Source organism: Marinobacter sp. NP-4(2019) (assembly GCF_003994855.1).
In the GTDB taxonomy this organism is placed as follows: Bacteria; Pseudomonadota; Gammaproteobacteria; order Pseudomonadales; family Oleiphilaceae; genus Marinobacter.
This window is the reverse complement of record NZ_CP034142.1, coordinates 3,396,372-4,319,117: the sequence shown is the minus strand read 5'-3', so window position 1 is coordinate 4,319,117 and position 922,746 is coordinate 3,396,372. Positions and strand designations below refer to the sequence as shown.

The window sequence follows — 922,746 nt, the reverse complement described above, 5'->3', positions numbered from 1 at the left end:
ATACCGTCGCAACCGGGCCGAAAATCTCTTCATTGGCGATCGCCATGTCGGTGGTCACGCCGGTCAGCACCGCCGGGGCGTAGAAGTTGTCGTTCAGTTCGCCCTTGCCGTTCGGCTGGTTCAGGTCGGCGCCGGCGGCGAGCGCGTCGCCTACCAGTCGTTCGACCTTGGCTACCGCACTCGTATTGATCAGCGGACCGGTGGTAACTCCTTCACCGAAACCGTCGCCCAGGGTGAGCTTTGCCACCGCCTGGTTGAGTTTTGCGACAAAGCGGTCGTGGACGCCGTCCTGCACCAGGATGCGATTGGTGCAAACGCAGGTCTGACCGGCATTGCGGAACTTGGAGGCCATGACGCCGGCAACCGCGGAATCCAGATCGGCATCGTCGAACACGATAAAGGGCGCGTTGCCCCCCAGCTCCAGGGAGACTTTTTTGACGGTATCGGCGCACTGACGCATCAGCTGTTTGCCGACAGGGGTCGATCCGGTGAACGAAAGCTTGCGTACCCGGGAATCGTTGCAAAGAACTTCCCCGACCGCCGGAGACTGCAGCGTGGTGACGACGTTAAACACACCGGCCGGGATGCCGGCCTGGCGGCTCAGTTCGGCCAGCGCCAGCGCCGACAAGGGGGTGTGCTCGCCGGGCTTGACTACGATGGTGCAGCCGGCCGCCAGCGCCGGGCCCGCCTTGCGGGTGATCATCGCGATCGGGAAATTCCACGGGGTGATCGCCGCAACCACTCCAATAGGCTGCTTGAGCGTGACAATGCGTTTGTCGTGGCCATGGGCCGGGATCACGTCACCGTATACCCGCTTGGCTTCTTCGGCGAACCATTCGATGAAAGAGGCACCATAAGCCACTTCGCCACGGGCTTCGGCGAGCGGCTTGCCCTGCTCACTGGTCATCAGTGTGGCCAGGTCGTCCTGATTGGCCATGATCAGCTCGTACCAAGCACGCAGGCGGGCACTGCGCTCCTTGGCGGTCAGGGCCCGCCAGGCAGGCAGTGCCTGATCGGCGGCATCGATCGCAGCCGTGGTTTCCGCCACTCCCAGGTTGGGTACATCGGCGATTTTCTCCAGGGTGCTTGGGTTGGTAACGTCGAAGCGGTCGCCCGCCTCGGCATCACACCACTGGCCGTTGATAAAGGCATGCTGCCGAAATAGCGCGGTGTTGTTGATCGTCAGACTCATGGCGTTCCCCCGTGATGTTTCCATTGCTGTGTCATTGCCGGAATGGGCTATTGGTTAGCAATCATAGGGCGGCTACTATAGTGTGATAAATGTTCATCTTTATTTGTAAACGTTGATTGAGGTAAAACAATTGAAGAAGACGTTGAGCGTCAAGCTGGGGCAGGTGGCGGACTATGAGATCCGCCTGTTGCGGGTGTTCAAGGCGGTGGTGGAATGCGGCGGCTTTGCGGCGGCTGAGACCGAGCTCAATATCGGCCGCTCAACAATCAGCATTCATATCGCCAACCTTGAGCAACGACTGAACCTGAAGCTCTGCCGACGTGGGCGCGCCGGTTTCGCCCTGACCGAGGAGGGCATCGAGGTTTACGAGTTGATGAAGGACCTGTTTTCGTCACTCGAAACCTTTCGTGCCGGCATCGATGCCCTGCACGTCGCGCTGACCGGTGAGTTGAAGATTATTGCCAGCGATACCGTCTGTCTCGATACCGAGGCCAAACTCGCCGAGGCGATCGCGAAGTTTTCGCAGGAGGCTCCGGAGGTCAACGTGTTGCTGGATGTCCGGGCGTTGACGGAGATCGAGCGGATGATACTCAACGACGAAGCCGATATCGGTTTTGTCCCCTTTCACCGTCAGTTTGAGGGCATGGATTACAGCCCGCTCTACTATGATCGCTGCCATCTGTACTGCAGTCACAACCACCCGCTGTTTGATGCCGTCGAGGACGCATCATTCGAGCAACAGGTGCTGGCTTCCAAGGTGGTACATGCCGGCGTACAGACGAGTGCGGAGGTGGGTGAGCAGCTGGCGGACATGAACAAGTCGGCCATCGCGTATTTCTACGAAGCCCGCCTGGCGATGATCCTGTCTGGTGCCTATATCGGATTTATGCCAGACAAATACGTGCAGCCGTATGTGGATTCCGGTCAGTTACGTCAGCTTCTGCCCAATCAAAAGGGCTACGAGCTGGGGCTGGCCGCGGTTACCCGCAGCCACCGCAAGAGCAGCCGCGCCCGCGAACTCTTTATCGAGATCCTGCGCGAGCTGCATGGTTGAGTGATGACTGTGTATCAGATCAGAGGCTGATCCAGACGCTCTTGATGTCGGTGTACTTCTCCAGCGAGTGCAGCGATTTATCCCGGCCGTTACCTGAGGCCTTGACGCCGCCGAACGGCATCGTGCAGTCGCCGTCGCCCCACCCGTTGACCCAGACCATCCCGCTCTTGATCTTGCGGCTGACCCGGTGGGCGCGTGAAAGGTTATCGGTCCAGATCGATGCGGCGAGGCCGTAGGGCGTGTCATTGGCGAGGCGGATCGCTTCCTCCTCCTGTTCGAACCCGGACACGGCCAGTACCGGGCCGAAGATCTCTTCGCGTACGAACGTCATTTGGTTATGGGCGTCGATAATGATGGTCGGCCTGGCGTAAAAACCTTGGCCCTCGACATACTCGGGCAGGCCGCCGCAGAGGACCCGGCCACCTTCATCGATGGCGGATTGGATGTAGCGGCTGACGGTGTCGAGTTGCGCCTTGTCCACCAGCGGTCCCATGCGGGTATCCGGGTCGAGCGGATCGCCAACCCGATAGGCCGCAGTGGCTTCGACCAGTGCGTCAAGGAACTGTGCCTTGATACCGTTCTGCAGGTACAGGCGCGAGCAGGCGATACAGACTTCCCCCTGGTTCGAGAAAATGGCCGCAGCGGCGGTCTCTGCCGCAGACTTGATATCCTGACAGTCGTCGAAAACCACCATCGGCGACTTGCCCCCGGCCTCGATCCAGACGCGTTTCATATTGGACTGGCCGGCATACTCCATCAGCATGCCGCCGACGCGGGTCGAACCGGTGAATGCCAGTACGCTGACGTCATGGTGCATTGCCAGTGCTTTCCCCGCCGTGTGGCCATACCCGGTCACGACGTTGAATACGCCGTCTGGGAGGCCGGCTTCGGTGGCCAGCTCTGCAAGTCGCAGGATGCTGAGCGAGCTCTTCTCGGAGGGCTTGAGTACCAGGGAATTGCCGGCGGTGAGCGCTGGCGCGAGCTTCCACACGGCCATCAACAGGGGGAAATTCCACGGTGTAATGGCGCCGACAACCCCCACCGGCTCGTGGCTGATCAGCCCCAGTGTTTCTTTACCTGTCGGCGCGATTTCACCATAGACCTTGTCGACACATTCGGCGGTCCAGCGCAGGCAGTCGATCGCTTCTGCCAGGTCGACGTTGACCATCTCATGGATTGACTTGCCCATGTCCAGACTGTCCAGCAGAGCCAGTTCGTTGCCGTGCTGCTCGACCAGGTCAGCGAGCCGAAGCATGACCTGCTTGCGATGGGCCGGCGTGGCCTCGGACCAGCTGCCGGCCTGGTAGGCGGCCAGCGCGGATTGGACGGCACGGTCGATATCGGCACGGTCGCCGCTGGCAACCTCAACCAGGCATTGTTCCGTAGCCGGGTTGATCGAAGGGAAACGTTCGCCGCTCTCGGCGGGCCGGAAGCGGCCGTCGATATAGCAATCACCGTGGAGCCGGGCGCGCTGGCTCAGCTGCTGCCAATCTTTTCGTTGTTCCATAGTTGTCACTCTCCGCTAGGAATCTGGTAGCGGTACAGGCTACGCATTGCGCTGTCGGGCGCGCCATACCCTCTTGAGGGTAGGGGCTGGTTTCCCGGCCCACTACCCTTAAAAGGGTATGTGGGAAATCAACATGGCCATGCTAATGATTAAAAGCGTTCCCCATGATGGGCAAATCGCACAACCCGACAGGAGAGAATTATGCCTATAACAAAAAACCGACTCGGCGCTGCCCTGGCGCTTTCTGTCAGTGTCACATCCGGTGCGGCTTTGGCCGACGAAAGCAAGGTCCTGAACATCTACAACTGGTCGGATTATATTGCGCCGGAGGCGATTGAAGCGTTCTCCGAAAAGACCGGCATCGAGGTCAACTACGACGTCTACGATTCCAACGAGGTGCTTGAGGCCAAGCTTATGTCCGGCGGCACAGGCTATGACGTGGTGGTGCCGGCTGGCGCCTTTCTGGAACGGCACGTCCAGGCCGATATCTATCTGGAAGTTGACCAGTCCCGGCTCTCCAACTACGACAATCTGGACAAGGTGCTGTTAGAAAAAGTGGCCCGTTACGACGTGGGTAACAAGCATAGTGTGCCTTACGCGTGGGGAACGATCGGCCTGGGCTACAATGTCGATCAGGTCAGAGAGCGTCTGGGCGATACCCCTGTCGACAGCCTCGATCTGGTGTTTAACCCGGATGTCGCGGCCAGATTGGCTGATTGTGGCATCGCCATGCTGGATTCCCCTGCCGAAGTTGTCTCCATGGCGCTGAACTACCTGGGACTTGATCCCAACAGCGAGAAAAAAGGCGACCTGAAAAAAGCCGAGGCTCTACTTCAGGGCGTGCGTCCCCACATCAAATACTTCAGTTCCAGCAAGTACATCTCCGACCTGGCTAATGGCGAAATCTGTCTTGCCGTGGGCTACAACGGTGACGTGCTGCAGGCACAAGGGCGTGCGGAAGAAGCGGGTCAGGGCGTAAATGTGGGCTTTTCCATTCCCTCCGAAGGAACCCTGGTCTGGTTTGACGTGATGGCCATCCCTGCCGATGCCCCACACCCGGATGCCGCGCATAAGTTCATCGATTTTGTGCTGCAAGGCGACACGGCGGCCGGTATCTCCAACTACGTCTACTACGCGGTACCCAATGTGGCCGCCATGCCGCTTCTCGATGAAGAGGTCAGCAGCAACCCGGGCATATACCCCTCTGAAACAGTCAAGGCCAAGCTGTTTACCCAGAATGCGCATACGCGGAGATTCGACCGTATCCTGAACCGCTCCTGGTCCAATATTAAAACCGGACGGTAAACACCGTCATTCCGGCGGCGAGCCAGCACGAAAGTCGCTGGTTTCGTCACCAGCGGGATAACTGCCAGGGGAAAGAACATGAGCTTATACACGGTAATTGAACCGGAGCAGGCGGAAGCTTGCGCCAATAGTGGAGCCCCAGTGCCACTGTGGCGCCAGGAAGGTGCCGAGCCTTTTGTGAAGATCGAAAACGTCACCAAGAAGTTTGGCGATTTTACAGCGGTCGATAACGTCTCATTGAACATCTACAAAAACGAGCTTTTCTGCCTGCTGGGCGGCTCCGGTTCGGGCAAGAGTACGCTGCTCCGGATGCTGGCCGGATTTGAGACCGCCACCAGCGGACGCATCCTGATCGATGGTGTCGATACTTCGGGCATTCAGCCTTGGAATCGGCCGGTCAACATGATGTTTCAGTCCTATGCCCTGTTTCCGCATCTGACCGTCACCGAAAACGTGGCGTTTGGTTTGCGTCGCGAGGGGATCAGTCGCTCGGAAACCAAACAGCGCGTGGCGCAGATGCTGGATATGGTGCAGATGGGGCACTTGGGTAAGCGCAAGCCGAATCAGTTGTCGGGTGGACAGCGCCAGCGGATTGCGTTGGCGCGGGCGCTGATCAAGCGCCCCAAACTGCTGCTGCTGGATGAACCGCTGGGCGCACTGGATAAAAAACTGCGTGAAGAGACCCAGTTTGAGCTGATCAACCTGCAATATGAGTTGGGTGTGACGTTTGTGGTGGTGACCCATGACCAGGAGGAGGCGATGACCCTGGCTACCCGGATTGGGGTGATGAATCAGGGGCAGATCATTCAGACGGCCGAACCTCATGAAGTTTATGAATATCCGAACAGTCGTTTTGTGGCCGAGTTTGTCGGTTCGGTCAATCTGTTCGAGGGTAAGGTTGTTGAGAAGGTGCCGGGTTCAGTGCGGATCGATTCTCGGGACGCCGGCACCACGCTTTCCAACAACCACGATATCAACTGTGCCGCCAATCAGGTGGTCCATGTAGCGGTACGCCCTGAGAAAATCAGCATCAGCCATGAGGATCCGGAACAGCGCGACAACTGTGTACGCGGCAAGATCGAAGATGTCGCCTATATGGGCAGCCTGTCGTTATTCCGGGTCAAGCTCGATAACGGTTTTGAAGTGAGAGTGACCAAGCCCAATCTGATGCGCGCCGCAGCCGAGAGATTCACCTGGGATGATCTCGTTTACTTGTCCTGGGACGAAGACAGCAGCGTGGTGTTGACGTCATGAGTACTATTGCTGAATCAGTCCGGCTCACAGGGCCTACGCTGAGGGCTCAGATCCTGGAACGCCTCGGGCAGAACCGATGGGGCCGTTATGCGGTCATTTCGATTCCGGGTCTGTGGCTGGCGGTGTTTTTCTTTATCCCGTTCCTTGTGGTGTTCAAAATCTCGCTTGCCGAGACGGCGATCGCGATTCCACCCTACACCTCGCTGTTCGAACTCAATCTGGAAGAGGCGTTGCTGGAAATCAGCATCAACCTCGGCAATTATCGCTACCTGTTCGAGGATGATTTCTACCTGGCAGCCTACCTCAATTCGGCCAAAATCGCCGCCATCTCCACCTTCTTCACCTTGCTGATCGGCTTTCCGATGGCCTATCTGATTGCCCGAAGCCACGGCACAACCCGGACGTTGTTGCTGTCGCTGGTGATCCTGCCGTTCTGGACGTCATTTCTGCTCCGGGTATACGCCTGGATGGGGATCTTGCAGAAGAATGGCATCGTCAATGACTTCCTGATGAGCATCGGCCTGATCGACACCCCGTTGACGATATTGCAGACCGATATCGCCGTTTACATCGGCATCGTTTACACGTATCTGCCGTTTATGGTGTTGCCGCTTTATACGGCGCTCGAAAAACTCGACGGGGTCCTGCTTGAGGCAGCGGAAGACCTGGGTTGCAAACCCGCGCAAACCTTCTTCCTGATCACCCTGCCGCTGTCCTTGCCCGGTGTCGTTGCAGGCTGCTTGCTGGTGTTTATTCCGGCGGTGGGCGAGTTCGTGATTCCGGCTCTGCTGGGCGGCTCCGATACGTTGATGATCGGTCGGGTATTGTGGGACGAGTTCTTCCTCAGTCGTGATTGGCCCATGGCTTCGGCAGTAGCGACGGTGATGCTGATCGTGCTGGTGCTGCCGATCATGCTGATCCGTAACAACGCCGAAAAACAGGGGGAGGCCGCCTGATGAAGCGCCGTTCAACCTTCTTGAGTGTGTCGGCCAGCATGGGCTTTGTGTTCCTGTATGCGCCGATCATTGCCCTGATCATCTACAGCTTCAATAAGTCCAAACTGGTGACCGTATGGGGTGGCTGGTCGTTGAAATGGTATAGCGAGCTGTTTAAAAACGACCAGATTATTGACGCCGCGCTGGTGAGTGTGAAGATTGCCGTCATCAGTGCCACGCTGGCAGTGGTGCTGGGCACACTGGCCGGCTTCGTGCTGACCCGTTTCGGCCGCTTCCGCGGCAAGATGATCCTGTCGGGCTGGACGACCGCGCCGCTGGTTATGCCGGAAGTGATCACCGGCCTGTCCCTGCTGCTTTTGTTCGTGGCAATGGAGGGAATGTTCGGTTGGCCCGCCGGACGCGGTACCGGCACGGTGATCATCGCCCATACTACCTTCTGCCTGGCCTATGTGGCCGTGATCGTGCAGTCGCGCCTTATATCACTGGACGAGACCCTGGAAGAAGCGGCCATGGACCTGGGTGCCAGGCCTGCATCGCTGTTCTTCCTGGTGACCCTGCCGTTGATCGCGCCGGCGCTTGTCTCGGGCTGGTTGCTCTCCTTCACCCTGTCACTGGATGACCTGGTCATCGCCAGCTTTGTCTCCGGTCCGGGCGATAGCACACTACCGATGGTGATCTTCTCGAAAGTCCGCCTTGGCGTCAGTCCGGAGGTGAACGCCCTGGCCACGCTGATGATTCTTACCGTGGCGGTCGGGGTGATTGCAGCGGTTTTCCAGATGCGTCGCCAACACCGCAGCAAAGAAATCCAGGAATAACTCTAACCCTAACCCGGGGGCAAAGCCCCCGGTTTCACTCCCCCAACCCTAAAAACAACACCTAGGAGAATCCTATGAAATCATTGTGGATGGCACCGGCGTGCCTGTTACTTTCCTCTGCCGTCACGGCAGCCGAGCTCTCGAGCACTGTTGGCTTCACCAATGACTACCGTTTCCGCGGTATCTCACAAACGGCCGGTGATGCAGCGATGCAGGGCAGTATTGATGTGGCCTTCGATAACGGTCTCTATGCCGGTATCTGGGGCAGCAACGTCGATTTTGGTGACGACGCCAACCTGGAAATCGACTGGTACGGCGGTTACTGGGCTGCAATCAATGACAAGATGAGTTGGGACGCGACCCTGTATTACTACACCTACCCGGGTTATGACGCTGCCGACGCGGACTACGCCGAAGTCGACCTGAACGTCTATTACGGTGACCTGAAGCTGGAGTACGCCTTTGCCAACGACTATGTCAACCTGGGTGAGGCCGCACATTACGTCGCGCTGGACTACAGCTACGCCGTGACCGAACAGGTGTCCCTGGACCTGCACGCCGGTCATAGCTTTGGCGATTACTGGGACGATATTGATATCGGTGACTACAGCGATTTCTCGGTTGGCGCATCCACCAGCTTCGTTGGTCTCGACCTGTCACTCGCCTATCTGTTTAACGATCTGAACAGCGACCAGGAGATCGATAATGGCGCGTTCAGCAATGACGAAACGGTTCTGTTGACGGTTTCCAGAAGTTTCTAAGCGCTAACGGGCAGCTCGGCTGTCTGTTCTGGCCGGCCTGGTGGTTCTGCAATCCCGTTGCAGAACCACCAGGCCGGCTTTTTTATTACTCGCCCTGTTTCACCGGAACCAGGGGGCGGAGACAAAAAAGCCGGGCTCCAAGGCCCGGCTGTTGGTGGTAGGTGGTTCGGGTGTCAGCCCAACTCTTTCTGCGTGATCGGGAAGCCCATCTTCTCGACCAGCCGAATCCACAAATGGCGCCAGCCGCCTTTGGCATCAACCGTATCCAGTGCGTACATGGTAATCTTGGCGCCGATCCAGCGGAACGGCTCGGGAGGGATGTAGCCCGGCAGTGTGCTGGCAAAGCCCAGCTTGCTCTCGGGCGTGTTTTTCCCATCCAGTATGTCCAGTCCGACCCGAGAGCCAAACCGGGTCGCGGTGACGCCAAAGCCGGAGTAACCACCGGCGTAGATCATGTCGCCGTTGTGGTAACGCTGGAAGTGGACCGCCATACGTGTGGTCAGGCCAATGGGACCGCTCCAGGCGTGGCTGAAATTGATGCCGCGCAGGCCCGGGAAGGTCTTGTAGAAGTTTTCGACCAAGGGAACAAAGTTGTCTGCCGTCTTGTCCGCTTTCGGGTCGGTATCGTTCTCGTAAAAGTATCCCAGTCGACCGCCAAACAGAATCCGGTTGTCGGCGGTCAGCCGCATGTAGTTAAGCTGGGTACGGGTGTCGTAGATGCCTTGACGGTGCTTCCAGCCGATACTGGCCAGCTGCTCGTCGGTGAGTGGTTCAGTGACAACGATCCGGTCGCGGATCGCAGCGACCCGTTTGCGGATCTTGCTACCACTGATGGCAAAGGCGTTGGTGGCGAGCAGTACCTTGCGGGCTCTGATCAGGCCCTCGGGGGTCTCAACCTTTACCCCCGGGTTCAGCGCGCGGGTATCGCACAAAGGGGTGTATTCGTAGATCCTCACACCGAGTTCTTTCGCCACGCGCTTAAGACCCCAGGCCAGCTTTCCGGGGTGGACGGTGCCGCTACGGCTCTTGGACCAGAGTCCACCGGAGAACAACGGTGAGTTGACTTCAGACTGGACCTGGTCCTTGTTGAGCAGGTAGGCGTCGTGACCGTAGCGCTTGTAGAGTTTGTATTCCTTCTTGATGTCCGCCAGTCCATCCTCGCCAATAGCGACGGTGAGTTCGCCACCCCATTCGATATCGCAGTCGATCTTGTAACGTTCGATAGTCTCGCGGAAGCCGTCCAGATTTTCTTTGCCCAGACGCTCCAACTCGTCCATGTCGTCTGGAAACAGGCGCTGAGCATTGTCCAGACCATGCATTACCGAGGTCGACAGAATAGCGGCAGGGCGACCTGAGGCTCCGATGGCGACGCATTGCGCCTCGATCAGAACCACATCACGCTCGGGGTTGTTTTCTTTTGCCTGCACGGCGGCCCAGAGCCCTGTGAAGCCAGCGCCGACGATCAGCAGATCACATTGGGTGCTGCCCTTGAGTGATGGTTCAGGCGTTGGTGCATCGGCGTGATCCAACCAGTAGGGAAAGAACTTTGTTCTCAGTAAAGCCTTTTGGGCATCCGTTAATCCGTTCATGGTCACACTCATTTGTTGTGTTTCTCAGGAGTTGCGCTGATAGCGCTATGTAACCAGTTTGCTGAACGGTAGGACGGTATTGAATACCCTCGTTTGGTAGGTACCTGAACAGGGTAGAGCGTGAGGGGGGAGTGCGAATGTCGCGTAAAGGTGGCTGCTTTGGGGAACAAAAAAACGCAGGCAGGGCCTGCGTTTAAGTGGTTTAGCGCTTGGTGTAGTGAACCCCGGGTAGCACGCACAACATTTCGTAGAGCAGGTTGGCGGCCACCACCGATGTGTTGCGGCTCATATCGAAGGGTGGCGAGACTTCAACCAGGTCGGCGCCGACTATGTCCAGCCCGCGGGAGCCGCGGATGATTTCGATGCCCTGCATCACGGTCAGACCGCCGACCTCAGCGGTACCGGTGCCCGGGGCAAAGGCAGGGTCAAGCCCGTCGATATCGAAGCTGATATAGACCGGACCGCCGCCAACCTTCTCGCGCACCTCTTCCATCAGCGGGGTCAATGACTTGTGCCAGCATTCCTCAGCCGTGACGACGCGAAATCCCTGGTCGCGTGACCAGTCGTATTCGTTGGCCGAATAACCGGTGCCGCGGAGACCGATCTGGACGACGCGGTTACCATCGAGCAGTCCCTCTTCCACCGCGCGGCGGAACGGGGTGCCGTGGGCGATGGACTCGCCAAACATATGATCGTTGATGTCGGCATGCGCATCGATATGGATCACGCCGATCGGACCGTGTTTCTTCCTCAATGCTCGCAGAATCGGCAGTGCTATGGTGTGATCGCCACCCATTGTCAGCGGGACGACGCCACAGCCCAACACGTCGTCGTAAAATGCTTCGATAATGTCGATGCTTTTTTGCAGGTTGAAGGTGTTGATCGGTACATCGCCGATATCGGCAACGGTCAGACTGTTGAAGGGATCGGCACCGGTGGATACGTTAAATGGACGCAGCATGCGCGACTCGTCACGGATCTCGCGGGGAGCGAGGCGGGCGCCAGGACGATTGGAGGTGCCAATATCAAAGGGCACGCCGATGAATGCAGCGTCCAGTTCTTCAGAGAGATCGACAGCGGGGAGGCGCATAAAGGTTGCGGGCCCACCGAAACGGGGCATCTCGTTGCCGCTCATCGGGGCATAAAGCGTTTTGTTGGACATGGTCGATCTCCTTGCTGCAATAGGTTGCCGACACATTGCTCAGGCCGGCTATTTCTGGTGATATTGGTCATCACACTAGAAACATCCTGCTGCGCTCACCATACCCTGTTCAGGTGGGTCATTCGGCCGCCCCCCCTGAACAGGGTATGTCTCAGGGGGTGGAGCGGGGGTAATAATGGCGCCATAGTAGACAAAAATAATTAAGGTGGTGCCTTATGAGTAAGCCCTTGAGCCATAAAAAAACGTTGACCGCGCTCGACGTCACACTCTATGCCGTCTCCGCGGTCCTGCTGATTGATCAGATCGCCATGACCGCCGCTGTTGGCCCGGCGGCTATCTTCTGGTGGCTGGTGGTTATTGTCTTATTCCTGATCCCCAATACGTTGGTCACTGCCGAACTGGGCACCTCTTACCCGGAACAGGGCGGCATCTACGCCTGGGTTCGTGATGCCTTCAATACCCGCTGGGCGGCACGGATTACCTGGCAATACTGGATCAATATCGCCCTGTGGATGCCGGCGGTGTACATCATGTTCTCTGGCATCTTCGCGGCTCTGTTTTTCCCCGAGATGGGCCTTTGGACTCAGATCTGCCTGGGGATAACCATGTGCGCCCTGACGACCTGGGCCAACTGCATCCGCCTCAGTTACAGCAAATGGATTCCCAATATCGGCACCTTGACCAAGTTTGCGGTTATTCTGACCCTGGGTGGTGCTGGCATCGCATACGGCCTGGAGCATGGATTCGTTAACGATATCGGGTTTGGGGCGGCAATGGATGATCTTCAGGCCGGCCTGGTGTACTTGCCCGTGGTGGTTTATGGCTGCCTGGGGATGGAGCTGATCAGTGCCGAGAGTGACGAGATCATCAATCCCAAACGCAATATCCCTCGCGCCATGCTGGCTGCTGGCCTTTGCGCGGCAGGCTTCTACATCTTTGGTACGGCGGGTGTGCTGGCGGCGGTTCCGGCCGATGATGTCGACATGGTTGATATCCTGGCGGTGACGCTTCAGGAGTTGTTTGGTGGCAGCGAGCTAGGCAGCGCCTTCGCCCTGGTAATCGGCGGTATGGCGCTGTTTACGTTGTTCTCGACCATGGTGACCTGGACCCTCGGCGGTAACCGTGCCGCGGCGGAAGCGGCCGACGCAAAAGAGATGCCCGAGATCTTCGGCTGGGTGAGCAAGGAGCACAAGAGCCCTGTTGGTGCCGCAATCCTGACCGGTACGATCAGCTCGTCGATTATGGTGATCTACGGTTTTATGGCCAATAATCTTGAAGACCTCTTTTGGACCCTTTTCTCGTTCAGTGCCATCATCTTCCTGTTACCCTATGTCGCCATGCACCTGGCATTTATAAAGTTACGTATCAGTGATGCCGATCATCCGCGGCCGTTCAAGATTCCGGGTGGTGATTTGATGGGATACGCGCTTTCAACACTCTGTATCGCCATTCTGGGGATGTCGATCCTGCTCTTCTTCTGGGTCCCCGGCGAACCACTGGATGTGGCGTTCGCCTTGCAGGTTGGCGCTGGCGTGCTGATCACCCTGGCCATCGGCGAATACCTGGTATACCGCGGCGAGAAACTGCGGGCAGCGGAAGCCGATCGGCAGCAGGCCAGGGTAGCTATAAAATTGGGCGTGGCCAACGGATGAGCCGCTTCTAAGCCGATTCGCCGTAAGGCCCCACCCGTTAATCTGGTGGGGCCTAGTCTTCGTCCCGTGGCGGACGTTCCACCACCTTTCGCTTACCCTTGGCGCAGCGCGCCAGGGCTTTCAGGCCATCGCCCTCAAAGGCATCCACCCGGATCACATCGTACAGTGCTTCAAGCGCTTCCAGCAGTTTGTCGCATTCCTCCTTCTTGATGACGCCTTGCTCGCAGGCCCAGTCCACCAATTCCTTGCGCTGGTGGCCCATCAACAGAGCGATACCATCCACCTCGTCCTCATTTCGGTTGCGAATGGCTTCATGGAGCCGGCTGCGCATTTCGACGGTTTCGTTGGCCAGGCGATAGGCATTCAGCACCCGGCCCAGGGGATCGTCCGGATCGGTATTGATGTAGGCGCCGCGGCTGACGCGCTGACGCACAGGGGTGTCCTTCACGATGGTGTCGGCGACCGTGGCACCCAACTTGTCGTCAGGACCGTTCAGGCCGGTGGCGCCCAGTGGGAACACCAGCAACCGCAACGGCCAGCGCAGGGCCGGTATCGGGAAGTTGATGATCGCTTCGCGCATGGACTCCTGCAGGTCCCGTAGACTGGTTTTCAGGCCCCATTCCACCAGTGGTCGCTGGTCGTCCGGGTAGCCTTCCTCATGCCACTGCTTGATCACTGCGGTGGCGTAGTACAGGTGCACCAGGCAGTCCGCCATACGGCCGGACAATCGTTGACGGGCTTTCAGGCCACCACCGACGGTCAGCAGGGTGACGTCGGTCATCAGGGCAAAAGCGGCGGAGAAGCGGGCCAACTGGCGGTAGCAGGGTTTGATGTCGCCCTGGCGGGGCACCGGTTCCAGCCAGCCGCGAGTCAACCCGAGTACGAACGCCCGCAGGGCATTACGGGTGGTGTGGGCGATGTGGCGGTAGAAAATACCATCGAATTTTTTCGCGGCCTTGTCTTCGTCCTCCATACCCGCGGCTTCGATTTCCTCCACGATGAACGGGTGACAGCGTATTGCGCCCTGACCGAAGATCATCAGACTGCGGGTGAGGATATTGGCACCTTCCACGGTGATACCAATGGGGACCGCCTGGTAGGCCCGCGCCAGGAAATTGCGGGGGCCGGTAATCACGCCGCGACCAGCCACCACATCCATGGCATGGTTGATCACTTCACGCATCAGATCGGTGTTGCGGTATTTCAGCACCGCCGACGGCACGGATGGACGCACGCCCCGGTCCAGCATGCCTGAGGTGAGCAGCCGTGCCGCGTCCATCATGTAGGTGTAGCCGGCAATGGGTTCCAGGGCTTCCTGAACACCCTCAAACTGGCTGATGGAACGGCCAAACTGTTCCCGTGTCAGCGCGTAGGAACCGGTAGCGAGGCTGGCGACCTTGCCGGCGCCGGTGCCCAGGGCCGGCAGGGAAATGGAGCGACCGATGGACAGACATTCCAGCAACATGGTCCAGCCCTTGCCGAGCATGTCCTGACCACCGATGACCTGTTCCATGGGGATGAACACGTCGGTGCCCCAGGTTGGTCCATTCATGAACACCGTATTCATCGGCAGGTGGCGGGCGCCGGCGTTGACGCCCTCGGTGTCCCGGGGCACCAGCACGCAGGTCACTCCGATGTCGTCCTGGTCACCCAGCAGTTTTTCGGGGTCATAGACTTTGATGGCCAGGCCAATCAGCGTCGCAACCGGCGCCAGAGTGATGTAGCGCTTGTTCCAGGTGACTTTCAGCCCCAGCACTTCCTTGCCATTCCATTGACCCTTACAGACGATCCCCTTGTCGGGAATGGCGCCAGCATCTGAGCCTGCCACGGGAGAGGTCAGGGCAAAGCAGGGAATTTCTTCGCCTTTACACAGCCGTGGCAGATAATGGTGTTTCTGTTCGTCAGTGCCGTAATGCATCAGCAGTTCGCCCGGGCCCAGTGAATTGGGCACCATCACCGTGACGGCGGCGGACACGCTGCGGGTGGAAATCTTCATCACGATTTCGGAGTGGGCGGTATTGGAGAAGCCCAGGCCGCCGTCTTCCTTTGGAATCACCAGCCCGAAGAAGCCGTTTTCACGGATGAACTTCCATACTTTGTCTGGTAAATCATAGTTTTCGTGGGTGATTTTCCAGTCGTCCAGCATGGCGCAGAGCTTTTCCACCGGGCCATCCAGGAACGCCTGTTCCTCACTGGTGAGGTGGGCGGGTTTGGCGTCCAGCAGCTTTGACCATTCCGGCTGACCGGAGAACAGTTCGCCGTCCCAGTCCACGGAGCCGGATTTGAGCGCTTCAGATTCGGTTTCCGAGAGCTGGGGCAGGCGGTTGCGAACCCAGCCCAGCAGGGGGCGGCTCAGCTTATCGAGGCGGAGATCGCCGGGGAAAACCAGCAGCAGGGCCAGGGCGAGCAAGCCGCCGCCAAATAATATGCTGAGCAGATGCCAGCCGTCCTGGAACAGACCGATGATGGTGGCAATGACCATCACTACCGCTGCGGGTTGGCCACCAATGCCAAGATAAATCAGGACCAGTGCACTGATCAGAAGGAGCAGGACGCTCATGGGGCAGACCTCCGTATCACGAATGAAATCAACAGATTTGAGAAGGTATTACGAAGCTTCTTTTACCATCGATCAAAGGCTGGCCAGTTGCAAGCGACAAACACGGATTATGGCCTGAAGATCATACGTAGCCGGCCGCAAACACCAGCCCCAGTACAATAGGCATCACCACCAGGCTGCCGAGATTGCTGAGCAGTACCAGTGACGCAACCTTGTGGGGTTCCTGCTGGTATTGCTCCGCCACCATGTAGTTGAGGACTGCTGGCGGCAGGGCGGCGAAGACCCACAGGGCGGCGACCTGCAGCCCGGGAAGATCCAGTATCGCGATCATCGGCCAGGCCAGAATCAGCCCCGAAACGGGGCAGGCTATGGCGCCCAGCATGCCCAGCTTCCAGTCGCTGAAATCCACATCCAGCATACGCACCCCGAGGGTAAACAGCATCAGCGGGATACACACACCGCCCAGCATGTTCAGGGTTTCCAGCAGCCAGTCCGGCATGGGCACACCGCCGAAATTAATGCTCAGACCGGCAATGCTGGCAAACACAACGGGCAGACGCAGCCGTTTGAGGATGGAGGTGTGCGGGTCCAGCATGTAGAGGCCAACGGTAAAGTGCAGCAGCATCTCCACGATAAACAGCACAATGGCGGCTGGCAGGGCGGCCTCGCCAAAGGCGAATACCAGCACCGGGATGCCCATGTTGCCGGAATTGTTGAACATCATCGGAGGCAGGAAAGTCTTCAGGTCCAGCTTCAGCACCCGCGCGAGGGGATACAGGATAATGCCGGAGCCCAGCACCACCACCGTCGCTGCCAGGGCCAGGCTGGTGTATTCCTGCAGCGGTGCCTGCTGGTCTGCCAGTACCGCGAACACCAGCATGGGAACGAACAGCTCCATATTCAGGGTATTCAGGCCCTGGATATCGGGGGTTCGATAACGGCCATACAGTGCGCCACATCCGGCAATCAGGAAAACCGGCAACATCGTGGACAGGATCTGACCAATCATTCGAAGACTCCGAGGGGGTTCATTTGTCAGACGATGGACAATAAACCGTTAGGTTCGCAAGTGTTGGCCGTATTCGGCAAGGAAAACCTGAGAATCTTCGACCAAAGCCCTAAGGGGAGCGCGGACCCGGACATGTCGGGTTGCAGCTATCAATGTTCCTGACACAGAATGATGGCGATTAACCCGTGTACATCACTGATCGGAGCGCCACGTGCCCATTGATTTCGATACGCTCGTTATCCGCGAACAGACCTGTTCGGTAAAATTCGACGCCCGCCGAGCGGTGTTCGGTACCGAGGATGTGATGCCGTTGTGGGTGGCGGACATGGACTTCCCGGCTCCGGAAGCCGTTACCCGGGCGCTGGAAGCCCGGGCACGCCACCCGATATACGGCTATTCGTTGTTCCCGGACTCCCTGTATCAGTCCATGATGGATTGGTTCCGGGACCGTCATGGTTGGTCCATTGAGCGGGACTGGATACTGATGGCGCCGGGAGTAGTGCCCTCACTTCATGCCGCATGCATGGCGTTTGCGGAACCCGGTGAGGGCGTCATCATTCAGTCGCCGGTTTATCCGCCGTTTTTCAGCGCCATCAGGCAGACCGGCCGGACAGTAATCGAGAACCCGCTGGACTGTGTCGATGGTCGTTACCAGATGAACCTGGAGCATCTGGAGCAGTGCGCCGCCCGCGACGATGCCCGCCTGCTGGTGCTCTGTTCTCCCCATAATCCGGTTGGCCGGGTATGGTCCGATGAGGAACTGCGTGCGGTACTGGATATTGCCCGCCGACATGGCCTGGTGGTGCTGTCTGACGAAATTCACTGTGACCTGGTGTATCCGGATAAGCCGGTGCATTGTGTACTCGACCGCCTGGCAGGCCCTGAGGATGCACTGGTAACCGCCGTTGCGCCGAGCAAGACCTTCAATATGCCGGGCCTGGGGTTGTCGGCCCTGGTGATTTCCGACCCAGACCGTCGTCAGGCGATGAAAACCGTCTTTGATTCTCTGCACATGTTGCAGTGTAATCCGTTCAGTATTGCCGGCTTTGAGGCTGGATACCGGTTCGGTGGCCCCTGGCTTGATGAACTGATGGCCTACCTTCAGCAAAACCGGGACTACGTGGCGGATTACCTGACACAGCGTCTGCCTGAAATCACCCTGTCAGTACCGGAAGGCACCTATCTGTTGTGGCTGGATTGTCGGGTACTGGCGCTGGGTGATAAGGATCTGAAACAGTTTTTTGTGCGGGATGCGGGAGTCGGGATGAATCCGGGCCTCACCTTTGGTGACTGTGGCAGCGGGTTTATGCGGATGAACATTGGTTGCCCCCGGGCAGTTCTGGAGCAGGCGTTGGAGCGGATTGAAGCAGCGATTGTCCGGCGTTTCCGCTAACGGCTGATCCGGCGTTCCTGGTCGGTGTCAGTTTTTTTTACGATCATGGCCAGTGCTGAGTTTACGGAAGTACCCAGGCCTCTGGTTTTACAGCGAAAGGCCGGGGTTGGCATTGTGGATGCTTTGGCTTCAGGGTGTTACTCATAAATGGATTATGGGGAAACCCAGGGAGGCAAGCATGCCACGATTTACACTGGTCACGTTGTTGGCCGCCGTATTGTTTTTCCCAACACTGACAAGTGCGGCGCAGATAACTGCAAGCTATGACGTAAATCTCAACTCATCTGATCCGGGTCTGGTGGTTAACTCTGCGGACATTGCTGATAACCCCTTCTCGTTCAACCTTGAGGAAGGTGAAAGTAATTACTTTACACTCTTCAAGATCTGGACCAATGAGGAGACGGTCAATAGTGATGATAAGGATCCGCAGTCGATCTCTGTCGACTTCAACTTCACCTCACCGGAGGCGCTGTTCGGTTCGGTGAATGGAGAAACCGACGGAGTCAGGAAGATCTTGCTTGCAAACTATCAGGCTGGCCATCTGACCTGGGGTGGTCCACTGGATCTGGTGTTTGGTGCGCTGGGTGATGGCCTTCTGCGGGTGACCCTGTTTGATGCCGTGTTCAATGAGGGCTATATCTTCGGGCTGCATGAAGGCAAGACATACGGCGCCAAGGTGAAGGCGAAAATCGAGCTGATCTCCGATGCCTCGCAGGTGTCTGAACCAGGCACCCTTGCGCTGTTAGGATTGGGTTTGCTTGGACTGGGACTGCGTGCCCGTCATCGTACCAACTGAAAAGGAAGTGTTTCCCCAATGGCCTGTCAGAACCCCGGGGCGGAGCCCCCGGGGTTCTGTATTTTTTCAGATCATTGCCTGACTGGCGCTTTACGTGTTGCCAGGAATAGCCCCGCCAGTATCAGTAGCCCTCCGACAATGTGGAACATTCCCAGGCGCTCGCCAAGGAAGACACCTGCGAGTATTGAAGCAAATACCGGTGTCAGGTACATAAACATGGCGGCCTGGGCGGGGCCTACCTGGTGGACGCCGTGGTTCCAGAACGCGTAGGCCAGAATGCCGGGAAAGAAGGCGAAATAGAGTAATGGCATGATGGTGGTGCGACCGACCTCAAAACCACCCTTGAAGAACATCAGTTCGGTCAGATAAAACGGCAGGATCACCAGCGTGCCAAGGGCGATCTGGGTGGTCAGGAAGGTCAGTGCCGGCAAGGGCACCGCCTGTCTTCTGAGCAGGACTGAAAACAGCCCCCAACTGAACACCGCAGCCACCATGATCAGGTCTCCGGGCTGTGCCTCGAGTTGTGTGAGTACGGAAAGTTTGCCACGGGCGATCACGGTCAGGATGCCCAGTACGGCCAGCAGGATACCCACTATCTGGACCGGGCGGGTGCGGTCACCCAGCAGTAGCCAGGCCAGCAAAGCAATGAAGATGGGGATGGTGGCGTTGATCAGCGCAATGTTGGTGGCGCTGGAGGTAATGGCAGCGTAGTACAGCAGGGAATTAAACGCCGCGACACTGAAAGTGGCCAGTACCAGCATAGAGCCAAAGTACTGACGAATGACCCGGCGATGGCGAAGGACGCCTTTTAGTCCAAAGGGCAGGATGACCGCCAGGGCGATCACCCAGCGCCAGAATGACATGGACAAGGGGGGGATGCTTGCGATCGAACCCTTGGCAACAACGGCATTACCTGCCCAGAACAGCGGTGTGAGGACCAGCCCGAGGTAGGCCAGCCATAGTGGCTTCGGGGAGTGAAAAGACACGCCGGCTCCTGTCATTGTTCATAAACAGCGGGAGCCGGTAGCATACTACTCCCCTGGAACTTCTGCCTCCGTACCAACGTGGTAGGCGGCAAAGCCGGCCATTACCACCTGGTCCACAGCCATACCGATGATCCGACCCTTGCTGCTTGCGCGGATAGGGTGCTGGGCATTGGTGATGGGGTCGGCGACATAGCCCAGCACCTCACCTTCGGAAACTTCGGCGCCCAGATCCACCTCGCTGAACAGGATGCCGCCGTTTGGCACACGGATCCAGTCGGAGTCGTAGTAGATCGGCTCCGGGTCTCCCCAGACAAACATCCGTGAGATCATGCCTTCCTTTTCCATCAGGCTGGTCAGGCTGTTTACCCCGGCGTCTATCTGGTGTTCCTGGATGCGGTGGGATTCGCCGGCTTCCATGGTGACCGTGCGAATACCGGCCTCTACTGCCGCCGTGCGCAGCATGCCGGAAGAGCCTGAACTGTGAACGACTGCCATACGGTCAAAACCCCGTGTCAGTGCCGCTACCTCCGGATTGTTCATATCTGCCCGCAACTGGGGCAGGTTGGTGCGTTTCTGGGACCCGGTGTGGATATCCACCAGCATGTCGCATTTACGGATCACGTTCTCAAACAGAGAGTGGGCAATACGATCCGCCAGACTGCCGTCCGGGCTGCCCGGGAAGTGACGGTTGAGATCACGACGATCCGGCAGATAGCGGGTGCCCTGCTGGAAACCCGGCAGGTTCACGATGGGAACGCCCACCACCCGACCGGAGAGTTTTTCCGGGTTGAGATCGTAGACCGTACGGCGAACAATCTCGATGCCGTTGAGTTCATCTCCGTGAACTGCGCCGGTCAGGCAAAGCGTGGGGCCGGCGTTGACACCATTGACCACCAGTACTGGCGTGGGCTGCGACAGCCCGGCAATCTGTATATTCGGCGACCAGGCCAGGCGCGTAGAGGTACCTGGGCGGACCTCGGAGCCAAGTAGTTCAAAACTGGTGGCTGCTTCGGGTTCGGTCGCCGGGCTGACCTCCTCGTTCCCGGCGGGCTCCGGGATTGGGGCGATTTCCTTGAGATCAATATTGGGCGCGACCTTTTTGGGCTTCTCGCTTTCCGCAGCAGCGGGCGCCTGCTGACCGGCGCCTTCCGGTTTATCCTTCTGCCTGGTATTCCCGCTTGCAGGCGTGGTCTGCGCGCCTTTGCGGGGTTCGGAATTTTCTACGTCCTCGACACTCTCGTCCTCCGCCAACTCGGCGATCAGAACCTCCTTGGTCTTTTTGGCCTGATCTGCAAAAGCGGGATGGGCCATGATCAAAGCAACGAGAGCCAGCCCTGCAGGGAGAATCTGATTTTTAAGTAATTTCAATAGCATAGTTCCTCGAAGGTCGTCAGCCAATCGGAGCGAAGCACTCGGTTCCGGCGGCGGAAACGGAGTCTAGGATAATGCGCCCCTGCTATCATGAATACGGCTGTGACAAAGGTTTAATGCCACCTTCATGAGCTCTTTGTGTATTTTCTGAAACGGACCTGCAGGGCAGGTTTACCGATAAAGCTTTTCGTTTATGTGACAGTTATACGTGCTGAAGGGAGTAAACTGTATGGATCTTTTGCGAATTCTGATTGCGATTTTGTTACCGCCATTGGGCGTTTTTTTACAGGTGGGCATTGGCAAACACTTCTGGATCAACATCCTGCTGACTATTCTGGGTTACATTCCAGGCATCGTTCATGCGGTTTACATCATCGCCAAGAAATAGGCCTCAGCAACAAGCCCGGACATTCCGGGCTTTCTGATCAGGTTCTGTCGGTTACCGACCAGAATTCGCCCTGCTGGATGGCTTTGCCATCCGCTTCCAGTTTCAACAGGTGTGCCAGTGCCGAGCGAGCTGCAACGCCATGGATTGCTGCCGGCACGTCGTCGTAAGCCTTTGCCGTCAGATCCCCGAGAGTGACCGGAGCCAGACCTTTCAGGGCCTTGGCTACCTTGTGTTCCCGCGCCAATCGGTGGGTGATCAGGTAATCAATGACCGCTTCCGGATGTCCCATCAGGAACCCGTGGGCGGGTGCAATGTAGCGGACGGGCTCAGCCAGCAAATCGTACAATGCCTCGATATACGCTTTCATGTCGCCATCCGGCGGGTTAATCACCACCGTTGACCCCTGCATGATGTGATCACCAGAAAACAACAGTGCCTGGTCGGTCAACAGGTAGCAGATATGGTTCGAGGCGTGGCCTGGCGTATGAATCGCCTTCAGCGTGCCGGCTTCGGAAACAATCAGGTCGCCGTGTGCCGGTTCATCATCCGGTGCAAAGGTCTGATCCTGGGAGGCACCCGCAGGGGCTGGCAGGCCGTAAACCCGGCACCCGGTGCGGGCTTTGAGTGCGGCTGTGGCCGGTGAATGGTCCCGGTGGGTGTGGGTAACCACCACCTGATCGATCATCCCGCCAGTCAAAGCCAGAATACGCTCGATGTGGACGTCATCGTCCGGACCCGGATCCAGCACCGTAAACCGTTCATGGCCCAGAATATAGGTGTTGGTGCCCGGCCCTGTCATTACGCCCGGATTCGGCGCGGTCAACCGGACCACGCCCGCGGCCACCTCCACCGGTTCACCGGGGACAATCTCCGCCCGGGTGGAGCCTTCCCCCTCGGGGTCCAGCTTGGCGGCCTCGTCATAGGCCGGGGCGCCCGGTTCCAACATCACCGGCTTACCCTTCTGCAAAGCTGGCCAGGGCTGATCGGGGTATGGCTCCGGTGGATTGGCATCGGCATAGCGCATCAACGCATCCGTGGTGTCAAAGCTGCTTAACACCCGTAACGTGCGAATCGTCGGCAGCCCCAGTAGACGCTGACCGTTACGGTGTTCTTCCAGTGCCGCAGCGGGACTTATCCACACATGATCAATCGTCTCCACCCCGTCGTGGTTGGCTATCTGTCCCTCCGGCGCCACGGTTACAAAAAAACGGGTATCAAATCGCCGTGGCGGTCCCGGAGGCGTGATCCAGTGCCCCAGGTACGCCAGCCGGTCCAGCGGAATGGACAACCCGTGGTGCGCACACACCTGTGCCAGGCTGCGTTCCCCGCGGAAAACCGCCTGGCGTTCACCAAGAACCGGATGATCGCCACCGATGGTCACGCCATCCGCGTCTACCGCCACCAGAACCCCGGCTTCCTCAAAACACTCCCGCACCGCTGCCAGCATATAATCCGCGCCGCCTTCATCCAGACTCATGGTCTGACTGATCTGCGCATCAGCCGGCCCCACGGCATGCTCCCGTCCCAGCGGCTCCTGCTCGTCCACAGCACCGCCCGGGAACACGTAATAACCGGGCAGAAAAACCGCGTCCCAGGTGCGTTGCAGTAGCAGCACCTGAAGACCTTCAGAAGTGTCGCGTGTCAGAACCAGTGTGGCTGCAGGGCGAATATCCATAGAATTTCCATTTGTGTTCCGGTTGTCAGGCCCGGGTGCGGGAAAGAGGTTGGGAGGCTGCTCTCAAAACACGCTCAAGCACATCCATGTGGCGCTTGGGCTCCGCCATCCATGGCTCCGCACAGTTTTGACAGCAGCCTCCCAACCTCTTTCATCCAGTGCCGGTGCGGGCCGCCAATAACAAATCCAAGATAACCAATGTTCGACTCGCTGTCTTGGGGTGATGGCGAGGCTGCAACCAAGTATCATGGCTTTCCCCCGAAACCTTCTCCAAGCAGGATCTCGAACTTGGCCCGTATAAAGCTCTCTTTTCCGGATGATGTTTTTTGTTTTGAAACCAGAATGCCGGTTCGTATTACCGACATCAACGGCGCTAACCACCTCGGCAATGACGCCCTGATCTCGATGCTTTCCGAGGCGCGGGCGCAGTTTCTCGTGAAATACGGCATTCAGGAAGCCGATCAGAATGGCATCGGGATTATCGTCACTGACCTGGCCACTATGTACCAGTCCGAATCCTTCTTCCCGGAAATGCTGCGGTTTGAGGTCGGGCTGATGGACTTCAACAAATACGGTGGCGATTTCGTGTTCCGTGTCAGTAAAGATGATAGTGGCCAACCGGTGGCGCTGGCCAAGTACGGCTTCGTGTTCTTCAACTACCAGCAGAAGGTCGTCGTCCCGATGCCGGAAAGCTTCCGTTCACGCTTTGCCTGAGCGTTGCAGCTTGCCCATGCCGGCGCGATAGAAGGTGTAGGCCATCGCGCCGGCCATCAGATTCCCCACCAGCGCACCGCTCATCAAACCGGTGAGACCGTTGATCTGCGACCCAACCCACAGCAATGGCAGGAAGCACGCGAACAGTCGCAAAGTGGACACCAGCAAGGCTCTCAGCGATAGCCCAAGCGCATTGCACACCGACACCATCAGCATGCACACCCCCAGACCGCTGTAACTCAGCGGTACACGCACCAGATAGTCCCCCAGTACTTCCTGAACCCCGGCATCGCTGGTAAACAACTGCGCCACCAGCCCCGAGGCCAGCACCCAGATCAGGCCAATGGCCAGTTGCCAGCCCACCACGAAACGCACCGCCAGTCGCACCAGCTTGCGGATCTGGCCGATGTCGCCGGCCCCGAGCATACGCCCGATCATCGGCGGCATGGACATGGTCAGTGCCAGCACCACCACAATCGAGAAGAATTCCAGACGGGTTCCCAGCCCCCAGGCGGCGACGGCGGCAGACCCGAACCCCGCCACCAGGGCCGTGGCCAACATGGCCGAGGCAGGCGGCATCAGCTGGCTGACCATCGCCGGTGCCATGATGCCGTTGAGCTGTTTCAGTGCCTTGCCAAGGCTGAGTTGTCTGAGTTGAAAACTGATCCACTGGCGCCGTAACAGGGCCGGATAGATCACCAGAACGCCAAGGCCGAAGGCGGTAATAGTGGCCCAGGCCGCTCCGGGAAGCCCCCAGCCAAAGACGAAGATGTACAGTGGGTCCAGCGCGATGTTGAGCAGGCTGGTGGCGATCATCAGGTAGCCTGGCAGCTTGGTATCGCCATGGGAGCGGCAAATGCTGTATCCGAAATAGAGCATGGCTCCCGTCCAGGCCGACACCAGCCAGGGCGCCCAGTACTCGTTGATGACCGGCAGCAGCACCGGTTCCGCGCCGAGCAGGGTAAGAATGTGGGTTTGCAGCAACCAGACCGAAGCGCACAGTAGCAGCGCCAGGGATGCACCCACGGTGACCACCAGCCCGCCCAGACGCTGAGCCCTGAGCTCGTCGTTCTGACCCAGGGTTCGGGAAATGATGGCCGTGGTGGCAATGCCCAGGCCGACGTACATGCCGCTGACCAGTTGTTGCATGGGAACGGTAAAGCCAAGGGCTGCGAGAGGATCACGACCAAGCTGGCCGACAAAGGCACTGTCGGCCAGATGGAAGGTCATCAGTGATAGCACCCCGAACAACATTGGCCAGGTCATGGAGAAGAGCTGGCGGGCCAGGGTGGTGTTGTCAGGTGGTGAACTCACGGGTGGTCTGGTGCTCGGATCAGGACTTTGAAGTGGTGGTAGGTCGGGTTAGCGAAGCGTAACCCGACACTGAGCAGGATCAGAGTACCTTCAAGGCGGCGTCATAATCCGGTTCGTTCTTGATCTCGCTGACCAGTTCGCTGTGCAAAACCTTGTTGTTTTCATCCAGCACGATCACCGCACGGGAACAAAGGCCGGCCAGGGGGCCGCTCTGGATGGCGACACCGTAGTCCTGCTGGAAGCTGTAGTTGCGGAAGGTGGAGAGGGTTTCCACGTCTTTGATGCCCTCTGCGCCACAGAAACGGCCCGCTGCGAAGGGCAGGTCGGCGGAGATGACGAGTACGACGGTGTTGTCGAGGCCGCCGGCTTTTTCGTTGAATTTGCGGGTGGAAGCGGCGCACACGCCGGTGTCGATGCTGGGGATGATGTTGAGGATTTTGCGTTTGCCGGCCCAGTTGTCGAGTTTCACTTCTTCCAGGCTGCTGTTGGTCAGGGTGAAGGGCGGGGCGTTGTCGCCGGTTGTGGGGAATTTGCCGCTGACTTCTATGGGGTTGCCATCGAGGGTTACGTTGCTCATTGCGATGCTCCTGTTGTCTGGATTCTGCTAGGACAGCTTACTCTGTTTAGCTCAGATCGGATGATTTTTCATCCTCGACCTTGGTGCCTTGTTGTCAGGGTGGCACTGTCTATAGCACGCTTCAAGCTTGGGGGTGATCGGCCAGGGTGACACCTCCCAAAACACGCTCGAGTACATCCATGTAGCGCTTGGGCTCCGCCATCCCTGGCTCCGCACAGTTTTGGGAGGTGTCACCCTGGCCGATTCAGAACCTGGTCATTGCCTTCTGGTTTTCTTTTCGACTAACGCGTTGAAACCGGTTGCGATTCGAACCCCGCCGCCGGGTGTCGCTGAACCAGAACCAGATAACTGGCCAGGGCCGCTGCGGCGCTGGCCGCGATGATGGTGGCCATCACCAGGGAGGTGCCATCGTGCAGGTGGCCAACAAGCGCGCCGGCAATGGCTGCCACGGCCATTTGGCTAAAGCCGAAGAGGGCTGACGCGGAACCGGCCATGTGGGGGAAGTTGGCCATAGCGCCGGCCATGGTCTGGGGCAGGACCATGCCGACGCCGACCATGAACAGGGCCTGGGGCAGAATCACCGTCCAGACGCTGTAGACCTCGGCTACCGCCAGGCCGGCCATGAGGGTGCCGCCGGCAACGGCGATAGTGAGGCCGCGGACCAGGATCTGGTCCGGTGACAGTCGGCTGCCGAGGCGGACGGCGGTCAGGTTGCCGGTGATGTAGCCCACCACGATGCAGGCGAAGAACAGGCCGAAGTGTTCGGGTGCAACGCCGAGGAAATCGATCAGCACGAAGGACGAGCCCGACAGGAAGGCGAACAGGCCGGAGAAGATCAGGGCGTTGGTCAGGGTGTAGCCGAGGAAGCTGATGTCGGTGGTGATGGTGCGGTAGTTCCGCAACAGGCTGCATAGTCTCAGGGGCTGGCGGTATTCCGGGCGCATGGGCTCGGGAATGCCGAAGGCTACGACCACGGCCATGATCAGCGCGTATCCGGCCAGCACGATAAAAATGGAGGCCCAACCCAGGCCGGAGACCATGAACCCGCCGACGGTCGGTGCAATCGCCGGTGCCAGCGCCATGATGCTGGCCAGGATCGCCATGATGCGGGCGGCTTCCCGTGGTGTGTAGATATCCCGGATCGCGGCACGACCCAGTACAGGACCAGCAGAGCCGCCGAGGGCCTGGAGGAAGCGGCACAGCATGAGGGTTTCAATGTTAGTCGCCAGGGCACAGCCGATGCTGGCGAGGGCAAACAGCAGAAAGCCGCCGATCATAATCGGTTTGCGGCCAAAGCGGTCGGCCAGCGGTCCACAGATCAACTGCGCCAGCGCAAAGCCAGCCATATACAGGCTGAGGGTGAGCTGCACCTGATCGGTGCCGGTACCAAAATCGTTGCCAATCTGCGGCAATGCCGGCAGATACATATCGGTGGCCAAAGGCCCCAGGGCCACGGCGGCGGCAAGTAATATAGTCGTCCAGACGCTGGTAAGCGCAAGCATACTGTTTCCCGGTTTAATCGGAGGGTGAGCAAGCAGAGAGTGGGTTGGGGTAAGGGGTTACAAACGTTCAAGGAAGCCACGGTTCCTGTTTGTGACCCCTTACCCCACCCCGCTCCCTGCGGCCCACTGAGAGTCAACAGAGTTTACGCCCCCAATAGTTCGGGAATAACGGCCCAACACTTCATACGATGTATGAACAAAATCGATTGATTAATCGTTCAGACCGTTCATCGTTGCCGCCACGGCGTTCACCTGATTGCGAAGCCAACGGTGGGCGGGGTCGTTCTGGTTGCGGCGGTGCCAGAGCATCAGCAGGGTGAAAGGCTTGAAATCAAAGGGCAGGGGAACCCAGGCGAAGCCCCTGAGTAAGTGGTTACTCATGCGCTCCGGGGCGGTGGCCAGCATATCGGTACCACGCAGGAATTCCGGCAGACCGGAGAAATTGGATACCGTCACCACATTGCGCCGGGTCAGTCCGCGGGCATTCAGCGAGGTCTCGAGGGCGGGCTTTTCTCCCGCTGCGAACAGTAGGGAGACATGATCCGCCTTGAGGTACTCGGCCATATCCCGGGGCGGCTCGCGATAGTCCGGATCGTAGAACACCACCATCCGGTCCGCCATCAAACCCCGCTGCATGATATCCGTTGCTTCCGGCGCATGGGGCGAGATGATCAGGTCGCAGACATCCTTTCGCAGCATATCGGCAGTCGGAATCCCGGAGGGAATCACCTGCAGTCGAATCCCTGGTGCTTCTTGCCGCAGAGTGCTGACCAGCCCGGGGAGCAGAAGATCGCGTTGGTAATCGTTGGCGGCGATGGTGAAGGTGAACTCTGCCGTCGCTGGCGTGAACGGCGGTCCGCTGGACAGGGACTGCAGGTCATCCAGAATCTGCCGGATATGAGGTCCCGCCCGCAGCGCGTACTGGGTCGGCGCAATCCCGCGCCCGGACTTTACGAACAGCGGGTCTCCCAGCGACTGACGCAACCGGTCCAGGGTGTGACTGACCGCCGACTGGCTGACCCCCAGACGAATTGCTGCGCGGGACACGCTGCCCTCATCTAGGACGGTCAGAAAGGTGCTCAGTGAGCGGGTATCGAGGTTCAATGTATCTATGCCGTTCATGGATCGCAGTGTAATCCACTTCCACCCTGGTCGCATACACATCGTAGATGCTTTGAACTAGTGTATGGCGAGTGATCGCTCAAGAATATCAGGAGGCACCATGACCCTCAGGCTCGCATTTGACGTATACGGCACACTGGTCGATCCCATGGGCATGGCGGACCTGTTGGCTCAGGACGCCGGCACAAGCGCAGAGGCTGTCAGTGTCCTGTGGCGGGAGAAACAGCTGGAGTTCTCCTTCCGCAAAGGGCTGATGCGAGTCTACGAAGACTTCGGTGTATGCACCCGCCAGGCCCTTCGATATGCCATGGCCGCTCACAAACTGTCCCTGACCCGCGACCGCGAAGATCAACTGATGGCCGCCTACCTTTCCCTGCCCGCCTTCGACGATGCCCTGCCTGCTCTGAAAGCGCTTAAGGGGCACTATCCGCTGTTCGCCTTCTCCAACGGCAGTTACCCTGCCCTGGAAAAAGTCCTGGGCCACAATGACTTGCTGGATCAGTTCGAGGGGCTGGTTTCTGTCGACGACATCAAGAGCTTCAAGCCCGATCCGGCTGTCTACGCCTATGCCCGAAGAGCAACGGGCGCGTGGGATGAACCGTTATGTCTGGTATCGAGTAATGCCTGGGACGTGATCGGTGCACGGGCTGCGGGATTGAAAGCGGTATGGGTGCGGAGAGATGCCGACAAAGTCTTCGAGGACTGGGGTATAGAGCCGTCAGCGGTCGTAACCAGTCTTGCAGAGCTGCGCGAAACCCTGAAGCATCTCTAGTGGAACCTGATCAGCGCTGCAGCCCCCGGGACAGCAGGCTGATGCCCTCGTCCAGCATCCGTTTGCCGGTCAGTTCGTCGTAGCCGCTACAGATTTCCAGCAGTACCGCGCCATGCACGGCCGCCCACAGGACCCGGACGGTAGCCTCGGGATCGGCAGTGACACGGAACCGGCGCTCCGCCATACCCGTTTTGAGAAAGTTGGCAAACAGCTCAAAGGCGGTCGACCGGGACAATACGCCGAACAGGTCGGCTTCAATGGCGACCGGGGTGCTGGCAGCCAGGAACAGGGCGCGATCGGAGCAGGCCAGTTCACGGTAGATGTGGGCGGCCTGTCGCAGTATGGCCTCTGGCGGTGTCTCGGGGAGTGCGGCCATCAGTCGCCGTTGCCATTCCTCCACCCAGGCTTCATAGAGCGCACGGACCAGGCCGGGTTTGTCACCGAACAGGGATTCGACGGTGGGCAGTGGCGTATCGCTCTTGTCGGCCAGAGCCTCAAATTTGAGCGCGGCCATGCCCTCATTGCGGATAATGTCGCGGGCAATGGCAACCAGTCGCTGGCGTTGGGCCTGAGTGTCGGAATCGGTCTTTACTTCCGCTGACGTGTGGGTCATAAAACCATTCCTTTTCGGTAGGGTGTCGTGAATGAGTCTTATCGTAATAGTAGCACCCTGCCAGCTACCCTGAGTCAGGAACGCTCAGTCAGACCGATCCCCAAGCCAATCCGCCAGTTCCAGCCAGCTTTCCCGGGGCGCCTTGCTGCCGGCGAGAATGCCCATATGCCCCCCCGGCACCACCCGGAACGTCTTGTCAGTAGAGCTGACGTGATCCATCACCCGCTTGGCCGCGCCCGGCGTCGCCAGCGTGTCCTCTTGCCCGGCAATGGCCAACAGGTTGGCGTTCACATTCTCCAGGCGGGCAACGTCCTCGCCGATCTGGATCTCGCCCTGCGACAACTGATTGTCGATCCAGATCCGCACTACGGTGTCCTGAATAATGCCGCCAGGATACGCTACCATCCGGTCCAGAAACGCCGACGTTGTGGCGTGATTGCTGACAAACTCCCGGTCACCCAGCCGCACGATCAGCTCCCAGTAGCCCATCACACTGCCGATCGGATTGGTCAGTTTAAAACCGATGGTATTGGCCCAGCCCGGCGTATGGAACCAGTGTGGCTTCAAATCGTGAATGCGAAACCCGGTGCGCTTACGCACGAAATCCGCCACATCCGCCACGCGCTGGTACATCAGCCCCATCAGACCGGAGGCATGACTGTCGATGGGCAAGCCCAGAACCACCGCGTTGCGGATATGCTGATCCTTGCTCAGGGCCGAATAGAACAGCGTGAACATACCCCCCATACTCCAGCCATGCAGCGACAACTCCTGCTCACCACTGTGCTCCCGCACCCGGTTCAGGTACGCCGGCAACAGCTCCGCCACGTAGGTGTGCAGGTTGTAGTGACTGTGCTCGCGGGTGGGGATGCCCCAGTCGATCAGATACACCTCAAAGCCCTTCGCCCGCAGGAAACGCACCAGACTGCGCTGGGGAAACAGATCGTAGATCAGCATATTCACCGCCAGTGGCGGCACAATCACAATCGGCGTCTTGTGGGCGGTGCGCTCCACCGCAATGGTCTCGCCATCCAGCTCGATGAAATCCTCCGCCAGCGGCGGGTAATACCGCAGACTGACCAGCCCGTCGGTATACAGCGTCTCGAACGGCGTCTGCCCCGCTTGTACCAGACTGGCGGCGCGGAAAACCCGGTCGAAGGCGTTCCCGGCGTACAGCGCCGTTTGTCGGGTGAGTCCCGCGGCCCTGTCGGCGGCAGATTTGAAGAGGTTTGGCATGGGAATGTCCATGATGGGTTTGAAGCTCACTTTAATACATGGGGAATTGTAGCGTTATCGCAAAGGTCAGAGGGTGATCAGTGGGCCTACCTGTGCCAGACCGTGCATTGCCAAGGATGGCAATGCCGAGCCCCCATGGATGGGTTCACGGCGTGTCTGGCGCAGGTAGGCCCACTGATCACCGGACTCCTGCCCTTAAAGTCTTCCGGAAAGGCTACCCCCGCAGTCTGAAATGAGCTATGGCATAACCGTCACACACTCAGGGCACACCGGTCACTTCGGGCCACTGCCCAATCATGCCTGTGGTTGATATGATTGCACCCCATTGGCAACAACAACCAAAACAGGACCACCATGCTCAGTTTCCTGCCAGCCCCCGTTATCGGCGTACTCAACTCCATCCTGCTGGGAATCAATACCCTGTTCTGGTGCCTGCTGCTCTACATACCGGCGGTGCTTAAACTGATCATCCCGCACCAGGGCTTCCGTGTACTCTGCACCAAAGCGATCATCTGGATCTCGGAATCCTGGGTGGCCTGCAACACCGGCTGGATGAAACTCACCCACGGTACCCGCTGGGATGTGAAAGGCGCGGAAAACCTGAAACGGGAAAGTTGGTATCTGGTACTCAGCAATCATCAGAGCTGGGTCGATATCTTCGCCATGCAGCGGGTGTTCAACCGCCGCGCACCGTTTCTGAAGTTTTTCCTGAAGCAGCAGCTGATCTGGGTGCCGGTCATTGGCCTGGCCTGGTGGGGACTGGATTTCCCGTTCATGAAACGGTACACCCGGGAATATCTGATCAAGCATCCTGAAAAGCGCGGCGAAGACCTCAAGGCCACCCGCCGGGCCTGTGAAAAGTTCCGCTACACCCCCGTCAGCGTGATGAACTTCGTGGAAGGCACGCGCTTTACCCAGGCCAAGCACGACAAGCAGAAGTCACCCTACACCCACCTGCTTACCCCCAAGGCTGGCGGTGCTGCTTTTGTGCTGGACGCCATGGGCGACTCCATCCAGACCCTGGTGGATGTGACCATTGCCTACCCCGGCGGCGCACCGACCTTCTGGGACTTTATCTGTGGCCGGGTAAGGGAAGTGAAGATGGAAATTCACACGGTTGCCATCCCGGAACACCTGAAAGGGCGGGATTACTCGACGGATGCCGAACACCGCAGGAACGTGAAGGACTGGCTGGCGGATCAATGGCGGGCCAAGGATGAGCGCCTAGAGCGAATGCTGGAGCAGTAGCGTCATCCGAGGTCAGCCATTGCTGTCCTCGTCGTCTTCCTCGACCTCGTCGGGATGCTCCTGCTTGTAGCGCTCCCACTCCTCCCAATCATGGGGTGTGCCAGCGTGGGGACGCTTCAGGTGTTTTGCGTGCTCCATCGCGTTATGGCGCAGGCTGTGATCCCGCTCCTCTTCGTCCTTGTCGAAACCGTATTTCTTGAGGAATTCGTCAGGACTGATGGGCATGGCGCACCTCCTTCGTAAGGTATTGCCTGATTAATACGGTGCACCTGTCCCTGCGGTTTTTCAACCCTTCGGCGGTTCCTCTGGCCGGGCGATTTCTTCGGCGTCCACCAGCCTGAAATTGATCTGCTTGCGTTCCTCGTCCACGTCCGCAAAGGTCACGGTGACCGGCTGTTCCAACTGGAAGATGCGGCCGTTCTTGTTGTGGATGAGTCGCAGGGTGACCGGATCAAAGCCGTACTTGCCTTCCAGGGTACGACAGCTGACAAAGCCTTCCAGGCCGTTGACGTCCAGGCGAACAAAAAATCCGGCGGGCACGGTACGGCTGATAACACCGGTCATGGGGTCGGCCCCGAGGGTCTTGGCGAAATCGCTCTTGAGCCAGTTTTCCAGGCTGTTTGCGGCCTGACGGGCACGGATCTGGGTAGTCTGCAATTCAGCCAGTTGCGCTTCGGTCAATTCGCCCATGGGTTCCTGCCACAGAATCGATTTGATCAGTCGATGCACATGGAAATCACTGAATTTGCGCAGGGGCGACGTGAAGGTGGTGTAAGCCGGTAGACCCATACCCTGGTGAGGGGCGGCTGTGAACGTCAGTTCCGCTCGTGCCAGCTGGCGGGAGATGATCGCCTTGACCGGGACCTCGGCGTCCAGTTGCTCCGTGCGTTTCATCAAATCGCGGAAGCCCTCGGCGGAGGTTGCATCGACAGCGGCCAGCTCCGGGGCATGGTTTTCGAGGAGGGAGCGGATGTTGTCTGCCCGATCATCACGCAGGCCGGGGTGCTGGATAAACAGTCCCTTGGGCTGCTGGCTGAGGAAATCCGCGGCACAGCGGTTGGCGGCCACCATGCATTCTTCGACCAATCGATGAGCCTCGTTCTGAACCGAGGGTTCGATCAGCCGCACCCGCTTGTTTTCGTCCAGACGCAGGCGGAATTCAGGGCGATCCGCGCTCAGCAGCGCGTGCTCGCTGCGCCATTTGCGCAGGGCGGTGGCGGTCTGGTGCAACTGGTCGAGGCTGTTGGCGACGGCGTCGGGCAGAGCCTTGATGTCGTCGTCTTCTCGACCCTCGATCAGGTTGGATACCAGCTCATAGCTGAGTTTTCCCTTGGACTGGATCACTGCCTTATGGAAGCTGTACTCGCCCAGGCTGCCATCGTTGTTGACCTGCAGGTCGCACACCAGCGCCAGGCGCTTGACGTCCGGCATCAGCGAGCACAGCCGGGTGCTGAGGCTGTCCGGCAGCATCGGCAGGGGCTCACCGGGGAAATAGATCGCGGTGGCCCGGTTAAAGGCCTCGGCTTCGGCGGCACTGCCCGGCTCAATGACCGCGGTGGGGTCGGCAATGGCGATGGACAGCTTCCAGCCGGTGGCATTGGGTTCCGCCAGCAGGGCGTCGTCCATATCCTGGGTGCCCGGGCTGTCGATGGTGACATAAGGCTGGGCGGTGCGATCTTCGCGATCACCGGACCTGGCTTCAATGGTGCCTTCGTCCAGGGCTTCCGCCTGTTTCTTTACCGCTTCCGGCCAGACGTCCGGCAGGTCGAAGGTGGCCAGAGTAAAGGACCGCTCTATACCCGGCTCTCCAGCCTTGCCAATGACTTTGAGGATCTTGGCCTGGCCCTTGCCATCCTTGATCGGATGTTTGTGGATGCGGCAGTAAATGAAGTCGTCCTGCTCGGCGTTCATCCGCTCTTTCGGTGGGATGAAGATCCAGCGATTGATACCGGGGGTTTCCGGCACCACAAAGTGCCCCTTGCCCTTGATCAGATAGCGGCCGACGAAGGTGGTCAGGCTGCTTTCCAGCAACTCGTCCACCACGCCCTGGATTTTGCCCTTGTCGCCTTCCTGTTCGGCCACCTTGACGCGGTCACCGGGCAGCACTTTCTGCATTTCTTCCGGTGGCAGAAATACGTCCCGGCCCTCATCCAGTGCTACGAAACCGAAACGTCCGTTGGTGGCTTTGACGGTGCCGGGAAAGACCACCTTGTTTTCCTTGATGTCGGTTTTCAGCTGGCGCAACTGGCTGAGAGCGTCGGCATTGAGCATGAACGGGACCTGGCTGGCGAATAGTGAATGTCAGGGGCGGAGTATACCGGTTATGACGGGATGCGTCAGACCCGAAAAGTCATTAATTGTACTCCGCGAACACCTTGGACTGGCCCTGTTCGTTGAATAGCAGAACCTGATAATGATCCTTGCGGTCACCCACTTCCATACCCGGCGATCCCGCGGGCATACCAGGAACACTCAGACCCTTGGCTTTGGGCGCGTCGGCGATGAGGCGCTGGATGTCGTTGGCGGGGACGTGGCCTTCGATGACGTAGTCACCTATGAAAGCGGTGTGGCAGCTGGCCAGCGCCGGGGTCAGACCTGCGTCGATTTTGATCTGGTTGAGGTCATTGGTTTCTGTAACTTCAATGTCAAAGCCGTTGTCTTCCAGGTGATCCACCCAGTCGCTACAGCAGCCGCAGGAAGGGGACTTATATACATGGATGCTATTAGTGCCTTCCGCCGCCAGCAACGGGGTACCGGCAAGGATGTTAAGACCAAAAGCGGCGGTTAGGCCGAAAGCTTTTTTACGTAAGGTCATGTCAATTTCCTCAGTGATGGTGGCTGTGATCGTCGTCGGAGGTGCCGGCGGATGACGGTGACAGCCAGAACCACCAGACGATGGCAGCCATCAGTAATAATCCTCCGGAGTTGACCAGAAGTGTGCTCATCAGTTCCGCTCCTGTTGCGGGGTGTCGATGTTTTTGTGGCTGGTCCGGAACAACCTCAGGCGGTTGGCGTTGGAGACCACCGTGACTGATGACAGGGACATGGCGGCGCCAGCAAAGATCGGGCTCATCAGTATTCCCCAGACAGGGTAGAGCAGGCCGGCAGCCACCGGAATACCCATTGTGTTGTAGACAAACGCGCCAAACAGGTTTTGGTGGATGTTTTTTACTGTGGCGCGGGAGATTTCAATGGCATCGGGCACGCCATGCAGCGAGCCTCGCATCAGCGTGATGGCGGCACTTTCAATAGCAACATCGGTGCCGGTACCGATGGCAAAGCCGACATCAGCCGCGGCCAGAGCCGGAGCGTCGTTGATACCATCACCGACCATGGCAACGGTATAACCCTTGCCACGCATTTCACTGACCACCCCGGCCTTGTCTGCCGGCAGCACCTCCGCGCGATAGTCGTCGATACCGGCCTTGGCGGCAATGGCCCTGGCGGTGGCGTCCACGTCACCGGTGACCATCATGACCCGGATGCCGTCGTCATGCAGGCGCTGGATCGCGGCTTTGGAATCCGGCTTGATGGCATCGGCGACTCCGATAACGCCCAGCACATCATCGCCCTTAGCCAGGAAAAGCGGGGTTCCGGCTTCTTCGGTGATGGTCCGGGCGGCATCGGTAAGTCCGTTGCAGGACAGCCCCTCATCTTCCAGCCAGCGGCGGTTGCCCAGGCGTACCGGTTGGTTGTCGAGCTCGCCTTTGACCCCCTTCCCGTTGACAGCTTCAAAGCGGTTCACCTTTTCAGGCTGAATTTTGTCCTGTTCCGCTCTGGCAAGGATGGCCTCTGCCAAGGGATGCTCGGAATGCTGCTCCAGGCCAGCGGCGATCGCTAACAGGCGTTGTTCATCACCATTGGCGGCATGCACATGTGTGACCGCCGGATGACCTTCGGTAATGGTGCCGGTCTTGTCCAGAATCACCAGGTCCAGCTTGCCGGCGGTTTGCAGGGCATCGCCCTGGCGAATCAGCGCGCCATACTCCGCCGCCTTGCCAACCCCAACCATGACGGACATGGGGGTGGCCAGGCCAAGGGCGCAAGGACAGGCGATAATCAGCACCGTGGTGGCTGCCACCATCATATGGACCACCGCCGGTTCCGGGCCGACGTTGTACCAGACCAGTGCAGCCACTACGGCAATAAGCATGACCGTGGGCACGAACACCGACGAAATCCTGTCGGCCAGCCGGCCTATGGCGGGCTTGGAACCCTGCGCTTTCTTCACCAGCCTGATGATCTGCGCCAGTGCGGTTTCGCTGCCCACCCGGGTGGCCTCATAAACAATCGAGCCATGGGTGTTCAGGGTGCCGGCGGACACCTCATCGCCTTCGGATTTGCTCACCGGCATTGGCTCACCGGTGAGCATGCTTTCATCAATCCGGGTCGAGCCTTCGGCAATCACACCGTCGACGGGCAGTTTCTCCCCGGGTCGGACCCGGATGCGATCGCCCTTGCGGACCTCCTCCACGGGCATATCCCGTTCTTCACAGTCACGGATCACCCGGGCGGTTTTCGCTCGCAGGTCCAGCAGCCGACGCACGGCCTCCGACGTCTTGCCCTTTGCTCTCAGCTCCAGTGCCTGGCCCAGGTTGATCAGGCCGATGATCATCGCCGAGGCTTCAAAGTACACATGGCGTGCCATCTCCGGCAATACGCCGGGTACGCTGGCCACGACCATGGAGTAGAGCCAGGCGGTACCGGTGCCGAGGGCGATCAGAGTGTCCATGTTGGCGTTGTGGTGCTTGAAGGCTTTCCAGGCGCCGGTAAAGAAGTGACCGCCGGTGACTGCCATAATGACCAGGGTCAATGCACCCAGCCCGAGCCAGGTGGCCTGATTCGCGTCTGTCACCATCATGGTGCCAAAGCCCATGCCCCAGACCATCAATCCCAGGCCCAGCCCCAGACTGACCGCCATCTTGACCAGCAGGGTCTTGTACTGCTTCCGGTCCTCTTCCTGCTTGCGGTCGTCCGCTTCGTCCTCATCTTCAATCACACTGGCGCCATAACCGACACTCTCCACGGCTTTCACCAGAGCCTGAGGATCTGCCTCACCCGTGGCCGTTGCGGTGTTGTCTGCCAGATTCATATGGGCATGGCTGATACCGGCCACCGACATCAGGGCTTGCTCAATAGTGTTCACACAGGAGGCGCAGGTGGCACCGGTCACGGAAAGATGAATCTGCCCGTTTCCTGTGGTGGCCGGTTCTGCCCGATTGCTTTCGCCAACTGCCTCGGGGGCATCACGGGACGGATAATCCGTCGGGCCCTCATTTTCTCTGGCGTCCCCGGCCGTGGATGTACAGCAACTGGAAGGCTCTGACGTTTCCCTGATGGGCTCTGCCGGGTAGCCGGTTTCCGTCACGATCCGCGCAGCCTCGGTGGCATCCACCCCCTCTGGCAGGGCGACGGTCTGCTGCTCAAGATCCACTTCCACCAGCTCTGAATCACCAATGAGCGGCTCCAAAGCGGTTCGGATCTTCTTCACACAGCCCTGGCACGAGGCGCCGGAAATATTGAGAGTGGTCTGTAGTACAGGTGCATCGGTCATTCGTTAGTGCTCCTCACTCTGACTGTCTGCCCGGTGAGGGGGCATCGGGTCTTCCCAGTGTTCGATCAACCGGCAAATGGTATGGCCATCCGGCGTACCGTCCGGCATGTCCTGCCAGGCCGCCATCGCTGACGTCATCCGCTGGCGCAGCTCCTGCAGCTCCCGAATTTCCCGTTCCACCTCCGCCAGCCGCTGCTGGAATACATCCCGCACCATCGGACACGGAGAATTATGGCCATCCGCCTGCTCCAGAATCTGCCGGATCTCCGGCAGCGAAAAGCCCAACTGCCGGGCCTTGCGGGCAAACCGCAGCCGCCGAAGGTCCTCGGCATTAAACTGCTGATAGTTGTTGTCCGGATTGCGGGTCGGCTTCAACAGGTTTTCCCGGGTATAGAAACGCACGGTATCTGGATTTACGCCGGCAGCTTTTGCAATGTCTTTGACTTTCATCATCTATTTTGGGCCCCGCCATCAGTAAATAGGTACAGGAATCCACGACTGAAGTAAGCGGAGTGTTAAGGCAGTAACGACTTTCGAAAATGCTCGTAGCCATGGATGGCGAAGAGCAAGCGTACAGGGACGTATTCACAGCGGTTTTCGGAAGTCGTTACTGCCTTGACACGGCAAACTCCAACAACCCAATGATACTCTAAAACCTATGAGCGGCTCACAGGTCAAAGGTTTTTGAAGAAAGGAAAGGTACTATTGGCCCTTGGCGCGAAGGAATGTCCCGCAGGCCTTGCACTGGTCCGGCGCCATCAGCTTCGCCTGCCAGCCAATCTTGCGACCACAGGCCGGACAGGCCAGCCGCAACTGAAGCACAATAATCGGCGTGATCAGCACCGCGATCAGAACCCCGAGAGGCCCCCAGCTTTCACCACTGGACAAGCCCAACTGGCTGCTGAACACCAGAATAATCGTCAGCGCCACGAAGGCAAAAATAAAATAATTCCGGTTCCAGCGCTCCCACTGGCGGATTTTCCGGTCTTGTTCAGGGGTCAGGTAGCGGCTGGTCATGGAATCTTACCTTGCTGGAAATGGTCCGAAACGACAGTTAAACGGCGCCGGCTAGATGCGGCTATCCGCCGGAACGTCGGTAACCATAGTACCTTCGCTCAGGGCTTTTTCCAGTGCGGCAGCGGGAACCGGCCGACTGATCAGGTACCCCTGGGCCAGGTCACACTGGTGATCCTTCAGGAACGCCAACTGCTCCATGGTCTCGACACCCTCCGCCACAACCCGGATGCCAAGGTTGTGTGCCAGATTGATCACCGCCCGGGTGATCACCGCATCGTCGTGCCGCTCGGTGACCTCGGTAATAAATGAGCGGTCGATTTTCAGCAAGTCGACCGGAAAGTCCCGCAGATAGCCCAGTGATGAGTAGCCCACCCCGAAATCATCGATGGCAAGGTGGACGCCCAACTGGTGGAGCCGGGACAGCTGATTGAGATTGTGTTCGATGTTCTGGATAAAGATTTCTTCAGTCAGCTCCACCTCCAACTGGTGTGGCGGCACCTTGTGGGTCTCCAGGGCTTCCTGAATATGGTCCACCAGACTTTCATCATCCAGCTCACGTCCAGAGAGGTTGACCGCAACCCTGAGATGCTCGAAAGGCGTACCGCGCCACCGGGCAAGCTGCTGACAGGCGGCCATCACGACCCAGCGTCCGATCTCGGTGATGCGGCCGCTCTCCTCGGCCAGCGGGATAAACTCGATTGGAGGCAGCAGTCCACGGCGCGGGTGTTGCCATCGTATCAGGGCCTCAGCACTGTTGATTCTGGTGCTTTCCAGGTCGACCTGTGGCTGGAAGTGGAGCACAAACTCGTCGTTGGCAAGCGCCTGACTGAGGTCCTTATCCAGTTCCAGGCGCATGACCTCCCGCTCCTGCATGCCTTCGGTATAGAACTGGTAGGTGTTGCGTCCCTGCTCCTTGGCCCGGTATAGGGCAATATCGGCATTACGGAGTAGGGTGTCGGTATCCAGACCACTCTGTGGATAGACCGCAACGCCCATGGTCGCGGTGACGCAGTGGGCCTGATTCTGGACCTCGAAAGGTTCTGAGAAACATTGCTTGATCTGGCCCAGCAGATGAATGACGTCGTCCAGGCTGTCTACATGTTGCTGGCAGATCATGAACTCGTCTCCACCGGAGTAGGCCACCAGGACCTTCTCACTGCTCAGGCTGTTCAGGCGCTCGGATACCTTGATCAGCAATTCGTCCCCGAACTGGTGGCCAAGGGTGTCGTTGAGCATCTGGAAGCGGTCGAGATCCATCATCACCAGAGCGACCTGGCGCATCTGCCGGTCGGCAATGCTGAGGGTGTGGCTGAGGTCTTCCATGAAGAAACGGCGGTTTGCGAGTCCGGTCAGGGCGTCGGTGGATTCCAGGCGGAGCAGATCCTGCTGCACCGCTTTGCGCTGGTCTATTTCAAACTCCAGTTCTTTACGGGTCTTCAACAGGGCGCGATTGCGCTTGAGCAAGATCTGGACCAGCAACGTTGTCAGGCTGGTCAGTATCCCCATGAACAGAATGGAGGTAAACGTAGCCCAGGGCCATATGCTCTTGCGGTTGTTGACCCAGTCGGTTGACGGGGTAACCGTCAGCGACCAGTTCATCGTCGGCAGGTCCACGTCGACGGTGTGGGAATAATCAGTGGCAAACTCGCCGTCTATGTTGAGTTCGTAGGCAAGGGCATCATCTTCAGAAATGCGAATATGGAAGGCGTCCAGGACCCTGCGGGTCAGTAATTGGCGAGCCAGGGTTTCCATCTGGAAGACGCCGGCGATGAATCCGTTGTTTTCATCGCCGGAGTGCACCGGAACATAGATGACCAGGCCCTTGCCCCCCTGCCTGAGGTCGATCACACCGGAGATATCGATGGTGCCGTTGGCTTGCGCAGCCTCCAGAGCCGTGCGGCGTTCCGGGGAAAACGCCACATTGTAGCCGATCACCTCTTCGTTGCCGGACAGGGGTTCCAGCCAGCGAATCACGAACTGCCGGTCAATCCATTCCAGGGCCTGATAGACGCCGAAGTCGTCCAGATAGTTTCTGGCGTCCTCGCGCCACAACTCTTTCGTCATGTTCGGATTCGCCTCAAGGCGTCTTGCCATGCGGCGAATCGCTTGTACGTGGGCCAGGAATTCCCGCTCGAGGTTGACGGCCATGGCTTGGGTTTCGCCGGCCAGGTTGTTTTCAAGCTGGTGCCTGTCCTGCCGCTCTATGCCGTATTTGAGAACAGAAGCAAATCCGAGAAAAACGATAAGAATCAGTACTGGAAAAACGGGGTGCAGAAGCCCTTTGACGACTTTGTTTGTCACTGATTCAGGTTTTTCCACACTTCACTCCGGTCTGGTGCACCAACAACAGTATCTATCGGCAGATTGTGTTTGATTATGAGGGTTACGGGCGGCCACCGGCCTCTTGTTGTATACGCCGCCTTGCTGTATTTCGCCTGAATCTCATGGATTTGCCAGTCTTCGGATTGCTTGCAGTGAGTATGGCAGAAGGCCGACAGTTCGAACAGGTCGTGGGTCACAGGATGGCCCGGCATGAATACCCTGACACTAGAGCGAGCCACCGGTGATCGGCGGTACGCCGAGTCGCGGAATCTCCTGCTTTGGACAGCGATCCATAACAACGGTCAGGCCGGCGGCTTCCGCTTTCCGGGCGCCTTCCTCATTGATCACGCCAACCTGCATCCACACCACCGGAATGTTGAGTTTAATCGCGGCATTGATCACCGGTCCGGTGCGTTCCGGTGCCAGAAACAGTTCCACCATGTCCACCGGTTCGGGCAATGCGTTGAGATCGGCGTAAACCGTTTCCCCGAGCAGCTGTTGGCCGGCCAGCTTTGGATTGACCGGGATGACCCGATAGCCCCGGCTTTGCATATACGCCATGACCTCATGGCTGGGGCGGTGGGATTTGTTGCTGGCGCCCACCAGGGCAATGGTGCGAATGCTGGTTAAAATGGCACGGAGCGCTTCTGGTGTATGGGTTGGCATGGTTGTGTAAGCCCTTTAAACAATGTGAATGGCCGGCCGGGCGCCGGCTCGCCGGTCTCCGGAGATGATACTATAGGTCTTTGATCGCCAAGGCTTGCATGTAATAGGATCGCTGTTCAAGGTGCTCACCGAGGTGAGCCGCCCCGTAATCTGAAAAGGACCTGAGTATGGCTGTCTTGACCATGCTGGGAGTTGGCCACTCCGAAGCGATTGACCACTGGAATAATAACGCCATGGTAGAGGCCGGTGGCCGCCGGTTACTGATTGATGCCGGCTATACCATCAAGTTCGCGTTGCGGGATCGGGGGCTGACCCTGGCTGATGTCGACGCCGTCTTCATCACCCATGCCCATGCGGACCACTGCTTTGGCCTGGAACGGCTGGGATACGAGTGTCGTTTCCGTTACGACTTCAAACCTGTGCTGTATTTACCTCCCGGGGTTTATGAAGAATTGTGGGAGCACACCCTGAAGGGGGTGATGGGGCAGGTGGGGGAAGGGCCTGCGGAGCTGACGGACTTTTTTGATGTGGTTCTGCTGGACGACCAGCCCTTCGAGTTCGAGGGCGTCAGGTTGCAGCCGTTCCAGAACCGGCATACCCCGGAAAAACCGTCCTATGGCCTGATGATCAACGATCACCTGCTGTTCAGTGGCGACACTCGCCCGATTCCTGATCTGGTGGCGAGATTTGCGCCGCAGACCATTCTTCACGATGCCACCCTGTCGGATTGGAACCCGGTCCATGCCTCGGTTCGTGAACTCCGCGAACACTATTCGGGCGCGCTGCGTGAGCGTATGTACCTGATGAGCTACGAAGACAATTTCGAGCAACATCGTGCAGAAGTGGAACGGGAGTTTGCCGGCTTTGCCCGTCAGGGTCAGGAGTTCGCCCTTTGACCGAAGAAACCGTTCTTGCCCGGGTCATACATTCCGATCTGAAAGCCGGTCGTTTTCTTGTGCTGGTGACCGAGGATCAGCGGCTGGCCTACAGTCACTGGCGTCCGTTCCAGCAGGCGGGCTATCCGGCGGTCACCGTTGGTCAGGGTGTCCGGGTACGGCTCGGTCGTGATCGACGGGATGGTGTGACGCTGGTGGTACGTGAGGTACTCAATACTGTCGAGGCGCAAGGGGTGGCGTTAGACAGCCATGGGCTGGGTTTGCCATCGGAGCAGCCGCGCCAGGTGACCGAGGCGGAGTTCCTGGCGGCTGTGGCTTCGGCAGACGGGGTGACCGTGATTGCCAATGCGGTCATTGACGGCTCGGAACAGTCCGGCCTGGATTTTTCCGGATCCATCGTGCTGATCAATTGCCAGGTGGTGGGTGATTTCCGCTGGCTCGGGGCTCGATTCCGGGGCAGTTTCTGGTGCCTCAACTGCCGCTTCAACAATCATTTCAGTCTGAAGTCCGGGCGCCTGGATGGCAGCGTCGTCATGTTCGGCTGCGATTTCAGCGGTGCTGGTGGTATCTCGTTCCGGGGCATACGGGCCTGTTCTGTGCTGATGGAATTCGGTACCCGTGGCAGCGACGACATGCTCTGGCTCAACGAAATGACCCTGAGTGGCTGTCTGGCACTGAACGGCAGCTTCCAGGCGCCGGTGCAACTACTGGCGGTCCAGGATGAGGCGCCGGTGAACGATTCTCCGTTCCTGGGTCAGGTCTATATTGGCCGCCAGAGTTACCACGCCGAACAGTTGAGCAGAAACTGTTTTGACGGCGGGTTGTTGATGGAAGGGTATACAGTGTCAGGCTGTATTGAAATCCGCCGCAGCCATCTGAACCAGTTGCGGCTGGGGGAACTGGCAGCGGAATCCATCCTGGTGGAGAACTGTGAACTGGCTGCGGACCTCTGGCTGGATCGGGTGACGGTGACGGACGAAGACGCCGGCATCGGCATCCAGGATACCCTGGTGGGCCGCCACCTGCGGATGACCGGGCATCATTTCCGTGGCCGCTTGTGTCTGAACGGCTCATCGGTGAGTCAGGCCTGGATGCTGGAACTGGAAGCGCCCGAGGAAGGTACCCCGAGGGTAGAGATGGCACGTTTCCACGCCGAACAGGCGTGGTTTGATCCAGTGTCCCTGATCTACGGTGCCAAACCGGCCCGGCGTTCGACAACGCCGCCGCCCTTCGGCTTGCTGGCGCGGGCGATGATGCCGCGTCCGAGCGGTGATGACCGCCGTCATCTGGCGGAAGCCTACACCCGCTTCAAGAACTGGATGTCCACCACCGGACACCTGCGGGAGGAAGACCACGCCTTTTTCCATATGCGGCACCATAAGGAAACCAACAGGGTGCGCCGATTCCTGCTCGGGGGTGTTTTCGGGTGGGGTATCCGGTTCCGGAATATTCTGGCGGCGGCGCTGATGATCGCAATCCTGTTTGCGGTAGCGTTCATCACGGTCGGAGTCAGAACCGGAGAAGCGGTAATGCTCAGCCTGCAGAGTTTTATCAGCAGTTTCTATGGTCAGTGGAGTGCACCGGAACCACCTGCCACCGGGCTACTCTCTGTGCTGGTCACCCTGGAATCCATGATCGGAGTGCTGTTTGTGACCGTATTGGTGGGTGCCTACATTCGCAAGCTGCTGAGATAACACCGCCATGTGGTACCTGTGTGGACTGGGAAGTAACATCGATCCGGAACAGAACCTGGTGAGGGCCGTCACCCGGCTGCTGGAAAGCCACGACTCCCTGTGGCTGTCGCCGGTCATCCATACCCGCCCCCGGGGTATCGACACGGAACGCCCGTTTCTCAATGCGCTGGCGGTGGTGTTCAGTCCGTTATCCCCGACACAGCTCAAGGACCACTTCAACCAGCTGGAGGAAGCCCTCGGGCGGGACCGCTCAGACCCGCTCAGCAGTCGCAAGGATCGCCCTATTGATGTCGATATCCTGGAGTACAGCGAAAGCGGTCGCTTCCTCGGTGAGGGGATCGATGAGCCCTATTATCGACGGCTTTTTGAAGGAAGGACTGAAAATTCAGTCCGCGCTTCCCTGACCGTGGCGGGCCATACCCTGGGCCAGGCGTCGGCCACCATCCACCGGGATCTGCGCGCCGGTGATGAAATCGTTGTCCAGCAGGGCCAACACCTGCATGACCACACTGTGAAAGCCTCCCTCACGGGCCAGCAGGGTCTCTGACAACACCTGCTGTCTCTGGCTGTCGGTATGACGGGGCAGGAAGCCTATGGGGCCGGGCATAATGGCATTGACCCGCACATCGGGCGCCAGCAGTGCGGCATAGCTCAGGGTCAGGTTGGCCAGGGCCGCCTTGGACGCACAGTAGGCGCCATAAAGCGGGTTGGGGCGTTCGGTGAAGATATCGGTGATGTTGACGATCAGTGACGGGCGCCCGTATTCCCTGGCCGCGGTTTCCAGAGCTGGGGCCAGTCCGTGCATCAACTGCATGGGGGCCGTGCTGTTGGTCTGAAACAGGCGGGCGGCCTGGGCTGGTCGCTCCTGTGGATTTTCGGCATCGGTTTCGAAGGCGGAGGCGTTGTTCACCAGCAGACTGACGCTGGTCGTGGCGCGCACTATGTCATCAATCCGGGCCTGGACCGCATCCGGATCGGCCAGGTCGACCTGGAGGGCGGTAACACCCTGACGAATGAGGTGATCTACCTCTTCGGTGTGGGTCCGGTGCAGGGCGAATACCCGGTAGCCCCGCTCAACCAGGGCCAGGCTCACTTCATAGCCAAGCCTTCGTCCGGCACCGGTGATTACGGCAACTGGCGCGGCCGACATGGGATCAGTCCCGGTGGCTGAGCAGTTGCAGGAATTCGGTTCGGGTCGCCTGGGATTTGCGGAACTGGCCCAGCATCACGGAGGTCTTCATGCGGGAATTCTGTTTCTCCACGCCCCGCATCATCATGCACATGTGCTGAGCCTCGATCACCACTGCCACGCCCTTGGCACCGGTGACCGACTCGATGGCTTCGGCGATTTCCCGGGTCAGGTTTTCCTGGATCTGCAACCTGCGTGCGTACATGTCGACGATACGAGCAAACTTGGACAGCCCGAGAACCTTGCCCTGCGGCAGGTAGGCGATATGGCACTTGCCGATAAACGGTAACATGTGGTGTTCGCACATACTGTAGAGTTCGATGTCCTGAATCATCACCATCTCGTCCATGGAGGATTCAAAGACGGCGTTGTTGACCAGTTCACCCAGGTCCTGCTGATAGCCGTTGGTCAGGAACTGCATGGCCTTGGCCGCGCGCTTGGGTGTGTCCATCAGGCCCTCGCGGGAGGTGTCTTCCCCCAGGCCATTGATGATGTCGCGGAAATGGCCGGCCAAATCTTCCAGGGAGTTGCTCATAATCGGTTCCGGTATTCAGTGTCTGATTCAAGGCGAAGCTTAAGGGAAATCGCCGGTTATCTCCATGGTTTACGTGGACCGGTCCGCAAAAGACTACACGTGGCCGGGATAACACCCGCAAATCCGCTCCACAGCTATGGCGGCTCCCACAGGTTTGTTCTACAGTTTTAGTCTGCAAACTTTTCCAGGAACAGGGCATGGATCAGGTCATCGCTGGACACACAATGGCTTCCCGGAGCGCTCAACAGGTTGGAACACTGGAGTGGTGGCAACAGGGCGGCAAATGGTTCAGTTATGAAGGCCATGCCATTTTCAGCCGGATGGCGGGGCAGGGCGAGCCGCTGATCCTGCTGCACGGGTTTCCAACCGCCAGTTGGGACTGGCACCGAATGTGGCCAATGCTGACCCAGCAGTACAACGTGCTGGTACTGGATATGCTGGGGTTCGGTTTTTCCGACAAGCCGGTACCATACGACTACAGTATTGAAGACCAAGCTGATCTGTTCGAAGGCTGGATTTCCGGCCTGGGCCTTAAAACCGTCCACCTGTTTGCCCACGACTATGGCTGCAGTGTGACTCAGGAGTTGCTGGCCAGGGAACAGGAAGGCACGTTGCCGTTTCGCATTGCCAGTATCTGTTTTCTCAACGGCGCCCTGTTTCCGGAGGTTCACCACCCTCTGTTGATCCAGAAGCTGCTGTGTAGTCCTCTGGGTGGCCTGATCAGTCGTGGCCTGAGTCGCCGGACCTTTGAGCGCAATTTCCGCCGGTTGCTGGGACCGGCCAACCCGCCGGACCGCCAGGACATGGACGACTTCTGGCAATTACTTACCTACAACAACGGCCGCGGCATCCTTCATCACCTGATTCATTTTATGGAAGAACGGCGTTGTCACCGTAATCGGTGGGTGGGCGCCCTGCAGAAGGCCACGCAGCCCATGCGGTTGGTGTCCGGTGTCGCCGATCCGGTTTCCGGTGCCGCCATGGCGAGGCGCTACCGGGAACTGGTACCGAACGCCGATGTTGTCAGTTTGCGCAATGTGGGGCATTACCCGCATTTTGAGAGCCCCTGGGACGTGTTTTCAGCTTACCGGGAGTTTCGCAAGCAGCAGTAATCGCCGACAGGTTCTCAGGTGTCAGCGATCAGTTCCCCGCCGCCCTCGTCGGTTGGACGTGAGACGTTCACGGATTTTGGGGCGCTGATGACCTGATTCCGCCCCTGGGATTTGGCCCGGTACAGTGACTGGTCAGCACGATTCAGCCACACTGACCAGGTTTCACCTTTGGCCACTTCCGCCACGCTGGCACTGGCCGTGAGCCGGATATCATCCACAAAAGGTCTCGCGCTGATGCTGGTCAGCAACTCCTGGGCCAGGGTCTCGGCGTCCCGCTGGCGGGTTTCCGGTAACACCAGCATGAATTCTTCACCGCCAATTCGAAACAACTGGTCACTTTCCCGAAGGCGCCGTCGAATCCTTACTGCCAGTTCCGTCAGTACCTGATCGCCGGCGAGATGCCCCCATTGGTCGTTAATTGTCTTGAAGTAGTCGAGATCCAGCAGGATCAGGCTGGATACCCGTTCGTAACGTTCCCGCATCTGGATCTGGCTGTTGAGGATGTCGGCCAGCTGCGATCGATTGAGGCAGCCGGTGAGGGGGTCGGTGGTGGCCAGGCGCGTGAGTTCGCCCTGGAGTCGACCGACCAGCCAGGCAAACACCATTGCAAACACGCAGGTAAGGCCAAGGGAAAAGGTGATGCGCCAGAAATCCGCCTCCGGAAACTGGAGAAACGACACCACCGCCATTACCGTGACAAAAAAAATGTTGCAGATGGTGGCCTCCCGTAATGGCAACAGAAAAAATAGGGCCGTGGCGGCCGGGTAAGCCCAGTAAAGGCCGGCATGGCCGTTGATGGTCGTGGAATAGCCTGCGCAGATGACCGCCAGCAAGGGAAACAGTCGTCCTTTGAGAAAATAGATATTGCGGAACCGGAGAAGCGCGATCACCAGCAAGGCATTGATGCAGAATAGGATCAGCAGCCCCGATAGCAGATAATTGCCGTGATTCCACTGCACCAGGACCAGTGGGGCGACGGCAATAAACGCCCAGAAGTGGAGGTGGTAGACGATCTGACGCTTGAAACCCAGCACTGCGAGGGTAGGGTTGGTGGCGACTTTGTCCGTTGAGAGTAATGGATTCACAGCACACTCCCGCTGTTCCTGTCCTATTGAGCCCGCTTCCGTGACCGCACTCCAGAAAGTCTAGCATGGTGTGTCGTCGGGTGTGGCACAATTAGCGACCGGTATAGCTGCGCGGCCTCTGGCTGAGAGCCTGGCAGTTCGCTAAACTCCCGGAGTTTTCATAGGGGGAGCATCATGACAGCCATACATACCCGATCGCCTGCGCTGACTATCCGGGCGGGTCGTCGTGCCCTGCAGCGGCTGGAGGACAAGCCGCTGTCGGCTGAGGATGTCCATGTCATCCCTGGCGCCGCTGGCGGCCCCAAGGCCCTGGGTATTTCGGGGCTGGACAAGGCCATTTTTGGTGACTGGTTGCCCGCGGTCCCGCAGGAACGGTCGTTGATCGGTTCCTCGATCGGTAGCTGGCGTTTCGCCGCGGTTGCCTCGACCGACGATCCCAAGGCCCAGTTGGCACGCCTGGCCGACCTTTATACTTCCCAACGGTTTGCCAAGGGTGTGAGTACGGCGGAAGTGAGCCGCAAGAGTGTCCTGTTTCTGGAAGAACTGCTGGGCGGTCACGAGGACTATTTGCTGAATCACCCGCTTTATCGCCTGAATGTGGTGGTGGTTCGTAGTCGTGGTCTGCTGGAGCATGACACGAGGGGGCGTCTCAGTCTGGGGCTGATGAATGCGATCAGTGCGAATATGGTCAGTCGTCGTCATCTGGGACGTTTTATGGAGCGCGGTATTATTCACGATGCCCGTCTGAAAGCGCCGGTGTCGAAGCTGGTGGATTTCCCCAGCCATGAGGTACCGCTGACCCGGGATAATCTGTTGCCGGCGTTGCTGGCTTCGGCATCGATTCCGATGGTGATGTCTGGTGTTCGCAATATTCCCGGTGCCCCTGATGGGGTTTATCGGGATGGCGGTTTGCTGGATTATCACCTGGATCTGCCCTATGAGCAGCCGGGCATCATTCTGTACCCGCATTTCACGGATAAGGTGGTGCCAGGGTGGTTCGACAAGAGTCTGCCCTGGCGTCGCGGTGATGCGACCCGTCTTCAGGATGTGTTGCTGGTGGCGCCTTCACGGGAGTATCTGGAGTCGTTACCGGATCGTAAGCTGCCGGATCGGAAGGATTTCGAGAGGTACGCTGGCGATGATGTCGGGCGTGAGCGCTCCTGGCGTAAGGCGATTGCCGAGAGTGACCGGCTGGGGGATGAGTTTATGGAGTTGGTTGCTTCCGGGCGGTTGGCTGAGGTGGTTCGGCCGCTTTGAGCTGGGGGAAGACGGGCTGGCGGGGCCACAGGGTCAAAAAGGAGAAACGGTGGTTTCTTTGAATTTTTTGACCCTGTGGCCCCGCCAGCCCTTGTTGGATCCATAGAGCCAAAAAGGAGAAACGGTGGTTTCTTTGAATTTTTTGACCCTGTGGCCCCGCCAGCCCTTGTTGGATCCATAGAGCCAAAAAGGAGAAACGTGGTTTCTTTGAATTTTTTGACTCTGTGACCCCACCGGCCCTTGATCGACCGTGTGCTGAACCGTTCGAGGGTTATGTCTGTTTGGTTTGCCGCGCTTGCTTTTCGGGTAAGCCAGAGGCCAGGGCGGCGGCCATTGCTACCAGGCCGGCGGATATCCATAGGCAGGCTTCGAGGCCATAGGCCTGGTAAATCCAGCCGGACAGGATGGTGCCGAGCAGTCTTCCTGCGGCATTGGACATGTAGTAGAAGCCTACATCAAGTGACACGCCATCGCCCCGTGCATAGCTGACGATCAGATAGCTGTGGAGGGAGGAGTTGATGGCAAACAGTACGCCGAATAACAACAGGCCCCCGATCACCACAATCTGGGGCGACCAGCCTGCCATCAGGCCAATGGCAATCGCTGCTGGGATCAATGCCAGGGCGGCGGCCCAGAGTACTGCCGGTTGCTTGCCTTCCATGTTGCCGGTGATACGCGGCGCTATGGTCTGGATGAAGCCGTAGCCGATGATCCAGGTGGCCATGAAGCCGCCGACTTTCCAGAAATCCCAGCCGAAGACGGTGTGCAGGTACACCGGTAGGGCCACGACGAACCAGACGTCGCGGGCGCCGAAGAGGAACAGGCGGGCGGCGGAGAGGACGTTGATGGCGCGGCTCTTGGAGAGGATGTCGGTGAATTTGGGTTTGGCCTTGCTCTTGCCCAGTTCCTGTTTGAGCAGGAACAGGCTGGCCAGCCACACCAGCAGCAGGCCGGCGCCCATGATGATGACCGCACCCTTGAAGCCGGCGGCCATTAACAGTACCCCGCCGAGGAAGAAGCCGACGCCTTTCAGGGTGTTCTTGGAGCCGGTGAGGATGGCCACCCACTTATAAAGCCGGCCCTGTTGTTCGTCGGGTACCAGCAGTTTGATCCCGCTCTTGGCGGACATTTTGTTCAGGTCTTTGGCGATGCCAGACAGGGCCTGTGCCGCCATAACCCAGGGCACGGTGAGCATGGCTGCCGGTACCGCGAGCATGCCCAGCGCCAGCACTTGCAGAAACAGCCCCAGGTTCATGGTGCGGTTCAGACCGATGCGGGCACCGAGGTAGCCGCCCACCAGGTTGGTCACCACGCCGAAAAACTCGTAGAAAATGAACAGCAGCGCGATTTCCAGTGGCGAGTAGCCCAACTGGTGGAAGTGCAGCACCACCAGCATCCGCAGGGCGCCGTCCGTGAGCGTGAAGGCCCAGTAGTTGCCGGTGATCACCAGATACTGTCGGATAGCTGCAGTCATCTCAGGCAGAACCCACCCGGCGCGCCAGCTCGGCGGTGCGGTTGGCGTAGCCCCATTCGTTGTCGTACCAGGCGTAGATCTTCACTTGGGTGCCGTTGACCACCATGGTGGACAGGGCATCGATAATGGATGAGCGCGGATCGGTCTTGTAGTCGATGGATACCAGCGGTCGTTCCTCGTAACCCAGAATGCCTTTCAGCTCACCTTCAGCAGCTTCCTTCAGTAACTGATTAACGGTTTCCCGGTCGGTGGGCTGGTTCACTTCAAAGACGCAGTCGGTCAGTGAGGCGTTGGTCAGCGGAACCCGCACGGCGTGGCCATCAAGCCGGCCCTTCAGTTCCGGGAAGATCTCAATGATCGCGGTGGCCGAACCAGTGGTCGTCGGGATCAACGAACTGCCGCAGGCCCGTGCCCGCCGTAGGTCTTTATGGGGCGCATCAATAATGGTCTGGGTGTTGGTCAGGCTGTGAATGGTCGTAATGGACCCGTGTTTGATGCCCAGTTTCTCGTGAATCACCTTGACCACTGGTGCCAGGCAGTTGGTGGTGCAGGAGGCGGCGGTAACAATCCGGTCGTTTGCCGGATCAAAAATATCATCGTTGACGCCCACCACAATGTTCTTCGCGCCTGCCTCTTTCACCGGTGCGGTGACAACAACGCGCTTCACACCCTGATCCAGGTAAGCCTGTAAGACACTGACTTTCCTGTTAACGCCACTGGCCTCGATCACCAGATCGCAATCGGACCAGTCGGTCTCGCCGATGGTCTTGTTGTGAGTCACGCGAATACGCTGGTCACCAATGACAACATGGGTGCCATCTGTACAGGCTTCGTGATCCCAACGACCGTGGATGCTGTCAAAGTTCAACAAATGCGCCAGCGTTCCGGCATCGGCGCCCGGATCGTTAATGGCCACAAACTCCATCTCCGGCCACTCCCAGGCTGCCCGCATGGCCAGCCGGCCGATACGACCAAACCCGTTGATCCCCACCTTGATTTTACTCATAACTGTTCTCCCGAAGGCGATGACTTAAATCCGATGTGGTGATTGCCGGGGTATGGGGGTCAAAAACGTTCAAGGAAGCCACGGTTCCTGTTTTTGACCCCCATACCCCGGCAATCGCCACCAACTCAACATTTGCAGGCCACTTGCCTCAGACACACTCCATGTTAACGGGACGGTCGGGCATGGTTGCCAGCCGGGTCAGGAAGGGCTTCAGGAACGGGCCGTTGGCGTCGGCGGTGTCGCTCAGGATATCGAGAACCCATTCGGGCATCGCCGGATGCAGGCGGTAGTAGACCCACTGGCCACGGCGTTCGTCGTCCAGCAGTGCCAGTTCTCGGAGCTGCGCTAGATGGCGGCTGACTTTGGGCTGGGATGCCTCCAGCGCGGCGGTGAATTCGCAGACGCACAATTCGGTTTGCTGATGGACCATCAGCATGATGGCAAGGCGATTTTCGTCCCCAAGTGCCTTGAATACCGCTGCGGGATCATAGCTGACAGCCTGGCTGGTGGCTTTCTGGTGCACCATGACAAACAGGCTCAGGCGCTCGCGCAGTTCTTTCATCACCAGGGCAAAGGCCCCATGACTGTTGCGGGGAGCCGGGTCGGGGAAATCCCAGGCGATGCGCTGAGCGGGCTCGCAGATCGAGTCGCATTCCTGCGCGGCCTTGTCGCACAGGGTAATTATGTAATCCCACGGTTCTTCGATCAGGCTGCTCAGGGGCTTACTGTAAACGGTATCGGGGTTGATGCCCGCCTCGCGGATGCATTGCAGGGCCAGCGGGTGCGGTTTTTCCGGCCGGGTGCCGGCACTGGCGACTTCGAACTGGTCGCCTGCCATGTCTTTCAGCAGCGCTTCGGCCATCAGGGAGCGGGCGCTGTTGGCGGTACAGACAAACAAGACTTTGCGGCGGGATGACATGATTATCACCATATATAACAAAAAGTGAATATAATGATAAGTGAATGTTTTGTCGTTGGCAACGGTGTTGGACATCACGGCTATACTGCCCAAAGGACATGACATCAACGATGAGGAGTCTTCCATGGCCGCTGCAAAGCCTGAAATCCCCAGGACAACGCCCTGTTCGGTTCTGGTCGAGGCCGGCAAGACTTATTTCTGGTGTGCCTGTGGCCGCAGTCAGTCCCAGCCTTTTTGCGATGGCTCACACAAGGGGACCGGTTTTACCCCGATAAAATACGTCGCCGAGAAAAAGGAATGGGTCTGGTTTTGTGGCTGTAAACAGACCGGGAACGCGCCTTTGTGTGACGGAACCCACAAGACCCTCTAACGTCAGGAGGCCGCTGGCCGGGCGCTAATGCGGTAGCCGGTAAAGCCGTGGACGGGGTCCTGCAGCGCGAGGATGCGGAGTGTCGCGGGTACGATATTTTCGTCCTGGTCGGCGGTTAGCAATGCCAGGTCGATTCGATGCATCTGTTTTTCGCTGCGTGCCGCTGCCAGGGCCCTGCGGAAATTGGAGCGGTTATCGGGAGCAACAAGGTCCTCGAAAGGCGTTCCCGACAGGTCGGCAGGCGCCCGCTCCAGCCACTCCGCGACGTTGGCCGATATGAAACCAATACAGCCCTGCTCGTCCAGTTCCCCGATCATCGCCCCAGAAAGCGCCACCAAATCGCGGCTGCGCTGTTCACTGTCATTCAGCGCCTGGCGCAGGATGGATTTCTCCACCTGAATATTACCCAGTTGCTGGTCCAGCTTTTCGGTGGCGAGCAGGCGGTGATTCAGTTGGTCGCGAAGTGCATGAATACGGGCGCACAACAGGAGTGTCAGTACCACGCCGATGGCAGTGATTATGGCGCCTGCCGTCCAGGTGGCATATCGTGCCGTATCGGCTTTCTGCCGGAAGAGGGTGTTATCCGGCATGGTGGTGATGAGCCAGTGATGCTGGTCCAGATCGATTTCCGAACGCAGGGAGCGCGAGTCATCCAGCGCGAACAGGGCTCCGGACTGGAATAGTGGCATCTTGGTGTGGCGTTCCAGGGTATCTACCCGTATTGATGCGAGATTGGGGTAAGGCGTGGAAAAGACCGACGCCAGCCATTCCTCCACTTGGCGCTCGGGCGACTGGGCGACGGCCTGTGCGTGCAGCCGGTTGACGAGGGCATCATGCTGGGCGCGATAAGCATGCTCGGCCAGGATTCGGGTATGGTTTGCCAGCTGTTCGGCGGTAAAGGCGGTAACGGTCAGACCAGCAACCAGCACCACCAGTGGTACCCAAAGGAAGGGGCGCCACAGTGAACGAAGGATCTGCCCCGGGCTCCTGGTGAGACTGGTGCTTTCCATGGCTCTGTCCGTCTTGACGATCAATAGTGATCAAGGGGCGAGTTGTGCACCCGCTGACATACTCACTTTAGACCAACGGAGGGCTGCAGGAAAAGTCGGGCGTTCAGGCCTGGGTTTGTCGCGCTCCGCCATAAATCAGCAGGAACACACTGAACGCAGTCACCACCACCGACGGGCCGGCCGGAGTATCCAGGTGCCAGGACAGGGTCAGCCCCCCACCGACCGCCACGAAACCGAACATAACCGCCAGTAGCGTCATGTGTTCGGGGCTTCGTGCCAGACGTCGTGCGGTGGCGGCCGGAATGATCAGCAGCGCGGTGATCAACAGCACGCCGACGATCTTCATGGCCACGGCGATGACCAGTGAGAACATCAGCATCAAGACCAGTCGCAGGCGTTCAACGGGAATGCCCTCAACCCGTGCCAGCTCTTCGTGGATGGTGCTCATCAACAGGCTTCGCCAGAGCATCACCAGTAGTAGCAGGATCAGCAGGGCGCCGCCATAGATCCACAGCAGGTCATTACGGCTCATGGCCAGCAGGTCGCCGAACAGCAGGCCGGTGAGGTCGACGCGGACATCGGGCATGAAGCTGAGGGTGACCAGGCCGATAGCGAGCGCGCTGTGGGCGAGGATGCCCAGCAGGGTATCCGTCGCCAGCGTGTGGCTGCGGGACAGCAGTACCAAGGCAATCGCAAGCACCACACAAGTGATGATGACGCCGACGTTGAGGGGCACGCTGATCAGGAAGCTCAGGGCAATGCCCAGCAGCGCGGAGTGCGCCAGGGTATCGCCAAAATACGCCATTCTCCGCCAGACCACGAAACAGCCGAGGGGGCCGGCCACCAGGGCCACGCCAAGACCGCCCACCAGGGCCCGCCAGAAAAAATCATCGAGTACGGCATCAATGATGGGCATGGTCGCACTCCTGATGGCGATCGTTGCTGACCACTCCGGACACGACATCCCCGTGCAGATCGTGGCGGTGATTATGGTGATGGTGGTACACCGCCAGACTCTCCGCCACGGGTTGTCCGAAGGTCTCGATGAACGCAGGGTCTTGGGAAATATCCGCGGGATACCCGCTGCAGCAGATGTGCTGGTTGAGACAGATCACCTTGTCCGTGGCGGCCATCACCAGGTGAAGGTCGTGGGAGATCATGATCACGCCGCAATGGAGCTGGTCCCGAAGCTGTCGAATGAGGTCATAGAGCGCCGCCTGGCCGTTGATGTCGACGCCTTGTGCCGGTTCGTCGAGGACCAGCAGGTCCGGTTTCCTCGCCAGGGCACGGGCCAGTAACAGACGCTGTTTCTCGCCCCCGGACAGGTGGTGGATAGAGGCATCAACCAGGTGCCCCACGCCGGTCTTCTCCAGCGCGGCCCGGCACTCGGAGTCGGAGCGTCCGCTCAGGGCCATAAAGCGCCTCACCGTCAATGGCAGGGTGGATTCCAGGGTCAGATGCTGTGGCACGTAACCGACCGTCAGGTTGCGGGCAAGCTTCACCGCGCCCTCCGTAACCGGCTGGATGCCGAGGACGGCCTTGATCAGGGTGGTCTTCCCGGCGCCATTGGGGCCGATAATAGTGATTATGTCCCCGCGATGGACTTTCAGGTCCACCCGGTCCACCACTGGGCGGCCATCAAAGGCGATGGTCACATGGTCAAGGGATACCAGTGGTTCAGTCATGGGGGGCATCCGCTCGGCAGGCCGGACAGAGTCCGGCGATCTCAATCATCACGTCTTCCGGTTGAAAGGCTTCAGCCGAGGCGACTTCCGAAACGGCCTGGGCTACGTTCGGCGCGGTCAGTTCCAGCACGTTGCTACAGCTGCGACAGATCAGGAACATGCCATTGTGGTGTTTGCCGGCATGGGTGCAGCCAACGAAGGCGTTCAGCGAGGCAATGCGGTGAACCAGTCCGTATTGCTGCAGGAAATCCAGCGCCCGGTAGACAGTTGGCGGGGCGGCATTATGGCCGTCCTCGGCCAGCACCGCCAACACATCATAGGCCCCCAGGGGCTTGTGGGATTGCCAGATCAGTTCCAGGACCCGTTCACGGGTGGGGGTCAGGCGTGCGTTCTGCTGCTGGCAGATAGCGCGGGCATCCGCCAGCGCCTGCGCAACACAGGCATCGTGATTGTGGGGGCGATAGGGAAGAGCGCTGGTCGGCATGGGCACTGTCCTGGAGAATTTGCAACATTATAACATTTGCAAATGTTCACGCCATGCCCCGGTATATCGGGAATCCCCGTAGGTCGGATTAGCAAAGCGTAATCCGCCAAGTCATACCTTCAGCGTGCGGCAGGTCCGATCGAATCAGTGAGCGACGTCGGCAGCCAGCGATTCCAGGTATTCAAGGTTGGGAATCCAGGCGGTATCGCCTTCCACCTCAACCTGCATCAGGTCGGCGGGGCCGGCTTCACCATCCAGTTTGCGGATCTGCTCTTCACTCAGGCGCGCCTGGCTGGGAATACCCTGGGTCACCAGTGCCATGAACGGGATCTTCCGGTGCTCGTTGCCGATGGTATTGAGCACCACAATGCGGCCACGGTTGTCGCCGGGGATTGTCAGGGTGGCGCCATTGGCGGCGTCGTAGGAAATGACCGGCAGGTCCAGCCCCCGCCAGTTCAGGTGCCCCACCAGCCACTCCGGTGTATTGGCACCGGCGTCCGTGCTGGCGTAATCCACTACCTCGGCAATGGACACGTTGGGTAACAGGAGTTGTCTGCCGCTCATCGGGATCATGACGCAGGAGAGGGTTTGACTGTTATCGCTCATCACTCATTTCCTCAGGCGGAATCCCTGTTTTGCCGGCCCTTGAGCAGGCAGGATTCTTCAATCGTTTTGACTAGTTCCCGGGCCAGCTGTTCCGGTGTACCACAGAAGGAGGTACACCCGGTCGCCGCGACCGATTCGGGCATTGAACTGTTGCCACAACTGTCGCTTTCCTGGACCCAGATGCGGCTACCGTATGCTTTCAGCAGGGGGGCAGCTATCGCCCCGTCGTTGCCCATACCGGAAAACAGGATAGCATGGCAGCGTTTACCATAATGATCCGCAACGTTCAGCAGCACCTGATCAATGGAGGGGCCGTAGGGTCCGGGCCAGGGCGTGTCCTTTTCGATCAGTGCGCCCTCGGCATCCAGTGTCCATTCCCGTTCGACCGGTAACAGCACGACATCGCCATTACGTACCTGATAACCGTTTTCCGCACCCTTGAGTTGGTAGTGGGCGTGACGTCCCAGGACCCGGGTCAGTACATCGGTGAAGTTACCATCGATATGCTGGGCATAGATAAAACCGACGGGCAATCCAGGGGGCAAATGGTCGAGAAAGGTCTTCACGGCTGCCGGGCCGCCCAGGGAAGCACCGAGAATCCAGATATCCCTGGCGATGGAGCCGGAGGCCGCCGGTGGAATCCAATGGGGCAGCGGGGGCGTCTCTATCGGCGAGTGCTCGGCCAGTGCCTGCAGGCTGGCCTCCGAGTCCAGTTCTTCCAGGTGACCCAGTTGCTGTTCCAGCTTGCCGATCAGACGCTGTTCCCAGCGGAAATAATCGGTGGTGCCGGGTTTGGGCGCCGGGTCGAGTCCGAACAGCACCGGCGCATCGGTGTTTCCAAGGAGGTGGTCGAACAGCACCGGGTGGTCCGCTTCGTCTTCCAGGGTGACCAGCCAGAGGTCGGCCTCCGGAAATTCCGGGTATTCCTGCAGGCGCTCCGGATCGCCTGTGAAGCACACATCGAGACCGAACTTTGAAGTGGCCGTCTGCAAACGGTGCCGCTGCAGGACGATGTCCGACACAATCCCGACCCTGGGCCGGCCTGACGGGAGGCCGGCCATCACTGGTTCCTGGTCAGCCGGGTGATGGTTTCAAGCAACTCGGTTTCCTGGAAGGGTTTGCCGAGGTATTCGTTGACACCAATCGCCAGTGCCCGCTCCCGGTGCTTTTCACCGGTCCGCGAGGTGATCATGCAGATCGGCGTATCCCGCAGGTTATCGTCATGGCGCACAAAGCTGGCCACTTCGAAACCGTCCATACGGGGCATTTCAATATCCAGCAGAATGATATCCGGTCTGTGATCCTGAAGCTGTGCCACGGCATCGAGACCATCTTTGGCGGTCACCACTTCCATACCGTTACGCTCGAGCAGGCGGGATGTCACCTTCCGCACGGTGACGGAGTCATCCACCACCATGACCAGGGTCTCACGCTGCTCATAGCGTGCGGATTCGCGGGCCTTTTCCAGGCTTGCCAAGCGTTGACGCTCGGACAGGATGTCGGAACGGATCATTGCCGGCAGGTCGAGAATCACCACCACGTTACCGTCACCCAGAATGGTGGCCCCGGAAACGCCCCGCACCGAGTTGAACTGTGGCCCCAGCGATTTCACCACTATTTCACGGCTGCCCATCAGGTTGTCCACCTGAAGGGCCATGGGCTGCTCGGTACCACGAACGAGGATGACCGGCAGTGGCAGCGCCTGGCCCTGGAGCTTGGGATGGTGATCACTGTTCAGCAGGTTGCCGAGATACTGCAGCCGGTACTGCTGGCCAGCGTATTCATACAGCGGCGCGTCCGGTTTGTAGTATTCCTCAAGCTCATAGGTGCTGACCCGTACGATACCTTCGATGGTGTTCAGCGGAATGGCGTAGAAATCCTCGCCGGTGGACACCATCAGCGCCCGGTTGACGGACACGGTAAAGGGTAGGCGTACGGTGAAGGTGGTGCCGCGACCCACAGTGGAGTCGATGTCCAGGCTGCCACCCAGTTGCTTGATTTCGCTGGCAACCACGTCCATGCCAACACCACGGCCGGAGATCTGCGTGACCTGTTGGGCGGTGGAGAAACCCGGCTGCAGGATGAACTGCAGGACTTCCCGGTCGCTCAGCTCCTCGTCCGGGGACAGCATGCCCTGGCGAATGGCCTTGTCGCGGATCACGCTGGAGGGAATGCCGGCGCCGTCGTCAATCATTCGCAGCACCACGTCACCGCCTTCCCGGGTCAGTGACAGGGTCACCTCACCGGTTTCCGGCTTACCCGACTGCTTGCGATCAGCCGGGGTTTCGATGCCGTGGTCCAGGGCGTTACGCAGCATATGCTCCAGCGGGGCAATCATGCGCTCAAGGATGTTGCGGTCCATTTCCCCTTCCGGGTTACGGACATCGAATTCGACCTTTTTGCCCAGTTCGCCGCTGATCTGACGCACGATGCGGCGCAGGCGCGGAACCATCGAGGCAAACGGAATCATGCGGGTCTTCATCAGACCTTCTTGCAGTTCCGTGTTGATGCGCGACTGCTGTACCAGCAGGGTCTCGGTATCCCGTACCCGGTCCGACAGGGTCTCACGCAGGTCCGCAAGGTCCGATGAGGACTCGGTCAGCGCCCGTGACAATTGCTGGATCGAGGAATAACGGTCCATTTCCAGGGGATCGAAGTCGTCACCGTAGTCCGGTCCGTGTTCCTTTTCTGCACGGAACAGGATCTGGGTCTCGGTCTCGATTTCCATCCGCCGCAACTGTTCGCGCAAACGCTCGATGGTGGCGGCCATTTCATCCAGAGTGTAGCTGAAATCGCTGCTCTGCTGCTCCAGGCGGCCACGGGTAATACTGGTTTCACCTGCCAGGTTGACCAGCTCATCCAGCAGCGGTGCGGATACCCGAATGGTTTCCTGGGCCGTGCGCTGGGCATCCGCCGCTTTCTTGCGGGGCTTGGCCGGCGACTTTTGTGGCTGAGGCTGTGGCGCCGGCGCCGGCTGGGGCTTCTGTTCGGAGGCGGGAGCCGACTCGGCCGGTTTTTCGCTAGCGGCTGGTTGTTCTGGTGCCGGTGTTGGAGCGGTGTCACCCTGATCGGTCTTTTCGCGGATCCGGTTAACCAACGCAACAATAGCGTCATGGTCGTCGGTAATCGCCTGCCAGGTCTGACTGTCCGGGGCATTGCCACCCAGGTCGATCAGTCGGGTTTCAAAGGCATGGGCCTTATCGCCCAGTTCGCTCAGGCGTGACAGGCGAGCACCGCCCTTAAGGGTATGCAGTGCGCGTTGGGCTTCCTGATTGAAGTGGTGATTGGCCGGTTCCTTGCGCCAGTCTTCCAGCAACTGCTCCAGTTGGTCGAGGATCTCACCGGCTTCCTCCAGGAAAATCTCCAGGACTTCGGGGTCAACGTCCGACTCGACGGTTGTCTCGGGCGTGCTCTCCCCGGGCATGTCTTCCGCGGCGGCCCTGTGTGCATCCTGTAAAGCCCGCAGCAGGGTCTGGTTTGCCACCGGTTTCTCGCCGTCTTCCAGGCTGGACAGCATCTGCCTGAGATCGTCCAGGGCACGGTCACTCAGTGCCAACAGGGCCGCCTGATTGCTGGCGCCGCTGATCAGAGGATCCAGGGCGTCGGACCATGCTTCCGCCAGATCGGCGATGGGGTCCATGTCGGACAGGCGTGCTCCGCCCTTGAGCGTCTGAAGCTCCTGCTGGAGCTGGGTGATCCCGGTGAACTCGTCCGGCTCATCCCGCCACTGCGCCAGGCACTCGCTGATGGCGGCCTGGATCTCCAGGCCCTCGTCCAGGAAGATGCCGATCAGTTCGTCATCGCTGGCTTCCGGTATCGCGTCGGTCACGTCCTGTCTGGGGGATGCCGGTTTGCCCGAGAGAATAGCCTTCACCTCGGCAACCAGTTCCTCGGCCGGAGGGCAGGGTTTCTGGGTAGCTACCTGCTCGACCATCTGTGCCAGCCGGTCATGGCAGGCGAATAGCAGGTCGGTCATCTCGCTGCTGGCCGCCAGCTGGCCCTCGGCCACTTTCTCGAACAGGTCTTCAAGCACGTGGGTCAGGTCACCGATGGCGTCGGCGCCAGCCATGCGGGCGCCACCCTTGAGGGTGTGCACGTCACGTTGCAACTCGGCCGCGACATCCCGGTTCGAGGGATCCTCGCTCCAGGTATGCAGGGCGCTACCGGTGGAATTGATCAGGTCGTAGGCTTCTTCCAGGAAGATGCCCACCAACTCCGGGTCAAGGTGCGACAAGTCGGTCGCTTCCGGTTCATCCGGCTCTTGCGGAGCCTCTGGCTGTGGTTCGTGTTCTGCCTCTGGTGTGGTGACATCCGTCACCGGGCGCGACCCGCTGGTGTTGTCCATGTAGGCATGGATTTCACCGATCAGATCCGGGGCGGGGCGGGGCGGCTCCTGCTGTTCCAGCGCATCTACCATGCCAGCCAGGCGATCATGGCTGCGGAACAACAGGTCGGACAGTTCGTCGGTAATCGACAGCCGCTGTTCGGTCAGGCCCTCGAACAGGTTTTCCAGTTCATGGGAGAGATCTCCCACGGCGGGGATATCCGCCAGTCGCGCGCCACCCTTGAGGGTATGCAGGTCTCGCTGCAACAGTCTCAGCAGATCGAGGTCGTCGGTATTATCGCTCCAGTTGTGCAGGGTGTCTGCAGAGCTGTTGATCAGGTCACGGGCTTCCTCCAGGAAGATCTCCGCGAGCTCCTGATCCATATCCTCATCGGTTTCCACCAACGGAGGCTGCTGGCTGTCCTCAGTGGGAGGCGCTTCTTCCTCCTCCATGTCGAAACTGAGGTCGATCTCTTCCAGGTCGCCGGTGAATTCCTGTTCGAACGCGTCAGGTTCGGCTTCCCTGGGTCCGGCAAGGTCGATGGTCAGGGCATCCAGTTCGGCAATCAGCTCGTCACCGGATTCTGTCGCCAGTCCCGCGGCGACCTGGTCCATCATGTTGATCAATTGTTCGTGGGCGGCACGTACCGTGGTGAAGAATCCGTCATCCGGCTTGAAGCCCGGCGAACCGGCACGTTCATAGGTCTGGCCAAGGGCGTCCGACAAGCCTGCGACATCGGCCAGGCCGGCTTCCTGGGCGCCACGGGTTAATTGATGAAGTTCGGTGCGGAGTTTTTCGACCGCACTTGTCTGTTCCGGATTCTGCGCCCATTCATCGAGAATGCGGTCGGCGTCCAGCAGGATGTCGAGCCCCTCGTTCAGGAACAGCTGGACCAATTGTGGTGCGGGCTGTTGCCGTGGTGCCTCGCTATCGACGCTGGTATGGCTGCGCAGGGTGGCGGCGGTAATGTCGTTGAGCCGCTCCAGGTAGGCATCGGTGCCGTCGAGAGGCGCCTGGGGATCCTGCCTGAGCTGGCGCAGGCCCTGGGTCAGGAACTCGCAGGCGTCCGCGATCAGCGTGACGATCTCACGATTCGCCCGCTTGTTCTGGGCCCGCGATTCCTTGACGAACCGCTCCAGAGGCGTAATCACGGCCGCTATTGGAGCAATCCCTGCGGTGTGCGCACTGCCCTTGAGAGTGTGCAGGGCACGGGACAGGTTGTCGGTGTAGGCGACGGATGCCTTGTCACCCGCCGTCTCCAAAAACTCCCTCAGGGTTTGCAGATGGGTCTCGGCTTCACTTTCGAATATCTCGAGCAGAACCGGATCCACACCGGCGTCATCGTGTTCGTCGGCCTCGAGGGAGGCGTCATCGGCAGTGTCCACCTCCTGAACGTCGACCGTTGGCATGGTGGCTGCGTCGGGAATCTCGCCATTGGCCAGCGAATTGGCGCGGGCTTCCAGGGGAGCGGTGTCCTGGCTGGCCGGCCGGCGCTTCTCGAAGTCCTCTACCAGTGCGGGCAGGGCAGCGGTGACATCCTGCAGCAGGGCGGCGATGTCATCGTTCATGAAGATGCTGCCGTCGATTACCCGGTTCAGCATGTTCTCCACGGACCAGGCCAGTTCGCCAACCACCAGCGCACCGACCATGCGTCCACTGCCCTTGAGGGTGTGGAAGGCTCGCCGGACTTCCGACAGCGCGGTGCGATCGTCATGCTGCCGTAGCAGCATGGGCAGGTATTCGCGGATGGTGTCGAGGACTTCACCGGCCTCTTCGATGAAGATCTCGAGGATCTCGTCATCGATCAGGTCGTCTTCGTCAGCGGCAACGTCTTCCGCCATTGGCTCCGGCTGCTCCGACGCCACCTCTTCTGTTTCAGGCGCCTCTTCCTCGATGGCGGCCGGGGCATCATCATCCGTTTTGCGGGTGGTGGACATGGCTTCCGCACGGGCGATCAGTTCGATCACATCGCCGTCGGACTGACCCTCCCGGAAATCGCTGATCAGTGACGGAATGCGCGCATTGACGTCATCAATCAGTGAGAACAGTTCATCGTTGGGTTTGATGGTCTGGTCGATCACCCGGTTCAGCAGGTTCTCCACGGACCAGGCAAGTTCACCGATGCTGGTGGCACCAACCAGTCGGCCGCTGCCCTTGAGAGTGTGGAAGGCACGCCGGACTTCGGTCAGGGCCTCGTGGTCGTCGTGATTCTGACGCAGTCGCGGGTAGAAATCGTGGATTGTCTGCAGGACCTCTTCGGCCTCTTCCACGAAGATCTCGAGGATTTCATCGTCCAGCAGATCTGCGTCGGATCCCTTGGTTTCTTCCGCCATTGGCGCGGTGGAAGGGACTTCACTGTCGACCACCGGAATGTCTTCTTCCCGGGGCTCCCGCCAGGTAGGCTCGGATCCGACAGGGAAGCCCAGCGAGGCCAGACTTTCCTCGGCAACGTGCAGAATGCTGTCGTTTTCCCCGATACCCTCTGCCAGCCGTTCCAGATAATACTCGACACTGGTCACCGCATCCGCCAGGGTGTCCAGCTGCTTCCAGTCGGGGACCTGCCTGCCACCGAGCAGGACGTCGGTGATGTAGCGTTCCGCGGAGCCCAGCATATCGGCCACACGGTCCAGGGGAACAAGGCCAAGGCCGCCACGGATGCTGTGCAGCAGGCCGGGCACATGCTCGATTTCCCGGGTATCCCACTGAGACGCGATGAAATTGACGATCGCAGTTTTCACTTGCTCCAGGGTGTTCCTGGATTCCCGTAACAGTGCGCCGCTGGCTTCATTGAGCTCACGGTTGCCGAGGTTGACGCCCTGTTCAGCCTCGTCGGCTGCCGGCGTTTCCTGGTAGCGGTCGCTGTCCAGGCCGGCCAGACTGGCTTCGATATAGAGTAAGGCTCCGGCTATGTCCATCAGGGTGCCGTCGTCGACGGCATCGACCTGTGCGGACAGGCGTTCGACCAGCTCAATCTGCTCGGTCACCACCTTGCGGGGAATGCCAAGGCCAAGAACCGCCAGGGTATTTGCAACCTGTTTCAGCCCCGGCAACAGTTCTTCCAGTTCGTTGTTCTGGCGCAGCTCGGCGCGGACAAACAGATCGAGCTGGTCCTTGAGCTTGGCCAACTCTTCGTTGAGGGCACTGACTACGGAATGAATGGCCTCACGGCCGGGGCCGGACACCCGCGTTCTGGCGGCATCGACATCGTCTTCCGACGGCAGTGCCTGCTCCAGGTGATAACTCTTGCGCAGTTCCGTTACCTGTGGCGTGTCCAGGTCACGGGCGCGTGCCACGTAGTACAGCAGGTTTTTCAACAGCGCTTCCGGGATCGGCTGCTGAAGGATGTCCACATGCTCATCGCCCAGGCGGCGGATTTCGGTATCAAGCTCCCGTAGCAGGGATTTGACCGCCGTGTTGACCGGATTGACGCGGTTTTGCAGGGTTTCCAGAAAAGCCGAAGCCGCTTTCCAGAGTTCACCCCTGGGGGTTTTCTGGCACAGCCGGATCAGCCGCTGCAGTACCTTCTGCATATAGTCAAAGTGGGCATCCAGATCCGCTTCACGTATCACGCCGGCGAGGGCGAACTGGTACATCTGACGCAGCTTGCGAATATGTCCGAGTACTTTGGGATCCTGCAGGCGCTGGGACGCATTGCTGGCGGCCCGTTGCTGTGACGGAGCCAGATCGGGCTTGAACAGGGAGGTGTCCGACAGCAGGGACTCGCCCCGGGCGGCCCGCAGGTCATTGAGCAGTGGCAGCAGCACCATGGGAAAATCATCCTTGCTGGTGGCAAGGTGTTCCAGGTACTGGGGCAGCTGCAGGATGGCCTGCATCAGTACTTCAACGGCGTCGTCCACACTGCCGACGGTGTCATTCAGCACCGCCTGGGTCAGTTTTTCCATCTCCTCGGTGAGCAGGGCCGCGCCATATAACTCCACCATCTGCAAGGTGCCGTGCACCTGATGGAGGTAGTTCAGGCAAAAGCGCAGACGTGCGGTATCGTCGCGGTTCTCGACATACGCTTCCAGTGCCTGCTGACCCTGGGTCAGCGTGTCCTGTATTTCGCCCCGAACCCAGTCCAGGGCGATGCTGTCATGGTGATTGCCCATAACCACTCCGGTTATTCTTCGTCAGTCTGGCGTTTGATCCACGCCAGCACATGTTCCGAGGGTACCCTCTGTAAGCCAGGTGGCTGCCAGTCGGTCAGCTCTCCCTGGCCCAGGACCAGCAACCCCCCGGGCGCCAGCCTTTCTGCAAGCCGCTTTACGATTTCCCGCCGACGCCAGCGCCGGAAATAAATCAGCAGATTCTGGCAGAAGATGATGTTCATCCCGTGCATCGGAGCTTCGTTCAGATCCAGCACGTTCAATTGGGTGAAACACACCCGATCCCGGATACTTTCCGTCATTTCCACGGCATTTCGTTCCGCCGGCAGAAAGTACCTGGCTTTCAGATCTTCGTTCACCCCCGCCAGCTTACGGGGGTTGAACACGCCCTTGCGGGCCCTTTCGATGGCTGGCTTGCTGATGTCCGATCCGGTTACCCCGAACAGCGGCGGCAGTTCCAACTGGGTCATGCATTCGTTCAGAATCATCGCCAGTGTGTAGGGCTCTTCTCCGCTGGAGCAGCCGACACTCCAGGCTTCCAGTGGTCGCCGTTTCAGCTGTTCCCGTGGCCGGGTCAGGACGAAGTCCGAGACGAACCGGAAAGCATCGGGATCCCGGAAGAACCGGGTTTCCTGTACGGTCAGGCGGTCAACCAGGGTGGCCCATTCCACAATGGCATCAGGCCCGGAGACAATCTGCTCGTAGTAGGCCTGATAACTGTCGCAGCCGATTTCCCGCATCCGTATCCCGAGATTGGTCTCGAGAAAGGGCCGGCGGCCAGAGGCCAACGTGATGCCGGTTCGCTGCTCCAGTAATGTTTGCCACTGGTGGAACTGCGCCTCATCCATCTCCGGAAGTCGGCGCAGGGACCAGATGCCCTCGGCAGGTGATCGGTCGTCGCGTGTTTCAGCCATAAACCGTCAGTCGCCTCGGAGATTCGATCAGCCCACCACCGGGACGTCGCTGTCTTCCTCTTCCTGCTGTTCAGCCCCTTCTTCCTCAGGCAGGGTGAAGCCGGCAACGGAGGACCGCAGCTCGGATGCCATTTCTGCCAGGTTACCGATCGACTTCGCGGTCGCGTTGGTACCGGAGGAAGTCTGGGACGTGATTTCCTGGATAACGTTCATGGTGTTGGAAATGTGCGCTGCCGACGACGATTGCTGACGGGCGGCGTTGGAGATGTTCTGGATCAGTTCCGCCAGAGACATGGATACGTTCTCGATTTCCTCGAGGGCGATACCCGCGTCCTGGGCCAGCCGGGCACCACGGACCACCTCAGCGGTGGTGTGTTCCATGGAGATAACCGCTTCGTTGGTATCCGACTGGATCGTCTTGACCAGTGCTTCGATCTGCTTCGTCGCTGCAGAGGAACGTTCCGCCAGTCGCTGAACTTCGTCCGCAACCACCGCGAAGCCCCGGCCTGCGTCACCGGCCATGGAGGCCTGGATCGCCGCGTTCAGGGACAGGATGTTGGTCTGGTCGGCAATGTCGTTGATCAGCGATACGATGTCACCGATTTCCTGGGAGGATTCACCCAGACGCTTGATCCGTTTGGAGGTTTCCTGGATCTGCTCACGGATGTTGTCCATGCCGCGGATGGTGTTCTGTACCACTTCCGCGCCTTTCTTGGCGATCGCAACCGACCGCTCCGCAACCGCTGAGGATTCAGCCGCGTTTGAGGATACCTGGTCGATGGACACCGCCATCTCGTTCACCGCTGCGGAAGCACCGGCAATTTCCTGGGCCTGGTGCTCGGAAGCGTCCGCCAGGTGCATGGCCGTAGCCTGGGTTTCCTGGGATGCCGAGGCAACCCGTACCGCGGTGCCACGAATCGCCTGTACCAGCCCGCGCATCTGGTCAATCGCGTAGTTGATGGAGTCGGCGATGGCACCGGTGAAGTCCTCGGTAACCGTGGCCTCGGTGGTCAGGTCACCATCCGCCAGGTCGGCCAGTTCGTCCAGCAGTCGCAGGATCGCATTCTGGTTCTGCTCGTTCTGCTCCTGGGTGGTCGCCAGGCGTTCCTGAGCCTCGCGATAGAGCACCAGACCAATCAGGACAACGATACCGACCATGGCGGCCAGGATGGCAAAGGCCAGAGTCGGGCTGATCAGGCGGGAGCCGGCCTGCCCGGTAAACTGGTCTGCCATGACGGAAATGTCGTCCAGCAGGATCTGGGAGTTCTGGAAGATGTCAGAGGCTGCAGTACGTACCTTGAAGAGGTCGGGAGAAGCTTCAAGGATCGCGTCTACGTTCTGGGAAACGAATTCGAACAGTTCGCCAACGGCCTCCAGGCCATAGATAGCGTCTTCGTCATCTACCCGGGAAATGCCCATGGCCGGGTTGCCGTTCATCTGGCCTTCAAGAACCCGGCCGAAGAGGCTGGCATCACGGCCGAAACGGTCGGCGGCGATCACCGCGTCTTCGTCACCGGACAGTACGTTGTTAACCGAACGCACAATACGCTCCGCCAACAGGGACTGACGTTGTGCCAGTGCCACCTGTTCGGCCGGGGCGTTGTTGTCCAGCAGGATCTGTACGATGTCATCGTACTCCACCTGCAACTGCGGGATGGTTTCGTTCAGGGTCCGCGCCACTTCATGGAGACCAAGTACCGCATCCCGGGTGGAGAGAATGCTGTCGGCGTTTTCACGCACCGCATCCCACTTGGCCTGAACGCTACTTTGCCGGGCAATCTCACTGGGCGGCAGGCCGGTTTCCGGGTTACCGTCAACCACGTACGACCACAACTGCTGGAACTCATCACGGGACCGACGCAGCTGGTCGAAGGCTTCGGCTGTACCGCCAGCGGCTTCCGTCGCGTTCTTCGCGATTTCCTGTGACAGTACCCGCAGCTCGGAGGCGTGGGCGATGTATTCCTGGTCGTTCTGGCTGTCCTTGTTAATTATGAACAGGACCACAACAAGCAGGACGGTGAGTGCAATCAGTGCGGCAATCAGGCCGGCAACAAGCTTGTTGCCTCCCTGTCCCATACTGAATCTTCCGGCTCTGTTTTTCATCTTCTGGCTCCCGGCCTTTTCATTATATTGGCAAGTTTGCTTCTGCGTGCTTGGGTAGCAGGGATGAAGCTCCTGCCATTGTCATCATCCTTACCACTGCGCAACGTCCAGAAACCGCTCGTCTTCCACCAGGTCGGCGGCGGAGAACACTTTCCAGACTTCTTCGTTTCGTTCATAACCGCCATTGACAAACGGCTGAACGCTCGGCGGCACACCTCCGGGCGAGGCCACGAAGTTGTCCCGCGCGAAGTACTGCATACCGGACACGCTGTCGACCACCAGGCCGCTGAACACGTCACCCTGTTCCACCACCAGAACCCGGCGCTCACGCTGACTGCGGGAGGAGCGGGATACATCAAAGAAACCCGCGAGATCGACAAGGGGAAGTAGGCGGCCACGAACGTTGGCTGCCCCCATCATGAACGGCTTGACCCCCGGAATGTGTGTGAACCGGGGAACATGGAGGATTTCGGTAACCTCACCCATGGGCGCCACATAGCGTTCGCCCGCCAGAACAAAGCCGATGCCATTCCAGAGTTCAACGGCTTCCTGCTGCTCTGGCAGGCCGGCCGCCATGGACCGGCTGCGCTGGGCGATATCCGTCAGAACGGCAAAAGGGGCGGCCTGGGCGGACATGCGTACTCCACGGTTGGGGATCAGGCAATCAGACTGTTGATTGTTTTGATCAGGTCATCTTCGTTGACAGGCTTGACCAGGTAGCCTTTGGCGCCCTGACGGGTACCCCAGACGCGGTCGGTCTCCTGGTCCTTGGTGGTGACAATAACCACGGGGATGGAAGCGGTTTCCGGAGCGCGGGTCAGCTGCCGGGTGGCCTGAAAACCGTTCAGACCTGGCATGACCACGTCCATCAGAACCAGATCCGGAGTCTCGGCGCGGGCCTTTGCCACACCGTCAGCACCGTTATCAGCAGTCAGTACTTCATGCTGGTGCTTTTCCAGAATGCTTGAGATTTTCTTCACCTCGGTGGGGGAGTCATCAACAATCAGAATGCGGGCCATGGTTTCCTCAATAGTTCGATACTTCGGCAGATTTACTGTTCCGCCTGGGGTACGTATTGGCGGATGGTGTTGAGCAGCTCGTCCTTGCTGAACGGCTTGGTCAGATACTGATCAGAACCGACAATGCGGCCCTTGGCCTTGTCAAACAGACCGTCCTTACTGGAGAGCATGATGACCGGCGTCTTTTTGAAAGAGGAATTGTTCTTGATCAGTGCGCAGGTCTGATAACCGTCCAGGCGGGGCATCATGATGTCGACAAAAATGATGTCCGGCTCGGAATCGGCGATTTTCGCCAGAGCGTCAAAGCCGTCGGTTGCGGTGATGACCTCACAGCCAACTTTTTTCAGAAGGGTTTCTGCGGTGCGACGAATGGTTTTGCTGTCGTCGATCACCATAATCTTCAGATTCTCGAAGTTGTCATCCATTGTCCAACTGCCTTGCGCTCTGCGACTGTCGTTATTTTAAACGGGGGTTTTAACACAAACCTTGGGGTTCTTCTATAAATCCCGCTTATTTATAGAGGATCGATGGTCGGATAAAAAGCACAACTTTGTGACCAAATGTACTTCTGCCGGCAATGTCACGTTATACACCCCGGATTTCTGCGGATGCATTAAAAGCTCGGGTACAATACCATCAGTGTTCTCAGCATAGCACTTAATCGTTCCTTCGCTCTGCTGACCGGTTCGTGTTTTTAACCCTGGAGCTCAAGAGGCATTATGACAGTCCGACTCGGGATCGTGATGGACCCCATCGAGAAGATCCACTTCAAGAAAGACAGTTCACTGGCCATGTTGCTGGCGGCGCAGAAACGTGGCTGGCAGATTGAATACATGGAGCTCCCGGACATGTACCTGAAGGGTGGGCAGGCAAGGGCGCACACCCGTGACCTGACGGTGCACATGGATCCCGAGAACTGGTACGCCTTCGGTGCCTCCCAGGATCGTGCACTGGGCGACCTGGACGTCATCCTGATGCGCCAGGATCCGCCGGTGGACCGGGAATTCCTGATGGCAACTTACATCCTCGATGCGGCGGAACAGCAGGGAGCGCTGGTGGTGAATCCGCCGGCTACCCTCCGGGACTGCAACGAGAAACTGTTCGCGGCCCAGTTTGAAGACCTGACGCCACCGCTGATCGTGACCCGGTCGGCCACCCGCTTCCGTGAATTCTACGCCGAGCACGGTGACATTATCATGAAGCCGGTGGATGGCATGGGCGGTCACTCCATTTTCCGCGTCAAGGAAAATGACGCCAACCTGGGTGTGATCATCGAAACCCTTACCAACTATGGCGCCCATCAGGCCATGGCCCAGAAATTCATTCCCCAGATCAGTGATGGCGACAAGCGCATCCTGCTGATTGACGGTGAACCGGTGCCCTATTCGCTGGCGCGTATCCCGTCCCAGGGTGAGAACCGGGGTAACCTCGCCGCCGGCGGTCGCGGCGAAGGTCGTGAACTGACCGCCCGTGACCGGGAAATCTGTGAACGGGTGGCGCCGGTGATCAAGGCAAAGGGGCTGATCTTTGTCGGGCTGGATGTGATCGGGGATTATCTCACCGAAATCAACGTCACCAGCCCCACCTGCATTCGTGAACTGGATGCGGCGTTTGGTATTGATATTTCCGGGCAACTGATGGATGCCATAGAGAAGCGGTTGAAGTAGCAATGGCAGCGCAGGTAAGTGATTTCGACCGGTTTTCCTTTACCCTGTTCATGGCGTTGGCCGTGCACGCGGTGATTGTGCTGGGGATTACCTTTGCGCCGGAGCCTCCGCGTTCATCCGCGCAAACCATGGAGATCACCCTGTCGCAGTTTGACGATGAAACCGATCCGGACGAGGCTGACTTCCTGGCCCAGACCAGCCAGCAAGGCAGCGGCTCCGAGGAAGAGGTACGGGAGCTGACTTCGCCGCAGCCGACTGATGTCAGCCAGCCGGAGATTGCCGAAGTGCAGCCGGAACCGCCGTCGCGGACCGAGCCGGTGAAGCAGCAGGATCGCGAGACAGTCAAGACCGAAGCGGCGTCCAGCCGCCAGGTCCGGGAGCCGGAAGAGGCAGTGGAATCGAAGGAAGAGCCACTGCCTGTGCGTAAGAAAAAAAGCCTGATGGAGCGGAGCCTGGAAATTGCCAGCCTTGAAGCCCGGTTTGATGCCCAGCGCCAGGCCTATGCCAAGAAGCCGCGTATCATGCGGGTTACGGCAGCGTCGACCCTGAGCTCGAGTAACGCCTGGTACGTACAGAACTGGATTACCAAGGTGACTCGGGTCGGCAATATCAACTACCCAACGGAAGCGCGGCGAGCGGGTATCTATGGCACACTGAGAATGCTGGTTTCTCTGAAAAAGGATGGCACAATCAAAGAGGTCGCCATTCTGCAATCCTCCGGCAGTACCGTGCTGGATGATGCTGCCATCCGTATTGTGCGAATGGCCGCACCATTCGCGCCGTTCCCGGAAAGTATGAGAGAAGAAGTCGACGAGCTTGAAATCATTCGAACCTGGTCTTTCCAGCGGCGGGGGCTGACATCGGGATGACAGCATCAAAACATTCGCCAAACAGTTTGCGTCACCACTTCCTGGTGGCGTCTCCCTACCTCGAGGATCCACGCTTTCACGGGGCAGTGATCTACGTGTGTGAACATTCCGACGACGGTGCCTTGGGGCTGATGATCAACCATCCCCTGGACATCCACCTGGGGGAAATTCTTGAACAACTGGATATGGAAGGCGGTGAACTGGATCTGCCAGTCTTCAGTGGCGGCCCGGTACAACCCGAACGCGGCTTTGTTCTGCATTCACCCGGCACCAGCTGGCACAATACGGCGCAGGTAACCGATGACGTCATGCTGACCACGTCCCGGGATATCCTCGAAGGCATTGGTTGTGAAGAGGGGCCGGAAGAATTCCTGGTGGCCCTGGGGTATGCCGGTTGGGGAGAGGGGCAGCTGGAAAGCGAACTGGGCAGTAACTCCTGGCTGACCTGCCCCGCCAATACCGATATCCTGTTTCGCACCCCCTGGGACAAGCGCTACGAGGCGGTACTGAAGCTGATCGGTATCGACCTGAATCAACTGAGCGAGTCCATTGGCCATGCCTGAAAGAGACAACCGCCGGGTTATGGCGTTTGATTTCGGCACCCGCCGCATTGGCGTTGCCACCGGCCAGCAGTTGTTGGGCACCGGTCAGCCCCTGACCATGCTGCCAGCCCGGGACGGTATCCCCGACTGGGATGCCATCGGCCGGCTACTGGACGAATGGAAGCCGGATCTGGTGGTGGTCGGCCTGCCCCTGAACATGGACGACAGTGAAAACGATATGTGCGCCCGCGCCCGCAAGTTTGGCAAACGGTTGCACGGCCGCTTCCATGTGCCGGTAGAGATGGTCGACGAGCGGCTGACCAGTTTTGAAGCCAAGGGCGAGGCAATGGCCGGTGGTGGCAGCCGCGATTTCGGGCGCCACGGGGTGGATGACCGTGCCGCCGTCCTGATCCTGGAAACCTGGTTTCGCCAGCAGTAAATCCCGCCGGATATCGCCGGTGGCGTTAAGTGAGGACATAATGACCGCATTGCTTGATATGAACCGGTTACTGGACGAACTGGAAGCTGGATTGCGCAACATCATGGCAGAGCGGGGCGTGACGTCGCCGGCGCTCATTGGTATCCGCACCGGCGGCGTCTGGCTCGCCGATGTGATGAGGAAGCGCCTGGGACTGGAAGAACCTTTCGGGGAACTGGACATCTCGTTTTACCGGGATGACTTCAGCCGCATCGGCCTGAATCCGAAGGTCAAACCATCCAGCCTGCCGTTCAGCACCGAGGATCGCGACATCATCCTGATCGACGACGTCATCATGAGCGGTCGCACCATTCGCGCCGCGATGAATGAAATCTTCGATTATGGCCGCCCGGCCAGTATCATTCTTGCCACACTGATTGATCTGGGTGCCCGGGAACTGCCCATCCAGCCGGACGTCACCGGCAAGGTGCTGGCACTGGCGAGTCATCAGCGGGTGAAACTCCGCGGCCCCGATCCGCTGCACATCGAATTGCAGGAAACCGGGCAGTAATCACCGCGACACTCTCTCGTGAACAGGCGAACAGGCGACACATGACTGCAGACCAAGCTTCCAAACGATCCCTGCAACTGACCTCGGACGGTCAGTTGCGGCACTTCCTCACCCTTGACGGGCTCGACCGCGCCCTGTTGACCGACATTCTCGATACCGCCGATTCCTTTATCGAAGTCGGCGAACGTACCATCAAGAAGGTCCCCCTGTTGCGCGGGCGCACGGTGGTGAACCTGTTCTTCGAGTCCAGCACCCGCACCCGCAGTACCTTCGAACTGGCCGCCAAGCGCCTGTCCGCCGATGTGTTGAACCTGGATATCAGTACCTCCGCGACCTCCAAGGGCGAGTCCCTGTCCGATACCCTGCTTAATCTGGAAGCCATGGCCAGTGACATGTTCGTGGTTCGCCATTCCCAGAGCGGGGCGCCGCATTTCATTGCCGAGAGCGTGACCCCGGGGGTGGCCATTATCAACGCCGGTGACGGCCGCCACGCCCACCCCACCCAGGCGATGCTGGACATGCTGACCATTCGCCAGCACAAGGGCGGGTTCGAGGGCATGAAAGTGGCCATTGTCGGGGATGTGCTGCATTCCCGCGTGGCACGGTCCCAGATCCGCGCGCTGAACGAACTCGGCGCGGCGGAAGTGCGGGTAATCGCCCCCGGCACGCTGCTGCCGAGGGATGTGGAAAGCCTGGGCTGCACCGTGGAATACGACATGCGAAAAGGCATGAAGGACCTGGACGTGGTGATCATGCTGCGGCTTCAGAAGGAGCGGATGGAGGGAGCCCTGTTGCCCAGCGAACGGGAATTCTATCGGCTTTATGGCCTCAGCCGGGACAAGCTGGCTCTGGCCCACCCGGAATGCATTGTGATGCACCCAGGGCCCATTAATCGCGGGGTGGAAATTGAATCCGCCGTGGCCGATGGCCCCCAGTCGGTGATCCTGAATCAGGTCACCAACGGTATCGCCATCCGCATGGCGGTGATGTCCATGGCCATGGGGGGCAGGTGTCAGAACGTAACCAGAAACAGGCCGGGAGGGATCAGGCGTGACGGAGATCAACAACACCGCTGGAGCATCCCTGAAGATCATCAATGGCCGGCTTTTGCTGCCTGGCGGTGACGAGCTGGCCAAGGCATCCATACATATTATCGATGGTCGTATCAGCGCTGTTGGCGAGGCCGCCGACGCCGCCAGCAGCGATGAGGTGTTTGACGCCGCCGGTGGTATCGTCGCACCAGGTCTGGTGGACCTGTGTTGCAATCTGCGGGAGCCGGGCAATGGCCAAAAAGGCAATATAGCCTCGGAAACCCGTGCTGCGGCCCGGGGTGGCTTTACCACGGTTTGTGCCTCGCCGGAGACATCGCCGGTCAACGATTCCGGCGCGGTTACCCACCTGATACGGGATGTAGCGGAGGCTCGCTCGCCCATCCGGGTGCTTCCTGTGGGCGCGGTTACCCGGGGCCTGGAGGGTGAACTGCTCAGTGACATGGCGGGGTTGTCCGCCGCCGGATGTGTGGCGCTGGGCAACGGCCGCCGTGGCGTGCGCAATGCCCGGATTCTGCGCCGCTGCATGGCCTACGCCAAAACCTTCGGGCTGACGGTGATGTTCAGCCCCGAGAACCAGGCCCTGGCGGCGGATGGCTACGCCCACGACGGCCTGGTGGCCTCGCGGCTCGGTCTGCTGGGTATTCCGGAAGTGGCGGAAACCGCCTCGGTCATGGAGATGCTGTTGCTGGCGGAGGAAACCGGTGTTCGCCTGCATCTCAGTCAGTTGTCTTCGGCTCGCAGTGTCGAAATGGTGGCGGATGCCCGTCGTCGTGGTATCAGTGTCACGGCCGACGTGGCCATGCACCAGTTGCTGTTTACCGAAGACGCCCTCGCCGGTTTCGACAGTCGCTTCCACGTGCGCCCTCCGCTGCGCGCCGAAGCCGATCGTCAGGCACTGCTGGCTGGCGTCCGTGACGGTGTCATCGATGCCATCGTCAGCCAGCACCAACCCCATGACTCGGCGGCCAAGCAGGCGCCTCTGGGTGCTACCGAGCCCGGCCTGTCCACCATCGAAAGCACCCTGTCCATGGGTCTGATGCTGGTCAGCCGGGGTGAGCTGGCGTTGCCCGCTCTGCTGCGGTCGCTGACGGCGGGTCCTGCCGCCATCCTTGGCCGAAGCGCCAGCCTGGAGGCGGGCGCGGTTGCCGACCTGTGTGTTTTCGATCCGGATGCCACCTGGACACCGGGCGAAGACACTCTGGTTTCGGCCGGGCGTCATGCGCCGGTGCTTGATGACGCCATCCCCGGTGTCGTCAAACTGACCCTCTGTGAAGGGCGTGTGGCCTGGGGTACGGGGACGGGCTGATCCGGCTGCTCCCGGAGAGAAATGCGGCAGAGGTTGCCTGACCTCTGTCGAGCCCATCACAGAATTCCATCTTTTTGCTGAAAAGCCCTTGAAGGCAGGCGCCTGTGCCAACGTATTCTTGTGACGCCCGGCCTAATCTCAGGTCAGGATCTCACGATGTACGGGTACCAAGGATGTGCCCGGGACGTCTGACAATAATAATTCAGGAGTTATCCCCGTGAAATCAGCTAACCTCCCGCAACGGGTGGCCGCAGCGGCTGCCCTGTGTGCCAGTCTGTTGCTGGCGCCTGTCAGCCAGGCCGAAGAATCCATCCTCGAACGAAGCTTTTGTGTCTTTGACCCGGTTGGTGCCAATGGCCCGCTGTTCGCCATCACCAAAACCTTTCAGCCAGTGGCCATGAAGGAAGGCATCAAGCTTGACCTGCGGGCCTACACTGACGAGAAAGTGGCGGCCGAGGACTTCAAGGCCGGGCAGTGCGATGCCGTCCTACTGACCGGTACCCGAGCCCGCGAGTTCAACAAGTTCACCGGCACTCTGGAAGCCATGGGTGCGGTCCCCGGTGAAGAGGAAATGCGCCTGCTTTATAACACCCTGAGCCAGGCCAAGGCCCGCCCGTTCCTGATTGATGGTCCCTACGAAGTGGCTGGTGTATTCCCGGGCGGCGCCGTGTACCTCCACACCCGCGATCGTTCCATCGACTCGGTAGAAGAGCTCCAGGGCAAGCGCATCGCGACTCTGGATTTCGATACGGCGTCGGTGCGCATGGTGCGTCACGTCGGTGCTTCGGTCGTGGGCTCCAACTCCGCCAACTTTGCCGGCAAGTTCAATAACGGCAGTGTTGACCTGGCCTATGCGCCGGCGGTGGCCTACTCCCCGCTGGAACTGTACAAGGGCGTTCAGCCCAATGGCGGCGTGTTCAAGTACGCCCTGGCTTACATGAATTTCCAGGTCATCATCCACCGTGACCGTTTTCCGGATGATGCCGGCCAGATGGTTCGCGACCAGGCCATCAAGCGCATCGACGAGGCCTACCAGATCATTGACCAGGCCGAAGCCGACATTCCGGAAGACGTGTGGATGCATCCCCCGCAGGAAGATGTGGCGGAATACGACAAGATGTTACGCAAGGTGCGGTTATCCCTGCTTGAAGATGGCGTTTACGACGAACGCGCCATCAAGCTGATGAAGGCGATTCGTTGCCGGGTGGACGGTTCCCGGTCTGAGTGTGCTTCCTGAGAGGATTAGGAGGGAAGGCCCGCACCAGCGGGCCTGGTCAGCTTAGCTCACCGCCTCTTTCAGTGACTTGCCGGCTTTGAACCCGACGGTCTTGCTGGCAGGAATCTTGATGGTGGCTCCGGTCTGGGGGTTACGCCCGTCGCGGGCGTCGCGAGTGCGGATACTGAACGTGCCGAATCCGATCAGCGTGGTGTCTTCGCCTCTGGAGGCTGCCGCTGAGATCTGGTCAGTGAAGGCGGTAATGACTTCGCTGGCTTTCTCGCGGGTCAGGCCGGTTTTGTCGGCAATGGCGGCTGCCAGTTCGGGTTTGCGCATCGGGTACTCCTTATTGTCGTTTTTGGTGTCACACCGGCGGCAAGCCAGCCGCAGGCTGAACAAATCTATAGTGGGTTCGGCGCCAATGTGCAAACCCGTGAGGATGAAGGAACAGGTTTTGCCGTTCCCATTTGCGGTGCGGTTCTCATAAAAACAGGGGGTTGTCCGCCATAATGCGAGCCCGGTTACAAATTGTAACGATTCGCAGGCGGTGGTCCAGGCGGCCCGATTGGCTCTGAAAACAATAAAAGAAGGTGCGGAAGTTATGAAACGTTTCCAGAAAGCGACAGGGCAGTGGTTGCCAGCAATGGCAAAACTGCGTGGTGTGACTGCAGCGGTGGTTGCCAGCGTTGCCTTGAGCGGGTGCGGCGTCGTGAACCACATGATCTACAAGACCACCGGTGATGTCCTTCAGGGGTTCTCGCGCAACCATACGGTGCCTTACCTGCTGAGCACCGATGACTTGGCCATGGGCTGTGCCATGAGTGAGGCGACCGCTCCGTTGTTGATGTCGTTCGGTCGGGTAACCAGTGAGCCGGACCAGATTGCCGTGATGCTATATCTGTCAGCCGCGGGCTGCGCCGATGAGCAGGCCCGTGAACATGAACTGACTGGGCTGGCCGCTTTGGGTGCCATGGACGGTGATGCCGCTGAAGATGCGATGATTCGCCAGAAACGTGCCCACGCCCTGGCGGCGAAACGTTATTTCCGCAGCTGGCAGCATCATAATGCTTTCTATGGCGAGCCCGGTAATGGCGAGTGCCCGGACTTCGATGACGACATGGACGAATTCATCTACATGGCGGGCCTGTTGTCAGGGCTTCAGGCTCTGAACGCCGAAATTCAGTCCACGTCCTCCATTGGTGTGCCCAAGAATGTGGGCTCCGTGGTTGGCAGGGCAACCAGCTGCCTGGATAACGAAAAGTGGTGGGGAGCGCCGATGGCACTGCGGGCGACCATCTGGGCAATGATTCCGGGTGCCATGCCTGAGGGCGAGAACGCCTTTGAACGGCTGGAAATCTCCGATCGGCAGGGTGAACAGGTGGGTGTCCGCATCAGCCATGTGTTTCACGCGATTGCAGCGATGAACAAGGGTGACAATGAGCGCCTGCGTGATGTGATCCGCCGTCACGCCGAATCCATTGAGGAAACACCCCCGAACGAGGACTGGGCTTTTGTCGATGCCATGGCGACACAGATGATCGTGGCCATTTCCGATCGCATGTGGGTTGAGAATCAAGGCCATCGAACTCCCCTGGGACAGTTGGGTACCTTCTGGGACGAAGAAGAGGACGTTGAAACCATGGATCTGGATGGTTTGTTGTAACGCCCATGGCTTCAGGTCGCGCTGTTATGTCACAAGTGGGTTTTCGTCGTACCAGGCTGGAGTGGTTTTCCTCTCTGCCGGCTTGTTTACTGTTGCTGGCGGTGGTGCTGTTTTCCACCAGCAGCGACATTCACAACCAGATGCTGCGGGCAGGGGAGCAGATGTGGGGTGGCTACTACAAGCTCCGCGTCGACCCGGTTCAGCCGACCTGCGATCCCAACCGGGACATTGAGGCCGCGATCCAGCAGGAGCTTTCCGAATCGGGTGGCTCGGACAATCCCATGGCGGCGCTGCTCGGGGAACAGGAGAAAGACCCGGCGGATGTCCGCCTTGCCATCGAGCGGTCGGTGGCAGACTGCCAGGCCAGCTTCGCCAGTTATGAGAGCCTGAAGGACAAGTTGACCCCCGGCGTAAAAGCCTACCGGGCGGTCGAGTTGTTCGTAGCCGATCTGATCGCGTTCGGGTTGGAGTCCCAGCGATATATCCTGGTGGTTCTGGTGATGCTGTGTGCGGTGACCGCGACCCTCAGCCGCCACCATATCGCCATGCGGGCGATGGAAACCCGGCTTGATTACACCGTATCCCACGCTCTGCAGACTATCGCCAATGCAATGTTGCTGGGCTCCAGTGTGATCTTCCGGCAATCAAGCATGGGCAGTGATACCACCATGTCGGCGGAGGCTCTGCTTCTCCATAACCTTTGGATTATCGGTTTTGCCTGCCTCACCCTGGCCAGCCTGTATCGATTGTTCCGCATGCCCGATGATCTGCGCGACGGTGGCCGCTTCAACAAAGCGTTCCTTGCGGTGCCGCTGTATACGGTGATGTGCCTGATTTCCGGCACCTATTTCGTGCTGATCGGGCACGCCTCCGGCATCGGTATCTATCTCGGCAAGATGATGGAGCTTGCGGACATGTTCCTCAATGTCGGGCTCTACGTCTGGGTGGGGATGATGCTCAAGCAGACCTGGCTGGCGACTCTGGTCTTCAACGTATTCCGCCCTTGGCGGATGCCGCCGGAGATGCTGGCCGTGGTTGCTGTTCTGGTGGCGGCGGTGCCCACTGCCTACACTGGTGCTTCCGGCATTTTTGTTATTGCCGCGGGGGCGGTGATATACAGCGAGCTGCGTGCCGCCGGTGCCCGCCGGCATCTGGCCCTGGCCGCCACTGCCATGTCCGGATCATTGGGGGTGGTGCTGCGCCCCTGCCTGCTGGTGGTGGTGATCGCCTACCTCAACCGGGAAGTCACCACTGACGAACTGTTTGGTTGGGGCATCTGGGTGTTTGTGCTAACCGCCATGATGTTCATGACTGTGGCGATGACGGTTAATCGCCAGAGCAGCTTCAACCTGGCACCGTCCTCGGAAGCCTTCCCGGCCATGCTGCAGGCTCTGCGACCGTTGATTCCCTATGCCCTGGTGATTGCCGGTGTGGTGTTGCTGTACCGCTTTGCCCTGGACGTACGAATGGACGAATTCTCGGCGCCGCGACTGCTGCCGGTGATCATGCTGGCGATACTGCTGTTTGAGCATGTGACCCTGAAGAAGACAGCCGGTCGCGCCAGTGAGGGGCAATCCCACCAGGGCCTGGAGAGCAGCCTTCGTTCGGCCACCAACGACACCACCTCCGAGATCGGTGCCTTGCTGTTATTGCTGGGCCTGTCGGTGAGCATCGGCGGAGTGATCGAACGTTCCCAGATCATGGAAGCCTTCCCCCAGGCCTTCGACAGCGCCTGGTCCGCGATGCTGCTGATGGTCGTCATCCTGGTGGTCCTAGGCATGATCATGGACGCTTTCGGCGCCGTTATCCTGGTCACCGCCACGGTGTCCACCATCGCCTACAGCAGCGGGATACACCCCATCCACTTCTGGATGGTGACCCTGGTGGCCTTCGAACTGGGCTACCTGAGCCCGCCGGTCGCGCTGAACCACCTGTTGACCCGGCAGGTCGTTGGCGAAGCGGAAGTGTTGGCGGCACAGCAGGAAGGTGGCACCTTCTATCAGCGACATGAACGCATCATCATGCCGCTGATTGCCATGGGAATATCCCTGGTGCTGGTGGCCTTTGTGCCGCTGTTGTTTTACGCGTGAGTCGCGGCCCGGTTATTCACACGGGCTCGGGCGCACTGCTCTCGCCGCGCAGGGAGGTAACGTCTGCCTTCGGTGGTGCGCCGAACAGACGGCTGTACTCCCGGCTGAAGTGGGAAGGGCTCTCGTAGCCCACCCGATAGCTGGCGGTGGCGGCTTCCAGGCCTTCGGCAAGCATTAGTCGCCGGGCTTCGTGAAGGCGCAGTTTCTTCTGGAATTGCAGGGGTGACATGCGGGTCACTTGTTTGAAGCTGTGGTACAGGGTTGATTCGCTCATGTTGGCGGCTTCCGCCAGTTCGCGAATACGCAATGGCTCCGAATAGTGATCCTTCAGCGCCGAGATGACTGTGGAAATCCGGTGTGATTGAGAATCGACGGCCGCGAACTTGCGCATGCGTGAGCCCATTTCGCCGATCAGTGCTCGGTAGATGATTTCCCGGCGTGCCAGTGGCGCGAGTATGGGAATGTCCCCGGGAGAATCCAGCAGGCTCAGTAGCCGGTATAGTGCGCCCTGCATCAGTTCATCCATGTAAGTGATGCATAGGCCACACTCCACTGCCGGGCAAGGGCCATGTGGGTCCAGCGACGGTGCCTTGTCGCCCAGTTCCAGTACCAGATCAGCCACCTCCTGTGGATCCACGGTCAGTTTCACCGCCAGGTAAGGGCGTTCCGGGCTTGCGTCGAGAATTCTGCCCAGCACCGGCAGGTGAACGGAGCTGGCCAGATAAGTGAGCGGATCATAAGTGATTTCCCGGTCGCCCAGCAGAATGTTCTTGGTGCCCTGAATCACGAAACACAGGGACGGCTCGTAGACGGACGAGCCACAACTGGATGGTTGATCGCAACGAATCAGCTCCACGCCGTCAATGGCGGAACTCTGTATGCCCTGCTGCTTTGTCCATCGGCTGGCGACCAGGGCCAACTGTTGCTGAAGGTTCGGCATGAGGTTGGTGGCAACCTCTGGAATGGTAGCAGTCATCGTCGCGTCTCCCTTTCGCGGCAGTATAATCCTTTGCAACCTGAACTGTATGGCATTCAGGTCTCATCTGCAGAATCAGGCAAGCTTCCCGCAGTAACCCGATATCCTCCCGGACTCAAGACTCCTTATGTTAGACGACCAATCGGGGAAGAGGGACTGAAATATACCCTTTCATGTCGAAATACCTCCACCCCAACCGACCTAACAAGCGATCTGACCAGATCTCTTGACTAACGGGAACGCTCACAAGGCGTCCCTGACGACGGAGCGAGGAACCATGGAACGTCTGACCGGAAAAAACTTCAACGGACCAGTCCGGGCATTGGGCCCGGCGCTGGTGATGCTCACCGTGTTGCTGGCCGGCTGCGAGGCACAAAGCGACGAAGCGATGGCGATGCCGCCACCGCCGGAGGTGGATGTGGCGGAAGTCATTGTGGAGCCGGTTACCCTCTGGGAGTCCTTCACCGGCCGCGTGGCTGCACCGGAAACCGTGGACCTGCGACCGCGGGTCAGCGGCTACATTCACGAGGTGGCTTTTGAGGAAGGCGCATTGGTGCAGGCCGGTGACTTGCTGTTCCAGATCGACCCCAGGCCCTATCAGGCCCGGGCGCAGGCGGCCCGCGCCGACCTGTCGTTGGCGAGGAGCCAACTGGAACTGGCCAGGAGTGAAGCCGGCCGCGCCAAGACACTGTTGGAGAGCCGGGCCATTTCACGGGAGGAGTACGACCAGCGTAATGCTGCACTGATGAGTGCCCGGGCCCGGGTGGAAGCCGCCCGGGCGGCACTGGACACAGCGGAACTGGACCTGGAATACACCCGGGTCACCGCCCCGGTCAGTGGCCGTACCGGTCGGGCGCTGGTAACCCGTGGCAACCTGGCCAACGCGGACCAGACCCTGCTCACTACAGTGGTGTCGGTGGACCCGGTGCACGTTTATTTCGAGGCCGATGAGCAGGCCGCGTTCAGTAGCCAGCAGCTGTTGGCCAATGACCAGCCCCACAGTGTGCGTATCGCCCTGGGCGACAACGGCCACCAATACCAGGGCTTGCTGGATTTTGTCGATAACCGGCTGAACCCGGGTACCGGCACCCTGCAATACCGTGCCGTGTTAGGCAATCCGGATGGCCGGATCAAACCCGGCCAGTTTGCCCGGGTGGAAATGCCGGTGGCCGAGCTGGACCAGGCGCTGCTGGTGAACCGCAAGGCGGTACTGACTGATCAGGACCGCCGATACGTCTACGTGGTGGATGACGACAACCGGGTTGCGCCCCGGCAGGTGACCACCGGTCGTCAGGTGGAGGATCTACTGGTGATCCGCGAAGGCCTCAACAGCGGTGACCGGGTGATCATCAACGGTGTGCAGAAGGTGTTTGGCGCTGGCATGGAGGTCAATCCAAACCTGGTGGCCATGAGTGAACCTGATGCCATTCAGGGTCCCGCAGTTGCAGCGGCCGGGGAGTCAGCGCAATGAATGTTTCCCGCTTCTTTGTGGACCGGCCGATTTTCGCGGCGGTGCTGTCCATTATCATTCTTGCCATCGGGTTGATCTCCATACCCAACCTGCCGGTCAGTGAGTACCCGGAAGTGGTACCGCCGTCGGTGGTGGTGCGCACGGTCTATCCCGGCGCCAACCCCAAGGAGATTGCAGAAACCGTGGCAACGCCGCTGGAGGAAGCCATCAGCGGTGTTGAGGACATGATGTACTTCAAGTCCGTGGCCGGCTCTGATGGCGTCCTGCAGATGACCGTCACCTTCCGCCCCGGCACGGATGCGGAGGACGCCACGGTGCGGGTGCAGAATCGGGTCAGCCAGGCACAGGCGCGACTGCCGGAGGAGGTGCGCCGCCAGGGCGTGACTACCCAGAAGCAGTCCCCGACCTTCCTGATGGTGGTCCACCTGACATCGCCGGACGGCACCTACGACACCCTGTACCTGCGCAACTACGCCCGGCTGCATGTACGGGATCAGCTGGCCCGTATCCAGGGGGTAGGGGATGCCCAGATCTTTGGCGGCGGTGACTACGCCATGCGCGCCTGGTTGGATCCGGACCGGATTGCCGCCCGCGGCCTGACCGCCAGCGACGTGGTCCGCGCCATGCGTGAGCAGAACGTGCAGGTATCCGCTGGTCAGATCGGTGCCGAACCGGTGCCGGACAGCGACTTCCTGACCCTGATCAACGCCCGTGGTCGGCTGGAAACCGTGGAAGAATTCGGCAACATCGTGCTCAAACGCGGCGACAACGGCGAAATCCTGCGGCTGGAAGACGTGGCCCGGCTGGAGATGGGCGCCGGCGATTACACTCTGCGCTCCCAGCTCGATGGTAAGGACGCCGTGGCTATTGGTGTGTTCCAGGCCCCGGGAGCCAACGCCCTGAACATCCGCCAAGAGGTGATCGACACCATGGACGAACTGGCCACCCGCTTCCCTGCGGGTGTCGAGTACGAAGCGGTGTATGACACCACCATCTTCGTCAGTGACTCCATCAAGGCGGTGGTGGCCACGTTGCTGGAAGCGGTGTTGCTGGTGGTATTGGTGGTCACCCTGTTCCTGCAGACCTGGCGTGCCTCCATCATCCCGCTGCTGGCGGTACCGGTGTCGGTGATCGGCACCTTCGGTGCGCTCTACCTGCTGGGTTACTCCATCAACACCCTGACCCTGTTCGGGCTGGTATTGGCCATCGGCATCGTGGTGGACGACGCCATTGTGGTGGTGGAAAACGTCGAGCGTAATATCGAGGAAGGCCGCAGTCCGCTGGCGGCGGCTCACCAGGCGATGAAGGAAGTGTCTGGCCCGATCATCGCCATCGGTCTGGTGCTGTGTGCGGTGTTTATCCCCATGGCCTTTCTGTCCGGGGTCACTGGTCAGTTCTACCGGCAGTTCGCGGTGACCATCGCCATTTCCACGGTGATTTCCACCATTAACTCGCTGACCCTGTCACCGGCGATGGCGGCGATGCTACTCAAACCTCACAGTGCCCCCAAGGACCGACTGCAGAGAGGCATCGATTTCCTGTTCGGCTGGCTGTTCCGGCCCTTCAATCGCTTCTTCAATGCCAGTGCCGAGAAATACCAGGGCGGCGTGTCCCGCTCCCTGCGCCGGCGCGGAGCGGTGTTTGTGGTCTATGCGCTGTTGCTGACCGGCACCGGGCTGATGTTCAAGGCGGTGCCGCCGGGCTTTATCCCGATCCAGGACAAGTTGTACCTGATGGCCGGGGTGAAACTGCCGGAAGGGGCATCCCTGGAGCGTACCGACCAGCTCCTGCAGCAGGTGACCGATATCGCCATGGAAACCGAAGGCGTGGCCAACGCCGTGGCGTTTCCCGGTCTGAACGCGTTGCAGTTCACCAATACCTCCAACACCGGGGTGGTGTTCTTCCCCCTCAAGCCATTTGATGAGCGCAGCCTCAGTGCCGGGGAGATCAATGCCCAGATCAACCAGAAAATCAGCGGGCTGAAGGAAGGCTTTGCTTTCTCCTTCATGCCGCCTCCGATTCTGGGGTTGGGCAACGGCTCGGGCTACCAGCTGTTCATCGAAGATCGGGGCAACCTCGGCTACGGGGCCCTTCAGAACGCAGTGAACCAGTTCCAGGGTGCGATCAGCCAGACACCGGGTATGGGATTCCCGATTACCAGTTACCAGGCGAACGTGCCGCAACTGGATGCGGAAGTAGACCGGCTCAAGGCCAAGGCTCAGGGCGTGCCGCTGACAGAGTTGTTCGATACCCTGCAGACCTATCTGGGCTCCACCTACGTCAACGACTTCAACCGCTTTGGCCGTACCTGGCAGGTGATCGCCCAGGCGGATGCCCCCTACCGCGACAGCGTTGAGGACATTGCCCGGCTGCGTACCCGCAACGAGCAGGGCGAAATGGTGCCCATCGGCTCCATGGTGGAGATCCGCCAGAGTTTCGGGCCGGACCCGGTGTTGCGCTACAACGGCTACCCTGCCGCGGACATCGCCGGGGAGGCGGACCCTCGGGTGCTGTCTTCGGCCCAGGCCATGGATGCTCTGACCGCGCTGGCGGACGAGACACTGCCCGCCGGCATGGACTTCGAATGGACGGACCTGAGTTACCAGCAGGCCACCCAGGGCAACGCCGCGCTGGTGGTGTTCCCGCTCTCCATCCTGCTGGTATTTCTGGTGCTGGCGGCGCTGTACGAGAGCTGGACGCTGCCGTTGGCGGTGATCCTGATTGTGCCCATGTGTATGCTCTCGGCGTTGATTGGCGTGTGGTTTGGCGGTGGCGACAACAACATCTTCGTTCAGGTGGGACTGGTGGTGCTGATTGGCCTGGCCTGCAAGAATGCCATCCTGATCGTGGAATTTGCCCGAGAGCTGGAGCTGCAGGGGCGCGGCGTTGTGGAAGCGGCACTGGAGGCCTGCCGGCTGCGGTTGCGGCCGATCATCATGACCTCCATCACCTTTACTGCCGCTGTGGTGCCGTTGGTGCTGGCCACCGGGGCTGGCGCGGAGGTCCGGCAGGCGCTGGGCACCGCCGTGTTTGCCGGCATGATCGGGGTCACCCTGTTCGGGCTGTTCCTGACGCCGGTGTTCTACGTTGCCCTGCGCAAGCTCTCCGGCAGCCATCGCCTGAAGAGTCACCATGAATCCACTCTGACCTGCGATGAGGATCAGGATGACGACGCTGTGCCGGGAGGTAGCCATGCTTAAAGTGATCACCATAGCCGGTGCACTGGCGCTGTTGGCGGGTTGCGCCGTCGGACCGGATTACCAGACACCGGCCACACCGGAACCGGAGGTCTTCTCCGAAGGGCAACAAGCCGGTGGTGGTGTTGACCAGCAGCACTTCTGGCAGGGTTTTGATGATCCTTTGCTGGCACAGCTGATATACCAGACCCTGACCGCCAACCACACCCTGGAGGAAGCCGTGGCCCGCTACGAGCGTGCGGCGGCTCTGTTGTACGGTGCGGAAAGAGAGCAATGGCCCAGCGTGACCGCCAACGCCTCCGCCGCCGAGCAATACCTGGCGGACGTTGAGCAATCACTCCCAGGTGCAGGGCCGGAACGGGTGCAACGTTACCAGGCGGGTCTGGCTGCCAACTGGGAGCTGGACCTGTTCGGACGCCTGCGCCGCGCCACCGAAGCGCAACGGGCGGAACTGGAAGCCGCCGGTGCTGATCTTGGCGCGGTACAGGTCGCCCTGGCCGGACAACTGGCCAGCAGCTACTTCGAGTTGCGGGGCCTGCAACAGCAGTATCGGGTGGCGCAACAGAGTGTGGCACTGCAGCAGCAGTCCCTGGATATTGTCGAGGCACGGGTAGAGGCAGGCCGGGGTACCGAGTTTGATCAGGTACGCGCCCGCGCCCAGTTGGAGCGCACCCGCGCCGAGTTGCCGACCCTGCAGGCGGGTATCCGGGCGGCCATGCACCGTATCGCCGTGCTGACCGGTCAGCCGCCGATGGCATTGGTGGAGACACTGTCGCCCCCGGCCGGGCTCCCGGAGGCCTTGCCGACCATTCCCGTGGACAGCCCCGGGGACGTGTTGCGCCGTCGCCCGGACATTGCCGCCGCGGAACGTCGTCTGGCCGCAGCGACCGCCCGCATAGGTGTGGCTACCGCTGACCTGTTTCCCCGCTTTACCCTGAGCGGACTGCTGGGCTCGGTTGCCGCGGATACCGGTGACCTGTTCACCGGTCCGGCGGAGTCCCGCCGTGTCGCCCTGGGCATCGACTGGACCTTCCTCGACCATGGCAAGGTCAAGGCCCGCATCGAGGCCGCCGGTGCCGACAGCCGCGCGGCGCTGGCCAGCTATCAGCAAGCGGTACTGGAAGCGCTGGAGGAAGCGGAGACCCGGCTGGTGCGTTACCAGCGGGCGCAGGAAAGGGAAGGGCGCCTGCAACAGGCCATGACGGACGCGGAGAAAGCGGTGGAACTGGCCCGTACCCGCTATGAGCAGGGCTTTATCGGCTACTTTGAAGTACTGACGGCGGAACAGGAATTCACCGCCACCCGGGACGCGGCGGTGCGCAGCCGCACAGCGGTGACCCTGGCGATGGTGGACGTATACCGGGCGCTGGTGGGGGCGCCCGGTTAAGCAGCCCCCGGCCAGCTACTTCATCTTAAAGCCCTTGCCACGGAGGAAGTCCCGCATGTGGGGGCGCAGCTTGGAGGTGAACAGCGGTTTGAGCTGTTCCGACCAGTTGGTGTCCTTGTTGCCCCCGGTGCGGACGTGGTAGTAGGTGCGCATGGTGGCGTCGAATTCCGCCACCAGCTCCGCGTCCCGCTCGTCCTGGTAATAGTCTTCCTTGAGGATGGACGCCAGTGGCAGGCGGGGCTTCACCTCCGGGTCCTGGTCCGGATAGCCCAGGCACATCCCGAACACCGGATAGACATGATCCGGCAGGCGCAGCAGTTCGCTCACCTCGGCCGGATTGTTGCGGATACCGCCGATGTAACACAGGCCCAGCCCCTCGGATTCTGCTGCCGTGGCAACGTTCTGGGCGACCAGAGCGGCATCGATGCTGGCCACCAGCAGTTGCTCGGTCATGCCACGAATCACCTCAGCACCGGCGCGTTCGGCGGCATCCGTTGCCCGCTTCATGTCCGCGCAGAACACCAGAAAATCCGAACACTCCGCGACATAGCGCTGGCCACCACTCAGCTCCGCCAGAGCCTCACGGTTCTGCGGATTGACCACGTGGATGATGGAATAGGCCTGCACGTGGCTGGATGTGGCGGCACTCTGGCCGGCACGAATCAGCTCCTCGAACAGCTCGCGGGGAATCTTCCGATCCTGGAATTTACGGATCGAACGGTGTGACTTGAGAAGTTCAATGGTCGGATTCATGGTGCCCTCTAACACGAGATCAGAAAGCGTTTATCCTGCCACCGTCACACCGGTTTGGCAAAAAGGGCCACGGGAGGTGTTGAGCAAACCTGCCCCGACGATTCAGACATTACGCGGTGCAAACATAATGATCGCCATACCCAGAATGGCCACCGATGAACCCACGAAATCCCAGACCGTTGGCCGAATGCCGTCCACCGCCCACAGCCACAGGATGGCGGTAAAAATATAGACGCCGCCGTACGCCGCATACACCCGGCCAGCGGCGGTCGGGTGTAGTGACAGTAGCCAGGCAAAAGCGGCCAGGCTTAACGCCCCCGGCACCAGAAGCCAGATGGTCTTGCCCTCACGTAGCCAGAGGTACGGCAGGTAACAGCCAACAATTTCAGCAATCGCCGTGATAAAAAACAGGCCGGCAGTCTTTAGTTCGGGCAAATCGGAGATCCCTGGTTAAGTGTCGTATTCGTCGTGCAAACGCCACCATTCAAACGGCGGGCTCTGTGGCCATCCCTCGGGTGAATCTTCCCAGGTTTCCTGACGGCCATAGGGTGTCAGGTCCAGCAACCGGAAGTTGGTGTCGAACAGCTCAGCCCCGCGATCCGTGGTGAAGTAGGTGCGGTACACGCGGTTGTTATCATCCCGAATGAACACGTTAACCGCAAACCGTTTTCCCACATCGAAAGCATCGGCGAAGCGGCGGCCGTGATCCGTGTACCAGGGCGTGTCCCAGCCCATCCGCTTCTGCAGGGCAATGATTTCATCCTGCGGCGCCGGGGATGTGAACACAAAGGTGGTGTCCCGGGCGTTGACGTGCGAGATATTGTGGCCAATGTTGTCCATGACCATCGAACAGCCCGGGCAGGGCGCAGCGCCGGGTTCCAGCATGGCGCAGTAAACGATGAGTTGCCGGCGGCCGTGAAACAGGTCGACCAGCGAAACCTCACCCTCTGGTCCGGTAAAGGTGAAGTGGTCTTCGACAGGGACCATCGGCAATCTTCGGCGCTCGGCGGCCAGAGCATCCTGGGCGTGGGTCAGTTCCTTTTCCTTGACGAGGAGTGCCTGGCGGGCCTCGTGCCAGTCTTCGAGCGTACCGACCTTTGGAAGAGCAATCTTGTTAGTCGACATGATATGAGCTCCTTCTGTTTGAGGTGCACTTCATAGTCGAATGAGGGAGGTGAAATTCGACAATCGCCTATGGGGTCAGCTACTCATCCGAAGGTCCTACCCAGAACAATGGGTTATGGGCGATTTCCCAGAGATAACCGTCGGGATCGGAAAAGTAGCCGGCATAGCCACCCCAATCCGTCTTCTGGGCCGGTTTGGTGACAACGGCACCGGCGGCAACCGCCTGATCCATGACCTGATCCACCTCCTGCTCCGAACTCACATTGTGGGCCAGGCTGAACCCCGCAAACCCTTCTGAACGCCCCGACACCAGCGCATCGTCCGCCAGCGCGTCATGCCCGTACAGGCCGAGCCAGGTACCGTTCAGGGTGAAAAAGGCCACCTCTGGCGGAGAGTCCATTCTGGGAAGGCCCAATCCCTGCTCGTAGAACCTGATCGAACGCTGAAGATCACTCACACCCAAGGTGATCATACTGATTCGTGGTTTCATGGTTCCTCCCTGAATATCGCCATTCTCAATCACCGCATTGCCTGAAATGATAACTCCAAAGCCTAGTCCATCGCCCGGTGCATCGCCATGCGGTCGCGGACTGTCTCTTGGCATTCCCGGTGTCGCACTGAACGCGACTTACTCGCTCATTATGGATTCCAGCAGGGTATCGAAATCCATATCGATCTCACCTTCCTCCGCGCGCCTTGTCAGGACGATCACCGAACCCTGAAGGCCAGGATCATCATCAAGCATGAGCAGGTCGGGGTTAATGAGTGTCGTGACGGCGTTCTTCACAACCCCGGGGGCCTTGTTGAATTGGCGGCGAAGTAATCGGGTGAGGAAGGACCCGTTCTTTACACCGCCGAAGGCTCGCTGAAGCGTGTATTCACGCTCAGTCACCAGGTAACGGCATAGCTTTCTCATCATCGGTGTGTCGGCATTGTTGAGGATGAGGGTGCCCCGGGACACGAGCATCTTGTCGACGTAGTAAATGGCTACCAGTGCCTGATCGAATGGGCCCACTTCGTTAATGATGGCCAGGTTGATGGCTCGGTTCTGGAAGTAGAAATCCGGAAGCACCTCATCGGCGGGCGTTCGGTTCAGTTCCACCAGATCCATCACCGTTTCCACGTTCCGTTTCCGGGTCTCTTTCAGAAACTCAGAATGCTGAAGAAGGTTGAGGGTGAGCAGCGTCAGTGCTGAATTTTCCAGGGTATGAAGCGCACGGCAGACCGACAGCGTCAGGTCAAAATCACCCAGGCCGAGTTGCAGGACTTCCTGGGGTGCCTGTTCTTCTATAATGGAGGTGATCAGCGAGGTTTGTGGGTGTTCTGGAGTCATGGTTCTGGTGGTGCAGCCTGTGTTCGTCGGAAGCGGACGGGTCGGTTTGGGCATGGTAGTGGTGAACCAACGCCAATCCCTTGGCTTGAGAGCACAATATTTGTAGTCAGTCCCGCGAGTCAGGTGGGAACAGCGTCAGCCAGAAGCATGTATTTACTACCTGGTCTACTGGGCTCTGTCCGCCCAGCGCTGGGCGTAGTCATTCAGTGCAAGCAGGTGTTGACCCAGTTCTTCACCCTGATCAGTAAATCCAAAGCCGTTACCGTCATGGTCAATCAGATCAAGCTCCCGCAACTCCTTGAGTCGACGGTTCAGCACGGTAGGTGAAATCCGATCACAGCGTTCCTGGAGCTGGCGGAACGTCAGTCGTTCCCCTCTCAGTTCCCAGAGAATGCGCAGCGCCCAGCGCTGCCCGAGTACATCCATGAGAACCATGATCGGACGACCTGTGGTCGAACCTCTGACCGGGTTTCCGGGCTTTTTGGTTGTCATCATTACCTCTCTTGACGCTACTTAAATAGTAGCATACATTAATTGCTACACAAAGCGTAGCGATTAGAGGTCGATGATCATGGCGAACCGACTTTACACCGTAGAACCACCCTATACCCACGAAGTGGAAACATTGCTGTCTCGCTACCCGAAGCCAAATGGCTACCTTCTGAAGCTGTTTCGCGTTTTTGCCAACAGCCCGCGCTTTCTCCGTAAGGGCGTTCTGGACCTGCTGGATCGCGACAGCCCCCTCACAATGCGACACAGGGAACTGGTGATTCTGAGAACCTGCGCGAATAATGACTGCGAGTACGAATGGGGTGTTCACGTAGCGGGATTCGCTGAACATGTGCGGTTTACCGAGGAACAGATCAAAGCGACCCGACTCGGGACGCCTGATGCCGCATGCTGGAATGCCGAGGAAAGCACATTGCTGTTGGCTGTTGACGAGCTCTGCAATTCAGCGTGCTTGAGCCCCGAAACACGGGACCGGTTTCAAAGCCTGTTCACGGCCGAACAACAACTTGAAATCTTCGCCCTCTGCGGGAATTACCATACGGTCAGCTTTGTTGCGAATATGGCCGAAATTGAGGGCGAACCTTTTGGGGTACGATTTCCATCAGCGCTGAGTGAGGATGATTGACCAATTGGGTTGGGCATAACTAATCCTTACAGCTCTGCGGGCGACCGCCAGGGGAGAAGGCTCATAATTAATGTGTCAGGCGACAGTTTGCCAGCATGGCGCTCAAGGACGCCTGGCGACATAACTATAGTAGTTGCTACTCCCGAAAAAGACGCCCTTTTGGGAATCACTGTGTAGACCTTCCGCCCACACGTCCGTTTCCTCTTTGGTCATTACGCCGGTCTTCGGTATCAACCTTCGATACGCTTCAATTGCCGATGACCAGAAGTCCGCCGTACCAACTTCGGACAGTACATGAGCGAATGAGGTAACAAGCGTCAACCCGGCCTGTGATAACAGCCGAGGCATCTGGCGCATAACGTGGGGATTCGTGACCACGGCACTGATGAGTGCTTCGTCATATGCCTTCCCTTTGTCGGGATCCTGATGACCAAACGTCAGCGAGGCGTAGTCTCCATCGAAGATGCCCAGCATTCCACCAGGCCTTAAAACGCGGGCGGCTTCCGTTACGACGGACAACGGCTCTTCGACATGGCTCAGCAAGGTATGCGCAACAACGGCGTCGAAGGTTGCATCGGCGTCTTCGAGAGTGCGGGTGTCCCCAATTCGAAATTCCACGCGTTCAGCAATACCTTCCTCATGCGCGAGGCGCTCTGCAGCAGTCACAAGGTGGGAGCTGATATCGATACCGATGACACGTCCGGAGAATTCAGGGCGACTCGCGATAGCGCGAGCTACCAATCCCGTACCGCAACCCATATCAAGAATGGTACCCGCGCTGTCGATATGCATGGCATCGAGATATTCCCGAAGCATCCCGGCGAACAATGGATGTTTGCCTCGGGCCTCAAATCGTACCACGAGGGCCTCAAGCATGGCCTCGTCTAACTTGTCGGTTCTACCAAAGGGATCAATGGAAGTCATTGTAGTGCCCCTTGTCGATCTAGCACCAACAGGACACGCGGGCGGGATAATGAAGGCGAAGCCTCAATATCGCTGTGGCATTCAAGCGAGTCCTTAACCCAAAGATAGTCAAAGAATAGGGTTTCGTCTCAACCGTTTCTTTATTCCGGTTCAGCGTTGACCCTACCGGTATCGCCCTGTGGCATCGGCTTGCCTGTCAGCTCATGCACGGCGCAGACGGTACCAGTGCTCGTCCGGGCGCAGCACCCATTCCAGAGGTGTCGGCAGTTTGAAGAAGGACGGCTTCACGTCGGTGATCTGCCAACCTGCAAAGGCAGCTTCGATTTCTTCTTGCTTCACGCCCCGGATCAACGGGCGAATGCGCCGTGGCCAGCAAAGCAAAATCACGGTCGCATCCTCAGTGGCCAGGGCGTCCACGCTGCGGGCCATCCCTTGCTGCTGCTCTGTGTCGAGGTCATGGAAAGTGCCGGTGTCCAGGATGAGCCGGAAGCCGGAGCCCACTTCAGCTTTTGAAAGCCGGGTCACGTCTCCCTGCACAAGCTCCATCTGCACACCGGCGGCACGGACTCGCTCGCGCCCCCGCTCCAGGGCCTTCTCCACGACGTCCACGCCAGTGACCTCCCAGCCCCGCTTGGCCAGCTCGATGCCCCAGATGGCGCTGCCCGTGCCGATATCCAGCGCACGCCCATAGGGCGGTTCACGGCCCTGTTCCTCCAGTTCGAGGAGCGATGACAGGGATTGAAAAAACGCCTGGTCGGTATCCTCCCAGGGATGAAAGCCGATGGCGTAAGAGAATTTCCAGTTCATGGGCTTCTCCTTCGCTGTTCAGCGTCTGGGTTCTGGTGCGTTTTTAGCGCCCAAAACCGCAACAGGACTCTTCACCCTTTGGGGCTTGGGGAGGTTAAGCTCCAGCATGTCCATTGCGCCATCGGTCACCCCATGGCCAAGCAAGCTCAGGGCATATGTGTCCCCGCCACAAACTGAGAAATAGCTCAAAAAGTTGCTTTTCCAGCACCAACAGTGATTTCCCGCCGTGCTTTCAATCCCCCTTCCGGAAGCCGTCCGCCACTAATATGCGGGTGATCTCGGTGTCCGTTGACATTGTCAGCGGGGCGCTTGCCATCAGGACCTTTGATAGTAGAGTTGTTCGTAAGTTTCCACGCTGTCAGTCGAGAAGAAAGCTCAGCCGTTCATCGGCCTTCTTTGGTTCAATTTCAAGTATTTCTGCGGTCACAATATTTTCAGCCACAAACGGGTCTTCGCTAACACGACCCTCGAGGGCCTCTCGCGATACGCCATGAGCAATCACCGAACCGCCAAGGCCCGGCTGGAGACTGCCGACCATCAGAAAAATGCCGTCTTCAAAGCCTTTTCTTATCCATTGATTGTGTCCTTCCATGAATGCACCTGCCTGGCTCTTATTTTCAGAAAACCGCAAAATCACGACAAACATCAAAGCACCTCCGAATGTGTATTGTTTGTACTGTCAACTGAGGCCAGCCAGTCATTGAGACGACTGACCTCGCTTCTGATGAATCCTTCATCCTGAAAGGCGCTGGCTAACGTCGCCACTCCCTGGCTAAACGCCAAGAGGTGCATGGCCAATTCATCAGCATCATTGAGACGGCCAAGCTGCTCAAACTGTCGTCGCAACCAGGTTCTGAATAGCGTAAATAACTCGTTAGCATTGTCTTTGCTTGGATGATCCAGCTTGGCAAGTTCGGTACAGAGAGTACCGACCGGGCAGCCATAGTGTTTTATCTTGGCTCGGTTCATAACCAGGATATTGATAAAGCAGCGAATTCGGCTAGCGGGTGTGTCTCCCTCGATCTCCCAGCTATCCAGCATTGCGTTCGTGCGGGACAGGCGAAGACTGATTACGGCATCAAGAATTTCGTCTTTGGATTTGAAGTGGTAATAGAAATTGCCCCGTGAAATACCAACAGCTTCTGCAATTTGTGAGAAGGAAGTGTGCTCGAAGCCCTGTTCGTAGAACAGCTGGTCCGCGGCATCCACGATCTGGTTTCTTGTCTGCTTGTTAGCCATCGACGCATTCCCGAACATTCTGCCGAACTCAATAGGACGACTGTCCTAAGTGAAAAATAGGACAAGCGACCTAATAGGTCAAGCACAGTGACAAGAAGGTTGGTTGGGGAGGGGGTGGCATCCGTGTCACATATCCCGGAGCCATCTTGGCTGACCTTTCGGATAACTCATGATACAAACTCTCTGATAACCAGTAGAACTGCCCATATTCCCAAAAGCCAGGCAGATATGGTGAGCTCACTGTATGCCAACTCAACATTCTTGGCCTTCCGATTTATCACCCCGGCCAATTTCTCCAATGTATCAACATAACAATTAAACAGATGCTGATTACTTTCCTCTTCACTGCTTTCTTTGAGATAAGCCGCTGTTTCAGCACTGCTGGGCATTGTTGGACGATGCTCTATCTTTAGCGCCAGAAGCGTATGCCCCCAAGCACAGATAAGCGACAGGGTCGCTCCGGCAAAAACTATGACCGCGATCCACTGGATTTCAGACGTTGGGGGTAAAACTAAAGGAGACTTAACGATAGCGAAGGAGCCAAGAGCAGCAATAAGAATAGAAAGCAGAGTCAGAAGCCTCGAGCATTTCTCCTCAAGCTGCGCGAATCGGGCTTGCTCTTCGTCATACCTTTCTTTTAAGTACCCGAGCACATCAGGCATGCATTCCTTCCTTACGAATTCCCGGTGAGCAGGCCGGCCTCACGGCGAACCACATCCATAATGCGCTGGCTGGCCAGGGAGCGTTCTTGGGTCATAAGGTCGCTTTCAGGCTTTCCCTCTGCGATGCATCTGACCACATGCCGGATCTGATACTCAAAGCCGTTGACCTCGAACGGACAATCAACCGTCTGCACACTATTGTCATTGCCAACCAGGCTGATCTTCTCCGCCTGCCAGAAATTGCTGGGAATAACGATGCGTCCTTTGCTCCCAAAAACGGTCAATTCATTGTCGTATTTGTTTTCGAAACTGCAAAGCAACTGGCTGACTCTGCCATTGGGATAATGCAACTGGATGGCGCAGGTTTCATCGACCCCGGTTGGCCCCAGGCGGACCTGAGAAACGATAGTTTCGGGATCAGCCTGCATGAACCACTGCGACGTAGCGACGGTATAGATCCCCATATCCAGCAAAACGCCGCCGGCCAGCCCCGGGTTCAACAGGCGGTCATCCGGTTTGCGTGGCACAACAAAACCAAAGGAGGATCGCACACCGCTGACGTCACCTATTTTTTCCTGGGCAAGCCAGGCGTTGGCCTGTTGATAAGCGGGCAGGAACAGCGACCACATTGCCTCCATCACAAACACCCCTTTGGCCCGGGCGGCCGCGAACAGACGCTCGGAATCGGCAGCGGTGACCGTCAGAGGTTTTTCAACCAGAAGGTGTTTGCCGCAGGCTATCGCCGCCAGCGCCTGTTCGAGATGAAAATTATGCGGGGTGGCAATGTAGATGGCATCCAGGCTGTCATCCTGGTACAGCTTTTCATAATCGTCGTAGGCGGTTTCGATCTGATGATCATCGGCAAACGCGCGACCACGATCAGCATTACGGCTGGCAACGGCTTTGAGCGTACCAACGCCCTCGGCTTGCATCGCCTGAGCAAATTTCCCGGCGATCCGTCCTGGCCCTAGAAGTCCCCAATTGAAATCCATAGTTGTCACTACTCTGTCAAAGCTCCAGTTCGTGTACGAAGCCGGCATCGCTAAACGATACTGACCTATACTGATACTAGCGATACACGAGGGCAACGCATATGACTATGCAACGGACTGAAAACCAGATCGAGCGCTTTCGGCAGCTGGTGTCACGAAGGAAAGCCCTCGGCTATCTCGTCGCCGCTGGCGCTGCTGTAATGCTTCCCGGGCGTGGCAGCCATGCGGAAGCCCGCCAACTGGGTAGCGACGCCTCCTGTCAGCTTATCAACAGCGAAACCGGCGGCCCCTTTGAGGCAGACGGTTCCAACGGTCCAAATGTACTGACCAGCCCAGCCGTGTTTCGCAGCGATATTCGCTCGAACCTGGATGGCAGCAACGTGCAGCCCGGGGTGGCGTTCATACTGAAGATGAGCGTGGTCGACGTTTCCAACAACTGTGCTCCGATGGTTGGCGCCGCGATCTACCTCTGGCATTGCAACGCCGACGGTGCTTATTCGGCGTATGCCGGAATGGGCCAAAATGACCAGGCAGGCAATACTTTCCTGCGTGGCGTGCAGGTGACCGACCCCAACGGGCAAGTGACATTTACGACAATCTATCCGGGACGCTACCCCGGCCGAGCGACCCATTTTCATGCTCGTATCTACAGGGACGAAGGTTTCAATACCACACTTAGAACAACGCAGTTTGCGTTTGATGACGCCAAGACAAGCAAAGTCTACGCTTCGTCCAGTGCATACAAAGACAGTAAGGCTGCTCGCGAAACAACCAATGACGAAGACTGGCTATTCAGGGACGGTTTCTTGGGCCAGCTACTTGAATTGTCGGGGGATCCTGCAAGTGGCTATGAGGGATCGATCGTGGTTGGGGTGTAGCATTGCCGCCACTGGATTCACAATAAAACAGGGGACGAAAGTTAGCTTTGATCCATTTTCTGAGTTGTTCGGGAGTATCGGCCACCTCCTCATCAACGAGGTAAACGGTACGCTCATCGTTGACATCCTCGAGCGTGATTTCCGGGCCGTCAGGGACGCTGCGTCAGTAGCGTCCCTTGACTTAGGGAGGTCATATAGATGGTTATGTGTTATGTAAACGATTTTTGTCGAGTCACTCCTTGCGTTACCGCGTAAAGTCGTCGACTTCATCGTATACCGTGACTGAAATGCGCTCACCTATCTCCCGCATACCGACCATCTCAGAGGGGTTCTCTGCCACCCAGAAGGCCTTCCAACTTTCTACCGAATCCCACTTCGCTACTGTCAGAACTTCCGTTTTATCTTCGGGACTACGAAGCATGAAGCTTCCCAGCGCTCCTGGCACAGTCTCGTGTATGTTGTTCGTAGTACGACTCCACACCTCTTTGAAGTTTGCAAAGCTCTCTTCCTTTACTCTCCAACGGTAAACTACTCGAATCACTTTGCTCCCCCTTCTCATATAGATGGTTATACACCGGACTTGGCCTTTTGAATCAAAGTGGCCAACTCAGGTGCAATTGGCATTCTTTTGAACGGGCTTATATTGGCACCACCAGTGTTGCCTTGTGGTACTAGCCCGAAGACAGTTTTTGTCGCAGCGCCAATAATCCGGACGATCTGGCCCAGCGCTTCACGGGCTGAGTGGTTTCTTGCAGCCCATACCAGCATCAAAACATGGACTTTAACGTGCCAATATGTCGATTCCTGGCCAATCACATGCGCCCGTTCCAGGTGGGAAAATTCTTGCCGAGTATCACCAGCTGACCTTGCCTGTATGGAATTCGCCAGCTCCTCCTCGACGTAGGGAGCTACTCGGTGGGAAAAATTACGTTTCATGAAACCCTCCTCGAAGGGGTATAACGTTCGGAACTCACGAGCGCGAGCAACGCGATCGATGATGAATGGCGTACCCTCGGAGACTCACAGGTGTCGTACTCAAGCCGCGTCTTGTGACGCACCTGTGAGTCTCCGAGGGTAGCTGAAAAAGCGTTCAACAACGATCTCCCTTATTTTGTTTCGTGGTCCAGATCTCAGTTCGTAGAATGCTGGTTGAATATACAGTTATAATTATCTCAATTATTGAGATCTTGGGCCTTTGGGTTCATTGCACCTTACTGAGGTCTGCCCAAACAGCATTAGATAGGCCGCATCGATATTGCAAAAACGTGACCGCTTCATTATTCCGATTTCCTAGCTGGTCAGGGCTCTAGCTAAAATTTGATAAAACAAAAGCTTAGCTCATTACTTACCCCGCCACCATGTAATCGCGTGACCTCTTCTTTTCACGCACTCAAACATAAGGTGCAAAAAGCGCGATGCTCAAAGAGCAGGGCGCTGTTAGGGTAGTGGTGGGCTTACAGCTTCGGCCCGAATTGCAGCATGGCATCGCTTTCACTGACTTCAGTGCCGCTGTAGTGTGAGGAATAGAAACTTACCGGAAAACCATCTCCGTATAGTGCCCACAACCACATTTGAGTCCCAATACCATGAGCATCGTCAAGCGACTGCTGGAGCGTTCTCCCAATCTCTTAAACCATTCATTCCGGTTGAATGGCAAACCATTTGATCCGGCTACAAGCCTTGCGCCCCCGGAAGGGCGCAAACGTAGTTGGGTGCATTACGGGGTCATGGTTCCGGATTTTCCGGCGCCTCATCACACCTTCAATGTGCTGTCGATTGTAGGCACGCCGGGCGCCACAGTGTTTGATAACGATTTCGCGGTAAAAACGACACCCCAGGATACTGCCTACCTGCTATCGACGATGGCGTCATTGCCGGCCGGGCAGTTCCGCAGTTTTAGCATTGAGCAGGAGTGCGCGTTTTCACCTGACGGCACCCGTCTTCGCTTCGGTCATGACCTGGTGATCGAGGGCTGCTACCCGCACTGGACAGTCACCCGTACGCTGCCGGACACCACCATTCAGCTCGCACTCGAAGCCACGGATTGTGTTTCCCACTTTGCCCATATTCCCGGTCTGTACGATCATTGGAGCCTACTCAGCCGCTACACTGGTACTATCGATCACGACGGTGAGAAAACGGAGGTCAGCGGGCTGTGTACCTTCGAGTATGCTGTTGGCGTTGGCGCATACAGTCTGCCCGGGCGCTCTTTTCCCGTGGCTCACAAGATTCCGCTCACCTACTTCACCTATCAGATCATCAATCTGGACGAGTCGACACAGATCCTGCTGGTGGCGGTGCTTCTGCCGGGCGACTTTCCTCTCCAGAAATCCGTCTATATCCGCAGCCTGAACGATCTGGGGGAGGTCTACACCCGTAACGTCGACTTCACCGTGACCGAGTTCCAGCAGGAGCCTTCGATAACGCCGGATGGCTTCTCCATGGATCTGCCGCGGTGTTTCCGCTGGTATGCCGAGGATAATGAGGGTAACGAGCTGCTGTCGTTGGATTGCACCGTAAAAGGTAAGTATGAATATGGCCTGGGAGCCGGGTACACCAGCTGGTATGGGTTTGACGGGGTTGTCAAAGGCGAGCCGGTATCGGGCCAGGGCTACCTGGAGTTTATCGATCGCAGGCCGAATCATTAAGGGGGCGGAGCTCTCACAAGCCACAAAAAAAGCGCCGTGCTCAAACAGCAGGGCGCTTTCTCAGTAGCTGGCGGGCTTACAACTTTGGCCCGGCCTCTACAATCGCGTCGGAAACATCAAACTTCTTGAAGTTCTCGACGAACTGGCCGATCAGTTCGGCGGCCTTGGCGTCGTAGTCTGCTTCGCTGGCCCAGGTGTTGCGCGGGTTTAGCAGGTTGCTGTCTACGCCTGGAACCTCAACCGGCACACTCAGGTTCAGGGTGGGCAGGTGCTCGGTCTGGGCGTCGTCCAGGTCGCCGTTCTGGATGGCGCTGATGATGGCGCGGGTGGTCGGGATGCTGAAGCGCTCGCCGACTCCGTAGGAGCCACCGGTCCAGCCGGTGTTGACCAGGAAGACCTTGCTGCCGAATTCTTCCATGCGCTTCATCAGCAGTTCGGCATAAACGCCGGCCGGACGCGGGAAGAACGGTGCGCCGAAGCAGGTGGAGAAGGTGGACTTCAGCTTGGAGGAGGAGCCCATTTCAGTGGAGCCCACCAGCGCGGTGTAGCCACTCAGGAAGTGGTAGGCCGCGGCTTCCTTGCTGAGGATGGACACGGGCGGCAGTACGCCAGTCATGTCGCAGGTCAGGAAGACGATGTGGGACGGCTCGCCGGCGCGGTTCTCGATCACCCGCTTCTCAACGTGCTCCAGCGGGTAGGCGCAGCGTGAATTTTCGGTGAGGGAGACGTCGGTGTAGTCCGGCTCGCGGGTTTCCGGGTCGATCATCACGTTTTCGACGATGGCGCCGAAGCGGATGGCGTCCCAGATAATCGGTTCATTCTTCTGGCTCAGGTCGATGCACTTGGCGTAGCAGCCACCTTCGATGTTGAAGACAGTGCCGGGCCCCCAGCCGTGCTCGTCATCACCGATCAGGAAACGCTCGGGGTCGGCGGACAGGGTGGTCTTGCCGGTGCCGGACAGACCGAAGAACAGGCAGGTTTCGCCGTCTTCGCCGACGTTGGCGGAGCAGTGCATTGGCAGTACGTCTTTCTCCGGCAGCAGGAAGTTCTGGACCGAGAACATCGCCTTTTTCATTTCTCCGGCGTAGTGCATGCCGGCCAGCAGTACCTTGCGCTTGGCGAAGTTGATGATCACGCAGCCATCGCTGTTGGTGCCGTCACGCTCGGGCACGCACTGGAAGTTGGCGGCGTTGAGGATCTGCCATTCCTGCTTGTCGGCCGGGTTGAAGCTGTCCGGGCGGATGAACAGATTGCGGCCGAACAGGTTCTGCCAGGCGGTTTCGGTGGTCATTTTCACCGGCAGGTAGTGTTCGGGGTCGGAGCCGACGTGCACGTTGGAGACAAAGCGGTCTTTTTCCGCGATGTAGGCTTCAACACGATCCCAGAGAGCATCGAACTTGTCAGCGTCGAATGGACGGTTGATCGGCCCCCAGTGGATATCGTCAGCCGTGCTGGGCTCCTCGACGATAAAGCGGTCCATCGGGGAACGGCCGGTGCGTTCGCCGGTGCGGACGACCAGTGAACCGTTGGATGCCAGTTGGCCTTCACGTCTTTCCAGTGCCAGCTCGACCAGTCGTGCTGAACTCAGATCATTATAAGTGTTACTCACTTCGACCTCGCCCTCGGGGTGTCTTCAAGATTGCTCAGGCCGCCCCCTTAAAAATTGACGGAAATCTGAGCAATCGGGTCAATTCAGGCGCGCTATTATGCCAGAGACGCCGGTAAAAAACGACTGCCCCAAAAGCCGCGCCAATACTGGCGTTGGGGCTAATTGATTCCGGCCTCAGTGTAACGTATGGCCGGTGAAAAGATGATCAATATCATTCCTATCGAAGCGATAGTGAGCATGACAGAACTGGCAATCCATTTCGATGCTGCCCTGTTCTTCGAGGATGCTGTAGCACTCTTCCTGGCCAATTCCTTCCAGGGCGCCCAGGGTCCGTTCCCGTGAACAGCTACAGTGAAAGCTGACCGGTTCGGCGTCAAACACGCGCACGGTCTCTTCGTGGAACAGGCGGTGCAGCAGGGTTTCGCTGTCCAGTTCCAGCAGCTCTTCCGCTTCCACGGTGCGGGCCAGGTGGTTGATCCGGTTCCACAGATCGTCATCATGGTCGCTGGCGCCTGGCAGGCGCTGCAGCAGGAGACCGGCGCAGCGGTCTTCGTTGGCAAAGATAAGCAGGCTGGTAGCCAGTTGTTCCGAACGCTGGAAATATTCTTCCAGGCAGCCCGCCAGGGTGTCGGCTTCCCGGGGCACCACGCCCTGGTAGCGCTGGCCCTGGTCCGGGGTGATGGTGATGGCCATGCGGCCCTGGCCCAGCAGGTCGTGGAAGCCGTCTTCCATCACCGCGTGTTCGTCGAAACGGGCCAGGCCGCGGATTTTGCGATCGTGACTGCACTCGGCCATCAAGGTGCGCAGCGGACCTTCGCCCTGGGCCTGCAGGGATAACGTGCCCTGAAATTTCAGGGTGCTGCTCATCAGTACGCTGGCCACCAGGGATTCCCCCAGCAGCTGGCGTACGGTGTCAGGGTAGGGGGCCTGGCTGACGATTTCGCGGTAGCTATCACCGAGTTGCACCCAGGCACCACGAACCTGGCTGTGCTCGAAAATAAATCGCTGGAACTGGTCCCGGGATGCCATGGTGATAATGTCTCCTGAAGAAAATAGTGTCGTAAACGGGCAGTGAATACAGGGTTGTGGTGTTTCTTGATTAAGACGGCGGTTCAGATGCCGTTCTGTTCCCGGAAACGCTGAATGTCACGGCGATCTTTCTTGGAGGGTCGCCGTGCCGGGGGAAGTTGGGCTGCCTGCATGGTTTTGCGTTGCCAGGCCAGTTCCTCGCGACGTTTCACGCTGTCATCGGTTTCATGGTACAGCTTCTGGGCCTCGGGGGCGCCCCGACGGCGGTCGCTGATGTCATCGATGATGACGATGCGTTCCTGCCAGCCCAGTCTAAGGGTCAGTTTGGCGCCGGTTTCCACGAGTTTGCCGGGTTTGCAGCGCTGGCTGTTGTAGTGGACCTTGCCTCCTTCGATGGCTTCTTTCGCCAGCGAGCGGGTCTTGTAAAAGCGTGCGGCCCATAACCACTTGTCGAGCCGGACACGGTGATCGTCGGTGTTTTTCGCCGTCATGTCTCCTCACCTGATGAGCGTATGGTCATATTATAACCGGCTCATCCGCCCGATGGCAGGGGCTGTCGCTGACGCAGCGATGGCAGCACTTCGCTGAAGTGATGAATAGAGGGTATCTCCGGGTGTTTTTCCCGGGCCTGCTGGCGGCTGTCAGGGGCCAGGATAGCCAGGCACTGGCCAATACCGGCGGCCCGGGCACTCTCCAGTACCGGGAAGCTGTCATCCACCATCAGGGTGCGTTCGGGTTGGTAAGGCTCCCGCTGGGCGAGGTCGCGCCAGAATTCCGGGTCCTCCTTGGGCTTGCCCAGTTCGTGGCTGGATATGATGCCGTCCACCCGTTGCTCCAGTCGAGTGTGGTGCAGTTTCAGGGCCAGCGGATCGGGGTGGCAGTTGGTGACAATCACCGAGCGCAGGCCGGCCTGGCGAATGGCGTCGAGAAAATCGGTGACAAACGGGCGGTAGCCGATGCGGTCACCCACCTCGGCTTTGAGGCCGGTAATGTCCAGCTTCAGGCGTTCGCTCCAGTAATCGGTGCAGTACCACTGCAGTGAGCCACGCTCGGCCATGATCATCGGCACGACGGTGTCGCGGGCTTCCTGCGGGCTGAGGTTGTAGTGCTCGGCATAGCGCGCGGGCAGGTGTTCCAACCAGAAGTGGTTGTCGAAATGCAGGTCCAGCAGTGTTCCATCCATGTCCAGAAACACTGTGTTGAGGGAAGACCAGTTCACCATAAACGAAAACAGCCTGAAGTGAGTGTCGCTTCAGGCTGCCGAATCCGCCGGGTTTTGGCAAGCCGGGATAGTACGGATCAGTTGCTTTCCTGCGGAACCGTTTCCGGTTTGCGGCCAGAGCGGGTGCAGCCCAGGCAACGTACAAACGTGGCCTTGGCGGGGCCGACCACCAGGACTTCGCCCGCTTCGCCGGCGTTACCGCCCAGTGCGGAGAATGGCAGGGAAACCAGATAAACCGCGCTGCCCACAATGGTGGTGGCCAACAGGGCCGGGCGAACGAAGATCGCGTCACTGGTCATGGCGAGCGCGGACGGTTTTTCATCAACAGCCCGGGCATGGCCAAAGGAGGAAAAGGTCAGCAGGCAGACTGCCAGGGTTGTCATAGCGATGCGGGAAAATGTACCGGTCATTTCTTGTGTCTCCTGAGATCCTGCTTGTAACTATGGATCATATTTGCGCATTTTCAAACGATTTTTCTGTTTCAGAGTGCATCATCGCTGGCAGCGGCCGCAGTATACCGTGGAGCGCTGGTTCATGCGGATTTCCTTCAGCGGCGTGCCGCACTCCTCGCATGGCAGCGCCGCGCGACCGTACACCAGCAGCGATTGTGCAAAGTACCCGGGCTTGCCCTCGCTGTTGACGAAGTCCCGCAGGGTGGTGCCGCCCATCAGGATGGCCGCACTGAGGGTTTCGCGGATGGCGTCCACCAGGCGGTTGTAACGGTCCAGGCTGATCCGGCCGGCCTTGCGTTTGGGATGGATGCCGGCCTTGAACAGGGCTTCGTTGGCGTAGATGTTGCCCACACCGACCACTACGCGATTATCCATGATGAAGGATTTCACCGGTGTCTGTTTGCCCCGGGACAGGCGGAACAGCATCGCTCCGGTGAATTCCGGCGCCAGCGGTTCAGGGCCGAGGCAGGCCAGCAGCGGGTGAGCTTCGGGGGTGTCCGACCATAGCCAGCAGCCGAACCGCCGGGGGTCGTTGAACCGCAGGCGGATGCCGTTGTCCAGTTCCAGTTCGACGTGGTCATGGGGCAGCAGTGGTGCGTTGTCAGTAATTACCCGGAGACTGCCGGACATGCCCAGGTGTACAATGGCGCTGCCCTGACCCACCTTTAATAGCAGGTACTTGGCGCGCCGCTCCACGCTATGGATGGTGGCGCCGGTCAAATGCTCGTCCAGCTCCAGGGGAACCGGCCAGCGCAGGCTCCGGTTACGAATGGTCACCCGTTGTATGGTGCGTCCTTCAAGGTGGGGCGCAATACCACGGCGTGTGGTCTCGACTTCCGGTAATTCAGGCAAACGGGGTTCTCCGGTAGCAGGGGGATGCACGAACGGTTTGAAACGGGATAAGTGTAATCAGTAACAAATTTCCGTCCAAATGCGGTTGTTGGAGCTTACAACTGTACGCTAAAGTGCCCAATACGGTTCGCCGGTTTTCGTGCCGGGCGAGCCACGATTATGATTGAGGATTGAATATGTGGTTTAACGGTCTCCTGGACCTTTCGGTGATGCAACTGATTCTGGTTGTACTGGGCATGACCCATGTCACCATCGTAAGCGTAACGCTCTACCTGCATCGCCATTCGGCTCACAACTCGCTGGATCTGCACCCGGTGCTGAAGCATTTCTTCCGTTTCTGGCTGTGGCTGACCACGGCACAGAACACCAAGGAATGGACGGCCATCCATCGTAAGCACCACGCCAAGTGTGAAACTGAGGAAGACCCCCACAGCCCGGTGGTTCTGGGCATTCGCAAGGTTCTGTTCCAGGGCGCTGAGCTCTATGCCGAATCCGCCACGCCGGAAACCCTGGAGCGTTATGGCCAGCGCACGCCGGAGGACTGGATCGAGCGCAACGTCTACAGCCGCTACAAGATGCTGGGTATCGCGATATTGGCGGTGATCAACCTGCTGCTGTTCGGTGTGCACGGTATCTGGATCTGGGCGGTTCAGATGATGTGGATTCCGGTCTGGGCCGCGGGTGTTGTCAACGGCATCGGCCACTGGTTCGGGTACCGCAATTTTGAGTGTGCGGACAATGCCCGCAACATTTCACCGCTGGGCATCCTGATTGGTGGCGAAGAGCTGCACAACAATCACCACACCTACCCGAATTCCTCCAAGCTGTCCCGCCGTTGGTTCGAGGTGGATATTGGCTGGGGTTATATCCGTCTGTTCCAGCTGTTTGGTCTGGCCAAGCCCAAGGGCTTCAAGCCGATTGCCCATTTTGTGCCGGGCAAGCAGGAGCTGGATGTGGAAACCGTACAGGCGATTTCCAACAACCGCTTCGCCATTATGCGTCAGTACCGTAAGCGCGTGATGGAGCCGGTATTGCGTCAGCAGAAGGCGCTGATGGATGACGAGATTCGCCCCCGTTACCGCAAGCTGAAGCAGTTGCTGTCCCGTGAGGTGTCGCTGATCAAGCCGAAGGAGCAGGAGCACCTGGAGACGGCGCTGGAGCGTAATGCGGCGCTGCGGAAGATTTACGAGATGAGTCATGAGCTGCAGGCGCTGTGGCGCAAGCGCGGGGTGAAGCCCCAGGAGAAAATGCAGGCGCTGGCGGACTGGTGCAAGGAGGCGGAGGCCAGTGGTATTCGCTATCTGGAAGAGTTCGCGGCACACCTTCGGGCTTATTCTCTCAGAAGGCCTTCGGCTTAAATTCCTGGCCCTTTGCAGGCTTGCCATTGGTAGCCTGCAAAGGGTGGGGATGGTCCCGGGGTGGGGTACTTTTTCTTATGGGAAAAGAACTCGCTTCGCTCAGACACCTTTATCCCGCCAGAAAAAGCACCCCACCCCGAGACCTGTCAGACTTTCGTGGGATCTCCACTTTTCTCTTCAAGTACCTTCTGATTCTTCGTTTTTGAACAGGCAATAAGTGACCTGGCCAGCGGACTTTTGTCTGTACAGGGCCCAGTTTTCGGGTGTTTCCGGGGTTGTCCGTTCGCTTTCATGTTCCACGTAGATCCAGCCGCCGGGTTTGACCCAGCCATAATCGGCGATCATCGGGATCAGCTTTTCCAGCCAGCCTTGCCGGAAGGGCGGGTCCATGAACAGGATGTCGAAGGGTTCGGCCGGTGGTTGGGCCAGAAAGGTGTCGACGCTCTGGCAGACCACGTCTCCTTTTTCCGATTTCAGTAGCCGCAGGTTGCTGCGCAGGGCCTGTGCCAGTGCCGGCGTGTGGTCGACGAATACAGTGGTGCCAGCGCCCCGGGACAGGGCTTCCAGGCCGAGGGCGCCGGAGCCGGCGAACAGGTCGAGGCAGCGGCTGCCGGCCAGTTGGTAGTTCAGCCAGTTGAACAGGGTTTCCCGGGTGCGGGCCGGGGTGGGGCGCACGCCGCCGGTGTCTGGAAACTGAAGTTTGCGGCTGCGCCAGTCGCCGCCGATGATGCGCAGTTCGCCGCCACCCGCTTTCGCTGCTCCGCCGCGTCCGCTTTTCTGATGTCTTGGTTTCTGCCCCATGATCCTGCTGTTTGCCTCTGATTCTGGAATGGCGACATGGTAACGGAAAATCGCCCTGTCGCCATCGGCCGGGCTGTTGTGTGAGCACCCCAATTACGGCCGACAGTCTGCTAGAATGTCGGCTTTCTTTTATCCTGCCAATCTTCAACCGATGGAATGAGTATGACCGCAGAGTGGATTTCAATTGGCCTGTTGGCCCTTCTTGTCTTCGTTTTTGCTCTGGATCTGGCCGGCAACCGGAAGCGTATTCCCCGCCCCCGGCCGGTTCCCCAGAAGAAACCTGAGCCGCAGCCCGGCGCGAAGCCGGCGGCTGAGCAGGAAGAAACACCCGCATCGGAAGCTGCGGTCGCAGAAGCCCCGGCTGCGGAAGTGGAAGAAGCTCCTGCGCCCGCTGTCGAACCGGAGCGGGAAGAGGTTCCGGAAGAGCCGCAGGTCAGTGTCTTTGAGCGTATTCGCCAGGGGCTGGGTAAAACCCGCGCGACGCTGTCCACTGGCTTCTCTGGTCTGTTCGCCATCGGCAAGAAGATCGACGAAGATCTGCTGGAGGAGATTGAAACCACACTGTTGATGGCGGATGTGGGGGTCACGGCCACATCGGAAATCATTGAATCCCTCACCGACAAGCTGGAGCGTAACCAGCTCAAGGACGGCGCGGCCCTGCGTCAGGCCCTGCGCGATGAGCTTCATGGCCTGCTGAAGGATGTCACCAAGCCTCTGGAGTTGGATGCCAGCAAGCAGCCCTACGTGATCCTGATGGTGGGTGTGAACGGTGTTGGTAAGACCACCACCATCGGCAAGCTCACCAAGAAGTTCCAGGATGAAGGCAAGTCGGTGATGCTGGCGGCGGGGGATACCTTCCGTGCCGCAGCGGTGGAGCAATTGCAGGTCTGGGGCGAGCGCAATAATGTGCCGGTGGTGGCTCAGCACACCGGTGCCGACAGCGCCTCGGTGATCTTTGATGCGATCCAGTCCGCCAAATCCCGTGAGGTGGATGTGGTGATTGCCGATACCGCCGGCCGTCTGCAGAACAAGGAAAATCTGATGAACGAGCTGGAGAAGGTCGTTCGGGTGATGAAAAAGCTGGACGACACCGCCCCCCACGAGGTGATGCTGGTGCTCGACGCCGGTACCGGCCAGAACGCGCTGAGCCAGGCCCAGGTATTCCAGCAGGCTGTGGGCGTCAGCGGCATTACCTTGACGAAACTGGACGGCACCGCCAAGGGTGGTATTGTGTTCGCTATCGCGCGTCAGCTGCAACTGCCCATCCGCTTTATCGGCGTGGGTGAGCAGGTGGCGGACCTGCGCAGCTTCGATGCAGAAACCTTTGTGGATGCCCTGTTTGACGACCAGTAATGCAGTAGCGGCCGATGATTGAATTCCGTCAGGTCACCAAGCGCTATGATAGCGACCATACCGCCCTGCGACAGGTGAATTTCAGCCTGGCCCGGGGCGAGCTGGCGTTCCTGACCGGTCATTCCGGCGCCGGTAAGAGTACCCTGCTCAAGCTCATCATGGTGATGGAGCGCCCCAGTGCCGGCGAGGTGATTGTTGGTGGGCAGATGTTGAATAAGCTTCCCAGGCGCCAGATCCCCTACATTCGTCGTCATATTGGCGTGGTGTTCCAGAACCACCAACTGCTGTTCGATCGTACAGTGTTCGACAACGTGGCCATGCCCCTGGAAGTGATGGGTGTGCCGGCGCGGGACATCGGCCGCCGGGTGCGCGCCGCGCTCGACAAGGTTGGTCTGCTGACCAAGGAAAAGATGAACCCCATGCAGTTGTCCGGTGGTGAGCAGCAGCGTGTCGGCATTGCCCGCGCAGTGGTGAACAAGCCCCCGGTGCTGCTGGCGGATGAGCCTACCGGTAACCTGGACCCGGAATTGTCGGCGGACATCATGCACCTGTTTGGCCAGTTCAGTCAGGTGGGCGTGACGGTGCTGATTGCCAGTCACGATATTGCCCTGATCAACGATATGCAGCGCCGGACACTGACTCTGGATCACGGTCAGCTGGTTGCGGGAGGTGGTCATGGCGCCTGAGCCTCGCAAGCGGACGGGGGCCAAAAAAGCCTCCTCTCCCTGGCAGGAATTGGCTGAGAGCTACCTGGTGCATCACCGCAAGGTCGCCCGGGACAGTGCCGAGCGCCTCTGGCGTACGCCGGTGGCCAGTTCCATGACCTGGATGGTGATGGGGGTGGCCCTGGCGCTTCCGGTGGCGCTGTTATTACTGCTGACCAGTTTGCAGGGCGTCAGTGCCGGCTGGGAGAGCAGTGCCCGCATAACCGCCTACCTCAGTGAGGATGCATCGTTGGAGCGTGCGCGTGAACTGAAGGCCGAGGTGCTGGGTGACAGCCGTATCCTGGAGGTGGAACTCATCGATAAGGAACAGGCGCTGGCGGAGTTCCGGGTCTCCTCGGGTTTGGAGGACGCGCTGGATTACCTCGAGGGGAATCCGCTGCCTCATACTCTGCTGGTGACGCCGGACGAATCCTCCCGCAGTGCCGGTGGCGTAGAAACCCTGGTCACTCGCCTGCAGGGCCTGGATGGCGTTGAGCGGGTACAGGTGGACCTGGGCTGGCTGCAACGTCTGAATGCCATGACCGACTTGTTGGCCCGTGCGGTCTGGGCGCTGGCCCTGCTGCTGGCAGCGGCGGTGGTACTGGTCATCGGCAATACGGTGCGGCTGGCGATTGAAAGCCGGCGTGACGAAATCCTCGTTGCCAAGATGGTCGGCGGCACCGATGCCTTTGTGCGTCGTCCGTTCCTGTATACCGGGGCCTGGTTCGGCCTTGGCGGTGGCGTGGTGGCCTGGGTGTTGCTGCAGTTGTCGTTGTGGTGGCTCAGTGGCCCGGTTGAACGGCTCGCGGGGCTGTATCGCAGCGACTTTTCCCTCAATGGCCTGTCCTTCGATGGCGCGCTTGCGTTGCTTATTGTGGCCATGCTGTTAGGCTGGTTGGGTGCCTGGGTGGCGGTCAAGCGCCATCTGGACGATATTGAGCCCGGAGAGGTCGCCGGAGGTTAAGCCGGGATTGCGGGAAAACCGTATTGTAGAATTTGCGGTAAAGGGCGTAGTGTCACTGTTTAAGATATAAAGCGGAAATTTCCAGTCAGTTGTTTTTAAAGGTTTTACTGGGAGTTTTAAGAACTTTTCAAGGTCTTGGCGATCAAAGAACTAGTTGGTATATTTAACGGTCGTCAGGTTCGGAGGTTAAAAGCATGGGTACGAGTTTACAGCTGATTGACAGACTGGTTCCGGGTGCCAATCTCGAGTCTTACATCCAGGCTGCGAGCAGAATTCCGGTATTGTCTGCCGATGAAGAGCGTGAGCTTGCCGAACGTCTCCATTACGAAGGTGACGTGGAAGCAGCTCGCCAGCTGGTGCTCTCTCATTTGCGGTTTGTTATTCACATTGCCCGCAGCTATTCCGGCTACGGCCTTTCGCAGGCCGACCTGATCCAGGAAGGCAATGTGGGGCTGATGAAGGCGGTCAAACGCTTCAACCCGGAATACGGCGTACGTCTGGTGTCCTTCGCAGTGCACTGGATCAAGGCAGAGATTCACGAGTTTATTCTGCGCAACTGGCGCATTGTGAAAGTGGCCACCACCAAGGCCCAGCGCAAACTGTTCTTTAATCTGCGCAGCCAGAAGAAGCGTCTGGCGTGGCTCAGTCACGATGAGCTCCATGCTGTGGCGGAAGATCTCGGGGTGGAGCCAAAAGTTGTGCGTGAGATGGAGGGGCGGCTGGCCTCCCAGGATACGGCCTTTGATGGCCCGCAGGACGATGACGATGATCATGCCTATCAGGCGCCGGCTTATTATCTGGAGGACCGGCGCGGCGATCCGGCGGTTCAGCTGGAGAACGCGGACTGGTCTGAGGACTCGAACGGTCGCCTGATGCACGCGCTGGGGACTCTGGATGAGCGCAGTCAGGATATTCTGCGGGAGCGCTGGTTGTCGGAGAGCAAGTCCACGCTGCATGAGCTGGCCGACAAGTACGGTGTGTCCGCCGAGCGAATTCGTCAGTTGGAGAAGAATGCCATGAAGAAGATACGGGCGAGTATGGCGGAAGCCGTGCCGGCCTGATTCTGAGGCATCCGGACATTTCCGAACGCCACCTTCCTGGTTCAGGTTGGTGGCGTTTTTGTTTGTATAATCTGTCAAAGTATAAGAACTCTAAGTTCGGGGTAGAAGCGAGTGGATAGGCTGTTCCAAAACACGCTGTGGATACATCCCTGTACGCTCCGCTCCGCCATCCATGGCTCCGCAGGGTTTTGGAACAGCCTATCCACTCGCTTCCCATAATTTTGGAATAAGGCTAAGCAAAGATGACTGTAGATAGTCCCCATATCGCCTTCCTTGGCATTGGCCTGATGGGCGCGCCGATGACCCGGAATCTCCTGGATGCCGGTTTTTCCATGACGCTGTGGAACCGCACGGCCAGTAAGTGTGACCCGTTCAAGAGTGAAGCCACGATTGCGGATTCACCGGCTCAGGCCGTCAGTGACGCCGATGTTGTCATCACCATGCTGGAAAACAGCGATGTGGTGGATAGCGTTATGGTGGAGCAGGGGGCGATCGGCGCGTTGAAGCCGGGGGCGCTGGTGATTGATATGAGTTCTGTGCAGCCCTCCGTCGCCCGTCGCCATGCCGGACTGGCAGCGGAGCGGGGCGCGGGTTATGTGGATGCACCGGTGTCGGGTGGTACGGTGGGGGCCGCTGAGGCGCGTCTGAGTATCATGGCCGGTGGCTCGGAGCAGGATGTGGATCGGGCCCGGCCGGTGTTTGAGGTCCTGGGGAAGTGTACCCGTATTGGTCCGGTCGGTTCCGGGCAGTTGGCCAAGCTGGCCAATCAGGCGATTGTGGGCATCACCATTGGTGCGGTGTCCGAGGCCTTGTTGCTGGCGGCGAAAGGGGGTGCCGATCCTGCAGCGGTACGGGAGGCGTTGATGGGAGGCTTTGCGGGGAGCCGCATTCTGGAGCTGCACGGTCAGCGTATGATTGATCGTGATTTTGCGCCCGGTGCACCGGCGCGTATCCAGCTCAAGGATCTGCGGATGATTCTGGACGAGGCCAGGGCGGAGAATCTGACCCTGCCGCTGGCGCAGCAGGTGCATAATGAGTATCAGTCGCTGGTGGCCAATGGTCACAGTGATGTCGACCACAGCGGCCTGTTGCTGGAACTGGAACACCTGAACGGAGCCCTGATGGGCTCTCTGGGGAAACCGGAAAAATAACCATGCCCAATTTTGCTGCCAATCTGTCCATGTTGTTCACGGAAGTGCCGTTTATGGAGCGCTTCGAGCAGGCTCGTCTGGCTGGCTTCACCGGTGTGGAGTATCTGTTTCCCTATGAGTGGCCGGTGGCGCAGCTGCAGCAGGCATTACGGGAGAACGGGCTGACCCAGGTACTGTTCAACTTGCCGCCGGGGGACTGGGACGGCGGCGAGCGGGGTATTGCCTGTCTGCCGGACCGGGTGGAGGAATTCCGCGCCGGTGTGCAGCGAGCCATTGAGTACGCCCGTGCTCTGGAATGCACCCGTGTTAACTGTCTGGCGGGCCTGAAGCCGGCGGATCTGGATGAGGAGCTGGCCTGGCAGACGCTGGTGGAGAATGTTCGCTGGGCCGCGGAACAGCTGGAGGCCGAGGGGATTACCCTGTGCCTGGAGGCGATCAATTCACGGGTGGATATGCCGGGGTTCTTTCTTGATACCTCCGCCAGGGTTATCCGGCTGATCGAAGAAGCCGATATGGATAACGTGCGCTTGCAGTATGACCTCTACCACATGCAGATTATGGAAGGGGACCTGTTACGCACTGTGGAGTGCCTGTTGCCGTGGATTGGCCATATCCAGTTTGCCGACAACCCGGGCCGACACGAGCCAGGTACCGGGGAAATTAACTTTTCGAATGTTTTTCGGGAACTGGGTAGACTGGGTTATAGCGGGTGGCTGAGTGCGGAATATCGCCCTGCAACCACGACGGCTGAGAGTCTGGGTTGGTTTCGGGGAGTGTCGTGACCGTCGCCATAGGCGACACCCTCTTACAAGATCGTAACTGGCCGGGTTACCAACTTCTTCGTACCCTGTTCGTAATGTAATCGTTAAAGTAATCCGCTATCGGGAGGATAACCGGTGAAAGCGCTGGTAATTGAAGACGATCAGGATGTAGCAAACTACCTTGTCAAAGGCCTGAAGGAGTCGGACTTTGTTGTCGACCATGCGGCTGATGGCAAGGAAGGGATGATGATGGCGGCCAGTGAGGATTACGACATCATGATCGTGGACCGCATGTTGCCTGGTATGGACGGCCTGTCCATCATCAAGACCGTACGGGCCACTGGAAACCAGGTACCGGTGCTAATCCTCAGCGCCCTGGGCGATGTGGATGACCGGGTTGAGGGATTGCGTGGTGGCGGTGATGATTACCTCACCAAGCCCTTCTCCTTTACCGAACTGTTGGCCCGTATTGAATCGCTGGTCCGCCGTAATCGCCAGTCAGCGGAAACCGAGACCGTATTGAGAGTGGCGGATCTGGAAATGGACCTGCTGGCACGAACCGTCAAGCGGGCGGGTCAGAATATTGATGTGCAACCCCGGGAATTCCGTTTGCTGGAGTATCTGATGCGCAACGCCGGCCAGGTGGTGACCCGCACCATGCTGCTGGAAAAAGTCTGGGACTACCATTTCGATCCCCAGACCAACGTGATTGATGTGCACATCAGCCGGCTGAGAGCCAAGATCGACAAGGAATTCGAGACTCCGTTACTGCAGACCATACGGGGCGCAGGGTACATGTTGCGTGAAACTGCTTAGTCAGCTCCGGACGTCGTCCTTTCAGCTAGCACTGTTGTATATGGTGGTGTTTGCCACTTCGGTGTTCCTGCTGTTGGCGTTCATCTACTGGCGCACCGCCGGTTTCATGACCGCCCAGACGGACGAAACCATCGAGGCTGAGATCGCCGGCCTCGCGGAGCAATACCGCGGTCGCGGCATCAATGGTCTGATCACCATTATCCGCGAGCGTGTGGCGCGGGATCCCAACGCCAAGTCCATCTATCTGCTCACCACCGATGACTTCCTCAAACTGGCCGGCAATATCGAAACATGGCCGGAAGGCGCCCGCTCGGAAAGTGGCTGGATCAACTTCACCCTGAACGAGTCCGTTGGCTGGCGAGGCCCGGAACGGTTGGCGCGGGCCCGTATCTTCGAGGTACAGGGCGGCTTGCGCTTGCTGGTGGGGCGGGATGTTGACGAGCTCACCAACCTCAAGCGGGTGATCGAAACCGCCATTAACTGGGGGATGGGCATTACCCTGGGGCTGGCCCTGCTGGGCGGCTTCCTGATGAGCCGAAGTACCACCCGGCGTATAGAAGTGATCAATAACACCTCCCGGCGAATCATGAACGGCCACCTGTCCCTGCGCATACCCACCCGTGGTACCGATGATGATTTTGACCAGTTGGCGGAGAACCTGAACCAGATGCTCGACCGGATCGTCTACCTGATGGAAGGCATCCGCCACGTCTCCGACAGTATCGCCCACGACCTGAGAACGCCGCTGACTCGTTTGCGTAACCAGCTTGAGAACACCCTGATGTCGGTCGACAACGACGAGGCCCGTGAACAGGCCGGTCGCGCGGTGGCCGAGGCGGACCAACTGCTGGCCACCTTCAACGCCTTGTTGCGGATTGCGCGGCTGGAAACCCGGGGCAACACCGCGGACATGAAGCCTGTGTCACTGGATGGCCTAGTGAGTGATGCCTGCGAGCTTTATGAAGCTCTGGCGGAAGACAAGGAGCAGGTGTTCGAGCAGTCCCTGGAAAGCCAGGTGATGATCGAGGGTGACCGGGACCTGCTGTTCCAGATGGTCAGCAACCTGATCGACAATGCCATCAAATATACCCCGGAAAAGGGCACGATTCGCGTGGTGGTCCGCCGTGACGGTGAGGATTGCCTGTTTGAAGTCAGCGACAGCGGGATCGGCATCCCGGATGACGAGAAAGACCAGGTTTTCCAGCGTTTCTATCGGGTCGGCAAGAGCCGTTCATCCCCCGGTAACGGGCTGGGGCTGAGTCTGGTCAGTGCCGTGGCGGAAATTCATCAGGCAAGGATTGAGCTGTCGGACCATCGTCCCGGCGAGGAGAATCCCGGGCTGACAGTGACTATTCGCATGCCGGCCTATGTGGTTGAGAAGAAACGTATCCGCACGACCCAGACTGATCCGCAAGGTGGGGCGGCAGGTGGCGGGGAGCAGAAAGCCTCCCCGTCAGAAACATCAAAGGTCTGATCAGCTGGCGACGCCACGGAAGCGGTTGACCCGATCCAGCACCGGGCGCACGAGGCCCTCAATCTGGGCGCGACGACGGTCCAGTCGAACCTGGATACTGTCCCACTCGCCTTCCAGGTGTTTCTGTTCCAGCATAATGAAGGCCGCCAGATTATGGCGGTTCACCTTACCGGTGATGCCGTACTGATCCAGCCGGTAGCCGATGGCGTCCAGGCTGTTCAGGGCGGTGTTCATCAGTTTTTGGGTGTTCATGGTGTGTTCCCCGTAATCAATGTTCAAAGGGTCTTCAAATACTGATCCTGAACGCTATTCCCAATCTCTAGAGTGCGCAACCTAATCTGCTCGCCGGCTCTTGATTCCCTGACCAAAACGTAATTCCCCGGCCACGCCGGTGTAACCCGTGTTGTGCATAATGGACACTGTAGATTTGGAGGCCGGCAGTCATTACTGCTTGCTTCTCCCTCCAGCACAGCGCTAGCCTTGCCCCGTTTTTACGGGGTTTTTTTATGGCTCATTACATGTTTGAGCCTATTTCTGCTCGTTGAAATATTGACGATAGCACTGTATCGCCACCTGGAGTCGGCGTTCGGCAGCTTGCTCGTCTTGATCGAGGTGGGCATAGATGCCTTCCATTTCAAACATCCAGAGCACCGTTTCGACCACCGCGTTAAAGCGTTCCTCGTCATGCACTGCTTCCGGGGCGAATACTTTGCGAGCGGCCTCGCGAGCCCACTTTCTGGCCTTATGGAAGACCTCGGATACCTTTTCCTGGAGTTGTTCGTCAGTCCGTGATGCAACGACTAATTCAGCCCATGTTCTCGCGAGCCGAGATTGACAGACAACACGCGTGAAGCGGATAGCACGTTCTAGCGGATCGTTGGGTAGGGAGTCGTCGCGCAGGTAGTTGGTTTCAAAGTCTGCGATCTGCCGTGCGAAAACCGCCTCGGCTACATGGGCCATAAAATCCCCACGGGTCGGGAAGTGCCGGAAAAGGGCGCCTTGGGAGACCCTGGCTCGTTTGCAGATTTCATTGGTGCTGGCTCTGGCGTACCCGAACTTAACAATGGTTTCAATAGCGGCGTCTGTCAGCTTGGCTATTGTCGCCGCCCGCCGAGCCTCTTGCGTGCGAGGTGAGGGTGGTTCCTTGGGGCGTTTGGGCGTAGCCGTTTCTTCCTTGTGCTTGCCGGGAGTGGCGGCAATGTTGTCAGTCTCCATTTTCACTCTTACCTATCTCAAGTGGCGTAACTGCCGTTCTGAATCAACTGGGCAATGTTGTTGGCATTCATAGTAACACGCGTGCATAGGAAGTACTTGCTATCTAAGTGTGCGAAAGGGATTGGCATCACAGTTGGTGTGTGTTGAGACGGCAGAGAAGCCTTTGGCAGACCTGCGTAAGTAATGAAAAGACTAATACTTATGTCTAATTCAGCTATGGAAGATCTTGTCAGGCTGCTTTGAATCGGATAGCTTTAGCAACCGAATAGAAAGCATGTGCTCGCTATCTATCATCTGACAAGAACAAACACACAGAGCAAATGAGACCATGAAACCACATAATTCTTCCTTTGACCGGCAGCTAGCCCCGGTCTGTCTGTCACACACTGCGTCCTTTCGTCTGCGTAAGCTGATGCTTGCCGGGGTGATTCTTGCCGCCTCAGAAGGTGCCTATGCTCTCTCTACTGACCTGGGTGAGGCCGGCACACTTCGGTTGGACAACACCCTTCGCTATTCCAGCTCGTGGCGCGTTGAGGATCAGGATGATGAGCTGCTGGCCGACGCCAATGGTGACGACGGTAACCGGAACTTCGACGACGGCCAGATCCAAAGCCGTTTTGACCTTCTGTCCGAGATGGATCTCAATTTTGGCGACTATGGCGTATTCGTGCGAGGCCGCGCCTACTATGACGATGTCTACGCCCGTGCCGAAAATGACCACGACTCTCCCGCCACCAGCAATAACCTCTCTGAATCGCATGATCGGTTCACCGACGATACCCGGGAGCTGATTGGCAAGAACGCCGAACTACTCGATGCTTTCGCCTACGGAAACTTTGATTTTGGTGATACCTACCTGACCCTTCGCACGGGTCGGCAAGTCATTAACTGGGGTGAGAGCCTGTTTCTGCAGGGCGGTGTTTCCACCGCTCAGGTGCCCCTGGATGCCACTCGTGCCAATTCGCCCGGAGTCGAACTCAAAGAAATATTCCTTCCTGTGGGGCAGGTCTTCGGCCAGGTAAATCTGACCAGTGCGATGAGCCTGAGCGGCTACTACCAGTACGAGTGGGAAGAAACCCGGCTCAATCCGGCGGGCAGCTATTTCAGTACCCAGGATTTTCTCGATGAAGGTGGTGAGTCGTTCATCCTGGCACCTGGCTTCAGTGCACGTCGGTCAGGGGATCAGGACGCCAGCGACAGCGGTCAGTACGGCGTTGCCTTGCGTTACGTGGCAGAGCCCCTGAACTACACCGAGTTCGGACTCTACCACCTGAACTACCACGACAAGCTGCCCCAGCTCCAATTCGCCGATTTCGTTATGCCTGCGCCTGGCGTAGTACTGCCCACCACCTACCACCTGGAATACGAAGAAGACATCAAGCTTTACGGTGCCAGCTTCAATACTGTCGTTGGTGGGGCGACCATTGCAGGTGAAGTTTCCTACCGCGATGGCCAGCCGGTAAGGGTCGTTGCCTCGCTGCCTGCTTATGAGCGGGCCAATACGATACAGACACAGGTATCCACCATCATGGTGCTCGGTCCGAATCCTTTGATGGACAGCCTGAGCTTCGCTGGTGAAGTGGGCGTTAACCGTGTGAACGGCTATGAGTCCTCAGAGCTTCACAGTGACCGCTCTGCCTGGGGAGTGACTGCCCGGCTGACGCCGGAATACTACGGAATCTACCCGGGGCTGGACATGAAGCTGCCACTCACGGTGAGCCACGGTGCCAACGGGGTTTCTTCGATCCCAGGCACGTTTACCGAGGGGGTGACCAACGCGAGCATTACAGCCGAGTTCAGTTACCTGGATAACTACCAGGCCACCCTGGGCTACACCGGCTACTTCGGCAGCGCTGAAGACAACAAGCAAAAGGATCGCGATTTCGTATCGATGAGCCTTTCCTACACCTTCTAACAAGTACAAGACCGTAGAGATAATCAGTATGAAAACCTCAAACTACAAGCGTAACTTGGCGGCGGCTGTGGTAACGGCCTCTCTTGGCTTCTCCATGGTGGTAGAGGCGGCGGTGTCTGCGGACGAGGCTGCACGCCTGGGCGCCGAACTCACGCCCTTTGGTGCCGAGCGTAATGGTAATGACAGCGGCACTATTCCGGCCTGGTCACCGGAGCCGATGGCAATTGAAAAGGTTTTGCAGGACGAGCCCGAATTCACCATTACCGCCGCCAACTACCTGCAATACACAGACCAACTGATTCCCGGGCTTGAGGCAATGTTCGAAAAGTATCCGGACAGCTTCAAGATGAACGTCTACCCGACACGACGCACTCACCGCATGCCGCAATGGGTCTATGACAACATCCGGGAGAACGCCACCGAAGCGACGCTGGTGGCCGGTGGCAACGGCGTGGAAGGAGCCTATGGTGGAACGGCGTTCCCGATTCCTGAAAGTGGTGAAGAGCTGATCTGGAATCATATCACCCGTTGGCGCGGGGAGGGGCAGTCTTCGGACGTTGCTGCTTATGGCGTCTATTCTGATGGAAATATTACCTACACCCGTAACCAGGTCGAACAGAAGTATACCTATTATCAGGAAGGCCAAGAGGATCAATGGGATGGCCTCAATGGTTTTTACTTCCAGGAAACCGTGGAGCCGAGTCGTCGAAGCGGTGAGCTGTTGCTGCTCCACGAACCGATGAATCCGGGCCTCGAGCCACGTAAAGCCTGGCAGTATATCCCTGGCCAGCGCCGGGTGCGTCGGGCCCCAACCGTAGCTTATGACACCCCTACTCCCACCTCCAATGGCATGGCCGTCTTTGATGAGACCTTCCATTTCAATGGTGCGCTGGATCGTTACGACTGGACACTGGTGGGCAAGCAGGAAGTATTCATGCCCTATAACGACAACCGGTTCATCAACGCCGTGGACGAAGGCGTAGAGGTTGAGGAGTTGTTTACCGCAGGTCATCCAAACCCGGATTTCCGACGTTGGGAACTGCACCGGGCCTGGGTTGTTGAAGCCACTCTCAAGGAAGGTAAACGCCATGTCTATGCCAAGCGTCGTTTCTACATAGACGAGGACTCTTGGACTGTGGTGATGTCTGAGGCTTACGACGGCCGTGGTGACCTGTGGAAGGTGAATTACGGCAGCCCGTACTATGCCGAGGAACTGCCCGGCGTGGTGGTCTCCGGCAATATCTACCAGGATTTGCTGTCTGGCCACTATTACGTCCACCCCTATACCCGCGAAACGTTCCACAAAGGTGGGGAGGATGATTTCTACTCCACCCAGAACCTGCGTCGTCAAGCGCGTCGCTGAGTGTCAATTGGAGACCAACGGTCCCCCCTTTGGGTGACCGTTGGTCCACGTTTCGCAGGTAGGTGTTGATATGAAGTCGATATTCTCTGCTCGTGCTACCCAGCAACGAGCCCGCTTGCATCTTGGTGTGGCCACTCTTTTGACCGCAACCTTTTTGCTGCCAATGGTCAGTAATCCGGTTCGAGCTGCAGAGGACGCTCTGGAGGCTCCGGCGGTAGCCAGTGACCTGGTGTCCCGGTCACTGCTGTTGGATGTGACCAAAGTGGGGAGCCGTCTGGTAGCCGTGGGCGAGCGTGGTCATATTCTGTTTTCGGACGATTCGGGCCTTAGCTGGCATCAGGCGGACGTTCCGGTTCGTGTCACGCTAACCGCTGTTTCGTTTCCAACCCCCACGCATGGTTGGGCGGTTGGCCACGACGGTGTGATTCTCCATAGCAATGATGGTGGCGAGACCTGGCGCAAGCAGCTTGATGGTCATCAAATCAATGAGCTGGTGGAAAAGCAGGCCCAGGCCCTGCTGGCGGATGCCGAAGCCGGGGTGGGCGATGAGCGACTTGCCGTTTCGCTCGAGGACATGGCCATCCTCGCCGAGGACGCCCAGGCCTTTTTGGAGGAGGGCCCCACCCGGCCGTTGCTCGACGTTTCCTTTAGCAATGAGCGAGAAGGAATTGTGGTTGGCGCCTTTGGTCTGATTCTACAAACCCGGGACGGTGGTGCCAGTTGGCAATCCCTGATTGGCCAGGTTGAGAACGCCTTCGGCTTCCACCATTACGCCGTTGAACGGCTGGGCGGTACCGTTTTTGTTGCCGGCGAGGCCGGTGGGTTGCATCGCTCCCGAGATTCCGGAGAGAGCTGGGAGCGCCTTGAGTCTCCTTACGATGGCTCCTTCTTCGGCCTTGTTGGTGATGCCTCCCGTAACCTTTTGATCGCCTACGGCTTGCGCGGACATGTGTTCCAGTCCCGCGACCAGGGCGACACCTGGCAGAGGGTCCGGACACCTATCGACTCATCGATAGAGGGGGGAGCGATTCTTCCCGATGGCAGTGCGCTCCTGGTGGGTCATGGTGGCGTCTTGCTTAACGGTAAGGTCGGCGACCTGAGCTTCACCTCACACCACCTCGGCAGCCGCGGAACGTATAGCGCCGTAACCGGCGTTGACGAGCACCACGCGATTATTGTCGGGCAGGGCGGTATCCACCGCATAGCCCGGTCCTCGCTCAGCGAAAAGGTGAACTGAGATGAGTCACAAACTTTCCGATATTGAACACCACCTGGCGCATCCCCTTGAGGATTCGGAGCCGGTACTGGAGCGGTTGTTTTTTGGTCAGAGACGGCTTTTTATCCTGCTGTTTGCCCTGATCACACTTTTCCTGGGTTACCAGGCGTCCCAGCTTCGTCTGGATGCCAGCTTTGAGAAAATGCTGCCGACCTCTCATCCCTACATCCAGAGTTATCTGGAGAACCAGGAGGCACTCAAGGGAGCAGGGAACTCTATACGCATCGCGGTGGAAACCACCGAGGGCGACATCTTTAATGCGGAGTTTCTGGAGACGCTGAAGCAGGTCCATGACGAAGCATTCTTCATTTCCGGCGTGGATCGCTCGGCGTTGCTGTCCATCTGGGCATCGGGAGTGCGCTGGACGGAGGTCACCGAGGAAGGGTTTGCCGGTGGCCCGGTGATGCCGAACAACTACGACGGCTCCGCAGAGAGTCTTGCCCAACTGCGGGAAAATGTTCAGAAGTCCGGTCAAGTGGGCGCTCTGGTCGCCAACGACTTCCGCTCTGCGGTGATCTACGCGCCCCTGTATGAGCGCGATCCGGAAACCGGCGAGCCGTTGAACTACCAGAACTTTGCTCGTGACCTGGAAACGTTATTACGAGACAAGTACCAGACCGATTCCATCAAAATTCACATCATCGGCTTTGCCAAGCTCGTTGGCGATCTGATTGAGGGTGCCACCCAGGTGGCGTTCTTCTTCGCCGTGGCCCTGGCTATTACCGCGATACTGCTGTACCTGTATTCGCGCTGTCTGCGAGCGACCGGTGTGGCTCTGGCCTGTTCGATCATTGCGGTCGTTTGGCAACTGGGTTTGCTCTCGATTTTCGGCTACGGGCTCGATCCGTACTCCATGCTGGTGCCTTTCCTGGTGTTCGCGATAGCCGTCAGTCACGGCGTGCAGGTGATCAATGCCATCAGCCATGAAGCGGGTCGCGGAGCCAGTCGAGAATTTGCTGCCCGACTGGCTTTCCGGAGTCTCTATGTGGCGGGGCTCACCGCGCTGATCAGCGACGGCATTGGCTTTGCGACCCTGATGGTGATTGATATCCAGGTGATTCGCGACCTGGCCGTCGCCGCCAGCCTGGGGGTTGCGGTCATCATTCTCACCAACCTGGTCCTGCTGCCCTTGTTGATGTCCTTTGTTGGCGTCAGCCGTTCAAGCATCGAACGCCAGGAGCGGGTGGAGCACAAGCCCCGCCATCCGCTGTGGGATCGAATCGTGGCCTTTACCGATCCACGGGTTGCCCTGATTGCCGTGTTGGTCGCGGCGGCTGGCATGGGCTACGGCATCTGGAAGCAGCAGGACCTGAAAATTGGTGACCTGGACGCCGGTGCGCCGGAATTGCGCCCGGATTCCCGTTACAACCAGGACATTGCCTTCTTTGGCGAGAACTACTCAACCAGTACTGACCTGTTTGTGGTGATGGTGGATACGCCGGCTCAGAAATGCTCTGCCTACGCCACCCTGGACGCCATGGATCAGCTTCAGTGGCGGCTTGAGAACCTGGAGGGCGTGCAGTCCACACGCTCGCTGGCAAACTTTGCCAAGCGCTACATGTCGGCCTCCAGCGAAGGCTCGATCAAATGGTCCGCGATCAGCCGCAATCAGCAGCTGATGGATGCGGCCTCGATTCAGGCGCCAGGCAGCCTGACGACACCCAACTGTGACCTGAATCCGATCCTGGTTTATCTGGAAGATCATCAGGCCGCCACCCTGGAGAGCGTGGTCAGCACGGTTGAAGCCTTTGCCGCTGAGTATGACACCGACGAGGTGAAGTTCCTGATGGCGGCCGGCAATGCCGGCATTGAGGCGACCACCAACATTGTTATCAGCGAGGCTCATCTGACGATGCTGGCCTGGGTCTACGGCGTGGTCACCCTGTTGTGCTTCCTGACCTTCCGCTCGCTGCGTACCGTGGCCTGCATCATGCTGCCATTGGTGCTGACCTCACTGTTGTGTCAGGTGTTGATGATGTACCTGGATATCGGCGTCAAGGTATCCACCCTGCCGGTGATCGCGCTCGGGGTCGGGATCGGCGTGGATTACGGCATCTACATCTGCAGCAAACTGCAGACCTACCTGAAACAGGGAATGCCGCTCAGAGAGGCTTACTTCCACACGCTGAATACCACCGGCAAGGCGGTTGCCTTCACCGGGCTCACGCTTGCTATCGGCGTTGGTACCTGGGCCTTCTCGCCGATCAAGTTCCAGGCCGATATGGGCATCCTGCTCGCCTTCATGTTCCTGTGGAACATGCTGGGTGCGATGTTGCTGCTGCCGGCTCTGGCGCATTTCCTGATGCCCCGCGGAGACGTGCCTGAGGCAAACCGGAAAAGATCAATGGAAGAAGTCGAGAAAGACGTCGTGAGTAACAGAGTTGCCTTGACGGAGTAGCCAGGGTGGACCCTTGGGGGCGGGGGTGTTGTGACCCGCCCCATTTTTTCTCGCTTAACTGACCGCGAACGAGCCAACAAGAACAGAGAGAACTGACATCATGCAGACCAAAATCATCGAACCCGCTGGTGCTGCCCGACAAGCGCCTCTTTTGATCAAGAGCATCCTCCAGGCTTCCCAGCGCCACGAGGTGGATAACGAAATCGTCTATCGCGGTGAGCATCGCTACGATTACCGGACGCTCTACCAGCGGGTCTGCCGGCTCGCCAATCTACTGGAAAACGAAGGTATCGGGCCCGGAGACACCGTCGCCGTGCTTGACTGGGACAGTCATCGTTATCTGGAGTGCTATTTCGCGATACCGATGATTGGCGCCGTGCTCCATCACGTGAACATCCGCCTGGCCGACGAGCAGATTCTGTACACCATGAACCATGCCGAGGATCGGCTGGTGCTGGCCCATGAAGATTTCCTGCCACTTCTGGAACGGCTGAGTCCGAGCCTGGATACGGTAGAGCGTTACATTGTGTTGCAGGACCAGGGCAGCGCTCCGGAGACCCGCCTGCCGCTGCGCGGGGAGTATGAGGCGATGATGGCCGAGGCGAGCCCGACCTACGAATTCCCGGAATTCGATGAGAATTCGGTGGCCACCACCTTCTACACCACCGGCACGACGGGCAACCCCAAGGGCGTTTACTTCACCCACCGTCAGCTGGTTCTGCATACCCTCAACAGCGTTAGCTTCGGTGGTGCCTACGCCAGTATGCCCATGCTGCGTTCCGACGACATTTACATGCCGTTGACCCCGATGTTCCACGTGCATGCCTGGGGCGTCCCCTACGCGGCCACCATGCTGGGGGTCAAACAGGTTTACCCGGGGCGTTACGAACCCAATGCCCTGGTTGAACTGATCCGCAAGGAAGGTGTGACCTTCTCTCATTGTGTCCCCACTATTGTACAAATGATCATGACCTGCCCGGCTGGAAAGGACGCCGATCTGTCTGGCTGGAAGGTGGTGATTGGCGGCAGCGCCCTGTCTCAGGGGCTGGCGCGTCAGGCCCTGGAGCGGGGCATCGACATCTTCAGCGGTTATGGCATGTCCGAGTCCTGCCCGACCATCAGCCTGTCGCACCTGAGCAAGGCCGTACGCGAACTGCCATTGGAAGAGCAAATCCCTTACCGCATCAATACCCGGATCTCCAACCTGGTGGACGTGCGCTTGCTGGACGCTGAGGGCAACCCCCAGCCTCACGATGGCAAAGCCACCGGCGAGATCGTGGTCCGTGGCTCCTGGCTGACCCAGGGATACTTGAAGGAACCTGAAAAGAGCGAGGAGCTGTGGGCCGGTGGCTGGATGCACACTGGAGACATCGGCAGCCTGCACCCGGATGGCACGCTGGAGATCAAGGACCGTCTCAAGGATGTGATCAAGACCGGCGGGGAATGGATCTCGTCCCTGGAACTGGAAGATCTGATCAGCCGCCATCCCGACGTGGATAGTGTGGCCGTGGTGGGCCTGCCGGATGCGGATTGGGGCGAACGTCCCCACGCGCTGGTCAAGTCCCGTAGTGGCGACCTCACGCCGGATGACATTCGCAGCCACCTCATGGGATTTGTCGACGAGGGCCGGATTAACAAGTGGTGGATTCCACACAGCATCCGAATGGTGGACGACATTCCCAAGACCAGTGTCGGAAAGTTCGACAAGAAGCAGATCCGGGTATGGGCAGCGAATCAGGGCGAGGCAGAAACAGGCTCTTCGGATTCCTGAATCTGTCCTGACGCATTTTAACAAGACAAAGAGTATTTCCGATGGCGGACCAATTCGACTACGACCAGATTATTATCGGATCCGGTTTTGGGGGCTCCTGCAGTGCCTTACGTCTCAGCGAGAAGGGGCACCGTGTCCTGGTGCTCGAAAAAGGGCTGCGTTGGGAGGACAAGGATTTCTCTGACAATTCCTGGAATTTAAAGAAGCTGCTCTGGGCACCCGGGCTTGGCCTGAAAGGCAACATGCAGCTCAGCGTGACCAACAAGATCACTGCCGTGCATGGCGTGGGCGTGGGCGGTGGCTCCCTGGTCTATGCCAATATTCACCTGATTCCCAAGGACGAGGTGTTCACCTCGGGGCCCTGGGTCAAGGTGCATGACGACTGGAAGGACCGCCTGATGCCGTTCTACGGCCTGGCCCAGCGCATGATCGGGGTGACCAAGAGCCATTACGAGAATGCGGCTGACGAGGCACTCAAGGAAACAGCCAGGCGTATGGGGCGTGAGGACACCTACCAGACAGTCAACACGGGAATCCTGTTCCCGGAGAACCTGGATGATGCCAGCGGTGCCGACCGTGGCGACCCCTACTTTGAAGGGAGCGGTCCCCAGCGTAACAGTTGCCGCTACTGCGGTGGCTGCATGATGGGTTGTCGTCACAATGCCAAGAACACCCTGGTCAAGAACTACCTGTGGTTTGCTGAACGCAACGGCGTGGAGATCCGTGCTGAAAGCGAGGTGACACGCATCGAGCCACTGCCGGGGGCAGACGGCAAGCGGGATGGCAGTGCTGGCTACGAGCTTACCATCCAGACCTCCACTGCCCGCGTGTTCAAAAAGCCGTACAAACTGCGCTGCCGGGGTGTTGTGGTCTCGGCGGGTGTATTCGGCACCATCCCCTTGCTGCTCAAGGCAAAGGAGGTGGATAAAACCTTGCCGAATATCTCCAACGAACTGGGGCGTCAGGTGCGAACCAACTCGGAAACCCTGATTACCAACACCGGCCGGTTCCCCGATGCCGAGGGTAATCCCCAGGAAATCTGCCATGGACCCAGCATCACTTCCATGTTCGATCCCGACGATGAGACCCGTATCGAGGTGACCCGCTTTGCTCGATACGGTGATGCCAACTTCCTCACCCAGAGCGCGGTACCGCTGGTTGATGCGGCAGGGGGAATCCCGCGGCCGGTACGCATGTTGATCAACATGATTCGTCATCCCGTCAAGACGTTCCGCATGCTTAACCCGGTCGGCAAGTCCCGTAACAGCATCATGTTCCTGGTGATGCAGACCCGGGACACCTTCGTGCACATACGCACCAAGCGACCCTGGTATCGGTTGTTTCGCTCCACCTGGTCGGTTTACCAGGATAAGGACGACAATGCGCTGTCGATCTATTTCCCCCTCGCCCACAAGGCGGCGCGGCACTATGTTGACGCCGCCGGGGGCGGGCAATCCGGCAACATCGCCACGGAAGTGCTCAGCGGGGCGCCGACCACGGCTCACCTTATGGGCGGGGTGGCCATCGGCAAGGGACCGGAAGACGGCGTCGTGGATGACACCGGGAAGGTGTTTGGCTATCACAACCTGCGGGTCATTGATGGCTCGTTGATCCCGGGCAACCTCGGCGTTAACCCATCGCTCACCATTCTCGCGCTCAGTGAATACGCATGGTCGAGGGAGCCGGTATTCAACGCCGAAAGAGCGGCTGCGATTAAACCGATCCATTTCTCGTCACCCTTGCCTGGCCAGTGTTCACACCTGACAGGTACCGGCGATCTGCACAAGGTCATCGTCACCGACCGGACGGCTGCCGACCCAATGACTCAAGGAGTTGATGCATGAATGCTCCCATCCACAATCCAACCTCCAACACTGCTGACGGACTGCACGATCAACTGATGTGTCAGCGTGAGGCTTATCTTTCAAATCCGGTGCCTGATTACCGCTCCCGTGTCAGAGATCTCCAGTCTCTGGCACGTATGCTGAAAGATCACCGGGAGGAGATTCTGCAGGCAATCAGTGACGACTTCGGAAACCGTTCCCGGCATGAGACCCTGCTCTGTGAATACACGATGGTGCTGGGTGATATCCAGCACACCCTAAAAAAACTCAAGCGCTGGATGAAGCCCCAGCGCCGGGGCGTTGACCTGAATCTGTATGCCGGTGCCAGGAACCGCGTCGTTCCACAGCCGCTGGGAGTGGTCGGGGTAATCGTGCCGTGGAATTTTCCGCTCAATCTCAGCCTGGCGCCGCTGGTCAGCATTTTCGCTGCGGGCAACCGCGCCATGGTTAAGATGTCAGATCGCTCAAGCCGCCTGGCGGCGCTATTTGAGAGGGTCAGTAGTGACTACTTCCCCAAGGAGAAGCTGGTCTTTATCCGGGATGACGACGCAACCCTGGGGCCTGAATTCTCTGCATTGCCCTTCAATCATTTGTTGTTTACCGGATCTACAGAAACGGGACGGAAAGTGATGGTTAATGCCGCCCGGAACCTGACGCCAGTAACGTTGGAACTGGGAGGCAAGTCTCCGGCCATCGTGGGTGATGATTTCCCCCTCCAGACCGCCGCCGAACGCCTGTTGCAATGGAAACTGCTCAACGCCGGCCAGATCTGCGTGACCGTGGATTACCTGTTTCTGCCGAACGACAAGGTTGAGCCCTTTGTCGAACATGCCAAGGCCATTGTCGCCAGCCGTTATCCGGATCTGGACAGCGTGGACTACACCTCGATCATTGACGATGCCTCCTACCAGCGGCTTTGGGAAACCCTCGAAGATGCACGCGCCAAGGGCGCCCGGGTGATCCCGCTGAGTACCAGCAGTGGCAACGAGAAACTGCGGAAGTTCCCGCCGCATATTCTGTTGAATGTAACCGACGACATGCTGGTGATGCGACGGGAGATATTTGGCCCCTTGCTGCCGATTAAGACATACCAGTCCCCCCAGGAAGTGATTGACTACGTCGGCCGTCGCCCGAGTCCACTGGCCCTTTACCCTTTCACCAATGATTCGCGCCTGCGTGATTTGTTGATCGAACGTCTGCCCTCCGGTGGTGTGTCGGTGAACCAGTGCCTGCTGCACGTCGGGCAACACGACCTGCCATTCGGGGAGTGGGAGACAGTGGAATGGGGCATTACCACGGTCGCGATGGGTTTATGAACTTCTCCAAGTTGCGTCCGATCCATCACCAGGCGCCGTTCAATACCATGTCGTTACTGGCACCGCCTTACAAGGCACGGGCTAATCGCATTCTGAACCTGATGCAGTGGCTTTATCGTCGGCTCGGGTGAGCGACGAAAGATAAGATGAAGCACTAACAATAAAGAGAAATATGCTGATGCCTCAATCATCCAATATTGTCCAGCGCATCAACCGGTCGAGGGCCGGAGCGTTAGTGAAGGGCGTATTCGAGAAAATTGGCTTTTTTGATTTGTCGGTGAAGATCAAGCTGATCATAGGATTTGGCTTGATTCTGGCGCTAATGGCTTTGCTGATTGCCAATGGGCACGTCAAAAAGGCCATAGTCTCGGAGCATTTGTTGAAGGCTGAAGAATATGACCGGGTGGCTCAGTCTGTTCAGTCAGCCATAATCGCAGAAAAAGAATTCTCTCTGGGGCGTGACAAAGAAAAACAAGAGGAGTTTTTCCGGCACCTGTCCGAGGCGACTTCTGTCATTGAGGTTCTGATTGATAAATATGGAAGGGATAACGAATTCTATTCTACAGGAGAGCTCCACGACCTGGTTTCAGATTATAAGCGTAGTTTCCAGGCCTATGTTGAGTCTATTGGCAATCGTGAAACCCTGAGTAGTTCCTCGATTCTGCCATCGGAAGATCTCGAAATTGGACGTGTGCAAGGTGATAAGCAGGCAGAAATATATCTAAACACTATGTCTAAAGCCTCTCGGCGCTCCATTGCATTGTCGCGTGAAATAAGTAATCACGAAAAAAGCCAGGGCAATGACATGAGAGACAGGATGGAGTTTGAAGCCATCGTCGGCAGCGTTGGTGCATTGGGTTTTTCCATTCTGGCAGCCTGGGGAATTAATTACTCCATTGTTCCGCCCATTCGCGCAGCGCAGGCCTTTGCCGAAAGAGTGGCTGCGGGTGACTTGACTGAATCCATCTCCTATTCATCCAAAGACGAGATTGGCCAGTTGATTAACTCACTGTCCAACATGACCGTCGGACTCCGCAATATAATTCAGAGCCTGCAATCCTATTCGGACCAGGTGGCATCTTCTTCAGAGCAACTTACCGTGATCACGGAACAAACCCAGTCGGGCGTTAATTCGCAGAAACTGGAAATAGATCAGATGGCCACAGCCCTTCAGGAGATGGCTTCCACAATAAACGAAGTTGCCCAGGCAGCAGAAACAGCGTCCGGCGCTTCCCAGGATGCCAATAAAGCCTCGCATCAGGGCTACCACCTGGTAGCCCGGAACAGAGACGTAATTTCTCAATTGGCCTCGGAAGTTGGTGAATCCTCGGTACAGATTGAGGCAGTCAATGAAGAGTCTGAATCAGTGTCCAGGGTTGTGGAAGTCATCAAGTCAATTGCTGACCAGACAAACCTCCTTGCACTAAATGCTGCAATAGAGGCTGCTCGTGCTGGAGAGCACGGTCGTGGTTTCTCCGTGGTTGCTGACGAAGTTCGTGGCCTTTCGAAAAGAACCCAGGAATCTACGGAAGTCATAGAGAAGATCATTGTCGCTCTGCAGGATAAAGCCAGACTGGCCGTTGAGTCCATGCAGAGCAATGCGGTCTCGGCCACATCCAGTGTGGCTCAGAGCGAGGATGCCAGCAACGCATTACGACAAATCTCCGAAGCCGTTGACCGTCTGTCCGACATGAATTTGCAGATCGCCTCGGCGGCGACTGAACAAAGCGCTGCCTCTGAAGAAATCAGCAGAAGTGTTGCCCGGATAAGCCATATTGCAGAGGAAACCGCGACCGGGGCGAGGGAAACGCTCTCGGCGAGCCTGAGCCTGGCCTCTTTAAGCCAGGAATTGCGGCAGGTAACAGACAGGTTTCAGGTTTGAGGTTTGTTTTGGATGGCAAACCGTTTTGTTAGCTCAACACCACGAACACAGAGTTCCAGATCCAACACATGAAATTGATGAATGCATCAATGTATTCAAGGAGTAGTTCGATGACCCCCAAACGATTCCTGGAGTTCAAGACCAAAAGATGGTTAATGCCGACCATGGCTTGCCTGTTGGCCTCCACGGCCTACGCAACCGATCCAAAACCCGCAACCGAAACGACCCGGAACGCCAACGCGGCGGTACTCAAGGAGCTGCCATTTGATGACCGGCGCGACTTCGAGGCTACTGACCGGGGTTTCATTGCGCCACTTCCCAATGAGGGCGTGATCAAGACCGACGAGGGCGGCCCGGTGTGGGATCTTTCCTCCTATCAGTTTGCCAAGGGAAAGGAGGCTCCGGACACCGTCAACCCCAGTCTCTGGCGCCAGATGCAGTTGCTGTCCAAGGGCGGTCTGTATGAAGTCATACCGGGTATCTATCAGGTCCAGGGCGTTGATCTTTCCACGATTACCTTCATCGAAGGGGACACCGGCATCATCGTGGTCGATCCTTGCATCACCAGAGAGACCGCAAAGGTAGCGCTTGACCTCTATCGTGAACATCGCGGCGACAAACCGGTGGTGGCGGTGATTTATACACACAGCCATATCGACCATTTTGGCGGGGTCCGCGGCGTGGTGGACGAGGCAGATGTCCGGTCCGGCAAGGTCCGGATCATAGCACCTGAGCATTTCGTGGAAGAAGCGCTCAGTGAAAACGTGTTTGCCGGCAACCACATGAGTCGCCGCGCCAGCTACATGTACGGCGTGCTGTTGCCCCAGGGACCGCAGGGTGCTGTGAGCACCGGCCTGGGTCTGGGTATTTCCACCGGAGAATCGACTCTGATCAATCCTACCGACTACGTCACCGATACCGGCCAGACCATGGAAATCGATGGACTGGACTTCGAGTTTCTGATGGCACCCGGTAGTGAGGCGCCGGCCGAGATGCATTTTTACATTCCGGAGCTCAAAGCGCTGACCGCAGCGGAAAATGCCTCCCATACCATGCATAACCTCTACACACTGCGAGGCGCCAAGGCACGGGATGCCAAAGCCTGGTCGGGCTATCTGCATGAAACTATCGAGCGCTGGGGTGATGAGGCCGAGGTGCTTTTTGCGCCGCACCATTGGCCGACCTGGGGTAACGACCAGGTATTGGAAATGCTCAAGAAGCAACGGGATATGTACAAGTACCTGAACGATCAGACCCTGCGCCTGGCCAACCACGGTTACAACATGGTGGAAGCGGCGGAAATGATCGAGCTACCAGATGAGCTGGCCCATTTCTGGCCGAACCGTGGCTACTACGGTTCCGTCAGCCACAACGTCAAGGCGGTCTGGAACTACTACCTCGGTTGGTTTGACGGCAACCCGTCCCGCTTGAATCCGCTACCGCCAGTGGACGCGGGGGAGAAATTCGTGGAGTACATGGGGGGCGCTGCCAATGTGATCGAAATGGCGCGCAAAGACTTTGAAGAGGGCAACTATCGCTGGGTCGCCCAGGTGCTGGACAAGGTGGTCATGGCGGACCCTGAGAACCAGGAAGCCAAGGCGCTTCTGGCAGATGCCTTCGAGCAGATGGGTTATCAGTCGGAAAATGCTCCGTGGCGTAACTTTTACCTGACAGGCGCCCAGGAACTTCGCAACGGCGTGATGAAACCGAACATTTCCAGCACGGCGTCACCGGATATCGTGCGGTCGATGAGTATGGGAATGTTCCTCGATTACATGGCGGTTCAGCTCAATGGTCCGAAGGCTGCAGGCAAGGTTATTCGCATTAACTTCATCCTGCCGGATATTGGGGAAGACTACGGAGTGACGGTTGAGAATGGCGTGCTCAACAGATATGACGACACGTTTGAGAACGCCGATGCCTCACTGACAGTGGATCGCACCAAATTCAACGAGGTGGTCCTGGGTGAATCCGAAATCACTGACTTGTTGGAATCGGGGGAAGCCAGGATCGAAGGCAATGGTGAGAAATTCGCCGAGTTCCTGTCGCTGCTGGACTCTTTCGAACTCTGGTGGCCGATGGTGACGCCGAAAACCTAAGGGCGTATGGCGGTGAGGGGCGCTGCGAGTCAGGCCCCTTCCTGTACCTTCCGGGCTTTGATTGAAAGCATCAGATAGAGGGAAACCTGTAATGACAACGATAAAATTCTCAGGCCTCTGCATTGCGATGTGTGTTGCCATGGCCGCTCATGCGGATGTAAAGCCGGTCACCGTTGAGAATTTTGTTCGGGCGGAGAGCGCCCTTTACTTCGGGGCCGTCGTTAAAGAAGGCGGTTTTGGTCGCTTGAACCATCGCCGAGAGGTTGCCCGACTGGACCAGCAAACGGTCATACGACTTAACCGGGATACGCTGTATTCCGCCATCGTCATCGATCTTGACGCAGCTCCGGCCATCGTGGAAATGCCGGATTCCGGCGATCGGTTTATGTCATTGCAGGTGATCAACGAAGATCACCATACCAAGGCTGTATGGTATGACAAGGGCCGATACCACCTTGCCAGGGAAGATGTCGGGACGCGGTATGTCATGATCGTGGCCAGGACGTTTGTAAACCCCGGGGATCCGCGCGATCTTGAACAGGCGCATACCGTTCAGGATGCGTTGCGAGTAGAACAGTCCGAAGTGGGAACGTTTGAAGTTCCTGACTGGGACCCCGCCAGTCAGAAGCGAGTGCGGGATGCACTCCTGACACTGGCATCCACTTTGCCGAACACCAACGGCATGTTTGGCGATGAGCACGAGGTCGATCCGGTACGACATCTGATCGGAGCGGCATTCGGGTGGGGTGGCCAGCCGGAGTCCGAGGCTACCTATCTTAATGTCACACCACCAGCGAATGATGGCGAGACTATCTACCGTATGACCGTGGCCGAGGTGCCTGTGGATGGCTTCTGGTCGATCAGTGTCTATAACGCTGAAGGGTATTTCGAGCCGAATGAGCTCAATGCCAACACGTTGAATAATGTGACGGCCGAGAAAAACGCTGACGGAACGATCCTTGTTCAGTTCGGAGGCTGTCAGGCTGAAACACCGAACTGTCTTCCGATTACCGAGGGCTGGAACTATATGGTCAGGCTTTACCAGCCTGACGACTCGATTCTGGATGGCTCCTGGTCGTTCCCGGTTGCCGAGCCATTGCCTGAGGGAAACTTATGAACCACCGAAAGTTTTGCTACGCCATTTCTGCAGCGGTTTTGGTTTGCACTTTGACGATTCCTTCTGCCTTCTCCAGTGAACAGGCGAAGCGGGCGGTTAATGTCGACAATTTCAAGCGAGCGGAGAGCGATCTCTATTTTGCCAAGTTTGTTGCGGACGGTGCGTTTGGCCAGTTCACGCATGTGCGAGAACCAACCTCCATTGATAAGCAGGATGTTATCCGGATGAACCGGGATACCCTGTACTCTTTTGCGGTGATTGATCTGGGCGCCGGACCGGTAACGGTCACAATGCCGGAAGCAGGCGAGCGGTTCATGAGTCTGCAGGTGATCAACCAGGATCATTACACGGTTAATGTGAGTTATGGGGGCGGCAAGCATACCGTGACTCCCGACATGGTGGGTACGCGATATGCCATGTTATTGGTCAGGACATTCGTTGATCCCGGAAACGAGAATGACCTGCAGGAAGTGAATTCGTTACAGGACGCCATGACCATTGATCAGGACGAGTCCTCCGAATTTGAAATCCCGCGATGGGATGTGGAGCAGACCGGTCGCATACGCAAAATACTGAATGATCTTGCGAGTGCAAACCGGGGGATAGGGTCTTCCCGAATGTTTGGCACGGAGGAGACAGTAGATCCGGTCTACCATTTAATGGGAACAGCCGCGGGTTGGGGTGGAAACCCTAAAGAGGATGCATACTACGAGGGTGGAGCTCCAGCTGAAAGCTCAGGCGTTTACACCATGACCATACAGGATGTGCCGGTTGATGGATTCTGGTCGGTGAGCGTCTACAACGCACAGGGTTATTTTGAAAGGAATGATCTGAACCGATATTCCATCAACAGTGTCACTGCGAAAAAAGAAGTGGATGGTTCAGTGATAGTTCAGTTTGGTGGGTGTGAGGACTCAAATCCGAATTGCATTCCTACCACTGAAGGCTGGAATTATGTCGTCAGGCTCTACCAGCCACACAAAGAAATTCTAACCGGTGAATGGACGTTTCCAAAGCTGGTTCCGGCAGAGGCTCCGTAATTCAATGAGCACGGTCGGGGTTACCTGAACGTGCATTGCCAGTATTATTGCTGGAACCGTTGAATCACACAGGTTTGGTTGCCACATGCCCGCTTTCCCTGTTGTTGAAGTCCGATCGATGCCACCGGCCCTGAGGGGCTGGGAGATTGAGCGACCGCGGCTGATGGCCAGTCTTTCAGGACCTGTGGTTCCGAGGGTGCTGAAGGTTACGGCAGCGGCGGGTTATGGCAAGACGGTCCTGTTGGCTCAGCTGGCGCAACGCGCTGACAGTGCGAATGCCTGGGTTACCCTGGAGAACAGGGACAACAACCCGAACCGGCTTCTGGCCCAACTCCTGATCGCCTTTGAGTTCGCCGGTGTCCTGGGCGTCGATGTGGTCGCAAAGGCCCTGGAAAAATTACCAACGGATTCCGAATCGGCCTGGACGGATCTGGTCAATGGCGTACGGCGTTTCAGCCGCCCGATCCGGCTACACCTCGACAATCTTGAACGACTCAAGGCTGGCCTGGCCTTAAAACATCTGCAGCGTTTGCTGGACCATGCTCCTGTCAACCTGAGCTTTGTGTTGTCTGGTCGCAGTCAGCCCCCGCTCGGCGTAAGCCGATGGCGATTGCGCGGTGAGCTTGCCGTCGTGGATGAAAGGGAGCTGGCCATGACGGCTGAGGAAATTGGAACTATGTGTTCCGGTGTTTCCCTCAATCTTAGTGAGGTGTTTCAACTGGAAGCAGCGACCGGAGGTTGGGCCGCGGCCATACGGTTATGGCTGGTTGCCTGGCAGGACAGCCAGGGATTGTCAGGGGGGAGGTCACTGTTCGATCCGGTTGTAACTGATCAGGCGCAGCGGTATCTGGGCGAATTCCTGGAAGACGAAGTCTTCAACCATTTGCCAGCCAGGCTGTACCAGTTTCTCCGTGATACCTGCGTCGTGAACAGCTTCAATGAGGAGCTGGCGGGGTTGCTGAGCGGGCAGAATTCGGTGTCCGGTATTCTGGGCCGGTTGCAGCGTGAGCATCTGTTTGTCTATACAGAGCCGCACCAGGAAGGATGGTTTCGTTACCATCCGATGTTTCGTCAGACCATGGCAAGGATTCGTGAGCGGGACGATCCCGACGGCACGAAAGTCTTGCACGAGAAGGCTGGTGATTGGTTGCTGGCGCAAGGGCATTATGGCGAGGGGCTCTACCAGTATGCCCGTAACCAGAGCTTTTCAATGTTGTTGTCGGTGGTGGAAAAACACACCTTCGACCTGTTAAGGGAAGGACAGGTCAACGAAATTGTTGGCTCACTGGCAAAGATTCCCAGTCAGTTGGGGAGCGATCATTTTGCCCTGGCCATTACCGAGGCATCGGTCGCCCATGTGTCCCGTGATATCAATCGGATCAAGGTCTCTATCCATCGATTGGCTCCCCTGCTCCGCAAGGCTTCACCGTACACTGACCTGAAACGGGTTGAGCAGACCATCACCTATCTGAGAAGTCAGATCGCCTATCTTGGCGGTAATCCGAGACACGGACTTCGTCTGTGCAGTGAGGCCCTTGCCAAACTTGACCCCTCGACCCCCTCGCACGCTGCCGAATCGGTGATCCGGTTTCATAAGGCCAATTGCCATCACGCCCTGGGGCAGTTGAGTTGCGCGTATCTCGATGCCAGCCGGGCGCTGGAGGATCTCAGGCGAACCGGGCTGACCGGTTATATAAACACCCTGGGTTTATTGTTGGGGCAAATTGAACTTCAACAGGGGCGTGTTGCCGAGGCCGAGCAGCGTTTTGAAACCATGACGGCCGCCGCTGACACTCCCCGGGCAACGGCCCACAATTTTTACGATGTCTATTACTACCTGGGTATGGGCATGGTGCGGCGGGATCAGAACAATCTGACGTCGGCGGACACCCTGCTCAACCAGGCGGCAGCCATCGCACTAAGGTTTGAACCGTCCGCGGCCTTGCCGTGGGTGTTCCATCACATGGCGCTGGTGGGGTGGGCCAGGGGGGATAGCACGCGAGCGTTGGAGCTGTGGAAAGAGTGCCAACGGCTTGCCTGGCAGCACCAACACTATGGCATGTATCGGCTGAGCGGCGCCTATCGGGTGCGGTTGGCGCTGAGCCACGGTATTGGAACCGATGATTATGTGGCTCAGTGGCGCCGGGAATGGCAATGGACCGAGCGGCGTTATGGCCCCGACACCTTTCCGGAGGAGCGATTGGCCTGGGCCTGGTGGTGTCATCACCATGGTGAGGTCAAGCTGGCCAGGACATTGTGCGATTCCCTGCTTGATCAATTAGCGGAGGAGGGACAGATTGACCTGATGATTGACGCGTGGCTGTTGAAGGCCAGTATCTTCCGGAGTCAGCAGGACCTCGATCAGGCGGTACAGGCGCTGAATCAGGCAATCACCATGGCTGCGGGGCACCAGTTACCCAGCCTCTTTTTTCGCGAAGGGCGGGAGCTGGTCGACTTAATCAAACAGGCGCTCTCCACGAGGGGACATCACCAGCTGGCGTTGAGCGAATCAGTGGCTCACAGGGAGTTTGTTGAGCAGCAGATTGCCAGGCTTCACGAGTCGCAAGTGAGCCCATCAGTTCCAGACCATTTGTTACCGTTCGAGGCGTTATCACCACGGGAGCACGACGTGTTGAATCTGATGGCAGAGGGAAAATCCAACCAGGAAATTGCCGATACTCTGTTTGTTGGCGTCAGCACCGTCAAGACTCATATCAATAGCATTTTCCGGAAACTGGATGTTTCTACGCGGCAGGACGCCTGTGCCAAGGCCGCCCAGTTCCATTTGATTCGGTAAACGCTGCCCCTTTAAACCGGCTCCACCCCTTCCGGACCCTCATTCCACCCAGATTCCACCCCCCTGGTGGACGCGCGGGTCGCGCCCCTCTGATAAAAATGCGGCATCTGATCATTAACCAGCGCTGATCATCCAGTGTACCTGAATGACAGTGGCGCCACTTACTCAGACCGGACTAAATAGGGCAGGCCCATGACCGATGCATTGTTGAACGAGCGTGATCTCGCTTTCCAGTTGTATGAGGTGCTCAACAGTGAAGCTCTCCTGCAGCGCCCACGATACCGTGAACACAATCGCGAGATATTTGATTCAACCCTGGAAACGGCCCGCAAAATAGCGCAAAAGCATTTCGCGAATCATAACCAGAAGGGCGACGCTAATGAGCCGACGTTTGATGGCAAAAAGGTGCACCTGATACCCGAAACCAAAGAAGCCTGGCAGGCGTTTGCCGAGGCGGGATTTCTGGCGGCCCACCATGACTTCGAAGTGGGGGGGATGCAGTTGCCGGAGGTTGTCCTCAGGGCCTGCATGGCGTATTTCAATGCGGCCAACATTGCCACAACCGGCTACTCATTCCTCAGTATCGGTGTTGGCAACCTGATCAAATCGTTTGCCAGCCAGTCGCTGCAGGAAACCTATTTACCCCCCATGCTTGAAGGCCGCTTCAGCGGCACCATGGCACTGACCGAGCCGGGCCAGGGTTCCGCCCTGGCCGACATCAAGACCACGGCGACCCCGGCGGAGGACGGCCAATACCGGATTCGTGGTCATAAGATGTTCATTTCCGGAGGTGACCACGAGCTCACCGATAACATCGTCCATATGGTTCTGGCCAGGATTCAGGGTGCGCCGGAGGGCGTAAAGGGCATCTCACTGTTCCTCGTGCCCAAATTCCTGGTCAATCAGGACGGCAGTGTTGGCCAACGGAACGACGTGGCCCTGGCTGGCTTGCTCCATAAGATGGGATACCGCAACACCACCTCGACAGTGCTCAACTTCGGTGAGCAGGATGGCGCGGTGGGTTATCTGGTGGGAGAGCCCCATAAAGGGCTGCAGTATATGTTCCAGATGATGAACGAGGCCCGTATCGGCGTGGCTTTGGGGGCATCTGCCCTCGGTTATCAGGGGTTCCTCTATTCCCTGGATTATGCCCGCCAGCGTCCCCAGGGGCGTTTACCCTCCAGCAAGGATCCTTCCAGCAAGCAGGTGCCGATCATTGAACACGCCGATGTCCGACGCATGCTGTTGGCCCAGAAGAGTTATGCCGAGGGTGCACTGGCTCTGAGCCTGTATGCCAGCTCGCTGTTTGAGGATCAGCACACGGCAGATTCTGAAGAGGCCCGAAACCGGGCCGGAACGTTGTTGGACCTGTTGACGCCGATTGTTAAGTCCTGGCCTTCCCGTTATTGCCTGCAGGCCAACGAACTGGCCATTCAGGTTCTGGGCGGATCTGGCTATATCCGTGAGTATCCGGTTGAACAGATGTATCGCGACAACCGCCTCAACCCCATTCATGAAGGAACTGAAGCCATTCACGGACTGGATCTGCTGGGCCGCAAGCTGCCGATGAACAAAGGGGAAGGCTTCCAGATCTTCCGCGAGGAGGTGCAGCGAGTCCTCGACGAGGCGTCGGCATATCCGAAGCTGGGTGGAATGGTCAAGCGGTTGGAGCAGGCCATGGGAACCCTGTCGTTGGTCAATGAGTCGCTGCTGCTGCAATTGGCGCAGGATGTCGACCGCGGACTCGCCAATGCCACCGTCTACCTGGATATGTTCGGCCGGGTGGTCGCCGCCTGGATCTGGCTATGGCAGGCGACGCGTGCGGCAGCGGGCATGAAGATTACCTCTGCCGGTGACGACGACCACAACTTTTACCGAGGAAAAATCCAGGCTGCGGAGTACTACCTGGGCTGGGAATTACCCCAGATTGAATCGCAGGCCACGCTCCTGGCGGAGGGAAATCCGGTTTGTTTCGACATGCAGGACGAATGGTTCTGACCAAAAAGCCACCCATTAATTATTACCCAAGATCAAAATACAGGAACTAACAATGACTGCACGTGTGACTTATCGCATTGACGGTGATATTGCCATCCTGGGTTTGACTCAGCCGCCCGTTAACTCTCTCGGCCAGGCTCTGCGGGCAGAGTTGCAGCAGGCCTATCGTCAGGCACTGTCTGATGATCAGGTGGCAGCCCTGGTGTTGGTGTCGGAGGCGAGGATTTTCTGCGGCGGCGCCGATATCCAGGAGTTCGGCAGCGATCAGGCGTTTGCTTCGCCAGATCTCCCGTCTCTGTTGAACGAACTGGAGGCGTCGCCCAAGCCTGTGGTTGCCGCCATTCACGGCATGGCCCTGGGCGGCGGCCTGGAGTTGGCCCTGGCCTGCGATTACCGGATTGCCGACGTTAAGGCCAGGCTCGGTCTGCCGGAAGTTAACCTGGGATTGATCCCGGGGGCCGGTGGTACCCAGCGGCTGCCCCGCCTGGCCAATGTCAGCCTGGCGCTGGAAATGATTACCTCTGGTCAGCCAATTGCGGCTGAACGGGCGCATGCCTCGGGGTTGTTGGGCCGCCTGAGTCAGGGCGACCTGCTAACTGATGCTCTTGAGTTCACCCGGGAAATCCTGGAGCAGGGGGCTCAGGTTCGCAGTTGTGCGGATATTGAAGTGAACGCCGATGACTTCCCGGCCTCTGGCTTTGATGATTTTCGAGCCTCCATCGCTCGCAAAACCCGCGGATTCTTCGCACCCGAACGTTGTATCCAGGCCATTGAGGCGGCTTGCCGTCTGCCACTGGCTGAGGGGCTGGAGCGTGAGCAGGCCCTATTTAAGGAATGCATGAATACCCCGCAGGCCAGGGCACAGCAACACCTGTTCTTCGCCGAGCGTGAAGCTACCAAGGTGCCCGGTGTGGACTCCGCGACGCCCGCGCGTTCTGTTCGCTCGGTTGCGGTGATTGGTGCCGGAACCATGGGCGGCGGCATTGCCATGAACTTTGCCAATGCCGGCATTCCGGTCAAGCTGCTGGAGCTTAAGCAGGAAGCCCTGGATCATGGGCTGGCCACTATCCGGAAGAACTATGAAATCTCTGCCAAAAAGGGGCGTATGACCGAGACCCAGGTGGAGCAGCGGATGGCCCTGCTGGAAGGAACGCTGAGCTACGAAGACCTGGGCGACGCCGATCTGGTCATTGAAGCCGTGTTTGAAAGCATGGAGGTTAAAAAGGCAGTCTTTTCACGGCTTGATGAGGTGTGCAAGCCAGGCGCAATTCTGGCGTCGAATACCTCTACTCTTGACCTGAACCAGATTGCGTCGTTTACCAAACGCCCCCAGGATGTCATCGGCCTGCATTTCTTCAGCCCTGCCAACGTCATGCGGTTGCTGGAAATTGTACGGGGTGACCAGACTGCCGACGATGTCATTGTTACCGCCTTGCAGGTGGCAAAAGCCATACGCAAGGTGCCGGTGGTGGTCGGCGTCTGCTTTGGTTTCGTTGGCAACCGGATGCTCGAACCCTATGGCCGTGAAGCACACCGGCTCATTCTTGAGGGCGCTACACCGGCGCAGGTGGATAAGGTGCTGACCGGCTTTGGTCTGGCGATGGGGCCCTTGTCGATGTTTGACCTGGCCGGAAACGACGTTGGCTACCTGGTGCGGGAAAGTCGCCGTGAAGCCATCGCCCACGATCCCAGCTATAACCGACTCGGGGACGAACTGTACCGGTTGGGCCGATACGGCCAGAAGACCGGGCGAGGCTTCTACCTTTATCAGGGCCGGGAACAGAACGAAGACCCCGAACTGATTCAGCTAGCCGAAGAGCTCGCCCGTGACCTGGGAATTGAGCGCCGTGAGATATCGGACCAGGAAATTCTCGAGCGCTGCGTGTTCATGTTAATCAACGAAGCGGCCGACATTCTCAGTGAGGGGATCGCCAGTCGTTCAGGAGATTGTGACCTGGTCTGGGTTAACGGCTATGGTTTCCCGGCCTGGCGTGGCGGTCCCATGCAGTATGCCGATGAACTTGGCCTGGTGAATGTGCTTGAAGGCATAGAGAAATATCGCAAAGACCTGGGTGACCACGGCGAGATGTGGTTCCGGCCGTCAAACCTGCTTAAGGAACTGGCCTCTGCAGGCAAGACTTTCCGCAATTTCAGTTCGCAGAATTCCTAACCTATTCGGCAGGACGACCCGAGGCGGGTTGTCCTGCCTTTATGATTGCATCAGGAGATATCGATATGCGTGAAGCCGTGATTGTATCCACCGCCCGGACCCCGATTGGCAAAGCCTACCGGGGAGCCTTCAACAACATCACTTCACCCACCATGGCGGCCCATGCCGTCAGAGCCGCTGTCGAACGGGCCGGGGTAGACCCGAAGGAGGTTGAAGATCTGGTTATGGGAACTGGCATGCAAGGGGGAACGGCCAGCTGGAACCTCGGGCGAATGACGGCGCTGGCTTCCGGTCTGCCTTTGACTGTCAGCGGCCAGACCCTGGACCGTCAGTGCGCCTCTGGCCTGATGGCCATAGCGACCGCTGCCAAGCAAGTCATGGTCGATGGCATGAACGTGGTGATCGGTGCCGGCCAGGAAAATATCAGTGCTGTTCAGAACTATGCGCTGGAATGGTCCTTCAGCGAAATGGACGATCTGGTACTCAAACACGCGCCCGACGCTTATATGCCCATGCTACAGACGGCGGAGATTGTGGCGAAGAAATATCAGGTCAGTCGTGAGGCGCAGGATGAGTATTCCTTGCAGTCCCAGCAACGCACGGCGGCAGCGCAGCAAGCCGGTCTCTTCGATCAGGAAATTGTTCCGGTCACTGCCACCAAGGCTGTGAAGGACCGTGAAACCGGGGAAGTCAGCTATCAGGAAGTCACCCTTGATAAGGACGAGGGCAATCGTCCCCAGACCACACTGGACAGCCTGCAGTCGTTGAATCCGGTTGTCGAAGGTGGATGTATCACGGCCGGCAATGCCAGCCAGCTTTCAGACGGCGCGTCCGCGTGTGTGATTATGGAACGTAGCCTGGCAGAACAGCGGGGCCTGGAACCCCTGGGTGTGTACCGGGGGATCGCGGTGGCCGGGCTTGCACCGGATGAAATGGGCATTGGGCCAGTCTATGCGGTACCGAAGCTTTTGAAACAGCATGGGCTGAGCGTCGATGACATTGGTTTGTGGGAATTGAACGAAGCCTTCGCCTGCCAGGTTCTGTACTGCCGGGACCAGCTGGGTATCGACAACGACCGATTGAACGTCAATGGCGGAGCCATTTCCATCGGCCATCCCTATGGCATGAGCGGCGCCCGGATGGTGGGGCACGCCTTGCTGGAAGGTAAGCGCCGTGGCGTCAGATATGTGGTCGTGACCATGTGTGTGGGTGGCGGTATGGGTGCAGCAGGCCTGTTCGAAGTTTGCTGAACAACAAGCCACTCCAGGCGAGGAATCCGGAGCGCTGGGCTGGCGCCGCATTTGAAAGGGCGTCAAACCCTGTAGCGGTGTAGCTCGAGTCCAGTATCTCCGGTTTTTGGAGGGGTAATTTTTTGTTATCCGGCGCTAATTTTTTTGAACTATTCAGAGGATATCTTCTCCTCTAATCTGCCGTATATACCGAGTCGACTTGCTGATACTCCGATCAATAAAAACAAAGAAGGAGACCTTATGGCTGCATGGTCTGATTACAATCCGCTTGTATTCCGCAGGGAAAAAGAAAAAACACTTCGACCGTCCAGGCTGCTGCTGGCCCTGGAAGGGCGGGCATTACTGGAATTGGCCACGTTGCCTCTGGCCATGCCGTGGCTGTTGCGCCGGGTTCCGCGTGGCGATGGCCATGCGGTTCTGGTGATTCCCGGTTTTCTGGCCAGTGATATCTCCACCGTTCCCCTCAGACGCTTTTTGCGCAATCGTGGCTACCAGGTTCATGGGTGGGAGCAGGGGCGTAACTTCGGCCCTAAAGCGGGCCTTATGGAACAGATGGTTGAGCGTCTGGAGCAACTGCACACGGACACCAACACTAGGGTCAGCCTTATAGGGTGGAGTTTGGGGGGGATCTTCGCGCGGGAAATCGCACGCGCCAAACCACATCTTGTTCGTCAGGTCATCACCATGGGCAGTCCTCTGTACGGCGCGCCTGAAACCAGTACCCACGCTTGGCATCTTTACAAACGTCTGAACCGGTATGGAGATGAAGGGCTGGTGCGTGGAGATAAAGCACCGCCGGTGCCGACCACATCCGTGTTTTCCCGGGGCGATGGCATAGTCGGTTGGGAAGGAAGTGTCGAACGGTGTGGCGCACAAACCGAAAATGTCGAGGTGAATTGCGCCAGTCATCTTGGTCTGGGAGTAAATCCTGTTGTCTGGACTGTACTCGGTGACCGTCTCGCTCAGGGCGAAACCGAATGGACACCGTTCAGAGTGAGGGGGGCGGGTAAGGCCTGAAGGTCACATTGATGGATTCCTTTTTCTCTACTTGCAACGTTATGGAGCACGACGTTATGGATCACCTGAGCGGTATGGATGCAATGTTTCTTCATCTGGAATCGGCGGAGATGCCGATGCATGTCGGGGCACTTCATGTGTTGGAGGTGCCGGAAGAGCTCAGAGAAGAGTTTTTCGAGAGCGTAAGAACTTTTGTTGCCCAACGTATACACCTGGCATCGATATTCACTCGCAAGCTGGCTAACATGCCCTTTGATCTGTCCAACCCCGTTTGGGTGGAGGATGAAGATACTGATCTCGATCACCACGTCCATCATATAACCCTGCCCAAGCCCGGCAGCAATCGTCAGTTACAACAGACCATCGCGCGCCTGCACTCGAGCCTGCTGGATCGCAGTCGACCGTTGTGGGAGATCTACATCATCGATGGGCTGAAGAGTGGCGAAGTGGCGCTTTATACGAAACTGCACCATGCCGCGGTGGATGGTCAGGCAGGGATTGAGGTTGGTCGGGCACTCTTTGATATGGAGCCCGGCGGACGCAAGATCAAGCCGCCAAGGCCGAAGCTGCGCAGGAATCAATACCAGTTGGGCGTGGCCGAGCTCATGGGGGCGGCCATACTGAACAGTGGTCAGCAAGTTTTCAAGTTAGCGAAAATGATCCCCGAGGTGGGGGGAGCCGCCAAAAGGCTGTTTGCCCGGGGAGAGGGTTCGTCGGGGCCTGGCCTGCCGGGCTTGCTCAAACCGAAACAATGGCTGGCACCGAGCACCCCGCTCAATACGGCGATTACCAACCAACGAAGCTTTGCCGGGCGGACAGTGCCGCTGGCGGAGATAAAACAAATCGCCAAGGCATTTGAAGTATCGTTAAATGACGTGGTGATGGCGACTGTCTCAGGTACGTTACGTCGCTACCTGAAGGAGAGTCAGGAATTACCTTCCGGTTCCATGCGGGCGGCGGCACCGGTCAGCCTGCGACAGTCAGGGGACGATACGGAGAACAATCAGGTCAGTATTCTGACAGTGGATCTGGCGACCGATGAGTCCGATCCCCTGGTGCGGCTGCGGCGTATCAGCGCCGCAGCAACCCGTAGTAAAGAGTCGCTGACGACCTATCGATCGGCAATCCCCACGGATTTCCCACTTCTTGCTGCTCCCTGGCTAATCTCCGGAGCAGCCTCCCTGTTTGGACGCTCACGTATGGCCGACTGGTTGCCGCCAGCGGCCAATCTGGTTATTTCCAATGTGGTTGGTATACCGGTGCCGTTGTACTTCGCTGGCGCCAAGGTCCTCAGTTTCTATCCCGTCTCAATCCCTTCCCATGGCATGGCTCTCAATGTCACCGTGGCTAGCTATAACGGACGTATGGACTACGGTCTGATCGCCTGCCGCAGAGCGCTGCCGGATCTTAATGAGATGGGGGACTACCTCCTTGAGGAGCACCAGCGACTGCTGGCACTGGCAGGCTCTGGAACATCGTCAGTACCCGAGCCGGAAACAAAAGCCTCATGCTCACACTGAAGCAGCTTAGACATCTGCAAGTTGTTATCCGACATGGCAGTATCAAGAGAGCGGCTGAGATACTGCACGTTACTCCCCCGGCGCTGACCCGGAGTCTGAACCTTCTTGAGGACGACCTGGGCGTACAGCTCTTTGATCGCAGTAAGAATGGAATGCAGGCAACCGAGTTTTGCCTGCAGATTCGGGATCGTTGCGCTCGACTACTCAGCGATATAGAAGACCTGGTGCATGAAGCCAACCTGTATCGCAATCTGGAATCAGGACGAATTAATCTCGGTATCGGCAGAGCCATACGGGATTTTGTCCTGAGACCCGTGCTGCCTGACTTTGTTGAGCAGTACCCAAAAATCCAGATCCATATCAGTGAAGGATTACCCGGAGAGTTGATAGACGGCTTGAAGAACCGGCAATTTGATGTAGTGATCGCTGGTTCCAGTGGACTGGACGAAATCGAAGGCCTCAGCTTTCAATGTCTGAAATCTGTTCCGTCATTTATCGTTGCGCGGCGAGGGCACCCGTTAGAGAACCATCATGGAACGTCACTTGCGGACCTCTTTGACTATCCAATGCTGGCCGCAACAGAACTTGTTGCCACGCACCCGATGAGACAGTTTTTGTCTGAGACTTCGGGCAAGACTCCGGAGGTACACATACTGAGTAGCGATTATGAGCTTCTCAAAGAAATACTACAGCGTACGGATGCCTGGATTCCTGTTCCCACACCCCAATTTGCAGCGGACGTGGAGGCGGGTGAGCTGACGGTGTTGGATGTTCCCGATTGGAAATTCAATGCCGATATCCGTGCCATAGAGTTGGCTGGGCGGGCTCGCTCGCCTGCGGTGGCGCAGTTTGTTGAGCATTGTATGCAGCGCGTAGATCTCTGGTAGTTTGTGCAAGCCTTCGACTACTGCCTCCGGAGGGAGCCGAACTTAAATCGGATTCGGTGGTTGGTAACTGATTTTTTCAATTTCCCAGTATTTTTCCGAGTCGGGCGTTTTGACGACGACCTCGTCTCCTTCACTCTTCCCCAGGCACGCCCTGACAATGGGGGCATTGACGGAAACATAGTTCTTCTTGCCGTAGATCTCATCGACCCCGACAATCCTGAATGACAAGGTCTGGTCATCGTCATCCACCAGAGTAACCCAGGCGCCAAAAAACGCCTTTCCCTCCTGAGCCGGGCTGTAGTCAACAACGCGCAGTTTCGATAACCGCTGTCGCAGGTATCGGACTCTTCGATCAATTTCCCTGAGCCTTTTCTTATTGTATTGGTAGTCCGCGTTTTCGGAACGATCGCCGAGGCTGGCTGCCCATTGCACCTTCTTGGTGACCATGGGCCGTTCCTCGCGCCACAGGTAGTCGAGCTCTTTCTTGAGTTCTTCGTGGCCTTCCCGGGTAATTACATTGGTGTCCATGTGAACCTGTCAATATAGAAGCGCTTTATGGGTAACATTGTAAACCTCGCCGGTTTTCCTTGGTACCCGGGGTGGTTCACAGTGAAAACTGTCACAAACCTGACGACTCGTTGAGTTTTTTGTCGCCCGTGGCGATAGACTGATCAAAATTTGACTCACGGACCGGGTTTGATATGAGTTCTTTCTGTAAGATCAAGACGGCTTTCGTGCTGGGGCTGACCCTTATGCCTGTGTCGCTGCTGGGGCAGACAACAGCAGAAGGTGAGGGTGGAGAGGTGTTTGACTATCGTGAGCGTTCAACGGTGGACAGTATTCCCCTGCGCTCAATGGAAGAGGAAACCCTGGCCAATACCGTCATTGAAGGTGGGCTGGCAGCGCCTGCGGCCGGCGTGCCGGTTCAGCCCCGCAGCGAAGAGGATTTCTACCTTGATCCGCTGGCGCTGCAGCCGCGGGACCCCCGTACCGATCTGGGCCGAAGCGAAATTCCGGTGGAATTCCGCTTCAGCAACCCCAAGGTGGTGCCCGGCCAGAACCATAGCAACAACTATCTGATTCGACCGCCCGAGAACCGCACCTATGAGGCCCAGAGCATCAATATGATCCAGCGCTAGGCGGCTACAATCTGCTCTGCTTCGGTTTTCCCCAGTACGTCCTCATAGAAAAACGTCAAAGCCTGGCTTGCCTGGTTCAGCCGTGCCCGTGACAACTGGATTCTGTCCTTCAGGTAGGTGAGAAACAGCTGGCGGTCACCCGTTTCCAGGTTTTGCGGATCCTTCAGTTCGTGAAAAAGCACAAACCTTGATATCCAGTGCAGGTAAGTCTGCTCTGCCCGCTGGTTCAGCTGATGTTTCTGGATTGCTTCGTTAACGCGGCCAACAAGGCCCGGCTGGGATTGTTCCAGCGCCTCGGTAATGTCCATGGTTACTCTTCCGGATGCATTGTTGTTTTTATGTTGCGCGCATCTTATGACAATCATTTGAATGTCGCAAAATTTTTCGGGCGTGCTGCCGGCTTCGGGGCCCGATCCGCCATCTGGGGCGGTGCACCGGCCGGCAACGGGTTTGGCGGGGTTATTTCAGGGCATTGAGCTTGTCAATGTACTTCTGCATGGCTTCATCGCTGGAAGTGCCTTTCAGTTCCGCCCAGGCGTCGTACTTGGCGCGACCCACGAAATCCATCATGCCTGGGCGCTTGCCGCTGACATCCCCTTCGGTTGCCTGCTTGTACAGCGCGTAGAATTCCAGCTTCATCTCGTTGGACGGCTTGAAGTCGCCTTCGGCGGTCTGGATGTAATTAACGGCTTCGTCAAACTGGGTTTTCAGGTCACTCATGTCTCTTTCCTTTGTTATTGAGAGGGTTATCCGCTAAGTACGGTTTTGCCGAGTATAGCCACAGAGGTGGCGGGCGTCATTGACTGATCGTTCCTTTCCTTCGACGAATGGGTTATTGTCCTGCCTCAAAATTTCAGCTAACCGGAGTAAGGTCCATGGCCACCACCAACAAACTGGCCGGTATTGTCGGCAAGATCAACAAATTACCTACCTTTGCCCGGTCGCGGGCGCTGACCCTGTTTTTCGGTAAAGTGGTGCCATTCACCGGTACCGCCGGTATCCGCATCGAGCATCTGGACGCGGAACGCTGTGTGATCAGTATCGCCAATAAGCGTCGGGTGCAGAATCACATTGGTGGTGTTCACGCCGTGGCCTCCCTGCTGCTGGCGGAGTCCGCCACCGGCTTCTTGGTGGGCCTGAACGTACCGGACGACAAGGTGCCCGTGATCAAGACCGCCCATGCGGAGTACACCCGTCGCGCCAAGGGTGACATGACCGTGGAAGCTCACCTGACCCCGGAGCAACGGGAGCGGATGCGGGTGGACGACAAAGGGGAAACCTCCGTGCCGGTGACCATTCGTGACAGCGAAAACCAGGAGCCCATCGAGATCGAAATGATCTGGGCCTGGACGCCGAAACGCCGTTAACAGCGGGAGGCAGCGGTGCCGATCCGGGCTCTGTTTGGCAAAACTTTGCCCGGACGCACATTTTTGCTACACGTTGGCCAGTTTTTGCTTGAGAATGGATATCATCCTGTGTAGAGTTTTTGCCGTTGCGTACCGGGAGGGTATGCACAAGGGATTGAACAACTGCAAATGATTTGCACAGGGAGCAAGCGCATGTCTTCAAAAGACGGTTCCGTCGCGCCTAAAGAGCGCATCAATATCAAATATGTCCCCGCCACCGGCGATCAGCAGGCTGAAACCGAACTGCCGCTGAAGATGTTCGTGGTCGGCGACTTCAAGGGACAGCCCGAGGAAACCCCCATCGAGGACCGCAAGGCCGTTTCCGTCGACAAGAACAACTTCCGTTCTGTCATGAAGGAAGCCGGTCTTACCCTTTCCACTACGGTGTCCAACCAGCTGGATGAAGAAGCCGACGAACTGCCGGTGAACCTGGAATTCCAGACCCTGGACGATTTCTCCCCGGATGGCATTGCCCGTCAGGTGCCTGAGCTCAACAAGCTGATCGAGCTGCGTGAAGCCCTGGTTGCCCTGAAAGGTCCGCTGGGTAATGTGCCGTCATTCCGATCCAAGCTGCAGGAGCTGCTGGACAACGAAGACGCCCGGGGCAAGCTGTTGGCCGAACTGGATCTGGCCACAGAAAAAGCCGAGTAATCCGAAGGCTCGCAATCGATTTCCGACTTTAATCAAAACGTACTGAAGGGATGTAGTATGTCTGATACTGCTGTGCAGCAATCGGCTGCCTCCGAATCCGTAGCAGAAGGGTCCTTGCTGGATCAGGTCATGGCCAACAGCCGTATGGCGCCGGCCGACGAGGGCTACGATGTGGCCCGCAAAGGAGTGGCGACGTTCATTGCCAACCTGCTGAAAAGCGATGAGAAAGGCCAGCCGGTCAACAAGGCGCTGGTGGACCAGATGGTGGTTGAGCTGGATCGAAAGATCAGCGCCCAGATGGATGAAATCCTGCACGCGCCGAAACTGCAGGAACTGGAATCGTCCTGGCGCGGCCTGAAACTGATGGTCGATCGCACCGAATTCCGCGAGAACATCAAGGTGGACATTCTCCATGCCACCAAAGCCGAGCTGCTGGAAGATTTCGAATTTGCCCCGGATGTCACCCAGGCCGGTTTTTACAAACACATATATTCCACCGAGTACGGCCAGTTCGGTGGCGAGCCGGTCGGTGCCGTGGTCGGCAACTACGCGTTCACCCCGTCCACACCGGACATGAAACTGCTGCAGTATGTGTCCTCCGTCGGCGCTATGGCCCATGCACCATTCCTGTCCTCGGTCGCGCCGTCGTTCTTCGGCGTCGACAGCTACCAGGAACTGCCGGCCATCAAGGAACTGAAGGCGGTTTTCGAAGGGCCAAAATACGCCAAATGGCGCTCCCTGCGTGAGTCCGAAGACGCCCGCTACCTGGGGCTGACATCGCCGCGCTTCCTGTTGCGGGTACCCTACGATCCCACCGAAAACCCGGTGCGCAGCTTCAACTACAAGGAAGATGTGTCCGGCGACCACGAGCATTACCTGTGGGGCAACACCGCCTACCTGTTGGCCACGCGCCTGACCGAAAGCTTCGCCAAGTATCGCTGGTGCCCGAATATCATCGGCCCGCAAAGTGGCGGCGCGGTGGAAGACCTGCCGGTGCACCTGTTTGAATCCTTCGGCCAGTTGGAAGCCAAGATACCCACCGAAGTGCTGATCACCGACCGTCGCGAATACGAAATGGCCGACGAAGGCTTCATCGCCCTGACCATGCGCAAGGGCAGCGACAATGCAGCATTCTTCTCCGCCAACTCGGTACAGAAGCCCAAACAGTTCCCCAACACCAAGGAAGGCAAGGAAGCGGAAACCAACTACAAGCTGGGTACGCAACTGCCTTACATGATGATCGTCAACCGCCTGGCGCACTACATCAAAGTGCTGCAGCGCGAACAGATCGGCTCCTGGAAAGAGCGTCAGGACCTGGAGCGGGAACTGAACACCTGGATCCGCCAATACGTGGCCGACCAGGAAAACCCACCGGCCGAAGTCCGCAGCCGCCGCCCCCTGCGTGCCGCGCAGGTAACCGTCTCGGATGTGGAAGGCGATCCGGGCTGGTACCAGGTGTCCCTGGCGGTGCGTCCGCACTTCAAGTACATGGGCGCCAACTTCGAACTGTCACTGGTTGGCCGACTGGACAAGGATTAATCCGTGTTCAATCACCCGGCCAGCGACGGATCGCAGGCCAGCACCGGCAGCCTGTTCGAACGACTGGAACAGGCGGCCGAGCCGGCCGGCCAGAGCATGGACGAAGTCACCCACGTTGTTGAATCCATCAAGCGCCATCTGGTCCGCCTGCTGAACGCCCACCCGGGCAACAGCGCCAGCGTACCGGACCTGGGATTGCTGGATTTCAACGACGCCACGCTCGGCACCCATGATCTGAGTGTCCAGATTCGCGGCGCGATCCGACAGTGCATTGAGAAGTTTGAACCCAGGGTGAAGCGGGTTGATGTCGTTAATCTGCCGCAGGGGCCAGACCCCTTGCAGTTACGGTTTCAGGTGACGGTCTATCTGAGGGTTGGTTCGGAAGACGACAAAACCACGATCGATTTGTTATTGGACGACAAGCGCTACTACAGAGTGATGTGAGTAGTTCGCAGGCAAGGATGAGAGCAGGGGAAGGGTGCGCTTTCCAAAAGTGTGCGGGGCCAGGGATGGCGGAGCCCAAGCGCCCCATGGATGGGCTTGAGCGTCTTTTGGAAAGCGCACCCTTCCCCTGCTCGGAGCCAAACTTGGTGCAGTAGTTATGAAGTTAAACCGATTCTACAGAGACGAGTTGAGCTTTCTGCGATTGCAAGGAAGGGAATTCGCCGATGCCCATCCGCAGTTGACCCGGTTTCTGTCGGAGCAAAGCACCGATCCGGATGTCGAACGGCTACTGGAAGGCTTTGCCTTTCTGACCGGCAAACTCCGGGAAAAAGTCGAGGACGAGTTCCCCGAGATCACCCATTCGCTGCTCAACATGCTATGGCCCAACTACCTGCGGCCAGTGCCCAGTTGCACCATCATGCGGTTTGATCCGCAGCTGCATGCCATCAGTGAACGTCAGCGGGTGGATCGGCATACCGAAATCAAAAGCCGGCCGCTGGGCGACGCCACACGCCAGACCCAGTGCCGGTTCCGCACCTGCCGGGCAGTGGAGATGTTTCCGGTTAGCGTAGCGAACGCCCATGCCGAGCATTCCCGGGAAGTGTCGTCCGTGACCGTGGATCTGGCGCTACATACCGACCAGCCACTGTCATCCCTGGGTATGGACAGCCTGCGGTTCTACCTGGGCGGCGAGAACCATGTCGCGGAAACCCTGTACCTGTGGCTGAACCATTATCTGGAGCGGATTGAACTGGTTGTAGGCAAGTCGGTATACCGCCTGCCCGCGACCATGTTGCAGCCAGTCGGGTTCGGGAATGACGAAGCATTATTGCCGTATCCCAAGAATGCCTACTCCGGTTACCGGATTCTGCAGGAATACCTGAGTTTTCCCGAAGCCTTCCGCTTTGTGGATATTCACGGCCTTCGTCAGCGGTTACCGGCGGTGCAGGCGGACGAGATCAGCCTGCGATTTCATTTCAGCCGCATCCTGCCGCCGGACGCCAAAGTGCGGGAAGAGAATTTCCAGCTGTACTGCGTGCCGGCAGTGAACCTGTTCAGCCACGAAGCTGAGCCAGTGGATCTCAATGGGCGGCAGACAGAATACCGGGTTTCACCGTCGAGCCGGTCGCCGGATCACTATGAAGTCTTCAGTATTGAGCAGGTGGAAGGCTGGCTGGAAGGCCGCTCCGGGCGTGGTGAGCCGCGCATTTACACCGCATTCGAGAGCTTTCAGCACGAAGTGGAGCGGGATCGTGGCCGTACCGCTCTGTATTACCGGGTGCGGGCACGGGACAGTGTCCGAGGGGACGGCTTCGATCATTACATGTCGTTTGTGCGGGGCGATGAGTCCGAATGCATGAGCCGGCAGGAAGCGATTTCCCTGACGCTGACCTGCACCAACCGCCAACTGCCGAGCCAACTGGCGGTGGGGGAAATCTGCATGGCAACGGAGAGCACGCCAGCGTTCGCCACCTTCAGCAACATTACCCGGCCAACCGCCACCCTTCGACCGACGCTGGATGGCAGCTTACTGTGGACACTGATTTCCAACCTGTCACTGAACTACCTGTCCATGCTGGACGTGGATGCCCTGCGCACAGTGCTGCGGGTGTATGACTTCCGCGCGCTGGTGGATCGCCAGGCCGAGCGGGTATCCCAGAAGCGGCTGGCCGGCATTGCGGGCATCGAAACCTCCCCGGTGGATCGCATGGTGCGGGGGTTGCCGGTGCGGGGGATTCGGTCGGTACTGAAGCTGGACCAGACAGCGTTTGCCTCGGAAGGCGACTTGTACCTGTTTGGTACGGTTCTCAGCCAGTTTTTTGCGTTATACGCGAGCATCAACGCCTTTCACCAACTGGAAGTGGTGAATACAGACAATCAGGAACGGTACACATGGACGTTACAGCAAGGTCAGCAGCCGCTGATGTAGCCGAGCTGCAGCCGGTTCTGGGCAACGCACGGCGCTACAATTTCTTTCAACTGGTGGATCTGATTCACCGGCATCATGGGGATGACCTGGAGCGTTCTCAGGACGACCAGCCCCGGCGTGAGCGTATCCGCTTCTCGGCGTCGGCCGGCTTGGGGTTCCCGGGCAGTGATGTGGTGCAGGCGTTCTCTCCGGAGCACGAACACGCACCCTATCAGATGGAAGTCAGTTTCCTGGGGCTGCACGGATCGCAGTCGCCGCTGCCTGGCTACTACCTGGAGGACCTGGCCTGGGAAGCAGGGCAGGAGTTGGGGATTCGTCGCCACTTCCTGGATTTTTTCAATCACCGGCTGGTGACGCTGTTCCATCGGGCCTGGCGCAAGTACCGGTATTACGTGCGCTTCCGGCCCGGGGCGTCGGACGGTTTTTCCGATCATATTTTTGCCCTGGTGGGCCTGGGTGACAGCCGGTTGCGGGACGCCACACCGGTGAACTGGTCGAAGATGCTGGCCTACGCTGGGTTGATGGCGGGTCGCAGTCGTTCTCCGGAAGTGGTCAGTGGCATTGTCGCCCACTGTTTTGATCTGGATGACGTCAGTATCGAGCAATGGGTGTTACGCCGTGTCGCCATCCCCGACGATCAGCAGACCCGGTTGGGGCGGGCTAACGTAGCCCTGGGGTACGACACACTAGTGGGCAACGGCATCCGTGATCGCAGTGGCAAATTCATCCTGCGTATTCGCAACCTGGGCCGTCAGCGTTTCGCCGACTTCCTGCCCAACGGCAAGGATCACCAGCGGTTGCTGAAACTGGTGGAATTCACCACCCGGGAGCAGTTGGCCTACGATCTGGAGCTGCAGATGCGACCTAAAGATGTGAAACCGATGCAGACCGGAGTCGAGGTACGACTGGGCTGGAACTCGTTTGTGACGCCGGAGAAGGCGCGCAAGCTGCCGGCGGTTCGCCTCCAGATTCGCCGCTGAGTTAATAACAAGGAAACCGGACATGGATGAACGTCAGTCACTGAAGCTGGAAATCAGCAACCCCACCACCACGGGCAGCGGCCTGCTGCCGGAGCATGTTTTCACCATGGCGGGGGGCTCCATTGGCACAGCGGAGAATGACACCTGGAAGTTGTCATCCCACCGCACCGGCGCCATGGCAGGACACGCCGAGGTGCGATTTATTGACGGCGTGTTCTGCCTGATTGATCGCAGTGGCCGCACCTACATCAACAGTGCCAGCCAACCCATCGGCCGTGGCCGGCGGGCGCGACTGAACAGCGGCGATACCATAACCATAGGGCGCTACCAGATCCGCGCTGAGCTGATCCGTGGTCGCCGCCACGATGCCGGCCCTGTTCCGGCCGGTGAGGGCGAGGATCGTACCCTGGTGGATGTCGAGGAAAGCGGGCTGGTGCGCGCGGAGGACCGGGAACTGGAAGCGGCCGGTCATGAGCCTCTGCAGGGGTTGACCCCGGCTCCGGGGCAGTCGGTCAGCGCGGATCCGCTGGACCACTGGGCGGCGGACGAAACCCGACAGACGGAAGAGGTAAAGACCCGGGAGGAGAACAGTCTGCTGGCCAGTGACCCAAAATGGTTCGCGGCCGAAGGCGAAGTGACCGATGAATACCGGGAACACCGCGATGTCGCGGTCGGATTGCCGGTCAGACAAGGAGAACAGGACAGGATGTCAGTACAGTTGCCCCGAAAAAACAGACAGCAGGCCGCCGACCAGAGCCGTCAACACATCAGTGGTGCGCCCTTGCTAAACGGCATGGACACCGATCTGGGCTTTGGCGATAGTGATGAAATGCGGCTGTTCCTGGAAGAAGCCGGCCAGACCCTGAAAGCCACGGTGGAGGGGTTGCTGGCATTGCACCAGGGTGAGGACAGCCGCCACCAGGCGCTGCGGACGCGGCTGCAGCCGATTGAGGACAACCCGCTGCGCCTGGGCGAGAGTTACCAGGACACGGTCCAGACGCTGTTTGCCAGCCAGCGCAGTCCCGTCCACCTGTCCGCGCCGGCGGCGGTCAGCGAGAGCCTGCAGAGCCTGCGGCACCATCAGGTCGCGACCAGTGAAGCCATTCGCGAGGCGCTGGATGCCATCCTTCACGCCTTTTCCCCGGAAGCCCTGTTGCGCCGTTTTCATGGCTATCGTCGTGGCTTGCAGCAGCATGAGGACGAAGGTCGCTGGGCCTGGGATATGTACCAGCATTATTACCGTGAACTGAAGTCCAGTCGTCAGCAGGGCTTTGAGCGTCTCTTCCAGGAGGTGTTTGAGCAGGCTTACGACCAACACTTGCGTCAACTACAGAGGGAGAATCTGTCGTGAAATACAGTAAAGGGATATTACTGGCCGTTGTCTTTGCGATGGTGGGCTGCAGCACGCCCTACAACGCGGTCTCGAAAACCGCCAAGGTGCTGTGGGATCCGGACATTCCCGTGGGGTATCCGGAGGACCTGCCCAGCCGCGTGGATCTCACCATGCTGGCTGAGCCGGACGTCAATCCAAACGAATCGCTGGCACCCACTCCGATTGCTTTCCAGGTGATAGAGATGCGGGACAGCTCCATGCTGATGGCTGGGGATTTCGACCAACTGCTGAACGATTTGGAGGACTCCCTCGGCCAGAACTACATCGATCACGATGATTATTCCCTGGTACCTGGCCAGTTCCGCTTTGTCGAACCGTTCGAGATCAGCCAGGACACCCGTTTCATCGGCATCATTGCGTTCTACGCCTACCCCAATCTGTCCCAGTGGAAGAAGGTGGTGAAGGTGGACCCCATTGGTGGTCGCTATCACCTGATGGTCAACCTGCGTGAGCGGGAAGTTCAACTCAGAAGATCGGATGAATCCTGATGGCTGTCGTGAATCGAGTGGTCTGGAGTGACGGGCTGTTTATCAAACCCCAGCACTTCCAGCAACAACAACGGTACCTGGAACACCAGATCAACGAACGGGCACTGGCGATTTCAGACTATCTGTATGGCTTCGGCGATCTGGAACTGAATGCCGAATACCTGAGCTTTGGACGCATCGGCCTGGTGCATGCCAGCGGCCTGTTCCCGGACGGAACCCGCTTTAGCCTGCCACAGGATGACGTGATGCCAGAGCCGCTGGAAATCACCGATGCCTCGGTGGCCAACCAGGTGGTTTACCTGGCGTTACCCCTGAGCAGCGACGCGCTGGCGGAAGTGGAATGGCCGGACGCTGCCGTGTCCGGTCGGTTTCGTGCCCATGCTGAGGAAGTTCGTGACCTGCACTCCATCGACGGAGATACCCACATCATTGATGTGGCCCGGGTGGCGCCGCGCCTGATGCTGGAGCGGGAGGACCGCAGCGCCTATGCGGCCCTGGCCATTGGCCGGATCCTGGAGAAACGCCCGGATGGCAGCCTGGTGATGGACCCGAACTTCATGCCGACCATGCTCAGTGTGCGTGCGGCCCCGCGGCTGCAACGCTTTGTCGGCGAAATGGCCGGACTGATGAAGGAACGGGCGAGGAACATCGCCGAACGTGTGGGCGCACCGGGGCAGGGCGGCGTCGCCGATGTGGCGGATTTCATGCTGCTGCAGATGCTCAACCGGGCCCACCCCCGCTTCATGCATCTGGCCCGGCTTCGACAGCTCCATCCCGAGCGCCTGTACGAGGCCCTGCTGGAACTGTGCGGGGAACTGGTGACCTTCACCGATGAAAATCGACTGCCCCGGGAATACACGGCCTACGATCATGACCTGCCGGAAGCGTCGTTTACGCCGCTGATGCAGGTACTGAGGCAGTCCCTGAGCACCGTGCTGGAGCCGCGAGCCCTGGCGATCCAGCTGCAGGAACGCCAGTACGGTCTGACCGTGGCGCCGATTCAGGATGCCCAGTTGCTCGGCAGTGCGGAGTTTATCCTGGCGGTGAAAGCGGACATGCCCCTGGACGATCTGCGCAAGCAGTTCACCCAGCAGTGCAAGGTGGCGTCGGTGGAAAAGATCCGCGATCTGATCAGCCTGCAACTGCCGGGCATACCGCTTTCGGCCCTGCCGGTGGCGCCGCGTCAGCTGCCTTACCACGCCGGTTTTGTGTATTTCCGTCTGGACGACCAGAGCCAGGCCTGGCAGATGCTCGACAACGCCAGCGGCTTTGCCTTCCACGTGGCCGGCAGTTTCCCGGGTATGGAAATGCAGTTCTGGGCAATCAGGAGCTAAATCATGGCAAATGCACCGGTGATGGATTCACCCGATGGCAACATGGAAACCGATGGCAGTGCGTTCAGTGACCTGATGTTTACTGGCGGTGGCTACAACGGTCGCGCCGTCAGCCAGGGATTGGCCAACGAACAGTTTCAGCTTCGTGGCCTGGAGGACAATCGGCTGATTGATGCCGCGACACCGCTGCTGGGCCTGGTCATCCGGGTGCGGCGGCTGGCGGACTTCCGGGAAGTGGAGACGCTTTACCGGCAGGTGGTGGACGAAGTGGCGGCCATCGATCGGGAACTGGTGGAACAGGGCTATGAACGCCCGACGGTGGTGGCCTATCGCTACGTGCTCTGCGCCTTTATCGATGAGGCGGTGCTGGGCACGGAATGGGGGGCGCACAGTGTGTGGTCCCAGCATTCCCTGCTGTCCCGATTCCACAACGAGACCTGGGGTGGGGAAAAGGTCTTCGCCATTCTCTCCCGCATGGAGCAGGAACCGGCGCGTTACCAGGACATGCTGGCGTTTATCTACCTGTGTCTGTGCCTGGGTTTCGAAGGCCGTTATAAGGTCATGACCAATGGCCGTGAAGAATACGAGGACATTATCCGTGGTCTTCATGAACAGCTGAAAAGCCTGCGTGAACGCGACCAGGACCAACCGCTGGCGGATGCCCTGACCAATGTGACCCCGGCCCGCAACCGCCTGCGCAGCGGCCTGCCGATCTGGGGTATTGGCGGTTTGTTCGCGCTGGCCATGGCCGGAATCTATTCGCTCTACAACATGGCGCTGAACGAACGCATCAGGGATGTGCTCAGCGTACTGGAACAACTACCGAAATAAGGATATCACTGTGATTCGGGTAGAACTGCCGGCGCTGATCGGGCGCCTCAACGATATTTGCCGCCAGGGACTGGAATCCTCCGCAGCCCTTTGCATCAGTCGTCAGGGCGCGGAAATTACCCCCGCCCACCTGCTGTTCAAACTGTTGGAAACGCCGTTCTCCGACGTACGCCAGATTCTTGAGCAGGCGGGCATCAAGCATCAGGAGTTCCAGCCACTGGTGGGCGACAGCCTGAACGGCGAGCACCAGACTGCGGAACCCTATCCCTCGTTCTCGCCTTTGTTGGTGGATTTGCTGCAGGACGCCTGGTTGCTGTCCTCTACCGAGCTGGGTCATCGGGAACTGCGTTCCGGTGCCATCTTCCTCGCCCTGCTGCTGAACGCGGACCGTTACCTGATGCCCCGGGTCAGCCAGCAACTGCGTGACATCAACCGCGAACAACTGCGCCGCCAGTTCGATGCCATGACCGCCGGTTCCGCCGAACGCCAGGAACTGGAACAGGGCGATGGCAAGGCCCCGCTGGTCGAAGCCGACATGGATCCGCTCAAGCGTTACGCCACCGACTTCACCGCGCTGGCCCGTGGCGGCAAGCTGGATCCGGTGGTGTGCCGAGACGGGGAAATTGACCAGATGATCGACATCCTCTGCCGTCGCCGCAAGAACAACCCTATTGTGGTGGGCGATGCCGGTGTGGGCAAAAGCGCCGTGGTGGAAGGCCTGGCACTGCGCATCGTCAACGGCGATGTGCCCGAGCGCCTGACCGGCGTGGAACTTTGGACCCTCGACATGGGCGCGCTGCAGGCTGGCGCTTCCGTCAAAGGCGAGTTCGAGAAGCGGCTGAAAGGCGTGATCGAAGCGGTGAAAGGCTCCGCCACGCCGATCATCCTGTTTATCGACGAAGCCCACACCCTGATCGGCGCCGGCAACAGCGAAGGCGGCTCCGACGCCGCCAACCTGCTCAAACCGGCCCTGGCCCGTGGCGAACTGCGCACCATCGCCGCAACCACATGGCGCGAGTACAAGAAATACTTCGAGAAAGACCCGGCCCTGAGCCGCCGCTTCCAGCCAGTAGCTCTGGACGAACCTTCCTCCGGAGAGGCCGTCCACATCCTCCGCGGCCTGCGCACGGTCTATGAGAAAGCCCACAAGGTCCTGATCGCCGACAGCGCCCTCAAAGCCGCCGCCGAAATGTCCGCCCGCTACCTCGCCGGCCGCCAGTTACCGGACAAAGCCATCGACGTACTGGACACCGCCTGCGCCCGGGTCAGCCTGAACCTCAGCACCCCGCCGCGTCGACTCAGCCACGCGCGCAGCGAACGGCACCAGCTGGCCATGGAGCAGGACCTGCTCAGCCGCGAACACACCCTGGGCCAGCACGTGGACACCGAACGGGAAAGCGAACTGGAAACCCGCATCGCCACACTGAACGAAGAAGCGGCAGAACTGGAGCAAAGCTGGCATGACCAACGAGAGCTGGTCACCCGCCTGGTGGATCTCCGCGAACAACTGCTGACCGGCGATGAGAACGCTGAAGAAGCCGCAGGTGAAGAACCTGGAGCCGACAACGAAGAACGCCCGGACCTGAAAAGCGAAGCCGCCGCCATCGAACAGGAACTGGCCCAGCTCCAGGCCGACGAACCGCTGGTCCACGCCCGCGTGGATGCCCGCCAGGTGGCCGAAGTCATCGCCGACTGGACCGGCATCCCGGTCAACCGCATGACCACCGACGAACTGGAGAGAATCACCCATTTGCCGACGTACCTGCAGAAACACATCAAAGGCCAGGACACCGCCATCGACTGCCTGCACCAGCACCTGCTCACCGCCCGCGCCGACCTCCGCCGCCCGGGCCGCCCCATGGGCGCATTCCTGCTGGTAGGCCCCAGCGGCGTCGGCAAAACCGAAACCGTGGTGCAACTGTCCGAACTGCTCTACGGCGGTCGCCAGTTCCTCACCACCATCAACATGTCCGAATACCAGGAGAAACACACCGTCTCTCGCCTGATCGGTTCACCTCCCGGTTATGTCGGCTTCGGCGAAGGCGGCATCCTCACCGAAGCCATCCGCCAGAAACCCTACTCCGTGGTGCTGCTCGACGAAGTCGAAAAAGCCCACCCGGAAGTCCTCAACCTGTTCTACCAGGCCTTCGACAAAGGCGAACTGGCCGACGGCGAAGGCCGCCTGATCGACTGCAAAAACGTGGTGTTCTTCCTCACCTCCAACCTCGGCTACCAGACCATCGTCAACCACGCCGACGAACCGGAAAAGATTGAAGAAGCCCTCTACCCGGAACTGGCCAACTTCTTCAAACCAGCGCTGTTGGCCAGAATGGAAGTGGTGCCCTACCTGCCGCTGGGCGAAGACACCCTCAACCGCATCGTCGGCGACAAACTCCAACGTCTGGCGGACCAGATCAGAAACCGCTACCACACCGAAGTGGTGCTGGAAGACGGCCTGGTTGAAGCCATCCGCAGCCGCGCGACGAGAAGCGAAAACGGCGCGAGGATGCTGGAATCGATTATTGAAGGTGAACTGTTACCTCCGGTTTCACTGGCGTTGCTGGAAAAACTGGCTGAAAGGGAACCGGTTACGAAAGTCACTTTGGGTGTCCGGGAAAACAGATTCACAGGCTCTGTTGCCTGAAAGTAACTGAAACGTAGCGTAGCCTGCGGGGTGGCTGTCCAAAACCCTGCGGAGCCATGGATGGCGGAGCGGAGCGTACAGGGATGTATTCACAGCGTGTTTTGGACAGCCACCCCGCAGGTTGCGCGGTCGGCGAACTCCATAGCAACCCGATAGGGAAAAGAAACATGGGACGGATGCAGACGGAACTGCACACTGGCATCGACCTGGCGGTGGCACTGATCCGACAGGACAACCTGCCGGCGTTGCTGAAAACCGCCACCAGACAGCTGGAAAACGCCTTCGGCCTCACCCGCTGCTGGGCACTGGAACTCGACCTCAGCGGCCGCACCCTACATTGCGCCGAACTGGACCAACACGGTGAATTCGACTGCGGCGACTTCAGTCACCCCTTCGCCCACGTACTGCAAAGCGGCAAACCCCGGGAACTGAGCCGCGCCGCCAGCTACCGCCTTGACCACACGGGTTTCCAGACTCTGTTCGAAGCCAGTGATCGCCCGCGCTCCTTCTGGCTCGAACCCATCCGCGGTGATGATGGCCGCACTCTGGGCATCCTCGTGCTATGCCGCGACGAGCCCAAATGGGAGGGCATCACCGGCATGCCCCTCTACCAGGGCCTCAAGCAGCTGCTCACGCACCAATGGGTCAGCCAGCTCCAGAACCGCGACCAGGTCTGGCAGCGTCGCCTCCTCAAACGCTCACTGGACCACCTCCACGATGCCGAAACCGTCCGCCGCCGCTGCGAACAGTTGGCCGGTAGCCTGGTAGGTGGCTCCGCTGACATGGTCAATCTGCGGTCACAAATCATTCGCGCCGCCGGCAGCCAGCTCTCCGTGCTGGTGCAGGGCGAAACCGGCTGCGGCAAGGATCTGGTGGCCAAGGGTATCCACGATTTCTCCGATCGGGCTGATGGCCCGCTGGTGGTCGTCAACTGCGCGGCCATTCCCGATACCCTGCTGGAAAGCGAACTGTTCGGTCACACCAAAGGCGCCTTCTCCGGTGCTGACAAGGCCAAGGAAGGCCTGTTGGCCCAGGCCAACGGCGGTACCCTGTTTCTTGACGAGATTGGCGATATGCCCATGGCCCTGCAGTCCAAGCTGCTGCGGGTGCTGGAAAGCCGTCAGTTTCGTCCCCTTGGGGCCCAGCAGGAACAGCACTCCGATTTCCGCCTGGTGGCAGCAACCCACCAGCCCCTGCAAAAGGGGATCGAAGAAGGTCACTTTCGCCGTGATCTGTTCTACCGCCTGGGCCAATTTCCGTTGCGAGTGACCCCGCTTCGTGACCGGCCGGAAGATCTGGAACCCTTGTGCCGGCATTTTATCTCCCTCTATCAGGCGCGGGAGGGGGCCGGGCCCATGGGGATCAGCAGCCACGCACTTCATGCGTTGGCCGGTTACGCCTTTCCGGGCAACATTCGCGAACTGAGAAATATCGTGGAATTTGCCTGTCTGCAGACCCCGGTCGGCGACGACATCCAGCCGGAAGTACTGCGACTCGATGACTTGTTCTCCGAGCGGGAAAGCCCGACCTTCGGGGAGACGATGCCCATCAATATGCCGGGTGTTCCCGTCGCCGAGGAAATCCGTGACCTGAAGTCGGCGGCCCAGGCATTCGAGGCGGCGGTGATTCGTGAGCGGCTCAGGCAATACGATGGCAACCGCGCCCGGGCGGCGGAAAGCCTGGGCTTACCCAAACGCACACTGGCCCACAAATGCCTTAAATATCAGGTGGCTGAGCTATGAGGTTTCTTCGCTATCCCCGCCTTCACTGGTGGCTGGTCATCACGGTTTTCAGCGGCTTGTGTGCGCCTGTCGCGGCCAGTCAACTGGACGATGCCCGGCAATGTACCCAGGAATCACAACGCCTGGAGCGACTGGCCTGTTTTGATGCGGTGTTTGGTACCCCTTTTGAGCGGACCAGCGCCACCTCGGCCCCCGACGCCAGCCGGCCAGCACGATGGCGACAGGCCTATGCCCAGGAGCAGACGCGGGTGCCGGGCGACGGTCCCCTGTATCGGGATACCGGCGATAGTGCTGGACAACTGGTGACACTGGGGGCTCTGGGCAGCCAACCTCCGCGCCCGATACTGGTGTTGCAGTGTCATAACAACATTACGGAGCTTGCCCTGATGGTGCCCACGGCGCTGGAAACGGAGCGGGTAAGCTTAGGATTTGGTGCGCAGCGGGACCTGTGGCGGGTTCGGGATAACGGTTTTGTCGTCAGTGGCGGCCGCGGTTTACCGGCGATTCGGGTGGCCAAGGGACTGCTGGGACGTGGGGATGCCCGTATCAGTTCATCCCACGGTGCGGTCGACGGCCTGATGTTTGACCTGGAGGGCTTCCGTGATGCCATTGCGCCGCTGCGCGCCGAATGCGGTTGGTAACGGAACTGGAAACGATCAATAGGCAGATTCGAATGCAGGTGGTTGAACAACATCCCTACGTGGAACAGGTGCTGGAAACGCTCGGTGGCGAGTCCGACATGGGCGAATCCCTGGGCGACGACGCCACCCTCGAGTTCCTCGAAGACGAGATCATGAAAGTGGGCTCCCTTGCCCACAACGAAGTCGACTGGAACAAGGTCGAAAGCGAATCCCTGAGACTGTTGTCTGACCGGAGCAAGGACCTGAAAGTGCTGGGGTTCCTGCTGATCAGCCTGCAGCGTGGAGGCGATGGTGAGCGGTTCGCGTTGTCCCTGTTCCTGCTGCACCGGGTACTGGACAGCTGGTGGGAGCACGCATGGCCCTATCCGGGAGACAAGGGCAAGCGTGCACGCAGGATGATGTTTACCCAGATGCTGCAGCGTGCCGGCAAGGGCGTGGATTCACTGACGTTTGACCGTAAGGTGGGCGACGGTCGCAGTTATTGCCTTGGGATGATCGACAACCTGATTGCCCAGGCCGGGGACCGGGAGTTGGTGGATGACGGAATATACGATCTCAAGCGCGCTATAGAAAAGTTGCCGGCTGACCCGGAGCCGGCGCCGGCCGTCACCACGGCGCAGCCGTCTGAAAAGCCGGCGACCAGTGCCGCGACCACCACCGTCAACAAGGCACCCACGGCCTCTCTGGGAGAGCTGACCCTGGATCCCGCCAACGAACGGGCGACCCGCCAGAGCCTGCTGAAAGTAGCGGATTTACTGGTGGAATCCGAACCGGATACGCCCCTGGGCTACCAGCTTCGCCGTTACGCCATCTGGCAGGGCATTACCTCGGTGCCGCCCTCCCGCGACGGGATTAAAACCGACCTGGCGGCGGTGAGTGCCGACCGGGTTGCCGAGTACCGCGAGGCGTTGGAGAAAGCCCCGGATATGGAGCTATGGAAGCGGATTGAGCAAAGTCTGTCGGTCAGCCCGTTCTGGCTCGATGGCCACTGGCTCAGCGCGGGCGCGGCCGAGTCGCTTGGTTATGGCCCCTGCGCCGAAGCCATACGGGAATCCGTTCTGGCCTTCGTCGAGCGGTTGCCGCAGCTGACGGACATGACGTTTAACGACGGCACGCCATTTCTGTGCGCGGAGGCGGCGGACTGGATGCGGACGGCCCCGGTGAAGGCGGGCGTTGCCGGCGGTGCCAGTCCCTGGGATCAGGCATACGAGCAGGCACGGGAGTTGGCTGGCCAGAAGGGCCTGGCCAGGGCCATGCAATTGATGGAAGACGGTCTGGCCAGTGCCCGGGAACCACGGGACCGCTTCTATTGGCGGCTGGCCAGTGCCCGCCTGCTGAAGGACAGCGGGCTGAAGGCACTTGCCGGCCAGCAGATTCAGGATCTGCACCAGCAGACTCGGGGCCTGTCCCTGGAAGACTGGGAACCGGGGCTGGTTTCAAAACTGGACAAACTGGTTTAACACCACGCTTTCAATCATCACACAGACATCTCAATTTCAGGAATGGACGCCATGTGGAGACAAGCATTACTCATCGGTCGAAGGATTCTTCCGTACCTGCGCAGTGCCGCGCCGATTACCCTGGCGCTTGGGGTCGTTGTCTTGCTGGGGGCTACCTGGTGGCTCGGGCCCCGGCTGGAAATTGGCGGCGAATATCCGCTGGCGGCCTGGCAAATGCGCGCACTGGTTACCCTTGGCGTGGTGCTGGTGGTTGCCATGGTATGGGCCACCCTGCTGGCGCGTCGGTTGGGCAAGATCAATGCCGCCAAGGCCGATGAGCAGCAGGAACAGGAAGATCCCGTTTTACCGTTGGAGCGGCGGCAGAATCGTCTGTTGGATCGTCAGTTGCAGGCCCTCAAAAGCAACCTGCCGGGGCGTAAGGGGCTGTATCGGCTGCCGTGGTATCTGGTCATGGGGCTGGAGGATGCCGGTAAGACCAGTCTGATTCAACGTTCCGGACAGACCTATACCCTGACCAATGTCACCCGGAATCCACAGTCGGATCGCAACCCGTTTGGATTCGAATGGTGGATAGGTGACCACGGTGTGCTGATCGATCCCGATGGTGAGCTGCTGAGCCAGAACCACGGTAAAGGCGGCGCCCGCCACGAGCTGCAGCAACGGTTGTGGCAGCACTTTATCCAGTGGCTGGAGAAGAACCGACCGCAGCGCCCCCTGAACGGCGTGGTACTGACCGTTGATCTTGCCAGCCTGAGTACGGGCAGTGAGCAGCAGCGACAGGCGCAGGCGATTCTTTTGCGCACCCGTCTGCGGGAATTGATGGAACAACTGGGTTCGCGGTTGCCGGTGTATGTCAGTTTCACCAAGATGGATTTGCTCTACGGCTTCGGTCCGTTCATGAAAACCCTCACCAGGTCGGAGCGGGAACAGCCGCTCGGGTTTACCTTTCCCCTGGAAGGTCTTCTGGAAGGGGATGACTGGCTGGCGGACTTCTCGGTACGTTTCACCGGTCTGGTGGAGCAGCTGAATGCCCGCCTCCCGGACGTGCTTGCAGTGACCCGTGATGCCGAAGAGCGGGCCTCGGTCTATTCCTTTACCCGGCAACTGGCGGGTTTGAAGCCAATTCTGGAGCAGTTCCTGGCGGATCTGCTGTCAGAGGATGCGTTTTCAACACCGGCGCTGGTGCGTGGCACCTATTTTACCTCGGTGATTCAGGAAGGTGTGCCGGAGGACGCGTTTGTCTCCGCTGCAGCGGCCAATTACCAACTTTCCGGCCCGATTCAGCCGGCCCAGAGAAAAGGGCAGTCGACCAGCCTGTTTACACAGGGCCTGTTCCCCGATGTTATCTACCGGGAATCCGGGCTGGCCGGCGATAACCGTAAGGTGGTTCGCAGCCGTCAGCGCCGGGTGGCCGTTGCCGCCGTGGTGGCGGTTGCTGCTGGTCTGGGCATGACTGCGGGCTGGCAACACTACTTCATCAAGAACACGGAAGCGGCGACGGCCGTTGAACAGCGGGTGCGCAGTTTTATCAATAACTGGCGTCCGGTCGGTTATGAGCCGGACACCACGGGCAGCAACCTGCTGGAGCCGCTGGATGAGCTGCGTGAAGCGACACTCGCCTTCGGAGATTACCGGCAGAGCTGGACGCTGGTTGAAGATATGGGGCTGTACCAGGGCAAGCGGGTAGGGCCGGAAGTGGAAGCGTCCTACCTGGATATGCTGGCGTATCAATACCTTCCGACGTTAATGCTTGGTGTCATGGGTGAAATGAGCCGGGCGCCGGATAACAGCCCGGAACGACTGGATCACCTCCGGGTGTTGCGCATGCTATATGATGCCAGTGGCCGTCGAACCGATATCGTGACGGACTACATGGCCAAATACTGGCAGCAACGGTTCTCGGGGCAGGCGGACAGGCAGCAACGGCTCAGCAGTCATCTGGATTACGCCCTTGCCCACACCGATCTGGCGGAACAGGTCCGCCAGGGGGATGTGACGGCAGATATGGCGCTGGCCCCTTTCCGCAGCAGCGTGCAATGGGCACAGCATGAGCTGGGCCGCATTCCCACGACTGACCGGGTATACGACGACCTCGAAAAAGAGGCTGCCCGGGAGTTCGGCGCGCCGCTGGACCTGGCGCGGGAATCGGGGCCGGCCTTCAGCACCGTGTTCAGCAAGCTGGACGAGCGAGGTGACCCATTGCAGGAAAGCCCGGATGAGGACCCGCTGGTGATTCCCTCACTGCTGACCCGTGACGGGCTGAACAGCTGGTTCCTGCGCAAATCCGATTCCGTTACCGAACTGGCCCTGGTGGATGCCTGGGTGCTGGGGCGTCGGGACAACGTGGACTTCAGTGAATCCGATGAGGCACAGCTGACGGCGGAACTTCAGTCTTTGTATGCCGACCGTTACGCGGATGCCTGGCGCAAGGCTCTGAGCCGGGTGGATGTGCAGAGTTTCAGTGACCTCAATCACGGGGTGCGGGTGCTCGAGAGCCTGACCAGTGGTCATCAGCCCCTGCAGCAGTTGCTGGGACAGGTCGCCCACCACACCCGCTTGGTCCCGGACGCGGGTGATGAGGAAGACGCGGGTGCGGTCGCAGCCCGCAAGATTCTGGAACAATCCGCTCACTTCGCCATGATCCAGGAAATTGAACGCCAGTTTGCGGAACTTAACGACCTGAACCGGAAGCAGGGCGATAATCCTACGGGTATGGAGCAGGTGATGGGCGTGATTGGTGACCTGCATGAATACATGCGGGGCATTCAGGAGGCGCCGGATCGCGGTAAGGCTGCTTTGCAGGCCGCCCGTGCCCGGATGGGTCTGCAGGGGGCCGACCCGATATTCACCCTGCAGCGACTGGCTTCGAACCAGCCGGCGCCGTTGAACCGGATGCTGGACAAACTCGCCGCCGAGAGCTGGCGTGTGGTTCTCGACCAGGCCGTCGCGCAACTGGAACGCCAGTGGTACCGGGAGGTTTACCAGCCGTTCCAGCGGACCCTGGCGCGACATTACCCGTTCAACCCCGGCGCCGGCCGTGACGCCGCGCTGCAGGACTTCGAACGGTTCTTTGCGCCGGAAGGCGTGCTGGACACCTTCTATACCGATAACCTGAAGCTGTTCCTGGAAGATCATCCGGAACACGTGGCCGGATCACGGCGTGCGGGTCTGGTTCGCGGCGATGTCCGGGCCGCACTGGAGAAGGCCCAAACCATCCGCAGGGCGTTCTTCACCCGCAGCGGCTCCCTGGACGTAGAGTTCGCGCTGGAGCCTCTGAACCTGTCCTCCAACAAGCGTCGCAGTGTGGTGAACGTGGATGGCCAGTTGGTGGAGTTCAGTCATGGCCCCCGTCAAAGCATACCGCTGGTCTGGCCCAATACCCTGCGTGACAGCGTGGAAAGCCGTGTGACCCTGGTGCCGACCCAGGTAAACCGCTCGCCCCGCAGCCTGTCCGAGAATGGTCCCTGGGCATTGTTCCGGTTGCTCGACAGGGCGGATATTACCGGAGTCAGCGGTAGTGCAGTGGACGTGAAGTTCAATCTGGATGATGGCGAAATGCGTTATCGCCTGCATGCAGCCAGTAATACCAACCCGTTCACACAGGAACTACTTGCGGGGTACCAGATACCACGCAGTCTGTATTAGACTATGGGCCGCCCTGCACAGGATCGTGTGGGGCGGCGAGCGTTACCGAGCCATTAATTGCACCATACTCTTCAGGGACCGAAGACATGCCCCAGGCAAGCGGACTGCAGTTCACCGCCACCATTGGCGGATTCTCCTCTGATCATTTCTCCGTGGTCGGCTTTACGCTGACCGAAGCCCTGTCCGATCTGTGTCACGGCAAGCTCGAACTGGCCAGCACCGATCCGTCGGTGGCAGCGATGGATGTGCTGGAACAGGCGGTGGATCTGGTGATCTGGCAGGACGGCGCGCCCCTGCGGCGCTTCACCGGCGTGGTCAACGAATTCGCCCGCGGCGATACCGGCCACCGCCGCACCCGCTACGAAGTCATCGTCCAGCCCCCGCTGTGGCGCCTGGGCCTGATGCACAACAGCCGCATCTTCCAGACCCGGACCAGCGACGCCATCGTGCGCACCCTGCTGGAAGAGCGGGGCATCGTCGATACCGTGTTCGACCTCAAGCGCGACCCGCAGGAACGGGAATACTGCGTCCAGCACCGGGAGAGCGACCTGGATTTTGTAGCTAGACTGGCCGCCGAGGAAGGCTGGCACTACCGCTACCACCACGGCTCCGTCGATGGTGAAGAACAGCCCGCATTGATCATCGCCGATCACCATGGCGACGCCCCGAGACTGGACCCGGTGACCTACAACGGCAAGGCCGGCGGCAGCACCCGAACGCCCTGCGTGTTCCGCTTCGCCCACCAGGAACGGGTCCGCGCCAGCGCCGTGGCGCTAAAGGATTACACCTTCCAGAATCCCGCCTACGCGCTGATGCACGACAGGGCCGCTGGCAATGTCCAGCACCGGGAAGACTACCAGCACTACGACTACCCCGGCCGCTTCAAGGCCGACGCCAGCGGCCAGCCCTTCACCGAGGCCCGGCTGGACGCCCTGAGACACGACGCCAGCACCGCCCGTGGCAAGAGCAACCGCGCCGACTTCACCGCCGGCGCCAAGGTCACCCTGACCGACCACGACAGCGACGCCCTGAACCGGGAGTGGCTGCTGACCGGCATTACCCACACCGGCAAACAGCCTCAGGCGCTGGAAGAAGAGGGCGGGGCCGAGCCCACCAGCTACAGCAACCGGTTCAATGCGATCCCCGCCGACCGCACCTGGCGCTCGCAAATCAAACAGCGCCCAAGAATGGACGGCCCGCAGATGGCGATGGTCACCGGTCCTGAGGGCGAGGAGATCCACTGCGACGAACACGGCCGGGTGAAGGTCCGCTTCCCCTGGGACCGATACAGCAAGAACGACGAACACAGCAGCGCCTGGCTGCGGGTCAGCCAGGGCTGGGCCGGCGGCCAGTACGGCTTCATGGCCATCCCGAGAATCGGTCACGAAGTCATTGTCTCCTTCCTGGACGGCGACCCGGACCAGCCGATCATCACCGGCCGTACCTACCACGCCACCAACACCCCGCCGTACGCGCTGCCGCAACACAAAACCCGAACCACCCTGAAAACCCAGACCCACAAGGGCGAGGGCAGTAACGAACTGCGGTTCGAGGACGAAGCTGACAAGGAACAGATCTACGTCCACGCCCAGAAAGACCTGGACCTGCTGACCGAGAACAACCGCACCGAGGTCATCCGCAACGACAGCCACCTGACCGTTGACAACCACCGCAAGGCCCACATCAAGGGCAATGATCACGTCACCGTGGATGGTGAGAAGCGTGAACAAACCGGTAAGGACCACAGTTTCAACGTCACCGGCACCCTGCATCTGAAAGCCGGCACCGCCTGGCTCAGCGACTCCGGCACCGAACTGCACATCAAGGCCGGCCAGAAAGCCGTGATCGAAGCGGGTGCGGAAATCACCCTCAAGGCCGGTGGCAGTTTCGTAAAGATCGACCCCAGTGGAGTTGCCATGGGTGGGGCCGCTATCAAGATGAATGCCGGTGGCGCCCCGGGCAAGGGCGGTGGGCAGAAGGTTCAGGTGCCGGAGATGCCGGGGTTGGTGGACAGGAATGGTGGGGCTGTGGCGCCTGAACAACTGCCGGAGACACCTCAAAGACCGCTGGCCAAGCCCGACCAGATACGCGCCATCAGGAATGCCGCGAACCAGGGTAAGGGGATCTGCCAGGTTTGCTCACCAGAATCACTAGGTGTGGTCTGATGGGTAAGCTGGCTGGATTTCCCGACAAGGGGAAGACGTTCATTCTTGTCGATGGCGCAAAAGTGAATGATTTGTCCCAGGTTATTTATCGTGAAATAGAAACGCCTCTTTGCGATGCCCTTTACAGGGAAACTGAGCTCGCTGATCTGTTGGAAATCTCACCGTGGTTGGTTGAAGCGGGAACGGATAGCTCCCTGACGCTTAAATGCTTCGAGGATTGGAAGCACCAGGGTGCTGCCATCGTATTGCAGGCTGACTGCCACTTTGAGGAGGTCATGGATCACCTGCGTGGATTGCTTATGGCCAGGCTGGTTACGGGTGATGAGGTTGTTTTCCGGTTCTATGATCCCGAAATCGCGCGGCATCTGTTGAAGCTGGATTCATCAGCTGAAGATGTAAGGCAATTGATGGGGCCCTGTAGCCTGTTCGCCATCCAGGATCGCCGCACGGGTGAGTGGGAGTACTTTCACAATGATCAACCCAGTAGTGAACGGCAGGCTGAGGTGTTCAGCATTCGTGAGGAACACCAGGTTGCCATGGAAAGAGCTGCGAAACAGACAGCCCTCAGGAAGCTCGAACTTCACGTTGCAAACTACTTTCCCCATTTGCTTCAAAAAACGGATGCAGATGGACTGGATTGGGGGGTGGTCTCTGCGCTAGTCGACGCCGCGAAAGCGAAGGGTTTGTACAGTACCCGCGATATCGCACTGTATATCAATACGATTGGCTGGCTTGGGCACCGTGCATTCGAAGACAGTGATGTGCAGAGCCTGTGGAAAGAGAATTCCGCAGCACCAGGCAAAGCCATAGCGCGAATTGCAGAATTCGCCGAGAAAAAGTCAACGGAGGGACTGATCCATGGGTAGTGCTAACAGCTCAGCGTTTTTACAGGGCGCTGATGATATCGACTCAGCGGCACAACTGTGCCCGCTCAAGCTCAAAACCGTTGCGTTGTATCCAGTGCGCTGGGCGATCAGTCAGAAGGTGGCGGCCCTGCCCGGAAATTTCAACCCGCCGGGGGTATCTTTGCAGAATACCCACTATTGCCTAAGAACCTTGACACCCGGCTGGGTTTATCTGTTCTCGGAGCCCTATGGAACGCTTCACGAATACCGGGTCGATGAGCAGGGTGTAATTACCGAAGTCCTGCCAGGCGCGAATTCGGTCCTGCTTCCCGAGGCTGATGCGGAGGGCGCATTACCCTGTATTCATCACCCGGCGGAGGGCCGGGTGTTCCTGAAGTTTGCCCAGCATCAATGGACAGCGCGTTTGCAGGAGCTCGTAAGAACGGACGCCGGGATTCGAGACGAGTACATGCAGGTGTTTGAGCTGGACCAGCTCCCCGAGAATGGCCAGGGCACGAACATTGCGGAAACCGAGAATGCAGAGACTCTGATTGAAGATTTCCGGCCAGAGACAGGGGACTTCGACTGGAGCTTTACCGAGTTCGCGCAAGGCCTGACTGCCTCGGATCTGCAGGGGCAATCCAAGAAGGCCACTGAGTTTTCCTACTGCGTTGCTCTGGACGACGAAATCGGCATCACTTCGGAACTGGGGCAACTGCACGCCCTCCATGTCAATCTGATCATGAATCATGCCGAGGAGAACGCATACGCCTACACCACCGCGCAAATGGTGGATGCGCTCATCGCTCGTGAAGCTGGCAAGAAGGAAACTGAAGAAGAGCGCAACGAAGTCACCGAAGAACTGAAGGAACGCATTCGTTCGGCCGATAAAGGCGCGTTTGTAGCGAGATACCACAAGCAGGTTGAAGAATACGACCAGGCCCGTGCCCGCATCTTTGATGACTGGAAGCGGTGGGTCGACTCCGACCAACTGGCCCGCAAGCTGGAGTTCAACGACCTCTACAGCGCCGATGGATTCACGGCGGTCGAGCAGGAGCTGTCGGACATCCTGGACGGTTACGTCGGCGCCGAGAGAGGCAAAGAGGACGCAGAAACCTGGATGGCGGCCGAGGACGGCGAAGCCGGAACCGTCGGAAACCTGTTGAAAGCCGTGTTGTTCCTGACCTCCGCTACCCACAAGATTACCGAAAAACTGAAAGACCTGCCTGGCTACGATTATGGCAGCCAGAAGATAGTGGAGCGCATGTACGACATGCCGGCGCACGTACCGGTCGGGCTGGCCACTGATACTCTACTGCTGGAATTCGCAGCGCCCGCAGCCGCAATGGGTGCCTGGGCCAGAAACCGCCAAACCCGCCCGCAGTGGAAAAAGTGGATCAAGCAGGTGTCCAGACGCTACGGTATCGACGTCCACGAAAATGGCATGACGCTGGACACTGCCACGGAGTTGTTGTTGAAAGTCAATCAGGAGTCTCTGGCAGAAACCTCGGGCCAAAGCGTCTCCAAGCTCGCAATGTCTCCCCTCGCCGTCGGTATGATGGAAGCAGATATCAGGAACCGCCTGCGCGACAGTTTGATTGATGTGTTCCACCTGGAACCGGACTTCAAGGACAATCCGTTTGGCTGGTTTCATGCCCGTCTTGACCCGGTAGTTGACGTGATCAAGCAGAACCGGGGTAAATTCATCGGAGCAGTAACTTTTTTCCAGGCGTTTAACATGGCGAGCCTGTTCACCGGATTGAAGGAAACCCAGCAGGATGTAATGCTGACCGACCAATCCGCCATCGACAAGTGGTTGCCCTTCGTGGACAGTCTGTGGGGCGTGGCCGAGGGGATAGTTAACCTCAGCGGGCTGGTTATCCAGTCGGAATATGCCAAGGCCATGGGGGGGAACCTGTCGGCGGCTGGATCTAGAGTTTCGGTCGCTCTTCGCGGGCTAAAAGACCTGAAGGTGTTTTCTGCTGGTGCAAGGTTAATAACGAGAGCCTTTGTAAAGTTTCTCCCATACGTTGGCCCGCTACTATCAGTATGCCTAGAGGGTAGATCTGCTTGGCGGGCTTGGCACACCGGCCATGACGTGGCGGTGTCCCTTTCTGTTGTCCAAATCGGGCTAGCCGCCGGTATCGGCTACCTGATCGCTTTGTCTGTGGCAGGGACTGCAACCGTGGTGGGTGCTCCTATTGCGCTTGTAGGTGCGGTCTTGGTGGTGATCACCGTCGCAGTCACCGCGATCCAGCTGTACATCGCTCGCTCCCGTATCGAAAATTTCCTGTCGCTATCATTCTGGGGTAACGCGCCCACTCTCCGGTACTGGGATGATCAATCGAGGCTGCCTAACCATGAACTCCTGGAGGCGAGCAAAGCCATTACCGCTGCAGATGAGGGGGCAACGGTTCGGGAATACTTCGAGGCGGAGCTAGACGCCTTCTACTACCTGCTATTCTCTCCGGTTGTGCGGATAACCGAGCATATGCCCAAGCACTATGCAATCACTCACCAGGGGGGACAAAAGGTACTGTCAGAATTTACAGGCTTCACTGCGTATTTTCCTGGGTATAGCGAGGCCTCTTGTGCTATTTCCATCAGACTGTTTGAGGTGGAAAAGAACTTGGTATTCGATGATGGCACCAAAGAAATTTCCGGTTTATTTGAACGGAGAGTGAATGCCAGCTTTTCCTCCCATGGAGCCGAATACCACTTTACTCACTACAATCACGATTATTGTGATCAACTGGAAATGCTAATCGAGTACGTTAAAGATGGCAGGAAAGTCACGGGGGATTACGGGATGCGAATCATCCTGAATGGAAATGATGTAGAGGAGTTAGGAGTTGATGAGCGACTCACCTTTGAGCTGTGATCTCCCGGAGACGGACATCGAGCAACAGCTGGAAAAGCGACTGTATCGTACGTATGGCGAGCGACTGGCCAGCCCCCCCGCCCGGAAAGTGGCGGGGGTGTCCGATTCATCGGAAAATATGGACCATGGGGTGGCCTATATCAGTGACCGGTTTATGGACATTCGGCCGGTGTTTTCGATTCTTCGAAGATACATGTTAGGCATCGTTGGCCTGTTCATGGCGTGTGTGCTTGGTTTGATGTGGTTGCTTGATGTTGTTTTTTCCGGTGAGGCGCTGTTGGCAACCGCTGTTTTTTTCGTGCCTGCCTGGATTGGATTTTACCTGTTCGAGATCTTTGTTCCGGTAGTGCTACCAGTCCGGATTGACCGGCGGGAAGGCTTTGTTTACGCCGGGCATCGGGGCACCTTCTACCGGATTCCGTGGGACGAGTTGGAGGTTAGCTTTTCGTATAATTTGCAGTATTTCGGCTCCGGTGTTGTTTGGGATAGGCAATATTATTCCCACCTGTATCTTCGGGATAAGCATTACTTTTGTGGTACCCCCCCAAGAAGCCGCTGCAGCGCAAGAGGATTTCCTCCTATTTCAAAGAGGATCACTTGTATCGGAAGTGGAATTTTATTGTCAGATATTATGAGAAAGGCGTCAAAAGTGAGGATGAAGAGCACTTGTATGCAGTGAATTATGACTCGTATAACAGACATGTGGCTGATCAGCCGGGGCGTCGTTTCTTTGGGCATGTAATTTTCTGTATTTTTATACCTTCAATTATTTGGTGGAAATTTACGCCGTTAAAATTTAAGTGGCCGAAGGAAATTGAAGCCATTTTCGGGAAAATCAATTATTACTGATCCTGCATCCGCGTAGATGCTCACCAAAAAGGATTTCAAAATGTTGATAAGGACATTACTAACCCTGCTGCTTCTCTCTCCCACCGCTAGCCTGGCGGAAGTATACCGCTGGACAGACTCAGAAGGCCGCACCCATTTTGGTGACCGTCCGCCAACCCAGGCGGCCAGTCAGGAGGTCCAAGTGGAGTCCGCGCCGGCCCGTGTAGATAACGCCGCCCGTGACCGTCAGCAGAAGATGAATGCGTTCCTGGAACAGAAGCAGCAGGAGCGGGATCAGCAGCGTGCTGCGGATGCCAAGGCCGAGAAGCAGGCAGCGAAGCGCGCGGAACTATGTACCAAACTTCGCGCCCGTCTCAAGTACATGGACAGCGTCTCGACCTTCTATAACCTGAATGAGGAGGGTGAGCGGGTGTTCGTCAGTGAGTCCGAGAATACCCGGATCCGGGAACGTTTTCGCAAGAAGGTAGAGGAAACCTGTAGTAGTTGATCGGTTTGAAATGAATTCTTTTGGGAGGCAGGAAGCCTCTCGTCCTATCTGACGCAAGGGATTTGCATGTTTTCACGTCTCCTCATGACGGCTTGTCGTTGTGCCCTCATTTTTCAGCTTCTGTTTGTCGGGATCCTAGAGGCGGCACCACCGGGCGTGCCACTGGCGGATGTTTATCAGCAGGGGATGTCCCTTGAAGGTTACTGGGTCAGTGAGAAGTACGATGGCGTCAGGGCCTATTGGGATGGCTCCCGGCTGTTGTCCAGGCGGGGGAATGTGTTCCATGCACCTGACTGGTTCACCCGGGATCTGCCGGATCGGCCGCTGGATGGTGAGTTGTGGATGGGCCGTGAACGGTTTGCCGAGTTGTCGGGTGCGGTTCGACGGCTGGAGCCCCGTGACAGCGACTGGCGGAAGATTCGCTTCATGGTGTTTGATATGCCCTGGCAGGACCGGCCTTTCAGTGAACGCCTGAAGATGCTCCGCTCCACGGTCAACGATGCCGGCATTGAGCACCTGGTTCTGGTCGAACAGCGTGCGGCAACCGACCACCAGCGGCTGATGCATCAACTGGACGAGGTGATTGCCCGTGGGGGTGAGGGGTTGATGCTCAAACGTGGGGACGGTCTGTACCTTGCCGGCCGCTCCCGGGATCTTCTCAAGGTGAAGCGCTTTCAGGATGCCGAGGCGGTGGTCCTCGGGCACCGACCGGGGAAGGGCCGGCTGACCGGGAAAATGGGCGCGCTGTTGGTGGAGCTGGATAACGGTCGCAAACTGCGTATCGGCACGGGTTTCTCGGACAGCGAGCGTGAGGATCCACCGCCCGTGGGCGCAGTCATAACGTATAGGTACAGTGGCTATACGAGTACCGGGTTGCCACGGTTTGCCAGTTTTTTGCGCGTTCGTGACGATGAACCGCCGACGTATGGACCGGCCTCTGATTAGGTCATCTGATCGTCACCCCAACGTAACCCACAGCCCCCACTATGGCCGTGCAGTATCATTCATTGCACAGGGAGCTTGTTATGAAGTTACGCACGTTACTGATTACAGCATTGTTGATGTCTTTGTTCTCCGTTGTCCATGCTGGCCCTGGTGGGCACGGTAAAGGCGAGAACTGGGTACCGCCCGGCCTGGAAAAAGGGCAGGGTCTGAATGAAGCCTTTCACAACGGAAAGCGGGAGGTTCATCTTGGTCCCCGCCCACTCTGGCTGGTGGCGGATATGGACGAAGGGCCGCTGAAAGAAACCCTGCAGGCCTGCACCGCGAAAAATCCCAGACCCACCGATTTCTCAATCGGTCACCGGGGCGCACCGCTGCAGTTCCCGGAACATACCCTGGAATCCTATGTCGCGGCCGCACAGATGGGGGCCGGTATTGTCGAGTGTGATGTTGCTTTCACCAAGGACCGGGAGTTGGTCTGCCGCCATGCCCAGAACGATCTTCATACCACCACCAACATCGTGACCATCCCCGAACTCAATGCCAAATGCACCCAGCCGTTCGTACCGGCAGATCCGCTCAGTGGCACCGAGGCCCAGGCGGAGTGTCGCACCAGCGATATCACGCTGGCGGAGTTCAAGTCCCTCGAGGGCAAGATGGATGCCTTCAACCCCATGGCGACGACGCCCGAGGACTATGTGCAAGGCACGGCTCCGTGGCGTACCGATCTATACAGCAGCCGTGGCACGTTGCTCAGCCACAAAGAAAGTATTGAGCTGTTCAAGGCCCTGGGTGTGAAGTTTACGCCGGAATTAAAGACGCCGGTGGTGGAGATGCCCTATGAAGGGGATTACACCCAGCAGGACTATGCCCGTCAGATGATTCAGGATTACATCGACGCGGGCGTGAGCCCTGAAGATGTATGGCCGCAATCATTCCTGCTGGCCGATGTGCTGTTCTGGGTGAATGAACTGCCCCGGTTCGGACAGCAGGCGGTGTTTCTGGATCAGGAGCCACTGACAGCGGAAAACTCATCCCTGGCCTGGATGGAGAACCTGTCTGCCCAAGGGGTAAACGTGTTGGCGCCGGCGCTTTGGAAAATGTTGACCCTGGATGGCCACCAACAGATAGTACCATCGGAGTATGCCGAGAATGCCCGGGCTGCGGGCCTGGACATGATCGCCTGGACGGTTGAACGCAGTGGTCCGCTGGCGGACGGTGGTGGCTGGTACCACCAGACCATTGCCGACGCTATCAACAATGATGGTGATGTGTTCAATGTGATCGACGTACTGGCCCGGGAGGTCGGGGTGATCGGCATCTTTTCCGATTGGCCGGCGACCACCACCTTCTATGCCAATTGCATGGGGCTTGCCGGACGAAGTCATTGAGATGTAGTTGCTGCCACGCCTGTGTCCGGTGGAGGTTCAGCCAATCGCTATGTTGGGTATCCGAGTACACTGGTAGCTATACCATCAACAATAGCGAATAAGTAATGGACTCAGATACCAGCCCGGCGTGGCAAAGGCATGCTTCGGCCATCCTCAGTGGGTTCCTTGGGGACTGGCTTGAGGCACGGAAAAACCCTTTGGCAGTGCCCATGGAACTGTTCCACGGGCGCTCGTCACTGGATCACCGTGCCCCGCAACTCGATGCCCCGGGTTCCACCCTTTGCCTTTCAATTCACGGGCTGATGGAGCTGGAGTCGGTATGGACGTTTCCCGGTCAGAGCGGCCTGAGTTACGGTTCTCTGCTGACAAGTGCGTCCCGGGAAATTACACCGCTGACTCTGCGCTACAACACGGGAAGGCCGATCTATCGGAATGGCGAGGCACTGGCAGCATTGCTGGAAGACTTGGTGTCTGCCTGGCCGGTTCCGTTGGAGCGTATCGTCCTTATGGGCCATAGTATGGGAGGGCTGTTGATCCGCAGTGCCTGTCATTACGGGCAAGCCCAGAATCATCGCTGGATGGAGTGCCTGACCGACTGTGTTTATCTTGGCTCGCCTCACGATGGTTCCTGGTTGGCCAAAGGGGCGAAAGCCACTGCAGATCTGCTCATGCGTGCTCCCCGTGACTATTTGCGGGTCGCCGGTGAGGTGATCGATCTACGCAGCGAAGGTATTCGCAATCTGTCCCGTGGCGATGTGGTACCTGCGGATCAGGGGGAGCCACCCCTGGTTCCGGGGGTGCGGCATTTCGTGGTCTGCGGTTTGCTGGCCCGTTCCCGGACGCATCCGGTGAATGCCCTGTTCGGGGATGCGCTGGTTCATGAGGCCAGTGCCCGTGGCGAAGAACGCACCGGATGGAAACTTGCCGGCATGGCGAGCTTTCCGGGTGTGGATCATATTCGTCTGGCGCATCATCCTGATGTGGCCCGGCAACTGGTGGAGTGGTTGATATGAAAACCGGAAATGAACATGGTCGTGATTGGTGGCTGGGCATCGCAGATGTATTGACCCATGGTATTGCGCAGGGTGCCGGAAAACTGGAGCGAGTGCATCTGTCGATTGCGGATGAGACCTTTAATGTACTCCATCGCATTCCCGTTACCCGCCCCTGGAGCCGAGCCGTTCGGGTCACTCACCACAACATATCAAAGCTCTCTTATCGGAGCGTTGCGGCAGTGGCCACCGGCGCAGGGCAGTTGCTCGCGCCTCAGGACGAGCGCTGCTAAGTCGCGTGAACGCCGACAGCAGGCTCCCTGCCCGCTGCCGGTGTAGAGGGTTCTACTGAACGTTCTCCTGGTCGCCAAACCGATCCGCAAACAGCGCGGATGACAGGTAACGCTCGGCGGAGTCCGGTAGCACCACGACAATATTCTTGCCTTTGTTCTCTGGTTGTTTGCTGACCCGCACTGCTGCAACCACGGCCGCACCGCAGGATATCCCGGACAGGATGCCTTCCTCCTGGATCAGTCGGTGTGCCATGGCAATGGCGTCTTCGTTACTGACGGTTTCCACTTGGTCGACCAGGTCCAGGTCGAGGTTCTTGGGCACGAAGCCGGCACCAATACCCTGGATTTTATGGGGCGAGGGTTTGGGTTCTTCTCCCGCCATGACCTGAGTGATGATAGGGGAATCCGTGGGTTCCACGGCGACCGAGGTAATGTCCTTGCCCTTGGTGTGCTTGATGTACCGTGATACCCCGGTGATGGTGCCACCCGTGCCCACACCGGCAACGAAAATATCCACCGCGCCATCGGTGTCGTCCCAGATTTCCGGGCCGGTGGTGTCCTCGTGAATACGGGGATTGGCCGGGTTATCGAATTGCTGGGGCATGAAGTGGTGCTCGGGATCGGCGGCCACGATCTCCTCTGCCTTGGCAATGGCACCCGGCATTCCCTTGGCCGGTTCGGTCAGCACCAGTTCCGCTCCAAGGGCCTTGAGCACCTTGCGGCGTTCGAGGCTCATGGACGATGGCATGGTCAGGATCAGTTTGTAGCCCCGGGCGGCCGCGACAAACGCCAGTGCAATACCGGTATTGCCGCTGGTAGGCTCGACAATGGTGATGCCCGGTTTCAGTACGCCCCGTTTTTCGGCATCCCAGATCATGGCGGCGCCAATACGGCACTTCACGGAATACGCCGGGTTTCTACCCTCAATTTTGGCCCAGATGGTGGCGCCGTCATTGACCCGGTTGAGTTTGATCAGCGGGGTGTTGCCGATCGACAGAGAGTTATCTTCGTAGATCTTCGCCATGGGATTCTCCTTGTGATTGTTTCCTGAAAGATTGGACGACTAGGTTGAGACCGCTTTGACCTCCAGCCGGTTCCGGCCATTTTGTTTGGCAAGATACAGGGCCTGATCCGCCTGCCGAAGGAACTCGTCCGGTTCGATAGTGGTGCCGGGAACGCCAATGGCAAGCCCGATGCTAATGGTGAGCCGGATATCCGGGTTGTCACTGACGTTCAGGCTGTGGCTGACCGCCGCGCGGAAGTCGTCGAGCCGTTTGATCATGTCGCCCCTGTCCCGATAGGTGGTGAAGATCACAAATTCTTCGCCGCCAAAGCGGGCGATCCGGTCAGTGTCGCGCCGGAAATGGGCACGCATGCTGTCAGACAAAGCCTTCAGGCACAGATCGCCAGCCTCATGACCATAGGTGTCATTGATCTTCTTGAAGTGATCGGCATCCACCATGGCCACTGCAAAACCCGCGCGATGGCGTTGGCACCACTGGAAACTCTGGTTGAACTCGCGATCAAAATAGCTGCGATTGCCCAGTTGCGTCAGGTCGTCTGTGACACTCAGATGCTGCAGGGTGGCGTTGGCGATTGCAAGTTCCCGGTTCAGGCGCCCGAGCTTTCGATTCCAGTAGAACAACAGGCTCAGGATGATGGCTGCGATCAGAACCAGCTGCCACAGCAGAGTATAGTCCACGGTTTGTTCCAGCTGTACCTTACGCCACTGGTTATCCAGGCGTTGTTTTTCCTCGGCACTCAGGCTGGCCACCAGTTTCTGCATGATACCCAGCAGGATGGGCTCATCGTTGCGAGTGGCAACCGAGAGGGACCAGTCCGCAGGTATGCGCCCGATGACCTTCAGGTCCGCGAGCCCCAACTCCTGCATATGATGGCTGGCGGTTGCCAGTGTCGCAATGCTGCCATCCAGTTCTCCCTGTTGCAGCATGCGTAACCCCGCCTTCTCGTTGGGAATGTCCACCAGCTGGATGCCTGGCTGCCGTTGCTTCAACAGTTCGGCAAAGGCGTAGTCTGAGACAATACCGAGTTGCATACCTTCCAGATCTCCCAGCCCTTCCAAAAATGGCGCCTCGATCCTGCCAATCACCACGTTGGGAATCTGAAGATAAGGTTCCGTGAAGCTGAGGAAGCGGGCCTTTTGCGGGGTTTTCATGGCCATGGGAAGAAGGTCACAACGCCGTTCCCTGACCGCCTGAAGGGCTTTCTGCCAGCTGGCATTTGGTAAAACATCAAAGTGGATATCGGATCGCTCAGCGAACAGCTGGAATACCTCAGCTGACAGGCCGGTATGCTGGCCGCGCTGATTAAGCCCTTCCAGAGGCATCCAGTCGGGGTCAACACACAGTGTCAGTTGCTGATTGCGTTGCTCAAGCCAGGCCTGTTCCTGGTCAGAGAACGTAATGGTTCTTGGCTGGTCAGGCCGGTTGAACGAAGCGCCGAGCCAACGATCCTCAATGATACGCCTCTCGGTAGGGCTGATGGCAGCGAGGGCTGTATCCATTATATTCGCCAGCGGCGCCAGTGCGGGGCGCACACCAAAGCGAAGGTCTTCCCCGGGCGTGTTGCCGAGCGCCAGTTCCCCGGCGATACGGACACCGGTAATGCCCAGCTCCCGTACCCAGTAGTTGCCGTTGGGCAGGGCCGCGAGGACAACGTCCACACTGCCGTCGGCCAGCGACTGGAACATGGCTCGTTGCGAGGTAAAGGTGTGGGTACGGTCACCCAGCCGGTCTTTTACCGCCTGTTCATAGTAAATGCCGGAACCCAGGGCCACGGTGAGACCGTCCAGCTTATCCAGGCTGTCGAAAAACAGGTCATTGTTAAGCGTGAAGGCCACGTTGGGGATCACGTGGTAAGGCTCGGTGAAGTGCGTAAATGACGCCCGCTCGGTGTTAAACGACATATTGGCCATGACGTCAATTTCGCCATTGCGGAACATCCCATAAAGATCTGACCACTGCCCGCCAACGGGGATGACCTGCAAGCCGGTCAGGTCGGCAATGCGGTTAAGGACATCCACTGTCAGTCCCTGCAGCTGTCCTCCATCCTCGAAGCTGAACGGAGCATATTCGTGCATAATGCCGACGCGTACCGGACCCGTTTGCTGGAGATACAGCTGGTCAGCGTCACTCAGGCTGATCCCCGGGGCTTCTGAGATACGGGCGCCGCCATACTCCTGCCAGCGTTCCAGCAGCGTCTCGATGCGCTCTTTCGGCACCGCTTCCAGGCCCGTACGGATTTTTTTGAACAGGGCCTGGTTGGACTTCAGGACTCCAATGCGGATGTCCTCCTGGGACATGGGGCCGAGGGGGGCGGGGCCCGCGAAATCGAGGAAGCGGAAACCGGCCAGGTTGGCATAGTATTTCAGGGTCAGCTCCGGTCCGATAATGGCATCCACCCAGCCGAAGGCCAGGGCACGCATCTGGCTGGACAGTGAATCATAGGTTTTTACGTTGATCCCATTGTCCAGCAGGAGATCCCGGTAGTAGACGTCCCTGACCACGCCAACCTGTAACGCCTTCAGCTCTTCCAGGGAACTGACCGGGTTAATGGGCCTTTCCGTATCATGCATCAGGTAGGTCTGGCGAACGTGGTAGGGCGGGGTGAACAGGATGTCTTTTGCTCGTTCCTCACTGAACGAGATATTGTCGATGGCATCCAGTTCACCATTCAGGAAGGCAGGATAGATCTCCGGCCAGCTCCCGGCACGGAACTCAAAGTTGAGACCGGAATGACGCTCCACTTCCTTGAGGACATCGATGGAGAAGCCGGACGCGTCACGGCCGGTTATGGTGGAGTATGGCTGGTTATCTGCAACAATACCGATCGTGACAGGGGGTGATTCCGCTCCCCTTGCGGGAGGAGCCACGGTTAGCGCCAGCAGTGCTATACACCACAGCAGGTACCAGACCCTGTGTGGTTGGCAGAGCGAAGGGAAGATGGCGCTCATCACGTCGCTTATAATCCTTTATAGGCGGAATAGGTAGTGTAGACGTGTTGGTATTAAGGTGCCTGCATTAGCAGCGTCCAGTGTTAGCATGGCCACTTTGAATACGTTTGGGAAGCAGCGCATGGGCCTATTGTTTGAAGAAATCGACAGCCAACCCTCACAGCTGGGGGAGATTACCCTGCGGCGCCGGCGGATTCCCGCCCTGGGCGAACGGGATATCTATGAAGTGAAGCTGGGCGAGGAATTCCTGATGTCCAGCATGTTCGTGGACGCCGAGGTGGCCCTGTCGGACCTGGGACTGGAAATGACCGAGGGGCAGGCGCTGAAGGTGGTGGTAGGCGGTCTGGGTCTGGGATACACCGCGGAAGCCGCTCTCCGCCATGACCGGGTGGGTGAATTGCTGGTGGTTGACGCGCTGGATACCGTGATCCGCTGGCACGAACAGGAAAAAGTGCCCCTGGGGAAAGTGCTCAACGCCGATGATCGCTGCCGTTATGTCCATGGCAGTTTCTTTGACCTGGCGGTGTCCGACGCTGGGTTTGACCCCGAACAGCCGGGCAAGTTGTTCGACGCCATCCTGCTGGACATCGACCATTCACCGCGAGCGCTTCTGCACGACTCCAACGCCAGTTTCTACACCGGAGACAGCCTTGGCAAAATGGCGGCCCACCTGCACCCGGGCGGGGTGTTCGCCATGTGGTCCAATGACCCGCCGGATGAGGAGTTCATGGCCACCTTGCGAACCCTGTTCACCGATGTGGACGCCCGGGTGGTGTCGTTCTTCAATCCGTTCCAGAACCGGGAATCCACCAATACGGTGTTTCTGGCCCGCAAACCGGTCAGCTGACCTTGCGACCGGTGTAGTCAGAAAAATCCGGCTTGCGCGGACGGTGCTGATCGTCGGTCATATAGGCCGATGTCAGAATAAACTCCGCCGTGGCGCGGTTGCAGGCCACCGGAATATTCCACAGCGCCGCGATCCGCAGCAGGGCCTTGATGTCCGGATCGTGGGGTTGGGGTTCCAGGGGGTCCCAGAAAAACACCAGCAGGTCAATTTCGCCCTCGGCAATTTTCGCCCCGATCTGCTGATCCCCGCCCAGGGGGCCGCTGAGCAGGCAGTGGATGTCGTCCCGTCCGAGGTTCTCTCCCAGTAACCGGCCGGTGGTACCGGTGGCATACAGGGACAGTTGCGCGAAGCGGGTCTGGTTCTCGGACACCCAGTCCACCAGCTCCTTCTTCTTGTTGTCGTGTGCCACCAGGGCAACGGATTTCACAGCCATTTGCGGTAAAGTCTCCTTGATTTGCGATCAATCTGTTTGCCAGTGTTTCATAACCTGGCGACCTGCGGAATAGGACAGAGGTGTGATGAAGACAACAACCATCGATTGGGCGACAACCCCGGCAGCGGTCTGGCGCCGCCACAGATCCGGCCTGAGGGTCATTCGCCGCCTGGATCCGATACAGTGGCAGGCGCTGACCGGCATCGAACGCCAGCAACAGGCGCTGGAGCGAAATACCGAGCGTTTCCTTGCCGGCGAGCCGTCCAATAACGCCTTGCTCTGGGGCTCCAGGGGTACCGGCAAGTCGTCGTTGATCAAGGCGCTGCTGAACCGTTATCAGGACCGGGGGTTGCGGATGATCGAGGTCGACAAGGACGACCTGGTGAACCTGCCGGAGATTGTCGATGATATCTGCGACCTGTCCTACCGCTTTGTGATTTTCTGCGATGACCTGTCGTTTGATGTCGGTGAGTCCGGCTACAAGGCCCTCAAGAGCGTGCTGGAGGGCTCGCTGGAGCTGCCGCCGGAGAACGTGCGGGTTTATGCCACTTCCAACCGTCGACACCTGATGCCGGAGTTCATGTCTGACAACCTGAAAAGCGAGATGCGTGATGGCGAGCTGCATCCGGCGGAGGCGATCGAGGAACAGGTGTCCCTGGCGGACCGGTTCGGCTTGCAGCTGTCTTTCTATCCGTTTTCCCAGGACGTTTACCTGCAGGCGGTGGATGCCCTGTTCCCGCAGGTGGCAGACCGGGAGGCACTGCACCGGGAGGCGGTCCGCTTTGCCACCGCCAAGGGGGTGCGTAACGGCCGTACCGCGCAACAGTTCTACCGGCAGTTTGCCGGAGGCGACCAGCAGAACCGGTAATCAGGGAGTCAGCTACTGCTGCTTGGCCATACGAATGAAGCGATGGTGTACCACCCGCACACCCGTGTACACCAGAGCCATCACCACGGGAATGGCAATGCCCAGTACCAGTGACTTGTTGAGGTCGAACCCGGCTTCGTAAACGGAATCCAGCCCGAGTTTGAGCAGGCCGATCAGGTAGTAGGTGATGGCCACTACCGAGAAGCCTTCCACGGTGTGCTGCATCATCAGTTGAATCTTGGAGCGCCGGTCCATGGAACTCAGTAGCTGCTGGTTCTGGCTCTGGATTGCCAGCTCGACCCGGGTGCGCATCATGTCCGAGGCACGATCGACCCGTCGCGACAGGTCTTCCAGTCTCTCGCTCACCGCTTCGCAGGTTTTTACCGCCGGGGTCAGGCGCCGGGTCATGAATTCGGTGATGGTCAGGTGTCCGGACAGTTCATCTTCACGGAGCGCCTCCAGCCTTGCCAGTACCAGCCGGTGGTAGGCCCGGGTTGCCGAGAACCGGAAAGTGGAATGGGCCCTGAAGGCCTCTATACGTGCGGCTATGGCCGTCAATTCCGCCAGTAATGCGGGCTCGTCAACGTCATCATTGTCCGCCAGGGACTGGGTAATCACCGCCAGTTTCTGGTCCATCTCGTTGAGGGATGGCGAGGTTTCCCTGGCCAGGGGCAGCGCCAGCAGCGACATCAGGCGATAGGTTTCGATTTCCATCAGGCGCTGGGTCAGGCGACCGAGCTGGCTGTCAGACATGTGGTGGTTCATCACCATGAAACGGCCAAAACCATCGCTGTGCAGCTGGAATGTGCCCCATACCCGGGCAGCACCTTCCTGGGGGCTGCTACCCACCAACCTGAGTCCTTCAAAGTGCTGGCGGACATAATCCAGGTCTTCCATCCCTTGCCCGGCCTGGGTCTGCAGATGAATATGAAACGCGGCAATGACGGTGCCTGTCAGCTTATCCAGCCAACCGTCGGGAAGCAGGCTGATGCCGGTTTCCGCGAAGGGCGCGCCAGTCTCTGCCGGATCGAGGTTGATAAAGGTGTAGGACGCAAATTCCATATGCATCTCGCGCCGCACCCGGAGGTTGCCAAAGGTTTTCTCGAAGCAACTGACTTCCTGTTCCGGTTCCGGGTGGCCCAGCAGGCGATGCAGCTCCTGCAGGTGCTGGAACTGAGCCTCGCGCTGCTCGGGTGTGGTGAGAACGGCAATGTGGGTCACCCGGGCAGGCGTTGGCAATACCTGGAAGGGGCGGGAATGCAGCTCGTTATACAGATCATCCCGTAACGGGTGAATGGCAAGGGCTGAAAGGCTTGATCCCACGCTGGTTGGTCTCCACGATGTCAGATGGCTTGAATCCCGGACAGGTCACAAGGGTAGGGGAAAGCCGGGCAAGGGGAAATACGACCAGTGGCTTGTCTGCATACTCTGAAAGTCGCTCACTGGGCTGATACGGGAGTGTGCGTGGGCAGACTGACGGTGAACAGTACGCCGTTGTCCTCATTACCCGCCGTGACTGACCCGCCGTGGTGTTCGGCAATCAGCTTCACGATCAGCAGGCCCTGCCCCAGGTGTCCTTCCTGGGAGCCTTTTCGTATGGATACGAACGGATTGAAAATATCGGAGCTCAGCTGTTCCGGCAGCGGTGGCCCCTGATTAAATACGCCCAGTTCCAGGTTCTTGCCCCGCCGTGTAAGGCGGGTTTCGATCAGGTCGCCGGTCGCGGTGAAGTCCCGGGCATTGTCCACCAGCTTGTCCAGTAACTGGACGATCAGCTCCGGTGATCCGTGCAGGATACAGCCCTCGACAGGTCCCTTGTAGACGATCCGGTGATCGGCATCCAGCTGCTGATAGGCACGAGTGGTCTGGTCCATCACCTCCGCCAGATCGAAGCGTTCCTTCTCGGCATGGTCGAAACTCTGTTCCAGCCTGGCGGCTTCACTCATGCCATTCAGGATCTGGCTGAGCCGATCCGTGGCGGTGGTGGCCCGCTCGATGTAATTGGTGCGTTCACTGTCGGATTCGGCGTGGCGCAGGTTATCCAGGGACGAGCGCACCACGGCTACCGGGGTTTTCAGCTCGTGGGACAGTCGGCGGGAAAAGCTTTCCAGGTATTCGTTATAGCCGTGCAGCCGATCGACCATCTGGCCAAAGTGCTGGTGCAGTTGCCCCAGTTCGTCACGGGCGCGTGTGGTCGGTAACGTACCGATGATCCGGCCGTCGTCGTCGACGCTGGCACTGACCGCCCGTTGCAGTCGGGTGATCCGCCAGGACAGCCAACTGACATAGCCCAGCAGTACCAGCATCAGCCCCACCACCAGCAGGGTACTGCGGGCGATCACCGAGCCCAGGGTATGGCCGGACAGCGACAACAACTGGTCCAGCGATTGCTCAAGCACCAGGGTGCGACCACTGAACACCGGTTGTGTCACCATCAGGAAGCTGTCGCCATCGCGGTGACGTACCAGACCACTGTCGGGAAGGGTGTCGGGGTCGGGCCGGATGGCGGTTTCGTCAATGGGTTGCGGGTTCGGTTGATAGAGCTGCACCAGCGTCCGGAGACCGTTGAGGGCAATCTGCTCCACTACCTCCAGCGGACTGAGGGAGTCGAATTCCGGCCGATGGTGCTTGGTTGCCAGCGCCTGGCGGGCAATGACCCAGCCGTCGGGTTCGAGTACCCGCAGTTGTTGACCGCTGGCCATCTGGCTTGAGAGATGTTGTTCCAGCTGCGGCAACCGGCTCACCAGTACTGGTGGCGGATTAATGGTTGTGCCGGTGGTGTCGATGCCGTCCCTGCCAGGCCATTCGGCAACCAGGCCGAGACGACTGCCTTTGGCTGGCAGCGGTAGTTTCAGCTCCAGCTGGTAGCCGTTCTCGACACTTTCCCAGTAACCGGTAATACGGAAATCGTTATCAGGGTCACGACCGGTGGTGATGGCATTGACGCGTCCGGGTGCCGGTGTCCGGATGATCCGTTCGGTTTGGTGGGCGCCGTCGACCATAATCAGGCGCAGGCGGTCGTGTGATTGGTCGGGAGAGCCGGGGTTGAAGTAACGAATGCCGGGACGTTCAACCCGAACCAGCAGGTACAGGTAGCGTTGATCAGTGGCGGCTTGCCAGCGCAGTGCGGGCGTAGTGGCTTCGTCCGGACTGGCCTGCCATTGTTGTTGCGAAAGCTCTTCGTTGTACCCCGGCCAATCGTAGCCATAACCGTCCATGCGGGGTGGCTGGCTGACCGGGTGGGCATATATGACAGGAGTGCCCGATGGCACTGCGCTATTGCCGATCAGCCAGTCACCGGCGGTTTCCGCCATCCGTTTGGCCTGTTCCTGTAACTGCTCTGCCGCTTGCTCCCGCAGAGCTTCATCCAGTTCCAGCACAAACTGCAGGCCGGCCCATGGAATCAGCAGCATCAGCAGGCTGGCGACAAGCAGCTGGCGCTTCAGACTCAAGGCTTACACCTCATGGGCGTTCCAGCGATAGCCCATGCCGTACGCGGTCTGGATGCCGTCGAAGTCGCTGTCCAGTTGCTGGAACTTGCGGCGGATGCGTTTGATGTGAGACGTCACGGTGTTGTCATCCAGCACCGTGCTGGCGGCTTCCATCAGCTGATCGCGGCTGCGTACGTGGCCGGGATGCTGGACCAGGGAGTGGAGCATCCAGAATTCGGTAACGGTCAGGTCGACAGGCTGGTTTTCCCAGTCCGCCGTCATTCGGTCCACATTCAGGGTCAGCTTGCCCCGCTGGAGCACTTCGTCCGGCTTCTTCAACGCCTCCGCCCAGGCGTCGGCGCGACGCAGCAGGGCAGTGACACGCGCCAGCAGGTGATCCAGGCTCATGTCCTTGGTGACGTAGTCATCCGCCCCCAGGCGCAGACCATGAACGGAATCGATGTCGCTGTCCCGCGCTGTGAGGAAAATGATCGGCAGGGTCTTGGACAGGCTCCTGAGATCCTGGCACAGGGTGAAGCCGCCCTCCGGTTCATCCCCCAGGCCAACGTCGATAATCGCCAGATCCGGCAGGTTATGGCGCAACACCTGGAAGGCACTGGCACGGTCGCCATAAGCGGACACATGATAGCCCCGGCGCTCGAACGCGTCCCGGTAGTTTTCGCGAATGGCGGGTTCGTCCTCGATCAAGACAATGTGCCGCTTCATGTGTCTTTGCTGTCCTTTTCGGCGAATACAGTAATGTGCAGCGCCTATTTAATCACGCCCGCGCACGATCACAAGGAAACGGGGCGCTTTTGCCACAATTCATCATAATTGGCAGCCGCACTGCCAGATTCTGACACAGGATGACCGCTTCGATGGGGTGAAATCAGCATCACGATTCACCAAAAAGAAAGGAATCCAACGATGCTGACTAGCGCTGTAGCAACCCCATCCCGCGGCGCGGCGACTCGCCCGACCGCTCGTCGCGCCATCCGCTGTATGGAAGGAATCAGTCTCTGGCTGGCCTTCCTGCTGATGCTCGCCAGCCACTCGATGATGGCGGAAGCCATGGAGGGCTCTGTCCAGCCCGAGGGCACTGGCGCCTTCCACTTTGTCGACAGTGCCGGCCAGTGGCAGGGGCCAGCCACCCTGCTGACCACCGATTATCGGGTAACGGTCAGCGGTCTGATCGCCGATACCCGCCTGCGTCAGAGTTTCGAGAATACCAGCCAGCAATGGCGCGAAGGTGTGTTCGTGTTCCCGCTGCCGGAGAACGCCAGCGTCTACGCGCTCACCATGACTGCGGGGGAGCGGGTGATCGTGGGTGAGATCAAGGAGCGTGCCGAAGCCAAGCGGCAATATGAGCGGGCCAAAAAGGAGGGGCGCAGGGCGGCGCGGGTAGACCAGCAGCGGCCCAACCTGTTCACCACCCGTCTGGCCAACATTCCACCGGGGGAGACGGTGAGTGTCGAGCTGCATTACCAGCAGGCGGTGCGCTACCAGTCCGGTGAGTTCGAGCTGCGTCTACCCACCACACTCACCCCTCGCTACATGCCGGGAGCGCCCGTTGCCGAGGAGCCGAAACAGTGGCAGGGCGGTTGGGCTACACCCACCACCCAGGTCGCCGATGCTGACAAAATCAGCCCTTTTACTGTCCTGCCGGAAGATGTTGGCCCGGACAGTCACCGGGCGAAGGTGGAACTGGTGATCAACGCCGGACTGCCGGTGGCCACAGTGACCAGCCCGACCCACGGCCTTACCAGCACCTGGAACGGCGACGCGGTAACGGTTACCCCGGACGAGGGCGACATCCTGATGGACCGGGACCTGGTGGTGCGCTGGGCACCGGTACGAGGGCAGGAACCCTCTGCAGCCGTATTTCATGAGCAGTGGCAGGGGGAGGACTACCTGCTGGCCCTGCTAGTGCCGGGTCTGGCGCGGGATCGGCAACTGCCGCGAGAGCTGATCTTCGTGATCGACACTTCCGGCTCCATGGCCGGGCAGTCCATCCGTCAGGCCCGGGCCTCGCTATTGAGGGGGCTGGATACCCTGGGGCCGGGCGACCGCTTCAACGTCATCCAGTTCAACAGCCAGACCAGCACCCTCTACCAGCAGGCGGTGCCCGCCGACAGTTACAACCTGGATCAGGCGCGGCGCTATGTCCGTAACCTGGCGGCCAACGGTGGGACCGAAATGGCCTCGGCACTGGATGTTGCCTTGAGGCAGGGGAGCACGGAACAGGGTGAAGAGAATGCCACCGGGTATGTCCGCCAGGTGGTGTTCATGACCGACGGCGCGGTAGGCAACGAAGCAGCGCTGTTCGACAGGATTCGCCAGCAACTGGGTAACAGCCGGCTGTTCACCGTGGGCATAGGGTCGGCGCCCAACATGCATTTCATGCGCGAGGCGGCCCGCTATGGCCGTGGCACCTACACCGCCATCAACCTGGGCGATGTATCCGGACCGCTGGACGAATTGTTCGGCAAGATGCAGTCCCCGGTACTGACCGATATCCGGGCCCAGTGGCCGGACCAACAGGCCGCCTCTGAGAGTTTTCCCGGGCGCACCGGTGATCTGTTCAAGGGCGAACCCATGGTACAGGTGACCCGCGGCAGGGCCGCCCGTGGTGAGCTGGCAGTGTCCGGCCGGCTGCCCGATGGCAGCCGCTGGCAGCAATCCCTGGACCTGAAACAGGCGGCGCCCGGCAAGGGGCTCCATCGCTACTGGGCGCGACAGAAAATCGACAGCCTGCTGGACACCGGTCTGTCGGCCCAGGTGGATGAGGCCACCCGGCGGGACGTCACCACGCTGGCTCTGGACCACCAGTTGATGACCCGTTACACCAGTTTCGTGGCGCTGGACAAGACACCGGTCCGGGATACCGGTACCGCCCTGGAAACCGATCATCTGCCTACGTTGCTGCCCGCCGGTAGCCAGCCTGCCATGTTGCGCTATCCCCAGACGGCAACAATATCACCACTGTTGATCGCCTTGGGACTACTGGGAGTGATGTTCTCAACGGCGGCATTGATGGTGCATCGGAGGGTGTTCGCATGAACCGGTTACTGCTGCTGATGGTGATGATGTCCGCCACGATTCTGACCGCCGGGTTGTGGATTCCCCTCAAGGCCGTGGTGGCCCAGGAGCTGTTGGAGCTGGCCTGGGCCGAGAGCCAGGCCCGGCAGACCGAGACCCGCCCCTGGCCTTGGGCCGACACCTGGCCGGTGGCCAGGCTGTCGTTGCCGGAACTGGGGCAGTCGATGATTGTGCTGGAGGGTGCCCATGGCGAAAGTCTGGCCTTCGGGCCGGGGCAGGTACTGGGTCACGCCGCCGGTGCCGGGCCGGTGGTGATTGCGGGGCACCGGGATACGCATTTCAGTGGCCTGCGTCACCTGGAGCAGGGCAGTGAGTTGAAACTGCAGACACGCTCCGGGCGCTGGTACCACTATCGGGTCGATAATGTCCGTGTTGTCGACAGTCGCCATGAGCGGATTGACACCAGTCAGCTTGGTGACGACACCCTGCTGCTGGTGACCTGCTACCCTTTTGACAGCCTCGATAATCGTGGTCCCCTGCGTTACGTCGTGGAAGCCAGAGCCGGTCAGCCGCCGCTGGTCAGCAATGAGCGGAATCCGGTGCAAATTGACACTGTTGCGGGGCTATGAGTATGGCTTACACTTGTTCGCCAAATTGCGTAAACGGGTTGTTCCATGGGTGCTCTGAGAAAATTCCTCGCCTGGCTGAGTGTGCCGGTTATCTGTTTTTTAGCGTTGTTGCTCTACATCGCGCGGCCGTTCAATCCGGACAATAACCGGTTATTCGGCTGGGTGGTTGCCCGGGTGGGCCGGTTTATCCTGGGGATGGATCGGCCGCTGAGCGGGCAGGAGAACATGCCCCGGGACCGGCCAACGATCGTCATCGCCAACCATCAACACAACGACGATCTGTTCTTGATGGGGGATCTGTTGCCGCCACGAACAGTAACCGTCGGCAAGTCGTCTTTGGTGTGGATTCCATTTTTCGGTCAGATATTCTGGCTGGGCGGGAATGTAATCCTTGATCGTGCCCGTTCTCACAAAGCCGTCGCGGTGATGCAGGCGACCAGCGACGCCGTTGTGCGGGAGCACAAAAGTCTGTGGATCTTCCCGGAAGGTACCCGCAGCCGCGGGCGTGGACTGCAGAAGTTCAAGAAAGGCGCCTTCCACGCCGCAGTGGCTTCCGGTGCCCCGATTACCATGGTATGTGCCAGCCAGTATGAGGATGGCACTCTTGGCTGGTCCGGTCGCCGCGAGCCGGTATCGATCCGGATTCTTCCTCCCGTTGAAACCTCTGGTCTGACCACCGATGACATTCCCGAGCTGATGGCACGTTGTCAGCGCGAGATGGAAGCCGCCATTTCCGCTATGTCCTGACCGGATGTTCTTGAAGCAGAACAGAAAACAGGGCAGTCTTTCGGAGTCTGAACAATTCGTCCGAAAGGCAGGGAGAGGCGTGTTATGAATCTGATTCTGTTTCTGATTATTGGTGGCGTTGCCGGCTGGCTGGCCGGCCTGATCATGAAGGGCCGTGGCTTTGGTGTGCTGGCCAACATCGGTATTGGCATTGTGGGCTCTTTTATCGGCGGCTTCGTCTTCCGCTTGCTGGGGCTGGCGGCCCAGGGAGCTGTGGGTGAACTGGTGACCGCAACCGTTGGCGCGGTGCTGCTCCTGGCCATTGTCAGCGCCATCAAGAAGGCCTGAATATGATTGTACCTGTTACTGCGGTATTCGCAGCTGTTACCGGTCTGCTGTTGCTGGTGTTGTCGACCCACGTGGTGCGCTTTCGCCTGAAATACCGGAAAGGCATGGGCGTCACGGATGACCGGGATTTCGAAGCCGCGGTGCGGGCCCATGCCAACCTGGTGGAATATGCGCCGCTGGGGCTGCTGATGCTGGGCCTCGCCGAGCTCAATGGTGTGCCCGGGCAACTGGTTTATTGGGCCGGCATGGCGCTTGTTGTCGGGCGTGTTCTGCACGCCTGGGGCATGATCAATGGCCGGGGCGGCACCCATTGGGCCAGGATGGCGGGCATTGTCCTGACCTGGCTGGCAATCCTGGTAGCGGCGCTGCTGTTATTGTGGAATGTGTATCAGGTCTATGGCTGAGGAAAGACTCAGGGTGACAATCGCTCCCCGAGTCTGCCAGCGGCCACACACGGAAAAAAACCTCAGAGTGCCCTGGCCATTTCCAGGGTCAGGTACTCCAGTTCCAGGCGGCGGTTTGCGGCCCGGTCCTCCGGTCGCGCCAGCGGCCTTGAGCTGCCCCAGCCACTGATCACAATCTGGGACTCCCTGACACCTTCCTGCATCAGCTGGCGGGCAGCCGCGGTGGCCCTGAGGCGGGACAGGAAGCGGTTGTAATCTTCCGCACCGAAATTATCCGAGTGGCCGTGGATGTGAATACGGACACCGGGCTGTTGTCGCAAATAGACCGCGTGTTGACGCAGGATCTCCACATCCTGGCTGTCCAGGGTGTGCTTGTTAAAACCATAATGGAAACGCATCCTGTGAGGCTTTTGGGGGCTGTTTTCCATGGTTTCGGACATTATAAAGCCGGCTTCCACAGCGGCTTTTGCCAGCATTTCCGGGTTGTCCAGTACGAGTACGGTCATGTCAGTGTCCTTGTTTCCAGTGTCCGGTTTTTCTTGTTATTCCCGGCTACTATTGGCGTAGCCGGGAATAACGGCAATTGGCGAATGGTCGATAACGGGTGGATCACGCCTTACCGGTTGCCCCGATTGAATGGCATTTGTGTGAATCTGGTGTGACAGCCATCCAATAATGGGGTTGTGAACTACCCTGACTGTCATTTGAGCGCGAAAAGCTGGCCTTGCTGTGGTAAAAAACAGTGTTTCAGGGACAGATTATGATGAATTGTGACCGCCTATGCTGATTATTCCTGCCGAAAACGCCGTGAACTGGCGCCGACCGCCCTGGGCAACTCTGGGCCTGATCGCAACCTGCCTGCTCGTTTTCCTGTTTTATCAGGGCGGTGACAGCCGTTTGATGGAAGGGGCCATTGAGGAATACCTGGCGTCTGATCTGCCCGAACTGGAAGCGCCGGTCTACGAAGACTACCTGCAACGGCAGATCCGTTTTGAGGGCGAGTCCGAACGAATTCTGGAATTGCAGGATTTCCAGCAATTGCGGGAATCCGGTGAAGAGGTCTGGGTGGCGGTCAGTTTGTTGGTCAATCCCGAGTTTTACCAGTACATGCGGGACAACCGGGAGTTGCTGTGGGCCCCCGCCGACCGACAGCAATGGCTAGAGCAGCGCACAGCGATCCAGACCCGTTATATTGATCGTCTCAGCTCCAATCAGCTGGGGCTGGTGCCTGCGGAATTGTCGTTGTATACGCTGATTACCTACCAGTTCCTGCACGGTGGCTGGGGGCATATTATCGGTAACCTGCTGTTCCTGTTCTTGCTGGGGTTTACCGTGGAAAAGGCTCTGGGCCCGGGCCGTTACCTGCTGGCCTACCTGTTATGCGGTGTTCTGTCGGGGCTGGTGTTTACGGCGTTTTCCCTTGGCAGTCCGTTGCCTTTGGTTGGTGCCTCTGGTTCCATTTCCGGGCTGATGGGGATGTACGTAGCCATCTACGGCTTGCAGAAAATCCGCTTTTTCTACTTTATTGGCGTTTACTTCAATTACTTTCGGGCACCGGCGTTGGCGGTCCTGCCGGTCTGGCTCGGCAAGGAAATCTACGATTACTGGTTCGCCGGTGCCACCGGGATCGCCTACATGGCCCACGCCGGTGGCCTGATTGGCGGGGCGGCCCTGGTGTGGTTGTTGGGTCGGAGTGTACTTCAGGTGCGCGAGACGTTTTTCGAGCCGGAGGAGGAAGAACAGGATGAGCGTTTCACCACGGCCTACGCCCAGGCCATGGGCAGCCTGGGACGCATGGAGTTCGAGGTGGCCCGCCGACAGTTCGAGGCCCTGTGGGAGCGCTATCCCGATCGTCCCATTCTGCTGGAGCATCTGTATCAGTTGGCCAAGTTACGGCCAGACTTGCCGGAGTACCGGGAACGAACCCGCGAACTGATGAGCGAAACCATCAGCCGCCGTCAGCCGGAACGCCTGGTGGAAATCTGGCAGGAGTACCTGGGCAAAGGGGAAGGGTATTCGCCATTGGCTGCGGAGGACCATAATCGCGTGTTGTTCACCAGCCTGCGCCATGATGACCTGAAGGCAGCGGAAAAGGCGTTCGAGCGTCTACGGAACACCGGCGCTGAGTTGCTCACCGGTGAGGCCTGCCGCCTACTTGTTGAGGAATTCGAAAAACGCGAGATGGGTCCGAAAGCCCGTCACTACCGGCAGCTATTGTCGGCTAACTGAGAGGTCTGGGGGGCATCGGTTGGGAGGGCTGTCCAAAACCCTGCGGAGCCATGGATGGCGGAGCGGAGCGTACAGGGATGTATTCACAGCGTGTTTTGGACAGCCCTCCCAGCCGATGGCCTTTCTCTGTGTTTTACTCCTCAACTAAAAACGAAGCCCTCGGGCCCTTCAGTGGCTCCCTGTTCTCTGCCTGCTTGAGATAAGTTGCAATCTGCTCATGCAGTGGGTGGTTCCCGCAGCGTTTTTGAATGTAGTTGAGAAACGCCGTGGCCTTTTCCCACTGGTTCAGGCCATTGGCCAGGGCCTGGGCCACCAGGATGTAGGCCGGCGCCAGTTCGTTGCTTTCCGGGAAACGTTTGTGAAAGTCCTGCATGAGTTTCAGCAGGGGCTTGAAGTGGCCGCGGTGATACAGTGCCCGCGCGCATTGCACGGCCAGTTCCGGATCGTTCAGGCGAAAGCCGGGTTCCGTTCTTTCCAGGGTTTCCAGCAGCCGGGCGATGCCGTCTCCGTCATTATGGGCGGCCAGCCATCCAAGCAGCCGCGGATGATTGCGGTACATTTCGGCGCTGTCGTTGCGTGCATCCAGTAGCTGGTAGAACTGTCCCAGACGCAGGCTGTTGTGGGGATCCTTCTTCAGGGCTTCCTTCAGCATGGCCTGGACGCGGTCGTAGTTGCCGTCCTTGAGGTTCATGTCGATGTCGGCATCGAAGCGGACGCTTCGGTCCTTTCTCTGGGAAGGTGCTTCAACTTCTGCTTCCTGGAAGTCACTGGCGAACCCCAGTTCTTCCTGATACTGGAACAGCAGGTAACCCAGCATGTGGAACAGGATCAGGGTAAACGTACTGTTCAGGAAGCCGGCCAGGGGCTGGGAGAACCAGAAGGGGAAGTGGTTGACCGCAAAGTCCTGGGCGGCGCCGGAGGCCAGGGTCAGCAGTATCAGGTAGCCGTAGAGCAGGAAGTAGGGGGTGCCGATGCGTGAAATCAGTACCGCCAGGTTCATCGGGTTCACCGCCGCGCCCACCGAATGTTCCATGGCCAGCACCATGATGCTGGCGGGCAGGGCCAGGATCACAAACGCCAGCACCAGCATCATCAGTAGCGGTCCGCCAACCATGGCGGCTGCCCCCACCAGCCCGCCCATCAAGGCGAAAACCAGAAGTTGCAGAATCACAATGTCAAAACCGCTGCCGGTAAAGGCGACCGCCAGGGGTGGCGGCTTCATATGGCCTTCAGCGGTGTGGTTGATGACGGCATAGGTGTATTTCAGCAATGCCAGCGCCAATAGCAGGGTGATAATGATGCCCACAATATTGCCGGGTGTGATCAGTGGCACCAGGGTACAAATGGCGATGACCAGCAAGGGATCGGTGTGGAACGGGTAGCGGAAAAAAGCCCCGAGCCGGTTCCAGAACGGCACCGCCTCTGTTGCGGCACCGAGGTAGCGCATGACACGGCTACAGTGAGGGCAAAGGGCGTGGCGTTTACGGCTATCGGCATCGGGCATGCAGCGACCGCAGTAATGAATCTGACACTCGCCGCAGTGCCACTTGGCGGGGGTACCCGGGTGGTAATGACAATCGTGTTTCACAATCAAGCTGGTTCTGGTCCGTCAGAGGATCGGAAGTTAATAATGACAGAAGCCTGGCCGTTGCCACAATGGAAGGAGGTGACTATTGTGCGCCAGGTTTGCCTGGAGCATTCACGGTCGTGATTCCGAACATTCATGCAACCGTGGTTGAAGTCTCGCCAATCGCTGCAATAGTTATAGGTGACTTCTCATACAAGTGCCTTTACCCCAATCTATTCAGTATCAGTTGGAGTACATTGAGGGAAAGGCACTTGTATAGCCTTCCGGAATGCTCGGATAACGACGAAAAAGGAGGCATCTCATGTCGACTGACAATCCTGGTAAAGACAGCCTGAAAACCTTTTCCAGCCTCGAGGCTGGTGGTAAAACCTTCCATTATTACAGCCTGCCCAAGGCAGCAGACACGCTCGGGGATCTCAACCGTTTACCTTTTTCCCTGAAAGTATTGTTGGAGAACCTGCTGCGCAACGAAGACGACGTCACGGTGGATCGAAGCCACATTGATGCCATGGTGCAGTGGATGAAAGACCGCAGATCCGACACCGAGATCCAGTTTCGCCCCGCACGGGTACTGATGCAGGATTTCACCGGTGTGCCGGGGGTGGTGGATCTCGCCGCCATGCGCGAGGCTGTGAAGGTGGCGGGCAAGGACCCGGCGATGATCAACCCGCTGTCGCCGGTGGATCTGGTCATTGACCACTCGGTGATGGTGGACAAGTTCGGGGATGCGTCTTCCTTCAAGGATAACGTCACCATTGAGATGGAGCGTAACCGGGAGCGTTACGAGTTCCTGCGTTGGGGCCAGCAGGCTTTTGACAATTTCCGTGTGGTACCTCCGGGTACCGGTATCTGCCACCAGGTGAACCTGGAGTATCTGGGTAAGACCGTCTGGCACAAAGAGCAGAACGGCAAGCATATTGCCTATCCGGATACCTTGGTGGGCACCGACTCCCACACTACTATGATCAATGGCCTGGGGATTCTGGGCTGGGGTGTCGGGGGTATTGAAGCTGAAGCCGCGATGCTGGGGCAGCCGGTGTCGATGCTGATTCCGGAGGTCGTGGGCTTCAAGATCACCGGGAAGCTGCGGGAGGGCATCACCGCCACGGACCTGGTGCTGACGGTCACGGAGATGCTGCGCAAGAAGGGCGTGGTCGGCAAGTTCGTCGAGTTTTACGGTGACGGCCTGAAGGATATGCCGGTGGCCGATCGGGCGACCATTGCCAACATGGCGCCGGAGTACGGTGCCACCTGTGGTTTCTTCCCGGTGGACGAGCAGACCATCAAGTACATGCAGCTGACGGGCCGCGAGCAGGAACAGCTGGAACTGGTGGAAACTTATGCCAGGGCCCAGGGGCTGTGGCGCGAACCGGGCCACGAGCCGGTCTATACCGACAAGCTGGAGCTGGATATGGGCGATGTCGAGGCCAGCCTGGCCGGCCCCAAACGTCCGCAGGACCGGGTTGCCCTGAAGAACATGAAGTCTTCCTTCGAACTGTTGATGGAAACCGCCGACGGCGATACCGGTAGCCGGGAAGCCAATCTCGAATCCGAAGGCGGGCAGACGGCGGTTGGCGTCGAGGACAGCTACGAACACCACGCCAGTCAGCCGATGGAAATGAACGGGGAGAAAACCCGCCTGGACCCGGGCGCCGTGGTGATTGCGGCAATCACTTCCTGCACCAACACCTCCAACCCCAGCGTGATGATGGCTGCCGGCCTGATCGCCCAAAAGGCGGTGGCCAAGGGCCTGAAAACCAAACCCTGGGTGAAGACGTCCCTGGCGCCGGGATCCAAGGTGGTGACTGACTACCTGAGGGTCGGCGGTTTTCAGGACGACCTGGACAAGCTGGGTTTCAACCTGGTGGGTTACGGGTGCACCACCTGTATTGGCAACTCCGGCCCGTTGCCGGATGCGGTTGAAAAAGCGATCAATGACGGCAACCTGACAGTGGCATCAGTGCTGTCCGGTAACCGGAACTTCGAGGGCCGGGTGCATCCGCTGGTGAAAACCAACTGGCTGGCCTCGCCGCCGCTGGTGGTGGCCTACGCCCTGGCGGGTAATGTTCGTCTGGACCTGTTCAATGATCCCCTGGGCACCGACAAGGATGGCAATGAGGTGTATCTGAAAGATTTGTGGCCCAGCCAGCAGGAAATCGCCGAAGCGGTGGAGAAGGTAAAAACCGACATGTTCCACAAGGAATATGCTGAGGTTTTTGAAGGCGATGACACCTGGAAAGCCATCAAATTCCCGGAGAGCAAGGTGTATGAATGGTCGGACAAGTCCACCTACATTCAGCATCCGCCGTTTTTTGAGGGCATGGGACCGGAGCCGGATCCCATCGAGGACATAAAGGATGCCAACATCCTGGCCTTGCTGGGGGATTCGGTGACCACGGACCATATCTCTCCGGCCGGTTCCTTCAAGCCGGATACGCCAGCCGGCAAGTACCTGCAGGAGCACGGGGTTGACCCCCATGATTTCAACTCCTACGGCTCCCGCCGGGGTAACCATCAGGTGATGATGCGCGGCACTTTTGCCAACGTCCGCATCAAGAATGAAATGCTCGACGGCGTCGAGGGTGGTTACACCAAATTTGTTCCGACCGGTGAGCAAATGGCGATCTACGATGCCGCCATGAAGTACCAGGAGCAGGGCACACCTCTGGTGGTCATCGCCGGCAAGGAATACGGCACCGGCTCCAGCCGTGACTGGGCGGCCAAAGGCACCCGCCTGCTGGGAGTGAAGGCCGTGGTGGCGGAATCCTATGAGCGGATTCACCGCTCCAACCTGATTGGTATGGGCGTCATGCCATTGCAGTTCCCCGAGGGAACCGACCGCAAGAGCCTGAAACTGACCGGTGAGGAAACCATCAGCATTGAAGGGCTGTCCGGTGAGATCAAGCCGGGCCAGACCCTGAAAATGACGGTGAAATACAAGGATGGTTCAACCGACAGTTGTGAGCTGAAATCGCGGATCGACACCGCGAATGAAGCAGTCTACTTCAAACATGGCGGTATCCTGCACTATGTGGTGCGGGAGATGTTGAAGTCCGCCTGATAGGCACACGGCCACCACTGTGCTTGAGGTGTGGTGGCCGTTGTTTTCCTTTGATTGCCCGGTCGGGAGCAGATGTCTCAAGTCCGGATTTCAGGTAAGCTGGAAGCAACACCGAAAGTCTGAAGTTGCCGAGGCCTTGCCATGTCATCAACCCCGTCCCGGGACGAACTACTTGCCAAACTGAATCTGGAAACCTCCCTGATAAACTGGCACGACCTGCAGACCTATTATGCCCGCGGGCATGTGGTCCGTGTTGCCCCCGATCTGGATTTGCTGGACGTTGCCGCGGAACTTGCCGCCGACAACAAAGAGCGTTTCGAACAATGGATGAAAGAAGGCCGGATTGGCGATGTGCCGCCGGATATGGCGCAGGCCTGGTATGACCGTAACGCCGAGTTGTGGGCCGTGGTCGTCGCGCCCTGGGTGCTGGTGCAGGGCCAGCCCAGCCATGAACTCCACTGACCAGCGCGAGTGCGCACGGTGAAACTTCACTATTTCCATGGTCGTGGTCCCCTGAGGGCACTGGTGATGATTCGTGACGGGCGGCGGGTGGAGCTGTTTGTGAAACCCGTGGGAGAAGAGATCTGGGCATTGGTGGCTCTGAGCGGCTGCCATGCAGGTCAACCGGAAAAACACCGTTGTCAGGGCCCCTATCGCAGTATCGGCCAGGCCGAAGCCGTGCTTCGTGCGGTTGCCGGCGCGTTGCTGGAAAACGATTATCAACCAAGGCCGGAGGACCATGTGGTCTGGTCGGTCCCGGCCCAGCGTCTTGCCCGCACCATTCGTACAGACAGCGCGACCAGCGATGGCAGCTGCCTGTTTGATCCCGATCAGTACGAACCTATCGGCTGAATCCCTTCATTTTTTCTGTTTCGAGGACTCCATGCTAACCGGCGCATTGCTGATTCTTGCCCCGTTGTTTCTGGGCTTTGCCCTGCCGTTGGAGAACCGTCACTTGATGACAGCAATCCATTACGCTGTGGAAGGTCTGGTGTATTTCATCCTGGCGCTACTGGGGCTTGGTCTGGGGCAGATGGAGGGACTTGCCCAGCAACTGGGTAACATGGCTCTTCAGGTGGTGGCTCTGGTGACAGTACTGTTGCTGGCGAATCTGACTGGTCTGTGGTTATTTCACCGCTGGCAACCGATGGAAGTGGCTGCTGACGGGGATTCGCCCCGGCCCGGCTACCAACGTTTGTTTCTGGCCGGTCTCAAGCCACTGGCTGCCGTTGCCGTTGGTGTGCTGGCGGGCTATTTTGTATTGCCCGCCCTGCCGATGGCGGAAGATCTGGCGACCTGGTCGCTGATGTTGCTGCTGTTCCTGATCGGGCTTCAGCTACGCAATGCCGGGCTGTCACTGCGCAAGCTGTTGATGAATCGCCAGGGGCTGGGCATCGCCCTTGCTATGGCTGGCAGTTCATTGCTCGCGGGCCTTTTCCTGGTGCCCTGGTTGGATCTGGCCTGGCATGACTCCCTGGCGCTGGCATCCGGCTTTGGCTGGTATTCCCTGTCGGGCATTGTGATCGGTGATGCCCTGGGGCCGGCCTGGGGTGGTGTGGCTTTCCTCAATGACGTCATCCGGGAAATTATTGCGCTGGCCATTATTCCGTTGCTGATTGCCCGGCGCCCGGCCATGGCGATTGGTTACGGCGGCGCCACCGCCATGGATTTCACCCTGCCAGTGATACGCAGCAGTGGCGGGCTGACCTGCGTGCCAGTGGCCATCGCCTCCGGCTTTGTGCTGTCGTTCCTGTCTCCGGTACTGATGGGCGTGTTTCTCTCGCTGGGCTGACTGCGCCGAGTAGCTTGACGCACCCGCATCAATGCTCGGGGAAGAACGTCCTCAGGCTGTTTCGATAGGTGTGCGTAAGCACTTCCGGCAGTGGCAAGTCCTTCACTTCGGCAATTTTCTCGGCCACAAAGGGGAGGTAAAACGGCGCATTCTCGCGTCCGCGATAGGGCACAGGCGTCAGGAACGGTGAATCGGTTTCCAGAAGGATCTGTTCAATGGGCGCCATGCGTACGATGTCCCGTACATTTTCGGCTTTGTTGAAGGTGGTAATGCCATTGAACCCCAGGCACCAGCCCTGATCCAGGGCGTACCGGGCGAGCCCTGGCCCTGAAGTAAAGCTATGAATTACGCCGCGACGGGTCAGGGAGTCCTCGAATTCGCCGAGGATAGCAATGGTGTCATCGTCCGCTTCCCGGCTATGGATGACAACAGGACGGTCGGTATCACAGGCGATCTGGAGCTGACGCCGGAACACCTGCCGCTGAATCTCCCGGTCGGCGTTGTCATAGAAGTAGTCCAGTCCGATTTCGCCGACCGCGACGATCTTCTCATCCCCGGCATGGGCACGGATTTCCGCTTCCACTTCATCGCAGTAGCTTTCAGCATCGTGGGGGTGAATGCCCTGTGTGCCGTAGACCCAGGGTGCAATCTGACTGAGCTCGCGGACCCGGGCCAGGTTATCCGGGGACACCGCAATGGTGATCACTTTCTCGATATTGACCTGCTGTGCCTGCTTGAGGATTTCGTCCAGAGGCCGGTCCTTCAGGTAATCGAGATGGCAGTGGGTCTCAATGATCGGGTGATCAAATACGGGAATCTCACGACGTTTCTTACTCATTGCCAGGTACTACACTCCATCGCAACCACGGATTTGGCTGCTATTCTGAAAGTTTGGTCAGGCAAGTTTAACAGCTTGTGCGATTGTTGACCTGTATTGCATTGATAGGTAGCTGCAGCGAGCCCTGGAACAGAATTCCAGATTAATGAAGTGGAGAGTGCATGCATATTGTCGTCGTTGGTGGGGGCGTAGTGGGAATGACCACCGCCTATGAGCTGAATCGCAGGGGCCATCGCGTCACGGTGCTGGAGCGCCACGAAATGGCTGGTAATGAAACCAGCAAGGGCAATGCCGCCCAGCGTTCCTACGGCGTGGTCTATCCCTGGGCCGATCCGGCGATGGTGTTCAAGGCGCTGCCCTGGCTGTTCAAACAGGATGGTCCCCTGAAACTGCGGGTGCCTCCCTCTGTGGAGACGCTCAAGTTCATGTTCGACACCTTACGTTACGCATGGTCACCGGGCCTGTTCGGCCTGAACCGGCGGGCAATGTTACGGCTGGGTATGCACAGCCGGGAACGCTTTCTGACCCTCGAAAAAGAACTGAACCTGGCGTTCGATGGCGCCCACCTGGGCTTGCTCCATCTGGCCAGCACACCGGAAGCCCTGGAAGGCTACCGGGCGACCCAGGGCCTGCTGGCTGAGTTGGGCATCCCCTCCCGCCTGCTGACACCGGCGCAGGTCCGGGAAGCGGAACCGGGGATGATGGGAGACGGCCCGCTCTACGGCGCCCTGAGCTACGACACCGATGGCACCGGCGACTGCCACCTGTTCTGCCGGGAATTGGCGCAAGCCTGCGAGGCAAACGGCGTGACGATTCGCTACAACGTGGAGGCGGAAGAACTGATTGCCGGTGACCACGAGGTTCGTGCCGTCACCCTCCGGACAGCAGGCGGATTACTGGAAACTCTGGAAGCTGATGCCTTCGTGATCAGTGCCGGTTGTTGGTCAAACCATCTCGTGAAGCCGTTGGGCCTCGACCTGCCAATCTACCCGGTCAAGGGTTACAGCCTGACCGTACCCTTGAAGGACCCGGATCGCGCCCCGGCCTCCACCATCCATGATGACAACTTCAAAGTCGTCTCCACCCGCCTGGGCAACCGACTGCGCGCCACCGGATTCGTCGAACTGACCGACTTCAACCGCGACATCCCCGAGGCCCGCCTGGCCACCATCCGCAAATCCGTGGAGTCCCGTTTCCCGGGCTGCGCCGATCTCGACGCTGCCGAAAGCTGGACCGGCTTCCGCCCCATGACGCCGGACGGCCCCGCCATCATCGGCCGGGGGCCGAAAGATAATCTCTATCTCAATACCGGCCACGGCACCTTCGGCTGGACCCTGTCGGCGGGCAGTGCGGATGTGATTGCTCAGGTGATTGAGGGAGAGGAGCCTGCGGTTTGTCTTGATGCGTTCCGCCCTGGCCGATTCAGCGAGTAATCCCGCAAACGGTGCGCGCACCAGAGCCCGGGAGCCGGACGGACCAACCCTCCCGGGATCGTCGAAAACAGGGATGTTTTCGTCGAGCGTACAGGGAAGTATTCACCGCGTATCCCGGGAGGGTTGGTCCATCCGGCTCTTTCCCCCAACAACAGTGCGCTCCAGGTTGCCGCACAAGGTATGAACAAACCCGATATCCCGGTCCGTAAGTAACGGCAAACGCTCGAATACCCACTGCGACAACTTCCCCTCCGGAGGCGTGTCCAGCGCCGGCAACAAAGTCTCCAGCCGCTGTCTGAGGGCGCCAAGCCGTCCATCGTTCTGAGCGGGCGCTTTTGCAGCCTCGGCAGCAACGGACAACCCGGACATTTCCCAGGCATACAGCATCACAGACTGGGCAAGATTCAGGGAAGGATAAGCCACCTTCATCGGAATGCCCGTCAGCAGGTCACACAACGCCAGTTCCTCATTAGACAGACCCCGGTCCTCGCGACCGAACACCAGGGCCGCCGTGGCTACCGAGGTGCCTTTACTGCCCAGCACCTCCCGCAACCGTGAGGGCTCATGCCAGTCCTGCCGCTGGTGCCGGGGCTTGGCGGATGTCCCCATCAGCAGGTCTACGGAGTTTCTTACCGCCGCCAGATCAGGGAAAATGCGCGCATTATCCAGAATATGATCGCTGCCATGGGCCAGCCAGTGGGCTTCGGGGCGGGTGTGCAGGTCGGAGTTGACCAGCCAGAGCTCGCCAAAGCCCATGGTGCACAAGGCACGGGCAGCCGCTCCGACATTTTCGGGAACCTTGGGTTCAACAAGTACAAAGGCCAGTTGCATGACGTTACCTCCGGCGGCGAGTTTACACGACCCGGCAGAAAGTGTTTATAACCGCTGGCGGCAACTCAACCAGTGGTTGTCGGCGCACCAGACACTGTGGCGGCCGGCACCGTTTACCGATCCCCGACCGGCCTGGACAGTACCGTATCGTGACCTTGCCCATGATATCGAAGGGCTCAGTGACAGTGACTGTGAATTCTACGACGACCATCCCGACCAGCTGGCGGAGCGCCTGAGCGGGTTGCTGCCATCCCTGGGCGAAAGACAATCACTGGTGGCACTGCCGGCAATGACCGATCAGCAGGAAACCGTCGCGGCAAGCACTCTGCCGGAAACCCGTGCCACCGATATGCCCGGTCGCAAGCGTCTGCAGGCCGGTGCGTTTGCGGCGGCGGTCAAACCCCTGACAGGCCCGGTACTGGACTGGTGTTGCGGTAAGGGACACCTGGCCCGGACACTTGCGGCACAGTGCTCAGTTCCGGTCACAGGGTTGGAGTGGGACGACGCACTGGTGATGGATGGCAACCGCCTGGCCCGCCGTTTCAATGACGACGTCACCCTGCACCGACAGGATGTTATGGCATTGGATGTCGCCGTGCCTGAAGGTGTTCACGGCGTGGCGCTCCATGCCTGCGGGGATCTGCACCGTCGACTGATCCGTAAGGCCACCGGGGGTAATGCGGCGCGGGTGAGTTTCTCACCGTGCTGCTATCACCTGACCGCCACAACGGACTACCGACCATTGTCGGCCAGAGTCAATGGCAATCGCGAGGTGCTGGCGCTGAATCGCAGTGAATTGCGGCTGGCGGTTCAGGAAACGGTCACTGCACCGGCGCGGGTGAGGGCGGAAACCGCGTGGGTCAGCGGTTGGCGGCTGGGGTTTGATGGTTTACAGCGCGCGCTGCGCGGGGAGGATGACTACCTGCCCGTGCCTTCGCATCCGGCACGGCTGGCGGGTGAGGATTTCGAGACCTTCTGTCGCTGGGCGGCGGATAAGAAGGGACTGACTTTGCCGGCAGGCATCGACTTCCATTATTGGCAGAGCGTTGGTGAACGGCGATTCTCACAGGTGCGCCGCCACGAACTGGTTCGCCATCTGTTTCGCCGTCCACTGGAACTCTGGCTGGTACTGGATTACACGTTGTATCTGGAGGAGCAGGGATATGAGGTCAGGCTGGGGACCTTCTGTGACCGTCAGCTGACGCCCCGCAATATCCTGATTGATGCCGTCAGAGGAGGGGGCGAGCCTCTCCTGAGGCAATAAAAAAGGCGCCCGAAGGCGCCTATGAGGATAGTCGAGATTTCTATCAGCGGCTAACCTGGATGCGGGCTTCAACCCGACGGTTCTGGGCGCGGCCAGCCGGCGTATCGTTGCTGGCAATCGGTTCCGCTTCACCATAACCCATGGCGCTCACGCGATCGGCATCAACCCCCAGTGACTGGGTCAGTCGGTTGGCAACCGCCTCGGCACGACGCTGGGACAGGTCGCGGTTGTAGTCGGCATCACCAATGCTGTCAGAGTGACCGGCGATTTCCACGGTCGTTTCCGGATGCTCTGCCATAAAGTCGGCAACCTTCCGGATTTCCGCGTCGTAGGTGTCATCAATCACCGCGCTGTTGTTGGGGAACTGAACGCGCAGTTCGATGGTTTCCACGGTTTCAGTCACGCCTTCGCAACCGGTTGAATCAACTTCGGCGCCGGCTGTGGTACCCGGGCACTGATCCTTGCTGTCAACCACGCCGTCGTTGTCGCTGTCCAGTTCACAACCCTTGCTGTTGACGCTGGCACCGGCCGGCGTGTTCGGACACTCGTCGCGGCTATCCGCAACACCGTCGTTATCACCGTCACGCTCGCATCCGGCGCTGTCCACGGTGGCGCCCGCAGGAGTGCCGGGGCACTGGTCACGACTATCCGGTACACCATCGTTATCGGTATCCGCAGGTTCCGGATCCGACGTGGTGCGGTGGAAGGCCAGGCTCAGGCCCAGGGATACCTGGGTATCGAATGTGCTCTCGTCGATGCCATGGAATTCGCGAAGATCGCCGCGAATGGACACCAGATCGCTGACGTTGTAACGAACACCTGCGCCCACGTTGACACGGGTTTCATCGTGGTCGGAACCGGCTGTCTGCACCGCCAGTACGTCATCACCGAAATCGGCGTGGCCGGCACCCAGGGATACGTAAGGGTTCCAGGCTTCGTCCTGACCGGCAAAGTAGTAGGTGCCGTCGAGACGGATTTCGTCGAAGTCGGAAGATCCGGGCCGGTATTTACGATCGGCATCGGCACGGGAGTACACCGCTTCAACGGCCCAGTTTGGAAGGAACCGATACTCAAGGCCAACACCGAAGGTGCCTGTCTCACTCAGGTCACGCTTGTCACCAAAATACTGATAGGCAGCAAACGGGTTGAGATAGACGCTTTCCTGGCTGTCGGCCAAAGCTGGAGTGACAAGGGATGCAGCCAGGGTGGCCACGGCAAATGGGCGCATGATGTTCATGCAGAACCTCCTGTTCGATTGTCATTAAAAGCGACTTTTGAGAGTTGCTTCAAGTAGCCCTGACGTTAAAACTAAGTGACAGGTTTCAAAAAAACAAAGAAATTACGCAGATGTCATTGTACGCATGCCCGACTACATTGGACTCTGGCCAATCAGGCCACGACGGTAAAGTACAGGTGCGCGCTTTTCTTGCTGAAGTTCAGGGTTTCGCCGGAATCGAAGCGCACTTCGAACGCGCTGTCGTCTTCCGCGATAACCACCCCTTCTCCGAATATCGTGTGACTCAGCCGATTTCGGGCCCACAGTGGTGCGCTGCTGGCTTTGGGGGCCTGCTGTGTACCTTCGAGTGTCACCGCCTCACGGTCCGCATAACGATTGGCAATTGACGTCAGTGGCGAGTTCGCCCGGAAGGCTGTGGAATTTCCGGCGGACCGTTGATCAAGCCAGGCGCCAAACTCGGCCGACAGCGGGAAGCACAGCTCACTGATGAACCGGCTGGGGCCCAGATCGCCATCCAGGTGGGGCTGGGTACTGGCGGGGCGGGTAATCAGATGCAGGTGGTTACGTGTCCGGGTCATGGCCACATACAACAGCCGGCGCTCACTCTCCATAAAGGCACGGGGATCATCCTCGGCCCGGGGGCTGTAGGGCAGGTACTTTTCCTGCAGCCCGGGGAGGATGACGATGGGCCATTCCAGCCCCTTGGTGCGATGGATGGTGGATAGCAGTACGCCGTGGCTGGCGGCCTCGCTGGCCTGTTTTTTCAGGGCCTTGAGGTGTTGCAGGGCACCGCTGGCGTCCACGTCGAGACCTTTCAGGTAGTCACGGAAGCCGTGGATGGTGTCGATTCGCTCATCCGCGGCTTCGTGGGTCAATGCGAGGCTGCGGATACCCTCGTACAGATCCGTGTGTTCAGCGTAGACCGCAATCGCATTGGACACGGGGCCCCGATAGCCCTGCAGACGGGCCAGCACTTCGCCCAGTTTGCGCAGTTTCCGCGCCGCCATGGGGGCCAGCGCGTCGAAGTCCATTGCCAGCAGCCGTTCATGCCAACCGGTGCCGAAACCGGACAGGAAACTGGCGAGTTGCTCCAGCTCCGGTTCCTTCAGACCAATGTGGGGAAAGCGCAGGAGTTGTCGCGCAATGCTCAGACGGTCGTCCGGTGGCAGGTTATCCAGTTTTCCGGCGATGACCGTCAGCAGTGCCCCGACCGCCTGAATTTCACGGCTGAACAAAGCGCCTTTGCCAGCGTCGATACGGTAGGGAATTTGCCTGGCCAGCAATTTCAGTTCAATGGGCACGCTCTGGCTCCAGACCCGGAACAGAATGGCCGTATCCACCCGCTGTTCAGGGGACTGTCGCTGCAGGATGTCCAGTACGGTGTCGCTGTCACTGCCGGATTCGTGCAGGGAGATCGTGGTGTCTGGCGTTGAAGGGTGGGCGTGACAAAGCACGTCTTTGCGACCGGTGTTGTTGCAGATCAGGTGGTTGGCCAGCAGGGCGACCTGGTGGCCGTAGCGGAAGCTGTAGCTCAGCGTCTGTTCCAGCGGGCTTTCGAATTCGTCGCTGAACCGTTTGAGAATGAACTCCGGTTTGGCGCCGCGAAATTCGTAAATGGTCTGGTCGGGATCACCCACCACCGTCACCCGCGCCCGTTCCCCGGCGACGTAGCGCAACAACAGGTGCTGGATCTCGTTGGTGTCCTGGTACTCGTCCACCAGGATCAGGTCCATCTTGTTACCCACCAGGCGCTGCAACGGCTGGTTCTGGTGAATTGCCATCACCGGCTCATACAGCATGTCGGCGTAGCTGATGCGGCTCTGGCTTTTGCGCCACTGTTCGAAGGCGTGGAACAGGTCGATCAGGTAACGGTGTTTGTCGGAATAGCCGAGCTCCTCAAACACCACTTCGACTGGGGACAGTGTGGTTTTCACCAGATCAATGAAGCTGGTGGCGGTTTCCACGAAGTCTTTCTTGTTGCGGCGGATGTCATCGGCCAGGTCTTCCGGTGCCAGTCGACGGGTCAGTTGCCAGGCCTGATAGTTGATTTCCTGCTCGCTCAGGATCTTGTCGGAGAAGCCCGGCAGATAGCCCTCCCGCACGAAGCGTTTGTACAGGCGCAGGCCCATGGCGTGATAGGTGCGGACTTCCGGCGTTGCCAGCCCACTTTGACTGCACACCGCCTGCAGCTTACGCTCAAAGTCTGTTCGGGCGCTGCGATTGAACATCAGTACCAGCATGCGCTCGGGGGCATGGCCCTGCTGCAGGAGATAGCGGATGCGCCAGGCCAGTGTCGATGTCTTGCCGCTGCCGGCCACGGCGGTAATTACCGAATGCTCGTAGCCGGCGGTGATGATCGCCCGCTGCTCATCGGTGAGATAATCCGGCAGTTCGGTGGTATCAGCTGTGTGGGGTTGGGTCTGCATGGGCGCTATTGTAGCGGGCGACTGGTAGTGCGGATACCGGTCCGACATAATTGCCCGCTTACTCCCAAACCAAAGGAGAGCATGATGCAGATGGCTGAAGCAGTAAATGTACTTGGCGAGCAGCTTGAAGCCTGTGGCCAGGATCCAGTGACCGGCTTCTACCGGGATGGCTGTTGCAACACCGGTCCGGACGACTTTGGCTCCCATACCGTTTGCGTTGTCGTCACCGACGACTTCCTGGCATTCTCCAGGGCCCGTGGCAATGACCTCAGCACCCCCAGGCCGGAATTCGGGTTTCCCGGCCTCAAGTCAGGGGACAACTGGTGCCTGTGCGCCGCGCGCTGGCAGGAAGCGTTCGAAGCCGGCTGTGCACCGAGAGTCAGGCTGCGCGCGACCCACCGGGCTGCCCTGGAAATCTGTGCGCTCACCGACCTCAAGTCCCATGGAACCGACCTCAGCTAATGGGACCCGCCACCGCCAAGCCGGCACCGGACATCGACGCCTGGCGCAGACTGCAGCAACAACTGGCCGCCAGGGGTGAGCGCCGCCTTGTGTTTCTGGAGGGTGACCGGGCCTGCGCCATCGACTGGCTCCGGCAGCTGTTGCCGGCCTTGTCATGGCAGGGCGGCATCTGGACGGGGAGGCCGGAGGTTGTGCCGGATGATCGTCTGCTTCCGGTGCCGCCGCGAAAGGCCCGCCAGTGGTTGGGGCGAGAGCTTGATGTGGTGGTCTGGGACGGCTGGCAGGGGAATTCTCCCGACAGCCTGGCGGCGCTGGCGGGCACTCTCAAAGCGGGCGGCTTGCTGATCTGGCTGATGCCGCCGCTGGATCAGTGGTCCACTTTCGACGACCCCGACTATATCCGCACCGGCCTCGACGGGGCCGATCATCACCCGTTTGCCGCCAGGCTGTCCGCGGTTATCGCGGCATCGCCGGCGGTTATCCGGTTCAACCCGGCGGAGGACGCCGCCCCGGCCCTGCCGCAATTGGATGGTCTGCGGCAACCGTTCGAGGTTGGTCAGACCCGCGATCAGCAACAGGCTATCGGCGCGATCATACATACTGGTCAGGGCCGTCGCCGTCGGCCGCTGGTACTCACCGCCGACCGTGGCCGTGGCAAGTCGGCGGCGTTGGGTATAGCGGCGGTCAGGCTGCTCCAGCAGGGCCGGAGGCATGTGGTGGTCACCGCGCCCGGCATCGAAACCGTCGCGACCCTGTTCCATCATGCCAGGTTGACGGCCGGGGAGGGTGGTTATGAAGAAGGTCTGGCCGGAGAACTGGTGTTGCCAGACGGTGCCCGTTTGAGCTACCTGTCGCCGGATCAACTGCTGGCTCAGGCCCCGGAAGCGGAGCTGATTCTGGTGGACGAAGCGGCGGCCCTGCCGGCCGAGCGTCTGGCGCGGATTCTCACCGGCTGGCCGCGGGTAGTGTTCGCCTCCACCGTTCATGGTTACGAAGGGTCGGGGCGTGGTTTTGCCATCCGCTTTCGTCAGGTGCTTGATACCCGTACCCCCCAGTGGCGCGGCGCGACCCTGAAGGCGCCCATTCGCTGGTCCGCCACAGATCCTCTGGAGCCGCTGATTTCACGGATGTTTCTTCTGCACGCCGACGCGCCCGATCAGGTACCCGGTGATGGCGAGACAAGAATAGAGCCCTGGGTCCCGGCCCGGGCCAGCGAACAGGAGCTGGCGGAAGCCTTTGGCCTGCTGGTGAACGCACACTACCGCACCACGCCCGCGGACCTGCGCCAATGGCTGGATGACCCCCAGGCAGTCAGCTGGCGACTGACGGTCGGAGGGCGGCTGGCGGGTGTGCTCTGGGCCAGGCAGGAAGGGGGCCTGAGTCCGGAGCTGGCGGATCGGGTGATGCGCGGACAGCGTCGCGTGCGCGGCCACTTGTTGGCCCAGTCTCTCGCCAATCACAGCGGTTTTCCGGAAGCGGCCTGCTGCCAATGGCTGAGGGTGGTCAGGATCGCTGTGAGTGAGCAATGCCGGTTACGTGGGCTGGGAACCCAACTGGTGGAGACTGCGTGCGCCCATGCCAAGAGCCAGGGTTATGACGGTCTGGGCACCAGCTTCGGCGGCAGCGCAGACCTGATCCGATTCTGGCAGAGCGCCGGACTGGCGCTGATCCGCCCGGGCATGACCCGGGAGGCGAGTACCGGGGAATACCCGATCCAGATGCTCCGCAGCACGTCCGCACGTGGCGATGACCTGCTGCCAAGGATTCGCCGGCGCCTGGCCGAACACTGGCTGACCCTGGTTCCGCTCTACTGGCGCGATATGGAACCGGAACTGGTATACCTGCTGACAGCCGAGCTGGCCACCGGACAGACACTGAATGACGAAGACCGCCGTGACCTGGAGAGCTTTGCCGGAGGCTATCGCGGTTTTGAGCTGATGGTGCCGGTATTACGGAAGGTAAGCCTGGGGCGGAGCCTGTCCCGAATCCTGGCGTCCAGTGATGATGCGGATTTGTGGTGTCGTCGGGTGATTCAGGGCTGGTCCTGGCCTGAGCTCCAGCATGCCGGTTTGTGCCGTGGGCAGAAGGACGGTGAACATCGATTACGTCAATTGACCGGCGAACTCCTGCAACACTCACGGAACTTGTGATCCGCTCGATTTAATTCCCGACCAGACCTGATCAGAATACGGGCAATAATAATCAACAGAGACCTTATCATGGCCAAGGAAGCTGGCGCCGTTTATCCCGTATTTGTTTTATCCCTTGCATTCAGTCTGTTTGTTGCCGGCTGTGCCTCCGATCCCGGGATGGGCATCCGTCCGGAGCTCAAGGCCGCGCTGGCGCCGGACGACGGCGGTGAGACACCGTTGATGGTTGCTGCACAGAGCGGCAATCGACGGTTGGTCGAGTTAGTCCTGGCCGCCGGAGCACCGGTGAATGCCAGCGATTCGGACGGCTCCACGGCCGTGATCCGGGCTGCCAGGAATGGTCATTTGTCAGTGGTGAGGGTGTTGCTGGCGGCTGGTGCCAATGTCAACGTCAGCCAGGGCGGTCGCTCTTTGTTGATGCACGTTGTTGACAGCGGCGACATGCTCACGGCAGAAATGCTACTGGCCGCAGGAGCCGATGTGAACTACCGATCGAGGGATGGCATGACTGCCCTGGAGCTGGCACGGGGCAACGGTAACCGCGACCTGGAGATGTTGTTGATCCAGGCAGGCGCCCGGCACTAGTGTTCCGGGTCAGTCCAGTTGCATCGGATCAGTGACGTCATCCCACGCCGGATGAAAGTGGGCATCAATGACCTCCTCCGGTATCTCCTGAAGGCTGCTGAATGACCACTTGGGGTTGTTGTCCTTGTCCACCATCCGGGCCCGTATGCCTTCCGGCAGGTCTGGGCGACGGGTACATTCGGTGGCCATGGCCAGTTCCATCCGGAAGACGTCCTTGAGCGACATCTGTTGTGCGCGTTTGAGCTGTTGCCACACCAGCCACATGGACACCGGGCACCCGGTTCTCAGGTTGTGGACGGCGCTTTCCCACCAGTTGCTGTTGATGTCCGCGGAAATCAGGCGGTCGACAATGGCGGCCAGGTCATCACCGGCACCCAGTCTGGCGATTGTCTGTTCGTGATTCGCCAGTTCACTGGCTCCGAGGGACCTGTAATCCACGGCATTCAGCTGGTTGAGCAAGCGAAACAGCCGGTTGTCGTCAGCGGCGGCTTCGCCGGTCCAGCGTTCGTTCTGCAAGCGTTCTGTCAGGGATGTGCGTTCCTCCGGCAGGATGGCCATGTCCGCCAGCCCCACACGGATCACGTCGGAGGCATTCAGCCGGCATCCGGTCAGTCCCATAAACAACCCCAGGCGCCCCGGGAGGCGATTGAGGAACCAGCTTGCGCCCACATCGGGAAAAAGGCCGATAGCCACTTCCGGCATGGCCATGGTGACGTCCGGGGTTATCAGACGGTAACGACAAGCAGCCAGCAGCCCCAGGCCTCCGCCCATGACTACACCATGTCCAATGCCGACCACCGGTTTCGGGAAGCGATGGATTGTGTAGTCGAGGTGGTATTCGCGTTGAAAGAATTCTGTTGCGGTGGCGGGATCACCGCCCCTGGTGAGGGCGCCATGGAGGTCACGAATGTTGCCGCCGGCACAGAATGCCCGATCGCCCGCACCCTGAAGAATCACGAGAGCGATGTGATCATCACTTGCCCAGCGGTCAAGGGCTGCCTGCATGTCGTCGATCATATCTCTGGAGAGGGCATTCAGGGTTGCGGGGGAGTCCAGGGTGATCTGGCCAATGCGGCCTTCGAGGCAGTCCAGTTCTTGCACCTGAATGGGCATGTTTGTGTCTCCGCCGGTTGGAACCGGTTGTTGCGTTTTTGATGTACTGTGTCGATTCTACCCGCCTTGATATCGCACATTTGAGGACGCCTGTTGCTGTGCTATAAGTGAAGGCGAGTTTATGTCCGGCGTGTGGTTGGCGCCGGTTATTACAACGATGAGAGGGTAGAACCAATGCGTTTGAAACACTATACCATTGCCGGTCTGTTTGCACTCGGCAGCGTCATTCCTGTTGGGGGCTTGGCCGCCGACGCCGAAGCGGGTAAAGCCAAGGCTGCGGTATGTGCCGCCTGCCACGGCAAGAACGGCATAGCCTCGATTCCCGGCTATCCGAACCTGGCGGGGCAGAATGAAGTCTACCTGCAGAATGCCCTGAAGGCTTACAAGAACAAGCAGCGTGCCGGCGGCCAGGCGGTGGTCATGCAAGGCCAGGCTGCGGCCCTGAGTGACGAGGATATTGCCAATCTTGCCGCGTACTATTCCAGCCTGCCAGCGGATGGTGGTGAGTAATTCCGGATATTGTCCGGTCTTGACTCCTGACTGCCGGGCGGCTCAGGCCGCCCGACTGACAATGCGGTAGCTGGGCTTGTAGGCGGTCGTGCCGGGCAGCTTCATCCGGTTCTGTGCGACAAACTGCTCAAGCATCGCTTCCAGTGGCTGGATCAGGCTGGGATCGCCGGCAATTTCAAACGGCCCTTTCTCCTGCACCTGCCGGATACCGCTCTCTTTTACATTACCCGCAACAATGCCGCTGAAAGCCTTGCGCAGGTTGGCGGCGATCATGTGAACCGGCTGGTTTCTATGCAGCTCCAGTGCCAGCATGTTGTCGTGATTGGGGTTGAACGGTAACTGGAACACCGGATCAATCTTTAGCATCCAGTTGAAGTAATAGGCATCCTGCATCGCCCGCCGGAAGGTTTCCACTTCCTTCATGCCTTTTTTCATGGTCTGTGCGACCCTCACCGGGTCATCGATAATGATCTCGTACTTGCTTGACGCTTCATCTCCCAGGGCATTGCGGATGAATTTATCGATCATCTCGAAGTATTCGGCGTTTTCCCGCTGCCCGGTAAAAACCACCGGGAAGGGCAGGTCGGCATTGTCCGGGTGCAATAGAATGCCCAGCAGGTAGAGAATTTCCTCGGCGGTGCCAACGCCGCCTGGGAAGACAATGACGCCATGGCCCGTACGGACAAACGCTTCCAGACGCTTTTCGATGTCCGGCATGATCACCAGTTCATTAACAATGGGGTTGGGAGCCTCGGCGCCGATAATGCCCGGTTCGGTCAGGCCGATATAGCGGCCGTTCTTCACCCGCTGCTTGGCGTGGCCGATGGTGGCTCCCTTCATCGGACCTTTCATGGCGCCCGGGCCGCACCCGGTACAGATGCTCAATGCCCGCAAACCCAACTGATGCCCCACTTCCTTGCTGTATTGATATTCCTGCTGGTTAATGGAATGGCCACCCCAGCACACCACCAGGTCCGGTTGGCGCCCCGCCTGCAGCACCCGCGCATTGCGCAGGATGTGAAAGATCAGATTGGTGATGTCCTGCGGGTCATCCCTGCGAAAGCCGGAGGCCGACTCAGGAATTGAGTAGGAATAGATGATATCCCGCAACACCGAGAACAAATGCTCGCGAATGGCCCGTAACATGGCCCCGTCGACAAAAGCGTGAGCCGGTGCATTCACCAGTTCGAGCTTCAGGCCGCGGGGTTGAGGGACCAGCCGGACGTCGAAATCGGCGTGTGCTTCCATCAGTGACTTACAGTCGTCGGTTTCAACGCCGGTGTTCAGCACCGCCAGGGCACACTGGCGGAACAGTCGGTAAAGACCACCCTCACTCTTGTCTTTCAGTCGGTTGACTTCGTGGTTGGAAAGAATCTCAAGACTGCCCTCGGGAGACACCAGGGCATTGATGGTCGTTTCTATCATGAACAGTGTGGCTCCTGAACATTGTGCTGAGTGGGCGTCATGGTCGGCCCCGCAGGTCGCTGATTATGGTGTTACGGCAATGCCTGATTTTGAGGCGTCCGTCAAAACCGTTAGACTAGGCCTATTCTTTCCAATACGCCACCCGACAAAATTCCGATTTATGAGACTCCTGATTCGTCCTGCGGCGGAAGTCGCTATTAAAAGCAAACCTGTACGTCGCCAGCAAATGCGGCACCTGCGCCAGAACATCCGCAAGGTGCTGTCGCGCCAGGACAGTGACATCCAGGTGGATGGCAGCTGGGATCGCGTGACGGTAGAGGTTCCTGATGGCCGGGGGCTGTCCAGTGTGGTTATTGACGAATTAATGCGCATCCCGGGTATCTCCACGATTCAGGAAATTGCTGTTTTCCCATTTGTCAGTATGGACGATGTGGCGGACAAAGCGATAGAAGCGTTTGCCGAACGAATCAAAGACAAGACCTTTGCGGTCCGGGTTCGTCGTCACGGAAAGCACGATTTCCGCTCCATCGATCTTGAGCGCCATGTAGGCGGCTCGCTGATGCAGGCCTCCAGTCCATTGGGCGTGAACCTGAAGTCTCCCCAGGTCGAGGTCCGCATCGAGATTCAGGACAACCATTACCATATTGCTCATCGCAAGCACCGGGGCCTGGGTGGTTATCCGCTGGGCAGTGTGGAAACCGTGATGACGCTGGTTTCCGGTGGCTTTGACTCGTCCGTGGCTGCCTACCTGATGATGCGTCGGGGGCTTCGCAGCCACTTCCTGTTCTTCAACCTGGGCGGCACGGCCCACGAGGTGGGAGTTCGCCAGGTCACCCACTACATCTGGGAACGCTACGGTTCGTCCCACGGTGCCAAGTTCATTTCCGTGCCCTTCGATGGGGTTATCGGAGAAATCATGCGGTCGGTCAATCACCGGCACTGGGGAGTGGTGCTGAAGCGCCAGATGCTGAAGGCGGCCTCCGCCATTGCCCGTGAGAGCAATGCCGTGGGCCTGGTGACCGGCGATGCGGTTGCCCAGGTCTCGAGCCAGACCCTGACCAACCTCAACGTGGTCGATCGCGCCAGTGACGAGGTTGTGCTCCGGCCCCTGATCTCCATGGACAAGGAAACCATTATCCGGATCGCGAAGGAAATCGGCACCGAGCCCTACGCTCGCACCATGCCGGAGTACTGTGGCGTGATTTCCCAGAAGCCTGCCACCCGCGCCAAACTGCACCGGGTGGAGGAAGACGAGGCTGAAATGGATGCGACGGTGTTGCAGCAGGCAATCGACAGCCGTGAAGAAACGCCGGTTGCCCGCCTGCTGGAAACCACCACCACGCCGGAAGAGGTGGAACTGGTGCATACCCCGGACGTCAACGATGTCATCATCGATGTGCGCCATCCATCCGAAGAAGAGCAGTCACCGCTGTTGATGACCAACAACGAAGTACTGCAGATTCCTTTCTATGAGTTGAATCAGAAGATCGAGTCGTTGCCCCAGGAAAAACAGTACCTGCTGTACTGTGATCGTGGCACCATGAGCCGCATGCACGCCGGCCACCTGAAGGCCGAGGGGCATACCAACATCAAGGTGTATGCCCCGGCGTCCTGAAATGCAGTGCTTGCGAGGGGGTTATGTCGGATTACGGCTTCGCCTAATCCGACAAGCCATCGTTAACCTTCAATACCCTTGAAAAACTGCTGCACATTGGTGCTCAGGGTCTCAAGGTCATAACCGCCTTCCTGCACCACCAGGGTCGGTAGGCCGGTCTGGCGGATATGGGTGCCGATGCGGGAAAAACCTTCGGATGAAACGGACACCTTGGCCTGGGGGTCGTCCTTGTAAATATCAAAGCCCAGGGTTAGTACCAGTGCATCCGGCTGGAACAGGCGAATGGCCGTCAGAGCCTCGTCCAGTTTCCGGAAGAAATCCTCTTCCGAGGAACCATGGGGCATCGGCATATTAATGTTGTAGCCGTACCCCTCGCCTTCCCCACACTCGTTCTCGAACCCGCTGACCACCGGATAGAAATTGGTTGGGTCACCATGTATCGAGATATAGAGAACATCGCTGCGATCGTAGAAGATTTCCTGAATGCCCTGGCCATGGTGCATGTCGGTATCGAGTATCACCAGCCGCGGGAAGCGGCTCTTCATATGTTCAGCGGCAATGGCAGCATTGTTCAGGTAACAGAAGCCGCCGGCAGCGTCCTTGCGGGCATGATGCCCCGGTGGACGGCATACCGCATAGGAAATCCGCTCTCCGGCGATCAGGGCGTCGGCGGCACCCAGCGCGGTTTGTGCGGACCAGTAGGCGGCGCTCCAGGTATTGGCGCCGATCGGACAGCTGCCATCCGCCAGATATCGGGCCGCCTCCGCAAGAATACCTTTCATGGCATTGGGTGAGCGCACAAAGATGTTGGACATGACCTCCTCGCCCCAGTCTTCGGGAATCTCCATCCAGCGCCGGTGAGCAGATTCCAGGAATCTCAGGTAGCCGAGATCGTGCACTTTGGAGATCGGCCCCGCGCCCTGGTCCGCCGGCTGCAATACCGGAACCCCCATGGCTTTCAGGCCATCCAACATCTGACCGGTGCGATCGGGCACTTCCTGGGGCTGGCGCATCTGACCACGGGTAAAGTAGGTCTTGGGAATATGCTGGTCCTGTGCAGGGTGAAAAAAAGCTTTCATTTGCCGGCCTCCTGAATGGGTCACTCTCCGAGTATAGGCGTAGAAACCGGGTGGTCAAAACCGCTTGCTGTTACTTTACAGCCCGGGTTTCTGCATCCACTATGAGAGTCATACTGCCGTGATGCAAACACCAACGGAACCCTGCTTTTCGACCGTTAATCACTGAATGATGAGAGGAGCCGAGATGATCGAGTCACCCCTGCTTGAAAAGTTGACTGGCTATATCGGCGGTCGCTGGTCTGATTCTGCCGAAGGTCATACGTTTGACGTCTACAACCCCGCAACGGGCAAAGTCATTGCCAGCCTTCCCTCCATGCCCGAGTCGGATGTGTTGGCGGCTGTGGAAGCGGGCAAATCCGCGCTTCGGCTGACCAGTCCTTATACCCTGGAAACCCGCCGCCGGTGGCTGGAGGGCATCCGCGACGCGCTAAGGGAAAACAAGGAAGAAGTGGGGCGCATCCTGTGCATGGAGCATGGCAAGCCATTGAAAGAGGCCCAGGGTGAAGTGGACTACGCCGCCGGCTTCTTCGATTACTGTTCCAAACACATCCAGGCGCTGGATGCCCACACCCTGACCGAAAAGCCCAAGGACTGTACCTGGACCGTCCATTACCGGCCCATTGGTGTGGCCGGTCTGATCACGCCATGGAACTTCCCCATCGGCATGATCGCCAAGAAACTGTCCGCCGCCCTGGCCGCCGGCTGCCCCTCGGTGATCAAGCCGGCCAGCGAAACCCCGCTGACCATGATTGCCCTGTTCAGCCTGATGGACAAACACGTCGACCTGCCCGACGGCATGGTCAACCTGGTGATGGGCAAGGCCAGCGTGATCGGCAAGGTGTTGTGCGAAAGCCCGGACGTGCCCATGCTCAGCTTCACCGGCTCCACCGAGGTGGGCCGGAAACTGGTGGTGGATACTGCCGATCAGGTGAAAAAACTGGCCCTGGAGTTGGGCGGCAACGCACCGTTCATCGTGTTCGATGACGCCGACCTGGACGCCGCCGCCGACAACCTGATCGCCAACAAATTCCGCGGTGGTGGCCAGACCTGCGTCTGCGCCAACCGGATATTCATCCACGAGAAAGTCGCCGATGCCTTCGGTGAAAAGCTGGCGGACCGGGTCAACAAGATGACCGTGGGCGATGGCCTGACCGAAGACGTGGACCTTGGCCCGCTGATCAACAAGGCCGGCTTCGACAAGGTCAAACGCCACCTTGAGGACGCCCTCGAGAAAGGCGCAGGTCTCGTCGCCGGCAAGAAGCCAGAGGACCTCGGCGAAGGCCACCTGTTCTTCCCGCCGACCGTGATAACCGACGTGAACCGGGACATGTGCTGCTACCGCGAGGAAACCTTCGGCCCACTGGTGCCGATGGCACTGTTCCGCACCGAAGAGGAAGTCATCGAAGCGGGTAACGACACCGAGTTCGGTCTGGCCTCTTATGTGTTCACCAACGACGCCGAACGCGCCCAGCGGGTAGCCGCCGGCCTGCGCTTCGGCCATGTCGGCTGGAACACTGGCACCGGTCCGACCCCGGAAGCGCCATTCGGCGGCATGAAAGCCTCCGGTATTGGCCGAGAAGGTGGTCTGGAAGGCTTGTTTGAGTTCGTAGAAGCTCAAACAGTACCTAGAGGTTTTTAAAAGAAAAGCTCTCTCCCAAGTACGACAAGCGCGAGGGTGGGCCCCTGTCCGGGACTATGTGTGGCCAAGGATGGCCACACCTAAGCGCACATGGATGTGCTCGTAGCGTGTCCCGGACAGGGGCCCGCCCTCGTGCGACCCGCCATAGGAAAGAGGGCTATCCCAAGGCCCCCGGCAAACACGTTATTCTCCTGTTATAATCCGATACCTGTTCATTTAACCAGTAGCGACCGAATCTCTATGGATGTCTCCCACATTATCGACGCCCTCAACGACGCCCAACGCGAGGCCGTGACCGCCCAGAACGACCACCTGCTGGTGCTGGCCGGTGCCGGCAGTGGCAAAACGCGGGTTCTGGTGCACCGGATTGCGTGGTTGATGCAGGTGGACCGTGTGCCGCCGACGGGGATTCTGGCGGTGACCTTTACCAACAAGGCCGCCCGGGAGATGCGTTACCGCATCGAGCAGATGATGGACATCCCGGCCCGTGGCCTGTGGTTCGGCACCTTCCATGGCATCGCCCATCGCCTGTTGCGCTCGCATTGGCAGGATGCCGGCTTGCCGGAGAATTTCCAGGTGCTGGACAGCGACGATCAGCTACGGCTGATCAAACGGGTGATGCGGGAGCTCCAGATTGATGAGAGCCGCTGGCCACCGAAGCAGGCCCAGTGGTTCATCAACAGCCATAAGGATGAGGGCCTGCGGGCGGATCATATTCAGGAGAATCCGGGGGATCATTTCACCTCCACCATGCTGACCGTGTACCGCCAGTACGAAAAACTGTGCCAGCAAAGCGGCCTGGTGGATTTTGGTGAACTGTTACTGCGCTCACACGAACTGTGGCTGCACCGGCCGGAATTGCTGGCTCACTACCAGAACCGCTTCCAGCACATTCTGGTGGACGAGTTCCAGGACACCAACACGATCCAGTACGCCTGGTTGCAGGTATTGGCCAGTAACCGCGTGCCCTTGACCATCGTCGGGGACGACGATCAGTCCATCTACGGTTGGCGGGGCGCGAAAATCGAGAATATCCAGCAATACCAGCGGGATTTCCCCAACGCCCGGCTGGTCCGGTTGGAGCAGAATTATCGCTCCACGCAACTGATCCTCAAGGCAGCCAATTCGGTGATTGCCAACAACCAGGGGCGCCTGGGCAAGGAGTTGTGGACCGACGGCCCCGATGGAGAACCGATCAGCCTCTACGCCGCGTTCAACGAACAGGACGAAGCCAACTACATCGCCGACACCATTTCCGGCTGGGTGCAGGACGGCAACCTGCGCAGCGAATCGGCCATTCTCTATCGCTCCAACGCCCAGTCCCGGGTACTGGAAGAAGCGCTGATGCGTCAGGGCATACCTTACCGGGTTTACGGTGGTTTACGCTTCTATGATCGCCAGGAAATCCGTAACGCTTTGGCATACCTGCGTCTGGTGCATTACCGCCGTGACGATGCCGCCTTCGAGCGGGTGGTGAATGTGCCGGCGCGGGGCATCGGCGCGAAAAGTCTGGCGGAGCTGCGGGAAGTGGCCACCGGCCAGAGTATCTCCCTGTGGGAGGCCGCAGAGCGGCTGCTGGAAGCGGGGTTGATGAAGGGGCGCGCCAAAACCGGATTGCAGTCGTTTATGGCAATCATCAACGATCTGTCAGAGATGGTGGACGACGCCTCCCTGCATGGCCTGATGAAGCAGACCATCGAAGCCAGCGGGCTGAAGGACTACCACGCCAGTGAGAAGGGCGAGAAAGGTCAGGCCCGGGTGGAAAACCTGGAGGAACTGGTCAATGCGTTGTCGGACTTTGAGGTGGAGGACGGCGTCGATCCGCTGGCGGAGTTCATCGCCCAGGCGGCGTTGGATGCCGGAGAATCCCAGGCTGATTCCCATGAGGACAGCGTCCAGTTGATGACGCTCCACTCCGCCAAGGGGCTTGAGTTCCCGCTGGTGTTTCTTGCGGGTGTGGAGGAAGGGTTGTTCCCCCACAGCATGTCGCTGGAGGAGCCGGGGCGAATGGAGGAAGAACGGCGGTTGGCGTATGTGGGGATTACCCGAGCGATGAAAAAGCTGGTGCTCACTTACGCGGAATCCCGCCGTCTGTACGGGCAGGAGAAGTTCCACGCGTTATCACGGTTTGTGCGGGAAATTCCGGGGGACTGCATCCAGGAAGTGCGGCTGCGCAATACCGTAACCCGCCCGGCGATGCTGGAGCGGCCCAACGAAAGCCTGTTCAGTCAGGACTCGGCGGCGCAATCTGGTTTCAGCCTGGGGCAGCGGGTGCGTCATCCGAAGTTCGGAGAAGGCATTGTGATGAATTCCGAAGGCACGGGGCATCACACGCGAGTGCAGGTCAATTTCGACGAAGGCGCCAAGTGGCTGGTACTGGCCTATGCTCCGCTGGAGGCCTGTTGATCGCCTGCATTGAAGCTTTGCTGGGTGGTGTCGTCAATGGATGAGGCCCCCGGCTGGTCGTCGGGAAGGTCAAAGCCATTGTCCCTCATGATCTGACGGACCCTGTCGCTGTCCAGGAACGCGGAAAATCGCCAGGCCAATTCATTGTCCGCGGCGCGTTGGGTGATGATGTATCCCTGCTCCAGCGGTTTGTGCTGCGAGTCCGGAATCAGCCAGTAACTGCCGGAGGATGCCAGCCTTGGGCTCATTATCAGGGATAGTGCGATAATGCCGGCCTGGGCATTACCCGTTTCCACAAACTGGGCTGCCTGGGAAATATTGCTGCCAAGGATCAGCTTGTCCTGAATCTGTGGCCATACACCGGCGGCTTCCAGGGCTTCCCTGGCGCGTGCCCCGTAGGGGGCATGCCGGGGGTTGGCGATCGCAATGCGCTGAATGTCCTCTGACGCCAGATCCTTCAGTGTCATTGCGCTGGCGTCCCGGGTGGCACTCCATAGTACGATCCGCCCGACTCCGTAAGGCATAACCTCCGAAGCGGCCAGGCCCTGGCGGGCGAGCTGGCGCGGGTAGGTAATATCAGCAGAGAAGTAGAGATCGTAGGGTGCGCCTTGGGCGATCTGGGTGCTCAGCTTGCCGGACGAGCCGTACACCACGTTAATGGTATCGTTGGGGTGCCGGTCCCTGAACTGCTCCAGAATGTCCTCCATTGCATATTGCAGGTTCGATGCCGCGGCCACCATCAGCTTGCCCGCAATGGCGTTGGGTATCCAGCACAGCATGGTAATGATTGAAGCTGTCAGGAGGGCCTTCACAATCAAATCCTTCAGGGCTGTTCGGGCACTTCCCGAATACGGCCATGCTCGTCAATGGCGACATAGACAAACCGGCCTTCGGTGACCTTACGGGGGTGTTTGGCCGTGCGGTCCAGGGTCCACACTTCCACTTCAATCTTCATCGAACTGCGACCTATGTCCACCAGCTCACAGTAGCAACCGACCTGCGAGCCGACCCTGAGTGGCGACAGGAATTCCATCCGATCCATCGCGACCGTGGCGTTACGGCCCTGGGAGATCCGCCCGGCAATGGTGGCGGCGGCAATATCCATTTGCTTGACCAGCCAGCCGGCAAAGACATCGCCGTTGGCATTGGTGTCCGAGGGTAGCGGGACAATCTGGAGAATCAGCTCGCCTTTGGGGGTGGGTTTGTCATCATCGAGTGTGGTCATGGAGCCTGCCTTTTATATCGCTGAGTATTGTTTTACACGCATGTTAACGGCCTGCGGGCAGTCTGCAAGAAAATTTGCACCATGTGATCTATATTTCAATGCCTGTAACAAAGTTGTCACAGTGGATGATTAGTCTTCTCACATCGGCAAAGCAAATCCGACGATAACGTCCAAATGATAATGGAGACTCAGCGTGATTAAACTGAAAACAGCTCTTGCATCCGTTGCCCTGGCGGGCAGCATCGCCGCCGTATCCACTCCGGCCATGGCTCGTGACACGATCAATATTGTGGGATCCTCCACCGTTTACCCGTTCGCCACCGTGGTTGCCGAGCGTTTTGGTCGTAACACCGACTTCCCGACTCCGAAGCTGGAGTCCACCGGCTCCGGTGGCGGCCTGAAATTGTTCTGTGAAGGTGTGGGTACTCAGCACCCGGACATTACTAACGCCTCCCGTCGCATCAAGAAAAGTGAGTTTGAGAACTGCCGGGCCAATGGCGTAACCGATATCACCGAAGTCAAGATCGGTGCTGACGGTATTGTGATTGCCAATTCCAAGGATGCGGAGCAGATGGATCTGACTCTGGAGCAGATTTTCCTGGCCCTGGCCAAGGAAGTTCCGAACCCGGACGGTAGCGAAGAACTGGTGGCCAACCCGTACCAGAAGTGGAGTGATATCGACTCCAGCCTGCCAAACAAGGAAATCAGTGTGATGGGCCCGCCTCCGACATCCGGTACCCGTGACGCGTTCGTTGAAATCGCAATGGAAGGTGGCTGCAAGCAATACGACTGGATTGCTGCTATCAAGAAGCAGGACAAATCCCGGTACAAGTCCATCTGTCACAGCATGCGTGAAGACGGTCCGTTCGTCGAAGCTGGTGAGAATGACAACCTGATTGTCCAGCGTCTGGCACAGGATAAGGACACTCTGGGAATCTTCGGCTACAGCTTCCTGATGGAAAACGAAGGCCAGATTCAGGCATCTACGATCAACGGTGTTGAGCCAACACCTGAGTCGATCGCGGCCGAGGAGTATCCCGTAGCTCGCTCTCTGTTCTTCTACGTGAAAAATGCCCACGTGGGTGTAGTTCCGGGGATTCAGGAATACGTTGCTGAATTCACCAGTGAAGGTGCCTGGGGCGACAACGGCTATCTGGTTGACGTAGGCCTGATCCCGAACCCGCGTAATGTGCGCATGCAAACTGCCAAGGCAGTGAAAGGCTTCAAGCCAATGACTGGTAATGAGATTTAAGGACTGATTGAAAAGATCAGGGATGAGATCAAGGGAACGCGGGCCGGCTGGTCCGCGTTCCTTTATTGCGTTCAGATGATTAATTATGGCCAGCAAGCTGGCACAATAGACGCCCTAGCTAACTAATACGCCATCAATACAGAGACTGTTATGCAGACGGCCAATCTCTTGCCCCTGGTTCTGGTACTTGCTGTGGTTGCCTATGGCCTCGCATTCATGCGATCCCGGGCAGTGGCAGCACCGCTTGGCGGTATCCGGAATCTCAAGGCGCTTCCTTTTTACTACGCAGCCCGTGCCGCCCTGTGGTGTGCAATCCCTGCGCTGATCGTGCTGGCTGCCTGGGCCGGTTTTGAAGGCAAGGTCATTCAGGGCATTGTCATCGCGTCATTGCCTCAGGACGTATGGCCAAAATCTCCCGGAGAGGCGAGCCTGGTGCTTTCACAGATCAGCAACGTCGCCGCGGGTAAACTGAATCCGGAGTTTGTGCCGGATCACATCGCCGGTGCCGCAGGGCTCCTGGAGAACATTCGGGAACAAAGCAGGACGTTCAAGGCCATTCTGGTTCTGCTGATTGCCGCTCTGGGTGCAGCTTTTGCCTGGACGCGGGTGGCGCCCCATATAAATGCCCGGGAGAGTGTGGAGCGGACGCTGCGGCGTATTTTCTTCGTGTGTGCGGCGGTTGCGGTACTGACCACCGTGGGTATCGTCTTTTCCGTTATCTTTGAAACCGTGAGGTTCTTTGGAAAAGTCCCCATTGCCGATTTCCTGTTTGGTACCACCTGGAGCCCCCAGACAGCCTTACGGGCGGATCAGGTAGGTTCTGAGGGTGCCTTTGGTGTCATTCCCCTGTTCACCGGCACGCTGCTGATATCCGCAATTGCGCTGCTGGTCGCAGTGCCCATCGGTTTGTTGTCCGCCATTTACCTGTCCGAGTACGCCGGCAAGCGGGTGCGCTCCGTCGTCAAACCGTTACTGGAAATGCTGGCGGGTGTACCGACCGTGGTTTATGGCTTCTTTGCCGCGCTGACCGTCGCCCCCTTTATTCGCGACGCTGCTGAGCTGATCGGACTGGAAGCCTCCTCCCAGAGTGCTCTTGCCGCCGGTCTGGTTATGGGCATCATGATCATTCCATTCGTGTCATCGCTGTCGGACGATGTGATTAACGCGGTACCCCAAACGCTGCGGGACGGCTCCCTCGCTCTTGGTGCGACCCAGTCGGAAACCATGAAAAAGGTGATTTTCCCGGCGGCGCTCCCGGGGATCATCGGTGGCATCCTGCTGGCGGCATCGCGGGCTATTGGTGAGACGATGATCGTGGTGATGGCGGCCGGGCTTGCGGCCAACCTGACGGCCAATCCGCTGGAGTCGGTGACGACAGTGACGGTTCAGATTGCCACGCTGCTGGTGGGTGATCAGGAGTTTGACAGCGCCAAGACACTGTCTGCATTCGCACTGGGCATGATGCTCTTTATAGTCACGCTGCTGCTCAACGTGATCGCTCTCAAGATCGTTCGTAAATATAGGGAACAGTATGACTGATCAACGTTCTCAGGCGGAGATTGTCCGCCAGTCTCTGAAGCGCCGGTACCGCAAGGAGCGTCGGTTTCGTTTGTACGGCATTGTGGCGATTTTTATCGCCCTGGCTTCCCTGTTCATCCTGTTTGCCGACATCATCGGCAAGGGGCACAGCGGGTTTGTGAAGACAACGATTACTCTGGATGTGACTCTGGATTCAGAGGCCATGTATCTGGACGATCCCGCGGATGACGACCAAATGTCCATGGCCGACTTCGTGGCGCCGATCATCGCGGCCCTTCAGGAGCATTTTCCGGAAGCCGAGGGCGCGGCGGCCCGGCGTGAATTGGGCCGGCTGGTGGGCAGTTATGCCGCCAGCGAGATCCGTGACCTGCTGGAGGAGAATCCGGATCTGTTGAATACCACGCAAACCATGGAGTTTCTTGCCCACGATACTGTGTCGGTGTATGTGAAACATGCGGATGATCCCAGCTACAGCATCCGCCTGTCAGAGCGACAGCAGGCGTGGGTGGATGAATTGCTGGAAAAAGGTGTCATTAATACCAGCTTCAACGACGTGCTGTTCAGTCGTGGGGATTCCAGAGAGCCGGGTAATGCGGGCATCCTGGGCGCTATTGTCGGCTCCCTTTTCACCATGCTGGTCACCCTGGCAATTTCATTCCCCGTGGGCATTGCGGCCGCGATCTATCTGGAGGAGTTTGCCCCGCAGAACAGGATCACCGATTTCATCGAAGTCAACATCAACAATCTGGCCGCTGTGCCCTCGATCATCTTTGGTCTGTTAGGCCTGGCGGTGTTTATCGGGTTGTTTGGCATGCCGCGCTCGGTTCCCGTTGTGGGCGGGCTGGTACTGGCATTGATGACGCTGCCAACCATTATTATTTCCAGCCGGGCGGCCATCAAGAGTGTGCCGCCGTCGATCCGGGAAGCAGCCGAGGGTATCGGGGCGTCGAAGATGCAGGTAGTGCTCCATCATGTGGTGCCGCTGGCAATGCCGGGCATGCTGACCGGTTCCATTATCGGCATGGCCCAGGCCCTGGGTGAAACGGCACCGTTGCTGCTGATTGGCATGGTGGCATTCATTGTTGATGTGCCGGACGGCTTTTTCAGTTCCGCCACGGTGCTGCCGGTACAGATTTACCTTTGGGCAAGCAGCTCCGAGCAGGGCTTTGTTGAGCTGGCATCCGCCGGCATCATGGTACTGCTTGCCTTCATGATCAGTATGAACGCATTGGCCATCTGGCTCCGTAAGCGTCTTGAGCGCCGGTGGTAAAGGAGAAATTTATGAGTGTAAACGAAACAATTACCAGTGCAGCGGAGCGGCAGAATGAGGCTGCTGTCCCCGTTCAGGACGTGGTGACAGAGAAGAAACGGGAAGATATGCCGGTTGAGGAGGGCAGGACGGTAGGCCTTCCCTACGCCGACGACCCGAAGTTCAAGCTGCGCAACGTTGAAGTGTTCTATGGCGAGGACCGCGCCATCAAGGACATCAGCCTGGATATTGCCCGGAATGAGGTCATATCCTTTATCGGGCCGTCTGGCTGCGGTAAGTCCACGTTTCTCCGCTGTCTGAACCGGATGAACGACAGTATCGATATCTGTCGGGTTAAAGGCCAGTTGATGCTGGACGATGAGGACATCTACCATTCAAAACGCGATGTGGTGGAGCTGCGGGCCCGGGTCGGTATGGTATTCCAGAAACCGAACCCGTTTCCGAAGTCCATCTACGACAACGTGGCTTACGGCCCACGCATACATGGTCTGGCCAACCGCAAGTCGGATCTGGACGATATTGTCGAGAACAGCCTGCGTAAGGCGGGGCTCTGGGACGAAGTGAAGGACCGTCTGGATGCTACGGCAACCGGTATGTCCGGTGGTCAGCAACAACGCTTGTGTATCGCTCGCGCGATTGCGGTGAGCCCGGAGGTGATCCTGATGGACGAGCCGTGTTCAGCGCTGGATCCGATCGCGACGGCCAAGGTGGAAGAGTTGATCTCCGAAATGTCGGAAAGCTATACCATCGTGATCGTGACCCACTCCATGCAGCAGGCAGCCCGTGTGTCTCATCGCACCGCGTATTTCCATCTGGGGCACTTGGTGGAAGTGAACGAGACAAACAAAGTCTTTACGGCGCCGGAGCATGAGCTGACTGAATCCTATATCACCGGTCGTTTCGGTTAACCCGGCAATTGTTGAACACTGGAGAACAGAGTTATGCCAAACACAAAGGATGACGTATACGGCGATCACATATCGCACAAGTTCAACGATGAACTGCTGGAGCTGAAGACCGAATTCCTGAAAATGGGTGGTATGGTGGAAGCCCAAGTGGATCGGGCGATTCAGGCCCTGGTGGATAACGATGGCCACCTGGCGGATGAAGTGCGCGCTGGTGACAAGAAAGTCGACCAGATGGAAATGGATATCGATGAAGAGGCGACCCTGATCATTGCACGTCGTCAGCCGACTGCACGGGATCTACGGTTGGTCATTTCGGTGATCAAGATGGTGGCCGACCTGGAGCGGGTGGGGGATGAAGCCAAGAAAATCGCCAAGTTCGCCATCAAGCTCAACGAGGAAGGTCAGGCGCCCCGCGGCTACGTGGAAGTCCGCCACATCGGCAATCACGTGCTGGCAATGCTGCACGACGCCCTGGACGCCTTCGCCCGACTGGATTCCGAGCAGGCGTTGCGGATCATGAAGGAAGACAAGCGGGTAGACGAGGAGTACCAGGCTGCCGCCCGGACTCTGTTGACCTTCATGATGGAAGATACGCGCAACATTTCACGGTGCATGTCGGTGATGTGGGTGCTGCGTGCCCTGGAGCGGGTGGGGGATCATGCCTGCAACATCGCCGAGAACGTGATTTTCATGGTCAAGGGCGAGGATGTTCGCCATACGCCGGTGGAAGAAGCCGAGAAAGTTGTCGGTCGCTGACTAAGTTTCAGGCATGCCGGTTTGGGCGGGAGGGCCGCTGTGCGGTGTGGCTTTCCCGGACACGCTCGAGCCGTCCTGGGCGCTTAGCTTTGGCCATCCATGGCCAAAGATAGTCCGGGAAAGCCACACCGCACACCGGCCAATCAGACCTGTGAGTTAGCTCGGCCGACGATCATCGAACTCTCATAGACGGTATTGAGGTATTGGCACCAACGTTCGAGCAAGCGGGCCGGTCCTTCTGTCCGGGACTATCTTTCGCCAGGGATGGCGAAAGCTAAGCGCGCATGGATGCCTTGAGCGTGTCCCGGACAGAAGGACCGGCCCGCTTGCCTCCCCCCAAGTCAAAAAAAGGTCGAGACAAAAGAATCAGGCCCGCTTCATCCTGTCAGTATACGGAGGCCATCCGAGGGGCTTTCCACCCAGCACATGCAGGTGGATGTGGAACACCGTCTGCCCGGAGTTTTCGCCGCAGTTCATCACTACCCGATAGCCATCGTCCGCAACGCCTTTCTCCCTGGCAATCTTCGCCGCCACCAGATACAAGTGCCCGACCAGTTCGCGGTCGGCTTCGGTGAGGTCATTGATCGTGGCGATCTCTTTTTTGGGAATCACCAGGAAATGCACCGGCGCCTGGGGATTAATGTCGCTGAACGCCAGGCTGATGTCGTCCTCGTAGAGAATGTCTGCCGGAATTTCCCGGTTGATGATCTTGGTGAAAATCGTTTCTGACATGATGACTCCTTGGTTGTTATCGCGTACCGGTGTCAGGGCAGATGCAGCCCCGGTAGTCGGGAAGTAATCTGTTTTACCACTGCGGGAAGCTCATCGTCGATCCCCATGGCGTAGCGGGCGACCTGGTTGCGTGCGAAGGGCAGGGCGCGGGCGGCGCCGAGGCCGAGGTTGCGTAACAGGTGAACCGGCGGGATGCGGTTGCTGAACAGGTGGTAGAAGGCATCCATGGCCAGCATCATGCGGCGGTTGGCGGGGCGTCGTTGCTGCTCGTAGCGTGCAAGCCATTGGGAATCAGCGAGATCGCAGCCGGCTCGCCGGGTTTCGCGGATCAGGGACTGCAGGCAGGCGGCGTCCTGGAAGCCGAGATTCACCCCCTGCCCGGCCAGTGGGTTGATGGTGTGGGCGGCATCGCCGACGAGGACGATTCGTCCCTGACTGTAGTGTTTGGCGTGTTGGCGGGCGATGGGGAAACTGGCGCGGGCATCTACGTGGGTCAGCAGGGGCAGGTCGTCCGGGAACGCCTTCTGGATCTCGGCCATCAGTGATTCGGTGTCCAGCGCCTTCAGGCGGGCAAGTTCCCCCGGGGCATCGTACCAGACCAGCGAGGCCCAGCTTTCTCCCGGGTGTTGATCGCCGGCACTGTGCAGGGGCAGGAACGCCCTCGGGCCGGAAGGATAGAACGCCTGCCAGGTGATGTCCTCCACCGATCCCAGATAACGCACCGAGACCACCATGGCCTGCTGGGCATACTGGTCTCGGGTGACGCCAATGCCCGCCATGTCCCGTATCCGTGACGGGGCACCGTCAGCACCTATCACCAGTTCACAGGTCAGTTCGCTACCGTCTTCCAGCGTCACGGTCGCCCGATCATTGCCGTTAGCCACGGAGGTTACGCCGTTGCCGGAGAGAACGGTCACGGAGGGCTGTTCGTCTGCACATTGCCACAGCGCCTGTTGGGTGATCCGGTTCTCAACAATGTGACCCAGGTGCGTGGCGGAGAGGCTGGCGGCATCGAAAACGACCTCTCCCAGTTTACGGGGGATCAGTTTACTCAAGGGGTGTTGTGCCTGGTCCCAGACCGCGAGACGGCGGTAGACCGTCATGCGCATGGCCAACATCTGTGACCAGGCCCCGAGTTGCTGGAGGTAGCGCTCACTTCCGGCGCTGAGGGCGGAAACACGAAGGTCGGGAACGCTGTTGGTGTCGAAAGTCGGGGCGCTGGTCTTGTCGACCAGGGCCACACGAAAACCGCTTTGGCCCAGGCCCGTGGCCAGGGCTGCACCCACCATGCCGGCACCGGCAACAACAATGTCAAAAGCTTGAGTCATAACGGGTTCCTGTCTGAAGCTTCCAGTTTACGCGATGGAAGATTTCAAACAAGCGACCCGACGACCCCGGCTTGTCCGGTGCCGTCGATCAGTAGCCGGCGGCCCTTGGTGCCCGCGTTCTGGGCAGGTGTTCCGGGCGACGGCGGCCTTTTGCCAGCCAGGCCGGTTTCTGGGCTCCCGGCCTGACGAATCCCTGGTTGAGCACCACGGGTTGAACCAGGTCCATAAAATCGGTGGTTTTCATGTGCACGGATTCGGTATGACTGCCAGCGGCGAATGCCAGCTCCTGTTGCTCCGTCAAAGCCTCGGCGCAATAGACCGACATATCGAACAGATTGCCAAAGGGGGGCATGGCCCCGACTTCGCAATCGGGGAACCGGTCCTTGAATTCCTGCTCATCCGCAAGATCGACAAAATCGGTATCCAGGATGCCCGAGAGTCGGTCCCAGCGTATGCGCCAGGTGGCAGGCATGACCAGCATGGCCATCTTGCCATCGAGTTCGATGATGACGGTTTTGACAACCCGGTCACCGGCAATTTTTACATGGTGGGCCAGTTCCTGGGCGGTGAACGCCGGAGGGTGGGACAGGCACATGTACTCCACGCTTGCCTGGTCAAGGAACTCCTTCAACTGCTGTACCGGCATAGTGACAACCTCCTACCAGCAATGACAGCGAACTGGGGCCGGTGATTGTTCTATGCCTGGCCCCGGTGGCCTGGCGCCGCTCCGCGTGGGAATTCGGCGCCATTACCGTCAGCTTAGTTGAGGCTGAGCAGAATGCGAGTAACCGGATGTATCCGTGGGACGTCTGTCCCGTTTTTACTCGTGTTTGTAGACGTGAACGTCGCGCTGGGGGAAGGGGATGGAGATGCCTTCCGCATCGAACGCTTTCTTCACCTTCTCTTGCATGTCCCAGTTATAGGGCCAGAGGTTATCGGTGGCCACCCAGGCGCGAACCATGATGTTCACGGAGTTGTCGCCCAGGCCGCTGACGGCGATGGTCGGTGCCGGAGTTGTCAGAGAGCGCTCGTCTTCTTCAATCAGTCGCTGGCAGATGGCCTTGGCCTTGTCGATATCATCGTTATAGCCGATGCCAAAGGTCATGTCGCAGCGGCGCTTGTCGTAGATGCTGACATTCACCAGGGTCGCGTTGGACAGGCTGCCGTTGGGAATCACCACCCGGCGGTTGTCGAAGGTATTGACGATGGTGTAGAGGATGCTGATCTCGTCGACTGCGCCCAAGTAGCCCTGAGCCTCGATGGTGTCACCCACCTTGAACGGTTTGAAGATCAGGATCAGCACGCCACCGGCAAAGTTGCCCAGGCTGCCTTGAAGGGCCAGACCGATGGCCAGGCCGGCGGCACCGACAAGGGCAATGAAAGAGGTGGTGGCAATGCCGACCATCGATGCAACGGAAATCAGCAGCAGGATCTTGAGGACAGCACCGACAAGACCGCACAGGAACTTGTTCAGTGTCGGGTCTTTCTGGCTCAGCTTGGCATCAAGGATTGCAACAAAACGATTGATCAGCCAGAGGCCGACAACCAGTGTGATAATCGCGAGAACGACTTTGGGGGCGTAACTCATGATCAGGGCAATGCCCTGGTCGACAATCTCAGAGGCTTTTCCGTCTGCACCAAACAGATCTTCCATCAGGCGACTCCTTGTTCTTCGTTAGTTTTTCAGGTGATTGTTCAGGTTTCCCTACGAAACCGTTTAGCGATTGGCCCAGTCAATAATGGTCGTTGGACTGCCCTGAACCACAATCCGCCCTTTCTTCTGACTGAGCTGATAGTCATACATCGGGTCGTAATAGTCTTCCAGTAATGCCTGTATCCAGAGGTCGTGGCCACCAAGGTCGCCATTGTCCTGCTGTTGGTCCAGTGCTTCAGTCATCAGCTTTCGCAGATGTTGGTGGCGCTCTCCACCCAGGCGTTTACGGATTCGATCCAGGGCACTCAACAGGTAATCATGGAAGTTCTGCCAGCCGGCTTCCCCGCCATCCCGTGCAGTATAGTCGGCGAGCATGTTTTCCACATAGTCTTCCCGAATAATGGCTATTCGCTCGGACATCGGCTGTTCCAGTACCATCAGTGGCGCGTCTGACATCCGCTGCCGGAGATTCTCCGGGAGAGCACAGCGTCCCACAAGCCGGCTTTCATCCTCCAGGTAAATCGGGCCACCAATGCGGTGGGTGGCCTTGAGCATGGCAACCGCCAGGCGATTCTCGAAGTCGATCTGGGATGGCTGGGGCGTGACCTGGCGCCCAAAACTGGAGCCACGATGGTTGGCCAGGCCCTCGAGATCGACCGGGTTGGGCAATTGTTGCAGTACCCGGGTCTTGCCGGTGCCGGTCCGGCCGCTGAGTATCCGGAACTCGGAAGAGTTAATGAGAGACTCAAGGCTGTCGATCAGGAAACGGCGAAGGGCTTTATAACCGCCTTTAACCAGTGGGTAGTCGATACCCGCTTCCTTGATCCATTGCTGGGTCAGTCGCGACCGCAACCCGCCCCGGAAACAGAACAGGTAGCCTTCGGGGTGGTTGGCAATGAAGCGCTTCCAGGCTTCGATGCGCTGGTCCTTGATGTCACCGGCCACCAGTTGATGGCCCAGTTCAATCGCCTTGTCCTGCCCCTTTTCCTTATAGCAGATACCGACCCGGTGACGCTCTTCGTCGTTCATCAGTGGGGCGTTTTCAGCACAAGGGAAGCTGCCCTTGCTGAACTCCGTCGGGGCGCGGACATCCATCATCGGGGTGTCGTTCAGGAACAGGGACAGGTAATCGTCGGTATCGGGTCTGGAAGCCATTTCAGTGGTTTGGGTCGTGGGGGAAATGTTGCCGCAGTATAACGGAGACGGCGTTTTTTTGCTCGCTTGCAGGTATGGTCGACGACCGGCGCAGGCTACAATACCGGGCTTTTATAACCTGTGAGCCCGGAGCTGTGATGAACGAGGATGTACTCAATCACCACCTTCAGAAGACCCTGAGCCGTGGACGGGTAGCGGTTACCCGCCCCGCCGGGTGTCCGCAGATTGCCCTCTACCTGTTTGATCCCACAGTGTTGGAGGGGCCTCTGAGCCATGAGGAGGCGCAGGCCGTGGTAGCGGAACCCGCCTACTGGTCCTTTTGCTGGGCGAGCGGGCAGGTGTTGGCAGCCTGGATCCTGGCGAATCCACAATGGGTGGCGGGTAAACGGGTGCTGGATTTTGGTTCAGGCTCCGGTGTGGTGGCCATTGCCGCTGCGATGGCTGGTGCGACTGAAGCGATTGCCTGTGACATCGACCCGGCGGCGCTGGATGCCGCTGCTGCCAATGCCAGGCTAAACGATGTATCGGTGACTGTGTGCGGGGACTGGTATGCAAAGCCGGAAGGCATCGACTTGGTGACGGCGGCGGACGTGCTCTACGATCCGGAGAACAAGCCGTTGTTGCAGGCATTTTACGGTGCCGCCTCCCAGGTGCTGCTTGCGGATTCCCGGGTCAAAAACCTGGGTGACGAGCGGTATCAGCGTCAAGCGGTGATTGAGGGTCGAACCTGGCCGGACCTCAATGAATTCGAGGAATTCAATCAGGTCCGGATTTATCTGGTGGAGGCGTTGCAGGGAACATAAAAAAAGAAAGGGCAACCCTCAGGCTGCCCTTTTTCGGAACAGGTCGTCGCGTCCCTGCGAATTTTGCAACTGCCCTGTTGCATTATCCTTGATCCACTCCGTGGTGCCGGCATCCTAGCCAGCGTTCCAGATAATTATCCTTTAAGCGAGGCGTCCATGTATCCCTGCCTCTCCCTGCATCCAGTTGCCGGGGTGCGTCCTGTGCGTCTTCCATTTCCCTGTCATCCCTGACGATTTAACTATAGCAATCTTGTTCTGACAGACGTGTGACACCTGCACCTCATTTCGGTGTCACTTTTATGGCGTTCCTTATTAATGCATTCAAAACAGAGTATTAGGTTATCTGTCGATTGCCTCTATCAAAGTGCCTACGTCACGTTGCCGCACCGGCTTACGCTTATGTAGGAAATATCGCACACCAAGCCAGGGAAAATTCTCACGTTCAGTTTTATGCACCCGTCAAGGGGAGGCATTACCACGCTTCACCCCGGGCCAGGGCAGTAAACCGACTGCAACGCCTGCCGCATCTGCTGCCAGATCCGCCAGCGAAAACTCGCGGTAAGGCAACTGGGATTGAATCATTTCTATTGCAAAGCCAAACAGCAAGAGAGGTGGAATAAGCCATAGGCCGGATAGGCGCGGCCATCCCAGCCGGGCAAGAATGGTCAACTCGGTGAAGGCAACGAGATGGTTGATCTTGTCATTTGGGGACGACGGCACAGGGTATGGTTGGCTGGTGGTGGCCAGGTAAAGGATCGCAATGACGGATATGAGCAGGGCCAGTTGCCACAGGGGACGGCAATCGAGAATCTGTTCGAGGCGGCCTTTCTGTGTGTACATCGGTGGAATCCGGGGGCTCATCGGGCTGTGGTGAGTGTGGCAACATGATATGCTTTGCGCCCCGTCACTGTCATTGAAGCGGAGGTAATGCCACCTATGTTGAAGGGAAACTTTTTTCGTGGCCTGGGCTACCTCGGTGAAGGTTTCAGGTTGATTCGCCAGCCTGGCCTGCGCTTGTTCGTGATTATTCCCCTGGTTATCAATGTCTTGCTGTTTGGTTTGCTGTTCTATTTTCTCGCTGAACTGTTTGCTGCGATGATCGCCGCCGCCATGGGGTGGTTACCTGATTGGGCCTGGCTGCAGAGCCTGGACTGGCTATTCTGGATCCTCTACGGCGTGGTAATCCTTCTGATGCTGGCCTATGGGTTCGTTATTCTGGCGAATCTGATCGGGTCGCCCTTTTACGGCTACCTGGCAGAATTGACGGAAAAGCACCTGACGGGTCAGGAGGTCAGCACGGACGATGGCTGGGGGCAGATCATCCGCGATATTCCCCGCGCTCTGTGGCGGGAGGTGCAGAAAATTCTCTACTACCTGCCGCGGGCCATCGGCCTGTTGATCATCGGGCTGATCCCGGTGGTGAATCTGGTGGCCGCAGTGCTGTGGTTCCTCTTTAACTGCTGGATGATGGCACTGCAGTACGTGGATTACCCGGCGGATAATCACAAGGTCAGTTTTCCTGCGTTGCGCAAGCTATTGGGAGATACCCGGTTGTCTGCCTTCGGTTTTGGCCTGCCGGTGGCACTGGCCGCCATGGTGCCGGTGCTGAACCTGGTGGTGGTGCCTGCGGCGGTATGCGGCGCGGCGGCTTACTGGGTGCGTGAGAGCGGCGCCGACTACAAACAGCTGAAGTAATGACACTGACGAAAGCAACGACTACACAGACACCCTGAATTGAAACGCGACGGAGGTTTCTTGGACGCATCGGATTTTGTTATCGGCCAGCGCTGGGTCAGCCATAGTGACACCGGCCTCGGGCTAGGAATTGTCACCGATATTTCGGGGCGACGGGTGACGCTCGGGTTCCCGGCCGCCGACGAAGAACGCACCTACGCCATTGATAACGCCCCGCTGTCCCGCATCATTTACCAGATCGGTGAGGAGATCGAGACCTTCGATGGCGATCGCTACACCGTGCAGGCGGTGGAAGACCTGGGTGGCGTCCTGATGTACCACGCGGACGATGGCGAAAACATCCAGCAGATCTCCGAAGTCAAACTGAGCAGTTCGGTGAATTTCTCGGCACCGCACCAACGCCTGTTTGCCGGTCAGTTTGACCGTAACGGGGCTTTCCGACTGCGCGTCGCGACCCTGCAGCACCAGGAGCGTTTACGGGCATCCTCGGCCCAGGGCCTGATCGGGGCACGAACCCAACACCTGCCGCATCAGATCTACATCGCTCACGAGGTCGCCAGCCGTCATGCGCCCAGGGTGTTGCTGGCCGATGAAGTAGGTCTTGGCAAAACCATCGAAGCGGGTCTGATTCTTCATTACCAGTTGCATACCGGTCGTGCCAAACGGGCATTAATCGTGGTGCCTGATTCACTGATTCACCAGTGGCTGGTGGAAATGCTGCGGCGTTTCAACCTGCGTTTCTCCATCATTGATCAGGGCCGTTACGATGCCCTGGCCGAAAACGAGGATGACGTCGACGCCCTGGTCAATAAAGTGTTCGGGGATGCGTTTTCGGTTAATCCGTTTGAAAGCGATCAACTGGTGCTGTGCAGCCTCGATTTTCTGAAGTCCAGCCCGCAGGCGCAGAAGGACGCCGTCGCGGCGGGTTGGGACCTGATGGTGGTGGACGAGGCCCACCATCTGGCCTGGAGTCAGGAACAGGTGAGCCCGGAATACCAGTTGGTGGAAGATTTGTCGGCGGCCAGTCGCGGGTTATTGCTATTGACCGCGACACCAGAGCAGGTGGGTGTAGCCAGCCACTTTGCCCGTTTACGCCTGCTGGACCCCGCCCGGTTCCACGACCTGGAAGCCTTTCGTGAGGAAGAGCAGCAGTACGAAGCCATCAACAAGGTGGTGCGTCGGCTGCAGGATAACGGTGGCAGTCTGGCTGCGGAAGACCGCGCCGCCCTGAAGAACTGGTTGGGGGATGAGCTGGCGGTACTGGAAAAGGCCCCCGAACCGAAACAGGCCATCATTGATGCCCTGCTGGATCGCCACGGCACCGGTCGCGTGCTGTTCCGTAACACCCGCGCAGCCATTCAGGGCTTTCCGGAGCGGCGCGCCCTGCCTGTACCCCTGCCATGTCCCGACAGCTATCAGTCCCACCGGTTTGGCCTGGTCAATCTGGCGCCGGCACGCGCGCTTGACGAAGAACAATGGCTTGCGGAAGATCCCCGGGTCGCCTGGCTGGAGAAAACCCTGGCCAGTCTGAAGCCGGCCAAGATGGTGGTGATCTGTGCCCACGCCAGCACGGCGATGGCTCTGGAGCATTATTTGCAGCTGCGGGCCGGTATCCGCAGTGCCGCGTTTCACGAACACCTCAGCCTGATCGAGCGGGATCGGGCAGCGGCCTATTTCTCGGACACCGAACAAGGCGCACAGGCGCTGATCTGCTCCGAGATTGGCAGTGAGGGGCGCAACTTCCAGTTTGCCCACCATCTGGTGTTGTTTGACCTGCCGGCCAATCCCGACCTGCTGGAGCAGCGTATTGGTCGTCTCGACCGTATCGGTCAGTCCGACACCATCGATATCCATATCCCCTACCTGGAAGGTACCGTTCAGGAAGCCCAGTTCCGCTGGTTCCATGAGGGACTCAATGCCTTCAATGAGAGTTGTTCCGTAGGTGTGGCGGTCCAGGATAAGGTGCAGGCCGAATGGCAGCGTGTGGTGGATGGCGGGTTTACAGAGCTGGACGCCGTGTTGAAGGAATCCCGTGCGGAGGCCGGGCGTCTGCACGCATTGCTGCAGAATGGCCGTGATGCACTGATCGAGATGAATTCCTGTCGCCGCGATGTGGCGACCGACCTGATCCGACAGATCGAAGAGGAAGAAGGCTCCGCCGCAGTGCGGGACTACATGGTGGAAGCGTTCGATATCCTTGGCGTGGATATGGAAGATCATTCCGAGCATGCCGATGTACTCCGGCCCGGCGAACACTACCATGCCGGACATGTGTCTGAATTACCGGAAGACGGCCTGACGGTCACCTGGAGTCGCCAGCAGGCACTTGAGCGCGAAGACATGGCGTTCATGAGCTGGGAACACCCACTGGTAACCGGCGTGATGGACTCGGTGACCAGCTCCGGCCTCGGCAAGGCCGCTCTCGCCAGCCTGTCGGTCAAGGCGCTGCCGCCAGGCACACTGTTGCTGGAAGCCTTGTTCACGGTCCACTGCCCGGCGCCGGAGTCGCTGCAGTTGTCACGATACCTGCCGGTGTCGCCACTGCGCTTGCTAGTGGATGTCAATGGTCGCGATTTGTCCGCCGCCTTGCCCCATGACCGTCTGAACGACCTCTGTTCCAATATCCGCCGCCGCACGGCCCAGGCGGTGGTGCCGCAAATCCGCCCCCAGGTAGAAACCATGGTCGATCACGCCGAAAGGCTGGCGGACCCTCACCTGGAGCCGATGCGTGAGAAAGCACTGGAACAGTTAAGCCGGATGTTTGAACCCGAAATCCGTCGCCTTGAAGCGCTGAAGAAAGTGAATCCGGCCATCCGGGACGAGGAAATCGGATTTTTCCAGGATCAGTTCCAGGCGGCAAAATCGGCACTCACACAGGCCAGTCTGTCGCTGGAAGGTATTCGTGTGATTGTAACTGCCTGATCATGATGTGATTTACTGGCGAGGAATCATCCGATCGGTTACCTTGAACGTAACGAAATGTAGTCTTCGATATTCAATCCATGAATGACAGAGAGACCCTATGATGACTTTCATTCTGTTCGTGATTGCGGTGGCCGGTCTGCTGACCGTGATGCGCCGGGAGTCCGGTGCCAAGCCGGCCATTACTGTGATGGTGGTGGTCGGGCTGATATCCCTGTTTTTCGCCTCCGGAACCCTGGCGCTGATTCTGTTTATCGGTGCCGGCGTTACCGCCGCAGCCGGGCTGCCCGGATTTCGCAAGAACTGGCTGACACCGCGCATTTTTGCCATGTTCAAGAAAGTGGCACCGAAAGTCTCCGAAACTGAAAAGGTTGCTCTTGAAGCGGGCACCGTGGGCTGGGATGGTGAGCTGTTTACCGGGCAGCCTGATTGGCACAACCTGTTGATCAATCGCAACACCGGCCTGACCGATGAAGAGCAGGCGTTCGTGGATAACCAGTGTACCCAGGCGATCTCCATGTGTAACGCCTGGGACGTGGCGGTCGAGCGCGCCGATCTGCCGAAAGAGCTGTGGGATTTTCTCAAGAAAGAGAAATTCTTCGGCATGATTATCCCGAAGGAATACGGCGGCCTGGATTTTTCCGCCAAGGCCCAAACCGCGGTGCTGCAGAAACTGGCGGCCAATGAGATGCTGATGGTATCCGTTGGTGTGCCGAATTCCCTCGGCCCGGGTGAGTTGCTGGTTAAATACGGTACCGAAGAGCAAAAGAATCACTATCTGCCGCGTCTGGCGGATGGCCGTGAAATTCCCTGTTTTGGCCTGACCGGTCCCCGCGCGGGCTCGGATGCCACTTCCCTGCCGGACACCGGGATTGTCTGCAAGCAGGAAGTTGACGGCAAGGAAGTGATAGGTATCCGGCTCAACTTCGAGAAACGCTGGATCACCCTGGCACCGATTGCCACGGTGGTAGGACTGGCGTTCCGCATGTTTGACCCGGATGGTTTACTGGGCGATCAGGAAGACTACGGTATCACCTGTGCGTTGATTCCCCGTGACACCAAAGGCATGGAAATCGGTCGTCGTCATTGCCCCATTGGCCATCCGTTCCTGAATGGCCCGATCAGGGGCAAGGATGTGTTCATCCCGCTGGATTATATTATCGGCGGTCAGGAAATGGCCGGTCAGGGCTGGCGTATGCTGGTTGAGTGTCTGTCTGTGGGCCGCTGTATCACACTGCCATCCGGTGCGGCCGGTGCCGCGGCCTACGCCGTGGGCACGGCGGGTGGCTTTACCCGGATTCGCCGACAGTTCAATACCCCGGTGGCGGATATGGAAGGGGTGCAGGAACCCCTGGCGCGGATTGCCGCCAAGACCTACATTGCCCAGGCAGCGGTTAACCACACCGCCAACATGATCGATAAGGGCGAGAAGCCTGCCGTCCCGTCGGCGATCCTCAAATACCACCTGACCGAGTTCCAGCGCAGCGTGCTGACCGATGCGATGGATGTTCACGGTGGCAAGACGGTGACCCTGGGACCCCGTAACTATCTTGGCATTGGTTTCAGTGGTGCGGCGGTTTCCATCACCGTGGAAGGTGCCAACATCATGACCCGCAGCCTGATGATCTTCGGTCAGGGCGCGATCCGCTGTCATCCATACGTGCTCAAGGAATTGGCCGCGAAGGACAACGACGACATCGAGGCGTTCGATGATGCCTTCTTTGGTCACGCCGGCCTGATCTTTGGCAATGCCGCCCGCGCATTCACTCAAGCGCTGGGGATAGGGCGTGCGGACGTACCGTTTGACAGTGCAAGTCGCCGATACGCGCAGGCCGTTGCCCGGTTCAGTGCCGCCTTTGGGCTGTGTGGTGATGCCGCCATGACCACCCTGGGCAGTGAACTTAAAATGCGCGAGCTGATCTCCGCGCGACTGGGTGACATGCTTTCCAACCTGTATCTGGCGTCCATGGTGCTGAAGAACTGGCATGAAACCCAGCCCGTGGAAGGTGAGAAGGAAGTGATGGAATACAGTCTGGGACTGTTACTTCATCGCACGGAAAATGCGCTCGACGAATTCCTGCAGAACCTGCCTAACCGTCCGGTTGCTACAGCCTTGCGCGCAGTGACCATGCCACTTGGCCGTCACTGGGATGCGCCCCATGATGACCTGGCGCGCAGTCTGGCCCGGGCGATTTCAACCGACACGCCGATCCGCAGCAAGCTGATTGCGAGTACCTGGACCACCGATGGCGAAGGCAAGGTGGAAAACCCGGTCGCGCGCTACAACGGGCTGCTGCAGGATTATGACAAGGCCGAGCAGCTCTACCGCAAGGTCACCAAGGCCTACGCCAAGGGCGAGTTGCCGATGACCGCTCTGCACCCGGAAGAGCGCTTCGAAGCGGCCCTGGAGGCAGGCGTCTACACGAAGGAAGAGGCGGAATTCATGCGCCAGTACGAGGCGGTGGTGCTGGAAATGCTCACCGTGGACGACTTCCCGTTTGATGAGTTTGCCCGTAACAAGGACACAGTGATTGATCACAACCCTGCATGAACGGGCAGTGACCTGATATGTGGTTATCCTTCGTTGCTGTGAGTGTTGGCGCCGTCATCGGCGCCAATCTCCGCTGGGCTCTGGGCTTGTGGCTGAACGCCAGCTATCATGCCATTCCGATCGGTACCCTGGTGGCCAACCTGGCCGGGGGCTGGCTGATCGGCCTGCTGATTGGTTTCTTCATGCACGGCAGCACACTGGCGCCGGAGTGGCGGTTGTTTGCCATTACCGGCCTTTGTGGTGCGCTGACCACGTTTTCCACTTTCTCACTGGAGATGTTTGCCGCCATTCAGGAGGGCAAGTGGAGCGTGGCCCTTGCCGGTGTATTGGCCCATGTGATTGGTTCCATCCTCATGACGGCACTGGGAATTTATACGTTTGGCCTATTGCGGGGCTGATGGGTACCTTTACCTACACAAATTGTTGAATTTACCCTTGGCAATCCCCGGATTCAGGAGTAGAGTGTTTCGCGTAGGAAAGATTCAGCAAAGCATTTCATGAATAAGACGTACCTCCGCAGTTAGTAGTGACCGTCCTGTTTTTGATTCCGCGAGTTCTGTATTTCCGCAAAACGCTGACCCCGCACCACGAAGGTGTCTGGCAGCAGATAATATGATTGATTTCAGGAAGTTTAAGTATGTCTACTACTACCGGTACTGTTAAGTTCTTCAACGAAGCAAAAGGCTTTGGCTTTATCACTCGTGAAGGCGGCCCGGACGTTTTTGTTCACTACAGCGCTATTCAGGGCAGCGGTTTCAAAACCCTGGCAGAAGGCCAGCAGGTTGAGTTCACCGTTACCCAGGGCCAGAAAGGTCCTCAGGCGGAGAACGTTGTTGCTCTGTAATCCCTTCACGGATTAAGCAATAACCGCCAAAAAAGGCAGCTGAGGCTGCCTTTTTTTATGTCTTTGGCCCCTCCTGAATTTTGTGATTCCAGTCTCCCTGTGTAATCTTTACGCCCTTGTTGCCTATTATTGATGGGCATTGTCGAGATGTTCAGGAACCCCTTCTATGCTGCGATTCCTCAAAGCTACCTGGATTCTGTTCTGGGCCGCCCTGTTGACCCTGGTGCTGTTCTTGCCGATCGTTGTTGCTGCCTTGCTGGGCAAGCGCGGCAATGCTGCGTTCCATGGCACCCAGGTTTTTGCCTGGATCATCCTGAAGGTAACCGGTATCCGACTCGTCGTGACAGGTCGGGAGAATATTGTTCCGGGGCAGCGCTACGTCATTCTCAGTAATCATGCCTCCTATTTCGACCCGCCGGCGCTGGTCTTGTCGCTGGGGCTGCAGTATCGCTGGGTGATCAAGAAGGAACTGCGAAAAGTACCGTTGTTCGGGCTGGCACTGGAAACCTCGAGAAACCTGTTTATTGACCGGTCAAAAGGGAGTGATGCCCTGGAAAGTATCAAGCGGGGGGTTGCCCAACTGCCGGACGGGACCGGAATACTCCTGTTTCCCGAGGGCACACGCTCACTGGATGGTCATTTGCTGCCGTTCAAGAAAGGCGGTTTTGTGATTGCCAGGGACGGAGAGCTGCCGATTCTTCCGGTGACGATCCGGGGCTCTCACGATCGCCTGCCCAAGGGCACGGCGGCGTTCAGTCCGGGGGTTATCGAAGTCATTATCCACCCACCGGTCGCGACCCGCGGAAAGACCGTAGACACGCTGATGGAGGAAGTGAAGGGCACCATTGAAAGTGCCCTCTGAAGCGGTCCTTCTGGTGGCCGGTTATTCCGCAAAAATCTCATTGTAGAAACGCAGGGTGCCTTCCCAGGAACGATCCGCTGCCGCTTTGTCATACCCGACCGGCATGCCGAATTCCTTGCCAATCCGGTCAGCTTCCGGGTTGGTGAAGGAATGCAGAACCCCCGGGAATGACACCAGGGTCAGGTCTACCTCGGCATCCTGCATCTCCCGGACCAGACCGGCGACCTGGTCGGACGGTACCATCTGATCGGCACCGCCCGTGTATACCTGCACGCGGGCGCTCACCTTGCCGGCTTCCGCTTTGATGGGGCTGCCGAGAGCACCGTGGTAGCTCACCACGCCATCCAGATCGACGCCCAGGCGCGCCATGTTCAGTACCACCGCGCCACCGAAACAGTAACCCTGGGCGGCAATGCGGTTGCTATCGACGCTGTCATGGTCCTGCAGCAGCTCCATCGCCGCCGTGAAGCGGGATTTGATGTTGTCGATGTCACTGGTGGCTTCCTGCATGAACTGCTTGGCGTCATCAGGATGATCGGCGACTTTTCCGGAGCCGTACATATCCAGTGCAAAGGCGGTGTAGCCGGCCTCGGCCAGCTTCTCAGCCTGGTTGCGGGCAAATTCGTTATGGCCCCACCATTCATGGACGACGAGTACGCCGGGGCGTTTGCCTTCGACGTTGTCGTCCCAGGCGAGATAGCCGGTGAACGTTTCGCCATTGACGGTATATTCGACGGTTTCTGTCTGCATGTCGGCGATTACCTGTGTGCTGGTCAGTGACATTGCGAAAGTGGCGGCAGAAAGGACAGTTGTGATCGTCTTCATGGGTGTTCCTCCTCCTTGGTGATTTGATGGCTGCTTCCGGTACCTGACCTTTTTACTACACTTTGCTTCAGGAAACACTGTTGCCCGCTGGCCGGAGAGGTATGACCGATGAAGATAGGCGTCCCCAGGGAAGTAAAGAACCACGAATACCGTGTGGGCATGACCCCGGCGGCTGTGCGGGAGCTGACCTCCCATAACCATGAGGTGTTTGTGGAAAGCGGAGCGGGTGCCGCCATTGGCTTTTCCGATGGACTCTACCGTGACGCGGGCGCACAGATTGTCGACGATGGGCCTGCAGTGTTTGCTGCTGCCAGCCTGATCGTCAAGGTCAAGGAACCGCAGGCGGATGAACGGGCACTGTTGACCGTGGACCACACCCTGTTTACCTACCTTCATCTGGCGCCGGATAAGGCGCAGACGGATGATCTGGTGCGTTCCGGGGCTACCTGTATCGCCTATGAAACTGTCACCGACAGCCATGGCCGTCTGCCGTTGCTGGCACCCATGTCGGAGGTTGCCGGGCGGATGTCGATCCAGGCCGGTGCCCATTGCCTGGAAAAAAACATGGGTGGGCGAGGCGTGTTACTGGGGGGGGTGCCCGGAGTAGCTCCGGCCCGGGTAACGGTTATTGGCGGTGGTACAGTGGGGCAGAATGCCGTGGCCATGGCGATCGGGCTGGGGGCCCAGGTGACCGTGCTGGACAGAAACATGGACGTACTGCGGGAGCTGGATCACCTGTATGGGAACCGGATCAGCACCCTGTTTTCCACGGCCGAAACCCTGGAGCAGTCGGTGATCGAATCGGACCTTGTTATCGGCGGGGTGTTGATTCCCGGGGCGTCGGCACCAAAGCTGGTGACCCGTGACATGGTTTCGCGTATGCCGGAAGGCAGTGTGATCGTCGATGTGGCCATTGATCAGGGCGGCTGCACCGAAACCTCCAGGCCGACCACCCACGATGCCCCCACCTATCTGGTCGATGGCGTGGTACATTATTGTGTGGCCAACATGCCCGGGGCCGTTGCCCGCACGTCAACGCTGGCGTTGAATAATGTCACGCTGCCTTTTATTGTGGCGTTGGCCAACAGGGGGCCGGAACAGGCGTTGAGAGAGGATGTTCATCTGCTGCACGGCCTGAACGTATATCAGGGCAAGATAACCTACGGGGAGGTGGCGCAGGCAACCGGGCATGCTTATACGGATCCCGCTTCCCTGCTAGGGACTTGACCCGCTGAAGACTGGAGAACACATGAAACTGATTGGTTCGACGACATCCCCTTACGTTCGCCGTATTCGCATATTGCTGGATGAAGAACCCCATGATTTCGTCAATCTCGACATCTATGGCGAGGGGCGTGACGAACTGCGTCGCAACAATCCGGCCCTGAAGATTCCAATGCTGGTGGACGGCGATCAGGAGATTTACGATTCCCGTATTATTGCCCGTTATCTGAGCGCCATACAGTGTCGGGATCCACTGACCTGGAATCAGGAGAACCAGCTTACCCTCATAGATGCTGCCAATGATTCCGCAGTAACACTGCTGCTGTCCGAACGTTCGGGCCTTGATACTCACGCTGATGTCATGTTTTTCAATCTGCAACGTGAGCGCATCATGATGACCTTGAGAACGCTGGCGGCGATGGTCGATGATGGCCAGTTCGAGGAGTGGAATTACCCGGCGATCTGTCTGTATTGTCTGGTGGACTGGCTGGATTTCCGGGATCTGGTGAGCTTCGAGGGTGTCGAGAGCCTGCTGTCTTTCCGGGACCGTCATCGCAACGATGAACTGATTGTCGCCACAGACCCGAGAAAATCGTAACACTTTGGCAGGCCGGGTCAGACCTGGCCTGCCTTCCTGCCTGAAAAATTAAGTTAAAATTAAGTTCCCCTCAAGGTTGCAGAAGCTATCTACTGAAATTATCTTTGGTCATTACTTAATCATTTAAGTTTGTTTGCGCCCGAAGCGCAGCCAGCAAATATGATTGAGAAACAAAGACAGTTTTGGGCACATGTGAAGCCTCTTATCCATTGATGCCACAGCGGTAGTTATGAACATCGGAGTTTTTTATCACATAACTTAAAGCATTAAGTTTTAACTCAAAGCTGTGTGGAAATCAGACCTTACAAAAACAAGACGAGGTTCCAATAATGAGTTTTCGTATCACATCATGCCATTCTCCTTTGGCAACGGGAGTCACCCTGGCACTGTTTGCAAGTCTGTCGATTGGCGTCCACGCTCAGGAAAGTGTGGAAGAGCGCCTGTCAGCCCTGGAGCAGAAGTTGGCAGAGGTCGAGCCCCACGCCCGGGGTGAACAGGGTTTCTCCTTCAACACCTATGCTCGCTCGGGGCTACTTCTGAACAACGAGGGCAAAAGCGCCCCCGGTGGTCCCTACCTGACCCCCGCCGGATCCGTCGGCGGTGCCGTGGGCCGGCTGGGCAACGAACCGGATACCTATCTGGAAGCCATCCTCAACTACAAGACCGTGGCGGACAACGGCACCAAGGCCCATTACCGCCTGATGATTGCCGACTCCACCACCTCCAGCAACGACTGGACCGCCGGCGACGGTGCCCTGAACGTGCGTCAGGCCTATGTCGAATTCAGCGACCTCGCCAGCTTCACCGGTATTTTCGAGGATGCCTCGATCTGGGCCGGTAAGCGCTTTGACCGGGACAACTTCGACATCCACTGGCTCGACAGTGATTTTGTGTTCCTGGCGGGTACCGGTGCCGGTATCTACGACGTGACCTTCAGTGACTCGGTTCGCTCGAACTTCTCACTGTACGGTCGCAGCTTTCTGGACTTCCCATCCGACCCGGACAGCACCGAAGGCACCTCGGACACTGACAACCTGGTCCTCACTGCCAACAACTATTTCGGCAACGTTCAGTGGATGATCAACGGCATGTCCGCTGCGGACAACGATGAGCGTGTTGTCGGCGGTGTTATGGAAGCGGCCGACACCGGTGTGAACACCATGCTGGCCTACCACGGCGACAGTTTTTTCGGGGTTTCCGATGGCAACTTCAAGGCAGCGCTGCTGCACGGCCAGGGCCTTGGGGCCGAGGTCAAGAACATCGGCGCCGATGGCAACCTGCATGAAGACGCCGCCAGTACCCGTGTGGCTGTCTACGGCACCACAAGGTTGAGCGATAGCTGGCGTCTCGCCCCGATGATCATGGCGGAAACCAGCAAGGACCGTTATGTGGAAGGGGATGAGTACCAGTGGCTGACCATCAACACCCGCCTGGCCAACGAACTGAGCGCCAACTTCGAGATGCAGTACGAGGCCTCCTGGCAGGTCATGGACCTCAACGCCGAGGGTTACGAGGGACGCAGTGACGTGGACGGCGACTACGCCCGCTTTACCATTGCACCGACCTTCAAGCCTCAGGTAGGCGGATTCTGGAATCGTCCCGAGATCCGCGTATTTGCCAGCTATTCTACCTGGGACGACGAGCTCAATGGTTTTGATGGCGGCGACGCCCTCGGCCAGGAGGACTTTGCCAGCAGCCAGTGGACCTTTGGTACCCAGATGGAAATCTGGTTCTGATACTGACAATAACAAAATGAGGTAAGCATCATGTTCAGATTCCGTGGACTTCAGTGGATTCTAGGTGGTCTCGCCGTCAGCCTGCTGGCCGGTGGCCTACAGGCTAAAACGATCACCATTTCCTGTGGCGCCGTCGGGGCAGAGAAGCAGCTTTGCGAAGAAGGTACCCGGGCGTGGTCGGAGCAAACCGGCCATGAGGTCAAGATTGTCTCTACCCCAAACTCGGCCACCGAACGCCTGTCGCTGTACCAGCAGCTGTTTGCCGCCCGCTCCGGTGATGTGGATGTGTTCCAGATCGATGTGGTCTGGCCCGGTATGTTGGCCAGTCACCTGGTGGACCTGTCGGAGTACACCGACGGGGCAGAAAGTGGTCACTTCCAGGCGCTTGTGGCAAACAACACGGTGGATGGCCGTCTGGTTGCCATGCCCTGGTTTACCGACGCCGGTGTCCTGTATTACCGCAAGGACCTGCTGGAAAAGTACGGCCTGCAGACGCCGGAGACCTGGCAGCAACTGACCGATACCGCCAAAACCGTGATGACCAAAGAGCGCGAGGCCGGCAATGACCGCTTCTGGGGGTATGTCTGGCAGGGCAGGGCTTACGAGGGGCTGACCTGCAATGCGCTTGAGTGGATTGCCAGCTTTAATGGCGGCACGATTGTCAACGGCGAGGGTGAAGTTACCGTCAACAATGAGCAGGCTGCAGAGGCGCTTGGGCTGGCCAGTACCTGGATTGACGGCATATCGCCCCGCAGTGTGCTGAACTACACCGAGGAAGAGGCGAGGGGTGTGTTCCAGTCCGGTAATGCGCTGTACATGCGCAACTGGCCCTATGCCTGGAGCCTTGCCCAGAGTGAGGACAGCCCGGTCAAGGGCAAGGTGGGGGTTGTTGCTTTGCCCCGCGGCGGCGAGGACGGCCGGCACGCCGGTACGCTGGGTGGCTGGCAGCTGGCGGTGTCGAAATACTCGGAAAATGTGGACGAAGCCGCCGCTCTCGTGAACTTTCTGACCAGCTATGAAGAGCAGAAGCGCCGCGCCATTCAGGGCAGTTATAACCCGACCATTCCGGACCTGTATCAGGACGAGGAAGTGCTTGCGGCGGTTCCGTTCTTTGGTGAACTGTTCGAAACCTTCAAGAATGGTGTTCCCCGGCCTTCCTCGGCGACCGGAGACCAGTATGGCCGGGTCAGCAATGCCTTTTTCAACGCCACCCACGATGTGCTGGCGGGCAAGGCCGAGCCGGAACAGGCGCTGAGCAAGCTTGATGCCCAACTGAAGCGGCTCGGACGTCGCGGCTGGTAATGACCATGGCTGATCCGACCTTTACCTCAGCAAACGCGGACGCGGGCGAGCAGTCACTCGCCCGGTCCGTTTCCCCTACACGGCGGCACAACAGGGTGCATCGTCAGCGCCTGCGTGCGGCCTGGATGTTTCTGATCCCGATGCTGGTGGTACTGGCGGCAGTAGCCGGCTGGCCCCTGATGCGCACCATCTGGTTCAGCTTTACCGATGCCAGTTTCTCGGATATCAGCACCTACAGCATGATCGGGTTCGAAAACTACCTGGTGTACGACAACGGCGCCTGGTACGGCGTGCTGGCGGATCCAAGCTGGTGGCGGGCGGTCTGGAATACGCTGTTCTTCACGGTGGTTTCCGTGGGAGCTGAAACGGTGCTGGGGCTGATTATCGCCCTGACCCTGAATGCCCAGTTCCGGGGGCGCGGCCTGATCCGCGCCGCCACCCTGATTCCCTGGGCCATTCCCACCATTGTGTCGGCCAAGATGTGGGGCTGGATGCTCCACGATCAGTTCGGGATCATCAACGACCTGCTGATGACCCTGGGCGTGATCGCTGAGCCGTTGAACTGGACGGCCAATTCGGACCTGTCGATGTGGGCGGTGATCATGGTGGACGTGTGGAAAACCACGCCCTTTATGGCGCTGCTGACGCTGGCGGCGCTGCAGATGCTGCCGTCGGACTGCTACGAGGCGGCCAAGGTGGACGGCATCCACCCGGTGCGGGTGTTCTTCCGCGTTACTTTGCCGCTGATCTATCCGGCACTGATGGTGGCGATCATCTTCCGGGTTCTGGATGCGTTGCGGGTGTTCGATGTGATTTACGTGCTCACCTCCAACAGCGAGGACACCATGTCGATGTCGGTTTATGCCCGTCAGCAACTGGTGGAATTCCAGGATGTGGGTTACGGCTCGGCGGCCTCGACCGTCCTGTTCCTGATCATCGCCCTGCTGACCATTAGCTACCTTTACCTGGGGCGCAAACAGTTCGGAGGTGATGCATGAATCGCAAACTGTTCAGGAAAATTGTGGCGAAAACCGGGTTTGGTCTGCTGCTGGCTGCGATCATGCTGTTCACGGTGTTCCCCTTCTATTACGCGATCCTGACGTCGTTCAAGAGCGGCTCCGAGCTGTTCAACATTGATTACTGGATCACCACCTTCAATTTCGAGAACTACCAGGCAGTGCTGGGGCAGAGTTCGTTCGTATCCAGCATCTGGAATTCCATCCTGGTTGCAACCTCCGCCGTCGCCATTGCCATGGTGTTTGGCCTCACCGCGGCCTACGCCCTTGGGCGGGTGCATTTCCGCGGCCGGGGAACGGTGCTGATGATTGTGCTGGGAGTTTCCATGTTTCCCCAGGTGGCGGTGTTGTCCGGCCTCTTCGAGGTGATACGGGCGTTCAACCTCTACAACGATCCGTTGTCCCTGGTGTTCTCCTACACCATTTTTACCCTGCCGTTCACCGTCTGGGTATTGACCACCTTCATGCGCCAGCTGCCGAAAGAGCTGGAAGAGGCCGCCATTGTGGATGGCGCGTCACCGGTGGTCACCCTGTTCAAAGTGTTCATCCCGTTGATGGGACCCGCCATGGCCACCACCGGACTGCTGGCGTTTATCGCCGCCTGGAACGAGTTCCTGTTTGCGCTGACCTTCACGCTGACAGACGACCAACGCACGGTTCCGGTGGCCATTGCCCTGATTACCGGCGGGTCCCAGCACGAATTGCCCTGGGGGCACCTGATGGCAGCGTCGGTGATTGTCACCGTGCCACTGGTGGTCCTGGTACTGATTTTCCAACGTCGAATTGTGTCCGGCCTGACGGCGGGCGCGGTCAAAGGTTAACCGAGGAGTTATGTGTATGAGCCAGTCACAGCCCTGGTGGAAGGGGGGCATTATCTACCAGATCTATCCCCGCAGTTTCATGGACAGCAACGGGGATGGCGTTGGTGACCTCAAGGGGGCAACTGAAAAGCTGTCCTATGTGGCATCGCTGGGGGTGGATGCCATCTGGCTGTCGCCGTTCTTTACCTCGCCGATGAAGGACTTTGGCTACGATGTGTCCGACTATCGGGGTGTGGATCCCCTGTTCGGCACCATGGAGGATTTCCGGGCACTGGTCAGCGAGGCCCATCGCCTGAACCTGAAGGTCATCATCGACCAGGTCATCAGTCACACCTCGGATGCCCACCCCTGGTTCGAGGAAAGCCGCCGCAGCCGCGATAACCCCAAGGCGGACTGGTTTGTCTGGGCCGACCCCAAGCCGGACGGCACGCCGCCCAACAACTGGCTGTCGATCTTCGGTGGCAGTGCCTGGGCCTGGGATACCCGGCGCGGGCAGTATTATCTGCACAATTTCCTGGCGAGCCAGCCGGACCTCAACTTCCATAATCCGGAGGTGCGCCAGGCCAATCTGGATAACATGCGCTTCTGGCTGGAGCTGGGGGTGGACGGTTTCCGGCTGGACACCGTCAACTTCTATTTCCACAACCAGAGCCTGGCGGACAACCCGGCGGTGCCGGCCGGGGAAACCAAGACGTTTGTGGCCAAGGGGGTGAACCCCTACACCTACCAGCGCCATGTGAATGACCTGAGCCAGCCGGAGAACATTGGTTTCCTCAACGACCTGAGGGCGCTGATGGACGAGTACCCGGACACCACCCTGGTGGGGGAAATCGGCGACGATAAACCCCTGGAGCGGATGGCGGAATATACCGCCGGCGATGATCGCCTTCATATGGCGTATTCATTCGACCTGTTGTCTGATCGCCATGGCCCGGGCTATGTGCGGGAAGTGGTGCGAAGCTATCAGCAGGGGCTTGGTGATGGCTGGCCCTGCTGGGCCCTGAGCAACCATGACGTGGTGCGGGTGGTTTCCCGCTGGGCTGATGGTGGCGAGGACCTGCGGCTCTATCCGCGTGTGCTGATGGCATTGTTGCTGTCCTTGCGGGGCAGTGTATCCCTGTATCAGGGTGAAGAGCTCGGTCTTCCGGAAGCGTCGGTTCCCTACGAGGAACTGCAGGACCCCTACGGCATCAGTTTCTGGCCGGAATTCCGCGGCCGCGACGGATGCCGCACACCGATCGTGTGGGAGCCACTGCCCAACGGTGGGTTTACCTCAGGGAAACCCTGGCTGCCCGTGGACCAAGACCATCTGGAGTTCGCTGTCGGCCTACAGGAGGCGGACCCCAACTCCACGCTCAACGCAGTGCGCAAGCTGATCCACTGGCGCCAGCAGCAGCCTGCGTTGATTCGTGGCGACCTGACCGTTCTTGACGATACGGGGGATGCCCTGTGCTGGACCCGGGAAACCAGCGAGCAGTCCCTGCTGGTGGCACTGAACCTGACCGGTAGTGAACTACGACTGCCATTGCCCTGCAGGACTTCCCGGCCACTGGAAGGTCATGGCTTCCATGGCTATCTGGACGGCGACGAACTGGTGCTGCCACCGTATCAGGCATTTTTCGCGGAAACGTAAAACATCCGGGCCCGGTCCGTAGGCCGGGCCCAACAGAGGAGTCTCCACCATGGCTTGTGTGGAACTGAAAAAAATCAACAAGACCTTTGGCAACATTGAAATCATTCCCAGCGTGGACCTGCGGGTTGAAGACGGTGAATTTGTGGTTTTTGTCGGCCCCTCGGGCTGCGGCAAATCCACACTGCTGCGTCTTATCGCCGGGCTGGAAGAACCCACGGCCGGGGATATCGAGATCGCCGGTGAAGTGGTCACCGACCTGTCTCCGAAGGAGCGGGGCGTGGGCATGGTGTTCCAGTCCTACGCGCTGTACCCGCATATGTCGGTGTACGAAAACATTGCCTTCGGGCTGAAACTGGACAAGGCCAACAAGGGCAGGGTCCGGGAGTGGGTGGAAAAGACAGCGGAGGTACTCCAGCTCACCAGCCTGCTGCAGCGCAAACCCCGTGAACTGTCCGGCGGCCAGCGCCAGCGGGTAGCCATTGGCCGGGCCATGGCCCGGGAACCGAAAATCATGTTGTTCGATGAACCCCTGTCCAACCTCGATGCCAGCCTGCGTGTGCAAATGCGCACGGAAATTGCGAAGCTGCATGACCGGCTGCAATCCACCATGATCTATGTAACCCACGACCAGGTCGAAGCCATGACCCTGGCCGACAAGATTGTCGTGCTGAACGGTGGCCATATCGAGCAGGTTGGCACGCCCTACGAACTATACGAAACACCAGCAAGTCTGTTTGTGGCGGGATTCATCGGCTCACCGAAAATGAACCTGATTCCTGCTTCCATAAAGGCTACAAACCCGGGCCGATCCGTAGACGTTGAGGTTTGTGGCATGGGAACGGTAACGGTAGAGCGGGATGCCTCTCACGTGGCAGAGGGCGCCGCGATGACTGTCGGGCTGAGACCCGAGCATATCCGGCTCTCGCCATCGGGGCCGAATGCAGACCTGGAAGTGGTGAATGTGGAGTATCTGGGCAACGAGGCTTATGTCTATCTGGAAATGCCCGGTATGAACGATCTGGTGGTGGTTCGTGAATCGGTGCCCTGTCAGATCAGGGCGGGCCAAAGGGTTGCCCTGGACGCCGAACCTGAACGTTTGCACGTTTTCGATACCGACGGTCACAGCCTGCCGCGCGTGAGGCTGCATATGGAAGACGATTCGGTGCAGCAAGCCGCAAGTAACTGATGCATGGGCCTGTAAGTAATGGAAACAACAAACCGGAATAACCGGCCAAAGCGGTTGACCGTCAAGCTGATGGCCGAGAAGCTCAATGTGTCCACCGCCACTATCTCAAACGCCTTCAACCGGCCGGACCAACTGTCGGAGGCCCGCCGCCGTTGGATCCTGGAGGAATGCAAGCGCCATGGCTACCTGGGCCCTAACGCCGCCGCCCGCAGCCTGAGAACCGGACGCACCGGTAATGTCGGGGTCATGCTGGCGGACAATCTGGCCTACAGCCTGACTGATCCTGTGGCCAGCGAGTTCCTCCATGGCCTGGCGGAGGTTTTCGACCAGCGGCAAATGAACATGCTGTTGTTGTCCAGCCAGGAAAACGATGAACACCGTAGCCGGGTGCAGGAAGCGATGGTGGATGGCTTCATTGTTTATGGCTGGCTGAAAAAGGGGCGAACCTACGAGCGCCTGTTGCAGCATGGCAAGCAGATGGTGGCCGTTGACTTTGATCTGGAGGGATGTACCTGGGTCAACATAGACAACTACGAAGGGGCCCGATGCATTGCCGAGCATGCGCTCAAACAGCCACCGACAAACGTGGCCATTATGGGGTTGAGGCTGGTGGATACCGATCGGGTCTGCCGCATTCGTGACCAGGAGTTGTTCAACGAAACACGGGCCATTTCCGTGCGTCGGCTCCGTGGCTACCTGGATGCGCTGGAAGCGGCTGGCCACAAGGTGTCATCGGACAGGATCTGGTCCACGCCCACCAACACTCACCAGGATGCCTATCAGGCCGCCCGCGAAGCACTCACCAGCATGCCGCGCCCTGACCTGATGTTATGCATGAGTGACCGGATCGCCCTGGCAGCCATCCAGGTGGCCCTGCAGATGGGGCTGAAGGTGCCGGAAGACGTGCGCATTGTCGGCTTTGACGGCATTCCGGAAGGGGCCAACCTGCATCCCTCACTGACAACCATGTACCAACAAAGTGCCGAGAAAGGTCGTACCGCCGCTCAGATTTTCCTGGGCGAGAAGGAAGACCGGAACGTGCTGCTGCCAACCTGCCTGCTGGTGCGGGAGAGTTGTCCATAACCGGCAACCGGGAAAATACTCTGAGGAGAACCAACGTGACGGATGTGCTCTGTTTTGGTGAGGCACTGATTGATATGCGCGGTGAAACAGTGTCGGGACGGCGACGGTATATTCCGCAGCCCGGTGGTGCCCCGGCCAATGTAGCCGTTGGCGTCGCCAGGCTCGGCGGTAGTTCTGGTTTTGTCGGGCAGGTGGGGGCGGACGTGTTTGGTAACGACATTGTGAGCGCCCTGAGCGAATACGGCGTTGATGTGTCGCACACTCGCCAGACCGCGAAGGCGATGACGGCGCTGGCCTTTGTCACCCTCGACCATAAGGGTGAGCGCAGCTTTGCGTTTTACCGAACCGGGACGGCGGACCTGCTCTATGAGTCCGCAATGTGTCCGGATGAATTGCTGGAGAGCAGCCGTATTATCCATGTTTGCTCAAACACCCTGACTGCGCCAGACATCCGGCAGACCACCTTTGCAATGATGCGGCGGGCCAGGGAGCACGGTTGCCTGGTCAGTTTTGATGTGAACTACCGGCAAGCACTCTGGCCTGATGGCGAAGTGCCGGCGCCACATATCCTGAAGGCCGCGGGTATGGCGGATATTGTCAAATTCAGTCGTGAGGAACTGGAGGCGCTGTTCGGCGAAGGGGCCGACCTCTCAGGCGACCTGTTGAAAGAGGGCGTTCGGCTCTTGCTGGTTTCGGACGGAGCGGGGCCGCTACAGGCCTACAGTCCGGGCCGGAAAGTCATAGTACAGCCACCGACGGTTGAGGCGAAGGATACCACGGCGGCCGGTGATTCATTCGTTGCTGGTTTACTGTATGGACTTGGCAGGCAGGTTGCTGACAGCATGGCCTTCAACGACTGGCTGGAAAAACCGGGCAACATTGAAGCGGCACTGGCATTCTCCGCCCGGTGCGGCGCATTCGCTGCCATGCATTACGGTGCGTTCGAAGCCCTGCCAACTCTCCCCCAGTTGCAGCGCCTGGTGCCGGAAACCATCTGAATTTCATACCCCTGCGGCTTTTCCTTCTGCAATTCTTGACTATAGTTAAGTACAGGCAGGGCCTGATCTGCTCATGCGGACAGGACGTAATTACGTATACAAACAACAATACCAACCCAAGGGGGTCGAGCTATGCTCCTGAATCATGCGTTTGGACTGTTTACCCACCCGGACAGTGAGTGGGCAGAAATCCGCAAGGAACATGCGCCTCCCAGAAGACTCTACGTTGCTTACGTACTGGTCCTCGCCGCTATCGCGCCGATCTGCGCCTACGTCTCTACTGCGCACTTTGGCTGGACCGTGGGTAACGATCGCCTGATCAAACTGACGGAAATCAGCGCCATGCAGCTCAGTATCCTGACCTATCTGGCCATGCTGGTGGGTGTGTTTGCACTGGGTTACGCGATCAACTGGATGGCCAGGACATACGGGGCCGTGGAAGAGCATGTGCCCTCCAATGGTATTGCCCTGGCAGCATACTCCTGCACCCCGTTGTTCCTGGCGGGATTTGCCCTGTTGTACCCGGTGCCCTGGTTCAACGCCATCGTATTCCTTGTCGCTGCCTGTTACGGCGCCTGGCTGATGTACGACGGGCTACCCATCGTGATGGGAATCGAGAAGGAGCGCGCGGTGATGTACGGCGGTGCGCTGCTGACGGTGGCACTGGTTATTCTGGTGTCTACCCGTGTCGGGTCGGTCCTGATCTGGAATATGGGTTTTGGGCCCGTGTTCACCAACTGAATGGTGCCCGTCTCACCCACGCGCCATTGCGGCTGGTTCGGGCGACTGGCTGATCAATGGCGCTCTGGCGCAACAAGAGCCATCTCACGCTCGGTGTAATGGCTCACCATATCCGCCAGGCCTCCCGCCAGCTCATCGAAAGTGATGGGCGGTGCCGGATCACACAGGTGCCGCACCACGGAATAGATACCGCCATTGATCATGATGTAGCTCATGGTCGGGATGTTGCGGATCTTCAGTGTTTCCGGGTGATGCATCAGGTACTGGGTCACCAGTTCCGACAGGGTTTTCTGCAGTGGTTCCACGTGTTGTTCAAAGTCCAGCGCCATGGCGTAGCGTGCGCATTTGAGATAACGCTCGTTGTCGGCCTGGAGGAAGTCCCGGAAGTGTCCGAGTAAATCCAGCACGGCCTCCTTTATCGGTTTCCGAACAATGGTCGGGATCAGCGGCTGGATCATGGCAATAGTGTCGGCCACGAAGCGCTCGCTCATCACCTGGAAGATCTCTTCCTTGTTCTCGAAGTATTCATACAGGGACCCCACGCCAACCCCAGCAATATCAGCAATTTGCCGGGTTGTTGTGGCGGCAGGCCCACGCTCGGCCATGGCGATGAATCCGGCTTCGACAATGGCGTCCACGGTGGCTTTGGCGCGTTGCTGAACAGGTTTTCTGGCCATAATTTTTTCCGAATTGAATCCGAACAAGCGTTCACTTTATCGTGGGTTGATCATTCACTGTTAATTGAAGTGTAGGTATTCCATGTTCGGAAGTCGTTTGCCCAACAAACCCAGCCGTGGCGCCGCTGCGGTCGTAACCGGTGCCGGTAGTGGTATTGGCCGCGCCTTTGCACTGGAAATCGCCCGCCGGGGCGGTTCCGTTCTGTGCTCGGACATTAACCTGGCAACCGCCGAGGAAACCGTGGCGCTGGTCGACGAGCTGGGCGGTCAGGCCTGGGCGTTCAAATGCGACGTCAGCAAGCTCAATCAGGTGGAAGCACTGGCCGAGGAGGCCGAGCGGGTGTTGCCCGAGCCGGTCAGCCTGGTCATCAATAATGCCGGTGTCGGTGTCGGTGGCAAGCCCGTAGGGGAAGCCCCAATGGCGGACTGGAAATGGACGCTGGGGATCAACCTGTGGGGGGTGATTCACGGCTGCCATGTGTTTACCCCGAAACTGAAGCAACTTGGCCACGGCGGCATCATCAATGTGGCGTCCACCGCCAGCTTCTCGGCGGCTCCGCTCATGGGAGCCTACAATGTCACCAAGGCCGGCGCACTGGCGCTGACCGAAACCATGGCGGCGGAGCTGGCCGGTTCCGGTGTCTCGGTGACCGCCCTGTGCCCCACGTTGGTGAAAACCAACATCAAGGCCAACGGTCGCATTGTCGGCGAGTCATCAAAGCTGTTTGACCGCCTGATGGACCGTTTCGGTATGCCGCCTGAGCGGGTGGTGAACGACGCCCTGAATGCCCTGGACCGGGGCGACCTCTACGTTATGCCGCAGTTCGATGCGCGTATGATCTGGCGTGCCAAGCGTCTGATTCCGCGCACTTATGCCCTGGGAACCGGGCTGATCAACCGATTTGGCGTCAGCCGGCTGCACTGAACAGACAATCCGAAGGGAGACGGCTCGTGGCCAATATTGATCTCGACAAAATGCTCGAAAAAATCAAGGGCAGCCAGTGGGCCCTGGCTGATATCGACTGGGACGCGCCGGGCGCGGACAAGATCAGCCCGGAGCAGTGGCCCAAGCTCAAAGCGTTCATGTCGGACCTGATGTGGATCGAGCACGTGGGCGCCCGGGGATTTGCGGCGATGGCCAAGAAGGCCCCGACCGATACTCTGCGGGAGATCTACACCTATTTCCACGCCGAGGAGCAGCGCCACGCCAACGCCGAGATGGCGCTGATGCGCCGGTGGGGCATGCTGGACGGGGATGAGTTGCCGGAGCCGAACATCAATCTGCGGCTGACCATCGAGTGGCTGGATCGCTACAGCGATGACATGCCGCTGGAGGTGTTGGGTTCGGTGATTCCGATGCTGGAGATTGCCCTGGACGGCGCATTGCTGAAGTTCCTGCTGGAGGAGGTGGACGATCCCCTGTGCCATGAGGTATTCGAGAAGATCAACGCCGATGAGGCGCGCCATCTGGGTGTGGATTTCCATGTTATGGAGATGCTGGGGCGCGGCAGGATGCATCAGTTGGCGGTGAAGGCGATTGGTACGGTGGCCAATCCCAAGCTGATTCTTGGTGTGCTGGCCTATGCGCCGCTGCTGAACAAGATGCGGGACAACATTGTCGCCATGGGGCTGAAGGAAGAGCGCCTGTATGAGGCGATGAACAAGTATGAGCGGATTGGCGGGCGTACGGTGGAAGGGCGTCGTAATCCCTGGTTCCAGATTATCAGTCACCACGGGAAGATGGTGGTGAACCGGTCGCACCCTTATCACCTGCCGGTGGATGCGTTGGTGAAGTTGACCGGTTATATCCCCAGTCGAGTGGTGGGGCCGGTGCCCACCTGGGTTCGCGGGCTGACCTGGCGTACGACGGCCTGACTTTGTTGGCCCTGAGCTGCGGAGCATGGCAAGGGCTGGGGGGCCTTTTCTTTCGGGAAAAGAACTCGCTGCGCTCAGACACCTTTGTCCCTGCAGAAAAGGAACCCCCAGCCCTCGCCTTTCGGCATTGGAGAGGGGCCGCTGTTTGAAAGTGAGAGAGTGTTATGACCAGTGTTGTTGAGAAAGCCAGGACTGCTCCGCGTGGAAAGAAAGCGACTCGGAAGGCGGCTGCTGAACCGGTTAAGCAGGATGTGCATGTTCATGAGGTGCTGATCGTCGGCGCGGGCTTTGGTGGTCTTGGTACGGCGTTGCGGTTGCAGCAGGATGGTATCCGGGATGTGGTGATTCTGGAGCGGGCCGATGAGATTGGCGGTACCTGGCGGGACAATACCTATCCGGGGGCGGCCTGTGATATTCCGTCGAATCTGTATTCGTTTTCGTTTGCGCCGAATCCGGACTGGTCGCGGAGTTTTTCCGGCAGTGGGGAGATTCTGAAGTATGTTCATTATCTGGCGGATTCGTTCAATCTGCGGCGGATGGTAAAGTTCAATCAGGATGTCACGGGGCTGGAGTACAGCGAGAAAGAGGGTGTGTGGACGGCGTCGACGGCGACGGGTGGTACTTTCCGGGCACGTTCGGTGGTGATGGCTCAGGGGCCGTTGTCGAATCCGGGGCTGCCAAAGATTGAGGGTATTGAGTCGTTCAAGGGCCACACGGTGCACAGTGCCCGTTGGGATCACGATTACGATTTTACCGGTAAGCGGGTGGCGGTGATTGGCACCGGGGCCAGTGCGGTGCAGATTATTCCGGAGCTGGTGAAGCAGGCGTCGAAGCTGAAGGTGTTTCAGCGTACGCCGGGCTGGGTGTTGCCGAAGCCGGATTTTGCCACCCCGGGCTGGAACCGGGCGTTGTTCCGCAAGGTGCCGGCCAGTCAGGCGGCGGTGCGCAAGGCACTGTATCTGGGCCATGAGTCGGTGGCGCTGGGTATTGTCTGGAATTCGCCGCTGACGCGGGTGGTGGAGAAGGTGGCCGAGGCGCACCTGAACCGTCAGGTGAAGGATCCCTGGATGCGCCGTCAGCTGAAGCCGGATTTCCGTATTGGCTGCAAGCGGGTGTTGATGTCCAGTGACTATTACCCGGCGCTGCAGGCGGATAACTGCGAGCTGATTACCTGGCCGATCGCCAGGATCAGCGAGAATGGCATCCGTACCGCCGAGGGCATTGAGCATCAGTTCGACTGCCTTGTGTTCGCCACCGGCTTCGATGTCAGCAACGCCGGTACGCCTTTCCCGGTCAAGGGGGTGGGTGGTCGTGAGCTGGGTAAGGAATGGCGGCGCGGAGCCCAGGCCTACAAGAGTATCAATGTGTCCGGTTACCCCAACCTGCACATGATCTTTGGCCCCAACTCGGGACCGGGCCATAACTCGGCGCTGGTGTATATGGAGTCGCAGATTGAGTACATCCTCAAAGCCGTGCGGGTGCTGCGTTCCCTGGAGATCAAGGCGCTGGATGTGAAGTCCCACATCCAGGCCCGCCATAACCGGGAGATCCAGAAGCGGCTGGCGAAGACCAACTGGAATTCTGGCTGCAAGAGCTGGTACCTCACCGAGGATGGCTTCAATGCCACCATGTATCCGGGGTTTGCCACCCAGTATGCGCGGCAGATGTCGTCCCTGGAACTGAAGGATTATGCGCTGATCCGCGCCTGATGGCGTTGTTGTGAGCGGGTTTTTCTGACAATCTGAATTAACTGAGCCCTGTCTGGTAGTCGGACAGGGCGTTTTTGATTGTTTGGATACCAGCAAGGAGACGTCGATGACCGAGGACAAGCGCCGTCGTTACTCGGCCCCGGTAGTGGACGGGCTTGGCAAATCCGCCAGCCGTGCCATGTTGCGGGCCGTGGGCTTTACCGATGAGGATTTCCGCAAACCCCAGGTGGGCATTGCGTCGACCTGGAGTAACCTGACCCCCTGCAATATGCACATCAACCGTCTGGCGGAAGAATCGGCCGCCGGAGCTGACGATGCTGGTGGCAAGGCTCTGATTTTCAACACTATCACCGTGTCCGACGGCATCGCCAATGGTACCGAGGGCATGAAGTACTCCCTCGTATCCCGCGAGGTCATTGCCGATTCCATCGAAACCACCGCCGGCTGCGAGGGCTTTGATGGTCTGGTGGCCATCGGCGGCTGTGACAAGAACATGCCGGGCTGCATCATGGGGCTGGCACGACTGAACCGGCCGTCGGTCTTTGTCTATGGCGGCACCATCATGCCCGGGGAAAACCACACCGACATTATCTCGGTGTTTGAGGCGGTAGGCGCCCACGCCCGTGGCGATCTGGACCTGATCGAGGTGAAGCAGATCGAGGAAACCGCGATACCGGGGCCGGGTTCCTGTGGCGGTATGTACACCGCCAACACCATGGCATCGGCCATTGAAGCCATGGGCATGAGCCTGCCGGGCAGTTCGGCGCAGAACGCGGTGTCCGATTCCAAGGCAGAGGATTGTCGTGCCGCCGGGGCGGCGGTGCTGAATCTTCTGGAGAAGGACATCAAGCCCTCGGATGTGATGACACGGGAGGCGTTCGAGAACGCCATCACCGTGGTGATTGCCCTGGGCGGCTCCACCAATGCGGTGCTGCACCTGCTGGCCATGGCCAGTACCGTGGGGGTCGAGCTGTCACTGGACGATTTCGTGGAGATCGGTAAGCGGGTGCCGGTGCTGGCGGATCTGCGCCCCAGCGGTCATTACATGATGTCCGAGCTGGTCGCCATCGGCGGTATCCAGCCGCTGATGAAGATGTTACTGGAGCGTGGGCTGCTGCACGGCGACTGCCTGACGGTGACCGGCCAGACCCTGGCGGAAAACCTGGCGGACGTGGCGCCGTATCCGGAAGGGCAGGACATCATTCATGCCTTCGACAACCCCATCAAGGCCGACAGTCACCTGCGGATTCTGTTTGGCAACCTGGCGCCAACGGGGGCGGTAGCCAAGATTACCGGTAAGGAGGGCACCCACTTTACCGGCCGCGCACGGGTGTTCCATTCCGAGGAGGAGGCCCAGGAGCGGATTCTCGATGGCACGGTGGTGGCCGGTGATGTGCTGGTGATCCGTTACGAGGGGCCAAAAGGGGGGCCCGGCATGCGTGAAATGCTGAGCCCCACGTCGGCGATCATGGGCAAGGGTCTGGGCAGCGATGTGGCACTGATTACCGATGGCCGGTTCTCCGGTGGCAGTCACGGCTTTGTGGTTGGCCATATTACCCCGGAAGCGGCTGAGGGCGGTCCGATTGCCCTGGTGGAAGACGGCGACACCATTACCATCGACGCGGTGACCAATCGCATTGAGCTGGATATATCAGAGGCCGAGCTGGAGAAGCGGCGCAAGGCCTGGAAAGCCCCGGAACCACGCTTTACCCGTGGTGTGCTGGCGAAGTACGCCCGTACTGTCAGTTCCGCGTCCCTTGGTGCGGTTACGGATCTGCCCTGAGCCGTTCCGGACGGCCCCAGTAGTATCCCTGGCCATGGAGGCCAGGGAACTGCTGAAGCCAGGCCGCGATAGCTTCGTCTTCCACGCCTTCAACGACCACGTCCAGATCCAGCGCTTCGCCCAACTCCAAGGCGGCGCGAAAAACACGCTGGCGGGCCGGATGGTCCAGAATGTCTTCCAGAAAGCTGCGATCAATCTTGAGTTCGTCCAGGTCAAAACTGGCCAGCGTACCCAGGGAGGAATGGCCGGTGCCGAAGTCGTCCAGGGCGATGCGGAAGCCCCGTTGGCTGAGTGTGTGGATCATGGTCCGTGCGGATTCTGGATCCGCCATCATCGCGGTTTCGGTAATTTCCAGGATAAGGTCACGCGGCTGCATGTTGTGGCGGGCAATGATGTCCATCGCCTCATGGTCAAACCGCGGGTGGGCCAGGTCTTTGGCTGAGATGTTAACGGCGACTGCGATGTTCTTGCCGTAACGCAAGATCAGCCGCTGGTAGTCACCGCAGGCCTGGTTGATGACCCATAGCGTCACCGGATGGATCATGCCCACCTGCTCGGCCAGGGGAACCCAGTGATCCGGAGGAACCTTGCCAAACTCGGGATGATGCCACCGGATCAGTGCCTCCACGGAGCTGGTTCGCTCGTCACGAATGCCCACCTTGGGCTGATACTCCAGCCACATACTGCCATTGGTCAGGGCATCCTCAATATCCAGCATCAGTATTTGCTGGCGGTACTGCCATTCCGCAATGGATGGGTCGTACTCGCACAGGGGCTGGTCACCACTGAGCGAGGCGAAACCGGCGGAAGACAGGACGCCTGCAGCATCGGGGCCGTGTTCCGGGGCATGGGCAATGCCCACCGATGGACTCCATGAGAAGGCAAAGCGCCCTTCGCGGAAATGTGTCCCAAGCCATGCCGTCAGCTCGTTCATGATGTGTTGATCGGGCTCACGCTCATCCTGTCGGTAAAAGGCAAAGGCGTGGTTGACCGTGTCGATGCTGGCCAGGGCGTGTCCGTTAATCCTCACCAGGCGGGAGTCAAAGGTGCGCTCGAGGAAGCGGCTCATGCGGCGCAGGTAGGTTTTCAACAACTCCTCGGCCGTGCGATAGCCCAACGTCTGCTCTATTTCGTTGAACCTTTGCAGGCGTACCAGGCACAGGGTGTAGGGAATCTTTTTGCTGCTGAGGGTCTCGAGAGACTCTTCCAGTATCGCGCGGTTGGGTTTACCGGTCACCCGGTGAGTCTTCAGCAGGTGGTCGTAATCCTTCTCGATCTGGGCCCTGAGCTGCCCCTCCTGACGAGCGCGGACATCGGCGCTGAGGCGCTTTTTGCGTTCTTCAAGCAATAATCGCCCGACGCCACTGGTCAGCACCAGCGATGCCATGGCGGCACCAAGAAAGAAAGCCGAATCCGTCAAACTGTTAACAGGGACCCATCCGATGGTACGCAGCGATGACACGGTGGCACCGATGAGAATGGCCAGGATCGACAGGCCGTAATAGCGGGCGTAGACATGGTGTCGGAGTTGGCGCGCCACCACCGCAAGGATAAAGAGGCCGGTCAGGGATGCCAGCACCAGCAGTGAGCCTTGTCCCGGAAAGGGGAAGCCCAGGGGCATTACAATTGCCAGGGCAAGGGCGGCCAGGCTGGCTCCGTTAAGTATTGATGAGACCGGTCGGGAAATGGTTAGGAAGTGGGGCGTAAACTGGCACAGGGCAATCAGGCACAACGGCAGGGAGATACTGAGCAGGGCGTTGAACTGGGGCCAGTTGGACCATAGGAACCAGAGCCCGAAACCGTCCATGACCAGTTGGCTGTGCATGACTCCGACCATCAGTACGCTTAACCAGGCCAACCCGGGCCGGCGAAGCATAATGACGATACTGATGTTGAACAACAGGGCGAAGGTCAGTAGACCGCCAATAAAAGCCTTCCACGCCAAGGTGAAAGCCGTATGGCCGAGGATGCTTTCCAGTCCATGGACGGATGCGGACAGGATTGAGGTGATGGTCAGTCCGTATGCCAGACCAAGACCCAGAAAGCTGAGGGGCAGCCAGCGCCGGAGCAATCCTGGTATACGCTGCCAACTATGGGCAGGAAAGGCACCTGGATCAGTTTGCTGGTTCGCCAATGGGTCCATTCAGGGGGTGCGCCGCTTAGTTAAAAGGTGACTGTTACACAGTGATAACAAATGTAAATATTGTGTAACATTATGAATTAAAAGAAATTTTACTTTATTTTATAGTATTTTGCATTTGCTGTTTAAAACGAATGAGCGAAAAATGTGACGATGCACGCAGGAAGCGGACACCGTAACTGTGAAGGAGGATTAATCCTGGCGTGGGGGAGAGGGGGTCCCTGTCCGGATTTCGCTGGTATAGTAGGCGGCACTTTTTCACCATCGAAGACATTCATCCGAGGTAGATTGATGTATCGAAGCGTCCTGTCTGGCCTGATGTGCCTGATGTTCACTTTTGCCATGTCCAAAGCCCAGGCCCATGAACAAAGGTCGGAATCGCTACAGCTGGCTTCCGTTAACGCGGCGGCGGCCTATGCCGGCAGTACCGAACTGGTAGTCGACAAGCATGCAGACAGGATTGTGCCGATTGCCTCCATCACCAAACTGATGACGGCCCTGGTTGTGATGGAATCCGGAGAGCCGTTGAACGAATGGCTGGAATTCAGGGAACGCCACATACCAGCGGCAGCCAATGCATACACCCGCATTCGGGTGGGGTCCGAGATGCGCCGCGCGGACATGTTGCGGGTTGCGCTGATGTCATCGGAGAACTTTGCGGCTTACACGCTGGCCCGTCACCATCCCGGAGGCTATGACGCGTTTGTCCGGGCGATGAACGAGAAAGCCCTGGAACTGGGCATGACCCGCACGAGTTTTGTGGATCCAACCGGGTTGTCGGTGGATAACACGTCCACGGCAGCCGACCTGATCAAGCTGGTGAATGCTGCTGCGAAATACCCGCAGATCGGCGATTACTCCACCACCCGTTACTATACTGGCCAGTTCCGAAAGCCTCGTTACAGTCTGTCGTTTGGCAATACCAATGCCCTGGTGCACCGGGACAGCTGGGGAGTCGGGTTGAGTAAAACCGGTTATCTGTCGGAGGCTGGGCGTTGTCTGGTCATGATGTCCAATATGAACGGTGAGCAGGTGGTAACCGTGTTGCTCGATTCGCTGGGTACCCGCTCGCCGATGGGAGATGCGGGCCGCATTCGGCGCTGGCTGGACACCGGGGCTGTCGGTCAGGTGGCAGCGGCGGCGAGGGCGTACGAGCAGGAAAAGAATGCGGCTTATACCGCTGCCCGAAAGCCTGATACAGCGTCAGGTGAGCAATCGACGGCAGGTGTGAATTGATACTGAAAATCAGGGGTACACGAGGGTTCAGCCAGTGATTCAGATAGTGACAACCGGTGGCACCATCGACAAGGTGTATTTTGATGCCAACAGTGAGTTTGAGGTTGGTGATTCCCTGTTGCCGGAATTACTGAGTGAATCCAATATTCACGACGGTTACCAGATCACCGGGTTAATGAGGAAGGATAGCCTTGAGATAAATGATGATGATCGGGAGCTGATACGTCAGACGGTGGCGTCATCGGAGTGCGCCCAGATTCTGATCACCCATGGTACCGATACCATGGCAGAAACTGCCCAGGCTCTGGCGGCGATTAATACTAAAACCATTGTGCTTCTGGGAGCTATGCAGCCAGCCAGGATGCGCCGCAGCGATGCGGTCTTCAATCTGGGGTTTGCCTGGGCGGCGGTCCAGTTGTTACCGGCAGGCGTCTACATTGCGATGAATGGCGAGGTGTTCGAGGCGGGTGCGGTGCGCAAGAATCTGAAGGCCCAGCGGTTCGAGCGTATCTGAACAGCTTCAGGGAATGCTGTTGATTTCTTCCTCGGTCAGCGCCCGGAACGCACCGGGTGGCAGGCTGCTATCCAGTTCGATGGCACCGATGCTGAGCCGGTGTAGGGCCTCCACCCGATTCCCCGTGGCGGCCAGCATGCGCTTCACCTGATGGTAACGTCCTTCGGCGATGGTCAGTTTGATCTCGTAATCACTGACGCGCACGACTTTGGCCGGTTTGGTGGGTCTGGGATCATTCCTGAGTTCCATTCCCCCCCGCAATTGTTGAAGAGCGGTTTCGGTCACCGGATCGCTGAGGGTCACCCTGTAGGTCTTGGGGCACTTTACCCGGGGCGAAGTCACGCGGTGAGACCACTGGCCATCGGATGTCAGTAGCAGTAATCCGGTGGTGTCCGCGTCGAGGCGGCCGGCGATATGCAGGTCCTGCCGCAGATTGGCGGGCAACAGGTCCAGAACCGTGGGGTGGTCGCTGTCGGTGGTTGCGCTTACCACGCCTTCGGGTTTGTTGAGCATCAGGTAGCGGTCGCCGGGCAGGGCCAGGAACTCATCGTCCAGGGTGACTCTGGCGTCGGTGCTGATATGGGTGGAAACCTGACGGCACGGCTGGCCGTCCACAATCACGCGCCCCTGCCCGATGACCCGTTTGGCTTCTTTGCGGGACAAGGGCGTTGTACTGGCAATGAACTGGTCAAGTCGCATAGTCAGGAGCAACCTTCTCCCGGGGGCGGCAATTCCAGGCTGGCCAGGCACAGGACCGGTGCTGTGCCGGTCAATCTGGCCCACAGGGCACCCAGTAGCTCCCGGCGCAGGACAGCGCGATCCTGACGATAACTGGCGTAGGGCTCCAGGCCATTGCCATTGTCTACCGCGAGCACGAAGGTAAACGGGTGCGCGCCGGGCACCCCCAGTCGGACATCGGTAGCCAGCAGTAGGCCGTCAACCTGTTCGTAATGGAGAAATCCTTCGGTAAACCATTCCAGCCGCTGTCCTTCTTCCAGTGCCTGCGCCTGTTCAGCCAGCACCGGATCCCGGGGAAACTCCTCAAGGGTCAGCGGAGCGTCGCCGTCGAGGAAGCCGGTGACTATCTCCACCCGACGATCATCACTGATGGCGGTGACACGCCAGAGGATGGTGTTGAACGGCATGGGCTGGACCATGCGCGGTGCATCGCCGAGTCCTGCCTCTGCCAGTGCCGGCTCGACCCGGCTGGCGATCATCTGTTGTGCCAGTAACGTCCACCCGAGATACAGCGTGGAAACGCCAAGGCCTGCCATCAGGCGTCGTGGTGCCGCCGGATTCACCAGGAAGCACGCTATGGCTAACAGCAAGGGCAGGGTATACAGCGGGTCGATGATAAAAACGCTGTGCAGGGCGATGGGCGGCCCCAGTGGCCAGAACAGCTGGGTACCATAGGTGGTGAAAATGTCCAGCAGGGGATGGGTAACCAGTATCAATCCGGTCAGTAGCAACCAGCGTCGGTAACTGATCACCGGCTTCCAGCGCCACAGCACCCATGCCAGCAGGACAGAGAGTGGTACCAGGATAAACAGCGAGTGAGTGAATCCCCGATGCTGGGTGAAATTGGCCACGGCGGTGCCATAATCGATAACCACGTCGAGGTCCGGAAGGGTGCCCAGTGCCGCGCCTATCACCAAAACTGAACGTCCCAGCGCCCTGCCGGCCACCGTTCCTGCAATGGTGGCCCCGAGGGCAGCTTGTGTTATCGAGTCCATGGGCTCACATTCTCATCATCAGAGATCGAGTTCGAGTCGGGAAAAGACAGGCTCTCCCGGGTAGCCATCGGCAACCATGCCGTGGCTCGCCTGAAAACTGCGGATGGCGGAACGCGTGGCGGGCCCCATGATGCCGTCGGGTTCGCCACTGTCAAAGCCTTTGTCATTCAGCGCCTGCTGCAGGGCCAGTATGTCTGCCCTGGACAGGTTGGGCTGGTCTTCCGGTGGCGGGTTCTGCAAGTTGCCGGCACCGGCGATCCGGTCCGCCAGGTGTCCCACGGCGATGGCATAGAATTCCGAGCGGTTCCAGCCCATGATGACGTTGAAATTCCGATAGGCAAGGAAGGCCGGTCCACGGTGGCCAGATGGCACCACCAGCGCGGCCTTGATCGGTTCGTCGGCAAGAGGGTCGCCAAAGGCATCGGTGACACCAAGGGCATTCCATTCGTCCAGCGTGAGTCGCCGGCCGTCGGCCAGTTCATAGTTGAAACCATCCGGAAGGATCACTTCGCGCCCCCAGCGATAATCGCTGTCCCAACCCAGGTCCTGAAGAAATTTACCGGCGGACATCATCGCATCCGGCAGGCTGTTCCACAGGTCCCGCTTGCCGTCCCCATCGGCGTCCACGGCGTGTTTCAGGAACACTGTCGGCATGAACTGGACGTGACCCATGGCGCCGGCCCAGGAGCCTTCCATCTGTTCGGCGGGGATCGCGCCTTCGTCAATAATCTGCAGGGCGGCGGTCAACTGCTCGGTAAAGAAGCGGCTCCGGCGAGGATCGCAGGCCAGGGTTGCCAGGGAGCTGGGTACCGACATTTTACCGAAGTAAGTGCCGAAGTTGGTTTCCAGGCCCCAGAAGGCCAGCAGGTACGGGGCGGGCACCCCGGTTTCCCGGGTGACATCGGCCAGCAGTTCCCGGTGCTCCAGTAACAGTGAGCGCCCCGTACTGATCCGGTCGTCATTGACCCGACGGTTCAGGTAATTGGCGAAGGTGGTGGTGAACTCCGGTTGCCGGCGATCCAGTTCGATCACCCGGTCCAGATGCTCTACCTGCGCAAGCACTTTGGTGGCCGTTGTTTCCGCTACCCCGGCGTCAATGGCGTGGGCCTTGAGGCGGGTAAGGCATGCCTGGAAATTGTCACCGGGATTGGTATTGGAATATGCCGGAAGTGAAAAGATGGCAAGGATACCAGTCATGGACAGGTAACGGAGGATCCTTTTGCCGGGGGTAGTCCCTGATTGTCTCTTAAACACGCGAAACCTCAGTGTGGGTGGCGGTTGGTGAGGTGTCCAATGGGAATGGACCAAACCATGGTAGCCTTTTTTTTGCCAACGGAAATACCGGTTTGGGCCTCTAAGGGTGACAATTCTTTAACCCGTCAGTTCCTTTGCTGATGAATTGTGGTGTTTTTGTAGCACGGGGGTTCCTCGTTGCCTGCTTTGCTCTATAGTTTGGTCGTAAAGTTCCTATGGTTGGTAGCGATAAGGTCGGGAAATATGGCAACGCTGAAGGCGCTGGTGGTTGATGACGCCAGCTTTGTCCGGGATCTGGTGAAACGAACCGTACGCCAGCGCTTTCCCGTGATTGAAACCACCGATGCCCAGAACGGCCGCAGGGCTCAGTCACTGATGTCCCGTACGGTGTTTGACCTGATCCTCTGCGACTGGGAAATGCCTGAAATGTCAGGTCTGGAACTGCTGCAATGGATGCGTCAGCAACCCCAGTACGAGAAAGTGCCCTTCATTATGATCACCAGTCGTGGTGACAAAGACCATGTGGTCGAAGCGGTCAGGGAGGGGGTGTCCGAGTACCTTGGCAAGCCGTTCAGTCCTGATGGCCTCAGTAAAAAGATCATCAAGGTCATGGGGCGAAAGCTGCAGGATGCAATGAGCCGCGGCGGCAAATCCATGGAGGGGCCGGCGGACGCTTTTAAGGAATCCGCCGCCCTGTTGACCCGGAAGCGGGAGCCGGCACCGGAGCCTGTGGCGCGGGATGCGCGACCGGCGGCCTCGCCATTGCTGAAGGCAACGGGTGGCGGTAAAGCACCGGCTGCGCGCGGCGTGACGAGTATGGCGTCGATCCGGTTTGCCGAAAGCACACTCACATCCGTGGTCAAGGACATTAATCTGACTGAGGTCCGAGTTATTGCCAGGCGTGACCAGCAGTTTCCTGGCATTCTTGACCAGGCGGTGGTGGATATCGAGATTGCGGAAGACCAGATGGCCAGGCTGAACGGCTACGTCCACCAGTTGCAGGCTGTCGACAAGCGTCAGGACACCGACTTTGTCAGCGTTACCATCCGTTTTGTCGATGAGGACCCGCAAAAAATGGAAGAGTTGTCGCGCTTTATCGCACGCTTCCGTGCTGGTGGCCGCTGATCAGGAAACCTTCTCGGGTGCCCGCTCCACCAGTCTCTCCCTTGGGAAATGGCAGATGAACTCGCTGCCGTCGCCAATCCGGCTGCGGATCTCCAGGTTGCCGTCGTGGTTCAACAGGACGTGTTTGACGATCGCCAGGCCCAGGCCGGTACCACCGGTTTCCTGGTGGCGGCTGGGGTCGGCGCGGTAGAAACGTTCGGTCAGACGGGGGATGTGCACCGGGTCGATACCAATACCGGTATCCCGAACCGACAGGTGAGCGCCCTCGCGATTTGCGCTCCATGTGACGGTGATATGACCTTTCGCCGGTGTGTACTTCACGGCATTGAACACCAGGTTGGAGAAGGCACTGCGCAGCTGACTTTCATCGCCTTTCAGCAGCCGGTGATCGGTGATGTTGACACTGAATTCATGCTGTTTGTCCCCGCTCAGGGCTCTGGCATCGTGACAAATCTGGTGGAGCAGGGCTTCGACATCGGTCACGTTATCGTTGACGGTTTGCTCCCCGGTTTCAATCTTTGACAGCAGGATCAGGTCGGTAATCAGGGCCTCCATGCGGGAGGACTGTTGTGCCATGGTGTTGATAGCGCGTCGCCACTTGGGGGGGAGGTCGTCGGCGTTATCCACCAGGGTTTCGAGATAGCCGCTGATCACCGTCAGGGGCGTTCGCATCTCGTGGGATACGTTGCCCACGAAATCGCGACGCATCTGTTCCAGTTGGTAGAGCCGGGTGACGTCCTTGGCGACGATCAGGCGATCGTCGTCTCCGAACAGGCTGATCTGGATCTGCAGGCGAATGTGCGGTTTGGCCGGTGAGTGGATCTCCAGCGACTCCCGATAGTCCCGGGCATCAAAATAGGCCTTGAACGCCGGGGTGCGTATCAGGTTATGGATGTACTGGCCCCGGTCGGTATTGCGACGAAAGCCCAGCAGGTATTCCGCGGAGCCATTCCACCATTCCATGGTACCATTGGCGTCGGTCATGATAACGCCGTCACGCATGGCATTGGTGGATTCCTGCACCCGGTTGATCTGGGCTCTCAGACGGTCCTGCAGGCGCAGGTGGTTCTGGTGCAGTTTGTGGAGGCTGTCAAAAATATCCCCCCACATGCCCACGCTCTGCGGTGCCTCGCCGGTACCTCCGGGATTGCCAAGCCACTGATACAGCCTCTTGGCCTGAGCCAGCGTCCACCAAAGATAGCCTATCAGGCCGGCAGTTAAACCGTATACCGGGTAACCAAAGAACGCTCCGGCAACAGTGCAGACGATCAGGAAACCGATGATCAGGCGCAGATATCGTGACCAGTTGTTTTGCATGCGGCAGCCTTACGCTTGAAGTGGTACCGGGTGCTCGTTGATTATGCGGCCTTGGTTGAAAACCGGTATCCGGCACCACGGACGGTTTGAATCAAATGGTCGTGCTGGTCGCCCAGGGCTTTGCGCAAACGGCGAATGTGTACGTCAACCGTCCGTTCTTCCACGTAGACGTTGCCGCCCCAGACCTGATCCAGTAACTGTGAACGAGTATATACCCGTTCCTGGTGGGTCATGAAGAATTGCAGCAACCGGTATTCGGTGGGCCCCATGTTGAGGGCGCCTTCTGCCGTGGAGACGCGGTGGCCGATAGGGTCGAGGGTCAGGCCTTCAACTTCGATCGGGGTATCGACGCCGGGGGGCGTGGCGCGGCGCAGGACAGCCTTGAGGCGGGCGACCAGTTCCCTTGGCGAAAACGGCTTGGTGATGTAGTCGTCGGCGCCGACTTCCAGGCCCTGAATCTTGTTGTCTTCTTCGACCTTGGCGGTCAGCATGATGATGGGGATGTCGGCGGTGGCCTCTTCTTTCTTGAGGCGTCGGGCTAGTTCCACGCCGCTGGTGCCGGGCAGCATCCAGTCGAGCAGGACGAGGTCGGGTTGTTTGTCGACGATCAGGGCATGCGCTTCGCGGGCGTCCGATGCCTCAAGGTAGTCGTAGTCCGCCATTTCGAGGGCCACGGCGATCATTTCGCGGATCGGGGCTTCGTCATCGACGATCAGGACAGTTTTTCCAGTCATGAGCATTAACCTGTATCAGACCTAGTATTGTTGCTGCTTCATTACAACGCCCCAGTGTTACAAGTATATGACACAAACTGCTTTTGGCTTGGGAAGATGTGCCGGAGTGGGCCGGGCCTCCACAAACACGCCGTGAACCCCCGCAAGCGGGTCCGGCCCGCAATCGCAGATTGCGGTCGTTCGGCGGCGCATGAAGCTTCGCTTCATAGACGCTTGCCTCACCCCTGGGGGCTCCGCATTGCCATCCCTGGCAATGCAGGGTTTGTGGAGGCCCGGCCCACTCCGGCACGCCAAGCTTGTTCGGGCCTTCCGAGATTTGCTGATTACTGGATGAGCAGATCGATCACCAGCCCGGTAAACACCGCAAACCCCGCCCAGTTGTTGTTCAGGAACGCCTTGAAACACCCCTCCCGTTCGCGGAACCGGGCCAGGTACTGTTGGTAGCCGAACAGGCCGGCCATGGCGAGTACGCCCAGGTAGTAGATAATGCCCAGTTCCGCCTGACCGCCGACCATCACCAGTATGATCACCACCAGCGCCTGGAGGAAGCCGATGATGGCGCGGTCGGCGTCGCCGAAGAGGATGGCAGTGGATTTGATGCCGATTTTCAGGTCGTCGTCACGGTCGACCATGGCGTAGAGGGTGTCGTAGGCCACTGTCCAGAGGACGTTGGCGGTGAACAGCAGCCAGGTCAGTTGGGTGAGTTCGTTGGCCTGTGCCGCCCAGGCCATGGGGATGGCCCAGGAGAAGGCGGCGCCGAGGAACAGTTGCGGCAGGTGGGTGTATCGCTTCATGAAGGGGTAGATGAAGGCCAGGACCACGCCGCCGAAGGACAGGTACAGGGTCAGCGGGTTGGTGAACAGCACCACCATGAGGAACGCCGCCAGGGAGAGGCCAAGGAACAGCGCGACCGCTTCCCAGGCATCGATACGGCCGGAGGTCAGGGGGCGGTTTTTGGTGCGTTTGACGTGGCGGTCTACCTTGCGGTCGGCAAAGTCGTTGATGGCACAGCCGGCGGCGCGCATGAGGAACACGCCCAGGGTGAAGATGATGAGGTTACCGATACTGGGCGCGCCTTCGGCCGCCAGCCACAGGGCCCAATAGGTGGGCCAGAGCAGGAGCAGGCTACCGATGGGGCGGTCCAGGCGCAGCAACTTGGCGTAATCGGCCAGTCGGCTCTGGATGTGGTCGGGCATGGCATTCAGCAGCATAGGGCGTGGTCCGGGTTGTGATGTCTGGCTTCTGTGCGGGGATTATAGCCAGCGGAGGTCGGGGGATTAAAGGCTGGTTTCAGTGACAGAAGCGTGGCAGGAAGTATTCGCCCACCAGCAGGGCCTTGTCGCCGCTGTAAAAACGGGAGCGGCGTGCGACCGGGGGTTGTGCCGGATGGTTGGTGTGGCAGACGCCGGTTTCGAACGGGCCACGTTGCCACAGTGGGTTGCTGAACAGCCAGGCACCAAGGGGTTTGCGGCCGAGATGGCGCAGGCACCGGCCAGCGCCAGCGAGGGTGGCCAGGGGAATGATGGTGCGGGCCAGGACCCAGGGTTCGCCATCGCCACACAGGTGGACTTCCCGGACCCAGGCGTACTGGCGTTCCGGGATGTTCAGGGTGCGGGCCTCTTCCCGGGTTGGCAGGGCAAAGCCTTCACGAGTGACATCCACGTGGAATGAGCGGGTGCAGCGTAACTGCAGTTCCCGCGTCAGCGATCCTTCCACCTGCAGCCAGTAACGTGCAGGGCCATGCACTGTGGGGTTGCGAAGCCCTGCTGCCGCCAGCGACCGGTACCAGTCAGTGGGCGGGATGGCCAGGGCCTCTGCCCGGTGATTAAAGCCCTTTAACGGCATAAATTCCGGGAGCGTTGCGCCAATAACCTTTGTAGTCCATGCCGAACCCGAACAGGAAGCGGTCTTCCACTTCCAGTCCGGTGAAATCGGCTTTCAGGTCCGGGTGGGCCTTGCGGTCGTGTTGTTTGTCGACCAGAACGGCGGTCAGAACTTCCTTTGCGCCATGGGCCCGACAGTAATCGGCAATGGCGCACAGCGTGGTGCCTTCATCCAGAATGTCATCCACGATCAGCACTGTGCGGTCCTGCATATCCGCTTCCGGGCGTAACTTCCATTCCAGGATGCCGCCAGTGGTCTCCTGCCGATAGCGGGTGGCATGAAGGTATTCCGCCTGAACCGGGAATTTCAGCAGTGGCAGCAGCTGGCCGGTCAGTATGAGGCCGCCGTTCATCACGCAGAACAGTAGAGGGTTGCTGTCTTTGAGGCGGTCAGTAATGGTGTCAGCGAGAGCGCGAATGGCAACCTGTACCTGCTGTTCATTGACCAGGCAATCGGCTTCACTCATTACCTGGTTCATTTCGGCGACGGTATCGGTCATAGCGGTCGGATCCTGTCGTAAAACGGGCGATTATACCGGAGGCAGCCGGCAGAAGGGAGGGGCTGTACCCTGGCATCACCATGGGTATTTGTGGCTATTGGCAGAAAAACCGCCGGGTAACTGTCCTGAGTGGCATTGGTCAATTCTTGAGGGGTGGGTATGATGGTGGCCCGATATGAGAAATGGGCAGTTGCTACAAAAGCTTGCGCGCATGATTGTCTGACAATTATCATTGCGCCCTGACAAAAATTGCGGAGAGAGATTATGAAAAAGTGGCAGTGTGTGGTGTGTGGCCTGATCTATGACGAAGCCGAGGGCTGGCCGGAAGACGGCATCGAGCCGGGCACCAAGTGGGAGGATGTGCCGGAAGACTGGGTGTGCCCGGATTGCGGTGTTGGCAAGGAAGACTTTGAAATGATCGAGGTTGGTTAACACCAGCACTTATATACAGGTTTAATATAGACGGAGAACAGGAATGACTACAGAAGCCCCTATCGTTATCGTGGGTACCGGTCTGTCGGGTTACTCACTGGCCAGGGAAATCCGCAAGCAGGACAAGGAAATCCCTATTGTCATGGTAACGGCCGACGACGGCTTCAGTTATTCCAAGCCGATGCTGTCGACCGGCTTTACCAAGGGCAAGGAAGCTGACGAGCTGGCCCAGGCGACGTCCGAGGCCATGATTGAGCAACTCAATCTCGATCTGAGGACCTACACCACGGTGACCGGCATTGATACCGAGGCCCATGAGCTGGTGACCGGCGATGAGCGCATCAGGTACAGCAAGCTGGTGTTGGCCTGGGGGGCGGATGTGATTCGGCTGTCGATCGACGGTGATGGTCAGGATCGCGTGTTCTCCATCAACGACCTGATGGATTACCGCGCGTTCCGCGAAGCGCTGGCTGGCAAGAAGCGCGTGGCTATCATGGGGGCCGGGCTGATTGGTTGCGAATTTGCCAACGATTTGCGCAACGGTGACTACGAAGTGGATGTGATTGCGCCCTCGGACACACTGATGCCGGGCCTGTTGCCGCCGCCGGCTGCCGAGGCGGTCAAATCCGAACTAACAAACCTGGGGGTGCGTTTCCACCTGGAAACCGTCGTGGACCGTATCGACCGCGAAGGTGACGGCGTGACACTGACGCTGGCCAATGGTGAGACCCTGCAGGCGGACCTGGTCATTTCCGCCGTCGGCCTGCGGCCGAGGATTGGTTTGGCGGAGGCCGCGGGCCTTGAAGTCAATCGGGGTATCAAGGTAAACCGGGCCCTCGAGACGTCCGCTCCGGACATCTACGCCCTCGGCGACTGCGCGGAAGTGGACGGCCATGTGCTGCTGTACGTCCTGCCGTTGATGGCGTGTTCCCGGGCGCTGGCAAAGACCCTGACCAGTGAACGGACCGAGGTGGCCTACGGCACCATGCCGGTGATGATCAAAACACCGTGCTGCCCCACATCCGTCTGTCCTCCGCCATCGGATGCGGACGGTGAATGGGAGGTTGAGCAGGACGGCACCAGCGTGAAGGCTCTTTTCAAGGCTGCGGATGGAACCGTTTTGGGATTCGCCGTTACCGGTAGTTATGCGGTGGAGAAGCAGGCTCTGTCCAAGGAAGTGCCGCCGATTCACGATTAAGCCTGTTGCGAAAATAGCCCGCTTGAGGTAGAAACCCATTCGTGAGCTAACGAATTAACAGGAGTGGGCATGCTTGAAGTAACCAGAAAGCTGGTGGATCTTCTGGATCTTTCGCCAATCGGGGACGATCATTTCCAGGGTGACAGTGAAGACCTTGGATTCCCCAATGTCTTTGGCGGCCAGGTGCTGGGACAGGGGCTGATGGCGGCCAGCCGCACTGTCGAAGGTCGGCTCCCTCATTCCCTGCATGCCTATTTCCTGCGTCCCGGCAACCACAGCATGCCAATCGACTATGAGGTCCAGCGGGTGCGGGACGGCGGCAGCTTTTCGGTGCGGCGGGTAATCGCCCGCCAGGGCGGCAAGGAAATCCTGACCGGCTCGGTATCTTTCCAGGTGGCGGAAGAAGGCTTCGAACATCAGTTTGACATGCCTGAGGCGCCAGATCCGGAAACTCTGAAGTCGGAGCAGGAGTACGGCGAAATGCTGGCACCCCACGTTCCGGAGCGGTTACGGGATAGCCTGACCCGTGAGCGGCCGATTGAGATCCGTCCGGTGGACCCGGTTAACCCGTTCAAGCCGGAAACCCGCCCGCCCCACAAACAAAGCTGGTTCAAAACCCAGGGCCACCTGCCGGATGACCCGGTACTGCACCGTTGTCTGTTGACCTATGCTTCGGATTTCTCGTTCCTGGGCACCTCTCTCAACCCCCATGGCGTCACCTTCATGAGCAAGAACATGCAGGTGGCGAGTCTTGATCATTCGATCTGGTTCCACCGGGATTTCCGAATGGATGAGTGGTTGCTGTACGACATGGACAGTCCGAGTGCGTCGGCTGGCCGTGGGTTCAACCGGGGTAACTTCTTTAACCGGAAGGGTGGCCTGGTAGCTTCCACCACCCAGGAAGCGCTGATTCGCAAGCGTTCCCGGTAGTGTCAGCCAATCTTGCGACTGGTATTGGACAGGGGGCGGCCAGTCGTTAGCCACACCAGCATCTCATCAATCGGCAGTGGCGGTGTCAGCCAGTAGCCCTGGATCATGTCACACCCCATGGTTTCCAGAAGTGCCGCCGTGTCTTCATCTTCGACCCCCTCTGCAACCACCTTATAACCCAGGGAATGGCACATATCGATGGTGGTCTGCACGATGACGCGGTCGCCGGGATGGGTGGCGATATCGGTGATCAGGGAGCGATCGATCTTGATTTCGCTGGCGGGCAGTTGCTTGATATAGGACAGCGATGAATAGCCCGAGCCAAAGTCGTCAATGGACACCGGGAATCCTGCCGAATGCAGGGAATTCAGCGCTTTCAGGGAGTTGGCCGGGTCCTGCATCATGGATGTCTCGGTTACTTCCAGCGTGAGAGCGCCGCGGTGGTTGTGATAGCGGCTCATCAATTGCTGAACAAACATCGGGAAATCCGGTTCTCTCAGGTTGTTGGGGGAAATGTTCACTGAAATGCTCAGTGACCAGCCCAGTTCCAGTAACTGGGTTCTCAGTTCCAGCGACTGCTCCAGTACCCAGCGGGTCAGAGGTTTGATCAGACCGGTTTGTTCGGCAATGGCGATCACTTTGTCTGCCCCTATGGCGGATTTCCGGCGTGGCCAGCGGATCAGCGCTTCCAGTCCAACAACCGCATGGGGTGCCAGTGACAGCTTGGGCTGCAGGTGAAGAACCAGCTCGTTGTTCTGCAGGGCCTGTCGTAGTTCAGAGGCCAGTGTCAGCCGGTCCGCGCTGTAGGAGTCGCGGGTGGGCTGGTAGTAAGCCAGGCCTCGATCACGGGCTTCGTTGGAATCCTGGGCAATGTGGGCCCGACGTATCAGCGAGTTGGTGTCCTGGGCATGCTCCGGGTAGATCGCCGTGCCTATCTGGGGATCCAGGGGTAACTGCATCCCCAGATAGTCAATTGGCTCGCGCAGTTCGTCGAGGCCTTGAATGATGGCTCGTGGTGCTGTGCTTAGCAGGGTTGCGTCGACGACAAAGCCGAACGTACCCGTTTCCAGCGAGGCCAGGTAGACCGAACGTTGAGCGGTGGTTTCCATGGCCTGTACCCCGGGCACTTCCCGCACAATGCTGTGGTAGCGGGTTGCGGCCAGTTCAATCAGCCGATCGGTATTGCGATGGCCAAGGGTTTTGGTGATGGCCTGAAGGTTGTTTAGATGAATCACCGCGATGGCGTACCGGTGATCCGGAATGCGGGTGATGAGATCATTGATCACCATCTCAAAACTGGTGCGGTTGGGCAGGCCGGTCAACGGATCGTGGAGTGCCTGGTCCATCAATCGCAGTTCCGCCGAGCGTCGTGCGGCCATCGCCCTCAGTTCCGCCTCCCGGGCGTGGAGCCGGTCTTCCCGCTCATTGTACAGTCGTTTTGCCAGGGCAATGGTCAACAGAATGGCCTCAAGGGCTGAGCCTACCTGCATGCCGTAGGTGGTCAGCCAATTGGTCGGCAACAAGCCGTATTTGTTGGACGCGGTCAACATGGTACCAAGGATCAGCAGCCCCCAGGCAGCAGTGAAGTAACCGGCCTGGGGGTTGCGTTTTAGCCACTGCACCGGACCAATAATGAAGAGAAAGAGGAAGCCGGGCAGTGCCAGAGTCACGGATGACTTGATGGACGCGTTGTACTCCAGCACGAAGGTGCCGAGGATGGCGAGCAGGCTGAGCCCGCTGAAGAACATCAGCAACAGATCGGTTCTGGGCGCGGTATCGCGAAGGCGAAGGAACGAGCGGGCGAACAGCAGCGCAAACAGCACAGCCATCGGCACGGCGATCAGCATTGTCTGGTTGTGGAGCCAGGGATTGTCTGGCCAGAAGACCTGGAACGTCACCCCGCGAAGGGTGGCCATGAGAAACAGATAGCTGAAGGTGGACAGCACATAGAAAAGGTAGGTGGCTTCCCGTAGTGCCAGGAAAATGAACAGGTTAAAGAAAATGGTGGTGATCAGAATGCCGTAGTAAAGGCTGTGCAGCCGGTCCTCAGTCGTGAGGGCATCGAACAGGGCGTTCTGCTCCCAGAGCCTGATTGGCACCTGGTGAGCGCCGCTGGTCTGGACAGAGAGCAGGATTTCATAATTAACGCCGGGGTCCGTGGTGTAGGGGATCAGGAAACTCGGGTGGGAGAGTGGCCTTTGTGAAAACGGCAGGTGGTCCCCGGTCTTTACGGTCTGGACAGGCTCACCGTCAGCTATCAGGTAGAAGCCAACGTAGTCCAGTTGCGGATAGCTTATTTCGAGCACGTGATTGCCAGGCTCGCTGTCCACAGGGATGCGATACCAGTAATGGTCGGTCACGTACCCAAAGTTTGGTGTCTCTTCCGACAACAGTTGCCAGTCCGGGCGGCCGAGGAGTTCCGTCAGCGCGCTGTCCCCTGCCGCCGGAGCCTTCAGAAAGGCAATGGCTGGTTGCGGTAGTCGGGGGGAGGCCGATGGAGCTGCCTGGACGCCGGCGGCCACGATGATCAATGCGCCCAGAAGGGCGACGAGCAGAACAGTATGGCGCACAAAATACCAAGCTTGTTATGTTTGTTCCCCGCAGTATGGCCCCAGCCGCGTCGCCGCTCAAGACCGGATTGGGATATTTCCGGTGAGCTGCCAATTCAGGACACGAAACTACAGAGTGTTGATCCAGTCCCGTGTCCAGGGCAGGGCTTCGAGCTCCGGTTCCGCTGTTTCCAGGGCGTCAATTCGCAGGGTGTTACCCACTTTCCTTGCGGCGGTTTCGTATAGCGCCTCTTCCAGCAGTTCTCCGGCGCCACAGAAAGTGTCTCCGTATGAGCTGTCGCCCAGCACGATCATCCCGAATGGGCGCCCGGGTTGTTGCGGTAGTTGTTCCCGCAATGCCAGATAAAAAGGCAGCAGGTTGGGGGGCACCTCGCCCTGGCCGGTGGTGGAGGTACAGACCAGCAAGGCATCGTCATTGCCGGTAATGTCATCAAGGACCGGATTCTCCAGGACGGTGACCGTGTGACCCTCGGGCTCGAGCCTCTTCTTGATGGCCCTTGCTGTCATCAAGGCCCCGCCGTAGACGCTACCGACCAGTATTCGTATTGCTGTCATGGTTCAACCTGTTCATCATTTTGGCGCCCGATCATAGCGGCTGACGGGTGCTGTCTCAAGGTCAGGTCGGTGAGCTGTTTGCGTCGTCTCTTCCCCCCATACGTACCCGGGGGGCAACTTGATTACGACCGGCCTCTTTCGCGGCGTATAGATGAACATCGGCTTGTTTCAGCAGTGCGTCCACTGATCCGGCCTTGGCAATAGAGCAAACCCCTGCGCTGATAGAGATCGGCAGGCGCTGTCCGCGGAACAGGAAGGCGTGGTTGGATACTTCCGCACGAAGGCGTTCGGCGAGTGAGAGCGCCTGCAGCAGGGAGGTATCTGGCAGCAACAGCAGGAACTCTTCTCCGCCCCAGCGGGCGGCGATATCTGACTGGCGAATGATTCGGCGTGTGAGTTCGGAAAAGGTTTTCAGCACTTCGTCGCCGGCGTGATGGCCGTACTCGTCGTTAATGCTCTTGAACAGGTCCAGATCAATCAGAGCAATGGAAAAATGATGCCCTGAGCGTTGGTAGCGGGAGAATTCGGTGTCCAGTCTGTGTTGCATCTCACGGCGATTGGCAAGGCCGGTCAGTTCATCGGTACGTGCGGCGTGTTCATGGGTCCGGGCTAGTGTCATCAGCTCATTTCTGGCTTTCAGTCTGCTGGCCTCAAGCACAAAACAGAAGATGGACTCGAATGTCAGGGTGGCAAAGAAACGGATCTTGAAATCCAGGGTGTATTCGGTGCTGACCAGGGGGAGGTCCGGAAACAGAAAGACTGCCGCGGCAATCAGGTAGCAAAATAACAGAATGGCGGTCCCGGTCCTCAGGCTGGTCAGGTAGAACAGGAGAGGGGGGAAAACATAGAACCACAGCGGTCCGGTATTATTCTCGCCGCCGGAGGCAATGAGATAGGCAAACAATACACCAACGGTCGCGATCAGCCCGCCTTTTTGCATCGTCCGATTGCCTGTGTGAGCGAACCAGAGCATGTTGAGCGTGAGGGGAATCGCAAAGGCCCACAGTACGAAGGCGTGACCGACGTGGCCGAAGAGCCAGGCTTTGGCGCCAATACCCGCGAGGAACAGAATGGCCATCAGGGAAAGCCAGGTCAGAATCCGGGCTATCCGGATGTCCTCGGTTTCTTCGACGCCCCGATGACTACTGGAAGTACTCTGATCTTTCATTTAGGCCTTGATTGCTATTTTTTTATTTTTGATGCTTTTGTCGCCGATTATGAGTGAAATTGGCAGGGATTGGCACCATTTCTCCTGACTTTTCACAATGCTTGGCATTGTCGCCTTATGTTTCAATTTCATGTCAAAAAATTTATAGTTGCGGCGCAGTGTAGATTGGCCCAGGGAGGGCGTGATCTGACTGGCCGGGATGGCGCGACACGTTGCAACTCATTCAGCATCCATGAGACCTGATTTGTTATGGCCCCGAAAAGCGGATTTCTTGACACCCTCCTGACCAGTCCTTCAACCGAACGTTATCGGGTTGGTTTCAGCTTGCTGTTCCTGCTGGGTATCTGGCTGGTCGTTGGCCAGTTGAGCAGTGGTATGCCCAACAGCATGCTGTTGATGGCGGCCGCGGTGATCGGCGGTTATATGGCGATCAATATTGGTGCCAACGATGTTGCCAACAACGTGGGCCCGGCGGTTGGTTCCGGGGCCCTGTCCTTGGGCGGCGCAGTGTTGATTGCCGCCATCTTTGAGGCAGGCGGCGCTATCATTGCCGGTGGCGACGTGGTCTCCACGATCAAAGGGGGCATTATCGCTGCGGACAAGCTGGCGGATGTGAACGCCTTTGTCTGGTTGATGACGGCAGCCCTGCTGGCGGGTGCACTCTGGCTGAACCTGGCCACCTGGATGGGGGCTCCGGTATCCACGACTCACTCCATTGTTGGTGGTGTGCTGGGTGCGGGGATTGCCGCCGGAGGCTGGGGGATAGCCGACTGGGGTGTGATGGCCAAGATCGTTGCCAGTTGGGTGATTTCTCCGGTGATGGGCGGGGTGCTGGCTGCCCTGTTCCTCTTCGCCATCAAGAAGACCGTTCTCTATCGCCAGAATCTGATTCCCGCAGCCCGCACGTTTGTTCCCTGGCTGGTTGCCATCATGGCCTGGGCGTTCGGTACCTACTTGATGGTCAAGGGCGTTAAAAAGATTATCAAGGTGGATTTTCTCGAGGCCTCCCTGGTCGGTCTTGCAGTCGCCGTTGCGGTGTTTTTCGTCATGCGGATAGCGGTTGGCCGCCGCGCTGCGACGATGGAGAATAGCTCGGCCGGTGTGAATACCCTGTTTACCTGGCCACTGATTTTTGCCGCTGCGCTGTTGAGTTTCGCCCATGGCGCCAACGACGTGGCCAACGCTATCGGTCCTCTCGCCGCCATCAACGACGCCTTGTCTGCCGGGGCGGTAGTCACCGCTGCCGCGATACCGATGTGGGTCATGCTGGTGGGTGCGCTGGGTCTGTCGGTGGGACTGATGCTATTTGGCCCGCGCCTGATCAAAACCGTAGGCAGCGAGATTACCGAGCTGGACAAGACCCGCGCGTTCTGTATCGCGTTGTCTGCTGCGCTGACGGTTATCATCGCTTCCCAGTTGGGCCTGCCGGTCAGCTCCACTCACATCGCCATCGGTGGGGTTTTCGGTGTTGGCTTCTTGCGGGAGTATCTGAAATCCAATTACGCGACCCAGCTTCACAAGATCATGGAGCACCATGACGAAGCCGAGCAGGAGCGCCTGCGCCCGTTCCTGGATGATTTCCGTAATGCCTCGGTGGAAGAAATGGAAAACCTGCTCAAGGAAGCCAAGAAGAAAAAGCAGGTGCCCCTGTCCAAGAGCGAGCGCAAGCGCCTGAAGAAAATCTACCGGGAGGAAATGGTCAAACGCTCTCATCTGACCCGTATCGTCGCCGCGTGGATCATCACCGTGCCGGCATCCGCACTGATGGCGGCCACGCTGTTCTTCACCCTGCGCGGCCTGTTGATGTAATACCTGCCCATGCCTGCTTCAACAACGAAGCGGGCAGGGAATGTCCCCGGGCTGGTTGCAACCGGCCGAATTAGCCATACTATCTGTATGTTGAGGGGTGTCCCCTGAGCGTCAAACTATCCGGGAGTAAATGATGAGTTCGTCTGCCGAAAGCCGTCAGGCCCGCATGATCGATGAGCTGCGTGTGTTCATCAAGAAGGTTCTGAGCGACCCGACCATTGCGGTCAAATCCGTGGAAATCGCCCGCAAACACCGTCATGAGCCGAATGCCAATGAGGTGATTGCCAGGGAAATCAGCGCCAACACCACGATCCGTATCCCCGAGAACTGGAGCGAGGCGGATCACATGTTCCTGGATATCCTGCACGAGGTGCTGGATGACGAAGAGGCGCTGTATTAAGTCTGGAGCTAAAATCTGGTACCGCATGGGGCGGGAACACGTTTTAATACATGCTGTGTTCAATTGGCTGCGTTGATGCTCTGAGCGAGGGCCGGGGTGGCCTATCCAAAACCCTGCGGAGCCATGGATGGCGGAGCGGAGCGTACAGGGACGTATTCACAGCGTGTTTTGGATAGGCCACCCCGGCCCTTGCGGTGTTTGACCCAAAAGAAAATCAGGCCTGCCGTGCATCCGGTTGATGCTGTTTCAGCACGGCATTGGCCATCTGATGCAGGATGTTGATTTCGTCCTGAACCCCTTCCTCAGTAATCGCCAGTTCCCGCTGTTCCGCCAGAATGTCCTCCAGGATTTCCCGCGTGGTTAACGGATTAGCCAGCACGACCCGGAACACGATGCAAGGGAAGTGGAAGTAACGGGCTGGCTCCAGCCGGGTCCGGGAGACAAAGGCCTTGCCCCGCTCCCGCTGGGTTTTCTGGATGAACTTGGTGACGCGGTTCAGGCAGGCGTTCAGCTTTTCCGCCTGCAATTCATCCGCCAGCGCCAGTGCCTGCTGAACATCCTCCGGGCAGTAGCGATAGGTCAGGATGTTCAGTTCCGGTTTGGTGACCAGCTCGAAATCCGGTTGTTCGTTAATCAGGTCGGCAAAGGTCTGTGCCTTGTCGATGCCCTGATCGATGAGGATTTCGTAGCCTTCCCGTGCGAGGATTTTCAGGCCGGAATGGATCAGCATGGACATGCCCGGGCGGGAGCCTTCCAGCGTGGTGCTGCCGAGATCCCGTGAGCCTTTGCGGATGATGTACTGGGCGTGGTGTTCGACGGCACTGGCCAGGCTCGGGTCGCGGAAGACTACCAGACCTACGCCCATGGGAACGTAGAGCTGCTTGTGAGCGTCGAAAGTCACCGAATCGGCCTGTTCGATGCCTCTCAGCAGGTGCTTGTGGGTGCGGGAGAACAGCGTTGGGCCGCCCCAGGCCGCATCCACGTGGAAATGGGCGCCGAATTCCCGGGCGATGTCGGCCATGGCGTCCAGTGGGTCGACGTTGCCGGTCTCGGTGGTGCCGGCGATGCCACAGATGGCCATGATCTTGATTTTCTGTTTTTGCAGTTCCAGGCACTTGTCCCGCAGGGCATCGGTCTGGATGCGGTTATCATCGTCGGTATCCACCGGAATCAGGAAGTCTCGGCCCAGGCCGAGTACGTCGGCGGCTTTACGCAACGAGTAGTGGCCACGACGGGACACCAGTATGGCGGCACCTTCATGGCCGTAGTAGCGCAGCGCCCGGAACAGGCCTTCCTGATGGATGCCGCGGAAACTGCCCTCGGCCGGGAAGGCTCGGTTGCGGGCGACCCACAAGGCCGTCAGGTTGGCGACGGTGCCGCCGGAACACATGGCACCGAGGGCAAAGCGGGGGTCGTGCATCCACTTGCGGTAGAAGGCGCCGTCCTGTTCATACACCAGCCGATGGATCATGCCCAGAACCTGACGCTCCATGGGGGTGAACGCCTTGGAGGTTTCGGTCTTCACCAGGTTCTGGTTCAGGGCAATCATGATTTTTGACAGCGGCAGCATGAAGTAGGGTAGTGCCGAGGTCATGTGCCCGATAAAGCTGGGAGAGGCGGTATGAACGGAGTTTGCCACCAGCTTGTCGAGCAGGAACTGGGCCTGTTCGGATACAAACACGGGCTTTTCCGGAATGGCGTAGTCCGAGAAATCTTTTTCGACTTCGGACAGATCCCGTTCCACGGCCACAATGTGTTCCTGCAGGAAACCTGCAAGATTGCGGGAAATGTTCTGGTCGATACGACTCAGGGTGGATTCGGGGGCCTCGGGTACCGTGAATACACGGTACATGGCCTCAACCGAGGCCTGGGCGGATTTCTTCTTTCCGGTCATACGCGCCACACACTATCAAACGGTGGTCATCCGCCGGCCGGTTCCGGATGCCTGGCGGATACTTGATTCCGACGTTGGAACTTTGTCTTGCCCGGTGTCGCCCGGGCGCTCTGGCCTCCCTTATGGCCTCTGAGCCTTGGACTCTGATGACGCTTATTACGTTCATTAAAGGGAGCGTAGTATACGGCCTGGTGAAATCTTGTGCCACACAGGACAGGGTAGGTTTCAGAGAATCTCCCGGTGTACGTCCAGTATGGCAGCATCTATCCGCTCCTGGATGGCTTTTTCCACCTGGTCGAGGCGCTGGGTAATCTGCTGGGTAGAGCTACCCAGTGCGGCGATGGTCCAGGTGGCACAGTCCAGGGCGTCCTGGTCGGCGGTTTCTGCGACAGCCAGGTCCGTTTCCCGGCCCCAGACGGCTTTCAGGGCGGCGAATGCCTTGCGTTTGGCTTTCAGGTCTTCGCAGCCGTAGAGCTGGAAGTGCAGGGTGAGCACGCCGACGTGAGGGGTGATCACGGGTGTCGGGCGGGATTGGTTGAGCAGTTTTCTCAGTGCTTCAGACATGGTCTTTTCGGCTTCGGGTGCAGGAACCGATGAGGTGGCACTTTCCAAAACACGCTCCTTCGGCCCATCCATGGAGCGCTTGGGCTCCGCCATCCATGGCTCCGCACAGTTTTGGAAAGTGCCACCTCACCGGTTCTCGAACAGCTCGGCTGGATTCGTCTTCACCGGAACTGTTCGGGGGTTAAGCAAACAGGGTTTTACTTACCCTATTAGCCTACTACAGGCGTCGCTCGTTTGATAATGGCCGCGGCGTCGGTGCCGGATGGTAAATTGCCGTAGTTGAGGCCGCCGCCGGATTGCAGGCGGGAGGCGCAGAAGGCATCGGCGACCGCCGGGTCGGATCCGCGCAGCAGCAGGCTGGCCTGCATGGCCAGGGCCAGGCGATCGACCAGGTTGCGGGCGCGGTACTGGAAGTCGCTGATGTCGGTGAAGTCGTTCTGCAGCTGGGCGACGAAGCGATCGAAGCGGGCGTCGGTGCCTTTGGCTTCCAGGACTTCCTGGAAAAATGCGTCGAGGGTGTCGGGTTCTTTTTGCAGGGCGCGCAGGGTGTCGAGGCACTGGACGTTGCCGCTGCCTTCCCAAATGGCGTTGACTGGTGACTCTCGCAGCAGGCGGGGCATGATGCAATCTTCCATCACGCCGCTGCCGCCGATGCATTCCATGGCTTCGTAGGCGTGGTTCGGGGTGCGTTTGCAGATCCAGTATTTGCCGACCGGTGTGGCCAGTCGTGCCAGCAGGCGTTCATGCTGCAGGTGCTGGTTGTCCAGGGCGCGGGCGATGCGCAGGGTGTAGGCCATCGCTGCTTCGCTTTCCAGCGCCAGGTCTGCCAGTACGTTCTGCATCAGCGGTTGTTCGTTGAGACGGTGGCCGAAGGCGCTGCGGTGGCGGCAGTGATGTGTCGCCTGGGCCACGGCCTGGCGCATGCCGGCGGAGCTGCCGATCATGCAGTCGAAGCGGGTCATGGCCACCATTTCAATGATGGTGGGCACGCCGCGGCCTTCTTCACCGACCATCCAGGCCAGGGCGCCGCGCAGTTCTGCTTCGCTGGATGCGTTGGCGACGTTGCCCATCTTGTTCTTGAGGCGTTGGATCTGCCACGGGTTTTTGCTGCCATCCGGACGCCAGCGTGGCATCAGGAAGCAGGACAGTCCGTTGGTGGTCTGAGCGAGCACCAGGAAGGCATCGCACATGGGCGCGGAGACAAACCATTTGTGGCCGACCAGTTCGTAGGCCTGTCCCGGGCCCTCGACGCCTACCGGATAGGCGCGGGTAGTGTTGGCGCGGACATCGCTGCCGCCCTGTTTCTCGGTCATCGCCATGCCGATGGTCACGGACTGTTTCTGGCCATCGGGCAGGTTGCGGGGGTCGTACTGGTTGGCGAGGATGCGGTCTTCCCACAGCGCCGCCAGCTCCGGCTGCTTGCGGATGGAGGGGATGGCGGCAAAGGTCATGGTGATGGGGCAGCAGTGTGCCGCTTCCACCTGGGAGTGCATGTAATATTTGGCCGCCCGCGCAACATGGGCGCCCTGGCCGGGGTGCGTCCAGGGGCTGCTGTGCAGGCCGTGCTCCATGGCAATGGACATCAACTGGTGATAAGCCGGGTGGAAGTCCACCTGGTCAATACGGTGGCCAAAGCGGTCATGGGTGTTGAAGACCGGTTTGTTTTCGTTGGCCCGGAACCCCAGCTCAATGGTTTCCCGGTTGCCGGCCAGCGCGCCAAAGGCCTGGAGGTCTTCAACGGCCGCGCGGCCTCCCTCCCGTTCCACCGCCTCCCTGAGCGCCGTGTCCTGGTCGAACAGGTTGTAGTTTTCCAGGGCGGGGGGTTGATTGACCACGTCATGGGTCACGGCCAGATAGCGATCTTCCGGGCCGGTTGAGTCGCTGTGGGGTGGTGCAGGCTGACGGGCGTTCATGTTACCTCCTGGTACCGGTCAACCCCTGCATGCAAAAACGTAGGATGGCGTTGACCAGTGGGTCGTTGTTGTCGTTTCTCGGTGCTGCCTGGCTACCCGCCTGGGCCGGGGACAAAGGTCCTACCAGGCTTTCGGCGATAGCGCCGACCAGGCATGTACTGCTCTGGCGTGCGTCCTGCTCGGGAATGCATCCCGCTTCAATGCCTTCGCTGATGGCCTTTTCAAACAGTTCGGCGTAAGCCCTGCGGTAGGCCAGCCGTTCTTCCTCCACTTTCGGGTCGACCGGTTCGGCAATCAGTGACCAGGCCATGACCGGTCCACGCAAGGCGCGTTCGGCAAACTGGCGCAGCGCCGCCTCAAGCCGCACGGTGGCATCCCCCGGGGTGGACAGGGCTTCCGCAACCTTGTCGACTTCCCTTTGGGTTGCCAGCCGGAAAATTTCCGCAAACAGGTCTTCTTTGGACTCAAAGTGGCGGTAGATTGTTCCTGTCGCCACGCCTGCCAAAGCCGCAATGGTCGTGACTCTGGCGCTGCGAAAACCGCTTTCTGCCACGCATTGATAGGCGCAACTGACAATGCGCTCGCGAGCTTCTGCCTTGCGTTTGCGCATTTTTTCCGTTTCCCGGTAGGCCATGTTGGCTCCTCTTAAGTAGTGAATCATTATTCATTTCTTGTGTCAACCAAGCGAGAGCCGGTTGTGTTTGTCGTTTATCTTTTAAAATCAAGCAACTATTTTAAATTACAAAAAATTACAAAAAAATTGTTGCCTGTAAATGGCGTTGACTGAAAAAGCGGATTATAAAGACGCCAAGGCACACCGATCGGTCGGCTGTTGCCGAGGTGGAGCGGCCCTCCCAAGCCGGGTCAGGTGCGCTCGTAGTTTTGTTTTCGTTGATGGAGATAAAGGTCATGAGTGAATTCGACGAAAGCAACGTGGAGCAATCCGGAGGCTGGAGCAGCGACAGTGAAGATAACCACTCTGTTGCTGGTCGTGCCCGGGTGCGTGCACAGTTACAGGCGGATATTGAGGCGTTCCTGAGCCAGGGTGGGCAAATCCAGGAAGTGGACACATCGTTCCGTTCCGATCCTTCCCGCAAGGTGGATGTCGGCTTCAATAACCGATCCCTCTGATATGCCAGACCCACAGCCTTTGGCTGTGGGTCTGTTTTTGAACGCTGTCTCAGCGTGCCTTCGATCATTGCTCTATTCTGGGTCCTTTCACCAGCAGCCGTGCCTGTAAGTGGCTGATCCATAACTCCAACAAGAACCTGTACATTATGAAAGTTCTCTCCTGGCTGGCAACGGCTATGTTATTGATCATAGCAGCCATAGCCATCTTTGCGCGTGCACTTCCCGGTGCCGGGACCGATCCTGAGCCGGCTCCGCCAGTCAGCCATCGACAGGCAGATCAGTTGCCCGGGGCCACCGCTTCAGATGATGCCGCTCCACCTTCACAGTGGGTCGGTCAGTCGAATGCGACAGTGATTCCCGACACTTTCCCGGCTTCGCTGAGTGGAACGTCCGCTCCATCAGGCTGGGCCAGGGTGGACGGCAACGGCAATCTGATACCAACGCCGTCGTTGCGTCAATTATTTGAGTACTATCTGTCTGCGCTGGGGGAGGAACCCCTGCGACAGCTGGTGGCGCGGATTGAGCTGGAATTGGAGGCATTGGGTGAACCGGCCCGCTCGGAGGCGCTGAATATTCTGGGGAACTACCTGGATTACAAGCTTGCGCTGGGGGATCTGGAGGCGTCCTATGACGAAGGTCCGGCGGCTGGTCTGAAGGAGACCGAACGTCGCATGAGGGAGATTCAGGGATTGCGGCGGGCCTGGCTGGATGCCGATACCGCCGAGGCTTTCTTTGCCCGTGAGGAGGCGGTGGACCGTTTCCAGTTGGAGCAGCGTCGTATTGCCCTCGATGACACCTTGACTGAACAGCAGCGAACACAGGCCCTGGCATTGGCTGAGCAGGCGTTACCCGCCCCGCTACGGCGGGCCCGTGAAACTACCCGGCGCTTTGCGGAGTATGAGCAGGCACGACAGGAGTTTGCCGGTAATCCCGAGGCCCTGAGGGCCTGGCGCGAGGATGCCTTCGGCGTCGAGATCGCGCAGCAACTGGCGGAAGTGGAGGCGCGGCAAAGGGACTGGGAACAGCGCTGGCAGGCATACCGCCAGGAACGTCAGGCACTGGAACGTGCCGGCCTGGCTGCGCCGGAGAGGGAGACCGCCATCGAAGTCTTGCGGGATCGCTATTTCACCGGTACGGAGCGAGTGCGGGCCAGTGCCCTGGACTCCCTGCAGTAATCATACAGTCATACCACGTCGGTAAACTCCTGCAATCCATGTAAAAAGGGCCCAACCGGAGCCTGCCCCCGTGTTGTGAGGGCGTGTATGATGAGGGAACGGACCGACCGGATTGTCCGGTCGGTGTGTGGTTTGTGTCCTACTCGCCACCCAGGAGGTGCTTCGTGCGTTCAACAAGTCGTGTATTCCCTGTTACCCGCTTACGTCGTAATCGGGCGGATGATTTTTCCCGACGTCTGGTGCGGGAGCATCAGCTCAGCGTTGATAACCTGATTTACCCGGTGTTCGTGCTGGAGGGTGAGGGCAAGAGGGAGCCGGTGCCGTCCATGCCGGGAGTGGAGCGCCTGAGTATTGATCTGTTGGTGGAGCAGGCAGCTGAGTTGGTTGAACTGGGCATTCCCGCTGTTGCACTGTTCCCGGTTGTTGAGGCTGAGCAGAAGAACTCCTCTGGTTCCGGTGCCTGGAACTCCGACGGCCTGGCTCAGCGCGCGGTCCGGGCCTTGAAAAAAGCACACCCCGGGTTGGGGGTAATCACCGATGTGGCGCTCGACCCGTTCACTACCCATGGGCAGGACGGTATTGTTGATAACGACGGTTATGTGCTCAACGACGTGACCATTGAAGCACTGGTCAATCAGGCGTTGTCCCATGCCGATGCGGGAGCGGATATTGTTGCGCCCTCGGATATGATGGACGGTCGCGTGGCGGCCATCCGGAATGCCCTGGAGTCGGCGGGGTATGTAAATACTCGCATTCTGGCCTATTCTGCCAAGTATGCTTCTGCCTATTACGGTCCGTTCCGGGATGCTGTCGGATCAGCGGACAACCTTGGTAAGGGGGACAAGGCAACCTATCAGATGGACCCGGCCAACAGCGACGAGGCACTGCATGAAGTCTCGATGGATCTGGCGGAAGGTGCGGACATGGTGATGATCAAGCCGGGCATGCCGTACCTGGATATCGTTCATCGCGTCAAACATGAACTGCAGGTGCCGACCTTTGTGTACCAGGTCAGCGGTGAGTATGCCATGCACATGGCGGCCGCTGAAAATGGCTGGCTGGATGGCGATGCGGTGATGATGGAGAGCCTGACGGCCATGCGACGTGCCGGCGCAGATGCCATCCTGACGTATTTTGCAGTCCGGGCTGCGCGTCTGTTGAAGCAGCCACACGGGCAACGTTGATAACTGAATCACGGGCTCCGGAAAACCACTCCCAGAGCGGAGGAAGGAGCCCATCACATTGGAATTGATGAGTTATGAGTAGTGGATCTGTTGAAAAACTGGGCGAAGCCGAAGTGCAGAGCGTTCCGGCTCCGGTTGAAGTACCGACTGTCGCTCAGGATGTTGATCTGGGCGCAACTGACAACTTCTTCAATCGGGAGCTCAGCCAGCTGCAGTTCAATTACCGGGTGCTCAAGCAGGCTCTGGACACCACTCATCCTCTGATCAACCGCCTGATTTTCTGCTGTATCTTCAGCAGCAACATGGATGAATTCTTCGAAATCCGGGTCGCCGGTCTGCGCCAGCAGATGAAGTACGGCCGGGAGACCGTGGGTTCCGATGGCCTGATGCCTGAACAGGTCCTGACTGAAATCAGTCGTGTGGCCCATGAATACATTCGTGAGCAGTACGACATCCTCAATAATGTGCTGATTCCTGAAATGGAACAGGAGAATATCCATTTTGTCCGGCGCCGGGAATGGACACCGGCCCAGGCCGAATGGGTGCGCAGCTATTTCGAGGAAGAAATCCTGCCGGTGGTCAGCCCGATCGGGCTGGATCCTTCCCATCCGTTCCCGCGACTGGTCAACAAGAGCCTGAACTTCATTGTCGAACTGGATGGCAAGGATGCCTTTGGCCGCGAGACCGGCATGGCAATCGTGCCGGCACCGCGTTCCCTGCCGCGGCTGGTGCGGCTGCCCGATGATGTCTGCGAGGGTGGTGATAACCTGGTGTTCCTGTCCTCGATGATCCACGCCCATGCCGATGAGCTGTTCCCGGGCATGGAAGTCAAGGGTTGCTACCAGTTCCGCCTGACCCGTAACGCCGACCTGGAGCTGGAGGACGATCTGGAAGATCTCGCCTCGGCGCTGCGTGGTGAGCTGCTCAGTCGCCGCTTTGGCGATGGTGTGCGCCTGGAGGTGGCTGACAACTGTCCGGAGGAACTGGTCCACTTCCTGTTGCGGGAATTCGGACTCACCGAGCGTGATCTCTATCAGGTGCACGGTCCGGTCAACCTGACCCGGTTAATGGCAGTCGGCGGACTCGTGGATCGACAGGACCTGACCTATTCCGGATTTTCGCCGTCCATTCCGCGTCAGATCCGCAGCAAGGAGTCCATGTTCGACGCCATTCGCAAGCGCCCGATCCTGCTGTTGCACCCTTATCAGAATTTCAGCCCGGTCACCGATCTGTTGCGACAGGCGGCCAAGGACCCTCAGGTGTTGGCTATTCGTCAGACGCTGTACCGCACCGGGGCCGACTCCGAAATCGTGGAGGCACTGGCGGATGCCGCCCGGCGCGGAAAGGAAGTCACTGCGGTGATCGAATTGCGTGCCCGTTTTAGTGAAGCGGAAAACCTGGAACTGGCCAGCCGCCTGCAGGAGGCGGGGGTGATCGTCGTCTACGGGGTGGTTGGCTATAAAACCCACGCCAAGATGATCCTCATCGTGCGCCGGGAAGAGGGGCGGCTCAGGCGCTATGTCCATTTGGGGACGGGCAACTACCACGCCGGTAATGCCCGCCTGTACACGGATTACAGTTTCATGACCTGCGACGAGTCCATTGGTGACGACGTCAACAAACTGTTCCAGCAGCTGACCGGGATGGGCAAGGCGCTGAAGATCAAGAAACTGTTCCACGCACCGTTTACCCTCCACAGCCGATTGTTGAGCCTGATCGACCGGGAGGCGGGTTACGGCCAGAACGGCAGGATCATCTTCAAGTTCAATGCCCTGACCGAGCCTCAACTGATCAAGTCATTGTACCGGGCGTCCCAGGCCGGGGTGAAAATTGACCTGATCATTCGCGGTATCTGTTGCCTGCGGCCGGAAGTGCCCGGGCTTTCCGAGAATATCCGGGTACGGTCCATTATCGGCCGCTTCCTGGAACATACCCGGGTCTATTACTTCGGCAACAACGGTCGTCCGGATGTCTATTGCTCCAGTGCGGATGGCATGGAACGCAATCTGTTAAGCCGGGTGGAAACGGCGTTTCCCATCGAGGATCCCAGCCTGATTGCCCGGGTCCGGGAGGATCTGGATACCTATTTGGCGGATAACTGTCAGTCCTGGGTCTTGCAGCCGGATGGCAGTTACCTACAGAATCAACCGGCGGATGGGGAAGATCGACTGGCATCCCAGCTGGTGTTGCTGGAGCGTCTGACCGGACAATAATAAGCAGTTTGTTACGGAGAAATCAGTGAAAAAGACATGGATGATTGTGGGCGGCGTTGTACTGGTGGTTGGCGCCGTAGCTCCCTGGGGTGTGGGCCTGGTCACTGAGCAGCAGTGGCAGGAGGTGACCTCGGAAGTCAATGCGAAACAGCCGTTTGTGCGGCTGGAGACCCGGGATTACCGCCGAGGTTATCTCAGCGCCCGTTTTGAGGGCACAGTGACGTTTGAAGATCCCGCCAGTGAAGACGTACATCAGATTGAGTATGAAGCGAGAGTCTCCCATGGGGTTACCGGTAGCTTGTTGGACTTCGTGCCGCTCTCCGGTGTGCCTGAGGAGGCTGCAGGCCTTTTCCCGGATGAAAAACCGAGGCTGACCCTGGAAACCCGGCTCTGGGGAACCGCCATTGCTGAGTTGACGGTGCCGGCGCTATCGGTCACCAACGACGACAGCGGAGAATCCCTGAACATGTCCGGCGGGTTTGGTCGGGTCGATATCGGCAGCAACGGCACCGAGGCTGATATTGTGATGGTGTGGCCGGGGATGGTACTCGACACCCCGGATCTGCAGATCCGCCTGCAGGATTTCCAGTTGGAGCAGACGCTGCACCACCTGCGTGGCGAGGTCTGGACCGGCGAGGGGGAGGCAGACCTTCAGTCTGTGGAGTTCCTGTCCGCGGGGCAGGCCCCGCTACGGATGGAGGGCTTCCGGATGACCAGCAGGACCTGGCCAACGGACAATGACCGCAGTGTGAATTCTGAAACCGTGGCCACCCTGGACACAGTGACTTCAGACGGTGAAAGCTTCGGGCCCCAGCGGGTGGCGTTCGTGATGAATGGTCTGGATGTGGATAGCTGGAGCGAGTTGACCGGCGCGATGACCGACATGCAGGTTGCTGCCCTGGATAACCAGGCCGGATCACCGGCTGCGTTTGAGCAGCAGATGGCCAGTATGAACCGACTCAGCGGCGCGCTGTTGGATCTGGCGGCTGAAGGGTTCAGCTTCGGTTTCCCGGATATCAGCCTGGTGACACCGGACGGGGAGGTAAACGGCGAGTTGATGGTTGAGCACCCGACCCTGTCGGATCAGGAGCGCTCGCAGATGCTGATGGTCATGCAGCGATTGACCGGGCACATGAAGTTGAGCCTGCCCCTGGCGCTTGCCGAGAACCATCCGGAGCTGATGATGCAACTGGCGCCATTGATCAAGGAAGGGATGATGACCCGGAGCGGTGATCATTTGACCATGTCCGCGCAGCTGAAGGACCTGTCGGTCGACGTCAACGGCACAGTGATACCGTTACCGCCCCTATTCTGAGGCGGCAACGCGTCTAATCATCGGGGCCAATTACATCAGGACTGACGGAACTTCTGTTGCAAGGCCGCCTCAACGGCGGGATCGACGAATTCCGATACATCACCGCCCAGAGACGCGATCTCACGGATCAGGGTGGAGGAAATGTAGGACAGGTGATTTGCCGGTGTCAGGAACACGCTTTCCACTTCCGGGGCCAGGCGGCGATTCATGTCAGCCAACTGGAATTCGTACTCAAAATCGGAGACCGCGCGCAGCCCCCGTAGAATCACCGTTGCATTCTGTTCGCGGACAAAGTCCGCCAACAGGTTACTGAAGCCGGTGACACTGACGTTGGGGATGTGGGCGGTGGCTTTCCGGACCAGTTCGCAGCGTTCCTCCAGATCCAGCAGTGGCTGCTTCTTCGGATTGTAGGCGATCGCAACAACGATTTCGTCAAACATGCGGCCTGCCCGTTCAATCAGGTCGGTGTGGCCATTGGTGATAGGGTCAAAGGTGCCCGGGTAGATAACTTTAGGCATGCACTGCTCCTCGGTTCAGAAGCCCATAGCATACCCGGGCACTTACTGCTTTGTCAGCCTTTCAGCTTGCCGGCCAGCCGGGTGCTGTTCCTGGCGGCCAGGGCATACACCGACAGCTGGGGATTGGCGCCGATACTGGTGGGGAAGATGGATGCATCATGGATGCTCAGGTTGCTGACGTGGTGGTGCTCGCCGAAACCGTTAACCACCGATTGTTGCGGGTTTTCACCCATGCCACAACCGCCCATCTGGTGAGCAGTGAACAGCCGCACGCGATGCAGCTCCATGGGCAGCTCGTCGATAGCGGCCCTGGCCTCTGACCAGCTGTTGAACCAGGGAGAATCCAGGTGCATAAGGCGGACCTGCTCGGCGCCGGCAGCAAACTGGATTTCTGCCATGGTATGGAAGGCCCGGCGCAAGCCGTCCCAGAGGTAATCGGTCACCGGATAGTCGAGCACCGGGCTGCCGTCGTCCCGCAGGCTGACGGTTCCGCCGGGGCTGTCCGGATGGAAGCCATCCCTCAGCAGGGCAATAACCGACTGCATCCAGGGTAATTGCTTGAGGTTGTCCCGTTGCTCTTCGCCATGGCCCGGTACGACGCCGCTGGACATTGCCGGGTGCAGCGGTGGGACTTCCAGCTTGTAGCCGGCTGGGCCATCCACGCCCTCGCGGAAGTTGAACTCGTCTGAGTAAATCGACTGGGGAGCACCGTAAAACGGATCGACTTTCTCCGGCATACGCGCAACGGTGGCGTTCACCGGATGGATGAACGAGCGCTTGCCGATACGATGGTGGGGGTCGGGAATGTCTGAGCGCAGCAACAGGCCAGGCGAGCCAATGGCGCTGGCGGCCACCACAAAGTGTCGGGCTTTCAGGTGGACCTTCACGCCGGAAGGCGTCACGGTATCCGCGGACATGGCGGAGGCCACCAGGTGATCGATCCGGTCCTGCTTCATGACCAGCTTGTCGGCGCGCAGGCCATGGAACAAACGGGCTTCGTTATCCAGTGCGCCCGGGATGGTCGTGGTCAGGGCACCTTGCTTGGCATTGGTGGGACAGCCGACGCCACAGTAGCCCAGGTTCCAGCAACCCTTGACGTTGCGGGGGATCACGTTCCAGGAATAGCCCAGTTTGTCACAGCCCTGGCGCAGAATGTCGTTGTTGACATTGGGATCGGTCAGCCATGGTGAGACAGTATGCCGCTCTTCGCGGCCATCGAACCATGGCTTCATTGCCTCCGGCCTGAGATTCTCAAGCCCGAAGTTGTCGGCCCAGTAGCTCAGGGTGGGTTCCGGGGTGCGGAAGCTTGAGGTCCAGTTGACGGTGGTTGACCCGCCGACACAGCGTCCCTGGAGGATGGCAATGGCCCCGTCTTTGGTGACCCGGCTCATGCCTTCCTGATACAGCGAGGCATAGGCGGTCAGCTCGTCCATCTTGAAATCTTTCTGGTAATAAAGCCTCCCTTCTTCCACGAGGATGACGGACAGCCCGGCGCGGGCCAGGATTTCGGCGGTGGTGCCGCCACCAGCGCCGGTGCCAATGATCACGACGTCTGCTTCATGGGTCTGGTTGTCTGTCAGGGTGCTGGCGTCTGTGACTTTCCAGCCGGCCTCAAGGCCCTTGGCAATGCGATCGGTTAACGACATGGAAATCTCCGTAATCAGCGGGCGGCAGAATCAGGCGTTGTTGAACTGGGGCAGGGCTTGCATGGCCCATGGTGGTGGCCCCGGGTAGCCCGACAGGTGCCAGTGCTGGGGGTGGCCGTAAAACGCCACGTTGCTGATTTTGGTCAGGGCGATGTAGCCATTGTTGAGCAGACCAATACCGCTGGTGCGCCAGCGTTCCAGAAAGGCGTCCACCTCGGCGGTGGTGGCGTTGGGCCAGCTGGACCAGACCCGGGCAACCGTGACCCGCGTCAGGCCGAAGTTGAGCAGATCAAACAGTTTGCGCAGCTCCTGCTGGTTGGCCGGGCCGAACTGGACAATGCCCTGATCAATCCGTTCGATGGTGCCGGCAATCGCCTGTCGCCTTGGCTCCGGCTCTTCCATCAGGGCCGGCCCGACAATGGCTGGCAGCAGGGCCTGGAACAGTTCGATGTCATCGCGGGTGAGAAACTGGAACCGATAGCCCTCATCGACGGGGGTATCGGCCGCATCCAGGCGACCCGCCGGTGCGGTTGCGCAGCCACTGAGGCCCGCCGTGACACTGACGGTGCCGAGGAACAGAGTGCCCCCCAGTCCGGCCCGCAGAAAGCTGCGTCGGTCGATGGTGGAAGGGGATTCCTGATCGTGTGGGAGATGGGACATGGTGGGTCCTCTTGTTGTTTTCGTCGCAAGCGCTGGAAGCGGGCCGGTGTTAGCCGGCCCGGGTGTGGATCAGCGGATGAATAACTTGTAGACCATCTTGTGGGCAGTAGTGCCGTGGGGTGCGTAGACGTATTTGCCGCTGTTGAACTTCTGTTTGCTGAAGATCGCGCGGTGATGGGACAGCGTCAGGAAGCCTTCCTTGCCGTGGTAATGCCCCATACCGGAATCACCAATGCCGCCGAATGGCAGGTCGTCCTGCGCCACGTGCATCAACGCGTCATTGATGCACATGCCGCCGGAGTGGGTGTTGTCCACCACCTGTTGCTGCATGGAACGGTCATAGCCAAAGAAGTACAGGGCGAGTGGGCGAGGGCGATCGTTGATGTAGTGGATGGCTTCGTCCAGGCCACCGTAACCGACGACCGGCAGAATCGGTCCAAAAATCTCGTCCTGCATCACCTTCATGTCCGGGGTAGTCTTCAGAACCAGGGTCAGAGGAATCTTGCGGGTGCCGTCCTTGAGGTTTTCCCGTGCCGGGTTGAGCTCGACGATCTCGGCGCCTTTTTCCCGGGCGTCGTCCAGATAACCCTGCAACCGCTCGTATTGGCGTTCATTGATAATGGCGGTGTAGTCGTCGTTGTCCCGCAGGCTGGGGTACATTTCGGCAAAGCGGGCGCGAAATTCGTCCACAAAGGCCTGCACCCGGTCCGCCGGACAGAGCACGTAATCCGGTGCCACACAGGTCTGGCCGGCATTGAAGGCCTTGCCGAACGCAATGCGCTGGGCGGCATCCTCCATGGGAACATCGGAGGAGACAATCGCAGGGGACTTGCCGCCCAGTTCCAGGGTAACCGGTGTCAGGTTCTCCGAGGCTGCACGCATCACCAGCTTGCCCACGGAAGTGGAGCCGGTGAACAGCAGGTGGTCAAAGGGGCGGCTGGAGAAATCCGCGGCAACATCCGCCTCTCCGGTGATCACCGATACCAGGTCCCCGGGGAAGGTAGCCTCAATGATCTCCTTGAACAGGGCGGAGGTATGCGGAGTGAACTCTGACATCTTGATCATGGTGCGGTTACCCGCGGCCAGTGAGGCGACCAGAGGCCCGACAGCCAGATACAGCGGGTAGTTCCAGGGCACAATAACGCCGACCACGCCTTTGGGCTGGTAGTGGACCTTATTGCTGGCGGGCTGGAACAGCACCGAGACATGACGTTTCGAGGGCTTCATCCAGCCACCGAGGTTTTTCAGGGTGTAATTGATGCCCTGAATGGACGGCATGATTTCAGCAATCAGCGATTCGTCCTTCGAGCGGCAACTGAAATCCCGGTCAATGGCGTCGGTCAGCTTGTCCTGGTTGCTCAGTAGCGCCCGCTTCAGCCGCTTCAGGTTTTCCTGACGCTCGGTCAGTGAGGGCATTGAGTTGTTGCGAAATGCCTTTTTCTGATCTTCGAATACACGATGCGTGTGCTGGATTTGCTTCTTACTTTCGGTAAGCTGGACGACGCTGGCTCCCATGGAACTCTCCCCTCGGGTCGCCGGATGCATTCCGGGCGCCCTGTTGTTGTTTGAGTGGTGGCGAAAAAATGCTCAATTTGCGCTTGATGGTATTATTAGAGTATATACTCTAGGTAGTCAAGGAAAGCCGGATGGCGGATCAGGCCATCCGCCGGTCACACAACAACAAAGCTTGCTGAACCTATGAAAACCAGAGACAAGATCCTGCTATCCAGCCTGGAGCTATTTAACGAGCGGGGTGAGCGAAATGTCACCACCAATCACATTGCTGCGCATCTGGCCATATCTCCGGGTAACCTCTATTACCATTTCCGCAACAAGTCGGACATCATTTACGAGATCTTCCTGGAATATGAAAAGCTGGTGGATTATTACCTGGATATTCCAGAGGATCGGCCGCTGACTCTGGATGACATGATGTTTTATCTGGAATCCGTCTTTGACGGGCTCTGGAGTTACCGGTTTTTCCATCGCGACCTGGAACATCTGCTGGATGGTGACCGGCGGCTACGCCAGGATTACCGGGAGTTCACCGAGCGTTGCCTGGACGCCATCAGCCGGATCTTCGAGAAGATGGCGGACGCGGGCATCATCGAACCCCAATCGGAAGAATTGCGTTCGGCCATGTCGCTGAACGTCTGGCTGGTTATCACCAACTGGATGGCGTTCCTGAAAACAGCCCATGCCTGCGAGGAATCCGCCAATCTCACGCTGACGGAGCTCAAGCAGGGAATCTACCAGGTGCTGACCCTGGAAATTCCCTACCTGACACCGGCCTACCGGGAAAGGGTCATGGCGCTGAGAGAGCAGTACCGCCCACAACTGCCGGAAGCCCGTGAGGTCGAATCGTCAGTCAGAAGCGTTGGATGGCGTTCTGCCTGATTAATTTTTGATCGATTCTGGAACTTTCGGGATAGCCTGGTGTCACATCTCTGACGCTGGGGATCCGGACATCCCTGGCGTCACCCTGAGTGAGTTCTCAGGTTTTAGCACGTCGCAAACCCTGACGTTTCACCGGCCTGTCTTATGGCAGGCCGGTTTTTTCTTTCTGCCTCCCGTTCTTCTTCCCAAGTACTCTTCAGGTATTCTCCAAGTGCTCTCCAACACATCCTTGTCAGCGCTTTTCAAATCCAATAAACTCGCTTATGTTACCGGTAACATATGCCGGCACAAAAACAATCAGGAGATTCCAATATGTTTCCGACAAGACACGCTATTGGCGTATTTCTGGCCACGCTTGCGTTTAATGCCTTTGCTGCCGATTTCACCTTCAAGTTCCAGTCTTCAGACCCTGCCGGTGTCAAAAATTTCAAGATTCAACAGGCCTGGGCCGATCGTGTGGAGACCATGACCGGTGGTCGTGTGGAGATCGACTTGCTGCCGGTTGGCAGTGTCGTCAGCCACACCGAGACCCTGGGAGCCATGAAAATGGGGGTGTTGGACGGCCACATTTCGGTCACCGGATACTTTTCCGGTAAGGATCCGGCATTCGGACTGATTGGCAATACCGTGGGTGCCTGGTCCAGCCCTGACCAGCTTATTGACTACATCAACTACGGCGGCGGTTATGAGCTGATGAATGAGCTGTATGAACCGTACGGCGTCAAATTTATTGGTGGCGGTGGTACCGGGCTTGAGTCGTTCGTGTCAAAAAAGCCGCTTGACGGGGTGGCGGATCTCAAGGGGCTGAAAATGCGTGCGCCCGAAGGGCTGGTGCAGTCGGTCTTTGCCGCGGCCGGTGCTTCGCCGGTCAACCTGCCCGGCTCCGAGGTCTATACCGCATTGAGCAAGGGCGTGATTGACGCAGCCGACTACACGGTGTTCTCAACCAACCATGAGGCCGGCCTGAATGACATTGCCTCACATCCTGTCAATCCCGGGTTTCATTCGTTGCCCCTGCTGGAAATTGCCATGGGGCTTAAGGCGTGGGAGAAACTGCCAGAAGACATCCAGGCCATTATGACGGTGTCCGCCAGGGACTTTGCGCAGGACATTAGCACCCAATTGGCAATGGCTGATCGGGAGGCCGTCAATGAGGCCCGTGCGAATCCGGAGATTACCATCCACGACTGGTCTGCCGAGGAGCGCCGCAAGTTCCGTGCTATTGCCCGCGATCAATGGAAGGTCTACGCAGAGCAGTCCCCCAATGCCGGCAAGGTGTACCAGTCGGTCACCAAATACCTGGAGTCTCAGGGCCTCCTCTGAGTAGCAGGTTCCCTCGATATCAGCCTCCGGGCACCCTGTCGGGGCCCGGAGCGAGGAGTTCATTATGTCTGTTGAAAATAATGCATCCGGTCGGGGTGATGATCCCGATCGGGAGATTGTCCTGCCTGAAAAGGACGAGGATGTGGGGTTCACCTCGCTGGACAGGGGCATTGTCTGGCTTGGCAAGAAACTGAGCCTGGTGTTCGCGGTGATTGTTCTGGTGTCTTTCTACGAAATCATTCGCCGCTATGTATTCGATGCGCCGACACTCTGGGTGCACGAAACCGTGACCTTCGCCGGCGCCACGCTGTTTGTCCTCGGTGGGTTGTATGCCCTGGCCACTGATCGCCATGTCCGGATCGTGCTGATCTATGACGCAGTCTCGCCCCGTGCCCAGCGCTGGCTGCGGGTTGTTCATCATCTGCTGGGGCTCGCCTTTTGTGGCATGCTGCTTTTCGCAAGTTGGTCGATGGCGACAGAAGCGGTGCTGGCACCCTGGGGGGACTGGCGTCTTGAGACGTCCGGCTCGGCGTGGAACCCACCGTTCCCGGCGTTCCTGAAAGTGATCATTCTGGTGGCAGTCGCTGTCATGACGCTGCAGTTCCTGCTGCACCTGGTGCGCGATCTCCGTGGCAAGGGAGGTGTCTGATGTTTGAACTGGCTTCCCTCGGTATTGGTTATGGCAGTCTGTTGATGCTGGTCATGCTGATTGTCCTGCTGCTCACCGGAATGCAGCTGGCATTTGCCACGGGTCTGGTTGCCCTGGTGTTCGCCCTGGGCTGGTTCGGCCCGGATGCGTTACCCATTGTCAGTAGCCGCTTGTATAGCTTCATTGGCAACTATGTTTTCCTGGCAGTGCCCATGTTCGTGCTGATGGCGTCATTGCTGGATCATTCCGGTATCGCCCGCGACCTGTTCGACGCCATGGCTCGCCTGGGTCGCAAACTGCGGGGCGGTGTCGCGATACAGACTCTGGTGGTGGCGGTAATCCTGGCCTCGATGTCTGGCGTCATTGGCGGCGAGACGGTACTGCTGGGGATCCTGGCACTGCCGCAGATGCTACGCCTGGGCTACGATCGCAAGCTGGCCATTGGCACCACCTGTGCGGGTGGGGCGCTCGGTACCATGCTGCCACCCAGTATCGTACTGATTATTTACGGGCTGACCGCTAATGTCTCCATTGGCGACCTGTTCAAGGGTGCCTTTGCGCCTGCACTGATACTGGCACTGCTTTACATGGGGTACGTCCTGATACGTGTCTGGCTGAAGCCGGAGATGGCACCGCTGCCTTCGGATCAGGATGCGCCCGAAACGCCAATGCCGAACTTTTTTAAGGCATTGTTGTTTCCCCTGCTTTCGGTGGTTGTGGTGTTGGGTAGTATCTATGGCGGTGTGGCCTCGGTCACAGAGGCGTCGGCACTGGGTGTCATGGGGATTGCCATCAGTACCTGGATTCGCGGTGAGCTGTCCCTGGCCATGGTACGTAAGGCTACCGTCAGCACGCTGCGGGTCTGCGGCATGATTATCTGGATCGGGATTGGTGCAACCGCGTTGGTCGGTGTCTACAACCTCATGGGGGGTATCGATTTCGTCCGCGACATGGTCTTTGCCGTCAGTGGCGGCCATGGCCTGAGCACCATCCTTTTCATGATGTTGATCCTGCTCATACTTGGCATGTTCCTGGACTGGGTTGGCGTCGCGCTGCTGACCATGCCGATCTTTGTGCCCATCGTCACGGAACTGGGGTACAGCCCGATCTGGTTCGGGGTGGTGTTCTGTATGAACATGCAAGTGTCCTTCCTGTCGCCTCCATTTGGACCGGCGGCCTTCTACCTCAAGACGGTGACGCCGAAGGACATTTCCCTGGGTGAGATCTTTCGGGCTCTGCTGCCATTCATTGCTCTCCAGGTAGTGGCGCTTGGTTTGCTGATTGCGTTCCCCCAACTGGCGCTATGGTGGCAGTGATATGACGGCACCAAAAGTGATCGTAATGGGGGTGTCCGGGTGCGGTAAGAGTCTCGCCGGTACCATGCTTGCCAGCGAATTGGGGGTTCGGTTTTACGATGCGGACGATTACCACAGTCGGGCCAATGTAGACAAAATGGCGGCGGGCATTCCGCTGACCGATGAGGACCGCCGGGGCTGGCTGGATGATCTCGCCGCGCTGATTCGGTGGGAGGCGGGCGGCCTGGTGCTGGCCTGCTCGGCGCTGAAGCGTTGCTACCGCGAGCGCCTTCTGGATCACAATCCGGGGGTGCGTTTGATCTACCTCAAGGGTGATTTTGAAACCATTTGGGCCCGGCATTCCAGGCGAACAGACCATTACTTCAATGGTCGTGCCATGCTGGAGAGCCAGTTTCAGTTGTTGGAGGAGCCGAGCCCTGATGAAAACGCTATTGTCGTGGATGTATCCGTGGCGCCAGGGCAGATCATCAGGCAGTGCCTTGCCGGGCTTGGTCTGCGGGGCGAGGATTCCCGGAACTGATTCGCGGGTCTGCTTGCGGGTATGATAGCCAACTTTAGCCGTGTCTGGAGTCGTAGATGGTAAAGAATAAACGCCCCACATTGCAGGATATTGCCGACCGGGTCGGAGCGACCAAGATGACTGTCAGCCGGTGCCTGCGTGGCGCGGACAATGTCTCTGAACCGATGCGGGAGCGAATCTTTGCCGAGGCAGAGGCGCTGGGCTATATCCCCAACCGTGCTCCGGACCTGCTTTCCAAGTCCACCAGCCATGCAATCGGTGTGTTGTTGCCGTCACTGACCAACCAGGTCTTTGCAGATGTCATCAAGGGGGTAGAGTCGGTCACTGAGCCGGCGGGGTATCACCTGATGCTGGCCCACTACGGATACAGTCCCGAGATAGAGGAGCGCAGTCTGTCTTCGCTGCTGTCCTACAACGTGGATGGCGTTATCCTGTCGGAAAGTCAGCATACCGGTCGTACCCTGAGGATGCTGCAGACCGCCGGGGTGCCGACGGTGGAAATCATGGACACGCACACGGCGCCGTTTGAGCAGGCTGTGGGGTTCGACAACGTCAGTGCGGCCTACGATATGGTACGTGAAATGATCCGGCTCGGACGTCGGCGGGTGGTCTATCTCGCGGTCCGGCTGGATGCCCGAACCCTCCAGCGCCAGGAGGGCTATAACCGTGCCATGGAGGAAGAGGGGCTGGCACCGGTAACCCTCCGCAGTGAACAGCGTTCGTCGTTCAGTGTGGGCGCCACCCTGATGGCGCGGATACTGGAGGAGAATCCGGACACCGATGGCATCTTCTGTACGAATGATGACGTTGCCATAGGGGCGTTCTTTGAGTGCCAGCGCCGGGGCATCCCCGTACCGGAGCGGATCGCTATCGCCGGCTTCCATGGTCACGATGTTGGTCGTGTCATGGTGCCGCCACTGGCGAGCGTGATTACACCGCGGGAGATGGTCGGGCAGCGAGCCGCTGAAGAGCTGATTGCACGCCTGGGTGGTGCGGCAATCAGCGACCAGCGTATTGACCTCGGCTACCGGATTGAGCGGGGCGGAACCCTCTGAGCGCCCCGTGTTAGCCCATCATCTCGTCTGTGACCTCGTCGCTGCCGGCTTCCAGCCATGCAGTCAACGCGTCACGGCTTTCATCAACGCCCCGCTTTGACGTTGCCGAGAACATGATCAGGTGTTCGACGCACTGAAACTCCTTCAGTTTTCCGGCGATGCCCAGCATGGCTGTCTTGGCCTGGCCGAATTTCAGTTTGTCGGCCTTGGTGGCCAGAATCATCAGCGGCAAGTTGTTATGTTCACACCATTCCACCATCATCTGGTCGAAATCGGTCAGCGGGTGGCGAATGTCCATGACCAGTACCAGGCCTCGCAAGCAGCGGCGATCGTTGAGGTAATGCCCCAGGTGTTGTTGCCAGTCGTCCTTCATATCCCGGGAGACCTTGGCGTAGCCATAGCCGGGCAGGTCCACCAGGCGGCAGTTCTCTCGATTCAGTGTGAAGAAGTTGATCAGGCGGGTACGGCCGGGTGTCTTGCTGGTACGCGCCAGTTTTCCGTTGGCGGTAATGGAATTGATCGCGCTGGATTTGCCGGCGTTGGAGCGTCCCGCAAACGCGACTTCCGCCCCGGAATCCAGTGGACATTCTTCCAGCCGCGAGGCGCTGATCAGGAATCGGGCGCTGTTGAATGAGATCGATTTTTGAGTCAGATCAGATGACACGGTGGTTGGGCTTCCTATTGGATTTCAGTTATCAGGGATTAATGTATAATGCTACACCAATTCCGGGCAGCACGCTGAGCGATGCTGCTGTACAGCCCCGGTTTTGTGCCTGTTTGAGTCAGTGCCTGCCGGCTGCATAACGAAGAATACTTTGGATGAGAGAAGCGGAGCGAGCATGAAAAAACTGATCGCAGGAGTTGTTCTCGGTGTTGGCCTCACAGCGATGGCACACGGGGCTGGAGATCCTGAAGCAGGCAAGGAAAACGCAGCCGTCTGTGCCGGGTGCCACGGTCAAGGCGGCGCCAAGCCGGTAATGGCCGCGTACCCCAAGCTGTCGGGGCTGGGTGAGAAATACCTGTACCAGCAGTTGTTGGCTATCAAGAATGGTGATCGTCAGATTGCAGAAATGACCGGACTGCTGGACGACAAGTCTGAGCAGGATCTTAGGGATCTGGCCGCCTACTTCAACGATCAGGCTATGGTGGTTAATCAGGCTGATCCGGAGCTTATTGAGCAGGGTCAGGCATTGTATCGTGGTGGTAACCTCGCGTCTGGCGTGCCAGCCTGTTCCGGTTGCCACAACCCTCAGGGTAAAGGCAACGAGCCGGCGGGTTTCCCGCGTCTTGGCGGCCAGCAAGCCGCCTATGTTGAGAAGCAGCTGAAAGCCTACCGCGATGGTGAGCGCAATGGCTCCGCGAACGCCTCCATCATGATGGACGTTGCCGCCAAGCTGACGGATTCGGAAATCGAGGCAGTGGCCAACTATATTTCCGGCCTGAACTGATTCGTCTTCCGGGCACAAAAAAACCGGTTTCCATGTCCTGGAAGCCGGTTTTTTTATTTCCGCCGGTCAGGGGAGGGTAGGGATTTCCAAAACATTCAAAGAAGCCACGCTTCTCCGTTTTGGAAATCCCTGCCCTCCCCTGATCGGCTGCCATCCTTGGCAATTGTTGTCTGACAGGCATGGGGTCGTTGGCCGTTATTGCCTTTCCTGTGTTTAATTCGGCGACGGTGGAACTTTGTGCGTACGCTGGGTCATAATCAGTCCCAGATTTAATTTACAAAACCGGAGACAGTCGATGTTGAGAAGTCTGAGTACCGCAGTCACCTTCCTGGCGGCCTTCGCCATAGCTGGCCAGGTCAATGCAGCCGAATGGCAGGAGGGCACCCACTATCGGGAGCTGAGTTCTCCGGTCCGTACCGACAGCAGCGAGAGTATCGAGGTGGCCGAGGTGTTCTGGTATGGCTGTCCCCATTGTTACGCGTTCAAACCGCTGATCGAAGAGTGGGCGGAGAATCGCCCGGACGACGTTGATTACGTGCAGATTCCTGCGGCCTTGGGCAAATCCTGGGAGCCCCACGCCAAGGCGTTTTACGCGCTGGAGGCTATGGGTGAGCGGGACAAGGTTCACGATGCCCTGTTCGATGCCCTGGCCGGCGAGCGGCGGCCGCTGAATTCTGGAGAGGCGCTGGCGGAATTCGTCAGTGGTCATGGCGTGGACGGCGAGCAGTTTCTCGAGAACTACAACAGCTTCGGGGTCAACATGCGAATGCAGAAGGCCCAGGCGAAAATTCGTGGCGCGCGTGTCACCGGCACACCGACTATGCTTGTTAATGGTAAGTACACGGTCAGTGCCTCCATGGCTGGCGGCCATGAAGCGGTACTGGAGGTTGTTGACTATCTGGTCGAGAAAGAGCGCGGCTCCGCAGAGTAAGCAGGCTTTGTCTCGGGGCGCGTGCCACAGTCGGGTGAGCCGGTAACATGTACAGACACATTCGCAAGCAGCTGGATGGGTTTCTCCGACCGACCGGAGAGCCCAGGGGGCGTTGTTCCGGAAGTGAGCATGTGCCCGAGTTTGAACCTCACCGGCACATCCGGCTGCTGACCTTCAACATACAGGTGGGTATCAATACCTCCTCCTACCGCCATTACCTGACCCGCAGTTGGCAGCACTTCCTGCCGCATCGCAATCGCATCGGGAATCTGGATCGAATCGCAACCCTGTTGCGGAACTACGACGTGGTGGCGTTGCAGGAGTGTGACGGTGGCAGTCTGAGAAGTGGCTATATCAATCAGGTTCAGTATCTGGCGGAAGCAGCCGGTATTCCATACTGGTACCAGCAACTGAATCGAAACCTCGGGCAGATCGCCCAGCACAGTAACGGTTTGCTGAGCCGGTACCGGCCACTGGATGTCACCGAGCACAGGTTGCCGGGGTTGATTCCCGGGCGTGGTGCCATTATTGCCCGCTACGGTTCGGAGGACGATCCGCTGGTGCTGGTGATGATGCACCTGTCATTGAGTCGGGCGGCCCAGCAGAGGCAGCTGGGGTACATCCGGGAGTTGGTTGGTGATTACCAGCATGTGGTATTGATGGGGGATATGAATAACCACGCGGAAGAACTGCTGACACAGACGCCACTCAAGGAAACCGACCTGATCCCCTTGCCGGATACCGCTCACAGTTTCCCGAGCTGGAGGCCGGAGAAAGCCCTGGATCATATTCTGGTCAGTCCCAGCCTGGAAATTCGACGCTCTGAAGTGGTCAGCTATCCGATGTCGGATCATTTGCCCATTGCCATGGACGTGGCGTTGCCGAAGGGCTATCTGGAAGCCTTCTGAGGCAATGCCGGGCAAGAAAAAACCCGGCGCATGGCCGGGTTTTTCTGGTTGCCAGATCACGATTACTTGATCTTGGCTTCCTTGTACGCAACGTGCTTGCGGACAACCGGATCGTACTTCTTGATCTCGATTTTTTCCGGAGTGTTACGCTTGTTCTTGTTGGTCGTATAGAAGTGACCAGTACCTGCTGATGAAACCAGCTTGATTTTCTCGCGCATGATGCGGCTCCTTAAACTTTCTCGCCGCGGGCACGAAGATCGGCCAGCACAGCGTCAATGCCTTTTTTGTCGATGATGCGCATGCCCTTGGTGGAAACGCGCAGCTTCACGAAACGCTTCTCTGATTCAACCCAGAAGCGGTGGTTCTGCAGATTTGGCAGAAAGCGACGACGGGTGTGATTCATCGCGTGGGATACATTGTTACCGGTGACCGGACGCTTACCGGTAACCTGACAAACTCTGGACATACTTGCCTCCGACCTGAGCAATGGTCTTAATATACGAATTCGTTTAATCGCGCCTCTGGTTGCTACTTGCGCCTCAAATTGCACGCTGCTCGCCAGACGCCGCCAGAAAGGGACGCTTTTATACCAGAACTGGCCCCCCAACGCAAAAAATTGTTGGGAATTTGGCCAGTTTTTTAGGTCTGGCCCAGGCTGGCTTACATCAGTCCCCGTTCAGCCAGGGATATTACCTCACCGTGGCCTACGACCATATGGTCAAGAACCCTGATATCCACCAGGCCAAGAGCTTCTTTAAGGCGTCCGGTCAGGGCAATATCCGCCTGACTGGGTTCGGCCACACCGGATGGATGATTGTGGGCAAAAATGACTGCCGCCGCATTATACTCCAAAGCTTGCCGGACTACCTCCCTGGGATACACGGCTGCGCCGTCAATGGTGCCGCGGAACAGTTCCCGGTATTGGATCACGCGGTGGCGGTTATCCAGAAACAGGCCGGCGAACACTTCGTGGGGGTAGGTGCCAAGACGACTGCACAGAAACCGCCGGGTGTCCGCCGGCGAGCGCAGAGGGTCTCCTTGTCTGAGGGGCTCGTCCATCACTCTTTGCGCCATTTCCATGGCCGCCTGCACCTGGGCGTATTTGGCCGTCCCCAGTCCCCTGACGCCACAGAACTGCCGCCGGGAGGCGGTCATCAGGCCCCGGAGTCCGCCAAAGGCGTCGATAAGGTGTCGCGCCAGATCCATGACCGGCATGCCGGCGGTGCCGGTGCGAAGGAATATGGCCAGTAGTTCGGCATCGGAGAGGCTGTCGGGCCCGTGGGCCAGCAATCTTTCCCGCGGGCGTTCGTCCGCAGGCCAGGGGTGGGTTGTCATGAATGCGTCCTTGCGGTTTACAGATAATGGCTTGAAATCTGTGGCGGCGCTCCCTGCGCAGGCCACTAAAATCCAGACGGAAGTCTAGCACGGGATGCAGGCTGCCGGGAGATGTTTGCCGTGCTATCTTATAGGCCTTTTATTTTTGCCGGATACGGAGCAACTATGGCCGCGAAACGAATTCTGCTGGGGATCACCGGTGGTATTGCCGCTTACAAGAGCGCGGAGCTGGTGCGGTTGTTGAAGAAGGCCGGGTACCCGGTACGTGTCGTCATGACCCGCGGTGCGGAGGCCTTCGTGACGCCATTGACCTTTCAGGCGCTCAGTGGGGAGCCGGTGCGGACATCCCTGCTGGACCCGGAAGCGGAGCAGGGAATGGGGCACATTGAGCTGGCGAAATGGGCGGACCAGGTGGTCATCGCCCCGGCGACCGCCGACTTTATTGCCCGTCTGGCCCAGGGTATGGCGGACGATTTGCTAACCACGCTGTGTTGTGCCACTGAAGCGCCCATCGTGGTGGCGCCTGCGATGAATCAGGCCATGTGGAATAACCACCGCACCCAGCGCAACATCGGATTGCTGGAATCGGATCCGCAGGTCACGCTTTGGGGGCCGGATCAGGGGTCACAGGCCTGCGGGGATACCGGGCCGGGCCGTATGCTGGAGGCTCAGGATTTGTTTGAGCGCATTACCGCGGTCTACGACGGACCGTTGTCGGGCAAGCGGGTCGTTATTACCGCCGGGCCAACGCGGGAACCCATCGATCCGATCCGCTACATCAGCAACCACAGTTCGGGGAAAATGGGCTATGCCATCGCTGCCGCAGCCAGGGATGCCGGTGCCCAGGTGGTGTTGATCAGTGGGCCGGTGTCCATCCCGGCACCCACCGGTGTGGAGGTTCGTGCCGTGGTCACGGCCGACGACATGTTGGCTGCCGCCGGGCAGGCAGTGGATGAGGGCTGTGATGTATTCATTGCTACCGCGGCCGTTGCCGATTACCGGCCGGATACCTGTGCCAGTGACAAGATCAAGAAGACCCGCGAGGATATGACGCTGTCGCTGGTACGTAACCCCGATACCCTGGCGTCCATCGCGGCTCGTCCCGATGCGCCGTTCACGGTGGGCTTCGCGGCGGAAACCCGCGATGTGGAACACTATGCCCGGGACAAGATGCAGCGCAAGAAGCTGAACATGATTGTGGCCAACGATGTATCGGAGCCCGGGATCGGCTTCAACAGTGACAATAATGCCGTCACGGTGTTCTGGCGCTCGGGGCAGCAGGCCATCGGGCCGGAAAGCAAGGCCGGCATTGCCCACCAACTGGTGGAACTGATTGCCGAACAGATCCAATAACAGAGCTACTCACAGGAAACTCCATGACACGACAAACTTTCCAGGTCCGCATTCTGGACCCACGCATCGGGGACAGTATTGCGTTTCCGGAATACGCCACGACCGGATCGGCAGGACTGGATCTGAGGGCTTGCCTGGACGAACCGTTAACCCTGAAGCCCGGAGATACCCAGTTGATCAGGACCGGACTGTCGATCCATATTGCCGACCCGTCCCTGGCAGCCATGATTCTGCCCCGCAGTGGCCTGGGCCATAAACATGGCATTGTGCTGGGCAACCTGGTGGGGCTGATCGATTCCGATTACCAGGGAGAGCTGATGGTGTCGTGCTGGAATCGGGGGCAGGGCGAATTCACCGTGGATGTCGGGGAGCGTCTGGCACAGCTGGTGCTGGTGCCGGTTGTGCAGGCCGATTTCGAAGTGGTGGAGTCGTTTGATGCCAGCGCCCGTGGCGTCGGCGGATTCGGGTCAACAGGAACCCGCTGACTGGGCAACAGTCTGTAAACGCGGCGACATTGCCCGACGTCTATACTTGGGTAACTCATTGCCGCGGGCGAACAATTTCAGTGCAGGATGGACTATGAAGCTGGGTAGGAAGAAATCGGATGAGGCCGTAGCGGAGACAGCGGACAAGCCGGCAGGCAAACAGAAGCGCAAGAGTCGGGAAGCCAGGGGGCCAGGTCTGAGGCGATTGGGGGCCGTGGCCAGTGTTCAGGCTGTCACTGTGCTGGTGGGCGGGCTGTTGGCAGCGGCACTGCTTTACCTGTTGGTGCTCGGGCCGGCGGAATTGCGCCGCGCTGACAACCTGGCTGCGCAGGAAGTCGATGCCGCCGCCAGCCAGTTGAACCTGCACCTTGCTACCCTGCAGTCTGCTGTCGAGGGCCTTGCAGCCCAGCGCCACGTCCGTGAGGCCCTGATTGATAGCGCGGGGATAGAATCGGTCGCTGCGGAACTGGGTGGCACCCTTCCGGGCGTCCAGGCCGTGCATCTGTTTCCCTATGGTGATATTCCGCGAAGTACAGGTGGTTCCGACACGCTCGGGTTTGCTGGACTGGACCTGGCGCGCAGGGCTGAGTCTGGCAATACGCTGCACCCTGATGCTTTCCCGCGGGACGGCCAGTGGTATTTCCAGATGGCAGCCGCGGTTCGCAACCCCGGTAACCGCGCCACGGCAGGCAGTATGTTGGTGGTGTTTGATGCGTCCGGATTGCAGCCGCTGCTGACGGTGAATAATCGTGAGCTGGGCGGAAAAATGTCACTGATACAAAGTGTCAGTGGTTCGTCCCGGGTGGTGGCAAGCAATGGCGTTGGCGATGGTGATGCGGTGGAACGGGCACTGGCTGCTCCGGGCTGGTCTCTTAGATACCAGCCCGCGTCCGCGCCGGCGCCGGTGGTTAACATCGGCCTTGCTATTATCCTGACCCTGGTTCCCGCCCTGATGGCCGCCATTGTGGTCTGGGTGCTGCTGGGGAATGCCCAGCGCGGTCTTCGCCAGGATGTGTCCGTACTGATCCAGTGGGCCCACAAGGTGTTTAGTGGCGAGCGACTCAAGCTGCCGACGCTGAAATGGGATCTGGTGGCATCCATGGGTGAAGCGCTCTATCGCCTGTCCCAGGTGGTGGACAAGCGCTTGGTCAAGGCTGCGGAGTCCGCGCGCTCCCGAGCTCCGGTAGGAGAAACAGGCGCTACCGAGGAGCCGTTGTTCCAGGATAAGGACATGCTGGATATTGATATGCTGGACGGTGACGATGACGTGCTGGGGTTGGGAGGCGGCGCTGGTGACGAAGCAACCAATGGCCCTGATAACACCCCCGCAGTGGAGGAAGTGGCGATGCCCCAGGTTGACATACCGGCGGGCATCTTTCGCGCCTATGATATTCGCGGTATCGTCGGTGAAACCCTGTCATCGGAGATCGTCAACGTTATCGGGCAGGCCATCGGCAGCGAAGCAGCGGAACGTAACATCGACAGCCTCTGTATTGGTTATGATGGCCGGCATTCGAGCCCTGATCTGGCCGATGCCCTTGCCAGGGGGATCATGTCCGCTGGCTGTAACGTGATTCATGTGGGCGCGGTTCCCACGCCGGTGCTGTATTTTGCTACCCATTATCTGCAAACCGGGTCTGGAGTGATGGTGACGGGAAGTCACAATCCCGCCAACTATAACGGACTGAAAATCATGCTGGGGGGTGAGACGCTTTCCGGCGAGGCAATCCAGAAGTTGTACCAGCGAACCCAGACCGGCGACATGGTCCGTGGTCAGGGTGCACAATCGTCTGAAGATGTGCGCCGTGCGTATCTGGACCGGATTGTTGGGGACATCGCCGTGGCCGCCCCCCTGAAAGTGGTACTGGACGCTGGCAATGGTATTGCCGGTGAGCTGGCGCCCATGCTGGTGGAAGAACTGGGTTGTGAGGTGGTCCCCCTTTATTGTGAAGTGGACGGAGACTTTCCCAACCACCATCCCGACCCGGGCAAACCCGATAACCTGGTGGATCTGATTGCGCGGGTGAAGTCTGAACGGGCGGATATTGGTCTGGCGTTCGATGGTGATGGTGATCGCCTGGGCGTGGTCACCAACAGCGGCAAGATCATCTGGCCCGACCGGCTGCTGATGCTGTTTGCCAGGGACGTTGTCTCCCGCAATCCCGGTTCCGATGTGTTGTACGATGTAAAATGTAGCCGTCGCCTGGCGGGGGTGATTTCCGAATCGGGTGGTCGCCCGATTATGTGGAAAACCGGCCACTCCCTGATGAAGGCCAAGATGAAGGAGACCGGTGCGTTGCTCGCTGGAGAGATGAGCGGGCACATATTCTTTGGCGAGCGTTGGTACGGCTTTGATGATGGGCTGTATTCGGCAGCGCGCCTGCTGGAGATCCTGGGTGTTGAGGATCGCCACAGTGACGAAGTGTTCGAAGACTTCCCGGAAGATATCAGTACCCCGGAACTGAATGTCGAGGTCACTGAGGAGAGCAAGTTCCAGCTGGTGGAACGCCTGGGCCGCGAAGGCGAATTCGGGGACGGGAGTATCAGTACCATCGACGGTATCCGTGTGGATTCCGCCGATGGCTGGGGTTTGTGCCGTGCCTCCAACACGACACCGGTGCTGGTGCTCCGATTCGAAGCAGAAACCGAGGAGGCGCTGGAGCGTATCAAGAGTGTGTTTCGTGGTCAGCTACGGAAAGTGGCTCCCGACCTCGTGGCAGATTTTTAATTGACAGATTACAAAGGCAGAAGCATGGCACTGGATCGTGAAACAGCAATGCAGGTGGCGTCCGTCCTGAGTAAAGGCTTGCCCTATATTCAGCGGTTTACCGGGAAAACCGTGGTCATCAAGTACGGCGGCAACGCCATGGAAAACGAAGAACTGAAAAGCAGCTTTGCCCGGGATGTAGTGCTGATGAAGCTGGTCGGCATCAACCCGATTGTGGTTCACGGTGGTGGCCCCCAGATTGGCGGGTTGCTCGAGCGCCTGAATATCCAGTCCCGCTTTGTGAATGGCATGCGGGTGACGGACAGTGAAACCATGGACGTTGTCGAGATGGTCCTGGGGGGCAGGTCAACAAGGAAATCGTGTCCCTGATCAACGCCCATGGCGGGACGGCAGTGGGACTGACCGGTAAGGATGCCAACCTGATCCGTGCCCGGAAACTGGAGGTGGTCAATCGTTCAGCCGAGCTGGAACGCCCGGAAATCATCGATATCGGTCACGTTGGTGAAGTTGACAGTGTGAATGTCGAAGTGATCGAAATGCTGACCCGCAGCAATGTCATTCCCGTCATCGCGCCAATCGGGGTGGGTCCCGATGGTGCGTCCTACAACATTAACGCCGACCTGGTTGCGGGCAAGGTGGCTGAGGCGATGAAGGCCGAAAAGCTGATCCTGTTAACCAATGTCTCCGGTCTCAAGAGCAAGGAAGACAAGGTCCTGACCGGCCTGACGGCAAAGCAGGTCAACGACCTGATAGAGGATGGCACCATCCATGGCGGCATGTTGCCGAAGATTCGTTGTGCCCTGAATGCGGTGGAAAATGGCGTACGCACGTCACACATTATTGATGGTCGGGTTGCTCATGCGACCCTGCTTGAGATATTTACGGACGAAGGAGTGGGAACGCTGATCTCCCGCAATTAGGGCGGCCTTCGGGCTGATATTTGGTGGTGCAGTCCGATCGGTACCAATCCGGACGGACAAGAGGATGAATGAATGAAACGCCTGCTGACCTTTGGTGTTGTCGTGGTTCTGCTGGGCTGGTTGCTGTTCAAGGCGTCTGTCTGGTGGCTGGCGGACCAGCGCCTGGCTGAAGCCAGGAAGGCCATAGAGAGCGTCGGGGTTATTCAGCGGGGCGCTATCGGTTCCGGCATTGAAGGTCGCCTGCTGTTGACGGCTGCCAGTTACCAGGATTTTCGGCTGGCACAGCCGATCGACATTGGCCGGATGGCGTTTGACGCAGGTTCACCGCTGAATCTCCTGACGGTTCTGGTGGATCCTGACCGTCTGCCAGCGGTCTGGTCACTGCGGGCGGAGAACGTCGAGCTCGCCCTGGAAGCCACCATGTTCCGCAACTGGGTTACCGCCTCCGGGGAGACCAACCCGGCGCTGTTTGCCCCCGTGTGTGGTCCGGACCATCGTCAACAATTGGGGAGCGGGGATCTGGTGCGCATGGGGGTTAATGGCATCGTCGGGGAGGCTCAGATCCGCCAGCATCCTGACCGTCTGTACCTGGAACTGACCACCGCAAGTACCGGTAGCCTGGAGGTCGAGTGGCCCGGGGCGCGGGTTGATATCATGAACCGCGATCAGCCGGTGCAGGGCGCTGACGCTCCAATGACGGTGACCATCCGTGACGGTGGTCTGATGCGCCGGGTCGCAGCCTACTGCGCCCGGGAGTCGTTGGTGACGACGGCGGAATGGACCAGTCTTGTCATGGATGCTTTTCGCAAGGCGCTGAATGCCCGCGGTTATGAGGCCAGCGCCCAGTTGCTTGCCCTCTACCGTCAGTGGTTGACCGAAGGTGGCGAACTGACCTTGGTGCTGGAGCCCGGTCAGCCGGTCTATGGCGTGCCGGTGCAGGGAGTCGGCGAGGAAAATATCCCGGATCTGACGGTCAGTTACAATGGTCAGTTGGTGCCGGATGTCTATCTGAAGCAGGTTGAGGCACCGGAGCCGATGGTTGCCGAGCAGTCCCTGCAGCCTGTGGTACCGGAAGGCGCCGACAATCCGGTGGTGGGTTGGTACCCTGCGGAATTGGCAGAAGCCGGACGTTGGGTCGGGCATAATGTGAGAATTACCCTGTCCAACGATAATGTGGTGGAGGGCCGGCTGGCCAGTGTCGGCGAGCAGAGCCTGGAGGTTGCCCGGATTGTCGGTGGTGGTGAAATCGCCTATCCAATGGTGATTCGTGCAATTGATACATTTGAGGTCTGGCGGCGTGGCCAGGCCCGGTGACCCGGAATCGGGCCAGGAATCGTTTTATGTCTGAGTCCACGAATAAAGCCGATGCAGTCCCCGGTATCCGTGAGATGCTGACCCGGCTGATTGCCCTGCCATCCATCAGCAGTGCAACACCGGACTGGGATCACAGCAACGAAGCGGTGGTACGGACACTGGCGGAATGGCTGGAGCCGCTGGGGTTCACGGTGGAGCTGATGGAAGTGCCCGGCATGCCGGGCAAGTTCAATATGATTGCCACCCTTGGCAGTGGCCCGGGGGGCTGGTGTTATCCGGCCACACCGATACCGTGCCTTTTGACGACAAGCGCTGGCAGAGTGATCCCTTTACCCTGACTGAACGTGATGATCGCTGGTACGGGCTGGGTACCTGCGATATGAAGGGGTTTTTCCCGCTGGCCATTGAGGCGGCCCGCGAGTTTGTCGATCAGGATCTGAAGCAGCCGCTGATCATCCTGGCCACGGCCGACGAGGAAAGCTCGATGAACGGTGCCCGGGCCCTGGCGGAAGCGGGGCGTCCGAAAGCCCGGTATGCGGTGATCGGGGAGCCGACCAATCTCAGGCCAGTGCGCATGCACAAGGGTATCATGATGGAGCGGCTGGCGTTTGAAGGGCAGTCCGGGCATTCCTCTGATCCGTCCCTTGGCCGCAGCGCTCTGGAAGGTATGCATGAAGCGTTGGGAGAACTGTTGTCCCTGCGTTCCGTCTGGCAGGAGAAATACCGGAACCCGAATTTCAGGGTTGAGGTGCCGACGATGAATCTGGGATGCATTCATGGCGGCGATAATCCCAACCGGATTTGTGCCAACTGCGAACTGCATTTTGATTTGCGGCCTTTGCCCGGCATGGATATGGCGTCCCTGCGCCAGGCCATCCTCGACAAACTGCGACCGGTTGCCGAGCGTCGCGAGCTGTCCATGGTGTTTGAGCCTTTATTCGATGGCGTGCCGCCGTTCGAAACGCCGGCGGATGCACAACTGGTCAGGGTCTGCGAAAAACTGACCGGCCATACCGCCCATGCTGTGGCATTTGCCACCGAAGCACCCTGGATGCAAAAGCTGGGACTGGAAACCCTGGTGATGGGGCCGGGGTCGATTGATCAGGCACACCAACCAGACGAGTTCCTGGAACTGTCGCAGCTGGATCCGACCGTACGTATCCTCAAGGGATTGATCAAACAGTTTTGCCTGTAGTGTTCAGGCCATCAGGAGAGACGATTGAAATCTAACGACTGGCTGCATGGGTTCCGCCACTCATCTCCCTATATCAACACCCACCGTGGGCGTACGGTGGTGCTGACCATCGGTGGCGATGCGATTGCCCATGACAACTTCATCAACATTATCCATGACATCGCGCTGCTGAGCAGTCTTGGGGTGCGCCTGGTGGTGGTGTTCGGGGCCAGGCCGCAGATTCAGGAACGACTGGATGAAGCCGGGGTGGAGTCGTCGTTCCATCGGGATCTGCGGGTGACGCGGGAACAACATCTTCCCCTGGTATTGCAGGCCATAGGTGGACTGCGGGCCTACCTGGAAAGCCGGCTGTCCATGGGACTGGTGAATTCGCCCATGCACAATGCCCGCATTCGCGTCAGTGGTGGCAACTTTGTGGCCGCCCGCCCGGTTGGCGTTCTTGATGGTATCGACTTCGGGTATACCGGTCGGGTTCGCAGGGTGGACGTGGCCGGTATCGAAAAGCTGCTGGAACTGGGGCACATTGTCCTGTTGCCGCCCCAGGGGTATTCGCCAACCGGGGACGCCTTCAATTTGTCCTACGAGGATGTCGGCAGCCAGGTTGCAGCGGCGCTGCAGGCCGAAAAGCTGATCATGTTTATTGACGATCAGGGACTGCTCGAGTCCGATGGTTCGCTGATTCGCGAATTGTCCGCGAGACAGGCCAATGAACGGCTGGCGGCGGGCGCAGTCACCGGCCACGATGCGGCATTGCTGAAAGCTGCCTGTGACGCCTGCGTCAAGGGCGTGCGGCGGTCCCACATCATCAGTTATGTGAACGACGGTGCCCTGCTGGAGGAACTGTTTACTCGTGATGGCTCCGGTACGCTGGTCAGTGGTGACCATTACGAGCAGATCCGCCAGGCCCGGGTGGAGGACATCGGCGGTGTGCTGGAGCTGATCCAGCCGCTGGAGGAACAGGGTATCCTGGTGCGCCGCTCGCGGGAGATGCTGGAAACGGAAATTGACCGATTCGTGGTCGCGGAGCGGGACGGTACCATTGTCGGATGCGCTGCGCTGTATCACTACCCGGATGAAGGCGCGGGTGAATTGTCGTGTTTTGCGGTGGATCCGAACTACCGTCGTTCCGGACGGGGGGACGATATTCTCGCGATGGTGGAAAAACTGGCGCGGGGCCAGGGCATTCAGCAATTGTTTGTGCTGACGACCCAGACCGAACACTGGTTCCGGGAGCGGGGCTTCCAGCCCTCCACAGTGCAGGCTCTGCCGGGCCCCAAGCTGGCGTCCTACAACACCCAGCGTAACTCAAAGGTGTTCGTCAAAACGCTGTGACAGTTGCCTGAGAGCCTGTATGCGTTGTTCCTCGTCCTGTTCGGACAGGGCCAGTACCCGGTCAAAAAGTCATCAAAGCGGTAATCCTGTTCTTTCAGCAACTGCCGAAAGCCGGGGACATACTGGTTGTATTGACGGAACAGGGCAATGTTGGCGTTATTGAGCGACTCAATGCGTTTCCCCAAAGGTCCGGGTTCTTCCCAGTGCATGGCCAACCGGTTGTATTGACTGATCAGCTCCGCGAACAGCTGCTCTTTCTGATGTCTCATGGTGTCCGTGGATAACTCTCCTTCGCGCTGGTAAAGGGCTTCCAGTTCCCGGGACGTGTTCTCCACCAGGGCCAGAGTCTGGTTGCGCTGTTCCTGACGCCGCAGTGCCGCCTCGAACTGTTCGCCTTCGCCCCGTTCCTCCAGCCAAAGCCTGAGGCCTTCCAGTTCCACAGCCGTGGCAAAACTCTCGTTAAACGCCGTGTCCTGGTCGATGTAGAGCACCCGGTGGGCCAGTTCATGGAATATCAGTGCGACCATGCGATCATCGGATAGACTCGTGAACCCGCTGTGGAGCGGGTCGTCAAACCAGCCCAGGGTCGAATAGGCCGTCACACCGCCGATGAAGGTGTCATAGCCGCGCTTGTCGAACTGGCGCTGTTCTGCCCGTGCACCGTCGAGGTCGAAATAGCCGCGGTAAGCCTGACACCCGACGACCGGATAGCACCATTGATGCGGCGTGAGGGAGAATTCCGGTACCGCCACCAGATTGACCACGACCCAGGGCCTGCCCAGCTCGGAATAGTCTGCATACGCCTCGCCGGTGGGTAGCGCGAGGCGGGTTTCGGCAAACTGGCGGGCCTGGTCTGCCAGGATCAGCTTGCGTCTCAGTTCGCTGTTGGTGTCGGGATCGGCCACCAGGTCGTCCAGTGGCTGAGAGGCCAGCATCAACGAAACATGACCACCAATCGCCTGGCTGTAGTAGCCAATAGTCGAACACCCTGGAAGTAGGGTTACCAGTAGCAAAAGAAGATAGATCTGATTAAGCTGTATCATGGTTCACAATGTGATGGTGAGGCTGTCTCGCAATGGGTTTGCCCACTATATTACAGACATGTTCCCCGTATAGTAGCAGGTGGCCCTGGCCGCCATTTCAGGGACGCTGGTCAGGGTGAGAATTTGGACCACCCTGGCATTGCCGGATATCAGGTAGTACATGGATCCCAGAGAACGTCGCACAAGCCCCCGACAGCCGATCAAACTTGCGGCCCAACTGGATCTTGGGGCGGGCGAGACGTGGCCATGTCAGATCGCGGATTTTTGTGCTGAAGGGCTGTTTATTCGTTACTCGGGAGAAACATCGCGCAAACTTGAGCGCGCGATCGCCCGGGGTGCCCCGGATGAAATTACCGTTCGTTTTCGCTCCGCTGACGGCAATCGCCGCCACGAGTTGCATGTCAGTATTGTCCGGCGTATTGACGGCGCTATGGGGGTGCACTTTGTCCGTGCCAATCCGGATGCCGTGAGCGCGATGCTGAAGCAGTGTGGTGGTAACCGTCACCAGGAACGATCGGTTCTGCGTGCACCCAGTGATCGGGTGCAGTTTGTCCTCCATCAGTCTGCCCGTGCGGTTGTCCAGTTTATTGAGCCACTGATGGATTCCTGTCTGGCGCAAATGATTGTGGCATTGAAGCAGGCAGCCCAGAGGGCCGCCAGCGACCAGCAGGCCAATGAGTATATGGATGCCTCCGGTCAGCTCCAGGCCCGGCAACGGGTGATCTGGCACCAGATGGCGCAAAGCCTCGAGTCACCCCTGAAACCCGCGCCAAAAGGATTCCCCGGCGCGGAACTGTCGGTGGTGGACAAGGGTGAATTCGAGGACTGGCTGACCATCCGGGTGATGGTTACCAAGGCCGATACCCTGTACCGGGGGGAGCTTCTCCAGCTCAAGCTCAGACTGGACAAGTTAGGTATTGCCAATTCCACTGGCCACCACAACCCCCTGGGACCGTCGCTGGTTTGTGAGTCATTCCACGCCGGGCTGAGCCACCTGAAAGCCAGTCGCGAAGTGGAAAAGGTCTGCCTGAAGGTTTTCGAACAGTTGGTGCTGCAACAGCTCGCTCCGCTTTATCAGGAACTGAACAACATCCTGATTCGTCATGGCGTTATGCCGGATCTGGATTTGAGTAAATACCTGTCAGAACGCTCTACGGTGAGTGATGATCCAGCCCGGGAGGTAGCCACCGGTCCCGCGAAGGCTGCAAACAAGTCCGGCTCCCATTCGGCGTCAGTCGCGTCGCCGGCCCCTGCTTCCGGAAAATGGGCCGGGGGCACCCATTCCGCTAAAACCGCGCCTGCCGAGTTTCGCAGTTATGCCAATGCCGCGCAGACAGCGTTCGCCACGGTTCGTAACCTGATCGGCACGTTGGCTGCGAGTCGGTTGGCTCGGGGAGACACGGAGCCCATGGCCTTCGCTCCCAATGCCCGGCCATTGTCGGTTGGCGAGCTACATCGGGAGCTGCAGCATTTACAGGTTGAGTCAACCGCGTCACCGGAGCAGCCGGGTACACTCAGGGACCGTGTCGTCGAACACATCAGAGGCAGTGGTGATGTTGCCCTCAACGACGAGCAGCAGGAGACCCTGGATGTGGTGGATCGCTTTTTCCGCAGCGTGGTGGAAAGCCCAAAGCTCAGCGATTATGCCCAAAGCCGTATGCGCCAGCTGGAAGTGCCGGTGTTGAAAGTGGTGATGCGGGATCCGTCCTTTTTCGACGATCAGGGCAGCCCTGTTCGTGGCGTCATGAACCGTTTGGCCCAGCTCGGTGTCAGGGGTGGGCGCATTAACCCCGTGGTGCAGCGTCGGGTTGATGAACTGATCCATCGCATTACCACTGATTTTGAGCAGGATACGGGGGTCTTTGAAACCACCGTGCAGGAGTTGGATACCCTGATTGACCGTCAGAACCTGGTCTATCGGCGCAATGTGGAGCGGGTCACCGCAGCTGCGGAGGGGGCGCAGAAAGTGTCTGACTCCAAGTCCGCCGTCACAGAAGTGCTCAACCGGAAACTGGCTGGCCGCAAGGTTCCCAAGGCACTGTTGAGTCTATTGGAAGGCGGGTGGCGTGACCTGCTCTCATTGACCTGGATCCGACAGGGGCCGGACAGTCAGTTATGGCAGGACTACCTGTCGGTGATTGATCTGCTGCTGGCGTTCGCCGATGATCCCCGCGCGGGTATCAATCTGCCGGAATTGTTGCGGGTGATTCAGGATGGTCTGTCCTCGATATCAAGCAACCATATGCCCTCATCCCAGATTCGGGAAGAGTTGAAACAGTTCCTGGTGCGCAAGACCGATAAGCCGCCGGAATTGGTGGAAATGCCTCCTGTCCAGACCGAAGAAGACCAGCGCAAGAAGCTGTCCGAGCGGGAGCAGCGCAGCCTCCAGCGCTGGATCCATCGTGCCCGGCAACTGCGCACCGGCGACTGGCTTCGGGACCAGGAAGACCCAGACAATCCCCAGTATATTCGCCTAGTGTGGGTGGCACGGAGTTTCAGTCGTTTTGTGTTCGTGAACCATCAGGGTATGAGGGTTGTGGAACTGGATCTGGAGGCCCTGGCGCGCCAGATGCGTAAGGGGATTGTGGTGCCCGACAGTCAGTATGATCGGCCGTTGGTGGATGAAAGCCTGGATCGAATGGTTCGCAAGGTCTATGACCAGCTGTCCTGGGCCTCCACCCATGACGAACTGACCGGGTTACTGGGGCGCCGGGAGTTTGAGCGGATGCTGGATCAGCAACTGGCGCGCCATGAAGACGAGCGTGCCCTGGTGCGACTGGACCTGCGTCAGTTCCGATTATTGAATGATACCGCCGGCTATCAGGCAGGCGATGATGCTCTCCGCCAGGTTGCGGATCTGCTCCGGGCCAGGGTGGGTGATGGTATGCCACTGGCGCGCTTGTCCGGAAATGAGTTTGCCTGGCTGCTGCCGGCCGAAACGGCGCTGACCACCACCCAGGGCATTGTGGCTGATATTGAGGCGGCGGAGTTTACCTTTGACGGCCGATGCTACAGGTTATCGGCCAGCGCCGGACTGGTGCCGGAATTGCCGGCTCTGACGGCTGCTCAGCGCTGGCTGCGCGCATCCGAACACGCGGTTAAAGCATCGAAGAAACAGGGGCATGGCAAGATCGTTGAATATGCCCTTGATGCAACGGACCAGTCCCGCCAGGACCAGATTGCCGCGAAAGTGGCGAGTCTGGGAAACCTGGACGAAGAACGCATGCTGTTGCGTTGCCAGAAGATCATTCCGCTGCATGCCCATACCCGTATGTTGTCGCAGTACGAGGTGTTGATCAGCATGTACGATGATAGCGGTGACCTGATCACCGGCAGCGACTTTGTGCGCATGGCCGAACGTTATGATCGCATGCAGGCGGTGGACCGCTGGGTGGTGGGGCGCATGCTGGACTGGTTGCGGGACAAGGCCCCGGATCCCGACCACCTCGGTGGCGTGTGTATTAATCTGTCCGGTTATTCCCTGAATGACCAGTCATTGCTGGAATTCATTTATGACAAACTGAGCCAGAAGGATGCCCCCATTGAGCGCCTCTGGTTTGAATTGACGGAAGCCACCGCCGTGAATGATCTCAATCTCCTGGCAGGGTTCATTTCGGAGATGAAGGAGTTGGGTTGCCGTTTCTGCCTGGGCAATTTCGGTAGTGGTCCGGTATCGTTCCAGCTGATGCGCAGCCTTCCGGTCGATCTGATCAAGCTGGACAGTGTGTTCACCAACCAGGTGGACATCAATGAAACGGACCGGGCGATGGTGCAGTCGATGGTGGACATGGCGCACTATATGAAACGGGAAGTGATTGCCTGCCAGGTTGAATCCCGTGAAGTTCTCGATATGCTGAGGCATCTGGGTGTGGACTATGCTCAGGGTTTTGTGATTGAAAAGCCTCGGCTGCTGGACAGCCTACACTAACGCCTGACCACGGTTTGCCATGTCGAAACGTCACCCTGTTATTGCTGTCACCGGTTCCTCCGGCGCCGGCACCACAACCACCGGCCAGATATTCAGCCGGATATTCGCCAGTGAAGGGCTGCGGGCCGCCATGGTCAGTGGCGACAGCTTTCACCGCTATACCCGGGAACAGATGGCCCGCCTGGCGGCCAAGGGGCAGTTCGGGGAGCGTAACCATTTTGCCCTGGCTGCCAACCACATCGATAAACTCGAGGCCCTGCTGTACGACTATGGCCACACCGGTAATGGCCAGTTCCGCCAATACGTCCACGATGAGGATCAGGCTCTGGTGGCGGCGGGATACAAACCCGGTACCTTCACCCCATGGGGACCGCTGCCTGCGGATACCGACCTGCTGTTCTATGAAGGATTGCACGGTGGTGTGGTCAGTGACACCTATAACATTGCCCAATACGTCGACCTGCTGATTGGCGTGGTGCCGATTGTTAACCTGGAATGGATACAGAAGATTCACCGCGACACCAACAGGCGCGGGTATTCCCAGGAAGCGGTGGTGGAAACCATCATCAACCGGATGGACGATTACGTCCATGATATCGTGCCGCAGTTTGCCCATACCCACATCAACTTCCAGCGGGTGCCCCTGGTGGATACCTCCAACCCGTTTGTCGTGCGGGATGTGCCCTCGGAAGATGAGAGCATGGTGGTGATCCGGTTCCGCGACGCCTCGGAAGTGGATTTCCCCTACCTGTTGCAGATGATCGCCAACAGCAGCGTGTCCCGGCATGACACCCTGGTCATCCCGGGGACAAAGCTGGGGCTTGCCATGGATCTCATCCTGAGACCCATGGTGATGAGATTGATGGCGCAAAAGCCCTTCGCGTGACCAGCGCAGGGGGAGCTAGCCAGAGCATTCCGCCCAGCATGCCTTGGCAATTCGTTCGACCCGCTCCCGTATCCAGATGACACCGGGGTCCCGATCGTGCCGGGTGTGCCAGACCAGGTACAGGCTGAGGGGATCAATAGCGATTGGTGCTCCGGTGGACCATATTCCCTCGTTGAAGCCAGTGTCGTTGGTGGCTATCCGGGGCAGGGTGGCAATCATATCTGACTGGCGCAGCAGCCGGGGGACCGCGGGGAAGTGGTTGACGGTGACGGCCACCCGACGTTTGAGGCCCTGACGTTCCAGGGCCTGGTCGACGAAGCCATTCACCTCGCCGGACAGCGACACCATCAGGTGACGAGTACCGACATAGTCGTCCACCGCCAACGGCCGCCCCGCCAGAGGATGGTCGTGCCGCATGACGACGGTATGGCCGCTGTCGAACAGCCAGACACTGCGAAGGCTGCGATCGTGCTCCGTCAGCATGCCGAGGGCGAGGTCCACGTGAGCCTCACGGAGCTGGGTGAGGGCGCTTTCCGCAGTAAACGGCACCGCGTACAGGTCCACACCGGGTGCTTGTTGCTCGAGCTCGGCCACCAGTGGTTGCCAGATCAGTTCCAGCATGGCGTCGGTGACCGCAATCCGGAATTGTCGCCGTGCCTGGGCCGGCTCGAACCGGGTCACATTCACTGCATTGCTCAGGTCGTGCATGGGGCCGCGAATCTGGTCCCAGAGACTGCGGGCATAGGAGGTCGGCCGGATGTTCCGGCCCTGCTTGACGAACAGCGGATCATGCCAGGTTTCCCGCATGCGGGAAACCGCATTCGAGACCGCCGGCTGGGTCATCGCCAGCCGCTCGGCAGCACGGGTTATCGAGCCCTCGGTCATAATGGCATCGAATACGTAGAGTAGCGTCAACTCCTGGTTCTTCACCCGCAAAAATCTCCCTGAAAGCGTAATCTTCAGCCTCCAGCCTAAGCCAGGTTTCACTTGGTCAGCAAGGGATCCTTCTAAAATACATCACTCCAGATGATGTGTTTTATGCAAACAAACCATTGGTCGCCCGCCCTGGTGAGTGGGCATCCTCTACTTATCCAAACCACCGAAATGAGGAGAGTGCGATGACCAATACCATCCAGCACCTGAACGACAGCAATTTTAATGACACCATTGAGAGTTCGGCCAAGCCCGTCCTGGTAGATTTCTGGGCCGACTGGTGCGGACCTTGCCGCGCCATTGCCCCGCTGCTGGAGGAGCTGGCGGACGAGTTCACTGATGAACTGAGTGTGGCCAAGGTGAATGTGGACGAGAATCCAGACCTGGCAACAGCCACGGGGATCCGGGGCATTCCTGCCCTGGTGATCTATCGTGACGGCAAGCCTGCAGCTAAACACACGGGCACTGCCGGGCTCGGCCAGCTGCGGAACTTTATTTCCGAGGCGCTTTAAACTACTGGGGAAACACAGGGCCCCGAACTCGAAAAACAATGGATTGGCGAGCCATGGACTACACTTCCCTGAGGGAGGTGAAGTCCATGGCCAATCGTACACTGTGGGCTCAGCGGCTGGTGGCGTTGTTCCTGCTGGGCTGCCTGTTATTCAGCTACCCTTTGCTGGCCCTGTTCGACAGCCGCGGTGAGGTGTTTGGCATCCCGCTGTTGTTTGCCTACCTGTTCGGGGCCTGGGCGCTGCTGATCGTATTGATGATCTGGGCTATAGAAGGCTCCAGGCGGTGAGGGGGCATTGTCGATGTCGCTGTCCATGCCTATAGGTGGCCTGATACTGCTGACGTCCTGTGCCTACCTGGGCATTCTCTTCGCCATCGCCTATTGGGGCGACAAGCGCGCCGACGCCGGCCGTTCAATCATTGCCAACCCGTACATCTACGCCCTGTCGATGGCGGTATACGCCACTTCCTGGACTTTCTATGGCAGCGTCGGCCGGGCAGCGGTCAGCGGAGTCGGCTTCCTGCCCATCTACCTCGGACCAACTCTGATGGCCGCCCTGTTCTGGCTGGTGCTGCGCAAGATGATCCGCATCAGCAAGGCCAACCGCATCACCTCGATTGCCGATTTCATCGCCGCGCGCTATGGCAAGAGCGCATTGTTGGGCGGGCTGGTTACCCTGATCGCGGTGGTGGGAGTGATTCCCTACATCGCCCTGCAGTTGAAGGCGGTGTCCAGCAGCTTCCTGATCTTCTGGGAGTACCCCGCCATCCAGATGCCCCGCCAGGGCGAGGTCATGAGCCCACTGCGGGATACCGCACTCTACGTGGCGCTGCTGCTGGCGCTGTTCACCATTGTGTTCGGCACCCGCCACCTGGATGCCACCGAGCGTCATGAGGGCATGGTGGCGGCCATCGCCTTCGAGTCCCTGGTCAAGCTGCTGGCCTTCCTGGCCTTGGGCATTTTCGTCACCTTCGTACTTTACGACGGTTTCGCCGATATCTTCGACCGGGCCGCCCGGTTGCCGGATATCGGCCAGTTGTTGACCCTCGGCGGCCCAGCCGGTACCTACGGATCCTGGGCGGCGCTGATTTTCCTGTCGATGCTGTCGATCCTGTTCCTGCCACGCCAGTTCCAGATCAGCGTGGTGGAGAACGTCAACGAGAACCACCTGGCCAAGGCCATCTGGCTGTTTCCCCTGTACCTGCTGGCGATCAATATATTTGTGCTTCCGATCGCCTTCGCCGGATTAATGCATTTCTCCGCCGGTACGGTGGACGCCGATACCTTTGTGCTGACCCTGCCCATGGCCCACCATCAGGAGGCCTTGGCGCTGCTGGTGTTCATCGGTGGGCTGTCCGCCGCCACCGGGATGGTCATCGTCGAGACCATCGCGCTCTCCACCATGATCTGTAACGACCTGGCGATGCCGCTGCTGCTGCGCTGGAAAGCCCTCGGGCTGGCCCAGCGCCGCGACCTGTCGCGTTTGCTGCTGGGCATCCGCCGCGGCGCCATCCTGTTGCTGATGCTGCTTGGCTATGTGTACTACCGTGCCGCCGGCGAGGCCTACGCCCTGGTCTCCATCGGTCTGGTGTCCTTTGCCGCGGTGGCCCAGTTCGCACCAGCGATGCTGGGGGGCATGTACTGGAAGCAGGGTACCCGCGCCGGTGCCCTGTGGGGGCTGTCCCTGGGCTTCCTGCTGTGGGCCTACACCCTGCTGCTGCCCGCGTTCGCCAAGTCCGGCTGGCTGCCACTGAGTTTTATCGAGCAGGGGCCGTTTGCCATTGCCTGGCTTAAACCAACGGCCCTGTTTGGCCTGGAGGGTGTGGACGAGATCGGCCACTCGCTGTTCTGGAGCCTGTTGGCCAACCTGGGCGCCTACGTGGGGGTGTCGCTGTTCGGCCGCCAGAGCAGCCGCGAGCATGCCCAGGCGCTGCTCTTCGTCGATGTCTTTAAGTCGCCCGGGCGGGGCGCCAGCCTGTGGCGCGGGAGCGCATCGATGACGGAAGTGATTGCCCTGGTCGGGCGCTTCCTGGGGCCGACCCGGGCCGCGGAAGCCTTTGACAACTACGCCGCCAGGCGCGGTCTGCGCTCCAGCGCCGAGCTGGTGCCGGACGCCGACCTGGTGCATTTCGCCGAGCAGCAACTGGCCGGCGCCATCGGGGCCGCCTCGGCGCGGGTGGTGCTGGCGTCGGCGGTGCAGGAAGAGCCCCTGGGCATGGAGGAAGTGCTCGGTATCCTCGACGAGACCTCCCAGGTGATCGCGTACAGCCGTCGCCTGGAGCAGCAGTCGCGGGAATTGGAGGCCGCCACCAGTGAACTGCGGGCGGCCAACGAACGGCTGCGGGAGCTGGACCGCCTGAAGGACGACTTCATCTCCACCGTGACCCACGAGCTGCGGACACCGCTGACCTCCATCCGCGCGTTCTCCGAGATCCTCAACGACAATCCGGAGCTGGATCAGGCACAGCGGGCGCAGTTTATCGCCATTATCGTCAAGGAGAGCGAGCGCCTGACGCGAATGATCAACCAGGTACTGGACCTGGCCAAGCTGGAAGCGGGACGGGTGGAATGGCATGCCACCGAGCTCGACCTGGCGGAGGTGATCGACGACGCCCTGACCACCACCAGCCAACTGGTGCAGGAGCAGGGAGTGGAACTGGAACTCAACCTGCCGCGGCAGGTGCCCCCGGTCATGGCGGACCGTGACCGGCTACTGCAGGTGCTGCTCAACCTGATCACCAATGCCATCAAGTTCTGCGACCGCGAGGCGGGGCGCATCGGGATTACCGTGCGGGTGCTGCCGGAGGCGTTGCAGGTGGATGTGCGCGATAATGGCCGTGGAGTTGATGCCGCGGATCAGGACACCATCTTCGAGAAATTCCGCCAGGCCGGGGACAACCTGACGGAGAAACCCCAGGGCACCGGTCTCGGCCTACCGATCAGCCGGCAGATCGTCGAACATTTTGGCGGCCGGCTGTGGGTGCGCAGTGAACCTGGCAAGGGCGCGACGTTTTCCTTTACCTTGCCCCTGGGGCAGTCGGATGTGGCCGTGCCGGACCCCGGCCACGAGACGGAGGACAAGACATGAGCAAGACCGTGTTGATTGCCGACGACGAGCAGAACATTGTTATCTCCCTGGAGTTCCTGCTCAAGCAGGCCGGCTACCGGGTGGTGGTGGCCCACGATGGCCAGGAAGCGCTGGAAGCGATCCGGCGGGAGTCACCGGACCTGGTGCTGCTCGATGTGATGTTGCCACACCTGAGCGGTTTCGATGTGTGCCAGAAGATCCGCGAGAATCCGGACTGGCAGGGCATGCGGGTGCTGATGCTGACCGCCAAGGGCCGCGAGGTGGAAATCAGCAAGGGCCTCGCCCTGGGCGCCGACGCCTACATCACCAAACCGTTCTCGACCCAGGAACTGCTGGCGGAGATCGCAGCGCACCTGGAGGACAAATAGCCGATGCGCCCGAGGGTACGTGTTGCGCTCTGGCTGGTGGCACTGATTGCACTGCTCGCCGGCCTGCTGGCAATCGCCGGTGGCTTTCTCTGGGCCGACCTGAATGCCGCGGAACGGGAGGCGTTGAGCGCGCTGGTATCCGGGCGCGGCATGTTGTTGGTTGTGCTTGGCATGCTGGTATTGGTGCCCTTTGGCGTACTCGTCCGCCAGTGGCTGGTGGCCTACCCGGAGGCGGTGACCCGCCTGCGTGAAGACGTTGAAATCATTCACCGGGCCCATCCCGAGCACCGCGTGGCCATGGCCGGCAGCCGCGATATGCGCCGGCTGGGTGAGGCGGTGAACGCCTTTGCCGAGGCCCACTGCGCGTTGCAGCGCGAGGTCACAAGCCGTATCGAAGAAGCCAACGCCCGTATCGAGCAGGAAAAGAACCGCCTGGCGGCGTTGATGTCGGAGCTGTCCCAGAGTGTGCTGATGTGCAACAGCGAGGGCCGTATCCTGCTGTACAACGCGAGCGCCAGCCAACTGCTCAAGCCGCACGCCGGCGGCCCGGCCCGGGCGCCAGTGGGGCTGGGCCGATCGATTTTCGGCATACTCGACCAGCGGCTGATCGTACATGCCCTGGAACGGATCCGGCAGCGCCTCCGGCAGAATTGCCAGGACCCGGCGGCCCACTTCGTCACTGCCCGTGGCGATTACCTGCTGCGGGCGCAAATGGCCCCAATGCTGGATCATCGGGGCGAGTTGATCGGCTTCGTGCTGATCCTCGAGGACATCACCCGTGAGGTGACGCTGGACAGCCGCCGTGATGCGCTGCTGCAACAGTTGACCGAAGGCACCCGGGCGGCGTTGGGTAACATCCGCGCCGCCGCGGAGACCATGGAGCGTTTCCCGGACATGGATGCCGGGCACCGGCGCCGTTTCGGCGAGGTGATCAATGACGAGGCGCAACGGCTTTCCCGGCATCTGGAACAGGCCCTGGCCCGGCACGCAGACCTGCTGCATCCGCAATGGCTGTTCGAGGACATGCTGGCCACCGACCTGCTGGTGGCCCTGCGGCACAGCTTCGCCACGGTCGGGGTCACGGCTCGCTGTCCCTCCGATAACGCTCGCTACCCGGAGAGTGATGAGTCGCTCTGGCTGAATCTGGACAGCTACTCCCTGGTGCAGGCGATGACCCAATTGATGGCAACCCTGGCCGATGCCCTGGACATTCGCGAGGTGACAGTCGAAGTGGTTGCTGATGGCCACTTTGCGCGCCTGTTGATCGGCTGGGAAGGACCGGCACCGGAGCCGGAACATCTGCATGAGTGGGAGCAGCGGCCGTTCAGGTCCGTCGCTGAAGGCCCCGCTGCCTCGTCCCTGCGGGAGGTGCTGGAGAGCCATGGCGGCGAAATCTGGTGCCAGGGCGATACAGTGGCCGGGTGCAGTCGCCTGTGCCTGCAATTGCCAGCGACCCGGTCGGAAGCGGAGGTGTCCGTGCCGGCACGGGTTCCCGGGCGGCCGGTGTACTACGATTTCGACCTGTTCAACCAACCGGGACAGAGTACCGAACTGGACGAGCGACCGCTGCGGCAGTTGACCTACACCGTGTTCGACACCGAGACCACCGGACTGGCGCCATCCGAGGGCGATGAAATCATCTCCATCGGCGCGGTGCGCATCGTTAACGGGCGACTGCTGATGCAGGAATGCTTCGAGCAACTGGTCGACCCGCACCGGCCGGTGCCGCGGGAATCCCAGGTGATCCATGGCCTCACGCCGCAGATGCTCAACGGGCAGCCGGATATCACCGAGGTGCTGCCGCTGTTCCAGCGCTTTGCCGAGGACACGGTGCTGGTGGCTCACAACGCCGCTTTCGACATGCGTTTCTTGCAACTCAAAGAAGCGCAAACTGGCATCCGCTTTATCCAGCCGGTGCTGGACACTCTGCTGCTGTCCGCCCTGGTGCAACCGGCGGAGGGCCACAGCCTGGAACAGATTGCCGCCCGCCTCGGGGTGCAGGTGGTCGGCCGGCACACCGCGCTGGGGGATGCGATGGTTACCGGCCATGTACTGCTGAAGTTGATCCCGCTGCTTGAAGAGCGTGGTGTCCATACCCTGAAGCAGGCGCGGGAGGCATCCCGCAAGACCGCCTACGCCAGGCTCGAATACTAGCGCGCCAGCTTGAGCACCCCGTTCAGGCGGTCAGGTGCCCATCCCGATAGTCCCGCAGGGTCTGCTCGATCTCCTCCCGGGTATTCATCACAAACGGGCCGTACTGGACGACCGGCTCGTTGATGGGCTTGCCGGCAATCAGTAGCAGGCGGGCCCCTTGGTCACCGGCTTCAATCCGCACCTGATTGCCATCGCCGAGAATGGTGGCTGCCGACAGCTTTAGAGGCTTACGGTCGGCTTGATGCTGAAGTGTCGCGTCACCGTCGTACAGATACAGCATGGCATTCAGCTGGTCGCTAACAGGCACAGTGATGGCCTTGTTCGGTTCCATATGGATGTCGGCATAAAGGGGATCTGTGCTGCCGCCGGTAACCGCACCGGAGACGATGGTGCCGTCCACCTCGATGTTGCCGGCAATCAGTTTCAGCCTGGCGCCGTCCAGATGGACATCGGGAATCTCCTCGGGCTGAATGTCCCGGTAGCCGGCGGGCTTCATCTTTTCAGCAGCCGGCAGGTTCAGCCAGAGCTGGAAACCGCGCATTTGCCCGGCCTCCTGCTGCGGCATTTCCGAGTGCACGATACCGCGACCGGCGGTCATCCACTGCACGCCGCCATTCTTCAGGTCGCCCCGGTTGCCCATGTGGTCCTCGTGGAGCATATGACCCTCGATCATATAGGTCACCGTCTCGAACCCGCGATGGGGGTGGGACGGAAAGCCGGCAATGTAGTCCTGGGGCTGGTCGGAACCGAACTCGTCCAGCATCAGGAACGGATCAAGGCGAATATTCTGGTGCTGGCCTATGGAGCGCCTGATGCGTACGCCTGCGCCGTCAGAAGTTTCCAGGGCAGGGATGATTTGTTTAATGGGGCGTAAAGTCATGGTGTCCTCCTTGTGCGTCAATAAGACTATTAAACGCCGGAGGTCGTAGAGAATAAAACGGAGATTTTCGGGGTGGGGCATCAAAAAAACTGAATGACCGGCGGGCACTGTTCCGCCGGTCATTGGTGGGTATGGCTTACTCCACGTTGCGGGAGTAAAAAATCTCCAGCATTTCGCGGCGCAGGCGATCCTCGATGGACTGTGCTTCTTCCACACCCAGATCGCTGGCATTGACTCCGAACACGTAGTTGTCGAGTTTGAAGTCTTTCAACATCATCTTGGTGTGGAACAGGTTCTCCTGGTACACGTTGACGTCGATCATCTGATAGGCGTTCTGGGTATCCTCGGTCAGATAGTTCTGAATCGAGTTGATGTCGTGATCGATATAATGCTTGGTGCCGTCCACGTCACGGGTAAAGCCGCGCACACGGTAGTCTACCGTGACCACATCGGAATCGAAGCTGTGGATCAGATAGTTCAATACCTTCAACGGTGAAATCAGACCGCAAGTCGACACATCGATATCTGCCCGGAAGGTGCTTACACCATCGTGGGGATGGCTTTCCGGGTAGGTGTGTACGGTGACATGGCTCTTGTCCAGGTGCGCCACGATGGCATCCGGTAGCGGGCCCGGAGATTCTTCGTTGTCAGGCTCTTCACCGTTGGTGAGCTCATGCTCGGCGATCAGCATGGTCACCGAGGCGCCGTGAGGCTCATAGTCCTGGCGGGCAATATTGAGAACATTGGCGCCAATGATCTTGACCACATCGGTCAGGATCTGGGTCAGGCGCTCGGCATTATACATCTCGTCGATGTAATCGATGTAAGCTTCCCGTTGCTCTTCGGTCTGCGCGTAACAGATATCGTAGATATTGAAACTCAGGGATTTGGTCAGGTTGTTGAAACCGTGCAACTGGAGTTTGGTTTCCATGCTCAGCCCCTCCGGATGATGGAGATGAATGACTACAGAAGGCCTGATCGGGCATTCTGCCGAGGCCGCCACCGACTACTGACCGGATTGTTCACCATTTGCGCAGACCGGCGGAGAAGGGTGCGTATTATGCACACCGCGAATGTGGTTGGGTAGTCTTCGCAACCACATTTTAGCATCCGTAATTTCCGTGTCCGCTACCGGTTATTCCGCCTCACGGATTTCATGGCTGTGGGTGATCTCCACGCCCGCTTTTTCCAGCATGATCGAGGCTGAACAGTATTTCTCGGCTGACAGGCTGACGGCGCGTTTGACCAGACTTTCTTTCAGTTTGTGACCGGTAACCACAAAGTGTAGATGAATACGGGTAAAAATGGCGGGGATGGCATCGGCCCGTTCCGCTTCCAGCTCAGCGTGACAGGCGGTGACGTCCTGGCGGCTCTTTTTGAGAATGCTCATGACATCAAAAGATGAGCAGCCGCCAAGGCCCATCAACAGCAGTTCCATCGGGCGTGGTCCGAGATTTTCACCGCCGTGGTCGGGTGGGCCGTCCATCTGCACGGTGTGGCCGGTACCGCTGGTGGCCTTGAAGCTGGCATTTCCTGCCCAGTCTACAGTTGCTTTCATGTCGGTAAACTCCACAATACATCGGGGATCCGGCACGGATGCTAGCACATAGCGTGACGCCCGGCAGCAACACCCGTCCCGGGCCGGTTACACAGATACACACGGTTTCAGGTTGCCGAAACCGGGCCTTCTTGTTATAAGTTGCGCTGATTTTCAAGAAAAATGACTAAACCCGCATGGAAAGCCGGGCACATAATAAACATCGGGACCCGCCAGTTTTTGAGGAGGCATGACTCGCACTATGGCCACTATCGTCAAGCCGGTTGAGCAGAAAACCAAGCATCTGGATTATTTCCTGTCGCAGTGTCACCGCCGGCGCTACCCCGCCAAGAGCACCATTATCTATGCGGGCGACAAGAGCGATTCACTATTTTATATCGTCAAGGGCTCCGTAACCGTCATCATTGAGGATGACGACGGCCGCGAGATGATCATGGCCTACCTTAACGCCGGTGATTTTTTTGGCGAGATGGGGCTGTTTGACAACATGGATTCCCGCAGCGCCTGGGTGAAGGCGAAGACCGAGTGCGAAGTGGCTGAAATCAGCTATACCAAATTCCGCGAGATTGCTCAGCAGGACCCACGGGTTCTGTATTTCATTGGCGAGCAGATGGCCTCCCGCCTCCGTCAGACCACTCGCAAGGTTGGTGACCTGGCCTTTCTGGACGTCACCGGTCGTGTCGCGCGGACGCTACTGGACCTGTGCAAGGAACCCGATGCCATGACTCACCCGGATGGCATGCAAATCAAGATCACCCGTCAGGAAATCGGTCGCATTGTTGGCTGTTCCCGGGAAATGGTCGGCCGCGTACTGAAAACCCTGGAAGACCAGGGGCTGGTACGGGTCAAGGGCAAGACCATGGTGGTCTACGGTACCCGTTGACCACGGCCCCGTGTTTCCTAGGCGTGGGCTGCCCTCCCGGCAAATCCATCAATCCAGCCGGCAATGACGTCGGGCTGGGTCAGCAGGACCCAGTGGGGGGCATCAATGTCCTGTCGACTCAGTTTTCCTGCCCATTTCTCCAGGCCTTCGAATAGCTGCTCTTTCACGTAATTGTCCTGGCCCGGCACAATCAGTTGCACCGGACATTGTGCCGGTCGGGGCTCCGGCCGTAACAGTTTGGGCATGAAGTTGGCCCGGTAAAGTTTTACGCCGTAGCGACCGTCATTACGCTGAAAACGGTTGTATTCCGCATCGGACACCTGCTCCCGGTTCTTCAGATAATTTGGCCACACCTTGTCGAGTCCGGCGCGCCAGACAGTTTCCGGCAACAGTGGCAACTGAAACATGGCCACGTACCAGGAACTGGCGAGCTGTTTGAGGACCTTGCGGGTGCCGCCTTCACTGACACGGGTAACGTTGTTACGTAACCAGAAACCGACATGGTCCAGGCACGGCCCGGAAATGGTGGTGTACGACCGGATTCTTGACGTGAGTGGACCGGTGGTCACCGATTCCCAGCTCTGTATGGAGCCCCAGTCGTGGGCGGCAAGGTGGAACGGCCGGTCGGGAATAACGGTATCTACAACGGCTGCCAGATCCGCGGCGAGATGCGTCATCCGATAGGCACGGGTTTTGGCTGGCTTGTCGGAGCGACCTGCGCCGCGAACATCGTAGCGGACGACAAAATAACGCTCTTTCAACTGCTCGGTTACCTTGTCCCACACGGTATGGTTGTCCGGATAACCGTGCACCAGCACCAGCGGAGGAGAATCGGGATTACCGTCGGTGGTGACGTACAGGTTGACGCCGTTATTGTTCACCCACTGATGCTGTGTTGTCATTGCTTGCTCCTGTTGGCGCTGTCATACCTTCACAGATTACCGATCAGAGAGCAGACTGGCCCGTGCCAAGCGGGCCAGACTTTTGGGCAAGTCGTCCCCATGACTGGTTAATCGACAATGGCGACGGTTTTGATCTGAAGCCAGACGTTCATGCCCGGCGCCAACTGCAGCTGATGGGCAGCCCGGCTGGTCAGCCGGGCCAGGAAAGGGGTGTCACCGGACTGCAGTCTGACCAGGGTCGTCCCCGGGCTCTGGTCGGTGGCGACCTGTTCCACTCGGGCGGGTAGCAGGTTCTGGATGCTCTGTTTGTGGTTGGGAGCCAGCGCGATGCTGACGTCCCGGGCGAGAATCTGAAGCCTTACGGACCGACCGGACTCCAGCTGCGGCTCGTCCCGGACCCAGAGACTGCCGCCCTTGAAGTCGGCGCGACACAGGTGCCAGCGGGTGTCACGTTCACTAATGACCGCGTTGACAATGACGCCGGCGTCCTCTTCCAGGGCGAAAGGTTGATCGATGCGAGCCAGGGTCTCCTGCAGCGGTCCTTCGGCCACCACACGGCCGTTATCCATCATCACCACGTGATCCGCCAGTCTGGCAACCTCGGGCGCTGAATGGGTGACATAGAGCACCGGGATGTCGAGGGTGTGGTGCAGGTTCTCCAGATAGGGCAGGATGTCCTGCTTGCTTTGCCGGTCCAGTGCGGACAGGGGTTCGTCCATCAACAGCAGACGGGGACTGGTCAGCAGTGCCCGGGCAATGGCTACCCGTTGACGTTCGCCGCCGGACAGTTTCTCCGGCATACGGTTCAGCAGGTGTGAAAGTCCCAGCCAGTGCACTGCCCGATCGAAACTGATCTGTCGCCGGTCGGCTGCAATGCGCTGGTAGCCATAGGTGAGGTTGCGCCGGACCGACAGGTGGGGAAACAGGCTGGTTTCCTGGAAGACGTAGGCCAGGGGGCGCTGGTGAACGGCCAGATGGTGGTGGTCATCCTGCCAGCATTCACCGTTCACCGACAGGTAACCAGCGGCCGGCTGCAGTCCGGCAATGCACCGAAGCAGCGTGGTCTTGCCACAGCCGGAATGGCCAAACAGAGCGGTGACGCCCCGTCCGGGGAGTTGCAGGTCCACGTCCAGTTGAAAGCTTTCGAAGTCACACCGGAAGCGGGTGAGAATGCCCGTGCCCTGGTTCATTTAACGACCCCGCCTGCCAGCCGGCCGTTGATGGTGTAAAGTCCGATCAGCATCAGGAAGGCGAACAGCAGCATGCCTCCGGCCAACCAGTGCGCCTGACCATACTCCAGGGCTTCGACGTGATCGTATATGGCCACGGACAGCACCCGGGTTTCTCCGGGAATATTGCCGCCAATCATCAGCACCACGCCAAACTCACCGATGGTATGGGCGAAGGTCAGTACCGCCGCGGTCAGAAAGCCTGGTCGCGCCAGGGGAACGGCGATGGTAAAGAAGCGATCCCATGGTGAAGCCCGTAGGGTTGCGGCAGTTTCCAGCAATCGTTCATTAAGGCTGACAAAGGCATTCTGCAAGGGCTGAACGGTAAACGGCAGCGAGTAGATGACGGACGCCAATACCAGACCTTCGAAGGTGAACGGGAGCGTGCCGATCCCCAACCGTTCGGTCAGTTGGCCGATAAAACCGTCGGGGCTCAGCATCATTAACAGATAGAAGCCCAGTACGGTGGGGGGAAGTACCAGGGGCAGAGCGACAATCGCAAACACCGGCTGACGCAGCCAGTGCCGGCTGCGGGCGAGCCACCAGGCGATCGGGGTGCCGATGATCAGCAGTAGCAGTGTGGTGATGCCGGCCAGTTTGAGGGTGAGCCAAACCGCTTGCCATTCAGGGCCCATAGTTGCTCCGTCGGATTCACCGGTTGTGCCGGTCATTGTGTCAGGATCTGACGGTTATCCTAGCGGTCTTTGCCAATGATTTCCCGGGCTTTTTCGAAGGTCGGCAGCATAATGTGAGGTGTGGGAGTGCACCGGTCCGCGTATCGACGGACCGGTGGGAGCGTTTACCGTTGCTTTCTGCGACGGGATAGGCCGATGCCGGTCAGACCCAGTCCCATCAGGGCCAGAGTGCCGGGTTCCGGAACCTCGTTGGGCAGGTCCACGGTATCCAGGGTCTCACCCATAACGTAGGAATAACTCAGGTTCACCAGTTCCCCGGAAAACAGCGAGCCGATGTCGAAACCCAGGCCGATGACGTAATCGCCATCGCCATCGTTGACCCCCGCCAGGTAGTCGTCCGGGTTGGTGGACCAGGGGGCAGAGATCCCGGTGTTGTGGGTGATATCGGATTGTGTGTAAAGGCCGAGGGTCAGCCCGGTCATGCCGCCCTGGGAGTTCACGAAGTCCTCTTCTGCAACACCGGTGGTGCCCCGGGTGTTGGTGGTGTCGTAGGAACCGTGGGTGTTAACGTCCGGGTCGGGGTCGATGGCGCGAAGGAAGGTCAGATCGCTCAGATCCTGGAGTGCGGTGATCGTGGTCAGTACATCAATGCGCTCATGGTCGTCATTGAACGAATAGCTGTGGCTGATGGTGAACAGGTCGCTGTACTGACCCTCCCAGGCCACCTGATTGTCGGCAATGCCACCGGAGAGATCCGTTGGGCCCGTCAGGGTAGTGATACTCCCGGCCGAACTGGCGTTGTTGTTTCCAACAGTGCCGGTCTGGGCGGACTTGACACCAAACCACTCCCAGGGAGTGCCGGGCGTCAGGTAGTCCTCCGGACCCCAGTTGCGGGTACCGCTGGTGTCGTGAATGATGCCCGGATCAGCGCTGCCCCCAGCACCGAGGGTGCCATTGTCACTGACCGCCGTACGGACATAATCACCTTCCATTACGATAGGGGCCGCGACGGACGAACCCGTGACCATGAGCCCTGCAGCAGCGAGGGTGTGGGGAAGAAAGCGGGATAAGGTACTCAAGCGCATGTGTAACTTCTCCGTGTCATAGTAAGTGCGTTTCATGCGCCGTCCATAAAGGCAAGTACCAAGCCGATGCGTGCAGACCACTTTAAAAACAGAGAGTTATTGTTTTTTTGCTCTACCCTTGCCGATCAGCATGTAAAATGGTCTGACACTCGGTTATTGGTTGTCGTTTATTTTGCAGAGTCGCGCTGATGGTCTGTCCGTTCCCACTCCGGCGGTCGCCAGAGGTGCTGAAGTCGGGAGCTCAACGCGCCCGGGCGAGTCATGTCCCGGAACATGTCCCTGTACTCGTGGGTCCATAATACGATCAGGTTGTTGGAGTACACGGGGCGGGTAATGCCGTATTCCGGGGGATTCCGGGCATCCTCCGGTGTAAAGGTACCAAACAGCCGGTCCCAGATAATCAGGGTGCCACCGTAGTTGCGGTCGATATAGTCCGGGTTGCGGCCATGGTGTACACGGTGGTGGCTGGGTGTGTTAAACACAAGTTCCACCCAGGACGGTAACTGCCTGACCAGTGTGGTATGGATAAAGAACTGGTACACCAGTGACAGGGCATAGGCGACCCCGATCCAGACCGGGTTAAAGCCGATAAACGCCAATGGCAGGTAGAACATCCACCCACCATTGAAAATATTGGTGGCGTTCTGGCGCATCGCGGTGGAAAAGTTCATGCGCTCCGAGGAGTGATGGACCACGTGGGCGGCCCAGAACCAGCGTATGCGATGGCTGGCCCGGTGCATCCAGTAAAAACAGAAGTCGACCCCCAGAAAGGTCAGGAACCCGGTGACCCAGGTCAGCTCCAGCTCCAGCAGCCGATAGTGGTAAAGGAATGCGTAGACCGGAAAGGCAATGATACCGGCAAACAGCAATTCGGTCGCCTGGTAACCGGCGCCCAGGGCGAAGTTGCGGATGGCTTCCCGGGTGTCCATCAGTGTCGGGTCATGGCGAAGCCTCAGGTATTCCCAGACGGTGATGGCGATAAACACCGGCGTTGCAATCATGAAAATCAGTTGCCGTTCGTCCAGGGCCAGCCAGGGCGCTATGGCGTTCCAGAGTGGTAGCAGGCCGCTGTTCTCCAGAACGGTCAGCATCATGTCGGTAATAGCCATAAGCAGATCCGGTTATCCGTTATTGTGTGCTGTCTATTTTTGCCTGCTCCTCGGTTTTATAATTGACGATATACGCCACTGAATTGATAATCCATGCCAATGTTGAAGCAATGGTCAGGAGTCGTTCGCCATGGCGAGAGTGGTAAGGGTAACCGGTGCCTGGACCGGTCTGCTGACGGACTGGCTGGACCAGCAGCACCTTGATGCCGGCCCCCTGCGACCGGAGCTGGCCCGCTGGTCCGCGCAGGATAATGTCCCGGTGGCGGTCTGGCGTGACCTGCTGGCGAGAGGGCTGGCACTGTGCCCGGACAGCGCCGCGCCGGAACTGGACGTGGGAAGCTGTGTGCGACCGGGACACGTTGGGGTACTGGGGTATCTGGTGCTGGCATCGGATACGCTGGGCGAGGCCATGCAGGCGTATCAGCGATACGAAACCCTGTTCTACGGCACCACACTGGCGGAAATCGGTATCGATGGTGATCAGGCGGAAATGCGCTGGCCGCCGTCGGACAATGAGCTGGGGCAGCAGGCGGACGGGGCAGCCATCGCGGCCCTGGTGACGTTCCTGCGGCGACAGCTCGACAACCCGCCACCCCCTTCCTCGGTCTCTTTCATGGAATCCGTCGGGCCGGATGCCGCTCGCGCCTATGAGGCATTCTTCGGATGCCCCGTTACCTGGAACGACAGCCACGTGCGAGTGCGGTTTCCGCTGGCATACCTGAATATTCCCATGCCACGTCGGGACCCGACGCTGAAGGAGCTTTTGGACCGGCAGGCCCAGGCGTTGCTGCGGGCTTTGCCGGGCAGCTCGGAAACCGAGCGACAACTGCAGCAGGTGCTCTTGAAGCTGCTGGCCGATGGTGAGCCAACGCTGGAACGTGCCGCCAAAGCCATGTACATGTCTCCCCGCACACTTCAGCGCCGGCTGGCCGGTCATCAGCTCAGCTGGCAGCAATGGCTGGATCGCAGCCGTGAACAGTTGGCGCGACAGTACCTCGGGGATACCTCTCTGACCCTGACCGACATCGCCCTGCTGCTGGGATTCTCGGAGCAGAGTGCCTTTACCCGCGCCTATCGCCGCTGGACGGGTGTGTCTCCCGGGCGCGACCGCAGGCGGCTCAGCGGTTAGCCTGGTAGACCTTTTCCAGGATCTGTAGCTGCGGTTGCCATTGATTCAGCCAGTCCCGAATGTCCCTCGGGATGCGTTTTTCCGGGGGCCAGGGCACGGGGTACTGCTCCGGCTGGAACATGGGGGCGAACATGCTTGCCGCCGTCAGATCGGCCCGGGAGAAAGCATCGCCTGCCAGAAAGTCTTGCTGGCGGTAGGTGTCGGCCAGTTCGGTTAACAGTGTTTCCATGGTCTGACGCGACGTCGCGGCGGTTTTCTCGTTGATCTTCATCCACTTGCGCATGATCTCGTCGACCCGGCTGAAGGTCAGCTTCAGCAGGATGCGGTTGTAGAACGGTGTTTGGGCCGCGAGTAACGGCACCACGACCTTCGGGCGCTGCAGGAAATAATGATAGGAATAGCACCGCACGGCCGGTCCGGCGTCGTCATCCAGGCGTTTCTCCCATGCCAGTGCCGCTGCTCTTGCCTCGGGATCGGCCGGCGTTAACGGCCGCTCGGGAAAGGCTTCATCCAGGTAATCCAGAATGGCGGAAGAGCCCTGAACAATGTGGCCGTCATGATCCAGAACCGGCACCGATGAATGCGTCCCGGTGAGTTTGCGAATGGTATGAATGTGTTGGCCCGGTAACAGGCTGTGAGTCTGGTACTGCAATTCCTTGAAATCGAGTGCCCAGCGTACTTTTTCGCAATAATGGGAAATGGCGAACTGGTAGAGCCTGATGGCCATTGCTAATGTCTCCTGCTGAAGGTGATCCAAGGATAATGGGGTTCCCCCGGGATAAGAAGTCCTTGCGGGATTAAATCGCACTGACTGTAAACATGTCCTCAGCGTAATGAAGGCTGTGGGGGATTTCACTTTAGAATTCATGGTTCTTGAGAAGCGATATCAGGGAAGGAACTATGACATTGCAAAACATCGGATTGATCAGCCTGTTGGGTGTCGCATCGCTAATGGCGACCGGTTGTGCGTCTACCAGTGACTCTCCGGAAGACATCGGGATGCCGGCAGACCGTCTGTACTGCGGCCAGGCCACCATTGACCTGGATTACCGGGAAGATTCAGGGCTGCTGGTGCTGACCCATGAGGGCACCCGCTACACCCTGGAGCCGTCCAGGAGTGCTTCGGGGGCACGTTTCACCGGTGGCGACGGCGCGGATACGGTTTTCTGGAGCAAAGGCAATTCGGCAAGCCTGACACTGAACGGACACGAATATCCCGAGTGTCTGGCGGCCGGAGCGCTGTCCTCACCCTTCGTTGCCCGAGGGAACGAACCGTTCTGGCACGTTACGCTGGTGGGCAAAGAACTGACGCTGAGCCGTGTGGGGGAGGCAACGGAGACTCTGTTTTCCAGGGTGGTGGAGAGCACCGATAATGGCCAGACCATCCGCGCCGAGCGTGAGGGGCTGACCGTCACCCTGGATGTTGCGCCACAGCTGTGCATGGATTCGATGTCCGGGATGCCGTATCCGCATCAGGTCCGGCTGACGGTCAATGGTAATGCCCTGGCCGGCTGCGGGGGCGATCCGCAACGTCTGCTGCGTGGCACTGAGTGGGTGGTGGAAGACATCAACGGAGGCGGAATTATTGACAGTTCACGGGTCACTATCCAGTTCCTGGCGGACAACCGTGTTGTTGGCCGATCCTCCTGCAACCGGTATACGGGGGCGTGGAACCTGACTGGTGAAGGGCTCGAGTTCGGCCAAATGGCCGGTACGCTGATGGCTTGTGCTCCGGCATTGATGCAACAGGAAGATCGCTTCCTGGAAGTGCTGTCCGAGGTGCAACGTTTTCGGATTGGTCCGCACGGTGAACTGATATTGAGCACAGCGGAGGGTGGCTCCCTGCGGGCTTTTCAGTCCTCCGGTAAGCCGTAGGTTGCCATGATCTCCCGGATTCGTCCGCTTGCCCGGAGCCTGGCCGTCCCTTCGGACAGCAGGGTGGCGAGCTGGCCGGAACGCTCATTTTCCGGTGAGAAGGCAATATAGGTGTCGGTTTTCTGGAGCAGGCCGGCATTGCGGGGAGGCAGGGGGCGGATGTGATCTTTCAGCGCCCAGGTCATGACGTAAACGTCCTCCGGGTACACATCGGCACGCTTCTGCTCCAGCAGGTAGATGGCCCGGTTCAGGGGGGACGGGCCGGAAATCACCCACACCCTGGCGGGTTCATCGGCGTGGCTCCGGATATAGTCATCAAGGGCGGGGGAATAGGAGTAGCCATTGATGGCCAGCAGGGTCTGGTCAGCCAGCGACGCCAGCCCGCGATACTCCCACTGGCTGTCTGCGGCTGTATACATCGCGATGTGCGAGTGTCCCTGTGGCTCGTCGGGGAAGACAAAGTCCGGGGCATCGGTTGTGAAGGCACCGACGACAGCATCCAGCTGTCCTTCGCGGGTCATCTGCAGTGCCCTGGCCCAGCTCACATTCAGATATTGCACTTCATACCCGGACGCTTCGAACACCTCCCGGGTAATATCGATCATATAGCCTTCCTGTTGCTCTCCCGCCTTGCAGTTGTGGGGGCACCACGGGTCAGCGCCTATGGTGATGACCGGGCGGGGTGAGGCGACAGTGACAGTGGTCGTGCCTTCGGTCTCCTGATTCAGTGCATCGGTTGCCTTGGGGGCTTCTGATGGGGAACAGGCGCTTAACAGCATTGCCAGCGTCAAAACAAGGACAGCTTTGGGCATGATTGCGGACCGTAAACACCGCGAACGGCGGCTCTGCGTCTATCATAGCCCGTTCCGGTTTTTTTGTAATGAGGGGCGTGGGGCTGTCAAATAATTGCAGCATTACACTGTCATGTTGGAGGGTCGCCAAAGAACGGAGTCCCACATGACCGAGCTGAAAGATCTGACCCCTCATGCTGCTATCCCCCTGGAACAGGCCACCCGGGATGCTCGCCAGCGTCGCCTGCTGAGGACCTTCCTGCCGGAACTGGTTTCCCTTGAACGTACACTGGCGGAGGCGCCGGAGCAGGTGGTGGCTCAGGTGATTGAACGGCCCCGGGTGGGATCAATGAAGCTGCCGATTTACCGGGTGGACCTGGGCAGTGCGTCCGCTGACGCTCCGGTCATTGTCCTGGTGGGTGGCGTTCATGGCCTGGAGCGGATTGGCAGTCAGGTGGTGATGGCCTGGCTACGCAATCTGTTGGCCCGACTGGCCTGGGACGACCATCTCAGGGGTCTGCTGGAGCGGGTCCATATCACCCTGCTGCCGATACTGAACCCGGGGGGCATGTACCTGAACCAGCGTAGCAATCCCAATGGCGTCGACCTGATGCGCAATGCCCCGATCACCGCCCAGGATCGGAGTGCCTTTCTGCTCGGCGGGCAACGACTGTCACCGCGCCTGCCCTGGTATATTGGCGATCCCGAGCAGGGCATGGAACTGGAAAACCGGGCTCTGGAATCGGTGATCAGTGAACTGCTGCCCGGTCGCCCCTTCAGCGTCGCATTGGACTGTCATTCGGGTTTTGGCTGGCAGGATCAGATCTGGTTCCCCTATGCCTATCGTCGTCGCCCCATGCGCAAAATCGCGTCGGTACTGGCCCTGAAGCTGATCTGGGAGCAGGCCTATCCGGACCACAACTACAAGTTTGAGCCCCAGTCCCGCCACTACCTGACCCATGGGGATCTGTGGGACTACTTCTATAAGAATGTGAACCGCACCAATGCCGGGACCTTTTTGCCGCTGACTCTGGAAATGGGATCATGGCGATGGATTCGCAAACGGCCCCGTCAGCTCCTGCGACTGGACGGACTGTTCAATCCCCTGGTCCCCATCGCCATCAGCGGGTGTTGCGCAGTCATCTGGCGTTTATGGATTTTCTGCTCAGCGCCACCGCCAGCCACGGGAACTGGTTGCCGGAAGGTGCCGACGAGTCCATGCTGAGGGAAGCAGCAATCATGCACTGGTACAGGGACTGCGAGTAAACATGCACTGGATACTTCTACGCGGGCTTACACGAGAACAGGCTCACTGGGAGGACTTTCCTGATCAGCTTCAGCAGGCGTTTCCCAGCCATCGTTTTCACCCGGTGGATTTGCCGGGGACCGGCGTTCACTACCGGGAGCACTGCCCGGCGACCATCACCGCCATCCGCGAGAAGGTGCAGCAACAGATCCGCCATATTCCCGGGCCATACAGTATCCTGGCGTTATCCATGGGTGGCATGGTAGCACTGGACTGGGCCCAACACGCCTCGGAAGGGGAAATCCAGAACCTGGTATTGATCAACACCAGCTCGGGTTTCAGTCCGCTGTGGCACCGGATGCGGCCTACGGCCTGGCCGAAAATTGTGCGATTACTGTCCCGGCGGGAACTGTTTGACCGCGAGGCCGATATCCTCCGGCTGACTTCTAACAGAGAGCCGGACCTGAAGACCATGAAACACTGGTACAGTATTCAGCGCCAGCGTCCGGTGTCACTGCACAATGCCTGGCAGCAGTTGAAGGCGGCGGCCTCCTACCAGCCGCTGAACCGTCGCCCACTGCCGGATGCGCTCTTGTTGGCCTGCAAGAGGGATCGTATTGTGCACTGGAAGTGCAGTTGGGTGCTGGAGCAGCGTTGGCAGTGGACCCTGAAGCTGCATCCGGAAGCGGGGCACGATTTGCCGCTGGATGATCCCCGATGGATTATCGAGCAAATGCGGCACTGGCTGGTTGCTTGACGCAACCGTTTTTTCACGTCAGTCTCTTGCATGGTTGTGACGCGTTCAATTCCACTGACGGAGCCAGAATAATGAAAATCTTCGAGACGAAAACCGCACCCAATCCTCGTCGTGTCCGTATGTTTTTGGCCGAAAAAGGGCTGCTGGACAAGGTCGAATTCGTGGAGATCGATATCCAGAAAGGGGAAAACCTGACCCCCGAGTACGTCGCCATGAACCCGATGAAAAAAGTACCGGTGATGAAGCTTGACGACGGCACCTGCGTGGCGGAAACCATGGCCATTTGCCGTTACTTCGAAGAGAGCTATCCGGAGACACCGACACTTTTGGGTGATACTCCTCTGGAGAAGACCATCATCGAACAGTGGCTGCGCTGGATTGAACTGTACCTGTTCATGCCCGCAGGCATGTGTTTCCAGCATACCAGTGGTTATTTCAAGGACCGCATGAATCCAATCAAGGAATGGGGCGAAGAGTGCGGAATCAGCGTGGAAAAATTCATGCACTTCCTGGACAAGCATCTGGAGGGCAAGGAATACATCTGCTGTGATCGTTTGACCGCTGCTGATATTAATGCCTTTGCCGCCATTGCCTTTGCCCGGGTGGTAAAAATTCGCATCAAGCCGGAACAGACCCATTTGCAGGCGTGGTTTGACCGTATGAAGGACCGCCCTTCTGCGCAGGTTTGATCAAATAACACCCGAATCAGGGGCATCCGCTAATACATGGTATCCAGACAATGAGCCAATCCGAACACCTGGACTGCGCCTTGCGCGCCATCGACGACGCTAACCGTGAAGATCCCAACCGGGAACAGGTGGGTGAAGACCTGCTCCCGCGGGAGTACGCCTACAGCCTGCATATGACCCGATGGCTGTTCGAGCTTGAGCCGGAACCGAGCGAGCGGCTGCAGATCGCCTGCCGGGCCCAGCACATCGAGCGCTGGACCATGCCTCGTAAAGAATATCCGGAAGGGCGAAAAGGCTATTACGAATGGCGTCAGGCCTGCGGTCGCATGCACGGTCGTCGAGCGGCGGAGATCATGGCGGGTTGTGGTTATCCACAGGAGGAGTGTGACCGGGTTGAGACGATTCTTACCAAGCGGGAATTACGCAAGGATGCGGATACACAGCTGCTGGAGGATGTCGCCTGCATGGTGTTTCTGGAGCGTTATTTCGCTGACTTCTATGAAGAAAAGGCGGAGTACGATCGGGAAAAGTGGTTGCGTATTGTCCGTCGGACCTGGGGCAAGATGTCGCCACGGGGGCATGAGGCGGCGCTGAAGCTGGCCGAGGGCATGCCCGCGCATTTGCTGGCATTGTTGCAGGAGGCTTTGGCGGAACCTGGCGGGTGACCTCTTAATGTAAAAATTAGTGCACGGGGCGGTGGGTAGGGTTGACCAAAATACGCTGTGAATACCTCCCTGTACGCTCGGGCTCCGCCATCCATGGCTCCGCACGCTTTTGGTCAACCCTACCCACCGCCCCGTTTCGGCTTCTCAGTTGGTCCTCTTAGAAAAACAGCTCTCGTAATTTCTGCCCGGGCTCGTCTGCCCGCATGAACGATTCACCTACCAAAAAGCCATAGATGCCCCGATCGGTCATGGCCTCAACATCAGCACGGGTCATGATGCCGCTTTCGGTGATGGTCAGGCGATCTGCTGAAATCCGCTCATGCAGGTCGAAGGTGGTGTCCAGGGACACCTCGAAGGTGTGCAGGTTGCGGTTGTTGATGCCCACCAGCGGTGTTTTCAGGGTCAGCGCATCGTCCATTTCCTCGCCATCGTGCACTTCCACCAGCACGTCCAGACCGATTTCGTGGGCGATGCCTTCCAGTTCCTGCATCTGGTCTTTGGTGAGGCAGGCGGCGATCAGCAGGATGCAGTCGGCACCGATGGCCCGGCTTTCGTACACCTGGTAGGGCGCCACCATGAAGTCCTTGCGGATCACCGGCAGGCTGCAGGCAGCGCGCGCGGCCTTAAGATAGTCCTCGTGGCCCTGGAAGAAATCCCGGTCTGTCAGTACAGACAAACAGGCAGCGCCGCCCTCTTCGTAGCTCTCGGCAATCAATGCCGGTTCAAACGGATCGCGGAGAATGCCTTTGCTGGGAGATGCCTTCTTGATTTCGGCGATAACCGCGGGCGTGGCCTGTTCAATGCGGGTGCGCAACGCGTTGGCGAAGCCTCGCGCTGGCGGTTGATCACCGGCCATGGCTTTCAGGTCAGAAACAGAAACCCGCGGCTTCCGCTCGTCAATTTCCTCCCACTTCCGGTCAACGATCTTCCGAAGAATGGTGGGTGTCTTGTCTAAGTGTCGGTCAGTCATATCAGGCCCGTAAAAAGTTTGCGAGAGCCGGTGGGGTATCCCTTCCGAAACTGTCTGCAGCCATGGATGGCTGCAGCCAAGCCCTACAGGGACGTATTCACGGGCGTGTTTCGGAAGGGATACCCCACCGGCTCGTCCGGCTGCAACGTTTGCAGACCGGTATTAAAAACACTGAGAAAAGTCAGCCAACTCGGACATCTTGCCCGCTGCCAGTCCGGACCCCATCGCGTCCAGGGCCATCTCGACACCGTCTGCCGGGGTATCGGCCAGGCCCGCCACGTAGATGGCAGCACCGGCATTCAGGGCAATCAGATCCCGGGCTTTCTCGGCCATCTCATCGTGGCCACGACCAAAGGCCGCCCGGATCAGCTTCAGGGACTCCTCGGAGGAATCCACGGTCAGACCAACCAGCGACTGGCTCTTGATGCCCAGATCCTCCGGGGTCAGGTCGTACTCGGTGATCTCACCGTTCTTCAGTTCCGCCACATGGGTAGGGCTGGCCAGACTGATTTCATCCAGGCCGTCTTTGGAACACACCACCATGATATGTTCGGCACCCAGGCGATAAAGTACTTCGGCCATCGGACGGCAAAGCTCGCGGGTAAACACGCCCACCAGCTGCCGCTTCACGCCCGCCGGGTTGGTCATCGGGCCGAGAATATTGAAAATGGTCCGGCAGCCCAGTTCCTTGCGTGGGCCGATGGCGTGTTTCATGGCGCCATGATGGGCGGGCGCAAACATGAACCCGACGCCGATCTGTTCGACACAGCGAGCCACTTCCTCGGGTTTCATGTTCAGGTTGATGCCGGCTTTCTCGATCAGATCGGCGCTGCCGCTTTTCGAGGACACGCCCCGGTTGCCGTGTTTGGCGACAAAGCCGCCGGCCGCCGCCACCACGAAAGACGCGGCGGAGGACACGTTGAACAGGTTGGCGCCATCGCCGCCGGTGCCGACAATGTCCACTAGTGGTTCGGCGTTGACCGTGACCCCGGTTGCCAGCTCACGCATGACTTCGGTAGCGCCGGTGATTTCGTCGATGGTTTCACTCTTCAGACGCAGCCCCATGAGAAAGGCCCCGATTTGCGCATCGGTGGCTTCTCCCTTCATGACGATGCGCATGACGTCCTTCATTTCCTCCCGTGACAGATCCAGGTTGGAGGCAATGCGGTTCAGTGCTTCTTTCATGTCCATTAATGGGCCCCTTGGGTTGATCTGCTGTTTTGTATTCTGTGCTTCAGTTTAGCTTAGCAAGTTCCTGCCGGGTGTAGGACCGGTTGTTGGGCTAGCCCTCTGGCTGGGAGTTCGGTCGATGGCTGGGGTGCCCCCTTCCAAAACACGCTGTGAATACGTCCCTGTACGCTCGGCTCCGCCATCCATGGCTCCGCACGGTTTTGGAAGGGGGCACCCCAGCCATCTCCCTTTGACCCTGGGTGAGGGTTTATTCAGTGCTCAGTTCCCCTAAATTTTTCTTTGCCGTTCCAGCCGTGAGTGGAGAACACACTGGAATAACATGCTAATAGGGCAGTAAGGGGGAGAGGGTTACCCAAACCGTGCGGAGCCATGGATGGCGGAGCCCGAGCCGCACAGGGACGTCTTGAGGCGCGTTTGGGGAACCCTCTCCCCCTTACTGCCCGGAATCAGAACCAGACCCCAGGGCAACCCAACAAAACTAACTTCGAAGAAAGTTCCGAAGCAACTCATGCCCCTGCTCAGTCATAATCGACTCAGGGTGAAACTGAACCCCCTCTATGGGCAGCGTCTTGTGACGAACCCCCATGATTTCCTCCACCGAGCCGTCGTCGTTGCGAGTCCACGCCGTCACTTCCAGGCAATCCGGCAGGGTGTCCTTGTCGATCACCAGGCTGTGATAGCGGGTTGCCTGCAGCGGGTTGCTCAGGCCGCGAAAGACGCCCAGGTCCTTGTGGTAGACCGGGGACACCTTGCCGTGCATCACCCGCCCGGCGCGGATCACATCGCCGCCATAGACCTGTCCGATGGCCTGGTGGCCAAGGCAAATGCCCAGGATCGGCAGCTTGCCGGCAAAGTGGCGGATCGCCGCCATGGAGATGCCTGCCTCGTTGGGGGTGCAGGGGCCTGGTGAGATCACCAGGCGCTCCGGTTTCAGGGCCTCGATTTCCTCCACGGTGATTTCGTCGTTGCGGTACACATGAACATCCGCACCCAGTTCCGCCAGGTATTGCACCACGTTGTAGGTGAAGGAATCGTAGTTATCGATCATCAGCAACATAATCTGTTCCTCCGCCTCAGTGGTCGAAATCGTTGTAGGTCATGGCGACGGCGCGGAAGATCGCGCGGCCCTTGTTCATGGTTTCCTTCCACTCGAGACGGGGCACCGAGTCGGCCACCACGCCGGCTCCGGCCTGGATATGCAGGGTGTTGTCCTTGATCACCGCCGTGCGGATGGCGATGGCGGTGTCCATGTTGCCGTTGAAGGACAGGTAGCCTACGGCGCCGCCATAGACGCCCCGTTTCACCGGTTCCAGTTCGTCGATGATTTCCATGGCGCGGATCTTGGGGGCGCCACTGAGGGTGCCGGCGGGCAGGGTGGCGCGCAGGACATCCAGGCAACTGGTGTTTTCCTTCAGGCGCCCGGTGACGTTGGAAACGATGTGCATGACGTGGGAGTAACGCTCCACGATCATCTTGTCGGTCAGTTTCACGGTGCCGGTCTCGGACACCCGTCCGGCATCGTTGCGGCCCAGGTCGATCAGCATCAGGTGCTCGGCGATCTCCTTGGGATCGGCCAACAGCTCGGCTTCCATTGCCCGGTCCTCCGCCTCGGTCGCGCCGCGCTTGCGGGTACCGGCGATGGGGCGAACGGTGACTTCCTCGTCTTCCACCCGCGCCAGGATTTCCGGTGAAGAACCCACGATCTGGAAGTCGTCCAGATCGAGGAAGTACATGTACGGAGACGGATTCAGTACCCGTAGTGATCGGTACAGGTTCAGCGGCGGCGCTTCGAATGGGATCGACATGCGCTGGGAGATGACCGTTTGCATGACATCGCCATCAAGCACGTATTCCTTGATCCGGCCCACGGCGGCTTCGAATTTTTCCTGATTGAAACCGGAGATGAAGTCGCTTTCATCCACCGTCTTGCCGCGCAGGCTTTCCGGCGTTCGGGGGGCATCGGCGGTTTGCCGGTGCAGCCGTGACTCCAGGTCATTGATACGTTGCTGGGCCTGCTCGTAGGCGCCCTTCACTGCTGGATCGGCGTGTACAATCAGGTGCAGTTTGCCGCGCAGGTTGTCGAAGACCACGATCTCATCGGACACCATCAACAGGATGTCCGGGGTGCCGATTTGATCCGGCGGGCAGCTCTGGCGCAGGCGCTTCTCGATGTAGCGCACGGTGTCGTAACCGAAATAGCCAACCAGGCCGCCGTTGAAGCGGGGCAGTTCCTCTAGATCCGGCGCGTTGAATCTCGCCTGGTATTGCTCGACAAAGGCCAGGGGATCGTCCACTTCGGTTTCCTCGATGACCTGGTCGTCACGGGTAATGGTGATCCGGTGATCGTGAACCTTGAGGACTTCGCGGCAGGGCAGGCCGATGATGGAATACCGACCCCATTTCTCGCCGCCCTGAACGGATTCAAACAGGTAGGAATAGGGACCGCTGGCCAGCTTGAGATAGGTGCTCAGGGGCGTGTCCAGGTCGGCCAGGACTTCGCGGTATACCGGGATACGGTTAAAGCCGGCCTCTGCGAGCTCGGCGAATTGCTCGGGTGTCATGTAACGGTTTCCTGAAATCTGATCTGCTCGTTGGCTGGTACTGTTCCCGGTGTCTGGCCGTTCACAGTCCAGCCGATGGTTGCGGCCATCGTTGGGGCACTGCCCAACCGGCCGCTGGCCTGATTCAGCCAGTGCGCCATCGCCACCATCGTGTTGCGCGGGTTGTCAGGATGCCTCGCGCTGCAGTCAGATTCAGTCCCTGCACGGCAGGAATCTCCCGAAATGAAGTGATCAACGTAATATCCTTGTGAGATTACAAAAGCTCAGCCAGTGAATCAACCACTGTGTCCGCACCCAGGGAGTCCACGGGTGGGCCGTAATTGTAGCCATAGCGTACCGCCACGCATGGAATGCCCGCTGCCAGGGCGGCGTTGATGTCCGCTGCCGAGTCACCCACCATCACCGTGGTGCCAGGGGTACCTTTGAGGGCCTCCATGGCGTGGAGCAGCGGGGCGGGGTCGGGTTTCTTGACGGTCAGGGTATCGCCGCCAATGGTCAGGTCGAACCAGTGTTCGAGGCCCATATGTTCGAGCAGCGGCGCCACGAACTGTTCCGGTTTGTTGGTGACCACCGCCATCCGGCACCCCTGTTCGGCCAGATGTGCCAGGCAATCCTCCACCCCATCGTAGACCACGGAATGCCGGCCGTTAAGTTGTGTATAGGCATGGTAGAAGATGGCCATGGCATCATTGAACAGCGCGTCGTTTTTGGCATCGACCGGTTCCCAGTCAATGGAGTCTGCCAGTGCCCGGCGTACCAGGATCGCAGCGCCGTTGCCGACCCACTGCCGCACCTTGTTGATGCCGGCGGCAGGCCGGCTGAGGTGTTCCAGCATCTGGTCAACGGCGGCTGCCAGATCCGGCGCGCTGTCCACCAGGGTGCCGTCAAGATCGAACAGGGCGACGCCGGGCCAGCGGGCATTGAACAGGCCCTTCAGGCTCATTGGTCTATGCTCTTTCTGGCCAGCTCCAGCTCGGCTCGCATCTGGTCGATGGTGGCCTTGTAATCGTCGGTGTTGAAGATGGCGGAGCCGGCGACAAAGGTGTCGGCTCCGGCTTCCGCGATCTCTCGGATGTTGTTCACCTTGACACCGCCGTCGATTTCCAGGCGAATGTTGTGGCCGCTGGCATCGATGCGCTTGCGGGCTTCCCGCAACTTGTCGAGGGTGCCGGGGATAAAGCTCTGGCCACCGAACCCCGGGTTCACCGACATCAGCAGGATCATGTCGAGCTTGTCCATCACGTGATCCAGGTAGTGCAGGGGGGTGGCCGGGTTGAACACCAGGCCGGCCTTGCAGCCACCGTCACGGATCAATTGCAGGGAGCGATCGATGTGCGCGGAGGCCTCCGGGTGGAAGGTGATGTAGGTCGCGCCGGCGTCAATGAACATGCGAATCAGGTCATCCACCGGAGAGACCATCAGGTGGACATCGATGGGGGCGGTGACGCCATGCTTACGCAGGGCCTCGCAGACCATCGGGCCGATGGTCAGGTTGGGTACGTAGTGATTGTCCATGACATCGAAGTGCACGATGTCCGCTCCGGCTGCGAGAACGGTATCGACTTCTTCCCCCAGTCGTGCAAAATCCGCGGACAGGATCGATGGGGCAATCTGGTAAGGGTTCATGACGGCTCTCTCAATGACATTGATAATGGCGTGGTCAGTCGGGACACTAGTCTAACAGTTTGATGATGTTTTTTCGCTGCGGAAGAGAGGGTGCGTGTGAGCAATTGGGCTAATCAATGGGTGCTGTTGTTGGCGATGCTGGCCATGGTCGTTGCGGGACCGGTTCATGCGCAGGATGTTGTCCGGCTGAACCTGGGCGGTGATGAAATCGGGGTGGCGATGTTCGAGCCAGAGTTGCGGGTACCTGTTAGGGGAGCGCTGCTGATATTGGCGGATGAAGGTCAGTCGGCGAGCGCAAATCTGTTAGCCGCTCTGGGTGAATCACTTACCCCTTCGGGCTGGGCGGTGATGTCGCTGGGACTGGAGGCGCCACCCTATCCAGTGCAGCAGGCCCGGCGATACGGCGATGATCGTAACGCTGGCGCGGGCCGCGTGGCGGATGAGGGCGCGGAGACAGTAATGATTGATGTCATGGATGATGGTGATCTGGCTGACCTTGAGTCCGAATACAACGCTTCGGTTCAGAATCTGCTGGGTGCAGCGAAGGCAGAGCTGAAAGGGCGTGGTTATGAGCGGGTGGTGTTGGCGGCTGTGGGGCAGGGCGCTGTCCATGTCGCCCGCTTCGCGGGTGATAATGATTTTGCCGGTGAGATGGTGTGGATTGCACCACGCTTTCATTCCGGTGACGAGTCTGTGCTGAGCGAAGCCCTTGCCGGACAGGATGCCCTGTCGGTGCTCCATCTCTACAGCTCCCGTGAGGATCTGGATGCTCTTCCCGTGAGGCCAGGCCGGCGCATGGCACGCCTGAAAAAAGCCGGTGTCGGTGGTTATCAGACTCAGGTTGTCGCTATGGGCGTGCGCCCCGAGGTTCGCGATGCACGGGCATTGGCCAACCGCATGCAGGCCTGGTTAAAAGCTGACTGACGCTGGTCGGTTTACGACTGAGCGTGGTGGCGTCTGATCAGTTCCCATGCCTGCTGGTAACGCAACAGGCGATCTTTGGCCCGAGCCTTTTCAACGGCGTTAAGGGCCTGCTGCGCAAGCTTGTCCGGGTGGCATTCCGACACTTTCTTGCGGTAGGCACGCTTGATGCCTTCCAGCGGTTCGCGCCGGGTGACGCCCAGCAACTGGCAGGCCTGTTCATAGCTGGTGGGTTGGGGCTGGCTTTCCGGTTGCGTGATCCAGACCTTGCAGGCGTAGCTCTCGAGAATATCGTCACTGACTTTGACCGGCAGTCCGAGTTGGTCGATGGCGTCCTCGCAGCGATAACGGCGGGGCTTGCGAGGTTTGCCCTGAAGTTGGGCGGCGTGGCATAGACAAATAGCAACCCGCAGCGCGGGTGAAGGCCACAGATAGTGCACCAGTCGCAGTCTCAGCGCCCTTAAGGCTGGCAGGTCCTTGGCACTCTTGCCTTTCTGGAACCAGTGGATGGCCTTACGCCGCTGGCGTCGTGACAGTTTCAGTGCTTTCATCAGGGATTCAGCAAAGCCGATATCGGCTTCGGTGACACGCCCCTCGGACTTGGCGATATAACCCAGGAAGAAGAACAGGCTACGGAGGCTCCACCCGGGGAGACCGGTTCGCGTGATCAACTCGCTGGCCTGGTGTCCGCAGGAGGACAGCTCTTTCAATAGTACGGAAAACTCGGCCTCGAGCCGGGCGGGCAACATGTTGTCGCGATCATTTGCTGCCATGGTCTACCCCTGGCTCCGCGCGGAGCAGGCTGTCCAGTTGGCGCAAGCGGTCGGGGGTGCCGATGTCCATCCAGGCCCCTTCGTGACGTATGCCCCGGACCCGGTTCTCGGTCATCGCCGTGCGCAGGATCGGTGCCAGCTTTCGGGGCCCTTGAGGTAGCCCTTCGAACAGGCGCCGATGAAGCAGGCTGATACCGGAGAACGTCAGTTTGTCGCCTCCGTCGGAGGTTGCATGGCCATCGTCGCGAAGGTGGAAGTCGCCTCCGGGATTATGGCCAGGGTTGTCGGTGAGTACCAGCAGGGCGTCGGCGTCCTCGGGGGGTGTCAGGCGGGTCAGGTCAAAGTCGCACCAGATGTCCCCATTGATGACCAGGAACCAGTCGTCACCGCCGGCGACCAGCATGGGCAGGGCCTTAACGATGCCGCCAGCGGTTTCCAGCGGCGAGTCTTCCCGCGAGTACTCAATGCATAAACCAAACCGGTTGCCGTCATCCAGAGCGGACTCAATCTGGTCGCCGAGCCAGGCATGGTTGATGACCACCTGTTCAAAGCCGGCGCGCCTCAGATGTTGCAGATGGTGAACGATCAGGGGGCTTCCACCGGCTTCCAGCAAAGGCTTGGGGGTGGTGAGCGTCAGTGGTCGCATACGTTCACCCTTGCCGGCGGCGAGGATCATCGCCTTCACGGTAACTCCTTCTCCGTGGCGTTCGAAGGTGCCGGGCCGATCACCTGCTCAATTCTTGGCATCACGGTGTCCGATAACCATTCGTGGAAGTGTCGCAGGGCGCCCTGTCTGGCACTGGCTTCGATCAGGTAGTAGACAGTACGGGGAATATCGGCCAGGTAGCCATCCTTGCCATCGCGGAGGGACAGGCGCGCGAAGATGCCGGAGGCTTTCAGGTGCCGTTGCATGCCCATCAGTTCAAACCATTGCCGGAACGTATCCCGGTCGGCCTTATGCAGTCCCGCGGCCAGACTGATCTGACGGTAGTGTTCCACCCAGCGGGCAATGTCCGCCTCCGGCCAGCGGATGTAACAATCCTTTAGCAGGGAAACCAGATCGTAGGTCACCGGTCCACGCACGGCATCCTGAAAATCGATCACTCCGGGAAGGTCGGTGTCGGGACGGACCAGGAGATTGCGGGAATGATAATCCCGGTGCACGGTGACTTCCGGCTGGGCAAGCGCGGATTCCCGTAAGTAGGCAAAGCTGGTATCCAGCATTGCCCGTTCCCCGTTCGACAGGTCAAACCCCAGCTTGCGGGTCAGCAGCCAGTCGGGGAACAACGCCATCTCACGGTCAAGCAGTGCGGTGTCGTAGGGCGGCAGGAGGTAATCCGGTGTCTCAGTGAGCTGCTGTATGCGCAGAAGTTCCGTCAGCGCGCCCTGGTACAGCCGTTCCGCCGTGTCCGGTGTCAGCTCGCCCAGCATGAGCCGATCGCCAAAGTCTTCCAGTAGCAGGAAGCCCTGCTCCAGATCATCTTCTATTACGTCAGGTACCGATACGCCCCGGGCGTGCCAGTGGCGGGCAATGGCCACGAACGGGCGGCAGTCTTCATGCTCCGGTGGTGCATCCATAACAATAAACGGACGCTGGCCAGCGGAACTGTTGCCGATGACACGGAAGTAACGACGGAAACTTGCGTCTCCCGAAACCGCAACGGGGGAGGCCTGCTCCAGGCCGGGAATCTGTCGGACCCACTGGGTCATGATCTGCAGACGGGTATCCATGAAACGGGCGACTGTCCTGACAAGGTGAATGTTATTCAGAGGTTTCCTGAAAGAGCTGGAAACTAGCAGATCAGTATAGAGAGGGTAAAACGGTTTTGCAGCAAAGTCGGGTTTCCGTTAACAAGGCGGGGAGCCCCGTGTAAACTAGGCGGCTGTTAAAAAACCTGAGCCCTCAAGCCAATAGCAAGGAACCCGACCACCGTGCCAGTCCCAGCAAGGAACCTGCGAATACCGGCCAAGCGGTTGCGGCACCCATGGGGGCTGCACCGTATGTCCGTTGCCGGTGTCCTGTTGCTGGTATCATCGTGGTCCTGCGCAGTCACCGGGGCGGAGGCGGCACCTACGGCTGCGGAAATCGATTGGCGCCCCAGGTCTGAGTTGCCGGAATCGGTCAGACAAACCCTGCCGGCATTTTGCGAGGGTGGATACCTGCCCTCGGAAGCGTCGATAACGGCCCCCGGAGACGGGATGCTAGGTGCCGCGCCGGATTCGGAACAGCCCCTTCACGCCAGTGGCCTGTCTGCCCGTTACGAACTGGACTCCGAGCTGTACCTGAAGGGCGACGTCAAGATGCGCCAGGGGCGGTTTTCGGTGACTGGTTCTGAAGCCCGCTATGACCAGGTAGGTGGTACCGTGACCGTGGCGGGGCCTCTGGTCAGCCGTGGTGAGTCGTTTCTGCTGACCGGTGAGCAGGCGGACTACAATGTGAACAGTGGTCGCTTTGACATCAATACGGCCACTTTCCTGTTCCATGGCGCAGAGATGCGTGGTTCGGCGGGCACGCTGTCGCGCATTGCCGAAGACCAGGTTTTGATTCGAGATGGGGCGCTGACCACGTGTGCGCCCAACCAAAACGACTGGTCCATTGTCGCTTCCGATATCCATCTTGATCAGGGCGAAGGGTTCGGAACCGCGAAACATGTGCGGCTGGAAATCAAGGACGTGCCGGTGTTCTACTGGCCTTACGCCAGTTTCCCCATTGATGATCGTCGCAAGACCGGTTTTCTGTATCCCTCGTTCGGGACGTCCAACGCTGGCAGTGGTGCCTACCTTTCTGTGCCCTATTACCTGAACCTGGCACCTCACTACGATGCCACCCTGACACCGCAGTACATTCATGGTCGCGGCCTGTTTAACGAAGTAGAAGGGCGTTACCTGAGCCCCTGGGGCGAATCGGTTCTTCAACTCGGCTACATCAGCAACGATCTGGAATACCAGGACGAGTTTCCGGGCGAGGACGGCGAGCGCTGGGCGCTGGATTTCACCACCCGTGCCGGCCTCGGTGGCGGCTGGAATGCCTACGGTGATTACTCCGTCGTCAGTGACGAGGATTACCTGAGCGACCTGAACCAGAACCTGGAAATCAACCAGGCCACACACCTGCGTCGTCGCGGTGGTGCCCGGTATCAGGACGATTGGCAATACTTCGAGGTCTATGCCAACGGCTACCAGACGGTCTCCGAGCGCATTGCCGAACGCAACAAACCCTACGCCCAGTTGCCGGAAGTGATCTACGGCATGACCACCGACTTCGGGCCGCTGGAAACCAACCTTGAAAGCCAGTACACCTATTTTTACCGGGACAATGCCGAGTTGACCGGTCTGGACCGGGCCAATGGCCAGCGTCTGCGGGCAATACCGGAAGTGGCGTTGCCGCTGCGGGCGCTTTGGGGATTTACCCGTCCGTCCGTCAGTCTGGACTACACCCGCTATGAGCTGGAAGACTACGATCTGAATGGTGCCGGTTTTGATCGCACTGTACCCGTGTTCGAGTGGGACTCGGGGCTCTACTTTGATCGCCAGTCGAGCCTGTTCGACATCCCGTACAACCAGACGCTGGAGCCCCGCCTGTATTACGCATGGGCTGACGCGGAAGCCAATCAGGACGAGATTCCCGATTTTGATACCGCGCTGCGTTCATTCAGTTTTGACCAGTTGTTTCAGCGTAACCGGTTCACCGGTGGTGACCGGGTGGGAGATGCGAATCAGTTGACGGTGGCCCTGACCAGTCGTTTCAATGATCTGGTCACCGGCACCGAGCGGGCCCGTTTCAGTATCGGCCAGGTGCATTACTACGATGACCGGGAAGTGGCGCTGATGGGGCGGGGCGCGGACGATCGCAGTGACTCGCCACTGGCGGGTGAAATGCTGTTGCGGCCGCTGGAGACCCTGGATATCCGCAGCTCGGGCCTGTGGGACCCGGATACCCAGCAGACCGAGGAAGGGCGCAGTCAGCTGATTTTCCACTCGAAGGATTACCGCTATCTGGCGACTCTGGGGCATACCTACAGTCGCAACGAACTGGAACAGTCGGATATCGGGGCCGTTTTTCCTGTCACAGACCGTGTTAGTCTGATCGGCCGCTGGGTATACGATTCCCAACTGGATCGCACCGTCGGTTCGCTGGCGGGCATTGAATACAATAATTGTTGCTGGAGTGTTCAGGTGGTCCACCAGAACTACCTGACCGACGATGAGAAGCTGGAAAGCCGCATGCTGTTCCAGATCCAGCTCAAGGGGCTGGGTGGCAGTGGCGGCTCTTCCGACCGGATCTCCGAAGCCATCTACGGATTTGATGAGCGGGAACGCCGCCGCTTTGGTGGCGCGGCCACAGGGTACGACTGAATACGCGTGTAGCGGTCGTTCCGCAGAAAGAATGTTCATTTATCAGAGGTGATTATGAAGGCGAACCTTCGCCATTGCGCAAAAACATTGTTGGTCCTCCTGGCGATGATAGTGACCTCAGTCGCACAGGCTGAACGTCAGCCGCTGGACCGGGTAGTGGCCATTGTGGACGATGGTGTGATCCTGCAGAGCGAGCTGGATAACCGTATCGATACCATTGTGGGGAGACTTCAGGCCCAGGGAACCGGATTGCCACCACGGGAGATCCTCGAGGAGCGGGTGCTGGACCAGTTGATCACCGAATCGATCCAGCTGCAGATGGCCGAACGTGGCGGCATGCGGATCAGTGATAACGAACTGAACGAAACCATGGCCGGTATTGCCCGGCGCAACAACATGACCCTGGCCCAGTTCGAGCAGCAATTGGCAGCGGAAGGCGTCAGCTACCGTGAGGCCCGCGAGCAGATCCGCAACGAGATGCTGGCCAGCCGTGTGCAGCAGCGCCAGGTGGGTAATCGCGTGCGAGTCACCGATCGGGAGGTGGAAAATTATCTGCAGGCACTCTCTTCCCGTGAACCAAGCAATGAGGAGTATCGGCTGGCCTATATCTATATCGAAGTCGATAATCCCAACGATGAATCGGCGGTTGCCGCTGCCCGTGAGAAGGCCGAACGCCTGCGCTCGGAGATTGTCAGTGGCCGTGATTTCCGTGAAGTCGCGGTGGCTGAATCCGATGCGGCCAACGCCCTTGAAGGCGGCGACATGGGCTGGCGCAGACAGAGTCAGTTGCCGTCGCTGCTGGAATCCATTGTACCGGAACTGGAGACCGGCGTGCCCTCGCAGGTGCTGGGTAACAACAACGGCTTTCACCTGGTGATGGTCCGTGATCGTCGCGGCGGTGAGGGCAATCAGGTGATCGAACAGTCCCGGGTACGTCATATTCTGGTGCGGACCAGCGAAACCGTGTCGGAATCCCAGGCTGAAAGCGCCATTCGGGATCTGTACCAGCAGATTCGTGCCGGCGCCGATTTTGCGGAAATGGCCCGGGAGCATTCGGATGACCCGGTGTCGGGTTCCGATGGCGGTAATCTGGGCTGGGTCAGCCCCGGACAGATGGTGCCGGCTTTTGAGCAGGCGATGATGGAAGCGGATGTCGGTGAACTGAAAGGTCCCTTCCGGTCCCAGTTTGGCTGGCATATCCTGGAGGTACAGGAGCGCCGGCAAAAGGATATCAGCGGCGAAGTCCGTGAGTCGGAAGCCCGGCAGGCGATCTACCGTCGCAAGTTCGATACCGAACTGCAGAACTGGCTGCGGGAGATTCGCGACGAGGCTTTCGTTGAGTTCAAAGATGAGTACGCACAAGAGTCCGAGGAAGCCGAAGCGTCATGACCGATCCGGTAACCCTTGCCCTGACCGCCGGTGAGCCGGCGGGTATTGGCCCTGATCTGTGCCTGCAACTGGCGGCGGAAATCCGTCAGCCGGGCATTGTGGTGGTGGCCGCCAGGGAACTGCTGGAGGCGAGGGCGCGGCAGCTTGGCATCGAGGTGACTCTGGAGCCGTGGCAACCCGGTGAGGCGGCGACCCGGGAGCCCGGGCACCTTTCTGTATACCATGTTGAGGGCCTCGCCAGTACAGAAGCCGGGCGTCTGAATGCCGGCAATAGCCGATACGTACTCGAAACCCTGCGGATTGCTGCGCAAGGGTGCCTGGACGGACGCTTCGACGGGATGGTCACCGCGCCGGTTCACAAGGGTGTTATCAATGACGCCGGCATCGCTTTCAGCGGCCATACCGAGTTTCTGCAGGAACTCTGTGGTGTTGAGCGGGTGGTGATGATGTTGGCCACCGAGGAGCTGAGGGTGGCGCTGGTCACCACTCATCTTCCCCTCAAAGATGTCGCCGCAGCGATCACTCCGGAGCGTCTGGCCCAGGTAGTCCGGATCCTCCACGCCGATCTGCGCACCTTCTTTGGCATCGAACATCCGCGCATTCTCGTTGCTGGCCTCAATCCCCACGCCGGTGAAGGAGGCCACCTGGGGCGGGAAGAGCTGGAGGTCATCGAGCCAACCCTCGACGCCCTGCGTGCCGAGGGCATGACCCTGACCGGACCGCTGCCGGCAGACACCCTGTTTACCCCGCATTGGCTGGACAACGCCGATGCCGCCCTGGCCATGTACCACGACCAGGGATTACCCGTACTGAAGTTCCAGGGCTTTGGCCGTGCGGTTAACATTACCCTCGGGTTACCCATCGTCCGGACCTCGGTGGACCATGGGACCGCCCTCGACCTGGCCGGCACTGGCACTGCCGATGCGGGGAGCCTGCATGCCGCCATCGAGGTCGGTGAGCAGATGGCGATTCACCGAACGTTGGCAAAAGAGAGCTAGTGTGAGCAACAAACCAGGCCATCAGGCCAGAAAGCGGTTCGGGCAGAACTTCCTCCACGATCCCGGTGTGATTGAGCGTATCATCCGCGCCATCAACCCCAAACCCGATGATGCCATCGTGGAAATCGGTCCCGGCCTGGGCGCCATTACCGAGGAAATCCTGTCGGTAAACCCGGCGCTGCAGGTGGTGGAGCTTGACCGTGATCTCATCCCGGTGCTGCGCACCAAGTTCTTCAACTACCCGGACTTTCGCATTCACGAAGCCGATGCCCTGAAGTTTGATTTCAGCCAGCTGGCGGGTGACAAGCCGCTGAGGATTATCGGCAACCTGCCGTACAACATCTCCACGCCGCTGATTTTCCATCTGCTCAGTTACTCCGGTGTTGTTCAGGACATGCACTTCATGCTGCAGAAAGAAGTGGTGCAGCGAATGGCGGCCGTGCCCGGTGATAACAACTACGGTCGCCTGGGCATCATGACCCAGTATTTCTGCAAGGTTCAGCCGTTGTTTGAAGTTGGCGCCGGCGCGTTCCGACCGGCACCGAAGGTGGACTCCGCCATTGTGCGGATGGTGCCCCATACCACCTTGCCGCACCCGGCCAAAGACCTTGGCACACTGCAGTCTGTCGTCCGGACCGCGTTCAATGCCCGCCGCAAGACCCTGCGCAAGGCCTTGGCGGGACTGGTGACGGTCGAGCAATTGCAGAGCCTGGGCATCAATGACGGACTGCGACCGGAAAATCTGGGGCTGGCAGACTACGTAGCGATTGCAGATATGTTGGTTGACGCTAAAATCGACAGCCAGGCGCTGAACGGGGAGAGTAATGACTGACTACGCTATCGGCGATATTCAGGGCTGTTACGATCGCCTGCGAGACGTCCTGGACAAGGTCGATTTTTCGCCTTCCCGGGACCGGCTCTGGGTGGCCGGTGACCTGATCAATCGGGGACCCGCGTCACTGGAAACGCTGCGATTCATCGAGGGTCTCGGGGATGCGGCGGTTGTAGCTCTGGGAAACCATGATCTGCACTTGCTGGCGGTGGCGCTGGGTGGCCACCAGATCCGCAAGAAGGATACCCTGGATGGTATCCTGGACGCTCCGGATCAGGCTCAACTGGTGGACTGGTTGCGGCAGCAGAAACTCTGTATTTACGATTCTGCCCGCAACCTTGTTATGGCCCACGCAGGCCTGCCGCATATCTGGACGCCGGAACAGGCGGTAGCGCATGCACAGGAAGTGGAAGCGGTGATTTCCGGTGACAGTGCGCAAGAATACTTCACCCATATGTATGGCAACCGGCCCGAGCGCTGGGATGACAGCCTGATCGGGGTGGACCGGTGGCGGGTCATCACCAATTACTTTACACGCATGCGCTTTATTGCGGCGGATGGCACCCTGGAACTGACCACCAAGGAATCAGCCGACAGTGCCCCGGAAGGGTTTGCCCCCTGGTTCGAATTTCCCCGCCAGGACAATGTCAAAGTGATCTTTGGTCACTGGGCGGCCCTGGAAGGCCGAACCGGCAAGGAGCAGTTTATCGGCCTCGATACCGGGTGTGTCTGGGGCGGCGCCCTGACCATCATGAACCTGGATAGCGGGGAAAAGATACACTGTGACTGCTAGGCCTGCCGAGATCATGCGTCCGCCACTGGTCATCGGGGCTCTGTTGGCGCTGTTTGCAGTGATGGCGGGTGCCTTCGGTGCCCACGGTCTGAGGGCCATGGTCAGTGCCCGGGGGCTTGAAGTTTTCCAGACTGCCGTCACTTATCAGGTATACCACTCAATAGCCCTGATACTTGTGGCGATACTGACGGGTATGGGGTTACACCGGCGCTTGTTGGCTGCTGCTTCAGGGTTTTTCCTGGCGGGTGTCGTGCTGTTCAGCGGCAGCCTTTACATACTGGTGCTGACGGATATTCGCTGGGTAGGGCCGGTCACACCCATTGGTGGTGTCTGCTTTATGGTGGGATGGGCACTGGTTTTGATTGCCGGATTACGGCGCCAGAGAGATTTTCAGAGGTAAACATGCAGGTGCAGGTAAACGGTGATGGATTGGAACTGCCGACAGAGGCAACCATTGCCGATCTGATTGAACACATGGCCCTGACGGGCAAACGGCTGGCGGTGGAGGTCAACGAAGACATTGTGCCCCGCAGCAAACATCCGGAATTCCGCCTGAACGAAGGTGACCGGGTCGAAGTGGTGCATGCCATCGGCGGTGGTTAAGTAATGCCGCATTGACGCGGCCAGTCCGGGCGATGACATCCCCTATATTCCATACAGCCTCAGGAAGGTTATGAGCGAACAATCGACAATCCAGCTTCCAGAAGACAAACCCCTCGAACTCGCCGGCCGTGTCTACCAGTCGCGCCTGCTGGTCGGGACCGGTAAATACCGTGACCTGATGGAAACCGGTCACGCCATCGAAGCCAGCGGTGCCGAAATCGTTACCGTGGCGGTACGCCGGACCAATCTGGGACAGAACCCGGATGAACCGAACCTGCTCGATGTCATTTCTCCGGACACATACACCATCCTGCCGAACACCGCCGGCTGCTACACCGCGAAGGACGCGGTACGCACCTGTAAACTGGCGCGGGAACTGCTGGACGGCCACGACCTGGTGAAACTGGAAGTGCTGGGCGAGGAGAAAACCCTGTACCCGAACATGACCGAAACCCTGGTGGCCGCCGAAGAACTGATCAGGGACGGCTTCAAGGTCATGGTTTACTGCTCCGACGACCCGCTGCTGGCCAAGCGCCTGGAAGACATGGGCTGCATCGCCATCATGCCGCTGGGCGCGCCAATTGGTTCCGGCCTGGGCATCCAGAACCGTTACAACATCCGCTTGATCGTCGAGAACGCCAATGTGCCGGTGCTGGTGGATGCCGGTGTCGGCACAGCCTCGGACGCGACGATTGCCATGGAGCTGGGCTGCGATGGCGTGCTGATGAACACCGCCATCGCCCAGGCCCGGGATCCGATCAAAATGGCCCACGCCATGCGCCTGGGTGTGGAAGCCGGCCGCGAAGCCTATCTGGCGGGCCGTATGCCCAAGAAGCTCTACGCCAGTGCATCCTCGCCCATTGATGGCACTTTCTTCTGATTTAGTGAACAATCTGGTACAAAACTGAATAATACTGAGGGCCGGCACCAAAGACCGGCCCCGAAAATAACCCAGTTACAGAGCGCTGAAGTCCTGTCATGACCGATCAAAAACCCAGTCGTCGGGAGGCGATCCTGCAGGCGTTGGTGGAGCTGCTGGAAACCGACCCCGGCGCCCGCATCACCACCGCCGGCCTGGCCAAGTCCGTCGGCGTCACCGAGGCGGCGCTGTACCGCCATTTCCCCAGTAAACGCAAGATGTTCGAGGCGCTGATCGACTTCGCCGATGAAGCGGTGTTCAGCCGTTGTCAGGTGATCCTGCAGGAACAGGAGGACGCCCGCGCCCGCCTGCAGCAGTTGGCCAACCTGGTGCTGGTGTTCGCCGAACGCAACCCCGGCCTGTGTTGTGTGCTGACCGGCGACGCCCTGATGGGCGAAAACGAGGCCCTGCGCAAGCGCGCCTCCCACTTCTTCGAACGTCTGGAAACCCAGGTGCGCCAGATCCTCAAGGAAGGCGAGATCCGCCAGGGCCTGCGCCCCCGCACCAGCGCCACTCGCGGCGCGGATTTTGTGCTGGTCTTCGTCGAAGGCCGCATTCAGCGGTTTGTCCGTTCGTCGTTTTCCCGCTTGCCCTCGACCGATTTTGACGAGAGTTGGGGGCTGGTTTCTGAAGGCGTCTGGGGCTGACCGGATACCGGGGAGTTTGTTTCTGACTGTAGCCTGACAGAAATGGGGGAGGTCGAAGGCGGGTATGGCCTCCACAGAACCGCTTCAAGCACATCCATGTGCGCTTCGTTCCGGCCATCCATGGCCTCCAAGATTCTGTGGAGGCCATACCCGCCTCCGATCACATCACTTTTGGTGATATCTCGTTTCTCTAAGACAGAGAAGCGGGCAGCCAGCCACTGCTGTCTCCAACGCTACCTTTATCACTACCTGCGATATATCTGCGAAGCTGGATGGTTGGGGGTGTCAGGGCCCTTCCCGGAATTTCGAAGGCCATGGATGGCCTGAGAGAAGCGCACATGGATGTGCTCGTAGCGGTTCCGGGAAGGGCCCTGACACCCCCAACCCTACTCCGGAACAAGCAGGCTACCGAATATAACTCAAGGCAACGCCGGAGCCTCAGTCATACCCGGAAGCAGAACGGAGGATCTGGCGAACGGGCTCCCAGATTGCCGGAGCGGAGATCAGGATGTCGCGGCCATAGAGGTCGGCGGGATAGCCGTCGGGAACGTCGCCGAAGTGGCCGGCGGTGGCACCGGCTTCCAGGGCGATGAGGCGGGCGGCGGCGAAGTCCCAGGGGCTGACGTTTTCGTAGTAGATGTCCAGGCGACCGCAGGCGACCCAGCAGATGTCGAGGGCGGCGGAGCCGATGCGGCGCAGGTCGCGGCAGTTGTGGATCATGGCGTCGAGGCGTTTGACTAAAGGCTCAAGGCTGTCCTTGGTGTAGGGGAAACCGGTGGCGAACAGGGAATCTCGGGGTGACGTGGCGCCGCTGTGTTCTATGGGGTTGCCGTTGAGCGTGGCGCCTTCACCTTTGGTGGCGCGGAAGGTTTCGCCAGGGAAGGGGGCATGCACCACACCGGCCTGGACGCGGCCTTTTTCTGCGTAGGCAATGGACACCGCCACCTGGGGGTGGCCGTAGGCGTAGTTGACCGTGCCATCGATGGGGTCGATGATCCACAGCGGCGTTTCCAGTTCCTCCGCCTGGCTCAGATCCGGCGCGGTCTCCTCGGAAAGGATGCGATGGTCCGGGAAGCGCTTGCGGATGGCGCTGGTGATGAGCTCGTCGGCCATCACATCGGCGTGGGTAACCAGCTCGGTCTGGTGTTTGTAGTTGGTGCGCAGGGTGTTGTTGTCACGTTCGTGACGGATCAGTTCCCCGGCTTCCAGCGCCAGATTTTCGGCGAAATCGGTGATGTCTCGTAATGAGTCGGAATCGGACATGGCGCCCCCTTGGCTGGCTCTTGAAAAGAGTGAGGGCGCCAGTCTAACACGGCAGGCTTACAGACTGCCCAGCCACTTCTCCATCTTGTCCATGGCCAGCACCAGACGCGGGCATGCCTGTTTGACGAAGTCGTCGTCCAGGGCCTGCTCCGCGTAATCGCCACCGGCCAATTTCAGAGACTCGGCGCCGTCGAAATCCACGAACGCCAGCCGTGCGGCCAGATGATCCGGTACGAAACCGAAATCACTGGCCGGCAGAATCGCCACGCCGGTGTTTTCCAGCAGTGCCTGGCAGAACGCCTGGCTGGTCTTGATGTCTTTTTTCTCCAGGCGCTCGCGGAAATTGGCGAAGTCGGGGAACAGGTAGAATGCGCCTTCCGGTTTCTGGACCACGGCGCCCATATCGCTCAGGCGGCGGTGCATGTATTCGCCCACCACCTTCAGCACCCGTCGTGACTGTTTCAGGTATTCCTCCATATCCTCGCCACCGTCGAACGCGGCTACCGCTGCGTGCTGGATAGGTGCGCTGGTGGCGGTGTAGGTCTCGCTGGCGATGATCGCCATGGCGTCCTGCAACGGTCGCAGTTCCGCCGGGAAGATGAAGGTGCCCAGTCGCCAGCCTCCGGCGCCGGCCCATTTGCTCAGGCCGGTGCTGATGATGGTGCCTTCCGGGTAGTAACGAGCGATGGACTTGTGTTTGCCCTCGAAATGCACCTCGCCATAGATCTCGTCCGACAGCAGGATCAGCCGGTACTTGCGGGCGACGTTGGCGATGGCCAGCAACTGGTCGTCGGTGTAGGTGCAGCCGGTGGGGTTGGATGGGTAGTTGAGGATCAGGATGCGCGGTCGTGTCGGATCGTCGCGGCAGATGATGTCCAACTCCTCGGCGGTCAGTTGCCAGTTATTCTCCGCGTGGGTCGGCAGCCAGTGCACCGAACGGCCGATGATACGGGCCTGGGGCGCGTAGGATACCCAGCTCGGGCGCGGAATCAGCAGGTCGCCGTAGTAGGCCAGCTGCAGGATAAACAGCAATTCCTTGGAGCCTGGGCCGATCAGTACATCTTCCCAGGTGCAGCGCATGCGTTCGCCCCGGTTGATGTAGCCGGCGATGGATTCGCGCAGGGCTTTCAGGCCCTTGACCGGCAGGTAATCCTTTTCATGGGCGTGGTCCTGCAAGGCCTTCACCACGCGATCCGGCACCGGGAACGGTGATTGTCCCAGGCCCAGTTTGATGATGTCCCGGCCTTCGGCCCGGAGCTGATTGCTCAGTTCGTTGATGCGCAAGGTAGCAGAGGGCTGAATGCCCCGAACATTGAGGTTAATCGCGTAGCGATGATCTGTCTGAATATCCATGGTCCCGGTCTGTTGGTTGAGGGCGACACTGGCAGTATAGGAAACCCTGGGACATCTGTGGTGCGTGGGTTGATAGGTGATTGCCGAAGAGAAGGCTGGTGTCAGTCGCTGTTTTCCCGGTTCAGGTCGGCCAGAGCCTGGTTGAACCTGTCTCTGAGTTGCTCGCCGTCGGGATGCTTGCGTGAAAAAGCCGCCCGAAAGGCTCGCTCATCACCGATCATTCCCGGCACGGCTTCAATGTTTGCCAGCTCCGGATAGACGGGTTGGAATTTCTCGAGCAGGAAATGACACACTGTCTGTTCGCAGATGAACAGATCGATCCGGTCATAGGCAACCATCCGCAACCCGGTCAGATCCGGCCTGTGCTGACTAATCCAGATGATCTCGATGTCAGCGGTTTCCAGCCAGTTCATAAACTCAGGGGCGTAGCTGTAGGATGATGACAGTCCCAGCCGCAAGCCTTCCAGATCATCCAGCGTCTGCCATTCAATGTTGCTATCGGTACGCGTGAAGAACACGTCCTGCGCGGTGTTGATCGGAGCGGTGAAATAATAATGGCGCGCCCTTTCTTCCGAGTGGGTCAGGGAAAAAAGCATGTCGGACTGGCCACTTCGGACCCGGGCTTCCGCCCGCCGCCAGGGAACAACCAGGAATACCGGTTCCATCCCCATGCGATCAAGAACATTCCGGATGGTTGTCACGTCCTCCCCGACGAGGGTTCCGTCCTCCACGTATTCGAATGGCGGATACTCGGACGTCGCTACGTGGAGTATTGGCGGCTCAGCCAGCGCAGGGCTCAGGAGCGTCAGAAACAACAATCCGGACGTCAATTGCAGCAGCATGGGGTGTGTCGGTTCTCGGGTCGGGTGAGTGGTCTACCGGCGTTGCCAGTATAGTCATGATCTCCATCTTCTGCACGGGACACTAGCGGTGGTCAGGTGTATTGGCTCAGTTGAGCCGGTGAGGATCCAGCTCCATATGCAGGATACGTGGGCCAAGCATGATAACCCGACCCACGTAACGTTCTTCTCCGGTGGATGTGAAGTCGAACAGGAAGCGTCGCCATACCCGCAGTTTCCCTGTCTCATCACGCTTGAACCATAGCCCCCGCAGATAGACGGCGTCATCCAGCAGCATCACATCCATTTTCTTGCAGTAGTTCCTGGCGGCTTGCAGGACGAAGTCCTTGATCGCCTTGGCCCGCCACCAATACCAGATGGCGAACCCCGCAACAAACAGCCAGAACAGAGTTCCCAGAGTCACTGTGCCGGGACCGATGCCGTGTCACCGTCGCCGTTACCGTATTCATCCGCCGCTGAGCCGTGATGGTCTCGGGCCAGCAGGATATAAAACGCGGGCAATACGAAGATGGTGAACAGTGTGCCGATACCGAGGCCGGCGCTGATGGTCAGGCCAATGGCAAAGCGGCTTTCCGCCCCGGGGCCGATGGCGATCAACAGCGGCACCATGGCAAAAATCAGTGCCAGGGAGGTCATGATGATAGGGCGCAAGCGGATGGCCGCTGCCTCTATCACCGCATCCCGCTTGTTCAGTCCCTTGTCGACCTGAAGGGCATTGGCGAACTCCACAATCAGGATGCCGTTCTTGGACACCACACCGATCAGGGTGATCAGACCGACCTGGGTGTAGATGTTCATGGTGGCAAACCCAAGCACGATGAACGCCATTGCACCGGCCACGGACATGGGAACCGAGACCAGAATGATCAGCGGATCACGCCAGCTTTCAAACTGGGCCGCGAGTACCAGGTATATGACCAGAAGTGACAGGAAGAAGGTGACCACCAACGCGCTGCCCTGATTGGCGAATTGTCGGGATTCGCCGGTGTAGTCGGAGGTGAAGCCCTGGGGGAAACCCTCGTCGGCGGCGGATTCCATGAACGCCATGGCATCTCCCATGGTCACCCCGGGCATCACAACGCCCTGCAGAGTCAGCGAATTCAGCTGGTTGAACTGGGTGCGTTGGGAAGGTTCCACTTCGTGCTCAAAGCTGATCACACTGCCGAGTGGGACCAACTGGCCGTTATCGGCACGGATGTAATAGTCGTTGAGTGCGTCCGAGTCCATACGGAAATCCCTCTCGACCTGGGGAATCACCTGATAGGAGCGGCCCTCCATATTGAATCGGTTGATGTAGCCACCACCAAGCATGCTGGACATGGCCTGCCCTATATCCTGCATGGACAGTCCCAGATCCGCGACCCGGTCACGATCGACTTTGATGCGCGTGACTGGCCGATCAAAGTCGATGGATTTCTGCAGGAACATGAAGTTACCACTGGCCATGGCCTTGCCGAGCAGGTCGTTGGCAACGTCATTAAGGCGGTCATAATCCTCGCCGGTCGTGATCACGAACTGGAACGGCAGGCCACCACCGGAACCTGGCAGGGAGGGGCGCGGAAAGACGGCTGTCTGTAAGCCGGTGACCTGCTTGAGCGCGCTATCCAGTTGGGGTTGGACGTCGAACTGGCTGATCTCACGATCTTCCCAGGGCGCCATCTTGAAACCGCCGAAGACAGCGTTGGGTGCGGTAATCCCCAGGATCATGAAGTCCTCGTTGTAACCGGGCACTTTCTCCATGTGTTCCAGTACCTCATCCCCGTGTTCCTCAAGGTAGTCGAGGGTTGCGGTCTGAGGCGCCAGCCCCTGGTAGAACAGGATGCCCTGGTCCTCGGTGGGGGCGAGTTCACTCTGGCTCATCATCACCATAAAGTAAATGGACGCCAGCACCACAAGGGCGAAGAAGATCACCACGGATTTAGTGGTCATCAGGGAGCTCAGGGCTGCTTTATAGCCGTTGGCGAGCCCGTTGAATGAATGTTCCACCAGCTTTTCGAAGCGCCCCGGATTGCCATGGGGCTTGAGAATCTTTCCGGACAACATCGGCGACAGCGTCAGCGCGACGATGCCGGAAATCACCACGGTGCCTGCCAGAGTGAAGGCGAATTCGGTAAACAGCGAGCCGACCAGCCCTCCCATAAAGCCAATGGGCGCATAGACAGCCACCAGGGTGGTGGTCATGGCGATGATGGGCACGGCCATTTCGCGGGCGCCGTTGATGGCGGCATCAAACCGGGATTCCCCCTGCTCGATGTGGCGATGAACGTTCTCCACCATGATGATGGCGTCGTCCACCACCAGACCAATGGCAAGCACCATCGACAACAGCGTCAGCAGGTTCAGCGAGAACCCCATCATCAGCATGACGAAGGCGCCGCCGATCAGTGACAGCGGCACGGCAACGGACGGTACCACGGCGGCCCGAATCGAGCCCAGGCACAGGAACACGACAACCAGTACGATGAGTATGGCTTCCAGCAGGGTCTGGATGACCTCATTGATGGAGCTGTCGATAAAGTCAGATGCATCATAGGCCAGTCGGACATTGAGACCCGAGGGCAACTGGCTTTCGATATCCGGCAACTCGTTTTTGACCAGATCGGCAACCGTCAATGGGTTGGCGCCAGGAGACAGTTCAATGGCGACATAGGTCGCGGGCTGGCCCTTGTAGAGTGCCAACTGGTCGTAGGTCTCCGATCCCAGTTCGACCCTGGCAATGTCCTTCAGCCGGATCAGCGAGCCGTCGGACTCCTTGACCACCAGTTCCCGGAACTGGTCCGGGTCTCCCACATCGGTGTCACTGGTCATGCTGATCTTGGTGTATTTACCCTCGGTATTGCCCACGGCGGCCTGGTAGTTATTCTGCAGCAGAACCTGAACCACTTCCTGCGGTGTCATGTCGACCGCGGACAGTCGCTCCGGATCAAGCCAGGCCCGCAGCGCAAATTTGCGTCCCAGTAACTCCGCCTTGCCAACACCGGATAATGCCTGGAGTTTGGGCTGGACAACCCGTGTCAGGTAATCCGTAATCTGTGGCACTTTCAGTTCATCGCCGTAGAACGCAATGTACATCAGGGCCGTCGAATCGCCGGTGGTGGAGGAGATCACCGGATCCTGGGCGTCTGCCGGCAAAACGTTCCGCTGGCTGGCCACCTTGGCCTGGATTTCCGCCAGGGCCGCGTTGGCATCGTAATTCAGCACCATCTTGGCTTCGATGGTGGAGCGGCCCTGGGAGCTGGTGGAGGTCAGGTAGTCAATGCCGCTGGCTTCGGCTATGGCCTGTTGCAGTGGGGTGGTGATAAAGCCCTTGACCAGGTCCGAGCTGGCGCCCGGGTAGGTCGTGGTCACGGTCACCGTTGTGCTTTCCAGTTCGGGATACTGGCGGATTTCCATTTCCATGGCCGCACGGGCGCCGAGCAGCAGGATCAGCAGGCTGACCACCGTCGCGAGGACGGGGCGCTGGATGAATATATCGGTAAAACGCATCAGTCGGACGCCTCCGCCGGCTCATTATCGCTTTCCTGCACTTCCACCCGTTGCCCGGCGCGGAGTCTCAGAAGGCCCTTGGCGACCACTTCCTCGCCCTCTTTCAGGCCGCCTTCCACGGCAACTCGGCCATCGCGGACTTCGCCGGTCTGAACCGTCCGGCGATTGACGATCAGCTCACCCTCGTCGTTCTCTTCCACCACGAACACAAAGTCGCCGTAGGTGTTGTAGGAAATCGCAGTGCGGGGCACGGTGACGACGTTGCGGTCTTCTGGCTGTTTGGTCAGGATCGTGGTGAACATGCCGGGGCGCAGGGCATGTTCAGGATTCGTCAGTGTGGCACGAATTCGTACGGTCCGGGTTTCGGGGTTGACAGAGGTGTTGATGGCGCTCACCTGTCCGTCGAAAGTTTGGCCGGGAATCGCGGCCACCGTAGCAGTGACGTCATAGCCGGTTGCGACTCTCGGAAGGTCTTTCTCCGACAGTGTGTAATCCACATAGATCGGATCCAGCATGTTGATTTCGACAATCGGCGTACCGGTGGGAATGTACTCACCCTGGTCCACCATGCGCAGGCCAACGGTGCCATCGAAGGGGGCGCGAATCACTTTCTTGTTCAGCTGGGCTTCCGCTTCGTTGACCCGGGCGCGGGCTGCATCGACATTTGCTTTGGCTTCGTCGAACTGGGATTGTGACACCGCGCGTTTCGGAAGCAGGTCGGAAACGCGTTTGAACTCCTGTTCCGCCAACTGGGCTTCGGCCCGGCGGGTCCGCAGTGCAGCTTCGTCTATGGCGGCATCCAGGCGAACCAACACATCGCCTTTGCTGACAGTGTCGCCGGATTCGAAGCCAATCTGTTCAATCACGCCCGGAACTTCGTTGGCCACTTCAATGCCATTGATCGCTTCAACGCTTCCCACTGCCTTGACAGCGGGGGTCCATCGGGCACTCTTTGCCTTGGTGGTTGAGATTTGGGCAGGTGGTTGTGGCTGTGACAATTGCTCTTTAAGCTGACCAAACTGGTAAAATTTGTAGCCAAAAATGCCGCCAAGTACTACGCCAAGGAAGATAATGACGATCAGGAAACGGGAAGCCGTACGCATAATTCAGGTCCTGGGTATCAGTGTCCATTTGGAAATCGCCAGATGCGGCCAGCCAAGCCTGTTGGCGATTGTCCCTGTTTATCTTTAGTGGAGAGTTTGTAATTGACTCTTAATCGCAATGAATAACGTAGCATCCTATACAAAAGTCGGGTGTTTTGTCATCGGTAGAGTGCCAGATTTACGGTGGTAGACCGTAAGGGATTACACTATGCATTGGATATTGGGTATCGCCCTGACGGCTGCGGTATTTGTCATACTGAAGCAGTGGGGAGCGTTGTCTGCGGAGAGAAAAAAGGCCGCCGCCTGGAAGATTTTGCTGGTGGTCGGCGGGGCTGTGCTTCTCTTTATGGTGCTGACCGGTCGCATCCATGTACTGACGGCAACGATAGCGGCGCTGGTCCCCCTGTTGCGAAAATTGCCATCGTTGTTGAAGTTCGCGCCCATGGTGAGCCGGGTGTATCGCCAGCAGCGCCAGTCTGGCAATGACGAGGCAGGCGCCGGTGGCGCGCGTTCGGGTGGTGCGGGCCAGCGAACCGGATCCGGGCCGATGTCCGTGCGTGAAGCATGCGATATCCTCGGGGTGGCTTTGGGCTGTTCCGAGGACGAGGTGGTCATGGCGCATCGGCGATTGATGCAGAAAATTCACCCCGACCGTGGGGGTAATGATTACCTGGCAGCCAAGGTGAATGAGGCAAAAGCTGTCCTGCTTGCGTCACGCAAAGGGGCTGCCTGAGGGGTCAGAGTATCTCTACCCGAATCTCAACGGTCTGATTTTCCCTCTGGTCGCCGCCAACCTGATAGATGATGCCGGAGTGATCGTCGGACTGACTGCGTCGGGTGCTGCCAAGCTCGACCCATTGCCCGGGGTCCACCCGGCGGATGGTCATCAGCGCTTCGGTTTCATAGCCGGGGATACCATCCGCCGGGTCTTCCTCGAATGAGACGATGTTGAGCTCAACGGTTCTATCGGAAATCACCTGTGGGCTAACCAGGAAGCCACTGCGTGTCTCTACCTGCCCCAGGATGGCAGCGGGGTTGCGTCCGCCCCGGATGGCGATGGGAACGGATCGTACCTGGCCGGAATGGATGTGGGCTGACTGCCCTTCCTGAACCACCAGGGTGCGTTCCTGGTTGCGGCGCGTCGTCGTGACCCTGCGCTCAATGTTGGCACTGCTCTGGCCGTTGCTGATGGCAATGTCGCCACCGCCGCTTTTGGCGTCCAGGTTACTGCGGGTTCGCACGGTGATCCGCATCTGTACCGGGGCAACGTCCATGGTTTGCACCAGGCGTCCGATTTCGTCCAGCGCCTCGGGCTCTCCTCGCACGATCATCTGCTGCCCCCTGGCGGTAATGGTAATCTGGCCCTCGGGATACAATTCCCTCACCTGCACGGCAACCTGTTCCGAAGAGCGGTTGCTGAGCTGGTAGGTCCGGGCTTCCGGTGCCGCCAGTGCGGATTGGGGAACGATGAACAGTAATACCCACAGGGCCATGATTGCCGGTCCGCTCCGGTGGATAATCTGGTTGGCTTTTATTGCAGTCACGGCAAAAAGATTCCATAAAAATCGGCTTTGCGGGTTGCAAAGCCGAAAACCAGAGGTATATATTGAAAAGCATGAAGACTACACACGCGATCTGTCAATTGAATGTTCTGAAAGCTTTCGGTGCGAAACCGATGGCTTCGGTCGCTGCTGTGTTTTTCTGGTGGTTTGGTTATGGCTTTTATTTTAGCCAGAGCCAGGGCCGCCTATAAGATCTTCATCGACTGAATTACGAGGAAGGCAGCCCGGCAAAACCCAGGCTGCCACCGGACTCGAAAAAGCCCCGACTGGTAGCCCAGCCGGGGCTTTTTTGATTCTGACACAGGGAAACGGAAAACTGACATGAACATGCCTCTGAATATCGACGCCCTGAGTGACCGGGCCAGCGCCGAGAGTGCCACTGCCCCCAAACGCAGGGAAGAGATTCTTCCGACAGCGTCAGAGCTGAGGACCCGTCTGCCACTGGCGCCAGACATCGAACAGCAGATACTTCGCCATCGCGACGATATCCGCCGGGTGCTTAATGGTGACGACCCGCGCACGCTGATTGTGATCGGGCCGTGCTCAATTCACGATGAGGTGGCCGCGCTGGAGTATGCGGAAAAACTCAGTGAGCTGGCAGCGGCTGTCAGCGACCGCTTCCTGATCGTGATGCGTGCCTACCTGGAAAAACCCAGAACCACCGTGGGCTGGAAAGGGCTATTGTACGACCCGGATCGTTCCGGAGCCGGTAACCTCAACGAGGGGCTGGTGCGATCACGCCGGCTGCTGTTGAATCTGGCGGAATCCGGTCTGCCGCTGGCGACCGAAGCCCTCAGTCCATTCGCGATGGACTACCTCGGTGACCTGATCAGCTGGAGCGCTATTGGCGCGCGTACCACGGAATCCCAGGTGCACCGGGAGCTGGTCAGCGGGCTGCCGATGCCGGTGGGCTTCAAGAACGGCACGGACGGGGGCGTGACGGTGGCGATCAATGCAATGAAATCCGCTGCCCATCCACACCACCATATGGGGATTGCCAGCACGGGCGCCCCGGCCATGATCACCACTGAGGGGAACCCGGATACCCACCTGGTCCTCAGGGGTGGTCGGGGCATCACCAACTACGACGCCGACAGCATTGGTCAGGCGATTGAATCACTGTCTGGCGCCGGTGTATCCACCGCCGTCATGGTGGACTGCAGCCACGATAATGCCCGCAAGCAGGCTGAGCGTCAGTTGGATATTGCCCGGGAGGTCATGGCCCAGCGAGCTGCCGGCAACGTCTGCATTCGGGGACTGATGCTGGAAAGCTTCCTGGAACCGGGCCGCCAGGACGACGGGGCCGACCTGAAATACGGCCGCTCTATTACGGACCCGTGTATTGGCTGGGACCAGACGGAGGCTCTGATCCGCTCACTGTAGAAAACAACAGCTGCCCGGCCAGCAGCAACAGCACACCGCCCATCATCCGGTCGAGCCAGTGGCCGAACCGGTTAAAACCACGTCGCACCCTGGGCAGGGTGAAAAAACTGGCGACCAGTGCGAACCACAGGCCTGTGGCTATGGCCATATAAAGGCCATAGGTGGTTTGCAGCGCGATGGGGGTGTCGGGACTGATTACCACGGAAAACAGCGAGACGAAGAACAGGGTGGCCTTGGGGTTCAATACATTGGTCAGGAAACCCAGTCTGAACGCGTAAAATCCGCCCTGTGGTGTCGCATTGCCTGCTTCAACGTGAATGCCGCCTGCCCGGGATTTCAGGCACTGCACTGCTATCCACGTCAGATACAGCGCGCCAATAACCTTGAGAATCGTAAACAACAGCAACGACTGTTGAATCAGAATGCCAATCCCCAACAGCGAATAGGTCACATGCACAAGGATGCCAAGCCCTATGCCGGAAGCACTGAGCAGGGCATTTCGCCGGCTCTGAAACAAAGCCTGGCGGAGCATGACCGCGAAGTCGGGCCCGGGGCTGGCCACAGCCAGCAGGTGAACCACGGCAACGGTCAGGAATTCGGCCCAGTATGTCTGCATTTTTGTTCTCCTTACCAACGCAGGACGTAATCGAAAAAGTGCACGGGGTGACGCAAGGATATAAGCGATTAGGGAAAATATCCCGTGCCAAACGCAACTAATTCTGCCGGCTATACTCACGTAGACCACAGTGAACAGACAATCAGCGGGAGAGGCCTCCATGCAGAAACGCAGGGTAGACGTTGCAATTATCGGGGCCGGCACTGCCGGCATGGGCGCCTATCGCGCGGCGCGCAAACACACCGATAACCTGGTGCTGATTGAGGGCGGTCACTATGGCACCACCTGCGCCCGTGTCGGCTGCATGCCCAGCAAGCTTCTGATAGCTGCGGCAGACAGCGCCCACTGTATGGAGCAGGGCTCGGTCTTTGGTGTTCATCCCGGAGGGGTGCGGATTGATGGCAAGGCGGTGATGGATCGTGTCCGCAGTGAACGCGACCGTTTTGTCGGATTCGTTCTGGAAACCATCTCCGAGATGCCGGAGAGTCACCGTCTTGGAGGGCATGCACGGTTCATCGACGACCATCGCCTGGTTGTCGAAGAACAGGCAGAGGTGATAGCCGATCGCATCGTGGTGGCAACGGGGGCGCGGCCCAACATCCCGGGGTTACTCAAAGAGGCCAAAGACCGGCTGGTGGTTAATGACGATTTATTCGAATGGAATGAGTTGCCGGCCTCGGTTGCTGTGTTTGGCCCTGGTGTTATCGGTCTGGAACTGGGACAGGCGTTAAGCCGGCTGGGCGTTCGGGTGCGACTGTTCGGTGTTGGCGGCAGCTTAGGGCCTATTCGTGATGAACGAATCCGGGAATACGCCCTGGAAACATTCAGCCGTGAATTCCCGCTGGACCCGGATGCCAATGTGAAAGCCGTGAAACGCACAGACGAAGGCGTTGCGATCACTTTTGTGGAGAAAACAAAAGGCAATGTGACTGAAACCTTTGACTATGTGCTGGCTGCGACCGGGCGAAAAGCAAATGTGGATCATCTGGATATCCAGAATACCGAGCTGGAACTGGATGAACGCGGCTCGCCACTGTTTAACCGTTACACCCTGCAGTGTGGGGACAGTCATATTTTCATTGCCGGCGATGCCAATAACGATACCCCGCTACTTCACGAAGCCGCAGATGAGGGACGGATTGCCGGTGACAATGCCGGGCGATACCCGGATGTCCGCGCGGGCTTGCGTCGCACACCACTGGCTGTGGTCTTTACTGACCCGCAGATTGCAACGGTGGGGCTGACCATTGATCAGGTGGATGAACGTTGCAGGGGCTGTTTTTCCGTTGGCGAGGTTTCCTTTGAGGATCAGGGGCGCAGCCGGGTGATTGCCCGAAATAAGGGGTTGTTACGGGTCTATGGTGAGCAGGGCAGTGGCCAGTTCCTGGGCGCGGAAATGTTTGGCCCGGCGGCGGAGCACATCAGCCACCTGCTGGCATGGTCAGCCCAGCGTCGGATGACCGTCAGTGAGATGCTGGACATGCCATTTTATCATCCGGTCATTGAGGAGGGGGTGAGAACCGCGCTAAGGGCTCTCAACCGCAACCTCAATATTGGCCCGGAGGTCATTACGCGCTGCATGGATTGTGGTCCCGGGGGATAGCCACTTGTTGTGCAGGCTGAGTGCGGCGTGCCCAGATCTTTTCGTGGAAAAAGTAGGCAACGGTGTTGATCGCTGGCTCCACCATGGCAATCAGGCTGCCAATGAGGATGTCACCAGTCAGCAAGAAGGCAACACTGAACGCCACGGTGAAATGGGTGATGGCAAACGTGATCGTCTTCATCAGCGAGTTGTCGCCATTGGCTCCGTGGTCGTGGACAAACAGTTTAAGCGTACTCATGATCAACTCCGCGTAGGTGCTGTTTATGCTTCATTTAAACGGAGGTGATAATCATTGTTAAATAAATTGTTTGTGAGATCCTGATAGTTCTTGTCTATGAATAGCCATTATTTCTTGTAAGTTATCCAGCCATAGGATTTGGCTATTCAATGGATTGGGACACTAAACTTCACTAATTTCAGTTCCCTGGCTTATATTGGTTACCAAATTTACTTCACTAACTGTCAAGGAGGCACGTTATGGGAAAGAACTTCATTGGTCTGGACGCTGCGAAGGCTGAGCAACTGGCGAGTTCCCTGAATGATCTGTTGTCGAATTATCAGATCTTTTACATGAACGTCCGTGGTTACCACTGGAACATCAAGGGCGACAATTTTTTCGAGCTTCACGTGAAGTTTGAGGAGCTCTACAACGATCTGCTGTTGAAGATCGACGAAATCGCCGAGCGCGTGCTGACCCTCGGGCATCGTCCGGCACACGCCTACAGCACCTACATCGAGAAATCTGAAGTGCCCGAGCGCAAGGATGTTTCCGATGGCAAGGTTGCCATGGAGAACATTGTGGAAAGCTTCGCCAAACTGATCGGTAAGCAGCGTGAACTGCTAAGTCTGGCCGGCGATGCGGATGACGAGGGTACTGTTGCGCTGATGAGTGATTACATTTCGCAGCAGGAAAAGACGGTCTGGATGTACCGTAGCTATCTCGGTCAGTAATCAGCGTTCGGTACATTGAAATGGTGGCGGCCCCTGGGTCGCCATTTTTTTGCCGGTCCGGTCACCCTCGTTCACCGCAACAGTCACCAAACTGCCATGGTTTATTAACAAATTGTTAATAAACCCTCTCCATAGTGTGATCACGAAATTCAACACCGATCAAACGTGATCACTGATGGAGAACAAACGAATGAAAAAGCAGCTGCTGGCTCTGGCTATCGGTTCCATGGTTGTTGCGCCCTCCGTTGCGATGGCTGACAAGGGCCCTGTCGTTTACGGCAAGGCCAATGTGTCCTATGAAAATCAGGATAACGATGTAGAAGATGCCTGGAAGCTCCAGAGCAATGCCTCGCGCCTGGGTGTCAAAGGTGATCTGGATCTTGATTTCGAGCAGATCAAGGCGGTTTACAAGGCAGAATTCGAAATCTCGGTTGACGATGGCGACAAGGGCGGTGAAACCTTCAGTCAGCGCAACATCTATGGCGGCTTTGCCCATGACTCGATGGGTACTCTGATTGCGGGTAAGTTCGATACACCGCTGAAAGTATCCCAGGGCAAGATTGACCAGTTCAATGACCTGCAGGGTGATATCAAGAACATCATGGCGGGTGAAAACCGCACCAGCAACATGGTGCAGTACAGCACTCCCAGCTTTGCAGATGCGTTGTCCGTGAACGTGGCCCTGATTCCGGGCGAAGATCAGGAAGAAGGTACAGATGAAAACGGTGTTGCCGACGCGGTCTCCAGTTCCATCGTATTCGACAAAGGCATGTTCTACGGTGCCCTGGCTTATGATTCGGAGATTGAAGATGAGCTGGTTGCTGATTCAACGATGGAGGGCAGGCTGAACATTCTTCGCGCGACTGGCCTGGTTCGGCTCGATATGTTTGAGTTTGGTGCATTGTACCAGTTGGCTGAAGAGGAAGACGGTGAAGGTGAGGAAGACAGCTATCTGCTCAGCGGTGCCGTGAAACTCGACCGGCTGAAACTGAAAGCCCAGTATGGTCTGACGGAAGGGGACCTTTCAGACGAAGAGCTGACCCTCATTGGCGTTGGTGCTGACTACAAGCTGGCCAAGAAGAGCAAGGTCTATGCTTATTTCGCCCAGGTTGAACAGGACATTGGTGATCAGGAAGACACCACCTTCGGTGTGGGCTTTGAACACAAGTTCTCTATGTAAGACCGAAGTGCCGAAGTAAAGAAACGCTGTATCGTGTTGGCGTCATTGTTTGCCGGGGCAGTTGCCCCGGTTTTTTGCATTCGGTATAGGCCTATATTCTGGCACTATTAAAAAAGCGAGGTGGGAGACGCAACCCCACCTCGCAAACCCATTGCGGAGGGTTTAGAGCTTGGCGCCCAGGGTCAACCAGAGCTTGTTGGTGTCAACCTTGCCGGCCGCATCATCGCCTGCCATGTAAGCGGCGTACTTGATGCCGGCACTGTAGTGCTGGCCAAAACCGCGATTGTAGGCCACGTCGATTTCACTGCCGAAATCATCGGTTCCGGCGGCATCCTCATCGGCGCTGAAGTCATGGTAGGCAAGTACCCACTTACCGCCTGACAGGGAACCTGTGACGGTCAGCATCAGGTCCTCCAGGCCGCTGTTGGGCGTGGCCAGAAACTGATCGGCCCAGCCGTTAAAGGCGTGGAGTGTTGCCAGCGGGGTGGAGAAACCGTAGTTGCCGTTGTCAGAGCCCAGTACTTCATAGCCCAGTGACACGGTTACACCTGCAGCCTGTACTCCGGCGAGCGCCTTATAGTAGTCAGCGTCCGCTTCGGCGCCGGCACTGTCCGCTTCCTGGGTCGCATACTCCAGTTCGTACAATACGCCGATCCCGTCAAGGTCGGTCCTGCCGGTGTAGCGCAGCCCGTAGGTGTCGAGACTGTTGTCGGGAACGTTGTCCAGTTCCAGCAGGTAGGCGTAACCCGTCAGAACGCCAAAGGACGACTGATAGCTGGCGTTTACCAGGTGGTCCTTGGCGTCCTGGTCGCCGCCTTGTGCAAATATCCGGTTATGCTTGGTGATATAGGCGTAGTCCAGGGTCAGGTCGGAGAGTGCATAGCTGAGGCGGGTGGCATCAAAGGTCTGTCGATCCTGGCGCCAACCCACCGCACCAACGAAACGCTGGTTATCCAGGGTAATGACCTGGCGACCGATCTTGCCATTGAACCCGGCGTTGGTGTACTTCACGAAGGCCTGGTCGACTTCGGTGGTTTCCGGGTCGGCGACCACGGAATGGTCAGGTGTCTGACCCTGGGTGTCGTTGTAATCGTCGACTCCGGCGATCGCGCGTGAATCTTCAAATTCCAGGACGCCGGACAGCCCATAGTAATGGCCGGTTTTATAGCCGAGGCGTGAACGTAGGGTGAGGGCGTTCGCATCCTTCAGGGCGTTGTCCTGATCTACGTTTTCGTACCGCAAGCGGAAATCACCGTAGACGGTTCCATCGTTCAGGGCGCTGGTGAGACTGATATTTTCTGCCAGAGCACTGCCGCACACCAGGGCGGTACCCAATAACAAACCGGTCTGTCGTACTGTGTTACGTGTCATTTCGTGTTGCTCCTGAGTCTTTATGGGATTGTCATCGCACATCGTTGACGCGGTCCAAGAGCCGAGTGAAGCGATTTTCTCGCCGGCTGTTGTTGTTATTACGGGCAAAAAAAACGCCTATCGCGCCGGAGGGATGTCCGGTCTGATAAGCGTCTTTGCTCTTTTAGAACGTCGTGCCAGTGGGGGCTATGCAGTGAAGGGTGTCCGACTGGCGTGATGACCAAGGCACGTAACGTGCCAGATCTCAATTATTGTGATAACTAATTGTTCGGAAACAATATTTATTAAGGGTTGATCCGGATAGGTCAGAATGATGTGAGCATTTTTGTTGCAAAACAGTACGTTGCCTGCTTCAAAAGTGAACAGAGGCTGGCAGTTGATGTCCTTGGCTGGCTTAGATTGAAAGCACTGAATGTGTTTGCAGTTTGTACAAGCCCTCTCTAGACCGCGACATCCAGCGGCGGCACCTCCTGGTGCAGGAACCACTTCTCGGTCACCACCTTGCGGGTAAACCAGTGTGAGCGCATCAGCGTGCTGGCCAGTGGTGCCTTGACCCATTCCGGTATTTGCCAGCTTTGTTCGGCCTCTGCCGCACGGTTGCCAAACCGCTGGGCGATGGTTTCACCGTAGGCTTGCAGTGTCTGGGCTGAATAATCATCCGCCTCCCGGATCACCTGGGCGGCGATCAGTGCGGATTCGATGGCCGGGCGAATGCCTTCCCCGCTCTGGGTGTAAGCCAGACCGGCGGAATCCCCGATCAGCATCACGCCATCGTCCACCAGTGGGCGCTCCGCGTGGTCATACAGCAGATAGGCGTGGCCCTTGAAGCGTCCGGGCAGATCCGCCGGGATACGTCCGCTGGCTTTCATCTCCTCGACAAACCGTTCGAGGTGTTCGGTGAGCTTGTGGTTGTCTTCCCGGCCCAGGCCGATATTCAGAAAATTACCCTTGCGGAACACCCAGGCATAGCCTTTCAGGTCCTTGCAGAACCAGAGTTCCGGTGTGTCTCCCCGGGCTTCGCAGACCTCGGATTGTTCCGGTGTCATTTCAAACTCGACTTCCTTGGCGGCAACCACGGTTTCATGGCTGCCCGGGCCATCGCCCAGGAGTTTGGCCACCGGGCAGAAGTGGCCACCGGCACCAACAATGAGCGGTGCCTCCCAGGTGTCATTGACTACCCAGTTGCCGTTCTTTCGGGTAATGGATTTGACCGGAGTACCCAGCTCCTGCGGAGCGGTCACCCGGCTGAGCAGATAGTGGTCGAACTCGCAGCGACGAATGCCGTAGCTGACCACCTCGTCGTGATTGTTCTCGACCGCGGGCTGTCCCATCATGCCGATGCGAAAGCGACGGATGGGCTGCAGGGTACGCTCCCTGGCATAGTCCGATAGATCAATGTCAAGGCTCGCCATTACCGCCGGGGTGACCCAACCGGCGCAAGTCTTGTCCCGTGGGAAGGTTTTTTTGTCGATCACAAGAATGCGCTTGCCGCTGTCACGAAGTGAGTGAGCGAGGGTGGCGCCAGCCGGGCCGGCGCCAACGATGATCAGGTCGTAATAATCCATTAATGGGCCTCCGGTGCTGCGGGCGATGTATAAAGATCCTGGCGGCTTTGTGGCAACCGGTTATTGTCGCCGTGGGTGAAGACGACCTGAAAGAGTTGCAGCGATCCGGCACGGAAGGCGGCGATGGAGCCAGCCAGGTACATACGCCAGGCGCGGGTGAAGTGCTCGTCGTACATTTCGGACACCCGGTCTTCGTTGGCGGTGAAGCGCTCCATCCAGTGGGTCAGTGTCTGGGCGTAGTGCAGGCGCAAGTTCTCCACATCCAGCACGGAAAAATCCCCGTGTTCACAGAGGGTCATGAATTCGCCGATGCTGGGTGGGTAGGCGCCAGGGAAGATCCGTTTTTCGATCCAGGCATTCATCAGCATTGGGCGGTTTCGGCCAATGCTGTGGAGTAGGGCAATGCCGTCCGGTTTCAGTGAGCGCTTGATCAGTTCCGACAGTGCCGGGTAATTGTCCTTGCCGACGTGTTCCAGCATGCCCACGGACACAAAGGCGTCGTATTGCCCCTGGATGTTGCGGTAGTCGTCTTCCACATAGTCGATCAGGTGGTCCAGTTGCTGCCGCTCCGCCTCGGCGCGTGCGTAGGCCAGTTGTTCCTTCGAGATGTTGTAGGCGTGTACCCTGACGCCATAGTTTCTGGCCATATAGCGGGCGAGACCGCCCCAGCCGCAACCTGCTTCCACCACCGTCATTCCGGGCTTGAGGCGGAGCTTGCGACAGACATGTTCCAGTTTGGCGAGCTGCGCCTGCTCCAGGGTGAGGTCCGCGCGCTCGTAATAGGCACAGGTGTACTGCATTTCGGCCTCGTCCAGCCACAACCGATAGAACTCATTGCCGAGGTCATAATGGTGATGGATGTTTTCTTTGGCCTCGGAAATGCCGGTTGGACGGGGATTATGGTTGCGCCACAAGGCATCCAGCCATTTGGGCCAACGCTGACGGGCCTGGTGAACCGAGCGATAGAGTGTTTCCATCAGCTCAGGCAGGTCGCCATCGACCTCGAGGCGACCGGCGCTGTACAGGTCTCCGAACGCCAGGTTGGGGTTGGTCACCAGGGAAACCAGGGCCTTGGGATCGGTCAGGTGAATCGTAAAGCGGGCCTCGCCGCTGTCAGGCTCAATGACCTCGTCATTCCACAACCTGAACCGGACCGGAGGCGAGCCGGCCATGCGCATCAGCTTGGCGACCAGCCATATTTCGTAGGAATGAGGTTCACGATCAACCTGAAGGTCTTCCAGGGGGAGCTTCAGAACGTGTGCTTTCTGGTCGTTCTGGTGTCTGGAATCGTCCGTTTTCCGGGCAGTGCTCTGGTTCATGAATTCTCGTCTCCCTTGGGCTACCGTCTAACTCAGTATAGAAAATGATCAGGCTTTGTCATGTGGAGGCGATATTAAAGATCTTTATCGAATGAATAGGAACTGGTCATTCGGAGGCGGGCAGGTGGTAACGAAAAAGGCCGGAGGGGGGCTCCGGCCTTGGTTGGGGGGCTAGTAGGAAGAACTCATCCCGAACCATTCCGGGAAAATCACAATGAGCGCCAGCACCAGCATCTGGAGCAGAATAAAGGGGAGGACCCCTTTGTAGATATCTGTTGTCCGAACATTGGGTGGGGCGACCCCTTTGAGGTAGAACAGTGAGAATCCGAATGGGGGCGTCAGGAAACTGGTCTGCAGGTTCATTGCAATCAGAATGGCAAACCACAGCATGTTGATGCCCAGGGCTTCGGCCACCGGTGCCAGGATCGGCACGATGATGAACGAAATTTCCACGAAATCGATGAAGAAGCCCAGCACCAGAATGACCAGCATGGCCAGGATGATGAAGCCCCATTTCTCGCCCGGCAGCTGCAGCAACCATTCTTCCAGCAGATAGTCGCCACCGGTGTAGCTGAACACCATGGAGAACGCGGTGGCACCGATCAGGATGGCGAACACCATGGCGGTGACCTTGACGGTATCCTTGGAGGCATCCCACACCATTTTGAAGGAGAACTGGCGATAAATGATAGCCAGAACCACTGCTCCCACGCCGCCCAGCGCCGAGGATTCCGTGGGTGTGGCAATGCCGGTGAAAATTGAACCCAGTACCACGACGATCAGTGCCAGCGGCGGAATGATGGCCAGAAGCGCATCGAAAATCTCCCGTTTACGGGATACGCCGCTTTCATCCGGCATGGCCGGTGCCGTTTCCGGTTTGAAGCGGGTCATGATCAGGATATAGGCAATGTACAAGCCGATCAGCACGACGCCGGGCCATACGGCGGCCTTGAACAGGTCACCCACCGGCAGGCCGAGCACATCACCCAGAATGATCAGTATGATCGAAGGCGGCACGATCTGTCCCAGGGTACCGGAGGCACAAATGGTCCCGGTCGCAAGGCGCTTGTCGTACTTGTGAGCCAGCATCACCGGCAATGAAATCAGGCCCATGGCCACAACGCTGGCACCCACCACGCCGGTTGATGCCGCGAGGAGTGCGCCCACCAGGATCGTTGAGATGGCCAGGCCGCCGGGCAGGCCGCCAAACAGGCGTCCCATGGAGGTGAGCAACTGTTCCGCCAACCTGGTGCGCTGTAGTACAACGCCCATGAAAATAAACAGGGGGACGGCCATCAGGACGGTATTCTGCATCACGCTCATGATGCGGTAGGGCATGAAGGCAAACAGATCCATGCCCTCGGCAAACACACCGAAGAAGAGCGCTACGCCACCAAAAGTGAACGCCACCGGGAAGCCCAGCATCAGCATGATGAGGGCCGCACCAAACATTATCATGCCGATCATGCCAGTCCCCCTCCGCTGTGCTCGCCTTCGTATTCTTTTTCACCGGACATGACACGCAATGCGAACGTCGCCATGTTGAGACCGGCGATGGCGGTGAAGATGGCTGTCAGCGGGATCACTGACTTGATGATCCAGCGATGGGGGAGACCGCCGGGATCGCCGCTGCCTTCACCCATGTTGTAGGAATCCACGGCGAAGTCGTAGCCATAGGTGCCGATCAGGTAGGCAAACGGAATGACAAAAATGAACGCGCCCACCAGATTGACCCAGGCCTTGGCTTTGTTGCTCCAGCGGGTATAGAAGACATCGACCCGAACATGGCCGTCCGTGCGCAACGCGTAGGGAATCCCGAACAGGAACACCACCGAGTAAAGATGCCATTCCATTTCCTGCATGCCGATTGAAACATCGTTAAAGGCGTAGCGGGCGACAACATCGTAAAAGACGTTGGCTGCCATCAGTATCATTGCGACACAGGCAATCCAGCCACAGAGAATGGACAGTCGGGCCAGGCCCTCGTCCAGTTTGATAATCCACCGCATTGATGATCCTCCGCCAGGTGGTCTGGCGATTTTTCGTTACTAGAAACGACAAAGCCGGGATCACTTCTAGAGCGATCCCGGCCCTGTTACTGCCCGTATCTTACTCGACTTCGGTCATGGTGTTGAGGTACGCCCGCTCGGAAATGTCCGTATAGGCACGGCTCTGCTCCAGGTAGTTCTGCTGGGACTCAATGATTTTGGCCGCCATCTCGCTGCCTTCAGCGGATTCCTTCAGCAGTTTCTTGTTGGCATCGTACATCGCCTGGAAGATGTCATTCGGGAACTGCTTGATCTGCACGTTCGGATATTCTTCCTTGATGTTGGCCCAGGCTTTGGCGTTTTCATGCTGGGAGTGCACCAGCATGTCGTAGGATGCGGTGCGCATGGCCACACGCATGATTTCCTGCAGGTCCGCCGGCAGCTTGTCCCAGACGCGCTTGTTCACCAGGAACTGGAGCTCGGTAGCAGGCTCGTGCCAGCCGGTGTAGTAATAGTCAGCAATCTGCTGGAAGCCCAGACGCAGATCCAGGGCCGGACCGACCCACTCAACCGCATCAATGGTGTTGCGTTCAAGCGCGGTATAGAGTTCACCCGGCGCGATGTTGGTCGGGTTAACGCCCACTTCTGCAAACACTTCGCCTGCGAAGCCGGGGATGCGCATTTTCAGGCCCTGAAGATCGTCCAGGGATTTGATTTCCTTGCGGAACCAGCCGCCCATCTGTACGCCGGTGTTACCGCCGGGGAACGACAGCATGTTGTGGGGCTCATAGACTTCCTGCATCAGCTCCATGCCGCCGCCATGGTAGAACCAGGCATACTGCTCCATGGCATTCATGCCGAAGGGCATACTGGTGAAAAACAGGGTCTCTGGCACCTTACCCTTCCAGTAGTAAGACGCGGAGTGGCCCATGTCGTACTGGCCGGCCTTGACCATGTCAAAGACGCCGAAAGGGGCCTTGTGCTTATTGGCGGAATCAATGCGGACCTTCAGCCGTCCGTCGGACATTTTTTCAACGGTTTCGGCGAAGCGTTTGGTGGTGTCACCGAAGATCGGGAAGTTCGGTCCCCAGGTTTCGGCGAGACGGAGTGTAAAGGTATCTTGGGCAAGCGCCTGTGCGGAGGCAAGGGTAGTTGCGACTGCCAGCACAGTTGCGGAAAGAACAGAACGGATCTTCATTGCTCTTCTATCCTCTGATGTGATTATTGTCTTTGTGGGTGGTCGGGAGCGTTATCCGTTTGGGATTAACAACCCTTTATCCTAGTCCAAAGTAGCAGTAATTGTAGGGGAACGGAATGAAAATACCGTTCCCCTAAGACGTAGGTCGTAGGGGGATTTCGAGGTGTTCCGCGGGTTTGTTCCGGATTTTCCGGAACCACCTCAGCGCAGGCTTCTCGATGCTGTAGTGAATAGCCGAGGCGATCACGAGTGCCAGCAACAGCGCCAGGCAGACACCCGCCCAGCCGGGCAGGCCGGCTTCGTAGGTCCAGGTGATCACGCCGTAACCAATGTTCTGATGAACCAGATAAAGGGCATAGGACAGGCTGCCGAGCCAGAGCATCGCGCGGTTGGTCAGGACGTTGAGATAACCCGCTACCGCAAGCACGAATACTCCGTAACAACCAAGCACGAAGACATTGAACGGTGATTTATACGCAATCAGTGCGTGGCCGATTGCAACGGCGAGCAGCAGCCCGTCGATAGCCATCGGCCGACCGTGCTGATACCAACGGTAGATCAGCATGCCACTGACGAACAGTGGTGCATACTTCACGAACAACAGGTCCTTGATCAGGAAATCCAGGGTATCGGGAATAGCTTTCCACCAGATGACACCGGCGTAGCTGATCGCCACCCAGAGCCACAGGGCGGCGCGAATACGGCCCCATTCCCGAAGGCCATAGAATAACAGCGCGATCCAGCAATAGAACGTGGCCTCAATCACCAGGCTCCAGTAAGCGCCATCAACATGAGGGAATTCCAGATATTCATGCAGCAAGGTGACGTTCAGCAAGGCGCTGCCGAAGCTGACGGCACGATCTTCCGGCCCCAGCGCATGGACCATCAGGAAGGTTATCGCGACACCGGCCCACAGCGCAGGCATCAGACGAAAAGCCCGGGCCAGCCCGAACCAGCCAGGCGTCCGGGTCCGTTCCAGGGTCATGAGGATCACGAAGCCACTCAGAATAAAAAACAGGTGCACGCCATAGCGACCAAAATCCAGTATCGCCGGGGGTGTGAACGTATGGCCGTACAATTGATCGTAATAAGGCAGATAATGAAACAGCACCACGCCGAGGGCAGCAATACCCCGGAGTGCATCAAGAGCAGCCAGCCGCTGTGAGGATTCCGCCATAGTCACGATTCCGTAGAGGTTCAGGCTATAGTAGCCTGCTTTGAGGCATCGCAGTACTGGCCAGATATACCGATGCCTTGCCGCCGGCTTAAGATGTATTAACCTGCTTGTATCGGGAGGGAGCCATGAGCACTGAACTTGGAATCATCGAAGGTTTTTACGGTCCCCTGTGGAGCTGGGAGGAACGGAAAGAACTGGTGATGGCGCTGGAACCTCACGGTTACCGGTTTTATCTCTATGCTCCCAAGGCCGATGCCTTCCTGCGCCGGCGATGGGATGAGCCTCATCCACAGGATGCGGCGGTCGGGCTGGCGGATTTTGCCCATTTCTGTCGCCGGCATGGAGTACGCTTCGGGGTCGGCCTGAGCCCTTATGAAGTGTTTAACGACTTCAATGATGCAGCGCGGCAGGCACTGACAACGAAACTGGCGTTTCTGGATGAAATCGGTGTCCAGGAACTGGCGATCCTGTTTGATGACATGCGCAGCGACACCCCGGACCTGGCTGTCCGGCAGGTGGACATTATGCACTGGATCCGCGACCGGACCCGTGCGGAACAGCTGACGATCTGCCCTAGCTATTATTCCGATGATCCGGTGCTGGACCGAGTGTTCGGGGAGCGTCCCGGAGATTATCTGAGGACGCTGGGCGAACGGCTGGATCCGACCATCCGCGTGTTCTGGACCGGTGAGGAGGTGTGTTCGCGGGAAGTGTCCCCGGGGCACCTCAAGCGGGTCAGCAAGGTCCTCGGTCGTAAGCCCCTGTTGTGGGACAACTACCCGGTCAATGACGGTGACCGCATGTCGCGGCACCTGCACCTCCGGGGCTTCACCGGGCGACCGGCGGCCAATGCCGCGTATCTGGCCGGGCACGCCATCAATCCGGCGCTGCAGCCGACACTGACCTGTATACCCGCCATTACCCTGGCGGAAAGCTACCGACTGGGGCCCGATTATCAGTACGGACAGGCTTTCCGTCATGCCGCGCGGGAAGTCCTGGGCATCGACCTCGCTGATGAGGTCATGGCGGACTTGCTGGTTCTGCAGGATGCCGGTCTTCATCGAATCAGTGCTGACAAAAAACAGGCATTGCTCGACAAATACCGGGGGTATTCCCACGCGGGTGCCGAGGAAATCGTCCGTTGGTTATCGGGTGTTTATCAGGTCACGGACGAAATGGTGGAGACCCAGTAACCCCCGGGGATGCCCACATGGCAGAAATGGAGGACAGCGATGACGGATTTCACCATTGAATGTATTCAGGGCGACATTGCCCATCAGCCTGACATGGACGCAGTGGTCAACGCCGCCAATGCCCGGCTTATGCCCGGTGGTGGTGTTGCCGGTGCCATTCACGCCGCGGCCGGACCGGGGCTGGCGGAAGAGTGCCGTGCCAAGGCACCCGTCAAGCCTGGTGAAGCGGTGATTACTGGCGCACATGACATGCCGAATGCCCATATTATTCACTGTCTTGGGCCGGTTTATGGGGTAGACGAGCCATCGGACCGGTTGCTGGCAGACTGTTACCGTAACGCTCTGAGGCTTGCTGACCAGGCAGGCCTTACGTCGGTGGCGTTCCCTGCGATCTCCGCGGGGGCTTTCGGTTACCCGCTGGAGGATGCACTGGCGGTGGCCGTTCGCACCCTCCGTGAGGCCGCGCCGAAATACCCCCGCGTCAACAAGGTACGATTTGTCCTGTTCAGTGAGGGGGACCGGCGGGTGTGTCAGGCCGTGCTGGATCGTATGTGAGGTCCGGTTCCGGCGAAGGGAGCGTCGCTCGGAGTTGCGGTGTTCAGCCTTTCACTCACAGGTTATGTCGGCGGCCTGGCGGAACTGCTCCCTGATGGCATTGCGGTGACGTTCGGCGTCGGTGTATTCCTGCGGCAGAGGCTGCAGGAAATACAGAAAATTCCCTTTGTGCTGATGGGCTTCGACAAGGCTTTGGAGGTTATCTCCGGAGTGCCAGAACGCCGGGCTGATGACGGCCACTGATACATTGGGACGTTTCTTCTCCAGCACGGCTACCATGCCCAGGCGATTTTCCGCGTGGAACGTGCCCGTCAGGTGAATCACCTGGTGCTGGGGGTAGTCGCGTAGTGCCTTGATAACCTGGTCCGCCATGGTGTTATCCCGCAGGAGTTGGGCCTTGTAGCTGTTTTCCAGGCGGGCACTGGGGCCGGAGCCATGGTGGTTTGTGCCCAGCATGTCGAAGAACTTCTCCCGGTAAGCCGGGGTATCTGTGAAGGGTGGCTCCGGCAACCGGTTGCGTTCGGCTATCGCCAGAGTGTTCAGGTATTTTTCACCCTTGCGTCCGACACAACGAACGGTATCCGCCGGCGCGTTGGCGGCGATCACCGGAATATTCCGGGCCTTGGAGAACTCCACCAGGGGACGATAGGACGCCTTGTAGTTGGGCCAGGCGCCGGCATCGGCAATCAATTCGGACTCGCCGGACTTGCCTGCCAGATAGAGATCCAGTTCGTTCTGGTCATCCAGGGTGAACTGCTCCATGGTCAGCACCTGTTGCGGACGTTGTTGGTACAACGCTGACTGCAATAGTGATTGCAGCAGGTGGGCGCCGTGGTGGCTATGGTATTCGCCGATGACAACCACATCGAAGGAGTGCAGCCGGCTGGCCAGTTGGTTTATGGAGAGCACGTTCCCCTGGTCATCGGTGATGATGGCATCGTATTGGGATTGCGGCGGTAGCACAGGTGCCTGACTGTCAGGCAGAGAAGCGCAGCCCGTAAGGAACAGGCAGGTAAGCAATATCTGGGCGAAGGATAATGTCTTCATGATTCACTATACGATCACGAAACGCCTGCGGTTGTCAGCTTTTTGGTGGGTTTTCCCGCCAGTTTTCACCAAGCCTTGCTTCTACGTATTCACGGATGAACTGCCGGACTTTTTGTGAGGGTGTAACGTCTTCTTCTTTGCACAGGGCTTCAAAGGCGGCTTTCTTTTGTGGATCTATCAGGAGGGTCAGGCGTGCCGTGCGGTTTTCCATATTTGTTTGTCCTATCTCTTGAAACGATTGATTGGGTTCATATTCGCACTACATGTTAATCAGATTAACATTGAATGATGTTTTAATGAGAATATAATCAGAGCCAGTCTATTTCAATGGCCGAGAACGTTCATGCCGCACCGCGCCTACCTGTTTTCCCTGCGACTGGCCCACGGGTTTCGGGAAGCCTGTCTCGATGAGCCATACACTGGCCGGCGTTTGTCGCGGGACGTGATGGCCGGTCTGACGGTGGGAATTATTGCGATCCCGCTGGCCATGGCGCTGGCCATTGCCAGCGGTGTGCCGCCCCAGTATGGGCTCTATACCGCATTCATCGCCGGCTTCCTGATTGCCCTGCTTGGTGGCAGCCGGTTCAGCATATCCGGGCCGACCGCCGCATTTGTTGTCATCCTTTATCCCATTGCGCAATCCCACGGCCTGGGTGGCCTGCTGTTGGCGACGCTGATGTCCGGTATTCTGCTGGTGATCATGGCGTTGATGCGTTTGGGGCGTTTTATCGAGTATATTCCGGAATCTGTCACGTTGGGGTTTACTGGCGGTATCGCCGTGGTCATCGCAACCTTGCAGGTAAAGGATTTTTTTGGGCTGAACATTGGCGCCATGCCCGAGCATTACTGGGACAAAATCGCTGCGTTGGCCCAGGGGCTGCCAGGCATCGATGCGATGAGTACATTGGTGGCCGGCACAACACTGACCACCATGCTGCTGTGGCCCCGTTTGAAAACGCCCATTCCGCCACATCTTCCTGCTGTTCTGATCGGCAGTTTGCTGGCGCTCTTTCTGAATACCAGCGGTGCCGATATCGCAACCATCGGCTCCCGTTTCAGTTATCTGATGCCCGACGGTTCGGCCGGGACAGGCATTCCTCCCTTCCTGCCCGAGTTTGCCTGGCCCTGGCAGCGTCCGGATGTCGATGGCAAGCCGCTGGGAATCAGCTGGTCCATGGTGCAGGAGCTGCTGCCAGCAGCGTTTGCTATTGCCATGCTCGGCGCCATCGAATCCCTGTTGTGTGCGGTGGTACTCGATGGCATGACCGGAAAACGCCACAGTGCCAACAGCGAGTTGCTCGGCCAGGGCATCGGCAATATCGTCACCCCATTCTTTGGGGGAATTACGGCAACGGCGGCCATTGCCCGTTCCGCCGCCAACTACAAGGCCGGCGCCGAGTCTCCGGTGGCGGCGATGATACACGCCGTTGTGGTGTTGCTGGCGCTAGTCTATCTTGCTCCGTTCTTGGCATATCTGCCCATGGCAGCGATGGCCGCGTTGCTGATCATGGTGGCCTGGAACATGAGCGAAGCACCGAAAGCAGTTCACCTGCTGAAAACCGCTCCGAAAAGCGACGTACTGGTATTCCTCACCTGTTTTTTCCTGACCGTTGCGCTGGATATGGTGATCGCGATTACCACCGGTATCCTGCTGGCGGCGGTCCTGTTCATGCGGGAAATGGCTCAGATGACCAGGGTCACGGACATCACCGGAAACAAGCGTGTCGTGAGCGCCGGACTTCCCGATGGATGGCAGGTGTTCAAGATCAACGGGCCGTTGTTTTTCGCCGCAGCTGATCGAATCTTCGGCGAACTGGCCGGTCTGTCCCACAACGCCCGGGGCCTTATTCTCTATATGGATGGTGTAACGGTCCTGGACGCTGGTGGGTTGTCGGCGTTAAATAAGCTGGTTGATGTCTGTCAGGCCGAGGGCACCCGTATTATTGTTGCCGACCTTCAGTTCCAGCCGCTGAAAACCCTGGCGCGGGCAGGTGTGGGGCCTGTTGAGGGGGTCAGCAGTTTCTATCCCTCTCTGGATGCCGCCCTGACGGCGGTCACGACTCGCGCCATCGGCTAGTGCGTCTTACATCGGCCAGTGTAGTTGCAGGTTACCGCCACCGAACCCGAATTTGTGCAGATAGAACGTCGGGCTCAGGGTCAGCATGGCGTGATCCTGTTCGGAGATCACCATTTCAAACGGCAATGTCAGCTTGCCGGTAAAGCTGTGATGGCGTCGGCTCCGGTGTTCGGAAAAGGTCTGGCGAATGTCAGGAATGCTCAGGTACAGTCCCGGAGAGAGGCTTGTTCGGGGCGACAGGGGCAACGACAGGTCGCCATATAACGTGGGCTCCCGGCGCCGGATGGTTCCGATATCATTCAATTCCCGACCAAAGAAACCCTCCTCATCCAGGGCCAGGTAGGACAGCCCGAGACGGGGCCGGTAACGAAGCCCGGTGTCGGTGACGCTGGTATCGAGTTTGATGTGATCGCGAGAGAAGGTTGGGGATGTGGTTGTATCGCCCCCGAACAACCGGTAGTCCCTGCGGGTTCGTTCTCCACTGAGTTCTGCATGCCAGCGCCAGTTACCCTGCCGGAAGCGGTGGGTCAGGGCGGCCTTGATGGACTCATTCTCCACCAGCAGGTTCTCGCTGCGACTCAGCAAGCGGGATTCCGGTGATACCGTCGCGGAGGCCGTGGTGCCGAGGGCCGGGGTTGCCGGATCGCTTGCCTGACGCCATTGCAGGAAAAAGCTCTGGGGCTTGCCTCGGAACTCGTCCTGGGTTCTGGTTTTATCATTGAAATAGGCGTCGGGCAGGATCCAACTGCCATGAATCCAGCTTTTCCCGTCCAGGTGGTGTCGGACGCTGAAGTAGACATCGGATTCGGACTTGTCGGAGAAGACGTCGCCCTGCAACCAAAGCTCGGTACGGTCGGTCAGGTTGTGGCGGAAACCTACCAGTTGGCGTTGATAGGCCCCATCAAGGTCTTCGCTGCGCTGGACATCGAGCAGGAATCCCTGGCGGTTGTCGTTGAAACCAAAGTCGTTGCGGAAACGAAAATCCAGGTACAGCTGTCGGCTGCTGACACTGCCCCCCGTTCCCCGGATGCCGTTGTCGGAGGGACCGGGCACAGTGTGGAGGTGGTGGAAAGTGAGCTCGTGAAGAAAGCGTTCGGTGTTTGGGGGTTCGTTGCGTCCCTGAACGACCGCATCCTGGCGCCAGGGCTGGGGAATGTGGTTGTTGCTGGCGTGGGCCGGGATAACCGGGAGTGTCAGGATGATGCCAAGAGCGATGCCGGTGCCGATGGAGTTCCGGGTCATGATCGTCAGGGCCTTTATCAGCGTTATTACGCTATGCTACGGGTATTTTGCATCCAGGGCCAAAAGGAAGCCGCATGCTCCCATTTCGCATTATCGATCGGATTAAATTCATTGTAGAACGTCAACTGGTAAAAGGTGCCGGTTTCCAGTTGCTGGTGGTCGGTGTGTTTATCGGCCTGATTTCACTGATCGGTGGATTGCTGGTGGTGCCCCAGGGTGGTGCCTTCGACGATATCGGTTCGGCTATCTGGTGGGCGTTTCTGCGCCTGACCGACCCGGGGTATCTGGGTGACGATGTTGGCACCTGGCAGCGGTTTGTTTCGACACTGCTGACCATCAGTGGCTACGTGGTCTTCATGGGTACGCTGGTGGCGATCCTCACCCGCTGGTTAATTGCCAAAATGGCTGATCTGGAACGTGGGTTGACACCGGTTACCCTGAAGAACCACATAGTGGTACTGGGCTGGACCAGCCAGACCCTGCCTCTGCTTTCCGAGTTGTTGAGCTCATCGGGGCGTGTGCGCCGGTTTCTGGAAAAGCACGATGCCCAGACCCTTAATCTGGTTGTGCTCTCGGAACATGCCTCGGCCGGACAGGTCCATGAACTGCGGAACGAGCCAGGCATCAGGGGCAAGGCTCGTCAGGTTATTTTGCGTTCCGGTCTGGCTATCCAGCCAGACGCATTGAATCGGGTCGCCTGCCTGGACGCTGCGGCGGTGATTGTTCCCAGTGCGGCCCATGAGGCGGGCACACTGGTGACCTCCGATGTGGAAACAGTCAAGGCACTGCTGTCAATTGCAGCCCAGGCGCGGCACTTTGGTGCGCCTCTGCCATTTGTGGTGGCGGAAATTCAGGATATTCGCAAGCATCCGGTCATCGAACGCGCCTACCCGGGGGCAGTCGAAGTGGTGGGCGGGGATGCCACCATCAGTCGGTTGATGGTTCAGAATATTCTGCACCCGGGGTTATCCGAGATCTATAACGAACTCCTGACCGCTGGTGAAGGGAATGAGATCTACGTGCGTGGCGGTGAATCCATTGCTGGTATGACCCTGGGAGAACTCGCGGCCCAACGTCCGCTGGCCATCGTACTGGGGATTCTGAAGCCAAAAGGAAACAGTTGGGATGTGCGCCTGATGGCACCGTCGGATACCCCGATTGAAATGGCGGATCGGGTCATCATGCTGGCTCGTGATTACTCGGAAACCGAGGCCAACCTCAAGCTTCCGTCCTTACCGACCATCACCCATGGCGGGGCCGGTCGCTATCTTCGCAAGACTGCGGATCGTCCGCGAACGATCCTGGTGCTGGGCTGGAATCGCCGTGTGCCCAGTCTGATTGCGGAGTTTGGCAGTTATGCGGGGCAGATGTTCAATGTCGACATTGTATCCGTGGTGCCGGCTGCGGAAAGGGAGCGGGATATAACCAGGTACCTGCAGGATCGTCAGGAAGTGACCTGCCGCCATATTGAGGCGGATTACATGGTCGAGGATGAACTGCGCAAGGTGAACCCTGCGGATTATGATGCGGTTATCCTGTTGAGCAGTGACCGGTTGGCCTCTGGCGAGGAGGCTGATGCCCGTGCCATGGTGGGCTACTTGCAGCTGGAGGATCTCCTCGCCGAAAGCCCCCACAGGCCCCAGTTGATTATGGAACTGAGTGACCCTGACAATCGCCATCTGTTAAGTGGTCACCAGAGCGAAATGATGATCAGCCCGATGATCCTCAGTCATGTCCTGGCGCAAGTGGCCCTGCGACGGGAATTACGGGTGGTACTGGATGAACTGTTTACTGCGGGAGGCGCGGAAATCCAGTTTCGTGATCCCCGGGATTACCCGTTACCCGCAAGTGTCGATTTCCACCTGCTGGAGAGAATCCTGTCAGAGCGGGGCGAGTTGGCATTAGGGGTGTTCCGACACGGCGCGGATGTGGACGGCAGGCGCCTGGAATTAAACCCGCCGCGCAAGTGTTTTCTGGACCTTCAGCCCGATGACCAGTTGGTTGTGTTGGCGAATACCTGATGTTGAATGGTTGAGTGCGCTGTGCTCCAGGCCGGGTGTTGGCGGTAAGTCAATCCGGTTATTTGGCCATTCACCATAAAAATGCCGAAAATAGATAATATAAATTTCAATTATAAAATTAAAGATACTAAAGTAGCTTCCATTGTCAGCAACCTGAACGATTTTGATCGGGTCGCTGGCTCGCCGGAGTAGTTTTCTGCTTCTGATGAAGAGCACCTCAAACCTTAAACGACAGGACTGAGATCATGCCATACGCAAAAGACGTTGACGCCATTGCTTCTATCCTGAAGCAAAACCCGACCTGGAACGCCATTAACCCCAAGCACGCAGCCCGCATGCGCGCCCAGAACAAGTTCAAGACTGGTCTGGACATCGCCAAGTACACCGCCAAGATCATGCGCGAAGACATGGCGAACTACGACAAGGACACTTCCCAGTACACCCAGTCCCTGGGCTGCTGGCACGGCTTCATTGGCCAGCAGAAGATGCTGTCCATCAAGAAGCACTTCGGTAGCACCAAGCGTCGTTACCTGTACCTGTCTGGCTGGATGGTTGCCGCCCTGCGCTCCGAGTTCGGTCCGCTGCCTGACCAGTCCATGCACGAGAAGACGGCTGTTTCCAGTCTCATCGAAGAGCTGTACACCTTCCTGCGTCAGGCGGATGCCTGGGAACTGAACCACCTGTTCCGTGCCCTGGAAGAAGCCGAGAACGCTGGCGACACTGCCAAGGCTGAAGAGCTGATCAAGCAGATCGACAACCACGAAACTCATGTTGTGCCGATTATTGCCGACATCGACGCAGGTTTCGGTAACGCTGAAGCGACCTACCTGCTGGCCAAGAAGATGATCGAAGCCGGTGCTTGCTGCATCCAGATCGAGAACCAGGTTTCCGACGAGAAGCAGTGTGGTCACCAGGACGGTAAAGTAACCGTTCCTCACGCCGACTTCCTGTCCAAGATCAACGCCGTACGTCTGGCGTTCCTGGAACTGGGCGTGGACGACGGTGTTATCGTTGCCCGTACCGACTCCCTGGGCGCAGGCCTGACCCAGAAGCTGGCTGTTACCGAAGAGCCGGGTGACCTGGGCGACCAGTACAACAGCTTCCTCGATGGTGACTACATCGAAGACGCTTCCGAGATTAACAACGGCGACGTTGTGATCAAGTCCAACGGCAAGCTGATGAAGCCCAAGCGTCTGGCTTCCGGACTGTTCCAGTTCCGTCCGGGTACCGGCGAAGACCGCGTTGTGCTGGACTGCATCACCAGCCTGCAGAACGGCGCCGACCTGCTGTGGATCGAGACCGAGAAGCCGCACGTTGGCCAGATTGCTTCCATGGTTAACCGCATCAAGGAAGTGGTGCCCGACGCCAAGCTGGTTTACAACAACAGCCCGTCCTTCAACTGGACCCTGAACTTCCGTCAGCAGGTATTCGACGCATGGCAGGAAGAAGGCAAGGACGTGTCTGCTTACGACCGTGCCAAGCTGATGAGCGAAGAGTACGACAACACCGAGCTGGCTCAGCTGGCAGACGAGTGGTGCCGTAACTTCCAGCGTGACGGTTCACGCGAAGCAGGTATCTTCCACCACCTGATCACCCTGCCGACATACCACACCGCGGCCCTGTCTACCGACAACCTGGCCAAGGGTTACTTCGGCGACGAAGGCATGCTGGCCTACGTTGCAGGTGTTCAGCGTAAGGAAATCCGTCAGGGTATCGCCACCGTCAAGCACCAGGACATGGCTGGTTCCAACATCGGTGACGACCACAAAGAGTTCTTCGCAGGTGATGCGGCTCTGAAAGCCGGTGGTAAAGACAACACCATGAACCAGTTCGGTTAATCGAACGGTCAGGTTGTCTGTCGGCCGGGGGCGAAAGCCCCTGGCTGAATCCCAAAACCCCGCCCTGATGCGGGGTTTTGTTTTTTTAACACTGGCAGATATTGCTATACAGTTGAATTATCAATAAAAACCATCTTTATTGAGTCCTTCCCCCTCAGTACCTGTTTCAGTGTCGGAACAGTTTTAATAACCGGTCATACAAATAATTCCTACCTTAATGCAGTAAAAGCCCTTTGATAACAGTATGTTAATTTTTGTTCAGGAAAGCTGGCACGGTAATCGCTCAGGTATGTAGGCGGGTCTGAACCATGTGTTGACGGTAGTCAGTTCAGGTGGAGCGGATCCTTTCGAAGCTGAAACCATGGATAAGGAAGGAATGTCATGAAAACCAGAAAAAGCTTGCTAGCGATTGCTGTTGCTATGGGACTCGGGCTATATGGAACCGCCGTGGCCGATCAGGGCGGCGATGGCAGTCCGAACACCAACGCTGATGATGGAAGCTTTGCCGCCAACGTCGCCGATAGTGCTAACGACAATTCGGACAACTCCACCAATGTGGATATTGCGGACAGCGGCAATGACAACTCCACGGATAACTCAGACAACAGCACCAATGTGTCTGATAGCGCCAACGACAATTCAGACAACAGCACCGATGTTGATGTCGCTGACAGCGGCAACGACAACTCCGATAACAGCACCAACGTGACCGACTCGTTCAAGATCAAGGACAGCGGCAACGACGAGTCGGATAACAGCACCAATGTAGATGTCGCTGATAGTGGCAACGACAATTCCGATAACAGCATCAACGATTCGTTCAAGATTGCGGACAGCGGTAATGACAATTCGGACAATTCCGATAACAGCACTACCGACCTGGACCTGCATGTGTTCCTGAACGAATCTGACCTGGACGGTACGGTTTCAGGTGTTGCCACTGTCAACGCCCTTGATGGTGATAAGGGGGGTATGGCCGCAGTGACCAACCACAACGAGATCTCCGGTGGTTCTGCCAACTACACCGGTATCGGGGCATTTGCCCAGAGCGCTGGCACAGGCAATGTGACACAGGCCAACGTCAGCGTGATGTCCAACCTGAGCACCAGTGGCAACTGATGGTAACTGGCCGCACCCATCCCGGGTGCGGCCCCGTTACCCGGGAGAACGGACATGGGTAATGTCATCAGATGCAAACTGGGCGCTGCCCTGCTGATGCTGGCTTTGGGATGGGGAGTGCAGGCCCAGGCTGAGGAGTGGTTGACGGCCGAACCTCTCTCCGCTGATCAGTTGTCGGATGCCAGCGGGCGCCAGGGTGTTCCGCTGCAGTGGCAGATCAACGACACCGAGCAGAATGCCGCGGTTTCCGACAACCTGCTGTCAGGTCAGGTGGTTACGGGAGACAACATTATCTCGGACCATGCATTTGACAACATGAATGGCGTTGCCACGGTGATCCAGAATACCGGCAACCAGGTGGTCATTCAGGACAGCACCCAGATCAACGTAATGATCAACCATTAGCATAGAGGGAGGTGGATCATGGCTGTACGCGCTCTTGCAATACTGTGTGTGGGTGCCGGGCTGCTATGGTCCACCGCATTTGCCGGTTCCGTGATGGTGCCGGGCATTGGCGGTGACGTAAGAGTCAGTGTCACGAATTTTCAGGAGCGGCGGTTTTCCAGCGTCATGCGACAACAGTATGACTTCAGCTGTGGATCCGCCGCTCTTGCCTCCTTATTGTCCTATCACTATGGCCACAAGGTGTCGGAACAGGATGTTTTCTTTTCCATGCTGGGCCTGGCAGACGAAGAAAAGGTCCGCCAGGAAGGGTTCTCGATGCTGGACATGAAACGGTTTCTGGAATCTGAAGGCTATCGGGCCGATGGCTTTCGTATGCCGTTGTCGGGACTCAGGGAAAAAGTGCGTTTACCCACCATTGTTCTGTTGAATCTGGACGGTTTCAGACACTTTGTCGTGATCAAGGGAATCAGTGATACCGAGGTGCTGGTGGGTGACCCGGCCCGTGGACTGAAAGTCTACTCGTATCGGCAGTTTGAGGAATACTGGGACGGAACGGCTTTTGTCATCCGGAGCCATCTCCAACAGGGTAGGGAGTCGTTCCTGGGGGATGGCAATTGGCCTCAGGTCGCCCGTGCCCCCCTGCAAAAGGGGCAGGGGGGGCCGTCGTTGGGGCATACATTGCCTTATTGGCCTTCATCTAGGGAGTGGTGACATCATGAAATCGGGAAGGTTATTGGTTGTGGCTGCACTGGCAGGATTGCTCTGGAGTCAGCCGCTCCGGGCCCAACTTGTGTTACCGGTCGTCCCTTTGGCTGATTCGGAATTGGCTGAGTTGAGGGGAGGGTTTGAAATGGGCAATCTGGAAATCGCTATTGGTCTTGAGCAGATTGTGTCGGTGAATGGCGATACCTTGGTGGTGAACCGATTGACCATTCCCAATCTCAATCAGGTCGTCCGTAATGGTACCGTGGAACACCATATGGAGACGGTGTTGCAGGTGGCGGGCCCTGATCAGAAAGTCGGCTCGCGGGTATCAAGCAACCTGGGCGATTCTTCCGGCTGGATGACCCTGATTCAGAATAATCTGGACCAGACCGTGATCCAGAATGTTCAGCAACTCAATATCGAATTGAACAATGTCGGTAACGGTGTCCGGCTACCGAATAGTCTGAATGACCATCTGATGCAGTTCCTTGGGCGCTGAGTCTGTCAGAGACTGATGGGCAGTTTCAGGGTGATCTCGCTATTGGGCGCGTTGTCGGTCACCCCGACGCTGACCGTGAGGCTCAGGCTGGTGCTTTTACTCAGGCGCTGAGATAACCCGAATGACAGGGAGCCGACCTGAATACGGTTGAAGCTCGCGTCCAGCAGGTTGTTCTCGTCGTTCTCAATGCTCGTCTCGCGGATGACCGAGTGATCATAACCGAGACTGAACGACGTTTTCTCGTTGAAGGCGAATCCCATACCGAAACCGAAACGTACGACATCGCCGGGATCCACCTTGCCTCCGTTCTCAACGCCCTGATCTTCCTCGACTGTCCAGACGTAGCTGAGGTTGCCAAACAGCACCGCAGGATCACTGGGATAAATAAAGGAGAAGCCGGGCTCAACGGACCAGAAACCGGATCCTGTGGGTCGTTCCCTGAGTTCCACGCCGATCGGGTTTCCGTCATTGTCCTCAATCACCCGCTGCTCCACGTCGTAAGGCCCTTCCCCCGTTGGCGGTTTCACCCGTAGTACGCTAATTATATAGGGCATGCCATCCAGCCCATCGTTCAGTTGGTAACGGAGTGAGAGCTCCAGGTCCCCCAGGCCCCGCCCTGTGGACTCTCTTACGGTATCCACGGGCGTACCCTGGAACGCCTGCCGTTCCCTAAGGTCTTCATTAATGCTCAGGTGAGGGACGCGCAACGCAGCTTCGAATCTGCTGGTGAAGCCATATTTGAGCGACAGTGCGGTGACGAAAATGTCCCGCTGGATCTCGGAAATATTAATCAGTCCGACCAGCAGGGCGGGTATAACGGTGAACCCCTCGATAGCAACAACCGTTGAGTTGCTGTGAGCGTGGGAGAACGAGGGCTCAAAGGTCAGGCGGCCGGGCCGGGTAACGATTCCCCGGTCCGACGTGATGGAGGCTATGTCTGTTGCCACGTTACCCGGAGTTTCCGCCTCCTGGGACTGGCCGTAGTCGTTGTACTCCTGCTCAGCGGTAGCGCTGAGCGGGAGAAGTAATGTGGTCAGTACCAGAGAGTTTATATGCCTGTAGCCCATTTTTACTGCTCCTTTTTAATGATGGTTCCTTAGAGGCTTACTGTGGCTCGGGTGACTGTGTGGGCCATATTTATCCATTAATCGGTAAAAGGATACCCTTGAGATATTGAGAATTCGTGCGGCCGCAGATACGTTCTGGTGGGATAACGCCAGACTGCAGCTCAGCGCCTGTCGATCAGCTCTGGCACGGAATGCCTCCAGGCTGAGTCCGGATTGGCCCGGGATCGACAGGGCAAGTTCTGCCAGACCAAGGTCCGTTGGCTCGATCATGGCGGATTCACTCAGAAGCATAGCCTGCCTCAGGCGATTTTGCAGTTCCTGAAGATTGCCGGGCCAGTCGTGCAGTGCGAGGCTCTGCATGGCTTTGTTGCTGAGCTTGCGGATTCCGAAGGGTGAATGGGTATTGGCCAGGATTTTGTTGGCAACGAGGGGAATGTCCTCGGGTCTGTCACGCAAGGCCGGTAGCTGCACCTCGAGGCTGCCTAGCCGATAGTAGACGTCGCCCCGGAACTCCTCCGCCTCCACCAGCTTCTTCAGAGGGCGGGCGCTGGTGGCGATGACTCTTACGTCCACCTTTTTGGGCTGGCTCGCTCCAATTCTCTCTATCTGTCCTTCCTGCAGGAAACGTAGGATGGCGGATTGCTGCTCGGGCACAAGCTCATCTATACCCGACAGTAGCAAGGTGCCCCCGTCTGCTGATTCCAAACGCCCACGACGGCTGTTAAGTGCATGGGTGAAGGCCCCTTTCTCGTAACCGAACAGCTCGCTTTGGGTCAGTGACACCGGTAACGCTGCGCAATTGACAGTGACCAATGGTTGCGTACTGCGGGACGAGTGGGCATGGATGAAACGTGCGGCCGCATCCTTGCCGGTTCCGTTTTCCCCGACAATCAGCACCGGTTCATCAGTCTTGGCGAACCGTCGCAACATGGCCCGAGCCTGGCGAATGGCCTGGGAGGCACCTTCCAGCGCAACCTCCTGGTAACTGTCGTGGGGTTCGGCGTCGGCTTGATGTTGTAGCTGGGCCATGCCCCACAAGTGACCGAGTACAGTGTTCAGACGATCCGGGTCCAGCGGGAGCGTGTGATAATCCGTGCAGTGACGGGAGATGAGTGTTCCGGGTGGCGTATTCTGACGGGGGGCGGATGGCAATATGCCAACCCAGTAGGGAAGCTGGAAGGCTTCAATCCACTGATCCAGATAGGGGGTGCCCTGTTCCGGGTATATGCTCAGATCAAGCACGCCAACCCTGGCTTTGCCGGCACCTGTCAGGCCGAAGGGAGGCGGTTCAGTCAGGTCAAAACGGTGTATGCTCCATTGTGGTAAAAGTGCCGAATAGGGTTCTTTGTCGATGCTAGCCGCCGACAGCCAAACGAGCGGTCGTTTTTCCTGCATGGCGAATCTCCTGGAGATGGCGGTGTGGAAAACGGACTCCATGACTTTCAATAACGATTTAACTGCCGGGACTTCAAAACCCAACCACTGCCCTGTGACCGGTTACTGCTGGAGGAACGCGTAAAAGGGGCCTGGTTGTGATGTCATTCATGTAATGTGCCAGATGATAGAGCCCGCGTGTTTTCAGTGAGTTGAAATGGGGCAATTGTTGGAAGCGCAGAAATCTGTAAATTTTGCCGACAGGGGGATTGGGTGAGTACCGAACAGGGCATGGTTTTTGGCATCCTGATAGCCACTCTGGGGTTGTTCATCTGGAACAGGCTTCGCTTTGACGTCGTCTCGATGCTGGTGCTGTTAGCGATTGCGTTAACAGGCCTGGTGCCTTCCGGCGAACTCTTTTCCGGTTTTGGACATCCCGCTGTGGTGACGGTTGCCGCAGTCCTGGTGATCAGTCAGGGCCTGGTGAATGGCGGTGTGGTTGATAGCATTGCCCGCTTGCTGGGGCGGGTGGGGCATCGTCCAACCCTGCAGGTGCTGATGCTGACCGGGGTGGTCGCACTCTGCTCCGGTTTTATCAATAACGTCGGTGCCCTTGCCCTGCTGATGCCGGTAGCGGTATGGATGTCGCGGGAAGCGAGCCGGTCACCCTCCCTGCTGTTGATGCCCCTGGCGTTTGGTTCTCTGCTTGGGGGGACCATGACGCTGATCGGGACGCCGCCCAATATCATTATTGCCAGTTACCGCGAGGCCGGCAGTTTCGGGTTGTTTGATTTCGCCCCCGTCGGTGGCGCAATAACGCTTGCTGGTATTGCGTTCATTTCCCTGGCTGGCTGGCGCCTGACGCCTCAACGGCAAGACAGCGATGATGGCGGCAAGCTGTTCAGTGTCGGTGACTACGTTACTGAATTGCGGGTGCCCGAGGCATCGTCCTATGCTGGGGCCACACTCCACAACCTGTTAACCGATGCTGACAGTCAGGAGGATGTGGTTGTGCTGGCCCTGATCCGGGACGATAGCCGGTCGCTGGCGCCATCCACCTACAAGGTGCTCAAAGAAGGGGATGTCCTGTTGGTGGAGGCCGATACGGAAAGTCTCCAGACGTTTCTGGATCACACCGGCCTCGCACTTGCCAGTACCAGTGAAGAAGAGGGTGATGAATCCCGGAGGCAAGATGCCACGGCTCGATCCCGAAAAGAGCTGGCTGCGGGTGAAGTCCGGCTTATGGAAGTTGTGGTCACCACCGAATCCAATCTGGTGGGGCAGACCGCCAACCGCCTGAAGCTGAGGGAATATCACGGTCTGAACATCGTTGCGCTTGCGCGTCAGGGGCACCGGTTGAAACGGCGGCTCGGGGATGTGCGTATTCAGGCAGGGGATATCCTGTTGGTACAGGGCCACGAGGACTCCCTGACCGGAACACTGCGGCAGCTGGGGTGCCTGCCGCTGGCCGAGCGTGGTCTAAGGTTGGGGCGGGATCGCAATGCACTGTTGGCTGGCGGCCTGTTCATTGCCGCCATTGTTATTATCGTTGCCGGCTGGCTGTCACCGCCGGTGGCGCTGGTGGGTTGTGCCTTGTCGATGGTGTTGACAGGGCTGCTCAATGCCCCGGACGCCTACAAGGCCATCGACTGGTCCGTCATTGTGTTGCTTGCGGCGATGATTCCGGTCGGCCAGGCACTGGAGACCACCGGCGGTGCCGAACTGATTGCGGCGCAGATGCTGACGCTGAGCGAAGGACTGTCACCGGCCATTGTGCTTGCGGTGGTGCTGGTGGGCACCATGCTGTTGTCCAACGTGGTCAATAACGCCGCCGCTGCGATACTGGTGGCCCCGATTGCCCTCAGCCTGTCGGCGGAACTGGGCATGGCCTCCGACGCGATGCTGATGGCCGTCGCAGTGGGAGCATCCTGTGCTTTCCTGACCCCGATCGGGCATCAGTCCAACGCTTTGGTGATGGAGCCGGGTGGCTACCGGTTTGGGGACTACTGGCGTCTGGGGCTGCCCATGTCAATTCTGGTGACGGCGGTGGCCGTGCCGATGATCATGTTGGTCTGGGGATAGGTAGTCTCGGGCAGGCAAGAAAAACGGCAAAAATTTACGGCTCGGGCATTCATCCGGCAGGCAGTTTGTTATCGTACCTGTCAGATCCAAGTGTTTGGAGAATGAGACCGTGGACAAGGCAAATCTGTTGGCAGAACTGGAGCACGCCCGACAGCGCACCCGGGCGCTGATTACCTCTTTGCCGGAAGACAGGCTCGATGTGCCTTACCACCCCGGGGTTAATCCCCCATTGTGGGAAATGGGGCATGCCGCTTTCTTCTACGAAGTGTTTGTGTTCAATCTGCTGGATGGCACCCCGAGCTATAATCCCGCGATGGATGACCTGTGGGATTCTTTCCATGTTGACCACCGGGATCGCTGGTGTCGGGAGTTGTTCCCTGGTCGTAAAGACACCCTGGCCTATTTCGATACCATCTACGATCGGGTTGCGGAGCGGATCCAGCGTAAGCCGCTAACAGACGACGAGTTGTATCTATACCGTTACGCTATTTTCCACCAGAACATGCATATTGAGTCATTGATCTGGTGTCGGCAGACCGTCGGCTATCCAGCGCCCCCTGACTATCATCCCGAGCGTGCCGGGGCCAGTGAACGGATAGACGGCGATGTCACCATACCCGCCGGGCGATGGTTGATCGGGATGCCCGGTGATTCCACTGACTACGCCTCCGATGACTTCGCGTTTGATAATGAGAAGCCACGGTTTGAGGTTGAGCTGGAATCGTTCACGATTTCCCGAACTCCAGTGTCTAACCGGGAATTTCTTGCGTTTGTTGAAGATGGCGGATACCGACGCCCCGAGCTTTGGTCCTTCGGGGGACGCAAGTGGCTGCAGACGGAAACCGATGTTTCTCTGGTTCATCACTGTGCCGGGCCACTGATGCGTGTGCCCAGGCAACCACTCTATTGGCGCTGGCACGACAACCAATGGCAGGAGCGCCTTTTTGATGACTGGCAACCGCTGAACCTGGATGCTCCGGTGACCCATGTGACTTATTGGGAAGCGGAAGCCTGGTGCCGTTGGGCTGGTCGGAGGCTGCCCAGCGAATATGAGTGGGAAGTGGCGGCGCTGGGTAACCGGCCGGGTCAGCCATTTCGTCGATTCCCCTGGGGTAATGACCCGGTGAGCCCGGAGCGGGCCGATATGAGTGGCCGTACCATGGCACAAAACCCGGTCTGGGATTACCCTGAAGGTGAGAGCCCGTTTGGTTGCCGCCAGATGATCGGTATCGTCTGGGAATGGACCAGTAGCCAGTTTTTTCCCTACGATGGCTTCCGGATCGATATGTACCCGTTCATGTCGACATTGCAGTTCGGTGATCATAAGGTGACGCGTGGCGGTAGCTGCGCCACGTCGGCCTCGCTGATTCGGGGCACCTATCGACAGGCATACCTGCCCATGAGAAGCGATGTATATACCGGGTTCCGCAGTTGTGCGTGACCAGAACTGCTGAGGAACAGCCATGAACGTGTACGAAACCGACGAACTGCTCAGCCAGTATTTGGGATTTCATTACGGCGATCACTATTTCGGGGTGAGTAACTACCCCGCACGGTGCGCCGGTATTTGCCAGGAGATGATGGCCGGGCGGGACAGACGCAGGGCTTTGGATCTGGGCTGTGCCGTTGGCCGCACGGCCTTCGAGCTGGCTCGGGTGTTTGATGAGGTGGTGGGTATCGATCTGTCAAAGCGGTTTGTGGATGCGGCTCAACATCTCCGGCAGCACGGCGAAATCGATTACTTCCGCCGGGATGAAGGTGAACTGGGTGAACGGGTCACCATACGCCTGGAAGAACTGGGCCTGGCCAGGGCTGCCGAACGGGTGTCGTTCACCACAGGTGATGCCTGTCAGTTGTCGGCGGAGCATCAGGATTATGACCTGATTTTTGCTGGAAACCTGATCGACAGACTTCAGGCTCCCGGGTCCTTCCTTGCTGGCATTCATGAGCGTCTGGCAGTGGGGGGCACGCTGGTTATCAGCTCGCCCTATACTCTGATGGAGGAATTCACGCCTCGTAACAACTGGATCGGTGGTTTTGAACTGAATGGGCAACCCAGGAGCGTGCTGGATGGTATGCGGGATATACTGTCCAGTCATTTCGAGCTGATTCAGCCGCCCATGGATGTCACGTTCGTGATCCGCGAGACCCGTCGTAAATTCCAGCACACCATTGCCGAACTCACAGGCTGGCGGAGAGTTCGCTGAGTCAGGAGATGATCGGGAGGCAGGAAAGCGGTTAGCCCGGGTGTAGGGGGGCGCGGATAGCGCCCCCGATTGCCATGAGCACGTCAGGGCAGCTCTACCAGAACCACCAGCCCGAGTTCTTCAATTGAAGCAGGACCTGTACCGTCCGGGTCGAAAGCCGTACGTAGCAGTCCCAGGGAGCCATCGTGGCTGATAAAGCCGTCCATGGTGGTTACGCCATCGCCGCCGCCGGCCTGGGATGCTGTCATGCTCAGTGCACCGCTACTGTCAAAGCTGACATCCAGCGTATTTTTCAGCGCAAAGGTTTCTTTGCCCACTTCCGCGGCCAGACCTCCACTTTTCACGATGGAGACATAATCGGCCGTAATCTCTGCCGCCGTTTCGCTGGTGAAGGTTACGGTGGAGTCAAAACCGGTGTTGTTGAGGAAGATGCTGCCATTGTCTCGGAAGGTCGCCGACAGTAAAAATACCCGATAGGTGCGGTCGGCAAGGGTCGGCGCCGAGCCGTCCGGCAGTTTGATCATCAGGGAGTGGTGGATCTCGGCGAAATCATTGCCGTCGTTGGGGTTGGCCCCGTCAAAATCCGGTACTGCCAGGAAGTCGAAGGTATCGTTGACGAAGCCGTTGGCGGGCCCCCCGATATCACTGATGGTGCCATTTGACTCAAGGGTGAGAGATCCAGACCCGTCATCAGGGGTACCGGACAGTGTTGTCGTGCCACCGGTGGCGTCACGGGCGATTTCAAGCAGACTGCCGCCAGTCAGGACAAAGTTACCGGCGCCGTCAAAAGATACCGTGCTTTGTTCGCTCTCGACACGAATGCCGGCACCCTCTCCCAGGTAGGTGAACAGGCTGACCAGACCAAAATCACCGCTCAGGTCGCTGTTCGTGGCGTTTTCTGGCAAGCGGGCAAAGTATTCCAGGGAGCGCATGACTTCGTCACCGTCCTTCTGCTCCGGATCGATGGCATCTTTCTCGCCGTCTTCATCGGTGTCGATAGTGCGGTAGCGGACTGCGGCTTCCTGCGCGAGTAGGAAGAACAGGTTGTTCGCTGTGGTTTTCTGCAGGCGATAGGTCACCGGCGGGTGGCGGAACCCGAAGTCGCCGTCGATGTCCTCTTCGAACTCGCCTTCCAGCGTCAGCACACCATTGCTGCTGTAGGTGCCGGTGAAAGACTCAGTCTCGTTATCCGCCAGCTCCGGGTAGTACTCCACCATGGCGCTGCCATCGTCGGCGCCGCCCAGGTAGGCGTAGGCCGAAGCATTGGCGCTCAGGGTCACGCCCACCTCGCCATCACCCTTGTCAGTAAAGGTGAAGTCGTCACTGTAGGTATCGGTGGCGAAGGTACCAAAGCCCTGACCATCGGAATCGTGCAACTCCAGGTTCAGGGCTGAACTGCGAAAATCACCGGCGATCTCGGTGACATCGCCTTCGGGTGTGGAAATGGAGTCCACCTGGCCTTCCACGAAGTCGCCGATTTCCTCATCCAGTTTGGCGAACATGGACGAAAGATCGGCCTCTGCGGTCAGATCGAATTCATCGGCCTGGCCGCGCAACTTGACGATTTTATCGGTTTCCAGGCTGTCCAGATCGGCTCCCCGCTCGATAAACTTCTGCAGAACAAATTCCGATATCGGGTCAATATCCACTTCCTGTTCTACCACCTGGGAGCGTAACTGTTGGTTGTTGCTGCCAGATATACGTACGATGAGATTGCCGGCAAGGCTGGTACCATCGGGCACTGTCAGGGTGTAGTCGCCGGTGATGGATGTGGTTGTCCGGGCCAGCACTTCGCCGATCTGGTTACCATCGTTATCAACACGGATGAGTTCGACATCCGCTCCCTCCACCGGCTCCAGCCCGGTGATGGCCGCCGCGGCGCCCGGAACAAAAAAGGCAACAGCGACCTCGAGTGGGGATCTGGGCTCCAGTTGGGCCACCATGCCGCCCGGGGCCGTTACTTTGCCACCTACCTCTGTGCCTTGTGTGTCCGCCGTATCATCGTTGCTGCTGGACGAATTACTGCAGCCGGTAACCGCCAGGCTGGCCGTAACCGCCGACAACAATGCTAACCGTTTGAATGAATACATTTCGATCACCCTTTTAGATTTATTGGTGTTTGCCGGGTGACTATTGCAAAAGCAGGGCGAGGTAAAATCCCCTAAACAGGGTATTCGTTGGATTCAGATCCGGTGTTTTGCAGGAATACCCTGTCGGTTCTTCAATTGACTGGCCAGCGCCACACCGGTTTCACTCATGGTCAGGTAGGCCTGATCGGCGCCTGCTGCGCGGATCTGCTGTGCTTCGTCCTCGTACAGGGTGTGGGCCACGATGTACCCCGAAAAGCCTTTTTTCCGAAGATTTCTGGTGGCAATGAGCTTGCCCTCTATGTCACCCATGGCAAGAATGACGGCCTCAACGGCCGGCATATGGAGGCCCTGCCAGAAAGAGGTGTCCTCTGCATCCGCGAACACCACGTTGCGACCTGCTTTCTGGTGCTTGGACACTTTTGCCGGGTCAGAATCCAGTCCCATAACATGGGGTTCTGTGTCCGATAGGTGGTCATAAGCCGCCGTTCCGGTTCGTCCCATCCCCATGATCAGTACTTTGGTGTTTGCGAGGGAAATTGGCTGCTCATCCGGGTGATGGCGTTTGCTTTCATACGGTGTAAGGCGGGTATTGAAACGTTCATAGAGCGTGTGGGCGAAGCGATTGATTGGCGCCGATATAAGGAAGGAGAGCGCGACTGTGAGAGCAAGTGGTACCAGCCATTCCGGCAGAGCGACACTGGCGACAATCAGGCCAAACTCGCTGTAGTTGGTGAGTGACAGCGCACTCAGGAAACTGCTGCGGGCCCGGAGCCGGAAGGCCAGCAGTAAAAAGAAAAACAACACGCCTTTCAGGGGTAATATCAGCGAGGCGATCAGCGCGAATATCAGCGCGTTGCCATCGGGCAGTCCCCCGATACCGATCTGCAGGAAAAAACCAACCAGGAAGACTTCCTTGACACTCCAGAGTGATTTGGCCAGCTCCTGAGATCTTGGGTGGTTGGCCAGCATGGCGCCAAACACCAGGGCACCCAGTTCCGGGCTCAGTCCGACAGCCTCAAAGCCAAGACCACCGAGCGCCAGGGCCAGTAATAGTCCGAGCAGCACCAGCAGCTCGTCATGACCACTGGCATCCAGGAGTCGGAAGAGGAGAGGGCGGAGCAGGGGCAGACCAAAGACGATGAATACCCATTGGGACGGGGTCTGTCCGGCAGCCAGACTCATGACGACCAGGGCGATCAGGTCCTGCATGATCAGGATGCCAATGGCGACGCGGCCGTGAAAGGCTCGTAATTCCCGCTTGCTTTCCAGGATCTTGGCGGCCAGTACGGTGCTGGAAAAAGACAGGGCAATGGCCAGTAATAAGGCGGTTTTCCACGTCAGGTCCATCAGCCAGTACAGACCGGGCGTGAACACTGCGCAGGTGATGGCAAAATGGAACAGGCTGCCACCTATGACCTCGGGGCTGATGATGGAGCGCAGCTTGAGCTTAAGGCCGACGGTGAACAGCAACAGCAGGACACCGAGGTGAGCGATGTGCTGAAGTGAGTTGGTCGCCTCGACAGTAATGTTGATGGTGTCTGCCAGACTACTCAGCAAGAACCCGGCCGCCAGGTATCCGACCAGGGGTGGCAAGCCAACGGTTTTCACCAATAGCCCCAGGCCAAAGGCGAATATAATCCAGATAGCTTCGGGCATGGTGGTCGTCTGTTGGATCAGTTGCTGGATTGAAGAAACTGTCGGAACAGTTTAGCGGACTCTTCTGGCACTTCTATCATGGGTGCGTGGCCGACGCCATCCAATAGGACCTTTCGGGCATTGGTAATGCGCTCGACAAAAATATCGGCATTGCGATAGTTGATCACGCGATCTTCCTTACCCCATACCACCAATACCGGTGCCTCGATCCGTTCGATGGCATTGCGAAAGTGAGGTTCGTAGCCGGTGTCCCGAATGGCGGCGAAGATCACTTCGTTGACTTCACGGTTGGCGATGGCTTTCTCTTCCATCACATCCAGAATCGGCCAGGGCGCAAATGGCCTCTTCTCCAGGGCAAAGTCCATAAGCCGCTCGAAATCCCCCGGTTTTTTGGGAATCAGCGGGTTATCCCCTTCCGTCACCAGTTCCACCAGTTCACTGTCGTACTCAAAAATACCGGCAGGGTCGAATAGTACGGCGGAATGGATCTGGTCGGGAAAAGTCGCGGCATAAAGGGCAGTGATGGCGCCCCCCATGGAGTTCCCCATCATATGGGTCCGGTTAATTCCCAGTGCTGAGAGAATACGGGACACGTGTTGCACCTGATCCTCGAAACGGTAGCCGAGATCCAGTTCCTTGCTGCTGTCACCGTGACCGGGAAGGTCGATGGCATAGACGTTGAATTCGTCAGTCAGCTCCCCGGCGAAGCGGGTCCAGTTGTCCTTGTTGGCGCCGAAGCCGTGGATCAGGACAACGGTGTCGCCATTTGTGGCGTCCTTGTTGCGAAGGTACGCAATGTCCAGTTCACCGACGACCACTCTGTCTGACTCCAGCCCTGCGGATGAACGTTCCCAGGCGATGGCGGTGTCGTAGATGTCCTGGCGGGAACATCCCCACAACAGCAGCGTGGTCAATATTAACAGGAGCAGGGCAGGCAGGCGGGCTTCAGGGGGCATTGGAAATCAGGCTCCGGTTCCGGTGGGGCAGTCCATCGAGGGCAATGGTTACAGTAACTTAAAAACCGTCTCGGTCAAGGGTCGGACTCAGATTTGAGTTCGGGAGTGAACAGGATGCTGGTGTGAGTTTTGGTGAAATCTCTCAAAACACTTACTCTGTTCATCGTTTGCCGATAACAGGAACCATGAGGTTGTCATGAAGCCCAGATTCAGTCTGGTTGGCCGTTATTCATTTATCTCCCTGACACTGATGGTTGGTTCTGTCGCGGTGCTCAGTGCGCTCTATACTGCGGTATCGGATTCAGTCAACGAACGACTTGCCGGAGAGCGCCTTGAGGCCCAGGTGGCCGGTAACGCCAACCGGTTAACCAATTTCATCGAGAACCGGATCTATCAACTGGAGACCCTGTCTACCCACCCGTCCATGCCGTTGTATCTGGCATACAGCGATGCAGTCCCCGAAGGTGTCAGAGAACTGGTGCGGGTGGAGGCCGACTCACCGGATCTCTATGGCATTCTGTTTTTCGACAGCAGAAATAACTTGACGGAAGTGGTGCCAGGCCAGGCTGCTTCCGGACGTCCGTACTGGAATCGTGAAGGCTGGTCCCTGGTCGGACTGCCGGTTATTGATTTTGGTATCAGTGAAATCATTGGCCCGTGGCTGCCGGATAGGGGTGGCCCCGCCTGGCTGCTTATACGCCAGCCGCTGCGGGCCGGATCAGAACAGGCTGTACAGGGAGCAATTGCCTTGCATGTGCGGCTGGCTTCGTTGACTGAACTGATGCGAACAGAAAACCTCGCCGGCGTGTTGCGGCCGTTCTTGCGCACGCCTACTGGAGAACTCCTGGATGCCACAGGTAATCTTCGGACAACGATGCCCAAAGACCTTCGTGCCGGCCCGGAAGTGTTGCCCGGGTGGCGTATTGATTATGTGGTTTCTGCAGGTGAGATCCTGAGTCCGTTGCGTAACGCCCAGTTGGGACTTTACGCCCTGGCCGGCGTGTTGGTCCTGGGCACGGTCATTCTGTTCTGGGCGCTTGCCCGAAGTCTGCGCCGGCGTGTGGCCCGGTTGACAGAGGGAGCGGAAGCCTTTGCCTGTGGTGATCTGCATTTTCGCCTGCAGGCTCCCAGAAACGACAAGGACGAGATTGACGTTTTGGCGCACGCTTTCAACGCGATGGCAGACCGTCTGCAGGAAATGATCGCGCGTACCGTCCAGGCAGAGAAAATGGCCGTGCTCGGGGAGTTTGCGACTGGCGTGGCCCATGAGGTACGTAACCCGTTGGCCACGATCAAATTGACGGTCCAGGCATTGGAGAAGCGTGAGCCAGACAAACAGCGCAGGGAACTGCTGGTTTCAGTCGAGGATGAAATTGATCGCCTTAACCGTGTGGTCGGGGATCTGCTGGATTATGGCCGTCCGGTACCGGGCGAGCCCCAGCAGGTGGACATCCGCAGAATTTTCCGTCATGCCTCGGTGCTGACCTCCGGGCTGGCGGACAGTCGTCAGGTAACGGTCAGTGCCACCGGTGATTCCAGTTTGACGATCTATGCTAGTCCGGACCAGATCATTCAATGTCTCGTCAATCTTGTGGCCAATGCGGTTCAGGCCTGCAAACCTGGAGGGATGGTGCACCTCCGAGCTTACCGCAGCGGTAACCGCCTGACGGTGGAGATTACCGATAACGGTTGTGGCATGTCCGAAGAAACCCTCAACCGCGTGACTGAGCCTTTCTTTACCACGCGTTCCGACGGCACGGGGCTTGGCCTGAGTATTACCCGTCAACTTGTTGAGCTTAACGGCGGTGAGATGCATCTTCGCAGTCTGCCTGGGCAGGGCACAACGGTATTTGTCACCTTGCCCGCCGGCAAGAGTGGTAACCTGATAACAGACCAATAAAAGAGAGTTCCTGAAAGCCATTATGCGCCTGAACATCCTGATTGTTGATGATGAAAAGAGTTTTGTGCGGTCTTTGACCTTTGCGCTGCAAGAAGCTGGTTACAGCGCCAACTGTGCTCATACGGGGGAAGATGCTCTGGCAAGTCTTGAACGGGATTTGCCCGACTTGGTGTTGCTGGACCTGCGGCTGCCAGGTATGAGCGGCATGGATGTCCTGAATGAAACGGTCCGCCTGTATCCGGATCTTCCGGTGGTGATGATTTCGGCCCACGGTGATACGCGGGCCGCCGTGCAGGCAGTGAAAGCCGGTGCGACGGATTACCTGACCAAGCCCTTTGCCCTGGATGAACTGCTTCACCTGATCGATTCGGTGACGGAACGGACCCGGATGCGCGATGAGCTGGCCTACCATCGCAGCAGGGCGGCCTCCTCCTCCGGTCTGATGGGCGACAGTGACGTCATGCAGCGACTCTGGCAGAAGGTGCAGCGGATATCGGCAAGCAGCGCAGGCAGGATTCTGTTATTGGGGGAATCCGGTACTGGTAAGGCCTTGGTGGCCCGGGCCATTCACGAGCAGAGTAGCCGGTCCTCCGGCGCCTTTGTGGAGATCAACTGCGCGGCACTGCCGGAGCAGTTGATTGAGGCGGAACTCTTCGGTGCAGAAAAAGGGGCCTATACGGGCGCCGACCAGAAACGCCCGGGATTGGTGACTCTGGCACACGATGGTACGTTGTTTCTGGACGAGATTGGTGAACTGCCCCTTGCCCTGCAGGCCAAGTTCCTGCATTTCCTGGAAAACGGTGACTATCGCCCGGTGGGTGGTGGCGCCAGTGCTACCGCGGATGTCCGGGTTATTGCCGCAACCAATCGTTCGCTGGAAGCGGAGGTCCGCAACGGGCACTTCCGGGAGGACCTGTATTTCCGGCTGAATGTCATCGAACTGACCATTCCGCCACTGCGGGATCGGGAGGACGATGTTCATAAGTTGCTGGATATGTTCATCGAATCCCAGGCTAGGGAAGAGGGCTGCCGACCCATCACTATACTGCCAGAAACGTTGGCCTGCCTGAGCGCCTACAGCTGGCCGGGCAACGTACGGGAGCTGCGTAACCTGGTGGAACGACTGACCATTCTCTATCCAGGTCAGCTGATTCGCCCCCATCAATTGCCTGCTGAATTTTTTGGCTCCAGCCCGGCCCCATCCGTCGATCAGATTTACGCCGATGCGTCCCTTGACCAGCATTTGCAGGAGACCGAGCGTCAGCTGTTACTGAATGCACTGGAGAAAACCGGCGGTCGCAAAGGGAAAGCTGCTGAACATCTGGGGCTATCCCGGCATGCATTCAAACGCCGTTTGCAGCGATTGGGGCTAGGTTAATGAGCGGAATCCGCTCATTCTGATCATCGTGAATGAGCGGATTTCGCTCAAATTTCCGTATTTTTATCTGCACCATGATCGTTGAAGGCCTCTCAGGCCAGGCCCCTGCCCCGTTTCAGTACGTTGGCCCCTTTTTTGCTTATTATCCGGACACCTGGTTTACAACAATAATCCAAAACCACACGCCGGAAACGACCGGCTCGGGAGACTGACTTGCCGGGACTGACTACCCGCCCGTATCAGACAGTACTGTCCACTACGCCCCGTTCCTGGCCATGCCGACGGCCATGGCGATTTTGGTTAGCGGTTATTGCGCTGCTGGCCGGTAGTGAGACACTTGCCGATGTGCCGGCCCAACCACCGGCTCCGCCAGTGGGTCGGGTAGAGCTGGGGGGCGATGTTCCCCGTGTCGACGCTACTGTCGCCTGTATGTATCCGATGACTGGCCGATCCGCCAGCTATGGTCGGGACAGCATTGTCGCTATCCAACTCGCCCTTGAAGAACTCTCTTCCGACCCCGGTGCACCCCGTCTGCGGGTGATTGTGGACGATTCCCGCTCCAAAGCATCCTTCGCCGTGCGCATGGCTGAAGATTTCATTGAGCAGGACAACGCCGACATCCTCTGCGGCATGGTGAGCTCTGGCGTGGGTATGGCGGTCAGCCGCCTGGCCAAACAGCGCCAGACCATTATGGTGGGAACGGATCATGCGTCATCACGAGCGTCCCTTGAGGAAGGGCATCGCTACTATTTCCGGGTGTCGAGTGACACCTGGTATTCACACGCCGCCGGGGCGCGCTATCTGAAAGAACTGCAGGACAAAACCGGTTGGCGGAAACTGGCGTTCCTGGGGCCGGATTATGAATACGGCCGGGTTGCCTGGCGTGACCTCCAGCAGGCCCTGGACCAGAATGATGTCCCGTTTGAGGAAACCGGAACATACTGGCCCAAGCTGTACGAGCCCGACTACTCACTTTATATCCAGTCATTACTGGAATCCCCTCCGGATGTGCTGGTGGTTTCTCTCTGGGGCGGTGATTTCATCGCCTTTTTGGAGCAGGCGCGCACCACGCAGTTGTTCAGCCGCATGCGGGTGGCCAACTTCGATGCCGGTGGCGATTACGAAACCCTGGTAAGCTTGAAGGATGATCCACCGCAAGGGCTGATTCTCTCTGCCCGTCATCACGTTAACTGGCCCCCCACAGAGCGCAACCGGCAGTTCGTGACCCGTTTTCATGAACTCTCAGGTCGATATCCGAGCTATTCCGCCCAGGGGGCCTACGCCGGTATGTTGACCATCGCCCGTGCGATTCGCATTGCCGGTGATGTCACCGATACAGACGCCATGATTGAGGCTTTGGAAGGACTCGAGATTCCTCTGCCCAAGGATCCGGAGGGCTACGTGTCCTATATCGATCCGGATACCCACCAGATTGTTCAGGCCCAGGCCATCGGAACGCCGGTGGCCAACGATCAATACCCACCCGCCCGGGTCATGTTGGGTAACTGGGTTGTTTATGGTGCTGAATCCCTGAAACCGTCCCCCGCTTTGGTGAAAAAGCGACGCGGTAAATCCGGCGGCTGATCCTGAGCGGAGGCTGCCCAAACCTGAGAAGGCAAAACGAAAGCGCAACCTGAAGTACGACGTACAACAACAATCAAGGAGCATACGATGAAAAAGTCCAACCAACGTCCCGCCTGGCAGAAGACGCTTCTGAGCACCGCTACCTCCGTGGCCATGGCCTCGGTCGGTGTGATGGGTATGGCGGCTACCGCCACTGCCGAGGACACCTTCAAGGTAGGGTTCGTGACCTTCCTGTCCGGTGGAGCCTCGGGGCCGTTCGGGGTCCCTGCCGCCCAGGGTGCGGAGACCGTCATCAAGGCCATCAACGAAGGCAGCCTGCCAGCCCCCTATAACACCAAGGGCGTCAATGGCCTGATGCTGGAGTCCGTGGTCGTCGATGAAGCTGGTGGCCCGACCAAGCAGGTTGAAGAGTACCGGAACCTGGTTCAGCGCCAGGACGTCAACGCGGTGATCGGTTACATCTCCTCGGGTGACTGTCTGGCGATTGGCCCGGTGGCGGAAGAAATGAAGATGTTTACGATCGCCTTCGACTGCGGCACCTCACGCCTGTTCCAGGAACTGGAGGATCCCCAGTACATGTTCCGTACCGGCCTTGACGCGGTCGCAGACAACGTGGGAGCTGCCCGCTATCTGGCCGAAACCCGTCCGGATGCGGTGCGTATTGCCGGTATTCAGCAGAACTACGCCTGGGGCCAGGATTCCTGGCAGGATTTCACCCTGGCCATGGAGCAACTGATGCCGGAAGCTGACATTGTGAATAACCAGACGCCGCAAATCTTTCAGGGCAGCTACAGTACCGAGATTTCGGCACTCCAGACCCAGCGTCCGGAAGTGGTTCACTCGTCCATGTGGGGAGGGGACATGGAATCCTTCACCGCTCAGGCAAACGCCCGTGGTCTGCTGGCGCAAGCGACGGCGATTCTCACCACCGGTGAATCCGGTTTGCACCGATTTGACGGTCAGGCGCCCAATGGCACGATCCTGGGTGGGCGCGGTCCCTTCGGCGGTTTCATGCCGGAAAACGACCTCAGCGAATGGTTCGCCAAAGCCTATGAGGCCGAGCATGGCACCCCGCCAAGTTATCCTGCCTCCAAGGCCGCCCAGGCCATCCTGGCCCTGAAATTCGCGGCCGATAACTCTGGTGCCGAGGGTGTGCCCAGCGCGGAACAACTGGCACAAGGACTGAAAGGCGCCGAGTTCGAGTCCGTGAGCGGCACCGTGCGCATGGCACTGGCCGGTGGTCATCAGGCCCTGCAGCCCATGCTCTACGGTGAATACCATTTCGAGGATGGCAAGGGCGAACTGCGCAATGTCCGGTCCTATCCAGGCGAGTGTGTGTCTGCACCGGACGGATATAACGCCCAGCAATGGATCAGGGAAGGCTTCCCGGGAGTCGACTGCGACTGATCCATTGACCAACCACCGGCAGCCGCAGGGTTGCCGGTGGTTCCGATAACAGGAGTACACACTGATGTTAACGGTTTGGGCGATATTGATTGATGGTTTCATCTACGCGTCTTGGTTGTTTCTGGTGGCGGCAGGCCTGACGGTCATATACGGCGTCATGAGAATTCTTAACATGGCCCATGGCAGCCTTTATGCACTGGGAGCCTATGCCTCCGCCTCTGCGCTGGGTTGGTATTACGCCGGCGGTGGCGATCAGCTGATCCTGGCTTTCGCCATCATTGCGGCCTCTGCGATGCTGATCGGGGCGCTGACCGGGCTGGCCATCGAACGAGGTCTGCTGAGGCTGATGTATGGCCGTGATGAAATCCTGATGCTGATCATTACTTTCGCTGTCCTGCTGATTCTTGAAGACGTCATGAAGCTGATCTGGGGCACGACGCCTTACTTTGCCTACCAGCCCTACGCGGCGATGGGCCGCATCAATATTGATGTGTTGACCGTCTCTCTCTATGACCTGATGGTGCTGGTCGTATCCATGGTGATTGGCGTGGGCCTGTGGTTCTGGCTGGAGCGCACGAAAGTCGGCAAGGTCCTGCGCTCGATAATCCACGACCGGGAAGTGTCCGAAGCCATGGGCGTGAACGTACGCCGCATGTTCACCATTACTTTCATGATCGGGGCGACCCTGGGCGCCATTGCTGGCGGGATTACCGCTCCGATCATCTCCGTGGTTCCGGGGATCGGGATCGAGGTGATTGTTCTGGCCTTTGCGGTCGTGGTGACCGGAGGCCTGGGAAGTATTACCGGCGCGGCAGTGGGTGCTGTCATCGTCGGCCTGGCGCGGGCGACGTCCATTCATACCATGCCCGAACTGGAGCTGTTCATTATTTACGCCGTGATGGCGGCGGTATTGATCTTCCGACCCAATGGCCTGTTTGGCCAGGTGATTGCGAGGAAAATCTGATGACGTTGGAAAAAACTGAAATCTCCCTGATTGGCGCCGCTGTCGCCATCGCCCTGTTCTCTCTGGTGGTTCCGAACTGGCTTGTGTTCACAACCACCCTGGCTATCTCCACCGCCCTGGTGGTGATGGGGGTCGTCTTGCTTATGCGAGCGGGGCTGGTGTCGTTTGGTCAGGGCTTGTTCTATTGCCTTGGCGGTTACTCTGTCGGCCTGGGCGGCCGTTATCTGGGTCTGACGGATGCCTTGCTGATGATTGTCCTGGGCATCGTGGTGACGGTTGGCATCGCCATGATTCTGGGACTGCTTGTCACGCGCTATCGGGAAATCTTCTTCGCCATGCTGTCCTTGGCCTTTTCGATGATTCTTTACGGGATTCTGGTGAAAAGTCACGGGTTGGGAAGCACGGATGGTTTCGGCGTGGTGGATTGGAGCATTCTTGGCTTCACGCCGGGCTCTGGTGAGAGCAGTGCCAGAATTGCATTGCTGTTGGCAACCGGGCTGGGGCTGGCTATTGCGTTGTTCCTTAATCGTTATTTCCGGTCCAGCCTTGGTCTTGCTTGTGAGGCCATCCGGGAGAATGAAGTCCGGGTGGAGTATATGGGGGTATCACGCAAACAGGTGCTCTATATCAACTACGTGATTGCTGCCGCCGTGGGCTCCGTGGGTGGTTCAATGACCGCGCTGGCAGCGGGGCATGTGGATCCGACCATGGCCTATTGGACCATTTCCGGTGAGTTCGTATTCATCGCCATTCTCGGTGGTACCGGGCACGTTGCAGCCCCCTTCATCGCCGCCCTGATTTTCACACTGGTAAGGACCTATGCCATTGAGCTGGCGCCCAACGCCTGGCAAATGATCCTGGGGATTGTGTTGTTGATGATCATCCTGTTCCTGCCCAAAGGGATCTGGAGTCTGTTTTCCCGTAAGAAAGGGGTGGCCTCATGACCGAGATCCTGAAAACCGCCGGGCTGTCCCGTTATTTTGGCGCGGTGACCGCCGCTGAAGACATCAATGTGACCATTACCGAAGGTGAGATTGTCGGGGTTATCGGTTCAAACGGCGCCGGCAAGACCACCTTCATCAACATGGTGACCGGTTACCTGCCTCCGTCTGATGGCACCATTGCTTTCGGGGGTAAACCAATCAAGGGACTGGGGCCACGCAAGCTGATGAGAAAGGGATTGACCCGGTCGTTCCAGATCCCACAGCTGTTTCTGGAACTTCCGGTTATCGACAACCTGGCCATTGCCCTGGCGGCGGCTGACCATCAACAGTTTCAGATGATCCGGCCGGTGCGCACGCCGAAACGCATGCAGGCGGCAGAAGAGATTCTGGACCAGATGAACATCGCCCAGTACCGTGATGAGATGGTGACCGCCATGCCTCAGGGCGCGCGCAAGCTGCTGGATATCGCCATTGCCATGCTGGGAAGCCCGCGTATGCTATTGCTGGATGAGCCCACCAGCGGTGTCAGCATGGAAGAAAAGTACACTCTGATGGATACCGTGATGGAGGCGGTTCGCCAGCGCGGCCTGACGGTACTGTTTGTCGAGCACGACATGGAAATCGTCCAGCGTTACGTGACGCGGGTATTGGCCTTTGCCAGCGGTATTGTGATCAAGGATGGTCCGGTAGGTGAGGTGCTGGCTGATGAAAAAGTCCAGGAACTGGTGACCGGCAAACAGAAGACGCCCAAAACCGAAGGAGATGCCTGACATGAGCCTCGAAATTGCCAATCTTGACGTTTCCATTGAGGGCATCGGTATCCTCCATGACGTTAACCTGAGTATCCCGGAAGGTCAGATGGCCGGTCTGATTGGCCATAATGGCGCCGGCAAGACCACGCTGATTCGGGCCATTATGGGCCTGTTACCCGCGACCCGGGGGGCTATCGCCTTCAAGGGCGAGGACATCAGCAGACTGCCGGCCCATCAACGCGCCAGCCTTCGCATCAGCTACATGCCGGAGGACCGGAGGCTGATACCGGAGCTGACGGTGTCCGAGAACATGCTCATGCCGGCCTGGACCAATAACATCAGGGATGGTGAGGAACGACTGAAGTGGGTGTATTCGCTGATGCCCGAAATTGCCGACTTTGGTGAACGCAAGGCGCTGCAGCTGTCCGGCGGTCAGCAGAAGCTGGTGGCGTTGGGCCGGGCGTTGATTCCGGGGCGGGAACTGATCCTGCTGGATGAACCATTCGAAGGGGTCGCACCGGTATTGGCCCGGCGTTTGTCTGAGGTCATTGCCGATCTGCGGGCCGAAGGCCTGACGGTGCTGATTGCGGAATCCGATGACAGCCATTCCGCGGATCTGGTGGACATGACCTGGCGCATCGAGCGCGGCTCCGTATCCGCCGGTCGGAAGGATCCGTCTGCATCGCCAGCCTGACCATAAAACAATAACCGATTGAGGAAATTCGCCATGAAAATTCGCGCAGCCGTTTTGCAAGCTATCGGGGTGGAACGCCCATACCAGGATACCAGACCGCTGGTGATTGAGGAACTGGAACTGGCCCCTCCCGGTGATAATGAGGTACTGGTCCAGATCAAGGCCGCTGGCCTGTGCCATTCCGACCTTTCCGTGATTGACGGCAATCGTCCCCGTCCTGTGCCCATGGCTCTCGGCCACGAAGCGGCCGGCATCGTAAAGGCGGTTGGCAATGGCGTTCGTGACCTGAAAGTGGGCGACCATGTGGTGGCTGTGTTCGTCCCCAGTTGCGGTCACTGCGCACCCTGTGCAGAGGGACGCCCGGCGCTGTGTGAGCCGGCGGCGAAAACCAACAACGCCGGCACTCTGGTGAGTGGCGAGCACCGGCTGCACCGCGCCGATGGCACCCCGGTGAACCATCATCTGGGAGTGTCCGCCTTTGCCGACCATGCTGTTGTGTCCCGGGATTCACTGGTCAAGATCGATCCGGATCTGCCCCTGCACCACGCCGCGTTGTTTGGTTGCGCCGTGCTGACGGGCGTGGGTGCCGCTATCAACTCCGCCGACATCAAGGCAGGCCAGACCGTCGCGGTGATCGGTCTTGGCGGTGTTGGCCTGAACAGTGTTTTGGGCGCCCTGGTGGCTGGTGCCGGGGAGGTGATCGCCATCGATCTGGATGACAACAAGTTGGCGCTGGCCAGTGAGCTGGGGGCAACCCACGCCTTCAACTCCCGCGAAGAAGACTGTATCGACAAGGTCAAGGCACTCACCAATGGTGGTGTCGACTGTGCCATTGAAATGGCCGGGTCTGAAAAAGCTCTGGAATTTGCCTACCAGATCACTCGCCGTGGCGGAACCACCGTCACCGGTGGCCTGGCTCATCCGGAAAAGAAAGTGGCTATCCAACAGGTCAGTCTGGTGGCGGAGGAACGCACCCTCAAGGGGAGTTATGTCGGCAGCTGTGTGCCGGTGCGCGACGTTGCCCGTTATGTTGCCCTGTTCCGTCAGGGCAAGCTGCCGGTGGACAAATTGCTCAGCGATACCCTGACGCTGGATGAGATCAACGAAGGGTTTGAGAGGCTTGCTTCCGGCGAGGCTGTTCGTCAGGTCGTGTTGTTTGACTAGATCCTGATGACCCGTCAATCAATCCTCTGATCACTTTTTACACTGAGGCATAGTATGTCCGTACAACTGACGAAACCGGAACTTATACGGGAGAGCGCATTCATCAACGGCAAGTGGGTTCAGGCCAGATCCGGACAAACCTTTGCGGTTGTGAATCCGGCCAACGGCGAGCACCTTGCCAGCGTTCCCGATATGGGTGTTGAGGATACCCGGCAGGCGATTGAAGACGCCGCGGCCGCCTGGCCAGCCTGGCGTTCCACCGTGGCGAAGGAGCGCGCCAATATTCTTCGCAAGTGGTTCACCCTGGTGATGGAGAATCAGGAGGATCTTGCGCGGCTGATGACGGCAGAGCAGGGTAAACCGCTCGCCGAATCCAGGGGCGAGGTTGCCTATGGCGCGAGTTTTATCGAGTGGTTCGCCGAAGAGGCAAAGCGGGCCTACGGGGATGTCATTCCCGGGCACGGCAGGGATAAACGTATTATCGTGATCAAGCAGCCGGTTGGTGTGGTGGCCGCCATTACGCCGTGGAACTTCCCGATCGCGATGATTACCCGGAAAGTGGCTCCGGCGCTCGCCGCGGGGTGTCCGGTCGTGGTCAAGCCGGCGGAGGACACTCCGTTGTCCGCCCTGGCAATCACCGCATTGGCAGAGCAGGCGGGTGTGCCGCCGGGCTTGATCAATATCATCACCGCCAGCAAAAGCCGTGCAGCAGAGGTTGGTGGAGAGCTTACCGCTAACCCTGTGGTGCGAAAGATATCGTTCACTGGCTCAACACCGGTCGGTAAACTGCTGATGCGCCAGGCCAGTGATACGGTCAAGAAGGTCAGCCTGGAGCTGGGCGGCAACGCGCCGTTTATTGTCTTTGATGATGCGGATCTGGACGCAGCGGTGAATGGTTTGATGGCATCAAAGTACCGTAACACCGGCCAGACCTGTGTCTGTGCCAACCGGGTGTATGTCCAGTCCGGCGTGTATGACGCCTTCGTGGAGAAACTGAAAGCGGCAGTCGGCAAGCTGGTTGTCGGCGCAGGTCTGGAAGGTGAGGTCCAACAAGGCCCATTAATCAACGGGGCCGCGTTGGCGAAGGTTCAGCGACACATTGAAGACGCCACGTCGAAGGGGGCCAGCATTGCCTTTGGCGGCAAGCCCCATGCCCTGGGTGGCACCTTCTTTGAGCCAACCATTCTGACCGGCGCAACTCAGGATATGTTGATCGCCAGTGAGGAAACCTTTGGTCCCGTGGCTCCCCTGTTCCGGTTCGAGACCGAGGACGAAGTCATTGCGATGGCCAATGACTCTGAATTCGGGCTTGCGGCTTATTTCTATAGCAATAATATCCAGCGTATCTGGTACGTTGCAGAGGCACTCGAGTCCGGGATGGTTGGCATCAACGAAGGCATTATCTCGACCGAAGCCGCACCGTTTGGCGGCGTCAAGGAGAGCGGGCTGGGGCGTGAAGGTTCACATTACGGACTGGATGAGTTTATTGAGTTGAAATACCTGTGCCTTGGTGGCATGCAATAAAACTGGCAAGCGGAGAAATCTGTGGAACGAGGCGAGTTTGACGTTCTGTACCCGATCACCACCCGGTGGATGGACAACGATGTTTATGGTCATGTGAATAACGTGACCTACTATTCCTACTTTGATACCACCATCAACCAATACCTGATTGAGGTTGGTGGACTGGATATCAATAATTCGCCGGTGGTCGGATACGTGGTCAGCTCCAGCTGTCAGTTCAGGAAACCGGTGGCGTATCCGGACGTACTCGATGCCGGGCTCAGGGTGATCAAGATTGGAAACAGCTCAGTGACCTATGAACTGGGCTTGTTCAGGAAAGGCGATGTGGACGTGGTCGCATGCGGTCAGGTGGTTCACGTGTTTGTTGATCGTGAACAGGATCGTGCTGTTGCGATCCCGGCAAGGATTCGTGCGGCGCTTGAGCGTATTCTGGTTGCCTGATTCGGGCCTTGAATACTGGGGGCATCAAAAAGCCCGGCGATGCTGTAATGCTGTTCACTTAAGCGGAACAGCATTGCGGCGATACCGGGCTTTTTCGGGAGGTCATTCCATCGGACAGGGTCAGGATTTCTCCCGCGCAATGGCCCGATAGGCAATGTCCTTGCGATAAAACATACCGTCCCACTGGATCCTTGCCGCTACCTCGTAAGCACGCTGCTGGGCCTCCGTGACGGTCTGGCCGAGGGCCGTGGCGCATAATACACGGCCACCGTTGGTGACCACCTGATCGCCATTGAGCCGGGTGCCGGCATGGAAGACTTTTTCGCCGGCGGTTTCGGATTCCGGTAGCCCGGATATGACGTCCCCTTTATTGTAACTGCCGGGGTAGCCACCGGCGGCCAGCACAATGCCGACAGACGCACGGTCATCCCATTTGGAGTCGCACTGGTCCAGTTTGCCATCAATGGCAGCACCACACAGTTCCACCAGATCGGACTTCATACGCAGCATAATCGGCTGGGTTTCCGGGTCGCCGAAGCGGCAGTTGAACTCGATGACTTTCGGGGCGCCGGCGCTGTCGATCATCAGGCCGGCGTAAAGGAAACCTTTGTACGGGTAGCCTTCGGCCGCCATGCCACGCACAGTCGGATAGATGACTTCGTCCATGATGCGCTGGTGAATATCCGCCGTCACCACCGGGGCCGGTGAGTAGGCACCCATACCGCCGGTATTGGGGCCGGTGTCACCGTCACCAACCCGTTTATGGTCCTGGGAGGTGGCCATGGGCAGGACGTGTTCGCCGTCCACCATGACGATGAAGCTGGCTTCCTCGCCGTCGAGGAATTCCTCGATAACCACCCGGCTGCCAGCGTCACCGAAGGCATTACCGGCAAGCATGTCACGGATGGCGTCTTCGGCTTCTTGCAGGGTCATCGCCACAATCACGCCTTTACCCGCCGCCAGGCCGTCGGCCTTGACCACAATGGGGGCGCCTTGTTCACGGACATAGGTCAGTGCTTCATCCACATCGGTGAAGTTGGCATAGGCGGCCGTGGGGATGTTGTGGCGAGCCAGGAAATCCTTGGTGAAGGCCTTGGAGCCTTCCAGTTGCGCCGCGCCGGCGCTGGGGCCGAAAACTCGCAGGCCCCGTTCCTCGAATCTGTCGACGATGCCGGCAACCAGTGGCGCTTCCGGACCAACGATGGTCAGGCCGACGTTGTTCGCTGCGGCGAAATCCGCCAGCCCGTCCAGGTCCATAACGTCGATGTTGATGTTTTCCAGACCGGCTTCCCTGGCGGTGCCGGCGTTGCCGGGGGCAACGAATACCCGGTCCGCGACCGGGGACTGGGCGGCTTTCCAGGCCAGAGCGTGTTCGCGGCCGCCGGAGCCTATTACAAGAATGTTCATAGTCGGTTCCTGATTGTCGGATTATGCCTGCGGCTAAATCCGACCTACGGTTCAAATCTGAGGCTAGAGGTAGGTCGGATTAGCCGCAGGCGTAATCCGACACCGTGCTCACCCAATCGATCAATGCCGGAAATGGCGCATGCCGGTGAACACCATGGCAATGCCGTGTTCGTTGGCGGCGTCGATCACTTCCTGGTCGCGCATGGAGCCGCCGGGCTGGATGACGGCGGTGATGCCGGCCTGTGCCGCAGCGTCGATGCCATCCCGGAACGGGAAGAAGGCATCCGAAGCCATCACTGAGCCTTTCACTTCCAGGCCTTCATCGGCGGCCTTGATGCCTGCGATTTTCGCGCTGTAGACCCGGCTCATCTGACCAGCGCCGACGCCAATGGTACGTCCGGCCTTGGCGTAGACAATGGCGTTGGATTTGACGTACTTGGCCACTTCCCAGGCGAACAGCAGGTCATTCAGTTCCTGCTCGGAAGGTTGCCGCTCAGTCACTACCTTGACGTCCTCCATGGCCACCATGCCCAGATCACGGTCCTGCACCAGCAGGCCGCCGGTGACACGCTTGTAGTCCATGGATTTTGCACGCTCGCCATCGAACTCGCCACAGGCGAGCAGTCGCACATTTTTCTTGGCGGCCACCAGTTCCACCGCGTCTGCGGCGATGGTCGGGGCAATGATCACTTCCACGAACTGGCGGTCAATGATGGCCCTGGCGGTTTCCGCGTCCAGCTCCCGGTTAAAGGCGATGATGCCGCCAAAGGCGGAGGTCGGGTCGGTGGCAAACGCCAGGTCATAGGCCTGGCGAATGTCAGCGCCGATGGCAACACCGCAGGGATTGGCGTGCTTGACGATCACGCAGGCGGGATCGGCGAACGGCTTCACGCACTCAAGGGCGGCATCGGTATCCGCGACGTTGTTGTAGGACAGTTCCTTGCCCTGGAGCTGCCTGGCGGTGGCGACGCAGGCTTCCCGCGGGTTGCGCTCGGCGTAGAAGGCGGCGCGCTGGTGGGGGTTTTCCCCGTAACGCATGTCCTGAACCTTGACGAACTGGGCGTTGAAGGTTCGGGGGAAGTCAGCGTTGTCGTTGTCCGGGGTGCGGCCGCCCAGATAGTTGGCAATGGCGCCGTCATAGCCAGCTGTATGTTCGAAGGCTTTGACCGCCAGGTCGAAACGGGTGTTGTAGGTCAGCTGGCCATCGTTTTCTTCCAGTTCGTCCAGTACCCGGCCGTAGTCCGAAGCATTCACCACGATGGCAACATCGTTGTGGTTCTTGGCGGCGGCCCGCACCATGGTTGGTCCACCGATATCGATGTTCTCGATGGCGGTGGGCAGATCGCAGTCAGGGTTGGCGACCGTGTCTTCGAACGGGTAGAGGTTAACCACCACCATATCGATGGGGTTGATGCCGTGCTCCCCCATCACGCTGTCATCGGTGCCGCGCCGGCCCAGGATGCCACCATGGATTTTCGGGTGCAGAGTCTTTACCCGGCCATCCATCATTTCCGGAAAGCCGGTGTAATCGGACACTTCGGTCACCGGGATGTTGTTCTCCTTCAGCAGGCGGAAGGTGCCGCCGGTGGAGAGCAGTTCAATGCCGCGCTCGGTCAGTGCGCGGCCGAAATAGACGATGCCGGATTTGTCGCTGACACTGATCAGCGCGCGACGGACGGGGGTGTTAGCCTGGTTTGCCATGGGTCATATTCTTTGCTGGAGATGAACGAATAAGGGCCTCGCGAATGGTGTCCGGGAGGCCCTCGTTTCAATCGGGTAGCTGGATTATAGCAGACCGTACTGCTTCAGCTTCTTGCGCAGGGTGCCGCGATTCAGTCCCAGCATGGTGGAGGCCTTGGTCTGGTTGTTGCGGGTGTATTTCATCACCTGCTCCAACAGGGGTGCCTCCACTTCGGACAGCACCAGCTGGTACACCTCTGTGACCGGTGCTCCGTCCAACTGGGCGAAGTAGTTCTTCAGGGCAACTTCGACGCTGTCACGCAGGGTGACGCTGTTGCCGCTGCTGTTCACCGTCTGCAACTGATGAATGTCATCGTTTGCGGATGGGCTCAGGTTGTCGTTTGCCAAAGTCTCAGCGGTCATGCTGCGAATACCTCTCCATTTCGTAAGCCTGCAAAGTACTGTTGAATACTGTCTCTTTGCTCCGTCGCCTCGTCCAGGGCGTTGAAGCGTTTGCGGAACTGTTTGCTCTCCTCGTGGGACTGCAGATACCAGCCCACGTGTTTTCTGGCAATGCGCACACCCATGAAGTCGCCGTAAAACTCATGCAGGGCATCCAGGTGTTGCGTCAGGATCTGCTCCACCTCAGCCAGCGGAGGGGGAGCCAGGTGTTTTCCGGTCTCCAGGAAATGCAGGATTTCCCGAAAGATCCAGGGCCGGCCCTGAGCTGCCCGGCCAATCAACAAACCATCGGCACCGGTGTGCTGGAGTACCTGTTTTGCCTTCTCTGGTGAGGTTATATCACCGTTGGCAAATACCGGGATGCTGACGCGGGATTTCACTTCCGCAATCGTGTCGTACTCGGCGTCGCCCTTATAGGCGTCCTTCCGGGTGCGACCGTGAACAGCCAGTGCCTGAATTCCGGCATCTTCTGCCATCCGTGCAATCAGCGGCGCGTTACGATGATCCCGGTCCCAGCCAGTCCTCATTTTCAGGGTGACCGGGATGTCCACGGCGGCGACGACGGCCTCCAGAATTTTTCTGACCAGACCTTCGTCCTTCATCAGTGCGGAACCCGCGGCCTTGTTACAGACTTTCTTGGCCGGGCAGCCCATGTTGATGTCGATGATCTGGGCGCCGTACTCGGCATTCAGTTTCGCGGCGTGGGCCAGCATCTCGGGATCGCCACCGGCAATCTGAACCGATCTGGGTTCCGGTTCGCCCGCGTGGTTCATGCGGGTTCTGGATTTGCGCGTGTGCCAGAGCTTGCTGTCCGCTATGACCATTTCCGATACGGCCAGCCCGGCGCCCATCTTCCGGCACAGCAGGCGGAACGGGCGATCCGTCACACCCGCCATGGGGGCAACGATTAGCGGGTTGGGCAACGTGTACGGCCCGATTTTTGCCGTTGGCAGCATGATCTGAGTCCGTGTCACAGCGGTTCAAGCAAGGATCGGAGCAGATCGATTGCTCAATAAGTGACCGATCCTGATCCGAAGGGCGGTAATGATACCGCCGGGACGCCAGCGATTGAAGGGGCAAGGAGGTGAAAAAATTGATTATTTTTCGTGCTTTCTGGTTGACTTTTAGTCTGTTCGATGGCGTCTGCCGCGGTTAGCAAGTGAATGCTGGCTTACTCGGGGTTGTAGGCCCGGAAGGCGATGTTGTAGTTCACCGCATCCCTGCCCGGATCCCGGATGCTGATCGCAATTCGCACCGGTGTGTCCGTTGGCATGGCTGACAATTGATGACCTTCGCCGGCAATGTATTCATCCGGAGTGAATACGCTTTGGGCGACCACGTCGCCGTTCAGGTTGGAGAAGGTGAGGGCAATGGCTGGAAAAGGTTGAGAAAACGTTGCCCGATTGATAATCACGGCTTCCACCAACAGTTGGCTGCGGTTGTCGGGATTGGTCCGAACCACCAGTTTGCGGCTCTGGATGGCGTCTACGTCGACCAGAGGCTTGAGTTCACAGCCGGCCAGTTCGCAACCTTTCTCGTAAAAAGGTCTCAGTTCAGGAATGGCAGACAGGCGGTCAAACTGGAACCAGACGACCTGGGCCACCAGTACGCCAATCAGTGCCAGTACCGTCAGGCTCCACAATACCGTGCGCAGTCGTCCGCCGGAGCCGCGATGTACGGACACCGGTTCCCGCCGGAGGTCACTGTAGGGGCGGTGTGTTGTCAGCGGCTCCTCCGGTTCAGCTTCCTCTGCTACGGGGCTTTCGATAGACGCCGTCTCTTGATGGTCCCTGGTGGGCTCCAGGCTGAGGGCGGTATTGGCCGGCGTGGCCGGTGTATCCTCGGGTGGCGTCTGATCCTCCCCGGGCTCAAGGTCCGCGCCAGACCGGACAGACGGTTCGATTTCCGGTTGGGGTTCGTTGTAGGGCTCTGTCCATGGCTCGGGCTCACGGGTGGCCGATATGCCGCTATGTCCCCCGCTGATGTCATCGTCAACAAGCATGGCTTCGGCCCAGCTTTCATCGATATCATCGTCGGTACGATTGTCTTCGGCTTCGAATTCCGATTCGGAGCCTTTTTCAATGGAACGAAAGCTGTCACTGAGCTCGTCTTCGGAGAAGGTCATCCGGGAGCCGGCGTATCGCCCCTCAACTGCGTCCTCTTCCGGATTGTCGGCGAAAACAAAATCATCGTCAGCTGAGAAGCCGCTGGCGGAATCGGTGGATTCCGCGTCCGATGACGCGGGCGAGGTGGGTGGCGGCGGTGCTGCCGGCGCTGCGGGTTTTACCTGGTGCTCGATGGCGTTGAAGACTTCCATGCAGTTTCCGCAGCGCACTTTGCCTTTGGCAATACTGAGTTGCTCTTCCGTTACCCGGAACCGGGTATCGCAATTAGGGCATCGTGTCTGCAGGCTGCTTTGGGTCATGCTTTGTTCCTGTAAGCGACTTCGCTACGAGTCACGGAGTTTAGTCGTTCACAGTGGATTCGTCACCTGTCGTTGCGTCGTCCTGTGAGTCGTATCCACTCTTCCTGTTGCTCGGGTTCATCCATTACAAACCAGGGCTCATAGGCCGCCATGACCTCCCGTGCCTGGTTGGACAGAATGCCGGACAGCACCAGGTCACCGCCGGGTTTGACCCGGGAAGCCAGGTGCGATGCCAGTCCGATCAGCGGCTGGGCCAGGATGTTGGCGAGAACGATATCCGCGCGGGTATCGGGCTCGTGCTCGGGCAGGTACAGGTCCAGACGGCTGTTTTCGACGCCATTGCGCTGGGCATTGTCGCGGCTGGCTTCGAGTGCCTGTGGATCGGTGTCTACACCGATCACGTGATCGGCGCCCAGTAACAGCGCCGCCAGGCCGAGAATACCGGAGCCGCAACCGTAATCGATGACCTGCTTACCCTGCACGTCCTGACCGTCCAGCCACTGCAGGCACAGCGCCGTGGTAGGGTGAGTGCCGGTGCCAAAAGCCAGGCCAGGGTCAAGCATCAGGTTGGCAGCGTCGGGATCGGGAGCGTCATGCCAGCTGGGGACAATCCACAGCCGTGCGCCGAACTGCAAGGGCTGGAAGTCGTCCATCCAGGCACGCTCCCAGTCCTTGTCTTCCACCAGGGTCACCGCAATCTCCGGTAACGACTGTTGGGTCTGCTGATGCCAGGCATCGGTGACAGCGGCACATAACTGGTCGATGTCCCGTTCGGAGTCGAACAGGCCGGTGACGCTGGTCTGGTGCCACAGGGGGGTGGTGCCGGGGTCCGGCTCGTATAATGGTTGGTCGGCTGCATCTTCCATGGAGACGGCTTCGGCGCCCATCTCCATGAGCAGATCTTCCAGCTGATCCGCGTTGTCCGGATCAGCCGGGATCTGAAGTTGTATCCAGGGCATGTGTGGTTCAATCCCGCATCAGTTTTTCCAGGTAATGGATGGTGAAGTCTACCTGTTTAAAGCCACCATCGCGTACCAGTTTCCGATGCAGGGGTTGATTGGTCTTGATGCCTTCGACAACCAGTTCGTCCAGGGCGTTCTTCATCCGCCGACGGGCAATCTCACGATCGTCGCCCCAGGTGATCAGTTTGGCCACCAGGGAATCGTAGTACGGGGGCACCGTATAGCCGCTGTACAGATGCGAGTCGACCCGGATACCGTTGCCGCCAGGGGCATGGAAGTGCTTGACCTTGCCCGGGCTGGGAACAAACGTCTTGGGATCTTCGGCATTGATCCGGCATTCCAGGGCGTGACCGGAAATGCGGATATCGTCCTGGGTGTATTGCAGGGGCAGGCCGCTGGCAACGCGGAGCTGCTCGCGCACGATGTCGACACCGGTGACCATCTCGGAGACCGGATGTTCCACCTGGACCCGCGTGTTCATCTCGATGAAGTAGAACTCGCCGTCCTGGTACAGGAACTCGAAGGTGCCTGCACCCACATAACCGATTTCCTTGCAGGCGTCCACGCAGGCCTTGAGTGTGCGCTCGCGGGATTCCGGGTTGATGTTCGGAGCCGGCGCCTCTTCGATTACCTTCTGGTTGCGGCGCTGCATCGAGCAATCGCGGTCCCCCAGGTGGATGCAGTTGCCGTGCATGTCAGCCAGCACCTGAACTTCGACGTGCCGTGGATGCTCCAGGAATTTTTCCAGGTAGACCGTCGGGTCGCCGAAGGCGTTGCGGGCTTCGCTCTGGGTAATCTGGACACCCTTTAGCAGTGCCGCTTCCGAGTGAACCACCTGCATGCCACGGCCACCGCCACCGGACGCGGCCTTGATCATCACCGGATAGCCGATCTCACGGGCAATGCGCAGGGTGCGCTCCTCGTCGTCGGTCAGTGGACCGTCGGAACCAGGAACCGTAGGTACGCCCGCCTTGATCATCGCGTTAATGGCAGACACCTTGTTGCCCATGAGGCGAATGGTCTCCGCTCTCGGGCCGATGAAGCGGAAGCCGCTTTTCTCTACCTGCTCGGCGAAATCGGCGTTCTCGGCCAGGAAACCGTAGCCCGGGTGAATGCCGACAGAATCGGTCACTTCCGCCGCACTGATAATGGTGGGGATGTTGAGGTAGCTGTCCGTCGCGCTGTTCGGGCCAATACACACGGATTCATCCGCAAGGCGAACATGCATCAGGTCACGATCGACCTGTGAGTGTACCGCGACGGTCTTGATCCCCAACTCTTTACAGGCGCGAAGGATGCGGAGCGCGATCTCTCCCCGGTTTGCGATCAGAACTTTTTCTAACATAGCCATGATGTGCAATCACCGAGTTCAGGAAATGACGACCAGAGGCTGGTCGAACTCTACTGGCTGACCGTTCTCCACCAGGATTTCGGTGACGGTGCCGCTCTTGTCTGATTCGATCTGGTTCATCATTTTCATGGCTTCTACGATGCAGACCACTTCACCTGCCTTGACCTCCTGACCGACTTCCACGAAGGCCTTGGCCGTCGGCGACGGTGAGCGATAGAAGGTGCCGACCATGGGTGAGTTGACGGTATGACCGGAGGGCGCAGCGGGGGTTGCGCTTTCGCTGGCCGCAGGTGCCGGAGCTTCGGCGGCCGGAGCAGGCTGCGGAGCAGGATTGGGCGCCGGGTAGTGGGCCATGTACTGAGTGGCGGCAGCCTGTTCACCGCGACGGGAGATGCGAACGGAGTCGTCACCTTCGTGAATCTCCAGCTCCTCGACGTCGGATTCCTCCAGGAGCTCAATCAGCTTCTTGATTTTACGAATGTCCATAGTCAGTTAAGTCCCGTATTGTCTGTGGTCTATCGGTGAATTCGCTGCAGGGCGGCCTGAAGTGCGAGGTCGTACCCCTGGCTGCCCAGCCCGCAGATAACGCCTTCGGCGATATCGGAAAAATAGGAGTGATGCCGGAACGCTTCCCGCGCATGCACATTGGAAAGGTGCACCTCGATAAAGGGTATACCCGATGCCAGCAAGGCGTCCCTCAGGGCCACACTGGTGTGGGTAAATGCCGCCGGGTTGATAATAATGAAATCCACCCCTTCATTGCGTGCATCATGGATTCGCTCAATCAGTTCGTACTCCGCATTGGACTGCAGGTGCAGCAGGTGATGGCCCTGTTTTGCTGCCTGCTGGTGAAGCCGGTCGTCAATATCCGCCAGGGTTTCATGGCCATACAGCTCCGGTTCCCGGGTGCCCAACATGTTCAGATTGGGGCCATGGAGTACGAGTATAGTCGACATGATGATACGTGCCTTGTTTCCATTATTTTCTACAGGATCGCCGAAAATGGCGTCATTTTCCATTCATGGTGCGTGCTCATGGCTTTCGGATCAATACATTTCGACGTTCCGGATGTGATGGCGGATAACTCTCACATTGCGAATCATTGTCGGAGGGTGCCGGCCACACGTCCATAAGACGTTTGTTTCATTTCCGACGGTTTGGCAGTCCTTTTAGACCATCGTCTAACAAGTTCGGTTTACGACGGAAGTGGTGCCGATCTCCGGCTGAAGTGTACTTTTTTAACGCCTCTCTCTGCTGCCAGACTCGGGGTTTCTGATACTGCCGGAGCAGGGAGGACTTCATGCGAGACACCGAACTATGCAAAAGACTGTTGGTGTTACAGGAGCCCTGGGGCATTTCCCGGGTGCGGGTGGATGTTCAGAGTCAGGAGCTGCATGTCTATCTGACCACCGGCAAACCCTGGTTCGGCCGCTCGCCATTTGAACAGCACAAGTGGCGTTGGCGGCACATTAACGTGGGCACTTACAAGACATACATCCACGCCACGTTGCCGGATGAAGGGGGCATCGCCAACGAGTCCCAGCCGTTCCTGGGCAGTGTGGGACAGGATTACACCCATGGTCTGGCGCGACAGGTGATTGAGTGTCTTCAGGCTGGCCTCGGGTATCGTCAGATTTGCGAGTTGTTGGGCATTGATGTCTATCTTGCCTGGCAGATCCGCCATGGGATCAATGAGGGGCAGTTTCCCGATGTTGGTGGCAAGCTGGCATCACAGATGTCTGATGAGGAAGACGCAGAGCCGGCGCGGCAAGCCATTCCTGCCACCGGCGATCCGGTCTGGTTCAATCTGCTGGAGTCAGAGCAGCCATTCCACGCCAACATGCTGGGCCTGAAATTGCTGCTGGCCCGGACGCGTCAGGAGTTTTCAAGGCTGGCCAGCGAGGATGCGAAAATCATACGGGTCAATGCGGTCCGGCGTTTCTTTATCCGGCATGAAAAGCAACTGGGTGATGAAATTGCCCAGTTGGACAAATTCCGTAGCCAGACAGAGGCAGGCAGCTATGAGTGACGGTTCCCGTAACGGACTGATGACGCCGGACCAGGCATCGGCGCTGATTGATTCCGGTGCGGCGCTGAGTATCGCCGGTGACCGGGAGCTGTTGCTGGCGCTGCCGAAAGGCAACTGGATTGGCGGAACGACACCTTATTTTGTCGCCAGTCAGGGCGGCCTGTGTAGCCGGGATTTTGTTTATGTCCAATGCCTGCATGGAGTCGGAGCGTCGATCAGGAACTATGATGGCGACCATCTTCCCCATGTCCTGGAGGACGCCCCCGAACATGGCTACTCCCTTATTATCCTGCCTGCCGGTAGTCGGGTACTGGAAGACTATGCGCGCTATGCGCCCACCTACTTCGATATGTTTATCAAGCCAATAGCGGGTTGGGTATCCGGCGTGCATGTGGCGGAGCTAGGGCAGGTCAGTGCAGCCGTGGTGGATGGTCGTACCGGCGATCTGTTTACCGATCGGGCTGTTGTCCTGCATGTCCAGTTGCCTGAGCATGAATCCGTTACGGTGCACACGGTCAACTTGTTCGAGGCGGGCGATGGACCGGAGCTGGAATTTGCCGCCACGGGGTTCTCCGCGGAAGACTGCCTGATCGATGGTCAGCCGGGCAACCTCGCGGATACCCTGCAGGCGTCTGGCACCGACAGGCGCGGGCCGCTGGTGGCGGATTACTGTGGAGCACTGGTCAATGTCAGTATTCAGGCGGTGGATGCACAGGAAAGATCTGTCCGATTCTATGCCCCGGTTTTCGAGGGGGTTCGTTATCGATTCGCCAAACCGGTGGACAATTACCCCGAGGCTTTTCTGGCCGCTATGCCGGAGGATTCCGGTGAGGTGCTGTTCAGTTGCAACTGCATATTGAACTATCTGGACTCGAATCTGGAAGGGCAACGCACCGGCCAGTTGACGGGGCCGATCACCTTTGGTGAGGTCGCCTATCAGTTGCTGAATCAGACAGCGGTGTATCTGACGCTGGAACGGGACTGACCGGGCGTCAGTCCGTGGCCGCCGTCACACAGTTCCTGCCAAGTTCCTTGGCCTTGTACAGTGCCCGGTCAGCGCGCTCACACAGGGCCTGGGAGCTGTCGCCGGTCCAGGCTGCCACACCGCAACTGAACGTGACATTGAAATCCCGGTCGCCGGCGGGCTGTTGCAGTTCCGAGAAGCGCTCACGGATTTCATTGAGCACGTTGCGGGCATCGCTTTCCCGGGTGTCGGGCAGAATGATGGCGAATTCTTCTCCGCCATAGCGGCCGATATGATCGGTCTTACGCAGGCGCTGTTTGAGGAACATGGACAAGCTGCGTAACACGCGATCGCCGATCGGGTGGCCAAACGTATCGTTCACTTTCTTGAAATAGTCGATGTCGATCATCGCAAAGCATAGGGATGTCTCCTTCAGCTTTGCGCGAGCAATCTCCTGATCCAGTAGATGGAGAGTGTGAGTGTGGTTGTACAGGCCGGTGAGGCTGTCCCGGATCATCAGAGCCAGCAGGGAGCGGGCACGTCGTCCGCGGTTGTGAATGGTGGCGACCAGGTGTTTGGGATCGATGGGTTTGGTCAGGAAGTCGTCGCCCCCGAGGCTCATGGCGTGCAGCTGCTTGGAAACGTCCTCCTCGGCGGACAGATAGATGATGGGAACGCTGTGCAGTTTGTCCTGCTGGCGGATCACCCGTGCGATCTCCATGCCGGTGCATCCGGGCATGTACATGTCGAGGACAATGATTTCCGGTGAGAACTCTTCCAGTGCATGAATAATCTGCATCGGGTCGGTAATGATGTGGGCCTTCATGCCGGCTTTTTTCAGGACGGTTTCCATGAACTTGGCCTGAGCGCGGGAGTCGTCCAGCACCAGTACCCGGTATGGCTCCACCGTGTTGCCATGGGTATAACTTTCGATTTTCTCGATCAGTTGGCCGGGGTCGACCGCCGGATAGAAGAACTCTTCACCTCCGCAGCGGGAAGCCCGCAGGCGGGTTTCGATTGTGCCATCCTCATCGCTCATGAAGATGACGGGGATGGGGGTGTCATGGCGTTCCTGCAGGCACTCGATAGTGGCGATTCCGGCGTTGGCTTTATCACCGAAATTGACGTCCATCAGGATGGTTTCGGGCTTGTGCAGGGCGCAGGCTTCAATAAGCTGGTCGGCGTCACTGAATGCCGAGGCCCGGAAACCGAAAAATTCCAGCTGGCGAATCAGCCGCCTGGCCATTTCATCATTGGCCAGGGCAATATAAACCGGCGTCCGGCGAAACTGCCGGGGGGTATCCGCCGTGTTTTCATCGGTTCGGCGAAGTGTGTTGCGAGACAGGAGCTCTATGGCATCCTGCAGCTGCCGTTCCAGGCCTTCCGGAAGGTTCTCTCCGGTCGGCCAGTCTTCAAGGAGCGTCAGTACCTTTTTGCCGGCATCGGAATGGCCGGCCATTTCGAAGCGCTGGGCATAGCGGACCAGTTTGTCCGTGGCGGTGATGAAGTCCCCGCGAAAGGCGGCGGATTGCTGGTTGTTACCATGAATTTTCTGCCAGGTGTCGAGCACCACTCTTGCCTGTGTTGTTACGCGGCGGGCAAAGTGTTGTCTGAGTTTCTCTTTCTGGCTTTCATCGTTCATTGTAATCCGACCTGCCTTTTCTCGTTACTGAGTCGCCCCTCTCCGGGACACGAGTCCTCCACAGAGTCTATAGTGTTTAGTGTTGTCGGCGTAGATCATGCAATGTAAATGTTTGTCAACTCTGCGGGGCAGATCACATCAGTGTCCCGGCAGAACCTCATCATTCAGGGTCAGACAGGCCCCGGAGGCCGCCAGTTATGGCACGGATGCAGTCTCTAGCTATGCCTTTTCACCAGAGGGGGCTGATTTCCCTTCGTTCCCTGCTATTGCTCTATACCGGCAGCTTGCTGCTGCTGATTCTGCTGGCCAGCCTTGCCTTTAGCTTTGATCGTTTCCGGGACTATGTGTCGGATCAACTGGAGGGGCATGCCCGCGACGGGGCGACCGCGGTGGGGTTGTCGCTGTCCAACGCCATTGATGGCCGTGATCCTGTGGCGTCTGCATCATTGATTGACTCGGTTTTTGACAGTGGCAGGTACCTGTCGGTGGTGTATTTCGATCATCAGGGTGAATGGATCGCAGGCCGGCAGGCGAGGCTGTCCAGTGCCGGTGTACCGTCCTGGTTTGTGTCATTGGCGGACTTGCCTTTGCCTGTGGGGCAGGCGGAGGTGGTGCGTGGCTGGTCCCGTCTCGGGTATGTGGAAGTCGTCAGTCACCCGGGGCGGGCTTATCGCGATCTCTGGCATGTGACCATAGGGATGATCGGCGGAACCATGGTGGTTGGCACCATCGGATTATTGTTGTTGTTCTGGATGGTGAGACGGCTGCTCAAGCCGCTGAAAGCGCTGGAAAAGCAGGCCGAGGCGCTGGGGCGAAGAGACTTTCGCAAGCGTGTCGAGATAAATTCTACTCGTGACCTGAACCAGGTCACCCGTGCGATGAACCAGATGGCGGATGACCTCGGCGACCTGTTCGAGGGACAGGCGAAACTGATTCAACACCTGCGGCGGGTCAGTAATGAAGACAGCGTCACCGGGCTGGCCAGCCGCAGTGCCTTCGATCAGCGCCTGAAAGTTGAGGTGGAATCGGAGGAGCGGGCGGCTCCGGGGGTATTGTTCCTGATACAGCTCGACGACTTTGCTCTGTACAACCAGACCTATGGCCGTAGTGAAGGTGACCGTTTGCTTCTGGGTATTGCTGGCGTTATCAATCAGTTTGTCCGGGCCCACACGGGCGCATTTGCCGGCCGTAGAAGTGGTGCCGAATTCGCCATTTTTTTGCCCGGAGTGACCCAGGCAGATGGCGTTGTCTGGTGTCATCAACTGATCGAAGAACTGGATGGTGTGTATGCTGACCGGGCATCCCCCATGGAGGTGATGGTCCACGCTGGCGTGGCTCAGGCGCTGGAAAGCCGGAATGCACGGGAACTGATGACCGCAGCGGATGAGGCGCTGCGACAGGCTCAGACCAGTCCCCAGACCGAGTGCTACGCGGCGGACCCGGAGCGGACCGGTCATCACAATCTGGAAACCTGGCGCGCGATAATCCGCCGTGCCATTGATCAGGACCGTTTGTCACTGTGGCTGCAGCCCATGGTGGTCAACGGCAATGGCGATCTGGTCTATCATCAGGTGTTTTCACGTATCGAGAGCGATGAGGGTGAGCTCAGGGCTGCGGTGTTTGTGCCAATCGCCGAGCGCTTCGATATGATCGCGGACATTGACCGGCTGGTGGCGCGTCATGCGCTTCTTCTGCTTGAACGACAACCACAGTCGAGTCTGGCGTTGACCCTGGGGGCTTCCTCCGTTGCCAGTGAATCGTTCCGGCAAGACCTGATTGAGCGTCTGGAGTCGGCCGGGCCTGCGCGTGAACGCCTCTGGGTTGGTATTTCGGAACAAACCGTGCACCATCACCGGACGGCGGTCGGCTTGCTGGTGCGAGCGCTGAACCGGCTCAATGTGGCGGTCCTGGTGGACCGCTTCGGGGTCGGCGGCGTACCTTTCAGTTACCTGAGGAATCTGAGGTTCCAGGGCCTTCGTATTGATAACAGCTTTATTCATGGTATTGATAGCCATGAAGAAAACCGCTTTTATCTGGAGTCTGTGGTGGCAATCGCCCATAGTCGGGGGGTAAAAGTGTTCGCGACAGGCGTAGAGACCGCCGAAGAATACAAGGTCTTGTGTACATTGGGTGTGGATGGTGCGATGGGGTACCATCTGGGCCGGCCGTTCCAGGCGGATAACGATAACTGACAGGGGGTTGAGTAACCGATGCCGGGCAGAATCAGACAGTATTTCAGGGATCGTAAGGACGATGTACAGGATTACACCGATGGAAGCGGTGTGATTGGTAAATTCATCCTCATTGTACTGGGCGTGTATCTGCTGGTAACGGTGATACTGGGTATGTTCTGGAGCAGCGAGCCGGACACCTTTTCGGTGCGGGAGCATACCCGCGCCGTGGCTTCTGAAATGGATCGGGAGCCGGTGGCGGGGTTTGCCACCACCGTGACCATGATCCGTGTTGCGGAAACCCTGCTGGACAAGTCCGGTGGCTATATTTCCAACGACATCTTTCCGCCCGGGCTGTGGTTGGACAACATGCCAAGCTGGGAGTACGGCGCGCTGGTACAGCTGCGGGATTTGTCCCGGGCCATGCGCAAGGATATCAGCCGGTCCCAGAGCCAGTCGGCGGAAGATCCGGACCTGATCGTGGCGGAACCCCAGTTCCATTTTGACAGTGGCAGCTGGGCCATTCCTTCCACCGAGGCGGAATACCGCCGGGGTATCGAAGCGCTGTATCGCTATCTGGACCGGCTGTCGCGTCGGGACCAGCCCTCTGCCCAGTTTTTTGCCCGGGCGGACAACCTGAACAACTGGCTGGCGGACCTGGAGACCCGTCTCGGCAGCCTGTCCCGTACCCTGGGTGAGAGTGTTGGCAAGACCTCCGTATCGGAGGCGGTCGCCACCATCAACCCCGATGATCCGCTGGCCGAGGAGGCCACGGGGGAGGAGGTCAAGACCCCCTGGACCAAGATCGACGACGTGTTCTATGAAGCCCGCGGCAGTTCCTGGGCCCTGTTGCACATTTTCCAGGCCATTGAGGTCGACTTCCGCAAGGTGTTGAACGATAAAAATGCCATGGCCAGTGTGAAGCAGATTATCATCGAGCTGGAAGGCGCTCAGGGCGCTATGTGGAGTCCGGTGATCCTCAACGGCAGCGGTTTCGGGGTACTGGCGAACCATTCCCTGACCATGGCGGCCTACCTGTCCCGCGCCAGCGCTGCGATCAGTGACATGCGGGATCTGCTGTCCCGGGGCTGACCCCCCGTGACAGCCGGGCTGCCGGCTCTGATCCAGGCACAAAAAAACCGGGCTGTCATGGCCCGGTTTTTTGTGCGAGTGCGGCGTTTAACCCTTGTAGGCGTTAACCGAATCGACGATGGCTTTCCTGGCTTCCTCGGCGTTGCCCCAGCCCTGTACCTTGACCCACTTGCCCGGCTCCAGGGTTTTGTAGTTCTCGAAGAAGTGCTGGATCTGGTCCCGCAGCAACTGAGGCAGGTCTTCGACGTCCTGCACACCCTTGTAGGACGCAGTCAGCTTGTCGTGGGGAACCGCGACCAGCTTGGCATCACCACCGGCTTCGTCTTCCATGTTCAGCACGCCTACCGGGCGGCAGCGGATGACAGAGCCTGCCTGAACCGGGTACGGAGTGACGACCAGAACGTCGAGGGGGTCACCGTCATCGGCCAGGGTATGGGGGATGAAGCCATAGTTGGCCGGGTAAAACATGGGAGTAGCCATGAAACGGTCGACCAGCAGGGCGCCCATGTCCTTGTCCAGCTCGTACTTGACCGGCGAGCTGTTCGACGGAATTTCAATGGCGACGTAGATGTCTTCTGGCGGGTTCTTGCCTGCCGGGATGTTGTCGAAGTTCATGAGCAATCCTTCCTGAGGTACGTTTAACTGCGTTTAAAAAGTGGGCGCAATTATACGGGACTCTGTTGTGGATCGAAACTAAACGTTGGTCTCTCTTCAGAGTCGCATTTGCTTGGCGATCAGTTCCTTCATGATTTCATCGGTGCCGCCGCCGATGGACAGGATCTTCGCATCCCGGTATAGCCGCTCCACCACCGACTCCCGCATGTAGCCCATGCCGCCGTGGATCTGAACCGCCTCACGGGTGACTTTCTCACACACCTCCACCGCAAAGTTCTTGGCCATGGCCACCTGTTTGATGGGGTTCTTGCCGGCCTGCATCAGCGCGGCGCAGCGGTAGGTGTACTCCCGTGCGATCTCCACCTGGGTGGCCATGTCCACCAGTTTGTGGCGGGTCACCTGGAAACGGTCAATGGAGCGGCCGAAAGCCTGACGTTGTTTGGCGTAGGCGAGTGACGCCTCCAGCGCAATGTCCGCTGTGGTGTAAGCCATGATGGACAGCATCAGGCGTTCGGCCAGGAAGTTGCTCATGATGGCAATGAAGCCGGCGTTCTCGGCGCCGATCAGGCGGTTGGCAGGCACGCGGCAGTCCTCGAAAAACAGCTCTGCAGTGTCGCTGGCCCACCAGCCCATTTTTCGCAGCTTCCTGCCGGTGGAGAAACCCGGCATGTCGCGGTCGATCAGTAACAGGCTGATGCCACCATGCCCTTCGCCCCCGGTGCGAACGGCAACGGTGTAGTGATCGGCACGCATGCCGCTGGTGATGAAGGTCTTGCTGCCATTGACGATGTAATGGTCGCCATCGCGGACGGCACGGGTCTTGATGTTGGCCACATCAGAACCGCCGCCGGGTTCGGTGATGGCGAGGGCGGCAATTTTCTCGCCGCGCAGCACCGGCGGCACGATCTGTTCACGCACCTCGGGTTGCGCCCACTTGGCAACCGGTGGCAGGCCAATGTCCAGCGAGCCGAGGCTGGCCACCAGACCGCCTGAGGTAGAGCGCATCAGTTCCTCGGAAACGGCAACTTTCAGGAACACGTCCCCCTCTCCGGTGCCACCGAGGGCTTCCGGAAATCCAATGCCGAGCAACCCGGCATCGCCGGCCTTCTTGTAAATATCACGGGGAAACTCACCGGATTCTTCCCAATCGTCAATGTGGGGAAGCACATGGGTGGCAACAAACTTGCGCGCGCTCAGGCGGGCCTGTTCATGAATATCGTTGAAGTAATCGGACACGGACAACCTCCCAATGATCGTAAACCTTGGGAGGCAGTGTCGCTCAATTGCGAATACCAAGCAAGCGCTTGGTATGGGGTGGGGCTGGCTGGCCTGAATTGCCAGAAAGTCCGACTGAAGTAGGTTAGCTCCCCTGGCGGGGGATGCTTTTTACGCCGCTACTGGTGCCCAGTAGCAACAGATCCGCCGGACGGCGGGCGAACAGTCCGTTGGTAACGATCCCGACAATCTGGTTCAGCTTCTCTTCAACCTGAATGGGGCGGGATATATCCATGTTGTGAATGTCCAGGATGATATTGCCATTGTCGGTGGTGAAGCCTTCGCGGTAGACCGGGTCGCCGCCGAGGCGGACAATTTCACGACCGACATGGCTGCGGGCCATGGGAATGACCTCGACCGGTAGCGGGAAGGTTCCGAGGGTGCCGACCAGCTTGGACTCGTCGGCAATACAGATGAAGGTCTTGGCAACGGCGGCCACGATCTTTTCCCGGGTGAGTGCGCCACCGCCGCCCTTGATCAGTTCCAGGTGTTCGTTGGTCTCGTCGGCGCCGTCCACGTAGAACTCCAGCTCGCCGACGCTGTTCAGATCGTACACGGGAATACCGTGGCTCTTCAGACGTTCTGCGGTGGCGTCCGAACTGGCTACGGCGCCATCGAATTCATTGCGGATGTCCGCCAGCAGGTCGATAAAGAAATTGGCGGTGCTGCCGGTGCCGACACCAATAACGCTGTCGCTATCAAGGCGGGGGGCAATGTAATCCAGTGCGGCCTTGGCAACGGCTTTTTTCAGTTCGTCCTGGGTCATGGGGGAGCTCCGGGTTGGGGATGTGAACAGGTTTGGCGCTATTATAGCCTTTCTGGCGTCATCGCTTATAGACGGAGGGCGACCAAAGTTTCTACACTGTGCGTTTTTCCCACGAATCTCATTAACTTCCGGACGGACCCATGCCGCAACGCTATATCAAGAAAATCCTCGATGCCCGGGTGTACGATGTGGCCATCGAGACACCGCTGACCGAGGCGCGGAGCCTCTCAAAACGCTTCAATAATCACATTCATATCAAGCGTGAAGATCTCCAGCCGGTGTTTTCCTTCAAGATTCGCGGCGCCTACAACCGGATTGCCCAGCTGTCCGAGGACCAGAAAGCCAGGGGGGTTATCTGTGCGTCGGCCGGTAACCATGCCCAGGGTGTGGCGCTGGCGGCCAAGAATCTCGGTATCAAGGCCGTTATTGTGATGCCGCAGACCACTCCGGATATTAAAGTGCGCTCTGTTCGGGATCATGGCGCAAAGGTCGTGCTCAAGGGCGACGCCTTTGACGAAGCGGCGGCCCACGCCCAGGAACTGATTAAAAAACATGGTTACACCTACATTCCTCCCTACGACGATCCGGACGTGATTGCCGGGCAGGGCACTGTGGCCATGGAACTCATGTGGCAATTCACCAAACCCTTGCATGCAGTCTTTATCAGCGTGGGCGGTGGCGGCCTGATTGCCGGTATGGCGGCCTACATCAAGTACCTGCGTCCGGAGATCAAGGTCATCGGTGTGGAGCCGGAGGATTCCAACTGCCTGCAGGCGGCCATGAAAGCCGGCGAACGGGTCGTGCTGGATGAAGTCGGCATCTTCGCCGACGGCGTCGCGGTCAAGCAGATCGGCGAGCACCCGTGGGAAGTCTGCAAGGATTATGTGGATGAAGTGATCACCGTCTCCACCGACGAAATCTGTGCGGCTATCAAGGACATCTTCGAGGATACCCGCTCCATCGCCGAACCGGCCGGCGCCCTCGGCGTGGCGGGTGTGAAGAAGTACATCGAGCGCGAGAACATTGAAGGGGAAAACCTGGCGGCGATCCTCAGTGGCGCCAATATGAATTTTGATCGTCTGCGTTATGTATCCGAGCGCACCGAAATCGGTGAAAAGCGGGAAGCAATCCTGGCGGTCACCATTCCCGAGAAGCCGGGGGCCTTCAAGACCTTTATCAAGTCCCTGCACAAGCGCAGCATCACCGAGTTCAACTACCGCTATGCTGACAGCAAGCTGGCCACGATCTTTGTCGGTGTCCAGATCCAGGCCGGCGGCCTCGGCCGGGATGAACTGGTGCAGGAGCTGCGGGAGTCGGGCTACTCGGTGGTGGACCTGACCGACAGCGAATTCGCCAAGCAACACATTCGCCACATGGTCGGCGGGCACGCACCGTCGGTGACCAACGAGAAGGTCTATCAGTTCGAATTCCCGGAGCGCCCCGGCGCGCTGCTGAAGTTCCTGATGTCACTGGGCACGCGCTGGAACATCTCGCTGTTCCACTACCGCAACCACGGCGCAGCCTACAGCCGTGTATTGTTGGGTGCCCAGGTCGACAAAGAGGATCTGGCCGACTTCGAGGAGATGCTGGACAAGGTCGGTTTCCGTTACGAAGACATGACGGATAACGAGGCTTATCAGTTGTTTCTTGGTGCTGGGAATGGCTAGAGGTAACGACCAAAGTTAGGGGTGTGCGGGATCATCCTGCCGAAACTGTGCGGAGCCATGGATGGCAGAGCCCAAGCGCCACATGGGCGAAGCAAACGCTTATGAAGCAAAGCTTCATGTGCAGCTGAGCGACAGCAATCTGCGATTGCTGGCCGGACCCGCTTGCGGGTGCTTGAGCGTGTTTCGGCAGGATGGTCCCGCACACCCCGGGAATCTGCACAGTTTCGGAAGCCCTACCCACGACCCGGTCCCGTCAGAGTTCAGAAATCATTAGCCTTACAAAATTTTAATCTGTCAAAAATTGTAAATATCGAGATGCGTGTTAGTCTTTCGTCTAATTCTTAAAAAACAATAATAGCTCACTGATTTGTCGAGTTTTTACCTTTCCGGGAGCTGGAGAAACGTAACATGGAACGCAAGCCTGACATCCTCCGGGCCATTGTGCTGGTTTTCGCTGTTGGTCTTGTGATCACTGGTATTACCTCGCTGCAGGCCTCCGAAGAGAAGCAGGGTGCAAACGCCCGCGCCGTTGCCAACGATGTCGTGCTGGTGCCGGTCAGCCGCGGCGATCACCGTGAACCGACCCGGTAACAACGCCGGTCCGTGACAATGCTGTGCAGGGGAATGTCCCAGGGTTCAGTGGGCAACTCCGGCATCCTCTGAAAATCATGGGCAATGCCAATCAGTTTTGGCGCGAGCCGGGGGCGAATCCTGGTGAACGCGAATGTCCGGTCATAGAAACCGCCCCCCATACCCAGTCGCCCGCCTGATTCATCGAACCCAACCAGTGGAAACAGAACCGCATCCAGTGCCCAGGCTGGACGCCGCAGTCCCCTGTGGAACGGGGGCTCCGGAATGCCGAAACGGTTGCTGACCAGTTGCACGCCGTCCTCGTACGGGCTGAACACCAATTTGCCGTGATGTATGGGATGCAGGACTGGCAGGTAGAAGCGAATGCCCTTGCGTCGTGCGACGGACAGGTAGGTGTGCGGATCAATTTCGCCGTCATTGGGCAGATACACCGCTATATGTCGTGCCCGGTGCAGGTCCGGGTTGTTCAGCAGGTTCAGGGCGAGATTTTCGGCGGCGCGTTGCTGTTGTTCCGGGCTCAGGGACCGACGTTCGTAGCGGAGTGCTTTGCGAAGGGCGCTACGTGATCGCGTGTCAGGATGTGCTTCAAACGGTTTGGGGGTAATGATCTGACTCAAAATAAAGCTTCCCGAGCTGCCGTTTATCGGATGTGGCCCTTGAACCCAAAGTTCAAGGTCGGTGGCCGCTGTGACATATTAGGCTTTCCCCCTCGGGGGACGTGCTCACAATGCCCTGAAGTAGCCACCTGGGTAGTGCGCATCGGCTCGAGGACGTATCCGACCTGCGAACAGCCCAGGAAGTTAACTACATTATACGGGCATCAGCGGGGCCGATTGCAACACCTGAATCCGCACAGGAGACCAAGGTCTATTGGCCGGAGGATTCCCCCAGGGCGGAATCGAGCTTGCTGTCCATCGCCTCCAGGATAGAGCTGGCGGTGTCCGACATGGTGTCGCGCTCAAGTAAATCGTGGGTGATGTTCAGCGCTGCCATGACCGCAATACGTTCGGTGCCAAAGACCTTGCCGCTAGCACGGATTTCCCGCATCTTGCTGTCCAGGTGGTGGGCAGACTGAATCAGTGCCTCGCGAGCTTCCTCGGGGCAGGCAACCAGGTATTCCTTGTCGAGGATCTTAACTTCAACCGTGGTGGGCTGCTGTTTTGCCATCAGTGGTGCTCCAGGGCCCGTAGGCGGCCGATCATGGCTTCGATCTTGTTTTTCGCAAGATCGTTCTTGTGCATTAACTGCGCACGCTCCCGATTCCAGTCATCCTGCAGTTCCCTGAGTGCAGCATTATCCCGTTCCAGTTTGCGGCAGCGTTCAATGAGCTTGTCCAGTTTGTCCGCCAATGCCTGTAGTTCGGACTGTTCCATGATTGCGTCAACGCCTGTGGTTATAGATGCAAGTAACTATAAGTGTGGACTGCAACCCGGTCAATTTACAGGGTTGTCATGGCCTCGTCTGCGTGACAACTGTCACTCTCCGGCGCTGTGGCTGAGGCCCTGCTGCCGGCCTTGACGCCAGGCCTGCAGCGCGGGAATCAGGCCCACCAGGGCCGCCGTGCCTGGCACGCTGGCGAGAATGATCCATTCCGGCGCGGCCAGGGGGCGCAGGCTGATCGATATTCCGTAGTGCTCCAGCAGCCAGGGGCTGAGGAGCGTCAGCCCTCCACTACCGAGCACTACGGCCAGCAAGCAGGCAATGACGGCAAGGAACAGGCATTCGATCACGTGCAGGGCGGCGACCAGTCCCGGAGAGGCTCCGGTGGCACGGAGAATGGCGATCTCGCGGCTTCGTTGAGCCTGGAGAGTCAGCAGCACGGCGACCAGGCCGATCAGGCTGATGACCACCACAAAGCCGGTAATGCCCAACAGGGCGCGCTCAAACTGTCCCATGATGCGCCAGAGTTCACTCAGCGCCACCCCGGGTAGTACGGCAGACAGCGGCTCCGCCCGGGATTCGTTGATCTGCCGCTGCACCTGGAACGTCATCACCTTGCGCTCAATGCCCACCAGCGCCGCGGTGATGGCATCGGGGGTCAGGTCGCGCTTCCTGGCCTGCTCGGGAGAGACCGTTCTTCCCGGGATTGCCACGCCGGATTCCCAGCCGATGTGCATGGCTTCCATGCCTTCCAGGCTGATGTAGACCGCCTGATCTACGGGTGTCCCGGTTGGTGCCAGAATACCGGTGACAGTGAAGGGGGTGTCTTTGTGGTTGGAAAAGCTGGTGCTACCGCCGCCGTGGGACAGGATCAGTTGGTCTCCGAGGGTGTGCTCGTGTTTGCGGGCGGCTTCCGCCCCGAGAACCACATCAAAGACATCGTCAAACCAATGGCCGTCACTCAGCTTGAGTGCCTGGTCCCGGCCATACTGGAAGTGTTCGAAAAAGCCGGTATCCGTGCCGACAACACGATGGCCGCGATAGCTGTCGCCCAGGGACAACGGAACCGTCCAGTCGATACGGCTGTCTTCGGTCAGTCCCTGATAGGTGGACCAACGGATATTGTTGGTCGCATCGCCGATGTGAAATACGGTGTAAAGTAGCAGGTTCAGTTGCCCGCTGCGGGCGCCGACGATCAGATCGGTACCCGAAATGGTGTTGGTGAACGACTGGCGCACCTCGGTACGCAGGTACTGAACCCCCAGTAGCAACGTCACGCTGAGGGTCAGGGTCAGCGTCACCAGCGCGAGCACGCGGCGCCGGTGCCACAGGCTGGCCCAGGCCAGGGAAAACGCCAGGCGGGCCTTCATGACTGCACCTCCAGGAACAGTTCGTGGTCAAAGTGGGAAGCCAGGCCCTGGTCGTGGCTGACAAAGATTACCGAGGAGCCTGCCCGTTGCGCCAGGGTCAGAAGCAGTTCGATGAACCGGTCCCGGTTATCGGTATCCAGCGCCGAGGTGGGTTCATCGGCGAGGATCAGTTCGGGGTGGCCAATCAGGGCGCGGGCGGCGGCCACCCGTTGTTGCTGGCCCACACTGAGGCGGGTGACCGGCTGGTGCCAGTGGCTGTGCGGAATGGCCAGTTCGGCCAGCAGTTCCCCGGCTTCCTGCGAGGGTTCCGGTTTCGCGAGTTGGTGCCGCTTGGCAGACAGGCGACACGGCAGGGTGACATTACCAAGAGTCGTTAAGTAGGGCACCAGATTGAACTGCTGGAAAATAACGCCCATGTGGTCGGCCCGAAAACGGTCTCGCTGTCCATTGGAGAAGGGGGTAATGTCCTTGCCCAGCAGTGAAACCGTACCAGAGGTAGGGCTTAACATGCCGGCCAGCAGGCTCAGCAGTGTGCTTTTCCCGCTGCCACTGGGACCCTTGATAAACAGGTGCTCACCGCGCGCAAGGGTGATGTCCGGAAATGGCAGCGTGACGTGGCTTTGGGGCCATTGATAGCCCAGGCCACGTGTTGTGACGGCCTGCTGTTTATATTCGGAACCGAGGGTCTGTCCGGGTGTCTGCTTGGTCATGTGCGCTTGCGCTTATTCGGTGTATGATTTGCCCACAAATCCATAAGTAGGCGTTTTATGTTCTCGGCTTCACGCATGTATTCAGTTTTCTCTGTGTTTATCCGCCGCTCGTTTCGGGGTGGCGTCACCATTTTCCTGGCAGCGTTCCTGAGTGTTGCCACCGCAGCCGATCGGGAAATTGACTGGCTCGAACTGATGCCGGAAGAAGACCTGAATTTGCTGGAGAGTATGCCAGAAATCGTTCATGAGGGAGACGGCCCGCCTACGTTGCCGGACGAGATCATGACCGGTCGGGTGGTACCCGAGATGGATGGGGTTTCCGGAAAAATTCCCGGTTTTGTTGTGCCCCTGAAAACCACCGATGACATGCGTATCCTCGAGTTCTTCCTGGTGCCGTACTACGGTGCCTGTATCCACGTCCCGCCGCCACCCCCCAACCAGATCATCCACGTGAAGTACAAAGAGGGCTTTACTCTCGAGGCGCTTTACGATCCGGTCTGGGTGGAGGGCACTCTGGTTGTCGAGAGTACCGAAAACGACATTGCCAAATCGTCATACTCCGTGGTCGCCGAGAAGGTGGAGCGGTACCAGCAGTAAGGCTGGTTATTGGCCGAGCTGGAACGTGGGTTCGTCCTCGCCAAGCCGGATGCTGCCCTGTCCGGTTTCGCCTGCCCATTCTACCGTCAGCACCTCAAGGTTCGGAAACCTGGCCTTCAGGGGGCTTGAGAACGCTTGGTCGGCAGTCAGAGTCTTGCATTCCAGTTGCTGAGAGACTTCGTATTCGCGATGGCCTTCGTCCTCGGCGTCATGATGGTGTTCGTCGTGATGGTGATGATCCTCGTCTGGCTGATCCGCAGGCCCGGTATGATGAACCGCGCCCGCCGTCACAACGCAGGAGCCAGGGACGGTGTCGATCAGTGGATTGTCGCCCAGCCACTTTGAAATCTCTGCCAGCCTGGCTTTTTCTTCCGGTGTTTGGGCCTGCCTTTCAAAGCCGACAAGGTTGTAGGCTGGCGAGGTAAAAAGCAGATCAATGCTGTTACCCTGGATAGCCATTTGCAGTTGCCCATAGCCATGACGATGAGCGCCCGGATTATCGCTGGCGATGGCCGGGCCTGCCACCAGCAGGGCAGCGACACCAAGGTTGACGGCTGTTCTGGGCAGGGTGTGGAGAATGTGGCTGTTCATGGGTGCGAATCTCTCGAATTTGATATGTTATAACATAATTGACCATCTGCTTCCCTGAATCAAGAGGGCGAGTGCCTTCGCAGCGCCCGGATGCTAGGATAGACCCCTAAATCCAGTCATACAGGACAGTTCCGTTTCATGTCAGAAACCGACACCTCAGGTGCCGCCCGCGCAGCAGCGTTCGAGCGTTGGGCCAATATCTTCACCGCGCATAAAGCCTTCAGCCACCCATCCGAACTTCACGGTGTCCTTTGTGGGCGGCTGGCCGCCGGTGCCCGTATAGACGAGTCAGAATGGCTTGCCATGGTCTGCGAACACATGGGATTGCCGGATACCGCTGCCGACGAGTCCGCTGAACTGAAAGAATTCATGCAGGCAGCCTACGACCAGACCCTGGCTTTGCTGAAAGCCACGGACATGAGTTTCCATCCGCTGTTGCCGGATGACGACTATGCCATTGACCAACGTCTGGAAGCACTCACTTCCTGGGTGCGCGGTTTCCTTGAAGGTATGGCATTGTCTGCCGGTGAGTCCCTGGGGCAGGCGCCGGATGAGATCCGCGAGCTGATCGAGGACATGGTCGCCATCAGTCAGGTGTCCGAGGACGAAGAAGCAGACGATGACAGCGAACAGCAACTGATGGAAATTGTGGAATACGTGCGCCTGGGGGCGCTGGCGGTGTTCACCGAATTCAACCCGCCAGAAAAGCCGGCCACGGATACTCCGACACTGCACTGAGCAGGTACGTGCCTGCGGGAGAGGTTATGCCGTCAATGATACCCATGAAAGAATTTGCCGATCGCCGCCGCAAGCTGATGGAGCGGATGGCTCCGGACAGTATTGCGATTGTGCCGGCGGCTCCGGAAAGCGTTCGTAACCGGGATGTGCTGCACCCATTTCGTCAGGACAGCGATTTCCAGTACCTGTCCGGGTTTGGCGAGCCGGAGGCGGTATTGGTGTTGATCCCCGGGCGCGAGCATGGCGAATCCGTGCTGTTCTGCAAGGAGCGCAATCCGGAGAAGGAATTGTGGGACGGTTTCCTGTCGGGGCCGGAAGGAGCCATTGACAAGTTCGGACTGGACGATGCCTTCCCGATTTCCGACATTGACGACATCCTGCCCGGCATGATTGAGGGGCGCAGCCGGGTCTACTACCCGCTGGGTAAGGATCACAGTTTTGACGCGCGGGTCATGGACTGGGTCAAGGTGATCCGCAGCAAGGTGCGCGCGGGTGCCCATCCCCCGGGAGAATTTGTCGCTCTGGAACATTTGCTCCACGATTTACGGCTGTACAAGAGCGCCAATGAAATCAAGGTGATGGCGAAAGCGGGTGAGATCAGCGCGAAGGCGCATTGCCGGGCCATGAAACGAGCCCGCAAGGGTGGGTATGAATACAACCTGGAGGCGGAACTGATCCATACGTTCATGGACCATGGCGCCCGTTCCACGGCGTATCCGTCCATCGTCGGCTCCGGTGCCAACGGTTGTATTTTGCACTACATCGAAAACAGTGCGCCGTTGAAAGAGGGCGATCTGGTGCTGATCGACGCAGGCTGTGAAGTGGACTGCTATGCCTCGGATATTACCCGGACATTCCCGGTCAGTGGTCGTTTCAGTGCCGAGCAGAAGGCATTGTATGAAGTGGTTCTGTCAGCCCAGTACGCAGCGATTGAAGCCGTGCGCCCCGGTAATCACTGGAACCACCCCCACGAAGCGGCCCTGCGGGTGCTGACCCAGGGCTTGATTGATCTTGGTCTGTTGTCCGGCTCCCTTGATGATGCCCTGGAACAGGAAGCCTACAAGCCATTTTTCATGCATCGCACCGGTCATTGGCTGGGGCTGGATGTGCACGATGTCGGTGACTACAAGATCGGCGACGCCTGGCGTCAGTTGGAGCCGGGTATGACGCTCACGGTGGAACCCGGCCTGTATATCGCGCCGGACAACACCGATGTGGACAAGAAATGGCGTGGCATCGGCATCCGTATTGAAGACGATGTGGTGGTTACCAAAGAGGGTTGCCGCATACTGACAGAGAGTGTGCCCAAGACCATCGCCGATATCGAAGCTCTGATGGCGGACTGACCCGGTGACCAGGCCTGATACCGATCTGATCATCGCTGGCGGGGGCCTTGCCGGTGCAACCCTGGCGCTGGCGCTTGCCCGGATGGTGCCTTCGTTGCGGGTAACCGTGGTGGAGGCGTTCCCGCTGTCCCCCGATGCCCTGCCAGAGAGTTACCAGCCCAGCTACGATGCCCGCTCCACGGCATTGGCCTGGGGCTCCCGGTTGATTTTCGAGGAATTGGGGCTGTGGTCGCGGTTGTCTGAGCATGCCACCCCCATAGAGCACATCCATGTGTCGGACCGTGGTCGCTTCGGAGCTACTCGGCTGCATGCCTCCGAGCATGATCAGGCGGCACTGGGCTACGTAGCCGACAACCGCTGGATGGGCCTTTGCCTCATGCGGGAGCTGCTGGACACCCGGGTGCGATGGGAGGCACCGGCCGAGGTGGTGGATATGAGGCCGTTGCCCGAAGGTGTCCGGGTGTCGGTCAAATCCGGCGAAGATACCCGTGAGCTTACCGCCCAGTGCCTGGTGGTGGCGGATGGTGGTCGCTCGGGCCTGCGAGAAAAGCTAGGGTTTCAGACCCGCGTCCATGATTATGGCCAGAATGCCCTGATCGCCAACGTGTCGACCGCGGAGAGTCATGACTTCACCGCCTTTGAGCGTTTCACCGAAACCGGTCCTATGGCGTTGCTGCCCCACGGCTCGCCGTCCCACGCTGGCCACCAGTCGGCGCTGGTGTGGACGCTGACGGATAAGGCCCTGGACGAGGTCCTGTCCCTGTCGGACGAAGACAAAGGCCGCCGACTCCAGCAACGTTTTGGCTGGCGGCTGGGACGTTTTACCCGCATCGGTATCTGCAATCACTATCCGTTGAAGCTGACCACGGTGGACGAACCCGTCAGGCCGGGTGTCGCCCTGGTGGGCAACGCCGCCCATGCATTGCACCCGGTGGCGGGGCAGGGCTTCAACCTGGCCCTGCGGGGGCTGATGACGCTGGTGGAGCAGTTCCGTCTGGCTGAGGCGCAGGGGACGTCCATTGGTGACCTGGGTGTTCTCAAACGCTATCAAACGCTGCACCAGCAGGACTGGCAGCAAACGGTCCAGTTCTCCGATTCCCTGATCCGACTCTTCGGCCAGCCGCTGCCGCCACTGGCGGTTGCCCGTGATGCGGGGCTGGTGGGACTGGATCTGTTGCCGGGCGCCAAACGCTGGTTTGCCCGCAAGGCCATGGGCATTGGCGGTCGTCGGGCCGTGATCGACCATCCTCTCGGGGTGAGCAGGGAGTCTTCGAATCATGAGTGACCCAAGAGTATTCGACATCCTGGTCGTCGGTGGAGGGATGGTTGGTTCCGCCCTGGCGCTGGGTTTATCCTGCCAGGGTTGGGGCGTCGGCCTGGTGGAGGGCAGTAATCGCAAGACCTTGCTGGAGGTACCGGAACAGGCAGACAGTGTGGATGGTTTTGAGCCCCGGGTCAGCGCTATTTCCGTGGCCAGTCAGCGCCTGCTTGAAACGTTGGGCGTCTGGGGCACCATTGTCGCTGGCCGGCATTGCCCGTACCAGACCATGACGGTGTGGGATGGTGACGGAACCGGTCGTATCCAGTTCGAAGCAGCGGAGCTACAAGCCAGGGCCCTGGGCACCATCATCGAAAACCGGCACATTGTGCGGGGACTGTTTTCTGCCCTGGCTGACAGCGATGTTGAGTTGATTGATGGTGTGAAAGTCACCGGCTGGTGGCAGGGGCAGGACCGGCGTGGCATTGAGCTTGAGGATGGCACCATGCTGGGCGCAGATCTGGTGGTGGCGGCCGACGGCGCCCATTCCCGGCTGCGCCAGTGGGTGGGCCTGCCGACCCGTGAATGGGACTATGACCAGCAGGCCATCGTGTGTACCGTAAAGACTAGTCAGAGCCACCGCTTCACCGCCTGGCAGCGATTCTCGCCCACCGGGCCACTGGCGTTCCTGCCACTGCTGACAGAAAACGGCGATGAGCATTTCTGCTCCATCGTCTGGTCCCAGGATACCGAGGAAGCACGCCGGCTGATGGCGCTGGATGACGCAACCTTTAAGGGGGAGCTGGAGCGGGCCATTGAGCGGGAGCTGGGTGCGGTCGAATCGATCTCCCGCCGCTTTGCCTTCCCCCTGCGCCAACGCCATGCCAAGGACTACATAGCGCCCGGCTTTGCACTGGTGGGGGATGCGGCCCATACCATTCATCCGCTGGCCGGGCAGGGCGCCAACCTGGGATACGGCGATGTGCGGGCCATGCTGGACGAGCTGGCACGGGCCAGAAAGCTCGGCCTCAAGGCGTCCGATGAGTTGGTGCTCGCCCGGTACCAGCGCCGCCGCAAGGGTGAGAATCTCACCATGATGGCAGCGATGGAGGGCTTCAAGCAGCTCTTTGCCCGCGATGAGTTGCCCTTGCGCTGGCTGCGTAATACCGGCATGCGCTGGTTGAACCAGCTCGGGCCGGTGAAGAACCGGATCGCCGCAGAAGCCATGGGGCTGGAAGTCTGAATTGCCATTTGAGAAGAGACCTTTTACTACCCGACATATTTACAACCCGACATAGGAACGTGTCATGGCCGGAAGCAGCCTGCTTGTCCTGATCGACGACATCGCCACCGTACTGGACGACGTCGCCCTGATGACCAAAACCGCCACCAAGAAAACTGCCGGCGTGCTGGGGGACGACCTGGCCCTCAACGCCCAGCAGGTCACCGGTGTGAAACCGGCGCGGGAACTGCCGGTCGTGTGGGCGGTCGCCAAGGGCTCGATGATCAACAAGGCCATCCTGGTGCCGGCGGCGCTGGCCATCAGCTTCTTTGTGCCCTGGCTGGTGACGCCGTTGCTGATGCTCGGTGGTGCCTTCCTCTGTTTCGAGGGTTTCGAGAAACTGGTTCACAAGTTCCTGCACAAGGACGAAGACGACAAGCACAAGGCTGAGCTTCATGAAGCCCTGAAGAATCCGGATGCTGACATGAAGTCGGTGGAGAAGGACAAGATCAAGGGGGCGATACGGACGGACTTTATTCTGTCAGCGGAAATCATCGCGATCACTCTCGGTACCGTCACCACCCAGACGATAGGCATGCAGTTTCTGGTGCTGTCAGTCGTGGCGATCATGATCACGGTGGGTGTGTACGGCCTGGTTGCCGGTATTGTGAAGCTGGATGATGCCGGCCTGTACCTCAGTCGCAAGAGCAGTGTCATGGTCCAGCGGGTGGGCAACGGTATTCTCTGGCTCGCGCCCTATATGATGAAGACCCTGTCCATTCTCGGCACCATCGCCATGTTCCTGGTGGGTGGCGGCATTCTCACCCATGGCCTGCCGCCGGTCTATGATGCCATTCACCACTTTGCCGAGGCCTTTAGCGGTGTGACCGGTGTGCTGATTCCGACTCTGGCGGATGGTCTGTTCGGGGTGCTGGCGGGTGCCTTGCTGGTGGCGATTATCACGCCGTTACTGAAGATGTGGGAAGCGCGTTCCGCCTGATTTACCCGCAGGCGTCAAACAGCCGGCTGACCAGCACCGGCACCGCCGTTTCCACTCTCAGAATCCGTGGGCCGAGGTGGACGCTTTCGCACCCGGCCTCTTCCAGCTTGGCGACTTCGTAAGGGGTAAAACCGCCTTCCGGGCCGACACAAAGCGCGGTCGGCCTGTTCAGATGCATAGGGCAGGGGGTGTCGGTGCCGGGGTGGGCCACCAGCGCCCGTTTGCCTTGCAGCAGCGCCGGCAACTCGTCCTCCACGAACGGCTTGAACAGCTTGCGGATGTGAACTTCCGGCAGGATCGTGTCCCGCGCCTGTTCCAGGCCCAGAGCCATATTCTCCCGCAGGTTGCCATCGGATAGCCAGGGCGTTTGCCAGAAGCTTTTTTCCACCTTGTAGCTGTTGATCAGCCAGATGTCCTTCACACCGAGGGTGGCGCAGGTCTGCAGCACACGACGGAACATTTTTGGTCGGGGCATGGCAAGGATCAGTGTCAGAGGCAGCGGCGGGGGCGGGGGCTCCGCCAGTTCCACCAGTATGTCGGCCTGGGAGTCAGTGAGGCTCAGAACCCGCCCGGTGCCGATGTCGCCATTCACCCTGCCGACTGGGATGCAATCTCCCTCGGCGACTTTCAGGACCTCATGGAGGTGAGATAACCGGCGACCGGTGAGCACGGCGCGATCAGCCGTGACAAAGTCTTCCTCGAACAGCAGTGCCAGATTCATTCGTCTGTCGCTTCACCGGTGTCCGTGTCATCGGTTTTCCGCACAGCCAGCTTGCTGAAAATGATGCCAAGCTCGAACAATAACCACATGGGCACCGCCAACAGCGTCTGGGAAATGATATCCGGAGGCGTCAGCAGCATGCCGATCACAAAGCAGGCGACCACAATGTAAGGCCGTTTGGCGGCCAGATCCGCCGGGGTGGTGGCGCCGGTCAGCACCAGCAGGATGGTGGCGATAGGAATCTCGAAAGCCACGCCAAAGGCAAAGAACATTTTCAGCACAAAATTGAGGTAACTGGTGATGTCCGGTAACTCGACGATGCCTTCGGGACCGATGGCGGTGAAAAAGCCGAATACCAGGGGAAACACTACGAAGTAGGCGAAGGCGGCACCCAGGTAGAACAGGATCACGGAGGTGAACAGCAGTGGGAACGCCAGCCGTTTTTCATGGGCGTACAGGCCGGGTGCCACGAAGCTCCACAGTTGGTAGAGGATGACCGGGATGGCGGCGAAGACTGCCAGTACCAGGGCAAGTTTCAGCGGCGCGAAAAAGGGCGAGGTAATGTCGGTGGCGATCATCATCTGGCCGACCGGCAGCAGTTCCCGCAGCGGCTCCGAAAGCAACAGGTAAAGCTCGTTGGCAAACGGATAGATCGCGGCAAAGCAGATCACCACCGCCAGCACCATTTTAAGCAGACGGTTGCGCAGCTCCAGCAGATGCTCTATCAGGGGCATTTCGGACTGGGCTGTTGATGAATCCGGGGTATTATGGCCGTCAGGCTTGTTGGTCATGAACGATTGTCCGAAGCGCTTTCCTGATCTGGATGGGGGCGGGTTGTCGGTCGCTGGTCGTCTGCCCTGTCGTTTGCGACGGCTCCGGGTCTTGCTGTGGCTGTTGGGCAGGCTTCTCGGGTGCCTGGGGTTCGGCTGTCCGACGGGTTGCAGGTGCCGGTCTGGACTTGGTTGTCTGGCCCTCCGGGAGGATCATGTGTTCGTACTTTTTGGCCTCATCCAGGGCGCCACGAACGCTTTTCTCCACGTCTTCGAGGCCGACGTCACCCGCCTTGCGCAGCTCCTCGCGCAGTTCTTCGGCCTTCAACTGGCGGTCCAGTTCCGAGGTGAACTGGTTAACCATGCGGCGGGCGCCGCCAATCCAGCGACCGGCCGCCCGCGCTGCCGTTGGCAGGCGTTCAGGGCCGAGGACCAGCAGAGCGATCACACCACAGATCAACAGCTCGACAAAGCCGATATCAAACATTCAGCCGGATCTCAGCTCGTGGTTTTGTCCCGGGGCTTTTCTTCCGGGGTGGTCTGGTGGGCCACCGGCTCTTCCTTGTCTTCCAGAGAGTCCTGATCGGAGGTCTTGTTGTCCTCGTCATTCATGGACTTCTTGAAGCCACGGATAGCGCCGCCCAGATCGCTGCCAATGTTGCGGAGCTTTTTGGTTCCGAACAACAGGATAACGATGCCGAGTACGATAAGAAGTTGCCAGATACTGATACCCATGACGGGATCCTCATTGTAATGTTGCTGTTACATGCCATTGTACGTTACCGGACCGGTTTGGCGGAAACCCCCGTAAGGGGTACCCACGACACTACTCGCCCCGGGACGCTTTTTCTTCAAGCCCTGACAGGTCGAAGCGACGGGCCAGCTCATCCAGCACATCCCCGGGGCCAAGGCCCAGGTTCGATAACATGACCATGCTGTGAAACCAGAGATCCGCCGTTTCGTATACCACATCCCGGTTGTCCCCGGACCGCTCGGCATCCTTGGCTGCCAGCAGGGTCTCGGTGCATTCCTCGCCCACCTTTTCAAGAATCTTGTTGAGACCCTTGGCGTGCAGGCTGGCAACGTAGGACTTGTCCGGATCTGCTTCTTTTCTTGCTTCCAGTACCTGGGCAAGTCGTTCCAGTACGTCACTCACTCTGTGCGCTCCCTTTGGCCGGTCTGTAGATGGTTTGCGGGTCTTTGATCACGGGGGCGGTGGTCACCCATTCACCGTTCTGGAATTTCCGGTAAAAGCAGCTGCGCCTTCCGGTATGGCAGGCGATACCGCCTTTTTGTTCCACTTTCAGCAGAATCACATCCTCATCGCAGTCCAGGCGTATTTCATGGACCACTTGCTGGTGCCCCGAGGTTTCGCCCTTGCGCCAGAGCTTGCCCCGCGAGCGGGACCAGTAGACGGCCTGGCCTTCCTCGGTGGTAAGCCGCAGGGATTCCGGGTTCATCCAGGCCATCATCAGGATCTCGCCGGTGGTGGCGTCCTGGGCGATGGCGGGAACCAGTCCGTCGGTGTTCCAGCGGATGGCGTCGAGCCAGTCAGGGTTGTCGACTTTAGGTGATGAATCTTGCATTTCTGTGAATCCTGAAAAAATGTTACCGGCCACCCCGGGCAACCAGGCCGGCCGCCACCGCGAGCATGGCCCAGCCCCATGGCGGCAGCGATTGGGCCAGGGCCGGCAATTCGTAATGGGCGCTGACCCAGGCACCAGCCACCAGGGCAGCGGCGATCAATGTACGTCGCCAGCGTCTCTCCGCCCGTTTCTGGTTGTCCCGCAGGAGCTCCAGTGTAGCGCGATTCTGCTCTTCTGTGGGGCCGGAGCTGCGCAACTGCACGAGAGTATCATGTACCAGTTGCGGCATTTCCGGGGACTGCTCAAGCCAGGCCGGTAAATGGGATTGCAGTGACTTTATCAGCCCGGACGGACCGATACGCTTGCGCATCCAGCTCTCCAGGAAGGGCTGTGCAGTACTCCACAGGTCGAGATCCGGATACAGCTGGCGGCCAAGGCCTTCCACGTTCAGCAGGGTTTTCTGCAACAGCACCAGTTGTGGCTGCACCTCCATGTTGAAGCGCCGGGCCGTCTGGAACAGCCGCAGCAGGAAGTGACCGAAGGAAATGTCCTTCAGCGGCTTCTCGAAGATCGGCTCGCATACGGTGCGGATGGCGGCCTCGAATTCGTTGACCCGGGTGTGTGGCGGCACCCAGCCGGACTGGATGTGCAGTTGCGCCACCTGACGATAATCGCGGCGGAAGAACGCCAGCAGGTTGCGCGCCAGATAGCTCTGATCGTCCGGCGCCAGGGTACCGACAATGCCAAAATCAATGGCGATGTATTTCGGGTCCGCCGGGTTGCTGACATCCACAAAGATGTTGCCCGGGTGCATGTCGGCGTGGAAAAAACTGTCACGAAAGACCTGGGTAAAGAAGATTTCCACGCCCTTTTCCGCCAGCACTTTCATGTCGACACCGGCTGCCTGCAGTGCCGGCACATCGGCAATGGGAATGCCGTGGATGCGCTCCATGACCAGTACGGTTTTACGGGTGTAATCCCAGTCAATAAACGGAATGTAGATCAGCGACGAATTGTCGAAGTTGCGGCGTAACTGGCTGGCGTTGGCGGCTTCCCGTTGCAGGTCCAGTTCGTCGTGGATGGTGGAGTCGTAATCCGCGACCACCTCAACCGGATGCAGACGCTTGCCCTCGGACCAGTATTTTTCCAGCAGGCCGGCCATCAGGTACATCAGCGCCAGGTCCTGCTGAATAACCCTCTCAATACCTGGCCGCAATACCTTGACCACGACTTTCTGGCCATTGAGCAAGGTGGCGGCGTGCACCTGGGCAACGGAAGCCGAGGCCATCGGGTCGGCGGAGAATTCGCTGAACAGCTCGGCAACCGGTGCACCCAGGGAGGTTTCGATGATTTCCCGCGCGGTGCTGCTGGGGAAAGGGGGGACGCGGTCCTGAAGGTGCTTAAGCGACTCGGCCATGTCGTCGGGCAGAAGGTCGCGGCGCGTTGACAGAATCTGGCCAAACTTCACGAACACCGGTCCCAGTTCTTCCATTGCCAGGCGCAGGCGGTCACCGCGGCTCAGTTTCGGTTGTGGGAACAGGTGCCAGGGCGCCAGCAGGAAGAATACCTTGAGTGGACCGGGCAACTCGGCCAGTGGCAGGAACGTGTCCAGCCGGTAACGGCAAAATACCCAGGCTATTCGGAACAGGCGTTGCAAGCGGGTCACGGTCTCTCCGGGGGCTCTTCGTTGGTGTGGCGTTCCAGCAGCCCGACACGCGCCTCCAGCCGTTCAGTGCACAGGCTCACCTGATCGATATCCTCAAAGGTGGCTTCCAGCTCCCGGCGCCCCGGCAGGGTCCGGCTTTCCTCGTGCACGTATTCTTCGATATTGGCGTTGAGGGCAGCAAAGGCCTGACGGCTCCACTTCACCGCACCGCGAAGGCGCTGGCCGATAAAGTGGGCCGGTACATCGCCGATATGGCGGGCCAGGGCGGCTTCCCAGTCGGGGTCGAGTTGCTGCAGCGCCCGCTGGAACTGGTGGGCCAGGGCGGTGTCGCCACTGACTTCAATCCGCCTATGGCGGAACACCTGGTCGTCACCGCTGGCCAGCGCGGCAAACGCCATGGGCCTGCCGCTTAGTTGTAATGCCGGCTCTTCTGCCGGCTGGCTGCTGACCTGTACCCGGTCCCCTGTCTGATAAAGCGTAATAGTCAGGTGCAGGGGGGCGGTCAGGGTAAATTCTACCGGCCCTGTCAGGGCGCCCATTAACGCCTTGCGACCGGCCGGGTCGAGTTCCAGGGCGCGATTCAGGGCACCCTCAACAACGGCAGTCACGGCGGAAAGCAGGGTAGGGCCGGGAAACATCAGGGCTTGATTCCCACGTGCAGGGCAACAATGCCGCCGGTCATGTTGTAGTACTTGCAGTTCACCAGTCCGGCCTGCTCCATCATGCCCTTCAGAGTGTCCTGATCCGGGTGCATGCGGATGGACTCGGCCAGGTACTTGTAGCTTTCGCTGTCACCGGCAAACAGCTGGCCCATCAGCGGCAGGGCGTTGAAGGAGTACATGTCATACGCCTTGTTGAGCAGCGGGTTGGTGGGCTTGGAAAACTCCAGCACCATCAGCTTGCCGCCGGGCTTCAGCACCCGTGTCATGTCCCGCAGGGCCTGGTCCTTGTCGGTCACGTTACGCAGGCCAAAGGCGATGGACACGGCATTGAAGGTGTTATCCGGAAACGGCAGGTGTTCCGCGTCGGCCTGGGCAAATTCGATATTGCCGGCGTAACCCCGATCCATCAGACGACCGCGCCCCACCTGAAGCATGGAGGCATTGATATCAGCGAGTATGACTTTGCCGGTGGGGCCAACCAGGTCGGAAAACTTCATGGTCAGGTCGCCGGTGCCGCCGGCGATGTCAAGTACCTGGTGCCCCGGGCGGACACCGCTGAGTTCGATGGTGAAGCGTTTCCAGAGCCGGTGGATGCCCATGGACATGAGGTCGTTCATCAGGTCGTATTTACCGGCCACGCTGTGAAAAACCTCGGCTACCTGGCCGGCCTTCTGGCTTTTCGGCACATTGCGGAAACCGAAGTGAGTGACATCGTCCTGTGGGGAGCCGGCCTGGTTTTCGTTGGCTGGCGTTTGTTGCTCGCTCATGGGGGTATCCTGTCAGAATCTGAACCCCGTATTCTAACGGTTAGGGGGGTGGCTACAAGTTTATTACCCCCTTAAACTATAAAACCTTCCATTTTTGAAGAGAAACCTGATTCATGTCTGTTATCGATGTTCATCGCGCCCATTCCCTGGACAAGGAGCACGCCCGCGAGGCGGCGGAAGCACTGGCGCAGGATCTGTCCAGGCAGTTTGATGTGAACTACCAGTGGGAAGGAGATGTGCTGCGGTTCAGGCGCAGTGGGGTAAAGGGGCAGTTGACCATCGATCACAATGACCTGCACATTCGTCTGGAACTGGGCATGCTGCTAAGGCCCTTCAAGTCACGGATTGAGCAGGAGATTCACTCCCAGCTGGATCAGATCATCAAGGCCTGATCACCGACTCACAGATCGTCCGGCAGGTTGAAGGGATCGGGGACGCCATTGACGATGTTCTCCAGAACCCGCTGCTCCCGGGCGACCAGCCGTTCAATCAGGGCGTCAACGTCTTCCATTTTGCGGAACGCCGTATACCCCCGGTGCAGGAAACTGTGGAGGTCGCTCAGGTCCGCCATTTCCGCCGGCCCACGGGTCATGCTGAGCAGCCAGCCCAGGGTGCGGTTGCGGACATAGTGATCCAGTTGCTGACCCACCTCGGCTACCAGGGCAATCTGACGTCGACGTTGTGCCAGGCTACAGCTGGCGCGAAAGGCGGCGCAGTATTGCTGGTTGGACAGGCCGTCACCCGGCCCCCCTGCTGATCGAGCCGTTCTGTCAGCTCAAGATCAAGCTTCTGGGTGATCAGGTTCAACTCCACCAGACCCGCGAACGTGTCCAGCAGGCTGTTGGGCAGCCACTTCACCATTTTCGGGAATACACGGTCGATGTTGTCGTCACGGCGGGTCATGTGTGCCGGGGCGTACAGGTCGGTGAGCAGAAATTCCAGGCCGGTATGGTAGCCGGGGTGGCGGTAAAGATCCTGATGGGTGCGTTTCAACCGTTCCGCCTGCCATTTAGCCACTCGAAACGTGTCCTCCAGCAACGGATGAGCCATCTTGTGCTGGCGGAAGTCGTGGTACTCAATCAGCAGCCGCTGCAACCGACGGGCGCTGTCAGAATGGACTTCGGTGGCAACGAGACGCTCGCGGTACATGGATGGTGCTCCGGTAGACCTTTGGCAGGAAACCCGCAAGTTTACCGGAGCAGACAGTCAGATGGCAGCCTCAGCCCTGTGCAGTGGCTGACAGGGTTTCGAAATCGGGCACCCACTCCTTGCTGTCCAGGGTAATGAAATGGCTGGGGGCCTGGGTTTCCACAATGCGCATGGTGGTCGGGCTCTGGCGCGCGCTGGCAAGCATCGCGTTACGGTCCAGAATGCGGTCCACACCCGGAATCAGGAAGGTGCCGTGGCGTACATGGTTGTATACGCCGGTGTCGGTGCGCTGCATCCAGTCCATGATATTTTCGATATTGCGCACAATGGTCAGGTGATCTTTGGTGGCCGAGAAAAGCTTGCTCAACAGCTGCTTTTTGCGCGGGTTCATACGGCCGAAAAAGGTCTGGCCGTAGGCGGAAGACGGGGCACTGTTGATCAGGCGGATCAGCCAGGGCCACATGCCGTGACTGACGGGTTCCAGAATGGTGGTGACCAGCGCGTGGAGCTTGCCCTGGGGCAGTACCGGCGCTTCCAGGACCACTTCCACGTTCTCATAGAGTTCCGGCCACTGGCGAATCGCTTCCAGGATGACAGCGCCGCCCCGGGAATGACCATGAACGCGAATATTGTCGGTTCCGGGAAGATTGGCAACAGCCTGATTCAGTATGCAGGCGTCGTATTCAATGGTGCCCTCGAGATGCTTGATGGGCACTTCCCACTCCGGGGTTTCCGGCGTCACGCCGTTGACCGGGATGTGGTAGTTGCTGCAGGTCAGCAGAATGAGTTCCGTGGTGGGCGCTTCGTAAGCCTGGGTGAAGTAACAGTGATTCTCAAGGAAACCGTGCACACCAATAACCGTCTGTTCCGCCTTGCCGCTGTGGTTGCGGACGGAAACCGCGCCCCTGCCTACACGGTAGACTCTCCCCGAGAACATCTCGGAGTAGGCACTTTCAATCGGTTGTATCAGTTTGCGAACATGGCTCGCTTTCATAACCGTTCTCCTGTCAGCACCGTGGACGACTGCTTTTGGTATTGGTGTGTGCTGATAGTCACTGTTTTAACGTGTTCCCGGGCCATAGTTATTGGCACTGGTTACTCAATATACGAACGCCCACGGCCAATAGTCTGCTTGGTTGGCTGGTGAATACCTCCTCGGGGCTCAGTAATAACCATTCCATTAATTGTTATAACCAGTATAGAGGGGAAGAGTTACTTGCGCGTAATTTTTTGTAATTCCCCGCGGTTCTGTGGCTTATATGGAGCCGTCCGTTCTTGTCTGGCACAATGCCGGATTCGCCAATAATTCAATGTTTGTCAATTCACCCGGGGACAGCCAGATTTGAACCAAGAGGACTCACATCTCCTGTTACCTGTGGATTCCGCATGGCTGGCCCTGGAACGACCGGAAAACCCGATGACCATCACGGTCATGTTGCGGGTCGAGGGACTGACGACTGCGCGGTTGTGGGAGTTCCTGGAAGCATACTGGCTGGCCTGGGAGCGCTTCCGGTGCATGCCTGTACGGCGGGCGCCGGGCTGGTGGTGGGAGACGGACCCGGTGTTCGATCTCAAGCACCATCTGCAGGTGACCCCGGATGCATTTTCCCGGGGGGAACTCCAGGAATGGGTCTCCGCGCGCCTGAACCAGCCCCTGCCGGACTTCCGGCCACTCTGGAAATTCTGGCTTGCGCCCAATGCCGAGGGTGGTGCGGCCCTGTTGTTGCGAATGCATCATTGCTATGCCGACGGGTTATCCCTGTTGGGGGTCTTTGAAAGGATCTGTCCGCCTTCCCCGCAACAATTGCCGGCAATCTACGGCTCGCAGGAAACCGCCCGACTCCAGAGTTGGACGATGGCGGCGGGCTCCTGGCTCAGGGAACTGATTGGCGATGAGATCGCGGCAGCATCGGGAGGCCGTTCCGGCGATCTGTCCGGTCATGTCGAAGGCTCATCTGGCACGCTGCAGGATGCCGGCAAGGTACTTGAGCGGGTGGCCCATGGCGGTCTGAAACTGGTCAGTGAGATCAGCCAGTTTCTGGTGGAACCGGAGGATTCTCCCTCGTCACTGAAACGCCCGTTGCTTGGGCGTCGCCATTGTTGCTGGTCGACCCCCGTGGCGCTGTCGCGCTTTCAGGACGTTGCCCGCTTAACCGGGGTCACTATTAACGATGTCTTGCTCAGTTGCGTGGCGGCCGCCGTGCGCAAGCAGTTGACGGCCAGTACGGCCGACCTCGACGAAGCCATTCTCCATGCCGCAGTGCCGGTGGATATCCGTGGCCAGTTGCCTGCGGGGATCAAGCCCGAAGCGGGCGCGCTTGGAAACTGCTTCGGCACCGTGTTCGTTCCCCTTCCGGTAGACGGGGAAAGTCCGCTGGAACGGCTTTATCGCATCAAACATGAAACCCGCCGACTGAAGAAAAGCTGGCAACCCGGCCTTGCCTGGGGACTGACTGCCAGTGCCTCGCTGGTGCCGGAACCCTGGCGTCAGCCACTGGCCGATGTGTTCTATCGCAAGGCGAGCGCTGTGGTGTCCAATGTACCGGGCTCCCGTGAGGAGCGGTATCTGGCGGGTTGCCGAATCACTGAACAAATGTTCTGGGTGCCCCAGGCCGGGGACATCGGCCTGGGAGTGAGTATTGTCAGTTACGCCGGCAGTGTTCAGTTTGGGGTGGTGGCCGATGAGGCTGTCATGGAATCCCCCTCACAGTTCCTGGCAGATTGCCTCGAAGAACTCGTGGGTTTCAGCGGGTATTAAGCCCAAAGTCCTGTTTTGCAGACCTCCTAAAAGATCAGAAAACCTGCCCCCTTGGCGCATTTTCCCCGTTACAGCCATCACCGACCATGGAATTCAGGCGACAGACCTACGCCTGGGGTGGTCCGATGACTCGGCACCCCGATCCCAGATTTCCTAAAAACAACCGGGGGAACTATGAACAACAACAATTTTCGAAAGTCAGGGTTAGCGATTGCGATGGCCGCTGCCATGGGGGCCAGTGCCGGCGCCAATGCGGCCGTTGAGCTATACAACGAGGATGGCACCAGCTTTTCCGTCGACGGTTATTTCAACGCTTTCTATGTAAATCGTGACGACAAGGTGTCCGACACCCGCAACTCAGATGTCAAAATGGGTTTCCTGCCGAATACCATTGGTTTTAACTTCAGCAAGGAAGTGGGCGATCTGACGATGGGTGGCCGATCCTCTTTCTGGAGCACCATCAACGACAGCCTTCAGTCACCAACCGATACAGCGATCGATGTTCGTCAACTTTATGCCACGGTCGATGGCTCTTTCGGGCAGGTGCTCATCGGTAAGGACTTCGGGTTGTATGCCCGCTCCAATATCTTCCTCGACGAAATTCTCATGGGCTTCGGCTCTCCGGGGGCGGCCACCGGCGTCTCCTTCGGTAACATCCGCACCGGCTACCCCTATCCCAATCCATCGGCTCAGATTACCTACCGCTCTCCGGATATGGGTGGTCTGAAAGTGGCCGCTGGTATCTTTGAGCCAGCGGATACCACTCCTGGGGCCCAATCCGAGCAGTCAGCACCGCGTTTTGAGGCGGAAGTCACCTACAGTGCCGACCTCAGCGGCCTGGCATTAACCGGTTGGGTCAACGGTCGTCACCAGAGCTCGGAAAACGCCACCACCGAGATCGATAGCCAGGGTATCGGTTACGGTCTTAAAGCAGCTGCGGCCGGCTTTTCACTGACGGCGTCCGGATTCACCTCGGAAGGGGATGCGCCGGTTCTGATCGTGGATGGTGCTCTTCCTTCGGAAGAGGATGCTGACGGCTATCTGGTCCAGGCTTCCTACACGCTGGGTAGTAATCGCTTCGTGGCCTCCTATGGCGAAACGGATTCGGATCAGGGCGATTTCGAGACGGAGAATACCTCCCTGGCCGTTTTCCATGATGTGAATAGCAACTTCAAGTTGGTTGCCGAATACAACATGTTCGAGCAGAACATTAAATCTTCGGGCGCTACTGCAGTGGATGCCGATACCCTTGCCCTCGGCGCTGTCGTAACGTTCTAAGCATTAGACCTTGCTGTGGAAGACGGGAGGTCGTCCGCAGCGCCGGGTTGTCTAAGACTAAAGTGCCGGTTTGCCTGCGTGCAAACCGGCCGCGCCGCCAGGCATTGATTCAGGAGGGTTTTAATCAATGGCTTACGATCATTTCGGCGCGCCCATTAAATGCACTGAAGTCGCATTGGCTGCGTTTGCAGATGCCGTAGAATCGGTGGAAAGTCATCCATTCTCGGGATCCGCATTTATGAAGCCAGCGACGACCCTGCCCGCCGTCCGGGTAGCGAGTTCCAGTGTCCGCGACCCGATGCTGGCAGCCACCAATCTTGCCAGTCAGTTGAACCATGATCACCTGGGTTGTGTGCTGTTCTTCTGTTCCGCGGAATACGATCTCGGTCGTCTCGGCATTGCCCTCGAACATGCCTTTCAGGGCGTGCGGGTGTGTGGCTGTACATCCGCCGGAGAGATTACCCCAGAAGGCTATGGTCGCGGATGCATTACCGCCATCGGCTTCGATGACCGCTACTTTGCCATTGACTGCGCACTGATTCGGGAGCTCGACCGGTTTACCCTGCAGGACGCCCAGGGGGTCATTGACGGCCTGCTGTCCACGTGTCGTGATGCCAGGCTCGCGCCGGTCAAGGGCAACACCTTTGCCATTACGCTGCTGGACGGTCTTTCCAGCCGCGAGGAACTGGTGCTGGCGACGCTTAATGCAGCGCTCGGTACCATCCCGCAATTTGGCGGATCCGCAGGCGATGACGAGCGCCTCGCCAATACCCACGTGTTCTACGACGGCCAGTTCCATACCAGTGCAGCAACTGTTCTACTGGTCAATACGCCATTGGATTTCCGGGTATTCTCCACCCATCACATGGTTGAGCGCAGTGAAAAGCTGGTGGTTACCGATGCCTGTCCCGAAAGTCGCACCGTGTATGAACTCAATGCCGAGCCCGCTGCGGATGCCTATGCCCGTGCCGTTGGCGTGGAGGTGGATGCCCTGGATCGCAAGGTGTTCGCCCTGCGGCCCATGGGAGTGAAAATTGGCGGACATTATTTTGTACGTTCAGTTCAGCGAGTCAATCCGGACAAGAGCCTCACATTTTACTGTGCGGTGGAAACCGGCATTGTGATGACGGCGATGGAGCCCGAAGGCCTGCTGGACAGTGTACGAACCCAGATTGAAGCGTCCGAGCGGGTGGTGGGACCACCGCTGGTCACCATCGGATGTGACTGTTTCCTGCGTCGGCTGGAGGCGGAGCTGACCGGGGAGGTGGAAGCAGTGTCCGAATTTCTTCGCCATCACAAGGTGATCGGTTTCAACACATACGGCGAGCAGTTCGACGGTATGCATATCAACCAGACTTTTACGGGGGTGGTCATTGGCCAGCCTGAAGCCCGTGTCGTGCAAGAATGAAGCATCCGCTGATAACAGGGACCGGCGCATCGCCGAGCTTGAAGCGGAGAATGAACGTCTGCGCCGCATCCGCGATGCCCTGATCGTTCGGGTGGAGTCAGGCTCCTCCCACAAGCCTGAGCCCTACGCAGCCTTCGAACATTCCGTGGTGCTGGCGGAACAGGTGCGCGAGCGTACCGAGGCCCTTAACCAGACCATGGAGGAGCTTAAAGCCAGCAATAAGGCTTTGAGCCGTGCCCGCGTCGAAGCCGAAACCACCCGCCAGCGTCTTAGCGACGCCATTGAAAGCATTGCTGATGGCTTTGTCCTGTTTGATCACCAACACCGCCTGATTCAAAGCAACAGTCGTTTTCGCAGTTACTGGCGCCATGCCGGTGTGGAAGTGCCGGAGTCAGGCACCACCATTGCCGATGTGAAGCGGCAGGCGGTCAGTTCGGGGCTGATCGTGGAAGAGCACAGCCACCCGGATTCGGAGGGCGTTGTCTTCCTGCTGGCCAACGACCGTTGGGTTCAGATGACCGAGAGGCCCACCCGTGAAGGCGGACTGGTGGTTCTCTATTCTGATATCACCGACGTCAAGAACAGCGAGATGGCCCGTCGTATCAAGGCGCTGGAAGAAAGTGAACGCTGGATCCGGGTCGTGACAGACCACGTGCCGGCGCTGATAGCTTATGTGGGGGCGGACCTCACGGTGCAGTTCTGCAACAAGGTGTACGAATCCTGGTATGGCCGCAACGGTGAGTCGCCCCTCGGCAAGCCGCTGGATGAAGTGCATTCCATCGATCTGTACCGTCGCCTGTTGCCACAGATGCGGCAGGCGCTGGCGGGAAACAGTGTGACCTTCGAGTTTGAGGAGTGTGGCGAGCAGGGAGAAGTGCGCTATATGCTGCGCTCCTATGTACCCAATATCAACGAGGAGGGCAGTGTTACCGGCTTCTTCGTGTTGATCCGGGACATTACCGATCGTCGCAAGACCGCCCTGGCGCTGGAGCAGGCCTATGACAACCTGGAGCGGAGGGTCAAGGAACGCACCTCGGCGTTGACCGGGCTGAACAACCAACTGCGCCAGGAAATCACCGAGCGGGCCGCGGTCGAGGCCAGGCTGCGGGACGCCAAACTGGAGGCGGAGCGGGCGAACCTTTCCAAGACCAAGTTCCTCGCCGCCGTCAGCCATGACCTGCTGCAACCCCTGAACGCGGCCCGGCTGTTCACCAGCGCGCTTCTGGAGCAGTCGTTCGGGCCCAAGGCCGAGGGTCTGGTCCGTTCGGTAAGCACTTCCCTGGATGATGTTGAAAACCTGCTGGGTACGCTGGTGGATATTTCCAAACTGGATGCCGGGGTAATCAAACCGGATGTGACTGCGTTTGATCTGCGGGATTTGCTCAACAACATCGCCCGGGAATTCCGGCAGATGGCGATGGCCGAAGGTCTGCGGCTGGACTTTGTTGCCAGTTCCGCAATCGTGGAATCCGATTCCCAGCTTCTGGCCCGAATCCTCCGGAACTTCCTCACCAACGCCGTCCGCTATACCGGGAGTGGTCGGATTCTTCTCGGTTGCCGACGGCGCCAGGATCACGTGCAGCTGCAGGTCTGGGACACCGGCCCGGGCATTCCCGAAGACAAGCTGACCGAGATCTTCCAGGAATTCAAACGCATCCGGCCGGCAGGTTCTCAGCCCGACAAGGGGCTGGGTCTGGGGCTGGCCATCGTGGACAAGATTTCGCGCATGCTGGGCCATGAGGTGAGCGTGTCTTCCATTGAAGGCAAGGGGTCCGTATTCAGCGTTAAAGTTCCCCTGGGACGTCTGCAGCCGAAACGACCGGTCGCGGATCAGAACCGGACGGAGTCCTTCGACAGCGGACTGGGTGGTGCGCGGATCTGGGTGATCGATAACGACCCGTCGATCTGCGCTGGCATGAAAACCTTGCTGGAAGGCTGGGACTGTCGCGTGGTGACGGCGGTGTCACTGGCGGATCTGGAGAATCAGCTGGACCCGGCCGACAGCCCGGTGGACCTGATTCTGGCGGATTACCACCTGGACAACGATGAAAATGGCGTCGATGTGGTGGCGGAGATTAACGGTCGTCGCCGTTGTCCGGCACCGGTGGTGATGGTGACCGCCAATTATACCAATGAGCTCAAGCAGCATATTCGGGAGCTAGGACACTTACTGATGAACAAACCGGTGAAGCCGCTGAAGCTGCGCAGTGTGCTGAGTCATATACTGAGAAACTGAGTTTGCCGATGGATGTCGGATTACGCTTCGCTCATTGTGCTGTTCACCGGTAAATCCGACCTACGGGGCGGAAGAGTGAGGTTTGCGTTTGTAGGTCGGATTAGGCGAAGCCGTAATCCGACAAGCAGGCCTCGGTCAGGCAAGTTACCGTTTCAGATACTGGCTGAAATCCACGTCACTGGCGGACAAAATGGCCTGCACCCGATTGTGCACACCAAGCTTGCGCAAAATGGCTGACACATGGGCTTTCACCGTGGTCTCGGCAATGTTCAGGTTGTAGGCAATCTGCTTGTTGGATTCGCCCTTGGACATACGCTCGAGTACCAGCAACTGGCGACGTGTCAGCGAGTTCAGCAGCTCCGGAGAAATTGGATTGTCTTCATGGCGACTGCGGCGGGTGTTGCTTTCTTTAGCGGTACGGATGATGTCCGAAGGCAGGTAGACGTTGCCGTTGAGAATCTGCTGGATGGCTTCGGTCATCTGGGGCCGAGGCGATGACTTGGTAATAAAGCCTACGGCACCGTAGGTAATGGCCTGAAGTACAACTTGCTTGTCCTCTTCTGCCGAGACAATTACCACGGGAATGGTGGGCGCTTCGTTGCGGAGAGTGATCAGGCCGTTCAGCCCGTGCATGCCGGGCATATTCAGATCCAGCAGGATCAGGTCCAGGTCATCGTTCTCGCGGGTAAGGTCCAGGGCGCTGTCGAGATCATCGGTTTCAATGATCTCGCTGCCCTCGAACCCGGAAGCGATCACGCTGCTGATGGCTTCACGGAACAGCGGGTGGTCGTCGGCGATCAGTATCTTGTATGCCGGCTCCATGGGTGGTTCCACCTGTTTGTTTTCATTATGTTGGGTTGCTTCTGACTCATGATAGCGCTTTTCGGAAGAAAGTGCGGCATCGAGCTCGTTAAGCATAGCGGCCTCCTGTGCAGAGGATCTCCGGAAACGGAGGCGATCCTCTGATTATTATTGTGATGATTTCATTACACGCGATCTGCGCCTCAGGTTGAATGCGACCATCGCACCAAAAAACAGGCACCAAAGTACTATTCTTGCCTGACTGCAGGGTTCGTATCGTGGAAAGATGAGCCAGCAGCCCGTAACAACGCGACATTTCAAACCATCCTCAGCCCGTTGGCGTGCCCATTGGCTGGCGGTGATGAGCCTGATGTTTCTGGTGGCGGTGCCGGCCGTTGCGCCCGATGCCCGTGCTGATGTATCGGGCGGGCTGCCGGTGTTGTCGATCAGTGTCTTGCAGTTTGGCACGGCGCACTGGGAACTCGACCATCTCCTCCACCGGGGCCTGGACCGGAAACATGGCTACCGCCTGGAGTTGATGCCGGTGGCCAACCTGCCGGCCTCCCGCCTTGCGGTCACCAGCGGCTCGGCGAACGGCGCCGTGGCGGACCTGCTCTGGGCGCAATCCCGTTACCAGACCGGCAGTCCCTACCTGTATCTTCCGTTTTCCAGCCAGATTGGCGACATTGTGGTGGCGGATGGTTCTGCCATTCAGTCTGTGGCAGACCTCGCCGGCAAGCGAATCGGCGTGGCCGGTGGTCCGGACAGCAAGGGCTGGGTACTGTTGCAGAAAGTTGCCGCCCAGCAGGGGCTCAACCTGCCGGATTCCGCCGATGTGCAGTTTGCGGCACCGCCCCTGCTCAACCAGGCCCTCAAGCGGGGGCAGGTGGATGTAATTGTCACCTACTGGCATTTTGCTGCGCGTCTCAAGGGTGAGGGAGGCTGGCGCTCGGCGTTCCGGATGGCGGATCTGTTGACCGCCCTGGATCTGGATTCCAACCTGCCGGTGCTGGGCTATGTCTTCCCGGTATCTTGGGCGCGGGAACACCCATCTCTGGTCCGGCATTTCGCCGATTCCCTGCGGGAGACGAAAGCCGAACTGGCTGATGATCCCGGATACTGGGAGCGACTCCGGCCACTGATGGGCAACCCGGGCAAGGGCATTTTCGAGGCACTCCGGGACGGATTCATTGCAGGCACGCCAGCACCACAAACCGACCGGCGAACAGCCGACCTGCACCGGCTTCTGGTACTCACCGGCGCGGTGGCAGACAACCTGATGCCCGCTTCGCTCTTCTATCGGAGTGAGCCGTGACTAGCCCAAAAAGCGTATCTGTGAAGGGACATCCTCCCTTCTGGAGTTACTGGGTGGTTTTGCCGGGCTTTGTCCTGATCTGGGCAGTTATCGCCTGGCTGATCCAGTCCCCGCTGTTGCCGACGCCACTCCAGGTACTCGACACACTGATACGTGAGGCCACTTCCGGTGATCTCTGGCACCACCTGAGCGCGACCCTCGGCCGTGTGGTGGTGGCCTTTGTCCTTGCCATGTTCCTGGGGACCGTTGTTGGTGTCGGCATGGGACGTTCCGCCACCACCAACGCCCTGTTCGACCCCTTGCTGGTATTGCTGCTTAACCTGCCGGCGCTGGTTACCATCATCCTGATGTACGTCTGGTTCGGGCTGGTGGAAGTGGCGGCTATCATGGCCGTTGTCATCAACAAAGTCCCCAACGTCGCCGTCACCGTGCGCGAAGGTGCCCGCAGCCTGGATTACCGGCTGGAGGAAATGGCCACCGTCTACGAATTCAGCCGCTGGCAGCGATTCCGCGACGTCTGGGTGCCACAACTGTTTCCCTACCTGATGGCCGCCACCCGCGGCGGCCTGGCGCTAATCTGGAAAATTGTCCTGGTCGTGGAGTTGCTGGGCCGCTCCAGCGGCGTCGGTTTTCAGCTCCACATGGCCTTCCAGGTCTTCGACGTGGCCACCATCCTGGCTTACAGCCTGGCGTTCATTGCCGTCGTCCAACTGATCGAACTGGCCATCCTGCAGCCCCTGGAGCGGCGCTCCAGCCGCTGGCGACAACCGGAGGCCGCCCATGCTTGAGCTGCGGATTGCAGGCCGTGATTTCGGTCAGCCTGTGTTGGGGGAAATATTCGCGACCGTGGAGAGGGGCGACCGCATCTGCCTGCTTGGACCTTCCGGCATCGGCAAAACCACTCTGCTGAACGCCATAGCCGGTCTGGATAAAACCATTCCTCACGAAGCCATCATCGGCCGTGACAAACTCCGGGTTGGCTACCTGTTTCAGGAACATCGTCTGTTACCCTGGCGAACTCTGAGCGCCAATCTCCAATTGGTGGGCGCAACTCCGCAGGAAGCAGAAGACCACCTCGCCAGTGTGGGTCTGAAAGGATATGGCCACTATCTGCCGGACCAACTCTCCCTTGGGATGGCGCGCAGAGCGGCGCTTGCCCGCTGTCTTGCGGTGAGGCCCGACTTGTTGTTACTGGATGAACCCTTTGCATCACTCGATCCGGTGATGGCCGGTGAGCTGAAGACACTGATTGCCGGCATTCTGGATGCCAATCCGGGCATGGCGATGATTTGTGTAACCCACGATGGCACTGACGCCGAGATCCTGGCGAATCGCTTGTGGTATCTGGATGGGAGACCGGCGCGGCTGCAGTGGGATGATGCGGTCGGTGAGGCTGGTTTGATCGATGGGTTGTTGGGGAAGCTTCGAAGGCTTGATTTGGCTGACTCCTAGGTTTCATGGATAGGCGCTTGCTTGTTTGTCGGATTACGGCTTCGCCTAATCCGACCTACGAAGCTATAAGGCTAGCTCGGAGTGTGGGTGGGCTGTGGGGGACAGGTTTCCAAAACTGTGCGGAGCCAGGGATGGCGGAGCCCAAGCCGAACAGGACGTCTTGAGGCGTGTTTTGGAAACCTGTCCCCCACAGCCCACATACTCCAATCAGGCAGGCTTGGTCCCAAGTATCTTGGTCCGCTGAGGCCGAAACCCGGCTGTCGCAAGTGAGGCAAACACCACAGTAACTGCCGCAGTAATGCCAAAGGCCATCGGATTCCATTCCAGGTACAGCGAAAACCGGATGGCTTCCACCGCGTGGGTAAACGGGTTGAACTGGCAGATCCAGTAGAGCCAGGGGCTGGCTTCGTTCATGCGCCACAGGGGGTAAAGCGCTGACGACATGAAGAACATTGGGAAGATGACAAAGTTCATTACACCAGCAAAGTTCTCCAGTTGTTTGATCCAGGTGGCAATCAGTAAGCCGAGCGCGCCGAGCATCAGGCTGGACAGGATCAGCGCGGGAAGTACCGCCAGATAGCCCCACAATGGCGGCTCTACATCCACCAGCAACGCCAGCAGCAGGAACACGTACACCTGACCCACCGACACCACCCCCATCGCCAGCAACTTCGTCACCAGCAAAAACGGCCGGGGCAAGGGACTCATCAGCAGCACCCGCATACTGCCCAGTTCCCGGTCATACACCATGGACAGGGCGCCCTGCATACTGTTGAACAGAATGATCATCCCGCACAGCCCGGGAACAATGTAAGTCTCGTAGGTAATGTAGGTCTGATACGGCGGAATAATGGAAATTCCCAGCACTGCGCGGAAGCCGGCGGCAAACACCACCAGCCACAGCAGCGGCCGCACCAGGGCGCTGGCAAAGCGGGTGCGCTGCTGCCAGAACCGCAGCCACTCCCGGGTCTGGATGCCAACGAAACAGTGCCAGTAATGCGCAGCTTTCATGGTTATCCGGCTCCGGTCAGGGTGTGGAAGGTTTCCGCCAGGTCGCGGGTGCCCTCGGCCTCGCAAATGGCCTGGCCGGAACCATCGGCCAGTAGCTGCCCCTGATGCAGGATCAACACCCGGTCCTCCTGACGCACTTCCTCAATCAGGTGCGTGGCCCACAGAACCGTCAGCCCTGCCTCATCACACAAGGTCCGTACGTGGTCATTCAGTGCCTTGCGACTGGCGACATCGAGCCCCACCGTCGGCTCATCAAGCAGCAGGAGAGAGGGCTCATGGAGCAGGGCGCGGGCAATTTCCACCCGCCGGCGATGGCCACCGTTGAGTTTTCGTACCGGTTCGTTGGCCCGTTCCAACAATTCGAAACGCGCCAGTTCCCGGTCACCCCGTGTGCGGGCCTCCTTGCGGGAAAGACCATGGAGCGCGGCATGGTAGAGCAGGTTCTGGCGCACCGTCAGGTCCAGGTCCAGCGCATTCTGCTGGAATACCACACCAATCTGTCGCATGGTCTCGGACGGCTGTTTTTTCAGCGATTGGCCGGCGAGCAGAAGCTCACCCTGCTGGAGTGCCAGCAGCCGGGTCAACAAGCCGAACAGAGTGGACTTGCCGGCACCGTTGGGCCCGAGCAAGGCGTGAAAACGGCCGGAGGTCAGCGTGAAACTGACCTCCTTGAGCACAGGCTTGTCGCCGTAGCGAAAGCTGATGTTCCTGGCTTCAATAGTCATGCTGGTGTTATGAAGTCGGGTCAATGACCACGCCCCAGGGGTAGCGGCCTACCTTGATGGATTTGATCACCTTCAGGTCCTCCACGTCGATGACCGACACATCGCCGGACACACCGTTAGTGGTATAGAGGTGTTTTTCGTCCTTGTCGAGATCCAGTTGCCAGACCCGGCTGCCCACCAACAGGTAATCCAGTACCTCGTAGGTCTGGGCGTCCACCACCGCTACGTGGTTGGAGGGCCCGAGAGCCACAAAGGCATACTTGCCGTCGGAGGTCAGTTCGATGCCTACGGGCTGGACACGATCCTGGTTGACGCCGGGTACCTTGAAGGACATTTCGTGGATCTGTTCCAGGTTATCAACATCGATGATGTGTACCGTGCCGCCGATTTCCGCAGAGGCCCAGGCAATCTTGCTGTCCTTACTGAATTCCACATGGCGGGGACGCTGGCCCACCACAATGTTTTTCTCGATCTCAAATGTGTCGGTATTGATCCAGTGCAACATGCTGGTGGTTTCGGAGGTGTTGACCGCCCACCTGCCGTCCGGACTCACGGCCATACCCTCCGGCTCGATGCCCACATCAATCTGGGCCAGAACGTCCTTGGTGTCCACATCCACCACCGTCACGATAGCGTCGTCCTCGTTGGCGATATACAGGTGTTTGTTGTTCGGATGGAGGGAAAATTGCTCCGGGTCTTCGCCAGAGGGCAGGGTGTCGATGATCTTGCGGGTAGCCAGATCCAGCACCTGCACGGTGTCGTCATCACTGGCGCAGATATACAGCTTGGTGTAATCCTTGGACAGCAGGATACCCCGTGGCCGCTGGCCTACATCAATGGTTTCGACCACGGCGCGGGTTTCGGTATCGATGATTGAGATGGTGTCATCCTTTTCGTTGGACACATAGGCCAGACTCGCGAGTGCCGGTGTTGACAGGCCGATCATGGCGGCCAGGGCGGTGTGCTTGAACAGAGATTTCATGGTGTAACTCCTTCTTGTTTTCGATGGACTGACGTCAAAGCCATCAGCCGTTAATCCGACATTCGCTCTCTGGCCTGTCGAACCCGAGCGTGTCCATTTCAGTATTGGGGTGCAAAAAGCCTTCAAACGGTGCCCGTGCTACCAAACCCCGGGGATGCACAAGGGGAATCGGCTGTCGCAACTGGCCGTTCCAGTCACGGTAAGTAAGCTTGCGGCCCTTGAACGCTGCCAGCTGGAATTTTTCACTGAACAGGAAATCGCGGATCTCGCCGGGGTTTGCGGTACCAAGGTCGGTCACCGCAGTGCCAATGGAGCGAATGGCAGCCCAGGCGGCATAGTCTTCGCTGTTCATGTCCCGGCCGGCGAGGTCGCGAAAGCGGTTCTGCAGCTGCGCCGCGCCCCAGCTTTCCACCACCCGGTGCCAGGTCACCGGCGACATGCCCTGGGTACCGACGACCGGGCGTGGCAGCCAGGTGTTGAATGGCACGTACTCACCGAAATCGCCTCGCACATCGGCCACCACCACGGCATCGTAATCGCTGGCCTGGGTAAACAATGGCAGCTCCTTCGAGGCGGTTCGCCGCAAATCGGCGTCAAAGGTCCAGGGTTTGTCCTCGACAATTTGCAGACCAAAGCGCTTGGCCGAGCGACGGAACGCATCGGCCCAGCCCTTGTCGGCCTCGGTGGGACCGGTAATCAGAAACACCTCATTCCAGCGCCGCTGGTTCAGCCACTGGCCGAGAGCGTCAGTGAGCATGCCGTAGCTGGGCATGGTGTGCAGAAGGCTGGTGTGGCACTGCCCGGTGCGCAGGGCGTCGTCCTTGGCACCGGCGTTGAAAACCAGGATGTTGTCACCGCCCTTGTCCAGGATGGTTTTCAGGGTCTGTGCCGGCGCATTCACGACGAACAACTCCATGCCGTTTTTGCGCATGGCTTCGAAGGCTGCAACGGCGGCGTCTTCGGAATCCGCAACTTTGCTCTGAAGTGAATAGGTCTGCCCCAGAAACTTGCCGGTGGTGCTGTTATCGGCGATGGCCAGTTCGGCGCCCCGCAGACCGGCATCTTCCGGCTCCGGAATCACGTTGGAAAGCACCGGCCCCTGATCCGGAACCCACTGCAGGTAGCCGATGTGTACATCGAGGGACTCGGCCTGCAGTGGGGCTGCACCAACGACGGTGATCAGTATTGCAGCAGCTGTCCGGGATAAAAGAGACATGGGATTCTCCGGTTTGTTGTTGTGCTTCCAGCTTAGAGAAGGGAAAAAGCCCCGGAAATATTCAGAAAGTAGGAAAGTGGCGGTACTAAAGAACTATTCCGGTAAAAACTGGCCGCTTTAGCATGGGGAGAGAGGGGCCCTGGAACTGAAACGGACCACAATAATGACTGTATACCGGAAGATTTCCCTGTTGATGCTGGCGGTTTTTCTCGTGATTTACCTGTTCGGTGCGCTGCTCTATGCCCGGCAGGCCCGGCACGATGTCGAGCGTGAACTGGATGGTGTCGCAGGGCTGGCGCAGAGTCTGGGTGTCCCGGCAAGCCTGCCGGCGTCGCTGGTTGAGAGTGTGCGCCACCTCCGGCCTGCCAGTGAGCCTGGTACGGGATACGGTGCCCGGGTTCCTGACTGGTTCTCGGACATGATTGCGGGACAATCGGTGCGCCCGGTCCTCAATGGCTGGCAGATCGATCCATCGGATGAAGTCGAGGAAATCTGGGAAGGTTTCCTGCTGATTTCGGGCTCTTATGCGATCGGTATGGCCCTGTGCTTCCTCGCGCTGTTTGTCATGGTCCGGCGTGGCATGCGGACGCTCTCCAGCCTTTCCGGGGCCATGGAAGCGGTGTCCGAAGGTCATCTTACCTCCCGGCTGCCGCGACAGGGGGAGCAGGAACTGGATTCGCTGGTGTGCCGGTTCAATTCCATGGCCGCTGCCCTGGAATCGGAGCAGCAGACGGTCAGTCGCCTGGTGAATGAATTGTTGCAGTTACAGGACAGGGAGCGGGAACACATTGCCCGGGTCCTGCACGATGACCTCGGCCAGTACCTCACCGGCATCCGCGCCCAGTCCCGCAGCCTGCTCTACGACCCGGAGCTGAATGAGCGGCAAAAACAGCAGGCCCGGGACCTGGCCGAACACTGCGAAACCATCCAGAAACATTTCCGCCACCTGCTACAGGATCTGCACCCGCTGGTCATGGAACAGCTGGGCCTGGGCAGTGCGATCCGGCACCTGAGCGAGCAATGGCAGCAACTCAGTGGACTGGACTGCCACCTGGCCATGGATGAGCGCCTGCCGGAGTTTACCGGTGAGCAGCAAACCCATCTGTACCGCTTCCTTCAGGAAGCTCTGAATAATATTTCCCGCCATGCCCATGCTTCCTGCGCCACTTTGGCGGTCGCACGGAATGACAATGAGCTGAGTATTGAAGTGCGTGATGATGGTGTCGGTAATGACCATTTACCCGATAACGCTGGCCTCGGGGTGCGCTCCATGCGTGAGCGAGCGCGCTGTCTCGGTGGTGAAGCGCAGTTTTTGAGCCGTAGGGGGGAGGGAACCCGCATCCGGCTCGCGGTGCCACTTGCCCGGCGCTATCCAACAACCGGAGGTGTCCTGTGAAACTGATGATTGTGGACGACCATCAGGTGGTCCGGCAGGGGATAGCCAATCTCCTGCGCTCAATGCTACCGGCAGTGGCCATCACCGAAATCGATAACGGCCAGGACGCGGTGGCCCGGTACGGGGAATTGCGCCCGGATGTGGTGTTGCTGGATATGGGGTTGCCCGATATTTCCGGACTGGAGGTGGGACGGCGACTCCGACAACGCTGGCGTGGCGCAGCAATCCTGTTTTTTACCATGCACGATGAACTGCCCATGGTGCGGCAGGCCTTGGACGTTGGCGGTCTGGGGTTTGTATCCAAAAGTTGCGCTCCCGAAGAGCTGGCGGAAGCGGTGAAGCGGGTGGCGTCCGGGCAGCCCTATATCGAACATCCAATTGCAACCCGGCTGGCGATGAATCAGGAGCGGCCGATAGATTTCCGGTTGAAGGAAATGACCCAGCGGGAAATGGAAGTGCTGCTGATGTATGCCCGTGGCGAGAGTATTTCGGGTATCGCCGAGCGATTGTGCGTGAGTAGCAAGACGGTTTCCAATCACCTGGCGGGCCTGAAAAGCAAACTGCAGGTCTCTTCGTCTGTTGAACTGATTCACCTGGCGGTGGATGCGGGCTTGATTCGCTATGGCCAGCTTGAGGAAGCAAGGCGGGTCTGAGCCCGCCCCGGATTACCAGTCAAAGGGGCACGCGGTGCAGCCCTCCATGTAGGTTCCCTCGAAGGTGGCGTAATGAATGCGCGTGCCGGTCAGGTTGGCATTGGCAAGATTGGCCAGCCCCATTTTGGCTTCCTGCAGATTGGCACCTTTCATATTAGCGCCTGCCAGGTTTGCCTTTGGCAGCCAGGAAATCTCGAAACTGCTGTACGGCATATTGGCGTTTTCAAGGGTTGCCCCGGAGAACCGGGAGAAATCGAAATTGGCTCCGGTCAGGTCAGCCCCGGTGAAATCCGCACCCTGGGCGAACAGATATTCTCCCTGCATTCCCTGCAGACTCGCATTTCTGAGTGTGGCGCCCCGCATGCTGGCCCGGTAAACCTGAAGTCGATATCCGGTGACATTATCCAGGTTCGCTCCGTCGAGGTTGGCACCTCGAAGGCTGGTGTGACTGAGGTTGGCGCCGGACAGGTTGGCCCCCCGGAAGTTGGCGGAACGGAGATCCATATTGGACAGATCGGCCCCCTGAAGGTCTGTGCCTGCACAGCTTGTGTCGCGTTCCAGTTTACAACCGTTGATGACCGGTGCCTGATCCAGATCGGCCATGTAATCGCCGGCCAGCGTCGGTGTAAAAAACAGTAAAAGTGAGGCGGTAATAACAGGTCTCATGATGTCACTCCCGGGTCGGAGTTGGAAAAAGGGGCCTGGCAAATTGCCAGGCCCAGGCCGGAGGAAGGCTAGCGGGAGGCCTGTGCCCAGGAGGGCATCTTGAAGACCCAGAACGAGCCACCTTGCGAGATGGGCTTGGTCAGTTCTGCCATGTCGCCGCCCCACAGTGGCACCGCGCCACCGTAGCCGGAGGCCACACCGATATACTGCTCACCATCCATTTCCCAGGTGATTGGCGACGAGATGATTCCCGAACCGGTCTGGAACTTCCAGAGCTCTTCACCGGTTTCAGCATCGAAAGCCTTCAGGAAGCCGTCGCCGGTGCCGGTAAAGACCAGCCCACCCTTGGTGGTAAGAACGCCGGCCCACAAAGGCATATTCTCCTTGTGCTCCCATTCGACTTCGCCGGTAAGCGGGTTCATGGCCCGCAGGATACCCACGTGGTCATCATACATACGCTTGATGCGGAACCCCTGACCAAGGTAGGCCGCGCCCTTTTTGTAAGTCACTTCCTCGGTCCAGTAGTCCTCTTTCCAGTGGTTGGCCGGCACATAGAACAGCCCGGTGTCCTGGCTGTAGGCCATCGGGTTCCAGTTCTTGCCGCCGAGGAAGGGGGGAGACACCTCAATGGATTCACCGCGAGTTTCACCTTTGGCAACGGGTGGCGGGCGTTGGCCTTTCACTTCGATCGGGCGGCCATCCTTGCCAATACCTTTCGCCCAGGTGATGTTGTCCACAAATGGGAAGCCTTTCTTGAATTCACCGTTCTCACGGTCAACCACATAGAAGAAACCGTTGCGATCGGCATGGGCTGTCGCCTTCACGGTTTCCCCGTTTTCGTCGTATTCGAACAGCACCAGCTCGTTATTGCCGGAGAAATCCCAGGCGTCGTTGGGTGTGTGCTGGTAGAACCATTTCACCTCGCCGGTGGTCGGATCAACGCCCACTTGGCCGGAGGTATAGAGGTTATCGTAATCCGCGGGATCGCCGCCGGGTGCGGTGCGTTTCCAGGTATTCCAGGGCGCCGGGTTGCCCGCACCAATAATAATGGTGTTGGTTTCCGCATCGAAACTGGCACTTTGCCAGGGGGCGCCACCGCCGTGGCTCCAGGCTTCCACCTTGCCGGTTTCGGTGTTGGAGTCATCCGGCCAGCTCGGAGCGCGAGGGTCGCCGGTTGGTGTGCTCTTTTTACCGTTGAGGCGACCGTAGTGACCTTCCACAAACGGGCGCATCCAGATTTCCTTGCCGGTGTCCGGGTCACGGGCAAACAGTTTACCTACCACACCGAACTCATCGCCGGATGAACCGTGGATCAGCAGGACTTTGCCTGTTTTCTGGTCTTTCACCAGAGTAGGTGCGCCGGTCATGGTGTAGCCCGCCTCATGGTCAGCGAACTTTTCCCGCCAGGCAACCTTACCGGTGTCCTTGTTCAGGGCAACGATGCCCGCGTCCAGCGTGCCGAAGAAGACCTTGTCGCCGAAGATGGCGGCGCCCCGGTTAACGACGTCGCAGCACGGACGGATGCCCTCCGGCAGTCGATGGTTGTATTCCCAGATTTTCTCCCCGGTTTTGGCATCCAGTGCGTAGAGTCGGGAGTAAGATCCGGTGATGTAGATAACACCATCGTGGACCAGCGCCTGTGATTCCTGGCCCCGTTGTTTTTCATCGCCGAATGAAAACGACCAGGCCGGCACCAGGCGCTCGACATTGTCGCGATTAATGGTCGTCATCGGACTGTAGCGCTGAGCTTTGGGACCGATGCCATAGCCCAGCACGTCTTCGGTGGTTTCGGCATCATTTGCAATGTCCTGCCAGGTTACGTCTTTGGCGTGACCGTAGGTTGCCATGCCAGCAGTTGAGCTCAGCATAAGCGCGAGCCCAATGCCTCGTAGTAATGGGTGTTTGCGTGTGGTGACGTTCATAACTATTCCCCTTGGTTTTTGTTGTGGCCAACGTCTTTCTCGTGGCGTCGACGCTCAGAGTATTAGCCTTGGTCCGCGAGGGGAGCGACGGAAATAGTCATTCGGAAAGCGGGAAAATGCCGATAAAAAACGGGAAAAATTCCCGATCGTGCTGTTTGTGTCTGAGAATCGGACAGTTTTCCGGTGTGGTGTGCCATTCTCGTGCTTTGGCCTTCGCTCTCACCACCTACTACCAAGGAACTAGACCAAAAACCCCAAAGTGGCATTCGGATTCAACGTCGGGATTTCTAGACTGGAAGTCAGCAAGTTGGCATCTGATAAATCCAATAGCCAACGCACGGGGAATCAAAACAGAGGTAGCAACAATGGCAACTTCCTTTTCACTCAAAACGCTCCTGGCGGCCACTCTTGTGGGCTTCACCGGTCTGGTCATGGCCCATGGCAACGTAACGCCGCAGGAGGTGGATACCGGTAATCTGCCCGAGCTGGGAGATGAGGTGCGCACGGAAAATCCCTTTCGGGAGGGTAATGAACACGGGGATTTCAATGCCCAGGCTGTCGAGGTGGGAGAGAGCGCTTACGCGGGCAACTGTGCCGGCTGCCACGGCATCCGTGCCATGTCTGGCGGTCTGACGCCGGACCTTCGGGAACTGACCGAGTGGGATGATGAGTACTACGTCACCCGTGTGCTCAATGGCACCGATCGCGGTATGCCTGCCTGGAAGAAGACGCTGGACCAGAACGCCATATGGGCCATACGGACCTATGTGGAGTCCCTGCCCAAGCCGGAATAATGGCCGCGACTGATCCGAATTGAAGCCTGTTTGCGGGCCGGCCCTGTGCCGGCCTGACGTCGTTGGGGGAAAGCAATGAAAATACTGTCTCGTATCCTCGCATTGTTGTTGCTGTGTCAACTGGGGGTTGCCCAGGAAGTGGACGACGGTGACCCGTTACTGAACCGACCGGCGGACCGGACCTACGACATTATTCTGGAGTCCGGTTATCTCAAGGTCGGAGTTTATGAGAATTTCCCGCCCTATTCGTACCAGGTGGATGGCGAGCCCCGGGGCATCGATATCGAGATTGGCAAGCGGATTGCCGAGGCAATGGGCGTGGAGTTCAGGGTGCACTGGATTGTACCCGATGAAAACCTCGGCGATGACTTGCGGAATAATGTCTGGAAAGGGCACTACCTGGCCAAGCGTCGTTTGGCCGACGTGATGATGCGAGTGCCTTATGACAAGAAGTACGCCTACATGCAGGATTCGACCGGGGAATACATCAACGAGCAGGTGGTGTTGTTCGGTCCCTATCAGCAGGAAACCTGGCAGATCGCTTTCAATCCGGAAAAACTGGACGCCGTCGATACCGTGGCCGTGTTTCAGTACCACCCCATTGGCGTGGAAATCGATACCTTGCCGGATTTTTACCTGAGTTCTGGTCTGCGTGGACGGTTGCGGAATCAGGTCCGCCACTACGTCAACGTACGTGAGGCCTTTGAGGCGATGCGCAACGGTGAGGTGAGTGCCGTTATGGGGATGCGTGCAGAGATTGACCATGAACTGAGCCGCCCCGAGAACCGGGGTTTCCGGCTCGCTGGCAATGGCTTTCCCGGCATCGGCAAGCAGGTCTGGGATGTGGGCATGGCCATCAAACATACCCATCGGCAATTGGGTTATGCCCTGGAAGCGATCATTGGTGATCTGGTCAAGTCCGGTGACCTGCAGTCCCTGTTTGCCCAACTGGATCTTCGCTACAGCGTGCCTCAGTACTATCGGGAGTTCCTCAGTGAGGAGGCGCTGGCAAAAGCTGCAGGTCAACTTTGATGTTTCTCCCCGCATAAGAGGTTCCGTTGATGACAGGTGGAACGACGCCCGCGAAGTCCTCGCGGGCGTCGTTTTTTGGGAAGTAGTAGTACCAAGTGATGAGAAAACCTGTTCCGGGGGGTAATTGTTGGTTTTTCCCCTAAAGCGAAGAATCTCTTTAGAGGCGGGAAAAGTTCCCGGTTCGCCCTGAAACGGAAACAAGAGAACCGAAAACAAGAGAATTGGAGAGCGCAACCATGAGAACGAACAAGTTCGGGATTCGCATTGCTACCAGCGCCCTGGCGCTGGCGGTGTCGTACGGCGCCCATGCGGTGACCGACAAAGACATCATGAATGACCATAAGACCCCGAGGACGTCGTCAGTTACGGCATGGGAACCCAGGGGCAGCGTTACAGTATTCTGGAAGACCTCAACACCAGCAACGTTCAGCATCTGCAGCCAGCCTGGGCGTTCTCTTTCGGCAGCGAGAAAATGCGCGGCCAGGAATCCCAGCCACTGATCAAGGATGGGGTGATGTATGTCAGCGCGTCCTATTCCCGTGTCTACGCCATCGATGCGCGTACCGGTGAAGAAATCTGGCAGTATGACGCCCGCCTGCCGGACGGCATCATGCCCTGCTGTGACGTGGTAAACCGGGGTGTCGCCCTGTACGACGACAAGGTGATCTTCGGTACTCTGGACGCCAAGCTGGTAGCCCTGAACAAGGACACCGGCAAGCCGATGTGGATCAAGAAGGTGGCCGATTACCAGGCAGGTTACGCGATTACCGCGGCACCGATTGTGGTCAAGGGCAAGGTAATCACCGGTGTATCTGGCGGTGAATTCGGTATTGTTGGCAAGGTTGAAGCCTACGACGCCAACACCGGTGACCTGGTCTGGACCCGTCCCACCGTGGAAGGCCACATGGGCTACGTTTATAAGGACGGCAAGAAAATCGAGAATGGTATTTCCGGTGGCAAGGCGGGTGTCACCTGGCCCGGCGATATGTGGAAGAACGGCGGTGCCGCCACCTGGCTCGGTGGTACCTATGATCCGGACACCGATTCGCTGTTCTTCGGCACCGGTAACCCCGCGCCATGGAACTCGCATCTGCGCCCGGGTGACAACCTGTTCTCCTCTTCACGGCTCGCTATCGATCCGGACGACGGCAGCATCAAGTGGCACTTCCAGACCACGCCCCACGATGGCTGGGATTACGATGGCGTCAATGAGCTGATTTCCTTCGATTACAAGGAAAAGGGCAAAACCGTTAAAGCGGCTGCCACGGCAGACCGTAACGGTTTCTTCTACGTCCTGAACCGTGAAAATGGTGACTTTATCCGCGGCTTCCCGTTCGTGGACAAGATTACCTGGGCTGAGGGTCTGGATCCCAAGACCGGTCGCCCCATCTATACCAAGGGTGGACGTCCGGGTGACCCTACAGAAACTGACGGTGGCAAGGGTGAGATGGTAGTAGCCCAGCCGGCCTTCCTCGGTGGCAAGAACTGGATGCCCATGGCCTACAGTCAGGATACCGAGCTGTTCTATGTGCCTTCCAATGAATGGTCCATGGACATCTGGAACGAGCCGGTCTCCTACAAAAAAGGTGCGGCCTTCCTGGGCGCCGGCTTCACCATCAAACCAGCCAACGACGACTACATCGGCGTGCTGCGTGCGATAGATCCGAAAACCGGCAAGGAAGTCTGGCGTTATGAGAACACCGCGCCGTTGTGGGGTGGTGTCATGACCACCGCCGGCAACCTGGTGTTCACCGGAACACCTGAGGGCTACTTGAAGGCATTTGACGCCAAGACCGGCGAAGAGCTCTACCGCTTCAATACCGGTTCCGGTGTCGTCGGTACGCCGGTGACCTGGACCATGGACGGCGAGCAGTACGTCTCCGTGGCGTCCGGCTGGGGTGGTGCGGTGCCGCTCTGGGGTGGTGAAGTGGCCAAGGTGGTCAAGGACTTCAACCAGGGCGGTATGGTCTGGACCTTCAAGCTGCCGAAGGATCGGGTTGCCAGTAATTAATTATTATCTGACAGCAACTTATCATTGGTTGAAAAGAGGGTTGCCTTCGGGCAACCCTCTTTTTTTGGTGTATCAGGTTTGACGCGTAGCGCCTGTACTTACATCACAGCCTGCGTCTCACTCCGGTTAGACCACCACACCAGTGCGAGAGCGGGCACAATCAGCACCGCGCTGATCATTGTCAATTCCAGGTTGGTAAAGGGTACCGGACCACCTCCGGGGATTGCCAACAGCATACCGCCTGCAATCAACGCCAGACGTATGGGCCACTGGAGCACCCGATAAAGCGACAGGTTGCCAACGCCCAACAGGTAACCCTGCATGCCGCCTGCAATCAATGCGACACCAACAACAGCCTGGGACAGTACCACCAGAATCTCATTCCAGGTTCCCTGGAGTATCAGCGCCGGGTTCAACACGAACAGGAACGGAATGAAGTAAATCACGCTACCCAGCTTCATAGCCTGGAAGCCGGTTTCCATCGCCCGCGCACCTGCCACCGAAGCAGCGGCAAAGGCGCCCAGGGCCACCGGCGGAGTGATGAAGCTCAGCATGCCCCAGTACAGGATGAACAGGTGGACTGCCAGTGGATCCATACCGCCACCGTTGATCAACGCCGGAGCCAGGGCCACCGCCAGGAAAATATAGGCCGCCGTGACGGTCATTCCGATACCCAGAATGAAGCTGGTCGCCGCCCCCATAAGCAGCAGCACCAGGGTGTTGCCACCGGCCAGGAAAATCAGGTCGTTGGCGATGGTGCCCGACATACCGGTTACCGACAACGCCCCAACCAGCAAACCGACACCCGTCAGAATCGCGATGAGCTCTGCGAACAGCTTGCCGGCACTGGAAAAGAAGTTTTTTACCTCCTTCCAGCTCCAGCGCTGGTATGGCAGCACCTGGTTGATCACCAGCAGTAAGGCCGTGGCGTAGAAAGGCGCAGTTGCCTCCCGCCGCAGGAAAAACAGCAGCCAGATCAGTAGCACGAAGACGAAAATGAAGTACCAGCCTTCTTTCAGGGTCTGGCGGAGGGAAGGCAGCTCATCCGCTGGCAGGCCTTTGAGGTCGTGGCGAGCAGCGTAGGCATCAATCTGGATAAACAGCCCCATGAAATACAGGAACGAAGGAACCACCGCCGCCAACGCAATGGTACCGTAAGGAATATTCAGGAAGCTGGCCATGATAAATGCTGTTGCCCCCATAACCGGCGGCATCAGCACACCCCCGGTAGAGGCACAGGCTTCGACACCAGCCGCGTAGGAACGCCCGAAACCAACCCGTCGCATGGCGGGGATGGACAGCACGCCGGTGGTAAGCACGTTGGTGATCACACTGCCGCTCATGGAGCCCATCAGACCGCTGGAGAAGACCGCAACCTTGGCCGGGCCGCCCCGGACATGCCCCAGCAGGGCAAAGGCCAGGTTGATAAAGAACTTGCCTCCACCGGTCTGCTGCAAGGCCACGCCGAACAACAGAAAGCCGATAACCAGGTTGGCAAACGCCTGCAGCGGGATACCCATAACGCTTTCACGGCTCATGGCGTGATAGATGGCGGTTTGGGAGGGCGAGGATGGAAAACCCTGAATCGGCCCCGGCATCACATCGGCGAATATCGGATACAGACTTGCAAGCCCGACAATGATGCCGATCGGCCAGCCACCGGCCCGCCGAGCTGCTTCAAAAATCACGCCCCACAACAGGAAGCTCATCACTATGGCGTGATCTGGTGCTGCGTACTCCCAGCCACTGTCCAGAATCCGTTCCGCGTTAACCACGAAGAAGCCGCACACTGCCGCCGAAAACAGGAACAGCACTACATCGTACCAGGGCACTGTCGAGTGTGAGGCCCTGCTTGCGGCTGGCCAGAGTACAAAAACCAGTGGCAGCATCAACGCTACCACGGTATAGAAGAACTGGCTTTCCACCGCCGTGACAATGGTGAACAGGCCAAGGTTAAACAGGTAATCGATCGCCAGCAGGGTCAGCGCCAGGGTCGCCACGCGGGGCACCCAGAGCCAGAATCCCTCCAATTGACGGATACCGGATATTTTACCCGTATTTACGGTTTTTTCCTGAGGCAGGCTCATGTGATCATCGGCTCCGGAGCATTAAGGAGAAGAATGGAAAGCGCCGGGGCACCGTTGACTTCTCGGCAAAGGAACCCCGGCGTCATGGCGCAGGTCTTAACGGAATACGGGCTCCATGCCCTCTGCTTCCAGTGCTTTGGCACGGGCTTTCATCCAACCGCTGCGGAATGCGTCTTCGTCTGCAGGCGGATTGGAATCCTTGAACGTTTTCCAGGTGGCTTGCAGAATTTCCTGACGTTTGATCAGCTTATCCTGGTGCGCCTGCATGGCATCGGTCCAGTGTCCGATTTCCTTGTAATACTCGACGACTGCGTCGTGATAAGGAATCACCCACTGCATGTTCTGATTCTCAAGTGAGTAACCCGCATTGCCAGGGGCGGCGTCCTTGTACTTGTCGTGATCCTCAATCAGCACACGGATAAGGCTGCTGGCGATTTTATCGTCCAGGCTCTCATTACCGACCAGTATCGGATAGGGATAGCTGGCGCCGATCCACGGGCTGTCCTTGCCATAGTCCTCACCGGCAGCTGCCGTGACATTGTGGGGCTGAAAATAGGGCGCTACGGTCTGGAGTCGTTTCCATCCTTCTTTATTTTCGGGATCCAGTTCCGGCCACACGATGCCCCTTGGGCTGGCGGCCAGTTGCTGCGCTGGCGGAGCCACGCTCATGGTAAAGGCCACGTCAGCCTGGTCGGCCACAATGCCTTCAAAGGCGCGGCCATAACCCGGAAATTCCACCCGTTCGACGTCATCCCAGGTCAGCCCTCCAAAAGCCAGGAAGGCCTCGGTGCCAATGTTCAGGGCATCGTCACCACGAACGTAAGATACTCGCTTGCCTTTCAGATCTGCCGGTGTTTTTACGTTGATATCACCGGCGACCGCAATACCCAGGCCAAAGCTGGCAGTGGATGTGCTGATCAGGCGAATAGGTTGCGGTCCCCAATCGGGATGGGCAAAGAGCAATACACCTTCCGAGCCGTAGTAGCTGGCAATACCGCAGGCGCAGAGTGGAACCCGCCCCATCCGCAACGGCGTCATGCGGGATACGTCATTTTCACCGGGCAGAATACGGACCGAGGTGCCGTATTCGTTTTGTAGCAGGTTGCCGATGGACACCATCTGGGTGTAACCCGCCGACCCGGTTCCGTACGCAGTCATTGCGAGGGTGCCGGGCAGTTCGACATTCTCGGCACTATGGGCGAACAGCGGTGCGGCACTCAATACACCGACGAGCAGACTTTTGTTGATTTTATGCATCGTACTTTGTCCTGTGTGGTTGTCCGGTCGCGAGACCTATTGCCAATGAAGACACATAAGATAGCGACCGGTGCAAAATCGACAGCACATCCAAACTGTGGGTGCTGGATGACACTGCAAAAATAAAGGCGAGTAATCCGGCAGATACCGTGGACACCCGACTATGTTTCGCACAGCGAAATTTAATTGATTTATGGTTTCGCAATGCAATACTTATTTTTGCTAATTAAATATAAAGAATGTCCGGCCTAACAACAACCCTCCAAAACTAAAGTCTGCCAAATGTCGCATAACCGAGTGGCTTTCCCGAATAGCAGAAGATTTACCGATAAAGTTGATACCGATGAGCGCAGTGCTGCCACGGTCCTCCTGTCACCTACTACCAAGGGAGGAGTTTTTCGCCTCCATCGAATCATTCAACTAACCGGTTTGTAGGTCTACATTGAACAGGTAAACGCGAAAGGCCGCGTTGCCAAGCGACAAACACAACAAGAGGTCGACACCATGATCTACGCACAACCAGGAAAGGAAGGCTCCGTCGTCTCCTTCAAACCCCGTTACGAGAACTACATCGGCGGCGAGTGGGTCGCCCCGGTGAAAGGCCAGTATTTCGAGAACATCACGCCGGTGACCGGAGATGTTATTTGTGAGATTCCACGCTCCACCGCGGAAGACATTGAACTGGCACTGGATGCCGCCCACAAGGCCGCGCCGGCCTGGGGCAAAACCTCTGCCCAGGAACGTTCCAACATCCTGTTGAAAATTGCGGACCGCATTGAAGCCAACCTGGAAAGGCTCGCGGTTGCCGAGACCTGGGATAACGGTAAAGCCGTCCGTGAAACCCTGAATGCCGATATCCCGCTGGCTGCGGATCATTTCCGTTATTTTGCCGGCTGTATCCGTGCCCAGGAAGGTCACATGGGGGAGATCGACCAGAATACCGTGGCGTACCATTTCCATGAGCCGCTGGGTGTTGTGGGCCAGATCATTCCCTGGAACTTCCCGCTGCTGATGGCTGCCTGGAAACTGGGGCCCTGCCTGGCTGCCGGTAACTGCACGGTGCTCAAGCCGGCCGAGCAGACGCCTGCCAGTATTCTGGTACTGATGGAGATCATCGGTGACCTGCTGCCACCGGGTGTGCTGAACATCGTCAACGGCTACGGCATCGAAGCCGGTCAGGCGCTGGCGACCAGCAAGCGTATCGCCAAGATTGCCTTCACCGGCTCTACCCCCGTGGGCTCGCACATCCTCAAGTGTGCTGCCGAGAACATCATTCCATCGACCGTCGAGCTGGGTGGCAAATCGCCGAACATCTATTTCTCCGACGTGATGAAGGCCGAGCCTGAGTTTCTCGACAAGTGTGTCGAGGGCCTCGTGCTGGCGTTCTTCAACCAGGGCGAAGTCTGTACCTGTCCGTCCCGTGCTCTGGTGCAGGAAGACATGTATGACGAGTTCATGGCCAAGGTCGTAGAGCGGACCAAGGCCATCAAGCGTGGCAACCCGCTCGATACCGACGTTCAGGTTGGTGCCCAGGCCAGCAAGGAACAGTTCGACAAGATCATGTCCTACCTCGCCATCGGTAAGGAAGAAGGCGCTGAAGTGCTGACCGGCGGTGATCGCGAAGATCTCGGCGTCGAGTTCAACAACGGCTTCTACATCCAGCCGACCCTGTTCAAGGGCGACAACAAGATGCGCGTGTTCCAGGAAGAAATCTTCGGACCGGTGGTGGGTGTGACCACCTTCAAGACCGAGGAAGAAGCCCTGGCCATCGCCAATGACACCGAGTTCGGTCTGGGTGCCGGCGTCTGGACTCGTGACACCAATCGCGCCTACCGCATGGGCCGCGCCATCCAGGCTGGTCGGGTATGGATGAACTGCTACCACGCCTACCCGGCGCACGCTGCCTTTGGTGGTTACAAGAAGTCCGGTGTTGGTCGTGAAACCCACAAGATGGCGTTGGATCATTACCAGCAAACCAAGAACATGCTGGTGAGCTACGACACCAACCCACTGGGCTTCTTCTGATTGGGAAGCGACGGGCGGGCCCCTCCACACGGGCCCGCGCATGGGCCAGCACAACGGATGTGCGTTTTCATGCCCCGGCGACTGGTCGGGGGGCTCTCGAAAGAGAGTCGGGTTTTTCTTTGTCACTCTCTTTAGGCTCCTACAGGGGCCTTTTTTTGTTGGCTGGAAAGGTGCATTGTTTAGATGTTGTCAGCCTTCAACTTAGGGAGGTCCGAAAACAGTGCCAAAGTACCATATGGCTCTTTTACCACCGCCGCTAGGATGAGAAATGAGTTATCGGCACAGCCGCTGATTCACCCTGAATGCGCTAACAATCATGACAATAGAGGTAAGCATTATGTGGACCAAACCAGCCTACGAAGATCTGCGCATCGGTTTCGAAGTCACCATGTACTTCGCCAACCGCTGAAAGCCGAAACGGCCAGCCTTTCGACGCTGGCCGTTTTGCTTCCGGAGTTCTTCTCATGCACATCCATGTACTTGGTTCCGCGGCCGGGGGCGGTTTTCCCCAGTGGAACTGCAATTGCTCCAATTGTGACGGTTTCCGCAAAGGCACACTGAATGCCCGGGCGCGAACCCAATCCTCCATCGCGGTCAGCGAAGATGGCGAACACTGGATTCTCTTTAACGCCTCGCCGGATATTCGGGCCCAGTTGGCATCTTTCCCGGCCATGCAGCCTGCCAGGGCACTGCGGGACACCGGCATCAGCGCCGTACTGTTGATTGATAGCCAGGTAGACCACACCACCGGTCTGTTGACCCTGCGCGAGGGTCTGCCGCTGGATGTCTGGTGCACGGAGCAGGTTCATGAGGATCTAAATGGCGGTTTTCCGTTGTTCCGGATGCTGGAACACTGGAATGGCGGCCTGAACTGGCGGGAAATACCCGCCACTGAGAACGAGTCGTTCACCGTTCCCTGCGCGCCTTCCCTGAGGCTCACCGCAATCCCGCTGCTAAGCAACGCACCGCCTTATTCACCGCGTCGGGACAATCCGCATCCGGGGGATAATATCGGGGTGTTTCTGGAGGATACCCGCACCGGGCAGACCGTGCTCTATGCGCCCGGGCTGGGTGAGCCGGATGCACGGATCCTGGCCTGGATGCGCAAGGCCGATGTGCTGATGGTGGACGGCACCGTCTGGCATGATGACGAAATGATCCGCCAGGAGGTCGGCACGAAAACCGGTCAGGCCATGGGGCACCTGGCCCAGAGTGGCCCCGGGGGCATGATGGAAGTGCTTGATACCATGCCGGCGAAGCGCAAGATCCTGATTCATATCAACAACACCAACCCGATCCTGAACGAGGACTCCCCGGAGCGTGCGGAATTGACGCGCCATGGGATTGAGGTGTCCTGGGACGGAATGCACATTGACCTGTCGGGGCAGCCATGAACGCCAAAGCCAACACCGCCATGAACCGTACGGACTTTGAACAGGCCCTGCGGGATAAAGGACAGTATTACCACATCCACCACCCGTACCATAAAGCCATGTACGGCGGGCAATGCACGCCGGAACAGATTCGCGGCTGGGTGGCCAACCGGTATTACTACCAGATCAATATCCCCCGGAAAGACGCCGCGATCATGGCCAATTGTCCGGACGCCAGCGTACGCCGGATCTGGTTGCAACGGATACTGGACCACGACGGTCATGGTGGTGACGAGGGCGGTATTGAGGCCTGGTTGTGTCTGGCCGAAGCGGTGGGGTTGAGCCGGGAAGAAGTCATTGATCAGCGCCATGTGCTGCCCGGTGTCCGTTTTGCGGTGGATGCTTACCTGAATTTTGCCCGCCGGGCGACCTGGCAGGAAGCGGCCTGTTCCTCGCTGACCGAGCTGTTCGCACCGGAGATCCACCAGTCCCGGCTGGACAGCTGGCCGCAACACTATCCCTGGATAGAAGAGAGCGGGTACCGCTATTTCCGTAAACGGCTCTCGGAAGCCCGACGGGATGTGGAACATGGCCTGACCATCACCTTGGACAGTTTCACCACGGCTGCCTCCCAGGCCCGTGCCCTGGAAATCCTTCAATTCAAACTGGATATCTTATGGTCTATGTTGGATGCCCTGACTATGGCTTACCTGCACCGGACGCCACCGTACCACACCGTCACCGATCAGCCGGTCTGGCACCGGGGGCTGTGGTGACTGACAGCCTGGCGAGGGTGCCCCGCCTGCGCCCGGGTTTCCGCTTCCAGTGGGAGCCGGTGCAGGACTGCTACGTGTTGTTGTACCCGGAAGGGATGGTGAAGCTGAATGGAAGCGCTGGTGCTATTCTCAACGAAGTGGATGGCCAGCGCAGTGTGGCCGATATTATCGCAACCCTCGAACGGCAGTTTCCGGAAGCCGGTTCCCTTGAAGGGGATGTGAGCGACTTTCTCCGCGATGCCTGCCAGCAACATTGGATCGAGATGTCATGACTAGTGCCGAGGCAGCCAAAACGGTCAGTAACCCGCATCAGGCGGGGCCACCACTCTGGTTGCTGGCGGAGTTGACCTACCGCTGCCCGCTGCAGTGTCCCTACTGCTCCAACCCGCTGGATTTTGCCAACACCGAGCAGGAACTGACCACGGAAGAGTGGGTGAATGTACTGCGCCAGGGGCGCGCCATGGGGGCCGCGCAGCTGGGGTTTTCCGGCGGGGAGCCGCTGGTGCGCCAGGACCTGCCGGAGCTGATCGCCGAGGCACGACACCTGGGATATTACAGCAACCTGATCACCTCCGGCCTGGGGCTCAGTGAAGCGAAGGTGAATGCCTTCCGGGATGCGGGTCTGGACCATATCCAGGTCAGTTTCCAGGCGTCCGACCCGGAGCTCAACAATGCGGTGGCAGGTTCCCGCAAGGCCTTCGACCAGAAGCTGGCCATGGCCCGCGCAGTGAAGGAGGCCGGTTACCCGATGGTGCTTAACTTCGTGATCCACCGCCATAACATACATCAGATGAATGACATCATGGCGTTGTGCGAGCGCCTGGGCGCCGATTACGTCGAGCTGGCCACCTGCCAGTATTACGGCTGGGCATTCAAGAACCGCGAGGGGCTGATGCCCTCCCGGGCACAGCTGGAAAAGGCGGAAGCGGAAGTCCAGGCGTATCGTCAGCAACTGGCCGCCAGTGGCTCGGCGATGAAGCTGATTTTCGTCACCCCGGACTACTACGAGGAGCGCCCCAAGGCCTGCATGAACGGCTGGGGCAGCCTGTTCCTGACCGTGGCCCCGGACGGTACGGCGTTGCCTTGTCACAGCGCAAAATTGCTTCCTGTTGATTTCCCGAATGTACGGGATATGGATCTCAATGCCATCTGGTATGACAGTCCCGGTTTTAATCATTACCGGGGCGACAGCTGGATGCCGGAGCCCTGTCGTTCCTGTGACGAAAAGGGCAAGGATTTCGGCGGCTGCCGATGCCAGGCCTACCTGTTGACCGGCAACGCCGACAACGCCGATCCGGTGTGCAGTAAATCGTCGCACCATGACCGAATCCTGGCGGCGAGGAGAGCCGCCGACCATGCCACGGCGGGCATTGACGAGCTGACCTATCGCAATGCGGATAACTCGAGACTGTTCTTCAGGGGCTGATGTTTCCCACCACCCTGCCGGTGATTCGGAAGCCGACACTCCTCAGGGCCTGCTGAGTGCCGAGGACGCCTGCGCCGCTTACATCCAGCGCGGGGCGTTGTCGGTCTCACGCGGCGGGCTGTTCTGGTTGCAAACGGACCCGTCCCTTGGCATCACGACCCTCTGGCACCTGACAGATCAGGGCCCGGCCCGACTGGGGCCACAAAGTTTGAGTATTCGCAGTCGAGTCAACGGGTACGGTGGCGGAGCCCTGGCGGCTTCGGATCTCGGTGTGTTTGTGGTGAGCGAGGATCAGCAGATCCACTTCATTGACCGGATGAATGGCCACTGCCTGCAATTGACCGATGAAGTCGGGGTTGCCTTTGGTGGGCTGGTGGCGGACCCGACGCGCCCTCGGGTGCTCGCGGTAAGGGAGGCCGCTGGCCAGCAGCAATTGGTGGCTGTGGGGCCGGAGCAGGGCATCCAGGTCCTGCACAGTGGCCTGGACTTTTACGGGGCACCGGCGCTTTCCGACGATGGGCGTCATATTGCCTGGGTCAGTTGGCAGCTACCGGCTACGCCCTGGCTCAGAACCGAGCTGTGGACGGCCGTGGTGACCGAGAATGGCTGGCTCCGTGGCTGCGAAACCTGGCCGACGCCGTCGGAAGCCTCGGTACAGCAACCGGTGTTTGCCGGTAAAACCCTGTGGGTTCTCTCCGATCACGACGGCTGGTGGCAGCCATGGCGGCTGGACCCGGATGGTGCAAGTGGTGACTGGGTAGGTTGCGATGCGCCGACCCTGGATCATGCCAATGCACCCTGGCAACTGGGGGAGTCCCACCATACACCTCTGATGGCTGGTGGTTGGGCCAGGGTTCGCTATTGTAACGGGACCGGTGAACTCTGGCTGTTTGATCACGCAGACAACATCGGTCGGAGGGTGGCCGATACCTTCAGTGACTTTCGTGATCTGTGTGCGGTGGGCGCGGAACTGTATTGTATCGCCCGATCGCCCACGCAGCTGGATGCCGTATTGGCCATTGATCCGGACTCCGATCAGGTGCGGGTTGTAGCCGGTGGAGAGGACGCCATCAGGGTGGGCTCACCGGCCCTGCCGCAGAGCTTTGTAGTGCCGCCCGGGTGCGCATCCGAGCCGGATATTCAGGGCTTTTTCTACAGCCCCACCTCAGAGGCGCCGGAGAATCCGCCGCCCCTGATCCTGGTGGCCCACGGTGGCCCGACTTCGGCAGCCTACCCGGTCTTCAACCCCCACATTCAGTTCTGGTGCCAGCGTGGATTTGCCGTGGCCGAAGTCAACTATCGTGGCAGCACCGGTTTTGGCCGGGACTTCCGGCTGGCGTTGGCCGGTCGTTGGGGGGAGGCCGATGTCGAGGACATGGAACGGGCGGCCGATTACCTGGCGGCCCGAGGTCTCGCTGATGGCCGTCGCCTCTTCATACAGGGGCGAAGCTCCGGAGGGTATACGGTGTTGATGGCACTGATCGCCAGCCGCCGGTTTGCCGCCGGGGCAAGTATGTATGGTGTGACCGACCCGTTACGGCTGAGGGCAGCGACCCACCGTTTCGAATCCGGGTACCTGGACTGGCTTCTGGGTTCTCCACAAACCCATCCGGAGCGCTGGCACGCACGGACGCCGCTGCACCAGGCTGACCGCATCCGGACACCGATGATTTTCTTCCAGGGTGGTCAGGACCAGGTGGTGGTTCCGGTGCAGACCAGAGCGATGATCTCAGTGATGCGTGATGCCGGACTATCGCCGGAGCTGCACTGGTTTGATGACGAGGGGCATGGTTTCCGGCAACAGGCCAGCCAGGCTGGTATGCTGACATGGCTGTTCAGCTTTTATCGGAAGCACAGCTCAAAGACCCATGAACCTGCCGGGAACTTGAGTTAAACTTTCGACGATTCCTATAACAATAATGCGTCGAGTACAGCCCAATGAGTCACGATATATCAGCACTTCGAAAATTTGTCTCGCCGGAGATCGTGTTTGGTGCGGGCGCACGTAAATCCGTGGCCAATTTCGCCAGTAACTTCGGAGCAAAACACGTAATGCTTGTCTCCGATCCGGGGGTGGCGGCCGCTGGCTGGGTGAATGAGATTGTGACGCTGCTGACGGAGGCCGGTATTCGTACCACGATATTTACCGGCGTTTCACCCAATCCCAAGGTGGATGAAGTGATGGTGGGGGCGGAGCTGTACAAGTCCAGCGAATGCGATGTCATCGTTGCTATTGGCGGTGGCAGCCCCATGGATTGCGCCAAGGGGATTGGCATTGTGGCAACACACGGCCGCAGCATTCTGGAATTCGAGGGGGTGGACACCATAACCCACCCATCGCCTCCGCTGGTATTGATACCAACGACGGCGGGTACATCGGCGGATGTCTCGCAGTTTGCGATCATTTCTGATCCGATTCGGCGCTTCAAGTTTTCCATCATCAGCAAGGCTGTAGTCCCCGACGTTTCCCTGATCGATCCGGAAGTCACGGAGACCATGGATCCCTATCTGACCGCCTGCACCGGTGTGGATGCTATGGTCCACGCGATCGAGGCGTTTGTCTCCACCGGCAGTGGGCCGTTAACCGACACCCACGCCCTGGAAGCGATCCGGCTCATTAACCGCAACCTCGAGCCGCTGGTGGCGAACACCGCGAACCCGTTCCTGCGTGAACAGATCATGCTGGCGTCTATGCAGGCAGGGCTGGCGTTTTCCAATGCCATTCTCGGGGCGGTCCATGCCATGTCCCACAGCCTTGGCGGCTACCTGGATCTGCCCCACGGTTTGTGTAATGCGTTGCTGCTTGAACATGTTGTGGCCTATAACTACGTCTCGGCGGAAGATCGATTCCGTCGGGTGGCCGAGGCGATGGGTATTGATACCCGGGGTATGGGCAAGCCTGAAATCAAGAAGCAGTTGATGAACCGTATCATTGAGCTCAAACGTAAAGTCGGGCTGGAGGCGCGGCTCTCCCAGTTGGGGGTTACCGTTTCCGACATTCCGTATCTGTCAGGGTTTGCCCTGCAGGATCCCTGCATACTCACGAATCCCCGCAAGTCTTCGTTGCGGGATGTTCAGGTCGTTTATGAAGAAGCCCTCTGAGGAACAGGACAACGGCTATGGAGTTGGCGATCTGTTGGGGCTGGGAAGCCATTCGGTCCGCAAGAACTACTACCCGGCGCTGCAGGAACGCATAGAGGAGCTGGAGAAGGAGCGTAACCGCTACAAATGGCTGTTTGAAAATGCGCTTCACGGAATTTTCCAGGCCAACATGCGTGGCGGCTTCCTTGCCTGTAATCCGGCCATGGCTCGTATTTGCGGCTACGCCAGCGCAGAGGATCTCAAGCAACGGGTGATCCGGCTGCGGGAGCAGTTGTTCTGTAGTTCCAATGAGTTTGACAAGATCCGCCAGGAGCTCCTGGACGAAGGCAGCCTGCGTGTCCGGGAGACCCGTTTGCGGCGAGTGGACAACACACCGGTGCATGTCGCGATCTCCATATTGCGCCGCCCGGACCTGGGCCCGGAAGTGGTGGAAGCCTTCGTGGCGGATATCACTGAACGGGTTCAGGCCCGGCAAAAGCTGGAACAGCTCAATGCCGATCTGGAAAGACGGGTGGAAGAGCGTACTGAAGCCTTGCAGAACGCCAATGTCGGGTTGCGCTACCAGATCGAGGAGCGGGAGAAGGTTGAACGCGAACTGGTGGTCGCTATGGAAGCCGCGCGGGAAGCCAACCGCAGTAAGGACAAATACCTGGCGGCAGCTAGCCATGACCTGATGCAGCCGTTGAATGCCGCCCGGTTGATGATCTCTGCACTTCAGGACAGCCAGTTGCCAGACCAGGAGCAACGCATGGTGCACCAGGTTCACCGTGCCCTTGAGGGTGCGGAAGACTTGCTGGCGGACTTGCTGGACATTTCCAAGCTGGATCAGCAGGCGATGACGCCGGACCTGGTGGTCACTGATGTGGCGGCGCTTGCCAGTGGGCTCGGAGAGGAGTTTGAAGCGGTGGCCGCCAACGCCGGTTTGCAGTTCCGCGTGCGCACGGTGTCCGCATTGGTCAAAACCGATCAACGCATGCTGACCCGCATCATCCGCAACCTGTTGAGTAATGCTTTTCGCTACACCCGTCAGGGTGGTGTATTGCTGGCCCTGCGAGCCCGCGGCGACAGCCTGCGCATCGAGGTCTGGGACACGGGGGTGGGCATTGAGGCGGGTAAGCTAAGGGACATCTTTACCGAATTCCATCAACTCCTGCCCCAGGGCACAGGGGGACGTCAGGGCGTGGGGCTGGGGCTGGCCATTGTGGAGCGCATGGTCCGGATTCTGGGCTACGATATTGATGTCGCCTCCCGACCTGGCCGGGGGTCCCGGTTCATGCTGACCGTGCCCCTGGAGAACAGGGTGGCTGACCAGACAAAGGCCCGGGAAAGAAATCCGCTGGAGTCCTATGCCGATGCTTTCAGAGGTGCCCGGATAATGGTCATTGATAATGAACGGGCTGTTCTGGATAGCATGCAGGCATTGCTGGAGCGCTGGGGATGCTCGGTTATGGCGGCCCGTAGTGAGGCAGAGGCTCTGGAATTGCTGGCGACGGCGGAGCAGCAACCCTCTGTGATACTGGCGGATTATCACCTGGATAATAATCTGACGGGTTGTGAAGCGATCTATGGTATTCGCCGTGAACTGGATCGTGACATTCCTGCCGCGATCATTACCGCCGACAGCAGTGATCAGATCCGAAAACTGGTGCGTGCCCAGTACCTGCCGATCCTTAACAAACCGGTAAAACCGAACCGGTTGCGGGCATTGTTGACCAGTCTGCTTGGGCCATCTGCGGAATAACGAACTAACCTGTCGCGGCCCGAGGGTCTACACTGAATCCTGAGATCCCACGAATTTCAGGAGAGTGCACCATGGCAATAACCGATAATGCCCTGACCAATCACGAAGTGACCATTTGCCTGGCCGGTGGTGCCGTTCTCGGCCCTTTCAATGCCACCTGGTCCCAGGACAATGGAGGTGATGTTCGTGAACTGGTGAAGGAATACGATGCCTTTTTGCAAGGTGAGAAACAGCGCCGGTTCAAGTTTCACCTCCACGATACCTACACCAATACCGTCCAGACATTAGTTGTTAACTTTGAACAGGTTACGGGAATCTGTGACCATGTGAGACTGAAGTCACACCACGGGGGCTGACGAGATTCCCTGATACCGATAAGGAGAGGGTGTCATGAGTGAATTCAGAACGGAAAAAGACAGTCTCGGAGAGGTGCAGGTCCCAGCGGATGCTCTCTGGGGCGCGCAGACACAGCGGGCTGTTGACAACTTTCCGGTCAGCGGCCTGCCCATGCCGCCGGCGTTCATTGGCGCTGTTGTCCGGGTCAAGCAGGCAGCGGCGGAAGCCAATGCCAGTCTCGGCTATCTGGACAATGAAAAACGGGATGCGATTGTAGAAGCCTGTGAGCAACTGGTGAGGGGCGAGTATGCGGACCAGTTCCCGGTGGATCGCTACCAGACCGGTTCCGGTACCAGCACCAATATGAACGTCAACGAGGTCATTGCTGCGTTGGCGGCGCGTGCCGGTGTACAGGTGAATGCCAACGACCACGTCAACATGAGTCAGAGTTCCAATGACGTGATTCCGACTGCCATCCACGTCAGTGCCGTCACAGTGGTTCAGACCCGGCTTTTGCCAGCGCTGTCTCATCTCTGCGGTGTTATCTATGAGCGCGAAGCGCTGTTCTCGGAGCAGGTAAAAACCGGCCGGACCCACCTGATGGATGCCATGCCGGTGACGGTGGGCCAGGAGCTCCGCACCTGGCGGGAGCAACTGCTGGCGGCGGAAAAGCGAGTGGAAGCGGCGGCTGACGATCTCATGGCGTTGCCGCAGGGCGGAACGGCCGTCGGTACCGGTATAAATGCACCGGATGAATTTGCCGAACAATTCGTCAAGTTTCTCGCGAGAGACACTGGCTATCATTTCCGTTCCCTGGAACACAAATTTGTCGGGCAAAGTGCGATTGATTCACCGGTGGCCTTATCTGCCCAGCTACGGGGTGTTGCCATCATACTGACCAAGATCGCCAATGATCTCCGGTGGATGAACAGTGGTCCGATTCATGGTCTGGCGGAGATCACCCTGCCGGCACTGCAACCTGGTAGCAGCATTATGCCGGGGAAAGTAAATCCGGTGATTCCGGAATCGGTTGCCATGGCCAGTGCCCAGGTCATGGGGATGGATACAACGGTTGCGCTGGCCGGTCAGTCCGGCAACTTTCAGCTCAACGTGATGTTGCCGCTGGTGGGCGCCAACCTGCTGGACATGGTGTCCCTGCTGAGCAACGCTTCCGCCATACTGGCCGAAAAAGCCATTAAGGGCCTCACGGTTAACGTGGATAACCTCAACGCCGGTGTCGGACGGAATCCGGTGCTGGTCACCGCCCTGAATCCGGAAATTGGCTACGACCTGGCGGCGGATATTGCCAAGGAGGCCTATCGTACCGGTCGCCCTGTGATTGATGTGGCTGAGGAGCGAAGCGGGCTGGACAGGGCCCGGCTGGAAACCTTGATGGATCCGCTCAAACTGACCCGTGGCGGGGTTTCCTGAACCGGAGGCAGCCTGACTTGATCCTGGCACTGGAGCTGTTTGTGATGTTGGTGCTGGCTAACGGAGCCCCTGTGGTTGCCAGGAAACTGTTTGGTCATCATTGGGAGACACCGGTGGACGGAGGTCGCCTGTGGCATGATGGACGCCCATTGCTGGGACAGAGTAAAACCTGGCGTGGTGTGGTGGCCGGCACACTGAGCTGCGGTCTGTTTGCCTTGGTGGCGGGTATGGGGCTGTTTTTCGGTCTGCTGTTTGGTTTGCTGGGGTTGCTCGGCGACATGCTCAGCAGCTTCATCAAGCGGCGACGCGGGTTGGCTGCCAGTGCCAGGGCATTATGGTTGGATCAGATTCCGGAAGCGCTACTGCCGATGATCCTTGCGTTTTTCTGGTTACCCCTGGGGTTCTGGCAGGCAGTGGCCGTTGTGGTGCTGTTTACCCTGTCCAATATTCTGTTTTCACCCCTGTTGTACCGTCTGGGTATCCGTCGGCAGCCACACTGATTATTACTCCGGCCCCCGGGTCAGGGTGTGGAGCGTGACTTCCGCCGGGCAGTTAAGTCGCACATTGATAACCGAGGTGCCGGATCCCGGCGAGGTGTAACCCTGCATGCCGTTCATACGCCAGGGGCCACGGCCAAGCGCCCTTGGACAGTCTGAATCCAGGGTGACGGGGATGCCTCCGGGCAGGCAGATCTGGCCGCCGTGGGTATGGCCGCACAGGAAAATGTCGAAGCCGGCGTGTGCGGCTTCCCGGAAGATTTCCGGTGTATGGCTCAGCAGTATACTGATGCCTCCAAGGGGTATGTCGTCTCCCGCCCGGTGCAGGTTGTGAACCTTGTAGAAATGGGCATCATCCACCCCGGCCAGATAAAGAGTTTCTCCGTTGCGACAAATTTCCGCATGTTCGTTCATCAATAGCCGGTAGCCCATGTCTTCCAGCCCGGGGACCATCCGTATACTGTCGTGATTGCCCAACACTGCGTAGGCGTCCCCGCGGATCGCATCCCTGAGTTTTGCCATGCCCTCCAGTGCCTCGTCCACGGGGCCCCAGGTCAGGCGCCGGTAATCCCCGGTCAGAACACAGAGGTCGTATTCCAGGGGGGCGATCTGGTCAATGACCGCCTGCAGGTTGGCTTCGTCCATATCGACATGCAGGTCTGTCAGGTGAAGGATACGGAAGCCTTCGAAGGATGCCGGCAGGCCAGGGACATGAAAAGCGTTGCTGGTGGTGTTCAAGCGCCGGCTGTTATTCTGTGCACGCCGAAACAGCCCGACCATTTGCAGGCAAAAGCGGATAAGGCCCGGGGCGGAGGCCAGGTTCTCCAGGTGGAACGACCTGAAGTTCGTTCCGAATACCCGGGCCTCGGCTTCCTGCTCAATCCCCAGCCTCTGGCGGGCGTGGACGGGACCGAGCCGTAGGCTCAGACGATACTCCAGCAACTCATCCTGACTTTCTGGTGTATGTGCCCTGGCGGTCATGGCGGATCCTGCGTTGCACGTGTTGACAAACCCCTAACCTCATTATGGTTGGCTCTGGGGGTGATGCAACCGGAATACGGCAATGTTCATGTTTGGGTTGATGCCGACAGTACCGATGTGAAACACCTAACTCCCGAAAAGTTGGACTCATGACGCACTCCGTTAAAAATGAACAAATGGATTCTCCCTGGCGGATTTTTCTGTTGTTTCTCCGGTTGGGCCTGACGTCTTTTGGGGGCCCTGCGGCTCACCTTGGCTATTTTCACGATGAATTTGTCAATCGACGGCGTTGGGTGTCCGATGCCGCATACGGGGAAGTGGTGGCCCTCTGTCAGCTGTTACCAGGGCCTGCATCGAGCCAGGTGGGGCTGACCCTGGGTTACCTGCGGGGTCATTACCGGGGTGCCGCTGCAGCGTGGCTGGGATTCACTTTGCCGTCCGCAGTGATCATGGCGTGTTTTGCTGCGGGCCTGAATTACTGGCCGGACGTTGCCGCAGGCGGCTGGATCACCGGTCTCAAACTGTTTGTGGTCGCGGTCGTGGCGCAAGCCGTGTGGCAAATGGGCAAAAGTCTGTGCCCGGACGGACCGAGGCTTTCCATCGCAATCCTGGTCGCGATCGCGCTGTTGACCCTCGGTGCGGCCTGGATGCAGGTGTTGGCACTGGTGGTCGCCGGCGCCGTTGGTGCGGTCCTGAAATTGCCTTCGCGAGCTGCCACAGACGCGCTGACGGTGCCGGTGAAGTCCCGTAAACCGATGGTGTTTGCATTCGTGTTCCTGGGGTTGTTGGTATGGTCTTTTGTGCCGCAACCTCCGGAAGGGCTGGGATGGATTGGAGCGGAGCTGTATCGTGCGGGCGCGCTGGTATTTGGCGGTGGGCATGTGGTGCTGCCCTGGCTGCAGGAGGGTTTTGTTGCCTCTGGTGTCATGTCGGCGGACACTTTTCTGGCCGGTTACGGGGTAGCCCAGGCAATGCCCGGGCCGTTGTTCACCTTTTCCGCGTTCCTCGGGGCGATCGAGGGGAGCTGGTCTGGAGCTGCAACTGCAGTACTGGCGGTTTTCCTGCCTGGCACCCTGTTGGTCTTTGCCGGACTCCCGCTCTGGTCCTGGGTACGAACCCATGATTCGGTACGGGCGGCCCTGGCCGGGGTTAATGCCGGGGTTGTCGGTTTGCTGCTGGCAGCGCTTTACGATCCGGTCTGGACCTCGGCTATACATTCAGTTAGCGGTATGGCGCTGGTGTTGTTGATGTGGATGTGCCTTGCGGTATGGCGAGTGCCTGTGTGGTTGCTGGCGCCGGCCAGCGCGCTGGCCGGCCAGCTATTGCTCTGAACAGGACGTACGCTGATGGTAAAATGATTACTTGAGGGCCACACTTGTGGGGTTCAGGAAAACAGCAGATAGCGGAGGCGATTATGGCGACATCATGCAATATTCCGGGGCTCGAGGTGCCAAGAAGCCGCTTCCCCGACCCGGAACAGGATCTGAACAGCGATTCCCCCGCAGCACATATTGTACTGGCGGGCGGTTGTTTCTGGTGTGTCGAGGCGGTTTTCCTGGCGATGGACGGGGTGACTCACGTCGAGTCCGGTTACGCTGGCGGCAGCGCTGACACGGCGAATTACGAGGCCGTATGCGGTGGACAGACCGGTCATGCCGAAGTGGTGGATGTTCACTACGATCCGTCCAAAGTCAGCTTTGGTCAGCTATTGAAAGTATTCTTCTCCGTGGCCCACGACCCGACCCAGTTAAATCGCCAGGGCCATGATCGCGGGACCCAATACCGCTCTGCTGTATTCTATGAGACGCCGGAGCAGAAGCGCGTGGTTGAAGCATACATTCGCCAGTTGGATGCTGCCGGCGTCTATCCTGAGCCCATCGTTACCAGATTGGAGCCGCTGGAGGCGTTCTACCCGGCCGAGGCCTACCACCAGAACTTCGCTGCCCAGAACCCCTATCAGCCCTACGTCATGGCGGTTGCCGCACCGAAGGTGGAGAAGCTGGTGAAGTCCTATGGCGATTATCTGAAACCCGATTACCGCAATGACGACACAGCCTGAGGAGATTGTCATGAGTGTTTCTGCTTCCGGATACGACCTGACACCACTGACCCCGGCACAGGTCGAGGAAATGTCAGCAGACCTGTCGGTGGAAGAGCGCCGGGTGCTGCTAGACCACGGTACCGAGCACCCCTTCTGCGGGACGTTGCTGGATAACAAGAAAGAGGGGGTCTACCACTGCCGGTTGTGTGATCTTCCGCTGTTCAGCTCCAACGCCAAGTTCGATTCCGGAACCGGCTGGCCCAGTTTCTTCCAGCCCTACGATAAGGAACATATCCGCTACATTGAGGACAACAGCCTGGGTATGACCCGCACCGAGATCCGCTGTCCGCGGTGTGACAGTCATCTGGGCCATGTTTTTCCCGACGGCCCCCCTCCCACCGGCCAGCGGTATTGCCTGAACTCCATTGCCATGGTGTTTCGGGACCAATAAGGAACCTGAATGATCAGACTGAATATGAGCCCGCTGACGGAGTCGGCGACGTTGTTGCGGCGGGCAGGGGTGGTTCTGGGATCGGTGGGCCTGACGGCGTTGTATTCCCTGCTGGTCCTGTTGCGGGCATTGTTCGGTCGGCTGAATCGCCCCATCGTCGACAAGTACTGCCGGGAATGGTCAGCAGCCCTGCTGAGACTGGTGCGGGCGAGTCTTACGGTCCGGGGTGCGGTACCGGACTTTGGCGATGGGCGGCGGTATATCATTATGTGTACCCACGCCAGTCACTATGATATTCCGGTGACGTTTGTATCTATGCCCGGCTCGGTGCGGATGCTGGCCAAGAAGGAGCTGTTCAGCATTCCGTTGCTGGGGCAGGCGATGAAGGCGGCCGAGTTCCCCTCTATCGACCGGAGCCATCGGCAGCGTGCCGTGAAGGATCTGGAGAAGGCCCGGGCGATGATGGAGAGCGGTATCGTGCTCTGGGCCGCGCCGGAAGGCACACGATCACCCGATGGTCGGTTGCTGCCCTTCAAGAAGGGATGCTTTCACCTGGCGCTGGACACCCAGGCGGTGATCGTTCCGGTGGCGATTAGGGGGATTCACAGGGTTTTGCCGGCCAGGACCTGGCGTCTCAACCTGGGACAGCCGGTGGATGTCCGGGTCGGCGCACCGATCGATACGTCGGGTAAGGGCAAGGAAGATCTCGCGGAGATAATGACCGAAGTACGTGGCCGCCTGGAAGACTTATTGGGAGACGGTGAAGCCGCGTGAATCCACGGCTTCACCTTTTGCGATCAACTGATGATGGTCGACGCCAGATAGCCCGTGTAGCTCACGTAAACCAGCAGCAGCAGTGCGCCGTCGAAACGGCTGACCAGCCTGCGTTTTCCGGTTAATCCGACCGTCATCAGCAACAGCCCGGCGGTGAGCGCGGCCATGAGTGTCCAGTCGCGATAAAGCACCTCGGGGTCAACGATCAGGGGCTCTATGGTTGCTGCCAGGCCGACCACGGCCAGCGTATTGAATATACCCGAACCCACAATATTGCCGAGAATCAGGTCGTGTTCGTTCTTTTTGACTGCAGCCAATGCCGATGCCAGTTCCGGCAGTGAGGTGCCGATAGCAACGATGGTCAGACCGATGATCAGGTCACTGACGCCCAGGCTCTGGGCGATGGTCACCGCGCCCCAGACCAGCATCCTGGAGCTGACAATCAGCAGCACCAGACCAACCACCAGCCATATCAGGGCGACTTTCAGCGGCATCGGATGGGCGATCAGTTCCGCATCGGTATCGCCCACCAGCGTGTCACCTTTTCCCTTGATGCCCTGATAGATGGACCAGCCCATGACGGCGGCGAATACGCCCAGCAAAACCCAGCCATCCAATCGTGTCAGCTGCCCGTCCAGCAGTTGCACCCCGGCAATGGCGGTCAGCGCCAGCAGTAATGGCAATTCCTTGCGAATGACCTGGGAATGGACCGCGATGGGGGCAATCACGGCTGTCAGCCCCACAATCAGGGCAATATTGGTGATGTTGGAGCCGTAGCCGTTACCCAGTGCAAGGCCGGGGTTGCCATCGGCTGCTGCCATGGCGGAAACGGCCAGTTCCGGGGCTGAGGTGCCGAAACCAATGATCACCATGCCAATCAGTAACGACGGCATGCCCAGATGTTTGGCGGTAGCGGCAGCACCTTCAACAAATCGGTCGGCACTCCAGACCAATAGAATCAGACCGGCAATAATGGCTCCGATTGCCAACAGCATAATCAAACCTCAGTGAATGAAACGACCCAGCATGAACACCCCTGCGTATCCAAGGGTGTATGCCAGCAAAAGGTGGCCAAGATACCGCATATAGGTAGCAAAGGTCAGCCCGGGAATCTTGCTCATGGCGACGATGCCTGCGGCCGAACCGATGACCAGCAGCGATCCGCCCACACCGACGGCATAGGTCAGCCCCATCCATTCCCCGGAGCTCATCTCTATACCGGACTTAAGCAGCGCGGCGGTCAGCGGGACATTGTCGATAATCGCGGAGAAAATCCCCATCAGGTAGTTGGCCGCCACCGGGGGCAGGACATCATAAATAGCCACCAGGGATTGCAGGGCATGGATTTCCTTGAGCATGCCCACCAGCAAAAGAATCCCCAGGAAGAACAGCAGGGTCTCGAACTCGATCACGCGGATGTATTCGAGGATCGGGTCCAGGTCGCTGTCATCACTCATGAAGCGCGACACCAGGAACATGATTGACAGGCCGAAAAGGAACGTCAGCACCGGTGGAATGCTGAACAAGGCATTGCCGGTGATGGTCGCAATGATGGTCAGCAGGAACAGAACCCCGATAACCGCGTCGACGGGGCGCACAGTATTCACGGAAGTTTTCAGGGTTACCGTGCCGGTCAGCCCCTTCGACATGAATATGGCGAGAATAAACACCGTAATGGATGCCGGAATGGCAAGGGTCAGCAGCGTCAGGATTTCCACCTTGTCCGCCAGGAAGATCATCAGCGTGGTGACGTCACCAGTGATCAGTGATACGCCGCCAGAGTTCACCGCAAATACCACCAGTGTGGTGAACTGAATGCGTTTTTTCAGTTCCAGATCCAGGGAAAGAATTAATGAACATGAGACTAAAGTGGCGGTGATATTGTCCGCCAAAGACGAGAAGATAAAGCAGAATAGACCGGTCAGAAACAGCAGTTTCCTCTCGCTTACCTGTTTCGGCATGATCAGGTACACCACATTTTCGATCATACCTTTCTTGTTCAGGTAGGCGACAAACGTCATGGCCGCTACCAGGAACAGCCAGAGCCCGGCAATTTCGGCGATGCTGTCCGCCAGCCCTGCCGAGATAGTCGTCGTTTCCTCAGGCCCTGTGCTGAACAGAAACAGCAGCACCCAGCTCAGAGTGCCGAAGAACAGTGTGATCTTGGCCTTGTTGACGTGAATAACGTCTTCAAAAATGACGCCCAGCAGGGCCAGGGCGGCCAGAAAAATCAGTAGGAACTCAAAACCGGACATACGACATCCTGAGACGGTTTGTGATCAACGCGGGCGGATTTTAGACCTTTGACCCGTCGCAAGCCACTGTTCGTAGGTACAAATGACTGTTGGGTTATGGTCGATAAGGGGGGTAAAACGCACCCATTGACTATCGCAATTTATTCTTGGGGCAAAAACCGGGATAATTGCGCCTCACATTCGGACAGGAAGCTGTTGCCGGGCCCGAATCGACATGCCCTGCTGGCTTCCCAAAGGCCTCTTTGCTGATCGTGGAGAGGTGACAGGCTCAAAACCAAGCAGGGTGAAGACCAATGGCCGTAAGACAGGCAGACGTAGTGCTGGTCGGCGGGGGCGTCATGAGCGCTACCCTCGGCATGATGCTCAGGCAACTGGACCCATCACTGGACATCGTCATGGTGGAACGTCTTGATCACGTTGCCCATGAAAGCACCGATGGGTGGAACAACGCAGGTACCGGCCACGCCGGCTACTGCGAACTCAATTACACTCCCGAAACCGAAGATGGTGATGTCGCCATCGAGCGGGCGCTGAAGATCAACGCCTCCTTTGAAGTGTCGCTGCAATTCTGGTCCTATCTGGTTGAGCAGGGCATGTTGCCCGAACCCACATCGTTCATTAATCGTACGCCCCATCAAAGCTTCGTCTGGGGTGAAAAGGATGTGGCGTTCCTCCGGCGCCGATACGAAAAACTCTGCGCCCACCACCTGTTCCGGGAAATGGAATACACCGAATCCCCGGACGATCTGGCTGAGTGGATGCCACTGGTGGTCAAGCACCGTGACCCCGCACAGCCAGTCGCGGCCACCCGGATCAAGCATGGGTCGGACGTTGATTTCGGCTCGCTTACCCGCAGCATGGTCAAGTATCTGGAAAGCACGCCCAATTTTGAACTGATGCTCAGCAGCCCGGTTCACTTCCTGGCAAAGAGGGACAATGGTCGCTGGAAGGTGCGGGTAAAAGACCAGAAAACAGGTGAGGTCAAGAAGCTGGAAGCGGGCTTTGTGTTCCTGGGGGCCGGTGGTGGCGCCCTGCCGATGCTGCAGAAGTCCAATATCGACGAGGCTCGCGGTTACGGCGGTTTCCCGGTCAGTGGCCAGTGGCTGGTCTGTCAGGAGCCGGAGGTCGTCAAACAGCACCATTCCAAGGTCTATGGCAAGGCGCCCATTGGTGCGCCGCCGATGTCGGTACCACACCTGGATACCCGTATCATCAATGGAGAGCCGGCGTTGCTGTTCGGGCCGTTTGCCGGGTTTACCACACGGTTCCTGAAGCAGGGCTCGGTGTTCGATCTGTTCGGGTCGGTGAAGCCCACTAACCTGCGTCCGATGCTTTCCGTTAGCCGGACCAACATGGACCTGACCCGTTACCTGATTGGTGAGGTGTTCCAGTCCCACGCTGAGCGTGTGGCGTCATTGCGCAACTTCTTCCCGAATGCCCAGGAGCAAAACTGGAAGCTACAGAGCGCCGGCCAGCGGGTACAGATCATCAAGCAGACCCCCGACGGTGGCGGTAAACTTGAGTTCGGTACTGAGATCGTGGCGGCGAAAGACGGCTCGCTGGCGGCCCTGCTGGGGGCATCACCCGGCGCCTCTACCGCGGCCCATGCGATGATTGACGTCATCGAGCGCTGTTTTGCTGACAAGATCAAGACGGCCGAATGGCGGGACCGCATGAAAGAAATGGTACCGTCCTATGGTCAGTCCCTGGTCGACGATGAGTCCCTGCTCCGGAAAGTACGGGACAGAACGCTGACAACGCTGCAATTGGGCTGATATACCCAATTAATCTAAAAACCGTAGAAGCACCACGGATACTGGTTCAATTACCAGTGTTTGTGGTGCTTTTTGTGTTTTATCAGGGGCGAAATATTTGCCATTTGTACTGAAACCTCTAGCTTAGTAGGTACATCCCCTGAAAGGAGAACTGCCGTGAGTGAGCAAACGTTCAATCCGGACAAAGGATACATCGCTCTGCTGGGGTGGAGTCTCAACGCCGTTGAGGCTGCAGACAAGTTTGATCGCCGGTATGTCGTGGTTGCCCCTGATTGGGCTGAACCGTACTGTCAAGAGCACGATATCCCCTACGTGCCCTGGAATTTCGAACGCCTGAACGATCGTTCTTTCGAAATTGCCCAGACCCTCAAGGAAATGGGGGTAAATGTGGCCATTCCGCTGTTTGAGGAAACCGTGGAGTGGGCAGGTGCCATCAACTCGGTGCTGCTGGATAACCCCCGTCTGTTTGGTCAGGCCATGTTGTTGCGGGACAAGGCGTTGATGAAGCGCCGTGCTCAACTCGGCGGCATCCGCGTGGGTATTTTCGAAGAGGCTCACGACAAGGAAGATGTGGTGCGGTTCCTCAAGCGGGTCAACCAGACACTGTTGAAACTCGATGGTGACCCTAATGACCCGATCCACCTGAAAGCCTTCGACAAGGCCGGCTGCCTCGGACATCGGGTGATTCGTACCCCGGATGAAGTGGATACTATTCCGGAGGAGGAATTCCCGGTGTTGATGGAATCCCACCTGGACGGCTGGGAGTTCGCCGTGGAAGCCTGGATCCACAAGGGTAAGGTCGCGTTCCTCAATATTTCGGAATACGTGACCCTGGGCTATTCGGTGTTTGTGCCGGCCACGCCAGATCTGGAAAAGTATCGCCCGCAGATCACCGCGGAGATCGAGAAGCTGATCAAGACCTTCGACATAGAGTTCGGATTTATACACCCGGAGTACTTTGTCACCAGTGACGGTACAATGTATTTTGGGGAGGTGGCCTACCGCCCACCGGGCTTCAAGGTCTTTGAGCTATTGGAGCGGGCTTACGGCTTTAATGCCTATCAGGGCTTGATACTGACATTTGATCCGAAGACTACCGAGGAAGAGGTGAAGGCTTTTTTCCCGAAGGAAGTGGTGGACGCCAAGGGTTATGCCGGTTGTTTCGGTGTCTATCCCCGCCGTCGGGTGGTCAGCAAGCTGGAAATGCCCGAGGAGACCGAAAACCACGAGTATTTCGAGTCCCATGAGTTGACACCGCCGGTCGAGGAAACTGTTACCAAGCGTACCGCGTTTGGTACCCATTGGGGGTTGATCTACTTCTTCGGTGAGGATCCCTATGTGATGCGGGATCTTCTTAAACACCAGGAAGAACTGGATTTCTATGTATAATTCCGTCAGGAATTACTAACTATGGGCCTGGTCCAGGCCTGAGGAAGACAGTTTGAGCGACTCTGACGCTGGCAGCGCTGTACCGGCCGTCAACTTTGAAAAGCTGGTACAGCGACTGGATGACGCGATTGAGGCGCTGGAAGACAGTCGCCCCTTTGCCAAGCCTGCAAAGCTACCCCGGCTGATTGATATCGTTCGCCGGGTACTGCTGCAGCCAGAAGGTTGTGCGGCCGTGGTCGCGCGTGCGGAACGGCTGGAAGATGCTGGTGTCTTCCTGGGGACTGACTGGGCCGAACCCGCCATTCTTTTGCCGTACCTGAGCACCAGTTCACTGCAGAGCCCCCATGCCGATACCGTTATCATCGAAGCACTCAGCGAATTGCGGTTGTTGGCGGTGGCGACCGGGGATTTTCTGCATCCGTCGGTTTCTGCGGAACAGGCCCACCATTACCTGACCCAGGTGCTGGCCCTCAATCTCAGCTTGCTGTTTGGTGAGGGGGGGAGGCCGAACGTGAACAGGGCAAGTTGGCACTGATCAGTCGTAGCGTGATCCAGCATGTGGCCCGTGAAATCGGCTATGAGCATGTGATTGACCGGCTGATTGAGGAAATCTGGCGCATTCTCCAGCAACGCCCGATCCAGGTCACCAGCGTCCGCAGGATGATTACCCAGATTGCTTTATGCCGGACTGATCCGACTATTGATCTTGGTGGTGCCGGGCAGGGCGCTGAACGCCTGATCTCCAGTCTTTATGGTCCCACGCAGGCCTGCCGCGAAGACCCGGGTATCCCGGTATACGAAGACCGGCTGCAGTCCATGGACGCCGTAGCGCTGCAGAGCGAGGCTACCGGGTTTGCCCGTTCCATGCATGACACCGGGCTGGTGTCTCCCTATCACGCGGCGTTTGTCCGGTATATTCTGGAAAATCAGGATACTCTGTTGACGGAAGCGTTGGGGCTGTCCAGTACTGGCCGGGATTGCCTGCTGTGCTACCGGGAGCTTGTGCATGAGCTGATAGTTGAAGGTGTCTTCCCAGAGACAGCCCAGGGGTTATATGGTCTGTCATTGATGCTGGAGCGGGGCATCCTCTACCAGCCTCCGGTGGCGCCGGCATTGTGGCGCCAGGTGCTGTTATCGATTTGTCCCCAGGCCCGCGAGCGCATCCAGCTGGCTTACGGTTATAGCCCGCAACCGAGGGCCTGGCTGATTCAGGGAGTGATGAATATGCTGGGCCAGCCCCTGGGGGTTGGCCAGGGTAATAATCCCACCTGCCAGTCGGCCAGGGCCTTGTCCATGTGGGCGTACAACGACCCCGACTACCTGCTGCAAATGGTGGCCTGGGCGGCCCGAGATAATGAAATCATCATGCATTTCGAGGGCAAGCCGGTGTCATCCGCCTACAGTGAAGGTGGGGTTGCTTCGGAGATAACCCTGGATCTGGACCCTGTCTCCCTGGTGGTGGTGCCGCATCTGGACCGCATCTACGCGGAAATGGGGCGCCTGTGTGTCGATCGCCCGGGCGATCCTCACCAGTGGGTGAACCCGGAATTCCATGGCTGGTCGGCTGGCCGGGGTTTCGCCATCAATGTGGATGTGGAGACCGGTAAACTCCAGGATCTCGAAGGCTTTCTGCGCCATTTCTATGCCAGCTACCACCCGTATTACAACGGTAATCAACCGCTGATCCATCCGCAGCCGGCCGGTGTAGCCGTTACTGACAGCGCCGCGCGATTTATCGGGTGGCACGCCATTACCATCCTGCGGGTGGCTCTGGACCCGGAAGACGTAATGCGGGTGTATTTCTTCAATCCCAACAATGACAGTGGCCAGAACTGGGGTGATGGCGTGGTGGTGAGCACGGCCCGCAAGGGCGAGCGGTTTGGCGAAGCCTCGCTGCCGTTTGAGCAGTTTGCATCCAGGTTGTACATCTTCCACTTTGATCCCCTGGAGCGCGGTGAGCCGGCGGACGTCCCCCTGGACGAACTGCAGCGAGTGATCGAACGGGTGCATGGCAGTTGGGGACGTGATCGGGTACCGGCGGATATTTCCCTGCAGGCGGTGCCCCCGCAATCCACTCCCTAATCTGGACAGTAGCGACTGACAATCAGCCCCTGCGGATCAGGAGATACTATGACAGGACAGGCCGGTAATACCCCCAATGGTGCCGAAATCTTTGTACGTGCGCTGGAGAACGAAGGTGTGCGATATATCTTTGCCGTTCCCGGTGAAGAGAATCTGGACTTGCTGGAAGCGCTTCGGGAATCGGATATTCAGTTGATTCTCAACCGCCATGAGCAGGCAGCCGGATTCATGGCGGCGACCTATGGCCGGTTGACCGGGCGCGTTGGGGTCTGCCTGTCGACCCTTGGTCCGGGAGCGACCAACCTGGTAACCGCAGCGGCATACGCCCAACTGGGTGCCATGCCCATGATGATGATCTCCGGGCAGAAGCCGATCAAATCCTCCAAGCAGGGTCTGTTCCAGATCCTGGATGTGGTCGACTTGATGCGCCCGCTGACCAAGTACACGCGACAGATCAGCAACGCCAATACCATTCCCGCCAAGATCCGGGAAGCCTTCCGTCTGGCCTCGGAAGAGCGCCCGGGTGCGGTTCATCTGGAGCTGCCCGAGGACATTGCCGCCGAGATCACGGCACCGGACATTCACATTTTTCAGCCCAGTGATGCGCGCAGGCCGACGGCCAGCACCAAAAGCCTGGAAATAGCCTGCGAGATGATCCATCGTGCCCGTCACCCGCTGATCATGATCGGAGCCGGGGCGAACCGTAAGCGGGTGTCCCAGGCACTGATTCACCTGGTCAATACCAGCAACATTCCGTTCTTTACCACCCAGATGGGGAAGGGCGTGGTGGATGAGCGGCATCCCCGATACCTGGGCAACGCAGCGCTCTCCTCAGGGGACTTCGTTCACTGCGCCATTGACCACGCCGATCTGGTGATCAATGTGGGCCACGATGTGGTGGAGAAGCCTCCATTCTTTATGAAACCAGGCGGCAAGCAGGTTATTCACGTTAATTTCAGCGCTGCCGACGTCGACCCGGTGTATTTCCCTCAGCACGAAGTGGTCGGGGATATCGCGAACAGTGTCGAATACCTTGCCGAACACTGCCCGCCCTGTGACAGCCACGACTTCAGCCGCTTCATGGAAGTAAAGGCCGCGGTGGACGAGCACGTGCACGCAGGTGAGTCCGACGCCCGCTTCCCGATTATCCCCCAGCGCATTGTCCACGACGTGCGGCAGGTGATGCCTGAGGACGGCATTATTGCCCTCGATAACGGTATGTACAAGCTCTGGTTTGCGCGCAATTACCCGGCCTACGACAACAACACCGTGCTGCTGGACAACGCCCTGGCGTCCATGGGCGCGGGCCTGCCCAGCGCCATGATGGCCGCAATGCTCTATCCCCACCTGAAAGTGATGGCGGTGTGTGGTGACGGCGGCTTCATGATGAACAGCCAGGAGCTGGAAACCGCTGTACGCCTGAACCTGAATCTGGTGGTGCTGATCATCAACGACAGCGCCTACGGTATGATCAAGTGGAAACAGTCTCAGGAAGGCTTCCCGGATTTCGGCCTGGATTACGGTAATCCGGACTTCGTGAAGTATGCGGAATCCTATGGCGCTGTCGGGCATCGGGTGACGCGCACGGAAGACCTCAAACCTATTCTGGAGGCTGCCCAGTCTGCTGGTGGCGTTCACCTGGTGGATGTGCCGGTGGATTACAGCGAGAACAAGCGGGTGTTTGATGAGGAACTGGTGGAGCTGACCTGCAACCTGTAACCGGTGTATGATCGGCTTCCCGATCAGTCTTCAGAGGAACGGTTGAATGGTTCGCTCCGTGTTGAGAATGTTTGTCTGGGTGTCCCTGGCGATCCTGGTATCCGCTTGCGCAAAACCCAATACCCCGCAGGAGGTGGCTGCCGCCTTCTGGCAGGCCATGGCTGAAAACGACGCCAGCGACGTGGTTGAGCTCTCCACCCTGGATAGTGACGACCGCTTCGATAATTACGAGCGTGACTGGGCCGACGTCGTGCCCTCTTTTGGTCGCGTAGTGATCGATGGCACCGAAGCCTCCATCGTTACCCGCTTGCCGGCGGAGAGCGCCGATAGCAATGAGCGTCGGGAAGTCATGACCTATCTGGTCGAGCAACAGGGGCAATGGCTGGTGGATTACCAGCGTACCGGCGAAGCCATCATGAATCCGTCCCCGTTCAGCAGCTTGATGGGCCAGCTCAGTGAGATCAGTGACCGCATCGCAGAGAATTTCTCGTCTTCCTCGAGCGATATGGAGCGGCGCCTGAACGATATGGCCCGCGAGTTGGAGGCCTACTCCAACGACGTTGCCCGCCGCGCAGACGAGGCCATCAACGATTACGGCCAGGTACTCCGGGACTACATGGAAGAACTGGAAGAATCCATTAACCGGGCGCTGGAGGAGAACCGCCAGGCACCGGAAGACGACCGGAAAACCCTGGAGCAGGCCGCGAAGGACCTGGAAACCGGCAGTGAAGAGCTGGCCGAACCCACACTGGAGGGGCTGGCCCAGGCGACCCGTACCCTGACCGAAACCGGCCAGCGGCTCGCGGACGTGAGCAGTGAATCCTTCGAGCGCAACCGTGACGAATGGGCAGCAAAGCTGCAAGAGATCCGGGAGCGTTCCGAAGAGTTTTTCCAGGACCTGAGGGACAGCCTGAGAGCGGAAAACGAGGCGGGGTAACACCCCCGCCAACGTCAATGACCTCTCACGTCTCCGTCAGCCTTTGACACGGTTGATGATGTCGGCGTAGAAGTCATCGAACTTTTTGAACTCCAGACTGTCCTGGCCGCAACAACGGATTTCGCCGGATTTGATATCGTATACCCAGCCGTGGATCTGTACCTTGTGGGTTGCCAGCTTGGCCGCCACCGCCGGGTGGGTACGCAGGTGCTGAACCTGTTGCAGGACGTTCTCTTCGATAGCCTCGTTCAGGTACTGGCTGTCGAGACAGGCATCGGTGGCAATGTTGTGCCGTTCCCTGACTATTTCCATGGCTGAGCGGCAGTGCCCCAGCCATTCCTTGACGTGGGGCAGTCCTTTCAGTGCCTCGACATCCAGCGCGCCCTTGATGGCACCGCAGTCGGTATGGCCACAGACGATGATGTGACGGACTTTGAGTACCGCCACTGCGTATTCGATGGAGGCGGTCATGCCCCCGGTCTCATTGCTGTGGGGCGGGATGATGTTGCCGGCGTTGCGGCAAATGAACAGATCTCCCGGGTTGGACCCCGTCAGCAGGTTGGGATCGATGCGTGAATCCGAGCAGGTGAAAAACAGCACCTCCGGGCTCTGGCCATCGGCCAGGGCGCCAAACAGGTCCTTACGCTCCGGATAGACGTTTTCCCGAAAATCCAGTACGCCACGAACGATGTGTTCCATATTGATTTCCTCTATCAACCGATCTCGATCAAGATTTCCCCAGGGGTGACGCGGTCACCCTTGGCCACATGGATCGCCTGTACGGTCCCGTCGACGCTGGAATTGACCTCGCTTTCCATTTTCATGGCTTCGGTGACCAGTACCGCCTGACCGGCGGTGACCGTATCGCCTTCTTTCACCAGCACGTCCACCACATTGCCGGGCATGGTGGTGGTGACGTGGCCCGGCTCGCTCGCCCGCTTGCGGCCGCTACCGCTCTCGGCAACGTACTCGTTCAGGGACTCAAACACCACCTCTTCGGGCATGCCATCGAGGGACAGGTACAGCTTGCGCTTGCCGGCACCGGAAGCACCTACCCCGGTAACCGCTACTTCGTATGTCTCGCCATGTACATCAATGCGGAACTCGGTGGCTACCGCAGTGCCCATGCGGTCCTTGCCTTTTTGCTCGGCAGGCAGCAATTCTTCCGGTTTCAGGGTGCCGTCCTGACGCTGTTGCAGGAACTCGCGCCCAAGGTCCGGGAACATGGCATAGGTAAGCACATCTTCTTCGCACTTCGCCAGACTACCAATGTCTTCTCGTAATTTGTTCAACTCGGGACTAAGCAGGTCGGCGGGGCGCCCCTCGTTGACCGACTCATTCCCGATGGCTTTCTTCTGGATGTCAGCATTGACCGCCGCCGGGGGCTGGCCGTAGCCACCTTGCAGATAGCGTTTCACCTCGTTGGTGATGGTCTTGTAGCGCTGACCTGCCAGTACATTGTAGACCGCCTGGGTGCCGACAATCTGCGAAGTGGGTGTGACCAGCGGTGGGAAGCCAAGATCTTCGCGCACCCGTGGGATTTCATCAAAGACGTCGCGAATGCGGTCCAGGGCATTCTGTTCCTTAAGCTGGTTGGCCAGGTTGGACATCATGCCGCCTGGTACCTGGTTAATCTGTACCGAGACGTCCTCGCGGGTGAACTCGCTTTCGAACTGGTGGTACTTCTTGCGCACGTCCCGGAAGTAATCGGCGATTTCACTCAACAGTACCAGGTCCAGGCCGGTGTCGTAGTCGGTACCTTTCAGTGCGGCAACCTGGGACTCCGTTGCCGGATGGCTGGTGCCGGAGGCAAAGGACGAAATGGCGGTGTCAATGCGATTGGCACCGGCCTCAACGGCCTTGAGCTGGCACAGCGGAGCGAGGCCGGAAGTCGCATGGCTGTGCACCACCAGCGGCAGGTCCACTTCCGCCTTGATGGCTTTCACCAGGTCGTAGGTGGCGTAGGGGGTCAGCAGGCCGGCCATGTCCTTGATGGCAATGGAGTCTGCCCCCATGGCTTGCATGTCTTTCGCCTGCTGCACGAACAGCGCCGGTGTATGAACCGGGCTGGTGGTGTAGCAGATGGTGCCCTGGGCGTGCTTGCCGGCCTTTTTCACCGCCTTCATGGCGGTTTCGATATTGCGCAGGTCGTTCAGGGCGTCGAACACCCGGAACACGTCGATGCCGTTGTCCGCTGCCTTCTGGACAAAGGCTTCCACCACATCGTCGGCGTAATGGCGGTAGCCCAGCAGGTTCTGCCCCCGCAGCAGCATTTGCAAACGGGTATTGGGCAGGGCCTCGCGCAGTTGTCGCAGGCGTTCCCAGGGATCTTCCTTAAGGAAACGGACGCAAGCGTCAAAGGTGGCACCGCCCCAGACTTCCAGGGACCAGTAACCCACCTGGTCGAGTTTGTCGCAGATCGGCAACATGTCTTCGGTGCGCATGCGGGTGGCGATCAGCGACTGGTGCGCGTCACGCAGGATGACATCGGTGACTTCAATTTTCTTCGCGTTGCTCATATCTTGTTCCTCCTGCGGATTACCAGCCGGCATGGGCGGCGATGGTGGCAGCGATAGTCAGCGCAATTTCTGCGGGGTCGCGCTTGGTTGAATAATTCAGCAGTTCCGGGTGGGCCGGCACAAAGCTGGTATCAAAGGTGCCGCTTCGGAAGTCCGGATGGTCCAGAATCTGCTGATAGTAGGCGGCCGTGGTCTTGATGCCATGCAGGCGCATGTCGTCCAGGGCGCGTTTGCCGCGGGCGATCACTTCCTCCCAGGTCAGCGCCCATACCACCAGCTTCAGGCACATGGAATCGTAATACGGGGGAATCTCGTAGCCGGTGTAGATGGCGGTATCCACCCGAACGCCCGGGCCACCCGGTGCGTAGTAGTGGGTGATGCGACCGAAGCTGGGCAGGAAATCGTTCTTCGGGTCCTCGGCGTTGATCCGGAATTGCAGGGCATAGCCCCGGTACTGGATGTCTTCCTGGCGATAGCTCAGGGGCAGGCCGGAGGCAATGCGCAGCTGTTCGCGGACGATGTCGACGCCGGTGATAGCCTCGGTAATGGTGTGCTCCACCTGCACCCGGGTGTTCATTTCCATGAAATACACTTCGTTGCCGGACAGCAGGAATTCCACGGTACCGGCGTTTTCATAGCCCACCGCCTGGGCCGCCCGAACGGCCAGATCACCAATGTATTGGCGGAGTTCCGGGGTCAACTGGGGGCTGGGGGCAATCTCGATCAGTTTCTGGTTGCGGCGCTGGATCGAACAATCCCGCTCGAACAGGTGTATGGCGTTACCGTGACTGTCCGCGAGCACCTGCACTTCAATGTGGCGTGGGTTGACGATGCACTTTTCCATAAACACTTCGGCGGAGCCAAAGGCCTTGGTGGCCTCGGATATAACCCGGGGGTACTGGGCCTTTAGCTCATCCGGAGTGTCACAGCGGCGGATACCGCGACCGCCACCGCCGGAGGTGGCCTTGACCATCACCGGATAGCCGATGTCGTTGGCCAGTTTCAGGGCCTCCTCGAGACTGTCCAGGTTGCCTTCCGATCCGGGCGTGATCGGTACGTCAGCAGCACGCATGCTGTCCCTGGCCTGGGTCTTGTCACCCATCTTGTGGATCACCCCGGATTTCGGGCCGATAAAGGTCACCCCCTTCTGCTCACACAGGCGGGCGAATTCCGCGTTCTCAGACAGGAAGCCATAGCCCGGGTGGATGGCGTCACAGCCGGTTTCCACTGCCAGGTTGACGATGCGCGCCGGGTCCAGGTAACCCGCCAGCGGGTCCTCGCCCAGGGAGTAGGCTTCGTCGGCCCGCTTGACGTGCAGCCCATAGCGGTCGGGTTCGGTGTAAATGGCGACTGAGCGGATGCCCATCTCGGCACAGGCCCGCACGATGCGGACCGCGATCTCGCCGCGGTTGGCAATCAATACTTTCTTCAACATGGGAGATTCCTCGTCAAGTCGTCCCGAATGAAGTCGAAGAAAGACTAGCGAATAGGTATTAGCAGTAAAAATTGATATTATTTTGTTTATATATAAGTTAAACCTTATGGATCCTGGAGAGGGCCGAATTACCTATGCCATTGAGCGTCCAGAAACTGGCCAGCCGCCTGACCTTTCGGCAGCTTCAGGTATTCAAGGCGGTTTACGATCTGCACAGTTACAGCAAGGCGGGTGAACTGCTGGGCCTGACCCAGCCGGCGGTCAGCAGTCAGGTGCGCCACCTGGAACAGGCCTTGGGCATGCCCCTGTTCGAGTATGTGGGGCGGCGGCTGTACTGCACCGCCGCCGGGGAGGAAATGGCGCGCTGCGTCAAAGCGATCTTTGGCGAACTGGTGCGGATCCAGACCAACCTGGCCGCCATGGAAGGCCAGGTCGCCGGGGAGCTCAAACTGGTGGCGGTCAATACCGCCCAGTATGTTGTGCCGTACCTGTTAAGGGCCTTCCTGAACCTGAACCCTCAGGTCAACGTATCGGTGATGGTGGTGAATCGGGCCACGGCGCTGCAGCGGTTAAACGACAATCGCGACGACCTGGCCATTATGGGCATGGTGCCCAGCGAACGGCCGCTGACTTCCCTTCCGTTTCTCGACAACGAACTGGTGCCGGTGGCACCGCACGGACACCCCTTGCTCGATCGGGAGGAAGTAAGTGCCCAGGAGTTTCTCGACAGCGAGCTTCTGGTGCGGGAGTCCGGCTCCGGCAGCCGGCTGGCGCTGGAGCTGCACTGCCAGAACCATCGCCTGAGAGTGAGTCCCAGCATGGAACTTGGCTCCAACGACGCAGTGAAGCACGCCGTCCTCGCCGGGCTGGGGGTTGCGGTGTTACCGAAACTGAGCATCCTGTCGGAATTGGCCCTCGGCAGCTTGCATATCGTTGATCTGGCGGGCTTTCCCCTTCGCAGGAGCTGGTGCGTGGTCTACCCGCAGGCGAAGCATCCCACGCCGGCTATGCGGGCGTTTATTGACTATATTCAGCAGAATATCTCGCAGTTTGAGAAGCTTTTTGCGCGGAGAATTTCTTCTGGTTGAGGAGGGAGTGCGTTAGCGATGTCGGCTCTTAGCTAGCTGCCGTCAAGGGGAATACTGAGTGAAAGCGCGGCCGCTTCGGTGCCCGGGTTTTCGTCGGATAGCCCACCGTTTGATAGATGGAATACGGCAACACCCAAGCGATATCCCTGGTTGAACTGCCTGGAAATCTCAAGGCCGCTACGGAATTCCAACGACTTGCCCAGATCGAATTGGGGCCGGTTGTTGAACCGCCCGAGCCCGAAGCTGGGCGTCAGTAACCAGTGATCGGCAAAGCGGAAGTCCCGGCGTAACTCCGCGTATATAAAGTTTGAATCGTTACTGCCAAGTACGATTCCGATTGAAGGCCAAAGCCGATAACGTGTTAGCGGGGTAAAACGGTACTCGATGCCATAGCGACGGGGATTGTCCAGTCTTCGGTCCGCACCTACCTGCCCGACGGTGAAATTGATCAGGGGCCGCTCGAGGAAGTGGTCTGTCGACTCCGATTCGCTGCCGCCGTACACAAATGACGAATACAGACAGAGTGCTGCAATAAAACCCTTCGTGTTCATCACTCGAAATGATTCCATGTGCTTGAAACACAGACTCTGTAAAAGACCTGGGCCAGTCGAACACCCGAACGACAGTGCGCTGTACGCACTGGGTCCCGGATCATTTAAGGGTGTCATCAAGTATAGGGCAATGTCGGCCGCATTCAGAGAGTTTGCTCCAGACGGCAAGATTGAGCCCGATTTCGCGCCCTTCTAAAGCAGTGCATTAATTAAAAATACTAGTTAAAACAGTGCCCTGAAAAGTAGCGGTGCCACGACGAAGAGTATGCTAGCGTATCCAGGAACGAGGCTGCTGGGCTATAGCCCATCTCTATAGCGCAACCCTGGGAAATTACAGGAAGTTGAGCTGAATAAACTGGCCGCTTAAACGCGGTCATTTGGACAACTGGGTTGAAAATCGCCGCATTGCCCACCGGATTGGCTGATTCTGAATCTCCCACTACTGGTCAACAGAGGAGGTGTTAGTACTTTGTTGAAGCGCCAGTTGCCAGGATACAGGCATGTGGTCTAAGAACACTTGTTTATGTGAGCTTGGAATATAATGTTCTAGGACTGTCTTCACATCCTCTGGGTCAATATATTCCCGGACGTTTGGCTCGTGTGTGAACTCTTTTAAACGGTTGCTTAATGATTTTGATGCGTAATCATCTTTAGCATTTAGGTTGCCGTGATCATCAGTAGCATTTTCAAGGGCATTTAGGATTTTCGTTCGTGCGTCATTAATACTTTGTAGTTCCTCAAGAACCTTTTTCATTTCAGAATAATAACGTTCAATTTCAGGTATAACTGAATAATTCTCATAGAATTTGTGGAAATTCGCGCAATCTTGCAAACCTTTTGCAATTGCTAGAGTAATTTGGGCATATTGTCTTAGCTGATCAATAGGGTCTCTTTCTATCACTATTGGAACAACGGGGCGAGATATACCTAAAAAGTCTGAAACCAAGAAGTTAGAACTTGCCCAGCAAAAAGCGATTCTGCTGTTCTTTAAATTTAAGCTTGTTGGATTTAATTCCTTTTTTACTAAATCTGAAATTTCATGAAAATGATCTGCGATATCTTTTACGAATGTTTTTAACGTTGGGTTGGGGGATAAGTCGCCGTATGCGGCGCTGGGGAATACTCGGTCATAAATTGCCCATACCTGCCTGCTGCTTGGATCTCGGAGTTCTAAGGGATTGTTGTCTTTAAAAAACTGCTCAAAAAGTTTTCTGTGGTCAATGTAGTTGGAGAAAATGTTCTGGTTCAACTGCGTTTTTATTTGGGCAGCTGATTGCATAGATCGGTGGTGGGATGCCACTAGCGCGCCTAAAGGAATCGCCAAGCCCATGATAGCGAACTGGAATTTGAAAAGGCTAAAAAAGGTGCTGAAGCATTCAGCGTTGAAACAGGGGCTTAATTGAGTTCTGCTGCTCAAGCCTGCAATTACCATCAACAATATCCCAATCAGTACCGGGACAAGAATTGCGCCTCTGAACAAAGTCGTGTCTAAAAGGTGTGCCTCTGAGGACATAGGCACGCCCTTCCATTTATATTCTATTTCTTCCTCTATGGACACTTTGTGGCCGCTCTCTTTTGATTGTTTTCTCGTACGCAAAAAAAAGCCCCTGAAATCAGGGGCTTTTCTCGGAGAGTTTGGTGGAGACGGCGGGAATTGAACCCGCGTCCGCCAGCACTCAGCCTTGAGGTCTACATGCTTAGCGTCTCTCTATTGATTTAAGTTCAAGCGACCCGAGAGCCAGGGTGCAGGAACCGAGCTCTTTAAATCTTAGCCTCTAACCAGTGAGCTCTGGTTAAAGGAGCATCCCGTAAGCGATGACGTCCTGAGATGTTGCTTCCGGGCTACGGGCGACCCGGTCAGGACGACTAGCAGCTTACGCTGCTAGTGCGTAGTTTTCGTCGTTTGCGACTATTGCGTTGCAGCTTTGGATTAACGAGATTGGCTGCCATCTCGACATGCACCCAAGGGTTCGCCACCAGCGTCGAAGCCATGTCGTCCCCTTACCGACAGTATATGTGGCCGGTTCCCGCAACTTCAAGGACTTCCTTGTTTAGTTTTGCGATCCTGCCTGGGGATTTGTACCTATCAGCTGGCGGTCCGGGCGGTTGTAAGCTCATTGCGCTGAAGTGCAGCGTCCCTCAGTTCGGCGAAACTTTCACGGAAATACCCCATCACCGCGTTCGGGTCGGCGTTGATGGCCCTGTCGATGGTGATGCCGAACTGCACCGTGCCCGCGTAACTGAAGATGCTCATGCCAATACCGATATTGCCGCTCTGTGGCACCCAGAACATGGGTTGGACCAGTTTCGCGCCGGCCAGGTAGACCGCCTCCTTGGGGCCGGGCACGTTAGTCAGCACGGCAGAGGCCTTATTGCTCAGTAGTGCCAACGCCCGCCGCTCCAGGATATCGGGACCGCGACCAAACAGATCCAGCAGGCTGTAGGTCACCTGAGCCTGGTAAGAGCGTTTGAGGCGGTTCATGTTCTCCTGCACCTGGCGGAAACGCATCAGCGGGCAATTCACCTCGACCGGCAGGCATACCAGCACCAGTCCGAACTGGTTGCCCAGCGTCTCGATGGGCTGGTTCAGGGGGCGTAGGTTGAAGGGGACAGCCACACGGATACCGCACTCTGGGATGTGCTCTCCGGTTTCCCGGAAATGGCGTTGTAGTGCCCCGGCAGCCGCGCACAGCAGGACATCGTTGGCGGTGCCTTTCAATGCACGGGCGCAAAGTTTGACTTCCGCCAGGCTCAGGGGCTCGGCCCAGGCCGCCTCTTTGCGGCCACTGAGAGGTGAGAGCAGGCCGGTTTTGGGTTCAAACCGCGCAACACCGAGTTTGATCACGTCGATGGCGATATTGCCTGCTGCCGTAGCCAGCTTGACCGGATAATCCGGCTCCTTGCGCAGCGAGTTCAGGAACAGCCGGCCTTGCTCGAGGGCAGTTTGGCCGCTATCGAGCAGGCGGTGGGTGAAACGGCGAAGACGGCCACCGGCCTGCGATTCTTTGGGCTGCGTAGTGGTAGCAATGTGGCTGAGTTTCGTTTCCGGTGTCTTGTCGGTAAGTGACAACAGGACCCGTACCAGCGAGATGCCATCGGCAATGCAGTGGTGAATGCGAACCAGCAGGGCGCAGCCGCCGTCGTAATTATCGATGTAATGGATGTCCCAGAGGGGGCGGCGGGTGTCGAGCGCCGTGCTGCCAAGGTCGCTGGTCAGCACCTGAAGTTCGGCTTTGTCGCCGGCTCCGGGCAGGGCGATACGATGGATATGGTTGTCGATATCAAACAGCGGGTCATCCTGCCAGTACACCCGCTGACCTTCCTGAATCACACGTTGGCGAAAGCGGCGAAAGCACAGGAAGCGTTCGTTCAGGGTGCGTTTCAGGCGCTTGAGGGAGAGCGGCTGATCAAAGATCAGGACCGCTGAAATCATCATGGGGTTTGTGGGACTGTCCATGCGCAGCCAGGACCGATCCACGGCTGACATGGCGGTTTTGCTAAGGGACATGGGGTCCTCCGTTCTGTGTGCAATCCAGTTGCCGAACGGACATCAATACCACGGAGTCGTGGCGTATCGGCGATCAGAACAAAGAGTATAGGCCGATTGAGGGGAGGGTAAAAGTGGTTGCGGATGCGACATGGATTTGCCGCATCCAGAGTCAGGCATTGGCGTCGCGGAGAATGCGCTGTTTCTGGCGGTTCCAGTCCCGTTCTTTCTCGGTGGCACGCTTGTCGAACAATTTTTTGCCTTTTACCAGGGCAATTTCGCATTTGACCTTGTTCTGTTTCCAGTACAGGGCCAGGGGGATGCAGGTGTAGCCGCTCTGGTTGACCTTGCCAACGATTTTGGCGATTTCCTTGGCGTGCAGCAGCAGCTTACGGGTGCGCGTCGGATCCGCAATGACATGGGTGGACGCCGTGATCAGCGGGGTAAAATGTGAGCCCAGCAGCCATGCCTCGCCATCCTTGAGCAGCACGTAGGCATCGGTCAGCTGTGCCTTGCCGGCGCGCAGGGATTTCACTTCCCAGCCGAGGAGGGCGAGGCCAGCCTCGAAGCGCTCCTCGATGTGGTATTCGTGTTTTGCCTTCTTGTTCAGGGCAATGGTATTGCTCTGGGGTCCGGGTTTCTTTTTGCTCATGAATCGATAATCCGGGTTCGGATAAAAATTTGCCGGGTATAGTACAAGCCGGGAAAGCGCGCATTGTAGCTCAGGAGTGCCAGATCGGTCACGAAATCAGCGTGACAGACCCCTTCGGTGGTCGTAGCCGGGGAGATTCATCCGCTACAATGCTCAGTTCAGCTCTGTCGGAATGTTGAATGCCTGCACCATACGAAACCCCCATCGGGTCCTGGACCCGCAAGTCGACTTTTTTCTGGGCCGCGGTCGGTGCCACCGTGGGCCTTGCCAACTTGTGGCAGTTCCCTTATCTGGCGGGGCAGCACGGCGGTGGCTGGTTCATCCTGCTGTACGTGGCTTGTCTGTTACTGGTTACGCTGCCGCTGATGGTGACGGAGTCTGCAATGGGCCGGTATGCGCGTCACGGCATCGTGTTGGCGATGGACGGTTATATTCGCAGTACCCGCTGTTCCCGATGGTGGATGTTTGCGGGGCGGCTCAGCATTATCGCGGCGTTCCTGGTGCTGTCCTACACCGCGGTGTTCGGGTCGATTGCTCTGGCTTACGTGTTCTATGGTGCCCTGGGCGTGTTCAACAATGCCGGAGAGGCGGAAGCCACCGCGGTACTGGCGGATATGGTATCGGATACCCGTGACTACCGGATGTTCATGGCATGGCACCTGTTCTTTGTCGTGCTGGTGATCTGGGTGTCCATTCAGGGGGTGGTCAAGGGGCTCGAGCGGGTGTTCCGGTCGCTGGTGCCGCTATCCCTGCTGTTGCTGCTGGGATTGTTTGCCCTGGCAGGCTGGCATGGTCGCCTGGAGGGGGCGGTGGCTGAGATTCTGCAGTTCCGCCCGGAGGATGTCACGATCGGCAGCCTCAAGGCTGCGCTTTTCCATGCCTTTTTCACTCTGGGGCTGGGAATGGGGGTGTGGTCGATCTTCGGTGCTTACACGCCGGTCGGAGTTAAGCTGAAGCGATCGGTGCTTGCGGTGGTGTTGATGGATACCCTGATCGCGATTCTGGCGGGTGTGCTGATTTTCGCCACCGCGACCAGCGGTGGCAGTTTTGACGGTGCGCGTGGCTTCAGCCTGTTGTTCGTTTCGTTGCCGGTTGCGCTGGCTCCCCTGCCGGGCAGTCAGTTTATTATCGCTGCTGCGTTCCTGCTGGTGGTCCTGGTAGTGTGGACCACCTCACTGGCTCTGCTGGAGCCGGTGGTAGGCTGGTTTCGGGAATGGACCGGCTCGCCCCGGGGCTGGTCGGCTTTCATTATGGGGACGCTGGTGTGGTTTGCCGGGCTGGGCACGTTGCTGTCATTCAACATCTGGGCCGACGCCCAGTTGGCGGGCGGGACGTTATTCCGCTGGCTGGAACTGATCACCGGTGGTTTGCTGATTCCCCTGGTTGCAATCCTGATTGCTTTGTTCACTGGGTGGTGCCTGACCCGCTCACTGTCATTCAGCATTCTGGGCAAGACACCCTGGCTATTCGGCCGTATCTGGTATTGGGTGATGCGGCTGGTGTTGCCGGCTGTGGTGGCGGTAATCGGGATTTCCTACACGCTGTTTTCATTGGATAACCTCTGTGGCGGCGGTGAGCAGGCGAAGTGGTGTCGCCAGATCAGTCCGGTGGTTGCGACACCCAGGCAGGCTCCGCCAGTCAATGGCAAGCAAAGTGGGGGCGGGCAGGTGACGGAACCCTCGCAATCAGTCCCGGCTGATGGGGAGGCGCGTCCTGCCAGGCACGATGATGCGCCGGGGAGTGATCCGGCCCCCAAAAAAGGCCCAAAACGGGACGAGATCCTTTATCATAGCGTCTGAAATTCTGAATACAGCCGACCGCGGGATGAAGAATGCCCCATCAGATCGACAAGACAGCCCTGGTCATGCACTCCGCTGAGCGCATGTTCCATTTGGTCAACGACATTGCCCGTTATCCCGAGTTTTTGCCCTGGTGTGCGGGCGCGGAAATTCACAATCGGGACGAAGGGCAGATTACCGCGTCCCTGGATGTGGCCAAGGGCGGCATCCGCCATCGTCTGACCACCCGCAATCAGTTGAGTCACCCCGAGACCATCGAGATGAGTCTGGTGGATGGGCCGTTTCGCAATCTTACCGGTCGCTGGCACTTCCGGGCGCTGGACGACAATGCCTGTAAGGTTATCCTGACACTGGAATTCGAATTCTCCGGATCGCTCTCCCGTATGACGTTTGGCCCGGTATTCAGTCAGGCCGCCAATACGATGGTGGATGCGTTTTGTCGGCGTGCGGACATGGTGTATGCAGGAGTTGTGGAATGATTCGAGTGGAAGTGGCTTATGCCCGCCCGGACAAGCAGGAAATTATCAGCCTGCAGGTGCCGGCGGGAACTACCGCTCTTGAGGCTGTCAAACAGTCTGGCATTGTGGCGGTTTTTCCTGAAATTGATCCTGAAAGTAATGATATGGGGATCTTTGGCAAGGCCATTAAGTCGCCCGCCGGGCATGAGCTTCGGGAGGGGGATCGGGTTGAGCTGTACCGACCGCTGAAGATTGATCCCAAGCAGGCCAGGCTCAACCGGGCAAAGAAGAAATCCTGACGGCGGCCTTAATAGGCCGGCGTTTCTTCCAGTAGTTGGGCCTCGTAGTGGCTGTAATGATCGTTGTCGTAATAGACGATGACTCGCTGTTCTTTGATATCGCCTCCCCGACGCTGGAAGGTGTAGATGTAGTATTCCCGGGAAGGGTCAACCGGGTTGATCATCAGCGGATTGCCAAGGACCGAGTGTACCTGGCTGCGGGACATGCCCTCGCTCAGTGATGTCAGCTCCTCGTCGGTCAGGATGTTGCCTTGCTGGACGTTGATCTTGTATACGCCAGGAAAGACACAACCAGACAGGATGAGAGTGAGAATGATAGCTGTGAGCTTTTGCATCGCCGGGGGAAATCCTCTATCTTGAAATCGCCTGCCAGGGGCAGGTGTGACACGGTCTAACCGTATAAATGCGGCTTCATCATACCGGAAGCCGTGGGGCACACCAACGAGTGAATAGTAACATGTCATCTGAAAACGCCGAATTACGAAAAGTCGGTCTGAAAGTTACTCTGCCGAGAGTAAAGATTTTCAACATTCTGGAAAACTCCGAGGAACACCACCTCAGCGCAGAGGATGTGTACAAGAAGCTTCTGGAGCAAGGGGATGACGTGGGGCTGGCGACCGTATACCGGGTTCTGACCCAGTTTGAGGCTGCCGGACTGGTGCTTCGCCACAACTTTGAAGGCGGGCACGCAGTGTTCGAAATGGCCGGGGATGATCACCACGATCACATGGTTTGCACGCAAACCGGCGAGGTCATTGAGTTTTGCGATCCCATCATCGAAGAGCGCCAGAAGAAAATTGCCGAAGAGCGGGGCTATGAGATCATTGATCACAGCCTGATTCTCTACGTCAAGCCGATTGGCAAGTAACTTTCCTTCCGTAAGCGCGATACCCGAATGAAAGAATAAAAAAAGGGGCGGATGTGAATCCGCCCCAATAGCTCTCAGGATCGAGAGGGGAATGTGCTCTGTCGCTCAGTGATGGGTCGCCTGTCCTTTGGTGAACATCTCGCGGGCATGGGCAATGGTGTGTTCGGTCATGTCGACACCGCCAAGCATTCTTGCCACTTCGCTGATTCGCCCGTGATCATCCAGTGTTTCAATTTTCGAGAAGGTAGCGTCCTGTTCGGTAAACTTGCTGACGAACAGATGTTGGTGGCATTGGGCTGCAACCTGCGGTAGATGGGTGACGCACAATACCTGACCATCGTCGCCCAGGGTTCTCAGTAATCGCCCGACCACTTCTGCCGTGCCGCCACCGATGCCGACGTCTACTTCATCAAACACCAGGGTAGGAGTGGTTGAGGTCTGTGCGACCACCACCTGGATTGCCAGGCTGATGCGTGACAGTTCGCCGCCGGAGGCGACTTTGGCCAGTGGTCTGGCGGGCTGGCCCGGGTTGGCGCTGACCAGGAATTCCACGTCTTCAAGGCCATGAGGTGCCGGCTCGTCGTCGGTGCGATTCAGGTGGGTGACAAACTGCACTGCCGGCATGCTGAGTTGTGCCAGTTCGCCGGCAATTCTCTGGTCGAGATTGGCGGCCGCCTGCTGGCGGGCTTCCGATAACTGGCCGGCCAGTTCGTCAAAGCGGTGTCGCTGGGATTCCAGCTCGGCCTCCAGTTGTTCAACGCTGCCTTCACCATCATCCAGGGATGCCAGTTCGGCGCTGAGGCGCTGGTGCAGTTCGGGCAGCTCTTCCGGCGTGATGCGGTGTTTGCGAGCCATCTGGTAAATCGCGCTCAGGCGTTCCTCGACCTCGGCCAGTCTTGCCGGGTCGGCCTCGTAATCCTCCACAAAACGGCGGAGGTTGTCCCCCGCTTCACTGATCTGGATCTGTGCTTCGTTCAGCATCTGGATGGTATCCATCAGAGCCGGCACTTCGGTGGGCAGGTGTTCCAGTTGCTGCAGCGCCTGACGGACCAGGTCTGCGGCGCTGTTGTCTTCTTCCGTGCACAGCAGAGCGGCCTGTTGACTGTTCTGCAGCACGGTGTCGGCGTGACTGAGTTGTTCCTGTTCCTGCTCCAGATTTTCCTGTTCGCCTTCTTCCAGAGCCATGCGATCCAGCTCTTCTACCTGATAGCGGAGCAGTTGCAACCGGGCTTCGGCTTCGTCGGCGTTTTGCTGTCGTTCGGTCAGGCGTTGGCGGGTTTTGTGCCAGGTCTTCCAGGCATCGCGGGTGTCGGCGGCGAGGGCTTCCACGCCGGCGTATTCGTCCAGCAGCTTGCGATGGGTTTCCTTGCGGAGCAGGGACTGGTGCTGGTGCTGGCTGTGAATGTCCATCAGCAGGCTGCCCAGATCCTTGAGGTGTGCGAGCGGGCAGGGCTGGCCGTTAATATAAGCTCGTGAGCGGCCATCCTTGCTGATAACCCGGCGCAGGATGCAGTCATGCTCGTCGTCCAGCTCGTGCTGTTCCAGCCAGGCCCGGGCCTCGGCGATGCGGGACACATCGAAGGAGGCGGTAATGTCGGCCCGCTTGGCCCCGTGGCGTACGGCACCCGCATCGGCCCGTCCACCCATGGCCAGCCCCAGGGCGTCCAGGACAATGGACTTGCCGGCACCGGTTTCCCCGGTGAGGGCGGTCATGCCCTTGCTGAACTGAAGTTCGACCCTTTCGGCAATGGCGTAGTTGGATACGGTGAGCTGTGTGAGCATGCTGGTGACCTCCGCTCTGAAAAAAAACACTGTGGTTACATACAGTGACTGTGAATATATACAGGGTTTTGCCTGTTTGCAAATTCGCGGGTGTGAAATTGTGGATAAATGCATTCATGGAGGTTGAAACCGGAGCAAGGGGCCCCATATCCGTTCGCAACCCTCTTTGATCTGGCCGATAAAGGCTGGATGACATGTATAACCGGCCGTATTTGCGGCTGCGGATGAATGATCAGGAGTAGCCATGAGTGCTGACGAAAATCGTAACGAGCAGGTTGAGGAAGAGCTGAAAGCTGCCGAGGCCGAAGCGACAGGAGACGCTGAAGGTAATTCGGCCGGGGAGCCTTCTGAAACCGAAGCCCTTCAGGCTCAGGTTCAGGAATATCAGGAGCAGATGCTGCGGGCCCAGGCAGAAATGCAGAATGTCCGTCGTCGTGCCGAGCTGGATGTGGAAAAGGCCCACAAGTTCGCGCTGGAAAAGTTTGTGAAGGAGCTGTTGCCAGTGGCGGACAGCCTCGAGAAGGCGGTTGAGAGCACCGAAGGTCAGGAGGCTTCCGGCGAACTGGTGGCGTCTATTCGTGAAGGTGTGGAGATGACGCTGAACCTGTTTATGAACAGCCTCAAGAAGTTCAACGTTGAGCAACTCAATCCCGTTGGCGAACCGTTTGATCCGCAACTGCACGAAGCCATGTCCATGGTGCCGGCGCCGGATGCCGAGCCGAACAGTGTCGTCGCGGTTGTGCAAAAGGGGTACACCCTGAACGAACGCCTGGTCCGGCCTGCGATGGTGGTCGTGGCCAAGGCCGAGGATGCACCAAAAATCGATGAACAGGCTTGAAAAGTGAATTAAGGCGCCAATATAGGCAGTAAACAGGCGGGCGCCGGATTGAATGACCGGGGCTGACAGCCCGAAACAGTTTTGACTGGCATCGGATTGGCGATGTCGCAACCGGATCGAACAAACGAATTGGAGTGAATCAATGAGCAAGATTATTGGTATCGACCTGGGAACCACGAACTCCTGCGTTGCCATCATGGATGGTGACAAGGTCAAGGTTATCGAGAACGCTGAGGGTGATCGCACCACCCCGTCGATCATTGCGTACACCGAAGACGGTGAGACCCTGGTAGGTCAGTCTGCCAAGCGTCAGGCGGTCACCAATCCGAACAACACCCTGTATGCCATCAAGCGTCTGATCGGCCGTCGTTTCGAAGACGACGTGGTCCAGAAAGATATCAAGATGGTGCCCTACAAGATCACCAAGGCCGACAATGGTGATGCCTGGGTGGAAGTGAAGGGTGAGAAGATGGCGCCGCCGCAGGTGTCCGCGGAAGTCATCAAGAAGATGAAGAAGACCGCCGAGGACTACCTGGGCGAGAAAGTCACCGAAGCGGTCATCACCGTGCCGGCCTACTTCAACGACAGCCAGCGTCAGGCCACCAAGGACGCCGGCAAGATTGCCGGTCTGGAAGTCAAGCGGATCATCAATGAGCCGACCGCTGCTGCCCTGGCTTATGGTCTGGACAAGAAGAGCGGCGACCGCACCGTGGCTGTGTACGATCTGGGTGGTGGTACCTTCGATATCTCCATCATCGAAATCGCCGACGTCGACGGTGAGCACCAGTTCGAAGTGCTGGCCACCAACGGCGACACCTTCCTCGGTGGTGAAGACTTCGACATGAAGCTGATCGAATACCTTGCTGATCAGTTCAAGAAAGACAGCGGCATTGACCTGCGTGGCGACTCGCTGGCGATGCAGCGTCTGAAGGAAGCTGCCGAGAAGGCCAAGATCGAGCTGTCCAGCAGTCAGCAGACCGACGTCAACCTGCCGTACGTAACGGCGGATGCCAGCGGTCCCAAGCACATGAACGTGAAGGTCACCCGCGCCAAGCTGGAATCCCTGGTGGAAGAGCTGATCGAGCGCAGCATTGCGCCGTGCCGCACTGCGCTGGATGATTCCGGTGTCAAGGTTGGCGACATCGACGAAGTAATCCTGGTCGGTGGTCAGACCCGTATGCCGCTGGTTCAGGAGAAGGTGAAGAACTTCTTCGGTAAGGAGGCCCGTAAAGATGTTAACCCGGATGAAGCCGTTGCCATGGGTGCTGCCATCCAGGCCGCCGTGTTGTCCGGTGATGTGAAAGACGTTCTGCTGCTGGACGTGACTCCGCTGACCCTGGGTATCGAAACCATGGGTGGTGTGGCCACGCCGCTGATCGACAAGAACACCACCATTCCGACCAAGAAGTCGCAAACCTTCTCCACGGCGGATGACAACCAGACCGCGGTGACCATCCACGTGGTTCAGGGGGAGCGTAAGCAGGCGGCGCAGAACAAGTCCCTGGGTCGTTTCGACCTGGCCGATATTCCGCCGGCACCCCGTGGCGTACCGCAAATCGAAGTTACTTTCGATATCGACGCCAACGGTATCCTGAACGTCTCCGCCAAAGACAAGGCGACCGGCAAGGAGCAGTCCATCGTCATCAAGGCCTCTTCCGGCCTGAACGACGATGAAATCGAGAAGATGGTACGCGATGCTGAGGCCAACGCCGAGGAAGATCGCAAGTTCGAGGAGCTGGTACAGGTCCGTAACCAGGGTGATGCGATGGTTCACGCCGTTCGCAAGACCCTGAAAGATGCCGGTGACAAGGTCAGCGACAGCGAGAAGGAATCCATCGAAGCGTCTATCAAGGAGCTGGAAGAAGCGCTGACCGGTTCCAACAAGGAAGATATTGAGGCCAAGACCCAGAAGCTGACCGAAGTGTCCTCTGAGCTGGCTCAGAAAATGTACGCAGATCAGGCGGACCAGACGCAGCAAGCTGGCGGGGAAGAAAGTGCCCAGGCCCAGACTTCTGACGACGCAGTCGACGCCGAGTTTGAAGAAGTCAAAGACGACGACAAGCGGTAATTTCTGACGTACATCAGGCAGTTGGAAAACGCGGGGGAGTCCCCGCGTTTTCCGCGTTTTAAAAACAGGGTTTTAAAGCATGGCCAAGCGCGATTATTACGAAATTCTCGGGATATCCCGGGATGCGGACGAGAAGGAAATCAAGCGGGCTTACCGCAAGCTCGCAATGAAGTATCACCCCGACCGTAACCCGGACGACACTGACGCCGAGAACAAGTTCAAAGAGGCCAGCGAAGCCTACGAAATACTGGCGGACCAATCCAAACGGGCCGCCTATGACCAGTTCGGTCACGCCGGCGTTGATGGCCAGGCGGGCGGCGGATTCGGAGGTGGCGGTGCCAGCTTCTCCGATATCTTCGGTGACGTATTCGGTGACATCTTCGGTGGTGGCGGCCGTGGCCGCAACACCCGTGGCGCCGACCTGCGTTACACCCTGGAGCTGGATCTGGAAGAAGCCGTAAAAGGCAAGACTGTTCAGATCCGTATCCCTGGTCACCGGGAGTGCGAAGTCTGTGACGGCAGTGGTGCGGAAAAAGGCTCCCGCCCGGAAACCTGTGGTACCTGTAAGGGTATGGGGCAGGTCCGCATGCAGCAGGGCTTCTTTACGGTGCAGCAGGCCTGTCCGACCTGTCGTGGTTCCGGTCAGGTCATCAAGAATCCCTGCCAGGCCTGTCATGGCCAGGGCAGGGTCCAGGAAGAGAAGACTCTCTCCGTCAAAGTGCCGCCCGGCGTGGATACCGGCGACCGTATCCGTCTTTCCGGTGAAGGGGAGATGGGCGTGGATGGCGGTCCTCCCGGTGACCTGTATGTACAGATTGCCGTTCGCGAGCATTCCATCTTCACCCGCGATGGCCGCAACCTGTATTGCGAAGTGCCCATCAGCATCGTGGATGCTACCCTCGGTGGTGAGCTCGAAGTGCCAACGCTGGATGGCCGTGTGAAGTTGAAGATTCCGCCGGAAACCCAGACCGGAAAGCTTTTCCGTCTGCGTAACAAGGGTGTCAGCCCGGTTCGCGGCGGCCCGTCAGGGGATCTGCTCTGCCGTGTGATCGTGGAAACGCCGGTCAACCTGACCAAGCGTCAGAAAGAGCTGCTGGAAGAATTCCAGCAAACACTGGATGGCGGCAACGGCACTCATCATGCTCCGAAGAAAACCTCCTGGTTTGAGGGTGTGAAAAGTTTCTTTGATGAAATGAAATTCTGAGGACAGGTGATATGAGGGTAGCAATCATCGGCGCCGCCGGGCGCATGGGTAAAGTCCTGATCGAAGCCGTCGACGGCACCGAAGGTCTTGAGCTCGGCGCTGCCGTGGTCGAGCCGGGCAGTTCGCTGATTGGCGCGGATGCCGGCGAGCTGAGTGGTATCGGCAAAACCGGCGTCACCATGGCCGGCAGCCTGGAAGACGTGAAGGACGATTTTGATGTGCTTGTCGACTTCACGTTTCCGGACCTGACCTTGGAAAATGCCGAGTTCTGCAAAGCCAACGGCAAAATGATCATCATCGGCACTACCGGCATGACCGACGCCGAAAAAGAGCAGTTGGCTGTGGTTGCTGAATCCACCCCCGTAGTGTTTGCGCCCAACATGAGCGTTGGCGTCAACGTCGTCCTCAACCTGCTGCGCACCGCAGCGGCGACCCTGGGCGACGACTACGACGTGGAAATCATCGAAGCCCACCACCGCCACAAGAAAGACGCGCCTTCAGGCACGGCGTTGCGCATGGGCGAAGTGGTTGCCGATGCCCTCGGTCGCGACCTGAAAGAATGCGCCGTCTACGGCCGCGAAGGCTTCACCGGCGAGCGCACCCGCAAGGAAATCGGTTTTGAAACCATTCGCGCCGGTGATGTGGTGGGTGATCACACCGTGTTGTTCGCTACCGAAGGCGAGCGTATCGAAGTGACCCACAAGGCGAGCAGTCGCATGACGTTTGCCAAGGGTGCCATGCGGGCGGCGCTTTGGCTGCAGGGCAAGCCGGCGGGGCTTTATGATATGCAGGATGTTCTGGGGTTGAAGTGAGAATGGTGTGTCGGATTACGAGGCTGCGCCTCTAATCCGACCTACGTCACCTGGCGCGGCTGATCCTGCCCGGGTGGGGGCTCCCTCTGCTTCATATAACTCGGAGGCAGGGGGTTGGGATTCTTCTCCCGGAAATGTCGGAGGCCGTGGATGGCCGGAGATCAAGCGCACATGGATGTGCTTGTAGCGTTTTCCGGGAGAAGAATCCCAAGCGCCTGCCGGTGTTCCTGCGGGGCGCCCGTTGGTGTCTACGCCGTGCTCCCGGGTTTTCCGTCAAGAGGCGGATTTCAGATGGACACAAAGCGCCAAATTTTTTACAATAAGGCGGTTTGACTGCACCAAGCGTACCTTTGAACAAGTTTTTAAAAAAGCGGGACCGGGTTAAGACTCTGTCTCGCTTTTTTGCAACCTGAATTTGCGCTTGCGTTCCTGTTCGTGACGAACTGATACGCCACTCGATGAGGATACAAGCCTTGAGTACACCTGCAATCCTTGCACTCGCAGACGGAAGCCTGTTTTACGGCACCGCCATTGGCGCTGAGGGAGAGACCAGCGGCGAAGTGGTGTTCAACACCGCCATGACCGGTTACCAGGAAATCCTGACCGATCCGTCCTACTCCCGCCAGATTGTCACACTGACCTACCCGCACATCGGCAACACCGGTGTGAACGAAGAAGACGTGGAGTCGGACCGCGTTCAGGCCGCCGGCCTGATCATCCGCGACCTGCCCCTGATCGCGAGCAACTGGCGCAGCAGCGGCAGCCTCGACGAGTACCTGCGGGCAAACAACATCGTGGGCATTGCAGATATCGACACCCGTCGCCTGACCCGGATCCTCCGCGACAAAGGCTCCCAGAACGGCGCGGTGGTGGCAGGTGAAGGCGCGACTGCCGAACGGGCACTGGAATTGGCTAACGCTTTCCCGGGGCTGAAAGGCATGGATCTGGCGAAAGAAGTCACCTCCGACAAAATCTGGTCCTGGAGTCAGAGCGAGTGGACCCTGGGGGAAGGGTATGGTGAGCGCACCGAATCCCGCTTCAAGGTGGTGGCATGGGATTACGGCGTCAAGCTGAACATTCTGCGCATGCTCGCTGCTCGTGGCTGCGACATCACCGTGGTGCCGGCTCAGACCCCGGCCTCCGAGGTGCTGGCGATGAACCCGGATGGTGTGTTCCTGTCCAACGGCCCGGGCGACCCCGAGCCTTGTGACTATGCCATCACCGCCATTCGCGAAGTACTGGAAACCGAGATTCCGGTGTTTGGCATCTGCCTCGGCCACCAGTTGCTGGCTCTGGCCAGTGGTGCCAGGTCCATCAAAATGGGGCATGGTCACCACGGCGCCAACCATCCGGTCCAGAACCTGAAAGACGGCACGGTAATGATTACCAGCCAGAACCACGGGTTCGCAGTGGATGAGGCGAGCCTGCCGGATAACCTGGAGGCGACCCATAAGTCCCTGTTTGACGGTTCCCTGCAGGGTATTCGCCGTACCGACAAGCCGGCTTTCAGCTTCCAGGGCCATCCGGAAGCCAGTCCCGGTCCTCACGATGTGGCGCCGCTGTTTGATGAATTTATCCGGCTGATGGAAGCCCGATAAGCTTCCGGATTTGTCCCGGTTGACGCTTCCAGAGTGAAACAGGCGCCGCACATTGCGATGCAAGAATTTTAAAGTTGCTGACAGGTTTACCAAGAGATGCCAAAACGTACCGACATTAAAAGCATTCTGATCCTGGGCGCCGGCCCCATCGTGATCGGTCAGGCGTGCGAGTTTGACTACTCCGGAGCCCAGGCTTGCAAGGCCCTTCGTGAAGAGGGTTACCGGGTCATCCTGGTTAACTCCAACCCGGCAACGATCATGACCGATCCGGTGATGGCCGATGCCACCTACATCGAGCCGATTACCTGGAAGACCGTCGAGAAGATCATCGAGAAAGAAAAGCCGGATGCCCTGTTGCCCACCATGGGTGGCCAGACCGCGCTGAACTGTGCGCTGGATCTGGAGAAGCACGGCGTCCTGGAGAAGCACGGCGTGGAAATGATCGGCGCCAACGCTGACACCATCGACAAAGCCGAGGATCGCGACCGCTTCGACAAGGCCATGAAGAAGATTGGTCTGGAGTGCCCGCGCGCCACCATCGCCCACTCCATGGCGGAAGCCTGGGAAGTGGCCGACGACATCGGTTTCCCATGCATTATCCGTCCGTCCTTCACCATGGGTGGTTCCGGCGGCGGTATCGCTTACAACCGCGATGAGTTCGAGGAAATCTGTACCCGTGGTCTGGACCTGTCGCCGACCAACGAACTGCTGATCGACGAATCGCTGATCGGCTGGAAAGAATACGAGATGGAAGTTGTCCGTGATAAGAACGACAACTGCATCATCGTCTGTGCCATCGAGAACTTCGACGCCATGGGTGTGCACACCGGTGACTCCATCACCGTGGCGCCGGCCCAGACCCTGACTGACAAGGAATATCAGATCATGCGGAACGCCTCGCTGGCGGTTCTGCGTGAAATCGGTGTGGAAACCGGGGGCTCCAACGTGCAGTTCGGTATCAATCCGGATACCGGTCGCATGGTGGTGATCGAAATGAACCCGCGGGTTTCCCGTTCCTCAGCGCTGGCATCGAAAGCCACGGGTTTCCCGATTGCCAAGGTTGCGGCCAAACTGGCCATTGGCTATACCCTGGACGAGCTGCGTAACGAGATCACCGGGGGCGTGACACCGGCGTCCTTCGAGCCCAGCATCGACTACGTGGTCACCAAGATTCCACGGTTCACCTTCGAGAAGTTTCCCCAGGCCGATGCCCGCCTGACTACCCAGATGAAGTCCGTTGGCGAGGTCATGGCGATTGGCCGCACCTTCCAGGAGTCACTGCAGAAAGCCATGCGCGGCCTGGAAGTGGGCTCCGAAGGCTTTGAGGAGAAGGTGGATTTAACAACAACGGACGGCCAGGAAATCCTGACGCAGGAGTTGAATGTGCCCGGGGCCGAGCGCCTCTGGTACATTGGCGATGCTTTCCGGGCCGGTATGACGGTTGAGGACGTGTTCAACAATACGCACGTCGATCCCTGGTATCTGGTGCAGATCGAGGACCTGATCCGCGAAGAGCAGGCGCTGAAGTCCGCCGGCAAAGCCGATATCGACCGCGACACCCTGTTCCGGCTCAAACGCAAGGGCTTTTCCGACGCCCGTCTGGCGAAACTGCTGGGTATTTCCGAAGTCAGTCTGCGCAAGCTGCGCCATGACCTGAATATCCGCCCGGTCTACAAGCGGGTGGATACCTGCGCCGCCGAATTTGCCTCGGACACCGCCTATATGTACTCGACCTATGAGGAGGAGTGCGAGGCTGACGCTTCCGATCGCGATAAGATCGTGGTCATTGGTGGTGGTCCGAACCGGATTGGTCAAGGCATCGAGTTCGATTACTGTTGTGTTCACGCGGCCCTGGCCATGCGTGAAGATGGTTATGAAACCATCATGATCAACTGCAACCCGGAGACAGTCTCCACCGACTACGACACTTCCGATCGGCTGTACTTCGAGCCCATCACCCTGGAAGACGTGCTGGAAATCATCAATGTCGAGAAGCCCAAAGGGGTGATCGTCCAGTACGGCGGCCAGACGCCGCTCAAGCTGGCTCGTGGTCTGGAAGCGGCCGGTGTGCCGATCATTGGCACCAGCCCGGATGCCATTGACCGCGCCGAAGACCGTGAGCGCTTCCAGCAAATGATCGGTCGCCTTGGGCTGTTGCAGCCCGAAAACGCCACGGTGCGCAGCCATGAGGAAGGTGTCCTGGCTGCCCGTGAGATCGGCTATCCGCTGGTAGTGCGTCCGTCCTACGTGCTGGGCGGCCGGGCGATGGAAATCGTCTATGACGAGGAAGAACTGGTTCGCTACATGCGTAACGCGGTCCTGGTTTCCAATGACAGCCCGGTATTGCTGGATCACTTCCTGAATGCCGCTATTGAGGTGGATATCGATGCCATCTCCGACGGCAAGGAAGTGGTGATTGGCGGTATCATGCAGCACATTGAGCAGGCCGGCGTTCACTCCGGTGACTCTGCCTGCTCGCTGCCGCCGTATACCCTGCCGAAAGACGTACAGGACGAAATGCGCGAAGCCGTCCGCAAGATGGCCATCGAACTGGATGTGGTGGGGCTGATGAACGTTCAGTTGGCCTGGCAGGATGGCCAGATCTACGTCATTGAGGTGAATCCACGGGCCTCCCGTACGGTACCGTTTGTGTCCAAAGCCATTGGTGTCTCGCTGGCGAAAGTGGCGGCGCGGGTCATGGCCGGCAAATCCCTGGCAGAGCTTGGCTTCACCCAGGAGATCGTGCCTGGCTATTACGCGGTGAAGGAGTCTGTGTTCCCGTTCAACAAGTTCCCGGCGGTGGATCCGATCCTCGGTCCGGAAATGAAGTCGACCGGTGAGGTCATGGGAATCGGTGACAGCTTCGATGAGGCGTTCGCCAAAGCCGCGCTGGCCACCGGTGAGCGGTTGCCGGGGCAGGGCACGGCCTTCATGTCCGTGCGCGATGTGGACAAGCCCGGAGCTGCCGACGTCGCGCGGGATCTGGTCAATGCCGGCTTCAAGCTGATTGCCACCACCGGTACCGCGAAGGCCCTGAAAGAGGCAGGTATCGAAGTTGAACGGGTGAACAAGGTCCGTGAGGGGCGCCCGCATATTGTGGATGCCATCAAGAACGGCAAGGTTCAACTGATTATTAACACCACCGAAGGGCGCAAGGCCATTTCCGACTCGGCGCAGATTCGCCAGTCCGCCTTGCAGGCCAAGGTAACCTATACAACGACCCTGGCGGGTGGCGAAGCCTTCTGTCGGGCCATCAAGTTTGGCCCGGAGCGCACAGTTCGCCGCCTCCAGGATCTACACGCAGGAAAGTAAGATTATGTCTGCCAGAGTACCTATGACAAAAGCGGGCGAAGCCCGCCTCCGCGAGGAGCTTCAGAAGCTGAAGTCCGAAGATCGCCCGAGGGTGATTGCTGCGATTGCCGACGCCCGTGAGCATGGTGATCTGAAAGAAAATGCGGAATACCATGCTGCCCGCGAACAGCAGAGCTTTATCGAGGGGCGCATTCAGGAAATCGAAGGCAAGCTGTCCGCGGCACAGGTGATTGATATCAATACCATTGAAAACACCGGCAAGGTGATTTTCGGCGTCACCGTGCACCTGCTGAATGTCGATACCGATGAGCAGGTGATTTACCAGATCTGTGGCGAAGACGAAGCGGACATCAAGGCCGGCAAGATTTCAATCTCCTCCCCGATTGCGCGGGCGCTGATTGGTAAGAGCGAGGGCGACATTGTCGCCATTCGCGTGCCTTCCGGCACCGTGGAGTATGAGATCGAGGAGGTGGAGCACCTCTGAGGCTCCAGCGATTAAAAAGCCGGCAGCGAGTGCTCGTTGCCGGCTTTTTTATTTGGGTTTCGCCTGCTCAGCTTTTGTTGCGAAGCAGGTTGGACAGCTTGGGGTTGGGCTGTTTGGCGCGGCGCAGTATGACCGCGATCTTGCCAATCGTCTGGACCAGTTCGGCGCCCGCGGCCTGGCACAATTCATTGATGGCCTCCTGGCGCACTTCGCGGTCCGGACTGGCGATCTTGACCTTGATCAGCTCGTGATCGTTCAGGGCGCGCTCAAGCTCCTCCTGAAGCCCCTCGGACAGGCCTTTGTCGCCGACAATGATGACAGGCTTCAGGTTGTGGGCGATGCCCCGGTACTCCCGGCGCTGTTCCGGTGAAAGACTCATGATGTAATCTCTTAATGGATGCAATTAACAAAACGTCAGCGGCGCAATGGCCACTAAAACCGTATAATCGGCGAATTGTAACAGATCGGAACGGTGGAGAAATGGCCATTACCACGTACCACGAGGTTTCGTTACGCGTCTGTTCCTGTTTTATTTCGGAGGTTTGTTTTGGCCCGTTCAAAAACCAGTGATCGCTGGCTCAAGGAACATTTCGATGATGTCTGGGTCAAAAAATCCCAGGAAGATGGCTACCGTTCCCGTGCCAGCTATAAACTGATTGAGCTGGACAACAAGGACCGGTTGTTTCGTCCCGGCCAGGTCGTTGTGGATCTGGGTGCAGCCCCGGGAGGCTGGTCCCAGGTGGCGATGGAGCGGGTCGGGGATAACGGTGTTGTGGTGGCCAGTGATATTTTGCCAATGAATCCGATCGCCGGTGTGGATTTTGTTCAGGGCGATTTCACCGAGGATTCGGTACTGGAAGAATTGTTGGGAATTCTGGGAGATCGAAAGGCAGACGTTGTAATTTCCGATATGGCGCCCAATATGAGTGGTATGGCTGCCGTGGATATTCCCAGGGCGATGGGCCTGGTGGAGCTGGCGCTGGATATGGCTCAACAGGTGCTCCGTCCCGGAGGGGTGTTCGTGGCCAAGGTGTTTCAGGGTGAAGGTTTTGATGCACTGTTGGCTGATATGCGGAAAAGTTTTAATACGGTTGTGAGTCGCAAGCCTGATTCCTCCAGGGCAAGATCCCGGGAGATCTATCAGGTCTGCAAGGGCTTCAGGGGCTGATTCGTGCAGTCTTTTGGGGTTGGATATTCGGCGTGCTCTGTGGCTGATACGGATGGGCCGAATGTGGTGGAGCGGCGTACAATTGGTGTAAGGTGTTCAAAAAGGTTTCCCTGAAGACGGTCAACCTTTCAATTCACAGGTGACGATCCTTGAACGATATGGCAAAAAATCTGGTTCTCTGGCTAATCATAGCCGCCGTACTGCTGATGGTGTTTCAGAACTTTACTCCCACCACCAGCGGACAACAGGTCAATTACTCGCAGTTTGTCGAGATGGTACAGGACGGACAGGTCCGTCAGGTCACCATTGATGGTCTGCAGATTCAGGGCACCCGTGGGGATGGCTCTCAGTTTCAGACTATCCGCCCCCAGGTGTCCGACAACAAGCTGATGGATGACCTGCTGGCAAATCGCGTCGAAGTCATCGGCAAGGAGCCTGAGCGCCAGAGCCTCTGGACTCAACTGCTGGTTGCTGCCTTCCCCATTCTGATCATCATCGCTCTGTTCGTGTTTTTCATGCGGCAGATGCAGGGCGGTGGCGGTGGCAAAGGCCCCATGTCGTTCGGCAAGAGCAAAGCTCGGCTGATGAGCGAAGATCAGATCAAGACCACCTTTGGCGATGTCGCTGGTGTCGATGAGGCCAAGGAAGACGTCAAGGAGTTGGTGGACTTCCTGCGGGATCCGAGCAAGTTCCAGCGCCTGGGTGGCAGTATTCCCAAGGGCGTGCTGATGGTCGGTCAGCCGGGTACCGGTAAGACGCTGTTGGCAAAAGCCATCGCTGGTGAAGCCAAGGTGCCGTTCTTCTCCATTTCCGGTTCCGACTTCGTGGAAATGTTCGTGGGTGTGGGTGCGTCCCGTGTCCGTGACATGTTTGAGCAGGCCAAGAAGCAGAGCCCCTGTATTATCTTCATTGACGAGATCGATGCCGTTGGTCGTCATCGTGGCGCTGGGATGGGCGGCGGTCACGACGAGCGTGAACAGACGCTGAACCAGTTGCTGGTTGAAATGGACGGCTTTGAAGGCAACGAAGGCGTGATCGTCATTGCCGCGACCAACCGTCCTGATGTGCTGGACCCTGCGTTGCTGCGTCCGGGCCGCTTTGACCGTCAGGTTGTGGTCGGACTGCCGGATATCATCGGCCGTGAGCAGATCCTCAAGGTGCATATGAAGAAAGTGCCCCTGGCAGACGGCGTGGAGCCGGTGCTGATTGCCCGTGGTACACCCGGATTCTCCGGTGCCGATCTGGCCAACCTGGTGAACGAGGCGGCGCTTTTCGCGGCGCGCCGTAACCAGCGCCTGGTGTCGATGGAGGAGTTTGAGCTCGCCAAGGACAAGATCATGATGGGCGCCGAGCGCAAGTCCATGGTGATGAGCGAGAAAGAAAAGCGGAACACCGCGTATCATGAGTCCGGCCACGCCATTGTCGGACGCCTGATGCCGGAGCACGACCCGGTGTACAAGGTGAGCATTATCCCCCGTGGGCGGGCCCTGGGTGTCACCATGTTCCTGCCGGAAGAGGACAAATACAGCCATAGCAAGCGCTTCCTGATCAGCTCGATTTGCAGCCTGTTTGGTGGTCGTATTGCCGAGGAGCTTACCCTTGGCTTCGATGGTGTGACCACCGGTGCCTCTAACGATATCGAACGCGCAACCAGTCTGGCTCGCAATATGGTGACCCGCTGGGGGCTGTCCGAGAAGCTGGGGCCTCTGCAGTATGATACTGACAGTGAAGAGCCGTTCCTGGGCCGCTCCGCAGGTCAGGCGCAGACGGTATACTCGCCTGAAACTGCACAGCGCATTGATGAGGAAGTTCGCAACATCATCGATGAATGCTATGAGAAGGCGAAACAGCTGCTGATTGAGAATCGTGACAAGCTGGATCTGATGGCCGATGCGCTGATGAAGTACGAAACCATTGACCGGTATCAGATTGACGACATCATGGAAGGTCGGGTGCCTCGTCCGCCGAAAGGCTGGGGGGACAATGGTCCGACTGGTGGTGTGTCATCCGAGGAGCCCGAGTCGGCGTCCGCGTCGCGAGGCTCTGATGATGGGAAGCAGCCCGGTGTGGGTCGCCCCGCAGGCGAACACTGACGGCGCTGACCTGATAACAGTCTGTTTTATCTGACGGCGCCGCCCCTTTCGGGCGGCGTTTGTTTTTGTGTGCTGCTTGAAAGGATTGCCTATGGAGATGAATTTCGCCGGCCGGGTGTTGGATATGTCCCGTTGCCACGTCATGGGTATTCTTAACGTCACACCGGATTCCTTCTCCGATGGCGGACGTTTTAGCCGGCCGGATACCGCGCTCGCCCGCGCCAGCCAGATGGTGGAAGACGGTGCGGCTTTTATCGATGTTGGTGGCGAATCAACCAGGCCCGGAGCTGCCAAAGTGTCGGTGGCAGAGGAGTTGGAGCGGGTCTGCCCGGTGGTGGAAGCGATCGCCCGGGAGCTGGATACGGTCATTTCGGTGGATACCTCCGCTCCCGAGGTGATGGCTGAAGTCACCAAACTGGGTGCTGGCCTGATTAACGATGTGCGTGCTCTGCAGCGTGATGGTGCGCCGGAAGTCGCGGCCGCGGCAGGTATTCCGGTTTGTCTCATGCATATCCAGGGCGAGCCGGATTCCATGCAGGACAATCCCGAATACCGAAATGTGCGGCGGGAGGTGAGCTCTTTTCTGACCGAGCGTATGCGTGTGGCTGAGGCGGCGGGCGTAGAGCCGGGCAACATCATTCTTGATCCCGGCTTCGGGTTTGGGAAAACGCTTGAACATAACCTGCAGTTGCTGGCTTCCCTGGAGCAGCTTCATATTCTCGGGCACCCCTTGCTGGTGGGTGTCTCCCGTAAAAGCATGTTGGGCCATATTACTGGTCGCGAAGTAAATGAACGGTTGCCGGCGAGTCTTGCTGCCGCGACAATATCCGCTTTGAAGGGTGCATCCATTATTCGCGCCCACGATGTCTGGGAAACCGTGGATGCCGTCAGGGTTGTGGCGGCCATGAAGGAGGCTGGTCGATGACCGAGAGAAAATATTTTGGCACGGATGGCATTCGTGGCTGTGTCGGGGAGTTTCCGATTACCCCCGAGTTCATGCTGCATCTGGGGTGGGCTGCCGGCCAGGCATTCAAGCGGGCAGGTCAGCGCAATAGCGTGCTGATCGGCAAGGATACCCGGCTTTCCGGGTATATGTTTGAGTCCGCCCTGGAGGCGGGGCTCTCCGCTGCCGGTGTCGACGTCAAGTTGCTGGGGCCGATGCCTACACCCGCTATCGCCTATCTGACCCGGACTTTCAGGGCGTCTGCCGGGATCGTTATCAGCGCTTCTCATAATCCCCATCATGACAATGGCATCAAGTTCTTCTCTGCCAACGGCACCAAGCTCGATGACGCCCTGGAAGCGGAAATCGAGCGCTGGATGGACGAGCCGATCAAGGTGTGCGATGCCGCGGACCTGGGTAAGGCATTCCGGGTAGATGATGCGCCTGGCCGCTACGTGGAATTCTGTAAAAGCACGGTACCGAATGAGTTCACCCTGGAAGGCCTGAGTGTCGTACTGGATTGCGCCCACGGTGCAACTTACCATGTGGCTCCCAAGGTGTTTCGTGAGCTGGGTGCCAGGGTCTCGGTGATCGGCGCCGAGCCGGACGGCCTCAATATCAACAAAGAGGTCGGTTCGACCCATCTGGATGCCCTGAAGCGGGCGGTGCTGGAAAAGAAGGCAGACCTGGGGATTGCCTTTGATGGTGACGGTGACCGGGTGTTGATGGTGGATCGTGACGGCTCAGAAGTGGACGGGGATGAGCTTCTGTACATCATTGCCTCCCAGCGGCACGCTGCGGGAACCCTCCGCGGCGGAGTGGTTGGTACTCTAATGACCAATCTGGGTGTTGAGTTGGCACTGAGGGAGCAGGGCATCGAGTTTGAGCGTGCCAAGGTAGGGGATCGGTACGTCATGGAACGCCTTCTTCAGCATGACTGGCTGTTGGGTGGTGAAGGCTCTGGTCACATGGTGATAAGAGATTGCACGTCCACCGGTGATGGTATTGTGTCGGCGCTTCAGGTCCTGTTGGCTGTCCGTCGCTCAGGCAGGACGCTTGCAGAGTTGCGTCGGGGTATGAGCAAGTTGCCGCAGAAGATGATCAACGTTCGGGTGGATCAGCGTTTTGATCCGCTCGGGCGCGAAGACATCGCGGTCGCCGTGCGTAAGGCGGAGGCTGATCTGGGTGATACCGGGCGCGTACTGCTGAGGGCATCCGGTACCGAGCCGTTGATCCGCGTCATGACGGAGGGGCAGAATGCCTCTGAAATCACTCGCATAGCGGAAGAGCTCGCGGTGATTGTCGAGAGTTCCCGTGCCTGAGTTTCTGTGTGGGAGAGTTGTCTGGTCGGGTGGACTGCTGTATAGTTCGCCCTCCCTTGAATTCGGGGGCTGTTATGCGCCGTAAGATCGTAGCCGGAAACTGGAAAATGAACGGGTCGAGAGACCTGGTGGAAAAACTGGTTGGCTATGTCCGGTCAGGGGTGTCATCCCTTGATAATGGTGTGGAGACTGTTATTATTCCTCCCGCCCTGTACGTCCGGGATGTGAAGGCCCTGGCGGGTGATCAGCTTGCGGTCGGTGTGCAGAACGTTGCGTGCTGGGAATCCGGAGCCTACACCGGTGAAGTGTCTGCTGGCATGGCAAAAGACTGTGGCTGTCGCTACGCACTGGTTGGTCATTCCGAGCGCCGGCAGTTGTTTGCTGAGACCGATGCAGCGGTTGCGGAAAAAGTCGCGCAGTTGTTGTCTCAGGGGCTGGTCGCCATTGTTTGTGTTGGCGAGACCCTGGCAGAGCGTGAGGCCGGGCAGGCCGAAGAGGTGGTATCAGCGCAGGTCCGTAAAGGCCTGGCGGGTGTGGCCGGAGAGGGTTGGCAGAATGTTGTGGTTGCCTATGAGCCGGTTTGGGCCATAGGAACCGGCAAGACGGCCACTGCCGATGACGCGCAGGCAATGCATCAGTCAATTCGCCGTGTTTTGAAAGACATGGGCGCACCGGCGGAAGAGACTTCCCTGCTTTACGGCGGCAGTGTAAAAGCGGATAATGCAGCCGCTCTTTTTGCCCAGCCGGATATAGACGGTGGTTTGATCGGCGGGGCGTCGTTGGTTGAAAAAGATTTTGTGAGTATCTGCCAGGCCATGCCGGCAGGTCCTGAAAGTTAAAGGTTCGCGAAAGCCATTAGCAAGAGTCATTAGAGAGTCGTTATGGATTGGTTGGAAACACTGGTTGTCGTTGTGCACGTGGTTATCGCGGTGGCGCTGGTGGGTCTGGTGCTGATCCAGCAGGGCAAGGGTGCGGATGCCGGTGCGGCATTTGGTGGCGGTGCGTCACAGACCGTATTCGGTAGTCAGGGTAGCGGTAGCTTCCTGACACGACTGACCACCCTTCTGGCGGTTGTGTTCTTTGTAACAAGTTTTTCGCTGGCAATTTTTGCCAAGCAGCGTGCGGAAGTCGCTGGTGAGGCCGGTATTCCGGTTGTCCAGGAGTCTTCTGAAGCGGCTGCTCCGGTGGATGTTGAGGAAGGCGAAGCCGAGAGCGGGGAGTCCTCAAGTGAAGACGAACTTCCCGAGCTCGAGTAAAGGTGTTGCCCAGGTGGTGGAACTGGTAGACACGCTATCTTGAGGGGGTAGTGGCGAAAGCCGTGCCGGTTCGAGTCCGGCCCTGGGCACCATATAGAAGAAAAACGGCTTGGAGTTTCCAGGCCGTTTTTTTTGGTCAGTCCTTGACCAGTCTTGCCGGCATCTCTATACTCCGGCGGATATTGGAGCAGGCTCTGGGCAGTGCCCGGCCGGCTTCTGGCAGGCCAGGTGTCTGTCAGCAGGAAACGTTTTGAATGGGTTGTTTCCTGTGAGTTCTTGCAACAAAAGGCCCCACTCGTTCGGGGCTTTTTGATTAAGGGGCCTGGCGCATCAGGCCCTGGTGCATAAAAAGGGCTGATCAACAGCCCTTTTTTTGTTTCCGGGGTCCGGAAAACTCCGGGGTTCGGGGAATCCCGGAGTTTGGAAATCAAAAGATGGAGACAGTAAAACCTTGTCAGCCAAGCTAAAGCAACTGGAAGACATATTGCGGCCGGTCGTTGAAGGCCTGGGGTACGAGTTCTGGGGCGTGGAATTTCGCTCACAGGGCCATCATTCCCTGTTGAGAATTTTTATTGACGATGCCGAGAACGGCATCGGCATAGAGGACTGTGAAAAAGTCAGCCGGCAAGTCAGTGGCGTCATGGACGTGGAAGACCCTATCCAGACCGAATATACCCTCGAGGTGTCCTCTCCGGGGATGGATCGACCGCTATTTCGTCCTGAACAGTACGAGGCCTTTGCCGGTTACCAGGTCCAGTTGAAGTTGCGAATGGCTTTTGAGGGGCGTCGCAAGTTTCAGGGTCTGATCAAGGGCGTGGAAGGCGATGACGTCGTGATCGTAGTCGACGACCACGAATATCTGTTGCCGTTTGACAGTATCGAGAAAGCCAACATCGTTCCGGTTTTTGAGTAAGTCGGTGGACGCAAAGTTTATTTTTAAGGGCAGGGCAATCCAATGAGTAAAGAGATCTTGCTGGTGGTTGAATCCGTCTCGAACGAAAAAGGTGTCGAGAAGGATGTCATTTTTGAAGCAATTGAGCTGGCGCTCGCCACCGCTGCCAAAAAACGTTACGAAGATGAAGAAGCCGATATCCGGGTTTCCATCGATCGTCGCACCGGCGAATACGAAACCTTCCGTCGCTGGCTGGTTGTCGATAACGATGCCGTTCCGGCGCTGGGCACCGAGCTCACCATGCAGGAAGCGGAAGAGATCGATTCTGCGCTGAAGCCTGGAGATATCCACGAGGAGAAGGTGGAATCGGTAGCCTTCGGTCGGATTGGCGCCCAGGCAGCCAAGCAGATTATTTTCCAGAAGGTTCGCGAAGCTGAGCGCACCAAGATTGTCGACAGTTACCGTGACCGTGTTGGCGAACTGGTCTCCGGCACCGTCAAGAAGGTTACCCGTGACAATGTCATCGTCGATCTGGGTTCCAATGCGGAAGCGTTACTGCCGCGTGAACACCTGATTCCACGGGAAACTTTCCGTATGGGCGATCGTGTTCGTTCCCTCCTGCTGGAGATTCGCACCGATCATCGCGGTCCCCAGTTGATTCTGAGTCGTACCGACCCACAGATGTTGATCGAGCTGTTCCGCATTGAGGTTCCGGAAATCGCCGAGGATCTGATCGAGATTCGCGGCGCGGCCCGTGATCCCGGCTCCCGTGCCAAGATTGCGGTGAAGACCAATGACCGCCGCATCGACCCGGTTGGGGCCTGTGTGGGCATGCGGGGTTCCCGTGTCCAGGCCGTTTCCAATGAACTGGGTGGTGAGCGTGTTGATATCGTACTGTGGGACGATAACCCCGCACAGTTGGTGATCAATGCCATGGCACCGGCGGAAGTGGCGTCCATCGTAATGGATGAGGATCGTCATACCATGGAGGTGGCGGTCGCTGAAGATAACCTGGCCCAGGCCATTGGCCGTAACGGCCAGAATGTGCGCCTGGCCACCGAGCTGACCGGCTGGACTCTGAACGTGATGACGGAAGAGGAAGCGGGTGAGCGTCAGGAGCAGGAATACAATCGCCTGCTCGAGCATTTTACCAGCAATCTGGATGTGGATGAGGAGTTTGCCGGCGTATTGATCGAGGAAGGGTTTACGTCCATCGAGGAGGTGGCGTACGTCCCCATGGAGGAAATGCTGGCCATTGACGGATTTGATGAAGAGACCGTCACTGAGCTGCGTCGTCGTGCCAAGGATGTTCTGTTGAATCAGGCCCTGGCCAGTGAAGAGGCGCTTGAGGGCTCAGAGCCCGCAGAAGATCTTCTCGGTATGGAGGGTATGGACCGTAGCCTGGCTTTCAAGCTGGCAGGTATGGGGGTTCGTACCATGGAAGATCTCGCCGAGCAGTCAGTCGATGACCTGCTCGATATTGAAGGTATGGATGAAGAGCGTGCGGGGCAGCTGATTATGACCGCACGCGCACCCTGGTTTGAAGACCAGGCCTAATTCGGGAGGAGGACCTGTATGGCTGAAGTAACGGTAAAACAACTGGCCGCAGACGTAGGCGCTCCCGTGGATCGTTTGCTGAAGCAGATCGTTGAGGCGGGGCTGAAAGCCCGCTCCGAGAATGACTCTGTCTCCAGCGATGAGAAGCAGCAGTTGCTGGCTTATCTGAGAAAGAATCACGGTGATAGTAACGCAGAGCCGAACAAGATTACTCTGAAGCGTAAAACCACCACCACTCTCAAAGCCGGCCGCGCCAAGACAGTGAATGTAGAAGTTCGCAAGCGCCGCACATACATCAAGCGCGCCGAACTGGCACCGGAGTCGGAAGCTCCCCAGCCGGAAGAAACGGCGGCAGAAGCCCCTGCAGCGCAGGAAACGGCTCAGGAAGCACCGAAAGTAGCGGCAGAGCAGCCGGCCCAGCCGGAAGCTGATAAGGCAACCACTGCGGAAACGGCGCCGGCGGCAGAGTCAGCGCCGGCCGAAGACCAGCCTGCGGCGAAGGCGGAGCCTAAGAAGAAGGAAAAGGAAGAGGTCTCCATTCCTGCGCCTGAGGACATGCCGATTCCGCCGCCTGAGGAAGGCGAAGGCAAAGATCGCAAGCCGAAGAAGAAAAAGGAAAAGGTTCGTGAGCGCGGTGATGAGCCGGATGAAGGCAAGCCGAAGAAGAAATCCGCGGGTCACCGCGGACCTCGCAGCCGTCCGGTCGACGAGCCTCTGATTATCAATGAGGACGAAGAGGACACCACGCTACGCAAGCCACTGCGTGCGAAAAAGAAACCCAAAGAGAAGCGTCACGGCTTTGAGAGGCCGACCAAACCAATGGTTAGAGAAGTACAGATTCCCGAGACCATTACTGTTGGCGACCTTGCCCAGCGTATGGCGGTCAAGGCGGCAGACGTAATCAAGACGCTGATGGGCATGGGCGTTATGGCAACGATCAACCAGGCACTGGATCAGGAAACTGCGATCCTGGTGACTGAGGAGCTGGGCCATACTCCGAAAGCTGTCAGTGAAGATGCGTTCGAGGAAGAGGTTCTCAGCGAATTCTCCTTCGAGGGTAAGGAAAAGACCAAGCGGGCGCCGGTGGTCAGTGTCATGGGGCACGTTGACCACGGCAAGACCTCGCTTCTGGACTACATTCGCCGCACCAAGGTGGCGTCTGGCGAGTCCGGCGGTATTACCCAGCACATCGGTGCCTACCACGTGCAAACCGACCACGGCATGGTGTCCTTCCTGGATACCCCTGGTCACGCGGCCTTTACGGCAATGCGTGCGCGTGGTGCCCAGTGCACGGATATCGTGGTTCTGGTGGTAGCGGCTGATGACGGTGTTATGCCGCAGACCAAGGAAGCGGTACAGCATGCCCGTTCCGCCGGCGTGCCGATCGTTGTTGCCATCAACAAGATGGATAAAGAAGAAGCCGACCCGGACCGTATCAAGAACGAGCTGGCGAGTATGGATGTGATTCCGGAAGACTGGGGCGGTGATGTCCAGTTTGTCCCGGTTTCGGCGCACAGCGGTCAGGGCATCGACGACCTGCTGGAAGCCTTGGTGCTGCAGGCCGAAATCCTCGAGCTGGAAGCGTCTCCGGATGCACCGGCCAAGGGTGTAGTGGTCGAATCCAGTCTGGAGCGTGGCCGTGGTTCTGTTGCGACTGTGCTGGTCCAGAACGGTACCCTGCGCCAGGGCGACATGGTTGTAGCCGGCTCTTACTTCGGTAAGGTGCGCGCCATGACGGATGAAGCCGGCAAGCAGACCAAGGAAGCCGGTCCGTCCATTCCGGTCGAGATTCTTGGCCTGAACGGTACTCCAGATGCCGGCGACGAGTTCTTCGCCGTAGCCGATGAGAAGAAGGCCAAAGAGCTGGCCGAGTTCCGCCAGACCCGCGAGCGCGAGCAGCGTCTCCAGCGTCAGCAGGCGGCCAAGCTCGAGAACCTGTTCGAGAACATGGGCAAGGACGAGGTCAAAACCCTCAACGTTGTCCTCAAGACCGACGTGCGCGGTTCTCTGGAAGCCATCTCCAAGGCCCTGCAGGATCTTGGTAACGAAGAAGTGCAGGTCAAGATCGTGTCGTCTGGCGTCGGTGGTATTGCCGAAACCGACGTCAGCCTGGCGATGGCAACCAATGCCGTGATCTTCGGTTTCAATGTTCGTGCGGATACGGCGGCCAAGCGTCTGGTTGAACAGGAGGGTCTGGACCTTCGCTACTACAGCATCATCTACAACTTGATTGATGATGTAAAAGCGGCCCTGACCGGCATGCTTGCGCCTGAATTCCGCGAAGACATCGTGGGTATTGCGGACGTACGTGATGTCTTCCGTTCACCGAAGTTTGGTCAGGTGGCCGGCTGTATGGTGACCGAAGGCACTGTCTACCGTAACAAGCCGATCCGTGTGCTGCGTGACAACGTGGTTATCTTTGAAGGCGAGCTGGAATCTCTGCGTCGCTTCAAGGACGACGTACCGGAAGTCCGTAACGGCATGGAATGCGGTATCGGTGTTAAGGGCTACGATGTAAAAGTCGGTGACCAGATCGAAGTCTTCGATCGTGTCAGAGTCGAGCGTAAGCTCGAGTCCACGGGGGCCTGATGCCAAGAGAGTTCAGTCGTATTGATCGCATCGGCGATCAGATGCAGCGTGAGCTGGCCCAACTGATCCAGCGGGAAGTAAAAGACCCGCGGGTCGGCATGGTCACGGTCAATGCCGTCAAGGTAAGCCGCGACCTTGGGTACGCTGATATCTATGTGTCCCTGCTGTCCACGGAAGAGCTGACGGAAGAATCGCCCGAGGTCAAGGAATCCCTGGCGGTGCTGAACAAGGCGTCCGGATTCTTGCGCGGTCAGGTGGGTCGGGCCATGAAGCTGCGGGTCATGCCGCAGTTGAGGTTCCACTTCGATACTCTTCAGGGTTACAGCCGCAAGATGGATAACCTGATTCGGCAGGCCGTGGGTGACAAGCCAGCGGTCTCCGATGACGATACTTCCTCGGATGATCCGGAGCGAGACGCTTGAGTCGCAGACGCAAAGGCCGTGACGTTAACGGTATCCTGGTGATCGACAAGCCTCTGGATGTAACCTCCAATGGCATCCTGCAGCAGGTCAAGCGCCTGTTTGGTGCGGCCAAGGCCGGCCATACCGGCGCGCTGGATCCGCTGGCAACGGGTGTCCTTCCCCTCTGCTTTGGTGAGGCTACGAAGTTCTCCCAGATGATGCTGGACAGTGACAAGGCCTACATCGCCACGGCGAAGCTGGGCGTGCGCACCGAAACCGGTGACAGCGAAGGTGCTGTGGTTGAGGAGAAACCCGTGCCCGCGAGCCTGGATTCCGCCGCCCTGGAGCCGATACTGGAACGGTTTCGTGGTGATATCCAACAGGTGCCGTCCATGTACTCGGCGCTCAAGCACAAGGGGCGTCCGCTCTACGAATACGCCCGTGAAGGCATCGAGGTCGAGCGGCCTGCCCGCCCCGTCACCATCTACGAACTGACACTGCTTGATGTGCGTGATGATGAGCTGGATATCGCTGTCAGTTGTACCAAGGGTACGTATATCCGCTCACTGGTTGAGGATATCGGTGAGGCACTTGGATGCGGGGCCCATGTCACTGCGTTGCGCCGTACCATGGCTTCGGGTTTTACACTGGCAGATGCTTATCCTGTTGATAAGCTTGAGGCCATGCGCGAACGGGGCGAGAGTCTGGATGGCTTGTTAGTGGCTCCGGATGCGGCCCTGTCGATGTTCCCGGAGCGGGAGCTGAGCGGTCAGTCGCTGGTATCGATAATTAACGGACAACCAGTTAGAATATCGGGTCAGCCCGTTGATGGGTTCGTTCGCCTGTATGGCAATGAACGGTTCATCGGGTTGGCAGAAGCATTCCCGGAAGGGGAGGCCACCAGACTGGTGCCTCGCCGACTGGTGAAGAGCAGCTGACGCGGTTATCAATCGCGGAGGCTGGTTAGCCGGGCTGTAGAGATGCGTGGTTCGGCCGTATTCAATTGCATCGCAAACCATGAGGTGAGTTATGGCACTGTCTGCCAATGAGAAAGCACAGATCGTTCAGGATTTTCAGCAAGGTGATGGCGATACCGGTTCCCCTGAAGTTCAGGTGGCTCTGCTGAGCGCCAACATCAACAAGCTGCAGGATCACTTCAAGACCAACAAGCAGGATCATCATTCCCGCCGTGGTCTGATCCGGATGGTAAACCAGCGTCGTAAGCTGCTGGACTACCTCAAGCGTAAAAACGCTGACCGTTACCTGGAGCTCATCCAGCGTCTGGGTCTGCGTCGCTAATCCGGTCGTCTTAGCGACCTGACGGTTAACCGCCCGTGTTCGGGATGTGTTGACCATCAACTGGCGGGGTGCCTTGGGTGCCTCGCCAGTTGTGCTTTTCTCAGATCAGCAATGCTGCAGTGAGTTTGTTGGTGGTAATCGGGATTTCCTGTCGTAATGGAAAGCCGAAATTGATAGCAGGTTGTTGAAAAGCCCGGCTCTGAGTTCCCCATGCGGAATGATTGTCGATGCCCGGGGTTTTGCAACAGCCTGTTAGCTTTCAGGCGGGTTACCCTTCGGATTATCTCACGAACATCCTGTAGCTGTAGCGGCCAATCCGCAGGGGCGGAGAGGCCGAGTCAATTTGGACAAGATGATTTCAGGAGTTACCGTGGATCTGAATCCCGTAAAGAAAAGTTTTGAACTGGGTGGCAAGACCGTCACTCTGGAAACCGGTCGTATTGCCCGCCAGGCAACCGGTTCCGTTCTCGTCACTATCGACGACATTTCCGTTCTCGGTACTGTTGTTGGTGCCAAGGAAGCAAAGCCGGGGCAGCCCTTCTTCCCGCTGACCGTCAACTATTTCGAGAAGACCTACGCGGTTGGTAAAATTCCGGGCGGCTTCTTCAAGCGTGAAGGTCGTCCTTCCGAGAAAGAGACTCTGACTTCCCGTCTGATCGACCGTCCGATCCGTCCGCTGTTTCCGAACGGCTTCATGAACGAAGTCCAGGTCATCACCACGGTGATGTCCTCCAGCAAGAATCAGGATCCGGACATTGCTGCCATGCTGGCCGCCTCTGCCGCGCTGTCCATTTCCGGCATTCCGTTCGACGGTCCGATTGGTGCTTCCCGAGTGGCTTACACCAACGAAAAGGGCTACTTCCTGAACCCGACCTTTGAAGAGCTGCAAACCTCCCTGCTGGACATGGTGGTTGCCGGGACCGAAGACGCGGTTCTGATGGTGGAATCCGAAGCCAAGGGCCTGACCGAAGATCAGATGCTGGGCGCCGTACTGTATGGCCATCAGGAAATGCAGACCGCCGTAACCGCCATCAAGGAATTCGCCGCTGAAATCGGCAAGCCGCGTTGGGACTGGCAGCCAGAGCCGGAGAACACTGAGCTGCTGAATGCCGTCAAGTCCGAGGCTTCCGCTGCGATCGAGGAAGCCTACAACATCCGCGACAAGATGGAGCGTTACGCACGTCTGGGCGAGATTAAAACTGCGCTGGTCGAGAAGCTGGCGGGTGAAGAGGAAGGTCAGCCTTCCGAAGATGAGGTCAAGAAGTATTTCGGCAAGGTGGAAAAATCCATCGTCCGGAATCAGGTGATCGAAGGCAAGCCGCGTATCGATGGCCGTGACAACAAGACCGTGCGTCCGATTAATATTGAAGTGGGTGTTCTGCCCAGCGTTCACGGTTCTGCATTGTTCACCCGTGGTGAGACACAGGCTATTGTGACTGCCACGCTGGGTACTTCCCGCGATGTTCAGATCATCGATGCCCTGGAAGGCGAGCGCAAGGACCCGTTCCTGTTTCACTACAACTTCCCTCCGTACTCCGTTGGTGAAGCCGGTCGTGTGGGCACCCCGGGTCGTCGTGAGGTTGGTCACGGTCGTCTGGCAAAGCGTGGTGTTCTGGCGGTCATGCCGACCCTGGAAGAGTTCCCGTATGCTATCCGTGCGGTATCCGAAATCACCGAATCCAACGGCTCCAGCTCCATGGCCTCCGTCTGTGGTTCCAGTCTGGCGCTGATGGATGCTGGTGTGCCGATCAAGGCGCCGGTGGCCGGTATTGCCATGGGTCTGGTCAAGGAAGGCGACAAGTTCGCGGTTCTGACCGATATCCTGGGTGACGAGGATCACCTGGGTGACATGGACTTCAAGGTTGCCGGTACCAAAGAGGGCGTGACCGCCCTGCAGATGGACATCAAGATCAACGGCATCACCGACGAGATCATGGAAATTGCTCTGGAGCAGGCCCACGAGGCGCGTCTGCATATCCTCGGCGAGATGAACAAGGTGATCTCCGAGCCGCGTGCCGAGCTATCTGCCCGCGCACCGAGCATCACTGCGATCAAGATCAATCCGGACAAGATCCGTGATGTCATCGGTAAGGGTGGCGCCACTATTCGTTCCATCTGTGATGAGACCGGTGCTTCCATCGATCTGGATGACGACGGCAACGTGAAGATCTACGCGGATAACCAGGAAGCGGCCCAGGCGGCGGTTAACCGGGTTAAGGAAATCACGGCGGAGATTGAGGTTGGCGCTATCTACAAAGGCCGCGTTGAGCGCATTGTGGACTTCGGTGCTTTCGTTAACATCCTGCCCGGCAAGGATGGTCTGGTACACATTTCCCAGATCTCTGATCGTCGTATCGAGAATGTGACTGACGAGCTGAGCGAAGGTCAGGAAGTTCTGGTCAAGGTGCTGGATGTGGACAACCGTGGTCGCGTGAAGCTGTCCATGAAGGAAATCAAGGAAGGCGACGAGCCGACCGATTTCTCTGCCTAAGGTTATCCCCTTCAGGTAGGTCGGATTAGCCGTAGGCGTAATCCGACAAAAAAGCCCGCCACTCTTCGGAGTCTGGCGGGCTTTTTGTTGTCTGCTGATTTTGTGCCAGCAGGGGTTGGAAGGCTCCTTTCAACCCCTGCCCATAGTTCATCGGTGCCCTCTAAACGTAGGTCGGATTAGCCGCAGGCGTAATCCGACAATTGGTATAGGCTATTCAGGACTCCCTTCCATAAACCCTAGTACAGCCTCTTTATAAGCCGGGATCACGAACGTCGCCGCATGGGGCGTATCGGTCGGCAGAAACTGTTTGGGCTCATTCGCCGCCTCATACAATGCCTCCCCATGGTGAAACGGAATAATCCCATCCCGCACGCTATGGATAACCATCACCGGCACCGGGCTGATCCGCGATATGTGATCCACGCCCTCGTAGTCGTCGGTGATGGTCCGGCTCAGTGGTATCTGGAACGGCCAGGTCAGCCAGAAACTGCCCAGCTTTTCCTGCGCGATGCTGCGGAAGCCGGAGAAGGTGCCGTCCAGGATGACACCTTCAAGAGGTGGTTTTTCCTGCCGTTGTACCCATTCGCTGGCCAAGGCGATGCCGAGGGCGCCGCCCAGACTCTGGCCCAGGAGGTAAATCGGGCGATCATTGGTTTGTGATTGTTCCATTAACCAACGCAGGCCGGCTTCGCTGTCGTGCAGGGTGCCTTCTATATCGGGTGCGCCGGTGGAGCGGCCGTAGCCCCTGTAGTCGATGAGGAAGACGTTATAGCCTTTCTCGGGCAGCCAGGCGACGTTCATCAGGTGGCTGCTGATGTTCTGGGCGTTACCATGGAGGAAGTAAACGGTGCCCTTGGGGTCGCTTTCAGCGGCGTCTGCGGGCAGCCACCAGCCGTGGAGTTTTTCGCCGTCCGTGGTGTCGAGGAGCACGTCGTCATATTCGAGGTTGAGGCGGTCCGGGGTGATGTAGGTGACTTTGTCCGGATAGAAGAACACGCTGCTGCAGCCGGTTTGCAACAGCAGGGTCAGTGCCAGGCCGGCGCTGGCGAAACCTTTCAGAAGTAGGCGTGCAGACCCAGTTGCCATGTGGTGCGGTACCTGTCGTAGTGGGCTTCGCGACTGAATTCTCCGAACAGGCTGAAGTCCCGTCCGAAGTGCCAGCCGGCCCTGGTGTAAAGTTGGTCCTGGCGGTGCTGGTTGCCGACGATCCAGGCCTTGGTTTTGGCGCCGGCCATCAGGCTGAAGCGGTTGTTCTGGTGCAATAGCCCGAGGTCGGCGCCGGGGGCGGCGTCATAGCCTTTGCTGAGGTCGTTGTCGATTTCCAGGTCGGCGGTGGCCAGCGCAAAGGCCTGGATGCCGGGGCCAAAGTTCCAGCTGCCGCCGGCGCCGCCTTCCAGGTAGGGCGTGAACACCCGGTGGGTTTCGGTGTCGGTGCGACGTCCGCCAAAACCTACCTGCCAGGACAAGGGCGAGAAGAACTGGTTGCGGGGCGATAGTGAGCGGATTTCCACGCCAATAAGCTGTTCTGCCTGCAGTTCGTCGTTATCAGTGTAATAACGGGCATCAAAGCGCAGGAACTGTAGCTGGGCGCCGCCCCGGTACCCGGCAGGCGGGTCGAGAACGTCGTGGTACGCCGGACGCAAGGTCAGTTGGCTAAAGTTGCGGTCTCCCATACGACCGCCGGTGAGGCTGGCGCGAAAGGTGTCATGGCCCTGGTCGTCGCGTACTTCCGGTTCGGGTGGCTTTTCGGGGGCGGAGACATCGCGAATCCGGCTGCGGGTAGTGAGCAGGTCGTGCGATAGCGGAGCCGCATGTTCCCGCGGCCAGGCTTCGGCTTCACTCTGGTAACGCACGTAATCGTAGGTAGCGTCCAGTAGATGCGCTTTTTCCCGCTTGGGGAGCCGGTTGACCTCTTCGGAATCCACCGCCACGTAGCCGTTGGCAATCGCCGCCGCCAGTGTCTGGTGGTCCGCGGGCAGGTTGTCCAGTGAGTGGGTCACGCTGGTTGCCGCCGAAGGCCGGTACTTGACCTTTTCCACCAGCTCCTTGTCCACCACCCAGCGCACGGTATCCGAGGGGATGGCGTGGGTGCTGACTTCGTCGAGCAGGTCGGTGCCGGGTCGGGCCACGTCGATCAGTGCCAGCAGCCGATAGGCGCAGTTTTCGTCGAAGAAGTAGTAGTCGAAGTTGATGTCCTTCAGCTCCCAGGCATGGGCGAGCATCACGTCCACCTCGTCCTGGGTCAGGTTTAGCTGGTACTCCCACAGGTCCCGGTGTTCGATGTCGGAATACAGGCGCACCATCTCATAATAGGGTTTGATGGAGGTAATGCCCGGGTAGCCTCCGAAAATGCCCTTGTAGGCGAACAGGATTTCGCTGTCGTGGGCTTCTGCGTCCGCCGCGTAAGAGATGGTGTCAGCCAGCAGCAGGTCGGCTTCCTCGTCGTCCTGGGGAGGGTCCAGGCGGATGAACGTATGACCAAACATAGAGGACGGGCTGTTCAGGTAGGACGCCGCAAATACCAGAGTCACGGTTTCGGTGTTCAGGGTGTCTTTCCACTCATTGTAACCGGGACAGTCGATCTTGTTTCGGGGCAGATCCAACTGCTCTCTCAGCCAACGGTCCCTGGCGGGAAAACGGCAACGGGCGTGATCGTCGCCGTCGCCGGGTTTGCTGATGGCTGCTACCGTGGCCAGTAATTCGGCTTTGGGGGAGTGTTTGCCGCTCTCGCTGAGGAAAAAAGCGTCATCGTCGGCCTGGCTGGTATAGCCATCGGAATAACGGTCGGGCTGATAGTGGAGCAGGGTGAGCCAGTCGGGGTGTTCGTGAAGCTGTCCTGTATCGGGTAAGGGGGTGGCGGATGTGTGGGTGCCTGCTGCCAGCCATATCAGGGCCAGCCCGTACTGAAGCGTAGTGCGCATGAATAGTCAGTCGAATCCGGGTTGGGCGGATGGGTTATGTCAGCGAAGTGCGCCGTCCCTGGCGCAATGGGTCCCTTGATGTTGAAAGATCAGGCAGCCACGTACTTGCTGAGAGCCTCATCTTTTTCCAGCAGCGCCACGATAGCGTCTACCGCTTCGCCGGAGGTGGTTTCGGAGTTCGGGAAGATGGTTGCGAAGTTGTCCTGAAGGATCTGACGGAACGAGTCACGGTCCGCTTCATCTACGCCCAACAGCACCGCCAGGGTTTCCAGGTTCTCGCCGGAGCCGCGAGACATGTCACGGGCAACCTTGTCGATGTTGCTGTCCATATACATGGCCATGGATTGAACGGACTGGTTGGTCTGGCAGCCCAGCGTACCGGTAGTCATGCCGAAGGTCTGGTTACCGAACGTGCCGTTGGTGGTGGCCGCGAGAACGTGGGGGGCAATACCGGACTGGCCCTTCCAGATCATGGCGCCCACGCCACAACCAGGCTGTGCAAAAGCCATGGATGATGCGCCCAGAAGAATTGCACCTGCGATCAGTTTTTTCATTATCCACTCCTTGTTGTGGTCTAGCTTTCGTCGCTTGCCGTGCCGGTTTGCCTGCGTTCGTGGAATCGGCACGGTAACGGCCCTGACTGATTTCCCGTGGAGACAGGTTGACCGTTCCGTTGAGTATAGTCCAATTCCATGAAAAACAAGGTTACAGCGATGTGAGTGATTGATTTGTCCCGAAAAGAGTGGAAAATGTGATCACGTGTTCATATTCTAAAAAGAACTAACAAAATTAAAAGGTTATCAATATTGTTATATAAGGGTTCTTTGGGTATAGTGCGCGCGGCCATGAAGGCTTACACACAACATATGGAGATACTTCTGTGAAAAAAGCACTTATCGCATCCAGCCTGCTGCTGGCCGGCGCAATGACCGGCTGCTCCTCCCTGAACGTCAGCTCCAGCCCGGTTCCGCTCAACGGTTCCGTGGGTACCGATATCAAGGCCGATATCGAAGTTGGCGAGAAAATTACCGGTCAGTCCTCTGCCACCAAGGTTCTGTTTTTCACCATGAGTGATGACAATGAGTATGCAGATGGCATGGAATACGGTAACGGCGCCGGCGGCGCGTTCGGCCTGGGTGGCCTGGACCCGGTTGCTTCAGTCAAGTCCGCAGCTGCCTACAATGCCATCTCCGCTTCCGGTGCGGATGTCATTGTGGCCCCGCGTTACACCGTCAAGAAGAATGATTACCTGGTATATGGCACCATCGACGTAACCGTTGAGGGCTACAAGGGCACCATCAAGAGCGTGAAGTAATTACGTTCGGGTGTTCGATACAGAAAGGCCGGAGCATGACAGCATGCCCCGGCCTTTCTGTATCCAGTCGTACCGGTTTTTAGTTGCCTACCCCCCGAGATAGGCATTCTGGACATCCGGGTTAGCCAGCAGATTCTTGCCGGTGTCGTGCAGCCGGATCTTGCCAGTTTCCAGCACATAGCCCCGATCAGCCAGGTTCAGCGCCTGGTGGGCGTTCTGTTCGACCAGGAACACCGTAATACCCTCGTCCCGCAAATGTCCGATGATCTCGAAGATCTGCCTGATCACCAGCGGTGCCAGCCCCAGGGACGGTTCGTCCAGGATGATCATGTTCGGCTTGCTCATCAGCGCGCGGCCAATTGCCAGCATTTGCTGCTCGCCGCCGGACATGGTGCCGGCACGCTGGTGTTCGCGCTCTTTCAACCGCGGGAACAGTTCATAGACGTGATCCTGGCTCTTGCGGATTTCGGCCTTGGTGTTGAAGAATCCCCCCATATGAAGGTTTTCCTCTACGGTCAGGCCGGAGAACACACGCCGGCCCTCGGGAACTATCGAAATACCGGAGCGCATAATGGTGGCCGTGGGTTGGCGGGTAATATCCCGCCCCTCCAGAATGATCCGGCCGGAGCTGGCCTGGGGATTTCCGCAGACGGTCATCAGCAGTGTCGTCTTGCCGGCGCCATTGGCTCCGATCAGCGAAACAATCTCGCCCTTCCTGACTTCCACGGACACCCCGTGCAGCGCCTCGATCTTGCCGTAGTGGGTATGGACATCTTCTAGTACTAGCATGGAGTTTCCTCAGGCCTCACCCAGATAGGCTTTGATGACGTCGTCGTTGCTGCGGATTTCGTCCGGCGTGCCGTTGGCCAGGGGGCGCCCCTGGTTAATGACGTTGATGCGGTCGGAAATATCCATCACCAGACTCATATCGTGTTCAATAAGCACGACGGACACGTTGTAGTCTTCCTTGAGACTGACAATCAGTTGGTTCAGGTCCCGGGTTTCCGCCGGGTTGAGGCCGGCCGCAGGTTCATCCAGCATCAGCAGCTTAGGTTCGGTTACCATGCAGCGGGCAATTTCCAGCCGTCGTTGTTGGCCATAAGCCAGGTTGCCGGCGTCCCGGTTGGCGAGGTCCAGCAAGCCCACCCGATCGAGCCAGTAACTGGCTCGATCCAGGGATTTCTGTTCCCGCTCACGGTAGCTTGGCGTTTTCAGCAAACCGGAGATCAGGTTGGTATTCAGGTGGCGGTGCTGGGCGACCAGCAGATTCTCCACCACGGTCATCCGATTGAACAGGCGAACGTGTTGGAACGTGCGGACCATTCCCAGGCGGGAGATCCGGAAATCCGGTTTGCCCTGAACCTCGCGTCCTTCGAACAGGATTTTGCCACCGGTGGGTTTGTAGAAACCACTCATGCAGTTGAACACGGTAGTCTTGCCGGCACCATTGGGGCCGATAATGGACACGATTTCGTGTTCCTCAACGTCGAGGGAAACCTGATCGACCGCCAGGAGCCCGCCAAAGCGCATGGACAGATTCTGTACTTCAAGCATCGTCCGTTACTCCAGTTTTTGCAGTTCGATATGGATGCGACGCATGGGCATCAGACCCTGCGGGCGCCAGACCATCATCAGTACCATGGCGGCACCGAAGATCAGCATCCGGTATTCGGAGAACTCCCGGGCAAGTTCCGGCAGGATGGTGACTGCGATGGCCGCGAGGATGACGCCGAGCTGCGAGCCCATACCACCGAGTACCACAATCGCCAGAACGATGGCGGATTCCAAGAAGACAAACGATTCGGGGCTGATAAAGCCCTGTTTGGAGGCAAAGACAGTTCCGGCGAAGCCGGCGAAGAACGCGCCGATGGTAAACGCGGACAGTTTCACCGAGGTACGGCTCAGGCCCAGCGAGCGGGCAGCGATTTCGTCCTCCCGCAGGGCTTCCCAGGCGCGGCCGACCGGCATGCGCATCAGGCGGCGGATGACCAGGGCGGTAATGACGGCCAGAACCAGGGCAATCAGGTACAGAAAAATGATCTTGTGCTCGCTGCTGTAGGCGATGCCAAAGGTTTCATGGAAGGAAACGTTGCCTTCTTCCTTGACGCGCCGGCCAAACTCCATGCCAAACAGTGTCGGATCGGGAATGCCGCCAATGCCGTTGGGACCGCCGGTCAGGCTGGTCATGTTATTCAGCAGGATACGGATAATCTCACCGAAACCGAGGGTCACAATTGCCAGGTAGTCGCCCCTGAGCCGCAGTACCGGAAAACCCAGTACCAGGCCGAACAGGGCGGCCAGCAGGGCGCCAATGGGTAGTGCAAACCAGAAGGAAACCCCGTAATACTGGGACAACAGGGCGAAAGTGTAAGCACCGACGGCATAGAAGGCCACGTAGCCCAGGTCCAATAGCCCGGCGAGCCCGACCACCACGTTGAGGCCCAGGGCCAGCATAATGTAGATCAGCACCAGGGTGGCCAGATCGACCGACCCCCGGGATACGAAGAAGGGCCAGATCAGTGCCCCGATGATGATCAGTGTCAGAATGGTGGATTCCAGTTTCAGCCGTTTGCTTTGCTCCATGGGCTGGCGGTTGGCCAGTGGATTGAGTGCCGGAGCCTTGCCGAGAGCCCCCATGATGTTGTCGCGGAACAACTGGAACAGAAAGACAACCACTGCCGCGAACAGGACCGAAATAACGGTCTGGGTCGTGGCGCCTTCCAGGACGATATCCGTTCCCGACGCGACCAGGTTCAGGCCGAGGATCGGATAGGCAATGATCAGTGTGACAATGGCGCAGAACAGCGCGTGTTTCAGGTTATGTGCAGCCATCAGATCTTTTCCACCTCCGGTTTACCAAGCAGGCCGGTAGGCTTGAAGAGAAGAATGAGTATCAGCAGTCCGAAAGACACCACGTCCTTGTATTCCCCGCTGAGATACCCGGAAGTCATGCTTTCGGCAACGCCGAGGATGAGCCCACCCAACATGGCGCCGGGGATGCTGCCGATGCCGCCAAGCACCGCCGCGGTGAAGGCCTTCAATCCAGCGATAAACCCGAATAGTGGGTCGATGGAGCCGTAATACATGCCCAACAGAAGGCCCGCAACCGCCGCCAGGGCGGCGCCAATCACAAAAGTGGCCGAGATGATGCGGTTGGTATCGATGCCCAGCAGACTGGCCATGCCGAGGTCCTGGGAGACGGCACGGCAGGCACGGCCAATACGTGACCGGGATATAAACAGGGACAGCAGGGTCATGCAGATCAGCGTGGTGATGAAGATTGTAATCTGCATGTAGGAAATCGACGTCTGGAACGAGTCCGCGCTGCCGAAGCGGAAACCGCCCTCAATCAGTGCGGGAAAACCAATGTTGCGGGAGCCCTGGGCCAGGTGGACGTAGTTTTGCAGGAAAATGGACATGCCGATGGCGGAAATCAGCGGGATCAGCCGGTGGCGTCCACGAACCGGTCGGTAGGCGACCCTCTCGACTGCCCAGCCCATGGTGCTGGAAACAATCATGGCGCACACGAGCGCAACGATGAGGATCAGCGGAAGCCAGGCAATACCAAGGGCAGCGAGTCCGGTAATGGCAATCAGTGCGGTGTAGGCACCGATCATGTAGATCTCACCATGGGCAAAGTTGATCATGCCAATGATGCCGTAAACCATCGTGTAGCCGATGGCGATCAGGGCATAGGTGCTCCCGATCGTCAGCCCGTTAATAAGCTGTTGCAGGAAATAAAGGAGATCTTGCATTGTTGTGGGACTCCGAAAGCCTGCCCCCTCCACTGACCACACCTGACGCTCCGGGGTGCCGGCGCGGGTGCGGGAAGGATCAACAGGAACCTAGAAAAACACCTTCTCCCGGATCGCGGTGAGAAGGTGTTCTCATTGTTACCGTTTTTTAACAATTTCGGCTCAGTTTACCGGAGTTTTGCTGCCATCTGAATGCCATTCGTACACAACGAACTTAAAGGACTTCATATCACCTTTGTCGTCGTACTCAACGGTACCGATGGGGGTATTAAACGAGCCGCTGCGCAGGGCTTCTGCGACATCAAACGGATCGGTCGAGCCTGCCTGCTCAATACCTTCAGCGATAAGCTGGACGGCAGTATAGGAGGTCAGTACGAACGGGCCGGAGGGGTCCTCACCTTTTTCCTCGAACGCTTTAACCAGATCCCGGTTTTCTTCCTGTTGGTCGAAGCTGGGAGGGAGTGTGACCAGAAGGCCTTCTGCGGCGTCACCGGCGATGGTGTTGATGTCCTTGTTGCCAACACCTTCAGGGCCCATGAATACGGCATCCAGTTCGGCTTGTTGCGCCTGCCGCAGGATCAGCCCAAGTTCCGGGTGATAGCCCCCATAGTAGACATAGTCGACATCGGCTTGCTTCAGTTTGGTGATCAGGGATGAGAAGTCCTTGTCTCCGGCAGTAATCCCTTCAAACATGGCGATTTCAATGCCGGCGTTCTTCAGGGTGTCGCGGACTGCGGTGGCAATGCCTTCGCCATATTGCTGCTTGTCATGAACAATGGCAACGCGCTCGGGATTGAGGCTGGCAAGGTATTCCCCGGCAACCGGGCCCTGCATGCTGTCGAGGCCGATGGTACGGAATACCAGTTCGTATCCGCGCTCGGTGATGTCCGGGCTGGTGGAGGCCGGGGTTACCATCAGGATGCCTTCGTCTTCGTAGATGTCGGACGCCGGTTGGGTAGAGCTGGAACACAGGTGGCCGACCACAAAGCGAACGCCTTCGTTCACCAGGCGGTTTGCCACGGTGACCGCCTGCTTGGGATCGCAGACATCATCCACTTCCACGGCTTCCAGCATTTCACCGTTGACGCCGCCATCGGCATTGATGCGCTCAATGGCCATGCGGGCACCGGAGAACTGCATGTCACCATACTGCGCGACGGGGCCGGTCATCGGTCCGGCAATGCCAACCTTGATTTCGGCGGCAACATGCCCCGCGCCCATCAGGGCGATGGAAGTGCTAACAGCGGTTACGAGTTTCTTTACTGAAGTTCTCATTGGGTCTGTCCTGTCGTGTTCAGGGTTATTCTTATGTTCTCAGAGAGTTAAACAAACACCACACCCTACAGCTTGTCAAGCTAATCGGGCAGTCTTTGCTCCGGAACATCAAGCCTTGAAAATTCATAAGATGTTGCAGCAAAGACTGTGCCGCTGCCGGTCTAGTCATCCTGATGGTTGTCTTCGGTGTCCGGGAAAATGAGGGTCCTGAAACGGTCGTGATCCCGCAGTTGTTCGAAACTCGGATCCACTGAGGCATCGTCACGGTAGGCTTCGGAGATGTCGATGGCCTTCTGGAGTGTAGCCACGGCATCCTCCCAGCGCCCGATTTCAGCGTAGGCGCATGCCAGTTGATAGTGCGCATGGCCATTATCCGGTGCCAGTTTGAGTGCGCGTTGGCACAGGCTGATGGCCCATAAAGGTTCCTGCATCTCCAGCACTGCGTCGGCTTTGTAACTGAGGGCTTCCACGTCGTCCGGCCGCAGATCCAGGATCTGGTCGTAGGCGGAAATCTTGTTTTGTTGGGAGGTTTCTTGGCTGGCTTTGAGCCACAGGGAATGCACTTCGTTAGTGCGCTCAATCTCCGCCTGGTTCTGGTGGATTATGTCGGATTTCTGCTGCAGCTGTTCCTCAATGGATTTCAGTCGCTTTTCGTACTCTACCACCAGTTCGTTCACCCGTTTTTCGGCCAGGCTGGTGAGCTGGTTGCGCATGTCTCGTATGGAGTTCCAGCCGATCACCACCAGGATGGAGGTGGCACCGGCAATCAGGTAGAAGAAGTAAGTCACCGTGTCGGTGGCGTAGGACATGGTCTTGTCCGCAACGGACAGCTCTTTGTCGACGACCTTCTCGATGAGTTCCGCCCTGGTGTTCTGCATTTCTTTGCGCAGGGCTTTGCTTTCTTCCAGCAGGTAAAGTTCCACGAACGGGGTGTACATGGGCTTTTCCAGATTCTCAATGCGCTGTTCAACGTCTTCTGCACTGAGATCATCGGGTGGTTCCGTGGATTGCTGTGCCTGGGCGCTGGTGGCGATGAGCATGGTGAGCAGGAAGCCTGTGAGCAAAGGCAGCAACCGGGAACGGGGCTGAAGAGTCTGCTGGATGAAATGAGTGGTCATTGAGCCTTGTCCATGTACGGAATGTCTGAAAACGGTGACCTTAGCATAGTGGCTGTCTGAAAAAATGCTGGAAAATCGAATGGCTGGGTAAAATGCCGACTTGCAATTGCAGGAATAAAGACCTCTAATAGTTAGTGGTATAAATAAATTGCATGCAAGGACATTGAGGCTGAAGCCGATGGCGAGTGGCAAAGTGCTTTACTCGAAACAGGTAAACGCCTCCGATTTCAATCAGAATGGGGCCGTGATCCCGGATCGGAGTAGTGCCGTGAACAATTATGAACAGGTGCTGGTGGCACTGAGACGTGTCATTCGTGCAACCGACCTGCATTCCAAGCGCCTGAGCAAACATGCCGGTCTGACCGGGCCGCAGTTATTGATTATGCGGACGATCCGTGACCTGGGCGAGGTGACCATAGGGACCATCGCCGACAAGGTCAGCCTCAGCCAGGCGACGGTGACGACCATTCTGGATCGCCTGGAGCACCGGCAACTGGTCTACCGTGTGCGCAGTACCCGGGACAAGCGCAAGGTGCATGCGCATCTGACTGAGGATGGCGCGGATATCCTTGCCCGGGCGCCCCAGCCCCTGCAGGAGGACTTCATCAAGAAGTTCCAGAGCCTGCATGAGTGGGAGCAGACCATGATTATCGCGTCGCTTCAGCGGGTGGCCAATATGATGGATGCCGACGATATCGACGCCTCGCCGGTGCTCGATGTCGGGCCGGTGCTGAAGGACGATGGCTGGAAGGAGAAGGCCTGAATTGGGGGGCTGGCCCCTCCCCGAGGCCGACCTGCCATCTCGCTGCCACATTCCAGTAGGTCGGATTTACCGGTGAACGGCACAATGAGCGAAGCGTAATCCGACAAACCGGCTCTCAATGCACCGAAGACCCCCGCTTGGGCTTATCCCCGAAGCACACCTGAAACACATCGCTGTACTGCTTGGCAAAATTCACCGTCAGCCCCTCCTTCAGGTAGTCCGGCAGTTCCTCGTAATCTCCCCGATTCGCCTCCGGCAGGATCAGGTTATTGATTTTCTGCCGGCGGGCGGCGATGACTTTTTCGCGGATACCGCCAACCGGCAGCACCTGCCCGGTCAGGGTCAGTTCGCCGGTCATGGCGATGTTTTGTTGTGGCGCTTCGCGGCGGGCAATGGACAACAGGGCGGTGGCCATAGTGACACCGGCACTTGGGCCATCCTTGGGTGTTGCCCCTTCCGGTACGTGCAGGTGCACGAAGGATTTGTCGAAGAAGGTGGGGTCGCCCTTGAAGCGCTTGAGGTTTGATGACACGTAACTGTAGGCGATTTCCGCCGATTCCTTCATCACGTCCCCGAGTTGCCCGGTCAGTTTGAAGCCGCGCTGGGAGCTGTGGATGCGGGAGGCTTCGATGCTCAACGTGGCGCCCCCATGGCGGTCCAGGCCAGGCCGGTTACCACGCCGGTGCCCTTGAGGGATTTTTCCTTGCGGAAAGAGGGTTGCCCGAGGTAGGTCGCCAGGTCAGCTACGCCCACTTTCACCGGTGTGTCCGGATCTTCCAGTAAGCGCACAATGCCCTTGCGGATGATCTTGTGCAGCATTTTTTCCAGGTTCCGCACCCCGGCTTCACGGGCGTAGCCTTCTATGACCTGTTTCAGTGCTGCATCGGTGATATTCAGTTGTTTTTTCAGCAGCCCCACCCGTTTCAGCAGGCGTGGCATCAGGAAGTGTTTGGCAATGGCCAGCTTTTCCTCCGCGATGTAGCCGGACAGCCGGATCACATCCATGCGGTCCAGCAGCGGGCGGGGAATGGTGTCCAGTTGGTTGGCGGTACAGATAAACAGCACCTTCGACAGGTCCATGCGCACGTCCAGGTAATGGTCCAGGAACTCGCGGTTCTGTTCCGGGTCCAGGGTCTCCAGCAGGGCGGAGGCCGGGTCTCCCTGATAGGACGCGCCTATCTTGTCGATCTCGTCCAGCATGATCACCGGGTTGGACACTTTGGCGTCCTTCAGTGCCTGCACAAACTTGCCGGGCATGGCGCCAATGTAGGTGCGGCGGTGGCCCTTGATCTCGGCTTCGTCTCTCATACCGCCGACGCTGAAGCGGTAGAACTCGCGGCCAAGGGCATCCGCCACTGAATGACCGATGGAGGTTTTGCCGACGCCCGGCGGGCCGACCAGCAGCAGTATCGAGCCGCTGACTTCACCCTTGAAGGTACCTTCCGCAAGGAACTCGACAATACGGTCCTTGACGTCGTCCAGGCCATCGTGGTCGCGGTCCAGTATCCGGCGCGCCTCGGCCAGGTCGAAGTGGTCTTCGGATGTCAGGCCCCAGGGCACCTGGGTCAGCCAGTCCAGGTAGTTGCGTGTGACACCGTACTCCGGTGATCCCTGCTCCAGCACCTGTAGTTTTTCGATTTCGTCTTTGAAACGTTCGCTGACCTGTTCCGGCGGGTTCAGTTTTTCCATGCGGGCCTGGAAGCGCTCCACGTCCGCGGTCTTGTCGTCCTTGGCCATGCCCAGCTCGCGCTGGATGACTTTCAACTGCTCTCGCAGGAAGAATTCGCGCTGGTGCTTCTGCACCTTGTCGTTCACTTCCTCGCTGATCTCCGCCTGCAGGCGCGCCACTTCCTGTTCTTTGCGCATCAGCAGCAGCACTTTCTCCATGCGGCGGAGCAGGGGAACGGTATCCAGCACTTCCTGCAGTTCCTGGCCCCTGGCGCTGGTCATCGAGGCGCCGAAATCGGCCAGGGGGGAGCTGTCGTCCGGGCCGAAGCGGGACAGGTATTGCTTCACCTCTTCCCCATACAGGGGATTGGTGCGCAAAAGATCCTTGATGGCGCTGATGATGGCGAGAGTGTAGGCCTTGAGTTCATCGGCCTCTTCTTCGGGCTCTTTGGGGTACTCCACCTCCACCAGGTAGGGTGGCTTGCGACGTAGCCACTGGACAATGCGAAATCGTTGCAGGCCCTGGGCAATAAACTGGACCTTGCCATTTTCCTGCTGGGCGTGGTGTACCCTGACCGCACAGCCCATGGTTTCCAGTTCCTCACTGGCGGGGATGCTGTGCTCCGGGTCCGGGGTGTCAACAAAACAGATACCCAAGACCTTGTGGTCGGTTTCCCCTACACGCTTGAGGGTTTCGTTCCATGGATCCTGATTGACGACCACCGGCTGCACCTGCGCCGGGAAGAACGGGCGGTTGGACACCGGCAGGACGTACATGCGTCGGGGCATTAATTGTTGGGGAAGAGCCAGACCCTTGCTGTTCTCATCTTTACCGATGTATTCGGTGACGTCTTCCTGGAATTCTTCAAGAGAGTCATTACGGTTGTCTTCGTTCATACCGTGCCAGTATCCATTCGGAAAGTTGGGTTAGGGGCACGACCGCCCCGACGTGTCATTTATAGCTTATGTAACGTCAGTTGCAGGTATTTCAAGGACATCCCTCAAAGATGTACGTGAACCTTGAAATTCGTCGGCTTGCCCCCAATACCATGGCAAACGCAACGAACTTTCCCAACCTGTTCAGGTGCCACTGATGAGCAATTCGCCTTATATTTTTGAAGCCAATATGGAGAACTTCCAGCAAAAAGTGATGGAAGCGTCTTCAACCACCCCCATTCTGGTCGATGTCTGGGCGGAGTGGTGCGCACCCTGTAAGCAGTTGATGCCATTGTTGGAAAAGCTGGCGGATGAATATCAGGGGGGCTTCATTCTGGCCAAGGTGAATGCCGACGAACAACAGCAACTGACCGCATCGCTGGGTGTGCGCAGTTTGCCGACGGTCATTCTGGTCAAGGATGGTCAGGCTGTGGACGGCTTCAACGGTGCGTTGCCGGAGAGCGAGATCCGCAAGGTGCTGGATAAGCACGTGGAAGCCCCGGAGGAAGATCCCTACGAAAAAGCCCACCGCCTCTGGGAGGGTGGTGACGTGGAAGGCGCGTTGGCGATCCTGACGGAAATGAACCAGAAAGATCCCGAGAACCTCAAGGTCCTGATCGATCTGGCGCAGTTGAAGGCTGAAATGGGGGATCTGGAAACCGCGGAGCAGGTGCTGGAGAGCCTGCCGCCGGAAGAAAAGCTGCAGCACCAGGCCAAACAGCTGGCGGCCCGCATCAAGTTCCTCAGACAATCGGCAGAGTTACCGCCTGTTAAGGATCTGGAAATGGCGCTGGAACAGGATCCGAAAGATCCCCACGCCCTGCACCAATTGTCGCTGCACCACATTCTGCAGGAAAACAACGCTCAGGCGATGGAGCTGCTGATCCGCCTGATGCAGTCGGATAGCAAGTACAAGGATGAGGTTGCCAAGACCACATTGATCGAACTGTTCGACAAGCTTGGCAACAACAACCCGGACGTCAGGACCTATCGGCGGAAGCTGTACACGCTGATGCATTGATGGGTGCGGGCAGCGTGCGTCGTCGGACTCATGCTGCCTGACGCTTCTCCGCAGAAGTCTCCCTGTAAAAGCGGTTCCCCCTCAGAAACGTGCCGTAGTCATTAAAACGAACCCCCATCTCTCTCATCACCTTGTGGGCGGCCGGTGCCGTCCATTGCCGGATATAGAAAGGTTCCCGCACCGCGAAGTGGTGAATGGCGTGGGTGCTGCCGAAGTTGAAGCAGAAAACCTGCATGGGCATCAGCCACCAGGGGTTGAGGACCTGGCATTGCTGCATCACATTCCGGGCTTCAACATCGCCGTAGTAGTGCATGTTGGAGCTGATGAAGTGCAGGCAGAATGTGCGCAGGAAAGATGGCAGCATATACACCACGGCAAAGGTGTTCAGAATGCTCATGGCCGCTGACAGCTCGGCAGACAGGGTGAGCGGGTTGCCGCTGATCTGGGCGGTGAAAAGGACCACGTGGGCGACCACCCAGCTGTGAAACAGCAGGTAATAAATGTTGCCCAGCGGTGCATAGGCGAGTATCTGCTGCAGGCTCATCTTTCTGGCTTCGCCCCGTGATGCCGGCTTCTGGGAGCGGATATACTGGCGCACGGCGCGCTGCATGGTAAACGGGCGGAGGAAAATCGCCATCATGTTATCCCCGGTCATCAACAAACGCCTTAAGCCCCAACGCTCACCGTTGGTAATGCCCCGCTCTTCCAGGTCGCTCTCGGTGCCGCTGAACTTGTGGTGGTGCAGGTGAAGTTTGCGCCGGACAAACGGGCTGACGGTACTGGCCCGTGCCAGCCAGCCGAGCGCCAGCATCAGATCATTGGCCCAGGGGCGGTTCTTGAAGTACATCAGATGAATCAGGTCGTGTTCCAGTTCGTGGATGAAGGAGGCGAAAATGGCCGTCACCGGGACGCACACCCACCAGGGAATGGTGCCGATTACATAAAGTGCTCCACTGGCGATCATGCCCAGCAGGGAAACCGCCATGATCGATGCCCCGATCAGGTTCTGGTGTTTCTCTAGCCACGGGTGACGGCGACGAAGCGCTCTTCCCTCTTCGAGTATGGTCTTGCGGATAACATCGGTTTTCTCCGCATCGGTCATGGTGCTTGGATCAACAGACATGGTTTTGACCTTTTTAACGGTTGTGGTTGGCAATCAGGCACCTGTACCTGGTGATATCTGCTGCTATTGTGAGTGTGTCCACGCCGAACCCGGCTATGAATGCACGACAAAAAACGATCATTAGGCGACAACTCCAATGACAGCCGTTTCAATTGTTTCCAGTCAGCCTACTGTTCCGGGCACCTACGTTCTGCTGCTGATCGATGTGGTTGAGCGGTGGAATATCCCGGTTGAGCAGTTATTGTCGGGAGAGGGGCTTTCGATCGAAGACCTGCTGGGCAGCGGATTCCGCCTGCCCAGAGAAAGCTTTTCGCGACTTATCCAGCGAGCGATTGAGCTGACTGGTGAGCCCGGCATCGGTTTTCTGCTGGGGCTGCAGATGAAGGTGTCGTGTCACGGGGTGATCGGGCAAGCTGCCATGGTAGTAAAAACCCTGGGCGAAGCGCTTGAGATCGCCAGGGCTTATTTCGGTGTGCCTTCGTCCGATCTGACATTGTCTCTGGACCGGGAGGGTGATCGTGTACGTCTCACCCTGAGTGAGCGGGATGCGCGCTATCAGCTCGGAGCAGTCGGTGCGCAGTTTCTCCTGACGGGGTTTGCCTCCATGGCAGAAGCGCTCACCGGCCGAAGGCTCAATGGCGAAGGGGTTGTCCGTTTTTCGAGGCCGTCCTACATGGATCGGTTTGAGCACCTGGTTGCCGGCCCGCTGATCTTTGACGGCGACTTCAATGGCTTTATCTTCGACGCCTCGATTCTGGAATATCCTCTGGTTATGGCTGATCCGGTGGCGGCCCGTGTGGCGCGTGAGCAGTGCAAGGAAGAGCTCGGCAGACTCGGGGGCGGGCGGTCACTGGTGCGACAGGTGCGGGACCTGGCGTTCGATGAGGAGCTGGGGTTCGCCTCGATCGAGGCGGTGGCGGAAAAGCTGAATATGACGCCCCGAACGCTGCAGCGCAAGTTGCAGGGGGAAGGGGTGGTGTTCCGGGAACTGGTGGAATCGATACGTCAGCAACATGCCAAGCGTCTGCTTGCCCTGCGGCAGAAAAGTATTGGTCAGGTATCGGATCTGTTGGGCTATTCCGATGTCACCAACTTCAGTCGTGCATTTCGACGCTGGACAGGCTGCTCACCGCGGGATTACATGAAGGCGCCGGACTAGCGGCGCCTTCAGTTCAGCATAGGAAGGGGCTGGCTTCAGCCATTTCCCTTCTTCATCTGCTCGTACTCGTCCTCAAAGAAGAACTTCTCCTCTCCCAGGGCAGGCTCCAGCTCGTGCAGCCAGGTGGCCGTTTCGCTGTATTTTGCGAAGAACGGGCGCTGCACCCAGTCCGGGTTGCGGCCCTGCAGAAAGCGCAGGACGAATACCTTTTCACCCTTGATTTCGGTGATGCCCTGGATTTCCACCTTGCCTGGACCGGCGCTCATCGAGGGGCCGCGTGCGGTGCGGGCCAGGCCTGAGACCTGCTTCATTGCCTCGCGGTAGATGTGGTAAGCCTCGGCGAGCGGAATCTCGAAGTAGTTCTTGGCGCCCGTGTCCCGCTCCACAAACATGTAGTAAGGGATGATGCCCAGCTGCACTTCTTTCTTCCACAGTTTGGCCCAGGCGTCAGCGTCGTCGTTGACGTGCTTGATCAGCGGGCCCTGGGCACGGATCTCGGCGCCGGTCGCGCGGATGCGACGGATCGCTTCTTCGGCGATGTCGGTGGTGATTTCCTGCCAGTGGTTATAGTGTGCCATGATCGCCACGTGCTTGCCGGCATCGACCAGGCGGGCAAACAGATCGATCAGCTCGTCCGCGTCCTTATCGGTCACGAAGCGATAAGGCCAGAAGGTCAGGGCCTTGGTGCCGATGCGGATGGTCTGGATGTGGTCGAACTCTGGCTGCAGCAGCGGTTCCAGGTACTGCACCAGGTTCTTGGTTTTCATCACCATGGGGTCGCCGCCGGTGACCAGCAGGTCAGTGACCTCGGTGTGCTCCTGCAGGTAGCCGTGCAGTTTCTCGGCTTCGGTGCTGGCCATTTTCAGGTCCTTGTCACCGACAAACTGCGCCCAGCGGAAACAGAAGGTGCAGTAGGAGTGACAGGTTTGCCCCTGGGCCGGGAAGAACAGGACGGTTTCGCGATACTTGTGCTGAACGCCGTCCAGAACCTCGCCATCCAGTTCCGGCATGTTCATTTCCATCTGGCCGGCCGGGTGGGGGTTAAGCTCGTCACGGATTTCCTTGGCAACGGCCTGGATTTCCTTCTTGTCGGCACCTTCCCGGTGCATCTTTGCCATACGTTCGAAATGTTCGTCCTTCAGCATGCCCTTCTGGGGGAAGACCAACTGGTAGATCGGATCGTTCGGTACCTTGTCCCAGTTGATCAGTTCGTTGATCACATACTCGTTGACACGGAACGGCAGAACGCTGGCGACAACCTTCATTTCGAACAGGGTCTCTTCAGGGAGATTCTGGATAACCTCAATCTTGTCGAGCTGGCGGTCGGTATAGACCTTGAAGCGCCGCTCTTCGAACTCGGCAGTCGGGATGCGGTTCGGGAACGTGACGATGGAGTTCATAGATCGCCCTCTGGTTGAATGCCAATGTCAGGAGGATGGGGGTTGCCACCACTCCCCTGGTTAAAAAACGGGCAGGCAAGTATACATAAATCGAATTTTATTTTCAGGTCTAATTAAAAAATCCTGAAGCGTAGGCAGAGATTGTTGATCAAATTCTTTGAAAATCTTGGAAATACATCGAAATGTGGTGAAAAGTTATTAATGTCGGAGGGGCGATTCGTTTAGCGTGATAAGGATAGGTGTGCTCTGATAGGAATACTACGACATTGGTCTAGACTTGGTTGTTTGATGGTCGAAAACCCGTCACTATTACGTAAGTAATCGCAAGAAAAGTTTATGGCGATCCGTTAATAGCCCTTACAGTTGAATGTTTATCTGGTTTTGTAGTAAAAAAACTACACAATGACGGGCGAGAACTGAGCAGTTGCCGGCCAGGCTCATACCTTTTGGCCAAAAGCCGCGAATACAAAGGTGTCCAGGCAGTAAAGTTGGCCAAGCTGTTCTATGCTTGATGACACTAGTCAGGCTGAAATATCCAAAACAACAGGTTCTGCAATTCACCGCAGCGAATGATACCGCAGGCACCTGGCTGCTGATCGTGGCCGAGTGGCCTTTTTTGATGCCAAGGGGAGGGTTTGATGTACCAGGACGATGATCCCATCGAGACCAGTGAGTGGCTAGACGCGCTGGAGTCTCTTATCGAACAGGAAGGCGTCGACCGCGCCAAGTATATTCTGGAAAGGCTCTCTGAACGAGCCAGTCGCGACGGTACCGAGCTACCTTATTCGATCACCACGCCATTCCGTAACTCCATCCCCGTCACTCAGGAAGCCCGCATGCCGGGGGACCTGTTCATGGAGCGCCGTATTCGCTCGCTGATCCGCTGGAACGCCATGGCTATGGTGTTGCGCGCTAATCAGCGCCCGGGTGAACTGGGTGGCCACGTGTCTTCGTTCTCCTCGGCAGCCACGCTGTACGATGTCGGCTTTAACTACTTCTTCCACGGCGGTGATGAAAAACGGGAATCGGACTTGGTGTATTTCCAGGGCCACTCCGCACCGGGCATCTACGCCCGTTCTTATCTGGAAGGCCGCTTTGACGAAGCGCAGTTGGACAAGTACCGGGAAGAGGTGGACGGCAATGGCCTGTCTTCCTACCCCCACCCTGGCTGATGCCGGACTACTGGCAGTTCCCCACGGTATCCATGGGGCTTGGTCCGATTCAGGCCATCTACCAGGCCCACGTAATGAAGTACCTGCACAGCCGCGAGCTGATCGATATGGGCGACCGCAAGGTATGGTGCTTTATCGGTGACGGCGAGTGCGACGAGCCGGAAACCCTGGGGTCCATCTCCATGGCCGGTCGCGAGAACCTCAGCAACCTCATCTTCGTGGTCAACTGCAACCTGCAGCGCCTGGACGGCCCGGTGCGTGGCAACGGCAAGATCATCCAGGAGCTGGAAGGTGTGTTTCGCGGTGCCGGCTGGAACGTGCTGAAAGTGGTCTGGGGTCGCATGTGGGACCCACTGTTCGAACAGGATAAGGACGGCCTCATGCAGCGGGTGATGGACGAAGCTGTGGATGGCGATCTGCAGAACTTCAAGAGCAACGGTCCGGCCTATACCCGCAAGCACTTCTTCGGCAAGTATCCGGAGTTGTCCAAGCTGGTGGAGAACCTCACCGACGAGGACATCAACAAGCTCAACCGCGGGGGGCACGACCCCTACAAGGTTTATGCGGCTTACCATCACGCCATCCACAACAATGGCGGGCGGCCGACGGTGATTCTGGCCCATACCATCAAGGGCTATGGTTTCGGTAGCGCCGGTGAGGCCCAGAATACCGCGCACTCCCTGAAGAAACTCGATATAGAACAACTCAAGGCCTTCCGCGACCGGTTTGCCGTACCGCTGAAGGACGAAGAGCTCAAGGATGTGCCTTACTACCGACCGGCGCCGGACAGCCCGGAAATTGTCTACATGAACAAGCGCCGGCAGGAACTGGGTGGTTTCTATCCCAAGCGCCGCAAGGACTGCCAGCCGCTGCAGACGCCGCCGCTGGATACCTTCAAGGCATTGCTGGAAGGCTCCAATGGCCGTGAAATCTCCACCACCATGGCGTTTGTGCGCCTGCTGACGGCCCTGACCAAGGACAAGCGCATTGGTAAGCGGGTGGTCCCGATCGTGCCGGACGAGGCCCGTACCTTTGGTATGGAGGGCATGTTCCGTCAGCTGGGCATCTACACGTCGGAAGGCCAGAAGTACGTGCCGGAAGACCGTGACCAGATCATGTACTACAAGGAAGACAAGAAAGGTCAGATCCTCGAGGAGGGAATCAACGAGGACGGTTCCATGGCGGCCTGGATGGCGGCGGCGACCTCCTACAGCACCAACAACTTCCCGCTGGTGCCGTTCTACATTTTCTACTCCATGTTCGGCTTCCAGCGTGTGGGCGATCTGGCCTGGGCGTCTGGCGATATCCAGGCCCGTGGTTTCCTGGTTGGTGGCACCGCCGGGCGCACCACGCTCAACGGCGAAGGCCTGCAGCATCAGGACGGCCACAGCCATATACTGGCGCAGACCATTCCCAGCTGTAAGGCCTACGACCCGGCCTATGGCTATGAGATGGCCGTGGTTATCCGGCATGGCATCAAGGAGATGTTTGAAGACAACCACAATGTCTTCTATTACCTGACCATCGAAAACGAGAACTACGAACAGCCCGCCATGCCGGAAGGCAAGAAGGTGGAAGACGGCATCATCAAGGGCATGTACCTGTTTGAGTCCGTCGAAACCAAGGGTCGCAAAAAGACCCCTCGGGTTCAGTTGATGGGCTCCGGCGCCATCCTCAATGAGGTACGCGCTGCCGCCCAGTTACTGAAGGACGATTTTGACGTTGCCAGTGATGTCTGGAGCGTGACCAGCTTTAACGAACTGGCTCGCGACGGCCTGCACATCGAACGCTGGAACCGTCTGCATCCGGATGACACGCCCAAGAAGGCGTACATCACCCAATGCCTGGAGAAACAGCAGGGTCCGGTGGTGTCTTCCACGGATTACATCAAGCTGTTGTCCGAGCAGGTGCGTGCCTACATCCCCAAAACCTACCTGACCCTGGGAACCGACGGTTTTGGTCGCAGTGACACCCGCGAGAAACTGCGGAGTCACTTCGAGGTGGATCGTTACTACGTGGCGGTCACCGCGCTCTCGGCTCTGGCACGGGACGGTGAGATCAAGGAAGAGGTGGTTCTTGAAGCCATGCGCAAGTACGGAATCGATCGCAACAAAACGAACCCGGTGCTGAGCTAAGGAGACCGCCATGAGTGAACAGGAAATCAAGGTTCCGGATCTCGGCGGTGCAGACGAGGTCGAGGTTATTGAAGTCCTCGTCAGCCAGGGGGATTCGGTTGAGGAAGAAGATCCGATACTGACGGTTGAGTCCGACAAGGCGTCGGTGGAGCTGCCATCGCCCGGTGCCGGCAAGATCACCAAAATCACCGTCAAGGTGGGTGACAAGGTCAAGGAAGGCGACGTGGTCGGCATGATGGAAGCCAGCGGCGCCGCAGGTGATTCCGGCGAGGATAAGGGCGCTGATGAAGACACAAGTTCCGGCAAGGAAGCAGAGACTGAGGCCACATCGGAAGACAAGGTCGAGGAGAACAAGCCGGCGCCGAAGAAATCCGGCGGTTCCCGCAAGGAAACTGTGAAGGTGCCAGCACTGGATGGTTTCGACAACGTGCCGGTGATCGAGATCAACGTCAGCGAGGGCGACGAGGTCGAGGTTGACGACGCGTTGGTCACCGTGGAGTCCGACAAGGCGACCATGGAGATCCCGTCTCCCTTTGCCGGCAAGATTGGCAAGATCCTGGTGTCCGAAGGCGACAAGATCTCCGAAGGTCTCGACCTGGTTGAAATGACCGTTGTGGAAGAAGGCGGTGAGGAATCATCCGCTGAACCTGCAGAGTCAGCTGATACCAAACCGGAAAGCAAACCCGAGCCGGCAGGCAAGCGTGAGGAGCCTAAGCCGGAACAGGCTTCTGCAACCTACGAGCCGCCAACTCCGGGTGCCAAGGTTCACGCCGGCCCGGCGGTGCGCAAGCTGGCTCGTGAGTTCGGCGCCGATTTGACCCGGATCAAGGGCTCTGGCCCGAAAAACCGCATCCTGAAAGATGACGTGCAGGCCTATGTGAAGAGCCAGCTGCAGCAGACGCAGCAGGGCAGCACAGTGGCTGGCGGCGGTGGCGCTGGCATTCCCGGTGTGAAACTGCCGGACTTCAGCCAGTTTGGCGAGATCGAGCGTGAATCCATGTCGCGCATGATGTTTGCTACGGCTAACAACATGCAGCGCAGCTGGCTGAACGTACCCCACGTCACCCAGTTTGAGGACGCCGACATCACCGACATGGAAGACTTCCGCAAGGCGCAGAAGGCGGCCGGCGAGAAGAAGGGTGTGAAGATGACACCGCTGCCGTTCCTGTTGAAGGCCTGTGCCACGGCGCTGGCGGAACTGCCGCAGTTCAATGTGTCGCTGGACATGGAGCGCAAGGAGGTTATCCGCAAGCAGTACATTCACATCGGTATTGCGGTGGATACCCCCCACGGGCTGATGGTGCCGGTGATCCGCGATGTGGACAAGAAGGGACTGTGGGAGCTGGCCGCGGAAAGTGCGGACCTGGCCCAGAAAGCCCGGGACAAGCAGCTGAAACCGGCGGAAATGCAGGGTGCCTGTTTTACCATCACCAGTCTGGGTGGTATCGGGGGCACGGCGTTCACGCCGATCGTGAATACGCCGGAAGTGGCGATTCTTGGTGTCTCCAAGGCGGCGATGAAGCCGGTCTGGGATGGCAAGGATTTCCAGCCGCGGCTGATGCTGCCGCTGTCGCTGTCCTACGATCACCGGGCGGTGAACGGGGCGGATGCGGCGCGATTCACCACGTTGCTGAGTCAGCTTCTCGGGGATATTCGCTCCCTGCTTCTGTAAAACCTGGCGGTATCGCTCCGGTAGCCTTCGGGCTACGGAGCAGCCGCAAAGCCATCATCAGGGCGGGATTCACTCTTCCGGGGAACCACCAGCCTGTCAGTATACTTCTGCAGTTCCTCGTACACCCGTTCCCGCTGCTTTTCATAGCGGTGGGAGAAGTGAAAGGCAACCAATTGCTGGACCTCGGCCAGGTTGGCGATGCGGGCGCAGGCCTCGGTCGTCAGGTGCTGGGTGCGTTCTGCCTGGTCCTGGTCAGCGACCAGGAAGGAAGCCTCGCAGAACAGGGTGTGAGCACCCCGGGCCAGTTCGCTCAGCTTGCGAATGTTCTCGGGGCTGTCCCGGAAATCGGTGGCGTACACGACTTTCTCACCGGCTACTATCCCTAAGGCGTCCAACTGATCTCCGCGTCCCTTGGCTTGACAGTGAGGCTCATAGGCATATGCCATGACCGGAACCCGATGGTCGAGCTGGGTGGCGCGAACAACAAAACCCGCCTCCCGGTGCACAACCCCATCCTGGATGGCCACGGCTTCCAGAGGGGTGGCCTGGGCCTCGCCAGCGGTGACCTGCCAGCGCTTGAGATGGTCGTCGTACCATTCGTGGACGATAAATCTCGGAGCGCGATCCTCCACCCGGTCCCACAGGATGCCATTCACCATACCTGACACATGCCCATGCAAGCCCGGCGGGCCAAACAGGCGGCAGGGCGGATAATGCCCGATGCGGCACCGGATCAGCCACAGGAAGCCGCCAATATGGTCGGCGTGGGCATGGCTGATAAACACATCGCTGACCTGGTGGGCGGCCCGCAGTGGCATCCGGCCGGTATCGCCAATATCGAACAGCAGGCTGCGGGCCTTGTGCAGCATTCGCAACTGCAATAACGGGTCGCCCGTAACACCGTTGACCAGCGTCGCCACGGCATTTCCCGCCCGTACCGCCACCTGGGGCTCACGGGTGATGTTGGTGAGTGCACCGAGTTCCACTTTTACTTCTGTGGCGCTGGAGGCCGCCGGGCGTGTGGGCTCTGGTTTAGGGGGCGGTTTGGGGGCAGTGTGCAGGCGGTTGTCCCGGTAGACGGCGTTACGCACCAGCAGTTGGTCGACGTCGACGGGCCGGCTGGCGGTTTTCACCTGTATGTGTGTGGGCGATACTTCCTGAACTTCGGCCAGGGTCTGGAATTCACCCCGATGGAACAGGGCCACCTGGCGGCCGAGCCAGGCTTTCTGGGTGTTCAGGGGCGGTGGCGTACCCAGCAGGGTCAACTGGTCCGGTGCCAGGTTGACAGTGTGGCCCTTGCCCAGGTGCTCTTTCCAGAGTTGGCTGCGCTGAAGAACCCGCTGGGTCCGTGGCAAGCGGTGGGCCTGAGGAGGCGAGGTTATGGTGATAACCCTGGCCGGCAGGGACTTCAGCTCGTTGGTCAATGGCAGTGGATGGCCTTCGTGGGCCAGGACCACGCACAGGTCGATATGAGCCGTGGTGGCCAGGGCCTGGAGCAACTCGGCGCCACCGACACCCCGAACCAGCCCAGGGGTGTCGAGGAACAGGGTGGCCTTTGGAGGTTTTGGTAGCTGTGCCAGCAACCGGTTGACGGCCATCACTAGGGGCATCCTGAAGCGGCCGGCATCCAGGGTGCACAGCGGTTCGCTGGCGGAGATTGCCCATTCACCGCCGTCGAGGCGAGCCAGCGCCAGGGTGCCTGGTACCCCAAAGCCGGGCAGGCCGGGGTCACAGTTCAGGCAATAGCTGTTGCGTCCCCTGGTGGCGAGTCCGGCCATCAGCCGGCGGATCAGGGTGGTTTTGCCACTGCCGGACTCTCCCACCACCAACACCCGGTGGTTGGCGTGACAGAGCCGGTCCAGCAGTTCTGCTTCTGTCGGTTGGTACGGATCGATCACTCCGCATTCTCGCTGACATTCAGTATTCAGGGTCTTTTATGGTACTCCTGTGTGCCATAGGCTGCAGGTCTTTCCGGCCAATGTAGCCACTCTGTTTCCTCTCCATGATCGACTCTTGCCCTCGGATAAACCCATACATCCTACGGAGACCGATCAATGAACGCCGCTGAAACGCTTTCGCAACCGCTGACCCTGAGAAACGGAGCGGTTATTCCCAATCGCTTTGCCAAGTCCGCCATGAGCGAGACCCTGGGCACCATCGATAACCGTGTCACCAAAGACCTGGTGAGGCTTTACCGCACCTGGGCCGAGGGCGGTACCGGGCTGTCGATTACCGGCAACGTGATGGTGGATCGTCGGCATATTGGTGAGCCGCAGAATGTGGTGTTGGAGGATGAGCGGGATCTGGAATTGCTGAAAGCCTGGGCGGAGGCCGGGAAGGTTGGGGGTAACCAGATCTGGATGCAACTGAATCACCCGGGCAAGCAGAGTCCGAAGATGCTGAACCGGGATCCGGTGTCTCCCAGTGCGGTGCCGTTTCGCAAGGAGATGCGGAGTATGTTCGCCACGCCGAGGGCGCTGACCGGTCCGGAGATTGAGGACATTATCCGACGCTTTGCGAAAAGTGCGGCGATTGCGGAGAAAGCGGGTTTCAGCGGGGTACAGATTCACGGTGCCCACGGCTATCTGGTGAGCCAGTTCCTGTCGCCTCATCACAACCAGCGCTCGGATGAGTGGGGTGGTACGGCTGAAAAACGGATGCGGTTTGTGTTGGAGGTGTATAAGGCGATTCGTGGCGCAACCGGCGATGGCTTTAATGTGGGCATTAAGCTGAATTCGGCGGATTTCCAGCGGGGTGGTTTTACCGAGGAAGAGTCTCTGGCGGTAATTGAGGCGCTGGCGGATCGCGGTATTGATCTGGTGGAGATCTCCGGCGGCAATTATGAGAATCCGGCGATGGCCAAGGGGGCGGGGGTTGGTAAAGAGAACGGTGAAGTGAAGCAGAGTACGCTGGCGAGGGAGGCGTATTTCCTGGAGTTTGCGGAGAAGGTGCGTGAGCGGGTGGATGTGCCATTAATGGTGACCGGAGGCTTCCGCACGGAAACCGGGATGGCGGATGCCATTACCTCGGGTGCAACTGATCTGGTCGGTATCGCGCGGCCTTTGGCGGTCGAGCCTGACTGTCCGAAGCGGATTATGGCCGGTGAGTCGTTTACCAGTGCAGTGAAGCCTATTAAAACCGGTATCCGGTTGATTGACGATATGGCGTTGATGGAAGTGAGCTGGTATACCCGGCAGCTTGGCCGTATGGGGAAGGGGAAATCGCCGCGTACTCATGATCGGGGGGTGCTTTCTTTGATGGAGGTAATTGGGGTGATGGCTTCGCGTGGGGTTCGGACTCGGTTGCGGGCTGGGGAGTAATCCTTCTTTTGGTGGTAGGGCGCGGGTGGGGGTGTCTGGTAAAAAACTCCGCTTGAACTCGCTGCGCTCAGACAGGCGGTGTTTTTTACCAGACACCCCCACCCACGCCTTGCCGGACTTTTGAGATGGTGTCCCCCAAAAGAAGAAACCCCGGCACTCGGCCGGGGTTTCTCCTGAATTAACTTCTAAAGGAGTTTAGAAGTTGTACTGCGCGGCGAACAGCAGGCGGTTGGCATCGCCATCGTCGCCACTGACGTTTTCACGCTTCAGGAACTGGTATTCAACACCCATCATGACGTTTTGTACCGGAGTCCACTGGTAGTTGGCCATGACGGCAGAGTTGGTTTCGCTCTGGTCAGCAACCAGTGCTGCAAAAAGTGCGTCGTCTTCAGCATCGTCCCAGTCTACTTCGACCATGCCGTAACCGATGTTGATGCTGCGACCGCCACCCAGGTTGATACCTGCACCAACAGAGCCACCGTAACCTGAAATGGTCTCTACGTCGCCGTCAACATCAACATAGGCACTTGCAGCGCCGAAGTTGTCACCGGAGCGGTACAGATAGCTGTTGGCACCATCGGTGTAACTGAGCGAGCCCTGAACGGTGATCATGTCGCTCAGCGCCATTTTCGCTGCTACGAATGTTGCGAAGCCAGCGGCGCTTTCATCGTTATCACCGTCGTCATAACCTACTTGGTGAACCAGGACGGCGGCCGAGTACGACAGACCATCGGCTGAATCCTGCAGGCGAGCGGTGAGTGCTGGCAAGGCATCCTTTTGGATAGCATTTGCGTCGCCCGAGAGGAAAGAGCTTTGCGGATCTTCCAGGGAGATGGACAGAGGACCGGAAGTATACCGCGCTTGCGCGGTACGGGACTGGTAGCCAGCAACACCTGGCAGGGAGTCAAAGTCCAGTGTCGAGGTGTTACCCACGAAGCTGGTGAAGTTTGACCAGGTCTGACCCATCAGTACGCCATTGTACTCACCATAGGCATGGCGAAGACGCAGTGAACCGCCACCGCTGCCGCGGAAGTCGCCTTCCACGTTAACTTTCACACCCTGCGGTGAGGTGGTGACCAGGCCGATCCGGCTTTGGAATGCATCCGCGCCGAAGTGGCCGTCTGGGGCATCGTCGTTGTTGACGAGACCACTGTATGAACCAGACCGCGTGCTCAGCGCCTGGTTGCTGTCAATATCGTAAGAAGCATTGAGGCGACCATAGCCATACAGGCTTACGTCGTAGTCGCCAGCGTTGAAGCTGACTGCGTTGGCCTGCGCACTAACCCCCAGAATAGTGGCCGCAGCCGTTGCACGAATTGCCATTCTCAGTTTGTTGCTTTGCATCGTTGTTGTCTCCACACATTATTTTTGTTGGACCCACTTCAAAGTAGTTACGAATCTGTGACATTTCAAATAAATTTGCGCATTAATTAGACGAATGTCTATACACGTAATTCGTTGCTTTACAGGCATCTGCGATTCGCAGTTCGGAGTAACATTAAACTATGCCCTCCAAAAGTACTGATTCAGGCGCTATAACGCCCGCGTTCCCAGATATCGGAGCTGAGGGTGGAAGGTCGGGCCGTGACCGGATTACCGGAATTGATATTCGTTTCTGACACGGAGGTGAAAGGGTGGTAGGGGGCAGGCGTTACCCGGGCGGATGTGCTCATGCCTTGAGTGGCGTATGATAAATACAGCTTTAATTCTTTGAACCGTTTCCGAGAGAGCCCGATGAACAGAGAACCCGTCAGTCGCGAACTTTTTGATGAAGTCATGGTGCCGAACTACGCTCCCGGCTCAATCATTCCGGTACGTGGAGAAGGCTCCCGCATCTGGGATCAGGAAGGCCGTGAGTTTGTGGATCTTCAGGGCGGCATTGCCGTGACCTGTCTTGGCCACTCCCATCCTGGTCTCGTGGGGGCGTTAACAGACCAGGCCGAGAAGCTCTGGCATCTGTCCAACGTCATGACCAACGAACCGGCACTGCGTCTGGCCAAGACCCTTTGTGATCTTACGTTCGCAGAGCGGGTGTTCTTTGCCAACTCCGGTGGGGAAGCCAATGAGGCTGCGTTCAAGCTTGCCCGGCGCTATGCTTGGGAGCATTTCGGTCCTGAAAAGAATGAAATTATTTCCTTTACCAATTCGTTTCATGGCCGCACCCTCTTTACCGTCAGCGTCGGTGGGCAGCCCAAGTACCTGGAAGGCTTCGAGCCCGCGCCCGGCGGAATTCACCATGCCACGTTTAATGACCTCGAGTCGGTGCGCAAACTGATCTCCAAAGACAAGACCTGCGCTGTGGTGGTGGAGCCTATTCAGGGTGAGGGCGGCGTTATGCCCGCCGATCCGGAATTCCTCAAAGGTCTGCGTCAGCTCTGCGACGAGAACGACGCCCTGCTGGTGTTCGACGAAGTCCAGAGTGGTGTCGGGCGTACCGGTTATCTCTACGCCTACGAAATGTACGATGTCGTTCCCGACATACTCTCCAGCGCCAAGGGTCTGGGCGGCGGTTTCCCTGTGGCTGCGATGCTGACCACCGCCAAAGTGGCTGCAAGCCTCAGTGTCGGCACTCATGGCAGCACGTACGGCGGCAACGCGCTGGCCTGCGCAGTTGCCCAGAAAGTCATCGACACCGTCAGTCAGCCGGATATCCTCAAAGGTGTCAAGGCGCGTTCCGAGCGCCTGCAGAAAGGCATGATGGCCATCGGCGAGCGTTATGGTGTGTTTAGCGAAGTCCGCGGAGCCGGTTTGCTGCTGGGCTGCGTTCTCACCGAAAAGTGGCAGGGCAGGGCCAAGGAGTTCCTGAACGCGGGGTTGGACGAAGGTGTGATGGTCCTGGTGGCGGGTGCCAACGTGGTTCGGCTGGCGCCGTCCCTGATCATCCCGGAGCCTGATATCGAAGATGCGCTCGAACGTTTTGAAGCAGCTGTAAAGAAGGTAACTGAAGCCAGCAATTAACACGGCAGTGGGTTCAGGGAAGGCAAACACAAGGATACGAGTGTAGGTGGGGTGACGATTATTTTTTGCGCCGCCTGTCTGAGCGCAGCGAGTTCCAAGGCGAAAAAATAATCGTCCCCCCCCTACACCTATCCCAAAAGTAGCCAAAACCATTATTAAGGGAGGCCTTATGTGGTTGGTCCGTCCGATTAAAATGGATGACCTGCAAGAGGTACTGGGCATCTCTGGCAAACAGGGTGCAAGGTTGTCATCGACCCTGCCAAAACAGGAAGACGCACTGGCGGCCAAGATAGACTGCTCAGCCCGCTCCTTTGCCGGTAAACTCAAAACCGGAGAGTCTGCCCGCTTTCTGTTTGTGCTTCAGAACACCACCACCGGCAAGATCCATGGCGTCGCCGGTATCGATGCCCGTGCTGGCAACGGCCAGCCTTTCTATAATTATCGAAGGGATGCGCTGATCCATGCATCCCATGAACTGGGCGTATCCCGCCGGGTGGAAGTGCTGTACCCATCACATGCGTTGACGGACACCTCGCTCCTGTGTGCCTTTGCCATCGACTCCGAACTGAAGGGAACCGAAGCCTTCGAGCTGCTTTCCCGTTCCCGCTTGATGTTTATTGCCGAGCACCGGGAGTGCTTCAGTAGCCGCATCGTAGTGGAAATTCAAGGAGTCCAGACCAGTCATGGAGAAGTGCCATTCTGGGACAGTCTGGGGCGGCATTTTTTCGACATGGATTTTGAAACCGCAGATCAGTATTCAGGCCTGCTCAGCAAGACCTTTATTGCCGAGCTGATGCCGCCCAATCCGATCTACGTCACTTTGCTCTCCAATGCCGCCCAGGAAGCGCTCGGGCAACCCCATGAGCTTACCAGGCCAACCTATGAGCTGCTGCAGCATGAAGGCTTCAGTGCAGGGTGTTACGTGGACATTTTCGACGCGGGCCCTGTTCTGGAAGCCCGAACGGACTGCCTGAGAACCGTGGTAACCAGTCGCCGTGCGGTACTGCATGGTAGTCCAGGCGATAACGGCGATACCTGCCTGATATCGGCCGGGCGGGGCGAGCAATTCCGCTGCACCCTGACCCCCCTGGGTGAAACCCTAAGGAATGAAATCAAGGTACCGGTGAAGACCTGGAAATGTCTGGAGTGCAGCTCTGGTGATGACGTAAGGATGGCGCCACTATGATGATCAACAAGCCTACGTGTTCGGGGAGGCTGCCATGCTGGTAATCCGTCCGTTGCAGGAAACCGATCTGGATGCTTTGTACGATATGGCGCGGAATGCAGGGAAGGGGCTGACCACTTTACCCGCAGACCGGGCGTTACTTGAACGCAAGATTCAGCATACCCGGGAAACCTTTAACCAGCGATGTGCCCCGGAAGCCGGCCTGTACCTGTTTGCCCTGGAAGATACTGAACTCAGGCGCTGTGTCGGTATCAGTGGCATCCAGGCCCGGGTGGGGCTGGATGAAGTGTTCTACAACTACCGATTGAGCGTGGCGGTGAATGCCTCGCGGGAGCTCGGGGTACATGTGCGTACTCCCACCCTGCATCTGTCCAACGATATGACCGACACAACGGAAATCTGTTCGCTGTTGTTGTCTGACAGTCATCGTGGCGGTGGTAACGGGTTGCTGCTGTCCCGTTGTCGTTTCATGTATCTGGACAGTTTCCGCAAGCATTTTTCGGAAAAAGTATTCGCGGAAATGCGGGGGGTGTCGGACAAACATGGGCGTAGCCCGTTATGGGACGCCCTGGGCAGCCAGTTTTTTGATATGGAATTCAGTGAGGCCGACATGCTGTCGGGGCTTGGCAACAAATCCTTTATTGCCGAGTTGATGCCGAAGTACCCCATATACGTGCCGATGCTGCCAGACGCGGCCCGGGCGGTTGTGGGCAAGGTTCATGACAACACCGCGCCCGCCCTGAGGATGCTGCAGGCGGAAGGATTCAACTTTAACGGGCTGGTGGATATTTTTGATGGTGGGCCTGTGGTGGAAGCCTTTGTGCACAATATCCGCACGGTGCGGGAGACGATAAACCGGTATGTTCTGATCAGTCATAAACCGATGGACCTGAATTCGCCAGCGTCGGAGCGGGTGATGATTTCCAACGTCTCGTTCCGGGACTTTCGGGTAACCACCATACCAGCGGAATGTATCGGGCCCGATACTGTCACCCTTAATAAGGAGGTGGCGGACATTCTGCTGGTGGAATCCGGCGATCAGGTTCACCTAGCCCCTTTGAAAGACGCCACACTTCAGACTCAAGTACCGGGAGGTGCACGTTATGGCAAACCTGACAGGTGAATTATTTATTGATGGTTTATGGCTGCAAGGCCACGGTTTACCGTTTGAGTCGATCCAGCCAGTCACCGGCGACACGGTCTGGGATGGCGAAAGCGCCAGTCTGGAGGACGTGGATGCGGCGGTTCGTGAAGCTCGCAACAGCTTTGTAAAGTGGCGCCGGAAGTCGTTTGCTGAGCGTAAGGCCCTGGTCGAGGCGTTTGGTGAGAAGCTGGAGGAACACAAGGAAGAGCTGGCTCATCAGATCGGTCTGGAAACCGGTAAACCGCTATGGGAGTCGCGCACCGAAGTGGCGGCAATGATTGGCAAAATCGGTATTTCTGTAAAGGCCTACAATGAGCGTACCGGTCATTCGGAATCCGAGGTGGCTGGTGGTCATGCGGTGTTGCGTCATCGCCCCCATGGTGTGGTGGCGGTTTTCGGCCCCTATAACTTTCCCGGCCACTTGCCCAACGGTCACATTGTGCCGGCCCTGCTGGCGGGTAACACCGTGGTGTTCAAACCCAGCGAGCTAACCCCGGGCGTTGCCGAAATTACCGTTAAACTCTGGGAGCGTGCCGGCTTGCCGGATGGTGTCATCAATCTGGTCCAGGGCGCGGCTCCTACGGGCAAATCCCTTGCCAGCCACCCGGGTATCGATGGTCTGTTCTTTACCGGCAGCTCCACGGTGGGGCACTTGCTGCATGAACAATTTGGCGGCCAGCCGGAGAAAATTCTGGCTTTGGAGATGGGGGGCAATAACCCGTTGATTGTGCAGGATGTGGCTGACGTCGACGGCGCTGTCCATCATGCTTTGCAGTCTGCTTTTCTGTCGGCGGGGCAGCGCTGTACCTGTGCCCGTCGCTTGCTGGTTCCCAAGGGCACCAAAGGGGACCGTTTTATCGAGCGTCTTACGGAAGTCGCTGCTCGCATCCAGGTGGGTGAATTCGACGCCGAGCCTCAGCCATTTATGGGGTCCGTGATCTCTGCAGAAGCGGCAGAGAAGCTGCTGTCGGTGCAGGGCAGCATGATTGAGAAAGGCGCGCGCTCGCTGTTGGAAATGAGGCAGTTGAAGCCCGATACCGGCTTGTTATCTCCCGGTATTCTTGATGCGACTGGCCTGGATCTGAGCGACGAGGAGTTTTTCGGGCCGTTGTTGACGGTCTATCGTTACAAGAGTTTTGACGAGGCACTGGAGCTGGCAAACAATACCCGTTACGGCTTGTCCGCCGGCATTCTCACCGATGATCGCAAGCTCTACGAGCGGCTGGCAGATGAAGTGCGCGCCGGTATCGTCAATTGGAACCGTCCGCTGACCGGTGCCAGCAGCGCGGCGCCGTTTGGAGGTGTGGGGGCCAGTGGCAACCATCGCCCCAGCGCCTACTACGCAGCGGATTACTGCGCGTGGCCGATGGCCTCGCTGGAAGCGAAGAAAAGTGAGATGCCGGACAGCCTGGCGCCCGGTTTGAGTTTTGATTGATCGACGACTGATGGACGGACACATGCCCAAGCACGCGGTAGAAGCCAATTTCGATGGCCTGGTTGGCCCCACTCACAATTACGCCGGTCTGTCATGGGGCAATGTGGCGTCCAAGTCCAATGTGAATGCGGTGTCCAACCCCAAAGAAGCGGCGCTTCAGGGCCTGGCCAAGATGAAGCGGCTGGCGGATCGGGGCTACGTTCAGGGCATTTTGCCTCCCCACGAGCGGCCTCACATTCCGACGCTGAAGGCGCTGGGGTTCACCGGATCGGACAAGGCTGTGCTGGCGGCCGTTGCCAAAGAAAGCCCGTCGATTCTGGCCGCGGCCTCTTCGGCCTCAGCGATGTGGACCGCCAATGCGGCTACGGTGTCACCCAGTGCGGATACCTCGGATCATCGCGTGCACTTCACACCGGCTAACCTCAGTGCCAAGTTTCACCGCTCCATTGAGCATGTGGTAACTGGCAGGGTGCTGAAGTCCATTTTTGCGGATGATGCCTGGTTTGCCCATCATCCGGCACTGCCTTCGGTCAGTCATTTTGGTGATGAAGGGGCGGCCAACCATACCCGCCTGTGCAGCCGTTACGGTGAGCCGGGGGTGGAGTTGTTTGTCTATGGTCAGGTAGCCTTCAATGAACTGGCACCGGCTCCGGTAAAGTATCCCGCACGACAAAGCCTGGAGGCTTCACAGGCCATCGCCCGCCTGCACGGTTTGAGTGACAGCCACGTGGTTTTTGCCCAGCAAAATCCTGCGGCCATTGATGCCGGTGTGTTCCATAACGATGTAATTGCCGTGGGCAATGCCAATACTCTGTTCTACCACGAAATGGCTTTTCTTGAGGAAGAGAAGGTATTGGCCGATATCCGCAGCCGGTTGACCGGCGCCGAATTGCAGGCCGTGCGTGTCAGCAATGCCGAGGTGCCCATCGAGGATGCGGTGCAATCGTACCTGTTCAACAGTCAGTTGCTGAACATCGCCGATGGTATGTTGCTGGCGGTGCCCGGAGAATGCCGTGAGGTTCCTTCGGTCAGCCGTTATCTGGATGACCTGGTGAAAGGCGACAGCCCGATCACATCAGTGGAAGTGTTTGACGTCAAACAGTCCATGCGCAATGGCGGTGGCCCGGCGTGCCTGCGCCTGCGTGTGGCACTGAACGATGATGAGCTCAAGGCCATGCATCATGGCGTGCTGCTGAATGATGCCCTGTACGAGCGCCTGACGACCTGGGTTGAAGCCCATTACCGTGAGGAGTTGTCGACGGAGGATCTGGCGGATCCGATGCTGCTGGATGAAGTCCGCAAGGCTCTGGACGAGTTGACCGGTATTCTGGGTCTGGGCTCCATCTACGATTTTCAGATTTGAGTTGTTTTGTCGGATTACGCCTGCGGCTAATCCGACAATATTCTTTAAGAAGCAATAGAAGACGTCAGCATCTCCATGGTGTGACGGATCAGGGACTCCGCGGAGAATTTCTCCACCTGGCCACTCTCGGCCATTTCGCTTTGACACAGCAAGATGACGCCGTGTAACGCTCCACGCAGGTAAAGAGCTGTCTCCACTGGATCATGGATACGATCGCGGTTCATCGTACCATCCTCGAGGCCCAGACGAATGGCCCCCTCCATCAGCTCCATCAGCTCGGATTTCGAGCACAGCATATCCATGGCCTGTTGTTCGTCCGCTTCCGTCATGGCGGTGGACGCCTTGGTCATGGCTGAAAAGTAGTCCGGTTCTTCCAGGTAAAAGTGGTAGTAGGCCTCCCCCATGGCAGTGATCTGCGCCAGCCCCGTGGTGGCACTGTCTCGCGCCTGCTCAAAACGGCGGCACAGGCTTTGGCCTGCACGCAGCATGATGCCTCGCTGGATGGCCGCCTTGTCCTTGAAGTACACGTACAGCAGAGCCCGGCTCAGGCTGGCGGTGCGGGCTATATCATCCATGGACGTGCGGTCGTAACCCTTCTCCGAGAAAACCAGTTCAGCGGCGTCCAGGATAGCGTCGTAACGGGCCTGCTTTTCCCGCTCCCTGCGTGTTTTCAACTTCTCGCTCATTCTCGTGTCCGGTCGGTGGGGAACTACTCAGTCATCTTACCTTATGATAGATAAAAACCGATTATTGACAATTTGTCAAAGAATGACATTATGTCTGTTAACAACGATTGCTTCCAGGGATTTCGGGGCAGACAAACATCACGAACACGGAAGGAAGGGCTGGTCATGAATCCGAATCGAATCATCATTAAACCTTTTCTGATCGCGGCCGCCGTGCTGATCATGGCGGGCTGCAAATCCCAGGAAGCGTCTCCCGAGAGCGTCGTTCACACAGTCTCTGTTCGGACTGCGGAAGTGGCGGGTGGCCAGACCGAAGGTATTCCCTTGAGGTTCTCCGGGATTATCCGTGCCACCCAGAGAGCGACCCTGACCTTCCAGGTGAGCGGAACCCTGCGTGAACGTGATGTTGAGCTGGGGCAGGAAGTTGCCAAGGGCGATTTGCTGGCCCGGGTGTATAACCCGGCCCTGGAACCGGCCCGTGATTCGGCCCGCGCACGACTCGACGAGTTGAATACCCAGTACGATCAGGCAAAGCGGGAGTGGGAGCGTTCCAGCCGATTGCACGAACGGGGCGTGGTTTCCGAGCAGACTCTGGAGCAGATCGCTGCCCGTCGTGATGGCCTGCGGGCCAGTGTCGCCACGGCTCGCGCCTCACTGGCGGAGGCATCGCGATTGCTGGAAGAGAGTGTGCTGAGGGCCCCGTTTAACGGCCGCGTGGAGGCCGTACTGGTTGAACGGGATGAGTTCGTGGCTGCGGGGCAGCCGGTGATACGGTTGTCTTCTCCCAACGGTCGGGAAGTGGAAGTCCGGGTGCCGGCCTATATGTTGGGCCATGTCAGTCTGGGGCAACTGCTGCCGGTCTGGTCCGTGCAGGACCGGAACCGGGCGCCGGAAACCGGTTCCGTTGTTGAAATTGCACAGGCAGGAGGCGTGCGGGGCGAGCTGCATCCGGTGTTGGTGAGCCTGCCCGCTGATACCCTGGAGCCGGGGGAGCCGGTTGAGGTTGGTATTACGCCGACTGAGGTGGTGGCGACCACGGTTCCATTGCTGTCGGTCATGAAATCTCCCAGTGGTGCCAGCGTGTTTCGGGTGTCGGATGGCGTGGCTCGCCGTGTACCTGTCAGTGTCCAGCGGGTGATTGGTGAACGTGTAGTGGTGGACGCCGACGGCCTTGAAGCGGGCGATCAGGTCATTTACGCGGGCATGACACGGGTAACCGATGGTGACGCTGTGGAGGTGCACTGATGCCTCCCCGCCTGCTGAACTACCAGCGTTTGCTGGGCATGGTGGTGACCATGCTTTGCCTGTTGGGAATCGCCGCCTACAGCACCATGCCAAGGCAGGAAGATCCGTCATTCCCCTATCGCGCCGGTATGGTGACCGTGAATTACCCGGGTGCCAGTGCGGATGCCGTAGAACGTCTGGTGCTGAATCCCCTGACGGATGAGTTGCGCCAGGTGGAGGAGGTCGATTTCACCCAATCCACCGCGCGAACCGGTGTGGCCATTGTCCGGGTTCGTCTCAATGACACCATATACGACACCGATTCTGCCTGGGACCGGGTGCGTCAGGCCATGGATCGGGCGCGGCTCGAATTCCCCGCTGATGTTGGGCAAATGGCTCTGGATGATCGGCTGATCGATATTCCCGCCATCGTGCTGGCGGTGGGCGGCGCCACCTCAGTGACCGAGTTAAGTAAAGTGGCGGAACGCCTGAAGCAGAATCTGTCCGACATACCCGGCGTTTCCAGAATTGAACTGGAAGGGGATGCCGACGAGCAGATTACCCTGGCCCTGGATGACGCGGCCATGTTCCGCCTTGGCATTTCTCCGGCCCGGGTCATGGATACTCTGGCCCGTCGTAATCAGACCATCCCCGGCGGCTTTGTAGTGGTGGATGGCCGACGGATGTCGGTATTGCCCAACAGCGAGTTTGCGGATATCGATGCTATACGGGCGACCCCTATTGAGCTACCGGATGGTTCTCAGGTACCGCTGGCCGCAGCAGCCGAGGTGTGGCGAGGCCCGGAAGAGCCGCGTCAGCCCGAGACCTGGTTTGACGGTGAGCGGGTGGTGCTGGTTTCCGTCATCATGGAGGAAGATTCCACCGACGCCATCCGCTTTGGTGAACGGGTAAGGGAGCGGCTGGATACCATTCGGGGAGACTTTGCTCCCTACCAGATACGTGAAATGTTCTTCCAGCCGGACAAGGTGGAGCAGCGCCTGGATAACCTGGCCTGGAGCCTGGTGTTGTCTGTGCTCATTATTGTTGCGGTGGTGTTCACCGGCATGGGCATTCGCATGGGGATTCTGGTGGCCTCCATCCTGCCGATGGTCGCGTTGATCAGTATCGGCCTTTATGACCTCGGCGGTGGCGTACTGCACCAGATCGCCGTGATTGGTATGGTGATCTCCCTCGGTATCCTGATCGATAACGCCATCGTGATCGTCGAGAGCATCCAGGGGCACCTGGATAGCGGCATGCGCCGGCTGGATGCCCTCAAGCAATCGGTCCGGGAACTGGCCGGCCCCCTCGGTGCCTCCACCGGGACCACCCTGGCGGCTTTTGCGCCATTGTTATTGTCCAAGGGTGGGACCGCAGATTTTACCCGGGGTGTGCCGGTGATGATCATGCTGACGTTGTCCGTCAGCTATCTGTTGGCCATCTCCGCCGTGCCCCTGCTGGCTGCACGCTTTCTCAAGCCCCGCAGGGCGACGGGGCAGGATCGCCTGGTAGGATTGGCCCGATTCCTGGGTGGATTGGTGTATCGCATCCCCGGAAAGCTGATGCTGGCGGGCCTGGTCCTGGTGCTTGTCAGCCTGGCGTTGACCCCCTTCATGAAACAGCAGTTCTTCCCCAATGCTGACCGGCCACAGGTCATCGTGGAGCTCTATATGCCGGAAGGCACCGATCAGGAGCGTACCTCAGCCGTGGCCGCCGATCTCGAACGGGCCATCCGCAAGCGACCGGAGGCCATACAGATTCACCGCTTCACCGGCTTCACCGGACCGAGTTTCTATTACAACCTGCAGCGTTCGCCCCAGGCACCCAACCGGGGTCGCATTGTGGTGTCAACACCGACGCTGGCTGACACCACGGAACTGATTCCCTGGATCCGTGAATACGCCAATAACCATCTGCCGGAGCTGAATCTGTCGGTCGGCATCCTCGGGCAGGGACCACCAAGGGCGGCACCGGTGGAAATCAGGGTCTACCACGCGGACGACGACACTCGGGCGGAAGCGGTGGAACAAGTGTTTTCCGCGCTGCGACAGGTGAGAGGCACGGTAGACGTGCGCCATGACCTGGATATTGGTGTGCCCAGTATCTCTATCAACGTGGACGACGCCAGCGCAGCTCGCTACGGCATCAACCGCTCCGATGTGGCCCAGGGACTGTACGGTCAGAGTTTTGGCGTAGTCGCGGAACAGTACCGTCAGGAAGAAGACCCCATTCCCCTGGTGTTGCGCTCCCGGGAAGGCACCAGCCTGTCGCTGTCGCGCCTGTTGTCGATCAATATATACAACGACCAGGGCGATGCCGTACCCCTGTCCGCAGTGACATCGGTGAAAACCTCCTGGGAACCGGCGGCGCGCTACCTTCGCAATGGCGTGCGGATGAATACCGTCACCGCTAATTTGCTGACCGGTTACAGTTTCAGTCAGGCCTTGCAGGGACTGGAGGCAGCACTGGCAGAAAACCCGCTGCCCGCGGGAACGCGCCTGGGTATGGGCGGGGACGCGGAAGGCTCCGATGATGCCAACAATGCCCTGCTGACCACCGCTCCCATCGGCATATTGCTGTTGTTCTTCCTGTTGATCCAGTTCAACTCCTTCCGCCGTGTGGGCATCATACTGCTCACAGTTCCACTGGCGACGGTGGGCATCTTCCCCGGTCTGGTGCTGTCCGGCTCACCGTTCGGGTTCCAGTCACTGCTTGGGGTGATTGCCCTGGTGGGGATTGTGGTGAACAACGCCATCGTGCTGCTGGACGTGATGGATCGACAGCTGGAAAAAGGTGAGGGCATTCGAGAGGCAGTACGCACGGCAGTGGAACAGCGCACGCGGCCGATCCTGCTGACGACAGCGACCACCGTGGCCGGCCTGTTGCCGTTGGCATTCTCCAGCTCCACGCTGTGGCCACCCATGGCCTGGGCCATTATCTCCGGCCTGCTGGCCTCCACCGTACTGACCTTGCTGGTCATCCCCTCGGTCTGCAGTAAGGTCATCCACTGCAAGGTCGCCGAACCCGAGAACGCGCCGGCATAAACAGCTGTCGGCGGGATCAGGCCCCGAGCGTTTGCCGGGGCCTGATCAGCAGCCCGACCCGTTGCCCCACCGGCACATCCCGGTTGGGAAACACAATCGATTCCGGCGAAGGACCCACCCGATACTCCGTCTCCGCATCTTCCCAGATCAACGTGCCTGGAGCGTACTCGGTGAAATTGGCGACATCATCGGGAACGTGGAAACGGAAACTGTTGCCGGTATTGATGATCTCATGCACCACCTCGAATACTGCCAGATGGTCACAAGGCGGTTTTGGCTTAACCGGTGACAGCCCGCGCATACGACGACGCAGCGCATCGCCGATACCGGTGAACCGGGACAGATCGTTCTGACCAAAAGGCCGGACCTTCCCCAGCTCCACCGTAAAACTCTCCGCCTTCAGCACAGAAGACGAAAACGACGAAAACGTCGTGCCCTCACGGTGCTGCAGCAGCAACGTCTCAACCCCCGCCTCCAGCAAAAATTCACACTGCGCCTGGGGCACTTCCCGTCCGGCCACAAACGGATACAACGCAAACTTCTCCCGTCGGGACGGCCGAATCGCCGTATGCAGATCGTAGTGACACAGATCGTACGGATACAACGTCGCAAACTGCCGGCAGGTTTCCTCCAGAAACTGAGCCCGGGCAGCCTCCGGCAGCCCCTGGTAAGCTTCTTTCCCATGCGCGCCATGGAACAGTCGATTCATATTTACATCAACAAACCGCTCACCGGCCACCATGGCTGGCGGATTGCCCAGAATCAGCAGCACCGGACAGGCTAGCGGCCATCGCCCGTCCAACAACTCCGTCACCAGACCGTTCAACACCTCAATGGGAGCAGTTTCGTTGCCGTGGACCCCGGCGGAAACGATCAGTGCTTCTTGATTGGGATTAGGGCGATCGGCAGGAGGGCGCAGTTCGAGAACCCCAACGGCCCGACGAATGGCGTGAGTGCCATCGGGAAGTTGGGTTTTAACTTCGGGAAGTGAATTTGCATAGTTGGCGAGCGTATGGTCCAACCAGCCGGGATGAGCATCAAAGAGATAATCACTGGTTTTCATCGAATCCCCGTAAAGAGTCTGAGGTCAGCCAGCGGGGCTGCCTCCCGGGAATCTTGAAGGCCATGGACGGCCTGAAAGAAGCGCACATGGATGTGCTCGTAGCGGTTCCCGGGAGGCGGTCCCGCCGGCTGACCATGCACCAATACTCGAGGCGGCTCGCCCGGACACCCAAGGTGGAAGTTGTCAGGAACCGACAGGCCGCTGATGCTTCAGCAAATGATTCTCCAGCTTGCGGAACGCAAACACCAGCGCAAAGGTCAGCAGCATGTACAGCAGCGCCACAAACAGGAAAGCATCGAACGGCGCATAAAACCGCGAGTAGATGTTCCGGGCAGCACCGGTCAGATCCACAATGGTCACCACACTGGCAATGGCACTCGCGTGAAGCATGAAAATCACCTCATTCGAGTACGCCTGCACCGCCCGCCGCGCCGCACTCGGCAACACAATACGCCGCATGCGCAGGAACCAGTTCATGCCATAGGCCTTCGCCGCCTCAATCTCACCATGGGGCGTCGACACAATGGCGCCGCGGATAATTTCCGTAGTATAAGCTGCCGTATTCAGCGTGAACGCCAACAGAGCAGGGTAAAAGGGCTCGCGGAAAATCTCCCACCAGAAAGTTTCCTGGATACCCTCAATCTGCGCCAGTCCGTAGTAAATAATATAAAGCTGTATCAGCAGCGGCGTGCCACGGAACAGGTAGGTGTAAAGCCATACCGGGCCCGAGACAAACGGATTCCTGACCGTGCGTAGAATCGCCAGCGGGATGGCAACCACCAAACCGATTACCAGGGACAGAAACACCAGGTGAACCGTCGTAACCAGCCCCTCCCAGTATTCCATGATGGTCATGGCGGTAAAGATTTCGTTCTGGTTCAGCCACTGGGCAATAAAGTCTGGCATCACTTAACCCTCCTGAACCACGCCGACGTTGGCCCGTTTGTTGAGCCACTTGATAAACAATTCCGAGCCGGCTGTCAGGGTCAGGTACACAAAGGCCACCGGAATGAAAAAGTGGAACGGCATCCGCTCCGCCTTGGCGGCTTCCTCGGCCACGCGGACCATATCTGTCAACCCGATAATGGACACCAGGGCCGTGGTCTTCAGCAGTACCTGCCAGTTGTTGCCGATCCCCGGCAGGGCATGGCGCAGCATCTGCGGAAACATGATCCTGCGGAAGGTGTGCCAGCGCGTGAAGCCATAGGCGCGGGCGGCTTCAATCTGCCCGGATTCCACCGCCAGGAATGCCCCGCGGAAGGTTTCCGTCATATAAGCACCGAAAATCAGCCCGATCGTGATTACCCCGGAGATGAACGGATCGAACTGAAAGAAAAAATCGATTTCGTAAGCGTCCCAGACATAATCCGAGATCATGTTCACGACGACCTGCCCGCCATAGTAAAACAGTAACATCATCACCAGGTCCGGAACTCCCCGGATCAGTGTGGTGTAGGCGGTGGCGATCCCTTTGGCCGCCCGGCTATTTGATAGTTTGGCAGAGGCACCGATCAGACCGAGGGCAACGGCGAGAGCCAGTGAGAGGAAGGCCAGTTCAATGGTGACGACCGCCCCTTCCAACAGGGCCGGGCCATAGCCTTTCAAATCGAGCATGGGAACGTCCGGTAAGCAGAGGGCGGCCGTTGTGGCCGCCCCGAAGCATTTTACATTTTGATGTCGTAAGCGAAGTACTTCTTCATGATGGTGTCATAGGTACCATCTTCTTTCAGGGTGGCCAGGGCTGCGTTCACTTCTTCGGCCAAGTCCTTGTCACGCTTGCGCATGGCAACACCCACGCCTTCACCCAGTTTGACCGGCTCAGCCACTTCCTTGAAGCCTTCCTTGCTCAGAACGGTCTGCTCACCCACCGGGTAGTCCACGAACACAACGTCCAGACGCTGACCTTCCAGATCCAGAACCATATCATCCGCTGTGGTGTAGCGCTTGATGGTGACAACGCCGCCCATGTTTTCGGTAACGTAGGTGTCCATGGTCGTGCCACGCTGAACGCCTACGGTTTTGCCTTTCATGGCGTCCATGTCGGTGACGTCGGTATTAAAGTCTTCAGGACCGAACCAGCCACCCGGCGTGTTGTAGTATGGCTCGGAGAACAGAACGCGCTCGGCACGCTCCGGAGTGATGGACATGGAAGACATGATCAGGTCGAATTTGCGGGCCAGCAGACCCGGAATCATGCCGTCCCATGCCTGGATAACGAATTCGCAGTTGGCGTTCATTTCTTCACACATGGCTTCTGCCAGTTCGACTTCGAAGCCAGTCAGCTCGCCATTTTCGTCCTTGTATTCGAACGGCTCGTAGGGCACATCGAATGCAATGCGGAGGTTACGTTCCTGAGCCTGGGCCACGCCGGTAATCATGGCCAGGGCGCAGATTGCTGCAACGATCAGTTTTTTCATGTGTCACTTCTCCAGTGGTTTGCCTTGTGGGCTTTATTTTTGATGGAAGCTTTTGGTTCCAACTTTTTATTTCTTCACCGGTTCAAGATAGCACCGAGCGTCAGAACTTGGGAGCCAGGAACTGTTTCATGCGTTCCGAGTCCGGGTTGCCAAACACTTTATCGGGTGTACCCTGTTCCTCAATCACGCCCTGATGCAAGAACAGGACCTGAGTTGACACATCCCTTGCAAATGCCATTTCGTGGGTGACCACGATCATGGTTCGGCCTTCCTCGGCCAGGCTTTGCATCACCTTCAGTACTTCGCCGACCAGCTCAGGATCCAGCGCTGATGTCGGCTCGTCAAACAGCATGACCTCGGGTTCCATGGCCAGCGCGCGTGCAATCGCCGCCCGTTGTTGCTGACCGCCCGACATCTGGGCCGGGTAGTAATCCTTTCGCTCGTAGATTCCGACCTTGTTCAGGTACGCCTCGGCGCGCTCGATGGCTTCCTTTTTGGGAACCTTGAGAACGTTGACGGGTGCTTCGATGATGTTTTCCAGTACGGTCATATGGGACCAGAGATTGAAGCTCTGGAAGACCATGGACAGCTTGGCGCGGATCAATTCAACCTGCTTGTTATCGGCGGGAATGCGCTCACCCTTGCGGTTTTTGGTGAACCGGATTGGATCGCCGTGCACGATAATGTCGCCGGAGGTCGGGATTTCAAGCATGTTGATACAGCGCAGGAAGGTACTCTTCCCGGAGCCGGAACTGCCGATCAGGGAGACCACATCACCTTTACGGGTTTCCAATGAGATACCCTTGAGCACTTCAAGCTGGTCAAAGGTCTTGTGAATATCCCTGCAGATCAAAGGCGCTTGTTCCGCCATGGGCGACTCCTGAGGCTGTCATTCAAAGGCGCATGTTTTACGGACTGTGACATCGGAAATCAATACCCTTTACGAAGGGTTTTGCCGAGAATCACAACAGATACCGTCAAATCATTGTGTCGCACTGTTTGAGCAATGCAAGCTTTTTGCATCGGTCGGGCGAGTGACCGATGCCCCTTCCTCTTCAAGGTGTTTCAGGGATGTAATGACAAACCTGACGTGGGATGTTGCTGCTTTTTGCGCTGCGGTGGCCCGGCCGGAAATAATGGCCCGATACAGGCGACGATGTTGTTTCATAATGGATTGCCGCATTTCCTCACGAGGGTTCAGGTTGGCCACTGAAGCCTGGACAGTCAGCAGCATCATTTTCTTTAGCCCATTCAGAATGTGAACCAGGACCGGGTTATGGGAGGCTTCCACAATCGCCTGATGGAAACCATGGTCGGGTTCGGCGTTGCTGAGTGGATCGGTCTCTCCCAGGCGTTCGAACGCGCGGGTAATCCGTATCCGGTCCATGTTGGTGGCTCTTTGCGCCGCCAGGTAGGCCGCCTGGCCTTCCAACTGTTCACGTACCTCGAGCAAATCGTAAAGCGTGCGGGAGTGATCGGAATACAGGTGCATCAGAGGGTTGCTGTCATCCGCTTCGGGGCTGCCTGGCAACATGCTGGCCACGAACGATCCCTTGCCGTGATAGGTTTTGATCACCCCGCGGCCCTGCAGCTCATGTAGTGCTTCACGGACAAGGGCCCGGGATACCCCGAGCCGAAATGCCAACTGCCGTTCTGATGGGATTTTCTGACCGGGTGCCAGCCCCCCATCGAGAATCAGCTGTTCCAGCCGAAAAGAGATGTCTTCCGATTGAGCCATAACCTGCCTTGTTCCAATCAATACAGTAGCTGCTACATAGAAATGAACTAGAGTTATTTTACCTGACAGCATAGTCCCCAAAAACTGGTCAGACCAGTGTTCAATAATCTGGACTAACCTGTGTGTGATCCGGACTATGGAAACAGACCGGGCGTTAGGGCATCAAAACACCCGAGCGACTTCACCTGACTGATATGGGAGCGACCAAGTATGTTAACGATCAATCGATTGGACCTGGTGGATGCGAGACTCCTGATTGAGGGGGCGGCGCAAAAAGCTCATGAACTTGGCGTGCCTATGTGTATTGCTGTCGTGGACGAGTCCGGCAACCTGATTGCTTTCGAACGAATGGACGGCGGCAAGATAACCAGCGTGACCATCGCGCAGGACAAAGCGTTTACCGCCGCTGCCGCAAAGAAAGCCACCCACGAGTACAACAAGGTTAACGTGCCTGGCAGCCTCGCGTTCGGCATTCATACCGAAGTGGGCGGCCGTCTCAGTTCCGTCGGTGGCGGACTACCGGTGATGGTTGACGGCGAAGTGGTGGGCGGTATCGGCCTGAGTTCCGGTACCCCACAGCAGGACATGGACTGTGCCCAGGCTGGAATTGACCACTTTGAAACCAAACGCGGTTAATGGCTGTCACAGCTAAAGCGACACATACCCAGAGACTGATATGACCATCAATCCGAAAGTCAGCAAAGCCGAACTGGCGGAGCAGTTCCGGACGTTTATCGACCCGGAATACGTCATCACTGATGACGAAACCATGAAGCCCTATGAATGCGACGGCATGTCCATGTATTGCGAGATGCCTTTGCTGGTGGTGCTGCCGGAAACCGTCGAACAGGTACAGCGGGTAATGCGTATCTGTAACGAAAACGCAGTACCGGTGGTGGCCCGTGGTGCGGGCACGGGGCTCAGTGCCGGTGCAATGCCGAACAAAGAGGGCGTGGTGCTGTCGCTGGCCAAGTTCAATCGCATCATCGATATTGATCCTTTGGCGCGTACCGCCAGGCTGCAACCGGGCGTGCGCAACCTCGCCATCAGTGAGGAAGCGGCCCAGTATGGGCTTTATTATGGGCCGGATCCATCGTCACAGATTGCCTGCACCATTGGCGGCAATGTCGCGGAAAACTCCGGCGGCGTTCACTGCCTGAAGTATGGGCTGACCGTACACAACATTCTGAGCGTGGAAATGGTGACGGCCGAAGGAGACCTGGTCACCGTTGGCAGTGACGGTCTGGATGTCTGTGGCATGGACTTGTTGGCTCTGATGACCGGCTCCGAAGGCTTGCTTGGCGTGGTCACCGAAGTAAAAGTCAAACTATTGCCCAAGCCGGAAGTGGCCCAGGTGGTCATGGCCGGCTTTGACAGCGTGCAGAAAGGCGGTGACGCGGTGGGCGGCATCATCGCTCACGGCATCATTCCCGGTGGCCTGGAAATGATGGATGGCCACGCCATTATCGCCGCCGATGATTTTGCCCAGGCCGGTTACCCAAGGGATGCCAAAGCCTTGCTGCTGTGCGAAGTGGACGGTACTGAGGAGGAAGTCCACGAGCACATTGCTGAAGCGGAAGAGGTCTTCCGCAAGCTGGGGGCCACCTCGGTTCGCACCTCCCAGAGTGAAGAGGAGCGCGCGTTGCTATGGAAAGGACGTAAATCGGCGTTCCCGGCGGTGGGCCGCATATCGCCGGACTACTATTGCATGGATGGCACCATTCCCCGCCGTGAAATCGCCCATGTGCTGACCGAGATGGAGAAAATGTCGGAAGAATTCGGCCTGCGGGTGGCCAACGTATTTCATGCCGGCGATGGCAACCTGCACCCACTGATCCTGTTCGATGCCAACGTACCCGGCGAGTTCGAACGCACCGAAGCCTTCGGCAGCAGCATCCTTTCCCTATGCGTGGAAGTCGGGGGCTGCATTACCGGAGAACATGGTGTGGGGGTGGAGAAAGTCCGCCAGATGGCGGTGCAGTTCAACGATGAAGAGTTGCAGCAGTTCCACGACATCAAAGCCGCGTTCGATCCGATGGGCATCCTGAATCCCGGCAAGGGCGTCCCGGCTCTGCGTTTCTGCCAGGAATACCGCTCACTCGAGTACAAACTACACAAGCACGACCATACGGAAGCCGCCCATGGCTGATCATCTCCAGACACTCCGGGAGCAAGTGCTCCAGGCCCGCGACAGTGGGCGCAAACTTAACGTTGTCGGCGGCGGAACCAAGGCCTTCATGGGCCGCGCCGCCGATCCGGATGCCAGCACCCTGAACGTGGGTGAACACACCGGAATCGTCGACTACCACCCGGTGGAACTGGTACTCACCGTGCGTGCCGGCACCACGCTGACCGAAATCGAAGCCACGCTGGCGGAAGAAGGGCAGGCCCTGCACTTCGAGCCCCCGCACTTCGGGGAAGCCTCCACCATTGGCGGAACCCTGGCCTGCAACCTCTCCGGCCCCGGCCGTCCTTGGGCCGGCTCCGTGCGTGACCAGGTGCTGGGTGTGCGACTGATCAACGGCAAAGGCGAACATCTGCGTTTTGGCGGGCAAGTGATGAAAAACGTTGCTGGCTACGACGTCTCCCGACTCCAGGCCGGCGCCATGGGCACCCTGGGGGTGCTCACCGAAATCAGCATGAAAGTCATGCCCAAACCCGCCGCCACCCTGACCCTGGTTCAGGAGATGGCAGTGGACGAGGTCATCCGCTACATGAACAGCCGTGCGGCCGAACCCAAGCCCATCACCGCCGCCTGCTGGCTCGACGGCAAGGTCTATCTGCGACTGTCCGGCGCCCGCTCGGCCGTGGAGGCCACCGCCCGGAAATGGTCCGGCGAGGTGATGGAAAACGGCGACCAGTTCTGGCGCCAGATCCAGGACATGCAGCACGACTTTTTCACCGGCGACGACCCGCTATGGCGCTTCTCCGTCGGCTCCACCGCCGCGAACCCGACACTCGATGGCCCCTGGTTGATTGACTGGGCTGGCTCCCAGCGCTGGTATCGGGGCGATGCCGAGATGAAACAGATGGAAGCACTGGCGAAAGACGCCGGCGGACAGGTCAGCCTGTTCCGTGGCGGCGACCGTGAGGGTGAAGTGATGCACCACCAGCCGGATGCCCTGAAAAGCATACAGCGCCGTGTGAAAAACTCGTTCGATCCCGACGGCATTTTTAACCCGGGCCGGCTATACAGCTGGTTGTGAATAGGTAAACCATGCAAACCAATTTAGTCCAACAATTTGCCAACACCAAAGAAGGGCAGGAGGCCGAATCCATCCTGCGGGCCTGCGTCCACTGCGGATTCTGCACGGCAACCTGTCCCACCTACCAGGAACTCAATGACGAGCGCGATGGCCCCCGCGGCCGCATCTACCTCATGAAAATGTTCCTGGAAGGCCAGGAAGTCACCGAAAAGACCCGCGAACACCTGGACCGCTGCCTGACCTGCCGCAGTTGCGAAACCACCTGCCCCTCCGGTGTCCAGTACGGCCGCCTGGTCGACATCAGCCGCGGCCTGCTGGAAGAAGAATTGCCGCGCCCGCCGAAAGACAAGTGGGTGCGCTGGGCACTGGCGCGCGTCCTACCCAACCGCAAGCTCTTCGGCCTTCTGCTTCGTCTTGGCCAACTGTTCCGCCCGGCGTTGCCGGAAAAACTGCGTACCAAAGTACCGCCCAGAAAAGAAGCCAGCCCGTGGCCCGTGGCGAGTCATAGCCGTATTGTGTTGGCGCTGGCCGGTTGTGTGCAGCCCTCCGCCACGCCCAACACCAACGCAGCCGCCGCCCGGGTGCTCGATCGCCTCGGCATCACCATGGTGGAAGCGCCGGAAGCCGGCTGCTGTGGCGCGGTGAACTACCATCTTTCCGAACACGAGAAAGGCCTGGAGCGGATGCGCCAGAACATCGATGCCTGGTGGCCCGCCATTGAAGCCGGCGCTGAAGCCATCATCATGACTGCCTCTGGCTGTGGCGCCATGGTGCAGGACTACGGCCATCTGCTGAAAGACGATCCGGTATACGCGGCCAAGGCCAAAAAGGTCAGTGAACTGACCATCGACCTGGGCGCATTCCTGCTCAAACAGGATCTGGACAAGCTCAAAGTGCAGCAGAATCCGGGCAAGGTGGCGTTCCATTGCCCTTGTACCCTGCAACATGCCATGAAACAGAACGGAGTGGTGGAGCAGGTGCTGACCAGGGCTGGCGTGAACCTCGCAGCCACCAAAGACAAGCACCTGTGTTGCGGGTCAGCGGGCACATACTCGGTACTCCAGCCGGAACTCAGCCAGAAGCTGCTGGATAACAAACTCAAGGCACTGACCGGTGATAACCCTGACCGAATCGTCACCGCCAATATTGGTTGCCAGATGCACCTGGAAACCAAAGCCGCTGTGCCGGTTCAGCACTGGATCGAATTACTGGACCAATAACATCTGCTATAGTCCCTGGCTCAATTTTGAAACCACAGGGAGTGGAATCATATGCTAGGGAATGTGGCCGCTTTTCTTATTGCTTCACTATTCGCGTCATCGGTGTCAGCAGGTGTTTACACCTGGACTGACACTGACGGCGTGGTGCACTTTTCCGATCGACAGCCACCGGCCCGTAACCACGATACCGTTACGCTCCGAGAGCCCTCGGTGATGCCTATGTCTGAGAACATCGGGCAGGGCCGCCGGGTAACGACCATCAATCGACAGGTCAGCCGCAGTCTGGAACGGTCAGACTCGGGCCGGCGTTCTGGCGGTGCCAGCAAGAAAGCGGATGCGCGCCAGCAGAAGACGTGTGAAGGGTACCGGAAGCGACTGGACAGAATTCAGCAGCAACTCCGGGCCGGTTACAGTAATGATCGGGGAAACCGTCTGCGGCGTCAGCGCAGAAAATTCAGCCAGGCCCTGAGCCGCGAATGCCTGTTGCGCTAGGGCTTGGCCATCGTCGAATTCGGGCAGGTTACTGCCCGAATGTCGTGGTCACCAGATAGGCGGTATAACCGATAAAGCAAGCCATTAGCAGGGTGCCTTCCACCCTGTTGATCCGGCCCGGACCACGGAAGCCATAGCCAAGCACAAACAGCGCAAAGGTAAGTCCGGCCATCACCGGAAGATCGCGGACCAGCACTTCGTCGGCTACCTGCATGGGTGAGATCATGCCGGCAATACCGACCACCGCGAGGGTGTTGAAGAGGTTGGATCCCAGGATGTTGCCCAGTGCCAGATCGTGCTCACCCTTGCGGGCAGCGATGACCGACGATGCCAGTTCCGGTAATGAGGTGCCCACGGCCACAATGGTCAGGCCGATGATCAGATCGCTTACGCCAAAAGCCGTGGCCAGATCCACCGCACCCCATACCAGAATGCGGGAGCTGATGATCAGCAGGACCAGCCCGGCTACCAGCCAGAACACCGCCTTGCGAATGGGCATGGCATGCGCTTTCAGCTCCGCGCTCACTTCATCCGCGAGCGGGTCATCCGGTTTCTTCATTCCTGACCAGATGCTCCAGGAAAGTAGTGCGGCAAAAGTCAGGAGCAAGCCAACGGCATCCAGCCGGCTGAGGGAACCGTCCAGAAGCTGCCAGGCCGCCAGAAGCGTCACCAGGATCAGGATGGGCAGTTCCTTTCGCATGACCTGGGAATGCACGGCAATCGGAGAGATCACCGCGGTGATGCCGAGAATCAGTGCGATATTGGTGATATTGGAGCCGTAGGCGTTGCCCAACGCCAGCCCGGGATTACCCTGGGACGCAGCCAGGGCCGAAACCACCATCTCCGGCGCGGATGTGCCAAAACCAACCACCACCATCCCGATCAGCAGCGGTGGCATACCAAAATATCCGGCGGTGATCGCCGAACCTTCAACAAACCGGTCCGCGCTCCAGACCAGCAGGGCAAGACCGGCAAAAATGGCAAGCAAGGCAATGAGCACTATGGTGAACTCCTGAACGAAGGATGGGGGTATTTCACGCCAGACACCCGGCCAGCGCAATTACACAGATCTACCTACATGATGGTTGGTAAATCAGCTGCGCTTGAAGCTTGCCAACGCCACCGCTGCGGTCACAAACAGGCCGCCGAACACTCGGTTCATCTGCCGCTGGCGGTGTGGTGTGGTCATAAAGCGAAACAGTTGGCTGGCCAGCAGGGCGTAGCCCAGCATGACCAGGCAATCCACCAGAATGAGGGTGGTCCCCATAGTAATCAGTTGTGGGCCATGGGGTTGTCCGGCAATCAGGAACTGCGGGAACAGAGCGACCAGGAAAACCGTGGCCTTGGGGTTGGTCAGGTTGACCAGAGCCGATTGCCAGAAACGTTTTTGTCCGCTCACCGTGTGCTGTTCGTCTACCAGGCTCTCGACCACCGGCTCGCGCCATTTCTGGATGCCTAGCCAGACCAGGTAGGCCACTCCCAGCCACTTGATAACCGCCAATGCCCACACGGAGGTGGCGACCAGGGCTCCCAAGCCTGCGCCAACCAGTAGGATCTGGGCACCATAACCCAGCTGCAACCCGAGTATGGCGGGCATTGATTGCTTCACGCCATAGCGGAGTCCATTACTCATGGTATTCACTGCGCCCGCGCCCGGCGAGATGCTGATCAAGACCGCCGCCACCAGAAAAGTCAGCCAGAGTGTGAGTGACATCCCTTATAGTCCCTTTGCCGAAGTGTGAACCGAAGGTGCTAAACTGGCACCCCGAACCCATGATAACGTCAACAGGAGAAATCACCATGGCGAAAAAGCGGGCAAAGCCCACCAAGGAAAGCGCCATCAAGCGCGAACTGAAAACACCCAAATACCAGATGCGGGTGGTGGAAGATAAAAGCAAGTACAAGCGTAAGCGTGACAAGGCGGTGAGAATCGAGGATTTCCGCAAGGCTGCCTGAATGGTGGTTTTACGAAAATCCTTGATTCTCCCGCCTGCAAAGCTCTCACTTTTTTATGCCCCAGATACAGCTGGCGATATTATTGGGAATGACGGTCGCACTGGGACCGTTGGCACTGGACGCCTACCTGCCGGCCTTTCCGGATATCTCGGATGGTTTGGGCGTCTCCCACGGACAGATCGGGTTAACCCTTAGCGCCTACGTTGCCGCGCTGGGGTTGGCGCAGCTTGTCGGCGGACCGTTGTCGGACCGCTATGGCCGCCAGCAGGTACTGCTGGGTGGGCTGTCGATCTTTGCCGGGGCTGCCTTTATGGTTGCCCACGCCGATTCGATAAACCAGATGTTGTTCTGGCGGGTGGTACAGGGCATCGGCGGCGCGTTCTGCGCGGTCTCGGTGCCGGCTATTGTCCGTGACCAGAGCCGGGGCTCCGAGGCGGCCCGCTTGTTCGGATTGATCGGGCTCATCATGTTTATCGCTCCGGCCCTTGCGCCTTCCATCGGTTCTTTGCTGCTGGTGATCAGTGACTGGCCGGCGATTTTCCTGATGTTGACGATGTACGCGATGTTGCTGGCCATCATCCTGCACTTTGCCCTGTTCCGGCGACTGCCGAATCCGGAGAGGGAGGCTACTCCTGTTCATACCCTGGTGACCAACTATTTGCTGGTGCTCAAACACCCGGTGACCATGAGGTTCATCGGTCTCCAGGCGCTATGCTTCAGTGCCATGCTGGTGTTCATTACCCACGCTTCTTTTATTTATCAGGAGTGGTTTGGCCTGTCCAAGGCCATGTTCTCCGGCCTGTTCGCCGCCAACATCGCCGCGATGGCCTGCGTTAACCTGTTGAACCGCCGGCTACTGAATCGTTTTGAAGGCGTCGACATCCTCCGCATATCCGTTCTCCTCCAGACCGTTGCCATTATTGCACTGGTACTTTGTGCCTGGGCCGGCGCGCCCTACTGGGCTGTCGCTGCCTGCATCATCGTGGCCGTGTCCTTCATGGGAGCCATCGTGCCCAACAACATGGCGAATGCTCTGGAGTTTTTTCCGCACCTGGGCGGCACCGCAGCCGCCCTGCTGGGCGCGGCGCAATTCACCATCGCCGGCACCATCAGCGCGATATCAGCCACGCTCAGCGGTGGTTCACTGCTGCCTATCGTCTTGACCATGGCTGTCTGTGTGGCCGGAGCTGCAGTTCTTGCGGCCGGGGCGCCGAGGGCAGTTCGGCGGGAACTGGCGCTGTCTCGTTGAAAGCCGTGCATGCCCGCAACGGGGAGTAACACCTGTTGCGGGCAAGACGATGCCTTAACGGAAAATGCAGTGCTTGGCGAAATCGCCGGCTTCGTTCGTCGTCCAGTCTCCCTTCGGTTTGTCTTTCATATCCGCACACCAGGCTTCGCTGCCGACCTCCGGGCTACAGGCGGTCAGAATGAATAGCGCGGTGACTGCTAAGAATGCCTTCAAGGCTGTCGTCATGGGAACTCCCCCTGTTGAAAAGGCAGCATTATGGCAATTCCCGGGGCTGGATGGGAGGGGGAAGGGCAGTCACATCGTGCCTTACTTGATGGGTGCGGTCATCGCCGCTGGGCATAAAATCATCATATAAATACAAACCATTATCATTTGCATTGTGTTAATTGCTATATATAATGCGCTCCTTGCTAACTACGGACCCCAAAAATCCTTATCCGTTTTCAACTATTGAAAGGAGCCCCCCATGAATCAATCCGCTTTAGCCAACGGCGGCGTTGCGTTCAGACTTAAGCCATTAGGCCTCGCCATCCAGGCCTCCATTGCCAGTATCGCACTGGCAACCTTTTCTGTTGCCCACGCCGAGGATGCTTCGACAACGACTGGCGAGAACAGCGAAGAAGTTGTTCAGCTGAGTGCGATAGAGGTGACAGCGAAAGGCGAGAATAACTCCGAATCGGATCCCGCCGAAGAATACACCGGTAAGAAAACCCGCGCTTCCTCGGGGCTGCCGCTTTCCGTGAAGGAAACGCCCCAGTCCGTCACCGTGATCACCGAAAAGCGTATTGAAGATCAGAACCTCACCACCGTTGATGATGTGCTGGCCCAGGCTACCGGCATCTCGGTTAAGGAATATGACAGCGCGCGCCAGTTTTATTTTGCGCGTGGTTTCGAGATCACCAACTTCCTGATTGACGGCGTTCCAACTCCCTTCAGGCCAGGCTGGGGAACCGGCGAGAATACTGCGAGCACCAGTCAGTATGAGCAGGTAGAAATCATCAAGGGCCCAACCGGCCTGATGACCGGTATCGGTGATCCCTCCGCCGCGATTAATCTGGTCAGAAAGCGCGCGGACTCCGAGGAGTTCGAAGGTTCCGCGACCGTTGGCGGAGGCAGTCGTGACGGTGTTCAGGCCAGCCTGGATGTCGCATCAGCGCTCAACGAAGGCAAGACCATCCGCGGTCGAGCCGTAGTGAGCCATGAGCAACAGGACTCTTTCCGGGAAATCGGTGACAGTGAGAACAGTCTGGTTTATCTGACCACCGAAGCGGATCTTTCTGTCGACACGTTGCTTACCCTGGGCGCGAGCTACCAGCGCATCGAGAACAACGCACCTACCTGGGGCGGTCTTCCCATTTGGTATGATGATGGTACCCGTGCTGACTGGAGCCGCTCCAAGACAACGGCGGCCGACTGGGCGTACTGGGACAACTCCCACAAAACTGCGTTTGTTGAGTTGAGTCATTACCTCAACAATAACTGGCAGATTAACGCCCGCGCCACCTACGGAGAGTCTGATAGTGACTCGAGGTTGCTGTATGTGTATGGCAATCCCAACAAGGATACGGGTGAGGGCCTATTCGCCTGGACTGGCGGTAACTTCAACACCGACTCCAAGTACCATATGGTGGACCTGTTTGCCTCCGGCCAGTATGGTTTGTTCGGTCGCAACCATGACGCCACCTTTGGTGTATCCCGTGCCGAGCGTGAGTTTGTTGCCCACTCGCACAATGCAACCAGCGTTGCGCCGATTGGTAACTTCAACGAATGGGATGGTCGCAATTACCCGGAACACGTATGGGGGCCGGAGTTCCTCTATGAAGATCGTACTGATACGCAACTGGCACTATACGGTTCCACCCGTCTGAATGTCACCGACAAGCTGAAAACCATTATCGGTGCCCGGATCACCGATCTTGAAGTCGAACGTGCCGAAGCCGAGTTCAATGACGAACAGACCATTGAGCATGACATTGTCTCCCCGTATCTTGGTCTGCTGTACGACATTAACGAAACTTACACCGCCTACGCCTCCTATACGGACATCTTCAAGCCTCAGGATGAGCTCGACGCCTCCGGCGATAGTCTTGATCCAATTGAGGGTGCAAGCTATGAGCTCGGTGTGAAGGCCGGCTTTATGAATGATCGTCTGATCGCTTCAGCGGCGGTATTCCGGATTGAGCAGGACAACCTCGCCCAGGCGGATGGTACCAACACTGTTGAGGGATCGGCGGATCAGGCCTACCGGGAAGCCGAAGGCGCCACTTCGAAGGGCGTGGAGCTGGAACTGGTCGGCGCCATCCGTGAGGACTGGGACGTGCAAGTCGGTGCCACTTACTACGAAGCTGAAGATGCCGACGGTGAGGACGTGAACACCGTTCAGCCGCGGAAGCTCCTGAAAGCCTTCACCAGCTACCGGCTACCGGGTGCGCTTCGTCAGTTGACCATCGGCGGCGGTGTGAACTGGGAAAGCTCGGTCTACGCCGATACGACTAACCCGATTACCGGCAACCCGGAAGAAGTGGAGCAGGACTCTCTGACACTGGTTCACCTGATGGCGAAGTATCAGGTCACCGATGACTTCAGAGTGCAGCTGAACGTGGACAACGTGACCGACGAGAAGTACTTCACCAACGTCGGTCAGTTTGGCCAGGTTGCCTTTGGCGAGCCGCGCACGGTTTCCCTGCTTGCCAAGTATGATTTTTAAACGGCCGGTGTGGCCGTAAGACAGATAAAGCCCCGGCCATTTGGCTGGGGCTTTGTTGTTTAGGGACTATGGTTTGGACCTGTAGTGGATGTCATCATTCCTAATGACGCTGCGGGCGGCTTGGCGAACTGTCTGATAAGTCTCTTTTCACTCAAAACGTGTATGCTCAATGTCTGGAATACAGCAACAAAGGAAGGGTGCCGTTGAAAGATCTTGAACAGCATAAAAAAATTGCCGTACTGATTGATGCAGACAATGCTCAGTTGTCGAAATTGCCGTTGATCATCGAGGAGTTGTCCTCTCATGGGCATGTGGTTGTAAAGCGGGCTTATGGTGATTGGTCGGTGGACAGTCTCAAGAACTGGAAGACCGTGCTCAATGAACTGGCCATCCAGCCCATCCAGCAGTTCGCCTACACGAAGGGCAAGAATGCGACCGATGCATCCATGATCATTGATGCCATGGACCTGCTTTACTCCTCCAAATTCGATGCTTTCGCCCTTGTCTCCAGCGACAGCGACTTCACCAAACTGGCTTCCCGGCTGAGGGAATCCGAGATCTATGTCTTCGGATTCGGCGAGAAGAAGACTCCGGTTTCGTTCCGCAGTGCCTGTGATGATTTTCTTTTCACCGAGAACCTTGAATATCCGGAGGAAGTGGCGCCGGATGAACCGGCGAAAACGGAAAAAGAAGCTCCAAAAAAGAAATCCGAAAAGCTCCCTGAGGAAGTGGCACTGCTCAAGCGAGCCTGGGAGCAAACCCAGGACGATCAGGGATGGGCGAGCTTCTCCGCAGCCGGTTCCTTCCTCAAGCGCACCCGCCCGGATTTCGACCCCAGGACCTACGGCGCCAAGAAGTTTTCTGATTTGTTGGTCGCGAGGTCCGAGTATTTTACGGTCAAGAAGGGTGCTGACGGGCAGGGGTATCGGGCGTATAAGCCGACAGGTCAGAAGTAGGAGGATTCCAGAAACAACAAAGCCCGCACAAGGCGGGCTTCGTCAGAATTCTTAATGGTGCCCGGAGGCGGAATCGAACCACCGAGACCCTATCCAATCCTTTAAGGCAATGATATTCAAGGGTTTGCCGTATTTCAATAGTCGTCATCTGTACCAGTTTTCTGTACACGCTCTGACCCAATGGTTGATCTTCTTTCTCCCGCTGTTTGTATATTTTTATGGCTATGGCTAGAATTCAGTCGACGGAGGGCTCTGGCTATGTGGATCAAAAAATTACTTGCCATGGGGTATGGCGAGCAAGCTAGAAGTGAACGGAGTGATGCCCATAAGCACTACTCCGTCTCAGGCAATGGAGTTGCTTACCGTAAGGCTTCAGACTATCTGAGCGATGAACGGGTCAACTCCTTTCTCAAGAGGGCTGAAAAAGTCGCTGTCAAACAGTGACCCAGCTCAGTCTCATAATCATCCCGCTAATTGCCGGTTATTCGTGGGCAAATAGCTGGCACCTCTCCCGTTACCGCATCGCTCGGTCAAACGGTTACACCCTTTACTTCTCTGCCGCTCTTTACGGAGTAGCGATTCTCGTTATGGCTGGCCTTACCCTTATGCTGCTCACCGCATGGGAGGTGGGGTTTGTTGAGTACCTGGCCCAGGCATCGGCCCTTCTTGGCTTGAGCCCATCTGTTGGGGGTTTTGGTCTACAAGTTGCTGCACTTTTGCTGGTGACCATCCTGTATGGAATAGTCGGCGGGCATCTCTTGAATCTACTGACTGGAACACATTGGCCCTACAAGCTGGCAATCAAGAATGCGGACTTCGAACGATTGGTCCTGCGGGCTATCGAACGTTCTTTGCCGATGTTGGTGACTCTTGAAAACGGGAAAGTGTATGTCGGGTATGTGATCAGGACGATCGATCCCTTGGCGGACGAAAAGGAGCTGAGACTCTTGCCCGTATTCTCTGGATTCCGGTCACCGGAAACCGGGCAGGTAACTTTCAGCACCAACTACTCAGAGGTTTTAGTCGAGATCTCCGAGGACGATAGCGAGGATGGTGAAGGCGAGGACGGTGGGGCGCTTGGCCATTTGTATCCCGGTGACTTTGAAGTGGTGATCCCGGTTTCGAAGATCGTTACATCGACCCTCTACGATGATGAGGCTTACACTCGCTTTCAGAATAGGCAGTCTGAGCCTGGCTATCAGTTTGAGATCCGAGAGGCATGAGGCCCGAAGTGCCGATTTGTCGTTTAAAGTCAGGCTCTCAATAGAATTCCTTCGAATTTCCAGATTTAGCAAGATCTCTACAAGATCGGCGACGTTCAATTAGGTGACAGTATTGGAGAAGGAAGCGCGTTCAACGTGCAGATTTATTCAAGACCTCACCGGTAGCCGCACCAGCGGTCATCCACGAGGCTCCGTTCCCTTTGAGTCTCCGGCATGAGCTGTATGAACGCACCACCGTTCTCGTTGGACGTGGTGGCAGTTGGGGCAGACATGAACCGGACAAGACCGGCGCAGATGAATTGATGGGGCACTGCGTTGAAGTCGGCTACACCTGACAAGCTAAAGGTGGTGGGAGCGGATGGGGCGAAGCCCCACTTTCAGTGGGTCTTATGGTTGCTCCATAAGATGATCACTATTTCATTATCACCATCAGATATTTCCTATTCTGGTCTTTCTCCAGAGACCAACATCAAGTCATCTTGTGGTTACCCCAGTAGCTGACACCACAAGACGACTTGATGCTTCACCCATGACTGACTCCTGACACGGACACCGATGATGGTGAATCACCGTTGTCAGCATTCCCTTGTCTGTTCCCACAAGCTCACCGTCGGCCACTCCCAGAGCCGACCACGAGTGAATCTTCCTGTTTAACCCAGTGACATCCTCGAAGGCGATTGGTCAGGTAGGCGGTAGCGTCCGTCCACTGGTCTGTCTGCCTGAAGGGAGCCAGTCGCTTTCGACGATGAGGACGCAATCATGACATCGATCATCACTATCTACACTGACGGTTCTTGCCTGAGCAATGGCTCCGACTTCGCCCCCGGTGGCTGGAGTGCGGTATTGGAGGGTAACGGTAAGCAACTCAGACTCAGCGGCCATGAATGCCCAACCACCAACAACCGGATGGAGCTTACGGCGATTCTGGAGGGGCTCAAGGCTATCCGAGCAGATCATGCCACGGTCACCATCTACACTGACAGCGCCTATGCTCGTAACGGGTGCCAGGACTGGAGGCACAACTGGAAACGCAATGGCTGGCGGAAATCTGACAAGAAGCCGGTAGAGAATGCCGACCTCTGGCAGGAGCTAGATTTGCTGCTGAACAAGCACAGCGTAGACCTTCGATGGGTCAAAGGACATTGCGGCCATCCCCAGAATGAGCTAGCAGATCGACTGGCTGTAGCTGCTGCACATGGCCAGACCACCCGGCAATACCGTAATCAGGGCGACTACGAGTTCAACCTCGGGGGCTGTGCCGGTAACCGGGAGGCAGCAGCATGAAAAGCACTCCAACGCTTTCCTTTGTCTTCGAAGGTGAAAGAGTTCGCTCACTCCTGATAGACGGTGAACCTTGGTTTGTCGGTAGAGACGTAGCCCAGGTTCTTGGGTATGCCAAACCGGAAAACGCGATAGGCCGACACTGTAAGGGTCCCCTGAAACGGGGTATCCCTACATTGGGCGGGATTCAGGAAATGGCGGTCATTGCTGAACGAGACGTATACAGACTCATCTTCAGTTCCAAGCTCCCGTCAGCCGAGAGGTTTGAGGAGTGGGTTGTCTCTGAAGTGCTGCCTTCGATTCGTAAACGAGGGATCTACCTCGAAGGGCAGCAACAGATCAGAGCGGAGCTGCTGGATGCTCTTGCTGAGAACATCCGAGAGAAGGCATTACCGGCATTGAGAGAGTTCGACCGGAGGACTGAGCACCTTCACTGGTTGGCACTCAACAACCCCCAGGAGCACGAACGTCGGTATCAACTCGCTGTAGATGAGGTTGCTCTCGACTACGACTTGCCTCGCTCGCTTGTCGAAGCGTTAACACGTCATGGCATGAGCGTGATCACCGCTGCATAGGAGACCTATTGTGTTCGGAGACCCCGAGGATATCGCGGTTGGGCCAGTCCTCAAGCGAAAGCAGATACTTCCGGAAGTCCGGATACGTAAGTATCAGCGATACGCACAGATGGCAGGGCGGAGAGGGGCTACTGCCAACGAGAAGCTCCAGGCATATATGCAGGGAGCTAAAGGGCAACGATAAGTCTTCTCGGGCCTCGTTCCTTTCTTTTCGGTGAATGACTTAGGCTTAACCACTTTTTTTGCTGCAGAAATGCGAGGGGGTATTTAACGCGCTCGCTTACGGTGCTTCCCCCCCTGGCCCCCGACATAGGACTACGAAAAATAGGACCGGGTGGGGGATGCCCAAAGACCGCTACTGGTGTGGGCAACTTACTGGGGAGGGTCTAGCCCCCATGCAGAGCGGCGGTTTAAATGTGGATCAAAAGGTACACCCTGTGAGCCATGTTGGAGAGCATCCTCGCAAGATGGATCATTGCTGTTGACACGCTATGATCCACTCCCTATATTCTGAGCCATAGATAGCGAGCCACCCAATGGGAGATCCAAGCATGTCCGCGATCATCGCCTACACCCGCGTCAGCACCGACGAACAGACCATCAACGCCCAGCGCCACACCATCGAGAACCGCTACAAGGTGAACAAGTGGTTCAACGACGAGGCGACCTCGGGAGCGATCAAGGCCAAGGACAGGAAGGGCTTCGGGCAGCTCCTGGGCTACGTCAGGGAGGGAGATACCGTGGTGGTCTACGCCATCGACCGTCTGGGCCGGGATACCATCGACGTTCTGGAGACAGTCGAGAAGCTGAAGGCCAAGGGTGTCGCAGTGGTGTCCATCCGTGAGGGCTTCGACCTGTCCACTCCCATGGGCAAGGCCATGTTGACCATGCTGGCAGCCATGGCGGAGCTGGAGCGCTCCAACATCAAGGCACGGCAGATGGCCGGGATCGAACGGGCCAGGGCTGAGGGGAAGAACCTGGGGCGTGAGAAGGTGATCGATGATGCCGCCGTGGTCCAGTGGCGTCAGGAGAACAGCGCCAGCATCAAGGCCACAGCGGAGTATTTTGGAATCTCGACAGCATCAGTGAAGAGGGCTTGCCGCCAAGCCAAATGCAGCGCATAACCTAGAGACATTCGAGGTGGAAGTTGATTCTGTGTTGGGTACTTGGTGGGTGTATTATTGTTTTCGTCGCATTGGAAGGTTTGCCCAAAACAGCATTCACCGTTTTTCCTTTCGCGCTTCCAGTGTTGCTATCAAGAAGGCAGACATGGTGCCCGACAAGTTCACCGCGAGTTCAGCATGGCGAGGTAGCGGCTTGACAGGCCTTGGGCCTTGACCGTGCGCATCACCCACTCGATTCCTCAACTCGCCCAACCCGAGCACAACACTGGTACACCCGCCGAGGATTTTCCGGAAGACTTCCTCAACATGCTGATCTGGCGCAAGGTTAAGGGCGCGGGATGCTTTTCTGTACAAGACCGGCAGATCATCAGCTTTCCCATACTCGATACCTTCGGACTGCTCGATCACATGTTTGCAGACGCTCTCAAGAAGGGTTCGAGCCATGGTGATAGCCCCTTCGGGATCTGAATATCTCCTATCTACTGCTTTTGACCATGCAGCGTGTATATTCTGAGAATCAAACCGCTCCAGGCTTTCGGTAACTGCGTCATCAGAGGGAGAGCCGCCAGCTTCAAGCCTGTCCAATAGTGGGCGAAACTCACTCCAGATATGCTGCCGTCTTTCCTCGTATGTGCCGAATCTACTCTTGATGTAAGACCAAAATTGAGCGGGGTCTCGGCAAGTGAGAACCATCTTTGGGAGAAGGCCTTCTATCCGGGAGGACTGCATCAGGGCTGTTCTGGCCTTGGCAAAATCCAGTTCGGATACTGGGGCGGGAGTTGTCGCCCTGGCTATCATCATATTCTGGAGTGACTCAGCGTGAATCAGCAGTTCATCCATCGCATACCAGTTCCTGTCCAGTTTCAGGTGTGTGCGCTTGAGTACACGCTTTGTCCGCCACCGTAATAGCTGGTCATCAGGTGGTGAAAAGCGGCGTCACACTTCTCGTTGTAGATGTCTTCCTCGAAACTATCCGGTAGCCCCCGGTCGAACACGATCTCCAATGTCCGGCGGACATCGCCCTTGGCCTGGGCCTTCTTCCGCCAGTCCAGCACTAGCTTCTCCTCCTTAAGAGTCTCCAGTAGCTCCCGACACATGGCCTTCACCTGTGCCACCTCCTTGTCTGTCATCTCGGGCGCTGGCTTGGTGATGATGTCGAATAATGCCAGTTCCTCTTCTGTCAGTCCTTCCCGGATCGCCCGGTGGTCTTCTTCCTGAAGCTCCTCGGTAAATTCCAGTAGTTGCTGGAAGAGTGTCTCAATGTTCACACTGCCGGAGTTGTACTTCTCGATGAGTTTCTTGAGTTTTTCCATGAAGTCGGTACGGCTGGGGTTTTTTGCCACCATACTCTCTAGCTTTTGGCTCAAAAGCGCTCTCAGCTTCTCTATCTCGGTACGCTTCTTCCCTTTGGTGAACCGCTCTTTGAGCTTCTCGAAGTCGATCTGGCTGAGGTCAAAGAGTTTCTTCTCATCTGTCTCCTCGATGACATAGGGCACCGGAGCCACTGACTGATCCAGCAGGTCGTCCACGTCCTTCATTACCTGAGAGATGTCGACCTCGGGCTCAAGCGCTTTGATCTTCTGGGCCAGCACCGAAAGCAACACAGCATCAGGCGCAAGTTCGTTGGCAGAAGGGTCAGGGAGAACCGCTCGATAGACCCTGGACGCAGTCCTGGCGAGGTTCAGAAAAGCCTTTTTGGTCTCCTCGCTCTCCAGTAGCTTCTCTACTGCGTCGTCCAGAAGGGCTACCTTTTCGAAGCCTCCCGCTTCCTTTATCGCTTCAGCATTGACCTGTTTCTGGGAGAGGAAGGTGATCCCTCGCGCCAGTAAGTGTTTGAGGTGCTCTACCAGTTCTGCCTTTTGTTGAATGGGGGCATCAGTGCCTGAGCCACCCTTGCCGCCATATGGAGGATGATCTTCCTTGCTTTGTGGAGCGCCACCATAGATGGCCAGCGCCTCCTGCAGCTTCCTGAAGACGCCCGCATAGTCCACGATCAGACCCGCTTCTTTGCCGGGGTACTTCCGGTTGGCCCTGGCAATAGTCTGCATCAGGGTGTGGTTCTTCATCGGCTTATCGAGGTAAATGGTGGAGCAGGATGGCACATCGAAGCCGGTGATCCACATGGCACAGACGAACACCAATCGCAGCGGCCCGTCAGGATCCTTGAACTGCTCATCGAGGTCTTCCTCCACCATGCGCTTACGGTGAGGCAGGATGTCGAGACCCTTGTCCGCCAGCTCCTTCACCTCGTTCTGGCCCTGGGAGACCACCACCGCCATATCGGTCGTCTCCAGTACCTCGATCTTGTGCTTGAGAGCCTCCTGCTGCTCCTTCGGGGCAGATGCCAGATCAGCCTGTAGACGAGCCAGGTAGTCATTCCAGTGAGCCTGAACCTTGTCGTACATCTTTACGGCGGTGGCCTTGTCGATGCAGACCATCATCGCCTTGCCCTGGTGCCCCCTGCCAACGAAGTGCCGTACCAGATCCTCGGCGATGGCTTCCAAGCGGTCATCGCGGGTGATCAGGTGGTATTCACGGGCGAACACTCGCTCGACCTTCTTCTCCTGATCCTCGTCCAGCTCTGCATCTTCCAGCAGTCGGGTCAGATCCTCGTTTAGGTTCTCGTTGATCAGCTGCAGTTCGGGTATACGGTTCTCGTAGTAGAGCGGCACCGTGGCGCCATCGGCGATGGACTGGCCGAAGTCGTAGACCGAGATGTAGTCACCAAACACCTCCTTGGTCTTCTCTTCACCAGCCATTAAAGGCGTCCCGGTGAAGCCCAGGAAGGCGGCATGGGGGAGCGCCGTACGCATGTTCATCGCCAGGGTGTCGTACTGTGAGCGGTGAGCCTCGTCGGTGATGACGATGATGTCCTGGCGGTCGGAGAGCTTGGGATATGTCTCACCTTGCTTAGTTCCGAACTTCTGGATCAGCGTGAAGACGTAGCGGTGATCCTCGCTGAGCAGCTGCTTGAGGTGAGCACCGCTCTCGGCGTGAGCCTCCACTTCGTTGACTGCACCCGTAGCAGCGAACGTCTTGTAGATCTGCTCGTCCAGCTCGTTGCGGTCGGTGACGATCACGAACGTCCAGTTGCCGGTAATGGTGCGGTGGATCTTCTGGGTGAAGAACACCATAGAGAGCGACTTGCCCGAGCCCTGGGTGTGCCAGAAGACACCCAGCCGACCGGCCTCACCGGTAGGGCGGTTCTTGATTCGCTGTAGCTCGGCGATGGCCTTATTCACCCCGAGGTACTGATGGTTCTTGGCAATCTTCTTGATGGTGCCGCCCTGGGCCTCCTCGAACACCGTGAAGTTCTCTACGATGTCCAGCAGCCGCGTCCGCTCGGCGATACCACGGATGGCGGTCTCCAGGGATACCACCCCTTTCTCACCCTCGTCGTTGATCCGCTTCCACTCGAATAGATGCTCCCAGGGGGAAAAGGTGCTGCCCACAAGAGTCTCGGAGCCGTTAGAGAGCATCACCACGGCGTTGTAAGTGAACAGCTGAGGGATCACCGAGCGGTAGTCGCTCAGGTTGCCGTCATAGGCGGCCTTGAGGGTCTTGTGGCTGGCCTTCAGCTCCACGAACAGCAGCGGCAGCCCGTTCACGAAACCGACAAGATCAGTACGTCGTGTATGCAACTCCCCCCTTACCCAGAACTGCGAGGTCAGCAGGAAGTCGTTCTCCTCAGGCTGGCTCCAGTCGATCACCCGCACCGTTTCGATAGCGGTGCCACCATCGTCTTCGGACACCTCAACCTTCACGCCATCCTTGAGCAGCCGGTAAACCTCCAGGTTGGCGTTCACCGGGAGCAGCTTGGAGCGGTCGCGGGTCAGCTCCTCGATGGCCTTCTCCAGGGCATCGGCGGGCAGCTTGGGGTTGAGCTTCTCCAAGGCCACGCGCAGCCGGGGCACCAGCACCACATCCTGCTGTGTCTGCCGTCCCTCGCTCGATACCGTACCCGACCACTCTCCATAGAGATTGGCAGTGTCCCAGCCCAGGTCAGCGAACAGTTCGATAGCGGGCTGCTCGACCAGGGCATCTTCAGAGTAGGCATAAGCGGGGGATGGCGGGGGCGTCATGCGGCTTCGACCTCCTTGTCGTTAGGCATGGAGATATTGGATACGTCGATCTCACCTGAGACTAGCTTCGGCAGGAGCAGATCACGTTGGGTTCGAAGATTGACGTTCTTCCGTTTAAGCCTCATTTCCAACTCATACATAGGCTCAAGCGCGTCAGCCATCATCTTCAACGTGGCTTCGTCGGGCACTACAACCTTCATGGCTTTGAGATCTTTGGCACTCAGGTGAGCTACTGTTGTCCCAACGATGGTTTCTTCCAAGTGCTTGATCGGCCTCTCGATGGTCAAGAAAAGTAGGTATCGAGACATTGGCTGAGTGGGTCTGAATCTGGCAACTCGCTGAACAAGCCATGCCGTGCCTCCAGCCCACTTACCCATATGGAACTGGCCGTCCATCCCTACAAGGATGTCGCCATTCTCGATGATATGCTTGGGCTTGCCTTCTTCAGTTGTGTAGGTCTTTACCTGCCCATCGCGAATGTCACGAATCCTGACCGCACCCAGTCCTTCGCCTTGATCATTAAACTGCTTGGCCTTGAAAGGATGCCCGTAAGTGACTTCGGCAATATCGTAAAGACCTTTGACTTCCCACCCCTCAGGAATCTCCCCAAGCTCACTCTCCTTGAAGCTCACCTCCTCATGCCCAGGGAATCGGAAGTGGACGAACCACTCCTCGTACAACCGCCGGGCCATTTCCTCAAGGATCTCGATCCGGCGCGTATTGTTCTCGATGAGGTCATCGTAGGTGGAGATCAGGCTGACTATCCGGTCTTGGATAGGCAGGGGCGGAACGGCAACTTCCAGCCCTTTGAGTATCCCTAAACTGATCCCTGGAACTGCTGCTCCTTTTGCATAGCTTTTCACATAATCAACGCCGAGGCTGCTTGCGAAGTAGAGGTAAGCATACAAAGGCCTCACTATCTCTTTGTTAACCCTGAGCTTCAGTTGCTTGTTGGAAATTATGTATTCTTCAAATGGTCCATCTTTCGGAATGATTCCAATGTGACCAATACTCCCCAGCAAGTGAAGATAAGATCATCCTCTACAACGTGCTGCGCTGTGTATTTCTTTGCCCGCTCCTCTGAAACATAAACAAAAGTATCTGAGACGAAGCGTTTAACACCGGCTGTCAAATTGCTCCCGCGAATAACCGGAACGCCTTCATCCACGAAATATTTGGAAGAGATGGATGAGCCAAACGGACCAGCAACGCACGAACTTTTTTCGTCAGCCTTCAACTCATCAACCGTGAGTACTTTCCAACCTGCTGGTATGGGCTGTCTTGTAAGAGGATGAGAAGGTCTCATTTGGTACCTTCCATCAGTAGCGAGGCAACATTATTTGACACCTCCGTCTCAAGCTCTCTCGCCTCAGCGTTCAACACTTCCAACTCCTCAGCCAACTCTTCCAGCCGCTCCGTGAAGTCCACATCCTCAGCTTCTCTCGCTGCCGCCCCGACATAGCGCCCAGGGTTCAGCGACCAGCCCTGCGCCTCGATCTCTTCCCGAGTTGCCACCTTGCAGAGTCCAGGCACATCAGTGTATCCCTCGCTCAGCCCCTTCTCAGCCAGCAGCGGCTCACTGCCCTGATCCAGCTCGATCTCTTCGCCACGGTAGAGGCGGACGATATTGGCCAGGAACTCGACCTGCTCTGGTAGCCAGTCCCGGTGTGCCCGGTCGATCTGGCGATAGAGGTGGCGAGCATCGATGAACAGCACCTTGTCGCCGCGCTCGGTCTCACTCTTGGCTCGGTCGAAGAACCATAGGGTGCAGGGTAGCGTGACGGTGTAAAAGAAGTTCGGCCCCACCGAGACGATCACGTCCACGGCACCGGACTCGACCAGCTTCTGGCGGATTACCTGCTCGCTGCCACGGGCATCTCCCGCTGAGTTGGCCATAACGAAGCCAGCTCGTCCGGTCGGCTTCAGCGAGGCGTAGAAGAGCTGGATCCAGAGGTAGTTGGCGTTATCGGTCTTGGGCATCCCGAAGGGGAACCGGGGGTCGCCCTCAAGACGCTCCTTGTCCACTCCCGAGACGTTGAACGGGGGATTGGCCATCACGAAGTCGAAGAAGCCGTCACCGTTCTTGTAGACCGCCCCGTGAGGATCCTCGTAGTAGGTGTTGGAGACCCGCACATCACCGGAGAGGCCATGCACCGCCAGGTTCATCTTGTTGAGGTTGACGGTGGTCTGATCTTTCTCGGTGCCAAAGATCGAGATTTCGTCCATGGCCGTCTTGTGGTGACGCTCCACGAAGTCCGCCGAGTGGACGAACATACCGCCTGAGCCACAAGCCGGGTCGAAGATGCGCCCGTGGTAGGGCTCGATGATCTCGACGATCAGCTTGACGATGGACTCGGGAGTGTAGAAGACACCGCCTTTCTGGCCTTCCTTCAGTGCAAAGTTGCCGAGGAAGTACTCGTAGACCTTGCCGAAGGCATCCCCTGACAGATCAACCGGAGCGAGCTGCTTGAGCAGTTCCTGCAGCACCCAGTTTTCCAGGCGCGTGTAGGTTCGCGGCAGGGCACCCTTGAGGTCGGGGTTCTCGTCCTCGATGGCCTTCATGGCATCGTTGATGGCCTTGCCGATGTTGTCGCCCTCGGTGAGCGACAGCAGGTGCGAGAAGCGGGCGGTCTCAGGGAGGAAGATCACCCCCTCGGCCAGGTAGTCATCCTTGCTCACCTTGCGGCGGCCACCGGAGCCCACCGGCCCGAGCTTCTCCTCGGCGGCTGAGTACTTCTTGTCGGCGTACTTCAGGAAGATGAGCCCCAGCACGGGGGTCGAGAACTCGGCGGGCTTGAGGCCAGTGTTGGCCCATAACTGGTCAGCTGCTGCCCATAGGCGCTTCCCCACGTCTCCGTTAACCAAGGTGTACTGCTCCTAATGCTTATTGGTGATTCTGTGCTTCATATTAGCTATGCATCTTACTACAGCAAGAGCACCCGCTGGCAGATAGCGCCGAACCCCTTCGCTCGTGCAATTGATGAACGCTGTCATCATATGCGCGAATGGATATTAAGCTGTTGATAAATAAGATGTTTTAAAAGTTATCTAGTGATGGTATATCAATAGGGTCGTAACGCATGACTGGGGAGGGTATGCCATGAAATTCGAGATTGGACGCTGGGGAGCCAGTATAAACATCAGGGACTTTAGCCTGAGTGTCTTTCTAGGTGATGTTCACCTGAAGGTTCCTTCAGTGGTTGAAGTCGCTTGGAACTCAACAGGCTTCTACTGCGAGAAACTCGGGAAGCCGGGGAGGGAGGGGCAGGAATGAATTCCGGAGTACCTTCATTGGATCGTATTGCCATTCATCGGTTGCTGTCTGCCGTTGAGGAAATCAGGAACATCTCCACTGACATGCCGATGCAAACGCTGCATATCCTTCTGCTTGTGGCCGCAAACCCCGGTATCACAATCGCCGAGCTGATCAAGAAGACAGGGCTCTCTCAATCCTCATGTTCTAGGAATCTTGCATTGCTATCCAAGACGCATCGGTTGGGAAAGCCTGGCTTGGATTTGGCGGAAGCGAGAGAAGACCCTCGGGAGCGTAGGCGAAAAGTGGTCAGCCTGACTCCCAAGGGTCGAGAAACGGTAGCCCTTATCGCTGATAGTGTCAGGTGACTCTAACGATTACGGAATCAGTCCCGCACTTTTCGCAATGCTTGGGAACTTATCAAGTTCGTGCTTCATCCGGGAGAGCGGGTTGGTTCCGTAGGTGGCACCCACGTTGGCTGCTGCGTGGCCGGTTATCCAATCGTGAACGTACTCATCGATGGCTGCTTGGCGGCAAAGTGTTTTGAATGCATGGCGAAATCCGTGATTCGGGCTGGCCTTGGAGTTTAACCGCACCACCTCTTTCAGATATTTGCTCCAGAGTTTCCCAAAGTTGTGCCCGTATCCTTGATTGGGATGAACGGTTAGCTTGGGGAAGAGCCGCCCCTGTTGTGGAAGGCTGGACGCATAGTCAATGAAGCCGAGTTGAATCAGGTCATTGTGCAGCGGGACTTTCCGGCGACTACTGCCGGTCTTCAGCCTCTGATCTTCCTCATTTCTCACATAGAGATACCAGATGCCGGTCTCTTCTTCTTGAAGTACATCAGCAACCAGCAGTTGGGCCATTTCCTCTCTTCGCGCTCCGGTGTAGATGTAGAGTAGGGGAAGCCAGAAAAATGCCTCTCCATAATCTGCTCTGGTGGGGCTCCATTTGCCTTTGAAGACAGGGCTGGTGAATATCTGCATGAGTTCAGACCATGTATAGGCTTTCTCTTCGTCTTGTCGAAGGGGGGCTCTCTGAGCGGCCTTGGTCAGTTGGCGGATAATGCCGGAGGCCGACACTGGGTCTTCGTGAATGGCTCCGAGGCGGCGATAGGCGAAGTTCAGAACTGTAGACAGAGCCCTGAGCTGTTTTTTCACAGTGCCGAGGCTGGCCGTCGGGAGGTTTTCTGCCTCCGCTTTGGCGATAAGCTCAGGAGCCGTCAATCCCTTCATGCCCTTGCCGCGAGTCGGCATCTTGCCAAGCGAGTTGCGGAATTCCTGGATCATCCCCCGAGTGATCGCACTGACAGGCAAATCACCATGCAGCTCAATAAAGCGAGTAATGACAGTGGCAAATTCAGCTATGGTTTTCGCAGTGCTCCGATTCTCGCCATCTGTGAGGCGCTTGTCTTCGGCCCATGCGTCCAGCACCGAGGATAGCTTTGGCCCAGCGGCTTTAGCCTTGGCTTGTTCTTTCTCAGAGGTAAGCGGTTTCTGAGCATTGGGCAGGGGGAGGTCTGCTCTCCAGTCACCAGTCGAGCGGCGATGAGCTATCCGGCAAAGATCACTCCATCGGGCAAAGAAGGAGTTGATCAGGGCGCTGTATGCCAAGTCTGTACCATCTGGGAGCGGCAGTCGCTCGTGTTCCAGGGTCTCTTTGATAAAGCCGATGACAGCTCTTGCTCTTGCGCTGAAATCGTCCCCATCAATGAAGTCACTTACTGGAGCCGTTTCGCCACCTGAAAGAGCCAGACTACTGGAGGTACTGGCGGTAGAGGTGTGAGCGATGAAGTCATCCAGCAGACGTTCGTCGTTTTCCCATGCCTCCATTACATGCTTTGCCCAGCGATCTGCGAGCTTGGGAGCATCTGACGCAAGGACTTTGGTGTGCCCCGCAAGCTGGGCGCGAGCGGCAGTAAACATTTCCTCGCAGTGGGCGAGTTCAGCGGCAAATCGAGGGCGAGCTAGAGCAAGGTCGCGAGTCTTGAGTGAGCGTTTCCACTCCCTACGACCGATGATGTGTCTTATGTCGTGAGGTACTTCTCTGCGGAAGTAGTAAATCCCTGATCGGGGATGTTTCCAGGGCTGTGTCATTATCGGCATCTGTACCACCTTTCTGTACCAATTTGGGGAAAGGTGGATAGGGCCATAACCAAAAAACCCCTGAAACTCATTGAGCGTCAAGGGCTTAGAAATCTTGGTGCCCGGAGGCGGAATCGAACCACCGACACGGGGATTTTCAATCCCCTGCTCTACCGACTGAGCTATCCGGGCGTGTTGCGCTACTGCTGTGCAACGGGGCGCTATTAAACCGGTTTCGCTGTTTTGAGTCAAGGCTGAGGGGGAAAAATTTCCGGTTCTTTTGCGGATTGCTCAGCCTTTGATCAATAAGGGTTACTTTTCAGGCGGTACGTAGCCTTCGGCCTTGTCGAAGGGCTCGTTGTTGAAGAAGCGCTCCATCTGGGCCTGCAGGTATTTGCGGGTGTTCGGGTCCATCAGGCTCAGGTGTTTTTCGTTGATCAGCATGGTTTGTTGGTTCTGCCATTCTTCCCAGGCTTTCTTCGAGACAGTTTCCCAGATCTCCTGGCCTTTCTTGCCGGGCATGGGTGGGAAATCGAGTCCTTCCAGTTCTTCCTGGTACTTGCGACAGAAAACGGTGCGGCTCATGTCTGCTCCTGTTGGAATTGGCCGTATGAATAACTGGCGTCGATGATAACAGATCGGGGGCCCGGCGGGTCAGTGTGTGAGCTCAGAGCAGGGCAGTCTGTTCCGGGTTGGTCAGCAGTGTGCGTATCGGCGCAGGCAGGCCCAGGGTGAGGGCCTGGTCCCGGTAGAGCCAGCGCTGGTTGTCGTTATCGGCGATGGCGCTGGTGGTGGTTACCGAAAGCCTCGCAGGCTGGATATGCAGGTGGTAGTGGCTGAACGTGTGGCGGAAGCCGCCAATCAGTTCGGCGTCACTGCAGTCAAAGCCAAAGGCCTGTTCACAGGCCTCTGGAAGTTCATCGGGGCTGAAAGCCGGGTCGAGTTCAGGCAGACTCCACAGTCCGCCCCAGATGCCGCTTGGAGGGCGCCTCTCCAGCATGATACGGCCCTCGTTGTCTTCGAGGATGACCATCCAGGTGGTTTTTTCCGGTTTGGCCTTTTTGGGTTTGGAGCCCGGGTAGAGGCTGACTTCGCTATTCTCGTAGGCAAGGCAGCTGCTTTGCAGCGGGCATGATTCGCATGCGGGGCGCGAACGGGTACAGACCATGGCGCCGAGGTCCATGATGGCCTGGGTGTAGTCCCGTACCCGGGTGTCCGGGGTGTGTTGTTCGGCGTGTTCCCACAGGGTATTGAGTACCCGGGTCTGTCCGGGCCAGCCCGGTACGGCGTGGTAGCGGGCGAGCACGCGTTTGACGTTGCCATCAAGGATGGTCGCCCGCTGGCCGAAGGCCTGGGCGAGGATGGCCGCCGCCGTGGAGCGTCCGATGCCGGTGAGGGATTCCAGTTTTTCCTGGTCTGCGGGGAACTCGCCGCCAAAGTCGTTCACCACGGTTCTGGCGGCTTTCTGCAGGTTACGGGCGCGGGCGTAATAGCCAAGGCCGGACCAGTGGCTGAGCACGTCATCCTCCGGTGCCTTCGCCAGGGCCTGCACGTCCGGAAAGCGCTGCATGAAGGCTTGAAAATAGGGGATCACGGTGGCGACCTGGGTCTGCTGCAGCATGATCTCCGACACCCACACCCGATAGGGAGTGCGGTTGTGGTGCCACGGCAGGTCATGCCTGCCGTGTTCGTCGTACCATTCGAGCAGATTCCGGGCGAAGCTGTCACTCATCAGTTGAACAGCCCCTTCACTGCGTCCTTGATCTTGTTGCCTTCTTCGCCCAGTTGCTCGTCGATTTTTTCCTGAACTTTTTCCCTGGCTTTTTCTTTGGCGCGATCGGTTTCTTCCTTGACCTTGGCCCGTGCGGCGTTGGCGGCGATGTCCTTCAGGGTGTCGCGGAAGCGGGAACCGTCGAAGGAGCACAGACCGGCAGGGTCTTCAGAGAAGTTGCCGCGGCACTCAACCGGAACGACGGCGTTTTTGACGTATTCCGTGACGCGGCAGGCTTCGTCGCGGTGAATCTCGCCTACAATACGCAGGCCCAGTTCGTAGTCCAGGTTGGTCTGCTTCAGGTCAACGGTGCCGTCGCCTTCCAGTCGCATGCCGGCCAGGGCAGCGACCAGGTCGGTGTTGTTGAGGGTGTTGCCGCTGATCTTCAGTGTGCCCTTCATGTCGTTGAAGGGAGTGGTGGTTCCCCAGTCGCTGGTGCTCAGGCTTTCCTGATTTGCCAGGGCGATACCCTGGCAGGCCATGCGCGTCAGGTTCATCTTGCGGAATTCGCCTTCGGCCAGGTTGAAGCCTATTTCGCCGTTGGCGTTTTCACGCAGCGCTGATATTCGATTACCGGTAGTCTTCACGTCAACGGACAGGTTGGCGCCACCGGACAGCATGTCGACTTCCGCCAGGTCCGTCAGCAACGGCAGGGTCTGAACATTGTTGACCTTGGAACCGATTATCCATTTCGGGTTGTCCGTGCGGGCATCCAGGGTGACATTGGCGCCGAAGCTGCCGTCGTACAGTTTGCCGCTGAACTCATCCACTTTCAGTACGCCGTTTTGGGCGGTGATGGATGACTTGATCTCGTTGATGGTCAGGTTGCTGATGATCAGCTCGCCCAGGCCGAGGTCGATATCCAGGAGCAGGGTGCGCAGGGTTTCAAGCGGCAACAGGTCGCTTTCCTCGGCTGATGTCTGGGCGGTGCTTGCCGTTTCCTCGGAAGCATCGCCATCGCTGGCGGCTGCGTTGGCGCCCTCTTCCGGAGTGGGTGGCAGGTAGCGGTCTGCGTTGATGGCATCCCCTTGCAGGTTCAGTGCAACGGCGCTGTTGCTCAGGGTATAGCTGCCACCGCCAGTGAATGTGGTGTCATCCAGGGTGATGGACAGATCACTCAGCTCAACCGTGCCGGCAGGGCCACCGATGTTGGTGGAGAAGCCGACTGCTTCGAATACCTCTGGATCCTCGGTTTCGATGGCTGGCTGACCGAGCGCGGCCAGCAGGCTCTTGAGGGAAAACTCATCAATGCTGAGGGTACCGTCCAGTTGGGGCTGGTCGCCAAAGCCATTCACCGTCAGGTCGGTATTAAGTGTCAGGTCCGCTAGGCTAGCGGTAAAGCCGTTGATGCTGGCTGTCTCGTTCTCAAGGTTGGCTTCGATGGCGCCGGTCAGTTTGGCCGTCACTGCTTTGCCACCGAACGGGTCGCCGTTCATGTCGAAAACGGCCTCAAGGTCCGAGATGCCGAACTCGTTGAGAGCTTCGTTCGCAGCGAGAAGGGCGCTCAGACGGCCATCCACTTCCAGTTGGGGCTGGTTGGTTTCAACGCGGAAACTGATGTCCAGCGGAAAGCTGCTGCCCAGTGTAATGTCACTGGCATTGAGCGTGAAATCTTCCAGGGTCACGGACTGGCCAGTGGCCGCATCGTTGTAGTGAACCTGGGCGTTGCTGATTTCCACGTTCTCAACGTTGAAGTTCAACGGCTCGCCGCCTCCAGTCTCGGTATCCTCTGCCTGGGCCTGCTCGCTTTGCTGTTCTTCAGCCGGTTCCTGGCTTTTGTCCGCTTCCCCTTCCGGCATGATGCGCGTCCAGTTGCCGTTACCATCCTTGTCCACGCTCAGGCGTGCATCCAGGCCATCCAGCAGGAAGGTGTTCACCCGGGGTGACATGGCAATGAGCGACCAGAAGTCCAGTTGGGCAACCAGCTGTTCCAGCCGGACGAAACGCTCGCCTTCTAGGGTGGCTTCCACACCATTGAGTTCCAGGCCAAGGGGAATGAAAGACCAGCCGATATCACCCTCCAGGATGAGGTCGAGGTTGGTGTTGTCTTCAGCAGCTTTCTCGATCTGGGGTTTGTAGTCGTTGGGGTCGATCACCATTACGGCGACTGCAACAGCGGCAATGGCGAGGATGATCAGGCCGATGATGGCGAAGACGATGTAGCGAACAGCTTTCATAATTCAGGCTTCCTTCCATGTTTATGCGTTCGGGCAGCGCAGGGCGAACAGCTTAAGGATAACGCAGGGGTAACAAAATAAAAGCGCGGATGTATGACAATACGTTAGTGATAGGCCAAAATAGCGAACTGTTTTCTGACAATAGCGTGTAACAAGTTTAACAACTCTACAAAGACAAAAAGGAGCTGGCTGTGGCTATCACTGTATCGATCGAGCTGAACCGGGAACTGGATATACCGGGCAGTTACGATGATGTGTTCGACCTTCTGGCTGATGTGCCCCGTTCTGCCAGTCACTTCCCGAAAGTGGACAAACTGGTGGACCTTGGCGATAACGCCTATCGCTGGGAGATGGAGAAAGTCGGTGTCGACAAGCACGCCATTCAGTCCGTCTATGCGTGTAAATATTCCGCAGACAAGAGCGGCGGCAGGATTACCTGGGAGCCGGTAAAAGGTGAGGGCAACGGTGTGGTCCGTGGCTCCTGGACGATTACCTCCAAGGGGGATAGCGCCACCGCCGTCAAATTCCAGACCAGTGCCGAACTCACCGTGCCACTGCCCGGCATGCTGAAGCTGGCCATCAGTCCGGTCATCAAGCATGAGTTCAACAGCCTGGTCGATACCTATATGAGCAACCTGAAGAAAGCCTTCTGATATCAGACTATCAATGCCATTGAAGGTCATGGTGGGACTCGGGGATGCAGAAAAGGTATAATCCGCAAATAATCAGTTTCCGGCAATTTGCCTATTCATAACCTGGAGTCCCCATGGCCGAACGTAAGGCTCGGGTAGAGAGAAATACCCTCGAAACGCAGATCACCGTCGAGATCAACCTCGATGGCACCGGGCAATCCACCTTTGATACCGGTGTGCCCTTCCTTGAGCACATGATGGATCAGATCGCCCGCCATGGTCTGGTGGATCTGAACATTGTCTCCAAGGGTGACCTGCACATCGATGACCACCACACGGTGGAGGACATCGGTATCACCCTGGGCCAGGCCTTCAAGCAGGCCGTTGGCGACAAGAAAGGTATCCGTCGATACGGCCACGCCTATGTACCGTTGGATGAAGCGCTGTCACGGGTTGTGATCGACCTGTCTGGCCGTCCCGGCCTGATGATGGATGTTCCCTACACCCGCGCTGCCGTGGGTGGCTTTGACGTGGACCTGTTCGAGGAGTTCTTCCATGGTTTCGTGAACCACTCGATGGTGAGCCTCCACATCGATAACCTGAAAGGCAAGAATACCCACCACCAGATCGAGACGGTATTCAAGGCCTTCGGCCGCGCACTGCGCATGGCTATCGAGATGGACGAGCGCATGGCGGGTATTACTCCGTCCACCAAGGGCTCACTGTAACCGGTCACCGAAGGACACCGCATTACCATGAAAACCGTTGCCATTATCGACTACGGCATGGGCAACCTTCACTCTGCCAAAAAAGCGGTAGAGCATGTAGCCCCCGACGCCACCGTACTGGTCACCGACAATGCCGATCGGATCCGTGAGGCTGACCGGGTAATCCTGCCCGGCGTCGGCGCCATCCGCGATTGCATGGCCGAAATTCGCCGTTTAGGGGTAGACACTCTGGTGCGCGAAGTGTCGCAGGACCGCCCGTTCCTGGGCATCTGCGTCGGCATGCAGGCGCTGATGTCCCGCAGCGAGGAAAACGGTGGGGTTGACTGTATCGATCTGTTCCCGTCCCAAGTGCGTTACTTCGGTGACAATTTGACGGAAAACGGCGAACGCCTGAAAGTGCCACACATGGGCTGGAACGAGGTCTACCGGACCATCGAACACCCGCTCTGGCACAATATTCCCGATGGCGACCGCTTCTACTTTGTGCACAGTTACTACGTCGAAGCCGAAGGCAACGCCGACATCGCCGGCCGCAGTCATTATGGCGTCGACCTCGCCGCTGCGGTGGCGAAAGACAACATCTTTGCAGCGCAGTTCCACCCCGAGAAAAGTGCCCGGGCTGGGCTGCAGTTACTGAAGAACTTTACTGACTGGACTGGAAAATGCTGATTATCCCCGCCATTGATCTGAAAGACGGCAAATGCGTTCGCCTGCGCCAGGGCCGCATGGACGACTCCACCGTGTTCGGTGACGATCCCGTCGATATGGCCACCCGCTGGGTGGAGGCCGGCGCTCGCCGTCTGCACCTGGTCGATCTGAACGGCGCCTTCGCCGGTGAGCCGGTCAACGGTGAAATCGTCCAGGCCATCGCCCGCAAGTACCCGGATCTGCCGATCCAGATTGGTGGCGGTATCCGCTCTGCGGAAACCATCGAGGCGTACCTGAAAGCGGGAGTACAATGGGTAATCATTGGCACCAAAGCGGTGAAGGAGCCGGACTTCGTCACTGAAATGTGCAAGGAATTTCCAGGCCACATCATTGTCGGGTTGGACGCCAAAGATGGTCGGGTCGCTACCGATGGCTGGGCGGAAGTCTCGGAAGTCATGGCTACCGATCTGGCGAAGCGCTTCGCCAACGATGGCGTCGACTCCATTGTCTACACCGACATCAGCCGTGACGGCATGATGCAGGGCGTCAATGTCGAAGCGACGGCGGCACTGGCGGAAGCCGGTGGCATCCCGGTCATCGCCTCCGGCGGCGTCACCAACATGGACGACCTGAAACGTCTGGCGACCATGGCCGACAAGGGCATTCTTGGCGCCATCACCGGTCGTGCCATATACGAGGGCACCCTGGACGTGGCGGAGGCCCAGGCCTACTGCGACAGCCTCAAGGCATAAGGACACACACTATGGGACTGGCCAAACGCATCATTCCCTGCCTGGACGTAGACAAGGGCCGCGTGGTGAAAGGCGTGAACTTTGTCGATATCCGCGACGCGGGTGATCCCGTGGAGGTGGCCCGCAAATACAACGAGCAGGGTGCGGATGAGATTACCTTCCTGGACATTACCGCCAGCCATGAAAGCCGTGACACCACCTATGAAACCGTGGAACGTATGGCGGCGGAAGTCTTCATCCCGCTGACCGTGGGTGGCGGCGTGCGTACCGTCGAAGATATCCGCAAACTGCTGAATGCGGGGGCAGACAAGGTCTCCATCAACACCGCTGCAGTATTTAATCCGGAGTTCGTGCGGGAAGCCGCCGAGCGCTTTGGCAGCCAGTGCATTGTGGTGGCGATTGATGCCAAGCGGGTTTCAGCGGAGGGTGAAGCGCCGCGTTGGGAAATCTTTACCCACGGCGGCCGCAAACCGACCGGTCTGGATGCGGTGGAATGGGCGCGCAAGATGACGGAGTTGGGCGCCGGCGAACTGCTGCTGACCAGTATGGATCGGGATGGTACCAAGATTGGCTTTGATCTGGGCCTGACCCGCGCGGTTAGTGACGCAGTATCAGTGCCAGTGATTGCTTCCGGTGGGGTTGGTGAGTTACAGCATCTGGCGGATGGGGTAACCGACGGTGGCGCGGATGCGGTGCTGGCGGCTTCGATTTTTCACTTTGGGCAGCACACCATTCCTGAGGCCAAGGCGTTTATGAAGGCTCAGGGGATTGAGGTCAGGGAGTAGGCGGCAGAGCTTTGTCGGATTACGGCTGCGCCTAATCCGACGCCCCGGGCATCATCGGGTCCCTCTATTCACCTCTCGCGTAGGCCGGTCGGATGGCCCGCTTCTCACCTTCCGCAAACATCGGTCGATTATTATTCCGGATGGCCCACAGGCCGCTCACCGTTGCAATGGCGATGCCTTGCTCATCCAGCTTTGGCAGGTTTTTCTCAAGGTAGTCTACGGTCACCTTGTGTGGGTGGCCAATGCCGATGGCGCTGCCATTCTCGCGCGCCCGTTTTATCAGCAGCCTGAACTGTTGGTCGACAAATTCCTCAGTCTGCTCGTGGTCCAGAAAGACATCCCGGGTGAGGGTTGGTATGCGATAGGCGTCAGCCACCTGGCCGGCAATCGACGAGGCAATGGTGCGGCTGTCGACAAAGTACACCGGGTAAAGGTCCAGCTCGGACATCACCCAGTCCATGGGCTGCAATTGTTGGGTCAGCAGGCTGCCCATGTGATTGTTCACGCCTTTTACGTGAGGGATCGACTGTAAGGCCCGGCGCAGTGTGGTTTTCAGGCTTTGCCTGTCCATATCCGACGTTAACCCACCGGGGCCCAGCCCGAAATTCCGGGTATTCGCCATCGGTGCGTGGAGCATGACTTCCTTGTGCTTATGATGGGCCAGCTTTGCCAGGGCTACCGTGTGCCGACGATAGGGCAGGAAGGCCAGGGTGACCGGTTGCTCCAGGTTGGCCAGGCGCTTGCCTTCGTACAGATTATGGCCCATGTCATCGATGATGATGGCAATGGTCGGTGGCATCCCTCCCTTGCGGGCCGGTCCGGGCTCTTCGGCCCGGACTACGGACGCCAGCAGCGTTGCGACCAGCACTGATATCAGCAGTCTCAAGGGCTTTATTCCGTTTTATCAGCGCGGGACCCACGCTTGTCCAGAATTTTCAGGCCCTTGAGCAGGTTAAGTGCTGAGCGTAGCTGGTAATCCTGCTCCGCTGCGGACGTTTCCTGTTGCTCAGTTTTGGGGGCTTCCTCTCCCTCAGTCTGGCCTTCCAGGTGTCCGCTCAGGTCTGCTTCGGTGAAGAAGGGGCGGCCATCAATCTCCTGAAGTTCAGCGGGTTTGACTTCAATGTCCGGCTTGATGCCTTTGGCCTGGATAGATCGACCATTCGGGGTGTAGTAGCGGGCGGTTGTCATCTTGATAGCATGGGTTTCGTCCAGGGGGATGACGGTCTGAACACTGCCCTTGCCGAAGGACTGGGTGCCCATGACCACCGCGCGTTGATGGTCCTGGAGCGCACCGGCGAGGATTTCCGAAGCAGATGCCGAGCCCCCGTTGATCAGTACGACAATGGGGGTGCCTTCCATGATGTCCCCGGCCTTGGCGTTGAAGCGCAGGCGGGAACTCTGTATGCGGCCTTCGGTATAGACAATCAGGCCCCCGTCGAGCAGGGCGTCTGCCGCCTCAACCGCCGCCTGCAGGACGCCGCCCGGGTTGTTGCGAAGGTCAATCACCAGGCCATCAAGGTCGTTGCCGTATTCTTCTTCCAGCTTGTTCAGGGCGTCGACAAACTGGCTTCCGGTATCGGCCTGAAACTGGGTAATGCGGAGATAGCCATACCCGTTATCGATCATGCGGGATTTGATGCTGGTTACCTTGATGATGTCACGCTCAACATCGATTTCGATCGGGGCGCTTTCACCTTCGCGCATGATGGTCAGGGTCAGAACAGTGCCGGGTTTGCCGCGCATCAGCTTGACCGCTTCTTCCAGGGACATGCCCTTGACCGGCTGGTCGCCGAGCTTGATGATCAAATCGCCGGCCTGTACGCCCGCCTTCTGTGCCGGAGTGTCGTCAATGGGGGCAATCACCTTGACGAAACCGTCCTCCATACCCACTTCGATGCCGAGGCCACCGAACTCACCGGATGTGCTCTCCTCAAGCTGTTCGTAATCCTTGGGAGCAAGGTAGGTGGAGTGGGGGTCCAGCTCGGACAGCATGCCCTTGATTGCGCTTTCCAGCAGTTCCCGGTCTTCTACTTCTTCCACATAGGCGTCCTTGATGCGGCTGAAGACTTCAGTGAACTTGCGGAGGTCGTCGAGGGGGAGCTGTTTTTCCGGGTCGGGGAGCTGGATCTGGACCTGTTCACCACTCTGGACGCCTTCCAGAAGTTCGCCGGTGCGGTCATCGGTTTCCTGGGCGTGAATCAGGCCGGGAAAAGCAATAAAGCAGGTAATCAGAGTCAATGCGCGGATGGTTTTGGTGTTTTGTGTACTTCTGGCCCGTCTCATTCACTTATCCTGTGTTTATTCCGATGGTTGAGCAGTCCCCTGTATACCGGGACAGTATGGCGTCACTGGTCGGGTTTGTCAGCCCTCGCGCCCGATAACCGGAAGTGTGTCTATTTTGCCAGCCAGCTACGGGGATTCACCGGCTTACCGTTGCGGCGAATTTCAAAATACAGTGCCGGATCCTCGGTGCCACCGGTGCGTCCTGCAGCGGCAATGGCCTCGCCAGGTTCAACCCAGTCGCCGGGGCTGGTGTAGAGGCTGCTGCTATGGCCGTAGAGTGTCATGTAGCCATCGCCGTGGTCGACAATCGTCATCAGGCCGAAGCCCCGTAACCAGTTGGCAAAGACCACCCTGCCATAGTGTATGGCTTTGATGTCTGCGTCTTCGGAGGTGTTCATCAGCAGCCCGTTGCGGCGGAGTTTGCCGTCGGCATAGGGCGCACCAAATCCACTGAAAACCTTGCCTTTGGCGGGCCAGGGGAGTCTGTTTTTCAGTGACTTGAAGGGGGCAGACTCATTGGGTGCCGGGATGTTGGCTATGGCCTCTTCCACTTCGCGCAGCAGTTTCTCCAGGCGCTCCCGGTCAGCTGCCAGCTCCTTGCGCTCATCCTTCCTTTCGCGGATTTCCTTGTCCAGAGCGGCGAGTGTTTGTTTGCGCTGGGCCTTATTGCGGGTGAGCTTTTTCTGGCGTTCCGCCACATCGGCTTCCAGCTTGCCCAGTTTGACGCGGGTGGCCTCTGCCTGTTGTTGGGTTTCTCTCAACTGGCGCAGATTGGCGTTGAACACCTCAAGACGCTGAACGGTGTCCCGGCTGAGATATTCATAATAGGTCATGGTGCGGGCGATCCTGTCGGGATCAATCTCGTTGAGCAGGACTTTCACCGCAGGCGCATCGCCTTCCATCCAGGCGGCACGAATCTGCTTTTTCAGGCTTTCGCGCTGGCTGTTCAGGGTGCGGTTCAGCTCTTTTTCTTCCTGCTGCAGATTTGCCAGGCGCCGTTGCTGCGCTTCCGCCTGTTGGCGTAGCTCTCTGCGTTCACGGGTCAGGCGGCTGATATCCTGCTCAATGCCGGTCAGTTGCCTTTCAAGCGACGAACGGTCCTCTTCGGCATTTGCCAGCCATTGGTCAATGTCGGCAATCTGTTCCTTCAGCTCTTCAATCTGGCCGGGCGTGACGTCCTGGTTAGCCAGTGCTGGCAGCGCATTGAGTATCAATGCCGCTGCCAGTAACCGTGGGGAAAACAAGCGATCTCTCAACCGATGTTTACCAGGCTGTGCCCGGTCATTTCCGCTGGCGGCTCCAGACCCATGAGGGTCAGCAGGGACGGCGCTACATCGCTCAGGCTGCCGTCGTCCTTCAGGGTAACCTGGCGCGGACCGGTGTAAATCAGTGGTACGGGGCCAATGGTATGGGCGGTGTGGACCTGCCCGGAGTTGGGGTCGGTCATTTGCTCGCAATTGCCGTGGTCCGCCGTAATCAGTGCCTCGCCACCCACTTCGTCGAGCGCTTCCACAACACGCTTCACGCATTGGTCGAGACACTCTGCGGCCTTGATGGCTGCGTCGAGTTTGCCAGTGTGGCCGACCATGTCCCCGTTGGCATAGTTGCACACCACCAGGTCGTATTTGCCGCTCTTGATAGCTTCCACCAGCTTGTCGGTGACTTCCGGTGCACTCATTTCCGGCTGCAGGTCATAGGTCGCTACTTTTGGAGAGGGCACCAGGATCCGGTCTTCGCCTTCAAACGGTGTTTCAAGGCCGCCATTGAAGAAGAAGGTGACATGGGCATACTTCTCGGTCTCCGAAATGCGCAATTGGGTTTTGCCCAGTTTGGATACATACTCTCCCAAGCCGTTAACCAGCTGCTCGGGCGGATACGCGCAGGCCGTTTTGATATCGGCAGCGTACTCGGTAAGCATAACGAAGTCCGCCAGTTCCGGGTGCTTGCGGCGTTCGAAGCCGTCGAAGTCCTTCTCCACGAAAGTGCGGGTCATTTCCCGCGCACGATCAGCGCGGAAGTTCATGAACAGTACGGCGTCACCGTCGTTGATGGTACCCTCTGGTTCGCCCGCTTCATGGATTCGGGTCGGTTTGACGAACTCGTCGTTCTCGCCGCGCTCGTATGCCAGTTCCAGGGCAGACACTGGATCTGTGGCGGTAAATTCAGCGTCGCCGGTGGTCATCAGGTTGTAGGCGGCTTCCACGCGGTCCCAGCGGTTATCCCGGTCCATGGCGTAATAACGGCCTACAATGGAGGCCACACGACCTACGCCCAGGCTTTTCATTTTGGCAGCGGCTTTCTCCAGGGATGGCTTGGCGCTGCGCGGCGGCATGTCACGGCCATCAAGGAAGGCGTGAATATAGACTTCTTTTGCGCCCCGGGCCGCGGCCAGTTCGGCGGCGGCCAGAATGTGGTCTTCGTGACTGTGTACGCCGCCGGGCGACAGCAGGCCCATCAGGTGCACAGCACGACCGCTGCTCACGGCCTTGTCGATTGCCGCGCACAGTGTCGGGTTGCTGGCGAAGGTGCCGTCTTCCAGATCTTTGTCGATGCGGGTCAGGCTCTGGTAAACCACGCGGCCGGCGCCCAGATTCATGTGGCCGACTTCGGAGTTGCCCATCTGGCCCTGTGGCAGTCCCACAAACATACCGGAGGTGTTGATCAGGGTTTTGGGCTGTTGCTGCCAGAGCTTGTCCCAGAACGGGGTGTTGGCGTTGCTGATGGCATTGTCTTCGGCAGGGTCACGGTGGCCCCAGCCGTCCAGAATAATCAGTGCAGTCGGCTTACGCGTTGCGGTCATCACTTAATCCGGTATGGTTTGGAAGTTTGTAAACGGGAGTGCAGATTCTAACCGTTTTCATTCCGCTAGGCCACGGAGGTCTGCCTTCTGTCACTGGTTCAGGGTGTGTATAATCCCGCCAAACTAATTAACTGGGTGTTTTCATGGACAGGTTTATTGAATTTGCCGTCAACCACTACATTCTGGTATCGCTTTTCGTCGCGTTCCTGCTGGCGATTCTTGTGCTGGAGTCCCGTCGTGGCGGGCAGAAAATCTCAGCCCAGGGTGCGGTGAGCCTGATCAACCGTGATGAAGCCGTGGTGGTGGATATCCGCGACCGCAAAGAGTTTGGTGAAGGCCGTATTGCCGGCTCCGTGAACATCCCACTCAACGCGATCAAGAGTCGCGCCAGCGAGTTGAAGAAGTTCAAGGACAAGCAAATCATCGTGGCGGATAAAATGGGCCAGCATTCCGCCATGGCGGTGAAACAACTGAAAGCGGAAGGGTATGAGAACGTGGTTCGTCTCAATGGTGGCATTGCCGACTGGAAAAGCAGTAACCTTCCACTGGTCAAGAAGTAAATACTTAATATAAAAATGGGGGCCCTGGTGGTCACCATCAGAGAAACGAAAAGGATTGAACATGGCTGAGAATCAGCAAGGCGCAGCAGGCAGCGATAACCAGAACCAACCCCAGTTCGCGCTTCAGCGTATCTATGTGAAGGACCTGTCTTTCGAATCACCGAATTCCCCCCTGGTTTTTCAGGATCAGTGGAAGCCGCAGGTGAACCTGGATCTGAATACCTCTCACAACAAGGTAAGCGACAATCAGTACGAGGTTGTGCTGTCGTTGACCGTGACCGCGAAGGTAGGCGAGAAAGTGGCCTACATTGTAGAAATTCAGCAGGCGGGTGTATTCATGGTCCAGGGTATTGAAGGCCCGCAGTTGGGCCAGATGTTGGGCGCCTACTGCCCGACGATCCTGTTCCCGTACGCCCGTGAGTCAATCGACGGCATCGTGAACAAGGGCAGCTTCCCGGCCCTGATGTTGGCTCCGGTCAATTTTGATGCGATCTACGCCCAGGCGCTCAAGCGCAAGCAGGAAGAGGGTGAAGGCGCATCGAAGGAAGAGCAGACCCACTGAGGTTCGACTTCAGATATCTGCGTCCATAAAAAAACCGGCATCTGCCGGTTTTTTTATGTCTGGCTGAAGGGGAGGCCCGGGGTCAGACCGCGCCTTCAAAGCCCAGTTGTCGCCAGGCTTCGTAAACCACCAGGGCGGCTGTGTTGGACAGGTTCAGACTGCGGCTTTGTGGCCGCATCGGAACCCGCAGGCGATGCTCCGGTGGCAGTCCGTTCCGGATGTCCTCTGGTAGCCCGCGGGTTTCCGGACCGAACATCAGGTAATCGCCATCCTGGAAGCGGGCTTCGTGGTAGTGCCGGCTGCCCTTGGTGGTGAGCCCGAACAGCCTCTCCGGCAGCTCGCTATCGAGAAAGGCGTGATAGTTCTTATGCACTTTCACAGTGGCGTACTCGCTGTAATCCAGCCCTGCCCGCCGCATCTGTTTGTCCTCAAGGTTAAACCCCAAGGGCTCAATCAGGTGAAGCTGGCAGCCGGTATTGGCGCAGAGCCGGATAATATTTCCGGTGTTGGGGGGTATCTCCGGCTCGTACAGCACCACATGCAGCATGCAATCAGCGCTCGACCGCCAGGGCAACACCCATGCCGCCCCCAATGCACAGGGTGGCCAGCCCCTTCTTTGCGTCGCGGCGCTGCATCTCGTGCAGCAGTGTGACCAGAATGCGACAGCCGGAGGCACCAATCGGGTGGCCGATGGCAATGGCGCCGCCGTTTACGTTGACCTTGCTGGTATCCCAGCCGAGGTCGCGGTTAACGGAGATCGCCTGGGCGGCGAAGGCTTCGTTGGCTTCCACCAGATCCAGATCATCGACGCTCCAGCCGGCCAGTTTCAGGCAGCGCTGGCTGGCGGGAATCGGGCCGGTGCCCATGATGGTGGGATCCACGCCGGCGTTGGCGTGTGCCTTGATGGTGGCCAGCGGCGTCAGGCCCAGTTCCTTTGCCTTGTCGGCGCTACATACGATAACGGCTGCGGCACCATCGTTCAGGGATGAGGCGTTGCCGGCGGTGACCGTACCATCCTTCTGGAAGGCCGGGCGCAACTTGCCCAGACCTTCGGCAGTGACGCCATCACGGGGATTCTCGTCCTGGTCGACGACCAGCGGATCGCCCTTGCGCTGAGGAATGCTGACCGGAACAATCTGACTGTCAAAATAGCCGGCATTGCGGGCGGCAACCGCTTTCTGCTGGGATGCCGCAGCAAACTCATCCTGCTCTTCCCGGCTGATGCCGTATTTCCCGACGATGTTCTCGGCGGTGACGCCCATGTGGTAATCATTGAACGCATCCCACAGGCCATCCTTGATCATGGTATCGACCATGTTCCAGTCACCCATGCGTTGACCGTTGCGGCTGTTGGGCAGTACGTGGGGCGCCTGGCTCATGCTTTCCTGGCCGCCGGCGATCATCAGCTCGGCGTCACCGGTGCGGATGGCCTGGACCGCCATGTGAACGGCCTTGAGGCCGGAGCCGCAGACCTTGTTGATGGTCATGGCCGGTACGGAAGCCGGGATGCCGGCATTGATTGCAGCCTGGCGGGCCGGGTTCTGGCCGCAGCCGGCGGTCAGAACCTGCCCCAGGACCACTTCGTTGATCTGGTCAGCCGGGACGCCGGTTTCCTCCAGCAGTGCCTTGATCACGGCGGACCCCAGTTGGTCGGCACGCAGGCTGGAAAGGCCTCCGCCGAAGCTGCCGACGGCGGTACGTTTGGCGGCTACGATGACAACATCACGCATGGATTTTCTCCGGTTCTGAAAGGCGCAAGGCAAAGCTGTTCGCCCGCGCGGGTAGGATAATACTTGTCCGCATTGTAGCGGAAAGCCGTGACGCACCAAAGCAGCGGTTGGTGTACTGGCATTTTCAGTGCGGGTGTTTTGGTATCAGCTCGGCGATGCGGTGTAACCGTTCCCGCCGGATAGCCTCCCCCAGACCCTTGCCCTTATGCCCTTGCGTCATCAGCTCTCTTGCATCGACGGCGGCCGCAACGCCGGCAGACTCCTGCAGCAGATTCACGGCTGCCCCGTACCGAAGGGGCAGGGAGCATCTGAGAGCCGTCAGTAGCCGCTGGAATCTTTCTGGTCGCCGCCAGGTATCGGCTTCATCAAGCAGGGCCAGGATGCCTTGTTCGGTCATCCCTGCGTCTGCCTGTTCGCGAAGCTCCGGTGCCAGCCGGCTGGCAAGGCGTGCCATTTCCTGGCAATCGTTCGGGGCCTTGAGTGCCCGCGCCCGTTGACTGGTCTGGTCCTCGGGCAGGTGAGACAGCAGCGCAGCAAAGCGGGTTGCGGTATCAGTGTCACGGGCGGAAGCACAGTTAAGGGATGCCAGGGCTGGTGTCAGCACGGAGGCGTCGGACAGTTCCGGGATAAGAACCGCTAGGGCGTGACATGCCTGAAGCACGTTAAAGAAAGTAACGGGATCGTTTTCGTGAAGGGCTCGCTGGATTTCCTGCCAGACCCGCTCCGGTACCAGGTGATCGACCTCGCCGGACCCCGTCATCTGCTGCATGAGTTTCATGGTGCTGTCTGCCACATGAAATCCCATCGGAGCCAGACGAGCTGCGAAACGGGCGGTACGGAGTATTCTCAGAGGGTCTTCCGCAAAGGCTTCTGAAACGTGACGCAATCGCAGCGCTTCGATATCGGCCTTGCCATTGAATGGGTCTATCAGTTCTCCGGACGTGGACCTGGCCATGGCATTGATGGTCAGATCGCGGCGCCTGAGATCGTCTTCCAGAGTAACGTCCGGCGCGCTATAGACAGTAAAGCCATGGTAGCCCCGGCCATCCTTTCGTTCGGTACGCGCAAGGGCGTATTCCTCGCGGGTAGCGGGGTGCAGGAACACTGGGAAGTCGGCGCCAACCTGTTTGAAACCCTGTTTTAGCATCTCCTCAGGGGTGGCGCCAACGACGACCCAGTCGCGGTCCTTGACTTCCAGGCCGAGCAGTTCATCCCTCACCGCGCCGCCAACCAGATAGATCTCCATGGATCCCGAAGTTCTCCAATACCGGAAAATGATCCGTGGATTATCGGCGGTAGCGGCGGCCGAGGCAAACCGTACTCCTGGCTTAGTTAGAAGGCTGCACCCAGTTCGATGGCTACACCTGTGTCCGCGTCGCTGAACAACGCGCCGATATCCAGACGAGCGCCAAATGGCGACAGGCCGATACCGGCGGTGAGCTGGGTTCTTTCCTCAATGCCGTCGTTATTTTCGTTGCTGGCGAGGTTCTGGCGGACGCCGGCCCGTAACTGGGCGTAGTTGAATGCATCGAATTCCGCGCCAACGGCCAGCCACTGGGTGTCATCCTCATAGCCAAAGGCTTCCTTTTCGGTCAGATCCAGCTCGGCGGTCAGCACATGGAAGTCGCCTTTGTGGGCAATGCCGGCGGTGACCATGGGATGGAGTTTGAGCTTTCTCTTTTCTTCACCCAGTTCCGGGCGACTGGCGGCCGACTCCAGATCCATCGGGATGGCGTTCTTTATAATGGCGCCGGCGGTCCACTCATTATTGTCACCAAAGGCATAGGCCGCTCCAAGGTCGAAGTTCAGTCCGCTTTTGGTGGTCTCGAAATCATCGCTGTCGAAGTCGTCGTCCTCAAAGCCGGAAACCGTTTCCGTGTACTGGAATGTGCGCAGCTGAACGTACTTCGGTGAAAAACCGATCTGGAATTTGTTGCCATCTGCAAGTTCCACGGAGCGGGCGAGTGAGACGCCAACCTCGAACACTGCCGAGGCAAGAATTCTGCCGCGGGATAGCAGATCCCGATCCAGGTCAGCCGTGGCCAGTGTCGCCTCGTCCGCGGTTTCCAACTGCTGAAGGAAAGCATCATCCTGTTCATCGAATTCGCCACGAACCGTTGCCCGCAAATTGCCAGTGGAGAAAAAGCCGACTGAGGACTCGTCGGTGGGGACCGACGCAGCGATAGCCAGTCCGACGTCAGCGCGAACTGTGTCTTCGTCGAACTCGTTGAGTTGACGGCGTAGATCGCCAGCAATACGACGGGCTTCATCGGGGTCGGAGGTGCGGTCCATCTCCTGGAAGCGGTCAATGTTGGCCTGGATATCGTCGATCTGGTCTACGGTTTCTTCTTCGTCTGCGAAGCGGGCATTGACGGATGGAAGAATCAAACCAAAGTCATCGGCCCCGTTGTGCTGATCGGCAGCCAGCATCGCCGGGTTGGATAATCCTGCTGATGCTGGATGTGCCACTGCCACGCCGGTACCACCCATGGCAAAAGAGCGGGAAGACATGGGCTGTTGGGGGCTTGCCATGGTTGCGGTCGTAGCGAATGAAAGTCCGATAGCAATGGCCAACTTGGTCAAACGGTTTTCGGTCATGTGTTTTCCTGTTGTGTTTTTGGAGTTTTCATAGGGTCAGACGTTACACGGAAGTCAGGTTACGGTGGTTCCAGCTATTTCGCATGGGTGAACGGGTAACGGTTTGTTTTGATGATGTAAATGGCGGTATCTTTTTGCCGCTTGCGGCTTGAAGGTAAAAGGCCATCACGGCAATTTTTCCGTTAATCAATGGCCTGCAAAACATGGCGCGATTTTTTCATAGGGGTTTCGCACATGAGATTTTTCGGAGATTGGACATGACCCTGCGCTGGATTTTCGTATCTGTGTTGGTTGCTGTGATGGCCGGGTGCGCGCCGTTTGGGGAGTACCCGAGTAGCAGTGACGACCGCAGCCTGGAGCCGATTACGGTACGGGTGAGTGGTTTCGGAACCTATGAGGATGCATCCAGGGACCGTTTAAACACCCGGAAGCGATTGCTGGCGCGACGTGCGTCTCAGCTGGATGCCTATCGCAATCTGGCGGAGCGAGTTTACGGTACTGTCATCTATGGCAGCTCCACCGTGAGCGATTTTGTGCTGAACAATGACATGTTCCGTACTTACGTGGACAGTTATATTCGAGGCGCCAAAATGGTGGCGGTCAATGAGCACAGTGATGGCGTTATTGAGACCGTGATGGAGCTGAAGCTGGAGCCACGGTTCCGTTCCTGTGTTGCGGAAGTGTCTGATTCGCAGGTTCAGGACCTGTGTCCGGTTCCCATGCCACGGGGTAACGACAGTGTTGGGGATGTGCAAAGCCGCAGCGTTGACTCCCTGTACTATCTCGACTGAGTGACCAAAGCATTATGAACACCGTCCGTATACTGCTTGTATTGACCCTGCTGGCCGTACCTACGGCACAGGCTGTTGTGCTGGAGGGGGTGGGGCACGCCACCATTCATGGTGGTAACGTGGATGCCGCCCGTGACAAGGCCCGCAAAGCCGCACTGCGGGACGTCGCGCTGCAGTATGAAGCACAAATCAGCAGCCGGGACACGATGGAGAACGGCGTCGTCACTGAATCCCGGCTACAGGTGGCGTCTTCGGCCCGCGCCCGGGATGCCCGTATCGTGGATGAGTACCGCCAGGGTGACTTGCTGCGGGTTACGGTCAGGGCGGATATGTCTGAAAGCAGTCATTGCAGCGCCGGCGAGGCGTCAGGTCTGAAAAAGCGAGTGGCCGTCACCGGTTTCCCGATTCTGTATCCGGACCAGGCGCGGGTTGGCCGCATCGGCGATGCCGGCGAAATCTTGCCGCAACAGTTGCAGACCTCCTTGCGGGAATCCGGTCGCCTCCAGGTATACCGAGCCACTACGTCCCGGCTGTTCCGGGATCTGCTGAATGCGCCCACCCGGCAGCAGTTTGATAACCGGTTGACCAATGTTGTCCAGGTAGCTCGTGAGCTGGACGTTCAGTTCGTGGTGACGGGCGTAATTCGCGATCTCGGTGTGTCGGATCCCTCGGCCTGGGGGACGTCCGTGCTGGACAGGATGCAGCGGGGGGCGGGCTTGGCGAATCAGAATCGACGTTTTGTGGCGGACATGATGGTGTTTGATGGCTTCAGCGGTGCGCCGATCTATCAGCAACGGTTTGCCACGGAGGCCCAGTGGGATGCCGGTCCCGGTGCGTCCGCCGGTTTTGATTCGGCTGGATTCCAGGAAACACAGTATGGTCAGGCGGTGGGTGAGCTGATGGCCGACATGGGCGCGGCGGTCCAGGAAGCCCTCGCCTGTCAGCCGTTTATCACTCGCATTACTCGTGTCGATGGCAGCAAGGTGACGCTGGCATCCGGCGCTACGGCCGGCCTGCGTCCGGGCGATGAACTGAACCTGTATCGGAGTGAGAGCTTCTTCGATTCACTCGGGGGAACGCCGGAGCTGTCCGACAGCCAGACTCGGCTGATCCTGAACAATGTTCACCCGGATTTCAGCAACGGCACGATGCCGTTGTCCGGCGGTGAGATCAATATTCAGCGGGATGACGTTGCCATCGTCTGGTAATCAGGCGGTGGCAACCCTGGCGGCGGTATCGCGGATCTTGCCAACCATGGCCCGAAGACCATTGCCCCGGGTCGGGGAGATGTGACGGAACAGGTCCAGCTGCTCGAACAGTTCATCAATGTCGGTGGCCAGCAGATCCCTTGGGCTCTTGCCATTGAGGGCCACCAGGATGATGGCGGCCAGTCCGCGCACGATCATGGCATCCGAGTCGATCAGCAGATACAGTTTGCCACTGTCTTCATCGTAGTGATGAATCAGCCACACCTGGCTCTGACAGCCGTGCACGTAATTTTCCTCGGTACGGGCTTCATCCGGGAATGACGGCAGCTGCTTGCCAAGGTCAATGATAAAGGCGTAACGCTCTTCCCAGTCGTCCAGAAACTCGAAGCCGTCCAGCACGTCTTCCAGAGTGGTGTCTTTTCCGAGCGGATTGTTAAGAAAGGTTTGTTCGCAGGCAGTCATTTACAACATCCCCAGTTCCAGCTTGGCTTCGTCGGTGAGCATGTCGTTGTTCCACGGCGGATCAAAGGTCAGGTCAACCGTCACCTTGTCGACATTGGGGACATGCTCGACCTTGCGCTGGACATCATCGGTGATCACCGGGCCCATACCGCACCCCGCGGCGGTCAGGGTCATTTTGATGTAGACGTGGTTGCCGTCGGGGTTGCCATCGAGAACGCCATTCTCGATTTTGCATTCGTAGATCAAACCGAGGTCCACCACGTTGACCGGAATTTCCGGGTCGTAGCAGTTGCGCATGGCTTCCCACACCTGATTCTCGTTAACGGTGCCGTCTTCCGGGGTGTCAAAGCTGCTTTCCAGAGGCTGCTTGCCAAGGGCGTCGGCGTCGTGACCCTCAATGCGGGCAAGATTGCCGTTGACCGCAACGGTAAAGGTGCCACCCAGTGACTGTGTGATGGTCACAAAGGTATCCGACGGAATCATGATTTCGGTTCCGGCAGGAACAAGGCGGGCTTCCACCTCGCGTTTGGTCAGGACAACTTCCCGTTCTTGCATGCCTGTTCTGGCCTCGCTGTTTTCTGTCTTTGGTGTCGGATTACGCTGCGCTCATTGTGCCGTTCACCGGTAAATCCGACCTACGGTTGTTTTTCTCCCTCTCCCCTCGCGGGAGAGGGCCGGGGAGAGGGGGCAATAATTCATGCCACCGTAAAACTCTCGCCACATCCGCACTCGGCGGTCGCGTTCGGATTGCGGAACTGGAACATGGAGTTCACGCCTTCGGTCACGAAATCAATCTCGATGCCGTTCACCAAGGGCAGGTGTTCCTCTTTCACGTACACGTCCACGCCATCAATGTGAAACACCTTGTCATCGGAGGCGGCTTCTTCCACCCAATGTGTCTCGTACTTGAAACCGGAGCAGCCACTCTTCTTGATGGCGAGCCGGATACCCCTGGCTTCCGGCTTCTTGTCCAGTTGCTTGCGTACGTGCTTGACCGCGCTTGGCGTCATGGTGACGGCAACGGTCGGGGTGAAGACTTCGGCTGTCATAATTCCACCTCCATCAGGCAAACAGGCGCTGGATTTTCTGCAGGGCTGTGAACAATTGTTCCACCTCATCCAACGTATTGTAAAACGCAAAGGAAGCCCGGGCTGTACCGGGAACTCCGTAGAAATCCATCAGCGGCATCGCGCAGTGGTGACCGGTACGGATGGCAATGCCCTGCTGATCCAGCAGCGTTCCTATATCACTGGGGTGTAGACCGGCGATTTTAAAGGACATGACCGGGGCCTTGTGCTTCGCGGTGCCGATGATTTCCATGCCGGGTACGGTTTCCACCAGTTGATTGGCGCGATCCAGCAGGGCCTTTTCTGCAATCTCCAGCGCACGGCGATCCAGGCGGTTTACATAGTCAATGGCGGCGCCCAGGCCGACGGCTTCGGCCACCGCCGGGGTGCCGGCCTCGAACTTGTAGGGCAGGATGTTCCAGGTGGTGCGCTCAAAGGTCACCCGCTCAATCATCTCGCCGCCGCCCTGATAAGGCGGCATCTCTTCCAGTAGCTCGGCCTTGCCATAAAGTACGCCGATGCCGGTCGGTCCGAACAGCTTGTGGGCCGAGAACGCGTAAAAGTCGCAGCCCAGCGCCTGAACATCCGGCTGATAATGGGGCACGGCCTGAGCACCATCCACCAGGGTAATGATGCCGCGGGCCTTGGCCTGTTTTACCAGCGCGGCCACCGGGTTGACGGTGCCAAGCGCGTTGGATACATGGGTTATGGCAAAAATACGGGTGCGTTCATTCAGCAGGCTGTTGAACGAATCGAGATCCAGTTCGCCTTCCGGTGTGATCTGGACCGGCACGACTTTTGCGCCGGTCCTCTCGGCAACCATCTGCCAGGGCACGATATTGGCGTGGTGCTCCATCCGGCTGACCAGAATCTCATCGCCGGCTTTCAGGCGAGGGGCCAGGCCGTTGGCGACCACGTTAATGGCTTCGGTGGTGCCGCGGGTCCAGATGATTTCCCGGGTGCTTTCGGCATTGAGAAAGCCGCGGACGGTTTCCCGTGCGCCTTCAAATGCGGTAGTCGCCCGGTCACCGAGGGTGTGGGCACCCCGGTGTACGTTGGAGTGCATCTCGCGGTAATAACGGTCCATGGCATCCAGCACGGCCACCGGCTTCTGGGCGGAAGCGCCATTGTCCAGGTATACCAGCGGCTTGCCGTTCACCTGCTGCGACAGGATCGGAAAATCCTGGCGAATGGCGTCAACGTCAAACGCTGTTTTCTTGGCTGTGTTGGCCACGGACAGATCTGTCATAACCGGTCACGCCCCCTCGAATGTCTGATCAAAGAACTGGTTCAGTCGGGTGTGGGCGGTATCCCGTACCTGCTCCACCGGAATCTGCCCGACCAGTTCGTTAATAAACGCCATGGTGAGCAGAACGTTGGCTTCCCGCCGGCCTATACCGCGGGATACCAGGTAGAACAACGATACTTCATCCAACTGGCCGATCGTTGCGCCATGAGCACACTTGACGTCGTCCGCGTAGATCTCAAGTTCAGGCTTGGTATCTATCTCTGCACCGTTAGACAGCAGCAGGTTCTTGTTGTTCATGTCCGCATTGGACTTCTGGGCGTCCTGATGGATATGAATGCGGCCATTGAACACGGCGTGGGACTGATCCGCTGCAATGTTGCGGTAAGTTTCTTCGCTGTTGCAGTGGGCTGCCACGTGCTCGATGGTGGTGTGGTTGTCATAATGCTGTTTGCCCTGGGTTACGACCACGCCATTGAGCTTGCACTCGGCGCCTTCGCCTTCCAGGCGAACCTGCAGGTCGTGCCGGCGCAACGGGCCACCAAAGCCGACACAGTGGCTTTCAAAGCGTGAGCTGCGTTGCTGGCGTACGCCGGTTGCGCCGATGTGCTGGACATTATCGCCTTCCATATTGAGGCGGATGCTGGTGACGTTGGCGCCGTCTCCCAGGGTGAATTCCGTGACCGTATTGACCATGACGGATTCACTGCCGCTGGAGATGTATTCCTCCACCAGAGTGATCTGGCTGTGGCGGCCGGCATCCACGAAAATGCGCGGATACGCGGAACCACTGGCATCGGCATTGACTTCATGGACGATGAACAACGGCTGGTCCAGCACGGCATCCGGCTTCAGGCGGATCAGCAGGCCGTCCTCGAAACGGGCGGAGTTGAGCCGGGCCATCTGCACGGCTTTGTTGTCGAGGGTGCTGTCCATGCGTTCCGCCAGACTGGCGGCCTCGTCGTCATCCAGGTCGCCAAAGCGTTCAATGGTGATGCCGTCCAGGTCCGGGTAGTCACTGGCTTCCGGCATCATCACGCCGTTCAGGAACGACACCTTGTAACCAGGCACCGCCAGGCTGCTGCCGGCTTTGTGTTCAGCCGGCAGTGAAATGGCCATGTCGTCGGTCAGCTTCAGGTACTTGCTGGAGTACTTCCAGTTTTCCGTTTTGCGGGTCGGCAGTGGCATGTCCACCAGGGCCGTGCCCCGTTGTTTGCGCAGCGCCAGCAGCGGCTCAGGCAGTGACTGCCCGGCCGGATGAAGGAACGCGGCGGAAAGTGTTGGTGCTGGTTTCATTCCGCTCTCCCTCAATTGACTGAGTTGGCTGCCGCTTCTTCGTCATCTTTGATGCCGAGCCAGCCGTAACCGCGTTCTTCCAGTTCCAGGGCCAGTTCACGACCACCGGACTTGACAATCTTGCCGCCGGCCAACACGTGCACATGATCCGGCACAATGTGGTTCAGCAGGCGCTGGTAGTGGGTCACCATCAGGATGGCCCGGTCTTCGGCGCGCAGGGCGTTGACACCGTTGGAAACAACCTGAAGGGCGTCGATATCGAGACCGGAATCGGTTTCGTCCAGAATTGCCAGCTTCGGCTGCAACAGCAGGGCCTGCAGGATCTCGTTACGCTTTTTCTCGCCGCCGGAGAAGCCTTCGTTTACGCCACGCTTGAGGAAAGCCGGGTCCAAATCGACCTGCTTGGATACTTCCTTTGCCAGCTTCATGAACTCCGCCGCATTCATCTCGGGCTCACCCTTGTGATGACGCATGGCGTTCACTGCGGTACGCAGGAACTGCAGATTGCTGACGCCGGGAATCTCCACCGGGTACTGGAATGCCAGGAAAATGCCTTCGCGGGCGCGCTCCTCGGTTTCCAGGTCCAGCAGGTTTTCGCCGTTCAGGGTGATTTCACCTTTGGTGATCTCAAATGCCTCGTTACCTGCCAGCACCTGGGACAGGGTACTCTTACCAGAGCCGTTGGGGCCCATGATGGCGTGAACTTCCCCGGCCTTGATTTCCAGGTTGATGCCCTTGAGGATTTCCTTGCCCTCAACGGAGGCGTGCAGGTTCTTGATACTGAGCATTTGTCGGGTTCTCTCTTCTCTAAACTGTATGAATTCGATTATCTGCCGGTGTGCGGGCCGCTGTTAACCAACGGAGCCTTCGAGGCTCACTTCCAGCAGCTTGCCGGCTTCGACCGCAAATTCCATCGGGAGCTCTTTGAACACTTCCTTGCAGAAGCCGTTCACGATCATGGAAACCGCCTGCTCCGGGTCGATGCCACGCTGGCGGCAGAGGAACATCTGCTCGTCACTGACCTTGGAAGTGGTGGCCTCGTGTTCAACAATGGCGGACTTGTTCTTGCTCTCGATGTACGGGAACGTGTGGGCACCGCAGCGGTCGCCGATCAGCAGCGAGTCACACTGGGTGTAGTTGCGGGCGCCTTCTGCGCCGGGGCCGAATTTCACCAGGCCGCGGTAGGCGTTGGAGCTTTTACCGGCGGAAATACCCTTGGAGATGATGGTGCTGGAGGTGTTTTTGCCCAGATGCACCATCTTGGTACCGGTGTCGGCCTGCTGGTGGTTGTGGGTCAGTGCCACCGAATAGAACTCACCGACGCTGTTGTCACCACGCAGTACGCAGCTCGGGTATTTCCAGGTCACGGCGGAGCCGGTTTCGACCTGGGTCCAGGAGATCTTGGAGTTCTTGCCAATGCAGGCGCCGCGCTTGGTGACGAAGTTGAAGATGCCGCCCTTGCCGTTTTCATCGCCGGGATACCAGTTCTGAACGGTGGAGTACTTGATCTGGGCATCGTCCAGGGCAACCAGTTCCACCACCGCCGCGTGCAGCTGGTTTTCGTCGCGCATGGGAGCGGTACAGCCTTCCAGGTAGCTGACGTAGCTGCCTTCGTCGGCGATGATCAGGGTACGCTCGAACTGCCCGGTGTTGGCCGCATTGATGCGGAAATAGGTGGACAGTTCCATGGGGCAACGTACGCCCTTGGGTACATAGACGAAGGTGCCGTCGGAAAATACGGCGGAGTTCAGGCCGGCGAAGAAGTTGTCACCGTGGGGCACAACAGAACCCAGGTATTTCTGAACCAGCTCCGGATAATCGCGGATGGCTTCGGAAATCGAGCAGAAAATCACCCCGGCCTTGGCCAGTGGCTCCTTGAAGGTGGTGGCCACGGATACCGAGTCGAACACGGCATCAACGGCGACCCCGGCAAGCTTTTCGCGCTCGTGCAGCGGAATGCCCAGTTTCTCGTAGGTTTTCAGCAGTTCCGGATCCACTTCGTCCAGGCTCTGGGGCATGTCTTCCTTGCGCTTGGGCGCGGAATAGTAGGAGATCGAGTTATAGTCGATCTTCGGGTAGCCCACGTGAGCCCAGTTGGGCTCGTCCATTTCCAGCCAGCGACGATAGGATTTCAGACGCCACTCCAGCATCCATTCCGGTTCTTTCTTGATCCCGGAAAGGCGGGCGATAACGTCTTCATTCAGTCCGGGCTCGAACGTATCGGATTCGATGTCTGTTACGAAACCGTGTTCGTATTCCCGTTTGATCAGCTCGTTCACCTCTTGGTCGGTGGTCGCCATGATCGTCGCTCCGTATTCTCTCATCGTGGGCTTGTGGCCCTTGGTGTCGCCGCCAGTCACGTTGTCGGATCTGACAGGCGGATGTCATCAGTTTGGGTGTTGCAGTGGTCGCTCATCCTGTGAGTACGCCCTGCAATCGGTTGTTGGATGCCGGATTTTCCTCGCCCGCCTGCCGCTCTGGGGCAGGGTAAAAGGGGCGGATCCACCTCTTCTGGCGAGCGATTATACAATACCAGAGTAAAATAGTCAGGTATTAAATTGAACGCAGGGTGATTATACCTTAATCGGCCCATGGGGCACTAAGGGTGTGGCAATCGGGGTAATAGTCTGGTCGTTTTCAGGACTGAACTGGTCGGGGGAGGGCGTCGGGCGGGTCTGCCTCCCAAAACACGCCGTGAACCCATCCATGGGGGCTCCGTCTTGCCATCCCTGGCAAGACAGGGTTTTGGGAGGCAGCCCCGCCCGACGCCTCAGACTAATTGCTATTCTCCGGTGGGCAGGATTCGGGTGAGGTAGCTGTGATCAAGCGATGCCGGCAGTGCCTCAGGTCTGGGAATTCGAACGAAATGACCGCTGCCTGGGGCGTGGCTCATAGCCTCGCCATTCCGGTTTTCCATCGCATCGGCAGAGAAACGAATGTTGCCCGCAGGTGTAACCAGTTCCAGTTGATCGCCCGGGGCGAATTTGTTTTTGACGTCGATGGTCAGCCATCGGTCGTCGGTGTCGGCGATGGTTCCGACAACCTGTTGGGTGCCGAGGAACGAGGAGCCCTGTTCATAGGTCTGGTATTCCCGCGGCAGGTGGCGGCGCAGGAAGCCTTCGGTGTAGCCGCGGTTGGAGAGGGCTTCGAGTTCGTTCATCAGGCTCATGTCGAACGGCTTGCCATTCACGGCTTCGTCGATGGCACGGCGGTAGACCTGGGTGGTGCGGGCGACGTAGTAGGTGCTTTTGGTGCGGCCTTCGATTTTCAGGGAGTGCACCCCCATCTTTGCCAGTTCCGCTACGTGCTGGACAGCGCGCAGGTCTTTGGAGTTCATGATGTAGGTGCCGTGCTCATCCTCGTAAGCGGGGATGAAACTGCCGGGGCGGTTGGGTTCTTCCAGCAGGATTTCTTTTGGCTCTACTTCCTGAGCGCCGTTGGTGGCGGAGGTGGCAATCAGGTCGCCGGTGTGGTCATGGGTGTGTTGCACTTCCTTGTAGTCCCAGCGGCAGGCGTTCGTGCAGGCGCCCTGGTTGGCGTCGCGGTGGTTCATGTAACCCGACAGCAGGCAGCGGCCGGAATAGGCCATGCACAGTGCGCCGTGGACGAATACCTCCAGTTCCATTTGCGGCACTCTCTCGCGGATTTCACGGATCTCGTTGAGGGCCAGTTCCCGTGACAGGATCACGCGGCTGATGCCCTGGCGCCGCCAGAACTCCACCGTGGCCCAGTTGACGGCATTGGCCTGTACGGATAGGTGAATCGGCTGTTCTGGCCATTTTTCCCGCACCTGCATGATCAGGCCCGGATCGGACATGATCAGGGCGTCCGGTTTATGTGCGATGACCGGTTCGAGGTCTCGCAGGTAGCTTCGTACCTTGTCGTTGTGTGGTGCGATGTTGGACACCAGGTAAAACTGTTTGCCCAGTTGGTGAGCCCTTTCAATTCCTGTAGCCAGAGCCGCAATGTCCCTGAAACTGTTATTGCGTACTCTCAGAGAATAGCGCGGCTGACCGGCGTATACAGCGTCGGCGCCATAGGCGAATGCGGTTTCCAGGTGTTCGGGAGTGCCCGCAGGGGCGAGTAGTTCCGGGGTATTCATCGGGGCTCCGGGAGGGGAATTTGGCTGGGCATTTTGCCTTAACCGGAATTCCATTCCTTGATCCTGCTCAAAGGTCTTATTGATTGTTTTCGGCTAACATGTGTACGCTATTTGCATTGGCATATCGGGCCAGAGCCCAAGTGAGGAGGAACAACGAATGTCATCAGAGCCTCTGAGGAAAGAGGTCGCACGGGCGCCCCTCAGTTCAAGAGTGAGCTCGCTGATCAGTGTGCAACTGACTCGCGGTAAGGTGGGGGTTGAGGCCGTGGCATCGCAGCTGCATATGAGCCGCTATACTCTGCACAAGAAACTGAAGAGGGAGGGGTTGACCTTCGCGCGCTTGCTGGAGGATGTTCGCCGCAAGCAAGCATTATCCTACATGCAGGATAAAACCAAGCCGCTGGTGGAAATTGCCGAGCAGCTCGGTTTCTCTGAGCTCAGTGCATTCAGCCGGGCATTCAAGCGCTGGATGGGCACTTCCCCGGCTGAATACCGCTCAATCAGACTTTCTTGAACACCAGTGTGCCGTTGGTGCCACCAAAGCCGAAGCTGTTGCTCATGACCAGGTCGAGATTCTGGTTATCCATGCGTTCCCGCACGATAGGATAGCCTTCCGCGCCTTCGTCCAGATTCTGGATGTTGGCGGACGGGGCAATAAAGCCTTCCCGTTGCATGATCAGGCTGTAAATGGCTTCATGCACGCCAGCAGCACCCAGGGCGTGTCCGCACAGGGGCTTGGTGGAACTCAGCGGCGGAATCTTGTCGCCGAAGGTTTCCCTCAACGCTTTCAGCTCGGTCACGTCACCGGCAGGTGTGCTGGTGCCATGGGTATTTACGTAGCTGATTTCGCCTTCCACGTTCTTCATGGCGTGCTGCATGCAGCGCACCGCACCTTCGCCGCTGGGGGCGACCATGTCGGCGCCATCAGAGGTGGCACCGAAGCCGACAATTTCAGCCAGGATGTTGGCGCCGCGCGCTTCCGCGTGCTCAAGGGCTTCCAGGGCCAGAACTCCGCCACCACCGGAGATGACAAAGCCGTCCCGGTCCTTATCGTAGGTGCGGGAAGCCAGTTCCGGGGTGTCGTTGTATTTGGTGGACAGTGCTCCCATGGCATCAAACAGCATGCTCAGGGTCCAGTGGATATCCTCACCGCCGCCGGCAAACATGACGTCCTGACGGCCCAGGGCAATCAGATCCGCTGCGTGGCCAATGGCATGCGCGCTGGTGGCACAGGCGGAGGTGATGCCATAGTTGATACCGCGGATGCCAAAGCCAGTCGCGATGGAGGCATTGATGGCGCTGCCCATTGTGCGCGGCACCCGATAGGGGCCAACGCGGCGGAGGCCACGGTCACGATGGGTATCGATGGCATCCAGCAGTTCGACGGTAGAGGCACCGCCCTGGCCAAAAATGATACCCGTGGAGTCGGCCCTGATTTGCTTGTCGGTCAGACCAGACTGTTCAATGGCCTCACGCATTGCCAGATAGGTATAGCCGGAGGCCGGGCACATGAAGCGCCAGAGCTTGCGGTCAATCAGTTCCGGAAGGTTCAGATTGATCTGGCCGCAGACATGACTGCGCAGGCCGTTGTCCCTGGCTTCCTCGCTAAACCCGATGCCGGGACGGGATTCCTTCAGGGATTGGGTCACTTCTTTCTGATTGGTACCAAGGCTGGAAACAATGCCCATACCAGTAATTACAACGCGACGCATTTTGTTAACTCCTAAAAATCATCGGTCGAGGTGAACATGCCAACCCGGAGGTCCTTGGCAGTGTAGATTTCACGGCCGTCCACTTCCATTCGGCCATCGGCAATCGCCATGGTCAGTTTGCGCCTGATCACGCGTTTGAGATCCAGGCGGTAGGTTACCTTTTTGGCACTGGGTAGCACCTGACCGGTAAATTTCACTTCACCAGCACCGAGAGCACGTCCCTTGCCTTCACCTCCACCCCAGGCGAGGAAGAACCCGACCAACTGCCACATGGCGTCCAGGCCCAGGCATCCGGGCATAACGGGATCGTCGACAAAGTGCACCTTAAAGAACCAGAGGTCCGGGTTGATGTCGAGTTCGGCTACCAGGCTACCCTTGCCATACAGGCCATCATCGTCTGCGATATGCGTGACGCGGTCGAACATCAGCATTTCATTAATGGGCAGCCGCATGGAGCCAGGGAAGAGTTTGCCGTGGCCGCATTTGATCAGCTCTTCTTTATCAAAATGATCCGGGTACATAGTGCCGTTATCTCTGTTACAGAATGGTTTACTGATACTTTAGCTGTTATTTCGCGAGTCGCTATTGACCTTTAGTGGATGATTGCCGCTAAAAGAACCTGCTGAGTCGGGGGGCGTTGATTGTCGTCAAAGACCGATAAGACGGCTGCTGATAGTGTGGATAAACGCTGAACAAAGCGGCTTATGTGGGAGGTAATACCTATGTCCGGTGAGTGTCCTGATATCCATGGCGACATCCGGCGCGATGGAAGCCGGATCTGTGTGAGGTTGCATCGCGAACTTGGTCACTCGCCTGAATCCGTCTGGAAAATGTTGACGGATTCGGTCTGCCTTAGTCGGTGGCTGGCCCCCGGTGTCCTCGAGCAGAAAGAGGGCGGGCGAATCAAGTTGGACTTTGGCAACAGCGGCACCCCAATTGATTGTCGTATCAAGGCGTTCGAACCGAACCGGCTGCTTTCCTATTCCTGGAGTGCCGGGGAGGATCCGGAAAGGCCGCTGACCTGGGAACTGAGGGAGTGTCAGGCAGGTACGCTGTTAAGCCTCACACTGTCGCTGCCCAACGACCACCTCCTGGCCATTTCCTGTGCTGGCTGGGATGCCCACCTGGAAATGTTGATGGCAGCGCTGGAAGGCATCAGCATTCATTTCCCGGCGTCCCGTTTCCGGGAGGCCAGAGAGGTATTCGCAGAACTGTTGAAGCAAAAGCTGGCTGCCTGAATAGCGACAGCCTTGGCTTTAACCTAATAAACGGGCCTCTGCGGGGGCCTGTTATTTCTGGGGTTCTATACTGATGAAACTATCAGCCGGGGCGACCATCTGGCCTGGGGCTGGTGAGTATCCCGGTGTACTGGATCAGAAAAATGCCATAGGCAGCAAACCACAGGACTGTACTACTGCCAATGCCCGGGTGCCATGGGATGACACTGAAAGCCGTCAGCACGCGCACCACAGCAGCCAGATGAATGGCAACGAACGCGATCACCATACCTTTCGGCAACACCAGCGGCCGCCCGGTATGCCCCAGGGAGACCCGCGCGATTACGCCCAGAATCAGGCCGCCCACGGCGCCTGTGCCGGCGGCGTGGGTCCAGGCCGCGGCCGGCCAGCCGGCAAGTATGGAGCCGGCTAGCAGGACAAGAGCAACGGGAACCCAGAGTATGGACAGGTGCAGAATCCAGAGCAGCGGCTCTTTGCGGACCAGCCAGCCTTTCCATCCTGCCAGGCGAACCAGTATCAAGGTGGCGGCTGTTGTGGCGAGAATGGCTGTGGCGGTCTGCCAGCCCGTGACCAGAGAAACCAGCAACAGGACCATATTGAGAAATGTCGCCAGGTCCAGTGCAGGCACGGTCTTGACCACTGAGGTATCCAACCCCCGCTGGCGGAGCCATCCGGCAGAGAAGGCGGGGGTGATGCGGCCACCGATAATGCTGATCAGAGCCATGGCAACAATCAGCGCACCGTGACTGAAGGTCGGATCCAGCCGGCTTACGAAACCGATTTGCATGAGCCATAACAAGCCCAGAACCACCAGTATCATCAGTTGCCGTTTCTGTCTGGCCTGCCATATGCGCCAGCCGGCATCCACCATAACCAACGGCAGAAACGCCAGGTTGACGCCCTGTACCAGCCAGTCGGGGAGGTCAGCGCCGAAGGCCAGTAACAAGCGGCCCGCCAGCCAGACGCCCCAGAGTGCGGCCAGGCGAGTGCCATGGGTGCGTTCGGTTTGTGTCCATACGCAGACTGCAGTAAGCAGGAAGCCGGCGATGGCAGCAGCAAGGAAGCCAAACAGCATTTCGTGCTGGTGCCAGAACAGCCCGGGTATCGCCAGCGGAAGTTGAATGGCGCCAGTGACTTGCAGTACCCAGACGGGAATGGCAAACAGCGCCAGCACCGCCATCGAGAGGAAAAAGATGCGAAAAGGGTAGCTGAAGAGTTGGCTGATCCTGTTAATTCGGGCGGGCATTGAGGTGGCCTGCATGGGTATGGCTCCACTGGTGGTGCATTTATAAGAATCATTTTGCATGAATGTTATTGGGGAAAGCTATACCCAGTTGGCGGTATCTTTGCGTACAATGCAGCTATCACTTTGATTGACAACGGAATGAACTATGAGCGCCTACCTGATCCTGAAACAGATTCACATGACCACGGCGTACCTCACCGTTACTCTGTTCGCCTTGCGGCTGTTGCTGGATGCGGTGGGTAAACCCGACTGGCGACGGACGCCATTACGCTGGATTCCTCACGCCAACGATACGGTACTGCTGGTGGCCGCTATCAGTCTGTTGTTTGTCACGCCCTGGATGCCGTTTGTCCACGGCTGGCTGACGGCCAAGATTTTTCTGCTGGTTGGTTACATCGTGGCGGGGGTGTTTGCAATGAAGCAGACCGCAAGCCTGACGGTCCGATTGGTGGCATCGGTCTTGGCGCTGGTTCAGGTCATGGCCATTTTCCATCTGGCCATGACCAAGCCTTTCTGAGGAACTCTTTGTCAGCAAAGTAATCGGGGGCTACCGGCTTCCGGGCCTCTCGCTCATCTGCTCAGTCAGCTCTTTCAGCTGCTCCTGTACCGCCCGCAACTGGCGGGCAATTTCGTCCCGCTCGTCATGGGCTTGCTGGGCCTGCTTGGCGTTTTGTTCCTCGCTCATCACTTCCAGAATGGCCCCGATCATCATGTTCAGGAATACAAACGCGGTCAGGAAGATAAAGGTCAGGTAGTAAATCCAGCTCAGAGGGTACTGTGCCATAGTCGCGTACATAACATCCGTCCAGTCCTCAAACGTGGCGACCCGGAACAGTGTGAGCATGGCGATAGCCACATCCCCCCAGAGATTTTCATCCACCTTGGCAAAGAACATCGACCCCATGGCGGCGTAGATATAAAAGATGATAAACATCAGCAGGGCAATGTAGCCCATGCGTGGGATGGCCTTGAGCAGCGAGTTGATCAGGAACCGGAGTTCCGGCACCACGGAAACCAGGCGCAGTACCCGGAAGACCCGCAATAGGCGGCCCAACAGCACGGCCTCGGAATTATCCAGGGGAATCAGGCTGCCAATGACCACCAGCGTATCGAACAGATTCCAGCCATCAAGGAGGAACCGTTTCTTGTCAGCACAGACACTGAAACGGAAGAGAATCTCGATCAGGAAGAACAGCGTGATGGCATTATCGAGAACCCCCAGGATCTGCTCGACCAGAGGTGGCATATCATAGGTTTTGGCGCCAATGGTCAGTGCAGACAGAATAATGATGGCAATGACCGCGCCCTGAAAAACCTTGCTGGTTTCAATTCGGCGCAGTTGTTCAAAACCGTTGGTTGGACTCAATTCGGACGACATGGACGTCAGCGGCTCCAGATAGTTCGCGGAGCCCGAATTCTAAAGGCCAAAGGCCCGGTTGGGTAGCGCATTATTCAATCAGGCGGTGGAGAGAATGATCTGCCACTGCTCATCGGTCACGGGCATCACTGACAGTCGGTTACCGCGCCTGATCAGTGGCAACCCCTCCAGTCCGGGCATGGACTTGATCTCATCGAGTGGGAGCAACCGGTCCAGCTTCCGCAGATAAGTCATATCCACTGCCCGCCAGCGGGGCTTTTCCCTTGTGCTTTTTTCATCGTAGTAGGGGGAGTCGGGATCAAACTGGGTTGGATCCGGATAGGCACTGCGAACCACCCTGACGATACCGGCGATACCGATGTGTTTGCAGCTGGAATGGTAGATGAAAACCTCGTCTCCCTCTGCCATCTCCGCCAGAAAATTCCGTGCCTGGTAATTGCGTACACCATCCCAGGGAATTGTCTGGTTCTCTGCCTTCGCAAAGTCATCAATGCTGCATTCAGACGGTTCGGTTTTTACCAGCCACTTTGCCATGTTTCGCTCCGGACGCTTGAAAATTTCCATTATATAGAAAAAAGCCCCCGGCAAGCGGGGGCGAAGATAGCGCAAGTGATGCTGTTACTTCAGTGGCGCGTGGCCGTTTGTGGTCAGGGAATCATGTCTGACCGGTCGGTTCAGCGGATAGAACAGCTGCGGCGAGGCCAACTCCGGCAGATCGGTTTTGGTCTCATGGGCAGCCCATTCCACACGCTCGGCGGAGCGGATCGCGTAGTGCATCCAGCCCAGGGCGGCAGCCACAATCACGAACATCAGCATGAAGCTGCTTTGCCAGACCCCGGTGATGTCATTGAGGATGCCGAAGGTCAGAGGCAGAAGGAAACCGCCAAGACCGCCAATCATCCCGACAACGCCACCAACTGCGCCGACATGCCCGGGGTAGTACACCGGAATATGCTTGTAGACGGCGGCCTTGCCCAGTGACATGAAAAAGCCAAGTATGAATATGAGTGCTACAAACGGAACCAGGCTGATCTCCAGGAAGAAGCGAATGTCGCCGTTTATACCCTTTACCACGTATTCGGTCGGTGGATAGCTGAGCAGGAACGTACACACCACAGACGCAATAAATGTCCAGTACATGACGCGACGGGCACCGAAGCGGTCCGACATCCAACCGCCAAGAATGCGGAATAGCGACGCAGGGATAGTATATAGCGCGGCGATCATGCCGGCAGTTTTCACATTCAGGCCGTACACCCCGATCAGGTAGTGAGGCAGCCAGAGAGCCAGGGCGACAAAGGCGCCGAATACGAAGAAATAGTAGAGCGCGAAGCGCCACACCCGAAGCTCTTTCAGGGGCTTCATCTGCTCCAGAAAGGACCGGGACTGGCTTTGGGCGCGCTCCGCGGCGAGCGGATCTTCCTTGGCCAGGATGATGAACAATACGCCCATGATAGCGAGCACCGTGGCATAAACCTGGGCTGTGCCTTGCCAGCCGAGAGCCACCAGCAGGAAAGGCGCACCAAAGTTTGTGACCGCGGCACCAACGTTACCCGCTCCAAAAATACCCAGTGCCGTTCCCTGACGATCCCGCTCGAACCAGGCTGCGGTGTAGGTCACGCCCACGATGAAAGAGCCACCCGCCAGGCCCACTCCCAGGGCTCCAATCAGCAACATCGGATAACTGTTGGCAAAGGTCAGCAGGTAAACGCATAGGGAGGTGGTCAGCATCAGAACACCGAACACCCAACGGCCACCGTATCGGTCCGTCCAGATTCCCAGGAACAGCCGGCTGATGGAACCGGTGAGGATCGGCGTGGCCATCAACAGACCCAGTTGGGTATCCGACAGGTTGAAATCCTGGCTGATTTTGATGCCGATGATGGAAAAGATGGTCCAGACAGCGAAACACAGGGTGAAGGCAAATGTGGATATGCCAAGCGCCCGATTTTGCTCTGGTCTTGATGGGGTTGTGGCCATGGCCTTTCCTCTTGACAGTCGATAGACAATGTTTCGAAAGCCGACTTTTTAGAGAGCGTCGGCTAAAACTCTGAGTATTCCCGCTATCCCTTATGGGTTCTTGATGTAGGCTCCCTTGCGTAGATAGAACCACCAGTTCACCACCAGGCACACTGCGTAGAACACGGCGAACCCATACATGGCCACCTCGGGAGTGCCTGCCTGGATTTCCTGCCCCATTACCCTGGGAGCGATGAAGGCGCCATAGGCGGCGACGGCGGAGGTCCAGCCAAGCACCGGGCCTTTTTGTTGCTGGTCGAAGATCACGCCGATGCTGCGGAAGGTAGAGCCGTTGCCAATGCCGCTGGCGGCGAACATCACGATGAACAGAGCCAGGAACAGTGGGAAGTAGGCGTTGGGATCGGTTGAGTTGTAGGCCAGCATCATCACGTAGCCTGTTGCCACCGACGCCACTACCATGACCGCAGAGATGAGCTGGGTGACGATGGAGCCGCCCATCTTGTCGGAGATCCAGCCCCCACCGGGCGAATCAGTGCGCCCACGAAGGGTCCCATCCAGGCCCAGGTCAGGGCACTTGGGGCGTTGGGGTTGGTAATGCGGGTCACGGTGCCGTCCGCGGCCACGTCCATCATGTTGCCGAAGATAACGCTGATGGACAGGGGCAGTGCAGCGGAGAACCCGATGAATGAACCGAAGGTGAGGATGTACAGTACGGTCATCGACCAGGTGTGCTTGTTGCTGAAAATGGCAAACTGCTTCTGGATGTTGGGTTTAATGTCACCCGGGATCAGTCGCAGGAGAACCAGTGTCAGAACGATGGTCAGTGGCAGCGCCACCCACATATTCAGAATGCCCAGTGCATAAACCCCGACCACGGAGGTGACAAGACCAACGCCGTACAGGCCAAGAATTTTACCGAAGGCTGAGGCAGGGTTGCCCGGATTCGGGGAAATGGTGCGCAGGTTGTTCATGCCAAACCAGCTGGCAAGGGCCAGCGGAATCAGGAAGAGCAGCCAGATAAAGCCGGCGTTCTGAATCCAGGTGTCGGTGCCGGCTTCTATTCGCCCGATCAGCGTGCCACTCGGATTTTGCAGCTCCATCGGCCCGCCTGCCAGTGCGCCAAAAATGCCAACCGTCATCACCAGGGGAATCAGGATCTGCATGGTGGTGACGCCAAAGTTACCCAGCCCGGCGTTCATACCCAGACCATAACCTTGCTTGCTCTTCGGGAAGAAGGAACTGATGTTGCTCATGGAGCAGGCAAAGTTGCCCCCACCAATGCCCGAGAGCAGAGCCAGCGCCTGAAAGACGATGAATGGGGTCTCGGGATTCATCAGCGCAATACCGGTACCCAGAGCGGGGATAATCAACAGGGCCGTGGTCAGGAACACGGTGTTGCGGCCACCGGCGATTTTGATCATGAATGAGGCGGGAATTCGCAAGGTGGCGCCAGAGAGTCCCGCAATGGCGGTGAGGGTGAACAGTTGTTCTATGGTGAAGGGAAAACCCAGATTTTTCATCTGGGTGGTGATCATTCCCCACATCAACCAGATGGCGAAGCCCATCAGCAGGCTGGGGATGGAAATCCACAGGTTGCGGGTAGCAACGCTCCTGCCTTCGTCTTCCCAGAATCTTTCGTTCTCGACATCCCAGAGTGCAATGTCAGCGTTGGTTTTTGCCATGATAGCTGCTCCTTGAGTTTGCTGACCCGGAGCCACGGTAATCGTGGTTTTTGGGCTATGGGTGTCATTTTGCAAACGGAAGGTGGCGGGTGATCATGACGAATATCAAGGACAGGGTTGACGACATGGTTCTCGCATTTCTGGTTGTTTGGGAGTCAGAAGGCGGCCATTTAGAATCATTAAAAATCAGCTGGTTACGGTGGGGATACGTCCAATGGAGTAGTCGAGTTGATTCCAGGCGCAGGAGAGGTAGCCAATCATTTCCGATGGGGGGAGTGCGACAGAACATGGCAGCATCCCTGCTGCCCGGGGGCATCTGAAGGCAATAGTCTGGCCTGCTGATCAGGCCGCGTAGGGAAGCACGCCGTAGTAAATGGCACTGAAATGCAGAGCACTGCCGCTGATCACAAACAGGTGCCACACGGCATGCATATAAGGAATGCGGTCAGCCAGGTAAAAAATGACGCCGGCAGTATAAGCGACCCCGCCTGCTATGGTGAGGTACAGAGCCGTTTCGCTCAGGTTGGCCACCAGGTCCGATGAGGCAAAGGTGATCAGCCAGCCCATCGCAACATAGATGCCTACCCTCGCCAGCTTGAAGCGGTTCTTGAAAATAACCTTGAGCACAACGCCGGTGATGGCCAGGGACCAGATAATCGCGAACAGTGTCCAGCCCGTCGTGCCGCGCATGTTGACCAGCAGAAATGGTGTGTAAGTCCCCGCGATAAGCAGAAAAATGGCGCAGTGGTCCAGGGTTTTGAACGCCGCCCTCAGTTCCGGGTGGCGGACACCGTGATACAGAGCGGAAGCCAGGTACAGCAATATCAGCGATGCGCCAAATATACCGAAGCTGACAATCTTCCAGACGTCTCCCAGTTGGCTGGCGGCGACGATCAACACCACGGTGCCGATGACGCTGAGAATCGCCCCCAGTCCGTGGGTGGCGCTGTTAAGCCACTCTTCAATTCGGTGATGGATGTTATGTACGGTTTTCGGGGTTTTCATCGCGTTGGGATCCAGATCTGCCATGGCTGCTACCGTACTTCAGCGTACAGGTGTACGCAACGAATAAAGCATGAAGATTGCGTGAAGTCATTCAAAAATACTGAGCGATACTTTTGCAACCTTCCCACGGGCCGTTATTGCTATTCTGGTTTCAAGGCACTCTTGATTCTGGAAAACGTGGCCGGCACCACCCCCAGCCAGGAGGCCAGTTGGTTGTCCGGCACCCGTTTCACCAGTTCCGGATATTCCTCCAGTAGCAGCACGTATCGTTCCCTGGCCGACATGGTCTGTTTGCGGAATTCACGCATACTGGTGAGCTCGGCCAGTTCTTCGGTCAGCGCCAGGGCAAAACCGTTCCAGACACCTTCACCCTGATTCTGCAGGGTTGAACGGAAGGCCGAGAAGTCTGCGACCCACAACGTTGCGGGCGTGACGGCGGTCAGGCAAAGGGTATTCCGGGCTGTCCGGCTGCGACCGAATACCGGCCAGACCATATCGCCCTCGGTGAAAAAGTGGTGTACAGCGGTCTTGCCGCTGGGGGCTTCCCGAAAGAGCCGCAGAATGCCGTACTGGATCAGATACACGTGCTCCCAGGGGGCATCGTGCCTTTCCAGTGCGTGTTCCGTGTCCACCCTGCGCTGCTGGAAAAGGCGAGACAGATCATTGAGGAACCGGTGGTCCGGTGTTGTCGTATCGTTGCTCAGATGGATGCCGAAAACCCGGCTCAGACTGTTAATCAGTGCCTGTTGGGCTCCAGCCGCCTGCCGTCTGTGGATCTCCGGGTTATTGTCGCCCAGATAGCAGGGGGTGGATGACAGAGATGGACCGGTTTGCATTGTCATTACCTGTAAGCTCTTTTACGGTCAGTGATCCTGCAGTATTCCAGTACGTAAAACGCATGTTAAATGACTTGAATCATTAAGCATTATAGGGTGAATCAATAACAGCGAAAAAGGGGATCGGGTGATAGACTTCCCGGTTTGAATTCACCCGTCAGGTACTCCCCGGAGCTCCCATGGTCGCGGCGCTGGCCCTTTTCTATAAATTGCTTCCCCTGTACATCACCGTCGCACTCGGGTGGGTCGCCGGCCGCTACCTGGAAGCCAGCGGCAAACACATTGCCGGCATCATGCTCTACATCGTCACCCCATCGGTGGTGTTCTCCGGCGTCATGGCCGCGCCGCTGTCAGCGGAAGTCATCCTGCTGCCATTCCTGACGTTTGGTCTGTGTTCGGCCATCGGAGTAGGCCATCTCTGGATCGCCAGGCGTTTTATTACCGATGGCAGTGCCAGTCTCATGCCGCTGTCCGTGGGGACCGGCAACACCGGTTACTTTGGTATTCCGGTGGCCCTGCTGCTATTCGGGCAGGAGGGGCTGGCACTTTATATTGTGTGCATGCTTGGTACTACGCTGTTCGAGAACTCGGTGGGCTTCTATCTTGCTGCCAGGGGCCGCTACGGACTGAAAGATGCGCTGGTGAGGGTAGCGAGACTTCCGTCGGTGTATGCATTCCTGCTGGCGGTTGTACTCAACCTGTCCGGCATCTCCATTCCCGATGTGTTCACGCCGCTGTTTGATAATTTGCGTGGTGCCTACAGCATCCTCGGCATGATGATCATAGGTATGGGTATCCTCAGCTTTCGTGGTCTGGCCGGAAATCTGCGGTTTACCGGGCTGGCATTCCTGGGCAAGTTTGTAACCTGGCCGGTGGTGGCGCTGCTGTTCTGGTGGCTGGACGCCAACATTTTCGGAGTGTATGACCTGGCGGTCTACCAGGCCATTTTCCTTATTTCGATTACACCGATTGCCGCCAATACAGTGGTGATTGCCACCTTGCTGGATACGGCACCGAGGCAGGCGGCGGGCACCGCCCTGCTCAGCACGCTGTTTGCGTTGGTGTTTATTCCTGTGATGGTGGCGTTGGTTCTGCCGTGAATGCTCGGGAAGCGCGTGCGTTCAGTTCTCCCCGGATATCATCGCGGGCATGGCGCACCACGCTGACTCCCGATGTAATGGCCAGACCACCCATCACTGCGGCCACCGCCAGGTCCGGCCAGGCGGTCCCAGTGCCGAAGACCCCCAATGCGGCCACCATTACTGCAATATTGCCGATGGCGTCGTTGCGGCTGCACAGCCACACCGAACGCATGTCGGAATCGCCTTCGCGGAATTTGAACAGCATGATGGCGACGCCCACGTTGGCCACCAGAGCGAGCAAACCAACAGCGCCCATGGTCAGCGGCTCCGGTGTGATGCCGCTTTGCATGACCCAGATGGCCCGGCCCAGAACGGCAATGCCGAATACCGTCATGGTAAGGCCTTTCACCATGGCGGCCCGGCCCCGCCAGAGCATGCCCATGGAGAGTACGAACAGCGACAGCACGTAGTTGGCGCTGTCACCGAAGAAGTCGATGGCATCGGCCATCAGGGACACGGAACCGGACTGCAGGCTGGCAATGCCCTCCACCAGAAACATGGCCAGGTTAACCCATAGGGCAATCCACAAGGCTTTGCGAAAGCCCGGAGCGGGGGATTTGGGTTCGGGAGCGGAGCAACTACACGCCATGAATACCTCCTGTTATCAGAATGTAGTCATTAAAAACCCTGTAGTCGCTATAGAGTCAACTCTGTGAGTCTGAGCCATTGTTAACGGGTGCCCGGGGTGTGGTGATGGGTGCCGGGAATATGGTTGTGATTGCTGGTGGGTGCTTCCCGGGCCGGCTCCGAGGTCAGGCCACCGAGAATGCCACATTCACTGACCGTGCGGCCTTCCGAGCAGGCTTTCTGCAGCCGTTCCAGGGTATCTTCCAGGCTGGCCAGCTCCTGCAGGCGCTCGCGCACATGGCTGAGGTGGCGGGCCAGCAGGGCATCCACTTCGCTGCAGTCGGCATCTGGCTGATCGGCCAGGCGGATCAGTTCGCGGATCTCGTCCTGGGCCATGTCCAGATTGCGGCAACGTTTGATGAAGAGCAGGCGGTCCAGGTGGCTTTGCCGGTAATCCCGATAGCCGCTGGCTTGCCGTTCGGGCTCCGGCACCAGCCCGATCTTCTCGTAATAGCGAATGGTTTCTACCGGAATGCCGGTCGCTTTTGAGATTTCACCGATTCTCATGGCTCGGATCCTGACGGATGATGGCGCTATTGTGGATACGGGTAACCGTTGCGGTCAAACCGCAGATCCCTGAAAGCAAAGCCATAGGGGCCTGAGTACTCCGGCACCAGACGCCATTCATTGTTACGCCCGAAGCGAATGGCATCAATCATCACGGTGAAATCCAGTCGCCACTGTCCGTCTTCGCGGAGGAAAAAGTAAGGCGAACAGGTCCGGGCCTGGATGGGATAGCGAAGAACAGCGCGATTGTCCTGGTGAAATAGTTTCTCGGGCTGGCAATTCCGGAGGCTTTTCGCCACGTTGTCCATCTGCGCCGAAGTCATTACCCGCTGGCCAAGCATCTCACGGGTTTGCTCTGAATAGATCGACAGCTGCGGATTGTTGTTGCGGTCTTCCATCGCCCGCCGGTAGCGATCCAGGATTTCTCGGGGAGACGCGCCACCGCCGACGGCCACATTATCATTCCGTCGGGAGGCTGTTCCTTCGCCAATCCTGGCGTCCACCCGCGCACCGCCCCCACCGGAAGAGGCCGCCCAGCCCTCGGTAGCAGGATCCAGGCCATTGGCAGCATTGGTGGCCCGGGTGATGAGCATTTCCGTGGTGGCAAGGATGCCATCGGCAATCCGGTTGGCGGCAAAAAACTCCGTCATCTGGCGGTGTTCAACATAAGCAACAAAAGCATCGGTGTAGGTCGCCTCCAGAGCGTGGCTGACTTCCAGGCGGACCTGGTTGGCCTGGGTATCAAGCACCAACAGAAGTCCGCGCCCACTGTTGCTGGAAGCCCCGATGTTGCCGTCGCGGAAGTAGTTCACAGCAAACTGATTGATGTCATCGATACCCCTGGCGATCAGGATCCGGTAGTCGATATCGTGATCGGACAGCAGGTAGTCGTGGAAGCGCGCGATCCGGTCACGTTCGTCCGGGCTCAGCAGGTTGATGTGATCTGTGACCCGGGGAACGGTCGCCAGACGGTTGTTGGCCTGGTAGGCAATCGCCAGCACGACGGCTGCAAAAAGTCCCAGCATTACCAGTAAGCGCGCTCGTCCCGCTTGCCGGACCAGGGCGGCTTTCCCCTGACCCGGCATCACTGAAACTCCATTGGAACCGGGTTCCGGGCCTCGGCACTCGCTTCAAAATAAGGTCTGGGTTCGAGCCCCAGGGAATTGGCGATATGGCGTCCGATAAATCCCCGGATGGCACCGTTGTAATATCGCACGGCTTCGTTGTAGCGGATACGGGTGACGTTAATGCGGTTTTCGGTACCTTCGAGTTGGGACTGCAGTTGCAGGAACTGGTCTGTGGCCCGAAGCTCTGGTAAGGAGCCAGCTACCACCAGCAGTTGGCGTGATTCCGCCGCCAGTTGCCGGTCCCTATCCGCCAGGGTATTCAGGTCTTCATTGCCTTCGGGGGGCGCCCCGGCATGGCGAGCAAGCAGTTGCGCCTGTTGCTCGGCGAGGGACGCCAGTGTTTCGCTCTCATATTCCATGGCCTGGCTGACGGTCTTCAGCAGGGCAGGGATGAGATCCGCCCGACGTTGCAGGGTACTTTGTACGTTGGCCCAGGCAGAATGTACGGACTCTTCCTTGTCGGTCAGGTCGTTATGGGTGTACCAGGGGATGATGATCAGGGCAGCGACCAGAGCGGCTACGAGCATCATTCCCAGGTTGACTTGGCCGGTATGTAACCGTCGATCCATCGTTTCATCCTTGTAGATAGTTGTCGTTGGCAAACCATTATTGCTGAAAATATCAGATACTCGCCACTAACTGGCTCTCGAAAATCGATGTTACATCATTCTCCGTACCGGGGCAGTTTCACGTGGGCAATCAGCCCCTTGGCTGGCGTAGAGGTGAACTGCAGGGTTCCTCCATAACCAGCGAGAATGTCCCGGACGATCGCCAGTCCCAGTCCATGTCCCGGCGTCTGTTCGTCCAGCCGCAAGCCCCGGGTGCCGAGCGTATCTAGTTTTTCTGACGCGACTCCAGGACCATCGTCACGGACTTCCAGTGTCAACTGATTGTCTTCCCGGCTCAGGTGCAGGGAGACCTGATGTGTGGCCCACTTGCCTGCATTATCCAGCAGGTTGCCCAGAATCTCGTTCAGGTCGTGTTCTTCCACTGGCCAACGGGTTTCCGGCCCCAGTTCGGTTTCCAGTTCGAAATTCTTGTCGGGGTAGAGCCGGCCCAGCATCCATAACAGGTCGCGGGCCTGACTGACCGGTTGCGCGGCTTTGCCTGCCTGGGGACCTGCGAACCGGCTGCGGCGCATTTCGCTCTCGAGCTGACGATCGATGTCGGACAGCCTTTGGGCCAGCTGTTGTCGCATTTCCGGGTCCAGGGCCCGGGTGTCATCTTCCAGGACCTGTCGAATGGCGGACACCGGTGTTTTCACACTGTGGGAGAGGTTGGCCAGGGCATCCCGGGATCGGGCAAGCCTTTGGTCCAGGGTGTCCAGAAGCTGGTTCAATTGGCTGATCAGAGGCTGGAACTCCGCAGGGGCGTCCACATCCAGTCGGTTACTGGTACCGGTCTGCAGGGCTGTCAGGCCGTATTGCAGACGGGAAACCGAGCGCAGCGACCAGCGGATAGCCAGCCATATCGCGAGTATCAGCAATGTCAGAAGTATCGCGGACACGATGCCGGTCCAAAGGTGCAACTCCTGCTGGCTGTGCTGCAGGCTGGTCAGATCCTCTGCCACCACGATGACGACCGGCTCTCCGTTCAGGGTCAGGGCTTTGCGGTAGGCCAGAAACTCGGCGACAGAGGCAGCGGGTTCCGGATTGGTCTGGCGGACAAAACCGGTTTCAGCTTCGCTCAGTAAGGGTTCTAGAACCCCCGACCATTGGGCCGGCGAGCTGTGAATCTGGCTACCTGTGCGTAGGGCAAACGCATGGTGAAAAACCTCTTCAAAATAATCACCCTCGGCGATATTCCGGATTTCCTGCGGGCCGGACTTCCGCAACTGGTGCTCCAGGAATGACACCTCATCCTGCAACCGGTCTTCAACGAATCCACGGGCCATACGTTCCAGTAACAAGCCATGGACGATCCAGGCCGCAACCATTAATGCAATGGCGGCAGGCAGCAGCAGGGTGAGTAGACTTTTGCGGATGGAACGCCGGGGATTAATCCATGGCATTGAAGATATACCCCTGACCCCGGCGGGTCGTGATCGCGTCAGCCCCGGTGATTTTTCTCAGCCGGCGAATATAGGCTTCGATGGTGTTGTCGCTTGGACTGTCGTTGAGGTTGTACAACTGTTCCAGCAACTGGTCTTTTGAGAACAGCTGTCCGGGACGGCTCATCAGGCACCGGAGCAGGCGAAACTCGGTTCCGGTCAGGGAATGCTCCTGGCCGTCGGGTGTTTGCAGGCACTGGCGGTATTCATCCAGCTCGAAGCCACCTGCGGCCAACTTCGCTTCCACCCGGCCTTCACTGCGACGAATCAGGGCGTTCAGCCGTGCCAGCAGTTCCTCGGTCTGGAATGGCTTGGCCAGATAATCGTCCGCGCCAGCCTTAAGGCCATTCACCTTATCCTGCCAGTCACCCCGGGCCGTCAGTATCAGCACTGGCATGGTCAGTTTGTCGGCGCGCCAGCTCTTGAGGACATCCAGACCGCTGCCATCAGGTAGGCCCAGGTCCAGCACAACGGCCCGGTAGTTTTCCTGCTTACCAAGACGTGATGCCTGTTTAGCGGTGCCTGCTTCGTCGACAGTAAAACCCGAAGCGGTCAACTGCCGGTTCAGGCTTTCTGCGATGAGAGGGTCGTCTTCCACCAGAAGCAATCGCATGAATATTCCTGTTTTTGAAGTCGATTGAAGTGTAAGGCCGATTGCTGAATGTAACCTGAAAAAGTGTTCATCTGGAAATTCAGCAAGAATTCAGATTGCGAGGGCAAAGTAGGGCTCACATTTGAACGATCACTTTATTCCCCGGAGAAAACGATGAATCCGATACTCAAGATTGCAGTGCTTCCAGCGATGATCCTGGCATTGTCTTCAGGAGCCCATGCCGCCGGAAATCACGCTGGTGGGCACCACGGCGGCAATGTCATAGGCGAGCCCGGCAACGCCGGAAACGTGTCCCGCACGGTTGAAGTGACCATGCACGACAACTATTACGAGCCTGAGTCGATTCATGTGCAGCCGGGAGAAACCATCCGTTTCAAGGTGAAAAATGAAGGTGCACTGGTGCATGAGTTCAACATTGGCACCGCCGATATGCACGAAGCTCACCAGGAAGAGATGCAGATGATGGTGGAGCACGGCGTACTTAAGGGCGATCACATTGACCACGACATGATGAACATGGACATGGGCAATGGCCATTCCATGAAGCACGACGATCCCAACAGTGTCTTGATGGAACCGGGGGATTCCAGGGAGATCATCTGGAAATTCACCAAGGCCACCGACCTCGAGTTTGCCTGTAACGTGCCTGGCCATTACCAGGCGGGCATGTACGGCGACATCAAGATTGATTCTACAGTTGCGGCCAAAGATCGCGTCGAAGGGGAATCTGACAGTGAGTCGGTGCAATGAATAAAGGTTTTCTTATTGCCATCCTCGCCGGGCTGATGCCGTTGCAGGTGTTGGCCGGCGAGTACGATATTTCCGTTGACCGGGTCCAGATTGATACCGGGGATTTCGTCAAGGAAGGCATTGGATACAACGGTGCTTCGCCGGGGCCGGTATTGCGGTTCAAGGAAGGGGAAAAGGTGACCATCAATGTCACCAATAACCTGGACGAAATGACGTCCATCCACTGGCATGGCCTGATTCTGCCCTTTGAGCAGGATGGTGTGCCGGGCATCAGCTTCCCTGGTATCAAGCCCGGAGAAACCTTTACCTACAAGTTCCCTATCGTCCAGAACGGTACCTACTGGTTCCACAGCCATTCCGGCTTTCAGGAGCCTAACGGAGCCTACGGCGCGATTGTTATAGAACCCGAAGGGCGAGAGCCGTTCCGCTATGACCGGGAATACGTGGTACAGCTGACCGACAAGCATCCCCATTCCGGTGACCGCATCATGCGTAACCTGAAAATGTCTGCGGATTACTACAATCGACAGCAGCAGACCGTAGGCGACTTCTTTTCCGAATCCGCCGAGAAAGGCTTCATGGCGACGCTGATGGACCGGATGATGTGGGGTGATATGCGCATGATGAAAGCGGATATCGAGGATGTTCAGGGGTTTACCGGGCTGATGAACGGCAAGGGCCCGGAACAGAACTGGACCGGACTCTTCAAACCCGGTGAGCGGGTTCGCCTGCGCTTTATCAATTCCTCTGCCATGACCTATTTCGATATTCGTATCCCCGGGCTGGAAATGACGGTGGTGCAGGCCGATGGCAATAATGTGCAGCCGGTCAATGTGGATGAGTTCCGCATCGGTGTGGCGGAAACCTACGATGTGATCGTTCATATCAAGGATGAAGAAGCCTACACCATCTTCGCCGAATCCATGGGCCGCTCCGGCTATGCCCGGGGCACCTTGGCGCCGGAAGAAGGAATGACGGCGGAAGTGCCGGAACTGCGGGAGGCACCCCTGCTGACCATGGCCGATATGGCCGGACACATGGATCATGGCGACATGAAGCACGACGACATGAACGGCGATAACATGGCCGGTATGGATCACAGTGACATGGGCGGGAACGACGAGATGGACCACAGCGCCATGGGGCATGGCAGCATGGACCACGGGGATGATGCATCCCTTCCGGAAGATCCCTTCTATGCCAAGGGCAGCGGGTTGGTTCCCACCGCCAGCAATGGTGGAAAATTCCTGTCCTATTCAGATCTGAAAGCCCAGAAACCGCTGTATGAAGACCGGGAGCCGACCCGGGAAATTGAACTGCGTCTTACTGGCAATATGGAGCGCTATGAATGGAGCATCAATGGCATCAAATACGAGGATGCCGATCCCATTGTGCTGCAGTACGGTGAGCGGGTCCGTTTCAAGTTCGTCAACGAGACCATGATGACCCACCCGATGCACCTGCACGGCATGTGGTCAATCCTCGAGGTGGGCGAAGGCAAGTGGAACCCCCTCAAACATGTGATCAGCGTGGCGCCGGCCACTACTGTTTACATGGAGACCGAAGTGGATGCACCCGGTGAATGGGCCTTCCATTGCCACCTGTCGTACCACGCGGCTTCCGGCATGTTCCGCAAGATCGTGGTTGAGGGTGGTCCGGACAGTACCGTGGCCGAAGGCAAGCAGAGCGGCAAACAGGGAGGTGAATCATGAGTCGGTTAACTGCATCCATGTGTTGCCTTGCCCTGACAGCGACAACACTCGCTACTCCGGCCATCGCCCAGGAAGACGCTGGCAAGAAAACCCAGACTTCCAGGACCTTCTGGGGCGTTTCCGCGGAAAAACTGGAGTACCGTTACAGCGACTCTGATGAAGAGCTGGCGGTGATTGAGGGTGACGCTTTTTATGGCACCGATGAGCTCAAATTCCTCTGGTTGTTCGAGGGCGAGTGGGAAGAAGCCCATAACGCCTGGGAAATGCTGGAGAACCAGTTCGTTGCCCAGACCCCGGTTAGTGACTTCTGGGATGCCAAGGCGGGTATCCGCATAGACACCCCAGAAGGGCCGGATCGGGTGTATGGCGTGCTCGGGCTCACCGGGCTGGCGCCATACTGGTTCGAGGTAGATACCAATCTTTATGTCAGCGATGAAGGCGACGCTTCGGTGGACTTCGAGGCGGAGTACGAATTACTGATCACCAATTACTGGATTGTCTCGGCTACCTTCGAAACCCTGGTGGCTTTCTCCGAAGATAAAGAGATTGGTGTCGGGGAAGGGCTGAACTCCACCGAAGTCGGAGTACGTCTGAGCTATGATCTCATTGATCGCGCCTTCTCCCCATACATTGGCGTGGTTCACGAGCGTAAATACAGTGATACGGCGAACCTGGCCAGGGACTCCGGTGGCGGTACCGAGGACTGGTTTGCCGTGGTCGGCGCCAGAATCTCCTTCTGACCTTGTCGTTGACGGGCCCTGGGTGTCTCCCCAGGCCCGTTTTTGCTCTGTGAATTGACGTGAGTCAACCTGCCTCGAAGTCCCCGCCCATTTTCAGTCGCAGTTCAGTTAAGGGTGCTGTTATAGAGGAACAGCAACCAGGCAGAAAGGGGCAATCCCATAACCAAAGCCCACAAAACCACAAGCCAGCAACCATTTCTGCTACGCCGAAAGCTGATCATTGAAAGCCTCAGTGAAAGCCAGTGGGATGATTTTATCCACGAACTTAATCATCATCCCTGCGTCGATTTAGCCGAACGCAGATCGAACAATCAGCTGTGTGTCACGTTTGATGGTACTCATTGGTCCACCGATGAGCTGCTGGAACAGATCAATGCTCACGACGGCCAGATAAAGGCGGGATGGTGGACTCGTCGAAAACTCGCATGGTATCGGTTCACAGAGGACAACGTCCGGGCCAATGCCAAACATGAGCCGTTTTGCTGCTCCAAAATGCCACCAATGAAGCGGAAATAACAGGAGGTTGAATGCGGGAGGAGCAGGACAGAACCACTCGCTATCAGGAGGGCAGCCTTTCCCTGCCGGGAACAGTCATGCTGGGTACCGGCGTCATGATTGGCGCCGGTATCTTTGCACTTACCGGGCAGATGGCGCAGATGACAGGCGTTCTTTTCCCGCTGGCATTTCTCGCGGCCGCAGTGATCGTCAGCTTCAGCGCTTATTCCTACATTAAGATTTCCAATGCGTACCCCTCGGCCGGCGGCATCGGCATGTACCTGCACAAGGCGTATGGTAACCGGCTGCCAACCGCGTTCAACGCCTTGCTCATGTACTTTTCCATGGTGATCGCCCAGAGCTTTCTGGCCCGCACGTTCGGCTCCTACACCATGCAGCTTTTCGGTGGCGACGAAAGCGGCCGTATGGTGCCCATCCTCGGTGTATCACTGATCCTTGCAGCTTTTCTGATCAATCTGCTCGGTAACCGAATGATTCAGGGCGTGGCATCCTTCATCGGGATCCTGAAAATCGGGGGCATACTGATTTTCGGTCTGGTGGGCGTCTGGATCGCCGGCTCCCTGTCAGTAGACTTCTCGAGCCCCGGAGAAGCCGGAACCATGGGGAATTTCCTGAGTGCAACCGCGCTCGGGATACTGGCCTTCAAAGGCTTCACCACGATCACCAATAGCGGCTCCGAAGTAATAGACCCCAAGCGTAACGTAGGGCGCGCCATTGTCATTTCCATAGCGGCCTGTGTGGTGATCTACACACTGGTCGGATTTGCCGTTGCCAGCAATCTGTCACTGGCTGAAATTATCGAGACCCGGGACTACTCCCTTGCCGCGGCCGCGCGCCCGGCATTGGGTGATTATGGTGTCTGGTTTACGGTGGCGATTGCCATGATGGCTACTGCCGGCGGTATTCTGGCCAGCATCTTTGCCGTCTCGCGCATGCTAGCGATGCTGACAGAGATGAAGCTGGTTCCTCACAGCCACTTTGGGATGCCTGGCAGCATCCAGAAGCATACGTTGGTCTACACTGTGGTTCTGGGGCTGATTCTTACGGCATTTTTCGATCTCTCCCGGATTGCCGCGCTGGGAGGCTTTGTCTCGGTCAAACTGTATACCGACCCGTTTGTTATCGGCGTGGCGGTTGTCACGATGATTGTTATCGCAGTAGCCGAACAGATGTTCCTGAAAAAATCCCAGAATTCCCGGCAATCAGGACATGAGGAATCTTATTCGCACCATCATTAATAATTACCAGCATTCGACGTGGAGGGCTGTGCCATGATGGAAGGTAATATGTTTGGCAATACCATGTGGGCAGGGCACTGGCTGTGGATGCTGGTGATTGCCATCGTCGTTGTCATCCCCGCCTGGCGTATATGCCAGCGTACCGGGTATCCGGGCTGGATGGGCCTCTTGATACTGATTCCGGTCATCAATCTTTTTCTACTCTACTTTATTGCTTTTACGGATTGGCCGGCAGACAAAACTGGAGACCGCAATGGCTGAGCACCAACATGCCCATCACCACGATCATCACCAGCATACCCATCACCAAGATGAATCCGGCGAGCATACCGTCAAGGACCCGGTTTGCGGTATGTCGGTGGATCCGCACACCGCGGAACATCGAATCCAGCATGGCGGTAAAACCTGGTATTTCTGTTCGTCACGCTGCCAGTCCCGGTTCGATGAAAGCCCCGAACAGTACCTGGGTGAAGACCAGAAGCAGCAAGAGCCGGTAGCGCCTGGCACCATGTACACGTGCCCCATGCACCCGGAAATTCGACAGCCGGGACGGGGAGACTGCCCCATCTGCGGTATGGCTCTGGAGCCGGAGCAAGTGAGCCTGGATGAAGGGCCCTCCGCAGAGCTTACGGATATGACCCGCCGATTCTGGATCGGACTGGTTCTGACCTTGCCGGTGCTGGTGCTAGAAATGGGTGGGCATCTCACCGGGCTTGATCACATCGTGGCCCCGCAGATGTCCAACTGGATTCAGCTGTTACTGGCAACACCCGTGGTGGCCTGGTGCGGCTGGCCCTTTTTTGTTCGGGGCTGGAAATCCGTGGTCAGCCGTAACCTCAACATGTTCACGCTGATTGCCATTGGTACCGGTGTAGCCCTGATCTACAGCCTGGTGGCTACACTGGCTCCCCAGATTTTCCCGGCGGCGTTCCGGCAGGAGGACGGCTCGGTGGCCGTTTATTTCGAGGCAGCGGCGGTCATCGTGGTACTGGTGTTGCTGGGGCAGGTACTGGAATTGCGAGCCCGGGAGAAAACTTCAGGAGCTATCAAGGCGTTGCTGGATCTGGCGCCCGCGACAGCCAGGAAGCTGGACGATGAGGGCGGTGAGGCTGATGTGTCGCTGGATCAGGTCAAGGTTGGCGACCGCCTGCGGGTTCGCCCGGGCGACAAGGTGCCGCTGGACGGCGAGGTACTTGAAGGCAGTTCCAATGTGGATGAGTCCATGGTGACTGGTGAGCCCCTGGCGGTCAGCAAGAAATCCGGCGACCAGGTGATTGGCGGCAGCATCAACCAGCAGGGCAGTTTCATCATGCGGGCCGACAAGGTTGGTCGGGACACCATGCTGTCCCAGATTGTGCAGATGGTGGCCAGTGCCCAGCGCAGTCGCGCACCCATTCAGGGCCTGGCAGACAAGGTGGCGGGTTATTTTGTGCCAGCCGTAATCGTTATTGCCATTATTGCCTTTGTTGTCTGGTCATTCGTCGGGCCGACACCGCCCATGGCATTTGGCCTGATTGCCGCCGTGAGCGTGCTGATTATCGCTTGCCCCTGTGCGCTGGGTCTGGCAACCCCCATGTCCATTATGGTGGGTGTCGGGCGGGGCGCCCAAAGCGGTGTGCTGATTCGCGATGCGGAAGCCCTGGAGCGCATGGAGAAGGTGGATACGGTGGTGGTGGACAAAACCGGCACACTGACCGAAGGCAAACCTCAGGTGACAAAGCTGGTTCCGGCCGAGGGATTCAGCGAGGAGGAGCTGATGCGGTTTGCTGGTGGCCTGGAAAAAGGCAGTGAGCATCCATTGGCCCACGCCATTCTCGACAAAGCCAAAGCGATGGGCTTGCAACTGCCGGATGCAGAGGGCTTCGACTCCCCCAACGGCAAAGGCGTGACCGGCAAGCTTGAGGGGCGGCAGGTACTGATTGGCAATCGTCTGCTAATGGAATCCGAAAGTGTCGATACCTCAGGCTTTGAAACTGAGGCCGAGCAGCTCCGAAGGGATGGGGCCACCGTTATTTTTGCAGCCGTCGACGGCAAAGTGGCCGGCCTGCTTGCCATTGCCGACCCGGTGAAGGAAACCACCGAAGCTGCTATTTCAGCACTGCAAAAAGATGGCATCCGGGTAGTGATGCTGACAGGTGACAACCGCACATCGGCCGAGGCGGTTGCCCGCAAGCTTCATATCGATGAAGTGGAAGCTGAAATCCTGCCGGAAGATAAGAGCAGGATTGTTCAGCGCCTGAAAGATGAGGGCCGTATTGTGGTCATGGCCGGCGATGGCGTGAATGATGCCCCCGCCCTGGCAACCGCCGATGTAGGTGTGGCTATGGGTACCGGCACCGATGTGGCGATCGAAAGTGCCGGTATTACGTTGCTGCGAGGCGATCTGATGGGGATTGTAGAAGCGCGACGGTTGTCACTCGGGACCATGCGTAATATCCGGCAGAACCTGTTTTTTGCCTTTATATACAACTCTGCCGGCGTTCCCATTGCAGCGGGTGTTCTGTATCCGTTTTTCAGCATACTGCTGTCTCCGATTTTTGCGGCAGCCGCCATGTCCCTTTCCTCGGTCAGCGTGATTGTTAATGCCCTGAGATTGAGGGTGATCAAACTGGGCAAGAACAACTAAACTTTTCTATTGAGGCAAGTGTTCATACACCGTGGGCGCGGAACGAGGAAATGACTGTATGGAGATCAAAACATTCGGTGAACTGATCGACTGGACCCGGGACCTACACCAGCATCTTGCGCGGTGTCTTGGACATTGCGCCACTCTTCATGAAGAGGAGAGGGCGAGAGCTCTGCTGGATTACCTCTCATCCCACGAAGCTGAGCTAGCCCAGATTGTCACAGAGTTCGAGAATCAGGGAGATAAAAAGGCCATGGACACCAGGGTTTACGACTACCTCTCACACAATCCTGTCAAAACCCATAGAACCTGTGATAAGCCATACGAGAAACTTGATTTTGAAGGCATCTGCCATGAGGTCTTCGACTTTCATGATCAGATTATCGAGCTCTATAAGACATTGATCGGTGTAGCTGTGATTCCCGAAGCAAAAGAGCTGTTAGAGTCGCTCTTAACCATGGAGAAAAACGAATCCATGCGTCTGGCTCATCAGATTGGCCGGATGGAGGATCTCTGACGGCCTGTCTACTAAGACTGCTACTTGCGCACCGGGGAGGCGGTGTGCATGTTCACCGCAACAGGCATTGGGCTCGTTGCTGCGCCGCTCCCATGATCCAGGTCAAGAGACGTTGATTTAACCCCGCTGTGAGTTCACTTTTCAGCCCGGATTCAGTTTCATGAACTTTACTGAACGTGATGCAGGCGTTATCTCGATATTGAGGAGGATCTCATGAACAGATTTACCCGTTTAATCACGTGCTCCTTTCTAGTGGCTGCCCCTGCTTTTGTGCTTGCACAAGGCAATGCCGGGCAGATGCCACGCGGTGGCATGATGAACCAGGAACAAATGCAACAGATGCAGGAAAATATGTCGCGAATGCAGGGGATGATGCAGCAAATGCCCGATGCCCGCTCGCAAGAGGAGCGCCAGCGGCTGATGCAGCATCATATGGAGTCCATGCAGGAACACATGGGGATGATGCGTGGAGGCATGATGGGCCCGGGCATGATGGGGCAGGGAATGATGGGCAATGGTCAGGGCATGATGAATAACCAGGGCCAAAAGCAGCCTGGTAACGCGCAGGGCAATCGCGCTGGCGGTGCCGGGATGGATTATGAGCAGCGCATGAACATGATGGAGAATCGCATGAACCAGATGCAGCTCATGATGGAACAGATGCTGGAGCATCAGCGGCAACTGAACCGGAATTGATCTCTGTCCCACAACCTGTTGGCGCGTGTGGTAGCGTGAAGCCTTTCGTAGATCCTTCCCGAAGAAACGGAGGCTCGTGTGCTGGAACAGCTGCAACGCCGATTGGGGCTGCAGACCATACCCGGGGTGTTTTTCACCTCTGCCGGGGTGGCAACGCTGTTTGTTGCTCTGGCGGTTCCGTTTGATCAGATTGTTGCTGAGAGCTTTGGAGTGCTCACAGGCTGGATTGCCCGTAACCTGGGCTGGTTATACATCTTTGCCGTGACCTCATTGCTGGTGTTTCTGATTGGCCTGGCTGTCAGCCGTTACGGTAATACCCGTCTGGGAACCGACGACAGTCGGCCCGATTATTCCAATCTGACCTGGTTCACCATGCTGTTTGCCGCTGGCATCGGTACCATCCTGATGTTCTGGGGGGTGGCGGAACCGATTTCCCACTTCGCCAGCCCGCCTTTTGAGGGCGTGCAGCCCGGTTCGGAAAGGGCTGCCAGCGACGCCATGACAGTGGCGCTTTACCACTTCGGTCTGCATACCTGGACCATCTTTGCCTTGCCGGGACTGGCCATCGGTTATTTTGCCTACCGGCATAACCTGCCCATGCGCATCAGCAGCCTGTTCTATCCGATCCTCGGAGACAGGGCGTTCGGACCCTGGGGCTGGGCGATCGACGTGATTGCCGTGCTGGGAACCCTGTTTGGTGTGGCTACCTCACTGGGCCTGGGGACCTTGCAGTTGAACAGCGGCCTGAACTATCTGTTCGGGGTGCCTTCTACCGGTGCGGTTCAGGTGATTCTGATCACGATCATTACCAGTATCGCCGCTACCTCGGTTGCCCTTGGCCTGGACAAGGGCGTACGCCGACTGTCCCAACTCAACATTATACTGGCCATGGTATTACTCGCGTTTGTACTTGTCGTTGGCCCCACCGTTTTCATTGCCGAGGGCCTGGTTCAGAGTATGGGCGACTATTTCGACGCATTGCCCTGGCTGGCCTTCTGGACCGAAACTTTCAGAGAAACTGACTGGCAGCGGCAGTGGACCCTGTTCTACTGGGCCTGGACCATTTCATGGGCCCCCTATGTGGGGATCTTCATTGCCCGGATTTCCCGCGGACGGACCATCCGTGAATTCGTTGCCGGAGTCCTGTTCGCCCCCACGGCATTCACCCTGGTGTGGTTCGGTATCTTCGGGCTATCTGCTATCCAAGTGGAAATGAACGGTCAGGTCGCTTTGGCCGATCAGGTACAACAGGACCCCTCCGTGGCTATCTTCGCTTTTCTGGAAGCCTTCCCACTGGCTGAAGTGGCATCGGCTCTGAGTGTGGTCATCATCGTCATCTTCTTTACCACCTCTTCGGATTCCGCCTCCCTGGTTATCGATATGTTGACCCGTCGGGAAGATCAGCCTTCTCTCGTGCGCCAGCGGATATTCTGGGCTGCAGCCCAGGGGGTTATTGCCGCTACTTTGCTGTTAGCGGGTGGGCTGGATGCCCTGCAGAACGTCATTACCTCCCTGGGGCTGCCCTTCTGTATTTTGTTGATTTTCATGGCGGTCGCACTTTTCCGGGCACTCCGGGCGGACTATCGGGGCTACAGCATGAACGAACTGGTTCAGGGAAGAGCCTTCCCGGAGGTGGAAGCCATCTCCGAAATGACACAGGAGAGCGACTATGTATCAGAAACTGTTGATCGCCATTGATCCGGATGATGACGGCGAGGGCAAGCGGGCCCTGGAAGCGTCCATGGATCTGCTGGCCGAGGACGGTGAGCTCCACCTTGCCAGTGTTTTCAGTCCCGGCGGTGGCGGGTTCTTCCCTCATGTAGCGGAAGAGGCGCCAGAAGAGAAAGAGGCTGAAGTCCGGGAAACACTGGATCTCCTCGTGCGCAAGTATCTGCCTTTGAACCGCAATGCGACCCTGCATGTGGTGGCAGGCAGCGCCGGCGAAAAATTGGTGGGCCTTGCGGGCCAATTGTGTGCCGATCTTATTTTACTGGTATCCCGTGGCAGCAGTGGGCATTGGCCCCTGCGCCGGGCGACTGTGGAGTATGTTTCGGTAAATGCCCCGTGCCCGGTTCTGGTGCTGCCAGCACTGGCAAAAACCGAGCCGGAGGCCAGTGAAGGCAGCGACTAGAAGAGCGGACGCTGCCCGTGTTCCTTGCAGATTTCCAATGCCGAGTCACCGTAGTGATGCTCTCTTACTCCATTACGATGTTTGGCAATGTATGGTCAGCGTCGCCATTCTCTGCTGCACTTTCAAGTGATGAAATCTCCTGGGCGATACGGTTGGCAATATCCTGATAGGCGCTTGCCAGAGTACCTTCGGGCTCGGTAATCATCACTGGCTGGCCCGAATCAGAGCCGGTGCGGATGCGGATATCCAGTGGCAGTCCCCCCAGTAGGTCGGTGCCGGCTTCCTCTGCCATTATCTTCGCTCCTCCCTCCCCGAAGATGTGTTCCTCATGGCCGCATTCGGTACAGATATGGGTGCTCATGTTCTCGATAATACCAAGCACAGGCACATTGACTTTTTCGAACATGCGCAGCCCCTTGCGGGCGTCCAGCAGGGCGATGTCCTGAGGCGTGGTGACAATCACCGCACCGGATACCGGCATGCGCTGGGCCATGGTCAGGTGGATGTCGCCGGTGCCCGGTGGCATATCGACAATCAGGTAATCCAGGTTGTCCCAGCGAGTCTCGTACACCAGTCGGGTCAGCGCCTGGGTGATCATCGGGCCGCGCCAGATGATGGGAGATTCATCATCCACCAGAAAACCGATGGACATGGTCTGGATGCCGTGGCCAATCATGGGTTCCAGGATTTTGCCATCCGGGCTGTCGGGCATGCCTTTCAGGCCCAGCATGCGGGGCTGGCTGGGGCCGTATAGATCGGCGTCCAACACACCGACGCGAGCGCCCTCCCTGGCAAGCGCAAGGGCGAGGTTAGTGGTGGTCGTCGATTTGCCGACGCCGCCTTTGCCGGAGGCGACAGCAATCAGGTGTTTCACACCCGGAACTGCTTTTTGCTCCGGGGGCTGACGCTTCTGCTGGTGAGCCGGCAGGTAGGAAACTGGACTGGACATGGTCATACCCCCGGTTATTGTTCCACGAACGCGCGTTCAATGACGTAGTCGCCAGGCTCGCCTTGATGGGGCGAGGCTTTGAATCCAAGGCCGTCGAGCATGGCGGACAGGTCTTTCAGCATGGCCGGGCTGCCGCAGAGCATGACCCGGTCGGTGCCCGCATTCAGTTGCGGCAGGCCGGTATCCTTGGCCAACTGGCCGGATTCCACCAGGGTGGTGATGCGGCCCCGGTTGCGGAAAGGTTCCCGGGTCACGGTGGGGTAGTAGATCAGCTTGTCGCCGATGATCTCCGCCAGAAACTCGTGGCCGGGCAGTTCGCTGGTCAGGTAATCGTGATAGGCCAGTTCGCTGACTTCACGTACGCAATGTACCAGTACCACCTTGTCAAAACGCTCGTAGGTTTCCGGGTCACGAATGATGCTCATGAACGGTGCCAGCCCGGTGCCGGTGCCGAACAGGTAGAGGTGTTTGCCCGGGTTCAGGTCGTGCATCACCAGGGTGCCCACCGGTTTGCGGCTGACAAACAGTGAATCGCCCTCCTGGATATGCTGCAGGCGGGAGGTCAGCGGCCCGTTTGGCACCTTGATGCTGAGAAATTCCAGGTACTCTTCATGGTTGGCGCTGACAATGCTGTAAGCGCGAAGTAGCGGCTTGCCGTCCACCGGCAGGCCGATCATCACGAAGTGGCCGTTCTCAAAGCGCAGGCTCTGATCGCGGGTGGTCCTGAAGCTGAACAGGGTGTCGTTCCAGTGATGGACGCTGATGACGCTTTCGGTTCCAAGTGCAGCCATGGGATAGTCCTCCGTATAGGCTAATTGTAGTTGATATCAGGGTGAGTAAGTGGCCATGGATACCATGGCCGTGATGACGAGCAGAGTGCTGAGCAGTGCCAGCAGTGCAAAGGGTTTCCAGCCTTGGGCAATCAGGGATGACAGGCTGGTGCGCATACCGAGGGCGGCCATGGTGACCAGCAGGCAGGCCTGGGACGTGGTGGCCAGGACCTGGCGCAGGTCATCTGGCAGCCAGCCCAGGCTGTTCATGCCGAACAAGGTGACGAAGCCCAGCAAAAACCAGGGGTGTTCCGCCTTGCCGGCGCTGTTGCGGTTCAGCAGCGCACCCAGTAGCAGAACCAGCGGTGCCAGCAGGGCAACCCGTAACAGTTTGGTGAGTGTGGCGATGTCGCCAGCGGTATCGGATACCAGGTAGCCCGCACCAGCGGCCTGGGCCACGTCGTGGATACTGGCGCCCAGCAGCAGGCCCGTTTCGGGCTCGCTGTACCCCAGCAGACTGAACAGCGGCGGTAACGCCAGCATGCTCAGGGTGCCAAGGGCCGTGACGCCCACCACGACACCCAGCAGCCGCCGGTCCTCCAGTTTGCCCTGGGGGATAACGGCGGCAACCGCGACAGCGGCAGACACCCCGCAGATCGCCACTGCCACGCCGGCCACCAGGCTTTGCAGCCGCGGCAGACCCAGCCACTGGCCGAGCAACAGCGCGGAGCCGATGATAATGGGGGTGCAGGTGAGGACCACCAGCAACGGCAGGCTGCCGACGGTCATCAGTTGTTCCACCCCGATCCTCGCGCCCAGCAGGGCAATGCCAATACGCAGGACCTGGCGACTGCAGAATTCCACACCGGGCTGCAGCCGGGTATCCGCTGCCTGGCTGGCAAAACCAAAGCCCAGCAGCAGGACCAGCACCAGCGCGGGGGCACCGTAGTGGTCCGCCAGGAAGCTGCCGGCCAGGGCCAGCACCACGCACAGGGCCGCTCCGGGATAGCGCAGCCGTGCCGGTGCCCACCAGCGGATATCCAGGGTACGAAGTGTCTGGTTCATGACACCTGCTCGCTCAGTTCGCGCAGGAAAGCCCAGGGGTAAAGCCCCCGGTAATGGCCGTCGCTGAAAAAGAACTGCAGACCACTCACGCCGGACAGCTCCACCCGTTCAACGCGGATGTCGGCATCAATCAGGCTGAGCCGGCCAGAGCGTTTGGCCTGGGTGCAGTGGGAGCAGGCGCAGGACTTGCGCAGCATCAGGCAGCTCAGCCGTGTGGTCAGGCCATCGGGCCAGTTCAGTTCCAGCGCGTTGAGTCTGCGTTTCAGGCGAACTTCTTTTGGCGGATCAACCAGCGTTTGTCTGGACATAAGGACCTCCTTCCATAGCGGATGGGATGACCAGTTCCGGTACCTCAGGCAGCGGTACATGGCGATCGGGCAGTTCCATCGGCCGGGTACTGCCCAACGCCGCGGCGGACAGAACCACTAGGGCAAGCGATACCGTCCGGAAACAACTCGTTATGACAAGTTGAGGCATGAACTAGCGCTCCAGGAACTGCATCTTGTCGGGGCGGTCGACCCACTCTTCGGCTTCCGGCAGGGGCGCGGAGGTGGCGTCGATGACCGGCCATACCTCGGAAAGCTCGGCATTGAGCTGGATGAAATGGCGCTGATCCTCCGGCAGGTGGTTTTCATCAAAAATGGCGTCGGCCGGGCACTCGGTGACGCACAGACTGCAGTCGATGCAGGTCTCGGGATTGATCACCAGAAAGTTCGGGCCTTCATGGAAGCAGTCCGTGGGGCAGACATCGACGCAATCGGTGTACTTACAGCGGATGCAATTTTCGGTAACAACAAAGGTCATGGCAGTCTCCTCTCGGTGTTGGCGGTTGCCGGGCCAGCCTGGTGCGGAACAGGCCGGCCCGGACTGTCAGGCCGCGGCGTCCAGTTTCGAGATGGCCCAGCGGGCCAGCTTGCGGACGTCCGGGTCCGGATCGTCCAGGGCGGTCACCACGTAGGGGCGGCCATCGTTATGGGCAATGGTGCCCAGGGCACCAATGGCAGCCTTGCGCAGGTTGCTCATGGCGTCTTTCGAGCACTCTCCCAATACCGGAATGGCGTCGGTTGAACCCAGCTTGCCGAGGGCATCCACCGCCTTTTCCCGAACCTGCCAAAGCTCGTCCTTTGTGGACTCCATCAGTGCCTGCACGGCGGCTTGATGGTCGAGCTTGCCAATGCTGTTGGCGGCTTCGCAGCGGACCTGCCAATGCTCATCTTTCAGCAGGCCAATCAACGCCTGGCCAACCTGCTGTGGGCTGGCGTAGACCAGGGCGCCGGTGGCGGCGCGGCGTACCTCCGGGTCTTTATCGTGCTGGGCGGTTTCCACCAGGGCAGGCAGGTTCTCCGGCTGTTTCAGCCAGCCGATAACGGCCACAGCCTCGCGGCGGACGCGTGGGTCCTCATCGCCAAGCCGTTTCAGGGCCGGGCGCTGGGCGCCAGGGTTCCGCAGAGGCTTCAGGGCACGCAGGATGCCGGACACTACGAAGCCATCCGTGCTGGTTTCCAGGGCTTCCAACAGTGGCTCTGCGGCTGCCGGATCTTTCAGGTCGGCCAAAGCGTGGGCAGCACTGTTGCGCACGACTTCATCGTTGTCGCTGAGGGCGGCAATCAGCGCATCGGCCATGTCGGCGGCTTCAAATTCGTCCACCACCTTGGCGGCTTCCTGACGCACGTTGGTGTCCGGGTCGTGAAGTGCCTGGATCACCAGCTCAACGGCTTCCGGTTCGCCGGAATCCACCAGGTCCATGACCGCCACCCGGCGAATGCCCGGATCGTCAGAGGTGAGTTTCACGGCAATGGCCTGCAGTTCGGGATCGTCGTAGGTTTTCATGGCTTACCTCAGCGCAGCAGGTAGGGAATGTTGACGGTAACGGCGTCAGTGGGGCAGTCCGCCTCACAGGGCATGCAGTACCAGCACTCGTCGTATTTCATGTGGGCCTTGCCGGTTTCTTCATTGATCCACAGCACGTCCAGCGGGCACACGTCGATGCACACGGTGCAGCCCTTGTCGGCAATGCATTTGTCCTCGTCCACGATGACGGGAACGCTTGAATGGTGATTGGCGATAGGCATGTTGGTGTTCCTCTCTCGTCACAGAATTCGTTGTGGGCGGGAGCCTCTTTTGAGGCTCCTCGTCAGTGGTGTCAGGCGTTGGCGGCTTTCTGGACCCGCATCTTCCGGTAGGCGTCTTTTTCCTCGCCCAGCGACACCAGGTAATCCGCAATGGGGCGCTTGCCGCTGGCCATCCGGCCGTTCTCGTCCTTGAATAGGCGGCTGTGGTAGAACCACTCACTGTCGTTCTGGTCCGGGTAGTCCACGCGGTAGTGGTAAAGGCCCCAGCGGGATTCGGTGCGGTAGAGCGAGGCGCGGGCGGCCATTTCGGCGCAGTCGATGATGGACTGCACTTCCATGGCTCGTAGCAGTTCGTGAGGGTCGCGGGCGCAGAGCAGAGGCACGTCTTCGCGCACGGCGAGGATCCGCTCCAGCCCGATTTCCATTTTTTTGGTGACCTTGGGCGGCTGCAGGTAGTCGTTGACCAGGCGGCGCACCTTGTATTCCATCTGTTCCGGTGGGATGCCATCGGCCCGTTTCATCGGCGCCTGGATACGTTCCAGCTCACTGGCGATAAAGGTTTCATCAAGCTTGGGCTCGTTTCGTGATTTCACAAACTCGACCGCACTTTCGCCGCAGATCTGGCCATACACGAAGGCTCCCAGCATGTAGTTGTGGGCCACGCTGGCCATGTCGCCGGCGCAGTAGAGGCCGGGCACGGTGGTGGCACCGGTTTCATCGGTCCATACGCCGGAGGCGGAGTGGCCGGAGCAGAAGCCGACCTCGGAGATGTGCATTTCCACCATGCGCTGGCGGTAGTTCACGTCACGTCCCTCGTGGAAGCGGCCCCGGGTGGGGCGTTCGTTGGTGTGCAGGACGGTCTCGATTTCCTGGATGGTTTCCTCCGCCAGGTGGTCCAGCTTGAGGAACACGGGGCCGGTGCCGGATTCCAGTTCCTTGAAGAATTCCAGCATCATCTGGCCGGACCAGTAGTCGCACTCGATAAAGCGCTCGCCAAAGGCGTTGGCGGTGAAGCCACCCAGTGGTCCGGTCACGTAGGCACAGGCCGGGCCGTTGTAGTCCTTGAGTAGCGGGTTCACCTGGAAGCATTCCAGGTTCGCCAGGTCCGCGCCGGCGTGGTAGGCCATGGCGTGGCCGTCACCGTTATTGGCAGGATTCTCGTAGGTGCCGAACAGGTAGCCCGATGTGGGCAGGCCCAGGCGACCGGCGGCACCGGTGGCCATGATCACCGCTTTGGCGCGGATGATGATCGGTTCCGCCGTTCGGGTGTTAACACCGATCATCCCGGCGATCTTGCCGTCCGGATCCTTCAGCAGACGGGTCGCGGTAAAACGGTTTTCAATCTGCACCCGATTGCGGCGCAGGCGGCGGTAAAGGATTTTCTTGACGTTGTGGCCCTCCGGCATCGGCAGCACATAGGTGCCCAGGTGGTGGACCTTCTTCATGTCGTAGTCGCCGGTTTCGTCCTTCTGGAAATGCACGCCCCAGGAATCCAGCTTCTCGATCATCGGGAACGAGCGGGTGGCATAAGCCATCAGCGCGGGCTGGTGGACAATGCCGTCGTTGGCGATGGTGATTTCCTTGACGTATTGCTCGGGGGTGGCATGGCCGGGCACGACGGCGTTGTTGAGCCCGTCCATGCCCATGGAGATGGCGCCGGAACGTTTGACGTTCGCTTTCTCCAATAGCATCACGTTCAGGCTGGGGTCCTGTTCCTTGGCGGTCACGGCGGCCATGGGGCCGGCAGTGCCACCGCCGATCACCAGAACGTCGGTTTCGATCACAGGGATGTCATTGATTTTCATGGTGCTCTCCTATTTCCGGTCAATCCGGAACTGATATTTGAATGAATCGCCGCGGTAGCAGAGGTATTCGAAATCGATGGGGCGGCCGTCCCGGTTGTGGGTCAGCCGTTCCACACGGAGGATGGCTTCGCCGGTTTTGAGGTTGAGGTATTGCTGGGTTTCGTCGTCCGCCAGGATGGCGTCGAGGCTGATATCCGCTCCGCCCAGGGGAATGCCGAACAGGTTCTCCAGCATGGGGAAGATGTCCCCGGACAAGTCCAGGCTGAACATCTGGCGGCCCACATCCATGGGGAAATAGCTGTTCTCGATGCACACCGGGGAGCGGTTGAGGTACCTCACCCGTTTAACCTCCACAGCCTCATCGCCTGCTTGGAGATCCAGCGCTGCGGCTACCGCCTTAGGGGCCTTTAATTGCTGGATGCTGAGCACCCGTGCCGAGGCCTCATAGCCCTGGGCGGCCATGGCTTCACCAAAGCCTTCCAGGCGCTGGACGTTCTGCACCGCTTTGGGCTTGCTGACGAAGGTGCCCTTGCCCTGGGCGCTGAATACCAGGCCCTCGTTGTGAAGGTCTCGCAGTGCCTGGCGGATGGTGATCCGGCTGACACCGAATACGCTCATCATTTCGTTTTCCGAGGGCAGGCGTTCATGCACCTGATAGGTGCCATCCAGAATCTGGCGTCGCAGGCTGTCGCGAATCTGCACATACAATGGCAGGGGCGAGTGTCCGGTCATCAGTTGGGTTGCGTTGGTCATCTCGCATCCTCCCGGTTGTTATGACAGGTCATGGCGAGTTCAGACGCAGTTACCGTTATCCTGTCCATGGCTCACCCCGCCTTGTTCTGTTGCCGGAAGGCATTCAGGGTTTCCTTGCGGATCAGGTCCAGGCACTGGCGTTTGAGGGCCATGAAGTCGGAACTGGTCAGCAGGGATTGTTCCCGGGGGCGGGGCAGGTCAACGTCTATGTCGGCAATGATTCGACCGGGGCTGGCGCTCATCACCACAATCCGGTCGGACAGGAACACGGCCTCATCGATGTCGTGGGTGACGAACACCACGGTGTTGCGGAACTCGCGCCAGATATCCAGCAGGTTCTCCTGCATCATGATACGGGTCTGGGCATCCAGGGCTCCGAACGGCTCGTCCATCAGCAACACGCTGGGGTAGTTGGCCAGCGCACGGGCGATACCCACTCTTTGCTGCATACCGCCAGAGAGCGTATTGGGGTAGGCGTTCTCGAAAGCAGCCAGCCCAACCAGTGACAGGAATGTGCGGGCAACGCTGTTGGCTTCGTTCTGGCCGACGCCGGCCATCAGCGGGCCGAACGCGACGTTTTCCTTAACGGTTTTCCAGGGAAACAGCGAGTGTTGCTGAAACACCATGCCACGATCAGGACCGGGTTCGGCCACAGTCTCCCCATCTACCGTGACGTCTCCGCGAGTGGGCGGCACAAAGCCGGCAATGCTGTTCATCAGGGTGGACTTACCACAGCCGGATGGGCCCAGCAGGCAGACAAATTCACCGGGGCGAACCGTGAGGCTGGCGTTCTGAACTGCTACATGGGGGCCGCTGGCTGTATCAAATACGATATCCACGTCCCTGACCGAGATCCGGCCACGTTCGGCGCCGGACTTTGCCCGCAAGCGGCTGTGATCCAGCACCGCCAGGCGGTTGTCGTACACAAGAGCGTCACTCATGAGCGGCCTCCTTTGGCTTGCCACTTAAGTAGTGGGTTACAGCCCTTGCGAACCAGCAGGGTGCACAGTGTGCCGAGACCACCGATGGTGAGCATGCCGATGATGATTTGCGGGTATTGAATAAGGGTGTAGGAATTCCAGGTGTAGTAACCAATGCCGTACTGGCCACTGATGATTTCCCCGGCCAGGAGCGAGAACCAGGCCACGCCCATGCCGATGGCAAGGCCCGCGACAATCGAGGGCATGGCCCCGGGCAGCACTACGTGCCAGAGGATGGCGGTGCGGCTGGCGCCCAGACTCCGGGCGGCGCGTACCAGCACACCGTTGGTTTGTTCCACGCCGTGGACGGTGTTCAGGATCACCGGGAACAGGGCGCCCAGAAAGGTAATGAAAATGATGCTCGACTGCTCCGTCGGCAGCATCAGAATCGCCAGCGGAATCCAGGCTACCGCCGGTATGGGGCGCAGCAGTTCGATATAGGGCAGGATGATGTCCTCCGCCCAGCGGGAGCGCCCCATGGCAACCCCCAACAGCACACCAAGAACCACCGCCATCACGTAGGCAATGGCAACACGTTCCAGGCTATGGAGGATGTGCAGATAAAACTCCTGCCCGGTCAGTTCCGCTACGAGTGCGGCACCCACGACAGACGGTGCCGGGATGTTGTCGAAGTTGATGTAGAAATGGAAACCGTTGGTGGATGCCAGTTCCCAGAGCACGACCGCGGCCACCAATGCCATGATGCGTACCAGGTAGCGGACGCCGGTGGTTCTCAGCCAGACGCTGGCAGGCGGGCGAGAGTCGTTGTCAGCCTTGCCCTCTGCCACTGGGACTACCGGCGCTGATTCTTTCCCGGCAGTCTGTCCCGTGGCCGGGCCGGCTTCAGCTTCGGCCGGCGGTTCGGTTGTTCGCATTGCTGCGTTGCTTCTGCTATCCATTGTTGTCACTCCTCAGACCGTTGCGGAGCGGGCATCAGTGGCGCCCGCACCGCAAGGGGTCAGTGGGCCATGGCCACAGCACGTTCCGGGGTAACCGGGGTGCCACCGTGGTTGGCAATGTGTTTCTCGGAGTCGGCCTTCTTGAGAAAAGCCACCACTTCGCCGTCATCACCGCGCACCAGGTAAGCCGCCTTACCAAACAGCTTCAGCCCGGTGAGATTGTCGTAGACGTAGGTGGCGTTGATGGGGCTTTCGGTGGTTTCCATGGCCGCGAGCATGTCGGCAACGCTGTCATAGGTGACAATACCTTTGTCAGCGAACCAGATTTCAGCAGGCTTCAGGGCGGGGTTGTGGGGCTCTGTGCTGACCACCGAGTTCACCAGGGCGTCGTAATCCAGACCCATAGCCTTGTAGGCGGAGCGCAGGTAGCTGTCATCCACCCAGCGGTTGAAGTCCAGGTCCGGCACGCCCACTTCCCGTTTGAGCAGGTCCAGGTCGTATTTCATCGCCTCCACCCATTCGTCCTTGATGCTGGCTTCGGCGGTGGTGATACCGCCTTCGCTGAAGTAGAGGTAAAGCACCTCCTTCTCCACACCGGTCCATTCGGATACCTTCACGGCTGCTTCCACGGGGTTTTCCTGAATCCACTTCTGGGCTTCGAGGGTGGCTTTCAGGACACCTTCCACCACTTCCGGATACTGCTTGGCGTAGCTCTCGCGAACCACGATGCCGTGGAAGGTAGGGATCCGGGCTTCGCTGCCGTCGTAAATCTTGCGACCGGTGGCGCGGAACTCCATGATTTCCGACCAGGGGCAGAAATCGGCATGGGCATCAATGCGCCCGGCCTGAATGTTGGCGGCGCCAACGGCCGGGCTCTGGTTGACAATCTGTACCTTGTCGCTCAGGCCTGCCTCGCTCAGAGCCTTGAGGGTCATGCCCCAGGCCGCGCTACCCACTGGAACGGACAATGTCTTGCCTTCCAGGTCGGCCAGGCTCTGGGCCTCGGAGTCGATGGGCACCACGATGCCGTTACCGGTGCCGCGAAGGTTGTACCCGGTGACCCCGATAAAACGGGTCTCCTGCTTGCCGGTTTGCTGGAACTTGGCGCCGTTAACGATCAGGGGATAGTCCCCCATGACACCGAATTCCAGCTTGCCGGCCAGCATCTGGTTGGTGATGGGGGGGCCTGAGTCGTAATCCCGATACACGATGTCGTAATCGACATCTTCGTATTTGCCAGTGGTGGGCAGGTGCTTTTCCAGCAGGTCCAGTTTTTCCAGCACAATGCCGCCGGAGACGGTGTTGGTCACCATGCTTTGATGGCCGATGCCAACGCGAATGGTTTCTGCAGAGGCTGCGGTGGTAAACAGCGCCATTGATCCACAGAGTGTGATTGTTGCAAGGGTTCTTGGTTCTCTCATCGTCTTTGCCTTCCTGTGTGGTTCACTTGTACTAACAGGTCATGACCCTTGCCCTGAGTGTTGCACCTGCTGTGCCAGAAGCCGGCCTTGTCAACCAAGTGGGTTGTTTTCATTGAAGTTTGAATTTTTGGTCTGAGACGAACTGGTAAGAAATGCGAATCGACGATGCGCCCGTCTTTGGTGCGAAGACATCTGAGCGGTGCCAGGACGGCGCAGGTAGGAATCATGTCGCTATAACAAGTAATGCAAGTAGCCAGAGGGGACGCTAGGAGTCTGCGCGGCAGAAGTATTTTGAGCAAGTGACCCCGCCGCGTCGAATCACAGTTCGGCCCGAGAACGTATCCACAATATCCAGCCGAATAGAGTCTCGATTCTCTCTATTCAGTCAGTCAAGACGGTTATCAGCGAATGCGTTATCGTAGTCCGATCACTCAGTACGCCCAAGGATCCCTCGGACCCTCTATTTCAGCCTCATCAGTGAACTCATCCGCCTGAGATTAAGCGACAGACAGACCAGATCCCATTCACCCTGCACGGCGTGAAGGCCCCGCAGACTGAACTGTCGGAAGCCCAGAACATGCTTGATCCAGCCGTTGACCGCCTCAACCAGATGCTTGCGCTGAGCGTAAACCGATCGCCCGGTTGCCGTGGCCAGCTTCCCGGCCATCCGGGCGCTGGCCGGATAACGGCTCGCGTCTATCTCTGAACTCTTCTTGCCCTCCCGGCGCAGCGAGACATAGCCGTCGATGCTTTTGTCTTCCAGGGTCTGTAGATCTTCTTCTTTACGGTAACCCGCGTCAGCCAGACACTGATCCGGATAGGTTTCCAGAGTGTCTTTTGCCTGATCCAGCAGTGGTATCAGACAGCCATTGTCACTGGGATTATTGCCCAGGTGGTTGGCGACAATCAGCTGGAATTCACCATCCACGGCCAACTGGCCGTTGTAGCATTGCTGGAACCCGTCCGCCGTTTTCATAATCCGGCTTTGCGGATCGGTAAAATTGCTCTGATCCTTGTCATCCGGAACCCCGTAATCCCGCTTGAAGTTCGGGCCCCCGCGAGGTGAGCGCCGATCATCGTCCGGGGACCGACCCCGGGCCTTGTCCCGCTCTTTCTGGTCTGCTTCCAATTTCTCTTTGGCAGCACGAATCTTTTCCAGCCGCGCCTGCCGGTACTGAAGCTCTTCAGGCAGTTCATCACCCCGGTTATCCGGGCCGAACTGTCGGTCTTCCGACTGGTCTGTCTGACGTGCCTGACGACAAAGTGCATCGATCTCTTTCGATAAACGATCGTCTTCCTCGCCCATGCGGCCATAGCTCATGGCCTTGTGCTTGCTGGCATTAGCCCGAACCTTGGTGCCATCAATCGCCAGTGTTCCCAGCGTGATCAGCTCCGCTTCCCGGGCAATCCGGACCACCTGAATAAACACGGCCTTGAAGGCAACCAAATGGTGTTTGCGGAAATCACAGATCGTGCGATGCCTGGGGAAGTTGCCTGCCGCCAGAACCCGGAAGGCCACGTCTTCTTCCAGCTTCCGGGCGATCTTGCGTGAAGAGAAAACGCCGGTGGCGTAGGCGTAGATCAGAACCTTCAGCATCATTCGTGGATCGAAGGGCGAGTTGCGTCGGCCGTTGCCTTCGTAGCGGGCATAAAACGCGCTTAAATCCAGCTCCTCGACGACATCACTGACAAAATAGGCCAGATGCCCCTCAGGCAGCCACTCGCTCAGGCTCGGGGGAAGAAGCAGTTCCTGGTCAGGCGAATACGGGCGGAAAGTGGTTCCCATCAGATTCTCCGGTGCTGAAGAATTTTTACGCATTATGCCAGAAGGTGTCTCCTGCCGCGCAGACTCCTAGGGGGAGATGGCACTTTGTAGTCCGGATGGAAATGGTTTTTACTGAATGCAGGTTCTTTCCACATTCATAGCGCCACGAGGGATTGTCGATGGCCCGATTCAGTGACGATATCCAGCCCCCATCCATACTGATCTTCGACTGGCATGGCACCTTGGTGGATACCCACGATGCCATGTTCAGCGCCATGGAGGAGATGCTGCCGCAACTTGAGGATCTGGGGCTGGTGGAGCGGCTGTTGCCGGAGGACAAATGCCGCACTGCTGATGACGCCCGCCTGGTGCGTTACATCCGCATTTTTCGTCGGTTGCATCCACGGATACTGGCGGAACGACGTGTGTCGCGTACCGATATTTTCAATGCCATCTTCGGTGATGACAAGGACGCCAAGTTGATCGCTCACAAGGCTTACAATGCGTGTTACCGCAAGTACTTCGGCAAAGTGAAACCCTTCCAGCCCGGTGCCTATGAATATCTCACCGCCCTGAAGGAGATGGGCATACGCCTGGGTGTATCCACCAACCGCAACCGGGAATTCCTGGATAAAGAACTGAAGACCGTGGACGAGGGCCGCTGGCAGGATCTGTTTGATGTGACGGTGTGTGCCGACGATGTCACCGAATACAAACCGGACCCGGAAGTCATTCTCAGAACCCTGGAAAAGGCCGGGGTACCTGTGGATCAGCGAGCCTGGTATGTCGGTGACAGTTACGTGGACATGCTGACCGCCCACAAGGCCGGGGTGGCCGGGGTGTTTTACAACGGCGCATGCTGGGAAGCCGGTCGCATCGATAGCTGGTTCTCCCACCGCGATGCCCCCGTTGCGATCCTCGACAGTTTCGAGGATCTGGTGGATTTGTTGGCCCTGCTGGAACGGAGGTTTCCGGACGCGTTTCGTTGTTCCCCCGCAGAAGTCCGGCCCCGGCCATTTCCGCCGCCCGAGCGACCGGCGCCGCGAATTGAGCCGGATTGGCACCCGGCTGTGGTCCGACTGATCCGTCCGTCGGTGGTCCTGTTCGACTGGCATGCCACCCTGGTGGATACCCTGGACGCCATGTACCACGCCGTGGACGACATGCTGCCGGATTTCCACAAGCTCGAGCTGATGGACCGGATGCTTGCTCCGGAGGACAGCAAGACGCCGGAGGACGTCAAACTTGTCGCCTATGTGCGGGAGTTTGCAAGGTTGCACCCGAAAGTGAAGGCCGATCGCAAAATATCCCGTACCGACATCTTTGAGGTGCTGTTCGGTGACGATCAGGAAGCCAAGCAGATCGCCCACAAGGCCTTCAATCATCACTACCGGAAGCACTATGGCACGGTAAAGGCATTTGAACCGAAGGTACGGGAGGTACTGGAAGGCTTGCGTCGTCTGGACATCCAGGTGGGTGTGATTACCAACCGGGACCGGGAATTCTTCGAGCACGAGCTGGCGGCGGTGGAGGACACCGGCTGGACGGAACTGTTTGAGGTGGACGTTTGTGGCGATGACACGCCGCTGCGCAAGCCCCACCCTGACCAGTTATTGCTGGCGGTGCAGAAACTGGATTATCCTCCCGATCCCAGCGTCTGGTATGTCGGGGACAGCACCACGGATGTGATAGCTGCCAAACGGGCAGGCATGACCTCCGTGTTCTTTAACGGGGCGCAGTGGGATCAGCCCTGGCTCAACAAGATCTTTCCCGGAACCCACAAACATCCCGACAAACCCGATGTGGTGGTGAATGATTTCTCCGAATTCTGGGCGCTCGTGCTGGCGTGTGAAATAGGGCCGCCGTGAGATCAATGGGGCTTTTGCCCCGCAGCTTTTAGACCTATGCTGGCCGCCTGAATAACAAGAAAGGTCTTCCAATGTCTGATGTAAAAGCGTCGATCCTTGTCGTGGACGACGACCTGGCGATACGCGAGCTATTGCAAGAACACCTGTCCCGGGTTGGCTACGATGTGATGACAGCCGCCGAAGGCGATGAAATGCGCCAACGGCTGGCGCAGTCACGAGTGGACCTGATTGTGCTCGATGTCATGTTGCCCGGGGATGACGGCTTTACGCTTTGCCGTGAGATCCGTGAGCATTCGCAGGTTCCCATTATCATGCTGACGGCGAGCTCCGACGAAACCGACCGGGTCGTCGGCCTGGAGATTGGCGCCGACGACTACCTGGCCAAACCGTTCAGTGCCCGTGAATTGCAGGCCAGGGTCAAAGCCCTGTTGCGGCGTTCGAGTTTCACCCGAACCGACAATCCCAGGTTTGTCCGGTTTGATCGCTGGCGGTTGGATACCCTGGCCCACGAACTGATTTCGGAGCAGGGAAAAACCACCGCGCTGTCCGGCGCCGACTTTGCCCTGTTGCAGCTTTTCCTTGCCCACCCCAATGAAGTGCTGGACCGTGACACCATTTCCGGCGTGACCCGCGGCCGCGAGTCCATGCCGCTGGACCGGGTTGTGGATGTGGCGGTCAGCCGCCTGCGCCAGCGCCTGGGGGACCAGGGGCGTAATCCCAGGCTGATCAAGACCGTGCGCGGGGCCGGTTATCTGCTGGCGGCAACGGTGACCCATGTCGCGGAATGATACCGGGCCGGTCGAGGCCGGTCGCAAAGTCTGGCGTCTTGTGCCTTCGTCGCTCCTCGGCCGCATCCTGCTGCTGACGCTATTAGCCATGGGCGTTGCCCAGGTCGTATCAAGCGTGATCTGGGTAGGCACCTTCCGGGCCCAGCAAGTGGAGGGGCTGGTCAGCACTACTCGCAACCTCGCGTCTTCCGCCGCGGCAACCACGCAGTTCTTCAAGTCCCTGCCGCTGGAATACCGGCATATCGTGCTGGATCAGCTGAGGGATATGGGGGGCTCCCGCTTTTTTGTCTCCCTCAACGACAAGCGCATCAATATGCGTGCGCTGCCAGACAGTGAGCGCAAGCAATTGGTCACAGAGGAAGTCAAGGCGGTGCTCCGGAGCCGGCTGGGCAAATCGACCAACCTGCATGTTGAATTTGTTCACCCCGATGACCTGCGAATCCTCAATACCGAACTGCCACTGGATGCGTTACCCAGATCCTGGGCTCATTACGCACTCACCCTGGAGCCCATCAAACCACCGGTTCTGGTCACGCAGGTGGAAGTGGCTGATGGTGAGTGGTTGTATCTGGCTTCGTTATTGCCCGCTCCCTATGTGTCGCTGGATGATGAAAGCATTCCTGGCCAGCAGATTGTCTTTATCCTGGTGATGATCGGCGTACTGTTTCCCGTGCTGGCATGGCTGGTGCGCCGCCAGACCCGGCCATTGCGTAAACTGGCCAGGGCGGCGCGGGATCTGCCACTGGACGAATACCAGCCGCCGTTGCGGGAGCAGGGCAGCGCTGAAATTGTCGCGGTTACCCGGGGCTTTAATGCCATGCGCCGGCGGCTACAGAGTTACATCAGCGACCGGGAACAATTATTTCGCGCAATCTCCCATGACCTGAAAACCCCGATAACGAGGCTGCGCCTGCGAGCCGATCTGATTGACGACGAAGACATTCGCGAGCGATTTGAAAGTGACCTGCAGGAACTGGAATTGCTGGTAAAAGGTGCCCTGCAGAGCATGAAGGATACGGACATTCATGAGAATGTTGAGCTTGTCGATATTGATGGCATGTTGCGTCGAATGGCGGACGCCTACACGGGGGACCGCCCTGCAGTTGTGGTGGAGGGTAGCTGTGCCGCTTACCGGGGCAAACCCCTGGCGTTAAAACGCTGCCTGGGCAATCTGGTGGATAATGCGATCAAGTACGGGGAGACGGCAACCATCAGCGTGGAGGACTCCCCCGACCAGCTCACCATTCATGTCAGGGATCATGGGCCGGGAATTCCCGAGGCGGAACTTGAGCGGATTTTCGAACCCTACTACCGACTTGGTCAGGAGCACCGGCAGGGCCATGGTCTTGGCCTTGGGATTGCCCGCAACATTGCCCAGAGTCATGGCGGCGATCTCGAGATAGCCAACTGGTCCGAGGGCGGTCTGGACGTGACTCTCACACTCCCCCGACATTGAAATTTCCATGTAACAACTCTGTTACATGGGCCTTTCCGTTTGATACTTTTCCCTTGCGGGTATTGCCATAGACTCTGACGTTGCTAATAAAACAAAAACAAGGAGTCAATATGAATACCCGTAAACCGCATCCTACTGCCTGGACTGATAACACCATGACCGGCCGCCGATTAACGGTCGCCGTGGGCGTGGCCTCACTGGGGCTGTTTGCCAGTCAGGTTCAGGCCCAGGAAAGCGTGGAAGAGCGCCTGTCAGCCCTGGAGCAGAAGTTGGCAGAGGTCGAGCCCCACGCCCGGGGTGAACAGGGCTTTTCCTTCAATACTTACGCCCGCTCCGGACTGCTGCTCAACAGCGATGGTAAAAGCGCCCCCGGTGGCCCCTACCTGACCCCCGCCGGATCCGTCGGCGGTGCCGTGGGCCGGCTGGGTAACGAACCGGATACCTACCTGGAAGCCATCCTCAACTACAAGAGCGTGGCGGACAACGGCACCAAAGCCCATTACCGCCTGATGATTGCCGACTCCACCACCTCCAGCAACGACTGGACCTCGGACGATGGCGCCCTGAACGTGCGCCAGGCCTACGTGGAATTCAGCAATCTCGCCAGCTTCACCGGAATCTTTGAGGGTGCCGCCATCTGGGCCGGTAAGCGCTTTGACCGAGACCTTGACTTCGACATCCACTGGCTCGACAGCGATATCGTCTTCCTGGGAGGCACCGGGGTCGGTATCTACGACGTGACTTTCAGCGAGTCGGTGAAGTCCAACTTCTCTTTCTATGGCCGCAGCTTCCTGGACTTTCCCTCCGATCCCGACACCACGGACGGCACCTCGGACACCGACAACCTGATCCTTACCGCCAATAACTATTTTGGCAACGTCCAGTGGCTCATCAATGGCATGTCCGCCGCGGATAACGATGAGCGTGTCGTCGGGGGTGTGATGGAAGTGGCTGACACGGGAGTTCAAACCATGTTGGCCTACCACGGTGACAGCTTTTTCGGGATCTCCGATGGCAATTTTAAGGTAGCGCTGTTGCACGGTCAGGGCCTGGGCGCGGAGGTCAAGAACCTCGGCGCCGATGGCAGCCTGCATGAAGACGCGGCCAGTACCCGTGTGGCTGCCTACGGTACTACCCGGTTGAGCGACACCTGGCGTATCGCCCCGGCGATCCTGGCGGAAACCAGCAAGGACCGGTATGTGGAAGGGGATGAATACCAGTGGTTCACCTTCAACACCCGTCTGGCCAATGAACTGAGCGCCAACTTTGAAATGCAGTACGAGGCCTCCTGGCAGGTGATGGACCTGAATCCCGAAGGCTACGAAGGGCGTGAGGACGTTGATGGCGATTACGCCCGCTTCACCATTGCGCCAACCTTCAAACCACAGGTTGGTGGTTTCTGGAATCGCCCGGAAATCCGCGTGTTTGCCAGCTATTCCACTTGGGACGACGAGCTTAACCGTTTTGATGGCGGTGATGCCCTCGGCCAGGAGGACTTTGGCGGCAGCCAGTGGACCTTTGGTACCCAGATGGAAGTCTGGTTCTGATTACTGACAAGCGTCTCCATTACAAAAACAAGGAGTCATTATGAATACGTTCAAGCGTCATCTTACTGCCCTGGCGGTGTCTGCCGCCCTGATGCCAGCAGCGGCCGTTCAGGCCGGTGAAGTCGAGGTTCTGCACTGGTGGACTGCCGGTGGCGAGGCGAGGGCAGCTGCTGCCCTGAAAGAAATGATGGAAGAGCAGGGCCACACCTGGAAGGATTTCGCGGTGGCCGGTGGCGGCGGTGAAGCCGCCATGACCGTACTGAAAACCCGCGCCGTCTCCGGGAACCCGCCTGCGGCGGCCCAGATCAAGGGCCTGGACATTCGTGAATGGGCGGAGCTGGGCTTTCTGACCAGCCTGGACAGTGTTGCCGATGCAGAAAATTGGGACCAGCTCATTCCGCCCCGGATTTCCGATGTCATGAAGTATGAGGGGGAATACGTGGCTGTGCCGGTGAACGTGCACCGGGTGAACTGGCTATGGGTGAACCCGGAGGTCATGGAAAAGGTCGGCGTTGAGGTTCCCACCACACTGGACGAGTTCTTCGAAGTGGCCGACAAGCTCCAGGCCGAGGGATTCATTCCCCTGGCGCACGGTGGCCAGCCCTGGCAGGACGCGACCGTGTTCGATGCGGTGGCGCTCGCGCAACTGGGCCCCGATGATTATCGCAAGGCCTTTGTAGACCATGACATGGACGTGATTAACAGCGACAAAATGGAAGAAGTCTTCGCACAATTCGCCCGAGTGATGAGCTACGTGGATGACGATGCCGCAGGCCGTGACTGGAATACCGCCACCGGCATGGTGATTCGCGGTGAAGCTGCCATGCAGATTATGGGGGACTGGGCCAAGGGTGAATTCTCCGCTGCGGAACTGACACCGGGCGAAGACTACCTGTGTGTGCCGGCTCCGGGCACTGCAGGTCAGTTCACGTTTAACGTGGATTCCTTCGCCATGTTCAGTCTGGCAGAGGAAGAGGACATCCAGGCGCAGAAGGATCTGGCGCGTACCATTCTGGAGCCGGAATTCCAGACCCTGTTCAACCAGAACAAGGGATCCATCCCGGTTCGTACCGACATGGATATGAGCGACTTCGATACCTGTGCCCAGGCGTCGATGGAGACGTTCAAGGCCAGTGCCGAAGATGGCGGTCTGGTACCAAGCTTTTCCCATGGCCTGGCGACCACCAGCTACATCCAGGGTCAGATCTTCGATGTGGTCACCAACTTCGTCAACTCCAACAACCCAGACCCGGCAAAAACCACGGACCAGTTGGCAGCCGCCATCAAGTCCGCAATGTAATGCCGTGCAAGGTCGCCTGCCGGGCGGCCTTGGGGTTTATTCGGAGGATTTCTCATGGAACACACTCAAAGTCGCCCTGCCGGGGTGGCCAGGGCGCCGTCTGGCCTGATGGACGGCCTGCAGCGCTGGCTACCCAAGCTGGTGGTGGCGCCAACGTTCATCCTGATTGGTATCGGTATCTATGGCTACATGCTGTGGACGGGTGTGCTGTCGTTCACCAATTCCAGCTTCCTGCCCAGTTACGATTTCGTCGGCCTTGCGCAGTACGCCAAGCTGATGGAGAGCGAGCGCTGGCTGGTCGCGTCCCGGAATCTCGCCATCTTTGGCGGGCTGTTCATCGGCATCTGCCTGCTGATTGGTGTGGTGCTGGCCATTTTCCTGGACCAGCGCATCCGCCAGGAAGGCGCCATCCGCACCATCTATCTTTACCCCATGGCGCTGTCGATGATTGTGACCGGCACGGTCTGGCGCTGGATTCTGAACCCGCGCCTGGGGCTGGAAAAGCTGATGCACGACTGGGGATGGACCTCCTTCAGCTTTGACTGGCTGGTGAATTCCGACTTTGCCATTTACACCATTGTGATGGCGGCGGTATGGCAGGCTTCCGGATTTGTCATGGCCCTGTTCCTGGCGGGCCTGCGGGGCGTTGATTCGTCCATCATTCGCGCCGCACGGGTGGATGGTGCCAGCCTGCCGGTCATCTACTGGAAAATTATCCTTCCCTCCCTACGGCCGGTGTTCTTCAGCTCGGTGATGGTGCTGGCCCACATTGCCATCAAGAGTTTCGACCTGGTGATGGCCATGACGGCGGGTGGCCCGGGCTATTCCACCGACCTGCCTGCGGTATTCATGTACGCCCACACCTTTACCCGCGGCCAGATGGGCCTGGGCTCTGCCAGCGCCATGCTGATGCTGGGCGCCATTCTCGCGCTGCTGGTGCCTTACCTGTATTCCGAACTGAGGGAGAAGCGCCATGACTGACGTGATTCGTACCGGCTTTCGCCCCAGCCGTATCGCCATCTACGGGGTACTGCTACTGGCGTGCCTGGTGTACCTGATTCCACTGATCGTTATGTTGATCACCAGCTTCAAGACACCCATGGATATCCGTACCGGCAACCTGCTGGCCCTGCCGACTGACTGGACGGTCGTGGGCTGGACCAAGGCCTGGTCCGAGGCCTGCACCGGCGTGCAATGCAACGGGGTGAGTGGCTACTTCTGGAACTCGTTCAAGATGACGGTACCAGCGGTACTGATTTCCACGCTGTTGGGCGCCTTCAATGGTTACGTGTTGTCCAAGTGGAAGTTCAAGGGCTCAGACCTGATGTTTGGCATGCTGCTGTTTGGCTGCTTTGTGCCATTCCAGGTCGTCCTGCTGCCCATGGCGGCCACCCTGGGCAAGTTGGGCCTGGCCAACACCACGGCAGGTCTGGTGCTGGTCCACGTGATCTACGGGGTGGCATTCACCACGCTGTTTTTCCGTAACTATTACGTGGCCATACCCGATGCCCTGGTGAAGGCCGCCCGGCTGGATGGTGCCGGATTTTTCACCATTTTCTTCCGCATCCTGCTACCCATGTCCACACCCATTTTCATGGTGTCGCTGATCTGGCAGTTCACCCAGATCTGGAACGACTTCCTGTTCGGCGTGGTATTCGCCAGCGGCGACAGCCAGCCCATAACGGTGGCCTTGAACAATCTGGTGAACACCAGCACCGGGGTGAAGGAATACAACGTGGATATGGCGGCCGCCATGATCGCCGCACTGCCAACGTTGGTGGTGTACATCGTGGCAGGCAAGTACTTTATACGCGGCCTGACGGCCGGCTCGGTTAAGGGGTAAAACAACAATGTCACAACTTGAACTGCGGGATATCCGCAAGACCTATACAGGGGCCCTGGACGAGACCCTCAAGGGCATCAACATTGACATCGCATCCGGCGAATTCCTGACCCTGGTCGGGCCATCGGGCTGTGGCAAATCCACACTGATGAACAGCATTGCCGGCCTGGAATCCATTACCGGTGGGTCGATAGTGGTCAATGGCAAGGACATATCGACCATGGAGCCGAAGGATCGGGATATCGCCATGGTGTTCCAGTCCTACGCGCTCTATCCCACCATGTCGGTGCGCGAGAACATCGCCTTTGGCCTGAAGATTCGTGGTATGCCAAAAGAGGAGATCCGGCAGGAGGTGGAGCGTGTCGCCGACCTGCTGCAGATTTCCGCACTGCTGGATAAAAAACCTGCCCGGCTTTCCGGTGGTCAGCAGCAGCGGGTGGCCATGGGGCGGGCATTGGCCAGACGGCCGAAGATCTACCTGTTCGACGAACCGCTTTCCAACCTGGATGCCAAACTGCGGGTGGAGATGCGCACCGAGATCAAGAAACTGCACCAGCGGTTGAGAACCACCATTGTGTACGTCACCCATGACCAGATAGAAGCCATGACCCTGGCGGACCGGATCGCCGTGCTCAAGGATGGTGAGTTGCAGCAGTTGGGTACACCAAAGGAGGTTTACGACACCCCGGAGAACCTGTTTGTGGCGAGCTTTATGGGCTCGCCGTCCATGAGCTTTATTGAAGTAGCGATCGAGAGGACCGAGACTGGCTTGTCAGTTACGGTTGAAGGTAGCGATGGCCGCACACTGGACCTGCCGGTGCCGGCTTATCTGGAAGGCTGGGCCGGTAAGCGGGTTGTGCTTGGCATACGCCCGGAGCACATAAGTCAGCCGGACGATCAGAAGAGGGATCATCCGATGGTGACCAGTGGCCGGTTCAGGGTAGAAGTCACCGAGCCGACCGGACCGGACGTGCTCGCTGTTATCCGCCTCAATGATACCGATGTGCAGTGCCGGCTGGATGCAGAGCACCCGGTGAACTGGGGCGAGGAGGCCGACCTGATGTTCGACATGCGTAAGGTTGTATTCTTCGACCCGGAAAGTGAGAAACGCATTCGTCCGCAGTAAAGCCGGCAGGGCTGCTGGTTCACAGTTGCTCCAGTCGTGCCAGTAATGTGTTGGCACGGTGGAGCAACGCCTCCCGCCTCTCCGGTTTCTGCTTGTCCCAGTTCCGGTACATCATGCCCATGCGAGGATTGTTGGCAAAGTTGTCCCGATGACGGTCGATAAAATCCCAGTACAGAGCATTGAAAGGGCAGGCATCCTCTTCGGTGGCCTTGTTCACGTTGTAGTGGCAGTTGCTGCAATGGTCCGACATCCGCTGGATGTATTTGCCGCTGGCGGCGTAGGGTTTCGAGCCCAGGTAGCCGCCGTCAGCGTGCATTACCATGCCGAGCACGTTAGGTAGCTCGACCCAGTCATAGGCATCGGCGTACACCGCCAGGTACCAGTCACAGATCTCCTCCGGTCTGACGCCGGCCAGCAGCGCGAAATTACCGGTGACCATCAGCCGCTGGATATGGTGGGCGTAGGCGTTGCGGCGAGTGGCATCAATGGCTTTGTGCATGCATCGCATCTTTGTGTCGCCCGTCCAGAAGAACCAGGGCAGGGCGCGGGTATTGCCGAGCCGGTTTTCCCTGGCGTACCCCGGCATATTCAGCCAGTAGATCCCCCGCACAAACTCCCGCCACCCCAGAATCTGCCGGATAAATCCCTCCACCGCATTAATCGGCGCCCGCCCGGCATGCCAGGCCCGGGCAGCGGCTTCGCACACGGCTAACGGGTCAAGCAGACCGCAGTTGATATACGGAGAAAGAATGGAGTGAAACAGCCAGTCCTCATTGTCGGACATGGCGTCCTGAAAATCGCCGAAACAGGGCAGGGCAAAATCGATAAAGTGGTCCAGGGCCTGCTCCGCATCCTCCGGCGTCACGGCAAAGTGGAAGCCCTCCGTGGTGCCAAAATGATCGGTGAAATGCTCGTCGACCAGATCTATCACCGCCTGTGTTACCTCGTCGGGTTCCACACGGAAGGGTACGGGAGCCGGCGGTTTGCCGGCCCATTTGCGCCGGTTATCCGCATCAAAATTCCACTGCCCACCCTCGGGTTTGCCGTCAGGCGTCATCAACAATCCGGTTTTTCGCCGCATTTCCCGATAGAAGAACTCCATTCGAATCTGTTTGCGATCTTTTGCCCATTCTGAGAATTCCTGCTTGCTGGCGATAAACCGGGTATCCGGACGAATCTCCACCGGCACTCCCAGCCGTTCACGCCACCGACCGATCTGCTCGTGCAGCCGCCACTCGCCGCATTCGGTGGTGATCACCCGATCCACGCCGGTCTCCCTGAGCTGAGCGGCGACAACCGCCTCCAGACTCCGGGCCTCGTTATCGGGGTGGTAGGTCTGGTAGTGAACCTGCCAGCCTTCCGCCTCAAGCCGCTGTGCAAAGTGCCGCATGGCGCTGAACAGCAGAACCAGTTTTTTCTTGTGGTGGTTGGTGTAGCTGGCCTCGTCATGGACCTCTGCCATCACGATCCTGTCCCGTTTCCGGTCAGCGTTTTCGAGGGCGCTGATGTCGGTGGTCAGTTGGTCGCCGAGAATCAGAATGAGGTTTGGCATGTTTGGACCGTGCTCCAGGATTCAGGTGTTGGTGCATAGTTAGGCGGGTGGAGAGGGCCCTGCCGAAATCGTGCGGAGCCATGGATGGCGGAGCCCGAGCGTACAGGGATGTATTCACAGCGTATTTCGGCAGGGCCCTCTCCACCCGCCGGGCAGTCTACATCAGGTGATCCTCATAAAGAGGTAGTGTGAAATACGCCAACAGCACAAGAGTGGTTCAGGTGGGAGATTGATAAAATCCGGGTATCGGTAAGCTGACCCATATCAAGTGGTCATCGGCCAGGTTGCCATAAAATGGCGACTGTTGCCGACTTGCCCCCATTATGACGTTCAGAGTTTCTGCTATGGTTTCCACTCCCGCACTTTTATCCAACGAATCCACCCTTCCGGAATTCATCTGGGATGAAGCGCTGATCAGGCGTTACGATCTGAGTGGTCCGCGCTACACGTCCTATCCGACAGCTGTGGAATTCAACCAGAGCTACCCGGTGGAAGACATGGAAAAGGCTGCGGCACGAAGTAAGGCCACTGGCCGGCCTCTGTCCCTGTACACTCATCTGCCATTCTGCGCCCACCTTTGCTACTACTGTGCCTGCAACAAGGTGATCACCAAACAGCGCCACAAGGCCATTCCGTACGTGGAAAGAGTGCTGAAGGAAGCCGCGATCCAGGCCCGGCTTTTCGGCGCGGACCGACCAGTGAAGCAACTGCACTGGGGCGGCGGCACCCCCACCTTCCTGCCGAACGATGTCATGGAGCATTTGATGGCGGGTTATGGTGAACTGTTCAACCTGCAGGCGGGTGACGATCGCGACTACAGCGTAGAGATCGATCCGCGCGAAGTGGATCAGGATACCCTGTCCACTTTATGGCAGTTGGGCTTCAACCGCATCAGTCTCGGAGTTCAGGATGTGAATCCCAAGGTGCAGAAAGCCGTAAACCGCATCCAGCCCCGTGACATGACCGAAGCTGTGTTGAACGAAGCCCGACGTATTGGTTTCCGCTCCATTAATCTGGACCTGATCTACGGCTTGCCACACCAGACACCGGAGAGCTTCGCAGAAACCCTGGAAGCCGTCATCGAGATGTCGCCGGACCGGCTCTCAGTGTTCAGTTACGCCCACCTCCCGGACCGATTCTACCCGCAGACACGGATTCTGTCGGATACTCTGCCGACGCCCCAGCAGAAGCTGACCATCCTCCACAACACCATCAATCGATTGCTGGAGGCCGGTTACGAATACATCGGCATGGACCACTTTGCCAAGCCGGATGACAGCCTGGCGGTGGCCCAGCGGGAAGGACGTCTGCACCGGAATTTTCAGGGTTACACGACCCATTCTGATTGCGACCTTGTGTCGCTGGGTGTATCCGCCATCGGCCAGACCGACGACGCCTATTTCCAGAACAACCACGACCTGCCGTCCTGGGAAGCCGCTATCGATGCCGGCTACCTGGCGATTACCAAAGGTGTGAATCTGACACGGGACGACCGTATTCGCCGCTGGGTCATTGGTCAGCTGATTTGTCAGTTCCGTCTGGATCGTCAGCAGTTCGCTGAAGTATGGCAGGAAGATCTGGACCACTATTTTGCCGACGAACTCGATCGCCTGCAGCCCATGGTGCAGGATGAGCTGATTGCTGATGATGATATTGCTCTTCAGGTTCAGCCCGCCGGCCGCTTGCTGATTCGCGCCATCTGCCAGATTTTTGATCTGTACCGTAAGGAAGGTGCCAGCCAGCGGTTCTCGCGGATTATCTGACGAGCCTGTGCCGCTGATAATGATCAAGGCGGTCGGCACAGATTAAGGGTAGTGTTGCCATAACCAGATCAGTGGAGATGGATATGGAACTCGTCTGCCCGGCCGGTAGTCTGCCGGCCCTGAAAACCGCCGTGGACAATGGTGCCGATGCCGTCTATTTCGGCTTCCGCGACAGCACCAATGCCCGCCAGTTTGCGGGGCTGAACTTCAATGATAAGCGCGCTGGTGAGGGCATTGAGTATGCCCACGCCAAAGGCAGCCGGGTGTTCTGTGCGATCAACACCTACCCGCAGCCCGATGGCTGGGAACAGTGGAAATCGGCAGTGGATCGCGCAGCCGGCCTTGGCGTGGATGCCATCATTCTGGCCGATATGGGCCTGCTGGATTATGCCGCCAACAAATATCCCCATATCCCCCGGCACCTTTCTGTGCAGGGCTCTGCCACAAGCTACGAAGCCCTGACGTTCTATAAGGATACCTTCGATATCCGTCGGGCGGTCCTGCCACGAGTGTTGTCGCTGGACCAGGTCCGGGGCGTGGCAAAGCACAGCCCTGTGGAGCTGGAAGTCTTCGCCTTCGGCAGCCTGTGCATTATGGCCGAAGGCCGTTGTTATCTGTCGTCCTACCTGACGGATGAATCCCCCAATACTCGCGGCGCCTGCTCGCCGGCCAAGGCTGTGCGTTGGGAGGAAACGGCCCAGGGACTGGAGTCACGACTCAATGATGTGTTGATTGATCGCTATGGCGATGGCGAACCCGCTGGCTACCCGACCCTCTGCAAGGGCCGTTTTGAGGTCGAGGGTAATGTGTACCACGCCATAGAGGAGCCGGTCAGTCTGAACACAATGGACCTGCTGCCGGAGCTGAAGTCGCTGGGTATCAGTGCCGTGAAAATTGAGGGCCGTCAGCGTAGCCCCGCCTACATTGCGGATGTGGCGCGCACCTGGCGACAGGCTCTGGATCACCTGGACGTAACTGAGGATGACTTCACGGTCGAATCCAGCTGGCGGAACACGCTCTCCAGCCTCTCCGAAGGCGGCCTGACCACCCTGGGCGCCTACCACCGCAAGTGGAAATAAGGTTTAACTCGGTATGATGAAACTCTCACTTGGGCCGATTCTGTGGTTCTGGTCCAAACAGACGGTTTTCGATTTCTACGGCAAGGCCGCCGAGTGGCCGGTGGATACCATCTACCTGGGAGAAGCCGTGTGCTCACGGCGGCGGGAACTGAAACCCGATGACTGGTTCGATCTGGCCCGCGATCTGAAAACCTGTGGTAAAGAGGTCGTGCTTTCTACCCAGACTCTGATTGAGTCCGAGGCCGACCTTCGCCGCTTGCGGCGAATCTGCGATCAGAACGAGTTCATGGTGGAAGCCAATGACCAGAGCGCCATGCAGGTGGCGATCCGCAACGGGATTCCATTTGTTACCGGCCCATCGATGAACATCTACAATGTGGCCACACTCAAGGTACTGGCGAAGCAGGGTCTGAAGGGCTGGAATCTGCCGGTAGAGTTGGGGAAGGAAACCCTGGAAAAACTCATCAATGGCTTGAAAGAGGAAGGCCTGGACTTACCTGCAGAAGTGTTCGCCTGGGGCTTTCTGCCTTTGGCCTGGTCCTCCCGTTGTTTTACCGCACGCCATTACAATCTGCCCAAAGACAACTGCGAGTTTCGCTGCCTGGAGCACCCGGACGGTATGGAACTGCGTTCCCGGGAGTCCCAGCAGCTATTCCGCCTGAACGGTATTTCTACCCTTTCAGGCGCCCGATACGACCTGATGCGGGAAATACCGGAGATGGAGCGCATGGGGGGGCTGTCGTACGCCTGAGCCCGGAGCATCGCGGTATGGATGAAGTGGTCAAACGCTTCGATCGGGTGCGCCGTGGTGAGACGCCGCGTACCGATCCTCTGGCGCTTGTCGAAGCACCTCCCTGTAACGGGTACTGGTATGGCAAGCCAGGCATGGATCTGATTGATCTCTGATTCAAGGCTGTACGTCCCGGGCCCAGCCAAGATCGTCAAGAACCGCGTACAGTGCCGGCAGCGCCACCAGTATCACAACGGTGGATACCAGCAGGCCGAATACCACGGATATCACCAGTGGAATAACCGCCATGGCCTGGGTGCTGGTTTCAGCCAGCAGGGGCAACAGGCCGGCCACGGTGGTGCTGGTGGTGATCAGGATGGCCCGGAAGCGGGCCCGGCTGGCAGCACCGGCGGCTGCCCCGGCACTCATGCCCTGTTGCCGGTAGCTCTTGATGAACTGCACCAGCAAAATGGCGTTGTTAACCACAATACCCGCCAGAGAAGCCGCGCCGATCAGTGAGGGCATGGACAGGTTATAGCCCATGAGCAGGTGGCCCCAGACAGCTCCCATAAAGGCCACCGGAATCGCCAGCATGACAATGACCGGCTCCAGGTAGCTGCGGAACTGGAACGACAGGATCAGGAAGATCCCCAGCAGGCCGATCAACAGCCCACGGGCGATGGACTGGCCGGTTTCCTGCGAGCGGGCGGTCTGGCCTTCCACCTGCAGACTGATTTCTGGCCATCGATCACGAAGCTCCGGAAATGTCCGCTCCTGCAGGTCAGTGACAATGGCATCGGCATTGGCTTTTCGTCCGTTTACATCGGCCGACACGGTGACAGTGCGCAGGCCGTCAATGTGGGTAACCTGTGACCATTGCCGTTTCTCGGTGATGGTGGCCACTTCCTGCAACGGAACCATCTGGCCCTGATCTGTGGTGATTACGGTATCTTTCAGGAACTGACGGGTGTTGCGTTCAGCGCTGGCCTGGCGTACCAGGATCTCAATGTGCTGGTCGCCGACCTGGACTGTATCCACGATATCGCCCAGCAGGCCGGTGCGAATCTGGCTGGCGACTTCGGTGGCATTCAGGCCAAGGGAAAGGGCGCTGTCTTTCAGGGCCAGAATCCGCTGTGGCTTGCCGGGACGGAGATCATCCAGCACGTTGAACGTGCCCTTATAGCTGGCGATGTCCTCGCCCAGAAAACGGGCCGCGGCTTTTAGTTGGTCCAGATCGGCGCCCTGCAGGCGGATTTCGATGGGAATGCCGGCCGGACCGAAACCGGGTTCCTGGATGCTCAGGGCAATCAACCCCGGAATTTCGCCAATTTCCTGGTACCAGCGGTCGGTCAGGGTGGCCAGATCCACGGTGCGCCGCTCTGCGGTCAGCAAATCGGCCATGACGGTTGCCACATGGGCACCTTTCTCGCCAGCGCCGGCGTGCTCGTTGAAGCGAGTCTGAATGTTTTGTACCAGAGCCTCCTGGTCGGGCTGTGCCGGAGTGTATTCCTCATTGAGGCTGCGCATGGCCGAACTGATGCGGTCGGTAATGGCCCGCGTCTGGTGAAGGGGCGTGCCCTGGGGCATCAGTACCCGCGCTTCCAGCACATCGCCCTCAATCTCCGGCATGGCTTCCATACGCACCTGGCCGCCGGCCATCAGCCCTACAGAGCCAAGGATTATCAGTAGCATGGCCGCCAATACCATATAGCGGAAATGGATAGCTTTGTCCGCCAGTTGCCCGACTTTTTCACGAACCGTTTCAAAGCCGTTGTCGAACGCAGTGCGGAAGCGGGAAGGCGCTTGCTCGTGCTTTTTGTCCAGGCCACTTTTTAGGTGGTGGGGCAGTATCCAGAATGCTTCGATCAGTGAGGCCGCCAGGGCGGCAATCAGAACCACCGGCAGGACCTCCAGCACCGCCCCCAATTCCCCCGAAAGGAATGCCAGCGGGATGAACACGGAAACCGTGGTCAGAAACGACGACAGCACCCCGGGCAGGATTTGCTGCGTGCCTTTGACAGCAGCTTCCAGCGGGCTGCAACCCCGGGTTGAATTCTGGGCGATGTTGTCGGTGATCACCACCGAGTCGTCCATGACGATACCGATGGCCATGAGCAGCGCCACCAGGGTGATCATGTTCAGGGACAGCCCGGTGAGAGCCATCACCAAAAAGGCACCGGCAAAGGCAGAGGGCAGGCCGAACAGCGCCCAGAATGCAAGGCGGGGGCGGAAGAACAGGGCCATCACCAGGCCCACCAGAAGCAAGCCGGTGATGCCATTGCCCACCAGCATCTGCAAGCGGTCCCGCACGATGGAGGTCATGTCCTGGGTAATCTCCAGTTCCACAGTGCCACCACGGCGGGCCTTTTCTTCATCAACAAAGGCTTGTAGTGAATCCATTACCCGCAAGGCATCGTCGTGCCGGTTCTTGTGGATCTCCAGAATAATCGCCCGCTGGCCGTTGAATTCGACCCGTTCCTCTTCCCGTTCATGGGTTTCGGTAATGGTGGCGAGGTCGCCCAGGGTGAGCACCGCACCGGCTTCGCCGCCGATAATGGGGATCTTGGCCAGGGCTTGCAGTGAGCGCCGTTCATCCACAAACCGCAGCTGGATGTCCTGGCTATCAGTCTCAATGTTGCCCAGCGGCATGTTCAGGTTCTGGCTGGAGATGGCGCGGGCAATGTCGCGCACCCCCAGGCCGTACTGACGCAGCCGATCCCGGGAGACCTCAATGTGCCATTGGCGCTGGGACAGGCCAACGGGAATGACATCAGCCACGCCATCCATGGCGAAAAGCCGGTCTTCCAGTTCGCTGGTGTATGCCTCCAGGTGGGAAAAGCTCATGGGCCCGTAAACCGCGATGGCAGCTACCAGGCTGGTGCGGTAGAGCTCGCGGATAATCGGGTCTTCGGCTTCCTCGGGCAGGTCGGTCAGGGCTTCGATTTCGGTGCGGATATCATCCAGAAATCGGCCCATATCGCCCCGGGGCGCCATACTGGCAATGGCCTGGGCCTGATTGTCCCGCGCGATGCAGGAGATTTCCTCCATGTAGTCCACACGCTGCAATGCTTCACCCAGGCGCTGGCAAATGGCTTCTTCCACATCCGCTGCGGTGGCACCCCGGTATTCCACGGTAATACTGACTTCCGGCGGCAGATAGTCCGGGAATGTTTCCCGGTTCAGGTTGGGTGCGGCAAACAGACCCATCGCCAGAATCAGAATAAGCAGCAGGTTGCCCGCGGTAGGGTGGCCGGCAAACCAGCGGATCATGGCTGGTCTCCTGCGGCCCTTTTCTCCAGCCACTGACGGCTCTGTTCATCGGCCCGGGGGCTCAGTAGCATGCCCTCAATGGCGGGAATCAGGTCGTCCAGTATCAACCGGTTTCCAGGTTCCAGTCCGCTGCTGACCACAGCAAGCTCACCCTGTTGCCAGGCCAGGGTGACCGGTTGTCGTTGCAGGCGGTCATCGCCGTCGGCCAGATACACCTCACCCTGGTGAATGGCGCTGGCTGGCACCACCAGCACCGGCTCGGGCGTCGGTACAGTGATCGTCGCCTGAACAAACATGTTTCGTACCAGCGGTGGCCGGGCCGGTGGGTTGGCATCCCGGTATGGCTCTTCCACTGTGATGACTGCCTGAACGGTGCGGGTGGCTGGATCGAGACTGCCGGTCACGCGGGTCAGCTTGCCGGGCCAGTGACTGTCGGGTGCGCCGGTAGGCTGCACCCACACAGTCAGTGAATCCAGAGGCAGTTGCTTGTGAAAGTCGGTAAAGCCCTGGGCAGCCCGGTTGCTACCTGCCAGCTCAGGAACACCCGGTAACTGGAACAGCACGTTGCGAAGCTCGGATATCTTCAACTGCACGGTGGCTTCCGCTGCGGTGATATCGTCTGCCACAAACAGGGTCTGGCCGGGGTTCACCTGTTGGCCGGTTTCGATGTCGGATTGGTGAACCCGCAAATCCCAGGGAGCTTCGAACCGGGTATCTTCCAGGTCCTCCCGGGCGCTGGCCAGAGCGGATTCACTGCGGGCCAGGCGGGCGTTCAGGGTATCTTTGCGCACGGGAATCAGATTGAGCTGGTTTTTCAGGGACTGCACCGCCTGCTGTTGCTGCAGGGTGGCCCGCTGTTGTTCATCAAGCCGGGTTTCCGACAGGGCTCCACGATTCACCAGGGTCTTGGCCCGTTCCAGTTCCCGCTGGGCCAGGGCCAGCCGGCGGTTTTCCAGTGCCAGTAGCTCCCGCGTATTCTGCTGTTCCTGATCCAGTTGCCGCAGTTCCGCTTCGAGGCCGGCGATATCCGCTCTGGCCGAGGCCTCGGCCAGTTGATAACGGGTCGGGTCGATCTGCAGCAGGTGGGTGCCTGCAGGGATCAGGTTGCCGCTCTCCAGATCCGGATGCTTCCAGGTGATGCGGCCGCCCACGTTGGCCACAGCCTTCCAGCTCCGGGCTGGTAAAACCTGGCCATAACCACGGGCTTCGGTGCGGACAGTGAGAGGGGTGACTTCCAGGATTCTTGCCGGAGTTGCAGTTACCTCTTCCGTTGCGCGCTCTGGTGGCTGCTTCAGTTTCACCATCACTGTCACAAAGGCAATGCCGGCGATCAGCGCCAGGGCAAGGGTAAGTTTATTCTTCCCGGTCATGGGTGGTCTCCCGGAAGCTGGCGCTGAACAGTTTGAAAATGCGGGGCGCCGACTGCTCGATAGAGGCAATGTCACCACCCACCATGGCCTGTACCACCAGGCCCTGGATGGCTCCGATATAGAGCACTGCGGCGGCTTCGGTGTCGATGGACGGGCTGATGCATTGTTGTTCAATGCCCCGTTGCAGTAGCGAAATGACTTTCTGGCGGTAGAAGGCCAGGGTCTGGCGGATGATGCGCTTGGCGGGTTGGTTGCCGGGTTTCTGCAACTCTCCGAGCATCAGTCTGGGGATGCCCGGATGGCGGGCAATAAAACCGATATGTGCCAGAAACATGGCTTCCAGGGCTTTGTCTGCCTCTTCGTGCTGGTCTGCAACACTGAAGACCCGCTCTGCCAGTTGGCCGGCTACCCAGCCAGCTACTGACTCCCACAGGCTGCTCTTGTTGGGGAAGTGCTTGAAAAGAGCTCCTTGAGACACTCCCACCTTTTGAGCAATGCGGGCGGTGGTCAGGCTGGATGGGTCCTGCTCTCCGCACAGATGCACCACAGCCTCAATAGTAGCGGACTGGCGTTGCTCGGTGCTTTGGTAGGCCCGTTTCCCGGGCTCTGGGGTGGTTGCCATCGGTGCCTCACAGAAGAAAGTAATTAATTACTTTATTCTGGTTGCTGGAGTGCGAGTTTGCAACCTGAGCGTCATTCATTTGAACTCTTGCGGGTAAATATGATTCAGGTCATGGCAGGGTGAGGTATATGCGTCAATGATATAGCCATATTTGACGAAAAAAGGGGGTGGCGAGGTGACAATCAATGAAGGTCTTCGCCTGATGGCTGGTGTGCTCACGCTGGTATCCATTCTGCTGGCCCACTATGTAAGTCCCTACTGGCTTTTCTTTACCGGCTTCATAGCCGTTAACCTGATCCAGTCCGCCTTCACCAAATGGTGCCCGGCCATGGTGATACTCCGGAAACTGGGCCTCAAGGAAGAAAAGCCGGTCGCTTAATCCTTTTCATGCGTCAGTGGCTTCCTGCCAGGCCGGCACTCATCGGAATGCCGCATCTTCGGGCTGGTATTTCATCCCTTCGGTCAGTTGCATGAGCGGTTCGGGTCACAGGGTGAGTTTCCAGCCAATGTCAGGCCCCTCAAATACCAGTGCATTATGCAGCTGTACCAATTCCGCACCGGCATTGAGCCGGTCCAGGTAGTCCTGTCGCGAAAGCACACCGCCGTTGGTCAGTAACGCTGATGCCCCTTTGAGATGGCGTTGGCAGGCCTCGATGGCACGGCAGGTGACGGCCTGGAGTTCAGGGGCCTGCCATTGGCGGTAACGGACATTGGTGACCGGTTTGCCAAAATCAAAGCTGATCAGGATGCCATCGACGTTCTGGCAGGAGAGGTAGGGCACAAGGTTGCAGACATCTTCATTCCCCGGTTTCACCTGCAGCTTGTAAACAATGGGGCGGAATTTCCGGGTTCTTCTTTCCAGTGCCTGCTGGGCTTCCCGCAATCGGAGCAGGTTGGCGTGGAGCTGCCGGAAGGGAACTGGCTGCTGGAGCCAGCCAGGAGCCATGGTCAGGTAATCCGCCGTAAGCCAGGCCTTTTCTAGCAGATGAATGAGTTGCCCGGTTTCCTGCTCTGGCGATACGGGGGCTGTTGCCGCCAGTCGGACTCCCAGCCGGGTATCCAGTAATACATCGGGGTGGTGGGCAGGCAGGTCGTTCGGCCAGTTCTCGCGCGTCCAGCTGCCCAGTTCAATGGCACCAAATCCCAGGTTGCCGGCACTTCGGCCCAGTTCTCCGGAACGATCAAATCCCGCGGCAATGCCCAGGCGATTGGGGAATGCCAGCCCCATGCAGTTGATGGGGGATGCGTGCTGCGCCAGACGTTTCCAGTCGGGCAGGGGGTTGCGGGCATGGTTGCAGGCCCTCAGGAAAGCCCGTTCCCGGGCATTGGTGGGGTTGGTAACAAGGCTACCCATGGCGCTGGCGGAACTGGTTCATGAAGGAGGCCAGGGCGGCCACTGCGGCGTCTGGCTGGGCGTTATAGAGGCTGGCACGGAGCCCTCCGGCGTGGCTGTGCCCGGCCAGGTTGGCCAGCCCCGATGCGTGAGCCTCGGAAAGGAACCGTTGCTGTTGCCGTTGATCCCTGATGCCAAAACACACGTTCATGATGGAGCGGTACTCTGGGGTCACCGGGCAGTAAAAGAAGTCGTCTTGGTCGATGATGCGATAGATCGTCTGGCTCTGGGCAATATTGCGGGTCTGGATAGCCTTGACGCCACCCTGTTCTTCCAGCCAGTCAAGCATCAGGTGGACCAGGTAAATGCCGAACATCAGGGGTGTGTTAATTCGATTCTGGCGTTCAATCTGTGCCTGATAGTTGAATACCGTCGGGGTTTCCGGTCGAGCCTGTCCCAATAAATCCTCCCGGATGATAGCGATAACCAGTCCGGTGGGGCCCAGGTTCTTCTGGGCACCGGCGTAGATCATGCCATAGCGTTCGATTTCAACGGGGCGTGACAGAAATTCTGACGTCATATCCGCAATCAGCGGAGTGTCACCGCAATCCGGGTCTCCGGGAAACTGAACCCCATTTGCAGTCTCGTTGGGCGTTATGTGGCAATAGTGTAGGTTTTCATCCAGTGCCCATTCAGAACTCGTTGGTACACGGTCAAACCCGCTGCCCCGAGTGCTGGCGACCACTTGAATACGGCCATACCGGCGCCCCTCCTCAATTGCCCTTGCCGACCAGTGGCCAGTCTCAACATAGCCGGCGGTAGCCGTTGGCGGCAGTAGATTCAAGGGAACCAGTGAGAACTGGGCTGATGCACCTCCTTGCAGAAACACCACCTGATAGTGGTCGGGCACCGCCAGTGTCGCCTTGACCTGATGCCGGGTGGTGTCCACTAAAGCCTTGAACTCATCGCCGGTGAATGGGGCTTCCAGTAGCGAATACCCCAGTCCCTGCCAGTCGACCAGGCTTGCCCGCGCCCGCTCCAGTACCTCTGGCGGCAAGGTGGCGGGCCCCGCGGCGAAGTTATAGGTTTGTCCCGTGCAGCCCATCAGAACAGCGCCAGCCCATGGCTTCCGGCCGCCATAAAGAAAATCAGCGGGAAAGAGAGAATGGTGTTGGTCCGGGATGATAAAAATGTGATTCGTGAACAGCGGATGCGCTCTGCGGCCGGTGCCGGCACAAAACCCAGTACTTTCTTCTGATGTGGCCAGAGCACGAACCAGAGATTCAGCGCCATGATGATACCGATCCAGGCCCCGATACCGATTACCGCATGGTGGCCCTGAAGCATCAGGGCGTCATCAAGAATGCCACGGTGCCAGAGCATCAGGGCACCAGAGGCCAGCACTACCAGGGATGCATACCGGAAGGTACCGTGTTCCTGGCGCATACGTCGGGTCAGGTCGGAGGAGCGTTCGCTCCCCTCATCAGGATCAATACGCAAGGGAACGAACCTCGGGGTCTTGACCACATTGGCGTAGTTATGGCCGATCCAGATCAACGCAAACACGATGTGGAGCCAGCGCAGGGCGATGTCCATCAATGTCCAGCTCATCTCACACCTCCGTTGGTACCCAGCCCACATCGCGGGCGATCAGCTTGTCGTGATCCTGCTTTGTGGCAAGTGCTTTGGTCACGGCATCCTGGACGATGTGGTGATGGGGCGACTTGCTGCAGGCAGGATCCGCATTGGCGGCGTCGCCGGTCAGCAGCATGGCTTGGCAGCGGCAGCCGCCGAAATCCTGCTCTTTCTCGGAGCAGCTGCGGCAGGGCTCCTTCATCCAGCTGTCTCCCCGATACAGGTTGAAACTCTCGGACTTGTGCCAGATCCAGCCTAGGTCATGATCGCGCACATTGGGAAAGTCGAGGCCGGGCAGGGAGCGCGCTTGCGAACAGGGCAGCACCACGCCATCCGGAGCGATGGTCAGGTGGATACTGCCCCAGCCATTCATGCACGCCTTGGGCCGGCCTTCGTAGTAGTCGGGGATGACAAAGAAAATCGTCATCCGGTCACCGAGCTTCCTGCGAGCCTCGGCAACCTGGGCCTCGGCCGTTTCCAGCGCTTCCCGGGTGGGCATCAGTTGGTCCCGGTTCACCAGGGCCCAGTTGTAGTACTGCACATTGGCCAGTTCCAGGTATTCAACGCCGATGTCGGTGGCCAGATCGATGATGTCCGGCACCTGGTGGATGTTCAGACTGGAGATTGGAACGTTCAGGACCATCGGAAAACTGAGCGCTTTAATCTCCCGCGCCATGTTGATTTTCCTGTCGTAGCAGTCAACACCGGCAAGCCAGTGGGCCGTTTTCGGATCGCTTGACTGGAACCCGAGCTGGATATGACGAAGGCCGGCTTTTTTCAGGTTCTCCAGCCGCTTACGGGTAAGGCCGATGCCGGAGGTGATCAGGTTGGTGTAATACCCCAGGTCGTTGGCTTCGGCGACCAGTTCTTCCAGATCCTTGCGTAAGGTGGGCTCGCCACCCGAGAAACCGATCTGCATGGCGCCCATTTCGCGGGCATTATGGATCACCGCTTTCCATTCGGCGGTTGTCAGCTCGTCGTCATGGGCGTCAAGATCGGTTGGGTTGCTGCAGAATGCGCACTTGAGAGGGCACTTGTAGGTCAGCTCCAGAAGCAGCCATACCGGGTTGCCCCGACCATCAAGATTGAGGTTGGATCCAGCCTTTGCCATGGCACACCTCCAGAAACTGGTGAACGCGAGGTTCAATGAATTCGGGTTGTTCGCAGAACAGTTCGGACAATTGGAGGACGATGTCGTCCACCGTGTTCTCCCCGTTGCAGCGGGTGAGGATCTCGCCGGCAGTGGCGTTCAGTTTGACGATGCCCTCGGGGTACATCAGCACGTGGGCCTGCTGGGATTCCTCCCACCGGAACATGAACACCGGGGCGATGCGGAACCGGGACAGGCTGTTGTGATTGTTTGAGTCAGCCATGGGTGCCTCACAGTTTGAAGGGCCACATTCGGTAACTGTTCCCGCAGCAGGGACTGCTTGCGGGAACAGAGTGGGACGATCAGCGAACGTAAACGTAGGCTGTTACCTCAAAGCCCAGTCTCAGGTCTTTGAAATCCGGGTCGGTCCACTTCATGGTAATCTCCAGTATTTGTAATGAATGTTTATGGCCGATGATGTCTCCGGCCATATTCACTGTAGGACTCATCAAACTGGTCGATAAATGGTACCTTTGGGCTAATTTTCTGGCGCTTTGGTATCGAATATCCAGATTTTTGACATAACGGGCCGACCGGTGCGGAAAGCGCTATGTCGGACGCTCGCAATAGATTTATTTTAATTGATTGTTATCAAGAGGCTGTTTCAGCTGGGTAGAAGGCGACAGATAGTGAAATCCCACTCCAGGCTATCCAGCAGATTTTTCAGTCCCAGACCAAGCTCTGTGTCCCCTTCGATCACCAGTCGCCGCTGAAAGAAGAGTTGATCCGGGTCCTGCCGGCGCTCTGCCAGCGTTTTGAATGCACTCAGGGAGCCTCGAATAGTGGCTTCACCCGGGCCATCGAGAATGCGCAGTCGACCGGCCCAGAAGCCGATGGTGATACCAGGTTGCCCGCCGGTTGCTTCCAATCGGATTCGGCGCCCTTCGAAATCATCGAATTCTCCATCAATGATGGCGGCCGCAAATAGTTGGTTAAGGGGCGCCTCAGCGACAAGCTGCTTGAAAGGTAGCGGAGTACGGCGGTCTATGGCTGCAAGCACAGGGGATGGCGAGGGAATGCACTCCCTGAGAACCGCCAGGGATTGGTCGAGAAGGGGGCTTTTCAGCGCTGAAAGGGAAGGGAGGGGGAAGGCCATGTTGTACTCCGGGCGGTTTCAGACGCGCCCAGAGTAATGGAAACCATGTTGCGATGATTTGATATAACTCAGCCTTTGTGCAGGCCTTCCTCCACCGCCCACACGGCCACTTCCACGCGGGAGCGCAGGTTCAGTTTCTTCAGCAGGTGCTTGACGTGCACCTTCACCGTGCCATCACTGATGTCCAGCTTGCGGCCAATCATCTTGTTGGACAGGCCTTCGGCAATCAGTCGCAGGATGTCTTTTTCCCGTGGCGTCAGGCTGTCGAAGTCCGGCCGGGAGGAAGGCTGAGATTTCTGTGAACGCAGGGCCTCGGCCAGCAGGGTTGTAAGCCGGTCGCTGATGACCATTTTGCCAACCGCTGCCTGATGCAGCCGCTGAATCATGTCTTCCGGCTCCATGTCCTTCAGCAGGTAGCCGTCGGCGCCAGCGCGCAGGGCCGCAACCACGTCATCTTCGTGATCGGATACCGTGAACATGACAATGCGGGAGCTGATGCTCTGTTCCCTGAGTGTCTTCAGAGCTTCAATACCGTTAATTTCCGGCATGTTCAGATCCATAAGAATCAGGTCCGGTTCAAGGTCTGTGGCCAGACGAATGCCGTCAGTGGCGTTGCTGGCTTCACCGACAACCTGCATGTCGTCTTCCATTTCGATCAGTTGTTTGATGCCCTGACGCAGCAGCGGATGGTCATCAATGAGCAGGATGCTTGCGGGTGTTTCAGCCATGAACTCTCTCTCTGTCTCTGATTCTGTTTCTTGATCTTAGCTGTTTGATGCCTGGGATGTTATCAGGTGTCGGCTTTTCGGTACGAAACTCAATGAAACTTCCACACCGCGAGTCTCCCGATTTTGTATGCTGACCTTGCCACCCAGCGTTCGAGCGCGATCCTGCATGATGATCAGACCATAGTGCTGCATGGGCTGGTCGCCTCCGGGCAGGCCCTTGCCGTCGTCCAGTATTCTGACTCGTACCCGTGGAGATTCAAAGAGAACCTGAACGACAATGTGGGTCGCCTCGGCGTGCTTGACGGCATTGGCAAGGCCTTCCCTGACAATTTGCAAGGTGTGGATTTCTTCATTTGGCGACAGGGTGTGTGGTGGCAGATTGTATTCCAGCTTCACGGGGTGTCCCAGCCGGTCTGAAAACTCATCAACGGTTTGTTTGAGGGCGGTAGCCAGATCAGGAGTGTCGAGCTTAAGGCGAAACGTGGTCAGCAACTCCCGCAATTGTCGGTACGCGCTATTCAACCCGGTACTCAGCTCTTCAAGAATGCTGCTGTGCAGGGTTTCCTGTTCGCCGGTAATATCCAGCCGGCGCAGTCGTGCCACCTGCATTTTCAGGTAGGAGAGTGACTGGGCCAGGGAATCATGCAGCTCCCGGGCAATAACCGTGCGTTCTTCTGCCAGAGTCAGCTGTTGTTCCTCAGTGATTTGCCGTTCCAGGAAGATGGCGGTGGCGAGCTGGTCACTCAGGGTTTCCAGCAGGCGCCGGGACGTTTCTGAAAGCCCTTGTCGGGCGGGATACCAAACCTCCAGGGTGCCCAGTAATTGTCCCGGGGTACGAATGGGCAGCAGCAATCTTCGGCCGTCGTTGTCTTCCGATGGCAGCTCGTCAAACACCTCCGGGGTGACCAGGCAGGCATCGCAATGATGATCCTTGCAATAGAACGGTCGTTCGCTCGTGGAGGTGGTAATGGCTTCCACTGGCTCGCTGGAATTCTTGTCATGGAGGAACAGTCGTATGGGGCCGATGCCCAGCAGGTGCTCCAGTTCCTGAAGCATGGGGATCGCGCCACTGCACAAGTCATGGCTGGCAAACAGCGAACGACTTGCAGAGTGAAGCAGTTCCAGGGCTGCGTGGCTCTTTTCCAGTTCCCGGGTTTTGTCCCGTGCCTCTTTCTCAAGTTCGCGATAACTGAGTGCCAGCTCACTGGTCATCTGGTCAAAGGCGGTGCCGAGACGTGAAAGCTCGTCAGACCCCGCCAGGTTCGCCTTGCGGGTAAAATCTTTCTCGCCGACCGCGACCGCAATGTCCACCAGTTTTCTGAGAGGTCTCAGCACCCGGCTCTTCAGATCAAGGAACAGTCCGATAATAATCAGTACGGAGAACACCAGGCTGATAACCTGGATCAGGTGCAGTAGATCAATCCGGGCTTCGGTGCGAGCCTCCAGCATGCTGACCAGCTCGTCCACGGTAACCACATAGTTTTCGGTAGCAGTGAACAGACTGCCCGGCAGGCTACCGTTGACGGCATGGGCCTCAAGAGCAGGGCGCAGAGCCTGGTTCCAGGTGGCAAGAACCTTATCGTACTGTTGAGCGAGCGGGTGGTCTGAGGCTTCGGGGATCGCCTGACTGAAAATCGCGTTCTCAAGCCGCTGCTCGTACGCTTCAATCTGGGCACTGATGTCCTGTCCGTCACTCTGGCTATCGTCAGCGGCACTTGCCAGTAACCTGAAAGCTCCCATGCGCAGCGAGCCGGCCAGGTTGATGGCGGTGGCGTTACCTTCGATGCTTTTCGAAACTGCCAATGTCACGCCCATGCTCACCACCGCCGTAAGAACGATGGCTCCAACAACAATGGCGATGCGGTTAACCAGGGGGCTTTTTGATTTCATGGGTGCAGTGCAGCGGCCGTTTTTTGGATAACGCTATTCTGACTCAGGGCCGATCCCGAGTATACCTACTTGAGGATAGTCATTTACCCCGATAGTCGATCACCCATCATAGTCTTTGACCCTTTGCGGGACAAAACACGACACTGAAAGTCAGCTTTCAATCAGGTCAGCCGGCCATTGATGGGCAATGCCATGGATACTGAATCCTATAAAGATGAGGATAACCTGACGTCATTGGCGGTTGTACTTCCGCTCGCCCTGGCCGGGTTTGTTGTGGCTGCGGGGTGCTGGACGTTGTTTGCCGTGGCCGGTGTGCATGTCAGGAACTCCCTGAACCTGAGCGACATGCAGTTTGGTTTGTTGCTGGCCATGCCGATGGCGGTAGGGGCTTGTCTGGCCGTACCCGCCGGCCTGTTGGCGCAGCGATTGGGCGCCAGGCGCGTGATGATTGCCTGCCTTGGTGGGTTGGCAGTGTGCATGGTGCTGATTCTGACCGTTCGGTCTTTTGCCGGTTATCTTCTGGCCTCGGCCGGTCTTGGCCTGGCAGCAGGGTTTTACAGTGCTGGCCTTCAATTTGTAACCAGGCATTGCCCGCCTGATCGTATCGGCCTTGTGCTGGGGATATTCGGTGCCGGAGTCACCGGAGCCGGGTTTAACTACTACCTGGTTCCGTTGGTTCATCAGGCATTCGACTGGCAGGGTGTGCCGCTGGCCTACCTCGCGGTACTTCTTCTCGTTCTCGCCTTGTTGCTGCTACTGACCGACGACGTCAACTCCATGGATGATCCTCCGGCAGCGACCTCGGTCGGGCAGTTACTGTCGCGTTTGCGCACGTTGCGGATGTGGCAGCTGTGCCTGTATTTCGGTGTTGTGGCCGGGAGCTTTTTCACGCTGGCCCTCTGGCTACCCGATTATCTGTCATCCCGGTTTGTACTCACAGTGGAAAGTGGTGCAAAGCTGGCTCTTTGGTTTGTCATCCCCGGGGCACTGGCCCAGATTGCGGGCGGCGGTTTGTCAGACCGGTTCGGAACCGCCCGGGTGATTGTCCGTTCGCTGGCAGTGTGTCTGACCGTTTTGTTCATACTTTCCTACCCACCCATGACACTCTTCATTCAGGGGGTTGAGCAAACCATCGAGGTTAAGCTGGCAATCCCATTGTATCTGGAGCGGGTGTTTGTCTTGTTGTTGGGCATTGCTCTGGGGTGCGCCATGGGAGCCATACAGCGGATGATGGTGGCGGAAAATCACGACGGTGCCGCCTTCGCTGCAGGGATGCTGTTGGTGAGTGCCTGCTCGGTGGCGTTCCTTTTGCCCCTGCTATTCGGGGCTGTTAACCAGTGGGTCGGGGTTCGCAGCGCCGTATTCATGATTCTGTTTCTGCTGTTCGCGGGCTGCCTGTTCCTGTTTGCACGCGGCCATCGCCGTAGTGAGCGTGACGCCTTACTCCATACCGGTATATAGGCGTTATACCCCCGGGGTGGTAGAGGCGGGTTATGAGGTAGTAACCACGCAGATTTCAGGGTCTTTCTCCCACACAATGGTCTCAAATCGGAGCTGCATCAGAACAGTGATCCGGCAGACGGGCAGATGGAGAGAGACCATGAGTCATTTGATCGACAAACTGAATTACTTCAGGAAGAAGCGCGAGCCGTTCTCGAACGGCCACGGCGAAACCCACGACGTCAGTCGCGAGTGGGAAGATAGCTACCGCCAGCGCTGGCAGCACGACAAGATCGTGCGTTCTACCCATGGTGTTAACTGCACCGGTTCCTGTAGCTGGAAAATCTACGTAAAGAACGGTTTGGTCACCTGGGAAACCCAGCAGACCGACTACCCCCGTACCCGCCCGGATCTGCCCAATCACGAGCCCCGCGGCTGCCCCCGTGGTGCCAGTTATTCCTGGTACATGTACAGCGCCAACCGCCTGAAGTACCCGCTGATGCGCAAGAGCCTCATCAAGCTCTGGCGGGCGGCAAAGGCTGAACACAAAGATCCGGTCAAAGCCTGGGCCTCTATTGTTGAAGATCCCCTGAAGACTGCCGAATACAAGCCGCGCCGTGGTATGGGTGGGTTTGTCCGTGCCAACTGGGACGAAGTCAATGAACTGATCGGTGCCGCCAACGTTTACACCGCCAAGGAAGTCGGTCCTGACCGTATCATCGGCTTCTCTCCGATTCCGGCCATGTCGATGGTGTCGTATGCGTCAGGTGCCCGCTATCTGTCGATGATTGGTGGTGTCTGCCTGAGTTTCTACGACTGGTACTGCGACCTGCCGCCGGCCTCCCCGCAAACCTGGGGGGAGCAGACCGACGTGCCGGAATCCGCCGACTGGTATAACTCCGGCTATATCATCGCCTGGGGCTCTAACGTACCCCAGACCCGTACCCCGGATGCCCACTTTTTTACCGAAGTGCGTTACAAGGGCACCAAGACTGTTGCCATTACCCCGGACTACGCCGAAGTTTCCAAGCTCTCCGACGAGTGGATGAATCCGAAGCAGGGCACCGATGCGGCCCTGGGTATGGCGATGGGCCACGTAATTCTTAAAGAATTCCACGTCGACAAGCCCAGCGAATATTTCACCGACTACGTACGCCGCTACACCGACATGCCATACCTGGTCATGCTGGAGCAACGTGACGACGGTCGCTATGTGCCGGGACGTTTTCTGCGCGCCAGTGATCTGGTGGATGGTCTCGGGGAAGAGAACAACCCCGAGTGGAAAACCATCGCCATCGACGAGAACACCAACCAGCTGACTGCGCCCAATGGCTCCATCGGGTACCGCTGGGGTGAGAAGGGTAAGTGGAACCTGAAGCAGACCGCGAGCAGCAGCGATGTGGAGCTGCAGCTGTCCATGGTCGAGAAGCACGATGAAGTGGTGGACGTTGCCTTCCCCTATTTTGGTGGTATCGAACACGATCACTTCCAGCACGTGGAAATCAGCGACACCCTGACCCACAAGCTCGGCAGCCGCAAAGTGCAACTGGCTGACGGCAGCGAAGGCCGCGTGGTCACCGTATTCGATCTGATGGTCGCCAACTATGGCATCAGTCGCGGCCTGGGCGACGATGACGGCGCGACCTCTTACGATGAAGTGAAGCCTTATACCCCGGCCTGGCAGGAAAAGATCACCGGCGTACCCGCCGACAAGGTGATCCGTATTGCCCGAGAGTTCGCTGACAACGCGGACAAGACCAAGGGGCGCTCCATGGTCATCGTCGGTGCCGGTATGAACCACTGGTACCACATGGACATGAACTACCGCGGCCTGATCAACATGTTGATCATGTGTGGCTGTATTGGTCAGAGCGGTGGCGGCTGGGCCCACTATGTCGGCCAGGAAAAGCTTCGCCCACAGACCGGTTGGCAGCCACTGGCCTTCGGCCTGGACTGGCAGCGTCCGCCGCGTCACATGAACGGTACCTCGTTCTTCTACGCCCACACCGGTCAGTGGCGATACGAGAAGCTGGGGGTTGATGAGATTCTGTCCCCGCTGGCGGACAAGTCAAAATTTGGCGGTAGCCTGATTGACTACAATGTGCGTGCCGAGCGTATGGGCTGGTTGCCGTCAGCGCCGCAACTGAATCGCAACCCCCTGGGTATTGCCGCGGAAGCGGAAAAGGCGGGCATGGAGGTGTCCGATTATGTGGCCCAATCCCTGAAAGATGGCTCCCTGGCCTTTGCCAGTGAAGATCCGGAAGCGCCGGAAAACCATCCGCGTAACATGTTCATCTGGCGCTCCAACCTGCTGGGCTCCTCCGGTAAGGGGCATGAATACATGTTGAAGTACCTGCTCGGTACGACCAACGGGGTCCAAGGCAAGGACCTGGGTAAGGAAGGGGGCGTCAAGCCGCAAGAGGTCAAATGGCACGAGGAAGCGCCGGAAGGCAAGCTCGACCTGCTGGTGACCCTGGACTTCCGTATGTCCACCACCTGCCTGTATTCCGACATCGTTCTGCCGACGGCCACCTGGTACGAGAAGAACGACCTGAATACATCCGATATGCATCCGTTCATCCACCCGCTGACGGCCGCTACTGACCCTGCCTGGGAAGCCCGCAGCGACTGGGAGATCTACAAGGGCATTGCCAAATCCTTCTCCAAAGCTGCTGAAGGCCACCTGGGCCTGGAGAAAGACGTGGTCACCTTGCCATTGCTGCACGATGCGCCAGCCGAGCTGGGCCAACCCTTTGATGTAAAGGATTGGAAGCGCGGTGAATGCGACCTGATTCCGGGCAAAACCGCGCCCAACTTCATTACCGTTGAGCGTGACTACCCGAACACCTATGCGCGCTTTACCTCGCTCGGTCCGTTGATGGATAAATTGGGCAATGGCGGCAAAGGCATCAACTGGAACACCGAGAAGGAAGTGACTTTCCTCGGTGACCTGAATCACAAACATCATGAGGGCGCCAACGCTGGCCGTCCGAAGATTGAAAGTGCCATTGATGCGGCGGAAGTCATCCTTTCCCTGGCGCCGGAAACCAATGGTCAGGTGGCAGTAAAGGCGTGGGCGGCTCTGTCCGAATTTACAGGTCTGGACCACACCCATCTGGCGAAGAACAAGGAAGAGGAAAAAATCCGCTTCCGGGATGTTGTGTCGCAACCGCGCAAGATCATCTCCAGCCCCACATGGTCTGGCCTGGAAGACGAGCATGTGTCCTACAACGCGGGCTACACCAACGTCCACGAACTGATCCCCTGGCGCACTCTGACCGGTCGTCAGCAGTTCTACCAGGACCACGAGTGGATGCGCGCCTTCGGCGAGAGTCTGCTGGTGTACCGTCCGCCCATCAACACCAAGGCAGCAGCGCCGATGCTGGGTAAGAGCACCAACGGCAATCCGGAGAAAGCGCTGAACTGGATCACCCCGCACCAGAAATGGGGGATCCATAGCACCTACAGCGACAACCTGCTGATGCTGACCCTGTCCCGCGGCGGTCCGATAGTGTGGCTGAGTGAAGACGATGCCCGGGACATCGGTGTGGAAGACAACGACTGGATTGAACTGTTCAACGCCAACGGCGCCATTGCGGCCCGGGCGGTGGTCAGCCAGCGGGTCATGCCGGGCATGGTGATGATGTACCACGCCCAGGAGCGGATCGTGAATGTGCCTGGCTCCGAAGTGACCGGCACCCGCGGCGGTATCCACAACTCGGTCACCCGGGTCTGCCCGAAACCGACCCATATGATCGGCGGCTACGCCCAGTATTCCTACGGCTTCAACTACTACGGCACCGTGGGTTCCAACCGCGACGAGTTCGTGGTCGTGCGCAAGATGCACAACGTCGACTGGCTCGACGGTGAAGGCAATGACACTGTTCAGGAGGCTGTAAAATGAAAATCCGTTCCCAAGTCGGCATGGTGCTGAACCTGGACAAGTGCATTGGTTGCCACACCTGTTCCGTCACCTGCAAAAATGTATGGACCAGCCGTGAAGGCATGGAATACGCCTGGTTTAACAACGTCGAGACCAAGCCCGGTATTGGTTATCCCAAAGAATGGGAGAATCAGGACAAGTGGAAGGGCGGCTGGATGCGCGACAGCTCCGGCAAGATCCGCCCCCGCATCGGTGGCCGTTTCCGGGTACTGGCGAATATCTTCGCCAACCCGGACCTGCCGGAAATCGATGACTACTACGAGCCGTTTGATTTCGATTACCAACATCTGCATAACGCACCGGACAGCAAGCATCAGCCTGTGGCCCGGCCCCGTTCGCTGATCTCCGGTCAACGCATGAAGAAGATCGAATGGGGGCCCAACTGGGAAGAAATTCTGGGCACCGAATTCGCCAAGCGCCGTAAGGACAAGAACTTCGACCAGGTGCAGGCCGATATCTACGGCCAGTTCGAAAACACCTTCATGATGTACCTGCCGCGCCTGTGCGAGCACTGCCTGAACCCCGCCTGTGTGGCCAGCTGCCCCAGCGGCGCCATCTACAAGCGGGAAGAAGACGGCATTGTGCTGATCGACCAGGACAAGTGCCGTGGCTGGCGGATGTGTGTGTCCGGCTGCCCCTACAAGAAGATCTACTTCAACTGGAAAACCGGCAAGTCCGAGAAGTGCATTTTCTGTTACCCGCGTATCGAAGCCGGCATGCCGACTGTGTGCTCCGAGACCTGCGTAGGCCGCATTCGATACCTGGGCGTGCTGCTGTATGACGCCGACCGCATCGAGGAAGTGGCCAGCGCCCCGGGGGAGCATGAGCTGTACGAGAAGCAACTGGAGATCTTCCTGGATCCGAACGACCCGAAAGTGATCGAACAGGCGCGCAAAGACGGCATACCTATGAACGTGATTGAGGCCGCCCAGCAAAGCCCGGTGTACAAGATGGCGGTGGACTGGAAGCTGGCCCTGCCGCTGCACCCGGAATACCGCACCCTGCCGATGGTCTGGTACGTGCCGCCACTGAGCCCGATCCAGTCTGCGGCGGAAGCCGGCAAGGTCGAATTCGACGGCGTACTGCCGAAGATCGAAAGCCTGCGGATTCCGGTGAAGTACCTGGCCAACCTGCTCACCGCCGGTGACGAGAAACCCATCGTCCGCGCACTCAAGCGGATCATGGCTATGCGTCTGTACAAGCGGGCAGAAACCGTGGAAGGCAAGGAAGACCTGCGGGCATTGCAGGAAGCAGGACTGACCAAGGCCCAGGCCGACGAAATGTACCGCTACCTGGCCATTGCCAACTACGAGGATCGCTTTGTGATCCCCACCAGCCATCGCGAACTGGCGAAGGAGGCGTTCCCTGACGCCACCGCTTACGGCGAGCGCAATGGCTGCGGCTTCAGCTTTGGCGACGGCTGCAACGGCGACAGCGAATTCAGCATGTTTGGTGGCCGCAAGCAGACCACCAGCATGGTCCAGAAACTGTCTACCGTGAAGCAGGTAGATCCGAAGCAGCTGCAGGAATAGGGAGGCCATCATGCAAATACTGAAAGTCCTGGCAAGGCTGCTGGAATACCCCACCGCCGAGTTACAGGAATCCAGGGACGTGCTGGTAGGCGCTGTCCTCGAAGACAACCGCCTGCCGCGCAAACACAAAGCGCAGCTGCTGCGTTGTGTCGAGCTGGTCTGTGATCAGGATCTGCTGGATATACAGGAAAACTACGTGGGTACCTTCGACAAAGGCAGGGCGACGTCCCTGCTGTTGTTCGAGCACGTGCATGGCGAGTCCCGTGACCGGGGCCAGGCCATGGTGGACCTGATGGAACAGTACCGTGCCAGCGGCCTGGAAATCGATGCCAAGGAACTGCCGGATTACCTCCCGCTGTTCTTGGAGTACCTGTCCACCCGCCCCTGGGAGGAGATCAAAAACTGGCTGGAAGATATCCACCACATCCTGGGATTGCTGGGTGAACGACTCTACCAGCGCGAAAGTCTCTACCACGTGGTGATGGATTCCCTACTGGAACTGTCCGGCCGCCAGACCAATCGCCAGGAACTGGCACAGATTGTAGCCGCCGAGGAACGCGACGACACCCCGGAAGCCCTGGACAAGGTCTGGGAAGAGGAAATGGTGAAATTTGTGGATGACCAGGGCAGTTCCTGCAGTAGCGGTGGCGTCGTTGGACAGCGCCGCCGCGAACTGGAGCAGACTCAGACCATCCACCTCAGTGATCAGCTGATGACGGATGCAACCCCCCGGCGGGCAGGGAGCGCCTGACGGCGCAGGAGGAAATAACGATGATGTCCTATCTCAACACACTGATTTTCGGAATCTACCCCTACGTGGCCATCACCATCATGGTGTTTGGCACCTGGGCACGCTACGACCAGGGGCAATTTACCTGGAAGGCTCATTCCAGCCAGATGCTGCGTAAGAAGAACATGGTCATGGCCAGTGGGCTCTTCCATGTGGGCGTACTGGTGATCTTCTTCGGTCACCTGGTAGGGCTGCTGACACCGCACTGGGCCTATGACTGGCTGATGACCCCGGGCCAGAAACAGGTCATGGCCATCGTGGTTGGCGGCATTGCTGGCGTGATGGCCCTGATTGGCGGGGCCATGCTGGCCTGGCGCCGGCTGACCGATCCACGGGTGCAGGCAAGCAGTTCCTTTGCGGACAACATGATCATCGTCATTCTGGTAATCCAACTGGTCCTCGGCCTGGCAACCATATTGCCAACCATGGGGCACCTTGATGGCGGCACCATGCTCAAGTTTGCAGCCTGGGCACAGGGAATCCTGACCCTACAGGGCGGCGTGGCTGACTACATCGCCGACGTGCACTGGATCTACAAGACCCACATCTTCCTGGGCCTGACCATCTTCGTGCTGTTCCCGTTCACCCGGTTGGTTCACATGTTGAGTGTGCCGGTGGAGTATTTCGGACGGAAGTACCAGGTGGTGCGCAAGCGGGCTTAGGGAAAAATAACCCCCTCTCCCCTGCCCCCTCTCCCGCGAGGGGAGAGGGGGAAACACCGAGTATGTCTCTGGCTTGCGGCATGGGTTGTGTAACTCCCCTCTCCCCTCGCGGGAGAGGGGCCGGGGGAGAGGGGGGGGCCAAAGAACACAAATCCGGAGACTGATACCATGCAACTCATCCCCGTCGGCGAAGCCGAAAAACCCAGAAACCAGTTCCCGCCGGTCTACGTGGGCGACACCCTCATCCACGAAGACGACATCGCCCGGGAACTGCAACACCACCCGGCCGAAGAAGTCGCCGAAGCCTGGCATGAAGCCGCCAAAAGCCTCGTCATCCGCGAACTCCTCCTGCAACAGGCCAGCCGCCTGCAACTGGACGACATCGCCGACGAAGAAGACCGCATCGCCCGCGTCCTCGAACAGGAACTTGACGTTCCCGACCCCGGCGAACGGGACTGCGAACGCTTCTATGCCGCCAACCCAGACCGATTCCGCAGCCCGACCCTGATGGCCGTCAGCCACATCCTCCTCGCTGCTGCCCCGGACGACGTCCAGGAACGCATCCGCCAGGAAGAAGCCGGCCGACAACTGCTGTCCTCCCTGCTCGACGGCCGCGCCCAATTCGCAGAACTGGCGAAACAATACTCTGCCTGCGAATCCCGCCACCAGGGCGGCAGCCTCGGCCAGATCAGCAAAGGCCAGACCGTGGAAGAGTTTGAACGCCCCGTTCTGTCCCTCCAGGAAGGCCTCAACCCGGAACTGATCGAAAGTCGCTACGGCTGGCACATCGTTCGCATCGACCAGCGAATAGACGGCGAACAGTTGCCCTACGAACACGTCAAGCCGCAGATACGACAGTACCTGAGCGAAAGCGTCACCCGGCGGGCGCTCCGTCAATACCTGCAGGTTCTGGCTGCAGAAACCGGTGTGGAGGGTGTTGACCTGGAATTACCCGATTCACCCCTGATGCAATAGAAGGGAAAATTACTCCCAAGTGGGGGAGGCCGGCGGGGATCTCCTTTCCAAAACTGTGCGGAGCCATGGATGGCGGAGCCCAAGCGCCCCATGGATGGGCTTGAGCGTGTTTTGGAAAGGAGATCCTCGCCGGCCTGTGCTCCCTAAGCAAAATTCCCCCTTCTTTGAGGTAAATCAATTACTCAGAAAGAACCCACCAACTACCCCCAACGGGGGAGCGATTTCCCCCTCTAGCCCCACTACCATAAAAGCCAGATATGAAATGCATTATTAATGCAGAGGCAAACATCATGGCACTATTACAATCCGCCGAAACACGATACAGCAAACCGGTCCTGGTCGCGGTGAACAAAGCGTTCAACGAAGACGACCGATTGGCTCCCATGCGCCAACATGCGCTGTTCTCATCGCTGAGCGATGCAGACCTCACTGCACTGATGCAACAGTCCAGACGCCTGCGCCTTGGTCATCATCAACTGCTGTACCGTCAGGACATGCCGGCCCACCATTTCTTCTTCGTGATCTCCGGCCGGCTTCGCCTGTATCGCCTGGATGCCTCCGGCATAGACCGCACACTGGAAAGTATTGCCCCCGGCGACTGCTTTGCCGAAGTCATGATCTACGCCGACCCGGCAAAATACGCCTGTTACGCCGAAGCACTCAAATCCAGCGAAGTGCTGATGATCCCCGTCAAGGCATACCAGGAACTGCTGGAGAGAAAGCCCGAATACACCCAGTCAGCGCTTCGCCACTATGCCAGGCGCGCCGTCTCCCGCTTCCACGACCTGGAAATCATGACCGTGCAGAGCGCTCGGGACCGACTCATACGGTACCTGATTGACCTGTTACCTGAAGGCTCCAGCGAAGGCGGTGAAGTAGAGTTGCCGTTGCCTAAATGCCTGGTGGCATCACGCCTGGCCATGCAGCCGGAAACCTTCTCCCGGATTCTGGCAGATCTGAAATCCAACGGACTGGTCCGGGTCAATCGCAGCCGCCTGTTTATTTCGGACCCCAGCCGGCTGATTCAGATCAGCCAGTAAATTTCCGGGGCTATACAGCCCATAGGTGGAGGGACCATGAAACCCAGAAAACTGCGGCCGTTGATCTATGCCTGTTCCGGGTGTTCCGACGTGGCTCAGCTCGCCAACAATGCTGCTGTCAGGCTCGATCATGACGGCGAATTCGAAATGTCCTGTATCTCCGGCGTTGGCGGAAAAGTTCCCGCACTGGTCAAAACCGCGCGCTCCGGACGCCCGATGGTAGTGATTGATGGATGTCCGCTCCATTGTGCACGAGAGTGCCTGACAAACGTCGGGGTTACTCCGGATGACCATGTCCGCCTGTACGACTTTGGCTTCAAAAAACACTATGGCCAGAGCTACGGCGAAGACTCCGTGGACGAGGTTTGCCAGATGGTTCTCGAGCGCCGTCACCAGCTTCGACTCATTAATGATCAGGACTGACCCTACTTTCAGATCACAGGAAACCCAGAACATGATTTCCAGCTATTCCGATTTGCTCAAAGCCGCCAACGCCGAGTCAGAGCTCCAACGCCTGCTGTTTGTTTTCTGCCGGGCCGAACTTCCGGACGACGCGTCGGCCGCCGAGAAGGCTGCCTTTGCAAAAGGGGAAGGTGGGGCGCTGACGCCTGTCGTATGCGTCGACAAAACCCCGGATGAAGTCAGTGACTTTCAGGCACTTGTTGAAGAGTCACGCCAGACAGGACAAGCGTGGGATGTGGTCTTTGTTGCAGCCATGTCCGGTCGCGGAGGCATGGCGCCGTCCTCGGATGAAGCGCAGCAGCCGCTCACCATGATGGTGGAATCCGTGCGCCTGGGCCATGTCGGAAACTACCTGCCCCTGGACCGTGAAGGCCAGGCGGTCGCTCTAGGGTAAGTGTACGGAAAGAGGTATTTGAAGTTTGTGTTTTCTCTACTAAGTTTTTCTAAGCAGCCCGTTCGCAGTGAGAAATATCAAATTTCCCGAAGCGCCAGGCAATTAGTATTTCCTCTGTCGCTACTCTATTCAAACAGGTATCCCCGGGGGTGTCGTGAGTTTTATTCTGCGTGCTGTCACATCCGTTATCTGGCTGGCGTTTCTGGTTCTGTTTCCGATGATGGCCGCCATGGCCGCGGCCCCCGAAAACTATGAGCCGCTGGCCGCCCGGCAGGTGATCGAGCAGGCGTACCCCTCTGTTTCAGCTATTTCACCCATGGAAGGCAACCGTGCAATCCAGGAACTTCGAAATGGTGAAGAGCTTCTGGGGTATGCCTACCAGACCCTGGATTTTGTGCAGACACCGGCCTACTCCGGCAAACCGGTAAACGCCATCGTGGTGCTGGATACCGAAGGCACCATCAAGGCCACAAGAGTGATTGCCCACGACGAGCCCATTCTTCTGGTAGGCATTCCCGAGAGCAAGCTGGATATCTTTACCGATCAGTACACCGGGCTGGCGGCAGATCAGCGGGTAACCGTGGGCGGCCGTTCATCAGACACTCGGGTATCGGTGGACGGGCTGTCCGGTGCCACGGTCACGGTGATGGTGATCAATGAAGTCATCATGAAAACCGCCCACCGGGTGGGCGCCGAGTTGGGGCTGGTTGAAGGCGGAAGCGGCTCCAGGCCACCCATGGCGGAACTTCGAACCGGTGAATTTACCGAAAAAAGCTGGGACGAACTGACCGGTGACGGCTCTGTACGCCGATTGCTGCTGAGCCGGGGGCAGGTCGACGACGCCTTCAAGGGAACGGAAGCGGAAGGCATTGATGAAGCCGCTCCGGACGAGCGCGAGGAGGCGCTGATTGATCTCTACACCGGTTACCTGAACGTGCCGAGCATCGGCAAAAACCTGTTGGGCGAAAGCCAGTTCCAGTGGTTGATGTCCGAGCTGGAAGAAGGCGAACACGCCATTGCGGTCATGGCCAACGGAGACTACTCGTTCAAAGGCTCCGGTTACGTGCGTGGCGGTATTTTCGATCGCATACAGGTGCGTCAGTTTGGCGATACCTTCAATTTTCGCGATCTGGATTATCACCGCCTGAGCGATGTCTACGCGGAGGGTATGCCTCGCTTTTCCGAAATGGCGATCTTCATCATCCGCCAGCAATACAACTTCGACCCGGGTACACCCTGGTCGCTCGAGCTGTCGGTCAAGCGCCAGACCGGCCCCCTGGACAGCGAATTTGCGGTGTTCCCGCTGGAGTATCAGCTGCCGGATCAGTACTACACCCGGCCTGCGACCGAGCTGACAGAAGAAGAGTGGTTGGAAACGCAGCCCCTGTGGGTCCAGGTGTGGTACCAGCGTCAGTTCCAGGTGGCGGTGCTGGGCGTGGGCCTTGTTGTTCTGCTGTTGATCCTGTTCTTCCAGGACTGGTTGGCCAGTCGCCCCAGGCTGATCCGTTATATCCGCCACGCCTTCCTGACCTACACCCTGTTCTTCATCGGCTGGTATGCGCTGGGACAGCTGTCGATTGTGAACGTGCTGACCTTTGTGCACAGCCTGATCGGCGGTTTCAGCTGGGATACCTTTCTGATCGATCCGGTCATGTTTGTGCTCTGGGCGGTCGTCGCCGGCATTGTGTTGCTATGGGGAAGAGCCGTCTATTGTGGTTGGTTGTGTCCCTTCGGCGCTCTTCAGGAGTTACTCAACGAAATAGCGCGCAAGCTGAAAGTGCCCCAGTACGATTTGCCTTTTGCGGTTCATGAGCGTTTGTGGGCCATCAAGTACCTCATTCTTCTGGGACTGTTCGGCGTATCCCTGGACTCGCTGTCCACAGCGGAACAGCTGGCGGAAATCGAGCCGTTCAAGACCGCCATTACCCTTCGATTCGACCGCAGCTGGCCGTTCGTGACCTACGCGGTGCTGTTGCTGGTGGTCAACCTGTTCACCCGCAAGGTTTTCTGTCGCTACATGTGTCCACTGGGGGCTGCGCTGGCGTTGCCCACCAAGCTGAGAGTGTTCGATTGGCTCAAACGCCGCAGGGAATGCGGAAACCCGTGCCGCTTGTGTGAGCACGAGTGTGAGGTCCAGGCCATTCACCCCGATGGCAGGATCAATTACATGGAGTGCCACTATTGCCTCGATTGCCAGGTGACCTATTTCAATGACAACAAATGCCCACCGCTCATTGTGAAACGACGCGGCAAGCGCCGTGGTCATAACGCGCCGGGCCATCCGGAACAGATACCGGTCACTCAGGTGACCTGAAAAAGCAGTAAAACGACACGCAATACCGCCATTACCGACAACGGAGTTGGACGCTATGAAAAAGAGAGAAGAGCTTGGTAAAGACGCCCCGGAAGAGAGCGGGCTGAGTCGTCGAAAATTCCTCGGCGCAACCGCACTGGCTGGCGCTGTGGGCGCAACGGGGCTTGGCGGCGCCGTAATGACTCGGGAGTCCTGGGCCGCTGCGGTCACGGAAGCGAAGAACAAGGCCCACATTGCTCCCGGCGAGCTGGACGAATACTACGGCTTCTGGAGTGGTGGTCACCAGGGTGAGGTTCGTGTCCTTGGTGTGCCTTCCATGCGTGAGTTGATGCGCATTCCGGTGTTCAATGTGGATTCCGCCACCGGCTGGGGCATCACCAACGAGAGCAAGGACGTACTGGGGCACGACAAGACTTACCTGAACGGCGACTGTCACCACCCGCACATTTCCATGGAAGACGGTCGTTACGACGGCAAGTACCTGTTTATCAACGACAAGGCCAACAGCCGTGTCGCCCGTATCCGTCTGGATATCATGAAGACAGACAAGATCACCCATGTGCCGAATGTTCAGGCGATTCACGGCCTGCGACTTCAGAAAGTGCCTCGCACCAAATACGTGTTCTGCAATGCCGAGTTTGTGATTCCGCACCCCAATGACGGCAGCGACTACAGCCTGGAAAACAGCTACACCATGTTCAGCGCCATTGATGCGGACACCATGGAAGTAGCCTGGCAGGTAATCGTGGACGGCAACCTGGACAACACGGACGCCGACTACACTGGCAAATACGCTGCCTCCACCTGTTACAACTCGGAGAAAGCGGTGGATCTGGCCGGCACCATGCGCAACGACCGCGACTGGGTGGTGGTGTTTAACATCGAGCGCATTGAGGCTGCGGTCAAGAATGGCGACTTCAAGACCGTTGGTGACTCTGACGTACCTGTGGTGGACGGCCGTGACGGCTCGAAGCTGACCCGTTACATTCCGGTACCGAAGAATCCGCACGGCCTGAATACCTCGCCGGACGGCAAGTACTTCATTGCCAACGGTAAGTTGTCGCCGACCTGTTCTATTATCCAGATCGACAAGCTGGACGATGTGTTCGATGACAAGATCGAACTGCGCGACGCCATCGTGGCAGAGCCGGAGCTTGGTCTTGGGCCGCTGCACACAACTTTTGATGGACGCGGTAACGCCTACACCACGCTGTTCATCGACAGCCAGGTGTGTAAGTGGAACATTGCCGATGCCATCAAGGATTATAACGGCGAGAAGACCAATTACATCCGTCAGAAGCTGGATGTGCACTACCAGCCAGGCCACAACCATGCGTCACTGACCGAATCCCGCGATGCGGACGGCAAGTGGTTGGTGGTGCTGTCGAAGTTTTCAAAGGACCGGTTCCTGCCGGTGGGGCCGCTTCATCCGGAGAACGATCAGCTGATCGATATTTCCGGTGAGGAAATGAAGCTGGTGCATGATGGTCCGACCTACGCGGAACCCCACGACTGTATCCTGATTCGTCGTGATCAGATCAAGACCAAGAAGATCTACACCCGTGATGATCCGTTCTTTGCCAGTGCCCGTGAGCAGGCCGAGAAGGATGGTATTACTCTGGAGGCTGCTAACGAGGTCATCCGTGATGGCAACAAGGTGCGGGTTTACATGACGTCCGTGGCGCCGCAGTACGGGATGACGGAGTTCAAGGTGAAGGAGGGTGATGAGGTTACGGTGTATGTGACCAACCTGGATTCTGTTGAGGATGTGAGCCATGGGTTCTGTATGGTGAACCACGGTGTGAGTATGGAGATCAGTCCGCAGCAGACGTCTTCGGTGACCTTTACGGCGGGTAAGCCGGGGGTTTACTGGTATTACTGCAACTGGTTCTGTCATGCGTTGCATATGGAGATGGGTGGGCGCATGTTGGTGGAGACGGCCTGACCTTCTTCTGTCTGAACCTGGGTTGGGGCTCCTTGGTTGGGCCCCAGCTTTCTGGTTTGGGAGAAGCAAGCCAAGAGGAGACTGCTTTCCAAAACACGCTCAAGCCCATCCATGGGGCGCTTGGGCTCCGCCATCCCTGGCTCCGCACAGTTTTGGAAAGCAGTCTCCTCTTGGCTTGCCGTACCTTGGGTGCTGGCCTCTTGTCTTTTTATCCTCAGAGAGAAATTGATGTACCAAATTTTGCGTTATGGGGTGGCCCTGACAGTCGCCTTGTTATCGCTGACCGCGAATGCGGACCTGCAAGAACAGCTTGATGCACTGGAGCCCGGTGCCGTCTTTGAGCTGCCTCCCGAGCAACTTCCGTCGTTGGATTTCCGTGTGCCTGGTGTGACGGTGTCCTGTCATGCCGACACGGTGATTGACGGTGGTGGTCAGGGGAATGCCGTGGATATCCTGGCGGAGGAGGTGACGTTTTCCGGTTGTGAGGTGCGTAACTGGGGGCGGGATCTGAATGAGCTGGATGCGGGGATTTTTGTGGCGCGGGAGGCCCGGGGGGCGGTGATCGAGAATAACCGTTTACAGGGACCGGCGTTTGGGGTCTGGCTGGATGCGACGAAGGATGTGACGGTTCGTGATAATCGTGTACGTGGGGATGCTTCTATTCGGTCACAGGATCGGGGAAACGGGATTCATCTGTTCAATACCACGGAGGCGTTGATTGAGGGGAATGACATCAGTCAGACCCGGGATGCGATTTATATTGAGACTGCCAATCACAACGAGATCCGTAACAATCTTATGACGGATCTTCGCTATGGCATTCATTACATGTATTCGATGCATAACCTGCTGGAAGGCAATGTGACCCGGGGGACGCGAACCGGGTATGCGTTGATGCAGAGTAAGTATCTGACGGTGGTCAATAACCGGTCCGAGAATGATGAGAACTACGGCATTCTGATGAATTTCATCACCAACTCCGAGTTGCGGGGCAATGTGGTCACCGGGGTGTCTCAGGGCGAGACGGCGGGAGTTGCCATTTCCGGGGCTGAGGGCAAGGCGGTGTTTATTTATAATTCGCTGTACAACACGTTTGAGAACAATGTGTTCCGGGACAGCAATATCGGTATTCATCTGACGGCGGGTTCGGAGGACAACGAGGTCTTCAGCAATGCCTTCGTGAATAATCAGCGTCAGGTGAAGTATGTGGCAACGCGCACTCAGGAGTGGTCAAAGGAGGGGCGGGGCAATTACTGGAGTGATTATCTGGGGTGGGATCGCAATCAGGATGGCACCGGCGATGTGCCCTATGAACCCAATGACAATGTTGACCGGCTACTGTGGACCTACCCGGAGGCCAAGGTGCTGATGTTCAGCCCGGCGGTGGATACGCTGCGCTGGGTGCAGAATGCGTTTCCTGTGGTCAAAGCCGCCGGTGTTAGTGATTCGCATCCGTTGATGCGTCCTCCCGAACCATTACGACCGGAGTCCTGATGAGCTGTTTCCGTCTTGAGAATGTGAGTTACCGGTATGACAAGGCGCCGGTGTTGCGGGGTGTGGATCTTCGCCTGGAGCCCGGGGAAATTCTTGGGTTGTTTGGCCATAACGGTGCCGGCAAAACCACCAGCATCAAACTGATTCTGGGGCTGATGAAGCCGACTGAGGGCAAGGTGTCTGTACTTGGCGGTGAGGCGGGCGCCCCCGAGGTAAGCCAGCACATCGGTTATTTGCCTGAAAATGTCATGTTTTATCCTCAGCTGACCGGGCGGGAGATTCTGAACCACTTCGCCCGCCTGAAAGGTGCATCATTGAAGCAGGTGCCGGAGCTGCTGGGTCAGGTCGGGCTTGATGATGCGATGGACGCACGGGTCAAGACCTATTCCAAGGGTATGCGCCAGCGTTTGGGACTGGCCCAGGCACTGTTGGGCAAGCCGAAATTGCTGATGCTGGATGAACCCACCGTGGGGCTCGACCCGGTGGCGACGGCGGACCTTTACCGGTTGCTGCGTAAGTTGCGGGATGAGGGTGCGGCGATTGTGTTGTGTTCCCATGTATTGCCGGGGGTTGAGCCCTACATTGACCGGGCGGCGATTCTGACCGATGGCGCACTGCAGGCGGTGGGTGATCTGGCATCCCTGCGTCGACAGGCGAACATGGCTGTGACCCTGTCCATCGAACCCGCCAACGGGGTTTCCGCGCTGGAAAAGGTGATTGCCGACGCGTCTGCGGGGAATGGATTAATGACCCATGACAGTAACGGACGGCTGCGCGTGGACGTCCGTCCCTCTGAGAAAATGTCGTTGATCCAGGCCTTGCTGGATTCCGGCGAAGTGAGGGATCTGGGTATTCACCAACCGACGCTCGAAGACATCTATGTGCACTTTATCGGTTCCGGTGGCCTGGCCCATCGTGGGGGTGGTCAGTGAACAGTATCTGGACCATCGCCCGAAAGGAATTCAGCGACAGCCTGAGAAACCGTTGGTTGATTGCCATTGCCCTGGTGTTCGCCATCCTCGCCGTGGGTATTGCATGGTTTGGCGCGGCAGCGTCCGGGCAGGTGGGGTACGCGTCCACTCCGGCAACCATCGCCAGCCTGGCCAGCCTGGGCATTTTCCTGATTCCCCTGATTGCGTTGTTATTGGCGTACGATGCCATTGTGGGCGAAGAAGAGGGCGGTACGCTGCTCTTGTTGTTGACCTATCCGATAAGTCGTGGGCAGTTGCTGTTCGGCAAATTCCTTGGCCATGGCCTGACACTGGCTCTCGCCACATTGATCGGGTTTGGCGTTGCCGGCGTGGCTATCGCCGTGCTGGTGGATGAGGTGGTCATAGCAACACTGGCGACTGCCATGCTCCGGTTTGTCCTTTCCACCATTCTATTGGGTTGGGGATTTATCGCCCTGGCATACCTGATCAGTGTGCGGGTCAGCGAAAAGCCCATAGCCGCCGGCCTGGCCCTGGGCATCTGGTTCTTCTTCGTATTGATTTTCGACCTGATGCTGTTGGGCACACTGGTGGCGAGCGAAGGCAAACTGAACCCAGAGCTGTTGCCCTGGCTGCTGATGCTCAATCCCACCGATATCTACCGCCTGCTCAATATCGTGGCCTTTGGCGGTGGTGCCCAGCTAAGCGGCGTTCTGAGCCTGGGGACGGACCTGCCCATTGGCGCTGCCGGGTTGTGGTTTGCCCTGGTGCTCTGGTTTGTTATCCCCCTGGCCGGCGCCTGGGCCCTGTTCCGTCGCCGCCGAATCTGACCCGGAGATAGTTATGCGTACTGTGAATGCCAAAGCGTTGCCGGCGATCGTAATGTTTGCCCTGTTCCTGACCGGCTGTTCGGAACCTGAAGTTCAGGTCACTGAAAAGCCCGATCCGGTCCATTTTCAATCCGGTGACGAATGCCATGTGTGTGGCATGATCATCACCAATTTCGATGGCCCTAAAGGTCAGGCCATTACCGCGAGGGAACAGGAAACGCGTAAGTTCTGTTCCACCCGGGACATGTTCTCCTGGGCGCTACAGCCTGAAAATGCAAAACGTGACCACACGCTGTACGTCCACGACATGGCTCAGACAAGCTGGGAAAGTCCGGACGACACTGCACTGATTGATGCACGAGAAGCTTTCTTTGTGGTCGGGTCAGAACGAACCGGCGCAATGGGGCCAACCCTGGCTTCATTTGCGTCTGAAAGTTCAGCGTTGGAGTTTGCCGATGAGTATGGCGGCGAAGTTGTGGAGTTCGAGGATGTGACCATGCAGCATCTGACCCAGGGCATGTCACATAAAGAAATGGGAATGAATAATCACGAAGGCGAACATTAAAGTCGAATAAGCCCGGAAGTGGGTGGGCCCTCCGGGATCGTCAAAAACATGGATGTTTTTGTCGAGCGTACAGGGAAGTATTCACCGCGTATCCCGGAGGGCCCACCCACTTCTGGGCGTTAACTCCGAGTTAGAGATCCAGGGCGTAATCCCCCAGACCCTCAACCACCCGTCATATTCATAAACCGAAGAATCTGAACATCACCCTCAGCGGAAAAGTGATGACGCTCAGGCTTGAGGTCCATGGAATTGATGATGGTCTCCCGCAGCTTGTCGTCAGTCACCGGATGACCGCGCAGAACACGGCGCAGGTCCACGGAGTGCTCATTGCCAAGGCAAAGCAGCAGGCGGCCTTCCACCGTTACCCTGACCCGGTTGCAGGTGGAACAGAAATTGTGGGAGTGGGGCGAAATAAAGCCGACACGGACATCGCTGTCCGGCATCCGGTAATAGCGGGCCGGCCCCCCGGAGTCCTCCGGCGTGGGAATCAGTTCATGCCGCTGGCTGATAATGTCGCGGACTTCATCGCTGGTGCAGAGCACCTGGCCACGATCATGCTCGGAAATCTCGCCCAGGGGCATTTCCTCGATGAAGGTGATGTCCACCTTCTTCTTGCGGGCAAATTCGATCAGCTCGGGCACTTCCTGGTCATTGCCGCCTTTCATGACGACTGTATTGAGTTTGATGCCCTCAAAGCCGGCGTCTTTGGCCGCGTCAATGCCTTCCAGAACCCGGGAGAGTTTGCCGGTGCGGGTAATACGGCTGAATTTCTCGGCGTCCAGGGAGTCCAGGCTGATATTCAGCCGTTTAAGGCCGGCTTTTCGAAGTGGTTCCGCCATGGTGGGCAGCTGGCTGCCGTTGGTGGTCATGGCAAAGTCACGCAACCCGTAAGTGCCGATCTCTTTGACCAGCTCTAGAATGTCCTTCCGCACCAGGGGTTCGCCCCCGGTCAGCCGGATTTTCTCAGTACCGAGTGATACAAAGGTTCTGGCAACCCGGGCAATCTCTTCAAGGGTCAGCACCTGCTCGCGGGGCAGGAATGTCATTTCCTCAGCCATGCAGTAGACGCAGCGGAAATCGCAGCGATCTGTGACGGACAGGCGCACGTAATTAACGGTGCGCCCAAAACGGTCGGTCAGCTTGGCTTGGGGCATTGGCAGGTTTCCCTGTCTGAAAGTTTGATTAAATATAATGCAATTATCGCAGAATGGGGACAGGAATCCGATACCTCTGGCGGAGTAACACTTGTCCGGATACGACAGCGGGGCCACCAGGGGCCCCGCTGAGGGTGGGCTGTCTACGCCCGTTCGGGAGCGGCTTCCTCAGGTATGCTCTCGGCAGGGCGCAGCTCCGGGGAGAAAATCCCTTTCACCACCTGCCAGGTCACCGCAAGGGCACCAATGATGAAGACAACATCGCCCACAGTGCGGACCCAGCGCAGTGTTTGCAGGAGTTCGCTCTGCATAAAGCTTTCGCTGCGGGCGTACCACAGGCCTTCGCTGGCACTGGCCACGAACTGGATGATGCCGATGGGCAGCAGACTGGTGAACAGCATCAACACCAGACCTATGTTCAGCCACCAGAAGCCCACTTTCATCAGCCGCTCGTCAAAGACGATACGTGGGCGGATGTAACGCAGGATCAGCAGTGAGAAGCCCAGCGCCAGGAACCCATAGACTCCGAATAGCGCTGCGTGGGCGTGGGTGGGCGTAGTGTTCAGGCCCTGGATGTAATAGAGCGCGACCGGTGGGTTGATCATGAACCCGAGTACGCCGGCCCCCAGCATGTTCCAGAAGGCGACAGCCACGAAGAAGATCAGCGGCCAGCGGATGTTTTCCATCCACGGAGCGCGGGATTTCAGTCTCCAGTTTTCCCAGGCTTCGTACCCGAGAACAACCAGGGGCACCACTTCCAGGGCACTGAATGTGGCGCCGACCGCCATGACCGGCGTGGTGGTGCCGGAGAAGTACAGGTGGTGGAAGGTTCCCGGCACACCGCCGAGCATGAACAGGCTGGCAGACGCCAGGCTGGCGGAGGTGGCTACGGTACGGGAGACCAGGCCCATGCTGCAGAAAATGAAAGCCAACGCGGCGGTGGCGAACACTTCAAAGAAGCCTTCTACCCACAGATGAACGATCCACCAGCGCCAGTATTCCATGATGGAAATGTGGGTGCGTTCGCCATAGAAGAAACCGGCGCCGTAGAACAGGCCGATGGCCACCACCGAGGCAGTCAACAACGCCAGCAGGTTCTTGTCACCGGGCTGTCGCAGGGCCGGGACGATGCCGCGCAGCATCAGCACCAGCCAGAACACAATGCCGAGGAACTTGCCAATCTGCCAGAGACGGCCAAGGTCGACAAACTCGTAACCCTGGTGGCCCAGCCAGAAACTGAGGTTGACCGGCATGATCTGGGCGATGGCCAGGAAGTTGCCGATGAACGAGCCTGCAACCACAACTACCAGGGCCCAGAACAGAACGTCGACCCCCAGTTTCTGGAATTTCGGGTCTTTGCCGCCGTTAATAATGGGGGCGAGGAACAGACCGGCGGCCAGAAAACCAGTGGCAATCCAGAACAGCGCCGCCTGTATGTGCCAGGTGCGAACCAGAGAGTAGGGGAACCACTCGGAGACGTTGAATCCGTAAAAGCTCTGACCTTCCACTGTGTAATGCGCGGTAAATCCGCCAAGCATGACCTGGAAGGTAAACAGGCCCACAACCAATAGCAGGTATTTCCCCAGGGCCTTCTGGGACGGCGTCAGGGCAAAGGTGCTCAGTGGATCCCTGACCGGAGCCGCGGGATCTTCTTCATCTTCTTTGCGCAGGAATGCCCAGGCCCAGATCAGGCCGCCCACACCCGCAATCAGCAGGACAACGCTGACGATTGACCAGACCACATTTTCCGCGGTCGGTTTGTTGTCAATCAGCGGCTCATGGGGCCAGTTGTTGGTATAGGTAGCATCGCTGCCCGGGCGTTCAGTCGACGCTGCCCAGGCGGTCCAGAAGAAGAACTCGGTCATCCGCTGACGGCGCTCGACGCTCGGCAGGGTGTTCTCCTTCATGGCGTAGTTTTCGCGAGTAGACTGAAGTTCCGGCGAGTTGCTGAACAACCGGCTGTAGTAGTCCGCTGTTTCAGCAATCGCTCGAGTTCGGCGTTCTGACAGGTGCAGGGTGCCGGTGGCTTCGTCATAGCTGTTGCTGCGGTACTCGGTTTTCAGGTCATATTGCAGGGCGTTCCGCTCTTGCCCATTCAGGCTGTGCCAGTCCTGCCCGTACTCTTCCTGAGCGGCGATTGCCAGCCAGTTTTCCAGCTCCCGGTGAAGCCAGTCTGCCGTCCAGTCCGGTGCCTGGTAGGCACCATGCCCCCAGATGGACCCCAGTTGCATGCCGCCGACAGACTGCCAGGCAGTCTGGCCGTCGAGAATGCTTTCTTCGGTCATCAGGGTGTCGCCGTTAGCTGACACTACCTGGTCCGGAATGGGAGGCGCAGCGCGGTAGACCTCCGCACCGAAGTATCCCAGCAACGTGAAGGTAATCCCCACGATCGTAATCAGTAACAACCACAGGCGGCGGTACTTAGCCATGTTGAACGTCTCCTGTACGACCATCAACGCGATGGAAAAGAATGTCGTTTTCGAGGTGAATGTGTTGCATGAGGTCATCCCGGAGCTGCTTTCGGTGCACGTTATGAAAGCGGGTAAGGATGTGTTCGATCAGGGCGTCGTTTGATGCCTCTGTAATCTGGACATTTGGGTCCAGTGGGTGTGCTGTTGTGGTCATGGTATGGCCCTCCTCTAAAAGGTGTAAAAACAATACATCTTAATGATTGAAGAGGTGAATGAGATATGTCAAAAATTGTGGCATTGATTCCGTATAAAACAGTGTCCTGGTTCCCTGTTGCGCGTGGTTAAAATATGATCTAAAATTTAAGATGTAATTAGTATATTTCTTTGGAGGGGTGATGGAGAGGTTGCTGTCCTTTGCTAATGGTGCGATGTTTTGGTCTGCAGTGGGCCTGGTCGTTACCGTATTACTGGCTTACCCTTTCTCCAGCGGTTTGGCGATGCCATACCAGGTATTGGCTCACATCGGAACGTTGCTGTTCGCGGTGGGAGTCAAGCTGGCCTATGTGGCGAGATTGGTGTCGCTGAGTCAACTGGGGAGGCCTGTGCACTGATTGCTGGTAGACTAAGGAGCATATAAACAGGTGACAGAGCTCTTGCTGATGGGTGGCGCTTCGGGTAAAGCCGTATTCAAATTTCTTGCGTATATGTTCGCGGGGCTTGGTTTGCTGGGTGTTTTTCTCCCATTATTGCCGACCACCCCGTTCATATTGCTGGCTGCCTTTTTCGCCAGCAAAGGGTCACCTGAGTTCGCCTCATGGCTGGAAAATCACCGAACCTTCGGGCCTGCCATTGAGAACTGGAGAGAACGGAGGGCCGTGCCCGTACGTGGCAAGGTTCTCGCCTGCGTGATGTTGGGGATCAGTTGGTCGATTCTTTTTCTGTCAGGCGCATCGACAGCCCTGTTGGCCGGACTTGGTCTGTTTTTTATCGGATTGGCGGTGTTTCTGATTTCCAGGCCGTCATATTGAGCTTTTCATTCGCATCCTTGGAGTAAATGAATGCACATCACCCGTTATACCGACTACTCAATGCGCGTGCTGATTTATCTGGCAGTACAGGGTGATCGTCTGGCCACCATCCAGGAAATTGCCGATAGCTACGATATCTCGAAGAATCACCTGATGAAGGTGGTCCATCAGCTTAACAAGAAGGGCTATATCGAAACGATTCGCGGAAAGAAAGGCGGCATCCGTCTGCACATGGCACCGGAAGACATCAATATCGGTGTGCTGGTAAGAGAAACCGAGCAGGATATGAGCATTGTCGAGTGCTTTTCCTCTAACAATGCCTGCCGGATTACGCCAGTGTGTGGGCTGAAATCGATGTTTGCCGAAGCCTTGAAAGCCTTTCTGGAAACTCTGGACAAATACACGTTGGCCGATGTGGTTCAGAACCAACATCGGCCGCAGTTACTCAGGTTGTTGCAGATCGCCTAGGGAGTTACTGAACCGCTCAGGCGGATTGAGGCAGAGCTGTCCACTTTTCCCGCAGTCGATCCGGCAGGGAGTAGCTGAGGATGCGCTTGAGCACGGTGCCATACTGCCTGGCGAAACTTCCGGTATTGTAGTGAATGCCATGCTTCTTGCAGACGGCCTGGACCTTTTCGGAAATCTCCGGGTAGCGATGGGCTGGCAGGTCCGGGAACACGTGGTGTTCCATCTGGTAGCTCAGGTGGCCGCTGAGCAGGTGCACAAACCGGTTGCCGGAAAAGTTGGACGACCCGGTCAGCTGGCGCAGGTACCAGTGTCCCTTGCTTTCCCCTTCACATTCTTCTTCGGTAAAGGTTTCCGCATCCTGGGTGAAGTGGCCGCAGAAAATCACGGTGGATGACCAGAGGTTGCGGATCAGGTTGGCGCCAATGTTGCCTGCCAGGACGATCGGGGCAACCGGGAAGGTGATAAGCGGAAAGAACACGTAGTCCTTGAACGCCTGACGGCCACCCTTGCGGAAGAACCCTTTCAGGAACGGCAGCTTTTCTTTCAGGCTGATCTCACCGCGGCGAATTCGCTCGAATTCCAGCTCGTGCAGCCCCACGCCCCACTGGAAGAACACACTCAGCAGGATGTAGTTGATGAACTGCAGGCTGTGGGCCGGACGCCATTTCTCGTCATCGCTGAGGCGGAGCAGGGCGTAACCATAGTCCCGGTCCTTGCCGATGATGTTGGTGTAAGTGTGGTGTTCGTAGTTGTGGGTCAGACGCCAGGAATCGCCGGTGCAGACAGTGTCCCACTCGTAAGTCTGGGAATGCAGGGACGGATCGTTCATCCAGTCGTACTGGCCGTGCATGACGTTGTGACCGATTTCCATGTTCTCGATGATCTTGGAAACGCCAAGCATGGCGGTAGCGGCAACGAAAACCGGGGGAATAAAGCCGAACGGCATCATCACCCGGCCGCCCACTTCCAGGGCGCGATGTAGGCGAACCACGCGGCGGATGTAGTTGGCGTCGCGCTCACCCAGATCAGCGAGTACCTCGTCGCGGATGGCGTTCAGATCTTTCTCGAGTTCATTGAGCTGTGCTTCGTTCATCTGTTTCATTGATAGTGCTCCTGTTCTTGTAGATTAAAGCTCGACGGTAACGGGGCCCTGGGGAACGGATACGCACAATTGAATGTTCTCCTCTCCGGGCCCGGAGCTTTTTCCGGTTAAACGATTAACGACGGTGCCGCTGGTTTTCTTGCAGCTGCACTGGTGGCAAATACCCATGCGGCATCCGTAGCGGGGCGACAGTTTTGCGGCCTCGGCAATGTCCAGTAACGGTGCGTCGCCTTCTGATGACACACGGATGTCGCTGGTGCTGAAGCGAACCTCACCACCCAGTGCATCGGTATCCAGTGCCGCTTTTGGTGCCGCAAAGAAGGTGCTGTGCATCCGCTCTTCGGAGATGCCGCGCTGGGTGAGCAGGGCGGTGGCCAGATCCATCAGGCCCTTGGGGCCGCACAGGTAGCAACGGCGCTGCTCTATACCAGAGACTTCGTCAAGATCCACGTCCTTCAGGAACCGCGGCGTCTCGCTCTCGTTAGTGGCGATGATATTGAGGGTGAGCGTGTCCCAGTTCTGGCGCAGCTCGTACAGCTTCTGCGCGGCGATGATGTCCGCCTGGGTCCGTACAAAGTACAGTAGCGTGACCGGCGCTTCGTAGTTGGCGGCAGCGAGGGTTTCCAGCTGGCTCAACACCGGCGTGATGCCACTGCCTCCGGCGATGTAAAGCAAAGGTTCGCCGGCTTCGGGAATCAGGAAATCACCGAATGCCTCGCCCAGCCCAATGGTGGCGCCCGGCTTCAGGTTGTCGTGCATCCAGTTGGTCACCAGGCCGCCTGGCAGGCGTTTGATGGTCAGCGTGACCATTCCGTTGCTGTGCCATTGCGCGGGAGCACTGGACAGACTGAAGGTCCGGTTGCGGCGCACACCGTCAATATCGATACAGATGTTCACATGCTGGCCGGCCTTGAATCCGTCCCAGCGTTTCGCCGGCTTCAGAACAAAGGTTTTGGTATCGGCGGTCTCGTCTTCAATACGCTCAACCCGGGCCGGTGTGTACTGTTGTACCCACATCGGGTTGATGCGTTCCAGCAGCGGGTCAAAAAAGGCAGCCGGGTCTTCCCGGTTAAAAAGCTGCTTGCCCAGCCACTGTAATGCGGATGTTCTTTCGGTTCTGGATAACATTTCTGGTCTCTCCGTCTGCACTGTTGTGTACAGTTGTTCACTAATGTGTACGACTGTACACACGGAATGAGATGGCGGCAATCAGGCTTTTTGTTGTTGGCGTAAAATGACAAGCATGATGTACTTTATTTTTCCGGAATGTGTACACTTGTGTGCCTTGTATGACTGAGACTGGCGGTACGGTGACGGCATGGCAGAGAAACAGCGGCGAAAGCCTGGTGAGACCCGGGAGAAATTGATGAATGCGGCGTTGACCCTGGTTGGTAAGGGGCGCCATTTTGCCAGTCTTGGTATCCGTGAGGTGACCCGACAAGCAGGTGTGGTACCCACTTCCTTCTATCGCCATTTCCGCAACATGGATGATCTCGGGCTGCAGCTTGTTGACGAGCTCGGACTCGTGCTTCGTCGAATGATGCGGGAAGCGCGCGCTAATGTGTTGCAGGCGGACAAGCTGATGGAAGAGTCCGTTGGCATTTTCATCAGCCACGTACAGGCAAATCGTAGTTTCTTCTTCTTTATGGCCCAGGGGCTGGCGGGGGAGAGTCGGGCCGTGCAGGAGGGGATTCGCAGTGAAATGCGATTTTTTGCCAGTGAACTGGCCAACGATCTGAGGCGGTTGCGACTGGCGGACCACTTGAGTGACGCCGAGCTGGAAATGACCTGTGATCTGGTAGTACGAACCGTGGCTTTCTGCCTGACCGACCTCTTGGGTGTGTCACCCGATGACGACTACCAGATCGAACAGATCCGGAAGCGGACGACCCGCTTCCTTCAATTGATCTTTGTTGGAGCTGCCCACTGGCAGAGTGACAAGGCCTGATGGGTATCAGGCCTTTTTGCGGAGTGTCCGTTTTTTTGTTTCAGGTTTCGGTGGCAGAATCAGGCTCTCCAGTTCGTCCAGCGCCTCACCGGTATACACCGCAAGTTTCTGCATGCTTGGCAACGTATCGCGACACCCCGTAAAGCCGAAGTTCAGTGACCCCGCATAACTCAGGCAAGTAATGTTGAGTGCACCTCCATGGGCAATGAGGGAGACCGGGTACATGGCCTCCAGTTTTGCTCCTTCGTAATAGAGTGTGCGCTGAGGTCCCGGAACATTGGAGATCGTGACGTTGAATACCGGGCGCATCCTTCCCCCCATGCCGGACATCAATTGCAGGATGTAGGGCGACATCAGCAGCATGGTGTACTGGGTCAGGGCGCTTTTGGGCAGTTTCTGCAGGTGTTCCTTGGCACGCCGGGTGGACTGTTTGATGTCCTGCAGGCGCGCCAGAGGCTCGGCGGTGTCCGTTGCCAGCGAGGCGATCATGAAGCTGATCTGGGTTCCGGTGCCCTGGTCATCCGCGGGGCGGATATTGACCGGAATTCCCGCCGTGAGCGGGGTGTCCGGCAGGCTGTCCTGTTCCAGCAGGAACCGGCGTAGGGCGGTACCGCAGAGGTACAACACGATGTCGTTTAGCGACCCTCCGGATACCCGTGCCAGTTCCTTGAGCCGGTCAAGCTGGTAGTGCTGGGTGGCAAACCGACGCTGGGCGGTGACCCGGTGGTTAAGGATGGATACCGGGCCGGTAAACGGCGCTGTCAGTCCATCTTCCGGATGACGGGCGGAATGCACCAACCGGTTCATCGCCTGCCACAACCGCGGAGCCATATCCGCTTGCAGCTTCAGGGCATCCATCGCCTGGGAAACCGCAGCGGGAATCGTGGCTTCCTTGTCGGTTTTGCTGCCCCGGCGGCGCTCCGGTCTGACCGACCACGGCGGCAGCATGTTGGTTTTTTCAGGGTCGGTGGTCAGCACTCTCTGCATCAGGCGTACGCCGCTAATGCCATCGATCATAGAGTGATGCATCTTGGTATAGAGGCCAAAACGGTTGTTCTCCAAACCCTCAATCACGTGACATTCCCAGAGCGGACGGGAAAAATCCAGCGGGTTGGAATGCAGGCGTGATACCAGGATGCCCAGTTCGCGCTCGCCGCCGGGTTTGGGCAGGGCGGAGTGGCGTACGTGATAATCCAGGTCGATGTCTTTGTCGACTTTCCAGGCTGGAGCGACCAGTCGTCCCAACAAACCGGAATAGGCCAGTTTTGAGCACCAGGGCGGCGCCACATCACCGGTTTCCTTCATCCGGTTGACCATATCCCGAAGAAAAGTGTCCGGAGCTCCTTCCGGTAAAGAAAAGATCTGCAGTGTCCCAACGTGCATGGGGGTATCTTCAGATTCAACCGCCAGCCATGAGGCATCCAGGGTTCCCAGGCGTTTCATTCGTGTCTCGTCCTTATGTCCTTGTTGTGCTTCGGCTACCAAGTGTCAGCCCGCACGGATTATTAGTTATTTTGCGAAAGTATACGCAACATTACGGATCAATCACACGAATAACCGGGGCAATGGTTCCCTGTGACGAACTGTGTTGAGAGGGGCATTCGTTACATGTTGTTGCGAAATCCCTGTCACGGGGAGGATCGGCTTGTGCTACCTTCGTTAGCCGACTAATTTCATAAAAACAACAATCTGGAGGCAACGTGGAGTCCAGTCCACTGATTTCGGCGGGGTTACCGATCGCCCTCTTTATTATCATGATCGGTATCGGTATGACGCTCACGGTTCGTGATTTCCGTCAGGTTGCGGTCTATCCGAAGGGAATGATCGTTGGTACCGTGGCACAAATTCTGGTGATGCCACTGGTGGCCTTTGTCCTGGCAACCCTGTTGGCCGTTCCGCCCACCATTGCGGTGGGGCTGGTGATTATTGCCGCCTGCCCAGGGGGAACGACCTCCAACCTGTTTGTCTTGCTGGCGCGGGGAAACATTGCGCTGTCCATTGTTCTCACGGTTAGTGCCAGCCTGATCACAATCCTGACCTTGCCGCTGTTCACCAACCTGGCACTGGATTTTTATATGGGAACCCAGGAAACCGTCGTGTTGCCGGTCTGGAAGACGGTCGGGATGCTGATTGGCATTGTGTTATTTCCGGTAGCCATTGGCATGGTCGTTCGGACCCGGAACCCGGTCATGGCAAAGAAAGCTGAAGGTATGGTCAGCATCTTCGGCGGTATTGTGCTGGCGGTACTGATTGTCGGGCTGATTTACGGGGTACGTGACCAGATCTGGGACTTGCTGAAACAGGCGGGCCCGGCTACTTTCCTGCTGAACATTGCCGGTATCACCCTGGGGCTGCTGGTTGGGCGCGGCGCGGGGCTCACCCAGAGAGAATCCCTGGCAGTAGCCGTGGAACTGGGCATCAAGAATGGCACCATCGCCCTGATGGTAACCCTGACGCTGCTTGAATCCAGCGCCATGTCCATTCCGGCAGCGGTGTACGGGGTGTTGATGTTCCCGATCGGCTTTGTCCTGGCCATGTATGGTCGCAGTATTATTCCGCAGTCGTCCGTTAAGGCAACGGCCACCTGAGAGTGTTATTGACACTATTGCCATGGCCCCCCTGCCACGAGGGACAGAGGGGCCGTTGCTGTTCACTGGTACCCTGAGGCTTCGCTCCGGAGCCCAGGACAATAACAATGACGTTTTATAGCACCCTTAATTCCGCACTATTCCTGCGGGCGATGGCCACCTGCCTCCTGTTTTTCCTGTCCACCGCTGTCTGGTCCGATGACGACCAGTTGCGAGCCACGATTTATAACCAGTCGCTTCCTCTGCAGGAGCGTGTCGCTGCCTTCCAGGACCTGACCGGGCTGGAACCGGATCCGGATCGTGTTTATCGGGTGTGTATCTGGGACATTTTTGGTCGGTCCGGCCCCGTCTTTGCAGCAGCTCAGGAGCAACGCAAAAAGATTCTTGAGTTTGGTGTCAATGTTGAAATGGTGCCCTACACCAGTGAGGCAGTCATGGTGGAGGAGCTCAAATCCGCCACCTGTGATGCCGCTCTGATGAGTGGGCTGAGGGCGCGGTTGTTCAACCGCTACACCGGTACCCTGGATTCCATTGGCGGATTTCCGGAAAGGGAACAGATGCGTCTGGCGCTGAAACTGATGGCCGATTCCCGCAGTGCCGACCGTATGGTCAGCAACGGCTATGTGGTGATGGGGATCGCACCGGCCGGAGCTGCCCATGTGTTTGTGGATGATCGTGAAATCAACACACTGGCCAAGGCGGCGGGTAAGCGGGTGGCGGTGTTGGACTACGATCCGGTCCAGGCGGAAATGATCTCCGGTATCGGTGCAACCCCGGTGGTAGCGGACATCGTTAACGCTCCGAACATGTTCAATACCGGCGTCGTGGATGTACTGGCGGCACCGCTGGCTGCCTATGAAGTGATGGAACTCTACAAGGGGCTGGAACCGGATGGCGGTATCGTCGATCTTCCGTTGACCCACATCACCGCACAGTTGATTGGTCGGTCGGAGGTGGTGCCGAACGAGCTGGCGCAGTTCGTCCGGGAGGCGTTCTATCAGGGGTTCGATGAGATCATCAGCCGGGTACGCATGGAAGAAGAAAAAGTACCGGATAAGTGGTGGATTGAGATCCCCGCCGAGGACCGCCTGGAATACGATCGGATGATGCAGCAGGCACGGGTGGAGTTGCGTGACAAGGGCTACTACAGCGGGGACATGCTGACCCTGCAGCGCAAGATCCGCTGCCGGGCAAATGGCGCCCGGGAGGAATGCGCTGACCCGGTGGAGTAACCGATGACCGCCGATGCCCAAACCCTGGCGGCCAGCCGGGGCCGTACCCTGTCCGTCACCCTCGCCAGCCTGCCAATGCTGGTTATTCTGGTGCTCACTCTGCTGGCTTCGGTAGGGGAGACGCTGCATTCCCGTTTGCTGGAAATTGGCGGCGAGACCTGGCCGGATTACTTCAACCTGCGAGTGATTGATCAGATTCGGGCGCCGGACTGCCAGGTGGTGGCGGACCCTGAAGCCGCCGTGGAGTTGGCGGTGGCGGCGAAAAAAGCGGAAATGGCCGCGGATCCGTTTGCCGATGTCTTTGGTGGCAATCTGAACCGCAAGGACATTCGCTCGTCGATCATGGCGACCTCGGATGCCTGCAAGCAGCGGCTTGCCGAATGGGAGCGCCTGCAATCCCTGGATGGACCCGGTGTGCGGGCTTTCGCGTTGATGGAGACGGGCCTGTCCCGGGCGGTGGTCCTGATCACCGGTAACCGTCGTGTCCTGCTGGGATTCATGTTGCTGTTCTGCGCGGCTGCGGCGACCCTTGGCCGCCAGCATATTGCCTTGCGTCCGGTCGAATCCCGGCGGGACGACCAGGTGGCCACCCTTGCGCAGCTGATCGCAAACAGCCTGTTAACGGCCTCCGCCTGGCTCTATCGCCAACAGGAACTGGCTCAGGCAGACGCCGGTATGCCGCTGGCTCACCTCTTCATGCACGATATCTGGGTGGCGGGGTTTGGCGCACTGACGTTGATCTCTTTATGGCAACTGAGGCAGCCGAGGGCAGATCTGTCATCCGGGGGTAGCTGGCCCCGTTCGCTGCTGAGCGTGCCGCTGTACAGTTTCATGTGCATCAGTGCCACCGTGCAGTTTGCGTTTCACGGTTTCTACCATGGCATCGCGGTTTACCTGAACATGATGGCGGAGTTGTCGGCGCTGTTCCTGAATCTGGGACTTTATGTCTGGGTCGGTATGTTACTGGCCAGAACCCACTTGCCCCGCAAGGTGTTTGATCTTATCCGCCCCTGGCAGTTGCCGCCCAAATGGCTGGGTGTCGTGGTGCTACTGCTGACGGCGCTGCCTACCGCCTACAGTGGTGCTTCCGGTATCTTCATCCTCGCCGCGGGTCTGACGCTGTACCGTGAGTTGCGGCGGGCCGGCACCTCCGAACAGCTGGCGTTGGCAACCACGGCCATATCCGGTTCCATGGGGACCATGCTTCGCCCCTGCCTGTTAGTGGTGATCGTCGCTACTCTGAACAACAGCGTGACCACGGACGAATTGTTCAGCGCCGGTGCCCGCGTCCTGTTACTGACCGCCTCGGTCTATGCAGTCTACGTATACCTGATGGGAGGTGCATCCACCGGCCGTATCGCGCCACTGCGGGATGCCGTTCCGGGCACCCTGCGGGCGCTGGTACCGTTACTGCCGTACATTGCGATTTTTGCGGCCGTGGTGGTGCTGTGGAATGTTCTGCTGGGTCGGGGGCTGGATGAGTTCTCGGCCCCCGCTATCCTGCCAGTGATTCTGCTGCTGGTCCTCGGTTATGAGCGACTGGTGCTGAAGGCCGGGGATCCGGATGCGGAAGACTCAGCTCCTCGAGCCAATGTCATTCCTCCCAGTGGATTCTCGCAATCGGTGATGCGGGCCACCCGGGAGTCCTGTGCCCTGATCGGTGCCCTGCTGATGCTGATGGCGCTGTCAGTGAGTGTTGGCGGTCTGATCGAACGTTCGGGTCTGTTGGAACTGTTCCCGGAGCAATTGGGCTCGGTCTGGCTGACCCTGACCCTGCTGATGGGTCTGCTGGTGTTTATCGGCATGATTATGGACCCCTACGGTGCGGTGTTACTGGTGAACGCCACCCTGGCGCCGATTGCCCTGAAGAATGGTATTGACCCCCTGCATTTCTGGGTAATGACCGTACTGGCGTTCGAAATGGGCTACCTGACGCCGCCAGTCGCCCTCAATCACCTGCTGACCCGGCAGGTGGTCGGTCTGCCAACGGCTTGGGAGAGTTTGCATGGCACCTTCTGGCAGCGGAACTTTCGCTTTATTTTTCCAGTCCTGGTGATGGGTACCGCGTTGCTCGTCGTGACGTATATCCCGGTTGGATGGGACACCGGCTTCCGACTGTTGTTGGGTGTTCAGCCGTCACCGTAATGGTTATGCTCTGGTTTCAGGCTCGGTCGGAAATCCGGAGTGGCAGGCATGAATTTTCTCAATGGCATTACGTTGTTGCTGGTGTACCAGTTGGTGGGGGAAGTCACGGTCCGCTTGCTTGACGTGCCGATTCCCGGCCCGGTACTGGGCATGGTCATGCTATTCGTGACTCTGCTTATCAGGGGGCAGGCACCGGAGTCGGTTGACCAGGCGTCCTCAGCACTGCTGAGTCACCTGTCGCTGCTGTTCGTTCCGGCAGGCGTGGGCATGATGGTGCATTTCGACCGGATAGCTGAAGAATGGGTCCCGATCACCCTGGCCCTGTTACTGAGCACCATCGTCACCATGGTCGCTACCGCCTTGATCATGCAGTTGACCACCCGCTGGCTGGTCGGGTCGCATCAGGGTAAGGAGCCGGACGGTGACTGATCCTGGTCTCAAGGATATCTGGGTTTATCTTTCAGCATCGCCGTTGCTGGGCCTGACCATGACCCTGGTGGCCTACGGTCTTGCCTACCGCCTGTACCTGCGGACACGGTCCAACCCGCTGGCGAACCCCGTAGTCACCTCGGTCGGAATGCTGATCGGGGTGCTGGTGCTGACGGGGACTTCCTATGATGATTATTTTGAGGGTGGGCAGTTCGTACACTTTTTGCTGGGACCGGCCACCGTCGCCCTTGCCGTACCGCTATACCAGCAGTTTTCCAGACTGCGACAGTTATGGTTGCCGGTGACTATTTCACTGGTGTGCGGCGTAACGATTGCGGCTGGCAGTTCCATTGGCCTGGCCTGGCTCCTTGGGGGATCCACTGAGATACAGATGTCCCTGGCTCCCAAATCGGCGACGGCTCCGGTGGCCATGGGCATTTCTGAAAAAATCGGCGGTCTGCCGTCCCTGACTGCGGTGTTGGTGGTGATCACCGGTATCACCGGGGCGGTGCTTGGGACCAAACTGTTTGAATGGCTTCGGGTGACAGACGATACCGCCAAGGGGATTGCCATGGGGGTTGCTGCCCATGGCATCGGAACGGCACGGGCCTTTCAGGTCAGCCCGCAGATGGGCGCTTTCTCGGGGCTGGCGATGGCATTATCCGCCTTTGCCACCGCGTTGCTGGTGCCCTGGCTGGTGGATCTCATGCAATTCCTGATCAGTCAGTCGTCTTCGTCCTGATCCCTCGGCGGGCAGTGATAGTCCTCCACCACCGTACCTTCGTCGACACTTTCCAGGTGAACATCAAATCCCCACAGGCGATGGGTATGCCTCAGCACTTCCTCGGTTTCCTTGCCGAGCGGAACCCGGTCGACCGGGATATGCCGCAGTGTCAGTGAACGATCGCCCCTGACGTCCACGTTCCATACCTGGATGTTCGGTTCCCGGTAACTGAGGTTGTACTGGCGTGCCAGCTTTTCCCTGAGGGCGCGGTAACCGGTCTCGTCATGAATGGCGGTGATGCGGTACACGTCTTCCTGATCGTCGTTCTGGATCGCGAACAGTTTGAGGTCCCGCATGACCTTCGGTGACAGGAACTGCTGGATGAAGCTTTCGTCCTTGAAGTTCTTCATGGCGAAGTGCAAGGTTTCGACCCAGTCGCTGCCGGCGATATCCGGGAACCACTGACGGTCTTCCTCGGTGGGATTTTCACAGATTCGTCTCAGGTCCGAATAGATGGAGAATCCCAGGGTGTAGGGATTGATGCCTGAATACCACGGGCTGTCAAAGGGTGGCTGATAGACCACCGCCGTATGGCTTTGCAGGAACTCCAGCATGAAGCCGTCATTGACCAGGCCTTTTTCATACAGGCGGTGCAGCAGCGTGTAATGCCAGAAAGACGCCCAGCCTTCGTTCATCACCTGGGTCTGGCGCTGGGGATAGAAGTACTGGGCCAGCTTGCGCACAATGCGAATGATTTCCCGTTGCCAGGTTTCCAGCAGGGGCGCGTTTTTCTCGATGAAATAGAGAATGTTTTCCTGCGGATCCTCCGGGAAGCGCTTTTTTCGCCGGACCGGGTCGTCGTCATCGTCCATTTTGGGAATGGTGCGCCACAGGTCATTGATACGGCGCTGCTGGTACTCCTCCCGTTCCTTCTGTCGTCTTGCCTCTTCTGCGGCCGAGATCGGCGCCGGCCGTTTATAACGATCGACGCCATAATTCATCAGTGCATGGCAGGAGTCGAGGATCTCCTCCACAGCATCCAGTCCATAGCGCTCTTCGCACTCGGCGACATAATGACGGGCAAACACCAGGTAATCGATAATCGCGCTGGCGTCGGTCCAGGTGCGGAACAGGTAATTGCCCTTGAAAAAGGAGTTATGTCCATAGGAGGCGTGGGCAATCACCAGTGCCTGCATGGGCAGGGTGTTTTCCTCCATCAGATAGGCGATGCAGGGGTTGGAATTGATCACAATCTCGTAGGCCAGTCCCATCTGGCCGCGCTGGTAACTCTTGGACGTGCTCAGGAACTGTTTGCCGAAAGACCAGTGATGATAGCCCACGGGCATGCCCACGGAACTGTATGCGTCCATCATCTGTTCGGCGCTGATCACTTCAATCTGGTTGGGGTAGGTGTCCAGGCCGAATTCTTCAGCGCATATGGCGATTTCCTCATTGTATTGCCGGATCAGATCGAAGGTCCATTCTGAGCTGTTGGAGATCGGTTCCCTGGCCTTCGGCTCCTCATTGTCCGGGATGTTCGGGCGGTCGATGATGTCACTCATGCGGCTTTCCTCTCGAACAGCTGGCGGAACACCGGATAGATCTCGCCGGGATCAGCGATTTGTTGCAGCGCAAAACTCTGGGGGAACTTCTCCTGGATTTTCTCGTACTCGTACCAGAGCATCTGGTGGTCCTGCGGAGTAATTTCCACATAGGCAAAGTATTGCACCAGCGGCAGCAGGCTTTGCGACAGGATCTTGCTGCACACGGGCGAGTCGTCGTTCCAGTTATCCCCGTCCGACGCCTGCGCGGCGTAAATGTTCCACTCACTCGGAGAATAGCGGGATTCGATAATTTTGTGCATCAGCTTCAGTGCACTGGACACAATGGTGCCACCGGTTTCCCGGGAGTAGAAGAATTCCTCTTCATCCACCTCCTTGGCACTGGTGTGATGGCGTATGAAGACCACTTCAATTTTCTTGTAGTTCTTCTTGAGAAACAGGTACAGGAGAATGAAGAAACGCTTGGCGATGTCCTTGTGCATCTGGGTCATCGAGCCGGACACATCCATCAGGCAAAACATGACCGCACTGGTGGCCGGCTTGGGTTGCTTGACGTGTTGCCGGTAGCGCAGGTCGATCTCATCAATGAAGGGAATGCGCCTTACATTGGCTTTGAGTCGCGCAATTTCCTCCTCAAGCGCCTGAATCTGATCATCGTGGCTGAATGCCGCATCCAGATCGTCCGGGGCGGCCTTCAAGGCGGCGAGCTGTTCTTCCAGGTCACGAATTTTCTTCTTGCGGGCACCGCCCAAACCGAGGCGACGGGCATGCGCACCCCGCAGGGAGCGCACCACATCCAGCTTGGCGGGTATGCCCTGGGTGGTAAAGCCCGAGCGGACATACTTGAATGCCTCGGTGTCTTTGAGCTTCTTGCGGGCGAGGTTGGGCAGCTCCAGGTCGTCAAACAGGAAATCCAGGAACTCCTCCTGGGTGATCTGGAAGGCGAACTCGTCCATCCCCTCGCCATCGGGGCTGGCCTGCCCGCCACCCTGGCCCTGTCCGCCACCCTGCGGCTTGGGCAGGGTGTCGCCGGCAACGAACTCCTTGTTGCCGGGGTGAACAATCTCCCGTTTGCCACCCTGGCCGTGGTGGAAAATAGGCTCTTCAATATCCCGGGAGGGAATGCTGACTTTTTCGCCGCGCTCAATGTCCGTAATGGAGCGGCGCTGTACCGCATCGGCCACCGCTTTTTTGATGTGGTGCCGGTAGCGACGCAGAAACCGTTCCCGGTTCACTGCGCTCTTGTTTTTACCGTTCAGGCGGCGGTCGACTATGTGGGTCATACCCATAGTTTTACTCCAGTTCAGTGAACGTTCACTGAATTAGTGAGACTTACGGACGCGCAGATACCATTCGGCCAGTAGCCGTACCTGTTTCTCCGTGTAGCCTCGATCGACCATACGCTCGACGAACTGCTTGTGCTTCTTCTGATCTTCCTGGCTGGCTTTCGGGTTGAACGAAATAACCGGCAGGAGATCCTCGGTATTGGAGAACATCTTCTTCTCAATCACGCTACGCAGCTTCTCATAGCTGAGCCAGGAAGGGTTGCGGCCCTGATTGTTTGCCCGTGCCCGCAATACGAAGTTGACCACCTCGTTGCGGAAGTCCTTCGGGTTGCTGATACCGGCCGGTTTCTCGATTTTCTCCAGCTCGTCGTTGATGGCAGAGCGGTCGAGAATTTCGCCAGTTTCCGGATCCCGGTATTCCTGGTCCTGAATCCAGAAGTCGGCATAGGTTACATAGCGATCGAACAGGTTCTGACCGTATTCGCTGTAGCTTTCCAGATACGCGGTCTGAATTTCCTTGCCGATGAACTGAACATAGTGCGGGGCCAGGAATTCCTTGATGAAGCGCAGATAACGCTCCTGGATTTCCGACTGGAACTGCTCCTGCTCAATCTGTTTCTCCAGGACATACAACAGGTGGACCGGGTTGGCCGCCACTTCCGTGGTGTCAAAGTTGAACACCTTGGACAAAATCTTGAAGGCAAAGCGGGTGGACAGACCATCCATGCCTTCGTTGACCCCTGCGGAATCCCGGTATTCCTGGATGGATTTCGCTTTCGGGTCGGTGTCCTTGATGTTCTGGCCGTCGTAAACTCGCATCTTGGAGAAGATGCTGGAGTTTTCCGGCTCCTTGATCCGCGACAGCACCGAGAACTGGGCTAGCATGTCCAGAGTATCCGGGGCGCAGGGGGCACCGGCGAGTGAGCTGTTCTTGAGCAGTTTCTTGTAGATCTCGATCTCTTCCGTTACCCGCACGCAATAGGGCACTTTGACGATGTAAACCCGGTCAAGGAACGCCTCATTGTGTTTGTTATTGCGGAAGGTCTGCCATTCGGATTCGTTGGAGTGGGCCAGGATAATGCCGTCAAATGGCACTGACCCCATACCCTCGGTGGTGTTGTAGTTGCCTTCCTGAGTGGCCGTCAGCAGGGGGTGAAGTACCTTGATGGGCGCCTTGAACATCTCCACAAACTCCAGCAGCCCCTGGTTGGCCCGGCACAGGCCGCCACTGAAGCTGTAGGCGTCCGGATCGTCCTGGGAGTAATCCTCCAGCATGCGGATATTCACCTTGCCCACCAGCGCGGAAATATCCTGGTTGTTGTCGTCACCGGGCTCTGTCTTGGAAACACCAATCTGGTCAAGCACCGACGGGTATTTCTTCACCACCTTGAACTGGCTGATATCACCGCCGTATTCGTGCAGGCGCTTCACAGCCCACGGTGACATGATGTTTTGCAGGTACCGCAGGGGAATGCCGTACTCTTCCTCCAGAATCGGTCCATCTTCATCGGGATCAAACAAGCCCAGTGGGGATTCGTTTACCGGCGAGCCCTTGATGGCATAGAAGGGCACTTTCTGCATCAGAAACTTGAGCTTCTCCGCCAGTGAAGATTTACCGCCACCGACCGGACCCAGCAGATAGAGAATCTGTTTCTTCTCCTCCAGCCCCTGAGCGGCATGCCGGAAGAAGGACACAATGTTCTCCACGGCATCTTCCATACCGTAGAAGTCGGAGAATTCGGGGTAACGTTTGATAACCTTGTTGGAAAAAATGCGTGACAGCCGGGAGTCACGGGACGTGTCGACTAGCTCTGGCTCGCCAATGGCCAGTAACATCCTCTCCGCGGCAGTGGCGTATGCCGTTGGGTCCTTTTTGCAGATCTCCAGGTATTCCTCAAGGGAGTATTCCTCCTCCTGAGTTGCTTCATACCGGTCTTTGAAGTGCTGCAGTATAGTCATATATGGCCCCTCGCTCGCTGTTCTTCAGCTTTCAGTTCACGCAATGTCCCCGTTGCAGTTGGCTCCGCCAAACTGGGCGGTGTGTCTGGTTATTAGTGGAAGAAATGGATACTACAAACCGATCTACGGTTCGCGGCCGATTTCGGTTTGGTTACCTTGAGCTTAGTTCACGCTCCGAAACTTGGACAGCCTATTTAAGGTTTCGGTTCATTAATTTGTGTTGCTTTTGGTTTTTGTTTTGGGTTTGGGGGGGTGGGAGCATGGGGGAGGCCTTTTTTTCAAAACTCCGCTTGAACTCGCTTCGCTCAGACAGGCGGTGTTTTGAAAAAAAGGCCTCCCCCACACTCCCACGAACTCAAGAGGTAGACCGGAAGAAGAAAAAAAGATGGGGGTTGGAGTTGCTGCAAGTGTTGGGGGCAGCTCCTTGTTAACACAGTTATAAATAGTCAGTAACACCGGGTAAACGTAATCAGTAAAACGAGGCGGATATGGGGGGTACCCTTTTTCAAATGACCGCCTGTCTGAGCGAAGCGAGTTCAAGCGGCCATTTTAAAAAAGGGTACCCCCCGTAGCCGCCGATCCCCGATACCAGAAGGCTACTTTTTGACAAGCCGAAACACACTCTCAGTAGCCCCAGCCAGCCCCTTGCGCTTGGTAAACGGATGGTCCTTGGCCAGCGTGTTGGTCAGGATGTGTTCGATGTCGTAGTCGTCGGAATACAGCTCCCAAACCTCCTCGTCGCTGACGTTGAACGGCGGCCCCTTGATCTCGGTGTCGTAGTCCAGGGTGATCAGCAGAATTCGGGTGCCGTCAGGGATGACCGCCGTCAGGTGCTCGACATATTCCTTGCGCATTTTCGGGGGCAGGGCGATCAGTGCGGCGCGGTCGTAGACCAGGCGGATGTGTTTCAGGTCATCCGGGACCAGCTGGAAAAAATCGCCGCACCAGAGCTCCAGATTGTCGTGCTTGAACCGGGTGAACGGCTCGCCCGGTCGAACCATCGCCTTCTCGCCGGCCTCCTCGAAGAAGTCCTTGCAGGCAATGTCACTCAACTCCACACCAATGATCGGATGGCCGCGATCATGCAGCCACCACATATCGTGGGCCTTGCCACAGAGCGGAACGAGCACCGCGGGTGCGCCTTCGCCCGCCAGCTCAGGCCAGTGGTCGTGAAGATAGCTGTTGATGGTCCCTTCGTGAAAGCCTATTTCCTTCTTTGCCCAGCGCTCGTGCCAGAATTCGTGTTCCATCGTCTACCCATCCTTACAATTGGAGGTTTTTCTCAGTCTATCCTAATCTGTGCTTTTCTTGGTTAAGGAGAAACGAATGAAAGCGGTTTTCCTCGATGCTGATACCCTCGGAAACGACGTTGACCTGACGCCCATTGAAACCGTTACCGGGGGCCTGGTAAAGCATGAACGGACGGCTCCTGAACAGGTGCTTGAACGGATTCGTGGCTTCGATACCGTCGTCGTGAACAAGGTCGTGCTCAACCGCGAACATTTCGAGGCCTGCCCGGAACTTAAAACCATAGCCGTGGTGGCGACCGGACTCAATAACATTGATCAGGCTGCAGCCAAAGACCACGGCATCCGGGTGATGAATGTCACCCACTATGGCCGCTCCACCGTGGCGCAGCACACCATGGCATTGATGCTGGCGCTGGCGACGCGATTGCTGGATTACAACCGCGATGTACGGGCCGGGCGTTGGGGGCGTAGCTCGATGTTCTGCCTGATGGACCACCCGATTATGGAGCTGGAAGGCCGAACCCTGGGCATCGTTGGTTATGGCGATCTCGGGCAGGGTGTCGCGGAACGTGCCCGGGCCTTTGGTATGAAGATTCTGCTGGGCGCACGTCCCGGGCAGGAGCGGGGTGAAGTGGACGGTTATCCCCGGATACCCCTGGACGAGTTGCTGCCGCAGGTGGATGTGCTGTCACTGCATTGCCTGCTGACGGACGATACCCGGAACATGATCGGCGCCCGGGAACTGGCGACGATGAAAAGGGAAGCACTGCTGATCAACACCAGCCGGGGCGGCCTGGTAGACGAGCAGGCGTTGGCCGATGCCCTGCGGGCTGGCACGATTGGCGGGGCCGGTTTTGATGTGCTGACAGAAGAGCCTCCGCGCCATGGCAATCCACTGCTGGCGGATGACATTCCCAACCTGATTGTGACCCCGCATTCCGCCTGGGCGAGTCGGGAGGCAAGGCAGAGAATTGTTGGCATAACGGCCCACAACCTGGAGTCTGTTGGTTAGATGTCGTCGGCATGCCCTTGATTCACCGTGGGAATAATTTAAGCCATACTGAACTGGAGCTGACGTATATCTATATCTCCAGTCATGATCTTTATTCAGACAACAGGACGTTAAGTGGCTTCTTTTCAACTGAAAGACCGGCTTCAGGCTGCGGAAAACTGGATTCTCGCCAATCCCAATCCCCCCCAGCACTGGCCGTGGACCTGGCTCTATAAAACCGGGCGCAGCCTGTATGCGCTGATCCGCGATGTGATCAGTGGCAACCTGACTCTGCACTCCATGAGTCTGGTGTACACCACGCTGCTCAGTATAGTGCCGTTGCTGGCGTTGAGTTTCTCGGTACTCAAGGCTCTGGGGGTGCACCAGCGGATGGAGCCGTTCCTGTTCCAGTTCTTTGAACCCATGGGACCGCAGGGGGTGCAGATAGCCGAGCAGATCCTGAGCTTTGTCGACAACATGAAAGTCGGGGTACTGGGCTCGGTGGGCCTGGCGTTGCTGGTGTATACGGTCATTTCGCTGGTCCAGAAAATCGAGCGTTCCTTCAACATGATCTGGCGCGTACCGGACATGCGATCCATGGCGCAAAGGTTCAGCAATTACCTGAGCGTGATCATGGTCGGGCCCCTGTTGATGGTGTCCGCCATCGGCGCGACCGCTACCATTTTCTCCTCCAAGTTCGTGCAGACGTTGGTCGAAATAGAGCCTTTTGGTTCGTTGATCATTGCCGTCAGTCGTTTTACACCTTTCTTTCTGGTGGTGGGAGCCTTCACCTTCGTTTATGTGTTTATCCCCAACACCCGGGTCAAACTGCGTTACGCTTTTATCGGCGGCCTGGTGGCGGGGGTGTCCTGGCAGACTGCGGGTATGCTGTTTGCCTCTTTTGTGGCAGGTTCCGCCAAATACGAGGCGATCTATTCCAGCTTTGCCATAGGTATCATTCTGCTGATCTGGACGTATCTCAACTGGATGATTCTGCTGCTCGGCGCCAGTTTGTCGTTTTACCTGCAGAATCCGGGGTCGGTAGCGAAGCGCCGCCAGGTTCAATTGTCTCCCGAGCTGCAGGAAAAGGTGGCTCTGGCGCTGATGTGGATGGTTGCGAAACCCTTCAGCGAAGGTAAATCGGCACCCCAGCAGGAGTGGTTGGAGCATCAGCTGCGTGTGCCCGGCGAAGTTACCCGTGGTGTGAGTGACAAGTTGATCCGGGCGGGCTTCCTGATGCTGGCGGGTAGTCAGGGAGACCGATTGGTGCCGGGGCGGGCACTCAACCTGATCACTGTGGGCAACGTACTGGAGGCTGTCCGCCATGATGAGGATCGGGTAGTGGATCGCCTGCCTCCGGTGATTCCGGAGGGGTTGCGAATACGTTCCGCCGCCGATGAGTCGGTCACCTTTGCCGAGCTGTTGAGTGAGGAACCGGGGAAGCCTCCTGCCTGATCTGCCCGGGACCTTAGCCAGGCGGGGCGTCTGTATCAGTCTTCCAGCATTCTGAGAAGCGCTTTGCGTACAAATGCAAACTGCTCCTCATTCAGACGAACCAGACTGAGCAGTTTCTCCTCCGCCATATTACGCTGGTGGGCGTGACGAAGTGCTTCTCGGGTTCCCATGATCATGCCGTCGTTCAGGGGCGTGTGTTGCTGTTCGGGCGCGGGGCGTTCAGCTGCAAGCAGGTAGGCGTGGTATTTTGGAGGTAGATTCCACTCATTGGCCAGCAGTTGGGTGGTCGCCCAGTGGTAACGCGCCAGGGCATACCGGATGACTGCCGGGCCGGGCTCCTGCCTGTAGCCGTTGGCAAGGTAGATACGGTGGATTTCCCTTCGCAATGTAATATAGGACAGGGCCGGCAGGAGGCCCACCATAAAGTGCGCACTGGTGTCCTGCCCCTGTATTTTGGCGATCAGTTCCGCCGCGCGGGCACAGGTCAGCCCCCATCGCCAGACCCGTTGGGCAAACAGGGCCTCGCGGCTGTTGCGCGCCGCCATCATCGGCCGTAAAACTGCGGCTGATATAACACTTCGGATGCCATCAAGCCCCAGTACAAAGACTGCGTGGTCCACCGACTCGATGGTTTGGTCACCGGGCCTGAAATAGGGGCTGTTGGCAATTTGCAGGAGCTGGTCGGTGAGTGCCGGATCACTGAGTATGATTCCGGTCACCTGGTGGCGGTCTGATGTCTCGTCCGACAGGGCCTGCATCAGCATGGGGAGTGTCAGCGGCCGACGCGGTAATTCTTCGATGCTCTGGTCGTGCAGGCGTTGTTCAAGCTGTTTCAGTACCGGATTGATTTCGTCTGTGCCGGTATTGAGTGCAGAAGGTGGTGAGTCCAGCAACCAGCAGAAAAGGTGGCCCTCCAGGTTTTGCACCAGAAGGGCATCCTGCTCAGTGGTGGAGGTGTCGCCAATTACCGGATTGAACAGCCTTGGTTCGGGGGACCGGGGCCGGGGCTCAGGCCGGGTGTCCGAAAACAAACCTGATATCCAGGATAAAATGCCTGGCATCCAATGCCTCCAGGTCGGTAGATCGGTAGGTCGTCAAATGTTACGTACTCGCTACCTGCCAGTATAGAGGCGCCATTGGATTGTGCCCAGAAAAACGGCCCCGGTTATCCCAGGGTGCCGCCAAATACGAAGATCAATTGACCGACGCCCGCAACCATCCCCAGGAACGCACCCACCAGAATGAGTTTGATCTCGTCCTCCTGGAAGCAGGGGCGAAGCAGGTCCTGGAATTCCTCCGATGACAGGGCAATCATCCGCTCAACCATGATGGATTTAACGGCCCGGGCCCGGTCTTTTTCGAACATGGGGTTATTGAAAGAAGACTGGGAGATTTCGATGGCTTTCAGTCCCACCTTGTTTTTCAGGGTAGCGAATCCGGTGGGGCCAAACGCCATCTGGGTCAGCGCCTTGCCCATGCCGGCGGTTTCATCCACCAGTGGTTTGATGTGTTTCTTCACCATATTGCGGGCACGGTCTCCCTTGGGACCCTCGATAATGGCGTTGATGATGTTGCCGACGGTCAGGATTTCGTGGGTCACGATGTGGCAGAAGGACTCCGCCACTTCGTTCTGACGCTTGAGGAACAGCCCTTGTAATCGTATCGGTCCGATTTTCTTCTCGTACAGAGGGCGGAAAATCACGTTCAGCGCGATCCAGTTGGTGGCGTAACCGACCAGCAAACCGAAAAACGGTAGCACCCACCAGCTTTGGTAGAAATACCACACCACCATCTGCACCAGGCCGAACAGGAACCCGAAGTAGAGGCCTGAATTGACGATGAATCGAAACTCGGCATCGCCACATTCCAGGAAGATGCGGTTCAGCAGCTGCTTGTCCTTGGCAAGGCGGTCGATGACCATGCCCTTGATGTCCAGCAGGTCTTCGATGTTGTGGGAAATATCGTCGACCAGGTTATCGACCAGTTGGGGGGTGGCCTTGCGAACCCGGTCGTAGACCATGTTGCGGGCAGAGGAGGGCAGGTTTTCCCAGAAGGTCGGGTATTCCCGCAGCATCATTTCGTCGACGTATTCTTCAATTCTGGGATCAGCGGAATGCACGATATGCGCCGCCAGTACCTTGGGGTCGATTTGCTGGAAGATTTCGTCGACGGTGCCGATTTTGGAGATGGTTGCATCCACGCTGATGGCGGCCATTTTCCGGGCCTTGGACGGGATGATGCCCTGCCAGCCGAGCAATGGCGGTTTGCCGATAAATTCCAGGGGGTAGAAGGTCATCTTGATGGCAAGCCAGTTGGTGCTCCAGCCGATCAGCGCGGCAATGACTGGGATGCTTAGGTATTGCCAGAATTCGGGATTGGTAAACAGACTTGTCATCCGGTACTCGCGTTTGTTCGTTGTTGGTGTTTTGGTTCCCGCTACGTTACGGGGAGGATTCTCCAAAACACGCTCAAGTACGTCCATGTAGCGCTTGGGCTCCGCCATCCATGGCTCCGCACAGTTTTGGAGAATCCTCCCCGTAACGCAGCTCAAATCACGGAGTTGTCCTCAACAGTTCTTCTGCTCGACAGCGATAATGTTTGCCAGCCTGTGTCCTGTCAATGACTGATACGCCACACAAAAGCGGCGGCACAGTCGGTTTCGTCAATTGCCGATATCACCCCAGAGCCATTGGCACAACGCCATAGCGGCGATCGGGGCGGTTTCTGTCCGGAGTACTCTTGGTCCGAGAGCTACCGGGAGGAAACCACTGTTTTCAGCTGCGGCGATTTCCTCGGGGCTGAGGCCGCCTTCCGGGCCGATCATCAGGGCGACGCGGGTCGGTGTGTTCATGGAGTCGAGGGACTGTTCCGTGCGGTGGTGCAGTACCAGTCTCAGGTCGCAGTCCCCGGTGTGTTCGAACCATTGCGCCAGGGTCATGACCGGGAGGATCTCGGGCACGTGGGCGCGGCCGCATTGTTCGGCGGCGCTGATGGCGACGGATTGCCAGTGGCGCAGGCGCTTGTCCTCTCGGTCACCTTTGAGCTTTACATCGCAGCGTTCGGTGGTGAGCGGGACAATACGGGTCACCCCCATTTCCACGGCTTTCTGCACAGCGTAGTCCATGCGGTCGCCTTTGGAGAGGGTCTGGCCAAGGACGATGTCCAGGGGAGATTCGGTGTCGTTCGCGACCGGAGCACCCACCTGGACGTCGACCTGTTTTTTGGTGGCGCTGGTGATAGTGGCGGGGTAGTCGTGGCCATCACCGTTGAAAAGCCGCAGCTCCTGGCCGGGCTGCATGCGCAATACCCGGCCGACGTGCTGGGCTGCGTTTTCGTCCAGCGCGGTTGTGCCGCCCTCAGTCAGCGGAGAGCGGGTGTAGATTCTCGGAACGCGCATGCTCAGTCCCTGACGGCAATCTCAATGCCTTCGGTCGCCACTTGGCCAAGGTGACGAATCTGCTCCTCGGTGATGATGTACGGCGGCATGAAATACACGACGTTGCCCAGTGGGCGAAGCAGGGCCTGACGGGTCAGGGCGTGCTGATAGACCTTGATGCCACGCCGTTCCTGCCAGGGGAACGGGGTTTTGTCGGCTTTGTTCTTGACCATTTCCACGGCCAGGGTCATGCCGTGCTGGCGGATACCGCCAACGTTCGGATGATCCGCCAGGTGGGCCACCGAGTCGGCCATGCAGGCGGACAGGCGTTTGTTGTTCTCGATGACGTTGTCATCCCGGAAGATGTCCAGGGTGGCCAGGGCGACGGCACACCCAATGGGGTTGCCGGTGTAGCTGTGGGAATGGAGAAACGCCCGCAGGGTCTCGTAATCGTCGTAGAACGCCTGGTAAACGTCATCGGTGGTCAACACGACGGACAATGGCAGGTAACCGGCGGTCAGTCCTTTCGACAGGCACATGAAATCCGGGGTAATGCCTGACTGCTCGCAGGCAAACATAGTGCCGGTGCGGCCAAAACCAACGGCAATTTCGTCAGCGATCAGATGCACGCCGTAACGATTGCAGGCTTCCCGCAATTTGGTGTGATACACCGGATGGTGCATGCGCATGCCCCCGGCGCACTGAATAAGCGGCTCCACCACAACGGCACAGATTTCCTCGTGTTTCTCGGCCAGCAGCTTTTCCATGGCCTCGAACTGGCGCAGGGCGTATTCCTCGTCGGTTTCACCGGCTTCCTTGTTCCAGGCATCCGGTGATGGCGCTGTAAGCACTTCCATCAGCAGCGGCTGGTAGGTGTCCTTGTACAGTGCGACATCACCAAGCGCCAGCGCGCCCAGGGTTTCACCGTGGTAGCTGTTGCCGAGGTTGACGAAGTTCTTCTTGCCGGGTTTGCCCTGGTTCTTCCAGTAGTGGTAGCTCATCTTCAGCGCGGCTTCGATGGCGGATGAACCGTTATCGGCATAAAAACATTTATTGAGGCCCGGAGGGGTAACCTCAATCAGGCGCTCTGACAGGTTGACCACCGGTTCATGGCTGAATCCGGCCAGGATCACATGCTCGAGCTTGCCGATCTGTTCCTGGATGGCCGCGTTGATGCGCGGGTTGGCGTGGCCGAACAGGTTGACCCACCAGGAGCTGACGGCATCGATGTAGCGGTTGTTCTCGAAATCTTCCAGCCAGACCCCTTCACCCCGTTTCACGGGAATCAGCGGCAGGGTTTCATGGTCTTTCATCTGGGTACAGGGATGCCAGACGGATTTGAGGTCCCGTGCGACGAGATCGGCGTTGCGCATCTGTAAGTCTCCTCTCGGCCCGGTAAGGGGTTGGGTAGTTGATAAATCAAAAGGTTCACCATGATACTTGGCCGAAGTGAAGTCGGCTAGGGTGTGAACGGAATCACTCTGGCTACGCAGCCATCAGGACATGACCTGACGGCCAATGTTTGCAGGCACCTCCCCCGTAACAATCTCCTTATAATTTACGGAGGCCGTTATGGAACTGGAGCTGAAACACCCTTACGAGGCAGGCCTTGAGCATGTGCTGGGCGCCTTTTTCGACGAGAGCCGCATCATCGAGAAAAACCGCAAGCTGGGTTCCCGGAATGTGCGTGTTGTGGAGCTGAAACGCGACGATTTGTCGGCAAAACTTGTGATAGAGCGCGAAATGATGACGTCCGCAGAAGTGCCGGGCATCCTGGCCAGCTTTCACCGCGAGTGGAACCAGGTGCGCCAGGAGGAACACTGGTTCCGCAAGGACGATTCCGAGTGGCACTGTGAATTCCGGGTGCGCATTGAGAATGTGCCCGCGAAGATTCACGGCATCATGAAGCTGAGAGGATCGTCCGAGAGTTGCACCAACCACGTCAGCCTGAATGTGCGGTGCGATGTGCCCCTGCTGGGGAAAAAAGTGGCCAGCTTCCTGGCGGAAGACTCCCGCGTCAAAATTGAGCAGGAATACGAAGTTCTCCGCCAGTTGCTGTAACCCCGGTCCTAGTGCGCCAACACCCGGGACAGGAACGCCTGGGTTCGCTCGTTCTGCGGGTTGTCGAAGACATCGACGGGTTTGCCTTCCTCGACAATCTGGCCTTCGTGAATGTAAATGACCCGATCCGCCACTTCCCGGGCGAAGCCCATTTCATGGGTCACCACCATCATGGTCATGCCTTCTTTGGCCAGCTCGCGCATCACGTCCAGCACCTCGCCGATCATTTCGGGGTCGAGTGCTGACGTAGGCTCATCGAACAACATCAGTCGTGGCTCCATGGCCAGCGCCCGGGCGATGGCAACCCGCTGTTGCTGGCCACCGGACAGCTGGCTGGGGTACTTATCCGCCTGATTGCCGATACCCACGCGGTTAAGCAGGCGCTCGGCCGTCGCATTGGCGATTACCTGGGAGGCGCTTTTCACCTTCATCGGCGCCAGCATGATGTTTCTCCTCACTGTCAGGTGAGGAAACAGGTTGAACTGTTGGAACACCATGCCGACTTCCTTACGGATTTCCGACAGGGATTTCTGATTGCCACCTTTCGGCGCCAGCTCATTGCCATCGACTACGAGCTTTCCGGACTCGTACTCCTCCAGGCCATTCACGCAGCGAATCAACGTGGACTTGCCGGAGCCGCTGGCTCCGATAATGACGACAACCTCGCCGGCTTCCACAGTCAGATTGATGTTTTTCAGGACATGAAGTTTGCCAAAGTACTTGTTCATGTCCTTCATTTGCACAATTTGTGTCATGGGTACCTTTCCTTCAGACAGAAGCCAGCCCGCGACGCTCGAGGAGTCGTAGCAGTAGTGAGAGGGAGAGGGTGATCACCAGATAGAGGCAGGCCACCACAAAGTAGACCTCAAAGGCTGTAAAGGTGTTGGCAATATAAACCTGTCCCTGGCGGACCAGTTCACCGACACCGATGACTGAGAATAGGGAGGTATCCTTGATACTGACAATCCCCTGGTTGCCAAGCGGCGGGATCATGCGGCGGAAAGCCTGGGGCCAGATGATGGACCAGAATGTCTGGGTTCGGGAAAGACCCAATGACAGGCCTGCCTCGGTCTGGCCCTTGTCGATTGACTGAACGCCGCCCCTGACAACTTCCGAAATATAAGCGCCAGAGTTAAGCGCAATGGCGGCGATGCCGGCGGTCAGTGGATTAATCGGTCTGCCAATAAGGTCAGGCAGACCGTAGAAGATAAACAGCACCTGTACCAGGATGGGGGTGCCGCGGAATATTTCGATGTAGGCGGTTGCCGGCCAGCGCAGGAACCAATTTTTGTTAATGCTCAGCAGGCCGAAAATAATGCCCAGCACAAAGCCGATGGCCAGACCGCCAAACGATATCAGCAGAGTGTAGGGAACCCCTTTTAGCAGGTAGGGGATGGAGTTGATGGCCGCTTGCCAGTCAAACTGAAACTGGAATTCCACAGTGGTTGTCTCCGTTGGATGGGGAGTTACCTGCCGGAGCGCCAGGCGCCCCGGCTATGGTCCCAGAGGGTTACATGTCTTCCGGCATCGGGCCGAACCACTTCTCGTAGATTTCCTTGTAGGTACCGTCCTCTTTGATAGAAGCCAGTGCTTCGTTGACCTCGTCAAGCCATTCGCTGCCCTTCTTCAGGGCGATGCCATACTGCTGGCCTTCGTACAGCGGACCAACGGTTTTGACTTTGCCTTGGCCCTTGGTGCTGGCGAAATAACCGACGTTGGGCGCATCATAGAAAACCGCGTCCACCGCACGGGACATCAGTGCCATGTACATGTCGGAGCTGCCCGGGTAAGGGGTCACTCCATCGTTTTGATCCAGTGTCCTGGTCAGGTAGTCATAACTGGTGCTACCGATCTTGGTGCCGATTTTCTGGCCGTTCAGGTCTTCCATGGTTTTCACTGAATCGTTGTCTTCGCGCACCAGAATACGTAAACCGGAATCGTAGTACGGATCGGAGAAGTCAACGATCTGCTGGCGCTCTTCAGTAATCGTTATGCCTGCAATGGCAATGTCCACGTTGCCGGTTTGAAGGGCAGGAATGATGCCATTGAAATCCATGGTATTCAGATCAATCTCGAACCCGGCACGGTCAGCCACCTCACGGATGATTTCCATATCGAAACCGATCATTTCACCGGTTTCCTGATCCATCATCTCGAAGGGTACAAAGCTGGGATCGGTTACGACTTTCAGCGTTTCAGCGCTCACGGTCCCCGCGGCCACGGTCATCGCCAGTGTGGCGCCGAGGGTTTTCAGCCATTTCGTGCTCATGCTTTCTCCTTGTCTTCTTATGGAGCTCCGATTGCCCGGTAAGGCAAGCCAAAAGGCACGGTTGGTGACAGTGCCTTTCGGGGAGCGTTAGTGGAACTGCATCAAATACACTTTAGACCATGAACGGGAGAAATGCAGGAAATCAGGTGGTTAGAGGTTGCTCCCCCTCTCCCCGGCCCTCTCCCGCGAGGGGAGAGGGGGACGTTGCCGGCGCTTGGGGGGGGGTAAGCCTCCCCTGGCAAGAGAGGGAGGTGTTTGCTGGCTCTGTAGAGGGCTTGGCGGTGGAGTTATGTGTGTAAGCCCCTCTCCCCCCGCGGGAGAGGGGTTGGGGAGAGGGGGCAAAGGAAATCAGAAAGCAATTTTCTCCCGCTCACCAATCCCCAGGTTCTCCCAGATACGGATGCTGGGCTGAGCCTGGTTCAGGGTATAGAAATGCAACCCGGGCGCACCGGCCCGGAGCAGCTTTTCACACATCTTGGTCACCACTTCCTCGCCGAACTTGCGGATCGAATCGCTGTCGTCACCGTAGGCTTCGAGCTGTTTTCGGATCCAGCGGGGAATTTCCGCGCCACACATGTCGGAGAAGCGCACCAGGTTGGAGAAATTGACGATGGGCATGATGCCCGGCACCACCGGTATGGTAATGCCCATCTTCTCCAGGCGGTCAATGAAGTAGAAGTAGCTGTCCGCATTGAAAAAGTACTGGGTGATGGCGCTGTTGGCGCCGGCTTCCACCTTGCGGGCAAAGTTCTTCAGGTCTTCCTCGGCACTGCGGGCCTGGGGATGAAACTCCGGGTAGGCCGCCACTTCCAGGTTGAAGTGGTCGCCACTGTGCTCACGGATAAACTCCACCAGCTCGTTGGCGTAACGAAGCTCACCCGCGGCGCCCATGCCGGAAGGCATGTCACCCCGGAGGGCGACAATCCGGTTGATCCCGTTCTCTTTGTACAAATCCAGTAACTCGGCAATATCCTTGCGGGTGCCACCCACGCAGGACAGGTGCGGAGCCGTGGAAATGCCCTGCTTGTGCAGGTTCAGTACGGTTTCAATGGTGCGGTCCCTTGTGGAACCGCCGGCTCCAAAGGTGACCGAGAAGAAATCCGGGTTCTCCTCGGCGAGCTGGTTTCGCACGTTCTGCAGCTTTTCCTTGCCCTGGTCGGTCTTGGGCGGGAAAAATTCAAAGCTGAAACGGCGTTTGAACTGTTTCTGGGATTCCATCTTGATATCCGATCAGTACTTGTAGCTTTCCGGCTTGTACGGGCCCTCGACCGGTACACCGATGTATTTGGCCTGTTCCGGGGTCATTTTGGTGATCACGCCACCAAAACCTTCCACCATGGCGCGGGCGACTTCTTCGTCCAGCTGCTTGGGCAGTACCTGAACGTACACACCCTTGGCGCGGGCGTCTTCCGGCAGGTCGGCGAACTTGCGCTCGAACAGGTACATCTGCGCCAGCACCTGGTTGGCGAAAGAGCCATCCATGATCCGTGACGGGTGACCGGTGGCGTTGCCCAGGTTTACCAGGCGGCCTTCGGACAACAGGATCAGGTGGTCATTGACGGTCTTGTCGCGGTATACCACGTGTACCTGCGGTTTGACCTCGTCCCACTCCCAGTTCTTGCGCATGTAGGCAGTGTCGATTTCGTTGTCGAAGTGGCCGATGTTGCACACCACGGCGCCGCTCTTCAGAGCCTTGAGCATGTGCGCATCACACACGTTCATATTGCCGGTGGTGGTGACCAGCAGGTCGGTGTTGCCCAGCAGGTCCCGGTCAATGCCAGCCTCGGTACCGGTGTTGACGCCGTTAATGTACGGAGACACCACCTCGAAACCGTCCATGCAGGCCTGCATGGCGCAGATCGGGTCGGCCTCGGTGACTTTCACGATCATGCCTTCCTGGCGCAGGGAAGCGGCAGAGCCCTTGCCCACGTCGCCGTAGCCGATCACCAGTGCCTTCTTGCCGGCCAGCAGGTGGTCGGTGGCGCGCTTGATGGCGTCATTGAGGCTGTGACGGCAACCGTACTTGTTGTCGTTCTTGGACTTGGTGACGGCATCATTGACGTTGATGGCCGGCACTTTCAGAGTGCCTTCGCGCAGCATTTCCTGCAGGCGGTGAACGCCAGTAGTCGTTTCTTCGGTAACACCGTGGCAGTTGGCCAGGACTTCCGGGTACTTTTCATGGAGCAGGGCGGTGAGGTCGCCGCCGTCGTCCAGGATCATGTTGGGTTCCCAACCGTCCACCTCGGCGCCAACAGTGCGCTCAAGGCACCAGTCGTATTCTTCGTCGGTCTCGCCTTTCCACGCAAACACGGGAATACCCTGCGCCGCGATGGCGGCCGCGGCCTGGTCCTGGGTGGAGAAGATGTTGCACGATGACCAGCGCACGTTGGCGCCCAGCTCGACCAGCGTTTCGATCAATACGGCGGTCTGGATGGTCATGTGAATGCAGCCCATGATGTTGGCGCCTTTCAGCGGCTGCTCGGCTTTATACTTCTCGCGGAGCTTCATCAGCGCGGGCATTTCGCCTTCGGCAATCTTGATCTCTTTACGGCCCCAGTCGGCCAGGGAGATATCACGGACTTTGTAGTCGTTGAAACTGTTCAGTTGTTCTGCCGGAGTGCTCATGGTGTTCTCCTGTCAGCTCTTTTTAGCCTCGGGGTATGGGCCCTTGGCCTTTGAATTTGGTGGTTGGGCGGTGGGGGAAGGTCTTTTTTAAAAACTTCGCTTAAACTCGCTTTGCTCAGACAGGCGATGTTTTTAAAAAAGACCTTCCCCCACCACCTTCCGGACTTTCCGGATTTCTTTACTTGACCAGCCTTCGCCAACTGTTCAAAGCGGTGGTGAGGTACAGCCTTCGGGGACTATCTTCGGCCATGGATGGCCGAAGCTAAGCGCCCAGGGATGGCTTGAGCGTGTCCCCGAAGGCTGTACCTCAGCGCCGCCGCCCCCGAAAGTGACGGGCTGGATAACAACTCAGATACCGGCAGCGTCCTTAAGAAGCGCAGCACGGTCCGTCTTCTCCCATGGGAAGGCGGTGAACGTCTTGCCGCCAACGGTCATCTCATACGGCTCGCGACCAAAGTGGCCGTAGGCAGCCGTGGCCCGGTACATCGGGTGCAGCAGGTCGAGCATGTTGGTGATCGCGTACGGACGCAGGTCGAAGTTCTGACGGATCAGTTCGATGATCTTGTCGTCACCGATCTTGCCGGTGCCGAAGGTATTCACAGAGATGGATGTCGGTTGTGCCACGCCGATGGCGTAGGACACCTGGATCTCGCACTGGTCGGCCAGGCCGGCGGCGACGATGTTCTTGGCGACGTAACGGCCGGCGTAGGCGGCGGAACGGTCGACCTTGGACGGGTCTTTGCCAGAGAAGGCGCCGCCACCGTGGCGTGCCATGCCGCCGTAGGTGTCTACGATGATTTTACGACCGGTCAGGCCGCAGTCACCGACCGGGCCGCCAATCACGAACTTGCCGGTCGGGTTAATGTGGAACTGGGTGTCTTTATGCAACAGTTCCGCCGGCAGCGCGTGTTTGACGATCAGTTCCATCACCGCTTCTTTCAGGTCTTCCTGGGACACGTCTTCATCGTGCTGGGTGGACAGAACCACGGCGTCGATGCCGGAAACCTTGCCGTTTTCGTAGCGGCAGGTGACCTGGCTTTTCGCATCGGGGCGCAGCCATGGCAGCAGGCCGCTCTTGCGGGCTTCGGCCTGGCGCTGGACCAGTCGGTGCGAAAAGGTGATCGGCGCCGGCATCAGCACGTCGGTTTCGTTGCTGGCGTAGCCGAACATCAGGCCCTGGTCGCCGGCGCCCTGGTCTTCCGGCTTCTGGCGGTCAACGCCCTGGGCGATGTCGACGGACTGCTTGCCGATGATGTTAATCACGCCGCAGGTGTCGCCGTCGTAGCCTACGGTAGAGGAGGTGTAACCGATGTCTTTGATGACACCGCGCACCAGGTCTTCCAGGTCGACCCAGGCACTGGTAGTGATCTCACCGCCAACGATGGCGACACCAGTTTTGACCATGGTTTCGCAGGCAACACGGGCGTGGGGATCTTCAGTCAGGATGGCATCCAATACGGCGTCCGAGATCTGGTCGGCCAGTTTGTCCGGGTGGCCTTCAGAGACCGATTCGGAAGTAAAGATGCTGTAGTCAGACATAGCGTTTGCTCCTCTGTGAGCGTTTCAAATTCGTACCGGCAAGTGACTGTCGTGACACATTCCGGTTACCGGGTTTGTTGGTTTCTGTAAGGATACGTAAAACTACGTATCTGTATATCAAAATATGTTGATATTGCGTTTATCCGGTTCAGCCGGGGGTAGTGGTTTTCCAGAATTCGCGCACCTGTACCTGAAAGCCGTTGCGCAAGCCTATAAACAGTTGCTCGCCGGCGGTCAGCCCGGCGTCTGCTGCCCAGGTGGTCAGTTCCTCGGGCTCGAAACCCAGCCACAGGTCACCGCAGTTGTCCTTGGCCCAGTCCTGGTCGTGGCTGCACAGGTCACTGATCACAAAACAGCCTCCGCCATTCATCAGGGCGGCGGCGTCCAGGAATATATCGGCCGGGCTGGGAACGTGGTGCAGCACCATATTGGCGACCACCAGGTCAAACGCGTCACCCCGGGCCAGCAGGGTGTCGGTGACCCCCTCAATCAGGTCAACGTTGTTCAGCCGTTCATCTATACAGGTCCGCGTGGCCTTGGCCAGCATGTCGCGGCTGTTGTCCAGGGCCACCACGTGCTCGCAAAGCCTGGCCAGCGTTGGCAGAAATGCCCCTTCGCCAGGGCCGATTTCCAGAGCCGTCTGCCACGGGTGTTTACCTGCCCGCTTCTGGATCAGTTCAGCCACGGGCTCTGCGTACAGCTCGAAAGCGGCGATCAGTTCCTGTTGCTCGCGGAACTGTTCGGCGTGCCGCGAGAAAAAAGCCTGTGACTGGTTTGCCCGCTGGGTACGGATCGCTTCAATTTTTTCCTCCAGGTGCGAAGGCAGGGGAAACTGATCCACTGTCTCGAATACCTGGCGGATGGTCTGGTCCGTGAGTTTGTCGCTGTCCAGGCTCAGCGGGCGGCGATAGAAAATCGCGTTGCCTTCCCGCTGGGGCTCCAGCAGCCCGGCCTTGTGCATCACCTTTAAATGGTGGCTCATGCCGGATTGACGCATGCCGAACAGCTGGCTCAGTTCCAGTACGCCGAACGTATCACGGCGCAACACGCGCAGAATCTCCAGGCGCAACGGATCCCCGCTCGCTTTGTAGATCGGGGCCAGGGCGTCCACGGAGGACAGATCGGCGGCGTGTGTATTCATGGAAGTCATGGTTGGCAAGTTTAGGGGTGTTCGGTTGGTCAATCAATAGGCATATCAAAAAAAATTGATATAGATTTCAGGTTCGGTGATTTCGGTCGGTTTCGGCAATCCCGATTTGCCCCGGCACACACTAATCGGCGAAAATACGCGCCTTATTTTTGAACAGTCCGAATTCTGCCCTGTAAAACACTGGAGAAACGTCAATGCCGTCTCGTAAAGATCTCGCCAACGCCATTCGCGCGCTGAGCATGGATGCGGTTCAGAAAGCCAAGTCCGGCCACCCGGGTGCGCCCATGGGTATGGCGGATATCGCCGAGGTACTGTGGAATGATTACCTGAGCCACAACCCGGCCAACCCGCAATGGGCCAACCGCGACCGCTTCGTGCTGTCCAACGGTCACGGCTCCATGCTGCAGTATTCCCTGCTGCACTTGAGCGGGTACGACGTTTCCATTGACGACCTGAAGAACTTCCGTCAGCTGCACTCGAAAACCCCGGGTCACCCGGAATATGGATACACGCCGGGCGTTGAGACCACCACCGGTCCCCTGGGGCAGGGCTTCGCCAACTCCGTGGGTTTTGCCCTGGCGGAAAAGGCGCTGGCGGCTCAGTTCAACCGTCCCGGCCATGAGATCGTGGATCATTACACCTACACCTTCCTGGGCGATGGCTGCCTGATGGAAGGCATCTCCCACGAAGTGGCCTCCCTCGCCGGCACCCTGGGACTGGGCAAACTGATCTGCTTCTACGACGACAACGGCATTTCCATTGACGGTGAGGTGGAAGGCTGGTTCACCGATGACACCCCGAAGCGTTTCGAGGCCTACGGCTGGCAGGTGATCCCGGCGGTAGACGGTCACGATGCCGACGCCGTCCGTGCGGCTATTGAAGCTGCGCGCGCCAACGCTGATCAGCCCACGATGATCTGCTGCAAGACCATCATTGGCTTCGGCTCTCCCAACAAGCAGGGCAAGGAAGACTGCCACGGCGCGCCATTGGGTGATGACGAAATCGCGCTGACCCGCGAGCAACTGGGCTGGGCACACGGCTCGTTCGAAGTGCCGTCAGAAATTTATGCCCAGTGGAACGCCAAAGAGAAGGGCGCTGCCGCCCAGCAGGCATGGGAAGACAAGTTCGCCGCCTACGAAAAGGCCGAGCCGGAACTGGCGGCTGAATTCAAGCGCCGCATGGCCGGCGACCTGCCGGTTGATTTTGCCGAGAAGGCCCAGGCGTACATCCAGGAGTGTCAGGACAAGGGCGAAACCGTCGCCAGCCGCAAGGCTTCCCAGAACACCCTGAATGCCTACGGTCCGCTGCTGCCGGAACTGCTGGGTGGCTCCGCCGACCTGGCTGGCTCCAACCTCACCATCTGGGGCGGTTCCAAGGGCGTGACCAAAGAAGACGCCAGCGGTAACTACATCTATTACGGTGTGCGTGAGTTCGGTATGGCTGCCATCATGAACGGCATCGCCCTGCACGGCGGTTACGTCCCCTACGGCGCCACCTTCCTGATTTTCATGGAATACTGCCGTAACGCCGTGCGCATGGCGGCGCTGATGAAGCAGCGTTCGATCTTCGTGTTCACCCACGACTCCATCGGCCTCGGTGAAGACGGCCCCACGCACCAGCCCATCGAACAGCTGGCCAGCCTGCGCACCACGCCGAACATGAGCACCTGGCGTCCGGCTGACACCGTGGAATCGGCGGTGGCCTGGAAAGCGGCCCTCGAGCGCAAAGACGGCCCGACTGCCATGGTCTTCTCCCGTCAGGGACTGCCCCACCAGGACCGTGATGCCCAGCAGCTGGCGGATGTCGCCAAGGGTGGCTACATCCTGTCCGACAGCGAAGGCACACCGGACCTGATCCTGATCGCCACCGGCTCCGAAGTAGCCCTGGCCCAGGACACGGCTGCCAAACTGCGGGAACAGGGCAAGCAGGTTCGTGTGGTCTCCATGCCATCTACCGACGTGTTCGATGCCCAGAGCGCCGAGTACAAGCAGCAGGTACTGCCGCTGGAAGTCACCAACCGCATTGCCATCGAAGCCGCTATTGCCGATTACTGGTACAAGTACGTGGGCCTCGACGGCCGCGTGGTTGGCATGACCACCTTCGGTGAGTCGGCCCCGGCCGGCGAGCTGTTCAAGGAATTCGGCTTTACCGTCGACAACATCCTGGAAGTGGCTGCGGAACTGCTGGACGCCTGATGAGCAACGCAAAGCCTTTTCGCATCGCGATCAATGGATATGGCCGGATAGGCCAGTGCGTGTTGCGCGCGCTGTATGAAAATGGCTATCGCGATCACCTCCAGGTGGTCGCGATCAACGAGTTGTCCGACATTGACACCATCGCCCACCTGACCCGATACGATTCCACCCATGGTCGCTTCCAGGGTGAAATCGCGGTGGAAGGTGACAACCTGGTGGTGAACGGCGACGCCATCCGCGTCCTGCGACACCCGGACCCGGCAGACCTGCCTTGGCGTTTGCTGGATGTGGATCTGGTGCTGGAGTGCTCCGGCGCCTATTCCGACCGGGCCACCGCGGAAAAGCATGTCAGTGCTGGTGCCCAGCGCCTGCTGTTCTCCCAACCGGGGGAACCGGATGTGGACCGGACCGTGGTTTTTGGAATCAATGAAGGCGAACTGACCAACGAAGACGTCATCGTCGCGGCCGCCTCATGCACCACCAACTGCCTGGTGCCGGTCATCAAGGTACTGGACGATGCGTTGGGCGTGGAGCAGGGCAGCACGACCACCATCCACGCCGCGATGAACGACCAGCCGGTGATCGACGCCTATCATCACCAGGACCTGCGTCGTACCCGCAGTGCGCTGCATAACATCGTGCCGGTAGACACCGGACTGGCCAGGGGCATCGAACGGTTGTTGCCCCATATGGAAGGCAGATTCAGCTCCGTTGCCATGCGGGTACCGACCATGAACGTATCCGCGATCGACATGGTGGTGAACGTCCGCAAGCCAACCACGATCAACGCCGTGAACGACTTGCTGGCAAATGCTGCGAAAGGACCGCTAAAAAACATCCTCGGCTACACCGACGAACTGCTGGCCAGCTCCGATTTCAACCACGACGCCCATTCCGGCGTGGTGGATGGCGGCCAGACCCGGGTGACCGGAGGAACCATGGTGAAAGTGCTGTGCTGGTTCGATAACGAATGGGGCTTCGCCAACCGAATGCTGGATGTCAGCAGGATATGGCTGGGACGGGTGGGGTGATTTCGCCCCCCTCTCCCTGGCCCTCTCCCGCGAGGGGAGAGGGGATGAATGACTGGGGAATTGTGTAAGCCTTTCTCCCGTGAGGGGAGAGGGGATGGATGACCGAGAACTTTGTGTAAGCCCCTCTCCCCTGGTGGGAGAGGGGTTGGGGAGAGGGGGAAAGTTCCCCACTCCAAAACTATTTGCCGACAACCTGAAACAAGGGAACTCCGACAATGGCCATCAAAAAAATGACCGACCTGGACCTCGCCGGCAAGCGGGTCCTGATCCGCGAAGACCTCAACGTGCCGGTAAAAGACGGCCAGGTCTCCAGCGATGCCCGCATCCGCGCGTCACTGCCCACCATCAAGGCCGCCAAAGACGCCGGTGCCAAGGTCATGCTGATGTCACACCTGAGTCGCCCGGAAGAAGGCGTATACGACGAAGCCTCCTCCATGAAGCCCGTCGCCGACTACCTGAGCAAAGTACTGGGCCAGGAAGTACGCCTGATCAAAGACTACCTGGATGGCGTTGAAGTCGCCGATGGCGAAGTCGTCCTGTTCGAAAACGTCCGCTTCAACAAAGGCGAAAAGAAAGACAACGAAGACCTGGCGAAACAGTACGCCGCCCTGTGCGATGTCTACGTCATGGACGCCTTCGGCACAGCCCACCGCGCCCAAGCCTCCACCCACGGTGTCGCCAAATTCGCCCCCGAAGCCTGCGCCGGCCCGCTGCTGGCCGCTGAGCTGGACGCCCTCGGCAAAGCCCTCGACAACCCGGCCAAACCGGTCGTTGCCATCGTCGGCGGCTCCAAAGTCTCCACCAAACTGGACGTCCTCAACGCCCTGGAAAAAGTCTGCGACCAGATCATCGTCGGCGGCGGCATCGCCAACACCTTCCTGGCCGCTGCCGGTCACCCGGTCGGCAAATCCCTGTGTGAGCACGACCTGATCGACACCGCCAAAGAAATCGCCTCCCGCGTGGAAATTCCGCTGCCGGTAGACGTGGTTGTGGCCAGCGAATTCGCCGAAACCGCCACCGCCACCACCAAAAACATCGCCGACGTCACCGACAACGACATGATCCTCGACGTCGGCCCCGAAACCGCCGGCAAGTTCGCCGACGTACTGAAAAACGCCAAGACCATCCTCTGGAACGGCCCGGTCGGCGTCTTCGAATTCGACCAGTTCGGCAACGGCACCAAAGCACTGGCTCAGGCCATCGCCGAAAGCGACGCCTTCTCCCTGGCCGGCGGTGGTGATACCGTGGCGGCCGTTGACAAGTACGGTGTGGCTGACAAAATCTCCTACATCTCCACCGGCGGCGGCGCGTTCCTCGAATTCGTGGAAGGCAAAACCCTGCCGGCAGTAGCCGTACTGGAAGAACGCGGCGAATAAGCTTTTTTACTTTACAGTTAGACACTAAGAACGAAGCCAGAATCGCAAGGATGGAGGGGGAACTGGGTTCGCGGAATTTCGAAGGCCAAGGATGGCCTGAGAGAAGCGCACATGGATGTGCTCGTAGCGGTTCCGCGAACCCAGTTCCCCCTCCATCCGTAGCAGACTCCCAAGTCTGAAATAGATTTCAACTACCAAACGTCCAACGAAGGAGACGACCCATGGCCCTGATTTCGATGCGGCAAATGCTGGATCACGCCGCCGAGCATGGTTACGGTGTGCCAGCCTTTAACGTCAACAACCTGGAACAGATGCGCGCCATCATGGAAGCCGCCGACAAAACCGACTCCCCGGTGATTGTCCAGGCCTCCGCCGGTGCCCGCAAATACGCTGGCGCCCCCTTCCTGCGCCACCTGATCCTCGCGGCCATCGAAGAATTCCCCCACATCCCGGTCGTCATGCACCAGGACCACGGCACCAGCCCGGCCGTATGCCAGCGCTCCATCCAGCTTGGCTTCAGCTCCGTCATGATGGACGGCTCCCTGGGTGAAGATGGCAAAACCCCGACCGACTACGAATACAACGTCGACGTCACCCGCCGCACCGTCGAAATGGCCCATGCCTGTGGCGTCTCCGTAGAAGGCGAGCTGGGCTGCCTCGGCTCCCTGGAAACCGGCCAGGCCGGTGAAGAAGACGGCATCGGCGCCGAAGGCACCCTGGACCACAGCCAGATGCTGACCGACCCGGAAGAAGCCGCCGACTTCGTCAAGAAAACCCACGTGGACGCACTGGCCATTGCTATCGGCACCAGCCACGGCGCCTACAAGTTCACCCGTCCGCCGACCGGTGACATCCTGGCCATCGACCAGATCAAAGCCATCCACGCCCGCATCCCGGACACCCACCTGGTCATGCACGGCTCCAGCTCCGTGCCCCAGGACTGGCTGGAAATCATCAACCAGTACGGTGGCGCGATCCCGGAAACCTACGGTGTACCGGTTGAGGAAATCGTCGAGGGTATCAAGCACGGTGTGCGCAAGGTCAACATCGATACCGACCTGCGCCTGGCCAGCACCGGCGCGGTCCGCCGCTTCCTGGCCGAAAACCCGGCCGAGTTCGACCCGCGGAAATTCCTCAAGGAAACCATGAAGGCCATGACCGAGGTGTGCATCGCACGCTACGAGGCCTTCGGTTGTGCCGGTAACGCCAGCAAGATCAAACCGATCAACCTCGAGCGCATGTTCGAGCGTTATGCGGCTGGTGAGCTTGACCCGAAGGTTAAGTGATCTTTGGAGTTCGCTATCTCCGTAGCCTTGATAGTTGCGGAGTTTAATTGGGGCGGAGGCCCTGTTCAAAACACGCCCACAAGTACGTCCATGTAGGGCTTGGCTGTGGCCATCCGTGGCCACAGACAGTTTTGAACAGGGCCTCCGCCCCAATTTCGTCCTACCTCACGATATATCCTTCAGTATTGGTACCGTTTCAAATCACCAAGTCAGTGTTTTTCAAAACTGAACCGGCTCGAACTTTGGAGCATGCCCATACTTCCAAGGCACTCGAAAGGCACCGCTGCCGGAGATCAATTCTGATTGTTGAATGATTTTGGGCCACCATCGAACCAAATTGTGTGCCTTGTTCCAATAGCTCTCTCTATTCCAGTGTTTGGCCAAGCAAAATACCAATAGCCCAGCCTCACGAATGGCCCGTTTCTCAAGGTCTCCCTTATTGAATTTGTCTTGAGATATGACAACCCAGCCTCCTTCTTGATGAAGAGCCTGAATCCAGGTGATATCACTCGTGTTTTGAGCGAACTTTTCCGTGAGATGAATCACTGTGTGATCGTGAGGTAGGGAGAGTTCGTTCAGGGCTCGTGCTAGCGGCGCAGGTAAGTTGTTATCTAACAAAAACTTCAAGCGACAATCCTTTGTTCAAATTGAATCGCAGCCTCCACTGCTGCGACGGGAATTTGGTAAATCGCGGCGACGAATCGCGCATTTTCCCCTTCGGTTTCCCAAGCCTGTTTCAAGATGCTGGTATCGATACCGTAGTCAGTCAGTGCTGGTTTGCCAAAGTTTAGACCAGGATCCAGTACGACTTTTCGATTTCGTTTCTGCGGGAACCACCGCTCGGCCCTTCCATCATTTGAGTACTCAATGCCGGCATACAGCGAAGGTTTGATTACTTCCCGAAAGGTGTATTGCTTTCTGACCAGGTCCAGCAAAGATTCATCCCCGATTTCATCCAGAACCGTTGCGAAAATGCTTCGGCCATCGGTCTGGAATCGGGTGCAAGTAAACGGATAAGGTTGGTTGTACATAGCCCTCGCATGATTGGATGCGAGGCGAATAGCTTGTAGGCTCACTCCGTGCTGGCGAAATGCATGGACAAACCGGACCTCGAGCAGGTCGTGAAAGCCAAGAGCTCGGAGGTCATGATCGGCTAGTTGTGAACGCCAAAGGCCGTCGTAGTGCTTTTTTCCAGCACTGTATCCGAAGAGCCAGCGGGTTATATCCCGGGCTGGTATTCCTGTGTATCGAGCTGCCTCACCCGCCGTGTAGAGGCCCACACCCAGCATGTTTGTCGGCAATGTGTTACCTGCGATTAGTGCTGCGTTCATCGTCGCTCTCCGTTGCGCTGATTCCTCCCTGCCTAAACTGGGACTTTAGCATAAATCAGGGGGGGGAGGGCCTGTCGCCCGGTTGCTGATGCGGTAGTGCATGCTTCGAGCGTAGTTTACTCCGTTATCCCTTTTTACCCAGCCGTTCCAGCGCCAAAAGCGTATCCGCGTAGTTCACAAAACGGTTCAGATACTCTGGCGACAGCTTCTCCATGGCCGCAACCGCGCGGCTGACCAGGCGGTGGGCGTTCATCGGGCCGGCGTTTTCCGGGATCTGTTCGATGGCGCGGCGGATGCGCTCCTGACGGGCCTGAATGCCATGATCCGCCTGCACTCTGGCCATCGCCTTGAGTGAGCGTGACGAGCTGTCCGTTGCCGTAGGCTGTGTCGGCTTTCTATCCTCTTCACCGAAAATAAGTCTTTCGATGGGTGAGGGCGAGGCGTGTGCCTGTGCTTCGGGCGCCTGATTCAGGGTATCCAGCAGCAGCTGCAATGGTGAGGGCTGCTTGGTCTCAGTGGGTTGTGCGGGCTGTTCGGCATGGGCTTGCTGTTCGACCCTGGCCTGATATTCCGCCACAGCCTGCGCCAGCGTCTGCCAATGGCGGGTGCCTTGCAGTCCTTTCGACCGCAGCCTGTGCTCCAGAGCTTCCAGATAGCGGAATCGGACCGGATCCAGTCGATCCGCACCAGAGCCCTTGAGATCAGTCAGCTGTTGCTCCAGGGAGGTCGCTTCCGCAGCAGCAGACATCAGTTCCCGGCTCCGTTATCGGTTTCGGCGGCCGAAGCCGGAGCCCGTGGCACCGTGCTGATCTCCACCCTGCGGTTCTGCGCCCGGGATTCCGCATCCACATTGGGCACCGCCGGGTGGTGGGGCCCAAAGGCCGCGGCAAAGACCCGGTCTTCGGGCAGGCCCAGTTCCATCAGGGTGCGGGTGACCGTCAACGCCCGTTGGGCAGACAGCCCCCAGTTATCCTGATACCGGTTGCCACGGTGCATGGGCAGATCATCGGTGAAGCCGCTGACCATCAGCAGCTCATCGTGTTGGGTCAGGTAGGTCTGCAGGGGCGCAATCAGGGATTGCAGCACGGCCACGCCATCCGCCTGCAACTGGTCCGAGTTCAGCTCGAACAACACGTTACCGCTGATGCCGATACGGCCATCCCGGAACGTTACCAGGCCTTTGGTGAGGGGATCTTCCAGTGCCTGCTCCAGCGCCATGCGGCGCTCTTCCTCGGCCACCCGGCGTTCTCTCTCCTCCGCCAGGGACTGGCTGAGCTCCAGCTGAACGCCAATTACCCACACCAGAATCAGCACCAGGATGCCTACCAGCGCCGCCATCAGATCGGAGAAAATCGCCCAGATCGGTGTGGACTGCTGTTCGCCGCCTTCCAGGTGCTCCATCAGTTGGCTCCGGCAGTCTCTGGCTGTCCCCTGCGCAGGGCGGTGACGGCATCGATGACGTCTTTCTGGGAGCTGACAGACAGATCAATGACCTCGCGGGCCTGCGCCACATAGTAGGCCAGTTGTTCATCGTGTCGGCTGCTGGCGTTGTCCATCGCCTTCTGAATGTTCGCCAGGCTTTCCTGCAGGCTGCTATTGGAGCTGCTGAATAACTCTACCGCCTGGTGGAAGGCTTCGCTGAGGGCGCCCACTTCCTGGCTGCTGCCGGTGATGTCGTCGCCCAGTTTGCCAAGCTGCTGGCTTTGTTCCTCAATCAGGGCGTTGAAACGCTCGCTGATCCCGGTGAGGGTGTCACCGGCACCGCTGATCAGGGAATCCACTGCCTGGCGCTGGCTATCGGCATTGCTGCGCTGGGATTCCAGCAGACGGCCCAGTTCCTCAACCAGTCTTTGGCGCTCCTCCAACAACGCGTTTTCCCGTTCGCTGTTGCGGGCCATTTCACGCTGCAGCTGGTTGATCACTTCGGCGGCGGCTTTCGGGGTTTCCGAAGCCGTTTCAATCAGTCGGGTCATCGGCGCTTCCAGACTCGTGCCCAGGCGGGACAGGTGGTTTTCTACCGTCGCTTCCAGTTGCGCCAGTCGCTCAGTGGCTGCCTCGCCTCTGGCGGCTTCCTGGTCCCGGAGTGCGGCGAGCTGTTCGCTAACTCGGCCGATCAGCGTATCCAGGCCTTGCTGCTGGTTGCTCGCCATCTGGCGGTTTTCCTCGCGGAAGAGGGACTGATACTGCTGAAGCTGGTCACGCAGATCGGCCATGAAGGATCCTGCGCTCTGCTGCTGTTGTTCCAGGCTCGTTTGCCAGCGCAGAGCGCTCTGTTCTGAAGCTTCCTGCTGGGTCACGAGGTTCTGCTGCCAGCGTTCTCCGGCCTCAATCGTGGTTTTCTGGAAGGCTTCCGCTATGTCGGTCAGTTGCTGTTTGGTGGCATCGGACCAGCTCTGGTGCAGTTCCCCGGCATCTTCGCGCAGGCGGGTCATCGCCTTCTCTACAATCGGTTCTACGCGCTCTGCGGCAAGGCGGGTACTAGCGTCCAGCGCCGACTCCAGAGACTGTGCCACGGAATCCGCCAGTGTCTGGTAATGGTTCCCGACCGTGCTGTGGAATTCCTGCTGATTGCGAGTCAGGGATTGCTCGAGGGTCTGGCCGAGCCGTTCCATGCGGGCGGTCATGGCTTCCATCGCGGAAGCCAGCTCTGGCAGGGCCCTGGCCTGGGTTTCCAAAGCCTGGAACGCCTGCTGGCGCTGATGGTCGGCCGACAGATGATGCAGCTGCTGGCGCAGGGTCTTGTCCAACTGGCGGGAGACCAGCAACCGTTCGCGCCGGCTGAGGGTGGAGGCGAGTCCCAGCATGGCCGAAGCGGCCACACCGGCAATGGAAGTTCCGAACGCCAGGCTGAGTCCGGCAATTGGCGCGGCGAGGGCACTGCGAATCACGCTCAGCTCGGTGCTGCCATCGAGCGCTGAGGCCGCACCGTTAAGGGTCACAATCATACCTGCAAAGGTGCCCAGCAAGCCCAGCATGACCAGCAAGCCGGAAAGATAGGGGGTTAGCTGCGGGCCTGGCAGAGCGGCATAGTGGCTGTCCAGGCGCTTCTGCACCGCAAACTGGACCGATTCCGGCAGGCCTGACAGCCAGCTGTCGACCTGTTCGCGGCTATTCGGGGCAATATTGAGCCGTTCGGCAAGCTGGTGAGTGGCACGCCGAAATCCGATCAGTTCGGCGAACCCCAGGCCGTACACCGCGGCAATAATGGCGGTCACGGTCAGGGCCAGCAGGTCAGAACCGAAAAAGCCCCGGCCAATCCACACCACCACGGCCAGGCCGATGGTAAACACCAGGAAGAAGAAAAGTCTGCTCATAGAGAATCGCTAACCTCGTTGTAGCATGCCTCCAGCAACCCCAGTACCGGCTCCAGCCGAACGTCCAGCTCAGCAATTAGAAGGTTCTGTGCTTCCTCACAGTAACGGTGGAGCGGGTCACCAGACTGAGTGTCCGGTTCCCGGTGTTGCCCAGAGGATGTCATCAGGGCCTGGAACCGCTGCTCCAGTACCTTTGAAATTTGAGAAAAACACTGGCTGGTGTAACCGGCCATGGTGTGATCAAACACCGAGTCCAGCTCTGCCAGCCGGGCCAGAGCCTGGCCCTGATTTTTCATATCCTTGCGCACCTTATCCCGCAACTGGCGGGTGGTAGCAGCGATTTTACGTTGCAGTGTGAGCCAACTGTTCAGGTAAGTCTCGAACGCAACCGGATCTTCCCGCTCAATATCATCCCCGTAGCCGTGAATCCGGCCAATCAGAGCCTGGCGGGTGGTGGCCAGTTCCCGCGACAGTCGCTCGACCACTGCACTCTGGGTCACGGTAGGCTGGCCACCACGGAAGGACAGCGCGGCATCCAGACTCATGGTATTCCCAAGCCCGAACAACCGGCCGAGGCGTTCGGCAAAACACGGTAGGGTGTCGTCAGGGATGGCACCGCCCGAAGGCGCTGCCAGTCGTAACAGCCTTGACCGGGAGTGACCGGTATGTCGAGGGTTGGTTTGCGTCATGGGCGCCTATTCTAATGGCTATTCCGGGGGATTGATAATGACCGTGATGAGCCGGAGAGCTTGACTCACGGCAACTCGCCAATGATTCCACCTTGTATTTTTGCAGCCAGCGTCAACTATAAGTACTTAGAGATCCACCTTTGGTCAGCTGTGAGGAGATCCATGGATTTTAAAGACTATTACGCCGTTCTCGGTGTGAGTGAGTCTGCCTCTCCCGAGGAGATTAAAAAGGCCTATCGCAAGCTGGCGCGCAAGTATCATCCGGACGTCAGCAAGGAAGACAACGCTGCCTCCAAGTTCCAGGACCTGGGCGAAGCCTATGAGGTCCTGAAAGATCCGGAGAAACGGGCTGAGTACGATGAACTGCGCAAATACGGAGCCCGTCCGGATGGCTCGTTTGAGCCACCACCCGGATGGCAGAGCGCGTCCGGATTCGGGCGTGGCGGCTATACGGAGGCCGACGCCCGGCAGTTCAGTGACTTCTTCGAGGAGATCTTCGGTGGTGGTCGTGGCGGGTTTTCCAGTCATGGATTCGGCGGCGGTGGTTTTCGCCAGGGTGCCCGCATGCGTGGCGAGGATGTGCATGCCAGGCTGGCACTGTTTCTGGAAGAAGTCTTCCACGGCTGCGAGAAACAGGTGTCGTTCACGGTTCATGAAGCTGACGACCGTGGCCGGATTGTCGCCCGCCAGAAGAACCTGAAGGTCAAGATTCCCGCCGGTATGCGGGAAGGGCAGCATCTGCGCCTGAAAGGTCAGGGCTCGCCGGGTATCGGCGGCGGTGAGCCGGGCGATCTGCTGATTGAAGTGGAACTGGCTCCGCATCCGTTGTTCAGTGTGGAAGGCCGCGATGTCATCGTCACCGTTCCCATCACTCCGTGGGAAGCCGCCCTGGGGGCGTCCGTGACCGTGCCGACAGTGGGCTCGAAAGTAAATGTCAAAGTGCCCAAGGGCTCATCCAGTGGCCGCAAGCTTCGTCTCAAGGGCAAGGGGCTGCCCGGTAAACACCCCGGTGATCAGATTGTGGTGTTGCAGATCGTGATGCCAGAGCAACATTCTGACGACGCTGAGCGGTTGTATCAGCAACTGGCAAAGGCGGAAAAGCACTTCAACCCACGTAGCAAGCTTCATGTCTAAGCGGGAGATCACGGAATGACCAGGAAAGACTCGATTCTTACCGTGGAGGTGGTTGAGCCTCAAATGGTGCTGACCTTGCGGGACATTTGCGAGCGGGGAGAGTGCCCCGCCGAGTTTGTCATCAAGCTGGTGAGCTACGGCATTATCGCCCCGGTAGAGGATGTGCCGGAAGTGCGTCACTGGCGCTTTGACGTGGCCGCCCTGGCGAGGTTGCGGAAGGCGCAACGACTGCAACGGGATCTCAAGATGAATCTTCCCGGGTTGGCCATGTCCCTGGAGTTGCTGGATGAGATTCAGGAAATGCGCCGCGAAGTGGATCGCCTCAATCAGCAGTTGAGACAGTTGATGGGGGAGTGGTAGCTCCCCTTGCGTTATTCCTGCTTTTCCAAAGCCTGAATTTCCGCGTAAATCTTCTCCGCTTCTTCCATCAGCGTGCCATGGGTGCGCAGATCACCATTGCGCTGCGCGTGGAGCGCCTTGGCGAGTTTGTCTTCGTACGCTTTTTGCAGTTTCTTTTTCGGATCACCTTTCAGAAATCCCAGCATGGTATCGGCCTGTTTCTCTCAATGTTCTGGAAGCTTACGCTTCTCAGGCCCAAAAGTTCACCCGAATTGTTCGGGGTTAACCGCACAGGGCGGATCTGGCCGAGTGATACTCGTCGCTTAACCGGGCTACCAGCGCCTCCACCGACAGCACATCGTGAATCTGGTTTACGGCCTGCCAGCGGGGTATTCCTGACAGATTCGAGTAGTGCCATGAGCATTCCTTCATTTTTGTCGGAACTTTTGTAGGGTATAAAGGATCTTAGCGTGCTCACCAATCCCTGAACACTGACTTTGAGAATCAATAACACATCAACGAATAAAAAGGAGTTCTTATGGGTGAAGCCAAACGACGCAAGGAAACCGGTGCCCCTCCCCCGAGGAAGGGCAATAATCGCAAGCCCCTGATTATAGGTGCGTCGGTCCTGGTGATTGTGCTGGCCGTCATCGGCCTGTTTTTCCTCACCGCGACCCCGGACCCGACGTCCGATGAATTGCCGGTGGCTGCCCCGAATGCCGACGCGTTTCCGGCAGAGCTGGACCGTTACGGCACGTCAGTCGGTGATCCCGAGGCCCCGGTGGTTGTCCGGGAGTTTGCGGACTACCAGTGTCCCGCCTGTGGCAGGTTCTCCGATGCCAGCCAACAGTTGAAAGAGACGTACGTTGACTCCGGGCAGGTACGGTTTGTCTATTTCGATTTGCCATTGCAGCAACACCAGAATGCCATGCCTGCGGCCCTGGCGGCGCGGTGTGCGGGTGATCAGGGTAATTACTGGGCCATGCACGATCAGCTGTTTGACCAGCAGACAGAGTGGAGCGGCTCGGGCGACCCGGTGGCAACCTTTACCCGCTACGCCAGCGAGCTGGGCCTGGAAGAGCGCCGCTTTCGCCGCTGTATGGACACGGAACTGCACCGGGAAGCCGTGGAACAGAGTCGGCGAGTGGCCATGCAGCTGAAGGTAACCAGCACGCCGACGGTACTGGTCGACAACATCCGCCTGACCCGACCGGGCTGGGGGCAGTTATCCGCTGTGGTCGAGCGGGAGCTGGCGGACAGCCGCCAGGATTAACTTGATCGGACCGCTCAGTTGGTTAAAATCTGCGCCCTCCCGCAATCCTGATTTTGCGGGAGGCTGACGCAAACACATGCTCCGGATTTACGATCCGGCCCGCAGGAGAAAACCATGAGCAACACCGTCGTTGTCTGCGCGCTATACAAGTTCGCAGTGCTGAATGATTACAAGACCCTTCGCCAGCCGTTGCTGGACCTGATGCTGGAGAAAGACGTGCACGGCACCCTGCTGCTGGCACGGGAAGGCATCAACGGCACCATTGCCGGCAGCCGCGAGGGCATTGATGCCATCAAGGGATGGCTTGCCAGCGATGAGCGTTTTGACGGCATCGATTACAAGGAATCCTTCGTGGATATCCAGCCGTTCAAGCGCACCAAGGTGAAGCTCAAGAAAGAGATCGTCACCATGGGGGTCGATGGCGTTGATCCGAAGCGCATCGTCGGTACCTATGTGCAGCCAAAGGACTGGAATGATCTGATTTCCGATCCGGACGTCGTTCTGGTGGACACCCGCAACCAGTACGAGGTGGAGATCGGAACGTTCAAAAATGCCGTCAATCCGGCCACTGAAACCTTCCGTGAATTTCCCGAGTATGTGCAGCGCAATCTGGACCCGTCCAGACACAAAAAGGTTGCCATGTTCTGCACCGGTGGAATCCGTTGTGAAAAATCCACGGCGTTTCTGAAAGAGCAGGGATTCGAAGAGGTTTACCACCTGCAGGGCGGCATCCTGAAGTATCTGGAGGAAGTCCCGGAGGAGCAAAGCCTGTGGCAGGGTGAGTGCTTTGTCTTCGATGATCGCGTCACGGTCAACCACAAGCTCGAGCGCGGCGAATACGACCAGTGCCACGCCTGCCGGCGTCCGATCACCGAGCAAGACAAGCAGCGCCCGGAGTATGAGCAGGGTGTGAGTTGCCATCAGTGCATCGAGTCACTGACGGAAGAACAGAAAGCACGGTTTGCAGAGCGCGAGCGGCAGATGCGGCTGGCGGAAGAGCGTGGCGAGGCCCATGTAGGTGGCGAGGCGGCCCGTATCATCGCCGAACGCAAGGCCCGCAAGAAGGCGGAGCGCGAGCGTCAGGCCCGCAGGAGTCTGGAGGGCGAGCAGGCCGGGAAATCCGCGAAGGCGTAAAAGGAGATTTCATGGGACTGAAACAGGTAACGGCCATCACCGCGATTCTGATGTCGCCCCTGGCGATAGCCGAGTCGAAAGACTGGAAAGGTGAGGCGGAACTGGGTGTCCTCAAAACCACGGGCAATACCGAGGAAACCAACACCAATGGTCGCCTGGGCCTGGTGCACGAGGTTATCGATTGGCGCAACATCGGTGACTTCCGTTCAGCCTATTCCGAGGCTGAAGACGAAACCACCGCCGAACGCTACCGGGCGGACCTGGAAACCAACTACAAGTTTGATGAGAACCAGTACTGGTTCCTGCGTGGTGGTTACGAGGACGATCGGTTCTCCGGTTATGACTTCCAGTCGTCCGCGACCACCGGTTACGGTAATCGCATCCTGCGTTGGGGCGATGAGTCGTTCCTTGACCTGTCGGTGGGTGCTGGTTATCGATTCAACAAGCTGGAGGAGCCGGACGAAGACGGCAACCGGGATGAGGAAGAGGCGATTGCCCGTCTGGCGGCGCAGTTTGACTACGCCCTGTCCGAGACCTCCCTGTTTCGCCAGAAGCTGAGCTCTGAAATCGGTCTGGACGAGAACAACGTCATCACCGAATCGGAGACGTCGTTGCAGGCCAGTGTCGTGGGCAATCTGTCCCTGAAAGTGGCTTACCGGGTCAAGCACGTCTCCGATGCGCCCCCCGATTCGGATAAAACCGATACTGAGACGTCCCTGTCTCTGCTGTACGGTTTCTGAAAGCCGGGAATTAAAAAACGGGCCTCGCGGGGCCCGTTTTTTTGTTGGCGGCTATACCTTGTTGCGTAAGCCCAGCTCATCGGGATAAGGCGTGAGATATTGCTGGGTGTGGAGGTAATCCACCGGTTCCCGTCGTTGTGCCATGCGCAGCAGTGTCATCGGCACTACCAGGGGGATTTCCCCACGGTGATAAGCTTCTATCTGCTCCATCAGCACCTTGCGGTCCTCATCCGCCATAGAATCCCTCAGGTAGCCCATCAGATGCTGCATGGCGTTCACATGGGAACCGCGGCTGACTTTCTGGCTCATGGCCTCCATGAACAGGTGGATATAGCGATCGGCCAGCTGGGGCAGCGGTTCGGACTTCAGGTCGCCCAGCATCGGGCCAAGCTGGCGGTAGATGCGTTCCGAATGGGCCAGCAACTGGAACTTGTGGCGGGTATGGAATTCGATCAGCGCCTGGGGTGAGAGCTTGTCGCCCGCCACATTCTGCATCCAGTCGTCGTAGGCGAAAACCCGCTCAATGAAGTTTTCCCGCAGCATATCATCGTTCAGCCGGCCTTCTTCCTCGACGGGCATCAGCGGATAAGCGTTGATCAGCGCCTCGGCAAACATACCGCGCCCGTCACGATGCACCACCCGGCCTTCCTCGTTATGGACCTTGATGCGCTCCATGCCACAGCTTGGGGATTTCGCCATCAGGATGTAACCACGAAGGTTGGCCAGCGAGGGGATTACCTCGTCAATGAAGGACTGCATGGCATCGGTGTGGTCCGCCGTGCCTTTGGTTTCAATCAGTCGTAACCCCTCCGGATATTCCCGCAGGTGAATGGCCGGGCGTGGTACGCCCAGGCCGGCTTCCAGTTCCGGGCAGATGGAACGGAACTCAAAATGCTTCGAGAGCACCTGAGTGCAGTAACGGGAATGCTTATGTCCGCCATCGTGGCGAACTTCCTTGCCCAGCAGACAGGTGCTGATCCCAACAGGTATGCCGCTCACGTGATGCCTCCGGTGGTGAATGGTCACAGGAAATACGTGATTGCAGTGTAAATCGATCAGCGGGCTCCATGGAAACGTATTTCTACGCACCACCGGAGGTAACCGATGAACGGCGTCGCTTCTTCTCCGTCAGCGCCAGAGTGGTTGCGTAGATGTCGTGGACATCCCGGGCAAACTGTTCCACTGAAAAGTCACTGGCAAAGGCGAGTGCCCGTTCCGACATTTCCTGTCTCAGCTCATCGTCCTCCAGCAGGCGCTTCACCTGTGCACACCACTGGTCCTGTCGCTCCGGGGTCTTGAAGCCATTTAACCCATCGCGGACCACGTCTTCAATGCCACTGGAGCGCACCGCGACCACCGGCAGGCCGGCCGCCATGGCTTCCAGGATCACCATGCCCTGGGTCTCGGATTTGGAGGCAAACAGAAACGCGTCCCCGAGCCGGTACCAGGTTGCCATATCCTCCGGTGGAACGGGGCCCACCAGAGTGGCGTGCTGTTCCAGGCCGAGATCGCGGATCTTCGCCTGCAAACGGTCGCGCTGGTGGCCGTCCCCAATCATCAGGAAGCGGAAAGGCACGTCCGTCTGCTGCCGTAATGAATCTATCGCCTCGATCATGAAGTCGATGTTTTTCTCGTTGGAGAGCCTGGACACGCTGACCAATACCTTTTCGTCCTTCAGGTCCAGCGACTGGCGCAGCTGGTCAATGTCGTCCGGGTTAACCTGCTGGAAGCGCTGATACTCGATGCCGGTTGGCTGCACAAAGACCGGTGCCTTCACCCCGATCATCCGCAGGTACTCTTCCGTGGAGTAGGTCGGCACGATGACCCCATCGCACTTGTTGGCAAAATGCTTGATCAGTGCGTGGGAGATCAGGTTACGAAACAGCATGCCGGGTAGGGGCACGAAATGGGCGTAGTGCTCCAGGCGCGTATGGTAGGTGTAGACAGCGGGCACTCTAAGCCGCCGCGCCATGAAGAGTCCCAGGGATCCCAGCCAGAAAGGATGGTGCAGGTGGATAATGTCAGGTTTGAAGGCCCGGACGCGCTTGCGGATGCGGGCCAGGAAAATATTCGCCAGCCGGAATTCCCGTTTCTGCCCCATGGCGAGTAATGACGGCACACGCAGTACCTGTTCTTCCGTATCGGGTTGCCCCTTGTAACTGGGGGCCACCACCAGCAACCTGTCGCCCAGGTGCTCCAGGCCCCGCCGCAGCCGCTCGATCGAGAGCGGAACGCCGCCAATAAACGGCAGGTAGTTGTTGGTGAACATGGCCACTCTCAGGGGCCTTTCCCGCCAGGGCGTCGGGTCCAGATCGTAGTCCGGGTAGTAATCCTTGCCGACAAAAATGGCGATGTAGAGCTTGATGGCGATGGCCAAAAATACCGTGACGATCAGAATAAAGTTGACGTAGCCGGTATAAAGCAGTGAGTAGATAAAAAACCAGAGGCTTTCCAGGCGCTTGAAAATGGGGTGCTGCCCCACCTCCAGTCTCTGGAGGGAGTGGCTGATCTCGCCGGACGGACTCACGCCTACCCGCACGAAATGGTAAAAACTGGTGTCGTTGTTGAGAATGAGTCCCCCGGCGCCTCCGGTGGTAATGAACCGGGTATCGCCCACCTGACGATCCGAATACAGGGACAGGTTGGCGGAGAACACCAGGTCAATACTGTGTTGTTCAATGGCTTGCAACAGCGCGTCCCGAAAGGCATCCGGGGCCAGGTAGTCGTCCTGTTGATCAAATGGCGCATCGGCTTCCGGCTCTACAGGTGGGTGGCCGATAAACAGGATCCTTGCGGCGGAAGTGTCCCGACTCAGCAGGTCGTTAAGCCACCGGATCTGCCATTGCCAGGAGGTTTTCCCGGTGCTGTCCAGGAAAATCAGCCGGCTGTTGCCCGCCTGAAGGCTGTAGAAGTGTGGGCCAAAGTGATCGTAGAACCGGAAACTGCCAAACTCTTCGTACTCATGAGCGCCAAAGGTGAGCAGGTAGGGGATCGTAAGATGGCTCAGGGACCCGTACAGCGCCCGATACTTGTCCTCGCCGCCGCCGCTGACGGCGTTGCCGGCAGACACCAGGAAATCAATGCCCGAGCGATTGAGCTCCGGAATGATCCGGTCCTCGAAGATGCCCACGGAATTGTTGATGTTGCCAACCACAGCGAAGCTGAAGGGGCGGTCCTCCCCGACTGTCCGCTGAATCCGTTCCACCTGTTCGGTATGTATGCCGTCAAAATCTTTCAGAAACAGGTTCAGGTAGACTTTATACCCAACCAGCAGGAGTACGATCCCCAGGCAAAGGTAAAACAGCCATTTCAGCGGGTTTCGGAAAATCATCCGGATGTCCTGCGGTTTCTGACAAGCTCCCTTTGGAGAACCAGCAGGCCTATAAGCATCCCCAGATAGATGGTCAGCAGGCGCCAGCTCACGATCACCAGAATCAGGTGATTGCCTGACAGGATATCCCGGAAGAAGGTGCCAAAGACACCCTCGGAAATGCCGGATGCTCCCGGAGTTGGCGCGAAATACATGATGAATGTGGTCACCACCAGCAGCCCCAGGGAGATCAGGTAGTCCACGTCGTAGCCGAGCCCGTGGATCAACAGGGCAGGGAAGCTGAACAGGCTGAGGAGGAAGATCGCGGTGAACAGAATCGACAGACCAATAAACAGCGGGCGGCCGCCGAGGTAGTCACGGAAACTGTGTGAGAACCTCAGCATTTCCCGGCGGGCCTTGAATTGCCAGCGCCGGTGCCGGGCGTCGCTGAGAAGATGGAAGTGATGGAGTCTTGTCAGCAAATGACTGAGTGGCCGGATCAGCCAATGGGTACGAGTCAGCAGAACGGTGAAAAAGCTCAGGTAGATGATCACAAAAACCGCGAGCGCCATACCCACATCGCCGGCAAGGGTGTTGCCATCCAGGGCATCCAGAGTAACCAGGAAAACCGGTGTCAGGGAGAATATAAAAAACACCGCCAGAACGGTGCGGATGGTGGTGGCAGCGGTTGCCCGCCCGACGGGTACGCCATGATGATGCAGGTACCAGATCTGTGCGAAGCCGCCCCCGGTGGCCATGGGCGTGACATTGGAAAAGAACAGGTTGAGGAACACCAGGCGGAACATTGTGCCCAGGGGCATCTGATGTCCAAGTGCCTTCAGGGTAAAGTACAACCGCAAGCCGTCGGACAGAAAATAGATGAACAGCAGGCCGGCAACAGCGCCCAGCATCTGCGGGGACAACAGGTCGGAATCGAAACTGAAGCTGCGTTCGGCAAACACATCGTAGACGACATACAGGCCGATAGCCGTCAGTACGATAAACGTCAGGCTGAAGGCGGTCAGCCTTCGCCAGGAAGAGCGTTTCGAGTAGCTGATATCGGTTGCATCGGTCATCGGGCGCCTGCTCGATTGCTGGCTCAGGAGGCCAGTGCCTGCTGGATCAGGGCTTTCTGGTGTTCGGCAAACTCCCGGATCAGCGCCTGCGCCTTGTCGGCGTCCCGCGCCAGCACCGCCTGTGGCAGTTGTGTAAAGAACTCGCTGGTCTGCGCCAACCCCTGACGGTAGCGTTCTGCGCTCAAGTAGTAGGCACGACTCACCGCCGGCTTGAAGTTCGAGAGCGCTTCAGTGAGGTAGGGGTTCCCAGCCACCTCGCAGCAGACTTCCATCACCTCAAAGCTGGCTTCCACCACCGACGTAATATCGACCGATGGCTTTTTCATCTGCTCAATGACCTTCCCGACGACCTCCAGCATCCGTGGCTTGTCTTCTTCCCGCCATCGTTCACACACCTTGGCTGCCAGCATTAATAACAGGTGCATGTAGACGTCATACAACTCCGACGCATGCTCTGCATCCAGACGCGTCGCCGACGCCCCCTTGCGCGGTGTGATATCAACCAGATGCCAGCGCTCCAGGGTATACAGCGCTTCCTTGACCGAGGCCCGGCTGACGTTCAGTTCCGTCGCGGTGGTGGCTTCATGAATCCGCTCACCGGGCCGGATTTGGCCGGTCATGATACGTTCGGCGAGATAATTGGCTATTTGCTCGGCAAGGGTATTGGGAACCTGGAAATCCATAAGGGTAGTAAACCACTTCCTGAAGTTTGTGTTCGGGAGTTTACCACAGGCTTGTCGGTGGGGAGTTTGGCTTTTTTTGGCTTTGGGGGATAGGGCAGGGGGTGGGTATCTTTTTGAAAAACGTCGCTTAAACTCGCTGCGCTCAGACAGGCGACGTTTTGAAAAAAGATACCCACCCCCTGCCCACAAACCACGGTAGAAGGCTCGAAAAGTAAAAGATTAAGCGTTGGCCGAATAAAGTACCCCGCACCCCGACCCATGCACCAAAGCCGGCCCCCTTGAAATACAACGGAAACGCACACAGGTATATAGTTTGAATCCTGCCAATCAAAAGGGAAACAACCATGCCCAAACACTTCGAACAAGCCCCAGGCCTGCACGAAGAACCGGTCCCGGAAACCGAAGGCTACGTCTTCAACCAGACCATGATGCGCATCAAAGACCCCCAGCGCTCCATGGACTTTTACACTCGCGTCATGGGCATGCGCCTGGTCCGGAAACTCGATTTCCCGGAGATGAAATTCACCCTGTATTTCCTGGGCTACCTGGATGACCGCCAGGCCAACACCGTACCCACCGACGATGCTCACAGAACCACCTTCACCTTCGGCCGCGAAGCCATGCTCGAGCTGACCCACAACTGGGGTACCGAAGATGATGAAGGTTTTGCCTACCACAACGGCAACGACGAGCCCCAGGGCTTTGGCCATATTGGTATCGCGGTGCCGGACGTCTACGCTGCTTGTGATCGCTTTGAACAGCTGGGTGTGGAGTTTGTGAAAAAGCCCGACGACGGCAAGATGAAAGGGCTGGCCTTTATCAAGGACCCGGACGGCTACTGGATCGAGATCCTGCAGCCCAACATGCTCGAAAAGCAGCGCCGGGAGGCTAAGGAGTAAGACGAGTTGGCGACGAAGATTCGCTAACGGTCCGTATCAGGCTGCGTCGGGGTGTTTCCTGGCGCTGCTCTGGGACGCGACGATCACTGCCGCTGTCAGAATCAGCGCCCCCGCGATGCCGATCACCCCGAGTTGTTCCCCGAGGAAAACCCACGCCAGCAGCACCACGAACAGAGGCTCCAGGGTAACGATGATGCTGGAAAGCGTGGCCGGTGTTGTCTTCATTCCGCTGAAGAAGCACACATACCCCAGGCAGGTCGGCACGATGCCGATGTAGGCCACCATCAACCACTGCGCGACCCCCAGGCTTTGTAGCCCTGCGAAACCGCCGCTGGCCGCCACCACGGGCAACAGGATCAGTGCTGCTGTCAGGAAGCAGATAAAGGCCGTGGTGAACACTGGGGTGCCCGTTGAGGTATGGCGGCTGGTCAGCGTGAACCCGGCATAGACCATGGCCGCAAGAACCGCCACCAAAATGCCGCCCAGCCTCAGCCTGCCGGCGCTGTCCATGTCGCTGATGACCAGCATGGCGGTACCGGCGATGGCGGCCGCCAGTGCCAGGATGGTGACCAGGCCAGGTTTTTCGCCAAGCAGCGGCGCCGCCATGATAGCCACCAGTACCGGCGCCAGGCACAGGGCGATCAGTGTGGCGATGCCCGCGCCGGTCATATCCACTGCCAGCAGGTAACTGCCCTGATACAAAGCCTGGAAGAAACCCAGGGCGATCAGCGGCAACAGCGCCTTGCGGGTCAGTTTCGGAAAGGGTGTGGATCGACGGGCGAGGGCGCGCAGTTCCCGAACCATCAGCAGGAAGAAGAAGGGCAGGGCCACCGCCAGGCGGAGGAAACCCAGGGTGACCGCCTGAAGCTCGCTTCCAGTGAACAGGAATTTCGCCACAATGCCCGTGGTCGCCCACAGCAGGGCGGCCAGGGCGATCAACAGTGCGCCTTGAATCATGCAATAACCAGTGCGATGGGTGCCTTGGGACCGGGGCATCGTGCGTCTGGGGTTGCCTGATGTCCGCGGCCTTCGATGGCCCGGAGGTTAACAGGGCGTCGGCCGGCATGCCAGCGGTTCGCTCGCGTCTCCGCGCAGCGGCGTTTGCAGTGCCCTACTCAGAGATGCGCCAGAGTGTCCGGTGGCGAGCAGGAAATGCAGCTTGGCGAAGGCTGCTTCCGGAGTCAGGTCGCCGCCGGCAATGACGCCGATTCGCTCCAGCGCAGCGCCGGAGGCATAGGCCTTCTGCGCCACCCGGCCGCGAATGCACTGGCTGATGTTCAGCACCGCTATGCCGCGTTTAATGCCCCGGGCCAGCGCCTCCACCAGAGCCTCGTCGGCATCGGGTGCATTGCCGGCCCCGTAGGTGTGGATGATCAGCCCTTTCAGCCCGGGCAGCGCCAGCGCGGCCTCCACCAGGGCGGCCGGTATACCCGGATACAGCGTGAGTACGGCCACCGATTCCGGGTTAAACGTGGGCACCTGAAAATCCGGCTGCCCCGACGGCAGCAGCAAGTCATGGCGCAGGTCCAGGGTGATGCCGCATCGACCCAGCGCGGGGGCGTTGGGGGAGTCGAAGGCATCCAGATCGCTGGTTTTGAGCTTCCGGGCCCGAGTGCCGCGGAGCAGCTTGCCGCTGAAGTACAGGCAGACTTCCTGAATCTCCGGCGTGGCGGCCAGAGCCAGCGAGGTGATCACGTTGTCGAGGGCATCGGTGCGCGAGCGCTGTAGCGGAATCTGCGACCCGGTGAGGATCACCGGCTTGTTGCAGCCCTGCAACATGTAGGACAGTGCCGCCGCAGTATAGGCCATGGTATCCGTGCCATGGAGCACCACAAAACCATCATAGCGGTCCCAGTTGTCGATGAGCATCCGGGCCATCGTTGCCCAGTTCGCCGGCGTCAGGTTGGCACTGTCGATGAGTTGATCCAGCTCGATCACATCAAATTGTGGCAGTCCATCCCGCCTCTCCGTGAGGTGGCGGGCCAGGCGCGGACCAAAGTCGGCGCCCGGCACATAGGTTCCGCCAGAGGCGACCATGCCCACGGTTCCGCCGGTGTACAGCACCAGTACCCGACGGCTCACGGTTCGTCCCCCAGAGGCGCCAGCATGGCTCGCGGGCTGAGCAGGCGGTCCAGCTCGTCAGCGTCCAGCAGGCTTTCCTCCAGCACCAGTTCGCGTACCGTGGAGCCGGAGTTCAACGCCCGGGCTGCGATCCGGGTGGCGTTGCCGTATCCGAGCCTGGGCACCAGTGCCGTGATAATGCCGATGCTGTTATCCAGGTGCCGGGCGCATTGCTCCGCGTTGGCACGGATTCCCCGAATACACCGTTCGTCGAGCATAGTGCAGGAGGCCCCCAGCATTTTCATGGAGTTGAGCAGATTGTAAACGATCAGCGGTTCCATGGCATTGAGCTGGAGCTGCCCGGCCTCGGCGGCGAGGGTAACAGCCAGGTCGCTGGCGATGACCTGATAGGCGGTCTGGTTCACCGCTTCGGGGATCACCGGGTTGACTTTGCCCGGCATGATGGACGAGCCTGGCTGCATGGGCGGCAGCAGGATTTCCCCCAATCCCGTACGGGGGCCGGACGACAGCAGGCGCAGGTCGTTACACATCTTGCCCAGCTTCACTGCAAAACGTTTCAGGATGCCGGAAAACAGCACAAACGCGCCCATGTCTGAGGAGGCTTCCACCAGGTTGCTGGCCGACACAATCGGCTTTCCGGAAATCTCGGCCAGATAACCGACCGCCAGGGCCTGGTAACGGGGGTGGGTGTTGATCCCGGTGCCAATCGCAGTGCCACCCAGGTTCACTTCGCAGAGCAGGTGGCTGGCCTCGTGCAGGCGGTCGATATCCTCGCCAAGGTTCACGGCGAACGCCTCGAATTCCTGGCCGAGAGTCATGGGTACCGCGTCCTGAAGCTGGGTGCGTCCCATTTTGACCACATCCGCGAATTCCCGACCTTTGCGTTCCAGACTCTCCTTGAGCTGGATGATGGCTTTCTCCAAAGGTTCCGCCGCAAACTGCACGGCCAGGCAAACCGCCGTCGGGTAGGCGTCGTTGGTGGACTGCGAGCGGTTAACGTCATCGTTCGGGTGCAGGCGATGATACTCGCCCTTGCCGTGACCAAGCTTTTCCAGCGCGAGATTGGCGATCACCTCGTTGGCGTTCATGTTGGTGGAGGTGCCAGCGCCGCCCTGAATCAGGTCCACCACGAACTGGTCGTGCAGCTTGCCGGCGATAATGTCGTCACATGCCGCGATAATCGCCTCCGCTTTATGTGGCGCAAGGGCTCCCAGGTCCCGGTTGGCCAGTGCGGCGGCTTTTTTCACCATCACCAGCGCCCGGACAAAGTCCGGGAAGTGGCTGATGGGAACGCCGGTGATCGAGAAGTTGTCCAGGGCCCGTTGGGTCTGGATGCCGTACCAGGCGTCAGCCGGTACGGCGAGATCCCCGAGGAGATCGTGTTCTACCCGAGTGTTCATGCGTGGGATTTTTCCTTGAGGTGGTTGGTGCGAGACTGAACGCGTGCTACGTCCTCGGGCTCGATTTCCCAGGCTGCGGCGTCAACGTTCATATCCTGAAAACGTTTTGCGTCGAATACCGGTTGCTCGATACCCGCGGCGATCTGGTCGTCGAAATCCCGGAGGATGCGCAGGCCAGGTTTGAACAGGGCGATCAGGGCAATCAGGTTCACCAGCGCCAGCAGACCCATGGTGACATCGGCAAAGCCGAAGACGGTGCCCAGGTCGGTGGTCGCACCCCAGCAGACCAGGCCGATGATGGCGACGCGGAAAGTATTGAAGAAGTTCTGGTTCTGGGTACTGAAGAAATTGATGCTGTTCTCGCCGAGGTAATAGTTGTACAGGATGGTGCTGAAGCCAAAGAGCATCAGGGCCACGCTGACAAAGCTGCGCCCCCAGTCACCGACGTGATCGGCCAGGGAGGATTGCGTCAGGGCGACGCCGCCGACATCGCTGGTCATCGCCGGATCATAGACACCGCTCAACAGGATGATGAACGCCGTGGACGAGCAGATGATCAGGGTGTCGATGAACACGGAAAACGCCTGGACCACGCCCTGATTGGCAGGGTGGGGCACATAGGCAACGGCTGCCACGTTGGGGGCGCTGCCCAGACCCGCTTCGTTGGAAAACAGGCCCCGTTTCACGCCCATCATGATCGCCGCACCAATGCCGCCACCGACTGCGGGTTCGAGACCGAAGGCGCTGTTGACGATGAGCATGAAGGCATCCGGAATCTGCCCGATGTTCATTGCAAGCACGATGGCGGTGATCAGCAGATAGCTGCCTGCCATGATTGGAACCAGGAACTCGGCAACGCGGGCGATACGGCGAACCCCGCCGAAAATGATAAGGCCAACCACCATCGCCAGCGCGATGCCGCTGTAGAACACGGGCACGCCAAAGGCATCGTCAACCGACGTCGCCACGGCATAGGACTGCAGGGCGGTAAAGCCGAAGCCGAAGGTCAGCAGCAACAAAACGGAGTAAACGCCAGCCATCCATTTCCAGCGGGCGCCAAGACCGCGGGCAATGTAATGGGCCGGGCCCCCGCAATAGGTGCCGTCGGGTTCGGCCACTTTGTAGGTTTGCGCCAGGGAGCATTCCAGGAAACTGGTTGCCATGCCCATCAGACCGACAATCCACATCCAGAATACGGCGCCAGGCCCGCCGAGCGTAATGGCAACCGCTACCCCGGCAATATTGCCGCCGCCGACGCGACCGGCGACCGAGAGCAGCAGGGCCTGGAAGGAACTCAAGTGGCCGTGCTTGTCCTTCTGGAAGGCCTGGCTGGCGCTCAGAATCCGGAACATGCGCCCGAAATAGCGGAACTGTACAAAACGGGATGCGACGGTAAACCCGATTCCGACGGTGAGCAGCAGGGCGATCAGGACCTTGCCCCACAGGAGATCGTTCAGAATGTCCAACATAAGCAACTCCGGTGATGATTGTTGTTGTGTGAAGTTCGCATTTAAACAACCTGTCACCCTTGCTAGAATTTGACCATCGTTGCTTATGTGGCGCAAAGTGTTGCACTTAAAGCGTCAGATCGCGCTATCGCGACCTGACGCCCCGGCCTTTTGACGAAACAACGGGCGATACCCCATGCACCAGGATCTGGCTCAGAATCTCCGGCTGCTCTGCAGCTACTACAAGTCGATTGCCGAGGTCTGCCGCCGTCTTGGTATCAATCGCCCGCAATTCAACCGCTACCTGAGCGGCCAGCACAAACCGTCGGCGAATACCTTGCGTCGTCTTTGCGAATTCTTCGGGGTGGAGGAACAGGAAATCCTGCTTCCGCACGGACAATTCCAGCGGGTGGTGGATGTGCGTCCCCGGCCCGAAGCGCATGCGGACCGGGAAGCCGACTCCATCCAGAAACATCTGGAGCGGCTGGATCACGATGCCCGCAGCGACATCGACAACTACCTGGGGTACTACTACGAGTACTACCAGTCCATGTCGGCGCCGGGAAAAGTGCTGCAGAACCTGGTGTGCCTTGAGCGCCGGGGCCGCCGCGTGGTGTTCCAGCGCACCGAACGCATGCGGGCCAGCCGCAACGAGCCGCCCTGCCACAATCGCTATCAGGGCATTGCCTATTTGCTGACGGACCGGCTTTTTCTGGTGGACTACGAAACCCTCAACCGTCACGAAATCACCCAGACCATCCTCTTTCCCAGTTTCCGTAACCGGATTACCCGGTTGACCGGGCTCAAGATCGGGGTGTCCGACAACAGCGAGCGGATGCCCTGCTGCGCCAGGGTGCTCTATGAGTATCTCGGGCAGAGCGTGGTGGTGCGGAAGGCGCTCGCCAATTGCGGTTTACATGACCTGGACAGCATTCAGATTGAAGCTTCCATTCGTGAGGCTGTGCGCAACGACATGACGCCGGACGAGTACCTGTTCCGGGCACGCCACTGATGGCAGGAACAGGGCAGCGGTGGGATGCCACTGCCCGGCAGGCTTATTCGACCGTCAGACGGTCGGCGTTTTTCTCAACAGTAACTGTACCAATGCCCTTGACGTTGTCGAGCTCTTCAGCGGACTGGAAAGGACCGTTGGCCTCGCGGTAAGCGACGATGGCTTCTGCCTTGCTTTGGCCAATACCATTGAGGTTGGCCAGTGTTTCGATATCGGCAGTGTTGATGTTGATTGCGGCGGGTTCGGCGTGGGCAAAGCCTGTGAGCAGGCTGAACAGCAGAACCAGTGTGGCAATCATCGGGGTGCGTTTCATGGATTCGAACTCCTGAGTCTGAATACTATCGTTATGGTTAGGTGCCAGAACGCAGTCAGCGGGAAGTTCGCGAGGCGGACGATTGTCGCAGGTGAGGAAAAACTGGAAGGTATAATAAGTGCACGGAACAGGACCACATTCCATGTGGTCCCAGGTCCGTGTCTGACCCCCGCCTGATCCTTCAGGCTGCACACGTCCTGTGCGCTTCATCCGTGGTGGTCGTCCCTGTCAGCCCGTTTCCCTGGGCAACCCCTGATCCGTGGAGTTATCGTCCCTGTACCAACTTCCCTGCTGGCTTGTCATCCCTGACAGTTGTCATTCTACAGGGGGCGGACGTTGTACAAATCGGAGATTCGCTCCCGATGATGTGCGATATCTCCTACAGATCTGTGAGCCGATGAAGCAAGGGTGAAAATGAACCGGAGTTCAGTATTTACGCGCTCTCCGGAGCAATTTTCCGTCCGCCCCGATGGGCTTCTGCCGCCTCCCGGATTCGCTCCATGGTGATCTCCCGAACAGCTTTTTGGGAGATGCGAATGTGGCGGGTGAGTTTGTCCGCTGCGTCGGTTGCATCACCTGCTCGAAGGGCAGCTAAAATCTCCGAGTGTTCTTCATAAGTGGCATCCACCCGATCATCCCGGGTGAAATCCAGCCGGCGGATAATCCGCAGTCGGTCGGTAATTTCCCGATGAATACGGGTCATCTCTCGGTTACCGGCGGCAGCAACCAGGTCGCAGTGGAAGCTTTCGTCCAGTGCCCGAACAGTGCTTCCTACTGCTCGCTCTGAGGGATGATCCGGATTCCAGATAGCAGTCAGTGTTCGCAAGGCCTGGGGAGGCTCATCCAGAGCACAGATTTTGTGCATGGCTGCTCGTTCGAGTGTAATCCTCAGATCGTAGAGTTCTTCGACCTGCTGAAAATCAAACGGCTTGACCTGCCAACCACTACGGAACAGGACTTCGACATAGCCTTCCCGCTGCAATCGATAGAGCGCCTCTCTCACGGGCGTTCGGCTTGCGCTCAGTCTGGTTCCGACATCGCCTTCGCTGAACTTGTCTCCGGGGATCAATCGAAACTCAAAGATGTCATCCTTCAGGGCTTCGTATACCCGGTCGGCCATGCTTTCTTTGCGTTTCACTGCGGGTTTCCTGGTCATGACGGTGCTCTTCTGATGACTGTCTTACTGAGCTTTGGGGGCGGCGGCGATGGGGGGAGTCTTTTTTAAAAACGTCGCTTAAACTCGCTTTGCTCAGACAGGCGACGTTTTTAAAAAAGACTCCCCCCACCACCGCTACTTACTCTGGTGCTGGAGTCCCTTAGATTTTGATGCTTAGTATAGGTTCTCCTGGGGTGACGGCTTTGCCCGGTGACGTATGTAATGCGCTGATCTCACCAGACAGAGTTGCGTTTATTTCGAACTCCATTTTCATTGCTTCTACGATGACTAATGGATCACCCTCACTTACCGTATCGCCCGGCTTAACCAGACATTTCCATATATTACCGGCAATCTCCGCGCTGACCAGTTCTCCGAATTTCTCCAGATCGGATGCGTCCGGCTTTGGCGGTGCCTTCGCCAGCTTATCAAGCTCTTCAGCCTCGCTATCCTTCCAGAGGGCGACTTCTTTCGCATACGCCGCTTGCTGCATTTTGCGGAAGTCAGCGATGGAGTCAGCATTGGCATCCAGAAACGCCTGATGGGACTTGAGATCAAACGTTTCTTCTTCAATCTTTACTTCCAACTGGCCGGCGCGGAACTGGTCCCGCATTTCGTCCAGTTCGGCTTCGTTGACCGGGTAGTAGCACACCTGATCGAAGAACCTTAGCAGCCAGGGGGCGCCTTCGGCGAACTGGGGGTTCTTCAGGTATTTGTTCCAGATCGGCAGGGTGCGGCCTACCAGCTGGTAACCGCCCGGGGAGTCCATGCCGTAGATGCACATGTAGACGCCGCCGATGCCGACGGTGCCTTCGGCGGTGTAGGTGCGGGCCGGGTTGTATTTGGAGGTTAGCAATCGGTGCCTTGGGTCCAGCGGAACCGCGCAAGGTGCGCCCAGATACACATCGCCCAGACCCAGTACCAGATAGCGGGCCGAGAACAGCACGTCACGGACTTCCTCCCGGGTAGGCAGGCCGTTAATGCGCTGCATGAAGTCGACGTTGTTGGGCAGCCAGGGCGCGGTGTCTCTCACGGACTGGCGGTATTTGTCGACCGCTTCGAGAGTCGCGCTGTCTTCGAAGGCCATGGGCAGGTGGATGACGCGGCTGCGGACTTTGAGTTCGTCGGTGGGCGGCAGGGTGCCTTCCAGGTCCAGCAGGTATTCCATCAGGGCCTGCTGGGGGAGAATCCGTGCGTCGTATCGTAGCTGCAGGGAGCGCACGCCCGGGGACAACTCCAGCAATCCGGAGGGTTGCACGTCGGCGATGGCTTCCATCAGGGCGTGGATGCGCATGCGCACGCCCAGGTCCATGACGTTGGGGCCGTATTCCAGCAGGATGTACTGGTCGCCGGCCTGGCGGTAGGTGACTTCCGGGCGGCCTTCTTTTTCCGGCAGGTACGCCAGGATGGTGGCGGACAGGTCGTTCAGCGGCTCCAGGTCCGGGGCGATCAGGTCCACCGCTGGCGGGGCCATTAAACTGTTGATGGCCAGTTCCTGGCGTTCGGACAGTTTTACGGCGGTGTCGTTGTCGATGGCGACAAAACGGATGGTGTCGCCGGGTTTCACCTGGCCGACTTTCCACAGCTCGGCCTTGGCGATGGTCACCGGGCACACGAAGCCACCGAGGCTGGGGCCGTCCTTGGTGAGGATCACGGGCATGTCGCCGGTGAAGTTGATGGAGCCGATGGCGTATTCGCAATCGTGAATGTTGGACGGGTGCAGGCCGGCTTCGCCGCCGTCTTCCCGGGTGAATTCGGGTTTCGGGCCGTTGAGGCGGATACCCAGGCGGTTGGAGTTGTAGTGCACTTCCCAGTCTTGCTCGAAGAATTTCTCGATGGACTGTTCGGTGAAGAAATCCGGGGCGCCGTGGGGGCCATAGAGCACGCCGATTTCCCAGTGGTCCGGATAGTCGGGGATCAGGTCCGGGTCCGCCGGGGCCGGGTCGTGGGTTGGCGCGGTGGTGGTGCAGGCGGGCAGGTCGATCTGGCTGATACCCAGCATGTCACCGGGGCGCAAAGGCCGGCCGCCGTGGCCGCCGAACTGGCCGAGGGCGAAGGTGGAACGGCTGCCCAGATAGACCGGCACATCGAACCCGCCGCGCACCGCCAGATAGGTGCGGCAACCTTTGATGGCTTTGCCCACCGCCAGCACCTGGCCGGCTTTCACGGTGATGGGTTTCCAGAATTCCACCGGCTTGTCATCCAGCGTGGCTTCGGTCAGCGCACCGGTCAGCGCCACCATGGAATCCTTGTGGAACTTCAGGCTGGGGCCGATCAGTGTGGCTTCCAGTCCCGCTGCTTCGTGGTGGTTGCCGACGATGCGGTTGGCAATGCGGAAGGCGTAGTCGTCCATCGGACCACTGGGCGGCACGCCGATGTTCCAGTAGCCGACGCGGCCGGGGTAGTCCTGCACGGTGGTGTAGGTACCGGGTTTCACGACCTCGGCTACCGAGGGTTTGAATTCGAAGCTTTCCAGCGCGCGGGTAGAGACAATACCATCGGCAAAGCTCTGCTGGGCCACCACCTGGCGCAGGTAATCCAGGTTGGTGGCAATGCCCATCAGCCGGGTTTCGGCGAGGGCGGCTTTGAGTTTTGCCAGGGCGTCGTCGCGGTCTTTGCCGTGCACGATCAGCTTGGCGATCATCGGGTCGTAGTGGGCGGACACCTCACTGCCGTTTTCCACCCAGGTGTCCACACGTACGCCGTCTTCCGGCCAGTGCACGTCGGTCAGTTCGCCGGGGGAAGGCTGGAAATCCTTCAGCGGGTCTTCGGCGTAGATGCGCACTTCCATGGAGGCGCCGTTCAGATTCGGCTGGAAGCTGGCCAGGTCCGGGCTTTCGCCGGCGGCGATCTTCAGCATCCACTCGATCAGGTCCAGGCCGGTGACAGACTCGGTCACTGGGTGCTCTACCTGTAAGCGAGTATTTACTTCCAGGAAGTAGAATTCGTCCCGTTCTTCGTCGTAGATGTATTCCACGGTGCCGGCGGAACGGTAGTTCACCGACTGGCCGAGGGAGACGGCGGCGTCCAGCATCTTCTGGCGGGTGGCCGCCGGCAGTTTCGGGGCCGGGGTTTCCTCCACCACTTTCTGGTTGCGCCGCTGCAGGGAACAGTCCCGCTCGCCAAGGGCGACGACATTGCCTTCGCCGTCACCGAACATCTGAACTTCCACATGGCGGGCGCGGGCGATGAAGCGTTCCAGGAACACGCCGCTGTCATTAAAGAAGCTCTGGCCCTGGCGGCGCACGGTTTCAAAGGCTTCCCGCAGTTCGTGTTCGCTGTTGCAGCGGGTCAGGCCGATGCCGCCACCGCCGGCCGTGCTTTTCAGCATTACCGGGTAGCCCAGCTGGTTCGCCACACTCAAAGCTTCGTCCAGACTGTTCAGCAGACCGCTGCCCGGGGCCAGGGGCACACCGGCGGCTTCCGCCAGTTCCCGCGCCCGATGCTTCAGGCCGAATTCCCGCATCTGGGTGGGGGTGGGGCCGATGAAGGCAATGCCTTCGGCTTCGCAGGCTTCGGCGAATTCCGCATTCTCCGACAGGAAGCCGTAGCCGGGAATGATGGCGGTCGCGCCTGTTGTTTTGGCGGCGGCCAGAATCTGCGCCTTGTCGAGGTAGGTTTCGCTGGCGCCGTTACCGCTCAGGGCCACGGCCTCGTCCGCTAGGGTGACGTGCAGGCTGTGGCGGTCCTGGTGGGAGTAGACCGCGACGCTGCCCACGCCCATGGCCTTGAGGGTACGAATGGTGCGCACGGCGATTTCGCCACGGTTGGCGATCAGAACTTTGTTAAACATGGGGCAGATCTCCTTAAGCCTTGGCGGATTTGAGGGCGGATATGTAGGCGCGCCAGCCACCGAACTCGGTCACGTCGCGGGCCCCTTCCAGGCCGTAGCCTTCGCAGATAAAGCCGTTGACCCAGCGGCCATCGGCCAGCTCGACATTGCCGATGCCCAACGGGGCGGGGATCAGGTCGACAAAGGAGCCGAACTCGGAGCTGGCCATTTGCCACACCTCCACGATCATCTCGCAGCCGTCCTCCGGGCCGACGCGCTTGAGGCCGGGTTTCGGGGGCGTGGTGTTGGGCAGGGCGTAGAGCCGGTAGTTGGCAGAGGTGGTGGTCTGTTCCAGCAGCACCGCGTTGCGTTCGGTGAGCTGGGTGTTCAGGGGCATGCCGGTGAGGTGGGCGCCCACCACGGCCACAGTGATGGCGTCAGCAATGACCGCTGCGGCCGGTTCTTCCAGCGGACGGGCCCGGTCAGTTGCGCCCAGCGGTGTGGGATGTGCATTCAGCCACTGGCAGGCCAGCTTCTGCAGCTCGGCATCTTTCCAGGCGCCGCTGATCAGGGTAACGCCAAAGGGCAGGCCGTCATCCCGGAAACCCGCCGGCACCGCCAGGGCGCAGAAATCCGCCAGGTTGACGAAATTGGTGTAGGTGCCGAGCTGGCTATTGAGCGTCACCGGGTTCGCGTTCATCGCCTCAATAGTCGGCGCAGTTGGTGCGGTGGGCACCAGCAGAGCGTCGATAGCCTGCAACTGCTCATCAATGGCGCGCACCAGTTCTTCCTTGCGGTACTGGGCCTTGAAAGTGTCGGTGGCGCTGAAGTGGCCCGCTTTCTCAATAATGCCTTTGACCACCGGGTTCATCTCAGCGCCGTGATCCGCCAGAAACGCTTCCACCGCGGCATGGCGTTCGGCCACCCAGGGGCCTTCGTACAACAGCGCGGCCAGCTCCAGCATGGGCGCAAAATCCATCGGCACCAGTTCCACATCCTGCTGACGCCAGTTGCTGACGGCGGTGTTCCAGGCCGCTTCCGCCTGCTGGTCACCAAACCACTGCGGATGCTCCGGAATCGCCAGGCGCTTGATGGGGCCGCCACGGCGAATGGCGGGGCCATCGCTGGGCAGGTTAGCCGGCGCCTTGCGGGAAAATGCATCGCTGGGCTGATAACCGGCCATGACCTCCTGCAGCGCACCGGCATCGCCCACCGTCAGCGCAAAAATGGACACGCAATCCAGGGATCTGCACGCCGGCACCACGCCTTCAATGCTGAACAGGCCCTTGGTGGGTTTCAGCCCCACCAGATTATTCAGCCCTGCCGGCACCCGGCCGGAGCCGGCGGTGTCGGTACCCAGGGCAAAAGGCACCAGCCCGCGGGCGACCACAGACGCGGAGCCGGAACTGGAACCACCACTGACGACCTCCGGCTTGAAGGTATTGGGCACCGCACCATAAGGCGAGCGGGTACCCACCAGCCCGGTGGCGAACTGATCCAGGTTGGTTTTGCCAATCAGCACCGCGCCAGCGGCTTTCAGGCGGGCGACGGTGGCGGCGTCCTGCTCTGGTGCATAGGCGTAGGCGGGGCAGGCGGCGGTGGTCTCAAAGCCCACGGCATCAATGTTGTCCTTCACCGCGAATGGCACACCGTATAAAGGCAGCGCTGCCCGATCGCCGCCGGCCTGTTCCCGACGCTGGTCCAGCTCGGCCAGGGCTTTCTTTAAACCGGCCTGATCGATCAGCGAGATCCAGGCAACGTCCTTTTTGTCGGAAGTATCCAGGCTGGCGAGCAAATCGCCCAGCAGTGTCTCCGGCGACTGGCCCTGATCATAGGCGGCGCGCCAGTCCTGAAGTGTCCATCCACGTGTTGAAGGCATTGGTTGTCCTCGTGCAGGTTGTCATCTTGTATACATCCTGATTGGCAATGCCCGTGCCATTTGGCGAATTTTCTTGAAAGTATTTATAAAACAGCTGGTTAATATTTTTGTGCGCAAACTCGGTGCGAAAGGGAATGCCCAAAGGCGGTGCGATCGCACCAAAACTGAACCGTAAAACAGGGGTTTGAGGGCGGGTTGGCCATGGTCAGAGATAGGGTGGATGGCTTGTATACTAGATAACTGGCTGTTTTAACTGAATATGCAGGTAATGTGGAACAGCAGATGCACATAGGGAAAGAGCGAAGTGCGTTTACGACGTAACGACACTCTCCAACAGGCAAAACCCAACGAAGATAAAAGGACTCACAACATGAGCATCAAAAAACACGTGAAGCTGGGCCTCTCTGCACTGGCGCTGTCGGTATCCTTCCACGCCCTGGCGGCGGAAGATCCCATCAAGGTCGGTATCCTGCATTCCCTGTCCGGCACCATGGCGATCAGTGAAACCGCCCTGAAAGACACCATGGAAATGCTGATCGAACAGCAGAACGAAAAAGGCGGCATCAACGGCCGTCAGCTGGAAGCCGTGGTGGTGGACCCCGCCTCCAACTGGCCGCTGTTCGCAGAAAAAGCCCGTGAGCTGCTGGAAAAAGAGAAAGTAGACGTGATCTTCGGCAACTGGACCTCGGTCTCCCGCAAGTCGGTTCTGCCGGTGGTGGAAGAGCTCAACGGCCTGTTGTTCTACCCGGTACAGTATGAAGGCGAAGAGTCTTCCGAGAATGTGTTCTATACCGGCGCCGCCCCCAACCAGCAGGCCATTCCGGCGGTGGATTACCTGAAGAACGAACTGGGCGTTGAGCGCTGGGTTCTGGCGGGCACCGATTACGTGTATCCGCGCACCACCAACAAGATCCTGGAAACCTACCTGAAAGACATGGGTGTGGCCGAAGGCGACATCATGATCAACTACACGCCTTTCGGTCACTCCGACTGGCAGTCCATCGTATCCGACATCAAGAAGTTCGGCAGCGCCGGCAAGAAGACTGCCGTGGTCTCCACCATCAACGGCGACGCCAACGTACCGTTCTACCGCGAGCTGGGTAACCAGGGCATTTCCTCCTCCGATATCCCTGTGGTGGCCTTCTCCGTGGGCGAGCAGGAACTGGCCGGCATCGACACCGGCCCTCTGGTCGGTCACCTGGCGGCCTGGAACTACTTCATGAGCGTGGACAGCGACGCCAACTACGACTTCATCGACGCCTGGATTGAGTACAAGGGCGACGAGAAAGCCGTCACCAACGACCCGATGGAAGCCCACTACATCGGCTTCAACATGTACGTGGAAGCGGTCGAGAAAGCCGGCACCACCGACGTGGACGCAGTGAAAGACGCCATCATCGGTGTGAGCGTGCCGAACCTCACCGGCGGCTACGCCACCATGATGCCCAACCACCACATCACCAAGCCAGTGCTGATCGGTGAGATCCAGGACAACGGCCAGTTCTCCGTGGTGTGGGAAACCTCCTCCACCGTGGCCGGCGATGCCTGGTCTGACTTCCTGCCGGGTTCCCGTGACCTGATTTCCGATTGGCGCGCCCCGCTGAAGTGCGGCAACTTCAACGTCAAATCCGGTACCTGCGGCGCCTCCGCCGGCGAGCAGGCCCTGGCCGACGCGGAATAACCACGCGGCAAGACCTGTAAAGAGAACCCCGGGGCGGCGTGATCGCCCCGGGTGTTCCGGACCCCGGAACCAACGATTCATTGCCAACCTTTTAATTCCAACAACAGGACGGACACATGGGCATCTTCCGATGGCTCACGCCTCTTTGTCTCAAAGCCCTCTATTTCAAACCCTTGGGCCTTGTCTTGCTGCTGGTGCTGAGCCTGCCGGCTCACAGCCAGACCGAAGCCGATCCGGGGCAGGCGCTGCTCACCAACCTGGCCGACGCCTCATCCAGAGAGATGGACGCCGCCATTGAAGCCATCGTAGACAGCGGTGATCCCCGGGCCAGAGACTGGCTGAACGCCTTTGGCAACAACCGCCTGAGCCGCGTCGAGGAAACCGGGCAGGTGGTGGAAGTGCTCCGCAACGTGGGCCGCAACTGGACCATCGCCGACCCGCTCACCGGTGAAAACCTGGGCGAGATTTCCCGCCGGGAGCTGGACCGGGTCAACATCAACAACGCCATCCGCGGCAAGCTGGAAGGCGTGCTGGCCATGCTGGACCTGTACTCGGAGGACCCCGAAGTGCAGGAAACCGCCGCCGAAGCCATGATGGGCAAAGTGAACGCCAGTGTGGTGAAGCCACTGACCAAATTACTGGAACGGGACCTGCCGGGTCCGGTTCGCAATCGCATTGAAGAATCCGTTGCCATCTACCAGTTGGAGCAGGGCGATGCCGAAGCTCAGGCCCAGGCCATCACCGTTCTGACCGGCAGCCTGCACAGCAACGCCCGCGCTGCCCTCAACAACGCGGCCGCCGGGGACGATCCCGCCCTGGCGGCCCGCGCCAAGGAAGCGCTGGTCTCCATCGAACAGAAACTGAAAATGAACCGCGCCGCTGAAACCCTGTATTTCGGGTTGTCCCTCGGATCGGTACTGGTGCTGGCGGCCATCGGCCTGGCCATCACCTTTGGCGTGATGGGCGTGATCAACATGGCCCATGGCGAACTGATCATGCTGGGCGCCTACACCACCTGGGGCATGCAGCAACTGTTACCCGGCCAGCCCGGGCTGGCGCTGATCCTGTCCATCCCCGCCGGGTTCCTGGTGGCGGCGCTGGCGGGCATTGCCATCGAGCGCAGCGTGATCCAGCACCTCAAAGGCCGCCCGCTGGAAACCCTGCTGGCCACCTTCGGGGTCAGCCTGATCCTGCAGCAACTGGTACGCACGGTGATTTCCCCCCTCAACCGTTCGGTGACCACACCGGAATGGATGAGCGGCTCGCTGGTGATCAATGACGCCCTGTCACTCACCCTGAACCGCATGTACGTCATCGGCTTCGCCCTGGTGGTGTTTGCCGGGCTGATGCTGATCATGCGCAAGACCCGCCTCGGCCTGGAAGTGCGGGCGGTGACCCAGAACCGCGCCATGGCCCGGTCCATGGGCATTCGCGCCACCCGCGTGGACATTCTCACCTTCGGCCTGGGTTCCGGCGTGGCCGGACTGGCGGGCGTGGCGCTGTCACAGATCACCAACGTCGGCCCCAACCTGGGCCAGAACTACATCATCGACTCCTTCATGGTGGTGGTGTTCGGTGGCGTGGGTAACCTCTGGGGCACCCTGCTGGCGGGTCTGTCACTGGGCACCATCAACCAGATCCTGGAACCCTGGGCCGGCTCGGTACTGGCCAAGATCATGGTGCTGGTGCTGATCATCCTGTTCATTCAAAAACGCCCCAAGGGACTCTTTCCCCAGAAGGGCCGGGCCGCGGAGGGCTGAGCTATGCCGACATCACAAACCTGGCTGCTCCGGCCATTACAGGAGCGTTCCACACAGATTTTCCTCGGGGTACTGTTTGCCGCGGTGGCGCTAGTCACCCTGCTGCACCTGATCATGCCGGAAGGCCATGCGCTGCACGTGAGCGCCTACACCGTCACCCTGCTGGGTAAATACCTGTGCTACGCGTTGCTGGCAGTGGCGGTGGATCTGGTGTGGGGTTACCTGGGCATTCTCAGCCTGGGCCACGGCGCCTTCTTTGCCCTCGGCGGCTACGCCATGGGCATGTACCTGATGCGCCAGATTGGTGATCGCGGCACCTACGGCGACCCGATCCTGCCGGACTTCATGGTGTTCCTGAACTGGCAGGAGCTGCCCTGGTACTGGCAGGGCTTCGACATGGCCTGGTTCGCCTTCATCATGGTGCTGCTGGCCCCGGGCCTGCTGGCGCTGGTGTTTGGCTTCCTGGCGTTCCGCTCGCGGGTGACCGGGGTGTACCTGTCCATCATCACCCAGGCGCTGACCTTTGCCCTGATGCTGGCGTTCTTCCGCAACGAAATGGGCTTTGGCGGCAACAACGGCCTGACCGATTTCCGCGACATCCTCGGCTTCAACCTGCGCACCGACGCCACACGGCTGGGGCTGTTCATCGCCACCGGCATCGCCCTGGCCATTGGCTACGTGATCTGCCGCGGCATTGTCACCAGCAAGCTGGGCCGGGTCAGCGTCGCCTGCCGCGACGCCGAAGCCCGCACCCGCTTCCTGGGCTACCGGGTGGAACGGGTGCAGCTGTTCGTGTTCGTGGTGTCCGCCATGCTGGCGGGCGTGGCCGGGGCGCTGTACGTGCCCCAGGTGGGCATCATCAACCCCAGCGAATTCTCGCCACTGTTCTCCATCGAGATTGTGGTGTGGGTCGCCCTGGGAGGCCGCGCCACCCTCTACGGCGCAGTGATCGGCGCCATCCTGGTGAACTACGCCAAAACCGTGTTCACCGGCGTAATGCCGGACGCCTGGCTGTTCGCCCTGGGTGGCCTGTTTGTACTGGTCACCGTGTTCCTGCCCAAGGGCATTGCCGGCCTGCTGCAGAAACGCCAGAAACCGGAAGACGACAGCACCACACCCCAAACACAGGAGGCCAGCGCATGAGCATGTTCGAGCAACTGACCAACCGCGAGCGCGTGTTTGAATTCCTCGCGCCCGAAGCCTCACCGGTGGACGTGCGCCACGGCCCGATCCTGTACATGGAAGACGTCAACGTGAGCTTTGACGGCTTCAAGGCCATCAACAACCTCAACCTCACCATCGACGACGGCGAGCTGCGCTGCATCATTGGCCCCAACGGCGCGGGCAAAACCACCATGATGGACATCATCACCGGCAAAACCCGCCCGGACACCGGCTCCGTCTGGTTCGGCAGCCGCCACAACCTGCTCACCAAGAACGAGCCGGACATCGCCAGCCTCGGTATCGGCCGCAAGTTCCAGAAACCCACGGTGTTCGAAGCGCTCACCGTGTTCGAAAACCTGGAACTGGCCATGGCCACCGACAAGCGCATCCTGCCCACGCTGACCGCCATCATGAAACCGGAATTCCGCGACCGCATCGACGAAGTGCTGGAAATGATCGGCCTGAAACAGCTGCGGGACAAACCCGCCGGCATTCTCTCCCACGGCCAGAAACAGTGGCTGGAAATTGGCATGCTGCTGATGCAGAAACCCCGGCTGCTGCTGGTGGACGAGCCGGTCGCCGGCATGACCGAACAGGAAATGGAACGCACCGCCGAACTGCTCACCAGCCTCGCCGGTAAACAGTCCGTTGTGGTGGTGGAGCACGACATGGGCTTCGTGCGCTCCATCGCCCGCCAGGTCACCGTGCTGCACCAGGGCAGCGTGCTGGCCGAAGGCACCATGGACCAGGTCTCCAACGACCCGGAAGTGATCAAAGTTTACCTCGGGGAGGAGGCGTAATGCTCAAGATCCAACAGCTCAACCAATACTACGGCGAAAGCCACACCCTCTGGGATCTCGACCTGGACGTACCCCAGGGCCAGTGCACCTGCGTCATGGGCCGCAACGGCGTGGGCAAAACCACGCTGATGAAATGCATCATGGGCGAAGAAACCACCAAAAGCGGCAGCATCGAATTCGCCGGGGACGTGGAGCTGACCAAGAAGAAAATCGAAGATCGCTCAAGACTGGGCATCGGCTACGTACCCCAGGGGCGGCAGATCTTCCCGCTGCTGACCGTGGAAGAAAACCTGCGCACCGGCCTAGCTGTGCGTAAAGACGGCAGCAAGAAGATACCGGAGCGGGTGTATGAGCTGTTTCCGGTGCTGAAGGAAATGAAACACCGCAGAGGCGGCGACCTTTCGGGAGGGCAGCAACAGCAACTGGCCATTGGACGGGCGCTGGTGATTGAGCCCAGGCTGCTGATTCTGGATGAGCCGGGGGAGGGGATTCAGCCGAATATTGTGGCGCAGATTGGGGAGGTTATTCGTAGGTTGATTGAAGAGGATGGGCTGACCGTTCTTCTGGTTGAGCAGAAGTTGCCGTTTGCTCGAAAGTATGCGGATCGGTTTGCGATTTTGGATCGGGGGAGAAGGGTTGCGGAAGACGAGATTGCGGGCCTGACGGATGCCCTTATCAAAAAGCACCTGACCGTCTAAAGCGAATACCTATCAAAGATTTCAAAAGCCGCCCGGGAAACCGCGCGGCTTTTTATGCACTGTATTTACCAAATTTTACGTTGGCATTATGGGAAGTGTGCTGAAGATTAGGTTAGTGTGTAGTTATAAGAAACAGATTGATGCCCTGTTAAGGATGACGGATGGACTACGCTCAGGTTATACAACCCCTCTTCAGCACCCTGTGGTACCTGGTCCCGCTGGCCATTCTTGCGGCAGTCATCCAATCCCCTTGGTTCAAAGGCAAAGCCGGGGAAGCAGTGGTTAATCTTTCCGCCAAACTCTTTCTCGATAGGACCCGCTACCACCTCATCAAGAACGTCACCCTGCCAACGGAAGACGGCTCCACCCAGATCGACCACATCATTGTTTCCCGATACGGGGTGTTTGTGGTGGAAACTAAGAACATGAAGGGCTGGATCTTCGGCGGCGAAAAGCAACGCTACTGGACTCAGAAAATCTTCAAGCACTCCCAGAAATTCCAGAACCCGCTGCACCAGAATTACAAACACGTAAAAACGCTACAGAGCCTGTTAGGCCTGGGCGATGAACAGGTTTATTCATTGGTGGTGTTTGTTGGCGATTCGACTTTCAAAACGCCCATGCCAAAGAGTGTGACCTACGGCGGTGGCTACATTCGGTTTATCAAAGCCCACGACGAAGAACAGCTCTCCGAGGCCGAAGTACATTCCATAATTGAAACCATCCAGTCTGGCCGGTTGGCCGCAACCTTCAAGAGCCACCGGCAACATGTGGCGCATGTTGAGCAAGCTGTGGCAAAGAAGGAGAGTGAGCCTCGTTGCCTGAAGTGTCGGGGGGAGATGGTTAGGCGCACGGTGAAACTCGGGGAGAATGCCGGGAAGGAGTTTACTGGGTGTAAGGCGTTTCCTAAGTGTCGTGGGGTTGCTGGTGCTTTAAATTTTCATAGTGAATTGATTTTCTGGGATTAATGCCAGATTCTCGGGTTGGATATCCGAGCGTTTTGACGGCCAAATGATAGCAATGACGAAACGCTCTATTTTACCACTATTATGGGCAGTCGAATGTTATGAGCAAGCTAACAGAAGAATCCGTAGAGTTTGCAAAAAAGCATATAGAGAGCTACTACGACTCAGACTTCTTCCCAAAAGGTTTTGAGTTTGAGGCTATCTGGCACTGCTGGGAGGACGTCAAAAGATATTTATTAGGCAGCAATATCGGAAAACTGAGGACAAAACACCCTTTGACGATGGCCTCCAAAAAGCCTTCCGGGAGCTATCGAATTGTTCACCAATTAGAGCCCTTGGATACAATAATATATACAGCTTTGGCCTATTTGATCGTGGAAGAAATAGAGAGTGTGCGAGCTGATGAGGGGGTTGCGTGCTCTTATAGGTTTTCAATAGAAGACGGTGGTTTTTTTGAGAAGAACTCCGGTTTCAAAATATTTACTGATATGATAGAAAATCATTCCGATTCATATAAATATATACTAGTCACCGACATTACTGATTTTTACAATCAAATCTACTTGCATCGTTTAAATAATGCAATTGAACGAGCTGATCCGGCGTTAAAAAATATTGCAAACGATATTGAGAGCTTTATTTCTTCAATAAATGATAAAGCATCTCAAGGAGTTCCTGTTGGTCCTGCAGCCAGTATTATCATGTCTGAGGCAGTTCTAGTGGATATAGATGAATACATTTCAAATTTTGGTGTAGAGCATACTCGATATGTTGATGATATTAGGATCTTTTCTGATTATAAAGAGGAGCTGGAAAAGGTACTAGAAAAGCTGACGTTGTATCTGCATGAGAATCATCGGCTTACTTTGGCATCTGACAAAACGTACATAGAAAATACCGAAAAATATGTCGAAGGCGTTCTCCATAATCAGTATGAGATGGAGAAGGTAGAAATCTTCGAAACACTAGAAATATTTAATCCTTATTCTGGTGAGGTCGAATACGAAGAGGTTGTAGTGGAGGAAAGGACAGATTTAGAGGGGCACCTTAATCATATAGCAGATCAGCTCTTAAAAAGGGATACGCTTGATCTTGGTCTTGCTAGAGCTCTTATAAGAAAAGCAAAAGCTAATCGTATAGATTTCGTTGCTGAGATAATTTTTGAAAATTTTGAATTCTTCTCTCCGGTTATAAATGACGTTATTCTGTACTTTAAGGCACTGTCACGTGGAAAATGGGTTAGAGAAAATCGCGAAAAATTTCTTTGTATTCTATCTAGTCCCGCAATAACGCAGAGTCTAGTTCGATATTGGGTTGAATGGTTTTTTGCTACGGATGAGCTTCTACTGAAGAACGTGAATATTAAGAGGTTTATAAGTCAGAGCGAGTTTATAGAAAATCAAGCATATGCTGCTCTAACATCCAAAAATGTCTCTTGGGTTAGAGATAACAAAAATCGGGTTTTCTACGTTGGAGAAAAGGGAAAGCGGGCAATCTTGAGGGCGACAAAAATATTGCCAAAAGATGAACGTGATAATTGGCTGAAAAATATTGAGAAAAATACTCCTGAAGAATTAGATCGATGGCTAATTAAATGGGCAATAGATACAGCATAGAGGCTTATAAAAATTCTGCTGTCGGACAGAATTAACGCAGAGCGGTGCGTTGGAGGCGATTAATTGCTACCCAAGATGTCACTATATTCATGGATATCAACTAGAAAATGATCCCGATCTCTACGACTACACTGCTTCTTGTGCTTTTTCAAGCAGAGCATTTACCCAAGTAGCAATACCATTATCGGGATGGTCAATATGCTCGGAAATTTTCGAATGAATTATTGATGCTAGCGTAAGGAATTACCTGTGAATGAAGTAATAAAAAACGCAAAAGACATGTCCCACCAAGAAGAGCAGTCAACGGATCTGGCGCCTTTGATCCCTTTGGCGGAACGGTTTTTAGAGAACCAGAGCCGCAGCATCGAAGAAAATGCTCGTCTAAACGAGAAACGCATTGAGGTAAGTGAGCGCAATTCTGAGCGTGCATGGCATCTTCAGAAGCGTCGTTTCCTTTTATTAGCAGCATGTACTGTTGCGGTTTTTTCCATCGCCTCAGGGTTAATTTTCTGGAAAAACAACGTCTCTGGGGGGCTGGCAATTCTTTCGCATGTGGGAGCAGTCGTTGCGGGTTTGCTTGCAGGGATTGGCTGGGAAAAGAGTCGTGACCAGCAAAAGCTCTAACCAGTCGGTGAAGTTTTTTCTGGTTTCCGGCAGTCCACCGGGCGCATTTTTCAGGGCGCCACTTAGCCTCGTTGAATAATAAGGATTGATAAGGGTTATGGAACAAGATCTTCGAGTGTATGCAAAGGGATTGGCGTTCTGTGATGGAGTATATGATCTAAGAACTCTTGAGAGCCTGATCACCAACTATCGCAAGATTTTCGACCGTCTCATAGCGGTTCAGCTAGGTAAGCGCCAAGTAAGTCCTGAGCTGAAAAGCCAACTCGATTACGATGTTAAGATCCAGTCTGGCTCGATTGAGCTTTTGATCAATTTCGTACTTGAACATCGAGAGTATATTGCTGTTTTTTCAGCAGATGGCGGGGCAGCTTTATCCAAGGCGATCGTTACTCTGCTGCGTGATGCAATTAATCTTCGGGAAAAAGCATCGCAGGTTATTGAAAAGGGGCTGACACTGAACATCAATATTGCCAACAGCTTCAATATTGGCTCTAGCGTGAACAATGGAAATGTTTTCGGTGGTGACAACGGAGACATTTACATTCGAGATCCCAAAATCCTTTGGGCAGCCCAAACGACACGGTCCCCTGTAAACGGTTTATTGTCTCATGTAGATGGCAAAGCTGTTGAATTCATCGACGTTGACAGCAAAGAAGACACCTTCCGTTTCGACCCTGATCAGAGGCATATCGTTGGGAAAAGCAAAGAAGAGCTTCCAACCACTTTGAAGATATTGGGCCGATTGGACATGGTAGCATTCACTTCACATCGTGGATCGATTGTTTCAGACGGCGAGCGTTTCAATGTCACATGGGACGACCAAATACGTAAGAAAATGCAGAAGATTGCCGATATCGAGGGTGTGGTATTTACGGTTCGACCAGTGGTCGATCACAAGCGCCTCAATAACGAGGCTATAGGCTTTCATGTTCTGGACTGCGGTGATCCTCAACAGAGTCTCAAAGTCTAAATTTTTAACAAGTCGCGGCAGTAAGCAGTGCACTTCCCCCACTTCAATAGACACGCATCGATAACTCCGCAAAGGGAGAAAACCGATGCCTGCGATCAAGACTGGCAAGAAAACCGAAAAGTACACCACCGAGTTCAAAGTCAAAGCTGTTGAGTGGAGTCACCAGGCTCACCGGAGTGTGAAGAGCGTTGCTGAAGCACTGGATATTCATCCCATGATGCTGTCACGCTGGCGTAAGGAGCACCGTGAGGGGAAATTCGCCATGAAACGGGTTAAGCGAGCGCCGGCTGAAGCCAAAAAGAAGATCAGTGAACAGGACGAGATTAACCGATTGAAGCGACAAATAGCCGAGCTTCAAGAGGAGAACGACGTCCTAAAAAAGTTTCAACGTTTTCAGGCCGAGGAACGACAGAAGCGTTCCGGTTCGCCTGGAAACACCGGCGAGAACACGGAGTAAAGGCCTTGTGCCGTCACCTGAATATCTCTCGCTCCGGCTACTACGCCTGGGTAAATCGCAAGCCCGGGAAGCGGGCCTCCGAGAATGCAGAACTGCTGCTTAAAATCCGGCGGATATTCAATGAGAGCGAAGGTCGCTACGGCAGCCCGAAAGTGTATCGCGCCCTCAAACGGCAAGGTCTCCGTGTGGGTGAGAATCGCGTTGCCCGCCTGATGCAGGTCTGGGGCATGAAGGCCCGAACTCACAGAATCTATCGCAGGCTACTTACCCGACGAGCGGTCCTAAAGGCCTGGCCGAACCATCGCCTGACCCTGGACAAACCAGTAGCGGTAAATCGGCAATGGAGCAGCGACGTTACGTACATCAAGATGGGCCGGAAGAACGTATTTCTTGCGGTGGTTCTGGACCTTTACTCCCGCCGCATTGTCGGGTGGAAACTGGAAGCCAACCTGAATAGTGACTTGTCTCGTGGGGCTCTCAGGCAGGCTATGGCTGATCGTTCCCCGTCGCCTGGGCTTCTGCTGCATACCGACCGCGGAACCGAGTTCAGAGCCCTGAAAATGCGTGACATGCTGGCCCGCCATCAGGTGCGTCACAGTATGAGCCGTCCTGGATACTGCACGGACAACGCCGAAGTGGAATCATTCTTCAAAAGCCTGAAGGGAGAATTGCTACACGCCACCAGCTACATCACGCTCCGCCAATTGAGACACCATATAAAACACTATATTGAGCGCTTTTATAACACCGAACGGCTCCACAGTAGCCTTGGTTACCGGACTCCGTTAGAGTTCGAGGGAGCTAACTAATGGGGCGTGTCTATTTTTTGGGGGAATACCACAGCCGAGGGTTGCCGGACGCCCTTTCCACGGCTCCTTCGTCGCCATTCCAGGGTCGCCGCTGTGCTCAGCGATATACGTTACAGGAGAAAAAATATGCCTGAGAAAAAGCCATACAGACGCCTGAACGTGCTTTTGGCGAAGGACGAGTTCTCAGGTACCGAGTACCGCGACCTCCTTAGTCCCGATGCAACAGTATCCGAACTAGAAATAGAGGAAGGTCACGACTTCGATGGCGTTATATATGTGAAGAACCCAGAGGAAAAGAGACCTCGTTGGGCTCAGTTGATTGACACACTGGTTGGCACGGAAGTTGATCAACTTTCAAATAGATCGAGCTCCGCTGTGTTTCTTATTCGTGTAGATGGAAAAGTCCTCGCCTTCACATTCGGCTATGGGCGTTTCCTTCTCAATTTAGGGTGCTTTCAGCAGGATTTCGGTCTAAAGACAGCTCTAAATACCCTTAACCATCAAAGCCTTCGAAGTGTTGACCTACATACACTCGAAGATCAGCCTATCCAGAAAAGATCTCAAACTGCTCGGGGGTCTGAAGCAAGTGTTTTCGGTATTGATATCTTTCGCGATGTTCTCCGGGCAGTCACTGGTTCACCGCGTTCCGGCGTGGGATTCAAGAACATCTCGGGTGGTGATGCGATTTACTCCTTTAGCCAGGAAATGTTAGTCGATGAAATACCTGGTGTGGCCTCACAGCTAATTTCCTTTTACCAACTTGAGTTGTATAAAAATTCGTTTGGTTGGGTGGACAACATTCGCCGCATTAAGGATGGTGACACTATCTCAGCCCTGGAGGAATTGTTGTTAGATGCGGTAAAGAACAAGGACCCAGGATTGATAATCACACTACCGGAGGTCATTGAATGGGACAAGGTTCTAGGCTTTAGCTTTACCCGAGCCAAGAAAGATCTGACTCCGATTATTGATGCCGACCAATATTTAAATAACGTGGACGCAGCTTCTGTATCAATTGAATCGATTCGAAGAGACAAACTATTTGTAACCGATGTCCATGACAATGAGTTCGGCCACTCAGTATACTCTTGTTTGTATTTGGAGCTAGATTCTGGAGATACAAAAAAGGTTATATTTGGCGGTACTTGGTATGAGATAGATAAGTCCTTTATGAGTGGGATCGACTCAACTCTGGCTATGGTCGCCTTAAGTGATCTAGAGTTTCCCGGAGTCTACGTTTGGGAAGAAGATGGAAAAACCAAGATCGAGACCGAGGGTGACTACAATGAAAGAGCCGCAGCGGCACAAGGGTTCTTCCTTTTAGATAAAAAGCTGGTTAAGTGTACAAAGACGACCTCACCAATCGAATTGTGTGATTTACTGACTCAAGATAAGCAGCTTGTTCACGTCAAGCATCGAAAAGGAGGATCCGCAGGGTTAAGCCATCTTTTTGCGCAAGGTAGTGTGTCAGCTGAGGTGATGTTGGGGGACAAGGGGTTTCGAAAAAAAGCAAGAACGGTACTCCGGCGCGTCGATCCCCGAGCAAAAGATCTTGTGCCATTAAACTCACTTAGAAGTTCTGAATACGAAGTTATCTTCCTGATCTTGGGTGCCGACGGACAAAGTCTTAAAGAAAACTTGCCATTTTTCAGCAAGGTGAATCTTACACGGGTCTATGAAAACCTTTCGCAGCGAGGCTTTATCGTGAAGATTGCCGGCGCCTCACAGGTAGAGCGAGATCACGCATAACAAGTGAATGGTAATCCCCCCATTTTTAGCGGGGTTCAAAAGTAGACCTCAGCTCTGATGTTTCGTAAAAAGGGAAAATATCTAGAGAAAATGAATATTCGACTATCAATGATCCAAAGATAATCCACTTTCGTTTAAGTGAATATTTGTCCTTTGCTCTAGATCTCTATATGACTCAAGATACGTCATAGATCTCTCTGAAGATTTCCGAGAAAATCCGGTAAATTTCCCATCACTATCTTTTCTAGCATCTGTGGCTTTAAAAAGATCTGCATATTTTACGGGCGAAACGCCTGTAAAGTGATCAAACGGAAGTTTGTTTGCCTCACCATCTCTCGTGATGGAATCCTCATGTAATTCTAAAGCTAAGCTTTTATCGTAGGGTTCAATAAATATAACCCGACCTATTCCTGCAGCAACAATGTGGCGGGCGCAATTATGGCAGGGAAAGGTCGTTGTGTATAAAGTTGCCCCTTGACAAGCACCATCACCTCTCCGACTTAAACTCACTATAGCTTCCATTTCAGCATGAACAGCTCTAGAAAATTCAATCAAATCTTTTATTCTTGCATCCTTGAATATTTTATCAACAAGCTCGTCATAAAGAACTGAGGACGCCCCAAGAGCAGCCTCTATATTGCTTTTTATTCGCCTTTTCTCATTATCGTTTCTACAAAAGGCGCCATCCTTAAAGCAACGCTGATCATCTTCATCTGAAGCAATATACAATCCACCCTTAAATTTTGGAACATCGTTGCATCCAGTAGAAATGATATTTCCCTTTTCATCTGAAATGCTTGCGCCAACCTGACGAGACATACAAGCGGAGCCGAGGCCGGCACTATAGGCGATATACATGCCGTATTCATCTTTTGTTGGAGTGAACACTCCAACACCATGAACTAAATCTAGGAACCGTTTGATTTCTTTATCTACATAAGCTGGGTCTTGTCCCTTCTTGACAGACAAAAAGAAGTCGCATGCATTAAGCGTCTTGTCAAGTTGTTGCTCATGATCATCACTTTGTTTTCGGTCCCGCTCTTCCAACTCCTCTGCTAGAATTTTTATTTCATCTGGCGTCTTGTTTGGAAGAATTATCCTCCCTTTCAAATTGGCTACCCGCTCATTACGACTTTGGATGGCTCCAATCAAATAAAATATATCGCCATAAACTGCTTTGAGGATCTCAGCTTCGGCCGGATTTTTTAATGAATTTAGTATATAAACAGTTTTATCAGGTATATACTTTGATGAAACACTGAATTGCGACAATGCAATATTTTCGTCGGGGTTGCTCGTTGTATACTCTTCATATTGCGGACGGGCTCGTTCCATCCGATCGGAGGCAATTTTCCTGATAGCCAGCTGGGCTAGCGTTGCTGGCTCGTATTGTTCTCTTATAAAATTACCTGCTAGCTGTAGATTATTTATTCTTTGGAATTCATTGTATTTATCAAATAATAGGTCCTCTGGCTTCCGGTCAATGGATTCAAGAAACATCCTTCTTTTTTCTGCAGGAACAAGGTTATCCATTGTTTCAAGAATTAATTGACTAACTTTGAATTCTTTTATCGAATAATCTTGCAGCTTGAAATAATTGCGTATTGAGTCACTGATGCCAGTGGTTGTTGTTCCCAGAGGAAAGGCAAGCCCAATTATTAACTCATTGGACTTAAATTTTTCGATTCTATTTAAAAACTTTTCAGGAGGCGATAAAGTGTCTTTATCTGGCGCAACTTCTTTTTTTATTTTTGGTACTGACATATCCCTACCAGCTATAATTGGAGGAGTTTTTGCTCATCTCTCGAATGTTTTTTCTATCGACATCGGAAAAAAATAAGTTTTTTTCTTTTTCCTTCTTTTCGCCAAATGAAACATCTGAAAAGACTTGCAATTCCAGTTGATTACTATTTTTCACGTTCCTTTTTGATTTTTTCATTTTTAACTCCCCAGAGAAAGCATCACATTGAAATTAGCATATAATCGAAAGCTAAAAAGCTATCGAGAGCGCGGTTTTGATAGAGAGGCATAATTGATTATTGTGAAATAATTTACCAGCAATTTTCTCCCTATACCATTACGGCTTACACCAACACATTAAAAATCAATGAGTTAAGTTGTGGAGTTGTGTGAATAAGCTTGATATTAGAGCTCTCTATGTAGTATTCCAATGATTCCGGACAAGTAGTATCGCCATCATAAACGAGATGTCTGATGACCGGAAAAAGACTTTTCGTTTTCCTGAGTTCGCGTTGGAAGTAACCAGCTTAGAAAGTTGGGATATGTCTATTTTTCTAGTACCGTTTCCTCATCTGTGGCTCTCAGCTCACTGTCAGCTTTAGAGATTTTAGGCGGTGGTGGCGTCCAGGCCTTGAGCAACTGCCCAGCTTCCTGATAAAAATGCGGAACTGCCTTTTCCAGCTCCTCGACAAACACTTTCCGACCGCTGAACTTACCGGCAAGATCAACCTCGTAAACAACTTCCAGCGTCGTCGCAGCCGTGTTGGATGTATCCGATTCCAGCAACTCCGGCGAATCCCGTAAATCTTTCAGTGGCTGATAGGTCGTCTCTGCTTTGCCTGGTCGAGTGGCGCGAATGAAGAATCCGGCTGGTTCGGTCTTCTTCAGTTGACGCAGGAGCCAGTTAACCCTAGCTTTGGTGCTTTGCTTGTCTTTAGGTGCCGTAAGGCGCATTGAGCAGTAAATCATTCGCCGCTGAAGGTCTGCTGTTACTTCTAGGTCCGCTGCTGCGTTAATAATGTTAAGTGCACAGTGAAGTGCAGGAGTTTTGCAGAATGCTTCGGCATCGTCCTTCAGGCGTTTTGCAGGGTCCAGTCGGTGGTCGTTTTTCAGTTTCAGTGAAACGTCGCTGCCGGTAAGGCGAGACATGATCAGGCAAATGTCTCTTTGTTCCTGGTGCCATGCAGCGATGGTGTTCTGAACCTCATCGCTGGTTTTGGCGAGCGGGGCATTGCTTTTTACTTTGTTGACTACGTCCTTCCACTCGGCGTTCATTTGGTCGAAATGGCTGATGCCGGAGCGGTCGCTTTCAAGGTATCGCAGTATTTCGCTGAGGATGAAAACTTGGTCCTCGTCTTCAACACCATCGTTTTTGAGCAGGAGCTGGCATTGGGTTCGGATGAACGCCCATGACCAGTGAAAGAGGGCGACGGATTTGGTGGCATTCTTCGGGAGTTTTACCGGGTGATGCGTTGGCAGCGCGGCAAACTGGTTGGTGATGGTGATCACAGCATCGAGTTTGTGGGTTTTTGCTTGCTGCAAATAGCGTGATACCTGTTCTTCACCAATAGTGTCGTTGCCGACTTTAGCTTCTATCAATGCCCGCCATTCACGCCGGCCCGTGCGAAGGATCAGCAATCCATCCGGGCGATCATTTTGTTTGGCAGCCTTTTTGTCCTCGTTCTCGAAAACCACTTCTGTCCAGGCTTCCAAGGTGGCGCTGATTCCGACGCGGACGCTCAGAGATTTCAGTAACGACTGGCGTAACTCAAGCACGGAGCGAAGGCCAGCGAGAATAATGGATACGGATTTTTGTTCCCGGGCGCTGTCTGTTGCTATCGGGATAAGGCGTGCGGGCTCTCCACCGGAGAGAAACTCGGGACGGGACGCCATGGGTAGCTCCATGCTTTTATTGGATTTAGTTTCCTACTGAATACTAGCAGTAATTCTTGGGGGCGCCGGGGATTCGATTGTTTCTTTGTAAGAAGTTGAAAAAGAAGATCGCATTTATGCCGGTCGTGGGGCCGTTTCTTGGCACTTTAAACTGATCGTGTATGCGACCCTGATTTGTATGTCCTAACCTAGGGGCAGGGAGTTTTAACTGTGAGGGTAAAATGAAAAAGTGCTTAGGTATCACCTTTTTTGCCGCCGTGTTGTCTGGTTGTGCGAGCCAGAGCATTCATACTGAATTTGTTGCTCTTGAGAAGGCCGGCGTTCAGTCCTACTACGCCAGCGGGTGGATAGTTCAAAGCCATAAAGATACCGATTACCTCGTTGAGCTTGCGGTGCGTGAAGGTAAGCAGCCATGGGAAGATGTTATTGCAGTTCTGCACGTTGAAAATATGTCTGATGATCCTGTGACCGTCGGCATCAATGACATAACCTTTCACCAGGACGAACGCCGGATTGCATTGAGATCGTACAAGGAGCTGGAGCAGCAGTATATCGGGCAGGCGCAGTCCCGCCGCACGGCTGTAGCTCTGGGCGCGTTGGCCCAGAGCCTGAACGCTTCCCAGCCGGCCACGACATCATCTTATGGTTCGGGCACCGCCTACGGATCCGGCGGTACTGTAAATTACTACGGTACTTCAACCACGTATTCGCGAGATCCAGCGGCTAGTGCTGCGGCTCAGGCCCAAATTCAGAACAGCGCCCAGTCAGGTATCGCGAATATTCGATCTGACCTGCAGCAGAACCTCAATTCTCTCGAGGGGTATCTACAGAAAACTACGGTGTTTCCCGGCCAGGCATACATGGGGCGGTTTCAATCAGAAATGACGATGTTTGATCAACGGCCGGAATCTTATTACGAGTTTACCGTTGAGCTCGGGGAGGAAAGTTACGAATTTACCTTTGTGGAGAAAGCGGACATAGAGAATAACCAGAGGAAGCTGTTTTAGAGGTTGATCCAGCGGGCATAACCGGAAAAAATGTTTCTGTATCAATCGATGTGGCACAACGGGAGTGTCTGATGGCGGACAGGGATGGATTCAAACCACTGGCGCAATTACTGGAACCCGATATCCGAAACACCTTTTTCTCCCGCAGCAATCCTGAAACGGGCGAAGAGAGTGTTACTATCGATACCAATGCATTTTCTGACCTTCCGCCGGACGAGAATTATGATCATATTCAGCATTTAATCGATCACACAAACAAGATCCGTAATATCTATGCGCATGGCAGCGCAATGCTGCATAACCGTGTTCTTTATAGCTTCGAGCTGGTTTCCGAGTTTATTAATCAGCTTTACCCCGTAGCAAAACAAATAAGCAGTACCGCAAAGGAATAACGATGCCTATCCAACACGGAATCTGGAAAATCGGCGATCATCCGCAGGTCCTGACCAACACTACCATGGCGTCAGAGGAAGTACTTGAAGACCTGATATTCAAGGATATTTCCATTCTCAACGGCAACTGGCTGTTAATCGCTCGTCAGGTCTACACCGATTTCGGCAAGCCGCTGGATCTTTTGGCCATCGATATTACCGGCTCGCTGATCGTGATTGAGTTAAAGAAACACAAGACACCCCGAGATGTGGTGGCTCAGACGATTGACTATGCCTCATGGGTGGAGACTCTGACCTCTGACCGCGTGGTGCAGATTTATGAAGCATTCGCTCAAAAGTTTCAGTTGCCTATTACCAACTTCAATCAAGCTTTCATCGACAAGTTTCGCACCGCCCCGGCGGAAGATGAAATCAACAGCTCTCATCAAATGGTGGTGGTTGCAGCTGAGCTAGATGCAAGTACCGAACGCATCATTAACTACCTCAATGACAAGGCCAACGTAGCCGTTAACGCCGTCTTTTTCAGCGTGTTTCAGGATGGTGCCAACCAGTACTTGAGCCGTGCCTGGATGATCGACCCCGGAGAAACCGAGGAGCGCGCAATCAATATTGGTCAAAAAGGAGACTGGAATGGCGAGTTCTACGGCTCCTTTGGTGCAACCTACAATGGCAGGAGCTGGAATGATGCCCTCAAGTATGGGTTCATCGCCGCAGGTGGTGGTCGCTGGTACAGCAAAACGCTATTTATGCTGAAACCCGGTGATCGTGTTTGGGTGCTGGTCCCGAAAGTTGGATATGCCGGGGTAGGTGAGGTCACATCACCTGCCATTGTCATCGATGAATTCATCAAAGATGGCAAGCAGTTAGAAGGCCATTATCATACCGCCGCAGAGTACGGAGAAGATGATGCGGACTACTGCGTTGGTCTGCGCTGGATTAAAGCTGTACCGGAATCTGAAGCGGTGAATGAAGTAGGTTTATTTGGTAATCAGAACTCTGTAGCCAGACCGAGAGCGGAGAAGTGGAAGCACACCGTGAACCGGCTCAAGTCTATTTGGGGAATTGCTTGATGTTACCTGTAGTTCAGAGAAAACAGTGAAAAAATAGATCTGTCCCGGTATCGCCTTTGTTGAGAAAGCTGAGATCGCGAATAAGCAGAGGCGGCTCTTCTAAAAATGAAAATCTGTAAGGTTGGGACGGATTTATGGAATTATGAATCCGGGACAGATTTATTTCTTTCTACTGGCAATCAACGCGACGCAATTATTAATTCATGATTTCTTTTCATATTTCCAACGATCTCGCAAGAGGCTCCATCCATAAATCCGAATTCGAGTCATGGCCAGCCTCTGTTCAAGAGGAGTTTCTGAATACGGTTCACATTGAGGGAGAAAAAGGCGGATTCCTGTATTTTTGGTCCCCGAAGGAGAAACTTTTGCAATAACCGTAAGACGTCTAACCGACAAGCTACGCTCAAGAGACAAAGCAAAGAAGCGGGCTCAGAGGTTACTAATAGAGTCCGAAGGCGTTTATGAACAAGAGGATATCGAGGAGTTGTTTCTCGCTCAGGATGGCCGGTGTTACTACAGCGGCGCCAATCTAAAGTGGTCACCGAGAGATTTCGCAATTGACCATCTTGTGCCAGTCAAGGAGGGGGGCAGTTCATGGCCGGGAAACATAGTGCTCTGCCAGAGCCACCTGAACACGGAAAAAGGGGTGCTTTCACGGCAGAAATTTTTCAAGATATTGAAGGCTCGGTTCGGCGTCGAATGGTACGAGTCCCATAAGCTCTTTCTGAAGGAAACTGATGCCCGACGTCGAATCATTGATAAACGACGTCGGCAAGCCATTCAGACCCATATTGATCGGGTTGCTGATGATTTGCGCTCAGATTTTCCTGACACGATCATCGACTTCAGCCTCGAGGAGGGGAGACCAACGTTACAAGTTGGTTATTGTCAGATCCGATTCCCTTACGGGTTTCTTCGGCAAAAACGCCGATTCAACTCTCTGCAACACATCAAGAGCATCGTTGGCGCTATATTGGCCAACGGGAACCATAATTAAACGGAAAATCCTTGGGGAAGACCGGAACAAATATATTCTGTGAAATCCGGGATTGATCTATTATTTGGGTTCATAGGCAAGCCAGGATCTTGTCGTCGAATGCCAGCGTCCGGTTATCTGGGTAACCCGGCCCGCTTTTCTGGAGTCATTTCCCGCTCCCACTCAGCTTCGTCTCCCGGCGCTGGCAGAAACCGGCCAAACTCGATCATCTGAGTGGTTGGAATGTCCTGGACGAAAACCGGGACAGATTTATTTTCACGGCTTCTTTGAGGTTGCCGGCCCACAGAACGGATTCTGTGGTTTAAAAGCAAGGAGGTGCGTATGCCAAGGCGGGCTAGGGTGATTGTGCCCGGTTTTCCCCACCATATTGTCCAGCGCGGCCATAACCGCCAACCTGTGTTCGTCGAGCGCCGCGACTTTGAGTACTACCTCGCAAACCTTCAGGAATGGAAACAGGTCTATGAGCTGGAGGTGTTCAGCTATTGCCTGATGACGAACCATGTTCATCTGGTCGTTCAGGCAAACGACAATCTGACCGCAATCCCTCAATTGATGAAGCGTATGGCTGGGCGTCAAACACGCTTTGTAAATGCCCTCGAAAAACGCAGTGGTTCTCTCTGGGAGGGGCGCTACAAGATTAGCCCAATTGATACTGATGCCTACCTGTTGGCTTGTTGTCGCTATGTGGAGCTCAACCCTGTTAAAGCAGGGATGGTGGATAAACCTGAGTTGTATGAGTGGTCGAGCTATTGTGCACGGGTCGGGGTGTCACATTGCCAATGGCTGGATGAGCCCGACACCTTTCGGGCACTGGCAGGCAGTCACCAGATGAGGATTGAAGCCTATCGGCAGTTTGTTGAGCAGGAAGATGCTTCGTCGTCAGATGAATTGATTCGTACTGCGATCAATAGCAATAAACTGACCGGCGGCAACAAGTTCGTGGATGAAATTGAAAACCGTATCGGTATCAGAGTTGAAACTCGTAAGCCGGGGAGGCCTGTATCTAAAAAATAGATCTGTCCCGGTTGTGCATGAGTGCGACCGGATGATGCGTTTTCGTGGTAAACTGCTGCACTCCCGCCAAGTGTTTTCTCGATTCCGTTTGTTATAAAAAAACATGTTATTATAACTAAATCGTATTTCACGTTTAACGTGCAACGTTATAAGGTGGGTAATCATGATCAAGAGCTTTAAGTGCAAGCACACAGAGGAGCTTGTAAAAACAGGTAAGACTCGGCGTTTCAATGCAATCCAGCGAACGGCCGAGCGTAAGTTACAGCAGATGCTAAGCGCTGAAGCTCTTAAAGATTTAAAGTCTCCGCCCGGGAATAGACTTGAGCCGCTTTCTGGAGACAGAGAGGGGCAACACAGCATCCGGATCAATGACCAGTGGCGATTGTGTTTCCGCTGGACAGATGAAGGGGCGGAAGACGTGGAGATTGTTGATTACCACTAAGGAGGTCGCGCAATGGTTACTGTAGGTATGCGCCCTATCCATCCAGGAGAGATTTTACTTGAGGATTACCTTGAGCCTCTTGGCATGAGTGTGAATGCGCTTTCAAAAGAACTTTATGTTCCTGCACAGCGCCTGAACGAGATTGTTCGCGAGCGTCGTGGTGTGACCGCGGATACGGCCATGCGTTTGGCTCGTTACTTTGGGACTACTGAGCAGTTTTGGCTCAATCTGCAGACCGATTATGATCTGCGTCGTGTCCGTGCGGAGAAATCCGATCAAATCAAGAAGCTCATCAAGCCTCGAAAGTCTGATCACGAGGCTGCCTGAGCTCAGCCCGTCACCTGGTTAGTCCACCAACACTTTGATTGCGATCACCTGAGCGCGCCTCAATCAATTGTCAACTCCCAGTGATCCCAATCTGTATAGCCCGCCCAAGCGGTCTCCTCGACGAGTCAGTGTTTCTGAAAAATAGATCTGTCCCGGTTTCGCTCTTTAAGGAGTTGAGTTGGCTATCGAGGAGGCTGTAGGGGTTCGTACGGTAGACCAACGTAACGACATAGCATTTGCCACACCTCGTTTATCCTGTCGAAAGTGTGAAAGATGCTGGCATTGATGATCATGCCGTCGAGTGTCGTTTGGAAGAATCGGGCGACGCTCGCCGGGTCGTCCACCTCGATCTCATGAAAGATGTCTTCAAGCAGGCAGGCAATCCATTGTTTGTGGTCCTGAGAAATCAAGACCATGCCTTCAGCATTGTGGTATTCCCCCGTAGCGCGGATAAACATGCAGCCAAAAAAGTCCGGAGAAAAGAACCAGCGCGTGTGCCAATTGAACACTTCTCGCAGCTTCTCTTTTGCGCCGGTGATTGAATCGAGTGACGCTTCGAGCGAGTCCTTGAATCGCTGGTGACGAAGCTTTAAGACTTCTTCGACCAGCTTGTCCTTGTTTCTAAAATGGTTATAGAGCGTCATTTTGGAAACATTTGCTTCGTCCCGGATTGTATCCACACCAACCGCTTGATAGCCGTGCTCGTTGAAAAGGCGAAGCGCGGTCGTAAGAATATCGTCTCGCTTGCTCATAGGTAATTCCTATAGAAATGTCGGTTGCAGTAGTTTGGGCAGAGCTTGACCGCTTATTTTAAACATCATACTGTACAGACCTGTCTGTCCACTATTATACAGAGGTTCACCTATGTTGCACAAACTAAGAGGAGCAGGAACGGCTCCTGCCCGGCCTTCTCCAGCACAGATTTTTATCGGTTTGATTGGAGGTATCGCAGGGATAGGTGCGATAGCCTACCTGACACAACTCGCGGGCGTACCGCTATTGATGGCGCCCTTTGGTGCTACGTGTGTGTTGCTGTTTGCGGCGCCGGGCGCTCCGTTAGCACAGCCAAGAAACGTCATTGGTGGTCACCTCATCGCAACGCTAGTCGGGTTGGCGGTTATGAATATTGCTGGAAGTGGTCCCTGGCAGATGGCAGCAGGCGTAGGGCTTGCGATCGCGTTAATGCAGGTTTGTCGAGCCATTCACCCACCAGCAGGTGCAAACCCAATTGTTGTACTTGCAGCAGGAATTCAGGACTGGGGCTTCGTATTGACGCCGGTTCTCGCCGGATCCGTCATCCTCGTTCTAATCGCTTTGCTTATTAATAACACTGGCCAACAGAAAAATTGGCCGACTTACTGGATATAAAAGGAGTTAACGAATGCCAATCATCACTGTAAGCCTTGCCAATTCGATTTGTAGCTCACAGAACAAGCAGCAGGCCATCAAGCGAGTCGCAGAGAGGCTGACTGAAAGCACCGTTAGGGTCTTGCGCAAGAATCGAGACCTGATTGTGGTTCGGTTCTCTCCTCTAGTCGGGAAACCGGGACTGGGGAAACCGGGACAGATCTATTTTTGATGGATTGAACGGCATAGAATTGGCGAACGGTATCAACTGGATGTTCATGTGGCACCCAGATCACAAGCGCAGCGACAGGCCTTATTATGCATTTGGATAAAGCAAAAAAGCGCATTGCAAAGCAGGTTAAGAAGGGCTTTCATGGCTATCCGTTGGTTTCGCTGGAGTACTTTGGTAAAGCGAACTTTGGTAAAGCGCCGGATTCAGCCACCGAAGTCGTTGTCTCATATACTGAGGAAGAAGGTGCCGATCCTCAGAAGCAAACGTTTGTAAGTGACGGTGACGCCCGGGAAGATGAAACGATTCAATCCACCCTCGTGAAAATTATTGAGCGGGCGGATGCCAAAACGGTGACCGAGATCGACGGTATTTCCACGATATGAACTCCGCTTCAGCGGCCTATCCAATCGGTACGCCCGGCACTCCCTGGGGCGACGCGGAACGTGCTGAGTGGCTGTCACGGCAAACCCGTCAACGCAGTTACGAGTCCGACGTGTTGAGCGTGGTCGAGCGGCTGCGCTCGCGCTTCGACGTGCAAGAGTATGGCCGTCTGGAATATGGCCCGGACGTTTATCCGCTGATGGCAATCCGCAGCCGCGACTGGCGTGCCGATCGGCCGGTGGTGTTGATTACCGGCGGGGTACACGGCTATGAAACAAGCGGTGTTCATGGGGCGCTGCAGTTCGTTGAACAATATACACTGGATTATGTTGGTCGTGTAAACCTGCTGGTCGCGCCTTGCGTCAGCCCCTGGGCTTACGAACGCATCCATCGCTGGAACGCGAACGCGATTGATCCCAATCGCTCGTTTTGTGATGACGGCCAGGCCGGGGAGTCAGCGGCGCTCATGCAACTGGTGGCATCAATCGATGAGCCAATACTGCTGCACATCGACCTGCACGAGACCACCGATACCGACGAAACCGAGTTCCGCCCGGCGCTTGCGGCCCGTGATGGCAAACCGTTTGAGCCGGGGGACATTCCGGACGGCTTCTACCTGGTGGATGACACCGAGAGCCCGCACCCGGAATTCCAGCAGGCGTTGATCAAGGCGGTGGAAAAGATCACCCATATCGCGCCGGCGGATGCCAACGGCGAGATCCTCGGCTCACCGGCGGCCGCCCGGGGCGTTATTCAGTATCCGCTGGCGCAGCTTGGCCTTTGCACCAGCATGACCAACGCCCGCTACAGGACCACCACCGAGGTCTACCCGGACAGCGACCGGGTGACCCCGGAGCAATGCAACGCCGTGCAGGTTGCCGCGGTGTGTGCGGCGATCGACTATGCGCTGTCAGGATAGAGAAAACCGGGACAGATTTATTTTCCAAATTGGAAAAATAGACCTGTCCCGGTTTTGCTAGAGTGAATAGTGCAGAGACGGAGGCAGCATGAAGTATTTTGCTTACGGATCGAATATGTCACTCCTCAGATTAAGAGCCAGGGTTCCTAGCGCGGAGCGAATCGGTATGTTCACGCTCGTGGAGCATTCCCTTCGGTTTCATAAGTGGAGCAGGAAAGACAAATCCGCAAAATGCGACGCACTGTTTACCGGAAATCCGGAGGACTTCGTCATTGGCGCACTGTTTGAGATACCTCGCGACGAGAAAGGCCCGCTGGACAGGGCTGAGGGTTTGGGCTTCGGTTACGATGAAAAGCGGGTCACGGTTACGGATGCTCTCGGGAATTCCCTTGATGCTTTTACCTACTGTGCAACGTCAACGGATCCATCTTTGTTGCCTCACTCCTGGTATTTGAATCACGTCATCGTTGGTGCGAAAGAAACAGGGGTTTCCGCTGATTACCTTGATGCCATTTTAGCCACGCGAAGCCAGGAAGACCCTGATCGGAAACGAGATGCGAGAGAGCGGGCAATCTACGATTAAAAGCCGCTGGTGATGGTTTAAAAAATGGGATCGCCAGTTGCTTTGACCGCATAGAACAGGCAATCGCTCTTCGCAATCACCGGGTTGGTGGTGATCATGAAGGCCTTGAGGGCCTGGGCAGGGTAGATTCGCCCATCCTTGATTTGAAGCACCTGTTCCATGTTCTCGGCCCGGTTGTGGCTGATCGCCGTGAGAACGTCCAGGCCTTTTTGTCCAACCCATCCGAGAGGCTCATCCGGCGACACAATCCCGAAATTGCGGTGTTCGATGTCGGGCGGAAACGTGAGGTCCGCCTGCCCACTGGGCGTTAACCTGTACTCGATAGTCGCATCGGGCGCCAGCTCCACCCGAATCGGATTGCGCAGTACAGCAACGTTCCATTCCGTTTTTTCCAGCGATAGCACGTCTGGCTGTGAGGCATACCGAACAAGCCCTTCGTACGCCAGTTGGTGCGCGTGATCATCCTGAGACCCGCCACACTCAATGGTCACGGTGGGAACCTCCTGCTCGGAATATTCCATCAGTGCGCCCAGGCGAAGATCCGTCATGATCAGCCGGTCAGTAAAGAGCGACGCCAGCGCTTGATGGGCAGCGTCGTTGGTGATGGTCACAGCGAAGGCAGGGCCCGTGCCTGAGGTGTTGTGCACGTCCAGCAGGCACTCCGGGTTGGCTGTCTGAAGCTCGGCCAGCATGGCCTCGGCTATGGCGCCTTCCTCTCCTTCAAACGGTTCTTTGAAGCACCGGTTCAGATCACGTCCGCCCGGCCGTTGGCGCAGCGAAAGTATCGGCGGGATTTTCGCGGGACGGACGCCGCCCAGAAGGAACAGCAGGTTGACCTCCGGGGTGTGCTGCTCCAGTAGCCATCGGTGAATCGCGAACAGCCCTGAGGGTTCGTTGCCGTGAAGCAGCGTTGCCATGGCCCGGGTCCTGGAAGGATCGCGGCCGGCAACGCGAACCACCGTGGGCCGTTGCAGCCGGTTCAGCCACTCCAGGGGCGAGCGGCCCAGGGTCTGGGGTGACGGGTTGTTGAGATAATCCAGGGTGTTCGAGCGGCTCATGGTGACAAGGTCCATTCGTGCACGGGTGTGTTTGTCTTCTGATTGCCCATGTAAAGAGCCAGCATACTCTTGAACGCGTCGTCGGTAGTCTGGGACCTGAAAAAAGAGTCTGTGATCTGGCGCTGCCATCGCGCGCCCGTCATCCCGGTTTGAATGCGGCCTTCGATGATCCCCAGCAGGCGGTGGATCTCCGCCTCGTCCACCGCGGTTCGTTGCAAGGCTTCCCGGGCGCGCGGCAGCAGGTCACGGGCTACGTTCAACAGGGGTGTATCCTGTAACTGTACCTGGTCTTTGTGCGGCCAGATAATGTCTGCTCCAATGCCGTATTTGGCGGCACGATAGAAATTGTGTTCGGTGTAATGAAAGGGAAGTATCGACGTCAGGTGACGGATATCCTCGAGTACCGCCAACGCCGCTCCGATGACGAACAGCCCGTTCGCGCACATATCCACGGCCGTTGGTCCGGCCGGCATGGAACGAATCTCGATGCGCAAATGGCCGCCTTCTTTGTGATCAAAGATGGCCCGGTTCCAGGGCCACGTAGTCCCATGGTGCAGTCGCAGTTCGGTCAGTTCCGGTACGTCTCCCCGATCAATAACCGCCATCGGATCTTCTTCCGACATCAATGGAAGGATAGGGGGATACAACGAAGCAGAAGCTGCAAACAGCTCCCAGGCGCTGCGTGCCCAGCCGTTGCCGTAATAGACCCGTGGCGGGTGTTTCCAGGTTCTGTGGTTGGGCGACCGGCTGTCGACGGCTTGTTTGAACAGGGCGATACGGGTTTCGTCCCAGAGGTGGTGGCCGAACAGGCTGGGCGAATTGCTGGCCAGAGCCAGCGCAATGGGTGTCACTAGCTGCACTGCGTTGAAATAGTCTGCAAAGCGTTGGGCAGGAACACGCCAGTGCAGTTGGAACGAGGTGTTCGCCCCTTCCATGGTGACGTCGTCCGCTTCCAGGTCGATGACGTCATTGCCACCGATATGGATGCTGAATGGCTCGCCCCGTTGCTGGATCAATGCGTTGGAGAGCGCATGGTAGCGGGGTTCGTCTGTCATCACCTTCGCGCCCATATCGGACTGGCGTAAGGTGGGTAGAATGCCGATGGGGACCAGTTCGCCATTCAATGGTGCGGCATGCTGGTTGATTCGCTGCATGGCCTCGAGCAGTTCCTGCTCGGTTCTGGCAAAGGGGGCTCCCTTGAAAGCCTTGGGGCTGAGGTTGTATTCAAGATTGAAGCGGTTGAGCTCAACCGCCAGTTGTGGATCCTGAACGCTGGCGGCTATTTCTGTGTTGATCGGCTGGACGCGCAGCTCCGGGTTGACGATGTAGAACTCGACCTCGGCACCAATCGAAGATTCCCCCTCACCAAAGCCGGGCCGGTCCAGAAGGCGGGTGAGTGCGGTAAGATCCGTTCGCACCTTGGCCGCAAAACGGTCAAATTCTTCCGTTGTAAATTCCGATTGTTTTATCGACAGTCCCATAGCGGCTGTGTCTCTAACACCGACTTACCTTGATAGTAGCGGAAATGAGGTGCGCGCGAGTGATTGACCGAAGGAGAAAAGCGATATGAGCCCCGCGTCAGCGGCCTATCCAATCGGTACGAAAATGTAATCCTCACCTCCGACTGTGAAGTATGTGGAAACCGGGACAGACCTATTTAATCTGCGGGGAACCAGCGGTCGGAGGTGAGCTTCAGGATCCATGCTTCCCTTGCAGCTGTCCTACATAGGCGGCGGTAAAGGCTGCTTCCTGAAAGGCCTTCAAACCGGTATCGGCAAAAGCAATGGGCAGCGGGTTGGATGCCAGGGTGGACTTGATCAGCGCCGGGGGCAGCAGGGTCACCGCCAACTCAGTACCGGTAATCAGTTGAATGGCCGCTTCCATTTTAAAGCTGATGGCACCACCGGCAAATTTGCCTTTTGGCATCCGCTCTTTGATCGCGACACGTGCGACCCCGTATTCGGCCATTAACGCCGCAAAGGCCGCCTGGAACCGCTGCAGATCTTCACGGCTATGGTTTTTCGGCAGTGACAGTTTGCGCACCTTGCACTCCGGCAGGTTGAACTGCCCCCTGTCCATATTCAGCAAACACACCACCGCATCGCTGCCAGTCAGCTCAACTCCACAAACAATCATAGCCATTGTCCTCTATGCCCAGGCTAGCCTCAGCCACAGCACTTCTTGAATTTGATTCCACTACCGCAGGTGCAGACGTCGTTGCGGGAGGGCGATTTTACCGTGGTGACCGTCCCACCTTTATTCAGGAGAGCGGTGAGCTCGTTGATGGATTCAACGGCGTCCTCGCGGGTATCAACCGATATATTCGCGTGCAGTTTTGCCCTGGCCACCTGTGCCTCAACCTCCTGCTTGCGCGCTTCACTGGTAACCACCAACGTTAGCGGATACTTCCTGCTGCCATTCTTCTGGCTGGCGTTGGTCTGAAAGCCGCCGTAAGCGGTGTGGTGCTGGCGTGCGTCCTGCCGACCCTTGAAGAAAAATTTATCTGACATGCTGATATCCTGATGGGGAGAATGCCCAGGCTCTTGCTGGGAGGAGTCTTTTAGCACGCTTGCGGATACGGTGATATAGGCAGATATAACTTCCTATGGAGCGAGTCTTCGAACGGGGTATCGTCGGTCAGAAATAGAAGGTACTGGTTGCCATGCCGTACACAGGCTTCGAGAATGGTTCCTTCCAGTGGGTCCTCCGACGTCCGTCCAGCAATGGTTGCGAAGCTCTTTGCAAGTTCTTGATCGTTGGCTTGCTTTGCCGGTGCCAGGCCGGCGTCTTCCGGGATGAATTCGGCCAGTGTTTGAGTGGAAAATGTCCGACTCAAATACATCTCGTTGCAGGCCTTTGAGACGTCATACGCCTTGCGCGGCCATTTTGAACTCAAGGGCCATGTTGTAGGCAGCTCCACGTAAACAGATGACGTATTGCTCTTTATTTTCATGAAGCGTTTTCAGGAACTTGGAGCGCGCTTCTTTCTTCAACCATTTGAAAGATGCTTTACCGATGGCCATCGGCTCGGGGACGTAGCGCATTGCCTCACTACACTCGCCTGATTCGGCAATGAGCTTGTAAGTGAGATTGAACAGTTCTTCGTTCGGGTGCCAGTTATTGGCTTGCTTGCCGTAAAGGGCTATCAGAAATTCTTTCAGGTGCTCTCGATCGTATATATCCATTTATCTCTCCCTGATACTTTTCGCCACCTCTTTGTAGCGTGCGTCTTTTCCTTTGACGACAATGTGATGAATAGCCGCTCGGTCGAAAATGTAGATATGCCCAAGACCATGGGTTTCGCTGTAACCTCCTAGGATGTCGAACGAGCCGAGTGAATCTTTGTAAACTGCGTCGTCGGGTATATCAAAGGCTTCACGTTGCTTGACCGCCATATCCCGAAGTTCGGGGGATAGCGATGGCCGAATATCTTCAATGAAGAGCGCACGAATGAATTGTTCAGTATTGCCGGACAGGTCGATGCCAGGATAGAAGGCTTCGGCATCGACTATCTCGTGAGACATAGCCCAGTCCTCGTACTTCAAGATGAGGGTCGTGCTGGTATGGGAGATTAGTTCAGGGTCGGGATAATCCAATGCGAGGTCTTGTGACAAAACGAGATCGCCTGCCATGCAACCTGTTACAAACAGGCACAAGGCGAGCAGAGGAACGATGAAGATCCTTTTCATAGTTGGTTCCTTCTCAGTGACTTGACCGGAATATACGGGCACTCCCTTTTGAGCGCAACCTGTCAAAAATCAGGGCAGGTTTATTTTCACAAGTTCAGCGCATTATTGTTGGCAGTGTCATTAATTTTCAGACAATCTCTCCAACCGTGGCTTGAAAGCATTCACAAAGGCATTCACTGCCTCCGCAAAATAAGCAGTCACTTCTGGGGAATCAACCGGCGGCCACGGGCCCTCAATACGCTTGCTTGTGATGATTCGTCGATTCTTTTCATCCCACTCTATCGGTAGTGGAATCTCGGAACGAATAGCCTCAGCGTCATCTTTCAGACCGTCATAAAGAAATTCACCGTTGTCTGAACCCCTAATACGAAGAAAGCACCCAATCTCGGATGAAGCTTTATAGAAGTACAGAGTTATCCAGGCCGTTCCCGAGCCCGGTGGCATCGGGAACGCGATATTGCCTTTCGCAACAGGGTTGGCTATTGGTTGCTCCGGGTCGTCCAGTCTTAACTCTGCTAAAAAACGCTTCCAGAACTCTTCGTATTGAGTGTTCAAAGGATTGGGCGTAGCCGCATCTGATTCCTGATTTACAGGCGGGGCATCTGCAAAGTCGGTTACGTATACCGTTCGCTGGATTTCTTTGGTTTTGAAAAGCGTTCTTGGCTGTATGAACGTCAGGTCCTTCTTGGCTGTCTGATAGACCGCTGTCTCGATCATCGCCAATGTAAATTTCATGTTGGCGGTTCGTTCCAGATACTGGATCATTGCCTCGATGTCGCTGCGAATACCGTCACCTGCGATAACGAGCATGAAATCGCCCTGAGCTAATGAATTGCTTATACCATCCACGAATTCACTTTCATCCGTGTTTGGGAAAGCACGTTGGACCAATTGGTAGGGAATATTTCCTTTCTCGCCTGTTCTGCGCGAGACCTCACGTTGAAGATCTGAATAGCTCCAGGTTTGTAGCTCTTTGGCGTAATCGAGGATCTGGCCAATAACCTTTCTACGGGCTTCTGGGTTTCGCCACAGCTTGGTTTCAACAATGACCAGTTTGCCTTGCGGTGTTGTGTAAACAATATCGATGGGGCCGGCACTGGTGTTCATTTCCATGCAAAGAGGAATGACATCACTGTATCCAGGGTTTATCTCTCCGAATGGCAGGCTCGCTGGATTCTGAAATAGTTGCTCCTGTAACCACCTCTCGGAGAAGCCCTCGTTGAAGGTGAGCCGGGACAGCGGTTGGGTATTTGCTTCTGAGTCGATGAGAAAGGGGGCAGCTCGCAAACTGATCATCCTGATTTTTGAGTTTGACTATCATCCTAGCTGAGAAAGCTTGTGGAGGCACCGTGCCGAGGGAATATGAGACATCTTGCTGCAGGCTGGAGGAATGGAATCTGGTTTCGATTTCCCTCAGTCAGCGCTTTTTAGAGCCTGGCTGTTGCCACTGGCAACACCATACTCAACCAGACTGTGTCGGAACCGCTCCACGCGTCGCCGGTTAACGCCCAGATCATAAAATCCGACCAGCGACTGGGATCGGACATCCAGGCTGCGTCGGTCCGGGCTCACCAGCACCTCGAAGTAGTCGGGAAAGCGGAGCAGGTCGCTATGAAAGGTCATGTCCAGATAGCCAAAGCGCGAGTCATTGAGTCTGGCGCCCGGCATTTCAGTGGCTACCGCTTTCACGGTATCCCATGTCGGCTGATCCAGGGGCGCCGACAGCTGAATGGGTTTCACGTGGTAGAGGCCCACTGATGAGGTGCTGGACACACAGTTCAGGAAGGGCGTGCAGCCATCAAGGGCGAAGTCAGTACCGGAGGAAGGTACATGGCGGGTCGAAGTGCAGCCTGTTAGCAGGAGTGCTGTCAGCAGAGCAAAGAATCGCATGTTTGATTCCGGGAGAGCATTGTCGGGTTGGAAGTCAGTGTAGCACCATGCTTTTGGTCGGTTTTCAGGTGCCCCGGGCTCTCAGGTCCCGGATGATCCGGATAACCGCTGAGTCGGAGGTAGAGTGCGAGCGTCTTGTTCGGGTCCAATTCGAAAGGAATGCGCATCCCTTAATCTTTTGTAACCTATTGAAAGATAAATAAAAGGTAATGGGTGGCTTCACGTGTATTTCTGATATTCTCGAATGGTTCACAAAATTGACACGTGCCTGGTGGGGCGATGGAGAAAATGGTCTCCTTTCCGTCATATTGGGCAGGTCAGACCACCTGAACAATGGGATTTACATCAATGAAAATGAAATCACTGCTCGTTTTTTTATCTCTGAGTGCCACCTCATTGGGGGCCGTTGCGGATGATACAGCCGACGCCGCGCTAGGTGGCGGTATTGGCGGAGCAATTGGGGCTGCCATCGGCAACGAGGTAGGTGGCAGAGATGGTGCTATTCTCGGCGGTGCCGTCGGTGCGGCAACCGGAACAGCCATTGCCACCAAAGATCATAGAGAAGACTATCGCGACCATGATCGCCGTCGTCATGACTACGACGATCGCCGGTCTTACCGGAAGTTTGGTGGCCATTTCTGCCCACCGGGCCAGGCGAAAAAGGGCAACTGCTGAGACGCGACAAGCCTGCAATTTGATCTGTGCGCTCCAAAAAGCCTTTCTCCAACGGGAAGGCTTTTTTTCGACCCTGAACCACCTACTGAAGTGGGGGTTATTCAAATGAAAACCGGGGCAGCACCGTCAACTCAACTCCACAAACAATCATAGCCATTGTCCTCTATGCCCAGGCTAGCCTCAGCCACAGCACTTCTTGAATTTGATTCCACTACCGCAGGTGCAGACGTCGTTGCGGGAGGGCGATTTTACCGTGGTGACCGTCCCACCTTTATTCAGGAGAGCGGTGAGCTCGTTGATGGATTCAACGGCGTCCTCGCGGGTATCAACCGATATATTCGCGTGCAGTTTTGCCCTGGCCACCTGTGCCTCAACCTCCTGCTTGCGCGCTTCACTGGTAACCACCAACGTTAGCGGATACTTCCTGCTGCCATTCTTCTGGCTGGCGTTGGTCTGAAAGCCGCCGTAAGCGGTGTGGTGCTGGCGTGCGTCCTGCCGACCCTTGAAGAAAAATTTATCTGACATGCTGATATCCTGATGGGGAGAATCCCCAGGCTACTGCTGGGAGGTACCGGGTCAACCGGGGGAAATGGTATCCTCACCCCCGACTGTGAAGTACGCAAATCAAGCCAAGGTACCGGCACCCGTTAGGTTACCTTCAAGCCAGAATTTGAGTGTTACCCATGAGAATCATTATTCGTTATTTTTTCCGCGCCCTGCGCCTTGTCCTGACGCCGTTCATGCTGCTCAGCGAAAAGCTCAGCACGCCCAAAGGCATCACCCGCAGTGCTGAACAGCAGGCCCTGGTCGACGAGGCCAGCAAGGATCTCGCCCTGTACCAGTTCACAGCCTGCCCATTCTGCATCAAGGTACGCAAGGAAATCGCCCGGCTGGGTCTGAACATTGAAACCCGCGATGCTCAGCATGACCAGCAGCATCGTGCCGCGCTGGAAGCTGGCGGCGGTCAGATCAAGGTGCCTTGCCTGAAGATTCGTCAGGATGATGGCAGTGAGCGATGGCTGTACGAGTCTGATGACATCAGGGCATGGCTGCGGGAACGATTCGAGTCGGGTGACCCCGTACTCAGCCATTAACCCCGCAAACAATCTAATGCGTTCGCCAGGACCGGGGCCCTGGCGATCCGCCCCTACGGGAATAAAAGTCGCGCCTTAAAATGTGCCGCGTTCCAGTTGCTCGCGACGGTTCATCTCGACCTCGAACCAATCAACACCCATGCCGCGGCTTTCCTGCGGTCCGGCGGCTGTAGGTGGCAGGCTTTCGATGATATCAATGCCTGTTTCCTGATAGGCACCTCGCTCCAGTTCCATCCGACGGTCGGCTTCCACTTCTGACCAGTCATAGCTGACGGTGCTGGCGGTGCCCGATATGTTCTGCGCTACCCCCTCGTAGTTCAGTTGCCGTTCCCACTGATCGCCGTATGACGGAGAAACGGCCAGCAGTAGTGTCAGGGAGGCGGAATAAATGAACGTGTGTTTCATGGCTTGCCCTCCTATAGTTTGACCGATGGCTTGCATCGGAACGTTTGCAAGGCGATAGGCCTGTTATTTTTGATCGAGCCTACCACCTCCGAGGCGCAGACCCTGACGAGCGACAACCAACAGTTAGAAACTCAAAGCGAGTAAAAGTTACAAGGGATTTGTAACAAAATCAGGAAAACCAGAGCTGATGTTTTTGATCGCCACTACAGCTACCGCTGCGCTTCTCTGCGGGTAGGGTGTTACGAAAAACATGAAAGGCTGGATCTTCGGTGGCCCCCATCAGCGCTTCTTGGCCCATGACATTTACCGTTCCAAGGGAGAAGTGCATTGAATCAGAAAGGGTTACTCACCGTATGGAACGACGCTCAGGGCCGGCTAAGGGCAGGGCGGTTCCAGTATGCCGGAGCGGCAAAGGTTGGCGCCCTGGGTTGGTTGCTTGTGGCTCCGGAGGCGATGAGTTTGCGGCAGCAATTGGGCTTTGATTTGTCGAAGTCTTTGCGGCCGCTTGTCTGGTAGTTGATGGAGAAAAATAGATCAGTTCCAGCTTTCCGTTAATTCGTTCAAAGCCAGGCTTGCACCTCATCACCCACTGCCAACTCACCTCCCTCAACAACGCTCGCCGTGATACCCCCATGCCCGCGCATGGCGTTGTAACCGCCGGGCCCCAGCACCGTTTCCATTTTGCTGCAGGGGTGGCATAGGCCTGTATATTCCAGCACCACAGTTCCGATGCGGAATCGTTTGCCTTTCAGGGCCAGCAGGTTCAGGCCAGACACCACGATGTTGCGCCGGAAAACCTCAGGTGCGATGGCCTCCCGGTGCAGGCAGGAGGCGATGGCATGCAGGTGCTCTTTCTGAATCAGGGTGACCTGCCGCTTGCTGGTCTCGCGGCCCTTGAATCGGTCGCCTTCCAGACCGTTGCCTGGTGTGACCGCTACGCTGTCGAGCGCTTCCATGGCTTCACCACGAGCAGGGCGGATGCCGATCCATTCCACCCGGCCGGTTTGGGGGAGGGTGTCGAGCAGGGTCTGCAGTGGGGTTTGTTCAGGCATCGGCCAGCGCTCGCACGCAGCGGCGGAAGAGTTCCGCCGAGAAGAACCGGTGTTCGCCTGGTTGGTCTGCCGCGAATAGCTGACCACCGGATTCGCTGATTCCGCCCTCGATCATCAGGTTGTCACTCATCGCAAAGTCCTCAATGGTGTGGCTCAGTTCGTCCAGCTCGGTTGAGCCTGCTCGTTCCCGGTAGCGTCGGCTGTCCAGGGTGAATCCGAAGGCGGGCTTGCCCTGTCCGATCATGTAGCCCACCTCAAAGACGGTACCCGGGTCCGCGCTGATGCCGCGAAAGGGGGTCAGGTTGGCGATGATGGCATCACAGCTGTCCATCAGTTCGCGGTTGGCCTGGTAGATCCGCAGCCCGCGCTCGGGTTTTGCTTCATCGTCTGAAAATGCCAGCTCCGTGTCGAGTGGATCCACACCCTCAAATCCGTATTCCCGGAGCAGGCGTTTTTTCTCGGCTACGATGGCCTGGTGTTCCGTGGCGGGGAAGAATACTTCCGGGCCAGCGAGGTAGATGCGTTTGGGGTTTGGCATGGGGGCCTCTTGGAGCTGATAAAACTGCAGGATAGCATTCAGTGTTTCCGGGGCAGGCCTGTTTCTCGGGGCTTTTTATGTAAAAAACGTTCTTATCTCCGCGTTCAATCAGTGTCGTGACCACACTCCCCCGTGTTGCTTTGCCCGGATGGGGGCAACTGGAGTCAACGCCACCACTGGTTATAATGGCGTACCCTCAACCATTGCAGAGAACCTTATGCCAATCGAAAAGAATCAGGTGGTCTTGTTTCACTACAGCGTCCGTGATGAACAAGGCAACGTCGTTGAAGACTCCCATGGCGGCGAGCCGAATGCCTACCTGCACGGCCACGGTGGCATTATCCGAGGCCTGGAAGAGGCCCTGGAAGGTCGCGACGCTGGCGATACGTTCAGTGTCACCGTCACTCCGGAAAAAGCCTACGGTCCACGCAAGGCCGATGCTGTTCAGCGCGTGCCGATCAAGCATTTGATGGGTGCCAAACGCTGGAAACCGGGCATGATCGCTCAGGTGCAAACCGAACAGGGCCCGCGCCATGTGGTCGTCGCCAAGGTCGGCCACAAGTTTGCCGATGTCGACACCAACCATCCGATGGCCGGTAAAACCCTGACCTTTGATATCGAAATCATTGAAGTACGGGATGCCGATGCGGAAGAAATAGCGCACGGCCACGCCCATGGGCCGGGTAGGCATCATTGAAGGTTTATCTTCATGCTTTACTTCAATGCTGGTGGCGTCCGGACTTGGGGATTGAACCGGTCATACTTATCAGGATTTAACGGTGCAAAACGTGTGCTCAGAAGGAGACTTATCGATTCTCCAATAAAAAAGGCAGCCCTGGGGCTGCCTTTTTTCATCACGTATTGGCTGTTATTTACAGGCCAATAACGTTCTCTGCCTGCGGGCCTTTCTGGCCTTCGGTCACGGAGAACTCAACTTCCTGGCCTTCGGCCAGAGTTTTGAAACCGCTACCCTGAATAGAGCTGTAGTGAACAAAGACGTCTGCGCCGCCTTCACGAGTGATAAAACCGAAACCTTTTGCTTCGTTGAAGAACTTAACGTTGCCGGTAATTGTAGACATAAATAGCTATCCTGAAATTAATCAATAAGGTGCCGTCAAATGATCGTTGTGATCTTTGATCAGCGATATGCGGGAAACAAAAAAACGTGCAGGATCAAAAACAGGACTAAAGGTGTGGCAACACTAGAGGTCTTATTCGTGAAATGCTTTGCTAAATCTTTCCAACGGAATTGACAGTACGCTAATTAAGAGGCCCTGCATAGCAAAGTTTCGGATATTGGGAAAATAACTTTGCCCCGGTTATTCCCGAATATCCGGACAGATTTATTTTTTGGCGGAAAGGTAAAGGCAACACCATCTGTTAATATGGCCGCCTTCTTATCCTGAAAACGATTAAGCACTGCAAAATGAATGCTCCCTTCAAACTGCGGCCCTACCAGAAGGAAGCCGTCGAGGCCACGCTGGACCATTTCCGGAAATCCGATGAATCTGCCGTCATCGTACTGCCAACCGGTGCCGGTAAAAGTCTGGTCATTGCCGAGCTGGCCCGTCTTGCCCGGCGCAGGATTCTGGTGCTGACCCACGTAAAGGAGTTGGTGGAGCAGAACCACGCCAAATACCAGAGCTATGGGTTAACGGGCGGCATCTTTTCCGCCGGGCTGAAGCGCAAGGAAAGCCGGCATCAGGTGACCTTTGCCAGTGTGCAGTCGGTATCGGCGAATCTGGATCAGTTCCGGGATGAATACTCGTTGGTCATCATTGATGAGTGCCATCGGGTTAGCGGTGATGAAACCAGTCAGTATCAACGGATCATCGAGCTGCTGCGACAACAGAACGATTCCCTCAAAGTGCTCGGGCTCACCGCCACCCCTTATCGTCTGGCCATGGGCTGGATCTATCGCTATCACTACCGGGGCTTTGTCCGTAGTGAAGAGGGTAAGCCCTTTGAGCACTGCATTTACGAACTGCCGTTGAGCTACATGATCAATCGGGGGTATCTCACCCGGCCTGAATTGGTGAATGCGGCGGTGGCGCAGTACGATTTTTCCGCGCTGCCTCGGGACCGCTTTGGCGAATACGCCGAGAAGGACGTCAACCAGCTGCTGAGCAAACATAAGCGTGTGACCCGCGCCATCATCGAGCAGGTGATGGCGCAGGCCGCCGACCGCAAAGGCGTGATGATCTTTGCGGCCACGGTGGAGCATGCGCGGGAGATCACCGGCTATTTGCCGGAACATCATACCGCCCTGGTGACTGGCGCAACCGATCTGAAGGATCGGGACCTGCTGATTCAGCGCTTCAAGCAGCGGCAGTTGAAGTATCTGGTGAATGTGTCCGTGCTCACCACGGGCTTTGATGCGCCCCATGTGGACTTTATCGCCATTCTGCGTCCCACCCAGTCGGTCAGCCTGTACCAGCAGATCGTGGGTCGCGGTCTTCGTCTGGACGAAGGCAAACAGGATTGCCTGGTGATTGATTACGCGGGCAACAGTGTGAATCTGCATCACCCCGAGGTGGGGGAGCCGAAACCGAACCCTGACAGCGAGCCGGTGCAGGTGTTCTGCCCGGGCTGTGGCTTTGCCAATATCTTCTGGGGAAAAACCGACAGTGAAGGTGGTGTGGTCGAGCATTACGGGCGCCGTTGTCAGGGGCTGCTGGAGCCTTCGGAAGCCGATAAACCTGCCGTGCGGAACGGTCGCCCGCAACAGTGCGATTACCGTTTTCGGTTCAAGGAGTGCCCACACTGCGGTGGCGAGAATGATATTGCGGCCCGCAACTGTCACCAGTGTCAAAAAGCCATTATCGACCCGGATGATCAGCTGAGAGATGCGCTGAAACTCAAGGACGCCATGGTGATCCGCTGCGCCGGGATCACCTTAGGTGCCCATGCTTCCAAAACCGGCAGCAAATTGAGGATCACCTATCACGGTGAAGATGGGGAGGAACTCAGTGAGTCGTTTGATTTCAACAGGCCGGCTCAGCGCGCCGTTTTTAACAGGTTGTTTGGGCGTCGTTTGGCGAATGGCCAGACTCCGAAAGCGTTCAGTCGGGCGGATGAGGTGGTTGAGAGTCAGGCCCTGTTGCCTGCACCGGATTTTGTGATTGCGCGCAAGCAGAAGCACCATTGGCAGGTGCAGGAGCGGATTTTCGATTATCAGGGGTACTATCGTAAGGCGAATACGCTGTAACTTGGGTATTGAGGCAGTTTTGTTTACCATTGGGCCCGGTGCCAGTGACGGCGCCCCTCGACAATACGGATGATTCTTCAAGGACAGAAGGAACAAAGGAATGAGCAAGAAAGTTGTGCTGTTGGGTGATTTGGGAACAGATCATCAGGGGTTCCCGCCCACGCCGGTGATTGCCGGCTCCCCCGATGTACTGATTGACGGCAAACCCGTTGCCCGCGTTGGTGATCCTCTCGCACCACACGCCAAACCCAAGCATCCTCCCCATCCGCGCGCCATAGCCGCCGGATCTTCAACGGTGTTGATCAATGGTATTCCCGCCGCCGTGACCGGAGGAGCGATTTCCTGCGGTGGTGTCACTATTGGCAGTGGCAGCGTTGTGATTGGTGATACTCACTAACCGGCCTCGAAGCATGGCCATCTCAACCATCCGGGTTTTTTCGAGAAACGGCGGGCATATTTCAAGAAGCTGGATTTTGCTTTGGGGAGTTTGGCACGCAAGGGCATGTCACTGGATGATGATGCGAAATTGAAACGAGCGCTGGGGATGTCATCGAAGAGTATTGTGCATCATTGGAAGACGGCTGGGGTCGGTGGCATACCGGGGTATGCCACGTACTACGAGCGGATTGCTTCCGGTGCCAAGTACGCAAAGAGCGTTGGTTATCTCTCGGTTGGGCTGGACGTTGCTGCCTCGGGAATGGAAATTCATGCGGCTTGCACAAACGGCCGGGCCCGCGAATGCAGACGAGTGAAATACATTGAAGGTGGGCGCCTGTCTGGCTCTGCCATAGGGGGTGGCGCGGGTGCTTTCGCTGGACCATTTGTGTGCGGGGTGATCGGCCTTGGTACAGGAGGCTTGGGCGGAGTTGCTTGCGGGATAATAATGGCTGGGGTTGGCGGTTTTGCAGGAGGGTCAGCCGTTGGAGGGATTGGTGAAGGTATCGGTGAAGTACTCTACGAGGTAACGAATGATGAATGACTCCCTTCAGATCGCTGCGGCATTCGTTGGTGCGGGTGCTATTGGTTTGGGATTGGTTTCACTGTTCGTAATTCTTACGTTGGCGTTTTCACGAGTGACGATAATCGAGGAGAAAATTTCACGCCCTGGCACCTCTGCACTGGAACACAGAAAAATCTGGGGTAACGATCCCTTGGGCCGATTGATGAGAAGCAGCTACGTGTTTACGTTTCTTGTGCTTCGGTCCGCCCCCTCAAACCGGCTTAATCGATCAGCGGCACAGATAGGTGATATATCAGCTCAATTGCCTGTTCGACTGACCTTATGGGCGGTGCTGCCTCCATTGCTTTTGTACGGATGCTTTGCCGTACTCTTAATAGCAGGTCTGTTTTTGTGAAGCATTTTTGACATTAATTGGGAGTGGTCGGCGAGTGCGCGGGCGAAATCTTGAGCATGGAAGTTCATGAGTGAGGAGCAATTGACAGATTTAGCGTTGATTGTAGGTGTTGGCTCTATGGGCGTTGGTCTCGTTTTACTCATTTTGATGGTCACGCTGTTTTTCCAAAAAACTGTGGAAGTGGAACGGCGAATAGCAACACCAGGTAAGCAGTTGGATGGAATCCGTAGAATCTGGGGGAATGGCCCGATCGGGCGGTGGATGCGCGTGGTCCATGTATTCCTCTTTTTCGTCTTCAGGAACCTTCCGCGGGTAGGTCATCGCATCGAATCCAGAATGGGAGATGAGAGGGAAGCGCTTCCGAGAGGCCTCAAACTTTGGGTGGTTCTGCCAGGATCGGTTTTTTATTTCGATTGTCGTGTCAGTTCTGGCGGCGTGGTTTCTCGGGGTGTTGGACTAGCTGAAGGGTTATTATGCTGGCCTCGACAATTCATTCTGCCGATCACGGTCGGTCGACTTTAGATGAGCGAAGACCCTGTGTAGGTTAACTCATTGAACTGCCGGCGAGGATGACTGGAGTTAGTGTGGTTTCCATTTTGGAAACCCTGTGTTATGATTTCCAAAAAAGAAACAAGGATGTTTTGTGCACGTAATTTCAAGGAGACCGTTCAACGATGCAGCCAGAAAGTTTCCCAACGACAGAGAGGCGTTGGTCAATACTTACATAACGCTGCGGAATGGCCAGTTCGATACGCCGGAAGAGCTACGCCACGTGTTCCCATCCCTGGACAATTTCAAGTACAGAGACAAATGGTGGGTTATCGATATTGGTGGGAACAACATACGGCTGATTGCCTTCATCGAATTCCGTGACAATCGTATGTACGTGAAACATATATGCAGCCATGCCGAGTACGATCGGCTGACTGAGAAATACCGTCGCAATCGGGAGTAAGGCCTATGGTATCGCCTGCTGTTGTCCAAATCAGAGATGCGTTGGCCCAATTGCCTTTCCTGGCTCATATAGAGACGCCAGATGACTATGAGCGAGCGCTGGAGTTAATGGATCAGTTGGTGGACGACTATGACTCCAATAAACCGCTAATTGAGATTCTGGCCGTCAGCATTGAGCGCTGGGAGGACCACGCTGAAGAGTTCTCCGATTTTAATGCGGCGGTTGCTGGAACAGATCGGGGTATTGCTGTGCTTAAAACCCTGATGGCTCAACATGGACTTGGGGTTGCTGATCTGCCAGAGCTGGGTTCAAAGGGCAACGTTAGCAAAATTCTCAACGGCGCTGATGGTAAAAAGCTGACACGCAAACATATTGAAGCCCTTTGTAAGCGGTTTGGCGTTTCTCCGGTGCTGTTTTTTTGAATTACTACACATCAAAATCAGGGATCCCGCTTCTCCGCAATGTGGCGGAAAAAACCGGGACAGCTCTCTCGGGTAGCGACATGAGCTGCCGCTACCCGTTGCTTCGGTGATTAGCTGAACTCAGGCTCAAAAGCTTTATTTCCAGCAACCCGCTTCATCCACGCCATGTCCAGCGGAACCAGCACGTTCAGGGTGAACAGCACCCAGCCCAGGGGGTGCAGGCTGGCTGCGAACCACACCATCAGGGCAAGGGCCAGCAGGGCCCAGGTCACATCGACAACAATCATCAGATTGAAGTATCTCGCCTGCCACCTTCCATTGAATGCCATGGCGACCATATCCACGCACCACAGCAACATTACAATGCCGACCACCAGGTAAAAGGTCGCGCCGGGGCCTCCCGCCCACTGGGCAATCGGCTCAGCGGCCAGGATCAGAGCCAACGCCAGGGGCGTGGAGAGGAATACATCGCTCAGGATGATTTGTTTCACACTGAATCGACGGACTAGGTTTTTCATGGGATCACCTCAATCGGGTTTCGCAATGTGTTTGACTACGCTACAAAGCTTCTACCCGGGCGGGGATAGACTCAATTACCTGTGAGGTAATGGTGCAAACTACCCTTGAGGACGATAATCGCTTAACACTCGGACATTCACAGGAAATACGATGAGCGCCTTCGGTACGCTGTTCAGAGAAATGCGACAGGGTAAGCGCCTGAGCCAGATGGATTTCGCCCTTGCGTGCGAGGTGTCGGCAAAACACATCAGCTTTCTGGAAACCGGCCGCAGCAAGCCCAGCAAGGGCATGGTTCTGCATTTAGCGCAGATGCTGCAAGCGGACCTCGCCGGAACCAACCGGCTGCTGTCGGCGGCGGGTTACAGCCAGGTCTACTCCGACCAGGATTTGAGTGCGCCCGGCATGGCCATGATCAGGGAGGCGCTTGACCACTTGTTGAAGGGGCACCTGCCATACCCGGCGGTGGTGTTCGACCATGAGTATTATCTGGTGATGGCCAACCAGGCCATGCAGGAGATGATGGTAAGAATGGTGGAACTGGGCGCTCAGTTTCCGGCCCGGCCAAACTTTCTGCTGTCGCTGCTGGATGACCACGGCATGAAATCCTTCGTGGGCGATTGGGAGAATATCGCCTGCCACATGCTGCAGCGAGTCTACCATGAGCATCTTGCCGGCCCCTTTCGGGATCAGCCCAATCGATTGTTGGAACAAGCCCTGAAGGTGCCCGGCGTCCCGCAAAACTGGAAAAGCCATGTGGTGGAACACCTGGATTACCCGGCGATTCCTTTCACCCTGAATCTGGGGGATCAGCAGCTCAGAATCTTTTCCACCATCGCAACCATCGGCACGCCCCTGGATGTCACCGCTCAGAATTTGCGGATCGAGCATTTCTTTCCGATGGATGAGTACAGTAAGGCTTATTGGTTAGGGTGAAGCATGCACATCGGCGTCATGGGAAAACCGGGACACCCATTAGCCAGTTGGAGTCGTCGGGGTGTCACACTGGTTCTGAGGCGGGATGAAGCTTATGCTCTTCACACACACTTTTCATTCGGGAATCGCTTTATGAGTCTGGCTGTTGCACTGCATGTTCTTTCTGCCGTGATCTGGGTTGGCGGTATGTTTTTCGCCTACATGGCCATGCGCCCGGCGGTGGTCGAGGTGATCGATGCGTCGCAGCGGGGCGTGCTCTGGTGTCACACCTTGTCCCGGTTTTTCCGGTGGGTATGGGCGGCCGTGATCCTGCTGCTGGTGACCGGTTACTGGATGATCTTCAGCGTGTTCGGTGGCATGGCGGGTGCCGGCTGGCATATCCATGTCATGCAGGGGCTGGGGATCGTGATGATGCTGATCTATTTCCACGTCTACTTTGCTCCCTTCCGACGGCTGAAGCAGGCCGTTGCCAGCCAGGATCCCCAGGAAGGCGGGCGCCAGGTGGGACAGATCCGTAAGCTGGTGGGCACCAACCTGATTCTTGGGCTGATCGTGGTGGCAGTCGGTGCCGGCGGCCGGTATCTGTAAGCCCAGCGGAATCCCGGAATGTTGAATGACAGTTAAGAGGCGGCTTAGATGGCGACAGAAAAACCGGGTGGCCTTGGACTCAAAATGCGTCTGTTTCAGGTCATTTTCGAATCAGATACCCGCCTGGGCAAGGGCTTTGATATTGTTTTGGCGTTGCTGATATTCCTCAGCGTCGGGATTATTCTCCTGGACAGTGTTCCGGAATACCATGCCCGCTTCGGTGGGCTCTTTTATGCGCTGGAATGGGGTGTAACGCTGCTGTTCACGCTTGAACTCGGCCTGCGTATTTATTGCCTGGAGAAGCCGAAGCTCTACCTGAAAAGTTTTTACGGGGTTATTGACGTTTTGGCGGTCATGCCGACATGGCTGGCACTTTTGTTCCCGGGGGCGCAGACCCTTGTCGTATTGCGCTTGCTGCGTACCTTGCGCCTGTTCCGGGTACTGGAAATGATGACGGTAGTGGGTGAGGGCCGCCTGCTGATGGACGCACTGATTCGCAGCCGGCACCAGATCCTGCTGTTTCTGTTCACAGTGCTGATGCTCGTGACCATCTTTTCCTCTTTACTCTATCTCATTGAGCCGGCCGAAGCGGGCTTTACCAGTATTCCCGTATCCATCTACTGGGGAGTCGTGACACTGACGACAGTCGGCTATGGCGATATAACGCCGGTTACTCCCTTGGGGCAGTTTATTTCCATGATGATTATGCTGACGGGCTATTCGATTATTGCGCTTCCCGTAGGCGTTTTTTCCGCGGAAGTGATTCGCACCCTGCGTGCGGAGCGTTACTCCGATGAAGCCTGTCCGGGGTGCGGTAAACATCGGCATGAAATCGACGCCAACTATTGTAAATACTGCGGTACCTGGCTTGATGAGGAGACGCCCGAGCCCGGCGGCTCCGGGTGAGGGTGCCTGGGTTGTATGAGTGCTTGAGCGATTGCGCGCGGGTTGGGGGGCACATTGCCATTGGCTGGATGAGGCCCTCGTTTGTCGTTACTGATTTCTTCGAGACTTGCCGAAAAGCACCCGCAATTCATCCTTTGCGGCCTCAAGACGGTCTCTTTGCTCCGGGGGGAGCTGTTTACCTGCCCGGTTGATGTAAAACGTCAGCATCGACATGGCAGACCGGTAAGGATCCGACTTTCGACGTTTGCTCTGTTCGGCGGATTTCTTCAGGGAGCGAGCGATTTCCCGGGGATCTTCAAGGGCAAACACACCCCGCTCAAGGTCCAGGGCATCGCTGGAATCGGTTACCTTCTGTGACCAGTGTTCAGGCTTATCCATAATTCACCTCCAGTCATGTTTCGGGCCTTCCAACAGGTTGTATCTCACGTCAGTGCTAGACTGACAGAAAGTACATATCTCAGCCAATCGGAGGAGATCGGAACACCATGCCACAGCCTCGGGGACTCTGTATCGACATTTCCGGTGTGCTCCACGTAGACGGTGAAACCGTACCCGGCGCGCAGGATGCCATTGCCCGGGTCCGCAAGGCCGGCGTGCCCTGCCGTTTTCTCACCAACACGTCCCGCAAGCCCTCCCGGGCTGTGCTGGAACAGCTCCGGGAGCTGGGGTTCGATGTCGCTGAGGAGGAGGTGCTTACGGCGCCGTCCGCTGTCGCACGCCACCTGAAGGCCCGGAATCTGAAGCCCTGGCTGCTGGTACATCCCGACATCGAGGAGGAGTTCGAACCGGCTTCGTTCCCGGATGCCGATGCGGTCGTGGTCTGTGACGCGGGTGAACGCTTCAATTATCGCCGGCTGGATCAGGCTTTCGCTCTGTTGATGGCGGGCGCGCCCCTGCTGGCGGTGGGCATGAATCGTTACTTCAAGCAATCCGACGGTCTGCACCTGGATGCCGGCCCCTTCATTCGCGCCCTGGAGTATGCGGCCGGGGTGGAGGCCACCATCATTGGCAAGCCTGGCGAGGCCATGTTCCATGAGGCCTGTGACAGCATGGGGCTGGTGCCGGGTGATTGCCTGATGATCGGCGACGATGTGGAGGCCGATATTGGCGGCGCCCGCAAGGCCGGGCTTGAGGCGGCACTGGTGAAAACCGGCAAGTATCGTGCGTCCGACCGCGACCGGGCCAGGGAGCTCGGCGCCGGCGTTTTCGACGATATCGCCGCGGTGGTGTCACACTGGTTCTGAGGCGGGAAGAAACATATGCTCATCACACACATTTCTCGTTCGGGAATCGCTTTATGAGTCTGGCTCGTCGCTTGATTTCCCTGCACTTGCCCTGATTATTCACAGAACCAGCAAATCAGAGACAGATCAATCATGACCGACATTCGACACCTCGTGTGCCCCCATTGCCACAAAGTGAATCGCGTACCCGCGGATAAGCTGTCATTCGGCGGCAATTGTGGCGCCTGCAAACAGCCATTGTGGCCGGATCAGGTTCTGGAGCTGGGGGACCAGAGCTTTGCGGCCCATACAGGGCGCAGTGATGTGCCGGTACTGGTGGATTTCTGGGCCAGTTGGTGCGGCCCCTGCAAGATGATGGCGCCCCAGTTCGAGCAGGCAGCGAAAGCCTGGCGTGGTAAAGTGCGCTTTGCCAAGCTGAACACCGAACAATCCCCCGGGCCGGCCGGTCAGTTTGGTATTCGCAGCATACCCACGCTGATCCTGTTTCAGAATGGCCGGGAAGTGGCCCGCCAGAGTGGTGCCATGAATCAGGGGCAGATCAGCCAGTGGCTGCAATCGAAAGGTATTGGCTGAATCAGGAGGACTGGGGTTTTCAAATTTAATTCAGAAGAGGTAGCAGATAGTGCGATTCCCATTGCGATTACAGGCCAGCGCCTTGCTGCTGGCCATGGTGATGCCACTGGCGCAGGCCGCGGAGGATGACAGCGATGCGACCGTAGAGTCATTGCGGCAGGACGTGCAGAGCCTCAACCAGGAGCTGTCGGATTTCACTGCCGAGCGGCGGGATCAATTGATGGCGGACATCGAGGACGTGCTCGGCGCCATTGATGCTCGTGTCGCAACCCTGGAGAATCGCCTGGAGGAGGGCTGGGGTGATGCCGACAAGATAGCCCGGGCCCAGGCGCAGACTGCTCTGGCGTCCCTGCACCGGGAGCGGGCACGCGTAACGGAATGGCACCAGCGTATGCAGGACAGCGCCGATTTTACCTGGGAGTCCATGAAAGAAGGCTTCAACGATGCCTTCGACAAGCTTTCTGAGGCCTGGCAAAACGCAGAGAAGAGTGTCGGTCAGGCCCTCGAGGAGGACTGATCAGGGGCAGCGGGTCAGATTTGTTTTCCGCTCGAATGATTTGTGTAATCCGGCTACAGGAACCCCGATCGGATCATATCGAACGTATCCAGAATCCGCGCCACAAACTGGTCTTTCGGGCGGAAGCTGCTCTGGGTGCTGAGGGATACGTCCCTCTGCAGGTGATCCAGTAACTTGTGCAGGCGCCGGCGATGTAAACCGACCGCCGCCTGAACGGGATCGAAGATAACACCGGACAAGGCCGCAAATGCCGCCAATGTGGCCATCACTGCGACCATAACGCCGGCCGTCGTTGCCAGCGAGGGCTCCGGTGGAAATACGCTGTAGTACCACCCGCCGATGGTTTCACCCAGGATAAAGTCCCTGGCGGCCAGGGTCTTGGCGAGCATGGACGCGAGCACCACCCCGAGCCCGATACCACCCGGGGTAAACTTCTGGAAGGCAAACGCGCCCAACACCGTGCAGGAAATACTGTTGGTGATATCGGCGGAGGCCGTACGGGTGACCCGGTACTGGCTGAGGGCGTCCGCGACCAGCGGTTCAATCAGCCTGCTAAATCGCTGGTGATCGACCGGCTCACAGGTATGGCGGTCATAGACTGCCTCCAGCGCCTCAATCAGATAGCGCTCCAGCAGAGGGCCTTCCTGGCCGTTGTTCAGCAGGTCCACCAGGATCAGGTGCGAGATGTGCTGTTGTACCCGGGTGGTAAAACCGGCGGGTACGCGATTTGCCAAACCGTGCAGCCACAGCAGGCCTGTGCGTTTGGGAACCAGGATTTTCAACAGACAGGCCAGGGCGTACACCGGCGCCCACAGTAGATTGAGGGGCGCCCGCAGCATGTCCCATCCCATTGCCATCCGGTTGGTCGCAATGGCGCCGGGGTAATGGAAATGATGGTCAATAAACGCCGGTACCCGCGCCCGGCAGTCGTCAAAGTAACGCTCGATGCCTGTGTGGATTGCCTGCTCTATCTCAACTTCGGAGACGTGTTGTTCGGGCGATGTGGCAATGGGCATAGTGACAGGCGACTCTGCAGGCAGGTGAGTGTCTGGCACATTAAACCGCAATTGAGCAAACCGGGCCACCGGTTCGGCGCTGACTGTGAGCTGAGGACCGGCGAGCCATTTTCTTGCGTTAACTAAACCTGAACATGTCCCTCGGTGTGCCCGAAGAATCGGTCACCCGGCCGCACCACTCAAGGACCTGCAAACCTGAACCATCTCGCCGGCGCCTGTTGCTACGATATTGCTTCGTCCAACGATGAAGAGAACCCGCGATATGACTTTCCAGAATCCATCAGAACCAATGACCATTCATCGGTTGCTCACCCGCAAGGATCAACTACATGAGAGCCGACTCGAGGACTGCCAAATGGAGGCAAAACTGAGTGACGGTGAGGTCATCATCAGACTTGAACGATTTGGCCTGACCACTAACAACATCACTTATGCGGCTTTCGGGGATGCCATGGAGTATTGGAAATTTTTCCCCACCGGCCAGGAGGAGTGGGGACACATGCCTGTGTGGGGTGTTGGCCGCGTCATCGCTTCAGCGGCTGATGGCGTTCAGGTGGGAGAGCGATACTTTGGATACTATCCGATGGCCACGCACCTGAAACTGACCATCGATCAGGTGACCCCGCGCGGCTTTGTCGAGGCATCAGATCACCGCCAGGGCTTGCCGGCTGCCTACAACTACTACACCAATTATGCTGGTACCGACGCCAACTCACCGGAAAGCGATTATCGGATTCTGTTGCGCCCCCTGTTCCTCACCTCGTATATGCTTTCAGACTATCTGATCGACAATGGCTTTTTCGGTGCTCGCCAGATCGTCGTTTCCAGCGCCTCCAGCAAAACCGCATTCGGCTCGGCGTTCTGTATTCACGGGAATACCGAAGCCAGAATTATCGGACTGACCTCGGGCAGAAACCGGGCGTTTGTAGAAAGGCTGGAATGCTACCAGTCGGTTGCGACCTATGATGAACTCCCATCGATTGATCGTAACAGTCCCACTCTTTACATCGATTTCTCAGGTGACACTCAATTGCGAGAGCGTATTCACCAGCACTTTGGCAACAATCTGGTGCACGACTGTTATGCAGGATCGTCGTCCAACCTGGAATTCAATTACGAGAGCATTGACGATAGCAACAGCAAGACCCGTTTCTTCTTCGCAGCCCCTCACTACCGAAAGCGGGTCAGGGAACTGGGCGGAAGTGCTGTACTGACTGCCATGGACGCCAGGCAGGCGGAGTTTATTCAGGCTTTGAGCAATCCGGACGCCCCCTGGGTCAGCCTGTGCTTCAGCGAAGGTTTTGAAGAGGCGGCGCAGGTCATCGAGCGTTTATGCCATAACAGGGTTGGGCCTGATGAGGGTCACATCGTGCTCTTGCCCTGACCGGACGGGGCGCCGACCAGGCTCAGGCACATGGAATACGTTGTGTCGAGCCAGTCGCCGAGCTCCCGGCTGTCTACCTGGGCCAGCAGGCGATAGCGGCGGGCGCCCCATACCATGGTGAACAGGGTCCGAATGGCTTCAGGGGTGGGCGGGTTGTCCAGATCAGGCCAGCCAGACACGATCTCGATCCAGGTGTCCGACAGTTTTTCGAAAGCCCGGCGATGATGTGTTTTCAGTGCTATTTGCCCTTCCTGCAGGAGCATGGTGCGATCCAGGTATGGAGCCTCTGGGTCGGCCCCTGATGCTATCTTCACAAGCTCAAACAATCGCTCTGGCCAGGCAGCATCGCAGAGCATCTGGTCTTTGGCCTTGACCCGCTGAATGTCCCACTCGATACAGTGCCGGACATAGCCCGACAATAGCGCCGTGGTGTTCGGGAAGTACAAATAGATGGTGCCCACGGCGAAGCCTGTTTCCTCGGCAATGGCCCGTGTGGTGACCGCCTTGGGTCCCTGCCTGCACCAGATCCGCACAAAGCCATCATAAATAGCCTGAACCGTGAACTTGGCCCTGTCCTGTCGCGGACGTTTTCGGGGCAGATGTACAAGCTGTTTTTGCTGCAAACTGTTGTCTCCCTAATTTGCAGGGTTATTGGCGGTCTGCTCTGTTCAAACTTTAACCGCCCCCTCAATCAGTTCCAAGTATTTTGATGCGTCCCCTGGGTAGTGAAGATCTTATTCGTTCAATCACTCCAACAATATTTTCCTGTTTCGGATACGATGGTCATTTGATGTTGGCGAACAAGCCAAATTTAACCTGGGGAATATGATGAGCAAGAAACCCGTAAAGGCTACGTTAACGACCGCCATGATTGAGGAGCAGACGGCTGCTTTTTTAAAGTCCGGCGGGACGGTTGAGTATGTGGGCAAGGGTAAAAGTGGACAATATGCCTCCACAGGTTCAAAGCAGATTGACCTGAAAAGCAGCTAATGAGTTCAGCGCCTGGTAGTAGAAACTGTCCCGGTTTTCACCAACTCAGGGGCAGACCTGAACGTTGTCACCGAGCGCCACCTCGCCCCCTTCAACCACCCGCGTCGTAATCCCCCCATGCCCGCGCATGGCGTTGTAGCCGCCCGGCCCCAGCACGGTCTCCATCTTGCTGCAGGGGTGACACAGGCCCGTGTATTCCAGAACCACACCACCAATCTGGAAGGTTTTGCCCTTCAGTGCGAGCAGGTTCAGGCCGGAAACCACGATGTTGCGTCGGAACTCCTCGGGACCAATCGCCTCCCGCCCCAGGCAGGAAGCGATGGTATGCAGGTGCTCTTTCTGGATCAGGGTGACCTGCCGTTTGCTGGTCTCGCGGCCGTTGAATCGATCGCGTTCCAGGCCCTTGCCCCGGGGTGACAGTCACGCTCTCGAGGAATTGCATGGCCTCACCACGGCCCGGGCGGATACCGATCCATTCCACCCGGCCGCGCTGGGGAAGGGTGTCGAGTAACGTTTGCAGAGGGGTTGGTTCAGGCATTGGCGATCGTTTTGATGAGGGTAGTTGGTAGAATGTCACCTGCCAGGACGGGACGCAATGTTCACACCTGTCTGGATTTAATGCTACGCCGATAAGTGTGGATCGGGCCCAGTAGGCGGTCAGAATCAAAAATATTGTAAAGATATATAGCTTTTTGATACGGGTGTATTTATTCGGTTCATCCATGCTGTAGAGTATCTGCCCATGACAACATGTAAGGGATGACATCAGGTTCAGAGAGGAACCATCCCTGCGTCTTGGTGCGCATTCCCTTCCGGCTGTCTCATCACTGTAATCCGTTGTTCGTTAAACCTTTGTTCCTGGCAGGTTAAGGAGCCCAATTGATGAAGAAAACCCTTCCCTGGCTGATGTTAGGGGTTCTTTCAGGCTGTGCGACACAAACGCCTCAAATGAAGGAAGTCGAACCGGCCGTCTCAGCTGAGCAGCAGCGAGCTGCGCAGCAAGCCTCATTGGAAGCAGCGAAGCCCAAGCGGCTAAGTCTCAAGAGAAAAATTGCGGTTGGTCGAATTTCCAATGAAACGAATTATGGTCGCAGTCTGCTTAGGTCCAATGCTCAAGATCAGTTGGGTTCAAAGGTAACCGACATGTTCTTACAGGCGTTGGCCAACAGCCAAAGTTATCTGGTTTTTGAGCGACCGGATATTGAGCTGTTAAGCAAGGAGGCGGAACTGTCCGGTCAGGAAATTTCGATCACCGGTGTCGACACCCTTGTCATTGGTTCGCTGACCCAGTTTGGTCGCGCTACGACAGGTGAGCGCGGCTTTTTGTCCTCCTCGAAGAAGCAAGAAGCCACGGCGACAGTGGATCTTCGGTTGGTGGACGTGACGACCGGTCGGGTATTTTCCTCAGTCACAGGGTCCGGTTCTTCATCGACTGAACAGGCCCGCACCATGGGGTTTGGCTCTGCGGCAGGATACGACGGTAGTCTAAATGATCAGGCGATTGCCGCGGCTGTTACAGCGGCCGTGGACAAGATGACAGGGCTGTTCCTTGAGAAACCATGGACTGCCGATGTTCTTGCCCAGGAAGACGGCCTCGTTTATATCAGCGGAGGGAAAAGCCAGGGTGTCCGCGAAGGGATGGTTTTTGCCGTCGAGACACGAGGCAAGAAAGTGAAATCTCAAACAACGGGTACGGTGATCTCCCTGCCAGGTAAGGAAGTTGCCGAGCTGACAGTCGTCGGACTGTTTGGCGACGATCCTCTGGATCAGGGGGCAATTGGTGAAATCTCTGAAGGTTCTTTGCAAGGCCATGATCTGAGCGAACTGCGCGTCAAGGAGAAGAAGTAATGAAGATTCTGCTCGCGTTACTCATCAGTTTCACCCTGACGGCTTGTGTCCAGACGCCCACCCGAAATACCGAGGTTGTTGATGATCGCCCGGGTATTGCATTCGAGTTGCCATCAGTGGCTTCGGAGTACTACAAGCTCCGGATTGATGGGGTGTCCTATGGTTATGTTGGTCAATACCAGGCCGGTGAGAATCTGCTGAAGATTATTGATGGTACCCATCAGGTTGAACTTCTGTCCGATGGTGAGGTGGTTTATCACGAGGAGATTTATCTCGGTGCCGGGGTTAACAGGATTCTTAAGGTAGGGCCGCATGACTAAACGTTTTCTTCTGGCATTGTCGATGTTTGTTTTGTTGGCCGGATGCGCCAGTAATCAGGGGTTGTACGAGTGGGGGCAGTACCAGGAAACGCTGTTTGTCGTTTATCAGGAGCCAGCGTTGAAAGAGGAAGCTCTGAAAAATTACATGGAGTTTGTCGAAACCGGAGGTACGCCTGAACACCCCATTGCACCGGGCCTTTTTGCAGAGGCGGGCACCTTCATGCTGGAGCAGGGTGATGTGGATTCCGCAATCAAATTCTACAAGCTGGAATACGATGCGTGGCCTGAGAGCCGGCCGATGCTGAGCATGCTCATCAAGAACCTGGAGGCCCGGCAATGAAAACTTTGAAACTGTGCCTCGTGTTTTTCATCGTTGCGTTAGCTACTGGCTGCGCCACGACAGGCAATACAAACCGTCTTGATGCATTCCACAATGCGGCTCCCAAGTCGATTCTGGTGGTGCCTCCCGTTAATATGTCGACCGATGTGCAGGGCACAACCTCGCTATTGGCAACGTTACCTTACTATCTTGCCGAGAAGGGCTATTACGTTTTTCCCGTGAACACAGTAAAAACTTTGCTGGAATACGAGGGTTATTACGAACCCGCCGAAACCCACGCCGCCCCGCCTGAACAGTTGGCAAATCTGTTCAAAGCAGATTCGATTCTGTATGTGACTATTCACGAGTGGACGTCCAAGTACATGTTATTGGCGACGACAACGGAAGTTGATTTCGAGTATCGGATTGTCAATGCGGACGGAGCTGAACTCTGGAGCGCCCGTCAAAGAATGACGTACACCCCTGACAACAACAGCACGGGTAACCCGTTGGTTGATCTTCTCGCCATGGCGGTCACGGCAGCTGCTGAGAGGGCGGCACCGAATTATCTCCCACTAACGCGACAGGCGAATGCGGCTGCATTCTACGGCGTGAATGGGCTGCCACCGGGGCCTTATAGCCCAACCCATGAGCAATACTATCAGAGGTTAAACACCGCACAGTAGTGACACGCTCGGCCACGATAGCCAGGTGTTCCCCGGCCGGGAAGAACACTTCGGGACCGGCGAGGTAGATGCGATTGGGCTGTGGTATAGGCGGTTCAGTCGCTCAGGTTCAATCCCATGTCCCAGAAGTCGATCTCCAGCCGGGTGGCGTCCCGGAAGATTCGGGTCAGTTGTTCGAACCGGGCAGGGGACACGTCGGCCAGTCGTTCATCCAGCCAGTGAATCTCCGCCTGCATGGCGTCCTGGAACTCGTCGCTTTCGTACATGGCGATCCAGGCATCGTAGGGGTTGGCGTCGCCCCGAATGGTTTCCGCGCGGCGGTTCAGCCAGTTGGCAATCTCGCCATAGCCCACCATGCAGGGGGACAGGGCTACGTGCAGGTCCAGCAGGTCGCCGCGGCTGCCGGTGTCGAGCACGTATCGGGTGTAGGCGAGGGTAGCGCGGGCTTCCGGCAGGTTGGCCAGTTCGTCCTCTGAAATCCCCCACTCGTTGCAGTATTGGATGTGCAGATCCAGCTCGGTGTCCAGAATGGCCTGCAAACCGTCTTTGGCCTGCCGCAAGTCCGCCAGGGTCGGGCTTTTATAAGCGGCCAGGGCAAAGGCGCGGGCAAACTGGATCAGGAACAGGTAGTCCTGTTTAAGGTAATGCTGGAATGCCTCCGCAGCTAGTGAGGCATCGCCCAGTTGCCGAACAAAGCGGTGCTCGATGTAGTCACGCCATTCGGTCGGGCAGCTCTTTTTGAGATCTTCAAACTGATAGGGCATGGAGTTGCTCTTGTGAAGGGTTTAGCCGCATTATTCCAGAAGTCGGGGTCTTTGTTCGAGGGAGACGTGCCTTGGATCAGAATCGGCCTGGACCGGGAGGCGTATCATGCGTATCACGAGTGTGGAAGTGTATACCGCAGGCCTGGAATACGCCGGCAAGGCGTATGCCTTTGCGGGAGGGCGTTCACATAAAAGGTTTACCAGTACCGTGGTCGTGCTGACCACGGATATGGGGGTTGCCGGCTATGGCGAGGTTTGTCCCTGCGGCCCCAACTACATGGCCGCTTTTGCCGAGGGGCTACCCTCTTGCCTGTCATTGCTGGCACCCGTTGTTATTGGAGAAGATCCACGCCAGACCTCTTTTATCCATGAGCGCATGGATCAGGCGCTGACCGGACACGCTGTTGCCAAGGCTGCCATTGATATCGCCTGCTGGGACATACTGGGAAAAGCGGCCGGATTGCCCGTCTACACTTTACTGGGTGGACTCCAGGTGCCCGCTATGCCCTTGCACAGGATTGTTTCTCTGGGCGAGCCGGAAGAGATGGAAGCGTCTTTGCAACGCTATCGTTCTGAAGGGGTCCGGCACGTTCAGATCAAACTGGGGCATCGGGTTGACGAGGACATCGACCTCATCCGGGCTCTCAGCAAGTTCAAACACCCCGATGAGCTGTGGGTTGGAGACATTAACGGAGCCTGGCGACGGGATCAGGCTGTGCGCTTTGCTCAGGCGATCGGCGGGGTGGACCTATATCTGGAGCAGCCCTGCCGGGGCTATGAGGAATGCCTGTCGGTCCGGCGTCGGATAAGGCATCCAGTCAAGCTGGATGAGAGCCTCAACTCTTTGGCCGATGTACAGCGGGCCATCTGCGACGATGCCATGGATGCGATGGCCCTGAAGGTCAGCAAGTTCGGTGGCCTGACCCCCTCCCGAATCATAAGGGATGTGTGCGTGGATGCCGGAATACCCATGACAATCGAAGATGCGTGGGGCAGTGGCATAGCCACGGCAGCCTATGCCCATCTGGCGGCGAGTACTCCGGCCAGGGCTTTGCTGAATACAACGGATCTTCACAATTACAATACGGTTCCGCTGGCCACCGGTGCCCCCGAAGTGTCCGGTGGCCGAATGACGCTGAGTGATCGCCCCGGGCTGGGCGTGGTTCCGGATTTCAGCATGCTGACACTGCGCGACGTCTACGAGGCATAATGAATATAAGGAGTGGCATCCGAGGCTTCCAACGGAAAACTCATCTGAATGTCCGTGGTGCTGAGATTTACCCTGATGATCCCCCTTTGTATTCTTAAAAGTCCGCCCCCATAAACCATACAACAACCCACAGAACAGGAGGCCGGCAATGGCGGAATCATCACTCAAGGAACAATTGAACACCGCAGTAAAAAACGCGATGCGGGAGAAGGACAAGACGCGGCTTGTCACCCTGCGCATGGCTCAGGCGGCGGTCAAGCAGATCGAGATTGATGAGCGCCGAGACCTGTCTGACGAGGACGTTCTGAAGGTGCTGGACAAAATGCTCAAGCAACGCCGCGATGCCGCCAGTCAATACGATGAGGCCGGTCGTGAGGAGCTGGGCGATAAGGAACGTGCGGAAATGGTGATTATCGAGGAATTCATGCCCGCCGCCCTGACCGAGGATGACCTGGATGGCTTGATCCGTATGGCAATCCGCTCAACCGGTGCTCACGGTATGCAGGACATGGGGCGTGTGATGAACGATCTGCGCCCTCAGGCGCTGGGTCGGGTCGATATGGGCCATCTGAGCAAGAAGGTGCGGGCGGCGCTGGCGGGCTAGGCGGCGGCCGAAAAGAAGCCTGTTTCGGTATTCAGTACAGATCCCACTGCTATAATCGTTTTAAAAGCCAAGCGGCCAGGTTGAGAGAACGCTATGGGTGGGGAAAGTGGCGACCCGAAATTCGATTCAAACCGGAGGACAAGCCCTGCGGCTTTCTTCCTTGGATTCTTGCGGGAACCGCGCCAGGTGGGCTCTGTTATCCCCAGTTCTCGATTCCTGGAACAACGGATCGTCGAGGCGTCGAACCTGTCTGCCGCCAGGCGGGTGGTTGAGCTGGGGCCCGGTACCGGCGGCACCACGCGAACGTTCCTGAAGCACCTTGCTCAGGATGCGCACCTGCTCTCGATCGAATTAAGTCCTTACTTCCATGAACTGCTTGGTGAGATTGCAGACCCACGCTTCACCAATCACCTGGGCAGCGCTGAGAACCTCGCAGAGATTCTGGCGTTGCACGGTATGGGGCAACCGGATGTGATCATCTCCGGCATTCCCTTCTCGAAAATGCCGGAAGCCGTTGGTACTGTCGTGGCGCAGGCGGTGAAGAACAGCCTGGCCGAGGACGGGCGTTTCATCGCCTATCAGTTCCGCCGGGATGTGGCTTCGATTACAGGACCGATCATGGGGGCGCCTGCCAGCTGCACGCTGGAGCTACGGAACATTCCTCCGATGTGGGTTTATAGTTGGTTTAAGACGGCGGATGCCTGAGCCGAATGCCGGCTCTACAGCTACCGTAAGACATGGCCTGGTTTGTTGAAGGTGAGTTGATGTGCAGGGTGGCGAGCCGCCTTTACTCTTACGGAATGCTCGAATACGGGGCACCACGCGCCTGATACCTTGGGATAGACGATAGGATGGAAAAGCGAAACCTTAAGAAAAATAGACTGAAGAATGTGAACGTATTGTTTGCATTGTTCAGTCTGTTTTTTATTTTTCCTGCTAAAGGTTGGGCCTATGAGTTAAGGGTTGGCTTTGGTCAGGATAAACCTCCTTTTGTAATTGGACGGACCAAAGCCGGGCTGGAGATTGATATTTTCCGGGAGGCCCTGGCCTATAAGGGGCATAGCATGGAGGTGCATCATATGCCTAACAAGAGGCTCCAAATTGCATTACTTGATAAACAGGCTCTTGATGCAGTGGCAACGGTACGTCAGGTTTCGGGTGACGGACTTTTTTATGTGGATGACTTTATATACTTTGATAATTACGCAATATCCAAAGTTGAAGACAATCTGGAAATTAACGAAGTATCGGACCTCATAGGTCTAAGTGTTGTCACCTGGCAGAACGCCTATCGTGATCTTGGGCCGGAATTCGAGAGCATTTTTCAGCCTGCTCCACCTGAAGAGTATAAGAGCCTATATGTAGAACATGTTAGCCAGAAAAGTCAAAATCTGATGTTCTGGGGAGCGCGGGCTGAAGTCATTGTGATTGATAAGACCATATTTGGGTGGTACCGCCAACAACTGAGTGAAGAAATTGACACAACTCCTGAAGTGACCTTCCATGACCTCTTTTCAGGAAAGACTTATTATCAGGCAGCTTTCAAGAATGAAGAATTGGCAAGGGATTTCGAAGAAGGGCTGAACTATCTTAAAGTCACAGGAAGGTACGCCCAGCTCTACAATGAATATATGCAATAAGCCAGTATCCGGTTAACTGCTCCGACTTCTCCCGAAACCGCTGCCTGACCTTGCGAACCTGATGTTTACCAGCTGAGCCTGATGCTCCCCAAGAGAGTATCGTCCAAACGTAGATCCAGTGTTCCCGTCTCCAGGTCCTGATACCGGACGCGGGTATCCACACTCGCGCCAATTCCCAGAATCACCGCTGGCCATAACCCTTCACCCGAACCGATCCGATAAGTCAGCTCCGTTCGCCACTCGCGCAGATAAAGCGCGCTTTCCACCTCCCGGGCCTTATCCAGTGTGGCCCAACGATCCCCCTTGCGTTCCAGTCGAAACTCCCAGCGTTCGCCGGGGCTTTGCCATCGCAACATGACAGGCAGATCGATCAGCCAGTGGCCACCTTCATCGGCGTGCTGCCAACGTACTCGGGGAAGCCAGCGGAAAGAACCGAAGCGATGATCGCCGCCGACACCGAGGCTCAGGGGGGAGTCCTCACGGACTGCCCGAAATATCGCCACACGGCCATTCACCACCTCGCTATGAAAGCTTTGATGCTTGAACATGTTGGAGGTGCCGGTAACGCCGACCCGCGCTTCCACGCGGTAAAGCCGGTAATGCCAATCGCCCCCGAAGGTCAACCGGTGCAGGTGGCCGTTGTGCGCCGGTTCACCGGTGCGTATGCGCAGAGGCTGATAATCGTAAGCCACGCCGAACGTACCCGTAGCGCTCTGGTGGAGCCAGCCCAGCCCACGCTGAGAACGGCTCACCTCCGCGGCTGACGCCACCTCTTCCGGCCAGTTGTAAGACTGCCACTGACGGTATAGCAGGTAGACATCGCTTGAGGCCTGAACAGCGCGCGGCAGGGTGAGGGTGGCAAGCAGGACAACCACCAAAGGGAAAAACCAAGGTGTTGCACGAGCTGCGGCTTGCAAACTATGTCCCTTGCACACAGTGCTGCCCCCTTTATTCGGGTCTGTGAATTGCGATGGCTTTGCCCTACGATTGTAGTAATAGTTTGGCCAGCCCAGGCGGTTTTCAGAAGCTTATGTCCGATAAAGAACTACGCACTAAATCCGATAAACAGTCCATCGACGAGTTTATCCACCAGGTCCGTACGATGCCTGATCAAGGTAAAGCGCAGGGGCGGCTGATTTTTGCGCTGGACGCCACTGCGAGCCGGGAGGCGACCTGGGATCAGGCTTGCCACTTGCAGAGCGAGCTGTTCCTCGCGACCCGGGATTTGGGCGGTCTGGCCATTCAGCTTTGTTATTATCGGGGCTTCGGTGAGTTCAAGGCCACGAAGTTTGTTACCGAAACCGGTCAGCTGCTGAATCTGATGAACGGTGTTTCCTGTTTGGGTGGCCGTACCCAGATCAGCCGGGTGTTGGCTCACGCCGTGAAAGAAACCCGCGCAGAACCCGTCAAGGCCGTGGTGTTTATCGGGGATTGTTGCGAGGAGCCGGTGGACGATCTCTGCCACACGGCGGGGGAGTTGGGCATGCTGCGAACCCCGGTGTTCATGTTCCATGAGGGCGCCGATGCTCATGCCAGGGCGGTGTTCCAGCAGGTGAGCAAGCTGTCCGGAGGCGCCTACGCACCCTTTGATCGTAACAGCCCGCAGGTTCTCAAGGATCTTATGGCCGCTGTTGCGGTCTATGCTTCCGGGGGAGCCAAGGCCCTGCAGGACTTTTCCAGCCGCAGCTCTCCGGAGGTCAGGCGCCTGACCCGGCAGATCAGATAGCGCTTGTTCTAATTCATCTTTAATCCAACGATGGGCCGGCGAGCCCGGGGTGTCTGAGTGCCACTAGTAACGCTGCTGGTTATCGTATTGTCGGTTGTCGCGTGGATTTGGCTGCGCAACCAGCCGCCCAGCCAACGCAAGCCGGCCCTTCTCAAGCTGGCGTTGATTGCCGCTATCGGGGTGGTGCTTTTGCTGGCGGCTACCGGCCGGCTGCACTTTGTGTTTGCGTTGTTGGCGTTTCTATACCCGCTGCTGCGTCGGGTGCTGCCATCTCTGTTGATGGGGGCGGGAAATGCGCAAGCAAAGGCCAGGCCGGGCAACCAGTCCCATGTGTCCAGCGATATTCTCGAGATGAGCCTGGACCATGACTCCGGAACCATGAGCGGCAAGATCCTGAAGGGCCCCATGGCCGGCCGGGAACTGGCAGATCTGGGCGAGAGCGAATTTCTCGAGCTGTTAAAATATTGTCGGGCGCATGACGAAGACTCCGCCCGGCTGCTGGAAACCTACCTTGACCGTCGGTTCGGCGACTCCTGGCGCGCTGATGACCCGGCTGGCGCAGACAGCGGGGAATCCGGCGATGGTGGCAATGCCAGCAACGCCGGCGCTCCCCTGACCGAAAGCGAAGCCCTGGATATCCTCGGGCTGGAGCCCGGTGCCAGCCGGGAAGAGATCATCCAGGCTCACCGCCGGATGATGCAGAAAGTGCATCCGGACCATGGTGGAAGTAACTATCTGGCTGCTCGTATCAATGAGGCCAAAGAGTACCTGCTGGGTTGATTGTTTAACGTTAAGTCGCCAGGGAATTGCCGGAGCAGCCCGACCTGAAACGTAGCAGGGGAGTAGTAATGGACGATCCGTTGTTTTCGCGAAAAATGTCCAAATTTTTGGAGACTATCCCCGATGTTCGTGATGGTTTGACCCGCACGGAACGCTTGGTGCTCTACGTTCTGCATGAGACCCAGCGCGAGCTGAACGGGCGCAACGTACCCACGGCCATGCTCTATGGCCGAGTGCTTGAGTACGTTGACATGAGCGAGGCCGAACTGCATGTATACCTCGACCGCCTGGGTGTAAAAGGCGATGGTTATTCCAACCCTGTCAACTGAGATGGAGCCGCTATGAACAAGATGCACATCGACATTGTTTCCGACATCGCCTGTCCATGGTGTGCTATCGGCTATGCTCGCCTGGAACGGGCCATGAAACAGGTGGCGTCGGAGTATGAGTTCACCGTTCAATGGCATGCGTTTGAACTGAACCCGGATCACAGTGGCGACGGTGAGCCGATCCTGCCGGCCCTGGCTCGAAAGTACGGGCGGAGCGAGGACGAGATGCGGTCCACCCAGAACCAGATGATGGTGATCGCCAAAGACCTGGGGCTCAACTTCGAGAAAATGCAGGAGCGACGCACCTGCAATACCTTCGACGCCCACCGGTTGGTGAAATGGGCCGGCGAGCAGGGGCGGCAGACCGGGATGAAACAAGCTCTGTTTGATGCCTATTTCGGCAGGGCAGACGATGTCTCCGACCACGATGTCCTTGTCAGATGCGCTGAAACGCTTGGGCTTGATCCGGGCACAGCCAGAGACGTGCTGGATTCGGATCAGTATGGACGTGAGGTACGGGAAGACGAAGCCACCTACCGGCAGGCCGGCGTCTCGGCTGTACCGGCGTTCATTATTAACGGCAAGTATCTCATCTCCGGTGCGCAGGAGCCGGAAACCCTGGTCCAGGCGTTTCGGGAGATTGTCGCAGGGTCCGACTGAAACAGGCTCTACTTGCGTGAGAAAACAGCGATCCCGTCCGGGTGTATCATCAAGGTTCTCTTGTCGTCAGGCGGCTCAGTGACAAATCTTTCTCCAACCGGTAGGTATCGAAATCCCTGGCCAAAAACAGCTGGCCCCGGTAGTGCTGCATGGCTTCGGCCGCCAGTTGGTTAATATTGGGTGTGCCTTCCGCTCCTGACTGGTAGCGGGAACTGAAATGGGTCAGCACCAGGTTGGGTAACCGGACCTGTTGCGCAAACCGGGCGACCTGTTCGGCGGAACTGTGTTGTGGCCAGGGGCCGACCCGGTCGGCCACGTCTTGAGTGTAGGTAGCCTCGTGGATCAGCGCATGGCTGCCGTTGCAGGCATTGGTCAGCAGCTCCGGGGTGTCGTTGTCACCGGCGACGATGAGTCGGCGGGCCGTGCGGGGAATGTGTGTGTATTCTTCACTCCGGAGCACGCGGCCGTTGTCGAGCAGCACGTCCTGTCCCTTCTGCAACTCGCCCCAGCTGGGTCCCGGTTCCACGCCGTCCGCCCGCAGTTTGTCTTGCAGCAGCTGTCGTTCCAGATTCCTCTCAGTGAATACGTAGGCGCGGCAGGGCACGCGATGGGACAGCGCCACGTTGGTTACCCCGAAGTGTTCATCCTGCCAGTGGAAGTCCGGGGCTTCGGAGTCGATGAAGTTCAGGGGGTAGCTGAGGCTGGAGTCGCTGTTTTCAATCACTGCAGTGATGAATCGTTGTACCTGCACGGGCGCGATGACATCCAGCGGTTCTGTGCGGCCAAGCATGGAGGCGCTGGTGAGCAGCCCTGGCAGGCCGAAGGTGTGGTCGCCGTGGATATGGGTGATGAAGATGGCCCGTAACTGCATGACCGAGTAGCGGGTGCGCAGCAACTGATGCTGTGTGCCCTCGCCACAGTCCACCAGGTACCAGGGTTTGGGGCCAGTGTGGCACAGGGCCAGGCCGGTCACGTTGCGTGCCCGTGTCGGTGTTGCGGCGGATGTGCCCAGGAAAGTGAATTCCATTGTGCCTTGTTTCTTGGTCGGGTGTGTCAGGGAAACGGGTTTTGCTGAATAATGGACCCTGTCGTGTTGATTATCCAGACGCTTTCAAGGACTTGAACCATGAAGACTGCTTTACCATGCCCGCTGCGGCTCGCCCTGCCTCTGATTGTCGCGCTCTTGCTTACCGCGTGCGAAGGGCCGGAGCTGCTCCCGCCGGATTTTCGCCTGCCGGATGGCAGCACCTATTCCGGCGATACCCGGGACGGACTCTTCCATGGCAAGGGCGTTCAGGAATTCGCCAGTGGTACCGTCTACAGCGGTGAGTTTCAGGAAGGATACTGGCATGGTTATGGTGAACTTGAATCCCCGGCGGGGTGGCGATACCTCGGCGAATTCCGGCAAGGGCTGATGGCCGGGCAGGGCGTGCTGGAAGATGAAGACAGTCGGTACGAGGGGGAATTCCAGAACAATGAGTTCCATGGAGCGGGACGTTACGAAGACAGTAGCGGTGTCTATATCGCCGAGTTTGTCGAGGGGAGTCCCGTCAAGGGGAAACACGTTACTGATTATGGCGCCTATGAGGGAGAGTTCCGTGACTGGTATTACCACGGTGAGGGCTCCTACACTTTCGAATCGAAGGAAATGGGCAGTTTCTCGGGCACCTGGGAGTACGGTGAGTTTGTAGATCGGGAAGAATATGTCCCGGAAGAACCGCCGGTGCCCCTCACTGAAAAAATCCTTGCGGAGGACCATCGGCGCCTGGACGACCAGATCACCAATCTGGAGCCTGAACGACCGGGTGAGGTAGATGCCTATTTCCTCGCTGTGGGCGGTGACGGCACTGAGTCGGTTTTCATGCGCGACATCCAGGTTGCCAGAACCGGCCTGCAAGCGCAGTTCGATGTTGAAAACCGCGCGATCATGCTGCTCAACCACCGGGATTACGAAATCTTCCCCCTGGCCACCCGGCCTTCCATCGCAACCGCCCTGGAGGCCCTGGATGAGCAGATGAACCCGGAGGAGGACCTGCTGGTGATCCACCTGGTCAGTCATGGCAGCAAAGATGGGGACCTGCTGTTGCAACAACCCGGAATGGAACTGCCGGACCTGACGCCCCGGGACTTTGAACAGATGCTGGAGCCACTGGATGCCCGCCGAAAACTGCTGGTGGTCTCGGCGTGCTACTCCGGGCAATGGCTCAACCAACTCAAAGACAGCGACACGCTGATCATGACTTCCGCTCGGGATGATCGTACCTCCTTCGGCTGTGGCGATGACTCGGAAATGACCTGGTTCACCAGGGCGGTGTATCAAAGCGTGGGCCTGTCACTCACCGACCCCGACACCATGTTCGAGCAGGTCAGTCAGCAGATCAGAGCCTGGGAAGAAGACATCGACATGGAAGAGGAGAGCTGGTCCTTTCCCCAGTTCCATCTTGGTGAAAGCCTGCGGCAATGGCTGAGCCAGGAAGTGCCCGGCCCGGCCGGGTAACAGGATTCACCTGCCCCCTGTTGATCAGGATTCTGGCCCTGTAACCCATGGCGACGAACCATCCGATGTGGACAATGGCGCCCTCATTCAGGCGGAGTCCACACAGACATGGCACGAGTAACAGCACACGATGGCGCCAGGCTGAAGGTGCGGGAAATCGGGCGCGGCCCGGTGGTTATCCTGCTTCACGGTTTTGGCATGGACAGCCGCCACTGGTTGCCAATCATCTTGCCGCTGGCCCACCGGTTCCGTTTCGTGCTTCCCGACCTGCGAGGGTTTGGTGGGTCTTCCCGTCTGACCTGCAGTGACCCCTGTGTGCTGACCAGCCATGCCCGGGATCTTGACGCGGTGATCCGTGAATACAGTTGTGGGGAGCCCGTCGGGTTGGGTGGCATTTCCATGGGGGCGAGTACGTCACTGCGTTACATGCAGTTGTTCGGCTCGCGTGCTGTTCGTCACTACGTCCACATTGACCAGGCACCTCGCGTCGCTCACGGTCCGGGTTGGCCCTGGGGCATTTTTGGTGAGCAGGGGCCGCAGCGAATTCGCGGCTGGTGGCCCTTGCTGGAGCAGCTTGAGCGGATTGATCCGGAAACGCCCTTTGCGGCACTGCCTCAGGACCTGCGCCAGCAATTCCATGGGGATCTGGCCGACTTTATGGAAATTGCCCTCAGCCGTCGCTGGATGAAGTGGGCGGCGGGGCGGTTGATGCGTATCCCAGGTGTTGCCCAACAGCTGGTGCCGGTCGACAACTGGTACACCCTGTACCAGCACATGCGGGCCTACGCCGAACGGGAATACGATTTCCGCTCCTTCCTGCCGGAGTTGCTGGTGCCCACCACCGTTATGGCCGGCCGCCGCTCAGAAATGTACCCCTGGGCCGGGCAGGCGGTTATGGCGGACATGATTCCAAACGTACGGCTGGTCACGCTCGAGAACAGCGGCCATGTGCCGTTGATCGATCAGCCGGTGGTCTGTGTCAGGACGCTTGGGCAGGCGTTTCAGCCCGCCTGATCTCTTTGCGGGCGTCTGAATGGCGCCTGTCACCCTCCCTATCTTTGACAAAACCCCCCGCCTTGCCAAAGCTTGTAGAGGGCAATTAGCGGGTTCGTGATTGTCTGATTGCCAATCATGGAAGGTCTCCTCATGGACAACGTTGACGATAGCTCTGTTATCACGCGGGAAGGCTTGCAGTGTTTGCTGGATGTGTTGGCGGAGCGCGGGTATACGGTTGTAGGGCCGACCGTTCGGGATCAGGCCATTGTGTATGAAGAGCTGGCCCGTACCGAAGAGCTCCCTGCGGGCTGGACGGATGAACAGGATGGCGGCCATTACCGACTGAAACGGCGTTCGGACGAGGCATTGTTTGGCTATGCTGTGGGTCCGCATAGCTGGAAACGTTTCCTTCATCCCCCCAAAGTGTCCCTGTGGCAGGCGACGCGCCACGAAGATCAACTGCGTTTTGTTCCCGCCCGGGATGAACCGCCCCGATACGCCTTCATCGGGGTTCGTGCCTGCGAGCTGGCGGCCATCGGAATTCAGGATCGCGTGCTGATGGGGGACGAGTATGCCGACCCCCATTATCGCTCACGTCGTGAGCAGGCTTTCCTGGTGGCGCTCAACTGCTCCGAGGCGGGCGGCACCTGTTTTTGCGATTCCATGGATACCGGGCCTGACGTCAAAGAAGGCTACGATCTTGTCCTCACTGAATTACTGGGTGACGACAACCACCTGTTCCTGATTCGGTCAGGCTCGGAGGCGGGGGCGGAAATCCTGGCCGAATTGCCCCGGGAACCTGCGACAGAGACCCATCAGACAGCGGCCACTGCCGTGGTGGAGAAAACCCGCAGCCAGATGGGCCGGAGCATGCCGCAAATCGCCATTCCTGCCTTGCTGATGGATAACCTGGAGCATCCGCGCTGGGATGAGGTTGCCGACCGGTGTCTGAGCTGCTCTAACTGCACTATGGTTTGTCCCACCTGCTTCTGCACCACTGTGGAAGATACCTCGGACCTGGACGGTGTCACTGCGGAGCATAGCCGGCGCTGGGACTCCTGCTTTACGTCGGACTTTTCCTATATTCATGGCGGTAGTGTGCGTAATTCGACCCGCTCCCGCTATCGTCAGTGGATGACCCATAAACTGGCCACCTGGGTGGATCAGTTCGGTACTTCTGGCTGTGTAGGTTGTGGTCGCTGCATAACTTGGTGCCCGGTGGGTATCGATATCACGGAGGAGGTTCGTGCCATTCACGATGATGTTTCATCGGGAGGCAAGGAATGAAAAGCATTGCCCGGATCGTCTGCGAGCACCCGTTCTTTCAGGGTCTGGACGGTGAGTTCTGTGACCTGGTCTGCGGCTGCGCTCGCAATGTCCGGTTTAACCAGGGGGACTACCTGTTCCACGAAGGCGGAGACGCCGATTACCTCTATCTGATCCGCTATGGCCAGGTGGCGCTGGAAATCGCGGTGCCGGGAAAACCGCCGGTTCGTTTTCAAACCCTCCATGACGGTGATCTGGTGGGGGTATCCTGGATTCTGCCACCCTATCATTGGGCCTACGATGCACGTGCCATCACGCTGACCCGTGCCATTGCCATGGATGCCCATTGTCTGCGGAAGAAGTGTGATGAAGACCCGGTTCTGGGCTACGACGTGCTGAAACGCCTGTTGCCGATTCTGACCAGCCGGCTGCACGCGACACAATTGCAGATTCTCGATGTTTATGGTGCTCCGGAGCAGCTTGAGTGATGTCAGACGACCTGATGGTACCTGAGCCGGTCCGGGTCCTGCGCCGACAGCAGGAACTGGCGACCACCTGGACGTTGGAGCTGGAGTCGGGCCGGGCCGGCCGCCGGTCTTTTCTGCCAGGGCAGTTCAACATGCTCTATATCTTTGGGGTGGGGGAGGTGCCCATCAGTCTGAGCGGTGATGCCGGACAATCGGAGACTCTGATTCATACGGTGCGGGCAGTGGGACCGGTTTCCAATAAGCTGGCAGCTTTGAAACCGATGGATACGGTTGGTCTGCGCGGTCCGTTTGGTGTCGGCTGGCCGATGGCGGCAGGCGAGGGCGCGGATTTGCTGATCGTGGCTGGAGGGTTAGGACTGGCCCCCTTGCGACCGGCGATCTATCACGTGTTGCGCCATCGGGAAAGGTATGGCCGGGTGATTCTGCTTTACGGCACACGCAGCCCCGACGATATCCTCTATGCCGGGCAACTGGAGGAATGGAACAAACGTCCGGACGTTGAAGTTCATATTACGGTGGACCATGCCGGTGATGACTGGCTGGGCAAGATTGGCGTGGTTCCTTCGCTGGTGCCGACGTTGGGTTTTGACCCTGAAGACACCGTAGCCATGGTGTGCGGGCCGGAAATCATGATGCGTTTTACGGTCAATGCGCTACGGGATGCCGGTGTTGAGGACGAGTCCATTTACTTGTCTATGGAACGAAACATGAAATGCGCGCTCGGACATTGTGGTCATTGCCAGTTCGGATCGACGTTCGTCTGTAAGGACGGTCCGGTGCTGTCGTTCGACCGGGTCCGCGGATTACTGAGCCTCAAGGAGTTCTGATATGGCGCGCTCGGATCACAAGCCACGCCTCGGTGTCTGGAAGTTTGCTTCGTGCGATGGCTGCCAGCTGACTTTGCTGGATTGTGAGGATGAACTGTTGCAGGTCGCCGGGGCCGTCGACATTGCCTATTTTCCGGAGGCCGCCCGTGGCAGTGGCCGTGGCACCTACGATCTGTCTCTGGTGGAAGGTTCCATCACCACACTCCACGATGCCGAGCGCATACAGGATGTGCGTCGGCGTTCGCGAACCCTGGTGACCATCGGGGCCTGTGCCACCGCCGGCGGCATTCAGGCGTTGCGTAATTTCGCCGATATTGATGATTTTATGGCGGCTGTCTACGCGCACCCGGAGTACATCGAAACGCTGTCTACGTCGACCCCCATCGCCGACCATGTGCCGGTGGATTTTGAATTGCGTGGCTGCCCCATCAGCAAGCAGCAGCTACTGGAGGTTGTGTCGGCATACCTGTGCGGGCGGCGACCGGTCACGCCGGCCCATAGCGTCTGCCTGGATTGCAAGCTCCGGGGCAACGTCTGCGTTATGGTGGCTCATGGAACGCCCTGCCTGGGGCCGATGACCCACAGCGGCTGCAATGCTCTGTGTCCGTCCTATAATCGGGGGTGTTACGGTTGCTATGGGCCCAAGGAAAACCCCAATGCGCCTGCGCTGAGTGAGCGCCTGGATCAACTGGGTATGGGCCGGGCGGAACGGTTGCGCTTTTATCGCACGTTCAATGCCTGGGCCGGGCCGTTCCGTGAGGAGAGTGAACGTCATGGGCCGTAAAACCATCAAGGTGGATTACCTGGCGCGGGTCGAGGGTGAGGGTGCCTTGAATGTGACGATCCGGGACGGCCAGGTCAGCAAGGCGGAATTGCGTATTTTTGAGCCACCGCGCTTTTTTGAGGCGTTCCTGCGTGGGCGCGACTATGCGGAAGCACCCGATGTGACTGCCCGCATCTGCGGTATCTGTCCGGTGGCCTACCAGATGAGCGCTGTGCATGCGATGGAGAACGCGCTCGGCATTGAGGTGGAAGGCCAACTGCGGGCATTGCGGCGATTGTTGTACTGTGGCGAATGGATTGAAAGCCATGCCCTTCACATATACATGCTGCATGCCCCCGACTTCCTGGGGTACGCCGGGGCAGTGGATATGGCCAGGGATTATCCCGACATCGTTAAACGGGGACTGTCCCTGAAAAAAGCGGGTAATGCCATCATGGCCCTGTTAGGCGGTCGCGAAATCCATCCCATCAATGTGCGGGTGGGGGGATTCTACCGAACGCCGACTCGCAAGGAGCTGGAACCGCTGGCTGAAACCCTGAAACAGGCCCGTGAGAACGCCCTGGCAACTGTGCGCTGGACCGCTGGGCTGGAGATGCCGGAAGCCGAGCGGGACTACCATCTGGTGGCACTGCATCATCCGGGCGAATACGCCATGAATGTCGGACGTATTGTTTCCAATCGTGGTTTGGATATTGCCGTAGCGGACTACAACCGTCATTTTGTGGAGTCACACGTGCAACGCTCCACGGCGCTGCATTCCCACCTGCGGGAACACGATTGCTATCTGGTCGGGCCCCTGGCGCGCTACAGCCTTAATCACGGCCAACTCTCATCCCTGGCCCGGGAAACCGCCAAAGAAGCCGGTCTGGGTGTTACCTGCACCAACCCGTTCCAGAGCATTGTGGTGCGCAGTGTCGAGGTCGTGTATGCCTGCGATGAGGCCCTGCGCATCATCGACGAATACCGGGAACCGGAACGGCCGTTCGAGCTGGCCGAGCCGAAGGCGTCGGAGGGCTTTGGTTGCACCGAAGCTCCGCGTGGGCTGTTGTTTCATCGTTACCGGCTGGACGCTAGTGGCGGCATCCTTGAGGCGCAGATTGTGCCGCCCACGGCGCAGAACCAGCCGAGCATCGAGGCAGACCTGAAAGACCTGGTGGGGGGCTGGCTCGATTTGCCGGCCGATACCCTCCGCGAACGGTGTGAGCAGACCATTCGCAACTACGACCCCTGCATTTCCTGTGCAACGCATTTTCTCAAGCTGGATGTCCGCCATGAGTGATGTCTCCGGTCCCATCAGGGTCATCGGTATCGGCAACCGGGACCGGGGGGACGATGCTCTCGGACCGCTGGTGGTAGACGCTCTTCGTGATCGATTGCCGGCAACCGTCAGCGCGGTTGAACACAGTGGAGAGGTGGCCGGGCTCGTGGACCTGATCAGTGATGCTAAAGCGGTATACCTGGTCGACGCCGCCGTCATGGGGCTTGAGCCGGGCAGTTTTCGGGAGTTCGATGCCAGCACTTCGCCTTTGCCGGCGTTGGGAGGAGCGTTTTCGTCCCATGCGCTGGGATTGTCTGAAGCGATTGAGTTGGCCCGCGCACTTGATGCGCTGCCTTCAGTATGCCGGGTGTTTGCGGTGGAGGCGGCCAGCTTCGAAGCCGGTGAAGGGCTGTCACATCCGTTAGGGGACACCCTGCCCCGGGTGGCTCAGGCAGTAATCGATAGCTTAAGACAGGAGAGTGGTCATGCATGAAACGGCGCTGGTCAAAAATCTGATTCACAGGGTCGAGACGCTGTGCGCGGACGAGAACGCCGAACGGGTAGTGGAAGTGGCGGTATGGCTGGGCGCACTGTGTCATATGTCCCCGGAGCATTTCACCGATCACTTCCGTCAGGAGGCTGCCGGCACCTGCGCTGAGCAGGCCCAACTAAGGATTGAGACGTCTGACGATATCAACCATCCCCAGGCCCAGGATGTTCTGTTGCAGAGTCTGGAGCTGGAGACGGAGGATGAGGCCGGGCCATGACTGAAGGCTGCCGGGTCGAAGCCGCGCCAGTGCGTTGGCGTATCCATGTTTATGGCCTGGTGCAGGGCGTGGGGTTTCGACCGTTTGTCTATCGACTGGCGACCGGGCTGGGCCTGTCCGGGTGGGTTGGCAACACCCCAGAGGGCGTGGTTGTAGAGGCTGAGGGGCACCTGGAAGCATTGCAGAATCTGGTGTCCGGGCTGAAACAGCACGCCCCGGTCAATGCTAGCGTGGAGGCAGTGTGCGCGGAACCGATAGCCCGGTCTACGGGAAATGAATCGGATAGAGAATTCCGCGTGTGTGAGAGTCAGGAGCAGGGTGCTGCTGCCACACGGTTACCTGCGGATCTTGCTCCCTGTCGTCAGTGTATCGAGGAACTGCATGATCCCGGCAACCGGCGTTACCGATACCCCTTTATCAATTGCACGGATTGCGGTCCCCGCTACAGCCTGATCGAGGGGGTGCCTTATGACCGTGCTCGCACAGCGATGAGGCATTTTCATATGTGCCCCCATTGCCTGGCGGAGTACCACGATCCGGCCAGCCGGCGCTTTCATGCCGAGCCCAATGCCTGTCCGGACTGCGGTCCAGGTGTCGCCTTTTGCCAGCGTGATGGCACAGTGCTGGCGAACGACGAGGCCGCCGTGTCCGAAGCGGTCCGCCGTCTGGCGGCCGGTGACATCATCGCGCTCAAGGGTGTGGGCGGGTTCCAGCTGTTGGCCGATGCCCGTAGCGCTCGCGCAGTGCAGGTCCTGCGCGAACGAAAGCGGCGGCCACGAAAGCCCCTGGCGGTCATGTTCGATTCGCTGGCGTCGTTGCAGCAGGTATGCCCGGTCTCTGCGTCGGAACGTCAGCTGCTCACCGGTTCGGAGCGGCCCATAGTACTGATTCATGCGCCTGACCATGATCTGGCCGCCAACCTGGCGCCAGGCAGGGCGGACCTCGGTGTGATGCTGCCCTGCACGCCGTTACACGAGCTACTGCTCGGCGATCTGGGGTTTCCCGTGGTCGCCACCAGTGGCAACCTGAGTGGCGAACCGATTGCCATCGACAACCAGGAAGCCTATGCCCGCCTGGGCGCGATTGCCGACGGATTTCTGGTACACGACCGCCCCATTCTGCGACCGCTGGATGATTCCGTGGCTCGCGTGGTGGCCGGGCGGCCCCAGTTACTCCGGCGGGCCCGCGGTTATTCGCCGAATCTGCCCCTGCCCCGGCCTGTGCCAACCGGGTGGGCGGCGACCGGCAGTCACCTGAAAACCACCGTGGCCCTGAGTACCGGCACCGGCATCTTGCTGAGTCAGCATCTTGGCGATATGGACAGTGCTCTGGCGCGTGAAGGTTTTGTCCGCACGTTGGATGAACTACAGAGGCTGTTTACGACTGTGCCGCAGCGCTGGGTTCACGATGGCCATCCGGACTACTTCACAACGCGCTACGCACAGGCCCGTAGTGATGCTCCGTGTGCGGTCCAGCACCATGTTGCGCACATTGCGGCGGTGTTGGCCGAGCACGGGATCAGTGAGCCGGTGCTTGGGGTAGCGTGGGACGGTAGTGGCCTTGGTGACGATAACACCCTGTGGGGCGGGGAGTTCCTGCGCCTGGATTCACAGGGATACGAGCGCGTGGCTCATCTGCGGCGGTTCCGCCTGCCAGGTGGCGAGGCGGCCATGGGAGAACCCCGGCGTTCGGCCCTGGGGCTGTTATACGCGTTACTGGGTGATCAGGTCATGGAGTGCGAGGCTCTGGCCCCGCTACGCAGTTTTACCCGGGCCGAAAGAAAGCTCTTGATCCAGTCGCTCAGAGCTGGCCTGAACGCGCCGGAAACCTCAAGTGTGGGGCGACTGTTTGACGCGGTGGCGGCCTTGGCTGGCATCTGCCAGCAGGCGAGTTACGAGGGGCAGGCGGCGGGCGAGTTGGAGGCGGCCTGTGGTCGCGATAACAGGGCATCGCCCTATCCATTCGAGCTATCGGCACCGGAGGCAGACCGCCCCTGGGAGATAGATTGGGCGCCGGCGATTGATGCGCTGTTGGAAGATGTCCGGCGCGGGCGATCTGTGTCCGGGATATCGGCAGCCTTTCACCAGGGGCTGGTCAACGTCATTGTGGCGGTGGCCAGACAGGCTAAACTGTCGAGAGTGGTGCTGGCTGGCGGGTGCTTCCAGAATGCCTGCCTGCTTGAATCGACCATAACAGCTCTTGAGAGCGCTGGATTTCAGGTGTTCTGGCCGTGCCGGATACCGCCCAACGATGGCGGCCTGGCGCTGGGCCAGTTGGCCTGGGCAACCGGAGTTCTTCAGGGCAGGGAGGGGGCATGTGTCTGGCCGTACCGGGACGCTTGATCAGTATTGACGGCGACGATCCGCTTACCCGTCAAGGGCGCGTCGATTTTGGCGGTGTCGTCAAGTCGGTCAATCTGGCGTACGTGCCGGAGGTGCAAGAGCAGGACTATGTGCTGGTGCATGTGGGATTTGCCATTACCGTCGTTGACCCGCGTGAGGCCGAGCGTGTTTTCGAGTACCTCCGCACCCTGGAACAGGAGGCGGACGAGCCGCAATGAAGTATCGTGATGAATACCGCACCCCTGATGCCGCCCGCGGTTATGCGGATACCATCGCCCGCATCACCACCAGACCCTGGACCCTCATGGAAGTCTGTGGGGGACAGACCCACGCTATCGTCCGTTTCGGGATCGACCAACTGCTGCCGGAGACGATTTCCCTGATCCATGGCCCTGGGTGTCCGGTGTGTGTGACCCCCATCGCCTACATTGACAAGGCTCTCGAAATTGCCGGGCTCCCCGGGGTTATCCTCTGCACCTTTGGCGATATGCTCAGGGTGCCGGGGACGCATTCGGACCTGTCCGCTGCCCGAGCGCGGGGGGCGGATATCCGGGTGGTGTATTCGCCGCTGGAAGCACTGACGGTGGCCAGAGAGAACCCTGGCGATGAAGTGGTTTTCTTTGCGGTCGGCTTTGAAACCACGGCCCCGGCGAATGCGATGGCGGTGTATCAGGCCGAGCGGGCAGGGCTTGAGAATTTCTCGGTGCTGGTCTCCCAGGTGCTGGTGCCACCGGCGATTCGCGCCCTGCTGGATCGCCCGGGCAATCAGGTTCAGGGTTTCCTGGCTGCCGGCCATGTCTGCACGATCACCGGATATGAAGCCTATGAGCCCATTGCCCGTGAACACGGTGTTCCCATTGTGGTGACAGGCTTTGAACCGCTGGACATTCTGGAGGGGGTTTACCGCTGCGTTCGTCAGTTGGAGAAGGGCGAAAGTTGTGTTGAGAACCAGTACAGCCGGGCTGTCCGCCGCCCGGGTAATGCCATGGCCCAGCATGTGATGCAGGCGGTCTTCCAGATGGTGCCCAGGCAATGGCGGGGCATGGGGGACATCCCGGCCAGTGGGCTGGGGGTGTCGCTGGCCTACAGATCCTTCGACGCAGAAGCCCGTTTCGGCACCGTGAACGGTGAGGCTGAGACGCAGGGAGAATGCCTCAGTGGGGCCGTGTTGCGGGGCGAAATCCGCCCTGATCAGTGCCCCGCCTTCGGCACCCGCTGTACTCCGGAACGTCCGCTGGGAGTGACGATGGTGTCCGAGGAGGGTGCCTGTGCCGCCTATTACCGTTATCGCCGACCCGCCGGAGGTTAAGCCTGTGAGTGACAGCTGCGACAATCATTGTCCACCGTTAAACGATGATCACGATGTGGTGAAGATGGCCCACGGTGGTGGCGGTCGGGCGATGGCGCAGTTGCTTGACGATATCTTCCGCCCGGCATTTGATAATGCCTGGCTGGCACAGCAACACGACGGCGCGGTGGTGGATATGCCCGGAGCCATGGCGTTCACGACAGACTCTTACGTGGTGCGGCCGCTGTTCTTTCCGGGCTCTGACATTGGAACCATGGCGGTGCATGGCACAGTCAACGACCTCGCCATGTGCGGGGCCAGGCCGCAATACCTGAGTGCCGGTTTTATTCTCGAGGAAGGTCTGCCGCTGGCCACATTGTGCCGGGTTGTGGATTCCATGGCTGCCGCAGCCGTCGAAGCTGGCGTGCAGATAGTGACTGGCGACCTCAAGGTGGTGGAACGAGGCAAGGCGGATGGTGTGTACATCAACACCGCTGGGGTCGGAAAGGTGGTGGCGCCAAAACCTGTGGAGCCTGCCCGGGTGCAGGCCGGTGACCGGATTCTGCTAAGTGGCGATCTTGGACGTCACGGCGTCGCGGTGATGACCGCGCGGGAGAAACTGGAGCTGGAATCAGCGATTGAGAGTGATTGCGCGTCGGTCGTGCAGCCGGTGCTGGCATTGCTCGAAGAGGGGATAGACGTGCGCTGCCTCCGTGACCTTACTCGCGGAGGCCTCGCCAGTGCACTGGTGGAAGTATCGGAAAGTGCCGGTCTGGCGGCCGAGATCCGGGAAGTGGATATTCCGGTGCGGGAGGACGTATCGGCGTTTTGCGAGCTGCTGGGGCTGGATCCCCTGCATGTGGCCAACGAGGGCCGCTTTATCACTATCGTGGCCGAGCAGGATGTGGCTCGGGCAACGGACATTCTCAGGCAGTATCCGGTGAGCCAGGGGGCCGTTGAGATCGGCCATTTCGTGCAAGGACCTGCCGGATTGGTAACGGCATCCAGCATGATTGGTGCCAGCCGCGTCATCGATAGACTCTCTGGCGAACAGCTGCCCCGTATCTGTTAGGACGCCGAGAACCTGGGGTTGAACGGCTGAGAGCCTTGGCACGGTTGCCGGGTGGCTGGTTGCCCGGCTGTTAATTATCCCTTTTGAAAGGTGTCGTTCAGCGCCTGCAGGTGGCTCCGCAGCGTTGGCTCGAAGGCCATTTTGAAGACCGTCAACGGTGGTTGTTCCATGGCCTTGCGCGCGGCTTCCGGTGGATGGGTCATATGCCAGCACCCGATCAGCGCCTGCTGACACTGCATCAGGAACTGAAAGCAGGCGGCATCGTCGCGGCCGCTGGCGGCTTTGATCGGTTCTGCCAGTTGCCGTAGCTGTTCCAGCAGGAACAGCTTGAAATCACGGGCCTCCTGTTCGGTCAGCCCGGTTTCCAGTGCGATGTGCAGAATGGCGTTCAGGCTGCAGAAGAGTGGGTTAGCGATCAACAGATCCGCCAGGTCGTCCGGCAGGTCGATGGAATCCCTGGACTGCGCTTCCTGCACCAGAGCCTCGAACGCACGCTGGTATACGGCGATGAACAGCAGCTCCTTGCTTCTGAAATACCGGTACAGCGCAGCCTTGGTCAAACCGCTGGCGGCGGCGACGTCCGCCAGCGTCAGCTTATCGTAGCGGCGGCTGACGAACAGCTCTGCCGCCGCATCAAGAATTTGCTGCTCCCGCGTGATCTTTTCCGCTTCTGTGCGTGCCCGTTTTTTGCCACCGCAAAGCCTGCTCTTCATCGTGTCTTTATGCCTGTAGCCATCCTGCAATGCGCCGGTTAATGAGTCGGGGAGAAATTTTGCCCAACCATATCATTAACCGGTTACGCAGTCCTGGTATGACAATGGCGCTGCGCCTTTTTGTCAGAGCTCTTTTCACGACGTCTTCTGCTGACATTGTGCCGGCCTTGAAAAGCTTGGTGTCGGTCATGTTGGCTTCAGCCGCAAATTCCGATGCGGTTGCGCCGGGGCACAGGGCACTGACGGCCACGCCTGAATCCAGCAACTCCTCGTGCAGAGCTTCGGAGAAGGAAAGTACAAAAGCCTTGGTGGCGTAGTAGATGGCCATATTGGGGCCTGCCTGGAACGCGGCGGTGGACGCGACATTGATAATGAAACTGCCCTGTTGCTCCTGCAGGTTGGGCAAGAGCTTCCAGGTGAGTGATACCAGCGAAGCCACATTCACCTGGATCATGTTGAGCTGACGCTCCAGGGAAAGCTCGGTAAAGGCACCCCGGTCGCCAAAACCTGCGTTGTTAACCAGGCCGCCAAGCTTCCAGCCGGAGGATGCGACCGCCGCGGCAACCTGTTCGGCACCGTCCGCCGCAGCCAGGTCTGCGGCCAGAACTTCCACGGACACTCCATGCTGTTCAGACAACTCACTGGCCAGAGCGATCAGGCGATCTTCACGTCGAGCCGCGAGAATCAGGTTCTGTTTCTCCGCGGCGAGTGCGCGGGCGAACACTTCGCCAATGCCGGCGCTGGCGCCGGTGATCAGTATGTAGTTCATGGTTCCTGTCCCATTAAGTGAACGATGGTTACTTAATATACGGCAGTCTTCGCGTTGGTGTAAATAACCAGGGGTTACTTATTTTGTTAAAGCTTGATCGGGAGATGGCAAGAATCCGCGCTTGAGATGTGGATGGAAAAGCTACGTAATTGACTGGAAAATATCCAGGAATTGGCGGATTCTCCCTGAGCAGTCTACCCTAGGGCCTAGGCACGCAAGGGAGATTGCTCAGCCATGGAGTCAGAGACGTCCGGTTTACACCGATTTGTTGCGCTCGCCCGCCGATTATTCTTTGCCAGTTCGACGTCAGGTGGAGGCACCGCTGAAGCGGTGCTGTCCGATGTTGCACGCAGGGTCACTCTGGGTGTACTGGTGTTTGCTGCGCTGTTGTTCGCGCTGCTGATTTTCTTGATTATTACCTTTGCCCATCGGTCCATAGAACAGGAACTGACCAGGAATAATGCCTCAATGGTGGGGCTGGTCCAGCAAGTGGTCGGTGAGTACTTTTCCTCGTTTGCAGACATGGGGAGACTGGTGTCGCAGCGTCCGGACCTGATTGATGCCGTCCGTGAACGCGATGTGGAGCGGGTACGTGCACACCTGCGGGCCCTGGTAGCAAGTCATCCCGACAACAGCCGGGCATTCATTGCCGATGCTGGCGGTGTGTTGCGCTATGACTACCCGGTGGATGCCAGCGTCCTGGGGCAGGATTTCTCATATCGGGACTGGTACCGGGGAGTGTCTGAAGACCAACGCCCCTACCTGTCGTTGATCTATCAACGTGCCGCCCTGGACGCGCCCTACGTGGTGGCGCTGGCGACGCCCATTCGTAGCGACGGCGAGATTCTTGGCTATCTCGTCTACCAGCGGACCGTCCAGGGGCTGGCAGCCTGGATTTCCCGATACAGCCCGCAACCTGGTGCCATCCGGATGATTGATCGACAGGGTACGGCGGCGCAGATCCAGGCCGACAAACCCGCTGACCTTTGGGCAGACCATGAGCTGGCCCGCCGCGCATTGGCTGGCAACACCGGGACCGGACATGGCATGGACCCGCAGAGCGGTGAGGAAAGCCTGATCAGTTATGGGCCAGTGGAGCCTTTTGGCTGGGCGGTGGTGGTCAGCCGGCCATGGAACGCGGTCTTTGGCACCGCCCGGGATTTGGCTTGGCATATCGTCGGTTTTGCCCTGCTGGCGCTGTTGATCATGGGAGTCATGGGCTATTTCTGGTTGCGCACCCTCATGCAATACCAGCGTTCATTGGAGGGAAGGAATGAGGCGGTCAATGACTATGCAGAGAGGCTCCATGCCGCCAACCAGGAACTGGAGTCATTTACCTATTCGGTCTCCCATGACCTGAGATCCCCCTTGCGGGCCATGAATGGTTTCTCGCGGATTCTTGCCGAAGAATACCGTGAAGAATTGCCCGAGAAAGCTCGTCGCTATATTGGTCTGGTACGTGAGAATGCCGTCCAGATGGGGCAGCTGGTGGATGACCTGCTGGCCTTTTCCCGTCTTGGTCGCCATAGCCTTAAGATTCAGTCGGTGGACCCTAACCCCATTGTCAGCGAGGTGCTTGAGGAGATCGTCACTGAAGAGGATCGAAACAGTGAGATCCAGCGCCAGGACCTGGATGCGTGTCGTGCCGATGCCAGCCTGTTGAGGCAGGTATTCAGTAACCTGATCAGCAACGCGCTCAAATACAGCCGCAAGAGTGAGCAACCGAAGATTACCATCGGCTGTGAGACTCAGGGCGACGAGGTTATTTACTATGTCATGGACAATGGCGTGGGCTTTGATATGACTTATGCGCACAAGCTTTTCGGGGTATTCCAGCGACTTCATCGCGCGGAGGATTTCCCCGGAACCGGAGTGGGGCTGGCTATCGTTCACCGTATTGTCGACCGGCATGGCGGCCGGATCTGGGCCGAAGCAAAGCCTGATGAGGGCGCTACCTTTTTCTTCACATTGGGGAGGTCGCAATGAGCTCGCAGCCCTTACGTATTCTGTTGGTGGAAGATAACCCGAACGACCTGGAACTGACCATGCACGCCCTCAGCGCCAGCAAACTCAGCAATCCCGTGGTGGTGGCCCGAGACGGAGCCGAGGCGCTGGAACAGCTGTTCGGCAAGGAGGGGCAGGCGGTGCCACCAGAACTCCCCCAATTGATCCTGTTGGATCTGAAACTGCCCAAGGTGGATGGGCTGGAGGTGCTTGAGCGGATTAAGGGCGATGCGCGTACGCGAACCATCCCGGTGGTGGTACTGACCTCGTCCAGAGAAGGGCCGGACATAGATCAGGCCTATCGCCTGGGCGCCAACAGTTATATCGTCAAGCCGGTGGATTTCGAGCAGTTTTGCGAAACCGTCAGACAACTCGGCATGTACTGGTTGCTATTGAACCAACCCGTTTAAGGAATGATTCCTTTCAGGAGGACTGGGGGCCTATGACTCGCCCAATTCGGTTATTGGTACTGGAAGACAACCCCAGTGACGCTGAGCTGGCGATTCACGAGCTGGAGCGAGCGGGCTTTGAGCCGGACTGGGTGCGAGTGGATACGGAGCAGACGTTCGTCCAGCGTCTGGAACCGGACCTCGACCTGATCATCGCGGATTTCAAACTGCCTCAGTTTAACGGTCTGGAGGCCTTGCGCCGGGTGCGGGAACGAAACCTGGACGTGCCGGTTATCATAGTGTCCGGCACCATTGGGGAAGAGATGGCGGTACGGCTGATCAAGGAAGGTGCCGCTGACTATCTGTTGAAGGATCGGCTGGCTCGCCTGGGTGTGGCCGTCGATCAGGCGCTCGATGCACACCAGCAGCGGGTGGAGAAAAAACGGGCTGAACAGGCCATCTTACGGATGAACCGTATTCGCGCCGTGCTCAGTGGTATTAATGCCACGATTGTCCGGGTGCGTGATCGTCATCAGTTGCTGGCCCAGGGCTGTGAGATCGTGCGTACCCGTGGTGAGTTCGAGCATGTGTGGATCGGCTTGTGCGATTCCTCGGGAGCTGACCTGCACTGGACCGACCCGGAGGGCAGTGATGCATCCGGTGTCACGCCTCCGCTGCCCCTTGTCCGGCTGGCAGCGCTGGCGCTGGACCGGGGGCGACCGGTGTTCCGCAACGATCACGAGGCAGCGGAGGGCCGCGCCGTTGCCGTGCTGCCGATGGAACACCAGGACAATTGGGTGGGAGTCCTTGGCCTGAGCGCCGATCGCGATCTGGATAAAGAAGAGCTGTCGATGCTGGTTGAGGTGGCGGCCGACCTCGCCTTTGCCCTGGACTATATCGACAAGGCCGGTCGGCTTGACTACCTGGCCTATTACGACCCCGTTACCGGGCTCCCCAACCGGCGCCTGTGCGGCGAACGCCTGGAGCAGGCGATGCAGGTGGCAACCCAGAAGTCGGCATCTGCGGTAGCGGTGGTCGGGTTTGATCAGCTGTCGAATATGATCGAGACCTTTGGGCAATCCGTGGTCGATGACCTCTGCCGGTCGATTGCCAAGCGGTTGGAAGATACTCTGGGTACGCGCAAAGTGCTTGCGCATTTCGGGGCCGGTGTCTTTGCGGTGATGTTTCCCGGGCAGATCGCGGGGGCCGCGCTGGGGCATGCTATCGAGACCAGTATTCTGGATCCGTTGTCGGAGCCGTTCAAACTGCACGACAAGGAAATGCGGTTGTCGGTTCGTGTCGGGATAGCGGTGGCACCGGGGGATGGGGTGGAGTCCGATATCCTGTTGCACAACGCCGAAGCGGCCCTGATCAAGTGCCGCGACTTACGGGAACACTATGCGTTCTATTCCCGGGAAATTCACCAGCGCATGAGTCAGAAGCTCAATCTGGAAAACCGACTGCGCATTGCCCTGGAAAAAAATCAATTCGTGCTGTTTTACCAGCCGAAGGTGGCGTCAAAAACCGGAGAGCTGACCGGAGTGGAAGCCCTGTTGCGTTGGGAGGATCCGGAGCGGGGGCTGATATCGCCCGGCGAGTTCATTCCGCTGCTGGAAGAAACCGGCTTGATTGTTGACGTGGGCAACTGGGTGATCGGCAGGGCCGTGGCAGATTACCGGGGCTGGCGGAAACGGGGGCTCCGTATCCCCATGGTGGCAGTCAATGTGTCTCCCAGACAATTACAGCAAAAGCATTTTGTTGATCATATTGGTCACGCCGTGGATGCGGTTGGGGAAGGCCACTTGGAGCTGGAAATTACCGAGAGTGTCCTGATGGAGGATACCGAGGGCAGCATCAAGACCCTCGGTATCCTCCGCGAGCTCGGTGCTCAAGTGGCGATCGATGACTTTGGTACAGGGTACTCGTCACTGAGTTATTTGAGCCGAATGCCCGTTACTGCGTTGAAGATCGACCAGTCTTTTGTCTTCAACATGACCAGGGGGCCGAATGATCTGGCCATCGTCACCAGTATTATCTCCCTTGCCCACTCAATGAATCTTATGGTGATTGCTGAAGGAGTGGAGACCAAGGAGCAGGCCCGGCTATTGCGTTTGTTGCGCTGCGACCAGATGCAGGGCTATCTGTACGGCAGACCGAACCGATTCGTGCCGTTGTCTTCCCGTTGACTCCTATCAATCATGCGGATGCCAGATCAGTGCTACCCTGATAACACATGCATAGGAAAGAGGTGTCGTCATGGACAAAGGTTCGCAATGCATTGTTGTTGCCTGTGATGGTTCGGCTCAATCACTAGTCGCGGCCAAACTGGCCGCTGATTTGGCTGAAGCCACTGGTCACCCACTCAAACTGTTAGCGGTGTCGCCTTATTCCCAGACCGAGGCACTGGTGATTGCCGGCTACGAGCAGACCAAGGTTGATGCTGCCAGGGAACAATACGGTCGCAAAGTGTTCGATGCCACGAAGGAGGCCCTGGGTGGTCGGGCTGACTCTTCGGAAGAGATTCTCCTCAGCGGAGATCCGGCACATGAAATTATCGAGTACATGCACGCCCATCCGGGTATTCACTTGGTGCTGGGTCGACGCGGTTATTCGGCGGTGCGCAGCCTGACGCTTGGCAGCGTCAGTGAGAAGATTGTCAGGCATGCCACTGGACCAGTGACCGTGGTAGGACCATAAACCTGTCCCGGGCTTTCGCTCGCTGTGGGAAAATAGCGGCAAGGGGGAAAGAGTATGCGGCGTTTTATACGTCACCCCACGGATTTCCCGATCCTTGTGTTCTCTAAGGACAGCTCCCATGGCGACGAGGCCAGCTTGTGTGACATCAGCCAGGGTGGTCTGGCCTGCAGTCTTCAGAGAAAGCTCCGACTCGGTGAATCTGTAGCCTTGGGGATTCCTTCACTTCAACAGGGTTACCGGATCTCGGGCCTGGTCGTGAGATGTAGGCACTATGGAAAGGGATACAGAATCGGGATCCAGTTCAGCGACGAAACCGAGGCATTTAAAAGCAAAATGGTAGAGCAGGTTTGTCAGATAGAGCACTTCCGGCGGGAACTTCGCCGTGATGGTTGTGAACTGGACAGCGAAGCCGCGGCGAGAGAATGGATTGAGCGATTTGGCAGCCAGTTTGCAGACATGTTTTCGGGTTAGAAAACTAGTGGGCTCAAGGAGGATTGAGAATCTGTTCCAGATTTGGTCCAGAAACAGTTCCGTTTTTCCAGGAACACTATCCCGCTAAGCTGCCGCGCCTGAGGGCACGACCGGTTAATGAAAATTGATCGTGATTTCAGGCTAGCGTCGCAAGCAGATCGTTAATCGCCCGGGCAAAGGGTACCGGTGAATCTTCCTGCAGGAAGTGACCGCCTTTGAGGGTGACATGGGGCTGATCTTTGGCGCCCGGAATCCGTTTTTGCATGTACGCATCCCCTCCTCGGGTAATCGGGTCGCCGTTGCTGAAGGTGGTGAGAAAGGGTTTCTCCCAGCGTTCGAGAACCTTCCACGCTTTGCGGTTGGCTTCGCTTGCCGGGTCATCCGGGCGTACCGGAACCAGACGCGGAAATGCCCGTGCGCCTGCTTTGTATTTCTTGCTGGGGAAGGGCGCGTCATACGCCCGTAATTCATCGGGGCTCAATTTCCGGAATGAACCGACGTTGATGATTCGGCCAATCGGAAACCATGGGCTGTGCAGTGCGAAGTTTTTCCAGAGGTTGAACGCCGGCGGCGTTTTCTGGTCTCCCGTGGGCAGCATCCCGTTGCCAACCACAATCGCGCGGAAACGGTCAGGGTTTTCGGCGGCGAGCCGCAAGCCCAACAGCGACCCCCAATCCTGGCACACCAGCGTGATGTTGTTCAGTCCGAGCTTATCAATGAACAGCTGCATCCAGTCCATATGCCTTTGATAGCTGTAATCATCGATGGAGGTGGGCTTGTCGGACTTGCCGAAGCCGATCAGGTCCGGCGCAATCACCCGATGGCCAGCCGCGGCACAGACGGGAATCATGTGGCGATAGAGATAGGACCAGGAAGGTTCCCCATGCATCATGAGAACGGGGTTGGCATCGCTCGGTCCTTCATCCACGTAATGCATTCGCAGTCCGTTCAGGTCTACATAATGCGGGTCAAATGGGTAGTCGAGCAGTCGATCGAAGCGCGCTTCCGGGGTTCTGACGAAATCCATAACCTGTGCCTTGTTGTGATTGTTGGATACCAGGATACAACGTTACAGGCACGGGCGGGGTAAGCCAATTCTTGATCACTAAAAGAGCTAAAAGGGCGGACGGAACGAATGGCGTGTCCCGTCCGCCAAGGGGGTTTAACGGAAGCCAGACCTTCTTAACGCTGCCGGTGTGTAATCCATCTTGTTTGCGGTGAAGCCGAACTCGATGGGGCCATCCGACTCGTTGAAGAGCCCGAGTACAAGATAGCGGGAAGCCAGAAGATCGTAGACGGCCTCTGCCGTGTAATACGGTGTGTCCGCATAGTAGTACTGGACGTGAAACCCTTCGGCTACGCGCCAGAGGTCGCCTCGGGTGTCGTAATAATCGGCTGCTGCAATCTGCCAGCTGTCCTCGTCAATGTAGAACATTCGGCGGCCATAGACGTTACGCTCGCCTTCCTTCAATGTGGCTTCCACTTCCCAGACCCGATGGAGTTCATATCTGAGCACATCCGGATTCATGTGGCCGGGTTGGATGATGTCGTCGTAGTACAGTGTGTCAGAGGCCAGGGTGTAATTATTGTAGGGGATGTAGATCTCCCGCTTGCCCTTGAGTTCCCAGTTGTACTTGTCGGGTGCACCGCTGAACAGGTCAAAGTTGTCGACCGTGCGCAACCCGTCCGAGGAAGTGCCGGGGCCGTCGTAAGCCACCTGAGGCGCGCGCCGGACACGGCGTTGGCCAGCATTGTAGATCCATGCCCGACGTGGTTCCGTGACCTGATTGATGGTGTCATGTACCAGGATACGATTGCCAGTCAGTCGTGCCGGGGCAGTCGTTGTCTGTTTGAAATACACCAGTACATTGCTGTCTTCCTCTGGATCATGACCCTTCATGTTAACCGGGTAGATCGCTTCGTCCGCAAAATGGATGAGGGTGTAATCCCCGGACTCCTTTACCACCGCCTGGACAATATCTCGGTTGAGACTGCGGCCGCGGTAGCGGATCAGGTGATTCCATATGGCTTCCAGACCATTCTGCGGTATAGGAAAAGGGATCACTTCCTGGAACCCGGTGACGCCATTACCGCCATCGTCCAGGCTGGCGTTGAGCGCGTTCTGGTAGATCTTGTCGTACACGTCTTCCGGTAGCGCTGAGGTCCGGCGGCTTTTGTAGACGTTCATGCGGTAGCTGTCCGGATATTTCTCAAACATGGCCAGTTGGCCGGGCGTTAGCTTATCCCTGTACTGATCCAGATTGTCGATGGAGATGGTAGCGATGGTCTTGTCCTCCGGGAACGGACTCACCATGTGCTCTCCACTGTTGTAATTGGCTGGCGGCTTCGTAAGCCCACCGTCCCATGCCGGAATGGTGCCTTCAGCATTGCCTGACCGTTCTGCCCCCAGCGGGGTCAGGGTCGTACCCAGTTGTCTGGCTTCCTCCGGGGAAACCGCAGCGGCCAGTGGGACGCTGATGAGCAGGGAGAGGCTGAGGGCAGCCAGTGCATTTGTTGTTTTCATAATCTGTTCTCCATTTTTTGGCAACAGCCGCTCAGAACGTGACGCTGGCGCTGGCCGCAATAAAGTCGCGGTCGTTGATCGTGTTGAAGTCGCCGCCGAAGAAATTCGTGTAGGACAGGCTGGCCTTGTAGGTGTTGTTGTACGCTGCATCCACGCCGACGCTGATGGCTTTGTTGCCTTCGTTGAAAGACCCGCCGGTGGGCGAGAATCCATAAACGTCATGAGACCAGGACAGGTTTGGAGACAGGTTTATGTTGGCAAACACATTGTTGTACTCCAAAACTCCGCGTAACCGGTAGCCGGCCGAATTATTGGTGACAAAGCCGTCGTCGCCCGGTGAGCCAGCTCCGTAGTTGGATGAACGGCCGTACGGGTGATCATCAAGGCTGTCGTGAATGTGGGTAAAGCCCGCTTCACCAATGACGATCAGGCGGGAGGCACCGAGCACCTGGTTATAGATGCCCAACAGGCTCGATTGGACCTGAGTGATATCAAACCGGTCGTAGCCGGGTGTGCGTTCGCCAAGCTGGATGTCTGATGCATAGGTATTGGCGGGGGCCAGTCCCAGTGCACCGAACAGGCCGCCGATGACCTCGGTGCCATTGATCTGGACGGGTGAATCTTTACGGTGACTGATCTCCCCTGACCAGGCCAAGGTGCCCACATTGGTGTTAAAGCTGAGGCCGACCAGTTGGATGTCTTCTGGATACTCCACAAAGTAAGTGGGGACACCACCCTCGGTGGAGACGCCAACGAAGGGCAGGCGGCTGTGAAAGTTCATGTAGTAAAGGCCAAATTCGGTATCGTTCAGGGCCTGTGCGTAATAGCGCATGGCGAGGCCGAACTGGCCATCATCCTTGGGTTCGACGTTGCCGGAGCGGGTCAGTGCGCCACCAGGCGCGGCAACAAGTACCCGGTCGGGTAAATCGGGTGACAGTGTCAGGAAGTTGCAGCCTTCAGCGGCGACGTCTGAGGTGGAGAAATAGGTACCGCAGGCATCTATTTCCGTTTTCTCCCATTCAAACTGGTAGAACCCCTCCAGGCTCAGGTTCTCGGTCAGTCCAGTGTTGAAATAAGCCATGTTGACTGGCAGGAGGCCTTCCTTGATTTCCGCGCCGGGACGCCGAAAGGCGGCAACATCGACGGGGTTCACGGCATTGATGCTATTTCTGATAAAGACGCTTTCACCCCAGCTGACCACCTGTTTGCCCAGCCGTATATTGGTGGGTACGTTGCCCAGGTAAAAATCGCCGTAGACGAAAGCATCCAGAACCTCGAAGCCGGAAAATTTGGCGTTGTCGCTGAGATCGTCGTCATCGAGTCTGGCATCGGGTTGATAAAGGTTGGGGCCGTGGCCATGGGGGCGGGATTCGTCGGCCAGCTCTTTGTCGTACCAGTACTTGAAGCGGGTGAAGGCACCGATGTTCTGGTAGTTCAAACTCAGATCATGAACGCCCTTGATGATTTTTGAGTAGGTCTTGTCCCGCTTGAAGTTCAGGTTGCCGTCGTCATTGGTGCTCGATTGGGCCTCGCCGCCCGGGAAGTTACCGGGGCCACGAGCTCTTCGTCAATGTCGCTGGCTCGCCAACCGGCCCCGACGGAGATTGTGGAGTCGAAGCTGCCCTGTAACTCGCCGAACTGGAAGCGGGCGGCCTGAGAGCTTAGCGGTACTGCGACCAGAGAGCAGGCCAGAATGGCACTGCCAAGCGGCTGTCGCACGAACAATCGTTTTGTGGTCATGACATCTCCTGTTGTTGTTTTGTCGGAGTAATGAGGCCCGGGATCCGCCGAGGGAACCGGAAATCTCAAGATCGCAGTGTAGGAAGGAGGTGTCTGTCGCAGAACTTTATTCGCGTGATAGTCAGTAATAACTCTGATGAATGGGTTTTGTCGGGGCGGGGAGCTGGAGCCTAGCGGGCGAGATCAACCGCTGCACGCATGTTCTGGACAGCCTCGGTGAGTTGCTCACGCATCCAGCGGTGGCCGGGATCCTGATCGGCACTCAGGTGCCAGTAGAGGGTGTACTCAAGGCGGGGGGCTCAAAAGGCAGTTCGCACCAATGGAGATCAAAATGCTTGCAGAAATGGTAGGGCACGCAGGCTACCAGGTCGGATTTCATCAATAACACCGGGATGGCCATCAGGTAGTTGCATTGGATCATCATGTTGCGGCGCAGACCGAGGCGTTCCATGGCGATTTCGACCTGATCAGGCTGTTCTTTGTCTTGCAGCAGGCTTACGTGCTGCAATGCCAGGAACTCCTCCAGGGCAATGGAATCCGGGACATCGGGGTGGTTTCTGCGAGCGGCCAGAACATAGCGGTCCTGAGCAACCAGGTACCGGCAGATATCAGGCTCATTATGAAAGGCGGGTCCGTCAAAACTGAAATCCAGTTGGCCACTGGCCAGCGCTGATGGCACCTCCTCACGGGGCACCTTGAAATTGTTCAATCGCACATTGGGCGCTTTGCCCGCTAATAAAGGATAGAGGCGGGGATAGATGGCTGCCTCGTAAAGATCCCCCATGCTGAAGGAGAAGGTAATCTCAGCGGTGGCGGGGTCAAAGTATTGGTTGGCATTGACACTCGTTTGCAACAGCCGGAGCGCTTCCCTTGCCGGCCCTATGGCATTTTTGGCCACAGGCGTGGGGGTCATGGTGTTGCCGGTGCGGACAAACAGCGGGTCATTGAACATGTCCCGCAGCCGGGCCAGAGCGTTACTCACGGCGGGTTGGGTAATACAGAGGATCTCGCTGGCGCGGGTCAGGTTGCGAGTCGTATAAACGGCGTCGAATACGACGAACAGATTGAGATCAATTTTGCTGACATTCATTCTGGTGCTGACTTGTCATGCTTCCGGTCACGTTATTATGACACAGCGGGTGTCGATGTTGATGGACTACTTTGAGGACATGGCCTGCGTCGCCCCAAACGCACTACCAGACCGGCAGTGAAGAACATCACCAGTGAATATACGCCGGGCGTCAGGGACATCTGGTAGTTGGACAGCAGACCCAGGGCCATCATCATCGCCAAAGCGCTGTTTTGCAGACCGACTTCAAGAGTGACGGAAACCTGTTGAGGGCGAGGTAGCTTGAGGGCCCGGGCAGAGATATAGCCGATGGCCATGGTGGAAGCGTTCAGCAATATAACAGCCGGGCCGGCGGCCATCAGGGCGCTGGCGAGAATGTCCCTTTGCTGGTAAACCGAATAGCAGATCAGTGCGACCAGAAAGACAACGGCAAACCGGGTGGCCAGTTGCGCCCCCGTTGTGGCGAATTGAGGCCAGACATGTCTGGCGATCATACCCAGCGATATCGGCAGCAAGGTAATCAGAACCAGATTTCGGATTGTCGATAAGACGGGTAATGACAGCGTAGTGTCAGATCCCATGAAAAACTCCAGGGCGCCGTTGATAATAAACGGAATGGAAAAAACGGTTACCACACTGGCAATAGCCGTCAGCGTGATTGAAAGGGCGACGTCACCGCGGGCCAGGTGTGTGAACAGATTGGAAGTGGTGCCGCCTGGGCAAACGACAACCAGCATCAGCCCCACGGCCAGTTCCGGCGACAAGGGCATGGTGGAGGCCACTACGAAGCCGACAATGGGCAGTACAAGGAGCTGATTGGTCAGGCCAATGGCAACTGCCTTCGGATACAGTGCTACCCGTTTGAAATCCTTGATTGTCAGAGTCAGGCCCATACCGAGCATGATCAGGAATAGGGATAACGGAATAGCGGTGACGTTGATAAATGTGACGATTGTTTCGTCGATCATGGCTGTAGACCCGTTGAACAGGCTCTGGAGTTTGCTTGAAACTCGCCTGGTTTTATTGTTGGAATGGTGTAGCAGGATAGTAAGGCGGGTTTTTTTCGAGCTGAACTTTATTATGGTGATGGCTGGGCATAATGCCGGTGAATGGTTCGGCAGACGGCTAGCCATCTTTTCGCTTATTGCGCAAGGCTCGGTTGCTCAGGGAACTTCCTCAAACAGTCTGCCCAGTCCGGACTGGGATGTCAGTTTTCCACATAAACGCAGGGCTTCCCAGAAGCTGACCTGGTTTGCTGTGAGCACCGGCTTGCCGGTAGCTTTCTCCAGGTCGGTCAGCCAGGCGGCAGAGTGCAGAGCGGTGTCAGGAATGAGCAACACATCAGCGTCCTGACGGGTGTTTTCCAGTGCAAAGTTAATCACGTCTTCTTTTCCCAGGGTGCCAACTTCGGCCGCCGTTACAATGCCACGGCTTGCATGGTGTACCACGCCGATATCGAAGTGATTGAGGAACTGGCGGAATCGCTGGGCGACGTCTTCCGGATAGGTGGCGGCAATAGCCACCGTTTCTGCATCAATGGCTTTGATCGCCCGGGCAAATGCCATCGCGGTTGTAGAGGCGGGTACACAGAGTATTTTTTCCAGGGCGTCGATCTGTTTGCTGATCCCATCCAGACCCAGCACGAAGCTGGCGCTGGTGGAGGTCCACAGAACCGATTCAATCTGTGAACCGGCCAGGGCCTCCGCGCCTTTTGACAGTCGTCCGATGCTGCCCATTTCACTGAGTGCTTCAACGGTGTGAGCGTCTTCGAGAAATTCGGTGTGGATCAGGGTGACCTGAGCAGGTGGCTCCACCATGGTGCCCATCAGAGGGTAGTCATCCTCGGCCGCGTAGCCTGGATAAAGAAACCCGAGTCTGGCTGGAGGTGATGTATGGCTCATGTGTCGCTCCTTGTCGTCCACCCTCAATCATAGAATGGTCTTTGGACATTCTGGCAGAAGCTGGCCTCCGGACAAATGAGGCTGTTTCATTTTGCCGAGACAATGTCCTGAAGCGCGCTCCTGGAGGCATGTTCCGAGGCAAGACCACTGGATGTTACGCACAGGGCACCACTCGCAGCAGCGAGCTGCAGGCAATCACGCTCTGGCAAGCCCCTGAGGTAGCCATACAGGAAACCACTGAAAAAGGCATCACCGGCGCCATTGCTGTCCTCAATCCGGTCGACCGGATAAGCCGGCTGCTCCAGCCATTCGCCTTCAGCATTGGCCAGGGTGGCGCCAGCGGCTCCATGGGTACAGACCACCAACCGCTTCCCCTGCTGCAGCAATCGTTCCATAACCTGGCGATAGTTCGGCAAGTTGTCACTGGCCAGGAACACCACGTCAGCGGCATCAATAAAGGCCTGGTGGTGATCATTGCTGCCATCATAGTCGTGCAGATCCGTCCAGATCGGTACGCCGAGGCTGACGGCTTCCTCCAGTATAGGCCGGGTATAGTCCAGAATATTGATCACGGCAATACCGCACCCCCTCAGGGTACGCCGGATGGATGACCATTCCAGTGTGACCTCCCGAGCCGGCGGCTGAACGAAGATAGAGAGACGTTCACCCGCAGGTGTCATGAGATTGACATGCTGCTCGGTGGGCTCCGGGGTTTCGCTTATCAGCGCCTCAACCCCCGCCTGTTCCAGGGTCTGACGAATCATCCGTCCCTCCTGGTCATTCCCTACCACCGCATGAAGGACAACCGGGACTTCCAGTGCCCGGAGGTTCAGGGCCTTACCAACGCCGGTGCTGCCAACGGCCCGGTAACTCCGGTTTGGCCAGACGGTCTGGGCATAAGCACCGGGAAACGCATCGACATGTACGATGGTGTCGAGGGACGCACCACCCACTACAAATACCGGTTTCATTGTTCGTTCCATCCGGCTTCTCTCGCTGCAGGATTCATGCGTCTTTATACTACGGCGATGCACTCCCAAACTCTCTCGCGCAAGCCCGCCTAGTATCCATGGATCCATGTGGATTAGCTATGCGTCAGTTGGAAGAGGCACTGAGTCAGCTACAGTCTAAGGGCTATATCTGCTGTTGGCTGGGAAAGCGTGACTCCGCCATGCAACCAACAATAATTCCAGGGAGAACCAAATGCGCTTTATCGCTTTTCTATTTCTTGTGTTTAGTCCATTCGCGGCCGCTGACGAAGTCTCGGAGGTCCGGGCATTTTTTGAGGAGTTTGTGGAGCTCGGTAAGAGCTTTGATGCGGAAGTCGCGGAGCTGTACAGCCCTGATGCGCGGATAATGACGCTTCGTGATGGCACTGACAGAATTGAGGTCACTGGATCCCAGTGGAGGGAGATGATCAGGAAAATGATGCCAGTGGCTGAACGTCGAGGTGATACCTCAAGCTACAGTAATGTCCAGATGAATGCTCACGGTGAGGGCTTTCGCGTAAGTGCACTGCGGTCATCCGCCATCAAGTGTGTGGATGACTCTGACTATTATCTGGATGTAGAGCGCGAGGGTGACCAGTGGGTGATCGTTGAAGAGTATTCGGAAACTGTTTCTCTATCGCGATGCGAGCCTTCAAAAGAGCTTGCGGAATCGTTGTCGGAAGTTCGAGAGACGATGCGCCCGCATTTGCCGCTGGATCTTGATGCTGACACACGCCTCGAGAGTGTAGAAGTGGTTGGTTCAGCCCTGATTTATAACCAGCGTCTTCATACTGTAGCAGCGAGCGAGGTGTCTCAGGATAAAGCGGAAGCAATTCTAAAGCAGATTGGTGTTCAGAATGCATGTGGGACTGCGGAGGTTGCGGCCTTGATTCGCGACGGTGCGACAGTGCGTTACGCCACGGTTGGTCGTCACGGAGAGAGACTGGCGACGGTGGATATTTCTCCAGGGTTTTGCTCAGTGTTTGCTCAGTAACTTCTCTGCTATCGACCTCTGCCATCCTGAGAATCCAGAGGAAGACCCGCATAATCTTGAAGTCCATTCAACATCGGCATCATGTCTCTGGGATGGATTTCCTCGCCACACTCTGTGCATTGCAGCTGTGGACTGGTTTTATGACCACAAGGTTTGTGGACAAACTCCAGCGGGGGATGGCTGCCGTCTTCGTTCATCCAGGTGTTCCCCCAGTTGGTGAGTACCAGAATGACTGGGTAAAGTGCCAGTCCAGCTTCGGTGAGTCTGTACTCATAGCGTTTGGGCGCTTCCTGATACAGAACCTTCACAAAGACCTTACTTTCTACGAGTCGATTGAGACGATCCGAAAGCCGATGGCGGCTGATGCCAAGCTGTTTCTGGAAGTCCTCGAATCGACAAGTCCGTAGAAATGCATTGCGGATAATCAGTAAGGTCCAGCGGTCGCCCAGAATAGACAGGCTGCGCGCAACCGGGCAATTTGCTTCTCCAAGTTCATGCCATTTCATGCCGATTTCCCCTTGTTGTCCCGCGGCAGCCTCGTCGGTGTTGGCGTCGTTCAGAATGGGACAACTGTTATGCAAGTTCCAAAAAGGTATGGATTGAAATAGTAGCACGGGATAGGTTTATGACGGTAAGTTCCATTTTGGAATGCAAAGAGGAAATACGTTATGACTACTGCCAACAACCAGGCTTCTACCTCGTTCCCGGTGCGACGCATGGATTATGAGTTCGACGACATGCCGAAATACTGGTGCGATAACGAGCCATCCTTTACCCACTATTTCACCGGGCTATCCACGCTCTTTCCCGAGGGAGAGTCCTACTTTGTGCGCTCAGTACGCGCTCTGAGGCCCTTGGCGAAAGCCAATCAACAACTGGATCGGGATATTGGCGCTTTTATAGGCCAGGAGGCGATGCACTCCAAGGAGCATCATGCGTTTCATGTCAGTGCTCAGCAGTATGACCTGGATCCGGAGTCGCTGGAGCGCGTCACCGGTACCATCCTGAAAGGGATAGAGTCTCTGTTCCCTGAAAAATGGAACCTGTTGGTCACGGTAGGCCTTGAGCATTACACCGCTGTACTGGTGACTACCATGATGAGAAGCACCCACACCCTTATGAACGACGAAACAATTCGTAACCTGTGGTTGTGGCACAGTATCGAAGAAACTGAACATAAGGCGGTTGCCTTCGATCTGTATCAGTATCTTTATGGTGAAGGGCTTACTGCCTATCTACCACGGGTCGCCATTTTTACGCTGAGCCTTGTACTGATCACGACCCTCTCAACGGTGTATCACATCGTGCTGATGAAGCGTGACGGACAGCTGTTCAACCTTAAAACCTGGCGTAGGTTTGCGGCATTTGCCCAGCAGCACTACAAAATATTCATCCCCCAGTTTCTGGATTACTACCGGACCGATTTTCACCCGAACGATGTGGATGAATCCGATCTGGTTGCGCGAACCAGGGAAACGATTGGCTTGGGCGGTGCCACTGCCAAAGCGGCTCACTGATCCTGACCATTGAACGTAACTGATTGAGAGAGTATCGAAAGATGATTGATCCAAAAGAAATGACCGGGCTCGAAATCATGCAGGCATTTGCCAGAGGATTATTTCCGACACCCGGCATCGCCAAGACCATCCCGATGAAGCCTGCCGAAGTGGAGCATGGTCGCGTCGTGTTTACTGCCATTGCGGATGCCAGCCACACCAATCCGTTGGGCGGGGTACACGGTGGTTTTGCCGCAACGGTGCTGGACTCTGTAACCGGTTGTGCAGCCCACACAGTGCTGAAAGCAGGGGAGGGCTACGGGACAACGGACCTGAATATCAAGATGTGCCGGCCAATTCCTTTCAACACCAACATGATTGCTGAGGGAAAAGTCATCAATGCCGGTCGCTCGCTGGTGATCTCGGAGGGCTACCTCCGTGATGGAGCAGGTAAGTTGTATGCCCATGCGACAGCAACCAACATGATTGTTCGATAAGCCGTAAGCAAGACCCCGGGAGCCTGCTCCCGGGGCAATCACGATAACAGGCTCCTTGACTTGTTTTTTGGGAGCCGGGCGCCGCGCACTTCATGATCACTTCACTTATTGTCCTTTCGGGCCTTTCTTGAGGAAAAACGGAACATAATGTGATGTTTTGTCGTTATTCCCGGTGAGTTCCCGAACAACAAAAACAAGGACAACCAATCATGTCTTATTCCTTACACCGCTGGGTGCGCCGTCCGCACCTGATGTCATTGTTATTGACCCTGACCGTCGCCGGGTGCGTTGGTGGTGGATCCGATGATGGCGAATCCGGGCAATCTTCTGCAGTTGCGGGAGACTCCGATCAACAGACCTGCAGCAACCCGGGGAAAGGCGCTGCCCCGCAATGCGACATGCCGGCCGTGGTCCCGGTTTCCTGCGCTGACGACACGCCGACCGAGGGCGGGCGCAGCTATCCGGTCACACTGGATTCAGCCAGTGGTGAAACGATTGCCTTTCAGGTACTTGAGCCTATAGGTGGCATCGACTGCGAAGTGGGCCACCCATTGGTGCTGCATGGCCATGGTTTTGGCGGGTCACGTAATACCGACGGTTTCGAGAGCTACCGTGAAGCCGGTTTTGTCGTTATCTCCATCGACCAGAGGGGCTTTGGTGAAAGTACCGGTACTGTCCGGGTGATGGACCCCGAGTTCGAAGGCCAGGACCTGGTACAGATTCTGGACTGGGCCGAAGACAATCTGGACTATCTGCAGCGCCGCCATGAGCCCGATCTGCCGGAGGCATTGAATCCCAACCCGGTGGTTGGTGCGATCGGTGGCAGTTATGGGGGAGGTTTCCAGCTCTTGTTGCATGGTCTGGATCCACGCCAGCGGCTCGACGCCCTTGTTCCGGATATAACCTGGTATGACCTGCGTTATAGCCTGAACCCGGGTAATGTCATCAAGACCGGCTGGGATCTTGTGTTGGTGGCAGGGGGCGAAGCAGGCTCCCTCAGCAATGGTAACGATGGCCTGGATCCGATCATCCGCGAGATCCTCGCTCAGGGGGCAACACTGAATCGCTTCCCCGAGGCCGGTCTTGATTTCTTTTACTATCATAGCCCGGCCTATCGCTGCACCGGAGAGCCGGTATCGGTATCTGACTCCCCTGATTTGCTCAACTACCAGATCAATCCGCCGGCCTACGATGTTGAACCAACACCCTATCCGAAGGTGGATGTGCTGCTGACTCAGGGCATGAAGGACACCCTGTTCAACTTCAATGAGGCCTGGCGTAACTTTGAATGCCTGCAGTCCCTTGGTGGTGATGTTCGGCTGCTAACCCATCAGACCGGTCACATCCTGCCGGTGGAGGCGCCAGACGAGGCGCAACCAGCTGAATACGTGGACCCGACCGCAGGATTGCTGGAGATACCGGGGTTTCAGGGCGCGGCTGGCAAGTTTGCCTGTGGCGATATCTCGATTTCTGACACAACGTTGAACTGGCTGCAGCACCATTTGCAGGGTAAACCGCTGGCCGGCTTCTTTGATGGCACCGACTCGGAGGTCTGTCTGTCGCTGGATGATGGTCAATCCATCTCGGTGCCCATGGATTCGTTTCCTGCACCGGACCTTGAGGGTGGGGTGCTTCAGGGGGCATCTGTGGTCGAACGCTCCGTGACCACCGAGCTGCCGGTAGCCTCCGGCTATGAGGCCGTGGCAACCGCCACTCAGTCGCCTGCGGCACTGCTACTGGGACAGGCCGGGGAGAGCGGCGTGATATTGGGTGGTATTCCGACTGCCAGACTGACGGTTTCAGATCTGGCAGGTCGCTCATCCTGTGAGGTGGAGCTGGATCCATACTCCGCCGGCTGTGACCCCATTGTGTTTGTCGGGCTCGGCAAACGCGCTGAGGGTGAAAGCCGCTGGCAGTTGATCGACGATCAGGTCATGCCGGTGCGCGGTTTGAAGGATCAGGAGGTCATTGAACTGGTGGGAGTTGCTGAAGCTCTGGCCCCTGGCGATGAGCTTGCTTTGCTGGTCTACGGATTCCATCCTCAGTACCCCGCAAGCTGGTCCCGGGATGCGCTGGTGCCCTACGTCAATCTGGAGGGCCTGGTGCAGCTGCCGGTACTGCAGGGCGAGCTGACAGGCGATAGGTGATTCTGGCCAGGGGGCGCCTGGCTGGCCTTCAGAGGCTGTGCCGGTCGCTCCGTCAGGGCAGTCCAGGCATCATAGGTGCTGAGAAAAACTTGTCCGGTCAGCTCATCACAAAAATGAGTCCGTTTCAGGCGATCCATGACTGGCCCCTTCACTTCAGTCAGATGCAGGCGAATACCAGCATCTTCCAGTCGGCTGTTGATGGCTTCGAGGCTTTCCAGCGCGGAGGCATCAATGTCATTGGTTGCCTGGCAGGCCAGCACCAGATTTTTCATCTTCGGATGCTCGGAGACCACCGCCAAAACAGTGTCTTCAAGGTATCGGGCGTTGGCGAAGTATAAGCTTTCGTCAACCCTGATTATGATGGTCTCTTCGTCAGTCTCCACCTGATGACGCTGCACGTTGCGGAAGTGCTCGGTGCCCGGGATTCGGCCGACAATGGCGCTGTGCGGGCGACTCGTGCGATAGAGGTACAGTCCGATCGAGAGTGCGACGCCCGCCATAATGCCTGCTTCAACGCCGTGTACCAGTGTCAGGATGATCGTTGCCAGCATGGCTACCCCGTCTGCTTGCGAGTAGGCCAGGGTCCTTCGGATCGCTGGCAGGTCAATCAGGGTGCTGACGGCGATAATAATTGTGGCTGCCAGGGTGGCTTTGGGCAGGAAGGCCAGAAGGCCGGTCAGGGTCAAAGTAGCAACGGCGATGCCTACGGCTGTCAGGATACCGGCAATGGGCGTCTGTGCTCCGGCCTCGAAGTTGACTACAGATCTTGAAAAGCCACCGGATACCGGGGAGCCGCCGCTGACACCTGACGCCATGTTGGCGAGGCCGAGAGCTATCAATTCGGAATCCGGCTCAATTCTCTGGCGCCTTTTTGCAGCAAGGGTTTGTGCCACAGAAACGGATTCCACAAAGCCCACCAGACTGATCAGGATGGCTGCAGGTAGCAGAGTGCCCCAGATGTCCGGATCCATCGAAGGAAGGCTGATATCGGGAAGGCCGCTGGGGACCTCACCCACCAGCTTGACGCCTAGAGCACCGAGGTCGAAATACCAGGCTATTGCAGTGGTGACGACCACTGCAGTCACCGGTGCGGCCCGGGTGGTAAGGTCTGCCAACCGTTCCGAAAGCCCCACAATGACCAATCCACGCTTGAGAAACCTGCGACAAATATAGAGAAACAGCAGGGCGCCAGCACCAATCTGCAAGGTGACCGGATTAAATTCACTCAATTGATGCCAGAGCTCGTGAATCATCTCCAGCAGGTTATGACCGCCACCCTGGATGCCCAGAATATGCCCAAGCTGGCTTCCGGCAATAAGGATACCGGATGCCGTGACAAACCCGGAGATGACGGGGTGGCTGAGGAAGTTGGCGAGAAAACCCAGGCGTAAAAGGCCCATGGCAAAGAGTACCAGGCCCGACAACGTGGCCAGCACCAGGGCGGCACCGACGTATTCCGGTGTGCCTGTTTCTGCAATTCCGCCCAGTGCGGAGGCCGTCATCAGCGATGCCACGGCCACGGGCCCCACCGCCAGTGTGGCACTGGTTCCAAACATTGCGTAGGCCACAAGCGGTATCATGCTGGCGTAAAGGCCAACTTCCGGCGGCAAGCCTGCGAGCAACGCGTAGGCCAGGGCCTGGGGGACCAGCATCAGGGTAACAATAACTGCCGCCAGGGCATCGCTGATAAATGTTTCGCCCCTGTAGTCCTTCAACCAGTTCAAGATGGGCAGAAACCGCAGTAGTCGACTTGTCATACCTCTCATTTCCCCTGTCAGAAGCGGTTAATGGGGACTTTCAGGTACACCTGCCCGTTGTCTTCGGCCGGGGGCATCTCACCGGCCCTCATGTTCACTTGTACCGAAGGCAGGATCAGCCGCGGCATGTCGAGTGTCGCATCGCGCTCGGTTCTGAGCTTGACGAAATCGTCTTCGGACATACCGTCATGAACATGGATATTGTGGGCACGCTGCTCGGCTACCGTGGTCTCGTGCTGGTACTCGTCCCGTCCGGGCGCTTTGTAATCGTGGCACAGGAAAATCCGGGTCTCTTCAGGCAGTGCCAGCACTTTCTGAGCGGAGCGGTAAAGGGTATGCGCATCACCGCCGGGAAAGTCACAGCGAGCGGTACCAGCGTCCGGGGCAAACAGGGTGTCACCCACAAAGGCTGCATCACCAATGACGTAAGTCAGGCAGGCCGGGGTGTGTCCGGGTGTGTGCAGGATGTGTCCTTCCAGATTACCGATCCGAAACGTATCACCTTCCTCAAACAGCTGATCGAACTGGCTGCCATCACGGGCAAAGTCGGTACCGGCGTTGAAGACTTTGCCAAAGATCTCCTGCACGTCCACGATCCTTTTACCAATGCCGGTCTTGCCGCCCAGCCTCTCATGCAGGTAAGGCGCTGCGGACAGATGGTCAGCATGCACGTGGGTTTCAAGTATCCATTCAACTGTCAAACCGCCGTCTTCAATGTAACGGATGATCTCATTCGCCGAACGAACATCCGTCCGTCCGGCCGCATAATCGAAATCCAGAACCGAATCGACGATTGCGCAGGCATTGCTTTCGGGATCTTTTACGACGTAACTGAAGGTGTTAGTCGGTTCATCAAAGAAATGTTTGACTACTGGTTGCTGCATAGTCGTTCCTCCAACTGGAGTATTAGTCACTTTGGGAAATACTAAATCAAAAACAGTTCTAAGCATAGATTTATATGGAATAAAAAGAGTGATGGCTCTGATAGTAAAACTTGATAAAAAGCGGGACCGATACGCCAAGACTTTGATTTCCGAATCTGTTCTCATTTCTCTTCACTGACGTATGATCAAGCAGGCGCTATATTTGGATGATGCTTAAAACATATCGAACGTTGCTGTCCTTCCTACTGCTATCTGAGGCAGCCCTTTTCAGCGCGAATGTCTGGTCACAGCCGCACACCGAAGACTGTGTCGCGAGTGAGGTTCAGCCGGAGGCGATTGACCTCGATAAGCCTCGGGACCAGCTGGCGCGCCAGAGTGATCTGGTGATTCCGGAGGGGGCCCGTATTGGCAGGATTCGCATCATTCGCCGGCCTATCTTTGATATCAGCGACCCGGAGCAGGACAACTTTCTGTACCGGACGCTGAACACACTCAATATCCCCACTTGGGAATCGGCTCTGCGTGCCCAGTTGGTGTTCGAAGAAGGGGATGAGTACAAGCCGGGACTGATCTCCGAGTCTGAACGTATCCTCCGTCAGCGCGAATATCTGACCGCAGCCTGGGTCGGCGTAACCCATGTCTGTGGAGGCGAGGTAGAGGTGAGCGTTCTGGCCCGGGATACCTGGACGTTGCTGCCCACCGTTGGTGCTTCCAGGACAGGTGGTGAGAACACCACCAATACCGGGCTGTCGGACCCGAATTTTCTGGGGTCGGGCAAGAGTGTGGGCGTGTCCTACTCGAGAGATCCCGACCGCACCGAAACCAGCGTGTATTATGATGATCCGAATGTCCTTGGTACCCATTGGCAAAGTGGCTTCTCCGTCGATAGGCGTAGTGACGGCCAGGGACGCAGCGCCTATCTGGAGCGCCCGTTTTACAGCGAGCAGGCGGACTGGCGTTTTGGGCTGAGCGGCGTGGACGATGTGCGCGAGGAGTCCCGCTTTGTCGGTGCGGAGGCTATCGCCGATTACCGCCGCAGCCGTGAATTCGCCAGCGTCGACGTAGGGTGGCGGCTGGCGGAGCGCAATGATCGCCAACTGCGGTTGTTGGCTGGCTACCGCTACGATGCCATGGATTTTGAGCGCCTGTCTGACGAACCTTCCCTGGACGTGTTACCGGCAGATCGAACCCTGAGTTACCCCTGGATTGGCTTTGATTACCGTGAGAACCGGTTCCGGGAGATGACAAACCTGACCCAACTGCAGCGGGTGGAAGACGTACGGGATGGGTTTGTATGGCGAACGGAACTGGGTTTTTCCTCCCCCGGACTTGGCGCTACCGAGGACCGCGCTGTGTTGAATATGGACTTTACGGACGCTCTTCTGGCCACTGAGAATAATTACGCCAGCTACAGGTTCAGCCAGAGTGGAACCTGGCGGTTCGATGAGAACCGTGTCGAGAATCTGTTGGGAACGCTTAGCGTGGAGTATTTCCATGGTGGTTCGGTGCGTTGGAATAGCTGGTATACCAGCCTGTCCTTCACGGCGGCCCACAACCTGACCCTGGATCAGCAGCTACTGATTGGCGGTGACAATGGCTTGCGGGGGTATCCAAGCGAGTACCAGCAGGGCAACCGGTGGGCACTTTGGAAACTGGAACGCCGCTATTTCCCCGACTGGCACCCCTTTAAGCTGTTCCGACTCGGCGGCGTGCTGTTCACGGACGTTGGGAGAGCCTGGTTCAATGACGGCCGGAACAATGGCCCGGATGACGGTGTGCTGAAGGATGTAGGTTTCGGACTGAGACTGGCATCAAGCCGTATTGAGGTCCAGCGGATGTTGCACCTGGATTTTGCGTTCCCGCTGGATGGCGATGACAGCATCGATGACATGCAGGTGCTGTTGCGGGGCAGGGCTCGCTTCTAGCAGAATATCCGTTTCCTGTTGCAAGCCTGTCATCTAAAGGAGACTCACGGCCAATGTCAGAAGATCCCCTGAAAACCCTGTCCGACATGGCCAGTGACGCCCATGCCCGAATCCAGGCGGCCCATCAGCACATTAACCCGGTGGTGGAAGTGCGCCGCGGCATGCGCGATTCCGGTATTCCCGCCGACGTGATGACCATTGATTGTCTGCGTACCCGCCGCCGCATC

General features: G+C 58.0%; 836 protein-coding genes, 2 tRNA genes, 2 other RNA genes and 11 pseudogenes (2 of these 851 running past the window's edge). 467 read left to right on the top strand and 384 right to left on the bottom strand.

The window, feature by feature from the left end; genetic code table 11:
* A protein-coding gene (locus tag EHN06_RS19655) for an NAD-dependent succinate-semialdehyde dehydrogenase (protein ID WP_164735640.1) crosses the window boundary here: on the bottom strand, nt 1-1,192 show its 5' portion. Its footprint begins 269 nt before the window's first position; only the first 1,192 of its 1,461 coding nucleotides appear in the window; it begins with the start codon at nt 1,190-1,192; its stop codon lies beyond the left edge, outside the window.
* A gap of 130 nt (nt 1,193-1,322) precedes the next feature.
* Here EHN06_RS19655 and EHN06_RS19650 point away from each other — a divergent pair, with 130 nt between their 5' ends.
* A complete protein-coding gene (locus EHN06_RS19650; RefSeq protein ID WP_127334161.1) occupies nt 1,323-2,246 on the top strand; it encodes a LysR family transcriptional regulator in 924 nt (307 codons plus the stop codon).
* A 19-nt stretch (nt 2,247-2,265) separates the two neighbouring features.
* Here EHN06_RS19650 and EHN06_RS19645 read toward each other — a convergent pair whose 3' ends face one another.
* A complete protein-coding gene (locus tag EHN06_RS19645; RefSeq protein WP_127334160.1) occupies nt 2,266-3,753 on the bottom strand; it encodes an aldehyde dehydrogenase in 1,488 nt (495 codons plus the stop codon).
* Nucleotides 3,754-3,951: 198 nt separating this feature from the next.
* Here EHN06_RS19645 and EHN06_RS19640 point away from each other — a divergent pair, with 198 nt between their 5' ends.
* The 5 genes from EHN06_RS19640 to EHN06_RS19620 all read left to right on the top strand — a co-directional run bounded on the left by EHN06_RS19640 (nt 3,952) and on the right by EHN06_RS19620 (nt 8,844).
* Nucleotides 3,952-5,058 (top strand): polyamine ABC transporter substrate-binding protein, encoded by a 1,107-nt coding sequence (locus tag EHN06_RS19640; protein WP_416332571.1) that lies wholly within the window; start codon nt 3,952-3,954, stop codon nt 5,056-5,058.
* Between the two features lie 78 nt (nt 5,059-5,136).
* Nucleotides 5,137-6,312: an ABC transporter ATP-binding protein gene (locus EHN06_RS19635; RefSeq protein ID WP_127334158.1), complete on the top strand. Its 1,176-nt coding sequence runs from the start codon at nt 5,137-5,139 to the stop codon at nt 6,310-6,312.
* Nucleotides 6,309-7,268: an ABC transporter permease subunit gene (locus EHN06_RS19630; RefSeq protein ID WP_127334157.1), complete on the top strand. Its 960-nt coding sequence runs from the start codon at nt 6,309-6,311 to the stop codon at nt 7,266-7,268. Before EHN06_RS19635 ends, EHN06_RS19630 begins: the two co-directional genes overlap by 4 nt.
* A complete protein-coding gene (locus EHN06_RS19625; RefSeq protein WP_127334156.1) occupies nt 7,268-8,083 on the top strand; it encodes an ABC transporter permease subunit in 816 nt (271 codons plus the stop codon). Before EHN06_RS19630 ends, EHN06_RS19625 begins: the two co-directional genes overlap by 1 nt.
* 74 nt (nt 8,084-8,157) lie before the next feature.
* A complete protein-coding gene (locus EHN06_RS19620) occupies nt 8,158-8,844 on the top strand; it encodes a TorF family putative porin (protein ID WP_127334155.1) in 687 nt (228 codons plus the stop codon).
* Between the two features lie 173 nt (nt 8,845-9,017).
* Here EHN06_RS19620 and EHN06_RS19615 read toward each other — a convergent pair whose 3' ends face one another.
* Nucleotides 9,018-10,433, bottom strand: coding sequence for an NAD(P)/FAD-dependent oxidoreductase (locus tag EHN06_RS19615; protein WP_127334154.1), 1,416 nt, complete (start codon nt 10,431-10,433; stop codon nt 9,018-9,020).
* A 202-nt stretch (nt 10,434-10,635) separates the two neighbouring features.
* Nucleotides 10,636-11,595 carry an agmatinase gene (gene speB / locus EHN06_RS19610; RefSeq protein WP_127334153.1) on the bottom strand — a complete coding sequence of 320 codons (960 nt, stop codon included), beginning with the start codon at nt 11,593-11,595 and terminating at the stop codon, nt 10,636-10,638.
* 215 nt (nt 11,596-11,810) lie between these two features.
* Here speB and EHN06_RS19605 point away from each other — a divergent pair, with 215 nt between their 5' ends.
* Nucleotides 11,811-13,247, top strand: coding sequence for an APC family permease (locus tag EHN06_RS19605; RefSeq protein ID WP_127334152.1), 1,437 nt, complete (start codon nt 11,811-11,813; stop codon nt 13,245-13,247).
* A gap of 52 nt (nt 13,248-13,299) precedes the next feature.
* Here EHN06_RS19605 and EHN06_RS19600 read toward each other — a convergent pair whose 3' ends face one another.
* Both EHN06_RS19600 and EHN06_RS19595 read right to left on the bottom strand, forming a co-directional pair.
* The gene (locus tag EHN06_RS19600; RefSeq protein WP_127334151.1) at nt 13,300-15,807 is read right to left on the bottom strand and encodes an acyl-CoA dehydrogenase; all 2,508 of its coding nucleotides are present in this window, start codon (nt 15,805-15,807) and stop codon (nt 13,300-13,302) included.
* A 121-nt stretch (nt 15,808-15,928) separates the two neighbouring features.
* Nucleotides 15,929-16,816 carry an AEC family transporter gene (locus tag EHN06_RS19595; RefSeq protein WP_127334150.1) on the bottom strand — a complete coding sequence of 296 codons (888 nt, stop codon included), beginning with the start codon at nt 16,814-16,816 and terminating at the stop codon, nt 15,929-15,931.
* 211 nt (nt 16,817-17,027) lie between these two features.
* Here EHN06_RS19595 and EHN06_RS19590 point away from each other — a divergent pair, with 211 nt between their 5' ends.
* Complete coding sequence (locus EHN06_RS19590) at nt 17,028-18,209, top strand: MalY/PatB family protein (protein ID WP_127334149.1); 1,182 nt, start codon at nt 17,028-17,030, stop codon at nt 18,207-18,209.
* Nucleotides 18,210-18,387: 178 nt separating this feature from the next.
* Complete coding sequence (locus EHN06_RS19585) at nt 18,388-19,005, top strand: PEP-CTERM sorting domain-containing protein (RefSeq protein WP_164735639.1); 618 nt, start codon at nt 18,388-18,390, stop codon at nt 19,003-19,005.
* Between the two features lie 71 nt (nt 19,006-19,076).
* On the opposite strand, the gene EHN06_RS19580 is transcribed toward EHN06_RS19585, so the two are convergent.
* Together EHN06_RS19580 and EHN06_RS19575 are read right to left on the bottom strand one after the other, a co-directional pair.
* Nucleotides 19,077-19,991: a DMT family transporter gene (locus tag EHN06_RS19580; RefSeq protein WP_228257360.1), complete on the bottom strand. Its 915-nt coding sequence runs from the start codon at nt 19,989-19,991 to the stop codon at nt 19,077-19,079.
* Nucleotides 19,992-20,036: 45 nt separating this feature from the next.
* Nucleotides 20,037-21,365, bottom strand: coding sequence for a succinylglutamate desuccinylase/aspartoacylase family protein (locus EHN06_RS19575; RefSeq protein ID WP_416332530.1), 1,329 nt, complete (start codon nt 21,363-21,365; stop codon nt 20,037-20,039).
* 226 nt (nt 21,366-21,591) lie between these two features.
* Here EHN06_RS19575 and EHN06_RS19570 point away from each other — a divergent pair, with 226 nt between their 5' ends.
* Nucleotides 21,592-21,750 (top strand): YqaE/Pmp3 family membrane protein, encoded by a 159-nt coding sequence (locus EHN06_RS19570; protein WP_048496762.1) that lies wholly within the window; start codon nt 21,592-21,594, stop codon nt 21,748-21,750.
* 37 nt (nt 21,751-21,787) lie between these two features.
* On the opposite strand, the gene EHN06_RS19565 is transcribed toward EHN06_RS19570, so the two are convergent.
* Nucleotides 21,788-23,425 (bottom strand): MBL fold metallo-hydrolase, encoded by a 1,638-nt coding sequence (locus EHN06_RS19565; RefSeq protein WP_127334146.1) that lies wholly within the window; start codon nt 23,423-23,425, stop codon nt 21,788-21,790.
* 288 nt (nt 23,426-23,713) lie between these two features.
* On the opposite strand from EHN06_RS19565, the gene EHN06_RS19560 reads away from it, so the two are divergent.
* Nucleotides 23,714-24,139, top strand: coding sequence for a thioesterase family protein (locus EHN06_RS19560; protein ID WP_127334528.1), 426 nt, complete (start codon nt 23,714-23,716; stop codon nt 24,137-24,139).
* Here the strand turns inward: EHN06_RS19560 and EHN06_RS19555 are convergent.
* From EHN06_RS19555 to EHN06_RS19540, 4 genes are all read right to left on the bottom strand, one after another.
* Nucleotides 24,125-25,405 (bottom strand): MATE family efflux transporter, encoded by a 1,281-nt coding sequence (locus tag EHN06_RS19555; RefSeq protein ID WP_127334527.1) that lies wholly within the window; start codon nt 25,403-25,405, stop codon nt 24,125-24,127. The two genes, EHN06_RS19560 and EHN06_RS19555, sit on opposite strands and share 15 nt — an antisense overlap.
* Before the next feature lie 127 nt (nt 25,406-25,532).
* On the bottom strand, nt 25,533-26,030 hold the full coding sequence (tpx, locus tag EHN06_RS19550; protein ID WP_127334145.1) for a thiol peroxidase: 498 nt from the start codon (nt 26,028-26,030) through the stop codon (nt 25,533-25,535).
* Nucleotides 26,031-26,311: 281 nt separating this feature from the next.
* Nucleotides 26,312-27,532: a Bcr/CflA family multidrug efflux MFS transporter gene (locus EHN06_RS19545; RefSeq protein ID WP_127334144.1), complete on the bottom strand. Its 1,221-nt coding sequence runs from the start codon at nt 27,530-27,532 to the stop codon at nt 26,312-26,314.
* Nucleotides 27,533-27,742: 210 nt separating this feature from the next.
* Nucleotides 27,743-28,654 carry a LysR family transcriptional regulator gene (locus EHN06_RS19540; RefSeq protein WP_127334143.1) on the bottom strand — a complete coding sequence of 304 codons (912 nt, stop codon included), beginning with the start codon at nt 28,652-28,654 and terminating at the stop codon, nt 27,743-27,745.
* Nucleotides 28,655-28,754: 100 nt separating this feature from the next.
* On the opposite strand from EHN06_RS19540, the gene EHN06_RS19535 reads away from it, so the two are divergent.
* Nucleotides 28,755-29,426 carry a haloacid dehalogenase type II gene (locus EHN06_RS19535; RefSeq protein ID WP_127334142.1) on the top strand — a complete coding sequence of 224 codons (672 nt, stop codon included), beginning with the start codon at nt 28,755-28,757 and terminating at the stop codon, nt 29,424-29,426.
* A 10-nt stretch (nt 29,427-29,436) separates the two neighbouring features.
* Here the strand turns inward: EHN06_RS19535 and EHN06_RS19530 are convergent, their stop codons facing one another.
* Nucleotides 29,437-30,039, bottom strand: a complete 603-nt coding sequence (locus tag EHN06_RS19530; RefSeq protein ID WP_127334141.1) for a TetR/AcrR family transcriptional regulator — start codon at nt 30,037-30,039, stop codon at nt 29,437-29,439.
* 84 nt (nt 30,040-30,123) lie between these two features.
* On the bottom strand, nt 30,124-31,275 hold the full coding sequence (locus tag EHN06_RS19525; protein WP_127334140.1) for an alpha/beta fold hydrolase: 1,152 nt from the start codon (nt 31,273-31,275) through the stop codon (nt 30,124-30,126).
* Nucleotides 31,276-31,629: 354 nt separating this feature from the next.
* Between EHN06_RS19525 and EHN06_RS19520 the strand changes: the two genes are divergently transcribed.
* Nucleotides 31,630-32,523, top strand: coding sequence for an acyltransferase (locus EHN06_RS19520; protein WP_127334139.1), 894 nt, complete (start codon nt 31,630-31,632; stop codon nt 32,521-32,523).
* A gap of 12 nt (nt 32,524-32,535) precedes the next feature.
* On the opposite strand, the gene EHN06_RS19515 is transcribed toward EHN06_RS19520, so the two are convergent.
* From EHN06_RS19515 to EHN06_RS19480, 8 genes are all read right to left on the bottom strand, one after another.
* Complete coding sequence (locus EHN06_RS19515; protein ID WP_127334138.1) at nt 32,536-32,748, bottom strand: hypothetical protein; 213 nt, start codon at nt 32,746-32,748, stop codon at nt 32,536-32,538.
* A 60-nt stretch (nt 32,749-32,808) separates the two neighbouring features.
* A complete protein-coding gene (locus tag EHN06_RS19510) occupies nt 32,809-34,794 on the bottom strand; it encodes a ribonuclease R family protein (RefSeq protein WP_127334137.1) in 1,986 nt (661 codons plus the stop codon).
* Between the two features lie 82 nt (nt 34,795-34,876).
* Nucleotides 34,877-35,338, bottom strand: a complete 462-nt coding sequence (locus EHN06_RS19505; protein ID WP_127334136.1) for a DUF411 domain-containing protein — start codon at nt 35,336-35,338, stop codon at nt 34,877-34,879.
* A 129-nt stretch (nt 35,339-35,467) separates the two neighbouring features.
* Nucleotides 35,468-38,077, bottom strand: a complete 2,610-nt coding sequence (locus tag EHN06_RS19500; RefSeq protein WP_127334135.1) for a heavy metal translocating P-type ATPase — start codon at nt 38,075-38,077, stop codon at nt 35,468-35,470.
* A 3-nt stretch (nt 38,078-38,080) separates the two neighbouring features.
* Nucleotides 38,081-38,527: a MerR family transcriptional regulator gene (locus EHN06_RS19495; RefSeq protein ID WP_127334526.1), complete on the bottom strand. Its 447-nt coding sequence runs from the start codon at nt 38,525-38,527 to the stop codon at nt 38,081-38,083.
* A 252-nt stretch (nt 38,528-38,779) separates the two neighbouring features.
* Nucleotides 38,780-39,094, bottom strand: a complete 315-nt coding sequence (locus EHN06_RS19490; protein WP_127334134.1) for a hypothetical protein — start codon at nt 39,092-39,094, stop codon at nt 38,780-38,782.
* Nucleotides 39,095-39,145: 51 nt separating this feature from the next.
* Nucleotides 39,146-41,413, bottom strand: coding sequence for a putative bifunctional diguanylate cyclase/phosphodiesterase (locus tag EHN06_RS19485; protein ID WP_127334133.1), 2,268 nt, complete (start codon nt 41,411-41,413; stop codon nt 39,146-39,148).
* A 228-nt stretch (nt 41,414-41,641) separates the two neighbouring features.
* On the bottom strand, nt 41,642-42,082 hold the full coding sequence (locus EHN06_RS19480) for a CoA-binding protein (protein WP_127334132.1): 441 nt from the start codon (nt 42,080-42,082) through the stop codon (nt 41,642-41,644).
* Nucleotides 42,083-42,249: 167 nt separating this feature from the next.
* Here EHN06_RS19480 and EHN06_RS19475 point away from each other — a divergent pair, with 167 nt between their 5' ends.
* From EHN06_RS19475 to EHN06_RS21570, 3 genes and pseudogenes are all read left to right on the top strand, one after another.
* Nucleotides 42,250-42,978, top strand: coding sequence for an MBL fold metallo-hydrolase (locus EHN06_RS19475; RefSeq protein ID WP_127334131.1), 729 nt, complete (start codon nt 42,250-42,252; stop codon nt 42,976-42,978).
* The gene (locus EHN06_RS19470; RefSeq protein ID WP_127334130.1) at nt 42,975-44,672 is read left to right on the top strand and encodes a hypothetical protein; all 1,698 of its coding nucleotides are present in this window, start codon (nt 42,975-42,977) and stop codon (nt 44,670-44,672) included. The genes EHN06_RS19475 and EHN06_RS19470 overlap by 4 nt, the downstream gene beginning before the upstream one ends.
* Before the next feature lie 7 nt (nt 44,673-44,679).
* Nucleotides 44,680-44,925: pseudogene (locus EHN06_RS21570) on the top strand (2-amino-4-hydroxy-6-hydroxymethyldihydropteridine diphosphokinase); the annotation flags it as partial.
* A 132-nt stretch (nt 44,926-45,057) separates the two neighbouring features.
* Here the strand turns inward: EHN06_RS21570 and EHN06_RS19460 are convergent.
* Nucleotides 45,058-45,822 carry an SDR family NAD(P)-dependent oxidoreductase gene (locus EHN06_RS19460; protein ID WP_127334128.1) on the bottom strand — a complete coding sequence of 255 codons (765 nt, stop codon included), beginning with the start codon at nt 45,820-45,822 and terminating at the stop codon, nt 45,058-45,060.
* A 4-nt stretch (nt 45,823-45,826) separates the two neighbouring features.
* Nucleotides 45,827-46,396, bottom strand: a complete 570-nt coding sequence (gene folE, locus EHN06_RS19455; RefSeq protein ID WP_127334127.1) for a GTP cyclohydrolase I FolE — start codon at nt 46,394-46,396, stop codon at nt 45,827-45,829.
* A gap of 197 nt (nt 46,397-46,593) precedes the next feature.
* Here folE and EHN06_RS19450 point away from each other — a divergent pair, with 197 nt between their 5' ends.
* Nucleotides 46,594-47,508 carry an alpha/beta fold hydrolase gene (locus EHN06_RS19450; protein ID WP_164735638.1) on the top strand — a complete coding sequence of 305 codons (915 nt, stop codon included), beginning with the start codon at nt 46,594-46,596 and terminating at the stop codon, nt 47,506-47,508.
* Nucleotides 47,509-47,522: 14 nt separating this feature from the next.
* On the opposite strand, the gene EHN06_RS19445 is transcribed toward EHN06_RS19450, so the two are convergent.
* Complete coding sequence (locus EHN06_RS19445; protein WP_127334126.1) at nt 47,523-48,593, bottom strand: GGDEF domain-containing protein; 1,071 nt, start codon at nt 48,591-48,593, stop codon at nt 47,523-47,525.
* A gap of 174 nt (nt 48,594-48,767) precedes the next feature.
* Between EHN06_RS19445 and EHN06_RS19440 the strand changes: the two genes are divergently transcribed.
* Complete coding sequence (locus EHN06_RS19440; protein WP_127334125.1) at nt 48,768-49,850, top strand: patatin-like phospholipase family protein; 1,083 nt, start codon at nt 48,768-48,770, stop codon at nt 49,848-49,850.
* 271 nt (nt 49,851-50,121) lie between these two features.
* Here EHN06_RS19440 and arsJ read toward each other — a convergent pair whose 3' ends face one another.
* The 3 genes from arsJ to EHN06_RS19425 form a co-directional block, all read right to left on the bottom strand.
* Complete coding sequence (gene arsJ / locus EHN06_RS19435) at nt 50,122-51,324, bottom strand: organoarsenical effux MFS transporter ArsJ (RefSeq protein WP_127334124.1); 1,203 nt, start codon at nt 51,322-51,324, stop codon at nt 50,122-50,124.
* Between the two features lies 1 nt (nt 51,325).
* On the bottom strand, nt 51,326-52,330 hold the full coding sequence (locus EHN06_RS19430) for an ArsJ-associated glyceraldehyde-3-phosphate dehydrogenase (protein ID WP_127334123.1): 1,005 nt from the start codon (nt 52,328-52,330) through the stop codon (nt 51,326-51,328).
* A 148-nt stretch (nt 52,331-52,478) separates the two neighbouring features.
* Nucleotides 52,479-53,249 carry a metalloregulator ArsR/SmtB family transcription factor gene (locus EHN06_RS19425; RefSeq protein ID WP_127334122.1) on the bottom strand — a complete coding sequence of 257 codons (771 nt, stop codon included), beginning with the start codon at nt 53,247-53,249 and terminating at the stop codon, nt 52,479-52,481.
* 124 nt (nt 53,250-53,373) lie between these two features.
* Here EHN06_RS19425 and EHN06_RS19420 point away from each other — a divergent pair, with 124 nt between their 5' ends.
* Entirely contained in the window at nt 53,374-53,619 is a 246-nt protein-coding gene (locus EHN06_RS19420) for a CDGSH iron-sulfur domain-containing protein (protein ID WP_127334121.1), read from the top strand.
* A 2-nt stretch (nt 53,620-53,621) separates the two neighbouring features.
* Here the strand turns inward: EHN06_RS19420 and EHN06_RS19415 are convergent, their stop codons facing one another.
* The 12 genes from EHN06_RS19415 to pilG all read right to left on the bottom strand — a co-directional run bounded on the left by EHN06_RS19415 (nt 53,622) and on the right by pilG (nt 70,296).
* On the bottom strand, nt 53,622-54,629 hold the full coding sequence (locus EHN06_RS19415) for a PAS domain-containing protein (protein WP_127334120.1): 1,008 nt from the start codon (nt 54,627-54,629) through the stop codon (nt 53,622-53,624).
* Between the two features lie 103 nt (nt 54,630-54,732).
* The gene (gene znuB / locus EHN06_RS19410; RefSeq protein WP_127334119.1) at nt 54,733-55,545 is read right to left on the bottom strand and encodes a zinc ABC transporter permease subunit ZnuB; all 813 of its coding nucleotides are present in this window, start codon (nt 55,543-55,545) and stop codon (nt 54,733-54,735) included.
* The gene (znuC, locus tag EHN06_RS19405; protein ID WP_127334118.1) at nt 55,532-56,314 is read right to left on the bottom strand and encodes a zinc ABC transporter ATP-binding protein ZnuC; all 783 of its coding nucleotides are present in this window, start codon (nt 56,312-56,314) and stop codon (nt 55,532-55,534) included. The genes znuB and znuC overlap by 14 nt, the downstream gene beginning before the upstream one ends.
* Nucleotides 56,307-56,798 (bottom strand): Fur family transcriptional regulator, encoded by a 492-nt coding sequence (locus EHN06_RS19400; RefSeq protein WP_127334117.1) that lies wholly within the window; start codon nt 56,796-56,798, stop codon nt 56,307-56,309. The genes znuC and EHN06_RS19400 overlap by 8 nt, the downstream gene beginning before the upstream one ends.
* A gap of 144 nt (nt 56,799-56,942) precedes the next feature.
* Nucleotides 56,943-57,404, bottom strand: a complete 462-nt coding sequence (locus EHN06_RS19395) for a chemotaxis protein CheW (RefSeq protein WP_127334116.1) — start codon at nt 57,402-57,404, stop codon at nt 56,943-56,945.
* 11 nt (nt 57,405-57,415) lie between these two features.
* Complete coding sequence (locus tag EHN06_RS19390) at nt 57,416-58,465, bottom strand: chemotaxis protein CheB (protein ID WP_127334115.1); 1,050 nt, start codon at nt 58,463-58,465, stop codon at nt 57,416-57,418.
* Nucleotides 58,465-65,838: an Hpt domain-containing protein gene (locus EHN06_RS19385; RefSeq protein WP_127334114.1), complete on the bottom strand. Its 7,374-nt coding sequence runs from the start codon at nt 65,836-65,838 to the stop codon at nt 58,465-58,467. Before EHN06_RS19385 ends, EHN06_RS19390 begins: the two co-directional genes overlap by 1 nt.
* Before the next feature lie 11 nt (nt 65,839-65,849).
* Nucleotides 65,850-66,749 carry a CheR family methyltransferase gene (locus EHN06_RS19380; protein WP_127334113.1) on the bottom strand — a complete coding sequence of 300 codons (900 nt, stop codon included), beginning with the start codon at nt 66,747-66,749 and terminating at the stop codon, nt 65,850-65,852.
* 27 nt (nt 66,750-66,776) lie between these two features.
* Entirely contained in the window at nt 66,777-68,852 is a 2,076-nt protein-coding gene (locus EHN06_RS19375; RefSeq protein ID WP_164735637.1) for a methyl-accepting chemotaxis protein, read from the bottom strand.
* A gap of 90 nt (nt 68,853-68,942) precedes the next feature.
* Nucleotides 68,943-69,488 (bottom strand): chemotaxis protein CheW, encoded by a 546-nt coding sequence (locus EHN06_RS19370; protein WP_127334112.1) that lies wholly within the window; start codon nt 69,486-69,488, stop codon nt 68,943-68,945.
* A 20-nt stretch (nt 69,489-69,508) separates the two neighbouring features.
* A complete protein-coding gene (gene pilH, locus EHN06_RS19365; protein ID WP_127334111.1) occupies nt 69,509-69,871 on the bottom strand; it encodes a twitching motility response regulator PilH in 363 nt (120 codons plus the stop codon).
* Nucleotides 69,872-69,903: 32 nt separating this feature from the next.
* On the bottom strand, nt 69,904-70,296 hold the full coding sequence (gene pilG, locus EHN06_RS19360) for a twitching motility response regulator PilG (RefSeq protein ID WP_127334110.1): 393 nt from the start codon (nt 70,294-70,296) through the stop codon (nt 69,904-69,906).
* 294 nt (nt 70,297-70,590) lie between these two features.
* Here pilG and gshB point away from each other — a divergent pair, with 294 nt between their 5' ends.
* From gshB to EHN06_RS19320, 8 genes are all read left to right on the top strand, one after another.
* Entirely contained in the window at nt 70,591-71,538 is a 948-nt protein-coding gene (gshB, locus tag EHN06_RS19355; RefSeq protein WP_127334109.1) for a glutathione synthase, read from the top strand.
* Nucleotides 71,539-71,540: 2 nt separating this feature from the next.
* Nucleotides 71,541-72,407 (top strand): energy transducer TonB, encoded by an 867-nt coding sequence (locus EHN06_RS19350; protein ID WP_127334108.1) that lies wholly within the window; start codon nt 71,541-71,543, stop codon nt 72,405-72,407.
* Nucleotides 72,404-72,970 carry a YqgE/AlgH family protein gene (locus EHN06_RS19345; RefSeq protein ID WP_164735636.1) on the top strand — a complete coding sequence of 189 codons (567 nt, stop codon included), beginning with the start codon at nt 72,404-72,406 and terminating at the stop codon, nt 72,968-72,970. Before EHN06_RS19350 ends, EHN06_RS19345 begins: the two co-directional genes overlap by 4 nt.
* On the top strand, nt 72,963-73,388 hold the full coding sequence (gene ruvX, locus EHN06_RS19340; RefSeq protein WP_127334107.1) for a Holliday junction resolvase RuvX: 426 nt from the start codon (nt 72,963-72,965) through the stop codon (nt 73,386-73,388). The genes EHN06_RS19345 and ruvX overlap by 8 nt, the downstream gene beginning before the upstream one ends.
* A gap of 40 nt (nt 73,389-73,428) precedes the next feature.
* Nucleotides 73,429-73,938, top strand: coding sequence for a bifunctional pyr operon transcriptional regulator/uracil phosphoribosyltransferase PyrR (gene pyrR, locus EHN06_RS19335; RefSeq protein ID WP_127334106.1), 510 nt, complete (start codon nt 73,429-73,431; stop codon nt 73,936-73,938).
* Nucleotides 73,939-73,979: 41 nt separating this feature from the next.
* On the top strand, nt 73,980-75,062 hold the full coding sequence (locus EHN06_RS19330) for an aspartate carbamoyltransferase catalytic subunit (protein WP_228257359.1): 1,083 nt from the start codon (nt 73,980-73,982) through the stop codon (nt 75,060-75,062).
* Entirely contained in the window at nt 75,046-76,296 is a 1,251-nt protein-coding gene (locus EHN06_RS19325) for a dihydroorotase (RefSeq protein WP_416332570.1), read from the top strand. The genes EHN06_RS19330 and EHN06_RS19325 overlap by 17 nt, the downstream gene beginning before the upstream one ends.
* Nucleotides 76,297-76,513: 217 nt before the next feature.
* Nucleotides 76,514-77,533 carry a putative solute-binding protein gene (locus tag EHN06_RS19320; protein WP_127334105.1) on the top strand — a complete coding sequence of 340 codons (1,020 nt, stop codon included), beginning with the start codon at nt 76,514-76,516 and terminating at the stop codon, nt 77,531-77,533.
* A 42-nt stretch (nt 77,534-77,575) separates the two neighbouring features.
* Here EHN06_RS19320 and EHN06_RS19315 read toward each other — a convergent pair whose 3' ends face one another.
* Nucleotides 77,576-77,848, bottom strand: a complete 273-nt coding sequence (locus EHN06_RS19315) for an HU family DNA-binding protein (RefSeq protein ID WP_127334104.1) — start codon at nt 77,846-77,848, stop codon at nt 77,576-77,578.
* Between the two features lie 307 nt (nt 77,849-78,155).
* On the opposite strand from EHN06_RS19315, the gene EHN06_RS19310 reads away from it, so the two are divergent.
* Nucleotides 78,156-79,175 carry a hypothetical protein gene (locus tag EHN06_RS19310; RefSeq protein WP_416332569.1) on the top strand — a complete coding sequence of 340 codons (1,020 nt, stop codon included), beginning with the start codon at nt 78,156-78,158 and terminating at the stop codon, nt 79,173-79,175.
* 26 nt (nt 79,176-79,201) lie between these two features.
* The gene (locus EHN06_RS19305; protein WP_127334103.1) at nt 79,202-81,265 is read left to right on the top strand and encodes a TRAP transporter large permease subunit; all 2,064 of its coding nucleotides are present in this window, start codon (nt 79,202-79,204) and stop codon (nt 81,263-81,265) included.
* A gap of 16 nt (nt 81,266-81,281) precedes the next feature.
* On the opposite strand, the gene EHN06_RS19300 is transcribed toward EHN06_RS19305, so the two are convergent.
* A complete protein-coding gene (locus tag EHN06_RS19300; protein ID WP_127334102.1) occupies nt 81,282-82,241 on the bottom strand; it encodes an AraC family transcriptional regulator in 960 nt (319 codons plus the stop codon).
* Nucleotides 82,242-82,518: 277 nt separating this feature from the next.
* Between EHN06_RS19300 and EHN06_RS19295 the strand changes: the two genes are divergently transcribed.
* The 3 genes from EHN06_RS19295 to EHN06_RS19285 are packed head-to-tail and all read left to right on the top strand — an operon-like array spanning nt 82,519 to nt 88,296.
* Nucleotides 82,519-83,712, top strand: a complete 1,194-nt coding sequence (locus EHN06_RS19295) for an efflux RND transporter periplasmic adaptor subunit (RefSeq protein WP_127334101.1) — start codon at nt 82,519-82,521, stop codon at nt 83,710-83,712.
* On the top strand, nt 83,709-86,912 hold the full coding sequence (locus EHN06_RS19290) for an efflux RND transporter permease subunit (RefSeq protein ID WP_127334100.1): 3,204 nt from the start codon (nt 83,709-83,711) through the stop codon (nt 86,910-86,912). The genes EHN06_RS19295 and EHN06_RS19290 overlap by 4 nt, the downstream gene beginning before the upstream one ends.
* Nucleotides 86,905-88,296, top strand: a complete 1,392-nt coding sequence (locus EHN06_RS19285; protein ID WP_127334099.1) for an efflux transporter outer membrane subunit — start codon at nt 86,905-86,907, stop codon at nt 88,294-88,296. The genes EHN06_RS19290 and EHN06_RS19285 overlap by 8 nt, the downstream gene beginning before the upstream one ends.
* 15 nt (nt 88,297-88,311) lie before the next feature.
* On the opposite strand, the gene nfsA is transcribed toward EHN06_RS19285, so the two are convergent.
* The 6 genes from nfsA to EHN06_RS19255 form a co-directional block, all read right to left on the bottom strand.
* Nucleotides 88,312-89,049 (bottom strand): oxygen-insensitive NADPH nitroreductase, encoded by a 738-nt coding sequence (gene nfsA, locus EHN06_RS19280; RefSeq protein ID WP_127334098.1) that lies wholly within the window; start codon nt 89,047-89,049, stop codon nt 88,312-88,314.
* A gap of 102 nt (nt 89,050-89,151) precedes the next feature.
* The gene (locus EHN06_RS19275; RefSeq protein WP_127334097.1) at nt 89,152-89,484 is read right to left on the bottom strand and encodes a YnfA family protein; all 333 of its coding nucleotides are present in this window, start codon (nt 89,482-89,484) and stop codon (nt 89,152-89,154) included.
* Between the two features lie 15 nt (nt 89,485-89,499).
* Nucleotides 89,500-90,174: a DUF899 domain-containing protein gene (locus EHN06_RS19270; RefSeq protein WP_206075693.1), complete on the bottom strand. Its 675-nt coding sequence runs from the start codon at nt 90,172-90,174 to the stop codon at nt 89,500-89,502.
* Between the two features lie 79 nt (nt 90,175-90,253).
* Nucleotides 90,254-90,664 (bottom strand): VOC family protein, encoded by a 411-nt coding sequence (locus EHN06_RS19265; RefSeq protein ID WP_127334096.1) that lies wholly within the window; start codon nt 90,662-90,664, stop codon nt 90,254-90,256.
* A gap of 138 nt (nt 90,665-90,802) precedes the next feature.
* Entirely contained in the window at nt 90,803-91,507 is a 705-nt protein-coding gene (locus tag EHN06_RS19260; protein ID WP_127334095.1) for a hypothetical protein, read from the bottom strand.
* Between the two features lie 165 nt (nt 91,508-91,672).
* Nucleotides 91,673-92,002 (bottom strand): winged helix-turn-helix transcriptional regulator, encoded by a 330-nt coding sequence (locus EHN06_RS19255; RefSeq protein ID WP_206075692.1) that lies wholly within the window; start codon nt 92,000-92,002, stop codon nt 91,673-91,675.
* A 76-nt stretch (nt 92,003-92,078) separates the two neighbouring features.
* On the opposite strand from EHN06_RS19255, the gene EHN06_RS19250 reads away from it, so the two are divergent.
* Nucleotides 92,079-92,642: a carboxymuconolactone decarboxylase family protein gene (locus EHN06_RS19250; RefSeq protein ID WP_164735634.1), complete on the top strand. Its 564-nt coding sequence runs from the start codon at nt 92,079-92,081 to the stop codon at nt 92,640-92,642.
* A gap of 102 nt (nt 92,643-92,744) precedes the next feature.
* On the opposite strand, the gene EHN06_RS19245 is transcribed toward EHN06_RS19250, so the two are convergent.
* From EHN06_RS19245 to EHN06_RS19220, 6 genes are all read right to left on the bottom strand, one after another.
* Entirely contained in the window at nt 92,745-93,566 is an 822-nt protein-coding gene (locus EHN06_RS19245) for a methyltransferase domain-containing protein (protein WP_127334093.1), read from the bottom strand.
* Between the two features lie 201 nt (nt 93,567-93,767).
* A complete protein-coding gene (locus EHN06_RS19240) occupies nt 93,768-94,373 on the bottom strand; it encodes a class I SAM-dependent methyltransferase (protein ID WP_127334092.1) in 606 nt (201 codons plus the stop codon).
* Nucleotides 94,374-94,731: 358 nt separating this feature from the next.
* Complete coding sequence (locus EHN06_RS19235; RefSeq protein ID WP_127334091.1) at nt 94,732-95,019, bottom strand: YciI family protein; 288 nt, start codon at nt 95,017-95,019, stop codon at nt 94,732-94,734.
* Nucleotides 95,019-95,612, bottom strand: coding sequence for a TetR/AcrR family transcriptional regulator (locus EHN06_RS19230; RefSeq protein WP_127334090.1), 594 nt, complete (start codon nt 95,610-95,612; stop codon nt 95,019-95,021). The genes EHN06_RS19235 and EHN06_RS19230 overlap by 1 nt, the downstream gene beginning before the upstream one ends.
* 167 nt (nt 95,613-95,779) lie before the next feature.
* Nucleotides 95,780-96,274 carry a hypothetical protein gene (locus EHN06_RS19225; RefSeq protein WP_127334089.1) on the bottom strand — a complete coding sequence of 165 codons (495 nt, stop codon included), beginning with the start codon at nt 96,272-96,274 and terminating at the stop codon, nt 95,780-95,782.
* 11 nt (nt 96,275-96,285) lie between these two features.
* A complete protein-coding gene (locus EHN06_RS19220) occupies nt 96,286-97,266 on the bottom strand; it encodes a Gfo/Idh/MocA family protein (protein ID WP_164735633.1) in 981 nt (326 codons plus the stop codon).
* 101 nt (nt 97,267-97,367) lie between these two features.
* Here EHN06_RS19220 and EHN06_RS19215 point away from each other — a divergent pair, with 101 nt between their 5' ends.
* On the top strand, nt 97,368-98,144 hold the full coding sequence (locus EHN06_RS19215; RefSeq protein ID WP_127334087.1) for a 3,4-dioxygenase subunit beta: 777 nt from the start codon (nt 97,368-97,370) through the stop codon (nt 98,142-98,144).
* Between the two features lie 244 nt (nt 98,145-98,388).
* Here EHN06_RS19215 and EHN06_RS19210 read toward each other — a convergent pair whose 3' ends face one another.
* Both EHN06_RS19210 and EHN06_RS19205 read right to left on the bottom strand, forming a co-directional pair.
* Nucleotides 98,389-98,703, bottom strand: a complete 315-nt coding sequence (locus EHN06_RS19210) for an antibiotic biosynthesis monooxygenase family protein (protein WP_228257358.1) — start codon at nt 98,701-98,703, stop codon at nt 98,389-98,391.
* 8 nt (nt 98,704-98,711) lie between these two features.
* Nucleotides 98,712-99,080 carry a DUF3703 domain-containing protein gene (locus EHN06_RS19205; RefSeq protein ID WP_127334085.1) on the bottom strand — a complete coding sequence of 123 codons (369 nt, stop codon included), beginning with the start codon at nt 99,078-99,080 and terminating at the stop codon, nt 98,712-98,714.
* A gap of 650 nt (nt 99,081-99,730) precedes the next feature.
* Between EHN06_RS19205 and EHN06_RS19200 the strand changes: the two genes are divergently transcribed.
* A complete protein-coding gene (locus EHN06_RS19200; protein ID WP_127334084.1) occupies nt 99,731-100,792 on the top strand; it encodes a DUF6670 family protein in 1,062 nt (353 codons plus the stop codon).
* Between the two features lie 76 nt (nt 100,793-100,868).
* Here EHN06_RS19200 and EHN06_RS19195 read toward each other — a convergent pair whose 3' ends face one another.
* The 6 genes from EHN06_RS19195 to mutM all read right to left on the bottom strand — a co-directional run bounded on the left by EHN06_RS19195 (nt 100,869) and on the right by mutM (nt 105,956).
* Entirely contained in the window at nt 100,869-102,401 is a 1,533-nt protein-coding gene (locus EHN06_RS19195; protein WP_127334083.1) for a phosphoenolpyruvate carboxykinase, read from the bottom strand.
* A gap of 174 nt (nt 102,402-102,575) precedes the next feature.
* The gene (hslO, locus tag EHN06_RS19190) at nt 102,576-103,430 is read right to left on the bottom strand and encodes an Hsp33 family molecular chaperone HslO (protein ID WP_127334082.1); all 855 of its coding nucleotides are present in this window, start codon (nt 103,428-103,430) and stop codon (nt 102,576-102,578) included.
* Nucleotides 103,431-103,513: 83 nt separating this feature from the next.
* On the bottom strand, nt 103,514-103,921 hold the full coding sequence (hslR, locus tag EHN06_RS19185; protein ID WP_127334081.1) for a ribosome-associated heat shock protein Hsp15: 408 nt from the start codon (nt 103,919-103,921) through the stop codon (nt 103,514-103,516).
* 41 nt (nt 103,922-103,962) lie between these two features.
* Complete coding sequence (yrfG, locus tag EHN06_RS19180; protein ID WP_127334080.1) at nt 103,963-104,652, bottom strand: GMP/IMP nucleotidase; 690 nt, start codon at nt 104,650-104,652, stop codon at nt 103,963-103,965.
* A 77-nt stretch (nt 104,653-104,729) separates the two neighbouring features.
* Nucleotides 104,730-105,062 (bottom strand): hypothetical protein, encoded by a 333-nt coding sequence (locus tag EHN06_RS19175; RefSeq protein ID WP_127334079.1) that lies wholly within the window; start codon nt 105,060-105,062, stop codon nt 104,730-104,732.
* Nucleotides 105,063-105,143: 81 nt separating this feature from the next.
* Nucleotides 105,144-105,956 carry a bifunctional DNA-formamidopyrimidine glycosylase/DNA-(apurinic or apyrimidinic site) lyase gene (gene mutM, locus EHN06_RS19170; protein ID WP_127334078.1) on the bottom strand — a complete coding sequence of 271 codons (813 nt, stop codon included), beginning with the start codon at nt 105,954-105,956 and terminating at the stop codon, nt 105,144-105,146.
* A gap of 176 nt (nt 105,957-106,132) precedes the next feature.
* Between mutM and EHN06_RS19165 the strand changes: the two genes are divergently transcribed.
* Nucleotides 106,133-107,314: a fatty acid desaturase gene (locus EHN06_RS19165; protein WP_127334077.1), complete on the top strand. Its 1,182-nt coding sequence runs from the start codon at nt 106,133-106,135 to the stop codon at nt 107,312-107,314.
* Nucleotides 107,315-107,491: 177 nt separating this feature from the next.
* Here the strand turns inward: EHN06_RS19165 and rsmD are convergent, their stop codons facing one another.
* On the bottom strand, nt 107,492-108,115 hold the full coding sequence (gene rsmD, locus EHN06_RS19160) for a 16S rRNA (guanine(966)-N(2))-methyltransferase RsmD (protein WP_127334076.1): 624 nt from the start codon (nt 108,113-108,115) through the stop codon (nt 107,492-107,494).
* 162 nt (nt 108,116-108,277) lie between these two features.
* Between rsmD and ftsY the strand changes: the two genes are divergently transcribed.
* The 8 genes from ftsY (at nt 108,278) to EHN06_RS19120 (ending at nt 116,399) form a co-directional block, all read left to right on the top strand.
* The gene (gene ftsY, locus EHN06_RS19155; RefSeq protein ID WP_127334075.1) at nt 108,278-109,468 is read left to right on the top strand and encodes a signal recognition particle-docking protein FtsY; all 1,191 of its coding nucleotides are present in this window, start codon (nt 108,278-108,280) and stop codon (nt 109,466-109,468) included.
* A gap of 14 nt (nt 109,469-109,482) precedes the next feature.
* Complete coding sequence (gene ftsE, locus EHN06_RS19150) at nt 109,483-110,154, top strand: cell division ATP-binding protein FtsE (RefSeq protein WP_127334074.1); 672 nt, start codon at nt 109,483-109,485, stop codon at nt 110,152-110,154.
* The gene (gene ftsX, locus EHN06_RS19145; RefSeq protein WP_127334073.1) at nt 110,144-111,136 is read left to right on the top strand and encodes a permease-like cell division protein FtsX; all 993 of its coding nucleotides are present in this window, start codon (nt 110,144-110,146) and stop codon (nt 111,134-111,136) included. Before ftsE ends, ftsX begins: the two co-directional genes overlap by 11 nt.
* Before the next feature lie 194 nt (nt 111,137-111,330).
* A complete protein-coding gene (gene rpoH / locus EHN06_RS19140; protein WP_127334072.1) occupies nt 111,331-112,197 on the top strand; it encodes an RNA polymerase sigma factor RpoH in 867 nt (288 codons plus the stop codon).
* 242 nt (nt 112,198-112,439) lie between these two features.
* A complete protein-coding gene (locus tag EHN06_RS19135) occupies nt 112,440-113,348 on the top strand; it encodes an NAD(P)-dependent oxidoreductase (RefSeq protein WP_127334071.1) in 909 nt (302 codons plus the stop codon).
* Between the two features lie 2 nt (nt 113,349-113,350).
* Entirely contained in the window at nt 113,351-114,130 is a 780-nt protein-coding gene (gene hyi, locus EHN06_RS19130) for a hydroxypyruvate isomerase (protein ID WP_127334070.1), read from the top strand.
* Between the two features lie 114 nt (nt 114,131-114,244).
* The gene (locus tag EHN06_RS19125) at nt 114,245-114,925 is read left to right on the top strand and encodes a response regulator transcription factor (RefSeq protein WP_012137876.1); all 681 of its coding nucleotides are present in this window, start codon (nt 114,245-114,247) and stop codon (nt 114,923-114,925) included.
* Nucleotides 114,912-116,399 (top strand): sensor histidine kinase, encoded by a 1,488-nt coding sequence (locus EHN06_RS19120; RefSeq protein WP_127334069.1) that lies wholly within the window; start codon nt 114,912-114,914, stop codon nt 116,397-116,399. The genes EHN06_RS19125 and EHN06_RS19120 overlap by 14 nt, the downstream gene beginning before the upstream one ends.
* Here the strand turns inward: EHN06_RS19120 and EHN06_RS19115 are convergent, their stop codons facing one another.
* Nucleotides 116,400-116,651 (bottom strand): hypothetical protein, encoded by a 252-nt coding sequence (locus EHN06_RS19115; protein ID WP_127334068.1) that lies wholly within the window; start codon nt 116,649-116,651, stop codon nt 116,400-116,402.
* Nucleotides 116,652-116,927: 276 nt separating this feature from the next.
* Nucleotides 116,928-117,614 (bottom strand): TetR/AcrR family transcriptional regulator, encoded by a 687-nt coding sequence (locus tag EHN06_RS19110; protein WP_127334067.1) that lies wholly within the window; start codon nt 117,612-117,614, stop codon nt 116,928-116,930.
* Nucleotides 117,615-117,942: 328 nt separating this feature from the next.
* On the opposite strand from EHN06_RS19110, the gene EHN06_RS19105 reads away from it, so the two are divergent.
* The 19 genes from EHN06_RS19105 to EHN06_RS19020 all read left to right on the top strand — a co-directional run bounded on the left by EHN06_RS19105 (nt 117,943) and on the right by EHN06_RS19020 (nt 147,274).
* A complete protein-coding gene (locus EHN06_RS19105; RefSeq protein ID WP_127334066.1) occupies nt 117,943-119,529 on the top strand; it encodes a DUF1302 domain-containing protein in 1,587 nt (528 codons plus the stop codon).
* A 28-nt stretch (nt 119,530-119,557) separates the two neighbouring features.
* Nucleotides 119,558-120,892: a DUF1329 domain-containing protein gene (locus EHN06_RS19100; RefSeq protein WP_127334065.1), complete on the top strand. Its 1,335-nt coding sequence runs from the start codon at nt 119,558-119,560 to the stop codon at nt 120,890-120,892.
* A gap of 70 nt (nt 120,893-120,962) precedes the next feature.
* Complete coding sequence (locus EHN06_RS19095; protein WP_127334064.1) at nt 120,963-122,129, top strand: WD40/YVTN/BNR-like repeat-containing protein; 1,167 nt, start codon at nt 120,963-120,965, stop codon at nt 122,127-122,129.
* Nucleotide 122,130: 1 nt separating this feature from the next.
* Nucleotides 122,131-124,566 (top strand): efflux RND transporter permease subunit, encoded by a 2,436-nt coding sequence (locus tag EHN06_RS19090; protein ID WP_127334063.1) that lies wholly within the window; start codon nt 122,131-122,133, stop codon nt 124,564-124,566.
* 97 nt (nt 124,567-124,663) lie between these two features.
* Nucleotides 124,664-126,337, top strand: a complete 1,674-nt coding sequence (locus tag EHN06_RS19085) for a fatty acid--CoA ligase (protein WP_127334062.1) — start codon at nt 124,664-124,666, stop codon at nt 126,335-126,337.
* Nucleotides 126,338-126,378: 41 nt separating this feature from the next.
* The gene (locus EHN06_RS19080; protein ID WP_127334061.1) at nt 126,379-128,181 is read left to right on the top strand and encodes a GMC oxidoreductase; all 1,803 of its coding nucleotides are present in this window, start codon (nt 126,379-126,381) and stop codon (nt 128,179-128,181) included.
* Nucleotides 128,178-129,497: a coniferyl aldehyde dehydrogenase gene (locus EHN06_RS19075; RefSeq protein WP_206075691.1), complete on the top strand. Its 1,320-nt coding sequence runs from the start codon at nt 128,178-128,180 to the stop codon at nt 129,495-129,497. Before EHN06_RS19080 ends, EHN06_RS19075 begins: the two co-directional genes overlap by 4 nt.
* Nucleotides 129,494-129,628: a hypothetical protein gene (locus EHN06_RS21635; protein WP_265936901.1), complete on the top strand. Its 135-nt coding sequence runs from the start codon at nt 129,494-129,496 to the stop codon at nt 129,626-129,628. The genes EHN06_RS19075 and EHN06_RS21635 overlap by 4 nt, the downstream gene beginning before the upstream one ends.
* Before the next feature lie 47 nt (nt 129,629-129,675).
* Entirely contained in the window at nt 129,676-131,379 is a 1,704-nt protein-coding gene (locus EHN06_RS19070) for a methyl-accepting chemotaxis protein (protein WP_164735632.1), read from the top strand.
* A 110-nt stretch (nt 131,380-131,489) separates the two neighbouring features.
* A complete protein-coding gene (locus EHN06_RS19065) occupies nt 131,490-133,478 on the top strand; it encodes an alkyl/aryl-sulfatase (RefSeq protein ID WP_228257357.1) in 1,989 nt (662 codons plus the stop codon).
* Nucleotides 133,479-133,569: 91 nt separating this feature from the next.
* The gene (locus EHN06_RS19060; RefSeq protein WP_206075690.1) at nt 133,570-134,595 is read left to right on the top strand and encodes a DUF1254 domain-containing protein; all 1,026 of its coding nucleotides are present in this window, start codon (nt 133,570-133,572) and stop codon (nt 134,593-134,595) included.
* A gap of 50 nt (nt 134,596-134,645) precedes the next feature.
* Nucleotides 134,646-135,635, top strand: coding sequence for a DUF1254 domain-containing protein (locus EHN06_RS19055; RefSeq protein ID WP_206075689.1), 990 nt, complete (start codon nt 134,646-134,648; stop codon nt 135,633-135,635).
* A gap of 85 nt (nt 135,636-135,720) precedes the next feature.
* Entirely contained in the window at nt 135,721-138,432 is a 2,712-nt protein-coding gene (locus EHN06_RS19050) for a LuxR C-terminal-related transcriptional regulator (RefSeq protein WP_127334058.1), read from the top strand.
* Nucleotides 138,433-138,624: 192 nt separating this feature from the next.
* A complete protein-coding gene (locus tag EHN06_RS19045; protein WP_127334057.1) occupies nt 138,625-140,430 on the top strand; it encodes an acyl-CoA dehydrogenase in 1,806 nt (601 codons plus the stop codon).
* 52 nt (nt 140,431-140,482) lie between these two features.
* A complete protein-coding gene (locus tag EHN06_RS19040; RefSeq protein WP_127334056.1) occupies nt 140,483-142,600 on the top strand; it encodes a 3-hydroxyacyl-CoA dehydrogenase NAD-binding domain-containing protein in 2,118 nt (705 codons plus the stop codon).
* A 65-nt stretch (nt 142,601-142,665) separates the two neighbouring features.
* A complete protein-coding gene (locus EHN06_RS19035; protein WP_127334055.1) occupies nt 142,666-143,850 on the top strand; it encodes an acetyl-CoA C-acyltransferase in 1,185 nt (394 codons plus the stop codon).
* 240 nt (nt 143,851-144,090) lie between these two features.
* Nucleotides 144,091-144,867, top strand: coding sequence for a lipase family alpha/beta hydrolase (locus EHN06_RS19030; protein WP_127334054.1), 777 nt, complete (start codon nt 144,091-144,093; stop codon nt 144,865-144,867).
* 56 nt (nt 144,868-144,923) lie between these two features.
* On the top strand, nt 144,924-146,387 hold the full coding sequence (locus tag EHN06_RS19025) for a WS/DGAT/MGAT family O-acyltransferase (RefSeq protein ID WP_127334053.1): 1,464 nt from the start codon (nt 144,924-144,926) through the stop codon (nt 146,385-146,387).
* Nucleotides 146,375-147,274 carry a LysR family transcriptional regulator gene (locus EHN06_RS19020; protein ID WP_127334052.1) on the top strand — a complete coding sequence of 300 codons (900 nt, stop codon included), beginning with the start codon at nt 146,375-146,377 and terminating at the stop codon, nt 147,272-147,274. The genes EHN06_RS19025 and EHN06_RS19020 overlap by 13 nt, the downstream gene beginning before the upstream one ends.
* Nucleotides 147,275-147,316: 42 nt before the next feature.
* Here the strand turns inward: EHN06_RS19020 and greB are convergent, their stop codons facing one another.
* Complete coding sequence (greB, locus tag EHN06_RS19015; protein WP_127334051.1) at nt 147,317-147,802, bottom strand: transcription elongation factor GreB; 486 nt, start codon at nt 147,800-147,802, stop codon at nt 147,317-147,319.
* A gap of 173 nt (nt 147,803-147,975) precedes the next feature.
* Here greB and EHN06_RS19010 point away from each other — a divergent pair, with 173 nt between their 5' ends.
* Nucleotides 147,976-148,413 carry a hypothetical protein gene (locus EHN06_RS19010; RefSeq protein WP_416332529.1) on the top strand — a complete coding sequence of 146 codons (438 nt, stop codon included), beginning with the start codon at nt 147,976-147,978 and terminating at the stop codon, nt 148,411-148,413.
* Here EHN06_RS19010 and EHN06_RS19005 read toward each other — a convergent pair.
* Nucleotides 148,410-148,721 carry a site-specific integrase gene (locus tag EHN06_RS19005; RefSeq protein WP_127334050.1) on the bottom strand — a complete coding sequence of 104 codons (312 nt, stop codon included), beginning with the start codon at nt 148,719-148,721 and terminating at the stop codon, nt 148,410-148,412. The genes EHN06_RS19010 and EHN06_RS19005 overlap by 4 nt on opposite strands.
* 151 nt (nt 148,722-148,872) lie before the next feature.
* Complete coding sequence (locus EHN06_RS19000) at nt 148,873-149,133, bottom strand: acyl-CoA-binding protein (protein WP_127334049.1); 261 nt, start codon at nt 149,131-149,133, stop codon at nt 148,873-148,875.
* 155 nt (nt 149,134-149,288) lie between these two features.
* On the opposite strand from EHN06_RS19000, the gene EHN06_RS18995 reads away from it, so the two are divergent.
* From EHN06_RS18995 to EHN06_RS18875, 24 genes are all read left to right on the top strand, one after another.
* Complete coding sequence (locus EHN06_RS18995; protein WP_127334048.1) at nt 149,289-149,780, top strand: DUF4442 domain-containing protein; 492 nt, start codon at nt 149,289-149,291, stop codon at nt 149,778-149,780.
* A gap of 192 nt (nt 149,781-149,972) precedes the next feature.
* Nucleotides 149,973-150,470, top strand: a complete 498-nt coding sequence (gene tssB, locus EHN06_RS18990; protein ID WP_127334047.1) for a type VI secretion system contractile sheath small subunit — start codon at nt 149,973-149,975, stop codon at nt 150,468-150,470.
* 57 nt (nt 150,471-150,527) lie between these two features.
* Nucleotides 150,528-152,009, top strand: a complete 1,482-nt coding sequence (tssC, locus tag EHN06_RS18985) for a type VI secretion system contractile sheath large subunit (protein ID WP_127334046.1) — start codon at nt 150,528-150,530, stop codon at nt 152,007-152,009.
* Between the two features lie 3 nt (nt 152,010-152,012).
* Nucleotides 152,013-152,453, top strand: coding sequence for a type VI secretion system baseplate subunit TssE (tssE, locus tag EHN06_RS18980; RefSeq protein ID WP_127334045.1), 441 nt, complete (start codon nt 152,013-152,015; stop codon nt 152,451-152,453).
* Nucleotides 152,454-152,610: 157 nt separating this feature from the next.
* Nucleotides 152,611-154,383: a type VI secretion system baseplate subunit TssF gene (gene tssF / locus EHN06_RS18975; protein WP_127334044.1), complete on the top strand. Its 1,773-nt coding sequence runs from the start codon at nt 152,611-152,613 to the stop codon at nt 154,381-154,383.
* Nucleotides 154,347-155,363, top strand: coding sequence for a type VI secretion system baseplate subunit TssG (gene tssG / locus EHN06_RS18970; RefSeq protein WP_127334043.1), 1,017 nt, complete (start codon nt 154,347-154,349; stop codon nt 155,361-155,363). The genes tssF and tssG overlap by 37 nt, the downstream gene beginning before the upstream one ends.
* A gap of 22 nt (nt 155,364-155,385) precedes the next feature.
* Nucleotides 155,386-156,714 (top strand): type VI secretion system-associated FHA domain protein TagH, encoded by a 1,329-nt coding sequence (gene tagH / locus EHN06_RS18965; RefSeq protein WP_127334042.1) that lies wholly within the window; start codon nt 155,386-155,388, stop codon nt 156,712-156,714.
* Complete coding sequence (gene tssJ, locus EHN06_RS18960) at nt 156,711-157,244, top strand: type VI secretion system lipoprotein TssJ (protein WP_127334041.1); 534 nt, start codon at nt 156,711-156,713, stop codon at nt 157,242-157,244. Before tagH ends, tssJ begins: the two co-directional genes overlap by 4 nt.
* The gene (gene tssK / locus EHN06_RS18955; protein WP_127334040.1) at nt 157,244-158,578 is read left to right on the top strand and encodes a type VI secretion system baseplate subunit TssK; all 1,335 of its coding nucleotides are present in this window, start codon (nt 157,244-157,246) and stop codon (nt 158,576-158,578) included. Before tssJ ends, tssK begins: the two co-directional genes overlap by 1 nt.
* A gap of 3 nt (nt 158,579-158,581) precedes the next feature.
* Nucleotides 158,582-159,409, top strand: coding sequence for a type IVB secretion system protein IcmH/DotU (icmH, locus tag EHN06_RS18950; protein WP_127334039.1), 828 nt, complete (start codon nt 158,582-158,584; stop codon nt 159,407-159,409).
* Complete coding sequence (gene tssH / locus EHN06_RS18945; protein ID WP_127334038.1) at nt 159,375-162,053, top strand: type VI secretion system ATPase TssH; 2,679 nt, start codon at nt 159,375-159,377, stop codon at nt 162,051-162,053. Before icmH ends, tssH begins: the two co-directional genes overlap by 35 nt.
* Before the next feature lie 176 nt (nt 162,054-162,229).
* Nucleotides 162,230-163,795, top strand: a complete 1,566-nt coding sequence (locus tag EHN06_RS18935; protein ID WP_127334515.1) for a sigma-54 interaction domain-containing protein — start codon at nt 162,230-162,232, stop codon at nt 163,793-163,795.
* Nucleotides 163,792-164,436, top strand: coding sequence for a type VI secretion system-associated protein VasI (gene vasI, locus EHN06_RS18930; RefSeq protein WP_127334036.1), 645 nt, complete (start codon nt 163,792-163,794; stop codon nt 164,434-164,436). Before EHN06_RS18935 ends, vasI begins: the two co-directional genes overlap by 4 nt.
* A 32-nt stretch (nt 164,437-164,468) precedes the next feature.
* Complete coding sequence (gene tssA, locus EHN06_RS18925; protein ID WP_127334035.1) at nt 164,469-165,896, top strand: type VI secretion system protein TssA; 1,428 nt, start codon at nt 164,469-164,471, stop codon at nt 165,894-165,896.
* A 42-nt stretch (nt 165,897-165,938) separates the two neighbouring features.
* Entirely contained in the window at nt 165,939-169,541 is a 3,603-nt protein-coding gene (gene tssM, locus EHN06_RS18920) for a type VI secretion system membrane subunit TssM (RefSeq protein WP_127334034.1), read from the top strand.
* A gap of 86 nt (nt 169,542-169,627) precedes the next feature.
* Entirely contained in the window at nt 169,628-171,706 is a 2,079-nt protein-coding gene (locus EHN06_RS18915; protein ID WP_127334033.1) for a type VI secretion system Vgr family protein, read from the top strand.
* A complete protein-coding gene (locus EHN06_RS18910) occupies nt 171,706-172,572 on the top strand; it encodes a DUF4123 domain-containing protein (protein WP_127334032.1) in 867 nt (288 codons plus the stop codon). The genes EHN06_RS18915 and EHN06_RS18910 overlap by 1 nt, the downstream gene beginning before the upstream one ends.
* Complete coding sequence (locus tag EHN06_RS18905) at nt 172,565-175,432, top strand: toxin VasX (RefSeq protein WP_127334031.1); 2,868 nt, start codon at nt 172,565-172,567, stop codon at nt 175,430-175,432. Before EHN06_RS18910 ends, EHN06_RS18905 begins: the two co-directional genes overlap by 8 nt.
* Entirely contained in the window at nt 175,407-176,111 is a 705-nt protein-coding gene (locus tag EHN06_RS18900; RefSeq protein WP_228257356.1) for a hypothetical protein, read from the top strand. Before EHN06_RS18905 ends, EHN06_RS18900 begins: the two co-directional genes overlap by 26 nt.
* 210 nt (nt 176,112-176,321) lie before the next feature.
* Nucleotides 176,322-176,768, top strand: coding sequence for a DUF4124 domain-containing protein (locus EHN06_RS18895; protein ID WP_127334030.1), 447 nt, complete (start codon nt 176,322-176,324; stop codon nt 176,766-176,768).
* A gap of 66 nt (nt 176,769-176,834) precedes the next feature.
* Nucleotides 176,835-177,713, top strand: coding sequence for a DNA ligase (locus tag EHN06_RS18890; RefSeq protein WP_228257355.1), 879 nt, complete (start codon nt 176,835-176,837; stop codon nt 177,711-177,713).
* 80 nt (nt 177,714-177,793) lie between these two features.
* Nucleotides 177,794-179,101: a glycerophosphodiester phosphodiesterase family protein gene (locus tag EHN06_RS18885; protein ID WP_127334029.1), complete on the top strand. Its 1,308-nt coding sequence runs from the start codon at nt 177,794-177,796 to the stop codon at nt 179,099-179,101.
* A 104-nt stretch (nt 179,102-179,205) separates the two neighbouring features.
* Nucleotides 179,206-180,114, top strand: coding sequence for an esterase/lipase family protein (locus tag EHN06_RS18880; protein WP_127334028.1), 909 nt, complete (start codon nt 179,206-179,208; stop codon nt 180,112-180,114).
* The gene (locus EHN06_RS18875) at nt 180,111-180,386 is read left to right on the top strand and encodes a hypothetical protein (RefSeq protein ID WP_127334027.1); all 276 of its coding nucleotides are present in this window, start codon (nt 180,111-180,113) and stop codon (nt 180,384-180,386) included. The genes EHN06_RS18880 and EHN06_RS18875 overlap by 4 nt, the downstream gene beginning before the upstream one ends.
* Before the next feature lie 52 nt (nt 180,387-180,438).
* On the opposite strand, the gene cysK is transcribed toward EHN06_RS18875, so the two are convergent.
* Both cysK and EHN06_RS18865 read right to left on the bottom strand, forming a co-directional pair.
* Nucleotides 180,439-181,410 (bottom strand): cysteine synthase A, encoded by a 972-nt coding sequence (gene cysK / locus EHN06_RS18870; RefSeq protein ID WP_127334026.1) that lies wholly within the window; start codon nt 181,408-181,410, stop codon nt 180,439-180,441.
* A gap of 39 nt (nt 181,411-181,449) precedes the next feature.
* Nucleotides 181,450-184,359, bottom strand: a complete 2,910-nt coding sequence (locus EHN06_RS18865) for a transporter substrate-binding domain-containing protein (RefSeq protein ID WP_127334025.1) — start codon at nt 184,357-184,359, stop codon at nt 181,450-181,452.
* Nucleotides 184,360-184,480: 121 nt separating this feature from the next.
* On the opposite strand from EHN06_RS18865, the gene EHN06_RS18860 reads away from it, so the two are divergent.
* Complete coding sequence (locus tag EHN06_RS18860; RefSeq protein WP_127334024.1) at nt 184,481-185,206, top strand: spermidine synthase; 726 nt, start codon at nt 184,481-184,483, stop codon at nt 185,204-185,206.
* Here EHN06_RS18860 and EHN06_RS18855 read toward each other — a convergent pair.
* Nucleotides 185,199-185,639, bottom strand: a complete 441-nt coding sequence (locus tag EHN06_RS18855; protein WP_127334023.1) for a methylglyoxal synthase — start codon at nt 185,637-185,639, stop codon at nt 185,199-185,201. The two genes, EHN06_RS18860 and EHN06_RS18855, sit on opposite strands and share 8 nt — an antisense overlap.
* Before the next feature lie 85 nt (nt 185,640-185,724).
* On the opposite strand from EHN06_RS18855, the gene EHN06_RS18850 reads away from it, so the two are divergent.
* The gene (locus tag EHN06_RS18850; RefSeq protein WP_206075687.1) at nt 185,725-186,507 is read left to right on the top strand and encodes an ATP-binding protein; all 783 of its coding nucleotides are present in this window, start codon (nt 185,725-185,727) and stop codon (nt 186,505-186,507) included.
* A gap of 12 nt (nt 186,508-186,519) precedes the next feature.
* Here the strand turns inward: EHN06_RS18850 and EHN06_RS18845 are convergent, their stop codons facing one another.
* From EHN06_RS18845 to pdsR, 3 genes are all read right to left on the bottom strand, one after another.
* Nucleotides 186,520-187,830, bottom strand: coding sequence for a DUF3422 family protein (locus tag EHN06_RS18845; RefSeq protein ID WP_127334021.1), 1,311 nt, complete (start codon nt 187,828-187,830; stop codon nt 186,520-186,522).
* Nucleotides 187,831-187,946: 116 nt separating this feature from the next.
* A complete protein-coding gene (locus tag EHN06_RS18840) occupies nt 187,947-189,959 on the bottom strand; it encodes an ATP-binding protein (RefSeq protein ID WP_127334020.1) in 2,013 nt (670 codons plus the stop codon).
* A gap of 3 nt (nt 189,960-189,962) precedes the next feature.
* Nucleotides 189,963-190,664, bottom strand: a complete 702-nt coding sequence (pdsR, locus tag EHN06_RS18835) for a proteobacterial dedicated sortase system response regulator (protein ID WP_127334019.1) — start codon at nt 190,662-190,664, stop codon at nt 189,963-189,965.
* Between the two features lie 201 nt (nt 190,665-190,865).
* Between pdsR and EHN06_RS18830 the strand changes: the two genes are divergently transcribed.
* The 5 genes from EHN06_RS18830 to EHN06_RS18810 all read left to right on the top strand — a co-directional run bounded on the left by EHN06_RS18830 (nt 190,866) and on the right by EHN06_RS18810 (nt 195,084).
* Entirely contained in the window at nt 190,866-192,998 is a 2,133-nt protein-coding gene (locus EHN06_RS18830) for a marine proteobacterial sortase target protein (RefSeq protein ID WP_228257354.1), read from the top strand.
* The gene (locus EHN06_RS18825) at nt 192,995-193,606 is read left to right on the top strand and encodes a class GN sortase (protein WP_127334018.1); all 612 of its coding nucleotides are present in this window, start codon (nt 192,995-192,997) and stop codon (nt 193,604-193,606) included. The genes EHN06_RS18830 and EHN06_RS18825 overlap by 4 nt, the downstream gene beginning before the upstream one ends.
* 45 nt (nt 193,607-193,651) lie before the next feature.
* Nucleotides 193,652-194,353 carry a lysophospholipid acyltransferase family protein gene (locus tag EHN06_RS18820; RefSeq protein ID WP_127334017.1) on the top strand — a complete coding sequence of 234 codons (702 nt, stop codon included), beginning with the start codon at nt 193,652-193,654 and terminating at the stop codon, nt 194,351-194,353.
* A gap of 84 nt (nt 194,354-194,437) precedes the next feature.
* Nucleotides 194,438-194,680, top strand: a complete 243-nt coding sequence (locus EHN06_RS18815; RefSeq protein WP_127334016.1) for a GlsB/YeaQ/YmgE family stress response membrane protein — start codon at nt 194,438-194,440, stop codon at nt 194,678-194,680.
* Between the two features lie 2 nt (nt 194,681-194,682).
* Nucleotides 194,683-195,084: an MAPEG family protein gene (locus tag EHN06_RS18810; protein WP_127334015.1), complete on the top strand. Its 402-nt coding sequence runs from the start codon at nt 194,683-194,685 to the stop codon at nt 195,082-195,084.
* Between the two features lie 62 nt (nt 195,085-195,146).
* Here EHN06_RS18810 and EHN06_RS18805 read toward each other — a convergent pair whose 3' ends face one another.
* Entirely contained in the window at nt 195,147-195,590 is a 444-nt protein-coding gene (locus EHN06_RS18805) for an OmpA family protein (RefSeq protein WP_127334014.1), read from the bottom strand.
* A gap of 274 nt (nt 195,591-195,864) precedes the next feature.
* Here EHN06_RS18805 and EHN06_RS18800 point away from each other — a divergent pair, with 274 nt between their 5' ends.
* Nucleotides 195,865-197,313 (top strand): rhomboid family intramembrane serine protease, encoded by a 1,449-nt coding sequence (locus EHN06_RS18800; RefSeq protein WP_127334013.1) that lies wholly within the window; start codon nt 195,865-195,867, stop codon nt 197,311-197,313.
* 133 nt (nt 197,314-197,446) lie between these two features.
* On the opposite strand, the gene EHN06_RS18795 is transcribed toward EHN06_RS18800, so the two are convergent.
* Nucleotides 197,447-198,901 (bottom strand): B-box zinc finger protein, encoded by a 1,455-nt coding sequence (locus tag EHN06_RS18795; protein WP_127334512.1) that lies wholly within the window; start codon nt 198,899-198,901, stop codon nt 197,447-197,449.
* Between the two features lie 301 nt (nt 198,902-199,202).
* On the opposite strand from EHN06_RS18795, the gene acnA reads away from it, so the two are divergent.
* The 4 genes from acnA (at nt 199,203) to EHN06_RS18775 (ending at nt 203,754) form a co-directional block, all read left to right on the top strand.
* Nucleotides 199,203-201,962 carry an aconitate hydratase AcnA gene (gene acnA, locus EHN06_RS18790; protein WP_127334012.1) on the top strand — a complete coding sequence of 920 codons (2,760 nt, stop codon included), beginning with the start codon at nt 199,203-199,205 and terminating at the stop codon, nt 201,960-201,962.
* Nucleotides 201,963-202,103: 141 nt separating this feature from the next.
* A complete protein-coding gene (locus EHN06_RS18785; protein WP_127334011.1) occupies nt 202,104-202,424 on the top strand; it encodes a DUF2288 domain-containing protein in 321 nt (106 codons plus the stop codon).
* A gap of 18 nt (nt 202,425-202,442) precedes the next feature.
* Nucleotides 202,443-202,814, top strand: coding sequence for a hypothetical protein (locus EHN06_RS18780; protein WP_127334010.1), 372 nt, complete (start codon nt 202,443-202,445; stop codon nt 202,812-202,814).
* Nucleotides 202,815-202,845: 31 nt separating this feature from the next.
* Nucleotides 202,846-203,754, top strand: a complete 909-nt coding sequence (locus EHN06_RS18775; protein WP_127334009.1) for a lysine exporter LysO family protein — start codon at nt 202,846-202,848, stop codon at nt 203,752-203,754.
* Nucleotides 203,755-203,782: 28 nt separating this feature from the next.
* Here the strand turns inward: EHN06_RS18775 and EHN06_RS18770 are convergent, their stop codons facing one another.
* Nucleotides 203,783-204,592 (bottom strand): TatD family hydrolase, encoded by an 810-nt coding sequence (locus EHN06_RS18770; protein WP_127334008.1) that lies wholly within the window; start codon nt 204,590-204,592, stop codon nt 203,783-203,785.
* Between the two features lie 161 nt (nt 204,593-204,753).
* On the opposite strand from EHN06_RS18770, the gene EHN06_RS18765 reads away from it, so the two are divergent.
* Nucleotides 204,754-206,025, top strand: a complete 1,272-nt coding sequence (locus EHN06_RS18765; protein ID WP_127334007.1) for a D-amino acid dehydrogenase — start codon at nt 204,754-204,756, stop codon at nt 206,023-206,025.
* Between the two features lie 102 nt (nt 206,026-206,127).
* Here EHN06_RS18765 and EHN06_RS18760 read toward each other — a convergent pair whose 3' ends face one another.
* Nucleotides 206,128-206,856 (bottom strand): tRNA/rRNA methyltransferase, encoded by a 729-nt coding sequence (locus EHN06_RS18760; protein ID WP_127334006.1) that lies wholly within the window; start codon nt 206,854-206,856, stop codon nt 206,128-206,130.
* On the opposite strand from EHN06_RS18760, the gene EHN06_RS18755 reads away from it, so the two are divergent.
* Nucleotides 206,855-208,120: a methyltransferase gene (locus EHN06_RS18755; RefSeq protein WP_127334005.1), complete on the top strand. Its 1,266-nt coding sequence runs from the start codon at nt 206,855-206,857 to the stop codon at nt 208,118-208,120. The two genes, EHN06_RS18760 and EHN06_RS18755, sit on opposite strands and share 2 nt — an antisense overlap.
* A 43-nt stretch (nt 208,121-208,163) precedes the next feature.
* On the opposite strand, the gene EHN06_RS18750 is transcribed toward EHN06_RS18755, so the two are convergent.
* Together EHN06_RS18750 and EHN06_RS18745 are read right to left on the bottom strand one after the other, a co-directional pair.
* Nucleotides 208,164-209,357: an OmpA family protein gene (locus tag EHN06_RS18750; RefSeq protein ID WP_127334004.1), complete on the bottom strand. Its 1,194-nt coding sequence runs from the start codon at nt 209,355-209,357 to the stop codon at nt 208,164-208,166.
* Between the two features lie 152 nt (nt 209,358-209,509).
* Nucleotides 209,510-211,831, bottom strand: a complete 2,322-nt coding sequence (locus EHN06_RS18745; RefSeq protein ID WP_127334003.1) for an ATP-dependent helicase — start codon at nt 211,829-211,831, stop codon at nt 209,510-209,512.
* Nucleotides 211,832-211,867: 36 nt separating this feature from the next.
* Between EHN06_RS18745 and EHN06_RS18740 the strand changes: the two genes are divergently transcribed.
* The 3 genes from EHN06_RS18740 to EHN06_RS18730 all read left to right on the top strand — a co-directional run bounded on the left by EHN06_RS18740 (nt 211,868) and on the right by EHN06_RS18730 (nt 214,980).
* Nucleotides 211,868-212,245 carry a DUF2237 family protein gene (locus tag EHN06_RS18740; protein ID WP_127334511.1) on the top strand — a complete coding sequence of 126 codons (378 nt, stop codon included), beginning with the start codon at nt 211,868-211,870 and terminating at the stop codon, nt 212,243-212,245.
* On the top strand, nt 212,245-214,395 hold the full coding sequence (locus tag EHN06_RS18735; protein WP_127334002.1) for a tRNA(Met) cytidine acetyltransferase TmcA: 2,151 nt from the start codon (nt 212,245-212,247) through the stop codon (nt 214,393-214,395). The genes EHN06_RS18740 and EHN06_RS18735 overlap by 1 nt, the downstream gene beginning before the upstream one ends.
* Nucleotides 214,396-214,464: 69 nt before the next feature.
* Nucleotides 214,465-214,980 carry an ankyrin repeat domain-containing protein gene (locus EHN06_RS18730; RefSeq protein ID WP_127334001.1) on the top strand — a complete coding sequence of 172 codons (516 nt, stop codon included), beginning with the start codon at nt 214,465-214,467 and terminating at the stop codon, nt 214,978-214,980.
* Between the two features lie 9 nt (nt 214,981-214,989).
* On the opposite strand, the gene EHN06_RS18725 is transcribed toward EHN06_RS18730, so the two are convergent.
* Entirely contained in the window at nt 214,990-216,093 is a 1,104-nt protein-coding gene (locus tag EHN06_RS18725; RefSeq protein WP_127334000.1) for an enoyl-CoA hydratase/isomerase family protein, read from the bottom strand.
* A gap of 174 nt (nt 216,094-216,267) precedes the next feature.
* On the opposite strand from EHN06_RS18725, the gene EHN06_RS18720 reads away from it, so the two are divergent.
* Nucleotides 216,268-216,603: a c-type cytochrome gene (locus EHN06_RS18720; protein ID WP_127333999.1), complete on the top strand. Its 336-nt coding sequence runs from the start codon at nt 216,268-216,270 to the stop codon at nt 216,601-216,603.
* Nucleotides 216,604-216,645: 42 nt separating this feature from the next.
* Here EHN06_RS18720 and ppnN read toward each other — a convergent pair whose 3' ends face one another.
* Entirely contained in the window at nt 216,646-218,028 is a 1,383-nt protein-coding gene (gene ppnN / locus EHN06_RS18715) for a nucleotide 5'-monophosphate nucleosidase PpnN (RefSeq protein ID WP_127333998.1), read from the bottom strand.
* A 160-nt stretch (nt 218,029-218,188) separates the two neighbouring features.
* Here ppnN and thiI point away from each other — a divergent pair, with 160 nt between their 5' ends.
* Nucleotides 218,189-219,643 carry a tRNA uracil 4-sulfurtransferase ThiI gene (thiI, locus tag EHN06_RS18710; RefSeq protein ID WP_127333997.1) on the top strand — a complete coding sequence of 485 codons (1,455 nt, stop codon included), beginning with the start codon at nt 218,189-218,191 and terminating at the stop codon, nt 219,641-219,643.
* 62 nt (nt 219,644-219,705) lie between these two features.
* Here thiI and EHN06_RS18705 read toward each other — a convergent pair whose 3' ends face one another.
* Nucleotides 219,706-220,722, bottom strand: a complete 1,017-nt coding sequence (locus tag EHN06_RS18705; RefSeq protein ID WP_127333996.1) for a histone deacetylase family protein — start codon at nt 220,720-220,722, stop codon at nt 219,706-219,708.
* A gap of 184 nt (nt 220,723-220,906) precedes the next feature.
* Here EHN06_RS18705 and EHN06_RS18700 point away from each other — a divergent pair, with 184 nt between their 5' ends.
* Both EHN06_RS18700 and uvrD read left to right on the top strand, forming a co-directional pair.
* A complete protein-coding gene (locus EHN06_RS18700) occupies nt 220,907-222,361 on the top strand; it encodes an NAD-dependent succinate-semialdehyde dehydrogenase (RefSeq protein ID WP_127333995.1) in 1,455 nt (484 codons plus the stop codon).
* A 240-nt stretch (nt 222,362-222,601) separates the two neighbouring features.
* Nucleotides 222,602-224,767 carry a DNA helicase II gene (gene uvrD, locus EHN06_RS18695; RefSeq protein ID WP_127333994.1) on the top strand — a complete coding sequence of 722 codons (2,166 nt, stop codon included), beginning with the start codon at nt 222,602-222,604 and terminating at the stop codon, nt 224,765-224,767.
* On the opposite strand, the gene modA is transcribed toward uvrD, so the two are convergent.
* A complete protein-coding gene (gene modA, locus EHN06_RS18690) occupies nt 224,743-225,579 on the bottom strand; it encodes a molybdate ABC transporter substrate-binding protein (RefSeq protein ID WP_206075686.1) in 837 nt (278 codons plus the stop codon). The two genes, uvrD and modA, sit on opposite strands and share 25 nt — an antisense overlap.
* Nucleotides 225,580-225,590: 11 nt before the next feature.
* Entirely contained in the window at nt 225,591-225,992 is a 402-nt protein-coding gene (locus EHN06_RS18685) for an acyl-CoA thioesterase (protein WP_127333993.1), read from the bottom strand.
* A gap of 193 nt (nt 225,993-226,185) precedes the next feature.
* Here EHN06_RS18685 and EHN06_RS18680 point away from each other — a divergent pair, with 193 nt between their 5' ends.
* The 5 genes from EHN06_RS18680 to phoU all read left to right on the top strand — a co-directional run bounded on the left by EHN06_RS18680 (nt 226,186) and on the right by phoU (nt 231,717).
* Entirely contained in the window at nt 226,186-227,244 is a 1,059-nt protein-coding gene (locus tag EHN06_RS18680; protein ID WP_127333992.1) for a substrate-binding domain-containing protein, read from the top strand.
* Nucleotides 227,245-227,394: 150 nt separating this feature from the next.
* Nucleotides 227,395-228,783 (top strand): phosphate ABC transporter permease subunit PstC, encoded by a 1,389-nt coding sequence (pstC, locus tag EHN06_RS18675; RefSeq protein WP_127333991.1) that lies wholly within the window; start codon nt 227,395-227,397, stop codon nt 228,781-228,783.
* A complete protein-coding gene (gene pstA / locus EHN06_RS18670; RefSeq protein WP_127333990.1) occupies nt 228,776-230,053 on the top strand; it encodes a phosphate ABC transporter permease PstA in 1,278 nt (425 codons plus the stop codon). The genes pstC and pstA overlap by 8 nt, the downstream gene beginning before the upstream one ends.
* Nucleotides 230,054-230,064: 11 nt before the next feature.
* On the top strand, nt 230,065-230,961 hold the full coding sequence (gene pstB, locus EHN06_RS18665; protein WP_127333989.1) for a phosphate ABC transporter ATP-binding protein PstB: 897 nt from the start codon (nt 230,065-230,067) through the stop codon (nt 230,959-230,961).
* Nucleotides 230,962-230,994: 33 nt separating this feature from the next.
* Nucleotides 230,995-231,717 (top strand): phosphate signaling complex protein PhoU, encoded by a 723-nt coding sequence (phoU, locus tag EHN06_RS18660; RefSeq protein WP_127333988.1) that lies wholly within the window; start codon nt 230,995-230,997, stop codon nt 231,715-231,717.
* A 366-nt stretch (nt 231,718-232,083) separates the two neighbouring features.
* On the opposite strand, the gene EHN06_RS18655 is transcribed toward phoU, so the two are convergent.
* The 5 genes from EHN06_RS18655 to mnmH all read right to left on the bottom strand — a co-directional run bounded on the left by EHN06_RS18655 (nt 232,084) and on the right by mnmH (nt 236,586).
* Nucleotides 232,084-232,449, bottom strand: coding sequence for a histidine triad nucleotide-binding protein (locus EHN06_RS18655; protein ID WP_127333987.1), 366 nt, complete (start codon nt 232,447-232,449; stop codon nt 232,084-232,086).
* Nucleotides 232,450-232,481: 32 nt separating this feature from the next.
* A complete protein-coding gene (locus EHN06_RS18650) occupies nt 232,482-233,777 on the bottom strand; it encodes an FAD-dependent monooxygenase (protein ID WP_127333986.1) in 1,296 nt (431 codons plus the stop codon).
* Between the two features lie 88 nt (nt 233,778-233,865).
* A complete protein-coding gene (locus EHN06_RS18645; RefSeq protein ID WP_127333985.1) occupies nt 233,866-234,423 on the bottom strand; it encodes an aminoacyl-tRNA deacylase in 558 nt (185 codons plus the stop codon).
* Between the two features lie 174 nt (nt 234,424-234,597).
* Entirely contained in the window at nt 234,598-235,431 is an 834-nt protein-coding gene (locus tag EHN06_RS18640; RefSeq protein ID WP_127333984.1) for a mechanosensitive ion channel family protein, read from the bottom strand.
* Nucleotides 235,432-235,494: 63 nt separating this feature from the next.
* Nucleotides 235,495-236,586 (bottom strand): tRNA 2-selenouridine(34) synthase MnmH, encoded by a 1,092-nt coding sequence (gene mnmH / locus EHN06_RS18635; protein ID WP_127333983.1) that lies wholly within the window; start codon nt 236,584-236,586, stop codon nt 235,495-235,497.
* 137 nt (nt 236,587-236,723) lie between these two features.
* On the opposite strand from mnmH, the gene EHN06_RS18630 reads away from it, so the two are divergent.
* Nucleotides 236,724-237,389 (top strand): 50S ribosomal protein L11 methyltransferase, encoded by a 666-nt coding sequence (locus EHN06_RS18630; protein WP_127333982.1) that lies wholly within the window; start codon nt 236,724-236,726, stop codon nt 237,387-237,389.
* Between the two features lie 459 nt (nt 237,390-237,848).
* On the opposite strand, the gene EHN06_RS18625 is transcribed toward EHN06_RS18630, so the two are convergent.
* A complete protein-coding gene (locus EHN06_RS18625) occupies nt 237,849-238,229 on the bottom strand; it encodes a VanZ family protein (protein WP_127333981.1) in 381 nt (126 codons plus the stop codon).
* A 96-nt stretch (nt 238,230-238,325) separates the two neighbouring features.
* Here EHN06_RS18625 and cysZ point away from each other — a divergent pair, with 96 nt between their 5' ends.
* The 6 genes from cysZ to EHN06_RS18595 all read left to right on the top strand — a co-directional run bounded on the left by cysZ (nt 238,326) and on the right by EHN06_RS18595 (nt 246,263).
* Nucleotides 238,326-239,084: a sulfate transporter CysZ gene (gene cysZ / locus EHN06_RS18620; RefSeq protein ID WP_127333980.1), complete on the top strand. Its 759-nt coding sequence runs from the start codon at nt 238,326-238,328 to the stop codon at nt 239,082-239,084.
* 60 nt (nt 239,085-239,144) lie between these two features.
* Nucleotides 239,145-242,006 carry an RNA polymerase-associated protein RapA gene (rapA, locus tag EHN06_RS18615; protein WP_127333979.1) on the top strand — a complete coding sequence of 954 codons (2,862 nt, stop codon included), beginning with the start codon at nt 239,145-239,147 and terminating at the stop codon, nt 242,004-242,006.
* 100 nt (nt 242,007-242,106) lie between these two features.
* The gene (locus EHN06_RS18610; RefSeq protein ID WP_127333978.1) at nt 242,107-244,557 is read left to right on the top strand and encodes an acyl-CoA dehydrogenase; all 2,451 of its coding nucleotides are present in this window, start codon (nt 242,107-242,109) and stop codon (nt 244,555-244,557) included.
* 17 nt (nt 244,558-244,574) lie between these two features.
* Entirely contained in the window at nt 244,575-244,955 is a 381-nt protein-coding gene (crcB, locus tag EHN06_RS18605; protein WP_127333977.1) for a fluoride efflux transporter CrcB, read from the top strand.
* A gap of 239 nt (nt 244,956-245,194) precedes the next feature.
* The gene (locus tag EHN06_RS18600) at nt 245,195-245,401 is read left to right on the top strand and encodes a cold-shock protein (protein ID WP_008172950.1); all 207 of its coding nucleotides are present in this window, start codon (nt 245,195-245,197) and stop codon (nt 245,399-245,401) included.
* Between the two features lie 166 nt (nt 245,402-245,567).
* On the top strand, nt 245,568-246,263 hold the full coding sequence (locus tag EHN06_RS18595) for a lysophospholipid acyltransferase family protein (protein WP_127333976.1): 696 nt from the start codon (nt 245,568-245,570) through the stop codon (nt 246,261-246,263).
* A gap of 21 nt (nt 246,264-246,284) precedes the next feature.
* Here EHN06_RS18595 and EHN06_RS18590 read toward each other — a convergent pair whose 3' ends face one another.
* The gene (locus EHN06_RS18590; protein WP_127333975.1) at nt 246,285-247,088 is read right to left on the bottom strand and encodes a dienelactone hydrolase family protein; all 804 of its coding nucleotides are present in this window, start codon (nt 247,086-247,088) and stop codon (nt 246,285-246,287) included.
* 108 nt (nt 247,089-247,196) lie between these two features.
* Between EHN06_RS18590 and ald the strand changes: the two genes are divergently transcribed.
* From ald to EHN06_RS18535, 11 genes are all read left to right on the top strand, one after another.
* Nucleotides 247,197-248,315, top strand: coding sequence for an alanine dehydrogenase (gene ald / locus EHN06_RS18585; protein WP_127333974.1), 1,119 nt, complete (start codon nt 247,197-247,199; stop codon nt 248,313-248,315).
* A gap of 22 nt (nt 248,316-248,337) precedes the next feature.
* Complete coding sequence (locus tag EHN06_RS18580; RefSeq protein WP_127333973.1) at nt 248,338-248,910, top strand: glutathione S-transferase N-terminal domain-containing protein; 573 nt, start codon at nt 248,338-248,340, stop codon at nt 248,908-248,910.
* 329 nt (nt 248,911-249,239) lie between these two features.
* Nucleotides 249,240-250,646, top strand: coding sequence for a carbohydrate porin (locus EHN06_RS18575; RefSeq protein ID WP_127333972.1), 1,407 nt, complete (start codon nt 249,240-249,242; stop codon nt 250,644-250,646).
* Between the two features lie 30 nt (nt 250,647-250,676).
* On the top strand, nt 250,677-251,948 hold the full coding sequence (locus EHN06_RS18570) for an ABC transporter substrate-binding protein (RefSeq protein WP_127333971.1): 1,272 nt from the start codon (nt 250,677-250,679) through the stop codon (nt 251,946-251,948).
* A gap of 125 nt (nt 251,949-252,073) precedes the next feature.
* The gene (locus tag EHN06_RS18565; RefSeq protein ID WP_416332568.1) at nt 252,074-252,946 is read left to right on the top strand and encodes a carbohydrate ABC transporter permease; all 873 of its coding nucleotides are present in this window, start codon (nt 252,074-252,076) and stop codon (nt 252,944-252,946) included.
* A 62-nt stretch (nt 252,947-253,008) separates the two neighbouring features.
* On the top strand, nt 253,009-253,785 hold the full coding sequence (locus EHN06_RS18560) for a carbohydrate ABC transporter permease (RefSeq protein WP_416332567.1): 777 nt from the start codon (nt 253,009-253,011) through the stop codon (nt 253,783-253,785).
* A gap of 16 nt (nt 253,786-253,801) precedes the next feature.
* On the top strand, nt 253,802-255,418 hold the full coding sequence (locus EHN06_RS18555; RefSeq protein WP_127333968.1) for an alpha-amylase family glycosyl hydrolase: 1,617 nt from the start codon (nt 253,802-253,804) through the stop codon (nt 255,416-255,418).
* A 49-nt stretch (nt 255,419-255,467) separates the two neighbouring features.
* Nucleotides 255,468-256,604, top strand: a complete 1,137-nt coding sequence (locus EHN06_RS18550; RefSeq protein ID WP_127333967.1) for an ABC transporter ATP-binding protein — start codon at nt 255,468-255,470, stop codon at nt 256,602-256,604.
* An 18-nt stretch (nt 256,605-256,622) separates the two neighbouring features.
* Nucleotides 256,623-257,687 carry a LacI family DNA-binding transcriptional regulator gene (locus tag EHN06_RS18545; RefSeq protein WP_127333966.1) on the top strand — a complete coding sequence of 355 codons (1,065 nt, stop codon included), beginning with the start codon at nt 256,623-256,625 and terminating at the stop codon, nt 257,685-257,687.
* 35 nt (nt 257,688-257,722) lie between these two features.
* A complete protein-coding gene (locus tag EHN06_RS18540) occupies nt 257,723-258,685 on the top strand; it encodes a carbohydrate kinase family protein (RefSeq protein ID WP_127333965.1) in 963 nt (320 codons plus the stop codon).
* A 132-nt stretch (nt 258,686-258,817) separates the two neighbouring features.
* On the top strand, nt 258,818-259,426 hold the full coding sequence (locus EHN06_RS18535) for a Yip1 family protein (RefSeq protein ID WP_127333964.1): 609 nt from the start codon (nt 258,818-258,820) through the stop codon (nt 259,424-259,426).
* Between the two features lie 53 nt (nt 259,427-259,479).
* Here EHN06_RS18535 and EHN06_RS18530 read toward each other — a convergent pair whose 3' ends face one another.
* Nucleotides 259,480-260,103: a TetR/AcrR family transcriptional regulator gene (locus EHN06_RS18530; RefSeq protein WP_127333963.1), complete on the bottom strand. Its 624-nt coding sequence runs from the start codon at nt 260,101-260,103 to the stop codon at nt 259,480-259,482.
* A gap of 97 nt (nt 260,104-260,200) precedes the next feature.
* Here EHN06_RS18530 and EHN06_RS18525 point away from each other — a divergent pair, with 97 nt between their 5' ends.
* The 4 genes from EHN06_RS18525 to ilvD all read left to right on the top strand — a co-directional run bounded on the left by EHN06_RS18525 (nt 260,201) and on the right by ilvD (nt 265,470).
* Entirely contained in the window at nt 260,201-261,028 is an 828-nt protein-coding gene (locus tag EHN06_RS18525; RefSeq protein WP_228257353.1) for an SDR family NAD(P)-dependent oxidoreductase, read from the top strand.
* 26 nt (nt 261,029-261,054) lie between these two features.
* A complete protein-coding gene (locus EHN06_RS18520; RefSeq protein WP_206075685.1) occupies nt 261,055-261,978 on the top strand; it encodes a ferritin-like domain-containing protein in 924 nt (307 codons plus the stop codon).
* Nucleotides 261,979-262,142: 164 nt separating this feature from the next.
* Nucleotides 262,143-263,687 (top strand): flavin-containing monooxygenase, encoded by a 1,545-nt coding sequence (locus EHN06_RS18515; RefSeq protein ID WP_127333961.1) that lies wholly within the window; start codon nt 262,143-262,145, stop codon nt 263,685-263,687.
* Nucleotides 263,688-263,793: 106 nt separating this feature from the next.
* On the top strand, nt 263,794-265,470 hold the full coding sequence (gene ilvD / locus EHN06_RS18510) for a dihydroxy-acid dehydratase (protein WP_127333960.1): 1,677 nt from the start codon (nt 263,794-263,796) through the stop codon (nt 265,468-265,470).
* Here the strand turns inward: ilvD and EHN06_RS18505 are convergent.
* Complete coding sequence (locus tag EHN06_RS18505; protein WP_127333959.1) at nt 265,454-267,613, bottom strand: putative bifunctional diguanylate cyclase/phosphodiesterase; 2,160 nt, start codon at nt 267,611-267,613, stop codon at nt 265,454-265,456. The two genes, ilvD and EHN06_RS18505, sit on opposite strands and share 17 nt — an antisense overlap.
* A 288-nt stretch (nt 267,614-267,901) precedes the next feature.
* Here EHN06_RS18505 and pbpG point away from each other — a divergent pair, with 288 nt between their 5' ends.
* Nucleotides 267,902-268,846, top strand: coding sequence for a D-alanyl-D-alanine endopeptidase (gene pbpG / locus EHN06_RS18500; RefSeq protein ID WP_127333958.1), 945 nt, complete (start codon nt 267,902-267,904; stop codon nt 268,844-268,846).
* A gap of 34 nt (nt 268,847-268,880) precedes the next feature.
* Complete coding sequence (locus tag EHN06_RS18495; RefSeq protein ID WP_127333957.1) at nt 268,881-269,360, top strand: asparaginase domain-containing protein; 480 nt, start codon at nt 268,881-268,883, stop codon at nt 269,358-269,360.
* Between the two features lie 6 nt (nt 269,361-269,366).
* On the opposite strand, the gene EHN06_RS18490 is transcribed toward EHN06_RS18495, so the two are convergent.
* The 3 genes from EHN06_RS18490 to EHN06_RS18480 are packed head-to-tail and all read right to left on the bottom strand — an operon-like array spanning nt 269,367 to nt 272,290.
* Complete coding sequence (locus tag EHN06_RS18490; protein WP_127333956.1) at nt 269,367-270,059, bottom strand: pseudouridine synthase; 693 nt, start codon at nt 270,057-270,059, stop codon at nt 269,367-269,369.
* Nucleotides 270,060-270,061: 2 nt separating this feature from the next.
* Entirely contained in the window at nt 270,062-271,093 is a 1,032-nt protein-coding gene (locus tag EHN06_RS18485) for a metal-dependent hydrolase (RefSeq protein ID WP_127333955.1), read from the bottom strand.
* Nucleotides 271,094-271,111: 18 nt separating this feature from the next.
* Complete coding sequence (locus tag EHN06_RS18480) at nt 271,112-272,290, bottom strand: lytic murein transglycosylase (RefSeq protein WP_127333954.1); 1,179 nt, start codon at nt 272,288-272,290, stop codon at nt 271,112-271,114.
* A 300-nt stretch (nt 272,291-272,590) separates the two neighbouring features.
* Between EHN06_RS18480 and EHN06_RS18475 the strand changes: the two genes are divergently transcribed.
* Nucleotides 272,591-273,472: a response regulator gene (locus tag EHN06_RS18475; protein ID WP_127333953.1), complete on the top strand. Its 882-nt coding sequence runs from the start codon at nt 272,591-272,593 to the stop codon at nt 273,470-273,472.
* Here EHN06_RS18475 and phoR read toward each other — a convergent pair whose 3' ends face one another.
* From phoR to EHN06_RS18450, 5 genes are all read right to left on the bottom strand, one after another.
* Complete coding sequence (phoR, locus tag EHN06_RS18470) at nt 273,473-274,789, bottom strand: phosphate regulon sensor histidine kinase PhoR (protein ID WP_127333952.1); 1,317 nt, start codon at nt 274,787-274,789, stop codon at nt 273,473-273,475.
* 41 nt (nt 274,790-274,830) lie between these two features.
* Entirely contained in the window at nt 274,831-275,523 is a 693-nt protein-coding gene (gene phoB, locus EHN06_RS18465) for a phosphate regulon transcriptional regulator PhoB (protein ID WP_127333951.1), read from the bottom strand.
* Nucleotides 275,524-275,846: 323 nt separating this feature from the next.
* On the bottom strand, nt 275,847-276,734 hold the full coding sequence (ubiA, locus tag EHN06_RS18460; RefSeq protein ID WP_127333950.1) for a 4-hydroxybenzoate octaprenyltransferase: 888 nt from the start codon (nt 276,732-276,734) through the stop codon (nt 275,847-275,849).
* 79 nt (nt 276,735-276,813) lie between these two features.
* Nucleotides 276,814-277,368 carry a chorismate--pyruvate lyase family protein gene (locus EHN06_RS18455; protein WP_127333949.1) on the bottom strand — a complete coding sequence of 185 codons (555 nt, stop codon included), beginning with the start codon at nt 277,366-277,368 and terminating at the stop codon, nt 276,814-276,816.
* Nucleotides 277,349-277,906, bottom strand: a complete 558-nt coding sequence (locus tag EHN06_RS18450) for a hypoxanthine-guanine phosphoribosyltransferase (protein WP_127333948.1) — start codon at nt 277,904-277,906, stop codon at nt 277,349-277,351. Before EHN06_RS18450 ends, EHN06_RS18455 begins: the two co-directional genes overlap by 20 nt.
* 264 nt (nt 277,907-278,170) lie before the next feature.
* Here EHN06_RS18450 and rubA point away from each other — a divergent pair, with 264 nt between their 5' ends.
* The 3 genes from rubA (at nt 278,171) to EHN06_RS18435 (ending at nt 280,466) form a co-directional block, all read left to right on the top strand.
* The gene (rubA, locus tag EHN06_RS18445; RefSeq protein ID WP_127333947.1) at nt 278,171-278,338 is read left to right on the top strand and encodes a rubredoxin RubA; all 168 of its coding nucleotides are present in this window, start codon (nt 278,171-278,173) and stop codon (nt 278,336-278,338) included.
* 43 nt (nt 278,339-278,381) lie between these two features.
* Complete coding sequence (locus EHN06_RS18440) at nt 278,382-279,536, top strand: NAD(P)/FAD-dependent oxidoreductase (RefSeq protein WP_127333946.1); 1,155 nt, start codon at nt 278,382-278,384, stop codon at nt 279,534-279,536.
* A 69-nt stretch (nt 279,537-279,605) separates the two neighbouring features.
* Nucleotides 279,606-280,466, top strand: coding sequence for an acyl-CoA thioesterase (locus EHN06_RS18435; protein ID WP_127333945.1), 861 nt, complete (start codon nt 279,606-279,608; stop codon nt 280,464-280,466).
* A gap of 2 nt (nt 280,467-280,468) precedes the next feature.
* Here the strand turns inward: EHN06_RS18435 and EHN06_RS18430 are convergent, their stop codons facing one another.
* The 3 genes from EHN06_RS18430 to EHN06_RS18420 all read right to left on the bottom strand — a co-directional run bounded on the left by EHN06_RS18430 (nt 280,469) and on the right by EHN06_RS18420 (nt 284,759).
* Nucleotides 280,469-283,036: an EAL domain-containing protein gene (locus EHN06_RS18430; RefSeq protein ID WP_127333944.1), complete on the bottom strand. Its 2,568-nt coding sequence runs from the start codon at nt 283,034-283,036 to the stop codon at nt 280,469-280,471.
* A gap of 108 nt (nt 283,037-283,144) precedes the next feature.
* Nucleotides 283,145-283,591 (bottom strand): flavodoxin domain-containing protein, encoded by a 447-nt coding sequence (locus tag EHN06_RS18425; RefSeq protein ID WP_127333943.1) that lies wholly within the window; start codon nt 283,589-283,591, stop codon nt 283,145-283,147.
* 61 nt (nt 283,592-283,652) lie between these two features.
* On the bottom strand, nt 283,653-284,759 hold the full coding sequence (locus tag EHN06_RS18420; protein ID WP_127333942.1) for a GGDEF domain-containing protein: 1,107 nt from the start codon (nt 284,757-284,759) through the stop codon (nt 283,653-283,655).
* Nucleotides 284,760-285,008: 249 nt separating this feature from the next.
* On the opposite strand from EHN06_RS18420, the gene EHN06_RS18415 reads away from it, so the two are divergent.
* Both EHN06_RS18415 and EHN06_RS18410 read left to right on the top strand, forming a co-directional pair.
* Nucleotides 285,009-286,568: an inorganic phosphate transporter gene (locus tag EHN06_RS18415; RefSeq protein WP_127333941.1), complete on the top strand. Its 1,560-nt coding sequence runs from the start codon at nt 285,009-285,011 to the stop codon at nt 286,566-286,568.
* A gap of 133 nt (nt 286,569-286,701) precedes the next feature.
* On the top strand, nt 286,702-286,968 hold the full coding sequence (locus EHN06_RS18410) for a hypothetical protein (RefSeq protein ID WP_127334508.1): 267 nt from the start codon (nt 286,702-286,704) through the stop codon (nt 286,966-286,968).
* A gap of 214 nt (nt 286,969-287,182) precedes the next feature.
* Here the strand turns inward: EHN06_RS18410 and panP are convergent, their stop codons facing one another.
* The 4 genes from panP to EHN06_RS18390 form a co-directional block, all read right to left on the bottom strand.
* On the bottom strand, nt 287,183-288,862 hold the full coding sequence (gene panP / locus EHN06_RS18405) for a pyridoxal-dependent aspartate 1-decarboxylase PanP (protein WP_127333940.1): 1,680 nt from the start codon (nt 288,860-288,862) through the stop codon (nt 287,183-287,185).
* Nucleotides 288,863-289,087: 225 nt separating this feature from the next.
* Nucleotides 289,088-289,519: a DUF503 domain-containing protein gene (locus EHN06_RS18400; RefSeq protein ID WP_228257352.1), complete on the bottom strand. Its 432-nt coding sequence runs from the start codon at nt 289,517-289,519 to the stop codon at nt 289,088-289,090.
* Nucleotides 289,520-289,635: 116 nt separating this feature from the next.
* Nucleotides 289,636-291,339, bottom strand: a complete 1,704-nt coding sequence (locus EHN06_RS18395; RefSeq protein ID WP_127333939.1) for an isovaleryl-CoA dehydrogenase — start codon at nt 291,337-291,339, stop codon at nt 289,636-289,638.
* Nucleotide 291,340: 1 nt separating this feature from the next.
* Entirely contained in the window at nt 291,341-291,973 is a 633-nt protein-coding gene (locus EHN06_RS18390) for a TetR/AcrR family transcriptional regulator (protein ID WP_127333938.1), read from the bottom strand.
* A 275-nt stretch (nt 291,974-292,248) separates the two neighbouring features.
* Here EHN06_RS18390 and EHN06_RS18385 point away from each other — a divergent pair, with 275 nt between their 5' ends.
* The 5 genes from EHN06_RS18385 to EHN06_RS18365 all read left to right on the top strand — a co-directional run bounded on the left by EHN06_RS18385 (nt 292,249) and on the right by EHN06_RS18365 (nt 298,357).
* Nucleotides 292,249-292,470: a hypothetical protein gene (locus EHN06_RS18385; RefSeq protein WP_127333937.1), complete on the top strand. Its 222-nt coding sequence runs from the start codon at nt 292,249-292,251 to the stop codon at nt 292,468-292,470.
* A 146-nt stretch (nt 292,471-292,616) separates the two neighbouring features.
* Nucleotides 292,617-293,645 carry a lipase secretion chaperone gene (locus EHN06_RS18380; protein ID WP_228257351.1) on the top strand — a complete coding sequence of 343 codons (1,029 nt, stop codon included), beginning with the start codon at nt 292,617-292,619 and terminating at the stop codon, nt 293,643-293,645.
* Nucleotides 293,646-293,809: 164 nt separating this feature from the next.
* Nucleotides 293,810-294,829 carry a porphobilinogen synthase gene (gene hemB / locus EHN06_RS18375; protein WP_127333936.1) on the top strand — a complete coding sequence of 340 codons (1,020 nt, stop codon included), beginning with the start codon at nt 293,810-293,812 and terminating at the stop codon, nt 294,827-294,829.
* Nucleotides 294,830-294,903: 74 nt separating this feature from the next.
* The gene (gene ppk1, locus EHN06_RS18370; RefSeq protein WP_127333935.1) at nt 294,904-297,042 is read left to right on the top strand and encodes a polyphosphate kinase 1; all 2,139 of its coding nucleotides are present in this window, start codon (nt 294,904-294,906) and stop codon (nt 297,040-297,042) included.
* Nucleotides 297,043-297,067: 25 nt separating this feature from the next.
* Entirely contained in the window at nt 297,068-298,357 is a 1,290-nt protein-coding gene (locus EHN06_RS18365) for a DUF945 family protein (RefSeq protein WP_228257350.1), read from the top strand.
* A 35-nt stretch (nt 298,358-298,392) separates the two neighbouring features.
* Here the strand turns inward: EHN06_RS18365 and coaD are convergent, their stop codons facing one another.
* The 4 genes from coaD to EHN06_RS18345 all read right to left on the bottom strand — a co-directional run bounded on the left by coaD (nt 298,393) and on the right by EHN06_RS18345 (nt 302,696).
* Complete coding sequence (gene coaD, locus EHN06_RS18360) at nt 298,393-298,875, bottom strand: pantetheine-phosphate adenylyltransferase (RefSeq protein ID WP_127333934.1); 483 nt, start codon at nt 298,873-298,875, stop codon at nt 298,393-298,395.
* Nucleotides 298,876-298,928: 53 nt separating this feature from the next.
* Nucleotides 298,929-300,521, bottom strand: a complete 1,593-nt coding sequence (locus EHN06_RS18355) for a GMC family oxidoreductase (protein WP_127333933.1) — start codon at nt 300,519-300,521, stop codon at nt 298,929-298,931.
* A 30-nt stretch (nt 300,522-300,551) separates the two neighbouring features.
* Nucleotides 300,552-301,181 carry a hypothetical protein gene (locus tag EHN06_RS18350; RefSeq protein ID WP_127333932.1) on the bottom strand — a complete coding sequence of 210 codons (630 nt, stop codon included), beginning with the start codon at nt 301,179-301,181 and terminating at the stop codon, nt 300,552-300,554.
* A gap of 69 nt (nt 301,182-301,250) precedes the next feature.
* Nucleotides 301,251-302,696, bottom strand: coding sequence for a coniferyl aldehyde dehydrogenase (locus EHN06_RS18345; protein WP_127333931.1), 1,446 nt, complete (start codon nt 302,694-302,696; stop codon nt 301,251-301,253).
* A 183-nt stretch (nt 302,697-302,879) separates the two neighbouring features.
* On the opposite strand from EHN06_RS18345, the gene EHN06_RS18340 reads away from it, so the two are divergent.
* The 6 genes from EHN06_RS18340 to EHN06_RS18315 all read left to right on the top strand — a co-directional run bounded on the left by EHN06_RS18340 (nt 302,880) and on the right by EHN06_RS18315 (nt 308,441).
* Nucleotides 302,880-303,578, top strand: coding sequence for a TetR/AcrR family transcriptional regulator (locus EHN06_RS18340; RefSeq protein WP_127333930.1), 699 nt, complete (start codon nt 302,880-302,882; stop codon nt 303,576-303,578).
* Nucleotides 303,579-303,890: 312 nt separating this feature from the next.
* Nucleotides 303,891-304,901, top strand: a complete 1,011-nt coding sequence (locus EHN06_RS18335; RefSeq protein ID WP_127333929.1) for a TRAP transporter substrate-binding protein — start codon at nt 303,891-303,893, stop codon at nt 304,899-304,901.
* A 64-nt stretch (nt 304,902-304,965) separates the two neighbouring features.
* Nucleotides 304,966-305,550 (top strand): TRAP transporter small permease subunit, encoded by a 585-nt coding sequence (locus tag EHN06_RS18330; protein WP_228257349.1) that lies wholly within the window; start codon nt 304,966-304,968, stop codon nt 305,548-305,550.
* On the top strand, nt 305,550-306,866 hold the full coding sequence (locus tag EHN06_RS18325; protein ID WP_127333928.1) for a TRAP transporter large permease: 1,317 nt from the start codon (nt 305,550-305,552) through the stop codon (nt 306,864-306,866). Before EHN06_RS18330 ends, EHN06_RS18325 begins: the two co-directional genes overlap by 1 nt.
* 1 nt (nt 306,867) lies before the next feature.
* A complete protein-coding gene (locus EHN06_RS18320; protein ID WP_127333927.1) occupies nt 306,868-307,386 on the top strand; it encodes a gluconokinase in 519 nt (172 codons plus the stop codon).
* A gap of 56 nt (nt 307,387-307,442) precedes the next feature.
* Nucleotides 307,443-308,441 (top strand): substrate-binding domain-containing protein, encoded by a 999-nt coding sequence (locus EHN06_RS18315; protein ID WP_127333926.1) that lies wholly within the window; start codon nt 307,443-307,445, stop codon nt 308,439-308,441.
* Nucleotides 308,442-308,451: 10 nt separating this feature from the next.
* Here EHN06_RS18315 and yihA read toward each other — a convergent pair whose 3' ends face one another.
* Entirely contained in the window at nt 308,452-309,105 is a 654-nt protein-coding gene (yihA, locus tag EHN06_RS18310; RefSeq protein ID WP_127333925.1) for a ribosome biogenesis GTP-binding protein YihA/YsxC, read from the bottom strand.
* Between the two features lie 175 nt (nt 309,106-309,280).
* On the opposite strand from yihA, the gene EHN06_RS18305 reads away from it, so the two are divergent.
* The 3 genes from EHN06_RS18305 (at nt 309,281) to EHN06_RS18295 (ending at nt 311,728) form a co-directional block, all read left to right on the top strand.
* Nucleotides 309,281-309,889 (top strand): c-type cytochrome, encoded by a 609-nt coding sequence (locus EHN06_RS18305; RefSeq protein WP_127333924.1) that lies wholly within the window; start codon nt 309,281-309,283, stop codon nt 309,887-309,889.
* A gap of 295 nt (nt 309,890-310,184) precedes the next feature.
* A complete protein-coding gene (locus tag EHN06_RS18300; RefSeq protein ID WP_127333923.1) occupies nt 310,185-310,820 on the top strand; it encodes a thiol:disulfide interchange protein DsbA/DsbL in 636 nt (211 codons plus the stop codon).
* 47 nt (nt 310,821-310,867) lie between these two features.
* On the top strand, nt 310,868-311,728 hold the full coding sequence (locus EHN06_RS18295; protein ID WP_127333922.1) for an endonuclease/exonuclease/phosphatase family protein: 861 nt from the start codon (nt 310,868-310,870) through the stop codon (nt 311,726-311,728).
* A gap of 62 nt (nt 311,729-311,790) precedes the next feature.
* On the opposite strand, the gene rpmG is transcribed toward EHN06_RS18295, so the two are convergent.
* The 3 genes from rpmG to radC all read right to left on the bottom strand — a co-directional run bounded on the left by rpmG (nt 311,791) and on the right by radC (nt 313,063).
* Nucleotides 311,791-311,946: a 50S ribosomal protein L33 gene (rpmG, locus tag EHN06_RS18290; RefSeq protein WP_007153739.1), complete on the bottom strand. Its 156-nt coding sequence runs from the start codon at nt 311,944-311,946 to the stop codon at nt 311,791-311,793.
* Nucleotides 311,947-311,957: 11 nt separating this feature from the next.
* On the bottom strand, nt 311,958-312,194 hold the full coding sequence (gene rpmB, locus EHN06_RS18285; RefSeq protein ID WP_011786975.1) for a 50S ribosomal protein L28: 237 nt from the start codon (nt 312,192-312,194) through the stop codon (nt 311,958-311,960).
* A gap of 194 nt (nt 312,195-312,388) precedes the next feature.
* Entirely contained in the window at nt 312,389-313,063 is a 675-nt protein-coding gene (radC, locus tag EHN06_RS18280; RefSeq protein WP_127333921.1) for a RadC family protein, read from the bottom strand.
* Nucleotides 313,064-313,228: 165 nt separating this feature from the next.
* Between radC and coaBC the strand changes: the two genes are divergently transcribed.
* The 7 genes and pseudogenes from coaBC (at nt 313,229) to argA (ending at nt 322,390) form a co-directional block, all read left to right on the top strand.
* Nucleotides 313,229-314,416: a bifunctional phosphopantothenoylcysteine decarboxylase/phosphopantothenate--cysteine ligase CoaBC gene (gene coaBC, locus EHN06_RS18275; protein WP_127333920.1), complete on the top strand. Its 1,188-nt coding sequence runs from the start codon at nt 313,229-313,231 to the stop codon at nt 314,414-314,416.
* A gap of 23 nt (nt 314,417-314,439) precedes the next feature.
* Nucleotides 314,440-314,901, top strand: coding sequence for a dUTP diphosphatase (gene dut, locus EHN06_RS18270; RefSeq protein WP_127333919.1), 462 nt, complete (start codon nt 314,440-314,442; stop codon nt 314,899-314,901).
* A gap of 94 nt (nt 314,902-314,995) precedes the next feature.
* Nucleotides 314,996-317,629, top strand: coding sequence for a phosphomannomutase/phosphoglucomutase (locus EHN06_RS21730; protein WP_127333918.1), 2,634 nt, complete (start codon nt 314,996-314,998; stop codon nt 317,627-317,629).
* A gap of 24 nt (nt 317,630-317,653) precedes the next feature.
* Nucleotides 317,654-318,549: pseudogene (gene argB, locus EHN06_RS18260) on the top strand (acetylglutamate kinase).
* A 72-nt stretch (nt 318,550-318,621) separates the two neighbouring features.
* Complete coding sequence (locus EHN06_RS18255) at nt 318,622-319,863, top strand: acetylornithine deacetylase (RefSeq protein WP_127333917.1); 1,242 nt, start codon at nt 318,622-318,624, stop codon at nt 319,861-319,863.
* Between the two features lie 26 nt (nt 319,864-319,889).
* Nucleotides 319,890-321,058: pseudogene (gene argE, locus EHN06_RS18250) on the top strand (acetylornithine deacetylase).
* A 24-nt stretch (nt 321,059-321,082) separates the two neighbouring features.
* A complete protein-coding gene (gene argA / locus EHN06_RS18245) occupies nt 321,083-322,390 on the top strand; it encodes an amino-acid N-acetyltransferase (RefSeq protein ID WP_127333916.1) in 1,308 nt (435 codons plus the stop codon).
* On the opposite strand, the gene EHN06_RS18240 is transcribed toward argA, so the two are convergent.
* A complete protein-coding gene (locus tag EHN06_RS18240) occupies nt 322,345-323,433 on the bottom strand; it encodes an aminopeptidase (protein WP_228257348.1) in 1,089 nt (362 codons plus the stop codon). The two genes, argA and EHN06_RS18240, sit on opposite strands and share 46 nt — an antisense overlap.
* A gap of 160 nt (nt 323,434-323,593) precedes the next feature.
* Between EHN06_RS18240 and EHN06_RS18235 the strand changes: the two genes are divergently transcribed.
* Both EHN06_RS18235 and EHN06_RS18230 read left to right on the top strand, forming a co-directional pair.
* Entirely contained in the window at nt 323,594-327,361 is a 3,768-nt protein-coding gene (locus EHN06_RS18235; protein WP_127333915.1) for a DUF1631 family protein, read from the top strand.
* A gap of 19 nt (nt 327,362-327,380) precedes the next feature.
* Nucleotides 327,381-328,247, top strand: coding sequence for a phosphoribulokinase (locus EHN06_RS18230; RefSeq protein WP_127333914.1), 867 nt, complete (start codon nt 327,381-327,383; stop codon nt 328,245-328,247).
* Nucleotides 328,248-328,262: 15 nt separating this feature from the next.
* Here the strand turns inward: EHN06_RS18230 and EHN06_RS18225 are convergent, their stop codons facing one another.
* Complete coding sequence (locus tag EHN06_RS18225) at nt 328,263-329,177, bottom strand: LysR family transcriptional regulator (RefSeq protein ID WP_127333913.1); 915 nt, start codon at nt 329,175-329,177, stop codon at nt 328,263-328,265.
* 188 nt (nt 329,178-329,365) lie between these two features.
* Between EHN06_RS18225 and trxA (EHN06_RS18220) the strand changes: the two genes are divergently transcribed.
* Genes trxA (EHN06_RS18220) through EHN06_RS18200 form a run of 5 tightly spaced genes read left to right on the top strand, consistent with a single transcriptional unit; the run spans nt 329,366 to nt 335,301 of the window.
* Nucleotides 329,366-329,692, top strand: coding sequence for a thioredoxin (trxA, locus tag EHN06_RS18220; protein WP_127333912.1), 327 nt, complete (start codon nt 329,366-329,368; stop codon nt 329,690-329,692).
* A 53-nt stretch (nt 329,693-329,745) separates the two neighbouring features.
* Nucleotides 329,746-329,979: a hypothetical protein gene (locus tag EHN06_RS18215; protein ID WP_206075684.1), complete on the top strand. Its 234-nt coding sequence runs from the start codon at nt 329,746-329,748 to the stop codon at nt 329,977-329,979.
* 13 nt (nt 329,980-329,992) lie between these two features.
* Nucleotides 329,993-332,779, top strand: a complete 2,787-nt coding sequence (locus tag EHN06_RS18210; protein ID WP_206075683.1) for a sensor histidine kinase — start codon at nt 329,993-329,995, stop codon at nt 332,777-332,779.
* Complete coding sequence (locus EHN06_RS18205; RefSeq protein WP_127333911.1) at nt 332,776-333,147, top strand: response regulator transcription factor; 372 nt, start codon at nt 332,776-332,778, stop codon at nt 333,145-333,147. The genes EHN06_RS18210 and EHN06_RS18205 overlap by 4 nt, the downstream gene beginning before the upstream one ends.
* Before the next feature lie 3 nt (nt 333,148-333,150).
* Nucleotides 333,151-335,301: an exonuclease domain-containing protein gene (locus EHN06_RS18200; protein WP_127333910.1), complete on the top strand. Its 2,151-nt coding sequence runs from the start codon at nt 333,151-333,153 to the stop codon at nt 335,299-335,301.
* Nucleotides 335,302-335,323: 22 nt separating this feature from the next.
* Here EHN06_RS18200 and EHN06_RS18195 read toward each other — a convergent pair whose 3' ends face one another.
* The 3 genes from EHN06_RS18195 to EHN06_RS18185 form a co-directional block, all read right to left on the bottom strand.
* Nucleotides 335,324-336,181, bottom strand: coding sequence for a pirin family protein (locus tag EHN06_RS18195; RefSeq protein WP_127333909.1), 858 nt, complete (start codon nt 336,179-336,181; stop codon nt 335,324-335,326).
* Nucleotides 336,182-336,317: 136 nt separating this feature from the next.
* A complete protein-coding gene (gene speD / locus EHN06_RS18190) occupies nt 336,318-337,112 on the bottom strand; it encodes an adenosylmethionine decarboxylase (protein ID WP_127333908.1) in 795 nt (264 codons plus the stop codon).
* 204 nt (nt 337,113-337,316) lie between these two features.
* Entirely contained in the window at nt 337,317-337,739 is a 423-nt protein-coding gene (locus EHN06_RS18185) for an OsmC family protein (protein ID WP_127333907.1), read from the bottom strand.
* A gap of 241 nt (nt 337,740-337,980) precedes the next feature.
* On the opposite strand from EHN06_RS18185, the gene crp reads away from it, so the two are divergent.
* Nucleotides 337,981-338,622: a cAMP-activated global transcriptional regulator CRP gene (gene crp / locus EHN06_RS18180; RefSeq protein ID WP_007153756.1), complete on the top strand. Its 642-nt coding sequence runs from the start codon at nt 337,981-337,983 to the stop codon at nt 338,620-338,622.
* A 17-nt stretch (nt 338,623-338,639) separates the two neighbouring features.
* Here crp and EHN06_RS18175 read toward each other — a convergent pair whose 3' ends face one another.
* The 5 genes from EHN06_RS18175 to EHN06_RS18155 form a co-directional block, all read right to left on the bottom strand.
* Entirely contained in the window at nt 338,640-339,524 is an 885-nt protein-coding gene (locus tag EHN06_RS18175) for an alpha/beta fold hydrolase (RefSeq protein WP_127333906.1), read from the bottom strand.
* A 107-nt stretch (nt 339,525-339,631) separates the two neighbouring features.
* Nucleotides 339,632-340,714, bottom strand: coding sequence for a molybdenum ABC transporter ATP-binding protein (gene modC / locus EHN06_RS18170; protein ID WP_127333905.1), 1,083 nt, complete (start codon nt 340,712-340,714; stop codon nt 339,632-339,634).
* Nucleotides 340,711-341,424: a molybdate ABC transporter permease subunit gene (gene modB / locus EHN06_RS18165; protein ID WP_206075682.1), complete on the bottom strand. Its 714-nt coding sequence runs from the start codon at nt 341,422-341,424 to the stop codon at nt 340,711-340,713. Before modB ends, modC begins: the two co-directional genes overlap by 4 nt.
* Nucleotides 341,425-341,552: 128 nt before the next feature.
* Complete coding sequence (locus tag EHN06_RS21560) at nt 341,553-342,473, bottom strand: PEP-CTERM sorting domain-containing protein (protein ID WP_228257347.1); 921 nt, start codon at nt 342,471-342,473, stop codon at nt 341,553-341,555.
* A 167-nt stretch (nt 342,474-342,640) separates the two neighbouring features.
* Nucleotides 342,641-343,582: a sterol desaturase family protein gene (locus EHN06_RS18155; protein WP_127333904.1), complete on the bottom strand. Its 942-nt coding sequence runs from the start codon at nt 343,580-343,582 to the stop codon at nt 342,641-342,643.
* 130 nt (nt 343,583-343,712) lie between these two features.
* Here EHN06_RS18155 and EHN06_RS18150 point away from each other — a divergent pair, with 130 nt between their 5' ends.
* A complete protein-coding gene (locus tag EHN06_RS18150; RefSeq protein ID WP_127333903.1) occupies nt 343,713-344,711 on the top strand; it encodes a helix-turn-helix domain-containing protein in 999 nt (332 codons plus the stop codon).
* Here the strand turns inward: EHN06_RS18150 and EHN06_RS18145 are convergent.
* Complete coding sequence (locus EHN06_RS18145) at nt 344,701-345,438, bottom strand: glutathione S-transferase family protein (RefSeq protein ID WP_127333902.1); 738 nt, start codon at nt 345,436-345,438, stop codon at nt 344,701-344,703. The two genes, EHN06_RS18150 and EHN06_RS18145, sit on opposite strands and share 11 nt — an antisense overlap.
* A 173-nt stretch (nt 345,439-345,611) precedes the next feature.
* Between EHN06_RS18145 and EHN06_RS18140 the strand changes: the two genes are divergently transcribed.
* Nucleotides 345,612-346,586, top strand: coding sequence for an META domain-containing protein (locus EHN06_RS18140; RefSeq protein ID WP_228257346.1), 975 nt, complete (start codon nt 345,612-345,614; stop codon nt 346,584-346,586).
* Here the strand turns inward: EHN06_RS18140 and EHN06_RS18135 are convergent.
* Entirely contained in the window at nt 346,565-347,398 is an 834-nt protein-coding gene (locus tag EHN06_RS18135) for a substrate-binding periplasmic protein (RefSeq protein ID WP_127333901.1), read from the bottom strand. The genes EHN06_RS18140 and EHN06_RS18135 overlap by 22 nt on opposite strands.
* Nucleotides 347,399-347,543: 145 nt before the next feature.
* Between EHN06_RS18135 and EHN06_RS18130 the strand changes: the two genes are divergently transcribed.
* The 4 genes from EHN06_RS18130 to EHN06_RS18115 all read left to right on the top strand — a co-directional run bounded on the left by EHN06_RS18130 (nt 347,544) and on the right by EHN06_RS18115 (nt 350,734).
* Nucleotides 347,544-348,602: a M14 family zinc carboxypeptidase gene (locus tag EHN06_RS18130; RefSeq protein WP_228257345.1), complete on the top strand. Its 1,059-nt coding sequence runs from the start codon at nt 347,544-347,546 to the stop codon at nt 348,600-348,602.
* Nucleotides 348,603-348,645: 43 nt separating this feature from the next.
* Nucleotides 348,646-349,380, top strand: a complete 735-nt coding sequence (locus EHN06_RS18125) for an alpha/beta fold hydrolase (RefSeq protein ID WP_127333900.1) — start codon at nt 348,646-348,648, stop codon at nt 349,378-349,380.
* A gap of 71 nt (nt 349,381-349,451) precedes the next feature.
* Nucleotides 349,452-350,069: a glutathione S-transferase family protein gene (locus EHN06_RS18120; RefSeq protein WP_127333899.1), complete on the top strand. Its 618-nt coding sequence runs from the start codon at nt 349,452-349,454 to the stop codon at nt 350,067-350,069.
* A 50-nt stretch (nt 350,070-350,119) separates the two neighbouring features.
* Nucleotides 350,120-350,734: a DUF4202 domain-containing protein gene (locus tag EHN06_RS18115; protein ID WP_127333898.1), complete on the top strand. Its 615-nt coding sequence runs from the start codon at nt 350,120-350,122 to the stop codon at nt 350,732-350,734.
* Between the two features lie 157 nt (nt 350,735-350,891).
* Here the strand turns inward: EHN06_RS18115 and trpC are convergent, their stop codons facing one another.
* The 6 genes from trpC to rpe all read right to left on the bottom strand — a co-directional run bounded on the left by trpC (nt 350,892) and on the right by rpe (nt 357,082).
* Complete coding sequence (gene trpC / locus EHN06_RS18110; protein ID WP_127333897.1) at nt 350,892-351,704, bottom strand: indole-3-glycerol phosphate synthase TrpC; 813 nt, start codon at nt 351,702-351,704, stop codon at nt 350,892-350,894.
* Nucleotides 351,705-351,866: 162 nt separating this feature from the next.
* On the bottom strand, nt 351,867-352,895 hold the full coding sequence (trpD, locus tag EHN06_RS18105) for an anthranilate phosphoribosyltransferase (protein ID WP_127333896.1): 1,029 nt from the start codon (nt 352,893-352,895) through the stop codon (nt 351,867-351,869).
* 478 nt (nt 352,896-353,373) lie between these two features.
* Nucleotides 353,374-353,952, bottom strand: a complete 579-nt coding sequence (locus EHN06_RS18100; RefSeq protein WP_127333895.1) for an aminodeoxychorismate/anthranilate synthase component II — start codon at nt 353,950-353,952, stop codon at nt 353,374-353,376.
* 16 nt (nt 353,953-353,968) lie between these two features.
* Entirely contained in the window at nt 353,969-355,456 is a 1,488-nt protein-coding gene (trpE, locus tag EHN06_RS18095) for an anthranilate synthase component I (protein ID WP_127333894.1), read from the bottom strand.
* 253 nt (nt 355,457-355,709) lie between these two features.
* Nucleotides 355,710-356,399 carry a phosphoglycolate phosphatase gene (locus EHN06_RS18090; protein ID WP_127333893.1) on the bottom strand — a complete coding sequence of 230 codons (690 nt, stop codon included), beginning with the start codon at nt 356,397-356,399 and terminating at the stop codon, nt 355,710-355,712.
* Complete coding sequence (gene rpe / locus EHN06_RS18085) at nt 356,396-357,082, bottom strand: ribulose-phosphate 3-epimerase (RefSeq protein ID WP_127333892.1); 687 nt, start codon at nt 357,080-357,082, stop codon at nt 356,396-356,398. Before rpe ends, EHN06_RS18090 begins: the two co-directional genes overlap by 4 nt.
* 96 nt (nt 357,083-357,178) lie before the next feature.
* On the opposite strand from rpe, the gene EHN06_RS18080 reads away from it, so the two are divergent.
* Nucleotides 357,179-358,006 (top strand): DUF3530 family protein, encoded by an 828-nt coding sequence (locus EHN06_RS18080; protein ID WP_127333891.1) that lies wholly within the window; start codon nt 357,179-357,181, stop codon nt 358,004-358,006.
* Nucleotides 358,007-358,017: 11 nt separating this feature from the next.
* Here EHN06_RS18080 and EHN06_RS18075 read toward each other — a convergent pair whose 3' ends face one another.
* From EHN06_RS18075 to EHN06_RS18065, 3 genes are read right to left on the bottom strand one after another with little or no spacing between them, the layout of a single operon-like run.
* Entirely contained in the window at nt 358,018-358,776 is a 759-nt protein-coding gene (locus EHN06_RS18075) for a molecular chaperone DjlA (protein WP_127333890.1), read from the bottom strand.
* Entirely contained in the window at nt 358,763-359,461 is a 699-nt protein-coding gene (gene murU / locus EHN06_RS18070; RefSeq protein WP_127333889.1) for an N-acetylmuramate alpha-1-phosphate uridylyltransferase MurU, read from the bottom strand. Before murU ends, EHN06_RS18075 begins: the two co-directional genes overlap by 14 nt.
* Nucleotides 359,458-360,507 (bottom strand): aminoglycoside phosphotransferase family protein, encoded by a 1,050-nt coding sequence (locus EHN06_RS18065; protein ID WP_127333888.1) that lies wholly within the window; start codon nt 360,505-360,507, stop codon nt 359,458-359,460. Before EHN06_RS18065 ends, murU begins: the two co-directional genes overlap by 4 nt.
* Before the next feature lie 270 nt (nt 360,508-360,777).
* On the opposite strand from EHN06_RS18065, the gene EHN06_RS18060 reads away from it, so the two are divergent.
* The 9 genes from EHN06_RS18060 to slmA all read left to right on the top strand — a co-directional run bounded on the left by EHN06_RS18060 (nt 360,778) and on the right by slmA (nt 369,313).
* Nucleotides 360,778-363,132 carry an LPS-assembly protein LptD gene (locus tag EHN06_RS18060; protein WP_127334498.1) on the top strand — a complete coding sequence of 785 codons (2,355 nt, stop codon included), beginning with the start codon at nt 360,778-360,780 and terminating at the stop codon, nt 363,130-363,132.
* 54 nt (nt 363,133-363,186) lie between these two features.
* Nucleotides 363,187-364,521, top strand: a complete 1,335-nt coding sequence (locus tag EHN06_RS18055; protein ID WP_127333887.1) for a peptidylprolyl isomerase — start codon at nt 363,187-363,189, stop codon at nt 364,519-364,521.
* Entirely contained in the window at nt 364,518-365,519 is a 1,002-nt protein-coding gene (pdxA, locus tag EHN06_RS18050; protein ID WP_127333886.1) for a 4-hydroxythreonine-4-phosphate dehydrogenase PdxA, read from the top strand. The genes EHN06_RS18055 and pdxA overlap by 4 nt, the downstream gene beginning before the upstream one ends.
* Before the next feature lies 1 nt (nt 365,520).
* A complete protein-coding gene (gene rsmA, locus EHN06_RS18045; protein WP_127333885.1) occupies nt 365,521-366,351 on the top strand; it encodes a 16S rRNA (adenine(1518)-N(6)/adenine(1519)-N(6))-dimethyltransferase RsmA in 831 nt (276 codons plus the stop codon).
* Nucleotides 366,344-367,144, top strand: coding sequence for a symmetrical bis(5'-nucleosyl)-tetraphosphatase (locus tag EHN06_RS18040; protein ID WP_127333884.1), 801 nt, complete (start codon nt 366,344-366,346; stop codon nt 367,142-367,144). Before rsmA ends, EHN06_RS18040 begins: the two co-directional genes overlap by 8 nt.
* 13 nt (nt 367,145-367,157) lie before the next feature.
* Complete coding sequence (locus tag EHN06_RS18035; protein ID WP_127334497.1) at nt 367,158-367,544, top strand: DUF423 domain-containing protein; 387 nt, start codon at nt 367,158-367,160, stop codon at nt 367,542-367,544.
* Between the two features lie 2 nt (nt 367,545-367,546).
* Entirely contained in the window at nt 367,547-367,747 is a 201-nt protein-coding gene (gene thiS, locus EHN06_RS18030) for a sulfur carrier protein ThiS (protein ID WP_127333883.1), read from the top strand.
* A gap of 70 nt (nt 367,748-367,817) precedes the next feature.
* Nucleotides 367,818-368,627: a thiazole synthase gene (locus EHN06_RS18025; protein WP_127333882.1), complete on the top strand. Its 810-nt coding sequence runs from the start codon at nt 367,818-367,820 to the stop codon at nt 368,625-368,627.
* Between the two features lie 98 nt (nt 368,628-368,725).
* Entirely contained in the window at nt 368,726-369,313 is a 588-nt protein-coding gene (gene slmA / locus EHN06_RS18020; protein ID WP_127333881.1) for a nucleoid occlusion factor SlmA, read from the top strand.
* Nucleotides 369,314-369,751: 438 nt separating this feature from the next.
* Here slmA and EHN06_RS18015 read toward each other — a convergent pair whose 3' ends face one another.
* From EHN06_RS18015 to EHN06_RS17990, 6 genes are all read right to left on the bottom strand, one after another.
* Entirely contained in the window at nt 369,752-370,576 is an 825-nt protein-coding gene (locus tag EHN06_RS18015; protein WP_127333880.1) for an inositol monophosphatase family protein, read from the bottom strand.
* 57 nt (nt 370,577-370,633) lie between these two features.
* Nucleotides 370,634-371,929, bottom strand: a complete 1,296-nt coding sequence (locus EHN06_RS18010) for a pyridoxal phosphate-dependent aminotransferase (RefSeq protein ID WP_127333879.1) — start codon at nt 371,927-371,929, stop codon at nt 370,634-370,636.
* Between the two features lie 101 nt (nt 371,930-372,030).
* On the bottom strand, nt 372,031-372,771 hold the full coding sequence (locus EHN06_RS18005; RefSeq protein ID WP_127333878.1) for a substrate-binding periplasmic protein: 741 nt from the start codon (nt 372,769-372,771) through the stop codon (nt 372,031-372,033).
* A 106-nt stretch (nt 372,772-372,877) separates the two neighbouring features.
* On the bottom strand, nt 372,878-373,192 hold the full coding sequence (locus EHN06_RS18000) for a DUF3301 domain-containing protein (RefSeq protein WP_012137040.1): 315 nt from the start codon (nt 373,190-373,192) through the stop codon (nt 372,878-372,880).
* Nucleotides 373,189-376,275 carry an efflux RND transporter permease subunit gene (locus tag EHN06_RS17995; protein ID WP_127333877.1) on the bottom strand — a complete coding sequence of 1,029 codons (3,087 nt, stop codon included), beginning with the start codon at nt 376,273-376,275 and terminating at the stop codon, nt 373,189-373,191. Before EHN06_RS17995 ends, EHN06_RS18000 begins: the two co-directional genes overlap by 4 nt.
* Nucleotides 376,275-377,378 carry an efflux RND transporter periplasmic adaptor subunit gene (locus EHN06_RS17990; RefSeq protein ID WP_127333876.1) on the bottom strand — a complete coding sequence of 368 codons (1,104 nt, stop codon included), beginning with the start codon at nt 377,376-377,378 and terminating at the stop codon, nt 376,275-376,277. The genes EHN06_RS17995 and EHN06_RS17990 overlap by 1 nt, the downstream gene beginning before the upstream one ends.
* A gap of 208 nt (nt 377,379-377,586) precedes the next feature.
* Between EHN06_RS17990 and EHN06_RS17985 the strand changes: the two genes are divergently transcribed.
* Nucleotides 377,587-378,111: a molecular chaperone DnaJ gene (locus tag EHN06_RS17985; RefSeq protein ID WP_127333875.1), complete on the top strand. Its 525-nt coding sequence runs from the start codon at nt 377,587-377,589 to the stop codon at nt 378,109-378,111.
* 4 nt (nt 378,112-378,115) lie between these two features.
* Here the strand turns inward: EHN06_RS17985 and EHN06_RS17980 are convergent, their stop codons facing one another.
* The gene (locus EHN06_RS17980) at nt 378,116-378,922 is read right to left on the bottom strand and encodes a secretin N-terminal domain-containing protein (RefSeq protein ID WP_323053013.1); all 807 of its coding nucleotides are present in this window, start codon (nt 378,920-378,922) and stop codon (nt 378,116-378,118) included.
* Nucleotides 378,923-379,261: 339 nt separating this feature from the next.
* Here EHN06_RS17980 and EHN06_RS17975 point away from each other — a divergent pair, with 339 nt between their 5' ends.
* The gene (locus EHN06_RS17975; protein ID WP_127333874.1) at nt 379,262-380,323 is read left to right on the top strand and encodes a 3-deoxy-7-phosphoheptulonate synthase; all 1,062 of its coding nucleotides are present in this window, start codon (nt 379,262-379,264) and stop codon (nt 380,321-380,323) included.
* On the opposite strand, the gene EHN06_RS17970 is transcribed toward EHN06_RS17975, so the two are convergent.
* A complete protein-coding gene (locus tag EHN06_RS17970; protein ID WP_127333873.1) occupies nt 380,268-380,939 on the bottom strand; it encodes a LysE family translocator in 672 nt (223 codons plus the stop codon). The two genes, EHN06_RS17975 and EHN06_RS17970, sit on opposite strands and share 56 nt — an antisense overlap.
* 160 nt (nt 380,940-381,099) lie before the next feature.
* Here EHN06_RS17970 and EHN06_RS17965 point away from each other — a divergent pair, with 160 nt between their 5' ends.
* Complete coding sequence (locus EHN06_RS17965) at nt 381,100-382,542, top strand: dihydrolipoyl dehydrogenase (protein WP_127333872.1); 1,443 nt, start codon at nt 381,100-381,102, stop codon at nt 382,540-382,542.
* On the opposite strand, the gene EHN06_RS17960 is transcribed toward EHN06_RS17965, so the two are convergent.
* Entirely contained in the window at nt 382,508-382,780 is a 273-nt protein-coding gene (locus EHN06_RS17960; RefSeq protein ID WP_228257344.1) for a DUF2061 domain-containing protein, read from the bottom strand. The two genes, EHN06_RS17965 and EHN06_RS17960, sit on opposite strands and share 35 nt — an antisense overlap.
* 239 nt (nt 382,781-383,019) lie before the next feature.
* On the opposite strand from EHN06_RS17960, the gene EHN06_RS17955 reads away from it, so the two are divergent.
* Nucleotides 383,020-383,493, top strand: coding sequence for a Dps family protein (locus tag EHN06_RS17955; RefSeq protein WP_127333871.1), 474 nt, complete (start codon nt 383,020-383,022; stop codon nt 383,491-383,493).
* Nucleotides 383,494-383,683: 190 nt separating this feature from the next.
* Nucleotides 383,684-384,673: a porin gene (locus EHN06_RS17950; RefSeq protein WP_127333870.1), complete on the top strand. Its 990-nt coding sequence runs from the start codon at nt 383,684-383,686 to the stop codon at nt 384,671-384,673.
* 162 nt (nt 384,674-384,835) lie between these two features.
* Here the strand turns inward: EHN06_RS17950 and EHN06_RS17945 are convergent, their stop codons facing one another.
* The 7 genes from EHN06_RS17945 to EHN06_RS17915 all read right to left on the bottom strand — a co-directional run bounded on the left by EHN06_RS17945 (nt 384,836) and on the right by EHN06_RS17915 (nt 393,291).
* The gene (locus EHN06_RS17945; RefSeq protein ID WP_127333869.1) at nt 384,836-386,044 is read right to left on the bottom strand and encodes an alginate export family protein; all 1,209 of its coding nucleotides are present in this window, start codon (nt 386,042-386,044) and stop codon (nt 384,836-384,838) included.
* Between the two features lie 440 nt (nt 386,045-386,484).
* Nucleotides 386,485-387,609, bottom strand: coding sequence for an NAD(P)/FAD-dependent oxidoreductase (locus tag EHN06_RS17940; protein ID WP_127333868.1), 1,125 nt, complete (start codon nt 387,607-387,609; stop codon nt 386,485-386,487).
* Complete coding sequence (locus EHN06_RS17935; RefSeq protein ID WP_127333867.1) at nt 387,609-388,928, bottom strand: SAM-dependent methyltransferase; 1,320 nt, start codon at nt 388,926-388,928, stop codon at nt 387,609-387,611. The genes EHN06_RS17940 and EHN06_RS17935 overlap by 1 nt, the downstream gene beginning before the upstream one ends.
* Nucleotides 388,929-389,099: 171 nt before the next feature.
* Nucleotides 389,100-390,395 carry a TRAP transporter large permease gene (locus EHN06_RS17930; RefSeq protein WP_127333866.1) on the bottom strand — a complete coding sequence of 432 codons (1,296 nt, stop codon included), beginning with the start codon at nt 390,393-390,395 and terminating at the stop codon, nt 389,100-389,102.
* A complete protein-coding gene (locus EHN06_RS17925; protein WP_127333865.1) occupies nt 390,392-390,937 on the bottom strand; it encodes a TRAP transporter small permease subunit in 546 nt (181 codons plus the stop codon). Before EHN06_RS17925 ends, EHN06_RS17930 begins: the two co-directional genes overlap by 4 nt.
* Nucleotides 390,938-391,037: 100 nt before the next feature.
* Nucleotides 391,038-392,114, bottom strand: a complete 1,077-nt coding sequence (locus EHN06_RS17920; RefSeq protein ID WP_127333864.1) for a TRAP transporter substrate-binding protein — start codon at nt 392,112-392,114, stop codon at nt 391,038-391,040.
* A 133-nt stretch (nt 392,115-392,247) separates the two neighbouring features.
* Nucleotides 392,248-393,291, bottom strand: coding sequence for an acyltransferase family protein (locus tag EHN06_RS17915; protein WP_127333863.1), 1,044 nt, complete (start codon nt 393,289-393,291; stop codon nt 392,248-392,250).
* Nucleotides 393,292-393,416: 125 nt separating this feature from the next.
* Here EHN06_RS17915 and EHN06_RS17910 point away from each other — a divergent pair, with 125 nt between their 5' ends.
* Entirely contained in the window at nt 393,417-394,484 is a 1,068-nt protein-coding gene (locus tag EHN06_RS17910; protein ID WP_127333862.1) for a beta-N-acetylglucosaminidase domain-containing protein, read from the top strand.
* 39 nt (nt 394,485-394,523) lie between these two features.
* Nucleotides 394,524-395,039 carry a macro domain-containing protein gene (locus EHN06_RS17905; RefSeq protein WP_127333861.1) on the top strand — a complete coding sequence of 172 codons (516 nt, stop codon included), beginning with the start codon at nt 394,524-394,526 and terminating at the stop codon, nt 395,037-395,039.
* A 51-nt stretch (nt 395,040-395,090) separates the two neighbouring features.
* Here EHN06_RS17905 and EHN06_RS17900 read toward each other — a convergent pair whose 3' ends face one another.
* On the bottom strand, nt 395,091-396,086 hold the full coding sequence (locus EHN06_RS17900; protein WP_127333860.1) for a ChaN family lipoprotein: 996 nt from the start codon (nt 396,084-396,086) through the stop codon (nt 395,091-395,093).
* 34 nt (nt 396,087-396,120) lie between these two features.
* Entirely contained in the window at nt 396,121-396,297 is a 177-nt protein-coding gene (locus EHN06_RS17895) for a CopG family transcriptional regulator (protein ID WP_127333859.1), read from the bottom strand.
* 132 nt (nt 396,298-396,429) lie between these two features.
* Here EHN06_RS17895 and dauA point away from each other — a divergent pair, with 132 nt between their 5' ends.
* Nucleotides 396,430-398,163 carry a C4-dicarboxylic acid transporter DauA gene (dauA, locus tag EHN06_RS17890; protein WP_127333858.1) on the top strand — a complete coding sequence of 578 codons (1,734 nt, stop codon included), beginning with the start codon at nt 396,430-396,432 and terminating at the stop codon, nt 398,161-398,163.
* Nucleotides 398,164-398,169: 6 nt separating this feature from the next.
* Here the strand turns inward: dauA and EHN06_RS17885 are convergent, their stop codons facing one another.
* Complete coding sequence (locus EHN06_RS17885; RefSeq protein WP_127333857.1) at nt 398,170-399,405, bottom strand: hypothetical protein; 1,236 nt, start codon at nt 399,403-399,405, stop codon at nt 398,170-398,172.
* A 74-nt stretch (nt 399,406-399,479) separates the two neighbouring features.
* On the opposite strand from EHN06_RS17885, the gene EHN06_RS17880 reads away from it, so the two are divergent.
* The 6 genes from EHN06_RS17880 (at nt 399,480) to EHN06_RS17855 (ending at nt 405,992) form a co-directional block, all read left to right on the top strand.
* Complete coding sequence (locus tag EHN06_RS17880; protein WP_127333856.1) at nt 399,480-401,426, top strand: CASTOR/POLLUX-related putative ion channel; 1,947 nt, start codon at nt 399,480-399,482, stop codon at nt 401,424-401,426.
* A 245-nt stretch (nt 401,427-401,671) separates the two neighbouring features.
* Nucleotides 401,672-403,264 carry an isocitrate lyase gene (locus EHN06_RS17875; RefSeq protein ID WP_127333855.1) on the top strand — a complete coding sequence of 531 codons (1,593 nt, stop codon included), beginning with the start codon at nt 401,672-401,674 and terminating at the stop codon, nt 403,262-403,264.
* Between the two features lie 381 nt (nt 403,265-403,645).
* Nucleotides 403,646-404,383, top strand: a complete 738-nt coding sequence (locus EHN06_RS17870; RefSeq protein ID WP_127333854.1) for a dentin sialophosphoprotein — start codon at nt 403,646-403,648, stop codon at nt 404,381-404,383.
* Nucleotides 404,384-404,437: 54 nt separating this feature from the next.
* The gene (locus EHN06_RS17865; RefSeq protein WP_127333853.1) at nt 404,438-404,788 is read left to right on the top strand and encodes a hypothetical protein; all 351 of its coding nucleotides are present in this window, start codon (nt 404,438-404,440) and stop codon (nt 404,786-404,788) included.
* An 18-nt stretch (nt 404,789-404,806) separates the two neighbouring features.
* Nucleotides 404,807-405,499 (top strand): C39 family peptidase, encoded by a 693-nt coding sequence (locus EHN06_RS17860; RefSeq protein WP_127333852.1) that lies wholly within the window; start codon nt 404,807-404,809, stop codon nt 405,497-405,499.
* A gap of 139 nt (nt 405,500-405,638) precedes the next feature.
* Nucleotides 405,639-405,992 carry a hypothetical protein gene (locus EHN06_RS17855; protein ID WP_228257343.1) on the top strand — a complete coding sequence of 118 codons (354 nt, stop codon included), beginning with the start codon at nt 405,639-405,641 and terminating at the stop codon, nt 405,990-405,992.
* Between the two features lie 5 nt (nt 405,993-405,997).
* Here EHN06_RS17855 and EHN06_RS17850 read toward each other — a convergent pair whose 3' ends face one another.
* Both EHN06_RS17850 and EHN06_RS17845 read right to left on the bottom strand, forming a co-directional pair.
* Nucleotides 405,998-407,059 carry a transporter gene (locus EHN06_RS17850; protein WP_127333850.1) on the bottom strand — a complete coding sequence of 354 codons (1,062 nt, stop codon included), beginning with the start codon at nt 407,057-407,059 and terminating at the stop codon, nt 405,998-406,000.
* A 15-nt stretch (nt 407,060-407,074) separates the two neighbouring features.
* Entirely contained in the window at nt 407,075-408,454 is a 1,380-nt protein-coding gene (locus tag EHN06_RS17845) for a sigma-54 dependent transcriptional regulator (RefSeq protein WP_127333849.1), read from the bottom strand.
* 252 nt (nt 408,455-408,706) lie between these two features.
* Between EHN06_RS17845 and EHN06_RS17840 the strand changes: the two genes are divergently transcribed.
* The 3 genes from EHN06_RS17840 to EHN06_RS17830 all read left to right on the top strand — a co-directional run bounded on the left by EHN06_RS17840 (nt 408,707) and on the right by EHN06_RS17830 (nt 412,722).
* Nucleotides 408,707-410,515 carry an SLC13 family permease gene (locus EHN06_RS17840; protein WP_127333848.1) on the top strand — a complete coding sequence of 603 codons (1,809 nt, stop codon included), beginning with the start codon at nt 408,707-408,709 and terminating at the stop codon, nt 410,513-410,515.
* A gap of 109 nt (nt 410,516-410,624) precedes the next feature.
* Nucleotides 410,625-411,956 carry a selenoneine synthase SenA gene (gene senA, locus EHN06_RS17835; protein WP_127333847.1) on the top strand — a complete coding sequence of 444 codons (1,332 nt, stop codon included), beginning with the start codon at nt 410,625-410,627 and terminating at the stop codon, nt 411,954-411,956.
* Nucleotides 411,957-411,978: 22 nt separating this feature from the next.
* Complete coding sequence (locus EHN06_RS17830) at nt 411,979-412,722, top strand: putative 4-mercaptohistidine N1-methyltransferase (RefSeq protein ID WP_127333846.1); 744 nt, start codon at nt 411,979-411,981, stop codon at nt 412,720-412,722.
* Nucleotides 412,723-412,805: 83 nt separating this feature from the next.
* Here EHN06_RS17830 and EHN06_RS17825 read toward each other — a convergent pair whose 3' ends face one another.
* The 3 genes from EHN06_RS17825 to EHN06_RS17815 form a co-directional block, all read right to left on the bottom strand.
* Nucleotides 412,806-414,812: a hypothetical protein gene (locus EHN06_RS17825; protein WP_127333845.1), complete on the bottom strand. Its 2,007-nt coding sequence runs from the start codon at nt 414,810-414,812 to the stop codon at nt 412,806-412,808.
* 93 nt (nt 414,813-414,905) lie between these two features.
* Complete coding sequence (locus EHN06_RS17820) at nt 414,906-416,468, bottom strand: cation:proton antiporter family protein (RefSeq protein WP_127333844.1); 1,563 nt, start codon at nt 416,466-416,468, stop codon at nt 414,906-414,908.
* 17 nt (nt 416,469-416,485) lie between these two features.
* On the bottom strand, nt 416,486-417,424 hold the full coding sequence (locus tag EHN06_RS17815) for an alpha/beta fold hydrolase (RefSeq protein WP_127333843.1): 939 nt from the start codon (nt 417,422-417,424) through the stop codon (nt 416,486-416,488).
* Between the two features lie 196 nt (nt 417,425-417,620).
* Here EHN06_RS17815 and EHN06_RS17810 point away from each other — a divergent pair, with 196 nt between their 5' ends.
* The 11 genes from EHN06_RS17810 to EHN06_RS17760 all read left to right on the top strand — a co-directional run bounded on the left by EHN06_RS17810 (nt 417,621) and on the right by EHN06_RS17760 (nt 430,176).
* On the top strand, nt 417,621-419,324 hold the full coding sequence (locus EHN06_RS17810; protein ID WP_127333842.1) for a sensor histidine kinase: 1,704 nt from the start codon (nt 417,621-417,623) through the stop codon (nt 419,322-419,324).
* 22 nt (nt 419,325-419,346) lie between these two features.
* The gene (locus EHN06_RS17805) at nt 419,347-420,702 is read left to right on the top strand and encodes a sigma-54-dependent transcriptional regulator (protein ID WP_228257342.1); all 1,356 of its coding nucleotides are present in this window, start codon (nt 419,347-419,349) and stop codon (nt 420,700-420,702) included.
* A gap of 213 nt (nt 420,703-420,915) precedes the next feature.
* The gene (locus EHN06_RS17800; RefSeq protein WP_206075681.1) at nt 420,916-422,286 is read left to right on the top strand and encodes an ABC transporter substrate-binding protein; all 1,371 of its coding nucleotides are present in this window, start codon (nt 420,916-420,918) and stop codon (nt 422,284-422,286) included.
* An 87-nt stretch (nt 422,287-422,373) separates the two neighbouring features.
* Nucleotides 422,374-423,693 carry an ABC transporter substrate-binding protein gene (locus EHN06_RS17795; protein ID WP_127333840.1) on the top strand — a complete coding sequence of 440 codons (1,320 nt, stop codon included), beginning with the start codon at nt 422,374-422,376 and terminating at the stop codon, nt 423,691-423,693.
* A gap of 64 nt (nt 423,694-423,757) precedes the next feature.
* Nucleotides 423,758-424,657: a branched-chain amino acid ABC transporter permease gene (locus tag EHN06_RS17790; RefSeq protein ID WP_127333839.1), complete on the top strand. Its 900-nt coding sequence runs from the start codon at nt 423,758-423,760 to the stop codon at nt 424,655-424,657.
* Entirely contained in the window at nt 424,657-425,601 is a 945-nt protein-coding gene (locus EHN06_RS17785) for a branched-chain amino acid ABC transporter permease (RefSeq protein ID WP_127333838.1), read from the top strand. The genes EHN06_RS17790 and EHN06_RS17785 overlap by 1 nt, the downstream gene beginning before the upstream one ends.
* Nucleotides 425,598-426,371, top strand: coding sequence for an ABC transporter ATP-binding protein (locus EHN06_RS17780; protein ID WP_127333837.1), 774 nt, complete (start codon nt 425,598-425,600; stop codon nt 426,369-426,371). Before EHN06_RS17785 ends, EHN06_RS17780 begins: the two co-directional genes overlap by 4 nt.
* A 1-nt stretch (nt 426,372) precedes the next feature.
* A complete protein-coding gene (locus EHN06_RS17775) occupies nt 426,373-427,047 on the top strand; it encodes an ATP-binding cassette domain-containing protein (RefSeq protein WP_127333836.1) in 675 nt (224 codons plus the stop codon).
* Between the two features lie 33 nt (nt 427,048-427,080).
* Nucleotides 427,081-428,211: a zinc-dependent alcohol dehydrogenase family protein gene (locus EHN06_RS17770; protein WP_127333835.1), complete on the top strand. Its 1,131-nt coding sequence runs from the start codon at nt 427,081-427,083 to the stop codon at nt 428,209-428,211.
* A gap of 54 nt (nt 428,212-428,265) precedes the next feature.
* Nucleotides 428,266-429,735, top strand: coding sequence for an NAD-dependent succinate-semialdehyde dehydrogenase (locus EHN06_RS17765; protein WP_127333834.1), 1,470 nt, complete (start codon nt 428,266-428,268; stop codon nt 429,733-429,735).
* 69 nt (nt 429,736-429,804) lie between these two features.
* Nucleotides 429,805-430,176, top strand: coding sequence for an acyl-CoA thioesterase (locus tag EHN06_RS17760; protein ID WP_127334493.1), 372 nt, complete (start codon nt 429,805-429,807; stop codon nt 430,174-430,176).
* Nucleotides 430,177-430,296: 120 nt separating this feature from the next.
* Here EHN06_RS17760 and purD read toward each other — a convergent pair whose 3' ends face one another.
* The 9 genes from purD to aroQ form a co-directional block, all read right to left on the bottom strand.
* A complete protein-coding gene (gene purD / locus EHN06_RS17755) occupies nt 430,297-431,583 on the bottom strand; it encodes a phosphoribosylamine--glycine ligase (protein ID WP_127333833.1) in 1,287 nt (428 codons plus the stop codon).
* 120 nt (nt 431,584-431,703) lie between these two features.
* Nucleotides 431,704-433,284: a bifunctional phosphoribosylaminoimidazolecarboxamide formyltransferase/IMP cyclohydrolase gene (gene purH, locus EHN06_RS17750; RefSeq protein ID WP_127333832.1), complete on the bottom strand. Its 1,581-nt coding sequence runs from the start codon at nt 433,282-433,284 to the stop codon at nt 431,704-431,706.
* A gap of 84 nt (nt 433,285-433,368) precedes the next feature.
* Nucleotides 433,369-433,686, bottom strand: coding sequence for a DNA-binding transcriptional regulator Fis (gene fis, locus EHN06_RS17745; protein WP_127333831.1), 318 nt, complete (start codon nt 433,684-433,686; stop codon nt 433,369-433,371).
* On the bottom strand, nt 433,683-434,681 hold the full coding sequence (dusB, locus tag EHN06_RS17740; RefSeq protein ID WP_127333830.1) for a tRNA dihydrouridine synthase DusB: 999 nt from the start codon (nt 434,679-434,681) through the stop codon (nt 433,683-433,685). Before dusB ends, fis begins: the two co-directional genes overlap by 4 nt.
* Nucleotides 434,682-434,896: 215 nt before the next feature.
* Nucleotides 434,897-436,150, bottom strand: coding sequence for a DUF3426 domain-containing protein (locus EHN06_RS17735; RefSeq protein ID WP_127333829.1), 1,254 nt, complete (start codon nt 436,148-436,150; stop codon nt 434,897-434,899).
* Between the two features lie 62 nt (nt 436,151-436,212).
* Nucleotides 436,213-437,109, bottom strand: a complete 897-nt coding sequence (prmA, locus tag EHN06_RS17730) for a 50S ribosomal protein L11 methyltransferase (RefSeq protein WP_127333828.1) — start codon at nt 437,107-437,109, stop codon at nt 436,213-436,215.
* 7 nt (nt 437,110-437,116) lie between these two features.
* Nucleotides 437,117-438,463, bottom strand: coding sequence for an acetyl-CoA carboxylase biotin carboxylase subunit (gene accC / locus EHN06_RS17725; RefSeq protein ID WP_127333827.1), 1,347 nt, complete (start codon nt 438,461-438,463; stop codon nt 437,117-437,119).
* A gap of 18 nt (nt 438,464-438,481) precedes the next feature.
* Entirely contained in the window at nt 438,482-438,949 is a 468-nt protein-coding gene (accB, locus tag EHN06_RS17720; protein ID WP_127333826.1) for an acetyl-CoA carboxylase biotin carboxyl carrier protein, read from the bottom strand.
* Nucleotides 438,950-438,978: 29 nt separating this feature from the next.
* Complete coding sequence (gene aroQ, locus EHN06_RS17715; RefSeq protein WP_127333825.1) at nt 438,979-439,419, bottom strand: type II 3-dehydroquinate dehydratase; 441 nt, start codon at nt 439,417-439,419, stop codon at nt 438,979-438,981.
* A 344-nt stretch (nt 439,420-439,763) separates the two neighbouring features.
* Here aroQ and EHN06_RS17710 point away from each other — a divergent pair, with 344 nt between their 5' ends.
* Nucleotides 439,764-440,492, top strand: a complete 729-nt coding sequence (locus EHN06_RS17710) for a hypothetical protein (RefSeq protein WP_127333824.1) — start codon at nt 439,764-439,766, stop codon at nt 440,490-440,492.
* Entirely contained in the window at nt 440,485-441,477 is a 993-nt protein-coding gene (locus EHN06_RS17705; RefSeq protein ID WP_127333823.1) for a DUF6976 family protein, read from the top strand. The genes EHN06_RS17710 and EHN06_RS17705 overlap by 8 nt, the downstream gene beginning before the upstream one ends.
* Before the next feature lie 7 nt (nt 441,478-441,484).
* On the opposite strand, the gene EHN06_RS17700 is transcribed toward EHN06_RS17705, so the two are convergent.
* Nucleotides 441,485-443,098 (bottom strand): diguanylate cyclase, encoded by a 1,614-nt coding sequence (locus tag EHN06_RS17700; RefSeq protein ID WP_127333822.1) that lies wholly within the window; start codon nt 443,096-443,098, stop codon nt 441,485-441,487.
* 197 nt (nt 443,099-443,295) lie between these two features.
* On the opposite strand from EHN06_RS17700, the gene EHN06_RS17695 reads away from it, so the two are divergent.
* Entirely contained in the window at nt 443,296-445,290 is a 1,995-nt protein-coding gene (locus EHN06_RS17695; RefSeq protein ID WP_127333821.1) for an EAL domain-containing protein, read from the top strand.
* 18 nt (nt 445,291-445,308) lie between these two features.
* Nucleotides 445,309-446,361, top strand: a complete 1,053-nt coding sequence (locus tag EHN06_RS17690) for a DUF2333 family protein (protein ID WP_127333820.1) — start codon at nt 445,309-445,311, stop codon at nt 446,359-446,361.
* Between the two features lie 87 nt (nt 446,362-446,448).
* Here the strand turns inward: EHN06_RS17690 and ppa are convergent, their stop codons facing one another.
* The 3 genes from ppa to rpiA all read right to left on the bottom strand — a co-directional run bounded on the left by ppa (nt 446,449) and on the right by rpiA (nt 449,017).
* Complete coding sequence (gene ppa, locus EHN06_RS17685; RefSeq protein WP_127333819.1) at nt 446,449-446,976, bottom strand: inorganic diphosphatase; 528 nt, start codon at nt 446,974-446,976, stop codon at nt 446,449-446,451.
* A gap of 96 nt (nt 446,977-447,072) precedes the next feature.
* Complete coding sequence (locus EHN06_RS17680) at nt 447,073-448,212, bottom strand: acyl-CoA dehydrogenase family protein (RefSeq protein ID WP_127333818.1); 1,140 nt, start codon at nt 448,210-448,212, stop codon at nt 447,073-447,075.
* Nucleotides 448,213-448,336: 124 nt separating this feature from the next.
* Complete coding sequence (gene rpiA / locus EHN06_RS17675) at nt 448,337-449,017, bottom strand: ribose-5-phosphate isomerase RpiA (RefSeq protein ID WP_127333817.1); 681 nt, start codon at nt 449,015-449,017, stop codon at nt 448,337-448,339.
* 140 nt (nt 449,018-449,157) lie between these two features.
* On the opposite strand from rpiA, the gene ilvA reads away from it, so the two are divergent.
* Together ilvA and EHN06_RS17665 are read left to right on the top strand one after the other, a co-directional pair.
* On the top strand, nt 449,158-450,684 hold the full coding sequence (gene ilvA / locus EHN06_RS17670) for a threonine ammonia-lyase, biosynthetic (protein WP_127333816.1): 1,527 nt from the start codon (nt 449,158-449,160) through the stop codon (nt 450,682-450,684).
* Nucleotides 450,685-451,092: 408 nt separating this feature from the next.
* Nucleotides 451,093-451,275 carry a hypothetical protein gene (locus EHN06_RS17665; RefSeq protein ID WP_127333815.1) on the top strand — a complete coding sequence of 61 codons (183 nt, stop codon included), beginning with the start codon at nt 451,093-451,095 and terminating at the stop codon, nt 451,273-451,275.
* On the opposite strand, the gene EHN06_RS17660 is transcribed toward EHN06_RS17665, so the two are convergent.
* The 6 genes from EHN06_RS17660 to EHN06_RS17635 all read right to left on the bottom strand — a co-directional run bounded on the left by EHN06_RS17660 (nt 451,254) and on the right by EHN06_RS17635 (nt 454,735).
* Nucleotides 451,254-451,892: a 5-formyltetrahydrofolate cyclo-ligase gene (locus EHN06_RS17660; protein WP_127333814.1), complete on the bottom strand. Its 639-nt coding sequence runs from the start codon at nt 451,890-451,892 to the stop codon at nt 451,254-451,256. The genes EHN06_RS17665 and EHN06_RS17660 overlap by 22 nt on opposite strands.
* Nucleotides 451,893-451,896: 4 nt before the next feature.
* A non-coding RNA gene (gene ssrS / locus EHN06_RS17655) (6S RNA) lies at nt 451,897-452,077 on the bottom strand.
* 65 nt (nt 452,078-452,142) lie between these two features.
* On the bottom strand, nt 452,143-452,442 hold the full coding sequence (locus tag EHN06_RS17650) for a cell division protein ZapA (RefSeq protein ID WP_127333813.1): 300 nt from the start codon (nt 452,440-452,442) through the stop codon (nt 452,143-452,145).
* A complete protein-coding gene (locus tag EHN06_RS17645) occupies nt 452,442-452,648 on the bottom strand; it encodes a TIGR02449 family protein (protein WP_012136985.1) in 207 nt (68 codons plus the stop codon). Before EHN06_RS17645 ends, EHN06_RS17650 begins: the two co-directional genes overlap by 1 nt.
* 102 nt (nt 452,649-452,750) lie before the next feature.
* Nucleotides 452,751-454,025 (bottom strand): ABC transporter permease, encoded by a 1,275-nt coding sequence (locus EHN06_RS17640; RefSeq protein ID WP_127333812.1) that lies wholly within the window; start codon nt 454,023-454,025, stop codon nt 452,751-452,753.
* On the bottom strand, nt 454,022-454,735 hold the full coding sequence (locus EHN06_RS17635) for an ABC transporter ATP-binding protein (protein WP_127333811.1): 714 nt from the start codon (nt 454,733-454,735) through the stop codon (nt 454,022-454,024). The genes EHN06_RS17640 and EHN06_RS17635 overlap by 4 nt, the downstream gene beginning before the upstream one ends.
* A gap of 75 nt (nt 454,736-454,810) precedes the next feature.
* On the opposite strand from EHN06_RS17635, the gene EHN06_RS17630 reads away from it, so the two are divergent.
* Entirely contained in the window at nt 454,811-455,332 is a 522-nt protein-coding gene (locus EHN06_RS17630; RefSeq protein WP_127333810.1) for a DUF3299 domain-containing protein, read from the top strand.
* A gap of 6 nt (nt 455,333-455,338) precedes the next feature.
* Here EHN06_RS17630 and EHN06_RS17625 read toward each other — a convergent pair whose 3' ends face one another.
* Nucleotides 455,339-455,923, bottom strand: coding sequence for a ZrgA family zinc uptake protein (locus tag EHN06_RS17625; protein WP_127333809.1), 585 nt, complete (start codon nt 455,921-455,923; stop codon nt 455,339-455,341).
* Between the two features lie 138 nt (nt 455,924-456,061).
* On the opposite strand from EHN06_RS17625, the gene EHN06_RS17620 reads away from it, so the two are divergent.
* From EHN06_RS17620 to EHN06_RS17600, 5 genes are all read left to right on the top strand, one after another.
* On the top strand, nt 456,062-456,661 hold the full coding sequence (locus EHN06_RS17620) for a UPF0149 family protein (protein ID WP_127333808.1): 600 nt from the start codon (nt 456,062-456,064) through the stop codon (nt 456,659-456,661).
* A gap of 26 nt (nt 456,662-456,687) precedes the next feature.
* On the top strand, nt 456,688-458,007 hold the full coding sequence (gene pepP, locus EHN06_RS17615) for a Xaa-Pro aminopeptidase (protein WP_127333807.1): 1,320 nt from the start codon (nt 456,688-456,690) through the stop codon (nt 458,005-458,007).
* A gap of 4 nt (nt 458,008-458,011) precedes the next feature.
* A complete protein-coding gene (gene ubiH, locus EHN06_RS17610; RefSeq protein ID WP_127333806.1) occupies nt 458,012-459,292 on the top strand; it encodes a 2-octaprenyl-6-methoxyphenyl hydroxylase in 1,281 nt (426 codons plus the stop codon).
* On the top strand, nt 459,285-460,508 hold the full coding sequence (locus tag EHN06_RS17605) for an FAD-dependent monooxygenase (protein WP_127333805.1): 1,224 nt from the start codon (nt 459,285-459,287) through the stop codon (nt 460,506-460,508). The genes ubiH and EHN06_RS17605 overlap by 8 nt, the downstream gene beginning before the upstream one ends.
* A 64-nt stretch (nt 460,509-460,572) precedes the next feature.
* Nucleotides 460,573-461,487 carry a DUF808 domain-containing protein gene (locus EHN06_RS17600; RefSeq protein ID WP_127333804.1) on the top strand — a complete coding sequence of 305 codons (915 nt, stop codon included), beginning with the start codon at nt 460,573-460,575 and terminating at the stop codon, nt 461,485-461,487.
* A 1-nt stretch (nt 461,488) separates the two neighbouring features.
* Here EHN06_RS17600 and EHN06_RS17595 read toward each other — a convergent pair whose 3' ends face one another.
* The 9 genes from EHN06_RS17595 to ubiE all read right to left on the bottom strand — a co-directional run bounded on the left by EHN06_RS17595 (nt 461,489) and on the right by ubiE (nt 467,659).
* Entirely contained in the window at nt 461,489-462,208 is a 720-nt protein-coding gene (locus EHN06_RS17595) for a 16S rRNA (uracil(1498)-N(3))-methyltransferase (RefSeq protein WP_127333803.1), read from the bottom strand.
* A complete protein-coding gene (gene tatC, locus EHN06_RS17590; RefSeq protein ID WP_127333802.1) occupies nt 462,205-462,999 on the bottom strand; it encodes a twin-arginine translocase subunit TatC in 795 nt (264 codons plus the stop codon). The genes EHN06_RS17595 and tatC overlap by 4 nt, the downstream gene beginning before the upstream one ends.
* Nucleotides 462,983-463,465 (bottom strand): Sec-independent protein translocase protein TatB, encoded by a 483-nt coding sequence (gene tatB / locus EHN06_RS21555; protein ID WP_228257341.1) that lies wholly within the window; start codon nt 463,463-463,465, stop codon nt 462,983-462,985. Before tatB ends, tatC begins: the two co-directional genes overlap by 17 nt.
* 11 nt (nt 463,466-463,476) lie before the next feature.
* Nucleotides 463,477-463,713 (bottom strand): Sec-independent protein translocase subunit TatA, encoded by a 237-nt coding sequence (gene tatA, locus EHN06_RS17580; RefSeq protein ID WP_127333801.1) that lies wholly within the window; start codon nt 463,711-463,713, stop codon nt 463,477-463,479.
* A gap of 91 nt (nt 463,714-463,804) precedes the next feature.
* Nucleotides 463,805-464,134 carry a phosphoribosyl-ATP diphosphatase gene (locus tag EHN06_RS17575; RefSeq protein ID WP_127333800.1) on the bottom strand — a complete coding sequence of 110 codons (330 nt, stop codon included), beginning with the start codon at nt 464,132-464,134 and terminating at the stop codon, nt 463,805-463,807.
* Nucleotides 464,127-464,564: a phosphoribosyl-AMP cyclohydrolase gene (gene hisI / locus EHN06_RS17570; RefSeq protein ID WP_127333799.1), complete on the bottom strand. Its 438-nt coding sequence runs from the start codon at nt 464,562-464,564 to the stop codon at nt 464,127-464,129. Before hisI ends, EHN06_RS17575 begins: the two co-directional genes overlap by 8 nt.
* A 22-nt stretch (nt 464,565-464,586) precedes the next feature.
* Nucleotides 464,587-466,230, bottom strand: a complete 1,644-nt coding sequence (gene ubiB / locus EHN06_RS17565) for a ubiquinone biosynthesis regulatory protein kinase UbiB (protein ID WP_127333798.1) — start codon at nt 466,228-466,230, stop codon at nt 464,587-464,589.
* Nucleotides 466,227-466,868 (bottom strand): ubiquinone biosynthesis accessory factor UbiJ, encoded by a 642-nt coding sequence (locus EHN06_RS17560; RefSeq protein WP_127333797.1) that lies wholly within the window; start codon nt 466,866-466,868, stop codon nt 466,227-466,229. The genes ubiB and EHN06_RS17560 overlap by 4 nt, the downstream gene beginning before the upstream one ends.
* Nucleotides 466,868-467,659 (bottom strand): bifunctional demethylmenaquinone methyltransferase/2-methoxy-6-polyprenyl-1,4-benzoquinol methylase UbiE, encoded by a 792-nt coding sequence (ubiE, locus tag EHN06_RS17555; protein ID WP_127333796.1) that lies wholly within the window; start codon nt 467,657-467,659, stop codon nt 466,868-466,870. Before ubiE ends, EHN06_RS17560 begins: the two co-directional genes overlap by 1 nt.
* Nucleotides 467,660-467,772: 113 nt before the next feature.
* On the opposite strand from ubiE, the gene EHN06_RS17550 reads away from it, so the two are divergent.
* Nucleotides 467,773-468,051 (top strand): polyhydroxyalkanoic acid system family protein, encoded by a 279-nt coding sequence (locus EHN06_RS17550; RefSeq protein WP_127333795.1) that lies wholly within the window; start codon nt 467,773-467,775, stop codon nt 468,049-468,051.
* Nucleotides 468,052-468,059: 8 nt separating this feature from the next.
* Here the strand turns inward: EHN06_RS17550 and EHN06_RS21550 are convergent, their stop codons facing one another.
* The 3 genes from EHN06_RS21550 to EHN06_RS17540 form a co-directional block, all read right to left on the bottom strand.
* Nucleotides 468,060-468,347 (bottom strand): FFLEELY motif protein, encoded by a 288-nt coding sequence (locus EHN06_RS21550; protein ID WP_416332566.1) that lies wholly within the window; start codon nt 468,345-468,347, stop codon nt 468,060-468,062.
* Nucleotides 468,314-468,808: an FFLEELY motif protein gene (locus EHN06_RS17545; RefSeq protein ID WP_228257339.1), complete on the bottom strand. Its 495-nt coding sequence runs from the start codon at nt 468,806-468,808 to the stop codon at nt 468,314-468,316. Before EHN06_RS17545 ends, EHN06_RS21550 begins: the two co-directional genes overlap by 34 nt.
* A 70-nt stretch (nt 468,809-468,878) precedes the next feature.
* Nucleotides 468,879-469,802: an alpha/beta hydrolase gene (locus tag EHN06_RS17540; protein WP_127333794.1), complete on the bottom strand. Its 924-nt coding sequence runs from the start codon at nt 469,800-469,802 to the stop codon at nt 468,879-468,881.
* Nucleotides 469,803-470,150: 348 nt separating this feature from the next.
* Between EHN06_RS17540 and EHN06_RS17535 the strand changes: the two genes are divergently transcribed.
* From EHN06_RS17535 to EHN06_RS17520, 4 genes are all read left to right on the top strand, one after another.
* Nucleotides 470,151-471,566 carry a WS/DGAT domain-containing protein gene (locus tag EHN06_RS17535; RefSeq protein WP_127333793.1) on the top strand — a complete coding sequence of 472 codons (1,416 nt, stop codon included), beginning with the start codon at nt 470,151-470,153 and terminating at the stop codon, nt 471,564-471,566.
* 174 nt (nt 471,567-471,740) lie between these two features.
* The gene (locus EHN06_RS17530; RefSeq protein WP_127333792.1) at nt 471,741-472,844 is read left to right on the top strand and encodes a porin; all 1,104 of its coding nucleotides are present in this window, start codon (nt 471,741-471,743) and stop codon (nt 472,842-472,844) included.
* 238 nt (nt 472,845-473,082) lie between these two features.
* Complete coding sequence (nosP, locus tag EHN06_RS17525) at nt 473,083-474,252, top strand: nitric oxide-sensing protein NosP (RefSeq protein WP_416332565.1); 1,170 nt, start codon at nt 473,083-473,085, stop codon at nt 474,250-474,252.
* A complete protein-coding gene (locus EHN06_RS17520; protein WP_127333790.1) occupies nt 474,218-476,488 on the top strand; it encodes a NahK/ErcS family hybrid sensor histidine kinase/response regulator in 2,271 nt (756 codons plus the stop codon). Before nosP ends, EHN06_RS17520 begins: the two co-directional genes overlap by 35 nt.
* A 144-nt stretch (nt 476,489-476,632) precedes the next feature.
* On the opposite strand, the gene EHN06_RS17515 is transcribed toward EHN06_RS17520, so the two are convergent.
* Entirely contained in the window at nt 476,633-477,310 is a 678-nt protein-coding gene (locus EHN06_RS17515; RefSeq protein WP_127334492.1) for a response regulator, read from the bottom strand.
* 265 nt (nt 477,311-477,575) lie between these two features.
* Between EHN06_RS17515 and EHN06_RS17510 the strand changes: the two genes are divergently transcribed.
* From EHN06_RS17510 to EHN06_RS17500, 3 genes are read left to right on the top strand one after another with little or no spacing between them, the layout of a single operon-like run.
* A complete protein-coding gene (locus EHN06_RS17510) occupies nt 477,576-478,604 on the top strand; it encodes an ABC transporter substrate-binding protein (RefSeq protein ID WP_127333789.1) in 1,029 nt (342 codons plus the stop codon).
* Nucleotides 478,601-479,392: an ABC transporter permease gene (locus tag EHN06_RS17505; protein WP_228257338.1), complete on the top strand. Its 792-nt coding sequence runs from the start codon at nt 478,601-478,603 to the stop codon at nt 479,390-479,392. The genes EHN06_RS17510 and EHN06_RS17505 overlap by 4 nt, the downstream gene beginning before the upstream one ends.
* The gene (locus EHN06_RS17500; protein WP_127333788.1) at nt 479,385-480,056 is read left to right on the top strand and encodes an ABC transporter ATP-binding protein; all 672 of its coding nucleotides are present in this window, start codon (nt 479,385-479,387) and stop codon (nt 480,054-480,056) included. The genes EHN06_RS17505 and EHN06_RS17500 overlap by 8 nt, the downstream gene beginning before the upstream one ends.
* 207 nt (nt 480,057-480,263) lie before the next feature.
* Here EHN06_RS17500 and EHN06_RS17495 read toward each other — a convergent pair whose 3' ends face one another.
* The 4 genes from EHN06_RS17495 to EHN06_RS17480 are packed head-to-tail and all read right to left on the bottom strand — an operon-like array spanning nt 480,264 to nt 483,990.
* On the bottom strand, nt 480,264-481,067 hold the full coding sequence (locus EHN06_RS17495; RefSeq protein ID WP_127333787.1) for an ABC transporter permease: 804 nt from the start codon (nt 481,065-481,067) through the stop codon (nt 480,264-480,266).
* 2 nt (nt 481,068-481,069) lie between these two features.
* Nucleotides 481,070-481,792 carry an ABC transporter ATP-binding protein gene (locus EHN06_RS17490; RefSeq protein WP_127334490.1) on the bottom strand — a complete coding sequence of 241 codons (723 nt, stop codon included), beginning with the start codon at nt 481,790-481,792 and terminating at the stop codon, nt 481,070-481,072.
* Nucleotides 481,793-481,799: 7 nt separating this feature from the next.
* Nucleotides 481,800-482,774: a YVTN family beta-propeller repeat protein gene (locus EHN06_RS17485; RefSeq protein ID WP_127333786.1), complete on the bottom strand. Its 975-nt coding sequence runs from the start codon at nt 482,772-482,774 to the stop codon at nt 481,800-481,802.
* A 43-nt stretch (nt 482,775-482,817) separates the two neighbouring features.
* Complete coding sequence (locus tag EHN06_RS17480; protein ID WP_127333785.1) at nt 482,818-483,990, bottom strand: ABC transporter substrate-binding protein; 1,173 nt, start codon at nt 483,988-483,990, stop codon at nt 482,818-482,820.
* Between the two features lie 163 nt (nt 483,991-484,153).
* On the opposite strand from EHN06_RS17480, the gene EHN06_RS17475 reads away from it, so the two are divergent.
* Nucleotides 484,154-485,386, top strand: coding sequence for an ATP-binding protein (locus tag EHN06_RS17475; protein WP_127333784.1), 1,233 nt, complete (start codon nt 484,154-484,156; stop codon nt 485,384-485,386).
* Complete coding sequence (locus tag EHN06_RS17470) at nt 485,383-486,039, top strand: response regulator transcription factor (protein WP_127333783.1); 657 nt, start codon at nt 485,383-485,385, stop codon at nt 486,037-486,039. The genes EHN06_RS17475 and EHN06_RS17470 overlap by 4 nt, the downstream gene beginning before the upstream one ends.
* Nucleotides 486,040-486,051: 12 nt before the next feature.
* Here EHN06_RS17470 and EHN06_RS17465 read toward each other — a convergent pair whose 3' ends face one another.
* Both EHN06_RS17465 and EHN06_RS17460 read right to left on the bottom strand, forming a co-directional pair.
* Complete coding sequence (locus EHN06_RS17465) at nt 486,052-486,705, bottom strand: pentapeptide repeat-containing protein (protein WP_127333782.1); 654 nt, start codon at nt 486,703-486,705, stop codon at nt 486,052-486,054.
* 68 nt (nt 486,706-486,773) lie between these two features.
* Nucleotides 486,774-488,627, bottom strand: coding sequence for a methanol/ethanol family PQQ-dependent dehydrogenase (locus tag EHN06_RS17460; protein WP_206075680.1), 1,854 nt, complete (start codon nt 488,625-488,627; stop codon nt 486,774-486,776).
* A 365-nt stretch (nt 488,628-488,992) separates the two neighbouring features.
* Between EHN06_RS17460 and pedF the strand changes: the two genes are divergently transcribed.
* From pedF to EHN06_RS17445, 3 genes and pseudogenes are all read left to right on the top strand, one after another.
* Nucleotides 488,993-489,421, top strand: a complete 429-nt coding sequence (gene pedF / locus EHN06_RS17455; protein WP_127333781.1) for a cytochrome c-550 PedF — start codon at nt 488,993-488,995, stop codon at nt 489,419-489,421.
* A gap of 75 nt (nt 489,422-489,496) precedes the next feature.
* Complete coding sequence (locus EHN06_RS17450) at nt 489,497-490,453, top strand: substrate-binding periplasmic protein (RefSeq protein ID WP_127333780.1); 957 nt, start codon at nt 489,497-489,499, stop codon at nt 490,451-490,453.
* Between the two features lie 236 nt (nt 490,454-490,689).
* Nucleotides 490,690-492,464: pseudogene (locus EHN06_RS17445) on the top strand (PQQ-dependent methanol/ethanol family dehydrogenase).
* A 98-nt stretch (nt 492,465-492,562) separates the two neighbouring features.
* Here the strand turns inward: EHN06_RS17445 and EHN06_RS17440 are convergent.
* Both EHN06_RS17440 and EHN06_RS17435 read right to left on the bottom strand, forming a co-directional pair.
* The gene (locus tag EHN06_RS17440) at nt 492,563-494,551 is read right to left on the bottom strand and encodes a TRAP transporter permease (RefSeq protein ID WP_127333779.1); all 1,989 of its coding nucleotides are present in this window, start codon (nt 494,549-494,551) and stop codon (nt 492,563-492,565) included.
* 96 nt (nt 494,552-494,647) lie between these two features.
* Entirely contained in the window at nt 494,648-495,808 is a 1,161-nt protein-coding gene (locus tag EHN06_RS17435) for a TAXI family TRAP transporter solute-binding subunit (RefSeq protein ID WP_127333778.1), read from the bottom strand.
* Nucleotides 495,809-496,312: 504 nt separating this feature from the next.
* Here EHN06_RS17435 and EHN06_RS17430 point away from each other — a divergent pair.
* The 12 genes from EHN06_RS17430 to EHN06_RS17375 all read left to right on the top strand — a co-directional run bounded on the left by EHN06_RS17430 (nt 496,313) and on the right by EHN06_RS17375 (nt 508,518).
* Nucleotides 496,313-497,833 carry an aldehyde dehydrogenase family protein gene (locus EHN06_RS17430; RefSeq protein ID WP_127333777.1) on the top strand — a complete coding sequence of 507 codons (1,521 nt, stop codon included), beginning with the start codon at nt 496,313-496,315 and terminating at the stop codon, nt 497,831-497,833.
* A gap of 337 nt (nt 497,834-498,170) precedes the next feature.
* Nucleotides 498,171-498,242, top strand: coding sequence for a pyrroloquinoline quinone precursor peptide PqqA (gene pqqA, locus EHN06_RS17425; RefSeq protein ID WP_007153157.1), 72 nt, complete (start codon nt 498,171-498,173; stop codon nt 498,240-498,242).
* 55 nt (nt 498,243-498,297) lie between these two features.
* Nucleotides 498,298-499,227: a pyrroloquinoline quinone biosynthesis protein PqqB gene (gene pqqB, locus EHN06_RS17420; protein WP_127333776.1), complete on the top strand. Its 930-nt coding sequence runs from the start codon at nt 498,298-498,300 to the stop codon at nt 499,225-499,227.
* Nucleotides 499,224-499,982: a pyrroloquinoline-quinone synthase PqqC gene (pqqC, locus tag EHN06_RS17415; RefSeq protein ID WP_127333775.1), complete on the top strand. Its 759-nt coding sequence runs from the start codon at nt 499,224-499,226 to the stop codon at nt 499,980-499,982. Before pqqB ends, pqqC begins: the two co-directional genes overlap by 4 nt.
* Complete coding sequence (gene pqqD / locus EHN06_RS17410) at nt 499,976-500,254, top strand: pyrroloquinoline quinone biosynthesis peptide chaperone PqqD (protein WP_228257337.1); 279 nt, start codon at nt 499,976-499,978, stop codon at nt 500,252-500,254. The genes pqqC and pqqD (EHN06_RS17410) overlap by 7 nt, the downstream gene beginning before the upstream one ends.
* Nucleotides 500,251-501,408: a pyrroloquinoline quinone biosynthesis protein PqqE gene (pqqE, locus tag EHN06_RS17405; protein WP_127333773.1), complete on the top strand. Its 1,158-nt coding sequence runs from the start codon at nt 500,251-500,253 to the stop codon at nt 501,406-501,408. The genes pqqD (EHN06_RS17410) and pqqE (EHN06_RS17405) overlap by 4 nt, the downstream gene beginning before the upstream one ends.
* The gene (locus EHN06_RS17400) at nt 501,374-503,302 is read left to right on the top strand and encodes an alpha/beta hydrolase family protein (RefSeq protein WP_127333772.1); all 1,929 of its coding nucleotides are present in this window, start codon (nt 501,374-501,376) and stop codon (nt 503,300-503,302) included. Before pqqE (EHN06_RS17405) ends, EHN06_RS17400 begins: the two co-directional genes overlap by 35 nt.
* A gap of 44 nt (nt 503,303-503,346) precedes the next feature.
* Nucleotides 503,347-504,510 (top strand): alcohol dehydrogenase-like regulatory protein ErcA, encoded by a 1,164-nt coding sequence (gene ercA, locus EHN06_RS17395; RefSeq protein WP_127333771.1) that lies wholly within the window; start codon nt 503,347-503,349, stop codon nt 504,508-504,510.
* Nucleotides 504,494-506,251: a NahK/ErcS family hybrid sensor histidine kinase/response regulator gene (locus tag EHN06_RS17390; RefSeq protein ID WP_127333770.1), complete on the top strand. Its 1,758-nt coding sequence runs from the start codon at nt 504,494-504,496 to the stop codon at nt 506,249-506,251. Before ercA ends, EHN06_RS17390 begins: the two co-directional genes overlap by 17 nt.
* A 71-nt stretch (nt 506,252-506,322) precedes the next feature.
* On the top strand, nt 506,323-506,607 hold the full coding sequence (locus tag EHN06_RS17385) for a hypothetical protein (protein WP_127333769.1): 285 nt from the start codon (nt 506,323-506,325) through the stop codon (nt 506,605-506,607).
* A gap of 34 nt (nt 506,608-506,641) precedes the next feature.
* Entirely contained in the window at nt 506,642-508,018 is a 1,377-nt protein-coding gene (locus EHN06_RS17380; RefSeq protein ID WP_127333768.1) for a class II fumarate hydratase, read from the top strand.
* Nucleotides 508,019-508,035: 17 nt separating this feature from the next.
* A complete protein-coding gene (locus EHN06_RS17375; RefSeq protein WP_127333767.1) occupies nt 508,036-508,518 on the top strand; it encodes a CDP-archaeol synthase in 483 nt (160 codons plus the stop codon).
* A gap of 3 nt (nt 508,519-508,521) precedes the next feature.
* On the opposite strand, the gene EHN06_RS17370 is transcribed toward EHN06_RS17375, so the two are convergent.
* The gene (locus EHN06_RS17370) at nt 508,522-509,496 is read right to left on the bottom strand and encodes a metallophosphoesterase (protein WP_127333766.1); all 975 of its coding nucleotides are present in this window, start codon (nt 509,494-509,496) and stop codon (nt 508,522-508,524) included.
* A gap of 149 nt (nt 509,497-509,645) precedes the next feature.
* Here EHN06_RS17370 and chrA point away from each other — a divergent pair, with 149 nt between their 5' ends.
* The 4 genes from chrA (at nt 509,646) to EHN06_RS17350 (ending at nt 512,762) form a co-directional block, all read left to right on the top strand.
* Nucleotides 509,646-510,827 (top strand): chromate efflux transporter, encoded by a 1,182-nt coding sequence (chrA, locus tag EHN06_RS17365; RefSeq protein WP_127333765.1) that lies wholly within the window; start codon nt 509,646-509,648, stop codon nt 510,825-510,827.
* Between the two features lie 83 nt (nt 510,828-510,910).
* Nucleotides 510,911-511,555 carry a peptide-methionine (S)-S-oxide reductase MsrA gene (msrA, locus tag EHN06_RS17360; protein WP_127333764.1) on the top strand — a complete coding sequence of 215 codons (645 nt, stop codon included), beginning with the start codon at nt 510,911-510,913 and terminating at the stop codon, nt 511,553-511,555.
* 10 nt (nt 511,556-511,565) lie between these two features.
* Nucleotides 511,566-511,988 carry a peptide-methionine (R)-S-oxide reductase MsrB gene (gene msrB, locus EHN06_RS17355; protein WP_127333763.1) on the top strand — a complete coding sequence of 141 codons (423 nt, stop codon included), beginning with the start codon at nt 511,566-511,568 and terminating at the stop codon, nt 511,986-511,988.
* Nucleotides 511,989-511,997: 9 nt separating this feature from the next.
* The gene (locus EHN06_RS17350) at nt 511,998-512,762 is read left to right on the top strand and encodes a lysophospholipid acyltransferase family protein (protein ID WP_127333762.1); all 765 of its coding nucleotides are present in this window, start codon (nt 511,998-512,000) and stop codon (nt 512,760-512,762) included.
* 23 nt (nt 512,763-512,785) lie between these two features.
* On the opposite strand, the gene EHN06_RS17345 is transcribed toward EHN06_RS17350, so the two are convergent.
* Complete coding sequence (locus EHN06_RS17345) at nt 512,786-513,757, bottom strand: calcium/sodium antiporter (RefSeq protein ID WP_206075679.1); 972 nt, start codon at nt 513,755-513,757, stop codon at nt 512,786-512,788.
* Nucleotides 513,758-513,766: 9 nt separating this feature from the next.
* Entirely contained in the window at nt 513,767-515,017 is a 1,251-nt protein-coding gene (gene nhaD, locus EHN06_RS17340) for a sodium:proton antiporter NhaD (RefSeq protein WP_127333761.1), read from the bottom strand.
* A gap of 293 nt (nt 515,018-515,310) precedes the next feature.
* On the opposite strand from nhaD, the gene mqo reads away from it, so the two are divergent.
* From mqo to EHN06_RS17315, 5 genes and pseudogenes are all read left to right on the top strand, one after another.
* A complete protein-coding gene (gene mqo, locus EHN06_RS17335; RefSeq protein WP_127333760.1) occupies nt 515,311-516,792 on the top strand; it encodes a malate dehydrogenase (quinone) in 1,482 nt (493 codons plus the stop codon).
* Between the two features lie 156 nt (nt 516,793-516,948).
* A complete protein-coding gene (locus EHN06_RS17330; RefSeq protein WP_127333759.1) occupies nt 516,949-518,181 on the top strand; it encodes an ATP-grasp domain-containing protein in 1,233 nt (410 codons plus the stop codon).
* A 52-nt stretch (nt 518,182-518,233) separates the two neighbouring features.
* Nucleotides 518,234-520,263 (top strand): annotated as a pseudogene (locus tag EHN06_RS17325) (hypothetical protein).
* Between the two features lie 48 nt (nt 520,264-520,311).
* A complete protein-coding gene (locus EHN06_RS17320) occupies nt 520,312-521,982 on the top strand; it encodes an acetolactate synthase large subunit (RefSeq protein WP_127333758.1) in 1,671 nt (556 codons plus the stop codon).
* A 46-nt stretch (nt 521,983-522,028) separates the two neighbouring features.
* On the top strand, nt 522,029-522,919 hold the full coding sequence (locus tag EHN06_RS17315) for a hypothetical protein (protein ID WP_127333757.1): 891 nt from the start codon (nt 522,029-522,031) through the stop codon (nt 522,917-522,919).
* A gap of 36 nt (nt 522,920-522,955) precedes the next feature.
* Here the strand turns inward: EHN06_RS17315 and EHN06_RS17310 are convergent, their stop codons facing one another.
* The 3 genes from EHN06_RS17310 to EHN06_RS17300 are packed head-to-tail and all read right to left on the bottom strand — an operon-like array spanning nt 522,956 to nt 526,873.
* Nucleotides 522,956-523,618 (bottom strand): carbonic anhydrase, encoded by a 663-nt coding sequence (locus EHN06_RS17310; protein ID WP_127333756.1) that lies wholly within the window; start codon nt 523,616-523,618, stop codon nt 522,956-522,958.
* A gap of 14 nt (nt 523,619-523,632) precedes the next feature.
* Entirely contained in the window at nt 523,633-525,438 is a 1,806-nt protein-coding gene (oadA, locus tag EHN06_RS17305) for a sodium-extruding oxaloacetate decarboxylase subunit alpha (RefSeq protein ID WP_127333755.1), read from the bottom strand.
* 19 nt (nt 525,439-525,457) lie between these two features.
* The gene (locus EHN06_RS17300; protein ID WP_127333754.1) at nt 525,458-526,873 is read right to left on the bottom strand and encodes an acetyl-CoA carboxylase biotin carboxylase subunit; all 1,416 of its coding nucleotides are present in this window, start codon (nt 526,871-526,873) and stop codon (nt 525,458-525,460) included.
* Nucleotides 526,874-527,007: 134 nt separating this feature from the next.
* Here EHN06_RS17300 and EHN06_RS17295 point away from each other — a divergent pair, with 134 nt between their 5' ends.
* Nucleotides 527,008-527,961, top strand: coding sequence for a LysR family transcriptional regulator (locus EHN06_RS17295; RefSeq protein WP_127333753.1), 954 nt, complete (start codon nt 527,008-527,010; stop codon nt 527,959-527,961).
* A gap of 32 nt (nt 527,962-527,993) precedes the next feature.
* On the opposite strand, the gene EHN06_RS17290 is transcribed toward EHN06_RS17295, so the two are convergent.
* The 5 genes from EHN06_RS17290 to smpB form a co-directional block, all read right to left on the bottom strand.
* Nucleotides 527,994-528,512, bottom strand: coding sequence for an acyloxyacyl hydrolase (locus EHN06_RS17290; RefSeq protein WP_228257497.1), 519 nt, complete (start codon nt 528,510-528,512; stop codon nt 527,994-527,996).
* A 439-nt stretch (nt 528,513-528,951) separates the two neighbouring features.
* Complete coding sequence (locus EHN06_RS17285) at nt 528,952-530,109, bottom strand: hypothetical protein (protein WP_127333751.1); 1,158 nt, start codon at nt 530,107-530,109, stop codon at nt 528,952-528,954.
* A 39-nt stretch (nt 530,110-530,148) separates the two neighbouring features.
* Nucleotides 530,149-530,513, bottom strand: a transfer-messenger RNA (tmRNA) gene (ssrA, locus tag EHN06_RS17280).
* An 85-nt stretch (nt 530,514-530,598) separates the two neighbouring features.
* The gene (locus tag EHN06_RS17275) at nt 530,599-532,020 is read right to left on the bottom strand and encodes a wax ester/triacylglycerol synthase family O-acyltransferase (RefSeq protein ID WP_127333750.1); all 1,422 of its coding nucleotides are present in this window, start codon (nt 532,018-532,020) and stop codon (nt 530,599-530,601) included.
* A 151-nt stretch (nt 532,021-532,171) separates the two neighbouring features.
* Entirely contained in the window at nt 532,172-532,651 is a 480-nt protein-coding gene (gene smpB, locus EHN06_RS17270) for an SsrA-binding protein SmpB (protein ID WP_012136896.1), read from the bottom strand.
* Nucleotides 532,652-532,830: 179 nt separating this feature from the next.
* On the opposite strand from smpB, the gene EHN06_RS17265 reads away from it, so the two are divergent.
* From EHN06_RS17265 to EHN06_RS17255, 3 genes are read left to right on the top strand one after another with little or no spacing between them, the layout of a single operon-like run.
* The gene (locus EHN06_RS17265) at nt 532,831-534,450 is read left to right on the top strand and encodes a sodium-dependent transporter (RefSeq protein ID WP_127333749.1); all 1,620 of its coding nucleotides are present in this window, start codon (nt 532,831-532,833) and stop codon (nt 534,448-534,450) included.
* 32 nt (nt 534,451-534,482) lie between these two features.
* Complete coding sequence (locus tag EHN06_RS17260) at nt 534,483-534,929, top strand: type II toxin-antitoxin system RatA family toxin (RefSeq protein WP_127333748.1); 447 nt, start codon at nt 534,483-534,485, stop codon at nt 534,927-534,929.
* Nucleotides 534,926-535,207, top strand: coding sequence for an RnfH family protein (locus EHN06_RS17255; protein ID WP_164735629.1), 282 nt, complete (start codon nt 534,926-534,928; stop codon nt 535,205-535,207). The genes EHN06_RS17260 and EHN06_RS17255 overlap by 4 nt, the downstream gene beginning before the upstream one ends.
* Nucleotides 535,208-535,215: 8 nt before the next feature.
* On the opposite strand, the gene EHN06_RS17250 is transcribed toward EHN06_RS17255, so the two are convergent.
* Complete coding sequence (locus tag EHN06_RS17250) at nt 535,216-535,542, bottom strand: outer membrane protein assembly factor BamE (protein ID WP_127333747.1); 327 nt, start codon at nt 535,540-535,542, stop codon at nt 535,216-535,218.
* Between the two features lie 122 nt (nt 535,543-535,664).
* Between EHN06_RS17250 and fur the strand changes: the two genes are divergently transcribed.
* The gene (fur, locus tag EHN06_RS17245) at nt 535,665-536,075 is read left to right on the top strand and encodes a ferric iron uptake transcriptional regulator (RefSeq protein WP_127333746.1); all 411 of its coding nucleotides are present in this window, start codon (nt 535,665-535,667) and stop codon (nt 536,073-536,075) included.
* Nucleotides 536,076-536,180: 105 nt separating this feature from the next.
* On the opposite strand, the gene recN is transcribed toward fur, so the two are convergent.
* Nucleotides 536,181-537,857 (bottom strand): DNA repair protein RecN, encoded by a 1,677-nt coding sequence (recN, locus tag EHN06_RS17240; RefSeq protein WP_127333745.1) that lies wholly within the window; start codon nt 537,855-537,857, stop codon nt 536,181-536,183.
* A gap of 244 nt (nt 537,858-538,101) precedes the next feature.
* Here recN and grpE point away from each other — a divergent pair, with 244 nt between their 5' ends.
* The 7 genes from grpE (at nt 538,102) to greA (ending at nt 548,173) form a co-directional block, all read left to right on the top strand.
* Nucleotides 538,102-538,695, top strand: coding sequence for a nucleotide exchange factor GrpE (grpE, locus tag EHN06_RS17235; protein ID WP_127333744.1), 594 nt, complete (start codon nt 538,102-538,104; stop codon nt 538,693-538,695).
* A gap of 142 nt (nt 538,696-538,837) precedes the next feature.
* A complete protein-coding gene (dnaK, locus tag EHN06_RS17230) occupies nt 538,838-540,763 on the top strand; it encodes a molecular chaperone DnaK (protein ID WP_127333743.1) in 1,926 nt (641 codons plus the stop codon).
* A 79-nt stretch (nt 540,764-540,842) separates the two neighbouring features.
* Nucleotides 540,843-541,967: a molecular chaperone DnaJ gene (gene dnaJ / locus EHN06_RS17225; protein WP_127333742.1), complete on the top strand. Its 1,125-nt coding sequence runs from the start codon at nt 540,843-540,845 to the stop codon at nt 541,965-541,967.
* A gap of 11 nt (nt 541,968-541,978) precedes the next feature.
* Nucleotides 541,979-542,779: a 4-hydroxy-tetrahydrodipicolinate reductase gene (gene dapB / locus EHN06_RS17220; RefSeq protein WP_127333741.1), complete on the top strand. Its 801-nt coding sequence runs from the start codon at nt 541,979-541,981 to the stop codon at nt 542,777-542,779.
* Nucleotides 542,780-543,252: 473 nt separating this feature from the next.
* Nucleotides 543,253-544,377 carry a glutamine-hydrolyzing carbamoyl-phosphate synthase small subunit gene (gene carA / locus EHN06_RS17215; protein WP_127333740.1) on the top strand — a complete coding sequence of 375 codons (1,125 nt, stop codon included), beginning with the start codon at nt 543,253-543,255 and terminating at the stop codon, nt 544,375-544,377.
* Nucleotides 544,378-544,473: 96 nt separating this feature from the next.
* A complete protein-coding gene (gene carB, locus EHN06_RS17210) occupies nt 544,474-547,689 on the top strand; it encodes a carbamoyl-phosphate synthase large subunit (RefSeq protein ID WP_127333739.1) in 3,216 nt (1,071 codons plus the stop codon).
* Between the two features lie 22 nt (nt 547,690-547,711).
* Nucleotides 547,712-548,173 (top strand): transcription elongation factor GreA, encoded by a 462-nt coding sequence (gene greA, locus EHN06_RS17205; protein ID WP_416332564.1) that lies wholly within the window; start codon nt 547,712-547,714, stop codon nt 548,171-548,173.
* Between the two features lie 67 nt (nt 548,174-548,240).
* Here greA and yhbY read toward each other — a convergent pair whose 3' ends face one another.
* The gene (yhbY, locus tag EHN06_RS17200) at nt 548,241-548,552 is read right to left on the bottom strand and encodes a ribosome assembly RNA-binding protein YhbY (RefSeq protein WP_127333737.1); all 312 of its coding nucleotides are present in this window, start codon (nt 548,550-548,552) and stop codon (nt 548,241-548,243) included.
* Nucleotides 548,553-548,720: 168 nt separating this feature from the next.
* Between yhbY and rlmE the strand changes: the two genes are divergently transcribed.
* The 14 genes from rlmE to pnp all read left to right on the top strand — a co-directional run bounded on the left by rlmE (nt 548,721) and on the right by pnp (nt 564,184).
* A complete protein-coding gene (rlmE, locus tag EHN06_RS17195; RefSeq protein WP_127333736.1) occupies nt 548,721-549,341 on the top strand; it encodes a 23S rRNA (uridine(2552)-2'-O)-methyltransferase RlmE in 621 nt (206 codons plus the stop codon).
* Between the two features lie 158 nt (nt 549,342-549,499).
* A complete protein-coding gene (ftsH, locus tag EHN06_RS17190) occupies nt 549,500-551,434 on the top strand; it encodes an ATP-dependent zinc metalloprotease FtsH (protein WP_127334486.1) in 1,935 nt (644 codons plus the stop codon).
* Nucleotides 551,435-551,525: 91 nt separating this feature from the next.
* Entirely contained in the window at nt 551,526-552,359 is an 834-nt protein-coding gene (gene folP, locus EHN06_RS17185; protein ID WP_127333735.1) for a dihydropteroate synthase, read from the top strand.
* Nucleotides 552,356-553,699, top strand: a complete 1,344-nt coding sequence (gene glmM, locus EHN06_RS17180; RefSeq protein WP_127333734.1) for a phosphoglucosamine mutase — start codon at nt 552,356-552,358, stop codon at nt 553,697-553,699. The genes folP and glmM overlap by 4 nt, the downstream gene beginning before the upstream one ends.
* Nucleotides 553,700-553,773: 74 nt before the next feature.
* Entirely contained in the window at nt 553,774-554,538 is a 765-nt protein-coding gene (gene tpiA / locus EHN06_RS17175) for a triose-phosphate isomerase (protein WP_127333733.1), read from the top strand.
* 42 nt (nt 554,539-554,580) lie between these two features.
* Nucleotides 554,581-554,955: a preprotein translocase subunit SecG gene (gene secG, locus EHN06_RS17170; RefSeq protein WP_127333732.1), complete on the top strand. Its 375-nt coding sequence runs from the start codon at nt 554,581-554,583 to the stop codon at nt 554,953-554,955.
* Between the two features lie 7 nt (nt 554,956-554,962).
* A tRNA-Leu gene (locus tag EHN06_RS17165) sits at nt 554,963-555,047 on the top strand.
* Between the two features lie 359 nt (nt 555,048-555,406).
* Nucleotides 555,407-555,868, top strand: a complete 462-nt coding sequence (gene rimP, locus EHN06_RS17160; RefSeq protein ID WP_127333731.1) for a ribosome maturation factor RimP — start codon at nt 555,407-555,409, stop codon at nt 555,866-555,868.
* 42 nt (nt 555,869-555,910) lie between these two features.
* Nucleotides 555,911-557,404, top strand: coding sequence for a transcription termination factor NusA (gene nusA, locus EHN06_RS17155; RefSeq protein WP_127333730.1), 1,494 nt, complete (start codon nt 555,911-555,913; stop codon nt 557,402-557,404).
* An 18-nt stretch (nt 557,405-557,422) separates the two neighbouring features.
* The gene (infB, locus tag EHN06_RS17150; RefSeq protein ID WP_127333729.1) at nt 557,423-559,993 is read left to right on the top strand and encodes a translation initiation factor IF-2; all 2,571 of its coding nucleotides are present in this window, start codon (nt 557,423-557,425) and stop codon (nt 559,991-559,993) included.
* Nucleotides 559,993-560,415 carry a 30S ribosome-binding factor RbfA gene (rbfA, locus tag EHN06_RS17145; RefSeq protein ID WP_127333728.1) on the top strand — a complete coding sequence of 141 codons (423 nt, stop codon included), beginning with the start codon at nt 559,993-559,995 and terminating at the stop codon, nt 560,413-560,415. Before infB ends, rbfA begins: the two co-directional genes overlap by 1 nt.
* A complete protein-coding gene (truB, locus tag EHN06_RS17140) occupies nt 560,412-561,332 on the top strand; it encodes a tRNA pseudouridine(55) synthase TruB (protein WP_127333727.1) in 921 nt (306 codons plus the stop codon). Before rbfA ends, truB begins: the two co-directional genes overlap by 4 nt.
* 91 nt (nt 561,333-561,423) lie before the next feature.
* Nucleotides 561,424-561,693 carry a 30S ribosomal protein S15 gene (gene rpsO, locus EHN06_RS17135; protein WP_127333726.1) on the top strand — a complete coding sequence of 90 codons (270 nt, stop codon included), beginning with the start codon at nt 561,424-561,426 and terminating at the stop codon, nt 561,691-561,693.
* A gap of 376 nt (nt 561,694-562,069) precedes the next feature.
* Entirely contained in the window at nt 562,070-564,184 is a 2,115-nt protein-coding gene (pnp, locus tag EHN06_RS17130; RefSeq protein ID WP_228257496.1) for a polyribonucleotide nucleotidyltransferase, read from the top strand.
* 210 nt (nt 564,185-564,394) lie between these two features.
* Here pnp and EHN06_RS17125 read toward each other — a convergent pair whose 3' ends face one another.
* The 3 genes from EHN06_RS17125 to EHN06_RS17115 form a co-directional block, all read right to left on the bottom strand.
* Nucleotides 564,395-565,270, bottom strand: a complete 876-nt coding sequence (locus EHN06_RS17125) for an alpha/beta hydrolase (protein ID WP_127333724.1) — start codon at nt 565,268-565,270, stop codon at nt 564,395-564,397.
* Nucleotides 565,240-567,105, bottom strand: coding sequence for a DUF4105 domain-containing protein (locus EHN06_RS17120; RefSeq protein WP_127333723.1), 1,866 nt, complete (start codon nt 567,103-567,105; stop codon nt 565,240-565,242). Before EHN06_RS17120 ends, EHN06_RS17125 begins: the two co-directional genes overlap by 31 nt.
* Nucleotides 567,106-567,194: 89 nt before the next feature.
* Nucleotides 567,195-567,659, bottom strand: a complete 465-nt coding sequence (locus tag EHN06_RS17115; RefSeq protein WP_127333722.1) for a DUF3015 domain-containing protein — start codon at nt 567,657-567,659, stop codon at nt 567,195-567,197.
* Nucleotides 567,660-567,985: 326 nt separating this feature from the next.
* On the opposite strand from EHN06_RS17115, the gene EHN06_RS17110 reads away from it, so the two are divergent.
* Nucleotides 567,986-568,420: a hypothetical protein gene (locus EHN06_RS17110; RefSeq protein ID WP_206075678.1), complete on the top strand. Its 435-nt coding sequence runs from the start codon at nt 567,986-567,988 to the stop codon at nt 568,418-568,420.
* A gap of 87 nt (nt 568,421-568,507) precedes the next feature.
* Here the strand turns inward: EHN06_RS17110 and EHN06_RS17105 are convergent, their stop codons facing one another.
* The 6 genes from EHN06_RS17105 to EHN06_RS17080 form a co-directional block, all read right to left on the bottom strand.
* A complete protein-coding gene (locus EHN06_RS17105) occupies nt 568,508-569,209 on the bottom strand; it encodes an ABC transporter ATP-binding protein (RefSeq protein WP_127333721.1) in 702 nt (233 codons plus the stop codon).
* Between the two features lie 9 nt (nt 569,210-569,218).
* Nucleotides 569,219-569,974, bottom strand: coding sequence for a high-affinity branched-chain amino acid ABC transporter ATP-binding protein LivG (gene livG / locus EHN06_RS17100; RefSeq protein ID WP_127333720.1), 756 nt, complete (start codon nt 569,972-569,974; stop codon nt 569,219-569,221).
* A gap of 6 nt (nt 569,975-569,980) precedes the next feature.
* Nucleotides 569,981-571,252, bottom strand: a complete 1,272-nt coding sequence (locus EHN06_RS17095) for a high-affinity branched-chain amino acid ABC transporter permease LivM (protein WP_127333719.1) — start codon at nt 571,250-571,252, stop codon at nt 569,981-569,983.
* Nucleotides 571,252-572,175, bottom strand: a complete 924-nt coding sequence (livH, locus tag EHN06_RS17090; protein WP_127333718.1) for a high-affinity branched-chain amino acid ABC transporter permease LivH — start codon at nt 572,173-572,175, stop codon at nt 571,252-571,254. Before livH ends, EHN06_RS17095 begins: the two co-directional genes overlap by 1 nt.
* Before the next feature lie 162 nt (nt 572,176-572,337).
* Complete coding sequence (locus EHN06_RS17085; RefSeq protein WP_127333717.1) at nt 572,338-573,450, bottom strand: branched-chain amino acid ABC transporter substrate-binding protein; 1,113 nt, start codon at nt 573,448-573,450, stop codon at nt 572,338-572,340.
* A gap of 161 nt (nt 573,451-573,611) precedes the next feature.
* A complete protein-coding gene (locus EHN06_RS17080) occupies nt 573,612-574,490 on the bottom strand; it encodes a tetratricopeptide repeat protein (RefSeq protein WP_228257495.1) in 879 nt (292 codons plus the stop codon).
* 346 nt (nt 574,491-574,836) lie between these two features.
* Between EHN06_RS17080 and EHN06_RS17075 the strand changes: the two genes are divergently transcribed.
* Nucleotides 574,837-575,331: a MarR family winged helix-turn-helix transcriptional regulator gene (locus EHN06_RS17075; protein WP_127333715.1), complete on the top strand. Its 495-nt coding sequence runs from the start codon at nt 574,837-574,839 to the stop codon at nt 575,329-575,331.
* 115 nt (nt 575,332-575,446) lie between these two features.
* Here the strand turns inward: EHN06_RS17075 and lon are convergent.
* Nucleotides 575,447-577,896 (bottom strand): annotated as a pseudogene (gene lon / locus EHN06_RS17070) (endopeptidase La).
* A 196-nt stretch (nt 577,897-578,092) separates the two neighbouring features.
* Between lon and trxA (EHN06_RS17065) the strand changes: the two are divergent.
* Nucleotides 578,093-578,956 (top strand): thioredoxin, encoded by an 864-nt coding sequence (gene trxA / locus EHN06_RS17065; RefSeq protein WP_127333714.1) that lies wholly within the window; start codon nt 578,093-578,095, stop codon nt 578,954-578,956.
* Nucleotides 578,957-578,984: 28 nt separating this feature from the next.
* Here the strand turns inward: trxA (EHN06_RS17065) and EHN06_RS17060 are convergent, their stop codons facing one another.
* Nucleotides 578,985-580,079, bottom strand: coding sequence for a fatty acid desaturase (locus EHN06_RS17060; protein ID WP_127333713.1), 1,095 nt, complete (start codon nt 580,077-580,079; stop codon nt 578,985-578,987).
* Between the two features lie 136 nt (nt 580,080-580,215).
* Here EHN06_RS17060 and EHN06_RS17055 point away from each other — a divergent pair, with 136 nt between their 5' ends.
* Nucleotides 580,216-581,238, top strand: a complete 1,023-nt coding sequence (locus EHN06_RS17055; RefSeq protein ID WP_127333712.1) for an AraC family transcriptional regulator — start codon at nt 580,216-580,218, stop codon at nt 581,236-581,238.
* Between the two features lie 35 nt (nt 581,239-581,273).
* Here EHN06_RS17055 and EHN06_RS17050 read toward each other — a convergent pair whose 3' ends face one another.
* Nucleotides 581,274-582,638, bottom strand: a complete 1,365-nt coding sequence (locus tag EHN06_RS17050) for a KamA family radical SAM protein (protein WP_127333711.1) — start codon at nt 582,636-582,638, stop codon at nt 581,274-581,276.
* Between the two features lie 638 nt (nt 582,639-583,276).
* On the opposite strand from EHN06_RS17050, the pseudogene aceE reads away from it, so the two are divergent.
* A pseudogene (gene aceE, locus EHN06_RS17045) lies at nt 583,277-585,945 on the top strand (pyruvate dehydrogenase (acetyl-transferring), homodimeric type).
* A gap of 10 nt (nt 585,946-585,955) precedes the next feature.
* On the top strand, nt 585,956-587,617 hold the full coding sequence (aceF, locus tag EHN06_RS17040) for a dihydrolipoyllysine-residue acetyltransferase (RefSeq protein WP_127333710.1): 1,662 nt from the start codon (nt 585,956-585,958) through the stop codon (nt 587,615-587,617).
* Nucleotides 587,618-587,649: 32 nt separating this feature from the next.
* Here aceF and EHN06_RS17035 read toward each other — a convergent pair whose 3' ends face one another.
* A complete protein-coding gene (locus EHN06_RS17035) occupies nt 587,650-589,515 on the bottom strand; it encodes a Clp1/GlmU family protein (protein WP_127333709.1) in 1,866 nt (621 codons plus the stop codon).
* Nucleotides 589,516-589,671: 156 nt separating this feature from the next.
* Between EHN06_RS17035 and EHN06_RS17030 the strand changes: the two genes are divergently transcribed.
* Nucleotides 589,672-590,937, top strand: coding sequence for an NADH:flavin oxidoreductase/NADH oxidase family protein (locus EHN06_RS17030; RefSeq protein WP_127333708.1), 1,266 nt, complete (start codon nt 589,672-589,674; stop codon nt 590,935-590,937).
* Nucleotides 590,938-591,132: 195 nt separating this feature from the next.
* Here the strand turns inward: EHN06_RS17030 and EHN06_RS17025 are convergent, their stop codons facing one another.
* The gene (locus EHN06_RS17025; RefSeq protein WP_164735627.1) at nt 591,133-592,281 is read right to left on the bottom strand and encodes a DcaP family trimeric outer membrane transporter; all 1,149 of its coding nucleotides are present in this window, start codon (nt 592,279-592,281) and stop codon (nt 591,133-591,135) included.
* 390 nt (nt 592,282-592,671) lie between these two features.
* Here EHN06_RS17025 and EHN06_RS17020 point away from each other — a divergent pair, with 390 nt between their 5' ends.
* From EHN06_RS17020 to astB, 5 genes are all read left to right on the top strand, one after another.
* Entirely contained in the window at nt 592,672-593,895 is a 1,224-nt protein-coding gene (locus EHN06_RS17020; protein WP_127333707.1) for an aspartate aminotransferase family protein, read from the top strand.
* Between the two features lie 169 nt (nt 593,896-594,064).
* Entirely contained in the window at nt 594,065-595,081 is a 1,017-nt protein-coding gene (locus EHN06_RS17015) for an arginine N-succinyltransferase (protein WP_127333706.1), read from the top strand.
* Nucleotides 595,082-595,115: 34 nt separating this feature from the next.
* Nucleotides 595,116-596,204 carry an arginine N-succinyltransferase gene (gene astA / locus EHN06_RS17010; protein ID WP_127333705.1) on the top strand — a complete coding sequence of 363 codons (1,089 nt, stop codon included), beginning with the start codon at nt 595,116-595,118 and terminating at the stop codon, nt 596,202-596,204.
* The gene (gene astD, locus EHN06_RS17005) at nt 596,185-597,660 is read left to right on the top strand and encodes a succinylglutamate-semialdehyde dehydrogenase (RefSeq protein ID WP_127333704.1); all 1,476 of its coding nucleotides are present in this window, start codon (nt 596,185-596,187) and stop codon (nt 597,658-597,660) included. The genes astA and astD overlap by 20 nt, the downstream gene beginning before the upstream one ends.
* 22 nt (nt 597,661-597,682) lie before the next feature.
* Nucleotides 597,683-599,023 carry an N-succinylarginine dihydrolase gene (gene astB, locus EHN06_RS17000; RefSeq protein WP_127333703.1) on the top strand — a complete coding sequence of 447 codons (1,341 nt, stop codon included), beginning with the start codon at nt 597,683-597,685 and terminating at the stop codon, nt 599,021-599,023.
* Between the two features lie 44 nt (nt 599,024-599,067).
* Here astB and EHN06_RS16995 read toward each other — a convergent pair whose 3' ends face one another.
* Entirely contained in the window at nt 599,068-599,709 is a 642-nt protein-coding gene (locus EHN06_RS16995; protein WP_127333702.1) for a TetR/AcrR family transcriptional regulator, read from the bottom strand.
* Nucleotides 599,710-599,874: 165 nt separating this feature from the next.
* Between EHN06_RS16995 and EHN06_RS16990 the strand changes: the two genes are divergently transcribed.
* Nucleotides 599,875-600,954 carry an efflux RND transporter periplasmic adaptor subunit gene (locus EHN06_RS16990; protein ID WP_127333701.1) on the top strand — a complete coding sequence of 360 codons (1,080 nt, stop codon included), beginning with the start codon at nt 599,875-599,877 and terminating at the stop codon, nt 600,952-600,954.
* Nucleotides 600,954-603,977, top strand: a complete 3,024-nt coding sequence (locus tag EHN06_RS16985; RefSeq protein WP_127333700.1) for an efflux RND transporter permease subunit — start codon at nt 600,954-600,956, stop codon at nt 603,975-603,977. The genes EHN06_RS16990 and EHN06_RS16985 overlap by 1 nt, the downstream gene beginning before the upstream one ends.
* Nucleotides 603,978-603,993: 16 nt before the next feature.
* On the opposite strand, the gene EHN06_RS16980 is transcribed toward EHN06_RS16985, so the two are convergent.
* The 6 genes from EHN06_RS16980 to EHN06_RS16955 all read right to left on the bottom strand — a co-directional run bounded on the left by EHN06_RS16980 (nt 603,994) and on the right by EHN06_RS16955 (nt 609,195).
* On the bottom strand, nt 603,994-605,040 hold the full coding sequence (locus tag EHN06_RS16980) for a succinylglutamate desuccinylase (protein WP_127333699.1): 1,047 nt from the start codon (nt 605,038-605,040) through the stop codon (nt 603,994-603,996).
* 183 nt (nt 605,041-605,223) lie between these two features.
* On the bottom strand, nt 605,224-605,946 hold the full coding sequence (locus EHN06_RS16975) for an ABC transporter permease (protein ID WP_127333698.1): 723 nt from the start codon (nt 605,944-605,946) through the stop codon (nt 605,224-605,226).
* Between the two features lie 3 nt (nt 605,947-605,949).
* Nucleotides 605,950-606,654, bottom strand: coding sequence for an ABC transporter permease (locus EHN06_RS16970; RefSeq protein WP_127333697.1), 705 nt, complete (start codon nt 606,652-606,654; stop codon nt 605,950-605,952).
* Between the two features lie 50 nt (nt 606,655-606,704).
* Nucleotides 606,705-607,457 (bottom strand): ABC transporter substrate-binding protein, encoded by a 753-nt coding sequence (locus tag EHN06_RS16965; RefSeq protein WP_127333696.1) that lies wholly within the window; start codon nt 607,455-607,457, stop codon nt 606,705-606,707.
* A gap of 100 nt (nt 607,458-607,557) precedes the next feature.
* Nucleotides 607,558-608,328 carry an ABC transporter ATP-binding protein gene (locus EHN06_RS16960; protein WP_127333695.1) on the bottom strand — a complete coding sequence of 257 codons (771 nt, stop codon included), beginning with the start codon at nt 608,326-608,328 and terminating at the stop codon, nt 607,558-607,560.
* A gap of 111 nt (nt 608,329-608,439) precedes the next feature.
* The gene (locus EHN06_RS16955) at nt 608,440-609,195 is read right to left on the bottom strand and encodes an FCD domain-containing protein (RefSeq protein WP_127333694.1); all 756 of its coding nucleotides are present in this window, start codon (nt 609,193-609,195) and stop codon (nt 608,440-608,442) included.
* A gap of 210 nt (nt 609,196-609,405) precedes the next feature.
* Here EHN06_RS16955 and EHN06_RS16950 point away from each other — a divergent pair, with 210 nt between their 5' ends.
* From EHN06_RS16950 to EHN06_RS16930, 5 genes are read left to right on the top strand one after another with little or no spacing between them, the layout of a single operon-like run.
* Nucleotides 609,406-609,831, top strand: a complete 426-nt coding sequence (locus EHN06_RS16950; protein ID WP_127333693.1) for a GlcG/HbpS family heme-binding protein — start codon at nt 609,406-609,408, stop codon at nt 609,829-609,831.
* Nucleotides 609,832-609,871: 40 nt separating this feature from the next.
* The gene (locus EHN06_RS16945) at nt 609,872-611,344 is read left to right on the top strand and encodes an FAD-linked oxidase C-terminal domain-containing protein (protein ID WP_127333692.1); all 1,473 of its coding nucleotides are present in this window, start codon (nt 609,872-609,874) and stop codon (nt 611,342-611,344) included.
* Nucleotides 611,337-612,401, top strand: a complete 1,065-nt coding sequence (glcE, locus tag EHN06_RS16940) for a glycolate oxidase subunit GlcE (RefSeq protein WP_127333691.1) — start codon at nt 611,337-611,339, stop codon at nt 612,399-612,401. Before EHN06_RS16945 ends, glcE begins: the two co-directional genes overlap by 8 nt.
* An 11-nt stretch (nt 612,402-612,412) precedes the next feature.
* Nucleotides 612,413-613,621: a glycolate oxidase subunit GlcF gene (gene glcF, locus EHN06_RS16935; protein ID WP_127333690.1), complete on the top strand. Its 1,209-nt coding sequence runs from the start codon at nt 612,413-612,415 to the stop codon at nt 613,619-613,621.
* Nucleotides 613,622-613,672: 51 nt separating this feature from the next.
* A complete protein-coding gene (locus EHN06_RS16930) occupies nt 613,673-614,113 on the top strand; it encodes a DUF4124 domain-containing protein (RefSeq protein ID WP_228257336.1) in 441 nt (146 codons plus the stop codon).
* Between the two features lie 28 nt (nt 614,114-614,141).
* Here the strand turns inward: EHN06_RS16930 and EHN06_RS16925 are convergent, their stop codons facing one another.
* On the bottom strand, nt 614,142-615,113 hold the full coding sequence (locus tag EHN06_RS16925; protein ID WP_127333689.1) for a calcium/sodium antiporter: 972 nt from the start codon (nt 615,111-615,113) through the stop codon (nt 614,142-614,144).
* A 93-nt stretch (nt 615,114-615,206) separates the two neighbouring features.
* Nucleotides 615,207-615,797 carry a homoserine/homoserine lactone efflux protein gene (gene rhtB, locus EHN06_RS16920; protein WP_228257494.1) on the bottom strand — a complete coding sequence of 197 codons (591 nt, stop codon included), beginning with the start codon at nt 615,795-615,797 and terminating at the stop codon, nt 615,207-615,209.
* A gap of 116 nt (nt 615,798-615,913) precedes the next feature.
* Here rhtB and EHN06_RS21215 point away from each other — a divergent pair, with 116 nt between their 5' ends.
* On the top strand, nt 615,914-616,069 hold the full coding sequence (locus EHN06_RS21215; RefSeq protein ID WP_164735626.1) for a hypothetical protein: 156 nt from the start codon (nt 615,914-615,916) through the stop codon (nt 616,067-616,069).
* A gap of 55 nt (nt 616,070-616,124) precedes the next feature.
* Nucleotides 616,125-617,318, top strand: coding sequence for a multidrug effflux MFS transporter (locus EHN06_RS16915; RefSeq protein ID WP_127333687.1), 1,194 nt, complete (start codon nt 616,125-616,127; stop codon nt 617,316-617,318).
* Between the two features lie 54 nt (nt 617,319-617,372).
* Here the strand turns inward: EHN06_RS16915 and EHN06_RS16910 are convergent, their stop codons facing one another.
* On the bottom strand, nt 617,373-617,543 hold the full coding sequence (locus EHN06_RS16910) for a DUF3012 domain-containing protein (RefSeq protein WP_164735625.1): 171 nt from the start codon (nt 617,541-617,543) through the stop codon (nt 617,373-617,375).
* A 241-nt stretch (nt 617,544-617,784) separates the two neighbouring features.
* Here EHN06_RS16910 and EHN06_RS16905 point away from each other — a divergent pair, with 241 nt between their 5' ends.
* The 7 genes from EHN06_RS16905 to EHN06_RS16875 all read left to right on the top strand — a co-directional run bounded on the left by EHN06_RS16905 (nt 617,785) and on the right by EHN06_RS16875 (nt 625,184).
* The gene (locus tag EHN06_RS16905; RefSeq protein WP_127333686.1) at nt 617,785-620,025 is read left to right on the top strand and encodes a TonB-dependent siderophore receptor; all 2,241 of its coding nucleotides are present in this window, start codon (nt 617,785-617,787) and stop codon (nt 620,023-620,025) included.
* Between the two features lie 203 nt (nt 620,026-620,228).
* Nucleotides 620,229-620,981, top strand: coding sequence for an NYN domain-containing protein (locus tag EHN06_RS16900; protein WP_127333685.1), 753 nt, complete (start codon nt 620,229-620,231; stop codon nt 620,979-620,981).
* A 258-nt stretch (nt 620,982-621,239) separates the two neighbouring features.
* Entirely contained in the window at nt 621,240-621,425 is a 186-nt protein-coding gene (locus EHN06_RS16895; RefSeq protein ID WP_127333684.1) for a hypothetical protein, read from the top strand.
* Complete coding sequence (locus EHN06_RS16890; RefSeq protein ID WP_127333683.1) at nt 621,422-622,204, top strand: hypothetical protein; 783 nt, start codon at nt 621,422-621,424, stop codon at nt 622,202-622,204. The genes EHN06_RS16895 and EHN06_RS16890 overlap by 4 nt, the downstream gene beginning before the upstream one ends.
* A 759-nt stretch (nt 622,205-622,963) precedes the next feature.
* Nucleotides 622,964-623,488, top strand: coding sequence for a ribonuclease HI (gene rnhA / locus EHN06_RS16885; RefSeq protein ID WP_127333682.1), 525 nt, complete (start codon nt 622,964-622,966; stop codon nt 623,486-623,488).
* Complete coding sequence (locus EHN06_RS16880; RefSeq protein WP_127333681.1) at nt 623,485-624,060, top strand: Bro-N domain-containing protein; 576 nt, start codon at nt 623,485-623,487, stop codon at nt 624,058-624,060. The genes rnhA and EHN06_RS16880 overlap by 4 nt, the downstream gene beginning before the upstream one ends.
* 551 nt (nt 624,061-624,611) lie before the next feature.
* Nucleotides 624,612-625,184: a recombinase family protein gene (locus EHN06_RS16875; RefSeq protein WP_127333680.1), complete on the top strand. Its 573-nt coding sequence runs from the start codon at nt 624,612-624,614 to the stop codon at nt 625,182-625,184.
* Between the two features lie 96 nt (nt 625,185-625,280).
* Here EHN06_RS16875 and EHN06_RS16870 read toward each other — a convergent pair whose 3' ends face one another.
* The 4 genes from EHN06_RS16870 to EHN06_RS16855 all read right to left on the bottom strand — a co-directional run bounded on the left by EHN06_RS16870 (nt 625,281) and on the right by EHN06_RS16855 (nt 632,131).
* Nucleotides 625,281-626,024, bottom strand: a complete 744-nt coding sequence (locus EHN06_RS16870; protein ID WP_127333679.1) for an abortive infection family protein — start codon at nt 626,022-626,024, stop codon at nt 625,281-625,283.
* A gap of 23 nt (nt 626,025-626,047) precedes the next feature.
* Complete coding sequence (locus tag EHN06_RS16865; RefSeq protein ID WP_127333678.1) at nt 626,048-629,266, bottom strand: type I restriction endonuclease subunit R; 3,219 nt, start codon at nt 629,264-629,266, stop codon at nt 626,048-626,050.
* Nucleotides 629,263-630,288, bottom strand: coding sequence for a restriction endonuclease subunit S (locus tag EHN06_RS16860; RefSeq protein ID WP_127333677.1), 1,026 nt, complete (start codon nt 630,286-630,288; stop codon nt 629,263-629,265). The genes EHN06_RS16865 and EHN06_RS16860 overlap by 4 nt, the downstream gene beginning before the upstream one ends.
* A gap of 280 nt (nt 630,289-630,568) precedes the next feature.
* A complete protein-coding gene (locus EHN06_RS16855; protein ID WP_127333676.1) occupies nt 630,569-632,131 on the bottom strand; it encodes a type I restriction-modification system subunit M in 1,563 nt (520 codons plus the stop codon).
* Between the two features lie 235 nt (nt 632,132-632,366).
* Here EHN06_RS16855 and EHN06_RS21210 point away from each other — a divergent pair, with 235 nt between their 5' ends.
* Both EHN06_RS21210 and EHN06_RS21800 read left to right on the top strand, forming a co-directional pair.
* Entirely contained in the window at nt 632,367-632,540 is a 174-nt protein-coding gene (locus EHN06_RS21210) for a hypothetical protein (protein WP_164735624.1), read from the top strand.
* Entirely contained in the window at nt 632,537-632,887 is a 351-nt protein-coding gene (locus tag EHN06_RS21800) for a MarR family winged helix-turn-helix transcriptional regulator (RefSeq protein ID WP_127333675.1), read from the top strand. The genes EHN06_RS21210 and EHN06_RS21800 overlap by 4 nt, the downstream gene beginning before the upstream one ends.
* Before the next feature lie 9 nt (nt 632,888-632,896).
* On the opposite strand, the gene EHN06_RS16845 is transcribed toward EHN06_RS21800, so the two are convergent.
* From EHN06_RS16845 to EHN06_RS16825, 5 genes are all read right to left on the bottom strand, one after another.
* Nucleotides 632,897-634,624 carry a site-specific integrase gene (locus tag EHN06_RS16845; protein WP_127333674.1) on the bottom strand — a complete coding sequence of 576 codons (1,728 nt, stop codon included), beginning with the start codon at nt 634,622-634,624 and terminating at the stop codon, nt 632,897-632,899.
* Between the two features lie 95 nt (nt 634,625-634,719).
* Nucleotides 634,720-634,795: transfer RNA gene (locus EHN06_RS16840), tRNA-Phe, on the bottom strand.
* 120 nt (nt 634,796-634,915) lie between these two features.
* Nucleotides 634,916-635,188: an oxidative damage protection protein gene (locus tag EHN06_RS16835; protein ID WP_012136792.1), complete on the bottom strand. Its 273-nt coding sequence runs from the start codon at nt 635,186-635,188 to the stop codon at nt 634,916-634,918.
* Between the two features lie 82 nt (nt 635,189-635,270).
* Nucleotides 635,271-636,335, bottom strand: a complete 1,065-nt coding sequence (gene mutY / locus EHN06_RS16830; RefSeq protein WP_127333673.1) for an A/G-specific adenine glycosylase — start codon at nt 636,333-636,335, stop codon at nt 635,271-635,273.
* Complete coding sequence (locus tag EHN06_RS16825; protein ID WP_127333672.1) at nt 636,335-638,551, bottom strand: AsmA family protein; 2,217 nt, start codon at nt 638,549-638,551, stop codon at nt 636,335-636,337. Before EHN06_RS16825 ends, mutY begins: the two co-directional genes overlap by 1 nt.
* Before the next feature lie 191 nt (nt 638,552-638,742).
* Between EHN06_RS16825 and EHN06_RS16820 the strand changes: the two genes are divergently transcribed.
* From EHN06_RS16820 to hisF, 5 genes are all read left to right on the top strand, one after another.
* Entirely contained in the window at nt 638,743-639,204 is a 462-nt protein-coding gene (locus EHN06_RS16820) for an SRPBCC family protein (protein WP_127333671.1), read from the top strand.
* Between the two features lie 113 nt (nt 639,205-639,317).
* Nucleotides 639,318-639,911 carry an imidazoleglycerol-phosphate dehydratase HisB gene (hisB, locus tag EHN06_RS16815; protein ID WP_012136788.1) on the top strand — a complete coding sequence of 198 codons (594 nt, stop codon included), beginning with the start codon at nt 639,318-639,320 and terminating at the stop codon, nt 639,909-639,911.
* 27 nt (nt 639,912-639,938) lie between these two features.
* Nucleotides 639,939-640,580 carry an imidazole glycerol phosphate synthase subunit HisH gene (hisH, locus tag EHN06_RS16810; protein WP_127333670.1) on the top strand — a complete coding sequence of 214 codons (642 nt, stop codon included), beginning with the start codon at nt 639,939-639,941 and terminating at the stop codon, nt 640,578-640,580.
* Complete coding sequence (gene hisA, locus EHN06_RS16805; RefSeq protein WP_127333669.1) at nt 640,574-641,311, top strand: 1-(5-phosphoribosyl)-5-[(5-phosphoribosylamino)methylideneamino]imidazole-4-carboxamide isomerase; 738 nt, start codon at nt 640,574-640,576, stop codon at nt 641,309-641,311. The genes hisH and hisA overlap by 7 nt, the downstream gene beginning before the upstream one ends.
* A gap of 11 nt (nt 641,312-641,322) precedes the next feature.
* Nucleotides 641,323-642,096: an imidazole glycerol phosphate synthase subunit HisF gene (hisF, locus tag EHN06_RS16800; RefSeq protein ID WP_127333668.1), complete on the top strand. Its 774-nt coding sequence runs from the start codon at nt 641,323-641,325 to the stop codon at nt 642,094-642,096.
* A gap of 64 nt (nt 642,097-642,160) precedes the next feature.
* Here hisF and EHN06_RS16795 read toward each other — a convergent pair whose 3' ends face one another.
* The 4 genes from EHN06_RS16795 to gpmM form a co-directional block, all read right to left on the bottom strand.
* Nucleotides 642,161-642,976, bottom strand: coding sequence for a divergent polysaccharide deacetylase family protein (locus EHN06_RS16795; protein WP_416332563.1), 816 nt, complete (start codon nt 642,974-642,976; stop codon nt 642,161-642,163).
* An 11-nt stretch (nt 642,977-642,987) separates the two neighbouring features.
* Nucleotides 642,988-644,379 carry a S41 family peptidase gene (locus EHN06_RS16790; RefSeq protein ID WP_127333667.1) on the bottom strand — a complete coding sequence of 464 codons (1,392 nt, stop codon included), beginning with the start codon at nt 644,377-644,379 and terminating at the stop codon, nt 642,988-642,990.
* A gap of 110 nt (nt 644,380-644,489) precedes the next feature.
* Nucleotides 644,490-645,623: a murein hydrolase activator EnvC family protein gene (locus tag EHN06_RS16785; protein ID WP_127333666.1), complete on the bottom strand. Its 1,134-nt coding sequence runs from the start codon at nt 645,621-645,623 to the stop codon at nt 644,490-644,492.
* An 8-nt stretch (nt 645,624-645,631) separates the two neighbouring features.
* Nucleotides 645,632-647,179: a 2,3-bisphosphoglycerate-independent phosphoglycerate mutase gene (gene gpmM / locus EHN06_RS16780; RefSeq protein ID WP_127333665.1), complete on the bottom strand. Its 1,548-nt coding sequence runs from the start codon at nt 647,177-647,179 to the stop codon at nt 645,632-645,634.
* A gap of 143 nt (nt 647,180-647,322) precedes the next feature.
* On the opposite strand from gpmM, the gene EHN06_RS16775 reads away from it, so the two are divergent.
* Together EHN06_RS16775 and secB are read left to right on the top strand one after the other, a co-directional pair.
* Nucleotides 647,323-647,739: a rhodanese-like domain-containing protein gene (locus EHN06_RS16775; RefSeq protein WP_127333664.1), complete on the top strand. Its 417-nt coding sequence runs from the start codon at nt 647,323-647,325 to the stop codon at nt 647,737-647,739.
* A gap of 61 nt (nt 647,740-647,800) precedes the next feature.
* A complete protein-coding gene (secB, locus tag EHN06_RS16770) occupies nt 647,801-648,301 on the top strand; it encodes a protein-export chaperone SecB (RefSeq protein WP_127333663.1) in 501 nt (166 codons plus the stop codon).
* A gap of 82 nt (nt 648,302-648,383) precedes the next feature.
* Here the strand turns inward: secB and trmL are convergent, their stop codons facing one another.
* The 4 genes from trmL to traF all read right to left on the bottom strand — a co-directional run bounded on the left by trmL (nt 648,384) and on the right by traF (nt 652,629).
* The gene (gene trmL / locus EHN06_RS16765) at nt 648,384-648,848 is read right to left on the bottom strand and encodes a tRNA (uridine(34)/cytosine(34)/5-carboxymethylaminomethyluridine(34)-2'-O)-methyltransferase TrmL (protein WP_127333662.1); all 465 of its coding nucleotides are present in this window, start codon (nt 648,846-648,848) and stop codon (nt 648,384-648,386) included.
* Between the two features lie 4 nt (nt 648,849-648,852).
* The gene (locus EHN06_RS16760) at nt 648,853-650,031 is read right to left on the bottom strand and encodes an acetyl-CoA C-acetyltransferase (protein ID WP_127333661.1); all 1,179 of its coding nucleotides are present in this window, start codon (nt 650,029-650,031) and stop codon (nt 648,853-648,855) included.
* Nucleotides 650,032-650,155: 124 nt separating this feature from the next.
* Entirely contained in the window at nt 650,156-651,277 is a 1,122-nt protein-coding gene (locus EHN06_RS16755; protein WP_127333660.1) for a multifunctional CCA tRNA nucleotidyl transferase/2'3'-cyclic phosphodiesterase/2'nucleotidase/phosphatase, read from the bottom strand.
* An 86-nt stretch (nt 651,278-651,363) separates the two neighbouring features.
* Nucleotides 651,364-652,629 (bottom strand): conjugal transfer protein TraF, encoded by a 1,266-nt coding sequence (traF, locus tag EHN06_RS16750; protein WP_127333659.1) that lies wholly within the window; start codon nt 652,627-652,629, stop codon nt 651,364-651,366.
* A 257-nt stretch (nt 652,630-652,886) separates the two neighbouring features.
* Between traF and EHN06_RS16745 the strand changes: the two genes are divergently transcribed.
* Nucleotides 652,887-653,420 carry an LPP20 family lipoprotein gene (locus EHN06_RS16745; RefSeq protein ID WP_127333658.1) on the top strand — a complete coding sequence of 178 codons (534 nt, stop codon included), beginning with the start codon at nt 652,887-652,889 and terminating at the stop codon, nt 653,418-653,420.
* 14 nt (nt 653,421-653,434) lie between these two features.
* On the top strand, nt 653,435-654,628 hold the full coding sequence (locus EHN06_RS16740) for a flagellar assembly protein T N-terminal domain-containing protein (RefSeq protein WP_206075677.1): 1,194 nt from the start codon (nt 653,435-653,437) through the stop codon (nt 654,626-654,628).
* On the opposite strand, the gene EHN06_RS16735 is transcribed toward EHN06_RS16740, so the two are convergent.
* The 8 genes from EHN06_RS16735 to yegQ all read right to left on the bottom strand — a co-directional run bounded on the left by EHN06_RS16735 (nt 654,629) and on the right by yegQ (nt 662,801).
* A complete protein-coding gene (locus EHN06_RS16735) occupies nt 654,629-655,090 on the bottom strand; it encodes a SufE family protein (RefSeq protein WP_127333656.1) in 462 nt (153 codons plus the stop codon). It lies immediately after the preceding gene.
* Nucleotides 655,091-655,645: a putative Fe-S cluster assembly protein SufT gene (sufT, locus tag EHN06_RS16730; protein ID WP_127333655.1), complete on the bottom strand. Its 555-nt coding sequence runs from the start codon at nt 655,643-655,645 to the stop codon at nt 655,091-655,093. It lies immediately after the preceding gene.
* Nucleotides 655,646-655,785: 140 nt separating this feature from the next.
* Nucleotides 655,786-656,139, bottom strand: a complete 354-nt coding sequence (locus EHN06_RS16725; RefSeq protein ID WP_127333654.1) for a HesB/IscA family protein — start codon at nt 656,137-656,139, stop codon at nt 655,786-655,788.
* 13 nt (nt 656,140-656,152) lie between these two features.
* Nucleotides 656,153-657,406 (bottom strand): aminotransferase class V-fold PLP-dependent enzyme, encoded by a 1,254-nt coding sequence (locus tag EHN06_RS16720; RefSeq protein ID WP_127333653.1) that lies wholly within the window; start codon nt 657,404-657,406, stop codon nt 656,153-656,155.
* A gap of 6 nt (nt 657,407-657,412) precedes the next feature.
* Nucleotides 657,413-658,699 (bottom strand): Fe-S cluster assembly protein SufD, encoded by a 1,287-nt coding sequence (gene sufD / locus EHN06_RS16715; protein WP_127333652.1) that lies wholly within the window; start codon nt 658,697-658,699, stop codon nt 657,413-657,415.
* 11 nt (nt 658,700-658,710) lie between these two features.
* Nucleotides 658,711-659,487 carry a Fe-S cluster assembly ATPase SufC gene (sufC, locus tag EHN06_RS16710; RefSeq protein WP_127333651.1) on the bottom strand — a complete coding sequence of 259 codons (777 nt, stop codon included), beginning with the start codon at nt 659,485-659,487 and terminating at the stop codon, nt 658,711-658,713.
* A 63-nt stretch (nt 659,488-659,550) separates the two neighbouring features.
* Complete coding sequence (gene sufB, locus EHN06_RS16705; RefSeq protein ID WP_127333650.1) at nt 659,551-660,999, bottom strand: Fe-S cluster assembly protein SufB; 1,449 nt, start codon at nt 660,997-660,999, stop codon at nt 659,551-659,553.
* 482 nt (nt 661,000-661,481) lie between these two features.
* Complete coding sequence (gene yegQ / locus EHN06_RS16700; RefSeq protein ID WP_127333649.1) at nt 661,482-662,801, bottom strand: tRNA 5-hydroxyuridine modification protein YegQ; 1,320 nt, start codon at nt 662,799-662,801, stop codon at nt 661,482-661,484.
* 157 nt (nt 662,802-662,958) lie between these two features.
* Between yegQ and EHN06_RS16695 the strand changes: the two genes are divergently transcribed.
* A complete protein-coding gene (locus EHN06_RS16695) occupies nt 662,959-663,315 on the top strand; it encodes a helix-turn-helix transcriptional regulator (RefSeq protein WP_127333648.1) in 357 nt (118 codons plus the stop codon).
* On the opposite strand, the gene fabB is transcribed toward EHN06_RS16695, so the two are convergent.
* Together fabB and fabA are read right to left on the bottom strand one after the other, a co-directional pair.
* Nucleotides 663,302-664,513, bottom strand: a complete 1,212-nt coding sequence (gene fabB / locus EHN06_RS16690; RefSeq protein WP_127333647.1) for a beta-ketoacyl-ACP synthase I — start codon at nt 664,511-664,513, stop codon at nt 663,302-663,304. The genes EHN06_RS16695 and fabB overlap by 14 nt on opposite strands.
* Before the next feature lie 11 nt (nt 664,514-664,524).
* A complete protein-coding gene (gene fabA / locus EHN06_RS16685; protein WP_127333646.1) occupies nt 664,525-665,034 on the bottom strand; it encodes a bifunctional 3-hydroxydecanoyl-ACP dehydratase/trans-2-decenoyl-ACP isomerase in 510 nt (169 codons plus the stop codon).
* A gap of 201 nt (nt 665,035-665,235) precedes the next feature.
* Here fabA and EHN06_RS16680 point away from each other — a divergent pair, with 201 nt between their 5' ends.
* Nucleotides 665,236-665,751, top strand: coding sequence for an SRPBCC domain-containing protein (locus EHN06_RS16680; RefSeq protein WP_127333645.1), 516 nt, complete (start codon nt 665,236-665,238; stop codon nt 665,749-665,751).
* Nucleotides 665,752-665,833: 82 nt separating this feature from the next.
* Here EHN06_RS16680 and EHN06_RS16675 read toward each other — a convergent pair whose 3' ends face one another.
* Nucleotides 665,834-667,012 (bottom strand): NnrS family protein, encoded by a 1,179-nt coding sequence (locus EHN06_RS16675; protein ID WP_127333644.1) that lies wholly within the window; start codon nt 667,010-667,012, stop codon nt 665,834-665,836.
* Between the two features lie 130 nt (nt 667,013-667,142).
* Here EHN06_RS16675 and EHN06_RS16670 point away from each other — a divergent pair, with 130 nt between their 5' ends.
* Nucleotides 667,143-667,514 carry a SirB2 family protein gene (locus EHN06_RS16670; protein ID WP_127333643.1) on the top strand — a complete coding sequence of 124 codons (372 nt, stop codon included), beginning with the start codon at nt 667,143-667,145 and terminating at the stop codon, nt 667,512-667,514.
* A gap of 30 nt (nt 667,515-667,544) precedes the next feature.
* Here the strand turns inward: EHN06_RS16670 and EHN06_RS16665 are convergent, their stop codons facing one another.
* The 6 genes and pseudogenes from EHN06_RS16665 to EHN06_RS16640 form a co-directional block, all read right to left on the bottom strand.
* On the bottom strand, nt 667,545-668,375 hold the full coding sequence (locus EHN06_RS16665; protein WP_127333642.1) for an ion transporter: 831 nt from the start codon (nt 668,373-668,375) through the stop codon (nt 667,545-667,547).
* Nucleotides 668,376-668,453: 78 nt separating this feature from the next.
* Entirely contained in the window at nt 668,454-668,909 is a 456-nt protein-coding gene (locus EHN06_RS16660; protein ID WP_127333641.1) for an EVE domain-containing protein, read from the bottom strand.
* An 84-nt stretch (nt 668,910-668,993) separates the two neighbouring features.
* The gene (locus tag EHN06_RS16655) at nt 668,994-670,355 is read right to left on the bottom strand and encodes an MFS transporter (protein ID WP_127333640.1); all 1,362 of its coding nucleotides are present in this window, start codon (nt 670,353-670,355) and stop codon (nt 668,994-668,996) included.
* 90 nt (nt 670,356-670,445) lie between these two features.
* Nucleotides 670,446-672,037 (bottom strand): annotated as a pseudogene (locus tag EHN06_RS16650) (antiporter).
* 342 nt (nt 672,038-672,379) lie between these two features.
* The gene (trhA, locus tag EHN06_RS16645; RefSeq protein ID WP_127333639.1) at nt 672,380-673,066 is read right to left on the bottom strand and encodes a PAQR family membrane homeostasis protein TrhA; all 687 of its coding nucleotides are present in this window, start codon (nt 673,064-673,066) and stop codon (nt 672,380-672,382) included.
* Between the two features lie 116 nt (nt 673,067-673,182).
* Entirely contained in the window at nt 673,183-673,884 is a 702-nt protein-coding gene (locus EHN06_RS16640; RefSeq protein WP_127333638.1) for a Crp/Fnr family transcriptional regulator, read from the bottom strand.
* Nucleotides 673,885-674,057: 173 nt separating this feature from the next.
* On the opposite strand from EHN06_RS16640, the gene EHN06_RS16635 reads away from it, so the two are divergent.
* Complete coding sequence (locus EHN06_RS16635) at nt 674,058-674,978, top strand: AEC family transporter (protein WP_127333637.1); 921 nt, start codon at nt 674,058-674,060, stop codon at nt 674,976-674,978.
* Here the strand turns inward: EHN06_RS16635 and EHN06_RS16630 are convergent.
* From EHN06_RS16630 to EHN06_RS16605, 6 genes are all read right to left on the bottom strand, one after another.
* Entirely contained in the window at nt 674,944-675,609 is a 666-nt protein-coding gene (locus EHN06_RS16630; RefSeq protein ID WP_127333636.1) for a cation transporter, read from the bottom strand. The genes EHN06_RS16635 and EHN06_RS16630 overlap by 35 nt on opposite strands.
* A gap of 80 nt (nt 675,610-675,689) precedes the next feature.
* The gene (cadR, locus tag EHN06_RS16625; protein ID WP_127333635.1) at nt 675,690-676,154 is read right to left on the bottom strand and encodes a Cd(II)/Pb(II)-responsive transcriptional regulator; all 465 of its coding nucleotides are present in this window, start codon (nt 676,152-676,154) and stop codon (nt 675,690-675,692) included.
* 26 nt (nt 676,155-676,180) lie between these two features.
* Nucleotides 676,181-677,239, bottom strand: a complete 1,059-nt coding sequence (locus EHN06_RS16620; protein ID WP_127333634.1) for a TPM domain-containing protein — start codon at nt 677,237-677,239, stop codon at nt 676,181-676,183.
* The gene (locus EHN06_RS16615; RefSeq protein ID WP_127333633.1) at nt 677,239-677,850 is read right to left on the bottom strand and encodes a LemA family protein; all 612 of its coding nucleotides are present in this window, start codon (nt 677,848-677,850) and stop codon (nt 677,239-677,241) included. Before EHN06_RS16615 ends, EHN06_RS16620 begins: the two co-directional genes overlap by 1 nt.
* Before the next feature lie 95 nt (nt 677,851-677,945).
* A complete protein-coding gene (locus EHN06_RS16610) occupies nt 677,946-679,292 on the bottom strand; it encodes a sensor histidine kinase (RefSeq protein ID WP_127333632.1) in 1,347 nt (448 codons plus the stop codon).
* Entirely contained in the window at nt 679,279-679,944 is a 666-nt protein-coding gene (locus tag EHN06_RS16605; RefSeq protein WP_127333631.1) for a response regulator transcription factor, read from the bottom strand. The genes EHN06_RS16610 and EHN06_RS16605 overlap by 14 nt, the downstream gene beginning before the upstream one ends.
* A gap of 153 nt (nt 679,945-680,097) precedes the next feature.
* Between EHN06_RS16605 and EHN06_RS16600 the strand changes: the two genes are divergently transcribed.
* From EHN06_RS16600 to EHN06_RS16550, 11 genes are all read left to right on the top strand, one after another.
* Nucleotides 680,098-680,694 carry a cupredoxin domain-containing protein gene (locus EHN06_RS16600; RefSeq protein ID WP_127333630.1) on the top strand — a complete coding sequence of 199 codons (597 nt, stop codon included), beginning with the start codon at nt 680,098-680,100 and terminating at the stop codon, nt 680,692-680,694.
* Nucleotides 680,691-682,406: a copper resistance system multicopper oxidase gene (locus EHN06_RS16595; RefSeq protein ID WP_127333629.1), complete on the top strand. Its 1,716-nt coding sequence runs from the start codon at nt 680,691-680,693 to the stop codon at nt 682,404-682,406. Before EHN06_RS16600 ends, EHN06_RS16595 begins: the two co-directional genes overlap by 4 nt.
* Nucleotides 682,403-683,146: a copper resistance protein B gene (locus EHN06_RS16590; RefSeq protein ID WP_127333628.1), complete on the top strand. Its 744-nt coding sequence runs from the start codon at nt 682,403-682,405 to the stop codon at nt 683,144-683,146. The genes EHN06_RS16595 and EHN06_RS16590 overlap by 4 nt, the downstream gene beginning before the upstream one ends.
* A gap of 159 nt (nt 683,147-683,305) precedes the next feature.
* Complete coding sequence (locus tag EHN06_RS21725; protein ID WP_127334480.1) at nt 683,306-683,662, top strand: hypothetical protein; 357 nt, start codon at nt 683,306-683,308, stop codon at nt 683,660-683,662.
* Nucleotides 683,663-683,673: 11 nt separating this feature from the next.
* Nucleotides 683,674-684,900 (top strand): APC family permease, encoded by a 1,227-nt coding sequence (locus EHN06_RS16580; RefSeq protein WP_127333627.1) that lies wholly within the window; start codon nt 683,674-683,676, stop codon nt 684,898-684,900.
* Between the two features lie 33 nt (nt 684,901-684,933).
* Nucleotides 684,934-685,161, top strand: a complete 228-nt coding sequence (locus EHN06_RS16575) for a hypothetical protein (protein WP_127333626.1) — start codon at nt 684,934-684,936, stop codon at nt 685,159-685,161.
* Nucleotides 685,154-687,526: a heavy metal translocating P-type ATPase gene (locus EHN06_RS16570; RefSeq protein WP_127333625.1), complete on the top strand. Its 2,373-nt coding sequence runs from the start codon at nt 685,154-685,156 to the stop codon at nt 687,524-687,526. The genes EHN06_RS16575 and EHN06_RS16570 overlap by 8 nt, the downstream gene beginning before the upstream one ends.
* Before the next feature lie 58 nt (nt 687,527-687,584).
* Nucleotides 687,585-688,043 (top strand): ATPase, encoded by a 459-nt coding sequence (locus EHN06_RS16565; RefSeq protein ID WP_127333624.1) that lies wholly within the window; start codon nt 687,585-687,587, stop codon nt 688,041-688,043.
* 213 nt (nt 688,044-688,256) lie between these two features.
* Nucleotides 688,257-688,739, top strand: a complete 483-nt coding sequence (locus EHN06_RS16560) for a hypothetical protein (protein WP_127333623.1) — start codon at nt 688,257-688,259, stop codon at nt 688,737-688,739.
* 78 nt (nt 688,740-688,817) lie between these two features.
* Nucleotides 688,818-690,437 carry a BCCT family transporter gene (locus EHN06_RS16555; RefSeq protein ID WP_127333622.1) on the top strand — a complete coding sequence of 540 codons (1,620 nt, stop codon included), beginning with the start codon at nt 688,818-688,820 and terminating at the stop codon, nt 690,435-690,437.
* Nucleotides 690,409-690,870: a universal stress protein gene (locus tag EHN06_RS16550; protein ID WP_127333621.1), complete on the top strand. Its 462-nt coding sequence runs from the start codon at nt 690,409-690,411 to the stop codon at nt 690,868-690,870. Before EHN06_RS16555 ends, EHN06_RS16550 begins: the two co-directional genes overlap by 29 nt.
* A gap of 64 nt (nt 690,871-690,934) precedes the next feature.
* Here the strand turns inward: EHN06_RS16550 and apbC are convergent, their stop codons facing one another.
* From apbC to EHN06_RS16480, 13 genes are all read right to left on the bottom strand, one after another.
* The gene (gene apbC / locus EHN06_RS16545; protein WP_206075676.1) at nt 690,935-691,819 is read right to left on the bottom strand and encodes an iron-sulfur cluster carrier protein ApbC; all 885 of its coding nucleotides are present in this window, start codon (nt 691,817-691,819) and stop codon (nt 690,935-690,937) included.
* A gap of 14 nt (nt 691,820-691,833) precedes the next feature.
* Nucleotides 691,834-692,610 carry a ferredoxin--NADP reductase gene (locus EHN06_RS16540; RefSeq protein WP_127333619.1) on the bottom strand — a complete coding sequence of 259 codons (777 nt, stop codon included), beginning with the start codon at nt 692,608-692,610 and terminating at the stop codon, nt 691,834-691,836.
* A 36-nt stretch (nt 692,611-692,646) separates the two neighbouring features.
* Nucleotides 692,647-693,654, bottom strand: coding sequence for a YeiH family protein (locus EHN06_RS16535; RefSeq protein ID WP_127333618.1), 1,008 nt, complete (start codon nt 693,652-693,654; stop codon nt 692,647-692,649).
* Nucleotides 693,651-693,962 (bottom strand): DUF971 domain-containing protein, encoded by a 312-nt coding sequence (locus EHN06_RS16530; protein WP_127333617.1) that lies wholly within the window; start codon nt 693,960-693,962, stop codon nt 693,651-693,653. The genes EHN06_RS16535 and EHN06_RS16530 overlap by 4 nt, the downstream gene beginning before the upstream one ends.
* 172 nt (nt 693,963-694,134) lie before the next feature.
* Complete coding sequence (fdxA, locus tag EHN06_RS16520; RefSeq protein ID WP_127333615.1) at nt 694,135-694,458, bottom strand: ferredoxin FdxA; 324 nt, start codon at nt 694,456-694,458, stop codon at nt 694,135-694,137.
* Between the two features lie 66 nt (nt 694,459-694,524).
* Nucleotides 694,525-695,484, bottom strand: coding sequence for a HEAT repeat domain-containing protein (locus EHN06_RS16515; RefSeq protein WP_127333614.1), 960 nt, complete (start codon nt 695,482-695,484; stop codon nt 694,525-694,527).
* Nucleotides 695,485-695,492: 8 nt separating this feature from the next.
* Nucleotides 695,493-695,726, bottom strand: a complete 234-nt coding sequence (locus EHN06_RS16510; RefSeq protein WP_023012262.1) for a 4Fe-4S dicluster domain-containing protein — start codon at nt 695,724-695,726, stop codon at nt 695,493-695,495.
* Between the two features lie 71 nt (nt 695,727-695,797).
* Entirely contained in the window at nt 695,798-697,531 is a 1,734-nt protein-coding gene (locus EHN06_RS16505) for a fumarate reductase/succinate dehydrogenase flavoprotein subunit (protein ID WP_127333613.1), read from the bottom strand.
* Between the two features lie 9 nt (nt 697,532-697,540).
* On the bottom strand, nt 697,541-698,284 hold the full coding sequence (locus tag EHN06_RS16500) for a GntR family transcriptional regulator (RefSeq protein WP_127333612.1): 744 nt from the start codon (nt 698,282-698,284) through the stop codon (nt 697,541-697,543).
* A 71-nt stretch (nt 698,285-698,355) separates the two neighbouring features.
* Nucleotides 698,356-699,225 carry an ABC transporter ATP-binding protein gene (locus EHN06_RS16495; protein ID WP_127333611.1) on the bottom strand — a complete coding sequence of 290 codons (870 nt, stop codon included), beginning with the start codon at nt 699,223-699,225 and terminating at the stop codon, nt 698,356-698,358.
* Complete coding sequence (locus EHN06_RS16490) at nt 699,222-700,163, bottom strand: ABC transporter permease (RefSeq protein WP_164735623.1); 942 nt, start codon at nt 700,161-700,163, stop codon at nt 699,222-699,224. The genes EHN06_RS16495 and EHN06_RS16490 overlap by 4 nt, the downstream gene beginning before the upstream one ends.
* 59 nt (nt 700,164-700,222) lie before the next feature.
* Entirely contained in the window at nt 700,223-701,584 is a 1,362-nt protein-coding gene (locus tag EHN06_RS16485; RefSeq protein ID WP_127333610.1) for an ABC transporter substrate-binding protein, read from the bottom strand.
* 460 nt (nt 701,585-702,044) lie between these two features.
* Nucleotides 702,045-703,370, bottom strand: coding sequence for an IS1182 family transposase (locus EHN06_RS16480; RefSeq protein ID WP_127331698.1), 1,326 nt, complete (start codon nt 703,368-703,370; stop codon nt 702,045-702,047).
* 158 nt (nt 703,371-703,528) lie between these two features.
* Between EHN06_RS16480 and EHN06_RS16475 the strand changes: the two genes are divergently transcribed.
* The 8 genes from EHN06_RS16475 (at nt 703,529) to EHN06_RS16440 (ending at nt 713,277) form a co-directional block, all read left to right on the top strand.
* Complete coding sequence (locus EHN06_RS16475) at nt 703,529-705,217, top strand: HAD family hydrolase (RefSeq protein ID WP_127333609.1); 1,689 nt, start codon at nt 703,529-703,531, stop codon at nt 705,215-705,217.
* 71 nt (nt 705,218-705,288) lie between these two features.
* A complete protein-coding gene (locus EHN06_RS16470) occupies nt 705,289-706,005 on the top strand; it encodes a response regulator (protein ID WP_127333608.1) in 717 nt (238 codons plus the stop codon).
* Nucleotides 705,992-707,461: an ATP-binding protein gene (locus tag EHN06_RS16465; protein WP_127333607.1), complete on the top strand. Its 1,470-nt coding sequence runs from the start codon at nt 705,992-705,994 to the stop codon at nt 707,459-707,461. The genes EHN06_RS16470 and EHN06_RS16465 overlap by 14 nt, the downstream gene beginning before the upstream one ends.
* A 110-nt stretch (nt 707,462-707,571) precedes the next feature.
* Nucleotides 707,572-709,008 (top strand): carbohydrate porin, encoded by a 1,437-nt coding sequence (locus EHN06_RS16460; protein WP_127333606.1) that lies wholly within the window; start codon nt 707,572-707,574, stop codon nt 709,006-709,008.
* A 40-nt stretch (nt 709,009-709,048) separates the two neighbouring features.
* A complete protein-coding gene (locus EHN06_RS16455) occupies nt 709,049-710,308 on the top strand; it encodes an ABC transporter substrate-binding protein (RefSeq protein WP_206075675.1) in 1,260 nt (419 codons plus the stop codon).
* Between the two features lie 54 nt (nt 710,309-710,362).
* The gene (locus EHN06_RS16450; protein WP_127333605.1) at nt 710,363-711,289 is read left to right on the top strand and encodes a carbohydrate ABC transporter permease; all 927 of its coding nucleotides are present in this window, start codon (nt 710,363-710,365) and stop codon (nt 711,287-711,289) included.
* Nucleotides 711,282-712,151: a carbohydrate ABC transporter permease gene (locus EHN06_RS16445; protein WP_127333604.1), complete on the top strand. Its 870-nt coding sequence runs from the start codon at nt 711,282-711,284 to the stop codon at nt 712,149-712,151. The genes EHN06_RS16450 and EHN06_RS16445 overlap by 8 nt, the downstream gene beginning before the upstream one ends.
* Nucleotides 712,152-712,158: 7 nt before the next feature.
* A complete protein-coding gene (locus tag EHN06_RS16440) occupies nt 712,159-713,277 on the top strand; it encodes an ABC transporter ATP-binding protein (RefSeq protein ID WP_127333603.1) in 1,119 nt (372 codons plus the stop codon).
* 19 nt (nt 713,278-713,296) lie between these two features.
* On the opposite strand, the gene EHN06_RS16435 is transcribed toward EHN06_RS16440, so the two are convergent.
* Complete coding sequence (locus EHN06_RS16435; protein ID WP_127333602.1) at nt 713,297-714,829, bottom strand: cryptochrome/photolyase family protein; 1,533 nt, start codon at nt 714,827-714,829, stop codon at nt 713,297-713,299.
* Nucleotides 714,830-715,173: 344 nt separating this feature from the next.
* On the opposite strand from EHN06_RS16435, the gene hemN reads away from it, so the two are divergent.
* The 3 genes and pseudogenes from hemN (at nt 715,174) to EHN06_RS16420 (ending at nt 718,577) form a co-directional block, all read left to right on the top strand.
* Complete coding sequence (gene hemN, locus EHN06_RS16430) at nt 715,174-716,592, top strand: oxygen-independent coproporphyrinogen III oxidase (protein WP_127333601.1); 1,419 nt, start codon at nt 715,174-715,176, stop codon at nt 716,590-716,592.
* 83 nt (nt 716,593-716,675) lie between these two features.
* On the top strand, nt 716,676-717,671 hold the full coding sequence (gene ubiU / locus EHN06_RS16425; RefSeq protein ID WP_127333600.1) for a ubiquinone anaerobic biosynthesis protein UbiU: 996 nt from the start codon (nt 716,676-716,678) through the stop codon (nt 717,669-717,671).
* A 13-nt stretch (nt 717,672-717,684) separates the two neighbouring features.
* Nucleotides 717,685-718,577, top strand: a pseudogene (locus EHN06_RS16420) (U32 family peptidase).
* Between the two features lies 1 nt (nt 718,578).
* Here EHN06_RS16420 and EHN06_RS16415 read toward each other — a convergent pair.
* Genes EHN06_RS16415 through EHN06_RS16405 form a run of 3 tightly spaced genes read right to left on the bottom strand, consistent with a single transcriptional unit; the run spans nt 718,579 to nt 723,663 of the window.
* Nucleotides 718,579-721,671 (bottom strand): efflux RND transporter permease subunit, encoded by a 3,093-nt coding sequence (locus EHN06_RS16415; RefSeq protein WP_127333599.1) that lies wholly within the window; start codon nt 721,669-721,671, stop codon nt 718,579-718,581.
* Entirely contained in the window at nt 721,668-723,041 is a 1,374-nt protein-coding gene (locus tag EHN06_RS16410; protein ID WP_127333598.1) for an efflux RND transporter periplasmic adaptor subunit, read from the bottom strand. The genes EHN06_RS16415 and EHN06_RS16410 overlap by 4 nt, the downstream gene beginning before the upstream one ends.
* Complete coding sequence (locus tag EHN06_RS16405) at nt 723,025-723,663, bottom strand: TetR/AcrR family transcriptional regulator (protein WP_127333597.1); 639 nt, start codon at nt 723,661-723,663, stop codon at nt 723,025-723,027. The genes EHN06_RS16410 and EHN06_RS16405 overlap by 17 nt, the downstream gene beginning before the upstream one ends.
* Nucleotides 723,664-723,838: 175 nt before the next feature.
* Here EHN06_RS16405 and EHN06_RS16400 point away from each other — a divergent pair, with 175 nt between their 5' ends.
* Nucleotides 723,839-724,042, top strand: coding sequence for a DUF2892 domain-containing protein (locus EHN06_RS16400; protein WP_127333596.1), 204 nt, complete (start codon nt 723,839-723,841; stop codon nt 724,040-724,042).
* Between the two features lie 105 nt (nt 724,043-724,147).
* On the opposite strand, the gene EHN06_RS16395 is transcribed toward EHN06_RS16400, so the two are convergent.
* The 9 genes from EHN06_RS16395 to EHN06_RS16355 all read right to left on the bottom strand — a co-directional run bounded on the left by EHN06_RS16395 (nt 724,148) and on the right by EHN06_RS16355 (nt 731,495).
* On the bottom strand, nt 724,148-725,017 hold the full coding sequence (locus tag EHN06_RS16395; RefSeq protein WP_127333595.1) for a phosphoserine aminotransferase: 870 nt from the start codon (nt 725,015-725,017) through the stop codon (nt 724,148-724,150).
* Entirely contained in the window at nt 725,010-726,101 is a 1,092-nt protein-coding gene (gene serC, locus EHN06_RS16390) for a 3-phosphoserine/phosphohydroxythreonine transaminase (protein ID WP_127333594.1), read from the bottom strand. The genes EHN06_RS16395 and serC overlap by 8 nt, the downstream gene beginning before the upstream one ends.
* Entirely contained in the window at nt 726,101-726,607 is a 507-nt protein-coding gene (locus EHN06_RS16385) for a urate hydroxylase PuuD (protein ID WP_127333593.1), read from the bottom strand. Before EHN06_RS16385 ends, serC begins: the two co-directional genes overlap by 1 nt.
* A gap of 1 nt (nt 726,608) precedes the next feature.
* Entirely contained in the window at nt 726,609-727,742 is a 1,134-nt protein-coding gene (gene pqqE / locus EHN06_RS16380; protein ID WP_127333592.1) for a pyrroloquinoline quinone biosynthesis protein PqqE, read from the bottom strand.
* The gene (pqqD, locus tag EHN06_RS16375) at nt 727,711-728,004 is read right to left on the bottom strand and encodes a pyrroloquinoline quinone biosynthesis peptide chaperone PqqD (RefSeq protein ID WP_127333591.1); all 294 of its coding nucleotides are present in this window, start codon (nt 728,002-728,004) and stop codon (nt 727,711-727,713) included. Before pqqD (EHN06_RS16375) ends, pqqE (EHN06_RS16380) begins: the two co-directional genes overlap by 32 nt.
* A 79-nt stretch (nt 728,005-728,083) precedes the next feature.
* Nucleotides 728,084-728,158, bottom strand: a complete 75-nt coding sequence (pqqA, locus tag EHN06_RS21795) for a pyrroloquinoline quinone precursor peptide PqqA (protein WP_099617646.1) — start codon at nt 728,156-728,158, stop codon at nt 728,084-728,086.
* A gap of 227 nt (nt 728,159-728,385) precedes the next feature.
* Entirely contained in the window at nt 728,386-728,877 is a 492-nt protein-coding gene (gene ubiT / locus EHN06_RS16365) for a ubiquinone anaerobic biosynthesis accessory factor UbiT (protein WP_127333590.1), read from the bottom strand.
* Nucleotides 728,878-728,945: 68 nt separating this feature from the next.
* Nucleotides 728,946-729,605, bottom strand: coding sequence for a two-component system response regulator NarL (gene narL / locus EHN06_RS16360; protein WP_127333589.1), 660 nt, complete (start codon nt 729,603-729,605; stop codon nt 728,946-728,948).
* 36 nt (nt 729,606-729,641) lie between these two features.
* Nucleotides 729,642-731,495 carry a histidine kinase gene (locus tag EHN06_RS16355; RefSeq protein WP_127333588.1) on the bottom strand — a complete coding sequence of 618 codons (1,854 nt, stop codon included), beginning with the start codon at nt 731,493-731,495 and terminating at the stop codon, nt 729,642-729,644.
* Between the two features lie 192 nt (nt 731,496-731,687).
* Between EHN06_RS16355 and EHN06_RS16350 the strand changes: the two genes are divergently transcribed.
* The 15 genes from EHN06_RS16350 (at nt 731,688) to EHN06_RS16280 (ending at nt 750,810) form a co-directional block, all read left to right on the top strand.
* Complete coding sequence (locus EHN06_RS16350; RefSeq protein WP_127333587.1) at nt 731,688-732,956, top strand: MFS transporter; 1,269 nt, start codon at nt 731,688-731,690, stop codon at nt 732,954-732,956.
* Nucleotides 732,957-733,095: 139 nt separating this feature from the next.
* Entirely contained in the window at nt 733,096-736,839 is a 3,744-nt protein-coding gene (locus EHN06_RS16345; RefSeq protein ID WP_127333586.1) for a nitrate reductase subunit alpha, read from the top strand.
* Nucleotides 736,836-738,410, top strand: coding sequence for a nitrate reductase subunit beta (narH, locus tag EHN06_RS16340; protein ID WP_127333585.1), 1,575 nt, complete (start codon nt 736,836-736,838; stop codon nt 738,408-738,410). The genes EHN06_RS16345 and narH overlap by 4 nt, the downstream gene beginning before the upstream one ends.
* Before the next feature lie 10 nt (nt 738,411-738,420).
* Nucleotides 738,421-739,161, top strand: a complete 741-nt coding sequence (narJ, locus tag EHN06_RS16335; RefSeq protein ID WP_127333584.1) for a nitrate reductase molybdenum cofactor assembly chaperone — start codon at nt 738,421-738,423, stop codon at nt 739,159-739,161.
* A 23-nt stretch (nt 739,162-739,184) separates the two neighbouring features.
* Entirely contained in the window at nt 739,185-739,862 is a 678-nt protein-coding gene (gene narI, locus EHN06_RS16330) for a respiratory nitrate reductase subunit gamma (protein ID WP_127334477.1), read from the top strand.
* A 168-nt stretch (nt 739,863-740,030) separates the two neighbouring features.
* Nucleotides 740,031-740,837, top strand: a complete 807-nt coding sequence (locus EHN06_RS16325) for a peptidylprolyl isomerase (protein ID WP_127333583.1) — start codon at nt 740,031-740,033, stop codon at nt 740,835-740,837.
* Nucleotides 740,838-741,127: 290 nt separating this feature from the next.
* Nucleotides 741,128-741,877, top strand: coding sequence for a Crp/Fnr family transcriptional regulator (locus tag EHN06_RS16320; RefSeq protein WP_127333582.1), 750 nt, complete (start codon nt 741,128-741,130; stop codon nt 741,875-741,877).
* Between the two features lie 36 nt (nt 741,878-741,913).
* Complete coding sequence (locus EHN06_RS16315; RefSeq protein WP_127333581.1) at nt 741,914-742,300, top strand: putative zinc-binding protein; 387 nt, start codon at nt 741,914-741,916, stop codon at nt 742,298-742,300.
* 31 nt (nt 742,301-742,331) lie between these two features.
* Complete coding sequence (locus EHN06_RS16310; protein ID WP_127333580.1) at nt 742,332-742,733, top strand: ribonucleotide reductase subunit alpha; 402 nt, start codon at nt 742,332-742,334, stop codon at nt 742,731-742,733.
* A gap of 217 nt (nt 742,734-742,950) precedes the next feature.
* Nucleotides 742,951-745,047 (top strand): transcriptional regulator NosR, encoded by a 2,097-nt coding sequence (gene nosR, locus EHN06_RS16305; RefSeq protein WP_127334476.1) that lies wholly within the window; start codon nt 742,951-742,953, stop codon nt 745,045-745,047.
* A gap of 55 nt (nt 745,048-745,102) precedes the next feature.
* Nucleotides 745,103-746,992 carry a TAT-dependent nitrous-oxide reductase gene (nosZ, locus tag EHN06_RS16300; RefSeq protein ID WP_127333579.1) on the top strand — a complete coding sequence of 630 codons (1,890 nt, stop codon included), beginning with the start codon at nt 745,103-745,105 and terminating at the stop codon, nt 746,990-746,992.
* 228 nt (nt 746,993-747,220) lie between these two features.
* Nucleotides 747,221-748,486, top strand: a complete 1,266-nt coding sequence (locus EHN06_RS16295) for a nitrous oxide reductase family maturation protein NosD (RefSeq protein ID WP_127333578.1) — start codon at nt 747,221-747,223, stop codon at nt 748,484-748,486.
* The gene (locus EHN06_RS16290) at nt 748,486-749,418 is read left to right on the top strand and encodes an ABC transporter ATP-binding protein (RefSeq protein WP_127333577.1); all 933 of its coding nucleotides are present in this window, start codon (nt 748,486-748,488) and stop codon (nt 749,416-749,418) included. The genes EHN06_RS16295 and EHN06_RS16290 overlap by 1 nt, the downstream gene beginning before the upstream one ends.
* Entirely contained in the window at nt 749,415-750,245 is an 831-nt protein-coding gene (locus EHN06_RS16285; RefSeq protein WP_127333576.1) for an ABC transporter permease, read from the top strand. Before EHN06_RS16290 ends, EHN06_RS16285 begins: the two co-directional genes overlap by 4 nt.
* Nucleotides 750,246-750,258: 13 nt before the next feature.
* On the top strand, nt 750,259-750,810 hold the full coding sequence (locus EHN06_RS16280) for a nitrous oxide reductase accessory protein NosL (RefSeq protein ID WP_206075672.1): 552 nt from the start codon (nt 750,259-750,261) through the stop codon (nt 750,808-750,810).
* A 161-nt stretch (nt 750,811-750,971) separates the two neighbouring features.
* Here the strand turns inward: EHN06_RS16280 and moaA are convergent, their stop codons facing one another.
* A complete protein-coding gene (gene moaA, locus EHN06_RS16275; RefSeq protein WP_127333575.1) occupies nt 750,972-751,964 on the bottom strand; it encodes a GTP 3',8-cyclase MoaA in 993 nt (330 codons plus the stop codon).
* A gap of 143 nt (nt 751,965-752,107) precedes the next feature.
* Nucleotides 752,108-754,393, bottom strand: a complete 2,286-nt coding sequence (locus EHN06_RS16270) for a nitric-oxide reductase large subunit (protein ID WP_127333574.1) — start codon at nt 754,391-754,393, stop codon at nt 752,108-752,110.
* Between EHN06_RS16270 and EHN06_RS21205 the strand changes: the two genes are divergently transcribed.
* The 3 genes from EHN06_RS21205 to EHN06_RS16255 all read left to right on the top strand — a co-directional run bounded on the left by EHN06_RS21205 (nt 754,392) and on the right by EHN06_RS16255 (nt 755,871).
* Nucleotides 754,392-754,538, top strand: coding sequence for a hypothetical protein (locus tag EHN06_RS21205; protein WP_164735622.1), 147 nt, complete (start codon nt 754,392-754,394; stop codon nt 754,536-754,538). The two genes, EHN06_RS16270 and EHN06_RS21205, sit on opposite strands and share 2 nt — an antisense overlap.
* A gap of 478 nt (nt 754,539-755,016) precedes the next feature.
* Nucleotides 755,017-755,403, top strand: coding sequence for a YbaN family protein (locus EHN06_RS16260; RefSeq protein ID WP_323053012.1), 387 nt, complete (start codon nt 755,017-755,019; stop codon nt 755,401-755,403).
* A 30-nt stretch (nt 755,404-755,433) separates the two neighbouring features.
* Nucleotides 755,434-755,871: an RrF2 family transcriptional regulator gene (locus tag EHN06_RS16255; protein ID WP_127333572.1), complete on the top strand. Its 438-nt coding sequence runs from the start codon at nt 755,434-755,436 to the stop codon at nt 755,869-755,871.
* Between the two features lie 16 nt (nt 755,872-755,887).
* Here EHN06_RS16255 and EHN06_RS16250 read toward each other — a convergent pair whose 3' ends face one another.
* Together EHN06_RS16250 and EHN06_RS16245 are read right to left on the bottom strand one after the other, a co-directional pair.
* Nucleotides 755,888-756,973: a fatty acid desaturase family protein gene (locus EHN06_RS16250; protein ID WP_127333571.1), complete on the bottom strand. Its 1,086-nt coding sequence runs from the start codon at nt 756,971-756,973 to the stop codon at nt 755,888-755,890.
* Nucleotides 756,974-756,997: 24 nt separating this feature from the next.
* Nucleotides 756,998-758,101, bottom strand: coding sequence for a ferredoxin reductase (locus EHN06_RS16245; protein ID WP_127333570.1), 1,104 nt, complete (start codon nt 758,099-758,101; stop codon nt 756,998-757,000).
* Between the two features lie 190 nt (nt 758,102-758,291).
* Between EHN06_RS16245 and EHN06_RS16240 the strand changes: the two genes are divergently transcribed.
* On the top strand, nt 758,292-758,921 hold the full coding sequence (locus tag EHN06_RS16240) for a TetR family transcriptional regulator (protein ID WP_127333569.1): 630 nt from the start codon (nt 758,292-758,294) through the stop codon (nt 758,919-758,921).
* A 6-nt stretch (nt 758,922-758,927) separates the two neighbouring features.
* Here the strand turns inward: EHN06_RS16240 and EHN06_RS16235 are convergent, their stop codons facing one another.
* On the bottom strand, nt 758,928-760,364 hold the full coding sequence (locus tag EHN06_RS16235; protein WP_127333568.1) for a WS/DGAT/MGAT family O-acyltransferase: 1,437 nt from the start codon (nt 760,362-760,364) through the stop codon (nt 758,928-758,930).
* Nucleotides 760,365-760,621: 257 nt separating this feature from the next.
* On the opposite strand from EHN06_RS16235, the gene EHN06_RS16230 reads away from it, so the two are divergent.
* From EHN06_RS16230 to EHN06_RS16210, 5 genes are all read left to right on the top strand, one after another.
* Nucleotides 760,622-761,509, top strand: coding sequence for a bile acid:sodium symporter family protein (locus EHN06_RS16230; protein ID WP_127333567.1), 888 nt, complete (start codon nt 760,622-760,624; stop codon nt 761,507-761,509).
* 107 nt (nt 761,510-761,616) lie between these two features.
* Complete coding sequence (locus EHN06_RS16225) at nt 761,617-762,741, top strand: putative solute-binding protein (RefSeq protein WP_127333566.1); 1,125 nt, start codon at nt 761,617-761,619, stop codon at nt 762,739-762,741.
* Nucleotides 762,742-762,744: 3 nt separating this feature from the next.
* Complete coding sequence (locus EHN06_RS16220; protein ID WP_127333565.1) at nt 762,745-764,886, top strand: TRAP transporter large permease subunit; 2,142 nt, start codon at nt 762,745-762,747, stop codon at nt 764,884-764,886.
* A 48-nt stretch (nt 764,887-764,934) separates the two neighbouring features.
* The gene (locus EHN06_RS16215; RefSeq protein ID WP_127333564.1) at nt 764,935-765,315 is read left to right on the top strand and encodes a CidA/LrgA family protein; all 381 of its coding nucleotides are present in this window, start codon (nt 764,935-764,937) and stop codon (nt 765,313-765,315) included.
* A complete protein-coding gene (locus EHN06_RS16210) occupies nt 765,308-766,057 on the top strand; it encodes an LrgB family protein (protein ID WP_127333563.1) in 750 nt (249 codons plus the stop codon). The genes EHN06_RS16215 and EHN06_RS16210 overlap by 8 nt, the downstream gene beginning before the upstream one ends.
* Here the strand turns inward: EHN06_RS16210 and EHN06_RS16205 are convergent.
* From EHN06_RS16205 to tmpT, 4 genes are all read right to left on the bottom strand, one after another.
* On the bottom strand, nt 766,039-767,601 hold the full coding sequence (locus EHN06_RS16205) for a SpoVR family protein (protein WP_127333562.1): 1,563 nt from the start codon (nt 767,599-767,601) through the stop codon (nt 766,039-766,041). The two genes, EHN06_RS16210 and EHN06_RS16205, sit on opposite strands and share 19 nt — an antisense overlap.
* A complete protein-coding gene (locus EHN06_RS16200) occupies nt 767,598-768,884 on the bottom strand; it encodes a YeaH/YhbH family protein (protein ID WP_206075801.1) in 1,287 nt (428 codons plus the stop codon). Before EHN06_RS16200 ends, EHN06_RS16205 begins: the two co-directional genes overlap by 4 nt.
* Nucleotides 768,885-768,923: 39 nt before the next feature.
* Nucleotides 768,924-770,846 carry a PrkA family serine protein kinase gene (locus EHN06_RS16195; RefSeq protein WP_127333560.1) on the bottom strand — a complete coding sequence of 641 codons (1,923 nt, stop codon included), beginning with the start codon at nt 770,844-770,846 and terminating at the stop codon, nt 768,924-768,926.
* A 596-nt stretch (nt 770,847-771,442) separates the two neighbouring features.
* The gene (gene tmpT / locus EHN06_RS16190) at nt 771,443-772,096 is read right to left on the bottom strand and encodes a thiopurine S-methyltransferase (RefSeq protein WP_127333559.1); all 654 of its coding nucleotides are present in this window, start codon (nt 772,094-772,096) and stop codon (nt 771,443-771,445) included.
* A gap of 76 nt (nt 772,097-772,172) precedes the next feature.
* Between tmpT and EHN06_RS16185 the strand changes: the two genes are divergently transcribed.
* On the top strand, nt 772,173-773,108 hold the full coding sequence (locus tag EHN06_RS16185; protein WP_127333558.1) for a D-2-hydroxyacid dehydrogenase: 936 nt from the start codon (nt 772,173-772,175) through the stop codon (nt 773,106-773,108).
* A gap of 114 nt (nt 773,109-773,222) precedes the next feature.
* On the top strand, nt 773,223-774,542 hold the full coding sequence (locus EHN06_RS16180; protein WP_127333557.1) for a YihY/virulence factor BrkB family protein: 1,320 nt from the start codon (nt 773,223-773,225) through the stop codon (nt 774,540-774,542).
* Nucleotides 774,543-774,577: 35 nt separating this feature from the next.
* Here the strand turns inward: EHN06_RS16180 and EHN06_RS16175 are convergent, their stop codons facing one another.
* The 4 genes from EHN06_RS16175 to EHN06_RS16160 form a co-directional block, all read right to left on the bottom strand.
* Nucleotides 774,578-775,603, bottom strand: a complete 1,026-nt coding sequence (locus EHN06_RS16175) for an HDOD domain-containing protein (protein ID WP_127333556.1) — start codon at nt 775,601-775,603, stop codon at nt 774,578-774,580.
* A gap of 104 nt (nt 775,604-775,707) precedes the next feature.
* Nucleotides 775,708-776,937 carry a DUF445 domain-containing protein gene (locus EHN06_RS16170; RefSeq protein WP_127334473.1) on the bottom strand — a complete coding sequence of 410 codons (1,230 nt, stop codon included), beginning with the start codon at nt 776,935-776,937 and terminating at the stop codon, nt 775,708-775,710.
* A 267-nt stretch (nt 776,938-777,204) separates the two neighbouring features.
* The gene (locus EHN06_RS16165; RefSeq protein WP_127333555.1) at nt 777,205-777,939 is read right to left on the bottom strand and encodes a 16S rRNA (uracil(1498)-N(3))-methyltransferase; all 735 of its coding nucleotides are present in this window, start codon (nt 777,937-777,939) and stop codon (nt 777,205-777,207) included.
* Between the two features lie 2 nt (nt 777,940-777,941).
* Nucleotides 777,942-779,291 (bottom strand): adenosylmethionine--8-amino-7-oxononanoate transaminase, encoded by a 1,350-nt coding sequence (locus EHN06_RS16160; RefSeq protein ID WP_127333554.1) that lies wholly within the window; start codon nt 779,289-779,291, stop codon nt 777,942-777,944.
* Between the two features lie 199 nt (nt 779,292-779,490).
* Between EHN06_RS16160 and EHN06_RS16155 the strand changes: the two genes are divergently transcribed.
* The gene (locus EHN06_RS16155) at nt 779,491-779,979 is read left to right on the top strand and encodes a DUF2505 domain-containing protein (RefSeq protein ID WP_127333553.1); all 489 of its coding nucleotides are present in this window, start codon (nt 779,491-779,493) and stop codon (nt 779,977-779,979) included.
* Nucleotides 779,980-779,987: 8 nt separating this feature from the next.
* On the opposite strand, the gene EHN06_RS16150 is transcribed toward EHN06_RS16155, so the two are convergent.
* The 7 genes from EHN06_RS16150 to EHN06_RS16120 all read right to left on the bottom strand — a co-directional run bounded on the left by EHN06_RS16150 (nt 779,988) and on the right by EHN06_RS16120 (nt 787,562).
* Nucleotides 779,988-780,734, bottom strand: coding sequence for an amino acid ABC transporter ATP-binding protein (locus EHN06_RS16150; protein WP_127333552.1), 747 nt, complete (start codon nt 780,732-780,734; stop codon nt 779,988-779,990).
* Nucleotides 780,735-780,747: 13 nt separating this feature from the next.
* The gene (locus EHN06_RS16145) at nt 780,748-781,419 is read right to left on the bottom strand and encodes an amino acid ABC transporter permease (RefSeq protein WP_127333551.1); all 672 of its coding nucleotides are present in this window, start codon (nt 781,417-781,419) and stop codon (nt 780,748-780,750) included.
* Nucleotides 781,420-781,489: 70 nt separating this feature from the next.
* Nucleotides 781,490-782,248, bottom strand: a complete 759-nt coding sequence (locus EHN06_RS16140; protein ID WP_127333550.1) for a transporter substrate-binding domain-containing protein — start codon at nt 782,246-782,248, stop codon at nt 781,490-781,492.
* A gap of 348 nt (nt 782,249-782,596) precedes the next feature.
* The gene (metF, locus tag EHN06_RS16135) at nt 782,597-783,466 is read right to left on the bottom strand and encodes a methylenetetrahydrofolate reductase [NAD(P)H] (RefSeq protein WP_127333549.1); all 870 of its coding nucleotides are present in this window, start codon (nt 783,464-783,466) and stop codon (nt 782,597-782,599) included.
* Between the two features lie 12 nt (nt 783,467-783,478).
* On the bottom strand, nt 783,479-784,873 hold the full coding sequence (gene ahcY / locus EHN06_RS16130) for an adenosylhomocysteinase (protein WP_127333548.1): 1,395 nt from the start codon (nt 784,871-784,873) through the stop codon (nt 783,479-783,481).
* 348 nt (nt 784,874-785,221) lie between these two features.
* On the bottom strand, nt 785,222-786,412 hold the full coding sequence (metK, locus tag EHN06_RS16125; RefSeq protein ID WP_127333547.1) for a methionine adenosyltransferase: 1,191 nt from the start codon (nt 786,410-786,412) through the stop codon (nt 785,222-785,224).
* A gap of 148 nt (nt 786,413-786,560) precedes the next feature.
* Nucleotides 786,561-787,562, bottom strand: coding sequence for a metalloregulator ArsR/SmtB family transcription factor (locus EHN06_RS16120; RefSeq protein WP_127333546.1), 1,002 nt, complete (start codon nt 787,560-787,562; stop codon nt 786,561-786,563).
* 194 nt (nt 787,563-787,756) lie between these two features.
* On the opposite strand from EHN06_RS16120, the gene tkt reads away from it, so the two are divergent.
* The 4 genes from tkt to fba all read left to right on the top strand — a co-directional run bounded on the left by tkt (nt 787,757) and on the right by fba (nt 793,450).
* Nucleotides 787,757-789,757 (top strand): transketolase, encoded by a 2,001-nt coding sequence (gene tkt / locus EHN06_RS16115; RefSeq protein ID WP_127333545.1) that lies wholly within the window; start codon nt 787,757-787,759, stop codon nt 789,755-789,757.
* Nucleotides 789,757-790,788, top strand: a complete 1,032-nt coding sequence (locus EHN06_RS16110) for a type I glyceraldehyde-3-phosphate dehydrogenase (RefSeq protein ID WP_127333544.1) — start codon at nt 789,757-789,759, stop codon at nt 790,786-790,788. The genes tkt and EHN06_RS16110 overlap by 1 nt, the downstream gene beginning before the upstream one ends.
* 215 nt (nt 790,789-791,003) lie before the next feature.
* The gene (locus EHN06_RS16105; protein WP_127333543.1) at nt 791,004-792,164 is read left to right on the top strand and encodes a phosphoglycerate kinase; all 1,161 of its coding nucleotides are present in this window, start codon (nt 791,004-791,006) and stop codon (nt 792,162-792,164) included.
* 221 nt (nt 792,165-792,385) lie between these two features.
* Nucleotides 792,386-793,450, top strand: coding sequence for a class II fructose-bisphosphate aldolase (gene fba, locus EHN06_RS16100; RefSeq protein WP_127333542.1), 1,065 nt, complete (start codon nt 792,386-792,388; stop codon nt 793,448-793,450).
* Between the two features lie 219 nt (nt 793,451-793,669).
* Here fba and EHN06_RS16095 read toward each other — a convergent pair whose 3' ends face one another.
* The 6 genes from EHN06_RS16095 to EHN06_RS16070 form a co-directional block, all read right to left on the bottom strand.
* Complete coding sequence (locus EHN06_RS16095; protein WP_127333541.1) at nt 793,670-794,077, bottom strand: hypothetical protein; 408 nt, start codon at nt 794,075-794,077, stop codon at nt 793,670-793,672.
* Entirely contained in the window at nt 794,074-794,781 is a 708-nt protein-coding gene (locus EHN06_RS16090; protein WP_127333540.1) for a DUF433 domain-containing protein, read from the bottom strand. The genes EHN06_RS16095 and EHN06_RS16090 overlap by 4 nt, the downstream gene beginning before the upstream one ends.
* Nucleotides 794,782-794,905: 124 nt before the next feature.
* Nucleotides 794,906-795,529 carry a DUF2894 domain-containing protein gene (locus tag EHN06_RS16085; RefSeq protein ID WP_127333539.1) on the bottom strand — a complete coding sequence of 208 codons (624 nt, stop codon included), beginning with the start codon at nt 795,527-795,529 and terminating at the stop codon, nt 794,906-794,908.
* The gene (locus tag EHN06_RS16080; protein ID WP_127333538.1) at nt 795,529-796,182 is read right to left on the bottom strand and encodes an OmpA family protein; all 654 of its coding nucleotides are present in this window, start codon (nt 796,180-796,182) and stop codon (nt 795,529-795,531) included. Before EHN06_RS16080 ends, EHN06_RS16085 begins: the two co-directional genes overlap by 1 nt.
* A complete protein-coding gene (locus EHN06_RS16075) occupies nt 796,182-798,095 on the bottom strand; it encodes a DUF802 domain-containing protein (RefSeq protein WP_127333537.1) in 1,914 nt (637 codons plus the stop codon). The genes EHN06_RS16080 and EHN06_RS16075 overlap by 1 nt, the downstream gene beginning before the upstream one ends.
* Nucleotides 798,092-798,784 (bottom strand): DUF3348 family protein, encoded by a 693-nt coding sequence (locus EHN06_RS16070; protein WP_127333536.1) that lies wholly within the window; start codon nt 798,782-798,784, stop codon nt 798,092-798,094. Before EHN06_RS16070 ends, EHN06_RS16075 begins: the two co-directional genes overlap by 4 nt.
* A gap of 162 nt (nt 798,785-798,946) precedes the next feature.
* On the opposite strand from EHN06_RS16070, the gene EHN06_RS16065 reads away from it, so the two are divergent.
* Both EHN06_RS16065 and EHN06_RS16060 read left to right on the top strand, forming a co-directional pair.
* Entirely contained in the window at nt 798,947-799,918 is a 972-nt protein-coding gene (locus EHN06_RS16065) for a DnaJ C-terminal domain-containing protein (RefSeq protein WP_127333535.1), read from the top strand.
* A 15-nt stretch (nt 799,919-799,933) separates the two neighbouring features.
* Nucleotides 799,934-800,278, top strand: coding sequence for a chaperone modulator CbpM (locus tag EHN06_RS16060; protein WP_127333534.1), 345 nt, complete (start codon nt 799,934-799,936; stop codon nt 800,276-800,278).
* An 11-nt stretch (nt 800,279-800,289) separates the two neighbouring features.
* Here EHN06_RS16060 and EHN06_RS16055 read toward each other — a convergent pair whose 3' ends face one another.
* Nucleotides 800,290-800,463, bottom strand: coding sequence for a DUF6435 family protein (locus EHN06_RS16055; protein WP_127333533.1), 174 nt, complete (start codon nt 800,461-800,463; stop codon nt 800,290-800,292).
* A gap of 332 nt (nt 800,464-800,795) precedes the next feature.
* Between EHN06_RS16055 and EHN06_RS16045 the strand changes: the two genes are divergently transcribed.
* The 3 genes from EHN06_RS16045 to EHN06_RS16035 all read left to right on the top strand — a co-directional run bounded on the left by EHN06_RS16045 (nt 800,796) and on the right by EHN06_RS16035 (nt 803,404).
* Nucleotides 800,796-801,530, top strand: coding sequence for a thioredoxin domain-containing protein (locus tag EHN06_RS16045; RefSeq protein ID WP_127333532.1), 735 nt, complete (start codon nt 800,796-800,798; stop codon nt 801,528-801,530).
* A 114-nt stretch (nt 801,531-801,644) separates the two neighbouring features.
* On the top strand, nt 801,645-802,664 hold the full coding sequence (locus EHN06_RS16040) for a rhodanese-related sulfurtransferase (RefSeq protein WP_127333531.1): 1,020 nt from the start codon (nt 801,645-801,647) through the stop codon (nt 802,662-802,664).
* An 11-nt stretch (nt 802,665-802,675) separates the two neighbouring features.
* Nucleotides 802,676-803,404: a DUF481 domain-containing protein gene (locus EHN06_RS16035; protein ID WP_127333530.1), complete on the top strand. Its 729-nt coding sequence runs from the start codon at nt 802,676-802,678 to the stop codon at nt 803,402-803,404.
* 51 nt (nt 803,405-803,455) lie between these two features.
* On the opposite strand, the gene EHN06_RS16030 is transcribed toward EHN06_RS16035, so the two are convergent.
* The 4 genes from EHN06_RS16030 to EHN06_RS16015 form a co-directional block, all read right to left on the bottom strand.
* Nucleotides 803,456-804,403: a YbgA family protein gene (locus EHN06_RS16030; protein WP_127333529.1), complete on the bottom strand. Its 948-nt coding sequence runs from the start codon at nt 804,401-804,403 to the stop codon at nt 803,456-803,458.
* An 82-nt stretch (nt 804,404-804,485) separates the two neighbouring features.
* The gene (locus EHN06_RS16025; protein ID WP_127333528.1) at nt 804,486-806,735 is read right to left on the bottom strand and encodes a glycosyltransferase; all 2,250 of its coding nucleotides are present in this window, start codon (nt 806,733-806,735) and stop codon (nt 804,486-804,488) included.
* Nucleotides 806,732-807,790, bottom strand: a complete 1,059-nt coding sequence (locus tag EHN06_RS16020) for a lysylphosphatidylglycerol synthase transmembrane domain-containing protein (protein WP_127333527.1) — start codon at nt 807,788-807,790, stop codon at nt 806,732-806,734. Before EHN06_RS16020 ends, EHN06_RS16025 begins: the two co-directional genes overlap by 4 nt.
* A 23-nt stretch (nt 807,791-807,813) precedes the next feature.
* A complete protein-coding gene (locus EHN06_RS16015; RefSeq protein WP_127333526.1) occupies nt 807,814-808,473 on the bottom strand; it encodes a GntR family transcriptional regulator in 660 nt (219 codons plus the stop codon).
* Nucleotides 808,474-808,817: 344 nt separating this feature from the next.
* Here EHN06_RS16015 and gloA point away from each other — a divergent pair, with 344 nt between their 5' ends.
* Entirely contained in the window at nt 808,818-809,372 is a 555-nt protein-coding gene (gene gloA / locus EHN06_RS16010) for a lactoylglutathione lyase (RefSeq protein ID WP_127333525.1), read from the top strand.
* Nucleotides 809,373-809,408: 36 nt separating this feature from the next.
* On the opposite strand, the gene EHN06_RS16005 is transcribed toward gloA, so the two are convergent.
* The 4 genes from EHN06_RS16005 to EHN06_RS15990 form a co-directional block, all read right to left on the bottom strand.
* Nucleotides 809,409-810,329, bottom strand: coding sequence for a DMT family transporter (locus tag EHN06_RS16005; RefSeq protein ID WP_127333524.1), 921 nt, complete (start codon nt 810,327-810,329; stop codon nt 809,409-809,411).
* Nucleotides 810,330-810,416: 87 nt separating this feature from the next.
* Nucleotides 810,417-811,454 carry a type I asparaginase gene (locus EHN06_RS16000; protein WP_127333523.1) on the bottom strand — a complete coding sequence of 346 codons (1,038 nt, stop codon included), beginning with the start codon at nt 811,452-811,454 and terminating at the stop codon, nt 810,417-810,419.
* Nucleotides 811,451-812,854 carry an aspartate ammonia-lyase gene (locus EHN06_RS15995; RefSeq protein ID WP_127333522.1) on the bottom strand — a complete coding sequence of 468 codons (1,404 nt, stop codon included), beginning with the start codon at nt 812,852-812,854 and terminating at the stop codon, nt 811,451-811,453. Before EHN06_RS15995 ends, EHN06_RS16000 begins: the two co-directional genes overlap by 4 nt.
* On the bottom strand, nt 812,851-814,323 hold the full coding sequence (locus tag EHN06_RS15990) for an alanine/glycine:cation symporter family protein (RefSeq protein WP_127333521.1): 1,473 nt from the start codon (nt 814,321-814,323) through the stop codon (nt 812,851-812,853). Before EHN06_RS15990 ends, EHN06_RS15995 begins: the two co-directional genes overlap by 4 nt.
* 175 nt (nt 814,324-814,498) lie before the next feature.
* Here EHN06_RS15990 and EHN06_RS15985 point away from each other — a divergent pair, with 175 nt between their 5' ends.
* The gene (locus EHN06_RS15985) at nt 814,499-815,314 is read left to right on the top strand and encodes a helix-turn-helix domain-containing protein (RefSeq protein WP_127333520.1); all 816 of its coding nucleotides are present in this window, start codon (nt 814,499-814,501) and stop codon (nt 815,312-815,314) included.
* Nucleotides 815,315-815,357: 43 nt separating this feature from the next.
* Here EHN06_RS15985 and EHN06_RS15980 read toward each other — a convergent pair whose 3' ends face one another.
* The 4 genes from EHN06_RS15980 to atzF form a co-directional block, all read right to left on the bottom strand.
* A complete protein-coding gene (locus tag EHN06_RS15980) occupies nt 815,358-815,627 on the bottom strand; it encodes a ComEA family DNA-binding protein (protein ID WP_127333519.1) in 270 nt (89 codons plus the stop codon).
* Nucleotides 815,628-816,060: 433 nt separating this feature from the next.
* Nucleotides 816,061-816,783 carry a GntR family transcriptional regulator gene (locus EHN06_RS15975; protein WP_127333518.1) on the bottom strand — a complete coding sequence of 241 codons (723 nt, stop codon included), beginning with the start codon at nt 816,781-816,783 and terminating at the stop codon, nt 816,061-816,063.
* Between the two features lie 160 nt (nt 816,784-816,943).
* Entirely contained in the window at nt 816,944-820,576 is a 3,633-nt protein-coding gene (gene uca, locus EHN06_RS15970; protein WP_127333517.1) for an urea carboxylase, read from the bottom strand.
* A gap of 13 nt (nt 820,577-820,589) precedes the next feature.
* Nucleotides 820,590-822,434, bottom strand: a complete 1,845-nt coding sequence (gene atzF, locus EHN06_RS15965) for an allophanate hydrolase (protein ID WP_127333516.1) — start codon at nt 822,432-822,434, stop codon at nt 820,590-820,592.
* Between the two features lie 370 nt (nt 822,435-822,804).
* On the opposite strand from atzF, the gene urtA reads away from it, so the two are divergent.
* The 12 genes and pseudogenes from urtA (at nt 822,805) to EHN06_RS15905 (ending at nt 835,727) form a co-directional block, all read left to right on the top strand.
* Nucleotides 822,805-824,115: an urea ABC transporter substrate-binding protein gene (gene urtA, locus EHN06_RS15960; RefSeq protein ID WP_127333515.1), complete on the top strand. Its 1,311-nt coding sequence runs from the start codon at nt 822,805-822,807 to the stop codon at nt 824,113-824,115.
* Between the two features lie 116 nt (nt 824,116-824,231).
* Entirely contained in the window at nt 824,232-825,875 is a 1,644-nt protein-coding gene (urtB, locus tag EHN06_RS15955; protein ID WP_127333514.1) for an urea ABC transporter permease subunit UrtB, read from the top strand.
* A 3-nt stretch (nt 825,876-825,878) separates the two neighbouring features.
* Nucleotides 825,879-827,018, top strand: a complete 1,140-nt coding sequence (gene urtC, locus EHN06_RS15950) for an urea ABC transporter permease subunit UrtC (protein WP_127333513.1) — start codon at nt 825,879-825,881, stop codon at nt 827,016-827,018.
* On the top strand, nt 827,015-827,839 hold the full coding sequence (urtD, locus tag EHN06_RS15945) for an urea ABC transporter ATP-binding protein UrtD (protein ID WP_127333512.1): 825 nt from the start codon (nt 827,015-827,017) through the stop codon (nt 827,837-827,839). Before urtC ends, urtD begins: the two co-directional genes overlap by 4 nt.
* Nucleotides 827,839-828,537 carry an urea ABC transporter ATP-binding subunit UrtE gene (gene urtE / locus EHN06_RS15940; protein ID WP_127333511.1) on the top strand — a complete coding sequence of 233 codons (699 nt, stop codon included), beginning with the start codon at nt 827,839-827,841 and terminating at the stop codon, nt 828,535-828,537. The genes urtD and urtE overlap by 1 nt, the downstream gene beginning before the upstream one ends.
* 161 nt (nt 828,538-828,698) lie before the next feature.
* The gene (locus EHN06_RS15935) at nt 828,699-829,505 is read left to right on the top strand and encodes an NERD domain-containing protein (RefSeq protein ID WP_127333510.1); all 807 of its coding nucleotides are present in this window, start codon (nt 828,699-828,701) and stop codon (nt 829,503-829,505) included.
* Nucleotides 829,506-829,603: 98 nt separating this feature from the next.
* Nucleotides 829,604-831,118: an RNA-directed DNA polymerase gene (locus tag EHN06_RS15930; protein WP_127333509.1), complete on the top strand. Its 1,515-nt coding sequence runs from the start codon at nt 829,604-829,606 to the stop codon at nt 831,116-831,118.
* A 249-nt stretch (nt 831,119-831,367) separates the two neighbouring features.
* Nucleotides 831,368-831,742 (top strand): hypothetical protein, encoded by a 375-nt coding sequence (locus tag EHN06_RS15925; RefSeq protein WP_127333508.1) that lies wholly within the window; start codon nt 831,368-831,370, stop codon nt 831,740-831,742.
* Nucleotides 831,743-831,839: 97 nt separating this feature from the next.
* Nucleotides 831,840-832,712, top strand: coding sequence for a hypothetical protein (locus tag EHN06_RS15920; protein WP_127333507.1), 873 nt, complete (start codon nt 831,840-831,842; stop codon nt 832,710-832,712).
* A gap of 85 nt (nt 832,713-832,797) precedes the next feature.
* A pseudogene (locus EHN06_RS15915) lies at nt 832,798-833,001 on the top strand (transposase); the annotation flags it as partial.
* 41 nt (nt 833,002-833,042) lie between these two features.
* On the top strand, nt 833,043-833,978 hold the full coding sequence (locus tag EHN06_RS15910) for an IS3 family transposase (protein ID WP_127333506.1): 936 nt from the start codon (nt 833,043-833,045) through the stop codon (nt 833,976-833,978).
* Between the two features lie 126 nt (nt 833,979-834,104).
* A complete protein-coding gene (locus EHN06_RS15905; protein ID WP_127333505.1) occupies nt 834,105-835,727 on the top strand; it encodes a TIGR04141 family sporadically distributed protein in 1,623 nt (540 codons plus the stop codon).
* A 105-nt stretch (nt 835,728-835,832) separates the two neighbouring features.
* Here the strand turns inward: EHN06_RS15905 and EHN06_RS15900 are convergent, their stop codons facing one another.
* The 3 genes from EHN06_RS15900 to EHN06_RS15895 all read right to left on the bottom strand — a co-directional run bounded on the left by EHN06_RS15900 (nt 835,833) and on the right by EHN06_RS15895 (nt 839,360).
* Nucleotides 835,833-837,491, bottom strand: coding sequence for an anti-phage dCTP deaminase (locus EHN06_RS15900; RefSeq protein WP_127333504.1), 1,659 nt, complete (start codon nt 837,489-837,491; stop codon nt 835,833-835,835).
* Nucleotides 837,492-837,495: 4 nt separating this feature from the next.
* The gene (locus tag EHN06_RS21200) at nt 837,496-837,666 is read right to left on the bottom strand and encodes a hypothetical protein (RefSeq protein ID WP_164735621.1); all 171 of its coding nucleotides are present in this window, start codon (nt 837,664-837,666) and stop codon (nt 837,496-837,498) included.
* 347 nt (nt 837,667-838,013) lie between these two features.
* Nucleotides 838,014-839,360 carry a hypothetical protein gene (locus EHN06_RS15895; RefSeq protein WP_228257332.1) on the bottom strand — a complete coding sequence of 449 codons (1,347 nt, stop codon included), beginning with the start codon at nt 839,358-839,360 and terminating at the stop codon, nt 838,014-838,016.
* 221 nt (nt 839,361-839,581) lie between these two features.
* On the opposite strand from EHN06_RS15895, the gene EHN06_RS15890 reads away from it, so the two are divergent.
* The 6 genes from EHN06_RS15890 (at nt 839,582) to EHN06_RS15860 (ending at nt 844,609) form a co-directional block, all read left to right on the top strand.
* Nucleotides 839,582-840,367, top strand: a complete 786-nt coding sequence (locus tag EHN06_RS15890; RefSeq protein ID WP_127333503.1) for a hypothetical protein — start codon at nt 839,582-839,584, stop codon at nt 840,365-840,367.
* A 71-nt stretch (nt 840,368-840,438) separates the two neighbouring features.
* The gene (locus tag EHN06_RS15885) at nt 840,439-840,759 is read left to right on the top strand and encodes a hypothetical protein (RefSeq protein WP_127333502.1); all 321 of its coding nucleotides are present in this window, start codon (nt 840,439-840,441) and stop codon (nt 840,757-840,759) included.
* Nucleotides 840,760-840,761: 2 nt separating this feature from the next.
* Nucleotides 840,762-841,829, top strand: coding sequence for an endonuclease NucS domain-containing protein (locus EHN06_RS15880; RefSeq protein ID WP_127333501.1), 1,068 nt, complete (start codon nt 840,762-840,764; stop codon nt 841,827-841,829).
* Between the two features lie 1,318 nt (nt 841,830-843,147).
* Nucleotides 843,148-843,840, top strand: a complete 693-nt coding sequence (locus EHN06_RS15870; RefSeq protein ID WP_127333500.1) for a transposase — start codon at nt 843,148-843,150, stop codon at nt 843,838-843,840.
* Nucleotides 843,841-844,003: 163 nt separating this feature from the next.
* Nucleotides 844,004-844,282, top strand: coding sequence for a type II toxin-antitoxin system RelE/ParE family toxin (locus tag EHN06_RS15865; protein WP_127333499.1), 279 nt, complete (start codon nt 844,004-844,006; stop codon nt 844,280-844,282).
* Nucleotides 844,283-844,294: 12 nt separating this feature from the next.
* Nucleotides 844,295-844,609, top strand: coding sequence for a HigA family addiction module antitoxin (locus EHN06_RS15860; RefSeq protein ID WP_011786638.1), 315 nt, complete (start codon nt 844,295-844,297; stop codon nt 844,607-844,609).
* Nucleotides 844,610-844,791: 182 nt separating this feature from the next.
* Here the strand turns inward: EHN06_RS15860 and EHN06_RS15855 are convergent, their stop codons facing one another.
* Nucleotides 844,792-845,361, bottom strand: a complete 570-nt coding sequence (locus EHN06_RS15855) for a TetR/AcrR family transcriptional regulator (protein ID WP_127333498.1) — start codon at nt 845,359-845,361, stop codon at nt 844,792-844,794.
* 112 nt (nt 845,362-845,473) lie between these two features.
* On the opposite strand from EHN06_RS15855, the gene EHN06_RS15850 reads away from it, so the two are divergent.
* The 4 genes from EHN06_RS15850 to EHN06_RS15835 all read left to right on the top strand — a co-directional run bounded on the left by EHN06_RS15850 (nt 845,474) and on the right by EHN06_RS15835 (nt 848,071).
* Nucleotides 845,474-845,977: an HPP family protein gene (locus EHN06_RS15850; RefSeq protein WP_127333497.1), complete on the top strand. Its 504-nt coding sequence runs from the start codon at nt 845,474-845,476 to the stop codon at nt 845,975-845,977.
* Nucleotides 845,978-846,274: 297 nt separating this feature from the next.
* Nucleotides 846,275-846,571: a hypothetical protein gene (locus tag EHN06_RS15845; protein WP_127333496.1), complete on the top strand. Its 297-nt coding sequence runs from the start codon at nt 846,275-846,277 to the stop codon at nt 846,569-846,571.
* Nucleotides 846,568-847,488: a M14 family metallocarboxypeptidase gene (locus EHN06_RS15840; RefSeq protein ID WP_127333495.1), complete on the top strand. Its 921-nt coding sequence runs from the start codon at nt 846,568-846,570 to the stop codon at nt 847,486-847,488. The genes EHN06_RS15845 and EHN06_RS15840 overlap by 4 nt, the downstream gene beginning before the upstream one ends.
* Before the next feature lie 88 nt (nt 847,489-847,576).
* Nucleotides 847,577-848,071 (top strand): gamma-glutamylcyclotransferase family protein, encoded by a 495-nt coding sequence (locus EHN06_RS15835; protein ID WP_127333494.1) that lies wholly within the window; start codon nt 847,577-847,579, stop codon nt 848,069-848,071.
* Nucleotides 848,072-848,088: 17 nt separating this feature from the next.
* On the opposite strand, the gene EHN06_RS15830 is transcribed toward EHN06_RS15835, so the two are convergent.
* The 8 genes from EHN06_RS15830 to EHN06_RS15795 form a co-directional block, all read right to left on the bottom strand.
* Nucleotides 848,089-849,129: a succinylglutamate desuccinylase gene (locus EHN06_RS15830; protein WP_228257331.1), complete on the bottom strand. Its 1,041-nt coding sequence runs from the start codon at nt 849,127-849,129 to the stop codon at nt 848,089-848,091.
* Nucleotides 849,126-850,610 carry a hypothetical protein gene (locus EHN06_RS15825; protein WP_127333492.1) on the bottom strand — a complete coding sequence of 495 codons (1,485 nt, stop codon included), beginning with the start codon at nt 850,608-850,610 and terminating at the stop codon, nt 849,126-849,128. The genes EHN06_RS15830 and EHN06_RS15825 overlap by 4 nt, the downstream gene beginning before the upstream one ends.
* Nucleotides 850,611-850,821: 211 nt before the next feature.
* Nucleotides 850,822-851,265: a DUF3010 family protein gene (locus EHN06_RS15820; protein ID WP_127333491.1), complete on the bottom strand. Its 444-nt coding sequence runs from the start codon at nt 851,263-851,265 to the stop codon at nt 850,822-850,824.
* Between the two features lie 29 nt (nt 851,266-851,294).
* The gene (locus EHN06_RS15815) at nt 851,295-851,639 is read right to left on the bottom strand and encodes a PBPRA1643 family SWIM/SEC-C metal-binding motif protein (RefSeq protein ID WP_127333485.1); all 345 of its coding nucleotides are present in this window, start codon (nt 851,637-851,639) and stop codon (nt 851,295-851,297) included.
* 354 nt (nt 851,640-851,993) lie between these two features.
* On the bottom strand, nt 851,994-852,314 hold the full coding sequence (locus EHN06_RS15810; protein ID WP_127333490.1) for a hypothetical protein: 321 nt from the start codon (nt 852,312-852,314) through the stop codon (nt 851,994-851,996).
* On the bottom strand, nt 852,315-852,818 hold the full coding sequence (locus EHN06_RS15805) for a hypothetical protein (protein WP_127333489.1): 504 nt from the start codon (nt 852,816-852,818) through the stop codon (nt 852,315-852,317). It lies immediately after the preceding gene.
* A 120-nt stretch (nt 852,819-852,938) separates the two neighbouring features.
* A complete protein-coding gene (locus tag EHN06_RS15800) occupies nt 852,939-854,105 on the bottom strand; it encodes a DUF4268 domain-containing protein (RefSeq protein WP_127333488.1) in 1,167 nt (388 codons plus the stop codon).
* A gap of 126 nt (nt 854,106-854,231) precedes the next feature.
* Nucleotides 854,232-854,708 carry a DUF1499 domain-containing protein gene (locus EHN06_RS15795; protein ID WP_127333487.1) on the bottom strand — a complete coding sequence of 159 codons (477 nt, stop codon included), beginning with the start codon at nt 854,706-854,708 and terminating at the stop codon, nt 854,232-854,234.
* Nucleotides 854,709-855,056: 348 nt separating this feature from the next.
* Between EHN06_RS15795 and EHN06_RS15790 the strand changes: the two genes are divergently transcribed.
* Nucleotides 855,057-855,383: a glycine zipper domain-containing protein gene (locus EHN06_RS15790; RefSeq protein ID WP_127333486.1), complete on the top strand. Its 327-nt coding sequence runs from the start codon at nt 855,057-855,059 to the stop codon at nt 855,381-855,383.
* 180 nt (nt 855,384-855,563) lie between these two features.
* On the opposite strand, the gene EHN06_RS15785 is transcribed toward EHN06_RS15790, so the two are convergent.
* Entirely contained in the window at nt 855,564-855,908 is a 345-nt protein-coding gene (locus EHN06_RS15785) for a PBPRA1643 family SWIM/SEC-C metal-binding motif protein (protein ID WP_127333485.1), read from the bottom strand.
* 158 nt (nt 855,909-856,066) lie between these two features.
* On the opposite strand from EHN06_RS15785, the gene EHN06_RS15780 reads away from it, so the two are divergent.
* On the top strand, nt 856,067-856,477 hold the full coding sequence (locus EHN06_RS15780) for a glutaredoxin family protein (protein ID WP_127333484.1): 411 nt from the start codon (nt 856,067-856,069) through the stop codon (nt 856,475-856,477).
* 75 nt (nt 856,478-856,552) lie between these two features.
* Here EHN06_RS15780 and EHN06_RS15775 read toward each other — a convergent pair whose 3' ends face one another.
* From EHN06_RS15775 to EHN06_RS15760, 3 genes are all read right to left on the bottom strand, one after another.
* A complete protein-coding gene (locus EHN06_RS15775; RefSeq protein ID WP_127333483.1) occupies nt 856,553-856,882 on the bottom strand; it encodes a hypothetical protein in 330 nt (109 codons plus the stop codon).
* 560 nt (nt 856,883-857,442) lie between these two features.
* On the bottom strand, nt 857,443-857,934 hold the full coding sequence (locus tag EHN06_RS15765) for an MOSC domain-containing protein (protein ID WP_127333482.1): 492 nt from the start codon (nt 857,932-857,934) through the stop codon (nt 857,443-857,445).
* Nucleotides 857,927-858,472: a nucleoside 2-deoxyribosyltransferase gene (locus tag EHN06_RS15760; protein ID WP_127333481.1), complete on the bottom strand. Its 546-nt coding sequence runs from the start codon at nt 858,470-858,472 to the stop codon at nt 857,927-857,929. Before EHN06_RS15760 ends, EHN06_RS15765 begins: the two co-directional genes overlap by 8 nt.
* A 217-nt stretch (nt 858,473-858,689) precedes the next feature.
* Between EHN06_RS15760 and EHN06_RS15755 the strand changes: the two genes are divergently transcribed.
* On the top strand, nt 858,690-859,169 hold the full coding sequence (locus EHN06_RS15755) for an FKBP-type peptidyl-prolyl cis-trans isomerase (protein WP_127333480.1): 480 nt from the start codon (nt 858,690-858,692) through the stop codon (nt 859,167-859,169).
* 175 nt (nt 859,170-859,344) lie between these two features.
* Here EHN06_RS15755 and EHN06_RS15750 read toward each other — a convergent pair whose 3' ends face one another.
* Nucleotides 859,345-859,551, bottom strand: coding sequence for a cold-shock protein (locus EHN06_RS15750; RefSeq protein WP_012136625.1), 207 nt, complete (start codon nt 859,549-859,551; stop codon nt 859,345-859,347).
* 347 nt (nt 859,552-859,898) lie between these two features.
* On the opposite strand from EHN06_RS15750, the gene EHN06_RS15745 reads away from it, so the two are divergent.
* The 5 genes from EHN06_RS15745 (at nt 859,899) to EHN06_RS15720 (ending at nt 864,412) form a co-directional block, all read left to right on the top strand.
* Nucleotides 859,899-861,680, top strand: a complete 1,782-nt coding sequence (locus EHN06_RS15745; RefSeq protein WP_127333479.1) for a DEAD/DEAH box helicase — start codon at nt 859,899-859,901, stop codon at nt 861,678-861,680.
* A gap of 100 nt (nt 861,681-861,780) precedes the next feature.
* Nucleotides 861,781-862,077 (top strand): type VI secretion system PAAR protein, encoded by a 297-nt coding sequence (locus EHN06_RS15740; RefSeq protein WP_127333478.1) that lies wholly within the window; start codon nt 861,781-861,783, stop codon nt 862,075-862,077.
* 1,024 nt (nt 862,078-863,101) lie between these two features.
* Nucleotides 863,102-863,557: a hypothetical protein gene (locus tag EHN06_RS15730; RefSeq protein WP_127333477.1), complete on the top strand. Its 456-nt coding sequence runs from the start codon at nt 863,102-863,104 to the stop codon at nt 863,555-863,557.
* A 187-nt stretch (nt 863,558-863,744) separates the two neighbouring features.
* Nucleotides 863,745-863,990, top strand: coding sequence for a type II toxin-antitoxin system HigB family toxin (locus EHN06_RS15725; protein ID WP_265936898.1), 246 nt, complete (start codon nt 863,745-863,747; stop codon nt 863,988-863,990).
* A gap of 5 nt (nt 863,991-863,995) precedes the next feature.
* Nucleotides 863,996-864,412: a helix-turn-helix domain-containing protein gene (locus tag EHN06_RS15720; protein ID WP_127333475.1), complete on the top strand. Its 417-nt coding sequence runs from the start codon at nt 863,996-863,998 to the stop codon at nt 864,410-864,412.
* Nucleotides 864,413-864,522: 110 nt separating this feature from the next.
* Here the strand turns inward: EHN06_RS15720 and EHN06_RS15715 are convergent, their stop codons facing one another.
* Entirely contained in the window at nt 864,523-864,930 is a 408-nt protein-coding gene (locus EHN06_RS15715; RefSeq protein ID WP_127333474.1) for a hypothetical protein, read from the bottom strand.
* 151 nt (nt 864,931-865,081) lie between these two features.
* Here EHN06_RS15715 and EHN06_RS15710 point away from each other — a divergent pair, with 151 nt between their 5' ends.
* The 3 genes from EHN06_RS15710 to EHN06_RS15700 all read left to right on the top strand — a co-directional run bounded on the left by EHN06_RS15710 (nt 865,082) and on the right by EHN06_RS15700 (nt 867,358).
* Nucleotides 865,082-865,864 carry a helix-turn-helix domain-containing protein gene (locus tag EHN06_RS15710; protein WP_127333473.1) on the top strand — a complete coding sequence of 261 codons (783 nt, stop codon included), beginning with the start codon at nt 865,082-865,084 and terminating at the stop codon, nt 865,862-865,864.
* Between the two features lie 132 nt (nt 865,865-865,996).
* Complete coding sequence (locus tag EHN06_RS15705; protein ID WP_127333472.1) at nt 865,997-866,452, top strand: CopD family protein; 456 nt, start codon at nt 865,997-865,999, stop codon at nt 866,450-866,452.
* A 48-nt stretch (nt 866,453-866,500) separates the two neighbouring features.
* Complete coding sequence (locus EHN06_RS15700; RefSeq protein WP_127333471.1) at nt 866,501-867,358, top strand: ion transporter; 858 nt, start codon at nt 866,501-866,503, stop codon at nt 867,356-867,358.
* Nucleotides 867,359-867,445: 87 nt separating this feature from the next.
* On the opposite strand, the gene EHN06_RS15695 is transcribed toward EHN06_RS15700, so the two are convergent.
* Nucleotides 867,446-867,736, bottom strand: a complete 291-nt coding sequence (locus EHN06_RS15695) for a DUF3175 domain-containing protein (protein ID WP_127333470.1) — start codon at nt 867,734-867,736, stop codon at nt 867,446-867,448.
* Between the two features lie 107 nt (nt 867,737-867,843).
* On the opposite strand from EHN06_RS15695, the gene EHN06_RS15690 reads away from it, so the two are divergent.
* From EHN06_RS15690 to EHN06_RS15680, 3 genes are all read left to right on the top strand, one after another.
* The gene (locus EHN06_RS15690) at nt 867,844-868,602 is read left to right on the top strand and encodes a TIGR01458 family HAD-type hydrolase (protein WP_127333469.1); all 759 of its coding nucleotides are present in this window, start codon (nt 867,844-867,846) and stop codon (nt 868,600-868,602) included.
* Nucleotides 868,603-868,734: 132 nt separating this feature from the next.
* A complete protein-coding gene (gene trxC, locus EHN06_RS15685) occupies nt 868,735-869,175 on the top strand; it encodes a thioredoxin TrxC (protein WP_127333468.1) in 441 nt (146 codons plus the stop codon).
* A gap of 49 nt (nt 869,176-869,224) precedes the next feature.
* Complete coding sequence (locus EHN06_RS15680; protein WP_127333467.1) at nt 869,225-869,692, top strand: hypothetical protein; 468 nt, start codon at nt 869,225-869,227, stop codon at nt 869,690-869,692.
* A 53-nt stretch (nt 869,693-869,745) separates the two neighbouring features.
* Here the strand turns inward: EHN06_RS15680 and EHN06_RS15675 are convergent, their stop codons facing one another.
* Complete coding sequence (locus EHN06_RS15675) at nt 869,746-870,708, bottom strand: DUF6635 family protein (RefSeq protein WP_127333466.1); 963 nt, start codon at nt 870,706-870,708, stop codon at nt 869,746-869,748.
* Nucleotides 870,709-871,063: 355 nt separating this feature from the next.
* On the opposite strand from EHN06_RS15675, the gene EHN06_RS15670 reads away from it, so the two are divergent.
* Nucleotides 871,064-872,092, top strand: coding sequence for a DUF2855 family protein (locus tag EHN06_RS15670; RefSeq protein ID WP_206075670.1), 1,029 nt, complete (start codon nt 871,064-871,066; stop codon nt 872,090-872,092).
* On the opposite strand, the gene EHN06_RS15665 is transcribed toward EHN06_RS15670, so the two are convergent.
* Complete coding sequence (locus tag EHN06_RS15665) at nt 872,071-872,715, bottom strand: TetR/AcrR family transcriptional regulator (RefSeq protein WP_127333465.1); 645 nt, start codon at nt 872,713-872,715, stop codon at nt 872,071-872,073. The genes EHN06_RS15670 and EHN06_RS15665 overlap by 22 nt on opposite strands.
* A 205-nt stretch (nt 872,716-872,920) precedes the next feature.
* Between EHN06_RS15665 and EHN06_RS21195 the strand changes: the two genes are divergently transcribed.
* Entirely contained in the window at nt 872,921-873,082 is a 162-nt protein-coding gene (locus EHN06_RS21195) for a hypothetical protein (protein ID WP_164735620.1), read from the top strand.
* Nucleotides 873,083-873,127: 45 nt separating this feature from the next.
* Here EHN06_RS21195 and EHN06_RS21540 read toward each other — a convergent pair whose 3' ends face one another.
* A complete protein-coding gene (locus EHN06_RS21540) occupies nt 873,128-873,391 on the bottom strand; it encodes an MOSC domain-containing protein (protein WP_265936935.1) in 264 nt (87 codons plus the stop codon).
* A 573-nt stretch (nt 873,392-873,964) separates the two neighbouring features.
* On the opposite strand from EHN06_RS21540, the gene EHN06_RS15655 reads away from it, so the two are divergent.
* The 4 genes from EHN06_RS15655 to EHN06_RS15640 are packed head-to-tail and all read left to right on the top strand — an operon-like array spanning nt 873,965 to nt 876,255.
* Nucleotides 873,965-874,930: a CsgG/HfaB family protein gene (locus EHN06_RS15655; protein WP_127334470.1), complete on the top strand. Its 966-nt coding sequence runs from the start codon at nt 873,965-873,967 to the stop codon at nt 874,928-874,930.
* Entirely contained in the window at nt 874,930-875,250 is a 321-nt protein-coding gene (locus EHN06_RS15650) for a hypothetical protein (RefSeq protein WP_127333464.1), read from the top strand. The genes EHN06_RS15655 and EHN06_RS15650 overlap by 1 nt, the downstream gene beginning before the upstream one ends.
* Nucleotides 875,243-875,590: a DUF4810 domain-containing protein gene (locus EHN06_RS15645; RefSeq protein WP_127333463.1), complete on the top strand. Its 348-nt coding sequence runs from the start codon at nt 875,243-875,245 to the stop codon at nt 875,588-875,590. Before EHN06_RS15650 ends, EHN06_RS15645 begins: the two co-directional genes overlap by 8 nt.
* Nucleotides 875,587-876,255: a DUF799 domain-containing protein gene (locus tag EHN06_RS15640; RefSeq protein WP_127333462.1), complete on the top strand. Its 669-nt coding sequence runs from the start codon at nt 875,587-875,589 to the stop codon at nt 876,253-876,255. The genes EHN06_RS15645 and EHN06_RS15640 overlap by 4 nt, the downstream gene beginning before the upstream one ends.
* A gap of 95 nt (nt 876,256-876,350) precedes the next feature.
* On the opposite strand, the gene tenA is transcribed toward EHN06_RS15640, so the two are convergent.
* On the bottom strand, nt 876,351-877,019 hold the full coding sequence (tenA, locus tag EHN06_RS15630; RefSeq protein WP_127333461.1) for a thiaminase II: 669 nt from the start codon (nt 877,017-877,019) through the stop codon (nt 876,351-876,353).
* Nucleotides 877,020-877,125: 106 nt separating this feature from the next.
* On the opposite strand from tenA, the gene EHN06_RS15625 reads away from it, so the two are divergent.
* From EHN06_RS15625 to EHN06_RS15610, 4 genes are all read left to right on the top strand, one after another.
* Nucleotides 877,126-878,229, top strand: coding sequence for a mandelate racemase/muconate lactonizing enzyme family protein (locus EHN06_RS15625; RefSeq protein ID WP_127333460.1), 1,104 nt, complete (start codon nt 877,126-877,128; stop codon nt 878,227-878,229).
* A gap of 148 nt (nt 878,230-878,377) precedes the next feature.
* Nucleotides 878,378-878,833 carry a GatB/YqeY domain-containing protein gene (locus EHN06_RS15620; RefSeq protein ID WP_127333459.1) on the top strand — a complete coding sequence of 152 codons (456 nt, stop codon included), beginning with the start codon at nt 878,378-878,380 and terminating at the stop codon, nt 878,831-878,833.
* A gap of 93 nt (nt 878,834-878,926) precedes the next feature.
* The gene (locus tag EHN06_RS15615; RefSeq protein WP_127333458.1) at nt 878,927-879,538 is read left to right on the top strand and encodes a class I SAM-dependent methyltransferase; all 612 of its coding nucleotides are present in this window, start codon (nt 878,927-878,929) and stop codon (nt 879,536-879,538) included.
* Between the two features lie 146 nt (nt 879,539-879,684).
* A complete protein-coding gene (locus EHN06_RS15610; protein ID WP_127333457.1) occupies nt 879,685-880,473 on the top strand; it encodes a hypothetical protein in 789 nt (262 codons plus the stop codon).
* A 65-nt stretch (nt 880,474-880,538) separates the two neighbouring features.
* On the opposite strand, the gene EHN06_RS15605 is transcribed toward EHN06_RS15610, so the two are convergent.
* Nucleotides 880,539-881,390 (bottom strand): hypothetical protein, encoded by an 852-nt coding sequence (locus tag EHN06_RS15605; RefSeq protein WP_127333456.1) that lies wholly within the window; start codon nt 881,388-881,390, stop codon nt 880,539-880,541.
* A 113-nt stretch (nt 881,391-881,503) separates the two neighbouring features.
* On the opposite strand from EHN06_RS15605, the gene EHN06_RS15600 reads away from it, so the two are divergent.
* The 4 genes from EHN06_RS15600 (at nt 881,504) to EHN06_RS15585 (ending at nt 883,968) form a co-directional block, all read left to right on the top strand.
* Nucleotides 881,504-882,199 (top strand): VWA domain-containing protein, encoded by a 696-nt coding sequence (locus EHN06_RS15600; protein WP_127333455.1) that lies wholly within the window; start codon nt 881,504-881,506, stop codon nt 882,197-882,199.
* A gap of 57 nt (nt 882,200-882,256) precedes the next feature.
* Entirely contained in the window at nt 882,257-882,979 is a 723-nt protein-coding gene (locus tag EHN06_RS15595) for a DnaJ domain-containing protein (protein ID WP_127333454.1), read from the top strand.
* Nucleotides 882,980-883,047: 68 nt separating this feature from the next.
* The gene (locus EHN06_RS15590; protein ID WP_127333453.1) at nt 883,048-883,308 is read left to right on the top strand and encodes a hypothetical protein; all 261 of its coding nucleotides are present in this window, start codon (nt 883,048-883,050) and stop codon (nt 883,306-883,308) included.
* 12 nt (nt 883,309-883,320) lie between these two features.
* Nucleotides 883,321-883,968, top strand: coding sequence for a DsbA family oxidoreductase (locus tag EHN06_RS15585; RefSeq protein WP_127333452.1), 648 nt, complete (start codon nt 883,321-883,323; stop codon nt 883,966-883,968).
* Nucleotides 883,969-884,017: 49 nt separating this feature from the next.
* On the opposite strand, the gene EHN06_RS15580 is transcribed toward EHN06_RS15585, so the two are convergent.
* The gene (locus tag EHN06_RS15580) at nt 884,018-884,995 is read right to left on the bottom strand and encodes a ribonuclease Z (protein WP_127333451.1); all 978 of its coding nucleotides are present in this window, start codon (nt 884,993-884,995) and stop codon (nt 884,018-884,020) included.
* Between the two features lie 99 nt (nt 884,996-885,094).
* Here EHN06_RS15580 and EHN06_RS15575 point away from each other — a divergent pair, with 99 nt between their 5' ends.
* From EHN06_RS15575 to hypE, 13 genes are all read left to right on the top strand, one after another.
* On the top strand, nt 885,095-886,465 hold the full coding sequence (locus EHN06_RS15575; RefSeq protein WP_127333450.1) for a C13 family peptidase: 1,371 nt from the start codon (nt 885,095-885,097) through the stop codon (nt 886,463-886,465).
* 108 nt (nt 886,466-886,573) lie between these two features.
* Nucleotides 886,574-887,479, top strand: coding sequence for an alpha/beta fold hydrolase (locus EHN06_RS15570; RefSeq protein ID WP_127333449.1), 906 nt, complete (start codon nt 886,574-886,576; stop codon nt 887,477-887,479).
* A gap of 132 nt (nt 887,480-887,611) precedes the next feature.
* On the top strand, nt 887,612-888,748 hold the full coding sequence (locus EHN06_RS15565) for a 4Fe-4S dicluster domain-containing protein (RefSeq protein WP_127333448.1): 1,137 nt from the start codon (nt 887,612-887,614) through the stop codon (nt 888,746-888,748).
* The gene (locus EHN06_RS15560; protein WP_127333447.1) at nt 888,745-889,215 is read left to right on the top strand and encodes a cyclic nucleotide-binding domain-containing protein; all 471 of its coding nucleotides are present in this window, start codon (nt 888,745-888,747) and stop codon (nt 889,213-889,215) included. The genes EHN06_RS15565 and EHN06_RS15560 overlap by 4 nt, the downstream gene beginning before the upstream one ends.
* The gene (locus EHN06_RS15555; protein ID WP_206075669.1) at nt 889,215-890,042 is read left to right on the top strand and encodes an FAD/NAD(P)-binding protein; all 828 of its coding nucleotides are present in this window, start codon (nt 889,215-889,217) and stop codon (nt 890,040-890,042) included. Before EHN06_RS15560 ends, EHN06_RS15555 begins: the two co-directional genes overlap by 1 nt.
* Nucleotide 890,043: 1 nt before the next feature.
* Nucleotides 890,044-890,826 carry an oxidoreductase gene (locus EHN06_RS15550; protein WP_127333445.1) on the top strand — a complete coding sequence of 261 codons (783 nt, stop codon included), beginning with the start codon at nt 890,044-890,046 and terminating at the stop codon, nt 890,824-890,826.
* A complete protein-coding gene (locus tag EHN06_RS15545; protein WP_127333444.1) occupies nt 890,816-892,105 on the top strand; it encodes a Ni/Fe hydrogenase subunit alpha in 1,290 nt (429 codons plus the stop codon). The genes EHN06_RS15550 and EHN06_RS15545 overlap by 11 nt, the downstream gene beginning before the upstream one ends.
* Nucleotides 892,098-892,577 carry a hydrogenase maturation protease gene (locus EHN06_RS15540; protein ID WP_127333443.1) on the top strand — a complete coding sequence of 160 codons (480 nt, stop codon included), beginning with the start codon at nt 892,098-892,100 and terminating at the stop codon, nt 892,575-892,577. The genes EHN06_RS15545 and EHN06_RS15540 overlap by 8 nt, the downstream gene beginning before the upstream one ends.
* Nucleotides 892,570-892,851, top strand: a complete 282-nt coding sequence (locus EHN06_RS15535; RefSeq protein WP_127333442.1) for a hydrogenase/urease maturation nickel metallochaperone HypA — start codon at nt 892,570-892,572, stop codon at nt 892,849-892,851. Before EHN06_RS15540 ends, EHN06_RS15535 begins: the two co-directional genes overlap by 8 nt.
* Nucleotides 892,848-895,193, top strand: a complete 2,346-nt coding sequence (gene hypF / locus EHN06_RS15530) for a carbamoyltransferase HypF (protein ID WP_127333441.1) — start codon at nt 892,848-892,850, stop codon at nt 895,191-895,193. Before EHN06_RS15535 ends, hypF begins: the two co-directional genes overlap by 4 nt.
* The gene (locus tag EHN06_RS15525) at nt 895,166-895,411 is read left to right on the top strand and encodes a HypC/HybG/HupF family hydrogenase formation chaperone (RefSeq protein WP_127333440.1); all 246 of its coding nucleotides are present in this window, start codon (nt 895,166-895,168) and stop codon (nt 895,409-895,411) included. Before hypF ends, EHN06_RS15525 begins: the two co-directional genes overlap by 28 nt.
* Entirely contained in the window at nt 895,408-896,502 is a 1,095-nt protein-coding gene (gene hypD / locus EHN06_RS15520) for a hydrogenase formation protein HypD (RefSeq protein WP_127333439.1), read from the top strand. Before EHN06_RS15525 ends, hypD begins: the two co-directional genes overlap by 4 nt.
* 64 nt (nt 896,503-896,566) lie before the next feature.
* Nucleotides 896,567-897,553, top strand: a complete 987-nt coding sequence (gene hypE, locus EHN06_RS15515) for a hydrogenase expression/formation protein HypE (RefSeq protein ID WP_127334469.1) — start codon at nt 896,567-896,569, stop codon at nt 897,551-897,553.
* Nucleotides 897,554-897,627: 74 nt separating this feature from the next.
* Here the strand turns inward: hypE and EHN06_RS15510 are convergent, their stop codons facing one another.
* Nucleotides 897,628-898,266, bottom strand: a complete 639-nt coding sequence (locus EHN06_RS15510; RefSeq protein ID WP_127333438.1) for a TetR family transcriptional regulator — start codon at nt 898,264-898,266, stop codon at nt 897,628-897,630.
* Between the two features lie 7 nt (nt 898,267-898,273).
* Nucleotides 898,274-899,035: an SDR family NAD(P)-dependent oxidoreductase gene (locus tag EHN06_RS15505; RefSeq protein ID WP_127333437.1), complete on the bottom strand. Its 762-nt coding sequence runs from the start codon at nt 899,033-899,035 to the stop codon at nt 898,274-898,276.
* 234 nt (nt 899,036-899,269) lie between these two features.
* Between EHN06_RS15505 and EHN06_RS15500 the strand changes: the two genes are divergently transcribed.
* The 5 genes from EHN06_RS15500 (at nt 899,270) to EHN06_RS15480 (ending at nt 904,596) form a co-directional block, all read left to right on the top strand.
* A complete protein-coding gene (locus EHN06_RS15500; RefSeq protein WP_127333436.1) occupies nt 899,270-901,021 on the top strand; it encodes a sensor histidine kinase in 1,752 nt (583 codons plus the stop codon).
* Nucleotides 901,018-901,449: a response regulator gene (locus EHN06_RS15495; protein ID WP_127333435.1), complete on the top strand. Its 432-nt coding sequence runs from the start codon at nt 901,018-901,020 to the stop codon at nt 901,447-901,449. Before EHN06_RS15500 ends, EHN06_RS15495 begins: the two co-directional genes overlap by 4 nt.
* 32 nt (nt 901,450-901,481) lie before the next feature.
* Nucleotides 901,482-903,614, top strand: a complete 2,133-nt coding sequence (locus EHN06_RS15490; RefSeq protein ID WP_127333434.1) for a putative bifunctional diguanylate cyclase/phosphodiesterase — start codon at nt 901,482-901,484, stop codon at nt 903,612-903,614.
* 70 nt (nt 903,615-903,684) lie between these two features.
* Nucleotides 903,685-904,125, top strand: a complete 441-nt coding sequence (locus EHN06_RS15485; protein ID WP_127333433.1) for a universal stress protein — start codon at nt 903,685-903,687, stop codon at nt 904,123-904,125.
* A gap of 54 nt (nt 904,126-904,179) precedes the next feature.
* On the top strand, nt 904,180-904,596 hold the full coding sequence (locus EHN06_RS15480) for a PilZ domain-containing protein (RefSeq protein ID WP_127333432.1): 417 nt from the start codon (nt 904,180-904,182) through the stop codon (nt 904,594-904,596).
* 136 nt (nt 904,597-904,732) lie between these two features.
* Here the strand turns inward: EHN06_RS15480 and EHN06_RS15475 are convergent, their stop codons facing one another.
* The 7 genes and pseudogenes from EHN06_RS15475 to EHN06_RS15445 all read right to left on the bottom strand — a co-directional run bounded on the left by EHN06_RS15475 (nt 904,733) and on the right by EHN06_RS15445 (nt 912,801).
* Complete coding sequence (locus EHN06_RS15475; protein ID WP_127333431.1) at nt 904,733-905,623, bottom strand: haloalkane dehalogenase; 891 nt, start codon at nt 905,621-905,623, stop codon at nt 904,733-904,735.
* Between the two features lie 135 nt (nt 905,624-905,758).
* On the bottom strand, nt 905,759-907,120 hold the full coding sequence (locus tag EHN06_RS15470; protein WP_127333430.1) for a DUF1329 domain-containing protein: 1,362 nt from the start codon (nt 907,118-907,120) through the stop codon (nt 905,759-905,761).
* Between the two features lie 31 nt (nt 907,121-907,151).
* A pseudogene (locus EHN06_RS15465) lies at nt 907,152-908,860 on the bottom strand (DUF1302 domain-containing protein).
* Nucleotides 908,861-909,122: 262 nt separating this feature from the next.
* Complete coding sequence (locus tag EHN06_RS15460) at nt 909,123-909,950, bottom strand: LysR family transcriptional regulator (RefSeq protein WP_228257329.1); 828 nt, start codon at nt 909,948-909,950, stop codon at nt 909,123-909,125.
* 35 nt (nt 909,951-909,985) lie between these two features.
* Nucleotides 909,986-910,897, bottom strand: a complete 912-nt coding sequence (locus EHN06_RS15455; protein ID WP_127333429.1) for a bile acid:sodium symporter family protein — start codon at nt 910,895-910,897, stop codon at nt 909,986-909,988.
* 195 nt (nt 910,898-911,092) lie between these two features.
* Nucleotides 911,093-911,830, bottom strand: coding sequence for a maleate cis-trans isomerase (locus EHN06_RS15450; RefSeq protein ID WP_127333428.1), 738 nt, complete (start codon nt 911,828-911,830; stop codon nt 911,093-911,095).
* Between the two features lie 86 nt (nt 911,831-911,916).
* Nucleotides 911,917-912,801: a carbohydrate kinase family protein gene (locus tag EHN06_RS15445; protein WP_127333427.1), complete on the bottom strand. Its 885-nt coding sequence runs from the start codon at nt 912,799-912,801 to the stop codon at nt 911,917-911,919.
* A gap of 232 nt (nt 912,802-913,033) precedes the next feature.
* Between EHN06_RS15445 and EHN06_RS15440 the strand changes: the two genes are divergently transcribed.
* Nucleotides 913,034-913,813 (top strand): hypothetical protein, encoded by a 780-nt coding sequence (locus tag EHN06_RS15440; protein WP_127333426.1) that lies wholly within the window; start codon nt 913,034-913,036, stop codon nt 913,811-913,813.
* An 8-nt stretch (nt 913,814-913,821) separates the two neighbouring features.
* On the opposite strand, the gene EHN06_RS15435 is transcribed toward EHN06_RS15440, so the two are convergent.
* A complete protein-coding gene (locus EHN06_RS15435; RefSeq protein WP_127333425.1) occupies nt 913,822-914,319 on the bottom strand; it encodes a winged helix-turn-helix transcriptional regulator in 498 nt (165 codons plus the stop codon).
* Nucleotides 914,320-914,481: 162 nt separating this feature from the next.
* Here EHN06_RS15435 and EHN06_RS15430 point away from each other — a divergent pair, with 162 nt between their 5' ends.
* The 3 genes from EHN06_RS15430 (at nt 914,482) to EHN06_RS15420 (ending at nt 917,953) form a co-directional block, all read left to right on the top strand.
* Nucleotides 914,482-915,330: a metal-dependent hydrolase gene (locus EHN06_RS15430; protein WP_127333424.1), complete on the top strand. Its 849-nt coding sequence runs from the start codon at nt 914,482-914,484 to the stop codon at nt 915,328-915,330.
* 41 nt (nt 915,331-915,371) lie between these two features.
* On the top strand, nt 915,372-915,806 hold the full coding sequence (locus EHN06_RS15425) for a PaaI family thioesterase (protein WP_228257328.1): 435 nt from the start codon (nt 915,372-915,374) through the stop codon (nt 915,804-915,806).
* 209 nt (nt 915,807-916,015) lie between these two features.
* A complete protein-coding gene (locus EHN06_RS15420) occupies nt 916,016-917,953 on the top strand; it encodes an alpha/beta fold hydrolase (protein WP_127333423.1) in 1,938 nt (645 codons plus the stop codon).
* Here the strand turns inward: EHN06_RS15420 and EHN06_RS15415 are convergent.
* Both EHN06_RS15415 and EHN06_RS15410 read right to left on the bottom strand, forming a co-directional pair.
* A complete protein-coding gene (locus EHN06_RS15415; protein ID WP_127333422.1) occupies nt 917,887-919,710 on the bottom strand; it encodes a SulP family inorganic anion transporter in 1,824 nt (607 codons plus the stop codon). The two genes, EHN06_RS15420 and EHN06_RS15415, sit on opposite strands and share 67 nt — an antisense overlap.
* Before the next feature lie 17 nt (nt 919,711-919,727).
* Nucleotides 919,728-920,594, bottom strand: a complete 867-nt coding sequence (locus EHN06_RS15410) for an MBL fold metallo-hydrolase (RefSeq protein ID WP_127333421.1) — start codon at nt 920,592-920,594, stop codon at nt 919,728-919,730.
* Nucleotides 920,595-920,800: 206 nt separating this feature from the next.
* Between EHN06_RS15410 and EHN06_RS15405 the strand changes: the two genes are divergently transcribed.
* Nucleotides 920,801-922,519, top strand: a complete 1,719-nt coding sequence (locus tag EHN06_RS15405) for a BamA/TamA family outer membrane protein (protein ID WP_228257327.1) — start codon at nt 920,801-920,803, stop codon at nt 922,517-922,519.
* Nucleotides 922,520-922,572: 53 nt separating this feature from the next.
* Nucleotides 922,573-922,746 carry the 5' portion of a hypothetical protein gene (locus tag EHN06_RS15400; RefSeq protein ID WP_127333420.1) on the top strand. The gene runs 150 nt beyond the window's last position, so 174 of the gene's 324 nt are visible here — the first part of the coding sequence; its start codon is at nt 922,573-922,575; the stop codon falls past the right edge of the window.

Excerpts from the sequence above, each read along its gene's own strand:
- EHN06_RS15865 (WP_127333499.1), top strand. The coding sequence starts at position 844,004 with ATGATCAAGAGCTTTAAGTGCAAGCACACAGAGGAGCTTGTAAAAACA.
- EHN06_RS17785 (WP_127333838.1), top strand. The coding sequence starts at position 424,657 with ATGACGTTGGAAAAAACTGAAATCTCCCTGATTGGCGCCGCTGTCGCC.
- tatB (WP_228257341.1), bottom strand. The coding sequence starts at position 463,465 with ATGTTTGATATCGGCTTTGTCGAGCTGTTGATCTGTGGTGTGATCGCT.
- EHN06_RS19595 (WP_127334150.1), bottom strand. The coding sequence starts at position 16,816 with ATGATTGGTCAGATCCTGTCCACGATGTTGCCGGTTTTCCTGATTGCC.
- EHN06_RS17400 (WP_127333772.1), top strand. The coding sequence starts at position 501,374 with ATGCGGATAACTCGAGACTGTTCTTCAGGGGCTGATGTTTCCCACCAC.
- yrfG (WP_127334080.1), bottom strand. The coding sequence starts at position 104,652 with ATGGTGAACTGGTCTTCCCTCAACACAGTGTTTCTGGACATGGATGGA.
- EHN06_RS18320 (WP_127333927.1), top strand. The coding sequence starts at position 306,868 with ATGACGGCACCAAAAGTGATCGTAATGGGGGTGTCCGGGTGCGGTAAG.
- EHN06_RS16235 (WP_127333568.1), bottom strand. The coding sequence starts at position 760,364 with ATGAAACGCCTGGGAACCCTGGATGCCTCATGGCTGGCGGTTGAATCT.
- EHN06_RS16580 (WP_127333627.1), top strand. The coding sequence starts at position 683,674 with ATGCGGGAGGAGCAGGACAGAACCACTCGCTATCAGGAGGGCAGCCTT.
- EHN06_RS17060 (WP_127333713.1), bottom strand. The coding sequence starts at position 580,079 with ATGTCTGTTGATCCAAGCACCATGACCGATGCGGAGAAAACCGATGTT.
- EHN06_RS18485 (WP_127333955.1), bottom strand. The coding sequence starts at position 271,093 with ATGGACTCGATAACACAAGCTGCCCTCGGGGCCACCATTGCAGGAACG.
- EHN06_RS18630 (WP_127333982.1), top strand. The coding sequence starts at position 236,724 with ATGAACGAGGATGTACTCAATCACCACCTTCAGAAGACCCTGAGCCGT.
- EHN06_RS18600 (WP_008172950.1), top strand. The coding sequence starts at position 245,195 with ATGTCTACTACTACCGGTACTGTTAAGTTCTTCAACGAAGCAAAAGGC.
- EHN06_RS18115 (WP_127333898.1), top strand. The coding sequence starts at position 350,120 with ATGAGCCAATCCGAACACCTGGACTGCGCCTTGCGCGCCATCGACGAC.
- EHN06_RS18480 (WP_127333954.1), bottom strand. The coding sequence starts at position 272,290 with ATGACTGGTATCCTTGCCATCTTTTCACTTCCGGCATATTCCAATACC.
- EHN06_RS15485 (WP_127333433.1), top strand. The coding sequence starts at position 903,685 with ATGGACAAAGGTTCGCAATGCATTGTTGTTGCCTGTGATGGTTCGGCT.
- cadR (WP_127333635.1), bottom strand. The coding sequence starts at position 676,154 with ATGAGAATCGGTGAAATCTCAAAAGCGACCGGCATTCCGGTAGAAACC.
- infB (WP_127333729.1), top strand. The coding sequence starts at position 557,423 with ATGGCTGAAGTAACGGTAAAACAACTGGCCGCAGACGTAGGCGCTCCC.
- EHN06_RS15830 (WP_228257331.1), bottom strand. The coding sequence starts at position 849,129 with ATGAGCCGCTCGAACACCCTGGATTATCTCAACAACCCGTCACCCCAG.
- EHN06_RS17945 (WP_127333869.1), bottom strand. The coding sequence starts at position 386,044 with ATGACACGTAACACAGTACGACAGACCGGTTTGTTATTGGGTACCGCC.
- EHN06_RS16240 (WP_127333569.1), top strand. The coding sequence starts at position 758,292 with ATGGCAGAGAAACAGCGGCGAAAGCCTGGTGAGACCCGGGAGAAATTG.
- tssG (WP_127334043.1), top strand. The coding sequence starts at position 154,347 with ATGGACGTTACAGCAAGGTCAGCAGCCGCTGATGTAGCCGAGCTGCAG.
- EHN06_RS18410 (WP_127334508.1), top strand. The coding sequence starts at position 286,702 with ATGAGTTCGTCTGCCGAAAGCCGTCAGGCCCGCATGATCGATGAGCTG.
- EHN06_RS18735 (WP_127334002.1), top strand. The coding sequence starts at position 212,245 with ATGGGACCCGCCACCGCCAAGCCGGCACCGGACATCGACGCCTGGCGC.
- EHN06_RS17830 (WP_127333846.1), top strand. The coding sequence starts at position 411,979 with ATGAACGTGTACGAAACCGACGAACTGCTCAGCCAGTATTTGGGATTT.
- EHN06_RS16290 (WP_127333577.1), top strand. The coding sequence starts at position 748,486 with ATGAGCTGTTTCCGTCTTGAGAATGTGAGTTACCGGTATGACAAGGCG.
- EHN06_RS16385 (WP_127333593.1), bottom strand. The coding sequence starts at position 726,607 with ATGAGCTGGACATTGATGGACATCGCCCTGCGCTGGCTCCACATCGTG.
- EHN06_RS19330 (WP_228257359.1), top strand. The coding sequence starts at position 73,980 with ATGACTGCAGACCAAGCTTCCAAACGATCCCTGCAACTGACCTCGGAC.
- EHN06_RS17015 (WP_127333706.1), top strand. The coding sequence starts at position 594,065 with ATGTGGTTGGTCCGTCCGATTAAAATGGATGACCTGCAAGAGGTACTG.
- EHN06_RS16880 (WP_127333681.1), top strand. The coding sequence starts at position 623,485 with ATGAAAAGCACTCCAACGCTTTCCTTTGTCTTCGAAGGTGAAAGAGTT.
- dnaJ (WP_127333742.1), top strand. The coding sequence starts at position 540,843 with ATGGCCAAGCGCGATTATTACGAAATTCTCGGGATATCCCGGGATGCG.
- vasI (WP_127334036.1), top strand. The coding sequence starts at position 163,792 with ATGAGGTTTCTTCGCTATCCCCGCCTTCACTGGTGGCTGGTCATCACG.
- EHN06_RS17925 (WP_127333865.1), bottom strand. The coding sequence starts at position 390,937 with ATGCGGTGGATTATCAAACTGGACGAGGGCCTGGCCCGACTGTCCATT.
- EHN06_RS16500 (WP_127333612.1), bottom strand. The coding sequence starts at position 698,284 with ATGACCAACGCAACCCAACTGATGACCGGACACTCGCCCCTGCCATTG.
- nusA (WP_127333730.1), top strand. The coding sequence starts at position 555,911 with ATGAGTAAAGAGATCTTGCTGGTGGTTGAATCCGTCTCGAACGAAAAA.
- znuC (WP_127334118.1), bottom strand. The coding sequence starts at position 56,314 with ATGACTGAACCACTGGTATCCCTTGACCATGTGACCATCGCCTTTGAT.
- EHN06_RS18815 (WP_127334016.1), top strand. The coding sequence starts at position 194,438 with ATGAATCTGATTCTGTTTCTGATTATTGGTGGCGTTGCCGGCTGGCTG.
- EHN06_RS17775 (WP_127333836.1), top strand. The coding sequence starts at position 426,373 with ATGAGCCTCGAAATTGCCAATCTTGACGTTTCCATTGAGGGCATCGGT.
- EHN06_RS15645 (WP_127333463.1), top strand. The coding sequence starts at position 875,243 with ATGACTAAACGTTTTCTTCTGGCATTGTCGATGTTTGTTTTGTTGGCC.
- EHN06_RS17690 (WP_127333820.1), top strand. The coding sequence starts at position 445,309 with ATGCCGGGCAGAATCAGACAGTATTTCAGGGATCGTAAGGACGATGTA.
- EHN06_RS15820 (WP_127333491.1), bottom strand. The coding sequence starts at position 851,265 with ATGATTGTTTGTGGAGTTGAGCTGACTGGCAGCGATGCGGTGGTGTGT.
- arsJ (WP_127334124.1), bottom strand. The coding sequence starts at position 51,324 with ATGACTGCAGCTATCCGACAGTATCTGGTGATCACCGGCAACTACTGG.
- EHN06_RS17765 (WP_127333834.1), top strand. The coding sequence starts at position 428,266 with ATGTCCGTACAACTGACGAAACCGGAACTTATACGGGAGAGCGCATTC.
- coaBC (WP_127333920.1), top strand. The coding sequence starts at position 313,229 with ATGGCCGCGAAACGAATTCTGCTGGGGATCACCGGTGGTATTGCCGCT.
- EHN06_RS16105 (WP_127333543.1), top strand. The coding sequence starts at position 791,004 with ATGGCCATCAAAAAAATGACCGACCTGGACCTCGCCGGCAAGCGGGTC.
- EHN06_RS19635 (WP_127334158.1), top strand. The coding sequence starts at position 5,137 with ATGAGCTTATACACGGTAATTGAACCGGAGCAGGCGGAAGCTTGCGCC.
- EHN06_RS16570 (WP_127333625.1), top strand. The coding sequence starts at position 685,154 with ATGGCTGAGCACCAACATGCCCATCACCACGATCATCACCAGCATACC.
- rpsO (WP_127333726.1), top strand. The coding sequence starts at position 561,424 with ATGGCACTGTCTGCCAATGAGAAAGCACAGATCGTTCAGGATTTTCAG.
- EHN06_RS16350 (WP_127333587.1), top strand. The coding sequence starts at position 731,688 with ATGGATACTGAATCCTATAAAGATGAGGATAACCTGACGTCATTGGCG.
- EHN06_RS18240 (WP_228257348.1), bottom strand. The coding sequence starts at position 323,433 with ATGATACAGCTTAATCAGATCTATCTTCTTTTGCTACTGGTAACCCTA.
- EHN06_RS15855 (WP_127333498.1), bottom strand. The coding sequence starts at position 845,361 with ATGAGCAAGCGAGACGATATTCTTACGACCGCGCTTCGCCTTTTCAAC.
- dusB (WP_127333830.1), bottom strand. The coding sequence starts at position 434,681 with ATGCTGCCAACGGCAAAAATCGGGCCGTACACGTTGCCCAACCCGCTA.
- tpiA (WP_127333733.1), top strand. The coding sequence starts at position 553,774 with ATGCGCCGTAAGATCGTAGCCGGAAACTGGAAAATGAACGGGTCGAGA.
- uca (WP_127333517.1), bottom strand. The coding sequence starts at position 820,576 with ATGTTTAACAAAGTTCTGATCGCCAACCGTGGCGAAATCGCCGTGCGC.
- EHN06_RS16540 (WP_127333619.1), bottom strand. The coding sequence starts at position 692,610 with ATGGCTGCACTTGGAACCGAAAGCGTCATCAGCGTCCATCACTGGAAC.
- EHN06_RS18230 (WP_127333914.1), top strand. The coding sequence starts at position 327,381 with ATGTCGAAACGTCACCCTGTTATTGCTGTCACCGGTTCCTCCGGCGCC.
- EHN06_RS19620 (WP_127334155.1), top strand. The coding sequence starts at position 8,158 with ATGAAATCATTGTGGATGGCACCGGCGTGCCTGTTACTTTCCTCTGCC.
- EHN06_RS16045 (WP_127333532.1), top strand. The coding sequence starts at position 800,796 with ATGGGTGAAGCCAAACGACGCAAGGAAACCGGTGCCCCTCCCCCGAGG.
- EHN06_RS17760 (WP_127334493.1), top strand. The coding sequence starts at position 429,805 with ATGGACAACGATGTTTATGGTCATGTGAATAACGTGACCTACTATTCC.
- EHN06_RS16155 (WP_127333553.1), top strand. The coding sequence starts at position 779,491 with ATGGAACTGGAGCTGAAACACCCTTACGAGGCAGGCCTTGAGCATGTG.
- EHN06_RS17855 (WP_228257343.1), top strand. The coding sequence starts at position 405,639 with ATGGGCAATCTGGAAATCGCTATTGGTCTTGAGCAGATTGTGTCGGTG.
- pqqB (WP_127333776.1), top strand. The coding sequence starts at position 498,298 with ATGCACATCCATGTACTTGGTTCCGCGGCCGGGGGCGGTTTTCCCCAG.
- hisA (WP_127333669.1), top strand. The coding sequence starts at position 640,574 with ATGCTGATTATCCCCGCCATTGATCTGAAAGACGGCAAATGCGTTCGC.
- sufT (WP_127333655.1), bottom strand. The coding sequence starts at position 655,645 with ATGCAAGAACGGGAAGTTGTCCTGACCAAACGCGAGGTGGAAGCCCGC.
- EHN06_RS15545 (WP_127333444.1), top strand. The coding sequence starts at position 890,816 with ATGGGCCGTAAAACCATCAAGGTGGATTACCTGGCGCGGGTCGAGGGT.
- crp (WP_007153756.1), top strand. The coding sequence starts at position 337,981 with ATGGCCACTATCGTCAAGCCGGTTGAGCAGAAAACCAAGCATCTGGAT.
- EHN06_RS18155 (WP_127333904.1), bottom strand. The coding sequence starts at position 343,582 with ATGGCTATTACCGACATGATGCTGACCGTTCTGGAGAACAGCGGCCTG.
- EHN06_RS18475 (WP_127333953.1), top strand. The coding sequence starts at position 272,591 with ATGGCAACGCTGAAGGCGCTGGTGGTTGATGACGCCAGCTTTGTCCGG.
- EHN06_RS18705 (WP_127333996.1), bottom strand. The coding sequence starts at position 220,722 with ATGAAAGCTTTTTTTCACCCTGCACAGGACCAGCATATTCCCAAGACC.
- EHN06_RS16745 (WP_127333658.1), top strand. The coding sequence starts at position 652,887 with ATGACCCTGCGCTGGATTTTCGTATCTGTGTTGGTTGCTGTGATGGCC.
- EHN06_RS17825 (WP_127333845.1), bottom strand. The coding sequence starts at position 414,812 with ATGTATTCATTCAAACGGTTAGCATTGTTGTCGGCGGTTACGGCCAGC.
- trxA (WP_127333714.1), top strand. The coding sequence starts at position 578,093 with ATGAGCAATTCGCCTTATATTTTTGAAGCCAATATGGAGAACTTCCAG.
- EHN06_RS18560 (WP_416332567.1), top strand. The coding sequence starts at position 253,009 with ATGCTGTTCACGGTGTTCCCCTTCTATTACGCGATCCTGACGTCGTTC.
- EHN06_RS16720 (WP_127333653.1), bottom strand. The coding sequence starts at position 657,406 with ATGACAGATCTGTCCGTGGCCAACACAGCCAAGAAAACAGCGTTTGAC.
- EHN06_RS17915 (WP_127333863.1), bottom strand. The coding sequence starts at position 393,291 with ATGGCGGAATCCTCACAGCGGCTGGCTGCTCTTGATGCACTCCGGGGT.
- EHN06_RS18325 (WP_127333928.1), top strand. The coding sequence starts at position 305,550 with ATGTTTGAACTGGCTTCCCTCGGTATTGGTTATGGCAGTCTGTTGATG.
- EHN06_RS17440 (WP_127333779.1), bottom strand. The coding sequence starts at position 494,551 with ATGAGCCTGCCTCAGGAAAAAACCGTAAATACGGGTAAAATATCCGGT.
- EHN06_RS18580 (WP_127333973.1), top strand. The coding sequence starts at position 248,338 with ATGAAACTGATTGGTTCGACGACATCCCCTTACGTTCGCCGTATTCGC.
- EHN06_RS18235 (WP_127333915.1), top strand. The coding sequence starts at position 323,594 with ATGGATCCCAGAGAACGTCGCACAAGCCCCCGACAGCCGATCAAACTT.
- prmA (WP_127333828.1), bottom strand. The coding sequence starts at position 437,109 with ATGCCCTGGATACAACTTCAGATCCCGGCTGATCCGGACAACGCGGAT.
- EHN06_RS18565 (WP_416332568.1), top strand. The coding sequence starts at position 252,074 with ATGTTTCTGATCCCGATGCTGGTGGTACTGGCGGCAGTAGCCGGCTGG.
- EHN06_RS15840 (WP_127333495.1), top strand. The coding sequence starts at position 846,568 with ATGAACTCCGCTTCAGCGGCCTATCCAATCGGTACGCCCGGCACTCCC.
- EHN06_RS19065 (WP_228257357.1), top strand. The coding sequence starts at position 131,490 with ATGACCCCCAAACGATTCCTGGAGTTCAAGACCAAAAGATGGTTAATG.
- EHN06_RS15825 (WP_127333492.1), bottom strand. The coding sequence starts at position 850,610 with ATGGGACTGTCGATAAAACAATCGGAATTTACAACGGAAGAATTTGAC.
- EHN06_RS17385 (WP_127333769.1), top strand. The coding sequence starts at position 506,323 with ATGGCAATAACCGATAATGCCCTGACCAATCACGAAGTGACCATTTGC.
- EHN06_RS15565 (WP_127333448.1), top strand. The coding sequence starts at position 887,612 with ATGGACAACGTTGACGATAGCTCTGTTATCACGCGGGAAGGCTTGCAG.
- EHN06_RS18810 (WP_127334015.1), top strand. The coding sequence starts at position 194,683 with ATGATTGTACCTGTTACTGCGGTATTCGCAGCTGTTACCGGTCTGCTG.
- EHN06_RS16630 (WP_127333636.1), bottom strand. The coding sequence starts at position 675,609 with ATGGCGTGTAGTTGCTCCGCTCCCGAACCCAAATCCCCCGCTCCGGGC.
- EHN06_RS16790 (WP_127333667.1), bottom strand. The coding sequence starts at position 644,379 with ATGAGACGGGCCAGAAGTACACAAAACACCAAAACCATCCGCGCATTG.
- EHN06_RS15420 (WP_127333423.1), top strand. The coding sequence starts at position 916,016 with ATGTCTTATTCCTTACACCGCTGGGTGCGCCGTCCGCACCTGATGTCA.
- EHN06_RS19225 (WP_127334089.1), bottom strand. The coding sequence starts at position 96,274 with ATGCCTGATGTGCTCGGGTACTTAAAAGAAAGGTATGACGAAGAGCAA.
- EHN06_RS18055 (WP_127333887.1), top strand. The coding sequence starts at position 363,187 with ATGAAGGCGAACCTTCGCCATTGCGCAAAAACATTGTTGGTCCTCCTG.
- EHN06_RS19000 (WP_127334049.1), bottom strand. The coding sequence starts at position 149,133 with ATGAGTGACCTGAAAACCCAGTTTGACGAAGCCGTTAATTACATCCAG.
- EHN06_RS18065 (WP_127333888.1), bottom strand. The coding sequence starts at position 360,507 with ATGGATACCCGTCTGCAGATCATGACCCAGTGGGTCCGACAGATTCCC.
- EHN06_RS17820 (WP_127333844.1), bottom strand. The coding sequence starts at position 416,468 with ATGCCCGAAGCTATCTGGATTATATTCGCCTTTGGCCTGGGGCTATTG.
- EHN06_RS19165 (WP_127334077.1), top strand. The coding sequence starts at position 106,133 with ATGTGGTTTAACGGTCTCCTGGACCTTTCGGTGATGCAACTGATTCTG.
- EHN06_RS15835 (WP_127333494.1), top strand. The coding sequence starts at position 847,577 with ATGAAGTATTTTGCTTACGGATCGAATATGTCACTCCTCAGATTAAGA.
- EHN06_RS16505 (WP_127333613.1), bottom strand. The coding sequence starts at position 697,531 with ATGAAAATCAATGACATCCCTGTGATCGAAACCGACGTTCTGGTGATC.
- EHN06_RS18770 (WP_127334008.1), bottom strand. The coding sequence starts at position 204,592 with ATGAGTAAGAAACGTCGTGAGATTCCCGTATTTGATCACCCGATCATT.
- EHN06_RS17645 (WP_012136985.1), bottom strand. The coding sequence starts at position 452,648 with ATGGAACAGTCCGAACTACAGGCATTGGCGGACAAACTGGACAAGCTC.
- EHN06_RS19070 (WP_164735632.1), top strand. The coding sequence starts at position 129,676 with ATGCCTCAATCATCCAATATTGTCCAGCGCATCAACCGGTCGAGGGCC.
- dauA (WP_127333858.1), top strand. The coding sequence starts at position 396,430 with ATGCCGCACCGCGCCTACCTGTTTTCCCTGCGACTGGCCCACGGGTTT.
- pbpG (WP_127333958.1), top strand. The coding sequence starts at position 267,902 with ATGTATCGAAGCGTCCTGTCTGGCCTGATGTGCCTGATGTTCACTTTT.
- yhbY (WP_127333737.1), bottom strand. The coding sequence starts at position 548,552 with ATGAGTCTTTCACCGGAACAGCGCCGGGAGTACCGGGGCATCGCCCAC.
- EHN06_RS19375 (WP_164735637.1), bottom strand. The coding sequence starts at position 68,852 with ATGAAAAACAGAGCCGGAAGATTCAGTATGGGACAGGGAGGCAACAAG.
- EHN06_RS17930 (WP_127333866.1), bottom strand. The coding sequence starts at position 390,395 with ATGATCGGCATGATAATGTTTGGTGCGGCCCTCATCATGCTGATGCTG.
- EHN06_RS16310 (WP_127333580.1), top strand. The coding sequence starts at position 742,332 with ATGATTTCCAGCTATTCCGATTTGCTCAAAGCCGCCAACGCCGAGTCA.
- EHN06_RS17985 (WP_127333875.1), top strand. The coding sequence starts at position 377,587 with ATGCATTGGATATTGGGTATCGCCCTGACGGCTGCGGTATTTGTCATA.
- thiS (WP_127333883.1), top strand. The coding sequence starts at position 367,547 with ATGCAGGTGCAGGTAAACGGTGATGGATTGGAACTGCCGACAGAGGCA.
- EHN06_RS18890 (WP_228257355.1), top strand. The coding sequence starts at position 176,835 with ATGTTTTCACGTCTCCTCATGACGGCTTGTCGTTGTGCCCTCATTTTT.
- EHN06_RS16200 (WP_206075801.1), bottom strand. The coding sequence starts at position 768,884 with ATGACCCACATAGTCGACCGCCGCCTGAACGGTAAAAACAAGAGCGCA.
- EHN06_RS15650 (WP_127333464.1), top strand. The coding sequence starts at position 874,930 with ATGAAGATTCTGCTCGCGTTACTCATCAGTTTCACCCTGACGGCTTGT.
- gshB (WP_127334109.1), top strand. The coding sequence starts at position 70,591 with ATGACAGTCCGACTCGGGATCGTGATGGACCCCATCGAGAAGATCCAC.
- EHN06_RS15850 (WP_127333497.1), top strand. The coding sequence starts at position 845,474 with ATGTTGCACAAACTAAGAGGAGCAGGAACGGCTCCTGCCCGGCCTTCT.
- EHN06_RS16875 (WP_127333680.1), top strand. The coding sequence starts at position 624,612 with ATGTCCGCGATCATCGCCTACACCCGCGTCAGCACCGACGAACAGACC.
- pqqC (WP_127333775.1), top strand. The coding sequence starts at position 499,224 with ATGAACGCCAAAGCCAACACCGCCATGAACCGTACGGACTTTGAACAG.
- serC (WP_127333594.1), bottom strand. The coding sequence starts at position 726,101 with ATGGGCTGCACGGGACAAACCTATAACTTCGCCGCGGGGCCCGCCACC.
- EHN06_RS15625 (WP_127333460.1), top strand. The coding sequence starts at position 877,126 with ATGCGTATCACGAGTGTGGAAGTGTATACCGCAGGCCTGGAATACGCC.
- EHN06_RS17295 (WP_127333753.1), top strand. The coding sequence starts at position 527,008 with ATGCCATTGAGCGTCCAGAAACTGGCCAGCCGCCTGACCTTTCGGCAG.
- EHN06_RS15710 (WP_127333473.1), top strand. The coding sequence starts at position 865,082 with ATGAGCGCCTTCGGTACGCTGTTCAGAGAAATGCGACAGGGTAAGCGC.
- EHN06_RS15985 (WP_127333520.1), top strand. The coding sequence starts at position 814,499 with ATGCACCAGGATCTGGCTCAGAATCTCCGGCTGCTCTGCAGCTACTAC.
- EHN06_RS16965 (WP_127333696.1), bottom strand. The coding sequence starts at position 607,457 with ATGAAAAAACTGATCGTTGCAGCAATCTGCGCCCTGGCCATGATTACC.
- EHN06_RS17350 (WP_127333762.1), top strand. The coding sequence starts at position 511,998 with ATGATCAGACTGAATATGAGCCCGCTGACGGAGTCGGCGACGTTGTTG.
- EHN06_RS17955 (WP_127333871.1), top strand. The coding sequence starts at position 383,020 with ATGGGAAAGAACTTCATTGGTCTGGACGCTGCGAAGGCTGAGCAACTG.
- EHN06_RS19505 (WP_127334136.1), bottom strand. The coding sequence starts at position 35,338 with ATGACCTTACGTAAAAAAGCTTTCGGCCTAACCGCCGCTTTTGGTCTT.
- EHN06_RS19540 (WP_127334143.1), bottom strand. The coding sequence starts at position 28,654 with ATGAACGGCATAGATACATTGAACCTCGATACCCGCTCACTGAGCACC.
- ercA (WP_127333771.1), top strand. The coding sequence starts at position 503,347 with ATGAGTCACGATATATCAGCACTTCGAAAATTTGTCTCGCCGGAGATC.
- EHN06_RS19260 (WP_127334095.1), bottom strand. The coding sequence starts at position 91,507 with ATGACTCCAGAACACCCACAAACCTCGCTGATCACCTCCATTATAGAA.
- EHN06_RS19215 (WP_127334087.1), top strand. The coding sequence starts at position 97,368 with ATGACTATGCAACGGACTGAAAACCAGATCGAGCGCTTTCGGCAGCTG.
- EHN06_RS21200 (WP_164735621.1), bottom strand. The coding sequence starts at position 837,666 with ATGAAAAAATCAAAAAGGAACGTGAAAAATAGTAATCAACTGGAATTG.
- EHN06_RS17080 (WP_228257495.1), bottom strand. The coding sequence starts at position 574,490 with ATGCTCATCGCCACCAGCGCCCAGGCACAGCAATCCACGGAACCACCC.
- EHN06_RS15675 (WP_127333466.1), bottom strand. The coding sequence starts at position 870,708 with ATGCCCATTGCCACATCGCCCGAACAACACGTCTCCGAAGTTGAGATA.
- EHN06_RS16620 (WP_127333634.1), bottom strand. The coding sequence starts at position 677,239 with ATGCCGGGTCAGGGGAAAGCCGCCCTGGTCCGGCAAGCGGGACGAGCG.
- EHN06_RS16825 (WP_127333672.1), bottom strand. The coding sequence starts at position 638,551 with ATGAAAGCTGTTCGCTACATCGTCTTCGCCATCATCGGCCTGATCATC.
- EHN06_RS19090 (WP_127334063.1), top strand. The coding sequence starts at position 122,131 with ATGAGTCACAAACTTTCCGATATTGAACACCACCTGGCGCATCCCCTT.
- EHN06_RS15490 (WP_127333434.1), top strand. The coding sequence starts at position 901,482 with ATGACTCGCCCAATTCGGTTATTGGTACTGGAAGACAACCCCAGTGAC.
- accC (WP_127333827.1), bottom strand. The coding sequence starts at position 438,463 with ATGGCTATGTTAGAAAAAGTTCTGATCGCAAACCGGGGAGAGATCGCG.
- EHN06_RS19555 (WP_127334527.1), bottom strand. The coding sequence starts at position 25,405 with ATGACCTGGCCAATGTTGTTCGGGGTGCTATCACTGATGACCTTCCAT.
- EHN06_RS18685 (WP_127333993.1), bottom strand. The coding sequence starts at position 225,992 with ATGACCACACTCGATGATGACAAACCCACCCCCAAAGGCGAGCTGATT.
- EHN06_RS19025 (WP_127334053.1), top strand. The coding sequence starts at position 144,924 with ATGGATCACCTGAGCGGTATGGATGCAATGTTTCTTCATCTGGAATCG.
- EHN06_RS19350 (WP_127334108.1), top strand. The coding sequence starts at position 71,541 with ATGGCAGCGCAGGTAAGTGATTTCGACCGGTTTTCCTTTACCCTGTTC.
- EHN06_RS17910 (WP_127333862.1), top strand. The coding sequence starts at position 393,417 with ATGAGCACTGAACTTGGAATCATCGAAGGTTTTTACGGTCCCCTGTGG.
- EHN06_RS19630 (WP_127334157.1), top strand. The coding sequence starts at position 6,309 with ATGAGTACTATTGCTGAATCAGTCCGGCTCACAGGGCCTACGCTGAGG.
- EHN06_RS15790 (WP_127333486.1), top strand. The coding sequence starts at position 855,057 with ATGAAAATGAAATCACTGCTCGTTTTTTTATCTCTGAGTGCCACCTCA.
- EHN06_RS16975 (WP_127333698.1), bottom strand. The coding sequence starts at position 605,946 with ATGCCAGACTTTATTGCCCAGTGGCTGAACCAGAACGAAATCTTTACC.
- EHN06_RS15450 (WP_127333428.1), bottom strand. The coding sequence starts at position 911,830 with ATGAGCCATACATCACCTCCAGCCAGACTCGGGTTTCTTTATCCAGGC.
- hslO (WP_127334082.1), bottom strand. The coding sequence starts at position 103,430 with ATGGCATCCCGGGACCAGTTCCAGCGATTTATTTTCGAGCACAGCCAG.
- EHN06_RS16020 (WP_127333527.1), bottom strand. The coding sequence starts at position 807,790 with ATGACCGATGCAACCGATATCAGCTACTCGAAACGCTCTTCCTGGCGA.
- EHN06_RS16605 (WP_127333631.1), bottom strand. The coding sequence starts at position 679,944 with ATGCGATTGCTTCTGGTGGAAGACGACCCTCTCATCGCAGAAAGCCTG.
- EHN06_RS16680 (WP_127333645.1), top strand. The coding sequence starts at position 665,236 with ATGTCCGGTGAGTGTCCTGATATCCATGGCGACATCCGGCGCGATGGA.
- EHN06_RS17895 (WP_127333859.1), bottom strand. The coding sequence starts at position 396,297 with ATGGAAAACCGCACGGCACGCCTGACCCTCCTGATAGATCCACAAAAG.
- hisB (WP_012136788.1), top strand. The coding sequence starts at position 639,318 with ATGGCCGAACGTAAGGCTCGGGTAGAGAGAAATACCCTCGAAACGCAG.
- EHN06_RS18830 (WP_228257354.1), top strand. The coding sequence starts at position 190,866 with ATGCTGACTAGCGCTGTAGCAACCCCATCCCGCGGCGCGGCGACTCGC.
- EHN06_RS18700 (WP_127333995.1), top strand. The coding sequence starts at position 220,907 with ATGATCGAGTCACCCCTGCTTGAAAAGTTGACTGGCTATATCGGCGGT.
- EHN06_RS19285 (WP_127334099.1), top strand. The coding sequence starts at position 86,905 with ATGCTTAAAGTGATCACCATAGCCGGTGCACTGGCGCTGTTGGCGGGT.
- EHN06_RS16775 (WP_127333664.1), top strand. The coding sequence starts at position 647,323 with ATGGACAGGTTTATTGAATTTGCCGTCAACCACTACATTCTGGTATCG.
- EHN06_RS17710 (WP_127333824.1), top strand. The coding sequence starts at position 439,764 with ATGCGAGACACCGAACTATGCAAAAGACTGTTGGTGTTACAGGAGCCC.
- radC (WP_127333921.1), bottom strand. The coding sequence starts at position 313,063 with ATGACAACCCACCCCTGGCCTGCGGACGAACGCCCGCGGGAAAGATTG.
- EHN06_RS17905 (WP_127333861.1), top strand. The coding sequence starts at position 394,524 with ATGACGGATTTCACCATTGAATGTATTCAGGGCGACATTGCCCATCAG.
- EHN06_RS18135 (WP_127333901.1), bottom strand. The coding sequence starts at position 347,398 with ATGCCCAAAGCTGTCCTTGTTTTGACGCTGGCAATGCTGTTAAGCGCC.
- EHN06_RS18595 (WP_127333976.1), top strand. The coding sequence starts at position 245,568 with ATGCTGCGATTCCTCAAAGCTACCTGGATTCTGTTCTGGGCCGCCCTG.
- EHN06_RS18995 (WP_127334048.1), top strand. The coding sequence starts at position 149,289 with ATGGCCACCACCAACAAACTGGCCGGTATTGTCGGCAAGATCAACAAA.
- EHN06_RS19095 (WP_127334064.1), top strand. The coding sequence starts at position 120,963 with ATGAAGTCGATATTCTCTGCTCGTGCTACCCAGCAACGAGCCCGCTTG.
- EHN06_RS16445 (WP_127333604.1), top strand. The coding sequence starts at position 711,282 with ATGACTGACGTGATTCGTACCGGCTTTCGCCCCAGCCGTATCGCCATC.
- EHN06_RS18335 (WP_127333929.1), top strand. The coding sequence starts at position 303,891 with ATGTTTCCGACAAGACACGCTATTGGCGTATTTCTGGCCACGCTTGCG.
- EHN06_RS19115 (WP_127334068.1), bottom strand. The coding sequence starts at position 116,651 with ATGAACACCCAAAAACTGATGAACACCGCCCTGAACAGCCTGGACGCC.
- EHN06_RS16175 (WP_127333556.1), bottom strand. The coding sequence starts at position 775,603 with ATGCCAGGCATTTTATCCTGGATATCAGGTTTGTTTTCGGACACCCGG.
- EHN06_RS19390 (WP_127334115.1), bottom strand. The coding sequence starts at position 58,465 with ATGGCCGGCCTCCCGTCAGGCCGGCCCAGGGTCGGGATTGTGTCGGAC.
- nfsA (WP_127334098.1), bottom strand. The coding sequence starts at position 89,049 with ATGAATCCGACCATTGAACTTCTCAAGTCACACCGTTCGATCCGTAAA.
- ubiA (WP_127333950.1), bottom strand. The coding sequence starts at position 276,734 with ATGCTGCTGAATGCCATGCCCGACCACATCCAGAGCCGACTGGCCGAT.
- EHN06_RS16510 (WP_023012262.1), bottom strand. The coding sequence starts at position 695,726 with ATGCCTATCGCCAATCACCATTCAAGCGTTCCCGTCATCGTGGACGAG.
- EHN06_RS17695 (WP_127333821.1), top strand. The coding sequence starts at position 443,296 with ATGGCACGGATGCAGTCTCTAGCTATGCCTTTTCACCAGAGGGGGCTG.
- EHN06_RS19605 (WP_127334152.1), top strand. The coding sequence starts at position 11,811 with ATGAGTAAGCCCTTGAGCCATAAAAAAACGTTGACCGCGCTCGACGTC.
- EHN06_RS18175 (WP_127333906.1), bottom strand. The coding sequence starts at position 339,524 with ATGACAACACAGCATCAGTGGGTGAACAATAACGGCGTCAACCTGTAC.
- tssM (WP_127334034.1), top strand. The coding sequence starts at position 165,939 with ATGGACGCCATGTGGAGACAAGCATTACTCATCGGTCGAAGGATTCTT.
- EHN06_RS16455 (WP_206075675.1), top strand. The coding sequence starts at position 709,049 with ATGAATACGTTCAAGCGTCATCTTACTGCCCTGGCGGTGTCTGCCGCC.
- EHN06_RS19205 (WP_127334085.1), bottom strand. The coding sequence starts at position 99,080 with ATGAAACGTAATTTTTCCCACCGAGTAGCTCCCTACGTCGAGGAGGAG.
- EHN06_RS17430 (WP_127333777.1), top strand. The coding sequence starts at position 496,313 with ATGATCTACGCACAACCAGGAAAGGAAGGCTCCGTCGTCTCCTTCAAA.
- EHN06_RS15930 (WP_127333509.1), top strand. The coding sequence starts at position 829,604 with ATGAGCAAGCTAACAGAAGAATCCGTAGAGTTTGCAAAAAAGCATATA.
- EHN06_RS17500 (WP_127333788.1), top strand. The coding sequence starts at position 479,385 with ATGCTTGAGCTGCGGATTGCAGGCCGTGATTTCGGTCAGCCTGTGTTG.
- EHN06_RS19255 (WP_206075692.1), bottom strand. The coding sequence starts at position 92,002 with ATGATGACAACCAAAAAGCCCGGAAACCCGGTCAGAGGTTCGACCACA.
- ubiT (WP_127333590.1), bottom strand. The coding sequence starts at position 728,877 with ATGGCCTTCCCCCTCCCTTCCCTTTCAGCGCTGAAAAGCCCCCTTCTC.
- EHN06_RS17465 (WP_127333782.1), bottom strand. The coding sequence starts at position 486,705 with ATGAGACCTGTTATTACCGCCTCACTTTTACTGTTTTTTACACCGACG.
- EHN06_RS18550 (WP_127333967.1), top strand. The coding sequence starts at position 255,468 with ATGGCTTGTGTGGAACTGAAAAAAATCAACAAGACCTTTGGCAACATT.
- EHN06_RS17870 (WP_127333854.1), top strand. The coding sequence starts at position 403,646 with ATGAAAACCAGAAAAAGCTTGCTAGCGATTGCTGTTGCTATGGGACTC.
- narH (WP_127333585.1), top strand. The coding sequence starts at position 736,836 with ATGAAAATCCGTTCCCAAGTCGGCATGGTGCTGAACCTGGACAAGTGC.
- EHN06_RS17320 (WP_127333758.1), top strand. The coding sequence starts at position 520,312 with ATGACAGGACAGGCCGGTAATACCCCCAATGGTGCCGAAATCTTTGTA.
- purH (WP_127333832.1), bottom strand. The coding sequence starts at position 433,284 with ATGGCAAACCAGGCTAACACCCCCGTCCGTCGCGCGCTGATCAGTGTC.
- EHN06_RS21730 (WP_127333918.1), top strand. The coding sequence starts at position 314,996 with ATGAAGCTGGGTAGGAAGAAATCGGATGAGGCCGTAGCGGAGACAGCG.
- EHN06_RS17920 (WP_127333864.1), bottom strand. The coding sequence starts at position 392,114 with ATGAAGATCCGTTCTGTTCTTTCCGCAACTGTGCTGGCAGTCGCAACT.
- EHN06_RS17530 (WP_127333792.1), top strand. The coding sequence starts at position 471,741 with ATGAACAACAACAATTTTCGAAAGTCAGGGTTAGCGATTGCGATGGCC.
- cysZ (WP_127333980.1), top strand. The coding sequence starts at position 238,326 with ATGTTGAAGGGAAACTTTTTTCGTGGCCTGGGCTACCTCGGTGAAGGT.
- urtC (WP_127333513.1), top strand. The coding sequence starts at position 825,879 with ATGCCGACATCACAAACCTGGCTGCTCCGGCCATTACAGGAGCGTTCC.
- ppnN (WP_127333998.1), bottom strand. The coding sequence starts at position 218,028 with ATGATAGAAACGACCATCAATGCCCTGGTGTCTCCCGAGGGCAGTCTT.
- greA (WP_416332564.1), top strand. The coding sequence starts at position 547,712 with ATGACAAAAGCGGGCGAAGCCCGCCTCCGCGAGGAGCTTCAGAAGCTG.
- EHN06_RS18315 (WP_127333926.1), top strand. The coding sequence starts at position 307,443 with ATGGTAAAGAATAAACGCCCCACATTGCAGGATATTGCCGACCGGGTC.
- EHN06_RS15460 (WP_228257329.1), bottom strand. The coding sequence starts at position 909,950 with ATGAATGTCAGCAAAATTGATCTCAATCTGTTCGTCGTATTCGACGCC.
- EHN06_RS16910 (WP_164735625.1), bottom strand. The coding sequence starts at position 617,543 with ATGACGACAGCCTTGAAGGCATTCTTAGCAGTCACCGCGCTATTCATT.
- EHN06_RS15615 (WP_127333458.1), top strand. The coding sequence starts at position 878,927 with ATGGGTGGGGAAAGTGGCGACCCGAAATTCGATTCAAACCGGAGGACA.
- dapB (WP_127333741.1), top strand. The coding sequence starts at position 541,979 with ATGAGGGTAGCAATCATCGGCGCCGCCGGGCGCATGGGTAAAGTCCTG.
- rpmB (WP_011786975.1), bottom strand. The coding sequence starts at position 312,194 with ATGTCCAGAGTTTGTCAGGTTACCGGTAAGCGTCCGGTCACCGGTAAC.
- EHN06_RS16080 (WP_127333538.1), bottom strand. The coding sequence starts at position 796,182 with ATGGAGCACCTGGAAGGCGGCGAACAGCAGTCCACACCGATCTGGGCG.
- EHN06_RS18355 (WP_127333933.1), bottom strand. The coding sequence starts at position 300,521 with ATGTCGTTAACCGATCGCATTGCCAAGGGCCTTGAGGCCGGCTGGAAA.
- EHN06_RS17630 (WP_127333810.1), top strand. The coding sequence starts at position 454,811 with ATGTATTCAGTTTTCTCTGTGTTTATCCGCCGCTCGTTTCGGGGTGGC.
- EHN06_RS18905 (WP_127334031.1), top strand. The coding sequence starts at position 172,565 with ATGGGTAGTGCTAACAGCTCAGCGTTTTTACAGGGCGCTGATGATATC.
- EHN06_RS15795 (WP_127333487.1), bottom strand. The coding sequence starts at position 854,708 with ATGCGATTCTTTGCTCTGCTGACAGCACTCCTGCTAACAGGCTGCACT.
- pqqE (WP_127333592.1), bottom strand. The coding sequence starts at position 727,742 with ATGGCAAAGGCTGGATCCAACCTCAATCTTGATGGTCGGGGCAACCCG.
- EHN06_RS17900 (WP_127333860.1), bottom strand. The coding sequence starts at position 396,086 with ATGAAGACATTATCCTTCGCCCAGATATTGCTTACCTGCCTGTTCCTT.
- EHN06_RS21195 (WP_164735620.1), top strand. The coding sequence starts at position 872,921 with ATGAGCAAGAAACCCGTAAAGGCTACGTTAACGACCGCCATGATTGAG.
- EHN06_RS17265 (WP_127333749.1), top strand. The coding sequence starts at position 532,831 with ATGCCTGCACCATACGAAACCCCCATCGGGTCCTGGACCCGCAAGTCG.
- apbC (WP_206075676.1), bottom strand. The coding sequence starts at position 691,819 with ATGTCCAGTCCAGTTTCCTACCTGCCGGCTCACCAGCAGAAGCGTCAG.
- EHN06_RS16675 (WP_127333644.1), bottom strand. The coding sequence starts at position 667,012 with ATGCAGGCCACCTCAATGCCCGCCCGAATTAACAGGATCAGCCAACTC.
- EHN06_RS15405 (WP_228257327.1), top strand. The coding sequence starts at position 920,801 with ATGATGCTTAAAACATATCGAACGTTGCTGTCCTTCCTACTGCTATCT.
- EHN06_RS15810 (WP_127333490.1), bottom strand. The coding sequence starts at position 852,314 with ATGGATATATACGATCGAGAGCACCTGAAAGAATTTCTGATAGCCCTT.
- trxC (WP_127333468.1), top strand. The coding sequence starts at position 868,735 with ATGACCGACATTCGACACCTCGTGTGCCCCCATTGCCACAAAGTGAAT.
- EHN06_RS19495 (WP_127334526.1), bottom strand. The coding sequence starts at position 38,527 with ATGAAAGTCAAAGACATTGCAAAAGCTGCCGGCGTAAATCCAGATACC.
- ald (WP_127333974.1), top strand. The coding sequence starts at position 247,197 with ATGAAGATAGGCGTCCCCAGGGAAGTAAAGAACCACGAATACCGTGTG.
- phoU (WP_127333988.1), top strand. The coding sequence starts at position 230,995 with ATGCCAAACACAAAGGATGACGTATACGGCGATCACATATCGCACAAG.
- EHN06_RS18025 (WP_127333882.1), top strand. The coding sequence starts at position 367,818 with ATGAGCGAACAATCGACAATCCAGCTTCCAGAAGACAAACCCCTCGAA.
- EHN06_RS18880 (WP_127334028.1), top strand. The coding sequence starts at position 179,206 with ATGGACTCAGATACCAGCCCGGCGTGGCAAAGGCATGCTTCGGCCATC.
- EHN06_RS18575 (WP_127333972.1), top strand. The coding sequence starts at position 249,240 with ATGAGTTTTCGTATCACATCATGCCATTCTCCTTTGGCAACGGGAGTC.
- EHN06_RS18730 (WP_127334001.1), top strand. The coding sequence starts at position 214,465 with ATGGCCAAGGAAGCTGGCGCCGTTTATCCCGTATTTGTTTTATCCCTT.
- glcE (WP_127333691.1), top strand. The coding sequence starts at position 611,337 with ATGGCTGATCATCTCCAGACACTCCGGGAGCAAGTGCTCCAGGCCCGC.
- EHN06_RS19510 (WP_127334137.1), bottom strand. The coding sequence starts at position 34,794 with ATGCTCAATGCCGACGCTCTCAGCCAGTTGCGCCAGCTGAAAACCGAC.
- EHN06_RS18590 (WP_127333975.1), bottom strand. The coding sequence starts at position 247,088 with ATGAAGACGATCACAACTGTCCTTTCTGCCGCCACTTTCGCAATGTCA.
- slmA (WP_127333881.1), top strand. The coding sequence starts at position 368,726 with ATGACCGATCAAAAACCCAGTCGTCGGGAGGCGATCCTGCAGGCGTTG.
- EHN06_RS16670 (WP_127333643.1), top strand. The coding sequence starts at position 667,143 with ATGAGCGCCTACCTGATCCTGAAACAGATTCACATGACCACGGCGTAC.
- EHN06_RS15410 (WP_127333421.1), bottom strand. The coding sequence starts at position 920,594 with ATGCAGCAACCAGTAGTCAAACATTTCTTTGATGAACCGACTAACACC.
- EHN06_RS16410 (WP_127333598.1), bottom strand. The coding sequence starts at position 723,041 with ATGACCGGGAAGAATAAACTTACCCTTGCCCTGGCGCTGATCGCCGGC.
- EHN06_RS16615 (WP_127333633.1), bottom strand. The coding sequence starts at position 677,850 with ATGGATCGACGGTTACATACCGGCCAAGTCAACCTGGGAATGATGCTC.
- nosR (WP_127334476.1), top strand. The coding sequence starts at position 742,951 with ATGATGGCCGCCATGGCCGCGGCCCCCGAAAACTATGAGCCGCTGGCC.
- EHN06_RS15750 (WP_012136625.1), bottom strand. The coding sequence starts at position 859,551 with ATGTCTACAATTACCGGCAACGTTAAGTTCTTCAACGAAGCAAAAGGT.
- EHN06_RS18720 (WP_127333999.1), top strand. The coding sequence starts at position 216,268 with ATGCGTTTGAAACACTATACCATTGCCGGTCTGTTTGCACTCGGCAGC.
- EHN06_RS17700 (WP_127333822.1), bottom strand. The coding sequence starts at position 443,098 with ATGAACGATGAAAGCCAGAAAGAGAAACTCAGACAACACTTTGCCCGC.
- purD (WP_127333833.1), bottom strand. The coding sequence starts at position 431,583 with ATGAACATTCTTGTAATAGGCTCCGGCGGCCGCGAACACGCTCTGGCC.
- EHN06_RS16215 (WP_127333564.1), top strand. The coding sequence starts at position 764,935 with ATGAATTTTCTCAATGGCATTACGTTGTTGCTGGTGTACCAGTTGGTG.
- EHN06_RS17085 (WP_127333717.1), bottom strand. The coding sequence starts at position 573,450 with ATGAGAACTTCAGTAAAGAAACTCGTAACCGCTGTTAGCACTTCCATC.
- EHN06_RS18875 (WP_127334027.1), top strand. The coding sequence starts at position 180,111 with ATGAAAACCGGAAATGAACATGGTCGTGATTGGTGGCTGGGCATCGCA.
- EHN06_RS17815 (WP_127333843.1), bottom strand. The coding sequence starts at position 417,424 with ATGCCCCCTGAAGCCCGCCTGCCTGCCCTGCTCCTGTTAATATTGACC.
- EHN06_RS15755 (WP_127333480.1), top strand. The coding sequence starts at position 858,690 with ATGCCAATCGAAAAGAATCAGGTGGTCTTGTTTCACTACAGCGTCCGT.
- EHN06_RS15655 (WP_127334470.1), top strand. The coding sequence starts at position 873,965 with ATGAAGAAAACCCTTCCCTGGCTGATGTTAGGGGTTCTTTCAGGCTGT.
- EHN06_RS19240 (WP_127334092.1), bottom strand. The coding sequence starts at position 94,373 with ATGAACTGGAAATTCTCTTACGCCATCGGCTTTCATCCCTGGGAGGAT.
- EHN06_RS16415 (WP_127333599.1), bottom strand. The coding sequence starts at position 721,671 with ATGATCCGCTGGTTTGCCGGCCACCCTACCGCGGGCAACCTGCTGCTT.
- EHN06_RS16475 (WP_127333609.1), top strand. The coding sequence starts at position 703,529 with ATGGCCCGATTCAGTGACGATATCCAGCCCCCATCCATACTGATCTTC.
- EHN06_RS19400 (WP_127334117.1), bottom strand. The coding sequence starts at position 56,798 with ATGCCGACCAGCGCTCTTCCCTATCGCCCCCACAATCACGATGCCTGT.
- EHN06_RS21800 (WP_127333675.1), top strand. The coding sequence starts at position 632,537 with ATGAATTCCGGAGTACCTTCATTGGATCGTATTGCCATTCATCGGTTG.
- EHN06_RS17025 (WP_164735627.1), bottom strand. The coding sequence starts at position 592,281 with ATGCAAAGCAACAAACTGAGAATGGCAATTCGTGCAACGGCTGCGGCC.
- narL (WP_127333589.1), bottom strand. The coding sequence starts at position 729,605 with ATGGCTGAAACACCCGCAAGCATCCTGCTCATTGATGACCATCCGCTG.
- EHN06_RS17030 (WP_127333708.1), top strand. The coding sequence starts at position 589,672 with ATGAACGCCGCTGAAACGCTTTCGCAACCGCTGACCCTGAGAAACGGA.
- tssB (WP_127334047.1), top strand. The coding sequence starts at position 149,973 with ATGTCTTCAAAAGACGGTTCCGTCGCGCCTAAAGAGCGCATCAATATC.
- EHN06_RS19060 (WP_206075690.1), top strand. The coding sequence starts at position 133,570 with ATGACAACGATAAAATTCTCAGGCCTCTGCATTGCGATGTGTGTTGCC.
- ahcY (WP_127333548.1), bottom strand. The coding sequence starts at position 784,873 with ATGAGCACTCCGGCAGAACAACTGAACAGTTTCAACGACTACAAAGTC.
- EHN06_RS15860 (WP_011786638.1), top strand. The coding sequence starts at position 844,295 with ATGGTTACTGTAGGTATGCGCCCTATCCATCCAGGAGAGATTTTACTT.
- EHN06_RS17770 (WP_127333835.1), top strand. The coding sequence starts at position 427,081 with ATGAAAATTCGCGCAGCCGTTTTGCAAGCTATCGGGGTGGAACGCCCA.
- EHN06_RS16960 (WP_127333695.1), bottom strand. The coding sequence starts at position 608,328 with ATGGCGGAACAAGCGCCTTTGATCTGCAGGGATATTCACAAGACCTTT.
- EHN06_RS15495 (WP_127333435.1), top strand. The coding sequence starts at position 901,018 with ATGAGCTCGCAGCCCTTACGTATTCTGTTGGTGGAAGATAACCCGAAC.
- EHN06_RS15670 (WP_206075670.1), top strand. The coding sequence starts at position 871,064 with ATGGAGGCAAAACTGAGTGACGGTGAGGTCATCATCAGACTTGAACGA.
- accB (WP_127333826.1), bottom strand. The coding sequence starts at position 438,949 with ATGGACATTCGTAAAATCAAGAAGCTGATTGAGCTCCTGGAGGAATCC.
- EHN06_RS15555 (WP_206075669.1), top strand. The coding sequence starts at position 889,215 with ATGTCAGACGACCTGATGGTACCTGAGCCGGTCCGGGTCCTGCGCCGA.
- EHN06_RS19430 (WP_127334123.1), bottom strand. The coding sequence starts at position 52,330 with ATGAGTAAAATCAAGGTGGGGATCAACGGGTTTGGTCGTATCGGCCGG.
- EHN06_RS19220 (WP_164735633.1), bottom strand. The coding sequence starts at position 97,266 with ATGGATTTCAATTGGGGACTTCTAGGGCCAGGACGGATCGCCGGGAAA.
- EHN06_RS17995 (WP_127333877.1), bottom strand. The coding sequence starts at position 376,275 with ATGCGTTTTACCGATATATTCATCCAGCGCCCCGTCCTCGCGACGGTG.
- tagH (WP_127334042.1), top strand. The coding sequence starts at position 155,386 with ATGGATGAACGTCAGTCACTGAAGCTGGAAATCAGCAACCCCACCACC.
- EHN06_RS18855 (WP_127334023.1), bottom strand. The coding sequence starts at position 185,639 with ATGGCTGTGAAATCCGTTGCCCTGGTGGCACACGACAACAAGAAGAAG.
- EHN06_RS17795 (WP_127333840.1), top strand. The coding sequence starts at position 422,374 with ATGAAAAAGTCCAACCAACGTCCCGCCTGGCAGAAGACGCTTCTGAGC.
- nhaD (WP_127333761.1), bottom strand. The coding sequence starts at position 515,017 with ATGTCCGGTTTTGAGTTCCTACTGATTTTTCTGGCCGCCCTGGCCCTG.
- EHN06_RS19565 (WP_127334146.1), bottom strand. The coding sequence starts at position 23,425 with ATGGATATTCGCCCTGCAGCCACACTGGTTCTGACACGCGACACTTCT.
- pqqE (WP_127333773.1), top strand. The coding sequence starts at position 500,251 with ATGACTAGTGCCGAGGCAGCCAAAACGGTCAGTAACCCGCATCAGGCG.
- EHN06_RS15700 (WP_127333471.1), top strand. The coding sequence starts at position 866,501 with ATGGCGACAGAAAAACCGGGTGGCCTTGGACTCAAAATGCGTCTGTTT.
- EHN06_RS15705 (WP_127333472.1), top strand. The coding sequence starts at position 865,997 with ATGAGTCTGGCTGTTGCACTGCATGTTCTTTCTGCCGTGATCTGGGTT.
- EHN06_RS16835 (WP_012136792.1), bottom strand. The coding sequence starts at position 635,188 with ATGAGCCGCACCGTTTTCTGTCGCAAGTACCAGGAAGAACTGGAAGGA.
- EHN06_RS18825 (WP_127334018.1), top strand. The coding sequence starts at position 192,995 with ATGAACCGGTTACTGCTGCTGATGGTGATGATGTCCGCCACGATTCTG.
- EHN06_RS17880 (WP_127333856.1), top strand. The coding sequence starts at position 399,480 with ATGCTCCCATTTCGCATTATCGATCGGATTAAATTCATTGTAGAACGT.
- mutY (WP_127333673.1), bottom strand. The coding sequence starts at position 636,335 with ATGAGTGACAGCTTCGCCCGGAATCTGCTCGAATGGTACGACGAACAC.
- EHN06_RS19050 (WP_127334058.1), top strand. The coding sequence starts at position 135,721 with ATGCCCGCTTTCCCTGTTGTTGAAGTCCGATCGATGCCACCGGCCCTG.
- rbfA (WP_127333728.1), top strand. The coding sequence starts at position 559,993 with ATGCCAAGAGAGTTCAGTCGTATTGATCGCATCGGCGATCAGATGCAG.
- EHN06_RS15415 (WP_127333422.1), bottom strand. The coding sequence starts at position 919,710 with ATGACAAGTCGACTACTGCGGTTTCTGCCCATCTTGAACTGGTTGAAG.
- pilH (WP_127334111.1), bottom strand. The coding sequence starts at position 69,871 with ATGGCCCGCATTCTGATTGTTGATGACTCCCCCACCGAGGTGAAGAAA.
- EHN06_RS15760 (WP_127333481.1), bottom strand. The coding sequence starts at position 858,472 with ATGCCAAACCCCAAACGCATCTACCTCGCTGGCCCGGAAGTATTCTTC.
- EHN06_RS18075 (WP_127333890.1), bottom strand. The coding sequence starts at position 358,776 with ATGGCAGCAAATGATCGCGACAACATGTTGCCCGCCCGGCTCGAGGCC.
- EHN06_RS18400 (WP_228257352.1), bottom strand. The coding sequence starts at position 289,519 with ATGGCGGAGCCCAAGCGCTCCATGGATGGGCCGAAGGAGCGTGTTTTG.
- urtA (WP_127333515.1), top strand. The coding sequence starts at position 822,805 with ATGAGCATCAAAAAACACGTGAAGCTGGGCCTCTCTGCACTGGCGCTG.
- EHN06_RS18440 (WP_127333946.1), top strand. The coding sequence starts at position 278,382 with ATGACTACAGAAGCCCCTATCGTTATCGTGGGTACCGGTCTGTCGGGT.
- EHN06_RS18800 (WP_127334013.1), top strand. The coding sequence starts at position 195,865 with ATGCTGATTATTCCTGCCGAAAACGCCGTGAACTGGCGCCGACCGCCC.
- EHN06_RS17515 (WP_127334492.1), bottom strand. The coding sequence starts at position 477,310 with ATGGAGCCGGCATACAAGATACTGATCGCCGACGACCACCCGCTGTTC.
- tatA (WP_127333801.1), bottom strand. The coding sequence starts at position 463,713 with ATGGGTATCAGTATCTGGCAACTTCTTATCGTACTCGGCATCGTTATC.
- rpmG (WP_007153739.1), bottom strand. The coding sequence starts at position 311,946 with ATGCGCGAGAAAATCAAGCTGGTTTCATCAGCAGGTACTGGTCACTTC.
- EHN06_RS15720 (WP_127333475.1), top strand. The coding sequence starts at position 863,996 with ATGGTATCGCCTGCTGTTGTCCAAATCAGAGATGCGTTGGCCCAATTG.
- pqqD (WP_127333591.1), bottom strand. The coding sequence starts at position 728,004 with ATGGCTGACTCAAACAATCACAACAGCCTGTCCCGGTTCCGCATCGCC.
- EHN06_RS18100 (WP_127333895.1), bottom strand. The coding sequence starts at position 353,952 with ATGTTGCTGATGATCGATAACTACGATTCCTTCACCTACAACGTGGTG.
- EHN06_RS16535 (WP_127333618.1), bottom strand. The coding sequence starts at position 693,654 with ATGAACCAGACACTTCGTACCCTGGATATCCGCTGGTGGGCACCGGCA.
- EHN06_RS18205 (WP_127333911.1), top strand. The coding sequence starts at position 332,776 with ATGAGCAAGACCGTGTTGATTGCCGACGACGAGCAGAACATTGTTATC.
- fba (WP_127333542.1), top strand. The coding sequence starts at position 792,386 with ATGGCCCTGATTTCGATGCGGCAAATGCTGGATCACGCCGCCGAGCAT.
- EHN06_RS21635 (WP_265936901.1), top strand. The coding sequence starts at position 129,494 with ATGAACTTCTCCAAGTTGCGTCCGATCCATCACCAGGCGCCGTTCAAT.
- EHN06_RS15440 (WP_127333426.1), top strand. The coding sequence starts at position 913,034 with ATGCGCTTTATCGCTTTTCTATTTCTTGTGTTTAGTCCATTCGCGGCC.
- EHN06_RS18390 (WP_127333938.1), bottom strand. The coding sequence starts at position 291,973 with ATGGCCTACCGGGAAACGGAAAAAATGCGCAAACGCAAGGCAGAAGCT.
- EHN06_RS17490 (WP_127334490.1), bottom strand. The coding sequence starts at position 481,792 with ATGACTATTGAAGCCAGGAACATCAGCTTTCGCTACGGCGACAAGCCT.
- EHN06_RS15540 (WP_127333443.1), top strand. The coding sequence starts at position 892,098 with ATGAGTGATGTCTCCGGTCCCATCAGGGTCATCGGTATCGGCAACCGG.
- EHN06_RS19535 (WP_127334142.1), top strand. The coding sequence starts at position 28,755 with ATGACCCTCAGGCTCGCATTTGACGTATACGGCACACTGGTCGATCCC.
- EHN06_RS17875 (WP_127333855.1), top strand. The coding sequence starts at position 401,672 with ATGCCATACGCAAAAGACGTTGACGCCATTGCTTCTATCCTGAAGCAA.
- EHN06_RS16440 (WP_127333603.1), top strand. The coding sequence starts at position 712,159 with ATGTCACAACTTGAACTGCGGGATATCCGCAAGACCTATACAGGGGCC.
- EHN06_RS15990 (WP_127333521.1), bottom strand. The coding sequence starts at position 814,323 with ATGTTGGACATTCTGAACGATCTCCTGTGGGGCAAGGTCCTGATCGCC.
- EHN06_RS19200 (WP_127334084.1), top strand. The coding sequence starts at position 99,731 with ATGAGCATCGTCAAGCGACTGCTGGAGCGTTCTCCCAATCTCTTAAAC.
- EHN06_RS15905 (WP_127333505.1), top strand. The coding sequence starts at position 834,105 with ATGCCTGAGAAAAAGCCATACAGACGCCTGAACGTGCTTTTGGCGAAG.
- tssA (WP_127334035.1), top strand. The coding sequence starts at position 164,469 with ATGCAGGTGGTTGAACAACATCCCTACGTGGAACAGGTGCTGGAAACG.
- EHN06_RS18385 (WP_127333937.1), top strand. The coding sequence starts at position 292,249 with ATGAGTGAATTCGACGAAAGCAACGTGGAGCAATCCGGAGGCTGGAGC.
- EHN06_RS19020 (WP_127334052.1), top strand. The coding sequence starts at position 146,375 with ATGCTCACACTGAAGCAGCTTAGACATCTGCAAGTTGTTATCCGACAT.
- EHN06_RS15975 (WP_127333518.1), bottom strand. The coding sequence starts at position 816,783 with ATGACCAGGAAACCCGCAGTGAAACGCAAAGAAAGCATGGCCGACCGG.
- ppa (WP_127333819.1), bottom strand. The coding sequence starts at position 446,976 with ATGAACTTCGACAACATCCCGGCAGGCAAGAACCCGCCAGAAGACATC.
- EHN06_RS15890 (WP_127333503.1), top strand. The coding sequence starts at position 839,582 with ATGAAAAAGTGCTTAGGTATCACCTTTTTTGCCGCCGTGTTGTCTGGT.
- EHN06_RS15765 (WP_127333482.1), bottom strand. The coding sequence starts at position 857,934 with ATGCCTGAACAAACCCCACTGCAGACCCTGCTCGACACCCTCCCCCAA.
- EHN06_RS18655 (WP_127333987.1), bottom strand. The coding sequence starts at position 232,449 with ATGTCAGAAACGATTTTCACCAAGATCATCAACCGGGAAATTCCGGCA.
- msrA (WP_127333764.1), top strand. The coding sequence starts at position 510,911 with ATGGCGACATCATGCAATATTCCGGGGCTCGAGGTGCCAAGAAGCCGC.
- sufC (WP_127333651.1), bottom strand. The coding sequence starts at position 659,487 with ATGCTCAGTATCAAGAACCTGCACGCCTCCGTTGAGGGCAAGGAAATC.
- glcF (WP_127333690.1), top strand. The coding sequence starts at position 612,413 with ATGCAAACCAATTTAGTCCAACAATTTGCCAACACCAAAGAAGGGCAG.
- EHN06_RS18295 (WP_127333922.1), top strand. The coding sequence starts at position 310,868 with ATGTACAGACACATTCGCAAGCAGCTGGATGGGTTTCTCCGACCGACC.
- EHN06_RS16245 (WP_127333570.1), bottom strand. The coding sequence starts at position 758,101 with ATGTTATCCAGAACCGAAAGAACATCCGCATTACAGTGGCTGGGCAAG.
- EHN06_RS16575 (WP_127333626.1), top strand. The coding sequence starts at position 684,934 with ATGATGGAAGGTAATATGTTTGGCAATACCATGTGGGCAGGGCACTGG.
- EHN06_RS15535 (WP_127333442.1), top strand. The coding sequence starts at position 892,570 with ATGCATGAAACGGCGCTGGTCAAAAATCTGATTCACAGGGTCGAGACG.
- EHN06_RS17255 (WP_164735629.1), top strand. The coding sequence starts at position 534,926 with ATGATTCGAGTGGAAGTGGCTTATGCCCGCCCGGACAAGCAGGAAATT.
- EHN06_RS16270 (WP_127333574.1), bottom strand. The coding sequence starts at position 754,393 with ATGGCTAAGTACCGCCGCCTGTGGTTGTTACTGATTACGATCGTGGGG.
- EHN06_RS15445 (WP_127333427.1), bottom strand. The coding sequence starts at position 912,801 with ATGAAACCGGTATTTGTAGTGGGTGGTGCGTCCCTCGACACCATCGTA.
- EHN06_RS15610 (WP_127333457.1), top strand. The coding sequence starts at position 879,685 with ATGGAAAAGCGAAACCTTAAGAAAAATAGACTGAAGAATGTGAACGTA.
- tssC (WP_127334046.1), top strand. The coding sequence starts at position 150,528 with ATGTCTGATACTGCTGTGCAGCAATCGGCTGCCTCCGAATCCGTAGCA.
- EHN06_RS19135 (WP_127334071.1), top strand. The coding sequence starts at position 112,440 with ATGACTGTAGATAGTCCCCATATCGCCTTCCTTGGCATTGGCCTGATG.
- EHN06_RS16495 (WP_127333611.1), bottom strand. The coding sequence starts at position 699,225 with ATGAGTGACGCTCTTGTGTACGACAACCGCCTGGCGGTGCTGGATCAC.
- dut (WP_127333919.1), top strand. The coding sequence starts at position 314,440 with ATGACACGACAAACTTTCCAGGTCCGCATTCTGGACCCACGCATCGGG.
- fabA (WP_127333646.1), bottom strand. The coding sequence starts at position 665,034 with ATGTACCCGGATCATTTTGATAAAGAAGAGCTGATCAAATGCGGCCAC.
- EHN06_RS18805 (WP_127334014.1), bottom strand. The coding sequence starts at position 195,590 with ATGACCGTACTCGTACTGGACAACCCGGAAATGCTGGCAAAAGCCGCT.
- EHN06_RS15805 (WP_127333489.1), bottom strand. The coding sequence starts at position 852,818 with ATGAAAAGGATCTTCATCGTTCCTCTGCTCGCCTTGTGCCTGTTTGTA.
- EHN06_RS17620 (WP_127333808.1), top strand. The coding sequence starts at position 456,062 with ATGTCAGAAACCGACACCTCAGGTGCCGCCCGCGCAGCAGCGTTCGAG.
- EHN06_RS16005 (WP_127333524.1), bottom strand. The coding sequence starts at position 810,329 with ATGATTCAAGGCGCACTGTTGATCGCCCTGGCCGCCCTGCTGTGGGCG.
- EHN06_RS18610 (WP_127333978.1), top strand. The coding sequence starts at position 242,107 with ATGATGACTTTCATTCTGTTCGTGATTGCGGTGGCCGGTCTGCTGACC.
- gpmM (WP_127333665.1), bottom strand. The coding sequence starts at position 647,179 with ATGACCGCAACGCGTAAGCCGACTGCACTGATTATTCTGGACGGCTGG.
- EHN06_RS17940 (WP_127333868.1), bottom strand. The coding sequence starts at position 387,609 with ATGGATTATTACGACCTGATCATCGTTGGCGCCGGCCCGGCTGGCGCC.
- EHN06_RS19210 (WP_228257358.1), bottom strand. The coding sequence starts at position 98,703 with ATGAGAAGGGGGAGCAAAGTGATTCGAGTAGTTTACCGTTGGAGAGTA.
- EHN06_RS17260 (WP_127333748.1), top strand. The coding sequence starts at position 534,483 with ATGCCCCATCAGATCGACAAGACAGCCCTGGTCATGCACTCCGCTGAG.
- EHN06_RS19315 (WP_127334104.1), bottom strand. The coding sequence starts at position 77,848 with ATGCGCAAACCCGAACTGGCAGCCGCCATTGCCGACAAAACCGGCCTG.
- EHN06_RS16055 (WP_127333533.1), bottom strand. The coding sequence starts at position 800,463 with ATGCTGGGATTTCTGAAAGGTGATCCGAAAAAGAAACTGCAAAAAGCG.
- EHN06_RS16345 (WP_127333586.1), top strand. The coding sequence starts at position 733,096 with ATGAGTCATTTGATCGACAAACTGAATTACTTCAGGAAGAAGCGCGAG.
- pedF (WP_127333781.1), top strand. The coding sequence starts at position 488,993 with ATGGCAACTTCCTTTTCACTCAAAACGCTCCTGGCGGCCACTCTTGTG.
- trmL (WP_127333662.1), bottom strand. The coding sequence starts at position 648,848 with ATGCTGCATGTGGTGCTGTACGAGCCGGAGATACCCCCCAACACCGGA.
- dnaK (WP_127333743.1), top strand. The coding sequence starts at position 538,838 with ATGAGCAAGATTATTGGTATCGACCTGGGAACCACGAACTCCTGCGTT.
- EHN06_RS16515 (WP_127333614.1), bottom strand. The coding sequence starts at position 695,484 with ATGAAAACCTACGACGATCCCGAACTGCAGGCCATTGCCGTGAAACTC.
- EHN06_RS16600 (WP_127333630.1), top strand. The coding sequence starts at position 680,098 with ATGAATCCGATACTCAAGATTGCAGTGCTTCCAGCGATGATCCTGGCA.
- secB (WP_127333663.1), top strand. The coding sequence starts at position 647,801 with ATGGCTGAGAATCAGCAAGGCGCAGCAGGCAGCGATAACCAGAACCAA.
- EHN06_RS18380 (WP_228257351.1), top strand. The coding sequence starts at position 292,617 with ATGAAAGTTCTCTCCTGGCTGGCAACGGCTATGTTATTGATCATAGCA.
- EHN06_RS17020 (WP_127333707.1), top strand. The coding sequence starts at position 592,672 with ATGAACAGAGAACCCGTCAGTCGCGAACTTTTTGATGAAGTCATGGTG.
- EHN06_RS15500 (WP_127333436.1), top strand. The coding sequence starts at position 899,270 with ATGGAGTCAGAGACGTCCGGTTTACACCGATTTGTTGCGCTCGCCCGC.
- EHN06_RS19040 (WP_127334056.1), top strand. The coding sequence starts at position 140,483 with ATGACTGCACGTGTGACTTATCGCATTGACGGTGATATTGCCATCCTG.
- fdxA (WP_127333615.1), bottom strand. The coding sequence starts at position 694,458 with ATGACCTTTGTTGTTACCGAAAATTGCATCCGCTGTAAGTACACCGAT.
- EHN06_RS16740 (WP_206075677.1), top strand. The coding sequence starts at position 653,435 with ATGAACACCGTCCGTATACTGCTTGTATTGACCCTGCTGGCCGTACCT.
- EHN06_RS17250 (WP_127333747.1), bottom strand. The coding sequence starts at position 535,542 with ATGCAAAAGCTCACAGCTATCATTCTCACTCTCATCCTGTCTGGTTGT.
- EHN06_RS15480 (WP_127333432.1), top strand. The coding sequence starts at position 904,180 with ATGCGGCGTTTTATACGTCACCCCACGGATTTCCCGATCCTTGTGTTC.
- EHN06_RS16895 (WP_127333684.1), top strand. The coding sequence starts at position 621,240 with ATGTGGATCAAAAAATTACTTGCCATGGGGTATGGCGAGCAAGCTAGA.
- EHN06_RS16325 (WP_127333583.1), top strand. The coding sequence starts at position 740,031 with ATGCAACTCATCCCCGTCGGCGAAGCCGAAAAACCCAGAAACCAGTTC.
- EHN06_RS17950 (WP_127333870.1), top strand. The coding sequence starts at position 383,684 with ATGAAAAAGCAGCTGCTGGCTCTGGCTATCGGTTCCATGGTTGTTGCG.
- EHN06_RS19530 (WP_127334141.1), bottom strand. The coding sequence starts at position 30,039 with ATGACCCACACGTCAGCGGAAGTAAAGACCGATTCCGACACTCAGGCC.
- EHN06_RS17960 (WP_228257344.1), bottom strand. The coding sequence starts at position 382,780 with ATGAGTACGCTTAAACTGTTTGTCCACGACCACGGAGCCAATGGCGAC.
- EHN06_RS17315 (WP_127333757.1), top strand. The coding sequence starts at position 522,029 with ATGGTTCGCTCCGTGTTGAGAATGTTTGTCTGGGTGTCCCTGGCGATC.
- astA (WP_127333705.1), top strand. The coding sequence starts at position 595,116 with ATGCTGGTAATCCGTCCGTTGCAGGAAACCGATCTGGATGCTTTGTAC.
- EHN06_RS18040 (WP_127333884.1), top strand. The coding sequence starts at position 366,344 with ATGACTGACTACGCTATCGGCGATATTCAGGGCTGTTACGATCGCCTG.
- thiI (WP_127333997.1), top strand. The coding sequence starts at position 218,189 with ATGAGACTCCTGATTCGTCCTGCGGCGGAAGTCGCTATTAAAAGCAAA.
- EHN06_RS15880 (WP_127333501.1), top strand. The coding sequence starts at position 840,762 with ATGCCTATCCAACACGGAATCTGGAAAATCGGCGATCATCCGCAGGTC.
- EHN06_RS16085 (WP_127333539.1), bottom strand. The coding sequence starts at position 795,529 with ATGTCTGCTGCTGCGGAAGCGACCTCCCTGGAGCAACAGCTGACTGAT.
- EHN06_RS16870 (WP_127333679.1), bottom strand. The coding sequence starts at position 626,024 with ATGGATGAACTGCTGATTCACGCTGAGTCACTCCAGAATATGATGATA.
- EHN06_RS16760 (WP_127333661.1), bottom strand. The coding sequence starts at position 650,031 with ATGCGTGATGTTGTCATCGTAGCCGCCAAACGTACCGCCGTCGGCAGC.
- ftsX (WP_127334073.1), top strand. The coding sequence starts at position 110,144 with ATGGCGCCTGAGCCTCGCAAGCGGACGGGGGCCAAAAAAGCCTCCTCT.
- mnmH (WP_127333983.1), bottom strand. The coding sequence starts at position 236,586 with ATGGCTTCCAGACCCGATACCGACGATTACCTGTCCCTGTTCCTGAAC.
- EHN06_RS18910 (WP_127334032.1), top strand. The coding sequence starts at position 171,706 with ATGGGTAAGCTGGCTGGATTTCCCGACAAGGGGAAGACGTTCATTCTT.
- EHN06_RS16695 (WP_127333648.1), top strand. The coding sequence starts at position 662,959 with ATGTCATCAGAGCCTCTGAGGAAAGAGGTCGCACGGGCGCCCCTCAGT.
- EHN06_RS19300 (WP_127334102.1), bottom strand. The coding sequence starts at position 82,241 with ATGACTGCTACCATTCCAGAGGTTGCCACCAACCTCATGCCGAACCTT.
- nosP (WP_416332565.1), top strand. The coding sequence starts at position 473,083 with ATGAAGCCAGCGACGACCCTGCCCGCCGTCCGGGTAGCGAGTTCCAGT.
- EHN06_RS19290 (WP_127334100.1), top strand. The coding sequence starts at position 83,709 with ATGAATGTTTCCCGCTTCTTTGTGGACCGGCCGATTTTCGCGGCGGTG.
- EHN06_RS18555 (WP_127333968.1), top strand. The coding sequence starts at position 253,802 with ATGAGCCAGTCACAGCCCTGGTGGAAGGGGGGCATTATCTACCAGATC.
- EHN06_RS17105 (WP_127333721.1), bottom strand. The coding sequence starts at position 569,209 with ATGCTAGTACTAGAAGATGTCCATACCCACTACGGCAAGATCGAGGCG.
- EHN06_RS16640 (WP_127333638.1), bottom strand. The coding sequence starts at position 673,884 with ATGACAATGCAAACCGGTCCATCTCTGTCATCCACCCCCTGCTATCTG.
- EHN06_RS16295 (WP_127333578.1), top strand. The coding sequence starts at position 747,221 with ATGTACCAAATTTTGCGTTATGGGGTGGCCCTGACAGTCGCCTTGTTA.
- EHN06_RS18900 (WP_228257356.1), top strand. The coding sequence starts at position 175,407 with ATGAGCGACTCACCTTTGAGCTGTGATCTCCCGGAGACGGACATCGAG.
- EHN06_RS16930 (WP_228257336.1), top strand. The coding sequence starts at position 613,673 with ATGCTAGGGAATGTGGCCGCTTTTCTTATTGCTTCACTATTCGCGTCA.
- EHN06_RS15510 (WP_127333438.1), bottom strand. The coding sequence starts at position 898,266 with ATGAAGAGCAGGCTTTGCGGTGGCAAAAAACGGGCACGCACAGAAGCG.
- EHN06_RS17635 (WP_127333811.1), bottom strand. The coding sequence starts at position 454,735 with ATGACCAAGCAGACACCCGGACAGACCCTCGGTTCCGAATATAAACAG.
- EHN06_RS16120 (WP_127333546.1), bottom strand. The coding sequence starts at position 787,562 with ATGACTTCCATGAATACACACGCCGCCGATCTGTCCTCCGTGGACGCC.
- EHN06_RS15780 (WP_127333484.1), top strand. The coding sequence starts at position 856,067 with ATGAGAATCATTATTCGTTATTTTTTCCGCGCCCTGCGCCTTGTCCTG.
- traF (WP_127333659.1), bottom strand. The coding sequence starts at position 652,629 with ATGACCGAAAACCGTTTGACCAAGTTGGCCATTGCTATCGGACTTTCA.
- EHN06_RS16280 (WP_206075672.1), top strand. The coding sequence starts at position 750,259 with ATGCGTACTGTGAATGCCAAAGCGTTGCCGGCGATCGTAATGTTTGCC.
- EHN06_RS19480 (WP_127334132.1), bottom strand. The coding sequence starts at position 42,082 with ATGCCAACCCATACACCAGAAGCGCTCCGTGCCATTTTAACCAGCATT.
- EHN06_RS16015 (WP_127333526.1), bottom strand. The coding sequence starts at position 808,473 with ATGGATTTCCAGGTTCCCAATACCCTTGCCGAGCAAATAGCCAATTAT.
- EHN06_RS18120 (WP_127333899.1), top strand. The coding sequence starts at position 349,452 with ATGAAAATCTTCGAGACGAAAACCGCACCCAATCCTCGTCGTGTCCGT.
- EHN06_RS18425 (WP_127333943.1), bottom strand. The coding sequence starts at position 283,591 with ATGACAGCAATACGAATACTGGTCGGTAGCGTCTACGGCGGGGCCTTG.
- trpD (WP_127333896.1), bottom strand. The coding sequence starts at position 352,895 with ATGGACATGAAAGAAGCACTGAACCGCATTGCCTCCAACCTGGATCTG.
- hslR (WP_127334081.1), bottom strand. The coding sequence starts at position 103,921 with ATGACGGCGAAAAACACCGACGATCACCGTGTCCGGCTCGACAAGTGG.
- ruvX (WP_127334107.1), top strand. The coding sequence starts at position 72,963 with ATGCCTGAAAGAGACAACCGCCGGGTTATGGCGTTTGATTTCGGCACC.
- urtD (WP_127333512.1), top strand. The coding sequence starts at position 827,015 with ATGAGCATGTTCGAGCAACTGACCAACCGCGAGCGCGTGTTTGAATTC.
- EHN06_RS18740 (WP_127334511.1), top strand. The coding sequence starts at position 211,868 with ATGCAGATGGCTGAAGCAGTAAATGTACTTGGCGAGCAGCTTGAAGCC.
- EHN06_RS18850 (WP_206075687.1), top strand. The coding sequence starts at position 185,725 with ATGAAGACAACAACCATCGATTGGGCGACAACCCCGGCAGCGGTCTGG.
- icmH (WP_127334039.1), top strand. The coding sequence starts at position 158,582 with ATGGCAAATGCACCGGTGATGGATTCACCCGATGGCAACATGGAAACC.
- hisF (WP_127333668.1), top strand. The coding sequence starts at position 641,323 with ATGGGACTGGCCAAACGCATCATTCCCTGCCTGGACGTAGACAAGGGC.
- EHN06_RS16470 (WP_127333608.1), top strand. The coding sequence starts at position 705,289 with ATGTCTGATGTAAAAGCGTCGATCCTTGTCGTGGACGACGACCTGGCG.
- EHN06_RS15920 (WP_127333507.1), top strand. The coding sequence starts at position 831,840 with ATGGAACAAGATCTTCGAGTGTATGCAAAGGGATTGGCGTTCTGTGAT.
- ftsH (WP_127334486.1), top strand. The coding sequence starts at position 549,500 with ATGGCAAAAAATCTGGTTCTCTGGCTAATCATAGCCGCCGTACTGCTG.
- EHN06_RS15585 (WP_127333452.1), top strand. The coding sequence starts at position 883,321 with ATGAACAAGATGCACATCGACATTGTTTCCGACATCGCCTGTCCATGG.
- ilvD (WP_127333960.1), top strand. The coding sequence starts at position 263,794 with ATGACCGAGGACAAGCGCCGTCGTTACTCGGCCCCGGTAGTGGACGGG.
- pstC (WP_127333991.1), top strand. The coding sequence starts at position 227,395 with ATGCAGACGGCCAATCTCTTGCCCCTGGTTCTGGTACTTGCTGTGGTT.
- EHN06_RS15995 (WP_127333522.1), bottom strand. The coding sequence starts at position 812,854 with ATGAACACTCGGGTAGAACACGATCTCCTCGGGGATCTCGCCGTACCG.
- EHN06_RS16035 (WP_127333530.1), top strand. The coding sequence starts at position 802,676 with ATGGGACTGAAACAGGTAACGGCCATCACCGCGATTCTGATGTCGCCC.
- EHN06_RS15620 (WP_127333459.1), top strand. The coding sequence starts at position 878,378 with ATGGCGGAATCATCACTCAAGGAACAATTGAACACCGCAGTAAAAAAC.
- EHN06_RS17275 (WP_127333750.1), bottom strand. The coding sequence starts at position 532,020 with ATGTCCCTTAGCAAAACCGCCATGTCAGCCGTGGATCGGTCCTGGCTG.
- EHN06_RS17390 (WP_127333770.1), top strand. The coding sequence starts at position 504,494 with ATGAAGAAGCCCTCTGAGGAACAGGACAACGGCTATGGAGTTGGCGAT.
- EHN06_RS19440 (WP_127334125.1), top strand. The coding sequence starts at position 48,768 with ATGACAGCCATACATACCCGATCGCCTGCGCTGACTATCCGGGCGGGT.
- EHN06_RS17050 (WP_127333711.1), bottom strand. The coding sequence starts at position 582,638 with ATGAACTCCATCGTCACGTTCCCGAACCGCATCCCGACTGCCGAGTTC.
- EHN06_RS17495 (WP_127333787.1), bottom strand. The coding sequence starts at position 481,067 with ATGAAAGCTGCGCATTACTGGCACTGTTTCGTTGGCATCCAGACCCGG.
- rsmD (WP_127334076.1), bottom strand. The coding sequence starts at position 108,115 with ATGGGGCAGAAACCAAGACATCAGAAAAGCGGACGCGGCGGAGCAGCG.
- glmM (WP_127333734.1), top strand. The coding sequence starts at position 552,356 with ATGACCGAGAGAAAATATTTTGGCACGGATGGCATTCGTGGCTGTGTC.
- hyi (WP_127334070.1), top strand. The coding sequence starts at position 113,351 with ATGCCCAATTTTGCTGCCAATCTGTCCATGTTGTTCACGGAAGTGCCG.
- EHN06_RS17560 (WP_127333797.1), bottom strand. The coding sequence starts at position 466,868 with ATGTTTCCCGGCCCTACCCTGCTTTCCGCCGTGACTGCCGTTGTTGAG.
- EHN06_RS18545 (WP_127333966.1), top strand. The coding sequence starts at position 256,623 with ATGGAAACAACAAACCGGAATAACCGGCCAAAGCGGTTGACCGTCAAG.
- EHN06_RS18535 (WP_127333964.1), top strand. The coding sequence starts at position 258,818 with ATGCTCCTGAATCATGCGTTTGGACTGTTTACCCACCCGGACAGTGAG.
- EHN06_RS18865 (WP_127334025.1), bottom strand. The coding sequence starts at position 184,359 with ATGAGCGCCATCTTCCCTTCGCTCTGCCAACCACACAGGGTCTGGTAC.
- chrA (WP_127333765.1), top strand. The coding sequence starts at position 509,646 with ATGACGCACTCCGTTAAAAATGAACAAATGGATTCTCCCTGGCGGATT.
- EHN06_RS18885 (WP_127334029.1), top strand. The coding sequence starts at position 177,794 with ATGAAGTTACGCACGTTACTGATTACAGCATTGTTGATGTCTTTGTTC.
- EHN06_RS15475 (WP_127333431.1), bottom strand. The coding sequence starts at position 905,623 with ATGGATTTCGTCAGAACCCCGGAAGCGCGCTTCGATCGACTGCTCGAC.
- cysK (WP_127334026.1), bottom strand. The coding sequence starts at position 181,410 with ATGGCGAAGATCTACGAAGATAACTCTCTGTCGATCGGCAACACCCCG.
- EHN06_RS16140 (WP_127333550.1), bottom strand. The coding sequence starts at position 782,248 with ATGAGCACGAAATGGCTGAAAACCCTCGGCGCCACACTGGCGATGACC.
- rpe (WP_127333892.1), bottom strand. The coding sequence starts at position 357,082 with ATGAACCCTTACCAGATTGCCCCATCGATCCTGTCCGCGGATTTTGCA.
- EHN06_RS19270 (WP_206075693.1), bottom strand. The coding sequence starts at position 90,174 with ATGTCGACTAACAAGATTGCTCTTCCAAAGGTCGGTACGCTCGAAGAC.
- EHN06_RS17885 (WP_127333857.1), bottom strand. The coding sequence starts at position 399,405 with ATGACCCGGAACTCCATCGGCACCGGCATCGCTCTTGGCATCATCCTG.
- EHN06_RS15775 (WP_127333483.1), bottom strand. The coding sequence starts at position 856,882 with ATGAAACACACGTTCATTTATTCCGCCTCCCTGACACTACTGCTGGCC.
- atzF (WP_127333516.1), bottom strand. The coding sequence starts at position 822,434 with ATGCCTTCAACACGTGGATGGACACTTCAGGACTGGCGCGCCGCCTAT.
- EHN06_RS17735 (WP_127333829.1), bottom strand. The coding sequence starts at position 436,150 with ATGACCCAAAGCAGCCTGCAGACACGATGCCCTAATTGCGATACCCGG.
- EHN06_RS19425 (WP_127334122.1), bottom strand. The coding sequence starts at position 53,249 with ATGTCATCCCGCCGCAAAGTCTTGTTTGTCTGTACCGCCAACAGCGCC.
- recN (WP_127333745.1), bottom strand. The coding sequence starts at position 537,857 with ATGCTCACACAGCTCACCGTATCCAACTACGCCATTGCCGAAAGGGTC.
- EHN06_RS17310 (WP_127333756.1), bottom strand. The coding sequence starts at position 523,618 with ATGGAACACATCGTTCGTGGCGTACTGGATTTTCGGGAAAACGTCTAT.
- rubA (WP_127333947.1), top strand. The coding sequence starts at position 278,171 with ATGAAAAAGTGGCAGTGTGTGGTGTGTGGCCTGATCTATGACGAAGCC.
- EHN06_RS15895 (WP_228257332.1), bottom strand. The coding sequence starts at position 839,360 with ATGGCGTCCCGTCCCGAGTTTCTCTCCGGTGGAGAGCCCGCACGCCTT.
- hisI (WP_127333799.1), bottom strand. The coding sequence starts at position 464,564 with ATGCAAGATTCATCACCTAAAGTCGACAACCCTGACTGGCTCGACGCC.
- EHN06_RS15430 (WP_127333424.1), top strand. The coding sequence starts at position 914,482 with ATGACTACTGCCAACAACCAGGCTTCTACCTCGTTCCCGGTGCGACGC.
- speB (WP_127334153.1), bottom strand. The coding sequence starts at position 11,595 with ATGTCCAACAAAACGCTTTATGCCCCGATGAGCGGCAACGAGATGCCC.
- EHN06_RS18145 (WP_127333902.1), bottom strand. The coding sequence starts at position 345,438 with ATGGCCATCAGGCTCTACCAGTTCGCCATTTCCCATTATTGCGAAAAA.
- EHN06_RS16090 (WP_127333540.1), bottom strand. The coding sequence starts at position 794,781 with ATGAACGCAGCACTAATCGCAGGTAACACATTGCCGACAAACATGCTG.
- EHN06_RS18625 (WP_127333981.1), bottom strand. The coding sequence starts at position 238,229 with ATGTACACACAGAAAGGCCGCCTCGAACAGATTCTCGATTGCCGTCCC.
- EHN06_RS16945 (WP_127333692.1), top strand. The coding sequence starts at position 609,872 with ATGACCATCAATCCGAAAGTCAGCAAAGCCGAACTGGCGGAGCAGTTC.
- EHN06_RS16845 (WP_127333674.1), bottom strand. The coding sequence starts at position 634,624 with ATGCCGATAATGACACAGCCCTGGAAACATCCCCGATCAGGGATTTAC.
- tssK (WP_127334040.1), top strand. The coding sequence starts at position 157,244 with ATGGCTGTCGTGAATCGAGTGGTCTGGAGTGACGGGCTGTTTATCAAA.
- tmpT (WP_127333559.1), bottom strand. The coding sequence starts at position 772,096 with ATGGAACACGAATTCTGGCACGAGCGCTGGGCAAAGAAGGAAATAGGC.
- grpE (WP_127333744.1), top strand. The coding sequence starts at position 538,102 with ATGAGTGCTGACGAAAATCGTAACGAGCAGGTTGAGGAAGAGCTGAAA.
- ppk1 (WP_127333935.1), top strand. The coding sequence starts at position 294,904 with ATGAGTAGTGGATCTGTTGAAAAACTGGGCGAAGCCGAAGTGCAGAGC.
- EHN06_RS19245 (WP_127334093.1), bottom strand. The coding sequence starts at position 93,566 with ATGACTTCCATTGATCCCTTTGGTAGAACCGACAAGTTAGACGAGGCC.
- EHN06_RS19305 (WP_127334103.1), top strand. The coding sequence starts at position 79,202 with ATGTCACAAGTGGGTTTTCGTCGTACCAGGCTGGAGTGGTTTTCCTCT.
- EHN06_RS19370 (WP_127334112.1), bottom strand. The coding sequence starts at position 69,488 with ATGTCCGCCCAGGCCGCCCCTTTTGCCGTTCTGACGGATATCGCCCAG.
- EHN06_RS16635 (WP_127333637.1), top strand. The coding sequence starts at position 674,058 with ATGGTCGCGGCGCTGGCCCTTTTCTATAAATTGCTTCCCCTGTACATC.
- EHN06_RS19545 (WP_127334144.1), bottom strand. The coding sequence starts at position 27,532 with ATGCTTGCGCTTACCAGCGTCTGGACGACTATATTACTTGCCGCCGCC.
- EHN06_RS16655 (WP_127333640.1), bottom strand. The coding sequence starts at position 670,355 with ATGGCCACAACCCCATCAAGACCAGAGCAAAATCGGGCGCTTGGCATA.
- EHN06_RS19175 (WP_127334079.1), bottom strand. The coding sequence starts at position 105,062 with ATGACCGGTACATTTTCCCGCATCGCTATGACAACCCTGGCAGTCTGC.
- pepP (WP_127333807.1), top strand. The coding sequence starts at position 456,688 with ATGCCGTCAATGATACCCATGAAAGAATTTGCCGATCGCCGCCGCAAG.
- metF (WP_127333549.1), bottom strand. The coding sequence starts at position 783,466 with ATGGAATCCCAGAAACAGTTCAAACGCCGTTTCAGCTTTGAATTTTTC.
- livG (WP_127333720.1), bottom strand. The coding sequence starts at position 569,974 with ATGCTTGAAGTACAGAATCTGTCCATGCGCTTTGGCGGGCTCCTGGCG.
- EHN06_RS19250 (WP_164735634.1), top strand. The coding sequence starts at position 92,079 with ATGGCGAACCGACTTTACACCGTAGAACCACCCTATACCCACGAAGTG.
- EHN06_RS18015 (WP_127333880.1), bottom strand. The coding sequence starts at position 370,576 with ATGTCCGATTCCGACTCATTACGAGACATCACCGATTTCGCCGAAAAT.
- EHN06_RS16950 (WP_127333693.1), top strand. The coding sequence starts at position 609,406 with ATGTTAACGATCAATCGATTGGACCTGGTGGATGCGAGACTCCTGATT.
- rpoH (WP_127334072.1), top strand. The coding sequence starts at position 111,331 with ATGGGTACGAGTTTACAGCTGATTGACAGACTGGTTCCGGGTGCCAAT.
- EHN06_RS16150 (WP_127333552.1), bottom strand. The coding sequence starts at position 780,734 with ATGACACAAATTGTGCAAATGAAGGACATGAACAAGTACTTTGGCAAA.
- EHN06_RS19385 (WP_127334114.1), bottom strand. The coding sequence starts at position 65,838 with ATGGGCAATCACCATGACAGCATCGCCCTGGACTGGGTTCGGGGCGAA.
- EHN06_RS16480 (WP_127331698.1), bottom strand. The coding sequence starts at position 703,370 with ATGGGAACCACTTTCCGCCCGTATTCGCCTGACCAGGAACTGCTTCTT.
- EHN06_RS15935 (WP_127333510.1), top strand. The coding sequence starts at position 828,699 with ATGGACTACGCTCAGGTTATACAACCCCTCTTCAGCACCCTGTGGTAC.
- EHN06_RS18450 (WP_127333948.1), bottom strand. The coding sequence starts at position 277,906 with ATGACCGATACCGTCGCCGAAATGAACCAGGTAATGAGTGAAGCCGAT.
- EHN06_RS18745 (WP_127334003.1), bottom strand. The coding sequence starts at position 211,831 with ATGTCGGACCGGTATCCGCACTACCAGTCGCCCGCTACAATAGCGCCC.
- EHN06_RS15590 (WP_127333453.1), top strand. The coding sequence starts at position 883,048 with ATGGACGATCCGTTGTTTTCGCGAAAAATGTCCAAATTTTTGGAGACT.
- EHN06_RS15640 (WP_127333462.1), top strand. The coding sequence starts at position 875,587 with ATGAAAACTTTGAAACTGTGCCTCGTGTTTTTCATCGTTGCGTTAGCT.
- EHN06_RS16060 (WP_127333534.1), top strand. The coding sequence starts at position 799,934 with ATGACCAGGAAAGACTCGATTCTTACCGTGGAGGTGGTTGAGCCTCAA.
- EHN06_RS16980 (WP_127333699.1), bottom strand. The coding sequence starts at position 605,040 with ATGAAAACCAGTGATTATCTCTTTGATGCTCATCCCGGCTGGTTGGAC.
- hypD (WP_127333439.1), top strand. The coding sequence starts at position 895,408 with ATGAAGTATCGTGATGAATACCGCACCCCTGATGCCGCCCGCGGTTAT.
- EHN06_RS19080 (WP_127334061.1), top strand. The coding sequence starts at position 126,379 with ATGGCGGACCAATTCGACTACGACCAGATTATTATCGGATCCGGTTTT.
- EHN06_RS15470 (WP_127333430.1), bottom strand. The coding sequence starts at position 907,120 with ATGAAAACAACAAATGCACTGGCTGCCCTCAGCCTCTCCCTGCTCATC.
- urtB (WP_127333514.1), top strand. The coding sequence starts at position 824,232 with ATGGGCATCTTCCGATGGCTCACGCCTCTTTGTCTCAAAGCCCTCTAT.
- EHN06_RS18435 (WP_127333945.1), top strand. The coding sequence starts at position 279,606 with ATGCTTGAAGTAACCAGAAAGCTGGTGGATCTTCTGGATCTTTCGCCA.
- EHN06_RS18300 (WP_127333923.1), top strand. The coding sequence starts at position 310,185 with ATGTTGAGAAGTCTGAGTACCGCAGTCACCTTCCTGGCGGCCTTCGCC.
- EHN06_RS16595 (WP_127333629.1), top strand. The coding sequence starts at position 680,691 with ATGAATAAAGGTTTTCTTATTGCCATCCTCGCCGGGCTGATGCCGTTG.
- trpC (WP_127333897.1), bottom strand. The coding sequence starts at position 351,704 with ATGACTGACCGACACTTAGACAAGACACCCACCATTCTTCGGAAGATC.
- pstB (WP_127333989.1), top strand. The coding sequence starts at position 230,065 with ATGAGTGTAAACGAAACAATTACCAGTGCAGCGGAGCGGCAGAATGAG.
- EHN06_RS16255 (WP_127333572.1), top strand. The coding sequence starts at position 755,434 with ATGCACATCACCCGTTATACCGACTACTCAATGCGCGTGCTGATTTAT.
- sufB (WP_127333650.1), bottom strand. The coding sequence starts at position 660,999 with ATGGCGACCACCGACCAAGAGGTGAACGAGCTGATCAAACGGGAATAC.
- EHN06_RS16755 (WP_127333660.1), bottom strand. The coding sequence starts at position 651,277 with ATGGAGATCTATCTGGTTGGCGGCGCGGTGAGGGATGAACTGCTCGGC.
- EHN06_RS16025 (WP_127333528.1), bottom strand. The coding sequence starts at position 806,735 with ATGATTTTCCGAAACCCGCTGAAATGGCTGTTTTACCTTTGCCTGGGG.
- EHN06_RS19235 (WP_127334091.1), bottom strand. The coding sequence starts at position 95,019 with ATGTTTGTCGTGATTTTGCGGTTTTCTGAAAATAAGAGCCAGGCAGGT.
- EHN06_RS16735 (WP_127333656.1), bottom strand. The coding sequence starts at position 655,090 with ATGACTGCCTGCGAACAAACCTTTCTTAACAATCCGCTCGGAAAAGAC.
- EHN06_RS17790 (WP_127333839.1), top strand. The coding sequence starts at position 423,758 with ATGTTAACGGTTTGGGCGATATTGATTGATGGTTTCATCTACGCGTCT.
- EHN06_RS17125 (WP_127333724.1), bottom strand. The coding sequence starts at position 565,270 with ATGGCAACTGGGTCTGCACGCCTACTTCTGAAAGGTTTCGCCAGCGCC.
- pstA (WP_127333990.1), top strand. The coding sequence starts at position 228,776 with ATGACTGATCAACGTTCTCAGGCGGAGATTGTCCGCCAGTCTCTGAAG.
- EHN06_RS16955 (WP_127333694.1), bottom strand. The coding sequence starts at position 609,195 with ATGGCTCAATCGGAAGACATCTCTTTTCGGCTGGAACAGCTGATTCTC.
- EHN06_RS19310 (WP_416332569.1), top strand. The coding sequence starts at position 78,156 with ATGGCAAAACTGCGTGGTGTGACTGCAGCGGTGGTTGCCAGCGTTGCC.
- EHN06_RS16405 (WP_127333597.1), bottom strand. The coding sequence starts at position 723,663 with ATGGCAACCACCCCAGAGCCCGGGAAACGGGCCTACCAAAGCACCGAG.
- EHN06_RS15570 (WP_127333449.1), top strand. The coding sequence starts at position 886,574 with ATGGCACGAGTAACAGCACACGATGGCGCCAGGCTGAAGGTGCGGGAA.
- EHN06_RS19475 (WP_127334131.1), top strand. The coding sequence starts at position 42,250 with ATGGCTGTCTTGACCATGCTGGGAGTTGGCCACTCCGAAGCGATTGAC.
- EHN06_RS17935 (WP_127333867.1), bottom strand. The coding sequence starts at position 388,928 with ATGAACCAGAGCACTGCCCGGAAAACGGACGATTCCAGACACCAGAAC.
- EHN06_RS18185 (WP_127333907.1), bottom strand. The coding sequence starts at position 337,739 with ATGAAAGCAACTGTAGACTGGGCAGGAAATGCCAGCTTCAAGGCCACC.
- EHN06_RS18215 (WP_206075684.1), top strand. The coding sequence starts at position 329,746 with ATGGACTACACTTCCCTGAGGGAGGTGAAGTCCATGGCCAATCGTACA.
- EHN06_RS18490 (WP_127333956.1), bottom strand. The coding sequence starts at position 270,059 with ATGCGACTTGACCAGTTCATTGCCAGTACAACGCCCTTGTCCCGCAAA.
- oadA (WP_127333755.1), bottom strand. The coding sequence starts at position 525,438 with ATGAGCAACGCGAAGAAAATTGAAGTCACCGATGTCATCCTGCGTGAC.
- folP (WP_127333735.1), top strand. The coding sequence starts at position 551,526 with ATGGAGATGAATTTCGCCGGCCGGGTGTTGGATATGTCCCGTTGCCAC.
- EHN06_RS16970 (WP_127333697.1), bottom strand. The coding sequence starts at position 606,654 with ATGCTCGATTTGAAAGGCTATGGCCCGGCCCTGTTGGAAGGGGCGGTC.
- EHN06_RS18750 (WP_127334004.1), bottom strand. The coding sequence starts at position 209,357 with ATGAACATCATGCGCCCATTTGCCGTGGCCACCCTGGCTGCATCCCTT.
- modC (WP_127333905.1), bottom strand. The coding sequence starts at position 340,714 with ATGAACCAGGGCACGGGCATTCTCACCCGCTTCCGGTGTGACTTCGAA.
- EHN06_RS21210 (WP_164735624.1), top strand. The coding sequence starts at position 632,367 with ATGAAATTCGAGATTGGACGCTGGGGAGCCAGTATAAACATCAGGGAC.
- astB (WP_127333703.1), top strand. The coding sequence starts at position 597,683 with ATGCCCAAGCACGCGGTAGAAGCCAATTTCGATGGCCTGGTTGGCCCC.
- sufD (WP_127333652.1), bottom strand. The coding sequence starts at position 658,699 with ATGAAACCAGCACCAACACTTTCCGCCGCGTTCCTTCATCCGGCCGGG.
- EHN06_RS18760 (WP_127334006.1), bottom strand. The coding sequence starts at position 206,856 with ATGCAACTGGCCTTTGTACTTGTTGAACCCAAGGTTCCCGAAAATGTC.
- EHN06_RS15785 (WP_127333485.1), bottom strand. The coding sequence starts at position 855,908 with ATGTCAGATAAATTTTTCTTCAAGGGTCGGCAGGACGCACGCCAGCAC.
- trpE (WP_127333894.1), bottom strand. The coding sequence starts at position 355,456 with ATGACACCCGAGCAATTCGCCGAGCTCGCAGAGGCCGGCTTTAACCGT.
- EHN06_RS17370 (WP_127333766.1), bottom strand. The coding sequence starts at position 509,496 with ATGACCGCCAGGGCACATACACCAGAAAGTCAGGATGAGTTGCTGGAG.
- EHN06_RS18915 (WP_127334033.1), top strand. The coding sequence starts at position 169,628 with ATGCCCCAGGCAAGCGGACTGCAGTTCACCGCCACCATTGGCGGATTC.
- EHN06_RS16195 (WP_127333560.1), bottom strand. The coding sequence starts at position 770,846 with ATGACTATACTGCAGCACTTCAAAGACCGGTATGAAGCAACTCAGGAG.
- EHN06_RS16160 (WP_127333554.1), bottom strand. The coding sequence starts at position 779,291 with ATGCGCAACGCCGATCTCGTCGCACGGGACCTCAAATCCGTCTGGCAT.
- EHN06_RS18340 (WP_127333930.1), top strand. The coding sequence starts at position 302,880 with ATGAAAACCAGAGACAAGATCCTGCTATCCAGCCTGGAGCTATTTAAC.
- EHN06_RS15695 (WP_127333470.1), bottom strand. The coding sequence starts at position 867,736 with ATGGATAAGCCTGAACACTGGTCACAGAAGGTAACCGATTCCAGCGAT.
- greB (WP_127334051.1), bottom strand. The coding sequence starts at position 147,802 with ATGGACACCAATGTAATTACCCGGGAAGGCCACGAAGAACTCAAGAAA.
- EHN06_RS17550 (WP_127333795.1), top strand. The coding sequence starts at position 467,773 with ATGTCTGTTATCGATGTTCATCGCGCCCATTCCCTGGACAAGGAGCAC.
- pilG (WP_127334110.1), bottom strand. The coding sequence starts at position 70,296 with ATGGATGACAACTTCGAGAATCTGAAGATTATGGTGATCGACGACAGC.
- EHN06_RS18505 (WP_127333959.1), bottom strand. The coding sequence starts at position 267,613 with ATGGACCCATTGGCGAACCAGCAAACTGATCCAGGTGCCTTTCCTGCC.
- EHN06_RS19460 (WP_127334128.1), bottom strand. The coding sequence starts at position 45,822 with ATGTCGGCCGCGCCAGTTGCCGTAATCACCGGTGCCGGACGAAGGCTT.
- EHN06_RS16490 (WP_164735623.1), bottom strand. The coding sequence starts at position 700,163 with ATGGATAGCAGAAGCAACGCAGCAATGCGAACAACCGAACCGCCGGCC.
- EHN06_RS18090 (WP_127333893.1), bottom strand. The coding sequence starts at position 356,399 with ATGAGCCTGAAGGGCCTGTTCAATGCCCGCTGGCCCGGCGTCGCCCTG.
- EHN06_RS15730 (WP_127333477.1), top strand. The coding sequence starts at position 863,102 with ATGAGTGAGGAGCAATTGACAGATTTAGCGTTGATTGTAGGTGTTGGC.
- tatC (WP_127333802.1), bottom strand. The coding sequence starts at position 462,999 with ATGACCAACAAGCCTGACGGCCATAATACCCCGGATTCATCAACAGCC.
- EHN06_RS17300 (WP_127333754.1), bottom strand. The coding sequence starts at position 526,873 with ATGTTGAAGAAAGTATTGATTGCCAACCGCGGCGAGATCGCGGTCCGC.
- hypF (WP_127333441.1), top strand. The coding sequence starts at position 892,848 with ATGACTGAAGGCTGCCGGGTCGAAGCCGCGCCAGTGCGTTGGCGTATC.
- EHN06_RS15740 (WP_127333478.1), top strand. The coding sequence starts at position 861,781 with ATGAGCAAGAAAGTTGTGCTGTTGGGTGATTTGGGAACAGATCATCAG.
- EHN06_RS18150 (WP_127333903.1), top strand. The coding sequence starts at position 343,713 with ATGGCGAGAGTGGTAAGGGTAACCGGTGCCTGGACCGGTCTGCTGACG.
- EHN06_RS18010 (WP_127333879.1), bottom strand. The coding sequence starts at position 371,929 with ATGGATATTCAGACAGATCATCGCTACGCGATTAACCTCAATGTTCGG.
- EHN06_RS17990 (WP_127333876.1), bottom strand. The coding sequence starts at position 377,378 with ATGCGTACGGCTTCCCGTTTCCTGATCGTCATTATCTTCCTTGGCGTA.
- acnA (WP_127334012.1), top strand. The coding sequence starts at position 199,203 with ATGTCGACTGACAATCCTGGTAAAGACAGCCTGAAAACCTTTTCCAGC.
- EHN06_RS15575 (WP_127333450.1), top strand. The coding sequence starts at position 885,095 with ATGAAGACTGCTTTACCATGCCCGCTGCGGCTCGCCCTGCCTCTGATT.
- EHN06_RS19105 (WP_127334066.1), top strand. The coding sequence starts at position 117,943 with ATGAAACCACATAATTCTTCCTTTGACCGGCAGCTAGCCCCGGTCTGT.
- EHN06_RS17705 (WP_127333823.1), top strand. The coding sequence starts at position 440,485 with ATGAGTGACGGTTCCCGTAACGGACTGATGACGCCGGACCAGGCATCG.
- EHN06_RS18895 (WP_127334030.1), top strand. The coding sequence starts at position 176,322 with ATGTTGATAAGGACATTACTAACCCTGCTGCTTCTCTCTCCCACCGCT.
- EHN06_RS19045 (WP_127334057.1), top strand. The coding sequence starts at position 138,625 with ATGACCGATGCATTGTTGAACGAGCGTGATCTCGCTTTCCAGTTGTAT.
- EHN06_RS18725 (WP_127334000.1), bottom strand. The coding sequence starts at position 216,093 with ATGCCCATTCAGGTGCAAGAACTGGACTGCCTCGAAGGCCGCATTGGC.
- EHN06_RS16250 (WP_127333571.1), bottom strand. The coding sequence starts at position 756,973 with ATGAAACAGATGAACGAAGCACAGCTCAATGAACTCGAGAAAGATCTG.
- narI (WP_127334477.1), top strand. The coding sequence starts at position 739,185 with ATGTCCTATCTCAACACACTGATTTTCGGAATCTACCCCTACGTGGCC.
- EHN06_RS19615 (WP_127334154.1), bottom strand. The coding sequence starts at position 10,433 with ATGAACGGATTAACGGATGCCCAAAAGGCTTTACTGAGAACAAAGTTC.
- EHN06_RS19100 (WP_127334065.1), top strand. The coding sequence starts at position 119,558 with ATGAAAACCTCAAACTACAAGCGTAACTTGGCGGCGGCTGTGGTAACG.
- EHN06_RS16220 (WP_127333565.1), top strand. The coding sequence starts at position 762,745 with ATGACCGCCGATGCCCAAACCCTGGCGGCCAGCCGGGGCCGTACCCTG.
- EHN06_RS18765 (WP_127334007.1), top strand. The coding sequence starts at position 204,754 with ATGCATATTGTCGTCGTTGGTGGGGGCGTAGTGGGAATGACCACCGCC.
- EHN06_RS17540 (WP_127333794.1), bottom strand. The coding sequence starts at position 469,802 with ATGAAAGCGAGCCATGTTCGCAAACTGATACAACCGATTGAAAGTGCC.
- EHN06_RS17965 (WP_127333872.1), top strand. The coding sequence starts at position 381,100 with ATGCAGAAACGCAGGGTAGACGTTGCAATTATCGGGGCCGGCACTGCC.
- ilvA (WP_127333816.1), top strand. The coding sequence starts at position 449,158 with ATGCCGCAACGCTATATCAAGAAAATCCTCGATGCCCGGGTGTACGAT.
- fis (WP_127333831.1), bottom strand. The coding sequence starts at position 433,686 with ATGACCGCTGAGACTTTGGCAAACGACAACCTGAGCCCATCCGCAAAC.
- fabB (WP_127333647.1), bottom strand. The coding sequence starts at position 664,513 with ATGCGTCGCGTTGTAATTACTGGTATGGGCATTGTTTCCAGCCTTGGT.
- hypE (WP_127334469.1), top strand. The coding sequence starts at position 896,567 with ATGGCCCACGGTGGTGGCGGTCGGGCGATGGCGCAGTTGCTTGACGAT.
- EHN06_RS15900 (WP_127333504.1), bottom strand. The coding sequence starts at position 837,491 with ATGTCAGTACCAAAAATAAAAAAAGAAGTTGCGCCAGATAAAGACACT.
- EHN06_RS19010 (WP_416332529.1), top strand. The coding sequence starts at position 147,976 with ATGAGTTCTTTCTGTAAGATCAAGACGGCTTTCGTGCTGGGGCTGACC.
- EHN06_RS19525 (WP_127334140.1), bottom strand. The coding sequence starts at position 31,275 with ATGCCAAACCTCTTCAAATCTGCCGCCGACAGGGCCGCGGGACTCACC.
- EHN06_RS17480 (WP_127333785.1), bottom strand. The coding sequence starts at position 483,990 with ATGTCTCTTTTATCCCGGACAGCTGCTGCAATACTGATCACCGTCGTT.
- EHN06_RS18195 (WP_127333909.1), bottom strand. The coding sequence starts at position 336,181 with ATGACTTTACGCCCCATTAAACAAATCATCCCTGCCCTGGAAACTTCT.
- EHN06_RS16315 (WP_127333581.1), top strand. The coding sequence starts at position 741,914 with ATGAAACCCAGAAAACTGCGGCCGTTGATCTATGCCTGTTCCGGGTGT.
- tenA (WP_127333461.1), bottom strand. The coding sequence starts at position 877,019 with ATGCCCTATCAGTTTGAAGATCTCAAAAAGAGCTGCCCGACCGAATGG.
- aceF (WP_127333710.1), top strand. The coding sequence starts at position 585,956 with ATGAGTGAACAGGAAATCAAGGTTCCGGATCTCGGCGGTGCAGACGAG.
- EHN06_RS17665 (WP_127333815.1), top strand. The coding sequence starts at position 451,093 with ATGGAACGCAAGCCTGACATCCTCCGGGCCATTGTGCTGGTTTTCGCT.
- EHN06_RS19265 (WP_127334096.1), bottom strand. The coding sequence starts at position 90,664 with ATGAAACCACGAATCAGTATGATCACCTTGGGTGTGAGTGATCTTCAG.
- EHN06_RS19420 (WP_127334121.1), top strand. The coding sequence starts at position 53,374 with ATGGCCGCTGCAAAGCCTGAAATCCCCAGGACAACGCCCTGTTCGGTT.
- EHN06_RS18650 (WP_127333986.1), bottom strand. The coding sequence starts at position 233,777 with ATGACTCAAGCTTTTGACATTGTTGTTGCCGGTGCCGGCATGGTGGGT.
- EHN06_RS17290 (WP_228257497.1), bottom strand. The coding sequence starts at position 528,512 with ATGAACACGAAGGGTTTTATTGCAGCACTCTGTCTGTATTCGTCATTT.
- speD (WP_127333908.1), bottom strand. The coding sequence starts at position 337,112 with ATGGAAACCAAACTCCAGTTGCACGGTTTCAACAACCTGACCAAATCC.
- EHN06_RS19500 (WP_127334135.1), bottom strand. The coding sequence starts at position 38,077 with ATGACCGATGCACCTGTACTACAGACCACTCTCAATATTTCCGGCGCC.
- smpB (WP_012136896.1), bottom strand. The coding sequence starts at position 532,651 with ATGAGCAAAAAGAAACCCGGACCCCAGAGCAATACCATTGCCCTGAAC.
- EHN06_RS16435 (WP_127333602.1), bottom strand. The coding sequence starts at position 714,829 with ATGCCAAACCTCATTCTGATTCTCGGCGACCAACTGACCACCGACATC.
- EHN06_RS15425 (WP_228257328.1), top strand. The coding sequence starts at position 915,372 with ATGATTGATCCAAAAGAAATGACCGGGCTCGAAATCATGCAGGCATTT.
- ftsE (WP_127334074.1), top strand. The coding sequence starts at position 109,483 with ATGATTGAATTCCGTCAGGTCACCAAGCGCTATGATAGCGACCATACC.
- livH (WP_127333718.1), bottom strand. The coding sequence starts at position 572,175 with ATGCAAGATCTCCTTTATTTCCTGCAACAGCTTATTAACGGGCTGACG.
- narJ (WP_127333584.1), top strand. The coding sequence starts at position 738,421 with ATGCAAATACTGAAAGTCCTGGCAAGGCTGCTGGAATACCCCACCGCC.
- trhA (WP_127333639.1), bottom strand. The coding sequence starts at position 673,066 with ATGGCAGATCTGGATCCCAACGCGATGAAAACCCCGAAAACCGTACAT.
- EHN06_RS19600 (WP_127334151.1), bottom strand. The coding sequence starts at position 15,807 with ATGAGCGTCCTGCTCCTTCTGATCAGTGCACTGGTCCTGATTTATCTT.
- uvrD (WP_127333994.1), top strand. The coding sequence starts at position 222,602 with ATGGATGTCTCCCACATTATCGACGCCCTCAACGACGCCCAACGCGAG.
- EHN06_RS17345 (WP_206075679.1), bottom strand. The coding sequence starts at position 513,757 with ATGCTGTTGGCAATCGGAGCCATTATTGCCGGTCTGATTCTATTGGTC.
- EHN06_RS18415 (WP_127333941.1), top strand. The coding sequence starts at position 285,009 with ATGGCCCCGAAAAGCGGATTTCTTGACACCCTCCTGACCAGTCCTTCA.
- EHN06_RS15980 (WP_127333519.1), bottom strand. The coding sequence starts at position 815,627 with ATGAAACGCACCCCGATGATTGCCACACTGGTTCTGCTGTTCAGCCTG.
- EHN06_RS16610 (WP_127333632.1), bottom strand. The coding sequence starts at position 679,292 with ATGCCATGGATTAATCCCCGGCGTTCCATCCGCAAAAGTCTACTCACC.
- EHN06_RS17115 (WP_127333722.1), bottom strand. The coding sequence starts at position 567,659 with ATGAAAAAACTGATCGCAGGTGCAATTCTTCTGGGCGCATCATCCATG.
- EHN06_RS15815 (WP_127333485.1), bottom strand. The coding sequence starts at position 851,639 with ATGTCAGATAAATTTTTCTTCAAGGGTCGGCAGGACGCACGCCAGCAC.
- EHN06_RS17780 (WP_127333837.1), top strand. The coding sequence starts at position 425,598 with ATGACCGAGATCCTGAAAACCGCCGGGCTGTCCCGTTATTTTGGCGCG.
- EHN06_RS16915 (WP_127333687.1), top strand. The coding sequence starts at position 616,125 with ATGCCCCAGATACAGCTGGCGATATTATTGGGAATGACGGTCGCACTG.
- EHN06_RS17475 (WP_127333784.1), top strand. The coding sequence starts at position 484,154 with ATGACTGTATACCGGAAGATTTCCCTGTTGATGCTGGCGGTTTTTCTC.
- EHN06_RS18125 (WP_127333900.1), top strand. The coding sequence starts at position 348,646 with ATGCACTGGATACTTCTACGCGGGCTTACACGAGAACAGGCTCACTGG.
- hisH (WP_127333670.1), top strand. The coding sequence starts at position 639,939 with ATGAAAACCGTTGCCATTATCGACTACGGCATGGGCAACCTTCACTCT.
- ubiE (WP_127333796.1), bottom strand. The coding sequence starts at position 467,659 with ATGAGCGAGCAACAAACGCCAGCCAACGAAAACCAGGCCGGCTCCCCA.
- EHN06_RS18455 (WP_127333949.1), bottom strand. The coding sequence starts at position 277,368 with ATGCCGTTAAAGGGCTTTAATCACCGGGCAGAGGCCCTGGCCATCCCG.
- EHN06_RS19110 (WP_127334067.1), bottom strand. The coding sequence starts at position 117,614 with ATGGAGACTGACAACATTGCCGCCACTCCCGGCAAGCACAAGGAAGAA.
- EHN06_RS16465 (WP_127333607.1), top strand. The coding sequence starts at position 705,992 with ATGTCGCGGAATGATACCGGGCCGGTCGAGGCCGGTCGCAAAGTCTGG.
- EHN06_RS17605 (WP_127333805.1), top strand. The coding sequence starts at position 459,285 with ATGAGTGACCCAAGAGTATTCGACATCCTGGTCGTCGGTGGAGGGATG.
- carB (WP_127333739.1), top strand. The coding sequence starts at position 544,474 with ATGCCAAAACGTACCGACATTAAAAGCATTCTGATCCTGGGCGCCGGC.
- EHN06_RS16450 (WP_127333605.1), top strand. The coding sequence starts at position 710,363 with ATGGAACACACTCAAAGTCGCCCTGCCGGGGTGGCCAGGGCGCCGTCT.
- EHN06_RS18570 (WP_127333971.1), top strand. The coding sequence starts at position 250,677 with ATGTTCAGATTCCGTGGACTTCAGTGGATTCTAGGTGGTCTCGCCGTC.
- EHN06_RS19570 (WP_048496762.1), top strand. The coding sequence starts at position 21,592 with ATGGATCTTTTGCGAATTCTGATTGCGATTTTGTTACCGCCATTGGGC.
- EHN06_RS17625 (WP_127333809.1), bottom strand. The coding sequence starts at position 455,923 with ATGAACAGCCACATTCTCCACACCCTGCCCAGAACAGCCGTCAACCTT.
- znuB (WP_127334119.1), bottom strand. The coding sequence starts at position 55,545 with ATGCCCATCATTGATGCCGTACTCGATGATTTTTTCTGGCGGGCCCTG.
- EHN06_RS16185 (WP_127333558.1), top strand. The coding sequence starts at position 772,173 with ATGAAAGCGGTTTTCCTCGATGCTGATACCCTCGGAAACGACGTTGAC.
- EHN06_RS16990 (WP_127333701.1), top strand. The coding sequence starts at position 599,875 with ATGAATCCGAATCGAATCATCATTAAACCTTTTCTGATCGCGGCCGCC.
- pyrR (WP_127334106.1), top strand. The coding sequence starts at position 73,429 with ATGACCGCATTGCTTGATATGAACCGGTTACTGGACGAACTGGAAGCT.
- crcB (WP_127333977.1), top strand. The coding sequence starts at position 244,575 with ATGTGGTTATCCTTCGTTGCTGTGAGTGTTGGCGCCGTCATCGGCGCC.
- EHN06_RS16110 (WP_127333544.1), top strand. The coding sequence starts at position 789,757 with ATGAGCAACGCAAAGCCTTTTCGCATCGCGATCAATGGATATGGCCGG.
- EHN06_RS15550 (WP_127333445.1), top strand. The coding sequence starts at position 890,044 with ATGGCGCGCTCGGATCACAAGCCACGCCTCGGTGTCTGGAAGTTTGCT.
- EHN06_RS15745 (WP_127333479.1), top strand. The coding sequence starts at position 859,899 with ATGAATGCTCCCTTCAAACTGCGGCCCTACCAGAAGGAAGCCGTCGAG.
- EHN06_RS19645 (WP_127334160.1), bottom strand. The coding sequence starts at position 3,753 with ATGGAACAACGAAAAGATTGGCAGCAGCTGAGCCAGCGCGCCCGGCTC.
- EHN06_RS17810 (WP_127333842.1), top strand. The coding sequence starts at position 417,621 with ATGAAGCCCAGATTCAGTCTGGTTGGCCGTTATTCATTTATCTCCCTG.
- EHN06_RS16395 (WP_127333595.1), bottom strand. The coding sequence starts at position 725,017 with ATGGGTAGCCTTGTTACCAACCCCACCAATGCCCGGGAACGGGCTTTC.
- EHN06_RS18640 (WP_127333984.1), bottom strand. The coding sequence starts at position 235,431 with ATGGAAGATCTGTTTGGTGCAGACGGAAAAGCCTCTGAGATTGTCGAC.
- EHN06_RS17845 (WP_127333849.1), bottom strand. The coding sequence starts at position 408,454 with ATGCAGGAAAAACGACCGCTCGTTTGGCTGTCGGCGGCTAGCATCGAC.
- tpx (WP_127334145.1), bottom strand. The coding sequence starts at position 26,030 with ATGAGCAACGTAACCCTCGATGGCAACCCCATAGAAGTCAGCGGCAAA.
- EHN06_RS18035 (WP_127334497.1), top strand. The coding sequence starts at position 367,158 with ATGCGTCCGCCACTGGTCATCGGGGCTCTGTTGGCGCTGTTTGCAGTG.
- EHN06_RS21560 (WP_228257347.1), bottom strand. The coding sequence starts at position 342,473 with ATGCGCTTGAGTACCTTATCCCGCTTTCTTCCCCACACCCTCGCTGCT.
- EHN06_RS15560 (WP_127333447.1), top strand. The coding sequence starts at position 888,745 with ATGAAAAGCATTGCCCGGATCGTCTGCGAGCACCCGTTCTTTCAGGGT.
- EHN06_RS16530 (WP_127333617.1), bottom strand. The coding sequence starts at position 693,962 with ATGTCCAGACAAACGCTGGTTGATCCGCCAAAAGAAGTTCGCCTGAAA.
- EHN06_RS19030 (WP_127334054.1), top strand. The coding sequence starts at position 144,091 with ATGGCTGCATGGTCTGATTACAATCCGCTTGTATTCCGCAGGGAAAAA.
- EHN06_RS16995 (WP_127333702.1), bottom strand. The coding sequence starts at position 599,709 with ATGAGCGAGAAGTTGAAAACACGCAGGGAGCGGGAAAAGCAGGCCCGT.
- EHN06_RS19575 (WP_416332530.1), bottom strand. The coding sequence starts at position 21,365 with ATGCTATTGAAATTACTTAAAAATCAGATTCTCCCTGCAGGGCTGGCT.
- astD (WP_127333704.1), top strand. The coding sequence starts at position 596,185 with ATGGCAAACCTGACAGGTGAATTATTTATTGATGGTTTATGGCTGCAA.
- EHN06_RS17650 (WP_127333813.1), bottom strand. The coding sequence starts at position 452,442 with ATGGCAAAACAGCAGCCCACCACGGTTGAAGTTAAGATCCTCGACAAG.
- EHN06_RS19520 (WP_127334139.1), top strand. The coding sequence starts at position 31,630 with ATGCTCAGTTTCCTGCCAGCCCCCGTTATCGGCGTACTCAACTCCATC.
- tkt (WP_127333545.1), top strand. The coding sequence starts at position 787,757 with ATGCCGTCTCGTAAAGATCTCGCCAACGCCATTCGCGCGCTGAGCATG.
- EHN06_RS19585 (WP_164735639.1), top strand. The coding sequence starts at position 18,388 with ATGCCACGATTTACACTGGTCACGTTGTTGGCCGCCGTATTGTTTTTC.
- EHN06_RS15690 (WP_127333469.1), top strand. The coding sequence starts at position 867,844 with ATGCCACAGCCTCGGGGACTCTGTATCGACATTTCCGGTGTGCTCCAC.
- EHN06_RS21215 (WP_164735626.1), top strand. The coding sequence starts at position 615,914 with ATGGCGAAAAAGCGGGCAAAGCCCACCAAGGAAAGCGCCATCAAGCGC.
- EHN06_RS19075 (WP_206075691.1), top strand. The coding sequence starts at position 128,178 with ATGAATGCTCCCATCCACAATCCAACCTCCAACACTGCTGACGGACTG.
- EHN06_RS16985 (WP_127333700.1), top strand. The coding sequence starts at position 600,954 with ATGCCTCCCCGCCTGCTGAACTACCAGCGTTTGCTGGGCATGGTGGTG.
- EHN06_RS19230 (WP_127334090.1), bottom strand. The coding sequence starts at position 95,612 with ATGGCTAACAAGCAGACAAGAAACCAGATCGTGGATGCCGCGGACCAG.
- EHN06_RS15525 (WP_127333440.1), top strand. The coding sequence starts at position 895,166 with ATGTGTCTGGCCGTACCGGGACGCTTGATCAGTATTGACGGCGACGAT.
- EHN06_RS17120 (WP_127333723.1), bottom strand. The coding sequence starts at position 567,105 with ATGCGCACTACGCTTCAGTACGGGCTGGCCCTGATATGGCTGGCAGCA.
- panP (WP_127333940.1), bottom strand. The coding sequence starts at position 288,862 with ATGACCGGAAAGAAGAAATCCGCCCAGGCCTCGGTTGAGGCCATGTAC.
- EHN06_RS16660 (WP_127333641.1), bottom strand. The coding sequence starts at position 668,909 with ATGGCAAAGTGGCTGGTAAAAACCGAACCGTCTGAATGCAGCATTGAT.
- EHN06_RS18255 (WP_127333917.1), top strand. The coding sequence starts at position 318,622 with ATGAAACGCCTGCTGACCTTTGGTGTTGTCGTGGTTCTGCTGGGCTGG.
- EHN06_RS18210 (WP_206075683.1), top strand. The coding sequence starts at position 329,993 with ATGTCGCTGTCCATGCCTATAGGTGGCCTGATACTGCTGACGTCCTGT.
- EHN06_RS17850 (WP_127333850.1), bottom strand. The coding sequence starts at position 407,059 with ATGGGCTACAGGCATATAAACTCTCTGGTACTGACCACATTACTTCTC.
- EHN06_RS17055 (WP_127333712.1), top strand. The coding sequence starts at position 580,216 with ATGACAGCCGTTTCAATTGTTTCCAGTCAGCCTACTGTTCCGGGCACC.
- phoB (WP_127333951.1), bottom strand. The coding sequence starts at position 275,523 with ATGACTGGAAAAACTGTCCTGATCGTCGATGACGAAGCCCCGATCCGC.
- EHN06_RS18530 (WP_127333963.1), bottom strand. The coding sequence starts at position 260,103 with ATGGCCAGAAAACCTGTTCAGCAACGCGCCAAAGCCACCGTGGACGCC.
- EHN06_RS19625 (WP_127334156.1), top strand. The coding sequence starts at position 7,268 with ATGAAGCGCCGTTCAACCTTCTTGAGTGTGTCGGCCAGCATGGGCTTT.
- hemN (WP_127333601.1), top strand. The coding sequence starts at position 715,174 with ATGGTTTCCACTCCCGCACTTTTATCCAACGAATCCACCCTTCCGGAA.
- EHN06_RS17095 (WP_127333719.1), bottom strand. The coding sequence starts at position 571,252 with ATGGCTGCACATAACCTGAAACACGCGCTGTTCTGCGCCATTGTCACA.
- phoR (WP_127333952.1), bottom strand. The coding sequence starts at position 274,789 with ATGCAAAACAACTGGTCACGATATCTGCGCCTGATCATCGGTTTCCTG.
- EHN06_RS19345 (WP_164735636.1), top strand. The coding sequence starts at position 72,404 with ATGACAGCATCAAAACATTCGCCAAACAGTTTGCGTCACCACTTCCTG.
- EHN06_RS17595 (WP_127333803.1), bottom strand. The coding sequence starts at position 462,208 with ATGAATCTGGCACTGCTGTTCGAGGAAGACTTTGTCACGGCTGATCGC.
- EHN06_RS16590 (WP_127333628.1), top strand. The coding sequence starts at position 682,403 with ATGAGTCGGTTAACTGCATCCATGTGTTGCCTTGCCCTGACAGCGACA.
- EHN06_RS16460 (WP_127333606.1), top strand. The coding sequence starts at position 707,572 with ATGAATACCCGTAAACCGCATCCTACTGCCTGGACTGATAACACCATG.
- secG (WP_127333732.1), top strand. The coding sequence starts at position 554,581 with ATGGATTGGTTGGAAACACTGGTTGTCGTTGTGCACGTGGTTATCGCG.
- EHN06_RS18005 (WP_127333878.1), bottom strand. The coding sequence starts at position 372,771 with ATGCTGCTGCAATTGACGTCCGGATTGTTGTTTCTGACGCTCCTGAGC.
- EHN06_RS15845 (WP_127333496.1), top strand. The coding sequence starts at position 846,275 with ATGCATTTGGATAAAGCAAAAAAGCGCATTGCAAAGCAGGTTAAGAAG.
- EHN06_RS18130 (WP_228257345.1), top strand. The coding sequence starts at position 347,544 with ATGACCGAGCTGAAAGATCTGACCCCTCATGCTGCTATCCCCCTGGAA.
- EHN06_RS16205 (WP_127333562.1), bottom strand. The coding sequence starts at position 767,601 with ATGAGTGACATCATCGACCGCCCGAACATCCCGGACAATGAGGAGCCG.
- msrB (WP_127333763.1), top strand. The coding sequence starts at position 511,566 with ATGAGTGTTTCTGCTTCCGGATACGACCTGACACCACTGACCCCGGCA.
- EHN06_RS19380 (WP_127334113.1), bottom strand. The coding sequence starts at position 66,749 with ATGGCTGAAACACGCGACGACCGATCACCTGCCGAGGGCATCTGGTCC.
- modB (WP_206075682.1), bottom strand. The coding sequence starts at position 341,424 with ATGACCGGCACAACCGGTGAATCCGACGGAGCAACTATGGGCCCTGAA.
- pdxA (WP_127333886.1), top strand. The coding sequence starts at position 364,518 with ATGACCGATCCGGTAACCCTTGCCCTGACCGCCGGTGAGCCGGCGGGT.
- EHN06_RS18515 (WP_127333961.1), top strand. The coding sequence starts at position 262,143 with ATGACCAGTGTTGTTGAGAAAGCCAGGACTGCTCCGCGTGGAAAGAAA.
- EHN06_RS18200 (WP_127333910.1), top strand. The coding sequence starts at position 333,151 with ATGCGCCCGAGGGTACGTGTTGCGCTCTGGCTGGTGGCACTGATTGCA.
- EHN06_RS18860 (WP_127334024.1), top strand. The coding sequence starts at position 184,481 with ATGGGCCTATTGTTTGAAGAAATCGACAGCCAACCCTCACAGCTGGGG.
- EHN06_RS17545 (WP_228257339.1), bottom strand. The coding sequence starts at position 468,808 with ATGTACCGCGAGCGTCTCGTTGCCACCGAAGTCCATTCTGACAGCGCC.
- EHN06_RS16040 (WP_127333531.1), top strand. The coding sequence starts at position 801,645 with ATGAGCAACACCGTCGTTGTCTGCGCGCTATACAAGTTCGCAGTGCTG.
- moaA (WP_127333575.1), bottom strand. The coding sequence starts at position 751,964 with ATGCCCCAAGCCAAGCTGACCGACCGTTTTGGGCGCACCGTTAATTAC.
- trxA (WP_127333912.1), top strand. The coding sequence starts at position 329,366 with ATGACCAATACCATCCAGCACCTGAACGACAGCAATTTTAATGACACC.
- EHN06_RS19515 (WP_127334138.1), bottom strand. The coding sequence starts at position 32,748 with ATGCCCATCAGTCCTGACGAATTCCTCAAGAAATACGGTTTCGACAAG.
- EHN06_RS19005 (WP_127334050.1), bottom strand. The coding sequence starts at position 148,721 with ATGGACATTACCGAGGCGCTGGAACAATCCCAGCCGGGCCTTGTTGGC.
- EHN06_RS18345 (WP_127333931.1), bottom strand. The coding sequence starts at position 302,696 with ATGGGAGCCAGCGTCGTCCAGCTTACCGAAAGTAAGAAGCAAATCCAG.
- EHN06_RS15505 (WP_127333437.1), bottom strand. The coding sequence starts at position 899,035 with ATGAACTACATACTGATCACCGGCGCCAGCGCCGGCATTGGCGAAGTG.
- ftsY (WP_127334075.1), top strand. The coding sequence starts at position 108,278 with ATGACCGCAGAGTGGATTTCAATTGGCCTGTTGGCCCTTCTTGTCTTC.
- EHN06_RS15435 (WP_127333425.1), bottom strand. The coding sequence starts at position 914,319 with ATGAAATGGCATGAACTTGGAGAAGCAAATTGCCCGGTTGCGCGCAGC.
- EHN06_RS17450 (WP_127333780.1), top strand. The coding sequence starts at position 489,497 with ATGAAAATACTGTCTCGTATCCTCGCATTGTTGTTGCTGTGTCAACTG.
- EHN06_RS18775 (WP_127334009.1), top strand. The coding sequence starts at position 202,846 with ATGCTAACCGGCGCATTGCTGATTCTTGCCCCGTTGTTTCTGGGCTTT.
- mqo (WP_127333760.1), top strand. The coding sequence starts at position 515,311 with ATGGCCGTAAGACAGGCAGACGTAGTGCTGGTCGGCGGGGGCGTCATG.
- EHN06_RS17865 (WP_127333853.1), top strand. The coding sequence starts at position 404,438 with ATGGGTAATGTCATCAGATGCAAACTGGGCGCTGCCCTGCTGATGCTG.
- EHN06_RS17600 (WP_127333804.1), top strand. The coding sequence starts at position 460,573 with ATGGCCGGAAGCAGCCTGCTTGTCCTGATCGACGACATCGCCACCGTA.
- aroQ (WP_127333825.1), bottom strand. The coding sequence starts at position 439,419 with ATGTCGACTATACTCGTACTCCATGGCCCCAATCTGAACATGTTGGGC.
- EHN06_RS18645 (WP_127333985.1), bottom strand. The coding sequence starts at position 234,423 with ATGCCGGTACAGCAGTTGAAGGAGTTCCTTGACCAGGCAAGCGTGGAG.
- EHN06_RS16865 (WP_127333678.1), bottom strand. The coding sequence starts at position 629,266 with ATGACGCCCCCGCCATCCCCCGCTTATGCCTACTCTGAAGATGCCCTG.
- EHN06_RS15580 (WP_127333451.1), bottom strand. The coding sequence starts at position 884,995 with ATGGAATTCACTTTCCTGGGCACATCCGCCGCAACACCGACACGGGCA.
- EHN06_RS18785 (WP_127334011.1), top strand. The coding sequence starts at position 202,104 with ATGTCATCAACCCCGTCCCGGGACGAACTACTTGCCAAACTGAATCTG.
- gloA (WP_127333525.1), top strand. The coding sequence starts at position 808,818 with ATGCCCAAACACTTCGAACAAGCCCCAGGCCTGCACGAAGAACCGGTC.
- tssH (WP_127334038.1), top strand. The coding sequence starts at position 159,375 with ATGTGCTCAGCGTACTGGAACAACTACCGAAATAAGGATATCACTGTG.
- EHN06_RS21205 (WP_164735622.1), top strand. The coding sequence starts at position 754,392 with ATGTTGAACGTCTCCTGTACGACCATCAACGCGATGGAAAAGAATGTC.
- EHN06_RS18140 (WP_228257346.1), top strand. The coding sequence starts at position 345,612 with ATGACATTGCAAAACATCGGATTGATCAGCCTGTTGGGTGTCGCATCG.
- EHN06_RS16560 (WP_127333623.1), top strand. The coding sequence starts at position 688,257 with ATGAACAGATTTACCCGTTTAATCACGTGCTCCTTTCTAGTGGCTGCC.
- EHN06_RS18820 (WP_127334017.1), top strand. The coding sequence starts at position 193,652 with ATGGGTGCTCTGAGAAAATTCCTCGCCTGGCTGAGTGTGCCGGTTATC.
- EHN06_RS17860 (WP_127333852.1), top strand. The coding sequence starts at position 404,807 with ATGGCTGTACGCGCTCTTGCAATACTGTGTGTGGGTGCCGGGCTGCTA.
- yegQ (WP_127333649.1), bottom strand. The coding sequence starts at position 662,801 with ATGAATACCCCGGAACTACTCGCCCCTGCGGGCACTCCCGAACACCTG.
- nosZ (WP_127333579.1), top strand. The coding sequence starts at position 745,103 with ATGAAAAAGAGAGAAGAGCTTGGTAAAGACGCCCCGGAAGAGAGCGGG.
- EHN06_RS19450 (WP_164735638.1), top strand. The coding sequence starts at position 46,594 with ATGGATCAGGTCATCGCTGGACACACAATGGCTTCCCGGAGCGCTCAA.
- EHN06_RS18755 (WP_127334005.1), top strand. The coding sequence starts at position 206,855 with ATGACGTTACCTCCGGCGGCGAGTTTACACGACCCGGCAGAAAGTGTT.
- EHN06_RS18305 (WP_127333924.1), top strand. The coding sequence starts at position 309,281 with ATGAAAAAACTGATCGCAGGAGTTGTTCTCGGTGTTGGCCTCACAGCG.
- EHN06_RS16550 (WP_127333621.1), top strand. The coding sequence starts at position 690,409 with ATGTATCAGAAACTGTTGATCGCCATTGATCCGGATGATGACGGCGAG.
- EHN06_RS16355 (WP_127333588.1), bottom strand. The coding sequence starts at position 731,495 with ATGAAATCAAAAAGCCCCCTGGTTAACCGCATCGCCATTGTTGTTGGA.
- EHN06_RS17510 (WP_127333789.1), top strand. The coding sequence starts at position 477,576 with ATGAGCCAGCAGCCCGTAACAACGCGACATTTCAAACCATCCTCAGCC.
- EHN06_RS16565 (WP_127333624.1), top strand. The coding sequence starts at position 687,585 with ATGGAGATCAAAACATTCGGTGAACTGATCGACTGGACCCGGGACCTA.
- EHN06_RS17805 (WP_228257342.1), top strand. The coding sequence starts at position 419,347 with ATGCGCCTGAACATCCTGATTGTTGATGATGAAAAGAGTTTTGTGCGG.
- EHN06_RS15715 (WP_127333474.1), bottom strand. The coding sequence starts at position 864,930 with ATGAAAAACCTAGTCCGTCGATTCAGTGTGAAACAAATCATCCTGAGC.
- EHN06_RS18060 (WP_127334498.1), top strand. The coding sequence starts at position 360,778 with ATGTCCGTTGCCGGTGTCCTGTTGCTGGTATCATCGTGGTCCTGCGCA.
- EHN06_RS16320 (WP_127333582.1), top strand. The coding sequence starts at position 741,128 with ATGGCACTATTACAATCCGCCGAAACACGATACAGCAAACCGGTCCTG.
- EHN06_RS17970 (WP_127333873.1), bottom strand. The coding sequence starts at position 380,939 with ATGCAGACATACTGGGCCGAATTCCTGACCGTTGCCGTGGTTCACCTG.
- metK (WP_127333547.1), bottom strand. The coding sequence starts at position 786,412 with ATGTCTGACTACAGCATCTTTACTTCCGAATCGGTCTCTGAAGGCCAC.
- EHN06_RS17380 (WP_127333768.1), top strand. The coding sequence starts at position 506,642 with ATGAGTGAATTCAGAACGGAAAAAGACAGTCTCGGAGAGGTGCAGGTC.
- folE (WP_127334127.1), bottom strand. The coding sequence starts at position 46,396 with ATGAGCAACTCCCTGGAAGATTTGGCCGGCCATTTCCGCGACATCATC.
- urtE (WP_127333511.1), top strand. The coding sequence starts at position 827,839 with ATGCTCAAGATCCAACAGCTCAACCAATACTACGGCGAAAGCCACACC.
- EHN06_RS19490 (WP_127334134.1), bottom strand. The coding sequence starts at position 39,094 with ATGACCAGCCGCTACCTGACCCCTGAACAAGACCGGAAAATCCGCCAG.
- EHN06_RS16485 (WP_127333610.1), bottom strand. The coding sequence starts at position 701,584 with ATGAGAGAACCAAGAACCCTTGCAACAATCACACTCTGTGGATCAATG.
- EHN06_RS16225 (WP_127333566.1), top strand. The coding sequence starts at position 761,617 with ATGACGTTTTATAGCACCCTTAATTCCGCACTATTCCTGCGGGCGATG.
- EHN06_RS17485 (WP_127333786.1), bottom strand. The coding sequence starts at position 482,774 with ATGAAATCTCTGTTCAAGCACACCGCCCTGGCCGCCATGATCGGCCTG.
- EHN06_RS16665 (WP_127333642.1), bottom strand. The coding sequence starts at position 668,375 with ATGTCGTCCGAATTGAGTCCAACCAACGGTTTTGAACAACTGCGCCGA.
- EHN06_RS18420 (WP_127333942.1), bottom strand. The coding sequence starts at position 284,759 with ATGAAAGATCAGAGTACTTCCAGTAGTCATCGGGGCGTCGAAGAAACC.
- rnhA (WP_127333682.1), top strand. The coding sequence starts at position 622,964 with ATGACATCGATCATCACTATCTACACTGACGGTTCTTGCCTGAGCAAT.
- EHN06_RS19295 (WP_127334101.1), top strand. The coding sequence starts at position 82,519 with ATGGAACGTCTGACCGGAAAAAACTTCAACGGACCAGTCCGGGCATTG.
- EHN06_RS18935 (WP_127334515.1), top strand. The coding sequence starts at position 162,230 with ATGCAGACGGAACTGCACACTGGCATCGACCTGGCGGTGGCACTGATC.
- EHN06_RS16065 (WP_127333535.1), top strand. The coding sequence starts at position 798,947 with ATGGATTTTAAAGACTATTACGCCGTTCTCGGTGTGAGTGAGTCTGCC.
- EHN06_RS16905 (WP_127333686.1), top strand. The coding sequence starts at position 617,785 with ATGAATCAATCCGCTTTAGCCAACGGCGGCGTTGCGTTCAGACTTAAG.
- EHN06_RS19395 (WP_127334116.1), bottom strand. The coding sequence starts at position 57,404 with ATGAGCGATAACAGTCAAACCCTCTCCTGCGTCATGATCCCGATGAGC.
- EHN06_RS17975 (WP_127333874.1), top strand. The coding sequence starts at position 379,262 with ATGAACATGCCTCTGAATATCGACGCCCTGAGTGACCGGGCCAGCGCC.
- EHN06_RS17640 (WP_127333812.1), bottom strand. The coding sequence starts at position 454,025 with ATGAAGGCCCGCCTGGCGTTTTCCCTGGCCTGGGCCAGCCTGTGGCAC.
- EHN06_RS18350 (WP_127333932.1), bottom strand. The coding sequence starts at position 301,181 with ATGTCCCATCTCCCACACGATCAGGAATCCCCTTCCACCATCGACCGA.
- pdsR (WP_127334019.1), bottom strand. The coding sequence starts at position 190,664 with ATGAAGCGGCACATTGTCTTGATCGAGGACGAACCCGCCATTCGCGAA.
- EHN06_RS19415 (WP_127334120.1), bottom strand. The coding sequence starts at position 54,629 with ATGGAAAGCACCAGTCTCACCAGGAGCCCGGGGCAGATCCTTCGTTCA.
- EHN06_RS17460 (WP_206075680.1), bottom strand. The coding sequence starts at position 488,627 with ATGAACGTCACCACACGCAAACACCCATTACTACGAGGCATTGGGCTC.
- EHN06_RS16075 (WP_127333537.1), bottom strand. The coding sequence starts at position 798,095 with ATGAGCAGACTTTTCTTCTTCCTGGTGTTTACCATCGGCCTGGCCGTG.
- EHN06_RS17435 (WP_127333778.1), bottom strand. The coding sequence starts at position 495,808 with ATGCATAAAATCAACAAAAGTCTGCTCGTCGGTGTATTGAGTGCCGCA.
- EHN06_RS16165 (WP_127333555.1), bottom strand. The coding sequence starts at position 777,939 with ATGCGCGTTCCGAGAATCTACACCCGCTCTCCGCTGACTGAGGGCGGC.
- EHN06_RS18395 (WP_127333939.1), bottom strand. The coding sequence starts at position 291,339 with ATGAACGCCCGTCAGCCTGCACCACCCCACAGCGACTCAACCGGCCCG.
- tssF (WP_127334044.1), top strand. The coding sequence starts at position 152,611 with ATGAAGTTAAACCGATTCTACAGAGACGAGTTGAGCTTTCTGCGATTG.
- EHN06_RS16070 (WP_127333536.1), bottom strand. The coding sequence starts at position 798,784 with ATGACGCAAACCAACCCTCGACATACCGGTCACTCCCGGTCAAGGCTG.
- coaD (WP_127333934.1), bottom strand. The coding sequence starts at position 298,875 with ATGCCTAAAGTTATCTACCCGGGCACCTTTGACCCTATCACCAATGGC.
- EHN06_RS15455 (WP_127333429.1), bottom strand. The coding sequence starts at position 910,897 with ATGATCGACGAAACAATCGTCACATTTATCAACGTCACCGCTATTCCG.
- EHN06_RS18330 (WP_228257349.1), top strand. The coding sequence starts at position 304,966 with ATGTCTGTTGAAAATAATGCATCCGGTCGGGGTGATGATCCCGATCGG.
- EHN06_RS15600 (WP_127333455.1), top strand. The coding sequence starts at position 881,504 with ATGTCCGATAAAGAACTACGCACTAAATCCGATAAACAGTCCATCGAC.
- fur (WP_127333746.1), top strand. The coding sequence starts at position 535,665 with ATGTCATCTGAAAACGCCGAATTACGAAAAGTCGGTCTGAAAGTTACT.
- rpiA (WP_127333817.1), bottom strand. The coding sequence starts at position 449,017 with ATGACCCAGGACGAACTGAAAAAAGCCGTTGCCAAGGCCGCACTGGAT.
- EHN06_RS16725 (WP_127333654.1), bottom strand. The coding sequence starts at position 656,139 with ATGACAGCCGAAGTCTTCACCCCGACCGTTGCCGTCACCATGACGCCA.
- EHN06_RS15870 (WP_127333500.1), top strand. The coding sequence starts at position 843,148 with ATGCCAAGGCGGGCTAGGGTGATTGTGCCCGGTTTTCCCCACCATATT.
- ubiU (WP_127333600.1), top strand. The coding sequence starts at position 716,676 with ATGGAACTCGTCTGCCCGGCCGGTAGTCTGCCGGCCCTGAAAACCGCC.
- EHN06_RS15885 (WP_127333502.1), top strand. The coding sequence starts at position 840,439 with ATGGCGGACAGGGATGGATTCAAACCACTGGCGCAATTACTGGAACCC.
- EHN06_RS19035 (WP_127334055.1), top strand. The coding sequence starts at position 142,666 with ATGCGTGAAGCCGTGATTGTATCCACCGCCCGGACCCCGATTGGCAAA.
- EHN06_RS16170 (WP_127334473.1), bottom strand. The coding sequence starts at position 776,937 with ATGACAAGTCTGTTTACCAATCCCGAATTCTGGCAATACCTAAGCATC.